Raw genomic sequence first — 922,746 nt, 5'->3', positions numbered from 1 at the left:
CGGCAAGTGCACTATACTACCTCTGTTAATCAATTTATTAAGCCGTCTATTTTATTTATGCACCAGCATTACGATAAAACATTACTACGCCGCTATTTGCGACAGCAACGGCAACAAATAAAGCCGGAGCTCCGTAAAGAGGCTACATCGCAAATTAACCGCCTGCTTTATCCCTTGATAAGACGTGGAAAACGGATTGCAGCGTACTGGGCCATTGGTAGCGAATTATCATTGTGGTCTTTTATTGCCACGGCACAGCACCGCGGAGCTGAAGTCTATTTACCCAGTATTGCACCCAAGCAGCGCCAATTATGGTTTACACGTTGCCCGCACCTACCACGACAGCCTGCTACAGCTCGCTATTTGATTTTGCATGGGCTTAAGCGCAGACGGAAGACAATTCCGCAGTTTGGCGGACCACGCCTACGCGCCCGCAGCTTAAACACAGTTATTGTCCCTTTACTTGGCATTGACCAGCAGGGTAACCGGCTTGGTCAGGGTGGAGGTTATTATGATGCTACGCTTGCAGCTTTACCACCATGGCATTTGAGATTGACCGGCGTGGGTTTTAAATGCCAGTTAATTGGTAAAATAGAATCGGAAAAACACGATATCAGAATACCGTTTTTTATCTGTGAACAGGGAATTCGAAATTTTTAATATGATTTTCTGGTCAGAATGAAGATATTTATTTGTGCTTATTATTCTCACTGGCTATTTATCGATTAAATAAATCCACTTTTAAGTAGTCATCGGCAATCCAGCTATAAAAAAATAATTGGGCAGTTACGCAATATAGGCTACATGTAACTGCCCTTGAAGCTGTCTGAAGACAGTCAGATCTGATTATTATAAATGCGTAAAAATCTCTTGTTCCGGTAAGCGGGATTTTGGGCGGCTGGCATTACTGTCATGGGCTGCACGATAGCCTAGACATACCACCAAAACGCTTTTCAGACCTTGCTGCGGTAGACCAAGTATTTCATCCATTTTCTGGTCATCAAATCCTTCAATAGCTGTAGAATCGATGCCGACAGCCGTGGCCGCAAATAATAGTTGCCCTAGCACGATATAAAGCTGTTTACTTTCCCATTCAAGCTGGCTTTGCGGAGTAGAACTGTTTTTATTTACAAAGAAATGGCGACCTTTGTCCATCATTTCTTTTACTTCTCCTTCACCGAAACGGCCATCTTTTTCTTCTTGTGCCAACACCTGCTGTAAATGCTTTTCGTCCAACGGTTTTTTGGCACAAAATATTAATGTATGGGATGCATCAGCGACACGCGGATGATTCAGTTCTAGGATGGCTGGCATGATTTTTTCCCGCGCAGTATCGTTATCTACTACAAAAAAATGCCAAGGTTGTGAATTAACCGATGAGGGACTGTTTCTAATTACTTCAAATAACTGAGCTAATTGTTCAGGTGGTATTGTGCGGGTTTTGTCATAATGTTTCGTGGTATAACGCTGTTTAGAAATATCAGCAATATTCATGATTGGCTCCTGTTACTTAACTACGATATTTGTATAATAATTCAGATATTTAATTTTATACAGTTTATTATCCTTGATAGTGTGCTGCTATGACAGCCATGCTGTAAATCATTACCATTTCCTAACCACAGTTTAATTTCTGTATGTAGTTGGTGTTATCTGATAATTTAGAAAAAGTATTGTTGAATATTTTTTTGCAGTTACTAAATTTTTTTAAACAAAATGCTACTGTTTTATGACTGTATACGGAAATTGCAGTGCACAGGATATTATTGCTGCTTTTGTCTAATTATTTGCTGGCATTGATAACAATAGGCTTTGCCGCCGAATATGTTTTTATGATTCCAGCAATAATTGGCAGCATCTGGGCTAATATTTTTACGACAAGCTACGCAAAAATAGCTGACAAACTTTTTCACTGGGGTTAGGGTTTCTGTTTGCGGCTGTGGAGACGTAGCAATATTGGCTGAATGGTTATTTATTTTATTTAATCCAAAACATGCCAACCAGTCATGCTTTTGTGGATGATGTAGTTTGACCAACTGATGGGCAAATTCTTCTAGCCGGCTACGGGAAACAGTGCGAATAATGCTGAATATGCCTAAAGGTTTACTCAACTGCTTTACTTTTTCTTGCAACTGCTCATTCTTTATAATGTTATCTAGTCCAGATATTGTTTTTTTCGGGCGCCGGATAGAGCTATCGTTTGATATTAATATTAGACTATATATCAAAGGCTTAAAATACAAGCCGCAAAGACTGGGGCATTGAATCCGCTTTTTTTGTAACAATTGTTTCAGGATACTGATATGGCGTTTGTTTTGTTCCAGTGGTGAAGGCATGCCTTGTCCTTGCCCATTATTATATCGGCGCGAAAATTCACCAAATTCATTGATTATCAATTCACCGGCTATTCGTTTGCTTTCACAAACAAATATCTGCAAATGGCGATTAATCAGTAAATGGTCTATCTGAGCTACTTTATTTTGAAACTGCAGCCTTAAATCGTTGATAATTACCCAATCTGGATGATTTCCAAAATGAAATTGCATTAGATAGGCTGACTCTTCTTCACCTTTGATGCCAGCACACAATAAACGGATGCGTTGCTCAATTTTCCGCTGCGTTTGCGGTGATAAATCAGGCCGCTGCCGGAGCTGTTGCAATATTTCTAAATCCTCTTGTTTACTATCAATTTGCTTAATAATCATTTTGTAGTCAATTTTAATAATTTAGACTGGCATATATTTTAGCTATATCTGCCCTGCTGATTGATGTTTGGTTCTTTTAAGATATTTTTCATTCTACTCAGTTTATTGCTTATATCTGCCAATATTTATTTTAATCACTTTTGTGTAAACGTTTTTGTTGAAGTTTATACATGGTAATGATTTGGGCGGCAAATATTTTGTGCTGCTTTTATTTTGTTGTCTTTACAGGCGGCAGACGTAAAAAAACCGCTGATTTCAGCGGTTTTTTAAATCTGGTGCCCAGAGACGGACTCGAACCGTCACACCTTGCGGCGGGGGATTTTGAGTCCCCTGCGTCTACCAATTTCGCCATCTGGGCTAGCGAAGAATCGGCATTATAACGGATTTTCTATAGTTGTAAAGGTTTTTTTCTTGGTAGGGAATTTTTTTAATTATTTATGAATAAAATATTGATTTTATATTTGGATTTTTTTATATTTTACTTATTAATTTAAAATTAAAAATCTGTATTGTATTTTTTAGCTGAACATTATAAAGTACAATTTTGTAATACAAATCAATTTATGTTTAAAATCCATTTATCTGCGGCGTTAATCGTTTCGGCAATCATGCTATCAGCATGTCAGCCGCAAGTACCGGCTTCTACAGCCAAGCCGGCTGCCAGTGCAGATATGCCGCAGCATCAGCAATATTCTTTTGAAGGAAGCGATGTGCGCGATGCCGGTCTGGGCGGAGATGATTTTTCTTTGCTGGATGGCAAAGGTAAATCAGTACATTTGCGTGATTTTCGCGGTAAAGTGGTTGCACTGGTATTCGGCTACACGCATTGTCCAGATGTATGCCCCACTAATCTGCTGGCTTATGCGGATGCGATAAATCAGTTAGGAGAAAAGAGTAAGCAAGTACAGGTGCTATTTATTACACTTGACCCTCTGCGCGATACACCGCAAGTTATGTCTGAGTATGCACCAGCATTTAATCCGAATTTTATCGGTTTAACGGTAGACAAATCGCGTTTGCAGGCGCTTAATAGTGTTATTACCCAATATAAAATTGCGGTACATAAAGTAGCAGGTAGTAGTGCAAAAGACTATCAGCTGGATCATAGTACTGGGACATATTTGCTGGACAAACAGGGACATACCGTGGTGTATGAACCACACAGCCAGACAGCAACACAATTGGCTCATGACATGAAACAATTGTTAGATTAAAATTATGTAATTAATATTTTTATAATATGCAAATTAATTTTTACGCAATAATAAATTTATAGCTAAAGATTTTTGCAGTGTCTAGATACTGATAAAAAAATGACTGCACAATTAACCATTGCGTTATCTAAAGGTCGTATTTATGAAGAAACGCTGCCTTTGCTGGCAGCAGCGGGGATTAAGGCTATTGAAGACCCGGAGTCATCCCGCAAACTGATTATTAATACGAATCATAACAATATCCGCTTAATTATTGTGCGGGCAACAGATGTGCCTACTTATGTGCAATATGGTGCAGCTGATTTTGGAATTGCGGGAAAAGATGTTTTAATTGAACATGATGGAGATGGCCTATATCAGCCTCTGGATTTGAATATTGCCCGCTGCCGGATGATGGTAGCCGTACGAAAAGGTTTTGATTATGCGGCAGCTTCGCAGCCCGGCTGCCGTTTGCGGGTAGCTACTAAATATCCGAATATAGCGGCAGAACATTTTGCCGGTAAAGGTGTACATACTGATTTGATTAAGCTGTATGGATCGATGGAACTGGCACCGCTGGTGGGCTTGGCTGATGCAATTGTTGATCTGGTTTCTACCGGTAATACATTACAGGCAAATAATCTACAGGCTGTAGAGCATGTGGTGGATATATCCAGCCGGCTGGTGGTGAATAAGGCAGCTTTAAAATTGAAATATTCATGTATACAACCAATTATTGATGTTTTTGCACAGGCAAAAAATCAAAAAATTTAGTTTTATTTATATTGAACAGGAATTATTTAAATGACAACGGAAAATTCGGCCAAACTGGCAGTACTTATAGATGCAGACAACACTTCAGCCAGTACGGTTGAATCTCTACTGGAAGAAATTGCCAAATATGGTATTGCCAGTGTCAAACGAATCTATGGTGACTGGAGCAGTGGCCTATCCAAATGGAAAGATGCATTGCTTCCGCATGCTATTACACCGGTGCAGCAGTTTGCCTACACAAAGGGAAAAAATGCCACCGACATGGCCATGGTTATTGATGCGATGGATTTACTTTACAGCAATACTTTTGATGGTTTTTGTATTGTGTCCAGCGACAGTGATTTTACCCGTTTAGCATCACGCATTCGTGAAAATGGCCTGACTGTTTATGGTTTCGGGCAAAAGAAAACGCCTGAATCTTTTCGTAAAGCCTGTGATAAATTTATTTATACTGAAAATCTGCTTAGCCATACAACAGTAGAACTTGGTGAAGACAAATCCCAGACACCTATATTCCGCAACAAGCGTAAATCTCCGACTGAACTGAAGCAGGACACAGCATTGATGAATCTGTTTCGCAATGCAGTGAAGGAACATGCTGATGATGATGGCTGGACGTCGCTGGGGGTAGTGGGACAATACATCAATAAGGTTAATTCTGATTTTGATGCTCGTAATTACGGCTATACTAAATTGTCCTATCTGATTAATGCTATCGATATTTTTGAAACGCAGATGCATGGAAATCATTTATGGCTGCGTTTGAAAAAACGCAGTAATAATCTGCTGCCGAAAACAGAAAATAAATCTTTTGCTCCAGTTGCTGAACCGGCTGCTTTCCAGCAGAACAATGACGCACCTTTGGTGATTACGATTCCGGCTGTCAGCAAATCATCACCGGCGGAAAAGGTGAGTGTCAAGATTGAGCCGGAAGAAAAAACGAAGAATACTCAACCGGTATTGGTACAAATTGAAACTCAGGCGCCTGAATTCACCAGCTTCGATAAAAGCCGTGATGATCAGACTAAGCGCGGCCGTGGCCGTCCTCGCAAAGCTGTATTTGAAACAGCGGTGACGACATCAGAAAACAGTCGCGGCCGCGGCCGGCCAGCTAAAACTGGTTTCAACAGCCGTACTGCTAAATCCAATCGTTCTTCTGGCGAAACTTCCAGCCAGCATTATTGGAACCGTCTGGTACCGATGGTACAGAAAGCGATTGAACGAACCTGTGATATTGAAGGCTGGGCAACAGTAAGCTCGGTCGCACGAGAGCTGGTAACCAGTGATGGTGGGTTCAACGCTAAAGACTATGGCTTTGATAATGCCAATAATGCTATTTCCGCCATCAGCAATGAATGGATCGACAGCCGCAAGGCCGGCCGTGGTCTGAGAGTACGGGTAGTCAAACCGTATGATGTTGAAGTAGATGGCAATACCATTCCAGCACATGAGCTAGCAGCTAAAACAAAGTCTCCGGTTATCGATGTGGATGATGATAATTTCGGTAATAATATTTAATTAAATCTATCAGGATCGGGCAGCATAGGCTGCCCGTTATACAAAGGTATGAAATATATTTCTTCGCAGGATACTGACTTTAAGGCTCAGTTGACTGCCCTTCAGGCATTTGAAACCGCACAGGATCCTCAAGTGGATGCAGCAGTGGCTGCTATATGTGCAGATGTACAGAAACGTGGTGATGCAGCAGTAGTCGAATATACCAATCGCTTTGACCACACACAGGCACAATCCATGGCTGACCTGACTTTAAGTCAGGCCGATTTGGCTGCGGCATTTGCACGGCTGCCTGCAGATGTTCAGTCTGCTTTGCAAACGGCGGCAAAACGGATTGAGAGCTATCACCAGCACCAGAAACAACAATCATGGCAATATGAAGATGAAAACGGTACTTTACTGGGACAGCAGATTAGTGCGCTGGATCGAGTGGGTATTTATGTTCCCGGCGGCAAGGCAGCTTATCCAAGCTCGGTGATAATGAATGCGATGCCGGCACATGTGGCAGGAGTAAAAGAAATCATTATGGTCGTGCCCATGCCAAACGGGGAACGCAATGATATTGTACTGGGTGCTGCTTATGTAGCCGGAGTCACACAAGTTTTTACCATCGGCGGGGCACAAGCTGTGGCAGCGCTGGCATATGGTACGGAAAGTATTGTGCAAGTCGATAAAATTACCGGCCCAGGCAATGCTTATGTGGCTGCTGCCAAACGGCGGGTGTTTGGTGTGGTAGGTATCGATATGGTTGCAGGCCCGAGCGAGATATTGGTTATTGCCGATGGCACCACGCCGGCTAAATGGGTGGCGATGGATTTGTTTAGTCAATCAGAACATGATGAAATCGCTCAGGCAATTCTGATTACTACGGATGCAAACTATGCATCTGAAGTAGAAGCACAAATGCAGACGCTCATGAAAGAGATGCCACGTAAAGCCATTATTGAAGCATCGCTGGCTAATCGCGGAGCCATTATTCAAGTGCAGAATCTGGAAGAAGCCTGTGAAATTGCCAATTATTTGGCTCCGGAACATCTGGAGCTTTCAGTAGCCAATCCGCAGGAATGGGCACCGAAAATACGCCATGCCGGTGCTATATTTATGGGTCAGTATACCAGTGAAAGTCTTGGCGATTATTGTGCTGGGCCCAATCATGTTTTACCGACCAGCCGTACTGCTCGTTTTGCATCTCCTCTGGGTGTCTACGATTTTCAGAAACGTAGCAGCCTAATTCAGGTATCTGCGCAGGGAGCGAAGCAATTGGGACAGATTGCCAGTATTCTAGCGCATGGTGAGGGACTGACGGCTCATGCTCGTGCAGCAGAATTACGTATGGAATAAAACACCTGACTTATTTAAGCCAATGCTACAAATGGCATTGGCTTTTTTATTAATTTCTGACAAATCATTTATTCTTTAAGCATAAAAATATTATTGTTTATTTTTTTGTTTCTGGATAAAGTCATTTGAATTTTTTAATGCTTGCAGCACTGCCTATAATCATTAAAAAAATAGCATTCTAATTGATAAAAATATTTGCTTACAAATAAGGTATTTTGACCTTATACAATAATTTTTGCTTTATCTGCTGTTTGAGAAAATTTTATTTTTTATAATATAATCAATAATTAAAAGTTATTTTTCGGCAGAAATTCTGTGGAATGCTATTTAAGGAGCCGGTAATGCAAATTAAAACGCTGGATCATCTGGTTTTGACAGTTAAAGATATTCAGGCTTCAACTGCTTTTTATACAAAGATACTGGGCATGCGCGAAAGTAGGTTTGCCGACAATCGTACTGCTCTGCATTTTGGCGAAATGAAAATTAATTTACACCAGCAAGGACATGAGTTTAATCCGAAAGCACTTTATCCTACGCCAGGCTCAGCAGATTTGTGTTTTATCGTGGAACAATCGCTGGATGAAGTGATAGCTATTTTGCAGGAGCATCATATCCCGCTGGAGAAGCAACCCAGTAGCCGACATGGTGCCTGTGGAAAAATGACTTCAATTTATATTCGTGATCCGGATAATAATTTGATTGAACTGGCTAATTATCCACAAAATTCTTAATTCTGAGCTAGTTTTTAATTTATCCGCAATAAGCTGAACAACCGTTGAGCTATGAGATTTGAGCGGAAAGGGTATAGTTGTGGATAAAAATATTTTACGGCCATAAATAAAAAAAGGCGGGCTATGCCCACCTTCTACTTGTATTGTTTTAAATGCGCTCTGCCAGTTCTTGCGCTTTACCAACATATAATGACGGAGTCAGCGCCAGCAATTGTGCTTTGGCGTTGTCCGGAATAGCAAGCTGGCTGATAAATGCCTGTAAACTTTGTGGCGTGATGCCGTGTTTGCCACGGGTAAGCTCTTTGAGCTGCTCGTAGGGATTGGCTACGCCATAGCGACGCATAACCGTCTGAATTGGTTCAGCCAGTAATTCCCATGTTGCCTCTAAATCAGCAGCAAATGCAGCTTCATTGATTTCCAGTTTATGCAATCCACGTAAATGCGAGATTAACCCGAGAATGGTGTAGCCGAAACCAACGCCCATATTTCTCAATACAGTACTGTCAGTTAGATCACGCTGCCAGCGCGATACTGGAAGCTTTTCGGCCAGGAAACCCAGTATGGCATTAGCCATACCCAGATTACCTTCTGAATTTTCAAAATCAATCGGATTGACTTTATGTGGCATGGTGGAGGAACCAACTTCTCCGGCTTTCACTTTCTGCTTAAAGTAGCCGATTGAGATATAACCCCAAATATCGCGGTTAAAATCAATCAGAATGGTATTGATACGACTAATGTTCTGGAAAAATTCGGCCATATAATCATGCGGCTCTATTTGGATGGTATAAGGATTAAATGTCAGTCCCAGATTATATTCAACAAAACGGCGGCAATGGCCTTCCCAATCTATATCTGGATAAGCGACCAGATGCGCATTGTAATTACCGACCGCTCCATTAATTTTGCCCAGAAACTGTTGTTGCTGAACTGATTGAATCTGGCGCTGAAGACGCGCCACCACATTGGCAATTTCCTTACCTAGCGTACTAGGTGTAGCAGGCTGCCCATGTGTTCGGCACATCATCGGTAAGGCAGCATGAGTATGTGCCAGCTGACGCAATTCCTCAATCAGCTCGCAAAGTTTCGGCAGCAATACTTCGTCACGAGCCTGTTTCAGCATTAGTGCATGCGATAAATTATTGATGTCTTCACTGGTACAGGAAAAATGAATGAATTCACTCACGGCCAGCACTTCGGGGACATTAGCAAAACGCTGTTTCAGCCAGTATTCGATGGCTTTTACATCATGGTTGGTTGTAGCCTCGATAGCTTTGACTGCCTGCGCATCTTCAACTGAAAAATCCGCAATTACGCCGTCGATTTCGGCAACAGTAGCGGCAGTAAAGGGTGGAACTTCACTAATTGCGGCTTCGGCAGCCAGTGCTTTGAGCCATTCCAGCTCAACTTTTATGCGAGCATGTATCAGACCGTATTCAGAAAAAATTGGCCGTAATTCAGAGACAGCCGAGGCATATCGCCCATCCAGCGGTGACAAGGCAGTTAATGGATTGATCATGTTTCTTCTACTTCCAGAGTAATGATAAGACTAAATTCAGTTAATGCACTGGCATTTTGAGTGCCATGCTTAATCGGTAAACAATTTCAGGGGTTGTTTACCAGGGTGTGGGTAAGCAAGTATCTCATGCAAATCGTGTAACCGCTGCACAATACTTTGTGTTACCGCATCGGCCTGTTGCATCGCTGTATCATCGCATTCCTCCCGCTTTTGCCCATAAAGCATAGCATCAAGCAGTTTGCGTACATACATCCCATCGTGGCCATAAAAATCGACACCGATATCAGGCATTCCAGCTTCATCAAACAGTGTGGCCACCATGCAGCTTTCTATTGTGGCCAGCCCCAGCGCCCCATCTTCGCCACCAAGGTGCCGAAACAGAGCATCAACTGGGAAACCGCCACAGGCGAGGAAATAGGCACGGTTGAAAACTGTATTGGTGGCAGTAATCATTTCAAACGTACGCCATGCCACAGCAAATTTTTCATGCTCTCGGTATCGTTCAGGGATATTATGTCCCTTGACCGGTAAACGCAATAAACCGGTTTGCGGCCGGAAACTGAACACGGCGCTGGCTGCCTGTAGTGCATGCGGCTGGTAGGCATCATCTGCATCCAGAAATGCTATGTGGTTACGACTAGACATTAAGGCGGCCCAGTTACGCGCCACAGCCGGACCACGGTTTGTGGGCAGAAACTCACTTCGTATAAGTTGTGGATGGCGCTGCTGCCACTGCCGAATCAAACTGGCTGTTCCATCTGCTGACGCATCATCCACCAGCCACAGACAGCCCAGTTCCGGCTGTACCAATACACTGTCTATTGCTCGTGCCAATGTATTTTCGGCGTTATAGCAGGGAATAATGACATCAATAGATTTCATACAGGCTACCTTAACAATTAAGGCCGCCTAACTGATAGCTGGCAGCCTTATGACATATTTTTTAAACACCTTGTTTCAAGCTGGCTTCGATAAAGCCATCAAGGTCGCCATCCATTACGGCCTTGATATTGCCTACTTCATAACCAGTGCGTAAATCCTTGATACGCGATGAATCGAATACATAGGAACGAATCTGATGTCCCCAGCCTACATCATCCTTGCTGGCTTCGAGATTCTGTTTTTCCTCATTGCGGCGACGCATTTCCAGCTCAAACAACTTGGCTTTGAGCATATTCATTGCCTCTTCGCGATTACGGTGCTGGGAACGGTCGTTCTGACACTGTACGACAATACCAGTTGGTTCATGCGTGATGCGAACAGCCGAATCGGTTTTGTTGATGTGTTGGCCGCCGGCACCGGAAGCGCGATAGGTATCGACACGCAAATCTGCGGGATTAATTTCAATTTCAAAGCTGTCATCCACTTCCGGATAAACGAATACGGAAGCAAACGATGTATGTCTTTTGTTATTAGAATCAAACGGTGAGTAACGCACCAGTCGGTGAATACCGGTTTCGGTACGCAGCAATCCGTAGGCGTATTCACCATCTAGCTTGATGGTAGCGCGGTTAACCCCTGCAATTTCGCCCTCGTCTTCTTCAAGGACTTCTACTTTGAAACCTTTGCGTTCGCCATAGCGTACGTACATGCGCAATAACATACCGGCCCAATCTTCGGCCTCGGTGCCACCTGCGCCAGCCACGATATCTATGAAGCAATTATTCACATCGGCTGGCTGATTGAACATGCGCTTAAATTCTAGCTGCGCCAGCTCTTCTTGCAATGCGGTGATATCAGCCTGCACTGCTGCGAAACCGTCGCTGTCGTTTTCCTCAACAGCCATTTGCAACAGTATGCGGTTGTCTTCAATCCCGCTGTGCAGATGATCCAGCGTCAGCACAATGCCTTCCAGTACTTTACGCTCTTTGCCAACTTCTTGTGCTTTTTTCGGGTCGTTCCAGAGTTCAGGGTCTTCCGACAGACCGATTACTTCTTCCAGACGATCTTTTTTGCCAGCGTAGTCAAAGATACCTCCGTAAATCGTGACTACGGGATGCCATATCATCCAGAATATTGTTTAACTGATTAATCTGCTCCGCTTCCATGATGTTCTCTCAGCCAGGTATTTGAAAATAGGCGCGTATTATAACAGATGCCTTCACGGCAATCAGGCCACTTATCAACCGGCCTGTTGAAGGTAAGATATTACGCTGTAGCAACGTTTTTGATGCGTTTTAACCGTTTACGGCACGCGGTGCTAAGGCGGTCAGCCGATAGAGTAAATAACGCAGTATCACGCCGTACGTGGGCAGGAAAAACAGTGCGGCCACAGTGATTTTAAATGCATAATCTGTAAAGGATATCTGTAACCAGTTGGCCGCCATAAAGGCATCTGGTGAATGATAGAATGCTACTGCGAAAAACAGTAATGTATCGACGGCACTACCCAGCACAGCGGAGGCACTTGGAGCCGGCCACCAGCGCTTGCATTGGCGTAGCCGGTTAAACACCAGAATATCCATCAGCTGTCCGACTACGTAAGCGGTAAAACTAGCAAGAGCAATACGCGCTACAAATAAATCAAAATGGCTTAATGCCACCCAGCCCATCCAGTGTCCGTTTTGAAACAATACGGAGATGGCATAGGAAAACAACAATGAAGGCAACATCACCCAGAAAATAATTTTTCGCGCCAGACCTGAGCCGAATATGCGTACGGTTAAGTCAGTAGTTAGAAAAATAAACGGAAAAGTAAATGCGCCCCAAGTATTGTGTAGCCCCCACAGAGTAAAGGGAAACTGCACCAGATAATTACTGGCCACGATAACCAGCATGTGCCAGAAAGTCAGCCAGCGCAACGCCTTAAAACGCTGCGCATCGGAAAATTCATACATAGGTAATCCTGTTTATTTATGCGGCTGCGCAACAGGTAATCATCAGAAAACCCGAGCTAGCCATACAGAAAGTATCTTGCAGCAGTGACAGGTTTATTTCACTTGAAACTGCAGCAGACGCTGAGCGGCCATGTCACTGTAGCGTGTATTGGGTTCGCCGTAATTGGCATACGGATGGATGGCAATGCCGCCCCGCGGCGTAAATTCTCCATATACTTCTATATATTTAGGCTGCATTAATGCAATCAAATCTTTCATGATGATGTTGACACAATCTTCATGAAAATCACCATGATTGCGAAAACTGAAGAGATACAGTTTCAATGATTTACTTTCTACCATGCGCAAGCGGGGTAGGTAATTGATGTAAATGGTGGCAAAGTCTGGCTGACCGGTTTTCGGGCACAGACTGGTGAATTCAGGACAGATGAATTTAACGAAATAATCGTTATCGGGATGTTGATTATCAAAGGCTTCCAGTAGCTCCGGTGCGTAATCGCTGCAATACTGCGTATGCTGATTACCCAGCAGACTAACTGTGCCCAGATTATTTTGTGCACGCATATAGTTGATTTCCTAGTTTTTTAATGTGGGAGGTTTACGAACCACAGGGGAGGCGATTGTACCCGAAACCCATACGTGCTTAAAACAGCACTTGCAAATTTTTAATCAAGGTGCCAGAACAATATAATGGTTTTTATTAAAATATTCTGCCAATAACCGATATATATTAGATTTGAAATATAATTATATGCTAGATAATTTGATATTTAAGCAATATTGTAGCGATACAAAAGTTTGAATCTTGCTTTTTAAACTTATTCATTATAGCCTGATAGGTAAATCATTAAAATTTAAAATAATAGCATTCGACAGGAAAAATTATGAATCAGGCAGTAACCAGACCAATAGATGATGTCCGGATTAAAGAAATTAAAGAATTGTTGCCACCGATTGCCCATTTATATGAATTGCCGATTACCGATAAAGCTGCTGAAGTAGTCCACGATACTCGTGAGGAAATTGCTGCATTGGTGCATGGACATGATAAACGTTTACTGGTCATTATCGGCCCCTGCTCCATCCATGATCCAGTCGCTGCACTGGAATATGGCCGGCGGCTGAATGTATTACGCGAAAAATATGCAAATCAATTGCTGATTGTGATGCGTGTATACTTTGAAAAACCACGTACCACTGTAGGCTGGAAAGGCTTGATTAACGACCCGCGAATAGATGGTTCCTACGATATTAACTATGGTCTGCGTCTGGCTCGCAAACTGCTTCTGGAATTAAACAATATGGGTATGCCTGCTGCAACTGAATTTCTGGACATGATTACTCCACAATATTTTGCCGATCTGATTTCATGGGGTGCCATCGGTGCCCGTACGACGGAAAGTCAGGTACACCGCGAGCTGGCTTCTGGTTTAAGCTGTCCGGTAGGTTTTAAAAACGGTACCGACGGTAATTTGAAAATTGCCATTGATGCCATTGGCGCATCTAGCCATCCACATCATTTCCTTTCGGTAACCAAAGCCGGCCATTCGGCTATTGTGCGTACTAGCGGTAATCCAGATTGCCACATTATTCTGCGCGGTGGTAAAGAACCTAATTACAGCCATGAGCATGTTGAGGCCGCAGTAGACGAGCTAAACAAACATCAGGTTACACCATATTTGATGATTGATTGCAGTCATGCTAACAGCCGCAAAGATTATCGTCGGCAGATGGAAGTGGCTCAGGATATCGCCGCACAGATTCAGGCCGGTGAGCAGCATATAATGGGCGTTATGGTGGAAAGCAATCTGATGGCAGGCAGGCAGGATAATCCAGAAAATTATGGTCAGAGTATTACAGACGCCTGCATTGGCTGGGAAGAAACCGAAACGATGCTGCAACTACTGGCACAGGCAGCTCAGGCTCGTCAGAATCAATAGCCTTTACCACATTGAAAATATACATGAGCGGTTGCTGAATCACTTTAAGGGTGAATCAGTGCCGCTTTTTTATGCCTGTTAATCCGCAATGTCTGAGTATATTAAAAAAATCTGTTTCGTTAGATACTGGACAACAAATTTATGAATAAACGAATGGTAGCACTTATTGCTGAATATTCAGTAATGGTTAGTATTGTAGTGCAAGCGCATGATTAGATTTGGCAAAACATTATGCTGGCTTTTTTATGATAGAAATTGTAGAAAACTTTCTTGAATATAATCCTCAGTAAAGCAAGTTTACTGAGGATTTCTGTTACTGATAGACAAAATATTTAGCGTACGGATTTAAAGCTAAGCAGATGCTGACGCGTAGCCAGCCATGCACCCACAACACCCAGTCCGCAAACCAGCAATAAAATTACCACTATTTCACAGGGGTTGAAAAACCGCCAGGCAATATGCACGCCGTAAGGTTGGAGAATGGCACTGACTATAGGCTGAGTCATATAGCAGAGCCAGTAACACAAGCCGGTACTAATGGCGGCAGCAAGTAGGCTTTGCCAGATGGCCAGATACAGAAAAGGCCTGCGAATAAAAGAAGCTGGTGCACCGAGCAGCTTCGTAATTTCTATTTCTTCACGGTGGCTAAGAATCTGTAAGCGAATGGTGTTATACGCCACCAGCGCAAACGCCAGTCCCAGCGTTATAGCAAGAAACCACAACAATTGATGCACAAAGTGATTAATCTGATACAGGGTTTGCATCCATTCCGCATCCATTTTCACACTTTCCACCATCGGCAGCTGCGCCAGCTGCGTCTGTAATGCCGCCAATTCTTCTGGAGTGTCCACTTGCGGCGTGACGGTAAACGCATCCGGCAGCGGGTTACTATCAAGCATAGAAACCAGATCCTGACTTCCCATACTCTGCTGCAATTCTTCCAGCCCCTGCTGCTTACTCACAAACACTACTTTTTCAAGCTGTTTATTCGCCTGCAAGGCTTTTTCTACAGCCTGATTATCACTGGCTTTCGCTTCCATCTGCATATACAGGGTCATGGTGGGTGCATCGTTAATCTGTCCCAGCACCTGCTGTCCGCTTTGTACACCGAGATACAATGCCAGTGGTAACGTCATGGCGATTGCCAGCATAACAAGAATCAACAGCGTGGCCACCGGCTGGCGCAGTAACTGCCGTAATGCTTTACACGCCGCTTCTGTATGCAGGGAAACAAACTGAATCATGCGTATAACCTGCCTTCCTGCAATCGAATAATGCGATGGCCGTAATCAGCCATCAGAGTTTCATCGTGAGCGGCTACCATTACTGTGGTACCAGCCTCATGAAAGGTCTTGAACAATTCCATAATATCCAGTGCGTACGCCCGATCCAGATTGGCTGAGGGCTCATCAGCTATCAGCAAACCAGGCTGATGCACCACTGCACGAGCAATACACAGGCGCTGCTGCTCTCCGCCAGATAAGGTCACTGGGTCGGCCATTTCTCGCCCCTTCAGGCCAACTTTTTCAATTGCTATACGGGCACGGTGCTCTGCCTGCTTACGTTCATAACCGGTAATTCGCAAAGGTAACATCACATTTTGCAACACATTGCGGTCAAACAGCAGTTTATGGTCCTGAAATACAATACCGATATGCTGACGCAGATAACCAAGTTGATTGTCGTTCAGACGTCCCAAATCCTGATTGTTTAGCCACACTTTTCCCTTGGTAGGCTTCACAATGCCGCTTATCAGTTTCAGAATGGTTGATTTACCAGCTCCGGAATGGCCGGCAATAAAAATCATCTCCCCTTTACTGATAGAAAAGCTAAGGTTTTTCACTGCGGTGAAACCGCCCGGATACGTTTTCGATACCTGCTCAAAACGAATCATCTGTAGGTGTCCGTTTGTGATGTAAATATTCACTAATTATACCGCAGCATACTCGCAAAGAAAGCCTGCACCTGTTCAGTAGCTTCAGTTCGCGGTATGCTAGGCTATTCTAATCAGTATCTGTACGCAGACAAGGAAAATACGATGCAAGCGATTACCATGTATACCACGGGTGTATGCCCGTATTGCCAGATGGCAAAAGCCTTACTGAAACAGAAAGGCGTCACAGCCATCAATGAAATCCGCATTGATACCGATCCTCAGGCGCGCGAGCAGATGATGCAGCGTACCGGTCGCCGTACCGTACCACAGATCTATATCGGAGAAGTACACGTTGGCGGCTTTGATGATTTGAATGCTTTGAACCAAGCAGGTAAACTAGATCCTTTACTGGCAGGCTAAGCGCAGACTATTTCTCTTCTCCGTTATCCGGCTGTGCCGGATAGTTCTGCCACCCTATCCCTTATCCCTTTGTTGAAAGAAAAGCATGAGCAAAAAAGAACAAGCACCAGAAAAAAACGAACAACAGCCGGTATTCAGCATTGAAAAAATCTACCTGAAAGATTTGTCACTGGAAGTGCCCCATGCACCACAAATTTTTCTTGAAGGCGGAGAACCTCAAATCGAAATGCGCGTGACTTCTGCTGCTGAGAAACTAGAGGATGAATTCTATAATGTTACCGTAACAGTGACAGTTACTGCCAAGATGACCGAAGAAAAAGTACTATTTCTGAACGAAGTGGCTCAAAGCGGTATTTTCCGCATTGCCAATATTCCAGAAGATGATGTGGAATTACTGCTGGCGGTAGCAGCACCGAATATTTTGTTCCCGTATGCCCGTGAAACCGTATCCAATACCATCACCCGTTCAGGCTTCCCGCCAGTGATGCTGGCTCCGATTAACTTCGAAGCCATGTATCAGGCCGAACAAGCTAATGCCGGTAACGCCTGATTGTTAATAAAAAAGCTGCTTTATCCTGACATGATGAACACTTATGGATAAAGCAGTTTTTTTGTGTCTAACATTTTTGGCGCGATAGTTTTAGCGCTGATAACGAAATTGGAATGCAAAAGCCGCCAGCAAACCCACCACACACAATGGCAGAATGTAATACATGGCACCAATAGGGCTATAGCTGCTTAACCACTGCACGACAGGCAGAGTCAGGCCACCGACAATCGCATAAGCCACATTGTAGGAAAAAGAAATACCAGTAAAGCGAATAGCGGGTGGAAACATTTTAATCATCGCAGCAGATACAATACCGGCTACCCCGGCAGCCAGTCCCAACAGCATATAGAGAGCAAAAACCATACCTTCACTGCTATTTCCCAGTGCCGGATAGAATAACACTGCCATCACACCAGTCAATACAATCCCACAAATCAGCATGCGTCCACTGCCTACACGGTCGGCTAAAACACCATACAGCACACAGCCGATCATCTGCATCACTATCGCCATACTCTGCATTTCAAAAGCAAGCGCACTGGAAAAACCAAAGCCCGCAGTCAGCAATTGTGGCATGGCCAGCAAAATCACAACGATACATCCGGTCAAAAACCAAGTAAGCAGCATACCAATAATCACGGCAGTCTTATGCTGAGTCACCAGTAATTTTAATGGCATATCCGTAGCCAGCTCCTTACGCTGCTGCATCGCCTTGAAGACCGGTGTTTCTCGCAGATAACTACGCAGATACAAGGTCAGTAGACCAAATAAACCTCCCAGAATAAAAGGAATACGCCATGCACCATCCAGAATAGCTGCGCTGGTAAACTGTCTGGACATCATCAGTGCAATCAACGAGCCCAATAAAATACCCAGCGACAGCCCGCCGGTAAGAAAACCATTGGCCATACCCACATGTTTTTCAGGCACATGCTCAGATACAAACGTCCAAGCCGCCGGAATTTCACCGCCAATGGCCACACCCTGTATCATGCGTAATACCAGCAGCAACACAGGCGCAACATAGCCAATGGTGTCAAATGTAGGCATCAATCCCAGCAGCAGCGTTGGCAAAGCCATCATCATGATAGACAGGGCAAACAAACGTTTACGCCCAAACAAATCGCCAAAATGCGCCATTACAATACCACCCAGCGGTCGGAACAAATAGCCGGCAGCAAAGATACCGTAAGTATTCAGCATCGCCCAAAACGGATTCATACCAGCTGGAAAAAACAGCTCAGACAACACCTTGGCATAAAATACGTAAATTACAAAATCATAAAATTCCAGCGCGCCACCAAAGGATGACAGCATCAACGTACGCACATCTTCCCGTGTCAGCAGCTTTCTGTGTGCAGCAACCTCTGTATTCCCGCTCTTCATCTAACTTTCTCAATCAAACAGATTAAAAATCAAATGCGGTTTATAACAGCCCCAGCCAACTTTTTCAAATTTAGGCCGATTACCGCAGCAACAAACCGTCCAACAACTTGCTTTTAGTTATAAACAAACAAAAAAACAGTATTTCCGTCCCCACAGTTGCATTGCTACATTAAAACTTTGACGGCACAATAAATTTTCAAGTATGAACACATTTTGGCGTTATGGTCTGCTAGCGGCAGTAGCAATGGGTCTGAACGCATGCAACAGCCAGAACAACAGCAACACTACTTTGCTCAATGCTTCATATGATGCCACGCGCGAACTGTATCAGCATTACAATACTGATTTTCAGCATTACTGGTACAGGCAAACTGGGCAAAAAATACATATTCGTCAGTCAAATGGTGGCTCCGGCAAACAGGCAATAGCTGTACAGAACGGCCTAAAAGCCGATGTCGTGACCTTAGCTCTGGCCGGCGACATCAACGCCATCAACCGTGGTAAAAAAACGTTACTGCCATCTGATTGGCAACAGCGCTTGCCCCACCACAGCACCCCTTATACTTCAACCATTGTATTTCTAGTACGCAAAGGCAACCCCAAACACATCCGCGATTGGGGTGACTTGATTCAAAACAATGTACAGATTATCACCCCTAATCCGAAAACCTCCGGTGGCGCACGCTGGAATATTCTAGCAGCTTGGGCATGGGCCAAACACCAGCCTGGTGGAAGCGATGCCAGCGCAGAAGCTTATTTACGTGCCCTGCTTCAGCATGTGCCGATGATGGACACCGGAGCCCGAGCTGCCACCATTACCTTTACCCATCGACAACTAGGAGACGTCTTGCTGGCGTGGGAAAACGAAGCCCAACTCGCCATGAAACAGGCACCGGATGAATTTGAAATCGTCACACCGTCACTATCTATTCTGTGCGAACCTCCCGTAGCCGTAGTTGACGGCAATATCACCAGTGCCGACAAGCGCAGATTGGCTACCGCCTATCTGCAACATCTGTACAGTGACAGCGCCCAGCGCCTAATAGCGCAAAGCTATTTCCGGCCGGTTAACCCGAAAATTATGGCCGAATATCGCCACCAGTTCCCCAACCTGCAACTGGTCAGTATTGATCAAGAATTTGGCGGCTGGCATGCAGCACAACAACGCTTTTTCAGTGACGGCGGCCTGTTTGACCAGCTCTATGCCAAACCAGAGCCCTAAACAAAAGCCCGAATACTTCTAACTAACAAAAATGGTCTGAATCTTTTAGTAGTTCAGACCATAATCAACAACACTACATTGTCCCTATCAGATAGAGTGCTATACTGGCACCTTATCTGGATCCCAAAAATCTACTGCCGCATCCACTACCGGTTTAACAATACCGGCACGAATAGCAAAATCACCAAAATCCTCAGCATCCAGTCGTTCTTGTGCCCAGCGTGCAATCCATTCTTGCAAAATCAGCATAATTTCGTCTACGTCGATATTCTCACGGAACAAACGCGGAATCCGTGTGCCAGCACGATTACCACCGACATACAGATTATAACGGCCGATGGCCTTACCAATCAGCCCGATTTCAGCCAGCAATGCACGACCACAATTATTTGGACAGCCAGTCACACGCAGAATAATATGCTCCTTAGCCAGCCCATTTTTCGCCATTAATTCATCAACCTGATCAATAAAGCCCGACAAAAAACGTTCCGATTCAGCCATGGCCAGCGGACAGGTTGGTAAAGCCACACAAGCCATACTATTCTTGCGCTGCTCTGTCACTTCATCATCAATCAAACGGTATTCACGTGCGATGCGCTCAATTTTTTCTTTATTCTCAGGCAGCACACCGGCTACTATCACATTCTGATTGGCAGTAAGGCGGAAATCACCCTGATGAATTCTGGCCAGCTCACGCATACCCGTTTTCAATGGCCGTCCCGGATAATCTAGCAAGCGGCCGTTCTCAATAAACAAAGTCAGATGCCAGCGCCCATCTTCCCCTTCTACCCAGCCAATCCTGTCTCCGCGCTCCGTGAGCGTATACGAGCGGCTTGGTGCAAAGGCAAACCCTTGCCGCCTTTCAACTTCTTGTTTAAATACATCCACACCCACCCGCTGCAAAGTATAACGAGTGCGCGCATTCTTGCGATCGCTTCGATTACCCCAGTCGCGCTGTGTAGTCACCACCGCTTCTGCACAACGCAATACCTGCTCTACCGGAATAAAACCGAAATCCTTAGCAGTATTTGGAAAAGTACGCTGATTACCATGATCAATAGACAAGCCACCGCCCACCAGCACATTAAATCCCACCAGATGACCGTTTTCACCGATAGCAACAAAATTTAAATCATTGGCATGTAAATCCACATCATTCAATGGCGGAATCACCAGTGCAGTTTTGAATTTACGCGGCAGATAAGTCTTGCCATTAATCGGTTCTACCGCATCCCCGCTCACACCCGCAGACAGCGGCGCATCCAGTTCGCTGCTGAGTACCTTTTCTCCGTCAAGCCAAATATCAGCATACGCATGGGTGCGGGGCAATAAATGCTCAGAAATCCGGCACGCCCATTCATAAGCTTCACGATGCAAACTACTTTCAACCGGATTACTAGTACACAACACATTGCGGTTGATATCACCGGCAGTTGCAATCGAATCCAGCCCCAGCTGATGCAGCCACTGATGCATCGGCTTGATATCCTGTTTTAACACCCCGTGAAACTGAAATGTTTGCCGTGTCGTCAGCCGGATACTGCCATACAAAGTATGCGCCGTAGCAAACTCATCAATACCCAGCCACTGTTGCGGCGTAATAATGCCACCCGGCAACCGGCAACGCATCATTACATTTTTCAATGGTTCCAGTTTAGCTGCCTGCCGCTGAGCACGCACATCACGGTCGTCCTGCTCATACATACCATGAAAACGAATCAACTGAAAATCATCACCATTAAATCCACCGGTAATACCATCATTCAAATCAGCGGCAATTTCACCATACAAATAGTTACTTTCTCCTTTTAGACGCTCATTATCCGACAATGGTGCATCCGGTATTTGGGCACGCTGATCATTATTCATATTCTGTATTCCTTAATATGCATATTGTTATAATTCATTCAAAACATTGTATAATCAATCAGCAAACAGCCAAAAGAATACCGAGTTGTAATCAAAGAGATTTTAGTTATATCAACTATACAGGACACACACATGCAACGTGGCATCTACCAACATTACAAAGGCAACCTGTATCAGGTAACTGGCACCGCACGCCATAGTGAAACCGAAGAAGAATTGGTTATTTATCAGTGTCTATATGGTGATTATTCGTTCTGGGCACGTCCCAAAAGCATGTTCAACGAAAACATCATCCACAATGGCCAGACACAGCCTCGCTTTGCCCTGATCCGGCCACTGTAAAAGAAGCAAAAAAAAAACACTGACTATTTACGAGCAATAATCAGTGCGATAAAAAACGGATTCAGTCAAATATTTATTTACCTATACAAAAGCGGCTAAAAATCACCCCTAGCAAATCATCAGCGCTGAATTCACCGGTAATTTCGTTTAAAGCGTTCTGTGCCAACCGCAAATGCTCCGCAAATAATTCAATCTGATTATTCTGACATAAACTCGCATTGGCCAGCTCTTCCCGAGCCATCTCTAGTGCTTGAATATGACGCGTGCGTGCTAAAAATAGCCCTTCGCTTTCACCCTGCCAACCAACCTGTTGCAACAGCGCTTGCCGCAGCAAATCCAGACCAGCACCGGTTTTAGCAGACAAACCAATTACCTGACTGGCGTCAGTAAAAGCAACTAAATCGCCAGTTTCACGTGAAACACTGGATGCAGCTTCACCAGTTAAGTCAATCTTGTTATGTACTTCAATTTTATGCAAACCGGCTGGCAACTGCGCCAGAATCGCCGCCGTAGTGGTATTAATACCTTCGCGTTGGTCAACCAGCACCAGCGCCACATCAGCCTGCTGTACTGCCTGTTGACTTCGTTCAATACCAATCCGTTCAACTACATCTTCGGTTTCACGCAATCCGGCCGTATCAATAATATGTACCGGCACCCCCTCAAGCGTAATCTGTTCCCTGACGGTATCGCGCGTGGTACCAGCAATATCAGTCACAATGGCCACCTCATCACCTGCCAGAGCGTTAAGTAAACTGGATTTACCCACATTAGGTGCTCCCACCAGCACCACATTCATACCTTCACGCAAAAGCGCACCCTGTTGCGCCTGCCGCAATACCTTATCCAACTGAATACACAAATGATCTAACTTACCACTAGCGTCTGCAGCCTGAAGAAAATTGATATCCTCTTCCGGAAAATCTAAAGTTGCTTCGACCAACATACGCAACGTAATCAGATCATCCACTAATCGGTGTATTTCCTGTGAAAATACACCCTTTAAGCTCCTTACCGCCATACGTGCTGCCGACTGACTAGAAGCATCAATCAAATCAGCCACACTTTCTGCCTGAGCCAAATCTAGTTTATTATTTAAAAATGCTCGTTTAGTAAATTCCCCCGGTTCGGCCAATCGGGCACCCAGTTGCAGGCAGCATTGCAATAACATCTGCAATACCACAGGGCCTCCATGGCCCTGTAGTTCAATCACATCTTCACCCGTAAAACTGGCCGGAGCTGCAAAATACAGCAGCAAACCATTATCAATAACCGTGCCTTCTACATCAACAAAATCGGTATATAACGCTTTACGTGGTTGCAGCGTTTTGCCTCCACTTAATTTTTGAGCCATAGGAAGCAGATTTTTGCCGGATAACCTCACCACCCCTACACCACCGCGTCCCGGTGCAGTTGCAATAGCAGCAATAGTCGGATTATTGTCCATTATCAAAACTCCAGCTAAATAAAACAGTTCAGGCAGCCGAAAAAAGCTGCCTGAACAAAACCTGCATATCACTGCAAATCAATCATCAACCTTTAACAATTCCACATCAAATATCAGTGTAGCATTAGGTGGAATCACCCCACCAGCTCCACGGCTGCCATACCCCATATGAGGAGGAATAGTCAATTTACGTTTGCCGCCTACTTTCATTCCATTAAAACCCTCATCCCAGCCAGCAATTACCATACCGGCACCCAACGTAAACGACAGCGGCTGTTGGCGGGTAATACTAGAATCAAAAACTGTGCCATCTTCTAACATGCCTGTGTAATGCACCGTAATTTCTTTACCCTTCACAGCCTCAGGGCCTGTTCCCTGCTCTAAATCTTCAATTACCAAATCCATACACATTTATCCTTACAAACAAATTAGCGTACACTGTAACACAGACATTAGACCCATGCATGTGATTGTATATAGCATTTTTCATATATTAGGAGACAACATGAGTACCAGCGAAATTGTTTTTCTTGACCGCGCCACCCTGCCAGACTTTCCATTCAAATTCGATTTTCCTCATCACATCACAACCTACAGCCACAGCAATCCAGATGAGGTAGCAGGCCGTATTGCTCAAGCGAATATTGTCATATCCAATAAAGTTCGGATAAATGCAGAAGCCATCAAAAATAGCCCCCAATTGAAATTGATTGCCGTACCCGCCACCGGACTGGACCACATTGATCAACAGGCTGCTCAACAGCATAACGTTGGTATCCGAAATGTGCGCGGCTACGGTAATGACACCGTAGCCGAACATGCAATGATGCTGATTCTGGCACTAATGCGCCAATTACCTGCTTATCAGCGAGATGTAGCCGCCGGCTTATGGCAAAGCAGTCCCTTTTTTTGCCATTTCGGCGCCCCAATCCGCGACCTGAATGGTAAAACACTGGGTATTTTCGGCAAAGGCGGTATCGGGCAGGCGCTGGCAGCACGAGCTCAAGCTTTCGGCATGCATGTCCTCTGGGGTGAACATAAAAATGCAAAAGATTGTCGTAATGGCTACACACCGTTTACCCAGCTTATACAGCAAGCAGATGTTATCTCTTTACATTGTCCGCTGAATGAGCAAACTCGTAACATGATAGATGAAACAGAATTGAAATCAATGAAACCACAGGCTGTACTGATTAATGTCGGGCGTGGTGGTCTAGTGGCAGAGCAGGCATTGGTAGCAGCGTTGAAATACGGGCAGTTGGGCGGAGCTGGCGTGGATGTACTAAGTGAAGAACCGCCGGTACATGGCAATCCCTTATTGAGTGCCCGCCTGCCCAATCTGATTATTACTCCGCATATGGCATGGGGCAGTGAAGAAGCTATACAGCGTATCTGCACCATGCTTGAAAATAATATCAATACATTTATGCGTGAATAAAAACTATTAACGCAATGGTCTGGCCATTACTTCTGTCAGCAATGCAGAATAACTGGCCACCAGATCAGTATTATTTGGTAAAAAGCGAGCAATCTGTTGACGCTGGTCATATACATAATGAGCAGCGTTATAAGCATGATCGCTCATTGCTGCAAATAATTGTTTTGCACCAGCTTCCACATCATTACCAGCATAATAATAACCCAAATCTGAAATCAGCTCAGCATTGTGAATTAACGGATAACCTTGCCAACATACTTCCAAATAGAAATAGTTAAGCGGATTTTCCCATTGATGAGAAATTACTGCATCAGTATTGGTTGCCAGAAAAGTTGGTGTATCATAACGACCCAGAAAAACAGATTTTCGATTTTTCACAATATCCAGCTGATTCATCAAAGCAATGAATTCCATGGATTTTTGAGCCATCGGCAATGTGTTGCATACCTGCAGAATATTAATAGCTTCCGGTTCAGAACGATAAGCCATTTCCGCAATCAAAATCGGATATAAACAGAACTTCACAACATCGATATTCGGTTCCATTACAGACAGGCGCCAGCCCTTACGAGATACCGGCACCTGCCATAAGCCCTGAAATGGCATTGCAGCGGTTTTCTGAATCAGAAATACTGGGCTCCAGACAAATGGCACCACACGCGCATCATGACGTCGGAATACTTCAAAATATGCCTTGCTGCAATTGGCTACCTGCGGAATCATCCAAATATCATCATAACGCTGGTTGATAAATAGATTACCGCCACCCATATTACGAGAGAATAAAACCGACTCCATCATATGGATATATTCAAAGCCACAGCAGTAAGATATTAAGCGTACTCCTCTGTCTTTGATATAGGCCGTCTGCTCAGCACCAATTTGCCCACCCAGCTCAATCAAAACATCTATCTGATCTTTGGCCTCTAAGAAGCTCTTAGTTGGCCATATCTCCAAATCCCATGGCAAACTTGATGTAATTGGTACATCAGTTGTGTTTACCAACACCACAGAATCAACATTAGGACAATTTTTCAGTGCGTCAGCAAGAAAAACTGCGTTCTGCTTGATACCATTATTCCACAATGTTTCTTTTGGGTGACTCAGACCAATGGTAATGCCAATACGCAAACGTGCTGGTGCAGCGTCCTGTCCATGGCTGGAAATTAAATTCGGAGTATTAGATAAGTTCATAATTTCATTAGAAATGTTTGATTGCTGGCAGGTTTTATGTATACATTATACTAAAGTGTAAGCAAAATTAGTAAAATCTAGGCTTTAAACAATGACTCAAGAGCATCAGTATAACAGCGGACATTACTTTCTGCCTCAGGATCTAGTGTAGCCAGAAAAACTTTTGCACGCTCGCGGTAAGTACTCAAATTTTCATCATGCATTTTATAGGCTTCTGCCAATACTTTGCCACCCTCTTCACAATCAAAATCGTGATAACGATAGCCACAGTCACCAATCAAATGCGAATTATGAATTAGCGGGTAGCCACCATATAAGGCCTCATAGTAAATATAATTCTGAGCATTTTCCCATTGATGGCAAACAATTGCATCACAATAGATAGATACCACCTGCCAGATCGGGTAGCGACCTTCAAACGAAGTCAAGCCATGGCGGACAATATCCAGACTTTGAGCAAACAGATTAAAAGCTGTCTGATCCTTCAAATTCATAGTATTGCACGCATAGATATGTTCGATGAAATTGGGGTTCAGCCGATGTGCATTTTCACATACCAGCATAGGAATATAACTGGTTTTCACCATACACATATTTGGCTCAAACATACCAATACGCCAGCGATTGCGGCCTGGCTGGTATTCAAACTGCTCGCCTTTTGGCAATTTTTCACAAGCACGATTAAGAATAACCGGACTCCATAAATGCGGCATGATCTTTACCGGCGTGCGAAATGTACTGGCAAAATATGGCTTACAGGTTTTTTCATACTCTGGCAATGTCCATACTTCATCGTAAGGCGCACCGGTAATCAGCAAGGCAGGCGGCTTATCAAACAGCATACGCTCAATATCAATTACATAATCATTACCTACGCGCATACTGACTACTTTTCCACCTTTGGCTTTGAACTCTATCATCCATTCTTTGGAAAGCTGGGCACTCATCTCTATCATGACATCCAACTCATTCAAACCAGTGGCCATATCAATTACCGGTACTGGTGAATCCTGCAGAAAATTCATAGCATCCTGCATATCCCCATCACCTGATCCAGCTACCAGAACCACGTTACTGACAATTGGAGATTTTTTTAACAACATTGCCAGAAACAGACAATTCTGGAAAATTCCATTTTCCCAAAGCGACTGAGCTCCTTTACGTACATAAATCGAAACACCTACACGAAGTGAAGACACGGACGACATGGGTTAACCTCTTAATAATTCTGGACGATCAGCACACAAATTAGATAATAGTTGTACATGGGCTTTAATATTGGCATCTGATAAAGGATCCGTTGCTTTAAAAAGTGCCTGTGAAGCTTGACGCTGACTACTCAAATTTTCTTCATGATGTAGCCAAGCCTGGATTATTTGTCTACCACCTTCAAGTGCATCAAAATCTGGATAATAATATCCAGCACCGAACTCTTTTAACCATGGAGTATTATGAATCAATGGATAATCTCCATACAGTACGTCCATATAAAGATTATTGTGATCATTACACCATTGATGTGAAATCACAGCATTGGCGTGCTGCGCCATAAAACCGACTATATCGTGACGGCCATAAAAACATGCCTTATGATCTTTAACAAGATTCAGAGAATTGGCCAGATGTAGCATGGTTAAATGATCTTTCATGTGCAAAGTGTTAAGCACATGCATCATTTCAATTGATTGCGGTTCGTGACGATAAGCTTCATCACAAGCTAACATGGGAATAGAAGAAGTTTTAACAACTGAAATATTGGGCTCAAATATAGCTACACTCAGAGGTGTTTTTACCTCATCATGCACATTGCTATGCCAGCCGTAATTAAGACCTTGTTCACTGATTTCCTGTTTGCGTCTGGAAACAAACATTGGATCCCATAAATGAGGCGTAATGTATATCGGGCAACGATACATTGTCCGCAGCATGGGAATATAAGCTTTGTCTTTTGGCAAAAGCCATACTTCATCACAACGATCTACTGGCGGAAAACTAGTTGGTTTTTCAAACACATTATATTCTGATAATCCCACATAAGGCTGGCCAACACAATAAAATACCACCTTTTTACCACGAGCACGCTGCAAGGCTAACCATTGTGGAGATAGCGCACCAGCCAGTTCAATAATGACATCAAAAGCATCTATAGCTTCCTGTTCTGACATCAATCGCAGATCAAACAGATTCAAATCAATTTGTTCAGCCATACGGGGCTGACCACCAACATTAATTAAATCCACTGATTTAACAAAAGGTATAGCCTTCAGGCTTTGAACCAAAAATATAACATTCTGACCCATACCATTTTCCCAGATGTTCTGGTTGGCATGAGTAATAACAGAAATACCGATGCGCATATTATCCCGTATTCTTATTAAAAATACTGTCAATGATGAATAAATAAGACTTCCGGACTTCACACGGAAGTCCAGAAGTCTGTTTAGTCAGGATTAATTACCACTTAAAGCCAAGTACTGAATTGAAAGCAACTTCTTTACCAGTAGTGGAAACACCTGCACCCCACGTAACTTTGCCGTTTTTGCTGGCTGCCTTATAGTTTACACCAACGGCACCATAGCTACGATATGCACCTACCCCAATACCGACAGTCTGCTCACCAGAACTCAGTGAAGGCAAATAAGCCCCAGACAGCGCCATGGCCATGGCTGTACCTGAATAAGCTCTGCGCTCAACATGATGAATATTATCATTCAGCTGATTAACATATTCATTAACTCTGGTAACCTGATTATCCACACCTTTAAGCTGAGCTACATTCACAGCATCAGTGTCAGCAGTACCTGCTGCCACACCGGTTATCTGACGGTATACACCTTTAGATGCATCACCCACAGATACCGCTCCTTCCGTACTTCTTGTGGCACGGATTGCCGCTGCCTGCTGCGACGTTGCGGTTACTGGAATATATCCTTCTTGTCCGGCAGCAACACTCGCAACTGATCCAGCTCCTAGTGCTATACCTCCGGTCTGTTTCACCTGAGCATTGCTACCCAGAGCCACACCATTAGCTGCGGGAGCACTGGCTGAATCACCAATCGCAATCGCTGATGTACCACTGGCCATTGCTGCTCCGCCCACTGCAATTGAATTAGCACCTTGAGCAATTGATCCAGCTTTAGCAGAGTTGATCTTCACATATTTCGTACCATAATTCTCCAGATTTTGCAGTGCATCAGCGACATTATCTGCTGATACATTACCACCTGTAGGTGTAGAAATATCATACTTGGGTGGATTGATACTTCCTGCTGAATTTCGTGAAGTACCAAGAGCCGAAGCTATCGATGCAATCTGGCTAGCAACAATTGTGCTAACTGATGTAGACAGACTATTCAGCGAATCATCAGAAACATTACTGGTTGGCAGGCTATTAACCATTGTAGACAAATTATTATAATCTTGTCTTACAGCCCACAGCTGACCAGCATTAATAGCATCTAAAGACCCTTTGGCCATATTACCGTCAGCCACATTGGTAATATGTTGTGCCGTAGCACTGCCATGACTAGCATCATATGCACTACCATTCCACAGTAAGGCATTTTGAGTCAGGTTGGTAATGTTAGTAATAATATTACCTGTGGATAACTCACTTAAAGCACTGTTTAATGAAGACAAGCTAGTGCTGGTACCTGTAGAAAGGCTGGTCACATCATTTTTCAGTAAGTATAGCTGTCCACCATTAATTGCATCATGTGAGCCCTGATCAACCGAGCCATCAGCTAAATTGATAACCTTGCCATAAGTAGCAGCTCGGGTCAGACTATTTGTCTTTCCAGCATCAAATCCACCTTTATCCTCATCCCATTGCAGGCTCTTATCCTTCAGCTGTTTCACATCTTTCTGAGTCAGATCATAGCTGGTAGACAGACTGCTTAAAGCTGTACTCGTGCTAGAAGTTAGTTTGTTCAGGCTATCGCTTGTTGTACTCATACTGCGTGACAGACTCTCATATCCGGTAGACATAGAGCTACTGATACTATTGATACCTGAAATCACAGTTGATGAAACTACAGTCGACAGACTGCTCAGACCAGTGGAAGTAGAACCAGACAATGCATACAGCTGGCTACCGTTTACCGCATCGGTAGAATCTACTGTCACGCTACCAGCTGCTACATTGGTAATACGCTGAGCTGTACCGCTACCATGACCAGCATCATAAGCACCCAGTGTGCTATTCCACTGCAAGGCATTTTGCTGCAGGGTGGTCAGGTTCTGATTTGTGCTACTCAGACTGGATGCCAGACTGGTCAGACCGGTTGAAGTACTGCTGCTCAGGCTGGTTAAGCCTGTGCTGGCGCTAGCCAGTCCTAATTGAGTGGTGCTGGTCAACGTATCCACGCGATCATTGACCGTAGTCAAAGCTGCTGATGAGGCACTGCTCAAGCTGCTTAGTCCGGTACTAGTACTACTCAGTCCTGCCTGCGTCAGAGTAGACAGGCTGTACATCTGAGTACCGTTGATAGCATCACTTGAAGTAATATTGATGTCTCCAGCTGCAATACCGGTCAGTCTTTGATCCTTACCCTCACGGCTGGCATCGAAATTACCACTTATCCTATTTCTCAGCAAAGCATTCTGCTGTAATGCTGTCACATTACTATTGGTTTCAATTAAACCAGTTGACAGACTGCTTACATTTTTCGTTACCGTACTGAGACTGTCATTAACAATAGTAGATAGGCTACCCAGCTGATTTTTTGTGACCTCATTCAGATTAGTAGACAGGCTGCTTAGTCCGGTTGAAGTGGAGCTAGACAGACTGAACAACTGACCACCATTAACTACATCAGTAGAATCCACTGAAACACGGCCAGCCGCTACATTTGTAATAAGCTGAGGCGCACCATTTCTACCGGCATCATAAGCACTACCATTCCATTGCAGAGCATTTTGCTGCAGGGTAGTCAGGTTCTGATTTGTGCTACTCAGACTGGATGTCAGACTGGTCAGACCGGTTGAAGTACTGCTGCTCAGGCTGGTTAAGCCTGTGCTGGCACTAGCCAGTCCTAATTGAGTGGTGCTGGTCAGCGTATCCACGCGATCATTGACAGTAGTCAAAGCTGCTGATGAAGCATTACTTAAGCTGCTCAGCCCCGTACTGCTACTGCTCAGTCCTGCCTGTGTCAGAGTAGACAGGCTGTACATCTGGGCGCCATTGATGGCATCAGTTGAAGTGAGGCTTATATCGCCACCAATAATTCCGGTCAGTCTTTGAGCACGATTACTGCGTATTGCATCATATGCGTTACTAGTACTATTCCACTGTAATGCATTTTGCTGCAAGGCTGCTACATTAGTATTGGTTTCTCTCAGACCTGTAGACAGGCTGCTTACATTTTCCGTTACCGTACTGAGACTGTTTGTCACTATAGTAGACAGACTACCCAGCTGATTTTTTGTCACCTCATTCAGATTAGTAGACAAGCTGCTTAGTCCGGTTGAGGTGGAGTTAGATAATGTATACAGCTGGCTTCCATTTACTGCATCGGTAGAGTCTGCAGCAAGACGTCCGGCACTAATATTGGTAATGCGCTGTGCAGAACCGTCACGACCAGCATCATAAAAACTACCATTCCATTGTAAAGCAGTTGTCTGCAGGTTATTCATGCTCTGATTGATACTGCTTAGGCTGCCCGTCAAACCAGCTAGAGCTGATGATGTACTACTACTCAGCGTGCTCAGATTGCTATTGGTACTGTTCAAGCCTGCCGCAGTTACCGTAGACAAACTATAGAATTGTCCGCCGTTAATAGCTTCGGTAGAGCCAACACTTACTGCACCTGCACCGATGCCACTCAGTACTTTAGCTTCTCCATTTCGACTAGCATCATACACACCCTTGCCTGCATTCCACAGCAGCGCATTGGCCTGCAGTGAAGATACACTAGCATTAGCTGCCTGTAATCCTTTATCCAAAATCTGTAGATTGGAAGAAGTCGTACTGGTTAGGCTGCTTAGACTGTTGTTGATGCCAGTAATGCTGTTTGTCGTTGTATCGGACAACTGATTCAGCGCATCTTTAGTGCTACTCAGGCCTGTTGTAAGTGTACTCAGACTAGTGCCATAGGCAGTAGACAGTGTATTTAACGCTACATTAGTAGAGCTCAGACTTTGATTCAAAGTATTGACACTGGCTGTTGTACTGGTGGACAAGTTATACATCTGAGCACCGTTTACAGCATCTGTAGAATCTGCAGCTATGGAACCTGCAGCTACACTGGTAATCAGCTGAGCTGTATTGGTACCGTGATCCGCACTATAAGCTCCTTTAGCGCTGTTCCATTGCAGCGCATCTCTTTGCAATGCAGCAACATTGTTGGTAGTAGAACTCAAGCCAGTAGAAAGACTATCTATATTGTTGGTGATACTACTGAGGCTGTTAGTAACGACGGTAGACAGACTGCCTAGCTGATTCTTGCTCATCTCACTCAGGTTACTTGCAAGACTACTTAAACCAGTTGAAGTAGAACTAGAAAGACTAAACAATTGACCACCATTAATCACATCAGTGGAATTTGCAGCCACACTAGCAGCACCGCTAACATTGGTAATACGCTGTGGAGTGCCATTTTTGCCGGCATCATAAACACTACCATTCCACTGCAAGGTATTAGCCTGCAAGGTAGTTACACGAGCTGTGGCTGTACGCAGATTGGTATCCAATCTGCTCAAATTGCTAGTTGTAGTGTCAGAAAAGCTCTGCAAATTACTATCAACAGTGGAAATACTGCTAACCAGTGCATCTGATAAACCGGTGAACGCTGTATTAGCTGTGTTTTCCATACTGGTAGACAAGCTGTACAACTGGGCACCATTCACAGCATCGTTTGAACCTGATGCTATCAAACCAGTAGACACATTTGTAATTTTTTGAGCAGTACCCGTTCCATGATCAGCATTATACGCAGCTGCATAATCATTCCATTGAAGTGCATTTTGTTTCAATGAGCCTGCATCATGATTAACTGTAGACAGAGAAGTTATCAGAGTGCCTGCTGAAGTTGAAATACTTTGCGACAGGCTACTTATACCAGATTCAGCCACCGTGGATAGACTACTCAGGCTGTTTGCGGCATCAGCAGTCAGGCTATTCAGGCCAGTATTCGTGCTGTTGGATAAACTGGTAATACTATTGGACAGAGTATCAGAAAGAGTTGATAAGCTATTTGCAGATGCTCCTGACAGATTAATAGTACTGCTTAGAATACTGTCTGACAAAGAACTGAGTTGGGTAAAGTATTTATCAGAAATACCCGTTAATGAAGATTGTATTGTACTTAAGCTGGAAGACATTAAATTGGAGGAACTGGTCAGATTTGCATCAGACACCGTGGACAGGCTGTACAGCTGTGCACCAATAACAGCATCTGACGAGCTTTCTCCTACCTGACCGGCGGCAACCTGAGTAATTTTAGCTCTGGCACCAGTTGCAGAACCGGCATCATAAGCACTAATACTCGCATCCCATTGTAACGCATTCTGCTGCAATGTGCTTACTCCGGTATTAATACCCGTTATACCTGCTGACAGACTGCTTATACCAATATCAACAAGGCTGCTTAAAGTCGTTGAAAAACTTTCAAAACGCTTATTAATATCACTGTTCAAAGTGTCAAAACTATTTTCGGTACTATACAGCTGTCCTGCAGTGATGGCATCTGTTGAACCATCATAAATATCAGCTTTAGCAACATTGGTTATACGGCTATTTTTATCATTACGACTTGCATCGTAGGCTCCGTCTTTCCACTGCAAGGCATTCGTTTTGAGAGTACCCAAACTTCCGTCGGCCGTACTTAAAGCTGAAGAAATACTTGAAGACAGGCTAGTTATATTGTTTTCAATAGTACTTCTGCTTTGAGTCAGTTTGGCCAAATTAGAACCGGTTACCTGATCCAAAGAAGTTGATAAACTACTGATACCGGCTTGCATACTGCCCGATACATCGGCTAATTTATTGTTTAAAACAGAAATACTGTTGTTTGTACTATATAGCTGTGCACCGATTATCGCATCAGACGATCCCTCTTTCACATTACCTGAAAATACATGTGTCAGTGTATTTTTAGCATTTGCAATGCCATGGCTGGCATCATATGCTCCTGCACCTGAATCATCTAAACGCTTCCATTGTAAAGCGTCTTTCTGCAAATCAGATACACCATTATTAATCACACCTAATTGTGTTCCTGCTGCTGTAGAAAGACTACTAACTTTGGTATTTGTCTGAGCAAGCAACCCAGTTAAAGTAGAGATATTTTTATCAGATATGGTACTCAGAGCACTGGATAAATTTCCAATGCCACTTTTGACCTCATTAGCCAGATCATTGATGGCAGAATTGGTGTTATACAGCTGATTACCTGTAATCGCATCTTTTGAGCCCTTAACTAAAGATCCATCTGCAGCATTGGTGATCCGGTTTTTACCATTTACTACACCATGACTGGCATCATATGCTCCATTTTTCCATTGCAATGCATTCTGCAGAAGGGCAGGGAGTTTGCCGTTAATTCCTTGAAGGCGTTGCTCTGTTGTAGTAGAAAGGCTTTCTAGTCCAGAAAAAGAAGAATTCTCTAATGCTGTAGATAGACTATTTAGACTACTAGAAGTTGCACTTGTAAAATCCGATACTTTGTTATCAAACGAAGAAGATAATGCACTAATCTGACTGTTAGTGCTAAACAACTGAGCACCAATTACCGCATCACTGGACTTAGCCTGTAAATCAGCTTTATCCACATTTATAATCTTTCGTTTTATACCTTGAGTACCACCGGCATCATAAGCGCTGCCATTCCATTGCAATGCATTCTGTTTAATAGTACTTAGACTAGCATTTACAGGAACCAAACTGGTATCAATGGTTGAGGCAAAAGTATTCAAACCACTAGAAAGTGACCTATCCATGGTGGTTGAAACACTAGCCAGACTTCCAGATAAAGAACCAGACAAACTCTGAAGCTGCGACGTTAAATCTGAAGTCAGCCCAGAGATTTTGGTATTTGTCATTGACAACTGGTCACCAATTACCGCATCGGATGATTTATCATTCACATTGCCTTGTGCAGCGTTAATAATTTTATTTTTACCGCCAACTTGGCCATGGCTGGCATCATAAGAACTACCATTCCATTGCAATACAGTCTGTTTTAGTGCATTAATATTGGAATTGGCTGTGCCAATATCGGTATTAATTTTATCTGACAGGCTGCTGATACTACCTGAAATAGTATTATTCAGACTGGTATTAGTAGCAGCCATAGCAACATCTAATTTTGAGGATAACTCAGCTGGTTTTGTCACCACATCAGTATTCAATGTACTGATACTAGTGCTGGTGGTGTATAACTGCCCCATGGTTACAGCATCAGTTGAATTAGATTGCAAATTGCCATCAGCTACATGTGTAATTTTACCTCTACTGCTGCCATGGCTAGCATCATATGCATCAGCATTCCAGAGCAGAACATTCTGCTTTAACGTTGCAATTTTATTATTAGTTCCAGTGACACCGGCCTGAATAGAACTAGATAATTCTTTGATTTTTTGTACTGATAACCCATTCAATCCAGTGCTTAAAGATTGTATTCCTGTGGAAGCAGATGTAGAAAACGAAAAAATCTGGCCGGCATTGATTGCATCTGTAGAACCAGCTGCTACATAACCATTGGCCACATTAGTAATTTTAGTATTACCGTCAATATCATGAGTAGCACTAAATGCCTTATCAGTTTCATTCCACAGCAGAGCATTATTCTTCAAAGTACTGATACTTGAATTCAGTCCATTAACCAGAACCATGCCACTTTGCAGAGTATTTACTGCTGTCTGATTTATATTACCAGCCAAGGTGGATAAACCGCTGGAAATAGTGGTTGAAACTGTATCCAAGGTTGAATTGGTAGTATATAACTGCTTAGCATTAATAGCATCGGTTGAAGCACTATTTAAAGCAGCATCAGCAACACCTGTAATTTTCTGCTCTTTTTCTACTCTTTTAGCATTATATTTACCATCTGTATACTGGAGCATTTGTTGTTGCAAAGAGGAAATACTGCTATTAATTTCTCCCACAGTACTTAAAGCTGATGTGGTCAGCGTACTTACTCGTGCATCTATTGAAGTATTCAAATCATAATACTGGCTGCCGACAACTGCATCAGTTGAAGTTGCACTGGTAATGTCACCTGCACTGACATGTGTAATTTTTGTATCTGCATCACCATGACTGGCACTATATGCTGCGTCATCATCGTTCCATTGCAAAGCATCTTCTTGCAATGCAGCAACTTTACTGCCAGTTGTAGCCAGGCTCGTAGACAACTTATCAAGACTCTGGCCGACTGACAGAGAAGCCGAAACAGACAAACTACCAAATTGCGTATTTACAGTACTAGATAAATTAGTGATTGCAGTATTGGTACTGAATAACTGGCCACCATTAACCATATCTGTTGAATTAGGACTGCTTATATCACCAGGTGCAACACCGGTGATTTTTTGCGCTGTACCATCATGAGTGGCATGAAAATAGCCGTCTTCACCACGCAATATGGTACTTTCCTGCAAACCGCTGATAGCAGTAGATGCAGAATCTGACAATATTTGTAAATAATTACTTAATGTGCTCAGACTAGAATTAGCCGAAGTTGTTAAACTGTTTAAGTTATTTGTTATTGCAGTTGAAAGATTAGTAAGACTATTGGCAGTGTCTGTTGTCAAGCTGCTGCGTTTACCACTTATATTGAGCCAGCCAGTGGAAGCAGATACAGAAAGACTCGCTAGATTGGAGTTTACAGTGTATAACTGGCCACCTGTAATTGCATCATCAGAATCCGCAATAACATCACCTTCTGCAGCATTTGAGATTTTTTGCGGCGTCTTGTTTTTATCTTCAACAAATGCCCCTGTAGTGGCATCATATAAAAGAGCATTCCGTGTAATCTGGCTTAATCCAGTCGAAATTGAAGTAGACAGACCATCTAATGACTTATTCGAACTTGATAACGCTATATTTGTATCGGTTACAAATTTATCAATTTTAAGATTGTTGTCTGTAAGGCTATCCTGAATATCACTATCCAGCTTATTAAGCTTCATATTGGTGGCACGCAGCTGTGCACCCGTTACAGCATCAGTAGAATCTGCGCTGTCAATACTACCTGCTTCTACATTCGTTATTTTCTTTTCATTACCCGCATCAAATGCATCCGAACCATTCCATTTGAGTATGGCTGCACGTAAATCTTTTATACCTTTATCAGTAGTTGTAGTAAAGCTATTAATATTGCTATCAATTGTTGATACCGATGTATTAACGACAGATACTAAATTAGAAGTACCTTCGTTAAGGTTACTGATATTAGTATAAATAGCAGTAGAGATAGAACTCAGCGAAGAATTGGTACTGAATAACTGGCCACCATTAACCATATCAGTGGAGTCGTCAGTAAGACGAGCATCTGTCAGATTTGTTATTTTTTTAGTTTCTCTGCCATCGTCCGAACCGACATTATAAACACCATTTTTAAATACCAAAGCACTGGTTTGTAATGCACCAATAGAGCTAGATGTAGAGGTACTTAAAGAAGAAATATCGGTATTTATTTGTGCTAATTTATCATCAGCATCGCCAGAAGCCTTTGTAATATTTTGATTAAGATTAGTTATAACATCAGATGTTGAAATAGAAGCACTATTAATCTTAGTTTTTACCACAGATACATTGGCATCTATCGCTGTTGAAAGACTGGATGCACTGCCAGAGATAGATGAATACAAACTCTTTAGCTGCGCCACATTGACAGCATCAGTATCCAGCGTACCAGCAGCCAAATCCGTAATTTGACGGGTAATATTCTTAGCAGAGTTACCTACTGCTACCGCCCCGGTAGTGCTTTTCCATGTGGACGTACTAAGGGAAGGATCAGTAGCAGCCACATTGGTATCTGGATTATAGCCAGAAACATTACCAGCTGTATTAGCTATTGAATCCGATCCCAAAGCTACGGAACCATCTGCCATAGCTTTGGCATTTGTACCTACAGCAATGGCGCCAGTACCATTCACAATAGTATTGTTACCGAGTGCCAAGCCATTATCTGTGGTAACAGAAGCATTGTTACCGATTATGGTTGCTCCAATACCGCTGCTATCAGTGCTACCAACTGTATTGCCACTACCAATTACATGAACATCATAAATAGCATTGATAATGGTGTTTTGGTTACCAAATATAGCCGTATTGGCTGCAGTAATATCGTTATTTGGGCTTGTACTTTTATTACTATTACCCAAAGATAAAGTATTGTTTGCATTAATAAAGGTATAGCCATCCGGACCAGATGCTTCCGTTCCATCATCTTTTTTGTATGCAGTAGGTGTGGTAGAGCCACCTATGGCAATGGATTGTTCTCCATAAACCACATTACCATTACCAATGCTAATACCTTGTTTACCAGTAGCAATAGTGTCATTACCGATGGCCACTGAAGAGTCGCCACTTGCCTGAGATTTCACCCCAACAGCAACTGCTCCATCTATAGAAGCCTGTGACATCAAACCAAGTGCCACACTTCCTACGCCATCTGAATTAGCAACGGAACCTAAAGCTACGCTAGAAACTCCAGTAGCTTGCGATGAGATACCAATCGCATTGGAAGCTCGTCCACCAGCCAAAGCAAAATTACCTACAGCCTGTGCCCCGCCGCCAGTATTAAACGCACCAGTCCCGAATGATAATGAATGATTACCAGAAGCATAGGAACCACATCCCATAACAAATGAATTTACACCAAAGGCACTCCCTAAACCATTTTGATATCCCCCTGTAGCATATTGATCCATATAACCTGATATAGGAGGTTTGGGAGGATTGTAAGGCAACCCATTTGAACCATTAGTGGGGTCAGTTGTCCATCCTTGGCCACCCCAATTTTCAACATGGTTAGTTGTACCATATGGATTGAGGGTTCTACCATTAACAGCTCCTCTGGTACCGGTTACTGTATAATTTTGAGCAAACCGCAAATATTCTTCCATTGCTGAAATAGCAGGAAGCCCTGAGGGGCCTTGATTACGCTGAGCACCGTTTATATCTCGTCCTGCAACCCTATCATAACCACAAAAATCACTATTATCTCCCATTATCTGAACTGCATTGATGCTTGATGTGTTAAGGTAACTACCTGTTCTATTATCAGAACCTCGACCCGGATCTCCACCTATTATTGCTGCACGACCAGCAGCATATGCAATAGGCATCCCTAAAGTCATATTCACGATTGAAGCAATTAATCCGATTTTAAATACTTTAGAACCAAACTTACTTAGTACTGTAGATACAACAGGCATCTGACAGGAAACTGTATTCGCTTTGGTTTTGCTTTTAGCTAGCTCAGAAGCAGCCACCCAAGTTTGAGTGGATTCGTTCCATATCGCACGATATATTTTATTCAATTGGTTTACTCCTAATTTTTTAAAATCATGCGTTTATCAAAAATATCTTGATAACTTAAAGAAAGGTTAAAATTAAGTTAAATTATTAAGTAATATAACATAAATGTTTGTATAAATGTAGTTAATCAGAGATAGTTCCGAATAGAACCCATATGAAAAAAACGCGTACTTGTTTTATATTAAATTAATAAAATACAATAAGTTATATGATTTTATTGGTTCTGCAATGGTTTTACATAGCTAATACATTGTTTGTTTATCTGTTATTGAATGTCTTATAAAAGCGACAATCTTTAATAAAATTCTTTTTTAGCATTGTTAATTTTTATTGAGTCTTGCCTTAGAATACATATTCTTAACAATTAATTGGTTTATATATATTTATAAGGGTTTTAAAATTTTTTATTTGGTAAGTTATTAATCAGGTAAAAAAGCAATATTCAAAGCAAGTAATCTTTTATGTTTTAGTTAATAAAATTTTACTTTATCCTGCATCCAACTTTTACGCTGCTGTATTTTACTTTTTGTATGCTTTGATTAGCTTATAAAAAATTTCACCTTATCAGACTTCATCCAAACATAACCAATAGTTTATTAAGAATTCAATAAAGGCGACTTTCAGAACAATCAATATCTGCTGAGGTATTTTATTAAGAACAAGCACGTGACCTAGTTTATTTTTTTATCAACTGATGCAAATACTTTAGTTTTTAGATTAGCAGATACATTTTTAATATTACAAATAAATACTGAATATATTCTTTGGAGCGGATAACGGGACTCGAACCCGTCCGAACTGCTTGGGAAGCAGTTATGCTACCACTACATCATATCCGCAAAAATTTTTTACAGCTTTATTAACTCACATACTTCAGATCAGTGTAATACAATTTATACTCTTTTATCATCAGGAAATCATCAACATTTATATCAGGCTTTATGACTAGTATTTTCTATATATACAAATAAGTCCAGATAAATTCCATTTGTAAATAATTAATCAATTAGGTAAGCATAGTATTTATACTTTTAGTACATATTTATTCGCTGATAGCCAAATACCAAAATTTTATACATTTATGTATCTACTAAAAATTAAAGTTTATTGTAGACCAATTTTATATGTGTAATACATAATAAATTATATACATTCGCTAATTTATAAAAAGCAATAAGCTTAAAATTTAAGCATACTAACTACCTATTATATTTTGTTCATATGAATTTTTTTGTATTCTGAATATAAAATTCAATCGTTTGTAATCCATCCTAACAAGCCTGAAGCAAGGATTAGCTTACTTTTCAACAACTATATTAAATGTCATACTTTATTGCTTTAGATCCAATATCATGTCGATATTGCATTCCATCAAAATGGATAGAGTTTACAGCTGTATAGGCTTGTTTTTGTGCGGTATGAATATCTGATCCCATTCCCACTACACACAATACGCGGCCACCATTAGTAATCGTTTCACCTTGTGCATTCAATTTTGTACCAGCATGAAAAACTTTGCCAAACTGATTAGCTACTTCTATACCTGAAATTACAGCACCTTTAAGTGGCGCTTGTGGATAACCATCAGCAGCCAGCACCACACCCACAGCTGCCTGTTCGCTCCATGATGCAGCAATGTTATTTAGTTTTCCTGCTAAAGCTGCTTGTATTAGTTCTACCAAATCACTCTGCAAACGACACATAATAGGCTGAGTTTCCGGGTCACCAAATCTACAATTGAATTCAATCGTATAGGGCGCACCAGATTGATCAATCATCAGACCAGCATATAAAAAACCACGATACGGATGACCGGCTCTTTGCATAGACCGAACTACCGGCAGAATAATTTCATCCATTACTCGTTGATGCACAGCAGCAGAGACCACAGGAGCCGGAGAATAGGCACCCATCCCGCCAGTGTTGGGCCCGTTATCATGGTCAAGTAAACGTTTGTGATCCTGGCTAGTTGCCATAGGTAAGACATGTTCACCATCTACCATCACAATGAAACTGGCTTCTTCTCCCTGAAGATACTCTTCGATAACAACTCTGGCACCAGCTGTACCCAAAGCATTGTCCAATAGCATATCATCTATTGCCTGATGGGCTTCAGCCAGAGTCATGGCAACTATTACACCTTTACCTGATGCCAGACCATCAGCTTTAATCACAATCGGTGCACCTTTCTGGCTAACATACTGGTGTGCTTGCTTAGCATCAGTGAATGTTTGATATGCTGCGGTGGGAATACCTTCCCTGATCATAAATTCCTTAGCAAAATCCTTGGAACTTTCTAGCTGAGCGCAATAACGGCTTGGACCAAAAACCGCCAGACCAGCAGCAATAAAATCATCCACAATGCCTGCAGCCAAAGGCGCTTCTGGACCAATTACGGTAAACTCAATATGCTGCTGCCGACAAAAATCAATTAGCTGTTGATGATTAGTGAAGTCAATATTTTGCAGTTTTGGTTCGGTAGCTGTACCGGCATTTCCCGGTGCTACATAAACAGTACTGACTTTAGGCGACTGAGCCAGACGCCATGCTAAAGCATGCTCACGTCCTCCACTACCAATAACCAATAATTTCATACTTATTTCTCGCTTAATATCATTACAATTAGTCAGAAAATACTAACTATTATAAGCATCAATATATCATTTAATTCTCCAGTTTAACATCAATTATGCGCATCTTACGCAAAACAGCCAGAGCATTTTCCAGCCGTCTAAGCGGTATACACACCTGTAGCGAGCAATTCTGCTGTAAGTCCTGTTTCAAAACCTGTGCCTGATGCTGCTTACACCAGCGCAGGGCTTCACTTAAATGAGCATATTCACAATGAAGCTGTAATTGCCGGCAGATATCTTGTTGTATTTTTTCTGCAGCCTCAATAGCAGCTGCTGTAACGGTTTTATATGCATGAATTAAACCAGGCACCCCAAGTAAGGTACCACCAAAATAGCGTACAACAGCGACTAAAACATCAGTCACTGCCGCAGAATCAATTTGTCCGAGAATGGGCCTACCAGCACTGCCAGCAGGTTCTCCATCATCATTGGCACGGTATCGGTTGCCATCCACACCTAGACGCCATGCATAACAGCAATGTCGTGCTTTATGGTGCTGCTCTCTTAATATCTGTACATGCTGACGAATTTCTGCTTCATCTTGCACGGGCCAAGCAAACCCCAGAAAGCGACTGCCTTTATCTTTAAATTCTGCCTGAGCCGGTGTGGCCAGCGTTGTATACTGATAAACTTCTTTCATGTCTGTACCAAAGCCTGTTTAATAGCAGCGATAAAGGTATCCACTTGTTTTTCTGTTGTATCAAAACTGGTCATCCACCGTACTTCACCTTTACTTTCATCCCAATCATAAAAATGAAATTGTTGATGTAGCTTGGCACGTGCATGTGCAGGTAACACAGCAAACACAGCATTGGCCTGCGTCTGCTGAGTAACAGTAATTTCCTCAATTTCATCTAGTGCATTCGCTAGACGGGTAGCCATCTGATTACTATTAGCAGCCAGATTCAGCCACAGATCATACTCAAACCATGCCAAAAACTGAGCAGAAATAAACCGCATTTTAGCACCCAGCTGAGCATTAATTTTACGCAGATATGGCATAGATGCATGTGTATCTGGATGCATACTGATAATACACTCTCCCTGTAACAGGCCATTTTTAGTCCCGCCCAGATTAAGCATATTTACACCAGTAGCCGTAATCATGGTTTTAACATCTGTATTTTCTGCAACCAGTGCATTCGCCAGACGCGCACCATCAACATATAATTTCATATTATGCTGATGACAGTAATCAGATAAAGCCCGAATCTCAGCCACACTATAACAAGTCCCCAATTCAGTGGACTGGCTGATGTATACCACTGCTGGTTGCGCTCGATGCTCTACACCAAAACCCCATGCCTGTTTGGATACCAATTGCGGGGTTAATTTACCATCTGCAGTAGGAATTGTTAGCAACTTTACACCGGCCAAATGTTCTGGTGCCACGCCTTCGTCACACTGAATATGTGCACTTTCGGCACATATCACCGCACCCCAGCGAGGCAATAGCGACTGCAATGCAGTTACGTTGGCCCCCGTTCCATTAAAAACGGGGAATGCTTCAGCCGTTTCCCCAAATAACTGTTTTATTTTTTGTTGAAGAGCTAGGGTATAAACATCAGCTCCATATGCTGGCTGATGTCCATCATTAGCCACTAGCAAAGCCTGCATAATTTCTGGGTGTACGCCTGCATAATTATCTGAAGCAAAGGCAAAACTTTGTTTATCATGTAAACAATTCATCCTATATAGCCTATTAATTTCTTTGATATCTCATTAAAATTGCCTGAATAGTTTCTATTCAGGCAATTTTTAGAATCAGACAATCTTATCTATCCTAAAATAGCATTAATTCAAGATAGTTTCCATTAATTCTGCTTTATTCACACAATACAGTAATGTTTCACGTGAAACATTAGCAAATTTTTTTAATGCTTTAATGCAAAATTGATTTTAACTGTGCAATTAATTCTGGAACAGCTGTATTCAAATCAGCAACCAAACCATAATCTGCTACATTAAAAATAGGAGCTTCTGTATCTTTATTAATGGCAACAATAATTTTACTGTCCTTCATACCAGCCAGATGTTGAATAGCACCCGATACGCCGATAGCTATATACAAATCAGGAGCAACTACTTTACCCGTTTGCCCTACCTGATAATCATTTGGCGCATAGCCAGCATCCACAGCAGCACGTGAAGCACCAATAGCTGCATTCAAAATATCTGCTAACGGATTCAAAAGACGAGCAAAATTTTCTTCACTACCTAAGCCTCTCCCGCCACTAACAACTATTTTAGCAGTGGTGAGATCTGGATGTTCAGATTTTGTTAACTTTCGGCCAATAAAACGGCTTAGGTTTGGTACTTCCACCGGTGAGATCTGTTCTTTGAGCGCTTGTCCTCCAGTTGCTTCAGCCAATGGAAAAGCAGTGGTTCGAATGGTGAGGATCTGTTTGAGCTGTTCACTTCGTATGGTCTGATAAGCATTACCGGCGTAAACTGGGTGGACGAAAGTGGAAGAGTCAATGATTTCTGTCACATCAGATATGGGCTCACAATCTAATAATGCAGCCACGCGAGGCAGTAAATTTTTACCAAAACTAGTGGCAGAAGCTATTATATGACTATAAGACTCAGAAAGTTGTACTATTAAAGGAGCTAAAGTTTCTGCCAGTGGATGAGCATAAATACAGGCATCTGCAAATATCACTTTTCGTACACCACAGATTTTCTGTGCCTGAGCCACAACATCTGCTACTTCATATCCCGCAACTAAAATATCCACATCGCCCAATTGCTTTCCTGCTGTTACGGCATGCAACGTAGCTTCATCTATACATGACTGCTGATGTTCAGCAATAATTAATACAGACATTTATATCTCCTTTAAATAACCTTAGCTTCATGATGCAGTTTATCAACTAATTCACTTACATCAGCTACTTTAATACCCGCCTTACGCTCTGGCGGTTCGGTTACTTTCAGCTGAATCAGCCGCGAAGAAATATCCACACCTAGTTCGACTACCGTTTTTTTCTCCAGCGGTTTCTTTTTAGCCTGCATAATGTTAGGTAATTTAATATAGCGAGGTTCATTCAGGCGCAAATCAACGCTAATTACGGCTGGCAATGTAAGTGCCACTTCTTCCTGCCCACCATCAATTTCACGCGTTACCAATACTTCATCAGAATTTAATTCAATTTTACTGGCAAACGTACCCTGAGAAACCTGCATTAAAGCTGATAGCATTTGTGCCGTCTGGTTGGCATCATCATCTATTGCCTGTTTTCCCAGCAAAAACAATTGCGGCTGTTCTTTGTCTGCTACAGCTTTTAACAACTTGGCCACTGCAAGTGGCTGAAGTTTTTCATCGGTTTCAATATGTATGGCACGATCAACGCCCATTGCTAAAGCTGTTCGCAAGGTTTCTTCACATTGCTTTACCCCAATTGATACCGCCACTACTTCAGAGGCTTTTCCTGCTTCTTTTAAACGCACTGCTTCTTCAACAGCAATTTCATCAAAAGGATTCATTGACATTTTAACATTGCCAATATCCACATCTGATTCATCAGCTTTAACGCGTACCTTTACGTTATAGTCAACAACACGCTTTATTGCTACCAATATTTTCATCAGAACTATCCCTAGATTAATCAAAACCAGCAACAATCTTAGGTGTTACCAGCATTCTGATTACAGAATAACCATCTTAAAATGGATAAATCAGTCAAATTAAATAATTATACTGCTATCTTCTTTCCTAATAACTCGACATGGTATCAGAAATATAAACACACTGCCGATAAACCACTATTAACTACCTGTTTGTCTGGCAATGAACAGAATCTAATAGAATTTAATAGAATTTTATTTCTGAGATTTTATTAAATTTTGAGTGTTTATTACTTTAAAAAATTTCCCTTTTAATCACAAATAAAGTGGCATCGTTTAACATTAAATAATAGAAAATTTTTATGTCCAAGTTTGTTACCTACATCCACAAACAAAATCATAATTTGGGAAATAATTTTCTAATATAAATTTAGTATTCAACCTCTACCCTACTCTTTTTATTTATCAACATATAGTATTCAATCATTATCCTTATTTCCCAAAATCAAAGCTTTGATTTTAGAAGGCTGATACTTTTTATTTTATTAATCAGAACTGAATTTAGCTAAGAATCCATCAGTCAGCATAGATAATAAATTATCTATATTACATTGAATTTGTTTAAGTTATATTGGAAAACTTCAGACTTATAGCATAACATTTTATTCAAATAATTTGAATTGGCTATGTACATCGGAAACAGGCTAGCTATTTTCTATTTATTACAAAAATATATAAATAAAACAATTTATTATATCAATATCCACAACTTATATACAGATATATACACTGATTCCCGTACAATATGCTCAAGTGAATAAATATGTATTTAGTATGATTTCTCATTCTTCTGAAGTATCCAAAGGATATTGGTCAATCCAGCCAATTGGATATATTACTTCTCCCTATAAACAGAAATTTGGTGTAGCCAGGCAGCCTGGTCTTGTTCCAGCTGCTTTGGCATATATAGACTTATCCAAAGAATTCACAACTGATTGTGTACGCGGATTAGAAGATTATGAATATATCTGGGTACAGTTTATTTTTCATGCCACCGTAAAAGAAGGTTGGCAGCCATTAATTCGTCCACCTAAATTGGGAGGCAAAGAAAAAAAAGGGATTTTTGCGACTCGTAGCCCACATCGACCAAATCATCTAGGTTTATCATTGGTGAAACTGGAACGAATCGAATGTAATAAACATGTTCGTATACACATCAGTGGTGTGGATTTTTTAGATCAGACACCAGTTATTGATATCAAACCTTATATTCCTTTTGTTGAGGCGAAGCCTCATGCACGTTGTGGTTTTGCTCGTGAACATGAACAGCTGAGAGTGTACTGGTCACCAGAAGCTTTACAACAAGTAAGATTATTTTCTTTAGATACAAAACATTATGATTTAATTAATCAGAGTTTGGCTCATGATCCAAGACCAGCTCATCAATATAAATCTAATAAGATTTTTGTAGTGAATCTTTTTGATTGGGATGTGCTTTTCAGAGTAATCGATAATATTGTAGAAATAACAGGAATACGTGAGCACGTAGAAACTTAATTTATTATTCTAATAAAAATATAAATAATAAAATGATGAAGACAAAGACGAAGCCATACATTCTGTGGATAACTTAAAATATCTATATTTATCATATGTTTAATTGTTGATAAGTTAAAATCTTGATTTGGGAATATTTTGTGGATTATGTGGATAATCTTTGCGAAATTTTTGTTTGCTGTGGAAAACTAATTGGAATGAACCTTGATAGCAATAATTTATCCACTGTTTGGCAGAATTCATTACTGCCATAAGAAAATTTCGTTACCATAAGGTATGCAGATTAGTCAGGAAAAAATATGTTGCAACGGACATTAGCGAAAAGCATTAGTGTAACTGGTGTGGGTTTGCATTCGGGAGAGCGCGTCAGACTCGGATTACATCCGGCTGCTTTTAATACAGGGATACGTTTTCGGCGGATAGATTTGACCGGTGAACAAGGCCGTATTGTGCAACTGACACCAGAACTGATTAACGATACCCGCCTTTCTTCGACTGTTGTGACAGAAGATGGCATTCGTATTGGTACCATTGAGCATATCATGTCCGCATTTGCTGCCTATGGAATTGATAATATTCTGGTAGAGTTGAACGCACCGGAAATTCCCATTATGGATGGGTCTAGTTTACCTTTTATTTATTTATTACAGGATGCAGGCGTAGTTGATCAGCCTGTAGAAAAGCGCTTTTTACGTATTAAAGAGACGGTAACACTTGTAGAAAAGGATAAATGGGTGAAATTTACTCCATATGAAGGATTTCAGGTAACTTTGACCATAGATTTTGATCATCCAGTGTTTAACCGCAGTAATCAGACTTTTAAGATTGATTTTTCGGGGCAATCTTATATCGATGAAATTTCGCGGGCACGAACTTTCGGATTTATGCAGGAAGTAGAACTGATGCGTAGTCACAATCTGGGATTGGGAGGAAATTTAAACAATGCGATAGTGATTGACGATATGGATATTCTTAATCCTGAAGGCTTGCGTTATCCAGATGAATTTGTACGCCATAAGATTCTGGATGCAATTGGTGACTTGTATGTACTGGGCCATCCAATTATCGGAGCTTTTGAGGGCTATAAATCTGGGCATGCTATTAATAATGCACTTTTACGGCAACTACTTAATCAGCCAGAAGCATATGAATGGGTAACTTTTCCACATAATCGGCTACTGCCTTCGGCATTTCATCACTTACCTCAGGTAGCATGAAACTACTGAATTTAAAATCAGCTAAAGAATATGTTGCAATGGGTAAGAAAATTTGAATACAATAACTGATATAATTTGGCCTAATTTCTAATTTTTGCAGGATAAGAGAATGAACTATCAGGCTGTGGTAGCACAATTGTTAAACGTAGAAGGTGCACTAGCAGCTGCAGTGGTTGATTATGATAATGGTATGCTGATGGCTGGCAGTGCCATCAATAAAATAGATTTGGAAATTGCCGCAGCCAGCAGTACAGAAGTTATCCGCTCTAAAATCAAAACCATGCAGATGCTGGAATTGAACGATGAAATTGAGGATATTCTTATTACTGTCGGACATCAATATCATCTTATCCGACCGCTAAAAAAATTAGGTAGCCTGTTTTTATATTCTGTACTGGATAGTAATCGTGCTACTTTGGCTTTGTCACGTCGCGCTTTAATAGATGTTGAAAAAGAAATGGAACATTGATTTTATTTGGTAAATTCATATTAATCCCAATTCGGGTTTTTTTGGAAATTTACATATTTAAATATGATAATTAAATAAATTTATGATGAAACTTTTAAAAATTTCATCAACAGATATTTTTGGTAATAGAGTTCATATTTAGTAAGCTTGAAATGAAATTCACTTTATTTAATATCATAACTATCAAATTATATTATTGAAATTATCATTGTTATTTATATAAAATCAAGATTCTCTGATGTATGTGAAATTACAGATTCATCGCTTAGTTCTTCTCAATCAAAATGACTTTATAATATGAGTAAATCATTTCATCTACAAATAACATTTATGTAATCTAAAAAGATAGCTTATCAAATACATACATGTTTTTAATTGGTTAAATAAAGAAGAATAAATATAAATTACAAAATTAAAAATACAATATCAATATATCATTCTTATTTCATTTGCTTACCCTCATTTAAACATTCATTTCCTGGAATAAATGTTTTTCTAAATTTATGTAATTATTAAGTGTTAACAACAAGGGTACTGTGGTTAGAATAAGACAATAATAACATTTAAACAAAGTATTTCAACAGTCCTTAGTTTGATGAGACTTAGTGATATATATAAAAATATCTTTATTTTCATTATGTTGCATAAAGCGATAAAAATAATTTAATTTATACTGTTAAATACTATTCGGTCTCGTTTACTACATCCAAACAAATATTTATGTTATATTACTTAAAGATTTAACTTGAGTTTTAACTTTATTTTAAGTTATCCAGAATTTTGTTTGACGGCATGATTTCTAATCAGGAGTAAACCAATTGAATAAAATATATCGTGCTATATGGAATGAAACGACCCAGACTTGGGTAGCTGCTTCCGAACTAGCTAAAAGCAAAACCAAGTCTGATACAGTTTCCTTATTACCTGCTGCCAACAAAGGCGGCAGTAAATCTAAACTGAATATCCTTTCCAAACTGGGTGTTATTACTGCGGTTTTAAATTTATCAATATTTGTTCCAAGTGCGTATGCTTCTAATGCAGCAATTGTTGGTGGAACTAATAGAGGTACTGACGGTGCACCCCAAAGCTATCCATACGGCAGTCATGGTTCTATGGTAATTAATGGAGCTAATGACCTTAACGCTACAGGTAGTGCTGCCTATCCTTATACATGTGGTGCAGATGAAGTTGTAGGAAGAGGAGATCCAAACCGCACTATTTCAGGCACAAGTATCAGTGCTCTAGATGAATACCTGCGGTTTGCCCAGAATCAGACTTTTCAAAATAATGGGGTAGGTACCAAGTATACTCCTTATGGTACAACTACCACTTCTGTAGATGCTAGCACAGACGGTATTACAACTACAGGCACCTCCGGTATGCAGGGATTATTAACAGGCGGTGCTAAAAGTAAAATGCCTGTAGCATATGGTGTATATTCTTTTGTTTCTGGTTGTGGTGCCTATGCATCAGGTAATTATTCTGTAGCTTTTGGTACCAATGCTACGGCAACAGCTGGTGGTGCAATGGCTATCGGTACAGCGGCTCTTGCCTCTGGACGCGCGGCAGTTGCCTTCGGTATTGGCGCTCAGGCTACTGGTGTATCTAGTGTGGCTTTAGGCTCTGTGGCTTCGTCTGATGGCGTGGGTAGTGTGGCTGCTGGTTTGATGTCTCAAGCCAGCGCAGATGGTACGGTGGCTTTAGGTGTACAGTCTCAGGCCAAAAAAGATTCTGCTCTTGCCATCGGTAATTCAGCTCAGGCAAATGCGGAGCAGAGTATCAGTATTGGTTCAGCTAATCAGGTGAATGGTAAAGGTTCCGGAGCTATTGGTGGTTCCGGTACTACTACAGGCTTTAACAGTACAGATGGTACCCAGACTACTGCTGCAACCGGTGTAACTATAGTCAACGGTGAAGGAACTTATTCTTTTGGTAATCAGAACGGTACGATTGCCGCTGATAATACTGGTATTTTTGGTAATAAAAATACTATCCAGACTGATCCAGAAGGAATTAGTAAAGCTGATAACATAAGAATTCTGGGTAGCAGTAATACTGTTTCTGCACAAGCCACTGGAGCAATGATTGTTGGTAATACGGCTAATGTAAGTGCAGCCAATGCTTTGGCATTGGGTAATAATACTCAGGTAAGTGGTACCAATGGCGTAGCAATTGGTCAGGGTGCTTCTGCCAAATCTGATGATAGTATTGCTTTAGGTAGTGGTTCTGTCGCTTCTACTTCAAAAGGTGTGGCTGGGTATAATCCATCAACAAGTGTCTCCCGTGATGCTGCAACAGCTTCACCTGTATGGAACAGTACAGCAAATGCTGTAGCAATTGGGGACGTTGCTTCGGGCTTGACTCGACAGATTACTGGACTTGCTGCTGGTACACAAGATACAGATGCAGTGAATGTAGCTCAGCTTAAAAGTCTGGGCACGTCCACATCAACCAGTCTGAGTTCACTTTCTTCGTCTACATCAACCGGATTGTCAACTACAAACAGTAATTTAACTGATTTTCTGGCATCTGCTTCTACATCAATAAGTACAACTACAAGTAATCTAACTGATCTGACAAACAGTATTACCACTCGTTTTAATCAAGCAAATTCTGATATCACTTCCTTGAATACTTCAGCATCTACGGGAATTAAGCACCTTCAGGAAGATGCGTTGCAATGGAATACAAAAGAATTGGCTTATGATGCATCTCATGCAGCCAGTGGAGCAAAAACAGCAAGAATCATTAATGTTAGTGCTGGTGATATTACTGCACCGGGTTCGACAGATGCTGTGAACGGTGGACAATTATACGCTACTAATACAGAGTTAGCTTCATTAAGCACATCTTCATTGGGCAGCATCAGTAGTGCAGTAGCCAATTTTAATTCAACTTCAGTTTCTGTTAGCACAACGCTGTCGTCTTCTGTAAATCAGTTGAATACTCTTGTAACCAGTACGTCCACTAGTCTGAGCCAGCTGAATATTGATGCACTGCAATTGAAAAACGGTATGTATGATGCCAGCCGTAATGGTGAAGCACAAAAAATTACCAATATTGCAGCCGGCGATATTTCTAAAGCTACATCTACAGATGTAGTTAACGGTGGGCAGTTGTTTACAACTAATTCTAGTCTCAGCCGGTTGTCTACTTCAACCAGCCAAAGTATTCAGGACGCAAATACTAAAAGAGACTCATTATCTACATCTGTGGGTACAGTACTGGATACCACTAATAAGACTATTTCTTCATTGTCTGTGGCTACTGGAAACAGTATTGGCCATCTTAGTGATGTGGCTTTGCAGCTTAATGGTGATGTTTATGATGCCAGCTATGGAGGTTCAAATCGTAAGGTAACTAACGTTGCTGCTGGTGACATCAGCAAGGCTACATCATCAGATTTGGTTACTGGCGGACAATTATTTACCACTAATAAAAGTATCAGTACTTTAGCATCAACAACAAGTTCAGACCTACAGTCTGCAAACGCTGATTTGTCTTCTTTATCAACCAGTATTGATACTAATATTACTACCTTATCTACTGCACTATCCAGCCGTGTGGATAATGTAGTGTCTAACATCAACACTAATCTGGGTAATGTTAGCACTAGCTTATCAAGCGTGCAGAGTTCTACTTCTACAGGTATTAAAAATCTGAAATCTGATGCTTTACAATGGGATGATAACTTAAAAGCATTTAGTGCCCTGCGTGGCAGCAGCCCTCAAAAAATTACTCAGGTTGCCGCGGGTGATATTACATCTGTCGCTTCTACTGATGCTGTCAATGGTGCTCAGCTATATACGACTAATTCAAATCTGACAGTTTTATCCGGTAGTGTTTCAACTGGATTGTCTCAGCTTTCAGATCAGATAATTTCTTCAACCACTGCAGATATTAATAAAGTTTCTCTGGTAGCTGGTACTATTAGTAATAGTGTTACTGGGCTGCAGAGTAATGCATTGCTGTGGAAAGAAGGTGCGTATGATGCTAGACATGGTGATGTGGATCAGAAGATCACTCATGTTAAAGCAGGTAGTACTGATCAGGCTTCCACTGATGCGATTAACGGTGGTCAGCTGTATAGTCTTTCCACTGTTACGGCTGGCAAATTAGCGAGTACTACTTCAACAGTTAATTCCAGTCTGGCAGATACCAGCACTAAATTAACTGCTGTAAAAGATCAGGCGCTTTTGTGGAATTCAACTAAAACTGCTTATGATGCCAGCCGCAGTGGTAATGCTCAGAAGATTACAGGGGTAGCAGGCGGCGATCTGACAGCAGATTCCAGTGAAGTGGTTATTGGCGCTCAGTTATACACAACTAATACCACTCTAGATACATTGTCTTTATCAACTACGAATAGTTTAAGTAGCCTGAATACTGCATTACAGAATTCTTCTAAGTCTGTAATCAGCAGCTTATCGTCTGCAGTAGGTGATAGTCAGGCAGATATTGCTAATCTGCAGAAAAATGCCTTGCAATGGAGTGTTGCTGATAAAGCATACAGTGCCAGAAATGGTGGCGAAAATCAGCGTATTACCAATGTAATGGATGGCACACTTGCAGCTAATTCAACAGATGTAGCAACAGGTAGACAGTTGTATACGCTTTCTAGCTCTACGGTAGAAAGTCTAAACAGCTTATCTACTTCATTAGAAGGCTTGTCTGCAAAAGGAATACAAAGTCTGTCTACTATTCTCAGTACTGGTCTGCAATCTGCCAATACAAATATTTCAGCTTTGCAAAAAGATGCTTTGCAATGGAATAATGATATTGGTGCTTATGATGCTAGCCATGGTTTGGCCAATACCACACAGAGAATTACTAATGTAGCAGATGGCATACTTAGCGCTGATTCAAGTGATGTGGTTACAGGTAAGCAGCTATTTGCAACCAATACTAGTGTTAGTAGTTTGACTGACAAACTGAATAATGGACTACAAAGCTTATCTGGTTCTGCTTCTACCGGTCTAGATAATATTTCAGCAAATCTGAATAAATCCCTGTCTACAGGTTTGACTTCTCTCTCTACTGCTGCTGAAAACAGTCTGACTACAACCAATACTAATTTAAATTCATTAAAGCAGAATGCATTGCAGTGGAATAATACTGTAAATGCTTATGATGCCAGTCATGGTGCTACAAATGAAAAACAGAGAATTACCAATGTAGCTGATGGTAGTGCCACAGCAGGCTCCAGCGATGTTGTTACCGGTGGCCAGTTGTATACTACCAATACCGCAGTCAGTGGCTTGTCTACTAGTATGTCTACTGGATTAAATACATTATCTACTGCCACTAGTAATAATTTGATCGATCTGACTAATACTCTGGATAACTCACTGAAATCTGGACTAAGATCATTATCTACAACTTTGGATAATAATCTGGCTTCTACCAGTGCTAATGTGGCAGCATTACAGAAGAATGCTTTACAATGGAATAGTACTGCCAGTGCTTATGATGCTAGCCACGGTGCGATAGGTGGATCAGAAAAAATCACTAATGTGGCCGATGCCTCTTTAGGAGCTAATTCAAGTGACGTAGTCACTGGTGGCCAGTTGTATACTACTAATAGTACTTTGAGCGATATATCTAGCAGTACTTTTAATACTCTTGGTTCGATTTCATCATCAGCCTCAACCGGTATCAGTAGTATATCCACAGCTTTGAACAATTTTGCTGATAGTAAAATCAGTAGTTTGTCTAGTAGTTTTGACGCTAAGCTGACTGCAACCAATACCAGCCTTTCAACTCTGCAGCAAAATGCATTGCTGTGGAATGGTGATTTGAAAGCCTATGATGCTACTCATAATGGACAGGCTCAGCGGATTACTAATGTTTTGGATGGAAATGCCGTAGCTGGTTCCAGCGATGTGGTTACTGGTGGTCAGCTGTTTACCACTAATAGTAATCTTACATCTTTGTCTGGAAGTGTTAGTACTACATTTGGTGAATTATCTAGTTCGCTTCAGGATATCAGCAACAATAGTCTTGCTGGTTTGAAAGACGAATTAAATAAAACCAATATCAAACTGAATGATCTGACTACCTCAACCTCAACTTCTCTTCAGACTACCAATTCCAATATTGGTGTGCTGCAGCAAAATACCTTATTGTGGAATAAGGATCTGAATGGTGGTCAAGGTGCTTATGATGCAAGTCATAATGGTATCTATCAGCGTATTACTAATGTTAAGGATGGCATTTTAAGTGCAGATTCAAGTGATGTAGTTACTGGTGGCCAGTTGTTTACAACCAATACTAATGTTAGCAAACTGTCTGGTAGCATAAGCTCAATCTCAGACAGTGTGGTAAATGGTTTAAGCAGCTTGTCTTCTTCTCTAACTGAGATGAATACTAATAATCTGGCCAGCCTTTCAACTGGTTTGAACGATACCAATAACAGGCTAACTGAATTATCTACTACTGCTTCCAGCAGCTTGAAATTAACTAACGCTAATGTGAATACATTGCAGCAGAACGCATTGCTGTGGAATGATAGTTTAGGTAATGGTGGTGCCTACGATGCCCGTCATGGTACGGCAGGTGCTTTAGGTAAGATTACCAATGTTGCTGCAGGTACACTTGCGCAGGATTCCAGTGATGTAGCGACTGCTGGCCAGTTGTTTACAACCAATACCAAAATATCTAGCCTTTCAAACAGTGTTAGCACAGGATTTGACAATTTTTCATCTTCTTTAAGCACGATTGTCAAAGCCGGTGGTGTATCTAGTCTTTCAACTGTTACCGAGGTGATTAGTGGCAAAGTAAGCCAGCTGCAGCAGAACGCGTTGCAGTATAATTCTGCTCTGACAGGTTATGATGCTAGCCATGCTACTGGCAAGCCAGCTAAAATTACCCGTGTTGCAGAAGGTGCTGAAACAGTAGATTCAAGTGATGTGATTACTGGCGCACAACTGTATCGTGCTTCCTCAGGATATTCTACCAGCTTGGCAAATGTATCTCGCTCACTATCATCTGGTTTGAATTCAGCCCAACAGACATTAGATAGCCTGTCTACGTCTTGGCCGGAAAAACTAAACAATCTGTCTACTAGTACTTCCACTACTTTCAGTAGCTTGTCTACTACGGTATCGAATGCTTTCAACAGCTTGTCCTCTACGACATCAAACAGTGTAGCTATTCTGTCTTCTAGCTTTTCTACTGGGCTGAGCGGCTTATCTACAAGTGTTTCAAACAATATTGCTAATCTTTCTACTGTTACTCAAAATAGTCTGAGTAGTTTGTACAATAGTTCATCCACTACACTAGGACGCCTGAGCAGCACTGTGAGCTCAACTACTAGTACCGTAGCTGGATTACAGCAGGATGCTCTTCAGTGGAAAAATGGTAGCTATAGTGCAGATCATGGTACAGATAAGCCACAGAAAATCACTAATGTAGCTGCCGGCAACGTAGCTCCTGATTCAACTGATGCAGTTAATGGTACTCAGTTGTACAACCTTTCTACCGGCATCAGAACAACGGTAGATAATCGCTATACAAGTCTTTCTACTATATTAGGTAATAGTGTTAGCACTGTTAGCAGTAAACTGGATACTTTCACTGCTAATACAACGAACAGCCTGAATAAACTAGATACCGATCTTAGCTCCACGACAGCCAAAGTTTCTGCTCTACAAGATAATGCCCTACTTTGGAACAATTCGCTGTCAGCTTATGATGCCGGACATGGTGGCACAGCGCAGCGTATTACTAATGTAGCTGCGGGCTTGGTAGCTCTGAATTCTACCGATGCAGTAAACGGTGGCCAGTTGTATACATTGTCTAGCTCCACTTCAGCCGGACTAAGCAGTTTGTCTACTAATCTGAATGAAGTGACTAAAAATCAGCTTGGTAGTTTGTCTACCATTGTGATTAACAGCCTCAGTACGGTAACCGATAATATCGGCAGCCTTTCTACCGGCTTAAGTAAGATTAATGGTAATGTCACTTCATTGCAGGCAGATGCGTTGCAGTGGAATAAAACTAAAGGTGCTTACGTAGCTGATCATGGTACAGGTCAGGCACAGAATATTACTCAGGTAGCTGCAGGTTCCATAGCTGCAAATTCTACTGATGCTGTAAACGGTGCTCAGATGTATAACTTGTCCACCAGTACAACAGCCAGTGTCAATACGTTGAATCAAAGTCTGAGCTCTACTAATGTAGCGTTAAATACACTGTCTACTGCCTATGGCACTAGCCTGAGTACACTTACAACAGGCCTGAGTAGCACTAAAGATGCGCTGAATCAGTTGTCTGATACAACGACAAACAGCATTACTGGCATCAACAACAGTCTAAGCAGCCTAACCAGTACGACTTCTTCCAATCTACAGATTTTGGATAAAGGATTACAGGCAGCTAATGCTAGTGTATCTTCACTGCAGGCCAATGCGCTGCTGTGGAATGCAGGCAAGGGTGTGTACGATGCCAGTCGAAATGGAGAAGCCAAAGTACTGAGTGGCATCGGTGCAGGTGCAGTCAATGCAGCTTCAACTGAAGCTATTAACGGCGGGCAATTCTATAGTCTGTCTACGGTAACTGCGGCAGGCTTGAACAGTACCAATAGCAATCTGAGCACGCTGAGTAGCAGTACAGCAACAGGCTTGGCTGGTTTAACTGCTAGCTTAAGCAGCACCAATCAAAATCTGACGACGCTGAAGGCTAATACCTTGCAATGGAATGGTTCACTTTCAGCTTATGATGCTGGTCGTGACGGTTCTGCACAGCGCATTACCAATATTAGCGCCGGACGTCTTGCTGCAGACTCTACCGATGCAGTAAATGGAAGCCAGCTGTATACATTATCTAACTCCACCTCAACTGGGCTAAGCAGCTTGTCTACTAATCTGAATGAGGTAACCAAAAATCAGCTGGGTAGTCTGTCTACTATAGTGACTAATAGTCTCAGTACGGTAACGGAAAATGTAAGCAGCCTGTCTACAGGTCTGAGAGAAACCAATACTAATGTAGCAGCCTTGCAGCAAAATGCATTACAGTGGAATAGTGTGAGCGGTGCTTTTGATGCAACCCGTAATGGCCATGCTCAGAAATTGACCGGTATTGCTGGTGGAGATATTAGCGCTGTTTCAAGTGATGCCATCAATGGCGCCCAGATGTACAGCTTGTCTACTCTGACACAGGCAGGACTGAGCAGTAGCAGTACGGGGCTGAGCAGCTTAAGTAGTGTTACATCGGCAGGTTTGTCTACTGTCAATGAACGAGTAGATACGCTGACCAGCACCACTCAATTAGGACTGGCTAGTGCCAGCACAGGCTTAACCAGCCTGAGCAGCAGTACTTCAACCGGTCTGACTAGTCTGACATCCAGTCTGAGTAGCACAAATCAGAACCTGACTACCCTGCAGCAAAATGCCTTACAGTGGAATAGTTCGCTAACAGCTTACGATGCTAGTCATGGCGGTGGTACAGCTCAACGTATTACTAATGTAGCGGCCGGCCGGGTAGCCTTGGATTCTACTGATGCAATTAACGGTAGCCAGTTGTTTAGTTTGTCTGGTTCTACTTCAACCGGACTAAGCAGCCTGTCTACTAACCTGAATGAGGTAACCAAAAATCAGTTGGGTAGTCTGTCTACCATCGTTACTGATAGCCTCAGTACAGTAATTAAGAGTGTAAGCAGTCTGTCAACTGGTTTGAGTGATACCAATACCAATGTAGGTAATCTGCAAAAGGATGCACTGCAATGGAACAATGCAGTGAACGCTTATGATGCCACTCGTGGCGGTCGTGCGCAGAATCTGACCGGTATTGCTGACGGAAATATCAGTGCCGGCTCTAGTGATGCCATTAACGGTGCTCAGATGTACAGCCTGTCTACTTTGACGCAGGCAGGATTGAACAGCAGTAGTACGGGACTGAGCAGCTTGAGCAGTGCCACATCAGCAGGTTTGACTAATGTTAATAACAAAGTGGATACGCTGACCAGCACCACTCAATTAGGACTGGCTAGTGCCAGCACAGGCTTAACCAGCCTGAGCAGCAGTACTTCAACCGGTCTGACTAGCCTGACATCCAGTCTGAGTAGCACAAATCAGAACCTGACCACCCTGCAGCAAAATGCCTTGCAGTGGAATAGCACACTGGGTGCTTATGATGCCAGTCATGGTAGTGGTACAGCTCAGCGTATTACCAATGTAGCTGCAGGCCGCGTGGCAGCGGATTCTACCGATGCGGTAAACGGTAGCCAGCTGTATGCATTGTCTGGTTCTACTTCCACAGGTCTGAATAGTCTGTCAACAGTAGTTTCATCAACTGTAATTTCAGGTATCAACAGCATCAGCAACTCTATGTCTACCGGATATGAGAGTTTGTCACGTAGTTTGAGTACTGCCAGTGACAGTCTGGATAGGCTGGCTACAAACACGAGCACCAGCCTGAGCAGCCTGTCTACCAGCTTTGGCAATACTCAAAAAGATGTGAAAGAGCTGAAGGATAAGAGCCTGCAATGGAGTGATGATAAAAACGGGTTTGATGCTGGAAGACCAAATAAACTTACTCGAGATTTTGATGGAAAATATGGCAAGATTATCAATGTGGCTGATGGTTTAGTTGACCAAGATTCACATGATGCTGTAAATGGCGGCCAGCTGTATACCGAAAGATCAAGACTGACAAGTTTATCAACATCTACTTCGACCGGATTATCTACAATCACCAGTATTTTGCAAGATACTCCGACAGGCGAAATGATCACTAATATTACTAACCTGACGAAGAATGCCTTGCAGTGGAATGGTACGTTGGGAGCTTATGATGCCAGTCATGGCAGCGGTACAGCTCAGCGTATTACCAATGTGGCAGCCGGTAATCTTGCACGTGGTTCTTTAGATGCAGTTAATGCTGGTCAGTTGTGGGATGTGAAAACAGACTTGGATAATCTGAGTACATTGGTACATAGTTTGCCAACAGGTACGGTTTCAGACGCACAATTGAATAGTCTGTCTACCGCGATCAGTCAAGTTGTCGGCAGCCAGATTGCTTCCATAGCATCAGGTCTGGGTACATCTTACACACCGGGTTCGAATGCTATCAATCCGCCTAAATACGATACGTCTACGCCTACTGGTGGCAATGTAACAGCAAATAATGTCGCTGATGCACTGCAAAATATTCAGAATTATGGCACCAAGTATGCGAAGATCAACTCTGCTAAAGCTGCATCAATTGCTCAAGGTGCTGATTCAATAGCAGTGGGTGGCGCAGCAATGGCTAGTGGTTCTTCAGCGATAGCGATTGGTGATTCAGCTAGTGCTCCTGCTGCCAATGGTGTGGCTTTGGGCAGCAATGCTCAGGTGAAACAGTCCGGTGGTGTGGCTCTGGGCTCCGGATCAGTAGCAAGCACAGCTGCTGGTAAAGTGGGATATATTCCAGTAACTGCAACATCGCAGCAGGCAGCAGCAATCCGTGCCACAAGAAGTACGGAAGGAGCGGTATCTGTGGGTGATGCATCTAAGGGTGTATACCGTCAGATAACTGGTGTTGCAGCTGGTACTGCTGACACTGATGCTGTGAATGTGGCTCAACTTAAAGGTGTTAATAATCAGATTACGAACATCAATAAGTATGTGAACCAAGTAAATGAGCGTGTTCAGCGTACTGAGCGTCGTGCTTATTCTGGTACTGCTCTGGCCATGGCCTTATCCGGTGCTTATCTGCCTTCTCTGAATGCCGGTGAGCAGGCAGTTGGTGTGGGTGTAGGTACTTATCGTGGCTATACCGCTGTAGGCGCCAACTACAAGGCAATGAGTAATAGCGGTAATATCGGCTGGGGTGCAGGTGTTTCCACTACTGGCAAAGAGGTTGGCTTTAATGCCGGTGTTGGCTTCAAGTGGAGCAACAACTAAACCTTTTAGCTGAATCGTGAATAAAACTTCCGGATTTGTTTAGAATCCGGAAGTTTTTTTATTGAGGCTTTCATTGATAGATTTATCAGGCAATACATTTGTTTGACTGCATTTAATGTGAAGTTGATTTGCTCCAGACTGGGTGGATATTTATCCAAACAATAAGTTTAGATTTGAGGCTGAAATATTTTCCGCTAGGGATTGTTTGCTGTTTTGTTTTAGCTTGCTAAAACAATAAATTTTGGCTGATTTTATGTTTTTCAGATTTTCATCCGCTCGCTATCTAATTGTTTCCATTTGGCATTAAAACCACGGGCTGCCTGTTGGTGAACAGAAAGCCTGATTTAAACATTAACGATTAGTAAGGTAATTTTCGCCGATAAGAGCATGCCTTACCAAATACTGGTTTTGAGTTTGTTTTATGAGCTGGTAATGGTGATGCAATGTTTCACTAGGCCGTACCCTACTCAGCCTTTATATGGTTTCTATATAGGAAACGATAAAAGATGCCATGATGTGAATCATGTTGAAAATCTAGATTTATCTGTTTAAAAATGGCCAGCACCATGGCGCTTTAGCGCGATAAGGAAATAATTGTTATCGCTTATAGCATCATGAGTTGGATTGTCTGGCCACAGATAGGCAATATGGCACGAAACTTATGATTTAAACCGGATACGATGAATATCACTATTCTTATATCTTTCTTGTAAAGGCGGTAGTTGTGCTGTTTACTTTTCCCAAAGGCAGTGGTGAATGCCTGTAATAAATTCAATTTCCTCTTTTGAGGCAAGGTTTTTTGGTGCATGAGCGAACGAGATATTATAAACAACACCATCCTGACAACATTTGCCATATAAATACTTTTTATACCGGAGTGCATGTGCTGAGGCTTAGTTTGGCCCGAATATTCTCGCCTCAATCTCAAAACTAAATTTGTTTAACGCTTGGTGTATCACAAGTGGATTTGGGATTTACCCTACTCTTTGATAAAAATGCGTTAAATCCCTTTCAACATATCAAACACTACGCGAGCGAAGTTCTTTGCCAGTTCAGGATTAGAAAGGTATTGCATCATCATTTCCTTCTGGGCGTCATTGCTCTCCAACACGGCATTATCAATGGCTTTCGGGAAATCACCTAGCATCACCTGTTCTGGTGAGTTGTTCATAATCTGTGCCATTACAGTTTGGTTTTCTGACAGTTTATCGCGCACTGTGAAAGCATAATTAATTAAGTCTTTATCGGTTAGATTATCGGTGATAAAAAGCTCATTCAAACGTTTTAGGATATTTGACAGAAACTCTTCTTTTTTGTGTTTTGGTTTTGCCGTACCAATATCATTACTTGGATTGATTTTGCCATCTTCAGCATTTTTTTGTAGCTGTAAACTTTGCTGATAGAGCTTCGAAATACGATAATGGCTCATTTCAACGTTGCTTAAATCAATTTTATCATCTTCAATGCGCTGTTCACGCAGCAACGGACGCAGATGGCGGGCAAACAGACTCAGCCTTTCTAAGTCTTTATCATCGTAATCGACGATTTGGGACATAAACTCGTAAAAACGGACAAAACTGCCGAGATCTTTCTTGAAAATAAGCAGCTTACTTTTTTCTTGTTCGCATGCTTTGAAGGTGTTTTCCGCATTGGTAATCAGCACAACATCGCCGGTTTGCTTAGTGCGTTCAACAATTTTTTTGGCATTCTCATACGCCTCAACCGCCGAATTGTAGCGTTGCTGCCAGCGTTGCACAGCTGGTTTGCAGATATTGCTTAAGGCCGCAATGGGTAAATGATTGTTGAAAAATACTTTGCAGAATTGCTCTACTTCGCTCCATTGGAAAATGCCACTGGTACGCAGCTTTGCAAACAAATCAAAGACGAGTTGTGGATCGCTAACATCCGTGAGTGTTGCTGTTTGGTAGTACGGCTGGAAAGCACTCAAAATATCTTCGGGCTGGTTGTAGAAATCAAGTACAAATATGTCTGATTCCGCTTTGCCTGGATAGGTGCGGTTTAACCGCGATAGCGTTTGTACGCATTCGACGCCACCCAGCTTTTTATCCACATACATGGCGCATAGCTTAGGCTGGTCAAAACCAGTTTGAAATTTGTTGGCTACCAGCATTACCTGGTAGTCTTCGGTATCAAACGCTTTGCGCATATCCCGGCCTTTTAAGCCTGGATTCATATTGATTTCAGTAAACTTTTGATTTAGCAGTGCAAAGCTATTGTGGTCATCTTCGTGGAATTCCACTTCACCGGAAAACGCCACCATGGCTCTGATTTTGTCGTATTTTTGCTCGGCAATGTATTTATCGAATGCCAGCTTGTAGCGCACTGCCGCTTTACGCGAACTGGTCACCACCATCGCTTTTGCCTGCCCACCCAGTAATTGCATCACATGCTTGCGGAAATGCTCTACTATCACTTTCACTTTCTGTGATACGTTATGCTCGTGAAGCAAGACCCATTGATTTAGTTTGATTTTGGCTTTTTTGCTGTCGACTTCTTGGTCTTCATCATCCAGCTTTTGCAGCAGCTTGTAGGCCACTTTGTAATTAATATAGTTTTGCAGTACATCCAGAATAAAGCCTTCTTCGATGGCCTGACGCATGGAGTAAACGTGGAATGCTTGTGGCTTATTGGTTTTTGAAGCTGGTTCTTGCGGATTTGGTCGACGGCCAAACAACTCCAGCGTTTTGGCTTTAGGTGTGGCGGTAAAAGCGTAAAAGTTAAGGTTGTTGCTGCCTTTACGTGCGGCAATGGTGGCATCTAGAATATCTTCTGTAGATATCTCTACATCGTCATCCATTGCGTCGGTCATCAATACTTCTTTTAGCTGACGCGCTGTAGAGCCACTCTGTGATGAGTGTGCTTCATCGGCAATCACAGCATATTTGCGCTGCTTCAGGCTGACGCTGTTTTCAATCGCTTTTAGGACAAATGGAAAGGTTTGAATGGTGACAATAATGATTGGTTGCGAATTTTCCAGTGCACTTGCCAGCTTTTCCGATTTTGAACCGTCCCCTTCTTTGTTGTTGATGCGGCCGACCACACCATCCTGATGCTCAAACTGATAGATGGTATCCTGTAGCTGATCGTCAAGCACGGTACGATCGGTTACCACAATTACCGAATTAAACAGCTTTACGCCATCTTCATCGTACAGGCGTGAAAGCTGATGGGCTGTCCAGGCGATAGAGTTTGATTTGCCCGACCCCGCACTGTGCTGAATCAGGTATTTATTGCCGGTGCCTTCTACTGTGGCGGCGGTGATGAGTTTGTTTACGACGTCCCATTGATGATAGCGTGGGAAAATCAGGCTTTCGCTTTTGTACTTCACGCCAATGGCGTCTTCTTTTTCAACGATTTGCAAGTGCATAAAGCTGGCCAGAATTTTCAGCAGGTTGTCTGGCAACAGCACCTCATTCCACAGGTAGCTGGTGGCGTAGTCGTTGATATTCTGCGGGCTATCGTTCCCTGCCCCGCCATCATGAGTGCCTTTGTTAAATGGCAGAAAGAAAGTTTCATCACCCGCGAGTTTGGTAGTCATAAACACTTCGTACTGGCTAACTGCAAAATGCACCAGTGCGCCGCGTTTGAAGGTGAGCAGTGGTTCAGACTTATTGGTACCAGAGTTGGGCAAACGCGTTTGTTTATACTGCGTAATGGCGTTTTGTACTGCCTGCTTAAATTCAGATTTCAGTTCCAGTGTTGCGATTGGCAAGCCATTAACAAACAATACCAGGTCAATACGCCATTTCTTGGCTTTGCCCTCCGTTTCTGCCAATGCCGCTTTTGACGCATGCGGGCTGTAAATCAGCTCCGGCACGATACGAAAGATATTTTGCTTGTAGCGCGTTAGTGTATCTGGGTTGAGGTTATGTTCTGGCTTAAACTGACACAAAGAAAAACGCGCACTATGGTTTTTGATACCATGGCGCAGCACGCCGAGCGTGCCGTAGGTGCGCGACTGCCTATCGGTAGCGTTGATATCCGCTTTTTTTAGCTGCGCCACCAGCGCATCGAGAAAATGACGCTCGGTATCGGTGGGATAAATGTTGGCAAACTTCTCCCACTCCTGTGGCTGCGTGGTCTGCACAAAGGTCAGCGTATCCTGCGAGTAAAGCGCACGTTCGCGATCGTAGCCATCCGTTTTGCCGCAAACCCAGCCATTTGCCTTCATTTGTGTAATGATATCTTTTTGAAAAATATGTTCTTTGGTGCAGTCCATGCTCATACAGCAGTCTCCTCTGGTTTCTCTGCTTTCTGTGTGTCTGGCGCAACCCAGTCGCGAACGTCGATTTTTCCGGTGACGGCGGAGGAGATTAGGGCGGTGCGGCGTTCCTGTAGTAACGCAACTTGGTTAACACTCAGTTCTTCAGACTTCTTTAATCTTCCTAGTTGCAGCTTTATAAATTTTAAAATTTCCACCCGTTCTTCAACTGGGGGAATTAGCAATGGAGTTTCTTTGATATTTGTTGATGAAATGGATGCAAGGTTCGTACTTTGCTTCGCTACTCGATAGAAGTGGAATTTTGCATAAGCAGCTCGAGTAAGTATATCTAGCCAATCTGATTCAATGTTTTGAGGGCGAATTGCAAAAACATGATTTTGATAAATACAATTATCAATTGACGCCGTCCAGACCGCACCACGGCCTAATTGGTCATTATCCCCACCCTCATTCATCAATACGTCACCATCGCGAAGCAAATATCGTTCAAGCTGGCTCGGTTCAATATCTATGGTATGTACATCTTCAAGATCGAGATAACCATCTTGGACGTTAGCTACACGAAGCATAGGAACTGAGATACTATTTTTACCTGTTAGATCTTTCCCTTTAGGTATTCCTGACTGCAGGTTTGCCGTATGTTTTAATCTGCGAACAATCCAATGTTCCGGAACTTCCCCCAACCATTCAATACCAGAATCTTTCATCGGCACATCAGGGTTTAGCCCTTTGGTGACAGCATGGCTAATCACTGCCTGACGTTTTTCTTTCAAAAGTTCAATCAGTTGCTGTTGCTTCTCAATGAGGTTATCGATTTTTGCGGTTTCGTGATCGAGGAAACGGTATATTTTTTCCTGTTCAGTCTTGTCCGGAAGCAGCAGCTCAATATTTCTAAACTCATAAGGATCCAGATCCCATTGATTGACTCGTATTCCCTTGGAACATCTCAGGTATTGAGTAACGTAAATCGGGTTGCGAAGTAAATAATGCACATACCTTGGATGTGTCACTTCAAAAAAAACATTGTTGGGTTCGTATACAAAATATGCCGGACTAACGATTCCTTCATACGTTGAAATTGCGATTGATCCTTGCCAAGCTTTCATCTTATTCATAACCATATCATTTGGCTTAACCAATTGATAGGGTGATAAATCCTCCGAAGGCTTATTATTATTATCATCTCTGCTTGATTTTGGTATTACACCATAATCGCGATATACGGAAAGCAATTCTTTCTCAGTATATCCGGTCCGTTTAACTCTAGAAAACAATTTGTGTATGGATATGGTTTTCCAGTGAGATGGTACCATTCCCAGCCACTCAACCCCAGAATCCTTATACTCGGGATACGCCTTATACTTAGCCATCAGGAATGTACCTCCTGCAGCAGCTTCATAATCTCGGCGCTGACCGCATCCAGATCGGCATCAATTTCCTCCAGTGGGCGCGGTGGCTGATAAACATAGAAATGGCGGTTAAACGGAATCTCGTAACCGACAATTCCCACTTCACCATCTTTCGCATCACGTTTATCGGCGTTGATCCACGCGTCATTCACATGCGGCAGCACTTCTGTTTTGAAGTAATTTTCAATCAGGTCGCTAGTGGATAAGGCTGGGTTCAGCGGCACGTTTTCGTTATCGCGCAGCTCGCCATCCTGCTCAAACTCAACAACCTTGTCTTTATATTCAAACGCACCGTACAGCGGCTGAGGGGCTTTTTTCAGCACTTTCTTGACCACTGGTTCGGCATCTGGGTTTTTGGTAGTGAAGGCATCGATAAATTGTTTGTTTTCTTTCGTATCCAGCTTCACGCCAGCGGTTTTGATGGCCTCTTTTAGGCTTAGCTGGAACTGGTTGAAGTCATTGCTCACCAGCGTTTTGCCACCCGATTGCGACCCTAAAGCTTCTTGAATTTTCTGTGCTTTTTTCATCAATGTGCGCTGCACCAGCCACAGTTTGCTGTCGAGCAGGTCTTTAATCTGCTTCTCTTTCAGTTCGGCAAATTCAGCTTTGATGATGGCGCGCGCATCGGCTTCCAGCTCCGAGAAATCGCCGTAGGTGTTGTCCTGCCACTGGGACGCGAACTCTTCATACAGGCGTTCCATCGGCGCGTTAAATGGTTTCGGTGCAAAGCGTAGGGTTGCAATTGCTTCATCCGTCACCTGAGCAGATATCCGCAGCGGGCGCTCAATGGTCAGGCGGCGGTAGCCAAAGTCGGTATTGTTAAAGATTTTACTGGCGAAGGTTTTCGGCGCTTCGGTTTTGGCGGTGGCAGGCTGGCGGCCACGGTTGGATTTTTGCTCCTTAGCTTTTTCCAAACCCAGTTCTTTTAGGGGGGTAGCAGTCACTACTTCAAAATTACCAAAGATTTGCGTAATTAGTTTGATATCATCTTCACGTATTAGGTTACGCTTTGAACCCAATGATTTACGCATTTTGCCGCACAGGTTGCTGCCATCAATTAGCTGTACTTTGCCTTTACGCTCAGGCGCTTTTTTGTTGGAGAGTATCCAGATGTAGGTGGCAATGCCAGTGTTGTAGAACATGTCTGTTGGCAATGCGATGATGCCTTCCAGCAAATCGGCTTCCAAAATGTAGCGACGGATTTCGCTTTCACCACTGCCCGCTCCACCGGTAAACAGTGGAGAGCCGTTAAGAATAATTCCGATACGGCTGCCGTGGCTGACGCTATCATCTACATTTTGGCTGTTGCGCATTTTGCTAATCAGGTGCAGTAGAAACAATAGCGAACCGTCGGAAACCCGCGGCAGGCCAGGGCCAAAGCGGCCGCTAAATCCTTTTTGTATATGCTCATCAATAATCTCGCCCTCTATTTTTTTCCAGTCTACGCCAAATGGCGGGTTAGAAAGCATATAGTCAAATTTATCCAGCAATAGCTGGTCGTTAGAGAGGGTGTTGCCCAGTTTAATTCGGCTGACATCCTGACCTTTAATGAGCATATCGCCTTTACAGATGGCGTAGGATTCTGGGTTTAGCTCTTGGCCAAAAGGACATAGGACAGCTTTAGGATTTAGCTCGTGCACATATTCCATACCGGCAGAGAGAAAACCACCTGTGCCGGCGGTTGGGTCGTAAATGGTGCGGATGATACCGTCCTTGACCAGCACTTCATCATCTTTCATTAATACCAGAGAGGTGGTTAAACGGACGATATCACGTGGGGTGAAGTGCTCACCGGCGGTTTCGTTTGAGCTTTCTGCAAAACGGCGGATCAACTCTTCGAATACTAGCCCCATTTCATAGTTGGATATCGCTTTTGGACTAAGGTCGGTAGTGGCAAATTTTTTCACTACTTTATACAGCAAGTTGGCATCTTCCAGCAGGCCGATAAACTCACTGAATTTAAAGTGATCGAAGATTTCACGCGCATCCGGTGAAAACGCCTGTACGTAGCTTTCTAGGTTGGCTTTGATGTCGTTCTGCCCCAATTTACCTAGATCCATCTTAGACGTATTGTAAAAAGTAAGTCCGCTGGCGTGCTGCAGAAGCATTTTTAAGCTTTCTTCCGGCAGTGTGTTGGTTTGAAATTCATCATATTTTGCCACCACTGCATCTTTCGTTTCTGCCAATACACACTCTAGGCGGCGCAGCAGGGTAAAGGGCAGGATCACGCGCCCGTACTGAGACTGCTTGAAATCTCCACGCAGTAAATCTGCCACCGACCAGATAAACGCAGCCGTTTGGGAAAAATTAGTGTTTGTCATGAATTCCTCGGAAAAGATTGCAGCCAGAGTACAAATGCGCACAGGCAAAAAATTTAATTCAGAATGCTGTAGGCGAGATGATACCTGCTCTGTGTGCCATCGCAAGCGATGCAAAACAAAGAAAGATACAGTAGGGATGGCATATGACAAAGATGTATGTACAAACCCCTTAGGCTGGACAGCAATATATAGTTGAGAAACCATAGCGCTGGTGATGGTTGCTCTGAGCCCAAAGATTAGATATAGCTTGAATTTTACACTCGAACCAGAGTATTAAATGAATAAAAATGGTGATATTGTTTTAATGTCATTAATATGTTGGTGAGATGAGTTGGGCTGATTTTAATGAAGATGCATTTGATAAGCGGCTTCTAAGTTTTATTTTAAAATTGGGTGCTCAAATGAAAATAATTGCTTCTGTTTGTGTTGATGTTTGAGCAATAACAAAACGTGGCGTGATTCAAGGATAAACGGGGCAACATATCATTTTAGTAGTAAGTGTAAGGCGCAGTTTTTACAAATAGGATGTTAATCCTTTCGGTATCTGAATATTTTTATCTTTTTGTCATAATTAAGTGCTAGGTGACGCTGTGTAACCCTGTGTCGCATATTTGAGCGTGTTTTTTCTTTTGAAAAGCTTCGTGTCCAAGTCACGAACTAATATTTGCTGTTACCACTGTATTCGTTCTGCTACCCAAGGTGATGAGTTGTATCGTATTGGTTCGCCTTTTGATTTCGGTTAACACAAGGCAATATTTTAGAACCGATGCATGATTAAACTAAGCTTCTTTTTCTGAAATTTCATTAAGCAGTTTCAAAGGACGATGACATTTGGTGTAGAACCGCTAATCGTTATTTGTGATTTCAACATTACTGACTCTAATTCAGCAGCCGTTGTCCCTGCAAAGCGGTAATTCGCTGTTTGATACGCCGGTTTGATTTTGTTTTATCTGGTGATAAAACGGAAGTTACTGACGGCGGTACAAATAGTGTGTTGTATAGTTGTTTTCAAAAAGAGCTGGTTAAATGCGGTTGAATAATATGTAGTTGGAATCAGCTTTTATTGTTTTGCGCCTATGTGTATTATGTATTTATTAATATTTATCTATTATTACATAAACATGGACATGATAAACCATGTGTAATGCGCAGCGGGAACCGTCTGGGATGCAAGTTGCTTTGGTTGTGGAGGGCGGCGGTATGCGTGCCGCTTTCAGCAGTGGGGTGACAGATGCTTTTTTGCAGGCAGACTTTAATCCGTTTACTTTGCTGGTTGGTGTATCTTCTGGTGCCAGTACGATTGCCAGCTATCTGTCTGGGCAAACCGGTCGTAATCTGGATGTGCTGATGAATCAGTCGTGCCAGAGGCCGTTTATCAGCTGGTCTCGTTTTATCCGTGGTGGTGATTTATTGGATATAGACTGGTTATGGCGAGTGGTACAGCAGGAAAATCCGCTCGACTGCGAACGTATGTTTGCACAGAAGCGTGATTTCAGAATTGTGCTTAGTAATGCTGTTACAGGGGAGGCACATTATGCTGAGGCTGAACCCAAAAATTTTTTAGATGTGCTGCGTGCTTCTAGCTCTATCCCTTTTATTATTCGTAAACCGGTACCCATCGGTAGTGAAATTTATTTTGACGGTGGTGTGGCTGATGCCTTGCCGGTGCGATGGGCGCTGTCGCAGCCGAATATCGGCGGTGTTGTTGTTATCCGTACACGTGCGCATGCTTATGTTAAGAAAGGTGGATTTGGTGATGCTTTGCTGGCACGGCGCTTGCCTGACAATGGGTTTGCTCGGGCTTTGCGTCAGCGGGTAAAGCATTATAATGCTACGCTGGCATGGATGCGCCGGCCTGAACACTCGCGGTATATTTTTGAAATCAATCCGCCGGAAAATAGCAAAATGGCTGGACGCCTGTGTCAGGATGCTAGCCGTTTGCGTTATAGTTATGCGGCTGGGCTGGAGTGTGGACAAAAATTTCTGCAGCAATGGCCGGTGTTTAAAGATTTCTTCAGCCTTAATGTACAGGATTAAGGGGAATGGGTAATTTGGTGAAGTAATGACAACAGATTCGACTGTATCGAAAACACAGCGTCGTCTTAGTCTTTTTGTGGCTATTCTGGCACTGGCTTTTGTTCTGCGTGGTCCGCTGACGGGTGTCGGACCTTTATTGCAGAATATTCAGGCACAGCTGCACATCAGTAGTACGCTGGCTGGTTTACTAACGACGGTGCCGCTGCTGACCTTTGGTTTGTTTTCTATTTTTATTCCTAGACTGGCAGCTCGGTTTGGTTCGGAGCAGATGGTATTTTTTGCTTTGTGGGTGCTGACGCTGGGGCTGGTGTTGCGTTGTGGCAGCGGGCTATTTTTGCTGCTGGCGGGTACAACTTTGCTTAGCTGTGCTATTGCTGTGGGTAATGTGCTGATTCCCAGTATGGTGAAACAGTATTTCCCGTTTAAGATGGGCTTGGTAACTGCATTATATGCCCTGATTATGAATGTGGGTGGTGCTGCCGGTTCGGCATTGAGTGCACCTTTAGCGCATAGTAACTTGTGGGGCTGGCGTGGCGCTTTGGTGGCGTGGGTATTGCCAGCTCTGGTAGCGATGGTGATCTGGTGGCTGCCTTTTAAAACAGCGAATGCCATTCCCAGAGCGGCTGTGCGTTCGCGGCCGGTAACGGTACATTTGTGGCGTAATCCGCTGGCGTGGCAGGTGACGCTGTTTATGGGATTTCAATCATTTCTGTTTTATTCCACGGTAAGCTGGCTGCCGCAGATTGTAGCTAAAGCCGGTGTGTCTGCTACTGAGGCCGGAGGCTGGCTTGGGCTGATGCAGTTGGTAATGGTGCCAACTAATCTGCTGATACCAATTTATGCGGCTAGATTAAAGCAGCAGAAGTGGATTGGCGCATTATGTGGGGTATCGCTGATACTGTCTGTGTTATTGCTGATGTCGCCATGGCGTAGCTGTTATTTTCCAGCCGTGCTGCTGCTGGGTCTCGGTATCAGTGGTGCTTTCTGTCTGAGTATGATGTTTTTCAGTCTGCGCAGTAGCAGTGTAACTGAGGGCGTATTGTTGTCTGGTATGGCACAGACCTGTGGATATTTGTTTGCTGCTGTAGGGCCGGTTTTGATGGGGGCGTTACACGACATCATGCATTCATGGTTTCCTGCGTTGGTGCTGATGTTTTTTGCTGCGCTGGTGATTACGGTATCCGGCTGGAAAGCTGGTCAGGATCGGAAGCTGGCTGATTTTCAATAATAGATAATTATCCACAAGTTTATCCACAGGAATTTGTGTATAAAGTTGGCTATCCGCATACCGGACAGTCTGGGTTTGGTGCCAGTTGTAAGCGTTGCCATTGAAAGCGTTGTGCATCAAAGCAGTGCAGCCAGCAGCCGGTAGGTTGGATACCGGTGATGAGCTTTAATGCTTCGCCAGCCTGCGCGGCGCCCATGACACCGAGTAAGGGAGCAAATACGCCGTTTTTGGCACAACTGGCACCTTCATCATTCATTTCACCTTCAAACAGGCACTGATAACAGGGGCCATGGCCGTCGCGAAAATCATATACTGCCAGCTGACCGGAAAATATCAGTGCTGAGGCCGAAACCAGTGGTTTATGGGCTGTAAAACAAGCCTGATTAATTAGACGGCGGCTGGCAAAGTTGTCGGTGCAATCAAGCACTATGTCTGTATCCTGTACCAGCCTGTGCAGCAGAGTAGCATCTGCTCTGGCAACAACGGGATGCAGTTGTGTGTGTGAATGATGAGCCTGTAAGCGTTGGCATAAGACGCTGGCTTTATCTGCGCCTATATCGGAATCGTTAAACCAATACTGCCGTTGCAGATTGCTGATATCAATGCTGTCGTTGTCCACTACGGTGATGTGCCCTACGCCGCTGGACACCAGATAGGTAAGCGCCGGATGTGCTAAACCACCTGCTCCGATAATCAGTACGCGTGCGCTGAGAATGGCCTGCTGTCCGGCTATATCCAGTTTATCCAGTAAGATATGGCGGCTGTAACGAAGTAGTTGTTCATCGGTAATCATGAGAGCCTCGTTTGATTGAATGATGGTGGCCGAAGATGCAGTAGTAGTGTGGATGATTGTGCCCTGCTATTATAAGGGCTTAGCTATATTTCTCTGAATACCTATGCACCATCGTGCCCGGCCGGCTGGCCGATTTTTACATCATCTGCAAGCGTTTCTGCGCAAGGGCGGCTTGATTGCCTATCCGGCGGAAGGCAGTTACGGGCTTGGCTGTTTGCCTGATTATGCTCCGGCGTTACGCCGGCTGATAGCGCTAAAAAAAAGGGCTCAGCATAAGGGACTGATTGTGATTGGTGCTGATTTTGCACAATTGCGGCCATTGTTGGCACCTGTGTCTGCAGCTGAATCTAAAGCTATTATGCGCGAATGGCCAGCGCCTAAAACTTTGTTGTTACCAGCACGGCAGCGAGTTTTGCCTTTGCTGCGGGGGCGTGGTCGACACAATCTGGCGGTACGTATTCCTGATCTGGATACGGCACGGTTTATGTGCAAAGCAGCCGGTACGGCACTGGTCTCCACTTCATGCAATCGGGCTGGTAAAAAAGCCTGTAAAACGGAGCGCGAGGTTAGACGTCAGTTTGGGCGTCAGGTGTTGATTCTTGGCGGACGAACCGGTGGTCGCCGGCAACCCAGCCAGATTATTGACTGGGCGTCAGGTAAACGGCTGCGTTGATTGCCGGTCTCTTTGTGAATCGTTGATCGCATTTACTAAGGCAGAAATCTAAGGATTTATTATCAGGATTCACGCGGGGTTGTGCGGTGATGATGTTGCTAATGATTGCGGGCAATGACAAATTGAGCCAGTTCGCGCAGATGCTCAGCGCGATGGTCAAAACCAGCCAGTGCTTCCAAGGCCTTTTGTATTAAGTTTTCAGCATATTGGCGCGCTGAAGCCAGACCCAGCAGGCTGACATAGGTGGGTTTATTGGCCTGTGCATCCTTTCCGGCTGTTTTTCCCAGAACGCCGCTATCCTGTTCACAATCGAGTACATCATCTATTACTTGAAAAGCCAAACCCAAATGACCAGCATAGGCATCAAGAGCAGTAAGTTGGTGCTGATCGATATCGTTACAGCAGAGTCCGCCAAGGGCTACGGCTGACCGGATTAGGGCACCGGTTTTGAGCTGATGCATATGCTCAAGTACATTTTGATTCAGGCTTTTACCGACACAGGCCAGATCAATGGCTTGTCCTCCTGCCATACCACTATAGCCGGCGGCCTGAGCCAGTGTCTGTACCATTTGCAGCTGACGCTCGGGTGAGAGTGTGGTGGGCCGGCTGAGTAGGCTGAATGCCATGCTTTGCAGCGCGTCGCCAACCAGTAAAGCGGTGGCTGGTGTGTAGCGAATGTGGCAGGCAGCTTTGCCGTGACGCAAGCTGTCGTTGTCCATTTCGGGCATATCGTCGTGTACCAGTGAATAAATGTGGATACATTCGATTGCGGCAATGGCGTTATCCACAGCCTCTGCTATGTTGTTTCCCAGCTCGGCAGCAGCGAAAACCAGCATCGGACGCAAGCGCTTGCCGCCATCCAGCGCAGCATAGCGCATGGCATCAATCAGGGGTGCCGGTAGCTCGTCAGATAAGGGCAATAGGCGATTTAGGGTTTGTTCGGTATGGTTTTGTACCTGTTGTTGCCAGTGGGCAAAGTTACTCCCCTGCTTCAAGTTTCAGCTCCTTCAATTCGCCGTTGTCCAATACCTGTAGTTTTTGTTCGACTTCGGCCAGTTTTTGCTGGCAGTATTGCACCAATTCCTGACCATACTCGTAAGCGGTTAACGCTTCTTCTAATGGCAGATCATTGTTTTGCATTGATTCGGTAATTTTTTCCAGTTGCTGGATGGCTTCTTCATAGCTCTTGGGTGTGATTTTCTTCATCATGTGGGGTCTTTAGACATTATCGGGAATATTGTAACACTGGCTGTGGTGCTCTTGCTGTGGATATGCTCAGTGGTCGGCTGAATAGCAGTAGGGTTGAAGTTTTGTCGTGTAATGCGACTGCGGGTAGATTATGTTTCTGAGCTGTGAATTGCTGTTAATAAAACTAATAAATTTTTGTTAACTTTTTTCTGATTAATAAGTGGTATGGTGTGGTTGTCTGGCTGTGATTCATGGATGCTTTAAATCATGGATTGAATATACTGAAGAATGTGTTTTGTATGAATTCGAATATTCTGCTCATAAATTTTATTTATATATTCATAAATTCTATCAGCCATAAGCTTTAAAGGTGGTTGAAAATAGGGAAACGAGCTGAATGAAGGAATGGGTGTAAAGTATGGCCCGTAGTATTTATTTTAATAGCATAAATATGTCTGGCACACTAAGACTGGGCAGCTCGGATAGAGTATTTCAGCGTTTTTAAAGATGAATATTGTGTAGATTATTTATATGGAATTATATAATTTTTATTTGTTTTGATGAAATTTGTTTGCTGGAATGTGTTTTTTTGCTGTTTATTTTACTGGTTTTAAAGCATAATATTGTTTAAGGCATAATTATGTTGTGCTAACTTGGGGTGATTGTTTTATTTAAAAATTAAAACATGGAACTATTTAATTTGTATGTTTTAATAATTAAATTTATGTATAACAGAAATGCCTGAGGGGGAGTATTGGCGGGCTATTCATGCTGATATGTCTATAGGTTAATACTATGGTGGTTTCTGTGTAAGCTGGATGTCAGTCTATTTGTTTATAATCGAATAAATGCTGTTTTCTGAATCGTTTTTACAGGTTGCTTGGGTAGTTTCTTAGGTTTAAGTAGGCGTTATGGGTAAACATATTTTTTATGAGGAGTCCGGTCAGTTTAAAGTAGCCGAAGTGGTTCAGGAAAATGAGGCTACTTTTCTGGTGAATACACAGCATGGCAAACGGGCAAAAATTAAATCCAGCCATGTTTTTTTGGTGTTTGAGGGTGATGCTGCGCAGTTTTTACAGCAGGCCAGTGCTGCCGCCGCCGGTATTGATATCGGCCTGTTGTGGGAAGCTGTGGGTGTAGAAGCTGAATTTACGGCAGCCGAGGCTGCTTCTGAATATTTCGGTAGTAATAGTGGTCAGGTTGAACTTGCTGCGGTTTTAATGGCGCTCTATGCGGCACCTATGTACTTTTATAAGAAGAATAAAGGGGTGTTTAAGGCTGCACCGGCAGAAACTTTGCAGCAGGCTTTGGCGGCGATTGAACGGCGCAAACAGCAGGAAGAACAAATTAATGGCTGGATTGAAGAATTGCTTGCCGGCCACCTCCCTGCTGCTATTGCTGCTGATGCAAAGATGATTTTGCACGCGCCTGATAAGCAAAGTTTGAGTTATAAGGCGGTGATAAAAGCCGCTGAGCAGAAAAAAATATCTTTGTTTGCGCTGATGCAGAGTGTAGGTGCTGTGCCTGCGCTGCCGGACTACTTTCTGGATGGTTTTCTACTTGCCGAGTTTCCTGATGGGGTGGCATGCGGAGATTATCCGTTGCCGGATATTGGCAATTTACCTGTTGCTGATGAGGCGGTGCGGGCATTTTCGATTGATGATGCGGATACTAGTGAGGTAGATGATGCGTTTAGTGTACGTGATCTGCCCAATGGTAATAAGCTGGTGGGTATTCACATTGCTGCACCTTCCTTGGCCATTGATGCTGATTCGGCGCTGGAAAAGCTGATATTTGAACGCCTAAGTACGGTTTATTATCCGGGCGGAAAAATCACGATGCTGCCGGATAACTGGGTAGCTGCTTTTAGTTTGGATGAGGGTGATAGCCGGCCGGCTATCAGTCTATATGCTGAAGTGAATCCTCAGTTTGAGATTGTGCATTGTAAATCGTGTATTGAGTCGGTTTATGTAGATCGTAATTTACGTATTGAACATATTGAGCAGGCCTTTCAGCCGCAACAGATGCGCACAGATGATGAGATTTTTCCGCATCAGCAAGAAATGAACTGGCTGTATGATTTTGCCGTGGCCAGAATGCAGGCACGCGGAAAATATGATCCGGCTCGCCCGTCTCAGTATGATTACGGTATTAAGCTGGAAGCGGGTAATCAGGTGCGTATCTGTGTGCGCGAGCGAGGTGCGCCAATTGATATGCTGGTAAGTGAGCTGATGATTTTTGCCAACAGTACTTGGGCTCAGATGCTGGATGCTGCGGATATGGCGGGTTTGTTTCGTGTTCAGCCTACGGGACGGGTAAGAATGAGTACGCATTCTGAGCCGCATATTGGTCTGGGACTGAAACATTATGCATGGTTTACTTCACCGCTGCGTCGCGCCACTGATTATATTAATCAAAAACAGCTGATTAGTTTGCTTGACCCGCATGCTTCTCCCCGCTTTGAGCCGCAGGATGCGATGTTGTTTGCGGTATTGCGGGATTTTGAATCTACTTATGCTACCTATAATGATTTTCAGCGCCATATGGAGGCATACTGGAGTCTGATTTATATTCAGCAGGAGCATTTGCAGGAATTGAATGCACAGTTAATCCGCGATGATTTGGTGCGGATAGAGGGTTTGCCATTGGTGAGCAGAGTGAGCGGGATACCTGTTGATGCTTTGCCTAAAAGCAGGATGAAAGTAGCGATAACTGGTGTAGACCTTGTGCAGGTGAGTGTGGGACTAAATTATATCAATGCTTTGTTGCCCCAGAACGGTGCCTGAGGGAATAAATGAGTTTTGTATCAAGCCGATTCAGCTATTGGATGCGGATACAGATGCCGATTGGTTTAGATTATTCGCAATCGTTGTTATGGTGTTTGTCTGTGCTTGTTGGTGCCGGCGTTAACCGGCCTTTTTGCTTCAGCTGGAATTAACTTTGTTTTAATATCTTGTTTTTATAGATGCAGCCCATATATGGGCTGCATTTCTATTATCCGGTTTTTTTTCAGGCAACCTGTTGTACTGATACAGTCTGCCGGAAAACCTTTGGAATAAAATTATGACTGAAGTAGATTTTTATGAAGTGCTGGGTGTAACCCGTACTGCAGGGGATGAGGAAATCAAAAAGGCTTATCGCAAGCTGGCTATGAAGTACCATCCCGACCGTAATCAGGGCGATAAGGGTGCGGAAGAAAAATTCAAGGAAGTACAGCGCGCTTATGAAGTTTTGTCTGATTCACAAAAACGTGCGGCATATGATCAGTTTGGACATGCCGGCGTAGACGGTAATATGGGTGGCGGCGGAGGATTTTCCGGCGGTTTCGATTTTGGTGATATTTTCAGCCAGATGTTTGGTGGCAGTGCCGGTGGTAGGCAGCAGCAGAATCATCAGGGTGCTGATCTGCAATATCATGTGGAAATCACGCTGGAAGAAGCTGCGCGCGGTATTAAGAAAAAAATTACCATACCTACGCATGAGGAATGTGATGTCTGCCATGGCAGTGGAGCTAAGGCGGGTACTTCTGCTACTACTTGCAGTATGTGTGGCGGCAGTGGTGTGGTGCATGTACGGCAGGCAATTTTTCAGCTACAGCAAACCTGTCCAACTTGTCATGGCAGTGGTAAGCAGATTAAAGACCCGTGTGTTAAATGCCATGGTGAAGGTCTGGTTAAAACACGTAAGACGGTGGAGGTATCTATTCCGGCCGGTATTGATGATGGCCAGCGTATTCGTCTGAGTGGTGAGGGTGAGCCGGGTAAGCATGGTGCTGCGGCTGGTGATTTGTATGTGCTGGTGAATGTTCGTCCCCATCCGGTATTTGAGCGTGATGGTATGGACTTGCATTGTGAGCTGCCGATCAGCTTTACGATTGCGGCGCTTGGCGGAGAGGTGGAAGTGCCAACGCTGGATGGTAAGGTTAAGCTGAATATTCCAAAAGAAACGCAAACAGGCCGCCGTATGCGTGTACGTGGTAAAGGCATTAAATCTGTACGTTCGGCCGCTGTGGGTGATTTGTATTGTCACATTGTGGTGGAAACGCCGGTAAATCTGACAGATAGGCAGCGTGAATTGCTGGAAGAGTTTGAGAAGATTTCTACTGGTATGGACCGCGCACAGACCCCACGGCAGAAGTCGTTTATGGACAAGCTGCGTGACCTGTTTGAATAAGCTGTGATGAAAGAATGGTTTAGAAAAGTTTAGTCCAGACAGATAAATAATCAACATTGGTTATGCAACGTTAAAGCCCGCTGATGGTATGAAATCAGCGGGCTTTTGTTGTATTTGGCCAAGAATCAGGCTGTTTAAGGCTGAGCCGGTAGGCAGTATGCTTTAATTTGAGTGGTGTCGTTTTCTTGTTCGGGAAAAAGGTTAGTCGGTGTTTGGCCGGTTTAAAGTTTGCTAAATACTCGGATTATGGCTGGTATGAAGAGCCAAAGCTGATTAAGCTGAATCTCAACAGGCAATCTGTTTGATATAGCTCCAAGTAAAAAATCGCTTCTGTATGATTTTCTACAGAAGCGATGTGGAAAGGTGGCAGTCTGGGTAAATATATTGTGGACAAATTTAATGTATTTGTCTGAATAAAATTTAGCTTTGGTTCTGAAATCCTTATAAATAAAGGGTTAATTTATTTTTCACTTATATTATTAAGTTGATTATCTGTGGATAATTCTGTGGATAATTGTTGTATCAAACTGAAGTTTCATTCCAGTTCACCGCGTAGCTGCGCGGCCAACTGTGCCAGCTCTGCCTGATCGGCCTGTGTGCTTTCATGCTTGGCAAGTTCATGGATGTGGCCGGGAATTAAATGAATATGATAGTGAAACACAGATTGGCCAGCCTGCTCACCGGACAGCTGCAACTGAACAACGCCATCACGGTGTAACACTTTACGTTGGGCACTGATGATTTTTCTGGCTGCATTGAATACTGCTTGTAGATAATCGTCTGGCATGTCGGTTAACTCTACCGCTTCGCATTTCGGAATCACCAGTACATGGCCGCGCGCCTGCGGCATCACATCCATAAAGGCCAGTGTTTGTGCGTCTTCATATACTTTATGACAAGGAATTTCGCCACGGATGATTCGGGCGAAGATGTTATTTTGGTCGTACTGCTGCATAATGGGTCTCCTCTCTGGTGTGTCGGTTTGTTTGGCGTAACCTGAGTAACGGTTTAAGAAATAATGGTCAGTTTGTCTTTGGCAAATACGGTATCTAGCTCTTTGATTCCCTGTTTGCCGAAGTTTATGGTCAGACGCGCGCCTTCTGCTTTGTGTGTGGCATCGATAATGACGCCGGTACCGAAACGCTCGTGATGCACATTCTGCCCCAGCTGGAAGCCGTCGAAATCTGGGCTGGCTTGTGTTTCAGCCAGTTTGCTGCGGCTATGAAATGGATTGGTGCGCTGTGTGCTCTGCTGTCTGGCTATCAAAGAGTTTTTGTGTGCTGACAGGTATTGCAGTACTGCTTCGGGTATTTCATCCACAAAGCGTGATGGTAAGGCAAAGTGAGTCTGTCCGTGTAGTAGCCGTTGCTCGGCCATGGTTAGATACAAGCGTTTACGTGCTCGGGTGATGGCGACATACATGAGACGCCGCTCTTCTTCCAGTCCGTCGCGCTCAGCCATACTGTATTCGCTCGGAAACAGGCCTTCTTCCAGTCCAGTAAGAAAAACCCCGTCAAATTCGAGACCTTTAGCCGCATGAACTGTCATTAATTGCAAAGCATCCTCGCCCTGCCCAGCCTGATGTTCGCCTGCTTCGAGTGAGGCGGTGCTTAGAAATGACAATACTGCGAATAATGGGTCGTTTGGGTCATAGTCGGATTCAAATTCAAATCCTGATTCTTGTGGCTTGAATGCTACGGCTGCATTGAGAAGTTCTTCTAGATTGTTGATGCGTTCCTGCTGCTCGCCTTTTTGGGTACGGTAATATTCCATCAGCCCGCTGTCGTAGATGGCAGCAGCCATGATTTCCGGCAGGGAAATCTGCGTAGCTTGAAGCTGAAGATTTTCTATCAGACGCACAAAAGCGGCAATTTTGCTGTTTTTGGACGCCAGATTGGTAGCAGCCTGCCATAGTGAGGTATTGGCTTCGTTGGCTGCTGCCTGAATATTTTCAATGCTGCGGGCGCCGATTCCGCGAGTGGGTACATTGATGATGCGCAAAAGTGCGTTATCATCATCGGGATTGACGGCCAGCCGCAGATATGCCAGTGCATTTTTGATTTCCTGCCGTTCATAAAAACGCAAACCGCCATAGATTTTGTAGGGAATACCGGCGCGAAATAAGGCTTGTTCCAGTACACGCGATTGAGCATTGCTGCGATACAGTATTGCCATCTGTATATAGTCTAGTCCTTCACGATGCAAAGCTTTTACTTCATCGACAACAAATTGAGCTTCTTCTATATCATTTATCGCTTGTAAGACGCGAATTTTTTCTCCGGTGCCTGCTTCGGTACGCAGATTTTTTCCCAGACGGCTGGCATTATGCGCAATCACGGCGTTGGCTGCGGTAAGAATGTTACCAACGGAGCGGTAATTTTGTTCCAGCCGAATGGGTTCGCTCACGTTAAATTCATGCAGAAAGCGGGTCATATTGGCTACTTCGGCTCCGCGGAAGCGATAAATACTCTGATCATCGTCGCCGACTGCGAAAAACGCTGCTTGTTTTCCGGCAAGCAGTTTTAACCATGCATACTGAAGTTTGTTGGTGTCCTGAAATTCATCAATGAGTACATGGTTAAAGCGGTTTTGATAATGGCTCCGTAGTACATCATTATTTTGCAGAATTTCGTAACTGCGCAGCATCAGCTCGGCAAAATCCACTACACCTTCATTCTGGCACAGGCTGTCATAGGCAGCGTAGCATTCAATCATTTGCCGCTCATGCGGGTCGCGTGCGCTTAGCTGGGAGGCACGCAAACCGTTTTCTTTCTGAGCATTGATGAATCCTTGCAGGCTACGCGGAGCAATAATTTCATCAGAAATATTGAGTTGTTTGAGCAAGCGCTTAATCACAGATAGCTGGTCACCCATGTCCAGAATCTGAAACGTTTTCGGCAGGCCGGCTTCTTGATAATGCAGGCGCAGAAAACGATGGCACAGACCATGGAAGGTACCCAGCCACATGGCGCGTACTGATACTGGTAACAGGGCGCTTAGGCGCAATTGCATTTCTTTGGCTGCTTTATTGGTGAAGGTCACAGCCAGTATGCTGTGGACACTGGCTTGGCCTGTTTGTAATAACCAAGCAATACGGGTGGTAAGTACCCTTGTTTTGCCACTGCCGGCGCCGGCCAGCACCAAAGCAGGCTGCGCCGGCCAAGTGACGGCGGCTAATTGTTCACTATTGAGGCCGGTCAGTAAACCGGAAGAAGATAGAATTTCCATAGCGCTTATTGTAGCCGATTGAGGCTGAAAAATCGCAAGGAAAAATATGTTAATGGATTATTAACAGTTTCTGTGAACAGGAATAATCAGCTTTAATTGAACGTTTAAACAGGAAAATTCTATAAAGGTAAATACCGGTAGGTGAAAACCGTGCTTTTTGGAAAAAAACTCTGCTTTTTTCTGGCATTCAGTGTATGTACACAAACAAACTGTGAACATGTCTTCACCTGCAGCTAGAACCGTATCCTGCTCAGACTGTTTCTATCCTTCTTCAGATAACTTGTAGCGGTGCCACTCCGGTCGCCGTTATTTATTCACTACCAGTTTAGCGCAGATGGAAATCATGAGTGCTTATCTGGTTTTCGCAGACATGAATATAATTGGTATTGTATCTACTTTGGGATTCGCTTCAGATGCGGCAAGCTGCCAACATTTTTTACAACTGTCGAACCACTCCCAAGGTAAATTGTCTGTGTCGTTGGAAATTAATCGGGGGTGCTCAGTGGGCTAAGACCGGGTAAATCGGCGAAACTGCGCTCACGCACAATTTGGCAGAAACTATCCAGATAGCTTTTGCTGTGGTCTGATTCGCGCATTGCTGCATACAGCTCACTTTGCAATGGAATGTCGCCAATCTGGCGTGCCACCACGTAACCTTTCTCCAGATAGGGCATCACCGTCCAATATGGCAAAGCTGCTATACCACGCCGGCTTGAAACCAGCTGGATGATGGCAATAGTTAATTCGCTGTTGCGGCGTGCGGGCTGTACGCCTGCTGGTTTCAATACTTTGCGGATTAAATCCAGCATATCGTCCGGTACTGGATAGGTAATCAGTGTTTCGTCGGTGAAGTCCTGCGCATGCCAGACACTTTTGGCGGCCAGTGGATGGTCTTTGGCGCAAATTCCCACCATTTCATAGGCAAATAAAGGCTGAAAAAGAATTCCTGGTTGAGGTGCATATTCAGACACAATGGCCAGATCGGCACGATGGGTCAGCAGTAATCCAACCGGATCGGCCTGAAAACCAGACACGATGTCTAACTCCACTTTCGGCCACAGCGGCCGGAACGCATCCATGGCTGGCATCAGCCAGTCGAAACAGGTGTGGCATTCCACAGCCACGCGCAGCTCCCCTGCTTCGCCTTCAATAATCTGCGCCATATCCAGCTCAGCTACGGTGACCAGAGGCGTGATTTCGCGCGCCAGTTGCAGTAGGCGTTCGCCTACGGGTGTAAAGTGAATGGGGCTGGATTTGCGTTCAAAGAGTGGTGTGCCGTAAAACTGTTCTAGCACCCGTATTTGATGTGATAGCGCAGACTGGGTCAGAAATACTCGCTTGGCTGCCATGGAAACACTTCCGGTTTCTTCGAGAGCTAGCAAAGTGCGTAAATGACGCAGCTCAATAATCGACTCCATATTTTCCGCCTTTAATGATCATTTTAACCACGAATACAAGTTAAAAAATTCATAAACAATCGTTTTGTTTATTAATTAAGAGTGATATGGCTATGCTGATTATTTCTCTTCGAATAGCCATTTATCTGTTTTCGTACTATACACTTACATACCTTATCATATTCTCGTACTGCATAGTGTCTGATTGGTATATTAAAATTTTTCATGTAGAACTGCAAAATTTATCGCTTGTCGTCATGTCTTAACTACCGCACACTGACTATTATCGAAATTTATTTTTCACAAATAGGGAGAAACACTTATGAATACATTCCATTTATCCGGTTATCCGCGTGTTGGCGCTAAACGCGAACTCAAATTTGCTGTTGAAGCGTTTTGGAAAGGCAGCAAAAGTGAGGCTGAGCTGCGGCAGACCGCCGCGGATATTCGTCAGAGAAACTGGGCTACTCAGATAGCGGCTGGCGCTGACCTGCTGCCGGTTGGTGATTTTTCTTATTATGACCATGTGCTGGATACTCTGTGTGCGCTTGGCGCTATTCCGGCTCGTTTTGGGTTTGATGCGGCCACGCTTACTCTTAGCCAGTATTTTGAGCTTGCTCGCGGTAATGCCACTCAGGTGGCTATGGAAATGACCAAATGGTTTGATACCAACTACCACTATATTGTGCCGGAATGGCATCAGGACACCAGCTTTAAAGCCAATGCCGCCAATCTGATTGCACAGATCGAAGAAGCCAAAGCCACTGGCCACGATATCAAACCGACGCTGGTAGGTCCGCTGACGTTGCTGTGGCTGGGTAAGGAAAAAGATGCCGGTCATAACCGTTTGGAACTGCTACCACGTCTGTTGCCTGAATATCAGAAATTGCTGCGTGAACTGGCCAATGCCGGTGTGGACTGGATACAGATTGATGAACCGATTCTGGCTGTGGACATTGCGCGTGAATGGCTGGATGCGTTTGCACCTACCTATCAGGAGCTGGCTATTACTGGTACCCGCATTATCATCGGTACTTATTTTGGAAGTGTGGCCGAACACCTGAACTTACTCAAAAATTTGCCTGTAAATGGTGTACACATTGACTGTGTCCGTGCACCCGAGCAGCTGGCCGAGTTTGCCAATGTATGGCCAGAAAACAAAGTTCTGTCCGTTGGCCTGATTGATGGCCGCAACGTATGGCGTGCCAATCTGCGTGAAGTAATCGATTTGCTGGCACCGGTAGCCACTCAGTTGGGCAACAATCTGTGGATTGCACCGAGCTGCTCATTGCTGCATAGCCCGCAGGATTTGAATGTAGAAGAGAAACTTAACCCAGAAATCAAAAACTGGCTGGCCTTTGCCGCCCAGAAATTACAAGAGCTGGGTATTATCAAACAAGCTCTGGCACATGGTAAGGACACGGTACAGGAAGCTCTAGCTGCTTCTGATGCTGCTGCTGCCGGACGTAAGACCAGTAAACTGATTCATAACGATCAGGTTGCTGCGCGTGTAGCTAATTTGCGTGCTCATGCTGACCAACGTCATAGCCCGTTTGCAGAGCGGATTGAGAAGCAGCAGGCGTGGATGAAGCTGCCGTTGTTGCCCACTACAACCATTGGTTCCTTCCCGCAAACTCAAGAAATCCGGCAGGCACGTGCGGCTTTCAAAAAAGGTGAGCTGAGTGCCGCTGATTATGAAGCTGCAATGAAAAAAGATATCGCCTACTGTGTTGAGCAGCAGGAAAAACTGGATATCGATGTATTGGTGCACGGTGAAGCCGAACGCAATGACATGGTGGAATACTTTGGTGAGCAGCTGGATGGCTACTGCTTTACTCAGTATGGCTGGGTACAAAGCTATGGTTCCCGCTGTGTAAAACCGCCGATTATCTTTGGTGATGTCGCCCGCCCGAAAGCCATGACCGTAGCGTGGTCTGCCTATGCTCAGTCGCTAACCAAACGGCCGATGAAAGGTATGCTGACCGGTCCGGTAACCATGATGAAATGGAGTTTCGTGCGCAATGACGTACCATTGAGCTTGGTGTGCAAACAGATTGCTCTGGCCTTAAACGATGAAGTGCTGGATCTGGAAAAAGCCGGCATCCGCGTCATTCAGATTGATGAACCGGCTATTCGCGAAGCTTTGCCGCTGAAACGTGCGCAATGGGATGAATATCTGGATTGGGCGTGTGAATCTTTCCGCCTGACGTCTACCGATGCCGACGACAGTACACAGATTCATACCCATATGTGCTATTCAGAATTCAATGATATTCTGCCAGCAATTGCCAGCATGGATGCTGATGTTATTACCATCGAAACCTCACGTTCTGATATGGAATTGCTCGATGCCTTTGTGAAATTCAGCTATCCAAACGATATAGGCCCCGGCGTATATGATATCCACAGCCCGCGCGTACCTACTGAAGCTGAAGTGGAGCATCTGCTGCGCAAAGCACTGAAAGTTATCGACCAACGACGCTTGTGGGTAAATCCAGACTGTGGTCTGAAAACCCGTGGCTGGCCGGAAACCACGGCAGCTTTAGAAGTGATGGTAAAAGTGACTAAAAAACTGCGTGCTGAACTGAAAGCCTAAAATTGATTCAGTATCATATTATCCAACCGCCTCGTTTATCGGGGCGGTTTTCTTTATGGGTTTTCCATGATTATCATAAAAATTGCAGCAAAACGGCTGCACATAGATAAGTATAAAAAGGTTCGACAGTGGGGTTCGGTAATGTCTATTGGTATGTATTCAGTTTATTCTATACTGGCTGCGTTACACATAAGCAGGAAATGCATTACCTGAATGACAGTTTTGTTTATAGTGCTTTGGCTGACTGTCTATATGATAAATGGAAGTATTTGGTTGTTGCTGATAACAATTAGATATTCATTTTGTAACAACTAAGCTTGCGTATATAAAAAACTAAAATGAATTGCCAGAAATAGTTTTATTCATATTATTCAACCAGTAGATTCACATAGATGGTTTCCTGCTTATACTAAATACAAACCGTGTAAATATCTTTTTATCATTTTTTAATTATGAAATTCTTGATTGCCTGAAAATGATTCAGTTTACAGTTAACGCTAATATTGTGAATTAGCTCATGTTGTTTATGGCATATGAGTAAAAAATTATTGATTATTTTAGTTAATAATCATTAAATTGCCACTATCATGGATTGCATTATTTTTAACAAGATTAACCAGAATTAAAACGCAGACTGCCACAGCGGCAGCCTGCATCCGATTACTCCAGTACAGAACGCTTAGTTAACTTGATATTTGGCCAGAACCGCGCGAATTTGTGGCAAAGCGGCACGCGCTGCTTGCTCACCCAGCTGAATAGCCTGTGTTTTCTGGTCGAAGCCGCCAACTGTACCCAGCTTCTGTACCTGTGGCCGGATAACCACCTGCGCTTTACTTAGCTCGCTGTTCAGTGCCGAAGCGCTCATGATATTCAGGCTCTGGTCTAAATAAGAAAAAAAGCCTTCACTGGTCAGGCGCGCCGGTTTGGCGGAAATATCCACCGCAATGACCACATTGGCACCAAGTTGTCGGGCGGCGGTGACCGGCACTGGTGCTACCAAACCACCGTCCACAAAACGTTTATTGCCAATTACCGTTGGCTGAAAAATATTTGGAATGCTTGCCGAGGCGCGTACAGCCTGTCCGGCATTGCCATTGTTGAACACTGCCATGCGGCCAGTACCGAATTCAGTGGCCACAGCACCAAAGCGGATAGGAAATTGCTGAATCGGTTTATTCCTTACCTTCGCATTGATGTAATCCTGTAGTTTCTGTCCCTTGATAAAGCCGGAAGTAGACAGCACTGGATCCACCAGATCGGTTTTATTTAGAATTTCTGCTTCCAGCTCCAGCCGGTCGGGGCTCATACCAGAGGCGTACATACTGCCTACCAGCGCGCCAGCACTGGTGCCAGTCACCACTCGTATCGGAATATGGTTTTCCTGTAAAACTTTTATCACCCCGATATGCGCAAACCCTTTGGATACCCCGCCACCAAGTGCCAGCCCGATAACCGCACGCGGCTTGGTTGCCGCTGTTGGGGTGACAGGAGTAGTGCTTTTACAAGCAGAAAGACTACCGAAAACCGAAATAATCACAGCACAAGTACGCAGCAATACAGTAAATTTCATATTTATATTTTTATATTAAGGTTGGGAAGAGTGAGTGGAAGACGATGGATAAAACTGTATCGGTGCAACGTTCTCTGGAAGAATCTGTTTTTTCACACCATGTCCGTACACCAGTTCCAGCGTGACATTCTGTATATCTTCATTCTGCCACGCCTGTGCCAGAATACGTACAGCCTCAATTTCGTTGTCAAATTTCAGACTCTGCCACAGACCAGCTGTGCGCATATCTTCGATAAAGCGTTCTGGCTTAGTATATTGCAGCGTAAGCATATTCATATCCATCACCGGATCATAAAAACCGTGCTGATACAGCATGTCGCCAAGGTCGTGCATATCGAGTAGCCTCGGCGCGCTGACCACTATACCCGCAGCGCGCCACAGTGTCAGGACTTCTTTTAATGTATCCGGCCCAAAGTGGCTAAAAAACAGCAGACCGTCAGGGCGCAAAGCACCAGCCCAGTTTTCAATCACCGCTACTGCATCTGGCTGATGAATCAGGCCAAGATTACTCCATACCATATCCGCCGCCTGATTATCCGGCAGCCGGTCGGTTGCGATCTGTTCCGGCAGACTGCTATTGAGCTTCTGCCACCAGCTCTGTTTGGCTTTTCGAATCGCCTGTGCTGCCTGAAGATAGCAGCTGCGACTATCATATTCATGGAAACAAGCTTGTGGATAACGCATTTTAAGTAAGCGGTAGCTTTCATTGCCATCAGCGGCGGCCAGCAAAATGTGCTGCGGTGGCTGTTTCAGAATACTCAGGCGTTCGTCTAGCGTCGCGGCCAGATGTGCATGCAGAAACCAGTCTGGCTGGTGTGGCAGAGTTGTCATGTGTATTGTTCCCAAAACCGACCCAGTACACGGGCAAATTCATCAGGATGGCTTAAAAACGGTGTATGAGCAGCCTGCGGCAGCAGATGCCATTCACTCTGCGGCAGTTGCTGATGCAGATATTCGCCCATGCGTGGCGGCGTTATGGTATCGCGCCCACCGTAAACCAGTAATACCGGACAGTGTAAGCTACTGAGTAGCGGGCGTAAATCTGCTTGTTCTAACGCATGCAAAGCCGCGTTAAGAGCAACCGGTGCTCCGTACTGGCAAATGGCCGGCAGCAGATGCTGCATGCCGGTTTGTATCCCCGTATCCGCATACAGCATCTGCAACTGTAGAAACTGTTGCATGTATTTGGGATAATCTATCCTGAATTTGTCTGCCATCTGATGCAGACTAATCTTGTGCAGGCCTTGCGGGTAGTCACTGCTGGCCAGTAATTTAGCCAGACTGGCTGTTAGACACAGCGTGGCAACCCTGTCTGGATAACGTGCGGCCATACTGATGGCCACCATACCTCCCAGCGACCAACCAAGAACATGAGCGGGTTCAGATAACTGTGCCGCTAGTTGGTCGGCAATAGTATTTATATCAAAAGTGCCATCAAACGGCGCACTGCCATGGCCGGGTAGATCCGGTGTAAGTATATGCATTTGATTTGGCAGCGGCAGGTTGGCCAGAAAAGGGTCGAAAATATGATGATTGGCACCCCAGCCGTGTATCAGTAAAGTTTGAGAAGGTGTGATCATGGGAATAGTTTCATTACTTACTTCATTCTGGCACGCCTGTATCGGCAAGCCGCACTGTTTATTATGCCACGATTATGCTGATGGCTCAGGCTTGTGCCCTCCGTGCTGGCAGGACATAAGCAACCTTCAGCGCCCAGAACGTGATATCTGTTTGCAATGCCATTCCGGCAATCTGACAGTGGGAGCTTGTGAGCAATGCGGGCAGCATTGGCCGTTTGCTCGCCTCTATGCCAGTTACCGCTATGCCACTCCACTCCGACAAATACTCAGCGCGTACAAACATCAGCGCCAGCTTGCCCTGCTCGATACCTTGGCCGCATTAATGCTGGCACGGCCGCCACAGTGGCTGGAAACCGCACAAATAGACGCAGTGCTGGCCATGCCCTTAAGCCGTCAGCGGCTGTTTAAGCGTGGCTTTAATCAAAGCCAGCTGCTTGCTGCCAGCATTGCCCGCCATTACGAGTTACCGCTGCTGCCACCGTACTGCATTGATCGCACCCACCAGCCGCCCCAGTCTACATTGAAAAAATCAGCCCGCCAGCGTAATGTACGCGGTGTATTTCACTTGAAGCAGCCCGTAAAAAAACGTAACCTGTTGTTAATTGACGATGTTGTGACCACCGGCGCAACAATTGCCGAACTAGCGCAAACCCTTAAAAAATCGGGTGCCGCACAGGTTTTTGTTTGGTCGCTGGCTCATCCGGATTGAAAAAATCTTTGACAGACAAAGGCTTGTTTGGCATAGTGTCGCCCTGATAAATTACTGATTCAATTATTAACTGCGTTACCATTTCGGCTTTTTGCCGATTAGTAAGCAACTTTCGGAACCCGCCAATGTGCTGTATTAAACCACAGTCGGTGTCAGTTCCTGCCAATTGAGGTTACTGCCTCTCCTGCCACTTTTTAGTGGCTGCCACTGTTTTTTGCTGTCTTAGTATAAATACAGTTTTACCAGACTGACGTGTTGTCGCGGACAACAAAATCTGCATGTCTGGTGTTTGCGTCTTTTACTCACAGAAACGGAAATATGGTTTGATCAGGATTAAAGTATTATTTGTTAGCGTTGTCATGATACTGGGGTTCAGCATGGCCAGTGCCAAGCAGACCGCTCATCTGTCAGCGCCGGTTTATCATGCTAAAAAATCTCTATCTAATCTTACAGTAGCACCAGCAGAGCATCTGCATAAAACAGCTAACCTTAGCTATCAGGTAGCGGGCAAACGATATTACCCGTTACAAAAAGTGGCCAGTTTCAGTCAGGTAGGCCGAGCCTCTTACTATGGTCAGAATTTTCACGGGCGCCGCACCTCATCTGGAGAGCGGTTTGACAGCCAGATGCTGACAGCAGCCCACCCCACTCTGCCTATTCCCAGCTATGCTCGGGTAACCAATCTCTCAAACGGCAAGACAGTCGTCGTGAGAGTAAACGATCGTGGCCCCTTCCACGCAAACCGTGTCATGGACTTATCTTACGCTGCGGCGCAGAAACTGGGTTTCGTCCGTGCCGGCACAGCACAGGTACGCGTAGAACAGGTACTGCCCGGCGAAAGCCTGCAACCAGCCGGCAGTGGTGGCAACATTTATGTTGATTTACAGAAATTTGCCAATAAAGAGCTGGCACAGCAGTATCTGAAAGCAACCACACAGCATCTGCAGGCTGCTGGCAGCGCACAGCAGGCCAAACTGGTGAAAGTGAAAAACAGCTACGTTGTCCGTATGGGCCCTTTCCAGCAACAACAACGTGCTGATGAAGCCAGAAAATCTATGCTGACCACACTGTAAACTCAGCAACAAACTCAGACAAAAGCCCGTGGTATCATGCACGGGCTTTTGTTTGTCCCGCGTCAGGAAAGGAACATAATGATTAGTCGTTTACGCGGTATCGTGCTAGAAAAAAATCCACCGATAGTGGTACTGGATGTACATGGCGTGGGTTACGAAGCTCAGGTGTCCATGCAAACCTTTTACAACCTACCCGCAGTCGGAGAAGAAACGGCGCTTTACACCCAGCTGGTGATACGGGAAGACGCCCATCTGCTGTTTGGCTTTGGCTCTCGCGAAGAACGCGAAACGTTCCGTGCACTTATCAAAGTAAGCGGCATCGGAGCCAAAAGCGCACTGGGCATCCTCTCCAGTCTCAGCAGTGATGAACTGGCGGCTGCTATCGCCAGCGAAGACATCAAACGCCTGACTGCTGCTCCCGGAATTGGTAAAAAAACAGCCGAGCGTCTCGTACTTGAGCTACGCGGCAAATTAGCTGCCAGTGGCGATAGCCTAGGTTTGTATGCTGCCGAAGCTGCCAGCGCAAACGAAGACATAATTAACACTTTGCTAGCCTTAGGTTATACCGATAAAGAAGCCCGCAGCGCCTGCAAAGACATACCGGCCGGTACCGACATCAGTGAAGGTGTACGACTTGCCTTAAAAAACATGTTATAAACAACACTCTGATAATCGCAGACCCCACCACAGGAAATCGTATGGCAGCCAAATTGATTTTACTCGATCAGGATGGAGTTCTGGCTGATTTTGAGCAGGGTGTAAGACAGCGCTGGCAACTAACCTACCAGCAGCCCCTACCCCTGCCAGAACGCCGACATTTCTACCTGCGTGAAGACATGGCGCCACAGTATCACCAACAGCTGACACAGATTTACAGCAGTAAGGGTTTTTTTGCCTCCCTGCCACCCATGAATCAGGGTATTCAGGCGGCCAGACGCTTACTAGAAGCAGGACACGACGTACGCATCTGCACCTCACCTATCGATGACTATCATTACTGCGTATCCGAAAAATTTGACTGGGTCGCCCGCTACTTAGGTGATGAATGGCTAAACCGCATCATTTTAGCCAAAGACAAAACATGGATTCGCGGCGATATCCTCATTGATGACAAACCCATGATAAGCGGCAGCCTGCAGCCACAATGGCAGCACTGGATTTATGATCAGCCCTACAACCGCAATGCAACCAACATCCATCGTGTAAACTGGCAAAAACCGGAAAGCTGGTCAGAATTATTGCAGTAACGCGGCAATAACAGCATTCATAACTGCATCAATACTCGTAACAGTAATCCGGAACATCACTACCAATTGCAACCAGTGAACAAATGCGAATAAAAACTAACGTCAGCAGCTATTTCAGAAATGCACAGTGCTTTCATTAGCATGGCGGAAAAAATATCCATCCGTTTTCAGAGCGCTTCGGCAATACTGTCTGCCAACATGGTTGAAACTGCCAACAACATAAGTAGAAAAAACCTTTGAGACTGATAAAAATCAAATACCGGCAAACCAAACTGGCCGTATAAATAGGTCTAAATACCATAACACATTATCAAACCAGCGGCTCTAAGCTACAATAGCACCCATATATTCATTACCAAAGACAAGCTTTTACAGAACTTTGGTTCACCTAGCATCAGGAATAACCCATGTTTGGATTTTTTAAAAGAAAAAAAAATACAGAGCCAGAGCAAGAACAAGCCAGCGTTAACCCCGCTCAGCCGGAATCAGTAGAGCAACCCGATACAGCGGCTGAAACTCATACTCAGCCTGAACCGGCTGCTTCCCACCAGAGCGTAGAAGAGCACACAGCGAATGCAGCCATCTCCGAATCTACAGCTACCGAAACAACAGAAGACATCATCGTACCGGCTGCCGTAGATGAACCGGCCGCCATTGCCACCAGCACGGAATCAGAGGTTGTTCAGGCTCCGGCCAGCGAAAACACCATCGTGATTCCTGTAGATACCACAGAAACCCCTAGCGAAACAGACAAACCAGCACGACTAGGCTGGGCAGCACGTCTCAAACAGGGCCTAAGCAAATCGCGCAACCAGATGGCCAAATCGCTGGCGTCTGTATTTGGTGGCGGCAAAATCGATGAAGACCTGTATGAAGAGCTGGAAACAGTATTGCTCACCAGTGATATGGGTATCGAAGCCACCGAAAAACTACTGGCACAGGTACGTCAGCGCGTTACTCTGAAAGGATTGAAAAACGGAAACGAACTGCGCAGCGCCCTGAAAGAAGCCTTATATGAATTACTGCAGCCACTTCAGCAGCCCTTGTCCATACCTGCTGATAAAAAACCTTTTGTTATCATGATGGCTGGCGTAAACGGCGCAGGCAAAACCACCAGTATCGGCAAACTGGCCAAATATTTTCAAAGTCAGGGTAAAAGCGTCCTCTTGGCCGCAGGTGACACATTCCGCGCAGCTGCGCGCGAGCAATTACAGCAATGGGGTGAGCGCAATAACGTAACCGTAATTGCGCAGGAATCCGGTGATTCTGCCGCCGTCTGCTTCGATGCCCTTGAAGCAGCCAAAGCACGTGGTATCGATATCGTACTGGCTGATACCGCTGGCCGCTTGCCAACCCAGCTGCATCTGATGGAAGAAATCAAAAAAGTAAAACGCGTGTTGCAAAAATCATTACCCGAAGCACCACACGAAGTCATGCTGGTACTCGATGCCAACGTCGGCCAGAACGCTATCAATCAAGTAGTCGCTTTCGACGACGCCCTTGGCTTAACCGGCCTGATCGTTTCTAAACTGGATGGCACCGCAAAAGGCGGTATCCTCGCCGCACTGGCCGCCAAACGCCCGATACCGGTACGTTTCATCGGTGTAGGCGAAAGCATCGACGATTTACGCCCGTTTGACGCCAAAGCATTTGTAGATGCATTGATTGAGGATGAGGAATAAGCTTTCAGGCAAGAAAAAAGCTGGCTGTCGAAATTGATAGTCAGCTTTTTATTTGCCAGCACAGACTATCATACGTTTCCCTATATGAAGAAATAAACAGCCTTTTTAAATTAATATAATCAATTTGCCCAATAAAATATATTCAAAGTGGATCAGACAAAAGTAATGAGCATTAAAATCTGTTTCTGCCGGTATTTGGTTATATCCACTGATCTGAACTCAATAAAAGACTAAATAAATGTGCCAGAGCTGGTATTGCCACCGATTAATTATATTCCTTAGGTCAATGCACAGAAACCGGAAAACCTTTTATAAACTAGCTTTTATATATGGTAGATGAAAGCTGGAAAAATTGCTTTAAAAACTGATTTTACTTATTTATTTAGGTTGTATTAAAAAATCATATTGAGAGAAATCAACAAGTTTAAAATCTCAATAGGATAAATTAAATAATTATTAAATAAAAACTGTATGGCGCAGAAAAAAACTTAGTTTATTTTAGATAATAGTCTGCTCTTTTAATCATTTTGCTGAAAGCCGCCACTACTACAGCACCATTGACTTAATAAATCCAATAAATTTTTTCTGATTAAACCGGAATCCAAATTGAGATCAATAGTACAGAATCGGAACTGATGATTTTGAATGGTGACAGATTCATTAATTGATTCATTAATTGCAGGATACAATAACATTCCGGTTGCATTGAGTGATGGCGGATCAACAGGATTTTCCTGACTGCGCAGATAAGTATAGAGCTGGTAAATATGAGGACTTTTAAACACCTTGTCTTTATAAAAAGACTGGGTATGGATAGACGTACATTTGGTATCAATAATTAGGCGATGCCGGCACTGGCGGCGTTCAATGACCAAATCAGACTGCATACTGGGTAAAAAATCCTTTATACCTGTACTGGGTTGTAGCTGCTGCCAATATAATCGTTTGCCGGCGCTTATTATCCAATCCTTACTACTCAAATTAGTACGGCAAAATCCAACTATTGCTTTTTCAAATAAATGCCGCAACCACTGATCTTTTTTATCTGCTTGCTCCAGTAAATAACTACCTGCCTGCTCGGTGGGTGTAGCCATATTAAAAATCAGCCGGCACAGAGTAAGCAGCGTTTTATCTTGTTTGCCAGATTGATCAAAAGATTCAGTTAAATGGTCATACTGAGTCGACTGCCCTATCTTAAGCGCCGTAAACCGACTGATAATGTTCTGGCATTGCCGGATTAATGTTTTATCCTCTAACTGTGCCAGCAATACATGCGCGGCAGCATGAATAAAGCGATTTTTCGGGGTATCAATGGTTAAAGAATCAAACTGGCATCGAATGCGCCCTTTTTCTAATAACTGCTGGCGTGCGGTAGTCAGCAGATCTATTTTTCCCCTGACACGAGTTAGTGATTGTGTATGTTGCTGATAGCCGCAGGATAATGCGCGCATTAGTCTTTTGCTAACAGCCTGACAATATAGTTTTGCAACCAGAATAATCAGTTCTTGAGGATTTTGTTCCAGCTTTACTCTTTGCTGCGCACCAAGTGTTTTATACAGATCAGAAGCATACAATAGCAGCAGCCAGATATTTCTGATGGGTATCGTAGCGACGGTATTATTAGTAGTGGATCGTTCAGGCTTTTGCATTACTATCAGCACACATCAGACAGTAAGGCTTCAATAGCCTCATCAATTTTATTTGGATCATTAAGCCAGTATTCTGTTAGTAAAGGCCGAATTTCAGTGTCGATAATGTTTTCATACCAAGTATCTGCATCTGGAACAGGTTTATTAGTGGTCAGATAACTATGGCCAATGGTAAAAGCCTTTCCCAACATCGGATCATCGCTGATCTTCTGGTTCAGTAGTAACATGCGTTGCTGCCAGTCTTTTAATTTCTCAGGTGCAATGGCCGTTTTTTCTGTCATATAGGATAGCCATTGCTTACCAAAGTTTGGTTGCAGAGTGAAGAATGCAAAGCGTCGCCGCAATGCTAAATCAAACATGGCCAGTGATCGGTCGGAAATATTCATGGTACCGATTACGTATAGATTATCCGGAATAAAAAAAACGGATTCATCATTACGCTTATAGGTTAATTCCATAGCTTCATGGTAATTTCGTTTATTTGCCTCCAGTAGGGTCAGCATTTCACCGAAAATCTGTGCCGGATTGCCTCGATTGATTTCTTCAATTACAAGTACATAATTTGTATTAGGATCGTATCTGGCCCGATTGGCCATTTCGATAAAAGGACCATCAATCAATTCAAGCTTGCCATCACATGAGGGTCGATAACCGCGAATAAAATCTTCGTAAGACATATTTGGATGAAACTGTATTACTTTAATATTATCGAAATCTTGGAAACCAACCATCACATTGGCCAGACGTTTGGCTAACCAAGTTTTACCTGTACCGGGCGGTCCTTGTAAAATCAGGTTTTTCTTTTCTTTTAACCTTTCCAGAATAATTTCTAATTGTTGAGGATCAACAAAGCAGCCTTCGTTGATTAAATCCTTGAGAGAATAAAATGGTCTCACTATGTAATCCTGACTGTTTTCCTGTATATCTGCACTGAAGTGTTCAGTAATGTCTAGATCATAATCAGATAATTTGTATTGCCCTCTTGTTACAAACTGTAAAATATTCTGGTCACGTAATTCTTGTAAGGTTCGGCTTACAGATTGTTCGATAGTATTGTTATCAGGAAACAGTTCTTTCAACCTTTGCTGATAATATTCCAGAATTTGTTGCCGGCTAAAAATCTCACTGTTATTTTGATGACATAATTCCTTAATGAATTCTAAAACAGTTTGTTTCCATCTAAATTTGGTTAGTTCTAGCTTATTTATATCAACGTTACAAAAACGTTTCTGCCAGTTTGGTGCATTGCAAAATCTGTTGATATCCTGAAGTTGATTATGAAAAGTAAAATTAATTAACTCTTCATCTTGCCAGTTGCTCGGGATTACTTTCCAAATGGTCTTTGGCTTGGTGTAAAAATACCATTTTTTTTCAGAAAAATTTTTATCCCAATCAACTTTCAGGCTTTTTCCATCCCCTGGATTTTGCAAAACCGTACCGATCGCTTTGATTTTCAATACTGGAATGGGATAACCTTTGTTATCAAAAGGTAATTTATTTTTCTGTACATAGGCAGTCTTGATAGCGATCCGATCTCCGGTCTGGATAGACTGGATCAAATTTATTTCCTTATTATTTTGACCGTTATATAGCCACGTTCCGCTATTGATAAAGTATTCACTTAGGTCATCATTACCATCTCGGCAGGCACCTAAAAACCAGTAGTTTTTGCTGGTATCAACCATTTTCCCCATCTGCATAGGCAATATAAAAATAATATATTTATCTTAACATGTTAATCTATTTTGTTATTAATGAGTGAAAGAAATTTGATGACCCCAGTCAGACTATAAAATCAGATTTTTAAAATAAAATGTATTAAACGTGTAAACAACAAATTAGCTTACTGATTTAAAATAAAAAAACTAACTAAACTGAATAATTTAATTCATCACTCAATCGCAAACCAATAGAAAACGCGGTACAAGCACCGCGTTTTCTACTTTCAATTTATATTCAGACAGCTTCATCCAAGCCGCAATGGCGTAGCAATGCATCAATACTGGGTTCGCGGCCACGGAAAGCTTTGAACGATTCCATGGCAGGGCGTGAGCCGCCTACGGCAAGAATCTCATGCCAGAAGCGTTTTCCGGTAGCAGACGCATCAGCTTCTTCTTCAAAGGCCGCATAGATATCAGCCGATAGAACTTCTGCCCAGCTATAGCTATAGTAGCCAGCAGAATAGCCTCCGGCAAATATATGGCTGAAAGAATGGGCAAAGCGGTTAAAGTCAGGTTGCGGCATCACCGCAACCTTGCGACGTACATCCCGCAATGTTTGCTGCCAGTCACAGCCAGGCTGGCTGTAAATTTCCATATCAAACAGCGCAAACTCCATCTGGCGCAAAATAAACAGTCCAGTTTGGAAATTTTTAGCAGCCAGCATTTTGTCGTACAGTTCTACAGGCAGGATGGCACCAGTGTCCTGATGGCTGCTCATGCCAGCCAGTACATCGTATTCCCACACAAAATTTTCCATAAACTGGCTTGGCATTTCCACCGCATCCCACTCCACACCGTTGATACCGGATACGCCCAACTCATCCACCTGAGTCAGCAAATGGTGCAAGCCATGGCCAGTTTCGTGAAACAATGTCAGAATTTCTTCGTGGCTCAGACGCGCAGTATTACCAGCTACAGGCGGAGTAAAATTGCACACTAAATAAGCGATCGGTGTTTGAAGCTGGCCGGCATAATGACCATCAGTGAATCGGCGGCGGCCGCGATAATCATTCATCCATGCGCCGCCACGTTTGCCGGCACGTGCATACAGATCCATGTATACTCCGCCGATAATGGCGCCACCCTGCTCTAGCTCATAATAGCGAACATCGGGATGCCATACCGGAACCTGTTTTTCAATAAAATGCACCCCATACAGTTTATCAATCTGTGCAAACAGTCCAGCCAGTACGCGGTCTGCCGGAAAATATTTTTTCACTTCTGTTTGGCTGAAGGCATATTTGGCCTGCCGCAGCTTTTCGCTGGCGTAGGTTACATCCCATGGTTGTAACTCATCCAATCCCAGATACTCATGCGCATATGCTTTTACTTCGGCCAGATCTTTCTCAGCAAATGGTCTGGCGCGGCTAGCCAGATCCTGTAAAAAGGCCAGCACCTGTTGTGGCGTATCAGCCATTTTGGTGGCTAAAGACAGCTCAGCATAATTCTGGAAGCCCAATAAGTGTGCTTCACGAGTGGCTATTTCAAGGATACGGTTAATATTAGCTGTATTGTCCCATTTAGCCTCACCTAGTTCGCTGGCACGGGTAGAATAAGCATGATAAAGCTGCCGTCGCAGCTCGCGATTATGTGCATATTGCATCACAGCCAGATAGTGCGGCATCTGCAGGCCGATTTTATAGCCAGTTTTACCTTCGGCTTCTGCCGCGGCAGCAAACATGGCCAGCGCTTCTTCCGTCAGACCGCTAATTTCACTGTCGCGAGCAAAATCAGCCTTACTGCTGCAACCGCTAGAAATATTCTCTTTACCCGCTAGCTCCTCACCATTGGCAAAATACAAAGCAAAAGCATCTGTAGCATCCAGTACATTCTGGCTGAAACTAGCGGAAAGCTGAGCGCCCTCTGCCTGTAAAGCAGCAAATTCAGCTTGTTCCGCTGCCGGCAGTTCCGCACCGCTCAGTACAAAATCCCGTAAATCGTGATTCAGTTTGGTTTGCTGAGCGGCACTCAAATGAGCATATTCATCACTGGCCTTGATACTCTTAAAGCGTTCGTATAAATCAATATCCTGACTGATGGCGGTAAAAAACTCACTTACTTTCGGCATCAGGCTATTATAGGCATCACGTAGCTCAGGTGTATCAGCCACACTGTTCAAATGGGCAATCACCCCCCAGATACGGCCGGCACGTTCGGTAATATTGGTCAGCGCTTCTACCGTATTATTCCAGTTTACTTCGGGTTGTGCTTTCAGCTTTTTAATGGCTTCATTGGCCTGAAGCATGGCTTCAGTCATAGCCGGTTCGATATCAGCGGCACGAATAGCATCAAATCGCGGTTCGCTGTCCAGATTCAACAAAACATTTTCAGACATAGTATTCTCTTGAGAAAAATACCTGTAAATTTGCGGTTTTTCAGGTAAATCGGGTGGAAAAGGCAGGAGCTGCTGTTTATCTTCTGCTATAAACACTGTTGCATAATGCAACAGGATAAGGTCAAAAACATGAAAAACAATATTCGTTCTTATTTAGATACGCAACCACAAATTGCGCCAGATTGCTTTATCGACGATACAGCAGTGGTTATCGGCGATGTGATTTTGCACGAACAGGTATCCGTGTGGCCGTTTGCGGTGATACGTGCCGACGTAAACAGTATGCAGATAGGTGCTCGGAGCAATATTCAGGATCACTGTATGCTGCATGTAAGCCATAAAAGCGCAGACAAGCCTGAAGGCTCACCGTTACGGATTGGTGAAGATGTCACCATCGGTCATCATGTAAATTTGCATGGCTGCACCATAGGCAACCGCGTGCTAGTAGGAATTAGTTCAATCGTACTAGATGATGCCGTAATCGAAGATGAGGTGATGATTGGCGCTGGCAGTTTAGTGCCACCACGCAAACGTCTGGCCAGTGGCTATCTGTATATGGGTTCTCCCGTACAGCAGATCCGCCCTTTAACTGAAAAAGAACGCGAATTTCTAAAATATTCTGCTGCGCATTATGTCAGATTGATGCAGAATCACCAATCAACCCAGAATATAAAGCATATTGAATAAGGAAGCTAACATGAAAAAAATTCTGTCTTTAAGCCTGTTGTGCTGTACATTTTTACTGGCAGGTTGTGCCGCTGACGGAGGTAATAGCAGCCATACAGAAGTTTACGGCCAACTCAAAGGCGGCGTGGAAACGTCTCATACCAGTCATTAAATTTATAGGTCAAGTAAATTTTGTTGGAATACGAACAATTTAGCAGGATAAGCCAAATAGTGTCGTAAAATGGATATATTATGCAGTTTGAAAGTGCAAAATTTACCTAGAGTAATTGTTATATTAATAAAGTTAAGCTAGATTAATAAAACAGCTTTTCAAACCAACCATAAAGGACACAATGATGAAAAAATTATTGGGATTGAGTGCAGTTTTGGCTGCTCTGTTACTGTCTGCTTGTGCAACCACAGATTCTGGTACCAAAGCCGCTCCTTACAGCGATGTACAGGCTGCAGTAGAATCTAACTAAGCGTTACCGATAAGTAAGTGGTATGCTTGCCTGACCAAAAATCAGGCAGACATACCACTTTTTTATTTCTATATTTGATGGTAGCAAATCCGTCGCAGTGATTGCCATTTTGTCTTGAAGCAAATTCAACTGCCGGAAAAAAATTCTTGCAGTCCTAGCATAATCTTTTCGTGAGAACAGAAAAAACATAGATGCAAATATTTCTGTTCAGCCAATAAAAAAGAAAAATAACTTAATCCAATCAGGATGCCGGCATAATTCAGCGATATTAGTTATCCCATCCATAAAAAGCAGATATCGTATCTTCTCGTTTAACCATACTAAAGTAAACGGCTCAACACATCTCAGACATAAAAATACCAGCCGTTTTGTTTTAGCTGATATGTTTATGTTAACGCACAATGTTCCTGCCGGCAGGAATACCAGCAGGATGAAATCCTATTCAGTCAGCACTTGATAAAAATCAATTACCACCAGCCTGTACATTTACCAATGGCGTAGTTGAACCATCTGCATGTACCTCCAACAGCGTTACACCACATTGTGCCGAAGCAGAAGATGCAATCGCCTCATAATCATGACCAGGTTTGGCTACAAATGTTAATTTATCACTCTGGCAGGATGGCTCGTTATAAATAACGGATCCGTTTTGATGGGTATTATTGACGGTGGTCAGACCCATATATGCATTAGATATGGTTATCGGTATATTGGCCGGAATCGTGAATTCGCGATAAAACAGCTTAGACAGATAATGATTATGCTGTTTCATCGTTTCTATCGTAGATGTAGCAGGGATACCAATACTGCTGTTTCGGGCTATGTGCAAAAGAGAGGTAAAAGCTCCGCTCAGATTACCGCCAGCTGTTTCTTTCACTAAGTGACCCTCATAGCGGTATCTCATATTGGTGGGTTTTTGGTTTTGCCCGTACAGGCGGATACGTGCCTGCGGTGCCATCTCAGAGGAAGCCTCCTGCGCCATAACATAATTATAGTTTAGGCTTAAAATTGCACACATTATCAAGGGTTTAATTAGACTTAGATTCGATTTAATGATACGGTTAACACGCATGTTGTCTCTCACAGGGTAACTTAGGTTAAATAAAGAATATGGTAAAGTAGTGTTATGAAAGTATTTAACAAATATTACTATCATGCTCACATAAATGAGGCAAAATTTCGCCATATTATACGTTTGTTTGTAGAAGATTTACCTGCATCAAAGATTGCTCAGTTAAGTGACGTGAGCCGAATTAGTGTCAATAAACTAATGTATAAACTGCGCAGCCGCATCGTGTTGCTCACAGCTATGGATTCGCCTGTAGATTTTGACATGACTATCACTGATGATTACATTCAACCATTCAGTGATAACCACGACGGCATTGCGGATAAAAATTTCGTGTGTGGACTATTGTGGCGTAATGACAAAGTCCATGTAGAAATTATCCCCGAACGGTATCGCCTAATGCTACAGGAGGTAATTCGAGGTAAGCGAGATATTCGTACCGTGCAGCCTGCACGCAGTTGGTATCCGTATGATATGCTGATTGACGTCGAAGAAAATAAACGAGCCCGCCTGCATCATAGCGACGAAAGCCTGTTGGCGCATGAAGAAAAAATCCATCAGATTGCTGCCTTCTGGTCTTTTGTGACACGGCGGCTAGCGATGTTCAACGGAATAAATGTAGATAAATATTATTTGCACCTGAAAGAGTGTGAATTCCGCTTCAACAACCGCCATGAAAATCTGAGCACTCTGTTGCTAAAAGAATTCACACGTAATCCATTATAAAACTACACTACAGCCTGCTAAAAACAAAAATGGGCACCAAATGGTGCCCGCTATGATTTGCCAGTTTTACTTCGTTCAGGTCTGGCTGCCGCCCACAGTTAGGCCGGCATCAATGCGTAGCGTTGGTTGTCCCACCCCTACCGGCACACTTTGTCCGTCTTTACCGCACACACCTACACCACTGTCCAAACGGCTGTCATTACCAATCATACTCACATGTTTCAAAACTTCAGGTCCACTGCCGATAATGGTGGCACCTTTTACCGGATACTGCAGCTTACCATTTTCAACCCACCAAGCTTCTGAGGCACTGAAAACAAATTTGCCACTGGTAATATCAACTTGCCCGCCGCCAAAATTCACCGCATACAAACCTTTATCCACAGAAGCAAGAATTTCTTCTGGATTAAGCACACCATTTTCCATATAAGTATTGGTCATACGTGGCATCGGTGCCGAAGCATAGTTTTCACGGCGGCCATTACCGGTAACCGGTACACCCATCAGACGAGCATTGGTTTCATCCTGTAAATAGCCACATAAAATACCATCTTCAATCAGCACTGTGCGCTGGGTGGCATTGCCTTCATCATCTATATTCAGCGAACCACGGCGCTCAGCTATATTACCCTGATCCACCACCGTTACGCCTTTGGCCGCTACCCGCTCACCCAGACGGCCAGCAAAGGCGCTGGTGCCCTTGCGGTTAAAATCACCTTCCAGACCATGTCCAACTGCCTCATGCAGCAGCACACCCGGCCAGCCGTTGCCCAATATCACCGTCATCGAGCCGGCCGGAGCCGGCCGTGCTTCCAGATTGGTCAGCGCCTGTGCCACAGCAATATCCACATACTCTTTAACTTTGGCCTCATCGAAATAGCCCAAATCAAAGCGGCCACCTCCACCACTACTGCCTTGTTCACGCCGTTCACCCTGCTTCGCAATCACCGTAACCGACAAACGCACCAGCGGACGGACGTCAGTGTGTATCCGGCCATCCAGCCGTGCCAGATAAATCAGCTCATGTTCACATACCAGACCAGCCATTACCTGCACAATGCGCGGATCCGCAGCTTTAGCCAGCGTTTCTACCCGCTGCAATAAAGCCACTTTCGCAGCCGCATCCAAGCTCAGCATCGGATTAGCCATTCCGTACAGCGGCTTGGCCAGATTTCGCGTTTGTAAACCAACTGAGCGTTGCTGGCCAGCCTGACCAATTGCCCGTACCGCCTGCGCCGCATCGGTTAACGCCTGCACGTTTAGATTATCTGCATAAGCAAACGCCGTTTTTTCTCCGCTGACTGCACGTACCCCTACACCCTGCTCAATCTGAAAACTGCCCGACTTCACCATGCCTTCTTCCAAATGCCAGCTTTCATAAGTACTGCGTTGACAGTAAATATCGGCATAATCAATATGATGTGCGCTCATCAACGACAGCGCATGAGTAAAATCAGCTACAGCCAGCTCGTTATCGGCCAGTAACTGTTGATGTACAAGTTGAGCGGTTGGAGTAGAAATAGGCATGTGTGATAACAAATAGAATTGTGACAAAAAGCACAAACAGAGAAAGGGTTTAAACACAAAATAACTGTGGGCAATTATACCGAAAACAAGAAGCGTCTGGGTAAATGCCGGCTACCACCTTCAAACACAAACAGCATTCTTATATCCATGATACAAAAACAATATGTAAAAACAAAAATTGTTATTGATAATAATTCTCATTATATTATAATAAGCATCACCAGTTAGTTAGCAATAGTTAACCGGTAAAGACCTCAAGCATCTATCAACTTTATCTCAGGAGCGGCTTAGCGATTAGCGTTAAATTTTGCATCAAAACTCAAAAACCGAAAACACCAGACCCACTGCATAATCAGTGGGTCTGGTGTTTTAAATACTACTCAAATCAAATATTTAAGCCACAGCATCAGCACCATAGCCCTGCGGATTTTGCTGTTGCCAGCGCCATGCATCCGCCATCATACAGGCCAGATCACGCTGTGCCTGCCAGCCCAGCTCCTGCGCCGCACGCTCAGGGTTGGCAAAACACACAGCAATATCGCCCGCGCGACGTGGCACAATCTGATAAGGGATTTTTTGTCCACTGGCTGCTTCAAAAGCACGTACAATTTCCAGCACCGAATAGCCCTGTCCCGTACCCAGATTGTAAATATGTACACCGGAGCGATTTGCAGTAGCGCGCATAGCAGATAAATGGCCATCAGCCAGATCCATCACATGAATGTAATCGCGCACCCCTGTGCCATCCGCCGTCTCATAATCGTCACCAAATACCGACAACTGAGCCAGCTTACCTACCGCTACCTGACAGATATAAGGCAATAGATTATTCGGAATTCCGTTCGGGTCTTCACCCATCAGTCCCGATTCATGCGCACCCACCGGATTAAAATAACGCAGCAGCGTCACACTCCAGCGTGCATCGGCTGCCTGAATATCCATCAGCATCCGTTCCACCATATACTTCGACGTACCATAGGGGTTAGTTGTGCCGCCGGTAGCTGCACACTCATCAATAGGTACCGTAGCTGGCGTACCGTAAACCGTAGCCGAAGAGCTGAATACCAGATTAAATACACCAGCTTTAGCCATTTCTTCTGCCAGAATCAAACTGCCGCTGACATTATTATCATAATATTTCAGAGGCTCGCGCACACTTTCGCCCACCGCTTTCAGACCGGCGAAATGCAGAACATTTTCAATTCTGTGCTGAGCAAAGATCTGTTGCAGCAAACCACGATCACGAATATCCCCCTGATAAAACGTGACTTCCTTGCCAGTAATCTCTTTGATACGCTCTAAAACTACACTTGAAGCATTGCACAAATTATCAATAATAACCACATCGTGGCCGGCATTTAACAACTGAACTGTAGTGTGGGAGCCAATAAAACCAGCCCCACCTGTTACCAAAATGGCCATAAATCATCCGTAATAATGGAAACAAAATAATAAAATTAATCAATATTAAAGAGATACAACTTATCCAATAATGCTTATACATAAATCCTCAATTCATGTATAAGTAACTTTTAATTATAGCCTGATTGTGTTAAAGGGATACGTGAAAGATACAAGAAAATTAAATAAGCAAGTTAATTATTAATATATCATTATTAGGCTTTTAAAGTTCAGATCCATACGCAGATAGCTGTTGGTTGCTTTAGTTGATTAGGTAATATGTTTAATGATTATTATGCATAAAGAATAAATGCTAATGGCTATGACACTAATACAGGTTCCACAGGAGATGGGCTTAACTGAGCGGCCGGTGCCTAAATAATGAGTTTCTAATACAATGATATTTGCCGCAGGGGGAAGTAAGCAAAACAAATAAAGTGCTAGACTGTTTTGCAAAATAACATTTTGTTTGAATAGATGAGCAAAGGCCAGCAAGATGGTTATGATTCCACAATAACCGGCGACTTTTTTTAGGAATAAAAAAAGAGTGGTACGCAGATCTTTTAAGGTAATTTTGGCTTTGGCTAACCACATGCCAAGTACAGCCATACCCAAAAAACTCATTAAAAATTTAGCTATGTTATAGATAAACTTGAATTCTAAATCAATCTGTCTGCTATATGGTAAAAGAATTATTCCAATTATTAGCGCAATTACAGGAGGCATTTGAATTAGTTTGCGTATATTAAATCTGATACCTGTAAGTAGCCATGCACCAAGTGAGTTGCCAATAATGGAACTGCCGATATAGGCAGAAATAAAAATAGTGGCGGCCTGATTACCGAAAAGGGAGGCGGCTATGGGTAGACCCAGCCAGCCAATATTTAGGTAAGTGAAGCATAGATTATCAACAGGGTTGATTTTAATTATTTTTCCTAGCAATAGCATCAAAGTCATCACTATGATAGTGGTAACGAGCACGACACTCATACTGCTAAAGTTAGTGGCTATATTATAGATGATGACAATAGGGATAATGAATTTGGTCAGTAGCTTTGAAAGTAGTGGTTTGAAATCAAAGCTTGTTTTCCCTGCGATCAAACCACATAGCAAGTAAATTAGTGGTAGGAAAAAGTTCATATGTTTTCCTTTTGTTCCGCTAATGAAAGCTGTCGAATTATATTTTTCGCTACAATATTCGCACATTGGGTATTAAACCAATAGGCGTTAGTTGAAAACAAACATCCTTTATTTAATGGGCCTAGATTATATAGCCCCTTTACGGCTTGATTGTTAACGATGCATTCCATAGTAGAGACATTTATGTTGATGCCACCACTTTGACAAGGTTCAATAAGATTTTTTTCTTTGAGAGAGCTTAATAAGCTATCTTTCATAAGAGTAAGATTATTTCCGCCACCAGTAGCATCCCAGAATGTTCCTGAGCTGATTGTGCCTTTTTTCGTTGAAATTATATATTTATTTTTTTTAAATGTAGGAGCGGATATCAGTTTATGAAATTTTAATCTGTTATTTATGATAGCTTCATGTATTTCTTCGAATACCTTTTGTGGAACAGGATGGCGCCATGCTGCCCAAATTGATCCTAAAGTGTTTATAAATTTCTGTTTTTGTTTGATATTCATCAAAGCCCAGATTTTATGCATATAGGGTCTTGTGCTAACCAGTATATCCTGACAAGGAAGATTCGCTTCTTGGGCACGTTGCAGTAAAAATTCAAAATAGTCTTGATGTTTCCCCTTTTGTAAAAGATTCATGGCTTGTCTGAATTCTCCTACTACTTTTAATTGACCCATCTCTTTATTCAGTAGATGTATGAATGTGTTCAGTATATCTCCAGATTTTTTACTGTTTATTATGATATTTTGCCAAGTTAAATATACAGGGTGATATTGGTTGCTGCTGCTTATGCAGGTAGGTAAATAACCTTTTCTTGAAAATAAGTTAATATCTTGATTTCCCTTACTATAAGCATATCTAAAAGCATCTATTGCTGTTAGGCTACTGCCAGCAATCAGGATTTTACCGTCAGTATCGTCATATTCTTTAAAATGACGGATAAATCCTTTTTGGGTAGAAAATTGTGGAAAATTATCTGAAGATTTGGCACCTAGGCACATTACGACTGTTTTTGAATGTATAATTTGATGGTTGCTATCTTCAATAACAAATTTATCTTTTGCTTTGGCTATGGAGGTAGCTGAGCTATGAAATTCTGTAATGTGAAGTGTATCAGCGGAATTTATTTGATGATAAAGCTGGGATAGAAACCGAGAAAATTGTAGTCTGGCTGGGTAGTTATCTGTAATAATTTTATTTTTTTTCAACCAGTGATAAAAGCTGTCAGGTTCATAGGATGAAACTGGCAATAAATGAGGAATGGTGTTAACTTTATGAATACTGTCAGCATCGCCAAAAGCGTGGCCTGTGGCAAAGCTATTTAAAGGGTTCATTATAGCAATTTTAGGTTTATCTAGATTAAGAGAATATATTTCATCTTGTATCTGCTTGATTAAACTAACTCCAGTCGCCCCAAATCCAACTATAGCTATGTCATACATAATTTCTCCAAAATAAATTTGTTTTAATTTAATTGCTAAATTTTTTAATAATTTTTGTATATTATTATTTTTAATAAAAAAATTCTATTTTTTCTGGTTCAGTACTCGATATTTGGTATTTTATTTTAAAATTAATACTATACAAGCAATCAAAAATTGATAATTGTGTAATTATATGATTTTATGTATCAATTGATTATACGGATCATTATATAAAAATAGGTTTTAGCTTTATTTTTATGTTTTTTGTATTTAATTTGTTTTTGGTCTGTTGAATTATGCCTGTTTGCAAACAAATTGCACTATTTTACTTCTGAGCTGGAATGCTACCAATTTACTACTTCGATTCTTTTATATAATTTAATGCCTTCTTTTACTTGATACTTCACTAATAACACCCTTCTGACTGAAATGAAATTTGAGGAATATTCTTGTTTTAGTACATCTAAATTATTAATATTTTTTGCAACACCAATTACCAAATCACCTTGAGCCGGAGCAGATTTTGCCAAGCGAAACCTAAGCCACGAGATGCTCCCGTAATCAACTATACTTTTTTAATCAAATGAATTTATCATAAATAATGGCTACATAATGAATTCCCCATTGTTTTAATTTCTTAAGATAATTTTTATTCAAACTTTGAAGTGTCGGTAGCACAAACACGAAGTCGATGACCATCTGGATCATTTCCTACAAATGTGTATCCGAAATCGAGCATTTGTGGTTCAAGTTCAATTTTGACGTTTAATTTCTTCCATGTCGAATAAATTTCATCTACATCATTTTTTGTTACATCATTAAATGACAACTCAAAACCACCGTAATGATTAGGTGCCTTTGGCGTTATTTTATCAGCCTCTTGTAGCCCTAAAATAAAATTATCATTCAATAAAAATACAGCGAAGCCAGGATAAGTTTTGATAGGAGGACGCCCTAGTATTTTTGTGTAAAATTCTGTACTAGTATCGACATCTTTGACATAAACAATAACGCTATTAGGTTTAAACATTTTTTGTTTCCTTCTGGTGATAAAAATTAATTTTCTTAATTTTGATTATCTAGATTATAAAGTTGATGGATAGCATTTTTATATTTTGTTTGATCAGCGTGCTCCGAAGCCTGTGAGCATGGTTTTGAGGGTTTTAAAGAAGATAAGGATGTCGAGGGAAAAGGAAAAGTGCTTAATGTAGTAAAAATCATGCTCGATTTTTATTTGGGTTTGTTCAGTGTCGGCGGCATAGCCCTGTGTGACCTGAGCCCAGCCGGAGATGCCAGGTTTGACGATGTGGCGGTAGTCGTAAAAGGGAATTTCTTGAATAAACCGGTCGACAAATATTTTTTGTTCGGGACGGGGGCCAATGAGGCTCATGTCGCCTTTGAGAATGTTCCAGAACTGGGGCAATTCGTCGATGCGGGTTTTGCGGATGATATGGCCGATGCGGGTAACGCGGCTATCGCCTAGTTGTGCCATCTGGGCACCATTTTTTTCGGAATCGCTGCACATGCTGCGGAATTTGTATATACAGAATTCATGGCCGCCGCGGCCGACACGGTTTTGCCGAAAGAGAACGCTACCGGGGCTTTCAAGTTTGATGGCGATGGCTGTGACAAGCATTACTGGTAAGGTAATGGGACAAGACAGAAGAATAAGAAGGATATCGGCTAAGCGTTTTATCAGTACATAGGTTGGTGAGGGTAGGAGTGAGCCTAGGTCGTTTTCGTACAGATGATGAATTTTAACGCGGCCGGTAAGGAATTCTTCTACTTGACGAATATTGTATACGGGCATGCCGGCGAGGGTCTGGCTGGCGAGAAATTTTTGCCAATGGTGGTCAAGCTCGGGTTCGTGCAAGTCAGCTACGATGCCGTTGATATTTGTGGCTACGGGGAGATCTGGGCTGGTGAGTTTGATCCAATTAACGTTGGGTAGCTGATCTGCGTTAATGGCACGGCCGTAGGGTAAATAGGCATAGGTGGTGATAAATTTGTTGCGGTAGTAGATGTAGGCGATGCACAGGAAGAGGGATAGGCAGCCGGCCATGAATAGGAACCATACGGTGTAAGGCAGGTTGAAGAATTTGGCTGCCATCCACATGCCGAAAAACCAGAAGAAAGTATGTGGCAGGGCGATAACGGCGGATTTGCGGCCGGGAAAGTTGCTGAATACAGACAGAGATTTTGTGTTGAGTAGGTGGGCGATGCCGGCAAGGATGATGCTGGTGATGAAGGCGGCTCGGCCTTGTGAGAAGCCTTTGATGGGCTCCATGATGGCCAGAGGGAGTAGCATGACCAGCAAGGAACCGAAAAAGAGGCGGCTTTTATAGGACAGTAAACTTCGCATGATAGTGGGTTTATTTATTCAGGCGCAAATGTTGGTAGAGGTGGGTGAGCATGCTGGTAGGCAATAGGCGGCTACTGCCGCGCAGGGCAAAACAGCTGAGTGCTGGCAGCAGGGGCTGGCTGCGGAGGCGGCGTTTAAGGCGCAGCAGTTGCCATTCGCTGCTGAGGTAGCTCAGTCCGCGCCGGCGTGCATGCATGTTGTGGCCAGCACGGGCGTAAACGAGGATTTCGGGTAGGTTGGCAGCCTGATAGCCGGCGGCAAGCAAGCGTAGCCACAGGTTGTAGTCTTCCATCCATTGGTGGTGCTGGTAGCCGCCTACGGCAAGTACGGCGCTTTTGCGGTAGGCAACAGCCATGTGGTTAATGGGGTTTCGCCATTGGGCATAGTGTCTGATGGCATTGTTGCTAAGGGGTACCTGCCGCACGGTGCTGGTGTGTTCAGGGGTGGTATTGAATTCTGCTATCTGGCCGCTGAAGAAGGCAATATCGGGGTGCTGTTGTATGTACGCCCACTGGCGGGCAAAGCGCTCGGGTGCACAGATGTCGTCCGTATCCATGCGCATAATCCATTCATGCCGGCAGTGTTCGAGGCCGGCATTGAGGGCATGGCCAAGGCCAACATGCTGAGGCAGCCGGATGATGTGCAGGGGCAGGCGGGTTTGGTATTGGCTAAGTATCTCTTGCAGGTTGCTGCCGATGAGGCCGTCGAGTACGACGATGATTTCTTCTGCCTGTATGCTCTGCGTGCACAGGCTGTCAAAACAGGCACTGAGCCAGTGTGGCTGTTCCTGTGCATACAGTGAGAGCAAAACGGAAAAGGGTTGCGTATTCATTGGCTTGGCAGCAGTGGCAGGTATGCCGGTGGTTTGTCAAGATTTGTTTATTATATCGCAACAATGTTGTCTGGTGACTGCTGCCTGCTGGGTGCTGTGGGGTTGTGCTGAAAAATCAAGGATTGGTATTGATTTTTTTACATTTGTGTCTGTTACAGCAGGGTCTGGCTATTGTTCAGTTCGAATGAGGCTGGGTTGGGGAGGTAGTGCTGGTAGAAGGTGTGCTGCGCGTGGATAAGCTGAGCTACTTCGTTGCTGTTTGGGCTGGTGCAGGTGTCGTTGAGGCAGACGAAGCGGATTTCGGGATGCTGATTCAAGTGGTCGATGGCATGGCTAAGGTCGGCAAGATTGCTGATGTTGCGTACGTACCCATCGTTATATTTGTGCGGGATGAAAGCACCGCTGGCCAGTTGCCAGTAACGGTTGAGGTAGATAGTGAGGTCGTTAGGAGCACGGAAGCGGTTGGCCGTGCTGGCCAGAATTTCGGGGGCGAAGTGCTGGTAGACTTCTTGCAGAGTATGGCGGGTATAGGGCTGGGGTAGATGCCAGTGGGCAAACCAGAAGTAATGACGATAAAAATATTTGAGCAGGATGTTGCTAATTTTTTCACGCAGACTGTAGCTGCTGGCGAAAAGCTGTGGTTTGCTGAGGCTGGCTGGCTGAAATTGACGGTTGATGAGGCGGATGTTGTTGTTGAGGGCATCTACCCAGCTGTTTTGGCCACGCAGACGGCTGAAAAGGGTTCCGCGCTTGAGCCAGCCATGGCAAAGGAAGTCGACGGGCAGGCCATGCTGAAATAGGCGCTCGCGCGGGGTGGGACGAAGGATGACAGTATCGTCATTGAGGTAGACGAAGTGCTCGCTCAGGCCTTTGAGATTGACCAGATTCATCTCGATGGCGGATGAGTTGAATACGGGCAGGTTCTGGGGTCTGATAAAAAGCTGCTGATGGCTGACGATTTCGATTTTCGGGTGGTTGGTTTGTAGCCAGTGTGGGCGCTGGTTGGCGGTAATCAGATAGATTTTGTGATACCACGGGCAGTTTTGCTCGATGGAACGTAAAACGTAGCGCAAGGTGCCGAAGTCTTGATAGCGGTTGTTGCTGACGGCGTCGCTGTGCCCCTGATGCTGTGGCAGCCAGCGGTTTTTTTCGGCCAGCCATGCGGGATCGCCGCCATCTACCCAAGGCAGGACGAAGTCAATTGGGGTATGGTCTGAGCTGGTGTTCATCGAAGTTTCCGTTTGAGCAGGGCGATGAGTTTTTGACTGTTGCTGGCGCCGAGGGTGGTGCGCAGTAGGCTGAGTAGAAGGCGTTTGATTTGGTCGGTGTGTTTGCTGTCGCTGAGCCAGCTGCCATCGTAGTGATGGATACAGACTGTGTTGCTGGTGCGGTTTAGTTCATGGGTATAGGCGTTTTTGGCCATGAAGTAGTCGCTGGGATAGACGCAGACGTAGTCTGGAATTTCCTGCATCTGGTTGTTGAGGATGATGCCGTGCTGCTGGTATAGCTGTTTGAATATTTGGTTGATGGTGATGAGCTGCTGTGGGTTGAATTCGAGCTGCTGGTATTGTTGCCAGATGTCGTGCATTAAGGCGCTGCCGGCCTCACATCCCATTACGCCGGCCTGCGGGTTGCAGGTGAGCTGGCGAGTGTAGGGATTCATGCCTTGTTCGAAGCCGGTGAAGCAGTGGTGATGCAGGAAGGGGTCGAATGAGGCCACCATTTGGACGTCGGTATCCAGATAGATACCACCTTGCTGATACAGTGCCTGAATGCGGCACACGTCGGCGACGAAAGCGTATTTGCCGGCCGCATAGGCGGCGCGTGCGTAGGGATTGGCCTGATAGTCAAAGTTTTTTTCGTTCCACAGCTGGAGCTTGTAGTCGGGCAGATACTGGCGCCAGCTGTGCAGATAGCGCTGGGTGGTGGTGGGTAATGGCTGTGGACCGAACCAGCAGTAGTGTATGAGTTTGGGTATCATTGGACGGGCCGGCGGTAAATGAGCAATAGGAGGAAGCTGAAAGGTAAGGCTGCAATCAGGCCGGTGATGAGGCTCAGTTTAATCCAGTCGAGATAGTTGTGCACGCTGATGTTGCTAATGGGCTGCCAGCCGATGCTGATGGCTACGGCGATGGTGATGAATATGACCAGCCATAATATGAGTGGACGTCTGAAAGACAGGGAGAGGATATGGCGGCAGCTGTAATGGAGCATTTCGGTGCTACGGTACAGAAATGAGATGAGTGCGGCCAGTAGGATGCCGGCGCTGCCCCATATCTGGATAAAACACAGGGAACAGGTGATGTTGATACCGGCTTCAAGCAGGGCTTGTGGTTTGGTGGCTTTGTAGCGGCCGGCGGCCATGATGATGGTCATGGCTGGAATTCGGCTGTTTTCGATGATGCCGACAAATAGAAATAGGATGGCAAGTACGGGCTGGTGGTAATTGGCATCGGTCATATTGTGGGTGTAAAGCTGGATAAACGGTGCCAGCAGTAGGCCAGTGCAGGTGTAGACCCAGCCGAGAAAGCACATGAAGAGGCGATTGTAGCGGCAGAAGTTGTGGCGGGTCTGTGCGGGATTGGTGCTGAGGCTATGGCCGAATATGGCCTGCATGCCTTGTGACAAGGATTGCAATGCCATTTTGATGGCGCCGAAAATGAGGGCATAAACGGCGTAAATACTGGCGTCTTTTAGGGACAGGAAAAGTGAAATGAGCACCAGTGGCGAGCTGAAGATAAGCAGGCCGGTGAGCTGATGGGTGAGGGCGTCCCAGGTTTGTTGCAGGTGGTAGGGATGGTGTTTGTCGTAGTGCTGGTTTAGACCAGAGTAATGAAGGCGGACATAACGGCGGTAGAAGAGGAATTTTGCAGCTTGTATCAGGGTAGATGCTGTCTGTACGCTCAGGATGCTGTAACCGGCGCGGATGAGCCAGTAGCAGACGGCGATGTTGGCGAGAATGCTGACTGCTTGTATGCCGGAGATGATGTAGGTTTTCTGGTCTGCGGTGAGGAGGGCGCGATAGCTGCCGAAAAAGAAGAAATCAAGGATATTGACGGCTCCCATGACCAGTACGATGCAAAAGGTCAGGTTGGCGCTGATTTCATGGCGGGTGAGCCATGCAAACAGGGTGGCCAGTACTACTAGGGCGACGGCAAACAGGCTGCCGGAAATCCGGTAAAAATGATGGGCTGCGGCAAGGATGCGGTTGCGTAGCTGATTGTCATGGGCAGTAAGCGCCTGATACAGGGCGACGATGGCGGCGGCTCCGATGCCAGCTTCCAGCAAGGTGAGGTAGGCGATGAACTGTTTAACGGATGCGAGCATGCCGTTGGTGGCTGAGCCGTAAGTTACGACAATCAGGGGCGGCAGAATAAAGCCGCCCAGTGCGGTGATCAGTTGCAGCAGGAGGTTGGCAGAGATGTTTTTCAGGATTACGGCACGGGTGCTCATGAAGCCTCTAATGGATAGTGCCGGCTTAGTGACAGTTACCGCTGCGCTGCATGCGGCCGTAACGGCCGGTAATGGCGTTGATGTCGTTCATGGCTGAGTTGTCTACGCCGCTGAATACAACGCGCATTTTGGCTATGCTTGTGGGGGTGTTGCCTGAATCGCTGTCGCTACTGCCACCCAAAGTGGTAATGAAGGCATCACTGAATCCTTGCATTTTGGCGCGTGCCATCAATCCTTCCGCATCTTCCCTCCGGTTGAATACACCTAAGCTGACTCTGCCCTGATTGATGCCATAGTCGAAGCCCTGCTCCTGAAGACGGGCACGAGTGGTGCTATCGCCACTGGATGAAAGCGCTACCATGTAACGGGTGGGTGCGGGTGTGGTACGGGTTCGAGCCGGTGCATTTACTTGTTCTATGAAGCGGCTGGTGGTAAACGGCCAGTGATTGAGCAAGCCTTTGATGCGGTGAAAGTCGTCTTCGGGGAGGGTAACGGTGGCGGTACAGGTACTGGCTGGTGCAGCAATAGTTTTGTCGGAGTTGTCGGCCGTGTCGCTTTTCTGTTTGCCGGCAGTGGTGGTTTCGGTCTTGCTGGCAGCTTTCGCAGCAGGTACAGCGCTGCCGGCAGCGGCTGTTGTATCGGTAGCACGGCGCACGCTGATGTCGGGGCTGGCCGGTGCGATGGTATCAGTGGCTGCGCTGGTGGCGCTGGACGCAGCGGGAGAAGCTGAAATACCGTGTACCAGTTTGCCGGCTATCATGCTGCCGAAAACGATGATATTTAATGCTACCAAGATTGCAAACAGCCATTTCATGCGTATTCAACCCAGTTGAGTAAACCGTAAAGCACTAAATTATCCACAATTTCAATGCGGTTGTCTAAGACAAATGTATTGGGTAAGGCCTGTGCTACTTTATTGGCTCCACCGCCGGTGATGATGATGTCAACTGGTTTGCCAGTGCCGATTTTCTGTTGCAGGCGCTCATGCATGAGGACGATGGCGCCGCAGACGGCATCCATGATGCCACTGGCCATAGCATTTGGGGTGGTGGTGGCGAAAGCATAGGCTTTGCCGAGCGGGCGGTTGAGGTTGGCGGTACGTCTGGATAATGCTTCTTTCATCAGATGAAATCCCGGCAGGATGCTGCCGCCGAGGTAATGATTGGTGTCGGTAAGAGCGTCAACTGTGACAGCTGTGCCACAGCTGACCACAACACATGCCTGTCTGGTGTATCGCCGGCTGCCGATGAGATTAAACCAACGGTCGGCACCGTGTTCGGCAGGATTGCGGTAATGATTGCAGATACCGAGGGCTTCAGGCATGGAGGGCAGCCACAGTACCGGTTGTGGCAGAATGGCGGCAATTTGCTGCTGGCGAGCTTCTCCACAGACCGCGCAGCCTATGATGCGTTCTGTGCCGCAGCCCTGTCTGGCCCAGTCTTGTATAAGGGGTTGCAGATCATAATAGGCGGCTTTGCCATAGCTGAGTATGCAGCCATTTTCTACCCATGCCCATTTGAGCTTGCTGTTGCCTGCATCCAGTAGCAGGCAGCGTTTTTGGGTGGCGTTTTGGGTTTCGGTAGCTGCTGCACCTGGGCGCAGGCTGATTTCGCCATTGACGAAACTTTGTTCTCCGTTGGCAGTTTGTAGCAACAGAGCACCGGAAGGAGCGATGCCGCTGACAGTGCCTTCGGCTAAGGTGCAGCCGCCTGTCAGCAGATGTACCAGCCGTCCCTGATCGCGGTGTAATTGATTGTAATCAGCCAGAAATGGGCTGAGCCCATGCTGATTGAAGCGGGGCAGGAATTGAACCAGTTTGGCAAGAATGCCCTGAAAAATTCGGCTGACTTGTGCCTGAGGTAGCAGGGACAGGATGGCTGTGGCGGTGCCAACCTGATCGGGGATGCTGAAATTGAGGCCAATGCCGATAACAGCGGTGGTTTGTTGCTGATGAGTGACGGTTTCAATCAGGATGCCGCCAAGTTTGCTGTTGTCCAGCATCAGGTCATTAGGCCATTTGATTTGAGCGGGGATGCCGAGTTCGCGCAGGGTCTGGGAGATGGCCACTGCTACGATAAGTGCCAGTCCGCCAAGTTCGGCTTGTGGGCGCTGGAATGTCCAGCTCAAACTAAACATCAGGCATTCGCCAATGCGATTTTGCCATGCTTTGCCCTGACGGCCGCGTCCGGCTGTTTGTTCGTAAGCCAGATAGATTTGTGGTGGGCTGTCTATGGGGGCGTGGCGTACCTGTTCCAGTAGAATGGTGTTGGTGGAGGTGGTCTGAGCCAGCAGATGCGGTTCAAAGCCGTACTGGCGCGCGCAGTGATTGAAGGTGTTTTCGGGTATCAATGCCAGTGTTTTGGTAAGCTGCCAGACGCCATTGCGCTGACGCAGAAGACTTTGGATATGGGCAGGCATTTCCTGCCAGGCTGCGTTGAGCTGGGGTATTTTGCAGTTCAGGGTTTTTGCCAGTGTCTGTACTTCATGCGCCAGACCATCGGCAAGCAGGGCCAGTAAAGGCCAAAACGGTGTGTTCATAAAATGGCATGGCCATTGTTTTGCTGATAACAATGGTTTGGTTTAAGGGGCTGGTCTGCTGCATGGCCGGATGCAAGCAGGATTTATTAGTGGCTGTGTGTTCAAAATCAATGTGAATATTATCGCATGGTTTGGTGAAAGTATCTTTTTCTGCGGTTTATTCGACCACGATTTTTGGAAAACGCTGGCTATAGTCTTTGCCCTGATCGGCCAATGCCTGTACCAGCTGCCATGCTGCCTGCTGGTACAGGGCAGCAATTTGCGGATTTTGCTCTGCTAGTGCGTAGGCCTGACCGTTATCCATGGCTTCGCGGACGGATAAAGTAAGTGGTAATTGGCCGAGCAGGGGAACGCCGAGGTTGTGTGCCAGTTCCTTGCCGCCGTTGTGTCCAAATACGGGTTCGGCATGTCCGCAGTGGGAGCAGATATGAACGGACATGTTTTCGAGTACGCCGAAAATGGGAATGTTAACTTTCTGAAACATGTTGACGGCTTTGCGAGCGTCGATTAAGGCCACATCCTGAGGTGTGGTGACGACGACGGCGCCGGTTACGGGTATTTTCTGTGCCAGTGTTAGCTGGATGTCGCCGGTACCGGGCGGCAGGTCAATAATTAGATAGTCTACATCATCCCATTGGCTTTGAAACAGGAGTTGCTGTAAAGCCTGACTGACCATAGGGCCACGCCAGATGACGGCCTGATCGGTATCGACGAGAAAACCGACGGACATTACCTGAATCTCACCCGTAGCCATGATCGGTATCATTTTACCCTGATGCTGACGCGGTTCTTGTCCGGCAACGCCAAACATGGTTGGCTGGCTGGGACCGTAAATGTCGGCATCAAGCACGCCAACGCGTGCGCCCATGCGGCTTAAAGCTACAGCCAGATTGGCACTGGTGGTGGATTTGCCGACGCCGCCTTTGCCGGAAGCGACGGCAATGATGTTTTTAACGCCGGCGATGGTTTGGACGCCGGGCTGAACTTTATGTGTGCCGATGTCCAGCTGTACCTTTACGAATAGGGGCTTGTCGCCGAATTTGGCGGTGATGGCGTGATCGATGCGCTGTTGCAGCTCGTGAATGAGGTGGGCCACTGGATAGGGAAAAACGAGCTCAAGGTGGATGCCGTCGTTGTCGATGATAATGTTGCGGACAGCTTGTTCACTGCCGAGTGTCCGGTTGCTGTCTGGCAGGGTGATGCTGTTAATCAGGGTGGTAAGGGATTGTGTGTCCATGCAATTTAAATCCGCTGCTGAATTTCTGGCGCATATTTTACCCTATATTGGCCTATGAACTGGTTAATGGGGCGGGCGGAAACCGGAATTTAGGCTGATGGCGGCATTTGATCAGGACTAATGATATGGCCAGAATCTGGCTTGCAGGTATGTTGCCGGTTGCGTATCCACATTAAGCGCAGGCAAAGATAGGCAGGATAAAGCAAGAGAATGGAAACGATGAGGTAGCGCAAATTGTGCCATTCTACAACCATTTGCCCGTGTGCCAGTGCCCATCCTGCCCATAGCCATTGCCACCATGCGGGCAGGCTAAACGCGAGCACAATCAGTAAAGCGGCAATGCGGACCGGTGTGAGCGGCCAGAACTGATGCTGCTGCATGGCGCGGTTAAGTTGCAGCAGAACGATGAAGGCGAAGCTAAGAGTCAGTACCATGCCGCCGTTGGCGATGACCTGTAGCCAGCTGAAGGCAATATCCGGTGATAGGGGTAAGCTGTTGCCCGATACAGGTGTTTGTTCTAGTGAGACGCTGGCACCAATATTCAGGATGAAACTGTAAATCAAATCCAGCCAGAGCAGCATTAACGGCCAGGTGCGTTTCAAGCGTTGAAACATTGTTGTCTTACCATGAGAACAGATAATAATGCGACAGTGTAACCATTGCTGTGTGGTGCTGTAAATGGCTGTCTGGCAGTTGTTTCTACTGAGAAAACCAGCAGATGTTGTTACAAGCTGGATAAACAACGAATGCAAAGAGGTAGAAAGTATGGCTGATTGATGCCGCTTATTTGCTGGATGTTATGTATAAAAAATATTTAATGATTGCAAAGTCGGGCAAAAGCAGAAGCGGTGTACGTAGCCGTGGAAGCAGTGCAACCAAAGCAGGTTTTATACGTGAATGCATGACCAGTAAATATTTATTCTGTACGCGGTAAGTGTTGGTTTGCCTACAGCGGCTGCCAGACAGAGCCAGAGGCCGGCGGATGAAGCGGAGCATCTATATTTCAATAGAAGGCTGAATAAAGCAATTATATGGCGTTCTGATATTTTCTATCAATGGAATGGGTGGTGCCTGTTATTTTTTATTCATTTGTGATTAGGGTAGATAGATATTTTATAATGCTGAAAGATATTGATTTTCAGTTGTGTTTCTGAATAAAAGCGGGATTTATTATGCATTTGGGGTAAAAAATAATTATATTCAGATATAAGCAATTTAATTTATCTGAATAATTGTAAGGACGGTAAACGGCAATGAAAGTTTTTTTGGGTTAGAATAAACACTCGAATTTTTATTTTTGATTTTGACCTTTTGAAAAGGTCTTTTTTATTTTCTGCTTTTTGAGAAAAGACATAATGACAAGACGTTTGCCAGTTGTGTTTGAAATGAGCGCTGTTGTGATCAGTGCCGCAGTTTTAAGTTCTCCAGTTTTGGCTTCCGGATATCATTTAGGTTTGCAGTCGGTGACGTCGGTAGCAGCCGGTAATGCGGCAGCGGCTGAAGCTGCCGATGCTACGACGATTGTTAGTAATCCGGCTGGCTTGGTGCATGTGGAGGGTACGCAGATTGATACTAATCTGTTTGTGATTAAACCGGATATTAAATATAAGAATGCGCGAGGAACGTTTTCGGATGGTTCTGCTGTCAGTGGTCCGGCACACGGTAATATTGCCAATACGGCTCAGTTGGTGCCGCAGCTGTATTTTTCTCATCGGCTGAATGAACGATGGGGTGTAGGGCTGGGTGTTTATATACCGTATGCGGCCAGAACCAATGATAGTTCCGCTTCGGTGTTGCGCTATAACGTGAATAAAACCAATGTGAAGGCGCTGGATATCAATCCGGCTGTGGCTTTTAAAATCAATGACCGGCATTCGCTGGGTGTGGGGCTGATCGCACAGTATCTCCATGCAGAAGTCCAGAAATATGCTGATTTCACGCCTGTAGGCAGTGCGCAGTCTGGAATTCCTCCAGCGATGCTGCATCAGCGGGCGCCAGGTGCATTTGATGCTCGTGCTACGGTAAAAGGTAATGACTGGGGCTATGGTTTCAATGCGGGCTGGCTATGGGATGTGAATGATGATGTGCGGGTAGGTGTGAGCTATCGCTCAAAGATTAATCAGCATCTGCATGGTACAGCGCGCTGGCAGCCGGTAGGAAAGTATGCAAGACAGTATGCGCCTCTGTTTGCGCAGTTTGGTTTTAAAGAGCTGGAAGGGGCGCAGGTACAAATTACCACGCCTGAAGTGGTATCGGTGCACGGGATGTGGAAAGTGAATCCACAATGGAATCTATTTGGTAATGTGAGCTGGACGCGCTCTTCACGCCTGCATGAGCTGGATATCAATTTTGAAAATGATAAGGCGATTGATCCGGTACATGGTGCCACTTCGCATACCACGCATATTGCGACCAACTGGCGCGATACCTATGCAGTTGGTGTAGGGGCTTCCTATCAGCAAACCCCACGCCTGCAATGGCGTTTTGGTGTGAATTATGATCAGTCGCCGGTACGCAGTTCGTCTACACGCCTGTCTACTATTCCAGATGGTAATCGCTGGCTGTTTGGCGCCGGTGCTAAATATGATGTAAATAAAAAGGATACGGTGGCGGTGTCGTATGCCTATCTGCATATCCAGCATACGCGAATGAATCAGCAGGATGATGGGGCACACGTGTCGAGTAATGTGCGTGGAGAGGCGGATTACCGTTCGCATGCACATATCGCTGGTGTTTCGTATACGCATCGCTTCTGATATCAGCCTAGGCAGTATACATGCAGGACAGTATAGGTACTGTCCTGCATTTGTTTTGCCCAGTAGTTTTGCATGATTTGTCTTTTCGTTCTCAAGCCATTGAGATTAATAAATTTTAACTAGAATATTGACATAAATTACAAGTAGTTTTCTTTTCTGTTTCATAATCTGTCGTATGATGGTTTTGCTGTTCCATCTGGATAAAGCATTGTTAAACAAGGAGATGTATCATGAAGCATCAAGAAGGTTTACAAGATCCTAAAACCAAGTACTACCATCAGGATTATGCCAAACAACGTCAGCCAGCGCCCGGCCTGCAAAGCAGAATGGACCCTGTACCTGATTGTGGTGAAAAAAGCTATGAAGGTCATGGCCGTTTGTGTGGGCGCAAGATTTTGGTAACGGGTGCCGATTCCGGTATTGGTCGTGCTGCTGCCATTGCGTATGCGCGTGAAGGTGCGGATCTGGCGATTAACTATCTGCCGGAAGAAGAAGAGGATGCTAAACAGGTTGCAGCACTGGTACAGGAAGCCGGCCGTAAGGTTGTGTGTCTGCCGGGTGACTTAAGTGATGAGCATTTCTGCAAACAGTTAGTAGAAAAAACGCATCAGCAGTTAGGCGGTCTGGACGGTCTGACTTTGGTGGCTGGTAAGCAGACGGCTGTTGAGCGATTTTGTGATATCAGTACGGAACAGTTAAAAAAAACATTCGAAATTAATGTTTTCTCGCTTTTTTGGGTGATTCAGGCTGCAATGCCGCATTTGCCTGCCGGTGCTACTATTGTGACCACCAGCTCTGTACAGGCTTATGAACCCAGCCCGAATCTGATAGATTATGCCTCTACAAAGGCCGCTATTGTAGCGTTTACGCAGGGTCTTGCTAAACAGGTAGCTGCGAAAGGAATTCGCGTGAACTCAGTGGCTCCCGGCCCTATCTGGACTGCTCTGGAAATTACCGGCGGTCAGCCGCCTGAAGCCATTCCAAAATTTGGTCAGAGCGAATCTATTCTTGGCCGTGCCGGCCAGCCTGCCGAACTGGCTTCAACTTATGTTTTCCTGATGTCGGATGAATCCAGCTATGTAACCGCTCAGGTTTATGGTGTGACCGGCGGTATTTTGCTGTAAGACATTTTGTTGTTTTTCTAATAAATCCGTACTGAAATTCGGTTTCTGTACCGGTGTAATACCGGCAGTAAAATGAGTTTTAGTACGGATTTTTTATTGTTTTTTCTATGAGCAAAAACCATATTTTTTTTGCTATTGACGCATATAAATATTTATTTGTAATATTTATATTTCTCATTTTTTGTTTTTTCATACAATAGATAAAAAAATGATATTTTGCATCGCGGAGGATAAATTGGGAGTGAAGAAGCATTAGTGATATTTCCTTTTTGCCGCAATTCACTTATGTACTGGATAAGAAAGAAGCATGTCAGCAGTACGCGCTGCAAGCTGTGTTCAGGAATGGGTGCCTAGATTTCCTGCTGAAATAAAAGGCAGGTAGCTGTTTCGGCTGTGATTGTGCTGATTTATAAGCGCTACTGAAAGGCTGTTGCTACAGGCTGGATTAATGATGATGCTAAAGGAATAATTGATCTCGTTGAAAAGGGAATAAAAGGCTGGCTGAGGTGTAGAGCTGGACGGAATGAAAATGGTTATGTTTTACGCTAATTGCTTGTTGATTCTGTATATTGTGGCCGCTAAGGATGCAGACTAAGCGTGAAATTATGTTAATCTATATAAATTTTCTTTTAAATTTGCCGTCTGTGATGGTTTAGTTGAATGATTCTAATAAAGTGTGATAACCATTATTGTTTTAATGCTATGTTTTTATGGAATTTTTCTGTTAATTTTTGATTTTTTCAATTAATTATTATGAAAATTAGTCTTATTTAGATTAAAAATAGTCACGATATTTAATGTTATGATAAGCCCAAACAGTTGTATTGGTTAGGGTAATGTAATTTTAACGCCTGATTTAGTGCAACTGTTCAAGGGGGAAAAGGGTTGCAGGTTAATTTTAGCCTGCAACCCCAGACTGCAGAAAATATTGGTGCAGGATATTTATCCTCTACGTATAAGTAACTATCCGACCGTGGTTTTTTGCTTAAGAAGCAAGACAAATCCGCTGCTCATGGGTAGAAAAATAACAGACATAATTTTTCATTAAATGGTTATCTGCGCTTGATGCTTGTCGCGTCAGGTCGGTAGTGGTTTAGTGATTCATCACAACTGCTTGGTGAGTAAGATGTAGCAGTTTTGAGTAAAAAGGATGCAAACATGGAAGGCAAAAAGGTTGTATTGGATTGTTTAAACCGTTTACTGGCAGGAGAGCTGGCCGCACGTGACCAGTATTTTGCACATTCGCGGATGTATGAAGATATGGGCTATATGAAGCTGTTTCAGCGTATAGACCACGAGATGCAGGAAGAAACCGACCATGCGCACCAGTTTATTCACCGTATTCTGATGCTGAACGGCAAACCGGAAATGGTACCGGATGCGATTAATGTGGGCACGGATGTAGTCAGCATGCTGGAAAATGATCTGGCTACAGAGCTAAGCGTGCGCCAGAATTTAAAAGATGCGATTAAGCTATGTGAGCAGGAGCAGGATTATGTGACGCGTCAGTTTCTGGTGGCTCAGCTGAAAGATACGGAAGAAGACCATGCACACTGGTTAGAACAACAATTGCGCCAAATTGAGGTGATGGGCTTGCCCAATTATCTGCAAAGCCAGCTGTAAGGAGAACGATATGCAGGGAGATCGTTTGGCCATTCAGGCATTGAATAAAAATCTGGGTTTGTTGTTGGTTTCCATCAATCAATATTTTCTGCATGCTCGTATTCTGCGCAACTGGGGTTTCAACGAGCTGGGTGAGACTTTATATAAGCATTCGATTCGCGATATGAAGAGCGCAGACGCGCTGATTGAACGTATCCTGCTTCTGGAAGGTCTGCCGAATCTACAGGAGTACGGCAAAATTCTGGTGGGTGAGAATATTACTGAGATTCTGCAGTGTGACCAACGGGCAGAGCAGGCCAAACACATTGCTCTGGCTGATGCCATAGCTGTGTGTGAAAACCAGCTGGATTTTGTGTCACGTGATTTGCTTGAACAGCAAAAAGCGGTGAATGAGGAATATTTGGACTGGCTGGGTACGCAGCTTGATCTGATTAAAGAAGTTGGATTGAATAATTATGCGCAGTCTGCGGCAGTAACAGATTGAGCGATTCCAGTGAACAAACAGGATAACAGCACTTGCTCACAAGTGCTGTTTTTATGTGTTTGCTGTAGGCGCTGATACTAAGCCGCTACTACGCTTTCGTGTGCACTGCTGGGCTGAAACCATGCCAGCTGCTGGCGCAGACTGACTACTTCCCCAATCACAATCAATGCCGGTGTGGCAGCTTGTTGTGCCAGGGAGGCTAGCTGGTGGAGCTGGCCGGTTGATACGGTTTGCTGTGGTAGCGTGCCTTGCGAGATGATTGCTACCGGTGTGGTGGCGGCTCGTCCATGGGCAATCAGCTGGCGGCTGATTTCCGCTGCCGTGAGGGTACCCATATAAATCACCAGTGTTTGCTGAGCACCTGCTAGTGTGTGCCAGCCATGTGACTGTGCAGCCAGCTGCTGATGGCCGGTTATAAACAGCACACTCTGGGCATAATCCCGATGGGTAAGCGGAATACCGGCATAGGCGGTAGCGCCTAGGCCAGCACTGATGCCAGGAATGACTCTGAAAGGAATTCCCGCTGCCTGTAATACCGCACATTCTTCACCACCACGGCCGAACACAAAAGGATCACCGCCTTTTAGGCGCGCAACACGTTTACCTTGCTGTGCCCACTTTACCAGCAGCTCATTGGTCTGTTGCTGTTGTACCTGATGGTTGCCACAGCGCTTACCAACGCTGATTTTCAGGGCATCGCGGCGTACCAGCTCAAGTACCTCTGCCGATACCAATGCATCATATAAAACCACATCTGCTGCCTGAAGTGCCTGTAAGGCGTGCAAAGTGAGCAGACCGGCATCACCTGGGCCGGCACCAACCAGCACCACTTCACCCTGTAGTAGTGGCTGGTGGGCATTTAGTTGCTGCTGCAACAGCGATTCTGCTGCCTTTTCATCACCACTGGCCACATACTGGGAAAAGCGGCTGTGCTGAAATAATTGCTCCCAGAAGCGGCGGCGTTCGCTCAAATGCTGAAAGGTTTGTTTTACCTGTGTCCGCCAGCGTCCGGCCAGCGCCGCTGCTTTGCCGATTGAAAACGGCAGTAGCGTTTCTATTTGCTGACGAATCAGCCGCGCCAACACTGGTGCGTGGCCGCCGCTGCTTATAGCCACCTGTATTGGACTGCGGTCAATCAATGCCGGCACGATAAACGAACAACATGCCGGCTGGTCGACACAATTGCAGAATGTTGCCGCTGCTTCGGCTGCCAGAAATACCTGCCGATTTAAGGCAGGGTCGTTAGTAGCGGCCACTACCAGAAACACACCACTTAGCAGCGCAGGGCTAAATTCTGTGGCGATGTGTTCGGCTTGCTGTGCGGCAAACCAATCCTGAAAGCGGCTGGTGGTTTGCTGTGCCACCACCTTTAGTTGTGCTCCAGCCTGTAACAGGGCACTGGCCTTGCGTTCGGCCACCTGTCCGCCGCCTACCAGTAACACTTTGCGCTGGTGTAATTGAGTAAATATGGGGTAGTGATTCATGTTGGTTTGTCTTTGTTGTGTGCACACTATCTTATAAGTGCCGCTGTGTGGCTGAAAAAGAAGCATTTTTTCTAACCAAATCGTTGGCGGTTATATCTATATGGGCCATGTTCGCGACGGAAGTTTGGTTATAAAGAAAGAAATTTTTATTCTTTCCTTGCCGCAGGCTACGCTTGCTACTATCTGAATCAGACAGACAGTAAGCTGCTTAAACAGTTGCTGGCATTAATAAATTGTGCTTTCAGGAACGTAAAAGAATATGTTGCGCCCCCGCTTGTGGAGCCCACCGCATGATGCGGCCGCCACCCAACGCTTGCCTGTACTTACTGCCGAACTACAAAACCGTTTAGAGCAGATTGTCAGCCAGCATCAGCACGTTAAATTTGCTTCTAGTCTGGCCGTTGAAGACATGGTGATTACCGATGTGATTGTGCGCGCGCAGCTGCCTGTAGAGGTATTTACTCTTAATACTGGTGCGCTCAATAGTGAAACCTGTCAGTTGTTAGACGCCGCCGGCCAGCACTGGGGTATCCAAATTGTTGAATATCGGCCAGATGAGGCGGCTGTTGATGCGTATGTGGCTGCACATGGCAAGCTGGCTTTCTATGACAGCGTTGCTCTGAGGCGCGAATGCTGCCATATCCGCAAAATCGAACCGCTCAACCGTGCACTCAGTGATGCAGATGCATGGATTACGGGACAGCGGCGCGAGCAGTCCAGCACCCGTACCGAGCTGGCATTGGTTGAGCAAGATCAGACTCATGCGATGGCCAAATACAATCCGCTGGCTGATTGGCTGGAAACTGATGTGTGGGCTTATGCCGAAGCGAAGCAACTGCCGGTAAATGCTTTGTATATGCAGGGCTATCCGAGCATCGGCTGTGAGCCGTGTACGCGTCCGGTAAAAGTGGGTGAGGATATTCGGGCTGGCCGCTGGTGGTGGGAGAGCCGCGATAGTAAAGAATGTGGTTTGCATAAATAAGCAGAATTTAACTCAGGCTTGCAGGTGCGCTGTCATGCGCTGCAGCCACTACGGAATAAACCAATGAGTATTCAAAACAAACATCTGGATTGGCTGGAAGCGGAATCCATCTACATTATCCGCGAAGTGGTCGCTGAAGCACGCCATCCGGCGCTGCTGTTTTCCGGTGGCAAGGATTCGGTAGTGCTGCTGGCACTGGCAGTAAAAGCGTTTCAGATACCTGGCCACAGCCTGCAATTACCGCTAACACTGGTGCACATCGATACTGGCCACAACTACCCCGAAGTGATTGCCTTTCGTGATGCCACTGTACAGCGGCTGGGTGCGAAACTGGTGGTGGGCAGTGTGGAAGAATCCATTCGCCGAGGCAGTGTAACCTTGCGCCGAGCTACCGATTCGCGCAATGCCGCCCAGGCTGTGACCTTGTTGGAAACCATTGAAGCTAACGGCTTTGATGCATTAATGGGCGGTGCACGTCGCGATGAGGAAAAAGCGCGTGCTAAAGAACGCATATTCTCGTTCCGCGATGAATTTGGTCAGTGGGACCCGAAAAACCAGCGTCCGGAATTATGGGATTTATATAATACTCGTCTCCATCCAGGCGAAAACATGCGCGTATTCCCGATTTCGAACTGGACCGAACTGGATATCTGGCAATACATTGCGCGTGAACAGCTGGCTTTACCTGACATCTATTATGCTCACCAGCGTGAGGTGGTGGAACGCGGAAATATGCTGGTGCCGGTAACACCACTGACACCGAAAAAAGGGGGCGAAGTGAGCGTGGTACGCAGTGTACGTTTCCGTACAGTAGGCGATATTTCCTGTACTTGTCCGGTGGCGAGCGAAGCCGCTACCGCCGCTGAAATAATAGCTGAGACGGCGCAAACCACGATTTCCGAGCGTAACGCCACGCGCATGGACGATCAAGTTTCGGAAGCGGCCATGGAAGAGCGTAAGAAAGCAGGTTATTTCTGATGGCTCCCACACTCACCGCTTCAGCGCCCCATGTCTATATTGTGCATGGCTTTCAAAGCAGCCCGCATGATAACTGGTTTGAGTGGCTGGCTCGGAAGGCGCGTTCTGCCGGTGCCGTTGTCACCATACCGGCAATGCCTGCACCCGATTATCCGCAAGCAGCGGTATGGCAGCAGACACTGGATCAGATTATTGGCCAGCCTGAAGCTCAGACCATACTGGTCGGCCACAGCCTCGGCGTTATTACCCTGCTGCGTTTTCTTAGCCGTCACCAGCCTGCAAAGTTGGGCGGATTGATACTGGCCGCTGGTTTTGCCTCGCGCCTGCCTACGCTGCATATACTGGATGAATATATCGATGCCAGCCAGCCTGATTTCAGTGCATTACAGCACATCAGCATGCCGGTGCACAGTATTATTTCCACCAACGATCCCTATGTGCCAGAAGCCGCCAGCCAATCCATTGCAGCATCACTGCACAGCCACATCGATTATGTATCCCATGGTGGCCACCTGATGGCTGAAGACGGCTTCAGCGAATTGACTCCAGCGTGGCAGAGCCTGAAGCAGATGCTGACGCAGGTCGTTACCACCAACCAATGAGACATCGAATGAGTACTGATTCCGTATTGCGATTTATTACAGCCGGCAGCGTGGACGATGGTAAATCCACACTAATTGGACGTCTGCTGTTTGACAGCCAGTCTTTGCTGGCTGATCAGGTAGCCTCACTGTATCGAGGCAAGCACAAGCGCACTGCCGAGGGCGTCCCTGATTTCGCCCAGCTTACTGACGGGTTGGCGGCCGAGCGTGAGCAGGGCATTACCATTGATGTTGCTTACCGCTATTTTGCAACGCCGGCACGCAAATTCATCATTGCCGACACCCCCGGCCATGAACAATATACCCGCAATATGGTGACTGGAGCCTCTACTGCCGATGCCGCCATCATTCTAATAGATGCCACACGGTTGGATTTCAGCGAACAGACGCCGGCCTTACTGCCGCAAACCCGTCGTCACAGCGCCATTCTGAAACTGCTGGGTACACCGCACATCATTGTAGCGGTAAACAAACTTGATTTGCTGGATTACAGCGAAGAAAAATTCAACGCCATCAAACGTGCTTACAACGAGCTGGCCACCGCTCTGGACTTGCGCCACGTCAGCTATGTACCAATATCGGCGCTAAACGGCGACAATATTGTCACTGCCAGTGCACACATGCCATGGTATCAAGGGCAACCGCTGTTGCCTTTATTGGAAAGCCTGCCTGCTGCTAACCGTCACAGTCAGTTGCTGAAGGCACCCGCTCTCTATCCAGTACAGCGCGTCGCCCGGCTGGATGGCAGCAGTGCTGATGATTTTCGCGGCTATCAGGGTCGGCTAGAACAGGGGGGCCTGAAAATAGGCGAGCCCGTACGTATCGAACCAGCCGGCCAGAGTAGCACCATTGCAGCCATATACAGCCCAGATGGCGCCGTAGACCAGGCTCAGGCAGGTGATGTGCTCACTTTAGTGCTGGCTGATGATGTAGATGTATCCCGTGGAGACAGTATTGTCGCTGCCGGCAGTGATTTGCATCCGGTCAGCAACATCAGTGCATCGTTGTGCTGGTTTGACAGTAAACCACTCAACTCAGCCAGACGGTACTGGCTCAAGCACAGCACGCAGACCGTGTATGCCAAAATCAGAAAGGTTGAATATCTGCTGGATGTACAAAGTCTCAATCATCAAGAAGACAGCAGCAGCCTACAACTAAACGACATTGGACGGGTACAGATCAGTGTGCAAAAACCACTTATTGCCACTAACTACGAGGCCAATCCGGCGGCTGGTGCCTTTATCCTAATTGATGAAGCCACCAATCATACAGTTGCCGCCGGCATGATTGTTGCCTTATCTTAGGCGTCACATGCATAAAAGTTCGCGGTGAAAATATACCGTCTCCGCGTAACACAGTATGCAGAAAACATGAATGCTGTTGCATCTTGTTTACGCTTTGCAGGTATAGGTGCAGCAGTTTAGGTAGCAGGCGTTGATAAAAACACACATATACGACAAACGAGTTAATATTATGTAAAAATATGTTATATGGATAAAATCAATCCAGCTTCATAATTGAATTTGAATAAGAGGTTTGTGTAAAAAACAGATAAAAATGATGTAAAAATTAATTTTTTTGATGTTGGGCTGAGAGAAGAAAGAGAATGTTAACTAAGCCTGCTAGCGAATTATCATCTTAATATTATTATATAAAGTGGATGGTATAATTTTTACAGTGAAATAGGGAATAAACTGACATGTTTTATATATTGAAAATAACTATTGCTATAAACAAAACATAACACAAATTAAGTTAACATCATTATGTCTTTTAATCGGGAGATAACAGATGTTAAGCGATCGCATCAAACAGGCGCGGCAGCGTATCGCCCTGTCACAGCAACAGGTAGCCGATAAAATGGGCGTCTCCAAAACCGCAGTATTCAAATGGGAAAACGGCAATTACGAACCCAAAAATCTGGACATACTGGCCAACATACTCGGTGTAAGTCTTACCTGGCTGCGTGAAGGTCGTGGTAATCCTTTTCCAGCGCAACCAGACGATATTCCTGCTGCTATAGATTCCGGCCCGTATAATCAGGATGAGGTAGCTGTCTGCCTGTACCCCTCCATTGAGCTGGCCGGCTGTGTGCGTTCCAAACAGGCACATAAACAGCATTGCAAAAAATTCAGCCTGAGTACCGAGCTTTTAGAGCGTAAAAAAATCAATGCAGAGATGGTGGTATGTTTTCCGGTGAGCGACAACAGCATGGAACCGATTTTTCCGCACGGAACCATTTTTGCTGTCGACTTAAACCGTACCAACATCATCGATGGCAACCTGTATTTGATAAAGCAAAATCACCGCTATCGCGTCCGGAAACTGTATTCCATGCCAAATGAAGAAGTACGACTGCACGCTTACAATACTGCTGAGTATCAGGATGAATGCGCCCCTGTTAAACAGATCATCATCATTGGTAGAGTATTTTATTATGCCGTAGAGCTGTAAATGCACACTCTACTTGCAGACTGTCATATTCAAGAGATGGTGCAGGATGCACTTTTTTCTGCTCTTACATTGGCCAAACGGGTTGCCTGCCGGGTTTCAAAGAGGCTGATTTTGTTTAATATCTACCAGTTTGGAAAAGCCTAAGCAGAATATAGCCGGCAAATGCATCCCAACCGCTTACCCCATCACCTACTATCTTCTATTCTCTCATTTTTGCAGACAAACTATATCAGCAAATCTTAAATTCGTTAAACCGAATCACACATCTCATTTAACATTATTTCAATCCATCGCCTCTTGTATGTGTTTATTAGAATCTGAACAATTGAATTCAGCTGATTTAAACCTACCGTAATCATAAATAAGAAAAGCGGCTCTAAATCAGTAAAAACAATTATTCAAATGTTAGCTGGCAGACGTTTGCTATTATTCAAAATTAAACATAAATATACAAAATGCCATAAAATTAGCGGAAAACATAAAAAAATCATACAAAAAAATATTTAATGACATATTTCACCAAAAAATGTAATTAATGATGAATATAAATAAAAAATGCATATAGCATGTACAAATTTGCTACAATTTATGCATAAATTCGCATAGATTTGCATTTACGTTAGAAAGAGGTTGAATTATGTTACAGCCCACCAATGCCAAAAATCATCAGAAAATTGTTCTGGTTGGTGCCGGTGCCGTAGGTTCCACATTTGCCTATGCAGCCACGCTGCAAGGTATCGGTCAGGAACTGGTGATTGTCGACGTAGCGCGGGATAAGGCGCATGGAGATGCAAAAGATATTGCAGATGCATTACTCTTTACTTACCCCAAAAACATTTACGCCGGCAATTACAGCGACGCCGCCGATGCTGATATTGTTGTGATTACCGCCGGTGCAGCGCAAAAGCCAGGTGAAAGCCGTCTGGATCTGGTTAACCGTAATTTGCATATTATCAAAAGTATTGTTACACATGTCGTCGAATCCGGTTTTAACGGCATCTTTCTAGTGGCTTCCAATCCCGTGGATATCCTTACCTATGCCACATGGAAACTGTCAGGTTTTCCGGCCGAGCGTGTAATCGGTTCTGGTACCTCACTGGATTCAGCCCGCTTGTGCAAATATGTTGGCTATCTTCTCAATGTTGATCCGCGTACCGTAAGCGGTTACATACTGGGAGAACATGGCGACACCGAATTTCCGGCATGGTCACATCTGAGTGTTGGTGGCCTGACAATGGAAGAGTGGATTAAAGGCGATCCACGCTTTACCGAAGCAGACCTTGATATTATTGCTGACCGCGTGGTCAATGCAGCCTACGACATTATCCGTCTCAAAGGGGCTACTTATTATGGAGTAGGTGCTGCACTGGCGCGCATATGTCGGGCGCTTTTGGATGATGAAAACACCATACTACCGGTTTCCGTCTATCTCAATGGACAGTATGGTGTCAAAGACATGTATATCGGCACCCCTGCAGTGCTTGACCGTCACGGTGTGCGTCAGGTTATAGAAATTCCCCTAAACGAAAAAGAGCAAAGTCTGATGAGTGCCTCCGCCAGCCATCTGGATGAAGTGATGCGCAATGCCTTTCCCGAAATCGGTATTGAGCGTTAAAACAGACAGTCTTAAAACAATCCAGATTCCTCTTCTCAAGGCAGCCTGCGGGCTGCCATTTTATATATGCTTACCGATTCTAACTAAATAAGCGCCATTTCTTTCTCAAACTTCCCAGTGCTTGCTAGTATGGCCGGATGGAATTCTACCGCCAAATAATGACATTAATCATCACCTTACTGAGCACAAACCATGACCATCCCTCTATCTCCCGAATTGTTGCAATCTTTAAATCAGCTGTCGCCAACGCAGCTGGCGTGGCTCTCTGGCTATACATGGGCACAAAGCCAGCAGACAGTTACCACCTCCTCTGCCACGGCGACCGCAGCCGCCATCAACAGCACAGCACCAATAGCGCGCAACGTACGGGTATTGTCTGCATCACAAACCGGTAATGCTCGCCGCGTGGCTGAAAACCTGCAACTGAAACTAGAAGCAGCCGGTATCAGTGCGACCCTAACTGCTTGCGGCGATTACAAAAACAAACAACTGGTCAGTGAAGACATTCTTCTACTTGTCACCTCCACACAGGGCGAGGGCGAGCCGCCGGAAGAAGCTTTGCCGTTGTATAAATACCTATCTGGTAAAAAAGCACCTGTGCTGAATCAGCTTCACTTTGCCGTGCTAGGCCTAGGTGACAGCAGCTATCCGCAATTTTGCCAGTGTGGCAAGGATTTTGACCAACTACTGGCACAGCTTGGTGGCGAGCGTCTGGCCGAACGGGTAGATTGTGACGTTGACTACCAGAGCAGTGCAGCCGCGTGGCAGGACACAATTGTTGCCATCATCAGTGAGCTGAACACCACTCAGGCTGGCGAAAATACAGAGGTTCAGCAAAGCGTTGTAGCCGCTCAGACCGCGGTATTCACTCGAGCTGCGCCTTTTACTGCCAGCCTGAGCCTGCGTCAACGTATTACTACCCCCAATGCCAATAAAGATGTCGAACACGTCGAAATAGATCTCAGTGGCTCCGGTATCCACTATCAACCTGGGGATGCGCTGGGCGTGTACTATCAGAACGCAGACACACTGGTAGACGAAATTTTGCAACATACACAGGTCGATAAAGCAGCATCAGTACGGCTGAGCGATGGTCGCGAAATACCCGTTGCACAGGCATTACAGCAGGAGCTCGACATTACCCAAAACACACCAGCGCTGGTTCAGGCCTATGCGCAGCAGATACAGAATACAGAGCTTAATGAAATCATTGCTGATGCCGAGGCACTCAGACAGCTGATTGCCACCACCCCGCCGGTGAGTCTGCTGGCTACTTACCCCCATGTACTCAGCGCACAAGCACTGCACGACCTGTTTCGTCCACTGACCCCGCGCCTGTATTCCATTGCTTCCAGTCAGGACGAAGTTGGCGAAGAAGTCCATTTAACGGTCGGCGTGGTACGCTTCAGCCAACGAGGGCAGCAATACACCGGCGGTGCCTCCGGTTTTCTGGGAGAACACTTGCAAGAGGGCGAACCTGTACGCGTATTTATCGAAGAAAACCACCGCTTCCGCTTACCTGAAGATAGCGCTACGCCTATTATCATGATTGCCGCCGGCACCGGTATCGCACCATTCCGTGCATTTATGCAGCAGCGCGACGCTGACGGTGCCAGTGGCGACAACTGGCTGTTTTTTGGGAATCAGAAATTTACCGATGATTTCCTTTATCAGGCTGAATGGCTGCAATACCGCAAAAACGGATTGCTGACACGTTACGATTTCGCATGGAGCCGGCAGGCTAATGAAAAAATCTATGTGCAGCACAAACTGCGTGAACAAGCCGCCGATATCTGGGCATGGCTGCAACGCGGAGCACATATCTATGTGTGTGGCGATGCCACTAAAATGGCGCGAGATGTAGAGCAAGCGCTCTTAGACATTGTGTCAGCACAAGGGCAGCTTAGCACCGAAGACGCCGATGAATACCTGAGTGAACTTAGACAAGAGCAGCGATATCAGCGCGATGTCTATTGAAACTTGCATCATTCTGGTAATAAAAATTCAACTATCCTAATCAAACCCGTTAATATGTCGTGGTAGCCAACCATATTACTGGGCAGTATTATGCTTTATTCATACCAGATGTATGTCTGGATACTGGGATTATTATTACTATCTTGGATACTGTTCGGTTCACGGCTGTTTGCTTTTATGGATGCAGCCGAAGACCGGCGCGTTGAACGGTTGGATGGCCTACGCTTTATACTGGCATTTAGCGTCGCTATGCACCATTTTGTTTATAGTTACCATTATCTACATGGTCAACCATGGACACCCGCGGTATTTAGCTATAATCAGCTCAATCTGCGTATGGGTCCTTTCGGCGTCAGCTTATTTTTTATGCTGTCAGGCTACCTGTTTGCCCGAAGCAGTCCGGCTTCGTGGCTGACGTTTTACCGCAAACGCTTCCTGCGAATCGCCCCGCTGTTTTATCTTTCCTCCGCCTGTTGCGTACTGCTGGCACTGTATCTGCAACGGCACACATTCGTCAGCCGCGATATGCTGCTAAACCTATATTACTGGTTTGATGCCGGCATCAGCGGCATCAAACCCGCCCTGTTTGGCATGCAGGATGCGCGCCTAATAAACGCTGGTGTAGCATGGAGCTTATACTGGGAATGGGCATTCTATTTCTCCCTGCCATTGTGGTGTCTCCTACGCCAGAAAACTGGTTTGTTACCATTGGCATTGGTTGTCTTATTTATCTCAGCTTATGGAATCGCTGCATTCAATGCACAAAAAGCGTATTTTATTGCCTGCTTTGCCGTCGGCGTACTTGCCAGAGCGGTGTCCGACACCGTACAAGCACCCAAAAAAATGTGTGATTACGGGAGCGTGCTTATTCTGCTGCTGATTTTTAGTATCACAAATGGCCGCTACCAAATCAGCTTTCTCCCCTTGTATGGACTACTCTTTATCCTCATCGCGTTGGGTGGTGATCTTTTCGGATTACTGCGATTGAAAGCCTTCGTGCGGCTGGGTGATGCCAGCTACAGCATTTATCTGCTCCACGGAATAGGTTGGTTTTGTCTGAATAAAACCATACAGCTTAATACAATTAACTTGAGTCAGACCGAATACACTTTATTAGCTACCCTAGTATTGGTGAGTGTATTGATTATTTGCACGCTCACGTATCAGTATATCGAAAAACCGTTTATGGCCTCAGGCCGGCGTAAATCGCCGTGGTTAAAACAATAAAGTTCTTACACCAACAAACAAACTGTCCGAAATAGCTTAACTATTTCGGACAGTTTGTTTTGTAAAGTTGCAGGAATTGTCTACACGTATTAATTATCCCCATGCTGACTATCAGAATTTTGTAAAGTATCATGCACATGCTGCTCAGCACTATGTGCATCATATGGCGTGTCTGTAGCTGCATTATTACGCGGGTCGAGCTCAGCGGTCATCGGTCCCACATTACCCGATACCGGTACATAAACACTGCGCTGGGAAACCGGAACAGAGGGCTGCATAAACGCGTAAATTGCCAGCAAAGCAGCCATAATTGCATAAACGCTATAAAAACCGAAATGGTTAAATAGCTGCATCATTGTACCCAGCAGCAATGGTGCCACTAATGAACCCAGACCATATACAAACAGCAGGCAGCGGTTAACTTCCACCGTATTCATATTGGCTGGCAGTACATCATTGGCTCGTGCAAGCCCCAGAGCATACATGGGAAAGCCACTGCAACCGATAGCCAGCGCGATTACACATTGTGCCCAGATATTGCCCGGTAGAATGAGTAACAGCATCATGCCACTGATTGCTGCTGTCGTGGCGACACAGGCGCAGCCGAAAATGGTGCGCGGACGGCCAAATTTATTTGAGAGCCACGCAATAAATAGCTGAATCGTGAAGCCGCCCACCATTGCCGAGCCCAGAAAAAGAGAAACCTTAGGTAAACTGTAGCCCAGTTTCAGCATAAACACCGAGCCCATGGTAAAGAAGCCATTGATGAATATGCCGGCCATAAAGCAGGCTATCCACGCCAGCGGTACGATCGACAGCACATGCGGTAGACTAATCCGCTCTCGCTTTGGAATCTCCGGCTGCTTCATTCTGGTCAGTCCTACCGGCAGTGTCGCTGCTATCACCAATATCGCTGCCAGCGTAAAGATGTTATTACTGGACATATTCAGACTCAGCAGCAAGACACTGGTAGCAGAAGAAATGTAATACACCACTTCATATAAGGCCAGTATCTTAGCGCGTGTCTGTGGCACAGTACGCGCCGTAAACCAGCTTTCCACCACCATCAGCAAACTGTAATGACAAAAACCCAATACAGCACGCAGCACACCCCACATCCACAGCTGTTCCACCATCAGATGGGCGAGGGCGGCAATGGCAAACAGCGCACCAAAAACACTGAAGCTGCGAATATGACCAACACGCGAAATAATACGGTGGGAGACAATGGCGGATATAGTACCACCAATAAAAAAGCCAGCATTCAGCACCCCAATGGTGATATTACTGACTCCCATCTGGGATAGTTTCACCCCAGCCGAATTCAGAAACAGCCCGTAACCGGAAAACAGAAAAAAAATCGAACCGTACAAAGACAGAAACTGACGTGTATGCATGCTGATACCGAAAATTAAACAATTGCCAAGCCTGACATAAAACAGCTGTCAGTGTAAAGCTTGTTGCAAGCAGAATAAACGTTAAATTAACAGACAATGCAATGACCGCTCATACACCAGCCCCTGCTACAGCATGTATTACGCCTGAAGTTTAACCGCGCTTAATAATCGTTAGCATCGGCTGTAAGCAGTCTTAGCATGCAAACAAAAACCTAATTTTTCAAATACAGACAAATAGATACTGCCTGATGGTTATGTATGTTTTATAAATCAGGGCAATCGTGTCTAATACCTAATTTTTTCCGATTTGTGAACACTAGGTTCGCTCCATCAGCGCGAAAGTAAAACCATAATTTTGCGTTTTGTTGTTCTTATTACATATGTCTGACACTGGACAAAGATACAATAATTAATAAAGCAGCAAAGCAGATAATAAAAGGGTAAACGCAGTAGATTGAGTTAGTGAATCTGAAAGCTATCAGCACCCGACCCACACGATTTGCCAATCCGTACTCAACAGTGACAGCATTGGTAATAAATGATTAGCCGGTACATGGCTGCTAGAGAAAAAGTAGCCAGAGCAAAAAATTTAGAAAGATGCAAGGGCACATCAGACAACCGATAAGCCGGGTTCTGTCGTGGACAGTCATTCATCTGGGCGATACATTACTGTGCCGCTCAAGCAACCTACCCGAATGCTCGGCGAGCAGCGTCAGCGCATTCTGTTTGGTCTTGCTCCGAATGGGGTTTGGCCTGCTACACGTTGTTACCAACGGCACGGTGCGCTCTTACCGCACCATTTCACCCTTACCTGTGCTATGAAACATAGCCATCGGCGGTTATGCTTTCTGTTCCACTTTCCGTCGCCTCACGGCGCCCGGCTGTTAGCCGGCATTCTGCTCTGCGGAGCCCGGACTTTCCTCCATGCACTTAAAAGTACACAGCGACTGTCTGGTATGCTGATGTGCCGGCGCGATTTTAACACAAACCCTCAAAGCTGATTTATATTTCAGATTATGTATAATGATTTCATTCATCATTATTCCTGCTGTCCCCGCAGCGAGTACCGCCGATTTGGCACCATTATGCAGAAAGTTTATGCAGTATGTTACTGAACCGATTCTTCAGCTGGTTTGAAAACCGCATTGATGCATACCCTGAAACCTTGCCGCAGCCGCCAAAAAAAGGTGTACTGCCATTTATCTGGAGCTGTCTGGAAGGCGCGCGGCTGTGGCTACTGGTGATGGTTATAATGACCATAGGTACCGGGATACTAGAAGCACTGGTGTTTCGCTTTCTCGGCACCGTTATCGATTGGCTGGGGGCGTATGCACCGGCCAGATTGTGGCCGGAAAAAGGCCACGAACTGCTGCTAATGGCAGCGGTCATGGTGTTCAGCATATTCTGGTCTTTCCTATCTTCCAATGTACAGTTTCAGACGCTTCAGGGTGCCTTTCCGATGCGCCTGCGCTGGAATTTTCATCGTCTGATGCTTGGCCAAAGCATGGGTTTTTATCAAGACGAATTTGCCGGACGCGTGTCAGCTAAAGTGATGCAAACGGCCTTGGCGGTGCGCGACACTGTGATGTCAGTAGCCAATATGCTGGTGTATGTGCTGGTATATTTCGTCACCAGCGGCATCATACTGGCCGGTATGGACGGTTGGCTGTTGCTACCCTTTATCATGTGGATTGTGCTGTTTGTACTGGTATTGCGCTTTCTGATTCCGCGCCTATCCAAAACGGCACAGCAGCAGGCAGATGCACGCAGCCTGATGACCGGACGCATCACCGATGCCTATACAAACATTGCCACCGTGAAACTGTTTTCTCACAGCGCGCGTGAAGCAGCTTATGCCAAAGCTTCCATGCAGGAGTTTCTGGTTACAGTGAATGCTCAGATGAGGCTGGCAACTTTGCTAGACAGCCTGAGTACCGCTATCAATATTTTATTGGTGGTCAGCTCAGCTGGTCTGGGCATCTGGCTATGGATAAACGGGCAAGTGGGAGTCGGCGCCATTGCCACCGCTACGGCTATGGCCTCACGCATCAATGGGCTGTCACGCTGGGTAATGTGGGAAAGTGCGCGCCTGTTTGAAAACATTGGTACCGTTGAAGACGGCATGAACATCTTATCCCGTCCTCATGCCATAGTCGACAAACCTAAAGCCTTGCCATTAAAAGTAAACCACGGCGCCATTGATTTTGAGCATATCAGCTTTGCCTACAGTGCTGACAAACCCCTATTAAACGATTTTAATCTGCACATCCGCGCCGGCGAAAAAGTCGGTCTGGTCGGACGTAGTGGTGCAGGTAAAACCACACTTACTAACCTGTTACTGCGGTTTTATGACGTGCAGAGTGGGCGCATTTTAATAGACGGGCAGGATATCCGCGATGTCACACAAGACAGTTTGCGTGCTGCACTAGGGCTCGTTACACAGGATACATCGTTGCTGCACCGTTCCGTGCGGGACAATATTGTCTATGGCCGCCCTGATGCTTCTGAATCAGCCATGCAGCAGGCGGCACAGCAGGCCGCTGCAGACGGCTTTATTCCGGGTCTGAGCGATACCCGAGGACGACATGGCTATGATGCACACGTCGGAGAGCGTGGTGTGAAACTGTCCGGTGGCCAACGTCAGCGCATTGCTATTGCGCGGGTGATTTTAAAAGATGCGCCGATTCTGCTGTTAGATGAAGCCACCAGCGCCCTAGATTCAGAAGTAGAAGCCGCGATTCAGGAAAACCTGACCCGTCTGATGCAGGGCAAAACTGTAGTGGCCATTGCACATCGCCTATCAACCATTGCCGCCATGGATCGACTGATTGTCATGGACAAAGGACAGATAGTTGAGCAAGGCACCCATAGCGAGCTACTGGCTCGAAACGGTGTTTATGCCATGTTGTGGCAGCGCCAGAGCGGCGGTTTTTTGCCTGAGAACTGAATATAACCACTGCACCACAACTCTTTTCGTTAACATATAACTGTTCTACAATGGCTGCAATTGATTTTGAATAATTAACGCTATAACAAGGAGAAGTCGTATGGATGTCCATACACAGTCACAACTGATTCAAACATTACAGGGGATAGTTGGTAACGAGCACACCCTTACTGATCCTGCGCACACCTTGCCATACCGGCAGGGTATTCGGTTTGGTGTGGGCAATGCGTTAGCCGTCGTGCTTCCGGGCACACTGGTTGAACAGTGGCGTGTGTTAAAAGCCTGTGTCGAAGCCGATGTAATTGTCATCACCCAATCTGCCAATACCGGGCTCACCGGTGGTTCCACACCGGATGGCAACGATTACGACCGGCCAATTGTGATAGTCAGCACCCGTCGGCTGGATGGTATTCAGGTGATTGAAAATGGTGAACAAGTCGTGTGTCTGCCTGGCAGTACCCTCTACCGGCTGGAAAAAGAACTGAAAAAATACCAGCGCGGCCCGCATTCTGTGATTGGTTCATCCTGTATCGGAGCTTCAGTAATGGGTGGCGTCTGCAATAACTCTGGCGGTTCGCTTATTCAGCGTGGCCCCGCTTATACCCAGATGGCGGTTTTCGCCCAGCTAGATGAAAACAGCCAGCTACATCTGGTTAACCACCTTGGCATAGAGCTGGGAGACGATCCCGAAACCATTCTGACTAATCTGCAAAACCGCCATTACACCGAAAAAGATATCAAACGCGATGCAGGTATGGGGCATGACCACGACTACCGCAACCACGTACGCGAAATAGATGCCGACACACCAGCGCGCTTTAACGCCGATCCTGCGCGCCACTATGAAGCTTCCGGCAGTGCCGGTCGTCTGATGGTTTTTGCCGTACGTCTGGATACATTCCCACTGGAAAAAACCTCTGCCGTATTCTACATCGGCAGCAATGATACTCATGAGCTAGACGACATCCGTCGCCATATTCTCGGTACCTTTAAAAATCTGCCGGTATCCGGCGAATACATGCACCGCGAAGCTTTTGATATCGCAGCGGTATACGGCAAAGACATATTTGTAGCCATCCAGAAATTCGGTACCGATGCGATGCCGCGTCTGTTTGCGTTCAAGAATTTCGTCGACCGCACCATGGCCAAAATTCCGTTTTTTCCCAAGAATTTCTCTGACCATTTTGCCGTATTCATCTGCAAATTCCTGCCCCAGCACTTACCGCAGTCCATCCGCGATTATCGAGACCGTTATGAGCATCACCTAATATTGAAAATGGCAGATGAAGGCATTGCCGAAGCTGAAGCATTTTTAAAAACCTTTTTTGAGCAGAAAAGCGGCAGCTATTTCCGCTGTAACGAAAAAGAAGCCGAAGCTGCCATGCTGCATCGTTTTGCCGCAGCCGGTGCCGCCACTACCTACCGCAATGTGCACAGCGATACCGTAGAAAACATTGTTGCACTGGATGTAGCTTTGCGCCGCAATGATACAGAATGGTTTGAAACCTTACCTGACAGCATCAATCAGCACTTTATCCATAAAATGTATTACGGCCACTTCTTCTGCCATGTATTCCATCAGGATTACATCGCCAAAAAGGGAACTGACTGCAATAAAGTTGAAGACGAAATGCTGGTACTGCTGGATCAGCGTGGTGCACAATATCCGGCGGAACACAATGTCGGACACCTGTATCATGCCAAGCCGGAATTAAAAAAATTCTATCGTCAGCTTGATCCAACCAACAGCTTCAATCCCGGTATCGGTAAAACCTCGAAAAAGAAATACTGGGCGTAAACTTTTCCCCTCTCAGCCACCGGCCGGCAATATCGGACGGTGGTTTTTTTTCAGCCGCGAAACTGGTTGCCATATTCTGCACATATTTATGAATGTTATTCATAAGCCTATAAACATCACAATACTTAATCCGCACATACACACAGAGTAAGCTGCGTCAAACGACATCTTTAGTTTAACAGACATAAAGGAAAGAAACATGCAGCAACGTTATCTCGGTAAAAATAGGCTAGCCGTATCTGCTCTGGGGCTAGGGTGTATGGGATTAAGTCATGGCTACGGACCAGCTACCGACATTCCTCAAGCCATCGAGCTGATTCGGGCTGCCGTGGCACAAGGTGTCACTTTCTTCGATACCGCCGAAGTTTACGGACCGTATCTCAACGAAGAGCTAGTGGGGCAAGCATTAAAACCTTATCGTCAGCAAGTGGTGATTGCCACCAAATTCGGTTTCACATATGGAGACGACAACAAACAGCAAATACTAAACAGTCATCCTGAAACCATCCGCAAGACCGTAGAAGGTTCCTTGAGGCGTCTACAGACAGATGTTATCGATCTGCTGTATCAGCATCGCGTTGATCCAGATGTACCGATTGAAGAAGTGGCCGGAACAGTCAAAGATTTGATTGCAGAAGGCAAAGTGAAACATTTCGGCATGTCTGAGGCCGGTGCCGCCACCATTCGCCGTGCTCATGCCGTACAACCGCTTACCGCCCTGCAAAGCGAGTACTCCATGTGGTGGCGGGAGCCGGAAAAAGAAATCATCCCCCTTCTCGAAGAGCTAGGCATAGGTCTGGTGCCATTCAGTCCACTTGGTAAAGGTTTCCTGACCGGTACCATCAATGCTTCCACCGCATTCAGTGCAGATGATTTCCGCCGGCGCGTACCCCGTTTTGCTCCAGAAGCACTGGCCGCTAATGAAAAACTTGCCGCTCTGGTGCAGAAACTGGCACAGGCTCATCAGGCCACCGCTGCCCAGATTGCACTGGCCTGGCTGCTGGCACAAAAACCATGGATTGTTCCGATACCGGGCACCACCAAACAAGACCGTTTGAAAGAAAATCTGGGTGCTGCTGAAATTCAGTTGTCTGCAACAGACATAGCTGATATCAATCAGGCGCTTAATCAAATTGCCGTAGTTGGTGACCGGTATCTTCCCGAGCAACAAGCTCGAGTAGGACGCTGACCCACCAACCAAATAAGGAGCATTGCCGCTCCTTATTTTGTCAGCCGTAAAGCATCAATCATCAGCGCAAAGGCCCGTGGATGCCTCTGCCGGCTCGGATAATACAAGTAATAGCCAGGAAAAACTGGGCAATAGTCTTTCAGTACCTGAATTAGCTCACCATTGGCCACCATCTGCGATACCATATCATCCGGCACATAAGCCACCCCAAATCCGGATAAGGTTGCATCAATGCGTTCCGGTAGCTGATTAAAAGTAAGCTGTCCGTTTACCTTAACCCGCATCGGCCGGCCATCCTGAATAAATTCCCACTGGTATAACTTATTGGCGCTAGGTAAACGCACATTGATACACTGATGGTGCTGCAAATCAGCCGGTGTAGCGGGCATTCCATGTTTCTCAAAATATTCAGCCGTCGCCACCACAGCAAAGCGTATATCTTTACTCAGCCTCACCGCCACCATATCTTTATCAACACTTTCTCCTAAACGCACTCCAGCATCAAAACCATTCTGCACAATATCCACAAACTGATTATCAATAAACAGTTCTACATTAATCTGTGGATACTGCTTCAAAAATGGCTTCAGCCTCGGCCAAAGCACACTGTGAGCAGCATGTTCACTGACAGACAGTCGAATATAGCCACTAGGCGTACCATTTTGTTCAACCAGACTTTGCAAAGTTTGCTCCAACTCATCTAAGCGCGGTTGCAGACTAGAAATAATCTGTGCCCCCAGAGCTGTAGGCGCCACACTGCGAGTTGTCCGCGTTAAAAGACGAATTTGCAATTTTTGCTCCAGAACTTTAATTGCATGGCTAAGCGCAGACTGCGAAATACCCAGCTTACTTGCCGCGCGGGTAAAACTTCTTTCTTGGGCAACAGTTAATAAATATTGAAATTCATTGAAATGTTCTTTAAGTATTTCCATTTCTCACCCTGCATAGCGCACATTTCATTTTTAAAATATTGATAAATAGAAGCCACAAACAGAGCACAAGCGCATCTACAACATTAGTAACTCATCTAGTGGCTATAAAAATGCGTTCAAAAATAAAAAACCTCTGCCGCCTAAAGAAGCTTTGAACCGGCTAAGTTCTGAAACAGCAAGCGCATACACTCAAAATCCGTGTACAATACCCGCAGCCACAGCCTGCCGCAGCAGGCTGTTAATTTATCATATCAGGACAGCACTGTTGTGACAGGATAAACTATCTATATGCAGACGTATTCATCTGCTCTTCGGTGCACACCAATTAGGACGACTCAATAATGGAAAGCCATAGCAACATCAGCGAGCTGGAGCGCCTGCATCTGGATACCGACCACATCTGTGCGCTTGTAGCGACCCTGTTACCGGTTGCTGAGCATATTCATTCTCCCACCCAGTCCTATTTACAGACTCCGGAACAAAAACAGGCCCTGAACGAGCTAATAGACGCCCTGCATGAGCTTCATCCGGCGGACATGGCTACCTTACTCGAATCTCTGCCATTACAAGAACGTATGCTGGTATGGCGGTTGGCTACCCCGACAGAAGACGGCGAAGTATTGCTCGAAGTATCGGATCCAGTACGCGAAACTCTGATTGAAAACATGGCGCAGCAGGAGCTGTTGGCCGCGGTTGGCAATCTGGACGCCGACGAGCTGGCCGAACTGGCACCCGATTTACCTAAAGAAGTTGTTTACGAAGCCTTAAGCAGTCGCGATGAAGAAGAGCGGGCACAAATTACCTCAGCCATGTCGTTCGAAGACAATCAAGTCGGCGCCCTCATGGATTTTGAGCTGGTCAGCATCCGCGCGGATGTGACCTGTGAAGTGGTACTACGCTATCTTCGGCGCTTTGAACGCCTGCCCGACCATACCGACAAAATCTTCGTAGTCGATAACTATGATGTCCTACAAGGCGTCCTGCCCATACGTAGTCTGCTGGTTGCCGACCCTGATTTACTCGTTTCCAGCGTTATGGCCGATGATGTGGTGACTTTTCGTCCAGAAGACGACGCCGAAGAAGCCGCTGCTGCGTTTGAACGTTACGATTTGGTTACCGCACCTGTGGTAGACAACAACCTTAAACTTATCGGCCGCATCACCGTAGATGAAATGGTAGACGTTATTCGCGAAGAATCCGAAAATGACATGCTGAACATGGCCGGTTTGCGCGAAGAAGAAGACCTGTTTGCCCCCGTTATCGATTCCGTCAGAAACCGCTGGATATGGCTAGCAGTTAACCTATGTACCGCTTTCATCGCCAGCCGTGTGATTGGCATGTTTGAAAATTCAATTGAAAAAATCGTTGCACTGGCTACCCTCATGCCGATAGTAGCCGGCATAGGCGGCAATTCCGGCAACCAGACCATCACCATGATTGTGCGTGCCATGACTTCCGGCCAGATAAGCAACAGTCAGGCGTGGCGACTGCTGCGTAAAGAAGAGGGCGTCGCACTGGTAAACGGCCTGATATGGGGTTCAGTAATGGGGCTCGTGTCCTATTTTCTCTATCACAGCGTTGGTATAGGACTGGTGATGGTAGCAGCAATGACGCTGAATTTGTTACTGGCAGCCACCGTTGGAGTACTAATTCCAGTGTGTATGCAGAAATCCGGCCGCGATCCTGCGCTTGGTAGCAGCGTGCTGATTACCGCAGTTACCGATTCCGGCGGGTTTTTTATCTTCTTGGGGCTGGCCACCTTATTCTTGTTGTAAATCGGCTGTAACAGAATATGACCAAAACCAATATCCCAGTTACCCTAGAAAGTTGGTTAAACAACTCCGGTCTGCCGCGGTTGGAAGCACGCATGCTGCTCCAGCACGTACTGACAATAAGCCATAGCCACATAATAGCCCATGGCACACAGCTCCTTAGCAACAGCGAGTTGGCAAGTTTGAATCAACTGTGTCGGCGAAGGCTAGCAGGCGAACCACTGGCCTATCTACTCGGTTGGCGCGAATTCTATGGCCGGCGTTTTCAGGTTTCAGAAGCAGTGCTGATTCCTCGTCCAGAAACAGAACATCTTGTCGATGCAGTACTGGCGCATTTGCCGGCACAGGGCACCCTTTGGGATTTAGGTACCGGCAGTGGTGCCATCGCCGTAACTATAGCCTGCGAACGACCTGATGCACAAATATGGGCGGCAGACATCAGTGAGGAAGCACTGGCAGTCGCACAAGCCAATGCCAGCGCGCTGCAAGCGCAAGTGCGGTTCGGGCAGGGTTCATGGTATCAGGCACAGCCGCAGCCAGCGCCCCACAGCGTGGATGTCATTGTCTCCAATCCTCCCTATATCGACGCCCAAGACCCGCATTTGCAGCAGGGTGATTTACGTTTTGAACCACAGCAAGCACTTACAGATAATCACAATGGTCTGAGTGCTTTCGAAACCATTATTGCCGGCGCCCCAGATTTTCTGCGGGCGGATGGATGGTTGCTATTCGAGCACGGATATGATCAAGGGGAGGCAGTGCGAAATATATTATTGCAGTATAAATTCAGAAAAATCCAGACGCTTGCCGATTTGGCCGGTCTGGACAGAGTGACATTGGGACAGATAAAGAGCGATGCGCCATAATCAACTATTCACATATAAAACCATTAGGCCATAGAAAAGATTCTATGGCCTAATAGCTAGTATGATTACCAGTATATAAACAATTTGCTTAGAACAGACTAACAATAAACAGCATTAGTGAAGTAACAAAGTTAATAAATGGCTGCAAAATAAACATCAGCAAACCACTGATAATCAAAAATAAAATTATCCACGTTCCATATGGAGCCAGCTTTCGATACTGCATCGAAGCGCGGGGTGAGAGAAAACTATCAATAAACTGAGCACCCGGTTGAGGGGGAATCGGTAGCAGGCTGAAAAAGCAAAATACCGCATTAAACCGAATACCCATTAACCCCATTAGCGCCATCGGTTTTTGGAAATATTCAGGTACCCACTGACTAATAATCATCACAACTGCCCAGCATAGGCACATCAGAAGATTAGCAAGCGGGCTGGCAATGGCTACCAAACGTTCACCTTTACGTCTGTTTCTAAAATTGCGTGGATCAATCGGCACTGGCTTAGCCCAGCCAACCATCAAATAGCCCTGTAAAACAATCATCGTGAATATTGGAATAATAATGGTGCCAATAATATCAATGTATTTAGCCGGATTCAGGCTTAGCCTACCCATTGTTTCTGCTGTACGGTCACCACAAAAACGTGCCATATATCCACATGCTGCTTCAGAGAGCGTAATGGCCAGTAAAATAGGCAGAATTGCCAGAACAAAATAAGCCCAATCAAAGTTTTGCAAGGTAAAATCCTTCAGATGCTAAAATAAACAACCACTGTGGGTAAAACATAGTACCAGCTTGTCCATTACAAACCAAATACAGCAACATTCCCCTTACCGGCTCGTACCAGATCAATTCCATCGGTCATATCAATTACCGTAGTCGGCTCTGTACCACACCAACCGCCATCAATCACCAGATCAACCTCATGTTCCAGCTGGTCACGAATCTCATAAGGGTCAGTTAAGGGTTCATTTTCATGGGGCAGCATCAGTGTGCACGACAGCATCGGCTCCCCCAGATTCTGCAATAGCGCCAAAGCAATCCGGTTGTCCGGTACCCGCAACCCAATAGTTTTACGTTTCGGATGCAGCGTGCGCGCCGGTACCTCTTTAGTGGCTTGCAAAATAAAAGTATAACTACCCGGAGTAGAAGATTTCAGCAGCCGGAACTGACTGTTATCCACTTTGGCGTAAATACTAAGCTGACTCAGATCATGACACATCAACGTCAGATGGTGTTTCTGGTCAATACCACGGATACGCAGAATCCGTTCCATTGCCTCCTTATTACCTAGCTGACAGCCCAACGCATAACAGGAATCAGTTGGATAAACAACCACACCACCATGGCGTACAATATCCGCTGCCTGTGCAATCAAACGTTCCTGCGGATTGTCAGGATGAATAGCAAAAAACTGAGCCATACTCGTCTTCCTTATTTCACATTTATTACAATAAAGAGCTATTCTAAACATAAGCCTGTCAAACTGACAGGTAAAATATGCCAATTGCTGATAAAGAAACATGACTGACCGTAAAGCGGTACAGCCAGCATAAAATTGCGCTGCAAAATTTACAGCATTTAAAGGGGAAACTCATCATGCAGCTTGAAATTATTCTGGGAAATTTACTTGAACAACCGGTCGAGGTCATCGTCAACACATGGAATCGCAATATTATTCCGTGGTGGTTACTGTTGCCGCAGTGGGGTATCCGATGCCATCAAGAAAAAAGCCGGCTATGCCCCTTTTCGCGAACTTGGCCGAACAGGTGCACTTAAATAAGGTTCCGCAGTGGTAACCAGTGCCGGTAAATTGCCTTATCAAGCCATTATCCACGTAGCCGGTATCAACATGTTCTGGCGTGCCAGCGCCTATTCAATTCGTACTTCAGTTATTTCTGCCATGCACATAGTCAATACCCGCAATTATACTTCAGTCGCCTTTCCTCTGATTGGCGCCGGTTCAGGTGGCTTTAGTCCAGAGCAGGCACTGCAATTTATGCAGGAAACATGATTACCAATTGAAACTAACGCACGGGTAATTATTGTAAAATATGTGTCCCCTAAATCACATTAGTAGAAAAATTATCTAATGTTAAATCAAATTACAATCATCCGAGCAACATCAGAACAGCTTGATGATACCATCATGCTTTTTGCCAGCTATCGACAGTTCTATGGCTTGACGGACAAACAGACAGCAAGCAGAAATTTTATTCAAGAAAGACTGGAAAAGCAGGATTCCGCCATCTTTATTGCCTATGATCAACAACAAGCTTGCGGGTTTGTACAGCTATATTTCTCCTTTTCTTCATTATCCGTATCGCCCACAATCATACTCAATGACCTATATGTCCCTGAAAACCACAGACAAAAAGGGATTGCCACACAACTGATGCAATACGTCACACAATTTGCACGTGATAATGGCTACAGTGGTATTTCATTGTGTACCGCCAACGACAACCACAAGGCAAGAGCCCTTTATGAACAGGCTGGCTATCAGATTGATGAACAATTTGTTTATTATTTTTTAAACTTAAACTAAGGCCAACAAGCGTGCCGAAACAGCCACAACGCACCAGCCGACCAGAAAAAAACAACTGAATATTTGACGGCCAGTAGAAGCTGATTTAAAGTACCGCACACATCAAATTATCCATATTGCAACGGAAAGGAATCATTATGTTTGTACTACCTATCCCTTGCAGGTCAACCCAGGGCTAATCACCTCCTGATCCTTGGCTTCGGCCTGCCAATTTCTTTACAGCACGTTATTCCTGTTCATTTCTAATAAACAAGGATGACAACGCCTGCTTATTATTTAAATAAAATAAATTGGAATGGATCAGAATGGGCAATTCTATTCAGCAGCCGTCTGCCGGCATCACCCTCATTGTCACCACCGAACTGTGGTTAGAGGGCGAAGCCGTCCGGCAACTACACACAACAGCAGCACTGCCTGACATCAGCTATGCAGCCGCTATGCCGGATATTCATCCCGGCCGCGGCTATCCCGTTGGCGCTGCTTTTTTTACTACACAACTTATTTATCCAGCACTGATTGGCGGCGATATTGGCTGCGGCATGTCATTATGGCAAACATCACTTAAAACCCATGCCATGAATCAGGCCAAACTAATCAAACAACTGGGCAATCTAGACCAGCCACTGAGTGCATCAGAATGTATCAGCCTCTGGCCAGATATACAGCCGCTACAACAGCATAACTTTGCATCCGGCACCATAGGCGGAGGCAATCATTTTGCCGAATTACAAATGTTGGATACCATTTATGTAGCGGAAATCGCCAAACAAATCGGTTTAAATAAGCAGCACCTGCAACTAATGGTACACAGTGGTTCCCGCGGACTCGGTGGTGCGATTCTGGACAAACACATCCGTCAGTATGGTCATCAGGGCTTAATCGCAGACAGTGAAGCCGGTAAATCCTATCTTACACAGCACAATCAGGCACTGGCCTATGCACGGCAAAATCGGGAACTGATTGCCCGCCGCATACTGACAAATCTGCGTGCACGAGGGCAAAAACTAGCAGACATCAGCCACAACTTTATCGAAGCGGCCTGCATCCATGGCGAAAGCGGCTGGCTGCACCGTAAAGGTGCAGCACCTGCTACCCAAGGGCTAGTCGTGATACCGGGTTCGCGCGGCGATTACAGCTATCTGGTTCAACCATTGGATACCCCAATCGCCCTTTACTCCCTCGCACATGGTGCAGGACGCAAATGGCAGCGTTCAGCCTGCAAAGGCAGACTATCCCGACGTTATACCGCCGAACAGCTAAGCCGTACTGTCCATGGCAGCCGTGTGATTTGTGCTGACCGTGAACTTATCTATGAAGAAGCACCGCAGGCCTATAAATCAATCGACAGCGTCATTACTGCCATGGTGCAGGCTGAATTAATCCGGCCAATAGCTCGTTTCAAGCCAGTTATCACCTATAAAGTAAAAACGGAGAAAAAATAATGCTGCTTTTACAATTATCAGCGGCTTACGGACCGGCTGAATGCTGTCTGGCCGTAGCAAAAGCACTGGCACGCCTGCAACACGAAGCCATAGAGATTCAGGTTGAAATAGACATATTGGAGCAAGAACAGTCAAAGCATGGACTTCACTCAGTACTGCTTGCTCTTAATGGTGAGCTAGAAAGATCCTTAGCTAAACAGTGGGTGGGAACCATTCAATGGATTTGTCCCAGCCCCTACCGCCCAAAACACAAACGTAAAAACTGGTTTATCGGAGCCGCGTGTTACGAGACAATTACTCAGCATCAATCTGATGAAATTATCTTTGACACCATGCGTGCCTCCGGTGCGGGAGGTCAGCATATTAACAAAACAGAATCGGCTGTCCGAGCCACCCACCTAGCCAGCGGTATCAGCGTAAAAATCCAGACTGCACGTAGCCAACATACCAATAAAAAACTGGCTGTTCTACTGCTACAACACAAACTGGCGCAACAGAAACAACAGTTATACGCCAAACACAAAGCAGAGCGTCATCAGCACCATCATCAAATAGCGCGCGGAAATCCCACACGAATATTTATCGGACAGGATTTCAAACCTTTATAATGTTTTAGACCAGTGCATCCATCGTCTATAAAGCTGATTACTTTATTTTCATAGTACACAACTGAGCTTACAGCACATAAGCTCAGTTGAATTAATTAAACCAAAGAAAGAGATAATCAAAAAAGTGTTTTTCTGTGGGGTAGGAGAGTCAGACAACAAAAAATAGTTGTGTAACATTTCTCCATATACCTGAAAAAAGTAATTAAAGCAAAACGAATAGCATGATTCATTTCACATTCTGATTTATTCACTCTATCGAATAAAATGTTTAGCACAATCAAAGATTCTTGCCTCAATTCATTCGATTTAATCCACAATGTTACGGTGATAAATACGCATCAGTACAAAAACCAGTCAGCTTAGCAGTGATAATAATATTGAGCACAGAAATCACCGACTACAGATTCAGATAAACCCTCTCACACAAAAATCTAGTCAATAAAGAAATGTTTAGCGTCAATCTGATAATATTGTGCCAGTGTCAATGCGCCAAAAGATAGCAATTTACAGGAAAAGTACTGGAGAAATATATGCTGACAGGAAGCTGTTTATGTACTGCAATCCAATACCAGATTGCCATGAGTGACCAAATTGAAAAAATGGTCTTCTGCCACTGTCAACGCTGCCGCAAATGGAGTGGTTCCGCATTTAATTCAGCGGTTCAAATAAACAGCGATGCTTTCACAATCCTATCAGGTCGGGATAAGCTAAAAAAATTTTCAGTTAATGGCGTAAACCGTTTTTTCTGTTCTGAATGTGGATCAAACCTCTATACTTCACGAGACAGTATGCCAAATATTTATCGTTTGCGTGCTGGCACACTAAATACAGCAATTTACCCCCAGCAAAAAATACATATTTACACTCAATCCAAAGCAAACTGGGATTCTATCTGTGATGGTGGCTTACAATTTGACGAAAATATAATATAACGAAGAAATAAAAATATATTCAAATCACAGAGACAGCTCAGCACAAAAAAGACATAAAAATACTTGTGTTTAAACCAACACAGAAAAATTCTGTATTCAAAAAAAGAACATTTAAGGAAATTAATGTAAATAAGCCATAAAAAACAGGTGTTAACCATAGTCTGCCGCAAATATAACAGCTACAGTAAACACATCATGGTATCGATAAAACCATGATTGCAAAAACCAAAAATGCAAATCATGTTGGACTAAAGCCACCGCACAGACAAAGGAAGCCACCTTGAATCCCATCTACATCAACATCATCTTCAAAATGCTGGTCGCTTTCTGCATCCTGCTGGTGTACATCAATTTATCCGGCAAAGGTGCACTTGCCCCGATTTCAGCTATTGATCAAGTAGGTAACGTCGTATTGGGTGCAATAATCGGCGGCCCCCTATACAATCCCTCCATCAGCATCACCTTACTCATGAGCGCCTCCATTTTCTGGGCTGGCCTGTTATTACTGGTTCGTTATGCCACATTTAAACGCAGTATCGCCAAGGATTTTGTCGACGGCACATCAATCCGACTGATGAAAAACGGCATCTTACTATCACAGAATTTCCGTCAGGCCAAACTATCCATCCGAGATTTCATTATGCTGCTTCATCAGCGTGGTTATACCAGTCTGGAAATGCTCAGTGATGTCTGGTTTGAATACAATGGCCAAATGACCGTAGTAAAAAAAGGTGACCCAGCAATGGCAGTTGTTGTGATTGAAAACGGCGTTATCAATTATCCCAGTCTTGAATCTTTGGGTCATAATGAAGAATGGCTAGAAAAAGAACTAGACCGTCTAGGACAGAAACTAGATGAAGTTTTCCTAGCCGAAGTACATGAACATAAACTGTGGGTTTATCCAGATATCAAATAAACAAATTAAAATCTTATTTAAAATTCATACACACACATTCCTAGAAGATTAGTTCTTCATCAGAGCTACTTCAGCATTTCACATGTTTTCATCCAGTGTATATAGTCTCTGGCACTATTATCAATTTCTTCCTGAGTTATGCCATAACCAGCTTCAGGTTCATTATTAGCGCCATATACAGCAAATACAGATTGATAATTAGCCTGCACATAATTCATAGTTAATTCGAATGGCTTTAAAATATCTTCCAATGAAACATGAAAGCGACCTTCAGGAGCATAATCACTTTTTCTGATACCGGCAGAAACCGCCAAGCCAACTTTTTTATTCTTCAACTTAAGCCCGTTGCGCCCAAAAGCCCAACCATATGTTAAAACCTCATCTAACCATAATTTTAACAACGGTGGGCAATTAAACCAGTAAAGAGGAAACTGTAAAATCAGATTTCGGTGATTTTCAATCAAAATTTGTTCTGAAACAGCATTTATCACATTACTCAAGTAAGATGCATATAAATCATGTATCGTTACCTGATCAGCATAAACAGATAGTTCATTAATCCAGCATTGATTTACTTTAGAAGAAGCTAAATCAGGATGAGCGACAACCACCAGCGTTTCTTTCATAACAGACAATCCAAAGCTTAATAATTAACGAAATATAATAATTCACCCAAAAACTGATTCAAAGTACGGTAAATAAAGATAGATACTAACCAAAAGGGAAGTGAAAAGATGTCAGAACACCATTGCAGTGAAGAAGAGCTCGAAAATAGTGGTTTTAACTACACTCTTTCTATTATCAGGGGAAAATACAAAATACTCATTCTTTACTGGCTTAATGAAAACCAGCCAGTGATGCGTTTTAACGAACTTAAACGCCGCATCAACAGCATATCTTATAAAACCTTAAGCAACACATTAAAAGAAATGGAGCAAGACAAACTGATATTCCGAAAAGAATATCCACAAATACCGCCTAAAGTAGAATATGGATTATTAGAACGGGGAAAATCTCTGGTTCCCGTTTTAGATTTAATGTGTCAGTGGGGTAACCAGCATAAAAATGATATTTTAATATAATTATTTTTATAAATAATCTGCTTAGCAATTAAATATATGTATAAATTAATAAATTACAAGATTTACAGCCAGAGGTAATAACCATTAAGAATATATATTTTAAGAAATTTAGAATTAAATAAATTGCAGATACTTCTTGATAAACAAATACAAATAACTAGAAATCAAGAAAGTTAATCCAGAATGGAGCAAACATAAACTCAAACTTACTAGTTTAGCGCTTAGATAATGTTCACCAACAGAAAAATCCTGAATAAGAGCAAAGAGCTGTCTAGGTGAGAATGAAAAGTGCTGGCATAACCGAATAAAAGATCTTACGCATAGCTCGTATCGATTAAACACCAAAATAAAATGCCCTGTTAAAAACAGGGCATTTAAAATCTGGTTGCGGGGGCAGGATTCGAACCTACGACCTTCGGGTTATGAGCCCGACGAGCTACCATGCTGCTCCACCCCGCGTCTGGTAAGAAAGTCATTATACGCATTAACAAAACAAAGTCAACAACTAAACCTATTTTTCATACATATTTTATGATGTCGTCTGATTTGATAGATGATTTTTCCAGCAATGTACAAGGTCATAAATAGCGGTAAGAGCCGCTTTTGGGGTCAACTCATCCGGATTAAGCGCATTAAGCAGCACTGATAAATCGGCTGGCATCACAACAGCCGTATTATCCTTACCGGTGTATCTCTGGGTTACTTCATCTGACTCTTGTTCAGTTGTCTGCGTCTGAAACATATCTAATTGCGCCTGGTCACGAGACGCATGCTGTTCCAGTGTCTGCAAGTGCCGGTAAGCCGCATTCAGCGCACGTGCCGGTAGTCCCGCCAATTTGGCTACCGCAATACCATAGCTTTTACTGGCCGGCCCTGGTTCAATATGGTGTAAAAACACAATATCTTGTCCCTGTTCCAGTGCTGACAGATGCATGTTAAAAGCATGCGCATACTGTTCCGGTAGACGGGTCAATTCAAAATAATGCGTGGCAAAAAGTGTATAGCTACGATTTTTTTGCAGTAGATGTTCAGCAATTGCCTGTGCCAGCGCCAAACCATCAAAAGTAGATGTACCACGTCCTACTTCATCCATCAGCACCAAAGAACGCTCAGTTGCATGATGCAAAATATAAGCCGTTTCCGACATTTCTACCATAAAAGTAGAACGATTACCGGCCAGATCATCCGAAGCACCAATACGGGTAAAAATCTGGTCAAATTCACCCAGAGTGCAGCTATCTGCCGGTACTGGGGCTCCAATATGCGCCAGCAGGACAATCAAAGCCACTTGCCGCATATACGTAGATTTACCACCCATATTTGGTCCAGTAAGCAACATCAGACGCCGCTTATCATCCAGCTGGGTATCATTAGCGGTAAACTGACTGACCTGAGCAGCCACTACCGGATGACGTCCCTGACTAATCTGTAAACAAGGATAATTTACGAATTCAGGGAAGCAGTAATGTTCTTCATCCGCATATTTTGCCAACGTAGCCAGCACATCCAGACTGGCTGCAGCACGGGCACAGCGTTGCAATACGGGTAGTTCTGCCTGCAATTGCAGCAACAAAGCATCATATAGCTGTTTTTCCCGTGCCAGTGCATTCTGTTGCGCACTCAATACCTTTTCTTCAAAAGCCTTCAACTCCGGCGTCACATAACGTTCTGCATTTTTTAAAGTCTGGCGACGCTGATAATCCGCAGGTGCCTGTTCTGACTGTAGCTTGCTCAGCTCAATATAAAAACCATGCACACGGTTAAATTCCACTTTCAAACTGGATAATCCCGTACGTTCACGTTCACGGCTTTCCAATTGCTGCAAAAATTCATCGCCATGATTCTGTAAACGGCGCAACTCATCTAGCTCAGCATCAAAACCATCATTGATCACACCACCATCACGTAACCATACAGCTGGTTCGGCCATAATGGCTTTGCTTAGCTGGCGCGCAATCGGTGCAGCAGGCGGAAACTGTTCCAGCAGCGTCTGTACCAGCGAGCTCTGGTCAGACTCCTGCAAACTAAATGCCGACAATATTGCCAGACTATCACGCAAAGCTGATAAATCACGTGGCCGTGCACTGCCAATAGCAATACGAGCTGCAATTCGCTCAATGTCCGCCACCTGATTCAGCATGGTCACTATTTGCTCACGCTGAGAAGAGAGTGCTGCCACGGCCTGTTGACGAGCCACAATCTGTCCGCGTCTGCGCAATGGCTGATGCAACCATTGTGCGAGCAGTCTGCTGCCCATATGTGTCGCGCATGTATCCAATACCGAAAACAAAGTAGGCGCTTTATGTCCATTCAACGTCTGAGTTATTTCCAGATTGCGCCGCGTAGCCGCATCCATACCAATATAAGTGGTTTCCTGCTCCAGCGTCAGACTGTCCAGATGCTTTGGCAGCTGCATCTGGGTCTGCTGAACATAATTTAATAACGCTCCTGCCGCACCAATAGCGGCATCATGGTCACCGATCTGTAGACCAAAAGCGCGTAAATCCTGACTGCCGAAATAACGTTGAATCAGGCGTGCTCCAGTATCAGCAGCAAATTGCCACGCGTGTAAACGAGTCAGTTTTCGGTTTTGTTCATCCAGATTGAGCTTTTCCAGTGTCTGGTCAGATATCAAGATTTCCGCTGCCTGCAGACGTGCCAGCTCATTTGGCAAAGCTTCTGGTGCAATTATTTTGCAGCGGAATTCCCCGCTTTGCAGGGACAGCCAGGCCACACCAAGCTGTTTTTTTAATAAAGAAACCGCCACCATACGATTGGTTTCCTTATCCTCCAGCAAAGCTGAATCAGTCAGCGTCCCTGGCGTTACAATGCGCACAACTTTCCGTTCCACCGGTCCTTTACCCGAGCCCACCTCACCCGTCTGCTCACAAATCGCCACACTTTTACCCAGCTTTACCAGTCTGGCCAAATATTGTTCCACCGCATGATAAGGCACCCCAGCCATCTTCACCGGTTCGCCGTTGATCTGCCCGCGGGTAGTTAGCGTAATATCCAGTAAACGAGCTGCTTGCACTGCATCATCAAGAAACAGCTCATAGAAATCGCCCATCCGGTAAAACAACAGCTTGTCCTGATGGTCGGCCTTAATGGCCAAATATTGCGTCATCATCGGTGTCAGGGAAGGTTTACTCATGGCGTAGGCAAGATATTTGATTTGGCTAAAAAAGCTATTGTAACAGAGTGTTCAGCCTGAATTGATGCTCTAGCACATATTCACAACAGCTACCACCTTTTGCCTACCCTTGTTCAAAAGGGCTAAGGACTGTCATAATAATAAAAATACGGTAAGAATCTGTACCATTCATTACACAAGAACATGTCCAAATGAAACCATCAATAAAATTTAGCTCAATACGTCATTGGCTATTGTGGTTTAGCGTTTTATGTCTTGCTGCCTGTGGCATCACACACAAACCGACAGATAAAATTTTGTCCGGTATCAGTGGTTCAGCTATTGCACCCAGCAAGCCATTGCCACCCAGTTACGTCTTCACACCGGGGAAAGCTGGTGTCAGCTATCGCGTCGTTAATTATCACGATTTGCCCCAATGGTCAGACCAATCATTTGTAGACAGCCTAGAAGCATTCAAAACCAGCTGCGGCAAACTGCAAATGCAGCCTGCATGGCAGCCGGTATGTCAGCAAGCTGCCCGAACAGGCAGACACAATCATCAAGCTAAAGCTTTTTTTGAAAGCTACTTCACGCCATGGCAGGTCAGTCAGAATGGACAACTCGCCGGCACAGTTACTGGTTATTACGAACCCATGCTACAGGGCGATACTAAACAAACAGCTCAGGCACGGTTTCCAATTTACGGCATCCCCAACGACTTTATTGTCGTACCGCTTACAAGCGGCCAGCGTCAGGGGATAGTGCGCATTCGCCTCACCGGACCCAACAGCGGAGTCATCACACCGACCGGTAATTACACTGCCAATCTGGCTGCTTTTCCCCTCAATGAGAAAACACGGGCATTAAAAGGTCGAATCAGCGGCAGCCAGCTGGTACCTTATTACACTCGGGCACAGATTAATGCCGGAGCCCTCAATGGCAAAGCCCCCATTCTGGGTTACGCTAATGATCCAGTAGAATTATTCTTTCTACATGTACAGGGTTCCGGACAATTAAAAACACCAGATGGACAAATGCTGCGTCTCAGCTATGCCGACAAAAATGACTACCCATATGTTTCCATTGGTAAATATATGGCTGGGAAGGGATATTTGCCACTTGCGCAAACTTCAATGCAAGGTATCAAAGCATGGTTACAGCGGCATCCACAGCAACTAGCCGAAGTGCTGGGTCAGAATCCGAGCTACGTTTTTTTCCGGGCCACAGCAGAGCCGGCTAGCGGACCTACCGGTGCATTAGGTGTTCCACTGACGAAGGGCTATTCCGCTGCCGTAGACAGTCATTTTGTCAACCTAGGCGCTCCATTGTTTGTCGCTACCACTCATCCAGCCAATGGTTTCGGCTTAAACCGGCTCTTGATGGCACAGGATACCGGTAGTGCCATCAACGGTGCTGTGAGAGTGGATTATTTCTGGGGTTATGGCGATGAAGCCGGCGCATTAGCTGGTAAAATGAAATACCCTGGTTATGTATGGCAACTGTTACCTAACGGAATGCTGCCCCAGGTCAAATAAAAATCTGGCGAACAAATGCAAGCTAAGGTAAAATAGTTACAGTATTGACAATTGTATGTGAAGCGTTACCGTAAATGAAAAACATGCATTTAACCATGCGCTCATGCTTCTGGCAGATAATCGTAAAAGGGATGTAAATTATGGAATTATATTTACCAATTACCCTTTTAGTCATATTGCTGGTTGCATTGCTTATTCTGAAAAAGCGTCAGAAAGCGGGCGACCATGCTAAAAGTAAAGATACTGCTCGTAAAAAGCAGTCTGCTTCCAAAAGTAAGAAAAAAACTGGAAGTAAAACTGTAGATGCTCAGACGGCACCCGCAGCACAAGAAACAGCAGAAGCACTTGATGGCGACGATTGGGACTGGCAGCCAACTAGGCCTGATAAAGCCACAGTATCTGTTGCCACTGTGGATCACCTGACTGAATATAAAGTTTACAAACAGTTTGGCTATTTCCAGAAAGCAGCAGACTCACTCTCTGCCTATCTGGAACAAAATGCCGACCAGTTAAGCCCGGCAATGGCCAATACATTGGTCAACGAGCTGGCTGGACTGTGTCTGGAAGCCAAAAATACCGACAAACTTGCCGAAGTCATTGATCTGTATCGCAAGTGTTTAAATCGGACTGAGCTAGAAAATCTGATTCGTCAGGGGCTTGCCCTGGATGAAAACCATCTGGGTTTGCGTGTTCTGGCCGAAGACTTGCTGCAGTGGGATGTCAAGGAAACTGAAAAAGAAGTCGGAATCAATCAGGATAAAAAACCTGAAGATATACAGCCAGCGGTTGAATCAGCCAATAATGGGTCAAACACCGACGAACAGCCGCATGAATTGTTAGTCGAAGGCAATGTTGGTAATTTTAAAATTAGAGGGGATGAGCGTGACGTACTGCTAAGCTTCTCTAAACCGGAAAACAGCTACGGACTGTTGAAAGAGCAGTTGCCCTACGATGCTGCTATCCGCTGTCTGAATAAAGCCATCAAAACATCCAAAAAACCGGCGGGTTTGATTATTGATGCTCTGGTGCTGGATTACCGACACAATAATATTAATGTATTCGCTCAGCATTTATGGCGTTTATATTATACGCTTGGTCAATATGGTAATGTCGTAAAAGAGCGTATGCTTGGATGGGGCTATAGCCTTGGACAACATCCGATGTTTGAGCAGTTAGAAACCAGACCTAGTGAAACCGTACTGCGTGATATTGGGGTAACGCAGGGTTATCTACCCATGAATAGCAGTGCACTGAAGGCCAAGCGTTTATCACTGGTTGATAAGGCTTCTTCAGATAATGATGTGGCTGAAACACCGGCCGAACGCGTATTGCGTGATGTGGAATCATTGCTTACATTCGGTCAATTTGATGAAGCCATGGATTTACTGGAAAAATCAGTTCTGCTTTATCCACAGGAGTCCCAGCTCTACATTACTTTATTTGACTTATACGAACGTGCAGAAGAATGGACACGTCTGGAAAAAATGTTACAGGTTATCCGTGCTGAAATTCAGACCCCGCCTGAGGAAGTTGTACTGGCTATGAGTCAATTATTGAAACGTATTAACCACGGTGGTGTGCAAAATCAATGATGAACAATTCAATACCTAAAGTAAAAACTGCCTATGTTTTGCTCGTCAATGTGGATGATCGCCAGACAGCCATGTTGCGCATGGCATTCAAAATGTACAATAGCGTTAACTATCAGCTGATACAGCCTGAAGATAACCTCAAACCTGAGTTGGTTCTGGTAGATGGTGACACAGCCGATGGTGAAGAAGTATGGCAACAGACCAAAAAGAAATATCCTGAAGCTGTAGTCGTATTTTTCGGACGTAATGCGCCGTCATTTACTGCTCCTTATCTGATGAAACCCATCAGATTCGATACCCTGTTTCAACATCTGCGTAATTTACAGCAGGGCAATGGTGTTTGGCTGGCTGATAAAGCTGCTGCACACAAGGAAACGGCCAGCGAGGAAACCGTAACTGCCGAGAGACTAGAGCAGCAAAACGCGTCTGAACATACTCAGCAAGCCGTATCAGTAGTACGTTTTCACACAAAAGGAACATTGCTGGGCATGGTGCAAAAGCTGGCACAGCAATCAGAAGATACTGCAATTCTGTTTGAAAACAAACCTGTGTTGATTGTATTTCCAAGTGTTGAAAAAGTATTACTGGCTGTTGATAATGATGCTTTACAACAATTGTGTATGCAGACTGATGCAGAATGGCAGACTAAAACTGTCCCAGCTTCCGCACCTACCGCACAGTTGCATGACAAAGCAAAACTTACCTTACAGTCCTGTATATGGCAGCTATCAATTTGGACAGCTCGCGGCCGCCTAATCGATCCGATTACACCAGATACAATCATCAAGCTGAAAGCTTGGCCGAATATGACTCGTCTGGCGTTTTTACCTGAAGCTATGCGTCTATCCGCTTTTCTGGTACGTACGCCCGTAGCACTCAACACTTTATACAAGTTGTTGCCCGTATCTCTGGAAGATGTCCTGAACTACATAGCTGCTACTTATTCAATTGGTTCCCTGATTATTGAGCAGCCGCTGACTCATTCTGCTGCGCAACAGGAAAAAGAAATGGTTCTGACCCGGAAAGCACCACAGAAGGTTTCCAAACCAGATGGTGGTGCACCAACGTCAGAGTATAATGAAAGCGATGACGACAAGCCGAAAGGTTTACTGGCACGTTTGATGGGTCGCTTGCGTGGCAATTAATACCTAAGCAGGGAGTAATCATGGTTGAAAATAAAATTATCTTTACCGGCCCGGTTGGGGTGGGAAAAACAACTGCTATCGCTGCATTATCGGATGATCCTCCGGTACAGACAGATGCCAGTGCGTCGGACATGACTCAGGACAGAAAAGGCTATACTACTGTCGCCATGGACTATGGTGTTATTCGATTGGACGATAATACCAAAGTTCATCTATATGGTACCCCAGGTCAGGAACGCTTCGATTTTATGTGGAGTATTCTGAGTAAGGGCAGTATGGGTTTAATTCTGTTACTGGATAATACTCGCCAGAATCCATTGAAAGATTTGAAATTCTTCCTGACTTCTTTTCACGATTTGCTGGAAGATGCACCAGTTGTTGTGGGTGTGACCAAAATGGATTTAAATCCACAGCCAGGTGTGGATGTTTATCAGCAGTATCTGGCACAACACAATCTAAATGTACCTGTGTTTGAAGTTGATGCACGCAATGAAGATGACGTGAAACAACTGGTTACTGCTATGCTGTATTCCATTGATCCGGGATTGGAAGGATAGTCAGTATGGATTCTACATTACAGTTACATCATGATTTATATCCAAAAGTGATGCCGGCTGGTGCATTTTATGCAGTGTCTAGCCCTAGTCACAGTGCAAGCCGTATGTTACTGGCTAACATTCTGCAGGCAGACATAAACGCCAAATTAACTGAAGAGCGTTTAAAGCAATGGGCTGAGACAGATGATGTTCATACTGCATTGAATTTATTATATCGCTTGCAACGTCTGGAATTTTTATATGGTGAAGCCAAACCAAGCTCACAGCTGGTGAAGGTAACATCAGATGGATTCGAAGATATTCTGGGTCAATTGTCAGACAGCCATAAGGCATTGCTGGTTGATCAGGATGGTTTTTATTTTGCTAATGTCGGTTTTAATCATGAGACTGCCGAAGAAGTGGCCAATCTGGCCAGCGAGGCAACACGGCTGACTGAAAAACACAGCCTGCTGATTAAAAATAACCTCAATATATACAACAACGCTATCGGGATATGTGATCCTGCCGGTCAGAGTGAATTAACATTCTTCCCTTTATATATAGGGAATACCAAAAATATTTTGGTCACTGCCGGATTGCCATTACTCAACAGTGAGGCTTTCGTCACTATGGTACGTGGCCTGTATGTATTGGCTGGTGAAGACATTCATGTGGTAAATGAATAACATCAATAGAAAGACATCAAGATGCAAGAACAATTACTGGTTTCGGTATTAAGCGATTTAAACAGCTCCTCGGCTGACATTACCGCATCTGCTGTAATTTCCTCCGATGGTCTGCCGGTAGCAACCTTGTTACCAAATGGTGTTGATCCGGATCGCGTTGGTGCAATGGCGGCAGCTTTGCTTGCTCTGGGTAACCGCACATCACGTGAATTACAGTGTGATGAACTGGAGCAAGTTATGGTAAAGGGTAAACATGGTTATATTCTGCTGATTCAAGCAGGTGATACCAATGTACTGGCTGTGACAGCTAATGAAGGTGCCAAATTAGGTTTGATTTTGTTGGATGCTCGTCGTGCTGCCCGCAGCATTGTGGATATTTTACGATAACAGAAAATTCAGCATACAGCCCTGTTTATAAAGCTCAAACAGGGCGGTAGCCTATTATAGCCATACTTTAAATAAGTTCGTGTCTGAAGTAACCCATTTATAACTTCATATCCTCTTCTGGCATAATCAATTTGCTAGATATCTTTAACCATAAGTAGATTCATGTTTCCTATCTCAAAGCAGAATCTACTTATGGATTTATTATTTCACTTTAGCGTTTATCACTGAATCCGGATGGATATATTGTTTATGAATTCATAATAGTGATTCAAAGTTGTCTCAAATTGCATTTAGACTAAAAAAATGATTTCTTTTCAGCAATATTAAAAACATACTACGTGATATTACTTCTGTAATTGTTTATAGACTAAGCCTGAGTTGACAACAATTTATTTGATATCACTGGCAACTTGTTTTGAAATCTTCTTATCTTAAAAACATGTAAGCCTATCTTGAATTCATTGATAAAGATTCAGTTCACAGTCTAATCAAAATTGCAGAGTAATGCATTTCCCAGCCGAAATTGCTAAAATATTCGTATTAAGATACAAAAATGATTAAATGAAAGTTGCCAAAAAAAGCCTTTTTTTACAGCATTTAAATGCTGTATTCAGTTTACATTTTGATAATCACAGTGATGCACAAAATATTCCTACACTCAGCCAATGGCGTCAGTGGATATGGCAAACCTGCAAAAATAGTTTTAAACGTGCCAATATTGCTATTCTTTTATGCAATGAAACAGAAGCACGCCAGTTTAATCATGATTATCGGCACAAGGATTATGCTACTAATATATTAAGCTTTGCACTAAATGAGGGTGAAAATATATTTATGCCGGATAAAGGAGAGCTGAATGGGGATCTTATATTTTGCCCGCAGGTGATTGAGAAAGAAGCTGCTGAACAACAAAAGCCACTGATAGCGCATTATGCTCATCTGACAGTCCACGGAGTCTTGCATCTGATGGGTTATGATCATATTGAAGATGAAGAAGCAGAAATTATGGAAGCGCTTGAAATCCGTATCCTGCATCAGTTAGGATATGCAAATCCATATGCACAGGATGAATATTGATTATGGACGAAAGTTCGTCGAAACCCGGTTTTTTTGAGCGACTGGTAAATCGTATCTCTGGAGAGGCTCCAGAGACTGAAGCTGAAGTTTTACAAACGTTACGGGAAGCACATGAACGGCAGGTTTTTGATGCTGATACATTGCAATGTTTGGAAAATGTTCTGGATTTTGCTGATCTGGAAGTGCGTGATGCAATGATAACGCGTAGCCAGATGGATGTAATCAAAATTGAAGATCCGCTGGATAAAATAATTGCCTATATTATTGACACCACTCATTCACGTTTCCCCGTAATCGGAGAAGATAAAGATCAGATTTTGGGTATCCTACATGCTAAGGACTTGCTTAAGTACTGGGGCAGAAGCGAACATTTTCAGTTAGAACAGGTAATACGACCGGCTGTCTTTGTGCCAGAGGGAAAATCCCTGAATACATTACTCAAGGAATTTCGTGAACAACGGAATCATATGGCCATTGTCGTCGATGAATATGGTGGCACTTCTGGATTGGTGACGTTTGAAGATGTGATTGAACCAATCATTGGTGATATTGAGGATGAATTTGATGAAGATGATAGTGCCGACAATATCTTCGCAGTTTCAGCTGAACGTTTTCGCGTTAATGCAGTAACTGAAATAGAAGACATCAACGAATTTTTTGGTACCGATTATTCAGATGACGAAGTTGATACCATAGGAGGTTTGGTGATTCAAGAATTGGGTCATATGCCGGTACGTGGCGAAAAAATTACTATTGGAAAATTAAATTTTACTGTTGCCCGTGCCGATGCAAGGCGTCTACAGACTTTAATGGTAACGGTAAAAAATAGTGCTCATTCATAAACCAGATAAGGTTAAAGCTTAAACTATATTAAACTTTATCTGTATTGCATATATTTCAAGATTGGAAGGAATAATAAATCCAGTCTGATTGCGTGGATACGCACCATAACAGATTATAGTAAGCGGATATTTATTCTTTATTGCTTATAGCTACAATACGAGCTTAAAGTCAGTAGTGATTATAAAAATCTGTATCTACTAAACCGGTTAAAACGCTGGAGAAGATAGAAGTGACCAAACAAAAGGATAAGTCGGCACAGCCTATTTATGAATTCAAATATGGTGCTGTTTTAGCCAAACCTTGGCTGTACTGGCCACTTTTATTCTTATCTGCTGCTCTGGTGCCTTTTGCTTATGCCCCCTATTATCATTTCTGGCTCTTACCTGTTTTATTGGCCATATTGCTGATTTTACAATCAGTACGGCCACAATGGCGTGTTCGTTCAGCATATCTTTGGGCATTCACAGCCTATACTGTTTTACTCTACTGGATAGATATTGCATTGCATGATGTAGCTGGTTTACCGCAGATAATGGCCTGGCCATTAACTTTGCTGCTGCCCGCCTATCTGGCTGTTTATCCTGCTCTAGTATTCTGGCTACTCGGAAAATTCAGAATTTCTCGTAGCGTTCGTCATGCAATAATTTTACCGTTGCTATGGGCGTTGGCAGAATTCGTACGGGAAAGGGCACTGACCGGTTTCGGCTGGGGTATATGGGGTTATAGCCAGATAGCTGATTCACCTTTAGCTGGTTTTGCACCTTTAGGCGGAATTTTTCTGGTTACCGTATTTACTGTTGCCACTGGTTCATGGTTAGCAGAGCTGTTACTGGCTAAATCAATTAAGGCTAAAACAGGGTTTAGTATCAGCGTATTGAGTGTGTGGCTGCTCGGTGCGGTTTTATTGCATTGTCAGTTCACTCAGCCTGACGGTACGCATGCATCAGTGGCTTTAGCACAGGGTAATATTCCCCAATCTTTTAAATGGGATGAACGATCTTTACAGCCAACACTTAGGCGTTATCTTGACCTCATAAACAGTACGCACGCCAATATTGTTATTCTGCCCGAAACAGCCATTCCAGTAATGCGGCAGGATATGTCACCAAAGCAGCTAGCTGTATTTACCCAGCTAGCGCGAAACAATGGCTCTGCTTTAGCAGTTGGTATTCCTCAGTATACCGCCGATGGATCAGGTTATCTGAATTCGGTAGTAAATTTTACAGCTCCACTATCTGTCAATGGATTACCTTACTATGCGAAAAATCACCTAGTGCCATTTGGAGAATATATTCCATTGCCTTTTCTACTTGGCTGGTTGTATCGCTGGATGGATATGCCGCTAGCCGGATTTTCTCGCGGTGGTGCTGTTCAAGCACCTTTAAAGCTGGCTAATCAGCGTGTAGCCTTTAATATATGTTATGAAGATGGTTTTGGTGATGAAATCATTAATTCGGCCAGTCAGGCCAGTATGCTGGCCAATGTAAGTAATATGGCTTGGTATGGACACTCCCATGCTATGGAACAGCATATGCAGCAATCTCAGGCTCGGGCATTGGAAACAGGTCGTTATATGGTTCGAGCCACTAATACCGGTATGACAGCCATTATCAATCCCAAAGGTCAGATTGTCGCACATCTGAAACCGGATACAGCAGGTGTGCTGGAAGGTAAAATTTACGGCTACAGGGGCATTACACCCTATATGTGGCTGGGTAGCAGCTGGCCCTTAGCTATTATTAGCTTGATTTTATTATTAATAATCTATGTTTTTAGGCGTTATCGTTGTTGAATAAATTATCCTGATGTGTATAATCATTAAAATATACAATCGAAATTGATAAAATACATTATTTTACCAATGATGAACAATTCATAAATAGTGATTGAAGTACATTCTTATTTTAATTACAATGATAAATTATTAGTTGGGTTATTGATTGATTTTTAGGTAACAAACAATGTGTTGCAGTTACATTAATAGCAATAACCTAACACGAACAGAAAGGATAGGCATGAATACAGCTTTTGCATTACCCGTGCCGACTGGGCATGGTAGTTTGGAGCAATACATTCATACCGTAAATAATATTCCTATGCTTTCTCCCGAGGAAGAACAGGATTTAGCGGTACGCCAGACCGAAGGAGATTTAGAGGCTGCAAAAAAATTGATTCTGTCACACTTGCGTGTAGTGGTTTCTATTGCACGTGGATATGATGGTTATGGCCTGAATCAGGCTGATTTGATTCAGGAAGGCAATATCGGTTTGATGAAAGCTGTAAAACGTTTTCAGCCTAGCAGGGGCGTACGATTATTTTCGTTTGCGGTACATTGGATCAAAGCAGAAATTCATGAATTTATTTTACGTAACTGGCGCTTAGTACGTGTAGCTACCACCAAACCGCAGCGTAAACTGTTTTTTAATTTACGTAGCATGCGTAAATCAATGGCCGCTTTAAGTAATAAAGAAGCCCAGTCCATTGCAGATGATCTTGGAGTAAAATTGTCAGAAGTGCTGGAAATGGAACAGCGCATGACTGGTAAGGATATGTCTTTACTGGCTGAAAATGATGATGAAGACAATTTTGCACCGATAGACTGGTTAACAGATAGCTCTAACGAACCAACACAGGTACTGGCTCAGCAAGCTCATTACGCGTTACAGACTGATGGTCTGCAAACAGCTCTGGCCAAATTAGATGAACGCAGCCGTCATATTGTGGAAAGTCGCTGGCTTGCGGATGATGGCGGATTAACCTTACATGATCTGGCTGGTGAATATGGTGTTTCTGCCGAACGTATTCGTCAGATTGAAGCTAAAGCAATGCAGAAATTACGTGGTTATTTGGCTGAAGCAGAATGATGAAGTTGAATAAAAAAACCGGATTGAAGAATTTATTCAATCCGGTTTTTTTAATGAAACAATGGTTGATTGAGCTATTTTACTAATTATTATCATTCAATCGTAAAACTGAATTTATGGCATGATAATATAAAACCATGTTTCAGGTATAAGTGATGCATATTAGTGTTATCAGATGAAACACTTGAATCTGCATGAATACACTTACATTGTTCTTTAAGTCCGATGGCTTTCAATGCATCTAATATTTGGCTGACCTGATCATCCTGAACCGGTATGTGATGGCTGGCCAAATCATCTATATGTAAATGTCGTCCAGCTGTGAAGTTGGTGACGATACGAAATCCGCAAACAGTTACTGCATTTTGTTTACCTTCTTCAAATATTCCCAGCAATCTATAACCTTCTGCTTGCTGAATGGTTACCAATTCCTGAAACTGAGTGATATCCCGAATATCAGGATGTAACATATGTAATGCAGCAAAGGCAGAGCTTATTTCGGCTGGTTTCAGTTCTCGTAATTGACTGACTGGAATCTGAGAATTTGTTTCGGCAGAGGTTGAAGAATTGATTTGTTTGGTTTGTTTCGCTTCGATATTTTCCTGCGCAACAGCATCTGTCAGGCTGATTTGTCTGTGTTCCTGTTCTTCTAATAAAGCTTTGCAATCCAGAATGCGCAGATCGTTATCGCGCGCAAAATCCATCATAAAATTAAAGGCTGTGGCGCTAATCTGTTCTAACTTGCGATCGACTGCTACGCAGCGGATATTATCAACCAGAATAGGACGAACCCATTGGTGATAAGACAGCCTGTGCCCTTGATCGAAAGAAGACAATACCCCGCATAAACGTTCAGCCCAGTCACTTGGGCGAAAGCGTTTACCATTATTTGTCATGCCTTGAATAACGATTTCGTATGGATTGCAAATTAGCATGCTGGCCTCTTAACAGAAACAAATGTTTCAATGACGTATATGTATTTATTTTGCTATTAGGGTGCAATTATACCTGATTGTATCTGTCTGATGCATGTCACTTGAGTGGGGCTGTTCTAAGAATAGTGATAAATTTCAATGGGTATATGTAGTTTTATAACATTGAGGTTTGGCTTTAGGAAAAAAGACTGATTGAGGTAAAGAAATTTTCCAAAAAAAGGGAGTCGCCAATCATTTGTTGTTTTGAATTAATATTTTTGATGGTTGTGCTTAAATAATTATATTTTTGATTGTAATTGTTTAGTTTCATGCCTTATATGGGGATTGTTTCATCAAAAGATAGAGATCAAATCAACAGAACACGGCATTTGATACCTCAGTAATTTTGATACATCTTTGCAAATTTAAAAGAAAGATGTATGGTGTGATTAGTCACTGTAGATAACTGTAAACTACGCTACTGAGTTAAATATACTGGTTCAAATAAATTATGGTTCTGCCTGATTGATGATAAATAGTGAAATTCGATGATGGGGTGTTATATGAAAAAAATCACTGCAATGATTAAACCATTCAAATTGGATGATGTTCGTGAAGCATTGGCTGAGATAGGTGTACAAGGAATGACGGTAAGTGAAGTAAAAGGCTTTGGCCGTCAAAAAGGACATACTGAAATTTATCGTGGAGCAGAATATGAAGTGGATTTTTTACCCAAAATCAAAATGGAAATTGTTCTGACGGAAGAACTGGTTGAGCGTGCTATTGAAGTGATTGTCACTTGTGCCAGAACAGGTAAGGTGGGTGACGGTAAAGTTTTTGTTTCGCCTGTCGATGAGGTCGTGCGTATCCGTACCGGAGAATCAGGTGCTGCGGCGGTGTAAATACAGACGTATTATTTAATAAGGAAATAAAATGAATCAAATAAATAAATGTTTGTTAGCTGCTGTCTTGCTGATGCCATTGCCGCTCCTAGCAGGCGATTTGTCCGGCTGGTGGCGGCCACTGTCGGAAATAAATGCTGGTAATACTGCATGGGTGATGACATCCGCCGTACTTGTTTTGCTGATGACCGTACCAGGACTTGCATTGTTTTATGGCGGTATGGTGCGCAAAAAAAATGTGTTAGGTACCATGATGCACAGTTTTGTTGTGGCAGCATTGGTCAGTGTTTTGTGGATGATAGTAGGATACTCACTGGCTTTTACTCCAGGAAACGCTTTCATTGGCGGCCTAGACAGATTTATGCTGGTTGGCATGGGATTGGATAAAACCAGAGAAATGACTACCATCGTAAATGGTAGTGGTACTGTTCCCGAGTCGGTATTTATGTTTTTCCAAATGACGTTTGCGATTATTTCTACTGCGATTGTTACCGGTGCTTTTGCTGAACGTCTTAAATTCTCTGCATTATTGGTTTTTTCTGGATTGTGGGTAACTTTAGTTTACGCTCCGGTTTGTCACTGGGTATGGGGTGGTGGCTTTATGGCTGACGCACATACGCCAGTTCTTGATTTTGCGGGAGGTACTGTCGTTCATATTAATGCCGGTATTGCTGGTCTGGTAGCGGCATTGGTAATTGGTAAACGTCTCGGTTATGGCAAAGATGTTATGGCTCCTCATAATATGGTGTTAACATTAACTGGTGCTGCGATGTTATGGGTAGGCTGGTTTGGTTTTAATGCTGGTTCTGCAGGTGCGGCGGATGCTTCAGCGGGCATGGCTATGGCGGTCACTCAGGTAGCGGCGGCTTCAGCTGCATTGACATGGATGCTTTGTGAAAAATTGGCCGGACATAAACCCTCTGCTTTAGGGATGGCTTCCGGAGCCGTATCTGGACTGGTTGGGATTACACCGGCTGCTGGCTTTGTTGGTCCTCAGGCTGCACTGGTAATTGGTATTCTAACGGCGGTAGCAGCATATTTTGCTGCTGTATTTTTAAAACGCAGATTTGGTTATGATGATTCGCTTGATGCTTTCGGTATTCATGGTTTTGGCGGAATAGTGGGTTCGATCTTAACCGGTCTGCTATTCAGTAATGCTATTTTCAGAGGTGAATCCACTGTTGGCAGTCAACTGCTGGCACAAGTTAAAGACGTTGCAATTACCGTTGTTTACAGTGTAATAATGACATATCTGATTCTTAAAATAGCAGCACTGGTATGCCGTGGTTTGCGTATCGATCATGATGCTGAGCGTGAAGGCATGGATGTCAGCATTCATGGTGAACGTATTGAATAATTAATTTGTTTGTGCAAAAAATAAAACAAGCTGGCCGGTATTGTTTACGGCCAGCTTCTTATTTTTTAGACAGATTTATTTTCTTAGCGGTATAAATAGTGACGCAAAAACCGCAGTGCATATTCCACTGCCTGTGATCGGATGACGTCACGATCTCCCTTGAAAAGGTGTTGTTTGGCCCAAATGCGTTGTTTGGTAGCTAATCCGAACCAGACCGTGCCAACAGGTTTTTCAGCACTGCCGCCAGTTGGTCCGGCAATACCGGAAATAGAAAGGGCATAATCAGCTTTGGCGTCAATCAGTGCTCCTAGAGCCATTTCACGTACACATTCTTCACTTACAGCACCATAATGTCGTAAAGTAACTTCATTAACATTGAGCAAGTGTTGCTTTGCTTGATTGCTGTAAGTTACATAGCCCATATTAAACCAGCCGGAACTTCCTGGAAGATGAGTCAACTCAGCTGCCAGTAGGCCACCTGTACAAGATTCTGCACAGGTTACAGTGTGTCCGAGTTCTTCTAGTTTCGTGGTGATATCATGCAGGGTTTGTCTCATGGTGATGTTTTCTAAAGTAGTCTATGAGGCCATTGGTAGATGCATCATGGCTAAGCGTATCTGTGTTGCTCAATTCGGGTTCTATGTGTTTCGCCAGAACTTTGCCGTACTCTACGCCCCATTGGTCGAAAGAGTTTATCCCCCATACCACGCCCTGAACGAAGACTTTATGTTCATACATTGCTAGCAACATCCCCAGATTAAAAGGATTGATTTCATCTAGCAGTAAGGTATTAGATGGTTGATTACCAGGAAATACTTTCTGTGGTGCCATGATATCACGACGTTTATTGTCTAAAGTCATGAGTTCTGCATAGGCTTCAGCCAGTGTTTTGCCATGCATTAAGGCCTCAGTCTGAGCAAACGCATTGGCTACAAGTACCTTGTGTTGCGTACTCACACGGTAGAAACTATTAATCGGAATGATAAAGTCAGAGGATATCAGACGTGGCCCTTGATGAAGGAGCTGAAAAAAAGCATGCTGGCAGTTTACGCCCTCTTCACCCCAGATGATTGGCCCCGTATCAAAATCCAGTCGCTCTCCATAACGGCTTACCTGTTTGCCATTACTTTCCATATCCAGTTGTTGTAAATGTGCTGCGAGACGGCGCAATCCGTGGTCATACGGGATAATTGCATGGCTGGTGGTGGTATAAAATGTGTGATACCACAGGCCAATCAAACCAAGTAAAACGGGAATATTGTGTCTTAATGGCGCATGAAAGAAATGTTCATCCATTGCCCGACCGCCAGCGAGGAAATTTTGAAAGTTATCTTTACCAATGGCAAAGATAACCGACAGACCAATTGTTGACCAGACAGAGTAGCGACCACCCACCCACTCAAACATAGCGTATATGTGCTCAGGTTTTATGCCAAAAGCCTGTGCTTTATCAATTGCACTGGTAATAGCAATGAAATGGCGGCCGATATCAGTTTCACGCAAGCCATGCTGTATAAACCAGCTTCGTGCAGTCTGTGCGTTCAGTAAGGTTTCTGGTGTAGTAAAGGATTTGCTGGCAATAATAAAAATTGTTGTAGCAGGGTTTACTTTTTCTAATACCTGCATCAGATTGGCGCCATCAACATTGGCTACATAATGAATATTCAATCCAGATTGCTGAAACGGTCGTAATGCCAATGTAACCATTTCCGGCCCTAAATGCGAACCACCAATACCGATATTGATAATATCCGTAATACGGTTTCCCTGAGCTCCTGTGTATTCTCCACAACGAACCGCTTCGGCAAAGCTATAGGCACGTTCAAGTTCATGATGAATATCGGGAACGATATTGTGATCATCGACATAGACTTCAGCCTGAGGGGGAAGCCGGAGCGCTGTGTGCAACACTGCGCGGTTTTCACTGACATTGATTTTTTCGCCGCGCCGCATTTTATCTGTCCAGCCTCGTACATCGGCAATATTGGCCAGCTCTATTAATAATGTCAGAGTATCTTCAGTAATGCGGTTTTTGCTGTAATCCAGTAATAGGCCATTTAATTGCTCATGCATTTGTTCAAAACGATCCGGCTGTTGCCGAAATAGATCACGCATGTGCAAAAAACGGGTACTGCGCTGATGTTGATGTAGCTGTGCCCAGATGGCTGTCTGATTAATAGGACAAGATGGATTCATCATAACCGGAAAATTTTTCAGCAAAGAATAAAGGCGGAGTATACAAAATCAGGCAGATACTGTTAAGAAATGTTTGCGATAATAAGCCATTTCTTCAATACTTTCCTTAATATCATCCAGAGCCTGATGAGCGCCTTTTTTGCTTATACCTTTTGCAACAGGCGGGTTCCAACGTTTAGCCAATTCTTTTAATGTAGATACATCCAAATTGCGATAGTGAAAGTAAGCTTCCAGTTTCGGCATATATCGCACCATAAAGCGACGGTCCTGATGAATTGAATTACCGCACATTGGTGAAGCTTTTTCGGGTACCCACTCACTGATAAAGGCTAACAATTTTTCTTCCGCTTCCGCTTCAGTCAAGGTAGAAGCCCTTACTTTATCTATCAAGCCTGTACGTGTGTGGGTAGACGTATTCCATTTGTCCATATGATTAATAATACTATCTGGCTGATGAATAACTAGTACTTCAGACTGAGCTAAAATATTAAGATCACTATCGGTTATGATCATGGCGACTTCAATAATCCGGTCAGTATCCGGATTTAAGCCAGTCATTTCCATATCCAGCCAGACAAGATTTTTATCGTTTTGCATATCTTAATCTTGATTGATAACAAAACATCATTTTAGCTGCTTTCTCTAATGGCTGATAGCTTATTTTTTTACGGTAAATTAAAAGATAATTTGAAAATTTATTCTGGTTTAGAAACTAATAAATACAGGCATGGAAATTTATTAAACAGGCTAAAAGCGTGGTAAATTTCTATTTAAAAAAAGGGATTTTCGAATTGCCGCTTTTATCCACCCATAACGTACAAACTCCGCTACAATCATTATTTTTAAGCTATAGTGTGTTTTTATGGCGTTTTATCTTTCTGCCCAAACAGTCTATCTACTATTTCTTTTATTTTTCGTATCTACAACCTGTGGTCAGTTGTATCTGTCTATACGTCAGAGTAAAGCTGTATTAGCGCATCGAAGCCGCGTGCCTGCTGCATTCTTAGCCAACGTATCATTGGATGAGCATCAGAAAGCAGCAGATTATACTTTAGCCAAACAACGTCTGGCTCGTTACGAAATACTGTTTCAGGCATTGTTGCTATTGGTGTTTACACTTGGCGGCGGGTTAGATTTGTTGGCACGTCTAAGTCAAAAGTGGACACACCACGATATAGTACAAGGAATTTTGTTAATTGGTTTGTTTGCACTGGTGAATATGGTATTGGGCTGGCCATTGGCATGGTATCGCAGCTTTTGCCTTGAAGCTAAATTCGGTTTTAACAAAATGACACTAGCTACATTTATTGCTGATCAATTCAAAGGATGTTTGCTAGCTATTATTGTTGGGTTACCTTTGCTGTACATCATACTATTAATCATGCAGATTCTGATTGCAGCAAACTGGTTTGGGGGTGCATGGTGGCTTGTGGTTTGGCTGGTTTGGGTAAGTTTTTCTTTATTATTGATGTGGGCATTTCCTAAATGGATTGCTCCATTATTCAATAAATTTGAACCATTACAAGATGATGTCATGCGTGCTCGTATCGAAAATCTGCTACAACGTACAGGCTTTCACAGTGATGGAATTTTTGTCATGGATGGATCCAAACGTAGCGGACATGGGAATGCATACTTTACAGGTCTTGGGAAGCACAAGCGCATTGTATTTTTTGATACCCTTCTAAAAGATATGCAAGTAAACGAAGTTGAAGCCGTGCTGGCGCACGAATTAGGACATTTTGCTCACAAGCATGTATTCAAGCAAATGATTGTTACTTTTATACTTGCCTTAATTGTATTTGCGGTTTTAAGTTGGCTATTGCCCCAGGCGGGTTTTTATCTGGGGCTGGGTGTGCATGAGCCCAGTCATGCCATGGCCTTATTATTGTTTATGCTGGTGCTACCACTGTTTACTTTCCCATTTTCACCACTGGCAAGTGTTTTGTCTCGTAAAAATGAATTTGAAGCCGACCGGTTTGCAGCTAAATATGCCCATGCTGAGGATTTAATTCAGGCGCTGACCAAACTCTACCGTAGCAATGCTGCCAGTCTCGTCTCAGATATCTGGTATTCTCGCTTTTATGATTCTCATCCTGGTGCACGAGAACGTATTGCGGCACTTCAGACAGCAATAAAGGCACATTAGGACATTAGGAATGGTGCAGCAGACGGATAAGTTATTAACGGCGCAAATTGTTACCAGTTTCGGTCGGCGTTTTCAGGTGCGTACTGCCGCCGGAAAAATGTACGAGGCTACTACCCGAAAAAAAAGAATAGATTTTGCTTGCGGTGATATTGTGCATATCGGACATATTAACCAACAACAAGCCGTGATTGAAGATTATTTACCCCGTCGCAGCCTGCTATACCGTCAGGATGCAACACGCACTAAGCTTATAGCAGCCAATGTTACTCTGATGCTAATAGTGCTGGCGGCGGTACCTACACCAAGTGAATTGCTGTTGCAGCGGGCATTGCTGGCTGCTGAAGCGGCCGACATAACGCCACTGATTATCTTAAATAAGGCTGACTTACCTCAGAATGCTGAATGGTTGGTAAAACTATCTTATTATCAGAGCCTCGGCTATAAGGTAATCAACATCAGCGCTCTGAATGATATAACTCTATTGCGTGAACATTTACAGGGTGAATGTGCTATCCTGCTAGGACAGTCCGGTATGGGTAAATCTACTTTAACCAATGCCCTTCTGGGTAAAGAGCAGGCTCGGGTGGGTACGATTTCATCTGCGCTGGATTCCGGACGTCATACCACAACTCATGCGCAGTTATATGATCTCAATACTGAGAGTCAGTTAATCGATTCACCCGGGTTGCAGGCATTTGGGCTGCATTATTTACATACAGGCGATTTGCTGCATTACTTTCCTGATATGCGTTCTTATATCGGTCAATGCCGGTTTCATAATTGCACCCACCGTCAGGAGCCGGGCTGCGCTCTCAAGCAAGCATTAGCTGAAGGTAAGCTAAAACCAGAGAGGTTGCGTTTTCTGCAAAATATCACAGATGAATTAAGCAAATGACATCTGCTAACAAACAAAAAATGCAGCTAAACGATTGATATTTCATGACGATAAAACGTCTAAACCCAATCTAGACTTTATCAGTAAGGCGTAATCGTTGTTTTTACCTAAAAATCCGTGCTTTAGTTACATAAAAAATTGATTCAAGCAGAATAAACATGATATTATCACAATCTTGCCGATTTTACGTCGGCAAGATTCTTTATTTGTGCGAGGCCAATCAATCGTAATTGGTCCCTTTATAAAAGGAAATAACTATGACTTTAGGTCTGGTTGGGCGCAAAGTAGGCATGACGCGCGTGTTCGATGAGAACGGCGCATCCGTTCCAGTAACCGTACTGGATATGTCTGCTAACCGCGTCACTCAACTCAAATCCGAAGCTACCGACGGCTACACTGCCGTACAGGTGACTTTTGGTCAGAAAAAAGCCAATCGCGTAAGCAAGGCACAGGCAGGTCACTTTGCCAAAGCTGGTGTTGAAGCCGGACGTGGTTTGGTTGAATTTGCTGTTTCTGCTGAAAAACTGGCTGAATTGTCTGCAGGTGCTGAAATCAATGTCGGCATGTTTGCAGCAGGTCAGTTGATTGATGTCACTGGTACCAGCAAAGGTAAAGGCTTTTCTGGCACCATCAAACGTCACAATTTTGGTTCTCAGCGTGCTTCTCACGGTAACTCCCGTTCTCATCGCGTACCTGGTTCAACTGGTATGGCGCAGGATCCGGGTCGCGTATTCCCGGGTAAACGTATGGCTGGTCAGTACGGTAACGTTAAATCCACCATTCAGAATCTCGAAATCGTGCGCGTAGATACCGAACGTCAGCTGCTGCTGGTGAAAGGTGCGGTGCCCGGTGCGGTTAACAGCAACGTTGTCGTGCGTCCGAGCGTGAAGGTAGGTGCGTAATGGAACTGAAATTAATTGATGCTCAAGGTCAGGTTGCAGGTGCGGTTGCTGCTTCTGACGCATTGTTTGCACGTGAATACAATGAAGATCTGGTTCACCAGCTTGTAACGGCCTTTTTGGCTAATGCTCGCTCTGGTAACCGTTCACAGCTGACTCGTGCTGAAGTAAAACATTCCACTAAAAAACCATGGCGTCAGAAAGGAACTGGCCGTGCCCGTTCTGGTATGACTTCTTCTCCGCTGTGGCGCAGTGGTGGCCGTGCGTTCCCAAATAAACCAGATGAAAACTTTACCCAGAAAGTAAATCGCAAGATGTACCGTGCGGGTATGGCAGCTATTCTGTCTCAGCTGGTACGTGATGAACGCCTGTTTGTAATTGACGAATTATCTGCTGCTACACCTAAAACCAAAGCCTTTGCCGAACAGGTGAAAAATCTGGGTATGGAACAAGTACTGTTCATCACCAAACAGTTGGATGAAAACGTTTATCTGTCCAGCCGTAACCTGCCAAATGTACTGGTTTTGGAAGCACAGCAAACTGATCCGTACAATCTGTTACGCTTTAAGAAAGTAGTGCTTACCAAAGCAGCAGTTGCACAACTTGAGGAGCAATGGGTATGAATCAACAACGTTTAATGCAAGTGCTCTTGGCTCCTGTTGTTTCTGAAAAAAGCAACATGCTGGCTGAAAAACGCAACCAGATGACGTTTAAAGTATTGTCAAATGCCACCAAGCCTGAAATCAAGGCAGCCGTGGAACTATTATTTAATGTGAAAGTGGACTCAGTAGCCACCACCATCATTAAAGGCAAAAATAAACGTTTTGGCCGTACCATCGGTAAGCGCAGTGATGTGAAAAAAGCTTATGTCAGTCTTGCGGCTGGTCAGGAGCTGGACATTGAATCTGCTGCCGCTTCTGCAGATAAGGAATAAGCACTATGGCTATTGTTAAAATGAAGCCGACTTCTGCTGGCCGTCGCGGCATGGTACGCGTGGTAACAGAAGGCTTGCACAAAGGTGCTCCATATGCACCATTATTGGAAAAACAGTCTTCAACTGCTGGCCGTAACCACGGTGGTCGCATTACCACTCGCCACAAAGGTGGTGGTCACAAGCATCACTACCGCGTTGTAGACTTCAAACGTAACGACAAAGACGGTATCGCTGCTAAAGTTGAACGCATTGAGTATGACCCAAACCGTACCGCGCATATTGCCTTGTTGTGCTTCGCCGATGGTGAGCGCCGTTATATCATTGCTCCGCGCAATGTACAGGTTGGTGCTGTGCTGGTTTCCGGTTCCGAAGCTGCAATCAAAGCAGGTAACAACCTGCCTATTCGCAATATTCCGGTTGGTACTACACTGCACTGTATCGAAATGAAACCGGGTAAAGGCGCACAGATTGCTCGTTCCGCTGGCGCATCCGCCGTACTTCTTGCAAAAGAAGGTGTATATGCTCAGTTGCGTCTACGTTCTGGTGAAGTGCGAAAAATTCACGTTGACTGCCGTGCCACTATTGGTGAAGTAGGCAACGAAGAGCAAAGCCTGCAAAAACTGGGTAAAGCTGGTGCCAAACGCTGGCGCGGTGTTCGTCCGACCGTTCGCGGTGTAGTAATGAACCCAGTAGATCACCCGCATGGTGGTGGTGAAGGTCGTACAGGTGAAGCCCGCGAACCGGTTAGCCCATGGGGTACACCGACCAAAGGCTATCGTACTCGTCGTAATAAACGCACGAACAACATGATTGTTCGCCGCCGTTACTCAAATAAAGGTTAACTGATATGGCTCGTTCATTGAAAAAAGGCCCATATGTCGACCTGCATTTACTGAAAAAAGTCGATGCGGCTCGTGCTAATAACGACAAGCGCCCGATTAAAACCTGGTCACGTCGTTCCACTATTCTGCCTGATTTTATCGGTTTGACCATCGCTGTACACAACGGCCGTACCCACGTGCCCGTGTTTATTAGCGACAACATGGTAGGCCATAAATTGGGTGAGTTCTCATTGACCCGTACCTTCAAAGGCCATCTGGCTGATAAGAAGGCTAAAAAATAAGGGATAAAACATGAGAGTTAGTGCACAACACAAAAATGCCCGCATTTCTGCGCAAAAAGCCCGTCTTGTTGCTGACTTGGTGCGTGGCAAAGATATTGCCCAAGCGTTGAATATTTTGACATTCAGCCCTAAAAAGGGTGCTGAGCTGATCAAAAAAGTACTGGAGTCTGCTGTGGCCAATGCCGAGCATAACGAAGGTGCTGATATTGACGAATTGAAAGTGGTTACCATTTATGTCGACAAAGGTCCGAGCCTGAAACGTTTTCAGGCACGTGCCAAAGGTCGTGGTAATCGCATCGAAAAACAAACTTGTCACATCAACGTGATTGTGGGCAACTAAGGAAAAGCGATGGGACAAAAAATTAACCCTACAGGCTTTCGCCTGGCAGTGAATAAAGATTGGTCTTCCAAATGGTTTGCCAAAAGCGGCGACTTTTCCAAAGTGCTGAAAGAAGATATTGACGTACGTAATTTTCTGCGCAAACGACTGGCTAATGCTTCTGTTGGTCGCGTAGTTATTGAGCGTCCGGCTAAATCTGCACGAATTACCATTTATAGTGCCCGTCCAGGAATTGTAATTGGTAAAAAAGGTGAAGACATCGAAGTATTAAAACGTGATTTGCAGAAAATCATGGGTGTGCCGGTACATGTCAACATCGAAGAAATACGTAAACCGGAAATTGATGCGCAAATTATTGCTGATAATATTGCAGCCCAGTTGGAAAAACGTGTAATGTTTCGCCGTGCCATGAAACGCGCTATGCAAAATGCCATGCGTGTTGGTGCCAAAGGTATCAAAATCATGTCTTCCGGCCGATTAAACGGTATTGAAATTGCTCGTACCGAATGGTATCGCGAAGGTCGTGTGCCTCTGCATACCCTGCGTGCTAATGTGGACTACGCAACCAGCGAAGCCAAAACCACATACGGCATCATCGGTATAAAAGTTTGGGTTTACAAAGGTGAACTGACACCAGGTGAAATTCAGGCCAAGCCGGAACAGGAAAAGAAACACAGCAGAAAGGCAGGTGGTCGAAATGCTGCAGCCAACTAGAATGAAATACCGCAAACAGCAGAAAGGCCGCAATACCGGTATTGCTACTCGTGGCAATAAAGTTAGCTTCGGTGATTTTGGTCTGAAAGCTGTGGGTCGTGGTCGTCTGACTGCACGCCAAATTGAAGCAGCACGTCGAGCAATGACTCGTCATATCAAACGTGGCGGTCGCATCTGGATTCGTGTATTCCCGGATAAACCCATTACCGAGAAACCGATTCAGGTTCGTATGGGCGGCGGTAAAGGTAATGTTGAATATTACATCGCCGAAATTCAGCCGGGCAAAATGCTCTACGAAATGGACGGTGTAGATGAAACTTTGGCTCGTCAGGCTTTCGAGCTGGCTGCTGCCAAATTGCCGATTCAGACCGTATTTGTTAAACGCCAGGTAGGTCAATAATGAAAACCAGTGAATTGAAAGACAAATCTGTTGAGCAGTTAAACGAAGAACTGGTTGGCCTGCTGAAAGCGCAATTCGGATTGCGTATGCAGCATGCCACCGGCCAGCTGGGTAAAAACAGTGAGCTGAAAAAAGTGCGTCGTAATATTGCTCGTGTAAAAACCATTTTGCATCAGAAGGATGGTGAATAATGACTGAAGCTAAAAACGTACGTACTTTGCAGGGCAAAGTCGTGAGCGACAAAATGGATAAAACCGTAACCGTACTGGTTGAACGCAAAGTAAAACACCCGTTGTATGGTAAGGTGATTCGTCGTTCGACTAAAATCCATGCCCACGATGAGCAAAACCAATACGGTATTGGTGACGTTGTTGTCATTTCCGAAGGTCGCCCAATGTCAAAAACCAAAAGCTGGGTTGTAACTGAGCTGATTGAAAAAGCACGCAATGTGTAATTAACACAACAAAGTGCTGCAATTAGGGAACGAAGTATTGCGACAATCCAATATTGTCTGTAAACTTCGTTCCTTAACTTTCAGTTTCCTGAAAGTTTCCGGCGCTCGCCGGAACTCTCCCTTCGGGACCCAAGACTGGTTTACTAGAACCGTTAAAGGTTTCAAACAGCCATAAAGAGGTAATAGGCTGTTTGAAAGCGGTAAATTAAGTTGGATTTTAAAAGGTAATAACATGATTCAAATGCAGACCATCTTAGATGTGGCTGACAACTCTGGTGCACGCCGTGTAATGTGCATCAAAGTATTAGGTGGATCTAAGCGTCGCTACGCATCTGTAGGCGACATCATCAAAGTGGCCGTTAAAGACGCAGCTCCTCGTGGTCGCGTAAAAAAGGGCGATGTATATAATGCTGTAGTTGTTCGCACAGCAAAAGGTGTACGTCGTAATGACGGTGCACTGATTAAGTTTGATAACAATGCAGCCGTGCTGTTGAATACTAAATTGGAACCAATTGGTACCCGTATTTTTGGCCCGGTAACCCGTGAGCTACGTACTGAGCGATTCATGAAAATCGTTTCATTGGCTCCTGAAGTACTGTAAGTGAGGTTGCAATGAAAAAGATTAAAACTGGTGATCAGGTGATCATCATTGCCGGTAAAGATAAGGGCAAACAGGGTAAAGTCGTACGTGTTCTCGGTGAGAAGGTGATTGTTGATGGTGTGAACCGCGTAAAACGTCACCAAAAACCAAATCCCATGCGTGGAATTGAAGGTGGTGTAATTACCAAAGATGCGCCATTGGCTATCTCCAATGTAGCGATTTTCAATCCGGAAACCCAAAAAGCTGACCGCGTAGGCATTAAAGTAGAAACTGTAGACGGTAAAGTAGTACGTACACGTGTATACAAATCTACCGGTGCTGTCGTGGGAGCTTAAGGAGTAATCAATGGCTCGTTTAAAAGACTTTTATAACACCACTGTTGTTCCTGAGTTGACCAAACAGTTCGGTTACAAATCTATTATGGAAGTACCGCGTATTGAAAAAATCACTCTGAATATGGGTGTGGGCGAAGCGGTTGCCGATAAGAAAGTAATGGAACATGCAGTTGGTGACTTAGAGAAAATTGCTGGTCAGAAACCGGTAGTAACCGTAGCACGTAAATCAATTGCGGGTTTCAAAATCCGTGATAACTATCCAATCGGTTGTAAAGTAACTTTACGCCGTGACCGTATGTATGAGTTTCTGGATCGATTAATTGCCATTGCCCTACCACGTGTGCGTGACTTCCGTGGCGTAAACGGTAAATCATTTGACGGTCGTGGTAACTACAACATGGGCGTGCGTGAACAAATTATTTTCCCGGAAATTGAATACGACAAAATTGATGCTTTGCGTGGTCTGAATATTACCATCACCACGACTGCCAAAACTGATGCAGAAGCCAAAGCACTGTTGTCTCTGTTCAAATTTCCGTTTAAGGGTTAATTATGGCTAAGAAAGCACTTATTAATCGTGAGCTGAAGCGCGAAGCTTTGGCAAAAAAATATGCTGCCAAACGCGAAGCCATTTTCGCTATCATCAATGATGCCAATGCGACTGATGAAGAGCATTTTCAGGCTCGATTGAAACTGCAGGCTATTCCGCGTAATGCTGCTCCGATTCGTCAACGTCGTCGCTGCGCTTTGACAGGTCGTCCGCGTGGTAATTTCCGTAAATTCGGCTTGGCCCGTACTAAAATCCGTGAAATCGCCATGCGTGGTGAAATTCCGGGCGTAATCAAAGCCAGCTGGTAATAGGAGTATAAAATATGAGTATGCATGATCCTATTTCCGATATGTTGACCCGTATTCGTAATGCTCAGCGTGCTAATAAAGCATCTGTAAGCATGCCGTCTTCCAAACTGAAAGTGGCTATTGCCAAAGTTTTGAAAGAAGAAGGTTACGTAGAAGACTTTGCCGTATCTACCGAAACCAAGGCGACATTGGAAATACAATTAAAATACTACGCTGGTCAGCCTGTGATTGAACGCATTCAACGCGTTTCACGTCCTGGTCTGCGTGTGTATAAAGGTTCCAACGACATTCCTTCAGTAATGAATGGTTTGGGCGTTGTGATTGTGAGCACTTCTAAAGGTGTAATGACTGACCGCAAAGCCCGTGCCAATGGTATCGGCGGTGAGTTGTTATGCGTGGTTGCCTAAGGGGAAAACATGTCTCGAATTGCTAAACATCCGGTAGTCGTTCCGGCTGGCGTTGACGTTAAGTTCTCTCCAGAAGCTATCATTGTTAAAGGTAAAAACGGCGAACTGTCCCTGCATCAGCATGCTGAAGTAAATGTAGCATTAAATGATGGACAATTAGTTATCACTGCCAACGACAGCAGTACAAAAGCGAATGCTTTATCTGGTACCGTGCGTGCGTTACTGCACAACATGGTTGTTGGTGTAAGCAATGGTTTTGAGAAAAAACTGCAATTGATTGGTGTAGGCTATCGCGCTCAAGCTCAAGGAAAGGTATTGAATCTTTCTTTGGGCTACTCTCATCCGATTAATTACGAATTGCCAGAAGGCATTACAGCTACTACACCTTCAGCTACCGAAATTATCATTGCTGGTGCTGACAAACAGGTAGTAGGGCAAGTTGCTGCTGAAATTCGTGGATTCCGTCCGCCTGAACCTTATAAAGGTAAAGGTGTACGATATGCTGATGAGCGTGTCGTTATTAAAGAAACCAAGAAAAAATAATTGAGGCTCACTGATGGATAAAAATGTAGCAAGACTGCGTCGTGCACGTAAAACCCGTGCCAAAATTGCAGCCCTGAACAAAGTGAGATTGTGCGTTTTTCGTACCAATAATCACATTTATGCCCAGGTTATTAGCGCTGAAGGTGATCGAGTATTGGCTCAGGCTTCTACTCTTGAGGCTGATGTGCGTGCCAGCATCAAATACGGCAGCAATGTAGACGCTGCTGTAGTGGTTGGCAAACGCATTGCTGAAAAAGCTAAAGCAGCCGGCATTGAAGCAGTGGCATTTGACCGTTCAGGTTTTCAATACCATGGTCGCGTTAAAGCCTTGGCTGAGGCAGCCCGTGAAAACGGCTTAAGCTTCTAATAAACTGGAGACCAGAAATATGGCAAAACACGAAACTGAAGAACGCGGTGACGGCCTGATCGAAAAGATGGTTGCCGTAAACCGTGTGACCAAAGTGGTTAAAGGTGGCCGCATTATGGCTTTTTCAGCTTTAACCGTAGTAGGTGATGGCGATGGTCGCATCGGTATGGGCAAAGGTAAATCTAAAGAGGTTCCTGTTGCTGTACAGAAAGCCATGGATCATGCGCGTCGTAACATGATTAAAGTGCCATTAAATGGCCGTACAATTCATCATGAAGTAATCGGTCGTCATGGCGCTACTCGCGTATTCATGCAGCCTGCCAAAGAAGGTAATGGTGTGAAAGCAGGTGGTCCGATGCGTTTGGTATTTGATGCAATGGGTATTCATAATATCTCTGCTAAAGTGCATGGTTCAACAAATCCTTACAATATTGTTCGTGCAACATTGGATGGTTTGTCTAGACTGTATACACCAGCTGAAATTGCTGCCAAACGTGGCCTGACCGTAGAAGAAATTTTAGGAGCAGATCATGAGTGAGCAGAAAACCGTACGCATTACACTGGTTAAAAGCTTGATTGGCACTATTGCCGCTCACCGTGCCTGCGCACGTGGCTTAGGTTTGCGTCATCGTGAGCATACTGTTGAAGTGCTTGATACCCCCGAAAATCGTGGCATGATCAACAAAATCAGCTACCTTTTGAAAGTGGAGAAGTAACATGCTTTTGAATACCATTCAGCCTGCTGAAGGTGCTAAACATGCGGCTCGCCGCGTGGGTCGTGGCATCGGCAGTGGTTTAGGCAAAACCTGTGGCCGTGGGCACAAAGGTCAGAAAAGCCGTAAAGGTGGTTATCATAAAGTTGGTTTCGAAGGCGGACAAATGCCTTTGCAGCGTCGCTTGCCGAAACGTGGCTTTAAATCTATGACAGCTCATCTAAATGCTGAAGTGCGTCTGGATGAACTGGCAAAAGTTGCAGTAAACGAAATTGATGTTCTGGTATTGAAACAGGCCGGATTGGTACCTGCAACTGCCTTGAATGTCAAAATTATTGCATCTGGCAACATTGATAAGGCGGTAACTTTAAATGGTATTAAAGCCACCAAAGGTGCGCAACAGGCCATTGAAGCTGCCGGTGGTAAAGTAGCAGAATAAGGCAAGGAAACAAGTGGCTAATCCGCAATCCGCAACAGGACTTTCAAAGTTTGGTGATTTAAAAAATCGTCTGTTATTTTTGCTTGGTGCGTTGGTTGTATTCCGCATCGGATCGCATATTCCAGTGCCCGGTGTGGATGGTGCTGCTTTGACCAAACTGTATGAAAGTGCCGGCGGAGGCATATTGAGCATGCTCAATATGTTTTCCGGCGGTTCTCTGCAACGGTTCAGTATCTTTGCAATTGGTGTTATGCCATATATTTCAGCTTCAATTATTGTACAGCTGGCTTCTGAAATTATCCCTTCCCTGAAAGCACTCAAAAAGGAAGGTGAAGCTGGACGTCGGACTTTGACGAAATATACGCGTTATGGCACTGTATTGTTGGCTACTCTACAAAGTTTCGGTGCTGCAGCATTTGTTTATCAACAAAATGTAGTGGTATCTGGCCAGTTTGAATTTTATTTGACTACCATGGTGTGTCTGGTTACCGGAACCATGTTTCTTATGTGGCTTGGTGAGCAGATTACAGAACGTGGTATTGGTAATGGTATTTCGCTGATTATTACTGCCGGTATCGCAGCCAGTCTGCCTGCCGGTATTGGTCGCTTACTAACACTGACTAGTCAGGGTTCAATCAGTTATTTGATGGCTGTTGCACTGATTGTTGGGGCATTAGCTTTGATTTATGCTGTTGTATACATCGAAAGTGCACAACGTAAAGTACCGGTGCAATATGCTAAGCGGCAAGTAGGTAATCGCATTATGCAGGCTCAGAATTCACATTTGCCATTTAAATTGAATATGGCCGGCGTGATACCGCCAATTTTTGCGTCTAGTATTATTCTGTTTCCCTCTACTCTATTAAGCTGGTTTGGTTCAGCTAATCAAGATGGATGGTTGCAGAAACTGGCCACACTTTTGCAGCATGGTCAGCCTGTTTATATTTTGCTATTTGCAGCTACTATTATCTTCTTTTGTTATTTCTATACGGCGTTGGTATTCAGTCCAAGAGAAATGGCAGAAAATCTGAAGAAAAGTGGTGCTTTCGTGCCGGGTATTCGCCCTGGTGAACAAACCAGTCGTTATCTGGAGAAAGTTGTATTGCGTTTAACCTTCTGGGGCGCAATTTATATAGCTATCGTGTGCCTGATTCCGGAAGTATTAACTTCTGCGATGAATGTACCTTTCTACCTAGGTGGCACCTCACTACTTATTCTGGTGGTGGTGACCATGGATTTTAAAACGCAAATTGCTTCTTATGTGATGAGTAGTCAGTATGAACATCTAATGAAGCGTTCTGCGATGAAATCATTATCATCACGTCGTTAAGTATTATGGCTAAAGAAGATACCATACAAATGCAGGGTGAAATCCTTGAAACCCTGCCCAACGCAACTTTTAAAGTTAAACTTGAAAACGATCATGTCGTTTTAGGTCATATTTCTGGAAAAATGCGTATGCATTACATACGTATTTCTCCTGGAGATAAGGTGACTGTGGAATTGACTCCGTACGATTTGACTCGTGCTCGCATCGTTTTCCGCGCCCGCTAAGAGTAGAAAGGAAATAATATGCGCGTTCAGCCGTCGGTAAAGAAAATTTGCCGCAATTGTAAAATCATCCGTCGCAACCGCGTTGTACGTGTGATTTGTACCGACCCTCGTCACAAACAACGTCAAGGCTAATTGGATAACCCTAAGTCTTTATGTTATAGTGACAGACTTTTTGCCCTAAGGAAAAAATATGGCTCGTATTGCAGGGGTGAATATCCCTAACAATGCCCATATCGTAATTGGCCTTCAGGCTATTTATGGTATTGGTTCGTCTCGCGCTAAACTGGTTTGCGAAGCTGCCGGCGTTGTGCCGAGCACTAAAGTTAAAGATTTGGACGAGGCTCAACTTGATGCTTTACGTGAACAAATTGCCAAATACCATGTAGAAGGTGATTTGCGTCGTGAAGTAACCATGAACATCAAACGATTGATGGATATGGGCTGCTATCGTGGTCTGCGTCATCGTCGTGGTTTGCCTTGCCGTGGTCAGCGTACCCGTACCAATGCGCGTACTCGTAAAGGTCCGCGTAAAGCGATTGCAGGCAAGAAATAATTGATAAGGAACAATAATGGCTAAAGCAAACACAGCTCGTGTGCGCAAGAAAGTACGTAAATCCGTAAGTGAAGGTATTGTGCATGTACATGCATCTTTCAATAATACCATCATTACTATCACTGACCGTCAGGGCAATGCATTATCTTGGGCTACCTCTGGCGGTGCTGGTTTTAAAGGTTCACGTAAAAGCACACCATTTGCCGCTCAGGTTGCGGCTGAAGCAGCTGGCAAAGTTGCCCAAGAGTATGGCGTAAAAAATCTGGAAGTTCGTATAAAGGGGCCGGGTCCTGGTCGCGAATCTTCTGTACGTGCGCTCAACGCTCTTGGTTTCAAGATTACCAGTATTACAGACGTTACTCCATTGCCACACAATGGTTGTCGGCCACCTAAAAAACGTCGTATCTAACAGGAGTATTCGAGTATGGCACGTTATACCGGCCCGAAATGTAAATTAGCCCGTCGTGAGGGTACTGATCTTTTTCTGAAGAGTGCTCGTCGCTCTCTGGATTCTAAATGTAAGCTGGATTCTGCTCCAGGTCAGCACGGTGCGAAAAAACCTCGCCTGTCTGGCTATGGATTGCAATTGCGTGAAAAACAAAAAATTCGTCGTATTTACGGCGTTTTGGAACGTCAGTTCCGCCGTTATTTTGCTGAAGCAGCCCGTCGTAAAGGTTCGACTGGTGAATTGCTGCTTCAGTTGTTGGAATCTCGTTTAGACAACGTGGTATACCGCATGGGTTTTGGTTCTACACGTGCTGAAGCCCGTCAGTTGGTATCTCACAAAGCCATTACCGTGAACGGCCAAGTTGTCAATATCCCTTCTTTTCAAGTAAAAGCTGGTGATGTAGTTGCTGTTCGCGAAAAAGCCAAAAAACAGGTGCGTATTCAAGAAGCTTTCAGTCTGGCCAGTCAGATCGGCTTACCAAGCTGGGTTTCTGTTGAAGAAGGCAAACTGGAAGGTGTTTTCAAAAACATGCCAGATCGCACTGAATTGAGTGGCGATATTAATGAACAGCTGGTGGTAGAGTTTTACTCTAAATAAAGCTGGTTAAGTGAGGACAGTTAAATGCAAAACACATCCGAATTTTTGAAACCGCGTCAAATTGACGTTGACACCTTGTCTGCTACTCGAGCCAAAGTGTCTATGGAGCCGTTTGAACGTGGTTTCGGCCATACGTTGGGTAATGCTTTGCGTCGTATCTTACTGTCATCAATGAATGGTTATGCGTCGACAGAAGTAACGATTGAAGGCGTATTGCATGAATACTCTACGCTTGACAGTGTTCAGGAAGATGTTGTTGATATTCTTCTGAATCTGAAGGGCGTAGTATTTAAAGTGCATGGCCGCACAGAGGTAACTTTAAGTCTGAAAAAATCCGGAGCAGGGGTTGTTACTGCTGCTGATATCGAGTTACCACATGACGTCGAAATTGTTAATCCTGATCATGTTATCTGCCATCTGTCAGAAGGTGGAAGTATTAATATGGAAATCAAGGTTGAGCAAGGACGTGGTTATGAAGCTGTGTCTGGTCGTCGAAATAAAGACGATCACAAACGCATCGGCGCTATTCAACTGGATGCAAGCTTTTCGCCTATCAGTCGTGTCAGCTTTGAAGTGGAACCGGCTCGTGTGGAGCAACGTACTGATTTAGACCGCTTAGTTTTGGATATTGAAACCAATGGTGCAATTGATCCGGAAGAAGCGGTACGCAGTGCAGCCTGTATTTTGATTGATCAGATGTCAATCTTTGCTGATTTACAGGGTACGCCGGTAGCAGTAGTGGAAGAAAAAGAACCACCTATTGATCCTATTCTACTTCGTCCTGTGGATGATCTGGAGTTGACCGTTCGTTCAGCAAACTGTTTGAAAGCTGAAGATATTTACTATATTGGCGATTTGATTCAACGTACAGAGACTGAACTGTTGAAAACTCCGAATCTGGGTAGAAAATCTCTGAATGAAATCAAGGAAGTCCTGGCTTCCAAAGGTTTGACGTTGGGTTCAAAACTGGAAGCCTGGCCGCCGGCCAGTCTGGAAAAGCCACAAGTTTGATGATTAAAGGATAATGACATGCGTCATCGTAATGGTAACCGCAAATTAAACCGCACCAGCAGTCATCGTGCTGCTATGTTGCGTAATATGGCTAATTCATTGTTGACTCACGAAGCGATTGTAACTACTTTGCCGAAAGCTAAAGAGTTACGCCGTGTTGCTGAACCGTTGATTACTTTAGGTAAAAAGCCTTCACTGGCCAATCATCGTTTAGCTTTTAATCGTACACGTGATCGTGAAGTTGTTGTAAAGTTATTTAATGAATTGGGCCCGCGCTTCGCTAATCGAAATGGTGGCTATCTGCGCATTTTGAAATATGGTTTCCGTAAAGGTGATAATGCTCCATTGGCTCTGGTTGAGTTAGTAGAGAAAGCACCTGAAACTGAAGCTGTTGCTGAGTAATCAGACTTCAAATACAAGCCAGCCGTTAGGCTGGCTTGTTTCATTTTGTTTATTTGCTCGTTAATACAATTATGATTGTGTAGAAATTTTACTTGTGAAATTATTTTAAATGCTTGATAGGTATCGACAAGTTTTATTAAAAGAAGATTTGGTCGCTTTGTCATTAAGTAAAAAATGAGGATTCACGCAATAATTAATGGGTATAACTAGCAATAATTATAAGTATAAGATGTATGGTATGAATTGAATTGTTTGCTAGGTGAATTTGTTAACACTGATTATTTAGTAGCGCTATTAAATTCTTAATTCTTAGCTAAATCTTTGTACATGATGATATTCCATCCAATCCATATATATATCTTTAGTTGAAGCTCGATATGATGTAATTAAATGTTTAAACGCAGATTAATAATTTCATTATTTTATTTATCAGTTCTCATTTGACTGCTTTGCTAGAATGGCTGCTGATAAATCGTCTTCTGCGTATAATTGTTTCCCGTAAATTAACCATTGTTATTCAAGGAGAAACTATGAAGTACTTGCGTTTGGCGTTATGTGGTTTGATTTTGTTGACTGCTTCATTTGCATGGGCAGGCCGTATTTTACCTCGCGATGTTCAGATTGTAGTGCTGAAAAATGCTGAGGGGCAACAGGTTGTATTGGGAACTGCGAAAAAGGCCTGGTTACGTACCCTGAGTCTGGGCTTAATCAATAGTAATAAAACATTTCAATTGAGTCGTGCCGTAAGAGTGCATGATGCTAATAACCGTTTTATTACTTATAATAATTTGCCTAGATTCAAGAACTCTCCGATAGCGGTACGCTTTGACAGGATGAATCAGATTCAAGAAATCTGGGTGTTGACGGATGAGGAACAGAATGAGTTGATCCGCCCGAATAATCCTCAGGTTGAATAATATTGTTAGGTGTTATGAAAAAAGTATTTATACGAACCTTTGGTTGTCAAATGAATGAGTATGATAGCGAAAAAATGCTGTCTGTACTTGCGGAAGGGCAATCTTTAGAGCGTACTGACAGAGCTGAAGATGCGGATATTATTCTGTTTAATACTTGCTCAGTACGGGAAAAAGCTCAGGAAAAAGTATTTTCAGATTTGGGACGTATTCGGCCGTTAAAGGCTAAAAATCCGAATTTAATCATCGGAGTGGGCGGCTGTGTGGCCTCTCAGGAAGGTGAGGCAATCATTCAGCGGGCGCCTTATGTAGATGTTGTTTTTGGACCGCAGACTTTGCACCGTTTGCCGCAAATGATTTTGGATAAGGAGACGAGTGGTCTTTCTCAGGTAGATATTTCTTTTCCTGAAATAGAAAAATTTGACCATTTGCCACCGGCACGTGTAGAGGGAGGAGCGGCTTTTGTTTCCATTATGGAAGGCTGTTCCAAATATTGTAGTTTCTGTGTTGTCCCTTACACGCGTGGTGAAGAGTTTTCTCGTCCATTGGAGGATGTGTTAACTGAAATTGCCGGACTGGCTCAACAAGGTGTTAAGGAAATTAACCTGCTAGGGCAGAATGTAAATGCTTATCGGGGCGATATGGGCAATGGTGAAATATGTGATTTTGCTACTTTGCTGCGTATTGTCCATGAGATACCTGGTATTGAGCGCATGCGTTTCACAACGAGCCATCCTCGTGAATTTTCTGACGCTATTATTGAGTGCTATCGGGACTTGCCAAAATTGGTATCGCATCTGCATTTGCCAGTACAGTCTGGTTCTGATCGTGTGCTAGCAGCAATGAAACGTGGCTATACTGCATTGGAATATAAACATATTATTCGTAAATTACGTGCTATACGTCCGGATTTATGTTTGAGCTCAGATTTTATTGTAGGATTTCCGGGTGAAACGGAACGAGAATTTGAGCAGACGTTGAAGCTGGTACAGGATCTGGCTTTTGATTTAAGTTTCGTCTTTATTTATAGTCCGCGGCCAGGTACGCCTGCGGCTAATTTGCCAGATGATACGCCACATACTGAAAAGGTACGTCGGCTGGAGGCTTTAAATGAAGTGATAGAGGCTGAAACGGCTCGTATTAATCAATCAATGCTTGGAAGTGTACAGCGCTGTCTGGTGGAAGGTGTCTCCAAAAAGGATCCAGATCAGTTGCAGGCTCGAACAGCTAATAACAGAGTGGTAAATTTTACCGGCCATCCACGTCTGATAAATCAAATGGTTGAGTTGGAAATTACTGAGGCACATACATTCTCGTTACGCGGAAAAATTGTTTTGGCCGAATGAATAATTCATTAGGAAAGCAGAGGAAAGCAAAGCGCTAATGAGGTTTGGAAATGCAGATCAATATGCATATAAATACAAACAAGAAGGCTGTATTGGTTATTCGATTAGCTGCAATATGGTAGTGTTTTTGTCCGGTTACCTATCTGTTTAATTGTGTTAGCCGGTTTTGTGTGGCCTTTTTTCGGTATTAAAAGGAATTGGCATGAGCCCAGTGGGTATTTCTTTTTTGGATCGTTTTTTTAAAATTAAAGAAAGTGGCAGTAGTGTGCGCACTGAGGTGCTGGCAGGCCTGACTACTTTTTTGGCAATGAGTTATATTCTGGTAGTCAACCCATCCATTCTGAAGGATGCAGGAATGGATTTCGGTGCCGTTTTTGTGGCTACCTGTATTTCCTCGGCATTTGCTTGCATGATGATGGGACTAATAGCAAATTATCCGATTGCTCTGGCACCGGGTATGGGACTGAATGCCTATTTTACCTATGCAGTAGTGAAAGGTATGGGTATTTCATGGCAAGTGGCGTTGGGCGCGGTTTTTGTTTCGGGTATCATTTTTATTATCCTGAGCTTATTTAAGGTGCGCGAGGCAATAGTGAATTCTTTACCGAATTCGCTTAAGTTTTCCATTGGTGGGGGTATTGGGCTGTTTCTTGCTCTGGTAGCCTTAAAAAGTGCCGGTGTTGTGGTTTCTAATCCGGCAACTTTGGTTAGTTTGGGCGATATTCATTCACCTCAGGTATTGATGACAATTGTTGGGTTCTGCTTTATCGTCACATTGGAGCATTTTCGGGTACGCGGCGGGATTATTATTGGTATTTTAACCATTACGGCTGTAGCTTCGTTGATGGGTATCAATCAGTTTCAGGGTGTGTTTGCACCAGTACCTTCATTAGCTCCTACTTTCTTACAGCTGGATTTTCATGATTTATTTACCATGAGTCTGGTAAGTGTTATTTTTGTTTTTTTCTTTGTCGATTTATTTGACAGTACAGGGGTTCTGATTGGCGTAGCTGGTCGCGCAGGGTTGTTAGTAGACGGCAAGTTGCCACGGGTGAAAAAAGCATTGTTAGCTGATTCTACGGCCATTGTGGTGGGAGCTGGACTAGGTACTTCTTCTACTACGGCTTATGTGGAATCAGCAGCGGGCGCGGCTGCTGGCGGGCGCACAGGTTTAACGGCGGTTGTAGTAGGTATTTTGATGCTGGCAAGTTTATGGTTTTCTAAACTGGCTGCGAGTGTTCCTCCCTATGCGACTGCTCCTGCATTGATGTATGTTGGCGTGCTGATGATGCGCAGTATGACTGAGATTGACTGGAAAGATGTTTCTGAAGCAGCGCCAGCATTTTTTACTCTGATTTTTATGCCTTTCGCTTATTCTATTGCGGATGGTATTGCCATGGGCTTTATCAGTTATGCCCTGATTAAATTGTTCTGTGGTAGGGTTAAAGATGTATCTTATATGGTATGGATAATTGCGGTTTTATGGGCATTTAAACTTTTATGGCTTGGAGCATAATGTAGTTTGGTTGATAACAGGCAGCCGTTATGGCTGCCTGAATATTTTTAGCCGCGGTCTTGAATGCTGATTGTACCCGATATGATTCGTAATCACTGATTTATATAAATGATAATGGAGAAATGATGTCTTTAATTGATGAGATTATGGACTTTAATCAGAAGTTTGTGGATGCTGAAGAATACGAGCAGTTTTTTACTGACAAATATCCTGAAAAAAATCTGGCCATTGTGTCTTGTATGGACGCAAGAATTCTGGATTTGCTGCCTCGGGCGCTAGGATTGAAAAATGGGGATGCCAAAGTGATTCGCAATGCCGGTGCTTTGGTTACTCATCCGTGGGGTTCAGTGATGCGCTCGTTGCTGGTGGCAGTCTTTGAAATGAACGTACACGAAATCATGGTAATTGGGCATTATGACTGTGGTATGCAGGAGTTACATGTACCAGATATGTTGGATCGTATGCGGGCACGTGGTATCAGTGATGAACGTTTGGAGATACTGGAGAATGCTGGTGTGGATTTTCATAAGTGGTTGACAGATTTTGATAGTGTGGAAGACGCGATTATGCATTCTGTTAATATGATACGTAAGCATCCGTTGATGCCAAGTGAAATAAAGGTACACGGTCTGGTGATCCATCCCATTACGGGAAAACTGAATATTGTGGTGAATGGAAATAAAGTATGAAGCGAGTTGGTTTGTTTGGTGGTACGTTCGATCCGCCACACAATGGCCATATTCATATTGCGCAGGCTTTTGCAGATGAATTAAAGCTGGATAATGTGATATTTATTCCGGCTGGTGATCCATATCATAAACTGAGACAGTCTAATTCAACCGCAGAACAACGGTTGTACATGGTAGAGCAGGTAATTGCTATGGATAAACGTTTCAGTGTTTCTGATTGTGATGTGCGGCGTAAAGGACCTACCTATACGATTGATACGGTTTCTTTATTTCGACAGGTATTTACACAAACGCAGTTATGGTGGTTGCTGGGTATGGATTCATTATTACAGCTGCCTAACTGGTATCGTTATCAGGCTTTATTGCAAAGTGTGAATCTAGCTATTGCTCAGCGTGGCAGACAAGGTTTAACTGAGTTGCCGAATGATTTGCAGGGTTGGCTTCCAGAAGCTTTGGCTAAGAATTTGACTACACCAGACGGTGCGGATGGCGGTCGGGCTAAATTATTACAGGCATCATTTTTACCGGTAAGTTCCCATGAAATCCGTGCAGAATGGTCAAAAGGAAAGCATGATGATGTACCGGCTGCAGTAGCCAAATATATCGACCAAGAAAACCTTTATCGGGCATAATTTGCCTGTTTTAATGCATTTTCGAGCAGGAAATGCTTTTTTACACATTAGGAAATAAACAGTATGGATGAAAATCTTATCGCTCAATGGGACAATATGGTTGCCATTTGCGTGGATGCACTTGAAGATATTAAAGGTAAAGATATTACTGTGTTGGATACTTCAGCACAAACTTCGCTGTTTTCGCGAATGATTATTGCCAGTGGTGACAGTACGCGTCAGGTAAAAGCGCTGGCTAACAATGTGGCTGTAGAATTAAAAGAAGCTGGTTATGAAATTATCAGTACTGAGGGGCTGGATAGTGGTGAATGGGCTCTGGTTGATGCAGGTGATCTTGTCGTACATGTAATGCAGCCAGCGGTGCGTGATTATTATGATATAGAAGCATTATGGGGTGGTGAGAAGCCTTCTTTTCATGCTGGCGCAGCTAAACCATGGCAGGCTGCTGATTGACGGATTCTGATTTTTTTTGTGATTGAATGAATATTACCGTATTGGCTGTAGGAACGAAGATGCCGCAATGGGTGGATCATGCGGTGCGTGATTACAGCAAAAGATTTGGCCGAGAAATTCAGTTTCAGTTTAAAGAAATCAAACCTGAAAAACGAGGTGCCGGTGTTAATGCCGCGCAGGCTATGGCAGCTGAAGAACAGCGCATTGTTGCAGCCATACCCGCACATAGTTATCTGATTGTATTGGATGAGCGTGGTAAGGCACCCACTTCAATGGAACTGGCCGATAGTTTAAAGAAATGGCAACAGCAGGGCGATAATCTGTGTTTTATTATTGGTGGAGCTGATGGCATGACGACCAATTTGAAACAGCGGGCAAATATGTTGATGCGATTGTCGAGCCTGACTTTACCGCACGGAATGGTACGGGTGTTGCTGACTGAGCAGCTATATCGTGCTCAGTCTATTCTGCATAATCATCCCTACCATCGTGAATAATTTCTTAAGGTAGTTACTGCCTCTGGTAGCAGAGCTTATGTGGCTGGAGGTGCTAATTATTTATAATTAATCTAGATTGAAATAATGTCCTGACATAGAATGAATACCCCCGAACAGGGGGTAGGCTAGTATATAATTGCGCTGCAATCAGATTGGTAGTGCTAATAGCCTATATTGTCTGAATTTATTCATAATAAGTAAAGTCTGATCATGAATCCTACCCCTCTCCTTGATACAATTGATCTACCACAGGATTTGCGTCGTTTGCAAAAAAGCCAGTTACCCCAACTGGCAGATGAATTGCGTGCGTATTTGCTGGAATCAGTAAGCAAGACAGGGGGGCACTTTGCGAGTAATTTGGGTGCAGTTGAGTTAACTGTAGCCCTACACTATGTGTACCAAACGCCACAGGACCATTTGGTATGGGATGTGGGTCATCAGAGTTATCCGCATAAAATTCTGACCGGCCGTAAAGGAAAAATGGCTACGATGCGCCAGTTTGGCGGTCTGGCCGGATTTCCGAAACGCAGTGAATCTGAATACGATGTATTTGGTGTAGGCCATTCTTCTACCTCTATCGGTGCGGCATTGGGTATGGCAGTGGCCGATAAATTGCAGCACAGAAACAATCGAAGTGTGGCGATTATTGGTGATGGTGCTATGACAGCAGGGCAGGCGTTTGAAGCGTTGAATAATGCTGGTGATATGGACGTGGATTTACTTGTTATTTTAAATGACAATGAGATGTCTATTTCTCCTAACGTTGGTGCTCTTCCGAAATATCTGGCCAGAAATCCTTTGCATGATGTTAAAGGACTGGTGAAATCAATCAAGCAAAAATCAGAAAAGGTATTGGGTATGGTACCCGGGGCGCTGGATGTAGCGCAGCGGGTAGAAAACAAAATCAAAGGCCTAATTGAAGAAAGTACCACTTCGGAAACGCTGTCCTTATTTGATAATTTTGGCTTTACTTATTCTGGACCAGTTGATGGACATGATGTTATTCAGCTTGTAGATGTGCTTCAGGATATGCGCAACCGGAAAGGGCCGCAATTATTGCATATCATTACCAAAAAAGGCCAAGGTTACAAACTGGCAGAAAATGATCCTGTAACTTTTCACGCTGTCAGTGCTTTTGATCCGGCTCAGGGCCTGTATTCTTCTGGTGCAAATGCTTCCAAACCGACTTATACCCAGATTTTCAGCCAATGGATAATTGATCAGGCGGCGGCAGATAAAAAACTGCTGGCTATTACCCCTGCTATGCGAGAAGGCAGTGGACTAGTGGAGTTTGCTCGTCGTTATCCGGAACGTTATTTTGATGTCGGAATTGCGGAGCAGCATGCAGTCACGTTTGCGGCAGGTCTGGCCTGTGAGCAAATGAAGCCGGTAGTAGCTATTTATTCCACTTTTCTGCAACGAGCGTATGATCAGCTCATTCACGATGTTGCTTTGCAGAATTTACCAGTTTTGTTTGCTATTGACCGTGGCGGAATTGTAGGTGCTGATGGTCCGACACATGCAGGTGTTTATGATTTAAGCTACCTTCGTTGTGTGCCTAATTTGGTTATTGCCGTACCAAGCGATGAACATGAATGTCGTTTACTGCTATCTAGCTGTTACCAGCTCAATCAGCCAGCTGCTGTACGCTATCCTAGAGGGGCAGGTACAGGTGTACCAGCTGGTACGAATTTGGCAACTGTAGCAATTGGTAAGGGGGTAGTACGTCGTCAGGGGCAAAGGATTGGTTTAATTGCATTTGGAAGTATGGTATCAGCTGCTATGTGTGTAGCGGATGCTATCGACGCTACAGTGGCTGATATGCGGTTTGTTAAACCACTGGATACCGAACTTTTACTTCATCTGGCTGCTGAACATGATTATTTGGTGACCATTGAAGAAAATAGTAGGATTGGTGGAGCTGGCAGTGCAGTGCTTGAAGTGCTGGCACAGCATAATTTAGTCAAACCGGTTCTCACACTGGGCATACCTGATATTGTAACTGAGCATGGTGATTCAGAACAGCTATTAGATCAGATGGGACTGAGTGCTGTCAAAATTCAGCAACACATTCTTGATTGGGTTGTTTAGTTTTTAGCTAAAATTCTGGTTTAGGCTTGGTTTCAATGTTCTAAATCTTCTAAGCATATTTGACATAAATTCTTATGGTTGCAGTTGCATATTAAATAGCAACTAATCTAATAGCCAGAAAAAATCAGGTGCTATGCTTTTTTTCAACATTATATTGATTCAATTGTTAATACATGATGATTTAGTTTAAAAACCTATTTTCGTTGGACGTTTTCTTATATTCATTTTAGTCAGTTTTCAGTAGCTAATTTTAGTTATATGCGAATCAATTCAATAATTAAATCTGTTGTTCGTCTGTTTTAATATTTCTTCATTAGCAGCTTTTTGGTTATTGCTGGTATCTTTAGTTGGTTGAAAATTTAATTTTATATCCTACATAAAAACTTTGTTGTAATGGCTTTTGCTTAGAACAAAATTTCCATTTTACGAGTAGTTGAAAGGATGCAGCATCACCTCTCTTTGGTTAAATATTGGTATTTATATTTGGAGTGATTGCCTAAAAAATGTACAATAATTCACCTCTGAATATTGTTTTCCCATAATTAGTTTACTGAATATGCAAATAGGTTGTTATCAGCTGACAGCCCCTGTTGCGTTGGCTCCCATGGCTGGTATAACTGATAAACCCTTTCGCCAGCTGTGTCGTGAGTTCGGAGCCGGCTGGGCAGTCAGTGAAATGATTACCAGTGATCCAAGCTTGCAATTTACTCGTAAAACTTTGCAGCGTGCAGATTATAAGGGTGAAAGCGGTATCAAGGTAGTTCAGATAGCTGGAAGTGAACCGCAGCAACTGGCAGAAGCTGCACGCTATAATGTTGCCCGTGGTGCAGACGTCATTGATATCAATATGGGTTGTCCAGCCAAAAAGGTATGTAATGTACTGTCAGGCAGTGCTTTATTACAGAATGAATCATTGGTTGAAGCAATTTTACAAGCTGTAGTTAATGCAGTAGATGTGCCTGTAACTTTGAAAACAAGGCTTGGGTGGGATGATGAGCATCGCAATATACTAACCATTGCCCATCTGGCGCAGGAGGCAGGAATTGCCGCTCTGGCGGTACATGGCCGTACACGTACACAAATGTATCGTGGTGAAGCGAGTTATGATCTGATTGCTCAGGTACGTCAGCAAATAAACCTGCCATTGTGGGTTAATGGAGATATAACCAGTCCACAAAAAGCCTTAAAAGTATGGCAGCAGACTGAGGCTGATGGCGTGATGGTGGGGCGCGCAGCTCAGGGGCAACCGTGGCTGTTTCGAGATATTGTGCATCATCATCAGCATGGATGTTTGCCCCCCTCTTTGACGGTAGCGGAGCATGCACAGGTTATAATAGGACATATTGTGGCTATGCATCAATTCTATGGTGATATAACGGGTGTCCGTATTGCCCGTAAGCATATTGGCTGGTACGTCGCTGCCTTACCGCAGGGCGAGCATTTTCGCAAGCAGGTCAATAGCGTGAACGATGCGAAGATTCAGTTACAGCTGATTAATGATTTTTTAGACAGGCAGGTAGCACAACTATCGGTATGGCCTTGCTCCTATCGGCAGCAGTAACTGTTTGCCTTGTCATACGAGGATAATATAAATGAGTGAAGCACCCAAAGTAAGTATCGCTCAATGTATAGAGGTCAATGTAAGGCAATATTTTGCAGATCTGGATGGAGAAACACCTTGTGCTGTTTATGATATGGTGTTGCAGCAGATGGAATTACCATTGTTGCGTTGTGTGATGGATGTTTGTGAACACAATCAGACTCGCGCTGCACAAATTCTGGGTCTCAATCGCAATACTCTGCGAAAAAAATTAATGCAGTATCATTTGCTGGACTAAGGCAGTTTCAACTGAATACTAAGGGAGATGTCATGGTGGGAATCAAACGGGCACTGATCAGCGTGTCTGATAAAACTGGCGTGGTTGATTTTGCGCGTCAGTTAGCACAACTGGGCGTTGAATTACTGTCAACCGGAGGAACTGCCAGTCTATTGGCCAAAGAAAATATAGCTGTGACTGAAGTAGCAGACCATACTGGATTTCCGGAAATGCTGGATGGGCGAGTAAAGACACTACACCCTAAAATCCATGGTGGTATTCTGGCACGGCGTGATAATGCTAAACACATGAATCAGCTTGCAGCACAAGCTATCGGAACCATAGATCTTGTATGTGTAAACCTGTACCCTTTTGCTGCAACTGTTACGAAACAGGATTGTACATTGGAAGACGCTATCGAAAATATCGATATCGGTGGTCCCGCAATGGTTCGCTCTGCCGCCAAAAACTGGCGTGATGTGGCTATTGTAACTGATAGTAATGATTATACTGCCATAATCGATGAAATCAGAAAGCAAAGTGGCCTGTCTGAGCAAACCCGATTTAATCTAGCACGCAAAGCTTTTGCTCATACAGCTCAATATGATGGCATGATTGCCAATTATCTGACACGCATTGACGATAAAAATTTATCTGGAATACCAGATTTACAAACCTTTTCCCAGCAATATAACCAAAGCTGGCTGAAAATTCAGGATTTACGCTATGGCGAAAATCCACATCAGCAGGCTGCCTTTTACCGAGATTTGCAGCCTGCTGAAGGCAGTCTCGCTAAATATCAGCAACTGCAGGGAAAAGAATTATCTTACAACAATATTGCGGACGCCGATGCAGCATGGGAAACAGTCAAGTCTTTTACTCAGCCGGCCTGTGTTATTGTCAAACATGCTAATCCTTGTGGCGTTGCCATAGCCAGTGACACTTTAACCGCTTACCAATTAGCGCTGGCGACCGATACAACCAGTGCATTTGGAGGAATTATTGCCTTCAATCGTGAAGTAGATGCGGCCACTGTAGAAGCCGTAACCGGTCAGTTCCTCGAAGTTTTATTGGCTCCTGCTTTCACAGACGAAGCCAAGGTCATCATAGCGGCCAAAAAGAATGTCCGAGTACTGGAAATTCCTTTGTCTGCCGGAGCAAATCAGTTTGAATTAAAACGTGTGGGTGGTGGTCTGCTGGTGCAGACACCAGACAGACACTATATCGATGCAGGTGATTTAAAGGTCGTAACAGCAAGAGTACCCAGCGAACAGGAAATTAAAGACTTACTATTTGTATGGAATGTAGCTAAATATGTGAAATCTAATGCTATTGTATTTGGTAAAAACGGGCAGACGTATGGTATCGGAGCAGGACAAATGAGCCGTGTCGATTCCACGCGAATTGCTGCGCGAAAAGCACAGGATGCTGGCTTCGAATTAAACGGTGCCTGTGCCGCTTCAGATGCTTTTTTTCCATTTAGAGACGGTGTGGATGTGATTGCTGCACAAGGTATCAAAGCCATTATCCAGCCCGGCGGTTCTGTTCGCGATGAAGAAGTAATAGCTGCTGCCAATGAACATGGAATTGCTATGGTGGTCACAGGTGCGCGCCACTTCCGCCATTAATTTTTTCCATGGCTTTGATACAAAAGCTACTATTTTTGTTTATCTTCTGACCAAAAATTGTAATTAAGCTAATTTATGGAACTGCTTACTTATTTATTAATAGGTGCTATAGCAGGCTTCGCTGCTGGACTGTTTGGCGTTGGTGGTGGTTTGATTGTTGTACCTATTCTGTATATCGTCTTTATGCATGCAGGTTATGGTGAAGCGGTCACGATGCATCTGGCGCTGGGTACTTCTCTAGCAACCATCATGGTTACTTCTATTAGTTCCATGCTGGCGCATAACAAAAATCATGCAGTAATCTGGCCAGTTGTTGGGCGTTTAACACCTGGTCTTGTATTGGGTTCGTTTGGCGGTGCAGCCATCGCAGATGCATTATCAGGAGAAAAACTTCAACTGGTTATTGGTATTTTTACCCTTATGGTTGGTATCAATATGTTTCGCACCGCCTGCAGTCAACAAAATTTACAGCAAACTCAGTTGGTTAATTCTCGCTGGCACTGGTTGGCAGGTGTAATCATCGGTATTGCGTCAGCTTTGTTTGGTATTGGCGGAGGCAGTCTAACTGTACCTTATCTAAATCGAAGCGGACTAGCTATGCAGCAAGCTGTAGGTACTTCTGCCGCATGTGGTCTGCCAATTGCGCTTGCTGGTGCCATAGGCTTTATGTTTTTTGGTGCCCATGAACAAATTCATATTGAACATACCATAGGATATGTTCATATTTATGCGTTTATTGGCATCAGTTTCATGAGTTTTATCACAGCCAGACAGGGTGCTAAAGTGGCGCATTATCTTTCACCTAGAAAGCTGAAAAAATGTTTTGCTTGTCTGCTGCTCTTCATGAGCCTGTATTTTTTAAGCAAAGCTGTATTGTTATAACTGATAAGCGAGGTAATAAATGGCTTTAAACGTGCAGATCTTACCCGTAACACCATTTCAACAGAATGCTGCATTATTATGGGATGATGTCAGCAAAGAAGCCGTATTAACCGATGTAGGTGGTGAAGCTGAACGCTTACTGGAGGCAGTAGAAACACATCAGCTGAACTTAAAAGCTATTTGGTTAACACATGGGCACCTTGACCATGCAAGCGGCGTAGAAGAATTAACTACCTTGCAGCCGGTACCCGTTTTGGGGCCGCATCAAGCTGACAACTACTGGTTGCAGGCGTTGCCAGATGTGACTGCCAGTTATGGTTTTCCCATTAGTCAGCCATTTATACCAACACGCTGGTTAAAGGAAGGAGAAGCATTAAAAGTAGGTGAGCATACATTTATCGTTTTTCACATACCAGGCCACACTCCAGGCCATGTTGTATTTTACAGTCAGGCTAATAAATTGCTGATAGCAGGTGATGTGTTATTTCGAGAATCTATCGGCCGTACAGATTTCCCTGGTGGTAATCATTCTGATCTAATCCGCGGTATTCAGGAAAAGCTATTATCTTTGCCTGATGATACCCGCGTATTACCAGGCCATGGCCCCATGACTACCATAGGTCACGAAAAGCAGCATAATCCATTTTTGCATTAATCTAACCAGCAGCCGTATTTTCTAATGAACTTATAATATAGACAAAGTTTTTTCGCGAATAATATATAGAAGTTCAGGTGAAAAAACACTATCTATATGATATTAAATTGCCGCCGAATGAACTTTTTATCAAAATGAATCTTAGTTATGCTTAAATGCCTGTTACTTTTTTATTCCATGGTGCGACCTTCAACAACAGCAACATTCCCGGAATAGCCAGAAAAAAGCATAACCAGAAAAAGCTCACATAACCTAGCCAGTTAATCAAATATCCAGTAGTAGCATTAATCAATGTTCTAGGCACAGCAGCCAGACTAGTAAACAGTGCTAGTTGAGTAGCAGTATAAGCAGGATTAGTTTCTTTGGCCATGTAGGCCACAAATGCTGCTGTACCCAAACCAACACCAATAGCTTCAAATCCTATAACTAAAGCCAAAGTAAAAAGCTCTTTAGAACCAATATGGATAAAAGGCCCCTGACTGGCCAGCCAGGCAAATCCTAGGATAGAAAAAACCTGAACTAGACCGAATAACCATAGCGCCCGATTTATACCCAGCTTAATCATCCATATACCGCCAAGAATTCCGGCGATAATTGTTGGCCATAAGCCAGCATTTTTGGCTATCAGACCAATATCCATCTTACTAAAGCCCATATCCATATAAAATGGTGTGGCCAGAGCGGTAGCCATACTGTCACCAAGCTTGTACAAAAAGATAAAAAACAGTACCAGTAAAGCACTTTTAACACCTTTTCGTGCAAAAAATTCTTTAAAAGGCTCAACTACAGTTTCTTTAAAAGTTTTGGGTACAGTTATCGGTAAAGTGGGTTCGTGAGCTAAAAATAAAGTCATAAATATACCCGGCAACATAAATAACGCAGTAATAGCAAATACTGTCGGCCAAGGATAGATATCTGCCAGAATAAGAGACACAGAGCCGGGTACAAGAGCCGCAATACGATAAGCATTTACATGGATTGCATTGCCCAGTCCTAGTTCACTATCAGGCAATATTTCTCGCCGGAATGCATCCAATACAATATCCTGACTGGCCGCAAAAAAAGCCACAAACAGAGATAAAATTTTAATGAGATTCATATTTTGCTGGGGACTGAGCAGCATATAACCGAGAATAGACAACAATAAAGCTGACTGTGTGACAAACATCCATCCACGCCGCCTTCCTAACCATGGAAATTGCACGGCATCCATTAGAGGGGACCATAAAAATTTCCATGTAAATGGCAGACCAATAATAGAAAACAATCCTATAGTCTTTAAATCCACACCTTCATTACGCAGCCAGGCAGGAACAAGATTTATCAGAAAGTACAGTGGCAAACCTGAACTGAAACCTGTAAACACACAAATCAGCATATGCTGACTAAAAATTCGCTGCCAGATAGATGGAGGCGATTGATGAGCGTTCTGAGTCATACAGCAATAATCCAACAGCAAATTACATATGTCTAAGAGAATGCATAAATCCGAATTATTTATGCAGAAGTATAAGTTACCTAGCCAGCAAGCTGACAATTAAACGCTATTGTACGCCAGATTTAAACAAGACAAAGGTTGCAATAAAAGCTTAATTTAGCTGTAAGCCAACATTATTCATGTATAGAAAAATCATGAAATTAGGCAACACAAGATCATTCAGAGGGAGAGTCTGAAGTAGCAAGAAGTAGCTCATCTTCATCTTCCTCTCCTTTTTGATAATATTCAGGCAAATTTTTACTGCTTTGTATCCCTAGCTGACGCAGCTTTTGCGCTCTGTTCACTAGGTTACCACGCCCGTTAACCAATTGCCCCATGGCTTTCTGAAATTGTCCTTGAGCCTGATCTAGATTTTTTCCAACACCTTCGAGAGTGTTCACAAAGCCAACAAATTTGTCATACAACTTACCGCCTTCTTTTGCAATAGTCAGCGCATTCTGATTTTGCTGTTCACTACGCCAGATATGAGCAATAGTACGTAATGTTGCCAGTAAAGTGCTGGGCCCAACCAGCATAATCCGCTTTTGGAAACAGTCATCGAACAATTGATTATCCTGTTGTAGCGCGAGTAGATATGCCGGCTCAACAGGAATAAACATAAACACAAAATCGAGTGTATTAAGCCCATCAATTTCATCATAACATTTAGACGAGAGTTCCTTAATATGATGGCGCACAGACTGAATATGTGCAGCTAGCGCTTTCTCCGCACTGGCTGCATCTGTTGCCTGAGTATAACGGACATAAGCTGTCAGTGAAGTTTTAGCATCAATAACAATCTGTTTATTCTCAGGTAAATTTACCAACACATCCGGCTGCAAACGACGCTGACGACCAAACTCATCAATAATCGTATTAGACGCCTGTAGAACGTACTCACGTCCTTTTTGAAGACCAGAATTTTCCAATACCTTTTCCAGAATCATCTCGCCCCAGTTACCCTGATTTTTATTCTGAGTACCGGCTAAAGCATCGGTAAGCGCTTTAGCATCACAATGCAATTGAGCATTGAGCTGCTGCAGATGTTTTAGTTCATTTTCCAGCGTTGTACGTTCTTTTGCCTCTTTTTCATAAGTATGCTGAACCAGTTGACTAAATCCCTGCATACGCTCATGTAAAGGATTCAGCAACTGACTAAGACTAGCCTGATTCTGCTCACTAAAACGTTTACTTTTTTCTTCCAGAATATCATTAGCTAATGACTTGAATTGATTGCTGAGACTATTACGCGCTTCGTTTAACAAAGCCAGCTTCTCCTCAAAGGCTTCGCGTTCAAGCTTAAGTTGCGTGTTAAGACGACTGTTTTCAATTTGTATATGCTTTAATTTTTCCGCAGCATTTATATACTTTTCTTCACGAATATGCCAGTCCTCAGAACGCAGTTGCCAGTCCTGTAACTGCTGTTCTGCTGCAGCCAGATTGATGGCGGCAGACCGCAGTTGTTCACATTCTGATTGAAATGCTTCCTGTGCAGTAGTTAACTGGACATTTACTGCTTCTGCAGCACTCAAGCGTTTGTATACAACTTGTAATTCTTGACGACACTGAATCAGTTCTTCATCATTGATCTGTTTATTTTGCTTAAGATAATTAACTTCTGTCTGTACACGAATCAACTCATTCAAGGCTTCTGATAACTGCTTCTTTACGGACTGATATTCTTGTAATGATTTGTATCGATATGCTAAATAGATAATTATTGCAACAATGATGAATGAAACAATCCAAATAAAAGTAAAAACAGTCTTCATAATAAAATAAACCGTGAAATCGATTTAACGAAGGTAACAGGATGGGATCATGGCAGTAACTATCCAAGAATTAATAAATAGAATTATATTTAAAAAATATAGATTAAATTAATTTATAAATTATTTTTTTAAGATTTTAGCTATAACAATTTTTAAGATGGGCAAAATCATGAGCCTGAGCATCTTTATGTGAATAACTGACTACCATATCAGAACTGATAGGCCATGAAATGGATAGTTCAGGATCATTCCAGCGAAGAGTACGCTCACATTCTTTAAAATAAAAATCAGTTGTTTTATAAAGAAACTGAGTATCATCCTCAAGAGCTAAAAATCCATGTGCAAAACCTGCAGGAATCCAAAACTGTCGATGGTTGACAGCCGATAGTTCTACTCCATACCACTGCCCAAATGTTATAGAATCAGGTCGAATGTCAACAGCTACATCCCAAGCCCTGCCTTGGACTACTCGAACCAATTTTCCTTGTTCGTGTGGTGAAATTTGATAATGTAGACCCCTAATAATACCTTTATGGGACAAAGAATGATTGTCTTGAACAAATTCAGGACTATGTAGATGACGTTTATTTAAAGTTTCTTCAAAAAGTTGTTGATTAAAGCTTTCCATAAACCAGCCTCGTTCGTCCTCGAAAACATGAGGCTCAATTATTAATAAATCTTTGATAGGAGTGTCAATTATATTCATAATCAATTATTTATGATATTCGTTGTATAATTTTAATAAGTATTGTCCATAGCTGGTTTTATTTAAAAATTTCCCACGCTCATATAGTTGTTCAATTGTTATCCATTTGTTATGGAATGAAATTTCTTCTAAACATGCAATTTTTAAACCCTGCCGTTTTTCAATAGTCTGTACAAATTGGCTGGCATCTATCAAAGAATCATGTGTACCTGTATCTAACCATGTAAAACCTCTTCCTAACAATTGAACATTTAATTGTTGTTGACTTAAATAAAGATTATTTATATCTGTAATCTCTAATTCGGATCTTGCTGAAGGACGTATAGTTTTAGCCATTTCAACAACCTGATTATCGTAAAAATATAATCCGGTAACAGCATAATTGGATTTAGGATGGGAAGGCTTTTCTTCGATTGAAAGTACTTTGCCATTTGCCCCAAACTCTACAACACCAAATCTCTCAGGATCGTTAACATAATAACCAAATATAGTAGCGCCTAAAGTCTGATTACAAGCAATTTGTAATTGTTGTCCAAAGCTTTGGCCGTAAAATATATTATCTCCTAAAACTAAAGCTACGTTTTCTTCTCCGATGAATTCTTCTCCTAAAATAAATGCTTGGGCTAAACCATCTGGAGATGGTTGTATTTTATATTCAATTTTAATCCCAATAGAGCTACCATCATGAAATAGTTTCTGAAAATTTGGTAAATCCTCTGGAGTAGAAATAATAAGTATTTCATTAATTCCAGCCATCATCAAAATAGATAACGGATAGTAAATCATAGGTTTATCGTAAATCGGTAATAGCTGTTTTGAAGTTCCTAATGTAATAGGATACAGCCGCGTACCAGATCCTCCAGCAAGAATAATACCTTTCCGTTTCATGATTTTCTTTCTGGCAAGTCTTAAGCTAATGTAAAAGAGGAATATTATAACCTAAATGTAAATTTTTCAGATTGATTTTAACTAAGTATATTAATTTCGCATGTGCATTAAAAAGTGTTTTATAGCGAATTATTTTGTCAAATTAATAAAAAGCAAACCTTATTAAAATTATTTAGGTTGTTAACTAAATTTCAATTTAAAAGTGGTATATAGTCAATAAATACTGTTTTATATATATACTTCAAATATTATTATATTGTTTTTTTATCCAATTTTTATATTCTCCAGTTTGTATGTTTTTTACCCATACTGGATTTTCAATATACCATTTAACAGTTTTGGTTAAACCTGAGGTAAAACTTTCTTTTGGTACCCAGCCTAGTTCATTCTTAATCTTACTAGCATCTATTGCATAACGAATGTCATGTCCAGGCCTATCTTTAACATATGTAATGAGATCTCTATACTTATTAATTCCAATGGGTTTTTTTGGAGCTAATTTTTCAAGTAGATCACATATTTGGTTAACAACATCGATGTTTTTTTGTTCGTTGTGCCCACCAATATTGTAGCTCTCACCGGTTTTACCTTTTGTCAAAACGGTATAAAGTGCTCTTACATGATCATCAACATACAACCAATCTCTTATCTGCTCACCATTACCGTATATTGGTAATAATTTGCCGGATAAAGCATTCAAGATACTAAGCGGTATAAGTTTTTCTGGAAAATGATAAGGACCATAATTATTAGAGCAATTTGTAAGTATAATGGGCAGACCATACGTGCGGTACCATGCTCGAACAAGGTGGTCTGAACTGGCTTTACTGGCAGAATATGGTGAGCTAGGTGCATAAGGTGTCATTTCTGTAAAAAAAAGACTACTATCTTTGAGGTCTCCGAATACTTCGTCAGTAGATATATGATGAAAACGAAAAGATAGCCGTTTTTCTTTACTTAATTTTTGCCAATATATACGAGAAGATTCTAGTAAATGGAATGTTCCTATTATATTGGTCTGAATAAAATTTGAAGCCCCATTAATTGATCTATCGACATGTGTTTCTGCCGCCAGATTCATTACTGCATCAGGTTGAAAATTATCAAAAATTTTGGCTAGGGCATAGGAGTCAATAATATCTGCTTGATAAAAATGATATCTTGGATTTCGTGCTATTGACGATAAAGATTCTAAATTTCCAGCATAGGTTAATTTATCTAAGTTCAAAACCTGATGATTTGTATGTTCGATCAAAAATCTGATTAAGGCGGAACCTATAAAACCAGCTCCGCCTGTAACTAATATATTCATTTCATTCCTACAACATTTATTTCAGAAAATCAAAAATAATTAATTATTTTGAAATGGCTCTTGTAAAAGGGATAACGCTTTATATATACGTATTATAAAATTTTGCACATGAGAATGCACTCTATAAATAATGTGTGTTATAGAGGTCTTAAATTTTGGGTATATTTTCACCATCAATTTGATTAAAGTATAATTAAAAGGAAGTATTAAAGTTTTTGAGGCTACTGGATGGTTAAAAAGCGGATTATTCTTGCTATGCCAAAGCATAATGATATTTTTGCTGAAATAATAAAAAATTTGGAATATTATCAATTTGATGTTACATTTGTAGATAGCAACCCTAAATATATTAAAAATTTTAGATATAAAAATGTTTTAGATAGAATATTTCATTTAGTACGTAAAATCTTTTTTAGGGATTATTCATATAAACATTTGCTTAAAGAAAAATTGTTAGTCGATAATACAAAAATGTATTTATCGTCTAAACAATATGATTATGCTTTAATCATAAGACCTGATACTTATCCTTTAAAATTGTTGCAACTCATTAAAACAAGGGTTACTAAATCAATGATAGGATATCAGTGGGATGGTTTAACCCGGTTTCCAGCAGTTTTGGCAACTATTGATTTATTTGATAGTTTTTATGTATTTGATTCTAACGATATCCAAAACAATGATTTTAAGAAATTCCATTTGAGTGGAATAACAAATTTTTATTTTGATGTTAACAAACCTGCACCTATTGGTCATACCGGAAAAATTGCTTATTTTGTTGGGTCACATATAGATGAACGGATAAGTGCAATTGATAGTTGTGCATTTGAATTAAATAAAAATAATATTCAATTAAAATTCATAATTCCAACAGACGATCCTTGGAAAATTTCTAAATATAAACAAAAAAATCTTATTACTTTTGGAGCTAAAAATAAATTAAGCTTTCATGAAAATATATCTAATATTAATTATTCAGATATTTTAGTTGATATAGTTAATCCCATACATCATGGTTTATCATTCAGGGTTTTTGAAGCAATATATTATCAAAAAAAATTGATTACAACTAATCCATTCGTTCAATATTATGATTTTTTTCATCCCAATAATATAATGATTTGGGAAAAACAAAATTACAATCTTTTATCAGAATTTCTTGCTAAACCGATGGTTGTAATTGATTCTGAAATCATACAAAAATATAGTTTTGGCAATTGGATAAAGAATATTTTAAACCTAGATTCATATCAAAAAATTACCTTACCACAATAAAACTAAATATTATTAAATAGAGTATATTAAAAAAATTAACATACTCTATTTATACTAATGATATAACAAATTTATTCAGATACTCTTAATGGAGATGATTAATATCTATAAAACAAGTATGAGGATACTGTTCTAATAACGAATTTTCATAAACAGCTTTATTTTTAAAATAATTATTTGCAAATAATTTTACTTTTTTCTTTAATATAGAACCTAGTATTCCAATATGAAGACGATCTGTTTCAATGGTCTCAAAATTCGACAAATAGCCAGCTAAACTTAACGAAACATGTTTAGCTAGATGTTTATTAGACCATAGACTTCCATTCCAAGATAAAGAAATATCCATATTGTTTCTTGGTAAATCGAATAGATTTGCTGATTCTCCATCAGTTCTAAAGCAGTATGCGGTGCCTATTCCTTTTTGTTCAAAATTTGAAAAATAGTATTTCGGGAAATAAAAAGCCATATCATCAGATAAATATACATTATCCATATTAGCTTGGCTAGAAATACAGTTATTAAAGGAATAATTTTCTCTACAAAGAATCTTTAAATTTCCAAAAGTTTCATTCAATAAATTAGGATACCCTAAAACTGTATGTGGAAGAACAATACAGGAATTATTCTTGACAGATTTTAAAATCTCTTTATACATTTCATCGTATTTTCCTTCAACTAAATTACCACCACCAGCAAATAATATGGTTTGATTTTTGAGTAGTGATGTATCATTTATTATTTCATAATTAAGATTTAAAGAATCAAATAATAAATAAGTAGAATGAGCTATCAATGCATCACCAGAATTGCCAGGATTACTCCAATAATAAAATTTTTTATCTAAAAACAACGTCAATAAATTAATTATATTAATTTTTTTTATTTTTTCTTCCATTTTCTTATTGTATCCCTAATTTTTGCTGCAATTGTTTTCAGAGGAAATGATTTTCTTCTTAAATACCACACATTGCCTTGAATATCATTTATTTTATGATTTAATTCATTAATTTTATTTGTTAATTCAGTATTTTTTTTATCCATTTCGTTTAAAAGTAAATGTAAAATACCATAATTTGCTGAATTATCAGATAAAGCCTTTCTAACAATTGAGTTTCTATATTCTATCTGATATTTATGATGCAGGTTTGCCCCCGCGCAGACTGAATTACCATATATATTATTAGAAGAAGCCCTTAAATGATAAAAAGCCAATTGTTCATTTATAGAATGTATTTCACCTATTCTAAATAATCTTAGATTGTAATCCCAGTCCCCTAGCACTGGAAGCTGATCATTGAATTTTCCGATTTGCTTTGCCGCATTCATGCGAATTAACAGACAAATTGGTGGTGTAATATTTTGTCTTAACAAGTACCCTATATCTATAGTTTGTTGCCAATGAGACCAATCTTCTGTACGTAACTGTTTAACGGTGTCTACATTTATTTCTTCATATATAACTAAACATTTTGTTACAACAGCGACTGCATTTTGGTTGGAATTTAAATGATTTACTGTTTCTTGTAAAAAATTATAATGCCAAGAATCATCATCATCATGTACGACCATGAATTCTTCAGTGGCAATATCAAAACCGCAATTTGATGCAGCTTCCATTCCTAAAGAAGTAGAATTATGAATTACTGTTATTTTGTCTTTTAAATAAGGTAAATTAATCTCAACCAACTCATTTACTTCTTTAGCATCACCACCATCATTGATTAAATATAAATGCCAGTTAGAATACGATTGTTGAATTACACTTTCAAGAGCCCTAGTTAACAATAAGGGCCTATTTTTGGTCCTCATTATAATAGCAACTGAACCATCCCTTTTCAGATTGTCAACAGTATTGTTTTCAAAATAGTTTATTGGATATAATTGTTGATTTGCTGATTTTAACATAATTAGTTTTCAATAAAATTTTTAATTAACTTAGGATATTCATTAAAATATTGGAGGGCAAATTGATATACTTGCGGTTTAATTTTTTTACGATTTTCTTTCCAATACTGAATTGTACCACATTGCCATCCTCCCGGTCCCCCAAATGAAAATCGGACTTGTTTTATATTCTGAGGTAATTGTTGGTTTATTAAACATTGCATTATTTGATGATCAAAAAGTGCAGAATGTTTAATTCTTCCCAAATATGTTTGTTCGTATCTAAGAGGAGAAATACAAACTTGAAAAATTGCTGCTTTTGCAACTTCGGTATTGATATAATTTTTTTGCAAACCATAAACGGATTTATTTTTTTTCCATTTTTCAATTGTACTTAACACACCTTTCTGAAAGATAGAAATTTTTTGGAGATATTGTTCAATATAAATACTTTTTTTATCATCCTTTAAACAAGGATAAATATCTTTCTCATCTTTCTTATAACCTATGGTAGTTTCATGATCTGCTGAATGTAAGTTTTCTAAAATATTTACACAATTTTGATATAATTTTTTTTCGGATATAGAAGAAAAAATATTAAAAAAAGCAGCTTTCATTGGACCATTTTTATAAAGTCTTCCTGAAGCAGTTTGTCCAAATAACCCATAATAGAATCCATATATTTTACTTTCGATACCCATATGTGAACGAAATTTACTCAATGCCAATTGAATTGAGCCACTCCAACCTAAATCTATTATCGCTATTTTTTTATTTACTTCAAATAACCCTTCTTGTTTGAAATATTCTATTGATTCTGTATATTCTTCTTCAAATTTTTTTAACAAAATAGAAGTTAATTCTTGTTGTATAAATATTTTTAATTTGTCAATTTTTTTAAAATCAAAAGCATTTTTGATTGAACCAAATTTCTGAACAAAATTAGTATTTAAGATATCTTGCGCATCGATTCCTAAACGATTAAAATATGTTATATAAGTATCGGTATGTTGTAATGATTCATTCACTATTGAAGTCAAAGAGTCACTTGAAAGTTTTCCATTTTGTTTAAGTTCTATGTAATATGTAGGAAAGCGTAAGACTTTCCTTGAAAGATAGAGATAGCTGGAAGTTGTATTACATTCTTTATCTAAATCTAGTAATTGCCATACTTTCTGAATTAATTGTGCATCTCTTGCACAAAAATAAATGTGGTTGATTTCATTTTTTTTAATATGTTTTTTTAACCATGAAGTATAACTATATAAAATTAAAGCCCCAAGTGTTTCCCCTAAACCATTCCAGAATGAATCTTCATTAAACTCTTTCAAAGAGTAGATACCATTAGTTAAATGATACACCTTATTCATTAATGAAAAAGGGACTACTTCTTGACAAAGCTGTGCACCTAATCTTCTTTGTCCTAAAAATCGCTTATAATGATAAGTATTTATATGAAATTTTCTAGGTTGTATAACATCTGCAACTTTATTATCGCCTATATGTAATATTTTATAGCCTGTATTGTTTTCTAAAACATATTTCCAAATTCTTCCACTATGTTTTGATGATAATAAGTCAGATGAGACATATAATTCGTCATATAAGTTTAAATGATTCTTTTCAAGAAGAGTTTCAATAAATTGTTTAGATAAATAAATATCAGAAACAAATATAATTTTTTTACCAAGCTTTTTTAATTCTAAAATTAGTTTTTTATTATCTTCTATACTGATATTGCTATCTATCTCGGCTATTAGCTCTAGCTTTTTTGCTTTATTTAGTAAACTTGTATTATATTTATTTGTATCAAAAAGATAGTCATAAATCTCATCTAATGTCACTTCATCTCTATTTTTTTGACGATGCAAAATATCTCGTATTTGTGCTTCTGCTAGGAGTCTATTTCTAGCAAAATCTTTTAAATTACTATTATTCACTTGGAGCTGATTTTCTACGTAAGCGAATAAGTCAATAGGACATTCAAATAATCGAGTTAAAAGCGTATCAAAAATATCAAAAGATATTACTTCAAAGTCATTAGATTTTTCTAAAACATTATTAATATATGTTTGATCAATTTTTTGTAAATTTTGCGCATAGTATTGTTGCGCAGAGGTAAGAATAGATTGAAAGTCGGTTGAATTCATAATGCGTCACACCAAAAACCTAATAATCATGATAACAATATTTCACAATTTTGCTTACTTATTACTTTGCGTCAGAAAAATTGCTAGTTGTAAAATTTATTTAAATCAATTTTTTAGTATAACTTTTTACGAGCAAATTGTATATAAAAAATCATATAAAACAAAAAATTTATAGGTATTTGTTATATTTTAATAGTTTACCTTATTAAGCTTATGAGTAAAGGATTTGTTCTATCCAGTTTTTGAAACTATATTTTTGGAATATTTCTGCTTTTATTGGTTTAAAAGGTTCTTTTAGAAAATCTTTAATATCATTATGTGTTTTATCTTCCCATATATATATATTTTCTGGATGATAGAAATCATAATTTTTAACATATATATTTGTTGTAATTAATTTTTTTTGATAATAAAGAGCTTCAAAATGACGAAAAGAAAGACCATGATGTCCTCCAACTACAAAGTCGACCAGTATATCTGATGAATTCACATTTTTTAAATTTTCAAAATAATTAATTCGGTTTTCTTTGCCAAAAATGATATGCTTAGATTGATAGCAATTAATATCTTTTCTTTTGCTTGTAGGGATAATAAACTTTGTTTTAATTCCATTGGCAGTAAGATTTGTTATGCATTGCTCAATTGCTTGTACGCGACAAGTTTGATGATCTCCAATATAATAAGCCTGCATCACATCATTTTTTATATTTTGGGGCGTAAGCATATCAAAATAAAAATTTGTAGTCTTATGTAGATGGTATTTTTTATATTCTTTATTTATTATATCTGTATGATCGAATATATAGAACTTATCAAATAAATGTATAAGATTTATTACCGGAAATCTTTTAAGTCCATCCCATTGATATCCTATAAATTTAATTTTGGTTTGCTGTTTTAACATTTCTAAAACACTTTTAGGGTATAAATCTGGTCGGATAACAATAGTGTAATCATATTGTTTGTTTCCAATTAGTAATTCTGCTTTATTTAAACATTGTTTCGCTTTCAATTTTTCTTTGTAATTATTGTTACGTAAGGCATGCTTTATAAAAAAATTGGATATTCGGTCTTTGATGCTTGCATATTCAAAATCTAATATGCTATCCACACGAAATACTTCATACCCATGAAATTGCAAATTTTTTGCAATTAAGTCTACGATACCATTACTTGGTGGCATGGCTAATAAAATAGTTTTATTTCTCATGAAACAAATTCAAACTAGAGTTTTTGGCAATTTGAAACTAATTATTTTAAGTGTTGTGTTTTTTTTAATCAATCTTGCGAGATTATTTGGTATTAAATTTTATTTAGAAAGTTTTAATTGATTACTAGACATTGTTTATTTTCTAAGAATAAATATGTTTGTTTATAATTAAATTTATTATTATCTAATATAGATGTTCTCATAATTTTAATATTAACTAATCAATATTTTTATTATCAATAAATATGAATCTTTTTAAACTTTCCATGCAAGATTTTCTTGTTTTGGTAGAATATACTTAGTTATGATTGATGTGATGATTTAGGCTAGATAGGATAATTAGCTTGGATAATTGCTTGTGGTGTTTAATATTTTAAAAGTTTTTGTATTTGAAAGATTTTGATTAATACAATGTATTAACGATCTATATTAAACTTATATAACATTTATGTTTTGATTGTTCTAGGTAACGAATGAAAAAAAGTAAAGAAACCAATGCCTATTCACCGAAGAATCTGTATAAGAGGTTGTTCCCCTATATGCGGGGACTTGTAAAGTATTTCTTTATCTCTGTGCTGGCTATGGTTGTGGTAGGGGTAACAGGGCCTCTGTTTGCTTATTTGTTGAAACCAATCATCGATAATGGATTCGTCGAAAAAAACATGGAAGCCATGAAATGGGTTCCATTTGAAATTGTCGGTTTATTTATTTTTCGTGGTATTGCTAATTATATTAATGAATACACTAGTGCATATATTTCGAATCAGATGGTTCAGGTAATTCAGCGGGATTTGTTTGCCAAAATGATGATGCTTCCAATCGGCTATTATCAGGAAAATAGCCGTGGGCGTATGATGTCACGGATTACGAATGACGCCAAAGGGATTACTGCAGCCGGTTTTGATGTGATTACTGTGTTTGCTAAAGACGGTGTTACCGTTCTTGGTTTATTAATCTGGTTGTTTTATCTTGATTGGCAACTTACGTTAATTACTTTTGTGACCATTCCTTTGATTGCGTGGTGTGTAAGGATTATTAATAAACGCATCCGTCGATTGGTTACACGAAGTCAAAATGATCTTGGTCAGGTGATGCAGATTTTGTCTGAATCCATTGATGGTACTCGTGTGGTACGTATCTATGGCGGTCAAAATTATGAACAGAATCGTTTGGAAAAGACAAATAAAGCATTACGAAGCCTTGCAGTAAGACGCCAGTCTTATACTTCTATAGGCAGTGCTGTGACGCAATTATTAATTGCAACTTCTTTATCGATTATTTTGTATGTTGCTGCTAAAAGAGCCAGTCATGCAGGATTTACTGCCGGTGATTTTATGTCTTTTCTATCAGCTATGCTGATGATGTTTGATCCATTAAAGCGAATTACTAATATGTCTAGTGTGTTGCAGACAGGTTTGATGGCTGCAGATAGTGTTTTCCATTTTCTGGACGAGCCTGAAGAAAAAGATCTTGGGGTAAAACAGCTTGTTTCACCGATAGGTGATATAACTTTTAATAATGTAACATTACGTTACGGTGAAGCAAATAAAAACGCGATTGATCATTTGAGTCTGACGATTAAACAGGGCAGTGTAGTTGCGTTGGTTGGTGAGTCGGGTTGCGGTAAAACCTCTACAGTTAATCTGATTCCAAGGTTTTATGATGTGACTAGTGGGCACTTAAGTATTGGTGGAATTGATGTAAAAGATTTTGAATTAAAAAGTCTCCGCTCCCAGATGGCGCTAGTTAGTCAGGATGTTGTTTTGTTTAATGATACTATAGCCAATAATATTACTTATGGCTGCCCTGAGGCTACAGAGGCTGATATTATTCAGGCTGCAAAGGCCGCTAATGCTTGGTCTTTTATTAGTAATATGCCTGAAGGTTTACAAACTCAAGTAGGTGATCAGGGGATGAAACTTTCTGGTGGTCAGAGACAGAGACTAGCCATTGCGCGTGCACTGTTAAAAGATGCGCCTATTTTAATTCTGGATGAGGCTACTAGTGCACTGGATACAGAATCTGAAAGGTTGGTTCAATCAGCTCTGGAAACTCTGATGAAAAATCGGACTACAATTGTTATTGCTCATCGGCTTTCAACTATTGAAACTGCTGACAATATTGTGGTGATGCATCAGGGTAGAATTGTTGAGCAAGGTAAACATAAGGATTTGTTAGCCAGAAACGGTCGTTATGCAGTGCTACACCGTATGCAGTTTGGTGAAAACAGAAGTTCAGCTGATGTTAACATTTAGTTATTGTAAATAATTGATTTTCATGTTTTATTTTGATAATGCTTATTTTTCAAATGTTGTTGATTGAATTTTTAATGATTAAACTGTACTGATTTTTTGATAATAGTTCGTATATACAAAATACAAGATACGGTTTTTAAAAGATTTACGTATCTGTATTTTGTATCTCAATCCTTTCATTTTCAATTAAGCATGTAAGGTTTTAGCCTAGCTATATTGGGCAGTAGCTTCAATGTTATATAACTGATATTTCTTTGTAAGGTGAATCGTCCAGAATATTTTTTATCCAATTGGCAAAACTGTATTTCGATATGATATCAGGATGAATGCTGATTAATGGTCTGACTAAAAAATCACTTAATTGCTGCAAGTCTTTTTCTTTTGTCCAGATAAAAATGTTATCAGGATGGTAAAAATCATAATTCTTTATATATGAATTATTAGTTATTAATTTTTTTCTATAGTACAAGGCTTCAAATACTCTAAATGATAAGCCATTGTGTATCGGGTTAACGATATCTATAAGTATGTCAGCCTTATTAACGTGCTTTAAATTGTCTTCAAAAGAAATATTTTGAGCAATTAAACATATGTTTTGTTCTGTATATTGGACTGCTTTGCTTGCTTCGGAAGGGCGCAATTTGATATTGAAATCTAAATTCACGCCATTTTCTATCAGTGCTTTTGCACAGGTTTGGAGGGCTTTTGTTCTGTTGTCAACATGTAATCCTACGAAGTAGGCAATGAGCCCTTTATGGGGTACTGGTTGTGGATGGTACATGTCAAAATAAAAATTACTCATCCCTTTCAAATGAAATTGGCTATATTCCGGATTATTTACATCTAAAGGATCAAATACAAAAAAACGATCGAACAAATTTATTGTTGGAACGGTTTTGGGAAAGCGTTTGATACCATTCCACTGATAGCCTATAAATTTCTTTTTTGTATGGCTTTTCAGAAGCTCTAATGTTGCGATGGAAAACAGATCCGGACGTATAACTAGTGTATAGTCATAATTATGATTTCCTAGTGTATTCTGGATTTTGTCATATAGCTCCTGGTGATAGATTTGTTCTTTCAGTACAGCTTTATAGGTGAAGTCGAACAAAAATATTTTTCGGATAGTATTAATGATATGCGTTTTCAGACTGGGATAATGAAAATTAGCTTCAATCTTTTTTTTCAGTGTTTCTGAAGTACTGTCAATAAAGATAACTTTGTAATTATGATATTCTAGATGAGTTTTGATGGCACAGGCGAAGTCGCTATAGCTCGACATAGCTAGAATAATAGTTTGTTGCGGCATTGTTAAATTACTTTTGGAGAGTTGTGGTTTTAAATTGTTGTGAATCTGTTAGGGGTTATTGGTTAAGTTAGATCCGTATTTTAGCAGTATATGTAGGTTTCAGTGGTTTTAAGAGAAACAATATCTGTGAATTGTTTTGTGGTTTTTGGTTATAATTTATGAATAAATTATGATTTCGTTGGTATGGTGTTGAATAAATGCTCAAAACCTTTTTAATAAATCTGGATCGACGTTCAGATAGGTTAATTTTCGTTAAACGGCAATTGGGGAATTTGGGGATTGATTTCGAACGAATCAGTGCTGTTGATGGTAATTGTTTAACGGATGAGCAGAAAGTATTTTTAAATCAGCCGAGATTTGCCTTAGAGTGTAAACGTAAGGCTGTTAACGGAGAGTTTGGCTGTGCTTTATCTCATCGAGCCGTCTGGCAGCGGATGGTAGATGAGAGTATTCCTTTTGCTTTAGTGCTGGAAGATGATGTTCAGTTGAGCTCTGAGCTGGTTTCTTTAATTGCTGAAGAAAAAAATTATCATTCATTTGATTTTTTGAATCTGACTTTGAAGCGCCCATATTATGATATTGATGCTGTGGAAATTAAAAAATCACTTTCCCAAAAACAACTTATTCGTCCAGCATTTTGGCAAGTGATAAAGCGTAAAGCTTGGCGGATGATAGAGGTCAAGGCAATTGTTAAGTGGAAAATTTATCGTTTACATGCTTTGCATAATGGGATGATTGCCTGTGAATGTGATTTTGCTCCCTCTCTAGCTTGTTGTTATATTGTCTCTTTGCAAGGGGCAAAACAAATGCTTTTGGCCAGTGATAATCTTTTTTATCCGATCGATAAAGTTTGGCATTATTGTGGTGGTTTGTTAAAAGAGGGATTTCTGGCTGAACCATTGGCATTTCAGTCACTGGATTCTGATATTCCTCATCGAGTGCGCTTTAAATTGACATTTTGGCAAAAATTTATAAGATTTTTTGTGAAGGGGCGACATTGGCGACGCAGACTGGATGTAATACGCATGTATGGTTGGTCGCGGTTATAATTAATCTCGTTCATGTTTGAGAATATCAATAATGGTTAAACTGGGTAGGGAATATGCTTGGCGTGCGAAGAATCGTCGGGTTGTGGTACCGCTAGCTGAAGTGGTAACGGAAGAAATGAAAGCTTCTGTTGCTGATGGGGTGACAGTGGTGGCTTATCATACGGATGATGAGTTTTATACGCATGAAGCGAAACGGATGTGTGCTTCTGCTGAGCGTTTAAATATCAAAGTTAAAATTACAACGATTTCCAGTAAGGGGGGATGGGAAGCTAATACTTCTTTTAAGTCGAACTATTTGATGCATGAGCGCGATTTGGTGAGTGGTCCGATGTTGTATGTCGATGTGGATGCGGTTTTCCATGTTTCACCGTTAAAATATTTGGCTGGTCTGGATTGTGATATAGCTGTTTATTATGATTTGGGTGATGGTCATTTAGTTTCGGCTACTTTATTTTTTCAGGATACAGCTGCTGCCAGACATTTATTGGCCGAATGGAACCGTCAGTGTATTGCTCAGCCGACAATATGGGATCAAGAGGTATTACAATCTGTAATTGCGGCAGACCAAGCTTCTGCACATCCTCGCTATAAAGTTGCTCATTTGCCAGTGGGCTTTTGCTGGATTTTTGATCGTGAGGATAATTTACTCGCCCCCAAACAACGGGTTTATATAGAGCAGTTGCAGGCCGCGCGCGTGGTTCATGAAAATCTGCGAACCAATGGAAAATTGTTTTCTATTCGAAAAAGTAAGGTACAGCGCCGGATGGATAGGATTCTTGAAATTGAGAATATTTTGTTCCCAAACCGACTTGATGGTTCATTGTAGATGGTTCATTGTAATAAATATCTGTAATGAAAGTAACAGATGATTTCTGCTTTAGTAATTAATCTGGAACATTCTGCCGAGCGACTGAGATTCCAGCGTCAGCAGCTGACTCATTTACAGATTCCCATGCGGCGTCTGGATGCGGTGAGTACGAAAGATATATTATCTGATCAGTATGAGCATCAGGCAAATGGTTGGGAGCGTAAATTACGTCCGGCAGAATTAGCCTGTTTTTTGAGCCATAAAGCAGCCTGGCAATTTGTTTTGGAAACTGGTCAGCCTTGGTTAATTCTTGAAGATGATGCGTTGCTTTCACATAAAACGGCTGAACTTTTGACAACAATATCTTCTCTGACTTGTGAGTTAGATTATGTGAATCTGGAAACTAGGCACCGGAGAAAGTGGCTGGATCGAAAAAGCTTGGCTTTGATTAAGGGTTATGAATTGCGACGTTTATATCAGGATCGAACAGGTGCTGCTGCTTACGTTTTATTTCCATCAGGAGCACGTAAGCTGTTAAACAGAGCGCAGTTTACGGCTCCGGCATTGGCTGACGCTTTTTTATGCCGGTCTTATGACTTAAATGGCTGGCAGGTTTATCCGGCTGCTGCCATTCAACTGGATCAATGTGCTAATTATGGTTTGAACCCTCCTGTTTCTTTTGTTTCAACGATAACACCTGAAAATAATGTTAAACCACAGGCTAACCATTTTTATCATTATTTATGTTTTAAATACCGTCGGCTGGCGGCGCAGTTACGTATGGGCTGTCGTCAGCTGTCTGTATCAAGATGTGCGCAACGACTAATGGTACCTATTATACAAAGTGATTTTGAAGAATAAGTTTGTGGGAGATGAAGGATATTTTCGCTGATATGGGCAAAATAGAGTTAAGTATTCTGATTCCGGTATTCAATGTAGGAGTTTATCTACCTGAATTGCTGGAATCTTTATTGCCAAATTTGCCGGCTAATGTTGAAGTGATTTTTTATGATGATTGTTCGCAGGACGACTCGCTGGCTATTATCCGAAAATATCAGCAAATTTACCCAGATGCATTTATTCGCGTGTTGTGTGGTCAGGAAAATAAAGGTATTACGCAGGTACGCCAATGTCTCTTACATTCAACTCAAGCTGAGTATATTTGGTTTATTGATTCGGATGATAAGGTTGAATCGCTAGCAGTCCAACAGATTATGGGTATTTTGAAACAATACCATCCAGATGTGCTTCTATTTGATTATGATGTATTTTTTGATAATACTGGTAAGTTGAAATCGAAGGAGCATTTATCGATTGCTCCGGCCAATACTTTACTGCATCAGAAAAATGGAAACTTGTTCCATCTTGCTATTATGGATGGAAAACATTATTTCTGGAATAAAGTTTTCCGACGCCAGTTGGCGACAAAAGTTTGCCGTTTTACTATTCCTGCCTACGAAGATATTGCGAATACACCTAGTCTGCTGCATGAATGCCAAACGTATTTTTATTATCCGCAGGTTTTGGTGCATTATCGTATATGGCCAAATTCTATTGTGCAGAAAATGAGTCCAAAGCAGGTTTATGGTATTGAAGCTTATCTCACTCAAGCATTTTATGCTGAAACTATTGTAGGTGATAAGAAATGTTGTGCTTATTTGCTGTATAAGGCTCATTTGTACTATTTTCGTTTATGCCGGAAGCTTGCTAAAACAGCTATGCCAGAAAAAGAAAAAAAGGCAATTTTGCACAAGGCAGCTGAGCTTTTTGTCGTGAAACGTTTGTCAATTCGTACAACAATTTTGTTGTTGCTGCGTACTCATTTGTGGGATAAAGCGGCTAAATTGATGTTGAAATCAGCTTTATTTGCCTTGACGCATAAATGAAGTTTTTTAAATAGCAATTATTCTCCCTGTTTTTACCCAGGTATGGATTAGTTGTTTTTCGTCGTCCCAGTTATGTCCGGTCCAGCCTTCACTAGTAAAGTTGTGAATATATACGGTATTTTTTGGGTACTGCTGGCAAATATAATCAATGGCAAGAAGTCCTGTACTAGGTTGACGGAAACCCAGTGAGTCGGCACAGTGGCGGTAAATGTTGCTTGGTATGGTGTTGATGAAATATTGATCCAATTGCGATTTTTTTATCCATTTGGGAAAACGCCATAGGTATTTTATGCGTTTATGCATAGGGATGTTCTGGTAGCGACTATAGAAAATATCTTTTTTACTATAGCGGAAAAATATTTGAGTTTCGGGTTTTAAAAATTGATGTTCGATTACCAGATGTCTAATCTGGGTGTAACCATTGGCAATGAATATCCAATCTGCTTTAAGTGTGCAGTTTGGATTGGGGTTGTTAAAGCGGACTACGATGTCATCATGCTGAATCAGGTCTGCTATGGAGTTTTGTTCGTCAGCATTACCAATAATGAAGAATTTACTGTGAGTCTGAACTGTTTTCATAGTGGTTTGTTATTATTGCCAATAATTTTTTAGCCAAGGAGCCGGTAAAATTTTACGGTACCATTTACCTCCGCCACCTTTGATGGCATCTGGAGGATTAACTTCGCCATGAAAAACGATGATTTTACCAAAATCAGGTTTTTCCGGTGCTTGCCATATTGCATAAGGCATTTTTTTTAATACATTGTACTTATAGCTCAGGCACCAGTTTTCTGGCCAATAGCTAAGTTGATGATGTTCACGCACATACCATGATAAAAAAGCCTGTTCATGGCGGAATTGTTGCCGGATTTGTTGAAAATGATTGCGAAAATAATCCATTAAATCTGGTATTGCACCAATTTGAAATCTATAAACAGAACTGTTGCCAACTTTGCGCCAAGGTTTTTTCCAGTCACGGATAATCCAGACTTCATCGGGACGGCTGGATGGCTGGGTGAAGAAGCAATCAATGTTATCGATGATAACGATATCTATATCTAGAAATAGGGCTGTGCCTTGTAAACCAAACAGGTTGGCACTAAAAGTGGTAAGTTTATTCCAGCCGCGTTCTGGTAAGCCTGCAGGCAAGTTTAATGGTATCAGTGGATGGCATTGAATTGCAGGATGAATGCCGCTCGCGTCATCTGTCAGGCAAATCATGGTAAATGGCAGGGTCAGATTACGTTTTACCATGTGATATAGTCGGTTGACATATTCCGCGCCATATTTCTGCCCCCATTTCATACATAATATGTAATTTTGTGAAGCTTTGTTCATTGATTGCTGTATCGGGCGATTTTGAGGTTTGCAGTATAGCATTTTAGTATTTTGGGCTGCTTGATCTATTTGAGTTGAGTTAATTAAGAGCTGCTGTTTTTTAACTCTTTTGGTTGTTATATGTTTATTCGTAGGTTCAGGCTATTTTAATGCTAAACTTGTTATCCAGCTGCTAAGTTGTAATGGTTTTCTGTTAAGTTTAGGCTGTTGTGGAGGTGGATGGAAATGGATTTAAAAACTTGATTTGGTGTAATGAATTTTTATGCATGGCTGGATGGTTTTTAATCTGTTTTACATATGTTTTATCCGGCTGTAACTAAGGATTGTAAATGAAGAAACTTTTATGGATATTGTTTAAGAGTAATCTGATTGTACGCATGTTAGTGTGTATGATTATTGGCGCGTTTATCGCGGCTTTTTTACCGCAATACGGGGTTAAACTGGAATTTCTTGGCAGGGTATTCATTCAGGCTTTGCGTGCTGCTGCACCTATTCTGGTTTTCGTACTGGTGATATCTTCGATTGTCAATAATAAGTTTGATAATGTTTCCAGTATTAAGTCGGTGGCTTGGCTGTATGCTATAACGGTGCTGATTTCTGCAATACTGGCTTCAACGGTGAGTTATTTGTATCCACTGCATTTGGTGATGGATGTGCCGCCGGCTTCCGAGAAACCGCCCGAAGGTGTAGCTGAGATTCTGATGAATATTATCCTTAAGTTTGTGGATAATCCGATCGATGCATTGGCTACTGGCAATTTCCTCAGTATCTTAGCGTGGTCGACGGCATTGGGTATTGCTTTACGTCACAGTAGTGAAGCAACTAAATCGGTAATTAAAAACTGGTCTGATGCAACTATCTGGGTAGTACGGCTGGTGGTGGCCATTGCCCCTTACGGAGTTCTAGGTTTGGTGGCTTCGCATTTTACTAGTGATGGTCTGGCTAAATTAAAAAATTATCTTGAGTTGATTGGAGTATTACTTGGTTTGATGGTATTTGTGGCCTTGGTAATCAATCCACTGATTGTGTTTTTGAATTTCCGTAAAAATCCTTATCCACTGGTATTTACATGCCTGCGTTATAGTGGCATTACGGCGTTTTTTACTCGTAGTTCGGCCGCCAATATTCCAGTAAATATTCGTCTGGCTCAGCGTATGCAGTTGCCCGAAGAAATATACTCACTTTCTATTCCTTTGGGTGTAACGATGAGTATGAATGGTGCAGCTATTACAATTACGACGATGACGATGGCTACTGTGCATACTTTGGGTATGGATGTAAGCTTTATTCAAACATTATTGCTGAGTATTTTGGCTACAGTATGTGCACTTGGTGCTTCCGGTGTACCGGGAGGTTCATTACTGCTGATTCCAGTAGCGTGTAGCATGTTCGGAATTGATCCAGCCATTGCAGCTCAGGTTGTGGCCATTGGCTTTGTTATCAGCGAGATTCAGGATTCTGCCGAAACTGTTCTGAATTCTTCCAGTGATATGCTGTTTACTTCAGTGGTATCGTTGAAGCAGCAAGGTCGGGACCCTAGTAAAATTGAACTACTGCCAGAATAATTTGTTATCAGTTTTTTTTAAACCGCTGCATGTTTCCTGCAGTGGTTTTTTTGTATTTGAATTGAATATATTTGTAATTTGGTGAAGAACGGAATAACTTAGTCTCTGTTGTGTATTTTAAAGACGGGAAGTTTTATGGCGATACCTGTTTCAATTTTGAATCTGGTGCCGCGTCGAGACAATGGTACGGCAGCTTCGGCAATACGGGATATGTTGCGTCTGGCACAGGTAGCCGAACAGCTGGGGTTTGTACGCTACTGGATTGCTGAACATCATAATATGCCGATGGTGGTCAGTTCGGCGACACAGATATTGATCGGCCATACGCTGAGCCATACGCATCATATTCGTGTAGGCAGTGGCGGTGTGATGTTGCCTAACCATAGTCCGTTGCTGGTGGCTGAACAATATGGCACTCTAGCTACAATTTATCCGCACCGAGTTGATCTAGGGCTGGGGCGAGCGCCTGGAACAGACAGAGTAACCGCTGCTGCTCTGAGGCGCCAGTTGAACGATGTTTCGCTTAAATTTGCGGATGATGTGGTGCAGTTGCAACGTTATCTAGGTGATGAGCAACAGCAGGGGTTAGTAAAGGCTTATCCGGGTATGGGCACTCATATTCCCTTATATATATTGGGTTCTAGCACTGACAGTGCATATCTTGCAGCCAGTCTGGGTTTGCCTTATGTCTTTGCGGCGCATTTTGCTCCGCGTTTTCTGGATGAAGCAGCTGCTATTTACCGTGAGCGATTCCAGCCGTCTGCTCAACTGGCTGCACCTTTTTTTATGCTCTGTCTAAATCTGGTGGCGGCTGCTACTGATGATGAGGCTCTTTATTTACAAACGACGCAGTTGCAGTCTGTGCTGGGGCTGATTCGGAATAATCGGAAAGCGCTGCATCAGCCAGTACCGTCTATGGATGGTTTGTGGACAGCTGAAGAAGAAGCCTACGTACGAAATTTTACCGCTTGTACTTTATTGGGCGCACCAGAAACAGTTAGGCAGCAGTTAGAAGGATATGTCTTGCGTTTGCAGCCGGATGAAGTGATGGCAGTCAGCTATATTTATGATATGGATAAGTTGCTTGAGTCTTATAATATTTTTAAGACAGTGGCTGATAATGTTGGTTAAGTATGGTTTGGGTAGGCTGAAAGTTAGTATTTCGTAGTGAGTTATGATTCAGATGTGGCAAATTTTAGTCTAGTGTTGTGGCATTATTTGCCCCAAATCAAGTGTTATTTGATTATTTTTATCATTTGCCTTGGTATTTTTTGCTGTAATATTACAATTATTCTCAAAATGTAAGCAAAATCGGGAGTCTATGCATGAGCAACGATGTTATTAAGGTTTTTGTGGGTTGTGACCCGAATAACTGTGATCTGGAGCAGATGATGGTGGTGGATTACAGTATCCACAAACACACATCGCGGCCGGTAGAAATCGTCTGGATGCAATTAAGTCATGATCCGAAAAGTCCGTGGTATTCTGATCCACAAACGGGTGCAGGCTGGCATACAGAAAAGTGGGCAACGCCATTTTCCGGTTTTCGCTGGGGGATCCCAGCCGCCTGTAATTATGAGGGACGCGCCATTTATATGGATGCGGATATGATTGTATTGGCTGATATAGCGGAATTGTGGGCACATCCGATTGAAGGCGAAGCGATTGTTGCGGCTAAAGAAGTACATGATCATGCTAAGGGTAAACGATTTACTCGATTGTGTACTTGTGTCTGGGATTGCGCCAAAGCTAAATCGATTTTGCCTGAGCTGGCTAGTTTGCGCGCTGACCCTGATTCGCATAAGAAAATGATGGCAAAGTTTAAGCAACATCCGGAATGGGTACAGGCTTATAAGGCGGCTTGGAATTGTGTCGATGGAGAAGGGATGCCGATTGAACAGATGAAAATTTTGCATTATTCAGACATGGGTACGCAGTTCAGTCATAAATACTCCATACCGCGTCTAACCGCTGCTGGTCAGAAACATTGGTTTGACAGTGATATTTTGCCTCATCCGCGTAAGGATCTGGTTGAATTGTTTGATCAGTATTATCAGGAGGCGCTGGATGCTGGTTATAAACTGGAAAATTATGCTGTTAAACCATTTGGTGCATTTCCGAAAGAGTCACAAGTTGGTTATGATGGTAATGAAGTGACGCGTCAGAAAAAACAGAAATCTTGGCTTTCGCGCGCATGGCACGGTCTGACCGGTCGCGCTTAAACAAATTATTTGAATAAATCTGGTCGTTTGCTATCCTAGCTAGCGACCGTTTTTTTTATAATTATATTTGTAAATTATGAGTAACTGTGAAAATTAGAATGACTGTTTAGTTGTTCCGATACTTGAAACGCATGTCTGGTATGAATAGACTTGAGCAAACTCTCAGGAAAAGATATATATGGAGTATAGCTACATTTCCAGTGGGTCGACATCTATTAGCCAACGTGTATGAGGGTTGTTTTTTTCCAGATGCAGGAGCCAATTTTGCCATAATGAAATGCTGTGGTGTAGGTCGCGCCGGTTTTTACTTTCTAGAAATACTTGTGCGCGTTCGTACCCAGCCAGTCGGGCCATCAGCATCGGTACTGGACCGAACACATTGACATTGGCAGGTAAGGCATGCTGCTGCTCGATTCCTTGTTGTGCTTGCCGTAAAAGCTGTTGCGCCTCATTCATGGTGCGAGCGTCTGCGCGGATGGCGGCTATATAACTAAATGGCGGCATGCCCAGCTCTTGTCTTTCTGCCAGTTCTGCCGTGGCGAAAGTTACATAATTCTGTGCCGCCAAAGCTTGGTACACTTTGTGTTCCGGTTGACGCGTTTGTACCCATACTTCACCAGAGCAGTCGGCTCTGCCGGCTCTGCCACTTACCTGCATTAATTCGGCAAATAAACGTTCAGGAGCACGGAAATCAGCGCTATAGAGACTGTTGTCTGCATTTAAAACCACCACTAGATTGAGATGGGGAAAGTCATGGCCTTTGGCCAGCATCTGGGTGCCGACCAGTACATCTACTTCTTTACGCATAATAGTGTGATAGATTTCCGACCAGTCTTGTCGGTGGGCTGTGCTATCACGGTCTACCCGCAGAATGCGTGCACTAGGGAGCAAATGCTGCAGGTATTCTTCAATGCGCTGAGTCCCTTGTCCAACGGCGGTCAAGTCCTGATTGCCACATTCCGGGCAGGATGGGGGTATGGGCTGGTGAAAATCACAATGATGGCAGCGTAGCTGACCTGCATGCTGATGTAAAACCAGTTTGGCGGAGCAATTCGGGCAGCCGAAAGTATGACCGCAAGCATCGCAGAATAAAGCTGGGGCAAAACCCCTTCGGTTTAGGTAAACCATGCTTAAACCACCGCGAGCGACATTGGTTTGCAGTTTTTGCTTGATGATATCGCTGATACCATTATCCAGTGGTAAGCGGCGGATATCGAGTAAATGTATTTGTGGCAATTGGGCGTTGGTGTGTGCCCGCTCGCTCAGTTGCAGTAATTGGTAATCTCCGTGCCGCGTTTTATACCAGCTTTCTAATGACGGAGTGGCACTACCCAGTACCACTGGACAAGCTGCCTGCCGCGCCCGCCAGACAGCCAGGTCACGGGCCTGATAGCGTAGTTCGCTTTCTTGTTTAAATGAATAATCGTGCTCTTCGTCGACAACAATCAGGCCTAGATTAGGCATGGGGGTAAATATGGCCAGACGTGTACCGATAACCAGAGCTGCCTGCCCCAGAGCTGCCTGAAGATAGTTGGTGGTACGTTGTCCGGCTGCGGTCTGGCTGTGTAATATAGTAGTAACTGTATGTGGAAAACGCTGGCGTACCCGTTGCATAAGCTGCGGTGTGAGGTTGATTTCGGGCAGCAAAAACAGTACCTGTTTACCTTGCTGCATTATATTGGCCATGATGTCGAAATAGACTTCGGTTTTACCACTGCCAGTAATGCCATACAATAGAAATGGGGCAAATTGTCCACATCTGGTTTGTACTTCTGCACTGGCTAGTTGCTGTTGCTGATTGAGCTGATGCCGGCTGGTCGGTACAGGTCCACAAGCCGGTATGTGACTGGCTTCTATCCAGTTTTGTTGTTGCCACTGTTTAAGATATTGTGATGCCTGAGTATGTATGGTTTTAAGCTGGTGCAGAGTGGCTGGAGCGGCTAATAGTCTCTGCCATAATGCATTTTGTTTATGATAACGAGCCGGAGGTGCTGGCTGGATGCGTCCAAGGGCATTGAGGCTGTAAATGTGTTCTTGTTTCGGTAATGGCACGGCTTGAGGCTGACGCAGACCTTTGGGTAGGGCCGCCATCACGGCTTGTCCAAGAGGATAATGATAATAGCGCGCAGTAAAGCTAAGTAGTGCACGCCAGTCTGCGGGCAATTGCCAGCCATCCGATAAAATGTTCTCAATGGGTCGTATTTTGCTAAGGTCTATTTCCGGCTGTATATCACTTTCCCATACTATGGCTGCTACCAATCGGTTGCGAAAGCGTACGGCTACCCTTGTTCCTGCCGGCAAGGTGGTTGGATGGGCGTATGTTAACAGTGGGTAGAGGGGCACGTTCAGTGCCAGTTGATGGTAAATCAATGTAATCAGGAGTAAATGGGCAATGATTTGTTTATTGTAACTCAAAGTGGCTGGCTTTTACCGTGGGAGTGTTTATGAGATAATTCACTTAGTTAATATGGAGTAACTGAATAATGACAATATTTGCAGCCAGCTTATTGTTGTGTCTGAAGCAGTTGTTGCTTTTGAACAGTTAATGACCATATGTATACCCGTTTCCAAGCGGGTTTTTTTATGCCTGTTGTTAGATGCTGAAAGTTAAATTATGGCTAATCCGCTTTTTCGCCAACATTTTATTTCGATAAATGATTTATCCACAGAGCAACTGGAGTTCTTACTGACGCTTGCGTTGCAGTTAAAGCGGCAGCCGCAGACTGAGTTGTTGAAGGGACGATTAATTGGTTCGTGTTTTTTTGAGCCTTCTACGCGAACACGGTTGTCGTTTGAGACGGCGATTCAACGGCTGGGAGGAAAAGTTATCGGTTTTGCTGATGGTGCCAATACCAGTGCCAAAAAGGGCGAAACTTTGGCTGATACGGCACGAATTATCAGTAATTATGCTGATGCAATCGTTATGCGCCATCCTAAAGACGGTGCAGCACGTGTTGTTAGTGAATTTGCTCATGTTCCCGTGATTAATGCTGGTGATGGTACTAATCAGCATCCGTCTCAAACTTTACTGGATTTAGTGACGATATACGAAACACAGGGAACCTTGCAGAATTTGAAGATTGCCATGGTTGGTGATTTGAAATATGGGCGCACAGTACACTCACTGGCTCAGGCTCTGAGCCGCTGGGGCTGTGAGTTTATTTTTGTATCTCCTCCCACTCTGGCCATGCCAAATTATATCTGTGAGCAGCTGGACGAGGACGGGGTTGTCTATCGCACATCAGATAATCTTGAGGAAGCGCTGGCTTGGGCTGATATTGTGTATATGACACGCATACAGCGGGAGCGGTTTGATGAGCAAGAATTTGCACGAATTAATGGTCATTTTAGTCTTTGTGCGGCTATGTTGAAGCAGGCAAAACCGAATATGCGAATTCTGCATCCTTTACCACGGGTAGATGAAATTCATGCGGATGTCGATGAGAGTATTCATGCTTATTATTTTCAGCAAGCGAATAATGGTATGTATGCGCGTCAGGCGATTTTGGCAGCAATTTTGAATGAAGAAACTGATGCGGACAGTGCACGAGGTTAAAGCAATGATGAATCAGACCAGATTAAGTATTGAGGCGATTAAAGACGGTACGGTAATTGATCACATTCCGGTAGGGCAGGGGCTGAATATTCTGCGCCAGTTCAAGTTGCTGCATTCCGGTAATGCGGTTACAGTGGGTTTTAATCTGAGTAGCCAGTCCAGTGGCAGCAAAGATATCATTAAAATAGCTGGTCATTTTCTGGATGATGCAGCGGCTAACCGTCTGGCTTTGTTTGCACCTCGAGCAACTGTCAATGATATTGAAAATTTTAAAGTAGTGCGTAAACGCATGCTCACACTGCCAGAAGCCATTACTGAGGTTTTTTGCTGTCCGAACAGCAATTGTGCCAGCCATGGTGAACCGGTACAAAGCCGTTTTACAGTGCAGTTGAGCCATGGCGAAACCCGTTTACGCTGTCATTATTGTGAGAAAACCTTTGCGCGTGAATCTGTGATTGAAGCCTGATGACCTATAGTCCGAATGCTTCAGCATGAAAGCTGATATGGCTTTCGATAAATGTACTGACAAAATAATAACTGTGATCGTAATGTTCACGTAGGTGATAACGGATATCAGTTCCTTTGCTTTTAGCTGCTACTATGAAATCCTGAGGATGTAATTGTTCAGGGTAAAATTCATCTACACTACCTTGATCAATCAGAATGGGTAAGGATGGTGGGTATAGCTGAATAAGCTCAGTACTGTCGTAAGCTGCCCATTCAGCCTGATTATTGCCCAGATAAGTGCTAAATGCTTCTTGTCCCCATGCACAGTTCATGGGATGGGCAATTGGAGCAAATGCTGATGCAGCAAGATAGCGTTGTGGATTTTTCAGTGCAATCATTAATGCACCATGGCCGCCCATGCTGTGCCCACACAGGCTGCGCTGATTAGTAACAGGAAAATGCTTTTCGATAAGTACGGGTAGTTCTGTGACTACATAATCGTACATTTGATAATGCTGTGCCCAAGGTTGTTGAGTGGCATTGAGGTAGAAACCGGCACCCTGTCCCAGACTGTAACTATCGGCGTTGGCAACTTCTGCTCCGCGTGGGCTAGTATCGGGCATTACCAGAACGATGCCCCACTCTGCAGCAAAACGCTGTGCACCACTTTTGATGGAAAAATTTTCATCAGTGCAGGTAAGGCCAGCAAGACAATAGATTACGGGCAGCGCGTACCCTTGTAATGCACGTGATGGCAAATATATAGAAAAAGTCATGTTGCAGTGGTTGAAGTGGCTGTAATGTTGGTAGCGCCGTTGTTCGCCATTAAAAAGTTTATGTTTGTTCAGCAGTGTGATTTCAGTCATGGTAGCTTATCCGTTCTGCTCGTTGGATGAATATGATTTACCGCAGTATTATGATTAAAATTGAAACCATAGCAAGGTGTGGATTCAATAGTAAATCACGGTGCGGATAGATTCTCCGCTGTGCATTAGCTCAAACGCCTGATTGATGTCGGCTAGTGGCAAGGTATGGGTAATGAAAGGTGATAGCTCAATTTTGCCTTGCATGGCTTCTTCCACCATACGCGGAAGTTGTGATCGTCCTTTCACGCCGCCAAATGCAGAACCTTTCCAAATACGTCCGGTAACCAGCTGAAAAGGGCGTGTGGCGATTTCCTGTCCGGCACCAGCTACACCGATGATAATACTTTGCCCCCAGCCACGATGAGCACATTCTAGTGCTGCTCGCATTACGTCCACATTGCCGATGCATTCAAAGCTATGGTCCACACCCCATTCGGTGAGACGGATAATAACCTGCTGGATGGGCTCTTCATAATCATCAGGATTGATGCATTCGGTAGCGCCGAAATGTCTGGCTAGCGTGAATTTGGCCGGATTGGTATCAATGGCGATAATCCGTCCAGCACCAGCCAGCCGTGCCCCTTGAACCACAGCCAATCCAATACCGCCCAGCCCGAATACGGCCACACTATCGCCTGCCTGTACTTTAGCCGTGTTGTGTACCGCACCAATGCCGGTGGTGACGCCGCAGCCGAGCAGACACACTTCTTCCGGTCTGGCGGCTGGATTGATTTTGGCCAATGAAACTTCCGCCACAACGGTATATTCACTAAATGTAGAACAGCCCATGTAATGATAAATGGGATGACCCTGATAGGTAAAACGTGTGGTGCCATCTGGCATCAGTCCTTTACCCTGAGTGGCGCGCACAGCAGTGCATAAATTGGTTTTGCCTGAGCAGCAAAACAAGCATTTGCCACACTCAGCTGTATAAAGAGGAATTACATGGTCACCTGGTTTGACCGAAGTTACCCCTGCACCTACTTCTACCACAATACCGGCGCCTTCATGGCCTAAAATCGTCGGAAATACACCCTCTGGATCGGCACCTGACAAAGTAAAAGCATCGGTATGACAGACACCGGTATGGGTAATTCTGACGAGAACTTCTCCCGCTTTGGGCGGTGCAACATCAACTTCTACAATTTTTAATGCTTCACCCGGTGCGAAGGCCACGGCGGCACGAGATTTCATTCTTTATCCTCAGGGTTGATTATATTAAGAGTTTAGCTGAACCAGCCAAATGCTCTCAGTATAACAGCTATCTTATTTGTGATTACTGCTATGGATTGTGAAATATAATCAGAAAAATGATGCAAGTATCCGTTAGAAATGTAGCTTTATTATGTTTGAGGTAATGCGTTGATGATGGTCAGGGTGCCCAACGGTATAATTTATTTGCTTTGTTGAATGATGCGCTGTTTTTATGCATACAAATATTTGAATTGTATTGACCTCGAATAAAAGGCGGGAAGACGGTTTAACAATTTTGCATTATTGTTTGTGTGCCTCTGGGCTGGCAGCAAACCGAGTGTATTTTGCAGCAATAACACAATGCTTGATAAACTGTGTTTGCACTAAGAAAACCGTCAATATGCATTTGGTGATCCAGGCCTATAAGATTTTACTTGTCTGAATTAAATCGCATATGCCGTTAATCTGTCAGATGATGCCAGACTGGTACGCAGATAGGTGGTAATTCGGGGCAGCAGCCTAGTAAGCCACCGCCGAAATCACCATCTCGATGAAAGTCACTGCCACAGCTGGCCAAAAATCCGAATTGTTGTGCCATTAAGGCATAGTTTAGACGGTCGTTGAGTCCGGAACGTCCACTGTGTACTTCTATAGCTACTCCACCACAAGCTTTGAATTCACTGAACAGATTACGTCGTGCCGTGGCCGAAAGTTCATAACGCATGGGGTGAGCTATCACTGCAATGCCTCCTGCATGGCGAATGGCAGCAACAACCTCGGTCAGTTCTGCCCATTGATGACGGACACTGCACGATTTACCATCGGCAAGATATTTGCGGAAAGCATCTGCTTTTTTATTTACATGGCCGCTATTAACCAGAAAATTAGCTATATGGGTGCGTGTTACCATGTCAATATTAGTGGCCTGTGCCAGTGTGCCTTCATAGGCACCCCTGATACCTTTTTTTTCCAGTTTATTGGCAATGGCCTGTAATCGTTGTAGCCGGCCGCTGCGTAGGCGCAGCAGCAAGGTTTGCAACAGCTCATCTTCAGGTGCAATATTCAGGCCGACGATGTGTATAGTTCGCCCGCGCCAGCTTACGGAAATTTCTACGCCATTGATTAATTGGATGCCACATAATTCTGCCTGTTTACGAGCTGCAGCCAGTCCGCCGGTGTGGTCGTGGTCAGTCAGCGCCAGCATCGTGCAACCGTTGGCATGTGCACGTTGAACGACTTCTTCTGGAGTCAGCACCCCATCGGAAATGGTTGAATGGCAATGTAAATCAATACTCATGAATATTATTGGTCGCAAGAAGATGAGGTGAGTTGAGCCAGATGTGCCTCATAGTTGGCTTTTTCACGATAATAAATCTGCCAGACGCAGGCCTCGCCACAATCGCTGTTGCAGCACTCCCAGTCTTCCGGTGGTACTGGTGGTGTTAATGATGATAGCGTATTCATACCTGAGTGTTAATCACGTAGATTTCAGTGTTACCCACGCCGATACAGTCTCCGACGATAATTTTGGCCGTTTTACGTGTCTCTGGCTGCTGATTACGTTGAACCAGGCCTTCAGCAATCATTTGTTTGGCTCGGCCTCCACTTTCTGCCAGTCCGGTCAGTTTGAGTAAATCACATAAAGCTACATATGGATGTCCTGCTAAATCAAAATGCTGTTTCATGTGTGGTGCCTTTCAGTAAAGGTATATTGTAGCGATTATCAGCATCAAGCAGTGTATTGTTTGATGTCAATGCTAAGTTAAAAGCATAAAATAGGGGCTTATTAAGCCGGAAATTCTTTGGAGATTTATTTGTGGATACCCTTTCCTGGTTATGTCAGCTCATTTCATTTGATACCACCAGTCGTCAGAGTAATTTAGCCTTGATTAATTATGTAGCAGATTATTTGGAAAGCCGGAAATTGTCGCCTTGGCTGGCACAAAATGTTGCTGGTGATAAGGCTAATCTGTTTGTAACGATCCCTGCCACAGATGGTCGTATTTCCGGTGGATTGGTATTTTCAGGCCATACTGATGTGGTACCGGTGGATGGACAGAACTGGCAGTCAGACCCGTTTGTGGCCGATGTGCGGGATGGCTGTGTTTATGGCAGAGGCAGCAGCGACATGAAAGGTTTTATTGCCAGTGTGCTTGCTGTGGTGCCTGCCATGCAGACAGCGAGACTGAAAGCACCCTTGCATATTGCTTTGTCTTTTGATGAGGAGGTGGGATGTTTGGGTGCACCGGTGATGCTGGCAGAATTGGAGAGAAGGGGGCTACAGCCTGAGTCGTGTATTGTTGGCGAACCTACATCGATGCAGATGGTGGTGGCACATAAAGGAATTCATACATTCTGCTGCGAGGTACAGGGTAAAAACGCTCACTCTTCACTGACTCCGGATGGAGTAAACGCAATTGAGTATGCCGCTCGTTTAATTGTCTTTATTAATCAGCTGGCTCAGCAATTGCAGCAACGTGCTGATTTGGATCATGCATTTGATGTTCCGTTTGCTACTGTTTCTACTGGCCTAATTCGTGGTGGTACAGCTATTAATATTGTACCTGATTACTGTGCTTTTGAATTTGATTACCGTAATCTTCCACATATGACAGTCGACGAACTAATTGAGCCTATCCGGCAATATATTTCGACCCAACTTTTGCCGGCTATGCGCAAAGTGGCGCCGGAAGCTGCTATCAAACTAAACCATGTCGTAAATGTTCCTCCTTTAAATGATGCAAATAATCATTACCTGCATAAGCTGATTGCTGGTCTTGTGGATGTTGAACAACAGGCTAAAGTAGCTTACGCTACTGAGGGGGGGCAGTTCCAAAATAGTGGTATCAATACCGTAGTGTGTGGTCCTGGCAGTATTACGGTGGCACACAAGGCTAACGAATATATTGAATTAGAGCAGCTTAGTCGCTGTGATGTTTTTCTGCGCAAACTGATTCAGATACTAAGTATGTAAGCGCTATTAAAAAAGATATTTTAGGCCGATTCTGTATCAAGAAGAGCACTTGTTAAAATAATTTGTCAGGAGATGTACGCTTTCCTGATTCACCACAGTGGATAAAGCTACTCTGTTGTTCCGCGTATGTAGCTGCATATGCAATGCTACCAATGATTGTAATAATGGGAAAATCAAATGAAGACAAAAGATTTCGTGTCAGTAGGAATATTGTGTCTATCGCTGACCGTATCCAGTGTAACTGTACAAGCGAATGAAGTGAATATGTATATGGGGGCGATTACCATGAGCTATGCACGATTCAATGCTGCTCAGACCGTTGCAGATGCACGTAAGGCTTTAGCTAATATGCGTACGGCGGCCGTGGCTGCACGGGCACAAAAACCATCCGCTCTGGCCAAGGCGCCAACTAATAATCCGAAACTGAAAGTTTATCAGTCTGAAATAGATAGGTTGATTGCTGAAATTGATAAAACTGGTAAGTTGGTGAATGCCGGCAAACTGGCTGAAGCCAAAACCGAGGGCAGAAAAATTCTGCAGTTGCGAGATGAGGGGCATGCAGCCATGAAGCACTGAAATGACTGTGGATTATGCAGATGATATGTTAAAATTATAACGTTGTACCAAAATGCAAAAAGCCTGGTTCCGCCCCTTAAAAGCTAAAGAACCAGGAAACATAGACAAATAAACATTAATCGGTAGAAGATGCTCAGTATTTTATTGCTATGCTGGCATCATCCGAAATTAGATAGGTAAGCTTTTTTCTGAAGCATTTTTTCAACCCCTTTTTACAATCGGATAAAATTGTAGTAATGAAAAAAATATACTTTATACAATAAATTTAGTGTTATTAAAATTTAACTACTTCATTATTGATTATAATACTCAATTTGCTACGTTGTCAGGTTTCATTAGGTAAATAATCGGTTTTCTGGGGTATTTTAGGCTAATGCTGAAAATTGCCGGTTCATCTTACCCAAAGGTGTTGTTTTTACGCCAATTGATATGGCAAATCCCAATACAACCTGTATTCCGCCGATTATAAATTTCGCTGGCGGAAACAGGCGTAACATATACGCCTCCAGATGGCGGTTTACTGCCAAAAAAATAGTCATTAACACTGCCTTTCCTGATTATTCTACCAACACCGCTTTGCGCTTCCAGACGCATGTGGCGGCAGAAGAATGGCAAGGCTGGAAGACCGTTAATCAGAACCGGCAGGCATAATGCCTCCCTGCCATTGTCTACCATGGAAAAGGTATGTCAATGACTTGGTATACAGATTTAAAAAACCATTTGTTGCAAAAATTCAATGGTTTATCTGTCTGATAAAACAGCCTTCCAGAGCTGGCCGTACTATTGAATACGGCTCGGCCATCATACTGTCGGATATTTATATTTGTCAAGAATGTGTTAAATAAATATTATGATTTACTAATTAATGTAATTATAGATTGAGCAGACTGACTAATGTAAAAAAATAATATGAATAATATAAATATTTATATTATTTGATTATTATGTATTGCTGTTTGCATAATAGTGAATGTTATTATATAAATATAGCTGAAATATGCTAAAAATTTAAAATTAAAATTTTTATCTAAATCTGCATAAAAAAATTCACTTTATGAGCAGTTTTATATTGGCTTTATGATCCATACTGGTTTTTTATTTTGATACTCCTTGTGTAAATGCTGATTGGATATATTAATTATTAATAATTAGATTGAATCTTCTATACGCTTAGATTTAAGCGATAGCTTGCAGAATTTTTTTATTAGCTCAAGTTTTTGCATGTAATTGATTTACAGTTGATTGGCATGCTGTTACGGTAGAATTAATTTTAGCGCTTAGGATAAAGATTGCTGCTGATTTTATATTTTATATCTGGCCAGATTTTACATATTATAAGCAGCTTATCAGGCACAGACCTGATAAGCTAATTGAATATAGTAGCTTGAATTTACGGGTATTAGTTGAGGGAAAGATTAGAATGATGATTTTAAAATTTGAGTTGGTGGCTGTTAGTACTTAATATTTTATTACCATATTTTTAGCCAAAATATTTTATTTTCCAATTCTAATATCCAGATAGTGGCAAATTATAACGAAGAGTTTTTGTTTGCTACAAAGTTACTAATTTTCTGCCAGCGCGTAAATTTCATCTAGATTGCGCCATTTTCCTTCAGCATCCATGCCATAGCCAAAGACGTAACGGTTGGGGACATCCAGTCCGACAAAATCAGCTGTAATCGGCTTGTCTTTATCAATCAGTTTATTGGCAAATACAGCGGTGGCGCAGCTGGCTGCACCCATTTCCAGTATCTGTTTTTTAACGGCTGCTAGTGTATGCCCTTCATCAAGAATATCATCCAGTACCAGTATATGGCGTCCAACTACGGCGTTTTGTGGTGCTCTCAGCCACTGATAGTTACCACCTTGCAGTTTATCGCCATAACGTGAAATATGAATATAGTCAAAATCCAATGGAAAACGCAGCAATGGCAATAATTTCCCAGTAAATACTACTGCGCCACCCATTACCGGTAATACCAGTGGATATTTGTCACTGAGTGCGGCTGTGATGTCCGCAGCCATCTGTTCCAGTTTCGCTTCACAGGTGTTGCGGTCAAACAGCAGCTCTGCTGTATCTAGCATGGCCTGTGTTTCAGCGCGTTTGGCGGTTAAATCAATTATGCTCATCGGTGGTGTCCGTGTCAGTGCGTAAAAACCGTTTGGGTTCTGTTGCTGGTCGGTTGTCGGTTATAGACACAGCATAGAAGCAGACGGTGTAGGCTAGGGTTTATTTGGGTAAATATGTGCTGTATCAATTGAGGGAAATAGCACTATGGTAGAGTTAAATTCGCGATTGTAAGCAAAATGAAGCGTAAATTATCCCAAAAATTTATTCAGCGAAGGCAAATTTTATGCCAATTTCCGCTACATTTGGCAGGGAGGAACTGGTATTGCAGGCTAAGTTGATGGTTTATTAATAGAATTTATTTGTAGTGTTTGTTTAAAAGCATCGTTGAGATGCGCTGAATAATGCGCATCTCAACGATGCTGAATTAAGAATCACGCTGGGCGCAGATAATGAATCTGCTGGTTGCTACTTCCACGCCAAATTAATGCTGGATCTCGCAGTTCCTTTATGAATTTACCATCAACCAAGGTGTTTATTTCTGCTACCACCTCTTGTTGCGCTACTGATAGTTCTGCCAGTGTATAGCCGGTCCAAAGCCAGATGTCTTTATGCTCTGTTTCCTGCCGCACTCGCTTCACCAGATGCAAAATAGCGCTAAGGTTATGTGGATGCAGTGGGTCGCCACCGCTGAGTGACAGTCCCTGCCGGATAATACGTGTGTCGTTAAGATCGCTGATGATGCGGTCTTCCAACTGCTGGTCAAATGGCTTGCCGGAGTCGGTTCGCCATGTGGTTGCGTTATAGCAGCCGCGGCATTTATGTTCGCAGCCAGCAACAAATAAGGTGCAGCGCGTACCAGGACCGTTGACGACATCTACCGGATAGTACTGATGGTAATTCATGTTTACAGAGCACCACACTGCTGGCCGAGATGTTTGACTCGTCTTTTCACTTCTTCCTGTTTGCCGGTGTTAAACGGTCTGGCGTCGGGGCTACCGAGATAGCCGCAGACACGTCGGGTGACGGATACGCGTGCCGGATCATGGTTGCCGCATTTGGGGCAGACAAAGCCTTTGCTGGTACAGGAAAATTCACCACTAAAACCGCATTCATAACATTCGTCGATGGGCGTATTGGTGCCGTAATAAGGTACATGACGGTAGCTGTAATCCCATACGTCCTCTAATGCTTTGAGATTGTGTTGCAGATTAGGGTATTCGCCGTAACAAATGAAGCCACCACTGGCCATTTTTGGGTAGGGTGCTTCGAAATCGATTTTGTCGTACGGATTAACTTTTTTTTCTACATCTAGATGAAAGCTGTTGGTGTAGTAGCCTTTGTCGGTTACACCGTCAATTACGCCGAATTCAGCAGTATCAAGACGACAGAAGCGGTCACACAAGTTTTCGCTCGGAGTGCTGTAAAGGCTGAAGCCATAGCCGGTCTCAGTTTTCCACTGGTCGGCAGTACGGCGCAGTTTCTCGACAATGGCTATGGCTTTCTGACGCAGGTTGTCACTGTCAAACACATGGATATCGCTGCCGTAGAGGGCATAGATGGTTTCATGCAGGCCGATATAGCCCAGAGAAATGGAGGCACGGCCATTTTTGAATATATGTGCTACGGGTTCATCGGCTTGCAGACGCACGCCGCAGGCTCCTTCCATATACAGAATCGGTGCCACTCGTGCTTTGACGTTTTCAAAACGGGCAATGCGGGTCATCAGGGCTTTGCGGCAAAGTTGCAGGCGCTCTTCCAGCAGTTGCCAGAACCGTGCTTCATCGTGTTTGGCTTCGATGGCAATACGTGGCAGGTTCAGGCTGATTACGCCCAGATTATTTCGTCCTTCATGAATTTCCTGACCGTTTTCTTCATAACGACTGAGGAAGCTGCGGCAGCCCATTGGCGTTTTGAAGGAACCAGTCACAGCTACAACCTGCTCGTAGTTCAGGATATCCGGATACATACGTTTGGAGGCGCATTCGAGAGCCAGTTGCTTGATGTCGTAGTTAATGTCTGACGCTTTGTGGTTCACGCCGTCTTTAATACTGAAAACCAGTTTTGGAAAGACAGCCGTTTTGCCATTTTTGCCCAGTCCGGCTAATCGATTGCGCAGAATAGCGGTTTGAATCAGCCGGCTTTCCCAGCTGGTGCCCAGACCAAAGCCGAAAGTGACAAAAGGAGTCTGACCATTAGCAGTATGCAAGGTGTTGACTTCGTATTCCAGTGACTGAAAAGCGTCGTAGCATTCTTTTTCGGTGCGAGTACGGGCGTAGTCTTCAGCATTGGCAATCTGCCATTCCTGAGCTACGGCAAAGTGTTTGTCGTAGCTGGTACGGACAAAAGGTGCCAGCACTTCATCAATCCGGTTTATGGTGCTGCCACCGTAAATGTGGCTAGCCACCTGCGCGATAATCTGTGCGGTAACAGCGGTAGCTGTGGCAATAGATTTAGGAGGTTCGATTTCAGCATTGCCCATTTTAAATCCGTTGGTCAGCATGCCTTTTAGATCTATCAACATGCAGTTGAACATTGGAAAAAACGGTGCGTAGTCTAAATCGTGATAATGAATTTCTCCCCGCTCATGTGCTAATACCACATCGCGCGGTAACAGGTGTTGCTGAGCATAATGTCTGGCCACAATGCCAGCCAGTAGGTCGCGCTGGGTGGGAATCACCTTGCTGTCTTTGTTCGCATTTTCGTTAAGCAGACTGAAATTGGTTTGTTCTACCAAACCCTGAATTTCGCGATTGAGATGTCCGCGAGATTCGCGCGCAACATCGCGCGAATGACGGTATTCAATATAGGCTCGTGCCAGTTCTTTATACTGACCGGCCATTAACTGGTCTTCTACTGCCTGCTGAATATCATGAATATCCACACATTCACGGTTAGCCATGAGGCTGCCCACTTGTGCAGCTACCTGCGCGCAATAGGCAATGTCGGTAATGTCCACGGCACAGGCGGCACGCTCTACGGCATCTTGAATTCGCGCCGCATCAAAGGGAACGCGGCAACCATCTCTCTTAATTACAATAGGTTTCATGTTGATAGTCCTTCTACTGCTGCCGGTAGCATCAGGCAGCAGTTACTGCTTATCTTTCCGGTATAACAATTGGGCCTGTTAAGATGTATAAACCTTAAAAATACTATATTTAGTATTAAATTTTATTTATAGACACTTTTTTTACTATATATGGGATTGGTATGTTGAATAAAGCATCATTTTTTACTGTTATTTGATATAACGCATCAAATAAGGTTGACATTGATATTTAATTTATAAAAATCATATATTTAGAAAAATGAAAGTGCTGTGTAAAAAATAGTCATTTCTTGCATAATGAAAGAAGCATAGGATAAAGTACCTAGATATCGAGCAGAAAAGGTGATTCAAGTTGTTGTTGCAGCCATGGGGCGTTGGCGCACGAATCAGCCGGTCGGAAGCGTGAGTGCTTTAAAAAAAGCAAAAGACTGCCAAGAAAGAATGAAATGATAGGGTAACAATCAGATAATGGTGATAGAACTATTCTGTTCAGTTAAGTTGCAGATAGGCATTAAACGAAGCTAAAAGCGTGCTGGCGGATGCAAGGTGAAATTACTGCGGATAATCAAATTAAAAAAGCAACGATTAATGCGTAAAAGATATTGAGGAAATAAACACCGATCTCGACAAGTTCATAAATATCGAACATTCGTATATGGATAAGATACTAAAGGTAGAATGATGAACGTATGAGAGAAGGTGGATAGTATAAACAGCGATATTTAACCGTGAGTTCGGTGGTACTCATGTATGAACTATTTTTGTGCCCATTCGCGACATATGGAAAGTATGTCAGCACCAAAATTCCTGATTTTACTTTCTCCCAGTCCATAAATCTGGTTTAAATCTGCCATTGTTGCCGGAGGATGCCGTACCAGATCCTGCAAGGTGCGGTCAGCAAAAATGGTGTAAGCAGGGACGTTATTTTCACTGGCACGCTCTTTGCGCCAGCGGCGCAGGTTTTGCCACAGACGCTCTTCACGTTCTGTACGCAGCCATGTGTCATTATTACGGCTACTGCGGATTTTGTCATGCTTAAGTGGACGCAGCCACACCTGATGTTCATTCTTCAATACTGCGCGTGCTTGTTCCGTTAACTGTAATGCCTGATTGGCTATATCCACATTTAGGTAACCAGCGGCAACACATTGTCGTACCACCGTGCGCCATTCCTTGACACTCAGTTGACTACCGATGCCAAAAGTCGATAGCTGCTGATGACCATAGCGCAACACCCACTCCGACTTGCGCCCACGTAACACATCAATCACATGGCCGGTGGCAAAACGCTGTCCCACTCGATACACACAGGACAGCAGCTTTTGCGCCAATACAGTACCGTCAAAACGAGTTGGTGGGTCAGTACAGTTGTCACAATGGCCGCATGGCTGGCTGTCTTCGCCAAAATAGCGCAATAACAGCTGGCGTCGGCAATCGGCCGTTTCACAGAAAGCCAGCATCGCATCCAGTTTTTGCAAATCAATGAGTTTTTGCGCTTCATCACGCTCAGCCAGCTGAATCCGCTCACGCAGTAATACCCAGTCATTCAGGCCATAACACAGCCAGCTGGTAGCAGGCAGGCCATCACGGCCAGCGCGGCCCGATTCCTGATAAAAATGTTCAATACTGGCTGGCATATCCAGATGGGCGACAAAACGCACATCAGGTTTATCGATACCCATTCCAAAAGCCACTGTCGCCACCACAATAATGCCATCTTCCTGTGTAAAACGGCGTTGGTTGTGGCTGCGGGTCTCCCAGTCCAGTCCGGCATGATAGGGCAGAGCGGTCAGACCGTTTTCTGTCAGAAAAGCAGCAATATCTTCCACTCGCTTGCGCGAGAGACAGTAAACAATGCCATTTTCCCCCGGCATCTGGCTGCGGATAAACTGTAATAGCTGTTTTTTGCCATTGTTTTTTTCCACAACCTGATAATCAATGTTGGGACGATTAAAGCTGGAAACAAAAAGGCGTGCATCATTTAAAGCCAGATAATGCTGAATATCAGCACGGGTAGCGCTGTCTGCGGTAGCCGTTAGCGCAATCCGTGGTACAGAGGCAAACTCATCTGCTAGTATTGCCAGCTGCTGATACTCGGGGCGGAAATCATGTCCCCACTGACTCACACAATGTGCCTCATCAATAGCAAACAGACTGATAGGCGTTTGGTGTAGAAACTGTAAAAAGCGTGGCATAACCAGCCGTTCCGGTGCTACATACAATAATTTCAGGTGTTCAGAAGCAATATCATCGGCAATACGCCGTATCTCTTCGCCACTTGTACCACCGTGAACACAAGCAGCTGCTATTCCATTTACATTCAAAGCTGTGACTTGATCCTGCATAAGTGCAATCAGCGGTGACACAACGATGGCCACACCATCGCGCATTAAGGCTGGAATTTGATAACATAAAGACTTACCTGCGCCGGTAGGCATTAATACCAGTGCATGATGGCCACTGGCCACCGTGTCGATGATTTCAGCCTGTTGCCCGCGAAATTCGGGATAGCCGAAAACATCGTGTAGAATTTGCACGGCATGAGTCACAAAACACCTGTTACACTGAATCTGAAACGGGTATTGTACTGCAACTTACCTCTATTTCCGACAGCCAACCAATTGCTGTTATAAGGAATCAGCATGAAAATCATTAGTCTCCGTCACCTAACAGCCAGTATGGCTATATCTACTATTTTGGCTGCCTGTACCACCACCAACGTGCCCAAAGCCAGCGGCAGCTGGATTGAGCTGGGTGTATCAGCCAGTGGTAATATTCAATATGCACTGGATAGCGGCAGCATTAAACGTCAGGGTAATATGGTAACCTTTCGTGACCGTAAAACCGTTATCGACCCGAAACAGCAGTATTACAGCAACACACCAGCCTATAAAACCGCATTGAGCACTACTCAGATAGACTGCAGCCGCAGATTGTTCCGCGTGCTTGATGTCGAATTGCTGGATGCGCATGGTGAGCTGATTCGTCAGGATCATTTTGGCGAAACCGATCTGCGTCCGATGGGTATTACCAGTGGTTCTGCTGCCGAGCAGCAATATCAGCACGTATGTAGCCATTAATTTTGCTAATAGAAAGTAATCAGGCATGAAAGCAAAATACAGCTTATGGATAATTTTAGGTTTGGCCGTATCGGCATGGGCAGAATCTCCAGCAGATGTAGAATTGCTCAGCGCACAGAAAGCCTATCAGGCCGCATTGTCTGGGCAAAGTGCCAGCCAGAGCCGTGCCTTACAGCTGCAAACCCAGTTGCAGTCAGCACAGCTACAGTTGAAGAATGCACAGGATAATGTTACCCGCTTGCAAAGTGATTTTAATCAGGCCGATGTGCAGCGGCAGCAAGCTGATGCAGCATTGCAGGCCGCCGGTGCCAGACTGGATGCGGCTTGGCAGGCTGTGCACAGCCGTTAAATCAATGCACCGTGCAGGCAACTACTGGAAGTAAAATCCGTTTATCAATTTATCGGCCTGACAAACAGCTGCAGCTCGCGTAAAATAATACACTTTTGCTTAAACGTTGTTCCGTGAAAAAACAACGTTATGGAATCAACTGTTGTCAAAATGAACTATCCGATTGAATACGATGTGATTGTGGTTGGTGGCGGCCATGCAGGTACAGAAGCCGCTCTGGCTGCTGCGCGCATGGGTGCAAGCACATTATTACTGACTCACAATATCGAAACGCTGGGACAAATGTCTTGTAATCCGTCTATCGGCGGCATAGGCAAAGGCCATCTGGTGCGTGAGCTGGATGCACTGGGTGGCGCAATGGCATTGGCAGCAGATAAGAGCGGGATTCAGTTCAGACGTCTGAATGCATCAAAAGGGCCGGCAGTACGTGCAACACGGGCGCAGGCTGATCGCATTCTATATAAAGCGGCCATCCGTTCCATGCTGGAAAACCAGCCTAACCTGCAATTATTTCAGCAGCAAGTAGAAGATATTATTGTTGAAAACGGCCGGGCAGTTGGCGTTATGACCTCTATGGGAGTTTCCTTTCGCAGCCGCGCTATTGTGCTGACTGCGGGTACATTTTTGGCCGGAAAAATTCACATCGGATTAGAAAATTATGCTGGTGGCCGTGCCGGAGACCCCGCAGCACAACACTTATCTGGATGTCTCAGAGATTTGAATTTACCGCAGGGACGATTGAAAACCGGTACACCGCCGCGGATAGACGGGCGCAGCATTGATTTCAGTCAATTGCACGAACAGCCAGGAGACAATCCTGCTCCGGTATTTTCTGTACGTGGCAACCTTGCTATGCACCCACAACAGATATCTTGCTGGATTACCCATACTAATAGCGCAACCCACGACATTATTCGCAGCGGTTTTGACCGTAGCCCGATGTTCACCGGCAAAATTGAAGGCGTCGGCCCGCGTTACTGTCCGTCTATTGAAGATAAAATCAATCGCTTTGCAGACAAAGACAGTCACCAAATTTTTCTGGAACCGGAAGGGCTGACTACACACGAATATTACCCTAATGGTATTTCCACCAGCCTGCCGTTTGATATCCAACTGCAACTGGTTCATTCCATGCCCGGTTTGCAGAATGCCCATATCTTACGTCCTGGTTACGCCATTGAATACGACTATTTTGACCCTCGTAACCTAAAATCCAGTCTTGAAACCAAAACTGTTTCCGGCCTATTTTTTGCTGGACAAATCAACGGGACTACTGGTTATGAAGAAGCTGCTGCACAAGGGTTACTTGCCGGTGCTAATGCCGTATTGTATACCCGAGAAACTGAACCCCTATTATTGCAACGTGATCAGGCTTATTTAGGCGTACTCGTTGACGATCTCATTACTAAAGGCGTGACCGAACCTTATCGCATGTTTACTAGCCGTGCTGAATACCGCCTACAACTGCGTGAAGACAACGCCGATATGCGGCTTACCGAGCTGGGGCGCAGCGTAGGATTGGTGAATGATGAACAGTGGCAAATATTTCAGCACAAGCAGGAAGCTGTCGCACGCGAACTCCAACGCCTGAGCCATGTCTGGTATACACCACTTAATCTGCCGATAGCTGAGCAACAACGCGTACTCGGTCAGTCTTTAAGCAAAGAATCCAGCCTGCTGGACATGTTGCGCCGGCCAAATGTTTGCTATGCTGACTTAATGACTCTGCCCAATGCACAACAGGAAATACTGAATAGTGATGCGGCAGAACAAGTGGAAATTCAGGCAAAATATCAGGGTTATATTGAACGACAAAACGAAGAAATCAGCCATCGCCAGAATCTGGAAAAAATGAAACTGCCAGATAGCATCGATTACTCATTGGTAAAAGGTCTTTCCGCCGAAGTACAACAAAAATTAAATCAGTATCGTCCCGAAACTGTAGGACAGGCGTCCCGTATTTCCGGTATCACACCGGCAGCGGTTGCTTTACTGATGGTTCACCTAAAACGGGGTTTTGAGGGAGCAAAAACAGCATGAGCGACATGAAAACTATGCTGCAACAAGGTTTGCAGCAAATGAATATCAACCTGACCGTACCACAGCAATTACAACTGCTTGCTTTTGTAGAACTGTTAAAAAAATGGAACAGCACTTACAACCTCACCGCGTTGCGTAATGATCAGGATGTTATTAGTCATCATATCCTCGATAGCCTGACGCTACTGCCCTATGTGGAAAAAGCCCGGGGTCTGATAGATGTTGGCAGCGGTGGTGGTATGCCAGGCATCCCTGTAGCTATCTCCCGTCCGGATTTGCCTGTTGCTTTGCTGGATGCCAACAGCAAAAAAACCTCATTTCTGCAACAGGCAGTAATCGAACTGGGCTTAACTAACGTACAAGTGATTACCGCTCGCGTAGAAGCCATGGTGGGTGAACAGTTTGATGTAATCACTAGCCGTGCGTTTGCCGAATTAAACGATTTTGTCACCATTACCAAACAACTAATGGCAAAAGGTGGATATTGGGCGGCTATGAAAGGCGTCTATCCGTATGAGGAAATCGAACGTTTGCCTGAAAATGTTGAGCTGGTACGTGTGGACAAACTCAGTGTCCCCCATCTGGATGCAGAACGTCACATGGTGATTGTCCGCAAGAAAGAGCATGCATGAGTGCACATATTATTGCCGTAGCCAATCAGAAGGGTGGTGTGGGGAAAACTACCACCGTTGTTAATCTGGCAGCCTCACTGGTGGAAAAAAAGTCCACAGTATTGATTGTTGACCTCGACCCGCAGGGTAATGCCACAACTGGCAGCGGCATCAATAAAGGCAATGTCACCAACGGCGTATATGCCGTGTTGTTAGGTAATGAAGATATAAACAACGCCATAATTACTGCACAACATGGCGGCTTTGATGTTCTGCCTGCAAATAGAGCACTGGCTGGTGCTGAAGTCGAGCTGGTGCAAGAGCTGGCACGAGAAATGCGTTTGAAAAATGCGCTGGCGCAGGTAGCCGATAAATACGATTACATCATTATTGATTGCCCGCCCACATTAACCCTATTAACCATCAACGGATTAGTAGCTGCACGTCACATCATAGTACCAATGGTATGCGAATATTATGCACTGGAAGGGATTTCCGATCTTATTGCTACCGTGCGTAAAATCCGTCAGGCCATCAACCCTCAGCTCGAAATACTGGGTATTGTTCGCACATTATATGACCCACGCAGCCTACTGGCCAAACAGGTGGATGAACAGTTAATGACTCATTTTCCTGATCAGCTGTTCAGTACCCCTATCCCGCGTAATATCCGATTGGCCGAAGCTCCCAGTCATGGCATGCCTGCATTGCAGTACGACCCGCGAGCCACTGGTACCAAAGCATATCTCGCGCTAGCTGACGAAATTTTGCAGCGCACAGCCACTAAACAGACATAGAATTATTCATTTTCATGGTAATAACATCAGCACAACAATAAGTGTCAACCAATAAATTAAAGAGCGATACATGGTTAAAGCAAAAGGTTTGGGTGCAGGGCTAGACGCCCTACTTGGTTCCGGCAGTGATATCACCGGTGGCGACCGTTTAACCAAAGTCGCAATTAGCGATATTATTCCCGGACGTTATCAACCACGTACTCAAATTGATGACGAATCATTGCAAGAGCTGGCTGAATCCATACGCGCGCAAGGTGTCATTCAGCCAGTGATTGTACGGGAAATGGGACTGCAGCAATATGAGCTGATTGCCGGTGAACGCCGCTGGCGAGCTGCCCGTCTAGCCGAACTGGCGGAAATTCCAGTAGTCGTCAAAAGCATTTCTGACGAAGCAGCACTGGCAATGGGACTCATTGAAAACATTCAGCGCGAAAATCTCAATCCGATTGAAGAAGCACAAGGCCTGAAGCGACTGGTAGATGAATTTGGACTCACTCATGAAACAGTGGCCAAAGCTGTAGGACGCAGCCGCAGTAGCATTTCCAATAGTCTGCGCTTACTCAATCTACCGCAACCAGTACAAGACTTAATGTACAGCCGGCAGTTAGAAATGGGTCATGCCCGTGCCTTATTGACTTTACCTGTTATCCAGCAGATTGATCTGGCTCAGAAAGCAGCTCAGAATGGTTGGTCAGTGCGCGAAGTGGAACGCCGTTGCCAGCAAGTACAGGTCAAACCAGAAACCGCCACTCCCCATCCGGCTGAAAAAAGCAGCGAAGTTCAATCAATAGAAGCTGCGCTGGAGCGACGTTTTAGCGTACCAGTCAAAGTACAAAGCCGCAACCAGCGCAGCGGCCGTATCATCTTACAATTTGATAATCCCGAAACCTTGAGTCATTTATTACAAAAAATGGGACTGGAATAAATCCTGCAATCACAGATTAATTGTGGCAAAATTGTTTAATTCAGTTATCAAATTCGGCAATGTTAAAGAAATATATAGAAAAATTAATAAATTAGCTGAAATTTATTTAACAAAATTTCACAAAATTACTTGACGATATAGTATTAGTTGATTATATTAGCGCAGCTTACCGCAGTGTTTTTTTAAGGTAACAGAATGAGGTGGATCATGTTCTGGCAAACAGTCATGTTGTTTGCCGCAGTTTGTGTGTCCGCATGGTTGTGGAAATATTCTGCTATCTGGTCGGCAGTATTGGGTGGACTGAGTTACCTGATACCTACATTATTGGCGATGCTAACCATCATCGCCGCCAAAAAATTACCGGCGCTATTACCGGCAACACTATTAATGGCCGAAATCAGCAAAATTCTCATGATATGCCTAATGATGTTGCTGGTTTACGTGTGCTATTCCGCAGTTAACTGGTTTGCTTTCCTGACAGGACTTATACTGGTCAGTCAGGCTGGATTGTTCACATTTAGAAAAAGATTGTTACTATGAGCGGCACAGAGATGACTCCGGGCGAATATATCAGCCATCACTTAATCAATTACACTCAGAAATCACCAGATTACCAGACCAATATGGTTGATTTCTCCTTTCTTAATCTGGATACCCTATTTTTTTCCATACTGACTGGCATCATCGCCTCAGCTATTCTGTTTGTAGCAGCTCGTCGTATGAGAGTAGGTGTGCCTACCCGTTTTCAAGCCGCCGTCGAACTACTAATTGAATTTGTGGGTGGTATCTGCAAAGATATGGTTCACAATGAGAAATCTCGAAAAACCATTGCTCCTCTGGGCTTGACTGTATTCATGTGGATTCTCTTCATGAATATTATGGATCTGCTACCTGTAGATTTGTTGCCTTGGGCATGGCAGCATGCTACGGGTGACCATCATGCGTTTCTGCGCGTTGTTCCCACGGCAGACCTGAATACCACCATGGCAATGGCGATTTCTGTATTGTTTCTGTGTATCGTTTACAATATCAAAATCAAAGGATTGGGTGGCTGGATACACGAATTATTCAGTGCACCGTTTGGTAACAAAATTTGGTTGTTCATCCCCAATTTTCTGATGAATATCATCGAATTTTTCTCCAAGACCCTGTCTCATGGTATGCGACTATTTGGTAACATGTATGCCGGTGAAATTTTATTTATGGTGATCGCTCTAATGGGTGGTGCCTGGGGTATGTCCGGTGCTGCAGGCGTAAGCGATGTGGTTTTATTCATTCTCCAGATTATTGCAGGTTTGGCTTGGGCCATATTCCACATTTTGGTCATTGCTTTACAGGCATATCTCTTTATGGTGCTGACCTTCGTATATTTGGGTCAGGCTCACGATTCCCATTAAGGGTAATTTATTTATTGTAGTATTCTTTTCTTTTATTTAAGGAGTGAAGTAAATGGGTGGTTTAATCGCTATCGCTTGTGGTTTGATGATTGGTATTTCTGCCATGGGTGCATCTATCGGTATCGGTATGCTGGGCGCAAAATACATGGAATCTTCTGCCCGTCAGCCAGAATTAATGAACTCATTGCTGGGTAAATTCTTCATTATCATGGGTATGATTGATGCTGCGTTCATTATTTCTCTGGGCGTATCATTCTTGTACTTCGCCAAAATCGGCGGCTGATAAACTTAGATTTGCTGGTTGTTAACTGTATTAATTAATAAACACAAATTCTAAAGGTTTAATCGTGAATATCAACGCAACCCTAATTGCACAAGTACTTGTTTTTGTCATGTTTGTGCTATTTACGATGAAATTCGTATGGCCACCCATCGTCAAAGTACTTGATGCCCGTGCCGACAAAATTGCCGAAGGTTTGGCTGCTGCCGAACGTGGAAAAAACGATTTTGCTCAGGCGGAAAAACGTGTTGCTGATATCTTGGCCGAGGGTCGCAGTCAGGTCTCCGAAATGGTGGCCAATGCGGAAAAGCGTGCCGCGCAGATTGTTGAGGATGCCAAAACTCAGGCATCCGAAGAAGCTGCCCGTATCATGGCTCAGGCAAAAGCTGATGTAGAGCAGGAAGCTAACCGGGCCCGTGAAGCACTGCGGCAGCAGGTAGCAGATTTGGTTGTAAAAGGTGCCGAATCTATCCTGCGCAGTGAAGTTAATCCTTCACGTCACGCTGATTTACTGGCGAACCTGAAACAGGAGCTGTAATCCCATGGCTGAGTTCGCAACCATAGCCAGACCTTATGCCAAGGCATTGTTTAGTCTGGCGCAAGAACAGAATCAGATTGAGTCTTGGTTGGACGAACTGAAAACACTGGCTGAAATCATACTGCAACCGAAAGTGCAGTTACTAATAGATGAGCCGGAATGCGAATACACTGAAAAGGCAAAAGAAATCCTGTCTTTAGTGGATTTTACGCCCGCAGAAGATTTGAAAAACTTCATTTTTGTGCTGGCGCAGAACAAACGCTTAACAGTTTTGCCAGAAATTTATACGTTATTCCAAGACTATGCTTTGTCCCTTAACGACATAAAAGAAGCCACCGTATACACAGCCTACCCTATTGATAAAGCGCAGTTTGCACAAGTAGTAGTGGATCTGGAAGCCCATTTCAACACACGGTTGAAAGCGCATCAGGTGGTTGCCCCAGAATTAATTGGTGGCATAAAAGTAGAAGTTGGTGACCGAGTATTGGATTTGTCGGTGCAGGGTAGATTAAACAGCCTGCATACGGCATTGATGAATTAGGAGAGTTTTCATGCAGCTTAATCCTGCTGAAATTAGCGATTTGATTAAAGCTAAAATCGCAAACCTGAACGTAGATACAGAATTACGTACCCGTGGTACCGTAATGTCTGTAACTGACGGGATTGTGCGCGTACATGGCTTGTCAGACGTGATGCAAGGTGAAATGCTCGAGTTTCCCGGCAATACATTTGGTCTCGCCATGAACCTGGAGCGCGATTCTGTAGGTGCCGTGATTCTGGGCGAATCCGAACACATTAAAGAAGGTGACGAAGTTACCTGTACTGGTCGCATTCTGGAAGTGCCAGTAGGCCGTGAGCTGGTAGGCCGCGTCGTAGATGCACTGGGTCGCCCCATTGATGGTAAGGGACCGATTAATGCTACACATACTGCTCCGGTAGAAAAAATTGCTCCGGGTGTAATTGCACGTCAATCTGTTGATCAGCCAATGCAAACCGGTCTGAAAGCCATTGATTCAATGGTGCCTATTGGCCGCGGACAGCGTGAATTAATTATCGGTGACCGCCAGACAGGTAAAACAGCCGTGGCTCTGGATGCTATTGTTAACCAGAAAGATACCGGCGTAATCTGTATTTATGTAGCCATCGGCCAGAAAGCTTCTTCCATTGCTAGCGTAGTGCGCAAACTGGAAGAACATGGTGCGATGGATCATACCATTATTGTAGCAGCTACTGCCTCTGAAGCAGCTGCGCTGCAATATATCGCTCCGTATGCTGGTTGTAGTATGGGTGAATTCTTCCGTGATAATGGTGAAGATGCCCTGATTGTCTATGATGACTTGTCCAAACAGGCCGTAGCCTATCGTCAAATTTCCCTGCTATTGCGCCGTCCACCTGGCCGCGAAGCTTATCCGGGTGACGTATTCTATCTGCACTCACGTCTGCTAGAACGTGCTTCCCGTATTAACGCACATGAAGTAGAAGAACTGACCAAAGGTGCAGTAAAAGGCAAAACCGGTTCATTAACTGCATTGCCAATTATTGAAACACAGGCTGGTGACGTTTCTGCATTTGTACCGACCAATGTAATTTCCATTACTGACGGACAGATATTCCTAGAAACCGACCTGTTTAACTCCGGTATTCGTCCGGCCATTAATGCTGGTATCTCTGTATCCCGCGTAGGTGGTGCTGCTCAGACTAAAGTTATCAAAAAACTGGGTGGTGGTATTCGTCTGGCATTGGCTCAGTATCGAGAACTTGCGGCGTTTTCTCAGTTTGCTTCTGATTTGGACGAAGCAACACGCAAACAGTTGCGTCATGGTGAAGTTGTGACCGAACTGATGAAACAGAAACAGTTCAGCACGTTGAGTACAGGTGAAATGGCACTAACTCTGTGGGCAATCAATAATGGCTCATATGATGATGTTCCTGTGTCCAAGGCATTGAATTTTGAGTCAGAATTTTTGGGCTATGTGCGTACTCAGTGTCCAAATGTATTACAGGACATCGATGCCACCGGTGCATTAAGCGATGACAATGCCAAAGCATTGGACAACGCCATGAAGACCTTCAAATCGTCTTACGGCTATCAGGCGTAAACGTGTCATTGAAAGGAGTCTGAAATGGCAGTAGGAAAAGAGATTCTCACCCGAATTCGCAGTGTTCAAAATACCCAAAAGATCACTAAAGCGATGCAGATGGTGTCAACCTCTAAAATGCGGAAGACTCAGGAACGGATGCGTCAGGCGCGTCCGTATGCCGATAAAATTCGTCTGGTGATGAGCCATCTGGCACAAACCCATTCTAATCACAACGTCCCGCTGTTGCGTAGTAATAATGACAGTAAGCGAGTAGGATTTATTGTTATTACGACTGATAAAGGACTATGTGGTGGTCTGAATGCCAATATCCTTAAAGCATTCTTCAGTAAAGTGCAAGAATGCAATCAGCAGGGGCTTGAGGCCGAAGTTGTATGTCTCGGCAGTAAAGGACTGGCCGCCTGTAACCGAGTGGGTTTGAATGTCATTGCCAGTGCTGTGGGTCTAGGTGATACACCTAGAGTGGCTACATTGCTGGGTCCGTTAACGGAAATTTTTCAGCGTTATGCAGAAGGTAAACTGGATGCCATTTATCTGGTTTATGCCGGCTTTATCAATACCATGCGTCAGGAACCACGTCTGGAAACACTGCTGCCCATCGGGCAGAATGTTCTGGATCAGGTATCTGAAAGTAAGGAATACAGCTGGGAATATGTATACGAACCCTCGCCACAACAGGTGCTGGAATTTTTAGTCCGCCGTTATTTAGAGTCTGTGGTTTATCAGGCCTTATCTGAAAATATGGCTGCCGAGCAGGCTGCGCGTATGGTAGCGATGAAAGCTGCTACCGATAATGCAAGCAATGCCATTAAAGAATTGCGTCTGGTGTATAACAAATCGCGTCAGGCAGCGATTACCACAGAGTTGTCAGAAATTGTGGCCGGTGCTGCTGCTGTTTAAGCAGTACAGGTCAAATAAACTTAGGATGCGATAATGAGCCAAGGCAAAATCGTACAAATCATTGGTGCGGTAGTGGACGTAGAATTCCCACATGATTCCATACCCAATGTGTATGACGCTCTTAAACTGGTTGATACTGATTTGACTCTTGAAGTTGAACAGTTACTGGGTGATGGTATCGTGCGTACCATCCCTATGGGTACTTCCGATGGTCTGAAACGCGGTATGGCCGTAGTTAATACCGGCGCACCGATTACTGTACCGGTTGGTACAGCTACATTGGGTCGGATTATGGACGTTTTGGGTCATCCGGTGGATGAAGCTGGCGAAATTCAGACCAGTACTACCCGCTCCATTCACCAACAGGCACCGAAATTTGATGAGCTTTCCAGCTCAACTGAATTGCTGGAAACGGGTATCAAGGTGATTGACCTGCTGTGTCCTTTTGCCAAAGGCGGTAAAGTTGGCTTGTTTGGTGGTGCCGGCGTTGGTAAAACCGTTAACATGATGGAACTGATTAACAACATTGCCAAAGCACACAGTGGTTTGTCTGTGTTTGCCGGTGTAGGAGAACGTACTCGTGAAGGTAATGACTTCTATCACGAGATGAAAGACTCCAACGTACTGGATAAAGTGGCCATGGTGTATGGTCAGATGAACGAACCACCTGGTAACCGTCTGCGTGTAGCTTTAACTGGTCTGACCATGGCGGAATACTTCCGTGATGAAAAAGATGAAAACGGTAAAGGCCGTGACGTACTGCTGTTCATCGACAACATTTACCGTTACACACTGGCCGGTACTGAAGTATCAGCTTTGCTAGGGCGTATGCCGTCTGCTGTGGGTTATCAGCCAACACTGGCTGAAGAAATGGGTCGTCTACAGGAGCGAATTGCTTCTACTAAAACTGGTTCCATTACTTCTATCCAAGCCGTGTATGTACCTGCAGATGACCTGACTGACCCATCTCCGGCCACAACATTTGCCCACTTGGATGCAACTGTGGTGTTAAGCCGTGATATTGCTTCTTTAGGTATTTATCCGGCAGTGGATCCGCTGGACTCTACTTCACGCCAGCTAGACCCCGCTGTAATTGGTCAGGAACATTATGACGTTGCACGTGGTGTACAGACTACTTTGCAAAAATACAAAGAGTTGAACGATATCATTGCGATTCTGGGTATGGATGAATTGTCTGATGAAGACAAACTAACCGTAAACCGCGCACGTAAGATCCAGCGCTTTTTATCACAGCCATTCCACGTAGCAGAAGTGTTTACCGGTGCGCCGGGTAAATATGTTTCACTGCGTGATACCATTGCCGGCTTTAAAGCTATTCTGAATGGTGAGTACGATCACCTGCCTGAACAAGCTTTTTACATGGTAGGCAATATTGAAGAAGCTGCTGAAAAAGCGAAAACCCTAAACTAAGGAGCGCTTGATGAGTACCATGCAAGTGGAAGTGGTGAGTAACGAAGAAAACATCTATTCAGGTGAAGCCAGCTTTGTTGTTGTGCCGACTCTGGAAGGTGAGCTAGGTATTTACCCTCGCCATGAACCCATTATGAGCTTGGTGCGTCCTGGTGCTCTTCGTTTGACCGTACCTGACCAGAAAGAAGAAATTCTGGTAGCAGTATCAGGCGGTGTTCTGGAAGTACAGCCGAATAAGCTTACGCTTTTGGCAGATGTGGCCGTTCGCAGTGAAGAAATGGATCAGCAGCGTGCCGAAGAAGCCAAAAAAGCAGCCGAATCCGGTATCCATGAGGCCAAGGATGATGTTTCACTGGCCAAAGCTCATGTGGCTTTAGCTGCGGCGATTGCTCAACTGAAAACTCTGGATTACCTGCGCACTCATCGAAAATAACATTGATTTATATAATCAGATAAATAATCTGATTATAATAAAAAATGTTTTAAGCCCGAGCATTGCTCGGGCTTTTCTATTACTTAAGTTCAACCATGAGAAAATATTTCTCAGTATAATGTTTTAAACTTCAAAGTATATGTCATTTACAAATTAATGATAAGAGCTGATGCATCAAAAGAATCATTGAGACCAGTAAACAAATATTTAATTGTAATAAAAATACTATAAACTTTTTAAAAGCTTATTGATATGGTATTGATCTGTAAAATGCACTATTAAATAATAAGTTAAACTAATTCAGTAATTATTGTTGATTTCTGCAGTAACAAATTAAATTGATATACAAAAAGCAAAAGCATAAAGCTTTTGCTTTCGTATTTACTACAAATATTGTATTCCAGATAATTTGATTAAGCTTGTTTAGTTGGATAGATAGTCAGCTCACTAATATTGGTATCTTCCGGCTGCTCAATGGCAAAGTTAACAGCACGAGCAATGGCTTCAGGGCTGATGCCAACCTGATTGTATAATTGAGTCATACTTTGCAGCACATTTGCATCAGAAATACTTTGTAACAGCTCTGTATTGATCGCTGCAGGATACAAAGTAGTAGTACGGATATTGGTTTGTTCAGTGGCACTTTCCTGCCGGATAACTTCCATCAGATTACGTACGGCAAATTTAGTTGCGCCATAAACACCACAGCCCATGAAGCTTTTCAAGCCAGCAATTGAAGAGGTAGTAATGATATGGCCAGATTTCTGTTTCGCGAAAATAGGCATGACCGCAGCAATTCCATTTAGCACACCCTTCAGATTAATATCAATCATATTATTCCAATCGTTTGTCTGAAGAGCACTGATAGGGGAGTTAGGCATAATACCGGCGTTATTAAATATCACATCTACACCCTGAAAATGTTTTTTAGCCAGCTCAACTAATGCATGCATCTCTTCCGGCTGGCGCACATCTGTAACTTGATAAACGGCCTCACCGCCAGACTGAGTAATCTGTTGTTGTAGTTGTTGAAGCTGTGATTCGCGGCGCGCAGCAAGTACGACTTTTGCTCCGTTTTGAGCTAGTAAGCGTGCAGTTGCTGCGCCAATACCTGATGATGCACCGGTTATGATGACTACTTTATTTTGAACTGCCATGTTTTACTCCTTTGATTAGTTCCGTTTAGTGCTCAAACACCGATTGCTGTTTTGATAAGATTAAATGACAAGTATATAAATATTAGCTGGCAAATTAGCTATAGTGTCTGAGCTTAAGTTTGACCAGGGAAAAATTTCAAAATTATCAAATATCTGAATACATTTGAAGTTTAGCGCAAATTACTTTTCATTGTCTTGATAAATTTGCTTGGCTAGATTAAATGCAGACCAAGCCTTCGGCCAGCCCACATAAAAGGACAAATGAGTAATAATTTCAACAATTTCATCTTTGGTGATGCCATTTTGTCTGCCAATATTCAGATGGGCACTTAATTGCTCGAAATTACCGGCACAGATTAATGCTGAAATAGTAATCATGCTGCGCTGATGTGCTGGCAATTGTTGTTCTCGTGACCAAACTTCACCAAATAAAACATCATCATTAAAATGAGCAAACTGAGGTGCAAATTCGCCTAAAAGTTCATGACCTGCTGTCTGTTTTTTCATTGCTGTACTCCTGTAGATTAAAAATTACAGAGCGTTGTAATCGCTGCTTGCTACGGGTTCCAGCCATTCGCTTTGACCTTTGGTAATGGCCACATGACTGAACCAACTATCTTTCGTTGCTCCATGCCAATGTTTGACTCCCGCATGAATAACCACAACATCGCCAGGATTAAGTAATTGTGCCGGTTTGCCTGCTTCTTGATACCAACCCTGACCGGCAGTAGCAAGTAATATTTGATAGCCATTTAAATGTTTGTGCCAATGGTTGTGGCAGCCTGGCTCGAAAGTAACATTGCTAACGTCTACATCGACATTGTCATCAATAGCGGCCAGATTAGCTAAATAGCTCTGACCAATAAAATATTGAGCATAGTTGATATTTTCTTCACCTAGTGGAAAGATTTGTTTAAATGATGAATTCATGGTGTTTATCTTGAAATGTTTTGATGATTAAGTATAAAACTTCAAGTTCACTTTAATTCAAGTATTTTTTATTGAGCAAATATTTCATGATTAATCACCATTTTTAATCTAAACATATTAGTAGGCAACAGCACATTTCAATGTGTTGATGTACTTCCAATTTCTAAGATGTTTTTATATTGTCTAAGCGTATCTTAATAATTGCGTAGATTTATCCCACAGCTGATAGCTGCATGCCCATACAATGTGACCGTCTTCATCAGTAAGTTCTTCTGGGGCACCGTTGACATCGGTGTGGTAGTACAGCACTTTTTGTTCCGTGCCGGTGGTGATAATTATCCATATCAGTGGTTTAAATTTCTAAAACCCGAAGCTTCTTGAGAATTAATAAGACTTACTTTCTGCGTATTTATAAATGCGTATAAAAATTAATTATTATTTGTTATATGATATAATCATTATTTGAAAAAAATGAAATAGCTAAAGTTATATATATAAATAAAATCTAATAGAATTTAAGTTCTAATCCCATCGTATATCTATATAAGGAGTTATATTATCTATTGTTAAAAATTTGGATTTACAGTAAAGTTGGAATTCGCCATGTTTAATTGTTATTTCAGAATAATCGATTGAAGAATTGATTTTTGGTAAACAAAAAAATCCAATTTTTGTTCCAGATATATTCATTTGAATAATCTCATTAAAAATAATTGTTAAATTCAATGCATTAAACTCTAATTTATCCCATTTTTTTGGATGAGTTTTTGGAATTCCTTTGCATATTAAATTACATTTTAATTCTGAATTTTTTTCCAATGAAATACTATAAAGTTCAAATAATTCAATGTCGAATTCATTATTAAACATAAATTGAATTTTTTCTTTACCTATTGCATTTTTGTACCACATATTGATACCCTTTTAAAAATTTTAATGACCATGAGTTCTTGGAACATACCCCGTATTTAGATTATCTGAAGATCTAATATTAAAGTGTGGCTCTGCTCCATGTCCTTTTGTAGCTTTAATATGTCCTAAGCTATGCTCCTGAATAAAAATTGAATTTTTGTTTTTGTCAATAAATTCGTATTGTCGAGTTTTGATTGGCTGTCCATTTTTACCAATAATAAGATTGCCATAACCATCCTTTAAAAAGGGAGTGGTGATACTTTTAGGTTGTTGATTCATAGGAATATTAGCATCGCGCTTAGCTTGTCGAAATGCATCTCTCCGACTTTTACCATTGTACGACGTTTTTTTAGTTTTTGTATTAGCACAACTCCAGCCCCACGGATCAATCCACATCAACCCATTAGGCGCATACTGATACAGATTAAACCCACCCAGCAACCCAATCGGGTCCGGCTGTGTGAATCTGCCTATATCAGGGTCATAATACCTGAAAGTATTGTAATGTAAGCCCGTTTCTCTGTCTAAATACTGCCCCTGATACCTTAGGTTCTGTTGTATCTGGCTGTGTTCGATTTCCTGTATCGGCTTGCCCCACAGCTGATAGCTGCACGCCCATACAATATGACCATCTTCATCAGTAAGTTCTTCCGGGGCACCGTTGACATCGGTGTGGTAGTACAGCACTTTCTGTTCCGTACCGGTAGTGGTCTCTACTCTGGCTAAGGGTTCATAGCCGCTTTCATCAGTGTAGATATAGACGCTTTTGCTTCTGTCAGTACGGGTTTCCTGAATCATTCTCAGCCCGTCCCACAGGAAACGGGTACGGTTGCATGCTTTGCCCGCCCGGTCTATCTGGTGTTTTTCGATACGTCGGCCTAAGGCATCGTAGACATAGCCGTAGCGTTCGGTACAGTTTAATTTTTCGATACGCACTTCGGTCAGGTGGTGTTCGGCATCGTAGTGGTAATACTGGGTACCGCTGGCGGTCTGTTTGTGGTCGGTACGTCAGTGTTCGTCGTAGGTATAGCGGAGACCGAAACTAAATTTTTGATTCTACGTTTAATAATAAATGATGTTTTAATTTTTATATCATTTAAAATGGTAGAACTCCCTTTATACTAGAGAATTTTTGTACATTTATACCCAATGATTTAAAATAATTTAATGCATCTGATATATTTATAAATTCCTTAATTTCTTCTTCACCATAATCTTCAATAATTTCTATTTTTTTTTCCATGATATGAAAAATATAGGTATTATATAAACCATTTTTCTTTTTCAGTGCATATTGAAAAAAAAATCGCTCACCTTCTACCTCCTTTATTTCATCAAAACCTCTAACCTTACCTTGCTCTATAGCAGCAATTATTTTTTCTATTGAAACGTTATTCATCAATATCTATCCTTACCATTGTTCCATCCTTACGTTTAATATTTATGTGTGGTAAAGATCCATGTCCAGTTCCTTTTGGATCATCATGGCCGTATACTCTACCAGTTTTGGAATCGATTGGATAATCTTTTCTATAACGTACTTTTCCATCTTTTTTCTTAAATTGTTCAATTTTATGCTTTTTTCTAATTCCAGAAGCGTCTTGTGAACCGATACCTCTTACTTTTTGCGCGTTTGGAAATGCTTGTAATAATAAATTATTAGCCTCTTTCTTTGATTTTACAGTTATTACAGTTCCTTGAGGTCCTTCTTGTAAAGATTTTATACTTTTAAAGCACGAAAATTGCTTTACATTTAACCCCCACGGATCAATCCACATCAGTGAGTTAGGCGCATACTGATACAGATTAAACCCACCCAGCAACCCAATCGGGTCCGGCTGCGTGAATCTGCCTATATCCGGGTCATAGTACCTGAAAGTATTGTAATGTAAGCCCGTTTCTCTGTCTAAATACTGCCCCTGATACCTCAGGTTCTGTTGTATCTGGCTGTGTTCGATTTCCTGTATCGGTTTGCCCCACAGCTGATAACTGCATGCCCATACAATGTGACCGTCTTCATCAGTAAGTTCTTCCGGGGCACCGTTGACATCGGTGTGGTAGTACAGCACTTTCTGTTCCGTACCGGTGGTGGTCTCTACTCTGGCTAAGGGTTCATAGCCGCTTTCATCAGTGTAGATATAGACGCTTTTGCTTCTGTCAGTACGGGTTTCCTGAATCATTCTCAGCCCGTCCCACAGGAAACGGGTACGGTTGCAGGCTTTGCCCGCCCGGTCTATCTGGTGTTTTTCGATACGTCGGCCTAAGGCATCGTAGACATAGCCGTAACGTTCGGTACAGTTTAATTTTTCGATACGCACTTCGGTCAGGCGGTGTTCGGCATCGTAGTGGTAATACTGAGTACCGCTGGCGGTCTGTTTGCTGTGGGTACGGCCGTGTGCGTCGTAGGTGTATTGCAGGCCACGAAAGTGGAGTAGCTGGTTAAAGCGTATCAGGTTCTGGTTGTCGGTACTGCTGTCTTCGTTGCGTCTTTTATCCAGCAGGTTGGCAGCGGCATCGTATTGCAGGGTTTCCCAGTAGGCCTGGTTGCGGCAGCTTTCGATACGGCCGGTGCGGTCATAGTGGTAATCGGTCTGTCCTTGCCGGGTATGTTTTTTACTCACCAGCCGGTCGAGGTTGTCGTACTGGTAGCGGCGGTCGGTAAGGATGTCGGGCAGGATGGTGTTGTGGCCACGCCGGGTCTGTTTGTGTTGCAGGCGGCTGTTGCGGTCGTATCTGAATTCGGTGTTCAGTTGTCCCTGGCTACGCAGGACTTCGCGATGTAGGCGGTCGCGTTCGATGTCGGTGATGGTGGTGCCGTCGAGGTTGATTTGGTGCAGATGGCCGGAACCGTAATAGAGGTTGTTGAGGGTACGGCCATCGGGCAAGGTGGTGGCGATGCGGTTGCCCAGTTGGTCGTACTGATGGCTGAGGGTGCCTTGTGCGGTGGTTTCGCTCAGCAGGTTGCCGATGATGTCGTAGCGAAAGGTGATGATGTCTGCTTCGGCCTCGGTCGGTAAGCCGGCTTTTTTGTAGCCGACTTTGATGAGGTTGTCGGCGGGGTCGTACTGGTAGGCGGTGTTGCCATCGGGGGTGTGTTTGCCAATCAGTCGGCCGATGGCATCGCGTGTGAAGCGGTGGGTGATTTCGGCGGGGCTGCCGGCAGCAAAGTGAACGGCACTGACGTTATCCAGCTGATCGTAAGTCAGCTTTTGTTTACGTCCGCCCAGATCGGTCTGTTCGGTTAGGCGGTCGCCGGCGTCGTAGGTGAATTGGTAATGCTCGCCGTTTTCGTTGGTTAATGTAGTCAGCCGGCTATAGGTATCATAGTGAAAGCGGATGCTGCGTCCGGCGCTATCGGTGCGTCGGTGCACCAGTCCGCGCGGGTCCCGATGGTAATGGGTGGTGTGGCCGGCGGGGTCGGTATAGGTCAGTAATTGTCCTGCTGCATTGACGCTGAAGTGTTCTTGGCGGCCATCGGGCAAGGTGGCGCTGATAAGGTCGCCGGCGGCGTTGTACTGGTAGCGGCTGCTGTTGCCGATGGCGTTGGTGATGTCGGTCAGGTTGCCATGGCGGTCGTAGCCAAGCTGGGTCAGGGAGCCGGAGCAGTCGGTATGTTGGATAAGCTGGCCGTTCGGGTTCCAGCGCAGGTATTTGTGCCCACCTCTGGCATCGGTGATTCTGGTTATTTGGCCGTGCTGGTCGTATTGGTAGCGGGTGCGTTGTTTTAAGGGGTCGATGACGGTCAGCAGGTTGCCGCGTTCATCATAGTAGTAGCGCCAGGTGCTGCCGTCGGGGTCGACGCTGATGGTGGGTAAGGCCCAGTGGGGTAACCACTGGGTCTGGGTGGTGCGTCCCAGTGGGTCGGTTTCGGCGGTTTCGCGTCCTTGTTCGTCATAGCTGTAGCGCCATTGTCCACCTTGGGCGTCGGTGACGCTGATGAGTTGTTGGTTGTCGTTCCATTCAAATGCGGTGGTGTGACCAAGGGGGTCGATGTAGCGGGTGATTTGGTAGACTTCGTTCCAGTAATGCTGGCTGATGCGTCCCAGGCTGTCTTTGACGGTGGTGAGGCGTTGCTCAATATCGTAGTGAAAGTGATAGTCTTCTTGTCGCTGGCCATCTGCTTCGGTCCAGTGATGGGTGACGCGCCAGGCGGTTTCGGCGGCATCGGCAAAGTAATCCCACTGGTAGTGGCAGTGCAGGCCGGTGGGCAGGCGGTGGTAGATGAGGCGTCGGCCGGTGTCGTAGGCAAAGGTGCGGGTGTGCCGCTGTTCGGCATCGATGACGTGTTGGAGGTCGCCCTGTGCGGTGTACTGGTATTGTGCCAGTACCCGGCTGTGGCCATTGGCCAGTTGCTGTTTGATGGTGGTGACGCGTTGTGGGTGCTGGGGATGCTGATAGTGCAGGGAGAGGCGGGTGCTGCGGTCGTTGTCGGTGATTTCGATGATGCGGCTGTGGCTGTCGCGGTAAAGAAGGAGGCGGTTGTCGTTGCGATCTTGAAGTGCGGTGAGGTAGAGGCGGTGGGGTTGGTTGGGGTCGGGCTCGAAGAGGCGGTAAAGGCCGTCGTCGTCTTCGATGACCCAGCGGTTGTGCTGGCCACGGCGGATGGTGAGGTTTTCGTTGATGCCGCGCATGCCTTCGCCGGGTTGTAAGGGGTCGATTTCGAGGCGGCGGCCTTGTTCGTTGATATAGACGGCGGCACAGGAGCCATCGGGCTGGGGGGAGATTTCGATTTCGACTTCGAAGCTGACGCTCCATCCGGCGCCGAACATGTTGTGGGTACGGGTGTCGACGCTGCTGTAGAAGCGTTGCCATTGGAGGGGCAGATGGGCGGGGAGGGTGAAGTCGAGCTCTTCGGTGTCGAAGAGGAGTTTGGCACCGGTGGGGAGGTGGACGGGGTGGCCGCGGGTAAATGCTTGTGCTATTTTGGCAGAGGCTAAGCTGGTGCCTGCATTACTGGCGATGGCCAGGACAAGACATTTGATTTTGGAACAGATTTTGCGGGGACGTCTTAAGGCTGAAACCACACCAATAAGCTGGGCAACGGGGTGTTTGCCGCTTCTGATTTCACGCACGACGATGGGCTCACCACCGATGCGTACGTTGCTGGATACTTTGACGCCGCCGGTATGGTCGTCGGTGACTTTGGCTTCGCAGGTGCTGCGGTCGTTGCTGCGTACGGCCGGCTGGCTGTTGATGTAGACCTTACTGGAACCTTCGGCCAGATATTCATCTGTGCCGAACGGATGCGGATGTTTGCGGCAAAGTATTTTGTCGTCATCTCTGGGTTCTGCTCTGGGATCGGGTGAGGCGACTGTTGGCCGAATAAATTCCTGGGCGATTTCTCCGGCTGCGATAAGTATACCTGCTATATCGGCGAAGTTTTCGGGCTGCTGTGGTTCTTCGCTGCTGTCACTTAGTTCAATGCTTTGATCTATGGCACCTGCGGCGCGGGCGGAAGCTTTGCCATTGGTGCGGGTATTGGGCGAGCCGGTTTTGATTTTGCCATCTTCGGAGGGCGGAAAGAGGCTACTGACCCAGTTGGAGAGGTTGGATACGATGGTATCACCACCTGAAATGGCCATGAGTACGCCGACAAGGACACTTAGGAGTAGTCCGCCGGTGGTGATGGTGCCGAAAATGGCAAAACCTACTGCGGCGGTGATGGCTGCATAGCATGCTATTTCTACAGCCGCACCAACGATGTCTGCGAGCATCGAGGTGTGTAATAGGATGTCCCCTTCGCGGGCGGCCCAATACGCATTGCCCATTCGTTAAGCCCCTTGATGAAAATATAGATGTGTATTGCTGTGTTTGTTTTTTGAGTTCGATGCTTTGTTTGTTGTTTACAATAAACTGTAAAATGCACTGTTAAATTAACATTACATTACATTTTATCATGTTTGATATTATGTATAAATAAGAATGGTGTTGGTCATGGATAAGATTACTTCTAATAGCCGGCAATTCAGTATTCGCACTTTTGCTAATTTGTTTGGATTAACTCCGGCGACTGTGCGGTATTATGAGAGTTTGGGGTTGATTTCTCCTCAGCGAGGTACGAATAAACGTCGGTATTTTACGCAGAAGGATGTTGAGTGGATGCGGTTTGTGCTGCATTTGAAGAATACGGGTATGAGTATGGCGCAGTTGCAGCAGTATGTGTTTTTGCGCAGTCAAGGAGATGAAACGATTTCAGAGCGCTTGGAATTGTTATTGCAGACACGTGCGGCGTTTATGCAGCAGCAGGCTGAGCTGGAGCAGCATGTACGGATTTTAAATGATAAGATTGACTGGTATCAGCAACGTAAGCGAGGTGCTCTGGGTGAGCAGGTAAGCTTTGCAGAATATTTAAGCAATATTGGTCATCATCTTTGAATGTTTGTTTGAATGAGGATGAAAGGTAAGAAGCTGATTATTGACTGGATGTATCGGAATCTGATAGATAAAATTATAAAAATTTAAATGGTTATAATAATGACTGATATTGTTTACCGTAATGATGTTAAGCCGTCACTGGCTGAAGCTACTGAGCTCTATAGTCACTGTACGTTGGGCGGGCGGCGGCCGATTGGTGATGAGGAGCGTTTTCAGTTGATGCTGGATAATGCTAATCTGATTATTACAGCATGGGACAAGGACAGGCTGGTGGGGATTGCTCGTTGCCTAACCGATTTTGTTTATGTGACTTATATGGCTGATCTGGCGGTGGACGAACGATATCAGAAGCAGGGAATCGGTAAACAATTGATTCGTGAAGTTCAGCAGCATACGCGGGCTGATGCGCAGGTTGTGTTGATTGCAGCGCCACAGGCAGTTGATTACTATGGTCATATTGGGTTTTCTGCTCATCCTTCGGCATGGACGTTGAATAAGCAGTTGAAATAATGTAAATACGTTTACTGTGCTGTGGTCTGGGGTGACGGCAGTTAGTTTAGTTGGCGGGAATGGTTCTCTGAATTGTTTTATTTTTGATGCTGGCTATCTGTTTTGTTACTGTATGGATATGCAAAGAGAGTGAAGAGTAGTTTTAGATTAATCTGGATGGTTTGAGTTTTTTTTAGTTTTTTGTCAGGTGCTATTTTTTTGTACTGCTAATTGATGAAATTAGGGTAATTCTGAGGTGTGGCTGTTTATTTAGAGTTGGGTTTGCTGCAATTGGTCTGATTTTCATGATGGCAGGATAGGAATGAGCTGGCCAAGTCTGCGCAGCAGCCGCAGCAGGTAGCGACACCAAGTTGTGCTTGTAAGTCAGTCAGGCTGCTTGCACCGGCAGCGACAGTTTCTTTTATCTGGCGATCAGTGATGGCATTGCACAGACAAACATACATAGTTTTTTCCTTTGAGTGTGACTTCTTTTTGTGGATAAAGATGATAGTGGATTTCATTATTATTATCAAGTAATGTGTGGCAATGAATTATTAATTCTGAATTTATTTGGACAGGTAAAATAAAGCCGACTTTAAAAGTCGGCTTTATTTTGGTTCACTGGAATCATCAGTTGTCGTGCGTATCCAGTGTATCTATTTCGGTATTGCTGTTTTCTTCTGCTTCGGCAATCCGCTCGAGGCTAACCAGTTTTTCGCCTTCATCGAGGTTGATGAGTTTGACGCCGGCAGCAGCACGGCCAGTAGCGCGTATCTGATCTACTTTGGTACGGATGAGTACGCCACCGCTGGTAATGAGCATCAGATCGTCGCTGTCGGCTACGAGGGTAGCGGCAACCATGTCGCCATTTCGTTCGCCGGTATCGATGGCAATTACGCCCTGAGTACCTCGGCCAGAGCGGCGGTAGTCGTCTACAATGGTGCGCTTACCATAACCATTGGCAGTGGCGGTGAGTACCAGTTTGTTGCCATCTTCTTCGGCATCGTAGGCCAATAAGCTGATCACCTGATTGTTTTCGGCCAGTTTCATGCCGCGTACACCGCGAGCGCTACGCCCCATTGGGCGGACGTTGTCTTCGCTGAAACGTACGGCTTTACCACCGTTGGAAAACAGCATGATATCGTGTTTGCCGGCAGTTTTAACGGCACCGATAAGGTGGTCGCCTTCGTCGAGTCCGAGGGCAATGATGCCGGCGGTACGCGGACGGGAGAAATCGATAAGCGGGGTTTTTTTAACGATACCCTGTTCGGTACACATGAAAACGTATTCGTTTTCGCTAAATTCACGTACCGGCAGTATGGTGTTGATTTTTTCGCCTTCTTCCAGCTGAATTACGTTGTTAACCGGACGTCCGCGGCTGTTGCGGCCGCCTTCAGGCAGTTTGTACACCTTTATCCAGTGGCATTTGCCTAGGCTGGTAAAGCACAGCAGGTAATCATGGGTATTGGCAACAAACAGGGTTTCGATGAAGTCTTCATCTTTGGTGGCAGTGGCCTGTTTGCCACGGCCGCCGCGTCGTTGTGCCTGATAATCGTCTGCCTGCTGAGTTTTGATGTAGCCGCCGTGGGTGAGGGTAACCACCATGTCGCGCTGCGGTATCAGGTCTTCATCAGCGATGTCGCCACCGAAAGCGTTGATTTCGCTGCGGCGCTCGTCTCCAAACTGTTGCTGAATGGCGGTCAGTTCGTCATGAATGATTTGGTTGATACGTGCTGGCTTGGCCAGAATGTCAAGCAAATCTAGTATGTTATCGAGTACACTTCTGTATTCATCAACAATTTTATCCTGTTCTAGTCCGGTAAGGCGTTGCAGACGCAAATCCAGGATGGCTTGTGCCTGTGCATCAGACAGGAAGTAATCATTGCCAATTAGTCCGGTATTGTCGGGTGCATCCTCTGGTTTCACCAGCTGCACATCGATGTCGCTGCGAGCCAGCATGTCGGCTACGAGGCCGGAACGCCACGGACGTGAGGTTAAGGCTGCTTTGGCTTCAGGTGGTGTGGCAGAAGCTTTAATGAGGGCGATGATTTCGTCAACATTAGATAAAGCAACGGCCTGTCCCTCAAGGATATGTCCACGTTCGCGAGCTTTGCGCAGGGCAAACAGGGTACGACGAGTAACGACTTCGCGACGGTGACGCAGGAATTCGCTCAGTATCTGTTTGAGATTGAGCAGTCGTGGCTGGCCGTCTACGAGCGCTACCATGTTGATGCCGAAACTGTCTTGTAGCTGAGTTAATTTGTACAGCTGGTTAAGAACGACTTCAGCGTTTTCGTTGCGTTTCAGCTCAATTACCACGCGCATGCCGGATTTATCGGATTCGTCGCGCAAATCAGAGATACCTTCAAGCACTTTGTTGTGTACGAGTTCGCCGATTTTTTCAACGAGTCTGGCTTTATTGACCTGATAGGGAATTTCATCAATGATGATGGCTTCACGGTCGTCGTGCTTACCAATGGGCTCGATGTGGGTTTTGCCGCGCATGATGACGCGGCCACGGCCTGTACGGTAGCCCTCACGTACGCCGGAAAGGCCGTAGATGATGCCGCCGGTAGGAAAATCCGGTGCGGGAATCAGGTCGATCAGTTCGTCAACGCTGAGGTTTTCGTTGGCCAGCAAGGCTTTGGCGCCGCCGATTACTTCGTTGATGTTGTGAGGCGGGATGTTGGTGGCCATGCCAACGGCGATGCCCGATGAACCGTTCACCAATAAGGCTGGAATCCGGGTAGGCAGTACAGCCGGCTCGTTTTCGCTGCCGTCGTAGTTTGGAATAAAATCGACGGTTTCCTGATCGATATCAGCCAGTAGTTCGTGCGCAATTTTTGCCATGCGGATTTCGGTGTAACGCATGGCAGCGGCACTGTCGCCATCCACGGAACCAAAATTACCTTGTCCATCCACCAGCATGTAACGCATAGAGAAATCTTGTGCCATGCGGACGATGGTGTCGTAAACAGCGGTATCACCGTGCGGGTGGTATTTACCGATAACATCGCCGACGATACGTGCTGATTTTTTGTAGGCACGGTTCCAGTCGTTGTTGAGTTCGTGCATAGCGTAAAGAACGCGGCGGTGAACCGGTTTGAGGCCATCGCGTACATCGGGAAGGGCTCGTCCTACAATTACGCTCATGGCGTAATCGAGATAGGAACGGCGCATTTCTTCTTCTAGAGATACTGCTATGGTTTCTTTGGCAAAAAGTGCATCTGACATAATGGCTTTATTACTATAGAGAGCATTGTTTATTTTACCATAGCGGCTAATGGTTTCTGACTATTTTTCTTTTTGGAGTTGTTTTGCTGTAAAAAACCTTGTTGTTAAAGGGTTTAAAGATATGCCCACAATATTTGTGGATAAATCTGTGGAAAATGAAAGTCTGGCTTGCATAATTGCCTATAAATCAAGACTTGCATGGGCTTGCCTAAAAAATAAGCCTAAAATAAATTTCTTTTAAAATCATATATTTAAAAAATATGTTTGTAAAAATTAAAGCCATTCGGATTTTTTACAGACTTTAGCATGACTGGTTTAATTCATGTGGATAAAATCGTTTTGTCAAGTCTGTTTTTATCTTGACAGATGGGAAATTGGCGATTTTCTGCGATGAATCCAGACCTTGGGTAAGGATTTTTTAATGTGTAGTAAGAATCAATCTGCAAATACGCTTCCGGATGATTTGGTTACTGAGGCGTGGGTATTTGTCCGAGTAATTGATAATTTTGGTGATGTGGGCGTGGGCTGGCGTTTAAGCTGTCTGCTGGCAGAGTATTTGTGTCTACGGGTGCGTCTGTGGATTGATGATGTGAAAGCTCTGGATACGCTGGTACCGGAGCGGGAAGGGTATTTGCCCCATGTAATGGTAGAAGTCTGGCAGGATGAGCTGCTGATGCAGCGACAGCTGGCTGAGGCTATTGATCCGGTATTGGTAATAGAAACTTTTGGTTGTACGTTACCTGACGCAGTGCGGGCACGAATGAGCCGGTGTCAGCCTTTGTGGCTAAACTGGGAATATCTGACGGCTGAAGACTGGGCGTTGGATTTGCATGCTATGCCGTCCTTACAGGCTGACGGACTGAAAAAGTACTTTTGGTTTATGGGTATGGATGCAGCCAGTGGCGGCCTGCTGCGTGAAAAAGATTATCTGACAAAACGTGCTGTATTTAGGCAGCAGCCACAGTTACAGCAGGCATTCCGACAACAGTATGGTTTGCCTGAGCAGCATAAAGGCCAGTTGTGGCTAGTATTTGCCTATGCTTCAGTGTGCTGGCCACAATGGTTGAACATGTGGCAGCAGGGTGGTACACCGGTGACGTTGTGGCTGGCTGGTGGGCAGGTGGTGGAAAGTTTGCGTGCGGCTTCGATTGTGCCGACAGATGCCTTGCGTGAAGATGGTGCCATATATGAGTTGGATAATGTCACAATGGTGCGTATTCCGTTTGTACCACAGGCGGCGTTTGATCAGCTACTGTGGCTGGCTGATGCGGCAATTGTGCGGGGAGAAGACAGTTTTGTGCGTGCTTTATGGGCCGGTTTACCTTTTTTCTGGCATATTTATCGGCAGAACGAGAATGCGCATGTGCAAAAACTGCATGCTTTCTGGGCAAAGGCTACGACAGGGTGGCCAGTAGAGCTGCAAAGGGCGTTTATGGCTTTGTCGGATGATTTAAATGGAGCTGGCAAGCTGGATGAGTTAAGCCGTGTGGTGGCGTGGCAGAATTTGTGTGGCAATTGGCAAAGTTGGGTAAAAGCGGCAGCGGCGTGGTCTGAAATGCTGCATGCGCAGGACAATGCGCTTGAAAAACTAGCCAGATTCTGCCATCTTCCGCTAAAATGATGTACTTATTATTTGCTGAACATTTTTGGAAGTTAGATTAAAGATGAAAACCGCACAAGAATTGCGCCCGGGTAATGTATTTATGGTGGGCAATGATCCAATGGTGGTGCAGAAGTCCGAATACAATAAATCCGGTCGTAATGCTGCCGTGGTGAAAATGAAACTGAAAAATTTGCTGACTGGTGCTGCTACGGAAACGGTTTATAAAGCCGATGAGAAGTTTGATGTAGTGGTACTGGATCGTAAGCAGTGTACTTATAGCTATTTTGCTGACCCGATGTATGTTTTCATGGATGATGAATTTAATCAGTATGAAGTGGAAGCTGAAAACATCGGTGATGCCATCAAGTTTATTGTGGATGGCATGGAAGAAAAATGTGAAGTGACTTTCTATGACGGCCGTGCTATTTCAGTGGAGCTGCCAACTATTATCGTGCGTGAAGTGGAATACACGGAGCCTGCGGTAAAAGGTGATACTTCTGGTAAAGTGATGAAGAATGCCCGTTTGGTAGGTGGAGCCGAGATTCAGGTAGCTGCTTATATTGAAAATGGCGATAAGGTGGAAATCGATTCGCGTACTTTTGAATTCCGCAAACGCGCCTAACTGATTTTCTGGCTGGCAGGCTGTCTGGAGAAATTCAGGCAGCCTGTTTTATTGTTTACTGCGCGGTAACAGACTGCTTGATGGCTGTGATGGTTTGCTGTCTTTTGTTGTTTGTATTGTTTAAGTTTGTAGGTGAAAGATGTTGTTTGAACTGAATCTGCATGGACGTGGTGAATTGTGGGCTGAATGCCGCAGGTTGTTGCGTCTGGCGTTGCCGATTCTTGTGGCACAGGCAGCGCAGGTGGGTGTGGGGGTAGTGGATACGGTAATGGCTGGACATGCCAGTGCCAATGATTTGGCTGGGGTGGCTCTGGGCTCGAATGTGTTCATTACGCTTTATATTACGTTTCTGGGGGTGATGACGGCTTTGCAGCCGATTCTGGCACAGTTGTATGGCGCAGGTAAAACCACAGAAATCGGTGAGCAGGGTCGACAAGGACTGTGGTTCGGTTTGTTTCTGGGCATATTGGGCATGTTGCTGCTGTGGGCGCTGATTAAGCCGATGCAGCACTGGCTGAATATGGGCACCTATGTGGATGGTGTATTTGGTCAGTTTGTGTTCTTTATTGCCTTGGGTATGCCGGCAGCGATGATTCATCGAGCTTTTTATGCATTTGCATCTTCTTTAAACCGACCAAAACCGATTATGGTGGTGAGCTTGATTGCGCTGCTGTTGAATATTCCACTGAATTATATTTTTGTTTATGGCAAGTATGGAATGCCGGAGTTGGGAGGGGCAGGCTGTGGTCTGGCTTCGGCTATTTGTTTTTGGTTTAATGCTATTGTGCTGGGCATTTATGTGGTTCGTCAGCGGTATTTTGCACCGTTTGCGCTGTTTGCTCGATTTGAACGTCCGCGCTGGCGTGTACAGGCTTCGCTATTGAGATTGGGTATTCCGATTGGGATGTCGTTTTTCCTTGAAGTGAGCCTGTTTACATTTATCAGCTTGCTGATTGCGCGTTTTGGTGTAACTCAGGTGGCGGCTCAGCAGGTGGTAATCAGTATTACGTCGCTGATTTATATGTTGCCGCAAAGTGTTGGTATTGCGCTGGCGGTGTGTGTGGGACAGGCAGTAGGTGCGCGCAAATGGCAACGCGCCCGTTTTGTTTCTGGTGTGGGTCTGAGTATGGGACTGCTGGGTGCGTGCTTTACCGGTGTGCTGTTGTTATTGTTTCGGCACTTCTGGGTGGGTTTGTACACAGCTGATCAGGAGGTAGTATTGCTGGGCGGCACACTGCTGATTTTTGCAGCCGTTTTTCAGTTATCCGATGCTACGCAGACGATTGCTTCGTACGCCCTGCGCGGCTATAAGCTGACCAAGATTCCGATGCTGATTCATGCGTTTAGTTTTTGGGGTTTGGGTCTGGGTTTTGGATGTCTGTTTGGCTTGTATTTCGGTATGGCTTTGTATGGTTTCTGGCTGGCTTTGGTGCTAGCGCTAACCGGTGCTGCGGTGGCTCTGGTATGGTATTTGCACCGGCAGAGTGAGCGATTTGCGCTGATGCAGGCGAAAAAGGAATCATGATGGATGTGACAGAATATGCTGATTTACAGCCGCTGCATACTTTTGCGTTGCCGGTACGCGCACGCTGGTTGGTATCTCTGACTGATGTTGAACAGTTGCCGAGAATCATGGCTTTACCCCAATTTGAACCCGAGCGCGTGCTATGGCTGGGCGGTGGGAGTAATATTCTATTCTGTGCTGATTATCCGGGACTAGTGGTGCGTGTAGCCAATCATGGTATTAAGCTGGTGGCGGATGATGGAGACCGTGTAGTGGTTGAAGCAGCCGCGGGTGAAAACTGGCATGATTTTGTACAATATACGCTGGCTCAGGGTTGGTGCGGACTGGAGAATCTAAGCCTGATCCCCGGTACGGTGGGTGCAGCACCGGTACAGAATATTGGCGCCTACGGTGTTGAGGTGCAGTCGTGTATTGACGCGGTGCAGGTTTACGACTTTAAAACGAATGAGCTGTGCTGGCTTGACTGTGATGAGTGCGGTTTTGCTTATCGCGACAGTATTTTTAAACATGCTGAGGGACGTTATCTGATTGTGGCGGTGCGGTTTGTGCTATCGCATGTGTTTAAAGCGCAGCTGCGTTATGGTGATTTGGCACAGGTGGCGTCGGAACTGGCACAGGGACAAGCTTTGACCGCCAGTATAGTGGCACAGGCTGTGTGCCATATCCGCAAGCAAAAGCTGCCTGACCCGCAGGTGCTTGGGAGTGCCGGCAGTTTCTTTAAAAATCCAGTTGTGCCAGCTACACTGGCTTCTAGCCTTTTGAAGCAATATCCGTCTCTACCGCATTACCCGCAGCCGGACGGACAAGTGAAACTGGCAGCTGGCTGGCTGATAGACCAGTGTGGCCTGAAAGGATTTCAGTTGGGTGGTGCTGCGGTACATGAGCGGCAGGCGCTGGTTCTGGTAAATAAAGATCATGCCTCTGCCGCTGATGTGGTAGCGCTGTCTGAATATGTGCAGAATTGTGTGGCACAGCGTTTTCAGGTGCGGCTGGAGCCTGAGCCCATATGGCAGCCTCAGTAACGGCGACCAGTAGTCTGATAAAAATGCCGTTAGTATGATTTGTGCGGTAAGAGACAGCATAATCTGAAAGAAATGAATATGGTGAAAGAATCACGCCCTAATACTTATAATCGTATTATTGATGCTAGTCTGAAGCTGTTTAATGAGGAGGGTGAACGCAACATCAGTACGAATCATATTGCTTCTTATTTGGGCATTAGCCCGGGCAATTTGTATTATCATTTTCGCAATAAAGATGAAATCATTATGCAGCTTTTTAAGCGCTATAGTGAGGAATTGCTGTGCTATCTGCAGCAGGTGGAGACGCCGCAGGATACGAATGCCATTAAGAATTATATGTTTGGTGTGTATGATGTAATGTGGCGATACCGTTTTTTATTTAGTGATTTGAATGCAATGCTGTCGCGAAGTGCTGAGCTTCTGGGTGAGCACAATAATTTTACCCGTGTAAGGGTGTCACCGCTGCTGCAAAATTTGTTGCAGCAGCTGACAGATACCGGCTTTATTCAGACGGATGAAATTGCTCGTAAGGAAATGGCTGTAAATATCTGGCTAATTACAAAATATTGGTGTGATTATGACAGTGCGCTGTATGAACGTAAGCTAACTGAGGACTCTAAATACCGCGGTACTCATCAGACGTTGACTTTGCTTCGTCCGTATGTAGCGCCGGCCTATCGGGAAGAATTTAACCGGATGATGGCTGATTTGCGCAATCACATATAAGATAAAATCAACCCCATTCGGAAGAATGGGGTTGATTTTTTTATATTATCCGAAACTTAGTTTTAGTGTTTTATTTGCTGTGGCCAGTGAAATTTTTCAGAAGCATGAAACGGTTTCTGTTATTGGGGGTTAGGAAGAGGTGATCGGGCGGCTGTCCCCCATTTTGATGCTTTCAAAACATTCGGGTAATACTCCATGCCGAACTCTGGCTGCGGCCAGTAGTTGGGGTGGTTCATCCAGCGGTTCATCGGCCAGTTCGAAAGCGCCCCAGTGCATGCCTATGGCCTGACGGCAACGCAGAATATTAAATATGGTTACAGCTTGTTCGGGATCAATGTGCTGATTATGCATAAACCAGCGAGGTGCATAGGCTCCGATCTGGATAGCTGCCATGTCTGTGGAGGTAAAGTGCTCGGCAATCTGGCGGAACATGATTTCACTGAAACCGGTGTCCCCACTGAAATAAGTATTGCTGCCTTCAGGTGTTTGCATCATCCAGCCACACCATAAAGTGTGATTGCGGTCTAACAGGCTGCGCTGGCTCCAGTGATGTGCCGGTACGGCATGAAAGCGGATATTATGAATGTTTGTTTGTTCCCACCAGTCTAGTTCTGTTATGTTGTTAATGCCCAATTGCTGTAGTTTTCGTTTTAGTCCTAAGGGGACGACTGCATTGATATTGGGAAAACGTGCGGCCAGTTTACGAATACTGGCTGTGTCTAAGTGGTCGTAATGGTTGTGAGAAATGGCAATGACATCTATATGAGGTAGCTCAGCAATGCTTGCAGCTGGCTGTGTACGGCGTTTTGGTCCGGCAAAAGATACAGGCGATACCCGTTGCGAGAATACAGGGTCGGTAATAATCATGCATTGATTTAGGCGTATGAGCAATGTGGCATGACTAATCCACCATAGGCGATTGCCGGAGAGGGTGAAATCTGGTGACTGCATCCACTCACGGGCAAAATGTGCATAACCTTGCTGTGGTGGCTTGGGCAGATGGTGGATGTGTCTTTCTAAGCTCCAGCGATAGACGTCAAGCTGTTTGATGGTTGTTGGTTCTAAATTACAGAATCCGTAAGGTGTATGATGCGGTTTATTTGGATTGTAGTAGGGGTTTTTTCTTTTAAATAGCATTATTTGCCTTCTTTATGCCAGTCCAACACTGTTTGTACCATAATGCCCTTATTACAGGTAGAACTTAAATCAGTGCTTGCTCTGCTGGTGCTACAAGCACTGAAATAAATCGCTGCTTTAAGTGGTGAAAGTTATTGAGTGGCCAGTATTCTGTTCATTTCATAAAAATCACCACTCATCTGTGACCATAGTTTTTGGCGTGTTTGATTAAATTGTTCTTCGCGAGCAAGCAGTTTACCTTCGGTATATGCGGTATATTTTTTGGGTACGTTTCCATCAAACCAGTAATAAGTCTGCGATGAAGTTGTTTTTGCACGGTAATTGCGATTTAGGGCGTACAGACCTCTGGTGTGTACTTCAGCCATCATTTCTGCTTCATTTACAGTTTTGACACTATATTTTTTGAAATAGAAATCTTTATACACATCTTGATTGACCATATTACCGTGTTCATCTGCCACCTGTTTTGATCCTACACGCAGATTTTCATGGAGGTTTTGGGTTTCAATATTTTCTTTATACTGTTGAAACTGGCCGTGGTTCATGCTTACATCAATCACTAAATTGGCGGCACTGGCATTATCGACAAAATTAACATAATTTTTTTGTAATGCGGAACGTATGTTATCAGCCAGATAGCTGTTGCCGCGGACGAAAATCTGTATTTGTCCTTTTTGCGCATACATACTTGCCAGTTTGGTGGAATTTTTATAGGTATTGCCATATGGGCTGTATACCTCGCTGGCAGCACGGTATAAGGTAGCAGCTTCGCGATATTCACTCAGACGCTTTGCGCGGCGAATTATGGTTTGTGCCTGCTGGTAATGTTTTTCTGCTTCAATGGTGCGCCATTTTTTTTCATAAATGTCTGCTTGTTTGGCGCTGTCTTTATAATTGCCTAAAGGCAGATATACTTCATGTGCTTTGCGGAAGTTTGCGGCTGCCTGTTTATAATTGCGTTCTCGTACACCGTCCTGTGCCTCTGCATAAAATTCCTGTGCTGCGGTTTTATAGTACATTTTCTGATTATCTTCAGCACGTTTGAGAATATCTTGATAATTAAAATATTCATAACCCTGACGGTATAGTTTTGCTTTGCGCAGATAATCATCACTGTAGGCAGGTACAATTTCGTTGGCCTGCTGATAAAACTGTTGAGCCAGTGATTCTTTTATTCCATTTATTGTGTACAGGCTGAGATATTTTTCTATATATGGACTATAGCTTTTATCTCCGAGCTCGGTTTTTAATGCCAGCAGTAGCTGATAATTTTTTATTCGTTTTTCATAATCGGTTGGTGCTGCCTGCTGAATGTTTTTCTGAGCCATTACAGTCAGTTTTGCTACTGTTGCTTGTAAATATAATATGTCTTTATCTTTCCATGGTTTATTTTTCTGTTGCAGCTTTTGGCTTTTTGCATTGAAGTTATTAGCCAGAATTTTTACTCCCCCGATATAATCACCGGATTTAAATTTATCTTCCGGTTTTACAGATACTACACAGCTTGCCAATATCAGACACAGAAAAGCCAATAGTATTTTTCTCATTTATTTCTTTCCTCGGCTACGTAAACAAAAAAAAGATACGATATAGAATCAGCATATTAACATTATCAATACAGAAGCGTAAGGAATTATAAGTCTACCAATTATGCAAATTTGAAATGATATTGATATGCTTTTATTCTATTTATCTGGCTATTGCTGTGTAGTGAATGGAAAGCTCTAAGCACCCTGACTTTTTTCAACGCTTTTTTAGGAGAAAAAATATTTTATTAATAGATCTGACTAGCTTTGGATAATTGAACAGGAATGATGTAAGAAAACCTGAACTGGCTGTTAACAATTCAGGTTTTTTTTTGACCAGTTAGCCAGATTCGATGCCTTGATTTTCAGAAGTTTTGTTGCTGGCTGTTGTTTCAGTTTAGTTTCGTGGCGTATATGCGTAGACGGTGCTGTTTTGCCAAGCGCCTATATAGTAGCGATTCTGGTGATAGGCTAATGCCACAGCTCCTGGTATTGAGGTAACTAAAGTGTTTACGGTTTTTGTTTTGACATTTACTGTACGCACCATGTCAGCTCCGTTGTCAATCACAGCAACGACGTTTGGAGAAACGGTAACAATGCCTACGCCTGGACGGTTGAATTCTTGACCCAATTCTGTCTGGCTGCCATCTGGTGAGATTAGGGTGAGGCGACCGCTATACTGGGAAACAACTAAGCTGTTATCCGGTAATTGGGTGACGCCCACTGGTGTGGTTAAACCCCGGGCAATGATTTCTTTGCGGCCGCTGTTTAAATCCAGTGATACGATTTCTCCAGTGGAACGGTTGGTAACCAACAATTTGCCAGTATTGGAAAAAGCAATACCTGTAGGGGTATGGTAGCCATCTGAAATTTTTTCAGCTTTACCTTTGGCATTGATTTTTAAAATGTAATCTCCATCGTAGGATGATACATAGATATTATCTTGTGCATCAATCACAATACCAGCTGGTGCTTCAATATCGGCATAAATAGTATCACGTTTGCCGTTGGTGTTTATTTTAGTGATTGAGTTACCTGACCAGTTTGTAACGTACATTGCGCCTTTAGTGTCGAAGGCAATTCCTGTGGGGGCATTGAAAGAAGAGCTAATGGTCGTTAATCCTTCAGTGGTGCGTGCGCTGGTTTGCTCGGTTGTTAATCTGGCCATATTATTCCTTCCGTATAAATATAGTGTGCATAATGTAAGAAAAACAAAAGCCATTGCATAGAAAAATTTTTTTTTCAACATGTGTACCCTAGTGTGAGCTGAATGAATAGTGGATGGGCAGTATTTTATTAAAGTGCGTAAAGATTCGGCTGTTATCAGTGTTTTCCATCAGGCAGTTGATCATTGCTTTTCAGTCCGAAGTGCATCATTCTGTTTTTGTCTGACGGTAGAGTCTTTTTTGATTATTTAGTTTTTAATGTCTCCTATGGTTTATGTGAATAAATAATTTAAAGATGCGATTGCTGAATTAAGCGTACTTAAAAATCAGGAAATACAGAAATACGAAATTAGCGATATGAAATAAATATCAGGATTGGAAGCGCATTGTGCCGGAAGAGCATATATAAAAGTTCGACTGGTTAACACAGTATTAGGCATGGCTATGCTGGCAGTATGTACAGTTTGCTTGGTTCTAAAGTGCTGTTGTCGCGATAGTTGTGTTACTGCTGCCATGCCTGATAAATCAAGTGTTATTATGCTTATGATGTATATTCGGCTGACTTATGTTTTTTCATGCAAAAATTGATGTATCTCGGTATGCAGTGCAGCGAAGTAAATTATAATCGTTAGCGATAAAATAAATGCGGCGTTTGCTGCTGGTGTTAGTTCAACGAAAGGGATTTTTATGTCGCAATTTTTGCTGGTGCCTACTGGATCACAGGCTGGTTTGACCGGTGTGGGTCTGGGTGTGGCGCAGATATTTTTACAAGCCGGACAGGTGCCGCTGTACTATAAACCAGTTACCGCAAGTACAGCTGCGGATAATACCGGTTCACTGGTGCAGGCGGTATTGCAGCAAACTTTGCCTGAACCACAGTCGCTGAATGCTTTGGATGAGCGGGTATATCAGGGACAAGCAGATGATGCTGTGGAAGAGTTTGTTGCTGCTTTTCATCAGCTGGCTGAGGCAAAACATGATGTGGTGGTGATTGAAGGTGCGGTTCCGGAAGCGGGTCGCACTTATCTGCCAGCACAAAATGTGAAAATTGCGGCAGCGCTGAACGCACGGGTAATTCTTGTGGCAGCGATTGCAAATCGTACTCCTGCTTTGGTTGCAGCGCAGTTGTTGCTGGCTGCGCATGATTATGCGCATGGCCACACAGAAATCAGTGGCTTTATTCTGACTGCTGATGCCGAGCATGCTCCTGCAGCTGGGTTTGCTGCCGAGGTACAGTCTGAACTGACCGCACATGGCTGCAAAATTGATTGTCTGGGTGTGGTAACTGCTCTTCCGGCTGAAATTGATGTGGCTCAGGCTGAGGATGTAGCCAGTGCAGTGGCTGCGCAATTGAATGCTCAGCTATTGAGTGCAGCACAGGCTAAACCATTGACAGAGCATCTTGCGCCGGCAGCATTTCGCTTTCAGATGATGGCGCGTGCCCGTGCGGCCAATAAACGTATTGTGCTGCCGGAGGGCAGTGAACCGCGCACGGTTGCCGCAGCGGCCATTTGTGAAAATAAAGGAATTGCGCGCTGTGTGTTGCTGGCTAAAAAAGAAGAAGTGGAAGCAGTAGCACGGGAAAAAAATATTCAATTACCGGCTTCACTGGAAATCATTGATCCAGACACAATCCGTGAACGCTATGTTGCACCGATGGTAGAACTGAGAAAAAGCAAAGGTCTGACACCTGAACAGGCCACTGAGCAATTGCAGGATACGGTAGTGTTGGGCACGATGATGCTGGCAACCGGTGATGTGGATGGTCTGGTGTCTGGCGCAGTACATACTACGGCCAATACCATTCGTCCGGCTCTGCAATTAATTAAAACAGCTCCGGGTGCCAGTCTGGTATCCAGCGTATTCTTTATGCTGATGCCGGATCAGGTGCTGGTATATGGTGACTGTGCTGTTAATCCGAATCCTACTGCCGAGCAGCTGGCAGATATTGCCATTCAGTCTGCCGATTCTGCTAAAGCATTTGGTATTGAGCCTAAAGTGGCGATGATTTCTTATTCTACCGGTTCATCCGGCAGTGGTGCTGATGTGGAGACGGTGTCAGCAGCTACTAAGTTGGCACAGCAAAAACGTCCTGATCTGCATATTGATGGGCCATTGCAATATGATGCGGCCAGTGTGCCTAGTGTGGGCAGACAGAAGGCGCCGGACAGCAAGGTTGCTGGGCAGGCTACTGTGTTTGTATTCCCGGACTTAAATACCGGTAATACTACTTATAAGGCTGTACAACGCAGTGCGCATGTGCTGAGTGTGGGGCCAATGTTGCAGGGTCTGAATAAGCCGGTAAACGATTTGTCGCGTGGTGCACTAATTGAAGATATTGTGTACACCATTGCTTTAACGGCTATTCAGGCAGTACAGATGGGCTAGCCCATATTATTCTTCGGCAGATTATTACTGCTGATAGACAGGCAGATGATATGACAATCATCTGCCTGTTTTGTATTTTATGGCAATAAAATTAATTATTTTATTTTTTTGAAGCAATTTAAAATTAAATGTTTATTATAAATGGCATGATTATTGTCTTTTGATACGATAACTTTACGAACTATTGCCAAATCTGTGTTAATAAATTACAGTCTGTAACTGGACATAACGTCTGATAAAATAGCCAAGAATACAAAGGGATAATCTTAAATTAGAGGTATTATGCAGTAATATACTCGCCTGCAGTTTTTTTGCAGGCGGTTTATTTTTTTAAGGCTTTAAACACTACTGCGATATTGGCTGGCTTTTTAAAGCATGAGCTTTATCTTTCTTTTTTATGTTTTGTTGTTTCCAACTCTGGATTGAGTTGGTCGGGTGAGATAACGATAAAACTTATCGCATTCACTAATGCTGGTACCTGAGTGGATCAGCGTATCTTTTTATGTTTTATTTCTGTAAAATAATTCTCAAATTAAAGTAATGTTTTTACAATAATATTTAACTTGATATTTTGTATGATTGAAACAGCTTGGAGCTTAGCCAGTGCCTGCGATGCTCTTTAATTTATTCTGCTAACGATGGACGAAATAAATCAGGTTTGAGTAGGTTTTGGCTATTGGTCTGTGTTGAAGATAAGTTTTGTCAATCTGGACTAGTTGCAGTGATATCAGGATAAGATTATTTTTTTAACGTTAGTTTGATATGCGGTTTGTGCGGTTTGATTTCTTTTGCTGATGGCTGGTTAGAAGCGGTAATTTGTTTGCGTTGTGTTTCCGACAGCAAGCCGGACCAATCACCCTCAAGATACCATTGTGCACCGAAATCCTCGCACGGATGTGGAATGCGGATACTACCATTGCCGCATTGTAAATCATCTGCACGACAGTATTTATCACAGCCCCAGCAGATTCGTTCGGGGTGTTTAGGATGCAGAGGGAAAACCTTGGCCATAGTAAAGTCTATTGTTGGGGAATATCTGCGGTTATACCCGCTGAAGCCGGTTTGTTCAAGCGGAGGAGGACTGGGTGCTGTGTAATGTTTTGTCGGGAAAATATTTTTACCAAAACAAAATATGCTTGATTCAGGAACAGATAAAGATTCGGTTTAATATGACAGGTGCGCAATGAAACAATATGATGTTGCCGTTTTGGGCGGTGGGTTGCTGGGACGTCTGACTGCGTGGTTACTGGCAGAGCAGGGCTCTAAAGTGGTGCTGTTCAATGCCGGTAATCGAAATGGAGAAGGCAGCGCTGCATTTGCGGCAGCAGCGATGCTGGCGCCTACAGCTGAAGCGGTGGAAGCCACGCCGCTGGTGGTTCAGTTGGGATATTCCAGTTTGCCAATCTGGCGTAAGTGGGTGGACATATTTCCAACTCCTGTATTCATGCAGCAGAATGGATCATTAATTGTCTGGCATCCGCAGGATCGAGAGCTGGCTCAGCAGTTTACACGAGATTTGCAACGGGCTCATCAGGATAGCAGCCGCTGTCAGCATTGGCACAGTCAGCAAATCGATGCACAAGAACCGCAGCTGGCTGGCCGTTTTCAGCAAGGACTGTTTTTACCAACAGAAGGCCAGTTGGATAATCGTCAGACACTGCTGGCACTGGCAGATATGCTTGAGCGCCGGCAGGTAACCTGTTATTGGGAACGCGAAAGTGAGCCGGCTGAATGTGCAAAATTGGCTGAATGGACGCTGGATTGTCGCGGTTTTGGCGGTAAAAAAAGCTGGAACAATAAGGCAAATAGCCGTCTGCGCGGTGTTCGGGGAGAAGTGCTGCGTATTCATGCTTCAGATGTGACGCTTCACCGGCCGGTACGGGTGCTGCATCCACGCTATCCTATTTATATTGCGCCGAAACAGAACCATTTGTTTGTAATTGGTGCTACTCAGATTGAAAGTGAAGATGACAGCCCGCTGAGTGTGCGTAGCGGATTGGAGCTCATGTCTGCTTTGCATTGCGTTCATCCGGCTTTTGGTGAAGGACGGATTCTGGAAAGTCTGGCGCAGCTACGGCCAACGCTCAATCATGAAAATCCAGAAATACGCTATGATATAGATAATCGATTGGTGGCTGTTAATGGTTTGTTTAGGCATGGATTTATGATTTCACCTACTGTCAGTCTGGCTACTGTGCGGGTTATTCAGGCGTTGATGCAACAGCAGCCACTTCCAGATGCAGACGCGCGCTATCACATAGATGCTGTGCCGGTAAGCCAGAATGGAGAATCAATAGAATGAAATTATGCGTTAATGATGAGGTAATAGAGTTTGATGGTCGCACGCTAGGGGAACTGGTTGTGCATATTAATCCTGAAACACCTTTTGCAGTGGCCGTAAACACTGCTTTTGTTGCCCGTAAGGAATATGGTGGCTATGTCTTGCAGGAGCAGGATAAAGTGGACATTGTGAGTCCGGTAGTGGGCGGTTAGTACGGTAGCAAAATGGTTGTAAGCAAACCCTGTATGCATACAGGGTTTTTTGTTGCTCGTCTTTGCCCGTGCTGGCTAAAGCTGAAGTGGGTAATTTGTTCACTTTTAAATAAAGCAGTAAATTTCAGGCTAAATATTCCATAAAAGTAATCGTATTTTATTTGTCGGTAATATCAATATGCTGAATAATCTTTAATGCCAGTATAATAATTGATTTTGTCATATATACTGTTTTGGAGAACGCAGAAGGGTAAATTTGCTTGATTTTGCCTTTAATCTACATTTACACTTGCGCCCCTGTTTTACATGAATAATACAAATCAATAGTTGTTGTTAACATATCAAAAGGGCGTTAATTATGTCTAATCTGTTTGCTCGTACCGAACCGGCCAGCCGCAGTTTTGGGGTGGCTTTTTTTGCCGGTATTATGGGGGGGCTGATTTCGGCTTTTGTGAAATCTGGTACCGAAGGTATCATGCCACCGCGCACACCAGACCGTGTGCCGCCTCCGATTCAGATGATTCAGGATATGGGCATTGATATTCACAATATGGTTTACACTTATTCCGACCAAGTAGTGAACTGGGGTGGCAGTCTGATACACATCCTGTTTTCTATTGTCTGGGCTGTCATTTACTGCATGGCAGCAGAAATTTTTCCTAAAGTAAAATTATGGCAGGGTATGGCCTTTGGTATTGGGGTAACTATTTTGTTCCACGGTATTATGCTGCCAGTCATGAATTTGTCGCCTGCTCCGTGGAATCTGCCTTTTGATGAGCTCTTTTCTGAGCTGATTGGTACCTTGCTGTGGATGTGGACTATTGAAATTTTTCGCCGCGATTTGCGTAACCGTCTGACTAAAAAACCAGACCCAGAATTTCAGTAGACTAGAGTAATGATGGCCGGATGCTGAATTTCTTGATATTCCGGCTATCAGCAGAGATAGTTTTTTGTTTTTGCCCATGTTTATCCATATAATGAAGTGTCAGTGTGACGCTTGATACTGGATAAGTGTCATGGGCATTTTTATATTTGTGTCTGACCTCTGCTCTGTTGTGCGGTTTATTTCCAAGCTTGATTATTTTATTCATAATGAATTATGAAAATAAGATAAATACTCAATCTACTGCCTGCTTTTTCATTTTGTACTAACTGATTTTTCCTATTAATTGAAATCAGATGCAAAGATATTGTTCTGGTTATAAAATCTAGTCTTTCTTCTTCTGGACAGTGCTTGGCGGCTGTTTGGACAATATTCGATATTACTGTTTTGCGGAAAGAGAGCTGATGGCTTTACAACTATATAATGAGCAGTTTGAAAGTCGTTTGCTGCTGGGAACCGCTGCTTATCCCAATCCGGAAATACTGCGGGCAGCAGTTAGAAAATCTCAGCCGGCAATGATAACAGTGGCTTTGCGCCGGCAGGGTGCTACTTCGGCAGAGCATGGTCAGGGTCTGTGGGGATTACTACAGGAACTAGATTTGCCTATTTTGCCTAATACAGCCGGCTGCCTGAGTGTGCAAGAGGCAGTAACAACAGCGCAGATGGCACGCGAAGTTTTTGCCACAGACTGGATTAAGCTGGAGCTGATTGGCGATGACCATACTTTACAGCCGGACGTGTTTCAGTTGGTACAGGCGGCAGATATCCTGATTAAAGATGGCTTTAAGGTATTGCCCTACTGTACGGAAGATCTGATAGCTTGCCGCCGTTTACTTGATGCCGGCTGTCAGGCTTTGATGCCCTGGGCAGCACCGATTGGCACCGGACTGGGACCCGTGCATGAATATGCCCTGCATGTGCTGCGTGAACATTTACCTGATACTCCATTACTTGTGGATGCGGGGCTGGGATTGCCTTCACATGCGGCAGCTGTAATGGAATGGGGTTTTGATGGGGTGCTGCTGAATACTGCCGTTTCACGCAGTGGTGCTCCGGTGTTGATGGCAGAAGCTTTTGCTCAGGCGGTAAAGGCCGGCAGACTGGCTTATGAAGCGACGCCGGTTGTACCGCGGCATAATGCACAGGCTTCTACGCCACAACTAGGTCAACCTTTCTGGCATTATCCTGACTATAACGATTAAAAATAAAGTGTGTACGCACGTTATTTTATTATTCTGTCCTGTTTTGGTGTAGTGGCTGCATTAAAACAGGACAGATTTTTTGTCGTTAATGGTTGTGCTTTGAATCGGTATAGGAAATGCGTTTTTTCAATTGCTGCCGATACAGAGGCAGAAACAGGGTTAGCAGGATAAACCAGACTGGAGTGGCTACCAGTCCGGTAAGCGTATCTTTGTCCTGACTAAACAAATACAGCACAAACGCAAAAAATATCAGACACACATAACACATCGGAATGCCAAACGGCATTTTATAAACGGAGCGCGCATGTGCTTCTGGGAAAAGGCGACGATAGCGTAAATAGGCAATTAGGATTACTGCCCAGACAAAGATGAAGCAGATGCTGGAAACAGTGGTAACAATGGTAAATACTTTCATGACATCACCTTCGGCATAAAGCAGAAAGACGCCGATCAGCAATAGTGCACAAGAATATAACAAACCGTTTTGCGGTACGCCGGAGGCTGACAAACGGGCAAATACCTTCGGACCTACCCCGTTGCGAGATAGACCGTACAACATGCGGCCAGTGGAGTACATACCGCTGTTGGCTGAAGAAAGCGCGGAAGTCAGTACAACAAAATTAATAATTGTAGCGGCCGCGCTGATGCCAATGAGCGTAAACATGTTAACAAACGGGCTGCGGTCTGGTGCCACCATACTCCATGGTGTGACGGTCATGATGATAGTCAGAGCCAATACGTAGAAAACAATCACACGTACCGGTATTTTATTGATGGCTGCTGGTAGTGTAGTGGTGGGATCGTCAGTCTCTGCTGAAGCGGTACCAACAAGCTCTATACCAACAAAGGCAAATATTGCAATTTGAAAGGCAGCAAAGAAACCAGACCAACCATGAGGCATCCAGCCTCCGTACGACCACAGATTGCTGATTCTGGCTTGAATACCGTTGGTGCTGACAAAACTGGTTATGAGCAGATAACCGCCACAACCAATTAAAGCAAGAATGGCCAGAATTTTAATCAGCGCAAACCAAAATTCCAGCTCGCCAAAAAGCTTCACTGATAGCAGATTGAGCGTTAGCAGAATGATGATGCAGATTATACCGGGTAGCCACAGGGGTACCTCCGGCCACCAGAATTGGGTGTAGCCGGTAATAGCGACAATATCGGCCATGCCAATCACCACCCAGCAAAACCAGTAAGACCACCCAACATAATATCCAACAGTAGGGTTGAGGATATCCGTTGTGAAATCAACGAAAGATTTGTATTGCAGGTTATGCAAGAGTAATTCACCCATGGCCCGCATGACAAAAAACAGAAATGTACCGATGATGATATAGGTAAACAGTACGGAAGGGCCGGCCAGACTGATGGTGCGCCCGGATCCCATAAACAAGCCGGTGCCGATTGCTCCGCCGATGGCAATCAATTGTAAATGTCTGTTTTTCAGAGTTCGTTTTAATTCGGGCGGCCGGTTCATGTTTTATCCTCTATAAACTTGAAAACAGGAAGTAAACTCATGGTGTGATTTTGACGGATGAATGTAGAGTAACGGGTTATCTTAAGCGGATGTATTTTCATCACTAACAGGCTGTATCACAGCCGTAGCAGTACGTTATTTGTAGGATACAGCACCCAATGATTGGGTAGCATAGACAGCCTGATGTCCATTACTGTATCACAGTTTTTTACAGTTGCTGGCAATATCTCAATGTAGTGGTTGTATATGGAAAGATGTTGTATTAATGTTGTGGTTTCAAGGTATATTGTATGCGTTTCAGGTTAACTTTAAAAATAATAATTAAACTAATTTTAGGGAGAAATACTCCATGCGCGCGATCCTGACTGGATTGGTGGTAGGCTACGGCTTTATGGTGATGTTTATCAGTACGGCTATAAAGGGTGTCTACCAAATTAATTTTACCGGTCTGGTGCATCATTATGATGTTGGTATTGAGGCAATGGCTCTGGCTGGCGGTTTCTTTGGTTTGGCGCAAGGGGTGTTTTCAGCAATGGTCGGGAAGCTGTGTGACCGTTGTGGTGCCAGCTATGTACTGCTGTCCGGCATGCTGTCTGCTGCGTGTGCATTTTTGTTGTTTTCTTCTGATAATAGTTTTTTGACTTTTTTGCTCGGTTTTCTACTGTTCGCCGCATATGCAATGGCGGCTTTGACTTTTGTACCAGTCAGTATTCTGATTGATATGTATGTGATGCCAGAACGGCGTCAGCTAGCCTATGTGCTGGCCACAAATGGTATAGCCGTAGGGCTGATGGTTCTTTCGCCGATTTGGATTTATCTGGAAGGCTATCTTTCATGGCCCATGCTGTGCTCAGTGCTGGCTGCAATATTTGCCTCTCTGGCTGTTATACCAGCATTGCTGAACTGTCTCGGACGGACTCCGGTGAAAATACCAGTAGCATTACGTGCTGTAACAGCTCCTTTAACCCAGCCAAATGCACATGTTGTCAAACAGACCACGCTTGCGTCTCTGCCGCGCTACTGGTATTTCGACCGCAGATTCTTACTGGCTGCTCTGGCTTTTTCAGGTTGTGGTACGTCGATGATTTTTATAGATGTGCATTATGTGCCCGCTATTCAGGAAATATTGCAGCATCGTACCGCTGCTAATCTGCTGACCGGTTTTTCGCTTAGTCTGCTTGGTTTGTCTGAGGCACTGGGAAGTTTGCTGATTGGCTATATAGTGTCGAAAAAAGTATCGCTGCCATTGCTCTTGGGTATGTTGTTTCTACTGCGCTGTGCCACACTGATGGCGTTGGTATTGTGGCCTGAACCAGTGATGGTGCCGTTGTTTGGTATATTTTTCGGCATTACCTATATGGGTACCGTGATTATTATCTCGCGTCTGGCCGGTACTATTTTTGGATACCGCTATAAAGGATTTATTTTTGGTGCCTTCTTCCTAATTCATCAGCTAAGTGGTTTGCTTACAGCATGGCTGGGCAGTTTGCTGCGGGTTTATTGTGGTAGCTATTTTCCGGTTATCTGTTTTGTTGCGGTATGGCTGGCCTTATCAGCAGGAGCGTCTTTACTTCTATCGATTATGAAAAATAATCCAGATGCCGGTACAGGCTCTGGGAATGATAGTCGGTTTCAAGTTAAATACGAATAATAGTTCCTGTCTGGAATGAGACAGTCTTGATTGTGGCCTTGTTAGCCGTAAAATAGACACAACAGATTTAAATAGTAAGAGTGTAGACAATGAGTGAAAATAAAGTGGTTCATTACCTGAAAGATTATCAGGCTCCCGATTTTGCAGTGGCAGAAATTGATTTGACCTTTACGATAGAGGAAGCTTATACCCTTGTGCGCAATCGCATGATGATTGTTCCGCATGAGGTAGGTAGACCATGTGTGCTGGATGGCAGTGCTGAATTATTGCAAATTGTGCTGAATGGAAAATGTCTTTCTCCGCATGAATATGCGATAGCCGATGAAAAACTGACAATACATACGGTACCGGATACTCAGTTTGAGCTTGAAATTACCACTAAATTGTATCCAACGCAGAATAAAACGCTGATGGGGTTGTATGAATCTGGCGATAATCTGTATACCCAGAATGAACCGGAGGGTTTCCGTAAGATTACTTATTATTTTGACCGGCCGGATGTGATGAGTCAGTTTACCACTACCATTATCGGTGATAAGCGGCGCTATCCGGTAATGTTGTCCAACGGTAATCTGATTGACAGTGGTGAATTGGATAACGACCGGCACTGGGTTTGCTGGCGTGACCCGTTTGCTAAACCCAGCTATCTCTTTGCTCTGGTTGCCGGAAAATTGGCGGTGTTGGAAGGTAATTTTACCACTCGCAGTGGGAAAGAAGTGGCATTGAAATTTTATACCCGTCCAGAAGATCGGGAAAAAGCAGGTTTTGCGCTGGAATCTTTGAAACACGCCATGCAATGGGACGAAGACCGCTTTAATCTGGAATATGATTTAAATATATTTATGGTCGTGGCTGTGAGCGATTTCAATATGGGTGCCATGGAAAACAAAGGCCTGAATATATTTAATACTAAATATGTGCTGGCTAGCAGTGATACGGCAACCGATGCTGATTTTGAAGCCATTGAAGGGGTAATCGGTCATGAATACTTTCATAACTGGACCGGTAATCGTGTCACCTGTCGCGACTGGTTTCAGCTCTCTCTGAAAGAAGGGCTGACTGTTTTCCGTGATCAGGAATTCTCTGCTGACCGCGCTAGCAGAGCGGTGCGTCGTATTCACAATGTTAGGGTATTGCGCAGTATGCAGTTTGCTGAGGATGCCGGCCCAATGGCGCATCCGGTACGGCCGGTTTCGTATGAGGAAATGAACAATTTTTATACGCTCACAGTATATGAAAAAGGCGCTGAAGTCGTACGCATGTATCATACTTTGCTGGGCGAAGAAGGTTTTCAGAAAGGTATGCAGCTTTATTTTCAGCGGCATGACGGTCAGGCCGTGACTTGTGATGATTTTCGTGCGGCGATGGCGGATGCCAATGGTGTGAATTTAGACCAGTTTGCATTATGGTACAGTCAAGCTGGCACACCGCAGATTAAAGCGCATGGCGAATATGATGCACACAATCAAACTTTCAGCCTGCATCTGCAGCAATTCATTCCGCCTACTCCGGATATGGCCGATAAACAGCCGATGGTGATTCCGGTAAAAATTGGCTTGCTAGACAAAAATGGTGCATCTGTCGCTTTTAAAATGGCCGGTACCGCAGATAAAACAGAGGAAACGGTTCTGGTATTCAATCAAACAGAACAAACGTTTGTATTTCATGATGTAGCAAAGGAAGTCGTACCTTCATTGCTGCGCGGATTCAGTGCACCGGTACGACTAGACTATCCTTACAGCGATGCCGATTTGATGTTGCTGCTGGCACATGACAGCGATTCTTTTGCGCGCTGGGAAGCGGCACAAACTTTGTATCGTCGTGCATTTGCTTCCAATCTGGATGCACTGGCTTCTGGCCAGCCGCTTCCGCAACATGCCGAACTGGCACAAGCGCTAACTTCAGCTTTGAATGCTGATATTGATCCAGCGTATAAAGCGGTTTTGCTGCAGGTACCGACAGAAGCAGAACTATGGGAAGATGTGTCTTCAATTAACCCTGAGCAATATGTATGTGCGCGTCAGGCTTTGTTGCAGAGTCTGGCCAGCTGTATGCAGGATACGCTGACACACTGGCGTGAATGGGCGGATGAACAGGAGCGTACCAGCCGGCATCAGGCACCGCAGGAGTATCATCCTGATCTGGCTGGTGTTCGTAGTTTGCGTAATACATTACTGCAATGGGGTGTATTGGCCAATGCAGATTTGCTACACAACATAGTAAACGAATTCAGCCAGCGTGCTACCAATATGACTCATGAATACGGAATGCTTGCAGCCATAAATCATTTGTCTGATGATAAACGCAATGACTTGCTGAATCAGTTTGGCCGGCGGCATGCGCAAGACGATCTGGTAATGGATAAGTATTTTATCCTTATCGGTAGTAGTCAGCGTCCAGACACATTGCAGCAGGTTGAAAAGGCTTTGCAGCATCCGGCTTTCAGTTTGGAAAATCCGAATAAAGTGCGCTCATTATTAGGCAGTTTCAGTCGTAATATCCCTCATTTCCATGCTGCTGACGGTAGCGGCTACCGTTTCTTGGCGGATTATATTCTGCGTATTGATGAATTTAATCCGCAAGTGGCTTCGCGGCTTGTGCAGGCATTTAATCTGTATGACCGGCTAGAGCCCCGGCGCAAAACGTTGATGGCTGAACAATTGCAGCGCATTCAGAAACATGAGGGTTTATCTAAAGACAGCCGTGAGATTGTAGATAAAATTTTGCATAGCTGAAATATGTAAATTTATTTTGCTGCTGTATATTTTTTCAGAGCACTACTGCTGAACAGTAGTGCTCTTTATTATTGGTGTATAAACAACTGAACCATAAATTACGCTGGATTTGAGTGTAAGGCATCAGCTTTCCAGTAGCTGTTTGCCCAGATAGTCGTTGTCTCTGGCCATGCCAGGCAGGACAAAGTAAAAGCCTCCACCAAAAGGTTTGATATACCGTTCGAGGGGTTCTCCGTTCAGGCGGTTTTGGGTATCGATAAAGCCTTTTTTCAGGTCGTTCTGATAGGCTACGAAAATCAGTCCCATGTCTAGCTGACCGCTGGGTAAAACGCCAAGTGAATAGCTGAAGCTGCGTCGGCGCAGTTTGGCTACGTGCCGCTCGGGAATACGTGGTTCGGCACGACGCATATGTGAATCAAATAAGATACGGTCGCCATGCGGGTCTCGTTTCATTTGCGGATCATCCATCTCATGCTTCATGCCGATAGGGGCACCGCTGGATTTGTAGCGGCCAAAATCGTTTTCCTGATCTTCTAGCGGTGTTCTATCCCAAAATTCCAGATTGAAGCGAATCAGGCGGATGGCCTGATAACTACCACCCAGACACCATGCTGGTTCGTGATTATTAGCAGTGACCCATACCAGCTCGTCCATCAGTTTGCTATCGGTAATGGCTGCATTGCCGGTGCCGTCTTTAAAGCCAAACAGATTGATGGCGGTGCTGTGATGGTCAATATCCCTTGCCGGTAAAAATCCGTCCATTTTCCAAAGCGGTACCATGTATCGATTACAGTGATGGATGATGTCGCGCAGAGCATAGATGACACTTTCACGGCTGTTGGCGCAGAACTGGATTGATAAATCACCGCCACACCAAGATTTCTCCAGCCGGTCGTTGGGGAATCGTGGCATGGGAATCAGTTTTTTTGGTTTCTGCTGAGCCAGACCGAAGCGTTGATCGAATAGGCTGGCGCCAACGGCAACAGTGATAGTGAGGGAATCGGGTGCGATATTGTGTCCAAGCAGACCGGACTCGGGCGGAGGAAGCTGGTCTGTTTTGTCTGCGCTTAAGCTCTGAGGACGAGTAAGAAAGGCAATGCGCTGAGAAATAAGCTGGAGTAATTGTTGTAGCTGAGTTTTGTCTCGTGCGGTAACGTTAAAAGCGACAAAAATAGCCTCTTTGGTATCTGGTGTAATCACACCGGCCTGATGTCTGCCCCAATAGTCTACGGCTTGATTGTAATCGTGGCTACAGGTTCCAGCAGCGCTAGCTGTGTTGCTGATACCTAATCCTGTCATTCCTAAGCTGCCGGCCAGCAACATTTTCATGCCATGGCGACGGGCAGGACTAGCCGGATTGTCATTTGCTGTGGTAGCTGTTTCAGATTGGTGAGTTAAGGTATTTTTGTTCATAACTGATATCAATGAGGATATTTGTAGTAAACCTTTACGCCCAGCTGCGCACGTAATTGTGCCAGCCTGCTGCTCTGGAGGCTGAGCAGAGAATAGAGGCGGTCGTGGTCTGTTTGGCTCAGCTGACTGAAGCTCTGAAACTGATTATTGGGTAATTGATAGTGCTGTAGGACGGCAAAAATCTGCTGATATCCACTATCAAGTGACATGCGTTGTTGTGTTGAAATAAAGGGAGTCAGATATTGAACGATTTGTGCTGAGCCAGTTACATTGGCCTGAATATCGGCCAGATCGCTGTGACTGTATTGATTTTCTTTACCGGCCAGCTTGGTTTGCAAAATCATTTCTAGAAAATCGGCTGAGGACTGGACAATTTTGGCGATATCCAGTTCATCGGCAGCTACGCGTTTTTGTAGGTCGATGATTTCGTATTGCAGATTGGCAGCTTCAGCCTGTGCCTGTTGCACGTCTTTAAGCACAAATAAATCATATTCCAGACGATGAAAACCGCTAAAAGCAGGGTCGTTAATGCCTTGCAGATAATAATCGGCACGCGAGTTGATGTTTTCATCGGCATTGCCAAATAATCTAACAATAATTCGGATCTGTTCGTAACTTTGGTGTGCACGGACATAATCCAGCTGAGCCTGTGCCAATTGTTTGTTACGGCAGGCTGCGACGATGGCGTCAAGGTATTGCTGGGTAGTTTTCAGCTGTGTAACGACCTGTTGCTGATAAGCCTGAATGGACGCATGATATTTTTGCGGGGTGGGAATGTCGCCTTTGGCTGCAACGGCATTGCTATCGTCGATAATGGGGGCTAATAATCCATGTGCCTGAGAAAGAGACGGCAGTAACAAGGCACACAGACAAAGAGTGTGAAACAGACGCCGTGTCATTTGGTTTTTTTCCTTAAGAACAAAAGAGCCATTATTAGCCAGAATAAACCAAAGGTGATCACGCTGATCCACATAGGCTGCGAACGATAGGCAAACAGTGATGATGCAAAGCTACCGAAAAGGCCGCTATCGTCAATGACATGAGAGGTATCCCAAGCCGGATTGATGAGAAAATCAGGGATGGATACGTCGTGTTCGAGTAACATATTGGTCCCGTCTTCAACAGCTTTCAATAATAGTGAAACGGAGAGAAATAACAGCACAACACCGGTGATGGTAAAGAATTTTTTCCATTGGATGAAGCGGCTGGTGAGGATAAATACATAAAAGGTAAATGCGGATACAATGATGCCGATTAGTACGGCCATGAAGAAGCCGGTGTAATTGTGGCTATTGAGCTGCATAATCTGACCGGATAGAAAAACGACTATTTCACTGCCTTCACGGGCAATAGCGATGGCAATGATGAAGAGTGCTCCCCACCATGAGTTGCGTGCTACCTGCTGTGCCATTTCTTGTTCGAGTGTGGATTTCATACTTTTGGCATGGCGGTTCATCCAGTACACCATTTGTACAATTAGTATGCTGGCTATTGCGGACATGGCCATCATAAACAGGGTCTGATGGTCATCGCTGAGCTCTTTGAAGACGCCATTGATAATTAAAGCGAGTATGACTGATATCAGTACACCAAGCCCTATGCCCCCAAACAGATAGCGCATGCCGTTACTTCTGTCGGGGTTGCGGTTAATCCATGAATAAATAATGCCGACTACGAGCAGTGCTTCGAAACATTCGCGCCAGACAACAAAGATGACTTGTCCCATTATATATCCTGTTGTTATTTTACGATTAGCTGCCCTTTGGGCTTATTCAGATGAAAGTCGTCGAAAAAGATATAGGTGCCGGGTTTTTTAGGCGATATGACTACTACTGAAGAGGCGCCGGGTGCCAGTACTTTTTCTTTAACTAGCTGGGTGCTTTCAAATTCTACCGGTCCTTTGCCAATGTTGGTGACCTTGATGCGGATTATTTTATTGGCCGGTGCATTGAGGGTGAGAGGCATCATGTCGCCATCTTTCATTTTTAATTCCAGTGTGACTTTGTCTTCAGCGCTGGCTAAACAGGAAAGCATGAGGCAGACTGAACTGAGCACAATAAGAAAAATTTTTTTCATGATGTTTGCGCTTGTGGCTATGGTGTGCTGATGAAAAGCAGGAAGGGATTATTCTGCCGGTTAGGACCAGAATAACCCCGTCCGTACGACTTAATTTATCAATAGCTGCCTTTGCGGCCTACACCGGTGTAATCAAAATCCCAGCTAACTTCAAATGGTTTGAACCATGGTGCTACGCCGGTTTCTTTATCAATATGACGTGCCATTTGATTGGCAGTAGGTGGGGAGATGCGGTAGGTAACACGGTATTTACCATGACCATCCAGTTTGATGTTGTCGCCATAATGTGGACCGTCATTGGCCACCATAGACATAAATTTACCTGAATGTTCGAATTTGCCTTTGTTCAGCTTGGTGACGGCATACTCTACATTTAGGTTGGGAATCCAGTCTCCTTCAGCAAAGCCATTGGGGTTGCCTTCTGTGGCATGAATGTCGGCTTCCATGTGGACATCGGATTTGCTGGCCGGCAGATGCATATTGCTGTGATCCATTCCATCAGTATCCATGGTGATGGGGGGTAGGTAGACACCGGAAATTTCCATTCCATTTTTGATAATGGGTTTACCCATCGGATATTCTTGAGCAAAGGCAGCCATGGACACTAGGGCTGCGCTGGCAATCGCAATTTTTTGTAACAGCATGTCTGGTTTTCCTATTTATAGTCATGCTGAATCGGTATGAAACAGCATGACTAGATTAAATTGATAAGTATTATCAATATACTCTTTTTACGAATGTTAGAAAACCATTAAATTGTGTTTTTTTGCGCTGGTTTAGTGTTATTTATTGCTATGCTGAAATGTCTGATTTTTGATGGTTTTTTATTAGACTGGGCTGGTTTCTGTATATTGCTGAATAACTCTCTGTATGATGATTTGATTGATAAATGAATGATTTGTGCTGAATCATTTATCTTTCGGAGCTTTCAGCAGTCTCTGTTTAACCGGCGTTGGTGTGAAATTGTGATTTTGTGGTGAAATGGTATAAATAATTATTGTTGCAGTGTACACAAGCTATTGATATATAAGTTAAGTAATGTTAAATTATCGCTTCGGCCGGATAGGGTGCCGGTGAAGGATTTGCCGGTAGCGTCTATAGATCATATTTGTGGTTTAACTTTCGGAAATATGTTCTGGCTGAAATCTGTGCAGTCTGATGTGGCTGCCTATGGTGTGGTCACCATAGGCAGGATGTGACTAGGATTTTTGTAATACTTGCCAGATTTGTTGCGCGATGGGTTCGATGCCATTCCACAGCAAAGGATTCCAATTGCGCTGTTTGCAAAATGAAAACACCATGGTTTCGGCACTGAGGATACTTTTACAGGGCCTGAATACCAGCAATCCGCTGTCCTGCCAGTCTGAATCGGCTCTGACGATATAGGGCGACAGGATATAGGCGGTATATTCGGCTGCTTCATCTGGTTCATTGAGCCATGGACTGCCGATTGGTGTGGTTTGTTGTAGATAGTAAAGGGCATAGGGATGCTGCAATTGTATGTTGTCGTGCAGTGCAGTGGACAGTGTGTTCTTGTCTGGTGCAAGAAGTTTCATTGTCTGTCTCCCTGTGCATGGTTTATGTCAAATACATTATTTGTATTTGTCATGTAATATATCTGTGTGTCTTGACGATATCTGATTGTGTGGTGTGCTTGCGCAAACAGGTGATGTGGCAGATTGTGATGGGGGAGATTCGCTTTGTAGATGTTCATATTATTGCCTTTCTCTTTGGTCCAGAAGCCGCAAATGTGCTGTCAAACACAGATGGCGGCAGACAAATGGCAGGGTTGACAGACCGACAAAGAGAACCGGCAGGCGCGAAGCCTCCCTGCCACTGTCCACCATGAATGAGGAGGAGGCAATGGATATTTACAGACAAAAAAGCTACTCCGTGGGTGAGTAGCAGGATGTCTGCCTCTTTGATCAGCCTGTCAAAGCTGGTTGCGCTATTGAACGCAACGTCTTTATCTTGCCGTTAAAGCTTGGTACTGTCAAATATTGCCGTGTACCAGATGTTCCGGTTGTTTGCTGCGTGTTTTCAATCGGGGTAAAAGAGGAGTTTTTACCGTTTTTCTTTTGTCTCCTTGGTAACCATAATTATCCCCTTTAAGGTTTTTTGATTTGCCGGCATGTTGGGCTGAATACCGTTCTTTAAACGGTATGTACAAAGAGTAAACTGACTGATTTACTGTTATATGATGAGTATACCCCTTAATTTTTTTTCTGAAGGTACCTGAACAAGCTTTGATAGTTGCGGACTATAAATTCGACGGAAATGCGACATTACTGATGAGTATTGTTGTATTTGAGGAATGTTGCTGTGCAGACAGACTGTATAAAGTTAGTTGTGCAATTTATGACAATATTTTATTTAAAGTGTTGTTTATTGGTTGCAAAGGGGTATTCGTAAATCTAAATAAAAGTTGTAGATTAGGGTTGTGATTTGTACGGGGACACGATATTTAAATATTATTGATTATTTATATGAAAAAGGGGTAATCATCTAGAGTAGCTGGTTGGTTAGTTTAATTATCTGATTAAGTTACCCATGATTGATATTGAAATGATAGTAATGTCTGAATTGGTTGCTGAGAAAAGTCAGTGCTTTTTCAGGCTTTTTTTTGTTTGATCATTCTTTATTATGTCTGTTTGAAATGTAAGCTTGTCGGCTACTTTAAAGTTTATATGGATGGTGCTGAGGTTATCAGCATAATTTATGAGTTTTGGTATAGTAAATATCTATCTTTTTGTCATGATTAAAACCAACTTAGTAACTTAAGTTTTGTGTTGCTATCAATATGATGATGGTATTATTTTTTGGGCTCCAGGTATGATGGGATGGAAATGACTGAAGGCTTTTTTACTTGTAGATAATTGGGTTTTATCAAAATGTTGAGTGAATAACAGTGAAGTGTATGTTATATGTTGATCAGAATTTTTTTATAAAAAATCGGGCATACTAATGTATGCCCGAGGCTTATGCTGATAATTCAGCTGTTACCATTTATAGCCAACACCAGCGTTGAAACCAGTTTCATGGCCGGTGGTGGATACGCCTGCACCCCATGAGAATTTACCGGTGTTATTGGTGGCTTTGTAGTTGATGCCGACAGCGGTATAGCCATGGTATGAACCCATACCTACGCCTACGGTCTGTTCACCTGCATTAAGCTGTGGCAGATAGGCGCCGGACAAGGCCATGGCCAGTGCGGTACCAGAGTAAGCGCGACGTTCAACATGCTGAACACGATCGTTGACGTAGCTCAGATTACGGTTGATGTTTTCCATCTGGGAATTGACACCTTTAAGCTGGGCAACGTTGACTGCATCGGTGTCTGCTGTACCGGCAGCCACGCCAGTAATCTGGCGGTAAACGCCTTTAGATGCATCTCCTACGGACACTGCTGCTTCGGTGCTGGTGGTGGCCATAATGGCTCTAGCCTGCTGTCCGGTAGCCGTTACGGGTATATAACCGCTAATGCCGCCGGCTGTGCTGGCTACTGAGTTGGCTCCCAGTGCGATACCGCCCGCCTGTGTGACACTGGCATGGTTGCCGATGGCCACGCCGCCAGCTGTGCCAGCTGATGCTTGTGACCCAATGGCTATGGCGTCATTACCACTAGCTGAGGCTGCGCCACCGATGGCAACTGAGTTGGTGCCACTGGCTGAAGCGACGCTCAGGGTGGAGTTAACTTTGGCGTATTTGCTGCCTCCGTTGTACAGATTGGTTAAGGCATCACCGACATTATTGGCAGTTATTGTGCTGCCATCTGCGGCTGTGGTGCTGTAGCTTGGCGCATTGAAGCCGCCGTTACCGGCACGTGTAACCGGACTGTAGCTGGCATTGCCTCCCAAGCTGGCAGCCACGGCAGTCAGTGCATCTGCTGTTGAAGTAGACAATTTTTCGGTGTCTGCAATCGCTTTGTTGGCTTTATTGGTGGCTTCCGCGATGGCTGCATTATTGCCGCTGCCGCCCTGATTGGTTAGCTTCTGGTCAAATGCTGTCGACAGGGATTGAATATCGTCCTTAAAGTCATTTCGCATCTTCCACAACTGGCTGCCATTAACGGCGTCTTTGGAGTCCTTATTTTCATCACCAACTGCTACATTGGTAATTTTCTGACCGCTAGACGAGCCACGACCTGCATCGTATACGGTACCATTCCACTGTAATGCGTTTTTCTGCAATGTTTCCAGTGAAGTGGATAATCCTGCCGGTACGTTGCCTGTAGCAATAGCTAGCTGATCCTGAAGGCTGGAGAGGCTAGTTGATGTGCTTGTAGACAGGGAGTATAACTGCCGTCCATTTACTGCCTGATTTGAGTCAGCAGATATGGTGCCATCTGCAACGTTGCTGATGGTTTTTTCATTTCCGGCTCGTGTCAATGAATAGAGGCTATTGATCTCGTCATCGTACATTACGGCGTGTTTTTTTACATATTCCAGTTCAGATTTGGTATTAGAGAGATCTGAACTTACAGATGCAATTTGTTTGGATGCTGTGGCCATATTTTCCTGAGTGGTGGAAATTAAGCCCTGAACGGTCTGCATTTTTTTGTTGACTTCATCCAGATTCAATTTGTTCTGACTGGCAATATTTTCCACAGAGGAAGATACTGAACTCAGGATAGAAGTTGACAGGCTGAATAGCTGTCCGCCGTTGACGGCATCTGTTGAGTTTTGATTAACATCACCTGAAGCCACTTGGAGAATTTTCTGTGCAGTACCGGAGCCATGGCTGGCATCGTAACCTGAACCATTCCACATTAAGGCGTCTTTTTGCAAAGTACTGAGGCTGTTGGATGTGGTGCTCAATCCTGTAGCCAGACTTGAGATGCTATTGCTGATATTGGTGAGGTCAGTGCTGTTTCCAGATGCAATGCTGGACAGGCTTTCACTGAAAGAAGATGAAAGCGAGAATAGCTGGCTACCGTTGACAGCATCAGTAGAATCTTTGCCGACTCCTCCGGCTGCTACATTGGTAATCCTTTGGGCACTGTCTGAACCATGGCTGGCATCGTAAGCATTACCTTTCCATTGCAAGGCATCTTTCTGCAATGAATTGATGTTGTTTGCTGCGGTAGACAGACTATCGGCCAGTGTCGAGGTGGATTTGAATACATTATCAATGCGTAAATTGGTTGTACTCAGACCGGTGGAGAAGGTATTAGATAAGGTATTAGACAGATTATCCATTCCACTGATGGTAGCTGTGGAAAGAGAATATAACTGTCCGGCATTTACAGCATTGGTGGAATTTTCGCTTATATCACCAGCTGCTACGTTAACAATCCTTTGTGCATTGCCAGTGCCGTGGCTGGCATCATAAGCAGCACCATTCCACTGTAAAGCATCTCTTTGTAATATGCTAATGTTATTAGCAGCACTACTAACACTTGAACTTAGTTTGGAGAGGTTGTTGTTAGTGGTGTTTAGATCATTACTGTTTCCAGCTGCCATGCTGGTCAGACTATCATTGAATGATGATGACAGTGAATACAGCTGGCTGCCGTTTATGGCATCAGTAGAATTACCATTGACGTCACCCGTTGCCACTTTGGTAATCTTTTGTGGAGAGTCTGTGCCGTGGCTGGCATCATAAGCGTTGCCATTCCACTGCAGAGCATTTTTCTGCAGGGTACTGATGTTGCTCACGGCAGTAGATAAATTTCCGGCAATGGTTGAAGTGGACTGCGATATCATATCAATGCGGGTTTTAGCATAGCCAAGGCCGGTAGAAAGGCTGTTACTAAAACTATAAGCAAGATTATCTATATCGGTATTGGTAGACGTAGACAAAGAGTAAAGCTGTCCACCGTTTACTGCATCGGTTGAATCTTGGTTGATGTCGCCGGCAGCCACATTAATGATTCTTTGAGCAGTACCAGAGTTATGGCCAGCATCAAAGGCGGTACCATTCCACAGTAACGCATTTTTTTGCAGGGTACTGATGCTGTTTACGGCAGAAGACAGATTGCCAGCAATGGTTGTTGTGGACTGAGATACTGTGTCAATACGGTTACTAGCTGTATTCAGGCTGGTGGTAAGAGTATTCACTGCATTATTGACTTGCCCCAGACCGCTAGAAGTAGAACTGGAAAGAGAATGCAGCTGGGCACCATTAACGGCATCAGAGGATGTATCGGTCACATCACCAGCAGCTACGTTTGTAATCTTCTGTGGATTACCAGAACCATGGCTAGCATCGAAGGCGGAACCATTCCACTGTAAGGCATCTTTTTGTAAGTTGCCGATACTATTGGCGGCAGAAGAAAGGCTCCTGGCAATAGTTGAAGTGGACTGAGATATTGTGTCAATTCGTCCTTGAGTGGCAATTAAAGATGTACTTAGCTGATCGATTGTATTGTTGATATTTCCAATATTACCGCCTGTTATGTTATTGATGCTGTTGCTAACCGTAGTGGAAAGAGAATATAGCTGTCCGCCATTGACTGCATCAGTAGAACCCAGACTTACATCACCGCTAGCGACTTTGGTAATTTTCTGTGCAACCGATGAACCATGGCTGGCATCATAAGCAGCACCGTTCCATTGCAGAGCATCTTTTTGCAAAATAGTAATGCTGTTGTTGGCAGTAGACAGATTACCGACAATTGCTGTGGTGGACTGAGATAAATTATCAATGCGAGAGATTACTGTACTCAGATTACCAGAAACGGTGCTGGAAAGAGAAAACAATTGTCCGCCATTTACGGCATCGGTTGATTCTCTAGTCTCTTTACCTGCTGCTACCATGGTGATTTTTTGTGCATTGCCAGTACCGTGACTGGCATCATAAGCATCATTATTCCATTGCAGCGCATTTTTCTGTATGTCAGTGATATTGTTTATGACACTGGATAGATTAGTCTGAATCTGGCTGGTGGAATTGGAAAGAGCATTAATCTGTAAGTTGGTGTTATTTAGTGCTCCGGTAAGATTATTTACCGAAGTGGACACCGTACTTAGGGAGCTATTGGTGCTATACAACTGACTACCATTCACAGCATCGGTAGAATTCTGATTGATATCACCTAGGGCAAGATTAGTGATTTTCTGCGGACCATCCATACCACGGCTGGCCGTGAAATTGCCATCTTTCCACTGTAATGCATTTTCCTGCAGGGTGCTGATGCTGGTATTAACAGTACTTAGATTGTTTGACAACATAGTAGTTGTACCACTAAGTGTGTCGATACGATTAATCGCACCATTTAGTTTTCCGGTCAAATTGCCGACGGAGCTGATGATTGAGCTTACGCTGAGGTTGGTATTGTAGAGTTGTCCACCGGTTACTGCATCGCTGGAATCTCTATCAATTTTTCCAATAGCCAGATTGGTGATTTTTGTATATTTAGCATCATAATTGTCACCGTTAATTAGTAAAGCATTTTGCTGCAGGCTATTAATTTTGTCCGTTGCAGTGGATAAACTGCCGGAAATTCTGGAAGTAGAATCTGCGATACTATTGATTCGTATAGCATTGTTGTTCAAGCTGTTGGTTAAATCAGCCATCGAGTTTGTGATAGTAGTTATTTTTGTATTGGTTTCATAAAGCTGACTACCATTAATAGCTTGCGTTGAAGTAGGTGATACATCTCCATTATCAACGTTTATCAGTCTCTGTGGTTTACCATCTCGCAGCAGATCGTAAGCACCGTAATCAGTATTCCATTGAATAGAATTGTTTTTGAGTGTACTGAGATTATTATTAGTAGTGCTTAGGCCTTTGTTTAAGGCATCGATATTATCTGCCAGACCATCGATTTTGCTCGTGGTATTCCGGACAGTGCTGATTGTAGTAGACAAAGAGCTGATACCTGTTGAAGCCGAGCTAGACAATTGGAATATCTGGCCAGCATTGACAGCGTCGGTAGAATTGGGGGCCAGAATACCAGTTGCAATATTGGTAATTCGTTGTGGTGAACCGCTATCGTGACTGGCGTCATAGGCTATACCATTCCATTTTAGTGCAGAAGACTGCAATGTATTCAGACTGGCACCAAATGTGGCAATGGAATTATTTGCCTTTTCCAAGGTTGCATTGGTTGTATATAACTGCGAAGCATTGACAGCATCGGTAGAATTTGCGCCCAAAGTACCATTACTCACATTGGTAATCTTCTGTGGTGTACCAGAATCATGGCTTGCATCATAGGCCGCCCCATTCCACTTAAGAGCAGAAGTCTGCAATGTGCTTAGACTGCTTGAAATGTTGATTATGTTATTGTAATTGTTAAAATTGGATGTAGAAACCGAAGACAAAATAGAATTAGTGGTGTAAAGCTGGCCAGCATTAACTGCTTCATAGGAATTAGCTGCTAGCTGTCCGGGAGCTACATTAGTAATCCTTTGTGGGGCTCCTGAATTATGACTTGCATCATATGCAGACATTAAGTCGTTCCACTGTAAGGCATTATTTTGTAATTTGTTTGCCGAAGCAGTAACTATATTTAAGGAGTCGCTAACTGTAGATAGACTTAAGTTAGTGGTATATAACTGGTTTCCGGTAACTGCATCTGAAGAATCTACATTCAGGGCTCCGTTTGCTAAATTGGTGATTTTGTATCTAGCACCTTGGACGCCGTGGCTGGCGTCATATCCAACCGTTCCATCCTGATAGCGCTTCCACTGCAAGGCATCTGTCTGCAAATTATTAACAGTTGTAGATACATTATTTGCAGATGATGATAATGAAGTAAGGATGGAGTTGGTTGTAGACAGCTGACTGCCGGTTACTGCGTCTGTAGAACCGGCTAATAATGAACCGGCTGCAACATTGGTGATTTTTTGCGGTGTACCGGAACCATGGCTGGCATCATACGCACTACCATTCCATTGCAGGGCATCTTTTTGTAAAGCAGAAACATTGGTATTTAATGTGTTGATGTTGTTATTGACGTTACTAAGGTCACCTGCTTTGCTTAAGGTAGTAGAGAAAGAATTCAGTGTGGTAGAAGTTAAGGTAGAAATACTGTAAAGCTGTCCGGCATTAACTGCATCAGTAGAATTGGCTGCCAGGTCGGAAGCAGCAATATTCGTAATTTTTTGAGCGGTGCCCGAACCGTGACTCGCATCATAAGAAGAGCCATTCCATTGCAAAGCATCTTTTTGTAGGTTTGTAATTTTATTGTTTAGTGTACTAATGCTTGTGTTAGCGGAACTTAAATTAGTGCCTAAAGATATGACGCTGTTGCTTAAAATGCCAATGTTGGAATTAACATTGCTTAAATCTCCGGCTCGCTCTAATACTGAGGAAAGGGTACTTATGCCCGTCGAGGTTGATGTAGATAGAGTATAAAATTGTGTTCCATTGATCGCATCTGTAGAATTAAAGGCTACAGAACCAGCAGCAACATTAGTAATTTTCTGAGCTGAAGTAGTGCCATGACTGGCATCATAAGCATTGCCGTTCCACTGTAGGGCATCTTGCTTCAGACCGGAAATATTGTTGGTTATGGAGCTGATATTGGTATTGATATTAGTCAGGTCACCGACTTTACCCAAGGTTGTAGACAGCGAATTCAGCGTTGTGGAAGTAGATGATGAAATACTGTAAAGCTGACCAGCGTTGACTGCTTCAGTAGAATTGGCTACTAGTTCGGCTGCAGCGACATTGGTAATTTTCTGAGCGATGTTTGTACCATGACTGGCATCATAGGCAGAACCATTCCACTGTAAAGCATCTTTTTGTAAACCACTAACATTCGTATTCAGGGTGCTAATGCTGGTATTAGCACTAGTCATTCCGGTGTTTAAAGTAGAAATACTATTGTAAGCTGAGCTTAGGCTGGTAGATGCAGAGGAAGACAAAGTATAGAGTTGTCCGCCGTTAACTGCATCTGTGGAAGATGATGTGACAGACCCGGCAGCAACATTAGTAATTTTCTGAGCAGCGTCCGTACCATGGCTGGCATCATAGGCAGAGCCATTCCACTGTAAAGAATCTTTTTGTAAACCACTAATATTGGTGTTCAGGGTGCTAATGCTGGTATTAGCACTGGTCATTCCGGTGTTTAAAGTAGAAATACTATTGTAAGCTGAGCTTAGGCTGGTAGATGCAGAGGAAGACAAAGTATAGAGTTGTCCGCCGTTGACAGCATCTGTGGAAGATGATGTGACAGACCCGGCAGCAACATTAGTAATTTTCTGAGCAGCGTCCGTACCATGGCTGGCATCATAGGCAGAGCCATTCCACTGTAAAGCATCTTTTTGTAAACCACTAATATTGGTGTTCAGGGTGCTAATGCTGGTATTAGCACTGGTCATTCCGGTGTTTAAAGTAGAAATACTATTGTAAGCTGAGCTTAGGCTGGTAGATGCAGAGGAAGACAAAGTATAGAGTTGTCCGCCGTTGACAGCATCTGTGGAAGATGATGTGACAGACCCGGCAGCAACATTAGTAATTTGCTGAGCAGCATTCGTACCATGGCTGGCATCATAGGCAGAACCATTCCATTGGAGTGCATCTTTCTGCAGACCGGATACATTTGTGCTAAGCGTGCTGACGCTATTATTCAAAGGGGTTAAATCGGATGCTGCATTGATTGCAGTAGACAGACTGGTGAACCCGTCAGAAGTATAGTTTGCAAGATTTTTTAATTGGGCAACGTTAACCGCATCTGTATCGGCTGTACCAGCTGCCAGACCGTTAATCTGGCGGGTAATCTGAGAAGTTGAATTACCGATGGCAACCGCAGCTGCAGTACTTTTCCATGTTGCAGACTGATTAGTGGTATTAGTATTTTTTCCAGAGGGGTCAAAGCCGACAACACCGGCATCAGTATTGGCCAGAGAATCACTACCCAATGCCACAGATTTTTCTAGAGTGGCATTGGCATTGGCACCTACAGCAGTTGCGCTGTCTTTCTGTGCCACACTGCTCAAACCAACTGCTACACTGCCGATACCATCGGAAGTTGCTAGTGACCCCAGTGCGACTGCTGAAGTGCCGGTAGCCTGTGAACCAACGCCCATTGCTATTGAGGTTATTCCAGACGCCAGAGCAGCGACTCCATATGCCTGTGCGCCACCGGCTGTAGCAGTGGCATTATTCCCGAAAGCGGTAGAGTAGTTACCTGTGGCATAAGATCCGCAGCCAGTTGCAAAAGAATAGACGCCGTAAGCTACGGGCATAACATTAGAGTCTCCTCCGGTAGGTGTACCCATAAAACCGCTTGAACCGCTTGTTGTTCCGTTTGTTACGCCGTCACCATTCCAGTTTTGTTGACCGTTACTCGTGCCGTAAGGATTAGTGGTTACAGTACCTCCTAACACGGTTTTGCCGGTAAAGGATGAATTTTGTACAAAACGCAGGTACTCTTCTTGCGCTGAGATGCCAGTTTGACCTATATTTCTACGGCCATTCACTTTGTCTGCACCACACCAGTCATCATCGCCTGCAAGAACAACGCTACCATGGCTTCCATTTGAATATAATTCAGTTGCGGCGCTACTACTTGGATTTAACCCACCTGTAATGGCTACGTTTGCTGCTATAGCTGGTGTAATGAGATGCAATTGCAGCATAAGTGCGGTAAGCGTAAAGCTGACAATTTTTTTCAGTCCACATTTATTCAGTAATCTTTTACACAAGGGAAGATCAGAGACGATATTCGATTTTGTATGGCTATTTGCTAATTCTGATGCTGCTACCCATGTTTGTGTGTGTTCATTCCAGACATTACGATATACCTTGTTCATAGGTGACTCCTGATTTTGATTAATTAACTAACAAACAAACTAAACCTCTTATTTAAATTTCTTTTTCTGCGGTGTTCTGTTGATACCTACAAATAAAACTGTAAATCTGAAAACAAATTGCCTGTATTGCTATCCATTAATCATTAATTAATAATTAATGGCAGCTTTGATGGCAGATTACGCTTGAAAAAAAGATGCTTATAAGTTCTTAATTTTTAATTATTTATATTTTCGGAAGAATGGTTGATTTAACCTAATGTTGTAACTATTTAATATAATGGTATTAATTCAGACCTAATTTTAATATTTAAATTAATTAATTAACAAATGTGGATATTTAAAAAGAGAAATTAGAATAGCTGAAGCACAGGTGGTTATGCTGAATTTGATTAATTTTTGATTTTGCAGACTATCTATATGAATGTTTGTAAAAAAATATCACTTCTAAAAATAAATATTCTAAACATAAGTTATGTTTTTTGCGTGTTTTGGTGTTGTATTCTTAAATATTTTAGATTTTTTATAAATGATTTAATGTATGAGTTGTTTTATGTCAAAAGTATAATTTATTACTGTTTTGTGAATTGGTTTTATTTTAGTTGTTAGCTTGTTTTTGTTAGGAACGGTGTTCTATAAAGTATTCTGTGTAGTAGGTTATCTGCGTCGATCTGCTTTTGGCAAAATATGATGGTATTTAATTGTTTTGTTGTTGAACACTACAGGATAGATATTAGTAGATGTTATGCCAGCAGTTTTGCTTTCTGCTGGCGCTGTATTTTGCAGCTAAACACCTAGTGTGGCTCCGCCATCTACCACAATTTCCTGCATGGTTATCTGAGCTGCTTCGTCGGAAAGCAGGAAAGATACGGTATTGGCTATGTCTGCGGGCTGAGCTAGCTTTCTGAGCGGAATACCGAGGCGATATTGGCTTAAATCGCCATCAATAATGCTGGCCGGTGGCTGGTTATCTGGCCAGAGTTGCTGCTGCATGGCGGTGAGGGTGGAACCAGGGGAGACGATATTAACGCGGACGTAAGGGGCGACTTCGAGTGCCAGATTGCGACAAAAATGGCTGAGCGCGGCTTTGGTGGTGGCATACAGACCGAGCTGGGTACGAGGCATGCGTGCGCTGTTGGAGCTGATGGTGACGATGCTGCCTTGCTGCTGCTGATAGAAATGGCGTGCCATATGCTGGCTGATGGATACGGGGCCAAGCAGGTTGACATTCAAGCTGGTTTGCCATTGTGCCTGTGTGGCGTTGAGCAGTGATGTGAGAATGAGCATGCCGGCACAGTTGACGAGTCCGGTGATGTGGTGTTGGACGATGAGGGTGTTGAGTAGGATCAGGGTTTCTTCACAGGCGCTGATATCTTGACTTATACCAATCCAGCCGGGTTCATAGGGCGGTTCAATCATTTGCTGTATCGGCCAGCTTGCTGGCACGGGCTGTTTGTCGATACCGATTACTTTGTAGTTTTGCTGAAGAAGCCGGAGGGCTACGGCTGCACCGATGCCTTGTGCGGCACCGGTGACGATAATGGTTGGCTGCATGTGGTTCTCCTCGAGTTATTAAAACTGAAATACGTTGAGCATGGTTTGCATTTTGGCTTCGGTTTCAAGCCATTCGGTGGCGGCATCGGAGCCCACTACGATACCGGCTCCGGCATAAAGGCGAATTTTGTTTTGGTTGAGCAGGCCATTACGGATGGTGACGACCCATTCGCCGTTGCCTTCGGCATCCATCCATCCATTGAGCCCGCTGTAGTAATGACGGTTGTAGCCTTCATGGCTGAGGATAAATTGTTTGGCTACTGGGGTGGGTGTACCACAGACTGCCGGTGTGGGATGCAGATGCAGTGCAAGATTCAGGGCATCAGGGGCGCTGGGTTGCAGCTGTCCCTGAAATACGGACGACAGGTGAAACATGGTGGAGGTGGTAAGAATGTCTGGCGTTTCTGAGGCGCTGTATTCATTGCAGTATTTGCTGAGCTGATGGCGAATGTTGTCGATGACAAACTGGTGCTCGTACCGATCTTTGGCTGAGTGATACAACTCATTACGGATGCGGTTGTTTTCTTCTGTATTGCTGCTGCGCGGACGAGAGCCGGCCAGTGGGTTGCTGCGAACTTGTTGCTGCTGGCGTGAAAGCAGGAGTTCGGGGCTGGCGCCAAAGATGTACTGGTTATCTTCAACAGGTATCAAAAAGCTATAGGCATCGGGATTTTGCCGCGTTAGGGTGGTGAACAGTTGTTCAGGGCTGTGCTGTTGGTTGAATTCGAATTCTGTGGCCTGTGATAACACAATTTTCTGCATATTCCCGCTGTTCATGGCTTTTAAGGCTAGCTTGACGCTGTGTTCAAATACCGGACGTTCAACCAGTTTTTTCTGATGCAACATGGTGTTGGGTGCTGCTGTGTGTGCTGGTTGTTGAGCTGAGTTTGGTGTGGTCTGCTCAAATTCGCTGTAGAAATTAAGGGTGGCATTTTGGTTGGTGTCAAAGGGGATGGCACCGATAAGAATGGGGTGGGGATACCCTTGGGCTTTGATGAAATTGAAACAGTCAGTTATCTGCTGGTTAAAAGGGGTATCGGAATTCACGGGCATATGGATTTGGTGAATCAGATGCTGTGCATAGATGTGGTGATTTCTGCTGGCGAAACAGGCCAGTTGATTCTGATAATTTGAAATCAGGGACTGGGAAGCGCTGGATTTTTGTGTCGTCATTTGGGTTACCTGTGGGGTTGATACTGACCGTGCTGTAATTAAAAATTCAGAAAAATCAAGCTATGTAAGTTTTGTTATATTAATGCAAACAATTATCATTATCAATTGATATGTGTTTATTTAGCTGGTTTGATTGTGTTTGAAGAAAAACTGCCACAGGTTGGTGTCAAATGCAGGCGAGGGTGATGATTTCCTGTTGGCTGAAGCGGTAATGGACAATAGCCAGTTGCGGTGCTGCTGGCTGTGCGTGTACCTGAAAAATAAGCTTGTGGCTATCGGCGGTTTGGTAAGTAATGGCACTGAAACTGATGAGGTGCTGATATCGGTGAAACCAAGCTTTGATGATGCTTTCTTTGGCCGAAAAGATTAGTAGTGCCTGCTGTGGGCTAATCTGCGTGGCAATGAGCTGCTGTTCGCGCGGATGCAGAAAAAGATTCAGCCTATTTGGGCGAGTATCTAGGTTGTGTTGATGTTGCTGGTGTTCGATGTCGATACCCATATAGGGCTGTGCAGGCTGTATTTTTTGTACGCTGGCTACGGCTGTGCAGTGCTGGGCATAAATGCTGTGGCTGATACTGCCTTGGAGTGATTCAGGAAAAAGCGGTTCTCCGCAGGTACCAGTGGCAAGGGTGATATGACGATAGCCAAATGGCTGTAATGCATATTGTGCCGCCAGCCGTCCAGCCACGAATTCGAGTTGGCGTTTGGGTCGGCTGTGGCGGATGGGTTCAGGCAATAAAATGCTGTGTGACTGGCATAGCTCATGCAGTACCGTTGTATCCAAAAAGGATATGCGAATCTGATGGATGACACTGTGGCCGATGTTTAAGGTGCGATGGCTGAACTTTATCGTGGCAGAGGTGTTCCTTCCGGACGCATTTGTGTTGCTGAAAGTATTTTCTTCTATGTGCATAGGGCTCAGCTTTGCTGGATGTTAATCGGCGCTGCTTTTTTAAAGCCTATTTCATCCATCGCTATCAGGACATATTCAGTGTCTGTGTAGGCTGCCACGGGGCAGAGCTGCGATGAGACACTAATATTAGGGTAGTGCATTGTTCAAGTATGGTGTTTATCAGTTGCTGTTCAGTATGTTCATCCAGAGCTGAGGTGGCCTCGTCGAGTATCAGTATAGGAGCGTTTTTAATCAGAGCGCGGGCAATGGCCACGCGCTGCTGCTCGCCGCCAGACAGGGCTGAGCCTTGTTGACCAACGCTTTGATTAATGCCGGTTTCGGCACGGTCTATCACGGCGCCCAGCTGGCATTTTCTGGCAATGGCTTCGATTTCGGCATCGCTGGCTTCAAAGCGGCCGATGCGGATGTTTTCTGCCAGTGTGCCGGTAAAGATGATTGGGTTTTGGGCAACATAAGCCATGTTATTTACCAGTGTTTGAAAGGTTAGTTGTGGCAGGGGGATGCCGTCCAACCGGATTTCGCCCTGTGTGGGATCGTCAAATCTCATGCACAGTTGCAGCAAGGTGCTTTTGCCGCTGCCGCTGATACCGGCTACATGTAGGCGCGCGCCGGCTGGTATATCTGTAGTCACAGCTGTGGAACTGGGGGTAGCAACGATGTTGTGCAGGCTGAGGCGGGGCTGGTGTGGTGTGCGGGTTTCGGCTGCTTCAGGCAGTACTGGCGGATGAGTAAGCTGCTGGAAATGGCGTAGCGTGGCGATTAAGTCGTTGATACTTAATCCGGCTGTGGCCAGTTCGCTTAATGGTGCGCCGGCGCGTCCCATCAGCAGTATGGTGGCCAGTATCAGGTGCTCATCACTGATGCCGGACAGGATGCAATACAGTGCCATGCCGGCCATGGGCAGGACGTTGGCAATAGTGGCTATCAGGCTGGCCCATGCGGCGCTGCGGTTGATTTTATTCAGTAGGTTTTCCTGTTGTGTCCATTTTTGCTGAATGGAATCGAGTGCACGGGCTGGGCTGGCGGCGGTGCGCAGCAGGGTGAGGTGCTCAACCAATTCGATGGTGGCGGTGGTGCTTTCTAGCTCGGTCTGATGGCGGCGGGCATCAGTTTTGTTTAGGTCATACTGTGCCCACAACTGAATAGCAAAAGCGATGGCAATCATGGTTAATGCAACCAGCATGGTGCCGGCATCGGCTACGAAAGCCAGCCCGATGCAGATAAATAGGGGCAGACAGGGGGCATGCAAAAATGTTTGTAGCTGGTGCGCCGGTATGCTCATGAAGTTGGGAATTTCCTGTCCGGCGGTTTTGCTGAGCATGGCACGGCGCTGGTCGTTAAACCAGGACAGTTTGGCGCTAGACAGGGCTTGTCCCAGTGCAGCAAATAAATCACCGGCTAGCCGTACGCCGGTTAGAAAACCGTTGCGGGTGACTACGATGGTGATGATGCTGGCCAGCAGAGCGCTGCAAAGTACCCATTTAGGCGATTGCTGGTTAACGATGGCCAGTGCCAGTAAGGTATAGGCGTAAGCTTCTGCGGCGGCAGCCAATATCCAGCCGATGCTGACAATCAGCAGGCGAGGTCTGGTGGCCGCGGGAATCACTTCTAGTAGATGTGGTTGCTGCGTAGTGGTGGTGTTCATGCCGCGCTCCTGCCATGAGGTAATACCAGTTGTGCATCTGCCTGTTCAGCCAGTGCTTGCTGATGGGTGACCACAACGATGGTTTTGTGTGTGCTGTGTGCCAGTTCGCACAATGATTGAAAAACTGCTTGTGCATGTTGCTCATCAAGTGCGCTTGTGGGCTCATCCAATAGAATAACGCTGGCTGAGCTGAGAAAGGCACGAGCTATATTCAGACGTTGTTTTTCTCCTCCAGATAGACTGCTGGCTGGTGTGGCTAAATCTGTACTCAGCTGTGCTTTGGCTAATGCCTGTTGCATGGCTTTTTGGCTGGCTTGCGGTGCGGTCAGTGCTAAGTTGGTGTGCACACTGCTGTTGAGTACGTCGTAGCCTTGCGGAATCAGCAGTATGTGTTGGTGAATGGTTGTTTCATGTAGGGCAGTAATATCGGTCTGACCCAGTTGAACGGAACCGGCACTCAGGGTGACCAGTCCAGCCAATGCATTTAATAAGCTGGTTTTTCCGGCGCCACTGGGGCCAGTGATGGCGGTAAGGGCACCGGCGGCAAAGGTATGGCTAAGATCCTGCCATACTGGCTGGTCTTGCTGGAGTAGGGTGGCATGGTTAATAAGTAGTATGGGCGGGTTTTTAATGGCGTGGATTTTGCCGCGCGGCAACAATGGCTGTTGCAGAAATTCTTTTAGACGTCCGGCAGCAGCACGTCCAGTGCGGATATAGTCGACGCTATGTCCGAGGCGTAATACCGGAGTGACGATAGCCAGACTGAATAGTAGGGTGGCTGCCATTGTGGTGGTATCCGAGGTGTAGCTGACCCAATAGGCAATGGCAAAAGTAGCTACGGCCTGAAGCAGAGCCACAGCGATGGCAGCCGGTGTAGCGACTTTTGCGACCCAGCGTACCATGTCCTGGGTGAAGCGTTCGGTGGATTGTGTATAAGCCGTAAGGGCGCTGGAGTGCTGGCCGTAGATGCGGTATACGGGAATGCCGCGTACATATTCATCGGCTTTGTTGATGATATCCAGCATGACTTGCATGCGGGCGTGTCCATCACGACGGGTCATGTAGGGCAGCAGAAGTAGATAATACAGGGAGGCGATGACACCGGGCAGCAGTACCCAGATGGCAGACAGGCCGTTAAAGTAAAACAGAACCATAATGGATAACAACGGGATAACGGTAAAAACTGCAATTTCAGCCGGCAGATGCGCAAGCATATGGTGCAGGCTGCCAACGTCGTTGGTCATCAATTGTTTGAGTGTCTGCTCGTTCTGTCTGGCCAATGTATTTATGGGTAGGCGGATCAGATGCTGCGCGACAATGCGGCGTAAGACAGCGGCAAAGCGGCTTTCTGCTTGATGGGCTATCCAGGCAGACCAAGCTGTTAGTACGGCACCTGCTGCCCAGCATAGCAGTGCGTATTCGAGCCAGAGCCAGCGGCTATTGCCGATGAATTTCACCACAAACCATAATGCAGCCAGCATGGCAATACCAGCCATCACCGCGATGGCGGTACCACCAATGAGACCGGGTAAGGCAACGCGCCATTGCTGAGCCAGATTAGGGGGCGCATCGTGGCCAGACAGGTATGAATCATTCATGATTTGGTTTCCTATGGCTGTATGCCAGTGTTTTGCTTGTGTGGCTAGTGGTTTTAGACCATGGCTGCGGTTTGCTCTGCTTCAATCAGGCGCCACCAGTTGTTTAGTGTGGGCTGCTGTCCCAGTGCTTCGAAGCCGATATGGATGTTGTGCTGTTTGAGTTCGGCGGCAAACTGCATGATGCGTAATGAATCCAGTCCATACAGAATTAAGTTTTCTTCGGGGTCTATCGGTTCGGACGCTGTTTCGAGCAAGGTCTGGATTCTGTGTGTCAACCATGCACGTGTCAGTCCGTCGGTTTCGGGTAGTAAGGCAGCAGTGGTGGTCACCTGCCCGCAGCAACCAGCTACATATTCCAGTGCATAGAGGTGTTGTTGCAGGGAAAAATCAGCTAAGGCATCAGCTACAAAAAAAGGCTGAATATCCTGCATAAAGGCTTCGGCAGCAGTAATCATGCAGCCGATATGCGCGTATACACCACCGATAATCAGCTGGTCGCGCTGCCATTGCTGCATCAGAGTATGTAATTCGGTACGCTGAAAGGCGCTATAGCGCCATTTGGTCAGTACGGTATCTTTCGGCAGTGGCGTGAGTGCCGCCACGATGTGCTGTTCTTCTGCCGCGGCGGTGGTGATACCCAGCCCCCAGACATCGGTGAGAAGCGCACGCTCCTGCGGGCTCTGTTGGTGCGGCTGGGCGGTATAGACTACGGGTATCTGCTGTTGTGCCGCCCAGCTGCGCAGACGGTGTAAGTTCTGAATCATTGTCTGTATCAGCGGACTGTCAGGCTGATAGAAATTCAGAAAATATTTTTGCATGTCGTGGATTAATAGCACCGCGCGGGAGCTGTCTGGCACCCAGGTAGTTTTATTCTGCGGCAATTGGGTGACTTCCGGCATGGGATAATCGGTAATTTGTCTAATCGTCATACTGTTTCTCTCGTTCTCTCAGGATTAAATCATCAGGCTGGATGATGTTGTAGGCTTTCGCGCAGGCGTTTTTTATCGGTTTTACCCACGGCTGTGAGCGGCAGGCTGTCTATCATGCACACCTGATCGGGCAGTTTGTAGTGGGCAATGCCCAGATTGAGCAGATGGCGTTTCAGGCTGAGTGCGGATAACTGCGGATTGTGTGACACGATAAAGGCACAGCTTTTTTCACCAAAACGCTCATCGCTGACGGCCACCAGTGCCGCGGCGCTGACATCGGGATGGGTAATCAGCAGTTTTTCGATTTCTTCGGCGGCTATTTTTTCGCCACCGCGGTTAATTTGGTCTTTTACGCGTCCGACCACTTTTATATAGCCATTACTGTAACGTTGCACTAAGTCACCTGAGTAGTAAAAACCTTCTGCATCAAAAGCCTGAGCGTTGTGTTCTGGACTCTGATAATAGCCACGAAAAGTATAGGGACCACGTGTTTTGAGCATACCGGTTTCACCGTCCGGCACGTCGTTGCCGTCTGCATCCACTACTCGTACTTCATCATCTGGACTGATGGGACGCCCCTGTGTGCTGACAATCAGCTCCTCGGTGTCATCCAAACGTGTGTAATTTACTAATCCTTCGGCCATACCGAATACTTGTTGCAACTGGCAGCCAAATACATGTAATACCTGCCGTGCCACAGACTCTGGAAAGCTGGCTCCGCCTACCTGAATGAGCTGCAATGAACGGGTTTTCAGCCGTTCTTGTTCTGGCTGCTGCATCCACAGGGATATGGCACTGGGCACAAGGGCGACCATGTTAATCTGATGCTGCTCAATCAGTGCAAAGCAGTTGGCCGGTTCGGGACTGGGCGCCATCACCACGCAGCCGCCGGCATGAAATACGCCTAGAGCGCCGGGTGAGCTGAGGATGTAGTTGTGCGGAGCCGGCATGGCACACAGAAAACGTGTGTGTGCGCTCAGGCGGCAGATTTCGGCACTGGCGCGAACGCTGTAATCGTAATCATTATGGGTGCGCGGAATGAGCTTTGGCGTACCAGTGCTGCCTCCAGAGAGCTGGAAAAAGGCAACTTCATCCGCCGGCGTGGGGGCAAATTGGCTGTAGGAGGCGGGCGGATTGCTGTACCAATCGGCTAAATTCTGGTCACTCTCAAGCGCGTCCTGCATCAGCACCAGTTCGGGAGACAGGTGTTGAGCGGACAAGTGTTGAAGAAACTCGTTGTTGTTGAATACTTCATGTCGGCGGGAGGCAATCAGTAGTTTGGGTTTTATCTGGTGGCAAAAACTGCCCAGTTCATGTTGGCGATGGTTGTACAGAGCATTCAACGGGACGATGCCAGCTTTAAGCAGTGCGAAAAACACAATATAAAATTCGGCGCAGTTCGGCAGCTGCACCAGCGCTGTGTCACCACTGGCTAATCCTTGTTCCATCAGTCTGGCGGCCAGGGTATCTGAATAATGATTGAGTTCCTGATAGTTGATGCGGCGCTCTGCGCAGATAATGGCGGTGGCTAATGGAGACCTTTCTGCCGTTCGGGTCAGTACACGAGTTAACGGTTGATCCAGCCAGTATCCTTGGTCTCGGTAACGGCGGGCAAATTCTTCCGGCCAGTGTGTGAAGCTAATCATTTATCAGCCTTTTGTGCTTAACCGGCTAAAGCAGGCAAAGAGTGTTGATTTATTGTTACTTTATTGCTGCTGCAACGTTCTGTTGATTGTCTGCTCAGCGGTTTCTGTTGATGAGTTTACTTTTGTTTTTAATTAAACAAATGAAACTGGTAATCATTTTCATTTACATGTATCATCGTCAAAAATCGTAAATTTGTCAACAGAGTAAAGAAATAATGCGTGAACTTACTTCAATGCAGGCTGCATGCTGGTTTGGGCGGGCGCATGGTGCCATGCTGGGTGGTGTAGCTGCTCATTTGTATACCGAATTCAATGGCAGCCATATCGATGCAGATAAACTCAGGCATGCTATCGAAAATCTGTACCGGCGACATGAGCTGCTGTGTCTGCAACTTAATGCGGCTGGAGAGGTTAGTTTCCGGGATGAGCCGCCAGAAAATCTTTTAGAAATAGATGATTTTTTACATTTATCTGCGGCACAACAGCAACAAATGCTGAAACACAAACGCCGGCTTTGGACACATCAGCAGCTGAATCTGGCAAAAGCGCAGACAGCGCGCTTTTCGCTCAGTCTGCTGGGTGCCGATGCGTTCCGTCTGCATATCGATACCGATATGATTGCGGTAGACCCGTCCAGTTTTCGTGTTCTGATGGAAGATATGGCGCAGTTGTATGCAGATGGCGGAGCAGTGTTGCCGCCGCCCGCGTCTTTTTACGATTGGCGTTATAAGTTGCAGCAAGACTGGTATGAACAGCAACAGCAGCAGCGTGCCCGTGCATGGTGGCAAGCGCGCATAGCTGCACTGGCACCGGCACCGACTTTGCCGTTGAAAGAAGCTGCTGAGGCAGCGGCGCAGAGTACGCGGCTGAGTGCCACCCTGGACGCAGCGAAGAATCTACAGTTACGGCAACTGGCGCGTCAACATGAGTTGACTTTTTCGGCACTGATGCTTGGGATTTTTGCCTATACACTGGGCAAGAAAACCAAAGATTTAGCTTACCGGCTGAATGTGCCATTTTTCTGGCGCGAACCCATCGTGCCTGATATTGAACGCACCATCGGTGATTTTGCCGATATGGTGTTGCTGAACATTGATATGACTTCTGACACCAGTTTGTCTGCATTCTGCCGGCAGGTGGCAGCAGAATGGCGTCAGTGTCTGGATCACCGGCAGTTTAGCGGCGTGAATGTGATGCGGCGTCTGTCGCGCCATCACACCACGCCGCAAATGTCACCGGTCGTATTTACTGCCGCAGTGGATATGCCTGAAAAAAATCTGTTTTCCAGCCGTGTACATGAGCTGTTTGGCAGCATGGACTGGTGTATTTCTCAAGGGCCACAGGTAGCGCTAGACGCTCAGTTTGTCCAAATACAGGATAAGCTGCTGATAAACTGGGATGTGCGTTTAGATGCCTTGCCGGAAGACTGGGTAAATGAACTATTTATGCGCTGTTTAACTCTGCTAAATACCTTGATTGCGGAGCCAGAGCGCTTTACCCAGCCGTTGCCAGCACTCAATCAGCTGCTGTATCCAGATGAAAAGAATGAGAATGTCATTGCTCTGAATCCTTTGCAAAAAGCCTATTTACTGGGTCGCAGCACCACATTTGCGCTGGGTGGTGTGGCTATGCAGGAATTTCGTGAATACACCGGTAAGCTAAATTTACCGCGCTTTCGGCAGCGTCTGGCTGATATGGTGCAGCATCATGCCAGTCTACGCACCTATATCGATGCCAGCCGTTGTGTCCAGCGAGTCAGCCAGCTGGCAGTGATAAATCTCACTGAAATCAATTTGTGTGAAGACGAGCCAGCAGAGGCTACAGCAAAAATCGATGCCTTGCGCCAGCACTATCAGCAGGCCATATTTGATTTAAATGAGTCACCATGGGATATCACTCTGTTTCAGTTAAAACATGAGCAGTTTGTGCTGTTTGCGCGCTTTGATGCATTGATTCTGGATGGACGAGCCATTGCTGAATTGATGCGGGAATTATTTACCACGACGCCCTTGCCGGCTACTGGCATGTCAGAAAGTGTAGCGCTGCCTGATAAACACATGGTGGCTCAGGACGCAGCCTACTGGCAGCAGCGCCTGCAAGCTATCCACTCAATTGCGCAACTACCATGGAAACAGCCTTTGGCCACACTGGTGACTTCACGCTATGCGCGCCGGAGTGCAGCTGTATCCGAACCCGTCTTTCGCGCCTTATGCCGCATGGGCGCTCAGCAGGGGCTGTTTAAGAATTCCTTACTGACGGCGCTGATACTGGCGGTACTGTCACGAGGCCAACAAACAGCAGAATTGCTGTCTGTGGCGGTACCGGTGTTGCCCTTATATGAGGGTGAATTGTCTAATCAGTCCACATTTATTGTCTCCACTTGGGAAGCAGAAGCCGGATTCATCGAACAGGCCAAAAAATTACAATCCGATACGCTCGAGGGTTTGCAGCATCTGGCGTTTTCTGGTGTGGAGCTGGCGCGTATGCTGTTTGAGCAGCATGGACAGGCACCGGTTTTGCCGGTAGTGATTACTAATGGTCTGTCATGGCCAACGCTACCGGCAGATATTCCGCTTCACTTTGTCAATGGTCTGACCCAAACACCACAAGTAGCCATGGATATCCGTTTTATGCTTGGCGCAAATGGCGCATTGGTGTTTAACGTTGACTATGCTCAGGAAGCCATCAGTGATGCAGTTGTCCGAGACTATCTGGAAGCATTAGTTAGTGTTTGCACTCAGGTGGCAGCTAGTGGGCTGGAAAACATCGAATCCATTTTGCCGCCACCGCATTTTCTGAATGCACAACAATCAGCTGTTATCTCCGCGCAGCATCAGCAACTGATGCATATCTATCGTGAAACTCTGAATATTGCTCCAGAGTGCGTTATACAAATCTCGCAACCATTCACCCAGCTGGGATTGCGTCCGGCTCATGTGAAAGCCATTACCGGCCAGATAAATCAGACATTCGCACTGGCTTTGAATCCACGTCAGCTCATTGGCTGCCGCAACATTGAGGAAGTGGCGCAACTGATTAATACAGCCATGGCCATGGCGTAAAGATAATACCCGCAGTAAACATTTGAATATTGTCTAGTTAACATAGGGATGAAATAAACATGGATATGAAACAAACCGATCTGGCTGGTATTGGCATCGGCCCTTTTAATCTGGGGTTGGCTGCTTTATTGTCACGTCATACTGAAGTCAACGCAGTGTTTTTGGATAAAACCCCCACCTTTCACTGGCATGCGGGACTATTAATACCCGGTACCACCTTGCAAGTGCCGTTTCTGGCCGATTTAGTGACCATGGCCGATCCGTGCCATCCCTTAAGCTATCTCAACTATCTGCATCAGCAGCAACGGCTGTATCTGTTTTGCTATTACGACCGCTTCCTGATTCCGCGACAGGAATATGATGATTACTGCCGCTGGGCGGTCAGCCAGCTACCGTCCTGCCATTTCGATGCTTGTGTTACCGCGGTTAATTACGACCGTCAACAGCAAAAATTTATTATTGAAAGTGAATCTGCCGCAGGCGAAAAACAAACGTATTGTAGTCAGGATATTGCTATCGGCGTGGGTACTCGGCCTTATGAACCAGACTGGTTGAAACAATCCAACCATCCTTTAATTCAACATTCCGCCCACTTTCTTAGCATGCAGGAGCAGTTGCAGCAATGTAAGCAAGTTACTGTGGTAGGAGCAGGGCAGAGTGCCGCAGAATGCGTGCTGGCACTGTATCGCGCCTTGCAGCCGGAGCAAATCAAAGCCGGTGCCTCTATCCGCTGGATTACCCGCTCTGCCGGCTTTCATCCGATGGAATTTTCTAAGCTAGGACAGGAATGCTTCACACCGGTGTATATGCAGTATTTCCAGACGCTGACCGCACAGAAACGGCGGGAAATCAGCGCCAATCAGGGACAACTATACAAGGGCATCAGCTTTACTACCATTGGCGACATTTATAATTTGCTGTATGAACGCACCATCGCTGGTGCGCCTGCTGGCCTAAGCCTATATTCCAATTGTGATGTGCAATCGGTGGAAGTACAGCCGTCCGGCGTGATAAACATGACTTGCCTGCACACCCAGCTGAATCAGCACAAAACCATCCAAACCGATGCTATCGTTGCCGCCACCGGCTACAGCCATCAATGGCCGCAATGGTTTGAAGATTTAAAAGGTACGGTGCTGCAAACAGATGACCAGAATGATTATTTAATCAACGAAGACTTTACCGCTGTTCGCTGCGATGGTGGCAAAGGCCGAATTTTTATTCAGAATGCTGAAATTGCCAAACAGGGTGTTGGGTCGCCTGATTTAGGTATGGGCGCTACCCGTAATGGCGTAATTGTCAATCAACTCCTGGGTAAAAACTACTATCAGGTACCTGAATATTCAGCTTTTCAGCGCTATGGTTTACCAGAATAAAATTCATAGCCAAAAAAATCGCCTGCGGGCGATTTTTTTGATGGCTGGTAGGAAATCAGAAATCGTAGGAACCAGATACATAGAATGTGCGTGGTGCCCCCAGCGACAGATTCGACAGGCGCGGCATGCCCCAATAAGCTTTATTGGTAAGATTCTTCACTTCTGCGCGTACCGTAAACGGATGGCCGGATACTTTAGCGTTATAGCGGGCGCCCACATCATAGACAGTATGCCCGCCCACAGATAAGGTATTTTCCTGATTTAGGTATTGCTTGGATACAGCAGTGGCGTTGGCAGATAGGGTCACGACACCAGCAGCGGCACGGATATCCCATTCTGCACCCAGCTTGCCCTGAACCTTGGCCACACCAGTGGCCATATTGCCTTCATTATCTCGTTTGGCTAGCCGAGTGAGCTCCGGTTTAATGTAGCTGGCACCCCCCATCAGCCGAACATTTTCAATCGGCGTGGCAATAAAGCTCCACTCAATACCACGGTTGCGCTGCTGGCCGCCAGAGGTAAACATATTGGTGACTACATCCGTATAGCTGCTGGGTTTTTTAATGGTGAACAGGCTGATTGTTTGTGACAGCTTGTCGTAATCAAATTTAATCCCCAGCTCAGCCTGCTTGGTTTTATACGGTGCAAATACTTTCGGGTAGTTGGCCGCCGTAATTGGCGCCGAATCACCCTTAGTCAGCCCTTGTATATAATTACCATACAGCGATATATGGTCAGTGGCTTTAAAGAGCAGCGCCGTACCGGGCGTTAAAGCATGTTTTTTGTAATGAGTCATCAGCGTTTTATAGCCGGGAGAGAACATATCGCTTTTTACCTCCTGATAGCGCAGCCCCAGTGTTAGTTGCAGTCTTTCATCCAGAAAAGACATGATATCGGCCGCTCCATAGCTGGTGAGCTCAAGCGTACTGACTGAAATTGGTGGTTTATTGAACGGTACCGTTTTGCCCCATTTTGGGTGATACATATTGGTAATCCAGTCAGCACCGGCTACTCTTCTCACCCCATAATCATGCTCATCATGTTTGTAATAAGTGGTATTCATTACCCACTGATGCGACACTGGGCCGGTATTGAATTGACCTTTCAAACCCACGTCTGCGGATTTTTTATCCACATCGAATGCTAGCTGGCCAATCATCGTATTGATGGTGCCTTTATTGTCCAGCAGCTCAGAAGAAGTGGCACCGTTGTATTCATATTTGGTTTTACTGCGCCCAAACGCTGCATAAGCCGTGATGTTATCGTTAAAATCATATTCAGCCCGCATCATTGCACCGCGGTCTTTATTGCTGACATAAGACCAGTCGGGATTGACCAGCGTTTTCGGGTTTGGCGGTGCAGGAACATCCTTTATCTTGCCCAGATTGATCCCCCTTACTACGCCATCCACACGGTCATTCGCCATATACACATCGGCTGAAACTCTGGCTCGGTGGCCACGCCAGTCCATTCCAATCGAACCAAGCTGCGTTTTCAGATCCTGCTGTCTCACCGGTCCGGAACCATCCTGATACACACCGTTGACACGGATACCAAACTGTTTGTCCTGACCAAACCGACGGCTGGCATCAATCGTGCCGCCCCATTGCGAATCAGACATATAGGTAGGTGATATTCGCAGCAGCGGCTCATCTCCGGCGCGTTTAGATACCAGATTAACCGTACCCGCCACCGAACCGGACGGCGGCATACCATTCAGCAGCGCAGAAGGTCCTTTCAGCACCTCAATCCGTGAAAACATGGCCGGTGGTGTACGGTAATATGGCGCAATACCGAATAACCCGTTCATCGACATATCATTGGTATCAGACTGAAAACCACGAATATAGTAATTTTCACTCCAGCCGCCAATTGCCCCATTGGTAAAAACAGATGGGTCGGTAGCTGCAATCACATCTGTAATATTGCGTGCCTGACTGTCTTCAACAAATTTATCCGTATAGCTCACCGTATTAAACGGCGTTTCCATTGCTGTTTTATTGCCAAGAAAACCAATACGACTGTTTTTAGACACATGGCCGCCGGGGTAAGTGCTACTTTGTCCTGCCTCAACCACCACTTCGGCCAGGTTGGCTTCACCGGAAGGCTGTGCCTTAGTAGTAGAAGCTTTCCTCACCGCTGCTTTAGCCTCATCATCAGCCGGTTGAGCATACAGCACCGGCGCATACATCAGCATGGCACTGGCCATACTCAGTAGCAGTGCTTTGGGTGCAAAAGCAGCAGCTTGTAAGCCACGGCTATCGCGTTTCTGGGGCGCAGACAGGCCATCCTGCCTGCGGTGATGCGTGTGTTTACCCATCAATTTCTCCTGAAAATTCAGTCTACAAAAATGTTTAAATTTATTGGCAGTAGTTGATTCCTGTAGGCTGATAAGGGTTTGGTTGTGAAATCGTTATCAGTATTATTGATAACCTTTCATCACATCCTGCATCAGCAAACGCATCGAAGTAGGGCTGGCACCAGTGGTATACCAGGCATCGGCATCCACAAAAACCACGCGCTTATTCTTCCATGCTTTGGTGGCGCGCAATAACGGATTGGTTACCTGAGCCTCCGTAATCACTGGCTGATGTTCCATTACCGAAGTGCGGTCGATAATATATAGAATGTCTGGGTCAGCCCGTTTGATAAACTCACTGGAAATTGGCTGCCCATGCAGCGTGGTGCTGGTGTCATTGCTGGCCGGCTTTACCCCCAGATCGCTGAAAATAAAGCCGTAACGGGAATCCACCCCGTAATTGCTAAAAGAGCCATTGTTGTACAGCACCACCAGCGCCTTTTCCGGCCGTCCTTTTGTTACCGCGCGTACTTTATTCACCTCTGCATCCAACTGCGCCACCTTAGTGCTTGCCAGCTCTTCACGGTTGAAAATCTTACCCAGCGTCAGCAAATGGTTTTTAATTGTGTCTAGATGTCCGTGTTCACTGTTATTGAAATTAATTTCATAATACAGCGTGGGCGCAATCTCACTCAGCTCCTGATAATGGTCTTTCTGAATCGGGGTCATCAAAATCAGGTCTGGTTTCAATGTATGGATGCGCTCCATATTTGGCTGCACAATACCGCCCAGATCCGCAATATCGTCATGATTGTTTTGGTATTTTTTCAGAAAATGCGGAATAAAATCCTTAGGCATGCCGGCAATCGGCACATTGAGCTGATCCAGAAAGTCTGCTTCATTCATATCCAGCGCCGCCACCCGCTGTGGCACATCATTAATTGTGGTGGTACCCAGCTGGTGTTTGATAACCAGTGGTTGGGCACGCATTTGTACCGGTGTGGCGGTTGTCGGTGCCGCCTGCTTATCACATCCACTCACCGCCAGCAGAGACATCACCGCCGTCAGTCCCAGCACACCGAGTGCACTTTTTCTGAGTTTCCCGTTCATATTTATCCTTTCAACGTATGAAAATACTGACACACATAACCATGCTTACCCTGACTGATTTCAAATTCCAGTTCATATAGCCCGCTCAAACGCTCTTCTGTTATGACTTCATGAGTAGCCCCGCTGAAATACACCTGTCCCTGTTTTAAGGCCACAATATAATCAGAATAATTGGCCGTAAAATTAATATCATGCACCACCATAATCACCGTTTTTTGTTGCTCCTCACACAGCCGCCGCACCGCTGACATAATCTGTACCGCATGATTCATATCCAGATTGTTTAGCGGCTCATCCAGCAGCAGAATCGGTGTTTCCTGTGCAATCGTCATTGCTAAAAAAGCCATTTGGCGCAGACCGCCACTTAATTCATCGATATACACATCGCGCAGCGCGCCCAGCCCCAAAAAATCAATGGCCTCATTTATCACCTGATGGTCGCGTGCAGACAGCACCCCGTGCCCATACGGAAAACGGCCGAAAGACACCAGCTCCTTTACCGTTAGGCGCAGGCCGAAATAGGTCGACTGGCGCAGCGTTGCCACCAGACGGGCATATTCAGCAGTCCGGATGGCAGCGATATCCTGCTTGTCCAGCAGAATCGTGCCCGAAGTAGGGGATAGTAAACGTGCCAGAATCATGAGCAGTGTGGATTTACCCGCCCCATTCGGCCCAATCAATGCCGTTACCTGATGCAGCGGCAGCTGCAGATTAATATCCTTCAGCACCGGCTTATGGCCATAACTTTTACAAATATTCCGAATATCAATCATGCCATTCCCCGATGACGCACAATCAGCAGCAGGAAATACACCCCGCAAATCAGGTTAATTAAAATACTGACCGTGGTCTTATAATTGAACACATGCTCCACCAGAATCTGCGCCACCAGAAACACCGCCACCGCCACCGCACTGGCAAACCATAGAATGCGTTTATGCTGAAAATGGCCGGCAAAGGCATAAGCCATATTGGCAATAAATACACCCATAAATGCCGTCGGCCCTACCAGACTAGTCGATACCGCTACCAGCACCGCAATCAGACCAAATCCCCAGCGCACAAAACGTGCGTAATCTACTCCCAGCGCTACAGCCTGTTCTTCACCCAGTGCCATCACATCCAGCGTGGATAGATACGGGTAGCCCAAGCTGCCCACAACCAGCATCGCTACTGCTGCATAAATTAGAGTCTGAATTTCCGAATGATTAAACGAAGCATAATTAATACCCTGAAACACCGAAAATTCACCTGGGCTAATTTTCAGCTCAATAAACTGCGTCAGCGTCGTAATCACCATCGTCAGCACCAGTCCAAACAACAGCAATAACCACAGATTCTGCCGTGCGCGTGGCAGCAGAAAATGATGAATCAGCCATGAATACAACAGCATCAGACCCATTGAAGCAAAGAAATTGCCATTGAGTCCCAGCAGCCCCAAACCACTCTGTCCGAGAAAAAACAGCAGCAGCACCTGCCAAAACAGATACACCGATTCATAGCCCATCACTGCTGGCGTGAGAACACGGTTGGTCACCAATGTCTGAAATACCACCGATGACACCGCAATGCACATACCCGCCAGCAGAATCGTTCCCAGCCGCAACAGGCGTTTGGGCAGTACATAATCAACATCAAAGCCGGAGTCATACAGCATAAAAAAAACCGCTAGTCCGACAATGCAGGCACATAGTATCCAGAAGCGACGGTTCATCAGCGTAACCCCCGCAAAATCAGCAACAGAAACACAATGCCGCCCACCGCTCCAGCTGTTAGCCCAATCGGTACTTCGAACGGATAAATCAGCAGACGGCCGCAGATATCACACAACAGCAGCAAACAGGCACCACCAAGCGCCACCAGAGGCAGTGTTCTGGCCAAATGTTCACCATATTTCAGCGCTACCAAATTTGGAATCACCAGCCCAATAAACGGAATCGACCCCACCGTAATCACCGTGGCTGCCACCGTTATCGACACCAGCAGCAACCCCAGCGCCACCGTACGCCGGTAGCCCACACCCAGACTAGTGGCCATTTCCGGCCCCATGCCCACCACTGTAAACCGCTGAGCAAACACAAAGCTCAGCACAAGCACCGGAATCAGCACATACAGCAGCTCATAATGCCCCTGTACCACACGGGCAAAATCACCCAGTAGCCAACCTTGCACATTTTGGAGAAGATTATATTTATAAGCATAGAATTCAGCTGCGGCACTGAGCACACAGCCATACATCAGCCCGATAACCGGAATCAGCACAACTTGTTGAAAACGGATTCTGGCAACAATCAAAATATAAATCACACCGGCTACAAAGCAGAACAGCAGTGCTGTCAGCATTTTGCTGAACACACCGGCTGAAGGCAGCAGCACCAGCGATACCAGAATGCCCAGCTTAGCCGCATCCAGCCCGCCAGCTGTTTCCGGCTCCACAAATTTATTGCGGACAATCTGTTGCAAAATCACCCCGCTAACAGACAGCCCCATACCCGTCAGAATAATGGCTATCAGGCGCGGCAGACGGCTGGCGCGTAGCGTCAGCCAGTCACCCTCGGTACCGGCCAGTAAACCCGACCATGACACCGGATCTGAGCCTACCAGCAAAGACACAATGCACAAACTGATAAACACAGCTGTCAGCGCGCGATACATCAGCCTAAAGCCTTATCAGCGTGACAACAGCACCTTGCTATCGACATTGAATTGAAAATAAGAAAAACCGCAAGCCCGCAGGATAAATTCTGCGCCTGCTCTGGCTGAAACTGCCCGCGCATTGATTCTCCTCAAGAAGGTGTATTGAATTCTTATCTCATGAGCACATGATTCAAAACATATGCCAAAAATAGATAACACCGATTATTATTGATGGAAATGAGAATCAATTGTATTATATTGCTAAATTATATGTAAAGTCTTATTAATACAATAAAAACAATCTAGCTTCAAAAGCAGAATAACACCGACACAAGCCCATCAAATAGTTAATAAAAGTTAATTTATTGGCTTTTTATACCAATAAACGGCCATCAATTAACATTTACTCACTTAGCATAGTCAGGACAAGAGAGGTTAAACAGCATGCTCAACACCCAAACAGCACCATCACCCGCTACCGAACATGAAGAATATATCTGGATGCAGCAATTGCAGGAACCGGAGCAGATAAAATATCAGCTCACAGCATGGCAGATGCATCCTGCTCCGGATACTGCCATCCTGCAACAAAGCATTCAAAATCTGCTCAGCAACCATCCCGATTTAAATACCCGTTACGAATTCACCGATGATGGCGATTTATACAAATATCCAGACACAGACTGGACAGCCTGCATACATCATGAGCAGACAGACTCAGACAGCGTTGCCGGCTTATTAACCACTCTGGCGCAGCTTCAATGGCAACCAGAAAGCATGCCCCCGTTTTTGGCCGATATCATCAGCACCAGCACTGGCGGTACACTAGTTTTTCGCCTTCATCCAGTACTCTCACAATTATTCACAACCGAAGAACTATGTGAAGAAATAATGGCTGACTACACCAGGCTGAGTCATTCTACCCGCCCGCCCGAGCTGATTCCCATTAATCTAGACGGCCTCAACACCATGGCTCAGGCACACGCTGACAGTGCCATTTCTGACCTTATTCTGACCGAGTTCAGAAACACACTGGCCGAGCCTGATATGTCAGCGGACGATGACTTCTTCGACTTAGGTGGCCATTCACTGCTGGCTACCCGCGTCATTGGCAACCTACAAAACAATCACGGCATCAAACTCACCTTCAACGACTTCTTCAAATCACCCACCGCCCGTGCACTGGCTACCGTCGCACGGCAAGAGCAGGCACCAGCCAACACCACTGAAGCACAACCAGATGAGCAGGCACCCCTAACACTGGCACAGGATTTTCTATGGCAGGCCTATCGCGCTTTCAACTTTAGTCCCATATATAACTTACCCTTTGCTGTAGAATTTCAGCAGCCAATCAATGAAGAAGCTTTACATCAGGCTTTTCAGGATTTAATCATCCGCCACGTTGGTTTGCGTACACTATTTCGCAGTGATGGAAAGCAAACCATACAATACACCGTGCCTGTAGCCGAACTAAAGCAATACCACTGGTTCTGGCCAAGCAGCGACAGCACCGGTTCCACATTAGCCAGCGAAGCAGCCTACCAGTTTGATCTGACCCGCGAACTGCCACTCAGAATTCGGTTATTAAAAGCCAAAAACGGCCACACCATTCTTTCCTTTCTCGTGCATCACATGGTCATCGACGAATGGTCTCTAAATACCATCATGGCCGATTTAAACACTGCCTACGCCGCGCGCCTGCAAGGTAAAGCGCCTGAATGGCCAAATAGCGTACCGAGTATTCATGAATTTGCACGCCAGCAGCGTTTGCACGGCATCGACCCGCAACACCTCGAATACTGGCGCAGCCGTCTGCAAGGAGCCGTGACCGGCCTGAACCTAAAAACAGCCGTACCCGCAACCAGCAACAGCGTCCCACAGGTAGAATGGCTGCAACTCAGTTTCGACCACACCTTCCATCAACAAATTTCTGCCTTTGCCAGAACCCACCACGCCTCAATTTTCAGCGTGTTTTACACCGCCATCGCCAGCGTGCTGCAAAAAGAGGGCAATTTACAGGAAATCGTTATCGGCACCTCCGCTTCCGGCCGTACCGACCCAAATTACTTTGACACCGTCGGCTACTTCACCACCATGGTGGCTCACCGTATTCATTTTAGTCCGCAGCAGACATTCGATTCCCTGCTGGCTGCCACCAGCCAGCAAATCAACGAATCCATGGAATATGCCGATATCCCGATAAACTACATCCAGCAGGCCATCGGCATCCCCGATAATCAGGGCTTAATGTTTGACGTATACATCCACATCCACTCCGGCAACGCCCTCAACGGCCAGCTCAACACTCCACAGGGTACGATTTCCTACCGGCAAATACTGCCCGAACGCAACGAATCCATGTTTGGCCTGCATTTCGAAATCATGGAAAACCTCATCAACAACCAGCCCAGCCTGAACATGATCATCACCTATCAGGCACACCGCTTCCCGAGTGCATTAGTCCAACGCATTGCCGCTGAAATACAACAGCTATTGCTGCAATTGGCCGCTCAGGCTGTCATCAAAGCTGGTCGCTAAACCAAAGTCCCAAAAACAATAAAGTGCTTAAATCTACTTTAAGCACTTTATTGATATTATTTTCTAACACTAATGCCGCATCTTCTGCTGCACCTGTCGCACCACATCCTGTATCGTCTTACAACGCAGCAGCAACGGCGCCTCAAGCTTAATATTAAACCGCTCTTTAATTCGGCCAGCCACCTGCATCAATTGTTTCAGTCGCATGCCCATTGCTAGAATCTCAGTGTGTCCAGTGATATTTTCGGTACTGGCAGCCGATTGCGAGTGGAAATTGCGGAAAATCGCCACAATATCCGCAGCCAGTGTCTGCTCCTGCACGGAAATGGTCTCAGCCTGCGGTGCAGAGGGATACAATTGTTCCTGTGCCATTTGCTGAACCAGCTTGCGGTCAATTTTCACATTGCGTGTTAGCGGAATTTCCGCAACCGCCAGCCAGCGTGTCGGAATATGTGATTTAGGCAGGCTCAACAATAAACGTTCTTTCAACGCCAAAATATCCACATCCTCCATCCCTGCCGGCAGCTTATACACGGCCACCAGTTCCTGCATCGCTGTTACCGGATGCGTACAGCCCACCACCACACTATCGGCTAGGCCGTCGGATTTAGCCAGCACCGCTTCCACCTCCGCCGCCGAAATCCGTACCCCCTTAATCTTCAAATAACCTTGCGTACGTCCCGCAAAGATAATATTGCCATCCTCACGGACATATCCCAGATCACTCATACGTAATGCAACTTTTCCGCCTGCGCAGTCCAGCGGCACAAAATCATTGGTCAGCATCTGCCCATTAAGCAGATAACCATTGGATAGATTCACACCTGACATATACATTTGCCCCACCTCACCAAGCGCACACGGCTGCAATGCTTCGTCCAGAATATAGTAGCGGTTGTGTGGCAAAGCCTGACCATAAGGAATCACATCCACATCTTGTGCTGTTATTTCATGCCAGATACTCCAGATAGTGGTTTCCGTCGGCCCCCCCAGCGAAAACAGACGAGCCTGTGGTACTTGCTGGCGTAAATACTCAATCAGAGCAGGCTTAATATAATCACCTCCCTGTGCCACCAGCCGCAACGATTGTAATTGCTCCGGCCGCGCCACACTGCACAGCATATCCACAATTGCCGGCACACTCACCCACACTGTAATCTTGTGTTCGGCCACCAGCTCAGCCCATGCACACGCATCCTTCACTTGCATTATTGTCGGTACTACCAGCGTTGCTCCCTGAGCCATCGCCGCAAACACATCGAATACCGACATATCATGATGAAATGGCGTTACCGCCATCAACACATCTTTCTGCCGCACTTGCCACCTGTCGATTGTGTGTTCGAGCACATTCGCGGTAGCCTGATTATTCAGAACCACACATTTCGGCACCCCCGTACTTCCGGAAGTATACAAATAATAAGCCGCACTTCTGTCCAGCCGGTAGCGGCATTCCGGCACCGGCATTAACGAAACTGCCGGTAGCTCATCCAGCACAATACATTGCCGGCCAGCAATATGCGCTTGTGCAATCACGACATCAACCTCACTATTGTCGAGCAAATACATACGCCGTGCCGGTGGTGCGTCCATATCCACCGGTAACCAAATAATGCCCAGCAGCGCGCATGCCACCACCGCATACACATGCTCCGCGCTTTTAGGCAGACACACTGCCACCACCGCGCCAGCTTGTAAATCTTTTTGTTGCAATGCCTGCATGAATCTGGCCACCTGTTCACCCATCTGTGGATAACTAATGGCCTGACCAGCATAAAAGAGTGCCGTTTTATCCACCGCACCTGCAAATAAATTACGCCGGATACGTTCCAAAAAATCAAATACCTGCTCCCCTGTGCCTTCTGTATGCAATCCGTCCGGTACATAGTCATCTGATGCAGAAGGGTAGGGTTGCTGTAGCGCGGCTTGGTCAGATTGCATATCAATTTCTCCCATTATCGTGATAACACAGCGGCAGCCATCAAGCATTGCCCGCACAGTTAACTGCCTGCTGACAAACACATTCTATACATGATTAACGCTTTTTAAAAGATAATAATAATTATTTTCATTTATAAATATAAATATGATTTATAGATATTTTTCTAATCGTATCTGATTGTCAGATATATTTTGTCAAACTCAGCAGGTAATAATTGCCAGCCGCAGAAAAGTAGGGACAAATTGGCTGAAAGAGCAGATTTGTATAAAACATAAACAGCCGCAAACATTTAGCAGGAATAAATCACAACAATATTTTTGTTGCTCCTTATTATAAGTACACATATAATAAGTTTACTTATCAAAAAGGGAAAACAATGGACAAAATAGCAATCACTTTCACTCTGCCAACCACAGCTACACCAGAAAAAATCTGGCCTTACTACACTGAAATCGCATTGAGACAGCAGTGGGAAACCGATCTAGAAGAATTTCACCTCACAGGCGAACTCAAAACCGGCGTACAGGGCATGTTTAAAATTCAGCATATGCCTGCAATGCCTGTAACACTTTCAAAAGTCATAACCAATCAGGAATTTACCGAAGAATTTAATATGCCCGATATCGGCTTATTATATTTTTCCCATCAGATCGTGCAGCTATCAAAAGACCAATATGCCCTAAAAGCTGAAATTGCGCTCATTCCTGATGAAAAACTTGATAATGCCGCAACGCGTGATTTTCTAAAACAAATCTCTGATGATATTATGGACAAAGCATACGCATTGAAACATCTCGTCGAGAACTAAAAAATGAGTCAGGACAATAAATTTCATACACAATTTACCAAAGATAGCGATTCAATTGGTTTTGTTTTCATGAAAACTTATTCGTCCTGGCACAACCAAATAAAAAATTGTCTCAAACAGCAGCACATCACCCATCCCCAGTTTATCGTACTAGCCACACTTGCCTATTTGTCACAATATGAGCAAGAAATCACACAAGTCTTACTCGCCGATAAAACCAATATCGACGTCATGACCATCTCACAGATACTGGAAAATTTAGAAAAAAAAGACTATATCATCCGCAGCGTTTCCAGCAGAGACAGTCGTGCCAAATCCATTACCCTCACACCAGCCGGCTTCGACAAGGCCAATCAAACCGTGCCTCTAGTCGAGCACATAGACCAGCAGTTTTTCGCGGCATTAGGGAAAAATAAAAACCGCTTCCATCAGATGCTTTTAGCCCTGTTGAAAGTTTAAAACTAAGTTTTCTTCGGTTTACTTTAACTATAGTAGACTTAAAATGTTAATTATACCAACATCATTTATATGGCAATTGGCTGATATTGCCAATCATTGTTTCCCCAAATTATAGAAAAATTTGCCACAATTATGATCAAAGATTGATTTATATTTGAATAAAAATTGTTTTATTGAATACAAAAAAATAACCGCTCTTGGCGGTTATTAATGGTGGCCAGAGGCAGGATCGAACTGCCGACACACGGATTTTCAGTCCGTTGCTCTACCGACTGAGCTATCTGGCCATCGGGGAAGAGTGCGCATTAAACCAGATATTAGCGTGCTTGGCAAGTATTTTATTGGTTTGGTTGTTTATATGATTGTTTCTGTAACAGAAAAATCTGATTCATGACATTTTGCCTGCTATATTGGCAGCCAAAGCTCCACTCTAAATGCTTTCTAGATCTGGTTTTTGGTTAATAGTGGACGGGTAAACGGAGCTGTATTAAGGTAAGCATTTTTATCACAAAGGCGAAACAGATGCAGGGCGAAGATAAGCCGCAATGGTTAAATGGCTGGTGGCAGCAATGTACGCATACACCGTCGCCGAATTTTAGTCCCCGCCCGCAGCCGGCCGATATATCGCTAATTGTGTTACATAATATTTCCCTGCCACCCTTTGAATACGGACAGGAAGCAGTACAGCGGCTGTTTACCAATCAGATTAAAGCGGATGAACCGGATGATTTTATGCGCTCGCTTACTGCTTTGCGCGTATCCAGTCATTTCTTGATTGAGCGCAGTGGTGCTTTAGTGCAGTTTGTATCCTGTGATGATGCAGCATATCAGGCGGGCGTATCGCGGTTTGAGGGGCGAGAAGGCTGTAATGCGTTTTCGATTGGTATTGAGCTTGAAGGCTGCGATTTTGAGCCGTTTACAGAGTTTCAATATGCACAGCTAATTGAGTTATTGCAAGCATTATGTGTCCGTTATCCGATACGCGCAATTACTGGTCATCAGCATGTGGCGCCGGGACGTAAGTCTGACCCAGGGCATTTTTTTCAGTGGCAGCGGCTCTGTAAGCATCATTTGCCAGTAATAACGGATTATCAATGGCCTTTGTAGCTTAAAGCTGCCTGTGGGTGGTATTTTTGGTTATAATTCCGGTTAACTGTTAATTAAATTGCGGCTTTCGCAAATTGTCTAGTAGGAATGTAATGAGTGATTCTGTATTGATTGTGCTGGTGGTGGGTGCAGCCATTATTCTGGCAGTACTGGCCTATAATATTTATCAGGAAAGCCAATACCGCAAGCAGTTGCGTGATCAGTTTGGTCATGCCAATAAAGATGCTTTACTGGACAGTCAGGTAAATTCAGTACGCGATGGTGCAGAAGCACAGTCGGTGCTGAATACCAAAGCCATGGTGCCAGAGCCTGAGGCGGATAAAGCTGCAGATGCTGTGGCGGCGCAGGCTGAAACCATATTTACCGGTGAAAACGTCGTGCCCGAAGCCTCTGAAGAGCTGGTAGCGGAAGAAGAAATCAGTGAGGCGGTAGAGCCTGTGCCGGCAGCGGATTCTGAAGAGATTGCAGCAGGGAATACATCTGAACGTGCCCCGATGGTGCCTTTATCACGTACTATTGCAGTAAAAGGACGTAAAACTTTGCTGGACGTACACGATATGTCCAAACAGCCACTGCCATGGTTTGATGTTCGTTTTGATTATCTGGCTTATATTGCTTTGTACGAACCGAAAGAATTGCATGCTATGCCGCGCTTGAGCAGCCGTTCCCGTTTTAGGCTGGTGGGCTGCACCATGGACGACCGGTATCAGATAGCTGAGCCGATTCCTAGTGTTTACTATCAGGGATTTGTGGTTGGTTTACAGGCAATCAGTCGTAGCGGTCTGCTGACCCATGAAGAGCTGGCGCATTTTGGTGAACAGGCAAATCGCTTCGCTGAGCAGATGGATGGTCAGTTATTGTTAACTGATATTAACACTTTCCTCGATGTAGCGCGGCCGCTCGATGAGCTGTGCGCCCGTGTTGATCAGACCATTGCCATTCATCTAGTATCGCGTAGCAATGTTAGTGGAATGGAATTGCGCACGGCGGTGGAAAAACAGGGATTTGAGCTTGGGCACGATGGGGCGTTCTTTTATGCCGGTAGTGATGGTGAACCTTTGTTTAATATTGTTACCTTGGATAACACGCCGTTTACATCCACTTTGTTAGCAAATCAAAATTATCGTGGATTCAGTATGTTATTTGATATAGTACATATACCGAACGGCGAAAAATGTTTTGATCAGTTTATGGATATGGCAGTTAAGCTTTCTAGTCAGCTGGGTCTGGATCTGGTTAATGATAAAGTGGAAGAATTATCCACTGAATGGCTGCGAGAAGTGCGCCGTTATGTGATTGACCGGCAGAAAGAAATGAAGCAAGTTGAGCTGGAACCCGGAAGTGAACTGGCAAAAAGACTGTTTTCCTGATATTGCCTGAGATTTTAATTAAAGAAGAGATGGCAAGCCGCAGAATGGGGTTTGCCATTTTTTTTAGCTGCTTTAAGGAAAGACTGCTATGGATTCAGTAAGCGAACAGCAAATAATTGATTTAACTGCACTGCTTAATCGCTATGCCCATGAGTACTATGATTTGGATGCGCCTACTGTCCCAGATGCTGAATATGACCGGCTGTTTCGACAGTTACAAGCATGGGAAGAACAGTATCCGCAATGGCGCCAACCAGACAGCCCAAGCAGACGTGTGGGTGGGCAGGCGCAGCAAAAATTTACTGCAGTGGTGCATCAGATTCCTATGTTGTCGCTGAATAATGCATTTTCACCGCTAGACGATAATAATAAGTTTGACCACAGCGAAATGTACGCTTTTGATAAACGTGTGCGTGATGGTCTGGGTGCTGAGCCTGATTATATTGTGGAACCGAAATTTGATGGTCTGGCCATCAGTCTGCTTTATCGGGATGGCTTACTGATACAGGCTTCAACCCGTGGCGATGGCTATACAGGCGAAGACGTAACCGAAAACGTACGCACCATAATCAATATTCCTTTACGCCTGCAAGGAGAGGATGTACCCAGTGTGCTCGAAGTGCGGGGTGAGGTACTGATGCTGAAAGCAGATTTTGAGCGGCTCAATGCGCACCAGCAGGCAGAAAATCTGAAAACTTTCGCCAATCCGCGTAATGCCGCCGCCGGAAGTTTGCGCCAGCTTGACCCAAAAATTACCGCGCAACGACGCCTGCATTTCTATGCTTATGGTGTGGCACAACTGGATGAACGCTTTGCCGTAGCAAGTCACAGTGAAGAATTAGCTTTAATGGCTCGGTTGGGCTTAACCATTCCGCCGCAAGATACTTTATGTTATCACGCCAATATCGAAAAAATACTTGCCTTTTATGAACATATTTATCAGGTGCGTGCTGATTTACCATTTGGTATCGATGGTGTGGTGATTAAGGTTGATAATCTGGCACAGCAGGACAAACTGGGCTATGTGGCACGCGCGCCGCGCTTTGCTATTGCGCAAAAATTTCCAGCTGAGGAAATGTTGACTACGGTAGAAGCTATCGATGTACAGGTGGGAAGAACCGGTGCGGTAACACCGGTGGCGCGATTAATGCCGGTATTTGTCGGCGGTGTGACCGTGACAAATGCTACATTACATAATGAAGGTGAGGCTCAGCGCAAAGATGTGCGCGAGGGGGATACCGTAATAGTGCGCCGTGCCGGTGATGTAATACCGGAAATTGTATCGGTGGTGCTGGCACAGCGGCCGATGGTGGAACAACAAACCGATTTAATCACACCTGCAGAAGCAGTACCAAAGTATCCGCCATTTCGTATGCCGGAGCATTGTCCAGTTTGTGGTCATGAAATTGTGCGCGAAGAGGGCGAAGCAGTAGCGCGCTGTAGTGGCGGCATGCTGTGTCAGGCACAGCGGGTACAGGCGCTGATTCACTTTGCATCACGCCGTGCCATGGATATCGAAAATCTGGGCGAGCGCCAAATTGAATTGCTGGTAGCTCAGAAACGCGTTCACCATTTTGCTGATGTCTATCATCTGCAACTAGATGATTTACTGGCGATGAAGCAGCAGGCTAAACAGGAAGCGGCCAATAGTGAAGAGTCTGCGGCAGATGAGCTTGCCTTATCTACAACCGGTAAAGCGGCCAAGCAGCAGCCTTCCAAATGGGCTGAAAATATTCTCGCAGGCATTCAGGCTAGCCGTCAGCGCCCGCTTGCTAATCTTATCTATGCTTTAGGTATTTTTCATGTGGGCGAACGTACAGCCAAACAATTGGCACAGGCTTTTGGTGATCTGACTACACTAACACAGGCTACCGAGCCTTTATTGGCCTGTTTGCCAGATATAGGCAGTGTAGTAGCACATTCTGTGGCTTATTTTTTCAGTCAGAAAGATCAAACCAGCCAGTTAAAGGAATTGCTTGCTGCTGGTGTGCAACCTCAGCCGGAAACCCGTCGTTTGCCACTGCAAGATTATTTTATTCCTGAGCGTATACTCGCGCGTTTACCAGGAGCAAATCTGACTGAGTCGAGAGCACAGAAATTATGGCAACTGGCCGGTATGGACTGGGCTAAGCTTTTTACCGATAAAGCTTTACCCGAAAGCTGGCAGCTGTGGTGTGCTGAACCACAAAATCATGAATTATTAAAACAAACCATAACCTTATGTGAGCAGTTGCTTGCCGTTCAGCCGGAACAAATTACATCAGCAGCCAATGAAGCCATAGCCGGTAAAACCTTTGTGCTTACTGGTACTTTACCTAGCTGGTCGCGCGATGTGGCACAGCAGCATATTGAAGAATGTGGCGGAAAAGTAAGTGGCAGTGTGTCAAAGAAAACCGATTTTGTAGTGGCTGGAGCAGATGCGGGCAGTAAGCTGGCCAAAGCGGAAGCACTTGGTGTTACCATATTAGATCAAAGCGCATTGATGACCATGTTGGGAATAAAAGAATAGAACTGATGAAAATACAACCAATTCGTAAATGTGTATTTCCGGTGGCGGGGATGGGTACCCGCTTTTTACCGGCTACTAAAGCCAGCCCTAAAGAAATGCTACCGATTGTAGATAAACCACTGATTCAGTATGCCGTTGAAGAAGCAGTGGCAGCCGGCTGTACCGAGCTGGTTTTTATTACCGGCCGTAATAAACGCTGTATTGAAGACCATTTCGACAAAGCGTATGAGTTAGAAACCGAGCTGGCATATCGTAACCAAAATAAACTACTAGATTTTGTGCAGGATATTTTGCCACCCAATGTTACCTGTCTGTATATCCGTCAGCCCTTAGCACTAGGGCTGGGACACGCTGTATTATGCAGCCGTGCGGCCATCGGTAAAGAGAATTTCGCCGTAGTTCTGGCTGATGACCTGATAGATGCCCAGCCGGGAGCATTAAGCCAGATGATGGAGGTTTATTATCGTACAGGCTGTAATGTACTGGGCGTGGAAAATATTGACCCACAGCAGACTGGTGCATATGGCATCGTGGAAATCGCCCGCGAAGATACGGATGATTATATCCAGAGCATAGTCGAAAAACCGCATCCTGATGATGCACCTTCACATCTAGGTGTAGTAGGGCGCTATATTTTGTCTGCACGGGTATTTGATTTTCTAACTAATTTACCGCGTGGTGCTGAAGGTGAAATTCAGCTTACGGACGCAATTGCCCGCCTGCTGACCGAACAGAAAATGATTGCCTATGCATTCTCAGGCACGCGCTATGACTGTGGTGATAAGCTTGGTTATCTTGAGGCTACCGTAGCTTATGGTTTGAAACATCCTTTAGTTGGAGAAGATTTCCGGAAGCTATTGCAACAAATGGTTTGTTAATTATTTCAAGAGCCGGCCTGTATCAGGTTTTGTTCCTTGGCCGGTTATGATAATCACGTAATTAATTCAGACACCAGTCAGAGTAAATATCTATTTCTAAATTCCGGTAGCTAAAAGGTTTTAACAAGATCAGTTTTTTATTTGTTCCCAACTTATATCATATTTAGCCAGATATTTTTTCAGTCTGTCAGCATCATTGGCACGCTGTTTCTGCGCTCGTGACACAGCAAACAGATAGCGGCCAGCTTCAGATAAAGTTCGGCTTTTGCGGCATATTTCCAGCACTTTTTCTAATTGATAGCGGTCAAATTCATCTAATTTAGCCGGAATCAGCGCATCGTTAGTTGTGCGTTGCTGCCAGTGCTGCTGTAATCGCTGAATTTCATCTTCAACCTGTACCAAAGTAATATTTCCTTGGGTGGCTAACGTCGCCATGCGCGTAATGGAAGCTGTAAGCTCGCGGAAATTGCCTGTCCACAGAGCAGTAGCCGACGTGGCAAAATTCACATAACGGCTTCTTGATTGCTGATTAAACCGTGGCATGGTGCCATATTCCTGTGCAAAGCGCGCCAGCTCAAAATCGATATTTGGCTCTATATCTTCCTTACGTTCCGCCAGACCAGGCAATTGATAGCTCCATAAATTAATGCGCGCGTACAAATCTTCCCTAAACTTGCCTTCTGCAATAGCCTGCTTTAAATCTCTATTGGTACCGGCAATCAACTGAAACTGACTGGATACCAGCTTATCCGAACCGAGCGGATAAAATTGTTTTTCCTCAATCGCTTTCAGCAGAATAGCCTGCTCATCCAGCCCCAGTTCGCCAATTTCATCCAGAAACAGCAAACCATTATCCGCCTGTTTCAGTAAGCCGCTTCTGGCCGTAATGGCGCCGGTAAATGCCCCTTTGTGGTGACCAAACAGAGTGGACATAGCATTATCACCACACAGCGTGGCACAATTAATTTCCACAAACTGCCCGCTTAGTTGATGCTGATTCAGCTTAAGCTGGTAAATTTGCTTAGCCAGAAATGATTTACCTGCACCAGTAGGGCCACACAGCAGAATGGGCGCATGCGAACGGCTGGCTACCTGTTCTATTTCAGTAATTAACTGATTGTAATGTTGATTTCGGGTGGCAATGCCTGATTTAAGTAACTCAGTCGCCTGACTGGCATACTGCTGGAAACGCGTCAGAATCTGGTCGTAGCGGTGCAGATTCAAATCAATAATATTAACTTGCCCTCTACTGCACAGATGCTGGTGTTCTTCAGCTTCAGACAACACATTTTCCGCCTTGGCTGTATTTTTTTCAGGTGGGGAAGATTGCAACAATCTAGCCGGATAAAAGCGTGATTCAGCCAGCAAAAACCAGCAAATCTGCATCACATGCGTACCAGTCGTGATATTTAAAAAATAATTCTCCGCTTCAGCATCAAACTGATAACTTTTGGCTAAATCCAATAAACAGGTATACACCTCTTCGAAATCCCACGGGTCGCTTATCCGTACCTCAACCGGATTTACCTGAGTCAGCGGCGCAATAGTGTGAATATCCTGCACAATTTCAGTCAGTAATCTCTTATCACAGGCTATATACAACAGCTCAAGGCGTGAAACCGGCAATTCTGGATGATTGCAGACATCTACCGTAGGCCGCCAACGCTCCCAGCGTTTTCTCCCCTTGCCGCGCTGGTCTAGAACATTACCCAAAAAGCCAAAAACAACGTTTCTCTTATTCATCTCATCTTTCTTATCATTTATAAATATACATAAAATTATATATAAAAATATAAAAAAAGGATGTATTTTATACGATAAAAATGAGCATAAAAACTTAAAAGATATTTATTTAAATATTAAAAATAATTACTTATAAATTTTATTTCAAAAAAATTTCCACTTGGTACAGAAATTGCAATAAGAATGGTGTCTGTCATACAGACTGTCTGATAGGGCAGTCAGGTGCATAGCGAATGTAGCCAGTACAGGTACAAACCAGCTCAATTACATTATCAACATGTATTCCTGCGTAGAACAGACAACTCCTCACAACGGAGAATATTTGAATAGCTCAGTGGTAGAGCAATTGGACCAGATCCAATTTGTAGCAGGTTCGATTCCTGTTTCAAATCCTTGTCATAAAACTTTGTTGTAAAAAGCAATACCAGCCAGTAAACAGCAATAAGCTAGTAGTTAAAGCTTAGGCACAGGAAAAACCGCTTAACCGGACAAAATCAGCTGAAGATGATTTATCCGGATAAAAAAACCGGATAGCAGGCAAAAAATTAAAAAAGCATAAACAGGCAGTTTCTAGCTTATGCAGCTTAATCTTTCCCCTGTTATTTCGTTACTTAATCCGTTTGAATGTGTTCATCCTGTTTGCTGGCTGCCTCAACAGGAGAATTAAAATGTTGACCATCATAAATGTAAAAAAGGGTGAACTAGCCATAGTCAGAAAACGCGGAGAGATTGATAACATCATCACCGCAGGCCGTCATTTTTTTTGGAATCCCTTTTCCGTACTAACCTTTACACAGGTAGATTTGGCTGATACACAAATCGAGCCGGACACCGCCAACAAACTCATCAATTTTTATCCACAACTGGTAGAAAAATATTGCCATCACGTCAGCCTAGCAGCGGATGAAATAGGCCTGCGCTATGAAGAAGACAAACTGGTAGAAATAATAATGCCCACTACCAAAACAGTATACTGGCAGAGTTATAAACCACAATTACTAAAAAAAGTTACCTTGCAACAAGGTTACCGCTTGCCGGATGAAATAGCCCAAGAGCTGATACAGGCTAAAAATACCGGCAAAATAATAAAAGGCTTAAACAATCTAACCCTGCATAATTTTACCGACGAAGAAATAGGTACCCTGTTTGTGGATAACCAATTTGTGCAGATTATTCCACCCAAATCCATATTTGGCATATATGAATTTAAACATAAACTGATACTGGGCAAATTCAAATTACAGGATAGCCGCATTAACGACGTACTGGCAGCATCGATAGAGCAGAACGCACCAGCACAAATGGCACAATTTTGCGTGCAGATGCAGGTGGGCGCCAATCAGGCCGGCTTACGATTCGAAGATGATTTATTGGTAGAAATCCTGCCACCAGGTACTAAACGCCTATATTGGCAGAATAACTGCAAGCAACACATGCAGACCATAGAACTAAGCGATGGCTATCAATTGTCTGAACATATGGTGCAGCAGCTATTACAGCCCAAATTGCGCCAAAAAGAAGTGCAGGGAGACAGCAGCGTACTGATTGCCCAAGTACCGGACTATCACCTTGGTGTACTGAAAGTAAATGGCAAAGTGGAAAAACTGCTAGATGTGGGTATCACCGCCTACTGGCGTTTCAACCGTGAAATCAGCGTTGACATCGTCGATACACGCTTGCAGACCAAAGAAATATCCGGTCAGGAAATACTCACCCGCGACAAAGTCAATCTGCGTATCAATCTAGTGGCCAACTGGTGCTACACCGATGTATTAACCGCCTATGCCAAAGTTGCACAGCCGACGGATCTGTTGTACCGACAACTGCAATTTGCACTGCGCGAAGCGATTGGCACACGCACACTGGATGAATTACTGGAAAACAAAACTGTAATCGATGAAGTAATCAACGCTCATATGCAAACCAATATGGCTGGCTATGGCATCGAAACCGTTAGTGTCGGCGTCAAAGACATCATACTGCCGGGAGACATGAAAATCATACTTTCGCAGGTAGTGGAAGCAGAAAAAGCGGCACAGGCCAATGTCATTCGCCGGCGTGAAGAAACTTCCGCCACCCGCTCCCTGCTCAATACCGCCCGCGTAATGGAAAACAATCCAGTGGCCTTGCGTTTAAAAGAAATGGAAACACTCGAACGCATCGCCGAACGCATTAACAAAATTTCCGTAGTTGGCGGACTGGATCAGATATTGCATGGATTAATCAATATCCAACCAAAAATATAAAAAACAAAAACACAAAATCATGCCATCAACCATGGCATGATAAAACCATGGAATAAAAATGACTCAATATAATTTGTTGCAAGCGGAAAATGCAAAACCAATCAAAATGTGGACACAAGGCGTATCGGTCGAAGATGAAGCCAAAAACCAGCTAATCAAAACAGCCCAATTACCATTTATCTTTAAACATATTGCCGTCATGCCCGATGTCCATATCGGTAAAGGTTCAACAATCGGAAGTGTTATCCCAACCATGGGTGCAATTATTCCGGCTGCCGTGGGCGTAGATATCGGCTGCGGCATGATTGCCGTGCAAACCTCTTTAGTCGCAACTGATTTGCCCGATAATTTATTGCCTTTGCGTCAAGTTATCGAAAAAGCCGTGCCACATGGCATGACCCCCAAATACCGTGGACGAGATAACGGTAGCTGGCAAAATCCACCACCAATTGTCAATCAATACTGGCAGCAACTGTTACCGGGTTTTGAAAAAATAACCGCAAAATATCCACGCTTCTTAAAAACCAAGAATCACAAACATCTAGGAACACTGGGTACCGGCAACCATTTTATCGAAATCTGTCTCGATGAAACCGATAGCGTGTGGTTAATGTTGCATAGCGGTTCACGAGGCATAGGCAATACTATCGGCAACTTTTTTATCGAATTGGCTAAAAAAGATATGGAAGTGCATATCAGAAATCTACCCGATATAGATCTGGCTTATCTTCAGGAAGGGACAGAGCATTTTCAGGACTATGTTCAAGCAGTACATTGGGCACAGGAATTTGCGAGGCTAAACCGTGAAGCCATGATGCATAACGTTATCGCAGCAATGCGCAAAATCATTACCAAACCATTTACTACACACCTATCCGCTGTTAACTGTCACCACAACTACGTGCAAAAAGAACAGCATTTTGGAGAAAAAATATTTATAACCCGCAAAGGCGCAGTATCAGCACGCAAAGGAGAACTGGGCATCATCCCCGGTTCAATGGGCACCAAAAGCTATATCGTGCGGGGACTAGGTAATGAAGAAAGTTTTTGTTCTTGTTCACATGGCGCAGGAAGAATAATGAGCCGAACCGATGCAAAAAAGCAATTTACCATAGACGACCAAATCAAAGCCACCGCCCATGTTGAATGCTGTAAAGACAAAAGCATAATCGACGAAATACCAATGGCTTACAAAGATATCGATGCCGTCATGACCGCCCAAAATGAACTGGTGGAAATCGTGCATCAATTACGGCAGGTAGTGTGTGTAAAAGGGTAAAACGCATCGAGGAGAAATCATCTATATCAATAAAATATCAAATAACACTAACCTTGATACTGTTAATAGATATCCTGATGCAAGCAAGGTTTTGCTTATATATAAAATCTTATTATAAAAGCTATTTATAATAAGTTATTGGATAATAAGGTAAAATATAACGTTATCTTATTTGTTATGTTTGTGCAGAATCTACACAAATAAAATTATTCGGAGAGTAAATATTGTACAGAGAAGAAAATTTTCCAATTAAGTAGTAACTCAATAAAAAATATTGTGAATAATCATTTTGAAAGAGGTAGTATGTCTACATTTAAAAATCCATTATTAAAGAATGCAGTTGAATCTATCCAAATTGGCCTGAAAGATTATCAAGATATAGATAAAGATCCACGTAGAAAATTATCATCAACAAGAAATGTTTACGCGGGTGTTTTACTTCTCTATAAATATAAATTACAGCAATTAAGTCAAGTTAATTCAAACGAATTATTATTAAAAGAACATTATACTTCAAAAAATAATACCAAAACTGAGTTTAATAAATTGATAGAAATAGGAAAAGGAAAAACTACAGTTAATGTAAAGCAGATAAAAGAATACTTTGAGTCTTTTAAGATATCTATTGATACGGAACTTTTAGATTCATTGAGAGAAGTTCGCAATAATATTGAACATTATTATACAGAACTAAAGGATAATGATGTAAAAGAAGTTATTACAAAGGTTTTTCATCTAATTTACCAATTTTGCCATTATATTGAACATGAACCAGATATGTTATTAGGTCAAGATTACTGGAAAATTATGCTTAACGTTTCAACAATTTATGATGAAGAAAGGCAAAAGTGTTTAGAAAATTTGAAAACAGTTTCATGGGAGTATGAACAAGTTAGAAATAGTATTAATAAATTAAGATGTCCAAATTGTTATTCAGAATTAATTCTAGCAGTTGATGTCCACAAAAAAGAAGACTCAGATATTTGTTGTAAAGCTTGTGGTAAAACTTCTACATATAAGGATATGATAGGTTCATCAATTGCTAATGCTTTAAACTGTTATTATGAAATTGCTACTGGTGTTGAGGAATCTCAAACAGGCCTTTGCCCAATGTGTTTTTATGATTCCTATTCGCTTGTTGAGAAGCGTTGCCTAGCATGTCACTATAGTCTAGGATATGAAGAATGTAAAATTTGTTACGAAAAATTAACTTTAGATGAAATAGTATTTGAAGGCTTATGTAGTGATTGTGCATACAAAATTGAAACAATCAGGAATGAATAAAATTTTGTAGAATTATAATTTGTCCAACAAAATTCTGCTATTTCGGCTAAATTGTTATTCATAATATATTTGATACTTCTACTAAAGCATTTTGCGGTAAATTCAACAATTTATTGAAAGAAAAATATCTTAGCTATCAATAAATTGTGTTTCAAAATTCTTATCTTTTATTAGTTACAATTTTATGTAAAATAAAGCCATTTAAAATAGTTGCTTAATTATATAAAGATTCAGATGTTGTGTAGGCCAAGTAAAATAAACTGGATAAAATTGTACCCAAATAAAACAAGTATATTGTTTGAAAGTGTTATTGTCTTTGTTTTTTGAGTTTTTACGTAGTATTTTAAAGATATTGAAGTATAATTGTGCTCGATGCTACAAAAAATATTACATAAATTTTAAAATCTGACCAAAAAAAGAAAAAACTGATATTATCTTTGCGTGAAAAAGTTCATATTTTACATAGGGGGTATCTTGAGAGAGCAATTACAAAATTTAATTAAAAAAACTTTAGAAAGCAAATGTAAGTTACCTGATGAAAGTCTTGGTTTTAAAAAAATAGATATCAGTAATCATAATGATCATGTTTTTATCTGTCATTCTAATGAGTTATTAATTGATGTAATTTATAACTCTATAATTGACTATTCTTTTAATCAGTTTGATATAGATAAATATTCAGTCGATAACCTTATGAGTAAGGCTTTACAGCAAAAGATAAAATATTCTCAAGAACAAGGTTTAGATAACAAAATTAAATACGGTTTTTATGGTGAAGTTTTGTTGTACTCAATTTTGTACTATTTTTTTCAAGCAAAGCCGCTCATTTCAAGGGGATATTTTTATAGTCCTCTTTCAAAATCAGAAACTTCAGGTTATGACTCTTATCATTTAGCTCAACATAATAATAAAGTTTATTTATGGTTTGGAGAAGTCAAATTTAAAGTATCATTAAATTCGTGTGTAACAAGTGCCTTAAATGGTTTAAATAAAGCACTTTCAGATAATTATTTATCTCGTAATATTTTAGCACTTGAAGAATTTACAGATAGATTTTCTATCAAGGGTTCTAAAATTGAATCTATTTTAAATAGTTGGAGTGAAAATCCAAGTATCAATATCATTGATGAAGTAAAAAAATATGAAATGACCCTTGTTTATCCTATTTTATTAATTTATTCATATAATTCACCTGATTTTGAACAAAAAATCATTAAGGCTATTGAATGTATTAATAATCATAGCAATAATACAAAAATTTCATTGTCAATTGATTATAGATTGTTTTTTATATTAATGCCTCTTGAAGACATAAAAGTTATTAAACAAAGGGTAATTGAATGCATCGAATCGAAAAAACCGCTAATTTAATTAGAAGCCTCAATAATTATAAATCTAATAAGTTAGAAGAATATAAGTTTATTTCAGAAGTATGTAACTATTTTGATTATATTAAAGATGAACCTTTATCAGCATCTGATTTAGAGTTTTTGAAATATATATCCAATGCTGTTGGTATACCACATTATTATGATTTATTAAATAAATTTGAGAGAAATAATAGTTTATCAAATATAAGTCTTAATACAATATCCTCTCTGATTTATGAATCGACATTACATGTCGACGAAAATCTTAAAATACATAGGTACCAAAAAGAAATCTTAAATCAATTTTCACCAGATAAGAAAAACCGGTATTTCTTATCGGCAACAACATCTTTCGGAAAGACTTTTTTAGTTTATGAAATAATACGAAAACTTGAATATAAAAATATTGCATTAATATTTCCAACAATAGCCTTATTATCAGAAAACTTTCAAAAGCTAATTTCGAGCTCTGAGTACAAATATTTTAATAAATTTTCTATCCATACACTTAGCGATGTTCCTATTTTAGGTGAATATAATCTATTTATCTATACACCTGAACGGTATTTGTCTTTTATTGATAAACATAAACATATTTCTTTAGATTTTGTTTTTATTGATGAAATCTATAAAATAGATAATGAATATTTAATAGATTCAGAAAATAAAGAAAATGAAAGAGATACGGCTTATCGCATAACTTTACATGAAATCTTATCAAAGGCTAGAGATATTTTATTAGTAGGTCCTTATATTGAGTTTCCAGAAAAAGAAGATACAACAATTAATCAATCATTTAATATTTTTTTAAACGAAAATAAATTTGAAAAAATTAATTTTAACAAGTATGAAATTGTTTCTAAAAAAATTATTTTATTAGAAAATGGAGTAAATGAGATTTCTGATAATATAAAAATAACTTTTGAAAATTTAGATAAAGACATAAATAAGCTACATAAAGTAATATCTGCGTTATTGCATATATCAGAAAATGTTCTTTTATATACTAAAGGTACTACAACTGCAGAAAACACCATTAAAAAAATTTTGAATTTAGAACCATTAGTGAATTCAAAAAATTTATCTACCCAACTTAAAAAATTTATTCAACATTTAGAAAAAAACTTTAATATTAGGGATAAAGATAATAATACTTGGATATTAATTAATGCTTTAAAAAACAGGATAGGAATACATCATGGGCGTATTCCAAAATATATTCAAAAAGAAATTGTAGAGCTTTTTAATCAAGGTTCTTTGAATGTGTTGATATCAACTACAACCATTACTGAAGGTGTAAACACATCAGCAAAAAATCTTGTTGTTTTAAGTCATTATAAAGGGAAAAAGGTATTAAAATCGTTTGATGCTAAAAATATAGTTGGTAGAGCTGGGCGGTTTTTACACCATTACAGTGGTAGAGTTTTGATTTTAGATTCGAAGTTTAAAGAAATATTTGAGAGCAAAGGCGATGTAATAAAGTACAAAAACTATGATGAGGCGACAAAAAAAGAAGAAATTGATTTATTTATAACAGATGATAAATATTTAAACGCCAAAGACAAAATTCGCAAGTTGGATATTTTAGCAGAAATAAAAAGTGAAAATATACCAAATGAAATTATATCAATGTTTAAAACTGTATCTTTTCACGATAAATTAAATATTTATAGAAAAATTAAAAGGCTAAATTCAGAGGAAATAAATCAAATAAAATTATTAATTAAAAATATTAATTTTACTAAATTATCTATAGATTATGATGGATTAAAAATTATTTTGTATATAATAAAACCTATTATCGCTAATTTTGCGCTTAAAAATATAATAGATAAAGAACATCCAACAAAACAAGGCAACTCTTATCCTATTATTATATATATGTTATCAACATATATTAAGACAGGTTTTCTAGGATGTGTAAGATATCAGTTAGAACAAAAAAGAGAAAATATTGATAACGCAATCAGAAAAACTGCAGATTTAATCTTTAATATATTTAAATTTCAGCTAGTTAAATATCTTGGTGTTTTTAATATAATGTATAAATACCATCAATCCATCCTAAATAATTCATCAATAGATACAGAGGTTGGAATAGATAGACTTTTAATAAAACTTGAATATAACGCAGTGACTGAAAAAGGACGATTAGCCAGTGATTATGGTGCACCGCAAAAAATTATTGATTATTATGAAGCTGAAGAAAATGATAATATAAAAAATAGTTTTGATGATTTTGAAACTGAAAAATTTGAACAACTATCTAATATATTAGATAAATAATTCGGATTGAACTCATAAATAATTAGTATTTTCTATTTTTCTAAAGTTACTGCCAAACGCTTTTATTTTTACTATATTGAAATTGGTAAGACTCATTAGTAATCAATTTGAGCTGAAGAATAAAATACATTTTTATTTTTTTAAAAGAGGATGGCAACAGCCATCCTTTTTTGATTAGAGAAAACTTGCTTAAATATCCACCTGCGCATTCAACGCATTGTTTTCAATGAATGCCCGCCGTGGTTCAACTTCATCACCCATCAGGGTAACAAATACATCATCCGCCGCCATCGCATCTTCAATTTTAACTTTCAGCAGGCGGCGTACGGTTGGATCCATGGTGGTTTCCCATAGTTGCTCTGGATTCATCTCGCCCAGCCCTTTATAACGCTGAATAGTCAGCCCTTTTTGTGCTGTGGTCATCAGTAAATCCAATGCTTGCGCAAAGCCGGTTACTGCGGTTTTTGTTTCGCCTTTCACTACTTCAATCGGGGCATCCACAATACCGCTTAAGGTTGCAGCGGTCTGGCGGATAATCTGATAAGCGCGGCTTTCGGCAAATTTCTGTTCTAGGTAGCTCACCATCTGATTGCCATGCAATTGACGGGTGATTTTAATCATTTGCACTTCGTCTTCGGCACCAATGCGTTCCAGTGTGAGGTTTTCATCATTGATGAGATTAGTTAAGGCTTGTGTGGCCTTTTCTGCACTGGCTACATTGCTTAAATCCAGATTTTCATTCCAGTAGAGTAGGGCATTTAATACGGCGCTGTCGATAATGCGGCTTTCACGCATAATCATGCTTTGCGCTAAAATGAACTGTTTGGCAATCTCCGCCAGTGCATTTCCTTCAAGGATGGTTTCGCCAATATTCAGGCGTGCTTTGTCCAGAGCAAGACTTAGCAGGAACTGGTCTTTTTCAAACTCATCTTTCAGGTAGCGTTCCTGTTTGCCATGCTTGGCTTTGTAAAGCGGAGGCTGGGCAATGTATACATAGCCGCGTTCTACCAGTTCAGGCATTTGCCGGTAAAAGAAAGTCAGTAGTAAGGTACGGATATGGGCACCGTCTACGTCGGCATCGGTCATGATGATGATGCGATGGTAGCGCAGTTTTTCCGGATTGAATTCCTCTTTGCCAATGCCGGCACCCAGTGCAGTAATCAGGGTGGCCACTTCCTGACTAGCCAACATTTTTTCAAAGCGGGCTTTTTCGACATTCAGAATTTTACCTTTAAGCGGTAAGATGGCCTGAAATTTGCGGTCACGACCCTGCTTGGCAGAACCGCCGGCCGAATCCCCTTCGACCAGATACAACTCAGACAATGCGGGGTCTTTTTCCTGACAGTCGGCCAGTTTACCCGGCAGACCTAATCCATCCATAACGCCTTTGCGGCGGGTAATTTCACGTGCTTTGCGTGCGGCTTCACGGGCACGGGCAGCATCTGCGATTTTACCGGTGATGATTTTGGCTTCCGTAGGGTTTTCTTCCAGAAATTCAGACAAACCTTTGCTTAAAACTTCATTGACCACCGGTCCAATTTCGCTGGAAACGAGTTTGTCTTTGGTTTGTGATGAGAATTTCGGGTCAGGCAGTTTCACGGACAAAACGCAGGTAAGACCTTCGCGCATATCGTCGCCGTTGGTGTCTACCTTGGCCTTTTTGGCTACTTCATTGGCTTCGATATAATTGTTGATGGTACGGGTCATGACCTGACGTAAAGCAGTCAGATGGGAGCCGCCATCACGCTGAGGAATATTATTAGTAAAACACTGCACGTTTTCCTGATAGCTATCGTTCCACTGCATGGCGCATTCTACGCTCATGCCGTCTTTTTCGCCGCTGGCGTAGAAAACTTTGTTATGTAGCGCAGTTTTATTGCGGTTCATGTATTGCACAAAACCAGCCACGCCACCACTAAAAGCAAAATTTTCATGTTTGCCGTCACGCTTGTCAAAAAGTTCAATGCTGACGCCATTATTCAGGAAAGACAATTCACGGATACGTTTGGCCAGAATGTCAAAGTGATATTCAATATTGCCGAATGTTTCGGTGCTGGCGAGAAACTGTACGCGCGTACCTTGTTTATCGGTGTCGCCTACTACGGATAGTGGTGCGATGGCGTCGCCGTGATTAAACTCTACAAAATGTTCTTTGTGATTACGGTAGATAGTCAGGCGCAGCCAATCGGATAAAGCATTCACTACAGATACACCTACGCCATGCAGACCACCAGAAATTTTATAACTATTGTTATCAAATTTACCGCCAGCATGCAGGATGGTCATAATAACTTCAGCCGCAGAGCGGTGTTCTTCGGGATGCATGTCGGTGGGAATGCCACGGCCATTGTCTTCAATGGTAATGGAGTTGTCAGCGTTTATTGCTACGGTGATATGATCACAATAGCCGGCCAGCGCTTCATCAATCGCATTGTCCAGAACTTCGAATACCATGTGGTGTAAACCAGTACCATCCTGGGTATCACCAATATACATGCCGGGACGCTTGCGAACGGCATCCAAGCCTTTTAATACTTTGATACTGTCGGCGCTGTAATCTTCAGGGTGTTGATCTGTCATAAGAATTCTTTATAAATCTGGGGCAGCGGTTATGCTTTTAATATGATGCCTGTAGGCAGAAAAGAATATTAAGGATGCTCAATTTTGCCATATTTACAGGGCTGAATCGAATAATTCATTAGATAATTATTATAGCAGAAATTAAGTTTTTTTTCAGCCGGTTGATATGTTTAAGGTGATGTTTTATCGGATTTTTTATTGAATGATAATCATGTTGAATGTAAAGAAAAAACTGCCCTGAATCAGATATGGATGAGGGAATCATTTATTCTGATTCAGGGCAGTTGCTAAGTCTTTGTATAAGAGATATTTATATTCTCATCGGCATGACTATGTATTTAAAATCGGGATTGTTGGGGATGGTAAATAACGTTGAACGATTGGCATCGCCGAATGCCAGTTGCAAGTCATCGGCATGTAAATTGCGTAATACATCCATCAGATAATTGATGTTGAATCCGACTTCCAGTGTGTCACCCTGATAAGCAATTTCCAATTCTTCACGTGCTTCTTCTTGTTCATTATTGTTACAGGTGACGCTGAGTAGCCCCGGCTGGATTTGCAAACGCGCACCGCGGAATTTTTCATTGGCCAGAATAGCAGCACGTTCTAAAGCGCCAAGTAATTCGCTACGATTGGCAAGGAAGATTTTGTCATTATCTAGTGGAATCACGCGGTTGTAGTCTGGGAATTTGCCGTCTACTACTTTGGAAACGATAATGGTATCGTTGCAACGGAAGCGAACCTGATTATTCAATAGTTCTATAGTAATCGGTTGCTCAGGGAATGTAAGCAACTTGAATAGTTCCAGTACCGTTTTGCGGGGCAGAATCACTTCTGCTTTAGGTAAATCTGTATCGAGACTACAGGCGGCATAGGCCAAGCGGTGCCCGTCTGTGGCTACTAAACGCAGCTGATTGCCTTCGGTCTGCATCAGTAAGCCGTTTAGATAATATCGAATGTCCTGAATAGCCATGCTGTATTGGACCTGTGACAGCATTTCACGGAAAGTTTCCTGAGGAAGGGAGAAGCTGGCATTTACGTCTTCTCCTACACTCATCAGTGGAAAGTCTTCCGCCGGCAAGGTTTGTAGATTAAAGCGGCTTTTCCCGGCTTTTAGGACCAGACGGTTATTGTTCCAGTCTAGTGAAACCATGGCGCCAGCTGGTAGGGCGCGCAGAATATCCTGTAGTTTTTTGGCATTGGTGGTAATGCGGAAATCTTCAGCTTCGCTTTTTGGGCCTATGGTATCAATCTGAATTTCCAGATCGGTGGCTAAAATTTTGATTTGCCCCTGATGGTTCTCCAGTAATACGTTAGACAGGATCGGCAAGGTATGGCGACGCTCGACAATGCCGGTTACGGCTTGCAGAGGTTTAAGTAAACTATCACGTTCTGCTTGTAGAATCAGCATGTTGTTTTCCTTGGTTTAATCTCGCAAAATCATCATTAAGGTTTCGTACGCTTTGGTTGTCTCGGCATCTGATTTACGGAGTTTGGAGATGCTTTTTACCGCATGCATGACTGTGGTGTGGTCACGGCCACCAAATCCGCTGCCAATAGCGGGTAAACTAAGTGGGGTGAGTTCTTTAGCCAAGGTCATGGCCATCTGACGCGGACGTGCCAGATTACGTGTACGTTTTTTGCCTACCATATCACTGATGGTGATGCCATAGAATTTGGCTACGGTGTTTTGGATGTGTTCCAGTGTCATTGGTTTGTGATTGACGGCCAGAATATCCTGTAGTGCTTCTGTGGCTAAACCGACATCAATCGGCCGGCTGGCAAAACGGCTTTGAGCCACAACGCGCTTGAAAGCGCCTTCTAGTTCGCGCACATTACTGCGGATATGTTTGGCAATAAAGAACGCAGCTTCGTCTTCAAGTTTTACCTGAGCCAGCTCGGCTTTTTTCTGCAGAATGGCAACACGCATTTCCAGTTCAGGTGGTTCCAGCTCTAGACTTAGTCCCCATGAAAAGCGTGATTTTAAGCGATCGTCCATGCCATCAATATGAGTAGGCAAGGTATCACATGTAAGAATAACCTGTTTTTTTTCGTCAATTAAATGGTTGTAGACGTAAAAAAACTCTTCCATGGTGCGGTCTTTGCCAGCAATAAACTGAACATCATCCATAATCAGCAAGTCCACCTGTTGGTATTGCTGACGCATGGCATCGAAAGATTTAGCATGGAAAGCGTTCATGATGCCACGGATGAATTCATCGGCATGTATATAACGGATTTTGACTTTGGCATCTGCAGCAAAGAGCTGGTTACCAATGGCCTGTACTAAGTGAGTCTTACCCAAACCGGTGCTGCCGTAAACAAAAAACGGGTTGTACATGCTATTGCCTGGGTTTTCAGCTATAGAGAGGGCGGCCGCATGAGCCAGCCGGTTACCTTTGCCTTGTACCAGTGCAGCGAAGGTGTGTTCAGGATTGAGATTAGTGTCGGTATAGCGTGATTTTTTACTGTTTGTCAGTACATTATCAGACTCAGTTTTAGGTATAGATGTTTCTTTTTTATCTACTTTGCTTGGTTTGCTAGGGTTGACTTCACTGCTTTCAGCCGTATTGCTATCACTTTTAGACTGATTATTTTTTAACCTTTTGGCAATAATGTCCTGAGCTGATTCTGTGCGTTTAGTTGTTGAACGCGGTTTGGCTTCTTCAGGTGCAGGGGTTGTGTTTAAGGGTTCATGTTTATTAAGGTTTTCAGTCTCCACCTGAACCGGAGTGCCGCTTTCAGCTTTCACAGAATTAATGGTATTGGTAATTGCCTGAGCCTGTGTAGCTGCTTGTAAAGATTGCCCCTGACCAATTTTGAGGATTAAAGGAGTTTGTCCGTGTGGGAGTATGGCCTGACGGGCGTTTTCCACAGCTGGCCAGAAACGCTCACGTATATGGTTGAATGCAAAGGTATTGCGCGCGAATATTACCCAATTGCCATTTTCTTCACCTACGGTTAGGGGAGCAATCCACATTTGGTATTGCTGGGGCGGTAGGTTTTGTTTAAGTTGTAACAGGCACTGCGGCCAAAATTCTGTTAGGGTCATGCGTGAAGCTTATTTTGTCTGCCAATGGGACATGGCTTAAGTAATGGAAACAGGTATCGCCTATTATGCTAATTATACGCAATAAAGAACTTTATGACCACGATTTGCACTCTGTGTTAACCCGTTTGCAGTCTGGGTTTTCTGTAGATTATATTGATTGACAAAGTGCTGTTCTTGTTGTGTAATGCTACGTTTTATTTAAAGTTAATTCGGGAATAAATTATGAAACGTACTTATCAACCATCCGTTACCCGTCGCAAACGCACTCATGGCTTTCTGGTTCGCAGCAAAACACGCGGTGGACGTGCTGTACTGGCTGCCCGTCGTGCCAAGGGTCGTAAACGTTTGGCTGTGTAAGCACAAGAATGGATTATCATTTTGGCAAAAAATATCGCCTTTTAAAAACGGATGATTTTTCATCCGTTTTTGCGTTACGTTGCCAGAAAAGCCGTGCTTGGATTCAGGTGTTTCATGCACGCAATACACTTGGTTTTCCGCGTCTGGGTTTGGTAGTGGCCAAAAAAGTGGCCAAACGAGCCAATCGGCGCAATTATATGAAACGTGTATTAAGAGAATGGTTTCGCCTGCACCGGCATGAATTGCCGCCGGCAGATATAATCATTCGTGTACGCCAGCCCTTCCGGCATGCGGATTATGCTGGTGTAATCAAGACTTTACAACAGTTGCTTGTGGCAGCTGACGGGTGTAAAGCAAAGTCGCAATGAAATATTTATTGCTGGGTCTGATTCGGTTTTACCAGTATGCCATCAGCCCGCTTTTACCGCCCCGTTGCCGCTATAGCCCGACCTGTTCGCAATATGCAGTACTCGCTCTGCAAAAATACGGGGTATTCAAGGGTGGCTGGCTGGCAATCAAGCGCATTTGCCGCTGTCATCCTTGGGGTGGTTGCGGTCATGACCCACTTCCTTAGCGAATACACACGGAATACACTATGGATTTTAAACGATTACTGATATTTTTTGTGCTGACCATGGCCATTTTGCTGGGTTGGGAAAAATTATACCCACAACCCGAAAATCATCCAGCGGCACAACAAACATCATCTACGAGCAATGCAGTTTCCACTGGCGTGGGAGCTGAGGGTGCATTAAGTAAAACTGAGCCAGTTACGGTCACTACGGATACTGTTAAGGCGGTTATTGATGAAAAAACTGGCGATTTGCGCCAGCTTACACTGACTAAATACAAAGCTACCAGTGATGCCAGTAAGCCATTTGTGCTGCTGGATAATGGTGCGGATGGCCATCAGTACATTGCCCAGTCGGTATTATTAAACCGTCAGGGTGATTATCAGTTTAAAAATCTGATTTTTACTGCGCCGCAAAAACAATACACACTTAATGGCGACAAGCTGGATGTGCGTTTGACAGCAGCAGAACAGAACGGTGTGCAGGTAAGTAAGATTTATACCTTTACTAAAGGTAGTTATTTGATTGGCCTTCGCTATGAAATTGCCAATCACAATGCACAGCCGCTGCAAATGGATGTGGCCTATCGGGTTTTGCGTGATGACAAGGAGCCGGAAGGTACTGGCTATTTTGATCACACCTATACTGGTCCGGTGCTGTATACGCCCAATGGTAAATTTGAAAAAGTGGCTTTTAAAGATCTGGACAGCGATTATGCTTCCGGTCGTGACCGAGCAGACTATCAGCGTAAAACCAATACCGGCTGGATTGGTATGACCCAGCACTACTTTATGACTACGTGGATTCTGCAGCCGAAAGAGGGCAGCAGTGTTTGTGGCAGCAATGATGATTGCAAAATTGATATTCGCAAACGTAGTGATGGCTTATATTCGGCAGGCGTGCGTGTACCAGTAAAAGATATTCCCGCTAATTCCAGTGCTAGCTTCGGCATTTCTTTATATTCTGGTCCGCAGATTTATTCAGTGATTACTAAGGTAGCTGATCATCTGCAGATGATTAAAGATTATGGCAAGGTATCGCTGTTTTCTTCACCGTTATTTTGGCTGTTAAACTGGTGGCATGGACTGGTACAGAACTGGGGCTGGGCAATTATTCTGCTGACGCTTACAGTAAAAGCTATTCTTTTCCCGCTTACTCATGCTTCATATAAGTCCATGGCTAAGATGCGTGCTGTAGCACCTCGCTTGCAGGCATTGAAAGACCAGTATGGCGATGACCGCATGCGTATGCAGCAAGAAATGATGTCGTTGTACAAAAAGGAAAAAATCAATCCTGTTGGCGGCTGCCTGCCTATGCTGTTGCAGATACCGGTTTTCATCGGTTTGTACTGGGCACTGTTTGCTTCGGTAGAATTGCGTGGTGCTCCATGGATTGGCTGGATTACCGATTTGGGACGTCAGGATCCTTATTACATTTTGCCGGTATTGATGGCACTGACCATGTATTTGCAAACCTTTATGAATCCGCCTCCTACGGATCCGATGCAGGCTAAAATGATGAAAATCATGCCGGTAGCGTTTTCTGTGATGTTCTTCTTTTTCCCTGCCGGTCTGGTACTGTACTGGCTGACGAACAATATTTTGACGCTAGCACAACAATGGTTTATTAATAAACGTATTGAACGGCAGGCGAAACTGCATCGCTCATTGGATGTATAAGTATAGCTTGTTAGTAAAAAGCACTTCAGTTTGAAGTGCTTTTTATTTGCTAAGTGCTTCAGATACTTATCGCTGGTGTAAGAGTTAATTAATAATGTGTTTGTCTATATAAATAGTTTGAAGCTGCTCTTATATTTTCTACTGTAAGCATTGGTGCACATTTATGATATTCGTTCAGGTATTTTCAGAAATTAGTTTATGTAGAAAATATGCTTACTTTTTTTATAAGCTGATGTGTATTAAATGTAAAGCAGGTACCTGATTTCTAGATGATAAAAAATAAACAAAAATACTTATGGTAGGGAATTAAATTTAATTTTTAATGGAATGCATCACTGACCGTTATCGGTTTTTTGGCTTGAGAATCGCGATAAATGTTTTTTGTATTCAGATTTTTATTTATTAATAATCAATTTGCATATTTATGTTTTATTCTTTTAGGAGAAAAATGAGATTGGTATGAATAGTAACTTGTTCGGGTAATTACAGTAAATTAAGATTGTCGGAATTTAGTAAGTCTATCCGACTTTAGTATTGCAATGATGGTCGTTATATCTGCTCAAATTTGCTTTTGGCTGGATTAACTCCTCCAAATTGAGCTATGAATTTTTTATTTTTAATATCTCTTTTTTACGTTAGTATTATTATTAATACTATCATATTTTATTTTAAAACAAGCACTTCTGTCTGAAGTGCTTGGTGATTATTGCGCATATTTTATTACGGATTAAATGATGGATAGCTTGGCTTAATTGTGATTAAGTTATCAAACTTAATCATCATTGCTTTGAGCATTAAAACTGATGCGGTGAATTAGCGATTATGCTTCCGAAAATGGCTAGTACAATTATATATAGAATTACTGTTATTGCCATGACTATCAGGTATGCTTTGCAAAAATTAGAGCGGTTAGGATTGCCGTTGCCACTAAAAGCCCAGACTAAAACCATGATCAGATTGACAATGGGTATGCAAAATACAATAAACATAATGAGCCAGTCCCCAATAGACATAACTGGCGCAAGATTGCCTGAAGAAGAGTTGAAAGTGTTATTATTTGTTGGATTTTGCATAATTATTCATTTCAATAGTTAATAAATGTTATTAAATACTAACACATTTAATATTGTAAATGAATATCATTTTGAAAAACTTGTAAATTTAAGGCGTGACAGACTGAATGAAACGATATATTGTCTATCACGCCTTTTAGTCGTTACTGTACGTAGGTAGTGGTTTGTTGTGTAGTGGTGGTAGCTGTTTGTTGAACAGGGTTAACACGAATTTCTACACGGCGATTTTTGGCACGTCCTTCCACTGTGGCATTGCTGGCGATTGGATTGGCAGAACCGTAGCCTACTGCGCTAATACGATTGCTGGCGACGCCACGGGCGCTCAGGAATGTGGAAACAGACTCAGCGCGACGTTGTGATAATGGCCTATTGATATTGTCATTACCGGTGCTGTCGGTATAACCAGCGATGGTGATATTGGTATCCACATATTTAGCCAGAATCTCAGCTACAGAAGATAGGGAAGATGTGGCGGCGCTGCTTAATTCAGAGCTATTAGTTGCAAATGTGATGTTTTCTGGCATGGTGAGTTTAATCTGGTCACCTTCGCGCTGTACTTCAACATTTGTATTAGCCAGTTTTTGACGCAATAGTTTTTCTTGGTAATCCATATAAGCGCCGATGCCAGCACCGATAGCACCACAGCCCAGAGCAGCATTACGTGCACCTCGGCTATTGTGGGTAATTGCACCAACGATTCCGCACACGGCAGCTCCACTTAGGCCGTAAACAGCGGTTTTGCTGGCATGGGTTTGGCCGGTACTAGGATCGGTAACACAGCCAGTCAGGGCTAAGGTAGTGGCGGCAGCGAGTGCAGCCAATGGTTTCATGATGGTCATACTTACTCCTTCTCTTAAAATTTGATTATGGTTTTCACATGTATGTTTTATGCTATCTATAGCAGAAAAGCAAGTGAGGGAGGGAGGAGGTGCGCAAACTGAAAATATTCTGTCCGGTTTGCATATCTGTAATTTATTTTGTAGCAATGCTGGTTTAAGCGACAAGTTTACTGCGCTATATTACAATTTAGTCTTATTTAAACGTGTTTGAGGCTCGTTCGCCCTTGAAAACGGCCAGTTTAGCCTCATTCAATTAAATTACCTGTATTCAGGGCTACTATCAGTCACTTTGGAACCAGACATGCTCAGCTTGTATAACACCTTAACTAGAAACAAACAGAAATTTACACCGATTAATCCACCACAGGTGCGTATGTATGTGTGTGGCATGACCGTTTATGATTATTGCCATCTGGGGCATGCACGGGTGATGATTGTGTTTGATATGGTGGCGCGCTGGATACGTGAGCTGGGCTATGAGCTTGATTATGTGCGTAATATTACTGATATAGACGATAAGATTATTAATCGGGCAAATGAGCGCGGCATCAGTATTTCTGAACTGACTGATTATTATATTCTGGCTATGCATGAGGATGCGGCTGCTTTAGGTGTGCTGCCACCAAACCATGAGCCGAGAGCCACACAGTATATTGGACAGATGATTGCCATGATTGAAGAGATCATGGCAAATGGTAAAGCTTATTTGGCTGAGAATGGTGATGTATTTTATGCGGTACGTGAGTTTCCTGACTATGGCCAGCTGAGCGGTAAGAGTTTGGATGATTTGCGCGCTGGTGAACGAGTGGATGTGGATGGCTACAAGCGTGATCCCTTGGATTTTGTGTTGTGGAAAGCGGCCAAACCCCATGAACCGGCGTGGGACAGCCCGTGGGGACGTGGTCGGCCGGGCTGGCATATTGAGTGTTCGGCTATGAGCAAAGCTTTGTTGGGTGAGAATTTTGATATCCACGGTGGTGGAGCTGATTTACAGTTTCCTCACCATGAAAATGAGATTGCTCAGAGCTGCGGTGCAGAAAAACAAGGTTGTTGCACGGAAAAAAATCACTTTGCTAGCCATGTAAAATATTGGCTACATAATGGGTTTATTCGTGTGGATAATGAAAAAATGTCTAAATCCCTTGGAAACTTCTTCACTATCCGCGAAGTGTTGCAAAAATACGATGCAGAGGTGGTGCGTTTTTTCATTTTGCGTGCCCATTATCGCAGTCCTTTAAATTATTCTGACGCACATCTTGATGATGCCAGAGGCAGTTTGACGCGTTTGTATACAGCATTGAAAAACACAACAGCCGCAGATGTTGAAGTTAATGCGGATTTAAATGATTATACGCGCCGGTTCTATGCTGCAATGAATGATGATTTTGCTACAGTGGAAGCTGTTGCCGTTCTATTCGAACTGGCCAATGAAATTAATAAAACTCATAATGCGCAATTGGCAGGGTGCTTAAAAGGGCTGGGTGGTCTGCTGGGTTTGTTACAGCGTGATCCGGAGGCGTTTTTGCAGAATGAAGTGGGTGAAGGCGTACAAGGTCTTGATAATGCCACCATTGAAGCGATGATTGCTGCACGGCAGCAGGCGCGTGCAGAACGCAACTGGGCAGAATCAGACCGTATTCGCGATGAGCTAACGGCTGCCGGTATTGTGTTGGAAGATGGTGCTAATGGTACAAGCTGGCGCCGTGCCTGATTTTTTCTTTATCTAAAACAGATATTAAAGAGACTATGGATCTATTCTGAATCAGGGGCTTGACAGCAGTATTATACTTTTAATGTATGGTATGTTTTGAATCTGGTAATAAGTGCATCTTTTTCACAGGTCATCTGTGTAATATGGCTGTTCTGTGTGCTGATTTACTTGAAAATTTTACTCATGCGAGTATAATCGCCCGATTCCAGACATCCGTTTCAAGAGGTACAGGCACATCCCCTGTGCCCGCTTAACTAAGGACGATACTATGAATAACAGCATTCAACCTAACTACCACGACGTAACTGTGACTTGCTCCTGCGGTAATACTTTTGTAACTAAATCTGCAATGGAAAAAGATACTTTCAATATTGAAGTATGCTCTGCTTGTCATCCGTTCTATACCGGTAAACAGAAAATCGTTGACTCTACTGGTCGCGTGGACAAATTCAATCAGAAATACGGCAATATGTTCAAACGTTAATCTTGTTTGCAAGATATTGCACCCAAAAAGACTGCCATTATGGCAGTCTTTTTTAATAGTAAATTAATTTGCCTTTTATCCGATGGGATATTATCAAAATTTTTTTTCAAATTTCTTTACTCACTTTACTCATACGATCAAAAAATCAAATCTATCTATTTTATATCCGTTTTATTTACGCAAAAATCCTCAGAAATATGAAATTTCTGAGGATTTTTTTAATTAAGGCAACCTAACTACTGGCTATTGTATTGCAGTTAAGAGGCTAAATGTTCATAGTTACTGCGTTTGAGCAAAGGAATCAAATGTTCATAAATACTCTCTGCATCGGGAGAGCACGTTACCTCTTTATCGACAAGGTGTGAAAATCCGCCATCTTTACGGTCATACTCTGTTGGCGTAATCGTGATCACATTATTCGCCAATTTAATTATCACACAGACAGTCTCTTTTTCCAGCCTTCTAAAATTTTTATAGCCAGCAAAGCTCAGAAAGGCCTTGGAATATGAATCGTGATCTTTTGCCCATTCTTTAAGGTCAATAAACTTAGTGGTATTGGTTATCGTTAATACAAGTTCACCTAGCAATACTGGTATCAGCTCTTCTGAAATACGCGCCCTGACGTGAGAATGAACAAACCCAGGACTGTAATTCTCATAAAAAAATCCTTGTATAATAAAAGAATTATCGGGTAATATATACAAATTACATCTTTTTGTTTTCGGTTCCTTGTCCTTAGATGCTAATGCTTTAAAAATTTTTAACATTTACTATCCTTTGACCTGAAAACGAAATGCTGTATTTGCCCAAGTATAGCTACTGACACCATGTGCTGTATATCAATTTATTTTGAACAATTAAAAATCGAATCCATCTATTTTATATCCCTTTTATTTACGCAAAAATCCTCAGAAATATGAAATTTCTGAGGATTTTTTAATTAAGGCAACCTAACTACTGGCTATTGTATTGCTGTTAAGAGGCTAAATGCTCATAGTTACTGCGTTTGAGCAACGGAATCAAATGCTCATAAATACTCTCTGCGTCAGGAGAGCACGTTACCTCTTTATTGACAAGGAATCCAAATCCACCTCTACCGTAAAGGCCATATTCTGTTGGCGTAATCGTGATCACATTATTCTCCAATTCAATAAAGACATAAGCAGCCTCTTTTTCCAACCTTCTATAGTTCTTATAGCCAGCAAAGCTCAAAAAGGCCTTGGTATATGAATCGTGATCTTTTACCCATTCTTTAAGGTCAATAAACTTAGTGGTATTGGTTATCGTTAATACAAGTTCACCTAACAATACAGGTATCAGCTCTTCTGAAATACGCACTATATCACGAGAGTTCACAAAACCAGGACTGTGATTCTCATAAGAATAGCCTTGTATAATTACAGAGTTATCAGGTAATACGTATAAACTACATCCCTTTCTTTTCGGTTCCTTATGCTTAGATGCTAATGCTTTAAAAATTTTTAACATTTATCAATCCTGTGACCTGAAGGCGAAATGCTGTATTTGCCCAAATATAGCTACTGACACCATGTGCTGTATACCAAATTATTTAGAACGATTAAAAATCGAATCCATTAATTTATATCTTTTTTTAATCAAGGTAACTTGAATACTAGCTATTGTATTGCTGTTAAGAGGCTAAATGCTCATAGTTACTGCGTTTGAGCAACGGAATTAAATGCTCATAAATACTCTCTGCATCGGGAGAGCACGTTACCTCTTTATCGACAAGGTGTGAAAATCCGCCATCTTTACGGTCATACTCTGTTGGCGTAATCGTGATCACATTATTCGCCAATTTAATTATCACACAGGCAGTCTCTTTTTCCAGCCTTCTAAAATTTTTATAGCCAGCAAAGCTTAAAAAGGCCTTGTTATATGAATCTTCATCTTTTACCCATTCTTGAACGTCAATAAACTTAGAAGTATTGGTTATCTTTAATACAAGTTTACCTAACAATACCGGTATCAGCTCTTTTGAAATACACGCTCTGACGTGAGAATGGACAAGACCAGGACCGTAATTATCATGAAAGAATCCTTGTATAATCACAGAATCGTCAGGTAGTATATATAAATGACATCCCTTTGCTTTCGGTTCGTGCAGCATTTTTCTACTCCTTAATTTATGGTATGGATTGTACTATTACAGAAATTCCTGACCAACGAAAAGCAGCCTATCGCTGAATTTGCTCATGTAGTTAAGCCTGTTCTACATTTGCCGCACCATTTTCAGTTACACTAAGTAATATTTTTTGCAGTGCACTAAGCGCATAATATGAATACTATTTCCGTAGTGTTATTTCACTATCATCTAAATTTCTTTTTATTATTTCCTCGCTCCCATTTATAAACCATATGATATGGAAAATCTTTATCTCAAAGCACTTTAATCTTTTCTATTTTAAAACCTATTGCTCCGCTATAAGCATCATTTTTCCTTTAAAATCATAGTTAATCCTGAATAATTGACGATCTCCAGACATTTCCACACCTGTACCAAAAATAGCTCCTGTTTCATTTTTTCCTGGTCCACCAAAACCAAATGATAGTTTTACAGGATGTCCATTGACTTTATCTAAACGAAACTGAGATTGTGCCTGAGGTAACATTGTTGATTTATATAATATATATGATTTCAAATATTTAACGTTCAATTTTTGATATATATCCAGCTCCCAACCTTGGTTCTCCTATAAGTTAATGCTTATGTTTCATACCTTATAAATTGAGTACCTGCATCAGAAAAATCAAATCCCTTGTATGCTACTGCACTGACAATTGTATTTTCCAATAGAGCATATTTCCTCCAACAACACCAATCATTCGAACAGTAAAGAGTACATCTAAAACAGCATTAATTTTATGGTATACGTTAAGTATTCTTTAGGCTGTATTAAATAAATTCAAATTTAATTGGATATTAAGCCATGTCATAACATCGCCCAACCCCATATATCCGCTTGGATCGAATTTATTTACCGGATCTACACTAGTATGAATATACTTATGCAGAGTACTAGGTGTTTTATTTTTACCCTCAAAATCATTTTTACTAATGAATCTTTTTATCATAAAAGAATGTTTTTATTTTTGCATTTAACTAGCGTTGATTTAGTGTCTGGTTAATCAGCAGCCATAACCAGCTGACCAGTACAAAAGGCATGGTCAGTACCGGAAGTGAATAGGGTTTCAGAAGAGTAGTAAGGGCAGACTGAGTAAATACGGTGAGAATTATAGCCAGTAAAATATAGAAATTGGTTTTACTGTCTGGTGAATTGCTGAAGGTAATCAATGTAATAGCAGTTAATACCGCATTGAATGAATAAAGCCCCAGTGTAATAAGCTCAAGTTGACCTCCGTACAGTAGGGCGATGCCGATGGCAAGGATTGAACCGATTATGGCATATAGGGTGATTCGGAGGGAATTAACAGCCAGAGCGATTAAAAATGTTATTCCTACCAGTATACTGTTGAATAAAAATACTTCAGCAATGCCAAGAATGCTGTTTGGCAGCAGGTGCAACAGTGTGAAGCTGGTGATTTGTGCGGTAGTGGTATCTGCCTGTACTCGTGACAGCGCTGAAAAAGAAGGAATTGCCAACAGGAATATCCATGTAATCAGGATGAAGGGCATGGTCAGACAGGGTAAATACCATTGCTGTAATATTGTGCTTAAGGCTTTGGTAATGAAGACCGAAAGTATGGATGCCAGTACGATAGTGAACCATAAATAGGGTGAATTTTCACAAAACGTAGCCAATGCAATGCCTGTCAGACAGGCATTGAAGCCATAGATACCTTGCTGCCATGCTTTTTCATTAAGCTTATACACATAGGCCATGATGTTGGCGCTGATTACGGCCACTAAACTGGCTATTCCTATAATTGGTTTGCCCGTAAAGCATCCCCCCATCAGTACCCCTAGCAGAAAAATCAGTCCAGATAATGCATTGTTTTGGAGCATGACCTGACCGTAGCTGCGGAGAATCACATCGGTAAAGCGGACACAGTAGTTGTGGTTGCATAATTGATGCCATTGCGCTGCTACAGACATTGTTTTCATCCGTTTTCTCCTTTATTAATATTTCGGCTCAGTAGGTTAGACTGCTTTTATACTGTTTCTGCGTAGGTAAATGTTCTGGTAATGTGGGATGGAAATAAATATACGATATTTAATGCTGGTTGGGCGGAAAATTTTATTTTTTATGAGCTTGAAATATTTGATGATGAAAAGGTTCCTGCCAAATTGAGAGTATGCTTTTTCAGTGCTGTTGTTTAACTTTAGTTCTTTATTGTTTAGTTTGTTTTTTAATTTTTCATGTTTATAAGGTTTTTATGTGGGGTAGTGCTTTCTTTTAGACTAAGGGAGATACTCAAAAAAAATGGCTAAAATATCCGAAATACGGGCATTTTAGCCGTTCAATAACAAAAAATATTAAGATTTTCTTTTAGACCAAAATATGCAAAAATTGCACATTCTTTAGCACTTTTAAAACAGTATTTATAGCTTTTTAAATCAAATACTGTACTGTTTTAAATTTGACGACAAAACCACTCAATTCGTCCAATAATTTCAATTTTATTTTCTAAGTCACTCTTTAAATCGATTATAAAAGGATCATAAGCCTGATTTTGTGATTTTACTGATAATTTGTTATCTGGAAGTAATTGAGTGCGCTTTACTATTAATTCATCACCAATTTTTAAAACATATAGACCTGTAGCAGGTTTATTTTTAGCATGATTAACTAACAATTTGTCACCATCAAGCAAAATATCTGCCATTGAATCCCCCCTAACCGTCATTACTGATAAGTCTAGTGGATTTGCGTGCAAATAGTCTGTTACCCATTCTCGGCGAAAAGCAAGAGTTAAAACGGGGTCATCATCATTGGTCATATAACCGTAGTTTTCACCAATTTTCATATCATATTCAGGAATAAAAACAAAATCTTTTATATTTACCAGTTTTCCTGCTTCGTTAACTGCTAGGTGTCTATCTGTTGTATCTTTGGTATCAAGTTGTTCTTTATCCTTGAATTTTTGACCCTCTCCGGTAGCAAGCCAGGCAATATTGACATTAGCAGCATCTGCTAACCTAATTAAATTTGTTCTGGATGGGTCGGATTCACCTCGCAGCCATCTAAATACTGATGATGCTGTTACACCTGCTTTTTTTGCAACAGTATTAGGGTTGCCAAGAAGTTCTACTATTTCATAAATGCGTTGCGCAAATATCATATTATCATCGTAAAAGTTTTTCATTTTATCTTTTTCGCAAAATAAAAGTTTAAATCTACCGTAAAACATAATAAAAACATTTTTAAAGTCAATAATATAAATACAAACATTCCCTTTTTTATTAAAAATTAACTTTTTCGCTTGCATATATTTATTTGGGCAGGTAAGTTGTGCTGAAACGTTTAAGAATCTGAAATTCAAAGCAAGTAAACATTGATTGGTTGGTAAAATCAAATACAGCTTAGGAAAGTTGATGTTTGTACTAAGTTTTCATTTTGAATAATTTTTGTAATATAAAAGAAGAAATAATTAAAATATTATTTTTAAATTTAATTAAATAGGGTAAATATGTGACTATTCTAAATCTGTATCTGGCCGTCAGGCTAGCAGTGAAACAGTACAATCTGAAAACAATTTTGCTCTGAGTAACGTGCAAGTTAATTAAATAAGCTAAACCAAGCAATATCTGCTTTCTAAAGTTGCTCTTATACTGAATTAATTGATATTAATAAAGAAAGGGCTCTTTCAATTATAAGTATGTGATCAGTGAAATGAAAGACAATCTGAATTTAACCAAAAGTAAAAAATGACGGCTGATATCCGAAGATTGTAGTGTTAGAACTGTCATCCCAGTTTTATTTTTCCATATTAATGTAGCGATGATTTTGTATTCTGAAACTTTCAGCATTATGCTTGGTATTGAGGAAGGTTGATAATAATTGAAATGTGCTGAAATGAGCTTAAATCGTTCTCCGTGGTAGGAGTGGGCTTTATTGTCGCTGTTTTGGGATAATTTTTAAAACGCGGTTTTATTTCATAATGCATGTATCAGTCAGCCCCAGATTTTCTGCTTTGATCGTTATTGCAATGAATTATCCGTTTAATTGGAACCGGAAGAGTGTTTGTATATGCACAACTGTTGCCAGTAGTAGTTGTATCTATGTTATTGTTTAATACTGGCTCGTTTCTTATTTTGTTTAGAAGAGTGGCTTCTAGCAACGGGAATTGAATGATAAAAATATTAAAAAGAAAGAATTTATGCAGCCTCATTTGAATTCAGTGGGCACACCTTTATTTTATGGCGTATTTATCGTCATCATAATTGTAATGATAGCGATAGATATGCTCACGCTGAAAAAAGAAGGCGTACATCGCGTTAGCACTAAAGAAGCGCTGCTGTGGACATGCGTCTGGATTACTGTTTCACTTGGTTTTGCTGTCTGGCTCTATTTTGAGCTGCTGCATAATCCGATGCTGGGCAGTGAGGTGGCTGCTGATTCGGTGATGGATTTTCTTACTGGCTATGTGCTGGAAAAATCTTTATCGGTGGACAATATTTTTGTCTTCGTGCTGATATTTAGTTATTTTAAGGTGCCGGCAGAGTATCAACACCGAGTGTTATTGTACGGAGTATTGGGGGCAATTGTCCTACGTGCTGTGATGGTGGCTTTGGGTGCAGTTCTGGTCAGCCGCTTTGAGTGGGTGCTGTATCTGTTTGGTATATTCCTGCTTTATAGCGGGATTAAGCTGATGCTGCCGGAAAAAGATAAGAATAAAAGTTTGGCTGATAACCCACTGATAGGTTGGCTGCACCGCCATATGCGCGTCAGTGAGCAATTTAACCGTGAGAAATTTTTTACCATCGAAAACGGTCAGCGCATGGCCACGCCATTATTGCTTACATTGGTAGTGATTGAATTGAGTGATGTGGTTTTTGCTGTAGACAGTATACCAGCTGTCTTTGCTGTGACCACTGATCCGTTTATTGTGTTTACTTCGAATATTTTCGCGGTGCTTGGTTTGCGTGCGATGTATTTTTTATTGGCCAATGTGGTTGAAAAATTTGTTTATCTCAAATATGGGTTGGCAGTGGTCCTGACTTTTATCGGTGCCAAAATGCTGGTGGCAAAATGGTGGCACATTCCTTCTTTTGCTTCACTGGCTGTGGTATTTACTGCTTTACTGCTGGCGATTCTGGCTTCATGGTGGAAAACCAGAAAGCAGCCGCATAATCTGTAGACGACAAAGGAATTTTTCACAACAGCCCGCTTCAGCTTATTTTGAATGTTAATACACACAATAATAGCTGGCGGGCTGATACTCTGTAAGTAAGCTAAAAACAGAATGAAATGCTCAGGCCAATTTGTCTACAATTTCACTTACTCGAGCTACGTAGATTTTTACAGTTTCGATATCGCCGGCTGGAATCTCATCGACACTGGCATCGGCTGGTGTCTGAACCATTGCTCCGATGGAACCTCCGAGTACATTTACATCATTGCGCGCTGCTTCTTTGGAGTTGGCCGGCAGTAGTCCGAGACTCACCCAGATGCCGCCATGCTGTGCTGCCAGTGTCTGCATCCAGATTAGGGTTACTTGTTTGTCGCCACTAAAACTGGCACTGTTGGTGAAGCCGCCAAACACTTTATTTTGCCATGCACGCTCTGCCCACAGGCCGGAAGTGGCGTCGGCTACTTTCTTAAACTGCCAAGGTACATTGCCCATATAGGTAGGTGCAGCAAAGATGATACCTTTGGCCTGATGCAATTGCTGCCACTGATCATCATCCAGCTCGCCATTGGCATCGATTTCTACCAGTACAGCATCGGTATCGGCTGCAGCTGCCTGAGCAATTTTAAGTGTATGGCCATAACCGGAAAATACCAAAATAGCTAGTTTACTCATGTGTCTGTTCCTTATGATTGATTGCCAAAACAGCTTAAGCGGGTGGCGCTACTATCGCAAGTGTGATTCAGGAAATAAAAATGAGGATTATTGCCTGACAGTAAACTATCAATGCTTGGGTATAAAATTCTTTACAATCCGGTAATTGATCCAGAAACGACCCTTTGCAGACTCAGATGAAAGACTATATTGCACAGTTTAGTTGCATACTTGATAACGCAGTAAATAATTGTTAAACTGAATTAAATACATAATCATGTCTGAAACGTTTCAGGTATGAAAAGAATACCTCGCCTGATTTCATCTGAAATATTGGTGTACAGAAGCGCGGTAGCATTCACATCAGGCACACAACCATTTCCAGATAGTTAAACACAAAAGATTGTCTCAAAACCTGCCCGAACTGCAGCCATTCATTTGTATGCTTAAGGGCAGCAAACGTGGTGTAACTTTTATAAATGAAAGGTAAATATATGGCGTACGCAAGTACCAATCCCTACACCGAGCAACAGGTAAAAGCATTTTCTGATACCACCGATGTTGAACTGGAAACTGCTTTGAATCATGCAGATGCTGCTTTTAAACAGTGGAAAAACACTACGTTTGCCCAGCGTGCGCGTGTTTTACAGAATGCTGCTGATATTCTTCGAGCCAATATTGATGAATATGCCCAGTTACTGACATTGGAAATGGGTAAACTGTTTAGCGAAGCTAAAGCTGAAACCGAGCTTTCTGCGCAGATTTTTGAGTATTATGCTGTTCATGCTGAGCGTCAGCTTCAGCCGGAAGTGTTGCCAGTTACTTCTAATAAGGGCAACCGTGCTCGCATTGAGTTTGCTCCACAAGGTATTATTTTGGCAGTTGAGCCGTGGAATTTCCCATATTATCAGATTGCCCGTATTGCAGCCCCGCAGCTTGCTGCCGGTAATGTGGTTGTGCTGAAACATGCGTCCAATGTGCCGCAATGTGCCGCCAAAATGGCTGCCATGCTGCTACAGGCTGGTTTACTGGATGGTGCGTTTCAGAACCTGTACCCAACGCATGCACAACTGGCAAAAATCATTGCCGACCCGCGCGTGCGTGGTGTAGCCTTAACAGGTTCAGAAGGTGCTGGTGCTATTGTGGCTGCACAGGCTGGAGCAGCATTAAAAAAATGTACTCTTGAGCTTGGTGGCGCCGATGCATTTATCGTTCTGAATGATGCCGATATCGAAAAAGCAGCCAAATGGGCTGTATTTGGCCGTCACTGGAATGCAGGGCAGGTGTGTGTGAGTGCCAAACGCATTATTGTAGAAGAAGGTGTTTACGATCGTTTCCTGAATCTGTACCGCGAAGGAGTGCGTCAGCTGCGCATGGGTGACCCGATGGATGCCGCTACCACACTGGCACCGCTATCTTCTCGTTCTGCGGTGACTGGTTTGCAACAACAATTGGATGAAGCGGTAAAACTGGGCGCTCATGCTGAAGAAATTACATTGGATATGCCGGCTCAAGGCTGTTTTTTCCGACCGGTTATCCTGACCAATATTCAGCCGGATAATCCGGCACGTCACTGGGAATTTTTTGGTCCGGTTTCTTCTATCTACCGCGCCAAAGATGCAGCTCATGCCATTGAAATCGCCAACGATACCCCATATGGCTTAGGTGGTTCTATCTTTACGTCTGATGAAGAACGCGGTGCCAGACTGGCTCAGCAGATTGATACGGGTATGGTCTTTATTAATCATCCCACCATGGTTAAAGCTGATTTGCCGTTTGGTGGCGTGAAACGCTCCGGCTTTGGACGCGAATTGCTTGATTTAGGCTTAAAAGAATTCGTGAATGCTAAACTGGTAAGTATTGCAGACATCGACGCTGAATTCTAAATTTGTTTGAAAACTAAAGGGGCTGCTGGACAAAAAGCAGCCCCTTTTTTTATTTTAAGATAATTTTTTCACAAATATTTTGTCTGAATAACATTGGGCCAACAGTCATCCAAACAGAAGTGTTTAAAAGATGAGACAGATAAATTACTGAAATGTAATATAAATGTAGCATTGTGGTAAAAGTCGGCCAACTTATCCTGCTTCAATCATTTTTCAGCTAAAGTAGGTAATCAACTTCATGTGTACCATTATGCTGATAATAATTAGCTTTTTAAAGCGTGCCAGCAAATAGACAGGAGGCAGTATGCTAACCATAATCGCCGCACCCACCACTCAGGACTTTGCTAATCCGCGCCTGAGCGACACTTATAGCCAGCCGCAATTTCTGACACAGAGTGAGCAGCTGGTACAGATTTGCCGCAAACTTAGCCTCAAACAATTAGAAGAAATTATGCACATTAGCCCGCATCTGGCTGAAGTGAATCAGCAACGCTTTCGCGATTGGAAGCCGCCTTTTACCCTCGATAATGCTTTACAGGCTATCTTTGCCTATGGCGGTGATATTTACAATAGCATGCGCGTCAGTGAATTATCATTGCACGAACTAGACTACATGCAGAAAAGAGTATCCATTCTTTCTGGCCTTTATGGTTTACTGCGGCCACTGGATTTAATCCAACCGTATCGTCTGAGTATGAATGTGCGACTGGAAAATCCAAAGGGAATCAATTTGTATCATTTCTGGCATGACATTCTTACCAACCATCTGAATCAGATTGAAACCGATACCATCATCGACTTAGCCTTTGACAATTATTTCAAAGTAATTAATAGCGATAAACTGAAAGCCAAAGTAATTAAACCTGTATTTCTTGATGAAAAAGCCGGTAAATACATGAATGTCAACGCCTATGATAAAGAAGCGATGGGTTTGATGACTCGCTTCATTGTGCGAAACAAACTTGAGTCGTCTAAAATGCTGCATGAATTCAGCGACCATGGTTATCAGTATTGCGCAAAAGAATCGAATGAACATGAGCTGGTGTTTAAACGTTCTGAAAAAACGGCGCAGCAGTATCAAAATAGGAATTAATTTCAGCATCCGGATACTAACGGCTGAAAAAGCGCGTAAGTTACACATAAAAATGTGGTGCTTGCAGTAGATTTCGGTACAATCCCCGCTTTAAACCATATAGAGATCTGACCATGTCTGAAACAACGCCGATTTGCCCGCAATGCGCTAGTGAACAAAATTACTTTGATGGCAATTTTACTGTTTGCCTCGAATGCGGGCATGAATGGGATGCTAATAGTACACCAGCCACACAGGAGCTAGATGTCAAAGACAGTAACGGCAATCCGTTAGCCAACGGTGATGATGTGATTCTGATTAAAGACCTCAAGCTCAAAGGCAGTAGCACCGTATTGAAAAAAGGTGCCAAAGCCAAAGGAATCCGTCTGGTTGAAGGTGACCACGAGATAGACTGTAAAGTAGACGGAATGAAAATCATGCTCAAAGCATGCTTTGTTAAAAAAGCCTGATACTCTGAACGATTGAAATACCGCCAATCTAAGTGCCTAAACAAAGCATTGTAGACTGGCGGTTTTTATATGTGGATCATTTAATTATCCACAAACCGTTATTACAGCTTAGTTATCCACAGTATCAAGCCCCGGATCAACTACAGCATACACACGGTTATCAAGCTTATCCGCACTGATTCTTTGTAAAATTATCCGCGCTAACTCTGCTCTATGAATATAACCCTGTACCTGCTGCTGATAAAAACACTTGCCAGTGCCAGTAGCTTCACCTTGCGCCAGACCACCCGGACGCAAAATCTCATAATTTAGCGTACTGGTTTGCAGCCACACCTCAGCCAGAGATTTTTCTCGCACTGCATGTCCGAAAGCTTTTTTCGCACGCTCTGACATTGTTGCCCAAGTATCACCACAGCCCAATGATGTCACCAGCAGCATCTGACCGATACCACATAGCTCTGCCGTATCCATAATCAACCGCTGTGCCAGATAGTGCGCGCCTGCCGAACCACCCAGGGTAGATACAATCACAGTATCCTGACCAGCTAGCTTGCACACTTCGCGCACACTGGATTCATTCGTGGCATCTCCAACTATTGTTTCCACTCCTTGCTGTTGTAACTGGCGGGCAAAATCCTCATCCCGTACCAGTGCCACACAGCGCCAGTGACCGGTCTGTTGTAAAGCCTGCTGCAATACCTGATAAGCTGTGCCCATTTTTTGGCTTACCCCGAACAACAGTAATGTTTTCATCATTGCTCCTGTGTGGTGGCAAAAAGCTGTGCCAGACTGCGGAACTTATTTAATTGCTCCGCTTTCAGCTGCCGCTGCTCATCTCGCCCCACAAAAATTTTAAACATTGCGTCACCATGCTGATTGAGAAAAATAATCGACGCCGTAGCCATTTGCATAAAACTGCGTTCTACAAAAGCAATCTGCGCACAGTTTTCTGCGCGAATATGGCCGCCGAATCCTTGCTGATGTTGCAGATTGAAATAACCGGCACCATATTTACCTGCTGGTAGTAAACCCGAAAATTCCGCAATAATATCTGCCGTATGCACCAGAAAAGTAATTTCTCCCCATGATTGCACATCCTGCCACACTGCATCAAAGTGGCTGCCAGCAATTATCACCACATCCGGTATTGCTTTAATCACCTCAGCCAGTGTCACCTGATACTGTTGAGCAATCTGTTCCAGTGTACCTTCTGGATTGCTGCGCATATGAAGTTGCAGATTATTGTTTTCTGGATGTTTTGTCATCGTTTTCCCTTAATCAAGTCAATTGCACTAAACGTATTTTTGTCACGAAGTTGTGGCAAAACGCTGTATTGGTTTGCCGGTTGGGTGGCGTTGCATCATTTTTTCCTGCCACTCAAGATGTTCAGGATTATTTAAAGCCAGCAGTAACTGCTGCAATGCTTGCAACAGATTACTTGACCAAAAACGGCCAGACGGCGTTAAACGCGCGTAGCCCCTTTCATTGACCAGCAGACCAGCCTGCTGCCACTGCATAAGCAGCGGTTCCAACAATTCCGCCTGAGACGTTAGCGCGGGTAAATTCACCCGTCCCACTTCAATCCCCGCCTGAAGCTGATGTAACCAGCTACCCAACAATGATTTATCCGTTAGCATCATCAAAGGCTTTTTACCTGACTGCATCTGTGCATAGTATTCAGCCAGATCACGATGCAGCATAAACGAATGCCCATTTAAACGCCCACCTGCGCCGGAACCAAAAGCAAAAAAATCTGCTCCCTGCTTAATTAACAGGTTATATAAATTTCGTTCACGCGTGGTTTTTGCCCAATGGCTGTTACTTAATTGCATCCATCCCTGCTGGCGTAAAAACGCCTCACCTTGTAAATAAAATTCACATTTAGCTGCCACGGCCGGTAATTCAAGCTGTCCTTTATCTACTCTTCTAGCCAAAGGCGTAGTTGGCAGCAGATTCAATGCATACAAATCTAACCCGTCCAGCGGCAAAGCGGCTGCCAGCTCCAGATCAGTCTGCCAGCTTTGCACAGTTTGCCCCGGCAAACCGAACATCAAATCACACACCAGTGCTACACTGTCTAGCCGCCCAATACGCTCAAATGTCTCAACAATCTGCTCACGGCTGGATAAACGTCCCAGCTTCTGCCGGATAGCTGTATCAAAAGTTTGTACACCGATAGAAAACCGATTCGCACCAGCGGCAATATAACTTTCTGTACGTGCCTCATCAAAATCGGAAATTCGCCCCTCAATCGTAATTTCACAATCTGGTGCCAGTGGCAAAGATTGTCTGAGTAAGCTGATAACCTGCGCCAGTTGACCTGCGGGTAGAGCAGATGGTGTACCGCCCCCAAAATAAACAGCGTGAATCGGTGCAGACTGCATTACTGGATTATTCATTTCCAGAGCAATCTCAGCTAGTAAAGTCGTTATATACTTATCCGTATCAAATTTGCGCAGCAGATTCTGGTAAAAACCACAAAACTGACAATGCGTTTCACAAAAAGGAATATGAATATAAATCAGCCTTTTATTGCCAGATATTGGCGATTGCTGCAATAAAGTCCATTGCTTTTCTATCTTTTCAGCAGCTAAAGGCAAACTGGCACGTAATGGCATCACCGCCCATCTATCCTGAAACGGCAGCTCAGTAGAGGCGGCGTAAAAACGGCTTAAATCCAAAGAGTTCATAACACAGACATCAAATCAAAGTGTCAGGATTAAATAATAATTATTCTCATTTGGCAATGGTTTTAAGCCAGCAAAATGCTACAACTTCCGCTTTATTGACACACATCAACAGACATAAAATTGCCAGCATTTTGCCGGCTGAAAAAAATAAGTGCCTTCAAGAGATTGATCGAACCTGTAGCTGGAAGAAAAAAAGCATATGCTCCAGCAAGAACAGTTTTGTAAAAATGTTCAACCGGATTCAATCACCAACTAACCGATACTGCGTCTAAACATTGAACTTGCCTGAAAATCACCCCGATAGAGATCTGTTTTAATCAATCTTCATTAAAACATTCTTTATTTGCAAAAGTCAGCACCACATTTTTCTGACTGCACAACATGTAGTTAGAAGGTTAATACCACCATTTTAAATAACTGTAACGACAGAATAGCTTATAAAATTTATTGACATTGTTTTGGCTGAGTATTCTCTTTTACACCAGTTGGGCAATAACCTACCTCCTGCCCCAATTTAACCACAACTACATCTTTTAATTGCAGAATACTTCCTTGCTGTGGCCACGCTGGTGCAGCATAAATTGTAGGCAGATCAGCTTTAATATCTTCATACGAAGCCGGAGTAATATTGGCAATTTCTGATTTATTCATAAATGCCGCTATTCTTACTGTATTACCATGGTCCCAGTTTAGAAACGACGCACCAAACATATCTGCATATTTTGGTAGGTTTACTCGCTTAATCTCTGGTGCTCCAAAAAAATAAACTCTTACTGGTGCTTCACCCGAACTTTTTAAAACTTTATCCATATCGTATGCAATAGACGAAGCTATTCGGTAATCTTTTTTATAGGCCTTATAGTCAGCATAAAAAAGATTGCTGACTGTGGCTATTCCATACAGAAAAGAAAAAAATACTATCGCCCATAAATATCTGTTTTTGCGTACAACAACAAAGGCAATCAGACCTGAAGAAGCAAAAAAGATACCAAAGCTTGTCATCGTACGTGCCGGTAAATCCTTACCAACCACTATATTCATACAAAACAGCGTGATAATACTTAGAAATACATACAAGCCATATCTGGCTTTGCTCTTCAACGGATAAAATAGCGGCAGCAATAATAACAATACTGCCATAGCAAATGTATTTAACCCTGAAGGTGCTTTCAGCGTGAAATAATGCTCTATGCAGCGGCTTACTTTCTTTAAAGCCAGCTGTGGCGACTCACTAAACCAAACCACAATATCTAATAAATAAGATTCAGATTGAAGATGGTAAATGTACAGAATCAGCTTTCCCAAAACTACATACAGAATTAACCCGATTACAGAGGAAATCAATAGCTTAAAAAAAAGTTTAATGTGTTTAATGTCTGACGCTCCCCGAACCGTATCCAGCATGAGATAAGCCAGTAGCAGGGAATAAGAAAAAAAGATAATTGACTGATATATCGCCACTGCATAGCCCAGCAGCAATGCTGGCAAACACAAGGAGCAAAAAAAAGAATCATTTTTGACAATCAGATACACAGCCACAGCCGATATTAAAATAGCTGTAGCCACCGTATCACATTGATTCAGAAATTGGAGCTGATAAGCAAACTGAGCCGAAGAAGCATATAAAACCGCAAAAAAAAGTGCTTGATTAAACTTCAGTGCAAAAGTCTTAACAATTACTACACACGAAACAGCCAATAAAATAAAAGTCAGAATTTCAGTATAAAAGGGAATAAAGGGTTCAGGATAAATAGTTGCTTTTAGTAACGCATGTCCCCAGCGTCCAATCGCTATCGTATGAGCAATATTATTATCAAACTCCTCATCTATGGACAGACTGAAATGTGTTAGCTCAAAGCCATATACAAAAAGATAAGTCACAAAAGCAGCCACAAAAACCGTGAGAGTCTGGTAATTGTCATTGCGGTTGGTATCTAATTTATGCATTAAGTGCAATCCCAAAAATAAAACTGATCCCTAATATATAAAAAAACATCTTTTACAGTAATTAATCAATTGTACAGATTTGTAAATAAAAAGAAATCATATTTGAAAATCAGATTTTATTTAGTATATAAAGTATATTGGCATAATTGGCTTAAAATCTGCTGTCTGAAGGATATATCAAAAATAAATTCCCTACTATGTATTAAAAGTAGGGAATTTATTTTAATGTTAAGCTGAAATTTAAAAAAACTCTTCAGATTAAATCTGCTTTATTCCACCGTCACTGATTTTGCTAAATTGCGCGGTTTATCCACATCCGTGCCGCGTGCCAGTGCGGTGTGATACGCCAGTAGCTGTACCGGTATGGTGTGAACAATTGGCGACAGTACACCCATATGTCGTGGTGTGCGAATAACATGTACACCTTCGCCGGCGGTGAATTCGCTGTCTAAATCGGTAAATACAAACAGTTCGCCGCCGCGTGCTGCAACTTCCTGCATATTGGCTTTGACTTTCTCAAGTAAGCTGTCGTTGGGCGCGATAACCACTACCGGCATATTCTGGTCTACCAGTGCCAATGGCCCGTGTTTGAGTTCGCCGGCAGGATAAGCCTCTGCATGAATATAGGTGATTTCTTTCAGTTTCAGTGCACCTTCAAGGGCGATGGGGTAGTGGATGCCGCGGCCAAGAAACAGGGCGTTGTTTTTGGCAGCAAACTGGTTTGCCCAGCCGGCGATTTGCGGTTCCAGATTAAGTACATGCTGGACGCTGCCCGGTAGCAAACGCAGTTCGCTGGTGTATTGCTCTTCTTCCTCAGGGGTAACCAGTCCGCGCATTTTGCCTAGGGTAACCGCCAAACCAAACAAGGCCACTAGCTGGGTGGTGAAGGCTTTAGTGGAAGCAACGCCGATTTCGGCACCGGCACGGGTATACAGTACCAGCTCGCTTTCGCGCGGCAGCGCAGATTCCATTACGTTGCAGATGGACAGGCTATGCTGCATGCCCAGTGATTGGGCATATTTGAGCGCCTCCATGGTGTCGAGGGTTTCGCCGGACTGGGAAATAGTAATCACCAGTTGTTCGGGGTCAGCAATCACTTTGCGGTAGCGGTATTCGCTGGCAATTTCCACATCGGTGGGTATCTGGGCGATGGCTTCGAGCCAGTAGCGTGCGGTTAGGGCGGCGTAGTAGGAGGTGCCGCAGGCAAGAATTTTGATGCTGCGAATGCGCTCAAAGATGGCGGCAGCATTAATGCCGAAGTTGGCCGGTTCGAAGCCGCCAACTAAAAATACTTCGGCGGTGTCGGTGATGGCTTTGGGCTGTTCGTGGATTTCTTTCTGCATAAAGTGGCTGTACAGGCCAAGTTCGAGCGAAGCGAGTGATAGTTCGGACATTTTGATTTCGCGCTCTACCGGTTGCTGGTGTTTATCGAGCAGCAGGTCGATGCCGTCTGTGGATAACTGTACGATATCGCCATCTTCCAAGAATACCACGCGGCGTGTATAGGCAATTACAGCGGATACATCCGAGGCGATAAAGCTTTCGTTTTCGCCCAGTGCCACTAACAGCGGGCAGCCCATGCGTGCGGCTACCAGTTTTTCGGGATTATCGCGAGCGATAACGCCAATGGCGTAAGCTCCTTGAAAACGCTGGCAGGCGTGCTGTACCGCTTGAAATAGGTTGCCAATGCTGCTGTGGGTGTATTCGTAATGAATGCTGTGGGCAATCACTTCTGTATCGGTTTGTGAGGTGAACTGATAGCCCAGTGCTTCAAGGCGGTTGCGTTCGCTTTCAAAGTTTTCGATGATGCCGTTATGGACGATGGCTATCAGATTATTGGAAATATGGGGATGGGCATTGGGTTCGGTAACACCGCCGTGTGTTGCCCATCGGGTATGGCCGATGCCAAGGCTGCCTTTTAGACCTGCAGCTTGTGCGGCTTCTTCCATCAGTTTAACGCGGCCGACGCGACGTACGCGCTCTATGCCATTGGGTGTCCAGACGGCAATACCAGAGGAGTCATAACCGCGATATTCCAGCCGTTCCAGACCGCTGGTTAAAAATTCTACTACGTTATTCTGAGCGCGAATGGCGCCAACTATGCCACACATGTTTTATCCTTTTGCTACAGGCTGGTTGCTGGTGTGGCTGCGCGTGTGAAGGGTAAGACTGGCCGCGGCTGTTGTGCATGAGAGATGAATGCAGCGGTTGTTGTCTATTTGGTGCGCAGTGCCATGCCTGTTTATGCTGTTTTCAATTGTTTAAGAAGACGATTGTAATGGAAATAGGCGTTTTGCACAGTAATGTTTGCTGATGCAGGCAGCTGAGTGTTTGTTTATTTGGTAGGGATGTGGTTGGGTTGTGTTGATGATTTAGAAAAATTTATTTTTATTTATCAATAATATTGATTTTTATACGCTGATCGACGGCGGTTGTATTTACATGCGGTATGTTGCTGGTATTGATTTATGCTGTCACTTTGCTAATCAATTTTGACTGAATCTGGCTTGTTTAGATGCTGTGTTGTGCGGAGGTGATGGGGATGGTTTTGCGGGGGCTGCTGATGACCTGATAAATTTTTTTGGCACCATCGGGACAGGCGAAGCAGTTGCTGCATTGGTTTGGACTACATCCGGGCTGAGTAAGACTAATTTGGCGTATGGTTCCTTTACGCAGCCAAAAGCTGAGCATTTGTTCCATAGCGCTTTCCTGTACTTGGAAATGGCGTGCTAAATCTTGCAGGCTGGCCTGTCCGATGCTGATAAGGTAATCGCGAATGGCAGTGATGAGCATATTTTGTCTATCCTGTGCTGTTATGGTTCCTGTTGGTTAGGTATTTGAATACAAACAGATAGTGACGATAGGGCAGATATCACTATCTGTTTGGGTAAATCTGTTTTAGCGGCTGGTAAAAATGTGCATCTGGTCAGTGGCAGCAGCTGCCTTTGCTATGTGGACAGGTTTTCATGGCTATCTGACAGGTCTGGCGCCGGCTACCGATGATTTTCATGGCACAGATTACGAGGATCAGTAAAATAGCTACACTACCAATCCAGTAGGAGGCACTGGCCGAACGGCTGAGCTGGTGATACTGGTAGTAGACGGTGGCACAGCTCCAGCCAGTGAGGAATGTCCAGCCAGCAACAAATAGCATCCAGCGCCAGCCGGCTTCGCGGTAGATGGTACCAAGCGCAGCGGCACAGGGGGTGTAGAGCAAAATGAATATCAAATATGCCATGGCAGCGGCGCTGCCACCAAAGGAACTTTCAAGTTTAGTTATGGTACGGCTGCTGATGTCCATGTCCTGCTGGACGCTGGCTGTATTTTCGTCAAGGGCTCTGAAGCCAAGCGGGTCAAGAAATGAGCCGGCCATTTCGCTAAGGTTGGCAGGAATGGTTTTTAAAGCTTTGATGATGCCTGCTTGCAGGTTGAATTCTTCCTCGCCACCGTCTTCTTCTGCTTTCATTGAGTAAAGGGAATTAAGCGTGGCGATAACGGCCTCTTTGGCAAAGATGCCGGTGAAGATGCCAACGGTGGCTGGCCAGTTTTGTTCGCTGATACCCATTGGGGTAAATACGGGGGTGATTTTTTGGCTGGCTACAGATAGTACAGACTGGCTGCTATCGGGGTGGCCAAATGAACCGTCGCTACCAAGGGAGTTGAGCAGGCTAAGAATGGTAACCATCAGCACGATGGCCTGTCCGGCACGGAAAATAAACCCTTTTAAGCGTGACCATGTGAGGTAGAGCATGCCGCGTAGTGTTGGTAGACGATAGGCAGGCATTTCCATGATAAATGGTGTGGTATCACCCGGTAGCAAAGTGTGTTTGAGTATCAGACCGGTAAAGATGGCGACACCGATACCGAGTAAATACAAGATAAATACGACACTGGAAGCATTATTAGGAAAGAAGATAACGGCAAATAAGGTATAGACGGGTAATCTGGCGCCACAAGACATAAACGGAATCATGCTGATGGACATCAGACGGTCACGTGCGCAGTCTAGGGTGCGTGTGCCCATAATGGCTGGCACACCGCAGCCGAAACCAACGAGCATGGGCACGAACGCTTTTCCCGGTAAACCGATGGCACGCATGCCTCTGTCTACAACCATAGCTGCTCGTGCCAGATAGCCGGAATCCTCGAGAAACGACAGGCACAGAAACATGGCGGCAATGACAGGGATAAAGGTGGCTACAGTTTGGATGCCGCTACCGATGCCGTTAGCCAGTATAGCTATCAGCCATTCTGGTGAACCAATATGGGTAAGTAAGGTAGAAAAGCCATCAACAAATATTGTGCCAAAAAGAACATCGAAAAAGTCGATGAATACGGAGCCGAATTTTACTGCCAGCATAAACATAAGGTACATGACAAACAGAAAAAACGGTATGCCGGTATATCGACCTAGGGTAAAACGGTCGATTTTGTCGGATAGAGACTGGTTTGCTTCACGTGGTTTTTCGATAACCGTACGACTTAGCTGGTCAATGGCATCGTAACGAGAGCTAGCCAGTGCGATGTCGATTTCATAGTTACACCAACTAGATAGTTCGTCACGACATTGCTGAACAATGTGCTCTTCGTCACTGCTAAGAGAAATAGAACTTTGTTTCAGCAGCAGTTCAATTAATGACCATTGATCGATTTGGTTTACTACACTGTCTGCCGGCAGTTGCGACAGATAGTGGCGGATGATATCACTTTGTTTTTTTCCGAGGGTGTCCAGTTGCGGGTCAGCAGCTACAGGCTGGCTGAAAGCTTTGCTGATTGCTTGCTGCAATTGTATTAAACCCATCTTTTTCGCTGCAGATATGGCTATAACAGGGCAGCCAAGCTGCTGGGTAAGGGTACTGATATTGATGTTTTCGCCCATGTTCTGCAGGGCATCCATCATGTTGAGTACGACCAGCATTGGCTTTTTCAGATCAAGCAGCTGAAAGGTAAGGTACAGGCTGCGTTGCAGGTTGGTAGCATCGATTATATTGATAATTAGGGTGTCAGGTTCGTTGAGCACAAACTCGCGCGCGATCATTTCGTCCTGTGAGGCTGCCATGTCGAGGTTTTCGATGGCATAAGTACCGGGCAGGTCGACGATTTCTACTGACTGCCCATTTATCTGGGTACTGCCAATTTTGCGCTCTACAGTAACACCTGGCCAGTTGCCTACTTGCTGGCGAGAGCCGGTAAGGGCGTTAAATAATGTGCTTTTGCCGCTGTTGGGGTTGCCGATTAATGCTATTTTCATTACTCAGCCTCAACTACGCCAATAGCCTGTGCTTCGCTGCGGCGCAGGCACAGGTAAAAACCACGGGTTTTGATTTCCAGAGGGTCGCCCATGGGGGCGGTACGGATAACAGTAACGTGGCTGCCGGGAGTGATGCCCATGGCTAACAAGCGGCGGCGAAATGGCATAGATTCGGGCAACAGTCGGGTAATAACTGCCGGTTGCCCGAACGGTAGTTGATCGAGAGTTAGTGTTGACACTGCGCTAAACCTTAGGTGGTAGATTTGGTTTATTGTTTTTATTGGGAATCATTTTTATTGTGCATGATATTACTTTTGCTTGTTAATTTGCATGCAAGGTTTGCTAAGGGAGTCGCTGTTGTTAAACAGTAATGTCAAGAAAGCGCTGGTGTATGTGATGTTTTTGCAGATTATAATTCCGATGTGTTGAATTTACTGCTGCTTGTGTAAGGATATATACAGATTTTTAGTCAGTTTTGGGAAAGGTGCAAAAAGGAAGATAGGTGGTAGCGCTAGTTTCTCAGCACATCTGGCTAAGCGAAATGTGCTGAGGCTGACAATGATGGCAGGATTATTCCTGTGGTTTTTTTTCAGGGCGCTTCCATTCGTTCAAGGTAGTTTGCCGGCTGCGGGCCAGAGTGAGCTTATCTGGCGGGCAGTTTCTGCTCAAAGTACTGCCGGCACCGGTGGTGGCACGGTCGCCAATGGTGATTGGCGCTACCAGCATGTTGCCAGAACCGATGCGTACTTGGTTGCCGATGACAGTACGGTATTTATTGACGCCGTCGTAGTTGCAAGTGATGGTGCCGGCACCGATATTGGTTTGTTCGCCAATGGTGGCATCGCCCAGATAGGTAAGGTGGTTAGCTTTGCTGCCATAGCCAATGGTGCTGTTTTTGACTTCAACAAAGTTGCCGATGTGTACGGCATCACCAATCTGTGCCTGTGGTCGCAGACGAGCAAACGGACCAATTTGCGCGTTGCTGCCGATAATGCAGTTATCTAGGTGCGAGTTGGGTTGGATTACAGTACCTGCGCCAATGGTGGCGTTTTTTATGACGCAGTTGGCACCAATGCTGACGTTGTCGCCCAGTTCTATGTTGCCTTCAAGTACGACGTTTACATCGATGATGACGTCCTGTCCGTGTTTTAACTGGCCACGTAAGTCGAAGCGTGCCGGATCACGCAGGGTTACGCCGGCCTGAAGCAGGGCGTTGGCCTGTTGCTGTTGCAAAATCCTTTCTAGCTGCGCCAGTTGAAGCTTATTGTTGACACCCGCCGCTAGCCATGAGGCACGTACCTGTAGAGGGTGTACAGGGATTTTATCGTGTTGTGCTCGTGCGATTACGTCGGTTAGGTAGTATTCCTGCTGAGCGTTGTGGTTTTGCAAGGCATTGAGCCATTGAGCCAGTTTGCGGTTGGGCAAAACAAAGATGCCGGTGTTGGTTTCGCAAATGGCTTTTTCGGCAGCGCTGGCATCTTTTTCTTCAACAATGGCGACTACGTTGCCTTGCTGGCGGATGATGCGGCCATAGCCGGTGGGGTTGTCGAGAACGTCGGTAAGTAGAGCGACATCTTCACCAGCGATACTGAGTAAATCCGCTAATGTCTGCTGGTCTATTAAGGGCACGTCGCCATAGAGTATCAGGGTACGTCCGCTGTCAGCCAGATTGGGTAACGCCATTTTAACTGCATGGCCAGTGCCAAGCTGTTGGTCCTGTTCGACCCAGTGTACGTTCGCCTGAATGCGTTGCCTTACTAGCTCTTTACCATGGCCGATAACCACGCTTATGCTATCAGGGTTCAGACTCTGTGCTGTGTGGATCACCCGTTCCAACATGCTGATGCCGCCTATTTCATGCAGAACTTTAGGCAGACGTGAATACATGCGGGTGCCTTTACCAGCAGCGAGGATAACGATATTAAGGGATGAAGTAGCCATATATCTATATGTGTATGGATGTGAAAAGGGGCTGCAGGTAATCAAGTCTGATTCCGGCAGCCCTGTGTGTTTAAACGCAGTTTATTCAGCACTGCTTTCTGGCTGATCCCACTTGGTGTGAGCCGGCAGTTTTTCATTAACGTCGCCCACCCCGGGTTTCATAGCATGTGGTTCGGGGCGCATTTTGTTGTACAGCATGTTGTGGGAATAAGTGCCATCCTGATACACCACGCGTGTACCCGGTTCGTATTTCTGGCGCAATCTGGTCTGGCCGGTGGCATCCTGATAAGTTTCCCATGTACAGCCGCTGAGTGCCAGTATTGTGCATATCAAGCAGATTCCCGCACGCATGGTGTCATCCTTTGTGGTTGGTGATTTGTAGTCTGTTATTGTAGAGAATTTGTGTGCTGACGTATAGCTTTCACAATAAGGTAAGCGCAATGTCGCGCAGGCCTGCCATATCAGTAACTGCAGCATCAATATTTGCTCTTGGATAACTCTGTGGACCATACCATACAGTACGCATGCCCAGCATATGTGCAGTGTGCAGATTGGCTGGGCTGTCATCAACCATAATGCATTGCTGAGGATGAATATGTAGCTGCCGACATAGGCTGTGATATGCATGGGGATGGGGTTTACAGTGCATTTCTACATTATCCGTTCCAATTACTGCATGAAAATATTGCTGGATTCCCATTGCTTTGATTAGTGCCTGTACATAGTGGCTGGGACCATTGGAAAAAACTATCTTGTGCCCATGTAGATAGGTCAGTGTCTGTGATAGCTCAGGCATGGGTTTAAGCAAAGGCAGAAGCTTTTCAAGTGGGTGGCAGGCAAGCAGAAATTCGTGCAGATTAATTTCAGGATGATGCAGGCCGATTCCAATAAGTGTAGCACCGTAATCGTCCCAATATTGCTGGCGTAGTTGTGAAGCGGCAATTTGATCAATGTGCAGTTGAGAAGCCAGAAAGTGTGTCATATTCTGATTAATGACGTTGAAGATGCCGGCATCTGCATAATGCAAGGTGTTGTCTAGGTCGAAAATCCAGTAATGAGTTGTCATGGTTTGTAAGATGGCGTCAGGTTTTTACTATATACGCGTAAAACAGGTATGATTGCAGGCACGATATAGATAATTTTAACAACTGGAGGCTGGAATGAAAGCGGGTAAGTGGTTAATCGGTACATTGTGCATGCTGGTTGCGGTATGGGCACAGGCACAGACTGAGGTGCGTCTCGCGGTACATGATTCTTTTGCTTTACCGAAAAATGTTCTAGCCGGATTTGAGCAGCAAAATCAGGTTAAGTTAACCTTAATCAAGGTGGGCAGCGGTAATGAGATGCTGAATAAGCTCATTCTTACCCGCGGCAAACCGATTGCCGATGCCGTATATGGTCTAGACAACAGCAATATCAGCAAGGCGCAACAATATCAGCTCTTTGCCACCACTCAGCCGGCCAGCCGTGCAGTGAATGTTGATTTACCTCAGGCACTGGCCATCGATTACGGCTACATTACCATTAATTATGATAAGGCTTGGTTTCAGAAACATAAAAAACCCTTGCCGCGGTCTTTAGAAGATCTTGCCAGTCCGGCTTACAAAGATTTGCTGGTGATGCCGAGCCCTGCTACATCAACGGTGGGATTGGGGTTTTTGCTGGCGAATATCGGCGGTCTAGGGGAGCAGGCTACATGGCAGTGGTGGGCAAAAATGCGTCAAAATGGTGTCAAAGTGACTAAGGGCTGGAGTGAAGCCTATTACACTGATTTCACGCTGAATGGTGGCAGCCGACCGCTTGTCGTAAGCTATGCTTCCAGTCCCGTAGCTGAAGTATATTACGGTAAAGGGAAATATACTACGCCACCAACCGGAGATCTGCGCTTTAAAGGAGCGGTATTCCGCCAAATAGAAGGTGCGGCGGTATTGAATCATGCTAGCCAGCCGGCATTGGCGGCAAAATTGGTGCAGTATCTGCAAAGTAATCAGGTGCAAAGTGCCATACCGACATCTATGTGGGTTTATCCGGCCGTGAAGGGGGTGTCATTGCCACCGGTATACGCACACATCAGTATTCCCACTAAAGTTGTGCAGCCAACGATGGCAGATATGGCAGCCAAACAGCAAAGCTGGGTGAAACAATGGGTAAAGGTAGTGCAACGCTAAGAGGTCAGGCCTGCAGTTAGGTCTGTGTGACATCAGACAGAACTTAATTAAACGGGGCATGCTAATGCCCTGTTTGATTTTGGTAAGCGTTAAGGTAAAGGTAATAAAACAGTGCATATGAAGCTGAACAGCCTGAAAGTCGGCGCCGGCAGAGTGGGAGAAAAGCTGCCTTACTTGCTGTTATTACTGCCGCTGGGGTTTTTGCTGGCTGTAGTAGTGTTGCCTCTGGGGGCGATGCTGCAACAAACTAATGCAACCAGTTTCCACATGGTGTGGCAGGACGAATATATGCGCCGTCTGCTTGGGTGGACAACTTTGCAGGCTGCCGGTAGTAGTTTGCTGACTTTGCTGTTGGGCGTGCCGGTGGCATGGGCGATTACGCGGTGGCAGTTTGCTGGCCGCAATCTGGTACTGCGGTTGGTCATGCTTCCGTTTGTAATGCCAACACTTGTGGCCGGTGTAGGAATTTTGGCGCTATTTGGTTCACAGGGTTTGCTTTGGCGTGGCTGGGAGGGTACGCCTTGGTTGTTATTGTACGGCAATGTGTTTTTTAATTTACCAGTAATGGTGCGTGCAGTCTATCAAGGCTTATGTCAAGTGCCGGCATCGCGTCTTTATGCAGCGCAAACGCTTGGTAGCAGTGTGTGGCAGCGCTTTATTCAAGTGGAGTTGCCGCAGTTGCTGCCATGGCTAGCTGGCGGTATGTGCATGGTGTTTTTATATTGTTTTTCGGGTTTTGGTCTAGCCTTATTGCTAGGCGGTGAGCATTACATTACGCTGGAAGTACAGATTTATCAGCTGATTGCCTATGAGCTGGATATGGCGCAGGCCGGTGTGCTGGTACTGTGGGTGCTGGCGAGTACGTTAGTATCGGGTATGGTATATGCGCTTGTAAGCCGGTTGAGCACACAGGCCAATATGGTACGAATGCTGCCACCACGGATACCAATCAGATGGCAGAAATGGGCGCTGTTACTGGCTTTGTTGCTACTGCTAGGTTGCTGTGTACTGCCGCTTATGGCTGTTGCTTGGCGTGCCGTACTTGCTGGCAGCTCTTGGTTAGTGCTGTTGGATGGTAGTACATGGCAGGCACTGTTTAATACGGTACGATTTACTGTAATGGCCATGCTACTGGCACTGCTGCTGGGTATGACACATGCAGCGCTGGCTCATCGCTGGACATGGGTACGTAGTCTGACTTTTTTACCGTTCATGGTCTCACCTGTATGTGTGTCGTTCGGGCTGTTGTTATGCTATCCGGAATGGACGGCTTCGCTGACCATGTTGATATGTACATATGCATTGCTTGCCTATCCGTTTATTACCAAAGATGTACTGTCCGCATGGGACAGCTTACCACTCAGTTATATACAGGCTGCGCGTACGTTGGGTGCCAGTAGCTGGCAGGTGATGCTGTATGTGATTTTGCCTTTGTTACGGCCGGCCTTGCAGCGGGGGCTGGCACTGGCGGCAGCAACCTGTGTGGGTGAATTCGCAGCCACACTTTTTCTATCACGGCCAGAATGGCAGACCCTAACTACCCTGATTTACCATTATCTAAGTACGGCCGGCCGGGATAATTATGACAAAGCAATGGTGCTGACCTTGCTGCTGATGTTGCTGGCTATGCTTTTTTTTGGGTTGCTGGAATGGAGTAAGAGCAAAAAGGAACAACACTTATGCTGAGTTGGCAGCAGGTTAACAAACAATTTGGCCGCAAAATAGTGGCTGCTGATTTAAGCCTGCACGTAGCTGATGGTGAGCTGGTAGCGGTACTGGGTGAGAGCGGCAGTGGTAAATCAACGTTGCTGAATATGGCAGCCGGTCTGGTGCAGCCGGATAACGGACAAATCCTGATTGATGAAGCGGATATTACGTTTTTGCCGGCAGAGCAGCGCCGTATCGGGCTCATGTTTCAGGACTACGCTTTATTACCGCATCTGAATGTATGGCAAAACGTGGCTTTTGGTTTGCGCATGCATGGGGTTAGCAAGGCACAGGCAAAGCAGCAGGCGCAAGAGTTTCTGGCTGAAGTGGGTTTGGCTGACATGGCAATGCAGTCAGTTGAGTTGTTGTCTGGAGGGGAGCAGCAACGAGTAGCACTCATAAGGGCACTGATTTTGCAACCGCGGGCTTTGCTGCTGGATGAGCCTTTCTCTGCATTGGATACAACCTTGCGAGGTAGTTTGCAGCAATTAACCTTACGCCTATTGCGCCAGCAGCAATGTCCGGCTGTATTGGTCACTCACAGCCCGCAGGAAGCATTTGCGCTGGCCGACCGTATCTGCCTGTTGCGGCAAGGACGCTGGGTGCAGGAAGGCAATGCAGCAACACTGCTAGCGCGACCAACAGATGCATGGGCAGCACGTCTGTTGGGCTGTGATAATGTGACAGACCATTTCTATATTCCGCAGCAGGCTTTGTGTTATGACCTTGAAAACGGTGTGCAGGTACAGGTAACTGACGTTTGTCTGACCGCCAGAGCTTACGATGTACAATTGCTGCATCCGCAATATGGATTATTACGCTGGTGGTTACCGCTGCATCGGACGGTGAATCGGGGAGACCAACTACCTTTAACTGTGCTACAAGATCAAATCGTTTTTTTTCACTGACTCTTTCTTTCAGACCATATGCACACGCTGACACAACTCTGCATGTGATGCCTACAAACCAAGCGCAAGGTGGTATAATTGCGCCGAATTTTTATCCATTATTGCCAAGTACACACGGAGAACCTCATGGCTTTAGTTTCTATGCGCCAACTGCTCGACCATGCTGCTGAAAACAGCTATGGCTTGCCGGCGTTTAATGTCAATAATCTTGAACAAATGCGTGCGATTATGGAAGCGGCCGATGAAGTTAACGCTCCGGTGATTGTGCAGGCCAGCGCCGGTGCGCGTAAATATGCCGGTGCACCATTTTTGCGCCATCTGATTTTGGCAGCTGTAGAAGAATTTCCGCATATTCCGGTAGTGATGCATCAGGATCATGGCGCTTCTCCGGAAGTGTGCCAGCGTTCTATTCAGCTGGGATTTTCATCTGTAATGATGGATGGTTCTTTGTTGAGCGATGCTAAAACACCTTCTACTTATGAATACAATGTAGATGTGACGCGTAAAACTGTATATATGGCGCATGCGTGCGGGGTTTCGGTTGAGGGAGAAATCGGTTGTCTGGGTAATCTGGAAACCGGCGATGCCGGTGAAGAAGATGGGGTCGGCGCCGCAGGCAAGCTCAGCCATGAACAGATGCTGACCAGTGTGGATGAAGCGGCACGTTTTGTCCAGGATACCGGTGTGGATGCACTGGCAATTGCCATCGGTACCAGCCACGGCGCTTATAAATTCACCCGCAAACCGACAGGCGATGTTTTGCGTATCGACCGCATCCGTGAAATCCACGAACGCCTGCCCAATACCCATCTGGTGATGCATGGTTCCAGCTCAGTGCCACAGGAATGGTTGCAGGTGATTAATGAGTATGGCGGCAAGATTCCGGAAACGTATGGTGTGCCGGTAGAAGAGATTGTCGAAGGGATTAAATACGGTGTGCGCAAGGTCAATATTGACACCGATTTGCGTTTGGCCAGCACCGGTGCCATCCGCCGTTTTCTGGCTACTCATCCGGCAGAATTTGACCCGCGCAAATACTTCACCGAAACCATTAAAGCAATGAAACAGGTGTGTATTGATCGTTATGTGGCTTTTGGTGCTGCTGGCCACGCTGGACAGATTAAACCGGTGTCGCTGGAAAAAATGGCTAACCGTTATGCTGCTGGTGAGCTAGTACAGATTGTAAAATAAATTTATCTGCTAGTGAAAACGGACTGTTCCGATAAGGGGCAGTCCGTTATTGTTTATCAGACGCGCTCTTTAATGCAGCAAAAGTGTGAAATATCTGCTTAGACGCAGCCTGCCTCACATACCGGTACAGCGGTTTGCGTAAACTGGCGCTGAAAATACAGCAAACCCTGATTGTCCTGTTCATTAACATTGATGTACTCAATGGCCACATAAAATACACTGTGACTGCCCATATCATGGCTGTCAATAATACGGCCATGCAGATGAGCCAGTGCCCCCACCAATTGTGGCTGGGTTGTATGCTGGTGATTCTGCCAATCGTGTTGCAAAAACCGCTCATGAGCCGGAATTGAGGTCATACCTGCAAAATGTTCCGCCACATCTTGCTGAGAGGCTGCCAGAACATTTACGCATAATTGTCCGTTGGCGCGCAAAATCGGTTGAATACGAGCATTGCGATTGATGCAGAGTAATAGTGTAGGGGGAGAGTCGGTTACCGAAGCGACTGCGGTGAGGGTAATACCATAGCGTCCGGCTTCCCCTTCTGTGGTGATGACATGCACTGCTGCGGCAACTTTCGACATGGCTTCGCGATACAGTAAAGCCATGGCTGAAGGTGATTGGTTCATGTTGTCAGGGTTCTTTTTCTTCTTTATCAACAGCGATATTAGTAAATTCTTTCAGCAGAGTACCCAGTTGCTGTAGTTTTTCCTGAGTAAAACGCTGCTCCAACACTTTATAACGGGCATCTACCGCTACACAGAAATCTTCATACAGTTTCTCGCCTACTGGCGTTAGCTTCAGAAACACCCTGCGCTGGTCGTTGGACGGTTTCAGGCGTACAACATAATTGAGCCTTTCCAGTCGTGTCAGGATACCGGTGAGGCTGGGGCGCAGAATGCATGCCTGTCTAGCCAGCTCCTGAAAGTCCATAATACCATTTTCTGCCAGTAAGCGGATAATACGCCATTGCTGATCTGTAATTCCGATATCGTTCAGCATGGGGCGGAAATGGGAAAGTAATGCTTCACGAGTCTGAATCAAAATGATGTTGAGGGATGAGTATTTAGATGTGTTTGCCATCTGTTTGCTCCAATCTTTCAGTATATCTAGTTCATATGGCGTATGAATAATGAACCAAGGTATAAGACATTGTTCAGGAATTTTACAGAAGATTATTATAAAATTGAATAATTATGTGTAAATCAAATACAAAATAAAGACATTGTAGTTGTTTAATGGATTGTTTAATAATTAAATATTCTGATTTTGAAATTATGCACTATTCACAACAGCTATGAAGAAGCCACCAGATTTACAGTATAAGCACATTGTGGCGGATACCCATTTATGCTAATTATGCTGCCGGACTGGTGGCTATCGTAAGAATATAAATAATTTAATTAACGATATTTTTGCAATTGTAAGTGGATTTTGGCCATTCTGTCCTGCAATTGCGCCAGCTCACTGCGGTCTTTTTCAACCAGATGTGCCGGTGCCTTATCGGTATAGCCTGGTTTGGCCAGTTTGGCGGCTATCTTGTCGATGTTTTTCTGAAGTTTTTCAGCTTCTTTTTGCAGGCGTGCTGTTTCAGCTGCTTTATCGACTTCCACTTTCAGCATGAGGCGTGCGCCCTGACACACTGCTACGGGTGCATCGTCACTTTCTGGCAGATGTGCCACCTGTGTGGCTTCACTCAGACGTGCCATCAGTGGCAAATAGGGTAGTAACGTGCTTAAATCAGCAGCACTTTCAAGTAACAGTGGCACTTTCACACTCATCGCCAGCCCCATTTCGCCGCGTAGATTGCGAACGGAATTAACCAGTTCCTGCAAATAATGCATCTGGTCTACAGCTTCGCTGTTAATCAAGCTACTGTCAGGTTGTGGCCAATCTGCCAGCATAATGCTGTCGGTGTTTTTAGCATTAGCCAATGGTGCGATGGTTTGCCATAGCTCTTCTGTAATAAACGGCATAATCGGATGCAATAAGCGCAATACTGTTTCCAGTACCCGTACCAGGGTGCGTCGTGTAGCACGCTGCTGTGCTTCGTCACCGCGCTGAAGTTGAGTTTTAGCTAACTCCACGTACCAGTCACAGTATTCATTCCAGATAAATTCATATAAAGTTTGTGCCGCCATGTCGAAGCGATATGTATCTAATTCTTCGCTAACGGCAGAAATGGTTTGTTGCAAACGAGTCAGCAACCATTTATCCACAAAACTGTAGCTTAACGGCAGATTTTCGTCCTGTCCGCAATCGTGGTTTTCAATATTCATTAGCACAAAGCGGCTGGCATTCCACAATTTATTGCAGAAATTGCGATAGCCTTCAGCGCGTTTGAAATCAAAGTTGATACTGCGGCCAAGACTAGCATAGCTTGCCATAGTAAAGCGCAATGCGTCGGCACCAAATACCGGTATGCCGTCTGGAAACAGCTTTTGAGTCGCTTTAATGACCTGAGGTGCTTTTTCCGGCCGGCGTAAACCAGTGGTGCGTTTCACGAGCAGGTTTTCCAAATCGATACCATCAATCAAATCCACCGGATCAATGACATTACCTTCGGATTTGGACATTTTCTTGCCTTCATTGTCGCGCACGATACCGTGAATATACACATCGTGAAACGGCACTTTACCGGTAAAGTGAGTAGTCATCATAATCATGCGTGCTACCCAGAAGAAAATGATTTCATAGCCGGTTACCAGCACCTGAGAGGGCAGGAACGCCTTTAATTCAGGTGTGTCTTCCGGCCAGCCCAGCGTAGAGAAAGGCACCAGTGCCGAAGAAAACCATGTATCCAGCACATCTTCATCACGTGTTAATACCGCATCCGTACCGGCCTGTGCCTGTGCTTCGGCAGCATTGCGTGCCACATACACGCGGCCATTCTGGTCATACCATGCCGGTATCTGATGTCCCCACCATAGTTGGCGTGAGATACACCAATCCTGAATGTTATTCATCCATTGGTTATAGGTGTTGACCCAGTTTTCTGGAATAAAGCGTATTTGTCCGCTTTCCACTGCATGAATACATTTTTCGGTTAAGGATTTGCCTTTAAATTCCGATTCTGGTTCTGGATGCGCTACATCGTTGTTGGCGCTACGCGTCATGGCCACGAACCATTGGTTGGTCAGCATCGGTTCAATCACACTGCCGGTACGGTCACCCTTAGGCGTCATCAGTTTGTGTTCTTCAACCTTAAGAAGTAGACCTTCTGCTTCCAAGTCGGCCACCATTTGTTTGCGCGCAGCAAAGCGGTCTAGGCCAGCATATTGCGACGGCAGGTTGATGCCAGCCTGTGCTTGCCCTTGAAAATCAAATACTTCTGCTTGTGACAGAATTTTCGCATCCAGACTGAGGACATTAATCAGTGCCGTATGATGGCGCTTACCTACTTCATAGTCATTGAAGTCGTGTGCTGGTGTGATTTTCACACAGCCGGTACCAAATTCTTTATCCACATATTCATCGGCAATCACTGGAATAGTACGGCCGGATAAAGGCAATATTAGTTGTTTCCCGATAAAGCCAGCATAGCGTTCATCGTCAGGATGGACGGCTACTGCTACATCACCGAGCAAAGTTTCTGGGCGGGTAGTGGCCACAATCAAGCCATTATCTGGATCATCAGCCAGCGGATAACGGATGTGCCACATGTGACCGTTTTCTTCGATATTTTCCACTTCCAAATCAGATACCGCAGTACCCAATACTGGATCCCAGTTCACCAGCCTTTTACCACGGTAAATCAGCCCCTGTTCAAACAGCCGTACAAATACATCGGTCACGACTTTTGCACGCTCATCATCCATGGTGAAATACTCACGGCTCCAGTCTACAGAACATCCTACACGGCGCATTTGTTCGGCCATGGTACCGCCGGAAAATTTTTTCCAGTCCCATATTTTGGCGATAAATGCTTCTCTACCCAACTCATGACGGGAAATATTTTCCACAGCCAGCTGTCGTTCCACCACTATTTGCGTTGCAATACCAGCATGGTCTGAGCCAGGAATCCAGCACACATTTTCACCTTTCATGCGGTGATAACGGGTGAGTCCGTCCATAATGGTCTGGTTGAATGCATGCCCCATATGCAGCGTACCAGTTACGTTCGGCGGAGGGAGCTGAATAGAGAACGACGGTTTGCTTAAATCCATTGACGGGGCAAAATAGCCGCGTTCTTCCCATTGCTGATACAAGCGGGTTTCAATTTCACTGGGAGAATATTGGGTGTTTAACATGGTTAATGAGTAGCAAAAAATCAAAAAATAAGAGTCTGATTATAACCCATGCGTAGAAGCATGGTTTAAGACGATGCACTTTTATCAGATTGTGAACAGAAACAATTAGCTTCTAAATTTTAATAGAATAATATTTAGCCATATGCTTCGTTACTTCTATAAGCTTTTCTAACTAGGACAGTATGCCTTACAAGCCTATGCGCTGAATACAGGCTGGCCAGCACAATTAGAGCAGCAAGCAAAAAAGGTATTTTAGTGTCAAAATATTTATCTGATGCTGACATCAAATAAAATATTAACACAGCCTCAATAAGTTGTTTTTTAGGGCATATGTGCCAGCATTAAGCCGACGTAGCTGGGAAGGAAATTAAGTTTGTGGTTAAAAATAAATTTTGTTGAACATTGTACCGGAAAAGGTGACATATTTTGGCTGAGAAGAGGTAGGAGCATATATCTGTGCATGTAGTTTATAGTATGTCGTGATTGTGGGCTCGTTGCTTTCTGGTACTGTTGATAACATGTTATTTCTATTTTTTTTGTCATTCTAGAGATAGTGGCAGAACTAAGTTGAAACCATGTTTATAGTTGTTTTAGTTTAAGAATGGTACAAGCAGTAATTAAATTAATTTCATTAATGTCTAAAGTATTACAGCTTAAGGTGTGAACATAAGGAGTAATATTTTCCTAATGTATTAATTGGCTAGTGAAGTAGCCATAGTGCAAATGGCTTAGAACAGATGATTAAAAATCTAGAAATAGCTAAAAACAAAAATTTATGTCTGAGTCTAAGTATAAATAATTCCCCCTGAATAATAGTGATTTACAGGCTTATTCAGGGGAAAGTTTTTAAAGGGTGATTAAATAATGTGTCCGTTTATCTGAGGATAATCAACGGTAATAATCATGTCTGTTACTGCCATCGAAAGCAGCCTGATTTCAGGCAACATTTCCTAAAAGCTGCGGCCAGAACCGCACGGGCAACGGTCATTGCGCCCGAGCTTTTCATGCAGAACTTTATCGCCATGCACAATCCGCACCAGACCACGCTTTACACTGGTTTCAGACGGGTAGCCTTTGCGGCGTTTGCTGGTTGGCTCAAAAAAAGCCTTTATCATTAAATTTACGCATCATTGTACTCCTTATGTTATATTGAAGTAATCAAGACAAATTTAATTGTCATGATTATTTTAGACTAAATGCATAATAATGTACAGTGTCAGATAAAAAAACTGCCTGAATTAAAATTCAGGCAGTGCGTTAGGAGGAGAAATTATTGCGGCATAATACCTTTCATGCCTTTAGCTAGGCGCATTAGCTTGCCCATGCCGCCTTTGGTAAATGATTTCATCATTTTCTGCGATTGTTCAAACTGGCGAAGCATTTTATTCACTTCCTGCACACTGACACCGGAGCCATTGGCAATACGGCGTTTGCGGCTGGCCTTAATCAACTGAGGGTTGGCACGCTCTTTGGCCGTCATCGAATTAATAATTGCCTCCACTCGACCCATGGCTTTTTCAGCGGTGCCTTCTGGAACCTGCTTGGCCATTTGTCCCATGTCACCTGGCAGTTTGGACATAATCGATTCAATACCGCCCATTTTGCGCATCTGCTGAATCTGTGCTTTAAAGTCATTCAGGTCAAAACCTTTGCCTTTGTGCAGCTTTTTTGCCATCTGCTGCGCGGTTTTTTCATCAATGCCTTTCTGCACGTCTTCAATCAAAGACAGTACATCACCCATCCCCAGAATGCGCGAGGCTAGGCGGTCAGGATAGAATGGTTCAAGACCATTGATTTTTTCGCCTACACCGATAAATTTAATCGGCTTACCGGTTACATGGCGTACCGACAGCGCCGCACCGCCACGGGCATCACCGTCCATTTTGGTTAACACTACACCAGTCAGGGGTAGAGTATCATTAAATGCCTGAGCCGTATTTACCGCGTCCTGACCCTGCATGGCATCAACCACAAACAAAGTTTCCACCGGATGAATTGCGGCATGAATCTGTTGGATTTCATCCATCATTTTCTGGTCGATAGCCAGCCGGCCGGCGGTATCCACCATCAGCACATCATAAAAATGCTTTTTAGCGTGATCCAATGCATTTAAGGCTATGTTTACTGGTTGTTCACCTTCGTGTGACGGAAAAAAGTCCACTTCAACCTGCTGAGCCAGTAATTTTAATTGCTCAATCGCAGCTGGCCGGTACACGTCTGCAGAAACCACCAGCACTTTTTTCTTCTGGTCATTTTTCAGCAAGCGTGCCAGCTTACCGACAGTGGTGGTTTTACCGGCCCCCTGTAAACCGGCCATCAGAATCACTGCCGGAGGCACTGCTGCCAGATTCAGACTGCTGTTCTGTGTGCCCATCAGCTCGGTGAGTGCATCATTTACCACCCCGATAAATGCTTGTCCGGGTGTCAGGCTGCCAATGACTTCTTGGCCCACCGCACGTTCTTTTACTGAAGCCATAAATGTTTTTACAACTGGCAGGGCAACATCGGCTTCTAATAATGCCATGCGTACTTCACGCAAAGCATCTTTGATATTGTCTTCACTCAAACGCGCTTGTCCGCGCAGGGTTTTCGCAATTTTACTAAAGCGATCTGATAGATTATCTAACATCGGAACCATCTCCGGCTAATTGTAAGCAGCCTGTATCTGTCGGGTGAAAATTGCCTGTTTCTGGTCAATTCACACAGTAAATGGGTAGGATAAGAAGCAATTTGGTTATAAAATGGCAACCTGTTGTGATGCCTGCCCAGTTTCTGAGCAGGCATCACAATAAATAAATGCCTATTTTACACTACGCGCGCCAAATTTTGGCGCGCTATTGCTGCGGAAAAATCATGAGCTTATTGCTGCTGGTGCTTATTTTTGCCTATGCCGCACTTTCGGTGCTGGCCTGGCGGTGTTGGCAACGTCATACTGCTGTGCCCTATCCGTTGCGAGGTGAGCAGCTCTTGTTGCTGTCAGTATTGCTGCTGCATACTTTTACAGTATGGCAGCCAATGTTGCAGCAACGGGTACTGTTGGTGGGATTTGGTCACGCACTCAATCTGATTACCTGGTTAATGGTGCTGCTGTATTGGGTGGGTAGTTTTCGCTATCGTTTACAGGGATTGCAGCTGGCGCTGTTTCCTTGTTCGGCAGCGGTGCTGCTGTTGGCCTGGCTGCTGCCTGGTCAGCCTACTGCTTATCCCATGCATAATAGCGCATTCATGATACATGTTTTGTCGGCATTGTTGGCGTATGCCCTATTTGGCATCACCACATTGCTGGCGGTGCTGATGCTGGTGCGTAACCATTATCTGCATCGACGCAAAACAGTACCTCAGCAATCTTTTCTGCCGCCATTGCTGTCCATTGAGAAATTAATGTTTCAGGGTCTGCAAGCAGGATTTGTGCTGCTGACTATTGCGGCAGTTAGTGGCACGGTGTTTTCCGAGGCCGTGTTTGGCGAGCCGGCACGCTTAACCCATAAAACGGTGTTTGGCGTGCTGTCGTGGCTAATCTATTTGGTTATCCTGCTACGACACCATACACAGGCTTGGCGCGGAAAAAAAGTGGCATGGTGGGTCATTGTGTCATTTGTCAGCCTAATGCTGGCTTATTTTGGCAGCAAGTTTGTGCTGGAAATTTTGTTTTAGTCTTTTTGTTTTAACTAGTAACACCCTGATTTGTAACCATAGGATATTTGAATGAGTGACTTACAATCGTCAGTTGACAGCCATAAGAAGAGCGCAGCTGAACAACGTTTAGCCACACCTGAAGGACGACGGGAATTTATTAAGGCAACACTTTCCTGCTGGCTTGGTACCACCATGGAATATGTGGATTTTGCTTTATACGGCCTCGCCGCAGGCCTAGTATTTGGAGATGTGTTTTTTCCAGAATTAACCCAGACAATTGCTTTGCTTTCAAGTTTTGCCACTTATTCAGTAGGCTTTATTGCACGCCCAATTGGTGCCGTTTTCTTCGGGCGCATGGGTGACCGCAAAGGAAGAAAATTTGTACTGGTCACCACCATCGCTCTGATGGGCATTTCCACCACTCTGATTGGTTTTATTCCCAGCTATGCCACTATCGGCCTATGGGCACCTCTGATGCTGGTGATATTGCGTTTTGTGCAAGGCTTTGGTGCCGGTGCCGAGCTTTCTGGTGCTACAGTTATGCTCGGAGAATATGCTCCGCCCAGACACCGCGGCCTGATTGCTTCTATTATTGGCATTGGTTCCAACAGTGGCACATTGGTGGCGTCTGCGGTATGGTTATTGGTGTTAATGCTTGATCCAGAAGATGTGAATAGCTGGGGCTGGCGTATTCCGTTTATTCTCAGTGCCCTGATTGCGGTTGCTGCCACACTTATCCGCCGCCATGTACGCGAAACACCCGTATTTGAGCAGGAACAGAACGAATCAAAACAATCTGATTCACAAACTACTAATGCCAAACCAGCACCAGCTGCCAAAACTTCATTCCTGGCACGTAATAAAGCATTTTTTGTGATGCTAGGCTTGCGAATCGGCGAAAATGGCCCATCTTACCTCGCGCAAGGATTCGTAATCGGCTATGTAGTTAAAATACTGCATGTCAATAAAACTGTGGCTACCACTGCGGTATTTGTTGCCTCATTGTTAGGATTCTTTGTGATTCCTTTTGCTGGTTGGTTGTCTGACCGCTATGGACGCCGTATCGTTTATCGCTGGTTCTGCTTTCTGCTGATGCTGTATGCCGTGCCAGCTTATATGTTTTTGGAAACGCGGGACCCTTTTATCGTAGCTAGCATTATTGTTGTGGGTATGTGTCTGGCTTCATTGGGTATTTTTGGTGTGCAGGCAGCCTATGGCGTAGAATTGTTTGGCGTGCGCAACCGCTATTCCAAAATGGCATTAGCCAAAGAACTGGGTGGTATTCTATCTGGCGGTACCGCAGCCTTAGTTGCTTCAGCCTTGTTTGATCATTATAAAACTTGGTGGCCGATTGCCATATACTTTGTTTTAATGGCTGGTATTGGCTTTATCACTACATTCTTCGCTCCTGAAACTCGTGGTCGCGATCTGAATGCAGTGGAAGACGCCATTTAGAGCTTATTCAATCTGATTGAAACATCTATAACGGAGTCAGAGCTACTGACTCCGTTGCAATTGAGGCATAGGTAATCCTTATGAAGCGCATCGTGATTGACTGTGATCCGGGTAATGGCATTGCAGGCGCAAATGTAGATGATGGTTTGGCATTGGCACTGGCACTGGCTGCAGACTCAATCAAACTCGAACTCATTACCATCGTAGCCGGTAATACTCCGCGCGACACCGGCTATCAGGTCGCTCGCCAACTGATGCGGGAACTAAATCAGAGTATTCCTGTCGTTAAAGGTGCCGCACAGGCACTGATAGAGCCTGCTGCTCCCTGGCGCGAACAGCTGGATAATAATGTACGTAAACAAGGATTGCTGTCACTGTGGGATAGTTTACCTCCAGTACTGCCACTCAATGATAACAGTGCACCACATGCAGCACAGGCGATTGGCGAGCTTGTGTGCAGCAATCCTGGTGAAATTACTGTGGTGGCAATCGGTCCGTTAACCAATATCGCTCACACAATTCAGCTTTATCCCGATTTCGCCCGTTCTGTGGCCGAAATTGTTATCATGGGTGGTGTTTTTAAAGTAGAAGGCTATTTGAAAGATACCAATTTTGCCGTTGACCCTGAAGCCGCCAAAATTGTGATTGAAAGTGGAGCCAATATCACCCTGGCACCATTGGATGCCACCACACAGACTATGCTCACACATCAGGATCTGGATAGACTAGAAAAATTTGCTAATCCGCTTACTGACTTTATCGTCCGCACCTCACGTCCGTGGATGGACTATTCCATTCAAACACGCCATCTGGCTGGTTGCTGGATTCACGACGTATTATGCGTTGCCAAACTGATAGACAGTAATGTTGCTACCTCGTCACCTTATATTGTAGATGTATCCACCACCCGCGACTGTACCCGTGCCAGCAGCCGGCGCTGGAAAGAGGGCACACTGCGACTCACTGTAGGCATGCCTGAAGTGAAACATAGTCCAATCAATGTAATGGAACACGTCGATAACCAGCGTCTACTGGAGATAATTTTCAACGCATTGGGTCAGTTCCGCTGCTGAAAAGCAAAGACAAGCCATACCAGTAGCTTAAAATTTCCATAAAGTCATTAATCACAATAAATCGGTTCTGATTTACCTGTCGTTGCCAGAATGCTAAATTGCAGTGCAGATATTGCAATTGTTTAAGCGTATCGTTAGGATAAACGCGTAATACAAGAGAAATCAGCAGGTATTTATTGTGAACGTAATCATTACACATTATTCTTTTCCTGTTTTGTTGCGACACAAAACAGGAGAGTAGTATGTTAACCAAAATCAGCCAAAAGCTGCCCGAGTTATCAGCGGCTGAAAAACGCGTAGCCGAATGCGTATTGGCACAAACCAAATGGTTTGTGCATGCAGCCGTGGCTAATATTGCTAAAGAAGCACGTGTCAGCCAGCCTACCGTCATCCGTTTTTGCCGCAGCATGGGTTACAGCGGTCTACCCGAATTTAAGCTTAATCTCTCTGCTAGCATTGGCCACGAAGGCATGCCTTATGTGCATGAAGAACTCAACAGCACTGATTCCATGCAGGATGTGCTGAACAAAGTCATCGCCAATACGGCCGCTACTGTACTCGGTAGCCGCAAATCTCTGAACGCTTCCGAACTGGATACCGCTGTCAGAATGATGGCTACAGCACGGCGCATCGAATTTTATGGTGCTGGCAATTCCGGTATCGTGGCTATGGATGCACAGCACAAATTGTTTCGCTTTGGTCTTTCCACCGTGGCGTATACCGACAGTCATGTACAACTGATGGCAGCAGCTGTATTGTCACCGCAGGATGTGCTGGTGGTGATTTCCCATTCCGGTTCTTCACGTGATTTATTAGACGCCATTAAAATTGCCAAAGGCAATGGTGCCCGAATTATCGGCCTTACCCGTGCCGGTTCACCGGTAGCGCAGGTCTGCGACTGCGTTATAAGCGTGGTTACTCCTGAAGACAGTGAAAAATACACTCCCATGATTTCACGCCTGTTGCAGCTAATGGTTATCGACATGCTTACCATCGGGCTGGCATTACATCTGGGTGAGAACGTTAGTGAAATGCTGGCTAAAACCAAAGCCGGTGTTAAGCTGAAATTTCTGCAACACTGATGACAATAGTGGCATAAGTACCCGTCTGATTTATCTGAAGCATTACAACAATTAACCGAATTGAAGCAGCTTCAGGTATGATTCAACCTCAAAATCTTTGGTAATCCTGCTATTCAAACCGAAACTAAACTGGCTGCACGATACAGCCACTTGGATTATAGCCGGATTAAAAACTTAAATTGGTCGCCATGGAATAAGCGCAAGTGAGTAATAAAACCCGACAAATCAAACGTCAAGCTGAACAACAATCTGCCAAAAAAAACACTACTGCAACAGCCGCTGAGCAAAAACGAGGTTCTGCTGTACTGGTAGGCGTAGTAGGTGCCTGTCTGCTGGCTGGTGGTCTTTATATTGGGGGCTGGTTTAATCTGGTAACACCAGCACAAATTCAGCAGTGCGAAACTGAAGTGAGACAAACTTATCCACAGTTAGCTGACCAGCAGGCTTTGCTGCCCAAATGTAATAACCGCCATATGATTGAAGGTATGAGTAGTCCGGCTAGCCAGAAACTGAGTGCCAAACAAGTATTAGACAGTCTGGACGTAGGCAAAACTGTTGATCTGGTTTCTATGTTTATCGGAGGTGCGCTGATTGGAGCCGCCATCGCCGCCTTTGCTGCCAGCTACCGCATTTTTCAGCGCAAGCGTGGCAAAAGCGTTGACTGACACAGCTTAATTTATTTCAATCCAGCATGTAAATTCTTACTGAGCTAAATAAATACTGTATCATTAACCATTATTTACCAATTATTCTAAAATGCAGACATGAGTAAAAAACTTATCCGAACATGGTTTACCGCTGTAGTTTTCCTGTTGTTCAGCCTGAATGCCTATGCACAGAAACCTTTTCATCTGCAAAACGGCGACCTAATATTTATAGAAGAATGCGATGGCGGTATGAACAGCGCAATCAAAGCGGCTACCAGTGGGCTTGATGGCTATAACTTTACCCATGTTGGCATCGTCTGGCAGAAAAAAAACGGTCAGACTAGCATCATTGAGGCCACTCCGCCTAAAGTCAGAATTACACCAGTGCAAACCTATTTGCATCCGAAAAATCAACAATGTGTACCGCGTGCTGTGGTTGGCCGCCTTAAAGCCCAATATCAGCCTTTGATACCAGCTGCCATTACATCGGCCAGACAAAAAGTGGGTAAACCATACGATAATGCCTTTAATATTCACAACGACCAATATTACTGCTCCGAATTAATCTACCAGATTTTCAAAGAAGCCAATCATGGTAAAGAAGTATTTCCATTGCGCGCCATGACCTTCAAATCTAAGGAAACCGGCGAATTTCCAGTTTACTGGGTAGAGCATTTCAAAAAGATGGGCATTCCGATTCCTGAAGGAGAACAAGGAAACAACCCCGGAGATATGTCGCGTTCAGATTTAATTGATATTGTGCATTTTTATCAGTAATTAACGTATAAAACAGGACTTCTTTATTCTGTCTATCTGGTAGACTGGATAAAAAGTCCTGATATAAAATCAGCTATTTATATTGTAATCATTAACTCACTGTATTCTATTTAGTCCGTTTAAATAAAACACAGCTCTTGCTTTTAAAAAATCCAGTAGAGAAAAAATGTAATCTCTCTAATCAATCTAAGAGAGATTTGTTTTCCAATTGCTGAAAATAATTATTAATTTATATGATATTGTCTCGGATTTTCCGATATCAGATAATCGATAAAGTGGAAATTAATTCTGCAACAGTCTCTTAGGCTAAATAACGGCTAAAACTTGCCAAATAGAAGCTATGGGTATTAGTTTTGAATGAAGGCAAATCGAGAGCTAAATCATAGTTTAATATCAGTATCATTACTGACTTGGTGCTAAATATTTTGTTTTGACCCAAATAATAAAAATAGTTAATTAGTCATTCAAAAAATAAACTAAAAATTATTCGCCGCATGAGCAAGAAGCTTGGGCTAACCTAATACCTGTTTCACCGGCATGGCAGCGCTGTTGAGACTCAATCAATTCAAGCTATTTTTTATTATTTCACTGTTGTATCTACTTAGATTATTATTGAATAAGCTTACATTTATCAATTATAATGTTGCTTTCATTATTATCTGTAAAGATATGCCATTTACTGTTCTGAAATCGGTTTTTGGCGTGAAGAAAAATTTATTCTGGCTCTAATTTATTGTGTTAAATCGGAATTTTTGATAAGTGTCTTCAGCTAGCGTACCCTCTCCAGCACAGGAAATCAAAAGGGGGCTTATTACCGCTCTGCCTCTTATGCTCAGCTTTATTCCATTCGCAATGGTATTGGGCGCACAGGCTATCCAGAAGGGCATGAGCACAGGCGAAATATCTCTGCTTACTGCTCTGAACTTTGCTGGTGGTTCTGAATTCGTTGCCGTTAATTTATGGACATCTCCGCCACATCTGCTCCTCATTGCTCTGATGACTTTACTCGTCAATAGCCGTCATATTCTTATGAGTGCAGCACTTACACCGTACCTAAGCGCATTGAGTAAACGTAAAGTACTAGCCTCCCTCTTTTTTATGTGTGATGAAAGCTGGGCACTGACAGTTACCGATATTAAAAAATCTCCTGCGCAGACATTCAGTTATTACTTTTTTCTCGCTAGTGGTATTGGCCTGTATCTGTCCTGGGTGGGTTTCACTACCTTAGGTGCTCTGATAGGACCGCTTATTGGCGATGTCTCCCATTATGGTTTTGATATGGCCTTTGTTGCCGTCTTTCTGGTTTTAATCAAGGGCATGTGGAAAGGGATTAAAGCTGCTATCCCATGGGTAGTAAGTTTGTTAGTAGCGATCGTTACTTACAATTTGCTGCCAGGTGCTTGGTATGTATTGCTGGGTACACTGGCAGGTCTGGCACTGGCATTTATTATGGCGGCGTATGATTGATTTATCGGCTTTATGTACCATTTTGGCCATGGCGGCAGTAACGTACATTACAAGAATAAGTGGCTATCTATTACTACGTAGACGAAAACTGAGTCCCCGTCTCACTCGCGTACTGGAATCCATTCCTGGCTGTGTACTGATCGCGGTGATTGCACCGGCTTTTGCTACAACTCAGCCAGCCAATCTATTAGCAGTAATCATCACCCTACTGCTGGCGTGGCGATTTTCTCTATTGCCCACCGTTATTTTAAGTGTCGGTATTACTGCTGTATTGCGCCATTTACTGCTTTATTAAATCAGACTGTTTCATCCGATAATCGCCCTATATTGGATGAAATTATATTTCTATAAAAAAAATAATGTAAAAACAGTTTGTTTATTCATATCATTCAGTTGCACCAATCAGCATAAATAAATCAATTCCTGATAAGAAATGCTGAGTAACCAGCACTTTAAAACACTGTTTTCCAGGCATATTAATATTGTTTTTAAATGCTATTTATTGTTTTATAAGTAATAAAATTATTTTTTACCATCATTTAAATTTAAATTGTATTCGCCGAGAGGGGTGGGAATACTGTTTTTTTTCCGTTAACATGGTAATAGATGTTGTTTCGCAATTCATAATTTAATTACAGAATGATAAAGGAACTAAAATGAGCAATGCATTGATTGAAGCCATTGAGAAACGTCGTACCCAGTATGCACTTGGCAAGAATATTACTCAGGAGCAGGAAGAAATCACAGCACTGATAGAACAAGCTGTAAAGCTGTCACCATCTGCTTTTAATTCACAAAGTTCACGCGTTGTGGTTCTATTTAATCAGCAAAGTGAAAAGTTTTGGCATATCGTTATGAATGAGTTGCGTGCCATCGTACCTGCCGACAAATTTGCGCCTACCGAAGCCAAAATCAATGGCTTTGCCGCAGGTATTGGTACCATATTGTTTTACGAAGATCTGCAAACCATTGCCGGCCTGCAACAGCAATATCCGAGTTATGCTGAGCAGTTCCCCATTTGGTCAGACCAGGGTAGCGGTATAGCTCAGTTTGCGGTATGGACAGCATTGGCCAATGCCGGAATCGGAGCCAGCCTGCAACATTATAACCCGTTGCCAGATGCAGCTGCCGCCAAAGAATGGCAAATACCCGATAGTTGGAAACTACGCGCAATGATGCCCTTCGGTTCCAATGAAGCACCTTTCCCTGAGAAAACCTTTATAGACGATACCGAACGCTTCAAAGTTTTTTATTAAATGAAATGCTAAATATTTGCAGTGAATGAGAAGAAAAATTATCCGGCCGGATTGGTTATCAATCCGGCTTTCTTTTAATGAGTGACAGAGATGCAATATCTTATTTAATTATTCAGAAAAGTAGCTTAACTTTCTCAAAAAATGCGATAAGCAGCAAAATATGTGTAAGTTATCTTAGAATATTGATTCTAAACAAAAATATTATTGTCTACTAATTAAAAACCTTTAACTTATATTGGTATTTATATTATTTAAATAGAAATACCAAATAAATACATAAAATAGCAATTTATCATTAATAAGTATTGATAATCGCAATAAAATGCTAATATAGAGTTTATTAATTTTCAATTTATACTGATTTAGGAATATATTCAATATCAGTAATTCGATTTTAGATTTATATTAAAATCAAATAGATATATCATGATAATGATATTTTTTGTACTTAAATTGCTTAAAATATAAACACTATTTTTCTTGATATGATGTTCCATTTCATTATCTGATAATAATCAACTCAGTTGTAATTATCGTAATCTAACTTTAAAATTAACTAACTTTAACATTCAATAAGCATTAAATGAAATGCGTTTAAAAAAAATTGTCATGCTGGTATGGCTGCTGAGCAATGGAATGGCAACTGCTTACGCCTCGCCGGTATCAGAAGTAGCTTCCCAGCTGGACCGTCAACAGCAACAGCAAATCATTCGCGAACAGCAGCGTCAGCAGCAGTTTCAGCAGCAAATGCAGCCCGAAGTAAATATTCGTTTACAGCCACAAGAAGAAAACCCAACACAGACAGACAAACTGAATACCAACGAAACCCCGTGTTTTGCCATCAACAGTATCACCCTAACAGGAGAAGAAGCCAGCCGCTTCCAGTTTGCCCTAAAAAAAGCGCAGCGCCAGAGCCAGAGCCAGTTTACCGCAGGCATGTGCCTAGGCAGCAAAGCCATCAACCAGATCATGACCTTGGCACAGAATGCCGTCATCGAACGTGGCTACACCACCACCCGTATTTTAGCCACACCACAGGATCTTACCAGCGGCACCTTACAGCTCAGCGTCATTCCGGGGCGAATCCATACCATCCGTTACAATTTAGACAATGCAGCAACCACCCACGTAGAGCGTATTCGCCGCATCCAGAACGAATTTCCAGCCAGAGCCGGAGACATCCTGAATCTGCGGCAGCTAGAGCAGGGACTAGAAAACCTGCGTCGCGTTCCCACCGCCGAAGCTGATATCCAGATAGTACCGGCTGAAGCACCGAACGAAAGCGACATCGTCATCAGCTGGTCACAACGAACCATTCCCTTTCGTATAAGTTTTAACGCAGACGATTCCGGCAGCCATTCCACAGGGCGTTATCAGGGAGGCGTCACATTATCAGCAGATAATCCATTAGGACTAAGTGATTTATTTTATATCAACTACAACCATGATTTAGGCAGCAAAGACAGTCAAATGGACAGCGATGGCAACCGTACCGGCAGCGGTACCCGTGGCTATGCACTGCATTACTCAATACCTTATGGCAACTGGCTGATAGCGTATAACCGCAACCATTACCGTTATCATCAGGCCGTAGCCGGATACAACGAAAACTACGACTACAACGGCAAAAGCGACAACAGCGACATCGGACTAACGCGGCTGCTGTATCGCGACAGCCACCGCAAAACCGACATCACCGCCAAATTATGGCGTCGGCAATCCCATAATTACGTAAACGATGCCGAAATCGAAGTACAGCAACGGCATACTGCCGGCTGGGCAGTCAACCTAAATCATCAAGAATACATAGGTAATGGCACCGTCAACATCGGATTAGGTTACCGCCGTGGTACCGGTGCCGATCACAGCCTGCGGGCACCCGAAGAAGAATTTGGCGAAGGCACATCGCGCATGAAAATCATCACAGCCGACATCGGCTACACGCAGCCATTCACCCTGGGCAGACAACGCCTCAGCTTCGACAGCTCCCTTCACAGCCAGTGGAACAAAACCCCCTTAATTACCCAAGACCAGCTTTCCATCGGTGGCCGTTATACCGTGCGCGGATTTGACGGCGAAGTCACCCTCATGGGAGAACGAGGCTGGTACTGGAACAACAACCTCAGCTGGCAATATCTAGGTACCCATCAGGTATATCTGGGGCTGGATATCGGCCACGTTGCCGGTCCCGCCACCGAAATGCAGCTGGGTAAAACACTAGCTGGTGCCGTTATCGGCTTCAAAGGCCAGATGAAAGCCGGCGGCCAGTGGTATTACGACATCTTTGCCGGCAAACCAATATATAAACCCCAGTACTTCCGTACCGCCAATACCACCGTTGGCTTCAGCCTCAACTATTCCATATAACACAATCAAACCACACATATCAGAACGCCGTTAGCCCAGGCTGTACGGCCGAATAACAGGAAAAATCATGAATAAAAACAGATACAAAGTCATATTCAACAAAAAAAGAGGAATTCTGGTTGCCGTAGCCGAAAACACCATCCGTGAAGGCAAAAGCACCGCAGACCGTAATCAAAGCGGCGGCACCATCTTCAGCAGCCTACTGGCTAGACTACCCGTATTAACCAGCTCCATCCTACTCGGATTAGGTCTATGCGTACTCATTAATCACTCTGCCATAGCCGCAGACATCCATGCCGACCCGTCTGCTCCCAAAAACCAGCAACCCACCATCCTCCAAACCGCCAACGGCATCCCGCAAATCAACATCCAGACCCCGAGCAAAGGCGGCGTATCCATCAACCAGTACCGGCAATTAGACGTCAACAAACAAGGAGCCATCCTCAACAACAGCCGTAAAAGCACCCAGACCAAACAGGCTGGGTGGATACAAGGCAACCCATGGCTGGCCAAAGGCGAAGCCGGCATCATCGTCAACCAAATCAACAGCAGCAATCCCAGCCGGCTCAACGGCTACATCGAAGTAGCCGGCCGACGAGCCGAAGTCATCATGGCCAACCCGTCCGGTATCAGCGTCAATGGCGGCGGCTTTATCAATGCTGCCGGCGTCACCCTAACCACCGGCAGACCCGTACTCAATAACGGCAGCCTGGACGGCTTTCAGGTACGGGGAGGCAACATCAGCATCAACGGACAGGGTCTGGACACAAGCGGCAGTGATTACACCAACATCCTGACCAAAGCAGCGCAAATCAATGCCGGCATCTGGGCAAATAAACTCAACATCAGTACCGGCAGTAATGACATCAATGCCCAAGGGCAGATCACCGCCAACGTAAACAACAATATATCGGACAAACAAAGCATAGCCATAGACAGCAGCAGCCTAGGTGGCATGTATGCCGGCAAAATCGTACTAATCAGCAACGACAAAGGCGTCGGCATCAACAATGCCGGCCAAATCTTTGCCGGAGCCGGAGGCGTCAGCATCAGTACCGATGGCAGACTGAGCAACAGCGGCAGCATCGTTGCCGCAGATAAAAACAGTAGCGCCGCAGAAGAGGCCACAGCAGCCATACATGCAGACAGCATCCGCAACAGCGGCACCCTGTCGAGCCAAGGCAAAATGCAATTACAAAGCCAGCAGCTAGACAACAGCGGTTTAATCACCAGTGCCGACGAATTAAACATCCGCAACCGGCAGCAACTGAGCAATCAGGGCGAAATCAACGGCGGCCGGCTCGACATCAGCAGCGGCAGCATCTACAACCAGCAGGGCAAAATCATCCAGAGCGGCCAGCAAAGCCTGAAACTGGATCTGAATAAACTGAATAACAGCAGCAACAGCCTGATCGGTTATGCACCATCAGAACCCCCAACCAGCAACAGCAGCGAATCAGCCACAACAGAACAGCCAGCCAGGCCGCAGAAACCGGCAGAAAACCAGGATACCCCCGTACCGACCATTGCCACAGGCGCAGGCCAGACCGAAGCAGCGGCGGGCACCCCCAAACAATTTGCCAGCGGCCAAATCATCAGCGAACAAGAAATTCTCAACGACAACGGCCAAATAATTGCCAATGGTGGCATCGACCTGAACGCACATAACGGCCTGACCAACCGTGGCACCCTCAACCTAAACAAATTACAAGTAAGCGGCGAACTGCTCGACAACCAGCAAGGAAAACTCAACACCGGCGAAGCCCGCATCAGCACAGGCCGGCTGGATAACCGCAGTGGTGAAATCAGCAGCAGAGGACCGTTCCAGTACACAGGCAAAGAACTGGACAACCGCAAAGGCCGGATCCAGTCGACGGAACAAATAGCCATAGAGGCAGAGAACACCGACAACAGTGATAGCGGCGTCATAGCGGCACAGAAACAACTGCAGCTACACAGTAGTGGGCAAATTGACAATAGCAAAGGCGGGCAGCTATGGAGTGGAGGAACTGCTGAAATACAAACGGCCAACCTAAATAACAATAGTGGCGCCATCGATAGTGACAGTCTGCAACTGAAAGCGGATAGCATAAATAATCAGCTGGGGGCTATTCGCAGCGTCAACGCCCAGCAGCTTACCGTAACCAATCAGCTTAATAACCATACCGGCCAGATAGGCAGCAATGGTCAGCTCACCATTCAAGCCGGTAATATCGATAACACAGCGGGTAAAATCAGTGCTGCACAGCAAGCAGAAATTCACAGCAGCGGATTCAATAACCAACAAGGCACAGTAGACGCAGAAAACATAAAAATTAATGCTGACACACTAAATAACAACCACGGAGCCATACGTGCCAATGGAGAAACGCGCACCAGCATCAACCAAAGCCTGAACAACCAGCAGGGACAGATTAGCTCGCAAAAAGACGTTTATATCAGCGGTAACGCCTTGCAAATAGATAACAGCCAGAACGGACAAATCATTGCCGGCCAGAATCTTACCCTGCAAGCACAAAATCTGAATAACCCGGGCACCATTGCCGCCGGCCACGATGCAGAAATCGCATTAACAGATAACTTCAGCGTCGATGCAGACATCACCGCCGGTCACAACCTGACTATCAGCAGCCAAGGGACGATCAGCAACAGCCATACCCTTAGTGGCGGCGACAGCGTGCGTCTGCAGGCAGCCGATATCGACAATCAGGCCAGCGGCACCATTCAGAGCAACAATCAAACCGAATTACAGGCACAAAGCAAAATCACCAACCGTGGCCTGATAAACAGCAACGGCACCACACTAGTACAGTCCGGAAACAGCATCAACAACATCGGCACCGGCCGCATCTATGGCAACCATGTCGCCATTGGCAGCCATGATTTATACAATCAGGAAGAAACCAGCGGCACCGAAACCAAAGCAGCAGTGATAGCCGCACGCCAGCGGCTGGACATTGGTGCAACTGATATCGTTAACAAAGAACACGCCCTGCTTTCCAGCGAGGGTGACATCGCCATCGGTGGCAGCCTAAACCAACAGCATCAGGCTGTGGGCATGGCAGATAATCTGCTCAACAGCAGCGCGCGCATCGAAGCGCAGGGAAATGGCAACATCGCCGTACGGCAACTACAGAATCTGAATAATCATTTTGCTGTAGAAGAATATCTCGACAACAGTAAAAAAATCTTCCAGATACAAGAAAAAGGCAATCCAGCAATCTGGGTAGATGGTGTGGATGGAAAATTCAAAAAAGGAAAAAAAGAACTCAGTTTCAAATTCAATGACGGCACCAATAAAAAATGGAAAAAATACTCAGCTAAAGACGTAAAATGGTGGGACTATAAAAGTGATACCTACAAACAGCGTGTCACCGAAAGCCAGCCAGCAGAAATCATCATCGGCGGCGACCTAACCATCAGTGGCGAACACTGGGTCAATAACAACAGCCGTATCATCATCGGTGGCAATCTGACCGGTGGTGACAGCCTCAATCTGGAAAACCAAGAAACCAAAGGCCAGCAGCGGGTTGAAAATCATGGTCAACAGGGCGGATACAAATATAAAAATCCCAAACTGGGCTCCGGTAAAATTAAAAAAACAGGCGAAAAGCCATATAACGAAACCATCATAACCAGCCATGAATTTGACACACCAGTAAGCGTTGTACAGCAACATGCCGGCATCAGTGCCAATCAAGGCAAAGCCGAACAGGCAAAAACAGGCAATCAGCTGCAACCACAGGATAAAGCGCAGACACAGACAGAAAACCACAACCAAAGCATCCAAAGTCTCAGCCGCTTCAATACCAACTTGCCCAACAGCAGCCTGTACCACATCAATCCCACCAACAGCGGCTATTTGGTTGAAACCGATCCAGCGTTCACCAACATGAAAAAATGGCTCGGCAGCGACTACATGCTCAGCGCATTAGGGCAGAACCCAGACAGAATGCAAAAACGGCTGGGTGATGGCTATTACGAACAAAAACTGATAAACGAACAGATAGCACAGCTTACCGGCTACCGCCGGCTGGAAGGCTACAGTAATGACGAAGAGCAGTACAAAGCACTCATGAATGCCGGCATCAGCTTTGCACAGCAGTTTCACATCACCCCCGGTGTCGCATTAAGTGCCGAGCAAATGGCACAGCTTACCAGCGACATGGTGTGGCTGGTCAACCAGACCGTCACCCTAGCCGATGGCAGCCAGCAGACCGTACTCGTACCCAAAATCTACCTGAAAGTACGTGATAACGACGTGACCACAGCCGGCGCACTAATCAGTGCGCACAACATCAACCTGCAAAACAGTGGCAACATCAACAATCAGGGCAGCATTGCCGGCCAGAACATCCTCAGTCTGGGGGCACAGAATATTGACAATAGTGGCATGCTTAGCGGCAGCAAAGTAGCCCTTACCGCCAATGACAGCATCAATTTCAACGGCGGATCCGCAGTAGGTAAGGACCTACTCAGCCTCAAGGCCGATAAAATCAACCTCAACACCACCACAGCCAGCTATGGCGATGAACGCAACGGTGGTACCGTTATCGACCGCACCGCTGGGCTGTATGTCACCGGAGACAAAGACGCTGTTCTCAGCGTAGCCGGTACCCACGGCATCACTACCCGTGGCGCCAGCATCGTCAACAATGCAGATAATGGCACTACACAGCTCAGCAGCAGTGCCGGTAGCATCGACCTCAATACCGTTACTACCCGCCGCGACATGACAGACGGCAGCAGCAGCGACAAAAACCACTGGATAAACCACTATCAAAACGAAAACGGCACCAGCATCAGTGCTGCCGGTGATATACAAATACAGGCTGCAGACCAGTTCAACATCCGGCAGGGCGACATCAACAGCGAAAACGGCAACGTCAGCCTGCACGGCAAAAACGGTGTCAATATCATAGAAGGGCGTCAACAGACCGAGCTAGACCACTCCGTCTACATCAAATCCAGCGGCCTAATGTCCAAAAAAACCAGTCTTGACCAATCGCGGGCCAACTATGATGAAGCTGTAGGCAGCAATATCACCGGCGCCAAAGTCAGCATCAGTAGTGATCAAGATATTAACATCCGTGGCAGCAACATCATCTCCGATAATGGCACAGTGCTGAAAGCCGGCCAGGATGTTAACATCACAGCGGCGTCCAACCAGTATCAAGATCAGGAATACCACAAAGAAACCAAATCCGGCCTAATGGGTAGTGGCGGCATCGGCTTTAGCATCGGGAAACAGAAAGAAACCGATGACACCACCAGCCGCCGCACCATCCACAGCGGCAGCAGCGTTGGCAGCCTCAACGGAGACACCACCATTGTAGCCGGCAACCACTATACCCAAACCGGCAGCAGCGTTTCCTCCCCGCAAGGTAACGTAAACATCATAGCCAAACAGATAGACATCAACGCAGCCGAAGACCAGTACAGCCGAGACAACATCCATACCTTCGAAAAAAGCGGCCTTACCGTAGCCGTCAACGTACCCATAGTCAATGCCATCCAAACAGCCAGCACCGCCGTAAATCGCATAGGCGAAAGCAAAAACGCGCGCGTCAACGCCATGGCAGCCTTCAATGCCGGCGTAGACTTGTATAAAGCCGGCAATGCCGCCGCCGACCTGGCCAACAATCCACAAAACGCCACCAATGTCAGCGTCAGCATCACCGTAGGCCAGCAAAAAAGCCGCAGTGAAACCCACAGCCGCGACAGCGTCGCCGCCGCCAGCCAGATTAATGCCGGTGGTGAAGTCAACCTACTGGCAACCGGAGCCGGACAGGATTCCAACATCAACATCATTGGCTCAGATGTCAATGGCAAACAAGGTACACACTTACAGGCAGACAACGAAATCAACCTGCTGGCGGCCGAACAAAACCACAGCGAGCGCAGCAGCAACAAATCCAGTGGCTGGAATGCCGGTGCCACCATCGGCATTGGTTCAGGTGGTCCAAAGTTAGGTATTACTGCCGGAGTGAATGCCGGCAAAGGACATGGCAATGGCGACGAAACCAGCTACCGCAACAGCCATATCGGAAGCAGCAGCGGCAACACCAGCCTCACCAGCGGCGGAGCCACCAACATCAAAGGCGCACAGGTAGCAGGTAAAGGCGTACAGATTGATGCAGCCGAACTAAATATCGAAAGCTTGCAGGACACCGCCAAATACAACAGCAAACAGCAGAATATCAGCGGGCAGGTCACCGTAGGCTATGGCGCCTCTGCCTCTGCCAGCTTCAGTAAAAGCAAAATCAAAGCCGATTATGCTGCTGTAACAGAACAAAGCGGCATCATTGCCGGTGACAACGGCTACCAGCTCAACATCAAAGGTAATACCGACCTCAAAGGTGCCATCATCACCTCTACAGCAGCAGCCGAAGCGGCAGGCAAAAACCAAGTAATTACCGGCAGCCTGACCAGTAGTGATATTCATAATCATAGTGATTACAGTGGTAGCAGTATTGGTATCGGTGCCAGTGGCAGCGTTAGTGGATCAACACTGGGACAAAAACAGCCTACTAGTAATGACAAGATTAACCTGGCTAATCAGGGGGAAACGGGTGCCAGCAAGTCCCTTGGCTTCGGACACGATAGTGGCCATAGCAGCAGTACCACCCACAGCGGCATCAATACTGGCAACATCATCATTACAGATGCTGCTGCCCAGCAGCAGAAAACCGGAAAAAGTGTAGCCGAAACCATAGCTGGAATTCATACCGATACCAGCAGCGACAACTATGCGGATAAAGCCGGCTACCTGAGCAACAACTTTGACAAAGACAAAGTTCAGAAAGAGCTGGATACACAGCGTGAAGTCACACAGGAATTCAGCGCCAATATACAGGCTACCTCAGCAATGATAAACAGCAAAAAGGATAGCCTGAAAGAAAAACTGAAAGACGAAAACCTGACCTTATCAGAGCGGGAACAATACGAAAAAGAACTGTCGCAATGGAACACAGGCGGCTTACTGCTGAATGCCATCGGAGCAGGATTGGCCGCACCAACCAATAGCGTAGGGGGCATATTGGCAGCCACAGCCAGTCCGGTGGTTTCCTATCAGATAGGCCAATACTTTAAAGGCAAAGAAGCTGAAGGCAGCACAGCTCATCTGGTGGCACATGCAGTATTAGGTGCAGCGGTAGCGGCAGCAGGAGGGAATGATGCATTGGCAGGAGCATTGGCGGCAGGAGGATCAGAGGCGATAGGTCCAGTGGTATCGAAATGGCTGTATGACAAAGAACCAAAGGATTTAACGGCAGAAGAGAAAGCAACTGTATCAGCAATATCAGGACTGGCAGGAGCGGCTACGGGAGCGGTAGCGGGTGGAAGTATGGCAGATGCAGCGCAGGGTAATCAGGCTGCGCATGCGGCTGTGGATAATAATCGGCTGATAGTCACCGGTGACAAAGCCGCTAAAAAACGTTATCTGGATTTATTAAATAAAGCACAAAAACAGTATAAGTATAAAATAGACGAAAAGAATAGAATCGTAATTGATGGTTATCATTATGATGATACTCAAAATCCACCTGTATTAGTATCGGATAACCCTAAAGGAGGTACTCTAAACCCCACAGATGTGGCGAATAAAACAATAATAGATGCAATCAATAAGAATGAGGATATATATTTAAGATTGATTTCTGATCCAAAATATATAGTTAAAAATCACACGACAGTTGATGATTATTCTACTGGTGATGTAAATGTCACAAAGGAATTTTTTGATAATTCAGATACTGAAGCATTGTATTTATTTATACTACATTTAACAAAAGAAAGATTTGAAACAGAAAATTATGAGCAAATTAAATCTGAGATATTTAATGATGATGGTACTATAAAAAATGAATATAAAAAAGAAAATATCTTCATGCCATCTCATAATCTAGCGAGAAATGCAGAGTATCAATATCTGAAAGAGAAATACCCAGATAACGTAATTCATCCTGACAAAGAAACAAAACCTTTTGTAACCAAATGGAAAGGAATGGATGTCATTCAGTTCACACATGATTTTGGAGATAAAGTTGTAAAAACATACTATACTTATGAACAGGATAGTACAAAAAAATATGAATATCCCCTAAAGCCGATTGCCACAGTTATCGAGGATAAAAACACAAAACGAAACTGAATTTAAAAATAAAGCCTAATTGGAGAGCAAAAATGAAAAGAATTTATGTTTTTACAATGATGTTGATATTTGTTTATGCAGAAAATGTCTTGGCACATGACTTAGTTACAGAAGCTATACTTTATAAAGACAACGCTACAGCTAATATATGTTCGAAAATAAATGGTGACTTCCATTACATTACTGATTTAAACGTATCTAATAAAAATAAAGATTTAGATGGAATCTATTATGGCATAATGAGAGATAATCATCGAAGTTATACGATCAAAATAAATTTTAAAAATAATTATTTTGATTATATAGATATTATTAATAACAATGTTATTACCATTTTTAAACCGGGATATTACTCACCAGATGAACTTTTAAGATTGCTTAAGGCTTCATGTACAGATTTGTACTCAGATAAGAAAGATTGTCATAAAGATAATATATTTTCAGTAAAACAGGTGAATATTAAAGATATAAGTAATTTGTGTACGACAAATCCGGTACCACCATCTATTCTAAAAACCAAATATATTGGACGACTCTTTGGAAACTATATGCTGGCAAATGGATTTAATACTGATTTTATTAATAGAGTAATTATTTATGAAGAAAAAAGACAAAGAGGATTACCATTTTGTAGAATAAAAGGGTTCGGATTTGATGATTGCGTACCTGACGATTAATTAAGAGGCATTATCTGCGCTACGGCCAGCATAGTACTTTCGTATCAAATTGGACAGTACATCAAAATTTAGGCTCATAAAAACCAGATTACAGGAGTTAAAGATGAGTTAACCGCCGGTCATGAAACAGCACATAATGCCATGTTAGGAATAGCAGTAGCCGCAGCCGGAGGAAATGATGGCCTTGCTGGAGACTTGGCGACAGCTGGGGCAGAGGCAATTACTCCAATACTGTCACAATGTCTATATGGCAAAAAAACAGTGGATTTAACCGCTGATGAAAAAGCCACAATTTCAGCCATAGCAGGCCTGATCGCTGCAGCGACAGGAGCGACAGTATGGTAAATGCAGCACAGGGTAATCAGGCTGCGCATACGGCTGTGGACAATAACCTAAACAATAATGATTGGCCTTATTTTGGAACAACTCCTGAAAAAACTATAAAGCTGAATGAAGAAAAATTTATCAAATTAATTTGTAAAAACTTAAATTCAAGCGAATGTCAAAGAAAAAGAGAAGAAGTTCAAAAGTATGGAGCTAAGTTTATTATAAGCAATGTAATAGATTTTATACCAATAATAGGAGATATAAAGGGATTGTATGAAGCAGAGACGGTTGGGGATTATGTATTTGCCACAATTGGAGTAGTGCCACTTGTTGGTGATTTGGCTAAAAAAATGCATACTGCACAAAAAGCCTATGAAAAAGCGATAGAGGCAGGAAATGTAGCAGAAATGGTTAAGCAAAAAGAAAATGTGGCTAATCTAATAAAGGAAGATAAAATTAGAAAAGGAGTGGGTGGGAATGCCGGAAAGGGGGCAGTCAATAATATATCTAATCTAAATCCTAATAAAATTAGATTCTTACAGAATACGGTTTCTTATAATAAAGTAGAACGAGGAACTGATATGAAATATACTTATGACGATCTTGTTACAAACTTGAAAACTAATGGTTGGAAAAGAGATCCAGTTGATGTAATTAAAATGCCTGACGGCAAATTTACAAGTATGGATAACACAAGAATAGCAGCAGCTAGAGAAGCTGGTATAGATATTAAAGCTAATGATAGAAATTTTAATGATAAGCTTTCACCATCTGAAGTAAATAGATTTTCTGATCCCAAAAAAGGGTTTATACCTATAACTTGGAGAAAAGCAATAACTGGAAGGCTTAATAAACAGTCAGGTGGATTTAGTAAAAATAATCCATTTGGTTCAAATGCTCCCCCTCGCATTAGTGGTAAACCTAAAGAATAATAAATATGGCTCATTACTTGTATTCGAAAGAAGAATTACCTGAAGGGTTTAAATATCCTTTGTCTTTTTTAAAAATTTGTTCTAAACAAGACGTTCTTGATTTAGAGCCATGGTGGTTTTTATATGAATTTGAAAATTTTGCTAAACAATGGTTATTTGAATTAAAAAAACAATATCCAACTAGAAAATTGATACCATTTGCCAAGGCGTCTAATACTGATGATATTGTTTGTTTTGATGGCTCGGATAAATCAGGAAATCCTAAAGTATACTTTGTTCATGCTTTTGCTTCTTCTGGATGGGAAAACAGAGGTAGTGTTTGTAATTTTGATGAATGGTTAAAACAAGCCAAAGAAGAATCAGCCCAATATAAAGCTGAAATGGCTGAATTAGATAAGATTTAATCAAATATTAAAAAAGTATTAGGAACAGTATTAGTTAACCAAACACCGTTATCAGCCAAATAAAATTTAAAACCTTGTTGATACATCTGCAAGGTTTTTACTTTTAATACTATCGGTTTCCCATGTCTTTCTCCGACTTTATTAGCTGTCTTCTCATCACCAGATAAATGAACATAATGACGACTACCAGCAACTAATCCTTGTTTTTTAATGGAATCAATAAATCGGGTTGCAGTGCCATGATATAAAAACTCTGGAGGTATTTGTTCTACATGGTTAATTTTTACTTGTTGAGTTGAATGTCCTTGTGCTGCACGTATTTTTAGACCATCATCCGAAATCGTAAAACGTTTTTTATCACTTGTTTTAACAATTTGCTCAATCAACTCTCTAGTTAGAGGTTCTCCATGTTGATTAGCTTGCATGATTAGACTATCGATATTGACCCAACCATCAGAATCTATTGTGATTCCAATAGCTTCTGGTTGATGTCTCAAAATATAGCTTAAAAATTTACTTATTTTATCTAGTTGTTTGCTCATATTTATTTCCTGAATAATTCCCACATTGTAGCGGGAAATCTACCATCTGCAGGAAAACGTAAAAGGAAGCATAAAAGACCTATCGTCAGCGATAAGGACAGTAGCAGGGGGACTAAGCGGAGGATCACTGAGCAATGCGCAGATAGCGGGAGAGCTTGGGCAAAATGCAGTAGAGAATAATACCTTAATTAACAGTAAAGGAGAAAGCAAGCTTAATGCACAGGAAAGAAAAATAAATGAAACGCTGAAAAAAACAGTAGTACAAAATATGACTCAAAGACAAGATGGTACTATATCAGAAATTACACAATCGTTTCATAAGGAAAATCATTCAAATATTCATATTAATCCAAACACTATTTCTTTCGGGAATAAATCGTAATCAGTTTAACAAATGGCGCTCTAATTATTGGAAAAATAGAGCAAATGATTTTAAATAATAGGAGTATCAATGAGTGATCTAAATAACGTTATTGAACATTTAAAAAAATTATCAAATGGAGAGGTAATTAATGTCGCTCTTCCTGATGATGATTTGCTTGATAATTATGAGAAAGAAATTAACTTTATATAAAAGAAAGAGAAAGTATAGATAACTATGAAAAAGAAAAGTTAAATATAATTAATGGTAATAAGCCCATATTTCAATTAGTACATCATAAAGGATTGCAAGCAGAGTTAGATTATCTAAATGAAAAATTTCCTGGAGGAACATATGCGCAAGGACTTGAGTATTCATATATCGGGAAATTTAACGGTAAATATGTAGGAATACGTGATATTCCCTATGGAAGTAAAGAATTGCTATATTATTTTTCTCTGGTCCCAACTACTAAAAACAAGGATTGCCGTTAAGACCAATAAATATACAATATAGAAAATAGTATAAATTGCAACTATGATTTTTTATAGGAGACAAAAAATATGTATAAAAAAATTTTAAGCAGCTTATTATCAATTTATATATTAAGCTGTAATCCTGTTATAAATGCAAAAGGGGTAAACTCTAAACTAATTACAGTTTCAAACAAAATTCCAGCATTTATAGAATACTCATCAAATAATGTATGTCCTAGTTCCAAAAAAAATACTTATATTACACCTTTAAATCTTAACAAGAACTCTAATCTTAATGACGGAACTTTTTATGGAATAATGAAGGATGGTAACAAAAATTATTCTATAAAATTAGTTTTAAATAAAAATTATTTTGAATCATTAGAGGTATATGACAACACGTTATCTCTTGGATTAAGAGGTAATACTAAGATTTTAAATTTTTCTTGTTCAATGCTATCTATAACTTCTGATTTAACAAACGATAAAAATTTATGTAATTTGAACCATATCTTTTCTTATAATAATAATTATTATGATGATTTAAAATATTTATGTTCTAATAATAATCGTAATCCCAATATTAGACCTTCTTATTATTTAGGTAATAAATTTAGTAATTATCTTTTAATAAACGGATTTAATATTGATTTTATAAATCAATTAATTAAATATAAAAATTTAAAAAATCATGGGTTATTAGATTTTTAAATACTTTTAATTTACTTCTAAAATTATTTATTTGTACCAACATGATGATACAAATAATCTACTGGTATTAATTAATTAGTAAATAATTATATCTCTGGAAATATTGGTACTAGTAAAATTTTTTCATGATTCTGATCTATAATCCAGAGTATAATGTTGGTATATTGACAGAATTTAATTATTTGCAAAATATATTTTGATTATGTAGAAGATTCCAAAGGTAATAAGATACCCACAAGACCTATTGGAATAACATTTTAAACCTATATGTTTTTGTTGAGAGGATACTTTATGAAAATTGTAGGGTTTAGATTAATGAAAAAATTTTTTTTTGATATTTTATTTATTTGCGTCTATTGCGTTAGCAAATGAACATGATGAAATAATAGATTTCATAAAAAATCCAAAAAATGTTTGTGAAGTTTCAAAAAGTAAAAGTGTAATAACAATGTTAAATTTCGATAAAAATGATGAATATTTGGATGGATATTACTATGGAACTATAAAAAAAATAAAAATAATTTTTTATAATACTAAATTTTAAAGATAACTATCTAAAAAGGATAGAAATACAAGATAAAACATTGCATTTGGGAATTAAATATAATCCCCAAAAAATAGTTTTAAATATTAATTGCCAAGATATATATAATTCAAAAAAATTATGCTATAAAGATTTTGTATTATTCAATAATCCCAATAAAGAAAGTAGTTTGAATCAATTATGTTATTCAAAATTGAAATACAAAAATATACCTAAAACATCTTATTTGCCAGATGATGTTGTTGAATATTTGTTTGCTAACGGTTTTAATATTCCATTTTTAAAAGATTTATTTAAATACCAAAGCCAAATAACTAATGGAATTGTAGATACTTTTTAATCTTAAAATAAAAAATAATATAAAAAATATTCCATTAAGTAATGGTGGCTAAAGTCCATTTAGTTATTTTGTATCAAATATAATTTTACGAATTATTAGATAAAGCCGTACATGGAGACTTACAGGCAAAAGAATCTGCAGAAGAACTGTAGGCAGCTATGTTGATATAGAAAAAACTAAGCTAAAAAAGGTATAGCCTGAAAGAAAAACTGAAAGACGAAAACCTGACCTTATCAGAACGGGAACAATACGAAAAAGAACTGTCGCAATGGAACACAGGCGGCTTACTGCTGAATGCTATCGGAGCAGGATTGGCCGCACCAACCAATAGCGTAGGGGCATATTGGCAGCCACAGCCAGTCCGGTGGTTTCGTATCAGATAGGCCAATACTTTAAAGGCAAAGATGCTGAAGGCAGCACAGCCCATCTGGTGGCACATGCAGTATTAGGTGCAGCGGTAGCGGCAGCAGGAGGGAATGATGCATTGGCAGGAGCATTGGCGGCAGGAGGATCAGAGGCTATAGGTTCAGTGGTATCGAAATGGCTGTATGACAAAGAACCAAAGGATTTGACGGCAGAAGAGAAGGCAACTGTATCAGCAATATCAGGACTGGCAGGAGCGGCTACGGGAGCGGTAGCGGGTGGAAGTATGGCAGATGCAGTGCAAGGTAATCAGGCTGCGCATGCGGCTGTGGATAATAACCTAAACAATAATGATTGGCCTTATTTTGGGACAACTCCTGAAAAAACTAGAAAGCTAAATGAAGAAAAATTTATCAAATTAATTTGTAAAAACTTAAATCCAAGCGAATGTCAAAGAAAAAGATAAGAAGTTCAAAAGGATGCAGCTAAGTTTATTATAAGCAATGTAATAGATTTTATACCAATAATAGGAGATATAAAGGGATTGTATGAAGCAGAGACGGTTGGAGATTATGTATTTGCCGCAATTGGAGTAGTGCCACTTGTTGGTGATGCAGCTAAAAAAATGCATACTGCACAAAAAGCCTATGAAAAAGCGAAAGAAGCAGGAAATGTAGCAGAAATGGTTAAGCAAACTGAAAATGTGGCTAATCTAATAAAGGAAGATAAAATTAGAAAAGGAGTGGGTGGGAATGCTGGAAAGGGAACGACGGCGACTACTGGTAAGCAAGAGGCCATTATTCCAAATAATAATTGGGGGGCTTTAGATAATGCTTCTAAAACTGCATTTGATGCAGCAAAAAATAATGTAACTACATGGACACCAAAAGATAAGCATATGGTTGGCACTATAGCTAATAGAAGTGCTCAATTTAATACAAATAATGTGTCTGATATTCAAAACTTAGTTAAAGAGGCATTAAACTCTCCTAATGCTAAATTTATACCTAATAATGTCGATGGTTCTTTCAGAGTTGTAGTTGATATGAATAAACCAATTGGTACAAAAGGTCAAACAAGTATCCGAATAATAATAGGAAATGATAGAAAAATATGGAACGCATTCCCAGTAAATTCTCAATAAATATTGATTATACCGATTTATTTATCGGTGAAGTTTCATCAAATCCTCAGCTTTTTTCTAAAATTGAAGGTAATTTATTTATTTTAATAGATAATATCCCAGTTTTTGATGAGAATGGGATATTACTACTTGAATTGGCAAAGAAATTGAATGATTGGATTTGTGATCAACAGGGTGATTTTGAATATTACTCTATGGATTATGAAGAAGGGCCAATCTTATTCTTTAAGAAGGAAATTACAGGCTATTGGCAGTTTGGTAGTATATGGATGGAAAAAGTCTATTCAGATATTGAACTATACAAAATAGTTGTAGCAAGCAAAGAGTTTATAAATAAATTGCTTTATGAGCTTCAATTAAAAAAAGTTGACTTTAGCAATTTATTCTAAAAATCATAAACGTTATGAAAAGTTTAACATTAAAAAGATCTTAGTATGATACAGATATCTTTAATTGCTTTCTAAATCTCTGCATGGCACGACAACTATGCGGATAAAGCCGGTTACCTGAGCAACAACTTTGACAAAGACAAAGTTCAGAAAGAGCTGGATACACAGCGTGAAGTCACACAGGAATTCAGCGCCAATATACAGGCTACCTCAGCAATGATAAACAGCAAAAAGGATAGCCTGAAAGAAAAACTGAAAGACGAAAACCTGACCTTATCAGAGCGGGAACAATACGAAAAAGAACTGTCGCAATGGAACATAGGCGACTTACTGCTGAACGCCATCGGAGCAGGATTGGCCGCACCAACCAATAGCGTAGGGGGCATATTGGCAGCCACAGCCAGTCCGGTGGTTTCGTATCAGATAGGCCAATACTTTAAAGGCAAAGATGCTGAAGGCAGCACAGCCCATCCGGTGGCACATGCAGTATTAGGTGCAGCGGTAGCGGCAGCAGGAGCGAGCAGTGTGGAATTGGCAGCTCAATACCTAATAAATCATCTGTCAAAAGAGCAGTATCCAGAAGCAATACATCCCACGAAAGGAAAAATAGCCCTAAACAGACTGCCGGAAAACGTAAAAGTAACAAAAAAGCGGCAGCCCTGGTAGTTAATGCGGCCAAGAAAGAAGTGGCATAGCTTGGAAAGAATGTTTGAAATTTGTTTCAGATAATTGAAGAGAATACCAATAGAATAAATCCACTATTGGATATTAAATATTAAACATTACCCTAATTGTATAAATTTTTAAAATTATTCAAAGCGTTTTTTGAAAAAAGATAAAAATAAATATTATTGGAGTATTTTTTAAAATAAAAATCCACTAATGAATTAAGGATGAAAGCGTTTATGCAGAATCATTAATAAATTTTTATTGGTACGAATATCTTTTTCTTACATCATTTTAGATTAAACAAGCATATTTATTTCTGAAAAAAACGTGGTTGAGCGTCTAGCCTGACCACGTTGTACATTAGTGAAAATATTTGCAATAGAATAAAATTCTAAGCACTCATTCTTTCGTTCTCATCACTTCCATTTGTGCTCAAAAGAAAGGCTACCGCGGTATCCTTCGCGTTTTGTGCTACCAAAATCATGCTCGTAGCGGACATCGCTATAAATAAAGCTATTATTCTTTAGCGCAATTTTAAGACCTATACCTAATTCTCCCCATGTTTTGGCAAATTTTTCGCGTAGATTATCTCTACCAATGTCTACACGACTTGGATTTAGAAAATCATGCCATACATTGCCTAGAGCATAAAAAGTGGCTGGTTTGGCAATGGCAGTGTAGCCATCATAAGCCACACGCACGCCCACACGGCCGCGTAGCGCATCCTGACCGTTTTGATCGACATGTCGGTAACGGTCATTAAAACTATTTAGATTGATATATTGGTATATCAGTTGTGCTTGTGGTTCAATCTTCCAATTACCTTGTGTATTTACTGATTTTGTCAGCCCAAATGGTTGGCCCGCTTCTACAGAAATTGCGAAACCCCAGCCATTTTGGTTATCGGGATTAATGCCATCACGTGCTTCGTATTTATTATGCAGATAAGACAACTGGCCTACTAGATCGATATAGCTGTTATTACTATTGTAATAAGTGTTGGTGATACCCAGACTAATGGCATCTGATTTACCTTTACCGGTATATTTATCACCTGTGATGACACCATTTACCGCACGGTATTGATCAGAAAAATCGGTACTAGCTCTACTGTAAGCGATGTAAGTGCCAATATGATTGTGGCTACCATTTTCATGCAACTGGCTGAAAAAATCATGTCCAATCTGAAAACCTGCGATATCAGAATCAGCATTTAAACGGTTTTTACCATCTTGTTTCAGATGTTTGCCCAATACTCGCCCCCATGTCTGTCCACTGATGAAATTTTCAGTCTTGCTGTCACAATTTGCACAATCTGTTAAATCTGAAGTCAGGTGTTCTCCGCGACGTTCATGCAGGGTACTTATACTGGCAAATCCTTGTTCCTGATTGATATGCGGTATAACGACATAACCGGCAACGGCATGGGAATATATCGGTGTTGGCTTTTTGGGTGTGGTGGTCTCACCTCCTCCGCTATTACCACCACCTCCATTTTCGCCGCCTGTTTCTTCTTTAGCCTGCATTGTCCAGTAATATACATCACCATCTGTACTTGAACGTTTGGCTAATTGTACTTCCGTTGCTCCTGTTGTATGCGCAGTGCCCGTAAAGGCATTTTGGCTACTATAGGTATTTAGGTTGCTGCTGGTACCAACATATACCACTGGTACGGTATTGATAACTTTATTAACTTGCTGCACGTTACCGTCAATTACATTTTCATTGCCGTCTGCATTCAAGGGTATAACACGGGTTACACCAGTGGCCGTACCAGTGATTTTTAATACATCAGATTGAGAATTATTTCCTTCAGCATCACCCGGTTGATTCCACAGCGTATTCATTTTAACCATTGCATTATTGATTGCGGAGTAATTACCCACAATGGTTACCATATCATTGTATTTAGCATGGGAAGCATTATCAAGATTGATGATACTTTCATCATTATTCACGTTGCCTTGCAGTATGAATTCATTACCACCTGCATCATCAAAAGCAGCATTTAAAATAGAGCCGTGAGTTAGATTCAGGGTATCAAATTTTGCGGTATTGTTGGTGCCACTTTTCTTTAAGTTCCAAGTAAAACCATTATCTAAATTGATGTTAAGAATAGGTTTGTAACTTTCATCCAGCACTTGTTTTTCTTCAGTTTTGACCGTTCCTTTGGTGACTAGCCCAGTCATACTGCCTTTACCTGTGGCATTAAAGGTTACTGAAGAAGCTTCATATGCTTCGTGCCCTTGCTCATTTCCGCTATTGTCATAAGTGTTTGAAAAGTACTGATAGTTAGGCCCTGTGTAGTTGCCACTGATATTAACTATATATCCTTCATTATGAGCAGTCAGGTTGGTTTTATCGCCTGAAAAAGATAAGTTTGTATCAACCTGCCCCTGATCGACAAAGATTAAATCTTTCCGGCCCACTGAGCCCTCAATTACCGGATCGGCACTGGTACCGGTGGTGGTGAAAACGGCATCTTTAAAGCTGGCTCTAACACCATGAGCAGCTGCTTGTTCGTATTTACCATCTTTGGTTGCATCGTCGTGAGTACCAATTTCTAATGCATAACCGTTGGTTTTAATAGTGGAGGCGCTATTCTCATAATTGGCTTTAAATAGAGAATTACGCACCATTTTTATGCCATTACCACTTCTCGCGTTTGTTGTATCAATTGTTAAATTTCCATGGGATTCAAGTATTCCCGGGCCTTCCCCTGTATTACGCGTTTTACCTAATTTTATGCCGTTACTGTCCCAGTTTAATGTTGACGTGTCACTGCCCTGATTAATGATGATTTTGTTGTTTTTGCCATTTAAAACCACTATTGGGGTCAGTTGCCCTTCAACTCCGGTATCTTCAGCAGCTTTATGATTAGTTTGATTTCCGGAAACATAAATACCGATAGATCGATTACCGGTTAAGGTCATGTCTAAATCATCGTTGACAATAACGCGCCCAGTAGAGCCGTCTCCTGAATTATCGAAAGCGCCCTGAATTGCTCGAATACCATTATTTAATATTGGCTGGGTTTTACCCCCTGTGGCTGTCTGATTCATGGTTAATTTATCCACTGTTATGGTGGTGTATTTACCATTGAATGTTTTTCTTTCGCCAGCATTTGCAGCCGAACCAGCTAAAATACCATAGGAGGAGACAGAACCACTTGAGTTACCGCCGCGGGAGTAATTATTATTAATATTTAACTCTACATTTTTAGCTGTTATGTCAACATTGTGATATGAGGCAATGCCGGATAAATTGCCATTGCTGTTGACGGTAAAATCTAAGTTACCGGCATTAATGGCGGCATTAGAATACCCATAAGAGTATTGATTTCCCAAAGCCGTATAATCACCATTTATGTTAGCTATTAAGGTAGTGTCCCCAACATTAAGTGGTTCACGTAGATGGTTACGAGTCAAAATATAAAAACCGGCGTTACCACTTTGATTAACCGTTGCGGCCTTTACGTTATTACATCCATCATTCGGTCCACCGCCGCCAACTAAGATTGATCCGTCTGCATTGGGTATGCAATCCTGAGCAAATGCGGTTGTCGATACGGCTAAAACAGTTAAAGTAGCTGTAACTTTGCACGCTCTACGTACCAGTTCTGAACAGGCTACCGTTGTACCCGTTATTTTATTAAACTTTGTTTGGTAGATTTTGTTCATACTGATTTCCTCTTAGTCAAGGGTGAAACTAAGATGATCTTATCGCTTATAATTATTGGATTTATAAAACTATTTTTTTATTTACTTAATAAAATCAGAATATTACAAATTTAAAATTAACATTGAATATTTTTTACAACAGTTTGTTGTTTTGATTTATGGTAGCCAAAATAACACAAATGATTATGCAGAACTTTTTTACAGATTGATTTAGTTAGTAAAGCATCATGCAAACCAAATGGACAGAAAAATGATAATATCCATAAATTTTTGTCTTGATCTGGTTGCATGCAATTGACAAAAGTTAGATAGTCTTTTGATTGATTCAAATACTGAATTTCTTCCTCGTGGTTCAAATATGCCCAGTTGATATAGCCGATAGGGCGCTGTTGAGTGATGATTAAGGCGAAGTTTTTCGAACGGATAATGGGAATTAAATTTTCTAAGGCAGAGTTAATAGCAGCGTTTTTGTAATCAGGATGTTTGCTCCATAACCATATCATTGCCCCGATTACCTCCGCTTCATTCCATGTGGCATCGGGAAAAATACTGGGAGCGATTACTCTGCACGCTTGGGATAATACATCAGAAGTGGCTACTGAGGCTTTTTTTGATTTAGTGAATTTTGATTGGTAATTTTTTTTCATATTGATTTCATCTTAGAATATAACGACACCAATATGATCATATCGCCTGAAATGGAAGGTTTAATAAAACTAATTTCAATTTGCTTATAAAAATTAAAAGTTTACAAATTTAAAATTTTTATTGAATATTTTTGCAACAGTTTATTGTGTTGATTTTATATAATCAAATAAATCACTAAGGTTTATTTAATATTTTAGAAACAGTTTTGGGTAGCACAGCCTATCGCTTTTCAGATTAAAAAAAACAATATGTTAATACTGAGTTAAAAGCTAGTTTAATATAACAATGTAATTAATTTTTAACTAAGCAAAAATAATTCATTTGAAATAAAAACTTTCAGGTTTAATTTTAGCTACAGCAGGCTGACTAACTGTGATTGGAGTTATTTTAGACTGTTGTGGACGTACATTTTTACGCACATGCTTAATCTTGTGAATAACCAATAATTCTTTGAGTCTGTGTTCTGCTACTGAATAGATAAACAAGATGTTAACCTTATTTAGGTCTACTCCGCTTCATTCGTTTTTATCATTAAATATTTAAAAAATGCCATCCAATGATTTTTCTGGAGTACGCTCGTGATTATAGCCACTCTTTTATATCGACGCCGTATTCTGCATTTTCCTGACTACGTTGTTTTAGTTAACATTTCTTTCTAACGGCTTGAGGTTTGATTTTATTTTTGCTTATCAGCAGCAGCTAAGTATACATGCCGCCATGAATTATTCTTGCCTATAGGATTAGCTTAGTTATGGTCTCTATCTTAGCCAGTGGTTTGTAGACAATTTAGCTTATGTCGGTACGGGTTTCCTGAATCATTCTTTTTAGTCCGTCCCACAGATAGCGTTTCGTTTATCAGATGTCTTTCCTGACTATTGCTAATAGGCAGGTTTACTAAATTGGATTATGTGTATAAATCTATTCCTTTTACTTTATTTTTTATAAAAAACTGTCGTAACGACTCTGAAATCACAATTATCCCTTCAGATTCTTCACACCTTGCCATACAAAATTGCTCTTTTATATTTTCTTTAAAGACAATTTCAAAAAATTTTTTGGGTCCATCAGGCAAACTCTCTAATAATGGTACATATTCAGATTTATTCATATCAATACAAGATATTAAACGCAGAATATTTAATACCTTATAACCAGAATAGCTGCGACCATTAACAGTTATAGTTGCCTCTATTAGCTGGACATCATGTAAAAAATCTTGATTGTTTGAAAGTAAATTGGCAAGTCTAGGCGAGATAAAATCAGGACCATCACTGAAATAAAAATCATAAGAGAGCAAACGTTTTTCACTTACTTTTTTTTCTAATTTAAAAACTAATGGTTTATTTGATTGAATCTCCTTGCATTCTATAAATTCGTAACTGGCAACTACAGTTGAGTCATATTGGAACCAATAACTATCAGGATAATTACCTATCATAAGTTCATAAATCATATTAACATCCTTTGGAAGGCCTAATTGAATTTTTATTTAAAATAGTTTTTCCAGTACGTAAATCCATTCTTTTTGTTTTTATTAGTTCATTTAAAGCTTCTCTGTATTGCGTTTGTGTGCAAGCGACAATAATAGTGATAGCACTAGCAATATCCTTTTGCTCTCTTTTTGGAAAATATTAATTTTTAGTAAACTTGATTATAGATATAAATCGATTCCTTTGATATTTTTTTCAATAAAAAATTGCCTTAACTTATCTGACATTACAATATGTCCATGAGACTCCTTGCATCTAGCTATATAAAAATCTTCAATAACATCTTGTTTGAAAACAATTTTGTTAAACCATTTTGGACCATCAGGTAAGTAATCTATTATAGGTTCGCTATCAGATTTATTTAAATCTATACAAGATATCATTCGAAGAATATTCAATACTTTGTAGCCGGTATATATGCAATCGTTGACAATTATATTGGCATCAATAAGTTGAACATCTTTTAAAAATTCTTTATTATCAGATAGTAAATTCGCTAGTCTCGGTGAAATGAAATCTGGACCATCGCTATAATAAAAATCAAAAGAAAGTAATTTTTTTACGCTTATTTTTTTTCTATTTTAAAAAGTAAAGACTCTTTTATTTTAAGCTCTTTACATTTTTTTAAACTAAGACTAGGAACCATACTTGTTTTATATTGAAACCAAAAATTTTCTGGATAATCATCTGAAATTTCAAATATATACATAATTTTAGCACCATTTTTTGTTCAGAATGGTTTTACCTTTACGTAAATTAGCTCTTTCCGTTGTTATTAGTTTGTTCAAAGCTTTTTTATATTCTTTTTTGGTCCAATTATTTTCTTTTCCAGTTTCTAATATTGCATCCATTTTGAACCTCATCTCTGTGTTATATTTACTATGATAACCATTGTGGACAGATCTAGTAGAATGCGCATCAGCTGAAGTAGGCAGATAAATTATATTTTTAATTGAATGAATATTCATGCCAGCCGCTTTAAGTAAATCATGATCTTTCAGTTGCTAATGTGACCTTCTTCATCAGTGAGTTCTTCTGGGCACCATTGACATCGGTATGGTAGTACAGCACCTTTTGTTCCGTATCGGTGGTGGTCTCTACTCTGGCTAAAGGTTCATAGCCGCTTTCATCAGTGTAGATATAGACGCTTTTGCTTCTGTCAGTACGGGTTTCCTGAATCATGCTTAGCCCGTCCCACAGATGGCATTTCGTTTATCAGATGTCTTGCCTGACTATTGCTAATAGCCAGGTTTACTAAATTAAATTATATGGATCAATCTATTCCTTTTACTTTATTTTTTATAAAAAACTGTCGTAACGACTCTGAAATCACAATTCGCCCTATAGATTCTTTACACCTTGCCATACAAAATTGCTCATTCATATTTTCTTTAAAGACGATTTTATAAAATTTTTTGGGTCCATCAGGATAATCATCTAATATTGGTTCATATTCAGATTTATTCATATCAATACATGATATTAAACGAAGAATATTTAAAACCTTATAACCAGAATAGCTGCGACCATTAACAATTATAGTTGCCTCTATTAGCTGGACATCATGTAAAAAATCTTGATTGTTTGAAAGTAAATTGGCAAGTCTAGGCGAGATAAATTCAGGACCATCACTGAAATAAATATCATAAGATAGTAAACGCTTTTCACTTACCTTTTTTTCTAATTTAAAAATTAATGGTTTATTTGATTGAATCTCCTTGCATTGTAACAATTCGTAAAGATCAACTTTAGTTGAGTCATATTGGAACCAATAACTATTAGGATAATTATCTATCATAAGTTCATAAATCATATCAACATCCTTTGGAAGGCCTAATTGAATTTTTATTTAAAATAGTTTTTCCACTACGTAAATTAATTCTTTCTTTTTTTATTAGTTTATTTAAAGCTTGTTTGTATTGCTTTTGTGTCCAATTTTCCTTTTGACCCCTTTCATAAATGTCACTCATTTGCGCTTCTATATCCCGTGTGTATGCAAAGTGTGAGCCGTTGTGAATGGTTCTAGTAGCATGCGCATCAGCTGAAGTAGGCAGATACATTATATTTTTAACCGAATGAATATTCATACCAGCCGCTTTAATTAAATTATGATTTTTCAGTTGCTGTGGAATAATATGATGCTTTTGGAACCCATCAATCTTCGGCATCGTATTATATGTCCATAAACCCCAAGGATCGATCCACATCAACCCATTAGGCGCATACTGATACAAATTAAACCCACCCAGCAACCCAATCGGGTCCGGCTGCGTGAATCTGCCTATATCCGGGTCATAGTACCTGAAAGTATTGTAATGTAAGCCCGTTTCTCTGTCTAAATACTGCCCCTGATACCTCAGGTTCTGTTGTATCTGGCTGTGTTCGATTTCCTGTATCGGTTTGCCCCACAGCTGATAACTGCATGCCCATACAATGTGACCGTCTTCATCAGTAAGTTCTTCCGGGGCACCGTTGACATCGGTGTGGTAGTACAGCACTTTCTGTTCCGTACCGGTGGTGGTCTCTACTCTGGCTAAGGGTTCATAGCCGCTTTCATCAGTGTAGATATAGACGCTTTTGCTTCTGTCAGTACGGGTTTCCTGAATCATTCTCAGCCCGTCCCACAGGAAACGGGTACGGTTGCAGGCTTTGCCCGCCCGGTCTATCTGGTGTTTTTCGATACGTCGGCCTAAGGCATCGTAGACATAGCCGTAACGTTCGGTACAGTTTAATTTTTCGATACGCACTTCGGTCAGGCGGTGTTCGGCATCGTAGTGGTAATACTGAGTACCGCTGGCGGTCTGTTTGCTGTGGGTACGGCCGTGTGCGTCGTAGGTGTATTGCAGGCCACGAAAGTGGAGTAGCTGGTTAAAGCGTATCAGGTTCTGGTTGTCGGTACTGCTGTCTTCGTTGCGTCTTTTATCCAGCAGGTTGGCAGCGGCATCGTATTGCAGGGTTTCCCAGTAGGCCTGGTTGCGGCAGCTTTCGATACGGCCGGTGCGGTCATAGTGGTAATCGGTCTGTCCTTGCCGGGTATGTTTTTTACTCACCAGCCGGTCGAGGTTGTCGTACTGGTAGCGGCGGTCGGTAAGGATGTCGGGCAGGATGGTGTTGTGGCCACGCCGGGTCTGTTTGTGTTGCAGGCGGCTGTTGCGGTCGTATCTGAATTCGGTGTTCAGTTGTCCCTGGCTACGCAGGACTTCGCGATGTAGGCGGTCGCGTTCGATGTCGGTGATGGTGGTGCCGTCGAGGTTGATTTGGTGCAGATGGCCGGAACCGTAATAGAGGTTGTTGAGGGTACGGCCATCGGGCAAGGTGGTGGCGATGCGGTTGCCCAGTTGGTCGTACTGATGGCTGAGGGTGCCTTGTGCGGTGGTTTCGCTCAGCAGGTTGCCGATGATGTCGTAGCGAAAGGTGATGATGTCTGCTTCGGCCTCGGTCGGTAAGCCGGCTTTTTTGTAGCCGACTTTGATGAGGTTGTCGGCGGGGTCGTACTGGTAGGCGGTGTTGCCATCGGGGGTGTGTTTGCCAATCAGTCGGCCGATGGCATCGCGTGTGAAGCGGTGGGTGATTTCGGCGGGGCTGCCGGCAGCAAAGTGAACGGCACTGACGTTATCCAGCTGATCGTAAGTCAGCTTTTGTTTACGTCCGCCCAGATCGGTCTGTTCGGTTAGGCGGTCGCCGGCGTCGTAGGTGAATTGGTAATGCTCGCCGTTTTCGTTGGTTAATGTAGTCAGCCGGCTATAGGTATCATAGTGAAAGCGGATGCTGCGTCCGGCGCTATCGGTGCGTCGGTGCACCAGTCCGCGCGGGTCCCGATGGTAATGGGTGGTGTGGCCGGCGGGGTCGGTATAGGTCAGTAATTGTCCTGCTGCATTGACGCTGAAGTGTTCTTGGCGGCCATCGGGCAAGGTGGCGCTGATAAGGTCGCCGGCGGCGTTGTACTGGTAGCGGCTGCTGTTGCCGATGGCGTTGGTGATGTCGGTCAGGTTGCCATGGCGGTCGTAGCCAAGCTGGGTCAGGGAGCCGGAGCAGTCGGTATGTTGGATAAGCTGGCCGTTCGGGTTCCAGCGCAGGTATTTGTGCCCACCTCTGGCATCGGTGATTCTGGTTATTTGGCCGTGCTGGTCGTATTGGTAGCGGGTGCGTTGTTTTAAGGGGTCGATGACGGTCAGCAGGTTGCCGCGTTCATCATAGTAGTAGCGCCAGGTGCTGCCGTCGGGGTCGACGCTGATGGTGGGTAAGGCCCAGTGGGGTAACCACTGGGTCTGGGTGGTGCGTCCCAGTGGGTCGGTTTCGGCGGTTTCGCGTCCTTGTTCGTCATAGCTGTAGCGCCATTGTCCACCTTGGGCGTCGGTGACGCTGATGAGTTGTTGGTTGTCGTTCCATTCAAATGCGGTGGTGTGACCAAGGGGGTCGATGTAGCGGGTGATTTGGTAGACTTCGTTCCAGTAATGCTGGCTGATGCGTCCCAGGCTGTCTTTGACGGTGGTGAGGCGTTGCTCAATATCGTAGTGAAAGTGATAGTCTTCTTGTCGCTGGCCATCTGCTTCGGTCCAGTGATGGGTGACGCGCCAGGCGGTTTCGGCGGCATCGGCAAAGTAATCCCACTGGTAGTGGCAGTGCAGGCCGGTGGGCAGGCGGTGGTAGATGAGGCGTCGGCCGGTGTCGTAGGCAAAGGTGCGGGTGTGCCGCTGTTCGGCATCGATGACGTGTTGGAGGTCGCCCTGTGCGGTGTACTGGTATTGTGCCAGTACCCGGCTGTGGCCATTGGCCAGTTGCTGTTTGATGGTGGTGACGCGTTGTGGGTGCTGGGGATGCTGATAGTGCAGGGAGAGGCGGGTGCTGCGGTCGTTGTCGGTGATTTCGATGATGCGGCTGTGGCTGTCGCGGTAAAGAAGGAGGCGGTTGTCGTTGCGATCTTGAAGTGCGGTGAGGTAGAGGCGGTGGGGTTGGTTGGGGTCGGGCTCGAAGAGGCGGTAAAGGCCGTCGTCGTCTTCGATGACCCAGCGGTTGTGCTGGCCACGGCGGATGGTGAGGTTTTCGTTGATGCCGCGCATGCCTTCGCCGGGTTGTAAGGGGTCGATTTCGAGGCGGCGGCCTTGTTCGTTGATATAGACGGCGGCACAGGAGCCATCGGGCTGGGGGGAGATTTCGATTTCGACTTCGAAGCTGACGCTCCATCCGGCGCCGAACATGTTATGGGAGCGGGTGTCGACGCTGCTGTAGAAGCGTTGCCATTGGAGAGGCAGATGGGCGGGAAGGGTGAAGTCGAGGTCTTCGGTGCCGAAGAGGAGTTTGGCGCCGGTGGGAAGGTGGACGGGGTGGCCGATCCTTGTGGCTGCCGTAATTTTAGAAGATAGATAGCCGACGGCAACCGAAGTAGTGGCAAAGCAAAAAAATTTGTTACAAATTTTTTTAGGGTTGAGGAGTATTGTAAAAATGCTAGCCGCTAGGGCAACGGGATGTTTGCCGCTTCTGATTTCACGGACGACGATGGGTTCGCCACCGATGCGTACGTTGTTGGATACTTTGACGCCGCCGGCATGGTCGTCGGTGACTTTGGCTTCGCAGGTGCTGCGGTCGTTGCTGCGTACGGCCGGTTGGCTGTTGATGTAGACTTTGCTGGATCCTTCGGCTAGATATTCATCTGTGCCGGGCAGATGCGGATGTTTGCAGCAAAGTATTTTGTCGTCATCTCTGGGTTTTGCTCTGGGATCAGGTGAGGCTACGGTAGGCCTGTATAGTTGCATGGGAAGGTTTTCAGCAAACTCTACAAAGTCATTTAGTGCATTTGAAGCAATATCGATAAAGCTTTCGGGCTGCTGTGGTTCTTCGCTGCTGTCACTTAGTTCAATGCTTTGATCTATGGCACCTGCGGCGCGGGCGGAAGCTTTGCCATTGGTGCGGGTATTGGGCGATCCGGTTTTGATTTTGCCATCTTCAGCCAAGGGAAATAAATTACTGACCTCTTCAGATAAATCTGATATGACGTCATTAAGTCCAGAAGCTGCGACAGCGATACCAACAAGTGTAGACACTATAAAACCACCGGGAATAAGACCTATTGCTCCATAGCACGCAAGTTCTACTGCTGCGCCGGCTATGTCAGCCCATATTGAAGTATGTAAAAGGATGTCTCCTTCTCGGGCGGCCCAGTAGGTGTCTGCCATGTGTAAACCCCTTTAAAATCTTTTAATTCGTTGTTTGATAGTGCTAATTTTCTAGATTTTTAGCGATATTATCTAAGTATGAGGTTGTGGTTATCTTCTTTGTTTGGGTTGAATCATGTAATTTAATGTTAGGTTGATTTAAGTTATATGATTTTTATGTGAATTATGTCATTAATTTGATTGTTATGCACTTAATAATTTGAATTGAGTAGATTTTGATTGGTATGGATATTGGTAATAGGTTGTGAGAAAGCTGGGGAGATATTCTTGAGGGTAACGGTTTTGAGAGTTGGGTTTTGGCTGGCTAAACAGGGGTAAGTTGATAGATGTATGTAAATGTTAGCATTGTTTAATTTAGACTTTTTTGTGTTTTTTTGTTTTAAATTGGTATTAAAGTTCAATTTTTTTCTGTTTTTGCTTGTTTCGTGTCAATAAATCCGTTTGGCTTAGATGTTTTAATCCGGTGTTTTGTGGGCTGCTGGGAAGGCGCAAGGCGGACTGGGTATTTGCGACTGATTATGGGTAGCTGATTGGATTACTGTTGATTGGGATGGTGAGAACGGATGGGTGTTAAGGTTCCAGAGCTGGTGTGTCCGGCTGGTAATCTGCCGGCGTTGAAGATGGCGATAGATCATGGCGCGGATACGGTCTATATGGGGCTGAAGGATGCAACCAATGCGCGAAATTTTGCTGGTCTGAATTTTGACTCTAAGTCTGCGGTAGAGGGAATTACATATGCGCACCGGCGTGGGCGTAAGGTGTTGATGGCGATAAATACCTATGCACAGGCAGGAGAAGTAAGAAAATGGCAGCAGGCGGTGGATACGGCTGCCGAAATTGGCGTGGATGCGGTGATTCTGGCGGACTTTGGATTGCTGAATTATGCACACAAGACGCATCCACAACTGGCGCTGCATATGTCTGTGCAGGGTTCGGCAACTAATTATGAAGCAATTAATCTGGCCCAAGAGCTGTTTGGTATCCGGAGGGTAGTGTTGCCGAGAGTGCTGACACTGCCGCAGGTGGAGCAGGTGATTAAGCATACTTCAGTAGAAATTGAGGTATTTGGCTTTGGCAGTTTATGTGTGATGGTGGAGGGGCGCTGCTTACTGTCTAGTTATGTGACGGGTGAATCTCCAAATACGTTTGGGGTGTGCTCACCGGCAAAATATGTGCGCTGGGAGCAGCAGGCAGCAAGAATGAACGCACGCTTAAATAATATTCTAATTGATCAGTATGCAGCAGACGAGCCAGCTGGTTATCCGACTTTGTGCAAAGGGCGTTTTCAGGTAAATGATGAAACTTATTATGCATTGGAAGAGCCGACAAGCCTGAATGTGCTGGAGATTTTACCGCAGTTGTTGGCCATGGGTGTGGCGGCGATTAAGGTGGAGGGACGGCAGCGCAGTCCGGCATATACGGCGCAGGTAACGAAGGTATTGCGGCAGGCGCTTGATTTGGCGGTACAGTGTCCTGAATCGTTTACGGTGCAGCCGCAGTGGCAGCAGGCGTTGGCTAAGGTTTCTGAAGGACAGCAGGTGACGCTTGGAGCGTATAACCGGCCGTGGAAGTGATGAAGGGGTGTGAGTGATGCAACGGGATAAGCTGGCTTTGTCTCTAGGGCCGATTTTGTTTTTTTGGCACAAGCAGCAGATTGTGGAATTTTATCAGCAGCTGATTGGTGAACCGCTAGCCACGGTTTATATGGGTGAAACGGTATGCTCGCGCCGGCAGGAGTTGAAAGTAGCAGACTGGATTGATTTGGCGCGCGATGTGGCGGCTGGTGGCTGTGAAGTGGTGCTGTCTTCACAGGTGCTTTTGGAAAGTGAGTCTGATTTAAAACGTTTGCGTAAGTTGGTGGAGCAGGAAGATTTCTGTGTAGAGGCTAATGACCTTGCTGCTGTACGGTTGTTGCATGCTAAAGGAATTCCTTTTGTCGCCGGACAGGCATTGAATATTTATAACGAGCAAACGCTGGCGTTGATGCAGTCGCTTGGCGCTAAACGCTGGGTGGCTTCAATTGAGTTGTCAGCCGGTCGGCTGGAGCAGATGATTGCGGCGGTACCGGATGTAAACTGTGAGGTATTTGGCTGGGGGAGAATGCCGCTGGCCTATTCTTCTCGCTGTTTTACGGCGCGCCATTACAATCTGAAAAAGGATAGTTGTGAATTTAAATGCTTGGAGCATGCAGACGGTTTACCATTGCTCACGCGTGAGCAGCAGGCTTTTTTGACGATTAATGGTATACAGACGATGTCTGCTGGTTGTCATTCTTTACTGGCACAATATCAGCAATTGCAGGCAATCGGGGTAAACCGTTTTAGGCTTTCTCCACAAGCACAACATATGGTGGATACGATACGGCTACATCAGCAGGTGATGGCTGGTGTACTAGAAACAGAAACGGCTTTGTCTGAGCTCAAAGGGTATGCCGGTGGTACGCTGGTAGATGGCTACTGGCAGGGTAAGGCAGGAATGAATCAATGCAAAGAGGTGATGTATGCAAATACCTGACAGAGTAATGCCGGGATTGCTGAAAAATGTGGTGGAAAGGCTGCCGGCTAAACCGCCGGCATGGTTGCTGGTACAGACGTTGAATCAGCTGCTAAAAAGAGAAATTTTGCTTGCTGATATGTCATTGCTAGCCGGACGTTTATTTCGGGTTGAGGTGGCTGACTTGGGATTAAATCTATTTTTCAGTGCTTCGGAGCAGCGGTTTATGGTCTCGGATGTTAGTACTGACGTGGATTTGTGTCTGAGCGCAAATACTGCTGATTTTATGAAGATGTTGTTACGGCAGGAAGACCCGGATACGCTGTTTTTTAATCGCCGGTTAAAAATTGAGGGTGACACGGAGCTTGGGCTGATTGTTAAGAATTTGCTTGATAGTATAGATTGGTCGACTATTCCGATGATGAAATCATTGGTAAAGCAATGAGTTTGTTTTATTGATGTAATGAAGATAATTCTGTGGCCGGTATCATGTCGATACCGGCTTTGTGGTTTTAAAGCAGATGGTTAGTTCGCCGGACGACGGCAGGCTATCATGTAGTTGACGTCTAGGTTTTCGGTAAGATGGTAGTGTTTGGTTAGCGGATTATATGTGAAACCGCTACTGCCCAGCCATTCGAGACCAGCCTGCCGGCACAGACGCGCCAGCTCGGCCGGTGTGATGAATTTGTGGTGATCATGGGTGCCGCGGGGCATCAGTTGTAAAATGTATTCGGCGGCAATGATGGCTTGCAAATAGGATTTTGTGTTGCGATTGATGGTGGAGAAACAAACAACTCCGCCGGGTTCCGTCAGTTCGGCACAAGCTCTGACTACGCTGCCAGGATCAGGAACGTGTTCCAGCATTTCCATACAGGTAACGGCACCAAAGCTGGCCGGCATTTCTGCGGCTAAATCTTCTACACTGACTTTACGGTAGCTTACATTGCTGATTTGCTCCTGCATGGCGTGCAACTGGGCTATTTTGAGCGATTTTCCGGCTAAATCGATGCCAGTCACGCCGCTGGCGCCTGCTTTGGCCATGGCTTCGCTTAGAATACCGCCTCCACAGCCTACATCCAGAATTTTTTTGCCGGCCAGTCGAGCATAGCGGTCGATAAATTCGAGACGTAAGGGATTAATGTCGTGCAATGGTTTGAATTCACTGTTTTTATCCCACCATTTGTGCGCGAGCTGGCTGAATTTGTCGATTTCGCTAGCATCAACGTTAGCTGGGGCAGCCGGAAGATGAGTATGTTCCTGAGTTGGGGTATTCATGATTATTTTTCCTTGGTTGCGGTGGTTTTGGCCCACAAGGCAATGATATTGTTTTTTTCACGCGGGCGTGCTCCCGACCAGATTTCGTGCCATGGTTGCGGAGGTTCGGCTTTGGGGTCGCGGGTCACTAAACGGTATTCACACTCAGGATTGTCTGCCTGCAAGGGTATCCAGCTATATTGCTGCCAGGCAATGCGGGTACTGAAATTGTCGTGATTGATACTGATGCAGGCATGCCGATCGCTGAATGCCTGTAACTGCTGTTTGCTCAGGCTGTTTTCCATTTGCTGAACCACTGGCCGTGCCGATTTGGCCGCATCCAGCCAAGGCAAAAACAGGGTCAATAGCAGTGACCATACTAATAAAACTCCGGCTGCCCAGTTGGTTACTGCTTGTCGGCCACGGATATGCTGGCGGGTAATGGCCCATAGCCAAAGTGGTGTCAACACGCAAGCGACAATCAAGGGAAAGTAATTGACATCGTAGCGGTAATAGGGACTGAAATAAACGGCACGGGCAGCCAGTTTGGCCGGCCAGCCATAATTCATGGCGATGAAGCCAAGCCAGAGGAAAAGTGCCAGAAAACCAAAAGCCATGATGCCAAACCAGTTGAGGAAGGCGATGGCTCCGCGACGCAGTGCATCCAGCTGGGCGGCTCCGAGTAAGGCCATAGGTGGCAGCACGATTACCAATAAATCCTGATATTGCAGCGGCAGCAAGGCAAAAACTGGTAGGCATAGACTTAGCCATACGATAGCAAGCACGCCCCAGCGCTGTTTTTTTAACTTGCCGCGCGTAGCAGTCCAGATGGCCAGAGGCCATGCAGGAAAGGCAAACCAAAGCAAATTTTTTAAATAGTATCCAAGCGAGAAGTGTACTTCTTGATGTTGAAAACCACCAAAAGGGGCGAGAGCATGATACTGCCACCACAGATTAAAAATATTGGCAGCGGTCTGATGCAGAGCAAGTGGCCAAACTATCATTAGAGGTAGGGCACAGAGCAGGGATATCAGTAAAACTAGATAATAGCGACGGCGACGCCACTGAGGGTAAAAAAGCAAGCTGAACGCTACCAGCATCAGCAGTAATGGCCACAATAGGCTGCCGGTCAGAGACAGTACAGCCCAGCCACCGCCCAGCATCATGCAGGCCATCATGATGCGACGATCTGACAGGGAAAAACCATACCAGCACATGGCAGAACCAAGAAATAGGATAATGCTGTCGTTGATAAAATGAGCTGGTATTAGAATGCCGGTACAGCCGAGTAATATGAGAATGGTGATGCGTCCGTAGCCACGGCCAAGAAACTGGCGTCCGGAACCGCCGATGCAGGCAAACGAACACACAATCAAAATGACATTGGTTAGACGCGTGGCTTCAAAGGCGTCCATTTGGTTGGGGCTAAATAAATGTTGGCATAGGGCAGACAACCAAATGTAGAGTGGGGAGGCTTCCCAGTTTATTTCGCCAAAAATAGTAGGAACTGCCCAGTGTGCCTTGTGCCACTGGCTGGCGGTGGTGAACAGATAAGGTTCACCTGGTGTCCATAAATCATGATGCAATACCCCCGGCCACAGCCACACGAATACCAGTAACAACCAAAGCCATGAACGCTTTTTATTCATGCTTTGTGAGCTGGGTTTGCTGGGTGTATAGGTGAGCATAGGTGATTAACAGCTGTTTAGGGTGTGATATAGGCTTTATGTTAGCGGAAAATGCAGTAGGCAGCCAGATGAGGCTGCCTGTGGCTACGATGATTAGGGCGAAAATTAATCCTAATCAAGGTGTTTGCTTAGATTCACCTGTGTCAGTGGTACTTTGCGGGTACGGTAGCGAAGTTTGTGATACAGGTAAAAGGCAGCAAATACTGGGAGACCCATATAGGTAATAGCAAAACGCTGCCATTTGAAATCACCATGTAGTAATAATTGGCTGTCTTGTCCGATAATCACCAGAATACACAGTAATAGCGCCAGAATGGGGCCAAATGGAAACCATTTAGCGCGATAAACCAGTGAATTGATGTCGTTACCCTGCTGTACAAAGGCGCGGCGGAAACGGTAGTGACTGATGGCTATGCCTAGCCAGGCAATAAAACCGGTCAGACCAGAAGCGGCTACGATGTACTCGTAGGCACCTTCGTCCACACTTTCCAGCAAAAAAATTGCCAATACGACAACGGCTGTAGCCAGTAAAGCCAATACGGGCACGCCGCGCTGGTTGACTGCTGAAAAGCGCCGGTGTGCCATGCCGTCTTTACCCATAGCGTACAGCATACGGGTAGAAGCATACAGGCCAGAATTACCGGCAGACAGGATGGAAGTGAGAATAACGGTATTCATCACGGCAGCGGCAAAAGCCAGCCCAGCGCGCTCAAACACCAGTGTAAACGGTGATTTGGCAACCTGATCCACGTCAGCACCGAGTAAGGCATCACTGTTATAAGGAATCAGCAGGCCAATTACTAACATGGCTAGAATATAGAAAATCAAAATACGCCAAAACACTTGTTTGATGGCTTTGGGAATGCTTTCCTGCGGGTTTTCTGATTCGCCGGCGGTAATGCCGATGAGCTCGGTGCCCTGAAATGAAAATCCGGCAATCAAGAATACACCGAGTACGGTAAAGAAACCACCCGACCAGCCATGTCCGAGTATCGGTGCATCGCCAATGGTGAAGTTGCTCAGGCCGACATATTGACCGCCAAGAATGCCGAAGATGGTCAGCACGCCAACGCCGAGAAACACGATTACTGTGACTACTTTAATCAGAGCAAACCAGTATTCAGATTCACCATAGGCGCGTACAGACAGTATATTGAGCAGAAACACCAGAGCAAAGAACAGCAAACTCCAGCTCCATGCCGGCATAAAGCGCAATGGTTCCCAGTAGGTAATCACCAATGAGGCAATGGAGATGTCTGCAGCAACGGTAATCACCCAGTTAAACCAGTAATTCCAGCCCAGTGCAAAACCCAGCGACGGATCAACAAAGCGGGCTGCATAAGTGGAGAATGAACCGGAAGTAGGCAGGTAAGTGGCCATTTCGCCTAGTGAGGTCATGAGAAAATACACCATAATTCCGATGGCCATGTACGCCAGTAAGGCGCCACCAGGGCCGGCATCGTGAATCGCACTGCCACTGGCCATAAACAAGCCTGTACCAATACTGCCGCCAATGGCAATCATTGACAGATGGCGGGTTTTCAGATGGCGTTTAACTTGGTTGGGAGAGGAATTGGCGTCTGTCATTCTGATAATGTGTAACTATATGCGCCGGTATGTTGTAATTGAGCAGAACTGCACTACCTTGCGGCCAACTTCAGGCGCGCACCGGAGGTACGGTGTGACATACCGGAATGGATTGTCTATTTTAGGGTTTAATAGCGTATGCCGGATATTTTTATCCTTTTTGCATACTGGGTTTTGTTGCAAAAGTCTTTATTATAACAAATTGTATGCGTTGCTGGCATGAGAATTCAGAGGTAACGCTCTCCATGATAATATTTACCATTATTCAGCATAATTATATTTTCGGGCCAGCGCAGTGCAGCCAGATGCATCTGGCTGTCTGTCACAGCAATGGCTTTTTTGCGTTCCCGCCAGCGTGCACCAATGGAAAAATCCACGCAAAATACCTGACGTTGCTGCCCCAGCCAGTGTGTTGGAGGCTCCTGAAACAGTTCTTTGCGGTGTTCGGCTATGCCGGTGCCATACCAGCTGCGCCAGTAATGGCCGATTATTACCGCCACAGGGTCGGTATACTGCTGCCACCACGGTTTACGTACTGTGAAGCGCCAGCGGCCGTTGATATAAAAAGGCTGTTGTGTGATGGCCTGAATGCCGCTGGTGAGCGCACGTATTGGATTGTGACAGCTGCGTAGTAGATCATAATGGGCTGTACCTGCTTGAAACGTCATCGGATAGTGCTCATTTTCCAAGTCTTTATTTAATTGCCGCTGCTCCTGCTGGTATGGTTCGTACCATTGCGTATTTCGGAAATCATCTAAAAAGCGGTCTTCCCAGTAATGATATTGTTTTACCAGTGAAGTTTCACTGCATTCTAGTAATTTATCAATACTTTCCGGCAACCACGCAGCGTGAACGATGCGCAAATCGTCCCGTTGCAGAATTAATGGCCATTGTGCGATGGTTTCCTGTAATTGCCTGCGTTGGGCAGCGGGATAATGCTGCCATGGCGCGAACCGTGCTTCATCCTGTGGCCGATTATCAAAATACCAGCCAGCTCCGTCTTTAGGATCGTTAATTAATAAATTGAGTTCATGATTACCGATGATGGTAAATGCGTTTTCAGAGGCGGCGGCCTGTATCACCCAGTCAAGAACAGCAGGGCTGTTTGGCCCACGGTCGCACAAATCGCCAACAAAAACGAGTTTACGCCCGTGTTGATGGCGACCGTAATCATCGTAGCCAAGAAAGTGTAATAACTGCTGTAAAGCTTCCCACTCGCCATGAACATCACCAATCACGTCCAGCGCGGTGTTAGGTAAGGGGCGGATAAAGGTACTTAAGTCAGAATACTTCATTTTAATGGCCTGTGTTAACAGACCTGACTGCTGTCTGTGCGAATATTTATTATTTTAAAAACAATATTTAATCAACTAAATCCAATTAACATAGCACAAAATATTCAAGTATGCCAATTCCCCGCTATATATGTCCTTTTATGTATGATTAATGTCAGTAAAAGTGTATGGAAATGATTTGGCTATAAATATTCAATAATTAAGGAGCTGACTAAAAATTAGATATTTACCGTTAGATTATTTACTGAGCAGATATCCAGAAACGAAAACTTATCCGCCAGCATCGGCTGTTTGTTTTGCACTTAAAAAACGAATAAATTCAATGTATTATTTCCAATAATAGCTACTTAGGTGTTCTTGAAAACTCAATTAAACGTTTATATTTGTTTCTAATGCCATGAGTACCTTTTAAACTGACCATTGGCTGGGAGGCCTTTCGCTTACTCATTGCTATTACCAGTCTGCTATTTTCCGTTTGTGTCCCTGTTTGATGTTTAGAAACATTCTGGGCAATTCAGACAAAATATTTATTGTTAATAAAGTATTAAGGCATATCGTACCCTGACATCTGGTAATAACGTATTTTGCAATATGCATATATTTATTTGTGTTTTCTGGAAATGAGCCGATGAAGATATGGGCATGTTTAATAGCAATTCTACGATAGTGTGTCGGCCGCTATTCGCATGTGGACAAGGTAACGGTTATTTGCGTTGGCATTTAATGTCTCTATATAACCCATTATCCGTGATGTGTTCGGATTGTCGTTATTATTGCTGAAATTAAAATATTAATTTCAATTGTTTATTTTGAGTAGTATTGGTTGTTAGTGTGATTGATTGCTTTTGCTGGTAAATGATTTTGCCAAGCTGCTTGATTTCAGCTAAAATCTGGCCTCTTTAGTATATTTGCACCTATAGCTCAGTTGGAAGAGTGTCGGTTTCCGAAGCCGGAGGTCACAGGTTCGATCCCTGTTGGGTGCACCAAGTTAGCATTTAAGGGTTTCAGGATGGCTGAAACCCTTAAATTTTGATATCTGTACATTTGTTTAAAACAAAATTTCAAACAAAATATAAGTTTTAATCACGCAGTGTTTAGACAGTGCTACATGAAAAACTGTACTGTATTGTAATTAATGCGTTGGTAAGGGTTGTAAGGATTCAGGTTTGATTGTGGCTGTGTATCAGTAGGGAGCGGCCTACATAGCGTCTAGTTTAAATTATTCGTAATATTATGATTAAAGCTGATGCAGGACGTGTCTATTTGTACTGTTGCTAGATTTTTTCTAATCAGTTCTGAAATTTTTACTATCTGTAAGCAAAATTTGATCTTGATATTTTTTGCTAAATTGAGTGCACAACTGGTACCACCTATTACGATTATTACAGCGGTGGTTATTTTACATAAATCTTTCAAGGCAATTTCTACTATCGATACGATACTTACGCTGGCTGGCGTGTTGTTAATAGATAGCAAGCTAAAATTAAGGCAACAATAATTATTATTCCATATAGATAACTATTGTTCAATTAAACCGAGCCTTTTTTTTGAAAGCCAATGATTTCGAGGCTACGAATCTGGAATTAGTAGGTGGGTATGTTGCTGTCTACTTCTCTTGACCATGCATCGATGCCGCCCTTGAGATTATAAAGATTTTCAAAGCCGGTATTCTGTAAATACAATCCTACTTGCATGCTGCGCATGCCATGATGGCAGTAAATTACGATTGGTTTATCGTCCGGTAATTCGTTTTGGCGCAAGGGAATCATATTCATTGGAATATGGAAATACCCAGGAATAGCTGCATACTGGACTTCGCTGTCTTCACGTACGTCAAGGAGGACAAAATCTTTTTTTTGCTGCTGCCATTGCTGCAATTGTGCTGCATTTATTGTCTGAATGGTCATATTAATAAATTGATTCTGTGTGATGTGTATGGATATTAATCTAATTTGATTATGTGGCTGTATGCCTGCAGGCATTTGCTTTGTTAGCCGGATCAAATGATACCTGTGTTTATCTGAATATGCCAATGCAGCACAACTGGCAGTAGCTCAGACTATTGGCTAGCTTGGTTATAGTGGCAGTATCGAAAAAGCTGGATTTTTGCGTGAATTCTGTCTCGTTGTATGCTGATTGAGCGCTTACTTAGGCTGCCATTTGCCATCATTGCCTTTATGATAAACCTTTTCGACAGCAGCCCATGCTACTCGGAAGGCAATGGTTTCTGCATCGCTATTATCGCGGCGTTTTTTCGGATCCTGATATTCTGCTATGGCGTGATTAAATGCTTCTTTGAATATTTCTTGCGCATGTTCCGGTAAAGCGTGCCGTACTGATGCAGGTAGATCACTGCGGTGCTGATAAGGCATGATATTGCTCCCGATTTTGGTTCTATAGCCTAGTAAATCGCAATAAGTGATTTAATGCAATCAGTTTTTCTAATTATGTTTTTGTTTTAACTAGGTTTTGATTTTTTATTACTTAAAGAGCGAAGATGACGGGCAGATGGATGGATCGGATGCGGCCGATGCCAATATGCAAGAGAAGTTAAACATATTGTTTGGTGTATGTATGCATACTGATTGGACTGTTGATTTGCTGGCTGAAAGCTAAGTGCTAGATATGGCGTAGAAGTTAGTATACTGCGATATTTGAATTTGAGAATGCACAGGCAGCACCGTTGCCGTAATGGCTACAAGTGCTGCTTTTTAAGAAAACGATAGAATCAGAATCTGAATTGATTAGGTGCCGGTGTTTCCAGACTGTGTAATGCAGGTGCTACGGTTTCGAACAGTACGGTTTCTTTAAGCTGATTGTTCTGGCGCTCAAACAGTATGGCACGCATTACTGGCGCTTCACCAATAATGGCTACCATGCGGCCATCTTCAGCCAGTTGCTCAAGTAGGGTGGCTGGCAGGGTAGGCAGAGAGCCGCCTACGTAAATGGCACTAAATGGAGCGCCAGGTAGCTTGTCTGCTAATCCGTCGCAGGTTTTGTAGCTGATATTGGTGTAGTCAAGGTCGCTGAGAACGAACTGAGCACGCTGCTGTTGTTCGGCATCTATATCTACAGAGATGACTTTTCCGGCCATTTTTGCCAGTATGGCCGTGGCGTAGCCAGAACCGGTACCAATTTCTACTACGGTATCGGTGAGGTTGAGTTGTAATGCCTGAATCATACGTGCGACTACTTTTGGTTCAAGCATTTTGCCACCATTGGCCAGTCCGAGAGCCTGATCTGTATAGGCTACTTCCTGTTGCTGTGGCAGAACAAAGCGTTCACGCGGAATATCGGATAATACATCTAGTAAGTCGAAATTTAATACGTCCCATGGACGGATTTGCTGCTCAACCATGTTATAGCGGGCGGTATTGAAATCCATGTCTGCTCCGAAAGGCTGATTACCCGAGCTGCGGGTGAGTAATAAGTAGGTTTGTATTATAAAAACATTGTTATGTGGTGTTGGATAGGGTACACCACATGAATTTGACCCAGAAAGATTATAAAACTATTTACGTTGTGACAATAGGGCAAAGGCAGTTGCGGTGTAGACGAATATCTACGAGCAGGCTCATTGTGATTGAGTAAGGTTATGTCGACATGTTGAAAAAGCACAGGTTTTATTTGTCTGTCAGATAAATAATGCGTGATACTGCAACGTTTAGCTTTGAAGTCGGAAGAGATCTATTGTTTATCTTCCGCAGTGTGGCTATGCACAGGGAGAAATCGGTAGGTTTTTACTGATTAATAGAACGCAAGTAGTGGTTTTCCGTTACAATGCCGCCGTTTGCAAGCTCTTTTAGTTTGCATTATGTATGAAGAATACTTTATATACTGTTTTGTTCAGTGTTGGCCAATCTATAGTCAGTAAGGAAAAAATATGTGGCAGCAGAAATGGATAATCGGCAATTGGAAGATGAATGGCAGTCAGTCGGCAAACCGGCAACTGCTACAAGCAATGCTGAAACCAGTAGATGTAGCTGCGGCTCATGTTTACTGTGGTGTGGCGGTGCCGAATGTCTATCTTGCCGGAGTGAATGAATTCACGCGTGATACATCGCTGGCGGTAGGGGCAGAAGATGTGAGCCGCTTTGCTGCAAACGGTGCTTTTACTGGAGAAGTTAGTGCGCAAATGCTGGCAGATGTGGGTGCGCAGTTTGTGCTGATCGGACACTCTGAGCGGCGGCAGTATTTTCACGAAGATAATCAAGAATTGCTGATTAAGCTGCAAAACAGCATGGCAGCAGGCCTGCTGCCGGTACTGTGTGTGGGGGAAACACTGGCTGAACGTGAACAAGGACAGGAGCAGATAGTAGTAAGTGCGCAGCTGGATGTGCTGGCCAGTCTGGGGATGAAAGAAGTGGTGGTGGCTTATGAGCCAGTGTGGGCAATTGGTACCGGCAAAGTGCCGTCTGTAACGCAGATTACTGCGATGCATCAGCTGATTTATCAGCAAATCTTGTCTTTGTGTGGTGAAGATGTTAAAATCCGCGTCCTTTATGGCGGTAGTGTCAACGCTGGCAACGCGGCTGAAATTCTGGCTGTGCCACATGTTGATGGTGCGCTGGTTGGCGGAGCCTCGTTGCAGGCTGACAGTTTTGCCGCTATTATTCAGGCTGCATATGCGCCTGCTTGATAAAAGTTGATATCATGGAAGCATTCAAAACCCTTATTTTAATCGTGAATATTTTCGCGGCGCTGAGTGTTATTGTGCTGGTGCTAATGCAGCAGGGCAAAGGTGCGGATGCGGGCGCAGCATTTGGTTCCGGTAGTGCTCAGGGTGTATTTGGTGCTGCGGGCAATGCAAATTTTCTCAGCCGCAGCACAGCGATTGCGGCCACTATATTTTTTATTACTTGCTTGGCTTTAGGCTATATTTCCACGCACCGCCACAGCGGCTTGGATTTTAGTAATGTGAAGCAACAGCAAGTAGTGGTACCGGCTAAGTCAGCAGCTGCCAGTGCACCGGCGGTACCGGTGAAGCCGGCACAGAAGCCGCTGATACCGGAATAGGAATTTTTTTACAGTTACATGCCGACATGGTGAAATTGGTAGACACGCCATCTTGAGGGGGTGGTGACCTCAGGTCGTACGAGTTCGATTCTCGTTGTCGGCACCATATTAGAAACATACAATACACAACAAGCATATTTAGGTATGCAAGTTAGCAAAATAATATTGCTGATATGTATTGTTGATTTCAATTGGATGATAGGGCAGCCTATAGGGGCTGCCCTTTTTATTTATGGCGAATATATCCGAACGTGATTGGGTAGGATGAGTTGATCAATTATGTTTATACAGAGGTATCAGACTGTAAAGATTGTCTGTCTGTCCACCTGTTTGGAATGAACCTTAGTTTATGGAAAAATCCTGATGACCAATACTGATCCTTTTGCCTATTTAGAAGACTTAAACGATGAGCGCACTCTGGCATTGATTCAGCAGGCGGATGCAGCGACTCAGGCTGAGTTTGCAACAGATGCTGAGTATGAAGCAGTACGTGATGATATGGTGACAATACTGCGTGATGAGCAGCAAATACCGTTTTGTCAGGAACATCGTGCACGCATGTATCATTTTTATCAATCGGCTGAATTTCCGAAAGGTGTGTATCGGGTATGTTCTGCTGCCAGTTATCGTGCTGGTTTGCCTGAATGGAAAATTTTGTTTTCTGTGGCCGATTTTGATGAACTGCTTGGAGATGATGTGTATTTGCAGGGTGTGGCACATTATGTGCAGGCACCCGAGCATGTGCTTATCAGTCTGAGTGCCGGCGGTGCTGATGCAGCCTATACCATTGAGTTTAATTTAAACGAAGGCAAAGTGGTTGAGGGAGGTTTTCATTTTCCTCTGAGTAAAAGCATCATTAGCTGGCGTGATACAGAAAGTGTATGGATATGTCCGGCATGGGATGAGCGGCAGCTGACTCAGGCTGGCTATCCACGGCAGGTATGGCTGATGCAACGCGGGCAAACCTTTGCGCAGGCGCAGCCAGTGCTAGAAATGCCAGCTGATGGCATGATGGTGAATGCATGGCGTTATTTAGATAGTCAGGGCGCACCGATTGATTTAATTGAGGCGGCAAGCGGCTTTTATCACAAGCAATATTATCAAGTTATGGCGGATTTAAGTGCCAAACCGCTGGGACTGCCTGATGATTGTGAACTGATGGGCTATCTATACGGGCAGTTGCTGGTGCAGTTGCGCAGTGGCTGGCAGCGTGCGAACCGAAGTTATCCGGCCGGTAGTCTGGTTGCAGTGAAATTACATAAAGGTGAGCTGGGTGCTACTGAAGTGATTTTTCAGCCTAAGGCCACTCAGGCAATTGAAAGCATTGAAACCACACGGCGGTTTGTATTGGTGTCGATACTAGATAATGTAAGCTGTCGTTTGCTGGCGTGGCAATTTAGTAGCAATGGCTGGCAGGAAGTTTCATTGCCCAATCTGCCGGATGGTGCGCTTGAAATTACAGACCAGCCTTGGGGCGGCGATGTGGTCTATCTGGCAATCAGTAGTTTTTTGGATCCTTTGACACTGTATACGCTTGATGTAAATTTGGGAGAGTTGTGTGTGATGCGGCGACAGCCGCAGCAGTTTGATGCGGCAGGGATGCAGGTGAAGCAGTTCAGTGCTGCTGCATCTGATGGGACGTTTATTCCTTATTTTCATGTTGGTAAACATATGAATAAGGAAATGCCCACTATTGTTTATGTTTATGGTGGCTTTGGTATGCCTCAGCTACCCTATTATCTAGGTAGTATTGGTCGGTACTGGTTGGCAAAAGGTTATGCATTTGTACTGGCAAATATTCGTGGTGGTGGTGAATTTGGACCTCAATGGCATGAGGCAGCCCGCGGTATTCATAAGCATGTCAGTGTAGATGATTTATTGGCAGTACTAGATGATTTGTATTCTCATGGGCGAGCCAGTGCGATGCATACAGCAATTCAGGGCGGTAGTAATGGCGGGCTTGTGGTGGCCGCTGCATTTTGCCGCCAACCGCAGTGTATGGGGGCGATGGTGTGCGAGGTGCCGCTTACGGATATGTTGCGCTATCCTTATCTTTCAGCCGGTTCTTCATGGGTAGATGAGTATGGTGATCCTGTTGATTCAGTTGAAAAAAATGCATTGCTTCAACTTTCGCCCTATCATAATTTGGGCAAATTGCAACACTACCCACCTGCTTTAATTACGACTAATCTTCATGATGACCGTGTACATCCGGCCCATGCACTGAAGTTTTATGCACGTTTGCGTTCACTCAGACAGCCAGTGTGGCTGGCTGTACCCGACACAGGTGGGCATGCAGGGGGTGTGACTCAGGAAAATACTGCAGCAGAATTGGCGCTGATTATGAATTTTTTATATAAAACGATTGCTGGCGATGATTCAATCTAAATCTAATAACTTGTGGCAAAAAAACAGGCTGTGCTAATATGGCTGCCGCTTGTCGTGTAATCTGCGCAGGGTGATAAGTAAAAATGCGCTGAAAATCGCTGAAAACCATAGAAAATACGGCAAAAAACAATTTGAATGGTAAACTCTATTTTTATTAGGTACAATAATATCAACAACTAAAAAGTTGATTAATTCAATTAACCCTGTCCGTATCGCAGCGGGCAAAGAAAAGAAAGATCAGTCAATGGATAACAATATCGAACAACGCGTGAAAAAAATTGTTGCAGAACAATTAGGCGTGAGCGAAGCTGAAGTAAAAAACGAATCTTCATTTCAGGAAGATTTGGGTGCTGACTCACTGGACACCGTTGAATTGGTAATGGCTCTGGAAGAAGCATTCGGTTGCGAAATTCCTGATGAAGAAGCTGAAAAAATCACTACTGTGCAACAAGCTATCGACTTTGTTGGCGCACACCTGAATTAATTCCGTGTAGTGTTGGTCAAATTCAAATTCCTCTGTCGAACTAAGGTGCCAAGTATCGCCTGATTCGGTAGAGGTTTTTTTCTTACGAGCAAATTATGAGTAAAAAACGAGTAGTCATTACCGGCCTGGGTCAAGTATCTCCTGTGGGTAATGATATCACCACAGCATGGCAGAATTTACTTGCAGGTAAAAGCGGCATTGGCACGATTACCCATTTTGATGCTTCGTCTTTAGTTTGCCAGATTGCTGGTGAAGTTAAGAATTTTGATGTAACGCAGTACATCAGTGCGAAAGAGGCACGCCGGATGGATTCTTTCATCCATTATGGTGTGGCTGCTGCTCTTCAGGCAATAACCGATGCAGGGCTGGATGATATTCCGGGTTTGGATAAAACCAGAGTAGGGGTAAATATTGGTGCGGGTATCGGTGGCTTGCCGGCAATTGAGGCCACTGCACGTACTGTAGTGGAGCAGGGTGCCCGTAAAATCAATCCATTTTTCATTCCCAGCTCACTGATTAATCTGATATCTGGCCATGTTACGATTTTAAAAGGTTATCAGGGACCAAGCTACGGTATGGTTTCTGCCTGCACTACTGGTGCGCACAGTATCGGTGATTCTGCCCGTCTGATTAAGTATGGCGATGCGGATATTATGATTGCTGGCGGTGCCGAAGGTGCCATCTGTGAGTTGGGTGTGGGTGGTTTTGCTGCCATGAAAGCACTATCTACTCGCAATGATGATCCGGCCACAGCCTCCAGACCATGGGACAAGGATCGTGATGGTTTTGTGATGGGTGAAGGTGCTGGTGTAATGGTGCTGGAAGAGTATGAACATGCCCGTAAGCGTGGTGCCACGATTTATGCTGAGCTGGTTGGATTTGGTATGAGCTCCGATGCATATCATATTACTGCTCCGAATACTGAGGGTCCGGCTCTGGGGGTGACGCGTGCTCTGAAAGATGGTGGCCTGAATCCAGAAGATATTGATTATGTAAATGCGCATGGTACCTCCACTCCGCTGGGTGATGTGAATGAAACCAACGCATTAAAATTGGCTTTAGGCGAACAGGCCAGAAAGCTAGTGGTGAATTCTACTAAATCGATGACCGGCCATCTGTTGGGCGGTGCTGGTGGTGTGGAAGCCGTTTACACTGTAATGGCTATTCACACGCAGAAATCTCCGCCTACGATTAATATTTTTGAGCAGGATATTGAGGCAGGCTGTGATTTGGATTATTGTGCTAATGAAGCACGGGATTTGCCGATTCGTGCAGCTATTTCCAATTCATTCGGTTTTGGCGGTACCAATGGGTCGCTGGCGTTTAAGCGTTTTGAAGATTAAGCGCTTTTGAAGTCCGCAATGTACACACAGGTTGTCTGATTAACAGGCAGCCTGTGTTTTTATATTAGCCGACCGACGGTAATCTGGGTAGCTGCAGAATAATGTCGGCTACGGTAAAGAATTTGCGCGACAATCAGATAAATTTGCTGATATTCAATGTGGATTACCAGTTTTTGCTATAGATGTTGCAGCTTGAGCTTGGTTTTTTGGATACAATGTGCTGCCTGTTGCAGCCTTAATCCAGATATTTCAGTGATTATTGATGTGCAGCAGTGCTCTAAACCGGCCAGGGTTTGGCGGAAGTTTGTTATAGGGAATATTTGTCATGAATATTGGTGTACTGGGTGCGGGAGCGTGGGGTACTGCGCTGGCCATTCATTTTGCCCTGCATTCGCATAAAGTATGGCTATGGACCCATAATATACAGCATGTGCAGCAATTACAGCAGCAGCGGCAGAATCAGCGTTATCTACCGGGTTTTGATTTACCGGAAAATTTAGCTGCTGTGGCAGAGCTGGCCTCAGCCGAGTTAATTATTATTGCTACGCCGGTGGCAGCTTTACGGCAAAGTGCGCAGAAGCTGGTGGATGCTGGCTTGAGTGATGTGCCCATTATTGCAGCTTGCAAAGGATTCGAGCAGCAAACCGGTTTACTGCCGCAGCAGGTGCTGGCGGAGGTGATGCCTAAGAATCCATGTATCGGTGTTTTATCCGGCCCGAGTTTTGCTCAGGAGCTGGCACAGCAGCTGCCCTGTGCGGTAACACTGGCATCAGAAAATTTTGTTTGGATTCAGGCGCTGGCGGCGAGTTTGAATAATACCGTTTTGCGTTTGTATGCCAATGCAGATGTGATTGGGGCGGCCGTTGGCGGTGCGGTAAAGAATGTCATGGCGATTGCAACAGGTATTGCTGACGGATTGAACTATGGTATTAATGCGCGTGTTGCGTTAATGACGCGCGGTATGGCGGAGATATCCCGTCTGAATCAGGCGCTGGGTGGTCAGGCTGCGACGTTGATGGGACTATCGGGTATGGGAGATTTGATTCTGACCTGTACCGGCTCGCTGTCGCGCAATCGCAGAGTAGGGTTGCTGCTGGCAGAAGGCAAATCACTGCCGGAAGCGCTTACTGAACTTGGACATGTGGCGGAAGGTGTATATACTGTCGAGGAAGTTTGCCGACAGGCTGCTTCGCTCGGGGTGGATATGCCAGTAGCCTGTATTCTCAAGCAATTGTTTGATGGTTGCATAGAAGTTCAGGAAATGGCTGAAATACTAATGGAACGTTCACCTAAGGTGGAATAATAATCAAATTCAATAATGAATAACAATTTAAAGTGGCAGCATGGAAATTCAGGCATTCATGCTGTGTATTCTGAGGATGGAAGCGGGTAGGGAATGGAAAATCAATTAGAACAACTGGAAGATTGCATTAAGCGGCTGGTAATACATTTTAATTCTCTTCTGGCTGAAAAGCAGCAGCTGACACAGCAACTGTCATCGGTAAAAGAAGAAATGCAGCAGCAGAATGAAAAATTTCAGACTGAACGTGAACGGATACGAAACCAGCACGAGCAGGAAAAATTACACTTGCAGGAAAGCATGCAGACAACGATTGATGGATTAATTGCTGAAAAAAACCGTTATACTTCGGTAATTAAGGCATCCAGTGATGAATTACAGCAATTGCTGAAACGCTTGCCTAAGGCGCAGGAGGAATCCTAATGGATGAAATTCAACAGGTTCGTGTGGAAATTCTTGGTCGTCCTTTTAATATCGGTACGCCCAAAAGTGAGCATGAAACATTGATGCAGGCGGTAAAAATGCTCAATGAAAAGATTGCTGCGATTCAAAGTTCCGGACGAATTGTTGAAACAGATAAAATCGTGATTATGGCTGCGCTGAATTTAGCTCATGATTTACTCAAGCTTACGGTACATGGTAATTTGGAAATCGGTGATTTTGAGCGTAAAATGCAGGATATGATTCAGCTGTGTGAAAGTACCCTCACTCTTGTGGTAAAATAACTTTTTCTTCCCCTGCTGTGTTCGCAAGGACATATATTCCTTTGAACCAATAATTCGCTTTTTTGGCGGTTGGGTAATGGTGGGCGTGAGCATTCTGTGTGAATGAACCCGAAGCCATTCGAGACTGCCAGCCTTGTCCTCAAGGTTCAAGCGGATAGCGTCCAAAACGGCACATGTGGGGGAAACCCATTTGAACAGGCTGTCTGATATTTCAGGCAGCCTGTTTTCAGTTGTTGCCAAATGTGTATTGCTAAATCACATTGTTCAGGATTAATCTTTCGCGTTTGATCGGGTGGAATACCAGTCATAGCTGCATATGAAAAGTTGTTATTTGCGATAAAAATCTGCTTTTTTATAATAAAATTCATTATTTACTGCTATTTTCATTTTTTTTGAAAATATATTGGTCTGACTGGGTTAAGTATGAGTACGTCAATCCGCGCTAAGATGTTTCGCTGTTTCAGAAGTACGTTTTTCAATCTTTTTTGAGATTGCGCTATTATCATTGTCTTCATACCGGCGATAGGATGTGGCAAATCAGGTAGAATTATGGTGGCTGTGTTATGTCCTGAAACCGGCTGTTTTAGCTGAAGCTTTATCACCTTGTTTCACATCTGTTGTCGCTTTCTATGTGAACGGTGAGTGTTTAATTCAATTCTCTTGAGCCAGACAGTTAATGTACTGGCGTGAAAAGTGCTATGTCTGACAATTCTCCTTATATTCCGCTGCGGCTACATACCGAATTTTCTATTGAAGATGGCATTGTGCGGATTAAAGAAGCGGTGAAACGTGCCAGTGAGCTCGGTTTGCCGGCACTCGGTATCAGTGATCTGATGAATGTGTTCGGCATGGTGAAGTTTTACAAAGCCTGCCGCAATGCGGGTATTAAGCCGATTATGGCAGTGGATGTGCGGGTGGAAAATCCAGAGCAGCCGGATAAACCTTTTCGTCTGATGCTGGTGGTAAAGAATCATGGTGGTTATCTGCGTTTGAATCAGTTATTGACTGACGCTTATGTAGGGGAAGACCGCAATCCGAATCAGCCTGTTATCCGCCAGCAATGGCTGGCTGATGGGGATAATAGTGGTCTGATCTGTCTGTCTGGGGCGCAGTATGGTGAAATCGGTCAGGCTCTGCTGTCGCAGAAGCCGGAGCTGGCTGCACAGGTGTGTGCTAAATATCAGCAATGGTTTGGAGAACGTTTTTATCTGGAAGTACAGCGTTTGCCTGAACGGCCGGAATGGGAAGCAGTGGTGGCTGGTAGCGTTGCGCTGGCTGCTACACATCAGATACCGGTGGTGGCGACGCATCCGGTGCAGTTTATGGATGCAGCAGACTTTCAGGCACATGAAGCCCGTGTATGTATTGCCAGCGGCTATGTTTTAGCTGATAAACGGCGTCCGCATGATTTTGTTCCAAGTCAGTATTTTGTGACGCCTGAGGAAATGGCTGAGCGGTTTGCCGATATTCCGGAAGCGCTGACTAATACCGTAGCAATTGCACAAAGTTGTAATTTGACGCTGACACTGGGCGAGCACTATCTGCCTTTGTTTCCGACACCACAAGGAATGACACTGGATGATTTGCTGGTGCAGCTTAGTAATAAAGGGTTGCGTGAGCGTATGGCGTTTCTGTATCCGGATGAGGCTGAGCGGGCTCAGAAAATGCCGGAATATCAGCAACGGCTGGATTATGAGCTGGGTATTATTATTCAGATGCAGTTTCCAGGCTATTTTCTGATTGTGCAGGACTTCATTAATTGGGCTAAACAGAATGGTTGTCCGGTAGGACCGGGGCGTGGTTCAGGTGCGGGCTCACTGGTGGCGTATTCGCTGAAGATTACTGATTTGGATCCGCTGCGCTATAACTTGCTCTTTGAACGCTTTCTGAATCCGGAGCGGGTATCGATGCCTGACTTCGATATCGACTTTTGTCAGGAAAACCGTGGGCGTGTGATTCAGTATGTCCGGCACAAATATGGTGTGCCTGCGGTTAGCCAGATTGTAACTTTTGGTACGATGTCGTCCAAATCGGTGGTACGCGATGTGGGAAGGGTATTGGATTTGCCGTTTGGTTTGTGTGACCGTTTATCCAAGCTAATACCTGTGGAGGCCAATAAGCCGTTAAGTTTAACTAAGGCGATGGAAGCAGAACCTCAGATACAGCAGCTATTACGCGAAGAAGAGGCTGAGGAACTGATGACGCTGGCGTTAAAACTGGAAGATTTGACCCGTGGGTTGGGTATGCATGCCGGTGGGGTGTTGATGGCACCGGGTAAAATTGCCGACTTCTGCCCGATTTATCAGGCCAGTGGTGAAGATGCATCGCCGGTTTCCATGTTTGATAAGGATGATGTAGAGCAGATAGGGCTGGTGAAATTCGACTTTCTTGGATTGCGGAATTTAACCATTATTGAAATGACGCAGAAATTTATTCTGGAGACGACCGGCCAGAAAGTTGATGTTAATCATATTCCATTAGATGATGCGGCTACTTACGCCAGCATTTTTGCCAAGGGTAATACCACCGCTGTTTTCCAGTTTGAGTCGGTGGGCATGAAAAAAATGCTGATAACCGCGCGTCCGACTAAATTTGAGGAAATTATTGCTTTTGTGGCCTTGTATCGGCCGGGCCCGATGGATCTGATTCCGGACTTTATCCGGCGTATGCACGGTGAAGAAAAAGTGGAATATTTGCATCCAAATCTGGAACCGGTGCTTAATTCTACCTACGGTGTAATGGTGTATCAGGAGCAGGTGATGCAGGCGGCACAGGTCTGCGGTGGGTATACACTAGGTGGCGCCGATTTATTGCGGCGAGCTATGGGTAAGAAAAAGGTTGAGGAAATGGTGAAGCATCGCGCCATTTTTGAAGCCGGAGCCGCGGAAAAGGGCATTGATAAGCATACTGCCAACGAAATTTTCAATTATATGGAAAAATTCGCTGGTTATGGTTTCAATAAATCACATGCGGCCGCTTATGCGCTGGTGTCGTATCAGACGGCATGGCTGAAATGCCATTATCTGGCGGAATATCTGGCTGGTACGATGTCCAGTGAGTTGACCAATACTGACCAGCTAAAAATCTTTGTCGATGATGGCATTGAAAATGGTATTACCTTTTTGCCGCCCAGTATTAATCAGTCTTTTTATCGGTTTACTCCGAACAATCAAAAACAGATACGCTATGCATTGGGTGCGATTAAGGGCACTGGTGAGGGTGCAGTAGAAGCGATTGTGCGAGCACGTGAAACAGGCGGGCCATTTACAGACCTGTTTGATTTTTGTCAGCGGGTTGACCGCCAGCATCTCAACCGTCGCACTATTGAAGCGCTGGTGCGTGCCGGTGCCTTTGATGAACTGAATCCGAATCGGGCTCAGTTGCTGGCCAATATAGGATTGGCTATGGAAAATGCTGAACAGGTGGCAGCCAATGCCAATCAGGGTGGGCTGTTTGATCTGGTGGAGGATGCGATAGAACCCTTGCAGATGGAAGAAGTGGCGCCATGGTCTCTGGCTGTGAAGCTGGCAGAAGAAAAACAGGCCATGGGCTTTTATTTTTCTGGGCACCCTTTCGAGCCTTATGCTGATAAGGTGCGTGCACTGGTGGGTACTAAGCTCTCTGCGTTAAAACCATCCAATAATAAACAGAAGGTAGCCGGATTTGTTACCGGTGTACGCTATATTATGGGAAAACGTGGTAAGTTTGCTGTGGTGCAGCTGGAAGACGGCACTGATAAGCAGGAGGTGGTGGTAGCAGGGCAGGCCTTGGAAGAATACGGCGCCAGTCTCAAAGCGGATCAGGTGCTGATAATGGAATGTAAGGTAGCGGTAGATGAATACAATGGCGGTGATGGTTTGCGTATCACCGCAGATGATGCATTTACTTTGGCTCAGGCCAGTGCGCGTTATGCGCGCAGTCTGCAATTATATATTGCTGCTGATGCGCCAATTCAAAAGCTAGCTGATTTGCTAAAGACTTATTGCGGAGAACAGGCGCATGTACCGCTAAAATTCTGCTGCCGCCACCAACATGCTTATGGCGAGCTGCGCGCAGATAAAAGCTGGCTGATTAGGCCAGAAGCTGTTTTGTTTGATAGCTTGTATTCTTTACTAGGGGATGAAGCGGTACATGTAAGCTTTTAAATAGGATTTTATTGCTTTTTCATGTAATTTACGTAAGTTAGAAATATTTAATTCATAAGATAATGATCAAATCTTATGTTTAAGTTTTAAATGTGATTGATTTCTCTAATTTTATTCACAATGCTAATGAAATTTATTGAAGATATTTTTAACTATCTACTGTATTTAAATTTATTGAGTATTGCGATTGAATTTATCTGCTTCTATTCTGGCCGCTCTACCCCCGTTGCCACAGTTTCACGCTGATTGGTCAGTGTATATGCTGCTTTGTGATAATGGTGCGTATTACTGTGGAATCTCAAACCGGCCTTTGCTGCGCTGGCTGGCGCATTGTTCGGGGAAAGGGGCAAAGTATACGCGTATGCATACTCCAGTGCAGATGCGGCTGGTGTGCGTGGGTATAAATAAAGCCGCGGCAGCCAGATGTGAATTTCGGCTTAAGCGGCTAAAGGTGGCAGAAAAAAGTGCATTGTGGCAGTTGTTGCCCGATTTTCAGACACGAATTTAATTTCTGTGCAATTAATTCGTTGCTGATATCTTATAGCAATGCGTCAAATCCCGGATCGGATGAGGCCGGAATTTTGTTAACTGGAATATTTTTTTCCGGAGCTGGATGTACTTTTTCTGGTACTGTAAGGGTGGGATTTAACGGGGTTATGTCTTGTTTGGATGTATCATCCATATCCTCATCCACTTCTACGTTGCTGCTTTCTGGAGCAATTTCCTGTTTAGGTTGTGAGTTTATAGTGTTGATGTGTTTTAGTTCAACCAGCTCACCCTTACCACTAGTCCACTGTAACGAGCTGAGCGCACCGCTGACTTTAGTTTTGCCGGCAGTACATGTGAGACAGATTAATGTGTTGGCCGGTTTAATCAAGGCAGCAGCTAGACGCTTTTGGTCTACCTGTTGCTGATGCTGATTTGCCCAAGAACTAATACTCTGATTAAGTAGTTTTTTGTTTAGATTGCGTTTGTTATAGGGGTCTCGGTAAACCGCAATCCAAATATCGTTCTGTTCGTCGATGTTTACTGAAACTTGCTGATAGATTACCGCTGCATCTGCACCGCTTTGAACAGTTGCAGCAAAATCCAATGCGTTGGGGCTTTGCAGCCGAACACAGCCATGACTTCGTACGCCGGGTACACTGCTGGGTACATTTGTACCATGAATGCCTAGACCGAGTCTGGGTTCACCAAGACGGACAAATACCGGACCAAGCGGATTTTTGGGGCCGGGCGGCACTGATTTCTGTACCGCTTTTCCACTGGCCGCCATTTCTTTTTGAATACTACGTGGTACGCTCCAAGTGGGATTGGCCACTTTAGCACCAATTTTGTATTCACCTAGCGGTGTTTGTGTGCTCGCTTTACCGACAGTTATGGGATAGGTTTTGATTAACTTGCCATCTTGAAACAAAAACAGCCGTAGCTGCGGAATATTCAGTATGACCTGCTGCCCCTTACTAGGTACGGCATAATCTGGCATGGGGATGGCAGCATATGCACTAGCAGATATGATGGAAGTGGTGAGTGCATAAAGTATAGGTTTCAACATTATTCTGAAAATCCGGTATGGCAATATGAATATAATCATAACGTAATTTGTCTGTGATGTGAGAAAATATACACAATTAAGATTATTTGCGGTCTTTTTCTGGCTTGAGGGTTCAGTTTGGAACAACAGTTGACAGCACATATTATTGACTGGAATCAGGAAGGGCGCGGTGTTGCCCGTGTAAACGGTAAGGCTGTATTTATTGAAGATGCTTTACCGGGTGAGGTGGTGCAGTGGCAGTCGGTACGGGAAAAAAAGTCCTACACTGAGGGCAAAATTGGCAAACTGCTACGCGCTGCTAATGCACGTATACAGCCACCTTGTGTGTACTATGGACGGTGCGGTGGCTGTAACAGCCAGCATATTGAGTTTACAACTCAGGTAGCTCTGAAACAACGTGCGTGGATGAATCAGATGCGGCGTTTAGGAAAGGTGCAACCAGACGAGCTGATGGCACCAATATATGGACTGCCATGGCGTTATCGTGAACGGGTACGTTTGCGCGCTGTGTATCAGGCTGGGCGTCTGAAACTGGGCTTTCAGGCCAGACACAGCCATAATATTGTAGATATTGATGAATGTATGGTGTTGTCGGAAGTGTTGTCAGAAGCATTAAAGCCGATTAAAACATTATTGCAAAGCTGGCCGGAGGGTAGTGTGTCCGGTGTGATGCTGCATCAGGGCAATGAGGTAAATGCTCTTACATTGCAGGCTTCTGCCATAAACCATAATCAGCGCAAACAAATTGATTCTTTGTTGCTGCAATTGCAGCAACAAACCGGAAAGCTATGGCAATGGTGGTTACAAACAGGCCGAACCACGGCGTTGCAGACTGCTAAGCACATGTACAAACTAAGCTATCATCTCCCTGAATTTCAGACAGTGATTCCTTACCAGCCAGAAGATTTCACGCAGGTTAATCAGCTGACTAATGCTTTAATGGTTCAGCGTGCCATACAATCGCTACAACCGCAAGCCGGGGAAAGAATTATAGATTGGTTCTGCGGATTGGGTAATTTCAGTCTACCGATTGCTCGGATGCAGGCTGAAGTAGTGGGTGTGGAAGGGATGGCTGCCATGTGCAGACGTGCCAGTGCCAATGCCCAATATAATGGCCTGAAACATTTAGCCCATTTTCAGCAGGCTGATCTCTTTGCAATGAATGGGCAACGTTTACGTAAGTTTGGATATGCGCATAAATGGCTGCTCGACCCGCCGCGGGCAGGTGCTCAAGCTTTGATATTGGCTTTAAATGAGCTTGAAGAACGGTTTCTGCCTAAGCGGATTGTGTATGTGTCCTGTGATCCGGCTACGCTGGCACGTGATGCTGGTTTACTGGTTAAACGTGGTTACCAGTACCGTGCCGGCGGCATTATGAATTTATTTGCACAAACAGCACATCTTGAATCTATGGCAGTTTTTGACAGATGAATGTAGCTTAAGCTTTGGATAGAAATTAGTGAAAGGAATTGTGATTAAGAACAGACCTGAATATGTTTAATTGTTTCTTTAAAAGAAAAAATATATTTACTCTGCGGGATTTGTCCGTAGGCTTATTCAGGCTACCATTAATCTGTTAGCCAAATGGACAAAGGAAATAAATAATGAGCCGATTTACCTGTATTTTGATGGCCACATTGTTGGGTATAAGTGTACCAGCAATGGCTGCAACTTATAAACTTGATCCCTTGCATACCAACGCGCGATTCACTTTAGATCATTTTGCCACTTCCAGCAATGTAGGGGGATTTTATAATCTAGAGGGTGAGTTGCAATTTGATGCGAAAGCTAAAACCGGTGCAGTAGATATTACTCTTCCACTGGCTAAGCTGGATACGGGCCGCAGTGAATTTACTCAACATCTGCAAAGTAAAGCTTTTTTTAATGCGGCACAATATCCGTCACTGCGATTTGTTTCGCAGAACTGGATTTTCGATAAAAATGGAAAAGTTAGGGCTTTGCGCGGCCAATTAACAATGGTAGGGCAAACACACCCTGTAGTTTTGCGTGCTACTAAATTCAATTGTTATAAAAGCCCGATGACACAATCTCAAGTTTGTGGCGGTGATTTTGAAGCTGTTATTGATCGTACTCAATGGGGAATTAATGAGTATGTGCAGGTTATGCCGGCAAGTCGTTATGTTAAGCTGAATATTCAAGTAGAAGCGGCGAAACAATAATCTTCTATTATCCTAGCTACGGATTACCTTGTTTGACTTTGGGTAATCCGTTTCTCTATATATTGGTTTAGGTTAAAGCAGTATTTTTATTTTTGCCAGAATTAAGATTGTTATTTGATTATTTGTCTTATTGTTTTTATACTGAGTTTGTTTTAAGTGTAAGCATAGCAAGCCGGCATAATGTAATTACAAGATATTTTGAGAAACAGTGTATTAAATCTATGCTTATTTGATTTTAGTAACAAACCAGTACCAAATGCAATCAGTTTTGTGGTTAAGAGGAGTGTGAAAGTTTTATGTGGTGTATCAAAAAATTAGATGAACTTTCGTCACAAGATTTTTATCGCATTGCTCGATTGCGTATTGACACTTTTATGGTAGAGCAGCAGCGGATATATCAAGAGTTGGATGACTGGGATGTGTTGGCCAAACATGTTTACTATAAACGAGACGGGCAAATTCTGGCTTATGCCAGAATGTATTTAGCTGGTGTGCATTTTACATTCAGTCGCTTTGTCACCCGCTCGGATTTTCGTGGTACCGGCTTAGGAGACCAGCTGATTAAACTGATCCTGCATTATGCACAGAGTCACTATTCGGATTATCCGATTAAAATTGAGTCGAGCCGTCAGGTTCTTAAATTTTATCAACAACATGGTTTTAAAATTCAAGGTGCGCCATATATTACGGATGGTATTCCTTTTGTAGATATGCTATATCAGCCAGAATGATTTTCTAGTAAGTTTTCTCGCGTTTTAGGTGAGCTGAATATAAAAAACCGGTACTTTAGTACCGGTTTTTTATATTCAGGCTATTAATTGTTTAGATTAATGCCATTGTTTTTCAAAATTTGATTGATTTGTTGGGATACTTTTTCCTGTTTGGCCTGATTGCGAAGCTGCTCTTTAATCTGGTCAAATGCGGGAGCATCAGGTGCCTGACGCGTACCAGCTAGTTTCAACAGGATGTAATGTCCGTCAATCGTGATCACATTAGGTGAAATCTGACCACTTTTCAGTTGTGAGGCCAGTTGGGCAAATTCAGGAGGCAGTTGCTGTGGGTTCATCCAATTGCTTTGTGGTGCTTCTGGGTTTACCTGTTTAAGCAAAGTTTCGTAAGCCAGTCCTTTTTTCAGTTTGCTTAAACCTTCTTCAGCTGCTTGTTCGCTTGGAAAAACAATGGGCAGTAAGTTGATTTCCTGACTCACCTGTTGATATTGCCGGCGCAAATCACTGTCGCTTACTTCAATGCTGGCAGCCAGATGGTCTACATACTGGGCTGCATAGAATTGAGCCTGCATGTTCTGCCAAGCGGCCTGTGTGTCTGGTTGTTTATCCAAACCGGCCTTAAGGGCTTCTGCTTTCAATATATCGGCCGTTTGCAGGCGCAACGTGATTTCTTTCTGAATCTCTGCTTTATTCGGCGCTGGAGCACCCGGCTGTGCCTGCATCTGACGCTCATACTGTTTTAGCATGACATTAATGCGCTGTGAATCAATTTTGGGTGCATCGGCAAAAGCGAGCCCAGCGGCCATGATACTGAAGCCGGCCAGCCAGGTAATGCTTTTTTTCATATCGTAAATTCCTTGTTATCTGATCCGTTTATTAAAGTCGGAAAAAATAATTATTTGATATTTGCATTCTTGTACAGCTGGTCAATAGCCTGAGCCAGAGTGGCACTTTGCAGACGGCGTGACAGGATTGGTTCCATTTCTTTCTGGGTTGGCAGTTTTAGGTTGCGTTTGTCGTTTACGTAGAATACAGCGTAAATGTTGCCGTTACCCTGTACCGGAGCAGGAGTGTACTGACCTTTTTTCAAATCTTTAATGGCGTTATAAACGGGTGTGGCACTCTCTTGAAGGTCTTTCATGGCAACATAGCCTTTTGGAATACCTCCGTTTTCACGGCCGGCCGGATCAATTGTGAACTCTTTGGCTACGGTCGCAAAGCTTTTTTTCTCTTTTAGTTTAGCTATGGCTTTATTGGCCGTGTCTGCATCACGTGTGATAATTTCACCTAACTGAACTTCCTGAGTGCCGCTGTAATATTTCACCATGTCGTTATAGGCATTGCGCACATCTTCAGGTTTTACAGGGTTATTTTTGGCAACGTTGGCCAGATAAGCCTGAGTCAGCAGATTATCTTTAAAGAAAGCCCATTCTTCTTTGAAACCAGGCTTTTTATCATCGCCAAGACGTTTAGCTTCTGCTTCTGCCTGATTCAATGCATTCAAATATTCTGGATCTTTATCAAGATTCTGCTTTTTGGCGGCCTGAATCAGTAAGGTACGAGTCACCAGACGGCCAGTGATGCTCTTGCGTAATTCGGGTGTATCCTGAATCTGGTTCTGGCTTTCCTGAACCAATACGGCTACCTGATTATCGACCTCTTTACTGTCGATTTTGGTTCCGTTTACGGTCGCAACCGTCTGGGCAGTAGCAATACCGGTTAGTCCCAGTAAAATGGCAGCAGCAATTAATTGTTTTTTCATGGTTAACTCTCTCATTTAAGTGGATAGAAATAGATTATTGCTTGGTTAAATATTCGCTGTTTGTACATGCCATGATGCTGAGGGCATGGATGGTATTAGCCTTGAATAAATCTTTCAGTAGCTGATGAACTTTCCGCTGACGAGCCAGACGCGATAAACCGTTGAATGCATCGCTGACCACTAGCAAACGATAATGTCCCCCGCCATGATGACCTTTATGCCCTGCATGCAGATGGCTGTCGTCAATCAGTTTGAGTTGTACCGGATTCAGTGATTGCAGGCGCATACGGATGGCTGTTTGGATGTCAGTCATCAGGCAAAACTTTTTTAAAAGGCCGAATCAGTATTTCTTCATAGACGCCTGCATCCACATAAGGATCTTGTTCCGCCCATGCCTGTGCTTCATCTAAAGATTCAAAATCGGCAATGACCAGACTACCAGAAAAACGGCTTTCATCATCTGGCAGAGGATTAGGACCGGCCAAAACCAAACGGTTTTGTGCTTGTAGCTCTTGCAATCGAGCCAGATGTCTGGGTCTGGCCTTGATACGTGCTTCATGACTATTGTCGGCATCAGTGGCCATCAGCATAAACAGCATTACAACTCATCCTTTTTAATGTATCGGCTAATATATACCGTCTGTCCGATGGTAAACAGAACTAAAATGGTGGTACTGCCAAAAAGTTTGAAATTAACCCATTGTGCTTCGGTAAAGCAATAAGCAACCCACAAATTGAGTGTACCCAGTGCCAGTAGAAATATTACCCAAGCATAAGTAAGTTTACGCCATGCCGGAGCTGGCAAGCTAATTTCTTTGCCAATTGTGCTTTTTAGCACGTTTTTTCCGCATAGATGTGAAATCAGCAGGCCTATAGCCATTACCCAAAAAAGGATTGTTGGCTTCCACATTATGAAGTGCGGGTTTTTTAATATTATGGTTGCGCCACCCAGTATTACAACCAAAAGCAGGCTTACCCACTGCATGGTTTGCAGACGCCGGTATTTAATTAAACACCATGCGGCCTGAATCAAGCCGGCTGCGATAGCCACCTCGGTGGCCAGAATAATATTTTTGGTTAAGGCATAGGTAGCAAAGAAGAGAATAACTACCAGAAATTCGAATACTGCTTTCATTATTCAGGACTGTATATCTTTTTTCAGGTTTGTTGTTGTAGGGTGTGAAATAATCTCCATGATACCCTGAGTTTTTACACTTGGCACCTGTTAAAGCAAGGTATTAAACAAAATTTAACCATTGTTGTATATTGGTTTAGTGTTTTTTGGATGATGTTTCGTCTGAAAATATCCACAGTTATGCATGTTATAAGAGCAAAATAGGTCAAGGTGATTTGGCATTAAATGGTCGCAAAAGCTATTATAGCGTGAGATAATATAAAAACAGGTTTAGTGAACGTTAAACACCAGTTGCATTTTAAGTACTTGCAGAAATTTTCAAATGAATAGGCACGAGCCTGATGGCAATGGTGCATTACCGGTGAGGGTACGGGATTGAAGAACGCATATAATTTAAAAATCATCGCACTGTCTTTATGTTTTTCGGCCAGTGCACCTGCATGGGCAGGACTTGGCAGCCTGCAGGTTAACTCTGCTTTGGGAGAGCCATTTTCAGGTAGCGTGGTTGTAACTGGTGATGAAGCCAGAGCCGCTTTAAAGGGTCGGCCGACAATTTCAGGCGCACCGCTACAGGTGCGGGTGACACCGCAAGGGCAGAATGCAGTGATTCATTTGCGATCCAGTAAGCCAATTAGTGATCCGATGATGTCTTTTAGCCTCGTCTCAGGTAGTCAGGGTAGGCAATATACAGCATTACTTGATCCGCCGGAAAATGGGCATGGTTCCTCTGCTTCTGCTCGAAATGGCAGTAAACATCATAAGCAGGCACACTCTGTTAGAAACAAATCCGCTGCACGGGCTACTGCAGCTTTGCAAAACAGGCTTGCTTCAGACAATGCGGTAGTGAAATATAATGTAGACAATAATGAAACACTGATGGATGTTGCACGTAAGGTACGGCCGCAGAATATGACAGTAGAGCAGACAATGCATGCTCTGCTTGTGGCCAATCCACAGGCATTTCGTAATGGTAATCCGGATTTGATGTATCGGAATATCAGTCTGAATATTCCTTCTACTACCCAGCTGTATAAATTATCTAAAGTAAAAATTAAAACGGTTCAACAGCCGGTGACTGCACAGAGTAAATCACCTGTATCTGTTGCGCCAGATGCTAAGGCTGCTGAAAATACTGCAGCCGCAACTCCAACCAAATCTGATGTATCTGCAAACAAAATTCAGAAGGCTGCTGCTTCAGAACCTATAGTTCCAACTAAGCCAGAAGTAGCTAAAACGCAAGATGCAGGTAAAACTGAAGCTGTTGCTGCCTCCGCATCTGCACCAGCCGCTTCTGCTGCTTCTGTGGTGAAAGCGAAACCAGTGCAGCCTAAGGTCAATCCAACTCCAGCACCTGTACAGCCTGTAGAACCTGCACCAGAAGAATCGTTGTTGCCATCCTGGTGGCCTTATGCTTTGGTTGGTCTCGCTGGTGTGCTGCTGATTGCCGCATTTATATGGCAGAGACGTAAAAAACGCGATGCTGAGGAAGCTGAGGAATATTATTCATCTGATGATGAAGACGATGATGATGTGGTATTCAATGATGAACCACCGAAACTTCAACAGTCAGAACCGGCATCGCCAGCTGCAACTAATCAGGCATCTACTGCAGTGGCAGCCTCATCAGCGTCAGCCGATGCAGATGATTGGTCGTGGCTGAATGATGAGTCTTCTGACAGCTCCGAGAAAGCTGACGCGCCGGCTGACAATGTTTCCGAATCTGCCGTTACTACTCAGCTTCCCGAATCAAAACCTGAGGCTGCTGCAAACAAGCCTGAAGAAGATGATATTGACTGGCTGAATTTTAATTTCACCGATGATACGCCAGCTGCTCCTGCAGATACAACAGCCCCATCAGTAGCAGAGATGGATAATGGCGACGATTTATCTTGGCTGGATCAAATTGATGAAACTGAACAGCCGGAAGTGCTGACTTCTAAAGAATCTCCTGTAACTGAGCCGGAAAAAGAAGAAGCAGACAGCGCGGATTTTGAATGGGTGGTGGCTGATGATGCTAGTAAAGATGAGCATGAATCGGCTGCGCATTCTGATGTGGTGATGGCTGAGCAAACAGCCACAGATACTGATGATTTGCCATCATTAGATATGAATTTCAGCCCAGAGGAGGAGCCTGCTGTTGTTGAGCCGGAATCTAAACCGGCGGCAGCTGAAGTGGATACACTTAATGCTCTGGCTGATTTGCAATGGGACGAGGACTTTAAGTTTGATGAAGAGTCCAAAAACGAATCTGCTGCTGTGGCAGAGGATACATCCTCTACAATTGATCAGGCTTTGTCATCTCAGGATCAACATGCGTTTGTTGCTGAAGATGAAGCGATTTCAAATGATATTGATTGGGATGCATTAAGTATTAGTGATGAGCATGAGGATTCACAAGCTGCTCCATCTACTTCAGCACAACCGACTGATGCTGATGTGGTGGATGTTTCGTCCATGGACTTTACACTGGATGATAATCAGGCAGAATCCACAGCTATTGAAAGTAGCGCTGCCCCTTCTCCAGCTCCAATTTCTTCTTTTGCAACTGGCAACGGTGCACAGGATTGGCTAGAGCAGTCGGCCGAAGAGGAAGAAGAAACTGATAAGCCATTGACACCTGAACAGCAGGCAATTCCGTTACAGGCCAAGCTGGAGCTGGCTAAGATGTATCTGGAGATGGATGATGCGGTGACTGCACGCCAGACTTTACGAGAATTGGTCGATGAAGCTAATGGCGCAGTTTTGGCGGAAGCTCAGAATCTGTTACAACAGCTAGGAGGCTAATCTGTACAGAACATGCTAAATGACAGTTCGTATTTGGTAAAGACTGAATCCTGTATCAGGATTCAGTCTTTTTATTTCGAGTTTGTATCTAGATTTGATTTATATGACGATATTTTGGAAGCAATAAAAAATGCTGTATTTAGATAGATTATATGCGGCTGGTGTTGAAAAATGTATTTGCAAAATCTTTGGTATGTTATCCAACTGCTATTGGCTGTAAACAGCTTTTTGCTAAGTCTGGTAGCAAAAACGAAAACTATCATCAATCAGTATCTGTCTAATGATTTGGATGAGTGTGCCGGCCGCCAAATTGTTTATCTTACCTGTTTATTTGGTAAGCAACTCATTATAAATATGAACGCAAATGATGGCTATGCGATAATAATGCCACATAACAGTGTGTATTAATGTGGATTTGGAAAAGGAATGGTAGGTAATGTGGTAAAGCGTCCAGAAAATATGCAGGATGATATTGGCTACAAGCAGCGCTGGGCATTAACAATTGCTTATGATGGTACAGCTTTCCATGGCTGGCAGAAACAGCCAGACGGATTATATACCATTCAGTCGGTGTTGGAGAAAGCAATAAGCTCTGTAGCGGCGGAAGAAGTAGAGGTGGTGGTGGCAGGGCGCACTGATGCTGGTGTGCATGCTACCGGTCAGATTGTACACTTCGACACGCATGCCAGACGAAGTGCGGAGGCATGGCTGCGTGGAAGCAATACGACAATGGATAAGAATATCCGGATTCTTAAAGCTCAGATGGTTGCTGCTGAATTTCATGCACGGTTTGATGCTTGCGGACGGCGTTACCGTTATATGCTTGAATCCAGTCGTGTCCGTATGCCGCAGCTGCGTGGACGAGTCGGCTGGACTCATTATCCTCTCAATATGGAATTGATGCGTGAAGCAGCTGCATTGCTGGTTGGTGAACACGATTTTTCCAGCTTTCGCTCCAGTGACTGTCAGGCTAAATCACCAGTAAAAACTTTGTATGCACTGAGACTCAGTGGTAGTCCTGAATTGATGGCGATAGATTTCCATGGCAGTGCATTTGTCCACAATATGGTGCGTAATATTGTAGGTGCGCTGGTGTATGTGGGAGCGGGTAAGCTAAGTGTGTCTGGATTTGCACAATTGCTGGCGGCAAAAAGCCGGCAACTGGCTCCGCCAACATTTATGCCGGACGGGCTATACCTTACCGGTGTTGATTATCCCGCTCAATGGGATGTGGATACGCAGCCATTGCCGCTATGGCTTTGGCCGAATCTAGATTAATTTAGGTGGGGCACTAACTGGCAGTTAAAAAAGGTGAAATATGAACATTCGTACGAAAATTTGTGGCATGACGAGGGTTGAAGATGCACAGTTTGCTGCACAATTAGGGGTAGATGCCATTGGGTTGATATTTTTTGCTGGCAGTAAGCGCTGTGTCACAATTGCGCAGGCTCAGACGATTGTGCGTGCAATAGCACCTTTTGTTACGGTGGTTGGGCTGTTTGTGAATGCACGGGCTGCTGAGATAGAGGATGTACTGGCGAAGGTGCCGCTGGATGTGCTTCAGTTTCATGGTGATGAAAATGCGGAATTCTGTCGCCAATTCCAGCGTCCATATATTAAGGCTGTACGGGTACAAAACAGGGCTGATATTGAAACGGCTGCTGCTGTGCATACGGATGCACGTGCTTTATTGTTTGATGCTGCGGTCAGTGGACAATATGGCGGTACTGGGCAGAGTTTTGATTGGCAAATTTTGCCGTCCATGCTGGCACGGCCATGGGTGCTTTCCGGTGGTTTGAAACCGGAAAATATTGTCTCTGCAATCAGACAAAGTAATGCTCTGGCTATTGATGTGTGCAGTGGTGTGGAGCAGTCACCCGGTGTCAAGGATAAGCAAAAGATGCAGGATCTGATGTCTGCAATTAGTACTTTTTCTACTTGGGGTGTTGATTCTAGGTGCTAATAATACCTTTGTTTGTACGGTATGATAATATTTTTTTATAAAACAATTAGTTATTTAAATAAATTTTGCGAACGTGGAATTTTTATTTTGGGCTTCAAAGATTTCCAAATCTGTGCTGATTTTGACTTTTACGCGGAAAAGTATTAAGGAGTTTTGGTTAAATTAGCTTATATAGATGATGCTTTAAAGCTAAATTTTTCTATTGTACTAAAGTAAAACGATATTTACCTGTCTGTCTGAGTATTGTGTTTTATTTCAGATTTTGATGGAAAATTTCAATGTAATAAGCTCGTTGTTATGTGTGAATGGTAGTGTATAAGATTTTCAAAGTGGTTCTGATGTCTAGATACGAAAAGTAATTTACTAAAAATATGATTTTATCGTGTCGCTACAATCAATTTATCTAACGATGGTTTTTTCATTACTCATCATAATTGAATAAACGAACTTTCTTAGATGACGTTTGTTTCTGATACTGCGAAACAGGTTATTCAGAACACAAGTCTGCATTGGCGTCATTTTGGTAATTATTTATGTTTGTTTTTTATGATACCCGAAATTGCGACATAGACAGATGAAAGCAAAGTTGTGAGTGCAATTATTCTGTAGGTTAGACGGTTTACAGGATAATGTATTTAAAAAATGTTAATATGGCCGAATAGTTTTATTCTCTAGGTATTTAGTTGCTCAATGGAAAAAAATATGGAAAATTATCATTATCCGGATGAACAGGGATTTTATGGTGAGCATGGCGGGCTGTTTGTATCAGAGACACTGATTACGGCTCTAACTGAGTTAAAACAGGCTTATTATGCAGCGAAGGCTGATCCGGCGTTCTGGGCACAATACCATGAAGATTTGAAATATTATGTGGGACGTCCCAGTCCTGTGTACTATGCCCGCCGCCTAACTGCTCATCTGGGTGGGGCACAGATTTATTTGAAGCGGGAAGACCTGAATCATACCGGTGCGCACAAAATCAACAATACGATTGGTCAGGCTTTACTGGCACAGCGCATGGGTAAAAAGCGAGTGATTGCCGAAACCGGCGCTGGCCAGCATGGCGTGGCATCAGCGACAGTGGCAGCACGATTCGGCATGGAATGCACAGTGTTTATGGGCACAGAGGATATTCAGCGTCAGGCACCGAATGTGTACCGGATGAAACTTTTGGGTGCAAAGGTGGTGGGTGTGGATTCAGGCTCATGCACGCTGAAAGATGCCATGAATGAGGCTTTACGTGAGTGGGTGGCACGGGTAGATGATACTTATTATATTATTGGTACTTCTGCCGGTCCGATGCCCTACCCAGAAATGGTACGCGATTTTCAGTGCGTGATTGGCAATGAGGCCAAGCAGCAGATGCAAGAAGCAATCGGGCGACAGCCGGATGTAGCTGTAGCTTGTGTTGGTGGTGGTTCGAATGCGATCGGGCTATTTTATCCTTATATTAATGTCCCTGAAACGCGTCTGGTGGGAGTAGAGGCCGGTGGTCTGGGTCTGACTGGACATCAGCATGCTGCGCCTATCAGCTCACATAGTCCGGTAGGAGTTTTACACGGCTTCCGCAGTTATTTGATGCAGGATGAAAACGGGCAGGTGGTTTCCACGCATTCAGTTTCTGCCGGTCTGGATTATCCAGGAATCGGTCCTGAACACAGCTTGCTGCATGATATTGGTCGTGTTCAGTATGAAGCTATGGGTGATGAGGCAGCAATGGAAGCGTTCCATCTGCTCTGTCATCAAGAGGGAATCATACCAGCGCTGGAATCTAGCCACGCTCTGGCATGGGCTGTGGCCAATGCACCGAAAATGAGTCCGGATGAAGTGATTCTGGTGAATCTTTCCGGCCGCGGTGATAAGGATATCAATACGGTTGCCCGTTTGGATGGTATCAGCCTGTGATTATGCAGGCCACTGTGCTGTAATTGTTTGAATATTGTTTGTGGTGTATGAATAATCGTATCAGGCTGTCTTCTGTACAGATTTTTTTGATGGCGTTGGCCATCGGTCTGGCGGTAGCTAGTAATTATTTTGTTTTTCCGCTGATTGAGGTCATGGCTCGCTATTTTGGACTGGATGTGGACAGTAGCGGAATGCTGATTACACTCACACAGTTGGCCTATGCGCTGGGTCTGATGTTTCTGGTGCCTTTGGGTGATTTGCTGGATAACAAAAAATTAATCGTTTCTCTGTACGGTGTAGTCAGTATTAGTGCACTACTCATTGCACTGGCGCCGAATATATATTTATTTGTAGCCGGACTGTTGCTGGTGGGTGCTTTTTGTACGGTTGCGCAGATACTGATGCCGCTAGCAGCCAGCCTAACTGATCCTGAGCAGCGCGGGCGTGTAATTGGTACGTTGATGAGCGGTTTGTTGCTGGGGATTCTGCTGTCGCGCACTTTTTCCGGTTTGGTGGCTCATTGGTGGGGCTGGCGCATGGTGTATGTATTGGGCGCGGTCATGCTGATGCTGATGACGCTGACTTTGCAATGGAAGTTACCGCATGTACAACGTGAGCGCAGCCGATCTTTTGGCTATTGGCAGACATTAGTATCGGTGTGGTCTTTGTTGTGGCGTACGCCGTTATTGCGTCAGCGTGGTGTGCTGGGGGCGCTGGATTTTTGTCTATTTTCTGTGTTGTGGACGCCGCTGACGCTGTTGCTCAGTAACGCTCCGTATCATTTCAGTTTAAGTACGATTGGTTTGTTCGGACTGTTTGGTGCGCTGGGTATATTCGGTTCCAATGTCGGAGGCTGGGCGGCTGATAAAGGCCGCAGTTATGCAATGACCGTGGTGTGTGCGCTGCTGTTTCTCTTCAGCTGGGCACTGCTGTATGCCGGTGGCCAGTATCTGTGGGCGCTGATTGGCGGGGTAATACTGCTGGATTTTGCTATTCAGGCTTTGCATATCTGCAATCAGTCATTAATTTATCGTTCAGATCCGGCGCTGAAAGGCCGTATTGCATCGGGCTATATGAGTATGTATTTTATCGGCGGTGTACTTGGTTCGCTGGCTTCCGCTATGGCTTATGCACATGTCGGCTGGAATGGAGTGGCAATGCTTGGGGGCGGAATTGCTCTTTTAATTCTGCTGTGTGCGCTTTTGTTTAAATGTGAGCAAATGTCTTAAGGCTGTTTGCGCTCTTCTGATTTGAAATCGTTATTGTGAATAGGATTGAGTATGTCTAGTCATGCTGTGATGACAGTAATTGGTAAGGACCGTATTGGTATTGTTGCTGAAGTTGCCACTTTGCTGGCAGAGCATCAGGTAAGCATTATGAATATTAGCCAGCAGCTTATGGATGATTATTTCACTATGATTATTCTGCTGGATACGGAGCGATGCACAATGCCGCGTTTGCAGTTCAGTGAATTTCTGGACAGTGAAGGTGAAAAGCGGGGTTTGCATATCCGTGTGCAGGACGAAGCTCTGTTTAATGCTATGCATCGGATTTAGGAGTTTTCTATGTCGTTTTCTATTCAGAATAATGAAATTCTGGAAACAGTGCGTATGGTCTCTGACCAGCATTTTGATGTGCGTACCATTACCATTGGTATTGATCTGCATGATTGTATTGATACAGATATTAACCGCCTCAATGAAAAGATTTTTAACAAGATTACGCGGGTGGGAAAAAATTTGGTGCAGACGGCAACAGAACTTTCTGCCAAATATGGTGTGCCTATTGTAAATCAACGCATTGCGGTCACACCGATTGCACAGATTGGTGCTGCCACTGGTGCGGATTCCTATGTATCAATTGCGCAGACGCTGGATAAGGCTGCCAAAGCCATTGGTATTTCATTTATTGGTGGTTTTTCCGCTCTGGTACATAAGGGTATGAGTCCGGCCGATGAGGTATTGATTCGTTCTATTCCTAAGGCAATGGCCTGTACTGATGTGGTGTGTAGCTCGGTAAATATCGGCTCTACACGTGCCGGTATTAATATGGATGCCGTTAGGTTAATGGGCAAAACCATCCGTCAGACTGCTGAAATCACACCAGAGGGCTTTGGCTGTGCCAAACTCGTTGTGTTTTGTAATGCTGTGGAGGATAACCCATTTATGGCCGGTGCTTTTCATGGTGCCGGCGAGGCGGATTGCGTGATTAATGTGGGCGTGTCCGGACCGGGTGTGGTTTGTGCGGCATTACAGAATACGCAGGGTCTTTCTCTGACCGAAGTGGCCGAGCTGGTGAAGAAAACTGCGTTTAAAATTACTCGCGTAGGTGAGTTAATTGGGCACGAAGCCAGCAAAATGCTCGGTATTCCATTTGGTATTCTGGATTTATCACTGGCGCCTACTCCGGCAGTGGGTGATAGTGTGGCACGCATTTTGGAAGCAATGGGGTTGAGTGTATGCGGTACCCACGGTACCACAGCCGCACTGGCCTTACTTAATGATGCCGTGAAAAAAGGCGGTATGATGGCGTCTAGTGCTGTGGGCGGTCTGAGTGGTGCATTTATACCGGTATCGGAAGATGAAGGTATGATAGCCGCAGTAGAAGCAGGTGTATTGACACTGGATAAGCTGGAAGCGATGACCGCAGTGTGTTCGGTAGGTCTGGATATGATTGCGGTACCGGGCGATACACCGGCGAGTACGCTTGCCGGTATTATTGCTGATGAAGCGGCAATCGGACTAATTAATAGTAAAACCACGGCAGTGCGGGTGATTCCTGTTAGCGGTAAAGATGTTGGTGATTACGTAGAGTTTGGAGGCCTGCTGGGACGGGCGCCGGTGATGCCGGTAAAATCCGGTTCCTGCGAGGTGTTTATCAATCGCGGCGGTCGCGTGCCGGCACCAGTGCAGTCGATGAAAAATTAAAGGATGTGCTGTGGTGCATGCTATGATTAAGTTGAGATTAACTGTACAGCGGGTATTGCAGTCTAGCAGGAATCCCGCTGGTGCTAGAGGCAGCTAGAATAGATGTCCGTCTGGTGTCGCAGCAGCATTGACACACTCCGAAAAGGGTAGATAAGAAAAATGAGTAGAATTCAACAGACGTTTGAGCAGTTGCATGGTCGTACTGCTCTGGTATCGTATATTACCTGTGGCGATCCTAATCCGGTTGCTACCGTAAAGCTAATGCAGACGCTGGTTGCCAATGGTACGGATATTATTGAGCTAGGCGTACCTTTCTCCGACCCGATGGCAGATGGGCCGGTTATTCAAGCCGCATCAGAACGGGCTTTGCGTCAGCATGTGTCACTGACAGATGTGCTGTCCGTGGTGGCACAGTTCAGACAGGATAATCAGACTACACCGGTGGTATTAATGGGCTACCTGAATCCAGTTTTTCATATGGGCTATGCATCGTTTGCCCGTGCGGCTGCTCAGGCTGGTGTAGATGGTGTGTTGACTGTAGATTGTCCGGCAGAGGCAATTGATGATTTGCATGAACAGCTGAAATTACACGGGCTGGATTGTATTTTTCTGATTGCCCCGACTACAACTGATGAACGGATTAAACTGATTGGCAGTAAGGCCAGTGGTTTTGTTTATTATGTGTCACTAAAAGGTGTGACTGGTTCATCACAGTTGGATACAACTGAAGTTTCGCGTAAAATTGATCATTTACGCCAGTTTATTAAGGTGCCTGTTGGTGTGGGTTTCGGTATCCGCGATGCTGACAGTGCCCGCCGTATCGGTGCAGTAGCTGATGCAGTGATTGTGGGCAGCCGCTTTGTACAGACGATTGCTGAGCATGCAGGCCATGAAGCTGAGGCGCTCGCACCGGTAGTGGCCGAGCTGAGACAGGCGCTGGAATAATCTGCGTGCAATCCTAATTCTGCCGCCCGTGAGAAGTATGCGGACGGTAATAACCAGGAATGAAAGTATGAGTTGGTTAGATAAAATCCTGCCACCCAAGATTAAAAAAGATCCTGTGGCCAAATCCGGCGGTATTCCTGAAGGTTTATGGCAAAAATGTCCGTCTTGTGCGGCGACTTTGTATGCCACGGATTTGAAGAAAAACATGGAAGTGTGCCCAAAGTGCGGCTACCATAATCCGGTTTCAGCGCGTGAGCGTATTCACTTGATGCTGGATGAAGGTAAACAGTATGAAATTGGTGCTGATATTAAACCGATTGATATTCTTAAGTTCCGAGACAGCAAAAAATATACAGACCGTCTGAGTACTGCTCGCAAACTGACGCAAGAGGATGATGCGCTGGTGGTGAAGCGTGGCACTATGAATGGCGTACCGGTGGTAATAGCTGCTTTTGAATTCAATTTCATCGGCGGGTCAATGGGCTCTGTTGTGGGTGAACGTTTTGTGCGTGGTGTGCGTGAAGCGGTAAAACATAACTGTACTTTTATCTGTGTGGCTGCTTCTGGCGGGGCACGGATGCAAGAAGGCTTGAATTCGCTAATGCAGATGGCCAAAACCTGTGCTTCTCTGCATCTGCTGACGGATAAATCGCTGCCGTTTATTTCGGTATTGACCAATCCTACTATGGGTGGTGTTTCTGCGAGCTTTGCCTTTATCGGTGATGTGGTACTGGCGGAACCGAATGCACTGATTGGCTTTGCCGGTCCGCGTGTGATTGAACAGACAGTGCGTGAGACTTTACCGGAGGGATTCCAGCGGGCAGAGTTTCTGCTGGATAAGGGTGCCATTGACCAGATTGTCGACCGGCGAGAGATGAAAGAACGTATTGTGCGCCTGATTCAACTGTTACGTTCACAGCCTAGTGCTAATGCAGCCTGAGCGACGGAACTTAATATAAGAATATTAATTTAATACCCGGTCAGAAAGTAATTTTCGGCTGGGTATTTGTTTCAGACAAAGGTTATTTATGTTTCACATGAACTGATTTCCCGAATATGCCAATAATAATATCTGATCTGTCACTGGGAAAAGGTACCACAGTTAAGCAGTTCAGATTGCATTTTTTCCAGTTTTTCATAGATATAATTGTATTTTGACGCAAATTCGACTTGTCATTTTATACATCTATACAAAATGAAGATTGATTATCCATTAGAAATTAATTGTCATTAACACTTTATCTTTGATTGATATTAAAAAATTAGGTTTTTTTCTAACTTTTCTTTAATCAAATGAAAAAAAGAATTGGCTGCATCTTAAGAATCTATACCTTGATGATGTCTATTGATATATAATCAATAAGCTCATGAATATAATAATAAAATGGCAAAGGAGTATTTGTATTAAGGCAATGACATAGTCTACAGCAACTACGCCGTAATAAATTTCGCATTTCAAGATTAGTTTTAACAAGAATTTTTTATAAACATACTTCAAATCCAAGAAACTATTTGGAATCAACCCCATATCTTATGAGGTATTAACAAAATTCTTTTTTCTTATTTCTTTATTCAATTTGCTCAATATTTTATTGATGTAAAAAATTTTATTTTTTCTTATAAAATCCCGGTAAATATTTTCTTAATGGGATTTATTCTAAATTATTGATCTTCATTTACTAACACAATATTTTTATGGTCTTCTTTCAGATTTTTGAGTCTGTTTACTCATGTTTGAATCTGCTCAGCATGACGAACTGAAAACCATCTGGAATCCCAAAGCCTGTGTGTGAAATTACTGTTGCCGCCCAGTGAATTTCCTTTGAAATCTCACGACAATCTTGGATCAATGGCGGTGTCCATATATCAGACAGCTTTTTACTGTTTTCTAACTGTCTCTATTCTGTAATTGTGCCAGTAATATTGGTACATGGCTGTGGGTAATATCTTTAACAGCGGTTAGCAGCCATAATTGCTGGTGCTGCTTATGCAGTTGTTGTAGCTTCTGCAAGTCTTGTTGCTGTTGTGGCTGCTTCAGTTCCTGCTGGTAGCGTAAGCAAAATTCACCATAGCGGGTATCGGGCTGCTGATGTAGCCACTGTCGCAGCTGGCTGGAAGGTGCAACGGTTTTTAGCCATAAAACATTGTTCATTCTGGTTTTGCTGATACCACGCGGCCACAGGCGGTCAATCAATACAGCTGGCTGTTGTTGCTGATAGGTGTAAACCCGCTCAATGTTATACATGGTTGCTGAAAGAGAAGCTAAATTTAATTAATAATAGATATAATAGCTTGTTTTGACAAGATGATGTGCTAGCTTTGATTAGAGTAAGATCTGAGTGTGCTCACTGCTCTTTTCAGACTGTTTTGCTGAATAAATGGATACTACTTTTTCAAAACAGAATAAAAAAGCAGCCGTTTACGGCTGCTTTTGCGTGTGACCAGTTTTTATTTCTGATTTTTGATTAATTCCTGCTCCAGTTCATTTTTACGCATTAGGCCGGAAATGGTTTTGCCGTTCGGAAATACCATGGTGGGGGTACCATCAAAACCAAATTTATTGCCTAATTTCATGGTGTCTTCTACGGGGTTACTGCAATTGGCTACGCTGGCTGGTTCCTTGCCATGACGCATCCATTCTGTCCAGGCGGTGGTGCGTTCTTTCTGACACCATATTTGTACTGCTTTTTTCTGTGCGCCTGGATGTAGATCGGGTACCGGCATGAGGAATGTATAAACTGTGAGGTTATCAATCTGGGCGATTTCTTCTTCCAGTTTTTTACAGAAAGGGCAATCTGGGTCGGAGAATACTGCCATTACCCGTGTGCCGTTGCCACGTACTTCTTTGATTGCTTTATCCAGTGGTAACTGGTCAAAATCTATTTTTGATAAATCACTCATACGTTGCTCCGTCAGATTCTGATGGTGTTTGAGATCAATCAGATTACCCAGCATGATGTAATCGGCATTTTCATCAGTATAGATAATCTGATTACCGGTGATTACCACTTCATATATACCTTTAAATGGAGTGGTATAGATACTCTGAACGTTTAACTCTGAGCTTTTAAATGCTTTTTGCATGTTTTTGGACAGATTATCGCTAATTTTTTTATTGGTTGCGTCATCTACTGCCGCACCAACTGCAGCAGCTTTATTGGCTGATGCTGAGTCACTGATACCGGATTTGGCACTGGCGGTTTTGTCTATATTATGAACGGGAGTACCGTCGCAAGAAGCGAGGACAGGTATGGCCAGTAAAGGAACAAGCCATTGCCATAAGCGGATTTTGTTTATCATAAATGTCTGAGAATGAGTTAATAAGGGGTTATTGATAATCTGTGGCCATTATGCCCAGCCTGAGAAGTATGTGTCAGTATGAGCGTGAAAAATGCTGCTATTTTGTTGCTAAAACAGGCTTAAATCATACGGCAAGTAAATCTGTTTGGCTGCTAGAAAAATGATTCTGAGTTTAGGGTTTTCTGCATTTTTCACTGGTTCTGACTGATTGTGAGTATAAAACAATCCTGACCGTGTTGTAATACTGTTTTGAGGCTAAAACGTATGGCGCGGCTTCTTGCTTCATGCCACAATACTCTTTCGTTAATCAATGTGAACCATTGCCATGAATCCGATTTTGGCTTTCGATATTGAAACCGTGCCTGATGTGGCCGGTATCCGGGTACTTCATCATTTGCCGGCGGAAGTAAGTGATGCCGATGTGGTGGAGTTTGCTTTGCAGCAGCGAAGGGCAAAAACTGGCGGTAATGATTTTATGCAGCTGCATTTGCAGCAGGTAGTAGCCATTTCATGCTGTATGCGCTGGGGGGCAGAAAAAATTCATGTTGGTAGTATTGGCACGCCAGAAGATAGTGAAGAAACGCTGATTGCACGTTTTTTTGAGTTGATTGAAACACATACGCCGCAATTGGTGAGTTGGAATGGTGGTGGATTTGATTTACCGGTGTTGCATTATCGTGCGCTAATTTATGGTATCAGTGCCGCCCGTTACTGGGATATGGGGGAAGGGGATTTTGGTGACAGCCGAGATTTCAAATGGAACAACTATATCAGCCGCTATCATGCACGTCATTGTGATTTGATGGATTTGCTTTCTCTCTATCAAGCGCGAGCCTGTGTTCCGTTGGATGATATGGCTAAGCTGTGTGGTTTTCCAGGTAAGCTGGGGATGGATGGTAGTAAGGTCTGGGCTGCATATCAGCAGGGAGAATTAACCCAGATTCGGCAGTACTGTGAGACAGATGCCGCTAATACTTATTTAATGTATCTGCGTTTTAATCTGTTGCGTGGTTTTCTGAATGCCGATGAATACGAACAGGAAATCCGTGGTCTGAAGGTTTACCTGAAAGGATTGCAGGCGCCGCACTGGCAGGAATTTCTGGATGCATGGGGACGGCCACTCTGATGATGAAAGCTGATAAGCCGGACACGGTAATGATGTTGTGGATAGAATGATTGCTGAGATAAGTATGCATAAGCTGGTGCTGATTGGGGTAGGGCTGATAGGTGGTTCGCTGGCACTGGATTTAAAACGGGCGGCACGGGTGGAAGAGGTGGTTGGCATTGATATTGATGCTGACAATCTGACGCGGGCTTTAGAGCGACGTGTAATTGATTGTGCCTACGAATGCATTAATGCAGAAAGTATGGCTGATGCCGATATGGTGCTCATCGCTACGCCAGTTAATACTTTGCCGATTATCTGTCGCCAGCTTGCGCCATTTTTGCCAGATAGATGTATTGTCACTGATGTGGGCAGTACTAAGCAGCTGGCTTTGCAGGCTTTTGCTGCTGAGTTGCCACAGCATTATGAGCGCTGTGTGGCGGCACATCCGATTGCTGGTTCCGACCGTCATGGGGCGCTGGCGGCACAGTTTGGCTTGTTTGCTGCAAAAAAATGTATTATCTGTGCTCATGAGCAGCAGGATAAAACGGCTTTGCAGGCTGTGGAAGCAATGTGGCAAGCGGTGCAGGCGCAAATTTATCATCTGGATGCAGCCAGACATGATGCGATTTTTGCTGCTGTAAGCCATTTGCCGCATATGCTGGCTTATGCCTATGTGCATCAGCTGGCGGAAGCAGCTAATGCGGATGAGCTGTTACAATTTGCTGGTAGCGGTTTTCGGGATTTCACTCGAATTGCTGCCAGTCATCCGCAGATATGGACGGATATTTGTTTGGCGAACCGACAGGTGCTGGCTGGTCTGCTTGAGAAACAACAGCAGGAGCTGGCATATTTGAAGCAATGCCTGCAAGATGGTGATGCGCAGAAGCTCACGGCTTTTTTTGCAAAGGCTCAGAAAATCCGTGAAAGCTGGCAAAATGAGCAAATTCAGGCTACAGCAGGTGTGCCGGCAGGCAGATAATACCTTGGTATGGCTAAGTGATAGTAAGATAAAGTCTTTTTTGATATTTTTTCAGCACAAGTTAGATGCAGTTAATGAATTTTGCGGTATTTTTAATTAAAATAACCTTATTTTGTCGAATTAATACAAAATATGACTTGCTATGCAGGCGTAGTTGAGGCATAATTCGCTTCGTTAAATCAGCTCCTAGTTGGTTTAACAGTTTCTCCTCTATTTCTCCTTTGTAGACTTGGCGCACACTTAACCGTGTGCGCATTTTTTTATCTGTTTTTTATTATGCTAACGGAATTTTTATAAGTCATATTCGACTCGCCTCTTAGCTGTATTTTGTTTGTTACTAAAGAGGTGCATTCTGGATATTTGGTTTTAAATAGCGAAGTGTTGTCGGAAAGCCAGAAAAATATACGCCTAAGCTTTTGTTGGTATATGAATGCTGTTAGGATAGTTGTTTTATATTTAGACTCAGGGGAAGATTATGTCTGGTGAAAGTAATTTGCATGTTTTGCTCCAATCGGCAGCGCCGCAGCATAATGCGGGCAAATATGTGTTCTGTACCGTAAAGCAGCCGGTGGCTGAATTGCTGTCTGCTGCTGTGGCTACTGTGCAGGAAAGTGAGGGAACTACGCTGATTCTGCCTCAGGCTGTGGCTGATGAGCATCAGCTAAGCTATGACTATGTTGCCGGCTGGATTACCTTGAAGGTGCATTCATCTCTGTCTGCTGTAGGACTTACCGCCGCTTTTTCTCGCGCTCTGGCACAGCAGAATATCAGCTGTAATGTTGTGGCCGGCTATTATCATGATCATATTTTTGTTGCAGAAACTGATGTAGCACCGGCTTTGGATATTCTCAATCATTTGGACAAAGCATAATAATAATATATGACCGGCTTAAATCATGATTTTGCGTTGGCAAAAATCATGATTTGACTATATTTCGATTTTGTTAATTTGTTAACATAGGTCGGGTTTATCAATATTTTTAGTTGCTTGAAAATAGTTATATAGATTGCTTAATTTCATTCTCAATTTCAAGGCTTTGTCTCGGCCTTAGTACAATTTCATTCTGATTTACATACTATTTGATAAAAATTAGGTCTGCTATGTGCTGAAGCTTCTAAATCTATATGTTCGATATTTGAAAGCATGTTTTACCAGCAAAAATAAAGTAGTGTGCAGTGTGATGGAGATGTTCTGAATATTTAAAAAAAGTATTGCTGCGAATGGTTGTTACTGGCTTGAGGATGAAAAAACAGGGCGGAAAATTTAATTTCCGCCCTGTTTTCTGAAGATATTAATTAAAGATTATTCGGAAAATCGGCTGGCAGTTCGCTGGCAGGACAGTTAATGATGCTTTCATCATTTTCACCACAATCACGGATGAAGGTAATGGTGGCAAATTCATCAATTACTTCCGTAGGATAGGCCGGACCAGCTTCTCGGTAAGCTTCCATTTGTGGAATATGCTCATTCTGGAAGCAAACGGTTTTTTCCGGATTGTTGATTATCCAACGTGGGAAAAAGATGGTGCCGTGGAAGATTTTGTCGGCCAGGTTGACGCTCAGGCTGACGTCGGTACCGGTTGGTTCGGTCCATGAGATTTTGTATACATTTTCAGCCAGCCGTACTAGATAGACTTTTTGACTTTTTACCCAACGATTGCCCACTATGCCACTGTGAATGCGGTAATCGATTGTGGTGGCATTTTTCACGTATATTTCGTAGTTCCAACCATTATCATAGGTGTAAACCAAATGTTTTCCTAGAATATTGCTCAGATCGTTTTTATCAAATACAGACATTTTTTTCCTTTCAATTAAAAGATATTTTGATTAAATGGATAAGTGAAGTTTAAACAGGTATGGACCAGATGAATAACGTTATTTTTGAGATAAAATGTTCTAAAATTTCGATTGATTCGCGATGAAAACAACACTGGAACAATGGCAGCTTTTACAGGCTGTGGTGAGCTATGGCAGTTTTGCCCGTGCTGCGGAAGCCTTTAACCGTAGCCAGTCTTCCCTGAGCTACCAGTTGACGTTAATGCAGGAACGGCTGGGTGTAACGTTGCTGACTATTGTTGGCCGCAAGGCAGAGCTGACAGCGTCTGGTCAGCAGCTACTGGCACAGGCCTTGCCTCTGTTGCAGGGGTTTGAGAAGCTGGAAAACCGTTCCCGTGCGCTGCAACGCGGTGAGCGGGCACGGCTAGATTTGGTGGTGGACAGTATTTTTCCTAAAACGCGTCTGTTTACAGTTTTACGCCGTTTTCAACAGGTTTATCCCTCTACCCAAATTCATCTGACTGAAGTGCTACGAAGTGAAAGCTGTGCTGTGCTTCAACAGCAACAGGCGGATGTCTACATCATCACGCCGAGCGCAGAAATGATACGTCAGGGAAAGTTATTGCTGGAGGTGAACTTTGTAGCTGTGGCGCAGCGTGAGCATCCGCTGCTGACTTTGCCGGCACCACTGGGTCAGGATGTGCTGGTTCGCTATCCGTTGATTGAGATTGTTAGCCGCGAACAGCAGCAGCTACCCTACCGGCAAGTAAGTGCAGCAGAAAACTGGACGTTCACCACAATTGAAACGGCTATTGAGGCTGTAACTCAGGGTGTAGGCTATGGCTGGCTGCCGGAAGAGCGGATTCAGGCGCAGTTGGCCAGTGGGGAATTACAGGTTTTACCATTAAAATATGGTGTGCGGCGTGCTACGCCGGTATATTTGTTTTTGAATCAGGATGAGGCTCAGCTGGACAATGAAACAGCGTTATTGGTCAGGCTGATTCAGGATAAAGTATGAAAGAAGGCTGATTATTCAGTCTTAGAATAGCTAGTGCTATGATTTTATTCTAGGTGTAGTAGTTGTTCTTCTTTTACTTCTTCCATTACCACATAACTGCGGCTTTCGGCTGCCGCAGGTAGCTGGAGCAATATATTGCCCAGCATATTGCGGTAGGCGTGCATATTGGGCAATCTCACTTTAATTAGGTAATCGTATTCGCCAGATATGAGATGGCATTCCAGTACTTGCGGAATGGTCAAAACTTCTCGTCGGAAATCCTCGAAGATGTTGCCGGATTTAGAACGCAGTTTGATTTCGACAAATACCAGCAGGCTTTGATTCAGGGCACGTGGATTCAGACGAGCGTGATAGCCGGTAATGATGTTTTCACGCTCCAGCCGCCGTACTCGTTCGGTAACCGGTGTGGTAGACAATCCTACTTTATCGGCCAGTTCGGTCATGGTGGTGCGGGCATTTTTTTGGAGTAAGGACAAAATCTTCATGTCCACTTTATCAATCTGGTGCATGATTAATTTGTAGTTTGAATGTGATAAATTATTAAAATACACCTTTTTTTGGTAAAAATAAAGTGAAATTCACTATCATTCTTTGTTTAAACTAGGAGAAGTTACTAAACAGTTTATTTTCAGGATTCTGCCATTAAACAGCCGCGATATTCCGGTTTGATTTTCAGGGAGCTAATGTAATGAAAGTTCTGATTATGGGGGCAGGTATTGTTGGGGTAAGCACTGCCTGGTATTTAGCCAAGGCCGGTCATGAAGTAACAGTGCTGGAGCGAGCTGATCAAGCAGCAATGGAAACCAGTTTTGCTAATGCCGGCCAGTTATCCTATGGCTATACCACGCCGTGGGCTGCACCAAGTATACCAGCCAAAATAAGTAAGTGGTTGTTTAAAGAACATTCCCCGCTGCTAATCAGGCCTGATGGCAGTCTGTTTCAGCTACGCTGGCTGTGGCAGATGTATCGCAATTGCAATGCGCAAAGCTATGCGACCAATAAAGAACGTATGGTTCGTATTTCAGAATATAGCCGAGAAATGTTGCGGCAGCTTGAAGCTGAGGAGAATATTCAGTACGAAGGATGCCGGCAGGGTACGTTGCAGATTTTCCGTACCGAAAAAGAAGTGATTGACTCGCGCTCGGATATTGCTGTTTTACAGGATTTTGGTGTGCCGTTGCAGATACTAAACAGCGTGACGGAATGTACGCAGTATGAACCGGCATTGGCTCATATGGCCGGCAGGTTAGCTGGTGCTCTATATTTGCCTCAAGATGGTACTGGAGACTGCCATTTATTCACCACCCGTCTGGCTGAGAAATGTGAGGCGCTGGGGGTAAAATTTCTGTATCGGCATGCGATTACTGATATCCGGCAGGATAAGTGTTCGATTAAAGGGGTAGAGGCAAATGGTCAGTGGTTTAATGCGGACCATTATGTTTGTGCTTTGGGAAGTTTCAGCCGCAGTATGATGCGTAAACTGGGAATAAATTTGCCTGTCTATCCGGTAAAAGGTTATTCACTGACAATTCCCATCATTGATAAGGATAAAGCTCCCGTTTCTACGGTGATTGATGAAACCTATAAGGTGGCTGTGACACGTTTTGATGAACGCATCCGTGCTGGTGGAATGGCTGAATTATCGGGTTATCGTATTCATTTAAATCCGGCTCGCAAGGTGGTGTTAGATTTAGTGGTGAATGATCTGTTTCCTGGCAGTTGCCATACATCGGAAGCTTTTTTCTGGAGCGGCCTGCGGCCGATGACGCCGGATAGTACGCCGATTATCGGTGCCAGCAGGTTTGTGAATCTGTCGCTGAATACTGGCCACGGTACGCTGGGTTGGACGATGGGGCTGGGTTCGGGAAAAGTTTTGGCAGATATCATTAGCGGAGTGAAGCCGGAAATTGAAACTGGTGATTTGTCGTTAGCTCGATATGTGTAGATATGTCAGATAGTTCGGTCTGGTGTTAAAGTCTGTGGCATACACAGGATGTAAAAAGTTTTATCATTACGGTTAATATATTATTAATCTGACAGGCGCCAATTTTCCGGCCGGAAAATGTAGGTTATCCTGTTGAAAAGGTTTGTATATGGCTGACGATAAAATTTTGTTGCTGGAAGTTGCGCCTGTTGGCAGGATTATCGAATTCAATCCTCAGACGGGAGCACACCAGATTCTGGCTGATGATCTGCATGATTTTCCAGATGGAATTGCTGTTGATATCCACCATCAAAGATTGTTTTATTCTAGTATGGGTCGAATAAAAGAACCGGATTCTCTGGAGTTTTTTCAGGCCGATGGAATGATTGCTGAAGTTTCGCTCGACGGACAGCAGCGGCATGAGCTGGTTGGACATGGTTTGTTTGTTACCGGCAAGCAACTGGTGTTTGATGAAGATGAGGGTCAGCTTTACTGGTGTGACCGTGAGGGAATGCGTGTCTGCCGCTATGATTTGCAAAGCGGAAAAACGGATGTACTGGTACAAACTGGGTTATATCCGCGAGATGCGCATGACTATGCGCGCCATTGTGTGGGCATTGCATTGGATAAGCAGCATAATTATTTTTACTGGACACAGAAAGGGCGGCCGAAAGGCGGAGAAGGTCGTATCCTGCGAGCCCATCTGCAGACGGAAGCTGAATTTGATGCTGCGACCCGCAGCGATATTGTGACGGTACTGGATAATCTGCCCGAACCTATTGATCTGGAAATAGACCATGTCAACCAGATGCTGTACTGGACGGACAGAGGTCTCGATGCTGCTGGAGGAAACAGCCTGAATTGTGCAGCTATCTGCGCAGACGGTCTGAGAGACCATCAGGTATTGGCTACCGGTTTACAGGAAGGAATCGGACTGGCTGCGGATTTTGTCCATTCGCTAATCTATATTACGGATTTGGGTGGTAATCTGTGGCGTTATGATATACAGCAGCGCGGGCCTTTGTGTAAACTGGCACAGTTTGGTCCGCTTACCGGCATTGCTTTACTGAAACAATAATATGACAGACATCAATACAGGGGATCAATAATGCGTCCGTTAGTTGCGCATATTCGTTTAAATCATTTGCGTGATAATTTTCTGGCTCTGAAACAGATGCATGGCGGCGGCAGAATGCTGGCTGTGGTGAAGGCCAATGCCTATGGCCATGGGGCGGTACGTTGTGCACAGGCGCTGGCTGATGTGGCCGATGGTTTTGCAGTAGCTTGCATCAACGAGGCGGTAGAGTTGCGTAAAGCGGGTATAGAAATACCTATTGTTATGCTGGAAGGTGTTTTTGCGCAGGAAGAATATGCACTGGTTGATCAATATCGATTGTGGCCGGTAGTGGGTAATTTATGGCAGCTGGAATCATTGTTGGCGTACAACTGGCAAAAACCGGTAACGGTATGGCTGAAAATGGATTCGGGCATGCATCGTACTGGTTTTTTTCCGCATGATTATGCACCGGCCTATCAGGCACTGGCTCAAAGTGATAAGGTAGCTGAAGTGGTTAAAATGACTCATTTTGCCTGTGCTGATGAACCCATGAAAACCATGACTGCAGAACAAATTCACACGTTCGAGATGGTATGTGCCGATTTGCCTGGAGATGTCAGTTTGGCCAATTCTGCCGCGATAATGGCGTATCCGCAAACCCAGTGCGGCTGGGGACGTGCTGGTTTGGCGCTGTACGGAATTTCGCCGATGGGTGGAACTGACAGCCGCTTTAAGCCGGTGATGCGGCTGGTAAGTAAAGTATTTGGTGAGCGTGTTTTGCAGATGGGAGAGCCAATCGGCTATGGTGCCAGCTTTGTGACTTCACGTTCAACCCGCGTCGGGTTGGTGGCTTGCGGCTATGCTGACGGTTATCCGCGTCGTGCGGCAACGGGTACACCTGTGGCCATAGATGGAGCACGTAGCTGTGTTTTGGGGCGAGTTTCTATGGATATGATGACAGTACAGCTGGATGACCACCGCCAGTCTCTTGGCAGCGAAGTTGAATTATGGGGCGATGTGGTGAATGTCAATGAGGTGGCTGCTGCTGCCGGCACTATTTCCTATGAGCTGCTGTGTAATGTTAAACGGGCGGAAATGGTATATGAATAAGATGCCATGGTTTGTCAATTTTTGGGTAAATGTTTGGCAAGACAGAAAATTTGGTTTATAAAGATGTAATATGTTTTCAGGCAGCTGTGCAAGCTGCCTGAAGTTATTTTTTATTGAGTTTATGATAATGGAAATAGAAACACTGAAACTGGCCAAGGCATTGATTGCACAGCCGTCTGTCACACCAGATGATCATGGCTGCCAGCCTCTGCTGATGAGCAGGCTCAGCGCACTTGGTTTTAACATTGAAACCATGCGTTTTGGAGAGACCGATAATTTTTATGCGCGATGGGGCAATCAGGGGCCGCTGATATGCTTTGCCGGGCACACCGATGTGGTACCGGCCGGTGATGAAAGCCGCTGGAACTCGCCTCCATTTACGCCGACAGAGCGTGAAGGCAAATTATTTGGCCGCGGAGCTGCTGATATGAAAAGCAGTGTCGCGGCTTTTGTTACTGCCTGCGAACGCTTACTGCTGCAACAGCCGGATTTGCCACTGCGTTTGGCTATGCTGATTACTTCAGATGAAGAGGGTGATGGACACGATGGCACCAAACGTGTGGTCGAAACCCTGAAACAGCGTGGTGAACTGATTGATTATTGCATTGTTGGTGAGCCTACTGCAGTAGATACACTGGGTGACATGATAAAAAACGGCCGGCGCGGCTCGTTATCCGGCACATTGCGGGTATACGGCCGGCAGGGACATGTGGCTTATCCGCATCTGGCCGCCAACCCTGTCCATTTAGCAGCGGCAGCACTGGCTGAACTCACTGCCATGCACTGGGATGATGGTAATACCTATTTTCCTCCTACCGGTTTTCAGATTTCCAATATACATGCCGGTACTGGTGCCACCAATGTTATTCCAGGCGAGCTTACTGTGCAGTTTAACTTCCGTTTTTCCACTGAATCCAGTGCCGAAAATCTACGTCAGCGTGTACACACTATCTTAGATAAGCATAATTTACACTATGATATAGACTGGACATTGTCCGGACAGCCTTTTCTAACGACTGCTGGTCGTTTAACCGACGTAGCTCAGAAAGCCATCAAGTCTGTTTGCGGTGTGGATGCCGAGCTTTCTACCACGGGCGGTACTTCTGATGGCCGTTTCATTAAAAACATAGCTCGGGAACTCATTGAGCTAGGGCCGGTTAATGCGACCATTCATCAGATTGATGAGTGCGTGGATATTACTGCGCTGGCACAATTATCGGCAATATATGAAAACATGCTTCAGCAGCTGGCTTGGCCTGATGCCTGCCTACATAAATAAGGAGAAAATAATGAGTACGGTGAACCAGAATCATTTTTTAAAACTGCTGGACTATACGCCAGCTGAAATTCAGAATCTGCTCGACCTAGCGGCGAGACTGAAAACCGAAAAGAAAATCGGTGTGGAACAACCCCGTCTAAGCGGTAAAAACATTGCTCTGATTTTTGAGAAAACTTCTACCCGTACCCGTTGTGCCTTTGAAGTGGCAGCACACGATCAGGGAGCACATGTAACTTATCTGGACAGTAGCGGCAGTCAGATTGGTCATAAGGAAAGCATTCGTGATACCGCACGTGTTCTCGGCCGCATGTATGATGCGATTGAATACCGAGGTTATGGTCAGGAGATTGTCGAGCAGCTGGCAGAATTTGCCGGTGTGCCGGTGATTAACGGATTAACCAATGAATTTCATCCGACACAGATGTTGGCTGATTTGCTGACTATGAAGGAAAACTGTAAAAAACCTCTAAACCAGATTGCTTATACCTATGTGGGTGATGCGCGTTACAACATGGGTAATTCTTTGCTGGTAGCCGGTGCCAAAATGGGAATGGATGTACGCATCGGCGCACCACGTGCTTTCTGGCCAAACGATGATTTAGTCAGTCAGTGTCGTAGCATAGCTGAGCAGACTGGAGCGCGGATAACTTTAACCGAAGATGCAGCCGCCGCAGTCGATCAAACCGATTTTATCCACACTGATGTCTGGGTATCGATGGGTGAGGCCAAAGAAGTGTGGCGGGAACGGATAGAGCAGCTAAAGTCTTATCGCGTAGATTCACAGTTACTGGCTGCTAGTCACAATCCCAATGTTAGATTCATGCACTGTTTGCCCGCTATTCACAATCGTGATACCGGCATAGGTCAGTGGCTCTTTGAAGAGTTTGCTCTGGATGGTGCTGAAGTGAGTGAGGATGTATTTGAAAGTAATGCATCTATCGTATTTGAGCAGGCAGAAAATCGTATGCACACCATCAAAGCTGTACTGGTGGCATTACTGAGTACCTGAAAGGTTTAGCCTGCTGTCAACGGAGAGAATGGTTATGAAAGCAACCTCCAATCAGTTATTAATCAATCCGCATCATTTGGCTTTTTTATTGTCAGTGATGGTGGCCATTATGCCATTTTCTACAGATATTTATTTGTCTTCTGTGCCGGAAATGGCTTCTTCTCTGCATGCACCTATCGATCAGATTGAACGCAGTTTGGCCAGCTTTATGTTTGGCGTGGCACTGGGACAACTATTTGGGGGAGCAATATCCGATATTAAAGGACGTAAGGTTATTGCCATGATTGGCCTGAGCGTTTATCTGCTTTCAGCCATTGCCATTGTATTCATTGATTCAGCAGATGAGCTGCTGTTTTGGCGCTGGATTCAGGCCATTGGTGGCGGCATGGCCACGGTTACTGTTGGCGCAACCGTGCGTGATTTTTTCCATGGTAATGAAGCTGCAAAAATGTTTGCCACCATTGGTATCATTACCCTTGCTGCTCCATTAGCTGCACCGATGCTGGGTACGGCGCTGGCGGCATTAGGTGGGTGGCGTGTTATTTTTATCTTTCTGTTGCTTTATGCTCTAATTGTGCTGCTATGCGTGTGGCGCTTTATGCCGCAGGTCAAAATGGATATTCAGCCGTTAGATAGTCAGGTATTTCATAAGATAAAACAGAATTTTTCAATGGTTTTCCATGAGCGCGAGGCATTGGGATTCATGTTTTTTCAGACTGCTGCGTTTGCGGCAATGTTTGTTTTTCTCACCGAATCGTCTTTCTTATACATGAATATCTATGGCCTGAGTCCGCATGAGTATTCATGGGCATTCGGTGCCAATGTGATTACCATGATGCTGTTTAATCGGATCACAGCTTACCGTCTGCGTACGACGCCGGCACGCAATATTCTGCTTAGTGGTGTGCTGCTACAACTAGGCTGTAATTTACTGCTGACCATCGTGGTGTGGAGCATGAACCGGCCACCATTTTTTCTGCTATTGGGTCTAATTATGTTTTCCATCGGTTCACAGGGTTTAATTGGTTCCAATACTCAGGCTTGTTTTATGAGCTATTTCCGTAAAATCGGTGGCAGTGCCAATGCCGTACTCGGAACCATGCAATTTTTGATCGCCGCTACTGTTGGCTGGCTGACTACCTTGCTGCATAATGGTTCGACTCATGTGATGCCCACCATGATGTTGATTTCTACTAGTTGCGGTGCCATTTTACTATGGGCTCTGTCGCGCACTGCGTGGCAGAAAAAGCACCGTTGATTATGGGCAGCCGCAGCAGGCTGCCTTTTTCATGTTTTTCTGAACAACAATTAAAACACTACTAATTATGTCTGATAACGATAAACTCAAACCACATCGCGATGCCATAGACCAGATAGACAGCGAAATTTTGCGCTTACTGAACAAGCGTGCCAGCCACGCACAGGCTATCGGTACTTTAAAAGGAGAAGGAATCGTCTATCGTCCTGAACGCGAAGCAATTGTTTTGCGCCGTATACAGGAACAGAATCCTGGGCCACTATCCAGTCAGGCGGTTGCCCGTTTACAACGAGCCATTATGAGTGAATGTTTGGCGCTGGAACGACCTTTGACCATTGCTTATCTTGGTCCGCAGGGTACCTTTACCCAGCAAGCAGCGATCAAACACTTTGGTCAGGCCGCGCAGACACAGCCATGCACTTCAATAGACGAAGGATTTCGTCTGGTAGAGGCGCAACAAGCCGATTATGTTGTCACGCCAATTGAAAATTCGACCGAAGGTTCCGTCGGGCGCAGCCTAGATTTGTTGGTAACCACACCATTAAAAGCTTGTGGTGAAGTTAATCTACGCATTCATCATCAATTATTGCGTATCATCGATTCCACAGAAAACATTACTAAAGTTTATGCGCATGCGCAGGCACTAGCACAGTGCCGAAGCTGGTTGGATAAAAATCTGCCCGAGCAAACAGCTCGCATTGCGGTTGCCAGTAATGCCGAAGCAGCACGGCTGGCTGCTGCTGACAGTAGCGCTGCCGCCATTGCTTCTCTAATGGCAGCAGACCATTACCAGTTGCGGATACTGGCTCAGAATATCGAAGACGAACCCAACAATACAACCCGTTTTCTCGTACTTGGGCGCAATGTCACCACTAGTAGTGGGCGCGATAAAACCTCATTGATTGTAGCTGCACCCAACAAAGCAGGTGCCGTACATGATTTGCTCCAGCCTTTTGCAGACCATCATGTATCCATGACCAAACTTGAAAGCCGCCCCAGTCGTGGTGGATTATGGGAATATGTTTTCTTTATTGATATTGAGGGCCATCAGCAAGATGCTGATGTAGCCGCCGCATTGACTGCCTTACAGCAACGTTCAGCATTCCTAAAAATAATCGGTTCTTATCCGCAGGCAGTAATATGAATGTAAAGCTAATAATTGATACTAACTGATAATATTCGCCTCTGACTTGGAGACAAAACAAGCATGAAAAATATCGTTGTCTATTGTGGTTCCAATCTGGGACAGAATAAAGCCTATTTCGATGCAGCCCAGCAACTGGGCAAAGAAATGGCACAACAAGGCTATCGTCTAGTTTACGGAGGTGGCAATATCGGTCTGATGGGTACCATCGCTTCATCTGTGCTTGACCATGGCGGAGAAGCCATAGGCGTAATTCCTAGCTTTTTGAAAAATCTTGAAGGCGCACATCCAGGACTAAGCGAACTGTATGAAACTTCTAATATGACAGAGCGCAAAAACAAAATGATAGAACTGGCTGATGCCTTCATTGCCATGCCCGGTGGTCTGGGTACCTATGAAGAATTATTTGAAGTCTTATCACAGGCACAGCTCAAGCTGCATCCGCATCCAGTAGGAATTCTGAATGTAGCCGGTTTTTTTGATCCATTGATTCAAATGTTGCAAAACACAGTTACCGCCGGTTTCATGCCGCCAGAAAACATGGATTTACTGTGTAAAGCCACAACACCTGCAGCGTTATTAGATCAGTTACGCCACTGGCAGCCGCGAGATGCGGTGAAATGGGTGACTCCGCAATGGGCGCAGCAGATAAGAGATACATTATGCTGACTTTGGCAGTACTGAATCACCTTATTCAGCAAAATGTTGAACTGAAAGCCAGCTGGCAGCAATACCAGCAACGGGTAGTAGCACTGGTGCTACCAATGCTGACACTCAAAGGCCGCATCGATGCTCAGGGTTTCTGGCAAGAAGACAGCGCCGAAGCTGAAACTATCATTACCATTGCTTCCACCGCTTTGACTAAAATGCTTATTGGCCAGCAACCGGGAGTTGGTGATATTGCAATTACTGGCGACCGTGCATTGGGCATGGCCATTCTGCCGTTGATACAGGCATTACAGTATGACTGGCGTGATGATTTGGCGCGGCTTTTTGGCGATGCCATCGGCGGGAAAGCAGCGCTTGAGCTGGAAAATCTATATCAGCAGGGACGTGACATCAGTCAGAGTATTGCCGCACAGATTGCTGACTATGCGCAGGAAAGCGATGCAGTGGTTGTGAGCAAAGTTCAGTTGCAGCAGTTTGCCGCACAGGTTGAAATGCTGCGCGACGATACAGCTCGCCTTGCAGCCCGCCTCAGCCTTTTGCAACAACAGAGGAAATAATACCCATTAAGCTGCCAGCGGTCATTACTGTTGCAGCAAAAAGGCTCTGGTATAATTTCAGTAGTTTTTAGTGAATTTCAACGATACAGCAAATCATGACACAACAACGCAAAATACTGGTTACCTCAGCTTTGCCGTACGCCAATGGCAACATACATCTGGGACATATGGTAGAACACATCCAGACCGATATCTGGGTACGTTTTCAAAAAGCACGTGGCCACGAATGTTATTACGTCTGCGCTGATGATACTCACGGCACTCCGGTAATGTTGGCGGCACAAAAGCAAGGCATCTCGCCAGAAGAAATGATTACCAGAGTACGGGAAGACCATCTGGCCGACTTTAGTGGTTTCGGCATTGGCTACGATAACTATTACAGCACCCATTCTCCAGAAAACGAAGCTTTATCACGCAGCATCTATCTGGCCTTAAAAGCCAATGGCAAAATTGAAAGCCGTACGATTGAACAACTATTCGATCCAGAAAAAAATCTTTTTCTGCCAGACCGCTTTGTAAAGGGCGAATGTCCAAAATGCCATGCACAAGATCAATATGGTGATAATTGTGAAGTCTGCGGCACGACTTATAGCCCAACTGAGCTAATTGAGCCGTATTCAGCGATTTCCGGTGCTACACCGGTACTGAAAGAATCAGAACACTTCTTCTTCAAACTTGGCGAGTGTGCTGATTATCTGAAGCAATGGACTGCCGGCAGTACTCAGCTGGCAGATGGCCGCATGCAATCTCACCTGCAGGCAGAAGCCCTGAATAAAATGAAAGAGTGGTTAGATGATGACAATCTGAGTGATTGGGACATCAGTCGGGATGCTCCTTATTTCGGCTTTGAAATTCCGGATGCACCGGGCAAATATTTTTATGTATGGCTGGATGCCCCAATTGGCTATATGGCCTCCTTTAAAAATCTGTGTACCCGTATTGGCGTTGATTTTGAGCAATGGTTCCAACCTAATACCGATACCGAAATGTATCATTTCATTGGCAAAGACATTCTCTATTTCCATGCACTATTCTGGCCGGCTACATTGAAATATGCCAATATGCGCGCACCAACCGGTGTGTTTGCTCATGGTTTTCTTACCGTTGACGGGCAGAAAATGTCTAAATCCCGTGGTACATTCATCACTGCACGTTCTTATCTAGAACAACGCTTGAATCCAGAATGGCTGCGTTATTATTTTGCAGCCAAACTCAACAGCAAAATTGAAGATCTGGATTTAAATCTGAATGATTTTATTGCCCGCGTGAACAGCGATTTAGTCGGCAAATATGTCAATATTGCCGCCCGCGCAGCTGGTTTCATCAGCAAGCGTTTTCAAGGTAAATTAACAGACGTCAGCACCAGCTCATTACTGCCGCAGTTGCAGGCACAGAGTGAAACCATTGCCGCCAGCTATGAAGCACGCGAATATGCACGCGCTCTGCGTGAAATCATGGCACTGGCTGATGTGGTGAATGAATATGTCGATGCCAACAAACCATGGGAACTGGCACGGCAGGAAGGGCAGGAAGCAAGGTTACAGCAGGTATGTAGCGAGCTGATTAATGCTTTTCGTATCCTGACAGTGTATCTGTCACCTGTATTACCGCAACTGGCCACTGAAGCGGCTGCCTTTCTTAATGTGGCTCCGTTAAAATGGTCTGATAGTATTTCTGTATTACCTGCCGGCCACAGCATTAATACCTATCAGCATCTCATGCAGCGTGTTGAACAAAAACAGATAGATGACCTAATTGCCGCCAATTGTCAGAATATCCAGCCGACAGCAGAGGTTCCGGCAGCCTCGTATGAACCAGTGGCTGCCACCGCTTCATTTGACGACTTTATGAAAATTGATATGCGCGTCGCCAAAGTAATGAGCTGTGAAAAAGTGGAAGGTAGCAGCAAATTACTGAGATTTCAGGTAGACCTTGGTTTTGAACAACGCACCATCTTTTCTGGTATCGCGGCCAGCTATCCAGAGCCGGAAAAACTGGTCGGCCGCATGGTTATTGTGGTGGCCAATTTCGCAGCTCGTAAAATGGCCAAATTCGGTATGTCAGAAGGCATGATTACTTCTGCCGCCGGAAATGGCAAATTGTTTTTACTGGATGTGGATAGTGGTGCCAGACCCGGTATGAAAGTCGGTTGATTTAAGCTATAAAAAAAGACCCGTTTAATTTAACGGGTCTTTTTTTTATTGGATGTATTAGTATAAGTGACGAAATACTTATTCCATCACTTATTACCTACTATTGTCTGACATGAGCTGTGATGCTCCGAAAGAGCTATTTGTTCAATACCTCATGTAGGCGTTCTGAATCCAAACTTTTTTCCCAGCGAGCCACCACAATCGTGGCACAGGCGTTTCCTACTAGATTAGTTAGGGCGCGGCATTCAGACATAAAGCGGTCAATACCTAGAATAAGCGCCATGCCTTCTACCGGTACAGATGGTACAACAGATAATGTAGCAGCTAGTGTAATAAAGCCAGCGCCAGTCACACCCGCTGCGCCTTTAGAGCTGAGCATGGCTACAAGCAGCAGCAGAACCTGCTGTTCCAGAGTAAGATCAATATTACATGCCTGTGCAATAAACAGCGCAGCCATTGTCATGTAAATATTAGTACCATCTAGATTAAAGGAATAGCCCGTTGGTACCACCAGCCCCACAATTGATTTCTGACAGCCGGCTTTTTCCATTTTCTGCATCAGTGTAGGTAAAGCCGCTTCGGAAGAGCTAGTACCCAGTACCAGCAGCAGTTCTTCTTTAATGTATTTCACGAGTTTGATAATCGAAAAACCGTTGTAACGTGCTACTGCACCCAACACAATCAGAATAAACAATACCGAAGAAATATAGAAAGTCAGAATCAAATAGAGCAGATTACCAATCGAACTAATACCGTATTTACCGATAGTAAACGCCATGGCACCAAACGCACCTATTGGAGCCGCACGCATCAGAATAGACACCATTTTGAAAACCGGAGCCGATAAATCCTGAAAGATATTAATCAGCGGACGGGCTTTTTCACCAATCAATGCCAGTGAAATACCAAACAGAATGGCAATAAACAGAGTTTGCAAAATATTGCCATTAGTAAGCGGACTCATCGCTGTAGTTGGAATGATGTCCATCAGAAAACCAGTCAGGCTGGATTCATGTGATTTCTGTACATATTCATGTACTTTTGCACTTTGTAAAGAACTCGGGTCAATATTCAGACCATGACCTGGCTGAGCAATATTGGCCACAATCAAACCGATAGCCAGAGCCAGCGTAGAAAAGGTCAGAAAATAAACCATGGCTTTGCCGGCCACTCGTCCCATGGTTTTCATATTGGTCATCTCAGCGATGCCGGTTACCACAGTAAGGAAAATAACCGGTGAGATGATCATTTTAACTAACTTGATAAAAGCATCTCCCAACGGCTTCATGCTTTCGCCAACACTGGGGAAAAAATTGCCAAGTAAAATACCAATAATAATGGCAATTATTACCTGTACATAAAGAACCTGATACCACCGCTGTTTTTTCGGTGGCGGATTCATTTCCTCAATTTCGAGTGGTAACATACTGATCTTTCGATGGTTTGTGTTTAAAAACTACAGAGTATAGAATTTATTATGAGCCATAAGAGACATAATTTGTTGATTATAAAGCCAACATAACTTAACAGAAAAGCATTATTAATTACTAAATGACAGTTATATGCTACTCAAGTAGAATGGATGATAAATAATAATATAAAAACAATATGTTAAAAAAAATTATTACCATACAGCATAATATAATTTACTTTGGTATAGATAGAAGGATTAATTATTTACAATAAAAGTACAATGGCATATATTGCAGTGTATATAAAAAACCGTCCGTACACTGGTACAGACGGTTTTAGAAATCTGGTCGGAGTGAAAGGATTCGAACCTTCGACCCCCTCGTCCCGAACGAGGTGCGCTACCGGGCTGCGCTACACTCCGAAATAAGTTGTGCATTATAGGCAGCCATATGTACCTTGACAAGGGTAGTGAAGAAATAATTTGATAAAAAATGTCTATCAGCTATCAGCCCGCATACAACACAAACAAACAGGGTCTTTTTTTCAGCACTGGCAAGGTTTTCATGCTGCGCCACTTAGCAATATTCTGACTAATAATAGTTTGAGTAGGCAGCGTTAAATCCGCGGCAATACACAGACGAGTTTGAGGATGCAGGCTGGCAATAGCATCAGCAAGCAAAGCATCGTTACGGTAAGGCGTTTCAATAAAAAGCTGAGTTTCATTTTCCTGCCGTGAACGGTTTTCCAAAACGCGCAACCGTTCAATCCGCGCATTTTTTTCAGCCGGCAGATAACCTTTAAATGCAAAACACTGACCATTTGCTCCTGAAGCCATCAGTGCCAGCATAATACTGGAAGGGCCTACTAGCGGTATGACCGTAAAACCAGCCTGATGAGCCAGTGCAACCAGTTGTGCGCCCGGATCGGCCACAGCTGGACAGCCGGCTTCACTCAGTAAGCCCATACTACGCCCGGCCTGTAAAGGCTCTAATAAAACAGCAATATCGCGTTCCAGAGTATGTTCATTTAAAGTACGCAGATTCAGCTCCCGAATCGGCGTATGTACACCAAACGCTTTTAAATGCGCCCGTGCAGTTTTTTCTGCTTCAACCACAAAATCAGTCAAATCAACAATATATTCCCGTTCATGTGCCAGCAGGCAAGGCGTATCTGCTGTACCCAATGGTGTAGGAATCAGATAAAGCACCGGATTACTCATAGAACATTAATACCTTCTGCCAGCAAAAAATCCACCAGACGAAAAATTGGTAAACCAATCAATGCATTTGGGTCAATGGTGTCAATCTGTTTAATCAACAGTGCTCCCAGTCCTTCGCTTTTTGCCGCTCCTGCACAGTACACTGCATCTGCTTCAAGTGTTAAATAATGATTAATTTGTGTATCAGTCAGAGCGCGCATTTGCACGCGAGTTTCATCAATATGCTGATGCTGACGCTTTTCAGCTACATTCAGCAGAGTTAGTGCACTATAAAATATCACTTCCTGACCACTTAAATATTTCAGCATCTGTTGTGCTTTTGCCACGGTCAGAGGTTTGCCTAATTGCTGTTCACGGCACCAAGCTACCTGATCGCAGCCGATAATCAGTGCTTCCGGATAAAGCTCAGCCAGTGACTGTGCTTTACCTCCGGCCAGACGCAATGCAGTCTGTGGTGCGGTTTCTGCCGCAAGTGGTGTTTCTTCAAAATCAGGTTTAACCGCTTCAAAAGGGATATGCAACTGCCTAAGCTGCTGCTGACGAAAACGTGAACTAGAAGCCAGAATCAGCTTTTTCTCATTCGGCATAAGTGCGAACTCATTGACATGATAAAGCTTAAATTATATCATCCGCCGTTTATGTTAGACCCTATTTTGATTGATACGGCGACGTTCACTCGTGAACAGCAACAACTCAGCGGTCAATTGCAGCTTCAAGCACTGGATCGGCGGGTCTGGTCACATGAACTTTTAGCACAACGCGATGGCGTTATCCAGTATAAAGTCAGCGGAGGTATTGACCGTTGGCAGCGTCCTTTTATCGATATCAGTATAGAAGGTGAACTAAAACTGGTGTGTCAGCGCTGTTTACAGGCTGTTTCCTGGACGCTGAATGACCAGTCGCGTGTGGTGCTCTTTGCCAGCGAACAGCTATTGGACGAGGCCATGGCCGCTGATGAAACACTCGAAGGCATGGTATGGAGTGCAGAATATAATCTGACTGCGCTTCTGGAAGACCAGATTTTAATGGCCATTCCGGTAGCTCCGCGACATGAAGACTGTGATCACACTCTGGCAACCAAAACCAATCAAGACGCTGGCAATCCATTTGCCAAACTGGCAGGACTGAAAAGCGGCCACTAACGAATTTACCTAATTTTCCAGGAGCTTTAACATGGCAGTACAACAGAACAAAAAATCACCTTCAAAACGTGGTATGCACCGTTCCCATGACGGACTGACCGCTGTACAGGTGTCTACTGACACCGCTACCGGCGAAGTACATCTGCGTCACCACATTTCCCCGAATGGTATGTACCGTGGACGCAAGGTAATTAAAGCCAAAGGTGAATAACTCACATCTGTGATTATTCAGAGCGTATGAAAGCCAGACATTGCTTGTGCAATCACTGGCTTTTTTGTATCCATAATTAGCAGGATATATTTTCCAGCTAAAATAATACTTTCACTTTACCAGCAGCCATCAGCGGCCTGCTGTATATTGACTCGAGTTTCCCATGAAAAAAATCTGGTATAACTACGAAGACATACATCGTGCCATCAAGCAATTGGCCGAAAAAATTCAGAAATCAGGACAATCATTCGATGCAATGATTGCTATTGGCGGCGGTGGATTCATTCCGGCACGTATCTTACGTAGCTTTCTGAATATTCCTGTTTATACCGTTACATTGTCTTATTACGATATCAATGACCGTCCAACTGACTGTCCGCAGAAAATTCAATGGACAAATGGCTTTGACGAGAAAATGAAAGACAAGAAACTGCTGATTGTTGACGAAGTGGACGACAGTCGAGCCACGCTCGAATACTGTGTTCGTGAATTACAGCATGAAGGATTTCAGCAGCTTGGTGTAGCCGTGCTGCATGAAAAACGCAAACCCAAAAAAGGGGTGTTGCCAGCAGATTTACCTTTTTACAGTGCCATTCAGGTTGATGACTGGTGGATTAACTATCCATGGGATGCCCTTGATATTGATGAGCATTATGAAAATGTAGCTGCGCAGACAACTCCTGAGGCATAGGTTATGACCTTAAAAACCATCGCAGTAGATGCAATGGGTGGTGACTTCGGATTGGATGTGACCATTCCTGGAGCGCTGACATTTTTACAGCAGCAGACTGATGCAGCACTGATTCTGGTCGGAGATGAAACCAAAATCAGAAATGCTTTGATCAAAGCCAATGCTTCACTGGAGCGGATTACAATCTGTCCGGCCAGTGAAGTCGTCGGTATGGATGAAGAGCCAACTTCAGCACTTAAAAATAAAAAAGATTCTTCCATGCGTGTGGCCATAAACCAGATTAAAGAAGGGCAGGCACAGGCTGCTGTGTCAGCCGGTAATACCGGCGCTCTGATGGCAACTGCGCGCTTTGTACTGAAAACCATTGCCGGTATTGACCGGCCGGCAATAGCTAAGTTTTTACCTGGCCGCAATAACCACATGACACTGGTACTGGATCTGGGTGCCAACGTTGATTGTAGCAGTGCTCAGCTTTTACAGTTTGCCATTGTAGGTAGCCAGCAAGTAGCCGCCCTTTCGCCTGAAAACACTCGACCGCGGGTGGGATTGCTCAATGTGGGTACAGAAGATATCAAGGGTAATGCCACGGTAAAGGAAACGCACCAGCTAATACAGCGCAGCGATTTGAATTTTGTTGGCAATGTAGAAGGCAACGCTATTTTTACATCTGAGGTGGATGTGCTGGTTGTCGATGGCTTTACCGGCAATGCCATGCTTAAAAGCATTGAAGGTGCGGTTAAATTTGTTGGTACAGTCGTTAAGGAAGAATTCACTCGGAGCATATACAACAAATTGGCTGCGTTGATTGCTTTACCTACCCTCAAAGGATTTAAACGCCGCCTCGACCCGCGCCGCTTTAACGGTGCTATTTTTCTGGGTCTGCGTGGCGTGGTGATCAAAAGCCATGGTGGTACCGATGCTATTGGTTTCTGTTTTGCCTTGCAGGAAGCTTACAAAGCCATTAAAGCAGATTCAATCACCAAAATTCAGGCTGGTGTGGCGCAGCAGCTGGCTGCACTGGAAGAATAATCACTCTGTGACAAAGGCAGACAAGTTAAATGACTTTGTTTAAAATGTGGCCTTTGTTGTAAATAAAGACTATGCCATGCTAAATGCTCATATTCTGGGTACAGGCAGTTATCTGCCTGCACGCCGGCTGACTAATGATGACCTGAGCAAAATCGTCGATACTTCTGATGAATGGATTGCTACCCGAACAGGAATTAAAGCGCGCCATATTGCCGCAGAAAATGAACAGACCAGTGATTTGGCCGTTGCTGCAGCCAAAGCAGCGTTGGCCGATGCAGCCATAAGTGCAAAAGACATTGATCTGATTATCGTGGCTACTTCTACACCGGATATGACATTTCCGGCTACCGCTTGTATCGTACAAAACAAACTTGGTATTGCCGGCTGTCCGGCATTTGATGTTCAGGCAGTTTGTGCCGGATTCATGTATGCCATGGCTACAGCCAACGCTTATATCAGAAGTGGAATGGCGAAGCGCGCACTGGTAATCGGAGCCGAAACATTTAGCCGGCTGCTGGACTGGAATGACCGGCGCACTTGTGTTCTGTTTGGTGACGGTGCCGGTGCAGTGATTCTTGGTGCTTCCGAACAGGAAGGTGGTATCATTAGTACCAAATTACAGGCAGACGGCAGTTATAGCCAAATTCTGCAAACACCGGGAAAGATTGCTGCCGGTTCTATAGAAGGTTCGCCATATCTCTACATGGATGGACAGGCAGTTTATAAATTCGCAGTTAAAGCACTGGCCAATGTGGCTAGAGAAGTGATCGAAGAATCCAATCTGCAACCAGCTGATATAGACTGGATTATTCCGCATCAGGCTAATCTGCGTATTATCGAATCCACAGCACGCCATCTGGGAGTGCCTATGGATAAAGTAATTGTTACGCTGTCAGAGCAGGGTAATACTTCAGCAGCATCTGTCCCACTGGCTCTTGATGAAGGTATTAGAAGCGGACGAATCCGCCATGGCCAGACATTGCTGCTTGAAGGAATAGGAGGCGGATTCGCCTGGGGAGCCATTACCCTGAAATACTAACCTTGTTTTTCAGAGTCGGATTATGCTACCTCAAACTGCATTAGCAAGTATGTATCCAGTTGTCATGTCTCCCAGCCATGATGGCCGTTACTTCGGCAATTATGTGCAATCGTTACTGGCTTTAGTGGACACACATAGTCGTGCCGGTTTTCCCCTTCAGGTATTCATGCATCAGGGTGAAAGCCTGATTACACGAGCCCGTAATAACTGTGTTGCTGAGTTTATGGCTCATTCCGAATGGACGCATCTGTGCTGGATAGATACGGACATCGGATTTTCAACCGAAGCATTTCAGCGCCTGCTTCTGTCTGATCGTGATATTGTTGCCGGTGTGTATCCGCTCAAGCGAGAATCTTGGCCGCCTGATGGTATTGATGCGCATATGACCCAGCAGCAGTTTAATGCTGCTTATACACGCTATACCATTAATATCACTCGCGAAGATGAGAATCGTGAAGTGCATGTAGAGGTTGATGACGAAGGGTTTATTGAATTACCAGAAGCACCGACAGGTTTTATGGTGATAAAACGTCAGGTTTTTACTCGTCTGATGGAAGCTTATCCTGAGCTGCAATATCAGCCTGATTCGCTTGGTGTAGCCAATCAGGGCTATCACTACCGTTTTTACGATTGTTTGGTTGATCCGCAGACCAAACGTTACTTATCTGAGGATTTCAGTTTTTGCCGTTTATGGAATCAGCTAGGCGGCAAAGTCTACATAGATGCGCAATCTAATCTCACTCATATGGGCAATAAAATCTATAAAGGGCCGTTTACCCAGACTCTAGAAGCCAATCTGGCTTATGCAATAGGTGCACCGGCTGGAGCAAAAATGTATCTGCATCATAATCAGCCTCTGCAAGCCAACCTACCGCCACATTTATAATTAATCAGAAGTCAGTTTAATTCATATCAAGGAAAACAATGAGTATTGCTTTTTTCTTTCCCGGTCAGGGGTCTCAAAGTCTCAATATGATGGCCGGTTTCAATGACATGCCTGTGGTTAAAGAAACATTTGACCAAGCCTCAGCAGTGCTTGAGCAGGATTTATGGGCGCTGATGAATGGCGAAGATACTGCTGCTCTGAATGAAACCATTAATACCCAGCCACTGATGCTGACAGCAGGTATCGCTACATGGCGTGTTTATCAGCAGCTGCATGGCCAAAATCCTGTTATGCTAGCTGGCCATAGTCTGGGTGAGTATACAGCTTTGGTTGCAGCCAGTAGTCTGGCCTTTGAAGATGCTGTAAAACTGGTTCGCCTGCGTGCTGTGCTGATGCAGGAAGCTGTACCGAACGGTGAAGGTGCAATGGCCGCTATACTAGGACTGGATGATAATGGTGTACGGCAAGTATGTCTGCAGGCACAGACCGAACTGTCCGGATCTGTTGTCGAAGCAGTGAACTTTAACTCGCCCGGACAGGTAGTGATTGCCGGTAGCACTGAAGCAATTAACCGCGCTTGTGAGCTGGCTAAAGCAGCTGGCGCTAAACGTGCTTTGCCATTACCGGTTTCTGTACCATCACATTGCAGTCTTATGAAACCTGCTGCGGCTAAACTTGCTACCGCGTTGGCACAAACAGAAATCAAAACACCACAAATTCCAGTATTACATAACGTGGATGTGGCTGTGCATAGTGAGCCGGAAGCAATTAGGCAGGCATTGGTGGAACAGTTGTATTCACCGGTACGCTGGACAGAAACCGTCAGCAAAATGGTCACAGAGGGTATTACCGAATTTGCAGAATGTGGTCCGGGTAAAGTACTGGCCGGTCTGACTAAACGTATAGATAAAAGTGCCAGCTGTACTGCATTTACGACTGTTGAGACCATTGAAAATTTTATTGCTGCACATGCAGCTAGCTGAAAGAAAAAATAATGAATCAGGATTTAACAGGAAAAGTTGCACTGGTAACTGGAGCTACTCGTGGCATTGGAGCGGCAATTGCCCGCTTTTTGGCAGAAAAAGGTGCAAAAGTCATTGGTACTGCCACATCTGCTTCAGGAGTAGCCAGTATTAATCAAGCACTGTCTAAATTTGGTGGAGAAGGGCGTGAATTACGCATCGCTGAAGAAAACAGTATTGAAAATCTGATAGCAGATATCGAAAGTAATATCGGCAATATCGCCATACTGGTAAATAATGCCGGTATAACTCGTGACAACCTTCTGATGCGCATGAAAGAAACCGAATGGGATGAGATCATGCAGATCAATCTCAAATCTGCTTTCCGTGCCAGTAAAGCTGTCACTCGCAGCATGATGAAAGCCCGCTGGGGACGTATTATCAATGTGACTTCGGTAATCGGTTTCACCGGCAATGCCGGTCAGACAAACTATGCGGCGGCCAAAGCTGGTTTGGTCGGATTTAGCAAATCATTGGCACGGGAAGTCGGTTCGCGTGGTATTACCGTAAACTGTGTGGCTCCGGGCTTTATTGAAACCGATATGACACAGGCACTGCCACAGGAACAACGAGATTCCTTTGTCGCACAAACTGCATTACATCATTTCGGTACTGTTGAAGATATTGCTGCAGCGGTATTGTTTCTTGCTAGTGAAGAAGCACGCTACATCACAGGACAGACTATACATGTCAACGGAGGCATGCTGATGCCATAATCGCTGATTATAGTGATTAAAAAGCCATTTTATACATTCTGTATAAAATGGCTTTTGACTTAAAATATTGCTTAAATTGAAAAATCTTCTTCAAAAGGTGAATACAGCGCAGACTCAATCAGCGAGCGAGTAAGCCGCGGTGCATACAGAGTCAGAAACTCGTAGCCAAAGCCTCGAAGATAAACATCATGTCTGAGAATAATTTGTGAAAATGAAGGCTCAAATAGATGTTCGGCACTCAGTATCTGTAGACCTTGGTCCTGTAAGCTGTCAAAAGCCATACTGGCGATCAGTCCAATCCCCAATCCTTGTTTAACATAGGTTTTGATTACGTCGGTATCAGCCGAAGCCAGTGCTACTTTAGGTATATTACAGCCTTCCTGAGTAAAAGCGCGGGCAATTTTAGATTGTTCACTAAACGCAATATCATAGGTAATCAAAGGATATGCAGCAATGTCTTCCAGCCGTAATGGTCGGTTGAGACTCAGCAGCGCATGATTATCTGGAACAATTACACTGCGATTCCATGCTTCACAACTTAGTTTACGAAGTTCAGGGTGCTCAACTTCCATTTCCATACCGATGGCAAAATCCACTTCGCCATCCAATACCATATGGCTAATAGCTTTCGGACTAGCAGTATGAATACTCAGCTGTACCTGAGGATAGCGTTCAACAAACGCCGCTACAACTTTTGGTAATGCATATCGTGCCAAGGTATGAGTGGTGGCAATCGTAAGAAAACCAATATTTTGGTCAGCAAATTCAGTACCGATGCGTTTGATATTTTGTACTTCACGCAATACCCGCTCGGCGGTTTCCAGTACAATTTTGCCCGGAGCTGTTACCGCCACCATGCGTTTACCATGGCGGATAAACAGTGGCACGCCCAGTTCTTCTTCCAGCATGCGAATCTGTTTTGAAATCCCTGGCTGGGAAGTAAACAGTACTTCTGCTGCTTCCGATACATTCAGATTCTGACGATATACTTCTACCGCATAGCGCAACTGTTGCAGCTTCATATTGTTTCTGCCCCTTTAAGTTTGGCATTATCTACTGTCGCTCAAATACAACAAAAAAGCTTCTTTATCTGCATCATAACTCAATTTACCCATTCTGACATGAGACACTTTTATTGTTGTCTTAACAATTTCTCAGCTTAATCCGTTTGCTGCGGCCTATCAGGCAGGCTATGGCTTCCTTGTTGTTTTAATGCAACTTAATTAGCGTAATGGTGTGAATTTAGTTGTAAATAAGTGACACAAAGTTGTTTTTTAGGCATGATGCACAGTTAGGAAGCGGGTCGTCTAGCAGCTTAGCCTTGGTAGTTTGCATATTGACAGTTTATGCTGCGGTTTTTTATAGTATAGACCTGATTTACCAAGCTACCCGCCCGGTTTGAGCGGCCTGTAAATGGTATTTGTGTATTGATCAGGCTTATTTCTGGCTGAATCAACACATAACAAATTTTTTGATGAGGGAATAACATGACCAAACAGCTAAAATTGAGCGCATTGATTGTTGCTATGGCTGCTTCAACTGCCGCTTTTGCCAATGGTGTTGTACCGGGTGCCGACTGGACCGGTGAACCTGCTGGTGCTTACAATGGCTATACTACCAGTTCTGCTCCTGAAAAAGGTACTGGCGAAATTCTTGTCACTCGTGAAAATGGTGCTGATGGCACCCCTGAGTGCGTGAAAAACCGTTTCAACGACGATAAAGATCCTACTCTGGGTAACAACTGTGGTCACCCTGTAGTTCAGGCTGCTCCAGAAGCACCGAAATTTGTTGATGAAACTGTTTCTTTATCAGCTAACTTCTTGTTTGGCTTTGATAAATTTACACTTCGTCCAGAAGCTATTGATACTCTGAATCAATTGGCTACCCGTCTGGCTGATAGCAGCGTACAGGTTGTACGTGTTGAAGGTCACACAGACTTTAAAGGTTCTGAAGCTTACAACAAAACTCTGTCTGATCGTCGTGCTCATGCTGTTGCTGAATATCTGGTTTCTAAGGGTGTACCTGCTGAGAAAATCTCTGCTGTTGGCTTGGGTAAATCCGAAGCTCGTATGACCGAATCTTGTCAGGCTGAAGTAGCTAAACTGGGTAAAAAAGTTTCAGCTGCTAAGAAACGTGCTGCTTTGATCGAATGTATCGCACCTGACCGTCGTGTAGACGTTAAAATCCGCACCATGGTAGCTAAAAAAGTTAAATAATTTTAGCTTCTTTGGTAATTAAAAACCCTGCTATGAGCAGGGTTTTTTGTTTGAGTTTGAATTAAGCAATGAAGTTTTAACGATAAAAAAATGAACCGTGTAACCATCCTTTAAGAAAAATCTTATTGGAACTAATGCTTGAAGTGGACCGAATTATTTATGTAAATATATGTTATTATGGAAAGTAAAATAATCAGTATTTACTAAGAATTGATAGATTTTAATTGTATTGTTTAAAAGTACCTATTTAGATTGGCTTTGATCAAGCATAAATTTTGGGGAAGTAGCATTGATAGGTAATGCTTCAGTAACAATTCTGCGCATCATAATGGCAAATTTAAAACAAAAACTATATGTAATCTGTTCTGGACTCAAACAATCAAAATTGCTGTTTTTATGTATTTGCTGTTGTGTGCTGGCGGCGTGTGCGGCACAGTTTCAGCGAGTTCCTGATGCAACAGGAGATAAAAAACATGTAGCAGTAAAGTTTCAGAGCCAGAATACGGCTCCACAAACTGGCGTAGTTATAGTGCAGCCAATGGATTTGCAAGTGGGTGATATTTTATTTTCCGCCGATTCCAGTTTTAATTCGCGTGTATTACGTCTGTTTGGTAATACATCGATTAGTCATGCCTTTCTATACTTGGGAGAGGGAGAAATTGCCGAAGCTGTTGGCAGTGGTGTGCATATTATGTCACTTGCGGAAAGTGTGGATGAAAGCCCCTTACTGGTGGTTTATCGCCATCCGCAATTAACCGGGTTGCAGGCAGAAAAAATTCGTACTTTTGCTCAGGCTGAAGCGGGTAGTAAATACAATTATCTAGGTATTGCCAAACAGACCCCATATACTATTACTCGTAAAGTATGTGAGCTGCCCGTTATACCTCGTGCCTTTCGCCATTTATGCTTGAATACTATGGCAGTGGTGCAGGTCACCCCTTTTTCTTCTGACCGCTATTTCTGCTCCCAATTTGTGGTAGCAGCGTATCGTTATGCTGGGCTGCCGCTAACCAATACGCCTGCTGAATGGGTAGCGCCTGCAGATTTACTTCATATGCGTAGTGGTGATATACCTTCTGTCGTACCAATTTATCCTTTGCATTATGTTGGCCATTTACGCTGTAAAACATCTTTATGGCAACGCACTTGTACCTTAGCGGATATCTGAAAATTTATGCTGTTATGGGTTAATCCAGAAAACTATGGGCTGTTCTGAATCCACCTACAGATGAAAGATACTGCGGCTGTAAACAATTTATCAGCAATGGTGTATCTTTGTTGATTAGCATACTCAAATTGTATTTTTGAAATAAATACAATATTTTTGCTTAATCAAGGCTGATTATGAAGAGTAGAAAATAAATAAAAGAATGGGTCTGGTATTTACTGCACAAAAATCAAATTTTATTGCATTAATTTGGTTGCTTTATTTTGTGATTAATCAATGCTCAGACACAGAATTCAAACGGAATGGTTTCAGCCAGTGTGGCGGGCGCAAATAAAAAATGTAACACCCTTCTTCCATTGGTCTGGATTGCTTTAGAAGATGAATGTACGATAAGTGGACGCATGATTACTGCATCTCTTTTCACTACTGTACATTCCTGCTCACCTATTTGGTCGCGAATCCGAGGCAAATCTGCTTCTGCTATTTTTCCATCACGGTGTGTACCTGCAACCACTTTCAGTGGCCCATGCTCATGTAAGCAATCGTCAATATGTACTCTCACTGCGACCAATTGTTCCATATATTGTATGGGCGGTTGTACAAACAGCATATTCTGTTTGTGAGACCAGCCGCTAAACCCTTTTGCGGATAAGTGGTGTCTGACAGGAATGCTTAAATCCTGATGTAAAGCCACCAACCAGTTTTTTTCAGCCGTTTTTTTAAAATATGTACATTGTATGGCTACAGTATTGATCGGCAGCAAAGGCGCAAGCTGAGCATTCATTTTTAATGTTTCAGCTAGCTGCTGGCACCACGGCTGGGTGAGTAATTCCCGGTTTCCAGCATTAGTTAATTTAAATTGTATTAGTTGCTATTCGATTTGAGCTAGCTGGTCTTCTGTTATCAGCCCTTCGATGATGGTAAAGCCATGGCGACTGAAATTTTCTGTTTTATTCATTAATCAACTCATCATTATGTATTTATACAAATAATATAATGATTCATACGGTAATGATACATATCTATCATTATTGATAATGGTTCGTTCTGAAGCGTAATTTTCTATTTATCTCTCAAATGTAAGTCTATAAGCTTATGAAGTGCTGCAAGCTTGATTTAAAACATTTACTTACAGAAATTGATCGTCTTAATGTATTAAAACAAAATTTTTAAATCTTCAAATTATGTTGGTTAAGATACTAGGTTCTATTCTGGTGCAAATGATTGCAGGTAAAAATAAAAACCGGATAGTAAACCAACACTATCCGGTTTAAAGCTTAATAAATATTACAACGTGTCTTTTTTATCGGTTAATTGGGGCAGCAATGCATCTTGATTAACTGATAACAGCCCACTTTGTGTATAAATACCGAGTTTATTGCGTGTATCAATAATATCCAGATTGCGCATAGTGAGCTGGCCAATACGGTCGGCAGGAGAAAAAGCGGCACTATCAACTTTTTCCATGCTAAGCCGTTCCGGCTGGTAGGTAAGGTTCGGAGATTCAGTATTGAGTATGGAATAATCATTGCCGCGACGCAGTTCCAATGTCACTTCACCAGTAATGGCTTTGGCTACCCAACGCTGAGCTGTTTCGCGCAGCATGAGTGCTTGTGAATCAAACCAGCGCCCTTGATACAGTAATCTGCCTAAACGCAGACCATTGATACGATATTGTTCGATGGTGTCTTCGTTGTGAATACCCGTCAGTAAGCGTTCATAGGCAATGTGCAGCAAAGCCATTGCCGGTGCCTCGTAGATGCCGCGTGATTTGGCTTCTATGATGCGGTTTTCAATCTGGTCGGTCATACCGAGACCATGGCGCCCACCGATACGATTGGCCTCCATAATCAGTGCTACAGGATCATTGAACTCAATTCCATTCAATGCCACTGGTACACCTTCTGCGAAACGAACACATACTTCTTCAGGTTTAATTGTTATCTGTTCATCCCAGAATGCTACGCCCATAATGGGCTGCACAATTTTCATGCTGCTGTTGAGCATTTCCAGATCTTTGGCTTCATGGGTTGCGCCCAGCATGTTGGAATCAGTGGAGTAGGCTTTTTCTACAGACATTTTGTAGTTGAAGCCCTGAGCTATGAGAAATTCAGACATTTCATGTCGTCCGCCCAGCTCGTCTATAAACTGTTGATCTAGCCACGGTTTATAAATGCGTAAAGCGGGATTGGTTAACAGTCCGTAGCGATAGAAACGTTCTATATCATTGCCTTTGTAGGTTGAACCGTCTCCCCAGATATGCACTTCATCTTCTTTCATGGCCGCTACCAGCATGGTACCGGTCACTGCACGCCCTAATGGTGTGGTGTTGAAATACGGCATACCGCCGGTGTGAACATGAAAGGCACCGCTTTGAATAGCGGCGATTCCTTCATGTGCCAGCTGTGTGCGGCAATCAATCAGGCGAGCCTTTTCTGCACCATATTCTAGTGCCTTTTTAGGAATGGCATCATAATCATCTTCGTCCGGCTGTCCTAGATTGGCTGTATAGGCGTAAGGTAATGCGCCTTTCAGTTTCATCCACAGCAAAGCTGTAGAAGTATCCAGCCCGCCGGAAAAAGCGATACCGACTTTCTCGCCAACGGGCAGGTGTTGCAAAATGGTGCTGTGATTACTCATATTGACTCCCTTGAGTGATGTGCTTACTGAAGCTGTAGAATTATTGCCATATCAGCAAGGCGTGGTTGCGTTTGCCACGGCGTACAATGGTATAACGGCCGAAACGTTTGTCGCTGTCACTGAAAATATAGTCAGCAGTGTTGATTTTTTGTCCGTTTACCATGACCGCTCCTTGACTGATGAAGCCGCGTGCTTCATTGTTGGATTTGGCCAGTGCTGTTGTGGTTAATGCTTGTACGATATTGATGGATTCACTGATTGTATAAGTGGGTAAACCGTCCAGAGATAATTGCTGAAAATCGCTTTCTGTAAGCGCACTTTGGTCTTCGGCAAATAAGCTTGTAGAAATTCGCTCCGCTGCTGCCAGCGCTTCTTCCCCGTGGATCAGTCTTGTCATTTCTTCAGCCAGAATACGCTGAGCTTCCGGTTTGGTACCGCTGGCCTTATCTTGAGCTTCAATGGATTCTATTTCGGCCACACTGAGGAAGGTAAAGTATTTGAGGAATTTGTAGACATCGGCATCCGCAACTTTCAGCCAAAACTGGTAGAACTGATAAGGAGAGGTTTTTTCTGCGCTGAGCCATACTGCGCCACCTTCGGTTTTACCGAATTTGGTACCGTCGGCTTTGGTTACGAGAGGTAGGGTTAATCCGTAAACGGTAGCTTGATGCAGACGACGTGACAGATCGATACCGCCTGTTATATTACCCCACTGGTCTGAACCGCCAATTTGTAATACGGCACCATGACGGCGATGCAATTCAGCAAAATCATAGCCTTGAAGCAGGGCGTAGGCAAATTCCGTAAATGAAATACCGACATCATCACGGCTTAAACGCTGTTTCACTGATTCTTTATTCAGCATAGCATTCACAGAAAAGTGCTTACCGATGTCGCGCAGAAAATCCAGACAGTTCATGCTGCCAAACCAGTCAAAATTATTGGCCATGATTGCCGCATTATTGCCATCGAAACTGAGAAATGGTTCTAACTGGGTACGGATTTTGGCTACCCATTCCTGTACCGTTTCCAGTGTATTAAGTGAACGTTCTTGTGCTTTGAAGCTGGGGTCGCCAATCATGCCTGTAGCGCCGCCTACAAGGGCGATAGGGGTATGTCCGGCAAGTTGAAAACGGCGCAGAACCAAGATAGGTAATAGATGGCCGATATGCAGACTGTCTGCAGTGGGATCGAAACCGCAATATAAGGTGATTTTTTGCTGGTTTAATAAGTTATCAAGCGCTTCTGCATCAGTGGTCTGAGCAATCAGGCCACGTTGCTGTAAATCGTATACAACACTGGTCATGGTAAAAATTTATACTTTCAAATAAAAGTTGTCTGAAACAGGGAAATGTTGGTTATCTGAATTTCGAAATGGCATATATCTTTAATCGAATATGCCCAATTTGGCCAGACAGCCTGTTTTCTGATTAGCTGATTAATAATGATGCTTTATTTTACACGATTTGTTTGCCAGTGCATTTGTACCTACTATAAATTGATTATTCTTCAGTTGAGTATGATTGATAAAAGCATATTTCATTATCGTTGCTAGCAAGACATGATAAAACAGCTAATGTCTATCTGATGGATCGCGTTTTAGCTGGTCGAAAAAACAGCCCTGACGGGCTGTTCGTGAATGGTTATGAATTAGGTCAGACGTTGAACAAGAAATGGATAACATCGCCGTCATTGACAATATATTCTTTACCTTCGGCACGCATTTTACCGGCTTCTTTGGCTTTAGCTTCGCCGCCACAGGCAATAAAATCATCATAGGCAATGACCTGTGCACGAATAAATCCGCGTTCAAAATCTGTATGGATTACACCGGCTGCCTGCGGTGCTGTATCGCCTTTATGGATTGTCCACGCTCTAACTTCCTGAACGCCGGCGGTGAAATAAGTTTGCAGGCCAAGTAATTCATAACCGGCGCGGATCAGGCGGTTTAATCCTGGTTCTTTTAAGCCCATTTCAGCTAAAAATTCTACTTTATCAGCCTCATCCAAATCTGCTATTTCGCTTTCCATGGCTGCACATAAAACTACAACTGGTGCATTTTCTTCAGTGGCCAGTTGTTGCAGGCGCTGTAGATGGGGATTGTTTTCGAAGCCATCTTCGGCCACATTGGCCACATACATGGCTGGCTTAACCGTGAGCAGGCACAGTGGTTTAATCAGAGCTAATTCATCTTGATCCAGACCGGCTGCGCGTACTGGTTTGCCTTCTAGCAAGTGTTGCTGCAAACGTTCAAGGACGGCTACCAGTTTCTGTGCTTCTTTATCACCGGATTTAGCACGTTTGCTTTCGCGAACAATAGTTTTTTCCACACTGGCCAGATCTGCCAGTGCCAGTTCCGTACCAATCACTTCTATGTCAGAAATCGGGTCAACCTTACCGGCAACATGCACAATATTGTCGTCGTCAAAGCAGCGCACTACGTTCACAATGGCGTCGGTTTCGCGAATATTGGCCAGAAACTGATTACCCAGCCCTTCACCTTTGCTGGCTCCAGCTACCAATCCCGCAATATCAACAAATTCTACAATAGCCGGCTGAGTCCGTTTCGGATTCACAATTTTGGACAGTTCGGCCATACGATCGTCCGGTACTTCAACGATGCCGACATTCGGTTCGATGGTACAGAAAGGATAGTTAGCAGCTTCAATGCCAGACTGGGTAAGGGCGTTAAACAGGGTGGATTTGCCTACATTGGGCAGACCCACAATGCCACATTTCAAACTCATGATATTCCTTGAAATAGCAGAATATAAAAATGGCTGAATTGTAACATAAAGCTTTGCTGTACCTATGCGGCACTGACCAGAATGGCAAAGTCTGCTACAACAAACAATGCAAGAATTTTTCAGGTATAAGAAAATTTAAGCCTTTAAGCTAAATAAAATTATTTTTTAAAACAATAATTTGATAGTTTTTGCTTAAATGATGCTTGCGTGCGCAAAAAAATATCGTATAATTGCGTCTCTCTTAAAACGAGATACGGCGAATTAGCTCAGTCGGTTAGAGCAGAGGAATCATAATCCTTGTGTCCGGGGTTCGAATCCCTGATTCGCCACCATATTAATCGCAAACTCTATACAGTGTTTGCGTTTTTTTATGCTTTGCTTTTATTATACTAAATAAATATTTAAGGCTTAAATTATCTAAATAAACCGGCTTTTATCATATACATTCATAAAATGAAAAAAGCTGATTTGATCTGGACTAACTGACATTTCGTCTCAATATATTTAATATTGACTATTCAAGTTTACTAAAGTGATTTAAGGAAGATCCTGTAAATTTTTTATATGAAATTCAAGTATCATCAAGGCAAAAACTAAATTAAACCCATATTTTTTTCGGATAATTATTATCGTCTAAGCAGAACAAGGCCTAGTAAACTGAATATTAAATCCGCTGATCCATTTCCTGTGCTGGACTCTCATGATTATCGGTTTTGCTAATAACCCGTGCAGGTACGCCAACAACGGTAGAGTATTCAGGTACATCATTGACCACTACGCTGCCAGCACCGACTTTGGCACAGGTATGTACGCGAATATTGCCTAATACTGATGCATTGGCTCCTATCATTACCCCATCACTGATTTTCGGATGCCGGTCACCGCTTTCTTTACCGGAACCACCTAGTGTGACGCCATGTAGCAAGGAAATGTTATTCCCGAGCACAGCCGTTTCACCAATTACCACTCCGGTTCCATGGTCAATCATAATGCCATAGCCCATTGATGCTGCGGGATGGATATCCACTCCTAGTACTTCTGAAGCTCGGTTTTGCAGGAAATAGGCAAGGGTGTGGCGGTTTTGCTGCCAGAGCCAATGATTTATCCGATGCGTTTGAATGGCATGAAAACCTTTGTAATACAATAAGGGCAAGGAATAAGTATCGCAGGCTGGATCGCGCTCATAATAGGCTACGATATCCGCCAATGCTGCATGAATAATGGCCGAATCCTGCTCTAAGGCTTCCAAATATATTTCGAACAATGCACGCGCATCCATCACCGCACTGGACATTTTGGTGGACAGATGAAAAGCGAGCATGCGGGCAAAGTTTTTATGTCGCAATACGCTCAAATGCAGAAAGCTGGCCAAAATGGGTTCGTTGCGCACTGCATATTCAGTTTCTCGACGAATGGTTTGCCACAGGGTTTCGGCCTGTGCAGCGTCAGGTAAGTTCATACTTCTCATTTCTCGTTTGCAGATTAATTCTATTGCAGAACAATATCATATTGTTCCTGATTGTATGTGGTCTCTACAGCTAGCGTAATCGGTTGGCCGATGAATTTACTTAAGCATTGCAATGACTGTGCTTCTTCATCTAGAAACAAATCAATTACACTCGGAGCGGCCAGTATACGTATCTCCTGTGCATTCACGCGTCGGGATTCCCGTATAATTTCCCTCTGAATTTCATAGCAAATAGTTTGTGCGGTTTTAAGGCGGCCGCGCCCTTGACAGGTAGGACAAGGTTCACACAGGATTTGGGCCAGATTTTCACGCGTGCGCTTACGTGTAAGTTCTACCAGTCCCAGACTGGTAAAACCATTCAGAGTGACACGGGTGCGGTCGTACGCCAGTGCCTGTGCCAGCTCAGTGAGAATTTCCTGCTGATGTGCTTCATCAGCCATGTCAATGAAGTCTATGATAATGATGCCACCTAGATTGCGCAATCTCAGTTCGCGTGCGATAACATGGCAGGCTTCAAGATTGGTTTTGAAGATAGTTTCTTCAAAATTGCGTGCACCGACAAATCCGCCGGTATTTACGTCAATAGTGGTCATGGCTTCGGTAGGCTCAATAATGATATAACCACCAAAGTTAAGGTTAACGCGTGGCTGCAAAGCCTGTGTGATTCTTGCTTCAATATTGTAAGCTTCAAACAAGGGGCTATCATTCTGGAATAATTGCAGTTTATCCAGTGCACCTTGAGAATAATTGGTAGCAAATTCACACATCAACTCATAATTGACTCTTGAGTCAACAATTATTTTATCAATATTGTCGCTGTACATGTCTCGTAGTACACGCAGTGACAAAGGCAGATCCTGATATAACAATGTTTCGGGCGCACTGGTTTTAGCCAGTTGCTGAATATTTTGCCAGCGTTTGGTTAAATAATTGATATCAGACTGCAATTCTGCATCAGTAGCGTTTTCTGCACTAGTACGGATAATGTAGCCATGACCGGCACCATCCGGTAACAAATTTTCCAAACGTTCTCTTAATTGATTACGTTCTTCTTCATCCTCAATGCGCTGTGAAATACCGATATGCTGATCCTGAGGTAGGTGTACAAGAAAGCGTCCAGCTAATGATATCTGTGTGGACAGGCGTGCTCCTTTGGTGTTGATAGGGTCTTTAATAACCTGTACCACTATATTCTGACCTTCATGCAAAATATGTTCGATGCGTAAAGGTTGTTCAGGTTTCTGGCGCTGTTCCAGTACATCGACAATATGCAGAAAAGCTGCTCGCTCAAGGCCAATGTCAATAAAAGCACTTTGCATGCCAGGTAATACGCGGCGCACAATTCCTTTATAAATATTACCAACCAGGCCATGACCACAGTTGCGCTCAATGTGAATTTCACACAAGCTGCTTTCTTCCATAACGGCTACACGGGTTTCTTTCGGAGTAATATTTACCAATACCGCTTCAGCCGGCCGCTGGATATCCTTCGGCAGCGATATGTCGCTGTTATGCATGATAGATAGGGCTTTCAATTTAATCAAATCACTTTGTACAGTCCTGATAATTGTCTACAGGACTGTGCAAAGTAATCTGGGCGAATACTTGCTTATGACTAATATCATAGCGCAGCACAAGCGTCATGCCAAACGCAGCTGCAGAAAGACAGCTATCAGCAAATTCAATGCACGAAAACGACATAATTCTGTAATGGGGCAGAGCAGGTTTTCGTGATCATGCTTTACCAACATGTAAAACAAGAATACATATTGAAGCGAAATAAATAATATTAATCTGTTGGGTCTCTAATTTAGCTTACTGCACGCACGAATACATTCATTGATGAGCTTGGGGCCACGAAATATCAGGCCGGAATACAGCTGTATTGCAGTGGCACCAAGGCTGATTTTTTCAGCTGCATCGGCGCCAGTGTTAATTCCGCCTACACCGATAAGAGGAATCTTCCCTTCAAGCAGCGCAGATAGGTGGCGTAATACCTGATTACTTTGTGGTTGCACTGGACGACCGGATAATCCTCCAGTTTCTTGTGCATATCGATGCTTACCCAGCATCGTTTTATCTATAGTGGTATTTGTGGCAATAATGCCGTCAATCTGGGTGGCTAATGCTACATCTGCTAATGCAGTAATTTGGTCTTCAGTCAGGTCTGGTGCAATTTTAACAGCAATGGGGACATAACGGCTGTGACGCGTTGCTAACTGCGCCTGCCGGTTTTTTAAATGATTCAGGAGTCTGTCCAATTCGCTGGCACTTTGCAGACTGCGTAAATTGCGTGTATTGGGGGATGAAATATTTACAGTTATATAACTAGCATAAGGATAGGCTTTTTCAAGACAGATTAGATAATCATCAGTGGCTTTGTCTATGGGAGTGGCAGCATTTTTTCCAATGTTAATTCCTAGTATGCCACGATATTGGCTGTTTACAATGTTATCAATCAGGGTATCGATACCATAGTTATTAAAGCCCATGCGATTAATGATAGCCTGATGTTCTGGTAACCGGAATAAACGCGGTTTGGGGTTGCCTGCCTGTGGTAGCGGTGTAACGGTGCCAACTTCGATAAAGCCAAAACCCAACATTGACAGTGCATCAATATACTCACCATTTTTATCCAGACCAGCCGCTAATCCCACCGGATTGGGTAAAGTCAAACCCATTAAGTCTATTAAATTGCTGTCTGTTCTGGTGCTTTGATTGTTATTGGCAGAAGCTTGCCCGTCTGTCAGCAAAAAACCGCAGTGATAACGATGTAGCAGCTGTAAACATTTCAATGACAGATAATGGGTCTTTTCCGGATCCAGTCGGAATAACAAAGATTTTATAAGCGAATACATGATATTGATGCTGGATAAGGTGGAGAAATATTATAACCAACAACTCTATCAATTCGAGTGGAAAACAATTAAATTCAGTATGTGTTGGTGAAATAAATCATTTAATTAGGTATATTTCAAGTTAGCTGGCTGGTGATACAAAGCGCATGTTTGAAAAAGAAATTGCCTGTTGTATTAATCAGGATACGCTTAAAAAATTGCCCGTTTATGTTTATCAATAATTGTGGCGAACATAAACGGGCATAATTTTTTTACAAAAGATTTGCAATTATATCTAATGGCATTTACCAAGGCTGATCAGTCATGCCGCGGATGTTTTGCAGCATAGTGCTGCCAATACTTTTGCTGAAACGTTTTTCCCAGCTGGTTTCAGCAGTGTAATCTACTAAATCAGGTGCACCGATTACATCACGTGCGACAGTATAAACATTGCCAAAATCGTCTATCAGTCCCACTTTTTTGGCTTCTTCTCCAGTATACGCACGGCCACTGAAGATATCTGGGTTTTCAGCAATTTTCAAACGTTTGCCTCTTCCCTGTTGTACAGCCTGAATAAACTGTTCATGGATGCTGCTCAACATCTGTTGCCAGATTTGTGCCTGTTCCGGTGTTTCGGGAACAAAAGGGTCACCCATATCTTTATTACTGCCGGCAATTTTAACTCGGCGTTTAATGCCCAGTTTATCAATCAATCCCGTAAAATCAAAACTGCTGCCAATTACTCCAATACTGCCGACCAAACTAGACGGGTCTGCATAGATTTTATCTGCGGCACTGGCAATGTAGTAACAACCGGAAGCACACATATCTTCAGTTACAACATATAAAGGTATGCTGGCATGTTTGGCTTTAAAATATCGAATTTCTTCATATGCGATGCTGGAAATAACCGGGGAGCCGCCGGGGCTATTAGCACGAATAATAATTCCTTTGACATTTTTGTTCTTATACACTTCTTTCAGGCTTTTACGTAATAAATCGGCCTGATTATTGTCACTGCTGATGGTGCCTTCCAAATTAATAACCGCTGTATGGGCACCGGTTGGTTTGCTGCTGCCAGAAGAAGCAATAATTATCAAGATAAAAATCAGAAGCCATAGAAGACGCCAGAACCAGCGCCAGATTCGATTACGCCGCTGCTCACGATATACTTCAAGCAATAGTTTTTCTAGTAAATTGCGTTCCCAGCTGCTGCCCTCGGGCGTTGAACCAGCTGGTTCTGATCCTTTAATATTGATTTTCATCTGCTTATTCTCAGGTTTTGGTGCTGATGTATGTGTAGTTAAATGATTAGGCTAAGCCGTTTCATTCACTATTATCCAATCATTTAAATCAGTTATAAGTAAAATTATAGCCGAATTTTATTTTTTTAGTATGCTTTTGTCGTGTTTGGATTGCAGGCTAAACTTTATCCTGCTATCGCCGTACATTATAATAGTCTTGCAAACAGCGTGTCAGCACAGTTAAATTTGGAACCGCCGCTTAAAAAAGGCAATATAAATTAAAGCAAGATACTACTGTGGCAGAAAAAATGGATTCAGTATATTAAATTTATATATCTATCTTTGATAAGAGTCTTGCTTTAAATGCCGATGAAGTTTGATATAAGGAAAGCAGTAAATATTTTTTTCGACCTTATGAATTTTTTGATTCGAATATTGCCTGTTGTCTATACTCATAATCATTTTGGAAAATCATGTCCAGATTCTTTTTTAACAATCGTAAACAATTAATTGATGAAGCCATTGAAGGTTTGGTGATTTCTGCACCACATGGCAATCTTGTCAAGCTGGATACTGATCCGGCTATCAGAATAGTGGCTCGCAATGACTGGGATAAAAGCCGTGTAGCTGTAATTTCCGGCGGTGGTTCGGGACATGAACCGGCTCATGCTGGGTTTGTGGGCAAAGGTATGTTAACGGCGGCTGTATGCGGTGATTTGTTTGCTTCCCCGAGTGTTGATGCTGTGTTTAACGCCATTGTAGCTGTCACTGGTGAACAGGGTTGTTTGCTGATTGTGAAAAATTATACTGGGGACAGATTAAATTTTGGACTGGCAGCAGAAAAAGCCAAAAGCCATGGCTTGAAAGTGGAAATGGTCATTGTGGCTGACGATATTTCCCTGCCGGAAAATCGCCAGCCACGCGGTGTGGCAGGCACGGTGCTCGTTCACAAAATTGCAGGCTATGCTGCTGAGGAAGGAAAGTCACTAGCACAGGTTCGCGCATTGGCTCAACAGGCTTGTGATAATCTTTGGAGTCTGGGTCTGGCCATGCAAACCTGTCATCTGCCAGACTATATGGAAGAAACACGGATCAAAGACGGGCAGGTAGAGCTTGGATTAGGTATACATGGTGAACCCGGTGCGTCGGTGGTTAATACTCAAAACAGCAAAATTCTTATCGATAATTTGGTGAAGTCTTTACAGCATTCGGCTGGTAAGGGGCGTTTTGCCGTTTTGATCAATAATCTCGGTGGAGTGTCATCTCTGGAAATGGCTTTGCTAACGCGTGAAGTAGCACATTCCTCGATCAGTGAGCAGACTGATTGGCTGATTGGTCCTGCTCCGATGGTTACATCGCTGGATATGAAAGGTTTCTCCCTTTCTGTACTCAGATTAAATGATTATTTTGTTCAGGCACTGAATGCTCCGGTAGAAACACAAGGATGGCAGAAGCCGGTTGCTTTAAAACCTTTAAAAAAGCTTACCTGCCAGCCCGTATTAAAGCAGTCTGAATACAAGCCATCTGAAAATGCTTTGGCTGCTGCTTGTATTACAGCCATAACAGATAAACTCATTGGACTGGAAAGTCGACTTAATGCATTGGATGCTAAAGTAGGTGATGGTGATACAGGTACCACTTTTGCGCATGGTGCTCATGCTATAGCACAACAGCTGACACAGCAGCAGTTGCCACTTAACGATTTGCCACAGTTATTACTGTGTATCGGTGAGCGACTTGCAGTAGTCATGGGGGGGTCAAGCGGGGTGCTGATGTCGATTTTCTTCACTGCTGCCGGACAGCATTTACAAAAGGGAAGTACGCTGATAGAAGCATTGTTAAACGGGCTGACACAGATGAAACATTATGGCGGTGCCGATTTAGGTGACCGTACTTTGATTGATGCTTTACAGCCGGCTTTGCAAAGCTGGCAACAACATGGTATTAAGGCTTCGGTACAGGCTGCTAGAGAGGGTGCTGATAAAACCGCAGATATGCATAAAGCCGGAGCTGGGCGTTCATCTTATGTTAACAAACAGAATCTAGTCAGTGTACCTGATCCGGGTGCAGTGGCTGTGGCAGAGGTGTTTACTGTATTGACTGAATTGGATAATAAATAGTTGTACTATATATTTAACCGCGAAAAATTTTCAACCAATAAAAATTACTTATTATTCAGATAATATATAACAGTATTTATATTATAAGTTGAATACAAATCGTTATCCTCGTGAATGTCATATAAGTGATTGATTTGCAAGAATGGAAAAAGAGATGAAAGCAGTTATCCCAGTTGCTGGTTTAGGAACTCGAATGTTGCCGGCTACAAAAGCCATCCCTAAAGAAATGCTAACGGTGGCAGACAAACCGTTAATTCAGTATATCGTAAAGGAATGTGCACAAGCGGGTATTAAGCAAATTGTGCTGGTTAACCATGCTTCTAAAACCGCAATTGAAAATCATTTCGATACTGCGTTTGAGTTGGAAACGCAGTTACAGAACAAGGGTAAAACTGCGTTACTGGCAGAAACCCGTGCCGTGCTGCCTCCTGATGTTCAAATTATTCAGGTACGACAAAGTAAAGCAAAAGGACTGGGTCATGCTATGCTGTGTGCGCGTTCTGTGATTGGTAACGAACCATTTGCCGTCTTACTGCCGGATGTACTCATAGATGAAAGTGCCTGCAATCTGGCATCAGATAATCTGGCAGCGATGGTAAAGCATTTCAGAGAAACACAACGTAGCCAGATTATGGTTGAGCGCGTGCCGCTGAGTGAAGTAAACAAGTACGGTATAGTGGATTGTCATCAGCAACAGGCCGAGGAAGGATGTAGTATAGCTATGACAGCCATTATTGAAAAACCTGCGCTGGAAGAGGCTCCATCTGATATGGCTGTCGTTGGCCGCTACGTTCTTTCTGCCAGTATCTGGCCGCTACTGGAAAAAACATTGCCTGGGGCAGGTGGTGAAATTCAGCTGACTGATGCTATAGCTGCATTAATGCAGCAGGAAGCAGTAGATGCATTTGTTATACAGGGCTATTCACATGACTGCGGCGATAAGCTTGGTTATATGAAAACATTTATAGAATACAGCCTGCGACATGACAAATGCGGTGCTCAGCTTAAAAATTGGTTACAACAGCAAACATTTTAAAAACCGAAATCGGTTTAAATGTGGGCGGATAATCCTAATCTGGAGCAGATGGTAAACTGAGCAAAAACTGTTGTAACTCATCTGGTAAAGGGGCGATAAGTTGTAATATATCGCCACTGACCGGATGAGGAAGTGTTAATTCAGATGCATGTAAAAACATTCTTTTCAACCCTGCTTTTTGCAGGCGTTTGTTTATTTGATAATCTCCATAGCGTTCATCACCAGCAATCGGACACTGTTGCGATTGCATATGTACACGTATTTGATGAGTGCGGCCTGTTTTCAACGTAGCTTCCATCAAGGTAAGAGATTTAATTCCTGTAGCGTATAGCTGCTGTCCTGCAAACCTTTGCAGTACACGAAACAGAGTATGTGCACGCTGACCTTCCTGATTATTGCCGGTAACACGTACCATTTTTTCACCCTGAACCCCAGTGTATTTTATAAGAGGGAGTTTTACATGTTGTACTTTTTCTGGCCAAAATCCAACTGAAAGTGCCTGATAGACCTTGTGTGGATGGTTTTGTCTGATTGATTCGTGCAACTTAACCAAAGCACTGCGTTTTTTCGCAATCATAAGCAATCCGCTAGTGTCTTTATCCAGCCGGTGTACCAGTTCCAGATAACGTGCATCAGGACGGGCACGGCGCAGCTGCTCAATAACACCAAAACTAACGCCGCTACCACCATGAACCGCGACGCCGGATGGTTTGTTTATAACCAGCAAAACATCGTCTTCATAAATGATTTCAAATTCATGTGCTGGAATTGCTAAATAATCAGGGCAAGCCATTCTGTCGGCAACACGAATGGGTGGTAAACGGATTTCATCGTTAACGGCAATTCGGTCAGTTCCTTTGCAGCGTTTTTTGTTCAAACGAACCTCACCACTGCGGATGATGCGCTGTATATGACTCTTTGGCACACCTTTTAATTCCCGTATCAAATAATTATCTAGTCGCTGTCCAGCACTTTCGGCACCGACAGATAAAAACTGCACTGAATCTTTGCTTAAAACCGTCATATTGCTTATAATCCGTAAGCTTTTATAAATAAATAAAAGTCATCAGTTGTTTTCGCCGTAAGTATTCACGGCAAGCAAGACTGAACCATAAAAAAGGCGCATTTGGCCCGGAGCTGAAAAACGCATGTAATCGTTTTTTGGCTGCAAACAATGAAATGTTAACGTATTTACTGGAAAAACGCACTGTTGCAGGCGTATTTCCCCATGTTGCTGACCAGCCCTCGGCAGCAAGGGTTAGTGATTAAGTTTGACTCCATCAGGTGGCAAGCCACGGCTTCAGACGTCATCGGGCAGGACAAAACCGGATAACGCAGCCGCTACTGAGCCCAAGCACCTGACTGAATAACAGAAGACTGGCTCCCCCGATTAAGTGCTTGGATTGTTTGTAAAATTATCCAGTACATGCTGTTCAGAAAGCATAATGATACTGAATAGTCAAAACGCTCTTTATACCTTCTTTATGATGAAAGCCTGCTTAATTTGCCGTATATAAAACAATCTGGCAAGGCTACGGGTGTCAAATACTAATTACAACGCCTCGTCAGTGCACATAACGAGGTATTCATGAAACGAATGTTATTCAATGCCACGCAGGCAGAAGAATTGCGCGTGGCTATTGTAGATGGACAAAGTCTACTTGATCTTGACATCGAAACACTGGGTAAGGAACAGCGTAAAGGCAATATCTACAAAGGTATCATTACTCGCATTGAACCTTCACTGGAGGCTTGTTTCGTTGACTATGGCACAGATCGCCATGGTTTTTTACCATTCAAGGAAATATCGCGCAGCTATTTTCAGAATTATGAAGGTGGACGGGCTCGTATACAGGATGTCTTGTCCGAAGGCGTAGAAGTCATTGTACAAGTGGAAAAGGATGAGCGAGGGAACAAAGGTGCAGCGCTAACCACTTTTATTAGCCTGGCCGGACGCTATCTGGTATTGATGCCCAATAATCCTCGAGGTGGTGGTGTGTCACGCCGAATTGAAGGTGAAGATCGGCAGGAACTCAAGCAGGCTATGAGTGAGCTGGATACCCCGCGTGGTATGAGTCTGATTGCACGTACTGCCGGTATTGGTCGCAGTACAGAAGAATTGCAATGGGATTTAAATTATCTGGTACAGCTATGGCGAGCCATTGAGCAGGCCGCACAACAGCACAACAAACCTTATCTGCTGTTTATGGAAAGCTCACTACTTATTCGTGCCATACGCGATTACTTCCAGCCTGATATTGGAGAAATACTGATTGATTCGCAGGAAGTATATGATCAGATCCGTGAGTTCATGTCCTATGTGATGCCGGCATATATTAGTCGCTTACGTCATTATACTGACCATACTCCGCTTTTTTCTCGTTTTCAGATAGAACAGCAGATTGAGTCTGCTTTTTCCCGTGAAGTTGCCCTCCCGTCCGGTGGTGCCATCGTCATTGATCATACTGAAGCGTTAGTCTCCATTGATGTAAACTCTGCCCGAGCCACCCGTGGAGCAGATATAGAAGACACAGCATTCAAAACTAATATGGAGGCAGCCGAAGAAGTTGCCCGTCAGATGCGCGTACGTGATCTTGGCGGATTAGTTGTGATTGACTTCATAGACATGGAAAATAGTAAAAACCAGCGTGATGTTGAAACCACCTTGCGCGAAGCCTTGAAAAAAGATCGTGCACGGGTACAGATGGCTAAGTTGTCGCGTTTTGGTTTAATGGAATTATCGCGACAACGTCTGAAGCCTTCTCTTGGTGAAAGTAGCCATACCATTTGCCCGCGCTGTGCCGGTACTGGTTCCATTCGTAGTATTGAATCAACAGCATTACATATTCTCCGCATCATTCAGGAAGAATCAATGAAAGATAACACTGCCGAAGTACGCGTACAGGTACCGGTAGATGTGGCTACTTTTCTCTTAAATGAAAAGCGTGCTGAGTTATTCGGATTGGAAGAGCGGCTGGATGTATGCGTGTTACTGATTCCGAATATTCATCTCGAAAACCCGCATTACAGTGTTATACGTGTTCGTACTGATAACATAGAAGAAAATACAGTTCCCAGTTACCATCAAGTGCAGGAACCTGAAAACATTGGTGAACTACCATTTTCAATTGGACAGAACAAACCTGTTAGACCTGAAGCAGCAGTGAAAGGGATACATCATACCCAGCCGGCTCCGGTTATTGAGAAGGTAGTTGTAGAAAAAGATACTGCACCGGGTATGTGGAAAAAACTTTCAGGATGGCTGGGTAATCTTTTCAGTGCAAAACCAGCCGTTCCAGTTTCGCCAAGTGCTTCTCATGCTGAAAGAACTATTAAATCCAGACAGCAGAAAAATCAGCCACACGAACGCCGACAGTCGCGCACTAGCCGTCTCTCTAAAAATGCCGAAATAGCTAAAAAAAGCGAGCATTATTCTGAAAATAAAACACAAGCAACTCACATAGCGGCAGTTCGTACTGCAAATGAGCAGCGTAATCGTCGTGAAGAAAAACGTTCTGACAAATATGATTTATCTCAGACGGAAACGTCATCCGAAATCAGTCAGGAAAGCAGTAGTATCAGGCATGAGCAAAATAATTCTCGCCGTCGTCGTCAGCGTACTTCTGGCAAAAATGAAGTTCCAGCCCAGCAAGTAAATAATGTTGAAATAATTGACGAAACTCAGACAACTGATCCCTTGATTATTACCTTGTCGGGCGGAGAGGCAAAAAATGAACGCCATAAATCACGACATGATAAAAACAGCCGGCGACAGAATGGTAAGAAAAAACGCAGCTACATCATTTCAGCACGTAAAATCAGCCGCAATATTGATATCCATGCTATAGCTGCGCAAGTGCTGCAGACTACTGAGCACGTACTTCATCCTGAAAATATTGGAAATCAAGCTGCTGATTGCTCAGTTCAGTCAGCTCATCCGTATATAGATGACAATATCTTGGTACAGCGGGCAGTAGCACAAGCTAAGAATGTGATTACTCATGTTCTGGCTCAGATGGAGTCAGTTCAGTATTCTGCGACCTCTGATAAACCGGTAAAATTAGGCACAGCATCTACCGTACAAACTAAACAGCCAGAAGCCGATCAGTTGATTGTAAGCATCCCTGAAACAGCAGAAATAGAATTGTCTCAAATTGCCGAATTGGGTGGGCTGATACTGGTTGAAACCAGTACAAATATTATTGTCTCCGATAATAGTGAAAGTTCCACTCAATCTAAATTACGACGCAAAGATAGATTACAGAGTCAACCAGACGCAGTGCAAGGTACACCTGTCAAACTGGAACAGATTGAAACTAGAATATAGATTTGTTTATCTTGAACTTGATAATCTTAATTCTGCTCGTTTAATAAGACTTAGCGAAACGGGCAGAATTTCGGCGTGTCTTTATGGGTTGACGATTTTGGTAGTTAAAAGTATGGTGAAAACTACCTAGTGATAAAATCAGTAGCAAAATACATAAGATTTGTCTGATTCATAACATGCCAACTGCCCAATATGATTATTTATTTCAATTAATGTGTTGAAAAACTACAACACTTTAAAAAAGAATAATAAATTATTTTAATGTATTATTATCAAAATAAATATATGATTTTATTGAATTATATAGTGGATTAACTGTTATTTGTCGCGGTACAGGTTGCTAAAAGTGTTGTGTGTTTGCAAATGAATTTGTTTTTTTGCAACTAAAGCATTATATTGACAGCCATGAAATCGCTAACGCGGCGATTAATGCAAAACTTTAAAAGCTCTTCATTAGGTTTTTGAAGTTTGTTTTTTCGACATAGAAAAGGAATACAGCAATGAAAAAAACCCTGATTGCTTTGGCTTTGACCACTTTGCCGGTTGCCGCTATGGCTGAGGTTGTTTTGTATGGCCAAATGAAAGCAGGCTATGAAGTTTCTTCTACTAAATCTAGCGGTGAATCACGTGGCCCATACCAGAATGGTATTGGTGACTATGGTTCACGTATCGGCTTCAAAGGTTCTGAAGACCTTGGCCATGGCTTGAAAGCTATCTGGCAGGTAGAATCCCGTATTCATTTGGGTAATAGTGATGGCGGTTCTGATGGCTGGGCTAACCGTGACTCTTTCATAGGTCTGCAAACTGATTTCGGTACTATCCGTGCTGGTCGTATCAGCAATGCCATTAACGCTAATATGGACGTTGTAGATGCTTGGGAATATAACAATGAAGCATTAGGTCTGGGTAAATTCACCCGTACCGATGCCCGTTATGTTGGTGTCGCCTATGATTCTCCAGAATGGGCTGGTTTCAGCTTCAACGTTTTGTACTCTCCACGTGACAACGTGAATGGTGGCGATCGTAACGCAGAATACGAGCGTGGTATCGGTTCTGGTGACAAATACAGTGCTGGTTTGAACTACCACAACTCTGGTTTCTATGCTAAATACGGTTTTGACTACCTGAAAAACTCTGCTGTTAAATTAGATGGTTTGAAATCAGACCTGAAAGATGGTCAGGTTCACCGTGTTGAAGGTGGCTACGATGCTAACAACTTGTTTGTTGGTGTTGGCTATCAGTACACCAAAAATACCAGTTCTTACTTCCGTGGTTTGAATGATCTGAGTATCGTTAACCCAACTACTAAAGAAAAACTTGATGTTGGTGATCACAAACTGACTGAAGACAATCAGGGTCAGGAAGCCGCTCTGACTGTTGGCTACCACTTTGGTAACATTTTCCCGAAAATCTCTTATGCTCATGGCTGGGATGTAAAAGTTAATGGTACTAAAGAGAAAAACACTAAATACGATCAGGTTGTGTTAGGTGCTGACTATGACTTCTCTAAACGCACTACCGCTAATGTACAGGCTGGTTGGTTGCGTGAAGGTAACGGCGAAGGCTTAGGTAAAGACAAAACTACTGCCTTTGGTGTTGGCTTGAAACACACTTTCTAATTGGTTGTTAATACATACTGATTAGTATTTAAAATTAATCCCCGACAGTAGAACACTTAAAAACTGTTCTTAGTCGGGGATTAATTTATATAAAATTTATTTATTAAATCTATCAGTCAGAATATCTATTGTAGAGCATAGTAGATCGAATAGTTTCTTTATTCATTAGTAGTTGTTATATTCATCAAGTAATATAAGAATAAATATTGATTAGAATTTTGAAAATAGAAAAGCCTATCCACACTTAAAGGCTGTACTGTAACATCAATATAAAATCATTAGTACAATAAGAAAGTGTCTATGTATATTTAATGATTTTTCATGTAAATCATTCATCTGAATGGTCATTATCTTCTGTACTGGGATATTTAATTTTTATATTGTCAATTAAAGAGAATATATTTCTTCCTCAATCAATTTTACTTACTAATATGTAATAAAAATTGCAATCTACAAATTTATGTTGAATAGTTAATCATCAGCAACGATTTATAAATAAGAATTTTCTGATAAGCACTTTGTAGTTTTAATATATGCCTAGGTATCAGCTAAAGATTCAATATTGCTTATCAAAAACCGTAATAAAAGTGTTGTAACTGACTTTTCTAAATAAAAATTTTCAAATATCTAAAAATATACTTCAGATGGTGATTAGTGTGAACATAATGCATGAATCAGTGCATCTAAATATCAATTCAAAGGTTATTACGACTATTTAAAAACATTTCTGATATTTATTTATACGTATTTTACTTAATCAGTTACCAGTAGAATTTTCTCATGCTCGAAATCAAATCTGAAGGTTTGCTTTTTTAATATCCGACCTTTATATTCCGCACACTCGTCATTTTGACGATTGATCTAAAACTTCAAAAGTGCTTCATTTGGTTTTTGAGGTTTGTATTATTGACGTTGAAACTAGGAATACAGTAATGAAAAAAACCCTGATTGCTTTAGCTTTAACTACATTACCGGTTGCTGCTATGGCAGAGGTTATTTTGTACGGCCAAATGAAAGCAGGCTATGAAACTTCTTCCACTAAAACCAGCGGAGAAAGCCGTGGTCCATACCAGAATGGTATTGCTGACTATGGTTCAAGAATTGGCTTTAAAGGCTCTGATGATTTAGGTAACGGTCTGAAAGCTATTTGGCAGGTAGAATCTGCTATTCATTTGGGTAACAATGATGGTAAAGCTGATGGTTGGGCTAACCGTGACTCTTTCATCGGATTGCAAGGGGATTTCGGTACGGTCCGAGCTGGTCGCATCAGTAATGCCATGAAGGCCAATATGGATGCAGTGGATCCTTGGGAATACAACAACCAGGTTTTAGGTTTGGGTAAATTTACCCGTACTGGAGCACGTTATGTAGGTATTGCTTACAATTCTCCAGAGTTTGCTGGCTTCAAATTAAGCGCTTTATATTCTCCACGCGATAACGTTAATGGCGGCGATCGCAATGCTGAATACGATCATGGTATTGGCTCCGGCGATAAATATAGTGTTGGAGTGAATTATCAGAATGCTGGTTATTTTGCAAAATATGGTTTTGATTACCTGAAAAACTCTGCTGTTAAAGTAGATGGTCTAAAAAAAGATATGAAAGATGGACAGGTACACCGTATTGAAGGCGGTTACGATGCTAACAACTTATTTGTTGGTGTGGGCTATCAATACACCAAAAATACCAGCTCTTACTTCCGTGGCCTGAACAATCTGAGTATCGTAGATCCGGCTACAAAAGAAAAAGTTGATGTTGGTGACCATCGCTTGACTATGGACAATCAGGGTCAGGAAGCTGCTCTGACAGTAGGCTACTACTTTGGTAATATTTTCCCGAAAATTTCCTATGTCCATGGCTGGGATGTAAAAATCAACGGTACCAAAGAGAAAAATACCAAATACGATCAGGTTGTACTTGGTGCTGACTATGCATTCTCTAAAAGTACAACCGCTAACGTACAAGCAGGCTGGTTGCGCGAAGGTAACGGCGAAAGTAATGGTAAAGACAAAACTACCGCCTTTGGTGTAGGCTTAAAACACACATTCTAATTTAGGTTTAGAATCTGAATTTAGAAGAAAAAACCCGCTGATGCGGGTTTTTTCTTACTTACTTACTTATATTGAAAAAAAATTTGAATCAATCAATTATTCAAGTTAAACATTTTATATAGGTTGCATACACCTGCTTAGCGAAAAATAAATCAGTCTTGTTTACTGTGCCGATGTTTAATATAAAGATAAACAGCCAGAACTATTGCAGCTATCAACAGAGCAACAACTAAAGCAATTTCAGTATATTGCTCAAACTGAGTAAACAACCACTGTGCAGATTGTCCGAATACATAGCCGAAACTTACTATTATAGTTGCCCAGATCAATGCGCCCAGTAAATTAAGCAGAATAAAGCGGCGGAAAGGTACTTTGCTCATACCAATGGCTATGGGACCAGCGATCCGCAGTCCATACATAAAACGTACCCCAACAATAATCAATGAACTATGTTTACAAAGAAGTCGGTCAGTTTTCCGTACCATTGGATCCAATTTAGGAAAATGTTGTATTAGACGCGTACCATAATAGCGACCAAGAAAAAAACACAACTGGTCTCCCAGCATACCACCACCGGCAGCACATAATATAGAAGGTAAAAATAGCAGATAACCCTTATGCACAAAAAAGCCAGCCAAGGTCAAAATGGTTTCACCTTCAAGAATACTGCCAATAAAGATGGCCATATAGCCATAATGACTAAGTAATTGTTCAACATTCATCTGGTCAATACCAGCTAAAGATAATCAAATTGTAAACATAAGATTGTATGAATCATTCATGCAATCCTTTTTGCTAGAACCAGACAAATTTTACACACCATATTGCTGTCTGTATTCAGTCACCGGCTGATGAAAACTAGCCAAAGCTGAATCATTTTCCAATAGACGAAGCAAATCATCCAGAGTAGCGATAGCCAACACTGGAATCTGATATTGCTGCTGTACTTCCTGAACAGCAGATTGCATACCTTGGCCTTTTTCCATTCGGTCCAGTGCAATGGCTACTCCGGCAGCAGTTGCCCCTTCACGCTGAATAATTGTTACCGACTCACGAACCGAAGTACCAGCTGAAATGACATCATCAATAATCAGTACGCGCCCCTGTAAAGGTGCACCAACTAATACACCACCTTCACCATGATCTTTGGCTTCTTTACGGTTATATGCGTAAGGTACATTACGTCCTCGTTCTGCCAGCATCATCGCCGTTGCCGCAGCCAGAATAATGCCTTTATAGGCTGGTCCGAACAGCATATCAAATTCAATTTTGCTTTCCAGAATAGAACGAGCATAAAACCGTGCCAGATGCAAAATACTATAGCCATCATTAAAGAGACCGGCATTGAAAAAATAGGGCGTTTGTCTGCCCGCTTTAGTAGTAAACTGGCCAAATTTTAAAACCTTCTGTTGCAAGGCAAAATGCAGAAAATCCTGACGAAAATCAGACATAACTATCCTTAATGATAAAATGGAATACAAAAACTTAAGCTTTAAATTTTATCATCAAACGAAAGGACATGCGGATGCGCATCATTTCTGCCAACGTTAATGGAATACGTTCTGCCACCAGTAAAGGTTTTATTGACTATCTTGCTCTGGCTCAGGCAGATATCGTGTGTGTACAGGAACTAAAGGCGCAGGAAGCTGATATGACAGAAGAGATGAAGCATCCACTGGGCATGCATGGGGCGTGGCATACCGCTCTTAAACGAGGTTACAGTGGTGTGGCTATATATAGTAAACAGCAGCCGGATGCTATTCAAATTGGATTAGGTTGGGAGGATTTTGACAAAGAAGGCCGATACGTGCGTGCAGATTTTGGTCAATTGACAGTTATTTCATTATATATGCCTTCTGGCAGTAGTTCAGAAGAGCGACAGAAGGCTAAGTTTTGTTTTATGGATAAATTTCTGCCAATACTGCGAGACTTGCAGACATCACAACGAGATATTCTGATTTGCGGTGACTGGAATATAGCTCATCAAAATATTGATATAAAAAACTGGCGGGGTAATCTGAAGAATTCAGGTTTCTTGCCGGAAGAGCGCCAGTGGCTAAGTCAAGTAATCAATGAACTGGGCTGGGTCGATATCTGGCGCACCTTGTATCCGGAAATACCCGGTTACACATGGTGGAGCAATAGAGGGCAGGCTTATGCAAAAGATGTAGGCTGGCGTATAGACTATCATTTGGCCACCCCAAATCTGGCAGCCTGTGCGCAGCAAGCAAGCATCTACAAAGATGTTAAGTTTTCTGATCATGCTCCTCTGATTGTGGATTACGCCTATCCATAGTATTAGCATAATAGAATACGAAAAGTTGAGTTATTTGTAGAGTAAAATGTATGTGGCTGGAAAAAGAAAATTGGTTTGGTCTCAGTGCATCGTTATCTAATGTCTCAATAATTGGAACATTAACCCACATATAGAAATTGAATACTGCCTTTATTGAACCGGCTTTGCTGACTATTCATATTAATTTCAAAAAATTAGCAAAATTATCACACATTAGGGTATGAAAATTCGACAGTTAATTTTGGCTGATTTTGAGTACGTATGGTTACAGCCGGTTTTATATTTGCCAAAATTTTAGCTTGGCAAAAATCTTTTATTCTGAACCAAATCAATTCAATTCAATATATTAATACAACAGTGCTGTTTAAATATGAAATCTGCTATCAGAAACCGGCTAAATTTCTTTCAAAATATTTTCTTAAATTACACTCAATAGTTATTCAGTTAATCCATCAGCTTTTACACATGAATACTTCCCATGTTTTATGAAATTCAAAAATTAAATGTATATTATTTCCAGTGGTTTGCATTAAAGATAATGTCTATTTAGAACGAAAGGGTTGACGAAGTGCGCAACGCCACCTATAATTCGCTCTTCCTTTCCCTGATAGCTCAGTCGGTAGAGCGACGGACTGTTAATCCGCAGGTCCCAGGTTCGAGCCCTGGTCGGGGAGCCAAAGGGTCGTTAGCTCAGTCGGTAGAGCAGCGGACTTTTAATCCGTTGGTCGAGCGTTCGAATCGCTCACGACCCACCAAATTACTGCCAACATATTTAATGTTGGCTTTTTTGTTTTCAAATTCTGTTTATTATTTATTCTGTCTAATGTATATCAATAATTATGCTGTGATCAGTTGCCAGTAATTCGGCAAATATTCATATTTTTTAAAGAAGAGTACTTATGAATATTGTATAAAGCTATCTGATTTCGTTAGGACAAAAAAAATTTACTTTGATTTCTGGCCATTGTCTTCGGAAGATATTTTCGATTGTATTGATTGATTTAAATAATTATATAGTTAATTTTAATTGGTTTTAAATATGTGGGTTTAATTGACCTAACACGTAAAAATTATTGTTTTATAATAAAAATTACACATTAAATATAATTATTTCATTGTTCAGCTATTCTTAAAATATATTGGAATAAGTAATGTTTGAATGTACTCAATGCATCGGAATAATAAAAATATTGGGTTGATTTTTGATAAAAAGCATTTATTGAAATTTATCGTATTACTACTGAGAGAAATAAATTTTATTTTTTATGTATTAACTTTATCATTCATCATAATTATTTAGATCTATGTTTACAAAATAAGCAAATAGATAGGTTTGTTCTAATAAATTTTTAAGTTTATTTAAAGAATAATATTTAATTTTTAATTATATTAAGTGTATTCTTATTATTCAGGTAGCTAAGAAGCTACCTGAATTTTTATTTCATTTATAAATTTTATAATTTATTTAACATTTAAAAAACACAAGTATTTAAGTTCTTTTATACCTTTGGTGACTGTATTTAAAATAAGTCCAGAAAAAAAAGTAATAATACCTACAATTCCAATTCCTATAGATGTTATTAATGTAGGAAATCTTGGAACTAAACCAGTATTATAGTAATTAATTAAAATTGGAGTGAATAATATAAGCGATATTATTATGAATATCGTTGAAATAAAACCGAATAATAATAATGGCCTTTCATGTTTACATAATTTGATGATCAGCATTAAGATGCGCATACCGTCTTTGTAGGTATTTAATTTACTCGTAGAGCCTTCTGGTCTTCCTTTATAAGGAGCTTCAATATGTCCAATAGCTACATTCAATTGGAGAGCATGTATGGCTATTTCAGTTTCAATTGCAAAGCCTTTTTCATTTGCAGGAAATGACTTTACAAATCGCTTAGAAAAAATTTTATATCCTGATAGCATATCATGAACTCGATTGCCAAATAATATTTTTACTGCTCCCGTGATTACTTTATTACCAAGTTTATGACCTGACCTATAAGCATTATTTTCAGTTTCTATTCTAATAGCATTAACTAAATCATAGTTGTTTTGTATAGCTAATTCCAACATTTTTGGCGCTATTTGGGCATCATATGTATCATCACCGTCAACCATGATATAGTAGTCCGCATCAATATCTACGAACATTTTTCTGATTACAGCTCCTTTTCCTTGAATATATTCTTCTTTAACCAAGGCTCCAGTATTTTTTGCAATTTCTTTTGTACCATCAGATGAATTGTTATCATAAACATAAATAGTTGAGTTGGGGACGGCCTTACGAAAATCATTTATAACTTTTTCAATAGTAATGGCTTCGTTATAACATGGTATTAAGACTGCCACATTCATTTCTTTGTATCCTTTATTTTATAAGTATAAAAATATATTATTGCTGCTATGCCTAAATACTGAGATGGTAATAAATATCTTAAGTCACTGGCAACACCAATAAACAAATACATTCCTATATAAAAAATACCGGAAAAGCAAAGACAATTAATCAATTTATAGTGTTGTGAATTAAAATCAAAATTTTTCTTAAATGTTTTTATAAATAATATGATTAAGACTAATAGCCATGGAAGACCACTAAGCGTATAGGAGAATAAGCTATTTTTATTCAAAAATATTTTTTTATAAATGGATTCAAATTTTTGGGATTTAGGTTCATAAGTTTTTTCGTTATCTTTGCTAGCATCGTAAAAGCCCAAATCTAAACCATATCCATATGAATTATGGTTTGTGAGAAATATTATAAAATGACTGATACGATGCTTAATATAATAATATGGATGTTTCTTAATAGAAGCTATCCATTGTTTTGTCAGTAACTCATTGACAGATTTTATATTATTACCACTATTTAATTTGTTGAGAAGAAAACTACATTTTCCCCATCCTGCATAGTTATCCCATAATTCTGACGAATAACATTTTCCCAGTACCATATCTTTCTCATGATCTGAAAGACCAATAGGAAAGTAATTTATTTTGCTAAAATGAGATATGCCTGAAATATCAAATACTTTTAGGGATATTATTGGATAATTTTTATGTGCTTTAAGTATTGTATGGTTTATTGGACTTTGAACTAAAACTAATAAAATAGATAATAAAACAGAATAACATATGATTTTTTTATTCCAATTGGAAAAAGCTAAATACATTATTATTGGAGCAGTTATGAAAGCTGCATTTGCCCTAAAAAGAGAGGTGAAGATTAACAAAAGTATTAATATAATTCTAAATATTATATTTTTATGCTTTAGATATATTGGTAATAGTCCACTAATCAATAATATTAATGTTGCAAGAAAAAAGTCTTTATAAACCCAGCCAAAATAACTAAAAAATAAAGGTGAAAAATATAAAATTAAATAAAGTAGTACAACGTACCTTTTTTTTAAGTTTGATAATAATAATACCAGTGAAAGACTATTGATAATAATTAATATAGCATATAAAGAATACTTAGTACCTGTTGTAATTAACAGAATGCGCCATATATGGCTTAATATTGGAGGGTGCCAATCTTCATAGTTATTGGTCAACGCTTGATAATATTGATTATATGTGTCGCCATATATTATGCCTGGATAAACTAAATAGATAGATAATGGTATTAAAAATATGGATATAATTAATAGATGTAAATTATATTTGTTCAAATCCTGTTTTCCTTATTATCTTAGTGTTACTAAAATAATTAAATACTAATTGCCAATAAATAATAGATTAAGTTAAAAATTAATATATGTCCATATATATAAAACAATACATTATATAATTATACATATTTATTAGTTTCATCACTTATACTTAATAGTATTGTTATAATTTTCTCTTATTTTAGAAATATATTAGTTTATTCCTTTTAATTTCAGTTATCAAAATTAAATCATCATACAATAGTTGCACCTAAAGTGTTTTGAAAATGTTTTAATGCCCACTCATGACCGATAGAATCGAAGCTGGCAACGGCACTCTGATGTATGACTATTTTATAGTTCAGATTATAGGCATCTACGGCGGTATGTAGCACACAGATATCGGTGCATACACCGGTTAAATGTATTTCGGTAATATTTCTTTCGCGCAAGCGTATATCCAGATCGGTGCCGCTGAAAGCGGAATAATGGCGTTTATTCAGCCAGTATACTTGTGGGTTGGTTTGATTTTGTCTGTATAGTTGTTTGAGTACGCCATACAATTCTTGCCCCTGAGTACCGATGACATTATGTGGTGGGAAAAGTTTGTTTTCAGGGTGATAATTATCATCTGCTTTGTGTGCATCTATGGCAAATACTACGAAATCTCCCTGTTCCATAAAGGTTTTGGTTAAATTCACCATCGCGTTTTCAATTGATTGTCCGGCTTTTCCGGTTGTAAGCGCGCCGTCTGTTGCGATAAAGTCATTGGTGTAATCGATTGAAATCAGTGCTTTCATATATGATGTTTAAATTGTGGTTATTGATGATATCTCATAAGATCAAATAATAACTCTTCTGATTTTTTACAAGCAATAATATTAAATACTCTTCTGCTTAGAAGAAGTCTGTAGAAAATAGACTCATTTTATAAGCTTTTGTGACTGTTTCAATATCTTTTAATGTAGGAATTAAGACGGTCTGTTGGCTTCTGTTATTAAGTGAGGGTATTTAAATTTTATTAATACTGTTTAGCTATGGCTGTTCACTCTCTCGTTAAGTACTCCTTCTATTTGTCACACATCAGGGCAAAATACCGAACTGGAAATTTTGGTGTGTAAATAGTTGTAGAAAATGCTTCTTGGTTCATGTTTTATGCGTTTGTCTTGCCAAGTAAACCGGATATTGTTTTCTGATCCGGAAAAACTGTGATTTTACGTACCTGAATGTTTTTGGTATTAGTATGTTGTACTTATTCTTCTTTTTCTTAATGAATCAAGATTTCTGGACTAGAAAATTGAGATGAATATTTAACGGAATAAAGAAATTTGGAAATTTTTTAGAATGCGGGATGGTGGATTCTGATGCTCAGGGAGTGTGAAACAAAAAATAGAAGGTTCCAGATTAGCCAAATTTAAAAGGCATTTATTGCACAGATTTCCCAGTTATAGAATTTGTTTAAATAAATTATTGCTGTATTGCTAGATAAGCTGATATTTAGTTATTTTTATATAAAAATTTACTATGGTTTAATTCGTGTGTATTTTTAACTGGTGATTACAGCTAAGTCAGTTATCTGAGTGGTGTAGCAGGGGCTAAGTTGGGCACGGGTCATGAGCCAGTGGTTGGATTGCAGTTCGCTACCCAGTTGGATGCTATTGCGGCCGTAGTGGTTGGTGATGTTGTCCCATGCGACCATCAGTTCGGGGCGGTGGTTGTGTTGGCTGGGGCAGAGTAAATCCAGTTGTTGGAAGTGATGTGTTGGTTCGATGCCGCCCAGTTCGATGCCGCATTTTTTGTATTCGTAGCCGGGGCGGTAGATGCGGCGCAGTAAATTCTGGGCGATGCGATTCAGGGTGATGCTGTCGGCGCTGGCATGTGGCAGTTTGATGAATTGGTAGCCATTGTATTGGGGCAGGTCGTGGCGGAAGCGGTTGGTGTAGATAAATACGCCGATGATATGTGCCTGACTATGCTGTTCGCGCAGTTTGGCGGCGCCAGCGGTGATGTGGTGGCTGATGGCTGCTTGCAGACCTTCGAGGCTGGTGACCATTCTGCCGAAGCTGCGGCTGCGTACGATGTTCTGGCGGTTGGCTTCTTCAATGATAAGTTCGCTACAGGGGATACCCTGCATTTCGCGCTGGGTACGTTCGAGTACAACGCCAAACTGTTTGCGCAGGGTGGGAGTGTGGGCGTTGATGAAGTCAAGGGCGGTGTGGATACCCTGTGCGGCTAGTTTGTGGCCGATTCGGCGGCCAATACCCCAGATTTCGGTGACGGGTTCGCTGGCAAGGGCACGTTTCTGGATGTTGTGACTCCAGTCTGTCCAGACGACAACGCCGTTGAAATGGTGGCGGTGGCGTTTGGCTAGGTGGTTACAGAATTTGGCCAGTGTTCGGGTGGGGGCAATGCCGACGCAGGTGGGTATGCCAACCCATTGCTGGATGCGGTTGCGGATGTTGTGTCCAATCTGGTGCAGGTTGCTTAGTCCTTGCAGGTCGGCAAAGCATTCGTCGATGGAGTAGATTTCGATGGCGGGCACAAGGGAAGCGATGGTGCTCATCATGCGCCGTGATAGGTCGGCATACAGTTCGTAGTTGGATGAAAAAACGGTTAGTTTGCCTTGTTGTATGAGATGCTGAATCTGAAAGTAGGGTACGCCCATTTTGATGCCTATGTCTTTGGCTTCGTTGGAACGTGAGATGACGCAGCCGTCGTTGTTACTGAGTACGATGATGGGCTGTTGTCTGAGCTCGGGGCGGTAAACTCTTTCGCAGGAGCAATAGAAGTTATTGCCGTCAATCAGGGCAAACATGGGAGGGGTTCAGGGTTTGCAGGCGGTGTTTGTGTTGCTGGATGATCTGGTAGACGTCGCGATCCAGCTGGCCTTGTGGTTGGCTGAGGATGGTGTGCAGTTCGTCGCTATTGCTGGCGCTACCCAGATAAATCCAGTGATGGAAGATGTGGTATTTCTGTTTTTCTTTGACGTAGGCGTAGTGATTAAATGGCCAAGCGGCCAGTTTGATTTTTTGTAAGGCCAATGCCAGTTTGAGGTTGTGCATGTCGGCGCTGATTTTGTGGACACAGGCGCCGCTGCACTGGTGTAGCTGGTGGCGGAAACAGGGGCGGTTGCTGCTGCCTTTTTCGATACCGAGGGTTTGCAGGCACAGGTCGGTGCTGCTGATGGTGCTGTTGATGGTTTTCTGGGCATCGCTTTTACTGTGAAACAGGCCGTAGTAGCGCTGCTGCTGGTTAAGTAGAACATGGCGCATGGGGACGATACTCAAGGTGTCGTAGCCGTGCGCATTGGTGTCGACCCTGAAGCTAAACAGGTCTTTCTGGCGGCGCAGGCGGCGGTTAAGGATGGGTTGACGCTGTTTGATTTGTGCTGATTCGGTTAGCAAGGCATCCAGTTCGCCGCTACAGGGGATGATGTCTATTTTTCTGGCCTGTTGTGACAGGCTCATTTCTTTGCTGTTGTGCACATCCTGGTTGAAGTGGCTCAGCAGGCGGGTTTTGACTTGTTTGCTTTTGCCGATATACAGGGGCAGGTCGTTGTCGCCGTATATGAGGTATACGCCGTAATCGTCGCGGATGTTTTTCAGGATGTCGCTGTGGAGGTGGGCGGGCAGACTGGGGCGCTGCATGATGGTTTTGCAGGCCTGTTGCAGGGTGTCGGCTGAAAAGTTGTGTTTGAGTTGCTGCCAGAAGTCGTAGATGGCACGGGCATCGGCAAAGGCACGGTGACGGTTGTGCATGTCGATTTTGTGGCGGGCGATGATTTTGTCTAGGCCGTGATGTTTGTGTTCGGGATAGAGCAGGCGTGACAGTTTGACGGTACACAGTTGCTGCGGATTAAAGGTGTGGCCGAGTCGTTTGAAGGCGGCTTTAATGAAGCCGTAATCAAAGCGTACGTTGTGGGCAACGAAGATGCGATCTTTGAAGATGGTGGCAAGCTGGCTGGCAATTTCGTTATTAAAGTATGGTGCCTGTTCTACCATTTGGTTGCTGATGCCGGTGAGCGCTTGAATAAAAGGTGGAATGCTGGTGCCGGGGTTAAGCAGGGTATGGAAGAGCTGCTGTTGGCCGGCTTCAGTATAGACGACAGCGATTTCGGTTATGCGGTCGCTGGTGGTGCGGCCGCCGGTGGTTTCGATGTCGACAAAGGCGAGTTGCTGATCTGAGTACATGGTTTATGGGTTAGCGGACGTGTTTGATGACATAGGTGACGACGCCGACGATGGCGAGGGTGTCGCCTTCGCTAAAGCTGAAGTTGGGATAGGATTGGCTGCTGTTTTCGGAATGCAGTTCGACGTTGCCGTTGTCGAGTCTGTGCAGGCGTTTGATGGTGAATTCGTTACCTAAATCGGCCATGACAATGTCGCGGTGTTTAGGGGTGAGGGAGCGGTCGATGATTAGTAGGTCGTCACGACTGATGCCGGCATCGTGCATGGAGTCTCCGCCGCAGCGTACGGCAATGGTAGCGGCCTGATTTTTGATCAGGTACTGGTTGAAATCCAGATAGTCGCTGATGTATGGTTCTGCCGGGCTGGGGAAGCCGGCAGGAATAGTTTCTGTGGCCAGTGGAATGCTTAGCTGGCTGAGGTCGCTGGCTATTTTCCAGCAGTCGAGTGGTAGATGTTGTGCTGGTTGTAATGGACTGTCAGCCAGCTGATCAATCAGGTGCTCTACTGTTGGTATTAGGCTGACGGGGATGCGTTTAACTATTTTTGGTCCGGCAATTCTGGCTTTGCGTCCAGCGCCGGTTCTGCTACCACCGTGTGTGTTGGATTTTGCTGTTGTATCAACCACTAATATGCTCATCTTGATTAAGTTATTTAATCAAGAATGGTAGGGTTGTGATTTTTCTGCGTCAATTGTATCTAGCTGTAGCTTGCTGATAATGATTTGTTTTTATGTGGGTTATGCTGTTGGATATTACTTCTGTTGATGTAAGCTAACCGGTTTTGTGATTTTTTGATTATTCTGAATCATTGTTATTAATTGCAGGTGAATGGGTGAGATCGTTGCGCAGTCAATATGCGTTTGGATAATTTTAGGTGGGTAAGTATAGCTGGGAGTTGTCTAGTTTGGTTGCTGAGGTATAGAGGCTGGTCGGGAAGAATTGACAGAGGTTGATGGGATAATGCTATCTGAGGCAGTTTCATCAGCAATCCGGTCGAGAGTAGTGGTAGCTTCAAGGTGAGCGTTTTGGACATCGGAGGCGGTGATGGCTGCAGCTTCACTGGCGCTGCGATAATTTTCATGGTGTGAGCAGGCAGCCAGACTGGTAATGGCGAAAATAGGTAGTAAAGGCAGTATTTTCATGATGAATATAGATATTGTGTGGATTAATCTGGATTGGTAAGTGGAGTGCAGCCGCATTGGTTGAGTAGCTGGGTGGTTTCATAAACGGGTAAGCCCATGATACCGGTAAAGCTACCGCTGATGTGCTGAACCAGCATTCCGCCCAGCCCCTGGATGCCATAGGCTCCGGCTTTGTCCAGTGGTTCACCGCTGGCAATGTAAGCAGTAATCTGTTCATCCTGTAAGGGTGCAAAGTGTACAGTGCTGGTTTGCAGGCTGTGCAGGGTTTGGTTGTGCCAGTAGATGGAAACGGCGGTATGTACCTGATGCTGGCAGCCTGAAAGTAGTTTGAGCATGCGTGCCGCATCGTCGGTGTTGACTGGTTTGCCCAGAATGAGGTTATTCAGGCTAACGGTGGTGTCGGCGCTGATCAGCGGAAATTCCGGTGGCTGTTGCTGTGTCTGGTGCCATGTACTGAGTGCTGCACTGTTTTTCATACGTGCCATGCGCTGCACATATTTAGTGGCGTTTTCGTCTGGGTAGGGCGTTTCATCAATCTCTGCGGGCAACCGCAATACATGGTAGCCAAGATTGGTGAGGATTTCATACCGACGGGGGCTGCCGGAAGCAAGGTAGACGGTAGGCGGGTTCATTGATAAGGAATGGTGTGTTGGGTGTGTATGTTATCGGTTGATTGTGGTTATTTTAGCATTGCCTTACGCAAAATGGTTTTTTTCTCCGGATATCGGTGCGGCTGGATTTTGGTCTAGATCCAGTTACGAGCAGCGGGCTGGTTTTGTCTGGTTAGAGGTTTACATCAACGATAAACCGACCTCTGATTTTGCCTTTAATGATGTCTTGAGCGGTTTCAGGGCACTCATTCAGGCTGATAGTGTGGGCAATGTGCTGTAGTTGCTGTGTATTCAGATGTTTGGCCAGAAAATCCCATGCTGCTATGCGTTGAGAGTAAGGTGCCATAACGCTGTCGATACCGGCTAGAGTAATGCCTCTAAGTATGAAAGGGGCTACTGTGGCCGGTAAATCCATGCCCTGAGCCAGACCGCATGCGGTTACGATACCGCCATATTGAGTCTGGGCACAGATGTTAGCCAAGCTGTGTGAACCGAGTACATCTATAGCAGCTGCCCATTGTTGTTTTTGTAATGGTTTTTCTGCACTGGCCAGTGTTTTACTGTCAATGAAGTGGTGTACGCCTAATTGTTGTAGGTAATCGGTGTTACTGATTTTGCTGGTAGCAGCGGTGAGGGTATAGCCTAATTGAGCCAGTAACATAATGGCAACGGAACCGACACCTCCTGTGGCGCCAGTAATAAGAATGTTGCCATGTTCTGGAGTAATGCCATGTTTGATGATGCGTTGAACACAAAGGGCGGCTGTATATCCGGCCGTACCGATCATCATGGCTTGCTGGGTGCTTAAGCCGGCTGGTAAGGGGATAAGCCAGTCTGATTTAAGATAGGCATACTGACTCAGACAGCCCCAATGGGTTTCGCCACAGCCCCAGCCGTTTAAGATGACGCGATCTCCAGCTTTAAAGTGCTCGCTGCTGCTGCGAATAATGGTACCGGCACCGTCTATGCCGGGTACCATCGGCCATTGCCTTACTATGGGGCCGCTATTAGTGATGGCCAGAGCATCTTTATAGTTCAGACTAGAAAACTGAATTTGTATCAGGGTATCGCCTGTTTGTTGTAGCAGATTTTCTTCTCTGATTTGTTGGATGCTACAGGAAAAATCGTTTTCAGTTTTTTCTAAGAATATGGCCTTGGATAACATGACATTATGCCTTTTAGGGGGTAACTAGACGGATGGTCTAATTTTGATTATAGGCTGGTTGTCAGTAATGAGCAATTGGTCAATGCGGTTGGTTTGGTTAAAGCGAAAAAGACGTGTTGAAGTAGCTAATGTGGCTGGCAGCTGGGGTGCGTTAGGCGGATTTGATTAAATTGAAAAACTGTTGGGTAAATGTGTCTAGTGGTTTGGCATTTTTCAGCAGTTTGGCTCGGCTGACTGCTCCTTCCCAACCCAGCCAAAAGAAACACGCCAGTTGGTTGCAGTCTGTTTGCTGGTTTATTTCATGTTGCTGCTGGGCCAACCGTAAGCAGCTGGCGATGAGGTGCTGCCAGTTGTGTAAAATATTGCTGAGTAAAGCGGGGTAATCCGGCGGAAGCAAGCATTCGTCCTGCATTAGCTCACCAACTAGGCAGCCGCGGTTGAAATGGTATTCAGACATGCTGTTTCTGGCATCTGTACAGAATGCCTTGATTCTGGCTAGTGCAGAAGAAATGTTTTCGTTGAGTAAGTGCTGTTGTAGTTTTTTGGTAAAAAAACTATTATAGTAATTGAGTATGGCATAGCCAAATTCTTCTTTGCTTTTGAAATAATAATAAAAAGAGCCTTTGGGGACGCCTACTTTTTTAAGTATGCTTTCAATATTTGCACTGTTGTAGCCGTATGTGGTCATGGCTTCTACGCCGCTGCGGATAAGCGCAATTTTGGTATTACGGCCTTTACGGGATAATGTTGGCGTTGTAGCTGGTTCTGTCATCGTACTATTGTGTTGTTCTGAATTTTTGGTATGGCCTGTTTCAGGCAGATTGAAGAGCTGTTACTTCCCCTGTTTACTGACGGCTTTACGACAAAGCCAGTCCAGCCACGTGATAGGAAAAATTTTTTTTAAATACCAGAAAAGATGTGCCGGTACGGTAACCGGATAGCGAGCTTTAGGTTTGTGGGCATTCAGGGCGCGCGCACAAACGCTGGCACATTGCTCCGCCGTTAATGTAAAGGGAGCGACGCTGCTTGTAGCTTGCAAGCGGTTGAGTTGAGCCTGATAGGCAGCACGATGAACGCTGTTCTCTACATCAATGTACTGTTTGAATTTAACCAGCGCATTGGGTCGAAAACGTGTGGCTATAGGTCCGGGTTCGAGAAGACTGATATAAATACCGCTCGCATGGGTTTCCAAGCGTAGAGTATCGCATAGTCCTTCCAGTGCAAATTTTGAGCTGTTGTAGGCACTACGCCACGGCATAGCTGCATATCCAAGTATGCTGGAATTAACCAGTATACGGCCGTATTGCTGACGCCGAAATATTTTCATGGCAACATTGATGCATTGCCATGTACCGAATACATTGGTATTAAACTGTTCATGCAAAGCTGTGCGGCTGATGTCCTCAGCGGCACCAGTTTGTCCGTAGCCGGCATTGCAGAATAGCGCATCCAGATGTCCGAATTCACTCAGTACTGTATCAAAAGCGGTTTGTATTTGTTCATCGCTGGTAATATCCAGCTGGAGGCAGTGAAAACCTTCTGCACGTAAACGTGCAACATCTTCAGCGCTGCGGCAACTGGTATAAACTCGCCAGTTGTCTTGGCGTAATAATTTGGCGGTGGCGTAGCCAATGCCGCTGGAGCAGCCGGTAATCAGAATGTTTTTTTGCATGTGATGACCTTATCGGAGTTCGTTTTCCGCAGCGGCTTCGTAGGCATCGACAATTTTCTGTACCAATGGATGGCGTACAACATCTTCACTGGTGAATACATGAAAATAGATGCCGTCAATATTGCTGAGCTTTTCACGGGCATCTTTCAGGCCGCTTTTGATATTTTTAGGTAAATCAATTTGGCTGGTATCACCGGTTATAGCAGCCTTGGCACCAAATCCAATACGGGTAAGAAACATTTTCATCTGTTCCGGTGTGGTGTTTTGTGCTTCGTCCAGAATGATGTAAGCTCCGTTTAGTGTACGCCCGCGCATATAAGCGAGAGGAGCAATTTCAATCAAGCCTTTTTCAAGTAGTTTAGTGACGCGGTCAAAGCCCATCAGGTCGTAAAGAGCATCATATAAGGGGCGCAGATAGGGATCGACTTTCTGTGTCAGATCACCGGGCAGAAAACCGAGCTTTTCACCTGCTTCTACGGCAGGCCGTACCAGTACAATTCGTTCTACTTGATGTTTTTCGATGGCATCGACAGCTGCTGCTACTGCCAGATAGGTTTTACCGGTACCTGCAGGACCTAATCCAAATACTACATCGTGTTTTAATAAGGCCTGTATGTAGCCGTTCTGCCGCGGGGTACGGCCGCCAATGTTACCGCGGCGAGTACGCAGGGTCCAAGTTTTGGGTTCTTGATGATTGGTTTCAGGGTGGGTGGTGGTTTTGGCCTCTACAGCAGCCAGCTGGATATCGCTGTCATTTAGGTCGCGTTGGCGTGCAATCGTGGCTAGACTCTCCAATGCGTTGATTCCTTGTGTGATTTGAGTGCCGGTTAAAGTGAAATGGTCAAAGCGGCGGGTAATTTCCAGATTCAGTGCTTTGCCCAGACTGGCAATATGTTGATCCAGAACGCCACACAGGCGTTGCAAGGCAGTGTTATCTATGGGTTCGAGCTGGTAATGGCTGGTTTGACTCATGGTTAGACTTAATGCAATTGAACAATTTTTAATATGTAGTCAAGCTGGTCGAAAGCAAGGGTGACTTGATGATAATAATATTTGCTGTTACAGGGGCTGAATTGTTGATTGGCTATTTAAAAATGGCTGATTGGCCTTGCCTGCGGGCAGGACTTGGTATAGATTGTGGCGGTAAATAGAGGGATGCTGCTGGCAATATACGCCCGCAAGCTTATCAATGATTCTGCGGATGGAAAATTGCATGCGAACTGCGAAGATTACACGGAATACCAGTGAAACGAAAATTCAGATAAGTTTAAATCTTGATGGTACTGGTGTAGGCAGGTTTGATACGGGAGTGCCTTTTCTGGAGCATATGCTTGATCAGATTGCCCGTCATGGTTTAATTGATTTGGATATCCGCTGTCGCGGTGATGTGCACATTGATGACCATCATACTGTTGAAGATATTGGTATTGCTCTGGGGCAGGCACTGAAGCAGGCGTTAGGCGATAAATGTGGAATTGCCCGCTATGGATACAGTTATGTGCCGCTGGATGAATCGCTAAGCCGTGTCGTGGTTGATTTATCGGGACGACCGGGACTGGTGTATAACGTTAAATTTACCCGTGCGTTAATTGGACGCTTTGATGTTGATTTGTTTAGTGAATTTTTTCATGGACTGGTCAATCATGCAATGATCACGCTGCATATTGATAATTTGCGTGGTGTGAATGCGCATCATCAGGCTGAAACAATTTTCAAAGCGTTTGGTCGTGCTCTGCGTATGGCTGTAGCTGCGGATGAGCGTATGGCTGGAGTAATGCCTTCTACTAAGGGTACTTTGACTGCATAAATATTAGTTTGATTTCAATAATCCGTTAATGAGTGTACATTAGCGGATTATTTTTTAATCCTGCTTATGTGATTTATTGCTTTGAAAGAACAGATAAGGTGTTATTGTAAACATCGTTATAAGTATAATAATGTTTTTATTCAATTTGTTGTGCAAATAAAATTTTTTATAATTAACATTTATGAATATTCTTTTATTTGTGTATTTTTTTGTTTTTTTGTGATAGTGTGTATCTGTCGGGTCTGATGGTTGTTTTAGTAATTTTTTTTATTGCCAGTCTGACAGGTTCGGATATGGATAAGCTGATTGGAATATGTAATGACCTTGATTTAGAGCAAGGTAGACAAATGAATGATGATGTAATGGTAATTGATGTAAGGCCTATCCAATATTGGCAGCACAACGATGCTGAGAATATGAAGTATGAAACTCAGGCTAGTTTTCAGCCTGATTTTGAATCTGAATATTATTTAGACAAATTAATGCAGGTCGATTTGCAAACTGATCAGTCTCATGATGCTATAACTAAGATAGTGAGAGTGTGGCAACATGCTGATCTGTTTCCGCATTTGAATGTGGTCGATAATCTGACATTGATGCAAATGAAAGTATTGCATCTGGATCGTTTAGAAGCGCATAGTAAAGCATTAAATTATCTGTCTCAGGTGGGTTTATATCGTCAGGCATTGAAATTTCCGGCAGATTTATCCGCTGGTGAACAGTTTCTAGTAGCGGTGGCGCGCAGTTTATGTGTGCGGCCACAAGTCATTTTGTTGAATAAAGCGATGCAGCAGCATGCTGAAGCAGACAGGGATGTTGATTTGCAGACAGTGATGAAAGCATTGCTGATGGATGGACTGGTTTTAGCCAGTGAGCTGGATGTGAAAGAATTGGCTTGTCGACAAGATAATAATGTAGAAAGTAATGTGGAAGCCGAACCTATGGAGATGCTAAAGGAAGAAAGTGGTTTCTTTCCACTTTGGAATTTTAGCTACGTATAATGAGAATGGTTTGGTTTCAGATTTTCAGTTAACTTGGTTTAAGGTATGATAACGGGCTGTTTATTTGCATACAGCCCGTTATTTTTAACCAAATTCCGGATTACCTTGCTTAAAGTTAATACAGTAAATTCTGATAAAGATGTGAAAATGAAAGTAGCTATTGTCAATTATGGTATGGGTAATCTGCATTCGGTGCTGAAATCAGTTCAGGCGGCTGGTCAGTTACAGCAGATTAAGGCTGAAATTATGCTGACGTCTGAACCGGATGAGGTTTATGCAGCAGACAAAATAATTTTTCCCGGACAGGGTGCCATGCCAGATTGTATGGCAGCTTTGCTGAAAAGCGGTTTGGCAGAAGCATTAATGGATGGATTGCAGCGTAAACCGTTTTTCGGTATCTGTGTTGGTGCGCAGCTACTGTTTGAACACAGCGAAGAAGGTAATACATCCGGCTTGGGCTGGTTTCCTGGTTGTGTTAAGCGGTTTCAATCCATTGTAGCTGTGAATAATCGGCCGCTGAAAATACCGCATATGGGCTGGAACCGTGTTCATCAGACTCAGCAGCACCCTTTATTTGCCGGTATATCGCAGAATGAATGGTTTTATTTTGTACATAGCTATTATTTGGCGCCGCAGGAATCATCTCTGGTATTGGGTATGTCAGATTATGGTGAAGATTTTGCCTGTATCGTGGGCAGAGATAATGTATTTGCCACACAGTTTCATACAGAGAAAAGCCATGTGGCGGGTTTGCAGTTGCTAGGTAATTTTTTAAAGTGGGATGGTACGCAGTAGTGTCCTTAAAGTATCTGTTTTCAACTCGTCTAGATTATGTGAATTTAATATGTTATTGATTCCTGCAATTGATTTAAAGGGCGGACAGTGTGTGCGCTTACAACAAGGCCTGATGGAGCGGGCCACCGTATTTTCTGATGATCCTGCACAGATGGCTTTGAGCTGGTGTGCCCAAGGAGCTCGCCGCTTGCATCTGGTGGATTTGGATGGGGCGTTTGCCGGAAAACCAGAAAACATGACCGCAATCAAAGATATACTGAAACAGGTGGCAGATAATGTGCCGGTGCAGCTTGGAGGTGGAATTCGTGATTTGCATACAATAGAACGCTATTTGCAGCTGGGTTTGAGCTACGTCATTATTGGTACTGCTGCGGTAAACAACCCGCAATTTGTGCGTCAGGCTTGTGCTGCCTTTCCCGGGCAAATTATTGTTGGAATTGATGCAAAAAATGGGATGGTGGCAACAGACGGCTGGGCGAAGATAACAGATTTTCAGGTAACAGAGCTGGCCAAACGTTTTGCTGATGATGGTGTAAATAGTATTATTTATACGGATATCGGCCGTGATGGCATGATGAGCGGGGTCAACATTGATGCCACAGTCAAATTGGCTCAACAGACATCTATACCCATTATTGCTTCTGGTGGGGTAACTGATTTGGCGGATGTGGAAGCCCTGTGTGCTGTCGCAAAGGATGGCATTGCCGGAGCCATTGTTGGGCGTGCTATTTATGAAGGTACGCTCGATTTGGCAACAGCACAGAAAATAGCGGATCAGTACGAACACTAGTTCTCATTTTATGTGCATCAAAATATCTGCATTCAGTTTTATGCTGTAGCTGTAAAGTATCTGTATATTTTGATCAGAGTTGCTAGGTGATAGATAAGCTGAATATTTTATTTAACAATAACCTTACAGTACTTATGGAGACCGAGTAATGATTAATATATTAAGTTCCCTGATTTTGGCATTGTGGTTGGTTCTTAGCATGAATCGGTCAAGGCAGATTTTTTTTGAAACCAGCATTTATATCATTGCGATGATAGGGATTAACTGTATTATGCAACATGCATGGCCGGATGTGAATAGTGCATGGCTTTTAGGCTGGATTGTGCAATGGTTTTTTGTCTTTATCGCAATTTGGCTGTTTGATATTGTTGCACTGGGTACCATCAGTGCGCTTATTTATTCGATTGTAGTCGGCGTTATCTATTACTATTTACAATTAAATATTCCTGCTCTGGTTGAGCACTGGATAAAATAATTACCATATAGTTTAGCTGAGAAAGATGGCATTATGGCTTTAGCCAAACGCATTATTCCGTGTCTGGATGTGGACAATGGGCGTGTTGTGAAAGGGATTAATTTTATCTCCCTGCGCGATGCCGGTAATCCAGTGGAAATTGCCCAGCGCTATAATGATGAGGGGGCGGATGAACTTACTTTTCTTGATATCACTGCTAGCTCAGATAATCGCGATACGATTTTGCATGTTATCGAAGCGGTAGCTAGTAAGGTATTTATTCCGCTGACTGTAGGAGGTGGTGTGCGCAGTGTTGAAGATATCCGCCGCCTTCTGAATGCCGGTGCAGATAAGGTTTCAATTAACACAGCCGCTGTCAGCAATCCAGACCTTGTTAATGAGGCCAGTGCTTTTTTTGGCAATCAGGCAATTGTTGTGGCCCTGGATGCTAAAGCAGTGGATGCTGAAAATTCACGCTGGGAAGTTTTTACCCATGGTGGCAGGCGTCAAACGGGACTTGATGCAGTGGAATGGGCGAAAAATATGGCCATGCGTGGAGCAGGGGAAATTTTGCTAACCAGCATGGATAGAGATGGAACTAAAGCTGGTTTCAATATACCACTTACCCAATCGGTAAGTAATGCTGTCAGTGTGCCAGTAATCGCTTCGGGCGGTGTTGGCAATATTGAGCATCTGATTGAAGGTGTGCAGATGGGGTATGCTGATGCGGTACTTGCAGCAAGCATTTTTCATTTTGGTGAAGTACGGATTCATGACGCTAAATTAGCCATGCAGCAGGCTGGTATTGAAATGCGTATTTAATTTGTCTATATATAGGTTGAATGTCTGTTAGAAAATAAGGACAATAGTTGTGATCAATACGCTTTTGGATGCGGTAAAGTGGAATGATAAAGGATTGGTCTGCGCTGTGGTTCAGGACAGGCGCACTTTGCGCGTGCTGATGGTGGCATGGATGAATGCCGAAGCGTTGAGACAGACTGTTGCTACTGGTTTTGCACATTATTACAGCCGCTCACGACAGAGGCAGTGGATGAAAGGTGAAGAGTCTGGGCATACGCAAAAGGTATATGAGCTGCGTTTGGATTGTGACGGTGACGCGCTAGTTTTGCTGGTTGAACAGCAGGGTGGTATTGCCTGCCACACCGGACATGCTAGCTGTTTTTACCGCATTTATCGGAATAATGACTGGATAAGTACCGATCCTGTTATTAAATCAGAAAATGAAATATATACCCAGTCTGAGTGCGCTCAGAAACATAAATAAAATAAAGAGAACATGATGACAACTAAGCCGGTTGCAGCAGATGTAGCCATGATTTTAACTGAATTAGCTGATGTGCTGGATTCCAGACGCGGGGCTTCGCCACAGACTTCTTATGTAGCTCAGTTATTACAAAGTGGTGAAGATAAAATTTTGAAGAAAGTTATCGAGGAAGCAGGCGAGGTGCTGATGGCTTCCAAGGACGGTGACAAGCATCATTTGATTAAGGAAGTAGCTGATGTCTGGTTTCATACTATGGTATTGCTGACCTATCATCAGATTCGCGTAGAAGAAGTTTTACAGGAGTTACAACAGCGACAGCATGTGTCTGGATTGGCTGAAAAAGCCAGTCGTCAGCCGCAGTAATTGCAACCAAATTTCTTAATATGCGCTGCTGTCTTCATACGGCGGGCGCATGTTTTTTAAGTAGTTGAGGTAAAGGAAAAGCATCATGGGTAGTTTTTCAATTTGGCACTGGGCAGTGGTATTGCTGATTGTAGTACTGATTTTCGGTACCAAAAAGTTACGTAATATTGGTAAAGATCTGGGCGGTGCTGTACATGATTTTAAACAGGGTCTGAATGAAAGTGATCGTGAAGCACAGAAAAAAGATGATGTAATCGAACATAATAAAGACGATAGTAAAGTTTAGAAGGTATTTATGTTTGGTTTGGGTTTTGGAGAGATTCTGCTGATTGCGGTAGTGGCTCTGGTGGTTCTGGGGCCGGAACGTCTACCTAAGGTGGCACGCAGTGCTGGTCTCTGGGTGGGGCGTATTCAGAATTTCATCAATAATGTTAAAACCGAACTAAGCGAGCAGACTGGGGTAGCAGAATTTAGACAAGCACGTGACAGTATTGAGGCCGCTGCGCGGTCATTTGAGCTTGATGTTAATAATAATGTACGTAGTATACGTGGTGAGGTAGATGCATTAAAACGTCAGATCGCTACTGATGAAGCAGCAGAGACCGAAACCAAGATGAACCTTTTCGAGCCACTGCACTACAGTGGTACCAATTTGTCTGATGCTCCGCTGGTGCATCGGGTTTCGCTGCATCGGCAGGCGATACAACGCCGGCGCGATATGCGTCCCCGACATCGTATTACGCCTAAATTGCGTATACGCCGGCACGGATAAATGAGCAGAGTAATAGTAATGCCGGTAGATGAAAATACTGAATTGACACTGATAGATCACCTGTTGGAATTACGTCGCCGTGTGATGTGGATTCTGGCTATTCTATTGTTATGCTTTGCGATTATGGTGCCTTTTGCACAGAAAATATATATTTTTGTTGCAGAACCCTTGATGGTGAATCTGCCAGCTGGACAGCATATGATAGCAACCGAAGTGATTGCGCCATTTTTTGTACCTTTGAAGGTGACAATGATGGCTGCTTTTTTACTAACATTGCCACATACGTTATATCAAGTCTGGGCCTTTATAGCTCCTGGCCTTTATCGTCATGAAAAACGTTTGATACTGCCTCTATTAATTGCCAGTGTCTTTTTGTTTACTCTGGGAATGGCATTTGCCTATTATCTGGTTTTCCCAGTTATTTTCCGTTTTCTGACTGGTATTACACCTGTTGGGGTAAGCATGGCTACCGATATCGACAAATATCTGTCTTTTATATTAGGTATGTTTGTGGCATTTGGAGTAACATTTGAAGTTCCGGTACTGGTAATTCTGTTAAACAGAATAGGGGTAGTATCTGTGCTTCAGTTGAAAAAAGCTCGCCCTTATGTTGTGGTTGGTGCATTTGTCGTGGCGGCAGTGGTTACACCGCCAGATATTCTGTCACAAACGCTACTTGCGATCCCTTTAATTTTTCTTTATGAAATCGGGATTTTGGTTTGTCGTTGTGTTGGCAGTGATAAGAAAAAGTCCTCTTTATCATATCCGGTACAAAGACAATAAATTAATTTTTATACTGAAATAAACAGGCTGCCTGAACATTTTCAGGCAGCCTGTTTATAAATAAATTCAAGACAGTTAACGACGTTGTTCGATGGAGAATTGTATGGATCAGTCGCCAATTGATTCGTGTTCGAATATTTACCGCTCTGCTACATGGGTCTGGTGGTTGGGAATGTTGTCGCTGTGCATTGTGCCGTTTATGTCGAGCTGGCGCGTGGGTACCCTGTCTAGTTTTTATCTGGAAACAGGAACATTATTTTTTGTGCTATGTCTTGCTGGGCTGACGGTACTGACTCGCAAAACCAAATTTTCATTGCCCAACAGTAGTATTGTACTGTTGGTGTTGGCACTATTGCTTGTGATTCAGGCACGAGTAATGAATCTTACATATGCTAGTCAGTCCGACCTGACCGCATTAGTTTTTGTGGTAATGGCTATACTTGCTTGGGCGGCGCGTGGATGGGTTATTCGCATCGGCCAGACTCAGGCTGTTACGATTTTGGCTATGGCGTTGGTACTGGGGGTGCTATTACAGTCTCTAGTATGTTTAATGCAGTTTGTGGGTGTAAATAGCTGGATTCCGGGAATATTGCGTGGACCAGGAAATCATTATATTTATGGTCAGCTAGCTCAGCGCAATCATCTAGGACATTACCTGATGTGGGGCGTGCTGGCTTTGTGTTTTTTGTGGCAACAGCGACGCCTGCCGAAATGGGTGGTGTGGCCATTGCTATTTTGGTTTACCGGTGTAATGGGGCTGATTGGTTCTCGTACGATTATTCTGTATGTGCTGGTTATCGGGTTATCACTGTTTTTCTGGCGTTGGCGTGCGGGTTCTGCTGCTAATCGTTTTTTAATGAAACTGGCTATTGCCATTGGCTTGGTATTGCTGTTTCAACTGGTATTGAGCCCACTGTTTGATTTTTTTCTTCATATTAGTTTTCAGTCTGGTACTGCTCGGCTGGAGCAGGGTGGGTTTGCTCAGTCAGGGCGCCATATGGAGTGGCATAAGGCATGGTTAATTTTTAAAAGTGCCCCATGGTTTGGTTATGGCTGGGGTAGCTATGCCTATCAGGGATTTGCAATTGCAGATGTGTATCCGAATGGTTTCCGCCAATATGAAAACACGGTGCTATTTACACACTGCCACAATCTGGTGTTACAGCTATTGGCAGAAACCGGTGTTACTGGTCTGTTAATTGTGTTGGCTTGTTTTGCTTTGGTGATCTGGCCACATCTACGCAAGGGATTTAATCCGGCTTCAATTGTTTTAGTAAGTATGATATTGGTTTCTTTATGCCACAGTATGTTGGAATATCCGCTTTGGTATAGCTATTTTCTTGCTATATTTGTTCTATTTATGGCATTGACACCGATTACGAGCGCTCAATTAACAAAATCCTGTCGGCCTGTTTCTAAGTTCTCCAATCAGGCTGGAGCGATTCTGGCTTTAATCGCCATGTTGATGATGATCTGGCAAATGCTGCTGTATCAACAATTTTTAAAAGTTCGTGCTAATGGTCAGATAGCGCAGGCTGAGCAAATGAGCAGATTGCATAATTTGCGTAAGCATATGTACTTTATGCGTTATTATGTTGACATGGCTGTTATCGAAAAACTGAATGTTACTGATTCTTTTTTACCATTATGTGGTAAACAAGCGGCATTGTTGGCGGGAAGATATCGACCTTACAGCAACACATTTATACGTGGACTTTACCTTGAGCAGGCACAGCAAAAAACGGCTGCTCATGACTGGTTTACAGAGGTAAGTCATTACTATCCCGGAATGATTCCTAGTTTTATAAGCAGAATCAGAAATCAACCATATTCCGTCGCAGCAATACAACAAATGCAGCAGGATTGTCTGAAATATCAGCAGCAAAGTGCGCTGAAAATGAATTGTATGTAGTGTTCAGACAGATATTTAACATTGTGGTTTTTAATGAAAAAGTGAGCAAAAGCCTTGCTATTGTAAAGATAATTCCAACCTACATGTTAAGATATCAAGTGTAAATATAGTAAATACGTCTGTAGTCAATACAGAATGTGCACTTCCATTTAGGAGGATGATATGAATCGTGTGTTATTAATAGATGACGATAATTTGTTGACAGAGTTACTCACAGAATATTTGACAGCTGAAGGGCTGGAAGTGAGTCGTGTTGCCGATGGCGAAGCAGGTGTGAAAGAAATTTTAACTGGTCAGTACGATGTGGTGGTATTGGATTCCATGATGCCGAAAATGAACGGTTTGGATGTGCTGAAAACGGTACGTGTACAAAGTAAGATTCCAATTATTATGTTGACTGCTAAAGGCGACGATATTGATCGAATTATAGGTCTGGAAATGGGTGCAGACGATTATGTACCAAAACCCTGCCAGCCTCGCGAATTATTGGCTCGAATCAATGCCATTTTACGTCGTACACACCAGAGTCAAGACAATGATCAGAATGGAATTCCTAACAGTATTTCAGCCAGTGGGGTGGTGCTGTATCCGGCCAAACGTCAGGTTACCATTGATGAAGAACCACTAGAGCTGACCAGCACAGAATTCAATCTGCTTGAAGTACTAATGCGCCACGCAGGACAAGTGGTAAGTAAGGAAACTTTGTCTTTGGAAGCGCTGGATCGAAAACTGGCCAAATTTGACCGCAGTATTGATGTACATATTTCTAGTATCCGGCATAAGCTGGGCAATGCTAGTCTGATTCAGACTGTACGTGGTCTGGGTTATCTGTTTGTTAAAAACTGAACCAGAATACAGGCTGTTGTTAAACAGCCTGTTTTAAATTATGAAACTGTTTCCCCGTATATTTGCTACATTCTGCGCAGTGATTGTTTGTGCGATTTTTGTGGCCAGCTCTTCTTTTTGGCTGGTGCAGAATACGCTTGCTGAGACCCGCTTCAAGCAACAGCGAAATTTTGAAGAAAATTTGCTCAGCAGTACCATGAATGCCTTTCAAGCACGTGGTGATGCCGGTATTCGTGAGCAATTGTTGGAATGGGGAAACAGTCCGGGCGGTGAAAATCTTTATGTTATTACCGGTGATAACAAAAATGATATTCTTGGCCGTCCTATAGACCCTGAGGACATTGATAAGGCTCATGAGTTTGCCTTGTCGCATCCTAATTCAAAACTGGTGCAGATATCCTATAATTCTCTTGGCGAGGAATATCTGTTTATGATTCGCGGCTGGAATCATGAGCGTACACCACGTCCGCCTAGCCCGTTTTTTATTCCCGGTTTGCCGATTGCACCGGTTTGGCACGAATTTATAATTCTCAGCTTTATTATTATTGTTGGTCTGCTTACGGCATATATTTTGGCCAATAATATTACCCAGCCAATTCGTGTGTTGTGGCGGGGTATGGATCGGCTGGCTCATGGCAATCTACAGACACGTGTGTCACATCAGCTATCAGAACGACGTGATGAACTTTATTCATTGGCAGTGCAATTTGACAATATGGCGGATAAATTGCAAAAGCTGGTGGAAAAAGAACGCCATTTGCTGCATCACGTTTCGCATGAAATGCGTTCGCCACTGGCTCGCATGCAGGCAATTATTGGCTTGATACAGGTACAGCCACAGAAGCAAGAACAGCATTTACAGCGGCTGGAAAGTGAACTTGGACGTATGGATTTGCTGGTTGGTGAACTACTCACTCTGTCTCGACTGGAAACGTCTGATTTACCTATAACGCTGGAACCGCTAGCCTTGGTGCCAGTTATCAAGCAGATTGTTGAAGACAATCAAGCGGTAGCTATGCAACATCAACAGACTTTATCTTGGCAGTGTGATATTCCGGATACGGCAATGGTGAAGGCAAACGAAAGCTATTTGTACCGCGCCTTTGATAATGTTGTTCGTAATGCAATAAATTACAGCCCAGATGGTAGTGAAATCAAAATTCATCTGCATGAGGGCGGTAAGCAGCAATGGCAGGTGGATATTAGTGATAATGGTCCGGGGGTTGCTGAAAACCAGCTGCCGCATATTTTTACTGCTTTTTATCGGGCGGACAGCAGTGCCAATAAGCCAGGAACGGGGCTTGGTCTGGCTCTAACCAAACATATTATTGATCGCCACCATGGCAAGATATACGCAGATAATCAACAGCCAAAAGGCCTGAGTATGCATTTTTTGCTGCCTAAATTTACACCAAGTAGAAACCGGAATCGACAGAAGAATAAAAGTTGATAATATATTACTGAAAAATTAAGCCGGATAAAGTAACAGTCTTTATCCGGCTTTGTGTCTAATTGCTTAATATTTCTGGTTGAGCTGAAGAATTTTCTAGCTTTAGTGTAAGTTTGTCTTGAAGCACATCAATTACTTGCCTGCCTTGGAGGCAGGTGTTTCGGTTTCAATTGCTGGCAGGGTAGCATTCTGAGCAAACCAGCTTGCAGCAATCTGATTAACTTCCTCCATACCTTGCTTTTTTAGGCTGGAAAAAAGTTGTACCGAAACTTGCTGGCGAACAATGTATGGTTGTAACGCTTTTCTGACACAGGCTAAAGTTTTAATTTGCTCATTTTTGGATAATTTATCAGCCTTGGATAAAAGAATATGCACGGGACGATTGGTTACGGCGAAAAAATCCAGCATCTGTTTGTCTAGCTCTTTCAGAGGATGGCGTGCATCCATAATTAGAATTAGCCCAATAAGCTGAGTCCGTGTCTGTAGATAATCTCCCAGTAAACTGACCCAGTGTCTGCGTACTGCTTCTGGTACCTGAGCATATCCGTAGCCGGGTAAATCTACCATATACCCGCCGTTTGTCAGTTCGAAAAAGTTTATATGTTGCGTACGTCCTGGCGTTTTGGAAACGTAGGCCAGACGCGTGTGGTTAGTGAGAGTATTAATGGCGCTGGATTTGCCTGCATTGCTTCGGCCAACAAAAGCGATTTCTGCAGGTGTGTCTGGCAGGTCTTTTAAATGATTAACAGTAGTATAGAAACGGGCGTGACGAAACAGATTCATGAGTGACAAAATATGAAAATAAGGCTGTAGCATACCATGTTTTTAAGTCTGATTCGGCTTCGAAAACAGATGTTAACGCCGGATTAATGGTGTGGTACTTGATTTTTTGTTGCATACTGCTAAACTGATAAGAAGTTTATTTTTAGGAAATGTTCAGATGAAAGACGGGGTCTCGGGCCGCAAGAGTGTGCGTGTAGACTGGTTTTCTCTGATTTTCAGGCAGCTTTGCTCGTGCAGCAGGCTGCCTGTTTCCGTTTAACGTATAGGAAAAGAAAATGGATTTTAGCTGGTTGGGAGAACCGGCCACGTGGGTGGGACTAATTACCCTAGTAATTCTGGAAATTGTTTTAGGTGTCGACAATCTGGTATTTGTGGCTATTTTGGCGAATAAAGCCAGTCCGAAACAGCGTGACCATGCTCGTATCGCCGGCCTTACTCTAGCCGTACTGATACGGATTGTGATGCTGGCACTGATGTCATTTATCATCACCCTGACGAAGCCGTTTGTGCATATCGGAGGTTTTGGTATATCGGTTAAGGACTTAATTATGTTCGGCGGTGGATTGTTTTTGCTGTACAAGGCCACCACTGAGTTACATGAACGCCTTGAAGGCCATACCGCTATGGCTTCGATTACCAATGTGGCTGTCTATGCCAGTTTCTGGAGTGTGGTTTTACAAATAGTGGTACTGGACGCAGTCTTTTCACTTGATTCTGTGATTACTGCTGTCGCGATGGTACAACATATCACTGTGGCTATGATGGCTGTGATAATCGCGATGGGGATGATGATATGGGCTAGTGGTCCGCTTACCGAGTTTGTAAACCGTCATCCTACTGTGGTGATGTTATGTCTTGGTTTTTTGCTGATGATTGGCTTCAGTCTGATTGCAGAAGGTCTACATTTTGAAATTCCCAAAGGCTATTTGTATGCGGCCATTGCTTTCTCCATACTAATTGAGATTTTCAACCAGATTTCTACGCGAAATACCCGTCGTAACGATATGATCGGCCGTTCGTGGCGCTACCGTACCGCAGACAGTGTGCTGGGTATGATGGGGCTGCGTGAAAAGGAGCTGGCCAAGAATGGTACCCCAACCGAAGATGATGAGCATTTCGAAGAAAATGAGAAATCCATGATTCGGAGTGTGCTGACGCTGGCTGAGCGCCCCATCATGGGTGTGATGACGCCGCGCAGTGATATCGAGCGGCTGGATTTATCGCAAACGCGTGAGCAGCAGCATCAGCAGTTACAAGACACACCTTTTTCAAGACTGGTGGTGGTTGGCAAAGCCGGTATTGATGAACCGCTGGGTTTTGTTAATAAAAAAGATCTTCTGAATCAGCTACTCAAAGGTGAAGCACTGAATATACAGGCCGCACTGCGTCAACCACTGGTTTTACCAGACAGCAGTACTGTGCTGGATGCCATGGAATTGTTCCGCTCACGCAGTGCCGATATTGCACTGGTGGTGGATGAATTTGGTGCCGTACTCGGACTTGTGAGCATGAAGGATTTAATGGAAACCATTGCCGGTGATTTTCCAGAAGAGTATGAGCGTGCTGATGCGCCAAGTATTCAGCAAAATGCTGACAAAAGTGTCACGGTAGATGGCAGCCTTGAATATGCAATATTGGCTCAGCATCTGCATTTGCCAACTTTGCCGGAAGATGCCGAATATCACACAGTAGCCGGACTGATAATGGAAGAAATGCAGGATATTCCGGATGCGGGGGATACCATTGATTATGCCGGTTATCGTTTTGAGGTTTTAAGCAAGGACGGACATCGGCTGGAAAGAGTACGCATCAGCAAAATTGAACTTCCTGAACCAGAATAATCTGAATTTGTCAGAATATAAAAAAAGCCTGCTAGAACAGCAGGCTTTATCCATTTCGTACTTGCTTATTTAATCTGGCTGCCAATTACGCCGCCCAATGCAGCACCACCTAAGGTGGCACCTGTGTCTTTGCCCATCAGGTTACCAGCTATACCACCTACTACTGCACCTTCGGCAGTGTGACGCTGAGCCGGAGTCATATCTGCACAGGCAGAAAGAGATGCTGCTACTGCGGCTATTACAGCTAATGTTTTCATTTTAGATTTCATATATATGCCTCTTTGTAAGAAAATAGATTTATCGTGTGTATTAACTCTTCATTATATTGCTATATTGCTGGCGAATGTATAGAAAGTCAACAATATATTATTACTGTATTAATTATATCAGTGAGAAGACAGTCTGGTGGAAAAACTGCATTATTAACAATAATGCAGTTTTCTGATAGAGAAAGAGGGGCGGCCAGCTAGTCTGTTTCTTTAATAGTGTCAGCCACGATTTCTGGTGTCTCACGGGAAGGCTGCTTTTTCTCCTTATATTTAATCACGGCGCGATCTAGTTTATCCATAAGACAGTCAATAGCTGCATACATATCATTGTCTACACAATCAATATGAATGTCCTTGCCCGAAAGATGTAAATTGATTTCTGCTTTTTTCTGAACTTTTAGTACTGAAAATGTAACGGTGGCACTGATTACCTGATCCGCGTGGCGGCTAATGCGTTCTAGCTTGTTTAGTGTGTAATCCTTTAAAGCAGGGGTTACATCCAGATTCTGTCCAACAAATTTAAGATTCATAGCCTGACTCCTTTTAATAAAAGGGTTTTAGTGAAGACCAAACAAATTTTAAAGAAGGTAAACAGTTAATTAGTAATTCTTAAACTTTACTTTACGTTGGTGCGCCGGCGGAATTTTCAAGGCCTCACGATATTTTGCCACTGTACGCCGCGCCAGTTTAATTCCTTGCTTGGCTAGCTGGCTGACCAGATAGGCGTCAGAATAGGGATGCTTTGCATCTTCTTCGTTTATCATGCTTTGCAGCAAAGATTTAATTGCTGTTTGGCTGTTGCCTGCACCATCATCCGTTGCGGCTACAGATTGGCTGAAAAAATACCGCAGAGGAAAAACACCCTGAGAGCAAGTAAGGTATTTCTGATTAATGGCGCGGGAAATGGTACTTTCTGCAAGCTCAAGTGTCTGTGCCGTTTCCTTAATGGTTAACGGAACCAAAGCTAGCGAACCGAAACTGAAAAAATCCTGCTGTTGCTGCACAATCCATTCTCCCAGACGTTGCAGGGTGTTTTTGCGCATCTGCAGACTATGTAGACAAGTTTGAGCTTCCTGCCACTTGTTTTTACACATGATATCTATTTCCGGATGCGGCTGTTGTAACAAATCTTCCGCAGCTGGCTCAATCCGCAATTGAGGAAACGCATTACGCAAAATACGAATCTGCCAGCAGCCATTGTTATCAGCAAATACTTCCATATCTGGGCGTATTGCCAGAATACCGTGGCCGTCTGGTAAACCATAACAGGGGAAAGGGTTGAGGCAGCCAATCAGTTTGCAGGCTGCTTCGAGTGTGGCGGTAGAAAACTGTGGTAGTTGCCGGCATAGCTGTTTGAATTGATGGGTACTTAGCCATTGTCCGAAATAGTCGCTGATTAGTAACCGTGCACAGTTTTGAATGTTTTTTTTATTTGCATCGTGGGAGTCTGGCAGGTTATCCACCTGCAATAGTAGTGATTCCTGCAAATTACGTGCGCCCACACCGGCTGGTTCAAACTGTTGCAGAATAGAAAGAGCATGAGCAAGCTCGGTTTCATCCAGCCGCCATTCCAGTGGTGAATTTTCTACAAGGTCAGTTAGACTGCAATCCAGATATCCCTGTTCATTTAAATTATCAATCAAAAAATAAACTTGTGCTGCTGTGTCTACATCTAAATCAAACTCGCATACCTGCCGGCGCAGCAGCGTATACATATCGGGTTCATCTGCCAGCGTTTCCCAGATATCGCTTTCATTTTGTATAAAGCCATGTTGAGGTGGCTGTACATATTGAGTCTGAGGGCTAATATCTTCAGCTGAATTTTCAATTTCTTCCAGAAAAGGGTTATCAGCCAACCAGCCTGATACCAGTTCCTGTAATTCCAGTGCAGATAATTGCAACACCTGTAAAGATTGTTGCAGTCTAGGGCTAAGACGATTGGTAAGATTGAGTTTGAGTTGAGCGGCAGGCTTTTGCATACGCACCTAATACTCGAAATGCTCACCTAAATAAACAGCGCGTACCTGCTCATTATTAACCAGCTCCTCCGGTACGCCGGAAGCCAGAACGCTACCCTGATTGATAATATAAGCTCGGTCACAGATACGTAGTGTTTCACGTACATTGTGGTCGGTAATCAGGGTGCCGATACCGCGTTGTTTCAGGAAAGAAATCAGATTCTGAATATCTATCAGTGCAATTGGGTCTACTCCGGCGAATGGTTCATCCAGCAGAATAAAGCGCGGATTCATCGCCAACACCCGTGCAATCTCTGCACGGCGGCGTTCACCACCAGACAGCGAAAGAGCAGTATTATTACGTAAATGTTCTATGTGCAGGTCTGCCAGTAGTAATTCCAGCTGTTCTGCACGTTTTTCCGGCGGATAGCTGATTTCCAGAATTGCATTGATATTCTGTGCTACCGTCATTTTACGGAAAATCGAAGCTTCCTGCGGCAGATAACCCAGACCCAAACGGGCGCGCTCGTAAATCGGCCGATGTGTTATATCCTGACCATCCAGCGTGATGCAGCCACCATCAGCTGCAATCAGTCCCACAATCATATAGAAGCTAGTGGTTTTACCGGCACCATTTGGTCCCAGTAAGCCGATTACCTCACCACTGTTTACTTCCAAAGCAACATCGTTGACTACTTGTCGCTGTTTAAAACTTTTTTTCAGGCCGCTGACACATAGCTGGCTTTGCGGCGCAGTAGGAGTTTCATTCATGGGATTGGCTTATTTCTTTTTCTGTTGCGGTTGGATAATCACGTGTACCCGCCCTTTAGGCGCGCTTTTCACCGTATAAACCTCGGTATTGGTGTTATAAACAATCACAGCACCACGAGCCATATCTCCCCCGCGGTTTACCTGAGCGTTGCCTGTAATAGTAACAATGCCACTCTGGCTTTCGTAATGGACATTATCGCCGTGACCAAATACCATGCCATCTTTTTCCAGCTGCTGACCAAAAGTTGCCGGTTTGCCGTCTGCAATGATGGTTTGGTTGCCGGCATTATCTTTGTGGGCGGTAACACGGGCAGCATTCATATACATCGTGCCCTGACGCATCTTAACATTACCAGTGAATACCGTTGTCTGATTCTGTTTGTCCAGAGAGCCCTGATCAGCCTCAATCTGTATTGGTTGTTGCCGGTCACTGTCCAGAGCCCAGAGGGGCATGCTGCCAGTCAGCAGCATCATGGCTGCTAGAACTTTACCACTAATGTGAATGCGGATCATAAATAATAGCCCTTACACGCGCGGGAAGATTTAAAAAACCACGCTGTTTGTCATATTCAAAACCTTGTGATGTCCCACTTGACATACCATACCGGTACGCAACCGACGCATCAGTTTTAATTACCTGAGTCTGAGTATCTACATGTAAAATACTCGTTTGCAGATGTCCTTCCGGTTCATCACCCACTTGGTGTTTGAGCCAGTTTACTTGACCAAGCAAATCTACTTTACGGCTGTCGGTGTAATATTGGCCGCTCTTGGCTTGAATCCGGTACAACTCAGTACCATTTTTGTACAGACTCATATCGGGATTATCGATATAAATCACCGTCTGCTGAGGAAACTGCCGTGCAGCAGAGGCTTGGATGGATTCACTCAGCTGGCCTTTATCATCAAATCTTTCACCGTGGATAGTATTGATAACGTATTTCGGTTCTTTAGGATTGAGCGGGATTTCCACAGTCTTAACTTCAGTAATGCGGTCGAGCCAGAAACTTACACCGCCAAGCGCCACTGCCAGAATCAGCGGAAATGCCCAGTTACTGCGGCTACGGAGCATACTCATGCCAGATACTCCGCCATTTCCGCTGCCATAAATCCTTGTGCATCCAGCAGTAAATCACATACTTCACGTACTGCCCCAGCACCGCCGGCAGCCTCAGTGACATAGTCAGCATGCTGTAATACCAGTGCATGTGCATTTGGCACAGCCACGGCCAAACCACAGTGTTTCATCACCGGTAAATCCACTACATCATCTCCGATGTAGGCGCATTGCTGTTCTGAAAGTTGCAGCTGTTCCAGCAGTTGCTGATAACAACTGCGTTTATCAGAAATTCCTTTAAAGTAATGCTTAATACCCAGTTGCTGAACACGAATGCCAACCGAGGGGGCATCGCGTCCGGTTATAATGGCAGTCTGAATTCCGTGCCGGTGCAGCATTTTCAGCCCATGCCCGTCTAGAGTATGGAATGCTTTGATTTCTTCTCCGTTATCTCTGATAAAGATACGGCCATCAGTGAGTACACCGTCTACATCCATAATAAACAGCCTGATCTGCTTTGCAGCCTGTAATCGTGCAGTAGCCGACATCATTGCATTCATCAACATACCCTTAATATCACTCCTCAACGCGCCTAAACAATACGCGCCTGCAATAAATCATGCATATTCAGCGCGCCTACAGGATGATTCAGTTCATCAATCACCACCAGACCATTAACTTTGTTTGTCTGCATGGTTTTTAAAGCTTCCGTCGCTAGCCGATCCGCCGTAATAGTTTTTGGTGCGTGGCCCATCACATCGGCCATCACCCAGTCTTGCAATTGCTGATTGCTTTGAAACAGACGGCGTAAATCGCCATCTGTAAACAAACCACTAAGTTGCCCGTTACTATCTATCACAATCAGCATACCCAAGCCTTTTTCGCTCATGGTTACGATTGCCTGTCGCAACAGAGTATTTTCCTGAACGAGCGGCATTTCCGGACCTGCATGCATCACGTCTGCCACTGTCAACAATAGCCGTTTACCCAGACTACCGGCCGGATGACTCAGTGCAAAATCTTCCGGCGTAAACTGGCGCGCCCGTAGCAGAGCTACCGTCAACGCGTCTCCTAATACCATTACTGCTGTTGTGCTAGACGTTGGAGCCAGCCCCAATGGACAAGCCTCCTGTGAGACATGAGCGCACACATGTATATCAGCATGTCTGGCCATACTCGAATCATTTCTGCCGGTGATGCAAATGAGCTGTACATGTTTGCGTTTGATTGCCGGTATCAAAGCAAGGATTTCTTCACTTTCACCAGAGTTGGACAGTGCAATCAACACATCGCCATCTACAATCATACCCAGATCGCCATGTCCCGCCTCGGCCGGATGAACAAAATAAGCAGGCGTACCCGTAGATGCCATCGAAGCAGCAATTTTGCGCCCAATATGGCCACTTTTACCCATACCGGTGACAATCACACGGCCACGACAATCCAGAATCGTGGCCACAGCCGCAGTAAAATGCTCATCCAGACTGGCTGCAACTTCGCGTACAGCCTGTTCTTCAATAGCAAATACTTCTTTGCCCCAGTCCAAATATTTATCCTGAATGTTCATAACACCATCTGCAGCAGAAAAATGCAAACAAAGACACAACAAATTTAACCTGATTATAACCTGATAACGGTCATTTTGTTTGCATCAGGAACTTGTCAAAATAGCCAAGCCTCGTTAGAGTAAACCTCAACGTAAACGTAACTGGTTCAATCAATTGATTAACCTTAACAAAACATATCTAACAGATATTTACCACAAGGAATAAATATGGCCGTATTAGCACAAGTCAACACACTGGGACAGCAGATTTGGCTGGACAATCTTTCCAGGAGTCTGATTCAGTCGGGAGAGCTAGCACAAATGCTGGAAAGCGGTATCAGTGGCGTGACTTCCAATCCGGCCATTTTTCAGAAAGCTTTCGCGGGTGACCGCCTGTATCAGAGCGACATCGACCACCTCAAACAACAAGCGCTCACCCCAAAACAGCGCTACGAGCAGCTGGCAGTGGCTGATGTGCAGGCTGCCTGTGATGTTTGCCTGCCACTGTATAAACGTAGTGATAGCAAAGCTGGATTGGTCAGTCTGGAAGTGGCGCCTGATTTGGCCGATGATGCACAGGCCACCATTACTGAAGCCGTACGCCTCTGGCAGCAGCTTGAACGCCCCAATGTCATGATAAAAGTACCTGCTACAGATAGTGGCATACAAGCCTTACCCACACTTGTGGCACAAGGTATCAATGTCAACCTGACCCTGCTTTTCTCCAAAGATCAGCTACAGAAAGCATGGCAGGCACACGCAGCAGGCCTGCGCCAGCGACTGGCACAGAATCTGCCTGTTAACCGCATTCAAGTAGTGGCCAGCTTTTTCTTATCACGCATTGATAGTGCACTGGATATCACTTTGCCAGCTTCCTTACAGGGAAAAACCGCCATTGCACTGGCTAAAACCGTTTATGCCGAATGGCAGGAATTTATTCAAAGCCGTGAATTTACCGATGTGGCGGCACAGCAGGCTGCACCATTGCGATTGCTCTGGGCCTCTACTGGCACCAAAAATCCGGCTTATTCAGATGTCTGCTATATAGAGAACATTATCGGAGCAGATACCATCAATACAGTACCAGCCAATACCCTGAAAGCATTTATTGACCACGGCCGCGCAGCAGCTACCCTTACTCAGGATGTACAGCAGGCCAAAAGCGTACTGATTGAAATCGAACAACTAGGTATCAACCTCGAATCACTTGCCAGCAGACTGCAACAGGAAGGCTTGCAGCAATTTGTTGATGCCTTTGACGCTTTATTAAAACCACTGGCTTAAGCATTAATTTGAAAACATAACAGGATAGATTTGTCATTGGCCAAACTGTACCTGTTATGTTTATTCCATCTTTAAATTTAACTACATCTAAAAATTTATACTTATTTGATACAAAAGATGAAATCCTCACTCAGATTTATCTGAACAATACCATCCTGTTGTTCATTATTCGCAAAATAAAAAAGCCACAACAGCATAGTAACCACTGTGGCTTTGATAACACTAATCAAACAACTGAATATTATTCGACTAAGACAACATTAATGCAAACCAACTATATTACCCTCAGCATCAATATCAATCTGACGGTAAGCCGGTAAAGTACCCAGACCGGGCATCGTCATCACATTACCCGCATACACCCGAATAAAACCTGCACCGGCTGATACCTGCAAGCGCGCAATATCGATATCAAAATCAGTAGGCACATTTTTTAAATTTGGATCAGCACTGATAGACAACGGCGTTTTCACCATGCACAAAGGCAAATGATCCAGTCCGAGTTGGCGGATTTCCGCCATATTCTGTTGGGCCAGCTCCGACAGATTTGCTTGCCGTGCTCCATATTTCTTCGCCATAGTTTGAATTTTTTCTTCCAGTGGCATACTGTCCGCGTAGGGCAGGGTAACTGTATTATTCTGTGCACATGCCGCCACCACGTGGCGGGCTAAAGCTTGCGTACCCGCTCCACCCTGAGTAAACGCTTCACTGATTTCACAGGCACTGGCACCTTGTTCCAGTGCATACTGGCGCACATATTCTAGCTCTTCTTCATGGTCATAAGGGAAACGATTAATCGCCACAATCACTGGCAGACCATAGCTTTTCGCATTGCGGATATGCCAGCCCAGATTGGCACTGCCTTCTGCCAAAAGCGCCACATTGCATTGGCTAACTTCATCCGGCAAAGGCTGACCCGGCTTAATATTAAAGCGCCCACTATTGGATTTCAGACTGCGTACTGTGGCTACCAGCACCACACAGGATGGGGCCACACTGGTCTGACGATATTTGATATTAAAGAATTTCTCCATACCCATATCCGAACCAAACCCTGCCTCAGTAACCACATAATCAGCAAGTTGCAATCCCACCTTATCTGCCAGTACTGAAGAATTACCATGGGCAATATTGGCAAAGGGGCCAGCATGAATCAGCACTGGTGTCTGCTCTGCCGTCTGCATCAGATTCGGATTAATAGCATCTTTCAGTAGCACCGTCATTGCACCGGCTACCTCTAATTGCTCCGCGGTAATTGGCTTGCCCTGCGTATCATAAGCCAGAATAATGCGACCAATACGCTGGCGCATATCCTGTAAATCTGTCGCCAATGCCAGAATCGCCATCAGCTCTGAAGCGGCTGAAATCTCAAACCCATCTTCGCGTTCTACACCATTGGCACCGCCACCTACACCAACCTTAATTCGCCGCAAAGCACGGTCGTTATGGTCAATCACCCGTTTCCAGACAATACGGTTTTTATCAATATTCAGCCGTGGCAGCTTAGTTTGTGCCGTAAAATCTTCGCCCAGATGTTCTTCATGATATAAACGCGCGTCCAAAGCTGCTGAAGCCAGATCATGTGCAGCTGTAATCGCGTGAATATCACCGGTTAAATGCAGATTCAGCTTTTCCATCGGCAACACCTGTGCCTTACCACCGCCAGCCGCACCTCCTTTTACCCCGAATACCGGTCCCAAACTAGGTTGACGGATACAGGCTATAGCTTTCTGTCCAATAAAATTTAGCCCCTGACTTAGCCCAATGGTGGTCACCGTTTTACCTTCTCCCAAAGGCGTTGGTGTAATTGCCGACACCAGTACCAGCTTGCCTTGCTTGGCTTCCGGCTGAATTACCCTCAAATCTACCTTGGCCACTTCATGGCCGTAAGGAATCAGGTATTGTTCGGGGATGCCGCAGTTGCGGGCGATTTGTATAATAGGGGGTAAGAAGGTCATATTTAATATCCAGAATATCAAGCATTAATTTATGGCAAAAGTCTGATTATTAAACATTTATATTGCTAATTTTAATAATAGACATATCCAGAAAAAACATATTTTCTAAAAGTTAATTGTAGTCATAATTTATAAAGAAAAAAACGTAAATTGTACATAAAACTAGAATATATTTTACTAGTTAATTTTTAAAATAAATAATCAAGATTCATAGAAAAATTGATTTAAATTAAATTTTAAGAAAGAGAAAGTTTTAATATTATTAACACAACAACTGAAAAAATTTTAGAAAGAATAGAATATATAAAAGTTTTGTTTTAATCTCAGTAAACAAATATTACGAATTTAACGGGAGATAATAAGATGATTGATCAAATTTTCTTTGAACAAGGGGCAAAAAATTTACTTGAAGGAGTTACTGATTTTGAATTTAAAATTCAAACAATTAAATTTAAAATAGCTGATTTGATTAATGCAAAAAATTTAAATGTTTTGATGGGTGCTGGTACGAGTTCCGGGGCAATTCCAGCTATGAAAAGAATGTTAGAATTATTAGATGGAAAAATAACTGATAAGAGTTATGTGAAATTATGGAAGAAATTAAAAAAAAATAATGCAAACTTAGAAAACATATTGGGTATTTTATATTCAGGAAGATTTTATCTTGAAGGATTAAATTCACCTCGCCCAGACATTAATTCATTAATTAAGCAAATAGAAAACTTTATATTTAATGAAATTAATGTGAATGTTCATTCAAAAAAAGATACATTAGAATTATACAAGACCTTTTATTACAAACTTGCATTTAGGAATAAAAATCAGTCTAGATTAAATATCTTTACTACTAATAATGATTTGTTTAATGAAACAGCTATATCAGAATTGAATCTTAATTATAATAATGGATTTAGTAGTGGAGTTAATTCAACGTTTAATCCTGCACGCTTTACCTATACCTTTTCAAAAAAAATAGATACGGCTTTAGAAAAATATGAGCCAATAGCAGAAATGGTTTATTTATATAAGCTTCATGGTTCAATAAATTGGGTTGAAGAAGATACAGATTCATTTTTTAAAATAAAAGAAATTAAAATTAATACTCGGAAAGTCCCTGCTAATAATGTGTTAATCTATCCTACACCTTTAAAGCAAAATAAAAGTTTGGGTTCACCTTTTGCAGATTTAATTCGTGAATTTCATGATAAATTATTAATCTCGCAAAATGTACTTATTATTATCGGCTATAGCTTTAGTGATGAACACATAAATAATGTTATTTACTCGGCATTGGCCGCAAATGCTAATTTGTCAATACTAATCTTTGGAGATTATAAAGAAAATAATATTTTATCTAAAATAAATGATCCTAGAATTTATAAAGTATATGGAGAAACGGGACAAAAAAAAATTCATTATTTTGACTATATTGTCAATAAATTATTGCCTGATTTTGAAATAAATCCAGAAAAGACTTTGATGGAGCAATTCATCGAATCTCTACAAAAAGAAAAAATTAAAAGCAAATAAGCAGGAGAAATTTAAATGATAATCGGAAAAATTGTTGCCATTGATTATAATAAATTTAAAGTGCAAATATCTGCTGAAATTACTGGAAATGTTATCAATTCATTAGGAAAAATTTATTATTTTGGTAATATTGGGAGTTATTTGAAAGTTAATAACTCTATTGGTGAAACGCTTATATGTGAAGTTGTTTCCATTTTTGATGAAGATAAATTGGATAAAAATCCATCTTTTAATTCTAATAATATTCGTTCACTTATTCTTAAACCTATTGGAACAAAAATTAATAAATCATTTTCATTAGGAGTAGGAATTTTTCCTACTTTATATAATGATGTAAGTATAGTTACTCATGAAGATTTGGAAGCAATATTAAAAAGTATTGAAGAAGTCGAGTTAGAGAGTAAAGTAGATTATGCGGATGGTAAACATTTTGTCCATAATGACATTTATTTAGGAGAAAGTAAAAATTTAATTCAGTATCAGATGAACGTGAATATAACAAAGTTGTTTAACATTCATATGGCAGTCTTAGGTAACACTGGCAGTGGTAAATCTAATACTATTGCCCACATATTTCAGGAGATTTATAAAAAAACCTCATATTCTGCAAAAGGTTCGTGTGTAATTTTATTTGATGTGAATGGTGAATATAAAAATGCATTTCCAAAAACTAGCTATTCTGAAATAAATATACGTTACCTTAAACCGAATCTTCATCAAGATGATAAAAATCAATATGATAAGTTTTATTTGCCTTATTTTTTATTTAATTTAGATGAATGGTGTTCTTTTTTAATGGCTTCGGATGCTACTCAAAGACCATTTTGGTCCAAAGTATTAGATGAGTGCTATAGATTTTATTCTGCTATTACAGAAAATAAAGAACATAATAATATTATTAAAACTTATCTTTTTCATAACATTTACGATTTTGTTTCTAATGTACTTAAAAGGGGCCTCAATGATACTGAAATGATAAATATTGTCAATAATTTGGCAATTGATTTTCTTGATATTTTGAGAGAAATTAAGTCTATTTTAGGTGAATCCGATTATAATGTTATTAAAAGTGCTATTGAGGAATTGAAAACAAACTGTACAGTAAACTTTGGTAATAATGATAATCAAGTTCAAGAATTTTTAGAAAAAATTCAAAAAAAAATTTATTCTAAAGAAGAAAAAGAAGAAGTAGAAAATACTATGAATAAACAATTCAATAAAAATATTTTTTATTCTCATAAATGTCTAATTTTTGCAACTAAATTGTGTTTAAGTAAAGAAAAATCAATTGGTAACAACCGAATAGGTGAATACACATCTACTTTAATTACACGATTAAATGTTTTTTTAAATGATCCAGAATTCCAGTTTATGCGGGAAGAAAATTGTGAAATTAAAGTTGAAGAAAAGTATATCGAGTGGTTGTTAGGATCAGAAAAAGAGCGAAATAATTTGATTATAATTGATACCAGTGAACTATCCAGAGATTCGCTTGAAATTTTGACATCAATTTTATGCAGAATCTTGTTTGATTTTAGAAAAAAACAAGTTGGTTCTAAACGAAGAGAAAATCCTATTCATTTAATTTTAGATGAAGCACATCGGTATATAAAAAAAGATTCAAGTTATCAATTTAAGGAAAATATTTTTGAAAAAATTGCCAGAGAAGGACGAAAATACGCTCTTTACTTGATGATTTCTTCACAGCGTCCATCCGAATTGTCCCCAGTAGTGCTATCTCAGTGCAGTAATTTTATTATCCATCGCATCCTGAATGAGCGAGATATAAATTATATCAATGCTATTTTGCCATATTTATCAGATGATATAACTAGTAAAATTAAACTTTCAGTACCTGGAGAAGCTGTTGTTTTTGGTAACTGTGTTCCTATGCCGATGCATATAAAAATTCAAAAAGCAAATCCTGAGCCTAATAGCCAGAATTGTATCATTCATGAACAATGGTTTAAAAATTAATTAAATGTTTAAATTTAATTTATATTCTTCATTATTTAGTAGAGATTGTTTGTGAGGATTATATAGAATGGTCCCGCCGACAGGAATCGAACCTGTATCGCACGCTTAGGAGGCATGTGTTCTATCCGTTGAACTACGGCGAGACTTGTACAATAAAGGGCTATAGTCAAAAGCGACTATAGCCCGCTATTTTATGAGATTCGGGCTAAAGATGCCAATGCTAAATCACGCATGGCTTGTGTGGTTTCGTTAGCTGGTAAATCATTCAGGCAGTTGACTGCGGCATCAATTGCTTTTTTCGCCTGAGCAGTGCAATAGGCCAGCGCATCAGAGTTCATCACGTGGTCGTGGATTTTGTCAAAGTAGCTGCGGTCAGCGTGTTCCAGTGCGTGGCGCACATCGGCTACGGCAGCAGGGCTGCCTTGGTTGAGCAGGTAAATCAGGGGTAGGGTAGGTTTACCTTCGGACAGATCATCGCCGACATTTTTGCCGATGGTGTCTACATCACCGGTGTAATCCAGTACGTCATCAATAATCTGGAAGGCAGTGCCCAGATAGGTACCGTAGTTTTTTAGTGCCAATTCCTGTTTAGCGCTGGCGTCGGCCAATATGGCGCCCACTTGTGCTGCCGCCTGAAACAATTTAGCCGTTTTGTACTCAATTACTTGAATATACTGCTCTTCGGTGACGTCAATATTGCCGATATTCATCAGCTGCATCACTTCACCTTCGGCGATGATGTTGGTGGCTTCAGCCATGACTTCCAGTATACGCAGGCTGCCGGAACCTACCATTAGCTGAAAGGCGCGGGTATAGAGAAAGTCGCCTACCAGTACGGCGGCGGCATTGCCAAATAGATTGTTGGCAGTTTCACGGCCGCGGCGCAGATCGCTTTCATCTACTACATCGTCGTGCAGCAGGGTAGAAGTGTGAATAAATTCCACCATGGCAGCAAGGGAAAATAGTGGGTCTTTATCATAGCCCAGTGCCTTGCCGGCCAGAATGGTGATGATTGGACGCAAGCGTTTGCCACCGGCGCTAATTATATACTGGCCAATTTGGGAGATAAGAACGACTTCGGATTCGACAGCACGGTTGATGACAGCATTAACGCGGCTTAGGTCTTCGGGCAGGTGTTTTTGGAAATAGGGCAGGTTTTCAAGCATGTGTATGTGTTTCTGCAACGTATTTTGGTGGTGTGTTTTAATCAAAATGTGCTGTTTGCTACTGAGCACTATTGCTCAATATTATACTTGAAATTAATTTAGGGGATAGAAAAGTTAGATTGGGTAAATTCTGATGATTTCTTGCTTAGGGAGAATTCGGATAAATTGGGCTGGAACTGAGGCCAGCTAATGCTGTCTAGATCAATCAGGGTATGTTTATTCATTATTTTCTGAGTAGAGTTTTCATTTATCTATCTGTTTTCCTAAGAAAGTAATAGGATTTGTGAGTTGTGATTAAAATTAATTTATTTCAACGCTGAATATTTTTTGTTGGCTTTGGTTGTGAGTGAGATTAGATAAATCAATCTTGCTATAGGACTGTATATCTTTATGTATATGTAGTTTGAACGTATTTGTATTAGGTTTTGTTTTATGCTGGTGTGAAATAAAGGAAAGCTTTTTATTGATTTTATGTTTTTGGTATTGGTTGGCTACGTGGAATATATAAATTTTTTTAAATTACGGGCTGGCTGGTTGAATTTTTTATGGTTGTGTTAATCAGACAATTTTTTTGTTTCTTTAAATAAAAAGTTTACAACATATATTAAAAAATGTATTGTAATCAATGAGTTTATTTAAACTCTTTACTTTAGCCAAAGGAGTATCATTGTGAAAAAATCTGTGTTAACTGTTTTGGGTATTTTAAGTTTGAGTGTTGCTTCTTTTTCTTGTTATGCAGGTAATCCACCTGATAAGGGTGGGGTGCATATCAGCTTGTTTAAATCACCATCTATCGCTAATCCAATTGTTAAATTACCGCCTTCAAAGTGGCTGCCATGTGATTTATTGAGAGTTAATTGGTGTGCTTTCAAAAATGGTCCGACAAAAGTTATCGACCCTCTGGAACCTCAGCCGCCTGTGGCCTATTAATTTTGTCGGTGGCATAAATTTTTAGAAATAGAAATCTTAAATACATCTTTCTTTTTGATTGGAAAGATGTATTTTTTGTTTCTTCTGTACTTACAGCAGTTTTTCTGTAGGTATCGATAGGTTTAACGAGGGCCAACTGACGTTTCTTTTGACCATTTTGCTATGAAATTCTGAGCTAACATAGTTTGCTGTGCGGTGATTAATCAAGGCTTTAAGAATAAAAGAATTTAGTTTTACTCAATTGCTTATAATTCATTTTAAAAGCAATCTTTTTGCGGTTGCTTTAGGTGCTTGTTTATTCAGTTGGTGTTTATTTCTTTTAAAATTTTAGTTAATAACGGTTGCTGGTTTTTGTCACTGTTTTATGATTGGTAATACTATGTATTATGGTTTACTGAAACCTGCTGCGGTAGCCATCTTCTGCGCTTATACAACGTTGTTATTGTTTTGACAGTTAATTCCGTCGTTGTTATAATCGCCAATTCCGTTTTGTGCGGAAATTTAGTTTTTGTTTTTTAATTGAATTCCTATTGGAGTTGAGTATGTACGCGGTCGTAAAAACCGGCGGTAAACAGTATAAAGTTGCCGTTGGCGAAAAATTAAAAGTAGAACAGATACCAGCAGAACTCGACAGCCAGATCGAACTGAATGAAGTTTTGATGATTGCTGACGGTGAAGCGGTGAAGGTGGGTACGCCTTTTATTGAAGGCGCTAAAGTAACCGCTAAAGTGGTTGCACATGGCCGTCACGATAAAGTACGCATTTTTAAGATGCGTCGTCGTAAACACTATCAGAAACGTCAGGGCCACCGCCAGAATTTTACCCAGATTGAAATCGTGGCGATTGCCTAATTGAGTGAAGGAATAACAGAATGGCACACAAAAAAGCAGGCGGTAGCTCCCGCAACGGTCGTGATTCAGAAGCCAAACGCTTGGGCGTTAAAGCCTTTGGTAATGAGCTGATTCCGGCTGGTTCTATTATTGTTCGTCAGCGTGGTACTCGTTTTCACGCCGGTGAAAACGTAGGTATGGGCAAAGATCACACTCTATTCGCGAAAGTGGATGGTTATGTGGAATTTGCTGTGAAAGGCGCGTTGAACCGTAAAACCGTAAGTGTGCGTCCGTATACTGGCGCAGACGAGTAAGTTTTTACAGCTATCAAGCCCTGCCTGTCTGGCAGGGCTTTTTTGTTGGGACGCAGCAGGGGATTTACAGCTAGCGCTATTCTGCTGGAGTTTGGTTATAATCGTATGACGACGCTAGCCCTGAGACATGTGGTTTTGGCCTGAGCATAAATATTGCAGACTGAGAACGTTATGAAGTTTATTGATGAAGCAAAAATTGAGGTAGTTGCCGGCCGTGGCGGCAATGGTGCAGCCAGCTTCCGGCGCGAAAAATTTGTGCCTAAGGGTGGACCGGATGGTGGTGATGGCGGCAAAGGTGGCAGTGTCTGGGCTGTGGCAGATGAGAATATCAATACGCTGGTTGAATATCGTTTTGTTAAACGCTATCAGGCTAAAAATGGTGAAAAAGGCCATGGTTCTGACCGTTATGGGCGTGGTGCCGATGATATTGAGCTAAAAATGCCGGTGGGAACGCTGATTCGTGATGCAGATACGGAGCAGGTGGTGGCTGATTTAACTCATCATGGCCAAAGGGTATGCCTAGCTAAAGGTGGTAAGGGTGGCTTAGGAAATATTCATTTCAAATCTTCAGTTAACCGTGCGCCAAAGCAGGCGACGCCGGGTGAAGAGGGTGAGGCACGCAGTTTGCTGCTGGAATTGAAAGTGCTGGCTGATGTGGGCTTGCTGGGTATGCCCAATGCGGGTAAATCCACTTTAATCAGTGCGGTTTCAGCAGCACGTCCGAAGGTGGCGGATTATCCATTTACTACATTACATCCGAATCTGGGCGTGGTGCGTAGTGATGATAATCATAGTTTTGTGATGGCCGATATTCCAGGTTTGATTGAAGGTGCGGCTGAGGGGGCTGGTCTGGGACACCGTTTTTTGAAACATCTGTCGCGTACTGGTTTGTTGCTGCACGTGGTGGATCTGGCTCCATTTGATGATGGAGTGAATCCAGCAGCCGAGGCGCTGGCGATTGTAGAAGAGCTGCGCCGTTTTGATGAAGCATTGCATGATAAGCCGCGCTGGCTGGTGCTAAATAAAATCGATATGCTGGCTGAAGATGAACGGGCAGCACTGGTGGCGCAATTTCTTGCTGATATTGGCTGGGATTATCCGCAGCCGGATGATGAGTATGAATTTGACCTGTCTGTGCCGCGGGTATTTGAAATCAGTGCTTTGGCACATCAGGGAACTCAGGAGTTAGTGCAGACTATTCAGCGGTATCTGGATACGCAGCATAAATTACAAGCAGAGCTACAGGATTCAGATGAGGCTGTTACTGAGATTATGCCATCTAATAGTTTAATCCAGCCGGAATGATTCCGCCATAATTGCAAAAAGCCACCTGTTGCAGGTGGCTTTTTTATGGAATTGTTTTGTATGAAGAAAATGTATGTTTATTTTGTTTGCTTTTTAGCAGTACGGCGGCCTAGCAAGCGATATGCAAATTGAAGAATTAAAACGCTGATAAGAGCCATTACGGCTGCCATGGATATCTGTTCTATGTTGTAGCTGGTGGATTTGATGGGTGTAACGGTATGTGCCGTTGCTTGATAAATTGCAATGGTTATGCTGCGGTTAGTACGCAGGCTAGTACGTATCTGCTGATGTTGGGCTGATTGCTCGATGATTGTGTATTTGAAGGTATCGTTGTCATTTTTCTGTTTGCTGCCTTCTGTGTTTTTGGCCAAAAAAGATGTGCCGGCCAATGGGTGCTGCTGAATATAGGAATAGGGTAAGGCTAGAAATGAACCATCTGGATTAAATGCAGCAATGGTTAAATCAGAATGCCACGGTTTGTGGTTGCTGGCAGTGCGGCTATCTATTGTGGCTAGGATAAAGATATACAGAATACAGAAACCACAGAATAATATTAATTTAAGTATGCGCTGTTTCAACTGGCGCGGACGTTTCTGGGTTGTGGAAGAATGGGTTGCGGAATGAGGCTGGTTATTCATGATGTGCTGTATTACTGTGGTTTATCTGGAGCTGGCCGTAAGCTTGACTGTGATCTGAGTGGTGATTTTACCTAATTTCTGACTGTGCTGAAGCTGAATTTTATTTGTGGTTTGGTGAAACCTATAGTCTGGAGCGGACAGTATTGATTGTAGGTTTTTGTGTTTTTTATGCTCGAATTGAGTTTATTTTTTTATGGTACGGTACTTTTTGGGGTAATGGTAGCTTGCTGCTTTTGTAATTATGAGTATAAAGGGTATTTGAGTTTTAACATGAAAATTATTATCATTAATTTTGGATAATTTTTTTTAGGGCAATATATGAGTGAACAATACGATGTAGCTGAACTTCAGGCAGCAGTCACGCGGCTACAGCAACTGGATTCTCTGGTACTGGCTACGGTAGGGCAGGATGGTGAACCGCATGCAAGTTATGCACCTTTTGCCGAGCATGATGGCTATCTGTATGTTCTGTTGTCCGGTCTGGCTTTGCATACACAGAATTTGCAACAGCAACAGCAGGCAAATGTTCTGCTAATAGAAGATGAAGCTTCTGCGCGCAATATTTTTGCACGTGCACGTATGAATTATGCTGCCGCTGTGACGACTGTTGAAAAAGATACTACTGAGGGTATTGCCGCTTTGGAGGCAATGAAGACCAAGCTGGGCAATACTGTTGATGTGCTCAGTGGACTGCCAGATTTTATGCTGTTCCGGTTGCAGCTGGAAAAGGCGCGGCTGGTAACTGGTTTTGGACGTGCTTTTGTGTTTACGCCAGGTGATGTGGCTGGCGCCGTGCAGTTAACGGAAAAGAATGCGAAAACAGTGTGATACTTTTGTACGTGGCTATTGGCCGGTAAAGAAAGATAAAATCCCGTACAATAGCCGTTTTCTGCGGATATACCGGAGCTGCGTGCATGTGGTGTTGGCCTAAACGAATATGGGTGATTATTCATACGGTATACGTATTTGGTTTGCTGGATTTGGTGCAGCCACATATTCGACCGTTATGGTTGCAAAAACTGGCACGCTTGTTTCCGCGCGGACGCCAGTACCGGCAAGAGTTGCCTGCGGTACGATTGCGTTTGGCACTGGAGAGTCTGGGGCCAATATTTGTAAAGTTTGGTCAGGTTTTATCAACTCGTCCGGATTTGCTACCTGCTGATTACGCGCGTGAGCTGTCATTATTGCAGGATCGAGTGCCGCCTTTTGACAGTGATGTGGCCATTAAGGTGATTGAAGCAGAACTGGGTAAGCCACTGGATGCTATTTATGCTCACTTTAATCCGCAGCCAGTTGCCAGTGCTTCTATTGCGCAGGTGCATGAGGCTAATTTGTTTGCTGCTGATGGCGGGGTAGGCCAGAAAGTGGCAGTTAAAGTATTACGTCCGAACATAGCGCCAGTAATTGATCAGGATTTAGCCCTAATGGCAGTGGGCGCACGCTGGGTAGAGTGGTTGTTTGCTGATGGCAAGCGATTGAAACCTCGGGAGGTGGTGGCAGAATTTCAAAATTATCTGCATGATGAGTTGGATCTGATGCGCGAGGCTGCTAATGCCAGTCTGCTCGGGCGCCAGTTTACTGACAGTTCGATGCTGATTATCCCTGCAGTTTATTATGATTATTGTGCCCGCCGTGTCCTAACTATTGAGTGGATGGATGGTATTCCGGTAGCGTGTTTAGACAGGTTGCGTGAAAAAAATATTGATTTACATCAGCTTGCCCGTTATGGTGTGGAAATTTTCTTTACTCAAGTTTTTGATAACGGCTTTTTTCATGCAGATATGCATCCGGGTAATATTATGGTGGCGGATGATGGTCGTTACATCGCGTTGGACTTTGGTATTGTCGGCACGCTGACTGATTACGATAAACGCTATCTGGCGATTAATTTTCTTGCTTTTTTTAATCGGGATTATCATCGTGTGGCAACAGCGCATGTGGAATCCGGTTGGGTACCGCCTGACACCAGAGTGGAAGAGCTGGAAGCAGCAGTACGTGCGGTATGTGAACCGATTTTTAATAAGCCGCTGGCTGAGATTTCTTTTGGGATGGTGCTGATGCGCCTATTTGAGACCAGCCGCCGCTTTAATGTGGAGATTCAGCCGCAACTAGTGTTACTACAAAAGACTTTACTGAATATTGAGGGCTTGGGACGGCAGCTTGATCCAGAGTTAGATTTATGGGCAACTGCTAAACCTTTTCTGACACGTTGGATGCATAATCAGATTGGTATAAAGGCTTTGTGGAAAACGCTGCGACAGGAAGCCCCGGATTGGGCACAGATGCTGCCGGCGCTACCGCGCAAGCTGAATGCGTTGGTGGATGAAAAGCGCCAGTTGGAATGGCGTGATGCTTATGTTCATCTGCTGCGCACGCAGCGGCAGCAGAACTTCTGGCTTGCAGTGATTGCGTTGGTTCTGCTGGCTGTGTTTGTGTTTAAGTGATTTGTGTGCGCCTCAATTAATTGTTGGTGCAGTTTTTATATTGTTGAGATTGTGAAATCTGCTTATAGTTATAGGACTTGATGGTGTGGATTTCAGCAAAGTATTCTGTTTGTTTTTCGCTGCGACCTGTCCGCAGTAGATTATCTGTAAAGGAGTAGCCTTGTGTCGCGTATGTATCCTTATCCTTTGATTGCAAAGGAAGGCTGGCCGTTTATTATCGGCAGTCTCGTGCTGAGCATATTAACAGTTGTCTGGTGCGGCTGGTGGTCGCTGCCATTATGGGTAATCACAGTATTTGTGGTGCAGTTTTTTCGAGATCCGGTACGTGATATTCCTGCAGATCCTGAGGATGTGCTGAGTCCGGCGGATGGACGTATTGTTGTGGTAGAAAAAACCTCTGATCCGTATCGAGGGGTGAATGCGCTGAAAATCAGTGTGTTTATGAATGTATTTAATGTCCACTCCAATCGCAGTCCGATTGATGGCAAGGTAGAACGGGTTGATTATTTCAAAGGTAGTTTTCTGAATGCGGCAGTGGATAAAGCCAGTGTGCAGAATGAGCGTAATGCGGTACTGGCGGTCACAAAGACAGGCCGGCCGGTAACTTTTGTGCAGGTGGCTGGGCTGGTAGCACGGCGTATTCTGTGTTATGTGCATGCCCATGATTTATTGCACCGAGGCGACCGTTATGGTTTTATCCGTTTTGGTTCGCGTGTGGATGTGTATCTGCCCGAAGATGCTACACCGCTGGTGGCCATCGGGGATAAGGTTCGTGCCAGCAGTACAGTATTGGCTAAGTTGCCGTTAGCGGCACCTGAGGAAGGTTCGGATGTAGCAGAAAGACAGGGTGCTGAACAAAATACGGGAGAACAGTCTGATATGGTGAAAGATGCGACTACCAAGGCTGCTGCGGCAGCACAGCATGTTTTGTCTCAGGAATGATGTTATTAATGGTTAGACAGGCTGTCTGTTCTTTACGGGTTCAGGCAGCCTGTTGTTGTACAAACGCTAGTCTATGAAAGAATTATCTAAAGCCAGTTTATCTGCTCGACTAGAACCTGAACGAGTGCTGCTGGTGGGTGTGTTGCTGGACAAAGATTTTCCGGTTACGGCTGAGCGCCGAACCAGTCTCTTTGAAGCAGCACTAGATGAGGCGCAGGAGTTGGTACGAGCTACCGGAGCAGAACTGGTGGCTGTGGTGCCATGCAGACGCCAGCAGGCAAATGCTGCATTGTTTGTAGGTAAAGGCAAGGCAGAAGAACTGGCTCAGCAGGTATTTGAGACGGAAGCTAATCTGGTTGTCTTTAATCATGCTCTGACACCGACACAGGAGCGTAATCTGGAAAGATTGCTGCAATGTCGGGTGTTAGATCGCGTTGGTCTGATTCTGGCTATTTTTGCTCGACGGGCACAAAGTCAAGAAGGGCGCCTGCAGGTTGAACTGGCGCAGCTGGTGCATTTATCCAGCAGGCTGGTGCGTGGTTACGGACATTTGCAGAGTCAGCGTGGTGGTATAGGGCTGCGCGGGCCGGGGGAAACTCGTCTGGAAACAGACCGACGCCTGATTAGGCAGAAAATCACGCGCTTGCGCCATGAGTTGCAGCGAGTTCGACAGCAGCGGGCTACGCAACGTAAAAGTCGGAATCAAGGAAAATTACCGCTTTTTGCGTTGGTCGGTTATACAAATGTGGGCAAGTCCAGCTTATTTAACCGTCTAACTAAAGCGCAAGTGGTGGCAGAGGATCAGTTGTTTGCGACGCTGGATAATACGGTGCGTCGCTTGTATCTGAATGAGCAGATCAGTGTGCTTTTATCGGATACTGTTGGTTTTGTTCGCGATTTGCCACATGGTCTGGTGGCTGCATTTGCGGCAACGCTTGAGGAAACAGCTCTGGCTGATGTGCTGCTGCATGTGGTGGATGTAACGCATCCTGAGTTCGAACGCCAAATCGACGATGTAAATACTGTATTGACGGAAATTGATGCAGCAAACATACCACAATTGATTATTTATAATAAAATTGACAGACTGGCTGCAGAACAGCGGCCGAAGGGAATAGTACGCGACATTCGCGGGCGCCCTCAGGCTGTATATATTTCGGTACAGGATGGTAGCGGATTAGTTGATTTGCGTATGGCTATGATAGAACTGGCCAGTCTGAAGCATACACCACATCATGAACAGGACGGGTTAATGAAGCCTGTCGAGGATATAACTAAATATGACACAACAAGCTGAAGTAATGAAATCTAACCGTCCAAATCGGCCGTACCGACGCCGCCTGCGTGATAATAGCATTTATCTATTGCCCAATGCGTTTACTTTAGCTGCACTGTTTGCCGCTTTTTACGCGATTACTCAGTCTATGCATGGGCATTATGAAATTGCGGCGATTGCTGTTTTTATTTCCATGCTGCTGGACGGTATGGATGGACGGGTAGCGCGTCTCACCAATAGCCAGAGTGCATTTGGCGAACAACTAGACAGTCTGGCCGATATGGTGAGTTTTGGTGTGGCTCCAGCACTTATTGCTTATAAATGGCAATTATTCCATTTTGGTAAAATTGGCTATTCGGTAGCATTTATCTATTGTGCCTGCGCTGCTTTGCGTTTGGCTTTATTTAATACATTAATAGGTAAAGTCAGCAAGAAGTGGTTTATCGGAATCCCTAGTCCGACGGCTGCTGCACTAGTAATTGGCCTGATTTGGGTAAGTCATACTTTTCAAGGACTGCCTCATTTGGACTGGTTATGTCTGATTATTACTTTGTTTGGCGGTTTATCCATGGTGGTGCAGATTCCTTTTTGGTCGTTTAAAGAAATTAATGCCTATCGTAAGGTACCCTTTTTTGTAATGATTCTGGCGGTGATTGCATTGCTGGTAGTGACGTGGGAACCATCAGTAGTGCTGTTTGCCTTTTTCTTGCTTTATAGTTTGTCTGGTTATGTGATGTTTATCTGGCGCTTACTGACGAAACGCAAGATTCAGCCTGAATCGTGATAAAAAATAATTTACTAAGGGAACAACAATAAGCTGGTTTATTCGAAATAAAGGAGGATAGCTATGGCTGTTAATCTGGCCGTGCCAAATGATAGGCAGGTTCTAGCCATTGATGGTGTACAGGTCTTTGTGGGACAAGCGGGTGTTAAAAAGCCCGATCATGATGATTTAACCCTGATAGTACTGAATGGCGTCAACAGCATCGGCGCTGTTTTCACTCAAAACCGTTTCTGTGCCGCACCGGTACAAATTGCTAAGCAGCATCTGGCTACGGATACAGGTGTGCGTGCGCTGGTGATTAATACGGGTAATGCCAATGCAGGCACTGGCCGGCAGGGTTTGGCCGATGCTGAATTTATCTGTGAAAAAGTGGCTCAACAAATTGGCTGTGCAGCAGCACAAGTGCTGCCGTTTTCAACTGGCGTGATTTTAGAACCATTACCGGTAGACAGGATCGTGGCGGCACTACCTAAAGTGAAAGTTGTACACTGGCCGCAGGCAGCAGCGGCGATTATGACCACCGATACCGTTCCCAAAATGGCCAGCCGTACAGTCTCTATAGATGGACATAAAGTACATTTCACTGGTATTGCCAAAGGTTCGGGCATGATTCATCCGAACATGGCTACAATGCTGGGATTTGTGTTTACCGATGCTGATATCGCTCAGCCATTGTTGCAGCAGATGGTGGCTGAAGTAGCAAATACTTCTTTTAATGCCATAACGGTAGATGGAGATACTTCTACCAATGATAGTTTTGTGGTGGTAGCTACCGGAAAAACTGAACTTGGTCGGATCGACTCTGAAGCCAGCAAGGATTATGCTGCAATTAAAACGGTACTGGCTGATGTAGCACTGGAGCTGGCGCAGGCTATCGTACGTGATGGTGAGGGTGCATCCAAATTTATTACTATTGATGTGCGTAATGCGTTGACGGAGGCTGAAGCCCGTCAGGTGGGTTATGCAGTAGCCCGTTCACCGCTGGTAAAAACAGCCTTTTACGCCAGTGATCCTAATCTTGGTCGTATCTTGTGTGCCATTGGTTATGCCGGTATTACTGACCTTGATGTTAGCGCTATTAAAGTGTATTTAGGTGATGTATTGGTAGCCGAAAAAGGTGGGCGCGCCTCAAGCTACACTGAAGAAGCCGGACAACAAGTTATGGCACAGGACGAAATAACAGTAACAATTGATTTGGCTCGTGGTGAAGCTCAAGCGAAGATTTATACTTGTGATTTATCTAAAGAGTATGTGGCCATTAATGCGGATTACCGCAGTTAAATATAATGTATGTAATATTCTAGCCATCAAGCCGATATAACATCAGCTTGATGGCTGTTTATTTATTTTTGTACGGCAGTAATTTTGATTTCTACTTTCCATTGCGGATTGGCCAGTGCGGCCTGCACACAGGCTCGTGCCGGTGTGTGGCCAGGGACCACCCATTTATCCCACGCTTGATTCATACCTGCATAATCCTGTAAATCATTCAAGTAAATCACGGCTTCACATATATGTTGTTTGTCGCTGCCACAGGCGGCAAGGATACTGTCAATCTGTGCCAGTACGTTGGCAGTCTGGGCGGTGATGTCTGCTTCTTCATTCGTGGGTACTTGTCCGGCCAGAAATATCAGACCATTGGCAATGGTGGCTTCAGCAAGGCGGTCACCGCTCTGGTAAAATTTGATACTCATATACAGGTTCCTGATGAAGGTAAATAAATGATGTTAGCACAGTTATTTTGGTCTGAAAGGATGCGGTGTACGGATGAGTAAAAGTAAATTTCCAGTCACGCCTGCAATTCGTTTTCTGCGCGACCATCAGATACCATATGAACCAATGGAGTATGCTTACGTTGAGCATGGAGGGACAGCACAATCTGCTTTGGCGCTTAATGTGGACGAGCATGCAGTAATTAAAACCATTGTTCTGCAAAATGAGCAGAAACAGGGACTGATTGTACTGATGCATGGTGACCGGCATATTTCTACACGTCAGCTGGCACGAGAGCTCGGCATGAAACATATCGAATCGGCCAGCCCCCAACAGGCCAGTAAATGGACAGGATATCTGGTAGGTGGTACCAGTCCGTTTGGTAATAAGGCGGGTTTACCGATATATGTTGAAGAGAGTATCTATGCTTTGCCACTGATTTATATAAATGGCGGCAAACGCGGATTTCTTGTAAAAATACAGCCACAGTATTTGGCTTGTCTGCAACCACAATCGGTGCACGTGGCTACAGAAACAGAATAAATATTAATTAGTATACGGGCCAAACCGAATAATGGTCTGGCCTGTGCGTTCCACTACAAGTGAACATTTATTTCAGCTGTCCACGCTGATAAGAATCATTAAAAGGCTTGAAGTTGTGGTCGTGAAGTTTCTGAGCAGCATCAGCTAACCAGTTTGTATTGCGGAGCAATACCCTTCCCTCCATAATCAGGTCGGCCTGTTTGGTTTGCAATATATATTCTGCTAAATCCGGACTATCCAGTAAGCCCACTGTTGCCACTGGAATTCCAACAACTTGCTTCATAGCGGTAGTAAACGGTGTTTGATAGCCGCCGTGTAAAGGTAAATCAGGAGCGTAATCCATTACGCCACCGGTAGATACATCAATTACATCAATGCCGTCACGTTCTAACCACTGGCCTATTTGCTGCCAGTCGGCAATTGTGTTTTGCTGACCACTTTGGTCGTAGTCTGATAAAGACAGACGTACCCATAGTGAACCAGAAAAATGCGCACGGATATCGGTAACAATTTCATGCAATAAACGATATCGATTGGCTAAAGAACCACCATAGTCATCGCTTCGATGATTACTCAATGGCGATAGAAATTCACTGATTAGATAGCCATGTGCGGCATGAATTTCAATTACATCTACGCCTGCTTGCTGTGCTCGCCTAGCTGCTGCAATAAAATCAGTACGGATTTGTTTGATTTCGTCCTGAGTAATTGCCTTTGGAATTTTGGAGCTAGAATTAAAGGCAATGGGACTGGGTGCAAGTGGCTGGAGTGCATCTTCGGCTTTGCGTCCGGCATGAGCCAGCTGTACACCAACTTTACTGCCCAGATAATGTAACGAATCCACCAAATGAGTGAATTTTTCAGTCTGCTTATCATCCCACAAACCTAAATCATGTTTGGTGATACGTCCTTCAGGCTGTACTGCAGTGGCTTCAATCATAATCAGGCCTACATTAGCAATGGCTCGTGCTCCATAATGAGCAAAATGAAACGGCGTGACAATGCCATCTTCTTTTTTAACTTCATACATGCACATTGGTGCCATAACAACGCGGTTTTTCAGCGACAATTGGCCAATGGTAATAGGGGATAACAAGATTGACATTATGTTTTCCTTTTTTAAGTTCTTACATGAGCGTGATTTTCTGGAACTGTTTGTCTGTAGCCATATTTAGATAGGGTTAAAATCCAGTTTATAAATGGTTATAAAAATCACAGCTTATTAATTGATGTATCTGTTTTATCAGAGTTATGATTTAAGTAATTGATATAATTTAATAAAAAATTTTCCTAATACAGTATTTTTCCAATTCGTGCTTGCTAAGAATGCTTAAATTATTTATTGCTATAATTTATGGCACAAATCGCCATATCTAAAACCGAGCCAGTCAACATCAATATTTTTTCCAAAAGCAATCACTTTAAATAATTCGCCCATTTCCTGTGTATCAAGAAGGGTATGACAGGCCGCTGCTGCCTTTATATACGCTGTTTCATCCGGCAGGCCTGTTTGTGCTAAAAGTTCGGTAATACCTAGATTCAGCAGAAAAGTTGCCTGAGTGGTATAGCCAATTAAATCGAGCTTATTTTCTACCCCAGCATCGGCTATGTGGGTGAAATTAACATGCGCGGTTAGATCAGTTAGGCCGGGATAATAAAAAGGATCATGGATGGTGTGATGGCGATAATGGCCGATTAAAGTGCCTTGCCGTCGCTGCGGATGGTAATACTGCGCCGCATCGAAACCATAATCTATCCAAATCATGGCGCCACGGTGCAGTTTCTGCGCCAGGGTGATCACAAAAGCATGTTGTTGCGGATGCAGTTCAGACTGATACATTTCGCTAGTGACAGGAAAAGTTTCCATTACCTGTTGCTTTATCTGCTGATTTTTGACGGGCTGAAGAGACCAGCACAAACGGTTATCCTGCCAGCTCACGCCCATTTCTTCTATTTGATTTCCCACACGCTGATATATCGGTACCGGCATGGCATCTAATACCTCATTGCCGAGCAAAATGCCATCAAACTGTGCCGGTAAACAGCTTAAATGAACAACTTTATCGGCCAAATCAGGGATATGGGTCCGAATATATGTGCGCTGACGCTCGGCCAGCTCGGCGGATAGTTCAATGATGTAGTAATGCTTAAGTTGTCCACTATCTAATGCAGTCAGTACAGAAGTAGCTAGATGGCCAGTACCAGCTCCAAATTCGTAAATATTGCCAGCCGTTTGTGGCAATAGTGCATTTAATTGCTGTGCTAGTGTATGACCAAAAAGCGGAGTCAGTATGGGAGCAGTAATAAAATCGCCATCTTGTCCAAATTTCTGTGCACCGCCGGTGTAATAACCATAAGCCGGTGTGTACAGTGCCATCTGCATGTAATCAGCAAAAGACAGCCAACCACCCTGCTGGTTTATTTTCTGCTGAATTAGAGAAGTAAGTGTTGCAGAGCTAGCTGCAGCAACTTTATCCGGGATAGGTAAATTATCCATAGGTTATATGGTGAATATGTAAACATAAGAGCATTATAAACGCTCCCTTCAGCCTGTGCTGTCTTGCATCAATATGCTTAAACGGCACAATGGTTAGGGTTTAGAAGAATAGTTAATTAATGTATTGAATTAGATGATTTTTTCAATAAATAGTGGTTTTTCTGAGTGGCTAAAATTTGACTTGATTGCATTGACCCTGCAAGCAAAATTGACTTATAGTGTGAATAAGTGTGTAAAGGTGTGGCAAAGTGGGGGATAATCCCGAATCACTCAACTGGAGCTAATAATGTTTGGCGGCGCGTATGAATTAAGTATAGACAGCAAAGGGCGACTGGCAATACCAGCTAAGTTTCGCGACTTGCTGGCGCGTCATTTCACTCCAGTACTGGTGGCTACGCTTGAAAAGCGCACACATTTATTACTTTATCCTGAATCATCATGGCGAAGTGTAGAGGCGCAGCTTTTGCAGCTACCGGTGGCGGGTAACAGGGTATTGCAGGCTTATCAGAATTTGCTCTTGCATAATGCAGACACTATGGAACTGGATAGTGCAGGCAGAGTTTTGTTGCCGGCGCATCTGCGTCGGTTGGTGAATTTTGAGCGTGAAGTATATGTTGTAGGTCGTGCTAATCGCATCGAAGTATGGGGTAGGGCACTGTGGGAAGAACAAAATAATGCCGCATTGGATATGGATGAAGACATGCTGGCAGCAGAGCTGGGCAAGACCCAGCTGCAATTATGAATAAATCAATGAGTAATGGCGGCCACATAACAGTGCTGCTGAATGAAGCAGTTGCTGCTTTACATGTGAAACCTAACGGTGTCTATGTTGACGGAACTTTTGGCCGTGGCGGCCATTCGCGCCAGATACTGTCGCAGCTGGGAAATAATGGCAGGCTGGTGGTGTTTGACAAGGATCCACAGGCAATAGCTGTGGCGAGGCAGCTGGCACAGCAGGATAATCGGGTACAGGTAGTACATGAAGGCTTTTCAGCGTTAAACAGCTCACTGAAGCAGTTGGGTATCGACAAGATTAACGGAGCGCTGTTTGATTTGGGGATTTCATCCCCGCAAATTGATGAAGCAGAGAGAGGCTTTAGTTTTCGCTTCGATGCACCGTTGGATATGCGCATGGATACCACACGCGGGCAATCGGCTGCAGAATGGCTGGAGGTGGCTGAGGAGCAGGCGATACACGAGGTAATTAAAAATTATGGTGAAGAACGGTTTAGTCGCCAGATTGCACGGGCAATTGTGGCACAGAGAGAAGAGAAGCCAATTACCACAACCGGCCAGCTGGCGCGTCTCGTCGCACAAGTCGTCCGTACTCGTGAGCGCGCACAGGATCCGGCCACACGTACCTTCCAGGCCATTCGCATCTTTATTAACCGTGAACTGGAAGAAATAAGCGGGGTGCTGCCACAGGCAATGGAACGCCTGAATACTGGTGGCCGGCTGGCAGTGATTTCATTCCATTCACTTGAAGATAGAATTGTAAAACATTTTATGCAACAAAATAGTCGGCCAGCGCCTCTGCCACGCTGGGCTGTGCTTAAGGAAGCGGAGCGTGAACAGCCTCCGCTACGTCTGATTGGTAAAGCGCAGAAGCCTGCTGCTGCTGAAATTGCAGCTAATCCACGCGCCCGTTCGGCAGTATTGCGTGTAGCAGAACGTAGTTGATGGAAAAGATTTATGGTTGATTGGCTATGAATAAAATCAACATTATTTTGCTGGTATTAGTACTGGCTTCAGCTTTTGCTGTTGTAACAGTACAAGATCGTTCGCGCCAGTTTTTTATAGCGTTGGATAAGGCTCAAAAAGGGGAGAGTCTTTTAAATGAAGATTTCAGCCGGCTGAAATTGGCACAGGCGCGGCTATCCAATCATCAGCTGATTCAGGACGCTTCAGCACGCCAGAATCTGCATTCACCATCATTGGCCGAGACACGGATGCTGGCTGCTCCGCGGCCTGTTAAATGATGAAATAAAAGGTTACAGATTAATGGAAACGCTGCTAACCGGCAGCACTATCCAGCAGTGGAACAAACTACTATGTTAATTAAAAACGATTATAAGCCACGCATGCTGACCCGCGAAGTGCAGCAGGTAAAACCTGTGACCACGAACGGAAGAATAGTATTGGTGCTGGGTGCTCTGGCTGTGGCCTTCGCCATGCTAATCGGACGCGGTGTGTATTTACAGACTGAAAAACACGAATTTTTAAAAGAACAAGGTGACCAGAGATTTGTGCGTACTCTGCCATTGGTGGCCACACGCGGCACAATTACTGACCGTAATGGCGCGGCACTGGCTATCAGTGCGCCGGCTGATTCTTTGTATGCAGTGCCTTCAGCCATGGAGCAGATGCCGACCGATGCGCAACTACAGCAATTGTCAGCTTTGATAGATGTGCCATTGGCAACGATTAAAAGCCGTCTCAGCCGTAATAAAGACTTTATCTATCTGAAACGTCAGCTGCCACCAGAAGTTGCCGAAAAAGTTGCTGCGCTTAATATAAAAGGCCTGGCATTTCAACATGAAAGTAAGCGTCATTATCCTATGGGGCCGATTTTTTCCCATATTATTGGTTTCACTAATATTGACGGCAAAGGACAGGAAGGCTTGGAGCTGTCCCGCGAAAGTGTTCTGCACGGTGTAGACGGTGCTAAAGTGGTATTACGCGATAACAAAGGCAACATAGTTGACAGTCTAGATTCACCACGTAACCAGCCGCCCAGAAATGGTACCAATATGGTACTGTCCGTTGATCAGCGTATTCAGTCTATTGCTTATGAGTCTTTAAATAAAGCAATGCAATTCCATCAAGCTTCAGCGGGTTCGGTAGTGGTACTGGATGGTAAAACAGGGGAAATTCTTGCACTGGTAAATTCACCGGGATATGACCCTAATAACCCTGGAGCCACAGAGAGTGATGCCCGCCGTAACCGTGCGGTAACCGATATGATTGAGCCGGGTAGTGCGATGAAACCGTTTACCATTGCTAAAGGGCTGGACAGCGGTAAAATCAGACCTAGCAGCGGTTTCAATACTCTACCGTATAAAATTGGTCCGGCCACAGTGCGGGATACACATAATTACCCTTACCTAGATGTCCGCGGCATTATTCAGAAGTCGTCTAATGTAGGTACAAGTAAAATTTCTGCTATGTTTACGCCGGAAGAAATGTACAACATGTATACTTCTATCGGTTTTGGCCATCGCATGCATTCTGGTTTTCCCGGTGAAACACCAGGGGTCGTGCGTGACTGGCATAGCTGGCGCCCTATTGAGCAGGCAACCATGTCTTTTGGATACGGCATTCAGATGAGTTTGCTCCAGTTGGCACGTGCATACACCATATTTACTAATGATGGTGTACTATTGCCGGTAAGTTTTCTGAAACTGGACAAAGCACCGCAGGGTGAGCGTATCATCCAGCCGAAAACGGCGCAGGAAGTACGGCATATGATGATTGCCGTTACCCAACCAGGTGGTACCGGCCTGCAAGGTGCGATTGATGGCTATGATGTTGCAGCAAAAACTGGTACTGCACGTATGCTTGTTGATGGTCATTACTCAGATTCCAAGCACATGGCTACATTCATTGGTTTTGCACCGGCAGACAATCCGCGAGTAATTGTAGCAGTGAATATCCAGAATCCTACTGCCAATGGCTATTATGGTGGTCCGGTTTCCGGTCCGGTATTCCATGATGTGATGGTCGGCACATTGAATGTGCTTGGTGTTTCACCTACAAGACCAGTTAAGACAAGTGTGCATACTGAAAAACATTAATCTTCAGACAATCTGTGTCATCACAGATTGTCTTCTGTTTATAACTGATAAAAATATTTGAAACGGCAGTATTATGTTTTCCCTGAAAAAGCCTTTGCCTGAGTATCATTTAGCGGCTGAAACACACGCTATAGTTGCAGGTAGAAACTTGCGTGCGGACAGTCGACAGGTTCAGCCAGGCGATGTGTTTGTGGCCTGTCAGGGAGAGTATTCCGATGGTCGCGATTTTATTCAGTCTGCTATCGATAATGGGGCAGAATTTGTTTTCTGGGACGATGATGGCCATTTTCAGTGGCAGGAAAGCTGGAAAGTAAAAAATGAGCCGGTAGCAAATTTACACCAGCGTGCCGGTCTGGTAGCAGCTGCCTGCTATGATAATCCGGGCAGCAAACTAACTATCTGGGGGGTGACCGGTACCAATGGTAAAACCTCGGTATCACAATGGCTGGCGCAGGCATCAGATATTCTGGGTAAGAAATGTGCCATTATGGGTACGGTAGGCAATGGGTATTGGCAGCAGCTACATGATACTGTCAATACCACCATGGACGCGGTAACCAATCAGACTTGGTTACGCCGCTTTGTTCAAGAAAATGCCGCTGCAGTGGCCATGGAAGTATCCAGTCATGGCTTGGATCAAGATCGTGTAGTGGGTGTGCCTTTTACCAGCGCAGTCTTTACTAATCTAACCCGTGATCATCTTGATTATCATCATAGCATGCAGAATTACGGTGCTTGTAAAACTTCACTTTTCTACTGGCAGGGTCTAAAACACGCCATTATTAATATTGATGATGAATTCGGCTTTCAGTTATGGCAGCAACTGCATCGTGATTGTTCGCAGCTAACTGTACTGTCTTATGGTTTTCATGCACAAGCTGATATTCACATCTCTCACTTTCAGGCCTCAGCTAATGGTATGCAAGTACAATTATGCACCCCATGGGGAGAAGGTATTGTGCATACCCATTTACTCGGGCGTTTCAATGCACAGAATCTGGCAGCATGTGTCGGAGTATTGTGTGCCAACGGTTTTACTTTTGCAGATGTACTGGCGGTCTGGCCGCATATTCGGCCAGCTACCGGACGCATGGATTGCTTGATGGGCGATAAACAGCCATTAGTAGTGGTGGATTATGCACATACGCCAGATGCGTTGGAAAAGGCGTTGGCTACCTTACAAGAAATTAAACCGGCAGGTTCACATTTATGGTGTGTATTCGGCTGTGGCGGCGACCGTGACGCAGGTAAAAGACCACTAATGGGCGCGGCTGCAGCAGCAGGAGCAGATTATGTGGTGGTAACCAGTGATAATCCGCGTACTGAGAATCCAGAGGCGATTATCAATGATATTTTACCGGCAGTGGCTGAACCGGCTTTGGTGGAAATCGACCGCTGCAAGGCAATTGATTATGCAGTAAAGCATGCTGCCATAGGCGATATTGTACTGATTGCTGGTAAGGGGCATGAAACCTATCAGGATATCGGTGGCCACAAGCATCATTTTTCTGATTTTGAAGTAGCGCAGGCAGCCTTACAGCAACGTGGCTGCTGAAATGCATATATAGAAATAACATGTCGAATTTAGATCTAAATTTTATTTATCAGACTTTTGGACAGGTATTACCAAGCCATAACCAGCCGGTAAATAGGGTGATTATCGATAGCCGCCTGATTCAGCAGGGTGATGTGTTTGTGGCCATTCAGGGAGAACATTTTGATGGCCATGATTTTATTGATGAAGTGCTGGCAAAAGGAGCAGCGTTGTGCATTGTCAGCTGCTCTGACTGGAAGACTAATGCACGTTGTTTAGTGGTTGCCGATACACAACAGGCTTTAGGCCAGCTGGCTCATGCATGGCGTATGGTTGTTAATCCGCAATTGCAGGTTTTCGGTGTGACTGGTTCGGCTGGCAAAACTACTGTAAAGGAAATGCTGGCTACTATTCTGCGTTGCCACGCGGGTAAAGATGCGATTTTGGCAACTGCTGGTAATTTTAATAACCACATAGGGTTGCCATTAACATTGCTGCAATTAAAACCGCAGCATCGCTACGCCGTAATTGAGATGGGCATGAATCATGCTGGCGAACTGAGTTATTTAACTGGTTTGGCGCGTCCAGATTTTGCTCTGGTTAATAATGCTTTGCGTGCTCACATTGGCTGCGGTTTTGCAGATGTGGCCGATATTGCATGTGCTAAAAGTGAAATCTACCAAGGTTTAAATGCTGATGGAATTGGCTTTGTTCCGACTGATGACGGACAGTCTGAGGTTTATATCAAAGCTTTGCATGGTAAAAGATGTGTCCGCTTTGGTACAAAGCTGGGTGATGTGCATGCTGAAAATATTGTTTTGCAGCCATTAGGCATTGCTTTTGACCTGCACAGCCTGCAAGTTGAGACTCATATAAATATACCCGTGCCCGGATTGCATATGGTACACAATGCTGTAGCTGCCTGCGCGATGGCGCTGGCAGCTGGTTTACCTTTGTCAGCTTTGCATGGACTGAATGCATTTCAAAATGCCAAAGGCCGCTTGCAGCAGAAGCACAGTTTGAATGGTGCGCTGGTTATTGATGACACTTATAATGCCAATCCTGATGCATTCAAGGCTGCGATTGATGTACTGGCGGCTTTTCCGGCACCACGGGTCATTGTTATGGGTGCCATCGGTGAGCTTGGCAATAATGCTCCTGCTTTGCATGCTGAAGTTGGTGCCTACATGCGTGAACGAGGTATTGAGGCTGCGTTTTTTATCGGTGATAACAGCCAATATGCTGCCGAAGCTTATGGCGCTAAAGAAGCGTTTTATCAGGACAGAAACCGGCTTATTGAGGATTTACGCGCCTGGGATCAGCAAACGGCGACTATTCTGGTGAAAGGTTCACGTTTTATGCACATGGAAGATGTGGTTGCGGCTTTAACGCAAGAATAAAATGCGGTAACCATTGATTGCCGGTTTGATTGTTTGATGCTTTCGTTACCGGTTTAGGTTGTCGGAACAATTATTTCCGTCAGCAGTGATTATTTGATTAACCGTCATGGCCTGAGCTGTGGCAAGGAAAAACAACCATGCTTTTGTGGTTAGCTGAACTTTTTCATTATTGGATAAGTGGTTTTCATTTATTTCAATACACTACTTTCCGTGCTGTAATGGCTGCGCTTACGTCTATGGGACTAAGTCTTGCATTTGGGCCATGGATGATCCGCAAATTAACTCAACTCAAGGTCGGACAGGCCGTTCGAGATGATGGACCCAAAACCCATCTAATTAAAAGCGGTACTCCCACAATGGGCGGAACGCTGATTTTATTGGCAATTACGGTTACAACATTATTATGGGCCAATCTGGCTAATCCTTATATTTGGGTGCTGTTGCTAGTAATGCTCAGTACCGGAGCGCTGGGCTTTTATGATGACTGGAAAAAGGTCGTTTACAAAGACCCGCATGGTGTATCGGCCAAATTCAAGATGATATGGCAATCTACCGTAGCGCTAATTGCTGGAGTGGTGCTGTTTTATGCTGCGCATTTAAGTTCAACAACTACGTTTATTGTGCCGTTTTTCAAGGAAATTGCTTATCCTTTAGGTGGTATAGGCTTTGTGGTGCTGACTTACTTTGTGATTGTTGGCACATCCAATGCGGTTAATTTGACGGATGGTTTGGATGGGTTGGCGGCTTTTCCAGTAGTGCTGGTGGCTGCGGGCTTGTCTATTTTTGCCTATGTGAGTGGACATGCAGAATTTGCACATTATTTGCAGTTGCCTCATGTGCCCGGCGCCAATGAAGTCATGATATTTGGTGCAGCCATTTGTGGTTCGTGTCTGGGTTTCCTATGGTTTAATGCTTATCCAGCACAGGTATTTATGGGAGATGTCGGTGCATTGGCTCTGGGTGCCGCCTTGGGTACGATAGCGGTGATAGTGCGTCAGGAAATTGTGCTGGTGATTATGGGCGGCTTATTTGTTGTAGAAGCTTTGTCAGTGATGCTACAGGTAGGTTCATATAAATTACGGCGTAAACGTATTTTTCTGATGGCACCGATTCACCATCATTTTGAGCAGAAAGGCTGGAAAGAGACGCAGGTAGTAGTACGTTTCTGGATTATCACCATGATTTTGGTGCTGGTGGGACTTTCTTCTCTGAAAATACGGTAATGGCCTTAAAATATTAGTTTCAGGCCTTGAATGTGTAACTGAAAAATAAATGTAGGACTAAGCCATGACTGACTGGCGTGATAAAAAAGTTTTGGTTGCAGGGTTGGGACGTACCGGTGTTTCAATGCTGGCATTTTTGACTCAAGCTGGCGCTAAAGTGGCCGCATATGATATGCAGTTGGATGAAGCAACGCGTCAGTCAGTTCTCAATCATTATCAGGTTGACATTCATACGGGTGAATTGGCGGCAGTGTTGAATCAGCATCATTTTGATGTGCTGGCGTTAAGCCCAGGTATAAGTCAACGTGATGCAGCAATTGTTGCTTTTAAACGTGCTGGTGGACAAGTAGTTGGTGATGTAGCTATTTTAGCTGAACTACTGGCTGGTAGCGGTAGCAAAGTAATTGCAATTACCGGATCAAATGGCAAAACCACTACCACCAGTCTGGTAGGATTTTTATGTGAAAAGTGTGGTCTGGATACCGTTGTTGCAGGCAATATAGGCACACCGGTTCTTGAAGCTTATCTAGCACGCGACGGTAAAACCGCCGATGTGTGGGTGCTGGAACTTTCCAGTTTTCAGCTGGAAACCACTCCGTGTCTCAATGCCACTGTGGCTACAGTGCTGAATGTGTCTGAAGATCATTTGAATCGCTATGATGATTTACTTGATTATGCACACAGTAAAGACCGGATTTTTCGTGGTCATGCCATTCAGGTATTGAATGCTGATGACACATTCTGTTGTGCCATGCTGCGCCACGAACATAATATGAAATGGTTTTCTTTACAAAAAAATACCGACTACTGGCTGAATCAAGGTGTTCTCTCTGCTGGTAATGAAGCTTTACTATCCTTTGATGCACTACCTCTGCAAGGCAAACATAACGCTGCCAATGTGCTGGCTGCGTTTGCTTTATGTGAAGCCATAGGTTTATCGCGAGCGCAACTGCTGGGCCATGTTGGTGATTTCAAGGGGTTGCCGCATCGGGTTGAAAAGGTGGCTGAAGTCAATGGTGTCACATTTATTGATGATTCAAAAGGAACCAATGTCGGTGCAACTTGTGCAGCACTGTTTGGGCTGGATAAACCAATCGTGTTGATAGCGGGCGGACAAGGGAAGGGACAGGATTTTTCGCCGTTGCAAACAGCTTTACGTGATAAGGCTCGGGCAGTTCTGCTGATTGGCGTAGATGCACAGCAGCTAGGATCTGTTCTGGATGGAGAAAATTATCCGGTAGAATATTGTGATGATTTACCTCAGGCTACTCAGCGTGCCTTTGCACTGGCTAAAGCGGGTGATATCGTGCTACTGAGTCCGGCATGTGCCAGTTATGATATGTTTAAAGGATATGCGCACCGTAGTGAAGTATTTATTGCCAGTGTGCGACAGTTGCAGGGTAGCCAAGCATGATTACCGAATCACGTTTGCTCGACCGTAAATTATTACGCCGCGGCGATACATTCGACCAGTCACTGCTGTGGATGGTGGTGCTGATGGCCAGTTTTAGCCTGATTATGGTCTATTCGGCTTCTATTGCTTATGCAAGACATGATGGCGGCAGTACTTATTTTTATCTAGTACGTCAGGCAGTTTTTCTGCTGTGCGGCGGGCTGCTTGGTTGTATTGCCGCGCGTATTCCACTACGTACATGGAAAAAACTTACACCACTAGTATTACTGCTCAGTATTCTGTTGTTGATATTGGTACTAGTGATGGGGCGTGAAATTAACGGTGCCCGCCGCTGGATTAATGTAGGTATGGTCAATATTCAGCCTACAGAAGTGTTCAAGCTGGCTATTATTCTGTATCTGTCTAGTTTCTTTACCCGCCGAGCAGAAATATTAAAAGAATTTAAAAAGGTTTGGTTTGCTGGTATTCCGGTCGGTCTTGGTCTTGGGCTGATTATGCTGGAGCCCGATTTTGGATCATTTGTTGTGGTATCCGTTATTGCTGTCGGCCTGCTGTTTCTGGCTGGTTTACCTTTTCGTTGGTTTATGGCGGTTGTTGGTTTCGGTTTGCTGGCCATGATTTTGCTGGTACTGTTTGAACCTTACCGTATGGCGCGCGTGGCCGGTTTTCTTGACCCGTGGGCTGATCCGCTTGGTAAAGGCTATCAGTTGACCCATTCATTAATGGCCATCGGTCGTGGTGGCTGGTTTGGCGTCGGGCTTGGCGCCAGTTTGGAAAAACGTTTTTATTTACCTGAAGCTCATACCGACTTTATTCTCGCGGTAATTGGAGAAGAATTCGGTTTTGCTGGTATTCTGGTACTAATGTTTTGTTATATTTGGTTAGTGATCAGAGCTTTTTCAATTGGCAAGCAGGCACGTGATCTAGAGCTGTTTTATGGTTCATTTGTTGCCAAAGGTATTGGTATTTGGTTGGGTATCCAGAGCTTTTTTAATATTGGTGTCAATATTGGACTTCTACCAACTAAAGGCTTAACTTTGCCTTTGCTTTCCTATGGTGGTTCTGCGGTGATGATTATTCTTATTTGCGTGGGCTTGCTATTACGAGTTGATTATGAAAACCGACGGGTCATGCGTGGTTTTAAAGTTTAATTTATCCTCAAACATAATGAGTAAAGCGGATATTCAATGAATGTAAAAACCTTTATGGTTATGGCAGGCGGTACAGGCGGGCATATATTTCCTGCACTTGCTGTTGCTCAGGAGTTGCAGGCGCAGGGACACCGTATCGTCTGGCTAGGTAGTGAAGGTGCAATGGAAACGCGTCTGGTACCACAATACAACATTCCGTTGGAAACTCTCTCTATAAAAGGCATTCGCGGTAACGGAATAAAACGAAAATTACTGTTGCCGTTTACTTTAGTAAAAACCATTGATGCCGCACGGAGAATTATCCGTCGGTACAATGTTGATGCGGTTATCGGTTTTGGGGGATTTGTCACTTTTCCCGGCGGCATCGCGGCCAGATTATGCGGCTTGCCGTTGATTGTACATGAGCAAAATGCTATTGCCGGTTTATCTAATAAAGTACTGTCTCATTTTGCCAGTCAGGTGATGTATGCATTCCCGCAGGTTTTTACCAACCAAAACGGGCTGGTGGGTAATCCTGTTCGAGCAGATATTGCAGCATTAACCCCTCCAGCTCAACGCTTTGCTGGTAGGCAGGGCGTGCTGAATATTTTGGTGGTGGGCGGTAGTCTGGGAGCCGATATATTAAATAAAGTTGTGCCACAGGCTATGGCTTTATTGCCGGAATCGCAACGTCCGAATCTGCTGCATCAGTCTGGACGCAATAAATTAACACAGTTACAGCATCAATATGATGAATATGGTGTTAAAGCAGAATGTGTGGAATTTATCACCGATATGGTTTCTGCATACCGTGAAGCTGATCTAGTGATATGCCGTGCTGGTGCACTGACTATAGCTGAACTAACCGCTGCTGGCTTAGGCGCGATTTTGGTGCCTTATCCGCATGCCGTTGACGACCATCAGACTGCTAATGCACAGTATATGGTTAAGGATGGCGCGGCCGTGCTAATGCCTCAAACTAGCCTAAATGCTCAGTCCCTGCAAACAGTACTGGCTGATTTATCACGCGAACAATGTTTGCAGATGGCAGAGAAAGCTCGGGCATTGACTCAGCCGGATAGTGCGGCTAAGGTCGCAGCGGCGGCAGTGGCTAGTGTGCTTTGAACAATGATTAAAGAATGGCCGGAAGATGTTGTATAGCCTGAGCCGGCCGGAAAAGTAAATATAGTATGAAAGAAAATATGAAAGACCGGATCCGTCACATACATTTTGTGGGTATCGGTGGTACGGGTATGTGCGGTATTGCTGAAGTTTTACATAATGAAGGCTATCAGATTAGTGGTTCTGATTTAGCTGATAATGCCGCTACTCAACATTTGCGTGCTATCGGCGTGCAGATTAGCTGTGGTCACAGTGCAGATAATATTTGTGGTGCTGATGTGGTTGTGACCTCAACCGCGGTAAAGAAAGACAATCCGGAAGTGGTGGCTGCACTGGAACAAAAAATTCCGGTTATCCCTCGTGCCATGATGTTGGCTGAAATCATGCGTTTTGGACGGGGTATTGCGATTGCCGGTACACATGGAAAAACGACAACTACCAGCCTAACTGCTTCTGTGCTCGCCGCTGCCGGACTGGATCCGACTTTCGTTATCGGCGGACGCTTAACTGCTGCCGGCAGCAATGCCAAGCTGGGTAAAGGGGAATATATTGTTGCTGAAGCTGATGAATCCGACGCATCTTTTCTATATCTGACTCCTCTATTCACAGTTGTGACCAATATTGATACTGATCACATGGATACTTATGACCATGATGTTGAAAAACTGCATCAGGCCTTTGTTGACTTTGTGCATCGAATGCCATTTTACGGCAAAGCCTTCTTATGTATTGACAGTGAACATGTGCGTCAGATATTGCCGCTGATTCAGAAACCCTTTGTTACTTACGGACTGGATGACAGTGCCGATTTATATGCTAGCAATATAGAAGCCTGCGGTGCGCAGATGCGTTTTGATGTTCATACGCGCAAAAAAGGTATTAATCCATTTAGTGTAACGGTCAATATGCCGGGACAGCATAATGTTTTAAATGCACTTGCTGTAATCGGTGTAGCACTGGAAATCGGTGTTTCTGTTTCCGCAATACAGATTGGGCTAGAAAGCTTTGCCGGTGTTGGTCGCCGTTTTCAGCAATACGGTGATATTTCTTTGCCGGATGGCGGTAAAGCATTACTTATTGATGATTATGGACATCATCCGGTGGAAATGTCTGCTACTATTGCTGCGGCGCGTGGTGCCTATCCAGACCGCCGGCTGGTAGTGGCTTTTCAGCCGCATCGCTATACCCGAACCCGTGACCTTTTTGAAGATTTTGTACAGGTATTGACTAAAGCTGATGGCGTAGTGTTAACGGAAGTATACGCAGCAGGTGAGGATCCAATTGTGGCCGCAGACAGTAAAGCTTTAATGCGAGCTATTCGGGTTTTAGGCAAAGTTGAACCGATTTATGTAGCAAACGTGGATGAAATGGCACCCACTTTATTAAATGTGTTGCAAGATGGTGATGTTTTGCTCAATATGGGTGCTGGTAGTATCAATAAAGTACCAGCCATGATTACAGAAATGGCCGCAGCTATTTAGGTATGGCAATCTATATCGTGTGCAAGAATAGTAGTAATTGAAAGAAATACAGGAAAAAATAAAGTAATGAATAATTTTGGCAAAGTCGCCGTACTGATGGGTGGCTTCTCCAGTGAACGTGAGGTGTCACTGGCCAGTGGCGCGGCAATTTTAACAGCGCTCAAAAGCCGAGGTATGGATGCACATGCTTTTGACCCAGCTGAGCGACCCTTGTCTGACTTGGTCAGTGAAAAATTTAAACATGCTTTCAATATTTTGCATGGTTCCTTTGGGGAAGACGGTGTGGTGCAAGGCGCACTAGAAGCCTTGGGTATACCGTATACGGGTTGCGGCGTAGCTGCTAGTGCTATAGGTATGGACAAATTTCGCAGCCGTCTTATCTGGCAGGGTGTTGGTTTACCCTGTGTACCCTTTATTGTATTACATGACGATAGTGATTTTGCTGATGTAGAAGCAAAACTGGGTTTGCCTCTGTTTGTTAAACCGGCAGCAGAAGGCAGTAGTGTAGGTGTGATGAAAATCAGACAGACGGGTGAACTGGCTAAGGCTTATCAGGAGCTGAAACAATATCACGGTGAAATTCTGGCAGAACGTGCTATTGAGGGTGGAGAATATACCTGTGCTATTTTGGGTGAGGAGGTGTTGCCCAGTATACGTATTCTTCCGGCAACTGACTTTTATGATTATGAGGCCAAATACCACCGTGATGATACCGTTTATTTATGTCCCGCAGATCTGACACCCCCAGATGAGCAGCACATGCGGGATCTGACAGCCCGGGCATTTAAAGCTCTGGGGGGGCGCGGCTGGGGAAGAGTAGATTTTCTCCGTGATGCAGACGGAACGATTTATATTCTGGAAGTCAATACTGTGCCAGGCATGACAGGTCACAGTCTGGTGCCTAAAGCGGCACGTGAAATTGGCTTGAGTTTTGAAGATTTGTGTGTTGAAATTTTAAGTCATGCGACTTTGGGATAATGCGCAGGCCTTAAAACGGCTTTATCGCTGGTTATATGTTTGTGTATTGTTCTGTCTGCTGGGTGCAGGCGGAACGTGGCTGGTTCACTCACCTTACTTTCCTGTACGGCAAATAAAAGTGTTACAGCCGTTGAAAAATTTGCAGTCTTCCGAAATTGAAGAAATCAGTAAGCAGTATTTGCGTGGTAATATTTTTACCGTGAATGTTAGTGCTGCACAGGCGGCTTTAGCTAAACTGCCATGGGTCGCCAAAGTTCAGGTAAAGCGAATATGGCCTGATACTGTACAGCTGGAGATTAAAGAGCGGGTACCTGTGGCACGTTGGAATGCTCAGCAACTGGTGGACAACGATGGACAAATATTTACTGCAACCAGTCAGCAACAGTTGCCATTATTTACTGGAACCAACAGTTCCGCTCGCTACATGACTGTACATTTGCTAACATTCGAAAGTTTGTTACAACCAACCGGCTTGCATATTCAGCAATTACAGCTGAGTGACCGTTCTGCCTGGCAGTTGAAACTGACTAATGGTATGACACTGCGACTGGGTCGGGAAAAAGTAGAGCAGCGTCTGTCGCATTTTGTCTGGGCATGGCCTCAGGTATTGCACAATCAGGCCGCTGCTATTGACTATGTGGATTTGCGCTATCCAGATGGTTTTGCAATACGTTATAAAAACAAAGCTGTATCAGCTTCTGCTGACGATAATTTCTCAGAAGATGCTGCAACAATGGATCAGCAGGATGCACAGTTGGATTGATCCGGACAGACCGATTGATAATTTGAATTTAAAGTGATGACCATGGTTAAAGGTAAAAAATACATCAGTGCGTTGGATATCGGCACGTCAAAAGTAATCGCCCTGATTGGTGAAGTACAGGAAGACAACGAAATCCACATTGTTGGTCTGGGACAAGCGCCATCTCGCGGTTTGAAGGCAGGGATGGTGACCAATATCGAAACCACAGCACAGGCTATCAAGCAGGCCATGGAAGAAGCACAGATGATGGCTGATGTACCGGTAGAAAGCGTTACCACCGGCATTGCGGGCAATCATATCCGTAGTTTCAATTCGCAGGGTGTGGTAAAAATCAAGGATGGTGAAGTTAGTCAGGCCGATATCGACCGTGCGATTGAAACCGCTAAAGCAGTGAATATTCCGCCTGACCACGATATTCTGCATACAGTGGTACAGGAATTTATTATTGATAATCAGCCCGGTGTACGCGAACCGATCGGTATGAGTGGCGTGCGTCTGGATACACGCATTCACATTATCACCGGTGCAGTCACTGCCATGCAGAATATTCAGAAATGCGTCAATCGTTGCGGTTTGCAAATCAGCAAAATGATTCTTCAGCCGTTGGCGAGCGGACAAGCGGTGTTGACTGAAGATGAAAAGGATCTTGGCGTCTGTGTAATTGATATCGGTGGAGGTACCACTGATATTGCTGTTTACACCAACGGAGCTATCCGGCATACAGCTGTCATTCCTGTTGCGGGAGACTTGATTACCAAGGATTTGGCTCAGGCATTACGCACACCGCACAGTGCTGCTGAATACATCAAAATCAACCATGGCGTAGCGCTGGCTACAATGGATGGACTGGATGACATGATTGAAGTGCCCAGCGTTGGAGATCGCAATCCACGTCAGATTTCACGCCGGACATTGGCCAGTGTTATTGGTCCGCGTGTGGAAGAAATTCTGGAGCTGACATTAAATGAATTACGTCGTTCTGGCTTTCCGGAAGATGTGCTCACGTCCGGTGTGGTTTTAACTGGTGGTGCGTCATTATTACCCGGCATGGTAGAGCTGGCTGAAGATGTATTCAATCTGCCGGCGCGTATTGGCGTTCCACAGGAAATGGGCGGTGTATCCGAGCGGATTCGCAACCCGCGTTATGCCACCGCAATTGGCCTATTGCAGGCAGCATGTGAAGATGACAGTAAAAATGACCTGCCTGTTGCCACTGCTGCCGAACCGAAAGAGTCATGGCTTTCCAAATTACAAGCTTGGTTTAAAAACAATTTTTAACTTATCTAACACAATAAATGACAGAACTTTTGCGCATTGTGTATAACTGTCGATATAATGATAGTTATACAAGGGTTTAAAATGATTATGCGCATGTTTTGTCAGGAGACATAAATGCAATTGGTATATGATGTTGTGGAGACAGTAGTCGGTGCTGCCGTTATCAAAGTTATTGGTATTGGCGGTGGTGGCTGTAATGCTATTAACAATATGGTTGAAAATGCGGTTGCCGGTATTGAGTTTATCAGTGCTAATACTGACGCACAGTCTTTACAAAACAGTAAAGCCTCAAAACGCATTCAACTGGGTAACAATCTAACCCGGGGTCTCGGAGCTGGCGCTGATCCAGAAATTGGTCGTAATGCAGCCATGGAAGACCGTGAAGCATTGTCAGATGCTATCCGCGGTGCCAACATGTTGTTTATCACTACTGGTATGGGTGGCGGTACTGGTACAGGCGCAGCACCTGTTGTGGCTGAGCTGGCCAAGGAAATGGGTATTCTGACCGTTGCAGTGGTGACCCGCCCGTTTGAATATGAAGGTAAGCGTATTCAGGTGGCGAACAACGGCATAGAAATTCTGAAAAATACTGTTGATTCTCTGATTGTGATTCCGAATGACAAACTGATGTCAGCATTGGGCGAAGATGTCAGCATGCGTGAAGCGTTCCGTGCCGCAGATAATGTATTACGCAATGCGGTTGCTGGTATTGCTGAGGTTATTACCAATCCGGGTATCATCAATCTTGACTTTGCTGATGTGAAAAATGTGATGAGCATCATGGGTATGGCAATGATGGGTTCAGGCAGTGCTCATGGCGTTGATCGTGCCCGTATTGCTACTGAGCAGGCTATTGCCAGCCCGCTGCTTGATGACGTGACACTGGATGGTGCGCAGGGTGTGCTGGTAAACATTACTACTGCTCCAGGTTGTCTGAAAATGTCAGAATACAAAGAAATCATGAGCATGATTGATGAATATGCTCATGACGAAGCTGCGTTGAAATATGGCACTTCTGAAGATGCCAGCATGGAAGAAGGCGAAATACGCGTTACCATTATTGCTACTGGATTGCAAGAACAGAAAGTTTTGCATCATCAGCAGCAAAGCAATCTGCGTGTTTTGCAAACGGTACAGGCTACTGGTACCGAAGATGCCTATCCGGATATTGGTAGCGTTGTACGCTCTGGCCGCAGTGCACGTAGTATGAATCTGGCTGCTGCTGATTTTTCTAATCAGTCCGTTCTGGATGATTTTGAAATTCCGGCTGTGATTCGTCGACAGGCAGATTAATATTTATAAAAATATTAAAGCTGTCCAGAATGAAATTCTGGACGGCTTTTTGTTTTCTTGAATTCAAAGAAACGCTATTTTTGATTCTAGCTAAATAAACCGAAAAAATTTATTGCAAAAATGTTTTTGATCGCAGACATAATTTGTAGGGTGTGATCTAAAACTACGAAACAAAGCAATAATTTATTTGTAAGGAAATTCAAGAGTTTCAAATTATATAGTCAGAAATATGTAGGTTGGGCTGGAAACCTGAAATCCCTTACAATAGATAGCTAAATTAATCTGTTTCAGATAAAAATTAGTAGAGTCAGAATAATATGAGTGACGTAATCCAACAATCAGACCACGGTGAAGATTATCTCCTTTTAGGGCAGTATGCTGAACGTGCTTATCTAGCCTATGCTATGAGTGTGGTGAAAGGTCGGGCATTGCCGGATGTGGCAGACGGTCAAAAACCGGTACAGCGGCGCATTCTGTATGCCATGAAAGATATGGGCTTGGTACATGGCTCCAAGCCAGTGAAATCGGCGCGCGTGGTGGGTGAAATTCTGGGTAAATATCATCCGCATGGTGATGCATCTGCCTATGATGCGATGGTACGCATGGCTCAGGATTTTACTTTACGCTATCCATTGATTGACGGTATCGGTAATTTCGGATCACGCGATGGCGATAGTGCTGCAGCCATGCGTTATACAGAAGCACGTTTAACTCCGATTGCTGAATTGCTGCTGTCCGAAATCGACATGGGTACGGTGGATTTCATTCCCAATTATGATGGTGCCTTTGTTGAACCTACAGTTTTGCCAGCTCGATTGCCGATGATTTTGTTGAATGGCGCTTCTGGTATTGCAGTTGGTCTGGCCACAGAAATTCCTTCACATAATCTACGTGAAGTTAGCGCGGCAGCTATAGCATTATTAAAACAACCTACTTTAGATACTGCAGCTTTAATGCAGCATCTACCTGGCCCTGATTTCGCTGGCGGCGGGCAGATTATTACTTCACCGGAGGATATTCAGGTTATTTATGCTCAGGGTAAAGGCAGTATTCGAGTACGGGCACGGTACGAAATAGAAAAGCTGGCGCGTGGACACTGGCGGGCAATAGTAACCGAGCTACCTCCGGGTACGTCTGCGCAAAAAATTTTGGCAGAGATAGAAGAACAGACTAATCCTAAACCTAAAACCGGTAAAAAAAATCTGACTCAGGAGCAAATGAATACGCGTACACTGATGCTTTCGCTGCTGGAAAGGGTGCGAGATGAATCAGATGGACAGGCTCCGGTGCGGCTGGTATTCGAACCGAAATCCAGTCGCATTCAGCCGGATGAATTCATGAATACATTACTGGCTCAAACCAGTCTTGAGGGAAATGTAGCGATTAATCTGGTAATGATGGGGCAGGATAATAAACCTGCGCAAAAGAACCTTGTTCAGATTCTGCGTGAGTGGCTTGATTTTCGTATTCTGACTGTTACACGACGTTTACAGTATCGGTTAGAGCAGGTAGAGAAACGTATTCATATTTTGCAAGGCAGGCAGACTGTATTCCTGCATATAGATGAAGTTATTCGCGTTATCCGTGAATCAGATGAACCTAAACAAGAATTGATATCGGCATTCGGCTTAAGTGAGATACAGGCGGATGATATTCTGGAAATTCGTTTGCGTCAGTTGGCCAGATTGGAATGGATTAAACTAGAAACAGAGTTGAATAAACTGCAGCAGGAGCGTGAGCAATTAGTTTCGTTACTGGAAAATGAAATTGCCAAGAAAAATTTGGTAATTAAGGAAATTGAGGAAGATACCAAACTTTATGGCGATAACCGCCGCACTCTGATTCAGCCGGCAGAGCGCGCTACACTTACTCAGATGACAGCTGATGAGCCGGTTACGCTGGTATTATCGAAGAAAGGCTGGCTGAAAACGCGGGTTGGGCATAATTTGGATTTGAGCCAGACCACCTTTAAAGAGGGCGATGGACTAATGCAGGCCGTGGAAGGTCGTACGGTATGGCCGGTTATCCTGCTGGACTCGCACGGACGTGCCTACAGCGTTGATGCAGCCAGCATTCCTGGTGGTCGCGGTGATGGCGTGCCGGCCGGTTCGCTAGTTGAGCTTGATCAAGGAGCCACAATCGTCGCAATGCTCACTGCCTTACCTCAGCAGCATTACCTTTTGGCCAACAGTGGTGGCTATGGTTTTGTGATTGCCTTCAAAGATTTGGTTAGCCGTACTAAAAACGGCAAAGTGGTGATGACGGTTAATGATAATGAAACATTATTGCCACCTCTGCCAGTGCCGGCCAAATCCTTGTCTGCCGGTAGCCAAACCGAGCTGATTGCTGTTTCCAGTGCTAACCGTCTGCTTGCTTTTCCTTTACTTGAACTTAAGGTGATGGCTAAAGGGCGCGGTCTGCAAATCATGAGTTTGCCGTCTGATGAGACATTAAATTTCATTGTGCTGTCAGACTCACCAGAATTTACGTTGGAAACTCAAGGTAAACGAGGTGGCCGTCATCAGGAAACACTGCGTGTACAGGATATAAGTAACAGGAGAGGACACAAAGGTAAAGAATTAAACGTTTCGGGCACAATTCTGGCTATATACGGTACTTTGAATAATGGAAATTAAGCCGGTATGAAAACCCGTATTCATGGCTGGCCGCAATATCTGGACAGGCTTTCTGCCTTACTTAATATTGCCCGCATGAGCCTGTTGTTTTCCATCATGACTTTTTACGTTCTGACCCGAAACATGGATGAACCGGGACTAAGCGTACCAATATTCAATAAACCTGAGCTCTACAGCTGGGCGGCACTTTACGGTTTTCTGATTTTGTTTTCGATGCTGGTACCGCGTTGGCAAAATCAGCCGGACGCTCTACCCAATGTTAATGCGGCTGTAGACATCACCATGATTGCATGGCTGATGAGTATGGCTGGTGGTGTGGACAGCGGCTTTGGTATTTTGTTGTTGCCATTTGTGGCTGCCGCTTGCTTGTTTAGCCGTGGTCGTTATCCGCTAATATATGCAGGATATGTCACCTTACTGATTGTGATCATTACTTGGTTGCAAATTAGCCGTAATGGTTTTGAAAATATCAGTATGCGGATTTGTACCATCGCGTTCATGCTGATTGCAGCTGTTTACCTTGTGGCTGGGCTGACCGCTTATGTGGCCACTTCACTAGCCCGCTCGCAAAATCTACAATATCAGCAATCAAAGATGCTCGACAGTTATCGCCACCTGCTGGATCGTGCTTTTAATTATGTGCAGGAAGGGGTAGTGGTATTAGATGAAAGTGGCATGATATGGTTAATTAACCGTAAAGCACAGAAATATTTTCCTACGCTGGTAGTGGATACTCGCACAGTTATTTTTCGTCAGATTATGCATTACTGGCACACAGAGCAGAAAAATATATTTGAAATCAACTGTACTCTCAATGGTTTGCCGATGCGGGTACATGCGCGACTGCTACAGGAGGCCAATACGCCTTTATTGATGTTGTCTATGCGTGCCCGTACTGAAATAGATCAGGAGGCTATGGCTCTTAAACTGGCATCTCTAGGGCAATTAACCGCTAATCTGGCGCATGAAATACGCAATCCGATGTCCGCTGTACGTCAGGCCAATGAACTATTGCAGGAGGAAGAAAACGATCCGGCACGGCTGAAACTGTTTCATATTGTGGACAATAATATCAGTCGAATTGATAAAATGCTTGAAGACATCGGCGTCTTAAATAAACGTGATAAAAAAAACAGGCAGGTTATTGATTTGCGCGTTTTCTGGTCTGCGTTTGTACAGGAATTCATACTGATTAAACCTCAGGCTTTGCATTGTATTCAGCTTGAAGCCGACAGTGAACCTTTGGTAGTCAGTTGTGACTCAATACATTTGCAACAGATAATGTGGAATCTAATGAATAATGCTTGGCGACACAGCCGGCAGAATAAAGAGGCTATTCGGGTTGTCATGCGCAAAGAATTGCAGCAGAAAATTTCAATTATAGTGATAGATAATGGTGCGGGTGTGAGTGCAGAGAATCAGTTACATCTATTTGAGCCATTTTTTACTACTGAGCCCAGTGGTACGGGGCTGGGGCTGTATGTGGCGCGTGAACTGGCTTTAGCCAATCACGGACAGTTAAATTACAGTCCGCAATTAAATGGATTTGAATTGACTTTGCCAAGGATGGTTGATGAATAGTCAGGTAGAATTAAAAAAGCCAGTGCTGGTAATAGATGATGAAGCTGATATTCGTGATTTAATGGAATTAACCCTGATAAAAATGGGTTTATCTGTCCAGACCGCTGCCGGAGTGGCTGAAGCCAAAAAAGCATTACGTAATCATGCTTTCTCTTTGGTACTTACTGATATGCGCATGCCAGACGGATCTGGTCTGGAAATTGTAGATTATATAACCGAACACAATCTGGATATTCCGATTGCTGTGATTACTGCTTACGGTAATGCAGTGCAAGCAGTGCAGGCACTAAAAAATGGTGCTTTTGATTATCTGCAAAAACCCATTACTCTGGCACAACTACGCACATTAGTTAAATCTGTGCTGACAATCAACCATAGCTCTGATACCGACACCATCACTAAAGCAGCTACAACCACTAAACAAACTGAAGTGAAATCCCAGAATGTTTCTGAGCCCGGTAGAGGGAACCAAAGTGCTGCTCAAGAGCGACTGCTTGGTCACTCCCCTTTAATTGCTGAAGTGCGACAATTAATAAGCAAACTGGCTAAATCCAATGTACCCGTCTATATTGCTGGGGAATCCGGTAGTGGAAAAGAGCAAGCAGCACGCAGTATTCATGAACAATCAGCTCGTAAAGATAAAGCATTTGTTGCAGTCAATTGCGGGGCGATTCCTGAAGCATTGATGGAAAGTGAGTTTTTTGGTTATAAAAAAGGGAGTTTTACCGGCGCAGACAGTGACAGAGCAGGATTTTTTCAGCATGCAGACGGTGGAACATTATTTTTGGATGAAGTGGCTGATTTGCCATTATCCATGCAGGTAAAGCTTTTGCGTGCCATTCAGGAACGAGCTGTTCGCCGGATTGGTGAAATGGAAGAAAAGCAGGTTGATGTCCGTCTTATCTGTGCTACTCATAAAGACCTGAATGCTTTGGTAGAATCGGGACAATTTCGGCAGGATTTGTTTTACCGTCTAAATGTGGTTTCTATAACCATGCCCCCCTTACGTGAATTACGTGATGATTTACCAGAACTGATTCAGGTTTTGTTGCAACGTATTCTACGTGATGAAACCATGACCCTGAGCCCGGCAGCTGAGCAAGCTTTATTGCAATATAGCTATCCCGGCAATTTCCGCGAGCTGGAAAATATATTAGAACGAGCAATTGCTTTATCAAAAAATCATATTATCGAAGTTGATGATTTACAGATTCAAAGTCTCTCATTTGATAATCAGCGTAATTTATCAGTAGATAGTGTCCGTAATTCTGCCGGGGAAAATCCCGCAAGGACAGATTTTCAGTTTGGTCACACCCAGATTCAGGACTATCTCGACGATGTAGAACGTCATATTCTGCAGCAGGCGCTGGCACAAACCCGTTATAACCGTACACAAGCGGCAAAACTATTGGGAATCAGCTTTAGATCAATGCGTTATCGGATGGAACGATTGGGTATTGCCTAATGATACAAGCAATGGTTTTAACTGGGCAGATTGTAAACCTGAGTAAGTTGTGCATGCCTCTGCAAAATCTATTAGAGACAGAAAAACTGCACTATCAGCCGCAGCCACCTGAGCATGGTTTGTACTTATATTATGATGATTACGGCCTTGCTCTGGCTAAAGCCGGAAATAAGGGTGTTGTACGTGTGGATTTCGTGCAGGGAACAGCTAGGCACCGGCGCCTGTTTGGTGGTGGTGAGCTGCTGGCTCGTGCCGTACAGGCTAAAACTCAGCCGCTGGTCTGGGATGCTACTGGTGGGCTGGGTCGGGATGCGTTTGTAATAGCTTCTATGGGATTAAAGGTGGTGGTATTTGAACGCAATCCTTATGTCTATGCTTTGTTGGCAGACGGTTTGCAAAGAGCACTAGCAGATCATCATACAGCTCAGATAGCACAGCGGATTGATTTGAAATATGGCAGTATTACTTGTAAAGCGGCAATGCAAAAAACGGATTCCTTGCCAGATGTGATATATCTGGATCCAATGTATCCCCAGAAGCAGAAATCAGCGGCGGTAAAAAAGGAAATGGCTTATTTCCATGAGCTGCTGGGAACCGCTGATGAGAATAACGACATGGATTTATTACTGGCAGCACAACAACTTGCTTGTAAACGAGTGATTGTGAAACGGCCAGCTAATGGTAGATTTTTGGCAGAAAAACAGCCAGCTTTTCAGTATTTAGGCAAAACCACGCGTTTTGATGGGTATATTCCATTATAATTTATTTAGGCAGCATTTTTTAGAAAAGAGTCACTAATATAGCAATTTGTAGCATAGGGGAGAATATTAAATGGCCAGAAAAATATGGGCCTACGCCAAAGATGAACATGAGAAATTTGTTTACAACAAGCAATTGGAAAAGCTTGAAATCTTTTATATCTGGGATGTGCTGAAATTAAAACAGCAACACCCTGAAGCCTATTCAGGACTCAAGTTTTATTCAACCGAATTTGATGAAATCAACCGGCAGGAATTAATACCAACAGAATATGGATTTTTCAGATATCAATCGGATGAAGTTGATAAGAACAAGCAAGAATCAATATATCATTCAACAGCAATGTTGGTTTTGCAGGAAATGTCTGAAATAAACTTCACAATTGATAATGATAATTATCATTTTAGTTTTTCAAAATTCCTAGTTGAACCATGCCTGAAATTTCAACATTTTGATAAAAATGAAGAAAAATATTATCCGGATTTAGTCGGTTATTTTAGTGAAGACTGTGAATTATACGATAAATGGAATGGATGTCTGGCGATTGAAGTAGTTTTTACTAATCCCTGTTATCAGAAAAAAATAAAATCATTTGAGAAAAATCATATTCCCATTATCGAAGTCAGCATCTCAAAAAAACTAAAACTTGATACAGAATTTTGTGGAGAAATAAATTTTACAGTTGATGAAGTTAAAAAATATTACTATGCGCTGAAACAAATATTTGCAAAAAAAGTGTATGGCAAAATCCGTTCGGATCCTGTATCAAAAAAATATCATCAAAATGAAATAAACAATCTTGAAATTTTATATGAACAGACTTTACTTGAACTAGAACAGTTAAAACATCTGAATAATATTCAGCTATTTGATCAATATGTACAGCTGAATCAGGAATATGAAAAATTGCAAGCCAATGTGTCTAATTTGTATCAAATGATGAGTAATATGCAGCAAAGAGAATGGAGTTTGAATACCCGTTTAAATCATTATTTGAATATGGGGTTTTGGCAGAGACTAAAGTTTTTGTTACAAATACCCATTGAATAATTAATAAAAGCTGCTAATCATTTAGCAGCTTGCTTGATTATTGCAAAATATTTTCAGAAAGTATAGCCGGTCTGAATTTCTTCAGCTCCGATCAATTCAGTGATTAATTGTAATAATGGGCGCAATTCATGATAACGTCGGCTAGTCTTACGTAAATATTTTAGGAAGCGATGAATTTCACTACGGTATTTGTCTTTACCATCACGATAATACAATCGGGCAAAAATACCGGCTACTTTCAGATGACGCTGCACGCCCATCAATTCAAAATCACGGTAGAAATGGTCAAAATCATTATGAACCGGTAGTCCGGCAGCCCGAGCCTTCTCCCAGTATCGAATAACGATGTCCAGTACAAATTCTTCATCCCATTCAATAAAAGCATCGCGAAGCAACGAGACTAAATCATAAGTAATTGGACCGTATAATGCATCCTGAAAATCCAGAATACCGGGGCGGCCACGAGTAAGCATAATATTACGTACAATGTAGTCACGGTGTACATAAACCTGTGGTTGAGCCAGAATGACCGGTAAAACGGCAGATACAGCCTGTTGCCACAGATGTTTCTGTTTTTCAGTCAGAGATAAGCCAAGTTCTTTTTGTACATACCATTCTGGAAACAGTTGCATTTCTCGTGTCATGACCGTTTCATCATATATTGGTAGTTGATCTGGTAGACTAGCCTTTTGCAGGGTAATTAACTCATCAACTGCTTCCAGTAATAGTATTTTATGCACTTCTGGACGTTTATCTTGCAATAGTGCTGCCAGATAGGGCGTATGTCCGAAATCCTCCAATGCCATAAATCCTTTTTGCGCGTCTGCATGATAGATTTTGGGTACATTTATGGCCTGAAAAAGGTGCTGGACCTTGATATAAGGCTGAATGCTCATTTTATCAGGTGGCGCATCCATACAGATTACACTGTGGTTATCCTTGAAAACAGCTCGGAAATAACGGCGGAAATCAGCATCAGCAGCAGCAAAGCTAAGAACAAAATCCTGTTGCGGATAACATGTATGTAACCATTTTTTTAGTTCGGATTCTCGTTGCATGGCATTTTTCAGGTTAAAATAAACACTATTTTAACTGGCAAAGCCGTTTAGGTGATACTTTGTCCTACATATTTTCCCCCAAACCATTGGCATTGGCCTTAACAACTGTGTTTTGTGCTTTTCCAGCACTAGCTTTGGCTGCTTCTCCTCTTTCTATGGGTGAGGGTAATGTCTGTACCGCACCTCAGCGTCCGAAACACTTTGTCAAACCTGTGCAAAGCAGTGGTGAATCCAATCCGGGTACAGACGTAACGCGGGTTGTGGCTGATGACGTCAATGGACAATCACAAGTGCAAGTGCATGCCAAAGGCAATGTGATTATTGAACGTAATGATGTCACCCTGAACTCAGACTGGGCTGATTATGATCAGCAAAGCCAGATTATCAAAGCTGGAGACCATTTTACACTGGATAATGGTGAAAGCCGCGTCAGCGGCGAGCATGTAACTTATGACATGGCTAAAAGTACCGGAGTGGGTGATGCCGGCCGCTTTGAAATGGAAAAGGACAACCGTCGTCTACAAGGCGTTGGTGACGAAATACAGATGGGCGGTAAAAATCGCTATCGTTTGCAAAGTGCCAAGTTCAATACCTGTAATCCAGGTGATGACAGCTGGTATATTCGTTCCGGTAGTATTGATTTGGATTACGATAAAAACGTTGGTGTGGCTCGTAATGCAACACTGGTTTTTGGCGGAGTGCCTCTATTCTATACACCATGGATTGATTTTCCACTAAATGGCAGCCGTAAGAGCGGTTTTCTTGCTCCAACCATTAAGGGCGGTTCTGATGGTTTTGAGCTGATGACCCCCTATTATCTGAATCTGGCTCCGAATTATGATGCTACTATCCGACCCCATTTAATCAGTAGCCGCGGCATCCAACTCGGAGGTGATTTTCGCTATCTACAACCGAAATATCAGGGACAGCTTAGTGCTGACTGGGTACCCAGTGACCAGAAGAGTAGCCACAAAAATCGTGCTGAAGTAGATTTCACCCACACACAACAGCTAGCAAAAGGCTTAAGCGGTGGCATTGATTATCATCAGGTTTCTGATGATGATTACCGCCGAGATTTCTGGAGCGGTGATAGTGGTAGTGTAAATCTGAACCGACAGGCTTGGCTAAATTATCATCAAGATATATGGGGTGGTACATTTGACGGTAACCTGATGGTGCAAAAATATCAGACATTGGCTTCTACCAGTGGCTATAAAGATCAACCTTATTCACGCCTGCCACGCCTGTCTGCCACATGGAACCGTTACTTTGGCAACCATTACGCCGTAAATGTATATGCAGAAGCTACCCGATTTGAAGGCAAAGAAACGGGTCATAAAGATTGGCTGAATAAATATCCGAATGGTACGCGGCTGGTATTATTTCCATCTTTGACCGCTGATTACTCTACCACATGGGGATATGTACGGCCTAAGCTGAGTTTCCATGCCACACATTACGATATGAGCAAACAGAATAATCAGGATAAACGCAGCATGGATCGTGCAGTTCCTTTGCTCAGCGTAGATTCAGGTATGACGTTTGAGCGGTTGTGGAAAACTAAAAACATGCATAAAGGGTTTATTCAGACACTGGAACCACGCTTGTTCTATACATATATACCACGACGCAATCAAGAAGATATGCCCTTATTTGATACAGCTGAAAACAGTTTTACTTATGATCAGTTGTTCCGTGAAAACCGGTATTCCGGTCAGGATAGAATCAATGCGGCTAATTTTCTGACTACTGCATTGCAATCACGTGTATATGATAGTACTACTGGCATTGAACGATTTGCGGCCGGTATTGGCCAGCGTTTTTATTTTCAGGATGATAATGTTAAACTGAATGAAAACACTCCGAAAAACAAAGAACGCAAACGCTCAGACATGGTGGCTTTTGGTCGTGCGGCTCTGAGTAATCACATTACTGCTGAATCCAAATGGCATTACAATCAGGATCTGAAAACATCTGAAAGTTATAATTTTGGCATCCGCTACACGCCAAAACCTGGTAAAACCATTAGTGTTCGTTACAAATATGGTCGTGATGAAAATCTCTATGATGATGTTTATGGCAAAATGCGTTCTATTGATGTAGGAGTCCAGTGGCCGGTAAGCCGCAATTATTATCTTGTTGCGCGTCAAAATTATGATTTTGCTCACAGTGTCACCCTTAATCAGACCATTGGTCTGGAATATCAGAGTCCTTGCCACTGCTGGAGTGCGGGCCTAGTCGGTGCACGCTATACAGATGACTATAAAAAACGTAAAACCGCCGTATTATTTCAATTACAGTTGCGAGACCTGACCGGAGTGGGTAATGGTCCTCTTAGCCAGCTTGGTTCACAAATTCCCGGTTACAGCAATACTTACGAGGTAAAACATTAATGAAGCGCATACATAAATGGTTGGCAACAAGCATAATGGCCGTGGCCATTCCTTCTGCACTGGCACTAGATATCAAACCGGTTGATAACATTGTTGCTGTCGTCAATGATGATGTAATAACTAAGCAAGAGCTGGATTTGGTGACTAATCAGATGCGTTCACAACTGCCTAAAGGCAAATCAGTTAGTGCAGCTGATTTAGAGCAGCAGGCACTGGCACAATTGATACGCAAAGATTTATTGGTACAAGCGGCCAAACGTGCCAATATTCGTTTGAGTAATGCCGATGTAAATGAAGCAATTGAACAATTTGCCGCTCAGCGCCATATGACGGCTAAAGAGCTAATTCAACGTATTGCCAAAGAAGGTATCAGTGAAAATCAACTGCGACGCACCATGACTGAAAATCTTTTAGCTCAAAAAATAGAGCAGAGTGAAGTGATGGGTAAAAGTCAGGTAAGTGATGCTGAAATTGATGATGCCATTGCCCGTGCTCAGCAGGATGGTCGTCCTTTACCACCTCCTATCACAGCATATTCTTATCATGTGCAACATATTCTTTTGAAAAATGATAATGATATTACTCGCAAACTGATTGAGCAGATTGCCCAGCAGGCACGTTCTGGTGCATCGTTTGAACAGTTAGCTCGCCAGTATTCTCAAGATGGCAGTGCTCAAAATGGTGGTGATTTGGGATGGATTATAGATGGTGAAACTGTCCCGCCGTTTGAGGCGGCTGTTAAATCTTTACAGCCGGGACAGATATCGATGCCAGTTCGTACTCAATTCGGATGGCATGTAATTCGATTGATTGATGTCAGAAGCAATGACACTCCAGCAGAACGTCAGCGTAATGGCATGCGTGCAGTGCTGGTGCAGGAAAAACGAGAACTATTATTACAGAATTTCCTGAAGCAATTGGAGGATCAGGCATATATCAATGTTCGACCTCAGGACTGAAAATGGTGAGAGGGGTGAATTTTTCTCATCAGCAGCCTGTGATTGCCATTACCAGTGGCGAGCCTTCAGGAATTGGTCCGGATATCTGTTTGGATCTGGCTGGCGCTGATTTGCCGGTACGCATTGTGGTTCTGGGTGATAAACGGCTGTTGGAGCAGCGGGCTGCATTATTGGGTAAACATATTTTTATTCAGTCTTATCAGCGAGATACTCAGCCGATAAAAGGAATGCTGGAAGTTTGTCATATTCCCGTACAAGTACCAGTGCAGGCCGGTTTATTGGATGTTCACAATGCAGATTATGTTTTGCAGTTGCTAAATAGAGCATATGCAGGTATTGAACAGGGTGAATTTGCGGCCATGGTCACTGCACCTGTACACAAAGGTATCATCAATGATAGCGGTATACCTTTCAGTGGACATACCGAATATTTGGCAGCAAAAAGTGATACGCCCTTAGTGGTTATGATGCTGGCTGGAGGCGGTTTGAAAGTAGCTCTGGCTACAACTCATTTACCATTGCGAAAAGTAGCTGATGCGATGACGGCTGAATTATTGACAGAAGTTCTTATTATCCTGCATCGTGACTTACAGCATAAATTTGGTCTGTCACAGCCACGCATTCTTGTTGCCGGACTCAATCCGCATGCCGGAGAAAACGGACATTTGGGACATGAAGAAAATACTATTATCACTCCTGTGATTAAGAAGTTGCAACAGCAAAATATGCAAGTCAGCGGCCCTTTTCCAGCAGATACACTATTTCAGCCATTTATGCTTAAAGAAGCAGATGCGGTTTTGGCTATGTATCATGATCAGGGACTGCCTGTATTAAAATATGCCAGTTTTGGCGAAGGAGTAAATATCACTCTGGGATTACCATTCATACGTACTTCGGTAGATCATGGCACTGCTCTGAACCTTGCCGGGACGGGGAAAGCCAGCAGCGGCAGTTTATTTGCCGCTGTCAGCAGTGCGATTGAAATGTGTCACAGCAGTAAGTTCGAATAATACACCTACCCGTAATTGATAAATACGGGCAGACATCATAAAATCAGATTAACGTACGGCATGGAAAATATTGATATGGCTACGCCGTTTATTGAAATGAAGGATGTGGTTTTTGCCTATGGCGATCGACCCATTCTTAAAAACATAAATTTTAAGCTGGAGCAAGGTAGTTTTACCGCAATCATGGGTAGTTCTGGTAGCGGTAAAACCACCTTGCTACGCTTGATTACCGGTCAGATTACCGCGCAGCAGGGACAGGTACTGATTAATGGACGAGATATTGCTAAATTCAGCCGCGAAGAGTTGTATCATCATCGCCGCAATATGGGTGTTCTGTTTCAGTTTGGTGCGCTGTTTACAGATTTGTCGGTTTTCGATAATGTGGCTTTTCCGATGCGCGAACACACTGATTTACCAGACAGCATGATTCATGATCTGGTAATCATGAAGCTGAATGCGGTAGGTTTGCGTGGCGTAGAAAAATTAATGCCGTCCGAACTTTCCGGCGGTATGTCCCGCCGAGTGGCACTAGCACGCACTATCGCACTTGATCCGGCCTTATTGCTATATGATGAACCATTTACTGGTCTAGATCCAATTTCGCTGGGAGTGATAGCAGGCTTGGTAAGTAAAGTAAACAAAGCTTTGCAAACTACGAGTGTAATGGTGACACACGATATACAGCAATCACTGGATATAGCCAGCCATGTGGTTTTTCTGGCACATGGGGAAATTATTTTTTCCGGTTCACCACACCAAATGCGTGAACTGGATTCACCATGGGTAAATCAGTTTATACATGGTCAGGCTGACGGGCCGGTGGCCTTTCGCTATCCGGCAACCACTACCTTACAACAGGATTTAGACATCGCGTGATGAAAGCTATAGAAGAACTGGGTGCAAAAACCCTCAGTTTTGTCCAGCACCTTGGGCGCGCCACTTTATTTCTGTTTGCTGCTTTGTTGCGCAGCGGAACAGTGTTACGCCGGCCGGGACTGATGATAAGGCAAATGTATTTTTCTGGGGTACTTTCCATTATTATCATTGCCGTATCTGGCCTGTTTGTCGGTATGGTGCTGGGATTACAAGCTTATACACAGCTGGCGAAATTTAAATCGGCTGATATATTGGGTTATATGGTAGCTGCGGCTATGCTGCGCGAACTGGGACCTGTACTGGCAGCCATTCTATTTGCCAGCAGCGCAGGAGGTGCCATGACCAGTGAAATCGGGCTAATGAAAACAACAGAGCAGCTGGAAGCTATGAATGTTATGGCCATTGATCCAGTGGCTAGAGTTGTGGCACCACGGTTTTGGGCAGGTGTGCTCTCCATGCCTTTGTTGGCTTCCATCTTTAATGTGGCCGGTGTCTATGGTGCTTATCTGATCGGCGTAAAATACTTTGGTATGGATGATGGTGTATTTTGGGGGCAGATGCAGAATAATCTGGATTTCTATTATGATGTGGTAAACGGCCTGATTAAATCGCTGGTATTTGGTGTGATCGTCACACTGATTGCAGTTTATCAGGGTTTTTATGCACAACCTACTTCAGAAGGTATTCTGCGCGCCAATACACGAACTGTGGTATCCAGCTCCCTGACCATCCTGGCAGTGGATTTTATGCTGACCGCACTGATGTTTACCAAATAAGATATGGATTAACAGGATAATGATATGAAAAAAAACAGTCTAGAAATGCTGGTTGGTCTATTTGTCTTAATAGGCATCGTAGCAGTATTGTTTTTATCTTTTCGTGTAGCAGGCGGAAATGGTATCGGTTCTTCACAGCCTACTTATACTTTATCTGCATCATTCAGTGATATTGGAGGGCTCAAAGCACAGGCTCCAGTTAAAGCTGCTGGTGTAGTGGTAGGACGGGTAGACAAAATAGTACTTGATCCAAAAACCTATTGGGCAAAAGTAACTTTAAAAATTGATAAACAGTACCAATTTAGCACAGATACTTCTGCACAAATTCTGACTTCTGGATTACTCGGTGATCAGTATGTGGGGCTTGAGCAGGGTGGAGATCCAGATAATCTTGCCGACGGAGATACCATTACCATTACTAGCTCTGCTTTGGTACTGGAACAGCTTATTGGGAAATTTATGACCAACTTTGCTGAAGGCAACGCTAAAGATGATCACAAAAAAACGGCTGACAGCACTGCTGCCAGTGAATAAAAGCAATTGAAGTTGTAAATCTAATAAAATTTAATTTTAAGGCTTATCTATAATGAAACTAAACAAATCTAAATTTTTGGGTGCATTAAGCATTTGTATCATGAGTATCAGCATGGCTATTGCTTCGCCACAACAGGCTGTAAGCCAGCTAAAGGAGAATGCTACTCAAGTACTGAATATACTGGGGGCCGCTAATGGTAAAAATGACGAGCAGGTACGGCGTCAGGCGGAAAATTATGCCATTCCTTATTTTGATTTTGAACGCATGACTGCTCTGGCTGTCGGAGCACCTTGGCGTACTGCTACACCTGCCCAGCAACAGGATCTGACAAAAGAATTTAAAACACTACTGATTCGTACCTATTCCGGTACCATGCTCAAATTCAGAAACGCAAAAGCGAATGTTTACAACAATCCTGTTGTTAATAAAAAAGGGCGTGAAATTATTGTACGTGTGGATGTCACTACTCCTAACAGTAAGCCAGTACGTATGGATTACACAATGTATCAGTCTGGCAATATGTACCGGATTTATAATGTTGCTGTAGAAGGAGCCAGCTTGGTTACTGTATACCGTAACCAATTTAATCAGACCATCAGCCAGAAAGGTATTGACGGTCTGGTAGCTGAGTTACGCGCTAAAAACGGTAGATAATTATGCAAACCACTGTGCAGGGAAAAACCCTGATGATTCATGACAAAGTCACCATGAGTACAGTAGGAGAAAACGATTATAAGCAGTTCAGTGACTGTATCCGCAGTGGTAAAGTTGAAAAAGTGGATGTCAGTGGGGTGACCGAAGCCGATTCAGCCTGTGTAGCTTTACTCGTGGCTGCTAAAAGATTGGCACACAGACAGAAATTTATGTTGCACATCGCAGGTGTACCGGCAGGGCTGATTACCCTAATGGCACTGTACGGTGTAGAGGAATCGTTACAATGAGTAAAAAAAAATTACTGGCTACCACACTGTTGTTGTTTCTGTGTCAGGCGGGCTGGGCTGAAGATCAGCCCTATAAGGATCCGTATGAAGGTTATAACCGAGTGATGTTTAATATCAATGATCACTTGGATCAATACATCATGACACCTGTTGCACGTGGATATCGTAAAGTTACACCTTCTCCGGTACGAACCGGAGTGAACAACTTTTTCAATAATCTGCGAGATGTAGTTAGTTTCGGCAGTAATCTGCTGCGACTGGATATTGAGAAAGCCAGTACAGATTTTGTTCGAGTAGGGATCAATACTACTTTTGGTTTGGGTGGATTACTGGATATTGCTGACGCAGGCCAAATTCCAAATAATAAAAATACTCTTGGTGACACATTTGCTTCTTGGGGCTGGAAAAACAGTAATTATTTTGTTTATCCGATATTTGGACCGTCTACTGTGCGCGATAGTATTGGCAGCACAATTACAGACGCCTTTCCTGTTGAAAATGCCATTTTTAAGGATGATGCAGTACGTTGGAGTCTGGCTGGATTGAATGGTGTTGCCACTCGTGAAAGCTTACTGGATGTAACTGACAGTTTGAATGATGCTGCGTTAGATCGATACACTTATATGCGTGATGTGTATATGAAATTACGCAATAAGCAGGTAGGCGGAACACTGTTTCCAGATGATGACGATGATGATGATGATATCGATACTCTGGTCGCTCCTGACAGTGATACAGCTAATACTCAGCCGCAATCTGCAAAACAGGTCGACAAAGCTCCGGTTGTGAAAGCCGATAAAGCAGCTGTTTCTACTGACAACACTGCTGCTGATAAGGCTGAAATTATTTCAGATGAATCAGCCGATAAAACTCAACCAGATAGTGCAGCGACATCTGTTTCACCTTACTGGGATATGCACTAAATCTGTGTCAATGTCTTTTTAAAACGCCAGTTATTAATTGAAATTCAGCTTATAGCACAACAGGAATACAAATATGTATGAAGTTAACCGCAGTGTATTTTTGCTTGTACCGCTTGATCCTTTTTGGATATGGCTGCAAAATCTGCCGAATATAGATCTGGATGAATTGTCACTTGAAATGTTACAGCAGGACGCAAATGCTTATCTGACTTCTGCCTGTGAAGATATAGATGACTTGTGGGTGGAAATAGAAGAGCGTTATCAGGATATCTTTGCTGCAGAGCTGGCGGACTGGTGTGAGGATGAAAATCTCTGGCCAGCCATAAATCTGGAGATATTCAAAAGCTGGTTTGAAATAAAAATTTCCACAGTAGTCACTGATTTGGCACAGGAAGAACTGGCGCGAGAAGCTTTTGTACCAATTACCTTGAATTAAAATAGAGAAATCATTAATTAAAAAAGCCAATGTTATGCATCGGCTTTTTTGCATTGCCTGACTGTTCTCAGTCCTTATTCTGTTGTATTGAAAAATTCTTTGGCTTATCTGTTAAACTATATTCTCTTACCAATACTTTAATCCTAATAACATGATTTAAAATATCACACCTAATGTATACCCAAAATTTCAAAACGGTTTGTCCACCGTATAGATTCGGAATTTATCCATATGCAGTACAGTAGTAAGTCGATATCGCGTCGACATTTGCTTCTAGCAGGCAGTGCAGCGGTATTTGGAGCAACTCTACCTCGCTTTGCTATGGCTGGTGCACAACGCGAGGAAACTCTTTCTGATGATGTGGCTTCTGTAATGCGGAATGCGGTCAGCAATGCTAATCCCCCACGGCTTATATTTGCTTCTGCAGCAGAGGCAAATCGTTGGTTAAACGCGATGTCAACAAGACTGACGCCATATGTTCCAGATGATTATGCGCGCAAACGTTTACTGACTAATATTCAATACGAATCCATGCGCGCCGGTCTGGATACGCAGGTAATACTCGGTCTGATAGAAGTAGAAAGCCGTTTCCGACAATATGCAATTTCCGGCGTTGGCGCACGCGGTTTAATGCAGGTTATGCCATTCTGGGTCAGACAGATTGGTCGGCCGGAACATAACTTATTCGATATTCGCACTAACTTACGCTATGGTTGTACCATTCTGCGATATTATCGCAATCGTGAGAATGGTAATATGGCTCGCGCGCTTGCGCGGTATAATGGTAGTTTAGGCCGGACTACTTATTCAAATGCGGTTATCAGCGCTTGGCAGCGGCACTGGCAATGGGCGTGAACCCATTCTGCAATAGCACAGATTTACTTTTAACATGGGTTGTCCTGCAAGACAGCCTGCACTTATTATTAGGAAACCACCATGTCTGTTAATAAAGTCATCCTGGTTGGCCGTTTGGGTCGAGACCCTGAAACGCGTTATATGCCTAGTGGCGATGCCGTAACCAACTTTTCCATTGCTACTGATGAACAGTGGCGTGACCGTAATGGCGAGCGCCAGACCCGAACCGAATGGCACAATATCACGCTGTTTGGCAAACTGGGCGAAATTGCCAACCAGTATCTGCGCAAGGGAAGTCAGGTATTTATCGAAGGCCGAATCCAAAGCCGTAAATATAGTGGTAAGGATGGAATCGAACGAACGGCTTATGACATCATCGGAAGTGAAATGAAAATGCTGGGTAGCCGCAATGATACAGGCGCTGCAAGTGGCAGCTATGATCAGATGGGCGGCGGAGCTGATTATGCTCAGGGTGGTAATTTTAGTCAGGGTGGCTATGATGCTGCATCTGCCGCCTCTAGCCCACCACCGGCTGCTCCACGTCGTCAGGCTCCACGTCCAGCACCTGCACCGGCACCAATAGATGATATTGATGATGATATCCCATTTTAATCTTGATTTTTTTGTTGCCTCTTATCTGAATTAGCAATTTGAAATTTCAAATCTATGAAGATTTTGCCTTTTGGATGAATTGTCCAAAAGGCATTTCGTTTAACCACAGCTGAAAATGATATTTATAAATTAAATACGGTTGATAAATTGTATATTTAAGCTATAAATTATTGATATTTGTATTGTAAATACAAATTTTGCACTATTCGATATTAGCTAATAGTAAAGAAATTATCCTAACAATTATAAAACATTATAATAAATGAATATTTTTTTACTCTCAAACCAAATTGACGATAAATTATTCAATAAATATAGCGAGTATTATTGGTAGCGAATTTTTGGGATTTTGTACTGAGTAGTGCAAATCTCTATATAAAAATTTTTATTTTCTTAATCATTTTATTCATGCCTGTTAATGTAAATTTAATCCTATGTATCAATTTGTTTTAACCAGCAGTGTATTGTACTGATTCACTTCAGCCAAGAAATTCAAAGAGCAAGAGAAACAGTAAGTATTTGGGAGTATTAGTCTAAGATAATTAAGTTGAAGTTTGCCTATGTGGGTTTAATTTTTGCTTAAATATGTGTCAGAAATAACTAAATTAAGTTTAAATACTAATGTGAGCTCGATGACTATGATGTGCAGGCTGCCTTGGTTGTAACCATTGCTATTTTTTATACTGGTCTGCTAAAATAACATACATGGAACAGCGCAAGCCGCCAGAATCGGGCGGCTTGCTTTTTGTTATTAATACGAAATACCGCAAGTGTATTTAGCTGTGGTATCTTGGAGAAATATGATGCAAAAAATTCCGTTGACCATATTGGGCGCTGATTTGCTGAAACAGGAACTACAAGAACTGAAGAGCGTGGCTCGTCCGGCGGTAATTGAAGCGATTGCTGAAGCTCGTTCGCATGGGGATTTGTCCGAAAATGCAGAATATGAAGCGGCCAAGGAAAAACAGGGTTTTATTGAAGGTCGTATTGCAGAAATTGAGCACAAGTTGTCTCTAGCACATATTATAGACCCGAAAGAAACCAATGCCGATGGTAAGGTGGTATTCGGTGCTACTGTGAAAATGCAGGATCTGGAAACTGAGGAAGTGGTGAGTTATCAGATTGTTGGAGAAGATGAAGCCGATATCAAACAGGCTAAGATTTTTGTTGGTTCGCCGATAGCACGTGCACTCATTGGTAAGGAAGAAGGCGATGTGGCTGAAGTTCAGGCACCGGGTGGGGTGCGTGAATACGAAATTCTGGAGGTTTTCTATATTTAATCAGCCTGCTGAGCGCTGATTTTTTCTTCCGGTTAAATGCCGCCGCTCAAATAACTAAGCGATTCATAGAATGAATCGCTTTTTGTTTATTCAGTTTTTTCGGTTTTGCGGCGATATAACACCAGCTGTTTGCCTATATGTTGTATCAGTTCAGCGCCTGTTGCAGAGCACAAAGCTTCGGCAATAGCGATGCGTGCTGTGCGGTCGTCACCTGCCACTTGTACTTTAATCAGTTCGTGTGCATCCAGATTGCGGCTGGTTTCTGTGATGATTTCTTCTGTTAATCCGTTCTGGCCAATCAGTACCACTGCATGCAGCTGATGTGCACGCGCTTTCAATGCCATTTTATCTTTGCTGTTTAATTTGTCAGTTGCCATTTAAGTTTCCATATCGCTGTATCGGCTAATTGGTTGAGCAGATACACAGGTTAAGTTCAGATTGAGCTATTCTAATTGAGGCGGACAAATTTTTATAGTTAATATCTATCTCTTTCTATGAAAAAAGGATAATGTAGGTCTGTCCTGATTTGCAATGGGTAATTGGTAAAACATGGGTTTTTTGGAAGATTAAAGAATTTGTTATTTATATAATTTGAGGCTGGTTGATGTAGCCTACATGTTTTTAATTGTGCTTAATTTCGCGGTTTTACACGGGCTAAGCTCTGTATTCTGTTGCGATTTCACGATACAATGATGAAGTTTTTTCAAGAATTTGTATCATGGGTGTTCGTTCTAAATCTTCCAGTGCATGGCTCAATGAGCATGTAAATGATCATTATGTTCATCTGGCACAAAAAGAGGGCTATCGAGCTCGTGCAGCCTATAAGTTGCTGGAAATCAATGAAAAAGATCATCTGATAAAGTCTGGTGCGGTAGTGGCTGACCTTGGCAGTGCGCCAGGTAGCTGGTCGCAGGTTGCCGTGAAGCTGGCTGGGAAGCAGGGCAAGGTTTTTGCGTTGGATATTCTGCCCATGGAACCGGTGGCTGGGGTGGAGTTTATTCAAGGTGATTTCCGGAATAATGAGGTTCTGCAGCAGTTTGAAAGTTTGCTAGCCGGCTGTGCGTTAGATCTTGTAATTTGTGATATGGCACCCAATATGTCAGGCAATAACATTACTGATCAGGCACGCAGTTTGTATCTTGCTGAGCTGGGTCTGGAGTTTGCGCAGGCACATCTGAAACAAAATGGAGATTTCCTAGTGAAGGTGTTTCAGGGCAGTGGTTTGCAAGAGTTTCAGCAGTTAATGAAAAACAGCTTTGCTCAGGTTATGATTCGTAAGCCTAAGGCTTCACGAGACCGCTCTAGTGAGATTTATCTGCTTGGTCGCGGTAAAAAACAGTTGTGACGGCCTGTGCCTGTGTAGGTTTGGGTCAGATTCACTATTCTAAACAACAATTATTTAACCTCCTTAGGAGTTTGTGACAGTGCGGAATACCGTAAAGAATCTTTTGGTCTGGCTGGTGCTGGCGCTTGTGCTTATGGCCGCATTCAATGCCATCACTGAGAAAAAAGAGAGTAAACAGCAGATTGAATACTCTCAATTTATTCAGCAGGTTAACAAGGGTGAGATTGCTAGCGTAAATATTGAAGGTTCGGTGATTAATGGCTTCCTAGTTAAAGGCTTGCGCAATGATAAATCAGCCTTTACGACTAATGCGCCGACTCCGCTGGAAACTAATTTTGTTAGTAATCTGATGGCGAAGAATATCCGTGTCAATGTGATTCCGGAAGAAAAACCGGGATTTCTGACTAATCTATTTTTCAGTCTTTTGCCAGTATTGCTGCTGATCGGGGTATGGTTCTATTTTATGCGCTCTATGCAGGGTGGCGGCGGCGGAAAAGGCGGTGCCTTTTCTTTCGGTAAAAGCCGTGCCCGTTTACTGGATAAAGAAGCCAATAAAATTACCTTTGCCGATGTGGCAGGGTGTGATGAGGCAAAAGAAGAAGTTCAGGAAATTGTGGATTATCTGCGTGCACCGCAACGCTATCAGACGCTGGGTGGCCGTGTGCCCCGTGGTATTCTGATGTGTGGTAGTCCTGGTACTGGTAAAACTTTGCTGGCTAAGGCAATTGCCGGAGAGGCTCAGGTACCTTTTTTCAGTATTTCCGGTTCTGATTTTGTAGAAATGTTTGTTGGTGTGGGTGCTTCACGTGTGCGCGATATGTTCGAGCAGGCAAAGAAAAATGCTCCGTGTATTATTTTCATCGATGAAATTGATGCAGTTGGCCGCCAGCGTGGTGCTGGTCTAGGTGGTGGTAATGATGAACGTGAGCAGACATTAAATCAGCTGCTAGTGGAAATGGATGGTTTTGAAAGCAATACAACAGTTATTGTGATTGCTGCTACTAACCGTCCGGATGTGCTGGATCCGGCACTGATGCGTCCTGGTCGCTTTGACCGTCAGGTTGTGGTTCCTTTGCCTGATATTCGTGGCCGTGAACAGATTCTAAAAGTGCATGCTAATAAAGTACCGCTGGATCAATCAGTGGATCTACCGGTGCTGGCGCGTGGTACGCCTGGATTTTCCGGTGCTGACCTGGCCAATTTGGTGAATGAGGCTGCGCTGTTTGCTGGTCGTCGCAACAAAACTAAAGTAGACATGAGCGACTTTGAGGATGCTAAAGATAAAATTTATATGGGACCGGAACGTCGCTCTATGGTGATGCATGAGGACGAGAAAAAAGCTACTGCTTACCATGAATCCGGCCATGCAGTGGTTGCAGAAACGCTGGACTATACTGACCCTGTGCATAAAGTAACGATTATGCCGCGCGGTCGTGCATTAGGTCTGACTTGGCAGTTGCCGGAACGTGACCGTATCAGTATGTATGAAGACCAGATGTTGAATCAGATTTCCATTCTGTTTGGTGGTCGTATCGCGGAGCAGCTGTTTATTGGTCGCGTGTCTACCGGTGCTTCTAACGACTTTGAACGGGCGACTCAGATTGCGCGAGAAATGGTGACGCGTTATGGGATGTCGAAGAAGATGGGGCCGGTGGTTTATGGTGAAAATGAGAATGAAGTATTCCTTGGCCGTTCCGTAACGCAGTCGAAAAATATTTCTGAAAAAACCATGCAGGAAGTGGATGCTGAAGTGCGGCGTATTCTTGATGAGCAATATGAAGTTGCTTATAAGATTCTGGATGAAAACCGTGACAAGATGCATACCATGGCTAAAGCACTGATTGAGTGGGAAACCATTGATCGTGATCAGGTACTGGAGATTATGGCCGGTAAGCAGCCCAGTCCACCAAAGGACTACAGCGATAATGTTGTAAAAGAAGCTGAAACCGAGCAGCCTGTAGCAGAAGCTTCAGCTAGTGAAAATACGCATGTACCGGCGGACACAGCTGATGCTGGCTCGAAAGCGCCTGAACCAGAGCAGAAGTCAGAGCAATAATATATTTGTTTTTCAACGGCAGCCAAAGCTGCCGTTTTTTACATCTGTAAGTAGTATTGTTTACCATTTTTCATAGTATGAGATTTGGTTATTTTTCCGATATTTAGCCTTGTGAATGATGATGTTATGAGCTGGTAATAAAAGCTAATTGAGCGAAATGCGAAAATTCGTCTAGGTGATAAGTATATGTAATTTAATTTATATTCACAGGCTATTGATAGGCTTCTGGTCTTTGGGTAAGAATGAATTGCCTTTTTTCAGTATGAGAAGGACACTAAGTACAAAAGTTTGATGTGCCGGCAATGATGCTTAGCTGTATTAGTAAGAAAGTAATTAAGGTGTAGTGTTATTAATTAGTGCAGAAAGATAGTAATTAGTTATGAATAATTTGAAGCATGCTTACTGGCAGTGTGGCCGATTTCAAATAGATTTGAAGCAGCCAAAAATCATGGGGATTGTTAATTTAACGCCGGACTCTTTTTCTGATGGTGGTCGTTACAATACTTCACTGACCGTGGCTCTGAATCATGCGGAACAATTACTGAAAGACGGGGCAGATATTTTAGATGTTGGCGGCGAAAGCTCGCGTCCGGGTTCTGATTATGTTTCCCCGGAGGAAGAATGGGCTCGGATTGAACCACTATTGCGTGAATTAAGAAGATGGAATGTGCCGGTAACGGTGGATACACGGCGGGCATGGGTGATGCGCCGATTGCTCGAAGCACAACTGGCTGATGGTATCAATGATATTCAGGCACTTGAAGATGCTGATGCGGTGACGGTGCTGTCTCAGCAGCCAGATGTGGGTGTGTGTTTGATGCATATGCAGGGAAAACCGGAAAATATGCAGCATAATCCGGTATATGAAGATGTAGTGGCCGAAGTGGGAAGTTATCTACACCGACGAGTACAGGTATGTGAACAGGCCGGAATTAGCCGTGAGCGCCTGACAATAGACCCTGGCTTTGGTTTTGGTAAAACGCTGGAGCATAATATTGCTTTGATGCAGCATTTTGCTACATGGCAGGAAATGAGTGGCTGTCCGGCTTTGATAGGGGTATCGCGTAAAACAATGATTGGTCTGCTGACGGCCGAAAGCGAGCCGCAACAGCGAGTAGCAGGCAGTGTAGTGGCTGCGGTAGCCGCAGTGGCACGCGGAGCAGCTATTGTGAGAGTCCATGATGTGCGCGAAACAAGGCAGGGTTTACAGATATGGTCTGCCTTGGGCTTTGGTGTTTAGTTTAGCCACTTTAATCAATATGGTTCCGCTTTTATGTTTTGTTAAAACATTTGGGTAATGAATAAGCGTAGGTTTGGCAGAAAATGGTTTTTTATGCTGGCATTTGGTACGCAAGATTTCCTGAACCAATCTACAGAATAAGTATTCTGCACATTTGTAAGGCGAATATTGATTGGGTAAATAGTATGCTGTAGATAAAATGGCTTGTTTTTGAGGTTTCAAATACCATTTTATTTACTGACTGAACAGGCATGCCTGTTCTACAATAACAATTTTGTTTTATTTGGTCGGAGCAGGTAATGGCAAAGAAATATTTCGGTACGGACGGGGTGCGAGGTGAGGTTGGTAAGTTTCCGATTACGCCTGAATTTGTACTGAAATTGGCTTATGCGGCAGGGCATGTGCTGGTGCAGCATGGAACGGATCATCAACCCACTGTACTGATTGGTAAGGATACCCGTATCTCTGGCTATATGCTCGAGGCTGCGATGGAGGCTGGTTTTACTGCAGCTGGTGTTAATGTACTGCTTACCGGACCTTTGCCTACCCCAGGTGTAGCATATCTGACTCGTGCTTTACGTCTGGATTGTGGTGTGATGATTTCAGCTTCGCACAATCCTTACCATGATAATGGTATTAAATTTTTTGCAGAGGGCGGAATAAAGCTGAGCGATCATCTGGAGCTGGAGATTGAAGCTGAGTTGGAAAAACCGATGCAGACAGTGCCATCCAGCCAGCTTGGCCGTGCGCGGCGTATTAATGGCGCTGTTGATCGTTATATTGAATTTTGTAAGTCCACTTTTCCAAGCCATCTTAATCTGCGCGGCCTTAAGTTGGTGATTGATACTGCCAATGGTGCTGCTTATGATGTGGCGCCGAAAGTTTTCCATGAATTGGGTGCCGATGTGGTGTGCATCGGTGATAAACCGGATGGTTATAATATTAATCAGAAAATCGGCGCTACTTATACAAAATCACTTCAGGCAGCTGTATTGCAAAACGAAGCAGATTATGGTGTTGCGCTGGATGGAGATGGTGACCGTCTGATGATGGTGGATAGAACCGGCAAAGTCTACGATGGTGATGCGCTAATCTATGTTATTGCCAAGGCACGTGCGGCTTCTGGTTGTTTGCATGGCGGAGTGGTGGGTACCGCAATGACGAATCTGGCGATGGAGCAGGCATTTAGTAAGCAAGGAATAGATTTTGTCCGTGCTAAAGTGGGTGACCGATATGTTCTGGAGCAGCTGCATCAGCATCGATGGTGGCTAGGTGGAGAAGCCTCAGGCCATATCGTTTGTCTGGATAAACATAACACTGGTGATGGCATTATTGCAGCTTTACAGGTCTTTGCAGCCATGCAGGAATTGGAGCTGGATTTGGCCAGTATACTGACGGATTGGCAGCCTTTTCCGCAAACGATGATTAATGTGCATATTGAGCCTGGGCAGGACTGGCAGAGTGTGGCTAATCCCGTGGCAGATGAGGTATCAGTAGAATTGGGTGAAGATGGCCGGGTAGTTCTGCGTCCTTCAGGTACAGAACCGGTGGTGCGGGTAATGGTTGAAGCACGCCAGAATGAAGTTGCGCGGCAGGCTGCAGAAAAAATTGCTGCTGCGATTGAAGCAGGTGCGGCTGACAGAATCTGTCCGGCCGGATAGAAGGAAGAACGGACATTTTATGTTTGCTTTGCTGGAAGCTTTTTTTACTGAGTATGGCTATGCTGCGGTCTTTCTGGTGCTGGTAGCCTGTGGCTTCGGTGTGCCGGTACCGGAAGATCTGACGCTGGTTGCCGGAGGGGTAATCGCAGGACTGGGCCATGCACACGTCCACACAATGTTTTTGGTGGGTATGGCTGGTGTGCTGGTGGGCGACGGCTTGATGTTTACAGCCGGACGGGTGTTTGGCCATCGTATTCTGAAATTCCGTTTCGTACAGCGGGTGATGACACCAAAGCGTTATGCTCAGGTACAGGATAAGTTTGATAAATATGGTAGTCGAGTGCTGTTTTTTGCCCGTTTTCTGCCCGGATTGCGCACGCCGATTTATATCACTGCAGGTGTCAGTGGTAAGGTGTCGATTCTGAAATTTTTACTGATGGATGGTCTGGCAGCGATGATTTCAGTACCGGTATGGGTATATTTAGGTGAATATGGTGCGGAGAATATTGATTGGCTAATGCATAAAGTGCATCAGTTTCAGGCTGTGGTATATTTGCTTATTGCTGTAGGTGTGCTGGCTTTGATGTACTACTGGTGGAAAAAACGACAGCGTATTCAATTCTTTAAACGTAAAATTGCTGAAATTCGTGAACGTAGGCGCACGCGTAAACAGCAGCGTCAAGACTTGAAATAAGTTTGATAGTATAAAAAAGACAGTTTGCGAACTGTCTTTTTTATTGGTTGCAGCTGAATGATTTATTTGTTTTGACCGATTTTGCTCTCACGACCGCTAAACAGATTTTTTATGTTGCTTTTGTGACGATAGAGTACAAGTAAATCAATCACCACTACTGCATATACCCAGCTGGTGTGCGGTATCAGCCACCAAGCGATAAAAGGACTAATCAGGGTAGCGATTAGCGCAGCCAGTGAAGAAACTTTGAAACCAAAGGCCATAATGAGCCATACACCGGCACAGATTAAAGCAGTAGGCCAAGATAGAGCAAGTAGTATACCCAATGCTGTGGCCACGCCTTTGCCACCTTTGAATTTGAAAAATACTGGCCACATATGGCCGAGTAGAACTGCAATAGCTGTGATAGCGATGGTATTGTTACTTAATTGCCATGCTGTCTGAAAATGGATGGCCAGCCACACAGCCAGCCAGCCTTTCAGTGCATCTCCAAGCAAGGTCAGGGCAGCGGCACTTTTTCTGCCACTGCGCAAGACATTGGTGGCTCCAGGGTTGCCGGAACCGTAGCTGTGCGGGTCAGGCATGCCCATGCAGCGCGACACAATCACGGCAAAAGACAGGGAACCGAGCAAATAAGCTCCGATAATCGCAAAGTAATTGGCCATAAAATGGTTTCTTTAGTCTACAATCTGAGGGTTTGCATTTTAGCTCAGAGGGTTGTACATGGATACTATCTTTTTACATGGCATGACTGCGCAGACGCTGATTGGGGTTTATCAGTGGGAGCGCCAGCAGCGACAGACGTTGCTGCTGGATCTGGATATCGGTACTGATTTCCGTCAGGCTGCACATAGCGATAATATTGACGATACAATTCATTACGCCAAAGTGGTAGAAAATTTGCGCGAAGCACTGGCTGAAGAGGAGTTTCTATTGCTGGAAGCGCTGGCTGAATATGTAGCGCAATTTATACTGACGCGTTTTGGTGCCTTGTGGGTACGAGTTAAAGTGATAAAACCGGGTATTTTGGCTGGTGTTAAAGAGGTTGGTGTGTTGATTGAGCGCTCGCGTCTGGCGGTCTGAATGGGCAGAACACAGTGGTAGATGTTGTAGAGGAAAAGATATGTCTGCTCTGATATGGACTGTAGCAAAGATGAAGGCATGGGAAGATGAGCAAAACCGAACTGGTCTGAGCTATTCCCGAATGATGGAACATGCTGGCAGTCGCGCTGCTACTGATTTGATGAACCGTTTTTCTTATCCTCAGCATACGCTGGTACTTTGTGGTAGAGGTAATAATGCCGGTGATGGTCTGGTGCTGGCTCGTATATTGTCCGAACGCCACTGGCCGGTGACAATTATGTGGTTGCAAGGGCTGCAATTGTCACCTCTGGCAGAGGTAAATAGGGCTCGATTGCCTGCAGCGGTGGTTTATGCCGAGTCTATGCAGTTAAACAAAGTGTTGCCAGAAATGCAGCTGATAGTGGACGCGGTGTATGGAACTGGATTCAGAGGTGAGCTGCCTGAGGTGGTAAGGCAGTGTTTTGCTACTGTGGCGCAAGCCAGTGTATTCAGGGTGACACTGGATATACCCAGTGGTGTGGCCGGAGATGGGGATAAAGTAGCTGCTGGCAGTTTTCAGGCACAACTGACTTATGCTTTTCAGGCATTAAAACCGGCTCACTGCTTGGCACAGGCAGTGCCTTTATGTGGTGAGATACAGTGCATTGACTTATCTGACTGATGCCACTGGCCTGCTGCTGCACCATGCCTGATAACATTGCGCCATGTGCAGTAACATAGCTGCGGTGGCTCCCCATATATGCCGTTGTTGATGGTGTAAATGATAAACTGGAAACCAAAGTTGTTGGTATTGAAAAGTGCTTTGCTGATACAGACTACTATCCAGAACAATGGACAGGGGCACAGCAAATATGTCACTAACTTCAGCCTGATTGGCTTGCCAATGTAATTGTGCTTTACTCCAGGCCAGTACTGGCACGACTTTGAATCTGCTGGGTAGATAACAAGGTGGTAGTGTGCCCGCCAGATGCCACTGGCTGGAATTCAATCCGATTTCTTCTTTACTTTCGCGCAGTGCGGCGCAGATTGGGGTTTCATTAGCTTCCAGTTGTCCACCAGGAAAAGCAATTTGTCCGCTATGCTGCCGCAACTGCTGACTGCGCTGACTGAGCCAGATTTGTGGCGTGCCTTGGTTCCAGTCGAAGGGCATGAGCACTGCAGCTTGTCGATAGGTAACAGATAACTGACGCAAGGATTGCTGGGGTTGGTTTAGTAGAGTATGCGCAGATGTATGATTACTGGCGTAATGCAAGAATTGGTTGAGGCTGTCTGTTGTGGGAAACATAATATTGGCTAGTATGTGTATTTATATAATATATATATGTTTTGTGCTTAAATAGCCAGAAGCGATGCAGATAAGCAATGGATAAAGCGAAATGATCAAATTAAATTTGATTGTAGCTTTGAATAATTTAGTTGGATCCAGAAGGCTTTAACTATAACATGTTAATATATTAGATAAATATGAGCATGAATTAAACGCATCAGGAAGTTTGCATTATATGTGGCAGTATGATGTACTTTAGGCAGCTCAGAAATTACGCAATGAAAAAAAAGTTAAAACCTGTTTACAAACGTCGTGATTTGCCCTGAGAACTGAATGAATTTTAACAGTTAAAATTATTTATTATTCAGTAAAAGCAAACCCTAGCTGCAGTTGCTTTTATTAATTCTGGCAACATTAGCTTTGCTACGGGTAAACGAGTGCTTGCTGATGGCTTCAACTCGCTATAATGTACGCGAATATTGGGCTTCGGTGCGTTTTTGTCGCAGGTAGTAGTCAAATATCATGGCGATGTTGCGTATCAGCAGACGTCCTTTGGGGGTAACTTGAAGTTGCTCATCGGTGAGGTTGAGCAGGCCTAATTGCGAAAGTTGCTGTAAATCAGTCTGTTCAGTTGCGAAATAGGTTTGAAAAGGCTGCTGCATGGCTTCGCGGTAATCTTGAAAACTGAGCTGGAAGCGACACATTAAATCCTGTATGACTTGCCGGCGCAGAATATCATCAGCGTTGAGCTGGTATCCACGCATTACCGGTAGGCGGTCTTCATCTAGTGCTTGATAGTAGGCTGTGAGTTCTTTTTCATTCTGGCTATAAATGTTGGCAATTTTGCTAATGCTGGACACCCCTATAGCAATTAAATCACAATCAGCATGCGTAGAATACCCTTGAAAATTGCGTTGTAGACGTCCCTCTGACAGAGCGATGGCTAGTTCGTCGGTTGGTCTGGCAAAATGATCCATACCGATAAAAATGTAGCCTTGTTCCAGCAGGTACTGAACGGTGTTTTGCAGAATATCCAGTTTGACTCTGCTGTCTGGTACAGCATTGGTATCTATGCGTCGTTGTGGTTTAAACAGATGTGGCAGGTGGGCATAGTGATACATGGCGATACGATCCGGCATTAGTTCCAGCACGTGTTTGAGTGTACAGTGCATAGATGCTTCTGTCTGATGCGGTAGGCCGTAGATTAAGTCCACGCTGACTGAGTGAAAGCCATTACAGCGCGCGGCTTCGATGACGTCCCGAGTTTCGGCTTCGCTCTGAATGCGGTTAACCGCTTGCTGTACGGCTGGATTGAAATCCTGAATACCGACGCTCATGCGGTTAAAACCAAGTTTGCCCAGATGGGTAACGGTATCAGCGGTAACTTTACGTGGGTCTATTTCGATTGAATATTCGCCGTCTGTTGTGAGCGTGAAGTAGCGGCTGATGCTGGCAAAGATGTGGCTTAGCTGCTCGTTATTGAGGAAAGTGGGTGTACCTCCGCCGAAATGCAGTTGTGCCAGTAAAGGCTTACCCCGCCAATTCTGAGCCAGTAAAGCCAGCTCTTTGTCTAGATACTGAATATAGAGATCAGCACGGCTGGTGTCTTTGGTGATGATTTTATTGCAGCCACAGTAATAGCATATGGTATTGCAGAACGGAACGTGTACGTACAGCGATACAGGCTGTATGCCGATGTTTTGTTGTAAGGTAGACTTCAATTGGTCTGCGGTAAAGCTGGTGTTAAAGCGGTCTGCTGTGGGGTAGGATGTGTAGCGTGGGCCGGATGAGGGTAGGGATGCGATGAGGTTGCGGTCAAATTCGATGTTGAAGCGTCGTGTGTTCATATGTTGGTAGTGATTATTCTGTCTTGCAAGCTCGGTGGAAATAGATAAGAGTGATAATTATTTGTGGTAGAATAAGCACATGCGCGAGTAAAGTAAAGCATTGGCTACATATCAGGTCTATTCTGCATTAGAACAGGGTCTGATGCAAATTTCAATTGATTATGTCAGTATAGTGAATGATTGTTTTAAATAATTTTGATTTGTGTCAATGTGTTGTTATAGATGTTCTTTCTCAGAAAATAACCGGTATTTAATAAATTAATTATGATCAGATTGCATAAACAGGGCGAAATAGTTCAAAAACTGTGTGAGAAATGTTCTTTGCATATTCTTTGTATGCCGGTGATGCTGAAAGAACGTGAACTCACTGATCTTGGAGCAATTATTCGCCAGAGCCGTCGCCTGAAAAAAGGTGAATATCTGTTTCGTGCCGGTGAACCTTTCACAGCAATTTTTGCTGTGCGTACTGGCTTTTTTAAAACGATAGTCAATAGTCAGGATGGTCGGGATCAGGTAACTGGTTTTTTTATGTCTGGTGAACTGCTGGGTCTGGATGGTATTTGTAACAACAATCATGGCTGTGATGCGGTGGCGCTGGAAGATAGTGAGGTGTGTGAGCTGCCGTTTAATAATATGGAGGATGCCGGTAGTTTGTTGCCTTCATTGCAGATACATTTTTATCGGTTGATGAGTCAGGAAATTCTCCGCACACAGGAACTGATGCTAATGCTGGGCAATATGCGTGCAGAAGAACGTTTGGCCGGCTTTTTGGTTAATTTGTCGCATCGCTTGAGTTTCCGTGGATTTGCCGCCAATGATTTTATTTTGCGGATGTCACGTGAAGAAATTGGCAGCTATCTGGGACTAAAGCTGGAAACGGTAAGTCGTACTTTGTCGAAATTCCAGCAAGAAGGCTGGATTAAAGTGGAGCATAAACATATTCAGCTGTTGCAGCCGTGGATGTTGCAGGAGATGGTTATGCATTGTCAGAAGGCAGTTGGATAAATTTTCAAGCTGAGTAAAAAACAAGGCTGTAGCTCTTAAGATGGCTACAGCCTTTTGCTTTGGATGCTTAATCTGTGCAGGAAGAACGTGAAAATCTGGGCTTAGGCAAAAGTAGCCATGGCGGCCAGTTTGATTGTGTCCTTACCATAAATGTTGGCGTTGAAATGGCGCATCCAACGAATCTTACGCAGGCTTTTGGCTACTGTCTGAAACACCTCTTGTGGCTGTTGTTGTAGAATACTGTCCCACAATGCTTTTGCCTGTTCGGCAACGCCAAAATCCTGCATTAAACGAGCTCCGGAATGTAGATAGCATAACCAATCGCGTGCATGGCAGTGTGGCAAAGTCATTACAGACAATGGATCGTCTTCAAAATCTATAAAGCCAATGCTGTTATGGTTGATATAAATCATGTTGCGAGCAAAGGTTTCACTTAGATATTGGTTGCGCCTGTGAACATCTTCTATCGCGTTAAGGCCAAGTTGCCAGCGTTGCAGCAGGATTTCAGGCTCGGATTTTTGCTTTTTCCACTCTTTTTCCAGATTGTGTTCGCCCATGTGGCTAATCATTAAAGCATCAGGCTGCTGAGCCAGAATAGTCGGTACCTGTACCCCAGCTGTGCTAAGTGTTTGCAGGCGGGTTGCTTCGGTTTGCAATGAGGATATACCACCCAGATTGGGTACGGGTAGTAGAATGTCTATTCCACTGATTTTCTGAACAATTTTTAATAAGCGATAGCGCCATATACTGTTGCGTGCCCCTGCCTGCCGAACCCAAACTTTTTCTCCGTTTGCCAGTGTATGGCTTTGCATCAGGCCGGTTTGTATGCGTAGGCATTGTTCTAGAGCGTGTTGATAAAAAGCATGAGTATCGGAAACGGACATGTAATTTACTGCTGAATTTTAAAACTGGGAATTGATTGTACTATAGTTGGGTTGGTTACTCTTTAATTTAAGGTAATAAATCTTTTAGACGGTAATAAGCAACGCCCAACCATTGTGACGGTAGGCGCAGCAGCTTACCACCCGGAAAGTTTCGATGCGGGATGGTTTCAAATAAACGCAGGCGGCTGTCATCTCCGCTGATGGCTTCGGCAATTATCTGCCCACCTAGCCCGGTAGCAGCCATGCCGTGACCGGAAAATCCTTGTAAAAAATAAAGTTGTGGATTGAGACGGCCGAAATGAGGAGCTCGATTCATGCTAATGTCTACCCGTCCGCCCCAAGTATATTCTATTCGTACGTCATTCAGCTGTGGAAACACTTTTAGCATATCGCTGCGCATGCTGCGTATAAGTTGTTGCTGAGCAGGTTCTTGGCCGGAATAATTGACTTTGCCACCGAAAAGTAGTCGGTTGTCAGCACTAAGGCGGAAATAATCCAGTACAAAGCGGGTATCACATACGGCCATGTTGTTGCGGATAAGCTGCGGCGCTTGTTCACCTAGTGGTTCAGTGGCAATCATGTAGGTGCCTACCGGCAGAATTTTGCTTTCCAGTGTTTGAGTAAGAGGGTGGTGCAGGCTACGGGTAAAGGCGTTAACGGCTAGTACCACGTTTTTGGAAACTATAGAGCCATTCGGTGTGGTAATACGATAGCCGTGTTGCCATGGTTCAAGATTGAGCATGGGTGAATGTTCGAATAATAATGCCCCTGCGCTGGCGGCAGCTTTTGCCAGCCCATGGGTGTAATTAAGCGGATGCAGATGCCCAGCCAGCTGGTCAAAAATAGCCCCACAGTAGCGCTCACTGGCCAATTGCTGTTGCAACTGAGTCTGATTCCAAATTTGATAATCATGAAACTGGTAGTTTGTGGCTGCTTCCTTTACCCATGCTGTTAAAGCATGCATATGGTGCGGGCGAATGGCAACATGAGCATAGCCGCGCTGCCAGTCGCAATATATGTTGTATTCCCGTATTTGCTGTTCTACTAGATTGACGGCTTCGCAGCTCCACTTCCATAAGGTCTGTGCATTTTGCTGGCCAATCATACTGGCTATCTTGCTCATTTCAGCTGCATAGCCATAAATTACCTGACCCCCATTGCGACCGGAAGCTCCGTAGCCAATCTGTGCTGCTTCTATAAGGGCAACGCTGCGATGCTGCTGAGCCAGTGGTAAGGCAGTGCCAATACCGCTGAGACCTCCACCGATGATGCATGTTTCTACTTCTAAAAGACCTTGTAAGCTCGGATATTGTGTGTGTTGGTGCTGGCTGGCCTGATAGTAGCTATGTACTGGTTCGGCTGAAAGGAATGTGTCAGACATGAGTATGGTGGGAATCTGAGTGCAGAAATAAAAAAGCAGTTATCGTTTGTCTGGATAACTGCTGTGCTGGGATATTATGATTTACTGGCTTCCAGTAGTTGACTCTGTCGATAGGCCTCGGCCATTTCGCGTTCGCGACGGGTATTTTGCCTCATCATGAAGTAGTTGATGCCGATAACCAGTGTGCCGACCAATGCAATGATAATGGTGGCCAGTACGTTCATTTGTGGATCCAGACCCAGTTTGATTTTGGAGAAAATTATCATGGGCAAGGTGGAGGAGCCGGGGCCGGATAGGAAGGAAGTTATAACCAAATCGTCCAGTGACAGGGTGATGGATAACAGAAAACCTGAAGCGATGGCTGGTGCGATGGATGGCAAGGTAATCAAGAAAAATACTTTTAATGGCCTTGCGCCAAGATCTTTGGCTGCTTCTTCCAGTGACTGATTCAGCTCCGATAAACGCGAGCGGATAATCACTGTTACATAAGCCATGCACAGGGTGGTGTGACCTAGCCAAATAGTAAAAAAGCCGCGTTCGAAATACAAAAAGCTGAAAGCGCTGTTTTGTAACAGCATCTGTACCTGAATAATCAGCAACAGCATAGACAGGCCAGTGATGATGTCAGGCATCACCATTGGTGCGGATACCATACCTGCAAACAGGGTATTGCCTCGGAAACGCTTGATGCGTGAGAGGGCGTAGCCAGCGAGTGTGCCCAGAATAACGGCTGCTGCGGCCGAACACAGGGCTATACGTACTGACAACCATGCGGCATCCAGTATCTGCTCATTTTGTAATAACTTGCCGTACCACTGCGTAGAAAAGCCGCCCCATACGGTGACTAGCCTTGAGTTGTTGAAGGAGTAGATAATCAGAATAACCAGTGGCATGTACAAAAAAGCCAATCCCAAAAACAGCATGCCTCTTAGAAACCAAGACGATGTGTGCTTATGCATGGTTGGCTCCTTCTTCAATTTCACGATTTTCGTAACGGTGGAATAAAGCAATTGGGATAACCAGCAGCATTACCATGATGACGGCTACGGCAGAAGCTAGCGGCCAGTTGTTTTGGTCGAAGAATGCCTGCCATAAAACTTTACCAATCATCAGATTTTCAGGACCGCCTACCAACTCAGGAATCACAAATTCGCCTACGGCGGGTATAAATACCAGCATGGAGCCGGAAATGATGCCGGCTTTGGATAAGGGCAGGGTGATGGATACGAAGGCTTTAATCGGGCCGGCACCTAAGTCTGCGGCTGCTTCGAGCAGGCGATTATCCAGTTTTACCAACTGGGTGTACAAAGGCAGAATCATAAATGGCAGGTAAGCGTATACCATGACGAGATTCAGGGAAAATGAGTTGTAAAACATGTCTATCGGATGGCTGATCAGTCCCCATTTTATTAAATAGGTATTGATGATGCCGTTATGGCCGAGCAGACTCATCCACGCATAAACTCGCAGCAGAAATGAGGTCCAGAATGGCAGCATGATAGTCAGTAACAGACCGTTGCGGATTTTTTCAGGTGCGCGCGCGATGGCGTAAGCAATCGGATAGCCGGCAAGCAGGCAGATTACAGTGGTAGTAAGGGCGGTTTTAATGGATAACCAGTATGTCAGCAGATAGATGTTGTCGCCGCGATTACCGAGCAGCATTTGTCCGAGTGAATGCCAAAAATCGTTGAAGATATCGGCGTAATTCTGATAGCTGACCAATATGTTTACCCGACCCAGTTCGCCGTCGATGTGATACAGCGGGGTATACGGCGGAATGGCAATATCCTGTTCGGCAAAGCTGATTTTGAGTACGATGAAAAAGGGTACCAGAAATAGTACCAGCAGCCAGATGTAAGGAATGCCTATAACAAGACCCTGTGAAGGACGCAGGCCTTTGAGACGGTTAAACCAGTTCATGTTTAAGCTCCTGCAGCTGTTAGTGGGTCAGCGGGCTTGCCTGATTGTCTGGCCAGCTAATGTAAACTTTTTCTTCCCATGTTGGCATGGGGATGCTGTATTGTTCCCAGTAGGAGGATAAAACTTGGCTTTTGATGATTTTGCCGGATGGTAGTTGGATATGGAAAATACCGAAGCTACCGAGATAGGCAATTTCTTTCACAATGCCGGCTGTCCAGTTGTATTCCTGCTGCGGTTGTTCGCGATAAATGTTAATGTCTTCAGGGCGAATGGATAACCAGATGTTTTGATCTTCTGGACCACTAATGCCGTGTCCGAGGTAAACCAGCTGTTGCAGGTCGGGGCAATGAATAATGGTGTGGTCGGCACCGTCTTCAGTCACTTTGCCGGCAAGGATGTTGGTTTCACCCATGAATTCAGCAGTAAAACGGCTGTTGGGGTAGTCGTAAATATCGGAAGGCGTGCCGACTTGCTGCAATTGTCCGTCGGACATGATGGCAATGCGTGAGGCCATAGTCATGGCTTCTTCCTGATCATGGGTAACCATAATGCAGGTGGCGCCCACTTTTTCCAAAGTGTTTACTAGTTCGAGCTGAGTTTGCTGACGCAGTTTTTTATCGAGAGCACCCAGCGGTTCGTCCAGAAGCAGTAGTTTAGGGCGTTTGGCCAGACTGCGTGCTAGTGCAACACGCTGCTGCTGGCCGCCGGAAAGCTGATGCGGTTTGCGTTTGGCGTATTTTGTCATTTGCACTAGACGCAGCATTTCTTCTACCCGTGCACTGATTTCATCTTTAGGTAGCTTGTCTTGTTTCAAACCGAAGGCGATGTTTTGTTCAACGCTCATGTGAGGAAACAGAGCATAGCTCTGGAACATCATGTTGATGGGGCGGTCGTAGGGCTGCAATTTGGTGATGTCTTCACCATCTAGGATAATCTGTCCCTGTGTGGGCGTTTCCATGCCAGCCAGCATGCGTAACAACGTTGATTTCCCACTGCCGGAGCTGCCAAGCAAGGCGAAGATTTCATTTTTTTTGATGGTAAGGTTGACATGGTCTACAGCGTAGTTGTCGCCATAGGTTTTGACAATGTCTTTAATCTGTAAGTAATGTGCGGGATCGGCACCTGGCTTGGTGGTTGCGTTTTCGCTCATGATATGTGTTACTCCAGAAAAATCGTTCCAGCCAATGCTCGGCATAGGGATGTTTACAGTAATGTGTAAAGAACGGTGCAAAAACGATTCTGCTCCTGCTTTAGGGGAGGCATTGTATGCAAGCATTTTGTGTGGGGCAATGAAATTTAAGTGTTAATACAATTAAATTCTCCACTCAGGGTATAACTTAGCATGAAATCAGGTATTTAGTGGTAATTTACTAACCTGAATTAATTTTTGTTAGGATTTGGTATGGCTGTGATGATTGGCTGTGATGTGGCTGGCAGCCGCTGTGCTGCTTAGTGTACCATGTAATAATTGTCTGTTATATTTTCGTTTAGGCTGGGGTAGTCAGTTTGTTGCAGGGCTATAGTCAACGTGCGTCGTTGTTTGCTGTAAAGCTTGTGGGCGGTGTTGATTGATTATGCAAAAATTTTTTCTATTAATCAATTAGTTTGTTTTATTTTTCTGTCTGGTCAGCTAAGTTGTCTGTTGCTTTTGCTGCAGGCTAGTTCAGGGTATGGTAATGAAGAAGAAGGTATTGTTAGGTATTTGTGGTGGGATTGCTGCATACAAATGCTGTGAGCTGGTTCGGCTGCTGAAAAAGGCAGGACATCAGGTGAATGTGGTGATGACAAAGGCAGCCACTGATTTTGTCAGCCCGACTACTTTTCAGGCTCTGAGCGGAGAACCGGTGTTGCTGGATACGCATGATGGTTTATCCGGTAATGGTATGGCACATATTAATCTGAGCCGTCAGGCTGATGTGATGCTGATTGCGCCGGCTTCTGCAAATACTCTGGCTAAAATTGCCCATGGGATGGCGGATAATTTGCTTACCACGTTGGCTTCGGCACGCAGTTGCCCGCTGGCAGTGGCGCCAGCTATGAATGTACAAATGTGGAATAATCCGGCCAATCAACGCAATTTAGCTTTGTTGCGACAGGATAGGATACAGATACTAGGACCGGCTGATGGAGAGCAGGCCTGTGGTGAGGTGGGAAGCGGGCGTATGCTGGAAGCGGCCGAATTGGCTGAATTGCTGGCTGATGTATGGACAGTGCCGCTGCTGGCTGGAAAGCGTGTCTTGATTACAGCCGGAGCAACATTTGAGGCTATTGATCCAGTGCGCGGGATTACCAATATATCAAGCGGACAGATGGGTATGGCTCTAGCGCGGGCTTGCCGCGCTGCTGGTGCGAGTGTTTCTCTGGTGTACGGACAGATTCAGACGCCGCTGGCAGCTGGGATGGCTTTTGCTGAACAGGTAAGCAGTGCTGACGAGATGCTGGCGGCAGTACAGCGATTACTGCCACAGCAGGATGTTTTTATTGCGGTGGCAGCGGTAGCCGATTACAAGGTCAGCAACCGTAGTGAACATAAACTAAAAAAACAGGCTGGACAAAAGGCGCCGGTAATTGAGCTTACGGAGAATCCTGACATTCTCGCTACGGTGGCCGGCCGGCCGGATGCACCTTTCTGTGTTGGATTTGCTGCTGAAAGTGAGCATGTGCTGGAACATGCACGTGCTAAGCGAGTGAAGAAAGGTGTGCCTCTGTTGGTTGCGAATGAGGTTAGTCAGGCCATGGGTAAAGCCACAAATCAGGTGATACTATTGGATGATGAACAGGAAACCGTTTTGCCGCAAATGAGTAAAGACGATACGGCAATTGCTATTATTGAGCGGCTTGCTCAGCTTTTGGTTCAGCGCTAATTGAATTTTGGTAGTAGTTACATAAGCTTATTTTGATTAAATTAAAGACGAATTATGAGTGCTTCTGAGTTATCTGTACAAGTTAAGATATTGAATCCGCTGATGGCGGAGCAGTTACCCCAATATGCTACTATTGGTTCAGCAGGTCTGGATTTACGTGCCTGTATTGATGCTCCGCTTACTTTACAACCGGGAGAAAGTTGTCTTCTGCCTACTGGTCTGGCAATATATCTGGCTGATCCGGGCTACGCAGCCCTAATACTACCGCGCTCTGGTTTGGGACATAAGCATGGTATTGTGCTTGGTAATTTGGTGGGGCTGATAGATTCAGATTATCAGGGTGAACTGAAAGTATCGTTGTGGAATCGCAGTCAGGAGGCTTATGTAATTGAGCCTTTGGCACGAATTGCACAGATGATGATTGTGCCGGTGATGCAGGCCGCGTTCACTGTGGTTGATGAATTTGCTCGCAGCAATCGAGGCGAAGGCGGTTTTGGCAGTACCGGTCATCAATAATTAGGGATTAAGTAAAAGAAAAGCAAGGTATCCAAACGGATAACCTTGCTTTTTTTGCCATGGCACTGGCTAAACTGCTTGCTGCAATATTATTTCAGCTCTATGGCTCTTAGAGTGTTTAACCGCTTTATTGCTGCCGATAGCGTTCAATCAGCAAATTCTGCATATTGGTTGGCTGTTCATTGGTGGCTGGTTTAATACGCTGATACTGACCATCCGGCTGCATTTGCCACGCACACTGATTATCGGCCAAAGCGAGCATCAGTGTTTCCTTAATTATACGTTGTTTCAGCTCTGGTGTTTCGATTGGTGTGCAGATTTCCACGCGGCGAAAGAGATTTCTTCCCATCCAGTCGGCGCTGGATATCCAGACTTTGGTATCACCACCATTTTCAAAATAGAATACCCGTGCATGTTCGAGCAGACGGCCGACAATGGAACGCACGCGAATATTTTCCGACAGGCCTTTTACGCCAGGGCGCAGCACACACATCCCACGCACAATCAATTCGATCTGCACCCCAGCCTGACTGGCTGCATATAATGCTTCGACTATGGTTGGTTCGACCAGTGCATTCATTTTAGCTATGATGCGTGCGGTTTTGCCGGCTTTTGCTTGTTCGATTTCGCCGTTGATGCTGTCAAGCAGCATTTTGTGCAGCGTAAACGGGCTCTGGGCGATTTTATTCAGATGATTCGGTTGCCCCAGTCCGGTGATTTCCATGAATACGGTGTTGACATCGACACTGATATCGCGGTTGCAGGTCATCAGGCCGAGATCTGTATAGATGCGGCTGGTACCTTGATGGTAATTGCCAGTGCTGACATGAGCATAACGTTTCAGGATACCTTCTTCACGGCGTACAATCAGTGCCATTTTGGCATGCACTTTGTAGCCGAAGACGCCATAGACAACGTGGGCGCCGGCTGCTTCTAGCTGGCCAGCCCAGTTTAGGTTGGTTTCTTCATCAAATCGTGCCATCAGTTCAACAACGACAGTAACTTGTTTGCCACTTACTGCTGCTTTCATCAGTGCTTTGACTAAATCGGAGTTACTGCCGGTACGGTAGATGGTCATTTTAATGGCGACAACCTGTGGGTCATCTGCTGCTTCTTGAATCAGACGCACCGTTGGCTCAAAAGACTGATAAGGGTGATACAGCAGAACATCCCGCTGGCTAATGATGCTGAATAGATCGCGGTTTTTACTCAGTAAGGCTGGTGTGCCAGGGTTAAAGGGAGTAAATTTTAAATCGTTACGTTCTACCATATCGGGTACCGCCATCAGACGTACCAGATTCACCGGCCCATTCACTCGATACAGTTCATCTCGTCCGAGATGAAAGTGGCTGAGTAGAAAATCGTATACATGTGCCGGACAGTTGTCGGCTACTTCAAGCCGCACGCCCTCACCGTACTGGCGTCCCTGTAGTTCACCAGCTATCGCAGTACGCAAATTTTCCAGATCTTCTTCGTCCACGCTTAAGTCGCTATCGCGGGTGATGCGAAATTGGTAGCAGCCTTTTACGGTCATGCCGGTAAAGAGGGTATGTACATGAGCATGCAAAATGGAAGACAGGAATACGAAACCATCGTGGCCGTTGCATAATTCTCTAGGCATTTTCAGTACCCGCGGCAGAATGCGCGGTGCCTGTACGATGGCCATTCCCCCTGTGCGTCCGAAAGCATCTTTTCCTTCCAGCTCGACGGCGAAATTCAGTGATTTATTGAGTAAGCGCGGAAATGGATGCGACGGATCCAGTCCAATAGGTGTCAGAATGGGCAACAGCTCATGGCGGAAATAATCGGCTACCCATTGCCGCTGAGCTTCGCTCCATGCACTGCGTGGATAAAAAGATATGCCTTCATTACGTAAAGCTGGAATCAATTCGTCGTTGAATAGGCGATATTGCTCAGCAATGATGGCATGTGCTTCTTTGGTGACATGGGCAATAACGGTGTCCGGCAGTTCGCCGTTGGCCAGAGGGGTATGTGGTGACAAAGCACGGGTACGGCGCAGCCAAGCCATGCGTACTTCGAAAAATTCATCCAGATTGGAGGAAACGATGCACAAAAAGCGTAAACGTTCGAGCAGTGGAACCTGTGTATCCTGTGCCTGTGCCAGAACGCGACGGTTGAATGCGAGCAGGCTGAGTTCACGACAGAGTAGATGCGGCTTAGTTTCGGACATGGAGCATACCTGTTACTGTCATTTAGAGTAAGAGAGTGTCAGTTTGGTGTTAATTAGTTAACATTCGCACTGTTTTGGCTGTAGGTCAAGTTTTGTCTGCTGCCATTGGTGGCCAGCGGTTGTGGATAAACTGTGCGGGCTGATGATAATTCAGAACTTTGGCATAATTTCCGGCAGCGGTGGCGTTGGCTGGTATATTTTTGGTAACGACACTGCCCGCACCAATGGTGGCGTTGTCGCCGATGTGAACATTTTCAATTAGGTTACAGTTAGGACCAATGTAGACATTGTTGCCTATTCTGGCTGCCGGTCCGTTGTTGGCACCGATAACAGTATAGGGGGATAGGTTGACATTCTCACCCAGCCGTGCGCTGCTATTAATGATTAAGGGACCACCATGACCGATATAGAGTCCATAGCCGATGGGCGTACGCGGGCTAATGATGATACCGCTGCGGTGCTTCTGCCAGACATACATCGGGTAAGCCAATTTGCGCCATGTGCTTGTGGCTGAAGCCAGCCGCAGCCAGCAGGTAAATCGAAAGCCACGATTACATAGATAATGACGTAGGAAAGCACGCCAATCTGTTCGGCCACTGTAACGATATAAATCACTTTTAATAAGCTGTATCACCATAAAAACTGTCTTACCTTATTCTTGCAAAGGAAAAGGCTGTGTACCTGCTAAGCAGGGTTACAGCCTTTTCCGATTATTCTTCTGGTGGAATGTAACCGCTGATGTGGTCGGCGCCGTCTCCGAAGAAGTAATTTTCCATTTGCTGGGTGATGTATTGACGCGCACGTGGATCCGCCAGACTAAGCCGGTTTTCGTTAATAATCATGGTTTGATAACGTAACCAGCCGTCCCAGGCTTCCTGCGATACGTTATCGTAAATGCGTTTACCTAGTTCATTGGGGAAAGGCGGAAATTTCAATCCGGGTGCTTCTTTGCCCAGTTTGACGCAATGCACCATATGACTCATGTGTCTTCCTTTATGGCAATCGGGGAAAAAGGTAGATTGTAAAAGATTTTGGGCTGGTTGCGTTTAAAGCTGACGGCTAAATATTTTAGACTGGCGTTTATTGCTGGTGTATTGCTGCTGCCGCTCTAGAGGTAATTGCGTCAGTGTGGCTGAGGTAAAGCCGCGCTCGACGAACCAGTCACCGGTGTGGGTACTTAACGCAAACAGTGTTTGAAGCTGCAATTGCCGTGCCTGTTTAATAACATGTGCCAGTAATAGTTCACCGTATCCGCGTGCGCGAGCAGACGGAGAAACAATCAGGCATGCCAGCTCGCCGGCTTGTGCCTCAGGGTAAACATGCAGTGCCACACAGCCGTATACGTAGCAATCTTGCTCGAGCACGAAAAACTCTTGAATGTGGTTTTCCATATATTCACTGTCGCGCGGCAACAGTATACCGCTTGACTCCAGCGGGGCAATTAGTTGCAGGATATCACCGATGTCTTTGTTTTCAGCCGGCCGCACACGCATAAACGGCGCTTTAGCCATTGCCGTACCGCTACCTTCACGCGTGAAAAGCTCCTGTAGCAAGCTGCCGTCCTGTAGACCGGATACGACATGGACGCGTTGTACGCCATGCTCCAGTACGTGTGCTGCTGTCTGCAACAGTTCGGTCTGGCGTTTATTCATTATGCTCTTGGCCAGCAATTGGCTGATTTCAATGCAATTGAGTTCACTGATGGTTTGCTGCTGTTCATCGAGCAAACCCGGTTGTGTACCCAAAAAAATCAGTTTTTCTGCATGAATGGCTTCTGCCACTGCCTGAGCAACTTCATTGACCTGCAAACGGTAGCATTGGCCACTAAGCGAGTGGCCTATCGGGCTGATTAATACTAGCTGATTATGAGCCAGCCGTTCTTCAATGGCGGCTGCATCAACTTTACGAACACAGCCGCTGTAACTCATATCGACACCGTTAATCACGCCTAATGGTTTGGCGCGCAGAAAATTTCCGCCAGCAAGACGTACATTAGGTGCACTGTGCTCCATAACTTGTGTCGGTATCATCGACAAGGCAGCTTCCAGATTAAAACGGGCAATGCCGCTGGCTTGTTTGACTAATTCCAGAGCGCGTTCATCGGTAATGGGATTTTCGTCGATGCTGTTGGCTGTGTTCTGACCGGCTATAGCCTGTATAAACTGGCTGCAACCGTGAATGATAACCAAGCGCATACCCAAACTGGTCAGTAGCAGAATATCGGCGGCTAGTGCAGGTAGTTTGTTGCTGACCAGTACGTGGCTGCTGATGGCCAGTACCACTGTTTTACCGTTTAGATGATGAATATACGGTGAGGCTTGGCGAAAGTCGTGAACAAAACGGTGATTGTGAAAATTGTCCTGATTACCTGTTGAGGTGCTCATTTTACTGCCATTAAATAAAATAACTGCATCATTAGCACAGTAAGTGCAACAATGGTGGCCAGTGTCCAGTTAAATTCTTTGGATAATTTGTCCTGCTGGTGATGCAAGAATTCGGTTTTGGCGTGGATGGCATCGGTTTTTTCGATAGCATCATTGAGCAATAATGGTACATCCGCCTGATTTGGATTGTCATTAGGCAATAAGGTAAAAACAAGATTATTCAGGTTATTCACATTGCTGTTCATGGAAATGTTAGTAGTGTTTTCTTCGGCAACCGGTATCGGAGTGTTGCTTGTGGCCGGTATTTCTTTTTCCGGTTGTGGTATCGGTGCCGGATTGAGCAGCAGTTCGCTGCTGGCTAGCTGTGGCTGAGGCTTATGCAGCTGCTCTGGTTCCGGTTCGGTTACAGTAGGCAAACGGATTTCTATTTTGTTGGATACCTGATTCAGCAGGGTATTCAGATTCGGCCGTTTGTCGATGACAGCCGTGTTTTTAGGGGTAGGTGCACTGGTAAATATCTGTGCCCGTCTGCTACTGGGCTGATTGAGATTCAGTGCGCTGGATAGCATATCCATGACCTCATCAGCATTCGGTACTTGTTTCTCGGCAGCTGAGTTCTGTTTTTTACCGGCTGACGCTGGCGGGGTGACGTTTTTATTGGTGCGGATTTTTGAGACCACCGTAAATTGATGCTGACACTGCTGACACACAACACGTCCCCCGTCGCGCGGTGGTGTTGCAACGGTATTTTCTGTATGGCATTTGGGACAAATAACAGTAATTGTTTTAGACATGATTATTTCAGCAAACCAATATAATTAAAAGGAGTAATTCTGTTCTGTCAAACGTAAGGAGCCATTATTCTGTGTCAGTATGCCATACCAGTGCCATAATGCAAATGACTAAGCAGTTTTATTATGCTCTTTTGCGGCCAGTAATGCATACCCAGCCTTCCAGTGTTCTGGGCGAATTCAGATCAAACCATTGCTGATAGATTTCACTGAGCTCTTCTGTCTGTTCAGCCAGAATACCCGAAAGCACGATCTGGCCGCCCGTACGGGTGCGTTCGGCCAGCATCTGCGCCAATAACCGCAACGGATTGGCCAGAATATTGGCAACGACAATATCAAACTGCTGTTCGGGCGGAAGGTCGTCCGGCAGATAAAACTCGGCATGGACATGGTTCTGAAGTGCATTGTCTTCGCTGGCACGAAGCGCCTGCGAGTCAATGTCAACGCCACAAGCACGGCCACAGCCCAGTTTCATAGCTGCTATGGTGAGAATGCCGGAGCCGCAGCCATAATCAAGCAGGGTTTCGCCACCACGTATATTTTTATCCAGCCATTGCAGACACAAATGAGTTGTTGGGTGACTACCGGTACCAAAGGCCAAACCGGGGTCGAGTTGCAGATTGATTATGTCTGTATCGGCTGGCTGCTGGTGCCAAGATGGCGTAATCCACAGGCGAGATGAAATCTGAATCGGGTCAAACTGAGACTGTGTCAGTCTTACCCAGTCCTGCTCCGGAATAGTCTCTAGATAATACTGGGGCATTGGAAAGGCACAATCGCGTGCAGCAGCAGAAACAATCGCTTCGATATCGGCATTTTCATCAAACAGTGCCACGATATTGCTTTGTTGCCACACTTGTTCGGCAGGCATATTCGGCTCGCCAAAAATTGGCTGCTCATTCTCGTTGCCGGCATTGGCGTCTTCAATGGCTGTACTTAGGGCACCGTTTTCTATCAGCGCGTCGGAGAGTCTGTCTACCTGCTCCTGAGAAACTGTGATGACAACTTGTTGGTAGTGCATGGCTTTTTATTACCGTAATTGGATGTTTTATAAAACTTCAGGCAGCCACTGCGGCTGCCTGCAAACAAAAGCGCAATGTATGCGTATTGTAAATTATTTTTGTGCTTCTTTGTGTTTTTGTAACCATTGTTCAAGATAGTGAATACTTTCACCACCTTGAATGAAGCCGGGATCGGCAAAAATGTCGCGGTGCAGGTTGGTATTGGTTTTAATACCGGTAATTGCTAGTTCCTGTAATGCAACGCTCATTTTGGCAATAGCTTCGTCGCGGTCACGACCATGGGTACATACCTTCCCGATCATACTGTCGTAGTAGGGTGGGACGGTGTAGCCCTGATAAATGTGGCTATCGATGCGTACACCATTGCCACCAGGTTGGTGACAACTGGTAATTAGGCCGGGACTGGGTACAAAGGTGTAGGGATCTTCGGCATTGATGCGGCATTCGAACGCATGTCCCCGTAAGCAAATATCATCCTGTGTATAGGATAACGGCAGGCCGGAAGCTACGCGGATTTGCTCCTGTACTATATCCACGCCAGTAATCAGCTCAGTAATAGCATGCTCAACTTGTACACGTGTATTCATTTCAATGAAGAAAAATTCGCCATCTTCATACAGAAATTCAAATGTACCTGCACCACGATAGCCGATGCGCTGGCAGGCTGCTACACAGGCATTGCCGATACGCTCTCGTTCTTCAGGGGTAATAAATGGTGCCGGCGCTTCTTCAATAACTTTTTGGTGGCGCCGTTGCATGGAGCAGTCTCGCTCGCCTAGATAAATGGCGTGGCCATGTTCGTCGCATAATACCTGAATTTCAATATGGCGCGGTTTTTGTAAATAGCGCTCCATATACACGGCCGGATTGCCGAAGGCAGCACCGGCTTCGGTACGTGTCATTTCTACCGAAGAAAGAAGGTCTTCGGCTTTTTCTACTACGCGCATGCCACGGCCACCGCCGCCGCCAGAAGCTTTGATTATTACCGGATAGCCGACTTCAGCGCCAATTTTTTCAATTTCGTGCGGGTCTTCCGGTAGGGCGCCGTCGGAGCCGGGTACGCATGGCACGCCAGCAGCCTGCATGGCTTTTTTTGCGGAAACTTTGTCACCCATCTGGCGAATGGTTTCCGGCCGCGGGCCGATAAATACAAACCCGGATTGTTCTACCTGCTCGGCAAAACCGTCGTTTTCCGCCAGAAATCCATAGCCCGGATGGATGGCATCGGCATCGGTTACCTCAGCTGCAGAAATCAGGGCAGGAATGTTCAGATAACTTTGGGCAGAGCTGGCAGGGCCGATACATACGGATTCATCGGCCAATTTTACATGCAGGGCATCACGGTCGGCTTCTGAATGTACAGCCACAGTTGCAATGCCCATTTCATGGCAGGCGCGCAGAATGCGCAGCGCAATTTCGCCGCGATTGGCAATAAGAACTTTTTTTAACATAAGGCAGTACCTTGTAAGAAACGGGAAAGATTACTGAATTGAGGATTACTCAATAATAAACAGTGGTTCACCGAACTCTACAGGCTGCGCATTGGATACGAGAATTTCTTTTACTACGCCGCTGTGGTCAGCTTCGATTTCATTCATTAGTTTCATTGCTTCGATGATACATAGGGTATCGCCAGCATTAACGGTCTGACCTACCTCTACAAACGGGGCAGAAGTCGGACTGGCGGCACGGTAAAAAGTGCCGACCATAGGAGATTTAACGGCCTTGCTTAAGTCGGGGCCGGTTGTTTCAGGCGCAGCAGCGGCTGCATTCTCTGTGGGTGCAGCTGCTGGTGCGGCCATGATGGCAGGCTGCTGCATTGGTGCAGCATACATCTGCTGCTGGTTGGCGGCAGTGGTACGGGTAATGCGTACTTTTTCCTCACCTTCGGTTACTTCGATTTCGGCAATGCCTGACTCTTCTACCAAATCAATGAGCTTTTTAAGTTTACGTAAATCCATAATGATGAACCCTTGTGTGATTGGAGCTGGCCGCAATAGGTATTAGTGTTGGCGGCCGGTCTCTTGAATGTATTCAATTGCCCGATGTAATGCTGCTTCATAGCCGTACACGCCCAGACCGCAGATTACCCCTAAAGCAATATCAGAGAGATAGGAATGGCGCCGGAATGCTTCGCGTGCATGTACATTGGATATATGTACTTCGATAAATGGTTTGCCTGCAGCGGCAAAAGCGTCGCGGATGGCTACACTGGTATGTGTGAACGCGCCCGGATTGATGATTATGAAGCGGGTATCGTCGGATAAAGCCGCCTGAATCCGCTCAATCAAGATGTGTTCGGCATTGCTTTGTAATGTTTCCAATGTCATACCGGCTGCCTGTGCCTGTTGTTGCAGCTTCTGATTAATGTCTGCCAGTGTGGTCTTACCATATATATGCGGTTCGCGCACCCCCAATAGATTGAGATTGGGGCCGTTTAAAACCAGAATTGAGGCACTCATAAAATGTTTGGTTTTTGCAAAATTGCGCCATTTTTGCCGAAAATGAGCGCAAATGTCCAGTATTTTTGTATTTTTTTGATTATTTAAACCATGGTTTTGTCTGCCGTGGTGTGCTTGCGGCCTTATTTTGCTTGCTCCTGCCGGCACCAGATGGTGCGGACTCTGTAGCGGGCTTGTGATGCGGTTGGCTGTTTTTCAGTATGAGCCGGTAGGCATATAATACGACTTTTGCCTTGTTCAAGCACGTATACATGCATATAAATGATTTTGATTTTGATTTACCGCCTCACCTGATTGCACAGCATCCGCCGGCTGTACGTGGCAGTAGCCGTTTATTGGTGGCTTTGCCGGGGCAGTCACCTGTTGACAGTAAGTTTACCTGTTTGGCCGATTATGTGGCTGCCGGTGATGTGCTGGTGTTTAATAATACGCGGGTAATGAAGGCGCGTCTGTTTGGCCATAAGGCCAGCGGCGGCCAGATTGAGGCGCTGATTGAACGAGTGCTGGACGCACATACGGCGCTGGCGCATGTGCGCTCCTCTAAATCGCCAAAGCCCGGTACGGAGCTGATTTTCGAAGGAGGTTTGCATGCACAGATGCAGGCACGGCAAGGTGAACTGTTTGTACTGCATTTTGCCGGTACGCAGACAGTATGGGAATTGCTGGCTGCTCACGGCCATTTGCCATTGCCACCTTATATTACCCGCTCAGCGGATGATGACGATGATGAGCGCTACCAGACGGTGTATGCCAAATATGAGGGGGCAGTGGCTGCGCCCACTGCTGGTCTACATTTCACCGATACTATTTTGCAACAACTGCGAGATAAAGGGGTGCATCTGACGGAAGTCACCTTGCATGTTGGTGCCGGTACCTTTCAGCCGGTACGGGTGGAAAATATTACTGAGCATCACATGCACAGTGAATGGTATGACGTGAGTGAAACTGTGGTAGCTGAAATTGAGGCAGCCCATGCACGGGGCAATAAAGTTTGGGCAGTGGGCACCACAGCGGTGCGGGCATTGGAATCTGCCGCACGCAGTGGCAAGTTGCAGGCTGGTCAGGGTGATACCAATATTTTTATTACACCCGGATACCAGTTTAAGGTGATTGACCGTATGATTACTAATTTTCACCTGCCTAAATCCACGCTGTTAATGTTAGTTAGCGCGTTTAGCGGTTATGATGAAATCCGTGCTGTATACCAGCATGCGATTGCTGAACAATATCGTTTTTTCAGTTATGGCGATGCTATGCTGCTCGGTAATCTAAGCCGAATCGGACAGAATAATTAAAATAGAAAAGGAACAATTATGAGAATGTTACATACTATGCTGCGTGTGGGTGATTTGGATAAATCATTAGCGTTTTATCAGGATGTGCTGGGTATGAAGCTGTTGCGCCGTGAAGATTTTCCTGGTGGCCGTTTTACGCTGGCATTTGTTGGTTATGGTGAGGAATCTGACACCACGGTGTTGGAACTGACCTATAACTGGGATACGCACGCGTATGATTTAGGAAGTGGTTACGGCCATATTGCTATTGAAGTAGAAGATGCCTATGCTGCCTGTGATGCCGTACGTGCCAAAGGCTGTAAGGTGACTCGCGAGGCCGGTCCGATGCAGCACGGCACGACAGTGATTGCGTTTGTAGAGGATCCGGATGGATATAAAATAGAATTTATTCAGAAAAAGAACTAATTTCTCTTCTGGTAAAAGCTGATTTTGAGCTTTTTATACCAATACTTTTTCTCCGGCAAATGGTTAGCGTACATTCTTATAGATTAAACGGGTGTTGAATGCTATCTTTGCCGGTTTACCTTACTTTTTTAATTCATCTGTTCAGGTGTCTACACTGAAATACATTCTTAAACACGGCAGCCTGCCAAGTTTTTATAGGAATAGTGAAGGTGTGGCTGTCTCTGATATTGGCTGGCACCACTAGAAGGAGTGTGAGCCATTGGTCTGAAATATTTGCTAAGTTTTAATAAACAAGTTTCGTGTATTTTGATATTGCTGGTTTTGGCAGGTAGTTTTCTGCTGCTGGTATGAGTTGATGTGTATTCTGCTGATTAGATTACGTTGTTTGTGTCGGTTGCGGAGAGTGTAGTGCCAATATTGTTTGCATCTTTGAATGAAAGAACAGGCTGGCAGATTGTGAGTGTTTTGCCTTGGTCTGATTATTGCCCGCTTCATTGGCTTTAAACTGCGTACATTCGGATACTTGAACAAGCTCTGCCATCTTTGTCGGACTCCTATAGTTAAGATTTCGTGTTTGTAACCATTGCAGACTGGACTTTTGTTTGTATATAAATGATAATAATTATCATTATTTTACATGTAAGGGGATGTGATGATAAAAAGATTCTTAGCAGTGGTGGTATTGTCGGCGTTGGCTATGGGGCTGAGTGCCTGTCAGACTAATGCTTCAGTATCTGTTACTCAGGCTACAGATGAGGCAAAACTGCCGGCTTCGCCACAAAAAATTGCGGTGATGGATTTTGGTGCAATGGATACGCTGGATGCACTGGGTGCTGGTAGGCGAATAATTGCTGCACCAATTAGTAATATGCCTACCTATTTGCACCAGTATCAGAATCGACAGTTACATGATTCTGGCAAAATGAAAGAACCAGACATTGCTGCTATTCGGGCAGCCAAACCAGACTTGATTATTATGAGTGGGCGGCAAAATGCTTTTGCAAAAGAGTTAGAGTCTATTGCACCAACGTTGAATTACTCAATAAAGACTGATAGCAATTATTTTGCTAATGTGCAAAAACAAATTCTTCTGCTAGGTAAGCTGGCAGGTCAGGAAGCTTTGGCGCAGCAGCAATTACAAGCGTTAGCCCTAAAAATGAATGCAGCACGTGAGTTGGCAGAGCACAGCACGCAGAAAGCCATTATAGTGCTGCATAATGATGGCAAGGTAATGCTGATGAATCAGGGTAGTTATCCAGCATTAATTTTTGATGAGCTGAAGATTAAACGTGCACTGAAGGTAGATGAATTGCCGGTACAGCAAAGCAGTAAGGATGGCAAACCAACACGTTTAATGGTAGATAACAGCTTTATTACCCAATATCATCCAGATATTGTGTACGTTGTTGACCGCAGCAAAGCCATTGGAAATACCCCTATGCGTAATGATTTTTTTGACAGCAGCGTGTTGCAACGTGCCGGTACCAGAGTGGTCTATCTGAGTGCAGATTTATGGTATCTATCAGGTAATGGGCTGGAAAGTTTGAATCAACAGATTGACGAAGTTGTCAAACCTTTGAATGATATTAACTAGATTTCAGTATGTGTTACATAAAAATCAGCCTTTATACACACACGGCTGGTTTTTTTATGTATTCATGTCTGCTGGAAGTTTTATGTTAAATATATATGCTAAGTGAATGTTTTGTTAAATTTTTTAAATCAGCGGAAATAACGACAAGGTTACAGTTGTGGCAGTGTATTTTTCGATAATATAGCGACTGTATTGTTGTAGCGAATCAGGCAAAGCTGGTTGATAGCCAGTGGGGGTTTTAAATAGGGGCTGGAGACCACTTTGAAACATTCATGAGCCTGTTACGCTGTGTTAACAAATAGTTTATTTAACGGCACCTTCCTCGGAAAGGAATAATAATGAAGATAGGTATTCCACGCGAATCACTTGCCGGTGAAACCAAAGTAGCGGCCACGCCGAAAACCGTTACACAACTGATTAAACTGGGGTATGAAGTTGTAGTTGAGCATGATGCCGGTAAAGCCGCCAGTCTGTCAGACGGATTGTATAGCGAAGCCGGTGCCACCATTGCTGATACGACTACGGTATGGCAGTGTCCGCTGATATTTAAAGTAAATGCGCCTAATACTGACGAAATTACAGCCATGAATGAAGGCACGATTTTGGTTAGCTTTATTATGCTGGCTCAACAGCCTGAGCTGCTGGAAAAGCTACAGGCGAAAAAAATTACTGTGCTGGCGATGGATATGGTGCCGCGTATTTCACGTGCACAGGCTATGGATGCTTTGTCTTCAATGGCCAATATTAGCGGCTACCGTGCAGTTATTGAAGCTGCAGAAAACTTCGGCCGCTTTTTTACTGGTCAGATTACCGCAGCCGGTAAAGTACCCCCTGCCGAAGTGCTGGTGATTGGTGCTGGAGTGGCTGGTCTAGCGGCGATTGGTACTGCTCGCCAGCTTGGAGCCGTAGTAAATGCATTTGATACCCGCCCCGAAGTGGCCGACCAAATCGAATCCATGGGTGGAAATTTCTTGCGTCTAGATTATCAGGAAGAAGAAAGCAGCAGTGGAGACGGTTACGCTAAAACCATGAGTGCTGCCTACATTGCAGCTGAAATGGAATTATTTGCCGCTCAGGCAAAACAAGTTGATATTATTATTACTACAGCAGCCATTCCGGGTAAGCCAGCACCTAAGCTGATTACCCGTGAAATGGTGGACAGTATGCGTGAAGGCTCGGTAATCGTGGATTTGGCAGCCGCTACAGGTGGCAACTGTGAATATACTGAGCCCGGTAAAATTGTTACCACTGCCAATGGCGTAAAAATAATCGGATATACCGATATGGCCAACCGCTTGGCCGGCCAGTCATCTCAGCTGTATGGTACCAATCTAGTAAATCTGGCGCGTTTGCTCACCCCTAATAAGGACGGTGAGCTGGCACTTAACTTTGAAGATGTCATTATTCGCAACATGACGGTTACCCACGCTGGCAACAGCATGTATCCGCCTCCATCGATACAGGTATCTGCTGCGCCCAAAGCAGCGGCTACAGCCGCTGCACCGGTTTCTGCGGCTGCACCAAGTGTTGCCCCTGATAAGAGCAATAAAAAAATTATCTGGGCGGCTATTGCCGTGATATTGATGTTATGGATTGGTGCTGTTGCACCGGTAACGTTTCTTAACCACTTTATGGTGTTTGTCCTTTCCTGTGTAGTGGGCTACTTTGTGGTGTGGAATGTGAATCATGCCTTGCACACGCCGTTGATGTCGGTAACCAATGCGATCTCTGGCATTATTGTGGTCGGGGCATTGCTGCAAATCGGTCAGGGACACGGTTTTGTATCCCTGCTTGCCTTTATTGCAGTGGCGATAGTCAGCGTAAATATTTTCGGCGGCTTTGCTGTTACCCGTCGTATGCTTAATATGTTTCGTAAGTAAGGGAGAAACAGGATGTCTCAAGGTATTGTAACTGCTGCCTACATCGTTGCCGCCGTATTGTTTATTCTGAGTCTGGCTGGATTATCGCAGCAGGAAAGTGCAAAACGTGGCTGCTATCTGGGTATTGCGGGCATGGCTATTGCCCTTCTGGCTACTGCATTCAGTCAGGATGCGCACGGGCTGGGTTGGGTTATCATTGCCATGGTAATTGGCGCAGCAGTTGGCCTGCAACAGGCCAGAAAAGTAGAAATGACCCAAATGCCGGAGCTGATAGCCTTGCTGCACAGCTTTGTGGGTTTGGCTGCTGTACTGGTTGGTTTTAACAGTTATATCGACCCGCACGATGTTGATACAGATATGTTCACCATTCACTTGATAGAAGTGTTTCTTGGTGTATTTATCGGTGCTGTCACTTTCAGCGGCTCATTAGTGGCGTGGGCCAAGCTTAATGGAAAAATGGCAAGTAAACCTTTGCAACTGCCGCACCGCCATCTGCTCAATCTGGGGGCACTGGTGTTGTCGTTTCTGTTGTTGCTGTGGTTTGTCGGTGCCGGAGGTTCTGGGTTTGCATTGATTGTCATGACACTGATTGCGCTTGCTTTTGGTTATCATCTGGTGGCTTCAATCGGCGGCGCCGATATGCCGGTAGTGATTTCCATGCTCAATTCGTACTCCGGTTGGGCTGCAGCTGCTGCTGGTTTTATGCTTAACAATGATTTACTGATTGTAACCGGTGCTCTGGTAGGTTCTTCCGGTGCCATCCTGTCGTATATTATGTGTCAGGCGATGAACCGTAAGTTTCTGGCAGTAATAGGCGGAGGATTTGGTTCGGCTCCAGTGGCTGCTGGTACCGACCAAACCCCTGCCGGTGAAGTACAGGAAATCAGACCGGAACAAGTAGCTGAAACTCTTAAAAACGCTCATAGTGTTATCATCACACCGGGCTATGGCATGGCGGTGGCTCATGCTCAAAATGCTGTGGCAAGTATTACTGCTAAACTGCGCCAGCAGGGGGTAAATGTTCGTTTTGGCATCCATCCCGTAGCTGGTCGTTTGCCTGGACACATGAATGTGCTGCTGGCTGAAGCCAAAGTACCGTATGATATCGTACTGGAAATGGATGAAATCAATGATGATTTCAGCGATACCGATGTGGTACTGGTTATTGGTGCCAATGATACTGTTAATCCGGCCGCGGTCACCGACCCAAACAGCCCGATTGCCGGTATGCCGGTGTTGCACGTATGGGAAGCGAAAAACGTAATTGTGTTTAAGCGTTCGATGCAGTCAGGCTATGCGGGCGTAGATAATCCACTGTTTTATGAAGAAAATGTTCGCATGTGCTTTGGTGATGCCAAGGCGACACTGGATGAAGTGGATAAAAACATTTAATCAAAAAAAACAGTCCGGATTTTTCCGGACTGTTTTTTCTTATTCAAGCACCGCCTTTTCTAACAGGTTAGAGGGGTGAATCTTTACTTTCCAAAATAGTGGCTTATTCATGAAAAAATACAATCTGCTCACATAAAGCAAGCAGACATAATCATGTATGCTGATCAGCGCTTAGGCATCACTACCGAACAAAAATCGGCATCGGTGTGAATCAATGGGCCGCCCACAGCGTCCACTGCAATCGGAACTGAAGCAAAAATACCCGGAATCAGCGTTTTACCACTTTCATCCTTAACACCGCCCAGTGTTTCCGCAATGGCAGAAGGTTTACCCGGAAGATTCAGTATAAGACTGCTACCACGTAATACCCCTACCTGACGCGATAAAATAGCAGTGGGTGTGAAGTGTAGGCTAATTTGCCGCATCAGCTCTCCAAAACCCGGGATCACACGATCAGCTACGGCCAGCGTAGCTTCCGGCGTAACATCGCGTAAATACGGACCGGTACCGCCGGTAGTGAGTATTAGTGGGCAGATTTCCTTATCGGCTAGCTGAATTAATTTTGCTTCAATCAAAGGCTGCTCATCTGGTATCAGATGCTCTACTAGCTCCAATGGATTCAGTACAGCTCGTTGCAACCATTTTTTTAGTTCCGGCAAACCTTGATCCACATACACACCTCGGGAAGCACGGTCACTTATCGAGACCAATCCAATTTTCAATAAAGGCAACGCATCCATAGTTTGATCCACAGCATCCAAAAGGCAAATATTGTAATATAGACCTTTTAGCATGTCAGTGAAGCAAGATGATTTCAGACGAATTAACTCATTTCAATAATCGTGGTGAAGCACATATGGTTGATGTTGGTAGCAAACCTCATAGCAAACGCATGGCCATTGCCAGCGGTAAAATCACGGTGAATGAAACTGCATATAATAAAATATTGGCTGGCGACAGCAAAAAAGGCGATGTATTGGGTATTGCCCGAATTGCCGCTATACAGGGTGCCAAGCAGACCAGTAGTTTGATTCCGCTATGCCATCCCATAGCGTTGACTAAAGTTAACGTGGATTTCTCCCTTAACAACATCGAGCGCAGCATCACCATCTGTGTGCAAACCGAAAATACTGGTCAAACGGGCGTGGAAATGGAAGCTTTAACCGCTGCCAGCGTTGGTTTGTTAACCATTTACGACATGCTTAAGGCTGTCGACCGCAGTATGGAAATTAGTCAGGTTTGCCTACAACACAAAGAAGGCGGGCAATCTGGACTCTGGCAGCGCCACTCTTAAAGCGTGTTTCTATTTATTCTCGGGATTTTTTAGGCTAAATATGCCAGCGCCAGTGTTGTAGTCTCAAAAATACGACTTAATCTGTTTCATTTTGTCACAGAGAAAACCATGCGTTCACTAGTTGGCTAAAGCAAAAACAACTCTGTATAGAGCTCGTAATCTAAAAAAATAGGTACAGAATTCGCCAGTAAGAAAAGTTAACAATTTTCATTTTCTAAAGCTTTAGTCGTTTTTAACTTTAAATTAATTACCTTTATCATTTCACACTAAGGTGGATTAAGTCCGTATTTTAAGTGCAATTATGAGTTTAATCGCCTGATAGCAGATTCAATTCAGAATTCAAGCGCAAAAATATGTCTATCATAATTCTTTTGATGATTTAAATGAAATTTAATATTTTATATTTTTACATGAAATAATGAAGTTTAAATTTATAATATTAAAATTAATGATGAAAATTGAAATATGCTATATAAATTAATTTAGCATAAAAAATTGATAATATTATTAATGATAAAAAGCGTTTTATTTACAAATTAAAATTAAGAAATAGTTTCAAGTTTTTTATTATAGAATTGAAGTTATATTTAAATAGCCGTAAACTTTGTCAGAAATGATTGGCAGAAAAATATACAAAAGAGCAGTTTTAGATTTATAAATTTTAATTAAAATGGAAAAAATCAATGTTTATTACCAAAATAGTATTAAAAGCAGTTATATTACTGGATTAGAAAATTAGTATTAAATTTAACATAGATTCACATACAGAGACTTGTCAAGAGGCAATTGAATTCAGGAATATTGCCCTGCGATAGTGAAAATACAACTGAGGCAATAAATACCTTACCATTTTAACCTGTGGTTAGGCGCAAATTTACTTATGTCAGAGCATTTCCTTACACATGACAACATGGTATCATCAGCCCATACCCGATAAAGACACTAATATTGTGCTGCACTCGTGCTATTTATAGTATTAAATGCTATATCTGTAAGCTTAAATAGCAACTTTAGCTTATTTTTAATGTTAGCTTGAAATATATTTAATGTGTTGAGATGCACCTCCTAATATATTGGCATGCTAAATTATATAGCAAAAGTTATTTTTAGCAAGGTTTAATTTAAATTGGTATAGATAATTGTTGTATTTGATTAAGCTTTGAATTGTAAACGATTGTTTAGCAATATATTTTAAATTTAACTTTGCACGATTTTTATTTGAAGGTAATTCCAATATGGAAAATTTTAACGTCGGCTTTGCCTCAAGAATGCAAGAAGTAGTGGATATTCTTGGGAGCGTTTCAGAGTTATCCAGACGAGTAGAGGTGGCCTATCCAACTGCCTCAAAATGGGTGAAAGAAGGTGCCGAGCCTAGTACAACCAATCTGATTAAAATAGCGCGCGTTGCGCAAGTAAAGCTTGAATGGCTGGCAACCGGCAAAGGCAGCAAAATCGAACTGGATGGTTATAGCGAACAAGCTGATTTTTGCGCAAAACTGTCCAATCCGCTGGCTATGAATGCCACCATCAGTGAAGCTGGCTGTGAGTATATTCTACCAGTTAATGAAGTACATGCTCGTGATTTTGCTTTTATACCGGTTTGCTCCATTCAGAATGCAGATGATGTTGAAAGCAAAGAGAGCAAAATAGCATGTACTATTGCTTTTAACCGTAACTGGTTGGAAAACACCCTGAATATCGATCCACAGAAACTCAGCACGATGGTTGTTAAAGATGACAGCATGGCTGGTGTGCTTAATGATGGCGATCATGTATTAATTAATCATAGTAAAAAAGCCGGTGGTGATGGCTTGTATGTTTTGCGCATAGGCAAAAATATTTTGGTGAAACGCACCCAGCTCAAGCCAAACAACCAGTTATTAGTTACGTCAGCAAACAGTGCCTATGAGCCATTCAATATTGATTTAACAGATAGTGAACAGGATTTTGAAATTATCGGTAAAGTAGAATGGTTTGGCCGCAAAATCTAAACCATACCGTAATCTAAATCTGATATCTGGCTGCAATCAGGTACCAATAGTAAATATGGTGATACGATAAAAACCGTTGCAAATGTGCTAAGTTTGTTTTGTATTTCTTTTCACCAAGAAATTAGCTAGCTGTCGTTACTGTATACTGTACTGCCAAAGAAACAGAAAGCTACTGATAAAAAATATAGCGTAGTAGAGACGGCAAATAATATCGGTCATCTTTGTTTATGGTTTTTTTCAGACAGGTAAAATGAAAAATAAATCCTGATTCGGCCTGTTCGTGTAAACAAATAATTCGAAGCATAGACAATTAGCCACACAGTCAGCACAAGTGCCTTGAGCACGTTCACATTGCTGATTGTGTGAGGCAAAATACTAAGCACAATTCCATTTTAATACCTACTGAACAACTGAAAATACGCTCAAATGTATTTGCAAAATGAGACAAAATTAACTGCTACTCCGAATTTTTATTACCGCTTCAGCTTACTAAAACAAATGCTTAATTTCAGAATAATTATCTAAATCGAAAGACGTTCTATTTTGCAGTACGCTACTTCATTGCCACTCAGCGCAACTGACTGTCTTTACTGCCACGTCGGTTATACAAACTGAACGTTTTTTGCATTTCCTTATCTCGTTCTGCCTGACATTCCACACAAAAACGCACACCTTTTAAAACCTGACGGCGAGCTAGCGGAATAGCTTCACCGCATTCTTCACAAAATTCTGCACTTTCTGCCGCCTGATCCATTTGCTGCCGAACATGATTGATAGCGTCTGCGATGGTACTTTCAATTTGCTGATTGACTGCATCATCTGAAGCCCAGCCACTTGCCATAATAAACTCCTATAAATTTCACAATATTAATATTGGAGTTATACATCTTTTTTTCAATATAATACTGATTAATATGAATATTTTGAAAGATAATGATAGATACCATTTTCTGGTTGAATAGTTAAAGATTGGCAGTCATTTTCAATTATATGAATGTTTGTTTACAAACAGATTTTTTAGGCAAAAGTAAATATCAACGGCAAATGGTTCTGTTATAAATTAACGTATTTAAATTACATATTCATTTAAATCAGATATATGATGTACTCTAAACCTAAAAATGGAGGGTAATAGCGAAACCAGATGAGAAATGTAAAAAATATGCATTCTATGCGCCAAACTTTCAGCATGATAATGTCTTTTCTGGTAAGAACGTTTTGGATTCAATGCTGATGGTGCTCAGGTCTGCCATGAATGGCAAGTGTAATGGTAACTGTTAATAATTGCTCATCATCATTGTTTGCTTGACTAATAGATAGATAATAATTTTATTTTTTATTTATTTAAGCTAACCGGAAGCGGGGAAAAAATTTGGCAGAGATTGATTAATTGCTGTTAAAACTTAATTTATTCTAGCTAATTCATGATTATATTTACATCGAACCGCATTGCAATATGCGCGATGATTTTATAGACTGATTTTGATTTTCCCTGTTAAATCAATCTATTGTTAAAAAAGGATAATAATTATGGATGCCCGTCAGTTTAAAGAATGCGTAGAAGCATGTAACCGTTGTATTGCTCTGTGTCAGTATTGTTCCACCGCTTGCTTGCAAGAAGATGATGTCAAAATGATGGCGAAATGTATTCATTTAGATATGCAGTGTGCGGCTATGTGTTCTCTGGCGGTAAATTTTATGTGCATGAACAGTCCATTCGTAGTGCAGGTATGTCAGTTATGTGCTGAGGTTTGCCGCGCCTGTGCGCAGGAATGTGCCCGTTTTAAAATGGATCATTGCCAGCGCTGCGCTGAAGCCTGCACAAATTGTGCCGACAAATGTATGGCTATGGCTGCCTGAATATATAAAAAATCCATTTTACCATTGTCGCCGACAATGGTTTTTTTTTGATTATTAATAAAAAATCTGTTTGTGAGGCTAGGGTGAAATAAAGCGTTTTATTTGACTTAATAGAATGGCAGAAGATAAACAAACGGAGTTAGCCTGATTAAAGCTAACCCCGAGATTACATATTCATCAGCTAGATTATTTCAGTCCCAGCACATCTTGCATATCAAAAAGTCCCTGCTCATGCTGGCGCAGCCAGACGGCAGCTCGGACAGCTCCGTTGGCAAAAGTAGCACGGCTGGAAGCTTTGTGGCTAATTTCTACGCGTTCACCATCTGTAGCAAATAAGGCAGTGTGGTCGCCAACAATGTCGCCGGCACGGATGGTGGAAAAACCAATGGTCTGCGGGTCACGTGGACCGGTATGGCCTTCGCGGCCATAGATAGCACAAGTTTTTAGGTCTCGACCCAGTGCATCGGCTATGACCTCGCCCATACGCAGTGCTGTCCCGGACGGTGCATCTACTTTATGACGATGATGCGCTTCAATGATTTCGATATCATAGCCCTCGTTTAAAACTCGAGTGGCTGTATTTAATAAAGCAAAGGTAAGGTTGACGCCAACGCTGAAATTGGGTGCAAAGACAATGCCAATTGTTTGCGCTGCGTCACTGATGCGCTGTTTGCCGGCTTCGTCGAATCCGGTAGTGCCGATAACATCCTTTACGCCAAGCCGTTCGCAGATGGCGAGATTACTAAGCGTGGATTCGGGTTTGCTGAAATCTATCAGTACATCGGTATTGTCCAGCACTTTTTCAGGGTCGTGGCAAATGCTGACACCCAGTTCCAGCCCAATGGCAAATCCGGCATCCAGCCCGATGGCTGGTGAGCCATTGTGTTCCAGTGCTCCACTTAATACGCAATCGTGACGCTGGCTGATACTCTGAATAAGGGCTCGACCCATACGGCCGTTGGCGCCGGCTACGGCAATTCTCAGGCGGGATGTAGACATACATTTACTCCGATGGGGTGAAGAGTGTTGTGGGCACTGGCTGTGGTTGTGCGGTCAGCGCGTCTCCTTCAGCATGAATTAAGTTGCCATTGGCATCAAAATAAAGGGTGAGTTTCTTTTCTTCTTCCACTTGGCTGGCACGGGTAACTACAAACACGTAATCCCAGCGATTGGCATGAAAGGGGTCACGCAGCAACGGTGTACCCAGCAGCATCTGTACCTGTTCGCGGCTCATGCCGGGTTGTAATGAATTCACTACGTTTTGGTCAAGCTCATTACCTTGTACAATTTTCAGTTTGTAGGAAGGAATTTGTGCCAGTTTGGCTGTGGTGCAGGCACTTAGGCCCAGTATGGCCACGGCCAGCAGGCAGTAGATTTTTTTCATGCTGATACCTCGGAGCTGGGACGAAACAGTTAGCAATGGCGGTGGCGACATTGTATGACACCGAGTGGGCAATTGCCTTAAAAGTGCGTATTATAGCGAGTATTATCAGCTAGTGGTGAAATAAGCATCATGAATAACAATGTAGCTCAACTGAAAGATAACGGTTTAAAGGTGACAGGCCCCAGACTGAAGATTCTGGAGCTATTTGAATCGCAGCCCGAACAACACCTAAGTGCGGAAGATGTATATCGTCGTCTGCTGGATGAAGGTGTGGAAATTGGTGTGGCTACTATCTATCGTGTTCTGACACAGTTTGAACAGGCCAATATTCTGCTGCGCCATCATTTTGAAACCGGCAAGGCAGTTTATGAACTAAACCGTGGCGGCCACCATGATCATCTGGTGTGTATTAAATGTGGCAAAGTTACTGAATTTTGTAGTGAAGAAATTGAAAAGCTACAAAAGAAAATTGCCGACGATAATGGCTATCGTATTGTTGACCATGCCTTATATATGTATGGGGTATGCAGTGAGTGTCAGCAATTTGACACTAAATATCTGTAAATAATTCTGGCAGGACTGTCTAGTATGAGTCAGACTGCTTATCGGCCGATTATTCCGCAACTGAGTAGCACCAATCTGGATTTTCCCGATTTAGAAAACGCTCAGCGCGAGCGTGATGGTCTGGTAGCGATTGGCGGCGATTTACAGCCGGCAAGGATACTGGCTGCATACCGGCGGGGTATTTTTCCGTGGTATGGCTCGGATGAGCCTATCATGTGGTGGTCCTTCGCGCAGCGAATGGTACTGTTTCCGGATGAGCTGAAAATTAGCCGCTCACTGGCTAAAAATCTGCGCAATAAGTCTTATGCTGTAACCATGAATTATGCTTTCCGGCAGGTGCTGAGCAACTGTGCACAGACACCGCGTCCCGGACAGAACGGTACATGGCTGGTACCCGAAATGCAATATGCTTATCGTGCGTTGTATGAGATGCAGCATGCATGTTCATTTGAATGCTGGTATCAGGATGCTGACCGACAGCCTTATCTAGCCGGTGGATTGTACGGTGTTTTGATTGGGCGTGTTTTTTATGGCGAATCCATGTTTGCCCATGCAGCAGATGCTTCCAAAATTGCCTTTGTGCATGCAGTGCGCTATTTTCAGCAGCAGGGTGTACCCATGATTGATTGTCAGGTGTATACCAGCTATCTGGCCAGCTTTGGCGGACGCGAAATTCCGTTTGCCGATTTTTCGGCTTGTCTGCGTCAATATAATCCCCAATCTTTGCCACAGCCGCCTGAACCGCGTTTGCTGGCTGGCAATGGTGTTGTTCCGTTGCCCATTACCTGAACTGAATCATTGATGATAGGAATTGTTTTATGTCTTTACAACAAGTGATAGAAACAGCGTTTGATAATCGTGCTGAAATCACACCGGCATCGGTATCAGCCGAAGTGAAAGAAGCAGTAAATGAAACCTTACAGCAATTGGATAGTGGCCGCCTGCGTGTGGCTGAGAAGCAGGGGAATCAGTGGCAGGTAAATGAATGGGCTAAAAAGGCTGTGTTACTGTCTTTCCGTATCAGTGACAATGTGGTTACCGATGATGGAGTGGGACGCTATTTTGATAAAGTGCCAACCAAATTTGCTCAGTGGGGTGTGGCTGACTTTCAGCAAGCAGGTTTTCGTGCGGTACCGGGTTCGGTAGTGCGTGCCGGTAGCCATATCGGTAAAAATGTGGTACTGATGCCTTCATTTGTGAACATCGGTGCGTTTGTTGATGAAGGTACAATGGTAGACACCTGGGCTACGGTAGGCTCTTGTGCTCAGATTGGTAAGCATGTTCATTTAAGTGGTGGTGTTGGTATCGGTGGGGTGCTTGAACCATTGCAAGCGGCACCTACTATTATTGAAGATAATTGCTTTATCGGTGCGCGTAGCGAGATTGTTGAAGGTGTGATTGTCGAAGAAGGCAGTGTCATTTCCATGGGTGTATTCATTGGACAATCTACTAAAATCTACGACCGTGAAAGCGGTGAAATTACCTATGGCCGTGTACCTGCTGGTTCGGTGGTGGTGTCCGGCAGTCTGCCGGCAAAAGATGGTAGCCATAGCCTGTATTGTGCTGTGATTGTGAAAAAAGTAGATGCAAAAACTCGTGCTAAAACCAGTGTGAATGAACTTTTACGCGGAATTTAATTTTTTCTTTTGCAATAACAAATCCTCTTACGCACTGTAAGAGGATTTGTTCTGGATGGTGGCAGCGAGCATACCATCAAAATTCAGTCGTAGAGACTCTGTGTATTTACCGCTGACGAAGAGACTGACTGATTTTACTAGCGATAAGAGTAGCAGTAGTTAATAAGGCACCGACCAGAATTTTGTTTCGCCAGCGTCTGGGTTTATTGGCCAATTTCAATGCCAGACTGCCAGCCGGAATTTTGTCTACTATATTCAGTGAGCGCTGCCACAAGTTTGATTTGCTAGTGGAGTGGCCGTTTTTCAATTGTTCTGCCATTAATTTCAACCGTGCACTCTGTGCCTGAAGATTCAGCAGTTCACGCTGCTGGGCAAGATTCAGTTTGTCGGATTTACTCATTTATTGCTCTCCGTCAATTCTGCTATGGCTGCCACCTTTCAGGTAGCTGATATCTTCTGTAATAGCTGACAGGGTCTGCGTCATAAACTGACTTTGTTTGCGTATAAGTTTTACTATAACGATAGTCAGCAATAAGATTAACAATAAAAACAATATGGCCAGACCAAAAAACACCCAAACCTTAGTTTCCGGCTCCAATACTGCATTCAGACCAAATAACAGGCTGATAAAGCCGAGAAAAAACATTGCCCCAACCAATACTGCCAGTATCAGCAGTACAATGATGCTTTGTAGTTGGGCAATGGCATCCAGACGCAGCATGCGCAGACGAATCCACAGCAGTTCACTGCCATAAGCAAGCCAGATTTTTAGCTGACGCAAATCGCGGCCAATATTGCCAATACTCATGCAATGGTATCCGTTAAAAAGTGAATAATATTCAGGCAAGCGGTGAAATTACCGGATTGCCTGAATGGAGACTATGCTGGTAATGATTAGCCGCGACAGCGTCCGAGCAAAATGCCGGCAATAAAGCCTGCAGCAGCAGCGATACCCATTGCATAATACGGCTGTTCACGTACCAGCTCATCTGTGCGTTCAGCTGTGGCACGGGCTTTGTCGGCAATGGTGCTTTCCAGCTCACTTAGTTTGGATTTGGTATTACCCAGTTTTTTGCGCAACTGGTCTTTCAGTGCTTTGGCCTGATCTGAACCGTTGTCGCCAGCTTTTTCATATAAATCTTCTACTTCATCCAGTACTGAACGTACTTCTCTCATTAGATCTTTTTTCTGTGCATCAAAATCAGCCATGGTCATTCTCCTTCCAGTGGGCATGAAAAAATATCAGAAAGTTTAAAATTTGCAGCCAATTTTTAAAGACCGATTACTGCATACAGAGTGCCTGCTTGGGGGCAATATCGGTTAAAATAAACTTGGCTGCTAACATCTGTTTCACAATGTCTACCTTAGCACAAGGATATGCATTTGCACAGATATTAATATATTAGCAATAAACTGCTGCATGGGAATGAAAGATGACTGAGCTGGGACTGAAAAAAATATATTCGGGTAAAGTACGCGATTTATATGAGATTGACGCGCAGCGTATGCTGATGGTGGCGACAGATCGCTTATCTGCTTTTGATGTAATTTTACCTGAACCTATAACAGGAAAAGGTGAAATTCTTACTCAGATTTCAAATTTTTGGTTTAATAAACTGAAGCATATCATGCCCAATCACTTTACCGGTGAGACGGTTTATGATGTATTGCCACACCAAGAAGCAGAAAAATTGGCCAAAAGGGCAGTGGTGGTAAAAAAACTAACACCATTGAAAATTGAAGCGATTGTCAGAGGCTATCTCTCTGGTAGCGGTTGGCGTGATTACCAGCGAACAGGTGCCGTATGTGGTATTAAACTACCTGCTGGTCTGCTTGAGGCTGAAGCGTTGCCACAAGTGATATTTACTCCGTCCAGCAAGGCGGCTGTTGGAGACCATGATGAGAACATCACTCTGGCAGAATGTATTTCACTACTGGGCGAAGAGCTCACTAAGCAGGTCAGCACTAAAGCGATTGAGCTGTATACTGAAGCTGCAGCCTATGCCAGAAGTAAAGGCATTATCATTGCAGATACCAAATTTGAGTTTGGTATAGATGAAAATGGTACTTTAACGTTGATGGATGAAGTGCTCACACCAGATTCCAGTCGTTTCTGGTCAGTGGAAAATTATCAGGTAGGCACCAATCCGCCCTCTTTTGATAAACAGTTTATTCGTGATTGGCTGGTCGCATCTGGGTGGAACAAGCAGCCTCCTGCTCCGCACATACCGCCAGAAATTATCGCTAAAACATTGGCTAAATATCAGGAAGCACTGCATTTACTTGCCGGACAATAAACAAATTAAAGGGCAGCCAAACGCTGCCCTTTTGCAATAATATCCAATTTGGATGTCTAAGTTAGTTTTTGCCACATTGGCTGAAACCTATCTTTCATTGCAGCTTATATGACTACAAAGTTGGTAGAAAGCAGAAAGTGCTTCTCTTTGTTAACTAAATTTTCTTTTTGAGTGTAAAAAACTGTTCTGAGTTTCTTAATAGGAAATAATATTTTAACAGGATTGATATTAACAGTGTGCCAGTAATACATTAGTATCGGTTTTCTCTTTTCAGAGTCCAGACAGATTGTCCTTCATTCTGTACTTAACTACCAATCATGCTAAGGGGAACTAATGAATATTTCTGCCACAGAAGAATTATTGTTACAACGGCATACTGTACGCAGTTTCAAAGATCAAACGCTGACTGATGAACAATATACCCGTCTGATGGAGGCAGCACGCTTTGCGCCTACATCGGAATTTTTACAGCAATGCTCCATTATCCGGGTTACCGATAGCCATTTGCGTGAACAGATTCGCAATATTTGCCATCTGGATTATGTGGGCGCAAACGGGGACTTACTGGTTTTCGTAGTGGATATGTATCGTAATCATCGCATTCGAGCTCAGCTTGGCCTAGCTGACGATGGCTTAAGTAGTACTGATCTATTTATTCAGGGCATGGAAGATACGCTGATTGCGGCTCAGAACGTGGTTATTGCTGCTGAAAGTATGGGGCTGGGCAGTGTCTATTTGGGTAGCATTCAAAACGATATCCGTCCCATTATTCAGATGTTGAAGCTGCCGAAGCTGACTTTTCCTCTCGTTGGGTTGCAAGTTGGTGTGCCTGAGAAACGGACACAGGTCAAACCGCGGATGCCACTGCCACTGCGTTCTTTTGAAAATCAATATCAGGATGAATTCAATCTTCAGAATTTTGCAGAATATGATGCCATTGTCGAAACCTATTATGGCCAACGCGATAGTAACCAGCGCATTGATTCATTTACTAAGCAGATAGCCGATAAAATATCACGTAAACGCTTTAAACGTGATGATATTCTGGCTGTGATACATGAACAGGGCTTTTGCCAGTACTAAATCCGATAAGACCATTAAAAAACCTGTTGCAAATTAGATGTAGCAGGTTTTTTCTATGGTTTTAATTTGAATTGAGAATAGCTGAAAGCGTTTGAAGAAGTTTATTATCTCTGATATTTAGCAAATGCAGGTGAAATCAACAGAAAATTCATTAGCATTTCTGTTTAAAATAATAGAGTGATAAAACCCTGATAAGCTAATGCACGCGTTTTTTGCTTGAGTCACTACAGTAGCAACTTTAACCTTTAACTCAAGGTGATATGCTAAATATGCTAGCATAGGATTGATAAATTAGGGTTTTAACAAATCTTATTCAATGCTCAAGCAACGACATGAAATAAATACCATATTATAAAACAAAAAATCCGCCATCCCTATATAATACCTGCTAGAACGGACTCACCATAACACTGCGCATTCCAGTCTGGTTAATGAGGCTGTGATTATGGATTTATTCAGCTTTGCTGTCAGCTTGATGCTAGTTTAGCGTCCACAGAATGGAGCGGGTAGCATAATGTTCTATTCTATTTAATCTGTTTATGTTTCAGCAAACCATTACTGATCTTGTATCAACAAGCCTCCTATTTTTTATCTGATGATGGAAAACGCTATGCCACAACATCCTTATCGCCGTTTACGTCCCGCACGCCATGAATTACCGGAAGTGGGTATATCCGAATCAGGTAATATACGCTCTCTGCATTTAGGTACACCCACCATACAAAGTTCAATGAATGTGGATTATCCTGCTGAGCTCGTATTGTCTTATAGCCGTGCCATGATGGCGTGGCTATTGTTTGTAGATGAATTGCCACAGCATATTACTCAGATTGGTCTTGGTGGGGGTTCGTTTGCACGTTGGATAGATGCGTATCTGCCTGAAACCCGACAGACAGCAGTAGACATTAATCCACAAGTGATCAGCATTGCTCGCAGTATGTTTGAGCTGCCGTATGAAGGCGATCATTTTGAGATTATTGAGGATGATGGTGCGGAATACGTCAAAGTATTGCGCGGCAATACTGATATTATCCTAGTAGATGGCTTCGATGGTGAGCAGATTATCGATAGTTTGGTTGCCGAACCATTTTTCGCAGATTGTCGGCAGGCACTAAGTGAAAACGGTATATTTGTCACCAACTGGTGGCAGGGGGACAAGCGTTTTCATACTTTCGTGCGTCGCTTACGTGAAGTGTTCGAAAACCGAGTGCTAATGGTACCGGCAGAAACCCACGGCAATATTGCTGTACTTGCTTTTCAGCAGCCACCTTCCATGCGTGAGTGGAGCAAATTAAAAAAACGTGCTCAACAGCGGGCAGACCGTTTTAATCTTGCGTTACCCGCCATGCTGGCAGCGATTAAAGCACAACAGGAAAACCCCAGCCGGCCACTAACATTTAATGATGAATAACCCACACTGGCACACTTATACAAATAGCCAGCGTGAACAGGCAGATTAAAGGAAAAGATGTGAGTTTTTATGCCAAACATTTGTTTGTCTGCACCAACCGGCGCGACAATCCTTGTCGCCAAAGCTGTGGCGATGATAACGTTGGTGCCGATGCAGTAGATTACCTGAAAGGCCACGCCAAAGCCATGGGACTGATGGGTGTGGGCAAACTGCGCATCAGTAGTGCTGGATGTCTTGGCCGCTGTGATGAAGGGCCAGTCATGGTATTGTATCCACAAGGGCGGTGGTATACCTATGTGGATGAAACTGATTTGCAGGAAATTCTGGATGAAGAACTGGCCAACGACTGTGTTGTTACCCGTTTATTATTAGATAAACCCGAAAGTAGTGAGTAAAGCAGATGCTGAAGCAACAACCCAATATCTGGATTAATGGGCCGGTTGGCAGACTGGAAACCATTTATTTGCCGGCACAAGGTACAGCACGGGGTGTAGCGGTAATTAATCATCCCAATCCGTTGCAGGGCGGATTAAATACCAACAAAGTTGTGCAAACTGCTGCCAAAGCACTAACCACACTGGGTTTTCATTGTTATCTGCCCAATCTGCGCGGCGTAGGCAATAGCGATGGCGAGCACGATTATGGCCGTGGCGAAGTAGCAGACTGTTTAGCCGTAGTGGATTTTGCACGTACACAGCATCCCGAGGTGACTAAACTGGTATTATCAGGTTTCTCTTTTGGCGGCTATGTGGCCTTATTCAGTGCCTTAACTGCTCGCCCAGATGCCTTACTGCTGATGGGTCCTGCAATCGGGATGTATACAGTTGATGTACCAGATGCCTATAATTCGGCCACAACCTTGCTGATTCATGGTGAGAAAGACGAAGTGGTGCCGTTGCAGAATAGTATGAACTGGGCTGAAGCACAGAATTTACCGGTAGTGGTCATACCCGGTTCCGGCCACTTTTTTCACGGTAAGCTGATTGTACTGCGCCAATGGATTGAACGGTTGCTTCCAGCGGTTGTAGCGGAATGATTATCTCTGATTGCTATACAGTATGTAATTATATTATTAGATTGTAATTTATTAAGTGTTGAAGCAAATCGAGCTTTAGTTTTATTTTTAAAAATTAGTTTATGACCACTAATTGTTTTAAATATTAATGGTTATAAAAAATAAGCTAATTAGTTTTAATTCTAATGACATAAAAGGCGTTATTAAAAAACGTCTTTTTTATATCATATCTTCAAATTCGTTTAAATTTACCGAAGCCATCATCTTTGCAGACAAATTTGCCAAGCTAGCATTGTGACATACCGTTATTTTTACCAGAGCAGGGCTATAGCTTCTTGTCACTTTAGTACTACTAAATGTACCTAGTAATAAAGCAACCATCCTTAAAAAAGGGTTACGTAAAAAGGATTAAACCATTATTTCACCAGCATTAGGATTTGAATAGCTAAATATGTTTTGTTAACAGTAATATTTAAGCTAATTTTATAGAAATGGGTTATTTAATAAAAAATTTTTTTTTGTTTACATCTAAAAATTCTTTTATATATTTTAGAATAATGGTGTGAATATTTTTTCTGCTAACGCCATATTCATCTTTGCAAATAATTTTATCCTTTTCAGGCAAAATACTGAAAGCATCTTTTTTACATTCTTGTATGAAACTGAAATGCATGGCATCTTTAAGCAGAATATATTTGGTTACAGGTAAATTTTCAGCCAGATAACCTGATTCCATTTCAACGGGTAGGTCACCAATATTGATTTCAGCGCTGATAATTAATGTAGGGATGGTTAATTTCTTCAGACTTGATTTAGTCAGCCCCCGAGCAAATCCCGTATCTAGTGCAATAATCTTTTTCACTCTTGGGTCATACAGATGGTTGAACGCTGATTGCTTATTTGATCTTATCCCTAACGCTTCACTTAGTTCACATTCGTGTTGAGCCTTAGTTATACGACAGTCCTCAAGAAACTGTGCAACGCTAAAATTAGCACCGCCAGCGACCATCACTGTCCAACCACCTAAAGAGTGTCCCAGTAATGAGATATTATTGTTGTCTACTTTTCCGGCAAAATCAGGATTTTCTTGCAAAAAGGTAATAGTACGTTGTAAATCGATTGGTCTTTGCCATAATTGTGCAGCTTGTTTCGGGGTTTTACTATATTTAGATATGTCTGGATGATCAATTAAAGCAACAATATATCCTAGTTTGGCAAGATTTGAAGCTATCCAGCTTAAGTTGCGCCAATTACCACCATATCCATGGGATATCACTAATAAAGGATATGAATTGTTTATAGGTTTGGCATTTTCTATTGCATAAAAACCTGAAAATACCGAACTATCAGCAAATAAAATTGGCTTTGAATCAGAATTGGTAGGATAGATTACAAAGATGCTTATTTCTCTTCTTTTATCGATATCTGATAAAGTTGAAGTCTTAAATCCTAGATTATTGGCATTGCTCAGAGATGATAGTAACAATAATATGATTAATGCTATTACTCTAAACATAATAGTAAATCTATTTAATAGACTTAAAATAAAAGCCATCAACTACATTTATGCAGTAAATAGCTTTAGCTCAATTAAAAATAATTTAATTTTTTAAGGATATGTCTGATATAAACTTTTAGCTTATCTGTGTCTGATGTTCATCGCTCTGACGACTACGTATCACACCTATCTCGTAAACCGTTTCGCCTTGCTGCTGTAAAAATTGTTGCACCGCAGCAGCATCAGCAGCATTCACTACCAATACCATGCCGATGCCGCAGTTGAATGTACGGTACATTTCCTGGCTGTCCACTTGTCCGGCCTGTTGTAACCATTGAAATAGTTTGGGCAGTGGCCACGACTGGGCATCTATTGCTGCTACGGTGTTTTCAGGCAGAATGCGAGGCACGTTTTCGCTTATACCACCGCCGGTGATGTGTGCCATACCTTTGATGGTAAACTGTTTCAACGCTGCAAGAATAGGTTTGACGTATAAGCGGGTAGGTGCAATGATCGCTTGCCTCAGGGTTTGGCCGTCTGCAAACGGGGCGTCCAGCTCTGGACGAGCACGTTCAATGATTTTGCGTACCAGCGAGTAACCATTGGAATGGATGCCATTGGAGGCCAGCCCCAGCACAATATCACCAGCAGCAATACTGCGTCCATTGATAACCTGTTCTTTTTCCACCACTCCTACCGCAAATCCTGCTAGATCATACTCACCATCGGGATACATACCCGGCATTTCGGCAGTTTCTCCACCAATCAAGGCACAGCCAGATTGTTCACAACCAGAAGCAATACCTTTAATTACTGCGGCTGCTCGTTCTACATCCAGTTTGCCGCAGGCGAAATAATCCAGAAAAAACAGAGGTTCTGCACCCTGTACCAAAATATCGTTCACGCTCATTGCAACCAGATCGATGCCAATAGTGTCGTGCTGATCCCATTCGAAAGCCAGTTTTAGCTTGGTACCGACGCCATCAGTTCCAGAAACCAGTACTGGCTGACGGTATTTCTTGCTGATTTCCACCAAAGCGCCAAAGCCGCCCAAATCACCCAATACTTCAGGACGCATGGTGCGTTTGGCAAAAGGTTTAATTTTTTCGACCAGCGAATCGCCAGCATCAATATCAACACCGGCATCGCGATAACTCAGGGACTGGCTCATTAGTGCGCTTCCTTAGGGCAAAGTACAAAGCTGATTAAGAGAAAACAGACAAAAATCGTGTAATTTTAACATTTTTCAACTTTTGCCGCTGTTTAAATTAGCCGACTGAATAATGGACTGAATCTGCAATAAGTTTTGGTATTTTTTATTTTTACTGAGTGTTATTTTGACGTAGGGCGGATGGCAATAATAGGCTAAATCTGAGTATGTTTTTTGATGGCAGATGTATATGATTTTTATGTATTTGCCACGGTCGGTATGATAAATATGAAGAGGTACTGAATGAGCTAAGAAAAAGGCCGAATCAATAGATTCGGCCTTAGTATTAGTCTGCTTCAGGCAGCTAATGTGTTGTGTATACTGCTTAGGCTTTGCGAGCCGGTAGTTTTTCACGAATGCGGGCAGCTTTACCGGTTAAGCCACGCAGGTAATACAGTTTGGCACGGCGTACATCACCACGGCGTTTAACTTCGATTTTTTCAACGGCTGGAGAGTATAACTGGAATGTACGTTCCACACCTTCACCGCTGGAGATTTTACGTACGATGAAGTTGCTGTTCAGGCCACGGTTGCGACGAGCAATCACAATGCCTTCATAGGCTTGCAGACGGGTACGGCTACCTTCGGTAACGCGTACAGAAACAACCACGGTATCACCTGGCGCGAAGGCCGGGATTTCTTTATTCAAACGAGCGATTTCTTCCTGCTCTAATTGTTGAATCAAGTTCATATTAAGCTTCCTAATTATAATGGGATGTCCCGTTCCTCTTGTCTGATATTTTGCAAGAGTCTGGATTCCTCTGGGGTTAATACACGGCCGGCCAGTAAATCTGGTCGACGTGTCCAAGTGCGCCTAAGCGCCTGTGTTAATCGCCATTTGGCGATTAATGCATGATTGCCACTGCGTAGTACGTCGGGAACGGTCTGTTGACGAAATTCTACCGGACGCGTGTAGTGCGGGCAATCAAGTAAACCAGTGGCAAATGAATCTTCTGCTGCTGAGCGTGCATCACCTAATGTACCTGGCAGCAGCCGGATAACAGCGTCCATTAACATCATGGCTGGTAATTCTCCACCGGATACCACAAAGTCGCCAATGCTGATTTCGGTCACATCGTTGCTGGTGAGAATACGTTCATCAATGCCTTCGTATCGGCCACACAGCACAATCAGTGCCGATTCATCGGCCAGACTGGCTGCTTGTGTGTGACTCAGAGGTTTGCCCTGTGGGCTCATATAAATCAGCCGTCCTTCAGGGCTGGTCTTTCGAGCCATATCAATGGCGGCCTGTAAAGGCGGCGCCATCATAATCATGCCCGGGCCACCGCCGTAAGGGCGGTCATCAATATAGCCCAGTGGATTATCTGCAAACTGCCGCGGATTGATTGTAGCAAACTGCCAGATACCTTGCTGCAATGCACGTCCGGTAACGCCGCTGTCTGTAAGAGCAGTAAACATTTCCGGAAACAGGGTAATGGCCTGAATGTACATCAGTAGTCGCTGCCCCAGTCTACACTAATCTGCTGTTGTGGCAGGTTTACTTCATCGATGTATTGTGCGACAAAAGGAATCAGTTTGCGGCCGAAATCGCCGTCTACTACCAGTACGTCATGTGCACCGGTTTGCATTAATGAACTGACAGTACCAAGGTTTTCCTGTGTACGGTTAAATACGGTTAGGCCTATTAGGTCTGTCCAGTAATACTCATCTTCTTCGGTTTCTGCAAAGCTGGCACGGTCTATTTCAATGGTGAAGCCGCGCAGTAAGGCTGCGCTGTCACGATCGTTGATACCGTCAAACCGTACTTGTAATTCATCACCGCTGATTTTGCTTTCGGCAATGCTTACGGTTTTGGTTTGTCCATCTTTGCTCAGCTGCCATTGCGGATAGTCAAGCAGGCTGTCGGTATATTCGGTATCGGAATGGACTTTTACCCAGCCCTTTACGCCAAATACACCTTTAATATAGCCCATTGCTACCCATTGTGGCTGTGTACTGTTCATTTGCTTTACTGCTGAATTAGGCCGCAGCCTTCTGTTCTTTAACCAGTTTGGCTACAGCTTCGCTCAGCTGCGCGCCTTGACCAATCCAGTGGTTCAAACGGTCTGTACTTAGACGTACACGTTCCTGTTTTTCATTGGCAACAGGGTTGTAAAAACCAACGCGCTCGATGAAGCGACCATCACGACGGTTGTGAGAGTCAGCTACGACGATGTTATAGAAAGGACGGTGTTTAGAACCACCGCGGGCCAAACGGATAACTACCATAGTGTATTCCTTAGTGAAAAAATCGAAGTAATTTTATTCTGCCAAGACAACAGAAAATCGCTAATTTTAGTAGGTAAAACCCAGTCTTGGCAAGCTGTTAATGTATATTTGTTGTAGATATACCGTTGTGGATTTGTGTATTGCAGGAGATTTATTTTTTTGGCATTCTGATTGGTATTATTTGATTAAACTATTGCTGTTTATGGTTAAATTTTTTCTAAATGCGATGTTTGTGGTCTATGGTAAATCTTGAGATATGGTTTTGTATTTTTGATAATAATCTATAAAATCATATATTTATGTGTGATTTTTGTGGCTGTGTTTACAGCTTTTTAATTTTAGGGCTGCATTGCTTCATTTCTTCGCGTATCATAGCTGCCACGTGTTTTTGCGGATATCTTAACAATGAAACAGATTTTTTTGGATTTTGAACAACCTATAGCCGAATTGGTACAGAAAATTGATGAGCTTCGCTTTGTGCAGGATGAATCGGCTGTGGATATTTCCGAAGAAATCGCGCGCCTAAAAAAGAAAAGCGATGATTTAACCAAGAATCTTTTTGCCAAGCTGTCGCCGGTACAGATTTCGCAGGTATCACGCCATGCGCAGCGTCCTTATACTTTAGATTATATTGAGGCGCTGTGTACTGACTTTGAAGAGCTGCACGGTGACCGTGCTTTTGCTGATGATGCTGCAATAGTGGGCGGTCTGGCGCGCTTCAATGGAGAAAGTGTTATGGTAATCGGCCATCAGAAAGGCCGTGATACTAAGGAAAAAATTCGCCGCAATTTCGGCATGCCTAAACCGGAAGGTTATCGTAAGGCATTGCGGTTAATGAAGCTGGCGGAAAAATTCAAGATCCCCTTGCTGACATTTATCGATACCCCTGGTGCTTATCCGGGTATTGGTGCAGAAGAACGTGGCCAGTCTGAAGCAATCGGACGCAATCTATATGAGCTGGCACGACTAAAGGTGCCGGTAATTTGTACGATTATTGGCGAGGGTGGCTCTGGTGGTGCGCTGGCTATAGCTGTAGGCGATTATGTAAATATGCTTCAATTTTCTACCTATTCTGTGATCTCACCGGAGGGCTGTGCTTCAATTCTGTGGAAAACTGCGGAAAAAGCACCGGAAGCAGCACAGGCACTGGGCATTACTGCCAAACGCCTGCTAGAGCTGAAATTGATTGATAAGGTGATTGAAGAGCCTTTGGGTGGAGCGCATCGCAATTATCCGGAAATTATGCAACGGGTGAAAGCGGTACTGACTAGCCAGTTAGAAGAGGCCAAAGGCAAGCAGTTGTCGAGTTTACTTACCCGTCGCTTTGACCGCCTGATGCATTATGGTCAGTTCAACGCTAAATAATTTATGTGTCCGCTTATGTGACAATATTGCACAACAATGGTCAGCCTCTGTGGCTGACCGTTGTATTTTGACTGTTGGCCTTAGTGGCGGTCTGGATTCTGTGGTATTGCTGCATGCGCTGACTCAGTTGCGTAATGTACTGCCGTTGCAGTTGTCTGCAATTCATGTGCATCATGGCTTAAGTAGCCATGCTGATGAGTGGGCTGCTTTTTGTCAGAAGGTCTGCGCAACTTGGTCTGTTCCACTAAAGCTGGTTAAGGTAACGGTCAGTGCCAGCGGAGAGGGTGTGGAAGCTGCGGCTCGTAAGGCGCGTTATCAGGCTTATGCAGAAAGTGGAGCGGAAGTGGTGGTGCTGGCACATCATCGTGATGACCAGATTGAAACTTTTTTTCTAGGCGCACTGCGTGGCGGCGGTCTGCGCTCTCTGGCTGCGATGCCGGACGTGCGGGCATTAACAGAGCACACTATTCTATGGCGGCCACTGTTGCCTTTTTCGCGCGAGCAGCTGAAGAATTATGCTGAAGCGATGCAGCTTGAGCATATAGAAGACGACAGTAACCGCAACTGCATCTATCTGCGCAACTGGCTACGTCTGGATGGTTTGCCATACTGGCGTGCCCATTTGCCATATATGGATAATCAAGTTGAAGCTGCTGTTAGTCGTTTGCAGGATGAGCTGGCGTTGCTGGATGAAGTGGCTGAAGCTGATTGGACAATGTTGCATGCACAGCAACAGGGTTTTGATATTCCGTTGTGGCAAACACTTAGTGCAGCACGGCGCCGGCAGCAATTGCGTCTTTTTGCTCAGAAAAATGGTCTGGGCATGTCTACTTCAGCTTCACTGACAGAATTTGCAAGACAGTTGATGGAAAGCAAAAATGGTGCACAATGGTCTTTACCATACGCTCGTGTAATCTATTATGATTTCAGGTTGTGGATAGATAAAAAGCATGCATCAGCTCAATGGCCTTGGTTTGATTTGCTGCCGGCAAGCAGCAGGCAACTGACGAAGGCTGGTTATTTGGAATGGAGATGTCATAATTTTGGTTTGGTGGAAATCGCTGATGGATGGACAGTTCGTCAGGTCGATGTTCAGGATACAATTGTTTTAAAAGGAGGCAGAAAAAAGGTTAAAAAATTATTACAGGAACGGAAAATTCCTCCTTTTATGCGTGCTGTCTGGCCAGTATTATGTGATGCCGATAATCATTGTATTGCTGTGATTAATGTGGCTGTTGCTGCTAACGTAGGTGTTGCTGATGGCTGGATGCCTTTGATGAAGGATTTGCCTATTAGGCTTTAAGTTGGAAAAATAATAATTCAGCTACGCAGACTCAGCTGTCGATTGATGCAATAACAATAAAATTAGAGGATAACTATATGCATGAAAACCGTACCCCACAGGTGGAAGAACAGGTGTTGGTGCGTAAGGCTCAGCAGGGTGATGCGCAGATTTTCAGTTTGCTGGTGAGCAAATATCAGCGTCGATTAAAGCATTTTCTGCGTCGTTTTACTCATGACGATCAGATTACGTTGGATGTGGTACAGGAAACCTTTCTCAAAGCCTACAAAGCGTTACCTCAGTTTCGGGCTAGTAGTCAGTTTTATACTTGGTTATGCTGTATTGGGATGAATACGGCTAAGTCTATGATTGCTGTATATGGACGCGAACCGCAAATGATTACTGAAATAGTGGATGAGAATGGGGAAGAAGTTGATGTTCTCGAACATTTGTCCGACTATCAGACACCTGAAAAACAATTATTAAACCGCGAGTTGATTGATGTGCTGGGCGAAGCAATTGATCAGTTGCCACCTAATTTGCGTCAACCGATTATTCTTTTCGAAATCAATGATTTGTCATATGAAGAAATTGCTCAGATAATGGGCTGTCCGATTGGTACTGTACGCTCACGAATTGCAAGGGCGCGGGAACTATTATCTGCTGAAGTTGAAAGCAGATTTGAACATGATTGATAAGGACTCAGAACATTTGTGGCAACGTGTGAAGTAATTTGTTTACAGTTCCCATCTCAATAGGCTGGAAAATTCTGCTGGGTATACTTGAGTTAATAATGTATAGAAACAGTACGCAGATTATTTACCAGAAAATCTGGTTGCCGTTTGATAGAGAAAGCTTTTTTAATTCCTGCATGCGCGTACGGGTCAAGTCTGCAATATTAACGTTAAGCTTGTGGCGCCAGAAATATTTTCTGAATATCTTATGATATTCCGGCCGGTAATATTTTGTCTGCGGTAGGGTGCCTGACTCTGGTAAGTGCAGGAATATTCTGTCAATTTTACTAAGTATTTGTAAGAATTAGGAAAATAATTACTTCACTTACTCTTGAATTGTGGCCGCCTAGCCTTACTTTATTTATCGAAATGAATTTTACGTCCCGCTATATATGCGGGTTTGTATTAACCAACTTTGAGGTGCTTTGCGCACCAAAGATGTGGAGAAGATAATATGACTATTCGTCCTTTGAATGACCGTGTTGTGGTAAAACGTTTGGAAGCTGAAGAAAAAACAGCTTCTGGTATTGTATTGCCAGGTTCTGCTGCTGAAAAACCTGATATGGGTGAAGTGATTGCAGTTGGTAATGGCAAACTGCTGAAAAACGGCGACCGTCTGAAAGTGGATGTGAAAGTTGGCGATAAAGTGATTTTCGGTAAATACAGCGGTCAAACTGTTAAAGTTGACGGTGAAGAATTGCTGGTAATGCGCGAAGAAGATATTTTCGGTATTGTTGAATAATTGTTTATCCAGAAATTCTATTTTATTTGTATTTGCGTAATTGATTATTAAAGATTAGGAGTTTCAAATGGCAGCAAAAGATGTGAAATTCTCTGACGAAGCTCGTCAGAAAATGGTTGCTGGTGTCAATGTTCTGGCTGAAGCAGTAAAAGTAACTCTCGGCCCTAAAGGCCGTAATGTATTGCTGGACCGTGCTTTTGGCGGCCCGCATATCACCAAAGATGGTGTGTCTGTTGCAAAAGAAGTGGAACTAAAAGACAAATTCGAAAACATGGGTGCGCAGCTGGTTAAGGAAGTGGCTTCTAAAACCAACGATGTGGCCGGTGACGGTACCACTACTGCTACTGTGCTGGCTCAGGCAATTGTCACTGAAGGTATGAAATATGTGACTGCCGGCATGAATCCGATGGATCTGAAACGCGGCATTGATAAAGCGGTTGAAGCAGTAATTGCTGAGCTGAAAACCATTTCCAAACCTGTACCGGAAAAATCTAAAGAGATTTCTCAGGTAGCTTCTATTTCTGCTAATGCTGATGAATCCATTGGTGAAATCATTGCTAAAGCTATGAATGAAGTAGGCAAAGAAGGTGTGATTACTGTTGAAGACGGTAAATCTCTGGAAAATGAAGTTGAAGTGGTTAAAGGTATGCAGTTTGACCGTGGCTACTTGTCTCCTTACTTCGTAACTGATGTAGAAAAACAGATTGCCGGTCTGGATAGCCCATACATTCTGTTGTTTGATAAAAAAATCTCCAATATCCGTGATTTGTTGCCAGTGCTGGAACAGGTTGCTAAAACCAGCCGTCCGTTGCTGATTATTGCTGAAGATGTTGAAGGTGAAGCTCTGGCTACACTGGTGGTGAACAACATTCGTGGTATTCTGAAAACCGTTGCTGTTAAAGCGCCGGGCTTCGGTGACCGCCGCAAAGCCATGTTGCAGGATATTGCTATCCTGACCGGTGGTACCGTGATTGCTGAAGAAGTGGGTCTGTCTTTGGAAAAAGCCACTCTGGAAGATTTGGGTCAGGCTAAACGTGTAGAAGTGGGTAAAGAAAACACCACTGTGATTGATGGTTTGGGTGACAAGGCTGCTGTTGAAGCCCGTGTTGCTGAAATCCGCAAACAGATTGAAACTGCAACCAGCGACTACGATAAAGAAAAATTACAGGAACGTGTGGCTAAACTGGCCGGCGGTGTGGCTGTAATTAAAGTAGGCGCTGCCACAGAAGTAGAAATGAAAGAGAAAAAAGACCGCGTAGATGATGCTCTGCATGCTACTCGTGCTGCTGTGGAAGAAGGTGTGGTAGCCGGTGGTGGTGTAGCTCTACTACGCGCCCGTGCAGCCATTAAAGACCTGAAAGGTGCCAATGCTGATCAGGAAGCTGGTGTGAAAATCGTGCTGAAAGCAGTTGAAGCGCCGTTGCGTCAGATTGTGGCCAATGCTGGTGATGAACCAAGCGTTGTGGTGAACAATGTATTGAATGGTTCTGGTAACTATGGTTACAACGCTGGTACCGGTGAATACGGCGATATGCTGGAAATGGGTGTGTTGGATCCTGCTAAAGTAACCCGCACTGCCTTGCAGCATGCTGCTTCCATTGCTGGCCTGATGCTGACTACTGATTGCATGATCACCGAATTACCGGAAGACAAACCTGCAGCTCCAGATATGGGTGGCATGGGCGGTATGGGTGGCATGGGCGGCATGATGTAATGCAGCCTTAGGCACTCAGCTTAGTAAATGAAAAAGCCGGATATTAAAATATCCGGCTTTTCTTTTGTATAAGAAGACAAATTTTAATAAATTGTTTGTTCAGAAATTTAGTTATTTAACAATTAGTTTCTATGGGCGATATCTGGCAATTTTAAAAAGATGCTACTAAAAATTTAGCATCGTCGCATTACTTTAGGTAGTTGCGTTGTAGGGTATATATTTACAACTTTGTATTAATCGAGCTGATTGTGTGGTAAATGTGGATATATAGAAAATGAGTACGTTTTATTAATAAACTATTTTTGAAATTATGATGATAAAAATAATATCGAACGCTTGCTTATTTTTTCCTCATAAAAATTACTTTTAGTTGATGATTTCTATACTTTAAATTTAAAGATATATAAACGGATATCGTAAAATTTGCGGTTTGATTTTGTCTCAATATTGTTTGAAATTTATCATTTGGAGATGAATCATCTAAATTTTAGAAATTTTATCATGATGAATAAATATTGTTTAAATTAATTGATAGTTTATTGTTCTTATGAATAATTCTAGTAATTATATATGCGTACAAGAAGTTGTATTGTCATTATTTCACCAGATCCACGCCGCGATTAGCCAATTCATCAGCTTTTTCGTTTCCTGGATGTCCATTATGGCCTTTGACCCAGTGCCAGTGCACCTGATGTTTGTTTACTTCGACATCCAGTAGCTGCCATAACTCAGCGTTTTTTACTGGTTGTTTTGAGGCGGTTTTCCAGCCGCGTGCTTTCCAGTTGTGTATCCATTCCTGCATGCCTTTTTTAACGTACTGGGAATCAGTATAGATATGAACAATGCAGGGACGCTTTAGGGCTGCCAGTCCTTGTATGACAGCGGTTAGTTCCATACGGTTGTTGGTGGTGTTGGCTTCGCCGCCAAAAAGTTCTTTGCTATGGCTACCGGATTGCAGGTATGCACCCCAGCCACCTAAGCCGGGATTACCTTTGCAGGCGCCATCTGTATACAGGGTTACTTCGCTCATGTTTCTAGGCTGTCTGGCAAAAGGCTTACTATATCATGGCTGGGGTGGCAGAACCTTGCCGGGATTGAGAATGTTTTTTGGGTCAAAATAGTGTTTCTGCGCCCACATCCAGTTGATTTCAGCAGGTGTCCGTACCTGTGATAGCCATTGGTTTTTCAGTTGGCCGATGCCGTGCTCGGCAGCAATGCTACCTTGATGTTGTAAAACTTGTTCGTAGACCACTTGGTTAATTTCTTTTTCATAGTGATATACGTCGTTGCTGCGGATGTCGGCAATGAAAACGTTGTAATGCAGGCTGCCGTCGCCCAGATGTCCGAAGAGAATGGTTTTGGTTTGTGGAAAGGCTGTGAAGAGGCTCTGCTGGCAGCTTTCGATAAAATCGGCTACTCTTTCTATTGGTACTACGATATCGTGTTTGATACTGGCGCCCAGACTGCGCTGAGCTGCAGATATGTTTTCGCGCAATGTCCACAGGTGCTGACGTTTGGTTTCTGAATCGGCAATGATGGCATTGAGCCAGTTGCCTTGTTCGAGTACGTTGATTAATGGCTCGGTCAGATCTTGAGTGGGCAAGCTATCGGTAAGCTCAAACAGAATATGCCATTTAGCATTGACTGGTTCTTGCAGCTGGCTGTATCTGGCTGACAGATTCAGGGCAGCCTGACTGATTAATTCAAAGCTGGACAAGCGTTCGGCGAAATGGTTTTTAAGGGCAGAGAGTAGGCTGGTGGCTGCCTGTATGTTATCTAATCCGACCCATGCGGTGAGTATGCTTTGCGGTGGTGCAAAGAGTTTAAGAGTGGCGGCGGTAATGATGGCCAGTGTGCCTTCGCTGCCGATGATTTGCTGGCTCATTTCGTAGCCGCTGGTATTTTTATGTAGTGGATTGAGGTGACTCACCAGTTGACCGTCGGGCAGTACGTATTCTAATCCAAGTACCAGATCGCGCATGGTGCCGTAACGCACAACATTTAGTCCACCAGCATTGCAGGCGATATTACCACCTATCTGGCAGGAGCCTTCGCTGGCGAGGCTGAGGGGAAAATAACGGTTGGCCTGTTTGGCTGCGGCCTGTACATCTGCCAGTATCATGCCGGCTTCTACGGTAATGGTGTTATCGGCCAGACTCAGCTTGCGGACGCGGTTGAGTTTGCTGAGTGAAAGGATGATACCTTTACCGGCAGTGCAGCTATGAGGGGTGGCTGCTCCGCACAATCCGGTATTGCCTCCCTGAGGCGTAATCGGTATTTGTTGCTGCTGGCAGTAACGCAGAATGCTCTGTACAGCGGATACTGAATGCGGTTGTAATACGGCAAATACCTGTCCATGATAACGGCCGCGCTGGTCTGTACAGTAAGGCTCAATAAGGCTGGAATCGGTAATGATTTCTCTGGCACTGAGTAGCTGAGACAGATGCGCTAGATGGCTGGTGGTTGTCATGGCAGTTCACCTTAAGAGAAGAATAAGAAGATTGTACGGCAAATACTGAGGTTGTTTGGTGAAATCTACGCTGTTAGACAATGTTACAATATCGTGAATTGGTAATTTAAGTAAGGAAAAGGTATGTATTTTGTTGATCGCAGTGCGGTGGTGCTGAAACCAGCTCAGGCGTTTCTGGATTGGCTGCACCAGACCAGTGAAGATTTGCCGGAATTGACGTTGGCGCAATTGCAAAGTAATTGTACGACGCTGCTGGTACCGGAATTTGAAACGCCTGAGCAAATAATCGGTTATTTAGGTGAACGATTTAAATTGATTTTTGAGGCTGAGCTTTCTGCTTGGGAAGTAGACCGAAAATTGTGGCCGGCGCTGGATATTGACCAGTTCTGGAATTTTTTCACTGTTGAAGTACATGATATGGTTCTGGATCTGGTAGATGCACAGTTGGAGATATCGCCCGTATATGGTGACGAATAGGGGCGCTGACTGATGCAAGCCTGTGTTGTGCGTGTGCGCCCGTCTTTGAGAGCTCAGTTTTTGGCTCTGATTATGCATGGGCTGGCACTCACTGCTGTTGTGCTGTATAGCACAGGCTGGCAGCGGGCGTTGTTTTTGCTGGTCTGGGTACTATCCGTTTTGTGGGCGGGTTATGGTTTGCTTCATACCAGAATAAAACGAATTGAAATCAATGGTCAGGAGCAGGCCAGTCTGATACTGACATCCAGAAAAGGGGCAGTTCCTGCTGTCTTGTCTACTGACAGTGTGATTAGAGCCAGACTGATGGCTTTGCGATGGCAGACCGCCAAAGGGAGCGTGTATCAATTATTGTTGCCAGATATGACAGATGCGCCGTCATGGCGGCGGTTGCAGGTATGGGCTCGTTGGTGTCAGCCGCATACGGCTCAGGTTGCTGAGCCGCAATCAATTTTGTATAAGGTCATCCATTGGCTGCGGCTCAGGATGAATAATTAGAATAATGACAGAAAAATTTCATGCAACTGAATTAAAACGCTGGCTACAGCATCTGGAACAGGGTGTGACGGGCGGGCAGATTGATATGGGACTGACTCGTGTAGGTACGGTGCGGGAACGCATGGGACTACAGCCGCATTGTCCAGTGGTTATTGTAGGTGGGACAAATGGCAAAGGTTCTGTCTGTGCCTATCTAACGCAGATTTATCGCGAAGCTGGCTATCGTGTGGGTACACTTACCAGCCCACACTTGCTGCGTTTTAATGAGCGAATCGCTATCAATGCGCAGCCGGTTGCGGATGAGCTGATAGTTCAGGCGTTTGAACGTATAGAGGCTGAACGTGGTAATACTGTACTAACTTACTTTGAATTCAATACACTGGCTGCAGTGGAAGTCTTTGACCAGCAGAAGGTAGATATTATGGTGCTGGAAGTGGGACTGGGTGGCCGGCTGGATGCAGTAAATGTATTTGATGCGGATGTGGCGGTGATTACCAGTGTCGATCTGGATCATGAAGCCTATCTTGGCAATACGATAGAAAAAGTGGCGTTTGAAAAAGCCGGTATTATGCGTGGTGGCCGGCCAGTGATTTGTGCTCAGCTGCCGGTACCGGAAAGTTTAGCGGCACATGCTGAGGCAGTGGGTGCAGATTTACTGCTGCTTGGACGGGATTTTGATTATCATAAGTTGGAAATGCAGCAATGGTCATACCGTTTTCATCCCCAAAACAGTCAATTGTTTGTTGGAGAACATGCCCGCCATGCTCTGCCAATACCGGCTTTGCGAGGGAACTTTCAACTGAGTAATGCGGCCTGTGCGTTGACAGTATTGGAATGCTTGTCAGATCGTCTGCCGCTGGATATCGGTGCGATTAAACGTGGTTTGCTGCGAGTACATCATCCGGGCAGGTTTCAGGTATTACCCGGTCGGCCACTGACGATATTGGATGTGGGGCATAATCCTCATGCGGCACGGGCGTTGCGCAACAGCTTGATTACTTTACCGTATGCAGAGAAACGTCTGGCTGTTTTTAGTATGCTCGCTGATAAGGATATTGAAGGGGTACTGGAAATTGTGAAAGACCAGTTTGATAGCTGGTATATTGCGCCGCTGCATTTACCGCGAGGTCTGACAACAGCAGCGCTGGAAGAGAAATTTGCTCGCCAGCATATTTCGGCGATAACAACTTATGCTTCAGTAGCAGAGGCTTATCGTGCAGCTTTATCACAAGCGGGTGAGAATGATAGAATTGTGGTATTTGGTTCGTTTCATACCGTAGCAGAAATAATGGATTTGCCATCGTTGTAAATTTTAAAATCGAAACGAGCACGACAGAGGAGTGGATAACGCATGAATGCGCAGGAAAATTACGAACAGCTGAAACGGCGAAATCGGCGCCGTTTGGTCGGTGCACTGATTATGGTGGTGATTGCTGCTATTCTGCTGCTTGTTATGCTGAGCCGTCGTACTCCTCAGCCAGTACCAGCTCCACAGCTGGATATCAAAGCAGCTTCTGCAGCCAGACCGGCTAGTGCGGCTATGGATACACAATCTGCTTCTGCGGTGGTGCTGGAACCAGCAGCCAGTGCACCTGCTTTGCCGGTAACGGTGCCTGCCTCTGAGGTTGCTAGCATACCAGTTTCATCGGCAGCATCTGTACCGCCAGCTGAAAACCATGTTTCTAAAACGGCTGCAACAGTAGTGCCAGTTGTGCCGCAAGTGAAACCCGTACGTCCGGCGCCTCAGAAAGTAGAGGCAGAGAAAGCTACAGTTAAGCCGGTTGTGCAACCAGCCAAAACCCTTACTGAACATAAATCACAGCCTGTGGAACAAAGACGGTTGCATCATGAAGAAGCTGTTGCTTCGCCTAGAATAAAACCGGCAGCTACTAGACCAGTAGAAGCTGCCGAGAAAAATCCGCCAGTGAGGGTGACAACTGTAACCAAACCTCGCACTCCAACGGAAACTGTTGAGAAACCAGCCAGTAAAGCGTCAGCTGCTGCGGAAAACAGAAAACAACAAGCTGTAGGTAATACCACTGTGTCTTCAACAAAAACAGTTGTTGAAAGCGAAAAGAAAACCTCGACAGTGGCCAAAACACCAGTGAAAAATCCAGCTCCGGTCAAACCGGCTGCTACGCCTAAACAAAATAGTAATGCAGCAAGTGGCAAGAATAGCAATACTACGGGCAGACTGACGCCGCAACAGATATTGGAAAATAAAGCTGCTGCAGCTGTGAGCAGAAAGAGTACGACAGAGCAGAGCCGTAATAATAAAGCGCCTGTCGCCGCCACGAACAACAGCAAGGATGCGGTGGAGCGTACAGTGATTCAGATTGGTGCCTATACCACTGAAGCGCAGGCCAATCTGGTTCAGCAGCGTTTGGCAGTGGCCGGTGTGCCAGTGAGTATTACGACTAGCCAGACCAGTAAGGGTACGCTGTATCGGGTACGCAGCCGTGTTTACAATAGCCGCAGTCAGGCAATGCAGAATCTGGATAAAGTACATGCTGTTGGGCTGGATGGTTTGGTAATCGGTTTATAGGATATTGATACGGGCATGACACTGTTTGATTTTCTGGCTCTGGGCGTGATTTTGCTGACCACACTGGTAGCGATGATGCGCGGTCTGGTGGGCGAGATAGCCGCTTTATTATGCTGGCTGGTAGCCTTTCTCGGTGCCAAGATGTTGGCCGCGCCGGTAGCGGATATGGCTTTTCCTACGATGCAGCCCCGTGCGCTGGCTGTTGCTTTGTCTTTTGTACTGGTGTTTGGGGTGATGTGGATAGTGCAGCGACTATTTCGTGCGCTGATTACTTCCGCTTTGCAATCAATTGGTCTAGGTGGTGTCAACCGGATTTTCGGTGCCTGTTTTGGGGCGGTGAAAGGCGTGATTATTGTTACACTGGTGGTATTGCTGTGTGCTTTTACTGATTTACCCAAAACGCCAGCATGGCGTGATTCGGCTACAGCAGGTATGTTTGAGCAATTGGCTATGCTTGCGGTGCCGTACCTGCCGTCTTTTGTGGCTGAGAAGCTGAATTCGCCATCGGTATAAACGTATGAATTATCTGACTAAATACAACGCGCGTTTTTAATTACAAAACGCGCGTATTTATTTGTCTTAAATGGAGAGAATAATGTGTGGTGTTTTGGGTATTGTTGCGCATGAGCCGGTGAATCAGCTTTTATACGATGGTTTACAGATGTTGCAGCATCGCGGTCAGGATGCGGCTGGGATTGTGACAGCGGAAGGTACGATGTTTCATATGCATAAAGGCCGCGGTATGGTGCGTGATGTATTCCGTACCCGCAACATGCGTGAATTGGTAGGTAATGTTGGCATTGCTCATGTACGCTATCCGACGGCCGGTAATGCCAATTGTAGTGCCGAAGCGCAGCCTTTTTATGTCAATTCACCGTTTGGTATTGTGCTGGCACACAATGGTAATCTGACCAACACAGAAGAGCTGTTTAAGAATGTCTGCTTTACTGATCTGCGCCATGTGAATACGCGCTCGGATTCGGAAGTATTGTTGAATGTGTTGGCGCGGGAGCTGGAAAATCAGGTGGGTAATCGCACTACTTTGGCTCTTTCAGACATATTTGCTGCAGTGGCTGCACTGCACAAACGTGTGCATGGTGCCTATGGGGTGGTAGCTTTGATTGCAGGCTATGGTTTGCTGGCTTTCCGTGATCCGTTCGGCATCCGTCCGTTGTGTTTAGGGCAGAGGGAGCAGGATGGAAAAACTGATTATGTGGTGGCTTCGGAATCAGTGGTGTTTCCTAGTTTGGATTTTGAGCTGCTGCGGGATGTGGCTCCCGGGGAGGCGATTTTCATCAGCAATGAAGGGCAACTGTTTTCGCAGCAGTGTGCGCAGACACCTCATCTGATGCCGTGCCTGTTTGAATATGTGTATTTTGCCCGTCCTGATTCGGTGATTGACGGAGTATCGGTATATCAGGCCCGATTAAATATGGGTGTCACATTAGCGGAAAAAGTAAAACGTACGCTGAACTTGCAAGATATCGATGTGGTGATGCCGGTACCGGACACTAGCCGCCCTAGTGCGATGGAGCTGGCTCAACATCTAAATAAACCTTATCGCGAAGGCTTATTTAAAAACCGTTATATTGGGCGGACATTTATTATGCCCGGACAGTCGGTACGTAAAAAATCGGTACGGCAGAAACTCAATCCAATGAATTATGAATTCAGTGGTAAACGAGTTTTGCTGGTTGATGATTCGATTGTACGTGGTACCACAAGCCGCGAAATTGTAGATATGGTGCGGGAAGCTGGCGCTACTCGTGTGTACTTTGCTTCTGCTGCACCAGCGGTGCTGTATCCCAATGTCTATGGTATCGATATGCCGACGAGAGAAGAGTTAATTTCTTACCGGCGCAATGCTGAGCAGGTGGCGGCTGAGATTGGCGCCGATGGCGTGGTATTTCAGGATCTGGCTGATTTGCAAGCAGTGGTTTTAAAATTGAATCCGCACATTGAGGGTTTTGACAGCTCGTGTTTTGATGGCCGATATATTACTGGAGATGTGGATGAATCTTATCTGCAGCGGCTATCTACGCGTAAAAATACTCTGGCCGCTTCTTTTGTGGTGCCTGGTGTGATTGAACACAGTGTTAGTGTACAGGAAGATGAGGATGACGAAGAATAGCTCAGCATTAGCGTTCTTTTCCTCAGTATGTATTTATATTGCTATTTAAACTTGTTTAAGTATTTGCCGGTAGCACTCAGCAAAATTTAGTGATAGCTGCTATTAAGTGACACGATACGCAAAATAATATTTATGCTATTTGTCTGTGATGTATGTGATAGTGAAAAGCAGCCATATGGCTGCTTTTTCGATAAAATTTTACTAGAGTGGTTGTTTAGCTGGCCGATCAGTAGTTAATGATGACTTTCATGGCTTTCTCATCTGCGGCATGCTTGAATACTTCATAAGCTTTTTCCAGTTCATTGAATTGGAAATGATGTGTAGCCAGTTTTTGCATCGGTAGTTTGCCTGAACAGCAGGTTTTTAGCAGCATGCCGGTGGTATTGGCGTTAACCAGACCAGTGGTGATGGTGAGGTTTTTAATCCATAGTTTTTCCAGCTCAAAATTAACGGACTGTCCGTGAACCCCAACATTGGCTAGATGACCGCCTTCTTTTACGATGCGCTGGCAGATATCCCATGTGGCTCCAAGTCCTACTGCTTCCATGGCACAATCTACACCTCGTCCACCAGTATATTCGAGTACACGTGCAACGGCATCTTCACGGGCAGAATTGATAATCTGTGTAGCACCCAGTTCTTTAGCCATGTGTAAACGGTTATCGTCCATATCAATCATGATAATCTGACTCGGCGAATATAGCTGTGCCGTTAACAGACAGCTCATACCGACTGGACCGGCACCAACAATGGCCACTGTATCGCCGGGTTTGACATCGCCGTACTGTACCCCGATTTCATGGGCAGTGGGGAGAGCGTCTGACAGCAGTACGGCGACATCTTCGTTCAAATCCGGTGGTAATCGATATAGTGAATTATCAGCAAAAGGAGTGCGTACATATTCAGCCTGTGTACCGTCAATCATATAACCCATAATCCAGCCGCCACCGCTCTGACAATGTGCATACAATTGTTTCTGACAGTTTTCACACATTCCACAGCGGCTAACACAGGAAATAATTACTTTATCCCCCTTTTTGAAATGTTTCACTGCGCTACCGGTTTCTTCAACAATGCCAATACCCTCATGTCCCAAAATCCGGCCGTTAAATGCTCCTTCTTTTTGAGTTGCTTTTTGTTCGATTTCAGGATTTTTGCCTTTCCAGATACCCAAATCCGTACCGCAAATAGTGGTTTTGGTTAAGCGGATAACGGCATCGGTGGGGTCGATAATTTTCGGTTTATCTCGTTCTTCAAAGCGGATATCGCCGGCACCGTAGTAGACCATTGCTTTCATGCTGCATCCTCCATAAAACCATTGAAAAAATCATCCTTTAGTATGGATGAATCATGTAATAACAAATTGTATTCCTATGATTTCTATACCACAATTTATTAGCCATCTGAAAGTTTATGTATGGCATATTATTAATCTGCCTCAAATAACGGCTATAGAGGCTTGGGTGATCTATATTTTATGAAAAGGTATACAGTTTCTGCTTTGAATATTTGTAGGGCAGCATACAAGTGAAGTAGTTGCCATATAGACACAAAAAATCCGTGCCCGAGCACGGATGTTTTATGCAAGCATTTAAATAATTTTGGCTGAAAGTGGTTTACCATCCAGACCTTCCATCATGTCGGACAATTCATCGGCATGGTCTTCTTCTTCAGCCAGAATGTGTTCGAGCAGACGTTTGGTGGTGGTGTCATAGTCGCCAACATACATGATGGTTTGGCGGTATAAATCGATTACAATACGTTCTGCAATCAAGTCTGATTCCACCATTTCGCGCAGGGTTTCGCCTTCAACATATTCGGTGGGTGAGCGCTGGATAAAAACATCTGGATTCAAATCTGGCTCTCCACCCAGCTGGGTAATGCGTTCAGCCAGCATGGCAGCGTGTTTTTGTTCTTGTTCAGCGTGTTCCATGAATTCTTCTTTTACTGCATCCATAAACAGGCCGCTGGCCATATAGTAATGGCGTAAATAGCGCAGTACACACACCCATTCAGAAGCCAACGCTATATTTAGTAGTTCAATTACTCTATCTACATCCAGCTCATAGGTGGAGGTTACGGCTCCATCCTGATAATTTTTACGAGCATTGGTTCGTAATTCTTCAGTAGTACTGAATTTTACATCGCGTTTGAGTGGTTTGCGTTTATTCATTTTTATCTCCTTGCTGATATTAATTAATTTGTTTCTGGTACTTAGTGTTCCTTTTGTAAGGTAGCTGATTACATAAGTGGTTGTCTATGCAACTATTTTTAATATACGTAATAGTTAGATGAATCTGATTGCATAACGTATATTTATTTGGATTTATTTTAAATAACTAATAAATAAAGTGAAAATTGTATAAATCATTCTGCATAATAATATTCTCAATCAATATCTAATAAAAAAATAAATTTATTGTATTAACATATTGTTATGCATTTTCTTATGTAGAAAAAAATAGCAAAAGCTTACTGTAATTTAATTACAGCAGAATAGCTTGATCAGTACAGAATATAAATTATTGTACTTTTATGATAGATAAGTTGCTCATTTTTATGAAATAAAATAACAACAGAAATATGCAGAATATTAAATAAATAAAATTATATCTTATTTGGTTAATTAATACTTAATAAGGTAAATCGATATTTTAGGCAATGTATGATGCAAAAATGAAAAAATCTCATAACGGTTAACTGCATTTATTTTATTAAATTTTTAAAAAATAAGAATAAAAAATTGCATGAGCGTTTTGATTATTAATGCATTTAATACAGGAAGTGAGACGGTTATGAAACATTCTAAACTAATGCTTAAATCCCTAGTCATAGCTGTTTCTCTTGCCTTAACGGCTTGCGGTGGTGGCAGTGGTGGAGTGCATTCTAATTCTACAGAAACAGGTGGTGGCTCTGGCGGTGAGGATACTGGTAACGGCCATTCCGGCGGCGATGAAATCACGCCGAAACCACCATCAGATAAACCACCAGTGAATGATCCGCCATCTGAAAAGCCAACATCACCGGTAAAACCACCAGAGAAACCACCGGTAATTCCGCCAACAGATCAGCCGGATGTTCCTGATAATATTCCCATGCCTTCTGTGAATCCGTCCCAGCTAGACAGCAGTGAACAGGCTATTGCCATTCCTTTAAGTAAGAATCAATATACCAGAAGCAACAATGGTGAAGACAATACACAGGCCAATCGTCTGAATCTTAAGGATGCTCGTGATCAGGAGTTAGACGGAAGAGGCGTTAAAGTAGGAATTGTGGATTTGCCAGTCAGTCTGAATCATCCTGCTTTGCCAGACAATATTGTTGATTTAGGCCAATTTGGTACGGTATACAATGGTGAGGCCTATCCTCATGGCGATGCAGTTGCCCTGAATATAGCTGGCAAGGATGTACGTGGAAAAAAACTGGGCATTGCCCCCGCTGCGCAGATATATTCAGCCAGTGCTTCAGACAGTCGCGGAGCAGGCCAAATCAATATACAAGCTACCATCAAGGGATTTTATGCACTGGATAAAGCTGGTGTAAAAATCGTCAATAATAGTTATGGCACCAATTATGTGACCAATAAAGCGTGGTATATCTATGATGCCAAAAATTATCTGAACGCTGATAACCCAAAAATTAAACAAAATAGTTATATCGGCCAATTGCTTACGTTGGTAGAAGATGACATGCTGTTTATCTGGGCAGCGGGTAATGGCGGCTTAAATCAGCCTAGTATTCAATCATTATTGCCATTAGTAGAACCAGAGCTACAAAAGGGCTGGATTGCAGTGGCCGGAGTATCTGCTGATAACAAAATTGAAGATTACTCCAATCGATGCGGCGACGCTAAAAATTGGTGTATGGTGGCTTACTATCAGCCACAAACGGCCAATTTAAATGCCAAACCTGGTGAAGATATCAATGGATTACCGCTTACTACTACTTCTGGTACTTCTTTCTCCGCACCACAGGTTACAGCAGCAGCCGTACTGGTGAAACAGAAATATCCATGGATGAGCAATGATAATCTACGCACCACTTTACTGACTACAGCTACAGATTTAGGTGCTAAAGGTGTGGATTCAGTTTATGGCTGGGGATTGCTGAATATCGGCAAAGCCGTAAACGGGCCGGCACAGTTTGCCTTTGGCGATTTTAATGCCAATGTCAGCAGTGGCCAGTATATTTTCAGCAATGATATCAGTGGAACTGGCGGATTAATCAAGAATGGCAACGGTACATTGATTTTGACGGGCAGTCACAGCTATCAAGGTAATACCATCATTAATTCTGGAATGCTGTCGCTGGATGGCAGCAGTCAGTCTGCGGCGAAAATTTCCAAAGACGGTACCTATCAGGTGCACGGTAGTACTGGAGCGGTGAATAATCAGGGTACGTTTGTCAGCCGCGATGCCACGATTAATGGAGACTACAGCCAGAGTGGAGAGGCAACCTTTCAAACCAGTCTGGGCAGCAAAACAGCTATAAATGGTACAGCCAGTCTGGCTGGTCGGTTATATTTCGACGGCCTGAAATCTGGCTTTGTGCCACAGACTGGTCTTCAAGTAGCCGTTATCAATGCGCAGAAGCGCGTAGGAGAATTCAGCCAAACTGCATTAGCCTCAGGAATATTACTGGACGGGAAAGCCAGTTATGATGGCGACAATGTGAATTTTGATGTAACGCGGATATCAGCACGGCAGGCGGTACAAAATAACGGTCTGTTAACGCGCAGCATAGCTGATCCGGCAATTGAGGCTGCAGCTGCAGCGATTGATACCAGCTTCAGCCAGCTAGACAAACTGTCGTCAGTAACAGGCACAGATGGTCCAACAGCAGAATTGTTTGCTGGTGCCAACCGGATTCAGAATGTCCAGACAGCAGAAACGTTGCGGCGTTCACTGTATTCATTATCAGGTGCGGTATACAGCAATGCCAATGTAGTGAATACCCTGACACTGGGCAAGCTGAATACAGACTTTATGTCATCTATCCGCAATGATAGCGCCGAACCGGCACTGATTATGGAATTTAACCATTCACAGAATCGGTGGAATCCAGGCGAAGTGCGCGGCAAGCAGAATAGCAACAGCGGTCTGATTGGTGTAAGCAGAAATTTTGGTAATGGTTGGTCAGGAGCAGCGGCATACAGTTTCCAGAATACAGACTGGAGTGAAAGAGATGGTAGTGCCGATATCAAGAGCAACGGCTTAACACTGGGCACCTTCTATGCGCCGGCCAACTGGCGGGGTGCGTACCTATCCGGTAGCTTAGGTTATAACCGCTATTCCAATGATGTTACCCGCGGCATATGGCTGGGCATAACCAGAGAGGATAGCGGAGCGAAAACGAAAGGTAATGTGTGGCAGCTGGCATTGAACGGCGGTAAAGCATTCGCTATGAAAGGTCTGACACTGACACCGCAGCTAGGTTTACGCTACGACTATCTGCAACAGAACAGTTTCAGTGAAGCCGGAGCAGAAGGATATGGCTTATATGGCAGAAAGCTAAACAAAGGCATAGTAACTGGCAGTGCCGGCTTAGTAGCTGAATATCTGTTTGATATAAGGGATATAGTGGCGAATATCTTTGGAGCAGTGGGTGTGGAGCATGATTTCAGAGACCGAGAATATGCCACACGAGGAGGATTTAGTGGAATTCATAGTGATGCAAGAGCGGGTAAATGGTCGTCAGCCAGAACACGCTGGAATGCAGCAATTGGTAGCAATGTACAGGTGAGCCGTAATGTGAGTGCTGGTATTCAGTATCAGTACGAGAATGGCAGTCACTGGCACAGTAATTCAGGGCGAGCGAATCTTAGAATACGGTTCTAGATACAAGTCAAACAGTGATTATCAAATGAGAATAGGGTTTCATTCATTATGAAATCCTATTTTATTTATAACATATTTTTAATTAATAAACAAAACTTAAGTTAAAATTAGAAATCTTATAATTTTATGATTAAAAAAATAAATTATTTAATACATTTATATAAATCATATATTAATTTAAAATATTTAAAATTTTGTGAAAACTATACTATAATTAGAAGGATAAGAAATTATTGAATCTTTATAAGGTAAATGTTTTTCCACTAGAAAAACATAATCGATATTTTTTATAAATATTAATAATTTACATTCAGCTTTGAATGAAGATAACTTTAATCATGTCAGAAACAGAAAATAAAAAAAATTTTTTATGTGAAAATTGTTGTTTACGAGGATTTCTGTTATTGTTTTCAGCAGTTGTTGTATTAATACTCTCTATTGGTTTGATATATATTATGGGATCCCTTAAAACTTTTTCCCATATAAGTTGTTCTGAAGCTTGGTTGTATGGGATATATGTTGGTGGAAGCTTGTTATCCATATCAGTAATAATTTTGGGTTTATTACGGTATTTTTTATCTAAAAGGCATCAAGTTTTAGATAAAATTAACTGAATAAAAGGAACGAACCATGGCTTATCCAGTGAATGCTATAGTAAATACTTTATTAGATATGGCAAAAGAAAAACATATATCAGACATGACACCTATGAAGATACAAAAGCTAATCTATTTAGCACAAGTTTGGTATATAAAAATAACAAAAGAAGAGTTAATTGATGAGTCTTTTTATAGATGGACTTATGGACCGGTATTGCCCTCACTATATCATAATTTAAAAGGTTATGGTTCTTACCCTGTGACTAATAAATTGATAAGAATGGATTTACAAGGAAATATTATAGAAGATTATATTTCTGATCAACCCAAAGACAAAAAAATACATGCATTATTAAATGAAATCTTAAATGTTTATGGTAACAAAACTGCAAGTCAGTTATCTAATTTAACTCATCAGAAAGGTACAGCGTGGACTGAAGGGGGTGGTGATAATGAAAGTATTATTACTAAAAAAGAAATGGAAGATGAAACATTATATAAATAAAAAAATATAAATTTTAGTATAGTGGGTTTTGCATGAATGATAATAATAGTTCATTAAATTCTTTTAATAACTTTGATAGTGAAATTACTAAAATAAAAGAAAATTTAGAAGAAGTAACTGAAAAAAAATTGGATAGTGTTAAGAGTGAAATTAAAAAAAACCCCACTAACGATGCCAAAAGTTTGGTTCAAGAAAAACATGATGAAGAAATAGCTAATAGTAAAGCTGATAGAGATCTTAGAGAACGGTACGGTTTTAAGGCATATAAGGTTGTAAAAAAGTCATTATGGGGTTGGGCTATTTTATTGACTCTTTATGCATTGTGTCGGTTTTTCTTTAATAAAGATTTGTTTTCAGATAATGTTCTGATTGCTATTACTTCTGCAACAACTTTAAATATTTTTGCCGCTTTCCTTGGCGTAATAAGGGGTCTATTTCCTGTCAATACTAAATCTTGAGATGACAAATAATTTTATCTGTTTATTGTAATTATAAATAAAAAAAAGAACCCAGCATTTAAATTTATAAGCCTGAATGTAGGAGAAAAGCTTATAAATAAAATCGCTGGGACAGGGAAATAAATAGCTTAGATATTGGATTTTATATTATCAAAATATCTATCTTTCGTCTACAAAAATTTTCTAATCTTAACAAAATAAATTATATATCCGATATTTATATAAATTTATACAGACATGAATTTAGCTTAGGGTAGTGATGATAAGTGGTACGTGAGAGTTGATGTTTTAGGAATAAAGTATAAATTTGTTTTGTTGGCTGATGCATGGAATAAGCTTAATTCCGCTGTGAGCCCGTAAGATAAATGTTTGGTGCAAATGGGATGCTATTGGAAGATTCTTAATCTGTTCTGATTTAAGGTAAGAGTGTTGCTTTTATGCAGTTGGCTAGCCAAGTATATGAGAGTTTTCAGCCTAGGCTGTGAATTGCTTTTTTCTGCCTGAAAATTATATTTATTAAGAATAAACTATTTGGATATGCATTTATATTGATATTTTGTTGTTAATTTTAGTCTCAATAACTAATTTGTTAATTTGTCAAGCAGTGGCAGTGGATATGACAAATTAGGCAATTTATTTTCATTGTGGGTATACTGATTGAAATTATTAATGATTTCTAGGCTGAAAGTGTCAATATATGCCTATTTTGTCCGGAAAAATGACGCTTGAAAAAGTTGCCAGTGAACACAGGCAAAGTATTCTGGCTTTCAGTGCAGGAAAAGATTCGATAGCGGCGTATCTGGCCATCAGGAAGCGTTTCGCAGCTGTTTATCCGTATTATCTTTATCTGGTGCCGGAGCTGGAATTTGTAGAAGAACAGCTGGAATTATATGAACAGCAATTTGGATTTAAGATTACCCGTTTGCCACATCCTGCGCTGTATCAGATGCTGCGGGCACATGTATTTCAGCCGCCGAAGCATACTGCTGTGATAGATGCAGCCGGCTTGGCAGATTTTGGTTATGCCGATATTCGGCTGATGATGTGTGGTATGTTTGATTTACCGCCGGATACACCAGTTGCTAATGGTACCAGAGTTGAGAAAAGGCCTAAGCAGCGGCTGAGTATGCAGCGGCATGGGTCGATAGTAAAAAGCCAATTTCAGTATTATCCGGTTTGGGATTGGAAAAAGCAGGATTTGCTGCACTGCTTCAAGCGCAATCATGTGAGACTAGGCAGTGATTATCAAATTTTCGGCTGTTCTTTTGATAGTTTGGATTTACGTTTTTTGCTGCCAATAAAGAAGTTTTATCCGCGTGATTATCAAAAAATCCTGGAATTTTTTCCATTGTGTGAGCTGGAGATTTTTCGTTGGGAGTGCACTTTTGGTAATAAATAAGAATGCCGAGGAGTCTGAGCAATCAGTGTGGTCTGATGCGGATGATGGCAGGCAAAAAATGAATAAAAAGGCCGCTTTCACCCCGCGTAATGTACAAACTGGCCAGCGTGCAGACAAAGAATCTCTGGCGCAGCTTGAAAATTTGCGGCAGGAATTTGAACGTGTCAGCAAGATGCCACAGCAATTGCGTCAGCGAGTGACGGATAGTGAATATTGGTGTGCAGTTTGTTTTCAGACGCGGGAGCAGTTAATGGCTTTCCTGAAGGTGCTGGACATTCCGGCGAAGGAGAATAAATATGTTGACGGTTTGGTACTGGCACAAAAGCTCGGTATAACGTTGCCGCCAGCAGAGGTACGCTTTCGATTATCTGACCATGTGGATAAGGATTTTCTGGAGCTAACAGAGAAATGAGACTATAGCTACATGATTCTGGTTTTACGGCAGCCCTTGGCCAGAGCAGGGCTGCTGTGTCTGAGTACTATTATAGTGCAGTAAGTTTTTCCCATTCTTTGCTTAGCCGTTTGGCTGAAACTGGATAGGGGGTTTTGAATTCCTGTGCGAAGAGGGAAACACGCAGTTCTTCCAGCATCCAACGAAAATCAGCAATGGCTAGAGGAATTGGCTGATTTTGTTGCTGATACTGGCGAATCTTTTCCTGCCATATATCTGTGAGTGCCTGAATATCTGCCTCACGTGCACTGTCGCGGGCAGGGTTACTACCATATTTATCCATACGTCTAAGCATGGCTTGCAGATAGATGGGCAATCGTGGCCATTGTTTCCATGGTGTGGCGCTGGCAAAACCAGGATAAATCAGGCTGTCCAGATGCTGGCGCAACAGCAAGGATAAAGGATGTCTACCCAGATGGCTACTGACTTCGCCATAGGCTAATGCTGTTTGCAGCGCATACTGATTAAGTGCCTCTTTTACGGCCGGTAGGCGGCTGCGCGCTCGTTTTAACTGTTCTTTAAAGGCTTTTTCATCTCGTGGCAGCTCATCTTCGCCAATCAAAGCGCGATCCAGTACGGCATGGGTCAGGTCTGCACGCAGGGTATCAGCACCAAGGTGTTTGAGCAGCATGGCTATCTGAGTAAAGTCTGGCAAGCCTTTGTTGAGGTCTTTTACCTGTTCTTTTAATTGCAGGCTCATCAGTGCAAGTACGCCGTTGCGATGAGCCTGTTGGGCAGCAGCAGCGGTATCAAACAGACGCAGGGAGATACTCCCGTCTTTTTGCTGCTGTAAGCCGAGATAGCCGGTAAGTTGCTGCTGAGCGCGAGCAAATCTGATGCTTTCCGGTAGTTTGCCTATGTCCCAGCTGGTAATGTTGTCGCGTTCGAATTCGTTGCTGTTATCGCGGAAAGTGACCGCAGCAGCCTGCCCGAGCTGTTGCTGTAATGCATTGAGGTCACGGCCGCTGGCCAGTTCTGTGCCGCTGTCGTCTATTACCTGAATGTTGAAATAGCAATGGGCGGGTAGCTGTTGGCTACGCCAGTGTTCGATATCGATTTGGTTGAGCAGGCGCATATCGCCGGCGTGACGAGCAATGGCATGTGCCAGCTGTGGCAACAGTGGAGCATTGGTATCGGGTTCGCTGTAAAGAAAAGCGGTAATGAAGTCCGGTACCGGTACGCAAATGCGGCGAATTTGTTTGGGCAGGGCTTTAATGAGTAATTGCAATTTTTCACGGATCATGCCTGGTACTAACCATTCCAACCGTGCCGCACTGATGCGGTTGAGAAGGGGCAGCGGTATGGCTACTGTGACGCCGTCGAATGGATGATGTGGTTCGAAGCGGTAGCTTAGGGCACAGCGGCCGTCTTTGGTGTTGAGATATTCAGGGAACTGGCTTTCGGTAATATTACTGGCAGCATGCTGCATGAGGTCGTCACGGCCAAGATACAGCAGTTGTGGGTTTTCGACTTCTGCTTGTCTGCGCCAGTGTTCAAATGTACGGATGTCAGCCAAAGGCAATTGCCGCCCTTGTTGTTCGACAGTAGCAGGCAGGCGCTGGTCGTAAAAACTAAACAACGCTTCAGCGTCTACCAGTACATCCTGTCGCCGTGATTTGTGTTCCAACTCGGTGACTTCTTCTATCAGTTGCCGGTTGTGGCGGAAGAAGTCGGCTTTGAGGTCGCATTCTTGTGCCACCAGCGCGCCGCGGATAAAGATTTCGCGTGCTTCTGCTGGGCTAATGCGTCCATAGGATATCGGTCGGCGCGGCAGGACGGTTAGACCGTAAAGAGTAATGCGTTCGCTGGCGACGACTTCGCCTCGTTTCTGTTCCCAGTGTGGTTCGAAATAATGATGGCGCAGCAGATGCGGGACTTCGGTTTCAATCCATTCCGGTTCAATTTTGGCGACATCGCGTGCATAAAGACGAGTGGTTTCGGTTAATTCGGCAGCAATAACCCATTTGGGCTTGCTTTTAAATAAAGCTGAAGCCGGAAACAGATGGAAATGAATGCCGCGCGCACCGGTATAATCGTGTCCTTCGGGACTTTTTAAGCCGATATTAGCTATTAAGCCGGTGAGCAAGGCTCGGTGAATCTGTTCATAACTGGCCTCTTTTGCTTTTTGCCGAATCTGGCGCTGCTGGCGACGGACAATTTGCTGCTGCCTGAGTTTGGCAGCTAAATCCTGGTCACCGTTTTGGTTGTGGGCAGGCTGAGTAGAATTTTGCTCAGGTATCTGACGGTAGGCTGTGGCTTTATCTGTCAGCCCCATATCAATGGCAATCTGAGCCAGCTGATGGTGCAGCTCGCGCCATTCGCGCATACGTAGATGCGAAAGGAAATATTGGTGACACCATTGTACCATCTGCCGGTTGGACAAACCTTTGTCACGCTCGCGCTGATAGGAATCCCAGATATTTAGATAGGCAAGGAAGTCGGATTGTTTGTCTGTGAAGCGTTCATGCGCTTTAGCGGCGGCATCACGCGCTTCCAGCGGCCGTTCGCGCGGATCCTGAATAGATAGTGCGGCCACTATAATCAGCATTTCGGCAACACATTGCAGACGTTTTGCGGCCAGCAGCATGCGGCTGATGCGCGGATCTATAGGTAGACGCGCCATCTGTTCGCCTAATTTGCTTAAGCGATTGTGTTCATCTACCGCGCCCAGTTCGAGCAATACCTGATAGCCATCATTGATATAACGTTGGTCCGGTGCCTGTAAAAAGGGAAAATCATTTACATTACCCAGTTTAAGGCTAATCATACGGAGAATAACTGCGGCGAGATTGCTGCGGATAATTTCCGGATCGGTAAAGGCGGGGCGCTGGTTGTAGTCCTCTTCGCTGTACAGTCTGATACAGATACCGGCCGCAACGCGGCCGCAGCGGCCGGCACGCTGGCGTGCAGCAGCTTGGCTGATGGGTTCGATATGCAGCTGTTCTACTTTGGCACGGGCAGAGTAGCGTTTTATTCGCGCCAGACCGGTATCAATCACATAGCGGATGCCGGGCACAGTAAGAGAAGTTTCGGCTACGTTGGTAGCTAATACGATGCGGCGCTGACGGCCGCTGGGATGGAAAATTTTGTGTTGCTCGGCCGCAGACAGGCGGGCAAACAAGGGAAGTATTTCATCATTGCGCCGCAGTGATGATTGTTGTAATGCATGCGCAGCTTCGCGGATTTCGCGTTCGCCGGGCAGAAATATCAAGATATCACCCTGACCTTCGCGTGCCAGCTCGTCTGCTGCATCGACGATGGCGTCGTTGATTTCCACTTCGGCATCATCGGCATCAGTGCTGTGCAATGGGCGATAACGGATTTCAACCGGATAGGTGCGGCCGGATACTTCGATCACCGGTGATGGCTGGCCGTGAATGGTAAAGTGCTGGCTGAAGCGCTCGGCATCGATGGTGGCGGATGTGATGATTACTTTTAGGTCGGGACGACGAGGCAATAGCTGTTTCAAGTAGCCCAGCAGAAAATCTATATTGAGACTACGTTCATGTGCTTCGTCGATGATAATTGTATCGTAAGCACTGAGGAAACGGTCGGTCTGGCTTTCAGCGAGCAGAATACCATCTGTCATCAGTTTGATGTAGCTTTCGGGAGCGGTTTTGTCGTTAAAGCGCACTTTATAGCCGACACTGTGGCCAATCTGGCTATGCAGTTCCTCAGCGATTCTTTCGGCAACGGAGCGTGCAGCAAGCCGCCGTGGCTGTGTATGGCCGATGAGACCGGCTACGCCACGGCCAAGCTCGAGGCAGATTTTCGGCAGCTGGGTGGTTTTACCAGAGCCGGTTTCGCCGCAGACGATGACCACCTGATGTTGGCTGATGGCTTGTTTGATTTCTACTCGTCTTTCATGTACCGGCAGGGTGTTATCGTATTCCGGAACAGGCAGATGTGCCTGTCGTTGTAGGTACATCTGGTGTGAACGCTGATAACGCTGGTTAACTTTTTCTTCTCCGCCGAATCGGGCAGGGTGTTTACTTGCACGTTGTAGAAAGTGGCGGTCTTTGCTCAGGATTTGGTTGAGTTCGTATACAGACATGGCACAGATACTGCCGGAATATAATTAGATATGCGTATTATAGCAAATCTGTCTATTAAGCTTGTTTGCAGGGATATTATGGCTGTATTGCGGTTTGAGCCGAAGACAAAGACAAAAAGCAACTGTTTAACAGTTGTAAAATTTGATTTTATAAAAATTAAACAGGCTGAGTTAGACGGCTATATACAGTGTGAACGGCCAGAAGCAAAGATAAAAGCAGGGCTGAGGCTGCACATCTTTTGTAGAAGAGGGCAGTTTTTCAGGTATTTCAGGCAATTTTCAGTGCCGGCTGTGTTGTTGTCGTAGGATTTTTACGCCAATCATGATAGATACGCCAAATAGGAATGTGCACACCAAACCCAAAAAAATCAGCATAATACGTGCCATGGACATGCGTACCGCTGCATCGTCTCCCATAAACAGCCAGATAAACCATGAAGCCAGTATGACAAAAAAGACTACTATGCCAATAATTAAAGAAGTTTGTTTGCGAGACTGAGGTGTTTTGGTGTTTTGCATAATTAGACCTGCTACAGATGATGGATGACCAGAGGTTTGCCTTTGTGGCTTAAAACTTCGGTATCCAGATTAAATATGGTTTGAATATTATCGGCGGTAATTATTTTATCCGGTGGACCCTGCATAACAATCTGTCCTTCTTTCAAGGCGACAATATGGTCAGCATAGGCGGCGGCCATATTAATATCATGCACCACCATAACAGTAGATAATCCCTGTTCGCTGGTGAGCTCACGTAGCAGCCGCATCAGTTCGCGAGCATGATACATATCCAAATTGTTAAGCGGTTCATCTAGAATAACATGTTTGGTTTGCTGGCAGAAGGTCATTGCCACCAATGCCCGCTGACGCTGCCCGCCGGACAATGCACTGAGATAACGTTGTTGCAATTCTTGCAGCTCAAAGCGTTGTAATGCCTGATCGACAATCTGCTGGTCTGTGTTGGTTATACGCCCTTGATTGTGCGGATAGCGGCCAAATAGCAGTAAATCGCGTACGGTAATTCGGCTTTGAATGTTGTTTTCTTGCGACAATATTGCCAGCTTTTGCGCAATAGCATTGGATTTGCTACTGCTTACATCTAGCTCATCAATGTGGATGCTGCCTTGCTGTAAAGGTTGCAAGCGTGCTATCAGGGAAAATAAAGTAGACTTACCGGCACCGTTAGGTCCAATTAATGCAGTGATGCTTTTATCCGGTATATCAAGATTAATATCACGCAGGATGGTAGCGCCGTTGATACAATAGTTAACATTTTTTATGGAAATCATCTTGCTGTCCGGTTAAGTCAGTAAAGCAATACGCTGTTGAGGTGGCAAGTTCAGGATTGGCGTTTTAATGCCAACCATAGAAACACCAGACCACCACAGAATTCTATAACCACACTCAGTACGCCCTGCATGCCTAGAACGTGTTCGAATATCAGCTGCCCACAGACCAGTATCAGTGCAGCCATCAGAAACGCAGCCGGAATCCGCAGCCGGTGTGTCATGCTGGGAGTACAGGCATTGACCAGTGCACAAATCAGTAGCCCAAAAAAGCTCACAGGTCCTACGAGTGCTGTGGAAACGGAAACCAGCAGCGCAATCCACAACAGAATGTTGCGGCTTAGGCGCGGATAATTGATCCCAAGGGCAATAGAGGCGTTGCGTCCTAGCATCATGACATCCAGCTGATAGCGCATGCGCCAGATCCAGATGGTACTGATTAGCATCACTGTGATGCCAATCATCAGCATACTGACATTTACTGAAGTAAACTGGGCAAAATAGCTGGTCTGAGCGACGGTAAATAGGGTAGGGTCTATCAATCGTTGCAGCAGACTGTTGAAACTGCGAAACATCACGCCGAATATTGTGCCGGTAAGTATCAGCCGAGCCAGATCACCATTGCTGTTTCGAGTTAGCGTACGAAACAGTAGTAAGGAGGCAGCCATCATCAATGGTGCTTCAATGGTAAATTTAGTGAAAGCACCAATGCTGGCGTATCCCACTGCACCAAAGATAAAGAGTGTCAGTGTCTGTAGGAGCAGGTAAAGTGAATCGTACCCTAGCAGACCCGGCGTCAGAATGGGGTTATGGGTAAGTGTCTGGAAAAGTAATGTAGAAACGCCGACTGCATAAGCGACAGTCAGCAGCATCAGCAATTTCTTGCCACGCAGTTGTAAAACAAAATCCCAGCTCCCTTTTACACCGTAAGTCATAAACAAAATGCTGGCAATTATCAACAATATCCCGAGCACGCCGAGAAAACGTGCACCAGAACGGGGCGACGGCATGGTATGGTCAGGTTGCATGTACGGTAGGCTTTCTAAACAGCAGATACAGAAAAATCATGGTACCTACGATACCAAAAATCAGTGATACGGGTATTTCATATGGCGGATCAATGATGCGGCCGATAATGTCGCATACCAGCAGTGCATTGGCGCCCATTAGTGCTACTGACGGCAGATTCTGCCGTAAGCGGTCTCCCGCCAGACGGGAAACAATATTCGGTACTACTAGCCCGATAAACGGAATCTGGCCAACTGTAACAACAACGATGGCTGTAATCATGGCCACTGTGATTAGAGAAATCCACATCATCTGTGCATAGTTTATGCCCAGACTGGTGCTGATATTCTGCCCCAATCCGGCGATAGTGAGCCGGTCAGCTAGAAAATAGATAACCAATGCCATCAGACCAGTAAGCCACAGCAGCTCATAGCGTCCAGCCAATACCGCCGAAAAATCACCGGCAAACCACACAGCCAATAATTGCAAAGTATTGGTTTCCACACCGATAAAGTTAACCAGCGCTTCGATAATACTGCCGTAGATGATGCCGATTAACGGTATCATCATCTGCCGATGTGGCGGTAATCTGCGAAACAAAAATAAAAACAAAGTCATGCCCAACAGGGCAACGATGCTCGCACAGCTCATTTTCGCCAGCTGAGTAGCCTGAGGAAACCAAATAGATACCAATAAGATTCCCAGTGCTGCACTCTGGGTGGCACCAACCATATTTGGTTCAAGAAAACGGTTGCGTAAAACGATTTGTAGCACCATGCCGGCTACAGCCAGAGTAGCACCGGTAAGGATAATCGCCAGCGAGCGAGGCAGGCGGCTGTATATCAGCAGAGAGCGGGTATCGCTGTTACTAAATACATCACTCCAGTGAAAAGCGGCTGCACCGATACTGATGCTGATAATCAGTAATAGTGGCAGCAACAGTATATTGATAGCGTTTATCTGGGAAGAACGAAACATAGGGCAAACAAAGATACAGACAACAGGTTTTCGCTATTGCCACTATTAAATGCGGCAAAGCGAAACCTGAAGGCTGTGAACGAATAATACTTAGTTTTAGTGTGTGAAAGCAGCCTTGATATTGGTTAAGTCGGTTTTCATCTGCTGCACACCACCGGCGGCAAGATAAGAGGCACTGCTTAAGTAGACAATATGATTTTCTTTCCACGCTTTGGACTGTCGTACCAGATCATTGTTGAGTACAGCCTGTGCGGTTTTGCCTTCCTCACCTATGGCTGCGGTGCGGTCAATCACAAATATCCAGTCCGGATTGGTTTTCTGTACATATTCAAACGAAACAGACTGGCCGTGCGGGGAGGCCGGAATATTGGTATCGGCAGCCGGTACTCCGACTTGTGTGTGTATCCAGCCAAAGCGTGAAGAAGGACCGAAAGCAGAAAGTTTACCGGCATTCACCATCAGAATCAGGCCAGTACCCTTTCCTTTGGCCACCTGCTGCGTTTCAGCTAGCAGATTCTGAATGTCATCATGCAGTTTCTTGGCTTCAGCTTCTTTTTTAAACAGTTTACCGTAGGTATCAAGCATTTTCATGCCATCACCAATCAGATCCTGTCCGCTGTCTGTCATATCCATGGTTGGCGCTAGAGCCGCTAATTCATCATATTTAGGTGCCGTACGTCCGGCAATGATAATCAGCTGAGGTTTCAGCGCATTGAGTGCTTCCATATCGGGCTCAAACAAGGTACCGGTGTTGTTTACGGTTTCCAATGTTTGCTGCAAGTAAGGTACCAATACTTTTTTCGGCGCACCGGTTACCGGTACTTTCAAAGCCTGCAAATCATCCAGGGTGGCCATGTCAAATACCACAACTTTGGAAGGATTTTCTGGTACGTTCATTTCACCGCGTGCAGTGTTTACAGAGACAGTGGGGCCACTAACAGCAGCTCCTGAAGCAGTTGTATTACTGGCAGAACTGTTCTGAGTGTTTTTTTCGCCGCATGCGGAGAGAAGCGATAATGCCAGTATAGATAAAGCGAGTGGTTTCCAGCAGGATTTAAACATTGTCTGAATTTCCTATCATTATTGTTTGCATTAATTATACTGCCTGAATCAGAGGCAGGTCATATTTCGGTGTAAACGCCTATTTTTCAATAAATCGGTGCCGTGCTTCATGATAACTTTCTTCTGTTTCGCCATGGCGCCAGTATGGGACTGCATAATGGCGTTGTGGTGGTAATTGCCATTGGTTACGCAATAAATCACGCAGCGGTCTGACCATTTCAGCTTCACCAGCAACCCAGGCAAAATCATCTGCACACAGGGGTGGAAAACCGGACACTTTTTCTATTAGTGCCGGAATCTGACTTAAAGTGCCATAAAACATATGCAACTGCATATTGGTAGGCAGGTTGAGAGTGGTTGGTAAATCGCTGGCATCTGGCAACAGTAAAACCACATCTCCACTGGCCTCCTGATCAATATCAGACAGCAACGATGCAATCGCTGGTACAGCCGTAATATCTCCAACAAATAAATAACGTGTAGCTGCTTTCAGCATCGGATTCGGGCCTCCCGGTGATGAAATCCCGATGATGTCTCCCGCACGAGCGTGTTCTGCAAATGCCGAAGCCGGACCATTGTCACCATGTTTCACAAAATCAATACTTACCGTGCATGCCTGAGCATCATAATCTCGGATGGTATAAGTGCGCACAATCGGCTTATTGTCTGGATCACCCCATTTAAAACCATGACCGGAAAATTGCGGTAGTTGTGGCGAAGTCTGACCTGCGGACGCTAGAAAAATCTTTATATGAGCACCATTAAACTGATGCGGATAATCAACCAAATCATCACTGTGCAAAACCAGCCGGCGCAGATTAGGGCTTAGATCGATAATATCTTGTACCCGAACCAGATAAGCTTGATGAGGTGACCGTTTATTCATTATTGTGGCCTGATTGAGGGGTGAAAAAGAGTTAGTTGCAGGCTTTTGCCAAACAGGCTGCCATGGTTTTCTTGCGGATAAACTTCGTATTTAACGCTTAAATCAGTATGATGCTGCAATTCATCGGCCAGTTTTCTGCCCAAATTACCTTGTCTGGCCGTTTGTTCGTTACGCATCCGAATTCGGGCGGCAACATGCGGATTTTTAGGAATTTTTTTGGGTCTGAGCTTACTATTGAGTATCAAAAGGCTGCTGCCAGAAAAATCAACCTTACGCTTCAGCATTTCCGCTGCTTCCTGCTGAAGTAAATCGCCATGCAGCCACACAGACGGGTCTGCTGCAATATAGTGTTGAAACAGATTAGGCTGAGTAAATAGAGTATGCAGTACCAGCAACCCGCCATAAGAATGGCCCCACAGCGTTTGATTATCCAGATTGACTGCCACTCTCATCTGTACAGCCGGCATAACCTCATTCTGTATCATATCCAGAAATATATCGGCACCGCCGTTGATTCTGCTGGCATCGAGTGGGTCGGTATTGTTGTCTTCCGGCGCAATGGTGTAGTCGTAGGCGCGTGCCCGCACATCAAAACGTTTATCAGTTGCATAACCTAGCAATACCAATACTGGAGGCTGAGGCTGCCGTGCCAGTATCTGCATGTTTTCAGGAGTTAGAAAAGTCAGTATGGCATTTCCGTCCAGCGCGTAGAAAACAGGATAACCCCCAGCAGGAGGCTGTTGTGCAGGAATCCCGATGTAAATGCGGTACTGGCGCTGTCCGTCTGTAGATGTTAGCGGCAGGGTTGTAAAATGATAACCGCCATTTTGCTGTTGCAGCACAGCAAAATCAGCACTTTCATTCAGATTAGGCTGGGCTTTAGCTGTATTGTGCAAGATTAAGGCCGTAAAAAACATTAATAAAAAAATGATAATCTGGCGCATATTTAATCTTTCCGTCAGTTGATTGGCTTTAGTAAGCATATGGAGACAACAAGACGGTAGCGAAGTAAGATTAGGTTGCTGCATTGCAAAAAAAGATGAAAGAGTACTTAATTAACACACCAGATCAGGATTTTGGTTAAATCTTTCAGATAATCAATAAATTATGTTTACCTTTGCTGATGGGACTATCCTTGATTATTTATAAATAATAATCATTACTATTTATAAATATAACTTATTTGGACATCGAAGTCACGTGAAAACCAAATATTTTTTATCAGGCTGCCACAGTGACAACCTGATGCTTCGGCATAATCAGAAAGAAACTTTCATATTGCCCCACACTGCACGTCCCCGTTCGTTATAAGTGTAGGCCGTACCGCGTAAAGTGGAAGCATAGATGCGCTTATTGAATATATTTGACATCCCTGCGCGAACATTGATGTTTTTATTCACCGCATATCCGGCTGAAATTCCCCAGATACCATAGCTGCCCATTTCTTCGCCACTCAGACCGACTGTGCCTTGTCCGCCATTGCCAATCCCTGCTTCTACCGGATTGACCGGCACGGTACGTGGTTTCTGTCGGCCGTAATAGGTATAAGTCAGCAACGTATCCCATTTTTCCGTAGGTGTCCAAGCCAGAGAGGAGTTAATTGTATATTTGGGAATAATAGACAACGGATTACCGGTTTCCTTGTTTTTGGAATTAAACATATAAGTAAAATTATTCACCCATTTCCACTGTTGGGAAAACGGCAAAGTAAAGTTGCCTTCCAGTCCCTCTACCAGCGCTTTACGTGTATTGGTCCATTCAAAGTAATCATAGCCACCGGGGCGGGCACTGATTCCGGAACTTCCGGTGAAAATGATTTGCCGTCCGGCTTCAATCTTATTTTTATAATCATTACGGAAATAAGCCAGCGAAGCCAGATAGCCATTTTTGCTAAATTCAAAGCCAATTTCCTTATTCACACTGGTTTCCGGTTTTAGCTTACTATTACCAATCAAGTAGCAACCGCGGCCACTGCCTGAAGAAACAGCACAGCCGTTACCTTTACTGTACAGCATATAGCTGTCTGTACTTTGATACAGGTTAGGTACTTTGTATGCTCGTGCGATACCACCTTTGAGCAGCCAGTTTGGATGCAACTGCCATGACATATTGATTCCAGGGCTAACATTACCGCCAGTTTTATTATTATGGTCATAGCGCAGCATCGGTACCACTTTCAACTGTTCGGTAAGACTGATATTGTCTTCCACGTAGCCGGCCCAGCTACTAAGCGATGGCGTGTGATTAGCCGCAGCTGGGTACACAGCATTCGGCATAGGAATGCGGCGCAGACCGTCAGGATCATTCAGCTTATCGTGCTGATATTCTGCTCCCATAGTTAAAACATGCGGTACCCAAACAGAAAAAGGAATGTGAACTTCACCGGCCAGCCGCTTGGTAGTCAGGACACTGTCAGCATAGGTGATATCTTTCGTTCCTAAATCTTGACACAAACCTTCCGGTCCACCCGCAAGCGCCTCAGAACAATGACTATTAGTAGTTTTATCATATTGCGCCACCAGCTTGCTATCACCCCAATCCCATGCGCCTTCATGGGTGAGAGCAAAACTTTGCCGATATACACGGCGCGTTTCCTTACCATATAAACTTTGCGTATAATCGGTTTGTACATTATTTGGCCCATCGCCATTGTAGCGGTTACCCTGTCTACTATACGTGGCATCGAGCGTTAGAGTTTGTGCCGGAGAAAGACGCCATGCCAGCCGGCCGCCCACATCCTTATTCAGTAGACCCTCTTGACCGGCTACCAAAGATTTGCTGCCTTTGTCTCCCGAACGTTGATTGATATAAGGAGAATCAGCATCAGTACTGTTTAAATTGCCATAAAGGCGAAACCCCAGCACATCCTTAATTATAGGTCCAGTTAAATCAAAACCTATCCGATGGGTATCGCCTTCTTCTTTATCGGCTGGCAGATTCATAAATGCGTTAATAGCACCGTGGTATTCATTACTGACTTTTTTTGTCACAATATTCACCACCCCACCGGCAGCACCCGAACCATAACGAGCCGCAGCCGGACCACGGATTACCTCTATAGATTGTATTTCAGCTGTCGGCACCCAGTCACTGTCGCCGATGGTGTCGCGCTCACCGCGCCAGCTCATGCGTGCACTGTTGCGTGAGGTTACTGGGCGGCCATCAATCATAATCAGGGTGTTTTCCGGCCCCATTCCACGAATATCAATCTGGCGTTTATTACCATGCTGGCCAGATGCAGTATTTCCAGTAAGATTAACCCCCGGCATTGTCCGTACCAGCTCAGAAATGTCATTCACCGGTGGTCTGCGTTCAATATCTAGACTATCAATTTTTGATACACCAAGTGATTGTTTAACTTGCTGTTCGGCTGTGACATAAATATCATCAAGTTTGGCACCATCCTGTGCATGCGCCATACCGCCGGAAAAGAGTAAAGGTAATAAAGCCAGTTTGAAAGAAGGGAAAGGATACTGAGACATACAATACAGAAAGAGTTTATAATTTGTTAAAGGTGTGAATGATAATTAATCTTGTTATTACTTTCAATTAAAACCATCTTTAACTAACTAAAAACTACAAATTCATACCTATACATAATAATACTTGCTTTTAGTTACACAAATCAGTTGAAAGTGACAAAAATTGACACCCTAAACTCAAAATGTAAGCTGATTAGAAGTTAACATCAAATTACTTAGTAAATTTCTAAAAACTTAGTAAATTTCTAAAAGCAAACTATGCACTACTTAATTTCAGTAGGGCTAGTACACATCTTTTTAAAGAATAAAAATAGAAGTCTATAAACAGCTAATACGAAAAAATAAAATGTAATAAAATCATATGGTAAACAAAATGAAGAAAAAAATTATCCATTTTTATCAATACGCTGCGTTATGGACCGCATTATCCATAGCGCTACCCGTATACGCGGAAACTGCAGCTATAGACAATTCTCCTCTTACTAATACAGTTATTACTATACCTGCCTACGAAACTTGTACAGGTACGCCTTGGCCGGATATCACATGGATACACATTCATGATAATGAAGAAACTGCTCGACGCACTGCATTGATTACCTTAAATCAGATTCAGCAAGGATGTTTATTGGATTTGCGCCATGGCGGCAGCCGCGAAATCATCATCCGTAATCAGCAGTTCAGCTTTCACTTTGACCCAAATAGAATTTTTACTGCAAACGGACGAAAAGCAGCATTAAAATGTAGTAAAGGCAACTGCGCACTAATCTTGCAGCAGCTGAGTGAGGCGGCTGAAAATTTCCTGCAACAGTATTTAAGCCAGAAAAAACTGATTATTGCAGTGCACAACACACACACAGCCGGACTGTCCGTAAGAAACTATATGCCGGGTAACTCCATGGCTCAAGACGTGAGTCAGATAGCCATTAGCCCAGACAAAAACCCGCACGATTTTTTTTATGTAACAAGTGCACAAGCCTTTAATTTTTTTGCCAGCCATAATTTCAATGTGGTTTTACAGAATAATCAGACAGTACGCGATGATGGTTCATTATCAGTCTGGGCCGCGCAGAGACAGATTGATTACATCAATGCTGAAGCAGAAATGGGGCACACAACAGATCAGCTGGCCATGCTGGCAGCCGTATGTGCGTATATGAAAAAATTTTATCTGTAAAAATTTCAGTGTGATTAGCTTAAAATAAGACATAACTTATATTTTCTGCTATATAAGTTTATGATTTACAAAGATATAAAATTAAATTAATTATAAGGTAATCAATAACTAAAAATATCAATAGCTAAATAACAGACATGTTTAAATGTAAATAGTTTATGAAAGTTATTATAAAATATAATATCATTTAATAAATATTTTCAATATTATGAATATTTAGAAAAATTCATTCATCTAATCAAATATATTATGAATAAATTACAAGCTGAAGGCTTTACACTAATTGAAATAATGATTGCGATCGCTGTAATTGGGATTTTGGCAGCTATTGCGGTGCCTTTATATGCAGACTATAGCGCTCGTGCTCAATTAGCCGAAGGTGTTAATTTAGCTGGAAATTTGAAAGCTCAGGTTTTAGATAATATGCAGCATCAACGCTGTAGGGCTCAGAATCAATCTGAATATCGTTATACAGGTAGATATGGTATTGCAGAAATTAGTACTGAATTTCCATTGAGTAATGTTCAAAATTCAGCAAGCGCTCAAACAGGATGCCAAATTAAATATAGTGTATATTCACAAAAAGCTTCCTCAGTATTAATTAACCGTTATATGGTAGTGGATGTACTTGCCAACGGCACTCTGAAATTTAATAACGGTACAATTGATAAAAAATATCTGCCCAAGGCTTTTATTTGATAATTAATCCAAAAATTTGTTAGGGTAGCATCAAGTTATTGATGGCTCGTAAGACATTAATACATTTTAGCCAATAAAAAACTTATCGAAAGAGTAAAAATAAACTCTGTTTATATTGTCAATGCAGTTACAATTTTACAATATTTGTTTGGAATTGCTTTAACAATTTCGTAGTATATTGAAAATATTTTTTTTATTGAATTAAAATGTTTCGATATCTAAAAATTTTTATATTTAGTAGTTTGTATTTTGAGACAAATAATGTGAAACATTTTGGATATTGAGTTAATCTACAACTAATTATCTTTACTTAATATAAGATAAAAAATGTTAAATAATAGTTTATGGCATGATATTTGCTACATGCTTTTAATGTGTAATTAGGTTATTCACTGTTTTAACTGGAGACTCAAATGAAAGCATTCCAAAAAGGTTTTACATTAATCGAATTGATGATTGTTATTGCGATTATTGGTATTTTGGCAGCCATCGCTGTACCTGCTTATTCTGACTATATCGCGCGCTCTCAAGCATCTGAAGCGTCTAGTCTGGCTGCCGGTTTGAAAACACAGATAGTAGATAACATGCAAAATAATACCTGTGATTCAAATAATAAAGCTATAGATGAGCAAAAAGGTAAATATGGTACTGCAAAAATTGCAGGATCCGTAACAATGACCTCAGCTACTTCAGCCATGGGTGATACAGGTTGTACAATTCTGTATACTGTAAATAGTACCGGTGTTTCTGCTGCTATTAAAGGTAAAAAATTAGAATTGTCTGTGTTGAAAAATGGTTCATTAAAGAAATCAGCAGCCGGTACAGATATGGATGAAAAATATATACCTAAAGCTTATTTATAATTTTTGTTAAGATACAATGTAAAGCCACCGATGGTGGCTTTTCTATATTTATAGATAATAAATGATTATTCTTTTTGCTAAATATTAAATTTGCCTTCATTTATGGGCAAATTTTTTTATAAAGATTATTAATATGTATTAGTAATTCCTTATAAATATTATATAAATTAATACAATGTGATCTAGATATGAAATTGGCTGTACATTTTCCCGTTTTTTCCAAAATTTTTTTCTTGGTTAAGCGTTATTTTTCGCTACGGTTGTGGTGTTTTCTTATATTTTACTTGATCATAAATAATGTTTTTTTCTGGCTTGCACATTTAATTACTTATTCACAACGTTATGATATTGTACTCGAATACGTATGGATAATACCGTTGTTATGCTTGCGTAAAAAGTGGTCGTTGGTCTTATTTACTATTACATATATTTGTATTTATATTTTTGATATTCTGTACTGGATTAAACAATTCTATCACTATGATAATTTGTCTGAATTCGTTGATTTACTTTACTTCATTCCACAGGCACCAAAATTATATTGGTTATTTTTAGGAATTATTTTAGGCAATCTCATTTTGAGCTTATTTTTAATCCTGAAATATTTGGTTCGTTTGGCTTCTACGCAAATGATTGTACCTTTATCTGTATTGTATTTGCTTTTTGCCATATGTTTTTACGATTATCGCGGTGCTAATTTATCAGATCGTTATCAGACTGTAGGTTGGTGGGGAAGTTATTACGAAACGATTCAAAATCTTAAATTTAATACACAGTTTTTCTGGCGTGGAACGCTTAAACCTGAATTTTATGATTGGCCGCATGGTGGGGTGTTACAAAAGCAGATCAATATACAGCATCCTCCTAAAAAAATACTATTTATTTTAAATGAGTCATGGGGGACTTTTGTACCTGAACATGGCGCTATTAATTCATCGGTAAAAGCACCTTTGCTGAATTTACCCAATGTACAGCTAATTGCTCAGGGTGAAAATCCAGCACTCCACAGTACCATAATGGGGGAGCTTCGAGAGTTATGTGATTTGAAAGCTAAAAGTTCCAATTTTAAACTAGGTCCGTTTGATAAGTTCAAAAAATGTGTTCCGGTAAGATTACAAAAACAAGGGTACACAGTCCAAGCTTTCCATGGTTCTTATGCCAAGATGTATGACAGAAAAGATTGGTATCCACATATGGATTTGCAAGATGCGCATTTTTTTCCTCAATTCAGTAATATTAAGCAATGTCATTCATTTCCTGGAGCTTGTGACTACAATATTGTGCATGATGTATCAGCTGCCAATAAATCTGCACAGGGTAAATCATTTATATACTGGCTAACACTGAACACCCATCATCCTTATTCTGAGCTGGATATGTTGGGAGCGAATACTTATGATTGCCATCAGCCATTATTTAATGGAAGACAAGAAGCATGTCGGAATTTGAATCTTCAACATCAGTTTTTTCAGGTACTTGCTGATGAAATAAAAGCCGGAGGATTTAAGAACACTGACATCGTAGTTGTAGGTGACCATAGCCCTCCTATTATGTTAGATAAATATAAAGACAGTTTTAAGCCTGATTCTGTGCCATATATTCACGTACGAGTAAATTGAAATAGTTTATATTTAACTAAATTTTGTAAGGTAACCTGTGTAATTACTTCTAAATTAGTAATAAAGGGTACCTTACAGTTTTTATCGCCTTTAATTTTTAAATTTCCAAATCCATAATAGTTGCAAAAATTATTTGAAGCGAAAGTATGGGTAAAAAAATCCTTTGCCCAATATTTTTATTGATGCCTTAATGTTATAAAAAATTTATATATTTTAAAAGATTTTGACTATAGAAATGGGTACTGGGAGCCAGTAGGTTTGTACATTGCAATTTACTATAAACGATAATGAAATTACAGATATTTTCTAAATTAAAGTATTGAAATTTATAGTCTTATAAAATTTTGATAGACAATCTTTTTCTAAAATAATATTTACTAATATTATTTTAGATTTTACTTTATTGTTTTATTGGGGGGAAATATTTGTACGTAATGTCAGTAAATATTCGAATTAATGTAAATATCCAAAATATATTTTCAGTCTTAATTTTCATATGATATCATTTATGAAAATTTCATTTATATGTGATCATATTTAAACTTTATATAAGAAATATTGATGAATATTGAAGTACATTTCCCTTTATTTTCCAAATTAATACATATATTTAATAAGTATTTTTCTTTTCGGTTATGGCTTTTTATCGCTTTTTATCTAATTATAAATAATGGTTTTTTCTGGTTATCACACGCATTGATTCACTCCCAGCGGTATGTGGTTGTATTGGAATACGTTTGGATTATTCCATTATTGTGTTTGCGAAAAAATTGGTCAATATTATTATTTACCATCTCCTACGTTTGCATTTATATATTTGACATTTTGTATTGGATCAAGCAATTTTATCGTTATGAAAATTTATCAGAATTCATTGGGTTACTTTATTTTCTTCCCCAAGCTCCAAAATTATATTGGATAATTTTAGGATTAATTTTTGGTTATCTGATATTAAGTTTATTTCTAATTTTCAAATATTTGGTTCGTTTTGCTACAACGCAAATGATTCTACCATTATCTATATTATATTTATTGTTTGTATTTTGCTTTTACGATTATCGTGGTACTAATCTTTCTGATCGCTATAAGACTACTGGTTGGTGGGGCAGTTACTACGAAACTATTCAAAATTATAAATATAATATGCAAATTTTTTGGCTCAGAAAAGTCAACCCTGAGTTTTACGATTGGCCACATGGAGGTGTGTTACAAAAACAGATTAATTTGCAGCATCCCCCCAAAAAAATACTATTCATTTTAAATGAATCATGGGGTACTTTTGTACCTGAACATGGCGCTATTAATTCATCGGTAAAAGCACCTTTGCTGAATTTGCCCAATGTAAAACTAATTGCTCAGGGTGAAAATCCAGCACTCCACAGTACCATAATGGGGGAGCTGCGAGAGTTATGTGATTTGAAAGCCAAAAGTTCCAATTTTAAACTAGGCCCGTTTGATAAGTTCAAAAAATGTGTTCCGGTAAGATTACAAAAACAAGGTTATGATATACAAGCTTTTCATGGATCCTCTTCTAAGATGTATAACCGTAAAGAATGGTATCCGTATATGGGTTTGCAAGATACACATTTTTATCCACATTTTAGTAATATAAAACTTTGTTATTCATTCCCCGGAGCTTGTGATTATAATATTGTGCATGATGTATCAGCTGCCAATAAATCTGCACAGGGTAAATCATTTATATACTGGCTAACACTGAACACCCATCATCCTTATTCTGAGCTGGATATGTTGGGAGCGAATACTTATGATTGCCATCAGCCATTATTTAATGGAAGACAAGAAGCATGCCGGAATTTGAATCTTCAACATCAGTTTTTTCAGGTACTTGCTGATGAAATAAAAAGAGGTGGTTTTAAGCATACTGATATTGTAGTTGTTGGTGACCATAGCCCGCCCATTGTGTTCGATGAATTTAAAGACAGTTTTAAGCCTGATTCAGTGCCATTTATTCACATACGAGTTAATTAACAGGCTTATTGTCATGCCTAACTTACTAAGTAAATTTGGTATTTTTATAATATACAATAGTATTATATGGTTAAATTGAAGAGAAATTTTATGTGTGTCAATATGGTTTTTGATTTTTTAAAAATAAAATCAGTCTGAATGTATCTAAATAACTTGATAAAAAATGCTTTAGAGCACATTTAATTACTTGGTTGTAATTTTGCAGCTTCTTAAACTACAGATCCATCACAATACAGTGAATGATTTGTTGCAAGACCAAAATTGCAAAAATGACCTGTGCCAAGCTTGGTTTAGCGACCCGATAATGTGCAATAAAAGCTTTTGCATTTTTGAAATGTATTGATGCCTTGTTGAGGAAGGGTAAATAAGGCATATGAGGTAGAGGTGTTGTTTTCCGAGCGGCGGATTTGTTGTTACACACCAATAGCGTATTTTTTAGACTTGCAACATCGACATCTCGATTAGTCGAACCAAACATGGTGAGAAAGTTGCAGACGATTGTTTTAGTAATATTGTCAGCCGCTGTATATTTAAGTGTTAGCTATATAAGCAAAACTAACGCAATAATTAAACGCATTATATGGTGGTGCTCGTCTATTACAAAATAGATTGTTTTACAAAAACAGTTTGATAATTGAAAATTATAAATAAATTTCTTAAGCTTAATCTTAAGTCTAAATATTTGTTAGGTTACTAGTTTGAATTCTTCAATTATAAAAATGTTAAATAATGAAATTAATATATAAAAATAGTATAATCCTAAAATTAGGCATATAAATTGCTAATGATTTTATGTTCAACTAGTTTATTAACCATATTGACATGGAGACTAAAATGAAAGCATTTCAAAAAGGTTTTACATTAATAGAATTGATGATTGTCATTGCAATTATCGGTATTCTGGCTGCTATCGCTGTACCTGCGTATTCTGACTATATTGCTCGTTCTCAGGCATCCGAAGCTTCTAGCCTTGCTGCTGGTTTAAAATCACAGGTAGTAGATAACATGCAAAACAGTGTATGTACAACTGGTTCTAATGCTGCTGTAGATCAGCAAAAAGGTAAATATGGCACAGCTGAAATCGGTGGTACCGTTACCATGAGTTCAGCTACTTCAGCCATGGGAGATACAGGTTGTACAATTAAGTATACTGTCAATCAAACCGGCGTATCTGCAGCTATTTCAGGTAAAATATTGGTATTGTCAGTTTTGAAAAATGGCTCTTTGAAAAAGAATGCTACCGGCACTACTATGAATGATAAATACATTCCTAAAGCTTACCTGTAATCCTTATTGAATTTAATTCAAAGCCACTTTGAGTGGCTTTTTTATATGAACAAAAAGCGAATAATGCAAATAATATTAAATTTTTAATGAAACTACCTTATCTTTTAAATTGTTATAAATTTTTTTATCTGTATTTATAACAATTTTATATATTTAATAGAAGTTTTTTCTGGTTGTCAATTCTATTAGTCTATTGATTTAATCATAAGTTATACTCTTGTGTGATATATCATGCTAAGAATAAGGCAGGACAGAGAAAATTAAATATCTAGTAGATGAAATTGAATACTTATTATCCGTATTCTTAACACGATATGCTGGTAAAAATACTTACAATGGCTTTTAGCCATTATTTGACGGCAGACAAAAGTATGACAGAAGTGGATTTCAAAATAGTTTTTCAAATCTTCGCTAATATAATTAAAACAAGTAGATTTATATATGCTTATATCATATTTATTTAATTATATTTGATGAATACAAAGAAAGTTTTGAGCTTGACTCTCTACCGTTTATTCAGATATATGAAATTGAAATACATAAGTTCCCACTAAGCAAACAAAAATATGTTTGGCTCATTTTATTAATATAAAACTAAGACATAGGATTGAAATAAAAGTGTATTTAATCTGAATCAGTCTTGTTAATGATTCCAAATATAAAATTAGTGTTAATGTACTTTATTTGTTCAATAAATAATATGCTATAGGGTTTATTTGATATATTGTTTATAATTTGCAGCTCTTTAAATACAATATTTGTCTTAGTGCTGAGAGTTCTTGGCTGTAAGCGCAAGATTGTCCAAAATGGCCTGTGCCATTCTTTCGCTGGCACCGCGATGTTGTGTAATAAAAGCTTCTGCATTTTCCGACATGTATCGGCGTTGCTGTGGATTGGCAAGTAAGGCTAATGAGGTAGTTGCCCAGTCTTCTGCAGATCTGATTTGTTGCGCTGCTCCGATAGCAACCGCTTTTGGTGCAGCATCAGCGAAATTATACGTAGATGGGCCAAATAAAGTGGGTAGGTTGCAGGCGATGGGTTCGATAATGTTGTGGCAGCCGCTGTCAACGAGACTGCCGCCTACAAAAGCAATATCCGCACATAAATAATAAGCAAACAACTCACCTATACTGTCGCCAATCCAAACCTGAGTTTCTGGGGCAATATTTAGATTATCGCTACGTTTCTGTGTAATAAAATTAAGTTTTTCTGCGTAATCGAAAGCTGGTTGAAAACGTTCTGTATGGCGCGGTACGATGATCAGTAATGTATGGCCGGTATTCTGTTTTGCCCAAGCGTCGAGCAATAATTGTACTTCGTCGCTGCCATGGTAATAGCGGGTACTGGCACAAACCATCACAGGCCGGTTGCCGATACGTTGTTTGAATGTCTGTGCTAAAACATGCATGTCTTCGGTTGGAGAAATATCATACTTGGTGTTACCACATATTTTAAGATGTGCCGCACCAATTTTTTTCAAGCGTTCGGCATCTGCATTTGTCTGAGCAAAACAGCCTGTCAAGGTGCTGAGAGCAGGAACAACCATCGATCGCACTTTCAGATAGCCTTGCAATGATTTTTCTGATAAGCGTGCATTAGCCATAAACAGAGGAATGCGATTTTTAGCACAGATATTAATTAAATTTGGCCATATTTCTGTTTCCATCAACACACCAAATAAAGGTTGATGGTCTTGGATAAACTGCTTTACCCACGATTTTTTATCATAGGGAAGGTAACGGCACTGTGCCTGCGGAAAAAAATGCTGCACAGTAGCACGGCCGGTAGGGGTAGTCTGAGTGATTAAAAGAGGTATATTTGGAAACCGTTTTTGCAACGAGTGAATGAACTGTATTGAGGCACGTGTTTCTCCTACTGATACTACATGAATCCAGATAGCGTTTTTTACCGCATTCGGATAAGGTTTTCCAAAACGTTCGGACCAATTTAGGGCATAGGCCGGTGCCAGTCTGGCACGTCGACGCAAATAACGGCGTAAAAAAGGTGGGGCGAGCAACCATAAAAATTGATATAAAAGATTCAATAGCATATGCACTCAATGTAAAAAGCCTGTTTCAAGGCCTTTATAATATAATAAAAAAACACACGGGTTTAACCCCGTTTATAAGCAGTTGTTTACAGGAATGAAGGTACTGATATCGATATTTGTTCTTTGGCCTAGGCTTCAGCCATATCCAAAGCCTGCCGGATGTTAACTTCCACGATCCGTGAGACCCCTTTTTCCTGCATAGTAACGCCTACTAGTTGCTCGGCCATTTCCATGGTTAGCCGATTATGGGAAATATAAACAAACTGGGTTTGTGCGGACATTTGTTGTACCAGCTGACAGAAACGGCTGGTATTGGCATCGTCCAATGGCGCATCTACTTCATCCAGCAAACAGAATGGTGCCGGATTCAGGCTGAACAAAGCAAATACAAGGCTCATAGCCGTTAAAGCTTTTTCGCCACCAGAAAGCAGATGAATAGTGCTGTTTTTCTTGCCAGGCGGTCGCGCCATAATGGATACGCCCGCGCTGAGTAAGTCATCGCCAACCATATCCAAGTGTGCTTCGCCCCCACCAAACAAGGTTGGGAAGTAGCTTTGTACTTTTTGATTGACTGCATCAAATGTGGTTTTAAAACGGGATTTTGTTTCTTCATCAATGGTACTGATGGCTTCTTCCAGTAATGCTATGGCGGCCTGAACATCAGCAGTTTGCTGCTGATAGTACTGGGCTCGTTCATGGGCTTCTTCCAACTCCTGTAATGCAGCCAGATTTACAGCGCCCAAAGCATTGATTTTCTGTGCAAGAGTAGCGATTTGCTCGCTTAGATCCTTAGATTCTGTTTGGGTATGGGCAAATTGTTCTGCCAATGTATCTATATCGGCTTTATTCTGTTGAAGTGTTTCATAAAAACGTTTGGCATTTAGTAAGGCTTCCTGCTGCTGGAGTAGGGCTTTTTGTGTGTCCGCCTGTAGTTGTGGTAAGCGGCTGTTTAGTGTGTGTTGTTGTTGCTGTGCCTGTTGTAACAGTTGCTGAAGTTGTTGCAACTGTTGCTGAGCATCGGCACAACGTTCATTGGCTACATTAATCCGTGCATTCAATTCTTCAGTTTGTAAAGTCTGTTCATCTTCTACTTCTTCGTCAACTATACCAAGAGCCAGCTCGCTCTGGCGTTCTTGCCAACGTTCGGTCTCACGTGCAATCCGTTGGCGCTCCTGCGACCCACTCTGAATTCGCTGCTGTAAGCGCACAATGGCCATTTCAACCAGCCCTTGTTGCCTTCGTGCCTCTAGTAGTGCCAGCTGGCTTTGTTTGAGGGTTTGTTGTTGGTTCTGCTGGTTGGTCGTATGGCTTTCTAGCTGGGGACGCAATTGGTCTATAGCTAGCGTCAGATTTTCGGCATCTGCTTGTGCCTGTTGCTGCATATGTTGGTGTTGAGTTAATTCATTGCTTATTTGTGCGCATTCCTGCTGAATATGTTGCCGGCGAAGCTGCCCTTGGCTGGTACGTGCAATCAATTCTGTGGCCTGTGCTGAGGCAGCCTGCCAACTTTGTTGTTGCTGTTTCAATTGATGCTGGCACTGTAATAGTTGAGCTTCTGTGTTATCCAGATTTTGCTGTGCCAGCTGCATGGCTTCTTGTGCCTGTTGGCAGGGTTGTTCGATATCCACAAGGGCTTGTTGCAGTTCACGTAATTGCTGCTGCTGTTGCAATAAACTAGAGCCATTATCTTCAGCATATAAGGTAATGCTTATAGCATCTATGCAATGGCCTTCTGGAGTAACAATCAGTTGATGTGCCTCTAACTCCTTTTGCCGTAGTAAGGCTGCTTGCAGAGATTCAGCGCATATCACCTGCCGAAGCCAGAAATGCAATACTTCTTCAAAGGGTGATTCTACTTCAATATGCTGCAACAAGGCATCGCTGGCAATGGGTGATGTTTCGGATGGAGTGTTTAGATTGACCCATACCGAAGTGTGCTCAGTCTGGATATTGTCTAGCTGTAGCTGTTTACAGTAATGAGCCTGAATTTTATGACCCAGCGCTACACTGGTTGCATGCTGCCAGTGTGGTTCAACCTGCATATGCTGCCACAGCAAGGGAATATCAGTATGTTCTGACGCTGTCGTGTTGCTGTGCTCTGCTTTTGGCAACATTGCGGTAAGCGCTTCCACCTGAGCATTCAGTGTAAGTTGCTGTTTGTCCAACTGGCGATACTGTTGTTGAGCCAGTGCCAGTGCTTGCTGGGCATTGTCTCGCTGCTGCTCAAACTGCAGCAGGTTTTCCTCCAGTGTTGCTACTACTTGTTCCAGTTCAGATGCACTGTCCCGCGTTTTTTCCATCTCTTCTTCAGAGGGTAAGGCTAACTGCGCCAGCTCTGTTTCCAGCCGCTGCTGACGTTGTTGTAACTGCGTAATACTGCTGCTTGCATGCTGGTGTTGCTGTTGTTTAATTGCCTGTTCACGCTCCAGCCGCGCCAGCTCATTCTGTTGATTCTGGCGTGTGCGTTCACCCAGATGTGCCAGCTCTTCGAGCTCTGGCATACGTGCTTCATGCTCGGCAGCTTGCATAGCCCATTCTTCGCGCACTATTTGCTGTTCTTCCAATTCACTATTGGCTGATTCGAGCATCTCTTGCTGTTGCCGGTCTTCTTCATGCAATCGTTGCAGTTCTGATTGAGCCTGTGCTTGTTCTCGCGCCATGCGCTGTTGCCAGTCACGCCGGTGACGAATCTGTTCTTCCAGACGCGCCCACTGTTCGCGCAGACCGGCGCGTTGCATTTCTGCTTCGCGTACCTGTTGCTGTTGCTGCTGTTCCTGTTCGCGCAATTGCTGTAGGTTTTCTTCAAGTGTCTCAAGATGCTGTTGAAGCGTTTCCTGAGCATTGTCATGCTGTTGATACATTGTAGTAGCATCATCAGCCTGAACCAGTGCCTGTTGCCATTGGCTGTAATCAAATAAATCCTGTTTACCCGCTATCTGTTCTTTTAGTTCCTGATAGCGTTGTGCTGTATTTGCCTGTCGTTGTAATTTTTCTACCTGCCTGTCTAGCTCACTTTGTAAATCGGCCAGTCGTTGCAGGTGTTCGCGCGTGTCTGCCAGTCTGTTTTCCGTTTCGCGGCGGCGTTCCTTGTACTTGGAAACCCCTGCCGCTTCTTCAATATGCGCTCTAAGTTCTTCCGGCCTTGCTTCAATTATGCGTGAAATCATCCCTTGTTCTATCACCGCATAGCCACGAGCTCCAACCCCTGTACCTAAAAATAAATCTGTAATATCGCGCCGGCGTACTACTTGATTATTAATATAATAAGTAGACTCACCTTGCCTTGTGAGCTGGCGTTTTATTGCCACCTCACCATATTGTCCCCATGCTCCCTGAAGCTGGCCGTCACTATTGTCAAATACCAGTTCCACGCTGGCGCGCGGGGCGGGGCGGCGGGTGTTGGCACCATTAAAAATCACGTCTTGCATGCTTTCACCGCGCAGCTGTCTGGCCGATGCTTCGCCCAGCACCCAGCGTACGGCATCAATCACATTGCTTTTTCCACAACCATTTGGCCCGATTACAGCCACCAGCTTTCCTGGTACGGCAATCGTAGTGGGATCAACAAAAGATTTAAAGCCGGAAAGTTTGATATGGGTTAGACGCATAGCAACAATAAAGCAGGCAAATAGCCACAAAATTGGCTATTTTAGCTGGTTTTAAACAAAAAGACAGTTTTAGTTACTTCAAATACCTGTTTATAATATTTTAATCAGAAATGCGATATTGTATTAGTTTTACGACTTCATACAGCCACGCTTATCCAAACCATCAATAATGGCACAATTAGGTGAATCATTACCTTTACAACGGTTATACCAGCTTTCCAATGTATCTTTCATATTATTCAAATCTGATATTTTTTTATTCAAGCGCTGGATATGTTCACCTACTAAAGATTTCACATTGGCACTGGCACGCAGTGGATTATTGCGTAAGGCCAGCAGCTCAGCAATCTGTGCCAGTGAAAAATCCACTTCACGTGCATGGCGGATAAAATTCAATGTAGCAATATCTGCATCACTGTAATCGCGATAGCCATTACTTTGTCGCTGTGGCCGAATTAAGCCAGCGGCTTCGTAATCACGTATTGTTTTGCTAGACAAGCCGGATAATTTTTCTGCTGTACTGATATTCATAGCAAATTAATAAAATGGGTAAACCGGAATAAAACTTGACTTTATCACAGGGTTAAGGTTTAAGCTTTACTAAAATACTTTTTATAGACCCACTTTATATGGAGACAATCATGCAAATGGTTCAGTTTAAAATTGACGGAATGACTTGTGAAGGCTGTGCCAGAAGTGTTACTTCAGCTCTTCAAGGCAGCCCTGGCGTAGAAACCGTAGCCGTTAACTTTGCTACTGGTCTTGCCGATGTAGGCTTTAATGAAAGCCTTACCAATATTGATACCCTAAAAGCTGCTGTAGAAGCGGCCGGTTTTGATGTTGTTTAATTTTTAAATTCATCGGTTGGGCAAATAAAGGTTAATAGCATGGAAGAAAACTTGCATACAAAAAGTTCTCAAACAACCTCAGCGCGTTTTGCCATTGAGGGTATGGATTGCCAGGCTTGTGCCAACCGCATAGAAAAAGTACTGCGTCGGCAGCAGGGTATACAGACTGCTGATGTTAATTTTGCCAGTGATGAATTACAAACCCGCTTTGATAGCAGGCTGCTGAGTACAGAAGATATTGTTCAAATAGTGGCCAAAACTGGTTTCAAAGCAACTCCAGCCAATGAAAGCAGTCTTAATGCACTGGCCGAGGCTAATTCTGGTAAACATACCGGTATATCGTGGAGGCTGGCCATAATCTGGCTCATTGCTATCCCCTTTATCATCGGCATGTTAGGCATGTTAGGCATGTTAATAGGTCAGCATTGGATGCTGCCGCCGATGTGGCAGTTTATCCTTGCCACCATTATCCAGCTTGGCTTTGCTTGGCCATTTTACACCAGTGCCATCAAATCCTTGCAAGGTGGCGTGGCCAATATGGATGTACTGGTGTCCTTAGGTACCCTAGCCATCTGGTTGTACTCCAGCATTATGCTCTTTAACCATCAAAGCCATGCCCATCAATATATCTATTTTGAAGCCAGTGTAATGGTGATAGCCTTTGTCTCACTGGGAAAATATCTTGAACAACGTACCAAAAAACAAAGTCTCAACAGCATGAGCTTGTTATTGCAGCTTACGCCGAAAATGGTACGCAAGCAGACAGAACACGGCTGGCAAGAAGTCCCTTTAAGCCAGATACAAACGGGTGACATTCTACAAACCAATGCCGGTAATCGCATTGCTGCCGATGGCCTCGTGCACAGTGGTGAAGCGTGGTGCGACGAAAGCTATCTTACCGGCGAATCCAAACCCTTATTAAAACAAACCGGAGACAAAGTCCTTGCTGGTGCCCTTATCAGCAATGGCAGCATCACCTATCAGGCACAGACCCTAGGCAGCCAGACCCTGCTGGGCGACATGATGCAGGCGCTGGCACAAGCTCAAGGAAGCAAAGCACCAATTGCACGGCTGGCAGACAAAGTATCCATGGTATTTGTTCCTACTGTAGTTGCCATAGCTGTATTAACCTTTCTATTAAATTGGTGGTTGGGAAATGGTATTAACGAAGCTGTTACCCGCGGCGTGGCAGTATTGGTTATTGCTTGCCCATGTGCGCTGGGGCTGGCTACACCCGCTGCTATGATGGTGGGCATGGGGCGTTCTGCCCGCTATGGTGTCTGGTTTAAAGATGCCACCGCACTCGAACGTACCAGTCAGGTAGACACCGTTGTACTGGATAAAACCGGTACCTTAACCAGCGGCCAACCGCAAATAGTTGCGCAATGGCAGGCGCCAGAAAGTAACTACAGCCAACAAAAAATACTGCAACTGGCTGCAGCCGTAGAAGAGCTCACTACCCATCCACTGGCACAGGCCATCATAAAAGCAGCACAACAGCAACAATTAACCCCATTAACCGCTACCAACAGCCACAGCGATATCGGGCAGGGCACACAGGCACAGGTAGAAAATTATGGCTCAATCAAAGTGGGCAATCCCACTTATTGCAGCTTTAACATCCCAGAAGAATTAAAACAACAAGAAATCTGGCGAATAGCCAGCATTGTAGTCGTAGCTATCAACGATAAAGTAGAGGGTGCTTTTGCTATAGCCGATGCACTTAAACAAGATACCGTTCAAGCTATTCAGCGCCTAAAACAACAACATATTGACATTTATATTATGAGCGGCGACCAGCACAGCGTCGTAGAATACATTGCTAAGCAGCTGGGTATTAATCATTATCATGCAGAAATGAATCCCCGCGCGAAAGCCGAAGCGGTTCGCCAACTTATGCAACAGGGTAAAGTAGTAGCCATGGTAGGCGATGGTATAAACGATGCGCCCGCATTAGCTGCCGCCGATGTAAGCTTTGCCATGTATGGCGGTGCTGATGTCGCCACTAATACTGCTTCAGCTACGCTAATGCGCCACTCTGTTACACAGGTAGCCGATGCGCTGGCTTTAGCTCATGCTACCGTGCGAGTCGTCAAACAGAATCTGTTTTTTGCCTTTTTCTACAATATACTTGGCATTCCGCTAGCCGCCATCGGCTTGCTTAGCCCCGTGATTGCAGGTGCGGCCATGGCCATGAGTTCCATCTCGGTATTGCTGAATGCTTTACGCTTGAAAAAAAGCGGGCTGGAATAAATATTTTATTTATTGAGTAAAGTTATTTTCTTGCTTAACTCTATCTTTATATTTTACATATGCAATTTTGTTTTCAGCTTAATTTTTTTTATATTTCTAAGTTTATTGCAAAAATCTTTTTTAAAATATAAATAATTAGCACAATTTTCCAGTAGCGCTGCTATTCATAAAATAACATTTTGTCGAAATGTTTTTTAGCAGAAATAATCCCTTATTTCTACCAAATTAATACTGAGATGATTGAACAGTGAATCAGCAAAAGTACTCAATATTCTTCCAATCACACAATAATATAGCTTTTTTTATACCAAATAAGCATATCATTTTAGAATTAATTTCATTTTGATATTTATCACTAAATTTAATTTCATCTAGATAAATTCAAGCCAAATACATCTTGGATTGAATTAGAATAGAATGAAAAATAAATCAGAAAAATACTGATTTTCGAATTTAGAATGTTACATAACCATAGAGGGGTAATCTGATGGCAAACTTACTGACACAAAGTTGTTGCGGTGCTTCTGGGTTAATATTAGATCTTTTTTACGAAACTGCAAGTAATCACATCAAGTCCCAATCTCGTCTGTTAACTCCAGGAGAAATAAATATGGTTACCTCCGTGTTTAAAAACGCCATTGTATTATCACAAGTACGAGTTCGAAAAGGCACTTTGTTGCCCAATCAAGGTAAATATGCAATCACACCATTTGGTGAAATATACTGGCCGCAAAAATATTATTCACAGGATTATTCAATGGAACTCTACTCTAATCAACATTTTTTTATGCATGAAATGGTTCATATTTGGCAATATCAGATGGGCATGCAGGTAGCCATGCGTGGCGCATTCAGTTTAATGGCTAATTACGAATATGGGTTGGAAGAAGGCAAACTCTTGTCAGATTATGGTATGGAACAACAAGCTTCCATTATTGCGGACTATTTTATATTAAAAAATTTTGGTTACGATTTTTGGCGAGAAAAAACTAATCAAATATACACAGGAAGCGTTCCTAAAAATAAACAGCTTGTACAGCAATACTGGCTCAAAATGTATGAAAATACTTTGCAATTATTTCTAAAAAATCCACAAGATAAAAGGGTATTATTTAGATAAAATAATAACTTAAAACTTAACAGTTAAAGTATAGTATTTAATACCCTGTTGCAAAAACTTAATGTTACACTCTTATAAAAATTACTTTTTTAAATTTTATTGTATATTTTGAGTAAAATTTGTTTCTGTGGAAAGGAATTTGAAGGCATAAAATTTGGCATATTTAAAGATTTAACGAGGAAAAAAAATGAGGTGGATAAAATTTAAGTATTTACTTAATCTGATATTTATTTTTGTTTCAATGATAATAACAGGATGTATTATTCATAGTAATATATTTTATACTCCAGATATTTTATTAAAAAAAGATGGTCAGCCCTGCATTAGTATTCCGGCGAATGAAGATTTTTTCTTGCGAAAAAAAGAATTTAATATTTTAAGCTTATATGTATTTCAAACAGGGGTTGGATACCTATGGAAAAAAAATTATTCAGATTCTGAAACACAATATTATGTCAAAAATCAACAATGCTTAGATTTTAATTATCATTTTCATGAAAATATATTTTATACAGTTGAATTCATCTCAATAGAAAAAGGAGATGATGAAATTCATAGGTCTACAAAGAAAGATTGGGTAAGATATATGCGCATCATAAAAAAACCTGATGGAACGCTGCAATTATTATTAGACGGTGAAGCACGTGATTATTCTTGATTTTGGTTGAAGCAATATAGCACATTACCTGTATGATATTCATAGGGACACAAGGAGAATGAACAAAAATCTATTACGCGATTTATTGTTAATTTTTTTAGTAATATTGATAAACGGTTGCATAAGGGGATATACCCCAGATATCGTTTTAAAAAAAGATGGTCAGCCCTGTATAAGTATTCCTGCGAATGAGGATTTTTTTATGCGAATAAAAGAGTTTGATATTTCGTATTTATATGTATTTCAAGCAGGAGTAGGAGAGCTTTGGAGCAAAAATTATTTAAGCTCTAAAAAAAACTATTATATAAAAAATCAGCAATGTTTATATTTTAATTATCGTTTTCAGGCTAATATTCTTTATTCTATTGGTTTCTTTTCAATAGAAAAAGGTAATGATGAATTACAAAATTCGACCAAAAAAAATTGGAAGAGATATATGCGGATCATAAAAAAACCTGATGGAACGTTGCAATTATTATTAGACGGTGAAGCACGTGATTATTCTTGATTGTGGATGAAGCAATATAACATCTTTTCTGCTAAATATTTATAAGGACTCAAGGAGAATGTACAAAAATCTTTTTCACATTTTGCCAATAGTCCTTACATTAGCCTTGCTAACAGGTTGCATCTTGCACAACAATGTATTTTATACACCAGATATTGTACTAAAAAAAGATGGACAGCCCTGCATTAGTATTCCGGCAAATGAAGATTTTTTCATGAGAAAAAAAGAATTTAGTATTTTAAGCTTATACGTATTCCAGAGAAGGGTTGGATACCTCTGGAAAAAGAATTTTCATGATTATAAAAAGCCGTATTATGTCAAAAATCAACAATGCTTATATTTTAATTATCGTTTTAAAACTAATATTCTTTATTCTATTAGCTTCTTTTCAACTGAAAAAGAAAATGATGAATCTCAAAAGTCGACAAATAAAAATTGGACTAGGGATATGAGAATCATAAAAAAAACTGATGGAACGTTGCAATTATTATTAGACGCTGAGGCACATGATTATTTTTGATTATGTTTAAAGCAATATAACATATTTTCTGTACAGTATTTATATGGACTCAAGGATAATGAATAAAAATCTTTTTCGCATTTTACCAATAGTCCTTACCATAGCTTTGATAACAGGTTGTATATTGCACAACAATGAATTTAATACACCAGATATTGTATTAAAAAAAGATGGACAACTATGTATTAGTATCCCTGAAAATGAAAATTTTTTCTACAGCAAAAAAGAATATAGTATTTTGACTACAGAGGTTTCCAGACAGGGATTGGTCAATTGTGGAAAAAAATTATTTCTATCCTTCAGAGCCTTATTATGTAAAAAATCAAGAATGTCTTTATTTTAATTATCATTTCCAAAATAATATTTTTTATACTATTAGTTTCATTTCAACTGAAAAAGGAAATAACGAAAATCAGAAATCAACCCAAAAAACATGGATACGATTTGTACGTATTATAAAAAAACAGGACGGGACATTGCAATTATTATTAGACGCTGAGGCAAGTGGTTATTCTTGATTATGGTTGAAGCCATATAGCACATTACTAGTATGATTTTCATAAGGATACAAGGAGAATGAATAGAAATCTTTTGCGCATTTTGCCAGTATTTCTTCCAGTAGCCTTGCTAACAGGTTGCATACTGCACAGCAATGTATTTTATACCCCAGATATAGTATTAAAAAAAGACGGGCAGCCGTGTATCAGTATTCCGGCGGGTGAAAATTTTTTCAGGCGAAAAAAAGAATTTCATATTTTAAATTCAGATGTTCATCAAGCTGGAGTGGGAGAACTCTGGAGCCAAGATTATTCAGATTCTGCAAAACCATATTATGTCAAAAATCAGCAATGCTTGAATTTTAATTTTCATTTTCAAACTAATATTCCATATTCCATTGGTTTCACCTCTGAAGAAATGAAAAATAATAAATCGCAGAAATCAACACAGAAAGATTGGATAAGATATATGCGTATCATAATAAATAAGGATAATTCACTACAATTATTACTTGATGAAAAAGCTCGGAATGATATTTGATTGTATTCAGGGAAAAGTAAGTTGTTTTTTATCCTAAAAATGTCTTTCCTGAATAAGCGTTGTTTAACTCAAAGCCTTAGACATAAATAAGGACGGGAAAAATAATTAATGGCTCAGCTAAGCAATATTGTGGTTATAGCAAGTAGTGGCTAATGGGGCAGAACATAAACCAAACAGAGTAAAAGGAAAAGGGAATTTTAGTGAAAAAACCAATAGAAAGCGGAATTACATAGCTGTAGATGGCCGTGAAAGCGCGGTTATAGTTACGCAGGATCATCTTGCAATTATGGGTAAAGAAACTGGCTTTTTCAGCCTGTCTGAGGCGAGGACAGGGCAGATTGTGGTGCCGATTGGGAAAATTGGTTGTATAACTAAAAATATCAGCAGAATCCTATACCATAGCGTGAACAGCTTATTGACATATCAATAATTAACCAGCAAAATAACTTTGCTGCGTTCAATAGCGCAGCCAGCTTTGACAGGCTGATTAGTATGACAGACAACACCGCCAATAATTTTATTGAGCGGTTATTGTCTGAATCCCGTGCCAGTGGTGTGCTTTAAACAGTGAACCATGGCAAATAGGTTTTCTGCCTACGGTTCATACTGCCTGTCAGTCAATTTGTCTTATGCTTGTCAGTATGGAAGTAGGCTTTCTCAAAGTTATTATGAAAGGCTACCAACATGAAAGCAATTCAGCAGCTTATCCCATGCAGTGAATATCTGCTTCTGTCTTCCCTTCTTTCATCACAACCAGTTGCTCGGTATGCGGGTAAATTGAAAATCTATTGCGCTGTAAAAGGAACAGTAACAAGCCGCCAATCAGGTGAACACCACTTTCAAACCAGCAATCTTGGCGGAGGTGTACAATGACGCAGCAACAATATATCGACGCCAGCCTGAGCAATAGCCCCGCCTTACTGCTTGAACAGGCTAGTGAGCTGGCCATTATTCAAGACAAAACCCAAACCCCCGCAGAAAAAGCTCTTATGCTCAAACAGCATGAGCTAAGTACCATCATCGAATACTGCCAGAGCACCAGCCGCAACATCGATTTTCTTATCAGCACCCTCGGCCAGCTTCAGCTCGAACGCCAGCAAATCAACAGCCAGAGCCTGCTGGTAGACAATCAAAATATGCTGCAATTCGCAGGTATACTTAGCATCTTGCTTTCGGGCTTAAAAAAGTACTGCTAATATTGAAAACAACATTAATAGTATTGTAGTTAAATATAGATAAATTAATTTAATTACAAATAAAACGTCTATTCTAATAATAGTTATAGACGTTTATAAATAGAAGTAACATTTATAAAGTTAATTAATTGTGCTGAAATAAGTTTTATTTTAACCTAAATGTTAAATTCAAATAGTCATTATTAATTGAAATGAAGTGTATATATCTATATAATATAATATAAAATAGATTTTTAGAGGATTAATGATGGAGTTTCTTACAACTACAATATTGTCAGGACTTATTTATGATTGTTTTAAGGTTGGAGTGCAATCTTTTGTAGATTTATTGAAAAATGAATTAACGAAATATATTTGTAATGATTCAGAGAAAAATCGCCTTATTACAGAAATAAATACTTTAAATTTAAATAAGCATATGCCTAAGAAAACAATACAAGATAAATTAGAAGAAAACAAAAATATTTGTAAAATATTAAGTGAAATAAATACAAATATTAAACAAATATCTGAAATTGGAATCAATATAATTAGTAGAGATTATAGTACCATTACAATTGGAAATATTACTCTTAATAGTGGAGTAAATGATAAAAATGTCCAATAATCCTATTATTCAAACTTCAGAAATTGGACACAATATCTACGCAGGAGCAAATTCAAATATCAGTATTGGAAATATAAATATAGGATTAAATGATTTTTGCAATGATTATGAAAATGTTATACTAGATATTTATAATTTAATCATTTCAAATAAATTAGAACAAGCTAAAATTTCACTGGAAACAATTCAAAAATGTGATTTTTTAGGTTATTTTGAAAAAAATATTTTAAAAATTTTAGAATATAAAATCTGTTTAGTAAAAGGAAAATTAGATGAGATAAATAATGATTTTTTTACAACTTTACTTAAAGATTCAAAACTTAGTGTAACATTAAAAAATTTAGTAAAATCTGTACAGATACATTATAAATTATCTAAATCTGAAAATAATGCCAGAGAAACTTATTTAAAGAGTGAATACTATTCCGGTTATACTCGCGCAGTCTATTTACAGTATTTGGCTTCTGAAAAAGATTTCAATCTATTTGTACAAAAAGAAAATATTGATGATCTTTTGGAGTATGAGCATTATGCTTTAATTCAATGTTCAATACGTCTGAATAAATCTGAATTTGCTAAAATATTTGCAGAAAAATTTAAAGAAAAATACCCCACTGAGAATGCAAATATTATTTTAGCTTTAACTCAAACTATCTGTTTATTACATGAGACCAAATTTGTACATTATTGGATTCTTGACAGAGAAGAATATTTTAAATTACAGAAATTAATTGATAAGTGTATTTCTTTGTCAAATAAAATAGAAGATAAGCGTATCATAAAAATGAGTGTTATTTTATTTGCATTAAAACGAGGTGAAGATAAACAATTAGAAAAGTTAGCTAATATGAATCAATACTCATTTCAGAAGTATTCATCAGAGATGAATATTGATTTAATTAAGAAATCACCTGAAAATATGAACATTAATATAAATTGGTTAAACAACAGAAAAACACTGAATGAAGAAGAATTCAATCAAATATGTAATGCAATTTTTTATTCAGAAATTTCAATTAATGAATTAAATAATTGGAAAGACAGAGGTGGGCAATTATCTCTACCCCCGGAAAAGCAAGATATTTATGAATTTTATTTAATGATATTTAAGTTAATTTCTCTTTTGGAAGTCCCTAACTTAGAAGAAGAGGATAAACTATTTTCACTTTTAGATGAATTATATAATTCGTATCTAAAATTTTGGGGAGGTTTAAACATTAAAACAATTAATTTTTTTGCATTTCTTCTTAATAAATTAGAATATTCAAACTATGCACAAAAATTTTTACAACCTTTGATACCTAAAAAACCGTGGTTATCCCCTGTAGTTTTTAGATTTTTAGCTACATTATTATATTGTGGACAACTTAAAAAATTTGAAACATATTTTAGCCAATTACAAGAAAACAACACTGACTATTATTATTTATATTTAAAAATTTTAAAATCAGTAAAATTAGATACTTACGAAGAAATAGGAAAAAATGTTGAATATGCTTTGGAAAAATTTCCAGATTCAATAAGTTTATGGAACATTTATATAGATAATATATTTAATATGAATTTAGATGTAAAAGAAACAACGGCTATTATCAAAACTATTCCTAAATCACTTTATTCAGATTTTAACAAAAATACACTTAAATTTGTTAATTATGTAGCAAAATTAGATACAGGTTTTGCTAAATCCATCTTTTTGGAATGGTTTATTAATGATCCTTATAAGTTAGCTGTTCCATTATACAATTTCAATATAAATTTAATATTGTTTCCAAATTCAACATCTTTTATTTATCCATCACTTAGATGTAGTGCTGCCTTCAAATATGAAATGGGTAACCAGACTTATATAAAATTAATAGTAGATAACTGTTCTGCAAATGAATACTTGTTGAATGCTGGGTCTGATTTTGCAAATAAGTTAATGAAGGTAGAAATAAATCAGGAATTTGAATTTGATTTTAATACCTATAGGGTTCTTGAAAAGATGGATCCTTATTTAGCAGCTTCTGAGATATCAAATATAATTCGTAACAAAATATCTAATTATCAAGATGGAATTTTTCAAATTAAAGTTGAGGATAGCCCTGAAGGGTTTAATAAATTTATTGAACAATTTTTATCAAATAATACTGTAATGAATGATAAAAAATTGAATACGTATAGTCTTTCTCTAAATATAGAATTAAATCGTAATAAATTAATTAAAAATACTATATGGAATGCTTATTCATTATTGCTTAATAAAGAACACAATAAGCATCTTATTTTTTACAATAAAGGATTTGATAAAATAAATAAAATTGTAATAGATATTTTATCTGTAGTTTATTTTGCTGTTACTGGTTTATGTTATGGACTATTTCGAACAGGGATAAAAGTCTTTATTACTAAAGAGACTCAATCAGAATTGCAACAATGGATTGAAAAGAATTATCGAAAATCAATATATTTGTCTGATGAAGAAAATAATAGATTGAGTGAAAATTTAAATTACTTTCTCAATTCCAGTGAATTATTAAATCCCAAAATTTTTGATATGCCAGATAGTTTAAGTGGACTCCATCATTTTACAGATAGTTCACATTATAGTTCGGTAGAAACTTCAATTTCAAATTTTGTGCCTTTATTTTGTTTAGATTATTTTTTATGTGCTACATATGAAACATTAGATATTCCTTTGGCTAATGTAAATTTATTAATATCGGAATCACTTAAACATATACCGATGACTATGAGATTTCATGCAATTTATTTAGCTAAATATAATTTAAATACATTTTTAATGGTTGACGATATATATTATTTATGCCAAAACAATGATGAGAAGCTTAAGTACGCTGTAATTCTGATTAAAAACTTTCACAATATATTTGATGTTAATAAATTAATTTTTTTAACATATTGCTGTGTATGTTCAATAAAAAATGCACTTATACAATTGACAGTAAATCAATATATTGAGGATATTATATATACATGTTGCAATATTGCAATAAATGAATTGGTTTATAAAAGTAGGGAAGAAAGAATTGCTCAGTTAATATATTCGGTTTTTTTAGAACTTAATCATCAAGAACGTCAATTTGTTGGTGTTTATTTTGATAGATTTATTTTTGGTCATTTTTTAAATATTAAGGGAATTGAACAATGTGTAAAAAAAATAAATGGAAATCAGTCTAAATTATAGTTTAGTAATGCATAAATTTATTAATCTTCCAAGTATATGATTATATATTTAAATTTAAACTCAACGATTTTTGAAATAGAATATGTGCACAACCATTTCTCAGTTCTACGGCACGTGGTGAAAATATTACCGGTTCGTTTTGTGGCTGTAAGGACATACTTTTTTGGATTTCTTTTTTTATTTGGTTTTAATAAAAATTTGTTTGTTTATTAAGTGGGCTGATTGTAAGTGGAATGGCTTCAATCAAGTTTAATTGGAGTGAATTGAAAACTGTACAGCTAATGTTAAGTATATTGTTATTTTAAGTAAGATATTTAAACGATTGCCTTATTTTTAATGTGGATAAATATTTGAGAGCATACTGTATCGAATTTTCTAGATTTCATACAGTTGTTTCTGAATACTAAATTGTTTCAGATTGTCATTCATGAATAGATAACATGTCGATTAAAAATTACATGTACTAGGGATATTACCTTTACTTTAGATATGATGTAGATTCTTCTCAGATATTAATGAAAAATAAATGGTTTGCTCGTAAATGAGCTGTTATATTTTGATACTAAATATTTGAAACTCAATTGAGAATTTTAAATATACATGAGACTTATTTATCAGGCTACGTGTCTTTTATAGACGTAACCTGAAATTTGTAAAGTTAGTTACAACAATACTCGTTCAATCCCCCCGTTGCTGGCTTTTTGCACAAATTCATCCTGCCAGTTTTCGCCTAGTATGTGCTTGGCCATTTCAATCACGACATAATCGGCTTTGATATTGGCATCGTCGGTATATCTGCTAAGCCCTTGCAGGCAGGCGGGGCAACTGGTGAGTATTTTTACTGGTTCACCTTGCGGCAATTTGGCTTTGCCTTTTTCTATTTCTTCCAGTTTGCGGAAACGTACTTGTGTGGCGATATCGGGTCGGTTGACAGCAAACATGCCGGATTCACCGCAGCAGCGGTCGGACAAGGGTACGTTTTGTCCCATCAGTTCGTTAACTACTTTGATTGGCTGGGTGGTTTTGATGGGGGTATGGCAAGGGTCGTGATATAAGTATTGCTGGCCTTTGATGCCATCGAGTTTCAGCCCTTTTTCCAACAAGTATTCGTGGATATCAAGTACGCGGCAGCCGGGGAAAATTTTGTCGAAATGGTAATCGCTGAGCTGGTCGTAGCAGGTGCCGCAGCTTACGACTACGGTTTTGATATCGAGATAGTTGAGGGTGTTGGCCACGCGGTGGAAGAGGACGCGGTTGTCCATGGTGATTTTGTCACCTTTGTCTTTGTTGCCACCGGCGGTCTGCGGATAGCCGCAACACAGGTAACCCGGTGGCAATACGGTTTGTACGCCTACATGCCATAACATGGCTTGTGTGGCTAAGCCTATCTGGCTGAACAGGCGTTCGGAGCCACAGCCGGGGAAGTAGAAAACGGCTTCGGTTTCTTCGCTTACTTGTGGATTGCGAATAATTGGTACGGTGGTGCTGTCTTCGATATTAAGAAGGGCACGCGCGGTTTTAATCGGTACGTGGCGGGGTAGTGGCCGATTTATAAAATGGACAACCTGTTCGCGGATTTCAGGTTTGGCGGTGGTGGCACGCGGGGCGGTTTTCTGGCGTTTGAGCCAGCCTAGGCTAAAGTGCTTGCCCATTTCGTAGCCCCAGTTTTGCAGTCTAAAGCCGGTTTTGATTACGCCTGCACGCAGGGCTTTGATGGTTCTGGGGTCGGTGGCGTTAAGAAAGGCCATGCCCATGTAGACGGTGGGGTTGAATTTCTTTTTGCCAGCTTTGCGCAGGTAGTTGCGCATGGCGACGGTTACGTCACCAAAGTCGATTTTTACGGGGCAGGGTTTGATGCAGCGGTGGCAGACGGTGCAATGGTCGGCTACGCTGTTGAGTTCGTCAAAGTGTTTTAGAGATACACCGCGGCGGGTTTGTTCTTCGTAGAGGAATGCTTCGGTAAGCAGGCCGACGCCAAGGATTTTGTTGCGCGGGGAGTAAAGCAGGTTGGCGCGCGGTACGTGGGTGCTGCACACGGGTTTGCATTTGCCGCAGCGCAGGCAGTCTTTGATGGAATGGGCAATTTGGCCGAGTTCGGACTGCTCCATGATTAGGGATTCTACGCCGAGCAATTCGAATGATGGGGTATAGGCTTTGTCGAGGTTGGCGCCGGGCATCAGTTTGCCACGGTTAAAATGGCCATGTGGGTCTACTTGTTTTTTGTAGTCCCAGTAAGGCTGCATTTCGGCTGTGGTAAGGTAGTCGATTTTGGTGATGCCGATGCCGTGTTCGCCGGAAATTACGCCGTTGAGGCTGCGTGCCAGTGCCATGATGCGGTCTACGGCCTGATGCGCAGTTTGCAGCATGTCGTAGTCGTCGGAGTTTACTGGTATGTTGGTGTGGACGTTGCCGTCTCCGGCATGCATGTGCAGGGCAACGAATACGCGGCCGCGAATGATGTGGCGGTGGATTTCGTCGAGTTTTTCCAGTATGAGGGTGTCGGTTTTGCCGCTGAAGATTTCTGACAGAGGCTGCATGATGTCGCGTTTAACGGAAACACGCAGGTGGAAGTCGCGCATGGCGATAAAGCAGCTTTGGTCTGAGACAGGTTCGTCATTTTCGAGTTTCTGCGGAAATTGTTGCAGGTAGTCTGTCAGTGGGGCATCGAGGTGATTCAGCAGCCATGTCCAGCGACTCTGGATGCTGGTGACGTAATCCAGTGCATGTTGTTTGCGTGAACCGAGCAATTCGGCGCTGGACAGGTCGGTGTCGAGTTTGTCTACGGGCAGTTTGGTTTGCAGGTAGTCGATGATGGCGGCGCACAAGGCCAGTTTGTTCTGGATGGACAGTTCGATGTTGATGCGTTCGATGCCATCGGAGTAGCTGCCGAGCTGTTCTAATGGGATAACAACGTCTTCGTTGATTTTGAAGGCGTTGGTATGGCGGGCAATGGCGGCAGTGCGGGAGCGGTCGAGCCAGAAGGTTTTGCGTGCTTCGGGGGTGACGGCGATAAAGCCTTCGCCACAGCGGGCATTGGCCAGCCGCACGATGTGGGCGGCGGCGGCTTGTACTTCGTTTTCGTCGTCGGAAACGATGTCGGCCAGTAATACCATTTTCGGGCGGCCTTTGCCGGCTGCCTTGGTGGCGTAGCCAACGGCGCGGACGTAGCGCCAGTCGAGATGCTCCAGCCCCGCCAGTTTGACGGTTTTGTGGTTGAGCATGTAGTTGCGCACTTCGACGATGGAGGGGGTGGCGTTGGCTACGGTGCCAAAGAATTCCATGCACACGGTGCGGGTGTATTTTGGCATGCGATGCAGGACGAAGGCGGCTGAGGTGATGATGCCGTCGGTGCCTTCTTTTTGTATGCCGGGTACGCCTGCAAGAAATTTGTCGGTAACATCTTTACCAAGTCCGACTTTGCGGAATCGCTGGCCGGGCACTTCGAGGCGCTCGGTTTTGATGATGGAATAGCCATCGTTATCAAGAGTGTGGATATCGAAGATGGCGGTGGTTTCGTCGTGGATTTTGCCGAAGTTGTGGCGCACACGTTCGATTTTCAGCCACTGGCCTTGGGGGTTAACCATTTTCCACCAAGCGAGGTTGTCGAGGGTGGTGCCCCATAATACGGCTTTTTTTCCACCGGCGTTCATGGCTACGTTGCCGCCGATACAGCAGGCATCGGCTGAGGTGGGGTCGACGGCAAATACCCAGCCGGCAGCTGTGGCTGCTTCTTCTACGCGGCGGGTAACGACGCCAGCACCACAGTTGATAACGGGGTGGGTGCCTTCGAGTCCGGGTAATGCTTGTAAGGCTACTGGGCTGTACTGGTCGAGTTTTTCTGTGTTGATAACGGCGCTCATGGCGTCCATGGGGATGGCACCGCCGGTGTAGCCGGTACCGCCGCCGCGCGGGATGATGGTTAGTTCAAGCTCTATCAGGGCGCGAACCAGCGGGGCAACTTCTTTTTCGTGGTCTGGGTTGATGACAACGAAAGGGTATTCGATGCGCCAGTCGGTGGCATCGGTGACGTGGGTCACGCGTGCCAGACCATCAAACATGATGTTGTCTTTATGAGTGATTTTGCGCAGACGGTTGAATACTTGCTCGCGTTTGCTGCGGGTTTTGCCGAAGCTGCTGTTAAAATCGTTGATGGCCTGTTCGGTACTCTCTATGAGCTGGGCAACCTGCTGGTTGTTATCGCGCCGTTTTTGAATTTCGTTTAGGCGGTGATGCATTTCTTTGACCAGTGCCTGTTGACGGTGCTGATGTTCGAGTAAGTCGTCGATAAGGTAGGGGTTGCGAATCACTGCCCAGATGTCACCCAGTATTTCAAACAGCATGCGTGCAGAACGACCTGTGCGTCTTTGTTCGCGCAATTGTTGCAATAATTCCCACGACTGGCTACCTAGAAGCCGGATAACTATTTCTCGGTCTGAAAAGGAGGTGTAGTTATAGGGAATTTCGCGTATGCGCTGATTGGTCTGTGTGCTCATTAAACGTGTTCCGTTCCGCTCTGCTGGCGTTAAATTAATGAATCTGTAAACGGGTTATTTTAACTGATTTACGCTGTATTTCGTATTTTTGTCTGCTGACAATTTAGGTGAAAACGAAATGTGTGGCAATGGAAAAATCTGACGGTGTAATGGGATTTTGTTTCATGTATAAGTTGTCAGTCTGGTTTGCTATGGTATTGTTTTTATATATTTTCAGCTTATAAACAATATTATTGTTGTTTATTTGTCGTATTTTGATTTTATTATTTTTTGAAATTTCTGATATTTTGTCATTTCATTAAAAAGCCCTTTAATTTGAATTAAAGGGCTTTGGCATTTATTGGTTTTGCACAGGAGGTAGCTGTGTGACCGGTTTTTGATAGGCTGGGTGATAGGGGCCATAAAGAATACCATCTGTCCTGCCGGCAGAAAGCAGGTTTGCTTCAACATTTCCGGCTAGGTCAAAAGCAGTGTCTTTTACTTTGTCTTTAATCTGAGATATTAAAGCAGATGTGACTGCGCTTAGAAAACCCTGATTTCCGTTATCATTGGAGTTAACGGTAATTTTTTTTGCACCTGTCCAAATGATATCACCGGTTTTGGCATCAACTAATTTAGCTGAAACGCTTACTGTAGTAGTGCTGTTGATCACTTGATATTTGGTACCGTAATCATCTATATCCATATATAGGATAGCATCTGGATTATAGACTTGACGAATTTTCTTCAAATCAACAGCCTGTATTTCTGCACCGTCATTTAATCCGTTTTCTTTAAATGTCTCATTGACCAAAACGACTGGAAATACATAGTAGCCAGATTCTGCCAATGGTCTGGTTGATTGAGCTAAGACAGCATTGGGTGCTTTTACTTCTACTGATGAGCTAGTTGGCTGTACTATCAGTATAGAACGGGGGTTAGTGCGCTGAAATTTGCTGTAATCGTAGGGCTGTTTCTGTGCAGTGGTGCCACATGCTGAAAGTATGGTGGCTACAGACAAGGGTAATAATAGTTTGATTAGTCGCATTATGATTTTACTCCGGCTACATTTTTGAGCAGAAAGTTCATGTAGGCGGTTGATTCAGGAAACGCTTGTTTTTCCATTTCAAACTGAGTCTTGGCTCCGGCTAAATTACCTACTTTGGCATAAAGCATGCCCAAATGTGCATGGGTACCGGGGGCAGCTTTAGCCTGATTGCTTTGTGCATCAAGGAAATATTTTTCCATGTTGGCTATTTGTTCCTGAGGAGTCAGGGCATTATTAAGGGTCTGATATTGCTGTTTGTTGAAATCTCCCCAGTAATAAAGTGTGCGAGCTGGCTGATTGTTCTGAGCACACGCAGCCAATAACAAGGCAGCTATGGCCGTTGTTAAGATATGTTTCATTTTTGTTTTACCTAATATTTATATTTAAGGTTGAGGATTCCATTGTCCTTTATCTATACCGCGTACTAGATTATTAACTGCTTCGCGAATAGCCAGATCCAAAACTTTTCCATTTAATGTGGCGTCGTAGCCTGCATGGCCACCGGTACCAAGTATTTCTCGTGAAGAAAGTTTGAATTCACCAGCACCTTGACTTGAGAAGACAATTTCGGAGGATTGAACGTCTACGATGCTCAGTGTAACTTTGGCATAGGCTACTTGTGTTTTACCCTGTCCTAGTATGCCAAATAGTTGCTGATCACCAATATTTCTGCGACCGAATTCAGTTATGGCTCCAGTTACTACGTAGCGCGCACCCTTAATTTTCTGATTCATTCCTTTGAAATTTGCTTCGTTTTTGATTTCATCCATGTTGCCACGGTCAAGAACTGAAAAACGTCCGGTTTGCTGCAAATCTGCCATTAAGATGGTTTTAGCCTGGCTGGTCAATTGGTCTGTACTGTTACTGAAAATGCCCCCGCCCATATTGCCACGGCTATCAAATTTACCCACTGCCAATGGAGCTTTTATACCATTGTATGCCTGCTGATAGGTTTCTACTTTAGGTACATTTAAAACTTGTGAGCTTTCGGTGGCACAGGCTGATAATAAAAATGCGCTTAATAAGGTTAAATAAAATTTATTCATGGTTATTTATGTTAAATTAATTTGGGCAAAGTATATAGAGACTGTTTTTTTATGTCAAAATTATATTAGTTGAAATCTGAAGTAAATTTTATTACTAGATTTCTCTATTAATTTTAGTATCAGAATTTTTCCTGTGGGCTCAGGTAGCGCCATTGGCCGGGGGGAAGGGCACCAAGTTTGATTCTGCCCATGCGGACGCGTTTTAGTCCAATCACTTTCAGGCCCACAAGTTCACACATGCGTCGTATCTGGCGTTTTTTACCTTGTTTCAAGATAAATTTCAATTGATCCTGATTCTGCCAGTTTACTTTGGCCGGCCGCAATTTTTCACCATCCAAACTAATACCGTGGTTCAGTAGTGCCAAGCCTTTATCATCTAAACGCCCGCTGACGCGTACTAAATATTCTTTTTCTATGCCACTGTTTTCACCTATTAGCTGTTTGGCAATTCGCCCATCCTGAGTGAGGACAAGTAATCCAACAGAGTCGATGTCCAGCCGGCCGGCCGGTGCCAAATGGCGTGTATGGGTAGCCTGAAAGTGAATGGGGCTTTTGTCTTCCCGCCAATGATTGGTTTCGGTAATCAGTTCGACGGCTGCTCGATAGCCTTTTTCCGGTTGCGCACTAACATAGCCAACAGGCTTATTTAAGAGGATGGTGACACGTTCGGCTTGTTGGCGGTGTGCCTGCCGGTTGAGGTCGATGCGGTCTGAGTCTAGTACTTTCTGTCCGAGTACAGCTGTAACGCCATTGACTTTTACCCAGCCTTGTTCGATATAGCTGTCAGCTTCACGGCGTGAGCATAAGCCCAATTGTGCCATGCGTTTGGACAGACGTTGTACTTCGTTCTGTTCGGTTGTCATGCTTTGTGCTCTTTATTTCGATTAGAACCGGCTACCATGTCCAGCAGGAATAGGCGGCAATCCAGATTGCCATTGAAAAGCGGAATTTTGCGTTTGGGTGACAGGCGCATTAGTTTGGGCATATCTCGATCGGCACTGAACATACCAATTTGCCAGCCGGCAAAATGTTGTTTCAACCAGCTTCCCATTTGAGGGTATAAAGCGTGTAGTAACTGGATTTCAGACAAGCGCACACCGTAAGGGGGATTGCTGAGCATAATGCCGTTGGTGCCATTGGGGCGGGTATCCAGTGCGTCGGCAGTCTGCCACTGGATATACTGTTCTACTTCGGCATAACGAGCATTATTTTGAGCTAATACAATCAGTTTCCCATCAATATCTGCACCAGAAATCGGTGCTTGGGGCTGGCATTTTGCGGATAATGCGTTACGGCGCAGCTGCTGCCATAAGGTGGCATCGTAATTGAGTAGGTGTTCAAATCCGAAAGCACGCTCTAGGCCGGGGGCGCTGTTGCTGGCTATCAATGCTGCTTCTATGGCGAGGGTGCCGCTGCCGCAGAATGGATCCATAAAAGGCTGACTGCCGTTATAGCCTGCCAATATCAGCAGTCCGGCGGCCAGATTTTCGCGTAATGGTGCTTCGCCAGTGTCACTGCGGTAGCCTCGTTTGAATAAGGCTTCACCACTAGTATCCAGATAAATGGATAGTTCGTTTTTTTCGATAAAAACATGAATGCGAATATCGGGCTGAAATTTTTCCACGCTGGGTCGACTGCCGTTTTGCTCGCGAAAAACGTCGCAAAGGGCGTCTTTTACTTTGAGGGCAGCAAAGTTCAGGCTGTTGATTTGCGCCTGTTTGCCTTCGATATGTATTTTGAAAGTTTTTTTAACGTCAAACCATTTGGTCCAGTCGACTTTTTTAGCTTGTTGGTAAATATCGTTTTCGTTGCGAAAATGGCCGCTACTGAGGCGCATGAGTACACGGCTGGCTACGCGACTATACAGATTGATGCGGTAGACTGTGGCTAAATCACCGTTAACGGCTACACCGCCATCGCGAGGGTGAATCTGTTCGCAGCCCAGCTTTACCAGTTCCTGATTTAATATGGCTTCCAGTCCGCGCGGGCAGCTTACAAATAAAGAATAAGAATTCATGCAATACTTTATAAAGAAAAAATGATTATGCTTGTTATGATCAAGCATGTCTGAATGGTGTGATTGTAATATTGAAGTCATGTATTGACTATGGTTTAAACAGGTTGATGCGCAAATTTGAGTGATTAAGTGTGAAACTGTATAGTGGATAAAGCCAATTGGTTAGCTGTAATACAAATCACGATCGTGCTGATTTTAGGCTGATTGAGCTGTGTGAATTTTTTCAAGTATTGGATAGTGTACATAAAGTAATTAAAATCTGTTACGAAATCCAAATAATATGATATTTAAATATAAAATTATTCGAAAAATAAATTAACATTTCGTTTTCTGATTGATTGAATGAATCAATACATTAATGGTTGATACATTTATAAGCATGCCTTCTATCCATTTTCCTAAGCAATAAACTTTGCATACTTAATTTGAAATATTGTAGTACTTGTTTTGATTCAGTATTTTCTATAACCGGATTAGATACATATTTGATAATAAAATTTTGATAATACTTATAATTTTGGTAACAATCTTCAATTAGTCTTTAGCAGAACTTAAAAGGATTAGTCCGATTAAAGAGTGTTTTATAAAATAAGGTTTTTAGTTGTTATAAATGCTGATGGCTTTTTTCGTGATTAATCAGCCATTGTTTGCGTTCTAATCCACCGCTATATCCGGTTAACTGGCCGTTAGAACCGATTACTCTGTGGCAAGGAATGATGATGGCAATCCGATTCAAGCCATTTGCATTGGCTACTGCTCTGACTGCATTAGGATGGTTTAGTTTTTCGGCTTGCTGTTTGTAAGTATATAGTTCGCCAAAGGGGATGGTTTGTAAACATGCCCAAACGGATTGCTGAAATGGTGTCCCCGGGGTATGCAGGGCGACGGTAAAATTTTTTCTTTTTCCTTGAAAGTATTGCTCAATTTCTGCTCTGGCTTGTTGGATATGATTATTTACGCCAAATATGATTGTTCCATTTAGTAATTTTTGTAATTGCTGAAACTCCGTCTCTAACATTCGCCGGTCTACAAATTCCAGCAGACAAATACCTTGCTGCGTGGCGCATATAAACATTGGGCCTATGGGTGTGGATAAACGGTTAATCAGGATAATATTGTTTTCAGCATGGTTGGAGGGGGCATTTTTGACAAATTTTTTATATGTATAGCCAAAACCACTAAGTGATTCATAACCATGGTCGAATGCTGTATCCGTTATTTTTTTGCCGCTTTTCAATTCTTGATAAGCTAGATTGATTCGGTACATACGTTGATAGGTCTGATAAATAATGCCGTAATTTTTTTTGAACCAACGCCGAACGATTTCCGGACTGATATGATGCTCTCTTAGTACCGAGTCGGATATCTTTACCTTGGGATTTTGGCTAATCATTTTGATTGCTTTGATTATTTGCTCAGGCGCTTCATCTGCATTTTCGGTAGGCCGGCAGATTTTACATGGCCTATAACCCGCATTCAGGGCTTCTTTTACGCTTTGATAAAATACGGTATTTTCAAATTTTGGTTTTCTCGCTCTGCAAGTAGAAATACAAAATATTGAAGTTGTTTTCACCCCTACAAAGAAAATACCAACATATGCTGGATCTTTTGCAAGTAAAGCCTGATAGTATTTCTGAATAATGTTTTTATCTGTTATGGGCATGTTTTAGCTACCTGGATTTTTCTGACTTAGTTTTTGTGGCTTTGCTGAGCAATCGATAATGTGTTGATTATTAAATCTGATGAAATGATGTTAATGAAAAATTTGTATCAGTGACAACCGAAAATTTGATGACTATTTAAATACGAAGAATAATATTGTTGCTAGCTTGGGAGCTGGTAAATGAATTTCGATGAAAATCTTTCATTAAAAATAATAAAATATAAAAAGAAACTGAGATTCGTTAGATTAATTTATTGTCGAATTTTCAGTTAATAGAATAGTTATGAATTTGAATTTCATAACTATTTTTGTGAAGTGTTAATATCAACATTAAGTTTAATTTTTCTAATCTTTATATAAATTATTTCGATTAATTGATTTACAGGCAAATTCGTTCTAATTGTTCAATTTCCGATTGATACCGATTTTCTTGAATTTTATTGAAACCAGAAAGTTTATTAAAAAAATATAATGCATGTTCAGACATGGCTTTTATAAAATATTTTTTATTTATTAAAGCTTCAACTTTCAAATTACTATTAACACTAACCAGTACATCATTTCCTATTGGTTTTAGTTTAATTTCAATTGGTTGGCTCTCGAAATGTGTTTTAAATTCGTTATTGTTTTTTATCTGCTCCAATCCTTGAACTAAATTAGCCCATAGTTTATCAATATAATCGCACATATTATATTTCAATAAAATAACACGATTTATATTAAGATGTATGCTGCCCTCGATATTGTTTACATCTTTAATATCATAATGATATGCTGAAAAATTCATATATTGATCATGACCTATTTTTATAAAAGTATTTATTTCAATCACTATTAATTCCCTTTTTGGATTTGGTAAAAATTGTTTTATATAAAGTTTGTAAATCTTAGCATATACTTTTCAATTCAATATTATAAATTTCTATGATTTATTTTTTGATTATTAAGATTTTTCAAAACATCATTCATAGACGTTTCAGAAATAAAAGAAGCTCTTTTTGGTTTTATACTGATACAAATTAAATCCACCCAAGAGCCCAATCGGGTCCGGCTGCGTGAATCTGCCTATATCCGGGTCATAGTACCTGAAAGTATTGTAATGTAAGCCCGTTTCTCTGTCTAAATACTGCCCCTGATACCTCAGGTTCTGTTGTATCTGGCTGTGTTCGATTTCCTGTATCGGTTTGCCCCACAGCTGATAGCTGCATGCCCATACAATATGACCGTCTTCATCAGTGAGTTCTTCCGGGGCGCCGTTGACATCGGTGTGGTAGTACAGCACTTTCTGTTCCGTACCGGTAGTGGTCTCTACTCTGGCTAAGGGTTCATAGCCGCTCTCATCCGTGTAGATATAGACGCTTTTGCTTCTGTCGGTACGGGTTTCCTGAATCATTCTCAGCCCGTCCCACAGGAAACGGGTACGGTTGCAGGCTTTGTCCGCTCGGTCTATCTGGTGCTTTTCGATACGTCGGCCTAAGGCGCCGTAGACTGAGTTTTCTGTTTCTATTTTATTAAGTTTTATCTAAAAGTATGTTAGTTATTTATAGAATAATGTATATATATTTTATACTCATCATCATTAATAATTATTATTCTTTCAGGTTCTAAAAATAATAAGGATAAATCATAACACTGATTATATTTAAATACACTATCTAAGAAGAAATCAAGATTTTTGATATTTAAATAAACAGCAATTTTTTCTTCAAATAATTGAATACAATTTATACCAGTGTTGGTTTTTAAAATATTATGAATTACTTGAATTACTTTCTTTTTACATATGTCATGTTCCAGTATTATATCAGCATTATTTTGTTCAATTTTGAAAAAAATTTTCATTTGTTTTTTAAACCAAACAAAATCTTTATCCCCAATAAATGATATTTTAAATGATTGAATTCCTTCTAGGTTTTCGGCATATTTTTTTATTTTCAAATAAAGTAATTTTTTTTCAAGAATATTATTCATAATAAATATGATGGTCATTTGTTGATGGGTTGATAATTTTTAAATATCTTTCTTCTTTAAAATCATAGTTTCTTGAGTCTGCACCAGTTTTTGGCTTTCCTGCATGTGTATGTATTCCTTTCGCTCTTGGGTCATTTGTATGATCAACAATAACACGTTTATGTCCTTGAGCATTTCTATATTCATAATATCGACCATGTGAACCAAAATCCTCCGAATATTTATAATTTTTTTGCCCTTTTTTCACGGGGATATTTCCAACTATCCACTGTCTCTCTGGCTGTTGAGAATGAGGAATTTTAGCAAGATCTTTAGCTTTATTTAAAGCTTGTCGTCGATTGAGAAAATTACATTCTAATCCCCACGGATCAATCCACATCAGTGAGTTAGGCGCATACTGATACAGATTAAATCCACCCAGCAACCCAATCGGGTCCGGCTGCGTGAATCTGCCTATATCCGGGTCATAGTACCTGAAAGTATTGTAATGTAAGCCCGTTTCTCTGTCTAAATACTGTCCCTGATACCTCAGGTTCTGTTGTATCTGGCTGTGTTCGATTTCCTGTATCGGTTTGCCCCACAGCTGATAGCTGCATGCCCATACAATGTGACCGTCTTCATCAGTGAGTTCTTCCGGGGCACCGTTGACATCGGTGTGGTAGTACAGCACTTTCTGTTCCGTACCGGTGGTGGTCTCTACTCTGGCTAAGGGTTCATAGCCGCTTTCATCAGTGTAGATATAGACGCTTTTGCTTCTGTCAGTACGGGTTTCCTGAATCATTCTCAGCCCGTCCCACAGGAAACGGGTACGGTTGCAGGCTTTGCCCGCCCGGTCTATCTGGTGTTTTTCGATACGTCGGCCTAAGGCATCGTAGACATAGCCGTAGCGTTCGGTACGGTTTTGTTTTTCGATACGCACTTCGGTCAGGCGGTGTTCGGCATCATAGCTGTAGTACTGGGTACCGCTGGCGGTCTGTTTGCTGTGGGTACGGCCGTGTGCATCATAGGTGTATTGCAGGCCGCGGAAGTGGAGTAGCTGGTTAAAGCGAACCAGGTTTTGGTTGTCGGTACTGTTGTCTTCGTTGCGTCTTTTATCCAGCAGGTTGGCGGCGGCATCGTATTGCAGGGTTTCCCAGTAGGCTTGGTTGCGGCAGCTTTCGATACGGCCGGTGCGGTCATAGTGGTAATCGGTCTGTCCTTGCCGGGTATGTTTTTTACTCACCAGCCGGTCGAGGTTGTCGTACTGGTAGCGGCGGTCGGTAAGGATGTCGGGCAGGATGGTGTTGTGGCCACGCCGGGTCTGTTTGTGTTGCAGGCGGCTGTTGCGGTCGTATCTGAATTCGGTGTTCAGTTGTCCCTGGCTACGCAGGACTTCGCGATGTAGGCGGTCGCGTTCGATGTCGGTGATGGTGGTGCCGTCGAGGTTGATTTGGTGCAGATGGCCGGAACCGTAATAGAGGTTGTTGAGGGTACGGCCATCGGGCAAGGTGGTGGCGATGCGGTTGCCCAGTTGGTCGTACTGATGGCTGAGGGTGCCTTGTGCGGTGGTTTCGCTCAGCAGGTTGCCGATGATGTCGTAGCGAAAGGTGATGATGTCTGCTTCGGCCTCGGTCGGTAAGCCGGCTTTTTTGTAGCCGACTTTGATGAGGTTGTCGGCGGGGTCGTACTGGTAGGCGGTGTTGCCATCGGGGGTGTGTTTGCCAATCAGTCGGCCGATGGCATCGCGTGTGAAGCGGTGGGTGATTTCGGCGGGGCTGCCGGCAGCAAAGTGAACGGCACTGACGTTATCCAGCTGATCGTAAGTCAGCTTTTGTTTACGTCCGCCCAGATCGGTCTGTTCGGTTAGGCGGTCGCCGGCGTCGTAGGTGAATTGGTAATGCTCGCCGTTTTCGTTGGTTAATGTAGTCAGCCGGCTATAGGTATCATAGTGAAAGCGGATGCTGCGTCCGGCGCTATCGGTGCGTCGGTGCACCAGTCCGCGCGGGTCCCGATGGTAATGGGTGGTGTGGCCGGCGGGGTCGGTATAGGTCAGTAATTGTCCTGCTGCATTGACGCTGAAGTGTTCTTGGCGGCCATCGGGCAAGGTGGCGCTGATAAGGTCGCCGGCGGCGTTGTACTGGTAGCGGCTGCTGTTGCCGATGGCGTTGGTGATGTCGGTCAGGTTGCCATGGCGGTCGTAGCCAAGCTGGGTCAGGGAGCCGGAGCAGTCGGTATGTTGGATAAGCTGGCCGTTCGGGTTCCAGCGCAGGTATTTGTGCCCACCTCTGGCATCGGTGATTCTGGTTATTTGGCCGTGCTGGTCGTATTGGTAGCGGGTGCGTTGTTTTAAGGGGTCGATGACGGTCAGCAGGTTGCCGCGTTCATCATAGTAGTAGCGCCAGGTGCTGCCGTCGGGGTCGACGCTGATGGTGGGTAAGGCCCAGTGGGGTAACCACTGGGTCTGGGTGGTGCGTCCCAGTGGGTCGGTTTCGGCGGTTTCGCGTCCTTGTTCGTCATAGCTGTAGCGCCATTGTCCACCTTGGGCGTCGGTGACGCTGATGAGTTGTTGGTTGTCGTTCCATTCAAATGCGGTGGTGTGACCAAGGGGGTCGATGTAGCGGGTGATTTGGTAGACTTCGTTCCAGTAATGCTGGCTGATGCGTCCCAGGCTGTCTTTGACGGTGGTGAGGCGTTGCTCAATATCGTAGTGAAAGTGATAGTCTTCTTGTCGCTGGCCATCTGCTTCGGTCCAGTGATGGGTGACGCGCCAGGCGGTTTCGGCGGCATCGGCAAAGTAATCCCACTGGTAGTGGCAGTGCAGGCCGGTGGGCAGGCGGTGGTAGATGAGGCGTCGGCCGGTGTCGTAGGCAAAGGTGCGGGTGTGCCGCTGTTCGGCATCGATGACGTGTTGGAGGTCGCCCTGTGCGGTGTACTGGTATTGTGCCAGTACCCGGCTGTGGCCATTGGCCAGTTGCTGTTTGATGGTGGTGACGCGTTGTGGGTGCTGGGGATGCTGATAGTGCAGGGAGAGGCGGGTGCTGCGGTCGTTGTCGGTGATTTCGATGATGCGGCTGTGGCTGTCGCGGTAAAGAAGGAGGCGGTTGTCGTTGCGATCTTGAAGTGCGGTGAGGTAGAGGCGGTGGGGTTGGTTGGGGTCGGGCTCGAAGAGGCGGTAAAGGCCGTCGTCGTCTTCGATGACCCAGCGGTTGTGCTGGCCACGGCGGATGGTGAGGTTTTCGTTGATGCCGCGCATGCCTTCGCCGGGTTGTAAGGGGTCGATTTCGAGGCGGCGGCCTTGTTCGTTGATATAGACGGCGGCACAGGAGCCATCGGGCTGGGGGGAGATTTCGATTTCGACTTCGAAGCTGACGCTCCATCCGGCGCCGAACATGTTGTGGGTACGGGTGTCGACGCTGCTGTAGAAGCGTTGCCATTGGAGGGGCAGATGGGCGGGGAGGGTGAAGTCGAGCTCTTCGGTGTCGAAGAGGAGTTTGGCACCGGTGGGGAGGTGGACGGGGTGGCCGCGGGTAAATGCTTGTGCTATTTTGGCAGAGGCTAAGCTGGTGCCTGCATTACTGGCGATGGCCAGGACAAGACATTTGATTTTGGAACAGATTTTGCGGGGACGTCTTAAGGCTGAAACCACACCAATAAGCTGGGCAACGGGGTGTTTGCCGCTTCTGATTTCACGCACGACGATGGGCTCACCACCGATGCGTACGTTGCTGGATACTTTGACGCCGCCGGTATGGTCGTCGGTGACTTTGGCTTCGCAGGTGCTGCGGTCGTTGCTGCGTACGGCCGGCTGGCTGTTGATGTAGACCTTACTGGAACCTTCGGCCAGATATTCATCTGTGCCGAACGGATGCGGATGTTTGCGGCAAAGTATTTTGTCGTCATCTCTGGGTTCTGCTCTGGGATCGGGTGAGGCGACTGTTGGCCGAATAAATTCCTGGGCGATTTCTCCGGCTGCGATAAGTATACCTGCTATATCGGCGAAGTTTTCGGGCTGCTGTGGTTCTTCGCTGCTGTCACTTAGTTCAATGCTTTGATCTATGGCACCTGCGGCGCGGGCGGAAGCTTTGCCATTGGTGCGGGTATTGGGCGAGCCGGTTTTGATTTTGCCATCTTCGGAGGGCGGAAAGAGGCTACTGACCCAGTTGGAGAGGTTGGATACGATGGTATCACCACCTGAAATGGCCATGAGTACGCCGACAAGGACACTTAGGAGTAGTCCGCCGGTGGTGATGGTGCCGAAAATGGCAAAACCTACTGCGGCGGTGATGGCTGCATAGCATGCTATTTCTACAGCCGCACCAACGATGTCTGCGAGCATCGAGGTGTGTAATAGGATGTCCCCTTCGCGGGCGGCCCAATACGCATTGCCCATTCGTTAAGCCCCTTGATGAAAATATAGATGTGTATTGCTGTGTTTGTTTTTTGAGTTCGATGCTTTGTTTGTTGTTTACAATAAACTGTAAAATGCACTGTTAAATTAACATTACATTACATTTTATCATGTTTGATATTATGTATAAATAAGAATGGTGTTGGTATATGGCTGGTTTGCTGTTCTTATGTTGTTTTTTCTTTATTTGTGATGTTGTGGTGGTGAAGGTAATCAATTTACTTTTTCAGGTATGGCTGCTTGTTTTAGGGTTATGGTTACCAGTATTGGTGGTCTAAGGTCTGAGATTGATATTTCATTAATTAATAGATAAATTTTAAGATTTGGTTGTATGCGAAATGAGGAAGTTTTGAAGTCTGAATTTGCTCCGCGGTTGGTGCAATGGCAGCGGCAACATGGCCGGCATGGTTTACCGTGGCAGACGCAGGAGCCGTATCGGGTATGGCTCTCGGAAATTATGTTGCAACAGACTCAGGTGGCGACGGTGCTGGATTATTACCCGCGGTTTGTGACTACTTTTCCAGATGTGCAGGCACTGGCAGCTGCAGAAGAAGACGCGGTGCTGGGTCTATGGCAGGGACTTGGCTATTACAGCCGTGCCCGCAATTTGCACAAAGCTGCGCAACAGGTGGTAAATGAGTTTGGTGGTGTGTTTCCGTCTGAGCGAAAAGAGCTGCAAAGGCTTTGTGGAGTGGGGCGCAGTACTGCAGCAGCAATTGCTGCGTTCTGTTTTAATGCACGGGAAACTATTTTAGATGGCAATGTAAAGCGGGTGTTGTGCCGTTTGTTTGCGTTGGATGGTGATCCGGCCAATAAAGCTTTTGAGGCAAAACTGTGGACAACGGCTGAAGCTCTGCTGCCACGGAATGCTGCAGATATGCCGGCTTATACTCAGGGGTTGATGGATTTAGGTGCTACGGTATGTAAACGATTGAAACCGGTATGTGCTGTTTGCCCGATGAATGATATTTGTCTGGCACATCTGCAAGGCCGCACGGCTGAGTTGCCACGTAGGAAAGCGGCAGTAGCAGTTAAGGATGTGGCGCTTTACTGGCTAGTATTGCGTAATCGTGCTGGAGCGGTGTTTTTAACTAAGCGGCCGGCTAAAGGGATCTGGGGTGGTTTATGGTGTGTACCCTGTAGCGAGAGTCTGGATGATTTGTATGCACTTGCCTGTGATTTCGGTGTACAGGCGGAAGATTTGACTGAAGGCACAGAAATTAAGCATCGTCTGACGCACCGGCAGTTGATGATTTTGCCGTTCGCAGCTGTGGCTGGTGAGCAAGCGCCGGTATCGGCAAGGATAGCAGGTGAGTGGGTGGCACCAGAAAATCTGGCTGTTTATGGTATTCCTAAACCATTGCACAGCTATCTGAATGCGGTGCAAAACAGTCTTTTTTAATCTGATGGTTTTAGGTTTTCTCTGTAATAATGGGTGGTCATACTTATTTTATGTATGTTTGGATTGGGTGAATATACTGTAATGAATTTTGTGTAGTGTGAATAATATTGTTTTTTGTTTTGAATAGCGTAAATTTTGTTGACGCTATCATTGCAAATCCGTATAAACGCTATCTTGCTGAAATATTTCTGTCTTTTAAGTAATTATACGCAAAAGGCATAATACTTAAGAGATGGATGTTTTAGTATTTGCTGAGCTTAATGCGATGCATTGAGTTTCTGATTATTTAACCGGGAATAAAACAATGGAAGAAGATTCGAGTCGACCGTTTATTTTATTGATACCACAACTGCAACTAGGCCGTTGAGGTTTCCGGGTTAGTCTACAGTATCTACCGACCGGGAAACTGCATGGCCGGTGAGGTACTGTTTATGAAAAAATTAAAAAAAATCATTTCTCAACCAGTGGATATTAAGGCTGTGCTGGAGTCGCGCAACAGTCTTGATGGTACGCTGTCTAATTTACAGACCAGTCTGAGTGGTTTGACCGAGCATGACGTTAAGGAACGGCTGGCCAATTTTGGTCGCAATGATGTGGTGCACGATAAAGCTCCGTCTGCGTATCTGCAATTGTTGCTGGCATTTAAAAATCCTTTTATCTTCGTTTTGCTGGCGCTGGCTGGTGTAAGCTTTTTTACTGATTATCTGATTCCTTTGCGTCATGGTGAAGAAACCAGTTTAAGTGGCCTTTTTATTATTGTGGTGATGGTGCTGCTGAGTGGTTTGCTGAGCTTTTGGCAAGAATATCGTTCTAATAAGGCTGCGCAGGCGCTGAAATCCATGATCAGTACTACTGCCACGGTATTGCGCCGTAGCCACCGTGATATCAGTACTGAGCAGCTAGAAGTACCGATTAAGGAAGTGGTGCCAGGGGATATTATCTTGCTTTCTGCTGGTGATATGGTACCAGCCGATGTGCGCTTAATTGAGTCTCGCGATTTGTTTATTAGTCAAGCTGTGCTGACGGGTGAATCTATTCCGGTAGAAAAATCCGATACGGTGAATATGCATGGCACGGTGGCAGCCGACAAGCCTGTCTCTGCTAATCCGCTGGACGCAGAAAATATCTGCTTTATGGGAACCAATATTGTCAGTGGTAACGCTAAAGCTGTGGTGGTTGCCACGGGCAGTGATACTTATTTTGGCTCACTGGCTAAATCGATTGTGGGTACACGCAGCCAGACTGCTTTTGACCGCGGTGTAAACAGTGTCAGCCATTTGCTGATTCGTTTTATGCTGATTCTGGTACCGGTGGTGCTGTTGATTAATGGTTTTACCAAAGGTGACTGGGGTGATGCTGCTTTGTTTGCTCTGGCTGTGGCTGTGGGGCTGACACCGGAAATGTTACCAATGATTGTCAGCGCCAATCTGGCCAAGGGGGCGATGGCAATGGCACGGCGTAAAGTGGTGGTGAAGCGTCTGAGTGCCATTCAGAATTTTGGCTCTATGGACGTATTATGTACTGATAAAACCGGTACGTTGACACAAGATAAAATCATCCTCGAACATTACACTGATATTAACGGTAATAATGATAATGAAGTATTACAGTTGGCATGGCTGAACAGCTCCTATCAGAGTGGTATGAAAAATCTGATGGATAAGGCCATTGTGCGCTTTGCGCAGGAGCCGGAAAACAGTGCAGTGATTAACGATGGTGGTTATCGTAAGATTGATGAGTTGCCGTTTGATTTTGTACGCCGGCGTCTGTCTGTTGTGCTACGTGATGATAAGCAGCGTCATGTGCTGATTTGCAAGGGTGCAGTGGAAGAGATGTTGTCTATTTCCAGCTGTGTGTATGAACAGGGCAAACATCTGACATTGAATGCTGCACGACGTGAACAGTTGCTGGCACTGGCTGAAAGCTACAATAAGGAAGGTTTTCGCGTACTGGCTATTGGTAAAAAGTATATTTCAGAAGGGGAGCAGAAGGCACAGTATGCGGTGGCAGATGAAACTGAGCTAACTTTATACGGCTTTCTGACTTTCCTTGATCCACCAAAAGACAGTGCGGCACAGGCGATTGCTGCTTTAAGTGAAAATGGCGTAGCGGTGAAAGTGCTGACGGGTGACAATGCTATTGTGACGCGCAAAATCTGTCATGAGGTGGGTATTGAAGCTGGCCAGCCACTACTGGGTAATGAAATAGAAGCTTTGAGCGATGAGGCTCTGAAACCGCTGCTGGAACGGCATACTGTGTTTGCTAAGCTAACGCCGTTGCAGAAGTCGCGTATTATTCGTTTGTTGCAGGAAAATGGGCATACGGTTGGTTTTCTGGGCGATGGTATTAATGATGCGCCGGCTTTGCGTGATGCCGATGTGGGTATTTCTGTGGATACGGCTACTGATATTGCTAAGGAATCTGCGGATATTATTCTGCTGGAAAAAAGTTTGATGGTGCTGGAAGAAGGGGTCATTAAAGGGCGCGAGACTTTCGGCAATATTATTAAATACCTGAATATGACGGCGAGCTCCAATTTCGGTAATGTATTTTCAGTATTGTTTGCCAGTGCTTTCTTACCGTTTCTGCCGATGCTGGCGATTCAATTGCTGATACAGAATCTGCTGTATGATTTTTCTCAGCTTTCCCTGCCATGGGACAAAATGGATGAGGAATTTTTACGCAAACCGCGCAAATGGGATGTTTCTAATATCAGCCGTTTTATGCTGTTTATTGGTCCGATTTCCTCTATTTTTGATATCAGTACGTTTGCGTTGATGTGGTTTGTGTTTCATGCCAATGCACCGGAAGTTCAGAATTTGTTTCATTCTGGCTGGTTTGTGGAAGGTCTGCTCTCACAGACGCTGGTGGTGCATATGCTGCGTACGCGCAAAATACCGTTTGTGCAAAGTACCGCTTCTTTACCGGTATTATTGATGACAGTGCTGATTATGGCTGTAGGTATTTATATCCCATTTTCACCAATTAGTGGCTGGATTGGTTTGACGCCATTGCCATGGCAGTATTTCCCATGGCTGGTGTTGACTCTGGGATGTTACTGTGTAGTGACGCAGACGGTGAAGCGCTGGTATATTCGCCGTTTCGGGCAATGGTTCTAACTATCGGTGTGAATAAGAGCGAGTGAATAACTCGCTCTTTTATTTAGTTGCTATTGGAAAAATCGCTGGCTAAGTTTGCCATCCATTTGGGGATGCAGTGTGCATAAAAGTGAATTCAGAAAAAATTAGATTGGTTGGGTCTGGAGAATTTAGTGTAAACACAGGTATGTGGTTTTTGCTTTTAGTATTTATCTAACTTTTTAGGCCATACTATTTCATACAGTATGGCCTGATGGATTAGCGGCAGGTGTTAATAATTAAAAAACACTGTTGCCGTTGACCGATTTTATTTTTTCGATATTTTCTTCGATTACGTCCCAGTGTTCGGCTATCTGGCCGTTTTCTAACCGGTAAATATCACAGGTTTTGCTTTGATGACCTTGTTCATCAGTGGTTTTATAGAATACATATACCATATCGCCATCGGCGCTGATGTTTTTGGTGTCATATTGCAGTTTTTGCTGCAACAAGGTATTTAGAAATTTGACGAAGCCTTCACGGCCATTTGCTACTTCTGGGTTGTGCTGAATGTAGTCTTCTTTGACAAATTTATTTATGTTGGATAAATCACCATTTACGAATACCTGTTGGTGAAACGCTGTGACAATTTCTTTATTGGTTTGCATCATTTACTCCAGAAAAATTCGGCATATACCGATAATTCATTGTAGCGAGTAATTTTTGATATAAATAACTGATTTATAATAATTAACTTTTTGTATTGCTAGATTGATTATTAATTAATTATTATTAAATCGATGCTGGAGCGGGCTAAATTTTGTCTGGATTTATTTTTAGAGTATGAGTATGGCGCGGAAGTCGTTGATGTTGGTGCGGGTAGGGGTAGTAATCAGTAATTGTTTGGTGGCGGCAAAAAAATCATAAGCTCGGTGCTGTTGCAACAATTCATTGGGATTGAGGCCGATTTTTCGCGCATGGTGCAGACTCTCAGGAGTGAACCATGCGCCGGCATTGTCCTCGCTGCCATCAATTCCATCGGTATCAGCGGCCAATGCGTAGATACCGGAGGCGCCATTCAGTGCAATAGCCAGTGCAAGCAGGAATTCGCTGTTGCGTCCGCCGCGTCCTTGATGTTTGAGGGTTACAGTGGTTTCTCCGCCACTGAGAATTAACAGCGGTTTTCTATGTGGCTGCTGGTGATGATACTGGGCAATGCCGGCCATTACCTGAGCTACTTCGCGTGCTTCACCTCCTATGCGGTCGCCCAGATAGAGTACGTCGATACCCTGATTCTGTGCCTGTTTTTGTGCTGCGCTAAATGCCTGATGCGGGGTGATGATGATATGAGCGCTACTGTTGTCCAGCTTTTTGGGGGTTTCTGCTGTGGGTGAATTTAGATAGGTGGCTACGCTTGGCGGCAGTTCGAGCTGATATTGGGTGACGATTTGTTTTATGTCGGCAACTGTGGTGGGATCGGCTACGGCGGCACCAGAGCCGATGGTGCTGATGTCGTCGCCAACCACATCGGAAATAGCCAGTGTGGTGATGTGAGCTGGTGCGGCAGCTTCTGCAAGGCGCCCGCCCTTTATGCGTGACAGATGTTTGCGCAGGGTATTCATGGCTTCGATAGGAACGCCGTGAGTAAGCAGTTGGCGGTTAATGTTTTGTTTGTCTTTCAGTGAGATACCGGCAATCGGTAATGTGGTCAACGCGGAAGCACCACCTGATACTAAATAATAGACCTGATCTTTTGGGTTTAGTCCGCTTACAGCTTGCAGTAATGCTTCGGCAGCCGCCTGCCCTGCGGAATCAGGTAGAGGATGGCTGGCTTCCAGTACTCGAATGTGTTTGGTAGGTACACTATGGCCATAACGGGTTACAACCACTCCGGATAGGGGTGGATAGTTTTCTGGCCAGATTCTTTCCCACTCGGCAGCCATGGCGGCGGCAGCTTTGCCGGCACCGACTACTATTACTTTGCCCGTAGGTTTTTGTGCTGGTAACCATGCTTTCATTTTATTTATTGGGCTGGCTTCTTGCACGGTGTACTGAAAAAGCTGCTGTAGAAAGCTGATGGCCTGGTCGTTTTTAATCATATTATTTCCCCTTTGTATATAAATGTTAGTGGTTTTTTTCATTTGCAAATTTCTGTGCCAGAAAATCGATAAAGCTGCGTACTTTGGCACTGAGAAATTCACGATTCATGTAGGCGGCATACAGAGTGTGGCTTTCAGGGCAGGCGATGTGATCAATGGTTTGGAGGCGCTGATTTTCGATGTCTTCTTTAACCATCCACTCTGGTAAATAGGCTAGTCCCATATGATTGAGTGCCATTTGATGGATGAGCAGGGCACTGTTGCTGGTACAGGCCGGTATCAGGGGTAGATCGAGATGTACGTATTGGGGCAGTAGCCCATAGTGCTGTTTGAGGTCGGCCATGGTATGCGGCGTACCATATTTTTTCAGGTATTGCGGGCTGGCAACCCATAGGAAATCGATTTTGGTGATGGGTTTGACTATTAGATTAGGTTCAGGATTATTGGTTACTCGCAGTGCAAGGTCTATTCCTTCGGCTACTAAATCGGCGCGGCGGCTGTCGAGATTAATAGACAGGCTGACTTCGGGATATTGGCGCCGATATTCTGCTAGCATTTCTCCGAAATGGCGAGAGGCACACCAGTTCGGAGCGGTGATTTTAAGTAGCCCCTGAGGTTTGATAGTGCCAGCCTGTGCGATGTGTTTTGCTTCGGAAAGGGTATCTAGTGCTTCTACACAACGATGATAGTATTCTTGACCGGCTTCAGTGAGGCTGATGCGGCGGCTGGTGCGGTTGAGCAGTTTGGCCTGGATGCTTTTTTCAAGATGATGTAGGTGCTTACTCGCCATGGCTGTGGAAATATCCATGAATTCAGCCGCTTTGGTAAAGCTGCCGAGTTCGACGACATAGCGAAATACCCACATGCTTTGTAAGGTGTCCATTTAGTTTCTTTACAGGAAATAATTATTCTATAAAAATGATATCGTTTCTCAATGGTAAATTCAATACACTGTCGTTATCTTTTCAATAAATGAGTAATGGAGTGGCCATGATTAATACGAAAACAATTGATACTGATTTCAATGGTTATGCTTTGACTGTGTTGCGTCTGGTTACGGCTTTTTTATATATTCAGCATGCTACAGCAAAATTTTGGCAGTGGCCGTTATCCATGACTGACGGTCATGGGTCTGTGGCACTGTTTTCGCTGATGGGAGCGGCCGGTGTTCTGGAATTAACGGGCAGTGTTTTGTTGCTATTGGGTTTGTTTGTGAGGCCAGCTGCTTTTGTTCTGAGTGGACAGATGGCGGTAGCTTATTTGTTTTTTCATACGCGGTCTGCTGGTTTGCATACTTTACTTACTCCTCAGTTAAATAATGGGGAGCAGGCAGTATTATATTGTTTTATTTTTTTGTTTCTCTTTATGGCTGGTGGCGGGCGACTGGCGCTAGATAACCGGTTTAAATCACTTTTAAAGTAGGTGGCTTTTTGACTATCTGGCTATGATTGGTTCATAAATATTCTGTTTGGCTAGTAGGTTTGGCTTAGACAGAATATTTAATTAGACAGAATATTTAACTAGTATATAAATACGTAATTATGAACTATGGTGATTTTTGTAAATATTTGAGATAATTTTATATTTCAATAGGATATTTTATTTAATCTTGCTCTTGCTTATAGAGTGGCTTTTAAAAATTTAATATTTTAGTGATCTGGGATTAAAGTTTTTTCATACTGGTGTTTACTGAGGCTTAGTGTCTATATTTGAATGTTTGTAGAAACTAATTATGTTTTTGTTTGTTTTCCCTGTATACAGATGCAGTGCAGCAACTCAATAAAATTGCGCTAACAAAATACACCCAAAAATTTATTTTAGTTAGATTGTTGTCTTTAATATCTGCAATTTCAGGAGAATATCTATTATAAAGAATTTTGATTTTCTCTCCTTCGTGAACATTTATCCCGGTTGTAATATCTTTGCTAATAACAACGTTATTGTTTTTATCGAGATATTTGGCTGTTAATTCATAATAATCTGTCCCCTTTTTTTGATATTTATAAACGGTTTCTACAGTGGCTGAGGTTTCTATGCCATGTATATGAACTCTGTAATAATAAGTAGCATAATATATGGCTAGTATACTCAACATAGCGCTTATTAAGGTCCCAATCCAAAAATTTTTATCTTGATTATGTAAATCTAGTTTCTTTAACATAATTAATAATGTGCCCTTGAAATCAAATTTAAAGGTTATATTAATAATATACTATAATTTTTGATGGATACAGCAGTTCGATGCTAAATAAGCAGATTAATTTTCTACATAAATTTAACTTTAATTTAAGTTAATAATTAATCAAAACGTCGTGTATATCGGATTTCGCCACCTGCAGAGCCTGTTCCTACACGTATGATGCTTTGCAGAGCTCGGCTGATCTGATAGGTAATGCTAACTGTTTGCGTAGCACTTTCGATTCCGTAAAGGTAACTAATATACAGGTTGTTGGAAAGATGTTTGCCAATGGTAATGGCTTGTTCGGCCGGATTCATTTCGCCAGTTTGGCTATTGCGGGTTTGCTGGCTGGTTAGGCCAATTTCATCCAGCAGGCCAAGTTTATCGTTGAGACCGCCAGCCAGCCATGCGCTGGCAGCTGCGGCAATGGCTGCTTCATCGCCGGCGCTGCCGCTGCTGGGACGGTTGAGTATCAGCCATGACAGTTTGTCTTTTTCGCTCATGGCTTCGTTGGCGATAAGGTTGATACGTGGGCTGTCGAGGCGACCCAGTGCTTCAACTCCTGCTCCCACCTGAGAATATCGGCGTTTGGCACGGATTTTCAGGTTGGGGTTGTCCATCGGACCGACGAAGGAAATGGTACTGCCATGCTGAATGACCAGATCTTGTCCATAGGCTTTGTACTGTCCGCGTACGACATTCACAGTGCCGACAATCTGGATGGTGCTTCCGGGATTGGCGCTGGCGTTGAGCTGACCACCTAGTAAAACATCTAATCCTTCGCCGCTGAATCTGAAGGCATTGTTCATATCTAAATCCAGATTGAGACGGATGGGTGTGGCGCGCTGCTGTTCGGTGGTTTTTTCACGGCCTAGAACAACTACGTCGTCATCTAGTTGTGGCATGCCGGATTTCTGCATGCCGAATAAACCTTTGTCTACTTTGAGTTTGCCATTCAGGACGATGCCATGGGCGATGGTATACAGCAGCTGCGTATTGCCGCTGAGGGTAAGACGGCGGTTTATCTGGTCAAAGATGTTGTAGTGGTCAAAATGGGCGGTGACGTTAATGTCTGGAGTAAGTTTGGTCATGTCAACGACACCATTAAGTTTAATAGTACCGTCGCGGCGGGCGAAGGTGAGGCTGTCTATAAGCCAGCGACGACCCTGAAAATGACTTCTAAGACTGCCATTTTCGAGAATAGTGCCATTAGACTGATCACGATAATAAAGGTTGTTGCCGATGAGTGTGCCGTTTAGTAATGGTTCGTTCAGATGGCCGCTGATGGTTGCGTTGGTGTGCATGCTACCATTGAGTTGCATGCCAATGGGCAGTAGATTGCGTACGCTGCTCAGATCAGGACTGTCTATTTTAATATGGCCGCTGATGGGCGCATTACTAATTTGTCCGTTGGCGGCAGGGGTAATGATGAGTAGGGCATCGGTGGTGCCATAGCGGGTGAGGCCGCTGAGGTGGTTATCGATGTGACCATTCTGGAAACGGGTATCGAGTCGGACATTTTGCAGACCCAGTTTCTGCTGGTGCTGCGGTAGAATGATATCGCCGCCCTGCTGATACAGTTTCAGATAGCCCTGCATGTTGCGGCTATAGCTGAAATTCCAGTCGCCACCAATTATCAGGTTTTGTTCGACGGGCAATTCGACGATGCTATGTAACTCGCGCAAAGCGAGATTGCTGGCTGTGCCGCGGGTAATCAGCCCTTTGTTTTTGTCCCAATTGAGGTTGCTGAGGCTGAGGCTGCCACCCAGTGCTGCCCAACGTGCGTTCTGCATATTGACGCGTTCAGCTCCGGCTTCAAGTTGAATGGGGCTGAGCAGTTTGAGATTGAGGGCACCGTTGATATCTAGTGTGTTGACACGGCCTCGCCACTGATAATTCTTATCCATTCCGCCATGGGCATTAATGCTCAGATGATAGGATTTGCCATCGAGTGACAGACTGCTGTTGCCTAGTAGCTGATGCTGGTTGCCGCGGCCGTTAATTTTGATGTCGGTGTTGTTGATTATAGTTGGTTTGCTGCCGTTGCCACCGGCTATGTATATGTGGTCTGCAGCCATGTTCAGCTGTAATGGCTGGGTAATATCGGGAGAACCAATAATTTTGAAATCCAGCTGGCTGATGTTAAGCAGTTTTGCGATTTGTAGGTTGCGGGCTGCACCGCTAAGGTTGGCGGTAATTTTTTTCGGTTCACCTGCAATAAAGCCTTTGGTGTTGAGTAGGCCTTTGAGGCCGAATCCAAAAAGACCGATATCAGGAGCGTTGATATCGAGATTGAGTTTATCGCCGGTTTTGCCGAAGCTGCCATTGGTAAGTATACGGTTGCGGCCAGCGTTAAGATTGATGTTGGCTTGCTCCAGATGCTGGTTGCGATAGCGGATTATGGCTTTGCCGGAAAGTGCTGCACCGGAGAGTATGCTGTTGTGCCACAGCATGTCTGCTTGAATGGTCGGTTGCTGTGCCAGCTGACCGCTGACGTTGATATGGCCGTTGATGCTGCCGGCAGGAAAGCTGGAGTTGACTTTGGACGGGTTGAAATTATTGCTGTTTATAGCCAGTTGCAGGGCTTGATTTTGATACAGTGCTAGGCTGCCTTTGGCACTAAAGCTACCACCTTTATTCGGGGTGATGTTCAGTTTGTCGAGTATCAAGGTCTGTTGATGTTTTTGTTCATCGGTAATGATTTGAATAGAACCATCGCTGCTGCCTTTTTCGCTGGACAGCAGCCATTGGGTGTTTAAGCCGTTAAAGCTGCCAAATACGCGGATGTGTCCATTGAGCGAACCAGGCAATGGTGTAGTCAAGGCGTCATCTGCGTAGATTCGTAACAACTGGCTATTGATGTCCAGCTGCTTTGCAGCGCTGTCTATGCTGCCGCGGGTGATGATTTGCCCTTGCCGAAGCAGGCGTGTGGTCAGGGCAGGTAACTGAAGCTTGCCATTACTGTCGATGTTGATATCGCCTTCAATACCGCGGATAGGTAAACCGGAGCTTTTAGCATCATTATAGGCACGTGGCTGGTCGTTACCCAGTTTGATGTGGCCGGCCAGTTGGTTCTGGCTGTTTTTAACGGGAGTGAGGTCTAAGTTGAGATTAAGATCAGCAAAAGGAAGGCTGCTGCTAAAGGCGGCAGGATTGATGTGGCGGCTTTGTAGATTGAAGCTGACTATTTTGCGGTTGAGCTGTAAGGCGTAAGGTCTGAGAATGGCATGAGTGCGAAAATGGATATCTCCGCCATCCAGACGGGCAAATAGGTCGGGCTGTTGTAGGCTGCCTTTAATCAAGGCGGCACTTTCTACAGCGGTTTTATCAAGCGTGCCGTTGCCATTTAGTTGACCGTTCAGTGCAAACGGTGTTTGAGTGGCAATGGCAATATTGCCTTGAAGGTTCTGCCATGGAGTATTCAGTTGGTTGAGGACAAGCTGATGCTTGCGGTAATTATATGTATAGCTGGCCTGACTATTGAGCAAAACCGGAGTCTGTTTTTTGCCGAGAGTGAAGCTGCCAAGCTGGATGCTATCAATTTGAATTTGTAAAGGCAGATTGATGCTATTGGGCAGTGTGGGAACTGGTTTCGGGGTGGGGACGCTGTGGTCGGTGTAGTTGATTTTGCCAACATCCAGCAGCCGCACGTGAAATCGTCGTTGCCATAATTCGCGGTTGTTCCAGTTTAGCTGGAGCTTATCAATGGTTAAATCAAAATCGCGATGGCTGACATGGATGTCTGAACCGGCAAAGCCTTGCCAAATTGTGCCGTTCAGTTTTTGGGTGCTGATGTGTACACCAAACCATTTAGGTACGGTATGAACGCTGAAGCGAAGACCGGATTCGGTGCCGGCCAGCCAGCACACTAAGGCGATGATGATGATTATGAGGCCAAGCAGGGTGAATAGGCTGGCTTTTAGCCAGCTTTTCCAACGTGGCCTGCGCGGTGGCTGTGGAGTGGTTGCGGGTTTGGCTGAAGTTTCGCCTGAGTGAAGTATGGTTTCAGCCATTAGAATTTTGTTCCCAAACTGATAGACCAGCGCCATTTTTTATCATGATGGCCGTAGGCGATATCGAAGGCAAAGGGGGCGACGGGGCTAAACCAGCGTACGCCTAAACCAGAGCCATGACGCCATTGCATGTCGCTGAAATTTTTGGACACTGAACCGGCATCGTGAAATAGAGCCAGAGCAAAATCTTTGTACACCGGAATTTGGTATTCCACGCTGGCTACGGCCAGTGTACGGTTAGGTAATACGGAACTATGTGAGCTTTTGATACCAATGCTATCGAGCTCATAGCCTCTAACGCTACCGGCACCACCGGCACGAAACATGAGAATGGAAGGGACATTGACTGCATCACCGGTGTGCACATAACCAATTTGACTGCGTAACACCCAGGTGCCGTATTTTTTGTTTTCCGGTGTGTAGTAATAGCCACCGCTGGCCGTTACCCGCTGCATGGAAGCGGATGCCAATAGTTTTCCCAGTGTTGTACCGATTTTCCCTTCCAGATAATAGCCATTGGCTGGCCTTAGCTGGGTCTGAATATTCTGACGCTTCCAAGAAGCGGTCAGCATAGTGGCATAGCTATGACCAAGCTCAGGACCATCTTCGATTTTGCTGCTTTCAGTAATATATTCAATACCAATACGGGAGTCTATGCCATTGCGGTCTCGTACTTTCCAGATGCCGCTAGACAGGGCACGGCTTTCCAGATGCTGTACGGTAGAATAAGTATAGTTGAGATTACTGGTCCAGTAATGGCCACGGCTGTTGCGCGGCTGGCTCAGGCCAAAACCAAAGGTGGTTTCGTAGCGGTCGGTATCTAGCAAGGTGGAGCCGACAAAGCCTTTATGGAACACATTGTAATGGTCATAGCCACCGCGGAATCCGGGACCATTTTTGGTGTCGTAACGTAAACCAAAGGTCAGTTTCTGACGACGCATTTCGCTTACTTTTACCAGTACAGGTACGTGGTCATTTACCATGTGGTCGAAATCGGCACTGACCACGGCATTGCCATAATGGCTGTCTTGTTCCAACGCTTGTTGATAATCAAGCAGTTTGTCCAGATCATAAGGTGATCCGGGGCCAAAACCGGCCATTCCGGTAACAATAGACACCGGATAGCGTTCGTTGCCGCTTACCTGTATATCGCCGAAATAGATAGGCTGTTTGCTGTCTACAGTAAGTGAAAGGTCGGCCAAATTTTTTTGCGGATCAATAGTGGCGCGGCTGGCACTGATGGTGGCCAATGGATATTTTTTACGCACAATGGCGGAGAGTACCGAAGATTTGCTGGCTGACCAGTTGCTTTGAGTAAAAGGGTCACCAACTGGTAGTACCCAGTTGTCAACGGCGCTTTTGTAGTAATTGGTCAGGTCGTCATCTGCTGTAACGTTGCCGCTCAACGAAATATTGACATTTTCAATTTGAGTACGGGGGCCAGGGTCAATGTGTATCAGATAGCCATCTCTTTGTTTTTCGAGATTAACTTTTGCATTGAAATATCCCTCTGTTTCAAGCATGGTCTGCGTTTGCTGAGGTGCTTCCTCCGCCAAGAATCCAAGCTGCTCATCATCAAGGTCTTCGATCAATTGCTGAGTAATCAGTGGCAGATGGTCTGTAATTAATTTTTGCAGCGCAGAATTATTGACATCAATAGTGACAGGTACCCGCGGAGTTTTCGGCGGTTGATGCTTGTGTTCTTCGCGATACTGGTGCGGATGCAGTAATCGGTGCAGTAAGCCGGTTTTCGGTGGTGGTATGTCGTCTTCTATATCATCGCTGTCTGCTGGCAGACTGGCCGCCCATACCATTGAGGTAAGGGTGGTGAGCAATATACTCTGTAGCAGCCCGTGCAGGCGTTTCTGCGAGATATATATCAAGATTAATCCTGTAGGGTTATGTTTAGTGCGGCGATTTCTAAAGATAAAAGGTATGTCGGGTGATTACTGGCCGGTTATTTTAGCTATTGTAGCGCGAAAATAGTAGTCAAACCTATACTGAAAACGGTGGTGATGTTATGAAAATGTAAAACTAACGCTATTTTTGTATGTTAAATTTGAATCGAGTTAACGAATATCGGGGTTAATGAGATTTGGACGCTGAGCAAAGTATTTTGTAGAATGCGGGTTTATGTTGGTCTGGGCACTGATGTCCACGTACCGGAACCTGAGTGAGGATTGATTGTGACCAAGATTGTTCATGTTGGTAATATTTCAGTAGCCAATGATTTGCCACTGGTGCTGTTTGGTGGCCTGAATGTACTGGAAAATCTGGATTTGACTTTACGTACTTGTGCGCATTATGTTGAGGTAACTCGGAAACTGGGCATTCCGCTGGTGTTCAAGGCATCATTTGATAAAGCCAATCGTTCTTCGATTCATTCCTACCGTGGTGTGGGTTTGGATGAAGGTATGAAAATTTTTACCGCGGTAAAACAAGAATTTGGTGTTCCAGTAATTACGGATGTACATGAACCGTATCAGGCTGCACCGGTAGCAGAAGTGGCAGATGTTTTGCAGTTGCCGGCTTTTCTTGCTCGCCAGACTGATTTGGTGGTGGCACTGGCGCAGACGGGTAAAGTGGTGAATATCAAAAAGCCGCAGTTTTTGAGTCCGCACCAGATGAAGAATATTGTTGATAAATTCTACGAAGCGGGCAATCAGCAGCTGATACTGTGTGAACGAGGCAGCAACTTCGGTTATGACAATCTGGTGGTAGATATGCTTGGCTTTGGGGTGATGAAAAAAGTCTGTGCCGATCTGCCGATTATATTTGATGTTACCCATGCGTTGCAGCAACGGCAGGCAGATGCAGCTGCTTCTGGTGGTCGTCGCAGTCAAGTGCTGGATTTGGCTCTGGCCGGTATGGCCACACGGCTGGCTGGATTATTTCTTGAAGCTCATCCTGATCCAGATAAAGCACGTTGTGATGGTCCGAGTGCCTTGCCGCTAGACATGCTGGAACCATTTTTGGCTCAGGTTAAAGCGGTGGATGAATTAGTAAAAACTATGCCTGTACTTGAGATTAACTGATTGATCATATATCAATAAAAAAGCAGAGATATTTATCTCTGCTTTTTTGCATCTCAGTAAAACTGGCTTAAAAATTTATTGCTCCACAGAACCTGAATTCTGATACAGGGTAAATAAAGGAACACCCTCATTGCGGATTCTTTTTCCACCAGGTAAATCAGTGAATTCGATTATGGCTGCAGCCTCAACAACTTCTGCACCTAGTTTGCGAATGAGTTTGGCACCTGCAGTCATGGTGCCGCCGGTAGCTACCAGATCATCAACCAGCAGTACTCGAGTACCGGGTTTTACAGCATCTGTATGCATTTCGATAGTAGCATGGCCGTATTCCAGCTCATAACTTTCAGCAATCGTTGTGAAAGGTAATTTGCCTTTTTTTCTGATGGGAACAAACCCAACATTAAGCTGGTAAGCTAATGCTGCACCGATAATAAATCCTCGTGCATCCAGACCGGCTACTACATCAATTTTCTGATCCATATAACGATAGACCATTAAATCAACCAGTAGGCGGAAATACTGCGGACTTTGCAATACCGGTGTAATGTCATGAAATAAAATTCCTTCCTGCGGCCAGTTTGGAATTTTGCGAATTTTTGCAGCCAGCGCTTCAACACCTATGACTTCAGGGTGAGTCTGCATTATAAATCCTTTAAAAATAAAGACTATATGCGAAAGCTATAAACGCAGGACGAGCGAGGTTATCTGCATATAGTGTATGCGAAAGGTGCGCATAATATCACTATTCGAGTTTTTCTACAGCCCATACTGAAGCAGAAACTTGTGGCTTTTGGTACAATTGCCAGCATAATTTACACAAATCAACAGGTTGATAACATGGTTAGCACGCCTGATACTCTTCTCGCCACACCCGCCCATGCGCCATGTGTTTGGTTAGATGAATATATTGCCACTTTGCCTCCAGCTATGGCGACAATGCTACGGCATGCTCAGGCTTTGATGGATAGTGGGTATCCGCAGAATGCAGTTACCTTTTGTGGCGAAAACTTGTGCAGCAATCTGATGATAGCCGCCAAAAGCGTAGCGGATATGGATTTAATGGCCGATGCAGTGGCCGCTACTTTACTGAGTTGCCTGCCCAACTACGTGACTGACTGGAAAACCATCGTAAAAGAGCAGTGTGGTGAGAGTGTAATGCAACTGGTGGCTGGTTTGTATCAGGTGCAGAAGCTAACCTATTTTGTCAGTATCAGCCCGCTGGCTACAACGGAAGAGCGCCAGCAGCAGGCAGAAGCCATGCGCCAGATGCTGCTTGCAATGGTTTCTGATATTCGCGTGGTGCTGATTAAGCTGGCAATGCGTGCGCAGACCATGAATTATCTGAGCAAGGTAACCGATGAAGCGTTGAAAAAGGCTGTGGCCAAGGAGACCATGACCGTATTTGCTCCACTGGCCAATCGGCTTGGTGTATGGCAACTGAAATGGCAGCTTGAGGATTTAAGTTTCCGTTATCAGAATCCAGACGAATACAAAAAAATTGCACGTTTGCTAGATGAAAAGCGCACTGAGCGGCTGGATTATATTGAGCACTTTGTAGATACCCTTAAACAACAGCTTAGTCGCCTGAATATGCATTTTGAAGTAGCGGGTCGGCCGAAACATATCTATTCTATTTACCGCAAAATGGTAAAGAAGAAACTAAGTTTTGACGGATTGTATGATATTCGTGCTGTGCGTATTCTAGTCGATACTGTAGCCGACTGTTATGCAACGCTGGGTATCGTACACAGCCTGTGGCAGCCTATTCCGGGCGAGTTTGACGATTATATTGCCCATCCCAAACCCAATGATTATCAGAGCCTGCATACTGTTGTGGTGGGGCCGGAAGACAAAGGCGTGGAAATTCAGATACGTACTTTTGATATGCACCGCTATGCCGAATTCGGCGTGGCTGCACACTGGCGGTATAAAGAGGGTGGTAAAGGCAATGAGGCTTACGAGCACAAAATTGCCTGGCTGCGTCAGCTACTCGATTGGCGTGAAAATTTAGCCGAAAACGGCAACGATCGTGAAGACTTGTCTCGTGCATTTCAGACAGAACTCTTTAACGATACCATTTATGTGCTGTCGCCGCATGGCAAAGTATTTTCTTTACCTGCCGGTGCTACCCCGATTGATTTTGCCTATGCTTTGCATACTGATATCGGTAATCGCTGCCGGGGCGCAAAAGTGGACGGACAGATTGTGCCTTTATCCACACCGCTTGAAAATGGCCAACGCGTGGAAATCATCACTGCACGTGAAGGTAAGCCATCTGTAAACTGGTTGCATGACGGATGGGTGAAGAGCAATAAAGCTATCAGCAAAATCAGGGCGTTTATCCGTCAGCAGAATGGAGAATCGATACGCGAATCCGGTCGTACAGCACTGGAAAAGCAGCTGGTTAAACTACAGGTACAGCCCAACACGCACAAATTGGCGGAAGCGCTTGGATTTAGCAGTGTAGATGATTTATATCTGGCTATGGGGCATGGAGAGGTATCCGGCCGCATGATTCAGAAAGCGGTTGATACCATGATGGAAAAACCGGAAACACCGGTTACAGAAAACCATCTGGTCAAACGCAGTAAAATTAAAAACAATTTCGGTGGTGTGCTGGTGGATGGTGAGGCCGGGCTCTATACCACGCTCGCCAAATGCTGCAAACCAGCCTTTGGAGATGACATTATCGGTTTCGTGACTCGTGAACGTGGTATCTCCATTCATCGCAGTAACTGCTCTTCATTTCAGTATCTGGCGCAAATATCACCTGATAAGGTATTACCTGCTTCTTGGGCCAATGATTCAGCTAATCAGGTCTTTGCTATCGATATTGAAATTCGTGCACGTGATCGCAGTGGGCTACTGCGTGATATTTCAGAAACACTGGCACGGAACCGTCTTAATGTTACCGCTGTACAAACCCTTTCACGGGATCTTGAAGCTCAGTTGCGTTTTACTGTTGAAGTACATCAGGTAAATGATTTACCGCGCGTGTTGAGCAGTTTAAGTGATGTCAAAGGCGTATTATCGGTAACACGCTTGTAAAGTAGGGATTGGAATTTAGAAAAGTTGCAGGATTATTGAAAAAACCACGAACCATACCTAGCGGTTCGTGGAATAAAAATAATTGCTTTTAACGTCTTTTTCTATACGGCAATGATTTATTGTGCAGGTAAATATTTATTTACCAGTGCATATAAAATAGCTGCTGTTTCACAGTCTAGTTTTCCGTCATATTTTTTTGGGCGAAAGTGAAGCTGGAAAGCTCGGATTAACTTACTGAACTGTTCTGCATTGGTATCTGCTCCGGTAATATCATAGCCATAGCGGCTTAACTGTTTTAATACTTCTGAATTGTCTGGAATACCTTGTTTTCTGAACCGAGTTTCGAAATGTAATTTTGTTTTGGTCTCGTACCATGCACCAATACCAGCTTCATACAGTTCTTTCCATGGGAAAGCTGCCCCGGGGTCGCTTTTACGTTGAGGTGCAATATCAGAGTGACCGACAACATTCGTCGGACTGATATCCGGATAACGCTGCAAAATGTTCAAACAAAGCTCTTTAATCGCTTTAAACTGATTGAGCTTATAAGGTGGAAAAGTAAAAATGCCGTTATTATCAGTAGCTAAATTAACTATTTCGATCCCAATTGATGTATCGTTAAGATTATTACGTCCTTGCCAGCTACTAACTCCAGCATGCCATGCACGGTCTGTTTCTGAGACTAGATTAAAAATCCGCATTTCATTAAAACCTGCTGCTTGATAGCTGAGTTCAGTATCATCAGGTATGAGATAATGAATACTGGTAGCTGAGCCACTCAAAGATTTCACAGAATCTGCAAAATTTTCTGCCGTATAGTGTAATACTAGAAAGCGTACGCGCTGGTTAAAACCGCCAACAGAGCGGTAACTATTGTAATCAATAGAATACATTCTATTTTCTCCTTTGTAATTTGTTTTCCCTTCTCTGGATTCAAACAAGTCTGAAGTTATGTTTTCAAGAAAAGGTAATACATTATATAACTAAAATTATATTAAGCAATATCTAATATAAAATATTATAATTTCAAATTATTTAGCATTAAATTTTTTAATATTATGCATTAAAGGTTTATATTCAGTATATTGTCTTAATGCAATATACTATAAGAATTATAAAGTATGTTGATTGTTGATTAACTATAGGTTTGTTTATAACAAATAAAATTTGGCAGGCTGTATGTTTTAGTTTAGTGAGGCAGACATTTATGTGTAATGTGCAGATAAATAGTATTAGCAAGTTTGGCTAGAAACAGTATAAAAGAACTGATACTAGCGCATAAAAAAAAGAACAGGATTGCTGTAAAAACAAATATTATTATTGAATCTGGGCTGATTTCAAAACCTGACCTGATTATTAAATACTTTCCACCATACCAAGATGAGAAAAGCAGGATGACAGACAGAATCAGACACACAGACAATGTTTTTAAAGTGGGCGATGGATTCATCTCTGATTGAAAAAAAATAGCTTTGAAAGTACTGACATTAATAATAATGAGGTAGACAAAAAAACATATTAGTGCGCATATAGCAATAAATGCACAAGAGCCGGCCTGATCACAAGTATTGAAAAAATACCATCCCAATATACCAATAATAAAAACAGTATAACTAGCAACTAAAATCAGTAATTGTTTAGCTAGTTTTCCTTTGTTAAAAAAGGCCAATATATTTTTGGGCATAATTATCTATTAAGAATATAACTAGAAAAAATAATTATATTTACAAATATATTTTAATGTAAAGATATATAAAATGATCAGCTAATGCCTGTTGCCATCTCTGTTTAGCTTCAATCTTGTACACTGGATACATACTCTAAATAAACCGCCAAAATATAGCAACTTTACTTGCTAGTCTTGTTGCCAAAATGGGAATATTGTTTTGGAAAAGCGACTTGAGTTTAGCTCATTTAGGCGATGGTGAATATTCGATAAGATTTTTATGCATTGTCTGTAATATACACGTAGAGTCGAATAGCGCGATTCAACGTGGATTTTGCACTGTTGATGTGTAAATATCCTGGCAAAGTGGTTTTACTTTTGGATACCTTATAAAAAGGCTGACAATCAGGATTTATATACTGAGTTTCTGCCCCTCATCAGTGGCATATGTACCTGACCATTACGGCCAGCAATTCGCATCTGACTATTTTATAAGCTTTTAACATTTCCAGACAGGCAACCAAATAATGGCTCAGTATTTTACGAGATGTGCATAGTAATTATCTGCCATTCTGAATACACAGTATCATTTTTAACAAAAAGTATCTTCCTCAGTTGGGATGTTAACGCGTTTTTTAATTTACATTTTTAGTAGCAGTTTTCTTTACTACATTATTAACCTTTTTAAGATTCAGAATTTACATTCTTTAGTTATATTTATTTGGTCAACTCGAGATAACTTTTAATTTTATGTTCGATAAATTTAATGTTTTCATTGAGCTTATCCTGCTCTTGATGTAAAGAATCCAATTGCTCAAAAAGTAGAACTAGTCTTTGTGGTATGGTTTTATTTCCCTGATAGCGCAACCTGGCATATTCCTGCATTTTTTTTATACTCATATCAGTTTTTTTCAGTCTGAGGATAAACTTCACCCAATCAATATCTTTTTCCGTATACACACGGCGATTATTTTGATTTCTAGTTGAAAATATTAATCCTTGTTTTTCGTAAAAGCGAAGTGTATCAATGGATAGACCACACAATTTTGAAAATTGACCAATTGAATATTGCATATTAGCTATCTATATTTTAATTACTTTATGTAATTGCTATTATATTTTGAAATTTTCAAATTACTAAAAAATGGTGTTGACGTGGAGTGAACTCCAGCATTTATCCTAAATCTGTAATCAAAACTTAAAAGGGAAACAAAATGGCTGAATTAAATCGTTTTGAAACAGGTTTAAAAAATCTGGCAAAAGTGGACGAAGTCGGTGGTCAGGCTGTAATTGATTCATTAGCAGGTCTGTATGAAGATGTAGGTAAATATATCATTGAATTTGCTTTTGGTGACATCTATGAACGTGGGGTTCTGGATTTAAAACAAAGAGAAATGATTACTATCACTAGCTTGCTTACGCAAGGTGATACAGTACCGCAATTACACTTTCACATCAATAGTTCTTTGAATGTGGGCCTGACTCGAGAAGAAATCATTGAAACCTTCATTCAGGCTTTACCATATGTTGGTTTTCCTAGAGTACTGAATGCAGTTAATGTAGCTAAAGAAGTATTTAAGAAAAGAGATGAAGAAGGCAAAGTGGGTATTTAAAATATCTTTTCTTTTGAATCTATACATTTAGTTCACACAAAACACTTCCATCGAACGAAGTGATTTTTTGTTTAAGCTAGTAATCATTTTGATTGCTTAATAGCATTTATTAGATAATATTTTAGGATAAATGCTGGTATTGATTCAGGATTTATATGCATTATTATAATTTTTGAAAATTGGCTAATTTGCTAATATTCTCGACTGTATATCAGCAATAATTAAAGATACATAAGCAATCAATCACATGGTGCAGAAAGACACATAAACTAATTTATTCATATCTAACCAAGCAATATGGATAACGGATGAGATAATAAATTTAAATTGCTGACCAGTAATGGTTTCTGTGTTTTGCAATATTTCTATATTAGGCTGTTAATTAAAAAGTACTTAATTATTTATGTAATATAAATCTATACTAATTATATGTTTGTATTAATGTAGGGCAGCATATATTTTTTCAGCCAGTGCCTGACTGATTCCTTCTGTTTGGCTTAAGTCATGCACGCTTGCAGCTACTACACCACGCAACCCACCAAACCTTGTTAAAAGGGCTTGTCTGCGTTTGCTGCCGATACCAGGAATATTGTTTAGTGAAGAAGTGACTCTGGCTTTGGCTCGTTTCTGGCGATGGCCAGTGATGGCAAAACGATGTGACTCGTCACGTACTGTCTGCAATAAATGAAGTGCTGGATTATGTGGTTCCACACGGATATTGCGCTGTTGATGTGGAATAATAAGTTCTTCGAGACCGGCTTTGCGTTCCGGACCTTTGGCGATACCTACAATCGGAATATGGATACCCAGTTCCTGCCACACATCTAGAGCCATATGTACCTGACCTTTACCGCCATCAATCAATACTAAATCTGGCCAAGTGCCAATGCTGTCATCATTATCAGCCAGCCGTCCATAGCGACGGGTTAATACTTCTCGCATTGCTGCATAATCATCACCGGCTTTTGCTGTAGTAATATTATAGCGGCGGTATTTAGCTGGCTGCATAGCCTCATCCTCATATACTACACAAGATGCAATTGTAGCTTCCCCCTGTGTATGGCTGATATCAAAACATTCAATGCGATTCAGACTTTCTGCATCCATATCCAGTAATTGTGCCAGTGCTTCAATGCGGTGTTGTTGGCTATGTTGTTGCAACCGATATTGTTCAATGGCCATCTGTGCATTACGTTCTGCCATCTGCAACCAAACACGCCTTTCTCCGACAGTATTATGTATAAACTGAATTTGCCGGCTGTTTTCTGCATTCAGTGCATCACATAAACTTTTAGGTAATTGAAAGTTACTGATTATTATATCTGGTTTGTTTTTACCTAAATAATGTTGAGCTACAAAAGCTTCACCATAATGATTGAGCTTTTCAGTGACTCGAAAGCGTGTATCTGGGAAAAAATTTTTATCCCCAACATGACGGCCACCGCGAATACTTACCCAATGGATACAAACAATATCGTTTTCTTCAGATAGGGCAAGTATATCAATATCATTCTGATTAGCTTGCTTGCTGTCAATAAATTGCTGGGATTGCATCAGCCCTAATGCTTGAATTTGATCTCGTACTTGCGCCGCTGTTTCAAAATCCAGTTGCTGAGCAGCCTGCTGCATTTTTTCATGTAGTGTGGCTGTTAATTCTCTGGTCTTGCCTTGTAAAAAGCTAACAGCAGCTTTAACGCTACTCTGATAGTCTTCTACACTGATATGGCCGACACAAGGGCCGGAGCAGCGTTTGATTTGATATAGAAGACAAGCACGGTCACGATGTTCAAATACGCTATCTTCACAGGTGCGCAGCCGGAAAACCTTTTGTAAAGTTTGGATACTGTTTCTGACCGCGTAGCCATTCGGATAGGGACCAAAGTATTGGTTTGGTTTTTTCAGATTACCGCGATAATAAGCCATCTGCGGAAAACGGTGACCGGTAAGCATCAGGTAGGGGTAGCTTTTATCATCGCGGAATAAAATATTGTATTTGGGAGACAAAGCCTTGATAAAATTATTTTCAAGTATCAATGCTTCGGTTTCCGAATGAGTAGCTGTGACCTCTATTCGTGCTACCTGTTTTACCATTAGCTGAATTCGCGGTGACAGGTCGGTTTTTTGAAAATAACTGCTCACGCGGCGTTTCAAATTTACTGCTTTGCCAACATATAATACTTTGTCATGAATATCCAACATGCGATATACCCCCGGCACCAATGGCAGGTTTTTTAGAAACAGGGCTATATCAAATTTATTTTTATCTTCAGAGCTGGATGAAGTGTCAGCAATATCGGTCATGGTGGTGATTCATTCAGGTTAGCAACTGTGCAGCCATAAAAAAAGTCCATAAGCTGCATACACAACTTATGGATGATAAGTGAAATAGTCAAGAGTAAAAAATTAATTACAATTCAGCCGCACATCTTCATCATATCGCTGAATCAGCGCATCGCGGTTATTGGTACGTAGGCTGTCGGCCATTTTGCGATTCATCTGTGCTGTTTTACAGGCAGATTCACGGTTTTTCTTATTTTGTGCTTCAATTCTCTTATTCTGTTCATCGGTCTTTTTATTTTGTTCTTCAATTTTGCGGTTCAGTTGTGCTTGTTGCTCAGTTAGGGTGTCCGAACCAGCCTGAGCGCTGGGTTGCGGTGCAGCCAGCGGGGTGACAACTTGTGTGCGTACATTAAAACGCTGGGTTTTGGCCGGAGTCAGTTGTACTGGTGCGTCTGAATATTCATTTACGCCTTTCTTATCACGCCAGGTGTAAACTTCTACCGCACCTGCCATAATCGTGCTGCCCATTAGTACTACTGCCAGTGACATTTTCAGTATTTTGTGACGCATGTTTACTTTTCCTTCGCGTTTGAAAATATATGTTTTGACTATTATACGATAAAAAAACTTTTTGATTACCAATACACCGGATTGTACAGAATGTGTAAAAGTATATTTTGCCAGTATGTCGCGGATTTGTTAGAATTGCACGCCAGTTCTTCCATCTGAATCTTCCTCTTTCTTCAAATAAAGAAGCCCTAAAATGCGTATAGTCGAAAAAGCTTACACTTTTGACGACGTGCTACTCGTACCTGCTCATTCTGAAGTACTGCCGCGCGACGTTATACTTAAAACCCCTCTTACCCGTCATATTAGCCTGAATCTGCCACTTGTTTCTGCGGCAATGGATACGGTAACAGAAGCTAAACTGGCTATTTCTATGGCACAGGAAGGCGGAATTGGCATTATTCATAAAAACATGAGCCCGGAACGGCAGGCACGCGCTGTTGCTAATGTAAAACGTTATGAAAGTGGCGTGGTTAAAGACCCTGTTACTATCAGTCCAGACACGTTGATAGGGGATTTAATCGGCCCTGGTCGCAAATATAAAGTATCTAGTTTACCGGTATTGGAAAACGGTAAAGTAGTCGGACTGGTCACCAACCGTGATTTGCGCTTTGAACGCAATCTACAACAAAAAGTAGCCAGCATCATGACACCGCGTGAGCGTCTGGTTACAGTCAGTGAAACCACCAGCATCAATGATGCACGTGAATTAATGCACACGCATAAAATCGAACGTGTACTGGTGGTTAATGCTGACTGGGAATTAAAAGGTCTGATTACTGTTAAAGATATTCTGAAAAATACTGCTTTTCCTAATGCTAATAAAGACAGTGAAGGCCGTTTGCGTGTCGGTGCGGCTGTAGGCGTAGGTCATGATACAGAAGAGCGCGTAGCAGCTCTGGTACAGGCTGGTGTTGATGTACTGGTGGTGGATACTGCCCATGGCCACAGCCAAGGTGTGATTGAGCGTGTACGCTGGGTAAAAGAGCATTATCCAGAAGTAGATGTTATCGGTGGTAATATTGCCACCGCTGCCGCTGCACGCGATCTCGTGGCAGCGGGAGCGGATGCGGTAAAAGTAGGTATTGGTCCCGGTTCTATCTGTACCACACGCATTGTAGCCGGTGTGGGAGTGCCGCAATTGACAGCTATTCATAATGTGGCCACTGCGCTGGCCGGAACGGGAGTGCCGCTAATTGCTGATGGTGGTATCCGTTTTTCTGGTGATTTGGCCAAAGCTCTAGCTGCTGGAGCATCGTCTGTGATGCTTGGTGGTATGTTTGCCGGTACTGAAGAAGCCCCTGGTGAGATAGAGCTGTATCAAGGACGCTCTTATAAATCTTACCGCGGTATGGGTTCAATGGGTGCTATGAGTCAGGGTTCTTCTGACCGCTATTTTCAAGATAATGTATCCAGTGCTGACAAATATGTGCCGGAAGGTATAGAAGGGCGAGTTCCTTATAAAGGGCCTATCAGCCAGATTATCCATCAATTGGTAGGTGGATTACGTTCAAGCATGGGTTATCTAGGATGTAAAACTATTCATGATATGCATGAGAAAGCGGAATTTGTGGAAATTACCGCCGCTGGTATGAGCGAATCGCATGTACATGATGTACAGATTACCAAAGAAGCTCCGAATTACCATGTTCGCTGACAAATTGTTGTAAGATTTGATACTCGTGTAAAGGACAGCTTTCGGGCTGTCCGGTAACTTAATAAATATTTTCTCTTTTATTATTGATACCTGCATTGCCAAAGCAGGAAGGATTAGCTAAAATGCATTGCTTTCATGGCAGTGTAAGAAGCAGATTCTGCTGTCATATTCAAGCACGTAGCTCACGTATTTTTGCGTGAAGTGGCGTGTTTTTTTTTGCCTGCAAATGGTAAAGGAAAGCACAATTCATTACCCATAAAAACTGACTGTCGCTATGGCAACAGTCTGATTAAACCAAAGGACTCATCCATGACTACAAACGCAATTTTGGTGTTGGCTGATGGTTCCGTATTTCATGGTGTCAGCATTGGTGCAGCAGGGCAGGCAGTTGGTGAAGTTGTCTTCAACACCAGCATGACTGGCTATCAGGAAATTCTCACTGACCCGTCTTATACTCAGCAGATGGTAACGCTAACTTATCCGCATATTGGTAATACCGGTGTGAACAGTGAAGATACAGAAAGCAAACAAATTTATGCTGCTGGTTTGATTGTTCGTGATTTACCTCTTCTGCACAGTAATTTCCGTGCTGAAGAAAGTTTGGCTGATTATTTAAAACGTCATAACACTGTGGCAATTGCCGATATTGATACACGTCGTCTTACTCGTATGCTGCGTGATAAAGGTACTCAAGCCGGCTGTATTATAACTGGTAATGATACCAGCATTGACCAAGCACTGGAGCTAGCACGAACTTTCGGCAGCATGGCAGGTAAAGATTTAGCGCAACAAGTAAGCTGCACTACTCAGTATGAATTTACACAGGGAGAATGGCAGCTTGGACAGGGTTTTACACAGCCGCCGGCAGCTAAGTTTCATGTAGTTGCTTATGATTTTGGGGTTAAAACTAATATCCTGCGCATGTTGAGTGAACGTGGATGCCGATTAACTGTTGTACCTGCAACCACACCGGCAGCAGAGGTGCTGGCGTTGAATCCGGATGGTGTATTTCTCTCTAATGGCCCCGGCGACCCAGAGCCCTGTGATTATGCTATCAATGCCGTGCAAGAGATATTGGTTCATAAACTGCCGCTATTTGGTATTTGTTTGGGACATCAGCTTCTTGGCCTGGCACTGGGTGCTCAGACGCGTAAAATGCCTTTTGGTCATCATGGTGCCAACCATCCTGTACAGGATATGGATACAGGGCGTGTAGTGATTACTAGCCAGAACCATGGCTTCGAAGTAGATGCTGCTACCTTACCGGACAATGTTCGCATCACCCATAAATCATTGTTTGATGGTTCCCTACAGGGCATCAGCCTGATTAACCAGCCGGCGTTTTCTTTTCAGGGGCATCCTGAAGCAAGCCCCGGACCGCATGATGTTTCCTACTTATTTGACCGTTTTATCGAACACATGCAGACAGCCAGACAGAGCAAATAATTTAATTTTATTCGCTACAAAATTGATAATTAGTATAAATAGACAGGAACACCCGTGTTTGGTATTACTGAGCTGGGAACGTACATAGTTGGTGCTGTTGCCATCATTTTGCTTCCTGGTCCTAATTCAATGTATTGTTTGGCCATGGCTGGAAAATATGGCGTGAGAACAGCATATTGTGCCGTCGCCGGTATATTTTTAGGCGACAGCGTGCTTATGCTGCTTTCAGCTACCGGTGCAGCGTCCATCATTAAAACCATTCCTGTCTTGTTTATGTTGCTGAAGCTGGTTGGTGGTGTGTATTTGTTTTATTTGGGGTGTCAGCTTTTACGTTCGGCACTCAGACAATGGCACTACCGTCGGCAGGCTGCCACGGCTTTCAGAGAATCATTGTATGAATCAACCAGTACGGAACCCTCGCCATCAGCACGCTATGTATTTCAGCATGCACTTTTATTGAGCTTGTTAAATCCGAAAGCCATACTGTTTTTTTTGGCTTTCTTTGTCCAGTTTGTTGACCCGCATTACGCTTATCCTGCAATCAGCTTTCTGCTGCTGGCAATCATTCTGCAGCTATGCAGTATGACTTATCTGAGCATGCTTATTTTCAGCGGATTGTCGTTGGTTAAATGGTTTCGTCATTATCAGCGACTGGCTGCGGGTGCAGTAGCCAGCATCGGACTGTTATTTATGGCGTTTGCACTGAAATTATGGATGGCCAGCATAGACTGAAGCACTCTATCAGTAAAAAATGCTGCCGTACTGCTAAATTAAACAGATAATCATTGATAAAGGTATCAATATGCCCAAGCGCACAGACCTAAAATCTATTCTTATTATTGGTGCCGGCCCCATTGTAATCGGTCAGGCATGTGAGTTTGACTATTCCGGTGCACAAGCATGCAAAGCATTACGCGAAGAAGGCTATAAAGTCATCCTTGTGAACTCCAATCCAGCCACTATCATGACCGATCCGGACATGGCCGATGTTACTTATATAGAGCCCATTATGTGGCAAACGGTCGCAAAAATTATCGAAAAAGAACGTCCGGATGCCATCTTGCCAACCATGGGTGGGCAAACAGCACTCAACTGTGCGCTAGACTTAGCGCACCAAGGAATCCTGAAACAATATCAGGTAGAGTTGATTGGTGCTTCAGAGGATGCGATCGATAAAGCAGAAGACCGTGGCCGTTTCAAAGAGGCTATGAATAAAATCGGTTTGAATACACCGAAATCCTTTATCTGCCACAGTATGGAGCAGGCACTGGACGCGCAAACACAAGTGGGATTTCCAGCACTCATTCGGCCATCTTTCACTATGGGTGGCAGCGGCGGCGGTATCGCTTATAACAAAGATGAATTTATCAGCATCTGTGAACGTGGTTTCGATGCTTCACCAACACATGAACTGTTGGTCGAACAGTCCGTACTGGGGTGGAAAGAGTATGAGATGGAAGTCGTGCGCGACCGTGCCGACAATTGCATCATCATTTGCTCGATTGAAAACTTTGATCCATGCGGAGTCCATACCGGAGACTCTATTACTGTGGCGCCGGCACAGACTCTTACCGACAAAGAATACCAGCTTATGCGTGATGCATCGTTGGCTGTATTACGCGAAATAGGGGTCGATACAGGGGGTTCTAACGTTCAGTTTGCCATTAATCCGAATAATGGCGAGATGATAGTGATTGAAATGAATCCGCGTGTTAGCCGTTCATCAGCGCTCGCTTCTAAAGCCACGGGTTTCCCAATTGCCAAAATTGCTGCCAAATTAGCTGTTGGCTATACCCTGCATGAATTACAGAACGACATCACCGGTGGCCGAACTCCTGCTTCCTTTGAGCCAGCAATTGATTATGTTGTGACCAAAGTGCCGCGTTTTGCTTTTGAAAAATTTCCTACAGCAGATGATCGTCTGACTACTCAGATGAAATCAGTAGGTGAAGTTATGGCCATCGGCCGTACTTTTCAGGAATCTATTCATAAGGCTTTACGCGGTCTAGAAGTAGGTTTGAGCGGTTTTACCAGCCGCAGTAGTGATAGGGCAGTGATTCAGCGTGAATTGGCTAATCCTGGCCCAGAACGTATTCTGTATGTCGCCGACGCCTTCCGAGCCGGTTTTTCTCTTACCGAAATCCAGCAGATATGCGCTATTGATCCATGGTTTCTGGCTCAAATTGCTGATTTAATTACAGAAGAGCAGAAACTATCTAGTCAGAAGCTTGATAACATTGATTACGCCAGCTTGCGTAGGCTGAAGCGCAAAGGTTTTTCAGATAGACGTCTGGCTCAGTTGCTGGGTTCTGATGAAACTAGTGTGCGACAGCATCGGCATCAGCTGAAGCTCCATCCGGTATACAAACGTGTTGATACCTGTGCAGCTGAATTTGCTACCGACACTGCCTATCTGTATTCCACTTATGAAGAAGAGTGTGAGGCTGAGCCGAGTCAGCGAAAAAAAATCATGATTCTGGGTGGTGGACCAAACCGTATTGGGCAGGGTATCGAATTTGATTATTGCTGTGTGCATGCCGCTTTGGCTTTGCGTGAATCTGGTTTTGAAACCATCATGGTTAACTGTAATCCTGAAACTGTGTCTACAGATTATGATACTTCCGATCGTCTGTATTTCGAACCACTCACACTCGAAGATGTGCTCGAAATTTGCCATACTGAGCAACCAGACGGCCTGATTGTACATTATGGTGGTCAAACGCCCCTTAAACTGGCGAATGAACTAGTAGCCAATGGTGTAAACATCATCGGAACTTCGGCAGATGCCATTGATGCAGCAGAAGACAGAGAACGTTTCCAGAAGATTTTGTATACTTTGAAATTGCGTCAGCCGGAAAACCGTACCGCACGTACTGAAGGCGAAGCATTGCAGCTAGCAGAAGAAGTTGGTTATCCGTTGGTGGTACGTCCTTCTTACGTACTTGGTGGCCGTGCCATGCAGGTGGTACATTCAGCTAACGAACTACAAACCTATATGCGCGAAGCTGTGCAGGTATCCAACGACAGTCCGGTATTACTCGATTATTTCCTCAGTCATGCCATCGAAGTAGATGTAGATTGTGTCTGCGATGGGCAGCAGGTGGTAATTGGCGGCATTATGCAGCACGTAGAACAGGCTGGCGTACATAGTGGTGATTCTGCCTGCTCCATTCCGCCATATTCTTTGTCGCCTGCCATTCAGGATGAAATTCGTCGTCAAACAGCTGCTATGGCTAAAGAATTAAAAGTTGTTGGGCTGATGAACGTGCAATTTGCGGTACAGGATGATGTGGTCTACGTTTTAGAAGTCAACCCGCGTGCTTCACGTACCGTCCCCTTTGTATCTAAAGCCACCAGCGTACCACTGGCTAAAATCGGTGCACGGGTTATGGCTGGCATATCACTTGCAGAGCAGGGCTTCACGCAGGAAATTATTCCAGAATTCTATGCAGTGAAAGAAGCCGTTTTCCCATTCATTAAATTCCCCGGTGTCGATACTATTCTGGGGCCAGAAATGCGTTCAACTGGTGAAGTGATGGGCGTAGGTGAAACTTTTGCCGAAGCTTATCTAAAAGCACAGCTTGGTGCTGGTGAACGTATGCCGGCCATCGGCAAAGTTTTCTTAGCTGTACGAGATGAAGACAAGCCCTCTGTCGTGCAGGTAGCCACTAATTTTCAGTCACTCGGCTATGGTCTTTGTGCCACGCGCGGTACTGCAGCTTTTCTGGCGCAACATGGGATTAATGTACAGGTAGTTAACAAAGTTACCGAAGGCAGACCGCATATAGTCGATGCCATCAAAAATGGCGAAATTGCACTGGTAGTAAACACTGTTAGCAGTGATATGCAATCCATCCAAGACAGTCACTCGATCCGCCGCAGTGCACTCAATATGCGCGTGCCTCTGTATACTACTATTGCAGGCGCTCTGGCTATGAGCGAAGGTGTCAGCCAGTTGGCTCATACCCAAGTGTACAGTATTCAGAATCTGCATCAACGTGTTAAATAAATCATAATTTCAGATAATTTTTTATAAAGAATAAGGCCATTAGCTGTATTTATAACAGTTAATGGCTTTTTAAATATAAGTTATACATATCCAATTAATATTGATCTATTTTATGTTCAATTAAGAAATTAGCTTTCATAATATATAAAGCATGTAAATGCTAGAAAAAGCTTTGTATGTATTAATTGAAATAAGCTTTTAAGTACGCTTTTGTCGATGCTGCATGATGTATAAGATAGGCTTGTACATGCAAATTTGAATTTTCAAAATTATCGGTAGACTTATATGCTAATGTTATTTATCTACTGATTATCCAGATTGGCAACAGGAAATGATTACAGTGTTCAGAGTGTTATCTTTTGATTATAAATTCGCTTTGAGATTGTATTTACATACTAGTTTAATCCAAACTTTCCTAATATGATTCTTTTTATAAAAATTCAAAAATTAAAATCAGTCGTTTTTCCCTGAAAACATTGAGGCAAAATAAGAGCAAGATTTTTGTAACTGATTAAAGAGTATAGTTAGCAATTGTTGTGGTATCTGTCATAGTAAGTCAATCCAGTAGTATTTTTTTTCGTACTTTGCTACTGCTATTAATTTAACTTATTAAGTAAATAAAATTTATGCAAACCCCATTACATTTCCTTTTAAACAAGAATTTTTTAAACTGTATTTGTAGATCAATGTATTGGAATTAATTTAATTGTTATTCAAAACATGATTTTAAAATTAATACATGAAATTTGTTTGTACAATTTATAAAATGAATAATATAGCCAGTGCTATTAGGTTTCAATATAATCAATTGTTTAATCTAGAATATATTATTAAGAAAAAGTCGTATTCATATTGATATAGGGTAATTCATGGCCAATAGAAATGAGATTTTAGACTGGTGTGCTACGCAACTTGATATAAACCAGTTTCGTGATTTTTGCCCCAATGGACTGCAGATAGAGGGCAAGAATGAGGTGAATAGGATCGTCTGTGCAGTCACTGCCAGTCAGGCAGCGATTAATTTTGCTGTCGCTCAGCAAGCAGATATGCTACTGGTACATCACGGTATGTTTTGGAAAAACGAAAATGCAGTTATTACCGGCTGGAAAAAACGTCGCATTCAGACGCTGTTATGCCATGAAATTAATCTTGCTGGCTATCATTTGCCACTGGATGCACACCAACGATGGGGTAATAACGTGCAGTTGGGGTTACGTATGGGTTGGCAGCTTGACGGATGTGGTGGGGAACAGAACCTGCTGCAATTCGGCACTCTGACTCATCCACAAACTCCGGTAGAGCTTGCTGAGCAGCTGGCACAAAATCTTGGTCGAAAACCGTTACTGTTAAGTACCAGGCCACAACAGCAGATTCGTAAACTGGGCTGGTGCACTGGTGGGGGTCAAAGTTTTTTTCAGCAGGCCATTGATACAGGAGTAGATGCTTTTATCACAGGTGAAGTATCCGAACCACAATACCATTTGGCACAGGAGTGCGGTGTTGTGTTTATCGCTGCCGGGCATCATGCAACTGAACGCTATGGTATTCAGGCTCTGGCGCAGGCTTTGGCAGCACAGTTTAACATCCACCAACAGTTTTTTGATGAACCCAATCCTGCATAGGTGCTGTAGTTATACAGAAGTAAGTTTTTTTAGAAAAAATTTTAATAAACATAAACTTAAGCTATTTTTCTGGTAAAAATAGAGTCATTTGTCTATAATTAGATAATTTTTTTGACACCACACTGTATTGATATTATACGGTAATTCTGGGAAATTAATCATGATGACATTATATGCGGGTATTACCTGCCCGTTTAGTCAGCGTTGCAGCTTTGTCCTGTATGAAAAGGGCATGGATTTTGAAATAAAAGATGTAGACGTTTACAATAAGCCTGAAGATTTGGCTGTGATGAACCCTTATAATCAGGTACCCGTGCTAGTGGAGCGTGACCTGATTCTGTATGAATCCAATATTATTAATGAATACATTGATGAACGCTTTCCTCATCCGCAGCTGATGCCGGCAGATCCGGTTATGCGTGGCCGCGGCCGTCTGGTTTTGTATCGGCTTGAAAAGGAACTGTTCAGCCATGTACTGGTATTGGAAAATCCAGAATCCAGTAATAAAGAAATGAATAAAGCCCGTGAAGCCATTACACAGGGGCTGACTATGCTGGCACCGGCATTTAGCAAGAATAAATACATTATTGGTGATGATTTTTCCATGATTGATGTGGCACTGGCGCCGTTGTTATGGCGCTTGGATCACTATGACATTAAGTTGCCAAAATCGGCAGCACCTTTACTGAAATATGCAGAACGTATTTTCCAGCGTGAAGCCTTCATTGATGCATTAACACCGGCAGAAAAGGCCATGCGTCGTTAAGCATTCTTGATAAAGGGAGAACACAATGAGCAAACTGAGTACTAAACCTTACATTCTACGCGCTCTGTATGAGTGGGCGCTGGACAGTGGTTATACACCGCACATTGTTGCATGGGTAAATGATAAAACCCAAGTCCCTCTTCAGTATGTTCGAGATAATGAGATTGTGCTCAATATCGGTGCTGTGGCAGCGCATAATCTGAATATTGATAATGAGTGGGTAAGCTTTGCAGCTCGTTTCAATGGTATATCACATGATATCTGGATTCCAGTCGGACATGTTATTAGTCTGTTTGCTCGGGAAACTGGTGAGGGAATGGGTTTCGAATTAGAGCCGCTTACTGATGAAAAAGCTTCGATTTCTACATCCGAAGAGACTTTTGATACGGAAAATAGCTCCGAAAAAAATCCGGCTGCTGAAACTAATCAGTCTGGCGGGAAAAAAGGGCTAAAAATTGTCAAATAAATGAATTTATTTAATAATTTTTGAGGCTATCAGATGCAAAAGGCTGAAATGGATTAATTTCAGCCTTTTTTGATTTTTATATTTAAATGTTTTTTCTAACATGTATTACACTTCAATTACTCAAAAATATCCAAACAATCGCAGATAAATTTATTTTTAATAAATTTTTTTACAATCATAATTAAATCAGTTAATACTAAACATTTTTATTTCAAGTAACTAGTATTTTTGTAGGCTGTTTTTATTACAATTTTTAATCATCAGTATGAGGAAGTAAAATATATATTATTGCCTGTTTTTTAAATCATATTTAAATGAATGATACTTCATTGTAAAAGTAATATAGGTTAGAATAAGTACCATTAAGTAATTAAATTTTACAATTGATTTCCTCTGCTTTACATGTACTGGAGTTTGAACTTATGAACCAAACTACTGAATCTGCTGCAGTTGGTAAGGATTTAAGTGAACAGCTGACGCATAAAGAACAAAAATTTAAACGGGTAAAATTTTATTTTAATGCAATTTTTGCTTTATGCTTTATCGTTTTTGCTTTGGGTTTGGTGTGGATGAATGTTATGGCTATAGCCAGTTCATTTATCACAGCGATGATGTTTGGTATGGCTTATCTGGGGGTGATTATGATTTTTGAAGAAGATATCAAAGAAATCAAAATCAAGCTGGAAAAAAGTGCATCAGTTAATATTTGACTCTTTTTTGATTAGTGGATATTGTTTCTGTACTCTTATTTGAACAAAATAGAGCATAAACTATTTTAGGATAAATAAACATTATTTACTTGGATACATGGAGTGGAAGGTTTTTTCTTCGTTATCTGGCTGTAAATGACGTTTACTGAAGTAGAGATAAATCAGCATGCTGCTGGCGCCGATTAGACACCATAGCATATCTTTCTGAGTATCCCATACATCGCCTTGTGTACCCAGAAAAGCGACAGCTTCCTGATTACTGATTTCTGCAACCATCCATTCGAATAGCTCATAAATGGCACTGATAGCCATACATACACAGCCACTTAGAAAGACTACCCAACTACGTTGGCGTACGATGTGTAAGCCCCAGAGTAATTCGCTGGCGATAATGGCTGGCGAGAAACCCTGAAAAAAATGGCCTAATTTATCGTAATTATTTCGTGACCAGCCAAGCAAGCTGCGCAGGTAATTAAATACTGGTTCCTGTGCATAGGTGTAATGGCTCCCGATCAATAAAATTAATGCATGAATCAGTACGACCCAGTACATCAATTCACTGAAGCGGAAACGGGAATAGGTACATATAAGTATTGCAACACCTATCAAAGCCGGAAATATTTCTAGCCCCCAAGTGGGATAGTCATGTGGCTGATAGCCAGACCATACTAAAACAACTAGGAATAAGGCTAATTGCAGAATATGACTTTTCATAGGTTTCTGCCCCTGCATATGACTGGTTAGGATGTACAGTCAAATCTGTCCCGTAATAATAGAAATCAAAACTTAGATTTCAATATGTAATCAAATATATAGGCTTGATTTAATTATTATAGTCTGGTTTTAATTGTGAATGAAATACTCAGAGAAACAATGATTTCAAAAGTCGTCTTAGTTTCAGTTTTCATTATCTGCTCAGTAGAATGGATTGAATAATGATTTTCTCAATGCTTTTTAATAATTATCAGGTGTTAAAAAATCAAATATTTGATTTTTATAAATAAAAAAAACTATCGCTTACATAAAATCATTTGATTATATTTATTAAAGAATTTTGTGTACTATACGTTCATTAATTAATTCAACCTTTTTTAAGGAGATACTTATGGTTGCTAATGTAAATACCGAAATTAAACCTTTTAATACCACTGCTTTTCATAATGGTAAATTTGTTGATATCAGTGATGCTGATGTGAAAGGTAAATGGTCTGTTTTCTTTTTCTACCCAGCTGACTTTACTTTTGTTTGCCCTACTGAATTAGGTGATCTAGCCGATCATTATGATGAATTGCAGAAAATGGGTGTGGAAGTTTACTCTGTATCTACCGATACACATTTCACACATAAAGCTTGGCATGATACTTCTGATACCATTGCTAAAATAAAATATTTTATGCTGGGCGACCGTAATGGTACGCTGGCTACCAATTTTGGTGTAATGCGCGAAGGTCAAGGTTCTGCTGACCGTGCTACTTTCTTGGTTGACCCTCAAGGTATCATTCAGAGTGTGGAAGTAACTGCTGAAGGTATCGGACGTGAAGCATCTGATTTGGTACGTAAAGTTAAAGCTGCTCAATATGTAGCATCTCATCCGGGTGAAGTATGTCCGGCTAAATGGAAAGAAGGCGATAAAACACTGGCTCCTTCTTTGGAACTGGTTGGTAAAATTTAAGCACTTAAACACACACATCTTATCTGCTGTTAATTAGCAGCCATTCAGTCCGGATACCGGCTGCGGTATCTGGGCTTTTTAGTAAAATAAATATACAGGCTATCAAAAATAGAATATCGATTGTTATTTTTAATGTAATGGAGCAGTAATATGTTAGACGACACCCTGAAAAGCCAATTAAAAGCTTATTTAGAATATGTAACCAGACCGGTTGAAATCATAGCAACTCTGGATGAAAGTGCAGGTGCTCGCGACATGCTGGCACTGTTACAAGATGTAGAAGCACTTAGTGATAAAGTTACCTTACGCACTGATGGTGAGTATGAACGTAAGCCCAGTTTTGAAATTACCAATCCGGGTACACATACCGGACTGATATTCGCCGGTAACCCGATGGGGCATGAGTTTAGTTCATTGGTGCTGGCCTTATTACAGGTAGGCGGACATCCTTCTAAAGAAGCAGAATCTTTGCAGCAGCAGATTAAAAATCTGCAAGGCAACTATCACTTTGAAACTTATTATTCAATTACATGTCATAATTGTCCGGATGTAATTCAGGCGCTGAATCTGATGACTATTCTTAATCCGAATATCACGCATACAGCAATTGACGGAGCTCTGTTTCAGGATGAAATTGAAGCCAAACAGATTATGGGTGTGCCGGCTGTTTTTCTGAATGGCGAATCCTTTGGTCAGGGGCGGATGGAGCTTGCTGAAATAGTAGCTAAACTGGATAGCAATGCCGCCAGTGATGTTGTAGATGAATTGAATGCCAAGGCACCCTTTGATGTGTTGATTGTTGGTGGTGGACCAGCGGGTGCAGCAGCTGGAGTATATGCTGCACGTAAGGGTATCCGTACAGGAATAGTGGCAGAACGTTTTGGTGGGCAGGTACTGGATACGCTTGAAATTGAAAATTATATTTCGGTATTGACAACAGATGGTCCGCGGTTTGCTCGTGATCTGGAAAGCCATGTCCGCAGTTATGATGTCGATATTATGAATCTGCAAAAAGTCAGTGCACTGTTACCGGCTAAAACTGAAGGTGGCCTGATTGAAGTACATACCGAAAGTGGTGCTGTGCTGAAATCTCGTACAGTAATTCTTTCTACAGGTGCTCACTGGCGTTCGATGAATGTACCGGGTGAACAGGAGTACCGAACTAAAGGTGTTACCTATTGTCCGCATTGCGATGGCCCATTATTTAAGGGTAAAGATGTAGCTGTAATAGGCGGTGGTAATTCTGGAGTAGAAGCTGCCATTGATCTGGCTGGTGTGGTGAAGAGCGTCACCTTGCTCGAATTTTCCGATAAAATGCGTGCAGATGAAGTTTTGCAGCATAAACTAAACAGTTTGCCCAATGTAAAAGTTATCTTAAATGCCCAGACAACTGAAGTTACCGGTGCTGAAGGTAAGGTTAATGGTTTGAATTATCAGGATAGAACTACCAATACAGCTCATCATTTAGCTTTAGAGGGTATTTTTGTTCAGATTGGTCTGCTGCCCAATACCAGCTTTTTGCAGGGTACCGTTGAGTTAACTGAACCAATGCATGAAATTGCAATTGACCGCTATGGTAAAACGAGCGTACCCGGTGTCTTTGCTGCCGGTGATTGCACTAATGTACCTTATAAACAAATTATTATTGCTGCCGGTGAGGGGGCAAAAGCAGCCTTAAGTGCTTTTGATTATCTAATTCGCACCAGTGCACCACAATAACTGTTTTTTATTATTTATCCCTCAAAATTTGCTGTTTTGAGGGATATTTCTATTCTAGCCAAATAAAGATTGTTTCGGATTGCCTGCAGCTTTCCGAGAGTATTCAACAAACCTTGTTTGAAAAAAATCGCAGCAGTAATAAATCTATTCTCGTATGTGCAACTGAGTAGCGAAGATATGATAATAATATTTATCAGCTGTGTTCTTTCGTTTCTAATTTAGTATAAATTGTTCCATTTTTTGAACTTATTATTTGATTCATACTGTAAAACTTAGCATCATGCCAGTATCCTCATGTTCGAGTATATGACAATGTGCCATGTAGGGAAAACTAGATGGAGCAGGGTGGTTGAATTTGACCAATACTTTGCTTACAGCACCTTCTACACTGACTATATCTTTCCACCCTGCACGATGAGCTGGCGGAATTTTACCGTTTTCACTTAAGATTCTGAATTGAGTACCGTGTATATGGAAGGGGTGTAGCATCATATCGCCTACACCGGATATTTCCCAGCATTCATACTGTCCTTTATTAGCTTTAAAGGCTGGTTTGTGGATATCAAAAGTCTGTCCGTTAATCCGATTTGCATGCATCAAATCTAAATCAGCCATGTTTGCCTGCATATTATGATGCATCACAGCCATATGTCCGTGGTTTGCAGGCATGTGATGCATGGATGAGTCGCCGGAAAGTTGCTGTAAAGCCTGCATGCCCAGAGTGTCCAGCTGTGAATCCATAGACAATTTAAATTGTCTATTAGATAGAATATCTACAGAGGGGATGGCAGGTAGCTTATTGTTAAGCTGTTCCGGCAAAGTGGCGTTGTTCCGAGTAGATACGGTGGCCACTTGGATAATTGGGTAGGGCTGATCAAAAGGAGCAAGATTCATACCCATTTGCTTTACTGGCAATGTCAGTAGGTCAAATGCCTGTGCGTTGCTTGTATCAATCAGTACTTCAAAACGTTCAGCCGGCAACATGTACAGATTCTGCACTGCTACCGGTTCAGGCAGAAAGCCTCCATCACTGGCAATAACATACATCGGCCGGTTATCACTGCATGCCAGATTCAGGCTTCTGGCGTTACAGCCGTTGAGCAGACGCAGTCGTAGCCAGCCACGTGGCGCATAATGTTGAGGATACAGCTGCCCATTACACAGCAGAGTATCGCCAAACCAGCCCACAGCAGCACTTAGTACATTAAGCTGATAATCAATCTGCCCATTCTCATCAAATTTTTTATCCTGAATTATCAGCGGAATATCATCTATTCCCCAGTTTTTAGGTAATGGCAAGCTGGTGCTGTTGGCATCTTCTAGCAAAAGCATACCAGCCAGCCCCATGGCTACTTGTTTTCCAGAATGCATATGCGGATGCGGATGATACCAGCAGGTTGCAGCCTGTTGTATTGAAGTAAGGTTGATTTGCCGTGTTTGTCCGGCTTCAATGCTTGCTTGTGGCCCACCATCAGCGATACCTGATATTTCCATTCCATGCCAGTGTACTGTAGTGGCTTCGTTAAGACGGTTATGTACTGTAATCTGCACAGGTTTGTTTCGGTACAAGCGAATTACAGGCCCGAGTAAAGCACCATTGTAGCCCCATGTGGTAATCAGATTTTTGCCAAACTGGCTTTTGCCGTGCTGTACAGTAAGTTGAATTTTAGTTTGTTTGGCAGTGTCCAGCAAAGGAGGGATTATCAGCTTCGGCAAGGCTGTATTTCCTTTGGCAAAAGCTGGCCATGGCAGGCCGGTTGCTGCTCCTAATAATGCGGAATATTTGAGAAAATCACGTCTGTTCATGATAATTCCTCTATAAAAATAAATAGCTTAAACCTTTACGTGTAGGTAAGGTCAAGCTATTCGGCCAAAAATTTTGTGAAATTAAAAAACAGGACAAAACCTTTTGCAGTTTTGTCCTGTTGCGAACCTGTTATTACATCATACTGTCAATTTTGCAATTACAGGTTTATAACCAGGTATATTTATAACCCATTGTGCCCTTGAAACCTTTACGTTTGTCGCTACCGAAGTTTTTCTCGTAACGTACATCTCCGTAAAAATCACTTTGTTTGGTAATTGGCAGTTGAATACCCAAACCGAGCTCTCCCCAGGTTTTAGCATATTCTTCTTTTAAGCTATCGCGGCCAATATCAACAGATTTTGGATTAACAAAATCATGCCAGATATTCGCAACGCCATAGAATGATGAAGGTGGTAAATTATCCGTTACATCACCGTTATAGCCAAAGCGCATACCTACACGACCGCGCAATGCAGATGGGTCGTGCTGATCAACATGGCGAATACGGTCATTAAAATCATCCAGAGACAAATACTGATAAACCAACTGAGCCTGTGGTTCGATAAACCAGTTGTTACCATAAACAATGAAGGATTTTCCAGTTTCAGCGGATAATGCTGCACCCCAGCCATTTTGATGCTCGGACTCATTAGAGCGTGCACTATATTTATTACGTAGATAAGTTACTTGGCCTACAAGATCTACATAGCCACCATTAATACCGTAGAATGTACCATAGCCACCAACACTTACTGCATCCGTACGGCCTTTACCATTGTAGTGGTCATCTACAACTCTACCGTTTTCTGCGCGATATTGATCTCGGAAGTCATTTTCATTATGACCATAAGCTACATAGCCACCTACATGTCGGCGTGTACCATTTTTATCGTTTTCATCCAATATAAAATCGTGACCAATTTGAAGAACAGACTGATTTCCGGCTGTATCCAAACGTTTCTTACCATCTTTATCCAGATGTTTTACAACTACTCTGGCCCAAGTTTGCTGTTGGTCTTCACCTAGAGCCGTATTATTGGTACCGTTGATATTGTAAGTCTGATTTTCACTACGACGTTCATGCAATGTACCGATCGTAGTAAAGCCTAGTTCCATATCTGCTGTAGGCATTTGTACATAGCCTGATACCGGTTCTGCATAAATGGGTACTTCAGGTGGATTGGGTTTGTCTGGACCAGTTTTGCCCTTAGCTTTTAAAGTCCATGCATAATCTGTTCCTGCTGAACCATCCGCACGGGTGGTGTTGATTTTTTCAAGCTGTGCTTCACCGGCATTTGTAGTTGGAGCTTTACCTGTAAAGTCACTTCCTGTTGTTTGTCCGTCTACGTGTACAACGACAGCAGAATGGATAGGTATTTCTTTCTGCGTTACATCACCATAGATTCCATTTTTATTGGCTGTATGTACAGTTGTCGGTTTATTCCCGATTACATTTCCAGCAATGTCTACACGGTCACTGTAAGTGGTGCCATCCTTATTCCAGAACGTATTAACGTACATCTGACCACCACCCGTATAGTCACCTTTTACTGTTATGCTATGGTATTTATCTTTATCAGCAGCATCTACTGAAGGAATCTCTGGAAATTTAATCGTTCCTTTGCTGTTTGTCAGATTGGTAAGCACAGAATTGCCGGTATTTGTCCAAATACCCTGGTTATCAAGATCAATTTTTCCGTTTTTGGCAAAACCTGAATTACTGGTGGTACCGGTAAAGTTTCCAGTGTTTACGCCTATAATTGAACCAGAATTGGCATTGATAAGATTACCATCAAAATCAGCGGTGTTACTAAATGATATCAAACCGGAACTAGTTGCATCATTAGTTACATCTGTTCGAAGTATATGATTATTGATGACCGAAACTTCACCAGTTCCAGAGTTGGTAATCTGTGCAGGAGAGCTTACCCCCTGATTGATAAAACTGATCTTACCAGAGCGGTTATTAATAATATTACTGCTGAGATTACCTGAGCTTTCATTGCTGATTTTGATTGCCCCTGAAGCATCGTTACGGATAGTACTTGTTAGTGTCTTTCTATTGATAATCTCAATATTATTTTCATCTGATCCTTTGCGTTCACCCAAATTAGCTATTAAACCACCTAAAACATCATCGTTTGTAATTTGGATATTACCTTTTTTGGTATTCGTAATTTCGCTATCAAGATGACCATTCAGATTATTATGAATTTCTATAGTACCTTCATCATTGTTAGTAATCTTATTTCCATTCATTTGACCATTATTTTCTACTATAAGCGTACCGGTACCATTATTATCAAATGCTCTGCTCATAGTATTGTTATTGGTAATCTTTAAAGTGCCGTTATTCAAATTGTTAATTTTTCCGGTACTGCTGCTGACTCCTGTAGCTTGGTTATCAATATTACCGTTGTTTATCAGAGATATTATTCCGGAACTTTCATTAGAAATATCACCATCTAGCTCACCATCAGCATTATTGGTAACCTCGATACTACCCGTTCCTTGGTTAGTGATATTGCCGGTAATTTTTCTGTTATTAATAATATTAATATTATTAGTATCAGAAAGCCCTTTAGCCCCAGTATTGATAATGGTGCCGCCCAGAACATTATCATTAACAATCTTAATAGCACCGGTGGAAGAGTTACTAATCGCACTATTAATTACACCAGTGTCTTTATTATTGATAGTAATCAAACCGGTATCGGTATTGTTAATCTGATTACTGCTGGAATTACCTTCATTATCTAAAGTAATGCTACCGGAACCACCATTAGTGATATTACCGGTAATTGAACCGGCATCTTTAGTATTCTGAACATGGATACTACCTTTGCCATTATTAATAACCGTACCAGTAAGATTTTTGTTATTGGTAATATCAATATTATTAGCAGCAGTAGTGCTCGCATTACCAGTATTGGTAATGGTGCCGCCCAGAACATTATCATTAACAATCTTAATAGCACCGGTGGAAGAGTTACTAATCGCACTATCAATTACACCAGTGTCTTTATTATTGATAGTAATCGAACCGGTATCGGTATTGTTAATCTGATTACTGCTGGAATTACCTTCATTATCTAAAGTAATGCTACCGGAACCACCATTAATGATATTACCGGTAATTGAACCAGTATCTTTAGTATTCTGAACATGGATACTACCTTTGCCATTATTAATAACCGTACCAGTAAGATTTTTGTTATTGGTAATATCAATATTATTAGCAGCAGTAGTGCTCGCATTACCAGTATTAGTAATGGTGCCGCCCAGAACATTATCATTAACAATCTTAATAGCACCGGTGGAAGAGTTACTAATCGCACTATTAATTACACCAGTGTCTTTATTATTGATAGTAATCAAACCGGTATCGGTATTGTTAATCTGATTACTGCTGGAATTACCTTCATTATCTAAAGTAATGCTACCGGAACCACCATTAGTGATATTACCGGTGATTGAGCCAGTATTTTTAGTATTCTGAACATGGATACTACCTTTGCCATTATTAGTAACCGTACCAGTAAGATTTTTGTTATTGGTAATATCAATATTATTAGCAGCAGAAGTGATCGCATTACCAGTATTAGTAATGGTGCCGCCCAGAACATTATCATTAACAATCTTAATAGCACCGGTGGAAGAGTTACTAATCGCACTATTAATTACACCAGTGTCTTTATTATTGATAGTAATCAAACCGGTATCGGTATTGTTAATCTGATTACTGCTGGAATTACCTTCATTATCTAAAGTAATGCTACCGGAACCACCATTAGTGATATTACCGGTAATTGAGCCAGTATCTTTAGTATTCTGAACATGGATACTACCTTTGCCATTATTAATAACCGTACCAGTAAGATTTTTGTTATTGGTAATATCAATATTATTAGCAGCAGTAGTGCTCGCATTACCAGTATTGGTAATGGTGCCGCCCAGAACATTATCATTAACAATCTTAATAGCACCGGTGGAAGAGTTACTAATCGCACTATTAATTACACCAGTGTCTTTATTATTGATAGTAATCAAACCGGTATCGGTATTGTTAATCTGATTACTGCTGGAATTACCTTCATTATCTAAAGTAATGCTACCGGAACCACCATTAGTGATATTACCGGTAATTGAACCGGCATCTTTAGTATTCTGAACATGGATACTACCTTTGCCATTATTAATAACCGTACCAGTAAGATTTTTGTTATTGGTAATATCAATATTATTAGCAGCAGTAGTGCTCGCATTACCAGTATTGGTAATGGTGCCGCCCAGAACATTATCATTAACAATCTTAATAGCACCGGTGGAAGAGTTACTAATCGCACTATTAATTACACCAGTGTCTTTATTATTGATAGTAATCAAACCGGTATCGGTATTGTTAATCTGATTACTGCTGGAATTACCTTCATTATCTAAAGTAATGCTACCGGAACCACCATTAGTGATATTACCGGTAATTGAACCGGCATCTTTAGTATTCTGAACATGGATACTACCTTTGCCATTATTAATAACCGTACCAGTAAGATTTTTGTTATTGGTAATATCAATATTATTAGCAGCAGTAGTGCTCGCATTACCAGTATTGGTAATGGTGCCGCCCAGAACATTATCATTAACAATCTTAATAGCACCGGTGGAAGAGTTACTAATCGCACTATCAATTACACCAGTGTCTTTATTATTGATAGTAATCGAACCGGTATCGGTATTGTTAATCTGATTACTGCTGGAATTACCTTCATTATCTAAAGTAATGCTACCGGAACCACCATTAATGATATTACCGGTAATTGAACCAGTATCTTTAGTATTCTGAACATGGATACTACCTTTGCCATTATTAATAACCGTACCAGTAAGATTTTTGTTATTGGTAATATCAATATTATTAGCAGCAGTAGTGCTCGCATTACCAGTATTAGTAATGGTGCCGCCCAGAACATTATCATTAACAATCTTAATAGCACCGGTGGAAGAGTTACTAATCGCACTATTAATTACACCAGTGTCTTTATTATTGATAGTAATCAAACCGGTATCGGTATTGTTAATCTGATTACTGCTGGAATTACCTTCATTATCTAAAGTAATGCTACCGGAACCACCATTAGTGATATTACCGGTGATTGAGCCAGTATTTTTAGTATTCTGAACATGGATACTACCTTTGCCATTATTAGTAACCGTACCAGTAAGATTTTTGTTATTGGTAATATCAATATTATTAGCAGCAGAAGTGATCGCATCACCAGTATTCGTAATGGTACCGGCCAGAATATTATCATTAACAATATTGATCGAACCGGTATTTTTGTTAACTACGTCGCTTACAATAGTGCCTTGTTCATTGTTATTAAGGGTTATTTTACCATTTGAATTATTATTTATAGATCCTTGATCTATAGATTTATTATTATTAATAGTAATTTCACCTGCATTATCATTATTAATATTACCAGATAGTGTTCCATTATTTTTTACAATAATTTTACCATTTCCCTCATTCCTTAGGACTGAACCATTTGCTTGAATAGAAGACTTAGTAGCTGTCGAGTTTAGTACTCCATCATTATTAATTGATAAAGTACCTTTTCCTCTGTGTTTTACCGTATCAACGTTACTACTTGTATTTGCAGAAGATGTATTATTATAGGTTACGTTGTCTGTTTCGATTAGCGCTTCATCAGTGGCAATAACAGTATTTTTCCCGTTATTGACTGTAAATTTTCCTTTATTAGTAAAAGTACTGTTTTCAGATAATGTTACTCCAATTAAACTGTTATCTTCTTCTAAAGAGTCACTATCTTTTGCTATGATTGATGTATTACCATTAGATTCGTAAGTTGCGTTTTGAACATGAATAGCCGAAGTATTTGTCTCTGCAGTATTCACGTTTATTGATGTATTTCCACCTATGCTCATTTTACCTGAAAGCACTTCAATTACAGAGTCTGGACCTGATCCAGTTGTTGTAATATTTAAATCATTTTTGATATTCAAAATTGAGTTTGAATTTAGATCATTTGATTCTTGATAAATGGCATTATCTTTAGCCGATTGTTCAATATTAATATTATTTGCATTTATGATACCATCAGAATTCATAATAGCAGTATTTCCTTTGGATCGACGACTGCTAATTGCATTTATATTTATATCTCCATCGACATTCATTGTACTATTTGTATTATTAATATCTTGAAACCCGTTGGCATAAACATTATCATTTACAGTAATATTTCCCTTTACATGTAAATTTGAACCGCCTTGATTTGAAATTATGGTTGTGTTACTTCCCGTATTGTTTGCGACAAGATCATTATTGATAGTTGCTTTAGCACCATTGTCAAGTAATATAGCACTGCTTGTTGGCTGAGGTCTGCTAATAGAAGTGTTTACATTATCTGCTATTAATTCTGAGTTGTTTAGCCAAATTGATTTTTGAGCATTACTAGACGAGGGTCCACTAACTGTAATGCTTGTTCCAGTAATTTTGGAATTTTGCTCAGCAGTTATTTTATTATATGTTTGTCCTGCATCTGCATTACAAGTTTCACCATTTGCTTGAATTTCTGGATTTGATGCACCTGATACGTTAACAGAACAAGCAGCATAAGAACCATAGCTGAATAAAGCTAAAGCAACAGAAGTTGCAATCTTTATACAGTTATTTTTTGTTTTGCCACGTGTCAGTTCCGAGCAGGCTACCCATGTATTGGTAGATTCACTCCATTTGGATTTGTAGATGATATTCATCAGTTTTCCTTGGTTTTGCAGATTCTATAAAATAAATCTTAACTCTTGATTAAAATTTAATTAATTAAGCTTATATATGTAATTGGATAATGAATTAATACTAAATAGTATTAATTCATTATAGAAGATATGTTATATCGTATCCAAATAAAGTTAACTTAATGCTAATTGTTTGTGTCAGTTAGTTTGTTAGCATTTTTTGTGTGAATCATTAAAAATTCTAATATATTCATATATATAATCATTTGACATACCTATGATGTTGAATAAAACATTCAAAATAAAAAAAGTGTGGTTAACTTTACTTTGTTATTTTAATACACCCTAAATGTTATGAACCTATTTATAAGTGTTAATAGAAAGTTTTGTTATTTATAGGGAATATTATTTTATGTTTTTTGAATGTGGTTGTTGCCAGAGCTTCTATTGGCGGGAAATTCAGGCTATAAAAAGAAAAATAAATAATATATAAATAAGTGTATGAATTTTGCAACTAATTTGTTGTAGAGAATGTTTTGCGTTAACTAAATTTGGATATCAAATTATATTAGTCCTTATGTTGAGTTTTAATAATCAAAAAATCTTGGTTTAAAGATGGCTGAATTTAAACAAAAACATTCTTTTTATCGCTTGATTTTGTTTTTAAAAAGCAGTAAATGCTAAAGAGAGGAACGGATGTTTCAGAAAAAAATAAGTTAAATATCTATATTAAATATTTAATTTTAATTATTTTTGAATAACCTCGGTTGTGAAAAGTTGCATTTGTTTAAAAGCAGAATCAAAATAATTTTATTGTAGGTTTAAACCAAAAAATGAAAAATTTTGATGTTGTTGAATTTATATCTTAGATTTTTTGGGTAAAAAAATCTCATGAGATGAAAATTCAAGCTTTGTGCTAATTTTTTATTGAGATTAAATAGTAATAGTAGAATAGATAAACTAAATCTCTGATAAATAGATAGCAGATAATTAAGAAATCAGCACTGTTAAATTAGATACCTAGCTGATACAAAATCATATGAGGTTTTTTGGTGGGTCCAGTGGGTTTCGAACCCACGACCAAGGGATTATGAGTCCCCTGCTCTAACCCCTGAGCTACAGACCCGAGAAAGGCGTATTTTAGCTAATACGTCAGACGATTGCAAGGTTTTACATAAAAAATCATCCGCAGAGTGCGGATGATTTTGGTTTTAAAAGTAAAAAATTTACTGTTTGTTTTCGTCACTGTCGAGAAAGCTCTTTAGCCGGTCAGAGCGGGTAGGGTGACGCAGTTTGCGTAATGCTTTAGCTTCAATTTGACGAATACGTTCGCGGGTAACATCAAACTGTTTGCCCACTTCTTCGAGTGTATGATCTGTATTCATGTCGATACCAAAGCGCATCCGCAAAACTTTGGCTTCGCGCGGTGTTAGGCTTTCGAGTACATCTTTTGTGACTTCCCGCAGACTGGAATACATGGCTGCGTCTGCCGGTGCGACGTTATTCGCATCTTCAATGAAATCGCCCAGATGTGAATCATCATCATCGCCAATTGGTGTTTCCATGGAAATCGGTTCTTTGGCAATTTTCATGATTTTTCGGATTTTATCTTCCGGCATTTCCATCAGTTCAGCCAGTTTGGCTGAGTCGGCCTCTTCTCCGTTTTCCTGCAAATACTGACGGGATATCCGATTCATTTTGTTGATGGTTTCAATCATATGTACCGGTATGCGAATAGTACGAGCCTGATCTGCAATTGAACGGGTAATAGCCTGTCGTATCCACCAGGTGGCATAGGTGGAGAATTTATAGCCTCGACGATATTCAAATTTATCCACGGCTTTCATCAGGCCGATATTGCCTTCCTGAATTAAATCCAGAAATTGCAAACCACGATTGGTGTATTTTTTAGCAATAGAAATTACCAGACGCAAGTTGGCCTGAATCATTTCTTGCTTGGCAGCAGCGGTTTCCTGCTCACTTTTGACCATGTTTTTGTTAATCTGTTTCAGCTCATCCAGTGAAATCTGAGCGGCCTCTTCCAGATTAGCCAGTTCAGTTTGCTTTTCAATAATGGCATACTGGAAACGACGTAGTGCTTCTGTCCAGACGCGGTTTAGAGAAAGTTCTTCATCTACCCAGCCCAAATCGGTAGTGCGATTGGCAAAGCTTTTGATAAAGTAATCACGCTCCATATGCACACGATTCAGAGCTATATCGCGAATATCTCGTTCCAGCTGTCGTACTTGATTGACGCGCATGCGCAGGTTTTCACATAGGCTTTCAATCTGGCGGGTAGCAAAGCGTACCTGTAATAATTGCTCTGCAATTTCCTCTTGCAGTTTGAGGTAGGTAGCGTCTTTGCTGCCTTTCTCCTGAAGTGCGGCAACCATGGCTTCATAGCGGCTCTGAATTCCATCGAAGTGTTCTAGCGTTTTTTGGCGCAGCTCTTCCAGATTAGCAGATGCTGCTAGTGCAGCGTTTTCTTCTTCGTTTTCTTCAGAATCATCGTCTACGTCAACACTGTCTTCATTGTCGTCCTCTACCTCAGTATCCTCATTTTTGCTATCGATACCGATACCCAGTTCATCGAGAAGTTCTTCATGTGGGTCGACAATAGCCTCTACAACTTCATCAACTTTGATTTCTTCTTTGCGTACAGCATCAATCAAAGCCAGTATTTCAGCTACAGAACCTGGGCAGGCAGAGATGGCCTGAATCATGTTGCGCAGGGCATTCTCAATTTTTTTGGCGATGATGATTTCATCTTCACGCGTTAATAGGTCTACCTGACCCATTTCGCGCATGTACATACGTACGGGGTCGGTGGTTCGTCCAAATTCATTATCTGCATTAGACAGAGCTGCTTCAGCTTCGGCTACCGCATCGTCGTCAGTCATGTTGGCGGTGTTATCGCCCATTAGCAGACTTTCGGCATCAGGTGCTTCTTCGGTAACCTGAATCCCAAGACCAGATATCATCGAAACAATGTTATCAATCTGGTCGGCATCCGACATTTCATCCGGCAAAGCATCATTTATTTCAGCATATGTAATGTAACCACGTTCCTTGCCCTGAATAATCAGCTGACGCAGTCGTGCACGTTGTTCCTCAGCGGTTAACGGACGGGTATCGTCTTGTTCCTTACTACTATCAATAGTGGTTTTTTTGGGTGTTGGGTTTGCCATATTTTACTCAATATATTGCAGCAGCTATGGCGCTGCAAGGGGTTAAAATAGACGTCAGGCTAAGCTGACGGCATTTTGGGCGGGCTTAAGAGCAGCAGGAGTAACTGTTTTTCGTCGGCACTGAGACGTCCATGCTGGAGTTTGCGCTTCAACGCATCAATCTGCTGGGTCTTAAGACTATCCAGTAATTTTTGCATGCCCTGTTTGAACGTGGTGCAGTCATCTTCATTTCCTGGCTGCAAGATATCCGGTGAATCCAGATAATCATGGATAATCTGCCGAATGACGGGTTCAAATTCTGTATTACGCATCAGTTCCAACACAGCTCCGCTGTTTAACGGTGTTACGGAGGCTTGTATGCGTTCAGCCAGCGCAGCGAGGCATGCATAATCGCCGTGCAGGTCCAGATATTCTGGTAGTTCTATAAATGCGGCCCATTGCGGATTTATCAATAGTGCACGTATCTGTTTTTGTGCCAGTGACATGACAGGCGGTTGTCGGAAAGTGTTCTGTGGTAGACGGTAACTTTTCTGTCTGACAGGTGCTGATCTAGGTTGTTCTTGTCCCAATAGCTGAGCTAGATTATGTTCATCTATACCCACTTTCTGGCTGAGTTCTTGGCGCAGTAGGAAAGACAATGCTGGTGCCTTGATTTGAGCTAGCAAAGGGCTGGCAGTTTTAATCAATTCTGCTTTACCTTCCTGAGTGTTAAGGTCAATCTGTGCAGTTAGTGTTTGCCAGAAGTATGCAGACAGTGGCAAGCTTTGGTTCAGTAGTGCATCTTCAAATGTGCTTAATCCATAGCTACGTACATAGCTGTCGGGGTCATGTTCAGCTGGTAAAAAAAGGAAGTGTAAAATTTTGTCATCTTTTAATTGTGGCAAAGCGTTTTCCAATGCTCGCCATGCAGCTTTTTTGCCGGCAGTGTCACCGTCAAAGCAGAAATAGATATGATCGCTTTGCCGCATCAGCAAATGTATGTGTTCTGCCGTGGTAGATGTGCCAAGTGCAGCTACAGCATATCCTAGACCATACTGTGCCAAGGCAACGACATCCATATAGCCTTCTACGACCAGTACTCGCTGTGCATCTTTGATTGCAGCGCGTGCTTCGTATAGTCCGTACAGATTCCGCCCTTTATCAAATAGGGGCGTTTCAGGTGAGTTGAGATATTTAGGTTCACTTGCATCAATAACGCGAGCACCAAAACCGATAATTTGTCCACGGGTACTGCGTATGGGGAACATAATGCGATCGCGGAAGCGGTCATAATGGCGGCTGTCTTTTTCGATAACCATGCCACTGTTTACCAATGCGTTGCTGGGATAGGGCTGAAAAACTTTGGCTAGCGCCTGCCAGTCGTCCGGTGCATAGCCAAGGCCATAATGGATGATGATTTCATCACTGAGGCCGCGCTGCTGTAGATATTGCTGTGCACGCAGTGAGGTTTTTAGCTGTTGTTGATAGTAGGTGGCAGCCGCAGCTGTAGTTTGCTCTAGTGTCTGCTGAATCTGTTTATGAGCTTTCTGTACATGTGGATTGGAGTTTCCAGACTGTTGTGGGACAGTCATGCCGATGCGGTCTGCCAGAAATTGTACGGCTTCCTGAAAGCTCAATCCTTGATACTCCATGACAAAGCCAATGGCGGATCCATGTACGCCACAACCAAAGCAATGATAAAACTGTTTGGCAGGACTAACCGAAAACGAGGGGGATTTTTCTTTGTGAAAGGGGCAGCAGGCCATGTAGTTGGTACCACTTTTTTTAAGTGGTACAAATTCTTCAATGACATCAACGATGTCTATTTTATTTAAAAGCTCGTCAATAAATTCGTTTGGAATCATGCCAACCATGCCCGTCAATTGCTGCACATAATTTCTAGACCTGATTATCCTGTCTCTTTTTTTTTGAATGTTGAATTAATTAGGCCAAGAGCTGTTTGATTTTCTTACTAACTTCACACATATCGGCTTTGCCTGCCAGTGTTTTTTTCAATATGCCCATTACTTTTCCCATATCACTCGGTTGTGTGGCACCCACATTGGCAATAGCATCTTTAATGGCAGCTTCAATAGCGGTATCGTCTAGCATTTCGGGCAAGTAATTTTGGAGTAAGTTAATTTCTGCTTGCTCCTTTTCGGCAAGATCGTTTCTTCCACCCTCGTTAAACATGCGTACCGATTCTTTCCGCTGTTTAACCATTTTGCTGATAACTGCAACGAAGCGGCTATCGTCTACCTCGATTCTTTCATCTACTTCAATCTGTTTGATAGCAGCTAATGCCATACGAATGGTAGATAGGGATGCTGCATCGTGATTGCGCATTGCTGATTTCATGTCTTCCTGTAATTTTTGTTTCAGGCTCATAATGGGGCTCGCAGTAAGTGAATTGGTTATTATAGAGATTTGCTGTAAAAATACGTTTTACTTCAGGTTTTACCTGTAAAAAGCAAATACCGCAAGCAATGCCTGCGGTATTCTGGTTAATTGTAATTTCCCGGTTGTTAATGCAAAGCCGGAAATTCCAATTAATAATTTTTAGGTGGCAATTGCTGGCTGCGTAGGCGTTTCTGTAAGCGTTTAACGGCTGCTGCTTTTTTACGTTTACGCTCAGTTGTTGGTTTTTCATAAGCTTCGCGTGCGCGCAGTTCGGTCATCAAGCCTGTTTTTTCAACAGAGCGTTTGAAACGACGCATAGCAACTTCAAAAGGTTCATTTTCTTTTACACGAATAGAAGGCATGTTTTTTTCCTGAATAAATAATTATATTACTGATTGTATATCAGATAGATAAATACTAAATAAAGGCCACTAAAGGCAAAGGCGGTGTTTACGGTTCCGCATTACCGTTTACAACATCACCTCCCAAGGTGTAATTGAGGCTATATCTGTTAGAATTTAAAGTAAAACGGATATAGGGTTATTTTAAATAAATAAGGAGAAGATTATGGCTGATTAAATATGATTCGTCAAGCCAGCTGGAGGGGTACGTTTGTAACATCATTAAAGATGATGAGCGTTATATTCTGTTTACACGACGAATCTGAGGAACAGAATGTAAATCGCGGATAATATGATTGAGCTGATTTAAATCTTTTACCTGTAACACAAAACGAAATTCAATAAATCCTTCCACACCTTCGAGTTTTTTTGAGGTGGTTTCTACAGATGTAATATCACCGCCATTTGAAGAAATAGCCTGAGCAATGGTGGCCAGTAATCCATGACTATCAATAGCATTGAGGCATAAAGTTGTCTGATAGTTATTTGCTTGTAGTAAATCCCAGTTTGCATCCAGCTGAAGTTCAGGGTCTGTTTTCAAAATCGTATTACAAGTATCACGATGAATAATAATGCCCTGATCTTTGATTAGCAAAGCTTTAATGGTGTCACCAGGAATAGGGTGGCAGCATTTGCCTAAATGAATATGAGTTGACTCATTGCCAGTCAAATTAATTGGTGCCAGTTTAATGGTGTCATTAAAATGCTCGCCAGCCAGTTCAGCAATATGCATGGCTACAGATACTGGCTGTAGTAACCCCATACCTACTTCGCAGAGAACATTTTCAAAAGAAGTATTTTTTTGGCGTAAATCGGTCAGATATTTGTCTTTTAAAGAGTCTGACAGTAAAACGTTTTCTGGCAGTAGGCTGGATAAGGCTTTTTGTAATAATTTTTCGCCTAAGCGTATGGCATCGGAACGATCCATTTTTTTTATTTGGCTGCGAATGGCACTACGGGCATGGCTTGAAACGGTAAAGCCGAGCCATGCCGGAGTAGGGTGGCCATTGCTGGAGGTAATTATTTCTACGGTATCACCTGTATGCAGACGGGTACGTAAGGGCATTAAATTGTGATTAATGCGTGCAGAGACTGTTCGATTGCCGATATCGGTATGAACAGCATAGGCAAAATCTACAGGTGTGGCACCTTCTGGAAGGGTAATAATTTTACCTTTAGGGGTGAAGACATAAACCTCATTCGGAAATAAATCTGTTTTTACATGTTCCAGAAATTCAATGGCATTGGCACTATGTGCTTGAATGTCGAGAATACTTTGCAACCATTGATTGGTACGCATTTGTGCCTGATCAAAACTATTCTGCTCTCCATCTTTATGCATCCAGTAGCTAGCAATACCACGTTCGGCTATAGTATCCATTTCGTGTGTTCGTATCTGAACTTCAATAGGTAGCCCGTAAGGTCCAATTAAGATGGTATGCAGGCTCTGGTAACCATTGTTTTTGGGAATAGCAATGTAATCTTTAATTCGTCCAGGTTTAGGTTTGTACAGATTATGCAGAACACCCAGAGCGGTATAGCATGAAGGTATGTTATTTACAATAACCCTGAATGCATAAATATCCATTACATCGGCAAAATGGAGATTTTTACGACGCATTTTTTCATAAATGCTGTATAGGTTTTTTTCTCTACCTCTTACCTGTGCCTCAATATTGGCGCTCACAAGACGTTGACTGAAGGCTCGCAGTACTTTACCTACTATATCGCGCCTGTTTCGTCGTGAAGACTGAATGGCTTTGGCAAGTACTTCATAGCGGTGGGGGTACAGATGTCTAAATGCTAAGTCTTGCAATTCACGGTATACATGATTCAAACCGATACGATTGGCCAGTTGCGCATAGATTTCCATGGTTTCTTGTGCGATACGTCTGCGACTGGCCGGTTTTTTAGCAGACAGTGTGCGCATGTTGTGCAGCCTGTCTGAAAGTTTGACAATTATGACACGAACATCTTGTGTCATTGCCATAATTAATTTACGGAAGCTTTCTGCCTGTGCTTCCTGCTGGTTGTTATATTCAAGTTTTTCCAGTTTGGATAGCCCGTCAACCATGTTGGCAATGGTTTCACCGAATTCGGCAATAATTTCTTCTTTGGTAGTACCAGTGTCCTCTAGTACATCATGTAATACACCGGCACATAAAGCCTGAATGTCTACATGCCATTCTGCTAATTGAGTCGCCACGGCTAGAGGATGGGTGATATAAGGTAAGCCGCTGTTACGGAATTGTCCATGATGGGCATGGGCACCGAATTTGCAAGCTCGGGACAGCATTTGTAAATCTTCTTTGCTGAGGTAAGAGGCAGTGTGTAGGAGTTTATTTTCTGCTTCAGTAATAATGTCCTGATAGCTCGTTTCTATCTGTTGTTGACAGCATTGTAGCTGGTCGTTTGTGCCGGTGCATGATGAAGTATTAATTGCATCAAATATTTTCATTCCCACCGTGCCTATAGCTGCGCTGGGTAAATCACTGTCTGAAGAACATAAATCTTCAAAGGCTATTTTGATCAGCACCGCTGCCAGTGCTTGTACTCGTTGCTGATTTTGTGCCAAAGATGTAGTAATGGCAAAACTGCGTTTAAGTAGAGCAGTTTTGCCATCTTTTTCGGCCAGAGTGTAGATATAGGCACACGCTTGTTCCAGTAATTCCCAGCGTTCCTGTTTATTTAAATACTCTGTTTGTGCAAAGAGAGTGTTACGCCATTGTTTAACAGGTGGTTTGTAGGTGTGGCTGGGAGGGTACATGGCTGTTTGCCTTATTATTTTTGTTGGTTGAGTAACTCTGCACCAATTTGTCCACTGGCTATCTCGCGCAAAGCAATGACTGTGGGTTTGTCATGATCTTCTTCTACCAGTGATGTTGCGCCATTAGCCAGCTGGCGTGCTCGCAGGGCAGCAATCATGGTCAGGTCAAAGTGATTAGGGATGCGTCCGATACAGTCTTCTACAGTAATGCGTGCCATAATATAAATTCCAATAGAAATAATTGTTTAACATTAAACTTGAAATATTTATTTTCCAGATAAAATCCGGGTAATGGTTTGTTGCTGCGCCTTCGCGCATAACCCAACCGAACGGATAATTGCTAATAAATCCTGCTCTGCCTGATTAAGATCTTGATTAACAATAACATAATCAAACAAAAGACTTTGTTCAATTTCTTCACGGGATTTTGCTAAACGATAGGCTATCACGTCTTCGCTATCAGTGCCTCTATTTTTAAGACGTTCAGTGAGTTCTGTCATCGAAGGAGGTAGTATGAAAATACTGGTAGCATTAGGCAGTAAACGGCGAATCTGTTCCGCACCCTGAACATCAATTTCTAAAATAACGTTGTAACCTTGCTGGGTTAATGATTCTACAGCCTGTAAACTGGTGCCATAATAATTGCCATAAACATTGGCATGCTCAATAAAAGCATTGCTGGCAATCATATCCTCAAATTCACTACGGCTGACAAAATGATAATGTACACCATTTTGTTCACCCTCACGCGGCATTCTGGTTGTATGGGAAATAGATATGCGAATATTCGGCTGACGCGCACTCAGGCGCGAAACAAGTGTGGTTTTGCCAGTACCTGAAGCAGCAGAAACAATGAAAATATGTCCAGATTGCAACATAATATAAATTTAAGGATTACGGTGACTAATTATGCCACAGCCGTGATTATTACGCCAATCCGAGCAAGCAGATTATTGCATATACTTGCAGAGTTTGAAAAAGGGAATGTCTTTCTTTTGGTGTTATTTTCAGCTAAAATGCTAAATTCAATTTCCTGCTGATTGTCATGACCAAGTTTATTTTTGTAACTGGCGGTGTGGTCTCTTCACTGGGTAAAGGCATTGCCGCTGCGTCTACTGCTGCTATTTTGGAATCTCGTGGTCTGAAAGTGACCATGCTTAAACTGGATCCTTATATTAATGTGGATCCGGGTACAATGAGCCCTTTTCAGCACGGTGAAGTGTTTGTCACTGATGACGGTGCTGAAACTGATTTAGATCTGGGTCATTATGAGCGCTTTATTGATGCTACCATGCAGAAGCGTAATAACTTCACTTCTGGCCAGGTTTATGAAAGCGTAATTCATAAAGAGCGGCGTGGTGATTATCTTGGCGGTACTGTTCAGGTAATACCGCATATTACAGATGAAATTAAACGTAAAATACATGAAGGTGCTGCCGGCTATGATGTAGCAATTGTCGAAATCGGTGGAACTGTAGGTGATATTGAATCTTTGCCGTTTTTGGAAGCCATTCGGCAAATGCGTAGCCAGCAGGGCAGAGCAAATACTTTATTTGTTCATCTATCTTATGTTCCTTATATTGCTGCTGCTGGTGAAATCAAAACCAAGCCAACCCAGCATTCAGTCAAAGAATTACGTGAAATTGGTATCCAACCGGATGTGCTTATTTGTCGTATGGACCGGCCGATGCCTGAAGAAGAAAAACGTAAAATTGCATTATTCTGCAATGTAGAAGAGCGTGCTGTTATAAGCTGCTATGATGCTGATAGTATTTATGAAGTACCAAGAATGCTGCATGATCAGGGTATTGACAATATTATCTGTGAACAATTGCAATTAAACGTTCAGCAGGCTGATCTGACTGCATGGAATAAAATTGTTTATTTGGTACAACATCCGAAACATAAAGTCAAAATCGCCATGGTTGGTAAATATGTGGATTTGACGGAGTCATACAAATCTTTATCTGAAGCATTAAAACATGCAGGTATTCAAACCGAAACAGAGGTAGACATTCATTATATTGATAGTGAAATACTGGAAACAGAAGGCACTGCATGTTTGCAAAACATGGATGCTATTTTGGTTCCGGGCGGTTTTGGTACTCGTGGTGTTGAAGGTAAAATTGCAGCTGTACGCTATGCACGTGAACACAAAATTCCCTACTTGGGTATTTGTCTGGGTATGCAGATTGCACTGATTGAATACGCACGCGACGTTGCCAATCTGGTTGGTGCTAATTCTACCGAATTTGATTTAAAAACACCGCATCCAGTTGTTGCTTTAATTAGTGAATGGCAAGACCGTGATGGACAGATTGAAAAACGTGATATCAATACTAACCTTGGCGGTACCATGCGTTTGGGTGCTCAGGAAGTTAAATTGGCCGATGGATCACTTGCCAAAACCATATATGGCAATGAGTTTATTCGTGAGCGTCATCGTCATCGTTATGAAGTGAATAATTATTATCTGCCACAGTTACAGCAGGCTGGCTTAGTAATTGGAGGTGTATCTACTGGACATGAACAACTTGTAGAGGCCATTGAATTACCTGACCATCCATGGTTTTTTGCTTGTCAGTTCCATCCAGAATTTACTTCAACACCTAAAAATGGACATCCATTATTTACTGCTTTTATCAAAGCTGCATTAGCTCATAAAAAATAGTTTACTATTTTATTCAAATTAGTATCTCAGGCTGCTGGTGTTATCCGGTAGCCTTTTTTTTAAGATTAAACTATTAATATTTTGCTATCTTTGATTACATTTTGTATGATGGTTTCAGTGCTGATTCTGTAGATAGATTAATTCCCTATTATGAAAAATATTATTTTTCTGGTTATCGTAGCACTGGGTTTCTGGTGGTGGCAGCATAGCTCTGTTGATGACCAGCAAAAAAGTCAGGCACATGAACAAATAATTGATTCATTTAAATCAATTCGCAGTAATTTTTCTAAAGAACCTTTGTCTGTATCTCAAATACGAGAAGCTATATCTTTACATCAGGCTCAGAATGAGAATTTGGACAAAGTTCAGGTTTATGGTGATGGCTATGTTATCAAAACTTTACCAGATGATAATAAAGGCAGCCGTCACCAGAGGTTTATTTTAAGTACAGGTAGTAGTACGGTTTTAGTGGTACATAATATAGATATCGCTCCGCGATTAGAAAATTTACAGCGTGGTGACCAAGTAGCTTTTACTGGTGAATATATCAGTAATAAAAAAGGCGGGATGATACACTGGACTCACCATGATCCTGGACACCACCATCCTGATGGCTGGCTGATGTATAAGAAGAAGCGATACCAATAGTTTGCTGAAATAGCATGTGTAATATTTATTATTTGCAGTTTACATTTATCTAAAGGAAATAATGTGAATACTCTTTCTTTTCGTAGACCATTAGCTGATTTGTTGTCTGAAAATTGGTGGATAGTACTAGTTCGTGGGTTTGCAGCTTTAATCTTTGGTTTATTAACTTGGTTTTATCCATTTATTTCGATACTGGTTATGGTGATGTTTTTCGGCTTTTATGCGTTGGTTGATGGTGTAATGGGTATTGTTCTTTCCATCAATGGACGAAAAACTCATCAGGATTGGTGGCTGATGCTAATTTGGGGCTTTATAAGTGTACTCGCTGGTTTCCTAACTTTTTTTGTGCCAGGAATTACTTGGCTGGTACTGATTACTTTTATTGCGATTTGGGCGTTAGTAAGTGGTGTTCTGCAAATTGTAGCAGCTATTCGTCTGCATAAATCTGTTGGTGGTGCAGGATGGATGATCACAGCGGGTGTATTATCCATGTTAGTTGGTATTATTTTGCTGGTAAATCCTATTCAGGGCGGAATAGCGCTGACTTGGGTAATTGGCATTTATGCTGCTTTGTTTGGTGTAGTTAATATCGCTTTGGCATTCCGTATGCGTAGACTGGGTAGGGAAAATGCTAATTGAGCTTTAATTATTGAGAAATAATAATTAATAGAATAAATGGTAAAAAAACTGGCTGGCTAAATCTTGGCCAACCAGTTTTATTTTTTTAATCAGTAATATTTCTTATTTCAAGACCTCAGCCATGGCATTGGCAACATATTCTATATTGCTACTGTTTAAACCGGCCATGCACATTCTTCCGTTTTCAACCATATATACCCCATATTCACTTTTTAAACGGGCTACCTGCTGAGGATCTAAGCCTGTAAAGCTGAACATGCCACGCTGTTTAATAAAATAGCTGAAATCACGATCAGGAATTTTCGTCTGCAAGACTTCATATAATCGAGAACGCATTTTCCGAATGCGATCGCGCATGATATATACTTCTTGCTGCCAGTGTTCATAAGATTTAGTGTTGCTAAGTACTCGGCTTACGACGTGACCACCGTAGGCAGGTGGACTAGAATATAGACGCCGTACGGTGAATTTGAGCTGACTCTGAACTAATCGAGCTTCTTCGGAAGTTGGACATACAATACTCAGACCCCCTACACGTTCACCATAGAGCGACATGTTTTTGGAAAAAGAGTTACTGATATAAACACATAACCCAATTTCTACTGCTTTGCGGATAGCATAAGTATCGGTTTCTAAATCGTCCCCAAAACCTTGATAGGCTATATCCATAAATGGTATTAGCTGTTTATTTTTAATAATATCTAAAAGCTGATCCCACTGCTCATGACTGGGATCAACGCCAGTGGGATTGTGACAGCACGGATGTAGTAAAATAATACTGCCTACATCGAGTTGTGTCAGAAATTGTTTTAATTCTGTAAATTTAATTCCGATAGTTTTAGGGTCATAATAAGGATATTTATGAACCTCGATTCCAGCACCCTCAAATATGCTGATATGATTTCCCCATGTAGGATTGCTTACATAAGCTTTTGCCTGTGGAAACCATTGGTGAATAAATTCTGCTCCTACACGCAGCGCACCTGAACCGCCCAGACTAGCTATGGTAGCAACACGACCAGATGTAATGGCTTCATGGTTTTTACCTAATAACAATTTCTGGCATGCCTGCCGATAAGCAGGCAGACCATCCATAGGTAAATAGTCGTGTGGCTGATTTTCTTCTACTAATTGTGACTCTACTGTTTTAATACATTCGAGCACAGGTACATGGCCGTTATCATCATAATACACACCTACACCAAGATTTACTTTTGAGCTGCGTGCATCCTGTTTATATTCATCCATCAGACTCAGAATAGGGTCACCTGGATAGTATTTGACATTCTGAAACATTTCAGTTCCTTAGAAAACAGCAATATTATTTGACAGAAAATGATTGCTGTAATGCAATCTAAGGTAATTGTACTCTAAATGTCTTTACTTTTTATTAATTTGGTCTGTTATTTTTTTACAAAAACTAAATCCCATACACCATGACCTAATTTTTTGCCTCGTGCCTCAAATTTGGTTTCGGGACGGTAGTCAGGGACAGCTGCATAAGTTTCAGCAGTGTTGTGCAACTCAGGAAACCCGTTTAAAACTTCAAGCATTTGTTCTGCATATTCTTGCCAGTCAGTTGCAAGATGAACGTAGCCATTTGATTGAAGTTTTGGAAGTAGTCGTGCAATAAAAGATGCTTGAATCAGGCGCCGTTTATGATGTCGTTTTTTGTGCCAAGGATCAGGAAAAAAGATATGAATACCTTGCAGGCAGTTATCTTCAAGCATGTGATCAACCACTTCAACTGCATCATGTCGCATCACTCTAATATTTTGTATATTCTGTTCTTGAATCAGCTTTAATAGATTTCCTACCCCAGGCCCATGAACATCAATAGCTAGAAAGTCGCAATCAGGAAGGTTTTGTGCAATTGCTGCTGTTGCAACGCCCATACCAAAACCAATTTCAAGTATCTTGGGTGCTGTTCGATTGAATATGGCATTTAAATCAATTTTATTGTTGACGAAATCAATGCCAAAATTTGGCCATTGGTTATCTATAGCACGTTGCTGGGCTTGTGTCATATGGCCTTGACGTAAAACAAAACTACGTATGCTACGCGGGTGATCTTTATTAATGTCCGATTTTGAATCAGAATATTGGGTCATGCTGTTCTGTGTTAACTTAAAGTTGATAAATTTTCTAACGTCAATTCTAACATGCTTCAACTTATATATTGGTTCAATGTTGCTGCTAGGTTTTGAGTTGTTACATTGTCAGTAATTGTTGCTTCACCCAATTGTTTCAACACCACAAAACGCATGTTACCATCGATAACCTTTTTATCATGGCTCATATGCATCAGCCAAGCTTCTAAAGACATTTTAGGCGGCGTAACAGGCAGGTTAACTTGTGATAATAATTTGATTAGACGCTGAGTATCATCCTGATGCAAATAACCAAGTTGTTCAGATAAACGGCAAGCAAGTACAGTACCTGCAGCAACAGCCTCACCATGAAGCCAGTTACCATAACCCATTTCAGCTTCAATGGCGTGGCCGAATGTATGGCCTAGATTCAAAAGAGCCCTGACACCACTTTCTTTTTCATCGGCCGCAACAATATCTGCTTTCATCTGACAGCAACGATGAACCGCATGTGCCAATACTTCAGGGTCTTGATTAATCAATGCTTCGATGTTGATTTCTAGCCATTCCAGAAATTCTATATCCCCCAGCACTGCGTATTTTATGACTTCTGCCATACCTGCTGAAAATTCACGTGGTGGCAAAGTATGTAAGCTATTTAAATCAATAAACACAGCCTGAGGTTGATAAAATGCACCAATCATATTTTTACCCAAAGGGTGGTTAATTCCTGTTTTTCCACCTACGGAGGAATCCACCTGGCTAAGTAGTGTTGTAGGAATCTGTATAAATGGAGCACCACGCTGATAAGTTGCAGCAGCAAACCCTGCCATATCCCCAATTACTCCGCCACCTAAAGCCATAATGGTGGTTTTGCGTTCGGCGCGATTTTGCATTAGACCATCGTAAATCAGATTAAGTGTTTGCCAGTTCTTATATTTTTCTCCATCAGGCAAAATAATATTGAAATATTCGCGTCCTGAATGATTTAGTATTTTTTCCCATTGCTGCAGGTATAAAGGCGCTACGGTTTCATTGCTGATAAGTGCAATTTTGTTTGTAAAATAGGGTGCCAAAAGATGATTTGCGGATTCAAGCAGGTTGCTTCCAATAAATATAGGATACTGATGTGATGTGGTAGCAACGTTAAGTGTGTACATGATGATTTAAAGTTGAGGTATTTGTTTAGAATGTTGACGTAGTAAACGAATTAAACGATTTAGTGAGTGGAAGCTGTAGGGGCTATTCACATCTAAAACAGTATGTGCCGTAGCTCGATAGATGGGATCACGCAAGCTATATAATTCCTGCAATTTTGCTAAAGGGTCTGAGACTTGCAAAAGAGGGCGATTTTTATCGTGCCGTATCCTGTTTAATAGAACTTCAGGTTGCGCATGAAGATAAATCACATGTCCATTCTGCTGCAAATTAAGCCGGTTTTCAATTTGCAATATAGCACCACCACCTGTTGCTATAACAACATCTTTTTGTTGTGTCAGCTCACTAATAACAGCTGTTTCTCGACTGCGAAAACCTGCTTCTCCTTCGAGCTCAAAAATAGTAGGAATTGATACTCCGGTACGTTCACAAATTACCTGGTCACTATCATAAAAAATGCGTTTCAGTTTATTGGCAAGTTGTTTTCCAAGAGTAGTTTTACCTGCCCCCATTAGACCTATTAAAATCAGATTGCCTGCGATGTTATCCATGTTTGTAATTGTAACTTAGTATAAGAATTTACGCATTAATTGGCAGAAAAACCATTATCTGGAATTGCTTTGATTGAAACAGAAACGTTGGGTGTGAAAATTTTTTTAGCTATAGTTATAAAGTCACTATAAATATTATTTTAAGTCATTAGTAATTGTATTTCTCAAATAATTTTATTTTTAAGTATGTTTGAAAATTTCTGACTTTATAAATTGAAAAAAAAGTCAGCCTGTTATAAACAGGCTGACGAAGTTAAAAATGCTTACTTAATATTTTAATGGGGCACTGCTTGAATCGACTACACGAGGTGTGATAAATACGAGTAATTCATTACGTTGTTGGGTATTTTTTCTGTGTTTGAAAAGATTGCCAATACCTGGGATGTCGCCAAGTAAAGGTACTTTATCTATACTGTTTTCATTATTTTCATTGTAAATACCACCAATAATTAAAGTACCACCATTCTCAATCATTGTCTGAGTCACTACATTACGCTTTTGCATACAAATGTCGCCAGAACGGAGAACATCAGGTGCAACATTTGAGCATGCTATGGGCCTGTCATTCTGTACGTTCAATGTCATAATAATATTACCGTCAGGTGTAACCTGTGGGGTAACTTTTAAGCCAAGAACGGCATCTTTGAAACTGGTAGAAGTTGCACCGCTGGAAGTTGATTCCTGATAAGGTACTTCATAACCAGATTCAATTTTTGCTTCTTTTCTATCTTGTGTTAATACTCGTGGAGAAGAGATAATTTTGGTTTTGCCTTGAGCTTGTGAGGCTGAAAGCTCTAAAGCGAGAGCCCCAGATGCAAATTTATGCACCCATGATACTACTGATGTTGGATTGGATACGCCAAGGTTGACATTAGGAAAACCTAGTTCAAAATTAGGGTCACGTGTTGTACCTCGATCTTCATCTTTAAGGGATACACTACCACCAATACCATTTCGATAAGTTCCTCTATAGTAGCCAAATTTAGTTCCCAATTCACGGGCAAAACTGTCTGTAGTTTCAACGATTCGTGCTTCGATTAATACTTGTTGAGATGAAACATCAATTTGAGCAACCAGTTTTTCAAATTTCTTAATTACACTACTAATATCGGTAATGATTAAAGTATTTGTTGCGGGATCCAATAATGCGCTGCCGCGTGGACTCAAAATACTTTTATCTGATGAACTGTTACCATCATCGGATAAATGCAAAATCTTTTTAAAATCTTCAACATTACGGTACTTAAGTTGGAAAGTCTGAGAAATCAGGGGACCTAAGTCATCTAATTTTTTTTGTTGTTCTAATGATGCTGTATCCCTGTTCATCAGTTCGTCACGTGGAGCAACATTGATAACATTTCCTTCGCGACGCATATCAAGATTTCGAGTTTCCATAACCAAATTTAAAGCTTGATCCCAAGGAACATCTTTTAATGATATTGTCATTTTGCCCTGAACACTGTCGCTCGCTATTATATTCATTCCTGATTCTTTAGCCAGAATCTGTAGGATTGTGCGAACATCAATGTCTTGAAAATCAAGTGAAACCCGTTTTCCTTTGAAGGATTTATTATTTGATTGTAAGCCTTTAGAGTCTAAATCAAATTTGCGGGTAACCTGAAGAACCAGATTAGTCCCACTTTTAATTTGGGAATAATCCCAGTCCCCCTGCATTTGAATGTTTACTTCGGTATCATTGCCAATCCTGCGCAGGCGAATAGTCCGTACAGGAGTGCTGAAATCGGTTACATCAAGATTACGTTGTTGTTCTGTTAACAAAGGTACATTTTTATAGGTTAAAACCAAATTAGATGCATTGCGTCTAATTGTTGGCTCTCCTTTGTCACTTAAACCACTAATGGAAATTACACCATTACCATTTTTCCCTTTTTGAAAATCTATATTTATCGGTACAGAAGCTGATTGATCAAATGCGTTACTATTTGAACTGGCAGGCTGACGGCTGACAACTTGTTCTGTAATGTTATTTGTTGCTGTATATGGTGTGTTGACTGTTGCCGGAGAAGTAGTAATTTTTTCTGATTTATTTTTTACTTTATTTTTGGACGGAATAGATTCCTGTACATATACCCAGACTTCATTGCCTTTAATTACAGCATTGTACTGGCCAGTTTTGGCTAATGATAGCATTACACGAGATTTGTCTGTAGTTTGACCAGCTTCAATTTGCTGTAAAACTGTATCATCAAATTTGAGTAAATTCTGTGGTAAGGTTATTCCTGTCCCAGCAAAGTCCAGTGCAATTCGTGCAGGATTTTCGGTTGTAAAACCTTTAGGTAACGCGGGGTCTTTATCAAACTGAATTTTAATCAGACGTTGCTGGTTTGGCAACGCACCGACATTGATGGCTGTTATGTTGCCGGCAAAAAGACTCTGACTCAGTAAACCCAGACCCAGAGTGGACAAAATAGATATGGTTTTAATTTTCATATTGGTACCTTCTTAATTTTAAATGGGTTACTTTTTTCAGTTCTGACCGGATGTCTCTGAAGATGCTGCGTCAGCAGCCTGCAAGGGTAAACTAGCCTTTCTGCTAGTCCAATTGCCATATGAGTCTTCAACTAATTCTGATATAACAATTTCATCAGGTGTTATTGCAGTAATTCGTCCATAGCTTTGACCCAGATAATTACCCAGATTAACAGTGTATACATGTCCATTTACTGAAATGAATGCAGATGGTGCTTTTCCCGCTCCTTTAATTAAACCAACATAATGCAATTCATCTAATGAATAATTTTCCAAGATTTGTTTAGGTCGGTTTAGATCAGGTGCATTAGCACCTTGTAAACCTGCTTTGAGACGCGCAGGTTCAAATATATTCATTTGAGGCTGTGGAGGAGGGGTGTAAGAAGGCTGAATATTTATTGTAGTTTGCTTCTGTTTCATGGGTTTGATTTTTGCCTGTTGGCTGGTATTCCGCATCCATTCATGTAAATCTTCATTTGCTGCCGAACAGGCACTCAGTGTAAAAATACACAGGCAGATTAGATATTTATTCATATTTTTTCCGTTGCTTATATATTAAATTACCCTAATTACAGCTATAGGCAGCCTATTTTTGGTCGTTTTTATTTTTATTTTGAGCTTTAATTTCTGCATCTGTTAAAGCTTTATATGTATTGGCAACTGCGTTTAAGGTAAGCGTATTATCTTTCTCATTTCGTTTTAGTACGATTGAGTTTAATGTGACTATTCGCGATAGCTTCCCTACATCACGAAGAAACTGACTTATCTGATTATAATTACCTGTCAATGTGATGTTGTAAGGTAAGGTTTGAATAACTTGTTGATCTGATTTATTTTGTGGCTGATCATCTGAGTTTGAATTAAGAACTTGTGCCGGAGTGATACTATCCATATTTAAACCATTTTTAGTAGCACATTCATGTAGTTCTTGAATAAGATTAGGGATTTCTGCTTGTGTTGGGAGCTGTTTTAATAATAAATGAAATGAACCATTAATATTATTAAGTTCTGCTTTCAATACATCAAGATTAGCTGCCTGTTTACTTTTTTCAGTATAGGTTTGCTTTAGAGATTCTTCTTCTTCCTTCAATCCACTAAGCCGTTCATTTAATCCGCTGTAAACAAAGAAATAGGCAATAAGAAGTACCAATACAATGATACCACCGGCTATGCCTAGCTGTACAGGTTTAGCTTGTTGGGAGAGGAAATTTAGATTTATTGATTTAAGATCTATATTTTTGGCCATTGTCAGTACTCCTTCAATTTGTTGGTTCAGATGCACTAGACTCATTTTCTTGATGAGGTGCTTCTGTATCCTGATTTAGTTCAGTTGATGAAGAGTTTGGGTTAATAGCCTGATTGGTTTCTCTCATATCTTCTTGCTGGCCAATAAGATTATTTAAACGTATACGAATACTGAATTCCTGAGTATTATTAACTCGTTTGATATTTAATAATTCAGGTGTTGTAAATAGTTGTCCTGGTAAAGCATTCATGAAAGCTGCAGTTTTAGCATCACTAAAAGCTTTACCATTAATGACATATGTATTGGCATCTTGAGCTTCTATACTGGTTATATACAATCCTAAAGGTGCTAATGTATTCAACGTATCCAGTATACGAGCTGCTTCAAAACGTTTATTTGATAACTCTTCTACTTTTTCTTGTCTGGCTGTGAAATTTTTGCGCTCATCTTGTAATTGAGCGATCTGTTTAATTTCTCCATCCAGTTTGTCTATTCCATCTTTTAATACTTGATTACGGGCTTCTTGACTGCTAACCCGACTATCTATAGCTAAGTAGCCTAATACTGCCAGACCTACACCGATTAAAGCAGCAACGGCCAGTAGAGTCTGAAATTGTTTCTTTTGTTTGGTTTGTAAGGCTTCTCGATAGGGCAGCAGATTAATTTTTAATAAAGGTAACATCTTATAATCCTCTTACGGCCAAGCCAAAGGCTACGGTTAATAAACTACTGTCCTGTTGCAATTTTGCCTGTTGAATTGCATCACTGGGCTGTGCTAACAGTATAGGGTTAATCTGTTGCGCAGGAATACTGGTTTGCTGGCTGATGCTGTCAGCAAGGCTATTGGCTGCCTGATTATTGCTGTAACCAAAAACAAGGATTTCTTCAATTTCATTTTCTTGACTAGCCGAAGTAAAATAAAATTGTAAAACTCTCTGTATTTCCTGAATAAATTGTTGCTGGAATGGCTGCGCTACAGTCTGATTGTAATCTTCTGGCTTGGTTTGACTATAGAGCATTTCCCACGCTTCTTCATCAGTCAGCTGGTAGTTTCGCCGCAAGGATTGCATCAGATGATCATAGCCAAGATTAATTTCTTGTTTATAAAGTAATTTGCCATGACGCATGATAATTGCTTGTGTTTCACCGTAATCAATATTGAAAACTGCGATACATTTTTCTGTTAATTCAGGCTGTCTGATATTTATCCATGTGATGGCGCTATTCATTATTGCCAGTATATCGACATCCATTTGTGTGGGTGTGATACCTGCATCGGTAAAAGCATCCATCAGAATATTGACGTCATCCCGTTTGCTGTTGACCAGTAGCAAACTTTCTTTTCCATTCTCATTGATACTGACATTCTGATAGTCGTAACTTACATCATCCATTGAGTCATATTGACTCAATTCAGCCATGATTTGTTCTTCTTCGGTATACTCTGTATCTTCATCTCTATCTAGAAACTGGATGGAGGTTTGCTTTTGTGAAATGGCTACGGTAATGTTGCGACAATTGCTTTGGAGCATTTGTTTAGCCTGTTGTAGATGAACAACAAGTTCATCATGATTTTCGATGTTGCCGTTACCAATAATATTTTTTGGCAAAGGCACAACAACGTATTTTTCGAGACGAAATTGATTTAAACTGCGTGCATTCAGGAGCACCATGTTAATGCTTTTATCAGTAAGACTGATACCAAGACACTGTCTCGATGAAGTTGTGGCCACCTTCTTATTCTTTGAATTTATTTTGAAATTATTCAGTTTCATGAAAGGGCTTTCTGTCTGTTTATCAAACGGGTGATGAAGTGCTTAAAACTCAAATTTGTATGTTGCTAACGAAATGAAGAACAAAGTTTACTTTATTTTGAATATGTTTCGCAGCCTTTAAATGAAAATTAGTTGATTATGATTAGAAAATTATTGCTATCTACCGTTGGTTTGTTTGTAGGACTGGCGCTATTTGCTGCTGGTCTGGTGGCGATTGCAATTATGGTAACTTATCCTAAATTGCCTTCTCTAGAAGCTGTAACTCATTATCAGCCGAAAATGCCACTTACCATTTATTCTGCTGATGGCAAGCTTATGGGGCAGTTTGGTGAAGAACGACGTGCTTTTACTCGTATCAATGATTTTCCACAAGTACTGAAAGATGCTGTTGTTGCAGCTGAGGATAAGCGGTTTTATGAACATGGTGGTGTTGACTTTATTGGCATTAGCCGTGCGCTTATTTCTAATCTAACTGGTGGTGTGCAATCTGGAGCCAGTACTATTACTCAGCAGGTGGCTCGCAATTTTTATCTTACTAATGAGCGTACCTATACGCGCAAGTTCAATGAGGCTTTGCTGGCCTATAAAATTGAACAAAAACTGACTAAAGATCAGATACTGGAACTTTACTTTAATCAGATTTATCTGGGGCAGCGTGCGTATGGTTTTGCAGCTGCTTCTTTGGTTTATTTTAATAAGCCTGTACAACAATTAGATTTGGCAGAGGCGACGATTCTGGCCGGTTTGCCTAAGGCTCCTTCTACTTTTAATCCTGTTGTAAATCCACAACGGGCTAAAATGCGTCAGCGATATATTCTGAATAATATGGTTGAACTGGGCAAAATTACTCAGGCTCAGGCTGATGCCGCTTATGCTGAACCATTAAAGTATGTGCATTATCAGCAGGCTATAGATCAGAATGCTCTTTATGTCGCTGAAATGGTACGTCAGCAGATGTATGAAAAATATGGTGACGCGGCGTATACCCAAGGATTCAAGGTTTATACCACAGTAAATTCTCAGGATCAGGCAGTAGCTACTCAGGCGCTGCGTAAGGTATTGAACAATTTTGATAGAGGTTCTGCTTATCGGGGTGCTGAAGGCTTTTTTGATTTAAGCAAAATTCCAGATGATATTCGCGATGAACAGATAGAGCAGTATTTGGCCAATCGCTCAGCGGTGGATGGGATGCTGCCGGCTGTGGTGACGGCTCTGAATTCCAATTCAATAGTAGTTTATATCGCTGGTGTAGGGGAGATGCGCATTGGTGGTAATAGTTATAACTGGATAAAGCGTGCAATTAACAATGCTAAATTGGGTGAAGCATCCGTGCGTGTTGGTTCGGTAGTTCATGTGCATAGAGAAGGTAATAGTTACCGTGTAGTGCAGCAACCGGAACTTCAAGGTGCAATTGTTGCTTTAGATGCTCAGACAGGGGCAATTAAAGCACTTGTGGGAGGTTACGACTTTTACCGCCGTAGTTTTAATCGTGCCACTCAGGCAAAACGGCAACCTGGGTCATCATTTAAACCGTTTATTTATTCTGCTGCTATTGCTAAAGGTTTTACGCCGGCTACGATGGTTAATGATGCGCCGATTGTTTTGCCAGGTATGGGTAATGGTGGACGTGCATGGGCACCAAAAAATTCGGATGGACGCTATGCTGGATTTATAACACTGCGACAAGCATTAACTGCCTCCAAAAATATGGTGTCTATTCGTATTTTGATGGCAATGGGGGTGGATTATGCCAGACAGTATGTGCAGCATTTCGGTTTTAGGCCAGATCAGATTCCCAACAGTTTGTCGATGGCATTGGGTAGTGGGCAGGTAACGCCAATGCAAATGGCTGAAGGCTATGCAATTTTCGCTAATGGGGGATACAAGGTTTCCAATTATGTGATTGACCGAATTTATGACAGTCGTGGTAATTTGCGCGCGCAGATGCAGCCGTTGGTGGCTAAACAGAATGCTCCCATGGCTATAGATCCGCGTAATGCATTTATTTTGTATCACATGATGATGGACGTGGTTAATCATGGGACTGCTTATAGTGCTCATGCATTGGGACGCAGTGATATAGCGGGTAAAACAGGTACGACTAATGATAATAAGGATGCTTGGTTTGTAGGTTTCAATCCGAATATAGTTAGTGCGGTATTTATTGGTTATGACCGTCCACGCAGTATGGGACGTTCTGCTTTTGGTGGTACGATTGCAGTGCCAGTATGGCTTGATTACATGCGCTATGCGTTAAAAGATAAACCGGTTGTAAATACACCAGTACCTGCCGGAATTGTTCAGAAATCCGGTGAATTCTATCTGAAGGAATATCAGACAACTAATCCTGATCTACCACTGGATAATCGAGCTGACGGGCCGATTACGCCAAAGCAGGGAAATAGTAATAATGATGGAGATGATGATGGTGCTGAAATTCCAATTGTTCCGCAGTCAGGTAATAATGGCCAATTAGATTCTCTTTTCTAAACGATATTAGATAAAGATATTTATTAATAAAAACGGGTAATCTGTACAGATACCCGTTTTTATTGAATATATTTTTGAAAAGAAAACTTAAATTTAAAAAATTATTTGTTATCTGGTTGAATTAGATTTTTTATTATGGAAATGAATATTTGAAAATTAGAATTTTTGAAATTACAGTGGTTTTTAGTTGTCATAGTTGTAATAGACTAAGGTTTTATTAATCTATGACATTTTGTTTGGTAAGCAGACTGTACATTGAGTTACAATACTTATACAGATTATCACATTTCTTAAAATGAAAATTTGGCTTACTCTGAGCCATAATAGGAAAGGAAGAATATGAGTGAGCAGATACTAAAGCCTGAACAATCCTCTGAAGTGAACAATCAGGATAAAGACACTAAATTAAATGTTTTTGAAAAAAGTGTGCTGGAGTATCGAGGAAAACATTCCGATGAAGATTCGTCTTCAGCACCTTTGCCGGCTAGTTATCCATACCGCACTCGGATGCGTCGGGCTACTTATGAGCGTGAGAAAGCTAGATTGCAAATTGAGCTGTTGAAAGTGCAAAACTGGGTTAAGGAATCTGGTCAGAAAATTGTCTCTTTATTTGAAGGTCGGGATGCTGCCGGTAAAGGGGGAACAATCAAGCGATTTATGGAACATCTCAATCCGCGCGGTGCCCGAGTTGTAGCGCTGGAAAAACCGACTGAAACTGAAAAAGGGCAGTGGTATTTTCAACGCTATATCGAGCGTTTGCCGACAAGTGGTGAGATGGTTTTTTTCGATCGATCTTGGTATAACCGTGCTGGTGTGGAAAGAGTAATGGGTTTTTGCCAGCCACATGAATATTTGCAGTTTATGCGTCAAACACCAGAATTGGAACGTATGTTGGTTAACAGCGGGATTTATCTGTTTAAGTTTTGGTTTTCTGTTTCTAGAGAAGAGCAGTTGCGTAGGTTTATTTCTCGTCGTGACGACCCGTTGAAACACTGGAAACTTTCGCCTGTTGATATTCAGTCTCTGGATCGCTGGGATGATTATACGGCAGCTAAGAATGATATGTTTTTTCATACGCATACCGGTGATGCACCCTGGACGGTTATTAAATCCGATGATAAAAAACGAGCCCGTCTGAATTGTATTCGCCATTTTTTGACTGAACTTGATTATCCAGGTAAGGATACCAATGCCATTGGTGCTGTTGACCACTTAATAGTGTTGAGGCCACAAACCAATTTTAAGGATTCTACCGATACACATATTGATTAGTTCTATTATGTGTGCAGGGTTCTATTAGCCTGATAATTTTTACCTATCATGTGGATTTCAGGGTATATGCAAGGGTAGTTGTAATTGGGTAAATGTATTCTTTGTGATTTTATATGAGAATAAGAATGATTTTAGTGTTTTTTTTCTGGAAAGTAAATTCACGTGGAATTGACCGAATATATTACTGAAACGGCTAAAGCAGCTAAAGAGGCTTTTTATTCTCTGACTAGAGTTTCTGCTGCACAGAAAAATCAGGCTTTAATGCTGATTGCTAATAATCTAGCTGCACAACAGCACCTGATTCTTGCAGCCAATGAAGCGGATATGAAGGCAGCACGTTTACAGGGATTGGATGCTGCTTTACTTGATCGCCTGCATCTGAGTAATCGTAGTATTGATTCGATGATTGAAGGTGTTCATAAGGTTGCTGCACTGCCTGATCCAGTAGGTGAAATGGATGATTTTAGAACTCTGCAAAGTGGTATCACGGTTGGTAAAATGCGTGTTCCGCTTGGTGTAATTGGCATGATTTATGAATCACGCCCGAATGTGACGCTGGATGCGGCGATTTTATGTCTGAAAGCAGGTAATAGTTGTTTATTACGCGGCGGGAGTGAAGCCATTAATAGCAATAAAGCTATTGCTGCTGTCATCAATTCTGCTTTGATTGAAACTGGAATACCCCAAGCAGCTGTTAATCTGATTACTGAGACTGATCGAGCAGGTGTTGATGTGCTGCTTAATCTGCCGGAATATATTGATGTGATTATTCCACGTGGCGGTAAAGGGCTGGTGCAAAGAGTGAAGGAAAAATCGCGGATACCGGTAATCAAACATCTTGATGGTATTTGTCATGTCTATATTGATGCTTCCGCTTCTGCAGAAATGGCAATTGATATAGCTGTAAACGCGAAGACTTCGCGCTATGGTACTTGCAATACTATGGAAACCTTATTGATTCATACTAGCCAAGCAAAAAAGTTATTGCCTTTACTACAGCAAAAGTATGCTGAGAAAAATGTTGAATTACGTGGTTGTGCGCAAACTGTGCAGATTTTGAAGGATGATGTTTTACCGGCTACTGAGGAAGATTGGTCTACTGAATATTTGGCTCCAATTCTGTCTATTAAGGTAGTTGCCAATATTGAAGACGCGATAGAGCATATAAATCATTTTGGCAGCCATCATACTGATAGTATTGTAACCAATGATTTGCTACATGCTCAGCTTTTTCTGCGTGCTGTAGACTCTGCTAGTGTTATGCTGAATGCGTCTACTCGTTTTGCAGATGGCTACGAGTATGGTCTTGGGGCGGAAATTGGTATATCTACTGATAAAATCCATGTACGAGGTCCAGTAGGGTTGCAGGGGTTAACCAGCCAGAAGTGGATTGTTTTGGGACATGGAGAGGTACGTATTTAGGGATTAGTCTGTTTTAATCATCGCTATATTCTTTTGACTTGAATGTTTCTTTCTCTATACAGAATGTCGCTTTTCAAAGTTGAATTCGTGAATTAAATCATTTCTTTAACTTTATATGATAATTTTTGTTTGTGACTTCTGATTTATAAACTGTTTGTTTCAAGTTTGGTATTTAGATTTTTATATGTCAATATTATATTGTGCTGATTAAATTCTGCAGAAATTAAAAGGGCATAATGTGAAACGCATTTTATTGTTTATTGCTACAAATCTAGCCGTTATTATCGTTATTAATATTGTTCTGAACATCTTATGTGCATTTTTGGGTATTAGGCTTAACAGTAATACGACCAGCAGTTTGTTGTTAGTGGCAGCTGTAGTGGGTTTTACCGGTTCGTTTATCTCTTTGTTGATGTCAAAATCGCTAGCTCTTGCTTCGGTCGATGGTCAGATAATCGGTCAACCTCAAAGTGCTGCGGAGGCATGGCTACTAAACACTGTAGCCCGGCTGGCAAATCAGTGGAATATTACTATGCCGGAAGTGGCGATTTATGATTCTCCAGAACCCAACGCTTTTGCGACTGGTGCTACTAAAAATAGCTCACTTGTCGCGGTGAGTACTGGTTTGTTACATGGTATGTCTCAGGATGAAGTAGAAGCTGTGCTGGCTCATGAAATGGCACATATTGGTAATGGTGATATGGTGACAATGACATTGTTACAGGGTGTGGTAAATACATTTGTGTTTTTCTGGGCACGCCGTATTGCAGATGTTATGTCCAGAGATGAAAATGGAGAAGTGTCTCAGGGAACCTACTTTGCAATAAGTCTGATTTTGCAAATTATATTTGGTTTTTTGGCCAGTCTAGTTGTGATGTGGTTTAGCCGTCAGCGTGAGTATCGGGCAGATGCCGGTGCTGCACGTTTAGTGGGTGCACCAAAAATGATCGCTGCTTTGCAGCGGTTGAAAGGTGAAACCAGTCAGTTGCCGACTGGTATGTCTGCTCTGGGAATTGCCAGTGAATCGGATGACTCTTTGTTTAGCACACATCCAACGTTGGATAATCGAATTAATCGATTGCGCCAAATGTGAAATCTGTATTTTTATAAGTAGACTGCTTTAAATCAACCTCTTATATTTATTTTGTGCAAAATGCTAGTAATTATTTTGAAGCTAAATTGCTGAGTACTATTATAAATAAGGTTCATTAGAAATTAGTAATAGCCGATTTATACTGAAGCCATAGGTTAACTGAAAAAAAAGTTTGTGGATTTATGATTTTTCGGCTTTTTATAAAAAGTATTTATAAGTTTCTGATCGAATATTTCCCTTATTTGTTTCAGTCTTAGATTTATAATTAAGGTAATTCTGAACACTGCAGTGATAAATAAACAATTTCTTCAAAATATTCTTTTAAAAATGCACTAGTTCAAACCTTTGTAATTGAATAATAAATCTGTTTTTAGTTTTAAGAATTTAGCTATACGAGTTATTCTGGTTTTATGAATAACATATAAAAATTATGATTTATTTGGTACTTCAAATTTGATATTTATTTCAAATTTTAATGAGTTATGATTAATTTTTCTGTCTATTTTGATGAGGGTTTTTGTCTTGATAGATGTTATGGAAATTAGTTATCTAAATAGTTTTTTGCATAAAACTTATGATTAATGCTGAACATATAAGTTTAGGAATTTGAAAAATGTTCGCATTTTATCTTTTTGCTTTCTATAAGCTTATTCTCAAACTAATATTTTATTCAGGTTAATCTTTACTGAATCAGTTGTTTGTATGTTTTCTTATTTGTTCATCAGGTTTATGATACATTGAGATAGCAGAACTTGATGACTTCTGATTATGATAAATGTATAGATTAATAGAGAGAAATATGCATAATTATTTAACACCGAATTTTAGTTTTGCACCTATGCTGCCTATTCGTGCTGAAGGTAGCCGTGTTTGGGATGATAATGGGCAGGAATACATAGATTTAGCAGGTGGGATTGCTGTAAATGCTTTGGGTCACTGCCATCCGCTTCTAATTAATGCGTTGATGGAACAGGCACATAAGTTATGGCACATTTCCAATATTTATACCACCCAACCGGCACAGAATTTGGCTGAGCGTCTGGTAAAACACACATTTGCTGAGCAAGTATTTTTTTGTAATTCTGGCGCAGAAGCCAATGAAGCTGCTTTTAAACTGGCCCGAAAATATGCGCGTGACCATTTTCCTGATACAGGAAAACACGAAATAATTGCTTGTATTAATGGATTTCATGGTCGTACGCTTTTTACTGTCTCTGTAGGCGGTCAACCCAAATACAGTAATGATTTTGCGCCCTTGCCTGCTGGTATCCGGCATATTCCGTTTAATGATGTTGCTGCTATTGATGCAGCGGTCAATGATAAAACCTGTGCGGTAGTTATTGAACCGATTCAAGGTGAAAGTGGTGTATTGCCTGTAACTGAAGCTTTTTTGCAGGCGGCTCGTCGTGCCTGTGATCGTCATCAAGCTTTGTTGATTCTCGATGAAGTGCAAACGGGGATGGGACGTACCGGTAAGTTGTTTGCACATCAGTATTATGATATCCGGCCGGATATTGTTTCAGCTGCCAAAGCACTGGGTTGTGGGATTCCTATAGGTGCTATGTTGACAACAGAAGCTGTTGGTCGCAGTTTTACGCCTGGTAGTCATGGCAGTACCTTTGGTGGTAATCCGCTAGCGTGTGCGGTGGGCTGTGCGGCATTTGATATTATAAATACGCCTGAGACCTTGCAGAATGTTTTGCGGCAAGGTGAAAAATTGAAGAAAGGTTTGCAGGAATTATCTGATGCATCTGGTGTGTTTGCTCAGGTAAGAGGACAGGGCTTATTGCTTGGTTGTGTGATGTCTGATAAGTACAAAGGACGGGCTGCGCAATTAATGCAGTTGGCTTTGCAGCATGGCTTGCTGGTTTTGGTGGCAGGTAATAATGTCTTACGTTTTGCACCTAGTCTGCTATTGACTGATGCTGATTTGCAGACTGGCTTGCAAAGACTAAAAGCTGCAATTAAAGCTTTTGTGCACATATGAGTAAGTTTTCATCTGTAGGCCGGCATAAAATTGTTGTGTTGACAGGTTCGGGCATCAGTGCAGAAAGTGGTTTGCAGACTTTTCGTAATCATGGTGGATTATGGGATGGTGAAAAAATTGATGATATTGCTACACCTGAGGCTTTTGAGCGCCATCCTGAACGAGTATTAGAATTTTATAATCGTTTAAGGCGGAAGTTGCTAAGAGCTCAACCTAATACGGCTCATCTAGCATTAAAAAATCTGGAAACAAGATACAATGTTAATATTATCACGCAGAATGTAGATGATTTGCATGAGCGTGCTGGTAGTAGTCATGTACTACACTTACATGGTGAACTCTTAAAAGCAAGAAGTAGTGTTGATGAAAATTATATTGTCGATTGTTTTTCAGATCAGACGCTGGAAGATAAGGATAATCACGGCTTCCAGATGCGGCCGCATATTGTGTGGTTTGGAGAGACTGTGCCGATGATTGACTCTGCCATTCAGCTAATGCGTTGTGCTGATATAGTTATCATTGTTGGCACATCTTTGCAAGTATATCCGGCTGCAGGTCTGTTTCACTATGCGGCACGATCTGCAGAAATTTTTCTGGTTGATCCTCAACCACTTGAAGGGTTGCAGAATATACAAATCATTCGTGCATCTGCTCAAGCTGGTGTAAGTGGTCTGGTTGATGAGTTATTGTTACGAACTGAAGCTTGACTTTGAATACATATTGGGTTGTGTAAGTAAATGCAGCTTAATCTACAGTTAATGCTAAAATTTATACTTTAATTTTTTGGTTTTATGTGTCTTGGTATGAAAAAAAATAATCTGGTCATTGCTAGTCGTGAAAGCGCACTGGCTATGTGGCAAGCACGACACATACAGCAGTGTTTGCAGGTGCTTTATCCTAATGTATCTATAACTATTCAAGGTATGACGACAAAGGGTGACCAGATACTAAGCCAGTCTTTGTCTAAAATAGGCGGTAAAGGACTGTTTATCAAAGAGCTGGAATGGGCATTGCAAGCAGGAACCGCCGATATTGCGGTTCATTCACTTAAGGATGTACCTATGGAGCTGCCGGAAGGTTTTGTTCTGGCTGCTATAACTGAGCGGGCTAATCCTTTTGATGCTTTTGTTTCACAACAGTATGCCCATCTGTCGGAATTGCCAGAAGGAGCCATTGTTGGCACATCTAGTCTGCGCCGCGAAGCTCAGCTTCGGTTGCACTATCCGAATTTACACATAAAACCTTTGCGCGGTAATGTGCAGACGCGCCTCAGTAAATTAGATAAACAAGAATATGCAGCTATTATTCTGGCTGCTGCTGGTTTGGAACGTTTGGGTTTAGATCATCGTATCCGTAGTATTTTGCCGGTTGAAATTTCCATACCTGCGGCTGGTCAAGGTGCACTGGCAATTGAGGTGGCTTCTCACCGGACTGATTTATTAAACTTGTTGCAGCCTCTTCATCATGCAGTTACATCGGCTTGTGTGACGGCAGAACGAACCATGGCAAAGTTTTTGGGTGGTAGCTGTCAAGTACCTCTGGCTGCTTATTGTGTTGAAAGCTCTGGTACGCTTGAATTGTTTGGTTTGGTTGCTTCTGTTGATGGAAAAACGGTGCTGCGTGCCAGTGCGCAGGCTTCTATGAGTGATGCGGAACAACTGGGTTTAAACGTGGCACAAAAATTAGCCAGTTTGGGCGCCAGAGACTTGATTAATGAAGTGCAGTCCGGTCAATGATTACTCAGTCCAGCATTGTATTAATGCGTCCGCGACAGGCTGCAGCTGCTGATATAAAAAGCTGTATTCGTGCTGGATGGCAGCCATTATTAATGGAGTATCAGCAGTTGCTACCTTTTGATGATATCTTGCAGCAGCTGGCTGAACGCAGCTTGAAACAAGATGTCATTGTGTGGGTCAGCCCTAGCGCAGTGCACATTGCTGCCAAATATCTTGTTCAGTCTGATAATGTAGTGCATGTGGCTGTAGGCGCAGCTACAGCAAAAGTGTTAATTGCTTACGGTTTTAAACAGGTTGTTTATCCGCTTGATGGCAATGATAGTGAAGCAGTTTTACGTTTAGCCATATGGCATCAGCAAAATGGAAGGATGATGCTGATTAGGGGTGTTGGCGGTCGCGAATTGCTGGTTGACAAGCTAGGTCAGCAAGGTTGGCAGGTTGATCTGGCTGAAGTATATGAGCGCCAGCCACAGCTGCTTAATTGGTCTGTATTGAGGCAGCCACTTAAAGAAAAGCGTTTGAAGGCTGTTTATATGACGACAAGTGCTGCTGTAAATGCGTGGTTTTCGCAGATGCCGCCAGATTTGTACGCAATTGGCAAAAGCTTGTTATACTTAGTTCACCATCCACGTGTGGAAGCAGCGCTGTCGAGTTATGATGTCGCTACGATGCTGGTATCGGATTTACAGTGTGGATTGGAAATTTTGCATTCAGACAGTACAGTGTGATAGTTGTTCTGCTGAGCTGTTGTCCCAATTATCGTGCAGGGAGTATACCGAATGAGTGAACAACAAGATACGCAGTCTGGTCAGTCTCCGGAACAAGGTAAGCAGCCATTGCTGGTGAATACACAAGGTGAAGTGCGTGTACCTCCTGAATCGACTACATCCGCGGCAGCTGAACCTTCAGATAAACAAAAAGCCGGCACCCATCAAACTAAAGATTTTCAAAAAAACAACACAGGATCAGGAATGTCTGTACCTCAAGAAACCAGCCGGCCAGCTGCAGTGAAACAAGTATCTGGTACAGGTAAGGGAATAGCACTGGGTGCTTTGGTACTGTCGATACTGGCATTGGGTGCCAGTGGATTTTTATTCGTTGAGGGGCAAAATCTGCTGAAAAATCAGCAACTTCAATTTGATCAGAAAATCGAAAATGCAGGTATTGGTGCCAGTAAAACCGCAGCTACAGTGGAAACAAGTTTGGCACGGGTTGATGAATTGAGTAAGCAATTGCAAGATTTGCAAACGCAGCAGAAAACGCAGGGTGAAAATGTTGATCGTCTGACACGTGCTTATCAGGAGCTGGTAAAAAGCCGTACTGATTGGCTGGTTGATGAGATTGAGGCTACACTAAATCTGGCTGCGCAGCAGTTGCTGATATCGGGGAATGTTCCGGTGGCTGTAAATGTGCTGGAAAATCTGGATAGTCGTTTGGCACGTTTTGACCAACCTCAGTTATTGCCAATTAAAAAAGCCATCAGCAGTGATCTCGAAAACTTGAAAGGTCGTCCATATCTTGATGTGGCCAGTGCCTCTCTCCGTCTAAATCGTCTGGAATCTGGCGTTGCAGGCTTACCTCTAGTCGTTGATAATCAGTTGCAACCCAATGTTTCTTCTGGTACGGCAACTATTAATCCAAATGCATCATGGTGGCAGCGTACGTGGCAAGCTACACTGCATTCGCTAAGTAGTATGGTAGAAGTTCGGCATATTAATCATAATGATTCGATGTTAATGTCGCCGGAACAAATTTATTTTGTACGAGAAAATCTACGTCTGCGTTTGTTGGATGCGCGTATTGCGCTGATTCAGCGGCGTAGTGAGGTTTATGCCGCTGATTTGAACACAGCCGAGGCCACGGTTAAACAGTATTTTGATGGTAGCTCTGCGGCGACACAATCTTGGCTTAAAGAGCTGTCTCAACTGAAAATGTTGAATGTTCAGACTAATCAGGACAGTAATCTTTCTGCAAGTTTGGCAGCAGTGCGAGATTATCAGCATCAGGCTGGTATGGATATGTCAACTGCGTTGCCGGATTTTAGTGCTTCTAGTGCCAGCAGTGCTTCTGCTGTGCCCGAAACTCATTCAGCAAAAGCAGCCAGTGCGGAAAGCGCTAAAAATGCAACAGCAGCTTCTGCCGTGCAGGGAGAACATTCATTATGAGATCTTTGTTATGGTTGATTATACTATTTATAGTGGCTGTAGCTGTGGTACTGGGTGCCAAGTATTACAGTGGTGATGTTTATATTGTCGTAGAACAGACGTTGATACGGATTAATCTGCAGCTCTTTATCGGTATGGTGCTTTTGACGGTGGTAATGCTGTATATTTTGCTGCGCATTGTTATGGGTTTTGTGCATCTCCCCGGCCATTGGCAACATTGGCGCATAAATCATCAGCGCCATCAGGTTGAAACGGCCTTGAATCATGCTGGTTTGGCTTATTTTGAAGGACGCTATCAGTTTGCTGCCCGAGAGGCTGAACGAGTGCTGCGCAATAAACAGGGTCAGCATAGCCGATCACTGGCTTTATTGCTGGCTGCTCACAGTGCAGACCAAATGGATGATATGAGTACTCGAGACCGCTATTTAAACGAGGTGGCCAAGCTGCCCGAAAAACAGCAACTCTCACGTTATCTGCTGCTTAGTCAATCAGCTCTGGCTCAGCACAATGAGCAGCAGGCAAAGAGTGCATTGGATGCTGCGGCCAAAATCAATCCGAATTTAACTCAGCTTGTGAAACTACAACTACGCTATGACTGGGATCAGCATGATGCACGAGGAGTATTGCAGCAAGTGGATAAGCTGAGCCGTGCAAGTGCATTAAGTGATAGTGAACAGCAGCAATATAGATATTGGGCTTACCGGCAATTACTGGCTGAAGCCAAAAATCCTGTTGAACTGAAAAATAGTCTTAAATCAATACCAGTGGACGAACAAGAAAGCTTGTTGAGTGCAGATATAGTAGAAAAGTATTTACAGCTAGGGATGTACACACAGGCTGTGAAATGGGTAAAGAAATATTATCCACGTAGTCATGATGCTGCATTGTTACCAGCTTTTAATCACGCTAATCAGTATTTAAGCAGTAAAGAACAGCAAAAAAATATGATAGCAGCGGATAAGTGGTTACAACAGGAGCCACAGAATGCGGATTTGTTATTGCTGATGGGTGAGATGAGCTACCAGCAGCAATTATGGGGTAAGGCGAAAAATTATTTAGAAGCGAGCTTGCAAGCGAAAAGCAATAATGTGACCAGATTATTGTTGGCAAAAGTGCTGGAGCAATCGGGTGAAAATGAGGCCGCAGAAGAGCAGCGTACTCAGATTCTGTCCAGTATCAGTAATGATGATGAGTTGTAATTTTTTATTTTGATTTTAACAGGCAGTCAGTACATTTTTTGCTGACTGCCTGAGGTAGATTATGGCAGTTTTACATAACGATACTTTTTTACGAGCTTTATTGAAACAGCCAGTCGAGTACACGCCAGTATGGCTGATGCGTCAGGCTGGACGTTACTTGCCTGAATACCGCGCTACTCGCGCCAAGGCTGGTAGTTTTCTGGCGTTATGCCATAATACCGAGCTGGCTACAGAAGTCACATTGCAACCACTGGAACGCTTTGCACTGGATGCGGCGATACTTTTTTCAGATATTCTGACTGTACCTGATGCCATGGGTCTGGGCTTGCACTTTGTGGAAGGTGAGGGGCCTAAGTTTATGAATCCGCTTCGGCAGGAGCAAGATGTACAGCGGTTGCATGTACCGGATATGCAGCGGTTGCGCTATGTGTTTGATGCTGTAAACAGTATTCGGCGGGCTTTAAACGGACGTGTGCCATTAATTGGTTTCAGTGGTAGCCCGTTTACATTGGCCTGCTACATGGTTGAAGGTAGCGGTAGCCGAGATTTTCGTTTATTAAAAACTATGATGTACCAGCGGCCGCAGTTATTGCATCATATTCTGGATATCAATGCACAATCGGTTAGTCTTTATTTGAATGAGCAAATCAGAGCGGGCGCTCAGGCTGTGCAGATTTTTGATACTTGGGGCGGTATTCTCAGTGATGCAGCCTTTCAGGAGTTTGATTTACGCTATCTGCAACAGGTGATTTCTGGCTTGCATAGAGAAGCAGATGGCCGGCAAGTACCAGTAATTGTGTTTACTAAGGGCGGTGGGCAGTGGCTTGACCAGCTGGCTGATTTGGAAATCGAAGCTGTGGGGGTGGATTGGACTGTAAATTTACATCAGGCACGTAAGTTAGCTGGTGATCGAGTAGCTTTGCAGGGAAATCTTGACCCGTTGGCATTATTTGGTAATTCTGAAAGTATTGAATGTGAAGTGCGTCGTTTACTGAGCGATTATGGTAAAGGTAGCGGCCATGTGTTTAATTTAGGACATGGAATTAATCAATATACTGATCCAGAAATGGTAAAATTTGTTGTAGAAGCAGTACATAATTTGTCAGTTCCATATCATCAGATTTAGTCATCACTAGATACTGACAACTACGGGGCTCATACAGTTTTCAGCTAAATTACCTTAATGTACAGGCAGGCACAGGAAGTGATGATTCCGGTACCTGCCAGATTTTTGTCTGGCTGTTATTTTATTTGCGTATTCATTCTTTGTTGCTTTATTTTTATAATTAATCTTTTTTTGTGTTTAAGAACAACAGGTCAGCTTTTATGTTACACAATATTCCTTGGGCAGAAATTTTTGTTGTTTTACACGTGATGGTGGTGACTGTTCTGATGGTACGAGTGTTGTATCACCAGCGGAATACAGGTGTTTCTGTTGCTTGGATATTAATGCTGATGGCGTTTCCTCTTGTTGGTGCTGTGGCCTATTTGCTGATTGGTGAACCCAGACTAGGTTCGCGCCGATTGCGGCGTCAGCGGGAACTGGTGAAGTTTTATCATAAATTCAGTGATACCTATCTGCATGATTTCAATCAGCATGCTTGTAGTGGTCTGAATGAGCGTTATCATGGAATCAGCCTGATTGCAGCAGACAAAACTGGTTTTGAGGCTACTGAGTACAATCATCTAACTTTGCTGACACATGATGAGGAAATTATTTCTGCTATCCGCCACGATATTCAGCAGGCCAAAACGAGCTGCCTGCTGGCTTTTTATATTGTTGATCCTCAGGGTGTGATTGTCGATTTGCTGAATGATGCTATGGCGGCTGCTCAACGAGGTGTAGTGACCAGTATGCTGGTGGACAGTATTGGCAGCGCTAGATTCTGGCGTAGTGACTGGCCGCGGCGATTACGCAGTGCTGGTATTACTTTGACAGAAGCGTTACCTATACAGCTGTGGCGTACATTTTTTGTCCGTGCTGATTTGCGTAATCATCGCAAGATTGCAGTAATCGACCAGAAAATTGGCTATACCGGTAGTTTTAATCTGGTGGATCCTCGGTTTTTTAAAAAGAATGCTGGTGTCGGGCAGTGGGTGGATGTGATGATGCGCTGTGAAGGCAGTTTGGTTCAGCCACTAGCTGCTGTGTTTGCCGGTGATATGGCTGTAGAGACCGAATCTAATTTGATGCAGGTACAGCAATGGGTTGACAGCTATGGCAAACAAGCTCTAATGCAAAATTTGCAGGTTGCACAAAAAGAAAAGACCGGAGTGGTAGTACAGGTAATTCCATCAGCACCTGAACAGGGAAGTCCGGTGATTTATGACACGATTGTGAACGCTATTCATGCCGCGACACGCCGGATTATGATTACAACCCCATATTTTGTACCGGATGATGCTTTGCTACTGGCACTGACTACAGCAGCTACTCGAGGGGTGGAAGTAACCCTGATTGTACCTGAGGCTGTAGATTCGAAACTGGTTAAATATGCTTCTCGAGCTTATTATCCGATGTTGCTTCAGGCCGGTGTTAAAATTGCTTTGTTTAAAGGTGGTTTGTTGCATGCTAAAACACTGACTGTTGACAGTGATTATACGCTTTTTGGAACGGTTAATATGGATATGCGCAGTTTTTATCTGAATATGGAAATTAGTCTGGCCATTTATGATGAAGGTATGACGGAAACGATTGTTGCTTTACAAAACGGCTATCTGCGTGATTGTGAGTATATTGAACTTAAAGCATGGCAGGCGCGTTCCAAATGGTGGGGACTAGTTGAAAATTCTGTGCGTCTCGTCGGCCCATTATTGTAGCGGTTTGTGAATGTATACAAAGCTGTCTGGTACAAACCGGCAGCTTTTTTTATTAGCTGATATTGTAGATGCAGTCTGTGCAGAAACAACTTCAGGTGTGAGTGAGAACAGTTAGTAGCTTGAGTAATCAATGTTTACTGATAAACTGCTGTTATTAATATTCTTTAAATATTTTTTTGTTTTGTTTATTATTTTTGTCAATATTTACAGATAATTAGCTGCTTATTTTATGTCTATTTCAGAATGTATAAATATTTCTGTTATATTTATGTATCTTTGATTTAGGAAGTAAATATTTACAAATAATATTTCTTTGAAAAGTTTACTTTTTATGTATATTACTTATTCTAACATTTGATAATTATGTCTTACACACACTTGAAGAAATTGGTTTTGTCACTGGCTATGTTGCCTGCTGTTGTTTATGCAGAAGATAAAGATAATGCTCAATTGCCAGATATAGAAGTAACTGCTTTACGCACGCATGCATCATGGCTGGATACAGCAGCCTCTGTGCATACCGTTAATGCCAGAGCGCTAACTGATACACCTAAAACGAATATTTCCGATGCCCTAAAAGGTATTCCGGGTTTACAAGCTCTGGAACGGGAAAATTATGCTCAGGATATGCAAATTTCGATGCGTGGTTTTGGCGCGCGTTCAACATTTGGGGTGCGTGGTATTCGCATATACGTTGATGGTATTCCAGCGTCTATGCCAGATGGGCAAGGGCAGACTTCTAATATAGATTTGAACTCTTTAGATAAAATAGAAGTGCTTGGTGGCCCTTTTTCATCTCTGTATGGGAATTCCTCAGGAGGAACAATACTGGCAACTACCCGTGAAGGCGAAGGTAAGCCCAGTGTTAGTCTTGGATTCAATACCAGCCGTTTTGCTAAGCAGCAAACTTCATTTCAGTTGCAGAGTGGGAGTGAATCAGCGTACCTGCCAGCCTATGATATCAGTTCCAATTATTTTGATACCAATGGATATCGCGAGCACAGCGATGCACGGAAGGTACTGAATAATGCTAAATTTACATGGAATCTGAATGATGGCAGTACAGTGAATTGGGTGCTGAATCAGGTACGCATCAGAGCGGCTGATCCCGGCGGACTGACACGTGAACAATGGCAGGAGAATCCGCGCCAGATTGCTCAAAATGTCAGAGATTACAACATGCGTAAGGAAATTGACCAAAGCCAGACTGGTTTAACTTGGGATAAACCCATTAATGAGCATAATAGTCTATATGCAATGGTTTATGCCGGCCGTCGTCATGTAGTGCAATATCAGTCGATTCCGGCCAAGGCGCAAACCGCTCCTAAGCACGCAGGAGGCGTGATTGATTTTACCCGACATTATTATGGAGCCGATTTGCGTTGGCTAAACAAAAACACTTTGCCCAATCTCACTCTTATTGGGGGAGTGGCATTTGACCGTGAGAATGAAGACCGGCAAGGATACAATAATTTTAACGGCAGCCATCTGGGGATGAAGGGTAATTTGCGTCGGGATGAGTACAATACTTTATGGAATCTCGACCCATATATGCAGTTTTCGTGGCGTTTTGTGCCGAAATGGCATGTGGATGGAGGCTTGCGTTATAGTAACGTACATTTTAAAACGCAGGATCATTATCTAGCTAATGGCGATGATAGTGGAGCACTGCGTTACCACAAACTATTGCCCAGTATTTCGCTAGGCTGGGATTTCCGGGATGATGCGGCTGCGTATATTGCCTATGGCAAAGGTTTTGAAACGCCTACTTTTACTGAAATGGCTTATCGGCCAGATGGTATGGCCGGTTTTAATTTCAATCTTAAGCCTTCTTCCAGCGATACTATTGAAGCAGGACTGAAATTTGACCAGCAATGGGGAATATTTTCTGCAACAGCATTTCACACTGAGTCACACAACGATATAGTCTCAGCCGTATCAGCCGGAGGCCGTAGTACATTTCGTAATGCTGACCGTACCAAAAGATATGGCGCAGAGTTAGGCTGGCAGAAAACACTGTGGCAAAATTTGGAGGCGCGGGCTAGCTACTCATATGTTGATGCCAAATTTGATAGTGATATACCGGCGCTAGGAAAAGCTGTTGCTGTGCGTAAGGGAAGTAAAATACCCGGAGTGGCACAGAATCAATTGTATTTTGGTTTGCAATGGCAACCGAAGCAAGGATGGCAAGGTGGTATGGATGTTCGTTATATGGATAAAATATACGTTAATGACAGCAATACTGATCATGCCCCTGGTTATGCGCTGGCATCTGCCAATATTGGCTATGAATGGGCTTATCGAGGCTGGACATTAAGCAGCTACGCACGTGTTGATAATCTGTTTAATCGACGTTACGCTGGTTCGGTGATTGTCAATGATAGTAATGGCCGTTATTTCGAACCCTCTCCTAAACGGACTTTCAGTACTGGTCTTAATATTCGCAAAGCTTTATGATAAAAAAGCACTGATTTAATCAGTGCTTTAACGGCGTAATTTATCTAACGCAATGTTCTCAATTAATCCTGCTGAATTCCGGCTATTAACCATTCTTGCTGATTACTAAGCGGTTTGACAAAATGCCAGACTTCGCTGAACGGTTGCTGAGGGCTGCCCAGATTTTCACTGACTAGTCCACTGAAGCGTACGCTGGCAATGTACTGACCATTTTCCTGTGTGCTGTCTACCAGTTCGGCATTGAGGTCGCTGAATTCGGCCGTATCCTGATTCTGGATAATATCGTCGCGGATGGCGGCAAACATTTCAGGTGTAAAGTAGCGTCTAATTTCTTCCAGATTCGAGGCATTATTCATGGACTGCACATGATTAAAACGTTGCCGTGCAAAGCGAAGAAATGCTTCAGTATTGCTGCCATCAGCCATACCCGAAAAATTGTTTGGCATGACAGGGCTATTGTTGCTTAGATTTTGACCAAATATGTTGGTACGGGCACTATTACTGCTATTGTTCTGAGTGCCGAAATGATTGCTGTTTTGCTGAGTATTGTAAGGTATATTGCCCTGATTATTTTTTTTTGCTGCAAAACGGCGATACAAATAGACTCCGCCAATCACAATAATGAGAAGCCATAGCCAGCTAAACCCGCTTTTTTTCTCTGGCTGCGCCATTTGTGTCTGCTGATTAGCCTCAGGGATGGTCTGATTATCAACATTATTAGTCGCATTATTGTAATCACTTGCAGGGGTAGCGTTGGTGGTAGCAGGTTGCTGCTGGTTGTGGTTTGCCATAGCATGGCCGGCTAATGCACCAATTGCTGCTCCGGCAACACCGGCACCAATGACTCGCGCAGTACTGTTTCCACGAGGCTGAGCCTGATTGGCGTAACCATTCTGATTATTACCGTATCGGTAATCATTGCGTCCAGAATTTGAATAAGAGCGTGACATACCTGCATTATTACCTCCTCCTAGACGGCTAGACGAAGAATTTGCATAATTGCTGCGGTTGTACTGATAGGAAGGGCTGCTATACGTGCTGGAATAGTTGGATCGTGACATACCACGGTTTCCTCCGCCTCCAATGCGTTTGGCTTCTGCTAAAGGGCTCAAGGTAAGGCTGAGGATGACAGCTGAAGCAATGTATCGTAGTTTTCGATTGTCCATTATTTGGATACTTTCATATCTTGAATATTAAAGTTAACTTTACTGTACATAGCGTTGAAAAATAAGATTTCAAGCAAAAAAACCAGCAATATTTAAACTATTTTACGGTTTAATGGTAGCTTTTGCGAATTGCAGTCGGCATTTTAGCGAAAAATAACTGGCATGGTGTGATGAACTTCAGCGTTAATGAGGTTTGGATTGAGTTTGTTAAACAGTGCTCATCAGTGAAGAAATTTGCAGCTTGCTGTTATTTATTTGATAAAAATGGGGATATCTTGATTAAAAGGATTGCTGGTAGATAAATTAAATACACTTCAGATAAAAAGAACCCTCTGTGCCAAGGGGAGAAGCAGCAGAGGGCCAAAATAATGTTTCGACAAGAGAATACTAAAAAGCATTTGAAATCTTGAGGTTATACGCTTGTTGCTGCGTATGGATATCATCTTAATGACTTAGACTGTTTTTTGCAGAGAAAGTTCATGTATTTTTGTTATATTTTGTAATTTTTCTTTTTTTGGAATCCAGGCAAGGTGATGTTGTAGCGATAAACGATTAAACGGCTGATGACACCACTGATAAACAACACATTAATGCTCAATGGTGTAACCATATTCCAATGATTCAATATGCATAATAGCAGCCCGAGTAATATTGCTATAGTTCCATAGATGTCACTACGCAAAATGATCGGGACTTCATTGACTAAAATATCACGCAGAATCCCGCCACCCACTGCAGTAACAAAGGCTAAGGTGACTACGCCAAACCAGTTTAATTTCAATGCTAAGCCGACTTCGGCACCAGTCAGGCTGAATGCAGCCAGACCGAGCGCATCTGCTACCACAAACCATACTGCAAGAACTCGGTGACGCTGATACTGAATATGAAATAACCACGATAATAAAAGCGTAATAAAAATAGTCCACAATGAGGTATTGCTTTTAAATATCATCGGAATATGTCCGATAAGGGCATCGCGCATCATGCCGCCGCCCACTGCAGTGAGTAAAGCTACGATTATTACACCGAGAATGTCTAGCCTTTTACGAAATCCGACTAAATAGCCAGACACAGCAAATGCTACAGTACCAATAATGTTAATCAGCTGAAAAATAAGATCAGTATTGAGCATGTTGCAGTTTATCGAATTCAGGTTGAAAAAAACGCCAGCCACCTACCGGTAAATCTTCGGCTTGCCAGGGACCAAATGCGCTACGGTGTAAAGCAACTACCCGATTACCCGCAGCTGCAACCATGCGTTTAACCTGGTGATACTTTCCGGAGGTAATGGTAAGCAGCAGGGTATGGGAGTCGGTCAGTTCAGCCGTTTCTGCTTGTACAGTTTCATTGTCATCATGTAGCAATACCCCTTGCTTTAACTTCATACACAAACTTTCATCAGCAGCATGTTTCAGGCTAACTCGGTAAATTTTAGGTAGCTTGTGTTTAGGCGAGGTACAGCGATGATTAAACTGGCCATCGTTGGTCAAAATCAGAACACCGGTGGTATCTGCATCTAGCCGGCCAACAGCTTGCATATTCAGATGGCGCAGTGGTTCGGGTAATATGCTGAATACACTAGGATAAAACTGAGGTTTGTGTGAAGTTTCGTAGTCGGCAGGTTTGTTTAGCAGAATATAAAAATATGGCAATGGCACAGGTGGGAGATTCACTTCGTCAATTTGCAGACTGCTTACATTCGATGGTTCTATCTCCATGCGTGCATCGGTACAAAGCTGCCCATTAATGAGTACAGCGGCATCTTTAATCAGCACCTGACATTGTTTACGGCTGCCCAGACCCTGCGCTTGCAGGTATTTCAATAAATGCATAACAAATTAACCTTACAGGCCGTTATTTTCTCGATAAATTAAAAAAATAAAAGCGTATCTACAATAAACAATGGAATAAGTATAGTTAAAGACCAACCCATGTAGCCAAAAAAACTGGGCATGGCGATATGCTGCTGCTCAGCGATTGATTTAATCATCAGATTAGGTGCATTGCCAATATAACTGAGTGCTCCCATAAATACTGAGCCCATGGAAATAGCCAGCAGTGTTTCAGGAAATTGCAGCATAAGTAATTGTGCTTCACCACCGGCAAGATTAAAAAATACCAGATAGGTTGGCGCATTATCCAGAAAACCGGATAAAACACCACTCATCCAGAAATACAGCGTATTGACAGGCGCTCCATTGTGGTGAATGAAATTGACTAGTTGCCTAAACTGACCATCTGATCCTAATTGCAGTATTGCCATTACAGGTGCAATGGTAATAAAAATGCCGATAAACAGCTTTCCGACTTCTTGCATTGGTGCCCAGTTGAATTCATTCTGCTGACGCAGTGCGGATGGAGTGTACTTCAGTCCGCATAAGGTAATCAGCAGTAGTAAACCATCACGAATACAGGCTATTAAGCTAATTTCTATGCCAAAAAACTGCCAGATTGGATAATTTTTACATAAACCAGACAATAGTATGATAACTATTACTGCCAGCAAAAACAGTAAGTTGATTTTACCTTCAATCCTCCACTTAGCATTATATGGCTTGGGTAGAGTTGAGGTTTTGGTTTCTCGCAACCATAAAAATTGATCTATAAAGGTAAATACACCCAGTAAAAGCACTGTATTCAGCAGTACCGGTAATATCATATTGCTGATTGTCCACTTGAATCCAACACCTTTTAGAAAGCCCAGAAACAAGGGTGGATCACCAAGCGGTGTTAAACCTCCACCGATATTAGCCACTAAGAAAATGAAAAATACTACTATATGAGCACGATACCGTCTCTGTGCATTGGCACGCAGTATAGGCCGAATGAGTAGCATGGAAGCTCCGGTCGTTCCCATCAGTCCAGCCAGAACGGTACCGCTTGCTAAAAGTAAAACATTTAATTTAACACTGCCAATACCACTATTCCGAATTACTATACCCCCAGAAAGGGTATAGAGCGCCAGTAGCAGAAGCATAAATGGCAGATATTCCTGCAGTAGCGTATGCAGAACAAGTGAAACACATGTCATGATACTGAATTGCCAGCATAGTGGTAGCAGGAAGATACAGCACCATATAGCAATAATTTTGCCACTATGGTGATGCCAAAGATGTGGTATCAGTAAAGGACTGACAGCAATGGAAAGAAGCATGCCAATAAAGGGAAGACACCACCACAGACTCAGTTCGTTAGCTGGTAAGCCAGCAGCCAGCACTGTTGCAGGTATAAAGAAGCCGATAAATGCACTGACATAGCGCAATATGTGACTTTTTTGGCACAAAATGGCTAAAGCGGACAGAGAAGAGAAATGGGATACAGGAAGCATTACAAAGGTGGTTTATTTTAACAAACGCGATTTTAACAACAAAAATAAAAAATGGTTGAAGAAAAGTTTTTCTGTTTTAAAAGAGAATGGAAATAGGGAATTTAAATCAAAGATATTAAAGATGTATTGTCTATAGATTGTAACCGACGTGCTTTAGTTAAACTGTAATCTTCTGATCTATATAATTGTAATCTCTATTCAGTGCTATTTTTTTTATGTAGTGGATATTCTATGCCGAGGCTAGACCATCCTTCCGTACCCATCGTGCGCAATAATGTTTTGTTGCGTTCAAAAATAGACCCTGCATCAGGAAAGGCGGCTACAGCTTGATCTATACTGCTTTCTCTAATCAGATGCAGTATTGGATATGGGCTTCGATTTGTATAATTGGTAATGTCTTCAGGTGGTTCATCAGCAAACTGAAAATTTGGATGGAATGGTGCTATCTGAATGGTGCCTGTGGCATCAATATCTTCTAAAACTTGTTCGGCAAGAGCCACTACGTCGAGGAAAACCTCAAAATCAGCGAATAATTTTGGTTCAATAACTAATGTGGTTTCAATTTCAGTGGCTGGTGTCTGTAGTAAAAGGTGTAATTCGTTTTCTAGCAAATCAAGAAATGCATCAGTATGTCTAGCATGGCTGATACTGAAGCGCAGTCTGTGTAGCTGGTATGGTCTGCGAGCAAAAGGGCAAAGATTCAGGCCGATTACTGCCCGTTCTAGCCATTGCTGGCAAATGGCGGAGATATCATCATCAGAATAGACATTGGCAGACATAAATCTCGATATTGCCTTTATATTAACTGTTTTAACATTTAGAAATAATTGATTAATCAGATTGTGCCTGGCTCATCGTTTTTTTTATATACTAACTGATATTCAGGTGTTCCAGTGGTAAAGAAGTCGTTGCCTTGATTTCTCTCAGAACGAAACTAGATTTGGCATCTTCCACCCCTGGTGTGGCCAGCAATGTTTCCAACACAAAATGTGAGAAAGCATTCATATCGGAAAAAAAAGCTTGAAGAATATAATCTGATTCGCCGGTTAAGGCAAAACAGTTTAGAACGTGCGGCCAATTTTGCACTGCTTGAGTAAATTCATCTCGTTTTTGTTTATTCTTGTTTACACTGACATGAATAAAAGCCTGTAATCCAAGTGCAACGTGGTTTGGGTCTAGTAGCGCAGCATAGCGACGGATGATTCCTGATTCTTCAAGCTGCTTTAGCCGGCGTAGGCAAGGTGAGGGCGATAGTGCCACACGCTCGGACAGCTCTACATTGGTAAGACGACCGTTGTCTTGTAAAACTTGCAGGATTTTTAGGTCGGTTTTATCTAAAAAACTTATTGCCATAATGCAAGGATCCTGAGGATTACTGCCGCATTGATGCAACAGGCAGCGAAACATAGATTAAAGTTAAAGTTTATGAGTGATGCAAAATTGCATTTTATTACATAAAAAAGTTTATTTTGACATTAATTTAATTTTAATACTAGTTATTCTGAATGATTTTTGTTTATCTATCTACTTTAATAATATAAAAAAATGTAGTCAGCTATTTGTGATAACTGAAAATGAATATTTTAGTGTAAAGTTTCAAAGTTAAGCTATATACGTCAAGGTTTGATTAATATTTCGTTCTGTTTTTACAAGTAATACAAGTGCAACTCATAATTATAATAAATGAATTTAAAATTACCATACCTGTGCATTTAAAAACATCTATTTGTCTTACGACACCAATATAAGCAATATTTTTTTAAAGTTGTTGAAGTGATTTAGTCTAAATGTAATGAAAAAAAAATTTATTGAATGAAAATTTATTTACTATCATGCGTGAAATTATTACTGCTGAAAATCCAAAGTTGTTCTCAAACCTATTGAAAAGCAGAAAAGCAATATTTCATATAAAGGGTATAATTACCATTCCACAAAATTTAACTCAGGTTAAAAAACATTATTCATAACCCTTTGCTTCACCTATCTTGATGATTTCACATGATTGATAAGTGAAGTTGAATAGTTTTAATCGATTATGTCTGACTTATCTGCGGCTTTAGCCAAACCTAAACTAAATCTTGCTCTCATATTTACCGTATTACTCATCGGGGCCCTGGCTTTTGTGCAAGTCTATTCTGTGCAGTCCATATTGCCTGTGCTAATGCAGGAGTTTCATGCCAGTGCTGCTACTGTAGGCTCAACCGTAGGCGCTACTATACTGGCAGTCGCATTGATGTCTCCATTTCTGGGTATGATTTCGGATGCTTTCGGACGCAAGATGTTTATTGTTGGTTCAATCATATTTATCGCTATCCCAACACTGGCTCTGTCTTTTGTGCATAGCATCAGCTTGCTTTGGTGGCTGCGATTTGTACAAGGGTTGGCAGTTCCCGGTATCACTGTAGTATTGCTGGCTTATATAGGCGAAGAATTCAGTGGCAATCCGCGCATCAGGCTAATGAGTTTCTTTGTTTCCGGTACAGTGCTTGGTGGCTTTCTTGGCCGGTTTTTGATGGGATATCTCACTGAATTTATCGGCTGGCGACATGCATTTATGATAATGGGTATCATCAGTTTGCTGGGTGGCATACTGGTTTGGCGCAACTTGCCAGCATCCAAAAAGTTTGAAGCTAAGCCACAGGTTTCAACCGCATTGAAGACTCTCTGGCATCATCTGCACAATCGTTACGTTCTTGCGGCGTGTGCACTAGGTTTTTGTGTACTGTTTTCATTGGTTGGATGTTTCACTTATATTAATCTGTATTTGGATCAGCCACCTTATAATCTTTCAAGCTCGCAACTAGCCAATATATTTGCGGTGTATTTAATAGGTATGATTATTACGCCGTTGTCAGCTCGTCTGATTATCAAATTTGGAACTAATCTAACTGTATTAATGGCCATGAGTTTGTCGATTTTCGGCGTATTATTAACATTATTGCATCCATTGTGGATGATTGTTTTGGCACTTGCCGTGATGAGTAGTGGTATTTTTATTACTCAGTCTTCCACCATCACTTATATATCTGCGAATGTCACAGAAGGCCGTTCATTGGCTTCTGGGTTATATTACATGTGTTACTATGCTGGTGGTTTTATGGGTTCACTGCTTTGTGGCCATGCTTTTGAAAGTGGTGGCTGGTTTATGACAGCAGTCACATTGATTAGCGCTCAACTGCTGGCTATGCTGATAGGTGGTGTACTGATGCGAAAAAAGGCTGAACATAATTAGCCTTGAGCACATGTGCAAAGCTAGTAGACGATAATCATTTCCTAGTAATAAAGAAAAAACCAGACCACAACTTCAATTTATCAATAAGATAATTAGCTTTATCTGCCATAGAAAACACATGTGTAATGAGCAGTAAAACTGACGCACTAAAATCTATGCCAAGTACAAATAGGGATAATCCTTATATGGTTGTTTTTACTTTATCGAGTGGTAAATTACGTTAGAATCTGTTTTTCTGATTGTAAAAGGGTGCATCATGCAACCATTGTCACATTATCCGATTGTGATTATCGGTGCTGGTCCGGTGGGTATGCTTGCAGCCCTGATGTTGCAGCAACAGGGAAAATCTGTATTATTGCTAGAGGCTCGTGCCGCCGGCAGCAGATTGACCGATCAGCGTACACTGGCTTTGTCGTATCACAGTATTCAAATATTTCGTCATGCTGGAGTGGAACTCCCGGACGATGTTTTTACTTTCATTCAGAAGGTGCACGTTTCGCGGCAGCATCATTTTGGTCGAGTACTGTTGTCAGCTCAGGATATAAATCAGCCTTATCTCGGTGCCACCATTGATTATGTGAAATTGGTTCAGGCCTGTGAACAAGCACTGACTAAACTTCGGGTTCCAGTACAATGGCAGACTAAGGTAGAAAAAATACATACAACGCCACATTGGGCTTCTATCCAGTGCCAGAGTCAGTTTCAGACACGCATATTTACTGCGCAATGGCTAATTCTCGCTGAGGGCGGTAATTTGGCCGCAGACTTACCTGATATTCAGATACGCAGCCACGATTATCAGCAACAGGCCTTGGTCAGTACTCTTAAATTTGAATTCCCCAATCAATCCGTTGCTTATGAACGTTTCACCCTTAACGGTCCATTGGCATTATTGCCGTATACAAATGATTTTCGTCTGGTATGGACATGTACGCCGCAGGAAGCAAAACAACGCCAGCAGATGGATTTGGATACAATGAATCAGCAGTTACAAACGGTGCTGGGAAACCGTCTTGGCCGGCTTTGTCAGATAGGTAATGTGGCAACTTTTCCCCTACAATTGCGGCAGCTTAGCCGTGTTTACAGCCAGCGGGTAATCTGTATCGGTAATGCAGCTCAGACCATGCATCCGGTGGCTGCTCAGGGACTGAATTTGGGTGTACGTGATGCAGAAACACTAAGTGCAGTATTTGGCTCATTTGATATTGCAAAACTGGATAATGATATTTTGCCACGAAACTATGCACAAGCACGTGCTTATGATGCGAATGCGGTTGTAGGATTCACACATGCTTTGGTTCAACTGTTTGATCATGCCCATAGTGGTCTGGCTTACGGCCAGAGTTTAGGGATGAGCATTCTGGGTGCTATACCAGCTTTCAGACAGTCATTTACCAAACAATTGGTTTATGGTCTGAATTCATCCTTCACAGATTTTGCTGAATAAGAATATTGGCATGATAAGGACGTAAAATGCAGCATAAGCAGCAAACAGATTTTGACATCATTGTTCTTGGTGGTGGGCTAATTGGAGCGACATTGGCACTTATATTGCAGCAGCAGGGCAAAAGTGTATTACTAGTAGAAAAAGCACCACCAACAACCAACCTGACCAGTCTGACTCAATCATGGGATGCGCGTATCTATGCAGTTAGCCCAGCCAACCAACAGCTTTTAAATAAATTAGGTGTATGGCCAGTCGAGAGAGTACAGCCAGTAAGCCGTATGGAAGTATATGGCGACACCAATGGGCATATCAGTTTTGATGCAGCCAGCGTAAAAGTACCTTATCTGAATTACATGCTTGAAAACCGCTATTTGCTAGCCAGAATATGGCATGCTTTGGTAGAGACTGATGTAACCATTGTGCAAAGTAAGCCCCAAATGATAAGCACTGATGTCTGGTCAGCACAGCTTACATTAGAAAATGGCTCTTCTTATCGCAGTCAGTTACTCATAGGTGCTGATGGTGCTCAATCGTGGCTACGGCAGCAGGCAGGTATTACAGTAAACGTTTCACCGTACCAGCAGCAAGGTTTGGTAGCTAATTTCAACACAGAAAAATATCATCACGGCTGCGCTTACCAGTGGTTTAGTCATGGCGATATTCTTGCTTATCTGCCTTTACCAGGGCATCAAATTTCCATTGTTTGGTCTACAGCTTCCGCAGGCAAGCTTTCACACCTGAATGGTGAAGATTTTGCTTGTAAAGTAGCTGAAGCAGGCAATTATCAGTTGGGTGAACTAAGCCCGATCACTCCGGTATTTGCTTTCGACCTTATTAAGCGCCAGCCGCAGACTATCATCAGTCAGCGTATAGCTTTGATTGGTGATGCAGCACATACCGTTCATCCTTTGGCTGGACAAGGTGTTAATCTGGGTTTCGCAGATGTAGAATATCTCAGTCAGTTGCTAGCACATGCCGAGGATTTAGGTAGCTGGTCTTTGCTCAGACAATATCAGCGTTCTCGGTTACTAGCAGTGCGCACAATGCAGCAGGGTTGTGATGGATTGTTCAGACTGTTTGCCAATAATTACCTACCCGGAATAAGCTGGTTGCGCAATCAGGGAATGAATATGGTGAATAATTTAGATTCGCTTAAAAATCAGCTAATTCGTCAAGCTATGGGGCTGTAATAATCTCAAGCCTAAATACTGTAAAATAAATTTTAATTAATGAGTAGAAATTTATATCTTTGTATTGAAATATTTTTATTTATAAAAATGTATGAATTGTTGCAAATTTTAATAAAAAATTGATTTACAGTTTCGTTGTTGCTCGTTTTTCCAATCAATATGAATGTGTAAAATACTCTTCGTTTAAAAATTGATATAAATATAGATTAATAGGCACCCAGATAAAAGTGCTATATTGTCAATCATCAAATTGCATTAATCTGGTACACCAGCCCATTTTGATCAATAACGTTTATCTTATCACATCATAATATCAAGGCTGAATTAAGACTTAATTGCTGCATATTTTGCATGGGTAGCTCTTTAAGTTATTTCTTTCTCTCAGAAGTGACTTTTGTGATATAAAAAGCTCTAAAATTAGCTGCTAGACTCAAAAATGATTGAATTATTAAATATTAATCCAGATGATATAGGGACAAAATACGCATAAACAGAATAAAATTATTTTAATATTATTGATTATGTATTTTTATATTGATGAATTTATTTAATTTTTATCAAGTTATTATACTGTCTGTAACTAGCTTGATGTCGAAAGCTTATCTGTTTATTACTATTTTCAGGTTAGAATGTTTGGAATAAATATTTTAACTTTCACAACGCATGTGTTTTTGACTAATTTGTGATTGTTAAGCTTCGGATATTCTTAGAAATACGTGTTATTTGTATTATTTATTATTTTTTGGTTTTTTAGCCTGAGGAATTAATAGAGCATAATGTAATGATTTGGCTTTTTCTTAAGCTCACACATCGGCTTATTAAAATTTAAAATAAAGTAAGTTAATACGTATATTAAGATTGATATTTGTAATGCCTAAAACTCAAGTTTTAGTTCGAGTACTTTGATTGAGCAATATCAGAAAAAAAACTCAAGCTATATCTGAACTGATTAAAGGCTTACCATTGGATGCAATATTATTTGGATTAATTATCACAGTTAAATTCTAGTTTGTTTTCTCAAGTTTGCATAGAAAACTGCTGATATCACACTCAAATCTGTAACTGAATAAGACTGTACGAAGATAATCAAAAAATTTGCTGTGTACCAATTCTTTGTAGAGATGTTATATTCTGCTATAAATGGGATTAAAAATTTGAACAGTTTTAAACATCTAAGGTCTGAACTCATTTGTACAAATTTGTGTATTTATGAGTATAGGCGAGTATAGAATGGTGCCCGGAGCCGGAATCGAACCGGCACGGCCGTTTTAAGAGCCGACGGATTTTAAGTCCGTTGTGTCTACCTATTTCACCACCCGGGCGGATGGAAATTAATACAAAAGATGTATTAATTTTTATGTTGGAGGCGGGGGCACGGATTTAAACCGGCCTACACAGCTTTGCACACTGTGGCATAGTCACTCTGCCACCCCGCCATAAAACTATTCAAATTATCTGGAGGCGGGAGTCGGAATCGAACCGGCGTACACGGATTTGCAGTCCGCTGCATGACCACTCTGCCATCCCGCCTTAAATCTTAAATATTTACTCAATCGGGTAGAGCAACTACTAAATCAAAATCTGGAGCGGGAAACGAGTCTCGAACTCGCGACCTCAACCTTGGCAAGGTTGCGCTCTACCAACTGAGCTATTCCCGCATTTTCACTTTATACATGTGAGCATGTTTTTTGGAGCGGGAAACGAGTCTCGAACTCGCGACCTCAACCTTGGCAAGGTTGCGCTCTACCAACTGAGCTATTCCCGCATTTCACTTTATACATGTGAGCATGTTTTTTTGGAGCGGGAAACGAGTCTCGAACTCGCGACCTCAACCTTGGCAAGGTTGCGCTCTACCAACTGAGCTATTCCCGCGGTGCTCATTCGTACTGAATGAAGAAGCAACATTATATCGATGAAAAAATCTGTGTCAAGGCTATTAATGAAGCTTGCTTGTTTTTTTTTGCTTTCACTATGATTTTTTAAGATTTAAATTCTTTAGTAGCCATTTTTAAATAATACAGCATGGACCAGATGGTCAGAATGCAGGCCACAAGCATCAGAATATTTCCAATTTTCCATAGCAGATTGGGTTCTGCTAATGGGGGAGATGTCATCAATAGTATAAATATGGCACCCATTTGAGCAGCGGTTTTGAATTTGCCTAGTTTGGCTACTGCCACACTATTGCGTTTACCCAGTTGGGCCATCCATTCACGCAAAGCAGAAATGGTGATTTCCCGCCCGATAATTATCATGGCAAATATAGCGTATGTGCGGCCGGTTGCTACTAGCAATATCAAGGCTACAGCTACCATTAGTTTATCGGCAACTGGGTCAAGGAAAGCACCAAAATTAGATGTTTGCCCCCATCGGCGTGCCAGATATCCATCAAACCAGTCAGTAATGGCCGCGGCTGCAAAAAAGCCTGCCGCTAGCCAGTTGATAATCTGACGGTCGCTGATCCAGTCTGTAGGCAAATAAAATAAGAGGGTGAATACAGGAATGATAAGGATACGCAACCAAGTGAGCAATATCGGAAAATTCCATGGCATAACGGGGTGTTCCTGATGGGTTTAAGTTTGGTTAGTTCACATGATACCTGTTTGATCGTTTTCAGGTAATTTTTTATTATTCGTTGTTGTCCGCATCAGTGCATAGAGAGATGTAGGTTCTTAATTTCAAAATAATATCGGTTAAATATTGCTTTGGTTCTAGATATGAGCAGTAATATTCAAATCTTTAATCAGGCAGCATGGCTATTGCACCCGTGCTGCCTAAACGGTAGATATTATTTGACCATATCCTTATAAGCGCCATAGCCTGCTGCTTCCATTTCATCATATGGAATGAAGCGCAGGCTAGAGCCGTTGATACAGTAGCGCAAACCACCCCGTTCTTGCGGACCGTCATTGAATACATGTCCTAAATGCGAATCAGCCTGATGGCTACGTATCTCTGTGCGTTGCATACCATGGCTGTTATCATGATGTTCACTAACGGCTTCTGATTGAATTGGCTGGCTAAAAGCGGGCCAGCCGCAGCCGGAATTGAATTTGTCACGCGAACTGAATAAGGGTTCTCCACTTACAATATCCACGTAAATACCGGGAACAAACAGCTCATCATAGGGATGGCTAAAAGGTCGTTCGGTTGCAGAATTCTGTGTTACCTGATAGGCTTCTTCGCTTAACTGTTGATGTAAAGCAGCATTATCGGGTTTGTGAAATGAATTAGGGTTGTAAGCTTGAGTAGGAGTAGTTGGCTGAGGCAGTTCGGGCAATGGTTCACGCGCTTTTTGTAAATCAATATGGCAATAGCCCTGTGGATTTTTATCCAGATAGTCCTGATGATATTCTTCAGCCGGGAAAAAATTTTGTAATGGCAGATTTTCCACAACAACTGGTGCTGTGTACCGACCCTGTTCAGCTTTGATGGCCGCCTGAATAATATCGCGATCAGCTGCATCAACATAATAAATACCACTGCGGTACTGGGTACCTACATCGTGGGCCTGCCGGTTTAGGGTAGTGGGGTCAATGATTCGGAAAAAATGTCGCAGAATATCTGTTAAGGACAGAATGTCTGCATCGTATTCAAGTTTGATGGTTTCGGCGTGGCCGGTATTTTGGTTGCATACTTCTTCGTAACTGGGATTAGTAGTACGTCCATTGGCATAACCTGCTTCCGTGTGCAACACGCCTTTTAGTCTTTTAAAATAGCCTTCCATACCCCAAAAGCAACCGCCAGCTAAATAAATAGTTTTTTTATTCATGATGTTATAACCTGTCGCTGTATGATATTTATCTATATGCTATCACCTGCTTATTATGAATGAAAGGTGTTGTTTTGCTTAATTATGTGTGTGTGATATAAAATCTTAATATTTGATGAGTAAATCTACGTAGTGCAGACCTAATTTAAAGAATTGTTATGAGTATTATTACTTATTTGCGTCCGGCACGGGCGGAGGATTGTGAAGACATCTACAATGCGCATCGCTATGCAGTGCAATATACTTGCGCACGCAAGTATGATGAAACCGTGTTGAAAGCTTGGTTATCATTATTAAATATTGAAAGTTATTTACATACCCTAGCTGATACCAATAAAGCTTTATGGGTAGTTGATTATAAAGGCCATATACAGGGTTTTTTTCAAATGGATCTTGTTGAGGCACAATTGGATGCATTGTATATCCATCCGTTTGTACATAATCAGGGGTTAGGAACGGCTTTGTTGCAGCGTGCTGAAAATGTTGCCATTCGTGCAGGTTTAGGGATGCTGAAGCTGTATGCATCGCTTAATTCTGTAAAGTTTTATGAAATCAATGGCTATGTTTCTTTGGGAGAATGTGCTTTGCCGCTTAATAAAGAGGTTACGGTGAATTGCCTGCTGATGCGTAAATATTTAACTGAGTAGCTTTTTTACAGTAATCTTTTTTTGTAATCACAATTATTATATCTATTAATTTTGTAATATCTACAAAATATATTAATGGTACTTTTTCTTTTTGTTTTAGATAAATCAAAAATTTAATCAATCATTCCACATCTTTGTTTATTTGTGAATTTTAATTTCAATGTTTATTATGTTTTCACAGGTTGATGTAGATGATTTTAGCTCAGTGAATATATCGTTCTTGATTGTTGTATACACTTAATATTGGTAGGTATTTATAAATTGCCTATTTTTTAATCAATTAAAAATATTCTCTAAAAAACAATAGTATATTATAGTTATCCCCAGATTTTACCCGCAGTTTTGCGCTGAAATTTGTGTACAGGTGGATAAGTTTGCGTTTCATGTTCGAATTGTACTAACTCTGTATATAAAGAAGCTTGCCAGCCTTGGTAGTGCCTGCCACAATAGTTGTTCAATTCCTTTTTTATCAATTTGCATTTATATGAAATGTCCCTTTTGTCAACATCATAATACACAGGTAATAGATACCCGTCTGAGTGAAGGTAATAATAGTATTCGTCGCCGTCGCCGCTGTCTTGCCTGTGATAGCCGCTTTAGTACACTGGAAGTGGTGGAAATGCGCATGCCTTTGATTATCAAGCGGACAGGTGAAAAAGTGCTGTTTGATCCTGCTAAACTTTATACCAGTATAAGTAGGGCATTACATAAACGGCCAATGGATAGAGAAAGTATTGAGAATGCAGTAGCAGAGATTGAAACCAATCTTTACCATATGGGTATTAAAGAAGTGCCCAGCCATATGATTGGAGATATGGTACTGGGCTTACTGGCAAAACTGGATGAAGTAGCGTATGTCCGTTTTGCATCGGTATATAAAAGTTTTCATGATGTTTCAGAATTCACACAGCTCATCGCTAGTTTAAAAAAGAAAAATTAGAAGTATAAATTCTCATAGTGTTTCTTTCTGTTCGCTGCAATGGCAGCTAAATCTTGTTATACTTTGTAACTATTATGCCTTGTCATGAAAGCTTGAATTTATCATGTTGAAATCTCGTTTATGGTTGCTGGTTGCAATTGCTTTGCTGAGTTTATCTGCTTGTAAACAGAAAGATACCTCTGTAACGATTGATGCCAGCGACACTCAGGCAGCAAGTAGTGCCAGTGAAGCTTCTGAGACTAATGCAACCTCTACTCAAACATTAAGCAGTAACGATGGCAAAGTTAGCATTGTGTTGGATGGTGATTTTACTGATGTTTTGGATAGTGCCTCAGACTGGGTTGATCAGAGTCAGGTAAAGAATCTGACATTATTGCAGCACGATGATGGCAGCAATATTACACTGGCGGTAAATAATCTGGGCGTAATGAAAATTAAACCAGACGAATATTTTAAAAATTTAGCGGACAGCTTGAAAAACAACGCAGCCATAAGCAAAGTTAAGCTGGGAATTGCTACTGAAAACCGCATGAATTACCGCTTCAGCCATCAGCAAAACGGTACTTTATTAAATGAAAGCTGTGTTGCACTAGTGGCAAATGGAAATCTGTACACAGTTTGTGCCAGCAGCGATAGTGCCTCTGATGATGCTCTTGCCACTACTTTGAAAACAATTAATTTACAGAATAGTTAATGATGAGCTTTTCCGAGCTGGATAAAAAATTTATGCAAACCGCCCTTGAGCTGGCCTGGCAAGGGCGGTTTTCTACTTCTCCCAATCCCCGTGTTGGATGTGTCATTGCTCGTGGCGAGCAGATAGTAGGTGAGGGTTTCCATGTGCAAACTGGTTTAGCTCATGCTGAGGTTAATGCTTTGAAACAGGCTGGATCATTGGCTCACGATGCTACTGCATATGTCACACTAGAGCCTTGCAGTCATACAGGTAGGACGGGGCCGTGTGCGCAGGCGTTGATTGAAGCAGGTATTAAGCGCGTTGTTGTGGCCATGCTAGACCCTAATCCACAGGTCAGTGGCAAGGGTATAAAGATGCTGGAACAAGCAGGTGTGAATGTTGAAAGCGGATTGTTTACATTACAGGCGCGTGAACTTAATCCAGGTTTTCTTTCTAGACAAGAAAGAAACAAGCCTTATATCAGACTTAAAATTGCAGCGAGTCTTGATAGTAAAACTGCGTTGAGTAATGGGCAAAGCCAGTGGATTACAAGTGATGCTGCCCGTAATGATGTTCAGACATTGCGGGCTGAGAGCTGTGCAGTCTTAACTGGTATCAATACCGTTATTGCAGATAATCCGCTGCTGAATGTGCGGAGGTTTAAAGCCTTGCGCCAGCCAGTGCGTATTATTTTGGATAGTCAGCTGCGTATTACTCCCGCTTTCCATGTGATTCAGGATACAAATAGCCCAACATTAATTGTGACTACTATCCGAGACAAGGCTAAACAGGCCCTTTTTGCACCGTATTCCCATGTTTCCGTTCTAACCTTGCCTCCAAACCAGCACGGACAAATAGAACTTTCCGAACTTTGGCCGATACTGCTTCAACGTAATATCGGTTTGATTCTCGCGGAAACGGGCGCGACCTTGAATTCTGCTTTACTGGCAAGCCAAGCAGTAGACGAAATTATTTATTATCAGGCGCCGAAGATTCTAGGTTCATCCGCAAGAAACGCAATCGAACTTCCTGAAAATCAAGAGGCATTGAATGAATCTGAATGGCAATCAGTCGATCTTAGACTGCTGGGTAATGATTGTCGCTGGACAATACGCCATGAGCAGAGTGCTTCTTGGTTAAAAGGTAGTTTGTTATAGCAGTTAAAAATCTACCTATATCAAACATTCTTTAATTAATGTATCAAACACAGCTGAAAATAAAATTTCGTTGTGTAACAATATTCTCATTGTTAGTTTATTTTACTAATCCTACATAATGTATGCAGCATTATTGATATTACAATATTAATTATTACATTGCTCATTGATAATAAAGGCTTCGCTATGCGTATTCTATTAACGGGTTCAAAAGGTCAGGTAGGAAGTTGCTTGCGGGAAAGATTTCCTGAAAACTGGGAATTGATAGCCAGTGATTCTCAGACACTGAATATTACAGATGCACATAATGTGCTCAATATGGTTAAGACATTTGAACCGGATATGATCATCAATGCTGCCGGTTATACTAAAGTCGATGCCGCTGAAACAGATAGCGATAAAGCATTTGCAGTTAATGCAACCGGAACTCTGAATCTAGCACAGGCTGCACAGTCGATTGGTGCACGTTTGATTCATTTGTCCACTGAGCAGGTATTTGATGGACATCATCATGTGGTGCTCACTGAAAATATGGCTCCTAATCCAGCAAATATTTACGGACACAGTAAATTGGCAGGTGAATTACTTGCTTTAAATGCCCATGTTGAAACTGCAGTCATCCGAACTTCTTGGGTTTACAGTGAACATGGTCACAATTTTGTTAAAATTATGTTGCAAAAAGGTTTGGAAGCACCGACTATCCGGGTCGTTGATGACCAAATTGGTTGTCCAACCTATGCCGGAGATTTAGCTGAAGCCATCATCCGCCTAGCTGAATTAAAGAGTTCGCCACGTGGAATATTCCATTTTGCTGGTAGTCAGCAAATGAGCTGGGCAGAATTTGCTCAGCGCATTTTTATCGAAGCTGCCAAAATAGATGATCGCTATAGTAAAGTAAAGGTAGAACGCATAGCTACCGCAGATTATAAGTGTGCAGCTAAGCGTCCTGAGTTTGGTATTCTAGATAGCCGTACCTTGCAAAATATCATACAGCAACCAGTAACCGATACGCCTTTATCGCAAGTCGTTAGCAAACTTTTGAAATAAAAAATATAAAATTAGCGGGTTAATAAAAACCCGCTAATTTTAGTTTGACGATTTATTTTTCTTTACGCATATCATGGTGTTCGATTACGAATCCTGCTTCCTTATAAGTACGGAATCTTTGTCTTGCCATTGCGACTTCATCCAGATCATTAGCCACCAGCTCTAATACACGCTCTGGTCTTTGTGGTGCTTCAGACCAATAAACATCTGCCAGATTAATAACTACCCAATCATTTTTAATAGCAGGTAAATCATTGCCATAAGAAAGTAATACCCATTGTCCTTCTACGGGTAAAGGCTGTGAGTGAGGCCAGATTTCATGTGGCAGGAAACTAGTAGCGTTAAATGACCACAAAGCATGATCAAGTTCGTTGACTCTACCTGCATCTTCTAGCCAAATTAATACACTTAGCCCGCTTTTAAACACTTTTTGTGTCAGCCGGCAGGTGAACGAAACTATGTCAGAGAGGTGTGTGTAAAAAGTGGTAGTGGCCATATCATCTCGCATTTAGACTTGTTGAAGCAGATACTCCACTAGCAGTGGCACGGGTCGGCCTGTTGCACCTTTATTAGAGCCGGAATGCCATGCTGTACCAGCGATATCCAAATGTGCCCATGGGTAGGATTTTGTAAAATAAGAAAGAAATGCCGCAGCAGTAATCGTACCAGCGGGACGGCCACCTATATTTTGCAAATCCGCAAAATTGGATTTCAGCTGTTCTTTATATTCATCGAATAACGGTAACTGCCAAGTTTTATCGTTAATATTGTTGGCTGCTTCTAACAACTGTTCTATTAGTGGTTGATTATTGCCTAGTACTCCCTGAGCTACATGCCCCAGAGCAATAATACATGCACCTGTCAAAGTAGCGAGATCGATAACAGCTTTAGGCTGGAAACGTTCCGCGTAGGTCAGCGCATCACATAAAATCAGCCTGCCTTCTGCATCAGTATTTAGCACCTCGATGCTTAATCCATTCATGGCTTTTACTACATCACCCGGCTTGACAGCATTACCCGATGGCATATTTTCACAAGTAGGAATAACTGCAACAAGGTTTAAGGGCAGCTTAAGTTTTGCTGCAGCTGCAAACGCTCCGATAACTGAAGCTGCACCGCACATATCAAATTTCATTTCATCCATAGCTGCGCCCGGTTTAAGCGAAATTCCTCCCGAATCAAAGGTTATACCTTTACCTACCAATACCACTGGTTTCTCATCCGCTTCAGGAGCGCCATGATATTGCAGTTCAATCAGGTAGGCACCTGCTGTACAGCCCTGAGCTACAGCCAGTAACGCATTCATCTTCATTTCCTGAAGTTCTGCAGTAGACATGATACGGGCACTGGCACCTACATTTTCAGCAATCCTAGCCGCTGTAGAGGCCAGATAAGATGGAGTACATACATTACCGGGTGCATTACCAAGGTCTTTACAGATATTCATTCCGTAAACTATGGCTTCAGCTTTTATAAGGTATTCATTTACTTCTTGAGTAGTATAATAATGTACTTGCTCCAATTTGATTGGCTTAGCATCTTTTTTGAAAGTGTCAAAACGATAAACTGCCTCACCTACAGCTATAGTAAATGCCTGTACCCATTTTTGCACAATGGCTTTTGGAACTAAGCTCAGATCCACATCAATCCGAATTTGTTCTTTGGCCCAGCATGCTACAGATGTTGCCAGTTTTTGTATGCTGGCATAATCCTCTTCTTCTATACGTGCAACCGCTACAGCTTGTAGCTGATTCTGCTCAAGTGTATGTGTAGCAAGAAAATCTTTTTCTTGCTGGTCTAATTGAGACAGCAAAGTATCGATAACAGTGTTATTGCGATTATTGTTGGCAGCGGCGATAATCAGTAAAGAACTGTTGTTTTGCGGCTGCAATAGTTCGGTTTTTATGCTAAATTCCATATTTCTTCTCCCAATCTAAGGGCGTTGTATATATTCTGTTCAAATCAGCCTTCAGGCAGATTTGGATTCCCCTATTGTAACGCAGGCTGTCAATAAAATATGGACAGTCGCTGATGTGTTTATTAATTTATGATTTATCAACGCCAATTTATTAAAGAATTATCATGGACGGCCGTAGGCATATTCGTGATTTTACTTGTTGTACTGGTGGCTACTCAGGCAATCAATTTACTTGGAAGAGCAGCCAGCGGGCGAGTAGCCATTGATGCGGTAACAGCGCTGATTGGGTTTTGGACGATAGGTCTGACGCCGGTATTACTAATTCTGACAGCTTACATCAGCATCATTACAGTATTGACACGCTACTGGCGTGACAGTGAGATGGTAATCTGGCTATCTAGTGGCTTATCATTAAGAAATTGGATTTTTCCAATCATGAAATTCAGCATACCATTTGCTGTGCTGGTTGCGCTGGTATCAATGCTGATACAGCCATGGGCAGAATGGCGCAGCCGAGAATTTGCAGAATTACTGAAACAGAAACAGGAAATGTCTTTGCTCGAACCGGGCGTATTCAGGGAAATAGGCAAAAGCCATCCTCGAGTTTATTTCATTGAAACTTTTGATCCTGATACGGGCAAGGCCAGCAATCTTTTTGTACGTGAAAAAGAAAAAAATGGCAAAGACAGTACCATATTTGCCAAAAGAGGGGAGTTTAAACAGGATGGAGAAAAAAGAATTCTGACACTTGAAGACGGATTCCGCTATTACGGACAACCCGGACAAGCAGATTATCAAAGAGCTTCATTTAACAAAATGACACTTGTAATCAGTGTCAATACAATGATTATTGATCCGAAGCAAAATAGACATACCATACCAACAGCGGCACTATTAAGTAGTAATGAAGCTATTTATAAAGCAGAGCTGATGTGGCGGTTGTCACTACCGATTAGCGTAATTATTCTGGCTCTGCTTGCCTTACCTTTGTCTTATTTTAATCCGCGTACAGGACATACCTACAATATCCTGATTGCAATAGCCATCTTCCTGATTTACCAGAACGGGCTCACTTTTCTACGTGACTTAGTTGAGAATGGACGTATTCCGCTTTGGTTGGGTATCATACCAATGCATCTGTTGATGTTTCTGGTGTTTTTATTTCTATTACGCTGGCGGGATATGCCTTCAGCACCATTTAGAACAGCATTTACATCATTGCTGGGAGGCCGCTCCTGATGCGTCTGCTCAATCGTTATGTAATTAGCCAACTATCGATTTGTACAATTTATGCACTTTTAGCGCTGATTAGCTTGTACAGCTTCTTCGATATTATGGGGGAAATTAGCCATGTTGGTGACGGACGATATACGGCCGATAAAATGCTGTTTTATGTTTTATTGCTGATTCCCACTCATGCTTACGAACTGATGCCTCTGGCCGTACTAATAGGTGCTTTGGTTTGTCTGAATCAGATGGCTAGCCATAGTGAATTTACCGTCATCCGAACATCTGGAATCAGTCTGGCCAGCATCATTGGTATGATGCTGCAATTTGGTCTAATGTTTGCAATTATCGCAGCATTATTAGGTGAATATGTGGTTCCTAAAACAGGACCATATGCAGAACAATATCAGTTGCACGCTCGTCAAAACACTATTAGTGCTGGAGATAGCGGTATCTGGCTCAAACAGGGCCAAGATATTGTAAATGTAGCAGAAATGTTGCCAGATGGTAGTTTAAAAGATATCAGCATATACCGACACGATGATCAATTTCATTTAAGTCAAACATTACATGCTGCCAGTGCTAATGTAGATGTGCATACTCAGGCGGGTAAACAGACAAAATGGCATTTGCATCAGGTAGACCAATCAATATTGCAAGCACATCAGATTGTCATAAACCATCTGGAAAATGTTGATTGGCATATGTCCATAAATCATCAGCTGCTCAATATATTGCTGGTAGCACCAGAGCAAATGTCTATAGTTGCATTATCTACGTATATCAAGCACCTGAAAAATAATCACCAGCAAATAATTCGTTATGAACTCGCTTGGTGGCGCAAAATTGCTTATCCATTAGCCTGCATTGTTATGGCGCTGGTGGCATTGGCATTTACACCCCAACAAAACCGGCGCGGTAATATGGGCTTGAAACTATTTTACGGCATCTGTTTGGGTTTGTTTTTTCATTTCTCGGGTCGTTTATTTGGTTTTACCAGTCAATTATATGGAGTGCCAACACCGGTAGCAGCTTTTTTGCCGACACTTTTATTTTTAAGTTTGGCAGTCTATCTTATAAGGCGACAAGAAAAGAGATAGTAAGAATATATTGATGCCCTATAGGTAAAGAAATTTATCAGTAGGGTATCAATTATTTTTTTCCCCTATAGTAGTTCATGATAAATAATTCACATGAAATTCAGCAGAAATGAAATATTATTTTGATATAGAATCTAGCTTAAGTTACAACTATTCCGAATAATCAAAATCATTTTTTACAATATCATTATTATAATTTTTTTATATAAATAAGGATGATAGAGATAAGCTAGCTAGTTTAAACTAAATCAAATACAACTGAGAAAAAACAAATACATCAAAAGAAATACTCTGAATAATTAGAATTTCGGAAATATCTTTTTAAAAATATCTTTCCATTGTACGTGAATATTTGTTATTCAATATATTCTAATTTATTAATATAATTTCAGTTCTTGATTCATCAAGGGGAAATATAGGTCAGCAAATTCACTCAAGAATCTAAATTTTAATTTATCAAAACTTTTAATGATGATTAAATAATAATTTAAACAGCTTTTAAAAAGAGTTATCAAAGTTAATTTTAATAGCTATTTAATTTTTTCTTAAATCAAATAATATATATATATTTAATAAAGCAATTTATGCAGTTTTTTCTGTTCGTTAATTTGTGTCAGGATACCTGCACTTTGCAGTAACTGAATATATGTAGTAATGTAGCTATACTGTGCTTCTGCCAGTTTTTGCTCTGCATCAGCTTTGGCCTGCAAAGCCTGTAATTCATCCAAATTGCTTCGTATGCCAACCTTACGTCCCAATTGCGTAGCTTGAAGTTTTACTGCATTGGCTTTCAATAATTGTTGTTGGGCCTGAATCTGGTATAGATTACCCATAGTTGTTTGATAAGCCTGATCTATGTTCAGCTTAATTTTACGTTCAGTAGCAATTAGTTGAAATTTATTTTGCTGTTCTTTTGCTGCTGCTTCCTTGATTTTACTGTGAATCATTCCTCCTGAAAATAAAGGCATTGAAAGTTGAACGGTTACAATACCTCCTTTACTTCGCGTGCCATGATCCATGCCATAAAACTGCTGAATCTGATGATTATCCTGATACCCACCATTTAGAGTTAGTTTAGGCCAGTTTTCAGCTTTGGCGGCAATATAAGCCTGTTTGGCATTTTGCAGAGCCAGTTTTTGCTGCTGCCATTCCGGATTATTTTTTTGTGCCAGCATCAGCCAGTCTGATTTACTTGTTTTCCCAAGTAAATCACCAAAATCGGTGTGTTTCAACCGCTTTATTTGTTTGGGATCCAATCCTGTAATATTGGCTAGATTATTTTGTGCTACCAACAAATCCGTCATGCTACTGACTTTTTTTGCGCGGGCAGCTTCATAGCCTGCCTGAGCTTCATTGGTGTCTACAATAGTGGCTGCACCCTTATTGAATAAAGCTTTAGCCTGTTTGATTTGCATGGCGTAAGCTTCTTTTTCTTTCTCAATTGAAACCAATTTGTCTTCTATCAATAAAACCTGAAAATAGGCTTTAGCAACTTTAAAAAGTAAATCTTCTTTCACATTTTCCAGCTGCCAATCAGCTATGCTGGCCGTAATTTTTCCCTGCTGATATTGTGCCCATTTGGACTTATCAAATAATGATTGACTTGCCTGAACATTCCATCCGTGAGTCTGAGTCGTACTGGATAAAGAGGAAGGTTGTTTCTGGTATATATAGTTAGTATTTACCTGCGGCAATAAAGCAGCTCGAGTTTGTGGCAGTTGTTCCTTTTGTACATCCCGCTCGCTTTGTGCCGCAGCATAATCTGCAGAGTAATTGATTGCGGCCTGCCAGGCTTCGAATAAATCAAATGCCTGTGCATTAGAGTGTAAAAATACGAAGCCAAGTAAAGCAAATATAAATTTTCTGCAATTAAAGGGGTAATTTTTGTGCATCAGCGTTCTCGCATACTTTCATCAACTTTGGTTTGCAGCGGGCTTAATAAATAAGTAATAACGCGACGCTTACCGGTTTTAATTTCAGCTGTGACATTCATGCCTGCAGTCAAATTAACTTTTTTACCATCAATCACTAAATAATTTTTGTCTAGAACAATTGTTGCAGCAAACACTAAGCCTAGTTTTTCATCTTCAATAGCATCAAAGCTAACATTTTTTACTTTGCCAGTTAGATAACCATAACGAGTGTAGGGGAAAGATTCGATTTTAATAACTGCATTCTGCCCAGCTTTGACAAAACCGATATCTTTATTTGATACCAATGCTTCAATTTCCATCTGATCCTGATCAGGTACTACCACCATAATCTGTTGGGCAGCAGTCACCACACCGCCCACAGTATAGGTGGCTAGCTGCTGTACTGTACCATCAACAGGGGATTTCAAAGTCATTAGCTGTTTGCGTTGTAAAGCCTTTTCTGTTGCTTGAGTGAGTTGCTGTATTTGTTCGTTTGCCTGTCGAAGCTGATCTAGCGTATCTCGTTTGAGTGTACTGGTTTGTAATTGACGATTTTGTTCTGCTTCACGAATACTTTCCTGTATCTGCCGTAACTGACTGCGCTGACTGGCTAAATCATTTTTATTCTGAATAAATTTGCTTTCCTGTTCATAGTAAGCGTGTTTCGAAACAAAATTTTGGGCCAGTAAGTCTTTATAGTCTGATGTACGGCTTTGTTCAATGGCGGTAGTTTGCTCCAGCTTGCTTACCTGAGACTGAGTACCTTGAAGCTGAGCCTGATGTTCACGCAGCACCGTTTGCAATTGTGCATCTTGAGTAAACCAAGTCTGATACTGATTTAAAGCCAGAGATTGTGCTTCTGTAATCTGATCGGGATTAAGGTGCCACTGCGTAGCAAGCTCCTTATCCAGTATAGGAGTCTGATGAGAATCTAATGCGCGGATTACAGCCTCCAGACGCAATTTATTCAAACGAGCCGCCTGTAAAGATTTTTCCGATTGTGCATAATCACTGTCAGAGCCAATGCCACTCAACTCGACAAGTACTTGTCCGTTTTTTACATGGTCGCCATTTTTTACTGCAATTTTATCAACTACCGAAGTTTCCAATGGTTGAATAACTTTGCTGCGTCCACCTGGTGTTGTTTTGCCCGTGGCCACTGCAACAATATCCAGCTTACCGATTAAAGCCCATAGAAGAGCGATTACTGCGAACAGGATAATCAGACGAGCGGTCCACTTTGGTGCTGCGGATAGAGGAGTTTCGGTTAATTCCAGATGTGCTGGTAAAAAGGCACGTTCATCTTTATCGCGTTTAGGTGGATCGAGCTGAAACCGTACGGCCCACACATTTTTCCATACTGTGCTATAGCGTTGCAGGAAATCTTTAAATGCTTGAATGCGAATACTCATATATTAATTTCTTATTCTGATTCGTTTCAGCTGTTTTGCAGCTGATATAAATAGCGATAATAGCCATCTGGTTTAGCCAGTAATTCTTGATGAGTACCTTCTTCTACAATGCTACCCTTATCCATGGCAATAATGCGATCAGCCATACGCACTGTAGATAAGCGATGAGCAATAATCAAAACGGTACGACCTTTACAAATAGCCTGCATATTTTTCATTATTGCACGTTCAGATTCATAATCTAGCGCACTTGTCGCTTCATCAAGTATTAAAATACGCGGATTTCCAACCAGTGCTCTAGCAATGGCAACACGTTGTCGTTGTCCGCCAGACAATCCTGCACCTTGCTCACCAACAATTGTGTCGTATCCTTCAGGCAACTCCATAATAAAATCGTGTGCACCAGCCATTTTTGCTGCATACATTATTTTTTCTAACGGCATGCCAGGATCTGCAAGTGCAATATTAGCGCGGATACTCTGATTTAGCAGAACGTTTTCCTGTAAAACAACGCCTACCTGACGACGTAACCACGCAGGATCTGCCAGTGCTAAATCATTACCATCAACCAGTACCCGTCCACGCTCTGGCGTATATAATCGTTGCACCAGTTTGGTTAATGTAGATTTGCCAGAACCGGAACGACCAACAATGCCTAGTATTTCACCCGGCTTAATCTTTAAATTCAAATCACGTAGAATTTCTGCACCATCTGGACGATAGCGAAATGAGATTTTTTCAAACTCGATTTGTCCTTTAATATTGGGTAAGGCCATTCGTGAAGTGGGATTTTCTGTTGGGGTATTTAAAATGTCCCCAAGTCTGGATACAGAGATACCCACCTGCTGAAAATCCTGCCACAACTGAGCCAGACGGATAACCGGAGCGGCTACTTGTCCTGCAAGCATGTTAAAAGCGATCAACTGTCCTACAGTGAGTTCACCTTTAATTACCAGATGCGCGCCAAGCCATAAAGTAATAAGTGTGACCATTTTTTGGATGAACTGTACGCCTTGCTGGCCTATAGTAGCCAGTCGGGCAACACGAAAGCCCGAGCTGACATAAGCCGCGAGCTGCTGATCCCAGCGTCTGGTCATCTGAGGTTCTACAGCCATGGCTTTGATCGTACCAATGGCAGTTACCGATTCAACAAGAAAAGACTGATTATCAGCATTGCGCGCAAATTTTTCATTCAGTCTAGAACGTAGTATGGGACTGATGGTGGCGGACCAGAAGGCATAACAGGGGAGTGAAATAATCACTACCAATGTAAGCCAACCACTATAAAACCACATGACTATCAGAAATATAAATGAAAAGCACAAATCCAGAACAGAGGTCAGAGCTTGCCCAGTTAAAAAGTTACGGATTTGCTCAAGCTCCCGTACTCTTGCCACCGTATCACCTACTCGGCGATGTTCAAAATAAGCCAGAGGCAGGCTTAAAAGATGACGAAAGAGTCTTGCGCCTAATTCGACATCAATACGTGAGGTAGTATGGGCGAAGACATAAGTACGCAGACCACTGAGGACTACATCAAAAATAATGATTACCAGTAATGCAAAGGTAATAACATCAAGAGTAGAGAAACTGCGGTGTACCAGAACTTTATCCATGACCACCTGAAAAAACATAGGCGTCACCAGAGCGAAAAGCTGAATAAAAACCGATACTACCAATACTTCCAGAAAAATCCGGCGATATTTAATTACAGCAGGAATAAACCATGTGAAATCAAATTTAGCTAATTGCCCAAGTACAGATGCTCTAGAAGTAACCAGAATCAGTTGACCAGAATAACGCTGTGCAAATTCTTCTTGGCTGAGTATAACCGGTTTGCCCTGTGCTATATCCTGTATCAGATACCGGTCGCCATCTACTCTGGCTAAAATAAAATGTTGTCCATCCTCCCGCCAGACTACTGCTGGTAATGCTACTAATGAAAGCCGCTCTATACGATGCTTTACCAGCTTTGCTTTCAGCCCTAAATCTTTTGCAGCAAGAAGCCATTGCTCAACATTTAAATCTTCTTTTTCTGTGTATTTATGCGTTATATCTGCCGGATTGACTGCAATACCATGATAGTGGGCTAGTAAAACGAGTGCTGACAAAGCAATATTATTTTTTTGTGCTGAAGATGTTTCAGATGATTCCGAAGATGGCTGCATAGGTGTGAGTAAATAAGTTAGTATAATTTATTATAATTTAACACAAATTCTTAAAAATTAATACACCTAGAATAGTTTAAAAATTATGTGGTTATTATATTTATTAGTTAGTTATAATTTTTAATATTTAAATGGTATAGAGTTGGATAATTAAATTTAAGTATATATAATGAATTAAAAAAAGAGTTTTATATATTTTTGTCTTACAAAATTAATGTCTATGAAATAATATTTAAATAATTTGCTAATTATAAACTCTAATATTAATTTCAAGTTTCTCTCTAATCATATTAAAATTAAGTTTATCATTATTATATTAAAAGATTTATAACTTTATAGCCATATTCAGAGTCAGGCTTAGATCGGAAAAGATATAATGAATAAGGAAAACGAAAATTTAAATTATTAAATTTTTCATGTGGTTAATAACATATTTTTGGCTTGCTAGGTTTAAAAATAAAACACTATGATTGAAACTAAACAAGAAAATGATAATAGATATATCTTGAAATAATAAATACATACAGATTATGGCAATTTAGATTTCTAGATTTTATAATTTATTATTTAACAGCCATCTATTTACTAAAAAAAACATGGAAATTAGACTAATAAAATATTAGAATATTTCTTTTTAATTGTCTGATATTATTTATTCTTTTCATCAGTTATTTTGACTATCGATTTATTTTAAGTTTTAAACAATATTTAAAAACAAAAATAGAAATCAGAAATCCTTAGTTTTAAATATTTAAGGATTTCTGATAGACATGAATAATTAAATTAAAACCGCGCAACCTTGAGCTGGATCGCTGCTGCGCGCAGCCAGCGCATCTTCAACGGTCATGCCTAAGGCTTTGGCTACACCGGCGCCATAATCAGGATGGCAGGCATGGCAATTGCGGATGTGGCGATATTTAATAAAATCAAGTGCATCCCCCATAGCTCGTGCGGTATTTTCAAACAATACTTGTTTTTGAGCATCACTCATCAGATTAAAAAGAGCTCGCGGCTGACTGAAATAATCATTATCGTCTTCATGAAAATTCCAGAAGTCTGCATCTCCGTGTATTTTTAATGGTGGTTCTCTGAATTCCGGTTGTTCTTGCCACTGATGAAAACTATTTGGTTCGTAATGTGGCAGACTACCGTAGTTATCGTCCACTCGAGTTAAGCCATCACGATGATTGCTGAATACGGGACAACGGGCTTTATTTACTGGTATCTGATGATGATTTACGCCAACGCGATAACGAGCAGCATCTGCGTAGTTATATAAACGAGCCTGTAATACTTTATCGGGTGAAACGCTTATGCCCGGAACCAAATTGCTGGGGGCGAAAGCAGCTTGTTCAACATCAAGATAATAATTATCGGGATTACGGTTTAGTTCGAATTCGCCTACTTCGATAAGCGGATAATCGCCATGTGGCCAAACTTTGGATAAATCAAATGGGTGATAAGGTACTTTTTCTGCATCAGTTTCGGGCATGATTTGAACGTACATAGTCCATTTTGGAAAATCTCCTTTCTCTATAGCATTGTAGAGATCTCTCTGATGACTATCCCGATCCTGTCCCATGATGTTGGCAGCTTCTTCATCGGTAAGATTTTTAATGCCTTGTTGGGTACGGAAGTGAAACTTAACCCAAAATCGTTCTTTGTTGGCATTGATAAAGCTGAAGGTGTGGGAACCGAAACCATGCATATGACGATAACTAGCTGGAATGCCTCTGTCCGACATAGTAATAGTGACTTGATGAAAGGCTTCGGGAAGCAGTGTCCAATAGTCCCAGTTATAAGTAGGGCTACGCAGGTTGGTACGTGGGTCACGTTTGACTGCTTTGTTTAAATCCGGAAATTTGCGGGGATCGCGCAGAAAAAAAACCGGTGTGTTATTACCAACTATGTCCCAATTGCCTTGCTCGGTGTAGAAACGCATGGCAAATCCTCGAATATCCCTTTCTGCATCGCCGCCGCCGCGTTCAGCTGCTACTTCTGAAAAGCGAACAAACATTTCGGTCTTTTTGCCAATCTGACTAAACAATTTGGCACATGTATATTGTGTAATATCGTGTGTGACAGTAAATGTACCAAATGCGCCAGAACCTTTGGCATGCATTCGTCGTTCGGGAATGACTTCGCGCACGAAATTAGCCAGTCTTTCATTTAGCCACAGATCCTGTGCCAATAATGGGCCACGAGGACCGGCGGTGAGACTGTTCTGATTATCAGATACCGGGGCACCCTGATCGGTGGTCAGGTGGGTAACTGGGCATTTTTTTAAATCATGGTTCATGGTAAAGCTCCTTATTAATTTATTATTAAGTAAGAAAGGCCTTTACTGCTCTGGCACCTTGATTATTATAAGCTTGGTATAAAAATTCTAATGTAAATAACTTGTTATTTTACATTTTATTGAAGATGACAAATTTTTTTAAAACTTGTCAATTTAATTATATTTTAATGTTCATTGTTTAGTTAAAAAATAAACCAGCCTGTTTTGGCTGGTTGATGTTTTTTTAAATTTAGTTAATTTTGATTTATTTTAATTGAATTGCTTTTAAAGTTTTAGGGTTAAACAGAAAAAGATGAACCACAGCCACATGTGGTGGTAGCATTGGGATTGCGGATGACAAATTGCGAACCATGCAGGCTTTCGGAGTAATCAATTTCTGCTCCGACAAGATATTGGTAACTCATTGGGTCAATCAAAAAGGTTAATCCGTCTTTTTCAATTTCAAAATCGTCTTCATTTACGATTTCATCAAACGTAAAGCCATACTGAAAACCAGAACAACCTCCTCCAGTTACAAATACCCGCAGTTTAAGATCGGGGTTATTTTCTTCAGCAATCAAATCTTTAACTTTGGTACAGCAGCTTTCGGTAAATACAATGGGTGTTTCAATATCGGTTTCTGACATGGTAATTCCTTTTAAAAGATAAGTGCATACTGGATTGTCTATCCTGCCGGCTATTATGGCAATAGGGGAGCAAATGTTAATCCACAGCTTTCGTCCAGCCCATACATGATATTCATGTTCTGAACTGCTTGTCCCGCTGCGCCTTTAACTAGATTGTCTATGACCGACAGAATTATCCATGTGTTATTTTCAGGAGCTTGTTGTACGCTGATTCTACAAAGATTTGCTCCGCGAACAGACCGAGTTTCCGGCGTACTGCCAACTGGCATGACGTCTACTACCTGACTGTTACAATAGTATTCATCAATCATTTTGGCTGGATTGTAACCATTTTTTACCTGTACATATATGGTGGCATGCATGCCGCGAATCAAGGGGGTGAGGTGGGGAACAAAAACTAGATTGTTTCCCATCTGGGGGTGTAGATGATTAAGGGTTTGTCTAATTTCGGGTAAATGACGATGGCCGCTGATGCCATAAGCCTTAAAATTATCGCTGCATTCAGCATACAGATTGCTGGAGCTCGCTTTGCGCCCTGCACCGGAAACGCCAGATTTGCAGTCTGCTATTACTGGCTGATTATCAATCAGGCATTGCTTTTGCAGCAATGGGATTAAAGGCAGGCTGACGCAGGTCGGATAACAGCCTGGGTTCGCTACTAATTGTGCATTGGCGATGGTTCTGCGGTTTAGTTCGCACAGACCATATACAGCTTTCGCAACCCATTCTGGGCTACTATGAGTAAATGGATACCATTGTTGCCACAGAGAAACATCTTTGATGCGGTAATCCGCTGATAGGTCAATAACTTTTACACCTTGTGCCAGTAAAGGTGGTGCTTCCTGCATAGCTATGCCATTGGGAGTAGCAAAAAAAACGACGTCACAATCCTTTAAACAGGCTTGTTCTGGATGTTGAAACACCAGATCATCGTACTGCCCACGCAGACTGGGAAAGTATTCACTTAATTTTATTCCTGCTTCACTTCGGCTGGTAACGGCAATGATTTCTGCTTCGGGGTGGTGGGCAAGAAGGCGCAGTAATTCTACACCTGTGTATCCTGTAGCACCGACAATACCAATTTTAATACTCATAAATTTTTCCTGTTTTGGTAACGGGTATGTTGGTTAAATGACTACTTGAGCGCCCAGTTCGACTACACGGTTAGCAGGGATATGGTAGTAGTTTGTAGCTGTTGCGCTGTTTTTATATAGCCATTTAAATATGCGGGCGCGTAAGCGTCCCATATTGCCATGTTTGGTTCGAGCAGCTACGACGATGCTGTCATGAGAAAGAAAAAACGATGTATCCATGGTATCAAGTGTGATGCCTTGTTCGTCCATCAATGACAGAATGTGGCTAATGTTGGCGGTTTCCTGAAATCCGTAATTTGCAATTACGCGGGTAAAACGTGGCCCTATTTGCTTCATGGCAATGCGTTCATTATCGGCGATATAAGGTATTTCTTTGGTTTTGATACTGAGTAAGACATTGTAGCTATGTAAGACTTTATTATGTTTAAGGTTATGAAGTAATGCGCGAGGTACGCTGAATGGATCTGATACCATAAATACGGCATTACCTGTAACTATCTGTGGTGGGTAGTCATGTAGATTTTCGACAAAGTTATCAAGTGAAAATTCTTTGCTCTGCTGTGCCTGATGCAATTGCCATTGTCCACGGCGCCAGGTTGAAAAAAGAGTAACGACAATCAAAGCTACCATTACGGGAAACCAGCCTCCATGAATAAGTTTCAATAGATTGCTGCTGAAAAAAACCAGATCAAAGCAAAGGAACAATAAGGTAAGCATTACTGCAATGGGTATAGGCCAGTGCCAGTTTTTAATCATGACAACACAAAACAGGCATGAGGTAATGACCATGGTTCCGGTAACGGCGATGCCGTAGGCTGAGGCTAAATGTTCAGAATCGTGAAAAGCCAACACTACTAAGGTAACGGCGGTTAGTAATAACCAGTTGACTAATGGCAGATATATCTGACCAATTTCTTCATTATTGGTATGGATGATGTTCATGCGTGGTGCGAATCCAAGCTGAATGGCCTGACGAGTGAGAGAATAGGCACCAGCTATAACAGCTTGACTGGCAATAATGGTTGCGAAGGTAGCAAGTATGATTAATGGGATTAATAACCAGTGTGGAGCACTCAAATAGAAAGGATTGTTAATTGCCGTTGGGTTATGCATAATCAATGCTCCCTGTCCCAGGTAATTGACTATCAGGCTTGGCAACACTATTTTAATCCATGCTGTTTGAATGGGCTGGCGACCAAAATGCCCCATGTCGGCATATAAAGCTTCAGCACCAGTTACAGCTAATACAACACAACCCAATCCGATAAAGCCATCCCAGCCATGATCAATGGCAAATTTGATGCCATAGTAGGGATTGAATGCCAATATTACTCTTGGTGCCTGTACTATCTGATAGAGACCTATCAAGCCGATGGCACTAAACCAAACAAGCATAACAGGGCCAAACAATTTGCCGATTTTATGAGTGCCCTTTTTTTGTATCAGAAATAATCCGAATAGAATTGCCAGTGCTATCGGCATTACGTACGGCCGAAAGCTTTCATTGATGACGGTCAGGCCTTCAGCAGCAGAAAGTACAGAAACAGCAGGCGTAATCATGGCATCGCCGTAAAATAATGCTGTGCCGGTAAGCCCCATCATCATGGCAATCCAGACTGGTTTCCCTTTTAGATGCCGCATAGCCTGTTGCATAAGGACTACCACTCCACCTTCACCATTGTTGTCAGCTCGCAAAATAAAAAGTACATATTTCAAGGTGACTATTAGCAGCAATGACCAGAGAATAAGAGAAACAAAACCTAATATATTTGCTTCAATGGGCGCTAAGGAAGATGCGCGAAAGCTTTCTTTTAAGGCATACAGAGGGCTGGTGCCAATATCGCCGTAGACAATACCCAATGCTGCAAGTGTCATTGTCGTATTGGCAGAAAACTGTATACGCATTTATTTACCCTATTGATGTGTTTAACAGGGGGAGCAGTTTAGTCTTAACATGGGGTTTAGCCAATCCCTTAAGACTGGGTTTTTATAGATTTTTTTGTTTATTAGACATTGATGTGTGCTCTTGGTGTGCAATGAGTGCTTATTTTTGGTAAATATGCAGGTTTCAGCCAGTTTAAGTTAAGGTAGTGGCAAGTATTGTTGTAATAAAACCAAGGGTTAAGCTAAAAGTTTTTTATGATCGGACTTTTAAGAAGTTATAAGAATATAAGAACCGATACAATTGATTGATATGTCTAGTTTTATCGCATTATATGGGCAATCAAAATAATGGCAGGTGGTTTCTTTTTTTTCAACAATGAGTTAAAATAAAGAAATTTTTCGAATTATTGAGAAATGGCCCTGAGGCCATTTTTTTGTTTTTACGGAGCACAGATGGATATTCAGGGCATTTTGGAAAAAACTTTGCCAGGTCTGGGCTATGAGTTGGTGAATTATGAGCTGACTTCGCAAGGAGATTTACGGGTCTTTATTGATAAAGCTGAAGGCGGCATTTCTCTGGATGATTGTGTAGCTATTAGCAACCACTTAAGTCGTGTATTGGCGGTGGAAGATGTTGATTATCAGCGTCTGGAAATTTCCAGTCCTGGTTTGGATCGTCCGCTGACTAAGCCTGCTGATTTTGCACGTTTTGCAGGACAACTGGCTAAGATTAAAACCCGTTTGCCGATTGATGGCCAGAAAAATTTTATCGGTCGCATCAATGGTATTGATGATAATGGTTTGATTAGTATTACGCTGGAAGAGGCGAATGAGATACGCAGGGCCAAACGTGCAGCGGTTGCAGCCGGTAAAACGGTATGTATTGAATGGCAGAATGTTGACAAAGCACGTTTAAAGCCAGAGTTTGATTTTTAAATTAAATTTTCATATTGTTGTAAGCGCAGGCTTGCAAGGAGAATTAAATGAGTCGTGAAATTTTACTACTGGCCGAAGCTTTGGCAAGTGAGAAAAACGTTGATACAGAAGTAGTATTTAGTGCACTGGAGTTTGCTCTGGCCAGTGCAGCTAAGAAAAAAACCGAGCGTGAAAATATGGATGTGCGGGTAGTGATTGATCGCAATACTGGCGATTACCGCAGTTTTCGCCGCTGGCTGATTGTGGCAGATGAGGATTATACGTATCCGGATATTCAGAAAACAATTGAAGAAATACAGGAAGAAATTCCGGATACAACGCTCCAAATTGGTGAATATTATGAAGAGCCAATTGAGAATGTTGAATTTGGCCGGATTGGTGCCCAGACCGCTAAGCAGGTTATTCTGCAGCGCATTCGTGATGCAGAACGCGAACAGATTTTAAATGAATTCTTACAACGCAAAGATAATCTGGTTCTTGGTACGATTAAACGTATGGAACGGCATGGTGCTATTGTGGAAATCGGACGATTGGAAGCATTGCTGCCGCGTGATCAGATGATTCCTCGGGAAAATTTTCGAAATGGAGACCGTGTAAGAGCTCTGTTTTTACGTGTCGACCAGATCGGCAATCGCAATCAGGTTATCCTGACGCGTATTTCACGTGAATTTTTGCTGAAACTGTTTGAAATGGAAGTGCCCGAAATTGAGGACGGTCTGCTAGAAATTAAAGAAGTCACTCGTGATCCTGGCTTACGCGCCAAAATAGCGGTGAAATCAAATGATGCCCGCATTGATCCGCAAGGCACCTGTATCGGTGTTCGTGGTTCTCGTGTGAATGCGGTTACTGAGGAGCTGGCTGGTGAACGTATAGATGTGGTGTTGTGGTCACCTGAAACCGCTCAATTTGTGATTAATGCATTAAGTCCGGCTGAGGTTACGCGCATTCTGATTGATGAAGATCACCATTCTGTAGATGTGATTGTGGCTGAAGACCAGTTGGCACTGGCGATTGGTCGTGGTGGTCAAAATGTACGCCTTGCCGCAGAACTGACTGGCTGGCAATTGAATATTATGACTGTGGAAGAGGCGCAGGAACGCCACGAAGCTGAAGATAAGGCTATACGTGAACTCTTTATAAACAATCTTGGTGTTGATGAAAATGTGGCCGAAGTACTAGTTCAAGAAGGATTTACTAGTCTGGAAGAAGTGGCTTACGTGCCTGTTCAGGAAATGCTGGAAATTGAAGGTTTTGATGAAAGTACAGTTGAAGAGTTGCGTAACCGTGCTCGTGATGCGATTCTGACTCTGGCCATTGCCTCTGAAGAGCAGCTGGAACGCATGGATGAAGACCTGAAAAATCTTGAGGGTGTCGATCAGGAGATGCTGCATGATTTGGCTAATGAGGGAATTAAAACCCGTGATGATCTGGCTGAGCTATCAGTTGACGAACTGATTGAAATTACTGGCATTGATGAGGAAACCGCCAAGAAAGTGGTGATGGCTGCACGCGCCCACTGGTTTGACGAAGTATGAGGGTACGCGAATGAGTAATCAAATAACTGTAGAACAATTTGCCTCGGAGCTACATATGTCTACTACTAGACTGTTGACACAGCTGGCCGAAGCAGGAGTACATAAACAGACAGCGTCAGATAAACTGACTGCTGAAGATAAGAAACAATTGCTGGTTTATTTAAAGCAGTCTAATGGTAGTCAGTCTGCCAGTACCATCACACTGAATCGTAAGAAGCAGGCCGAAAAGAGTACGGTAGGTGGGGTACAGGTTGAAACCCGTCGTCGCCGCCGCATTGTAGTGCCACCTGAAGAACAGCAGGTCAGTTTGTCTGAAGAAAAGCAGGCACCTGTTAAACATGAAACAGAACCAGTTAAGGTAGATACTGAAGCTGAGCTACAGGCGAAAAAAGCCGCTGAAGAGCAGGCTGAAGCAAAACGCAGAGAAGAATCTGCTGCTGCCGCAGCTGCAGAGGCGGCGCGTTTGAAAGCAGCAGCCACGGCCAGTAAAACCGAACAAAAACCTAAAGCGGAGGCTGTGCAGACAGAAGTGGTAAAACAGGAAGTGAAACAACAGGAAGTGAAACAACAAGAAGTTAAACAACAGCAGGTTGAAGTGGTAGCTCCTAAGGCAGAAGTTTCTGCTGATAAAAAAGCAGCAGATAAAAATGAGCAGCACAAATCCAAACGCAATCGTAATCGTAATAATGCGAAGAAAGTGGATTTGGCTGCTTTGGTGGCCGAAGCAGCCAAACCGATTATTAGTCCGGAAGAGCAAGCTCAACGCGATGAAGAAGCACGTCGAGCAGAGGCTTTACGAGAACAGCGTGAAATGCTGCTGAAACAGAAGCAAGAGCGTCAGGCGCGCCGAGAAGCGGCCAAGCAACAAGCTATGGAACAAAGTAAAGCCGCCAGCGAGCAGAAATCTGCAGAAGTACGTTCAGCCAAACCGACTGAGAAGAAATCGGTTAGCAGTGCTTCTGTCAAAGCTGCGGATAGCGGGACTGATTCAGGTTCACGGCGCAAAAAAGATGAGCAACGTCATCAGCGTGAAGATGATATGCCTAAAAATAAATCTGCTCGCGGAGGTAAAAACCGTCGCGGAACAGATATGGGTAATGGCGAAGACAGCCGTAGACGTGGTGGTAAAAAAGGTGGTAAGAAACAGCTTAAACTAGAGCCGAATCAGCATGCATTCCAAGCACCTACAGAACCGGTAGTACATGAAGTGCTGGTACCGGAAACCATCACGGCGGCGGAGCTGGCTCATAAAATGGCCGTTAAAGCAGCTGAAGTGATTAAGACCCTGATGAAGATGGGTATGATGGTGACCATTAATCAGTCATTGGATCAGGAGACCGCCCTGATTGTGGTAGAAGAAATGGGTCATATCGGTAAGGCTGCGGCAGCAGATGATCCTGAAGCATTTCTGGATGAGGATACGACTGTTACTGAAGCTGAAGCATTGCCACGTCCACCGGTGGTGACAGTAATGGGTCACGTAGACCATGGTAAAACTTCTTTATTGGATTATATTCGCCGTGCCCGTGTGGTACAGGGTGAGGCCGGTGGTATTACTCAGCACATCGGTGCATATCATGTTGAAACGCCTCGTGGTGTGATTACCTTCTTGGATACTCCGGGGCATGAAGCATTTACGGCTATGCGTGCTCGTGGTGCTCAGGCTACTGATATTGTTATTCTAGTTGTGGCTGCCGATGACGGTGTAATGCCGCAGACGATAGAAGCGATTGCTCATGCTAAAGCAGCCAAAGTACCTTTGGTTGTGGCTGTAAACAAGATTGATAAAGAAGGCGCTAATCCGGAACGTATTCGCCAAGAACTAACGGCACATGAGGTGGTACCGGATTCATGGGGTGGTGATGTACAGTTCATCGATGTTTCTGCCAAGCAGGGTACGAATATTGACGCTTTACTGGAAGCAGTACTACTCGAAGCGGATGTGCTGGAACTGAAAGCACCGGTTGATGCTGCTGCTAAAGGTATTGTTGTTGAATCACGGCTGGATAAAGGTCGTGGTGCTGTGGCAACTTTGCTGGTACAAAGTGGTACTCTGCACAAAGGCGATGTGGTGCTGGCCGGTACAACTTTCGGTCGTGTACGTGCTATGGTGGATGAGAATGGCAAAACTATTGCTGCTGCCGGCCCATCCATTCCAGTTGAAATTCTGGGATTATCTGATGTGCCTAATGCAGGTGAAGATTTCATCGTACTGGCAGATGAGAAAAGAGCTCGCGAAATTGCATTGTTCCGTCAGGGTAAATACCGCGATGTACGCTTAGCCAAGCAACAGGCAGCCAAACTGGAAAACATGTTTAATAACATGGGTGAAAATCAGGCACAAAGTCTGCCGATTATCATTAAAGCCGATGTACAGGGTTCGTATGAGGCTTTGGCTGGAAGCTTGCGTAAACTATCTACTGATGAAGTACGTGTAGATGTATTGCATAGTGGTGTAGGTGGTGTAAGCGAATCTGATGTTAATTTGGCGATTGCATCCGGTGCTGTGATTATTGGCTTTAATGTCCGTGCTGATGCTACTGCACGCAAGCTGGCTGAGCATGAAGGTATTGAAATCCGCTATTACAACATTATCTATGATGCTATTGATGATGTGAAAGCTGCTTTGAGTGGCATGTTGGCACCTGAGCAGAAAGAAAATGTAATCGGTACGGTAGAAATCCGTCAGGTTATTACGGTATCTAAGGTAGGCAATATTGCTGGTTGTATGGTTACGGATGGTTTAATTAAGCGCGACTCGCATGTACGCTTGATTCGTAATAATGTGGTTGTTCATACTGGCGAACTGGCTTCATTGAAACGTTTCAAAGACGACGTTAAAGAAGTACGGCAGGGCTTTGAATGTGGTTTGATGCTGAAAAACTATAATGACATTATGGAAGGTGATCAGCTGGAAGCATTTGAAGTGGTTGAGGTTGCCCGTAAACTTTGAAGATAATGAGCAGTAACAGGCAGCCTAAAAGGATATTTTGGGCTGCCTGTATTCTTTGCCTGTTCACAGAAAGGAATGATTATGCGCAAACCACAACGCGGTTATGCACGTCAGGATCGTGTCAAAGAGCAAATTATGCGTGAGTTGGCCAATTTGGTACGTGTGGGTCTGAAAGACCCGAGAGCCGGTTTTATTACGATTAATGAAGTTGAAGTAACTCGTGATTATAGCCACGCTACTATTTATTATACGGTGCTGGATGATGCTACACGTGCTGTTACTGAAGAAGCTTTAGAACATGCTAGAGGCTATTTGCGCAGTGAACTGGCGCGGCGAATTACTCTTTTCCGAACACCTGAATTGACGTTTATTTATGACGATTCTCTTGAACGGGGTATGAGTATTTCGCATCTGATAGATACGGTAGCAAAAGAAAAACCCATAGAAGATTGAAGAAAAATTATGAATAAAAGGTTGGTCTTTGAAGGCCAACCTTTTTTATATTTGGTGATAAATTAATATTATTGAATTAATTATCGACCGTAGTAAATAGTAATCGAAGCTTGAGCAATAGCATGGCTGTTGATTATAAAACCTGCATGGCTGGTTGTTACATCCGTCGGCAAATCAATTTTATTGGTATCTAAAGCATAAACGGTAAAAATATAACGATGGGGCGGAGTGCCTTCCGGTGGGTAGAATCCTGAATAACCCAGGGTTCCTGTGTCATTACGTAGTTGCTGTGCACCTAAGGGAAGATTTTGCCCATCTGCTGCTCCGGCATTACGTTGTAATTCGGTTACGTCTTTAGGAAGATTGACTGCCATCCAGTGCCACCAGCCTGCACCTCCAGTTGGTGCATCCGGATCATGACATTGAATTGCAAAACTTTTGGTTCCGGCCGGTGCATTCTGCCATGCTAATGCTGGCGACTGATTATCTCGGTCACTTTGATAGGAGGAATCAACGGTATCGCCATTTTTAAATTCGGAACTGGTTAAAATAAAATTTTGGGTCATGATTTCCTCTCAATCAATTAATAGTGTTAATGAATGTTTAATTTTGCGATATGTGCTGCGTCAAGTCAATTTTGCTGTGAATGTTGAGGTTTAAGTTACGGATATATTTATATGTATTGTATTTATGCAGGAAGGCATAATGTTTATTATTCAGAGGATGTGGTTGAGAAATTTTTTGCATGTGTAGGGCGCGGTGATTGATGATAGCGTTGGTTGAAAATACTAATTACTTGCTAAAGTGAGTATTTGTAATGGTATTTCTGCTTGCTAGGGAAATAGAGACAATTAATGATTGTTATCTTGAAAAATGGCTCGCTGTTTTTGCTTTAAATGCTTTAGCTTGAGTTGATATAGAATACTGATATCTTAAGCCTACTGTATTTTTATTTATGTGCAGAATACAAAATACCTGTTTTGATTTGTTAGTGGGCAGAGTAGAAATTAAGCTGATATTTAATTTGTAAAAATAATTTTTTTGATGGTGAATTATAAAATGTCCGACCAAGGCTTTTTACCCTGGGTATGTATTCCCGGCTTTATGCTGGATGAAACATTATGGGATGAGATGAAATCTTGTTTACCTGTTTCTCAATCTGTATGCTGTGCTTCCTTGTCCAAGGGTGAAAATATTGAAACTATGGCGGAGAATATAGCTGCTTTTGCACCGAAACGGTTTGTACTGATCGGTTTTTCTCTAGGTGGATTTGTTGCAAGGGCTTTAGCTGCAAGATATCCGCAACGGGTTGCCGCTCTGGTGTTAATTGCATCGTCATTACGTGAAGATACTCCTGAACAGCATAAGGCTAAGCTGAATACATTAGAGATTCAGCAACATTTACATTTTCGAGGATTAGGAAACAAAGCCATTATGCAGACTTTGCGTCCGGATAATCAGAATAATATGGATTTAATTGCTCGTATTCGTGGTATGAGTGAACGTTTGGGGTTTGAGGTTTTAAAACGACAGTCGCTGCTCAATCGGGCAACGCCAACAGACCAGAAAATTTCTTGTCCAACTCTGGTTATTGCTGCAGCTCAGGATCAGATGCGCTCTTTGAATGAGGCACAAGAGTTGCAGGAATTTATACCACAGGCCAGCCTTAAAGTTATTAACAATAGCGGGCATATGATTCCCTTGGAGCAACCGGAAGTACTTGCTCAGACCATTTCTAATTGGATAAACCTATTGTGATTAATTATGCTAAAAATTTTATTATTTTTGGAATAGGTTTATTTGGTAAAAGTAGAATATATCAATTTAAATGGATGCATTTAATGATTGTTACCAATAACAGTTGTGGGTTGAGCATTCTGCTCTAGCCATCTTTGTGCTGGTTCGATTTCACTAAAGTATTTTGGGTGTTGTAATGTCAATAAGTTGGCAAAACGTGCACCAAGCCGAATCCATATGTCTTCAACAACGATAGCGGTACGGCCGAAGTCATGTGCATGTTGGCGTAAAAATCGTAGATGTTCTAGAGCCATATCGATGGTAAAGTCTTTCATTTGGCTCAAATCCAGCAATAAATCAGGCTGTTGTTTTTGATTAATGGCTGATAATAATGCTTCTTCCAGTTGATTGAAGTCTTTAAGTGTAAAGTCGTTATGTAATACAACTTTGAGACCGTAACTTGTTTTCTGAATAGATATCATTTATCTGCCTTTTTATTTCCTACTTATGTGTAACGTGCGCCTGTGATCTATATCATCATACTGATGGTTAAATATACTGGCTATCTATATTACTGCTTTATGCTTTAATATCGACCTGAAATGGCCTGTAGCTGTCGTAGGTATACAACTGAATTTGGTAATATGAAATTTAGATTTGATACAAATTAAATGACATATCATATCTGTTAATAAAAACAGCTTTCATTAATGAAAGCTGTTTATCTGGGTAATTATTGGTATGTCACCTTGTGGGTATGGTGGCTGATGTATCAGTTATGGTTGTGAGTGTTCCAGAGGGTACAAAGCGGTAAAATACTTCGCCTTCTTGTATATATCCCAGTTTATCGCGAGCCATTTCGTTGATTGCATCTTTTCCATCAGCAAGATCTTTAACTTCAGCAGTGAGGGCACGATTGCGTTGTATCAATGCTTCATTACTGGAATTTTGCGCAACAACACTTTTTTCCAGTTTCCACATGTCTTGCCAGCCGCCATGTCCCATCCACAGGTCGTATTGCAAACTGGCCAGTGCCAATAACAGTACCCAGGTTACCCACTTCATCTTATTTGCCTATCAGTTTAGCCTACATCCGTTTTAGCCCAGCTGATAAAAGGCTTTTTTACCTGGATAATAAGCAGCGCTACCTAGTTCTTCTTCAATTCGCAGCAATTGATTATATTTGGCGATTCGATCGGAGCGTGACAGGGACCCAGTTTTAATTTGCATGCAGTTGGTACCCACGGCTAAATCAGCAATTGTGCTGTCTTCAGTTTCACCTGAACGATGGCTCATTACACTGGTATAGCCTGAACGTTTCGCCAGATCTACAGCTTTTAGTGTTTCTGATAAGGTACCAATCTGGTTAACTTTAACGAGTAATGAATTAGCTAGTCCCTGAGCAATGCCTTCGCTTAAAATGGCGGGATTGGTGACAAATAAATCATCGCCTACCAACTGTACTTTTTTGCCTAATCGCTCTGTTAATAATTTCCAGCCATCCCAATCGTGTTCACTCATACCATCTTCGATTGAGACAATCGGATATTTGTTCACCAGTTCTGTAAGATAATCTGCAAATTGCGCACTGGTCAGGTTCAGTCCTTCTGCTGTTAAATGGTAATGTCCATCTTTATAGAATTCACTAGATGCACAATCCAAAGCCAGAACGATGTCTTTGCCGGGTTCATAGCCTGCGGCTTCTACTGCAGACAGTATCAGCTTGATTGCTTCTTCATGGCTGGACAGATCGGGTGCGAAGCCGCCTTCATCACCAACGCAAGTAGACATTCCTTTGTCGTTGCATAATTTTTTCAGCTGGTGGAAAACTTCTGCACCGCATCGCAGAGCTTGACGGAAAGATTCTGCACCTACCGGCATAATCATGAATTCTTGAATATCCAAACTGTTGTTGGCATGTGCACCTCCATTAATAACATTCATCATGGGCACGGGCATAGACATGGGTCCGGCTCCACCGATGTATCTGTATAAAGGTAAACCAGCATCTTCTGCAGCGGCGCGGGCGACAGCCAGTGATACGGCGAGAGTAGCATTGGCTCCAAGACGACCCTTATTTTCGGTACCATCCAAATCAATCATAATCTGATCAAGGTAGCTTTGTTCGCTGGCATCGATGCCAATTAATGCTTGTGCAATCTCATTATTAACATTTTCTACAGCGTGTAATACCCCTTTACCAAGATAACGCTGTTTGTCTCCGTCACGCAGTTCCAATGCTTCTTTTTCGCCGGTTGAAGCACCAGACGGTACTGCGGCTCTGCCCATTACGCCTGATTCTAGTAAAACATCACATTCAACTGTTGGGTTACCACGTGAATCGAGTATTTCACGCGCAAAGATGTCAATGATTGCACTCATGCAAGTCTCCAGATTTTTTAAATTTTTGTATTGTTGTGCGATAAATTGTACAAACAACAGGCCTGTCAATGATTAGCAGGTTAAGGTAATTAAGCTTGGTATTATACCGAAGCCTTGGTATGAGAACAGAGTAATTTACACTTGGATAAGACAGGCTGAAATTTGGAAAGCATTTTTTTGTATAGTGCAGCAAATTTTGACCCTTTAAGCGTGTAGCTATGTTAATACAATATACTGTTTTTGCTATTTGTAATGGGATAGTTTTAGCTTGATATGGATGCTTTGCTGGAATTGTCTATGTTATGGAGGTATTTGCTTTATGTAATAAAATTATGAAGCTAATGATAGATTTTTTCGAAAAGAAAATATCTTTTACTGTTAGTGTGTTAGAAATTGTTCTAATATTTCTGGCTGTTTTGCCGTGAATATTGTTTGACAGTAAAGCATCGATTGGGTATAGTTCGCACTTCTCTACGGAGAGTTGGCCGAGTGGTCGAAGGCGCTCCCCTGCTAAGGGAGTATACGGGCAAAACCTGTATCAAGGGTTCGAATCCCTTACTCTCCGCCATTTTTGAAAAATCCCTGATTTATTCAGGGATTTTTTATTTATTCTCATTTAGATAAATAAAACTGATTTGTTTTAAATAAAAATATCGAATCTTCTGGGCTGGGCTGCCTTTCTGATTGCGCTCATTAAGGCTGAAATAGTCATTCTTGCTTTCTTTGTTGTAGCTCTGATTGATGATTTGTCAATAAATTTAATGCTTTTATTGTTTATTTATGTTAAATTACATAATGATTATTATTATCATTATGTAAATGTAACGCTTTAGTTTAAGCGTTTTTTTTTGGCGTGATCATTTTCAGGAGTCTATTTTTGTATGCGCAAACTCGTCCATCATTCTTTTTCGCTGGCGCTTCTGCCTACTTTGGTTTCTCCATTATATGCCGCGGAGGCGGATTTGGCTGATGTAGTGGTGACTGCATCTGGTTTTAAGCAACAGGCAAAAAATGCTGCAGCTTCAATTACAGTAATTAATGCTAAGGAGCTGGAAACTAAAGAGTACCATGATGTGACTGATGCTTTGCAAGATGTTCCGGGTGTGGTGATAACCGGTGGCGGCAGTACTAAGGACATTAGTATCAGGGGTATGTCAGGCGCGTATACGATGTTGCTGATAGATGGTAAGCGTGTAAATTCGCGTGGTGTGCGCCCGAATTCTGATGGGCCGGGGATTGAACAGGGGTGGATGCCGCCCATATCTGCAATTCAGAGAATAGAAGTGATTCGGGGACCGGCTTCGGCTTTATATGGCTCTGATGCGATGGGTGGTGTAATTAATATTATTACGAAAAAAACGGCTGCTGACTGGACAGGATCGGTGAAAGCAGATGGTACGATTCAGCAGCACAGCAATAGTGGCAATATATTGCAAAGTAGTGTGTATGTTTCCGGTCCTCTGATTAAAGAGCGTCTGGGTATTCGAGCCAATGCAGGATATTCTCATCGGGATGAGGATAAGTTTATTGGTGGCTATAAAGAACAGCGTATGCGCAATGGTGATTTTGTGCTGTCTTGGACGCCTGATGATAGTAACACGGTTGATTTTGAAGTCAGCCGCAGTCTGCAGAATCGTAATGGTAAGGTCGGTAAAACGATCGATCCGACTCCGCGACGCGGAGCTAAACTAACTGATGACTATACGCTGTATGACCGTAATCAATATAGTGTCACTCATCGTGGATATTATGAAAATATTGATACTCAATCATATGTTCAGCGAGAGGAAAATGATAACCCGTCTCGTGATATGCATGAAAAAAATACTATTTTCAATACGCAAACTCAGTTTCGCTTGCATCGGCATACGCTAAGTATTGGTGGCAGATGGCAGCGAGAGCAGCTTAATGATTCCGGTAATCAGTTGATTATTAATGGACGAAGGTTAACAAAACTAGAGCGTGATTCCTGGGCAGTTTTTGGACAGGATGAGTGGCGTATTGTGCCAACTTTTGCTTTAACTGGTGCGGCACGTCTTGATCATGATGAAAATTATGGTTCGGAGTTAACACCGAAGTTGTATGGGGTATGGACGCCGAATGAAAAATGGACGATTAAAGGAGGATATTCCCGTGGCTACAAGGCGCCGGCGTTACGCGCTGCGTCAGATGGCTGGGGACAGGCAACTGGTGGTGGTTATTCTAATGGGATGATTGTGGGTAATTCTAAATTGAAACCAGAAAAATCAGATAATTTTGAAATCAGTTTTAATTGGGATAATAACCGTAATTTGTCCGGCGGGGTGACTGCTTATCACACTAAATTTAAAAATAAAATAACAGAAGTACGTACTTGTCAGGGCAAGGCTGGTTCAAATGCTTGCTCATGGCGAAATGAGTATTTTGATTTTATCAGTCAGCGTGAAAATGTGGATAAGGCGCTCTTGCGCGGTATTGAGGCAACTTTTGACTGGAAAATTACGCCTAAAGTAGATTGGTCTGCCAATTATACTTTTACTCGGAGTGAGCAAAAAAGTGGGCAGTTTAGTGGTAAACCGCTAAATGAGATGCCGAAACATATGTTCAATACCACGCTGAATTGGAATGCGAATACAAAATTTTCTAGTTGGGCGCGCTGGAATTTCCGCAGTCGTACTTCAGATTATTTGTCACGTACTTCTATGGCGATTGGTAAGCCTTCTTATGGTTTTGTGGATACTGGACTGGTATATAAACCTCGGAAAGATTTGATTCTGAGTGGTGGGATTTATAATATTTTTGATAAAAGAGTTGATCAGCAAGATTATGGCCGTACTTTGGATGGACGCCGCTATAATATCAGTGCACAAGTCAATTTTTAATCTAAGTATTTTAGTTAAACAAGGGGGAGATTTTCCCCTTGTTTAATTTTAAATGATTTAGTTTATCTGCGGGTTCTTTATTTTAATAATAAATGCATAAAATTACAGAGGAATCGGGGTGTAGCATGTTTGGAAATTATAATTCATTGCATTTAAGTAAGATCTGGCTGTACCAGATGAGTGATTAAATACATTATCTTTGTAAATAAGAGTTTAATTTATATTTAATAATTTAAACATATTTTGAGTGGTGATAGCGGCGATATCCTGCCAATGCATGTTACGCAAGTTGGCTATGATTTTAGCTATCTGAAGTAAATGCTCAGGACTGTTGCTGTGTTGAGGGTTAGGGGACATATAGGGTGCATCTGTTTCGATGACCAGATGCTGTAAAGGAAGCAATGTGGCGATTTGGCGTATTTTTTTAGCCTGTGGGCGCAAAAGCAGAGAACCGACACCAATTAGAAAACCCTGTTTAATCCATGCCTGCGCTTCTTCTATGCTTCCAGAAAATGCATGTGCAATACCTCCATTAGTAAAACCACAGCGTTTAATGCTGCGCAAACAGTCAGCTGTAGCATGTACATGATGAATGATTGTTGGTCGCTGAGTTGTTTTGGCCAATTGTAATTGGGCTTCGAAACAGTTAATTTGTTGGTTTTTATCATTTATATTTTCAGCATGGACATAATCAAGTCCAATTTCGCCAATTAAGGCTTGTGAATGCTGAAGCAGCAATTTTTCCAGATTGTCGATTGCAGTATCGCTAAAGCTGTCTAAATACCATGGATGAATGCCGATTGCTGCGTATATGTAAGGTTGAGATTGTGCCAAATTAAGGGAGGGTATCCAGTCGTCAGGATTGGTTGCTGGCACGAGGAAGTGGCTGATGTTTTTTTCGGCAGCCAGCTGCAGCACTTGAGTCAGGTTCTCAATAAGTGGGCTATGGTTAAGGTGGCAGTGGCTATCGAAGAGCATGATATGAAAAACACGAGCATGAAGCTCGTGTGTTAAATATGAGGTATTAGTTTTGTGCTTGTTCGCTATCGATACTTTGGCCAGGTTCTGAAACTTCTTTTTCAGTGATTGAAGTATTGTCGGCAACTGGTTTGGCTGTTTGCATCGAGGGATGTTGCTTAGCAATGGCTTGTTCTTCTGGTGAAACTTCACCTTTGAAGCGGTTATTCAGGTCAAAGCGTTTACCGCCGCGTGCCAAAGATTTGATATAACGTGGCCGGCGACAGTGATTAGCTAGAACACGCGCAATCAATGCTGGATCATATTGTGGCAGTGCTGTGATTAAGTCCTGATCAATACCAATTGCCAATGGTTTGAAATGTTTGAATACGTCGTACTTACGGTAGATATGTTCGGCAATCATATCAGTTTGTTTTTTCTTGCTCATGGTTTGTACAGCTGATTTGAGGGCTGCACCCAAAGCGGTTTCTTGACTCATATAGTTACTTCCTTGTTGTTTACGGCCACTTTAGTAATTGGAATTAATCAGTTGATGATTCAGTTCATTACATGTATGGATGGCTATAAAAATTACATCTAGATATTGGTGGACTATCGGTTATGATGGGCAATATTTGGTGTATTTACCTGTATATCCGCATTCTGGGCTCGATGGCGTAATGCATGATCTATCAATACCAGTGCAAGCATAGCTTCAGCAATCGGCGCGGCACGTAAACCTACACACGGATCATGGCGACCATGGGTGGCGAGTATAACTGGTTGACCATGAATGTCGATAGAGTGTCGCGGTGTGGCGATGCTGCTGGTAGGCTTGATGGCTAGATTAATGTGAATATCTTGGCCACTGCTAATTCCGCCCAGTATACCGCCAGCATTGTTGGATAGAAAGCCTTCTGGTGTCAGTTCGTCTCCATGTTCGCTGCCTTTTTGGCAAATACTTTCAAATCCGGCTCCGATTTCAACACCTTTTACAGCGTTGATGCTCATCATGGCATGGGCTATATCGGCATCCAGTCGATCAAATACAGGTTCGCCTAAACCTACTGGAACATTACGGGCAGTAACATGCAGTTTAGCTCCGATAGAGTCGCAGGCTTTGCGGATGCTGTCCATGTATTGTTCCAGTTCTTCAATCTGGCTCTGATTGGCAGCGAAAAAGGGATTGTTGTTTATAAAACTTTCGTTTTCGAATGGTATTTTTTTTTCGCCAATTTGGGTAATATAGGCAACGATTTCAGTTTGATAATGTTCGCGTAGCCATTTTTTTGCAATGGCACCAGCAGCGACTCGAGCGGCAGTTTCGCGAGCCGAGCTACGCCCACCACCACGAAAATCGCGAATACCGTATTTGTGCCAGTAAGTGTAGTCAGCATGTCCGGGGCGAAAGCTTTGGGCAATTGCGCCATAATCTTTACTACGCTGATCGGTGTTTCTGATTAATAATCCGATTGGTGTACCAGTGGTTTTGCCCTCAAATATACCAGAAAGTATTTCGACAGTATCTTCTTCACGACGCTGAGTGACATGGCGGCTAGTGCCCGGTTTGCGTCTGTCTAGATCTTGCTGAATATCAAATTCACTTAGGTTCATTCCAGGCGGACACCCATCTATCACGCAACCAAGTGCGGCACCATGGCTTTCACCAAAGGTGGTAACAGTAAAAATTTGCCCGAAAGTATTGCCAGCCATAGGTTTTACTCTGATTTTTGAGTAATTAATTTAAGTTGCTGTTGAGTTTAGCACGGTTTATACGGTTTAGGCATAATTTGTCTAAAAGCTATTTTGTTTTTGTGGTATAGGTATTGATGTTGTTATGAATTTACATGATTTGGAAGTGTTTTTGAGTTTGCGGTGTCTATCTCTTTGGTATTTTGTTTATGTTTTATTGATTGTTAAGTTCAATGCCAGTAGAGCCAAACAGGCTATCTTGCTGGATGTTTCTTGTTTGAAGCAGATGGAGTGGGAGTAGGAGGGCTGCTTTTTTCGGTACCTGCTATGGCAGGCGGTTCTGCAGGTATTGGCTTGGTTTTAATAGGAAAATATATTGAAGTGCCTAGTCCGAAATTATGATTACCTCCGCCTATACCTATGGCGACGTTGGAAGGCACTCCTATGCTACAGGCACAAAGTAAGAAGCAGGCTATCTGTGAAACGATAAAAGGTTTCATGGCTTTTTTTCAAAAGAATTAAGTGTTTTATTATAAATCTTTCTTTTTGTCTGGCGATGAAAATGTTTGATGCTTTAAATAGACTGATTTTCTTTCGCAGGAATTTTTTAATTTAATTTTTCAGTTATACCATCGGTTGACATTCTGCGGTTTGCTCTAACTGAAGTTATAGATAATATGAATTAGTGTAGTCAATGTTTTTAAACAATCGATTAAGCATTTCGGCCAGTTAAACAATAGTTTTACTGGCCGAATTTGTGCGGATGATAAGAGAAAATAAATTTAGTCAGCAGGGGCGATGGTTTGTGCTACGTTAGATAGTCCCTGTGCTAATGCATTAACCATGTTGCTGTAGCCATTACCTTGCTGCGGAATATGGATATTGAAATTTTTGTTGTTTTCAGTTACACCTTGCCAGCTGCTGTAACCATTGATGTTTATATAGCCATCATAGCTACCCTGAAAAGATTGGATATATACGGTGAGTGTGGCTTTGGTTTTGTTTTCTGGTGTAAACCAATATCGCACGCTTTTTTTGTTTAGTTCATTAGCCAGAACCAGTTTGATTTCGTTGCTCAAGTCGTCTGCCCATAAATGTGTCTGCGCAAATTGAAGGGTGGTTGGAGTATCTTGATACACTAGATTACCTTGATTGAGTCGTTCTGCCAGAACAACTTTTATCTGTACCGGTATTCGCTGGCTTGTGGTGGGCAACTGATAATTGCTGCCTGGTAGTTGATAATAGGTCACTGGTGTGCCAGCACACGCGGTGAGGGTCAGAGCAGCAGTGCATACAAGTGATAGTATGATTTTCATTATCTGGCTCCTTTAGGTTCAGGATCATGACCGCGACGGTTGAAGATAAGGGCGTTTGGTTGCTGTCTGAGGGTTTTCAAGGTTGGCTGTGCTTCTTTAAGAGTTGTATCTATACTTTTCAGGGTTTGCTGAATATCACCATAAAGTGGGGATGTGCTGGAAACACCTTGCAGAGTGGTGCGCAATTCTTTCAAGGTAGCGGTAAGCTCTGCTGGTAGTTGCTGGGTTTTATTCTGTGCCAGCAGTTTGTCTGCGGTGGCTAGTGTGGTTTTTAGCTGTGCTAGTGTGCTGTCCAGCTGTTTCATGGAATGTTCTATCGGTAGGTTATTGAGTTTTGTCAGTAAGGCAGAAAGTTGATTCTGAATCATATCTAATCCGGTTCGATTGCTGCCGATAACGGTGTATCCCTGATAGCGTGTGAGCGGTTTGAGCAGTGTTTCCCCCGGTTGAGCCTGTGTGAGGCTGATGTATTGATTACCAGTGATTAAGTTGTCTTTTTCTAGCGAGGCAGAAAGACCGTGATTAAGTGCCTGCTGAATTTGCTGCTGCCAGATTTTGTCATCTTGTTTACTGGCATTAATTTCCATGCGCCCGGGTTCGATACGCAGCCGGACGGGTACCCAGCCATGCTGAAAGAGTTTATGGCTGTCATTGAGTGCAAAATAGGGTACGTCGGCAACGGAACCAATATTAATGCCTTGATACTCTACTGGAGCCCCGACACTTAAGCCACGTACGGATTGCTGGAAGAAAACAACGTAATATTGGGCGCGTTTGGTAGGCAGGTTGTCTAGTTCTCGTTCGCTGTTGTATAGAGTAAATTCTGTATTATTGCCTACAGGTGTACCTTTGCCTTCAAACATAGTTTTAAATACGATGGCACCGGATAAAAGAGCAGGTAATGGTGCTGAGTCGATATGGACGCCGCCGCCAGATGCGGTAACCTGCACACCGGTTTGGAGCCAAAATTTGACTTTATCACCAATAAGGCTGTCGTAAGGGCTGTTGATATATATTTGGTAGTGAACGTTGTTGTCTTTGGGATCAAAATAGGCCTTTTCTATCTGGCCGGCACTGATATCACCATATAAAACAGGGCTGCCGGGGGTAAGCAGTTTGTCACTGTGACCCTTCAGGCGCAGACGGATTCCGCTCTGAGAAATGGCGCTAACAGGTGGTAAATCTGCTACGGTAAACGTTTCAGCTTTTTCTTTGCTGTGCCCAGGCGTAAAGGCAATATAGGAACCCGATACCAGCGTGTTCAGTCCGGTGATGCCGCTTTGATCGATGCGTGGTTTGACTATCCAAAACTGTGTATCTTTACGCAGCATATTTTTGACATCGGCATTCATTTTGGCTTTGATTTGTACACCTTTTTCATCCGGACTGATGCTGATTGATGTGACTTTGCCTACCGTAACATTTAATACTTTAATTTCTGTTGAGTTGATTGCAATTCCATCAGCATCATTGATATATAAGGTAATTTCCGGTCCTGTATGGCGAAGATGTTGTATGAGTAGCCATGCGCCAGTGAGTAAGGCTAGGGCAGGAATAATCCATACCAGTACATTGAATGGAGGTTTATGCTTTACAATTGCTGTAGTTTGCGTTGTTTCGTTTTCGTTTTCGTTTTCGGTTTGGCTCATGATGTATGCCTTATTGCGCTGTTTTGATGCTGGGCTTGTTGTTTTGATCATCCCAGATTAAGCGTGGATCGAAACTAAGTGCCGAGACCATGGTCAGGATTACTACGCCGCAGAAATATATGGTAGCTGAACCCGGCGCCACGTGGGCAAGTGGTGTAGAGAATGCGGACATCAGTATGATTACTACAAAGATATCAATCATAGACCAGCGTCCAATTGATTCAGTAATGCGATATAGAATGGTTAAACGGCGAGGGGACATCAGCGGGTGATAGGCTGCTGAATAAAGCAGTATCAGCATAGAAATGATTTTAAGCACAGGAATGGCCATACTGGCACTGAATATAACGACGGCGATAAATACATCTCCGTCACTCCACATGTATTCGATACCATCAAGAATGGTGCTGGCAAGATTGGTACCTGGAGAACGAGTGATCATCATTGGTAATAAATTGGCCGGTATATAGAAAATAATGGCAGCCAATAAAAAGGACATGCTGATACTGAGGCTGAGAGGTTTGCGCCGGCTCAGATAAGAGCCACACACGCCGCAGACATTTTGGGTATCTGGTTGTTCAAACAAGCAGTAATTGCAATTAATGGTGTGGTCGCTGAAGATTTGTCTGGTAGGATCGTTTCCAGTAAGTCGCTGTATCTGATAAAAAATCCAATGTTCAGGTACGCCTTGAGAAGTGCGAATCAGTAGAATAGCTAAAACCATCATAAACCAGAATGCCAACCCAAAATGCATTTGTGCCATGGCACTGATTTTAATGTATGACACCAGTGTGGCTATATAAAACACGTCTATCATAATCCAATGACGCAGGCGTACTAGTGTTCTTGTGGCGTACAGCATACCAGGTAGAACTTGCTGATAACGTAGTCCGGTATATACGTACAGGCACAGCAGTAGAAACAGAACTGGTGAACCAAAAGTGAGAAAAAACATTACTTCTGCCAGTATTGAATAGTCCTGCTGGGCTAAAGTACCCATTATATAGGGAATGGTAAGGTCAACATGAATGCCAAGCATGTCGATAGTCATGTACAGTTGTGTATATACAATTGTCATGATAATTAGTGAGGCGATGGCAAAGGCTATCGGAGTATCAAGAGGGTGGGTTTCTATGCGAACCAGTCGCTGCTGGCAGCGCGGACATTCGGCAGATTCGCCAGGTATTAGAGCAGGAATGGTTAATGACAAGCCACAGCAAGGACAGCCAACATGATGTGCGGGCAAGCTGCCGGCAGGCAGGTTTGTAGTTTGATGTTGCGCTGGTTGTATTAAACGGTAGCTCAAGATATTCGATTTCAGTAAAGAAAACAGCTGTACAAAAAATAACTTAACAGAGAGTTGGCATGCTCTGTTAAGTTAAATATACGTAATTTGAAGCGCTTGTGCAATTGACTTATAGTGCAGCCAGTACAGCATCACCCATTTGGCTGCATGAAACACGCTGGCAGCCTTCTTCATAGATGTCACCAGTACGTAGCCCTTGTGCCAATACTTTGCCTACTGCTTGTTCGATTCTAAATGCGGCTTGCTCATTATTTAGGCTGTAACGCATCAGCATCGCTAGTGAAAGAATGGTGGCAAGCGGATTGGCCAAATTTTTGCCAGCAATATCGGGTGCAGAACCATGTGACGGTTCATACATGCCTTTACCTGTTTCGTTGAGCGATGCTGAAGGGAGCATACCTATGGAACCGGACAGCATAGAAGCTTGATCGGAAAGAATGTCGCCAAATATGTTACCCGTTACAATAACGTCAAATTGCTTAGGCGCTTTTACAAGTTGCATGGCTGCATTGTCGACATACATGTGGCTAAGGCTGACATCAGGGTAATCTTTACTCATATCGGCCATGATTTCACGCCACAACTCGGTGGTTTCCAATACATTGGCCTTATCTACTGAACAAAGTTTTTTATTGCGTTTTTGTGCTGCCTCAAAGGCAATTTTACCGATACGGCGAATTTCACTTTCGCTGTAACGCATGGTGTTAATACCTTCGCGTTCGCCATTTGGCAAGGTATGAATGCCGCGTGGTTCGCCAAAATAGATATCGCCGGTTAGTTCACGCACAATCAAAATATTTAGACCAGATACTACTTCTGGTTTTAGGGTAGAAGCATTGGCCAGCTCAGGATAGAGTATGGCTGGACGTAGATTGCCAAATAAGTTGAGATCTTTTCGGATGGCAAGTAGTCCGCGTTCGGGACGCAGTGGGCGTTCAAGGCTGTCGTACTGTGGACCACCGACTGCACCAAGCAACACTGCGTCTGCAGCGCGGCAGATTTTTTGAGTAAATTCTGGATAAGGATGGCCGTATTCATCATAGGCAGCACCCCCTAATGGAGCATATTGATAATCTGCATCTAGTCCTTCTGCAATCAGTTTGTCTAAAACACGGACGGCCTGAGCAATAATTTCCGGACCGATTCCATCCCCCGGAAGAATAGCAAGGTGTTTACTCATTTTATTCTTTCTGAATGTTGTCTGACTGCCACTGATTGGCACTCAGTAATAATTTATTTTTAGTGTATGAAAACGAAACAGGTTTCTATGGAGTCAGGACTGATACAGCCATGGTTGTTGTTGTTTGTGGCTGCTTTCATAAGCTTTTATAGCATCCGCATGTTGCAAGGTCAGGCCGATTTCATCCAGACCATTGAGGAGACAATGTTTGCGGTGTTCGGTGATATCGAAATAGTAATGATGACCGCTGGGTGTGGTAACGGTTTGTTCGGGCAGATTGATGCTGAGCTGATAGCCTTCATGAGAAGTAACTTCATGAAAAAGTTGATCCACTACTTCTTCGGGCAAAATTATAGGTAATAGACCGTTTTTATAGCAGTTGTTGAAAAAAATATCTGCAAAAGATGGTGCAATGATGGCACGAAAACCGTAATCATCTAGAGCCCATGGTGCGTGTTCGCGGCTTGAACCACAACCAAAATTCTTACGGGTCAGCAGAATGTGTGCACCCTGATAACGTGGCTGATTGAGTACAAAATCCGGATTCAAGGGACGTTTGCTGTTGTCCATACCCGGTTCACCGTGATCAAGATAACGCCACTCATCAAAAGCATTTGGGCCGAAACCACTGCGTTTGATTGATTTTAAAAATTGTTTAGGAATAATGGCATCTGTGTCTACATTAGCGCGGTCAAGCGGTGCTACCAGAGCCGTAAGAGTTGTAAAAGATTTCATGCGGGTGATTCAGTATGTGTGTAGTTAATGATTGAATTTAGTGCAAGCCCTGTCGGGCTTGCATGCAGTTACATTTCTGAGCGTACGTTGTCTGAAGCATTACTTACTGCCTGACCACCGGCAGAAATATCACGACCAACGCCGGAAACTGTATGACAACCAGCCAGAAAACCAACAATGGCAACGCTTAAGAGCATCAGTTTTTTCATGGTTTTATCCTTGTAATATTATCGACTAGCTGCGTTGGACAGATGCTGACCCCCAGCACGGACGTCTTGTCCTACGCCATGAATTGTGTGACAACCAGAGAGTACAGCCATAACCATTGCAGCAATTAACAACATTTTTTTCATGCCTTACTCCTTCAACAAAGATAATAATTAACACATTCAATCAGAACTACATGCTTATCATGCACTTGCTGGCTTAAAACTGCAAGTTATTCACTTTATATGTGTCGCACATCAGTAAAATGGCCAGTGACTGCTGCAGCTGCTGCCATGGCAGGGCTGACCAGATGAGTGCGACCGCCGTTGCCTTGACGGCCCTCAAAGTTACGATTGGAAGTTGAAGCACAACGTTCATGTGGCTGTAATCGATCTGCATTCATAGCCAAGCACATTGAGCAGCCTGGTTCACGCCACTCAAAACCTGCGGCTGTAAAAATTTTATCCAGCCCTTCTGCTTCAGCTTGTTGTTTGACTCTTCCTGAGCCGGGTACTATTAATACCCGATTAACATTATCTGCCTTATGTCGTCCTTTCGCTACTTGGGCAGCAATGCGTAAATCTTCAATTCTTCCGTTGGTGCATGAACCAATAAATACAACATCAACTGGAATTTCATTGACTGGTGTACCGGCAGTTAAGCCCATATATTGCAGTGCCCGCTGCATACCCTCCCGTTTTACTGGATCCGTTTCTGCGTCAGGGTCGGGCACTTGTTGATTTACTGCAATTACCATTTCTGGTGAGGTTCCCCATGTAACCTGTGGTTCGATGTCCTCCGCATTAAAATGATAAGTTTTATCAAAGCTGGCTCCTGCATCTGAGACCAGTGTTTTCCAGTAACTAACAGCCTGCTCCCATAATTCACGTTTAGGTGCGAAATGGCGATCTTTGATGTAATCGATTGTGGTTTGGTCAACTGCTACAAGGCCTGAACGGGCTCCTGCTTCGATGGCCATGTTGCAAAGGGTCATTCGACCTTCCATTGATAAATTGCGGATTGCTTCACCGCCGAATTCAATTGCATAACCAGTGCCTCCGGCAGTACCTATCTGGCCAATAATATATAAAGCAATATCTTTGGCGGTTATACAAGGTTTTAGCCTGCCGGTAATTTCAATCAGCATGGTTTTTGATTTTTTGGCAGTAATACACTGTGTGGCCATGACGTGTTCTACTTCTGATGTACCGATGCCATGAGCCAGCGCACCAAAAGCACCATGGGTGGACGTGTGTGAATCTCCGCAGACTACTGTCATACCTGGTAAAGTGGCGCCTTGTTCGGGGCCTACTACGTGCACAATACCCTGATTGATATTTTTGAATGGATAATATTTTTCTACACCAAAGTCGTGTATGTTTTTATCCAGTGTATTGACCTGAAGCTTGGAAATAGGATCGGTGATGCCTTTGTCCCAGTGGTCTGTAGGGGTGTTGTGATCAGCAGTAGCAACTATACTTTGCTCGCGCCACAATGGCCGATGAGCCAGCTTCAGTCCTTCAAAAGCTTGCGGGCTGGTGACTTCATGTACTAGATGGCGGTCGATATAGAGTAAAACTGTGCCATCAGCCTGTTGTTGGACAATATGGCTATTCCACAGTTTTTCATACAGGGTTTGTGCATTCATTGTACTAGCTTTGTTTTGTTATGTTTTATGTGTGAAGCATCTTAATACTGTTAAGAAGGATTTACAAGCATTTTGTCTAAAAATATAAAATATTCAGATTTGAATGTAATTAAATGAATATTTTTGGACTTATTGTCTATTTTTTATAAGTGTGGATGACCTGAATGTCTGTGTGAAAACGATTATAGTTGCTGTTTTCTGTTAATCTGGCGTTTGTTGTTATAATAATGACCACTATATGCACTAAGTAATGCAGCATATATATGTAGAAAGGACTGAAATATGAGTTTACCTGATGTGGCCGCAGCGCATCGCTTGGAATTGCAGAATTTTGAACGGGCAATTTTAGCCAAACAGACGCAGATTGAATCATGGTTTCGTACCCAATGGCGACATCACCACGCTCCTTTTTACGGTTCGGTGGATATTCGTAACAGCGGATATAAACTTGCCAGTATTGATATGAATCTGTTTCCAGGTGGTTTTAATAACCTGAATCCTGTTTTTTTGCCTTTGGCTTCTGTAGCGGCACAGGATGCAGTGGAACGTGCCTGTGCAGAAGCACAGTCTGTTTTGCTGATACCTGAAAACCATACGCGCAATACTTTTTATCTGCAAAATGTTTACGCACTCTATTCTATATTGCGTCATGTGGGATTAAATGTGCGAATTGGTACAATTAATCCCGAAATCACTCAGATTACCACACTAGAAACGGCGCTTGGTGACCACATTACACTCGAGCCAGTATTGCGGCAGGGTAATCGATTACAGCTAGCAGATGGTTTCACTCCTTGTATGATTTTGCTAAACAATGATTTGTCAGGAGGCGTACCAGATATTCTACAGGGGCTGGAACAGAAACTATTGCCACCATTAAAAGCGGGCTGGACCACGAGGCGAAAAAGTACTCATTTTCATGCATATAATCAGGTGGCAGCAGAGTTTGCCAAACTGGCAGGCATAGATGAGTGGACGATTAATCCATATTATGAAGTATGTAGTGGTTTAGATTTTGCCAGCCACGAAGGTGAAAACCGTCTGGCAGATACTGTGGAACGTCTCTTACAACGTATTCAGAATAAATATGATGAACTGGGCATTCAGGATAAACCGTTTGTGATTGTTAAAGCCGACGCCGGTACTTATGGTATGGGAGTGATGAGTGTTCATTCGGCAGATGAGGTGCGTGGCCTCAATCGCAAAAAACGCAATAAAATGGCTAAAATCAAAGAAGGTCTGGAAGTCAGTGAAGTGATTGTGCAGGAAGGTATTTATACTTATGAAACACTGCATGGTGCTACCGCAGAACCTGTGGTTTATATGATGGACCGGTTTGTAATCGGTGGCTTTTACCGTGTGCATGAGGGACGCGGACCAGACGAAAATCTGAATGCTATGGGTATGCATTTTGTGCCATTACACTGCAATATTGTCTCACCGGAAACTGAGATTACGGAAGAAGATGCTGCTAGCAAACGCGAATTTCAGCCATGGGAACAATTGGGTATCGTGCAGACAGAGAATGTTAGTCAGGCCAGTGATTGTGAAAGTGTCCGTCTTTATGTGTATGGTGTACTGGCCAGATTATCGTTGCTGGCTGCAGCTATAGAGCTGGAAAATATGCCTGAGCTAGCAGTTTGATTTACTTCTATCATTCAGACTTTCTCTCTGCAACGTTATTTAGAGTAAGCAGAAAATTTTGTTTCAAAATAATATTAATTTTATAAAGTACGATTCATAATGAAAAAAACGCGCGTTTTAACTGGTGTTACACCCAGCGGCATACCGCATCTGGGTAATTATGTGGGTGCTATTCGTCCGGCTATTCAGGCGAGCCAGAATCCAGATGTGGAATCTTTCCTTTTTTTATCTGATTATCATGCTTTAATTAAATGTCATGATCCGGAAAAAGTTCACGAATCAACCAAAGCTGTAGCTGCAACATGGCTGGCCTGTGGTCTTGATCCTGAGCGTACAACTTTTTACCGTCAGACTGATATTCCCGAAGTAATGGAACTGAACTGGATTCTGACCTGCAATACAGCTAAGGGACTAATGAACCGTGCCCATGCGTATAAAGCAGCCGTACAGGAAAATGCTGAAAAAGGACAGGAGGACCTAGATCACGGCATTGAAATGGGGCTTTTCTGTTATCCGATGCTCATGAGTGCAGATATTCTGATATTTAATGCCGATAAGGTACCGGTAGGGCGTGATCAGATTCAGCATCTGGAAATGGCGCGTGATATAGCAGGCCGTTTCAATCATCGTTTCAAGCCTTTGTTTACTTTGCCCGAAGCTCAAATAGATGACAATGTGGAAACATTGGTTGGTCTGGATGGCCGAAAAATGAGCAAAAGTTACGGTAATACCATTCCATTATTTGAACCGGAAAAGAAATTGCAGAAAGCGGTAAATAAGATTGTTACCAATCTGAAAGAACCGGGCGAACCGAAACAGCCAGATGAAAGCCCCCTGTTTGATATTTATAAAGCTTTCTCTACACCGACAGAAACGAGCAGCTTTACTCAGATGCTTGCTGAAGGTCTGGCTTGGGGCGAAGCTAAAAAAATGCTAGCAACAAAAATCAATGAAGAGATGGCTGAAAAGCGTGAGCGTTTTACTCAGCTAATGGCAGAGCCCACTTTGATTGAGGATATTTTGCAGGCAGGTGCGGTAAAAGCACGTGCACAGGCAAAACCGCTGCTAGAGGAAGTACGTGAAGCAGTAGGCATTCGTTCATTAAAATAAAGTACTGGTTTAACCGGCTGAAAGTAAATTTTGAGCCGGTTAAATTATCTGTAGGTAAACATAATGAAAATCCTGTTTATAGCCGACCCAATGTCTGGCTTCAAAACTTATAAAGACACCACTTATGCCATGATGAGGGAAATGGCTGCACGAGGCTGGACATTGTTTCACACATTAGCCAGTCAGCTAAGTGTGCAGCAAGGATATGTTGTGGCAGAGGCTAGCGAATTTGGCTTTACCGAAGCCAGAGATGATCATGACCACTGCTGGTTTAGTCCTTTGTCTCAACAGCAATATCGGCTAAACATTTTTGATGCAGTGATCATGCGTACTGACCCGCCGTTTGATATGCAGTATTTATATGCGACTCAACTGCTGACTTTAGCCGCCAAACAAGGTGCCCGTGTTTATAACAGCGGGCAGGCTATGCGCGATTTCAATGAAAAACTAGCTATTTTAGATTTTACAGAGTTTACTGCTCCGACTTTGGTCACTACCCGTGCAGCAGATGTGCGTGCTTTTTTGCATGAGTACCACGATATCATTATTAAGCCGCTGGATGGTATGGGGGGTATGGGGATTTTCCGCTTGCAGAAGAATGACCCTAATATCAGCAGTATTCTGGAAATGCTGATGCGTTTAGACAGCCGTACAATCATGGTACAGCGTTATATTCCTGAAATTGTTCATGGCGATAAACGCATATTAATTATTGGTGGGCGAGTTGTTCCCTATGCATTGGCACGTATTCCACAGCAGGGCGAGACACGAGGCAATCTGGCTGCAGGTGGCCATGGCGTGGCGCAGCCATTGAGTGAACGAGATAGGCAAATTGCTGAAACGTTGGCTCCGGAACTGGTACGCAGAGGTATTCTGCTGGCTGGACTGGATGTGATTGGTGATTATCTGACGGAAATCAATGTTACCAGTCCGACTGGTTTTCAAGAAATTAGCAAGCAAACTGACTGTGATGTGGCTGCTATATTTGCCGATGCCGTTGAAGAAGCTGCACGTTTATATGGTTCCCCGCTTTAATAAATCTTGTGCAGCCATATCCGATTTTAAAAGGACAATAATATTATCATGCCGGAAAATAATAAGCAGTATGCCAATACTATTAAAGGTAGAACCGGTATACGCCGCATATTCAACGCCTATGGTTACTCTCTGGCTGGTTTGAAAGCGGCTTGCAGCGAATCGGCTTTTCGTCAGCTGTTGTGGTTAAATGGAATTTTGATTGTGCTGGTTTTTGTATTGGATTTTGGCATCCTGACGCGTATGGTTTTAATTATGGCTTCGTTTTTAAGCTGGATTGTAGAGCTCTTTAATACGGCTATTGAAGCAGCTGTGGACCATACTTCGTTGGCAAAACATCCGCTGGCCAAACGGGCTAAGGATACAGCATCGGCTGCTCAATTATTAACCATGTTACTACTGGCAATTTTATGGGTGCTGGCGCTGTGGCGAGATTATCTGGTTAACTGGTTTTAAACCATAGTCACATTGCTGCCATTATATACGAGCGCTGCCAGATTAAGAATTTCTAAAAATTCTTCAGACATATTGACAATCCGATATCTGTTTAGCGGTAAGGATAGATTATGCATTTTCTGATGATTTTATTACCGGTTTTCGGAATTTTTGTTACTGGATTCATCGGTCAGAAAATCCTTAAATTCGATATAGCCGGATTATCGAAAATGTCTTTGTATATTCTTTCTCCCTTTCTGGCCTTCAAAACGTTTTACAGCCATCAGCTTACTTCTGCTTATGCATATTATGCTTTCTATGTATTGATTTTGTGTATCGGACTGATTGCCCTGGTGTATCTGTGGTCGAAAATTTGTCATTACCGCAATCAGGATAATTGCGCCCTGATTTTGGCATCATGTTTTATGAATAATGGAAACTACGGTACACCGGTGATTCTGGTATTTTTCGGGAGTGCCGGTTTTGATATCGCTGTGATTCTGATGGTACTGCAACAGTTTGTTATGAGTACATTAGGCACTTATTTTGCAGCAAAAGGCAGCGATGATGTTGAAGGCATCAGCCAGCTCACGGTTTTGAAAAAAGTCTTACGCATGCCGATTGTATATGGTGCTTTGTTGGGTTTGACATTTCAGATACTGCATATTCCACTCAGTAAAGAAATACTGCTGGCTGTGGGAATGATAGGAGATTCTTCCATTCCTGTTATTATGCTTATTTTGGGTATGCAGCTGGCTACATTACATATTAAGCAGATTGAACTGCCCAAAATAAGCTTTGCGTTGATACTCCGATTGATAGTATCGCCTTTGTGGGCTGTACTGCTGGTGTATTCTATGCCGCTAGACCTGATGGCGAAAAAAATATTAATTGTTCTTGCTGCCATGCCGACAGCAGCCAATACCACATTGATGTCTGTACAGTTCAACACCAAACCACAACTAGTTTCTTCTGCTACTTTTTTCAGTACGGTATTAAGCTTGATTACCTTGCCGATAGTGCTGATGCTGGTGCAGCCGCCGGTTATGAATCTGTAATCAATTTGAGTAGCGAGAGATGCAAATAAATGTATATTCGATATACGCTTATCAGAATCAATTACAAACCTGTTGTTGGTTTTCTGGATCTTAATGTTGTCTGATGTTACTTTATGTAACAAGACTTATTACTCGCTCTATAATGTTCTTTTACTTGAAATGAATTATAACAATATGCAATACAATTTATTTCAGGATAAAAGACATGGGTATTAACAGACAATTTAGTTGCAAAAGTATTATATATCTATTGATTACGGTAATTGGTTGGGGAATTATGTATCCCGCATCCAAACATGCCGTATCTTCAGGTATTGATGGCTATTATCTTACTTTCATTCGTTATGTTTTGGGGGCAGTGCTTGTCAGTGTGATTTTAATCATTCTAGAAGGTAAAAAAAGTTATCAAACTGAAGGTAAAACCTTGTTACTCTGGTTTTTTGGAAGTATCGGCTTTGCAGGTCTAAATTTTCTCACGTTTATTGGAATAGGTTATTCTTCAGCAGAACATGCAACGATTATATTAGCTCTGATGCCTTTATTATCGCTTGCGCTAACATGCATTATTCATCGTAGCTTCCCCGATTCTAAAACTAGTTTCTGCATGCTATTAGCTTTTACTGGTATTGTTTTGGTAATTACTAATGGTAATTTTAGTCATTTGAGGGCTTCATCTAGCTTTATCGGCGATTTGCTACTATTGGCGGCCACTATCTGCTGGGTAATATATACCTATTTTGCCAATATTATGATTTCAGTATATGGCTGGAGTGCTTTACGTGTTACTGCGTTAAGCTCTTCTTTAGGAACATTGAGTATAATATTCATTACTATAGCGGCAACATTATTAGGTTACGCCAGTTATCCAAATTTTCAGGCAATGGCAGCCAGTAAATTTGATATTTTTATTTTGGTTATAACTACTTTAGTGATTATCAGTTGGAATGCAGGCATTAAAGCGCTTGGCACAATCAATGGAGTTTTATTTGTTAATTTGGTACCCGTTATATCGTACATTATTGGCCTTTTGCAAGGGCATCATGTTTCGTATATTGAAGTTTTGGGAATGGTAATTACGCTTATAGCATTAATAATGAATAATCTCTATATGCGTAAAAATCAAGCAGATATTTAGTTGTTGAAATGAAAAACCATTTACAGGGTATGAATTTAGCTAGTCTTGAACTGTTTCTAGTAGCAGCTGAAAATGAAAATTTCTCAGCTGCTGCTGAGTATTTGAATATTACACCTGCTGCTGTTAGCCGCTCTATTAAAAGGCTTGAAGAAAGGATTGGTATTGAATTATTCAGTCGAAATACACGTAAAATCAAATTAACACCAGAGGGGAAAATTTATTATAAAAAATGCTCTGAAATTTTAGAATCATTAATCAGTGTTGAGCGAGAGCTTAAACTACAAAAAGAGTCTGTAGCTGGAAGACTAAAAATCAGTGTTCCAGAAAGTTTTTTTAACTATAAAATGGCGCCATATTTAAATAAATTTTGTGAACTATATCCAAATCTGAAGCTAGATTTTCATGTAACTAATCGAAATATTGATTTTGTGGCTGAAACTTATGATTTATCAGTGAGGTTGATTCAGCCTGAGACCAAACTTGAGCCCTTTTTAATTAAAAAAAAATTGCATGATGCTACATCCGGTCTGTTTGCTAGTCCTGAATATTTGTCTAACAACAGCATGATACAATCGCCTTCAGATATTAAAAATCATCAGTGTATCAATTTCAGCATTAGCGAAAATAACAAAAAATTCTTATGGAATTCTGTAGATAATCATTCAAAGAGGGATTTTCATTATTCGAACCAGATAAAAGTGTTTGACAGCATTCTTGCGACTAAGGTTCTTGCGTTGAATGGTTGTGGAATTGTACATTTATTTAGATTTGCGGTGCAGAATGAGTTGCAGAGTAATAAATTGGTAGAAATCTTACCTGAATATTCTAATAATCATACATGGCAATTTTGTTTTCTTTACCCAGAGTCAAATAGGAATTTAGCAAAACTTAGAGTTTTTATCGATTACTTCATTGAAAACATTAAATAATCAAGCAAAAATATTTAGTATATATGCTGATATTTATAAAAAATATTAGGCTGATAGTATTCAGTGTTTCAATAATCAGATGATTTTTATTTTTTTATACTATTTCTTATATCAGAATATATATTATTAGCGGTTTATACTGAATCTGATTCAAAAGATGAAGTATATAAAATCACAGTTTAAGTTATTTTTCAAATCATATAAATGTAAAGATTTTTGATTTTATTGGTGTTCAGAACTTATCGTTATCAAGATAAATCGGTATCATAGTCGCCTATCTGCTGGAATAATAAACTGGGCGGCTTATGACAAAGTTAAAATTTACCAAAATGCATGGCTTAGGTAATGATTTCATGGTTATTGATGGTATCAACCAGAAATTTAACCCGAGTACAGCACCAATTGCCGCATGGGCACAACGGCATACCGGAGTTGGATTTGACCAGCTTCTTCTGATTGAGGCACCACGACAAGCAGAAGCTGATTTTCGCTATCGGATTTTCAATGCAGATGGTTCTGAAGTGGAACAGTGTGGAAATGGCGCACGGTGTTTTGCCCGCTTTGTTTACGATAAAGGGTTAACCAGCAAAAAGCAGATTGTCGTAGAAACAGCTGGCGGTGTGATTGTGCCCCGTTTAACCGATGATGGTTTGGTAACAGTAGACATGGGTGTGCCGTTGTTGGCTCCGGAGCAAATTCCGTTTACCGCTATTGATGAGGATGATGCTCGTAGTATCAGCCATCAGCTTGTAATCGGCAATGAGACTGTTAGTGTTACCTGTATCAATATGGGCAATCCGCATGCGGTGATAGTGGTGAAAGATATTGAGCAAGCACCTGTACACCGGCTGGGAGCAGCTATTGAAAACCACAAACAGTTTCCTCAACGCGTTAATGTCGGTTTTATGCAGATTGTGGCACCACGCAGGATTCGTCTGCGTGTTTTTGAGCGAGGTGTTGGAGAAACTCAGGCCTGTGGTACGGGTGCCTGTGCTGCAGTTGTAGCCGGAATCAGTTTGGGATTACTGGGCGATGATGAACCGGTAGAAGTTAATTTGACTGGGGGGCAGTTATTAATCAGTTGGCAGCAGCAACCTGATGCTCATGTATGGATGACAGGGCCTACCCAGAGTGTTTTTGATGGGGAGATTGATTATTTATGAGTATCAAAGAAGCAGATGTACGTGCGTTTTTACATGCTCAGCCAGAGTGGCTGTACGAACATGCAGCAGAGTTTAACCTGCGACCTATTGAAAGCAAGATAATGTCTTTCCAGCAGGGCCGGATGCAGTTTATGCAGCGTAAAACGGAAAAAATGGCTTCACAATTGGTACAGATGTTGGGAGAAGCGGATGCTAATCATACTTTGATGGCTAAGTTCATGGCTTTCGACCGACGCCTGCTCTTGGTAAATACAGTCGCTCAATGGCAAAGGGCAATTCACGATGGCTTGAAAAACGAATTTGTATTACCTGATTTCGCCTTGAAAATTGTTACCGAAGCACCTAAAAGTGTGCGTATACCTGCTTCTTTAATGGCAGATGATAAGGTTAAAGCTGTAGCAAAAAAACTGAATAAGCCCATATGTGGTAACTTACCTGTGGTTGTTTTACGGGAATTATTGCCCGTACAGCCTCGTCTGGAAAGCTTTTTACAACTGCCATTGCGCTGGCAGGAACAGACGCTAGCAATTTTGATAGTCGGCCATGAGAATGAAGCTCATTTCACATCGGATATGGCTACTGAATGGGTAAACTATATGGCAGAAAATATGGCCGTGGTACTGGCACGTCTGCTAAAACTGGTACGCTGATGACTACATTAATCATTTATGCGGTTGTAATGATTTATGCAGTACTGTTTGTGTGGCAATGTTGTAAATATCAATTATATGGCTGGCTGGCTGCTGCGTTAACCATTTGGGTGATTTTGGCAGCTATGAGTAGTGTGGTATTGCCGGGTATTGCTGGTTTGTTTAAACCGTTAAATTTATTTCTGATGCCAGTTTATGTGCTGTTGGGTTCGGTGTTTATGCTTCATCAGCGCAATAGACTCAAAAGCAACGGTTATTTATCTAATCTGCTTTATAGTAGTTGGTTACAGTTTGGAGCGCTGGCTATCTGTTTGACGCTCATTTTATGTCTAATCAGAAATACAATTTTATTAGTTCCTTTAATGGTTAGTGTTTTACAGATGCTTACTTGGCAACCTTTATACTGGATTGGAACTCAATGGTTATTGATGTTGATGCTATTTTCACGTACAGAAAATAAACAAAAAACGGTATGGCGCATGCAGACATTGTTGCTCTTTTGTTTATTTACTCAACTGATATATCTAATGTTAAGTTTTAGAGGAAAATTGTAGTTGGAGTTTGCTATTGTTTTTGAGCCAGATCTCAACTTTGCACCCTTTTTAAGAATCAGATAATAAAAAAGCCAGACTGGAAAGTCTGGCTTTTTTAATTTGATGTGCTTAGTGAGAAGCAGCTTCAGCAGAAGCGCCAGAAGCAACAGCAGGAGCTGAAACTTCAGAAGCTGGAGCTGGTTCAGAAGCCGGAGCTGGTTCAGAAGCTACAGGAGCTGAAACTTCTGATGCAGCAGAAGCAGCAGGAGCTGATTCATCTTTATTACAAGCAGCCAAGAACAAAGACATCAGGGCAGCAGCAGCTAACAGAGATTTTTTCATGATTATGTACCTTAATCTGTATCAAAAAGTATTACTTTAGTGATGGAAGTCCAGTTTTTGCACACTATATCATTTCTTCAATAAATAGCTACAGTGCGCATAACTTGTGCAAATCGAATTATGCCCCGCCTTGCAAACTAATGCAATCTGCCAAAGGTGTATTTTTGTTAAACAGCTACAGAAGCTTGTTGAGAATGGCGCGTTAGAATCTAGTCTAGTGCAGGATATACTTACTAGATAAGCAATAAGATTAAGGTATGGGTATAGTTATAAGATATTGATAAAATTTAATAAAAGTAAATAATATTCAGCAATAATGTTACAGTTTAATGATTACCCAACAAAATTACTGCAAATTAGAGAAGTTGTTTTTTTACAACAAATTTACATATTTATGGTTTATATACCTTGGATTCTGCTTGGTTTAGCTGATGACACTGTGGATGATTTTCATGCAATCTTGCCACAATTAAGTTAATAGGGAATGTTGTATAGAGCAGCTGACGTACTTTAGGTTTATCCTAATTACAGTCTTCAATCTGATTATCAATTTCTGAGTCTATTAACAATGAAGTAATACCAATTAATCGCAATGAAAATGTGTTAATTTTCATATTCAGAAATCAACAAAGATTGTTGTTTGGTTTTTTAGTATTGGTTGTGTAGCCAATTTTTTAGTTTGAGAAAATCAAAGCGATTCTCAGCATGAACCCTTGCTTTGAAATGATGTGCGCAGAATATAGACTATTACTACGGTTATTCTATTGAAACAAAGCCGTTGAAAAGTTAATGTTGATAAAACCTGTTTGGGATAGATATTGTACATTTATTGAAATACAGTTTATTGTATTTTAAGAAGTAATTTTTCAGCTTATATTCAAATATTTTAAGTAATGGTTTATTTCTTGGTTTGGCTAGTGTGAAATGGAAATCAGAACAGGCTTAGTCCCTTAGTCACTGTCTGAAGCCATTGTTCGATATAATGACAAGTTTTGAGTATTCAGCATGCATTTATCAGGCATGGCTACTGAATTTTGAGTAATTTTGTTTCTAAGCAGGAAAACTTATCATGACAGATACCCTTGAACGCGAGAGCATGCAATATGATGTTGTTATTGTGGGGGCCGGTCCGTCAGGTTTATCTGCTGCCATACGTTTAAAACAATTGGCCGCTAAACAACAGCGCGAGATTAGTGTATGCGTTGTTGATAAAGGTTCTGAAGTTGGAGCGCATATTATTTCCGGTGCTGTAATTGACCCTCATTCATTATCGGAGCTGATTGAAAATTGGCAGGATAAAGACGCTCCGTTATCGTGTGCGGTGAAACAAGACAGTTTGCTGTTTTTAACCGAAAAAAAAGCTTACCGTCTGCCAACGCCAGCCAGTTTTAATAATCAAGGCAATTACATCATTAGTCTGGGCGTGTTTTGTCGTTGGCTGGCGCAGCAGGCGGAAGAATTGGGCGTAGAAATATATCCTGGTTTTGCCGCTACAGAAATACTTTATCATGCTGATGGTTCGGTACGGGGAATTGCCACCGGCGATATGGGCGTTCAACGCGATGGTACTCCTGGTGACCAATATCAGCAGGGTATGGCATTGTTGGCACAACAGACTATTTTTGCTGAAGGTTGCCGCGGTTCGCTTACTAAAGTACTGATGCAGCAATTTGATTTAAGAAGAGACTGCCAGCATCAAACTTATGGAATCGGAATTAAAGAATTATGGGAAATCGCACCGGAAAAATCCAAACCCGGAACTGTGATTCATACTATAGGCTGGCCATTGGATCAGAAAACCTATGGCGGTTCTTTTTTGTATCATTTGAATGATAATAAAGTAGCAGTTGGTTTTGTGATTGGTCTGGATTATCAGAACCCTTATCTGTCTCCGTATGCAGAAATGCAGCGCTACAAAACTCATCCGGCCATTCGAGCTACATTAGAGGGTGGTAAACGTATTGCTTATGGTGCAAGAGCGCTGAGTGAAGGTGGCTTGCAAAGTTTGCCCAAACTAACGTTTCCTGGTGGTGTTCTGGTTGGTGATACTGCTGGTTTTCTGAATGTGCCGCGAATTAAAGGTATTCATGCCGCTATGAAATCCGGTATGCTCGCAGCAGAGGCCGTTGCTGAGGTATTAAGCGAGGAAGCTAGCGAAAGCAGTAATGCAGAGGCAGTAAATTATACAAGTTTATTCAGAAACAGTTGGTTATTTAGTGAGTTGAATAAAGTCCGCAATGTACGTCCTGCATTTAAATGGGGTCTGTTGGGAGGCCTAGTTTATGGTGCACTAGAAGAATATGTGTTCAAGGGTAAGGCACCATGGACTCTAAGGCATCAGCGGGCGGATTATGCGTCTTTACGACCAGCACAAGATTGCCAGAAGATTGATTATCCTAAACCGGATGGCAAACTCACATTTGATCGTATGAGTAGTGTATTTTTGGCTGGTATCAGCCATGCTGAAAACCAACCTGTACATCTTAGGCTACACAATCCAGAATTGGCCATTAGTGTTAATTATCAAAAATTTGCTAGTCCAGAAACGCGTTATTGTCCTGCTGGGGTGTATGAAATTATAGAAGAAGCAGGAGAACCACAATTGCAGATTAATGCGCAGAATTGTGTACACTGTAAAACCTGCGATATTAAAGATCCTGAGCAGAATATTGACTGGGTGTGTCCCGAAGGCGGTAGCGGACCAAATTATGCCGATATGTGACTGCCGGCATGAAAAACATCAGAGTTGAGCATATACAGACCAGCCATCTGCTGCTGGTCTGTTTTATGATTTAATGTTCGCGTTCATGAAAAAACGCGTAAGTGGCATCATGAAATAATTCTACTTGCGGATTTTCTTCATACTGCAATTCAGCAATTTCGTTATCAAAAGCTGTTCGAATAGATTCTGTAGCTAGTTCTGCTAAATCTGCGGGCAAGGCTCTCAATAAACCTTTCAGTGCAGTGGCTAGCACACGGTTTTGCATGAGTAGGGCTTCGTTATTTTCTTCGAGAAATTCAATTCGTTGTTCTAAGGTACTCATTATTTGATTCCTAATTAAATTGGACAAAATATACATTATTTTAGCATTTTAACCTACAAAAGTTGTTATAATTACCTATATATGGCACAGTGAAAATTCATGTGAAGCGAGCCAGAATACATCAGACGATAAGAAGTGAGGGCATGGTGAAAAACCAGTATGAACAACAAAATCAATTTGTTTTTACTTTGAGTGAAGATAATCCGCCTGCACAGCAATCTATGACTAATACAGATAGTGAGTCGGCTGAAGCCAAACCTGATTGGGTACGTAATCTTGAACAACTGCGCCATAATAAAAAGAAGCATGATAATCATGCTGTTCATCATGATGTGAACAAGAGTATTAAACCGACAGTGGTTGTACATCAAACCAGAAGACACGAGCACGCTTTTAATACTTCTGCTGTAGTAACAGGTACAGTACCTCACAACCGGCAGCCTGCTGCAGCTAAACCAAAAAAACCTAATCCTTCCCAGTATAATCAGACTGATGAGGTGGTATTGGATCCGATACAGCGAGAACGTGTTTATCGTGCCTACCTGCAGCAATGGCAGCAGCAGAGTACGTTGGAGGCTCAGCAACAAGAATCTGCTTTGAATGATACAGCATTACTGATTCAGGAAGACTGGCTGGCTGCCCAAAGCTGTTTGCAAAGTGCTCCGATTGATGAAACTTTGCCATCTGGCTGTACTGTTCAACTAAAAGGAAATCAGGCAACGATTGTGCAGGCTGAGACTTCTGAGTCTGATGTTACTGATGTCAATACAGACTTTAGTGAAAATGGCCAGCCAGTAATTCATGTACATATGCATGTAATCGAGCCGCGAGGTACAGCAAATCGTGCTGTTACCTGCATTTCAGAACAGGCTCTATTGCAGCAGCTTAGTGAAAAATTACGCCCTCATCTAGCCGATGTATTATCTGGTATGGTCAGGGTAGCGGTACAGAAACATACTGCTGGGCTGGTAACAACGCTACAGCGTGAGCTATTGGCGGAAGTGCCTTCGGCAGTGGATGACGTGCTGAAATATAACTTGACACAAGTTATGAACAATTTTAAGAAAAGACAACGTTAAAATTTAATGTCAGTATTTTAGCTTTGCTATTTGCTTCTGTAAAAGAGTAGTAGCTGAAGTTGCTAACATATCTATTGATTATTAGAAATAAAGAATTTTTCTAACATAGCATAGTAGAAAAAAATTGTGTTTTGAATAAAATTATGCTTATTGCGATTATTTTTAATTAACAGAAGCATAAAATTTAATGAGATAGTAACGCATAAAATGTACGGCTACTAAATAATTTATATATGTATGATTAAGTATAAATTCTTAAGATTTTAAGATTTCAGGCATGTTTTGTTAAAGATGGTGAATCAAAAGTAGGTGTGTTATACTGCGCGCCATTCTGAAAAAATTTATTAGTC

Annotated in this window: 787 protein-coding genes, 20 tRNA genes, 2 other RNA genes, 1 pseudogene and 1 riboswitch; of the genes and pseudogenes, 452 read left to right on the top strand and 358 right to left on the bottom strand. The window is 43.2% G+C overall.

Annotated features, from left to right (window positions below; genetic code table 11):
• Positions 1–57 precede the first annotated feature (57 nt).
• Entirely contained in the window at positions 58–660 is a 603-nt protein-coding gene (locus ABU615_RS06990) for a 5-formyltetrahydrofolate cyclo-ligase (protein WP_267408703.1), read from the top strand.
• Positions 661–849: 189 nt separating this feature from the next.
• Here the strand turns inward: ABU615_RS06990 and nfsB are convergent, their stop codons facing one another.
• The 3 genes from nfsB to ABU615_RS06975 form a co-directional block, all read right to left on the bottom strand.
• Entirely contained in the window at positions 850–1,494 is a 645-nt protein-coding gene (gene nfsB / locus ABU615_RS06985) for an oxygen-insensitive NAD(P)H nitroreductase (protein ID WP_100151464.1), read from the bottom strand.
• 269 nt (positions 1,495–1,763) lie between these two features.
• The gene (locus ABU615_RS06980) at positions 1,764–2,705 is read right to left on the bottom strand and encodes a nuclease-related domain-containing protein (RefSeq protein ID WP_370388740.1); all 942 of its coding nucleotides are present in this window, start codon (positions 2,703–2,705) and stop codon (positions 1,764–1,766) included.
• 273 nt (positions 2,706–2,978) lie between these two features.
• Positions 2,979–3,063: transfer RNA gene (locus tag ABU615_RS06975), tRNA-Leu, on the bottom strand.
• Positions 3,064–3,268: 205 nt separating this feature from the next.
• Between ABU615_RS06975 and ABU615_RS06970 the strand changes: the two genes are divergently transcribed.
• From ABU615_RS06970 to ABU615_RS06950, 5 genes are all read left to right on the top strand, one after another.
• Positions 3,269–3,919: an SCO family protein gene (locus ABU615_RS06970; RefSeq protein ID WP_370386663.1), complete on the top strand. Its 651-nt coding sequence runs from the start codon at positions 3,269–3,271 to the stop codon at positions 3,917–3,919.
• Between the two features lie 99 nt (positions 3,920–4,018).
• A complete protein-coding gene (gene hisG, locus ABU615_RS06965) occupies positions 4,019–4,672 on the top strand; it encodes an ATP phosphoribosyltransferase (RefSeq protein ID WP_100141009.1) in 654 nt (217 codons plus the stop codon).
• 30 nt (positions 4,673–4,702) lie between these two features.
• A complete protein-coding gene (locus tag ABU615_RS06960; RefSeq protein ID WP_370387669.1) occupies positions 4,703–6,190 on the top strand; it encodes an NYN domain-containing protein in 1,488 nt (495 codons plus the stop codon).
• A gap of 48 nt (positions 6,191–6,238) precedes the next feature.
• Positions 6,239–7,528: a histidinol dehydrogenase gene (gene hisD / locus ABU615_RS06955; RefSeq protein WP_367490145.1), complete on the top strand. Its 1,290-nt coding sequence runs from the start codon at positions 6,239–6,241 to the stop codon at positions 7,526–7,528.
• Between the two features lie 341 nt (positions 7,529–7,869).
• Positions 7,870–8,259 carry a VOC family protein gene (locus ABU615_RS06950; RefSeq protein WP_267391000.1) on the top strand — a complete coding sequence of 130 codons (390 nt, stop codon included), beginning with the start codon at positions 7,870–7,872 and terminating at the stop codon, positions 8,257–8,259.
• 148 nt (positions 8,260–8,407) lie between these two features.
• Here the strand turns inward: ABU615_RS06950 and purB are convergent, their stop codons facing one another.
• From purB to queF, 5 genes are all read right to left on the bottom strand, one after another.
• Complete coding sequence (gene purB / locus ABU615_RS06945) at positions 8,408–9,778, bottom strand: adenylosuccinate lyase (RefSeq protein ID WP_370388739.1); 1,371 nt, start codon at positions 9,776–9,778, stop codon at positions 8,408–8,410.
• A gap of 69 nt (positions 9,779–9,847) precedes the next feature.
• Positions 9,848–10,660 carry a glycosyltransferase family 2 protein gene (locus ABU615_RS06940; protein WP_367490149.1) on the bottom strand — a complete coding sequence of 271 codons (813 nt, stop codon included), beginning with the start codon at positions 10,658–10,660 and terminating at the stop codon, positions 9,848–9,850.
• A gap of 61 nt (positions 10,661–10,721) precedes the next feature.
• Positions 10,722–11,826 (bottom strand): peptide chain release factor 2 gene (gene prfB / locus ABU615_RS06935; RefSeq protein WP_100141014.1). Its coding sequence is split into 2 segments (ribosomal slippage): positions 10,722–11,744 and positions 11,746–11,826, totalling 1,104 coding nucleotides; the frame shifts between segments, so codons are not numbered across the junction.
• Positions 11,827–11,955: 129 nt separating this feature from the next.
• Entirely contained in the window at positions 11,956–12,615 is a 660-nt protein-coding gene (locus tag ABU615_RS06930) for a 7-cyano-7-deazaguanine/7-aminomethyl-7-deazaguanine transporter (protein WP_370388738.1), read from the bottom strand.
• Between the two features lie 93 nt (positions 12,616–12,708).
• Positions 12,709–13,179: a preQ(1) synthase gene (queF, locus tag ABU615_RS06925; protein ID WP_267390993.1), complete on the bottom strand. Its 471-nt coding sequence runs from the start codon at positions 13,177–13,179 to the stop codon at positions 12,709–12,711.
• Between the two features lie 6 nt (positions 13,180–13,185).
• Positions 13,186–13,230: riboswitch (PreQ1 riboswitch) on the bottom strand.
• Between the two features lie 269 nt (positions 13,231–13,499).
• Here queF and aroG point away from each other — a divergent pair.
• The gene (gene aroG, locus ABU615_RS06920) at positions 13,500–14,555 is read left to right on the top strand and encodes a 3-deoxy-7-phosphoheptulonate synthase AroG (protein ID WP_267408696.1); all 1,056 of its coding nucleotides are present in this window, start codon (positions 13,500–13,502) and stop codon (positions 14,553–14,555) included.
• 332 nt (positions 14,556–14,887) lie between these two features.
• Here aroG and ftsX read toward each other — a convergent pair whose 3' ends face one another.
• Positions 14,888–15,799, bottom strand: coding sequence for a permease-like cell division protein FtsX (gene ftsX / locus ABU615_RS06915; protein ID WP_367417694.1), 912 nt, complete (start codon positions 15,797–15,799; stop codon positions 14,888–14,890).
• On the bottom strand, positions 15,796–16,449 hold the full coding sequence (ftsE, locus tag ABU615_RS06910) for a cell division ATP-binding protein FtsE (protein ID WP_100141019.1): 654 nt from the start codon (positions 16,447–16,449) through the stop codon (positions 15,796–15,798). Before ftsE ends, ftsX begins: the two co-directional genes overlap by 4 nt.
• Before the next feature lie 144 nt (positions 16,450–16,593).
• On the opposite strand from ftsE, the gene grxC reads away from it, so the two are divergent.
• Complete coding sequence (grxC, locus tag ABU615_RS06905; protein WP_100141223.1) at positions 16,594–16,851, top strand: glutaredoxin 3; 258 nt, start codon at positions 16,594–16,596, stop codon at positions 16,849–16,851.
• Between the two features lie 85 nt (positions 16,852–16,936).
• Positions 16,937–17,401: a protein-export chaperone SecB gene (secB, locus tag ABU615_RS06900; protein WP_267390990.1), complete on the top strand. Its 465-nt coding sequence runs from the start codon at positions 16,937–16,939 to the stop codon at positions 17,399–17,401.
• A 90-nt stretch (positions 17,402–17,491) separates the two neighbouring features.
• Here secB and ABU615_RS06895 read toward each other — a convergent pair whose 3' ends face one another.
• Positions 17,492–18,787, bottom strand: a complete 1,296-nt coding sequence (locus ABU615_RS06895; protein ID WP_267390989.1) for an MFS transporter — start codon at positions 18,785–18,787, stop codon at positions 17,492–17,494.
• 202 nt (positions 18,788–18,989) lie between these two features.
• On the opposite strand from ABU615_RS06895, the gene ABU615_RS06890 reads away from it, so the two are divergent.
• The gene (locus ABU615_RS06890) at positions 18,990–20,009 is read left to right on the top strand and encodes a sulfate ABC transporter substrate-binding protein (RefSeq protein ID WP_370388737.1); all 1,020 of its coding nucleotides are present in this window, start codon (positions 18,990–18,992) and stop codon (positions 20,007–20,009) included.
• Between the two features lie 99 nt (positions 20,010–20,108).
• On the opposite strand, the gene cysI is transcribed toward ABU615_RS06890, so the two are convergent.
• Positions 20,109–21,878, bottom strand: a complete 1,770-nt coding sequence (gene cysI / locus ABU615_RS06885) for an assimilatory sulfite reductase (NADPH) hemoprotein subunit (protein WP_370388736.1) — start codon at positions 21,876–21,878, stop codon at positions 20,109–20,111.
• A gap of 132 nt (positions 21,879–22,010) precedes the next feature.
• Between cysI and ABU615_RS06880 the strand changes: the two genes are divergently transcribed.
• The gene (locus tag ABU615_RS06880; RefSeq protein ID WP_100141024.1) at positions 22,011–22,220 is read left to right on the top strand and encodes a DUF1653 domain-containing protein; all 210 of its coding nucleotides are present in this window, start codon (positions 22,011–22,013) and stop codon (positions 22,218–22,220) included.
• A gap of 73 nt (positions 22,221–22,293) precedes the next feature.
• Here the strand turns inward: ABU615_RS06880 and mnmE are convergent, their stop codons facing one another.
• Complete coding sequence (mnmE, locus tag ABU615_RS06875; protein WP_370388735.1) at positions 22,294–23,667, bottom strand: tRNA uridine-5-carboxymethylaminomethyl(34) synthesis GTPase MnmE; 1,374 nt, start codon at positions 23,665–23,667, stop codon at positions 22,294–22,296.
• 78 nt (positions 23,668–23,745) lie between these two features.
• The gene (locus ABU615_RS06870; protein ID WP_100151477.1) at positions 23,746–24,072 is read right to left on the bottom strand and encodes an FKBP-type peptidyl-prolyl cis-trans isomerase; all 327 of its coding nucleotides are present in this window, start codon (positions 24,070–24,072) and stop codon (positions 23,746–23,748) included.
• A 100-nt stretch (positions 24,073–24,172) separates the two neighbouring features.
• Here ABU615_RS06870 and ABU615_RS06865 point away from each other — a divergent pair, with 100 nt between their 5' ends.
• Complete coding sequence (locus ABU615_RS06865) at positions 24,173–25,105, top strand: D-2-hydroxyacid dehydrogenase (RefSeq protein ID WP_267390983.1); 933 nt, start codon at positions 24,173–24,175, stop codon at positions 25,103–25,105.
• 6 nt (positions 25,106–25,111) lie between these two features.
• Here ABU615_RS06865 and ABU615_RS06860 read toward each other — a convergent pair whose 3' ends face one another.
• The 10 genes from ABU615_RS06860 to ABU615_RS06815 form a co-directional block, all read right to left on the bottom strand.
• On the bottom strand, positions 25,112–26,299 hold the full coding sequence (locus ABU615_RS06860) for a DUF2827 domain-containing protein (RefSeq protein ID WP_267390982.1): 1,188 nt from the start codon (positions 26,297–26,299) through the stop codon (positions 25,112–25,114).
• A gap of 77 nt (positions 26,300–26,376) precedes the next feature.
• Entirely contained in the window at positions 26,377–27,507 is a 1,131-nt protein-coding gene (locus tag ABU615_RS06855; protein WP_370388734.1) for a DUF2827 domain-containing protein, read from the bottom strand.
• A 3-nt stretch (positions 27,508–27,510) separates the two neighbouring features.
• Positions 27,511–28,656, bottom strand: coding sequence for a DUF2827 domain-containing protein (locus tag ABU615_RS06850; RefSeq protein WP_370388457.1), 1,146 nt, complete (start codon positions 28,654–28,656; stop codon positions 27,511–27,513).
• A 97-nt stretch (positions 28,657–28,753) separates the two neighbouring features.
• Positions 28,754–39,787: an ESPR-type extended signal peptide-containing protein gene (locus ABU615_RS06845; RefSeq protein WP_370388733.1), complete on the bottom strand. Its 11,034-nt coding sequence runs from the start codon at positions 39,785–39,787 to the stop codon at positions 28,754–28,756.
• Positions 39,788–40,550: 763 nt separating this feature from the next.
• Positions 40,551–40,624: transfer RNA gene (locus ABU615_RS06840), tRNA-Gly, on the bottom strand.
• 477 nt (positions 40,625–41,101) lie between these two features.
• Complete coding sequence (gene purD / locus ABU615_RS06835; protein ID WP_267408686.1) at positions 41,102–42,379, bottom strand: phosphoribosylamine--glycine ligase; 1,278 nt, start codon at positions 42,377–42,379, stop codon at positions 41,102–41,104.
• Positions 42,380–42,449: 70 nt separating this feature from the next.
• Entirely contained in the window at positions 42,450–43,058 is a 609-nt protein-coding gene (locus ABU615_RS06830; protein WP_267408685.1) for a YigZ family protein, read from the bottom strand.
• The gene (locus ABU615_RS06825) at positions 43,055–44,107 is read right to left on the bottom strand and encodes a low specificity L-threonine aldolase (protein WP_370388732.1); all 1,053 of its coding nucleotides are present in this window, start codon (positions 44,105–44,107) and stop codon (positions 43,055–43,057) included. Before ABU615_RS06825 ends, ABU615_RS06830 begins: the two co-directional genes overlap by 4 nt.
• A gap of 193 nt (positions 44,108–44,300) precedes the next feature.
• On the bottom strand, positions 44,301–45,245 hold the full coding sequence (locus tag ABU615_RS06820) for an electron transfer flavoprotein subunit alpha/FixB family protein (RefSeq protein WP_267408683.1): 945 nt from the start codon (positions 45,243–45,245) through the stop codon (positions 44,301–44,303).
• Between the two features lie 11 nt (positions 45,246–45,256).
• Positions 45,257–46,006: an electron transfer flavoprotein subunit beta/FixA family protein gene (locus ABU615_RS06815; protein WP_267408682.1), complete on the bottom strand. Its 750-nt coding sequence runs from the start codon at positions 46,004–46,006 to the stop codon at positions 45,257–45,259.
• An 813-nt stretch (positions 46,007–46,819) separates the two neighbouring features.
• Between ABU615_RS06815 and tsaA the strand changes: the two genes are divergently transcribed.
• The 4 genes from tsaA to ABU615_RS06795 all read left to right on the top strand — a co-directional run bounded on the left by tsaA (position 46,820) and on the right by ABU615_RS06795 (position 61,110).
• Positions 46,820–47,542, top strand: coding sequence for a tRNA (N6-threonylcarbamoyladenosine(37)-N6)-methyltransferase TrmO (gene tsaA / locus ABU615_RS06810; protein ID WP_267408681.1), 723 nt, complete (start codon positions 46,820–46,822; stop codon positions 47,540–47,542).
• Between the two features lie 299 nt (positions 47,543–47,841).
• Entirely contained in the window at positions 47,842–48,759 is a 918-nt protein-coding gene (lpxC, locus tag ABU615_RS06805; protein WP_100141036.1) for a UDP-3-O-acyl-N-acetylglucosamine deacetylase, read from the top strand.
• 109 nt (positions 48,760–48,868) lie between these two features.
• Positions 48,869–49,228: a hypothetical protein gene (locus ABU615_RS06800; protein ID WP_100141037.1), complete on the top strand. Its 360-nt coding sequence runs from the start codon at positions 48,869–48,871 to the stop codon at positions 49,226–49,228.
• An 818-nt stretch (positions 49,229–50,046) separates the two neighbouring features.
• Positions 50,047–61,110, top strand: a complete 11,064-nt coding sequence (locus ABU615_RS06795) for an ESPR-type extended signal peptide-containing protein (protein WP_370388731.1) — start codon at positions 50,047–50,049, stop codon at positions 61,108–61,110.
• Positions 61,111–62,110: 1,000 nt separating this feature from the next.
• Here the strand turns inward: ABU615_RS06795 and ABU615_RS06790 are convergent.
• From ABU615_RS06790 to ABU615_RS06780, 3 genes are read right to left on the bottom strand one after another with little or no spacing between them, the layout of a single operon-like run.
• The gene (locus tag ABU615_RS06790; RefSeq protein WP_370388730.1) at positions 62,111–65,356 is read right to left on the bottom strand and encodes a type I restriction endonuclease subunit R; all 3,246 of its coding nucleotides are present in this window, start codon (positions 65,354–65,356) and stop codon (positions 62,111–62,113) included.
• Positions 65,353–66,723, bottom strand: coding sequence for a restriction endonuclease subunit S (locus ABU615_RS06785; RefSeq protein ID WP_267408677.1), 1,371 nt, complete (start codon positions 66,721–66,723; stop codon positions 65,353–65,355). The genes ABU615_RS06790 and ABU615_RS06785 overlap by 4 nt, the downstream gene beginning before the upstream one ends.
• Positions 66,723–69,083, bottom strand: a complete 2,361-nt coding sequence (locus ABU615_RS06780; protein ID WP_267408676.1) for a class I SAM-dependent DNA methyltransferase — start codon at positions 69,081–69,083, stop codon at positions 66,723–66,725. The genes ABU615_RS06785 and ABU615_RS06780 overlap by 1 nt, the downstream gene beginning before the upstream one ends.
• Before the next feature lie 1,137 nt (positions 69,084–70,220).
• Between ABU615_RS06780 and ABU615_RS06775 the strand changes: the two genes are divergently transcribed.
• Positions 70,221–71,120, top strand: a complete 900-nt coding sequence (locus ABU615_RS06775) for a patatin family protein (RefSeq protein WP_267408675.1) — start codon at positions 70,221–70,223, stop codon at positions 71,118–71,120.
• Between the two features lie 25 nt (positions 71,121–71,145).
• Positions 71,146–72,348 carry an MFS transporter gene (locus tag ABU615_RS06770; RefSeq protein ID WP_267408674.1) on the top strand — a complete coding sequence of 401 codons (1,203 nt, stop codon included), beginning with the start codon at positions 71,146–71,148 and terminating at the stop codon, positions 72,346–72,348.
• Between the two features lie 49 nt (positions 72,349–72,397).
• On the opposite strand, the gene ABU615_RS06765 is transcribed toward ABU615_RS06770, so the two are convergent.
• Complete coding sequence (locus ABU615_RS06765; RefSeq protein WP_367490269.1) at positions 72,398–73,141, bottom strand: ThiF family adenylyltransferase; 744 nt, start codon at positions 73,139–73,141, stop codon at positions 72,398–72,400.
• 103 nt (positions 73,142–73,244) lie between these two features.
• Here ABU615_RS06765 and ABU615_RS06760 point away from each other — a divergent pair, with 103 nt between their 5' ends.
• Positions 73,245–73,814 carry an L-threonylcarbamoyladenylate synthase gene (locus tag ABU615_RS06760; protein WP_367490271.1) on the top strand — a complete coding sequence of 190 codons (570 nt, stop codon included), beginning with the start codon at positions 73,245–73,247 and terminating at the stop codon, positions 73,812–73,814.
• Positions 73,815–73,912: 98 nt separating this feature from the next.
• On the opposite strand, the gene ABU615_RS06755 is transcribed toward ABU615_RS06760, so the two are convergent.
• Both ABU615_RS06755 and ABU615_RS06750 read right to left on the bottom strand, forming a co-directional pair.
• Entirely contained in the window at positions 73,913–74,809 is an 897-nt protein-coding gene (locus tag ABU615_RS06755; protein ID WP_367490274.1) for a polyprenyl synthetase family protein, read from the bottom strand.
• Positions 74,793–75,020 carry an exodeoxyribonuclease VII small subunit gene (locus ABU615_RS06750; RefSeq protein ID WP_100141044.1) on the bottom strand — a complete coding sequence of 76 codons (228 nt, stop codon included), beginning with the start codon at positions 75,018–75,020 and terminating at the stop codon, positions 74,793–74,795. The genes ABU615_RS06755 and ABU615_RS06750 overlap by 17 nt, the downstream gene beginning before the upstream one ends.
• A gap of 893 nt (positions 75,021–75,913) precedes the next feature.
• Between ABU615_RS06750 and ABU615_RS06745 the strand changes: the two genes are divergently transcribed.
• Together ABU615_RS06745 and dnaJ are read left to right on the top strand one after the other, a co-directional pair.
• Positions 75,914–77,788 carry a ribonuclease catalytic domain-containing protein gene (locus ABU615_RS06745; protein WP_367490276.1) on the top strand — a complete coding sequence of 625 codons (1,875 nt, stop codon included), beginning with the start codon at positions 75,914–75,916 and terminating at the stop codon, positions 77,786–77,788.
• Between the two features lie 277 nt (positions 77,789–78,065).
• A complete protein-coding gene (dnaJ, locus tag ABU615_RS06740) occupies positions 78,066–79,175 on the top strand; it encodes a molecular chaperone DnaJ (RefSeq protein WP_100141046.1) in 1,110 nt (369 codons plus the stop codon).
• Between the two features lie 535 nt (positions 79,176–79,710).
• Here dnaJ and ABU615_RS06735 read toward each other — a convergent pair.
• The 3 genes from ABU615_RS06735 to ABU615_RS06725 all read right to left on the bottom strand — a co-directional run bounded on the left by ABU615_RS06735 (position 79,711) and on the right by ABU615_RS06725 (position 83,821).
• Positions 79,711–80,130 carry an HIT family protein gene (locus tag ABU615_RS06735; RefSeq protein WP_367490707.1) on the bottom strand — a complete coding sequence of 140 codons (420 nt, stop codon included), beginning with the start codon at positions 80,128–80,130 and terminating at the stop codon, positions 79,711–79,713.
• Positions 80,131–80,183: 53 nt separating this feature from the next.
• Complete coding sequence (locus tag ABU615_RS06730; protein WP_370388729.1) at positions 80,184–82,403, bottom strand: UvrD-helicase domain-containing protein; 2,220 nt, start codon at positions 82,401–82,403, stop codon at positions 80,184–80,186.
• A gap of 485 nt (positions 82,404–82,888) precedes the next feature.
• The gene (locus ABU615_RS06725; RefSeq protein WP_267390953.1) at positions 82,889–83,821 is read right to left on the bottom strand and encodes a LysR family transcriptional regulator; all 933 of its coding nucleotides are present in this window, start codon (positions 83,819–83,821) and stop codon (positions 82,889–82,891) included.
• A 301-nt stretch (positions 83,822–84,122) separates the two neighbouring features.
• Here ABU615_RS06725 and metE point away from each other — a divergent pair, with 301 nt between their 5' ends.
• The gene (gene metE / locus ABU615_RS06720; RefSeq protein ID WP_370388728.1) at positions 84,123–86,396 is read left to right on the top strand and encodes a 5-methyltetrahydropteroyltriglutamate--homocysteine S-methyltransferase; all 2,274 of its coding nucleotides are present in this window, start codon (positions 84,123–84,125) and stop codon (positions 86,394–86,396) included.
• 679 nt (positions 86,397–87,075) lie between these two features.
• Here the strand turns inward: metE and ABU615_RS06715 are convergent.
• The 3 genes from ABU615_RS06715 to bioH are packed head-to-tail and all read right to left on the bottom strand — an operon-like array spanning position 87,076 to position 89,546.
• Positions 87,076–87,966: a patatin-like phospholipase family protein gene (locus ABU615_RS06715; RefSeq protein ID WP_370386690.1), complete on the bottom strand. Its 891-nt coding sequence runs from the start codon at positions 87,964–87,966 to the stop codon at positions 87,076–87,078.
• 15 nt (positions 87,967–87,981) lie between these two features.
• Positions 87,982–88,797, bottom strand: coding sequence for a class I SAM-dependent methyltransferase (locus ABU615_RS06710; RefSeq protein ID WP_367490279.1), 816 nt, complete (start codon positions 88,795–88,797; stop codon positions 87,982–87,984).
• The gene (bioH, locus tag ABU615_RS06705; RefSeq protein ID WP_267390949.1) at positions 88,794–89,546 is read right to left on the bottom strand and encodes a pimeloyl-ACP methyl ester esterase BioH; all 753 of its coding nucleotides are present in this window, start codon (positions 89,544–89,546) and stop codon (positions 88,794–88,796) included. Before bioH ends, ABU615_RS06710 begins: the two co-directional genes overlap by 4 nt.
• Between bioH and ABU615_RS06700 the strand changes: the two genes are divergently transcribed.
• The 5 genes from ABU615_RS06700 (at position 89,545) to ftsY (ending at position 94,257) form a co-directional block, all read left to right on the top strand.
• Positions 89,545–90,255, top strand: coding sequence for a ComF family protein (locus tag ABU615_RS06700; protein WP_367490282.1), 711 nt, complete (start codon positions 89,545–89,547; stop codon positions 90,253–90,255). The two genes, bioH and ABU615_RS06700, sit on opposite strands and share 2 nt — an antisense overlap.
• A 377-nt stretch (positions 90,256–90,632) precedes the next feature.
• A complete protein-coding gene (locus tag ABU615_RS06695) occupies positions 90,633–91,328 on the top strand; it encodes a septal ring lytic transglycosylase RlpA family protein (RefSeq protein WP_323811353.1) in 696 nt (231 codons plus the stop codon).
• A gap of 78 nt (positions 91,329–91,406) precedes the next feature.
• On the top strand, positions 91,407–91,985 hold the full coding sequence (gene ruvA, locus ABU615_RS06690) for a Holliday junction branch migration protein RuvA (RefSeq protein WP_100151497.1): 579 nt from the start codon (positions 91,407–91,409) through the stop codon (positions 91,983–91,985).
• Between the two features lie 41 nt (positions 91,986–92,026).
• The gene (locus tag ABU615_RS06685; protein ID WP_370388727.1) at positions 92,027–92,575 is read left to right on the top strand and encodes a 5'-3'-deoxyribonucleotidase; all 549 of its coding nucleotides are present in this window, start codon (positions 92,027–92,029) and stop codon (positions 92,573–92,575) included.
• Positions 92,576–92,982: 407 nt separating this feature from the next.
• Positions 92,983–94,257, top strand: coding sequence for a signal recognition particle-docking protein FtsY (gene ftsY / locus ABU615_RS06680; protein ID WP_370388726.1), 1,275 nt, complete (start codon positions 92,983–92,985; stop codon positions 94,255–94,257).
• 518 nt (positions 94,258–94,775) lie between these two features.
• Here the strand turns inward: ftsY and ABU615_RS06675 are convergent.
• The 3 genes from ABU615_RS06675 to ABU615_RS06665 all read right to left on the bottom strand — a co-directional run bounded on the left by ABU615_RS06675 (position 94,776) and on the right by ABU615_RS06665 (position 99,962).
• Positions 94,776–95,906, bottom strand: coding sequence for a 5-methylcytosine-specific restriction endonuclease system specificity protein McrC (locus ABU615_RS06675; protein ID WP_370388725.1), 1,131 nt, complete (start codon positions 95,904–95,906; stop codon positions 94,776–94,778).
• 5 nt (positions 95,907–95,911) lie between these two features.
• On the bottom strand, positions 95,912–97,591 hold the full coding sequence (locus tag ABU615_RS06670) for an McrB family protein (protein ID WP_370388724.1): 1,680 nt from the start codon (positions 97,589–97,591) through the stop codon (positions 95,912–95,914).
• Between the two features lie 271 nt (positions 97,592–97,862).
• The gene (locus ABU615_RS06665) at positions 97,863–99,962 is read right to left on the bottom strand and encodes a M3 family metallopeptidase (RefSeq protein ID WP_367490302.1); all 2,100 of its coding nucleotides are present in this window, start codon (positions 99,960–99,962) and stop codon (positions 97,863–97,865) included.
• A 129-nt stretch (positions 99,963–100,091) separates the two neighbouring features.
• Here ABU615_RS06665 and ABU615_RS06660 point away from each other — a divergent pair, with 129 nt between their 5' ends.
• The 3 genes from ABU615_RS06660 (at position 100,092) to ABU615_RS06650 (ending at position 101,110) form a co-directional block, all read left to right on the top strand.
• Positions 100,092–100,649, top strand: a complete 558-nt coding sequence (locus tag ABU615_RS06660) for a gamma carbonic anhydrase family protein (protein WP_100151500.1) — start codon at positions 100,092–100,094, stop codon at positions 100,647–100,649.
• 10 nt (positions 100,650–100,659) lie between these two features.
• Entirely contained in the window at positions 100,660–100,800 is a 141-nt protein-coding gene (locus ABU615_RS06655) for a hypothetical protein (protein WP_180297426.1), read from the top strand.
• A gap of 184 nt (positions 100,801–100,984) precedes the next feature.
• Positions 100,985–101,110 (top strand): hypothetical protein, encoded by a 126-nt coding sequence (locus tag ABU615_RS06650; protein ID WP_257377984.1) that lies wholly within the window; start codon positions 100,985–100,987, stop codon positions 101,108–101,110.
• 463 nt (positions 101,111–101,573) lie between these two features.
• Here ABU615_RS06650 and ABU615_RS06645 read toward each other — a convergent pair whose 3' ends face one another.
• Positions 101,574–102,182: a hypothetical protein gene (locus tag ABU615_RS06645; protein WP_370388723.1), complete on the bottom strand. Its 609-nt coding sequence runs from the start codon at positions 102,180–102,182 to the stop codon at positions 101,574–101,576.
• A 54-nt stretch (positions 102,183–102,236) separates the two neighbouring features.
• On the opposite strand from ABU615_RS06645, the gene ABU615_RS06640 reads away from it, so the two are divergent.
• A complete protein-coding gene (locus tag ABU615_RS06640; protein ID WP_100156625.1) occupies positions 102,237–102,905 on the top strand; it encodes an IS1595 family transposase in 669 nt (222 codons plus the stop codon).
• A gap of 75 nt (positions 102,906–102,980) precedes the next feature.
• On the opposite strand, the gene tldD is transcribed toward ABU615_RS06640, so the two are convergent.
• The 15 genes from tldD to ABU615_RS06565 form a co-directional block, all read right to left on the bottom strand.
• Positions 102,981–104,432 carry a metalloprotease TldD gene (gene tldD, locus ABU615_RS06635; protein WP_267403951.1) on the bottom strand — a complete coding sequence of 484 codons (1,452 nt, stop codon included), beginning with the start codon at positions 104,430–104,432 and terminating at the stop codon, positions 102,981–102,983.
• 393 nt (positions 104,433–104,825) lie between these two features.
• Positions 104,826–105,854 carry a UDP-glucose 4-epimerase GalE gene (gene galE / locus ABU615_RS06630; RefSeq protein WP_100151504.1) on the bottom strand — a complete coding sequence of 343 codons (1,029 nt, stop codon included), beginning with the start codon at positions 105,852–105,854 and terminating at the stop codon, positions 104,826–104,828.
• Between the two features lie 249 nt (positions 105,855–106,103).
• The gene (locus tag ABU615_RS06625; RefSeq protein WP_370388722.1) at positions 106,104–106,973 is read right to left on the bottom strand and encodes a permease; all 870 of its coding nucleotides are present in this window, start codon (positions 106,971–106,973) and stop codon (positions 106,104–106,106) included.
• A complete protein-coding gene (locus tag ABU615_RS06620; protein WP_370388721.1) occupies positions 106,970–108,415 on the bottom strand; it encodes an FAD/NAD(P)-binding protein in 1,446 nt (481 codons plus the stop codon). The genes ABU615_RS06625 and ABU615_RS06620 overlap by 4 nt, the downstream gene beginning before the upstream one ends.
• A gap of 326 nt (positions 108,416–108,741) precedes the next feature.
• Entirely contained in the window at positions 108,742–108,927 is a 186-nt protein-coding gene (locus ABU615_RS06615) for a hypothetical protein (RefSeq protein WP_267403959.1), read from the bottom strand.
• Positions 108,928–109,046: 119 nt separating this feature from the next.
• Positions 109,047–109,427, bottom strand: a complete 381-nt coding sequence (locus ABU615_RS06610; protein WP_267403961.1) for a VOC family protein — start codon at positions 109,425–109,427, stop codon at positions 109,047–109,049.
• A 93-nt stretch (positions 109,428–109,520) separates the two neighbouring features.
• Complete coding sequence (locus ABU615_RS06605) at positions 109,521–110,759, bottom strand: exopolysaccharide biosynthesis polyprenyl glycosylphosphotransferase (protein ID WP_100141067.1); 1,239 nt, start codon at positions 110,757–110,759, stop codon at positions 109,521–109,523.
• A 10-nt stretch (positions 110,760–110,769) separates the two neighbouring features.
• Positions 110,770–111,591: a glycosyltransferase gene (locus tag ABU615_RS06600; RefSeq protein ID WP_370388720.1), complete on the bottom strand. Its 822-nt coding sequence runs from the start codon at positions 111,589–111,591 to the stop codon at positions 110,770–110,772.
• Between the two features lie 152 nt (positions 111,592–111,743).
• Positions 111,744–112,820 (bottom strand): stealth family protein, encoded by a 1,077-nt coding sequence (locus ABU615_RS06595; protein WP_370388719.1) that lies wholly within the window; start codon positions 112,818–112,820, stop codon positions 111,744–111,746.
• Positions 112,817–113,572: a glycosyltransferase family 32 protein gene (locus tag ABU615_RS06590; protein ID WP_100141070.1), complete on the bottom strand. Its 756-nt coding sequence runs from the start codon at positions 113,570–113,572 to the stop codon at positions 112,817–112,819. The genes ABU615_RS06595 and ABU615_RS06590 overlap by 4 nt, the downstream gene beginning before the upstream one ends.
• On the bottom strand, positions 113,569–115,044 hold the full coding sequence (locus ABU615_RS06585) for a lipopolysaccharide biosynthesis protein (protein ID WP_370388718.1): 1,476 nt from the start codon (positions 115,042–115,044) through the stop codon (positions 113,569–113,571). Before ABU615_RS06585 ends, ABU615_RS06590 begins: the two co-directional genes overlap by 4 nt.
• A gap of 25 nt (positions 115,045–115,069) precedes the next feature.
• On the bottom strand, positions 115,070–115,858 hold the full coding sequence (locus ABU615_RS06580) for a hypothetical protein (protein ID WP_367427716.1): 789 nt from the start codon (positions 115,856–115,858) through the stop codon (positions 115,070–115,072).
• Positions 115,855–117,582: a biotin--[acetyl-CoA-carboxylase] ligase gene (locus tag ABU615_RS06575; protein WP_370388717.1), complete on the bottom strand. Its 1,728-nt coding sequence runs from the start codon at positions 117,580–117,582 to the stop codon at positions 115,855–115,857. Before ABU615_RS06575 ends, ABU615_RS06580 begins: the two co-directional genes overlap by 4 nt.
• 157 nt (positions 117,583–117,739) lie before the next feature.
• Entirely contained in the window at positions 117,740–118,819 is a 1,080-nt protein-coding gene (gene apbC / locus ABU615_RS06570; protein WP_267390924.1) for an iron-sulfur cluster carrier protein ApbC, read from the bottom strand.
• An 89-nt stretch (positions 118,820–118,908) separates the two neighbouring features.
• The gene (locus ABU615_RS06565; protein ID WP_267390923.1) at positions 118,909–119,433 is read right to left on the bottom strand and encodes a hypothetical protein; all 525 of its coding nucleotides are present in this window, start codon (positions 119,431–119,433) and stop codon (positions 118,909–118,911) included.
• Between the two features lie 741 nt (positions 119,434–120,174).
• On the opposite strand from ABU615_RS06565, the gene ABU615_RS06560 reads away from it, so the two are divergent.
• The 4 genes from ABU615_RS06560 to bfr (ABU615_RS06545) all read left to right on the top strand — a co-directional run bounded on the left by ABU615_RS06560 (position 120,175) and on the right by bfr (ABU615_RS06545) (position 124,806).
• The gene (locus ABU615_RS06560; RefSeq protein ID WP_370388716.1) at positions 120,175–121,575 is read left to right on the top strand and encodes an OmpP1/FadL family transporter; all 1,401 of its coding nucleotides are present in this window, start codon (positions 120,175–120,177) and stop codon (positions 121,573–121,575) included.
• A 230-nt stretch (positions 121,576–121,805) separates the two neighbouring features.
• Entirely contained in the window at positions 121,806–122,699 is an 894-nt protein-coding gene (locus ABU615_RS06555; protein WP_267390921.1) for an SDR family oxidoreductase, read from the top strand.
• Positions 122,700–123,857: 1,158 nt separating this feature from the next.
• A complete protein-coding gene (gene bfr / locus ABU615_RS06550) occupies positions 123,858–124,322 on the top strand; it encodes a bacterioferritin (RefSeq protein WP_100141077.1) in 465 nt (154 codons plus the stop codon).
• Between the two features lie 10 nt (positions 124,323–124,332).
• Positions 124,333–124,806 (top strand): bacterioferritin, encoded by a 474-nt coding sequence (gene bfr, locus ABU615_RS06545; protein WP_367490342.1) that lies wholly within the window; start codon positions 124,333–124,335, stop codon positions 124,804–124,806.
• A 77-nt stretch (positions 124,807–124,883) separates the two neighbouring features.
• On the opposite strand, the gene cysG is transcribed toward bfr (ABU615_RS06545), so the two are convergent.
• Complete coding sequence (gene cysG / locus ABU615_RS06540) at positions 124,884–126,290, bottom strand: siroheme synthase CysG (RefSeq protein ID WP_267390918.1); 1,407 nt, start codon at positions 126,288–126,290, stop codon at positions 124,884–124,886.
• A gap of 259 nt (positions 126,291–126,549) precedes the next feature.
• Here cysG and ABU615_RS06535 point away from each other — a divergent pair, with 259 nt between their 5' ends.
• The 8 genes from ABU615_RS06535 (at position 126,550) to ABU615_RS06500 (ending at position 136,125) form a co-directional block, all read left to right on the top strand.
• The gene (locus ABU615_RS06535) at positions 126,550–127,272 is read left to right on the top strand and encodes a phosphoadenylyl-sulfate reductase (RefSeq protein ID WP_267390917.1); all 723 of its coding nucleotides are present in this window, start codon (positions 126,550–126,552) and stop codon (positions 127,270–127,272) included.
• Positions 127,273–127,335: 63 nt separating this feature from the next.
• The gene (gene cysD, locus ABU615_RS06530) at positions 127,336–128,250 is read left to right on the top strand and encodes a sulfate adenylyltransferase subunit CysD (protein WP_367490346.1); all 915 of its coding nucleotides are present in this window, start codon (positions 127,336–127,338) and stop codon (positions 128,248–128,250) included.
• Positions 128,250–128,852 carry an alpha/beta hydrolase gene (locus ABU615_RS06525; RefSeq protein ID WP_267390915.1) on the top strand — a complete coding sequence of 201 codons (603 nt, stop codon included), beginning with the start codon at positions 128,250–128,252 and terminating at the stop codon, positions 128,850–128,852. The genes cysD and ABU615_RS06525 overlap by 1 nt, the downstream gene beginning before the upstream one ends.
• Before the next feature lie 8 nt (positions 128,853–128,860).
• The gene (locus ABU615_RS06520) at positions 128,861–130,156 is read left to right on the top strand and encodes a sulfate adenylyltransferase subunit 1 (protein WP_267390914.1); all 1,296 of its coding nucleotides are present in this window, start codon (positions 128,861–128,863) and stop codon (positions 130,154–130,156) included.
• A gap of 487 nt (positions 130,157–130,643) precedes the next feature.
• Positions 130,644–131,306 (top strand): S24 family peptidase, encoded by a 663-nt coding sequence (locus ABU615_RS06515; protein ID WP_267390913.1) that lies wholly within the window; start codon positions 130,644–130,646, stop codon positions 131,304–131,306.
• Between the two features lie 637 nt (positions 131,307–131,943).
• Entirely contained in the window at positions 131,944–132,921 is a 978-nt protein-coding gene (locus ABU615_RS06510) for an L-lactate dehydrogenase (protein ID WP_267390912.1), read from the top strand.
• A 192-nt stretch (positions 132,922–133,113) separates the two neighbouring features.
• Positions 133,114–134,898 carry an assimilatory sulfite reductase (NADPH) flavoprotein subunit gene (locus ABU615_RS06505; RefSeq protein WP_267408639.1) on the top strand — a complete coding sequence of 595 codons (1,785 nt, stop codon included), beginning with the start codon at positions 133,114–133,116 and terminating at the stop codon, positions 134,896–134,898.
• Positions 134,899–134,988: 90 nt separating this feature from the next.
• A complete protein-coding gene (locus ABU615_RS06500; RefSeq protein ID WP_267408638.1) occupies positions 134,989–136,125 on the top strand; it encodes an acyltransferase in 1,137 nt (378 codons plus the stop codon).
• Between the two features lie 89 nt (positions 136,126–136,214).
• On the opposite strand, the gene ABU615_RS06495 is transcribed toward ABU615_RS06500, so the two are convergent.
• Both ABU615_RS06495 and rnpB read right to left on the bottom strand, forming a co-directional pair.
• Entirely contained in the window at positions 136,215–137,522 is a 1,308-nt protein-coding gene (locus ABU615_RS06495; protein ID WP_267408637.1) for an MFS transporter, read from the bottom strand.
• Positions 137,523–138,128: 606 nt separating this feature from the next.
• Positions 138,129–138,485, bottom strand: an RNA gene (gene rnpB / locus ABU615_RS06490) — RNase P RNA component class A.
• A gap of 142 nt (positions 138,486–138,627) precedes the next feature.
• Here rnpB and ABU615_RS06485 point away from each other — a divergent pair.
• The 3 genes from ABU615_RS06485 to ABU615_RS06475 all read left to right on the top strand — a co-directional run bounded on the left by ABU615_RS06485 (position 138,628) and on the right by ABU615_RS06475 (position 143,456).
• Positions 138,628–140,469: an ABC transporter ATP-binding protein gene (locus ABU615_RS06485; RefSeq protein ID WP_367490375.1), complete on the top strand. Its 1,842-nt coding sequence runs from the start codon at positions 138,628–138,630 to the stop codon at positions 140,467–140,469.
• Positions 140,470–140,569: 100 nt separating this feature from the next.
• A complete protein-coding gene (gene dld, locus ABU615_RS06480; protein ID WP_100141091.1) occupies positions 140,570–142,267 on the top strand; it encodes a D-lactate dehydrogenase in 1,698 nt (565 codons plus the stop codon).
• A 199-nt stretch (positions 142,268–142,466) separates the two neighbouring features.
• A complete protein-coding gene (locus ABU615_RS06475; RefSeq protein ID WP_370386712.1) occupies positions 142,467–143,456 on the top strand; it encodes an aldo/keto reductase in 990 nt (329 codons plus the stop codon).
• A 32-nt stretch (positions 143,457–143,488) separates the two neighbouring features.
• Here the strand turns inward: ABU615_RS06475 and ABU615_RS06470 are convergent, their stop codons facing one another.
• Entirely contained in the window at positions 143,489–144,388 is a 900-nt protein-coding gene (locus ABU615_RS06470) for a LysR family transcriptional regulator (RefSeq protein ID WP_370386713.1), read from the bottom strand.
• A 341-nt stretch (positions 144,389–144,729) separates the two neighbouring features.
• Between ABU615_RS06470 and mgtE the strand changes: the two genes are divergently transcribed.
• Positions 144,730–146,163, top strand: a complete 1,434-nt coding sequence (gene mgtE / locus ABU615_RS06465; protein WP_367431905.1) for a magnesium transporter — start codon at positions 144,730–144,732, stop codon at positions 146,161–146,163.
• 17 nt (positions 146,164–146,180) lie between these two features.
• Entirely contained in the window at positions 146,181–147,026 is an 846-nt protein-coding gene (gene prmC, locus ABU615_RS06460; RefSeq protein ID WP_267408632.1) for a peptide chain release factor N(5)-glutamine methyltransferase, read from the top strand.
• An 88-nt stretch (positions 147,027–147,114) separates the two neighbouring features.
• Here the strand turns inward: prmC and ABU615_RS06455 are convergent, their stop codons facing one another.
• Both ABU615_RS06455 and ABU615_RS06450 read right to left on the bottom strand, forming a co-directional pair.
• The gene (locus ABU615_RS06455; RefSeq protein ID WP_267408631.1) at positions 147,115–147,765 is read right to left on the bottom strand and encodes a site-2 protease family protein; all 651 of its coding nucleotides are present in this window, start codon (positions 147,763–147,765) and stop codon (positions 147,115–147,117) included.
• A 65-nt stretch (positions 147,766–147,830) separates the two neighbouring features.
• Positions 147,831–148,451 (bottom strand): L-threonylcarbamoyladenylate synthase, encoded by a 621-nt coding sequence (locus ABU615_RS06450; protein ID WP_267408630.1) that lies wholly within the window; start codon positions 148,449–148,451, stop codon positions 147,831–147,833.
• A gap of 207 nt (positions 148,452–148,658) precedes the next feature.
• Here ABU615_RS06450 and ABU615_RS06445 point away from each other — a divergent pair, with 207 nt between their 5' ends.
• The 7 genes from ABU615_RS06445 to ABU615_RS06415 all read left to right on the top strand — a co-directional run bounded on the left by ABU615_RS06445 (position 148,659) and on the right by ABU615_RS06415 (position 153,474).
• Positions 148,659–148,811: a hypothetical protein gene (locus ABU615_RS06445; protein WP_267408629.1), complete on the top strand. Its 153-nt coding sequence runs from the start codon at positions 148,659–148,661 to the stop codon at positions 148,809–148,811.
• 9 nt (positions 148,812–148,820) lie between these two features.
• Entirely contained in the window at positions 148,821–149,042 is a 222-nt protein-coding gene (locus tag ABU615_RS06440) for a macro domain-containing protein (RefSeq protein WP_267408628.1), read from the top strand.
• 78 nt (positions 149,043–149,120) lie between these two features.
• Positions 149,121–149,576, top strand: coding sequence for a GNAT family N-acetyltransferase (locus tag ABU615_RS06435; RefSeq protein ID WP_370388715.1), 456 nt, complete (start codon positions 149,121–149,123; stop codon positions 149,574–149,576).
• Positions 149,577–149,881: 305 nt separating this feature from the next.
• The gene (locus ABU615_RS06430) at positions 149,882–151,018 is read left to right on the top strand and encodes an RNA ligase RtcB family protein (protein WP_370388714.1); all 1,137 of its coding nucleotides are present in this window, start codon (positions 149,882–149,884) and stop codon (positions 151,016–151,018) included.
• The gene (gene prfH, locus ABU615_RS06425) at positions 151,018–151,626 is read left to right on the top strand and encodes a peptide chain release factor H (protein ID WP_100141100.1); all 609 of its coding nucleotides are present in this window, start codon (positions 151,018–151,020) and stop codon (positions 151,624–151,626) included. The genes ABU615_RS06430 and prfH overlap by 1 nt, the downstream gene beginning before the upstream one ends.
• 530 nt (positions 151,627–152,156) lie before the next feature.
• Positions 152,157–152,558, top strand: coding sequence for a GFA family protein (locus ABU615_RS06420; RefSeq protein WP_267390894.1), 402 nt, complete (start codon positions 152,157–152,159; stop codon positions 152,556–152,558).
• 280 nt (positions 152,559–152,838) lie between these two features.
• Positions 152,839–153,474 carry a DUF421 domain-containing protein gene (locus ABU615_RS06415; protein WP_100141102.1) on the top strand — a complete coding sequence of 212 codons (636 nt, stop codon included), beginning with the start codon at positions 152,839–152,841 and terminating at the stop codon, positions 153,472–153,474.
• Positions 153,475–153,539: 65 nt separating this feature from the next.
• Here ABU615_RS06415 and ABU615_RS06410 read toward each other — a convergent pair whose 3' ends face one another.
• Complete coding sequence (locus tag ABU615_RS06410; RefSeq protein WP_267390893.1) at positions 153,540–154,100, bottom strand: NAD(P)H-dependent oxidoreductase; 561 nt, start codon at positions 154,098–154,100, stop codon at positions 153,540–153,542.
• Between the two features lie 108 nt (positions 154,101–154,208).
• Here ABU615_RS06410 and ABU615_RS06405 point away from each other — a divergent pair, with 108 nt between their 5' ends.
• Positions 154,209–154,556, top strand: a complete 348-nt coding sequence (locus ABU615_RS06405; RefSeq protein WP_267390891.1) for a helix-turn-helix domain-containing protein — start codon at positions 154,209–154,211, stop codon at positions 154,554–154,556.
• A gap of 382 nt (positions 154,557–154,938) precedes the next feature.
• Here the strand turns inward: ABU615_RS06405 and ABU615_RS06400 are convergent.
• A tRNA-Met gene (locus ABU615_RS06400) sits at positions 154,939–155,015 on the bottom strand.
• Positions 155,016–155,085: 70 nt separating this feature from the next.
• On the bottom strand, positions 155,086–157,710 hold the full coding sequence (gene mutS, locus ABU615_RS06395) for a DNA mismatch repair protein MutS (protein WP_267390890.1): 2,625 nt from the start codon (positions 157,708–157,710) through the stop codon (positions 155,086–155,088).
• Between the two features lie 191 nt (positions 157,711–157,901).
• Between mutS and ABU615_RS06390 the strand changes: the two genes are divergently transcribed.
• The 10 genes from ABU615_RS06390 to rpoH all read left to right on the top strand — a co-directional run bounded on the left by ABU615_RS06390 (position 157,902) and on the right by rpoH (position 168,354).
• Positions 157,902–159,224: a murein transglycosylase A gene (locus ABU615_RS06390; RefSeq protein ID WP_370388713.1), complete on the top strand. Its 1,323-nt coding sequence runs from the start codon at positions 157,902–157,904 to the stop codon at positions 159,222–159,224.
• A 140-nt stretch (positions 159,225–159,364) separates the two neighbouring features.
• Positions 159,365–160,816, top strand: a complete 1,452-nt coding sequence (locus ABU615_RS06385) for a hypothetical protein (RefSeq protein ID WP_100141107.1) — start codon at positions 159,365–159,367, stop codon at positions 160,814–160,816.
• On the top strand, positions 160,813–161,961 hold the full coding sequence (locus ABU615_RS06380; protein WP_267408624.1) for a hypothetical protein: 1,149 nt from the start codon (positions 160,813–160,815) through the stop codon (positions 161,959–161,961). Before ABU615_RS06385 ends, ABU615_RS06380 begins: the two co-directional genes overlap by 4 nt.
• A 20-nt stretch (positions 161,962–161,981) precedes the next feature.
• A complete protein-coding gene (locus tag ABU615_RS06375; RefSeq protein ID WP_100141109.1) occupies positions 161,982–162,518 on the top strand; it encodes an ATP/GTP-binding protein in 537 nt (178 codons plus the stop codon).
• A gap of 5 nt (positions 162,519–162,523) precedes the next feature.
• Entirely contained in the window at positions 162,524–163,183 is a 660-nt protein-coding gene (locus ABU615_RS06370) for a peptidase M23 (RefSeq protein ID WP_100141110.1), read from the top strand.
• A 21-nt stretch (positions 163,184–163,204) separates the two neighbouring features.
• Positions 163,205–163,570 carry a roadblock/LC7 domain-containing protein gene (locus tag ABU615_RS06365; RefSeq protein ID WP_100091176.1) on the top strand — a complete coding sequence of 122 codons (366 nt, stop codon included), beginning with the start codon at positions 163,205–163,207 and terminating at the stop codon, positions 163,568–163,570.
• A 561-nt stretch (positions 163,571–164,131) separates the two neighbouring features.
• On the top strand, positions 164,132–164,647 hold the full coding sequence (ybeY, locus tag ABU615_RS06360) for an rRNA maturation RNase YbeY (protein ID WP_100141111.1): 516 nt from the start codon (positions 164,132–164,134) through the stop codon (positions 164,645–164,647).
• Between the two features lie 2 nt (positions 164,648–164,649).
• A complete protein-coding gene (locus tag ABU615_RS06355) occupies positions 164,650–165,489 on the top strand; it encodes an HlyC/CorC family transporter (protein ID WP_370388712.1) in 840 nt (279 codons plus the stop codon).
• A 263-nt stretch (positions 165,490–165,752) separates the two neighbouring features.
• Positions 165,753–167,282, top strand: a complete 1,530-nt coding sequence (lnt, locus tag ABU615_RS06350; protein WP_370389355.1) for an apolipoprotein N-acyltransferase — start codon at positions 165,753–165,755, stop codon at positions 167,280–167,282.
• Between the two features lie 223 nt (positions 167,283–167,505).
• Positions 167,506–168,354 (top strand): RNA polymerase sigma factor RpoH, encoded by an 849-nt coding sequence (gene rpoH, locus ABU615_RS06345; protein WP_100141113.1) that lies wholly within the window; start codon positions 167,506–167,508, stop codon positions 168,352–168,354.
• A gap of 92 nt (positions 168,355–168,446) precedes the next feature.
• On the opposite strand, the gene ABU615_RS06340 is transcribed toward rpoH, so the two are convergent.
• On the bottom strand, positions 168,447–169,289 hold the full coding sequence (locus ABU615_RS06340) for a DUF3579 domain-containing protein (protein WP_370388711.1): 843 nt from the start codon (positions 169,287–169,289) through the stop codon (positions 168,447–168,449).
• A 542-nt stretch (positions 169,290–169,831) separates the two neighbouring features.
• Between ABU615_RS06340 and ABU615_RS06335 the strand changes: the two genes are divergently transcribed.
• Entirely contained in the window at positions 169,832–170,170 is a 339-nt protein-coding gene (locus tag ABU615_RS06335; protein ID WP_100141115.1) for a P-II family nitrogen regulator, read from the top strand.
• Between the two features lie 40 nt (positions 170,171–170,210).
• Entirely contained in the window at positions 170,211–171,527 is a 1,317-nt protein-coding gene (locus ABU615_RS06330; protein ID WP_370389354.1) for an ammonium transporter, read from the top strand.
• Positions 171,528–171,610: 83 nt separating this feature from the next.
• On the opposite strand, the gene ABU615_RS06325 is transcribed toward ABU615_RS06330, so the two are convergent.
• From ABU615_RS06325 to orn, 3 genes are read right to left on the bottom strand one after another with little or no spacing between them, the layout of a single operon-like run.
• Complete coding sequence (locus ABU615_RS06325; protein ID WP_100141116.1) at positions 171,611–172,084, bottom strand: CinA family protein; 474 nt, start codon at positions 172,082–172,084, stop codon at positions 171,611–171,613.
• Entirely contained in the window at positions 172,065–173,723 is a 1,659-nt protein-coding gene (gene pgi / locus ABU615_RS06320; protein WP_370387099.1) for a glucose-6-phosphate isomerase, read from the bottom strand. The genes ABU615_RS06325 and pgi overlap by 20 nt, the downstream gene beginning before the upstream one ends.
• Before the next feature lie 48 nt (positions 173,724–173,771).
• Positions 173,772–174,320: an oligoribonuclease gene (orn, locus tag ABU615_RS06315; protein WP_100141117.1), complete on the bottom strand. Its 549-nt coding sequence runs from the start codon at positions 174,318–174,320 to the stop codon at positions 173,772–173,774.
• 265 nt (positions 174,321–174,585) lie between these two features.
• On the opposite strand from orn, the gene ABU615_RS06310 reads away from it, so the two are divergent.
• The 43 genes from ABU615_RS06310 (at position 174,586) to ABU615_RS06100 (ending at position 203,579) form a co-directional block, all read left to right on the top strand.
• Complete coding sequence (locus tag ABU615_RS06310; protein ID WP_370388710.1) at positions 174,586–175,872, top strand: M48 family metallopeptidase; 1,287 nt, start codon at positions 174,586–174,588, stop codon at positions 175,870–175,872.
• Between the two features lie 10 nt (positions 175,873–175,882).
• Positions 175,883–176,767, top strand: coding sequence for a ribosome small subunit-dependent GTPase A (rsgA, locus tag ABU615_RS06305; RefSeq protein ID WP_370388709.1), 885 nt, complete (start codon positions 175,883–175,885; stop codon positions 176,765–176,767).
• A 257-nt stretch (positions 176,768–177,024) separates the two neighbouring features.
• Positions 177,025–177,669: a 50S ribosomal protein L3 gene (rplC, locus tag ABU615_RS06300; protein ID WP_100141120.1), complete on the top strand. Its 645-nt coding sequence runs from the start codon at positions 177,025–177,027 to the stop codon at positions 177,667–177,669.
• Complete coding sequence (rplD, locus tag ABU615_RS06295; RefSeq protein WP_025331819.1) at positions 177,669–178,289, top strand: 50S ribosomal protein L4; 621 nt, start codon at positions 177,669–177,671, stop codon at positions 178,287–178,289. Before rplC ends, rplD begins: the two co-directional genes overlap by 1 nt.
• Complete coding sequence (rplW, locus tag ABU615_RS06290; RefSeq protein WP_370388708.1) at positions 178,286–178,600, top strand: 50S ribosomal protein L23; 315 nt, start codon at positions 178,286–178,288, stop codon at positions 178,598–178,600. Before rplD ends, rplW begins: the two co-directional genes overlap by 4 nt.
• Positions 178,601–178,605: 5 nt before the next feature.
• Positions 178,606–179,442, top strand: coding sequence for a 50S ribosomal protein L2 (gene rplB / locus ABU615_RS06285; RefSeq protein ID WP_100141122.1), 837 nt, complete (start codon positions 178,606–178,608; stop codon positions 179,440–179,442).
• A gap of 5 nt (positions 179,443–179,447) precedes the next feature.
• Entirely contained in the window at positions 179,448–179,723 is a 276-nt protein-coding gene (rpsS, locus tag ABU615_RS06280) for a 30S ribosomal protein S19 (RefSeq protein WP_025331704.1), read from the top strand.
• Positions 179,724–179,733: 10 nt separating this feature from the next.
• The gene (gene rplV, locus ABU615_RS06275; protein WP_037406961.1) at positions 179,734–180,063 is read left to right on the top strand and encodes a 50S ribosomal protein L22; all 330 of its coding nucleotides are present in this window, start codon (positions 179,734–179,736) and stop codon (positions 180,061–180,063) included.
• A gap of 9 nt (positions 180,064–180,072) precedes the next feature.
• Positions 180,073–180,777 (top strand): 30S ribosomal protein S3, encoded by a 705-nt coding sequence (gene rpsC / locus ABU615_RS06270; RefSeq protein WP_100141123.1) that lies wholly within the window; start codon positions 180,073–180,075, stop codon positions 180,775–180,777.
• Positions 180,761–181,177: a 50S ribosomal protein L16 gene (gene rplP, locus ABU615_RS06265; RefSeq protein ID WP_037394618.1), complete on the top strand. Its 417-nt coding sequence runs from the start codon at positions 180,761–180,763 to the stop codon at positions 181,175–181,177. Before rpsC ends, rplP begins: the two co-directional genes overlap by 17 nt.
• Positions 181,177–181,368: a 50S ribosomal protein L29 gene (rpmC, locus tag ABU615_RS06260; protein WP_025331702.1), complete on the top strand. Its 192-nt coding sequence runs from the start codon at positions 181,177–181,179 to the stop codon at positions 181,366–181,368. The genes rplP and rpmC overlap by 1 nt, the downstream gene beginning before the upstream one ends.
• Positions 181,368–181,631, top strand: a complete 264-nt coding sequence (gene rpsQ, locus ABU615_RS06255; RefSeq protein WP_100141124.1) for a 30S ribosomal protein S17 — start codon at positions 181,368–181,370, stop codon at positions 181,629–181,631. Before rpmC ends, rpsQ begins: the two co-directional genes overlap by 1 nt.
• A 232-nt stretch (positions 181,632–181,863) precedes the next feature.
• Positions 181,864–182,232 carry a 50S ribosomal protein L14 gene (gene rplN, locus ABU615_RS06250; protein WP_025331700.1) on the top strand — a complete coding sequence of 123 codons (369 nt, stop codon included), beginning with the start codon at positions 181,864–181,866 and terminating at the stop codon, positions 182,230–182,232.
• 11 nt (positions 182,233–182,243) lie between these two features.
• A complete protein-coding gene (rplX, locus tag ABU615_RS06245) occupies positions 182,244–182,567 on the top strand; it encodes a 50S ribosomal protein L24 (protein ID WP_100141125.1) in 324 nt (107 codons plus the stop codon).
• Positions 182,568–182,577: 10 nt separating this feature from the next.
• A complete protein-coding gene (gene rplE, locus ABU615_RS06240) occupies positions 182,578–183,117 on the top strand; it encodes a 50S ribosomal protein L5 (protein WP_025331698.1) in 540 nt (179 codons plus the stop codon).
• Between the two features lie 2 nt (positions 183,118–183,119).
• Positions 183,120–183,425 carry a 30S ribosomal protein S14 gene (rpsN, locus tag ABU615_RS06235; protein WP_025331697.1) on the top strand — a complete coding sequence of 102 codons (306 nt, stop codon included), beginning with the start codon at positions 183,120–183,122 and terminating at the stop codon, positions 183,423–183,425.
• Positions 183,426–183,439: 14 nt separating this feature from the next.
• Positions 183,440–183,832, top strand: a complete 393-nt coding sequence (gene rpsH, locus ABU615_RS06230; RefSeq protein WP_100141126.1) for a 30S ribosomal protein S8 — start codon at positions 183,440–183,442, stop codon at positions 183,830–183,832.
• A gap of 9 nt (positions 183,833–183,841) precedes the next feature.
• Entirely contained in the window at positions 183,842–184,375 is a 534-nt protein-coding gene (gene rplF, locus ABU615_RS06225) for a 50S ribosomal protein L6 (protein WP_100151546.1), read from the top strand.
• A 13-nt stretch (positions 184,376–184,388) separates the two neighbouring features.
• A complete protein-coding gene (rplR, locus tag ABU615_RS06220; protein WP_100141128.1) occupies positions 184,389–184,742 on the top strand; it encodes a 50S ribosomal protein L18 in 354 nt (117 codons plus the stop codon).
• A gap of 19 nt (positions 184,743–184,761) precedes the next feature.
• Positions 184,762–185,280 carry a 30S ribosomal protein S5 gene (gene rpsE, locus ABU615_RS06215; RefSeq protein WP_367490432.1) on the top strand — a complete coding sequence of 173 codons (519 nt, stop codon included), beginning with the start codon at positions 184,762–184,764 and terminating at the stop codon, positions 185,278–185,280.
• A complete protein-coding gene (gene rpmD, locus ABU615_RS06210; protein WP_100100557.1) occupies positions 185,273–185,458 on the top strand; it encodes a 50S ribosomal protein L30 in 186 nt (61 codons plus the stop codon). Before rpsE ends, rpmD begins: the two co-directional genes overlap by 8 nt.
• Position 185,459: 1 nt before the next feature.
• Positions 185,460–185,894, top strand: coding sequence for a 50S ribosomal protein L15 (gene rplO, locus ABU615_RS06205; protein ID WP_100141129.1), 435 nt, complete (start codon positions 185,460–185,462; stop codon positions 185,892–185,894).
• Between the two features lie 13 nt (positions 185,895–185,907).
• On the top strand, positions 185,908–187,224 hold the full coding sequence (gene secY / locus ABU615_RS06200) for a preprotein translocase subunit SecY (protein ID WP_100151547.1): 1,317 nt from the start codon (positions 185,908–185,910) through the stop codon (positions 187,222–187,224).
• 5 nt (positions 187,225–187,229) lie between these two features.
• Positions 187,230–187,448, top strand: coding sequence for a translation initiation factor IF-1 (infA, locus tag ABU615_RS06195; protein WP_003684714.1), 219 nt, complete (start codon positions 187,230–187,232; stop codon positions 187,446–187,448).
• 18 nt (positions 187,449–187,466) lie between these two features.
• Positions 187,467–187,580: a 50S ribosomal protein L36 gene (gene rpmJ / locus ABU615_RS06190; RefSeq protein WP_003697674.1), complete on the top strand. Its 114-nt coding sequence runs from the start codon at positions 187,467–187,469 to the stop codon at positions 187,578–187,580.
• Positions 187,581–187,638: 58 nt separating this feature from the next.
• Positions 187,639–188,001 (top strand): 30S ribosomal protein S13, encoded by a 363-nt coding sequence (gene rpsM / locus ABU615_RS06185; RefSeq protein ID WP_037406984.1) that lies wholly within the window; start codon positions 187,639–187,641, stop codon positions 187,999–188,001.
• Positions 188,002–188,017: 16 nt separating this feature from the next.
• The gene (gene rpsK / locus ABU615_RS06180) at positions 188,018–188,410 is read left to right on the top strand and encodes a 30S ribosomal protein S11 (protein ID WP_025331688.1); all 393 of its coding nucleotides are present in this window, start codon (positions 188,018–188,020) and stop codon (positions 188,408–188,410) included.
• Positions 188,411–188,425: 15 nt separating this feature from the next.
• On the top strand, positions 188,426–189,046 hold the full coding sequence (gene rpsD, locus ABU615_RS06175) for a 30S ribosomal protein S4 (RefSeq protein WP_025331687.1): 621 nt from the start codon (positions 188,426–188,428) through the stop codon (positions 189,044–189,046).
• A gap of 24 nt (positions 189,047–189,070) precedes the next feature.
• Complete coding sequence (gene rpoA, locus ABU615_RS06170) at positions 189,071–190,057, top strand: DNA-directed RNA polymerase subunit alpha (RefSeq protein WP_100141131.1); 987 nt, start codon at positions 189,071–189,073, stop codon at positions 190,055–190,057.
• Between the two features lie 18 nt (positions 190,058–190,075).
• Positions 190,076–190,459 carry a 50S ribosomal protein L17 gene (gene rplQ / locus ABU615_RS06165; protein WP_100141132.1) on the top strand — a complete coding sequence of 128 codons (384 nt, stop codon included), beginning with the start codon at positions 190,076–190,078 and terminating at the stop codon, positions 190,457–190,459.
• A gap of 530 nt (positions 190,460–190,989) precedes the next feature.
• Entirely contained in the window at positions 190,990–191,376 is a 387-nt protein-coding gene (locus ABU615_RS06160; protein ID WP_267408618.1) for a hypothetical protein, read from the top strand.
• 14 nt (positions 191,377–191,390) lie between these two features.
• Entirely contained in the window at positions 191,391–192,719 is a 1,329-nt protein-coding gene (gene miaB, locus ABU615_RS06155; protein ID WP_267408617.1) for a tRNA (N6-isopentenyl adenosine(37)-C2)-methylthiotransferase MiaB, read from the top strand.
• A 202-nt stretch (positions 192,720–192,921) separates the two neighbouring features.
• Positions 192,922–194,235: an NCS2 family permease gene (locus ABU615_RS06150; protein WP_100141135.1), complete on the top strand. Its 1,314-nt coding sequence runs from the start codon at positions 192,922–192,924 to the stop codon at positions 194,233–194,235.
• Between the two features lie 125 nt (positions 194,236–194,360).
• The gene (locus ABU615_RS06145; RefSeq protein ID WP_100141136.1) at positions 194,361–194,924 is read left to right on the top strand and encodes a carbonic anhydrase; all 564 of its coding nucleotides are present in this window, start codon (positions 194,361–194,363) and stop codon (positions 194,922–194,924) included.
• The gene (nadD, locus tag ABU615_RS06140; protein WP_367490437.1) at positions 194,921–195,556 is read left to right on the top strand and encodes a nicotinate-nucleotide adenylyltransferase; all 636 of its coding nucleotides are present in this window, start codon (positions 194,921–194,923) and stop codon (positions 195,554–195,556) included. Before ABU615_RS06145 ends, nadD begins: the two co-directional genes overlap by 4 nt.
• 63 nt (positions 195,557–195,619) lie before the next feature.
• The gene (gene rsfS / locus ABU615_RS06135) at positions 195,620–196,009 is read left to right on the top strand and encodes a ribosome silencing factor (protein ID WP_100141138.1); all 390 of its coding nucleotides are present in this window, start codon (positions 195,620–195,622) and stop codon (positions 196,007–196,009) included.
• Between the two features lie 26 nt (positions 196,010–196,035).
• Positions 196,036–196,506, top strand: coding sequence for a 23S rRNA (pseudouridine(1915)-N(3))-methyltransferase RlmH (gene rlmH, locus ABU615_RS06130; RefSeq protein WP_367439721.1), 471 nt, complete (start codon positions 196,036–196,038; stop codon positions 196,504–196,506).
• A 210-nt stretch (positions 196,507–196,716) separates the two neighbouring features.
• Positions 196,717–198,597 carry a 1-deoxy-D-xylulose-5-phosphate synthase gene (gene dxs, locus ABU615_RS06125; RefSeq protein ID WP_370388707.1) on the top strand — a complete coding sequence of 627 codons (1,881 nt, stop codon included), beginning with the start codon at positions 196,717–196,719 and terminating at the stop codon, positions 198,595–198,597.
• Between the two features lie 556 nt (positions 198,598–199,153).
• The gene (gene dusB, locus ABU615_RS06120) at positions 199,154–200,158 is read left to right on the top strand and encodes a tRNA dihydrouridine synthase DusB (protein ID WP_370388706.1); all 1,005 of its coding nucleotides are present in this window, start codon (positions 199,154–199,156) and stop codon (positions 200,156–200,158) included.
• A 31-nt stretch (positions 200,159–200,189) separates the two neighbouring features.
• Positions 200,190–200,435: a helix-turn-helix domain-containing protein gene (locus ABU615_RS06115; RefSeq protein WP_100141142.1), complete on the top strand. Its 246-nt coding sequence runs from the start codon at positions 200,190–200,192 to the stop codon at positions 200,433–200,435.
• A gap of 32 nt (positions 200,436–200,467) precedes the next feature.
• Complete coding sequence (gene purH, locus ABU615_RS06110) at positions 200,468–202,042, top strand: bifunctional phosphoribosylaminoimidazolecarboxamide formyltransferase/IMP cyclohydrolase (RefSeq protein WP_370388705.1); 1,575 nt, start codon at positions 200,468–200,470, stop codon at positions 202,040–202,042.
• A 75-nt stretch (positions 202,043–202,117) separates the two neighbouring features.
• Positions 202,118–202,924 (top strand): sulfite exporter TauE/SafE family protein, encoded by an 807-nt coding sequence (locus ABU615_RS06105; RefSeq protein ID WP_367431967.1) that lies wholly within the window; start codon positions 202,118–202,120, stop codon positions 202,922–202,924.
• A 19-nt stretch (positions 202,925–202,943) separates the two neighbouring features.
• Positions 202,944–203,579 carry an MBL fold metallo-hydrolase gene (locus ABU615_RS06100; protein WP_100141145.1) on the top strand — a complete coding sequence of 212 codons (636 nt, stop codon included), beginning with the start codon at positions 202,944–202,946 and terminating at the stop codon, positions 203,577–203,579.
• A gap of 151 nt (positions 203,580–203,730) precedes the next feature.
• Here ABU615_RS06100 and ABU615_RS06095 read toward each other — a convergent pair whose 3' ends face one another.
• The 5 genes from ABU615_RS06095 to rfbB all read right to left on the bottom strand — a co-directional run bounded on the left by ABU615_RS06095 (position 203,731) and on the right by rfbB (position 209,734).
• Positions 203,731–205,017, bottom strand: coding sequence for an AmpG family muropeptide MFS transporter (locus ABU615_RS06095; protein WP_100156672.1), 1,287 nt, complete (start codon positions 205,015–205,017; stop codon positions 203,731–203,733).
• 215 nt (positions 205,018–205,232) lie between these two features.
• Entirely contained in the window at positions 205,233–206,702 is a 1,470-nt protein-coding gene (rmuC, locus tag ABU615_RS06090; RefSeq protein ID WP_367490440.1) for a DNA recombination protein RmuC, read from the bottom strand.
• 262 nt (positions 206,703–206,964) lie between these two features.
• Entirely contained in the window at positions 206,965–207,534 is a 570-nt protein-coding gene (rfbC, locus tag ABU615_RS06085) for a dTDP-4-dehydrorhamnose 3,5-epimerase (protein ID WP_370388704.1), read from the bottom strand.
• 6 nt (positions 207,535–207,540) lie between these two features.
• Entirely contained in the window at positions 207,541–208,422 is an 882-nt protein-coding gene (gene rfbA / locus ABU615_RS06080) for a glucose-1-phosphate thymidylyltransferase RfbA (RefSeq protein WP_367490446.1), read from the bottom strand.
• A gap of 241 nt (positions 208,423–208,663) precedes the next feature.
• Positions 208,664–209,734 (bottom strand): dTDP-glucose 4,6-dehydratase, encoded by a 1,071-nt coding sequence (rfbB, locus tag ABU615_RS06075; protein WP_370388703.1) that lies wholly within the window; start codon positions 209,732–209,734, stop codon positions 208,664–208,666.
• A gap of 228 nt (positions 209,735–209,962) precedes the next feature.
• Between rfbB and ABU615_RS06070 the strand changes: the two genes are divergently transcribed.
• Positions 209,963–211,009, top strand: a complete 1,047-nt coding sequence (locus ABU615_RS06070; RefSeq protein WP_370388702.1) for a hypothetical protein — start codon at positions 209,963–209,965, stop codon at positions 211,007–211,009.
• Between the two features lie 85 nt (positions 211,010–211,094).
• On the opposite strand, the gene ABU615_RS06065 is transcribed toward ABU615_RS06070, so the two are convergent.
• From ABU615_RS06065 to ABU615_RS06050, 4 genes are all read right to left on the bottom strand, one after another.
• Positions 211,095–211,907, bottom strand: a complete 813-nt coding sequence (locus tag ABU615_RS06065) for a polysaccharide pyruvyl transferase family protein (protein ID WP_267390839.1) — start codon at positions 211,905–211,907, stop codon at positions 211,095–211,097.
• Positions 211,892–212,917: a glycosyltransferase gene (locus ABU615_RS06060; RefSeq protein WP_370388701.1), complete on the bottom strand. Its 1,026-nt coding sequence runs from the start codon at positions 212,915–212,917 to the stop codon at positions 211,892–211,894. Before ABU615_RS06060 ends, ABU615_RS06065 begins: the two co-directional genes overlap by 16 nt.
• 2 nt (positions 212,918–212,919) lie before the next feature.
• Positions 212,920–215,046, bottom strand: a complete 2,127-nt coding sequence (locus ABU615_RS06055) for an HAD-IA family hydrolase (protein WP_370388700.1) — start codon at positions 215,044–215,046, stop codon at positions 212,920–212,922.
• 211 nt (positions 215,047–215,257) lie between these two features.
• Positions 215,258–216,256, bottom strand: coding sequence for a hypothetical protein (locus ABU615_RS06050; protein WP_267408604.1), 999 nt, complete (start codon positions 216,254–216,256; stop codon positions 215,258–215,260).
• 473 nt (positions 216,257–216,729) lie between these two features.
• Here ABU615_RS06050 and msbA point away from each other — a divergent pair, with 473 nt between their 5' ends.
• Positions 216,730–218,511, top strand: a complete 1,782-nt coding sequence (gene msbA / locus ABU615_RS06045; RefSeq protein ID WP_370388699.1) for a lipid A export permease/ATP-binding protein MsbA — start codon at positions 216,730–216,732, stop codon at positions 218,509–218,511.
• A 235-nt stretch (positions 218,512–218,746) separates the two neighbouring features.
• On the opposite strand, the gene ABU615_RS06040 is transcribed toward msbA, so the two are convergent.
• On the bottom strand, positions 218,747–219,820 hold the full coding sequence (locus tag ABU615_RS06040; protein ID WP_370388698.1) for a hypothetical protein: 1,074 nt from the start codon (positions 219,818–219,820) through the stop codon (positions 218,747–218,749).
• A gap of 197 nt (positions 219,821–220,017) precedes the next feature.
• Here ABU615_RS06040 and ABU615_RS06035 point away from each other — a divergent pair, with 197 nt between their 5' ends.
• The 4 genes from ABU615_RS06035 to ABU615_RS06020 are packed head-to-tail and all read left to right on the top strand — an operon-like array spanning position 220,018 to position 223,563.
• Positions 220,018–220,869 (top strand): glycosyltransferase family 25 protein, encoded by an 852-nt coding sequence (locus ABU615_RS06035; RefSeq protein WP_370388697.1) that lies wholly within the window; start codon positions 220,018–220,020, stop codon positions 220,867–220,869.
• 31 nt (positions 220,870–220,900) lie between these two features.
• Positions 220,901–221,695, top strand: coding sequence for a putative nucleotide-diphospho-sugar transferase (locus tag ABU615_RS06030; RefSeq protein WP_218966465.1), 795 nt, complete (start codon positions 220,901–220,903; stop codon positions 221,693–221,695).
• 39 nt (positions 221,696–221,734) lie between these two features.
• Positions 221,735–222,538: a glycosyltransferase family 25 protein gene (locus ABU615_RS06025; RefSeq protein WP_367490477.1), complete on the top strand. Its 804-nt coding sequence runs from the start codon at positions 221,735–221,737 to the stop codon at positions 222,536–222,538.
• Between the two features lie 32 nt (positions 222,539–222,570).
• Positions 222,571–223,563 carry a glycosyltransferase family 2 protein gene (locus tag ABU615_RS06020; protein WP_367490480.1) on the top strand — a complete coding sequence of 331 codons (993 nt, stop codon included), beginning with the start codon at positions 222,571–222,573 and terminating at the stop codon, positions 223,561–223,563.
• 6 nt (positions 223,564–223,569) lie between these two features.
• Here ABU615_RS06020 and ABU615_RS06015 read toward each other — a convergent pair whose 3' ends face one another.
• Positions 223,570–224,142: a hypothetical protein gene (locus ABU615_RS06015; RefSeq protein ID WP_367490482.1), complete on the bottom strand. Its 573-nt coding sequence runs from the start codon at positions 224,140–224,142 to the stop codon at positions 223,570–223,572.
• A 12-nt stretch (positions 224,143–224,154) separates the two neighbouring features.
• Positions 224,155–224,901 carry a hypothetical protein gene (locus ABU615_RS06010; RefSeq protein ID WP_267390828.1) on the bottom strand — a complete coding sequence of 249 codons (747 nt, stop codon included), beginning with the start codon at positions 224,899–224,901 and terminating at the stop codon, positions 224,155–224,157.
• A gap of 329 nt (positions 224,902–225,230) precedes the next feature.
• Between ABU615_RS06010 and sstT the strand changes: the two genes are divergently transcribed.
• The 3 genes from sstT (at position 225,231) to ABU615_RS05995 (ending at position 228,688) form a co-directional block, all read left to right on the top strand.
• The gene (gene sstT, locus ABU615_RS06005; RefSeq protein ID WP_267390827.1) at positions 225,231–226,466 is read left to right on the top strand and encodes a serine/threonine transporter SstT; all 1,236 of its coding nucleotides are present in this window, start codon (positions 225,231–225,233) and stop codon (positions 226,464–226,466) included.
• Between the two features lie 135 nt (positions 226,467–226,601).
• Positions 226,602–227,597: an LLM class flavin-dependent oxidoreductase gene (locus ABU615_RS06000; RefSeq protein ID WP_267408597.1), complete on the top strand. Its 996-nt coding sequence runs from the start codon at positions 226,602–226,604 to the stop codon at positions 227,595–227,597.
• Between the two features lie 194 nt (positions 227,598–227,791).
• Entirely contained in the window at positions 227,792–228,688 is an 897-nt protein-coding gene (locus tag ABU615_RS05995) for a glycosyl transferase (RefSeq protein ID WP_370387610.1), read from the top strand.
• 189 nt (positions 228,689–228,877) lie between these two features.
• On the opposite strand, the gene ABU615_RS05990 is transcribed toward ABU615_RS05995, so the two are convergent.
• A complete protein-coding gene (locus ABU615_RS05990) occupies positions 228,878–231,058 on the bottom strand; it encodes a primosomal protein N' (protein ID WP_370389353.1) in 2,181 nt (726 codons plus the stop codon).
• Between the two features lie 244 nt (positions 231,059–231,302).
• On the opposite strand from ABU615_RS05990, the gene pyrB reads away from it, so the two are divergent.
• Positions 231,303–232,244: an aspartate carbamoyltransferase gene (pyrB, locus tag ABU615_RS05985; RefSeq protein ID WP_267408595.1), complete on the top strand. Its 942-nt coding sequence runs from the start codon at positions 231,303–231,305 to the stop codon at positions 232,242–232,244.
• A 7-nt stretch (positions 232,245–232,251) separates the two neighbouring features.
• A complete protein-coding gene (pyrI, locus tag ABU615_RS05980) occupies positions 232,252–232,710 on the top strand; it encodes an aspartate carbamoyltransferase regulatory subunit (RefSeq protein ID WP_267408716.1) in 459 nt (152 codons plus the stop codon).
• Between the two features lie 4 nt (positions 232,711–232,714).
• Here the strand turns inward: pyrI and fghA are convergent, their stop codons facing one another.
• The 5 genes from fghA to ABU615_RS05955 all read right to left on the bottom strand — a co-directional run bounded on the left by fghA (position 232,715) and on the right by ABU615_RS05955 (position 236,436).
• Positions 232,715–233,557: an S-formylglutathione hydrolase gene (gene fghA, locus ABU615_RS05975; RefSeq protein ID WP_323811396.1), complete on the bottom strand. Its 843-nt coding sequence runs from the start codon at positions 233,555–233,557 to the stop codon at positions 232,715–232,717.
• Positions 233,558–233,641: 84 nt separating this feature from the next.
• The gene (locus ABU615_RS05970) at positions 233,642–234,751 is read right to left on the bottom strand and encodes an S-(hydroxymethyl)glutathione dehydrogenase/class III alcohol dehydrogenase (RefSeq protein ID WP_267408594.1); all 1,110 of its coding nucleotides are present in this window, start codon (positions 234,749–234,751) and stop codon (positions 233,642–233,644) included.
• Positions 234,752–235,211: 460 nt separating this feature from the next.
• Positions 235,212–236,048, bottom strand: coding sequence for a PHP domain-containing protein (locus ABU615_RS05965; RefSeq protein WP_267408593.1), 837 nt, complete (start codon positions 236,046–236,048; stop codon positions 235,212–235,214).
• A 5-nt stretch (positions 236,049–236,053) separates the two neighbouring features.
• A complete protein-coding gene (locus ABU615_RS05960; RefSeq protein ID WP_100141167.1) occupies positions 236,054–236,215 on the bottom strand; it encodes an oxidoreductase-like domain-containing protein in 162 nt (53 codons plus the stop codon).
• Positions 236,212–236,436 (bottom strand): RNA-binding S4 domain-containing protein, encoded by a 225-nt coding sequence (locus ABU615_RS05955; protein WP_267408592.1) that lies wholly within the window; start codon positions 236,434–236,436, stop codon positions 236,212–236,214. Before ABU615_RS05955 ends, ABU615_RS05960 begins: the two co-directional genes overlap by 4 nt.
• 131 nt (positions 236,437–236,567) lie before the next feature.
• Here ABU615_RS05955 and argE point away from each other — a divergent pair, with 131 nt between their 5' ends.
• The 3 genes from argE to ABU615_RS05940 all read left to right on the top strand — a co-directional run bounded on the left by argE (position 236,568) and on the right by ABU615_RS05940 (position 238,952).
• A complete protein-coding gene (gene argE / locus ABU615_RS05950; RefSeq protein WP_267408591.1) occupies positions 236,568–237,725 on the top strand; it encodes an acetylornithine deacetylase in 1,158 nt (385 codons plus the stop codon).
• Positions 237,726–237,902: 177 nt separating this feature from the next.
• Positions 237,903–238,301, top strand: a complete 399-nt coding sequence (locus ABU615_RS05945) for a cytochrome b562 (RefSeq protein ID WP_267408590.1) — start codon at positions 237,903–237,905, stop codon at positions 238,299–238,301.
• Between the two features lie 429 nt (positions 238,302–238,730).
• The gene (locus ABU615_RS05940) at positions 238,731–238,952 is read left to right on the top strand and encodes a hypothetical protein (protein WP_267408589.1); all 222 of its coding nucleotides are present in this window, start codon (positions 238,731–238,733) and stop codon (positions 238,950–238,952) included.
• 912 nt (positions 238,953–239,864) lie between these two features.
• Here the strand turns inward: ABU615_RS05940 and ABU615_RS05935 are convergent.
• From ABU615_RS05935 to recQ, 4 genes are all read right to left on the bottom strand, one after another.
• Complete coding sequence (locus ABU615_RS05935; RefSeq protein ID WP_370386743.1) at positions 239,865–240,431, bottom strand: hypoxanthine-guanine phosphoribosyltransferase; 567 nt, start codon at positions 240,429–240,431, stop codon at positions 239,865–239,867.
• A gap of 372 nt (positions 240,432–240,803) precedes the next feature.
• The gene (gene nrdG / locus ABU615_RS05930; protein ID WP_267408588.1) at positions 240,804–241,274 is read right to left on the bottom strand and encodes an anaerobic ribonucleoside-triphosphate reductase-activating protein; all 471 of its coding nucleotides are present in this window, start codon (positions 241,272–241,274) and stop codon (positions 240,804–240,806) included.
• A 2-nt stretch (positions 241,275–241,276) separates the two neighbouring features.
• Positions 241,277–243,418: an anaerobic ribonucleoside-triphosphate reductase gene (gene nrdD / locus ABU615_RS05925; protein ID WP_267408587.1), complete on the bottom strand. Its 2,142-nt coding sequence runs from the start codon at positions 243,416–243,418 to the stop codon at positions 241,277–241,279.
• Between the two features lie 755 nt (positions 243,419–244,173).
• Positions 244,174–245,967, bottom strand: a complete 1,794-nt coding sequence (recQ, locus tag ABU615_RS05920; RefSeq protein ID WP_323811395.1) for a DNA helicase RecQ — start codon at positions 245,965–245,967, stop codon at positions 244,174–244,176.
• Between the two features lie 93 nt (positions 245,968–246,060).
• On the opposite strand from recQ, the gene ABU615_RS05915 reads away from it, so the two are divergent.
• The 15 genes from ABU615_RS05915 to ABU615_RS05845 all read left to right on the top strand — a co-directional run bounded on the left by ABU615_RS05915 (position 246,061) and on the right by ABU615_RS05845 (position 258,298).
• Positions 246,061–246,498 (top strand): surface-adhesin E family protein, encoded by a 438-nt coding sequence (locus ABU615_RS05915; RefSeq protein WP_267408586.1) that lies wholly within the window; start codon positions 246,061–246,063, stop codon positions 246,496–246,498.
• Between the two features lie 25 nt (positions 246,499–246,523).
• Positions 246,524–246,847: a hypothetical protein gene (locus ABU615_RS05910; RefSeq protein ID WP_100141177.1), complete on the top strand. Its 324-nt coding sequence runs from the start codon at positions 246,524–246,526 to the stop codon at positions 246,845–246,847.
• Positions 246,848–246,976: 129 nt separating this feature from the next.
• Positions 246,977–248,887 (top strand): tRNA uridine-5-carboxymethylaminomethyl(34) synthesis enzyme MnmG, encoded by a 1,911-nt coding sequence (gene mnmG / locus ABU615_RS05905; protein WP_367486551.1) that lies wholly within the window; start codon positions 246,977–246,979, stop codon positions 248,885–248,887.
• Entirely contained in the window at positions 248,884–249,519 is a 636-nt protein-coding gene (gene rsmG, locus ABU615_RS05900) for a 16S rRNA (guanine(527)-N(7))-methyltransferase RsmG (protein WP_100141179.1), read from the top strand. The genes mnmG and rsmG overlap by 4 nt, the downstream gene beginning before the upstream one ends.
• Complete coding sequence (locus ABU615_RS05895; RefSeq protein ID WP_100141180.1) at positions 249,516–250,295, top strand: ParA family protein; 780 nt, start codon at positions 249,516–249,518, stop codon at positions 250,293–250,295. Before rsmG ends, ABU615_RS05895 begins: the two co-directional genes overlap by 4 nt.
• Before the next feature lie 70 nt (positions 250,296–250,365).
• Positions 250,366–251,220 (top strand): ParB/RepB/Spo0J family partition protein, encoded by an 855-nt coding sequence (locus ABU615_RS05890; protein ID WP_370388696.1) that lies wholly within the window; start codon positions 250,366–250,368, stop codon positions 251,218–251,220.
• Between the two features lie 195 nt (positions 251,221–251,415).
• The gene (locus ABU615_RS05885; RefSeq protein WP_370388695.1) at positions 251,416–251,760 is read left to right on the top strand and encodes an ATP synthase subunit I; all 345 of its coding nucleotides are present in this window, start codon (positions 251,416–251,418) and stop codon (positions 251,758–251,760) included.
• On the top strand, positions 251,757–252,617 hold the full coding sequence (gene atpB / locus ABU615_RS05880) for a F0F1 ATP synthase subunit A (RefSeq protein WP_100151585.1): 861 nt from the start codon (positions 251,757–251,759) through the stop codon (positions 252,615–252,617). Before ABU615_RS05885 ends, atpB begins: the two co-directional genes overlap by 4 nt.
• Before the next feature lie 52 nt (positions 252,618–252,669).
• Entirely contained in the window at positions 252,670–252,900 is a 231-nt protein-coding gene (atpE, locus tag ABU615_RS05875) for a F0F1 ATP synthase subunit C (RefSeq protein ID WP_025331627.1), read from the top strand.
• A gap of 64 nt (positions 252,901–252,964) precedes the next feature.
• Entirely contained in the window at positions 252,965–253,435 is a 471-nt protein-coding gene (locus ABU615_RS05870; protein WP_025331626.1) for a F0F1 ATP synthase subunit B, read from the top strand.
• Between the two features lie 4 nt (positions 253,436–253,439).
• A complete protein-coding gene (locus ABU615_RS05865; RefSeq protein ID WP_267408582.1) occupies positions 253,440–253,976 on the top strand; it encodes a F0F1 ATP synthase subunit delta in 537 nt (178 codons plus the stop codon).
• A gap of 10 nt (positions 253,977–253,986) precedes the next feature.
• Entirely contained in the window at positions 253,987–255,534 is a 1,548-nt protein-coding gene (atpA, locus tag ABU615_RS05860; RefSeq protein WP_100151587.1) for a F0F1 ATP synthase subunit alpha, read from the top strand.
• A gap of 24 nt (positions 255,535–255,558) precedes the next feature.
• The gene (atpG, locus tag ABU615_RS05855; RefSeq protein WP_100141186.1) at positions 255,559–256,434 is read left to right on the top strand and encodes a F0F1 ATP synthase subunit gamma; all 876 of its coding nucleotides are present in this window, start codon (positions 255,559–255,561) and stop codon (positions 256,432–256,434) included.
• 33 nt (positions 256,435–256,467) lie between these two features.
• Complete coding sequence (gene atpD / locus ABU615_RS05850) at positions 256,468–257,865, top strand: F0F1 ATP synthase subunit beta (RefSeq protein ID WP_100100496.1); 1,398 nt, start codon at positions 256,468–256,470, stop codon at positions 257,863–257,865.
• A 10-nt stretch (positions 257,866–257,875) separates the two neighbouring features.
• The gene (locus tag ABU615_RS05845; protein ID WP_100156701.1) at positions 257,876–258,298 is read left to right on the top strand and encodes a F0F1 ATP synthase subunit epsilon; all 423 of its coding nucleotides are present in this window, start codon (positions 257,876–257,878) and stop codon (positions 258,296–258,298) included.
• A gap of 413 nt (positions 258,299–258,711) precedes the next feature.
• On the opposite strand, the gene ABU615_RS05840 is transcribed toward ABU615_RS05845, so the two are convergent.
• The 8 genes from ABU615_RS05840 to ABU615_RS05805 form a co-directional block, all read right to left on the bottom strand.
• Positions 258,712–259,455 carry an SDR family oxidoreductase gene (locus ABU615_RS05840; protein WP_370388694.1) on the bottom strand — a complete coding sequence of 248 codons (744 nt, stop codon included), beginning with the start codon at positions 259,453–259,455 and terminating at the stop codon, positions 258,712–258,714.
• A 180-nt stretch (positions 259,456–259,635) separates the two neighbouring features.
• On the bottom strand, positions 259,636–259,962 hold the full coding sequence (locus ABU615_RS05835; RefSeq protein WP_367486563.1) for a carboxymuconolactone decarboxylase family protein: 327 nt from the start codon (positions 259,960–259,962) through the stop codon (positions 259,636–259,638).
• A gap of 24 nt (positions 259,963–259,986) precedes the next feature.
• The gene (locus ABU615_RS05830) at positions 259,987–260,385 is read right to left on the bottom strand and encodes a cupin domain-containing protein (protein WP_100141191.1); all 399 of its coding nucleotides are present in this window, start codon (positions 260,383–260,385) and stop codon (positions 259,987–259,989) included.
• Positions 260,386–260,568: 183 nt separating this feature from the next.
• Complete coding sequence (locus ABU615_RS05825; protein ID WP_367430377.1) at positions 260,569–260,694, bottom strand: RHS domain-containing protein; 126 nt, start codon at positions 260,692–260,694, stop codon at positions 260,569–260,571.
• Between the two features lie 213 nt (positions 260,695–260,907).
• Positions 260,908–261,297 carry an Imm50 family immunity protein gene (locus ABU615_RS05820; RefSeq protein WP_367486565.1) on the bottom strand — a complete coding sequence of 130 codons (390 nt, stop codon included), beginning with the start codon at positions 261,295–261,297 and terminating at the stop codon, positions 260,908–260,910.
• A 21-nt stretch (positions 261,298–261,318) separates the two neighbouring features.
• On the bottom strand, positions 261,319–262,233 hold the full coding sequence (locus ABU615_RS05815) for an RHS repeat-associated core domain-containing protein (RefSeq protein ID WP_370388693.1): 915 nt from the start codon (positions 262,231–262,233) through the stop codon (positions 261,319–261,321).
• A gap of 160 nt (positions 262,234–262,393) precedes the next feature.
• Positions 262,394–262,696, bottom strand: a complete 303-nt coding sequence (locus tag ABU615_RS05810) for a hypothetical protein (RefSeq protein WP_370388692.1) — start codon at positions 262,694–262,696, stop codon at positions 262,394–262,396.
• On the bottom strand, positions 262,689–267,065 hold the full coding sequence (locus ABU615_RS05805; protein WP_370388691.1) for an RHS repeat-associated core domain-containing protein: 4,377 nt from the start codon (positions 267,063–267,065) through the stop codon (positions 262,689–262,691). Before ABU615_RS05805 ends, ABU615_RS05810 begins: the two co-directional genes overlap by 8 nt.
• A gap of 166 nt (positions 267,066–267,231) precedes the next feature.
• Between ABU615_RS05805 and ABU615_RS05800 the strand changes: the two genes are divergently transcribed.
• Positions 267,232–267,672, top strand: a complete 441-nt coding sequence (locus ABU615_RS05800) for a MerR family transcriptional regulator (protein WP_267403927.1) — start codon at positions 267,232–267,234, stop codon at positions 267,670–267,672.
• Positions 267,673–267,771: 99 nt separating this feature from the next.
• Complete coding sequence (locus ABU615_RS05795; RefSeq protein ID WP_370388690.1) at positions 267,772–268,182, top strand: GNAT family N-acetyltransferase; 411 nt, start codon at positions 267,772–267,774, stop codon at positions 268,180–268,182.
• Between the two features lie 245 nt (positions 268,183–268,427).
• Here ABU615_RS05795 and ABU615_RS05790 read toward each other — a convergent pair whose 3' ends face one another.
• Both ABU615_RS05790 and gyrA read right to left on the bottom strand, forming a co-directional pair.
• Entirely contained in the window at positions 268,428–268,625 is a 198-nt protein-coding gene (locus tag ABU615_RS05790; RefSeq protein WP_100140779.1) for a (2Fe-2S)-binding protein, read from the bottom strand.
• A 166-nt stretch (positions 268,626–268,791) separates the two neighbouring features.
• On the bottom strand, positions 268,792–271,395 hold the full coding sequence (gene gyrA, locus ABU615_RS05785; RefSeq protein ID WP_369608628.1) for a DNA gyrase subunit A: 2,604 nt from the start codon (positions 271,393–271,395) through the stop codon (positions 268,792–268,794).
• 421 nt (positions 271,396–271,816) lie between these two features.
• Here gyrA and earP point away from each other — a divergent pair, with 421 nt between their 5' ends.
• The 5 genes from earP (at position 271,817) to ABU615_RS05760 (ending at position 276,893) form a co-directional block, all read left to right on the top strand.
• On the top strand, positions 271,817–273,016 hold the full coding sequence (gene earP, locus ABU615_RS05780) for an elongation factor P maturation arginine rhamnosyltransferase EarP (RefSeq protein ID WP_370388689.1): 1,200 nt from the start codon (positions 271,817–271,819) through the stop codon (positions 273,014–273,016).
• A gap of 43 nt (positions 273,017–273,059) precedes the next feature.
• A complete protein-coding gene (gene efp, locus ABU615_RS05775) occupies positions 273,060–273,620 on the top strand; it encodes an elongation factor P (protein ID WP_025331610.1) in 561 nt (186 codons plus the stop codon).
• A 139-nt stretch (positions 273,621–273,759) separates the two neighbouring features.
• Positions 273,760–275,145 carry an MATE family efflux transporter gene (locus tag ABU615_RS05770; RefSeq protein WP_267403919.1) on the top strand — a complete coding sequence of 462 codons (1,386 nt, stop codon included), beginning with the start codon at positions 273,760–273,762 and terminating at the stop codon, positions 275,143–275,145.
• Positions 275,142–276,167: a UDP-N-acetylmuramate dehydrogenase gene (gene murB / locus ABU615_RS05765; RefSeq protein WP_370388688.1), complete on the top strand. Its 1,026-nt coding sequence runs from the start codon at positions 275,142–275,144 to the stop codon at positions 276,165–276,167. The genes ABU615_RS05770 and murB overlap by 4 nt, the downstream gene beginning before the upstream one ends.
• Positions 276,168–276,239: 72 nt before the next feature.
• A complete protein-coding gene (locus ABU615_RS05760) occupies positions 276,240–276,893 on the top strand; it encodes a TetR/AcrR family transcriptional regulator (RefSeq protein ID WP_100140773.1) in 654 nt (217 codons plus the stop codon).
• A 129-nt stretch (positions 276,894–277,022) separates the two neighbouring features.
• Here the strand turns inward: ABU615_RS05760 and ABU615_RS05755 are convergent, their stop codons facing one another.
• From ABU615_RS05755 to ABU615_RS05745, 3 genes are all read right to left on the bottom strand, one after another.
• A complete protein-coding gene (locus tag ABU615_RS05755; RefSeq protein ID WP_370388687.1) occupies positions 277,023–278,030 on the bottom strand; it encodes an MBL fold metallo-hydrolase in 1,008 nt (335 codons plus the stop codon).
• A 131-nt stretch (positions 278,031–278,161) separates the two neighbouring features.
• Entirely contained in the window at positions 278,162–279,577 is a 1,416-nt protein-coding gene (locus tag ABU615_RS05750; protein WP_370388686.1) for a hypothetical protein, read from the bottom strand.
• Between the two features lie 376 nt (positions 279,578–279,953).
• On the bottom strand, positions 279,954–280,724 hold the full coding sequence (locus ABU615_RS05745; RefSeq protein WP_267391536.1) for a serine/threonine protein kinase: 771 nt from the start codon (positions 280,722–280,724) through the stop codon (positions 279,954–279,956).
• Positions 280,725–281,409: 685 nt separating this feature from the next.
• Here ABU615_RS05745 and pta point away from each other — a divergent pair.
• Positions 281,410–283,110: a phosphate acetyltransferase gene (pta, locus tag ABU615_RS05740; protein ID WP_370388685.1), complete on the top strand. Its 1,701-nt coding sequence runs from the start codon at positions 281,410–281,412 to the stop codon at positions 283,108–283,110.
• A 738-nt stretch (positions 283,111–283,848) separates the two neighbouring features.
• Here pta and ABU615_RS05735 read toward each other — a convergent pair.
• Entirely contained in the window at positions 283,849–284,121 is a 273-nt protein-coding gene (locus ABU615_RS05735) for a DUF3079 domain-containing protein (protein ID WP_100140768.1), read from the bottom strand.
• 172 nt (positions 284,122–284,293) lie between these two features.
• On the opposite strand from ABU615_RS05735, the gene ABU615_RS05730 reads away from it, so the two are divergent.
• From ABU615_RS05730 to ABU615_RS05715, 4 genes are all read left to right on the top strand, one after another.
• Positions 284,294–285,412 (top strand): FAD-dependent oxidoreductase, encoded by a 1,119-nt coding sequence (locus ABU615_RS05730; protein ID WP_370388684.1) that lies wholly within the window; start codon positions 284,294–284,296, stop codon positions 285,410–285,412.
• A complete protein-coding gene (gene thiS, locus ABU615_RS05725) occupies positions 285,409–285,603 on the top strand; it encodes a sulfur carrier protein ThiS (protein ID WP_100140766.1) in 195 nt (64 codons plus the stop codon). Before ABU615_RS05730 ends, thiS begins: the two co-directional genes overlap by 4 nt.
• 358 nt (positions 285,604–285,961) lie before the next feature.
• Positions 285,962–286,489 (top strand): DUF1440 domain-containing protein, encoded by a 528-nt coding sequence (locus ABU615_RS05720; RefSeq protein WP_180295836.1) that lies wholly within the window; start codon positions 285,962–285,964, stop codon positions 286,487–286,489.
• A 401-nt stretch (positions 286,490–286,890) separates the two neighbouring features.
• Positions 286,891–287,688 (top strand): thiazole synthase, encoded by a 798-nt coding sequence (locus tag ABU615_RS05715; protein WP_100156521.1) that lies wholly within the window; start codon positions 286,891–286,893, stop codon positions 287,686–287,688.
• 85 nt (positions 287,689–287,773) lie between these two features.
• On the opposite strand, the gene ABU615_RS05710 is transcribed toward ABU615_RS05715, so the two are convergent.
• Positions 287,774–289,171 (bottom strand): amino acid permease, encoded by a 1,398-nt coding sequence (locus ABU615_RS05710; RefSeq protein WP_267403906.1) that lies wholly within the window; start codon positions 289,169–289,171, stop codon positions 287,774–287,776.
• Positions 289,172–289,520: 349 nt separating this feature from the next.
• On the opposite strand from ABU615_RS05710, the gene ABU615_RS05705 reads away from it, so the two are divergent.
• On the top strand, positions 289,521–290,822 hold the full coding sequence (locus ABU615_RS05705) for an MFS transporter (RefSeq protein ID WP_370388683.1): 1,302 nt from the start codon (positions 289,521–289,523) through the stop codon (positions 290,820–290,822).
• 89 nt (positions 290,823–290,911) lie between these two features.
• Complete coding sequence (pepN, locus tag ABU615_RS05700) at positions 290,912–293,557, top strand: aminopeptidase N (protein WP_370388682.1); 2,646 nt, start codon at positions 290,912–290,914, stop codon at positions 293,555–293,557.
• A 123-nt stretch (positions 293,558–293,680) separates the two neighbouring features.
• Here the strand turns inward: pepN and efeB are convergent, their stop codons facing one another.
• The 6 genes from efeB to ABU615_RS05670 form a co-directional block, all read right to left on the bottom strand.
• Entirely contained in the window at positions 293,681–294,970 is a 1,290-nt protein-coding gene (efeB, locus tag ABU615_RS05695; RefSeq protein ID WP_370388372.1) for an iron uptake transporter deferrochelatase/peroxidase subunit, read from the bottom strand.
• A gap of 8 nt (positions 294,971–294,978) precedes the next feature.
• On the bottom strand, positions 294,979–295,869 hold the full coding sequence (locus tag ABU615_RS05690; protein WP_370388371.1) for an EfeM/EfeO family lipoprotein: 891 nt from the start codon (positions 295,867–295,869) through the stop codon (positions 294,979–294,981).
• Positions 295,866–296,696 (bottom strand): FTR1 family protein, encoded by an 831-nt coding sequence (locus ABU615_RS05685; RefSeq protein WP_367430309.1) that lies wholly within the window; start codon positions 296,694–296,696, stop codon positions 295,866–295,868. Before ABU615_RS05685 ends, ABU615_RS05690 begins: the two co-directional genes overlap by 4 nt.
• A 14-nt stretch (positions 296,697–296,710) precedes the next feature.
• A complete protein-coding gene (locus tag ABU615_RS05680) occupies positions 296,711–297,046 on the bottom strand; it encodes a cupredoxin domain-containing protein (protein WP_100140757.1) in 336 nt (111 codons plus the stop codon).
• A 98-nt stretch (positions 297,047–297,144) separates the two neighbouring features.
• On the bottom strand, positions 297,145–297,690 hold the full coding sequence (locus ABU615_RS05675; RefSeq protein WP_100140756.1) for an iron transporter: 546 nt from the start codon (positions 297,688–297,690) through the stop codon (positions 297,145–297,147).
• 555 nt (positions 297,691–298,245) lie between these two features.
• Positions 298,246–298,602, bottom strand: coding sequence for a hypothetical protein (locus tag ABU615_RS05670; RefSeq protein WP_100140754.1), 357 nt, complete (start codon positions 298,600–298,602; stop codon positions 298,246–298,248).
• 71 nt (positions 298,603–298,673) lie between these two features.
• Here ABU615_RS05670 and ABU615_RS05665 point away from each other — a divergent pair, with 71 nt between their 5' ends.
• Positions 298,674–298,895, top strand: a complete 222-nt coding sequence (locus tag ABU615_RS05665) for a hypothetical protein (RefSeq protein WP_143558393.1) — start codon at positions 298,674–298,676, stop codon at positions 298,893–298,895.
• Positions 298,896–300,045: 1,150 nt separating this feature from the next.
• Here the strand turns inward: ABU615_RS05665 and ABU615_RS05660 are convergent.
• The 8 genes from ABU615_RS05660 to ABU615_RS05625 form a co-directional block, all read right to left on the bottom strand.
• On the bottom strand, positions 300,046–308,751 hold the full coding sequence (locus tag ABU615_RS05660; RefSeq protein WP_370388370.1) for an ESPR-type extended signal peptide-containing protein: 8,706 nt from the start codon (positions 308,749–308,751) through the stop codon (positions 300,046–300,048).
• Positions 308,752–309,534: 783 nt separating this feature from the next.
• Positions 309,535–310,302 (bottom strand): SDR family NAD(P)-dependent oxidoreductase, encoded by a 768-nt coding sequence (locus ABU615_RS05655; protein WP_267391552.1) that lies wholly within the window; start codon positions 310,300–310,302, stop codon positions 309,535–309,537.
• 18 nt (positions 310,303–310,320) lie between these two features.
• A complete protein-coding gene (locus ABU615_RS05650; protein WP_370388369.1) occupies positions 310,321–311,475 on the bottom strand; it encodes an isochorismate synthase MenF in 1,155 nt (384 codons plus the stop codon).
• Between the two features lie 166 nt (positions 311,476–311,641).
• Positions 311,642–312,388, bottom strand: a complete 747-nt coding sequence (locus ABU615_RS05645; RefSeq protein ID WP_367486691.1) for a 4'-phosphopantetheinyl transferase — start codon at positions 312,386–312,388, stop codon at positions 311,642–311,644.
• Between the two features lie 64 nt (positions 312,389–312,452).
• Positions 312,453–314,033 carry an ATP-binding cassette domain-containing protein gene (locus tag ABU615_RS05640; protein ID WP_370388681.1) on the bottom strand — a complete coding sequence of 527 codons (1,581 nt, stop codon included), beginning with the start codon at positions 314,031–314,033 and terminating at the stop codon, positions 312,453–312,455.
• The gene (locus ABU615_RS05635; RefSeq protein WP_367486700.1) at positions 314,030–315,631 is read right to left on the bottom strand and encodes an ATP-binding cassette domain-containing protein; all 1,602 of its coding nucleotides are present in this window, start codon (positions 315,629–315,631) and stop codon (positions 314,030–314,032) included. The genes ABU615_RS05640 and ABU615_RS05635 overlap by 4 nt, the downstream gene beginning before the upstream one ends.
• Positions 315,632–315,684: 53 nt before the next feature.
• The gene (locus ABU615_RS05630; protein ID WP_370388680.1) at positions 315,685–316,560 is read right to left on the bottom strand and encodes an isochorismatase family protein; all 876 of its coding nucleotides are present in this window, start codon (positions 316,558–316,560) and stop codon (positions 315,685–315,687) included.
• Positions 316,561–316,592: 32 nt separating this feature from the next.
• Positions 316,593–318,206 (bottom strand): (2,3-dihydroxybenzoyl)adenylate synthase, encoded by a 1,614-nt coding sequence (locus ABU615_RS05625; RefSeq protein ID WP_370388679.1) that lies wholly within the window; start codon positions 318,204–318,206, stop codon positions 316,593–316,595.
• A gap of 215 nt (positions 318,207–318,421) precedes the next feature.
• Here ABU615_RS05625 and ABU615_RS05620 point away from each other — a divergent pair, with 215 nt between their 5' ends.
• Both ABU615_RS05620 and basC read left to right on the top strand, forming a co-directional pair.
• Positions 318,422–321,268 carry a condensation domain-containing protein gene (locus ABU615_RS05620; protein ID WP_370388678.1) on the top strand — a complete coding sequence of 949 codons (2,847 nt, stop codon included), beginning with the start codon at positions 318,422–318,424 and terminating at the stop codon, positions 321,266–321,268.
• Positions 321,269–321,327: 59 nt separating this feature from the next.
• On the top strand, positions 321,328–322,644 hold the full coding sequence (basC, locus tag ABU615_RS05615) for a putative histamine N-monooxygenase (RefSeq protein ID WP_370388677.1): 1,317 nt from the start codon (positions 321,328–321,330) through the stop codon (positions 322,642–322,644).
• Between the two features lie 55 nt (positions 322,645–322,699).
• Here basC and ABU615_RS05610 read toward each other — a convergent pair whose 3' ends face one another.
• From ABU615_RS05610 to ABU615_RS05590, 5 genes are all read right to left on the bottom strand, one after another.
• Positions 322,700–324,964: a TonB-dependent receptor gene (locus ABU615_RS05610; protein WP_370388676.1), complete on the bottom strand. Its 2,265-nt coding sequence runs from the start codon at positions 324,962–324,964 to the stop codon at positions 322,700–322,702.
• 102 nt (positions 324,965–325,066) lie between these two features.
• Positions 325,067–326,053, bottom strand: a complete 987-nt coding sequence (locus tag ABU615_RS05605) for a siderophore ABC transporter substrate-binding protein (RefSeq protein ID WP_323811361.1) — start codon at positions 326,051–326,053, stop codon at positions 325,067–325,069.
• Positions 326,054–326,055: 2 nt separating this feature from the next.
• Positions 326,056–326,826, bottom strand: a complete 771-nt coding sequence (locus tag ABU615_RS05600; RefSeq protein WP_367432166.1) for an ATP-binding cassette domain-containing protein — start codon at positions 326,824–326,826, stop codon at positions 326,056–326,058.
• Positions 326,823–327,767, bottom strand: coding sequence for an iron chelate uptake ABC transporter family permease subunit (locus tag ABU615_RS05595; protein WP_367486727.1), 945 nt, complete (start codon positions 327,765–327,767; stop codon positions 326,823–326,825). The genes ABU615_RS05600 and ABU615_RS05595 overlap by 4 nt, the downstream gene beginning before the upstream one ends.
• Positions 327,767–328,708, bottom strand: a complete 942-nt coding sequence (locus ABU615_RS05590) for an ABC transporter permease (protein WP_370388675.1) — start codon at positions 328,706–328,708, stop codon at positions 327,767–327,769. Before ABU615_RS05590 ends, ABU615_RS05595 begins: the two co-directional genes overlap by 1 nt.
• A gap of 426 nt (positions 328,709–329,134) precedes the next feature.
• Between ABU615_RS05590 and ABU615_RS05585 the strand changes: the two genes are divergently transcribed.
• Positions 329,135–331,228: a condensation domain-containing protein gene (locus ABU615_RS05585; RefSeq protein ID WP_370388674.1), complete on the top strand. Its 2,094-nt coding sequence runs from the start codon at positions 329,135–329,137 to the stop codon at positions 331,226–331,228.
• A gap of 69 nt (positions 331,229–331,297) precedes the next feature.
• Here ABU615_RS05585 and ABU615_RS05580 read toward each other — a convergent pair whose 3' ends face one another.
• Complete coding sequence (locus ABU615_RS05580) at positions 331,298–333,169, bottom strand: non-ribosomal peptide synthetase (protein ID WP_370388673.1); 1,872 nt, start codon at positions 333,167–333,169, stop codon at positions 331,298–331,300.
• 377 nt (positions 333,170–333,546) lie between these two features.
• Between ABU615_RS05580 and ABU615_RS05575 the strand changes: the two genes are divergently transcribed.
• Together ABU615_RS05575 and ABU615_RS05570 are read left to right on the top strand one after the other, a co-directional pair.
• Positions 333,547–333,978 carry a hypothetical protein gene (locus ABU615_RS05575; RefSeq protein ID WP_367412288.1) on the top strand — a complete coding sequence of 144 codons (432 nt, stop codon included), beginning with the start codon at positions 333,547–333,549 and terminating at the stop codon, positions 333,976–333,978.
• Positions 333,979–334,047: 69 nt separating this feature from the next.
• Positions 334,048–334,437, top strand: coding sequence for a MarR family winged helix-turn-helix transcriptional regulator (locus tag ABU615_RS05570; RefSeq protein ID WP_267391565.1), 390 nt, complete (start codon positions 334,048–334,050; stop codon positions 334,435–334,437).
• 211 nt (positions 334,438–334,648) lie between these two features.
• Here ABU615_RS05570 and ABU615_RS05565 read toward each other — a convergent pair.
• A tRNA-Phe gene (locus ABU615_RS05565) sits at positions 334,649–334,724 on the bottom strand.
• 235 nt (positions 334,725–334,959) lie between these two features.
• Here ABU615_RS05565 and ampD point away from each other — a divergent pair.
• The 4 genes from ampD to galU (ABU615_RS05545) all read left to right on the top strand — a co-directional run bounded on the left by ampD (position 334,960) and on the right by galU (ABU615_RS05545) (position 340,301).
• Positions 334,960–335,544, top strand: a complete 585-nt coding sequence (gene ampD, locus ABU615_RS05560; protein ID WP_370388672.1) for a 1,6-anhydro-N-acetylmuramyl-L-alanine amidase AmpD — start codon at positions 334,960–334,962, stop codon at positions 335,542–335,544.
• Between the two features lie 92 nt (positions 335,545–335,636).
• Entirely contained in the window at positions 335,637–336,914 is a 1,278-nt protein-coding gene (locus ABU615_RS05555; RefSeq protein WP_367486740.1) for a cell division protein ZipA C-terminal FtsZ-binding domain-containing protein, read from the top strand.
• 88 nt (positions 336,915–337,002) lie between these two features.
• Positions 337,003–339,423, top strand: a complete 2,421-nt coding sequence (ligA, locus tag ABU615_RS05550) for an NAD-dependent DNA ligase LigA (RefSeq protein ID WP_370388671.1) — start codon at positions 337,003–337,005, stop codon at positions 339,421–339,423.
• A gap of 11 nt (positions 339,424–339,434) precedes the next feature.
• The gene (gene galU, locus ABU615_RS05545; RefSeq protein WP_370389352.1) at positions 339,435–340,301 is read left to right on the top strand and encodes a UTP--glucose-1-phosphate uridylyltransferase GalU; all 867 of its coding nucleotides are present in this window, start codon (positions 339,435–339,437) and stop codon (positions 340,299–340,301) included.
• A 129-nt stretch (positions 340,302–340,430) separates the two neighbouring features.
• On the opposite strand, the gene rtcR is transcribed toward galU (ABU615_RS05545), so the two are convergent.
• A complete protein-coding gene (gene rtcR, locus ABU615_RS05540; RefSeq protein ID WP_370388670.1) occupies positions 340,431–342,044 on the bottom strand; it encodes an RNA repair transcriptional activator RtcR in 1,614 nt (537 codons plus the stop codon).
• 320 nt (positions 342,045–342,364) lie between these two features.
• Between rtcR and ABU615_RS05535 the strand changes: the two genes are divergently transcribed.
• The 6 genes from ABU615_RS05535 to ABU615_RS05510 all read left to right on the top strand — a co-directional run bounded on the left by ABU615_RS05535 (position 342,365) and on the right by ABU615_RS05510 (position 350,509).
• Positions 342,365–342,436 (top strand) — tRNA-Leu (locus tag ABU615_RS05535).
• 276 nt (positions 342,437–342,712) lie between these two features.
• Positions 342,713–344,290, top strand: coding sequence for a slipin family protein (locus ABU615_RS05530; protein ID WP_370388669.1), 1,578 nt, complete (start codon positions 342,713–342,715; stop codon positions 344,288–344,290).
• Positions 344,291–344,348: 58 nt separating this feature from the next.
• Entirely contained in the window at positions 344,349–345,569 is a 1,221-nt protein-coding gene (locus ABU615_RS05525) for an RtcB family protein (protein ID WP_370388668.1), read from the top strand.
• A 303-nt stretch (positions 345,570–345,872) separates the two neighbouring features.
• A complete protein-coding gene (locus tag ABU615_RS05520) occupies positions 345,873–346,853 on the top strand; it encodes a hypothetical protein (RefSeq protein WP_370388667.1) in 981 nt (326 codons plus the stop codon).
• A gap of 474 nt (positions 346,854–347,327) precedes the next feature.
• Positions 347,328–348,224 (top strand): DUF1837 domain-containing protein, encoded by an 897-nt coding sequence (locus ABU615_RS05515; protein ID WP_180296754.1) that lies wholly within the window; start codon positions 347,328–347,330, stop codon positions 348,222–348,224.
• Positions 348,194–350,509: a helicase-related protein gene (locus ABU615_RS05510; protein ID WP_370388666.1), complete on the top strand. Its 2,316-nt coding sequence runs from the start codon at positions 348,194–348,196 to the stop codon at positions 350,507–350,509. Before ABU615_RS05515 ends, ABU615_RS05510 begins: the two co-directional genes overlap by 31 nt.
• 189 nt (positions 350,510–350,698) lie before the next feature.
• Here ABU615_RS05510 and gyrB read toward each other — a convergent pair whose 3' ends face one another.
• The 3 genes from gyrB to dnaA form a co-directional block, all read right to left on the bottom strand.
• Entirely contained in the window at positions 350,699–353,089 is a 2,391-nt protein-coding gene (gyrB, locus tag ABU615_RS05505; protein WP_370388665.1) for a DNA topoisomerase (ATP-hydrolyzing) subunit B, read from the bottom strand.
• A 310-nt stretch (positions 353,090–353,399) separates the two neighbouring features.
• Positions 353,400–354,503, bottom strand: coding sequence for a DNA polymerase III subunit beta (gene dnaN, locus ABU615_RS05500; RefSeq protein ID WP_100140729.1), 1,104 nt, complete (start codon positions 354,501–354,503; stop codon positions 353,400–353,402).
• A 15-nt stretch (positions 354,504–354,518) separates the two neighbouring features.
• On the bottom strand, positions 354,519–356,144 hold the full coding sequence (gene dnaA, locus ABU615_RS05495; protein ID WP_370388664.1) for a chromosomal replication initiator protein DnaA: 1,626 nt from the start codon (positions 356,142–356,144) through the stop codon (positions 354,519–354,521).
• A gap of 222 nt (positions 356,145–356,366) precedes the next feature.
• On the opposite strand from dnaA, the gene rpmH reads away from it, so the two are divergent.
• From rpmH to yidC, 4 genes are read left to right on the top strand one after another with little or no spacing between them, the layout of a single operon-like run.
• The gene (gene rpmH, locus ABU615_RS05490; protein ID WP_004283944.1) at positions 356,367–356,501 is read left to right on the top strand and encodes a 50S ribosomal protein L34; all 135 of its coding nucleotides are present in this window, start codon (positions 356,367–356,369) and stop codon (positions 356,499–356,501) included.
• An 8-nt stretch (positions 356,502–356,509) separates the two neighbouring features.
• A complete protein-coding gene (rnpA, locus tag ABU615_RS05485) occupies positions 356,510–356,869 on the top strand; it encodes a ribonuclease P protein component (protein ID WP_267403867.1) in 360 nt (119 codons plus the stop codon).
• Positions 356,866–357,075, top strand: coding sequence for a membrane protein insertion efficiency factor YidD (gene yidD / locus ABU615_RS05480; RefSeq protein WP_267391578.1), 210 nt, complete (start codon positions 356,866–356,868; stop codon positions 357,073–357,075). Before rnpA ends, yidD begins: the two co-directional genes overlap by 4 nt.
• A 21-nt stretch (positions 357,076–357,096) precedes the next feature.
• On the top strand, positions 357,097–358,752 hold the full coding sequence (gene yidC, locus ABU615_RS05475) for a membrane protein insertase YidC (RefSeq protein WP_267391579.1): 1,656 nt from the start codon (positions 357,097–357,099) through the stop codon (positions 358,750–358,752).
• 1,216 nt (positions 358,753–359,968) lie between these two features.
• Here the strand turns inward: yidC and ABU615_RS05470 are convergent.
• A complete protein-coding gene (locus tag ABU615_RS05470) occupies positions 359,969–360,664 on the bottom strand; it encodes an OmpA family protein (protein ID WP_100151878.1) in 696 nt (231 codons plus the stop codon).
• A 301-nt stretch (positions 360,665–360,965) separates the two neighbouring features.
• On the opposite strand from ABU615_RS05470, the gene cysS reads away from it, so the two are divergent.
• Positions 360,966–362,375 (top strand): cysteine--tRNA ligase, encoded by a 1,410-nt coding sequence (cysS, locus tag ABU615_RS05465; protein WP_370388663.1) that lies wholly within the window; start codon positions 360,966–360,968, stop codon positions 362,373–362,375.
• A 268-nt stretch (positions 362,376–362,643) separates the two neighbouring features.
• The gene (rpmE, locus tag ABU615_RS05460; RefSeq protein ID WP_100090964.1) at positions 362,644–362,859 is read left to right on the top strand and encodes a 50S ribosomal protein L31; all 216 of its coding nucleotides are present in this window, start codon (positions 362,644–362,646) and stop codon (positions 362,857–362,859) included.
• 257 nt (positions 362,860–363,116) lie between these two features.
• Here the strand turns inward: rpmE and ABU615_RS05455 are convergent, their stop codons facing one another.
• The 6 genes from ABU615_RS05455 to ABU615_RS05430 form a co-directional block, all read right to left on the bottom strand.
• Positions 363,117–363,626, bottom strand: coding sequence for a contact-dependent growth inhibition system immunity protein (locus ABU615_RS05455; RefSeq protein WP_367486773.1), 510 nt, complete (start codon positions 363,624–363,626; stop codon positions 363,117–363,119).
• 208 nt (positions 363,627–363,834) lie between these two features.
• A complete protein-coding gene (locus ABU615_RS05450) occupies positions 363,835–364,347 on the bottom strand; it encodes a hypothetical protein (RefSeq protein ID WP_367578654.1) in 513 nt (170 codons plus the stop codon).
• Positions 364,348–364,510: 163 nt separating this feature from the next.
• Complete coding sequence (locus ABU615_RS05445) at positions 364,511–364,990, bottom strand: contact-dependent growth inhibition system immunity protein (protein WP_370388662.1); 480 nt, start codon at positions 364,988–364,990, stop codon at positions 364,511–364,513.
• A gap of 301 nt (positions 364,991–365,291) precedes the next feature.
• Positions 365,292–365,492 carry a hypothetical protein gene (locus ABU615_RS05440; RefSeq protein ID WP_267391582.1) on the bottom strand — a complete coding sequence of 67 codons (201 nt, stop codon included), beginning with the start codon at positions 365,490–365,492 and terminating at the stop codon, positions 365,292–365,294.
• Positions 365,493–365,983: 491 nt separating this feature from the next.
• Entirely contained in the window at positions 365,984–366,946 is a 963-nt protein-coding gene (locus tag ABU615_RS05435) for an urea transporter (RefSeq protein ID WP_367486784.1), read from the bottom strand.
• 470 nt (positions 366,947–367,416) lie between these two features.
• Entirely contained in the window at positions 367,417–368,271 is an 855-nt protein-coding gene (locus ABU615_RS05430) for an XRE family transcriptional regulator (RefSeq protein ID WP_370388661.1), read from the bottom strand.
• Between the two features lie 891 nt (positions 368,272–369,162).
• On the opposite strand from ABU615_RS05430, the gene ABU615_RS05425 reads away from it, so the two are divergent.
• Positions 369,163–370,143: a TerC family protein gene (locus tag ABU615_RS05425; RefSeq protein ID WP_370388660.1), complete on the top strand. Its 981-nt coding sequence runs from the start codon at positions 369,163–369,165 to the stop codon at positions 370,141–370,143.
• Positions 370,144–370,257: 114 nt separating this feature from the next.
• Here ABU615_RS05425 and ABU615_RS05420 read toward each other — a convergent pair whose 3' ends face one another.
• Positions 370,258–370,809, bottom strand: a complete 552-nt coding sequence (locus ABU615_RS05420) for a flavodoxin family protein (protein WP_100140719.1) — start codon at positions 370,807–370,809, stop codon at positions 370,258–370,260.
• 473 nt (positions 370,810–371,282) lie between these two features.
• Here ABU615_RS05420 and ABU615_RS05415 point away from each other — a divergent pair, with 473 nt between their 5' ends.
• The 3 genes from ABU615_RS05415 to ABU615_RS05405 all read left to right on the top strand — a co-directional run bounded on the left by ABU615_RS05415 (position 371,283) and on the right by ABU615_RS05405 (position 374,216).
• Positions 371,283–372,674 (top strand): NAD-dependent succinate-semialdehyde dehydrogenase, encoded by a 1,392-nt coding sequence (locus ABU615_RS05415; protein WP_369608591.1) that lies wholly within the window; start codon positions 371,283–371,285, stop codon positions 372,672–372,674.
• Between the two features lie 304 nt (positions 372,675–372,978).
• A complete protein-coding gene (locus tag ABU615_RS05410) occupies positions 372,979–373,767 on the top strand; it encodes a YaaA family protein (RefSeq protein WP_367486795.1) in 789 nt (262 codons plus the stop codon).
• A 113-nt stretch (positions 373,768–373,880) separates the two neighbouring features.
• A complete protein-coding gene (locus ABU615_RS05405) occupies positions 373,881–374,216 on the top strand; it encodes a zinc ribbon domain-containing protein YjdM (protein WP_267403851.1) in 336 nt (111 codons plus the stop codon).
• Positions 374,217–374,324: 108 nt separating this feature from the next.
• On the opposite strand, the gene ABU615_RS05400 is transcribed toward ABU615_RS05405, so the two are convergent.
• The 11 genes from ABU615_RS05400 to ABU615_RS05350 all read right to left on the bottom strand — a co-directional run bounded on the left by ABU615_RS05400 (position 374,325) and on the right by ABU615_RS05350 (position 387,111).
• Entirely contained in the window at positions 374,325–374,969 is a 645-nt protein-coding gene (locus ABU615_RS05400; protein WP_370388332.1) for an NAD(P)H-binding protein, read from the bottom strand.
• On the bottom strand, positions 374,969–375,481 hold the full coding sequence (hutX, locus tag ABU615_RS05395; protein WP_367486803.1) for a heme utilization cystosolic carrier protein HutX: 513 nt from the start codon (positions 375,479–375,481) through the stop codon (positions 374,969–374,971). Before hutX ends, ABU615_RS05400 begins: the two co-directional genes overlap by 1 nt.
• 42 nt (positions 375,482–375,523) lie before the next feature.
• The gene (hutW, locus tag ABU615_RS05390; RefSeq protein WP_370388659.1) at positions 375,524–376,906 is read right to left on the bottom strand and encodes a heme anaerobic degradation radical SAM methyltransferase ChuW/HutW; all 1,383 of its coding nucleotides are present in this window, start codon (positions 376,904–376,906) and stop codon (positions 375,524–375,526) included.
• 444 nt (positions 376,907–377,350) lie between these two features.
• Entirely contained in the window at positions 377,351–378,853 is a 1,503-nt protein-coding gene (locus ABU615_RS05385) for a glucosyltransferase domain-containing protein (RefSeq protein WP_370388658.1), read from the bottom strand.
• Between the two features lie 269 nt (positions 378,854–379,122).
• Positions 379,123–380,964: a glutamine--fructose-6-phosphate transaminase (isomerizing) gene (glmS, locus tag ABU615_RS05380; RefSeq protein WP_370388657.1), complete on the bottom strand. Its 1,842-nt coding sequence runs from the start codon at positions 380,962–380,964 to the stop codon at positions 379,123–379,125.
• A 400-nt stretch (positions 380,965–381,364) separates the two neighbouring features.
• Positions 381,365–381,646 carry a FeoC-like transcriptional regulator gene (locus ABU615_RS05375; protein WP_267403837.1) on the bottom strand — a complete coding sequence of 94 codons (282 nt, stop codon included), beginning with the start codon at positions 381,644–381,646 and terminating at the stop codon, positions 381,365–381,367.
• A gap of 133 nt (positions 381,647–381,779) precedes the next feature.
• On the bottom strand, positions 381,780–384,104 hold the full coding sequence (gene feoB / locus ABU615_RS05370; RefSeq protein ID WP_370388656.1) for a Fe(2+) transporter permease subunit FeoB: 2,325 nt from the start codon (positions 384,102–384,104) through the stop codon (positions 381,780–381,782).
• A complete protein-coding gene (locus ABU615_RS05365) occupies positions 384,104–384,343 on the bottom strand; it encodes a FeoA family protein (RefSeq protein ID WP_100140709.1) in 240 nt (79 codons plus the stop codon). Before ABU615_RS05365 ends, feoB begins: the two co-directional genes overlap by 1 nt.
• 331 nt (positions 384,344–384,674) lie before the next feature.
• On the bottom strand, positions 384,675–386,045 hold the full coding sequence (gene glmU / locus ABU615_RS05360) for a bifunctional UDP-N-acetylglucosamine diphosphorylase/glucosamine-1-phosphate N-acetyltransferase GlmU (RefSeq protein WP_267391593.1): 1,371 nt from the start codon (positions 386,043–386,045) through the stop codon (positions 384,675–384,677).
• A gap of 81 nt (positions 386,046–386,126) precedes the next feature.
• Positions 386,127–386,396 (bottom strand): spore cortex protein, encoded by a 270-nt coding sequence (locus ABU615_RS05355; protein ID WP_100140707.1) that lies wholly within the window; start codon positions 386,394–386,396, stop codon positions 386,127–386,129.
• 70 nt (positions 386,397–386,466) lie between these two features.
• Positions 386,467–387,111, bottom strand: a complete 645-nt coding sequence (locus ABU615_RS05350; RefSeq protein ID WP_367486820.1) for a pyrimidine 5'-nucleotidase — start codon at positions 387,109–387,111, stop codon at positions 386,467–386,469.
• Positions 387,112–387,205: 94 nt separating this feature from the next.
• Here ABU615_RS05350 and ABU615_RS05345 point away from each other — a divergent pair, with 94 nt between their 5' ends.
• The 4 genes from ABU615_RS05345 to fba all read left to right on the top strand — a co-directional run bounded on the left by ABU615_RS05345 (position 387,206) and on the right by fba (position 392,019).
• Complete coding sequence (locus tag ABU615_RS05345) at positions 387,206–388,213, top strand: thiamine ABC transporter substrate binding subunit (RefSeq protein ID WP_267408868.1); 1,008 nt, start codon at positions 387,206–387,208, stop codon at positions 388,211–388,213.
• A gap of 117 nt (positions 388,214–388,330) precedes the next feature.
• Positions 388,331–389,899, top strand: a complete 1,569-nt coding sequence (locus ABU615_RS05340; protein WP_370388655.1) for an ABC transporter permease — start codon at positions 388,331–388,333, stop codon at positions 389,897–389,899.
• Entirely contained in the window at positions 389,893–390,828 is a 936-nt protein-coding gene (locus ABU615_RS05335) for an ABC transporter ATP-binding protein (RefSeq protein WP_370388654.1), read from the top strand. Before ABU615_RS05340 ends, ABU615_RS05335 begins: the two co-directional genes overlap by 7 nt.
• A gap of 126 nt (positions 390,829–390,954) precedes the next feature.
• Positions 390,955–392,019, top strand: a complete 1,065-nt coding sequence (gene fba, locus ABU615_RS05330; RefSeq protein WP_100140702.1) for a class II fructose-bisphosphate aldolase — start codon at positions 390,955–390,957, stop codon at positions 392,017–392,019.
• A 98-nt stretch (positions 392,020–392,117) separates the two neighbouring features.
• Here fba and hpaC read toward each other — a convergent pair whose 3' ends face one another.
• The 5 genes from hpaC to ffh all read right to left on the bottom strand — a co-directional run bounded on the left by hpaC (position 392,118) and on the right by ffh (position 398,898).
• Positions 392,118–392,648 carry a 4-hydroxyphenylacetate 3-monooxygenase, reductase component gene (gene hpaC / locus ABU615_RS05325; RefSeq protein ID WP_257388722.1) on the bottom strand — a complete coding sequence of 177 codons (531 nt, stop codon included), beginning with the start codon at positions 392,646–392,648 and terminating at the stop codon, positions 392,118–392,120.
• Between the two features lie 4 nt (positions 392,649–392,652).
• Positions 392,653–393,102 (bottom strand): homoprotocatechuate degradation operon regulator HpaR, encoded by a 450-nt coding sequence (hpaR, locus tag ABU615_RS05320; protein ID WP_100140701.1) that lies wholly within the window; start codon positions 393,100–393,102, stop codon positions 392,653–392,655.
• Between the two features lie 320 nt (positions 393,103–393,422).
• Positions 393,423–396,269 carry a valine--tRNA ligase gene (locus ABU615_RS05315; RefSeq protein WP_370388653.1) on the bottom strand — a complete coding sequence of 949 codons (2,847 nt, stop codon included), beginning with the start codon at positions 396,267–396,269 and terminating at the stop codon, positions 393,423–393,425.
• A 950-nt stretch (positions 396,270–397,219) separates the two neighbouring features.
• Complete coding sequence (locus ABU615_RS05310) at positions 397,220–397,384, bottom strand: SEC-C metal-binding domain-containing protein (protein ID WP_100140699.1); 165 nt, start codon at positions 397,382–397,384, stop codon at positions 397,220–397,222.
• Positions 397,385–397,539: 155 nt separating this feature from the next.
• Entirely contained in the window at positions 397,540–398,898 is a 1,359-nt protein-coding gene (gene ffh, locus ABU615_RS05305) for a signal recognition particle protein (RefSeq protein WP_100151858.1), read from the bottom strand.
• A gap of 224 nt (positions 398,899–399,122) precedes the next feature.
• On the opposite strand from ffh, the gene ABU615_RS05300 reads away from it, so the two are divergent.
• The 3 genes from ABU615_RS05300 (at position 399,123) to ABU615_RS05290 (ending at position 402,433) form a co-directional block, all read left to right on the top strand.
• Entirely contained in the window at positions 399,123–399,923 is an 801-nt protein-coding gene (locus ABU615_RS05300; protein ID WP_100140783.1) for an inner membrane protein YpjD, read from the top strand.
• Between the two features lie 51 nt (positions 399,924–399,974).
• Positions 399,975–401,360 carry an MFS transporter gene (locus ABU615_RS05295; protein WP_100156567.1) on the top strand — a complete coding sequence of 462 codons (1,386 nt, stop codon included), beginning with the start codon at positions 399,975–399,977 and terminating at the stop codon, positions 401,358–401,360.
• An 80-nt stretch (positions 401,361–401,440) separates the two neighbouring features.
• A complete protein-coding gene (locus ABU615_RS05290) occupies positions 401,441–402,433 on the top strand; it encodes a nucleoside hydrolase (protein ID WP_100151856.1) in 993 nt (330 codons plus the stop codon).
• Here ABU615_RS05290 and ABU615_RS05285 read toward each other — a convergent pair.
• The gene (locus tag ABU615_RS05285) at positions 402,405–402,632 is read right to left on the bottom strand and encodes a hypothetical protein (RefSeq protein ID WP_367486841.1); all 228 of its coding nucleotides are present in this window, start codon (positions 402,630–402,632) and stop codon (positions 402,405–402,407) included. The two genes, ABU615_RS05290 and ABU615_RS05285, sit on opposite strands and share 29 nt — an antisense overlap.
• Positions 402,633–402,675: 43 nt before the next feature.
• Here ABU615_RS05285 and ABU615_RS05280 point away from each other — a divergent pair, with 43 nt between their 5' ends.
• The 12 genes from ABU615_RS05280 (at position 402,676) to ABU615_RS05225 (ending at position 420,521) form a co-directional block, all read left to right on the top strand.
• Entirely contained in the window at positions 402,676–403,515 is an 840-nt protein-coding gene (locus ABU615_RS05280) for a MurR/RpiR family transcriptional regulator (protein WP_100140695.1), read from the top strand.
• Positions 403,516–403,718: 203 nt separating this feature from the next.
• On the top strand, positions 403,719–404,180 hold the full coding sequence (locus ABU615_RS05275) for a hypothetical protein (RefSeq protein ID WP_370388652.1): 462 nt from the start codon (positions 403,719–403,721) through the stop codon (positions 404,178–404,180).
• Positions 404,181–404,279: 99 nt separating this feature from the next.
• Entirely contained in the window at positions 404,280–404,939 is a 660-nt protein-coding gene (locus ABU615_RS05270; RefSeq protein ID WP_370388651.1) for a YiiX/YebB-like N1pC/P60 family cysteine hydrolase, read from the top strand.
• A 759-nt stretch (positions 404,940–405,698) separates the two neighbouring features.
• Positions 405,699–406,406 carry an AzlC family ABC transporter permease gene (locus ABU615_RS05265; RefSeq protein ID WP_257381133.1) on the top strand — a complete coding sequence of 236 codons (708 nt, stop codon included), beginning with the start codon at positions 405,699–405,701 and terminating at the stop codon, positions 406,404–406,406.
• On the top strand, positions 406,399–406,701 hold the full coding sequence (locus ABU615_RS05260) for an AzlD family protein (protein WP_100140690.1): 303 nt from the start codon (positions 406,399–406,401) through the stop codon (positions 406,699–406,701). The genes ABU615_RS05265 and ABU615_RS05260 overlap by 8 nt, the downstream gene beginning before the upstream one ends.
• A 361-nt stretch (positions 406,702–407,062) precedes the next feature.
• Positions 407,063–407,662: a nitroreductase family protein gene (locus ABU615_RS05255; protein WP_367486857.1), complete on the top strand. Its 600-nt coding sequence runs from the start codon at positions 407,063–407,065 to the stop codon at positions 407,660–407,662.
• Positions 407,663–408,250: 588 nt separating this feature from the next.
• Positions 408,251–410,029, top strand: a complete 1,779-nt coding sequence (locus ABU615_RS05250; protein WP_367486860.1) for a ShlB/FhaC/HecB family hemolysin secretion/activation protein — start codon at positions 408,251–408,253, stop codon at positions 410,027–410,029.
• 67 nt (positions 410,030–410,096) lie between these two features.
• The gene (locus tag ABU615_RS05245; RefSeq protein ID WP_370389330.1) at positions 410,097–418,181 is read left to right on the top strand and encodes a hemagglutinin repeat-containing protein; all 8,085 of its coding nucleotides are present in this window, start codon (positions 410,097–410,099) and stop codon (positions 418,179–418,181) included.
• Between the two features lie 32 nt (positions 418,182–418,213).
• The gene (locus ABU615_RS05240; protein WP_369608577.1) at positions 418,214–418,858 is read left to right on the top strand and encodes a hypothetical protein; all 645 of its coding nucleotides are present in this window, start codon (positions 418,214–418,216) and stop codon (positions 418,856–418,858) included.
• A 141-nt stretch (positions 418,859–418,999) separates the two neighbouring features.
• On the top strand, positions 419,000–419,203 hold the full coding sequence (locus ABU615_RS05235; protein ID WP_367486888.1) for a VENN motif pre-toxin domain-containing protein: 204 nt from the start codon (positions 419,000–419,002) through the stop codon (positions 419,201–419,203).
• The gene (locus tag ABU615_RS05230; RefSeq protein ID WP_369608576.1) at positions 419,197–420,117 is read left to right on the top strand and encodes a hypothetical protein; all 921 of its coding nucleotides are present in this window, start codon (positions 419,197–419,199) and stop codon (positions 420,115–420,117) included. Before ABU615_RS05235 ends, ABU615_RS05230 begins: the two co-directional genes overlap by 7 nt.
• A gap of 5 nt (positions 420,118–420,122) precedes the next feature.
• A complete protein-coding gene (locus tag ABU615_RS05225; RefSeq protein ID WP_370389329.1) occupies positions 420,123–420,521 on the top strand; it encodes an SMI1/KNR4 family protein in 399 nt (132 codons plus the stop codon).
• Here ABU615_RS05225 and ABU615_RS05220 read toward each other — a convergent pair.
• A complete protein-coding gene (locus ABU615_RS05220; protein WP_367486897.1) occupies positions 420,518–421,063 on the bottom strand; it encodes an RNA 2'-phosphotransferase in 546 nt (181 codons plus the stop codon). The two genes, ABU615_RS05225 and ABU615_RS05220, sit on opposite strands and share 4 nt — an antisense overlap.
• A gap of 37 nt (positions 421,064–421,100) precedes the next feature.
• On the opposite strand from ABU615_RS05220, the gene ABU615_RS05215 reads away from it, so the two are divergent.
• The 8 genes from ABU615_RS05215 to ABU615_RS05180 all read left to right on the top strand — a co-directional run bounded on the left by ABU615_RS05215 (position 421,101) and on the right by ABU615_RS05180 (position 426,057).
• A complete protein-coding gene (locus ABU615_RS05215; RefSeq protein WP_369609017.1) occupies positions 421,101–421,445 on the top strand; it encodes a VENN motif pre-toxin domain-containing protein in 345 nt (114 codons plus the stop codon).
• A gap of 69 nt (positions 421,446–421,514) precedes the next feature.
• Complete coding sequence (locus ABU615_RS05210; RefSeq protein ID WP_367486899.1) at positions 421,515–421,637, top strand: hypothetical protein; 123 nt, start codon at positions 421,515–421,517, stop codon at positions 421,635–421,637.
• Positions 421,638–421,987: 350 nt separating this feature from the next.
• Positions 421,988–422,611: a hypothetical protein gene (locus ABU615_RS05205; protein WP_367430032.1), complete on the top strand. Its 624-nt coding sequence runs from the start codon at positions 421,988–421,990 to the stop codon at positions 422,609–422,611.
• A gap of 584 nt (positions 422,612–423,195) precedes the next feature.
• Positions 423,196–423,495 carry a hypothetical protein gene (locus ABU615_RS05200; protein ID WP_370389328.1) on the top strand — a complete coding sequence of 100 codons (300 nt, stop codon included), beginning with the start codon at positions 423,196–423,198 and terminating at the stop codon, positions 423,493–423,495.
• 343 nt (positions 423,496–423,838) lie between these two features.
• The gene (locus tag ABU615_RS05195) at positions 423,839–424,324 is read left to right on the top strand and encodes a VENN motif pre-toxin domain-containing protein (RefSeq protein WP_370389327.1); all 486 of its coding nucleotides are present in this window, start codon (positions 423,839–423,841) and stop codon (positions 424,322–424,324) included.
• Between the two features lie 78 nt (positions 424,325–424,402).
• On the top strand, positions 424,403–425,002 hold the full coding sequence (locus ABU615_RS05190; protein ID WP_370389326.1) for a hypothetical protein: 600 nt from the start codon (positions 424,403–424,405) through the stop codon (positions 425,000–425,002).
• Complete coding sequence (locus ABU615_RS05185; protein WP_367429136.1) at positions 424,972–425,391, top strand: hypothetical protein; 420 nt, start codon at positions 424,972–424,974, stop codon at positions 425,389–425,391. The genes ABU615_RS05190 and ABU615_RS05185 overlap by 31 nt, the downstream gene beginning before the upstream one ends.
• A 216-nt stretch (positions 425,392–425,607) precedes the next feature.
• Positions 425,608–426,057 (top strand): hypothetical protein, encoded by a 450-nt coding sequence (locus ABU615_RS05180; protein ID WP_370389325.1) that lies wholly within the window; start codon positions 425,608–425,610, stop codon positions 426,055–426,057.
• A 419-nt stretch (positions 426,058–426,476) separates the two neighbouring features.
• Here ABU615_RS05180 and ABU615_RS05175 read toward each other — a convergent pair whose 3' ends face one another.
• The 8 genes from ABU615_RS05175 to ABU615_RS05140 all read right to left on the bottom strand — a co-directional run bounded on the left by ABU615_RS05175 (position 426,477) and on the right by ABU615_RS05140 (position 438,051).
• Positions 426,477–429,740 carry an autotransporter outer membrane beta-barrel domain-containing protein gene (locus tag ABU615_RS05175; RefSeq protein WP_370389324.1) on the bottom strand — a complete coding sequence of 1,088 codons (3,264 nt, stop codon included), beginning with the start codon at positions 429,738–429,740 and terminating at the stop codon, positions 426,477–426,479.
• Positions 429,741–429,856: 116 nt separating this feature from the next.
• The gene (locus tag ABU615_RS05170) at positions 429,857–430,387 is read right to left on the bottom strand and encodes a toxin-activating lysine-acyltransferase (protein ID WP_367486925.1); all 531 of its coding nucleotides are present in this window, start codon (positions 430,385–430,387) and stop codon (positions 429,857–429,859) included.
• Between the two features lie 905 nt (positions 430,388–431,292).
• The gene (locus ABU615_RS05165; RefSeq protein WP_367486927.1) at positions 431,293–431,841 is read right to left on the bottom strand and encodes an imm11 family protein; all 549 of its coding nucleotides are present in this window, start codon (positions 431,839–431,841) and stop codon (positions 431,293–431,295) included.
• A gap of 198 nt (positions 431,842–432,039) precedes the next feature.
• Entirely contained in the window at positions 432,040–432,276 is a 237-nt protein-coding gene (locus ABU615_RS05160; protein ID WP_367486930.1) for an imm11 family protein, read from the bottom strand.
• A gap of 315 nt (positions 432,277–432,591) precedes the next feature.
• Positions 432,592–432,879, bottom strand: a complete 288-nt coding sequence (locus ABU615_RS05155) for an AHH domain-containing protein (RefSeq protein WP_370389351.1) — start codon at positions 432,877–432,879, stop codon at positions 432,592–432,594.
• Entirely contained in the window at positions 432,866–433,060 is a 195-nt protein-coding gene (locus tag ABU615_RS05150) for a hypothetical protein (RefSeq protein ID WP_367486936.1), read from the bottom strand. Before ABU615_RS05150 ends, ABU615_RS05155 begins: the two co-directional genes overlap by 14 nt.
• Before the next feature lie 91 nt (positions 433,061–433,151).
• Positions 433,152–433,691 carry an imm11 family protein gene (locus ABU615_RS05145; protein WP_367486938.1) on the bottom strand — a complete coding sequence of 180 codons (540 nt, stop codon included), beginning with the start codon at positions 433,689–433,691 and terminating at the stop codon, positions 433,152–433,154.
• A gap of 1 nt (position 433,692) precedes the next feature.
• Positions 433,693–438,051 carry an RHS repeat-associated core domain-containing protein gene (locus ABU615_RS05140; protein WP_370389323.1) on the bottom strand — a complete coding sequence of 1,453 codons (4,359 nt, stop codon included), beginning with the start codon at positions 438,049–438,051 and terminating at the stop codon, positions 433,693–433,695.
• 563 nt (positions 438,052–438,614) lie between these two features.
• Here ABU615_RS05140 and ABU615_RS05135 point away from each other — a divergent pair.
• From ABU615_RS05135 to ABU615_RS05125, 3 genes are read left to right on the top strand one after another with little or no spacing between them, the layout of a single operon-like run.
• Positions 438,615–439,625, top strand: coding sequence for a peptidase U32 family protein (locus tag ABU615_RS05135; protein WP_267408566.1), 1,011 nt, complete (start codon positions 438,615–438,617; stop codon positions 439,623–439,625).
• 16 nt (positions 439,626–439,641) lie between these two features.
• Positions 439,642–440,565, top strand: a complete 924-nt coding sequence (locus tag ABU615_RS05130) for a U32 family peptidase (protein ID WP_267392195.1) — start codon at positions 439,642–439,644, stop codon at positions 440,563–440,565.
• On the top strand, positions 440,552–440,989 hold the full coding sequence (locus tag ABU615_RS05125) for an SCP2 domain-containing protein (RefSeq protein ID WP_367486949.1): 438 nt from the start codon (positions 440,552–440,554) through the stop codon (positions 440,987–440,989). Before ABU615_RS05130 ends, ABU615_RS05125 begins: the two co-directional genes overlap by 14 nt.
• Positions 440,990–441,069: 80 nt before the next feature.
• Here ABU615_RS05125 and ubiG read toward each other — a convergent pair whose 3' ends face one another.
• From ubiG to ABU615_RS05105, 4 genes are all read right to left on the bottom strand, one after another.
• A complete protein-coding gene (gene ubiG, locus ABU615_RS05120; protein ID WP_367486952.1) occupies positions 441,070–441,819 on the bottom strand; it encodes a bifunctional 2-polyprenyl-6-hydroxyphenol methylase/3-demethylubiquinol 3-O-methyltransferase UbiG in 750 nt (249 codons plus the stop codon).
• Between the two features lie 2 nt (positions 441,820–441,821).
• Positions 441,822–443,447, bottom strand: coding sequence for an ArnT family glycosyltransferase (locus ABU615_RS05115; RefSeq protein WP_370389322.1), 1,626 nt, complete (start codon positions 443,445–443,447; stop codon positions 441,822–441,824).
• A 150-nt stretch (positions 443,448–443,597) separates the two neighbouring features.
• Positions 443,598–445,010: an amino acid permease gene (locus ABU615_RS05110; protein WP_370389350.1), complete on the bottom strand. Its 1,413-nt coding sequence runs from the start codon at positions 445,008–445,010 to the stop codon at positions 443,598–443,600.
• A gap of 290 nt (positions 445,011–445,300) precedes the next feature.
• Positions 445,301–446,368 (bottom strand): metallophosphoesterase, encoded by a 1,068-nt coding sequence (locus ABU615_RS05105; protein WP_267408561.1) that lies wholly within the window; start codon positions 446,366–446,368, stop codon positions 445,301–445,303.
• A gap of 910 nt (positions 446,369–447,278) precedes the next feature.
• Between ABU615_RS05105 and ABU615_RS05100 the strand changes: the two genes are divergently transcribed.
• Positions 447,279–447,354 (top strand) — tRNA-Arg (locus ABU615_RS05100).
• A 597-nt stretch (positions 447,355–447,951) separates the two neighbouring features.
• Here ABU615_RS05100 and ABU615_RS05095 read toward each other — a convergent pair.
• The 3 genes from ABU615_RS05095 to ABU615_RS05085 all read right to left on the bottom strand — a co-directional run bounded on the left by ABU615_RS05095 (position 447,952) and on the right by ABU615_RS05085 (position 449,753).
• Positions 447,952–448,275 carry a rhodanese-like domain-containing protein gene (locus ABU615_RS05095; RefSeq protein ID WP_367486962.1) on the bottom strand — a complete coding sequence of 108 codons (324 nt, stop codon included), beginning with the start codon at positions 448,273–448,275 and terminating at the stop codon, positions 447,952–447,954.
• 237 nt (positions 448,276–448,512) lie between these two features.
• A complete protein-coding gene (locus ABU615_RS05090) occupies positions 448,513–448,740 on the bottom strand; it encodes a ChaB family protein (protein ID WP_370389321.1) in 228 nt (75 codons plus the stop codon).
• A gap of 356 nt (positions 448,741–449,096) precedes the next feature.
• Positions 449,097–449,753 (bottom strand): protein-L-isoaspartate O-methyltransferase, encoded by a 657-nt coding sequence (locus ABU615_RS05085; protein ID WP_267404102.1) that lies wholly within the window; start codon positions 449,751–449,753, stop codon positions 449,097–449,099.
• A 498-nt stretch (positions 449,754–450,251) separates the two neighbouring features.
• Here ABU615_RS05085 and tpiA point away from each other — a divergent pair, with 498 nt between their 5' ends.
• The 12 genes from tpiA (at position 450,252) to ABU615_RS05025 (ending at position 462,277) form a co-directional block, all read left to right on the top strand.
• Positions 450,252–451,007 (top strand): triose-phosphate isomerase, encoded by a 756-nt coding sequence (tpiA, locus tag ABU615_RS05080; RefSeq protein ID WP_367486967.1) that lies wholly within the window; start codon positions 450,252–450,254, stop codon positions 451,005–451,007.
• A 14-nt stretch (positions 451,008–451,021) separates the two neighbouring features.
• On the top strand, positions 451,022–451,384 hold the full coding sequence (gene secG, locus ABU615_RS05075) for a preprotein translocase subunit SecG (protein ID WP_367486969.1): 363 nt from the start codon (positions 451,022–451,024) through the stop codon (positions 451,382–451,384).
• Between the two features lie 20 nt (positions 451,385–451,404).
• Positions 451,405–451,490 (top strand) — tRNA-Leu (locus ABU615_RS05070).
• 254 nt (positions 451,491–451,744) lie between these two features.
• A complete protein-coding gene (locus ABU615_RS05065; protein ID WP_370389349.1) occupies positions 451,745–453,772 on the top strand; it encodes a prolyl oligopeptidase family serine peptidase in 2,028 nt (675 codons plus the stop codon).
• Between the two features lie 244 nt (positions 453,773–454,016).
• Complete coding sequence (gene acpP, locus ABU615_RS05060; protein ID WP_025331393.1) at positions 454,017–454,256, top strand: acyl carrier protein; 240 nt, start codon at positions 454,017–454,019, stop codon at positions 454,254–454,256.
• A 95-nt stretch (positions 454,257–454,351) separates the two neighbouring features.
• Positions 454,352–455,599: a beta-ketoacyl-ACP synthase II gene (gene fabF, locus ABU615_RS05055; protein WP_370389320.1), complete on the top strand. Its 1,248-nt coding sequence runs from the start codon at positions 454,352–454,354 to the stop codon at positions 455,597–455,599.
• A 325-nt stretch (positions 455,600–455,924) separates the two neighbouring features.
• Complete coding sequence (locus ABU615_RS05050) at positions 455,925–456,902, top strand: NAD(P)H-dependent glycerol-3-phosphate dehydrogenase (RefSeq protein WP_370388307.1); 978 nt, start codon at positions 455,925–455,927, stop codon at positions 456,900–456,902.
• A 93-nt stretch (positions 456,903–456,995) separates the two neighbouring features.
• A complete protein-coding gene (locus ABU615_RS05045) occupies positions 456,996–457,322 on the top strand; it encodes a hypothetical protein (protein ID WP_100140510.1) in 327 nt (108 codons plus the stop codon).
• Positions 457,322–457,624 (top strand): cell division protein ZapA, encoded by a 303-nt coding sequence (locus ABU615_RS05040; RefSeq protein WP_100140509.1) that lies wholly within the window; start codon positions 457,322–457,324, stop codon positions 457,622–457,624. Before ABU615_RS05045 ends, ABU615_RS05040 begins: the two co-directional genes overlap by 1 nt.
• A gap of 6 nt (positions 457,625–457,630) precedes the next feature.
• Positions 457,631–457,810: non-coding RNA, 6S RNA (ssrS, locus tag ABU615_RS05035), on the top strand.
• Between the two features lie 512 nt (positions 457,811–458,322).
• Positions 458,323–461,769 (top strand): DNA polymerase III subunit alpha, encoded by a 3,447-nt coding sequence (dnaE, locus tag ABU615_RS05030; RefSeq protein WP_370389319.1) that lies wholly within the window; start codon positions 458,323–458,325, stop codon positions 461,767–461,769.
• 259 nt (positions 461,770–462,028) lie between these two features.
• The gene (locus tag ABU615_RS05025) at positions 462,029–462,277 is read left to right on the top strand and encodes a GIY-YIG nuclease family protein (RefSeq protein ID WP_367490799.1); all 249 of its coding nucleotides are present in this window, start codon (positions 462,029–462,031) and stop codon (positions 462,275–462,277) included.
• A 30-nt stretch (positions 462,278–462,307) separates the two neighbouring features.
• On the opposite strand, the gene ABU615_RS05020 is transcribed toward ABU615_RS05025, so the two are convergent.
• Positions 462,308–463,324 (bottom strand): L,D-transpeptidase, encoded by a 1,017-nt coding sequence (locus ABU615_RS05020; RefSeq protein ID WP_370389318.1) that lies wholly within the window; start codon positions 463,322–463,324, stop codon positions 462,308–462,310.
• A gap of 129 nt (positions 463,325–463,453) precedes the next feature.
• Between ABU615_RS05020 and rlmD the strand changes: the two genes are divergently transcribed.
• The 3 genes from rlmD to ABU615_RS05005 all read left to right on the top strand — a co-directional run bounded on the left by rlmD (position 463,454) and on the right by ABU615_RS05005 (position 466,235).
• Positions 463,454–464,755, top strand: a complete 1,302-nt coding sequence (gene rlmD / locus ABU615_RS05015; RefSeq protein WP_370389317.1) for a 23S rRNA (uracil(1939)-C(5))-methyltransferase RlmD — start codon at positions 463,454–463,456, stop codon at positions 464,753–464,755.
• A 173-nt stretch (positions 464,756–464,928) separates the two neighbouring features.
• Positions 464,929–465,504, top strand: a complete 576-nt coding sequence (locus ABU615_RS05010; RefSeq protein WP_370389316.1) for a YceI family protein — start codon at positions 464,929–464,931, stop codon at positions 465,502–465,504.
• A 296-nt stretch (positions 465,505–465,800) separates the two neighbouring features.
• Positions 465,801–466,235 carry a GNAT family N-acetyltransferase gene (locus ABU615_RS05005; RefSeq protein WP_367486980.1) on the top strand — a complete coding sequence of 145 codons (435 nt, stop codon included), beginning with the start codon at positions 465,801–465,803 and terminating at the stop codon, positions 466,233–466,235.
• A gap of 83 nt (positions 466,236–466,318) precedes the next feature.
• On the opposite strand, the gene ABU615_RS05000 is transcribed toward ABU615_RS05005, so the two are convergent.
• Genes ABU615_RS05000 through ABU615_RS04980 form a run of 5 tightly spaced genes read right to left on the bottom strand, consistent with a single transcriptional unit; the run spans position 466,319 to position 469,129 of the window.
• Positions 466,319–467,077 carry a peptidylprolyl isomerase gene (locus ABU615_RS05000; protein WP_267404119.1) on the bottom strand — a complete coding sequence of 253 codons (759 nt, stop codon included), beginning with the start codon at positions 467,075–467,077 and terminating at the stop codon, positions 466,319–466,321.
• A gap of 50 nt (positions 467,078–467,127) precedes the next feature.
• A complete protein-coding gene (locus ABU615_RS04995; protein ID WP_367486983.1) occupies positions 467,128–467,994 on the bottom strand; it encodes a SurA N-terminal domain-containing protein in 867 nt (288 codons plus the stop codon).
• A gap of 34 nt (positions 467,995–468,028) precedes the next feature.
• Entirely contained in the window at positions 468,029–468,307 is a 279-nt protein-coding gene (locus tag ABU615_RS04990) for a BolA family transcriptional regulator (RefSeq protein WP_100140501.1), read from the bottom strand.
• The gene (locus tag ABU615_RS04985) at positions 468,300–468,593 is read right to left on the bottom strand and encodes a YciI family protein (RefSeq protein ID WP_370389315.1); all 294 of its coding nucleotides are present in this window, start codon (positions 468,591–468,593) and stop codon (positions 468,300–468,302) included. The genes ABU615_RS04990 and ABU615_RS04985 overlap by 8 nt, the downstream gene beginning before the upstream one ends.
• Positions 468,593–469,129, bottom strand: a complete 537-nt coding sequence (locus ABU615_RS04980) for a septation protein A (RefSeq protein WP_100140499.1) — start codon at positions 469,127–469,129, stop codon at positions 468,593–468,595. Before ABU615_RS04980 ends, ABU615_RS04985 begins: the two co-directional genes overlap by 1 nt.
• A gap of 375 nt (positions 469,130–469,504) precedes the next feature.
• On the opposite strand from ABU615_RS04980, the gene ABU615_RS04975 reads away from it, so the two are divergent.
• The 9 genes from ABU615_RS04975 (at position 469,505) to accD (ending at position 480,593) form a co-directional block, all read left to right on the top strand.
• Entirely contained in the window at positions 469,505–471,913 is a 2,409-nt protein-coding gene (locus tag ABU615_RS04975) for a FimV/HubP family polar landmark protein (RefSeq protein ID WP_370389314.1), read from the top strand.
• Positions 471,914–472,339: 426 nt separating this feature from the next.
• Positions 472,340–473,191 carry a tRNA pseudouridine(38-40) synthase TruA gene (truA, locus tag ABU615_RS04970; protein WP_370388299.1) on the top strand — a complete coding sequence of 284 codons (852 nt, stop codon included), beginning with the start codon at positions 472,340–472,342 and terminating at the stop codon, positions 473,189–473,191.
• A gap of 40 nt (positions 473,192–473,231) precedes the next feature.
• Positions 473,232–473,876 carry a phosphoribosylanthranilate isomerase gene (locus ABU615_RS04965; protein ID WP_370389313.1) on the top strand — a complete coding sequence of 215 codons (645 nt, stop codon included), beginning with the start codon at positions 473,232–473,234 and terminating at the stop codon, positions 473,874–473,876.
• Between the two features lie 702 nt (positions 473,877–474,578).
• Positions 474,579–475,781, top strand: coding sequence for a tryptophan synthase subunit beta (trpB, locus tag ABU615_RS04960; protein WP_100157328.1), 1,203 nt, complete (start codon positions 474,579–474,581; stop codon positions 475,779–475,781).
• A 47-nt stretch (positions 475,782–475,828) separates the two neighbouring features.
• A complete protein-coding gene (locus ABU615_RS04955) occupies positions 475,829–477,010 on the top strand; it encodes an MFS transporter (protein ID WP_370389312.1) in 1,182 nt (393 codons plus the stop codon).
• A gap of 51 nt (positions 477,011–477,061) precedes the next feature.
• Positions 477,062–477,337 (top strand): ACT domain-containing protein, encoded by a 276-nt coding sequence (locus tag ABU615_RS04950; RefSeq protein WP_100140493.1) that lies wholly within the window; start codon positions 477,062–477,064, stop codon positions 477,335–477,337.
• A 9-nt stretch (positions 477,338–477,346) separates the two neighbouring features.
• Positions 477,347–478,708, top strand: coding sequence for a PFL family protein (locus tag ABU615_RS04945; protein WP_370389311.1), 1,362 nt, complete (start codon positions 477,347–477,349; stop codon positions 478,706–478,708).
• Between the two features lie 159 nt (positions 478,709–478,867).
• Positions 478,868–479,653 (top strand): tryptophan synthase subunit alpha, encoded by a 786-nt coding sequence (gene trpA / locus ABU615_RS04940; RefSeq protein ID WP_267404136.1) that lies wholly within the window; start codon positions 478,868–478,870, stop codon positions 479,651–479,653.
• A gap of 67 nt (positions 479,654–479,720) precedes the next feature.
• Positions 479,721–480,593, top strand: a complete 873-nt coding sequence (accD, locus tag ABU615_RS04935; RefSeq protein ID WP_267392133.1) for an acetyl-CoA carboxylase, carboxyltransferase subunit beta — start codon at positions 479,721–479,723, stop codon at positions 480,591–480,593.
• A gap of 948 nt (positions 480,594–481,541) precedes the next feature.
• On the opposite strand, the gene ABU615_RS04930 is transcribed toward accD, so the two are convergent.
• Together ABU615_RS04930 and ABU615_RS04925 are read right to left on the bottom strand one after the other, a co-directional pair.
• A complete protein-coding gene (locus ABU615_RS04930) occupies positions 481,542–481,898 on the bottom strand; it encodes a DUF488 domain-containing protein (protein ID WP_267408547.1) in 357 nt (118 codons plus the stop codon).
• A gap of 203 nt (positions 481,899–482,101) precedes the next feature.
• Entirely contained in the window at positions 482,102–482,953 is an 852-nt protein-coding gene (locus ABU615_RS04925) for a DsbC family protein (RefSeq protein WP_267408546.1), read from the bottom strand.
• Positions 482,954–483,278: 325 nt separating this feature from the next.
• Here ABU615_RS04925 and ABU615_RS04920 point away from each other — a divergent pair, with 325 nt between their 5' ends.
• The 3 genes from ABU615_RS04920 (at position 483,279) to ABU615_RS04910 (ending at position 485,911) form a co-directional block, all read left to right on the top strand.
• Positions 483,279–484,079 carry a 3'-5' exonuclease gene (locus tag ABU615_RS04920; protein ID WP_100157322.1) on the top strand — a complete coding sequence of 267 codons (801 nt, stop codon included), beginning with the start codon at positions 483,279–483,281 and terminating at the stop codon, positions 484,077–484,079.
• Between the two features lie 64 nt (positions 484,080–484,143).
• Positions 484,144–485,040 carry a prephenate dehydrogenase gene (locus ABU615_RS04915; RefSeq protein ID WP_370389310.1) on the top strand — a complete coding sequence of 299 codons (897 nt, stop codon included), beginning with the start codon at positions 484,144–484,146 and terminating at the stop codon, positions 485,038–485,040.
• A gap of 475 nt (positions 485,041–485,515) precedes the next feature.
• Positions 485,516–485,911 carry an ACT domain-containing protein gene (locus ABU615_RS04910; RefSeq protein ID WP_267392138.1) on the top strand — a complete coding sequence of 132 codons (396 nt, stop codon included), beginning with the start codon at positions 485,516–485,518 and terminating at the stop codon, positions 485,909–485,911.
• Positions 485,912–486,336: 425 nt separating this feature from the next.
• Here the strand turns inward: ABU615_RS04910 and ABU615_RS04905 are convergent, their stop codons facing one another.
• Positions 486,337–486,840 (bottom strand): phenolic acid decarboxylase, encoded by a 504-nt coding sequence (locus ABU615_RS04905; RefSeq protein ID WP_370389309.1) that lies wholly within the window; start codon positions 486,838–486,840, stop codon positions 486,337–486,339.
• A gap of 121 nt (positions 486,841–486,961) precedes the next feature.
• On the opposite strand from ABU615_RS04905, the gene ABU615_RS04900 reads away from it, so the two are divergent.
• On the top strand, positions 486,962–487,837 hold the full coding sequence (locus tag ABU615_RS04900; RefSeq protein WP_267404145.1) for a LysR family transcriptional regulator: 876 nt from the start codon (positions 486,962–486,964) through the stop codon (positions 487,835–487,837).
• A 44-nt stretch (positions 487,838–487,881) separates the two neighbouring features.
• Here ABU615_RS04900 and ABU615_RS04895 read toward each other — a convergent pair whose 3' ends face one another.
• Positions 487,882–488,346 carry an Lrp/AsnC ligand binding domain-containing protein gene (locus ABU615_RS04895; protein ID WP_100140483.1) on the bottom strand — a complete coding sequence of 155 codons (465 nt, stop codon included), beginning with the start codon at positions 488,344–488,346 and terminating at the stop codon, positions 487,882–487,884.
• Positions 488,347–488,525: 179 nt separating this feature from the next.
• On the opposite strand from ABU615_RS04895, the gene ABU615_RS04890 reads away from it, so the two are divergent.
• The 10 genes from ABU615_RS04890 (at position 488,526) to metG (ending at position 499,997) form a co-directional block, all read left to right on the top strand.
• Positions 488,526–489,782, top strand: coding sequence for a D-amino acid dehydrogenase (locus ABU615_RS04890; RefSeq protein ID WP_370389308.1), 1,257 nt, complete (start codon positions 488,526–488,528; stop codon positions 489,780–489,782).
• 148 nt (positions 489,783–489,930) lie between these two features.
• Entirely contained in the window at positions 489,931–490,839 is a 909-nt protein-coding gene (locus ABU615_RS04885; RefSeq protein WP_370389307.1) for a hypothetical protein, read from the top strand.
• A 30-nt stretch (positions 490,840–490,869) separates the two neighbouring features.
• Positions 490,870–491,928, top strand: a complete 1,059-nt coding sequence (gene alr, locus ABU615_RS04880; protein WP_370389306.1) for an alanine racemase — start codon at positions 490,870–490,872, stop codon at positions 491,926–491,928.
• A 121-nt stretch (positions 491,929–492,049) separates the two neighbouring features.
• On the top strand, positions 492,050–493,207 hold the full coding sequence (gene dapE, locus ABU615_RS04875) for a succinyl-diaminopimelate desuccinylase (protein ID WP_370389348.1): 1,158 nt from the start codon (positions 492,050–492,052) through the stop codon (positions 493,205–493,207).
• A gap of 10 nt (positions 493,208–493,217) precedes the next feature.
• Positions 493,218–494,216 carry an ornithine carbamoyltransferase gene (gene argF / locus ABU615_RS04870; RefSeq protein WP_370389305.1) on the top strand — a complete coding sequence of 333 codons (999 nt, stop codon included), beginning with the start codon at positions 493,218–493,220 and terminating at the stop codon, positions 494,214–494,216.
• Positions 494,217–494,250: 34 nt separating this feature from the next.
• Positions 494,251–495,474 carry a multidrug effflux MFS transporter gene (locus tag ABU615_RS04865; protein ID WP_267392144.1) on the top strand — a complete coding sequence of 408 codons (1,224 nt, stop codon included), beginning with the start codon at positions 494,251–494,253 and terminating at the stop codon, positions 495,472–495,474.
• A gap of 67 nt (positions 495,475–495,541) precedes the next feature.
• Complete coding sequence (gene pheA, locus ABU615_RS04860) at positions 495,542–496,618, top strand: prephenate dehydratase (RefSeq protein ID WP_367421402.1); 1,077 nt, start codon at positions 495,542–495,544, stop codon at positions 496,616–496,618.
• A gap of 63 nt (positions 496,619–496,681) precedes the next feature.
• A complete protein-coding gene (locus tag ABU615_RS04855; protein WP_267392146.1) occupies positions 496,682–497,287 on the top strand; it encodes a TIGR00730 family Rossman fold protein in 606 nt (201 codons plus the stop codon).
• Positions 497,281–497,844: an SCP2 domain-containing protein gene (locus tag ABU615_RS04850; RefSeq protein WP_370389304.1), complete on the top strand. Its 564-nt coding sequence runs from the start codon at positions 497,281–497,283 to the stop codon at positions 497,842–497,844. The genes ABU615_RS04855 and ABU615_RS04850 overlap by 7 nt, the downstream gene beginning before the upstream one ends.
• Before the next feature lie 95 nt (positions 497,845–497,939).
• The gene (gene metG / locus ABU615_RS04845) at positions 497,940–499,997 is read left to right on the top strand and encodes a methionine--tRNA ligase (protein WP_370389303.1); all 2,058 of its coding nucleotides are present in this window, start codon (positions 497,940–497,942) and stop codon (positions 499,995–499,997) included.
• 136 nt (positions 499,998–500,133) lie between these two features.
• Here metG and ABU615_RS04840 read toward each other — a convergent pair whose 3' ends face one another.
• The 4 genes from ABU615_RS04840 to ABU615_RS04825 all read right to left on the bottom strand — a co-directional run bounded on the left by ABU615_RS04840 (position 500,134) and on the right by ABU615_RS04825 (position 503,216).
• On the bottom strand, positions 500,134–501,423 hold the full coding sequence (locus ABU615_RS04840; RefSeq protein ID WP_100140473.1) for a dicarboxylate/amino acid:cation symporter: 1,290 nt from the start codon (positions 501,421–501,423) through the stop codon (positions 500,134–500,136).
• Positions 501,424–501,754: 331 nt separating this feature from the next.
• Positions 501,755–501,831, bottom strand: a tRNA-Pro gene (locus tag ABU615_RS04835).
• Between the two features lie 84 nt (positions 501,832–501,915).
• The gene (locus ABU615_RS04830; RefSeq protein WP_100140472.1) at positions 501,916–502,629 is read right to left on the bottom strand and encodes an SAM-dependent methyltransferase; all 714 of its coding nucleotides are present in this window, start codon (positions 502,627–502,629) and stop codon (positions 501,916–501,918) included.
• A complete protein-coding gene (locus ABU615_RS04825; protein ID WP_367487029.1) occupies positions 502,626–503,216 on the bottom strand; it encodes a nucleoside triphosphate pyrophosphatase in 591 nt (196 codons plus the stop codon). The genes ABU615_RS04830 and ABU615_RS04825 overlap by 4 nt, the downstream gene beginning before the upstream one ends.
• 18 nt (positions 503,217–503,234) lie before the next feature.
• Between ABU615_RS04825 and ABU615_RS04820 the strand changes: the two genes are divergently transcribed.
• The 8 genes from ABU615_RS04820 (at position 503,235) to fabG (ending at position 509,365) form a co-directional block, all read left to right on the top strand.
• A complete protein-coding gene (locus tag ABU615_RS04820; RefSeq protein ID WP_369608547.1) occupies positions 503,235–503,771 on the top strand; it encodes a DUF177 domain-containing protein in 537 nt (178 codons plus the stop codon).
• 31 nt (positions 503,772–503,802) lie between these two features.
• Positions 503,803–503,982, top strand: a complete 180-nt coding sequence (gene rpmF / locus ABU615_RS04815) for a 50S ribosomal protein L32 (protein ID WP_100140470.1) — start codon at positions 503,803–503,805, stop codon at positions 503,980–503,982.
• A 163-nt stretch (positions 503,983–504,145) separates the two neighbouring features.
• Positions 504,146–504,673 (top strand): phosphoribosyltransferase, encoded by a 528-nt coding sequence (locus tag ABU615_RS04810; protein ID WP_100140469.1) that lies wholly within the window; start codon positions 504,146–504,148, stop codon positions 504,671–504,673.
• Between the two features lie 3 nt (positions 504,674–504,676).
• On the top strand, positions 504,677–505,702 hold the full coding sequence (gene plsX / locus ABU615_RS04805) for a phosphate acyltransferase PlsX (protein ID WP_267392154.1): 1,026 nt from the start codon (positions 504,677–504,679) through the stop codon (positions 505,700–505,702).
• Positions 505,703–505,778: 76 nt separating this feature from the next.
• Entirely contained in the window at positions 505,779–506,741 is a 963-nt protein-coding gene (locus ABU615_RS04800) for a beta-ketoacyl-ACP synthase III (protein WP_367578896.1), read from the top strand.
• 22 nt (positions 506,742–506,763) lie between these two features.
• Positions 506,764–507,627 (top strand): hypothetical protein, encoded by an 864-nt coding sequence (locus ABU615_RS04795; protein WP_267404168.1) that lies wholly within the window; start codon positions 506,764–506,766, stop codon positions 507,625–507,627.
• A 38-nt stretch (positions 507,628–507,665) separates the two neighbouring features.
• Positions 507,666–508,610, top strand: a complete 945-nt coding sequence (gene fabD, locus ABU615_RS04790; protein WP_367487039.1) for an ACP S-malonyltransferase — start codon at positions 507,666–507,668, stop codon at positions 508,608–508,610.
• Between the two features lie 8 nt (positions 508,611–508,618).
• Positions 508,619–509,365, top strand: coding sequence for a 3-oxoacyl-ACP reductase FabG (gene fabG / locus ABU615_RS04785; RefSeq protein WP_370389347.1), 747 nt, complete (start codon positions 508,619–508,621; stop codon positions 509,363–509,365).
• Positions 509,366–509,436: 71 nt separating this feature from the next.
• Here the strand turns inward: fabG and ABU615_RS04780 are convergent, their stop codons facing one another.
• Entirely contained in the window at positions 509,437–510,387 is a 951-nt protein-coding gene (locus tag ABU615_RS04780) for a LysR substrate-binding domain-containing protein (RefSeq protein WP_100140464.1), read from the bottom strand.
• A gap of 465 nt (positions 510,388–510,852) precedes the next feature.
• Between ABU615_RS04780 and ABU615_RS04775 the strand changes: the two genes are divergently transcribed.
• Both ABU615_RS04775 and ABU615_RS04770 read left to right on the top strand, forming a co-directional pair.
• Complete coding sequence (locus tag ABU615_RS04775; RefSeq protein WP_100140463.1) at positions 510,853–511,581, top strand: OmpA family protein; 729 nt, start codon at positions 510,853–510,855, stop codon at positions 511,579–511,581.
• Positions 511,582–511,909: 328 nt separating this feature from the next.
• Complete coding sequence (locus ABU615_RS04770; RefSeq protein WP_370389302.1) at positions 511,910–512,749, top strand: hypothetical protein; 840 nt, start codon at positions 511,910–511,912, stop codon at positions 512,747–512,749.
• A gap of 280 nt (positions 512,750–513,029) precedes the next feature.
• Here the strand turns inward: ABU615_RS04770 and ABU615_RS04765 are convergent, their stop codons facing one another.
• The 4 genes from ABU615_RS04765 to ychF all read right to left on the bottom strand — a co-directional run bounded on the left by ABU615_RS04765 (position 513,030) and on the right by ychF (position 518,136).
• On the bottom strand, positions 513,030–513,533 hold the full coding sequence (locus tag ABU615_RS04765) for a phytanoyl-CoA dioxygenase family protein (protein ID WP_370389301.1): 504 nt from the start codon (positions 513,531–513,533) through the stop codon (positions 513,030–513,032).
• Positions 513,534–514,036: 503 nt separating this feature from the next.
• Positions 514,037–515,389 (bottom strand): argininosuccinate synthase, encoded by a 1,353-nt coding sequence (gene argG, locus ABU615_RS04760; protein ID WP_370389300.1) that lies wholly within the window; start codon positions 515,387–515,389, stop codon positions 514,037–514,039.
• 40 nt (positions 515,390–515,429) lie between these two features.
• Positions 515,430–516,695, bottom strand: a complete 1,266-nt coding sequence (tyrS, locus tag ABU615_RS04755) for a tyrosine--tRNA ligase (protein WP_370389299.1) — start codon at positions 516,693–516,695, stop codon at positions 515,430–515,432.
• Between the two features lie 349 nt (positions 516,696–517,044).
• A complete protein-coding gene (gene ychF, locus ABU615_RS04750; RefSeq protein WP_100157306.1) occupies positions 517,045–518,136 on the bottom strand; it encodes a redox-regulated ATPase YchF in 1,092 nt (363 codons plus the stop codon).
• A gap of 255 nt (positions 518,137–518,391) precedes the next feature.
• Here ychF and ABU615_RS04745 point away from each other — a divergent pair.
• Positions 518,392–518,468: transfer RNA gene (locus ABU615_RS04745), tRNA-Met, on the top strand.
• Positions 518,469–518,800: 332 nt separating this feature from the next.
• Here ABU615_RS04745 and cysE read toward each other — a convergent pair.
• The 4 genes from cysE to sppA all read right to left on the bottom strand — a co-directional run bounded on the left by cysE (position 518,801) and on the right by sppA (position 523,706).
• A complete protein-coding gene (gene cysE, locus ABU615_RS04740) occupies positions 518,801–519,595 on the bottom strand; it encodes a serine O-acetyltransferase (protein ID WP_367487047.1) in 795 nt (264 codons plus the stop codon).
• Positions 519,596–519,624: 29 nt separating this feature from the next.
• The gene (gene rng, locus ABU615_RS04735) at positions 519,625–521,121 is read right to left on the bottom strand and encodes a ribonuclease G (RefSeq protein WP_367490817.1); all 1,497 of its coding nucleotides are present in this window, start codon (positions 521,119–521,121) and stop codon (positions 519,625–519,627) included.
• A 288-nt stretch (positions 521,122–521,409) separates the two neighbouring features.
• The gene (locus tag ABU615_RS04730; protein ID WP_370389298.1) at positions 521,410–522,462 is read right to left on the bottom strand and encodes a quinone-dependent dihydroorotate dehydrogenase; all 1,053 of its coding nucleotides are present in this window, start codon (positions 522,460–522,462) and stop codon (positions 521,410–521,412) included.
• A gap of 284 nt (positions 522,463–522,746) precedes the next feature.
• Positions 522,747–523,706 carry a signal peptide peptidase SppA gene (gene sppA / locus ABU615_RS04725; RefSeq protein WP_367418954.1) on the bottom strand — a complete coding sequence of 320 codons (960 nt, stop codon included), beginning with the start codon at positions 523,704–523,706 and terminating at the stop codon, positions 522,747–522,749.
• Positions 523,707–524,158: 452 nt separating this feature from the next.
• On the opposite strand from sppA, the gene ABU615_RS04720 reads away from it, so the two are divergent.
• Together ABU615_RS04720 and galU (ABU615_RS04715) are read left to right on the top strand one after the other, a co-directional pair.
• Positions 524,159–525,805: a dihydroxyacetone kinase subunit DhaK gene (locus ABU615_RS04720; protein WP_370389297.1), complete on the top strand. Its 1,647-nt coding sequence runs from the start codon at positions 524,159–524,161 to the stop codon at positions 525,803–525,805.
• Positions 525,806–525,959: 154 nt separating this feature from the next.
• Positions 525,960–526,841, top strand: coding sequence for a UTP--glucose-1-phosphate uridylyltransferase GalU (gene galU, locus ABU615_RS04715; RefSeq protein ID WP_367487055.1), 882 nt, complete (start codon positions 525,960–525,962; stop codon positions 526,839–526,841).
• Positions 526,842–526,875: 34 nt separating this feature from the next.
• On the opposite strand, the gene ABU615_RS04710 is transcribed toward galU (ABU615_RS04715), so the two are convergent.
• On the bottom strand, positions 526,876–527,865 hold the full coding sequence (locus ABU615_RS04710; RefSeq protein WP_370389296.1) for an RluA family pseudouridine synthase: 990 nt from the start codon (positions 527,863–527,865) through the stop codon (positions 526,876–526,878).
• A 564-nt stretch (positions 527,866–528,429) separates the two neighbouring features.
• On the opposite strand from ABU615_RS04710, the gene ABU615_RS04705 reads away from it, so the two are divergent.
• The 3 genes from ABU615_RS04705 to ABU615_RS04695 all read left to right on the top strand — a co-directional run bounded on the left by ABU615_RS04705 (position 528,430) and on the right by ABU615_RS04695 (position 534,838).
• Entirely contained in the window at positions 528,430–531,168 is a 2,739-nt protein-coding gene (locus tag ABU615_RS04705; protein ID WP_370389295.1) for a ribonuclease E/G, read from the top strand.
• 500 nt (positions 531,169–531,668) lie between these two features.
• Positions 531,669–532,787: a porin gene (locus ABU615_RS04700; protein ID WP_267408528.1), complete on the top strand. Its 1,119-nt coding sequence runs from the start codon at positions 531,669–531,671 to the stop codon at positions 532,785–532,787.
• 932 nt (positions 532,788–533,719) lie between these two features.
• A complete protein-coding gene (locus ABU615_RS04695) occupies positions 533,720–534,838 on the top strand; it encodes a porin (RefSeq protein WP_267408527.1) in 1,119 nt (372 codons plus the stop codon).
• Between the two features lie 152 nt (positions 534,839–534,990).
• On the opposite strand, the gene ABU615_RS04690 is transcribed toward ABU615_RS04695, so the two are convergent.
• Positions 534,991–535,560 (bottom strand): DedA family protein, encoded by a 570-nt coding sequence (locus ABU615_RS04690; protein ID WP_267392175.1) that lies wholly within the window; start codon positions 535,558–535,560, stop codon positions 534,991–534,993.
• A 90-nt stretch (positions 535,561–535,650) separates the two neighbouring features.
• Complete coding sequence (gene pyrE / locus ABU615_RS04685; protein WP_370389294.1) at positions 535,651–536,289, bottom strand: orotate phosphoribosyltransferase; 639 nt, start codon at positions 536,287–536,289, stop codon at positions 535,651–535,653.
• Positions 536,290–536,363: 74 nt separating this feature from the next.
• On the opposite strand from pyrE, the gene ABU615_RS04680 reads away from it, so the two are divergent.
• The 3 genes from ABU615_RS04680 (at position 536,364) to ABU615_RS04670 (ending at position 537,889) form a co-directional block, all read left to right on the top strand.
• Positions 536,364–537,134: an exodeoxyribonuclease III gene (locus tag ABU615_RS04680; RefSeq protein WP_370389293.1), complete on the top strand. Its 771-nt coding sequence runs from the start codon at positions 536,364–536,366 to the stop codon at positions 537,132–537,134.
• Positions 537,135–537,735: 601 nt separating this feature from the next.
• Positions 537,736–537,811 (top strand) — tRNA-Asn (locus ABU615_RS04675).
• Between the two features lie 2 nt (positions 537,812–537,813).
• Positions 537,814–537,889: transfer RNA gene (locus ABU615_RS04670), tRNA-Lys, on the top strand.
• Between the two features lie 706 nt (positions 537,890–538,595).
• On the opposite strand, the gene ABU615_RS04665 is transcribed toward ABU615_RS04670, so the two are convergent.
• The 12 genes from ABU615_RS04665 to ABU615_RS04610 form a co-directional block, all read right to left on the bottom strand.
• Complete coding sequence (locus ABU615_RS04665) at positions 538,596–539,501, bottom strand: glycosyltransferase family 2 protein (protein ID WP_370389292.1); 906 nt, start codon at positions 539,499–539,501, stop codon at positions 538,596–538,598.
• Positions 539,498–540,820, bottom strand: coding sequence for a hypothetical protein (locus ABU615_RS04660; protein ID WP_100151776.1), 1,323 nt, complete (start codon positions 540,818–540,820; stop codon positions 539,498–539,500). Before ABU615_RS04660 ends, ABU615_RS04665 begins: the two co-directional genes overlap by 4 nt.
• A 233-nt stretch (positions 540,821–541,053) precedes the next feature.
• Positions 541,054–541,599, bottom strand: a complete 546-nt coding sequence (locus ABU615_RS04655; protein WP_267408523.1) for a cysteine hydrolase family protein — start codon at positions 541,597–541,599, stop codon at positions 541,054–541,056.
• Between the two features lie 746 nt (positions 541,600–542,345).
• Positions 542,346–543,614, bottom strand: coding sequence for a Y-family DNA polymerase (locus ABU615_RS04650; RefSeq protein ID WP_267408522.1), 1,269 nt, complete (start codon positions 543,612–543,614; stop codon positions 542,346–542,348).
• Positions 543,598–544,989 carry an exonuclease domain-containing protein gene (locus tag ABU615_RS04645; RefSeq protein ID WP_370389291.1) on the bottom strand — a complete coding sequence of 464 codons (1,392 nt, stop codon included), beginning with the start codon at positions 544,987–544,989 and terminating at the stop codon, positions 543,598–543,600. Before ABU615_RS04645 ends, ABU615_RS04650 begins: the two co-directional genes overlap by 17 nt.
• Before the next feature lie 10 nt (positions 544,990–544,999).
• Complete coding sequence (locus ABU615_RS04640) at positions 545,000–545,623, bottom strand: LexA family protein (protein WP_370389290.1); 624 nt, start codon at positions 545,621–545,623, stop codon at positions 545,000–545,002.
• A gap of 261 nt (positions 545,624–545,884) precedes the next feature.
• The gene (locus ABU615_RS04635) at positions 545,885–546,127 is read right to left on the bottom strand and encodes a hypothetical protein (protein ID WP_100140436.1); all 243 of its coding nucleotides are present in this window, start codon (positions 546,125–546,127) and stop codon (positions 545,885–545,887) included.
• Between the two features lie 23 nt (positions 546,128–546,150).
• Positions 546,151–546,759, bottom strand: coding sequence for a nucleoside triphosphate pyrophosphatase (locus tag ABU615_RS04630; RefSeq protein ID WP_100157293.1), 609 nt, complete (start codon positions 546,757–546,759; stop codon positions 546,151–546,153).
• Positions 546,760–546,910: 151 nt separating this feature from the next.
• A complete protein-coding gene (locus ABU615_RS04625) occupies positions 546,911–547,903 on the bottom strand; it encodes an MDR family oxidoreductase (protein ID WP_370389289.1) in 993 nt (330 codons plus the stop codon).
• 151 nt (positions 547,904–548,054) lie between these two features.
• The gene (locus ABU615_RS04620) at positions 548,055–548,675 is read right to left on the bottom strand and encodes a TetR family transcriptional regulator C-terminal domain-containing protein (protein ID WP_367487082.1); all 621 of its coding nucleotides are present in this window, start codon (positions 548,673–548,675) and stop codon (positions 548,055–548,057) included.
• A gap of 60 nt (positions 548,676–548,735) precedes the next feature.
• Positions 548,736–549,575, bottom strand: coding sequence for an SDR family NAD(P)-dependent oxidoreductase (locus ABU615_RS04615; RefSeq protein ID WP_367487085.1), 840 nt, complete (start codon positions 549,573–549,575; stop codon positions 548,736–548,738).
• Positions 549,576–549,584: 9 nt separating this feature from the next.
• Positions 549,585–550,547 carry a PhoH family protein gene (locus tag ABU615_RS04610; RefSeq protein WP_370389288.1) on the bottom strand — a complete coding sequence of 321 codons (963 nt, stop codon included), beginning with the start codon at positions 550,545–550,547 and terminating at the stop codon, positions 549,585–549,587.
• Between the two features lie 241 nt (positions 550,548–550,788).
• Here ABU615_RS04610 and hisB point away from each other — a divergent pair, with 241 nt between their 5' ends.
• The 14 genes from hisB to ABU615_RS04540 all read left to right on the top strand — a co-directional run bounded on the left by hisB (position 550,789) and on the right by ABU615_RS04540 (position 561,833).
• Positions 550,789–551,382: an imidazoleglycerol-phosphate dehydratase HisB gene (gene hisB / locus ABU615_RS04605; RefSeq protein WP_367487087.1), complete on the top strand. Its 594-nt coding sequence runs from the start codon at positions 550,789–550,791 to the stop codon at positions 551,380–551,382.
• 293 nt (positions 551,383–551,675) lie between these two features.
• Entirely contained in the window at positions 551,676–552,383 is a 708-nt protein-coding gene (locus ABU615_RS04600) for an ATP-binding cassette domain-containing protein (RefSeq protein WP_267408515.1), read from the top strand.
• A 147-nt stretch (positions 552,384–552,530) separates the two neighbouring features.
• Positions 552,531–553,178, top strand: coding sequence for an imidazole glycerol phosphate synthase subunit HisH (gene hisH / locus ABU615_RS04595; protein ID WP_267390675.1), 648 nt, complete (start codon positions 552,531–552,533; stop codon positions 553,176–553,178).
• A 49-nt stretch (positions 553,179–553,227) separates the two neighbouring features.
• Positions 553,228–553,968: a 1-(5-phosphoribosyl)-5-[(5-phosphoribosylamino)methylideneamino]imidazole-4-carboxamide isomerase gene (hisA, locus tag ABU615_RS04590; protein WP_100140428.1), complete on the top strand. Its 741-nt coding sequence runs from the start codon at positions 553,228–553,230 to the stop codon at positions 553,966–553,968.
• A gap of 199 nt (positions 553,969–554,167) precedes the next feature.
• Complete coding sequence (locus ABU615_RS04585) at positions 554,168–554,443, top strand: hypothetical protein (protein WP_267390673.1); 276 nt, start codon at positions 554,168–554,170, stop codon at positions 554,441–554,443.
• 33 nt (positions 554,444–554,476) lie between these two features.
• On the top strand, positions 554,477–555,244 hold the full coding sequence (gene hisF / locus ABU615_RS04580) for an imidazole glycerol phosphate synthase subunit HisF (protein ID WP_367487092.1): 768 nt from the start codon (positions 554,477–554,479) through the stop codon (positions 555,242–555,244).
• 49 nt (positions 555,245–555,293) lie between these two features.
• Positions 555,294–555,707 (top strand): phosphoribosyl-AMP cyclohydrolase, encoded by a 414-nt coding sequence (gene hisI, locus ABU615_RS04575; RefSeq protein WP_267390671.1) that lies wholly within the window; start codon positions 555,294–555,296, stop codon positions 555,705–555,707.
• Between the two features lie 15 nt (positions 555,708–555,722).
• Entirely contained in the window at positions 555,723–556,070 is a 348-nt protein-coding gene (locus tag ABU615_RS04570; protein WP_370389287.1) for a phosphoribosyl-ATP diphosphatase, read from the top strand.
• Between the two features lie 85 nt (positions 556,071–556,155).
• Complete coding sequence (gene tatA / locus ABU615_RS04565; protein ID WP_100140424.1) at positions 556,156–556,356, top strand: Sec-independent protein translocase subunit TatA; 201 nt, start codon at positions 556,156–556,158, stop codon at positions 556,354–556,356.
• A gap of 9 nt (positions 556,357–556,365) precedes the next feature.
• Complete coding sequence (gene tatB / locus ABU615_RS04560) at positions 556,366–556,842, top strand: Sec-independent protein translocase protein TatB (protein WP_370389286.1); 477 nt, start codon at positions 556,366–556,368, stop codon at positions 556,840–556,842.
• Complete coding sequence (gene tatC, locus ABU615_RS04555) at positions 556,843–557,625, top strand: twin-arginine translocase subunit TatC (protein WP_267404224.1); 783 nt, start codon at positions 556,843–556,845, stop codon at positions 557,623–557,625.
• 103 nt (positions 557,626–557,728) lie between these two features.
• The gene (locus ABU615_RS04550; RefSeq protein ID WP_370389285.1) at positions 557,729–559,537 is read left to right on the top strand and encodes a Wzy polymerase domain-containing protein; all 1,809 of its coding nucleotides are present in this window, start codon (positions 557,729–557,731) and stop codon (positions 559,535–559,537) included.
• A gap of 162 nt (positions 559,538–559,699) precedes the next feature.
• Positions 559,700–560,383 (top strand): response regulator transcription factor, encoded by a 684-nt coding sequence (locus tag ABU615_RS04545; RefSeq protein ID WP_100140421.1) that lies wholly within the window; start codon positions 559,700–559,702, stop codon positions 560,381–560,383.
• 40 nt (positions 560,384–560,423) lie between these two features.
• On the top strand, positions 560,424–561,833 hold the full coding sequence (locus tag ABU615_RS04540; protein WP_100140420.1) for a cell wall metabolism sensor histidine kinase WalK: 1,410 nt from the start codon (positions 560,424–560,426) through the stop codon (positions 561,831–561,833).
• Positions 561,834–561,965: 132 nt separating this feature from the next.
• On the opposite strand, the gene yihA is transcribed toward ABU615_RS04540, so the two are convergent.
• Positions 561,966–562,616 (bottom strand): ribosome biogenesis GTP-binding protein YihA/YsxC, encoded by a 651-nt coding sequence (yihA, locus tag ABU615_RS04535; protein ID WP_370389346.1) that lies wholly within the window; start codon positions 562,614–562,616, stop codon positions 561,966–561,968.
• Positions 562,617–562,891: 275 nt separating this feature from the next.
• Between yihA and ABU615_RS04530 the strand changes: the two genes are divergently transcribed.
• Positions 562,892–564,457, top strand: a complete 1,566-nt coding sequence (locus tag ABU615_RS04530; RefSeq protein WP_370389284.1) for a TerC family protein — start codon at positions 562,892–562,894, stop codon at positions 564,455–564,457.
• Positions 564,458–564,522: 65 nt separating this feature from the next.
• Here ABU615_RS04530 and ABU615_RS04525 read toward each other — a convergent pair whose 3' ends face one another.
• The 8 genes from ABU615_RS04525 to ABU615_RS04490 form a co-directional block, all read right to left on the bottom strand.
• On the bottom strand, positions 564,523–564,714 hold the full coding sequence (locus ABU615_RS04525; RefSeq protein ID WP_267404226.1) for a glycine zipper 2TM domain-containing protein: 192 nt from the start codon (positions 564,712–564,714) through the stop codon (positions 564,523–564,525).
• A gap of 209 nt (positions 564,715–564,923) precedes the next feature.
• A complete protein-coding gene (hpf, locus tag ABU615_RS04520) occupies positions 564,924–565,256 on the bottom strand; it encodes a ribosome hibernation-promoting factor, HPF/YfiA family (protein WP_100140417.1) in 333 nt (110 codons plus the stop codon).
• 69 nt (positions 565,257–565,325) lie between these two features.
• Complete coding sequence (gene rpoN, locus ABU615_RS04515) at positions 565,326–566,705, bottom strand: RNA polymerase factor sigma-54 (protein ID WP_370389283.1); 1,380 nt, start codon at positions 566,703–566,705, stop codon at positions 565,326–565,328.
• A 6-nt stretch (positions 566,706–566,711) separates the two neighbouring features.
• Positions 566,712–567,455: an LPS export ABC transporter ATP-binding protein gene (gene lptB, locus ABU615_RS04510; RefSeq protein WP_100140416.1), complete on the bottom strand. Its 744-nt coding sequence runs from the start codon at positions 567,453–567,455 to the stop codon at positions 566,712–566,714.
• A 9-nt stretch (positions 567,456–567,464) separates the two neighbouring features.
• Entirely contained in the window at positions 567,465–567,929 is a 465-nt protein-coding gene (gene lptA / locus ABU615_RS04505; RefSeq protein ID WP_370387856.1) for a lipopolysaccharide transport periplasmic protein LptA, read from the bottom strand.
• Positions 567,930–567,948: 19 nt separating this feature from the next.
• Positions 567,949–568,533, bottom strand: a complete 585-nt coding sequence (gene lptC / locus ABU615_RS04500) for an LPS export ABC transporter periplasmic protein LptC (RefSeq protein WP_367487114.1) — start codon at positions 568,531–568,533, stop codon at positions 567,949–567,951.
• Positions 568,530–569,063 carry a 3-deoxy-manno-octulosonate-8-phosphatase KdsC gene (kdsC, locus tag ABU615_RS04495; RefSeq protein ID WP_100140540.1) on the bottom strand — a complete coding sequence of 178 codons (534 nt, stop codon included), beginning with the start codon at positions 569,061–569,063 and terminating at the stop codon, positions 568,530–568,532. Before kdsC ends, lptC begins: the two co-directional genes overlap by 4 nt.
• 41 nt (positions 569,064–569,104) lie before the next feature.
• Positions 569,105–570,079: a KpsF/GutQ family sugar-phosphate isomerase gene (locus tag ABU615_RS04490; RefSeq protein ID WP_367487117.1), complete on the bottom strand. Its 975-nt coding sequence runs from the start codon at positions 570,077–570,079 to the stop codon at positions 569,105–569,107.
• 207 nt (positions 570,080–570,286) lie between these two features.
• Between ABU615_RS04490 and tal the strand changes: the two genes are divergently transcribed.
• On the top strand, positions 570,287–571,342 hold the full coding sequence (tal, locus tag ABU615_RS04485; protein ID WP_370389282.1) for a transaldolase: 1,056 nt from the start codon (positions 570,287–570,289) through the stop codon (positions 571,340–571,342).
• 260 nt (positions 571,343–571,602) lie between these two features.
• On the opposite strand, the gene ABU615_RS04480 is transcribed toward tal, so the two are convergent.
• Positions 571,603–573,300 (bottom strand): formate--tetrahydrofolate ligase, encoded by a 1,698-nt coding sequence (locus tag ABU615_RS04480; RefSeq protein WP_370389281.1) that lies wholly within the window; start codon positions 573,298–573,300, stop codon positions 571,603–571,605.
• A 363-nt stretch (positions 573,301–573,663) separates the two neighbouring features.
• On the opposite strand from ABU615_RS04480, the gene ABU615_RS04475 reads away from it, so the two are divergent.
• A complete protein-coding gene (locus tag ABU615_RS04475; RefSeq protein WP_370389280.1) occupies positions 573,664–574,830 on the top strand; it encodes an SIR2 family protein in 1,167 nt (388 codons plus the stop codon).
• Between the two features lie 15 nt (positions 574,831–574,845).
• Positions 574,846–576,807 carry an ATP-binding protein gene (locus ABU615_RS04470; RefSeq protein WP_370389279.1) on the top strand — a complete coding sequence of 654 codons (1,962 nt, stop codon included), beginning with the start codon at positions 574,846–574,848 and terminating at the stop codon, positions 576,805–576,807.
• 68 nt (positions 576,808–576,875) lie between these two features.
• Here the strand turns inward: ABU615_RS04470 and ABU615_RS04465 are convergent.
• Together ABU615_RS04465 and ABU615_RS04460 are read right to left on the bottom strand one after the other, a co-directional pair.
• Positions 576,876–576,950: transfer RNA gene (locus ABU615_RS04465), tRNA-Arg, on the bottom strand.
• Positions 576,951–576,998: 48 nt separating this feature from the next.
• Positions 576,999–577,973 (bottom strand): polyprenyl synthetase family protein, encoded by a 975-nt coding sequence (locus ABU615_RS04460; RefSeq protein WP_370389278.1) that lies wholly within the window; start codon positions 577,971–577,973, stop codon positions 576,999–577,001.
• 669 nt (positions 577,974–578,642) lie between these two features.
• Here ABU615_RS04460 and ABU615_RS04455 point away from each other — a divergent pair.
• The 4 genes from ABU615_RS04455 to obgE all read left to right on the top strand — a co-directional run bounded on the left by ABU615_RS04455 (position 578,643) and on the right by obgE (position 581,352).
• Positions 578,643–578,903 (top strand): hypothetical protein, encoded by a 261-nt coding sequence (locus ABU615_RS04455; protein ID WP_100140407.1) that lies wholly within the window; start codon positions 578,643–578,645, stop codon positions 578,901–578,903.
• A 542-nt stretch (positions 578,904–579,445) separates the two neighbouring features.
• Complete coding sequence (rplU, locus tag ABU615_RS04450; RefSeq protein ID WP_025331258.1) at positions 579,446–579,754, top strand: 50S ribosomal protein L21; 309 nt, start codon at positions 579,446–579,448, stop codon at positions 579,752–579,754.
• A gap of 20 nt (positions 579,755–579,774) precedes the next feature.
• Positions 579,775–580,047, top strand: a complete 273-nt coding sequence (rpmA, locus tag ABU615_RS04445; protein WP_025331257.1) for a 50S ribosomal protein L27 — start codon at positions 579,775–579,777, stop codon at positions 580,045–580,047.
• Positions 580,048–580,218: 171 nt separating this feature from the next.
• Positions 580,219–581,352: a GTPase ObgE gene (gene obgE, locus ABU615_RS04440; RefSeq protein ID WP_370389277.1), complete on the top strand. Its 1,134-nt coding sequence runs from the start codon at positions 580,219–580,221 to the stop codon at positions 581,350–581,352.
• Positions 581,353–581,429: 77 nt separating this feature from the next.
• Here obgE and ABU615_RS04435 read toward each other — a convergent pair whose 3' ends face one another.
• A complete protein-coding gene (locus ABU615_RS04435; RefSeq protein WP_367487134.1) occupies positions 581,430–581,990 on the bottom strand; it encodes a hypothetical protein in 561 nt (186 codons plus the stop codon).
• Positions 581,991–582,308: 318 nt separating this feature from the next.
• Here ABU615_RS04435 and ABU615_RS04430 point away from each other — a divergent pair, with 318 nt between their 5' ends.
• The 6 genes from ABU615_RS04430 to argJ all read left to right on the top strand — a co-directional run bounded on the left by ABU615_RS04430 (position 582,309) and on the right by argJ (position 588,717).
• On the top strand, positions 582,309–582,818 hold the full coding sequence (locus ABU615_RS04430; protein ID WP_367645063.1) for a HugZ family protein: 510 nt from the start codon (positions 582,309–582,311) through the stop codon (positions 582,816–582,818).
• 86 nt (positions 582,819–582,904) lie between these two features.
• Positions 582,905–584,434 carry a ubiquinone biosynthesis regulatory protein kinase UbiB gene (gene ubiB, locus ABU615_RS04425; protein WP_370389276.1) on the top strand — a complete coding sequence of 510 codons (1,530 nt, stop codon included), beginning with the start codon at positions 582,905–582,907 and terminating at the stop codon, positions 584,432–584,434.
• 162 nt (positions 584,435–584,596) lie between these two features.
• Positions 584,597–585,376: a phosphatidylserine decarboxylase gene (locus tag ABU615_RS04420; RefSeq protein ID WP_370389275.1), complete on the top strand. Its 780-nt coding sequence runs from the start codon at positions 584,597–584,599 to the stop codon at positions 585,374–585,376.
• 73 nt (positions 585,377–585,449) lie between these two features.
• Entirely contained in the window at positions 585,450–586,673 is a 1,224-nt protein-coding gene (hflX, locus tag ABU615_RS04415; RefSeq protein ID WP_370389274.1) for a GTPase HflX, read from the top strand.
• A 4-nt stretch (positions 586,674–586,677) separates the two neighbouring features.
• The gene (gene pssA / locus ABU615_RS04410; protein WP_100140537.1) at positions 586,678–587,436 is read left to right on the top strand and encodes a CDP-diacylglycerol--serine O-phosphatidyltransferase; all 759 of its coding nucleotides are present in this window, start codon (positions 586,678–586,680) and stop codon (positions 587,434–587,436) included.
• A gap of 63 nt (positions 587,437–587,499) precedes the next feature.
• Complete coding sequence (argJ, locus tag ABU615_RS04405; RefSeq protein WP_267404233.1) at positions 587,500–588,717, top strand: bifunctional glutamate N-acetyltransferase/amino-acid acetyltransferase ArgJ; 1,218 nt, start codon at positions 587,500–587,502, stop codon at positions 588,715–588,717.
• 62 nt (positions 588,718–588,779) lie between these two features.
• Here the strand turns inward: argJ and ABU615_RS04400 are convergent, their stop codons facing one another.
• Entirely contained in the window at positions 588,780–589,130 is a 351-nt protein-coding gene (locus ABU615_RS04400) for a RidA family protein (protein ID WP_267404234.1), read from the bottom strand.
• Between the two features lie 73 nt (positions 589,131–589,203).
• On the opposite strand from ABU615_RS04400, the gene ybaK reads away from it, so the two are divergent.
• The gene (ybaK, locus tag ABU615_RS04395; protein ID WP_370389273.1) at positions 589,204–589,692 is read left to right on the top strand and encodes a Cys-tRNA(Pro) deacylase; all 489 of its coding nucleotides are present in this window, start codon (positions 589,204–589,206) and stop codon (positions 589,690–589,692) included.
• A gap of 67 nt (positions 589,693–589,759) precedes the next feature.
• On the opposite strand, the gene ABU615_RS04390 is transcribed toward ybaK, so the two are convergent.
• Positions 589,760–590,797, bottom strand: coding sequence for an NADPH dehydrogenase (locus tag ABU615_RS04390; protein ID WP_367487143.1), 1,038 nt, complete (start codon positions 590,795–590,797; stop codon positions 589,760–589,762).
• Between the two features lie 240 nt (positions 590,798–591,037).
• Positions 591,038–592,189 (bottom strand): class I SAM-dependent methyltransferase, encoded by a 1,152-nt coding sequence (locus ABU615_RS04385; RefSeq protein WP_267390634.1) that lies wholly within the window; start codon positions 592,187–592,189, stop codon positions 591,038–591,040.
• A 286-nt stretch (positions 592,190–592,475) separates the two neighbouring features.
• Between ABU615_RS04385 and mraZ the strand changes: the two genes are divergently transcribed.
• From mraZ to ABU615_RS04285, 20 genes are all read left to right on the top strand, one after another.
• On the top strand, positions 592,476–592,931 hold the full coding sequence (gene mraZ, locus ABU615_RS04380; protein ID WP_037404983.1) for a division/cell wall cluster transcriptional repressor MraZ: 456 nt from the start codon (positions 592,476–592,478) through the stop codon (positions 592,929–592,931).
• Complete coding sequence (gene rsmH, locus ABU615_RS04375) at positions 592,928–593,869, top strand: 16S rRNA (cytosine(1402)-N(4))-methyltransferase RsmH (RefSeq protein ID WP_267390632.1); 942 nt, start codon at positions 592,928–592,930, stop codon at positions 593,867–593,869. Before mraZ ends, rsmH begins: the two co-directional genes overlap by 4 nt.
• A 26-nt stretch (positions 593,870–593,895) precedes the next feature.
• The gene (ftsL, locus tag ABU615_RS04370; protein WP_100140393.1) at positions 593,896–594,168 is read left to right on the top strand and encodes a cell division protein FtsL; all 273 of its coding nucleotides are present in this window, start codon (positions 593,896–593,898) and stop codon (positions 594,166–594,168) included.
• 72 nt (positions 594,169–594,240) lie between these two features.
• Positions 594,241–595,983 carry a penicillin-binding protein 2 gene (locus ABU615_RS04365; RefSeq protein ID WP_267390631.1) on the top strand — a complete coding sequence of 581 codons (1,743 nt, stop codon included), beginning with the start codon at positions 594,241–594,243 and terminating at the stop codon, positions 595,981–595,983.
• A 73-nt stretch (positions 595,984–596,056) separates the two neighbouring features.
• A complete protein-coding gene (locus ABU615_RS04360) occupies positions 596,057–597,538 on the top strand; it encodes a UDP-N-acetylmuramoyl-L-alanyl-D-glutamate--2,6-diaminopimelate ligase (protein WP_267390630.1) in 1,482 nt (493 codons plus the stop codon).
• A gap of 20 nt (positions 597,539–597,558) precedes the next feature.
• Entirely contained in the window at positions 597,559–598,917 is a 1,359-nt protein-coding gene (murF, locus tag ABU615_RS04355; protein ID WP_267390629.1) for a UDP-N-acetylmuramoyl-tripeptide--D-alanyl-D-alanine ligase, read from the top strand.
• 137 nt (positions 598,918–599,054) lie between these two features.
• Positions 599,055–600,140: a phospho-N-acetylmuramoyl-pentapeptide-transferase gene (gene mraY / locus ABU615_RS04350; protein ID WP_100140389.1), complete on the top strand. Its 1,086-nt coding sequence runs from the start codon at positions 599,055–599,057 to the stop codon at positions 600,138–600,140.
• Between the two features lie 64 nt (positions 600,141–600,204).
• A complete protein-coding gene (gene murD / locus ABU615_RS04345) occupies positions 600,205–601,554 on the top strand; it encodes a UDP-N-acetylmuramoyl-L-alanine--D-glutamate ligase (RefSeq protein WP_267390628.1) in 1,350 nt (449 codons plus the stop codon).
• Entirely contained in the window at positions 601,551–602,705 is a 1,155-nt protein-coding gene (ftsW, locus tag ABU615_RS04340; protein ID WP_267390627.1) for a putative lipid II flippase FtsW, read from the top strand. The genes murD and ftsW overlap by 4 nt, the downstream gene beginning before the upstream one ends.
• A gap of 36 nt (positions 602,706–602,741) precedes the next feature.
• Positions 602,742–603,809: an undecaprenyldiphospho-muramoylpentapeptide beta-N-acetylglucosaminyltransferase gene (murG, locus tag ABU615_RS04335; RefSeq protein WP_370389272.1), complete on the top strand. Its 1,068-nt coding sequence runs from the start codon at positions 602,742–602,744 to the stop codon at positions 603,807–603,809.
• Between the two features lie 77 nt (positions 603,810–603,886).
• Positions 603,887–605,287, top strand: a complete 1,401-nt coding sequence (gene murC / locus ABU615_RS04330; RefSeq protein ID WP_267390625.1) for a UDP-N-acetylmuramate--L-alanine ligase — start codon at positions 603,887–603,889, stop codon at positions 605,285–605,287.
• A gap of 66 nt (positions 605,288–605,353) precedes the next feature.
• Complete coding sequence (locus ABU615_RS04325) at positions 605,354–606,265, top strand: D-alanine--D-alanine ligase (RefSeq protein WP_370389271.1); 912 nt, start codon at positions 605,354–605,356, stop codon at positions 606,263–606,265.
• Entirely contained in the window at positions 606,249–607,028 is a 780-nt protein-coding gene (locus ABU615_RS04320) for a cell division protein FtsQ/DivIB (RefSeq protein WP_100140384.1), read from the top strand. The genes ABU615_RS04325 and ABU615_RS04320 overlap by 17 nt, the downstream gene beginning before the upstream one ends.
• Positions 607,029–607,070: 42 nt before the next feature.
• Positions 607,071–608,306: a cell division protein FtsA gene (ftsA, locus tag ABU615_RS04315; protein WP_100140535.1), complete on the top strand. Its 1,236-nt coding sequence runs from the start codon at positions 607,071–607,073 to the stop codon at positions 608,304–608,306.
• A gap of 114 nt (positions 608,307–608,420) precedes the next feature.
• Positions 608,421–609,599, top strand: a complete 1,179-nt coding sequence (gene ftsZ, locus ABU615_RS04310; RefSeq protein ID WP_267390621.1) for a cell division protein FtsZ — start codon at positions 608,421–608,423, stop codon at positions 609,597–609,599.
• 317 nt (positions 609,600–609,916) lie between these two features.
• Entirely contained in the window at positions 609,917–612,235 is a 2,319-nt protein-coding gene (parC, locus tag ABU615_RS04305; RefSeq protein ID WP_370389270.1) for a DNA topoisomerase IV subunit A, read from the top strand.
• A gap of 6 nt (positions 612,236–612,241) precedes the next feature.
• On the top strand, positions 612,242–613,816 hold the full coding sequence (locus ABU615_RS04300) for an ATP-binding protein (RefSeq protein WP_267390618.1): 1,575 nt from the start codon (positions 612,242–612,244) through the stop codon (positions 613,814–613,816).
• Positions 613,809–615,281: a sigma-54 dependent transcriptional regulator gene (locus ABU615_RS04295; RefSeq protein ID WP_267390617.1), complete on the top strand. Its 1,473-nt coding sequence runs from the start codon at positions 613,809–613,811 to the stop codon at positions 615,279–615,281. Before ABU615_RS04300 ends, ABU615_RS04295 begins: the two co-directional genes overlap by 8 nt.
• Positions 615,281–616,042 (top strand): class I SAM-dependent methyltransferase, encoded by a 762-nt coding sequence (locus ABU615_RS04290; protein ID WP_267390616.1) that lies wholly within the window; start codon positions 615,281–615,283, stop codon positions 616,040–616,042. Before ABU615_RS04295 ends, ABU615_RS04290 begins: the two co-directional genes overlap by 1 nt.
• 70 nt (positions 616,043–616,112) lie before the next feature.
• Positions 616,113–617,090, top strand: a complete 978-nt coding sequence (locus ABU615_RS04285) for a hypothetical protein (RefSeq protein WP_267390615.1) — start codon at positions 616,113–616,115, stop codon at positions 617,088–617,090.
• 53 nt (positions 617,091–617,143) lie between these two features.
• Here the strand turns inward: ABU615_RS04285 and amgK are convergent, their stop codons facing one another.
• Positions 617,144–618,148 carry an N-acetylmuramate/N-acetylglucosamine kinase AmgK gene (gene amgK / locus ABU615_RS04280; RefSeq protein ID WP_267390614.1) on the bottom strand — a complete coding sequence of 335 codons (1,005 nt, stop codon included), beginning with the start codon at positions 618,146–618,148 and terminating at the stop codon, positions 617,144–617,146.
• 59 nt (positions 618,149–618,207) lie between these two features.
• On the opposite strand from amgK, the gene ABU615_RS04275 reads away from it, so the two are divergent.
• The 13 genes from ABU615_RS04275 to greA all read left to right on the top strand — a co-directional run bounded on the left by ABU615_RS04275 (position 618,208) and on the right by greA (position 629,744).
• Positions 618,208–620,541 carry an LPS-assembly protein LptD gene (locus ABU615_RS04275; protein ID WP_267390613.1) on the top strand — a complete coding sequence of 778 codons (2,334 nt, stop codon included), beginning with the start codon at positions 618,208–618,210 and terminating at the stop codon, positions 620,539–620,541.
• A complete protein-coding gene (locus ABU615_RS04270) occupies positions 620,541–621,500 on the top strand; it encodes a peptidylprolyl isomerase (protein WP_267390612.1) in 960 nt (319 codons plus the stop codon). Before ABU615_RS04275 ends, ABU615_RS04270 begins: the two co-directional genes overlap by 1 nt.
• Before the next feature lie 2 nt (positions 621,501–621,502).
• On the top strand, positions 621,503–622,510 hold the full coding sequence (gene pdxA, locus ABU615_RS04265; RefSeq protein ID WP_370389269.1) for a 4-hydroxythreonine-4-phosphate dehydrogenase PdxA: 1,008 nt from the start codon (positions 621,503–621,505) through the stop codon (positions 622,508–622,510).
• 75 nt (positions 622,511–622,585) lie between these two features.
• Positions 622,586–623,386 carry an ABC transporter ATP-binding protein gene (locus ABU615_RS04260; protein WP_367645645.1) on the top strand — a complete coding sequence of 267 codons (801 nt, stop codon included), beginning with the start codon at positions 622,586–622,588 and terminating at the stop codon, positions 623,384–623,386.
• Positions 623,386–624,162, top strand: coding sequence for a lipid asymmetry maintenance ABC transporter permease subunit MlaE (mlaE, locus tag ABU615_RS04255; protein ID WP_100157254.1), 777 nt, complete (start codon positions 623,386–623,388; stop codon positions 624,160–624,162). Before ABU615_RS04260 ends, mlaE begins: the two co-directional genes overlap by 1 nt.
• A 24-nt stretch (positions 624,163–624,186) precedes the next feature.
• Positions 624,187–624,696, top strand: coding sequence for an outer membrane lipid asymmetry maintenance protein MlaD (gene mlaD / locus ABU615_RS04250; protein WP_267408470.1), 510 nt, complete (start codon positions 624,187–624,189; stop codon positions 624,694–624,696).
• 52 nt (positions 624,697–624,748) lie between these two features.
• Positions 624,749–625,351 (top strand): phospholipid-binding protein MlaC, encoded by a 603-nt coding sequence (locus tag ABU615_RS04245; RefSeq protein ID WP_367645048.1) that lies wholly within the window; start codon positions 624,749–624,751, stop codon positions 625,349–625,351.
• Between the two features lie 2 nt (positions 625,352–625,353).
• A complete protein-coding gene (locus ABU615_RS04240) occupies positions 625,354–625,638 on the top strand; it encodes a lipid asymmetry maintenance protein MlaB (protein WP_267390608.1) in 285 nt (94 codons plus the stop codon).
• A complete protein-coding gene (locus ABU615_RS04235; protein ID WP_367487164.1) occupies positions 625,635–626,561 on the top strand; it encodes a VacJ family lipoprotein in 927 nt (308 codons plus the stop codon). Before ABU615_RS04240 ends, ABU615_RS04235 begins: the two co-directional genes overlap by 4 nt.
• Before the next feature lie 73 nt (positions 626,562–626,634).
• A complete protein-coding gene (locus ABU615_RS04230; protein WP_367487167.1) occupies positions 626,635–626,997 on the top strand; it encodes a VacJ in 363 nt (120 codons plus the stop codon).
• 231 nt (positions 626,998–627,228) lie between these two features.
• Positions 627,229–627,852, top strand: a complete 624-nt coding sequence (locus tag ABU615_RS04225) for a lytic transglycosylase domain-containing protein (RefSeq protein WP_267390605.1) — start codon at positions 627,229–627,231, stop codon at positions 627,850–627,852.
• Between the two features lie 81 nt (positions 627,853–627,933).
• On the top strand, positions 627,934–628,464 hold the full coding sequence (locus ABU615_RS04220; RefSeq protein WP_370389268.1) for a single-stranded DNA-binding protein: 531 nt from the start codon (positions 627,934–627,936) through the stop codon (positions 628,462–628,464).
• 803 nt (positions 628,465–629,267) lie between these two features.
• The gene (greA, locus tag ABU615_RS04215; RefSeq protein WP_267390775.1) at positions 629,268–629,744 is read left to right on the top strand and encodes a transcription elongation factor GreA; all 477 of its coding nucleotides are present in this window, start codon (positions 629,268–629,270) and stop codon (positions 629,742–629,744) included.
• An 86-nt stretch (positions 629,745–629,830) separates the two neighbouring features.
• On the opposite strand, the gene yhbY is transcribed toward greA, so the two are convergent.
• Positions 629,831–630,121, bottom strand: coding sequence for a ribosome assembly RNA-binding protein YhbY (yhbY, locus tag ABU615_RS04210; protein ID WP_100151723.1), 291 nt, complete (start codon positions 630,119–630,121; stop codon positions 629,831–629,833).
• A gap of 341 nt (positions 630,122–630,462) precedes the next feature.
• Between yhbY and ABU615_RS04205 the strand changes: the two genes are divergently transcribed.
• From ABU615_RS04205 to ABU615_RS04185, 5 genes are all read left to right on the top strand, one after another.
• Positions 630,463–631,089 carry an RlmE family RNA methyltransferase gene (locus tag ABU615_RS04205; RefSeq protein ID WP_367487172.1) on the top strand — a complete coding sequence of 209 codons (627 nt, stop codon included), beginning with the start codon at positions 630,463–630,465 and terminating at the stop codon, positions 631,087–631,089.
• 79 nt (positions 631,090–631,168) lie between these two features.
• Positions 631,169–633,145 carry an ATP-dependent zinc metalloprotease FtsH gene (ftsH, locus tag ABU615_RS04200; RefSeq protein WP_370389267.1) on the top strand — a complete coding sequence of 659 codons (1,977 nt, stop codon included), beginning with the start codon at positions 631,169–631,171 and terminating at the stop codon, positions 633,143–633,145.
• Between the two features lie 379 nt (positions 633,146–633,524).
• Positions 633,525–634,385, top strand: coding sequence for a dihydropteroate synthase (folP, locus tag ABU615_RS04195; RefSeq protein ID WP_367578474.1), 861 nt, complete (start codon positions 633,525–633,527; stop codon positions 634,383–634,385).
• Positions 634,386–634,684: 299 nt separating this feature from the next.
• Entirely contained in the window at positions 634,685–636,046 is a 1,362-nt protein-coding gene (gene glmM / locus ABU615_RS04190) for a phosphoglucosamine mutase (RefSeq protein ID WP_267390597.1), read from the top strand.
• Between the two features lie 19 nt (positions 636,047–636,065).
• Positions 636,066–636,740 carry a DedA family protein gene (locus tag ABU615_RS04185; RefSeq protein ID WP_267390596.1) on the top strand — a complete coding sequence of 225 codons (675 nt, stop codon included), beginning with the start codon at positions 636,066–636,068 and terminating at the stop codon, positions 636,738–636,740.
• A gap of 62 nt (positions 636,741–636,802) precedes the next feature.
• Here the strand turns inward: ABU615_RS04185 and plsY are convergent, their stop codons facing one another.
• Complete coding sequence (gene plsY / locus ABU615_RS04180) at positions 636,803–637,405, bottom strand: glycerol-3-phosphate 1-O-acyltransferase PlsY (RefSeq protein ID WP_367421571.1); 603 nt, start codon at positions 637,403–637,405, stop codon at positions 636,803–636,805.
• A gap of 58 nt (positions 637,406–637,463) precedes the next feature.
• On the opposite strand from plsY, the gene folB reads away from it, so the two are divergent.
• Together folB and ABU615_RS04170 are read left to right on the top strand one after the other, a co-directional pair.
• Positions 637,464–637,823 (top strand): dihydroneopterin aldolase, encoded by a 360-nt coding sequence (gene folB / locus ABU615_RS04175; RefSeq protein WP_367487178.1) that lies wholly within the window; start codon positions 637,464–637,466, stop codon positions 637,821–637,823.
• Between the two features lie 40 nt (positions 637,824–637,863).
• The gene (locus ABU615_RS04170) at positions 637,864–638,484 is read left to right on the top strand and encodes an NAD(P)H-hydrate epimerase (RefSeq protein WP_367487181.1); all 621 of its coding nucleotides are present in this window, start codon (positions 637,864–637,866) and stop codon (positions 638,482–638,484) included.
• On the opposite strand, the gene ABU615_RS04165 is transcribed toward ABU615_RS04170, so the two are convergent.
• Positions 638,473–639,108: a CoA pyrophosphatase gene (locus ABU615_RS04165; protein WP_267390591.1), complete on the bottom strand. Its 636-nt coding sequence runs from the start codon at positions 639,106–639,108 to the stop codon at positions 638,473–638,475. The two genes, ABU615_RS04170 and ABU615_RS04165, sit on opposite strands and share 12 nt — an antisense overlap.
• A gap of 443 nt (positions 639,109–639,551) precedes the next feature.
• Complete coding sequence (hemN, locus tag ABU615_RS04160) at positions 639,552–640,937, bottom strand: oxygen-independent coproporphyrinogen III oxidase (protein ID WP_370389266.1); 1,386 nt, start codon at positions 640,935–640,937, stop codon at positions 639,552–639,554.
• A 264-nt stretch (positions 640,938–641,201) separates the two neighbouring features.
• Here hemN and fnr point away from each other — a divergent pair, with 264 nt between their 5' ends.
• Positions 641,202–641,942, top strand: a complete 741-nt coding sequence (gene fnr / locus ABU615_RS04155; protein ID WP_100140354.1) for a fumarate/nitrate reduction transcriptional regulator Fnr — start codon at positions 641,202–641,204, stop codon at positions 641,940–641,942.
• A 101-nt stretch (positions 641,943–642,043) separates the two neighbouring features.
• On the opposite strand, the gene ABU615_RS04150 is transcribed toward fnr, so the two are convergent.
• From ABU615_RS04150 to ABU615_RS04130, 5 genes are all read right to left on the bottom strand, one after another.
• Positions 642,044–642,826, bottom strand: a complete 783-nt coding sequence (locus ABU615_RS04150) for a hypothetical protein (protein ID WP_367418848.1) — start codon at positions 642,824–642,826, stop codon at positions 642,044–642,046.
• A gap of 67 nt (positions 642,827–642,893) precedes the next feature.
• Positions 642,894–644,207 carry an NAD(P)/FAD-dependent oxidoreductase gene (locus ABU615_RS04145; RefSeq protein WP_370389265.1) on the bottom strand — a complete coding sequence of 438 codons (1,314 nt, stop codon included), beginning with the start codon at positions 644,205–644,207 and terminating at the stop codon, positions 642,894–642,896.
• A 74-nt stretch (positions 644,208–644,281) separates the two neighbouring features.
• A complete protein-coding gene (locus ABU615_RS04140; protein WP_267404269.1) occupies positions 644,282–645,166 on the bottom strand; it encodes an ABC transporter permease subunit in 885 nt (294 codons plus the stop codon).
• Positions 645,159–646,127 (bottom strand): ABC transporter permease subunit, encoded by a 969-nt coding sequence (locus tag ABU615_RS04135; protein ID WP_100140350.1) that lies wholly within the window; start codon positions 646,125–646,127, stop codon positions 645,159–645,161. The genes ABU615_RS04140 and ABU615_RS04135 overlap by 8 nt, the downstream gene beginning before the upstream one ends.
• Before the next feature lie 19 nt (positions 646,128–646,146).
• The gene (locus tag ABU615_RS04130; protein WP_100140349.1) at positions 646,147–647,277 is read right to left on the bottom strand and encodes an ABC transporter ATP-binding protein; all 1,131 of its coding nucleotides are present in this window, start codon (positions 647,275–647,277) and stop codon (positions 646,147–646,149) included.
• A gap of 526 nt (positions 647,278–647,803) precedes the next feature.
• Between ABU615_RS04130 and coaBC the strand changes: the two genes are divergently transcribed.
• On the top strand, positions 647,804–648,991 hold the full coding sequence (gene coaBC / locus ABU615_RS04125; protein WP_369608482.1) for a bifunctional phosphopantothenoylcysteine decarboxylase/phosphopantothenate--cysteine ligase CoaBC: 1,188 nt from the start codon (positions 647,804–647,806) through the stop codon (positions 648,989–648,991).
• Between the two features lie 54 nt (positions 648,992–649,045).
• Entirely contained in the window at positions 649,046–649,507 is a 462-nt protein-coding gene (gene dut, locus ABU615_RS04120) for a dUTP diphosphatase (protein ID WP_100140347.1), read from the top strand.
• Between the two features lie 127 nt (positions 649,508–649,634).
• On the opposite strand, the gene ppk1 is transcribed toward dut, so the two are convergent.
• The 9 genes from ppk1 to aroQ all read right to left on the bottom strand — a co-directional run bounded on the left by ppk1 (position 649,635) and on the right by aroQ (position 658,357).
• Positions 649,635–651,698: a polyphosphate kinase 1 gene (gene ppk1, locus ABU615_RS04115; RefSeq protein WP_370389264.1), complete on the bottom strand. Its 2,064-nt coding sequence runs from the start codon at positions 651,696–651,698 to the stop codon at positions 649,635–649,637.
• A gap of 85 nt (positions 651,699–651,783) precedes the next feature.
• Positions 651,784–652,335 carry a serine O-acetyltransferase gene (locus ABU615_RS04110; RefSeq protein ID WP_267404281.1) on the bottom strand — a complete coding sequence of 184 codons (552 nt, stop codon included), beginning with the start codon at positions 652,333–652,335 and terminating at the stop codon, positions 651,784–651,786.
• A 73-nt stretch (positions 652,336–652,408) separates the two neighbouring features.
• Positions 652,409–652,681: an oxidative damage protection protein gene (locus tag ABU615_RS04105; RefSeq protein ID WP_367421594.1), complete on the bottom strand. Its 273-nt coding sequence runs from the start codon at positions 652,679–652,681 to the stop codon at positions 652,409–652,411.
• A 63-nt stretch (positions 652,682–652,744) separates the two neighbouring features.
• Positions 652,745–654,082, bottom strand: coding sequence for an amino-acid N-acetyltransferase (argA, locus tag ABU615_RS04100; RefSeq protein WP_367487194.1), 1,338 nt, complete (start codon positions 654,080–654,082; stop codon positions 652,745–652,747).
• Positions 654,079–654,876: a hypothetical protein gene (locus ABU615_RS04095; RefSeq protein WP_370389263.1), complete on the bottom strand. Its 798-nt coding sequence runs from the start codon at positions 654,874–654,876 to the stop codon at positions 654,079–654,081. Before ABU615_RS04095 ends, argA begins: the two co-directional genes overlap by 4 nt.
• A 121-nt stretch (positions 654,877–654,997) precedes the next feature.
• Positions 654,998–655,894: a 50S ribosomal protein L11 methyltransferase gene (gene prmA / locus ABU615_RS04090; protein ID WP_367487199.1), complete on the bottom strand. Its 897-nt coding sequence runs from the start codon at positions 655,892–655,894 to the stop codon at positions 654,998–655,000.
• 93 nt (positions 655,895–655,987) lie between these two features.
• Positions 655,988–657,346, bottom strand: coding sequence for an acetyl-CoA carboxylase biotin carboxylase subunit (gene accC, locus ABU615_RS04085; RefSeq protein ID WP_100140340.1), 1,359 nt, complete (start codon positions 657,344–657,346; stop codon positions 655,988–655,990).
• A 45-nt stretch (positions 657,347–657,391) separates the two neighbouring features.
• A complete protein-coding gene (gene accB / locus ABU615_RS04080; protein WP_267390576.1) occupies positions 657,392–657,856 on the bottom strand; it encodes an acetyl-CoA carboxylase biotin carboxyl carrier protein in 465 nt (154 codons plus the stop codon).
• A gap of 42 nt (positions 657,857–657,898) precedes the next feature.
• Positions 657,899–658,357, bottom strand: coding sequence for a type II 3-dehydroquinate dehydratase (gene aroQ, locus ABU615_RS04075; protein ID WP_367432610.1), 459 nt, complete (start codon positions 658,355–658,357; stop codon positions 657,899–657,901).
• 251 nt (positions 658,358–658,608) lie between these two features.
• Here aroQ and queA point away from each other — a divergent pair, with 251 nt between their 5' ends.
• Both queA and gloA read left to right on the top strand, forming a co-directional pair.
• A complete protein-coding gene (queA, locus tag ABU615_RS04070) occupies positions 658,609–659,652 on the top strand; it encodes a tRNA preQ1(34) S-adenosylmethionine ribosyltransferase-isomerase QueA (protein WP_370389262.1) in 1,044 nt (347 codons plus the stop codon).
• 18 nt (positions 659,653–659,670) lie between these two features.
• Positions 659,671–660,057 (top strand): lactoylglutathione lyase, encoded by a 387-nt coding sequence (gene gloA / locus ABU615_RS04065; RefSeq protein WP_267404292.1) that lies wholly within the window; start codon positions 659,671–659,673, stop codon positions 660,055–660,057.
• A gap of 376 nt (positions 660,058–660,433) precedes the next feature.
• On the opposite strand, the gene ABU615_RS04060 is transcribed toward gloA, so the two are convergent.
• Complete coding sequence (locus ABU615_RS04060) at positions 660,434–660,598, bottom strand: hypothetical protein (protein ID WP_370389261.1); 165 nt, start codon at positions 660,596–660,598, stop codon at positions 660,434–660,436.
• Positions 660,599–660,709: 111 nt separating this feature from the next.
• Here ABU615_RS04060 and ABU615_RS04055 point away from each other — a divergent pair, with 111 nt between their 5' ends.
• Positions 660,710–661,651, top strand: coding sequence for an ABC transporter substrate-binding protein (locus ABU615_RS04055; RefSeq protein ID WP_367441528.1), 942 nt, complete (start codon positions 660,710–660,712; stop codon positions 661,649–661,651).
• 123 nt (positions 661,652–661,774) lie between these two features.
• Here the strand turns inward: ABU615_RS04055 and ABU615_RS04050 are convergent, their stop codons facing one another.
• Positions 661,775–661,921, bottom strand: coding sequence for a hypothetical protein (locus tag ABU615_RS04050; RefSeq protein ID WP_367418842.1), 147 nt, complete (start codon positions 661,919–661,921; stop codon positions 661,775–661,777).
• Positions 661,922–661,989: 68 nt separating this feature from the next.
• On the opposite strand from ABU615_RS04050, the gene ABU615_RS04045 reads away from it, so the two are divergent.
• The gene (locus ABU615_RS04045; protein WP_370389260.1) at positions 661,990–663,531 is read left to right on the top strand and encodes a Re/Si-specific NAD(P)(+) transhydrogenase subunit alpha; all 1,542 of its coding nucleotides are present in this window, start codon (positions 661,990–661,992) and stop codon (positions 663,529–663,531) included.
• Positions 663,532–663,543: 12 nt separating this feature from the next.
• On the top strand, positions 663,544–664,923 hold the full coding sequence (gene pntB, locus ABU615_RS04040; protein ID WP_367487207.1) for a Re/Si-specific NAD(P)(+) transhydrogenase subunit beta: 1,380 nt from the start codon (positions 663,544–663,546) through the stop codon (positions 664,921–664,923).
• 164 nt (positions 664,924–665,087) lie between these two features.
• Here pntB and mog read toward each other — a convergent pair whose 3' ends face one another.
• Complete coding sequence (mog, locus tag ABU615_RS04035) at positions 665,088–665,663, bottom strand: molybdopterin adenylyltransferase (RefSeq protein ID WP_367490838.1); 576 nt, start codon at positions 665,661–665,663, stop codon at positions 665,088–665,090.
• A gap of 68 nt (positions 665,664–665,731) precedes the next feature.
• Here mog and moaC point away from each other — a divergent pair, with 68 nt between their 5' ends.
• The gene (gene moaC, locus ABU615_RS04030) at positions 665,732–666,217 is read left to right on the top strand and encodes a cyclic pyranopterin monophosphate synthase MoaC (protein WP_367487209.1); all 486 of its coding nucleotides are present in this window, start codon (positions 665,732–665,734) and stop codon (positions 666,215–666,217) included.
• A gap of 1,235 nt (positions 666,218–667,452) precedes the next feature.
• Positions 667,453–668,208: a helix-turn-helix transcriptional regulator gene (locus ABU615_RS04025; protein WP_267390561.1), complete on the top strand. Its 756-nt coding sequence runs from the start codon at positions 667,453–667,455 to the stop codon at positions 668,206–668,208.
• A gap of 568 nt (positions 668,209–668,776) precedes the next feature.
• Here the strand turns inward: ABU615_RS04025 and ABU615_RS04020 are convergent.
• Entirely contained in the window at positions 668,777–669,049 is a 273-nt protein-coding gene (locus ABU615_RS04020) for a DksA/TraR family C4-type zinc finger protein (RefSeq protein ID WP_267390560.1), read from the bottom strand.
• Positions 669,050–669,738: 689 nt separating this feature from the next.
• Between ABU615_RS04020 and ABU615_RS04015 the strand changes: the two genes are divergently transcribed.
• Positions 669,739–670,068 (top strand): four-helix bundle copper-binding protein, encoded by a 330-nt coding sequence (locus ABU615_RS04015; protein ID WP_370389259.1) that lies wholly within the window; start codon positions 669,739–669,741, stop codon positions 670,066–670,068.
• Between the two features lie 186 nt (positions 670,069–670,254).
• Here the strand turns inward: ABU615_RS04015 and dapB are convergent, their stop codons facing one another.
• Complete coding sequence (gene dapB, locus ABU615_RS04010) at positions 670,255–671,067, bottom strand: 4-hydroxy-tetrahydrodipicolinate reductase (protein WP_370389258.1); 813 nt, start codon at positions 671,065–671,067, stop codon at positions 670,255–670,257.
• 4 nt (positions 671,068–671,071) lie between these two features.
• Positions 671,072–671,452, bottom strand: a complete 381-nt coding sequence (locus tag ABU615_RS04005; protein ID WP_267404304.1) for an outer membrane protein assembly factor BamE — start codon at positions 671,450–671,452, stop codon at positions 671,072–671,074.
• A 129-nt stretch (positions 671,453–671,581) separates the two neighbouring features.
• Between ABU615_RS04005 and fur the strand changes: the two genes are divergently transcribed.
• From fur to dapD, 3 genes are read left to right on the top strand one after another with little or no spacing between them, the layout of a single operon-like run.
• Positions 671,582–672,016 (top strand): ferric iron uptake transcriptional regulator, encoded by a 435-nt coding sequence (gene fur / locus ABU615_RS04000; RefSeq protein WP_100140327.1) that lies wholly within the window; start codon positions 671,582–671,584, stop codon positions 672,014–672,016.
• A gap of 24 nt (positions 672,017–672,040) precedes the next feature.
• Positions 672,041–672,805, top strand: coding sequence for a leucyl/phenylalanyl-tRNA--protein transferase (gene aat / locus ABU615_RS03995; protein ID WP_370389257.1), 765 nt, complete (start codon positions 672,041–672,043; stop codon positions 672,803–672,805).
• 29 nt (positions 672,806–672,834) lie between these two features.
• A complete protein-coding gene (dapD, locus tag ABU615_RS03990; RefSeq protein ID WP_367487226.1) occupies positions 672,835–673,653 on the top strand; it encodes a 2,3,4,5-tetrahydropyridine-2,6-dicarboxylate N-succinyltransferase in 819 nt (272 codons plus the stop codon).
• A gap of 106 nt (positions 673,654–673,759) precedes the next feature.
• On the opposite strand, the gene ABU615_RS03985 is transcribed toward dapD, so the two are convergent.
• From ABU615_RS03985 to ABU615_RS03975, 3 genes are all read right to left on the bottom strand, one after another.
• Complete coding sequence (locus ABU615_RS03985) at positions 673,760–674,053, bottom strand: hypothetical protein (protein WP_367487228.1); 294 nt, start codon at positions 674,051–674,053, stop codon at positions 673,760–673,762.
• Entirely contained in the window at positions 674,054–674,461 is a 408-nt protein-coding gene (locus tag ABU615_RS03980) for a phage holin family protein (RefSeq protein WP_100151695.1), read from the bottom strand.
• Positions 674,462–674,547: 86 nt separating this feature from the next.
• Positions 674,548–674,862 carry a YqjD family protein gene (locus ABU615_RS03975; RefSeq protein WP_100140529.1) on the bottom strand — a complete coding sequence of 105 codons (315 nt, stop codon included), beginning with the start codon at positions 674,860–674,862 and terminating at the stop codon, positions 674,548–674,550.
• Positions 674,863–675,086: 224 nt separating this feature from the next.
• Between ABU615_RS03975 and ABU615_RS03970 the strand changes: the two genes are divergently transcribed.
• From ABU615_RS03970 to ABU615_RS03950, 5 genes are all read left to right on the top strand, one after another.
• Positions 675,087–675,950: a phosphoribosylaminoimidazolesuccinocarboxamide synthase gene (locus ABU615_RS03970; RefSeq protein ID WP_367487233.1), complete on the top strand. Its 864-nt coding sequence runs from the start codon at positions 675,087–675,089 to the stop codon at positions 675,948–675,950.
• Between the two features lie 333 nt (positions 675,951–676,283).
• Entirely contained in the window at positions 676,284–677,033 is a 750-nt protein-coding gene (locus ABU615_RS03965) for an NADPH-dependent oxidoreductase (RefSeq protein ID WP_267408439.1), read from the top strand.
• A gap of 610 nt (positions 677,034–677,643) precedes the next feature.
• Positions 677,644–678,444, top strand: a complete 801-nt coding sequence (locus ABU615_RS03960; protein WP_267390555.1) for a polyamine aminopropyltransferase — start codon at positions 677,644–677,646, stop codon at positions 678,442–678,444.
• A gap of 59 nt (positions 678,445–678,503) precedes the next feature.
• Complete coding sequence (locus tag ABU615_RS03955) at positions 678,504–678,839, top strand: ferredoxin (protein ID WP_367487239.1); 336 nt, start codon at positions 678,504–678,506, stop codon at positions 678,837–678,839.
• Between the two features lie 5 nt (positions 678,840–678,844).
• On the top strand, positions 678,845–679,480 hold the full coding sequence (locus tag ABU615_RS03950) for an alpha/beta hydrolase (RefSeq protein WP_367429709.1): 636 nt from the start codon (positions 678,845–678,847) through the stop codon (positions 679,478–679,480).
• Between the two features lie 475 nt (positions 679,481–679,955).
• On the opposite strand, the gene ABU615_RS03945 is transcribed toward ABU615_RS03950, so the two are convergent.
• The 6 genes from ABU615_RS03945 to rpsP all read right to left on the bottom strand — a co-directional run bounded on the left by ABU615_RS03945 (position 679,956) and on the right by rpsP (position 684,396).
• On the bottom strand, positions 679,956–681,014 hold the full coding sequence (locus ABU615_RS03945; RefSeq protein ID WP_370389256.1) for an alpha/beta hydrolase family protein: 1,059 nt from the start codon (positions 681,012–681,014) through the stop codon (positions 679,956–679,958).
• Between the two features lie 79 nt (positions 681,015–681,093).
• Entirely contained in the window at positions 681,094–682,128 is a 1,035-nt protein-coding gene (purM, locus tag ABU615_RS03940; RefSeq protein ID WP_367487245.1) for a phosphoribosylformylglycinamidine cyclo-ligase, read from the bottom strand.
• Between the two features lie 364 nt (positions 682,129–682,492).
• Entirely contained in the window at positions 682,493–682,858 is a 366-nt protein-coding gene (rplS, locus tag ABU615_RS03935; protein ID WP_025331156.1) for a 50S ribosomal protein L19, read from the bottom strand.
• 14 nt (positions 682,859–682,872) lie between these two features.
• Positions 682,873–683,619 (bottom strand): tRNA (guanosine(37)-N1)-methyltransferase TrmD, encoded by a 747-nt coding sequence (gene trmD / locus ABU615_RS03930; RefSeq protein WP_367441509.1) that lies wholly within the window; start codon positions 683,617–683,619, stop codon positions 682,873–682,875.
• Entirely contained in the window at positions 683,619–684,131 is a 513-nt protein-coding gene (gene rimM, locus ABU615_RS03925; RefSeq protein ID WP_267408434.1) for a ribosome maturation factor RimM, read from the bottom strand. The genes trmD and rimM overlap by 1 nt, the downstream gene beginning before the upstream one ends.
• 16 nt (positions 684,132–684,147) lie before the next feature.
• Positions 684,148–684,396 carry a 30S ribosomal protein S16 gene (rpsP, locus tag ABU615_RS03920; protein WP_100140313.1) on the bottom strand — a complete coding sequence of 83 codons (249 nt, stop codon included), beginning with the start codon at positions 684,394–684,396 and terminating at the stop codon, positions 684,148–684,150.
• A gap of 405 nt (positions 684,397–684,801) precedes the next feature.
• On the opposite strand from rpsP, the gene ABU615_RS03915 reads away from it, so the two are divergent.
• From ABU615_RS03915 to groL, 5 genes are all read left to right on the top strand, one after another.
• Complete coding sequence (locus ABU615_RS03915; protein WP_100140312.1) at positions 684,802–685,761, top strand: acetyl-CoA carboxylase carboxyltransferase subunit alpha; 960 nt, start codon at positions 684,802–684,804, stop codon at positions 685,759–685,761.
• Complete coding sequence (tilS, locus tag ABU615_RS03910) at positions 685,739–687,064, top strand: tRNA lysidine(34) synthetase TilS (RefSeq protein ID WP_367487250.1); 1,326 nt, start codon at positions 685,739–685,741, stop codon at positions 687,062–687,064. The genes ABU615_RS03915 and tilS overlap by 23 nt, the downstream gene beginning before the upstream one ends.
• Before the next feature lie 77 nt (positions 687,065–687,141).
• Positions 687,142–687,738, top strand: a complete 597-nt coding sequence (locus ABU615_RS03905) for a sigma-70 family RNA polymerase sigma factor (RefSeq protein WP_100140310.1) — start codon at positions 687,142–687,144, stop codon at positions 687,736–687,738.
• A 493-nt stretch (positions 687,739–688,231) separates the two neighbouring features.
• Positions 688,232–688,519 carry a co-chaperone GroES gene (gene groES, locus ABU615_RS03900; RefSeq protein ID WP_100140309.1) on the top strand — a complete coding sequence of 96 codons (288 nt, stop codon included), beginning with the start codon at positions 688,232–688,234 and terminating at the stop codon, positions 688,517–688,519.
• Between the two features lie 67 nt (positions 688,520–688,586).
• A complete protein-coding gene (gene groL, locus ABU615_RS03895; protein WP_100140308.1) occupies positions 688,587–690,233 on the top strand; it encodes a chaperonin GroEL in 1,647 nt (548 codons plus the stop codon).
• A 595-nt stretch (positions 690,234–690,828) separates the two neighbouring features.
• On the opposite strand, the gene rnhA is transcribed toward groL, so the two are convergent.
• Complete coding sequence (gene rnhA / locus ABU615_RS03890) at positions 690,829–691,263, bottom strand: ribonuclease HI (RefSeq protein ID WP_367487254.1); 435 nt, start codon at positions 691,261–691,263, stop codon at positions 690,829–690,831.
• Positions 691,264–691,296: 33 nt separating this feature from the next.
• Positions 691,297–692,703: an FAD-binding oxidoreductase gene (locus ABU615_RS03885; protein ID WP_367487256.1), complete on the bottom strand. Its 1,407-nt coding sequence runs from the start codon at positions 692,701–692,703 to the stop codon at positions 691,297–691,299.
• Positions 692,704–692,826: 123 nt separating this feature from the next.
• Here ABU615_RS03885 and ABU615_RS03880 point away from each other — a divergent pair, with 123 nt between their 5' ends.
• From ABU615_RS03880 to purF, 6 genes are all read left to right on the top strand, one after another.
• A complete protein-coding gene (locus ABU615_RS03880; protein WP_100140304.1) occupies positions 692,827–693,180 on the top strand; it encodes a hypothetical protein in 354 nt (117 codons plus the stop codon).
• Positions 693,181–693,192: 12 nt separating this feature from the next.
• On the top strand, positions 693,193–693,675 hold the full coding sequence (locus ABU615_RS03875) for a protein YgfX (protein WP_267404331.1): 483 nt from the start codon (positions 693,193–693,195) through the stop codon (positions 693,673–693,675).
• A 4-nt stretch (positions 693,676–693,679) separates the two neighbouring features.
• The gene (folC, locus tag ABU615_RS03870) at positions 693,680–694,984 is read left to right on the top strand and encodes a bifunctional tetrahydrofolate synthase/dihydrofolate synthase (protein ID WP_367487262.1); all 1,305 of its coding nucleotides are present in this window, start codon (positions 693,680–693,682) and stop codon (positions 694,982–694,984) included.
• Positions 694,985–695,026: 42 nt separating this feature from the next.
• Positions 695,027–696,220 (top strand): SPOR domain-containing protein, encoded by a 1,194-nt coding sequence (locus ABU615_RS03865; protein WP_370389255.1) that lies wholly within the window; start codon positions 695,027–695,029, stop codon positions 696,218–696,220.
• Positions 696,221–696,235: 15 nt separating this feature from the next.
• A complete protein-coding gene (locus ABU615_RS03860) occupies positions 696,236–696,733 on the top strand; it encodes a CvpA family protein (RefSeq protein ID WP_267390537.1) in 498 nt (165 codons plus the stop codon).
• A gap of 82 nt (positions 696,734–696,815) precedes the next feature.
• Positions 696,816–698,351, top strand: coding sequence for an amidophosphoribosyltransferase (gene purF, locus ABU615_RS03855; protein WP_267408424.1), 1,536 nt, complete (start codon positions 696,816–696,818; stop codon positions 698,349–698,351).
• A 226-nt stretch (positions 698,352–698,577) separates the two neighbouring features.
• On the opposite strand, the gene ABU615_RS03850 is transcribed toward purF, so the two are convergent.
• Together ABU615_RS03850 and ABU615_RS03845 are read right to left on the bottom strand one after the other, a co-directional pair.
• A complete protein-coding gene (locus ABU615_RS03850) occupies positions 698,578–699,648 on the bottom strand; it encodes a zinc-dependent alcohol dehydrogenase family protein (RefSeq protein ID WP_370388217.1) in 1,071 nt (356 codons plus the stop codon).
• Positions 699,649–699,942: 294 nt separating this feature from the next.
• On the bottom strand, positions 699,943–700,524 hold the full coding sequence (locus ABU615_RS03845) for a bacterioferritin (protein ID WP_100140297.1): 582 nt from the start codon (positions 700,522–700,524) through the stop codon (positions 699,943–699,945).
• A 622-nt stretch (positions 700,525–701,146) separates the two neighbouring features.
• Between ABU615_RS03845 and ABU615_RS03840 the strand changes: the two genes are divergently transcribed.
• From ABU615_RS03840 to ABU615_RS03820, 5 genes are all read left to right on the top strand, one after another.
• Positions 701,147–704,188, top strand: coding sequence for a S8 family serine peptidase (locus ABU615_RS03840; protein ID WP_370389254.1), 3,042 nt, complete (start codon positions 701,147–701,149; stop codon positions 704,186–704,188).
• A 630-nt stretch (positions 704,189–704,818) separates the two neighbouring features.
• Positions 704,819–705,292, top strand: a complete 474-nt coding sequence (locus tag ABU615_RS03835; protein ID WP_267390532.1) for a Panacea domain-containing protein — start codon at positions 704,819–704,821, stop codon at positions 705,290–705,292.
• Between the two features lie 32 nt (positions 705,293–705,324).
• Positions 705,325–705,750 (top strand): hypothetical protein, encoded by a 426-nt coding sequence (locus ABU615_RS03830; protein ID WP_267390531.1) that lies wholly within the window; start codon positions 705,325–705,327, stop codon positions 705,748–705,750.
• A 697-nt stretch (positions 705,751–706,447) separates the two neighbouring features.
• A complete protein-coding gene (locus tag ABU615_RS03825) occupies positions 706,448–707,149 on the top strand; it encodes a phosphoadenosine phosphosulfate reductase (RefSeq protein ID WP_267408421.1) in 702 nt (233 codons plus the stop codon).
• The gene (locus ABU615_RS03820; RefSeq protein WP_367421678.1) at positions 707,136–707,561 is read left to right on the top strand and encodes a hypothetical protein; all 426 of its coding nucleotides are present in this window, start codon (positions 707,136–707,138) and stop codon (positions 707,559–707,561) included. Before ABU615_RS03825 ends, ABU615_RS03820 begins: the two co-directional genes overlap by 14 nt.
• Before the next feature lie 70 nt (positions 707,562–707,631).
• Here the strand turns inward: ABU615_RS03820 and hrpA are convergent, their stop codons facing one another.
• The 9 genes from hrpA to ABU615_RS03775 all read right to left on the bottom strand — a co-directional run bounded on the left by hrpA (position 707,632) and on the right by ABU615_RS03775 (position 720,356).
• The gene (hrpA, locus tag ABU615_RS03815) at positions 707,632–711,654 is read right to left on the bottom strand and encodes an ATP-dependent RNA helicase HrpA (protein WP_370389253.1); all 4,023 of its coding nucleotides are present in this window, start codon (positions 711,652–711,654) and stop codon (positions 707,632–707,634) included.
• A gap of 279 nt (positions 711,655–711,933) precedes the next feature.
• Positions 711,934–712,173, bottom strand: coding sequence for a hypothetical protein (locus tag ABU615_RS03810; protein WP_367487296.1), 240 nt, complete (start codon positions 712,171–712,173; stop codon positions 711,934–711,936).
• An 11-nt stretch (positions 712,174–712,184) separates the two neighbouring features.
• Positions 712,185–712,943: an ABC transporter ATP-binding protein gene (locus ABU615_RS03805; RefSeq protein ID WP_367487299.1), complete on the bottom strand. Its 759-nt coding sequence runs from the start codon at positions 712,941–712,943 to the stop codon at positions 712,185–712,187.
• 50 nt (positions 712,944–712,993) lie between these two features.
• Positions 712,994–713,950, bottom strand: a complete 957-nt coding sequence (locus ABU615_RS03800) for an iron chelate uptake ABC transporter family permease subunit (RefSeq protein WP_370389345.1) — start codon at positions 713,948–713,950, stop codon at positions 712,994–712,996.
• A 7-nt stretch (positions 713,951–713,957) separates the two neighbouring features.
• On the bottom strand, positions 713,958–714,926 hold the full coding sequence (locus ABU615_RS03795; RefSeq protein ID WP_370389252.1) for an ABC transporter permease: 969 nt from the start codon (positions 714,924–714,926) through the stop codon (positions 713,958–713,960).
• Positions 714,927–715,022: 96 nt separating this feature from the next.
• Positions 715,023–715,988 (bottom strand): siderophore ABC transporter substrate-binding protein, encoded by a 966-nt coding sequence (locus tag ABU615_RS03790; RefSeq protein ID WP_370389251.1) that lies wholly within the window; start codon positions 715,986–715,988, stop codon positions 715,023–715,025.
• Between the two features lie 79 nt (positions 715,989–716,067).
• On the bottom strand, positions 716,068–716,874 hold the full coding sequence (locus ABU615_RS03785; RefSeq protein ID WP_370389250.1) for a siderophore-interacting protein: 807 nt from the start codon (positions 716,872–716,874) through the stop codon (positions 716,068–716,070).
• Complete coding sequence (locus ABU615_RS03780) at positions 716,874–717,818, bottom strand: alpha/beta hydrolase (protein WP_370389249.1); 945 nt, start codon at positions 717,816–717,818, stop codon at positions 716,874–716,876. Before ABU615_RS03780 ends, ABU615_RS03785 begins: the two co-directional genes overlap by 1 nt.
• A 315-nt stretch (positions 717,819–718,133) precedes the next feature.
• Positions 718,134–720,356 (bottom strand): FepA family TonB-dependent siderophore receptor, encoded by a 2,223-nt coding sequence (locus ABU615_RS03775; RefSeq protein ID WP_370389248.1) that lies wholly within the window; start codon positions 720,354–720,356, stop codon positions 718,134–718,136.
• A gap of 373 nt (positions 720,357–720,729) precedes the next feature.
• Here ABU615_RS03775 and ABU615_RS03770 point away from each other — a divergent pair, with 373 nt between their 5' ends.
• From ABU615_RS03770 to ABU615_RS03745, 6 genes are all read left to right on the top strand, one after another.
• Positions 720,730–721,533 carry a hypothetical protein gene (locus ABU615_RS03770; protein ID WP_370388209.1) on the top strand — a complete coding sequence of 268 codons (804 nt, stop codon included), beginning with the start codon at positions 720,730–720,732 and terminating at the stop codon, positions 721,531–721,533.
• Between the two features lie 249 nt (positions 721,534–721,782).
• Positions 721,783–722,232 carry a pilin gene (locus tag ABU615_RS03765; protein ID WP_323811380.1) on the top strand — a complete coding sequence of 150 codons (450 nt, stop codon included), beginning with the start codon at positions 721,783–721,785 and terminating at the stop codon, positions 722,230–722,232.
• Between the two features lie 413 nt (positions 722,233–722,645).
• Positions 722,646–723,095, top strand: a complete 450-nt coding sequence (locus ABU615_RS03760) for a pilin (RefSeq protein WP_323811348.1) — start codon at positions 722,646–722,648, stop codon at positions 723,093–723,095.
• Positions 723,096–723,283: 188 nt separating this feature from the next.
• Positions 723,284–724,714, top strand: a complete 1,431-nt coding sequence (locus tag ABU615_RS03755) for a sulfatase-like hydrolase/transferase (protein WP_370389247.1) — start codon at positions 723,284–723,286, stop codon at positions 724,712–724,714.
• A gap of 561 nt (positions 724,715–725,275) precedes the next feature.
• Complete coding sequence (locus tag ABU615_RS03750; RefSeq protein ID WP_370389246.1) at positions 725,276–726,706, top strand: sulfatase-like hydrolase/transferase; 1,431 nt, start codon at positions 725,276–725,278, stop codon at positions 726,704–726,706.
• Positions 726,707–727,540: 834 nt separating this feature from the next.
• Entirely contained in the window at positions 727,541–727,993 is a 453-nt protein-coding gene (locus ABU615_RS03745; RefSeq protein WP_323811347.1) for a pilin, read from the top strand.
• 763 nt (positions 727,994–728,756) lie between these two features.
• Here the strand turns inward: ABU615_RS03745 and waaA are convergent.
• From waaA to ABU615_RS03730, 3 genes are all read right to left on the bottom strand, one after another.
• Positions 728,757–730,043: a lipid IV(A) 3-deoxy-D-manno-octulosonic acid transferase gene (gene waaA, locus ABU615_RS03740; protein WP_370389245.1), complete on the bottom strand. Its 1,287-nt coding sequence runs from the start codon at positions 730,041–730,043 to the stop codon at positions 728,757–728,759.
• Positions 730,044–730,171: 128 nt separating this feature from the next.
• Positions 730,172–733,651: a chromosome segregation protein SMC gene (smc, locus tag ABU615_RS03735; protein ID WP_370389244.1), complete on the bottom strand. Its 3,480-nt coding sequence runs from the start codon at positions 733,649–733,651 to the stop codon at positions 730,172–730,174.
• Positions 733,652–733,780: 129 nt separating this feature from the next.
• A complete protein-coding gene (locus ABU615_RS03730) occupies positions 733,781–734,182 on the bottom strand; it encodes a MerR family transcriptional regulator (RefSeq protein ID WP_367487333.1) in 402 nt (133 codons plus the stop codon).
• Between the two features lie 110 nt (positions 734,183–734,292).
• Here ABU615_RS03730 and ABU615_RS03725 point away from each other — a divergent pair, with 110 nt between their 5' ends.
• From ABU615_RS03725 to ABU615_RS03670, 12 genes are all read left to right on the top strand, one after another.
• Positions 734,293–734,499: a heavy-metal-associated domain-containing protein gene (locus tag ABU615_RS03725; protein WP_100151661.1), complete on the top strand. Its 207-nt coding sequence runs from the start codon at positions 734,293–734,295 to the stop codon at positions 734,497–734,499.
• Positions 734,500–734,538: 39 nt separating this feature from the next.
• The gene (locus ABU615_RS03720; protein WP_370389243.1) at positions 734,539–736,752 is read left to right on the top strand and encodes a heavy metal translocating P-type ATPase; all 2,214 of its coding nucleotides are present in this window, start codon (positions 734,539–734,541) and stop codon (positions 736,750–736,752) included.
• Between the two features lie 487 nt (positions 736,753–737,239).
• Complete coding sequence (locus ABU615_RS03715) at positions 737,240–737,872, top strand: hypothetical protein (protein ID WP_370389242.1); 633 nt, start codon at positions 737,240–737,242, stop codon at positions 737,870–737,872.
• A 187-nt stretch (positions 737,873–738,059) separates the two neighbouring features.
• The gene (locus ABU615_RS03710) at positions 738,060–738,530 is read left to right on the top strand and encodes a putative T6SS immunity periplasmic lipoprotein (RefSeq protein WP_370389241.1); all 471 of its coding nucleotides are present in this window, start codon (positions 738,060–738,062) and stop codon (positions 738,528–738,530) included.
• 58 nt (positions 738,531–738,588) lie between these two features.
• Complete coding sequence (locus tag ABU615_RS03705) at positions 738,589–739,038, top strand: hypothetical protein (protein ID WP_370389240.1); 450 nt, start codon at positions 738,589–738,591, stop codon at positions 739,036–739,038.
• 58 nt (positions 739,039–739,096) lie between these two features.
• On the top strand, positions 739,097–739,558 hold the full coding sequence (locus ABU615_RS03700) for a putative T6SS immunity periplasmic lipoprotein (RefSeq protein WP_370389239.1): 462 nt from the start codon (positions 739,097–739,099) through the stop codon (positions 739,556–739,558).
• 58 nt (positions 739,559–739,616) lie between these two features.
• On the top strand, positions 739,617–739,901 hold the full coding sequence (locus tag ABU615_RS03695) for a hypothetical protein (protein ID WP_370389238.1): 285 nt from the start codon (positions 739,617–739,619) through the stop codon (positions 739,899–739,901).
• A 233-nt stretch (positions 739,902–740,134) separates the two neighbouring features.
• A complete protein-coding gene (locus ABU615_RS03690) occupies positions 740,135–740,596 on the top strand; it encodes a putative T6SS immunity periplasmic lipoprotein (RefSeq protein WP_370389237.1) in 462 nt (153 codons plus the stop codon).
• Positions 740,597–741,280: 684 nt separating this feature from the next.
• Positions 741,281–741,469, top strand: a complete 189-nt coding sequence (locus tag ABU615_RS03685; RefSeq protein ID WP_267390509.1) for a hypothetical protein — start codon at positions 741,281–741,283, stop codon at positions 741,467–741,469.
• Positions 741,466–741,792: a hypothetical protein gene (locus ABU615_RS03680; RefSeq protein ID WP_370389236.1), complete on the top strand. Its 327-nt coding sequence runs from the start codon at positions 741,466–741,468 to the stop codon at positions 741,790–741,792. The genes ABU615_RS03685 and ABU615_RS03680 overlap by 4 nt, the downstream gene beginning before the upstream one ends.
• 247 nt (positions 741,793–742,039) lie before the next feature.
• On the top strand, positions 742,040–742,399 hold the full coding sequence (locus tag ABU615_RS03675) for a hypothetical protein (protein ID WP_370389235.1): 360 nt from the start codon (positions 742,040–742,042) through the stop codon (positions 742,397–742,399).
• The gene (locus tag ABU615_RS03670; RefSeq protein ID WP_370389234.1) at positions 742,389–745,589 is read left to right on the top strand and encodes a hypothetical protein; all 3,201 of its coding nucleotides are present in this window, start codon (positions 742,389–742,391) and stop codon (positions 745,587–745,589) included. The genes ABU615_RS03675 and ABU615_RS03670 overlap by 11 nt, the downstream gene beginning before the upstream one ends.
• 662 nt (positions 745,590–746,251) lie before the next feature.
• On the opposite strand, the gene ABU615_RS03665 is transcribed toward ABU615_RS03670, so the two are convergent.
• The 11 genes from ABU615_RS03665 to ABU615_RS03615 form a co-directional block, all read right to left on the bottom strand.
• Complete coding sequence (locus ABU615_RS03665; protein WP_370389233.1) at positions 746,252–750,082, bottom strand: DUF3683 domain-containing protein; 3,831 nt, start codon at positions 750,080–750,082, stop codon at positions 746,252–746,254.
• A 337-nt stretch (positions 750,083–750,419) separates the two neighbouring features.
• Positions 750,420–751,109, bottom strand: coding sequence for a GNA1162 family protein (locus ABU615_RS03660; RefSeq protein WP_267390505.1), 690 nt, complete (start codon positions 751,107–751,109; stop codon positions 750,420–750,422).
• Positions 751,109–751,468, bottom strand: a complete 360-nt coding sequence (locus ABU615_RS03655; RefSeq protein ID WP_100151644.1) for a DUF4810 domain-containing protein — start codon at positions 751,466–751,468, stop codon at positions 751,109–751,111. Before ABU615_RS03655 ends, ABU615_RS03660 begins: the two co-directional genes overlap by 1 nt.
• Positions 751,469–751,492: 24 nt before the next feature.
• Positions 751,493–752,155, bottom strand: coding sequence for a CsgG/HfaB family protein (locus ABU615_RS03650; protein WP_367411998.1), 663 nt, complete (start codon positions 752,153–752,155; stop codon positions 751,493–751,495).
• A 119-nt stretch (positions 752,156–752,274) separates the two neighbouring features.
• Positions 752,275–753,018, bottom strand: a complete 744-nt coding sequence (locus ABU615_RS03645; protein ID WP_370389232.1) for a pseudouridine synthase — start codon at positions 753,016–753,018, stop codon at positions 752,275–752,277.
• Positions 753,015–754,172: a class I SAM-dependent RNA methyltransferase gene (locus ABU615_RS03640; RefSeq protein WP_370389231.1), complete on the bottom strand. Its 1,158-nt coding sequence runs from the start codon at positions 754,170–754,172 to the stop codon at positions 753,015–753,017. Before ABU615_RS03640 ends, ABU615_RS03645 begins: the two co-directional genes overlap by 4 nt.
• Positions 754,173–754,776: 604 nt before the next feature.
• Positions 754,777–755,835 carry a bifunctional transcriptional activator/DNA repair enzyme AdaA gene (locus tag ABU615_RS03635; protein ID WP_370389230.1) on the bottom strand — a complete coding sequence of 353 codons (1,059 nt, stop codon included), beginning with the start codon at positions 755,833–755,835 and terminating at the stop codon, positions 754,777–754,779.
• Between the two features lie 379 nt (positions 755,836–756,214).
• Positions 756,215–756,667, bottom strand: coding sequence for a hypothetical protein (locus tag ABU615_RS03630; protein ID WP_367487378.1), 453 nt, complete (start codon positions 756,665–756,667; stop codon positions 756,215–756,217).
• A gap of 144 nt (positions 756,668–756,811) precedes the next feature.
• Positions 756,812–757,228: an RHS repeat-associated core domain-containing protein gene (locus tag ABU615_RS03625; protein ID WP_370389229.1), complete on the bottom strand. Its 417-nt coding sequence runs from the start codon at positions 757,226–757,228 to the stop codon at positions 756,812–756,814.
• Between the two features lie 140 nt (positions 757,229–757,368).
• Positions 757,369–757,806, bottom strand: coding sequence for a hypothetical protein (locus ABU615_RS03620; protein ID WP_370389228.1), 438 nt, complete (start codon positions 757,804–757,806; stop codon positions 757,369–757,371).
• Entirely contained in the window at positions 757,799–762,175 is a 4,377-nt protein-coding gene (locus ABU615_RS03615) for an RHS repeat-associated core domain-containing protein (RefSeq protein ID WP_370389227.1), read from the bottom strand. Before ABU615_RS03615 ends, ABU615_RS03620 begins: the two co-directional genes overlap by 8 nt.
• A gap of 349 nt (positions 762,176–762,524) precedes the next feature.
• Here ABU615_RS03615 and mutY point away from each other — a divergent pair, with 349 nt between their 5' ends.
• Positions 762,525–763,595: an A/G-specific adenine glycosylase gene (mutY, locus tag ABU615_RS03610; protein ID WP_370389226.1), complete on the top strand. Its 1,071-nt coding sequence runs from the start codon at positions 762,525–762,527 to the stop codon at positions 763,593–763,595.
• Positions 763,596–764,026: 431 nt separating this feature from the next.
• A complete protein-coding gene (mgtA, locus tag ABU615_RS03605) occupies positions 764,027–766,714 on the top strand; it encodes a magnesium-translocating P-type ATPase (RefSeq protein ID WP_370389225.1) in 2,688 nt (895 codons plus the stop codon).
• A 257-nt stretch (positions 766,715–766,971) separates the two neighbouring features.
• Here mgtA and ABU615_RS03600 read toward each other — a convergent pair whose 3' ends face one another.
• The 3 genes from ABU615_RS03600 to ABU615_RS03590 form a co-directional block, all read right to left on the bottom strand.
• Positions 766,972–767,340: a nuclear transport factor 2 family protein gene (locus tag ABU615_RS03600; RefSeq protein ID WP_370389224.1), complete on the bottom strand. Its 369-nt coding sequence runs from the start codon at positions 767,338–767,340 to the stop codon at positions 766,972–766,974.
• Positions 767,341–767,508: 168 nt separating this feature from the next.
• On the bottom strand, positions 767,509–768,771 hold the full coding sequence (locus tag ABU615_RS03595; RefSeq protein WP_267404772.1) for a glycerate kinase: 1,263 nt from the start codon (positions 768,769–768,771) through the stop codon (positions 767,509–767,511).
• A 25-nt stretch (positions 768,772–768,796) separates the two neighbouring features.
• Complete coding sequence (locus ABU615_RS03590; protein WP_267404774.1) at positions 768,797–769,654, bottom strand: LysR family transcriptional regulator; 858 nt, start codon at positions 769,652–769,654, stop codon at positions 768,797–768,799.
• A gap of 107 nt (positions 769,655–769,761) precedes the next feature.
• Here ABU615_RS03590 and ABU615_RS03585 point away from each other — a divergent pair, with 107 nt between their 5' ends.
• The gene (locus ABU615_RS03585; protein ID WP_267391953.1) at positions 769,762–770,193 is read left to right on the top strand and encodes a DoxX family protein; all 432 of its coding nucleotides are present in this window, start codon (positions 769,762–769,764) and stop codon (positions 770,191–770,193) included.
• Between the two features lie 304 nt (positions 770,194–770,497).
• On the opposite strand, the gene ABU615_RS03580 is transcribed toward ABU615_RS03585, so the two are convergent.
• From ABU615_RS03580 to ABU615_RS03570, 3 genes are all read right to left on the bottom strand, one after another.
• A complete protein-coding gene (locus tag ABU615_RS03580; protein WP_267391952.1) occupies positions 770,498–770,932 on the bottom strand; it encodes a hypothetical protein in 435 nt (144 codons plus the stop codon).
• Positions 770,933–771,069: 137 nt separating this feature from the next.
• Positions 771,070–774,963, bottom strand: coding sequence for a translocation/assembly module TamB domain-containing protein (locus ABU615_RS03575; protein WP_370389223.1), 3,894 nt, complete (start codon positions 774,961–774,963; stop codon positions 771,070–771,072).
• Positions 774,963–776,777 (bottom strand): autotransporter assembly complex family protein, encoded by a 1,815-nt coding sequence (locus tag ABU615_RS03570; RefSeq protein ID WP_370389344.1) that lies wholly within the window; start codon positions 776,775–776,777, stop codon positions 774,963–774,965. The genes ABU615_RS03575 and ABU615_RS03570 overlap by 1 nt, the downstream gene beginning before the upstream one ends.
• Before the next feature lie 381 nt (positions 776,778–777,158).
• Here ABU615_RS03570 and kdsA point away from each other — a divergent pair, with 381 nt between their 5' ends.
• Positions 777,159–777,998 (top strand): 3-deoxy-8-phosphooctulonate synthase, encoded by an 840-nt coding sequence (gene kdsA / locus ABU615_RS03565; RefSeq protein WP_267391961.1) that lies wholly within the window; start codon positions 777,159–777,161, stop codon positions 777,996–777,998.
• Positions 777,999–778,073: 75 nt separating this feature from the next.
• Here kdsA and ABU615_RS03560 read toward each other — a convergent pair whose 3' ends face one another.
• A complete protein-coding gene (locus ABU615_RS03560; RefSeq protein WP_100141203.1) occupies positions 778,074–778,640 on the bottom strand; it encodes an adenine phosphoribosyltransferase in 567 nt (188 codons plus the stop codon).
• Positions 778,641–778,835: 195 nt separating this feature from the next.
• On the opposite strand from ABU615_RS03560, the gene ABU615_RS03555 reads away from it, so the two are divergent.
• Positions 778,836–781,046, top strand: a complete 2,211-nt coding sequence (locus ABU615_RS03555; RefSeq protein ID WP_267391949.1) for a bifunctional (p)ppGpp synthetase/guanosine-3',5'-bis(diphosphate) 3'-pyrophosphohydrolase — start codon at positions 778,836–778,838, stop codon at positions 781,044–781,046.
• 116 nt (positions 781,047–781,162) lie between these two features.
• On the opposite strand, the gene ABU615_RS03550 is transcribed toward ABU615_RS03555, so the two are convergent.
• Positions 781,163–781,939 (bottom strand): N-acetylmuramoyl-L-alanine amidase, encoded by a 777-nt coding sequence (locus ABU615_RS03550; protein ID WP_267391948.1) that lies wholly within the window; start codon positions 781,937–781,939, stop codon positions 781,163–781,165.
• Between the two features lie 1,490 nt (positions 781,940–783,429).
• Complete coding sequence (locus tag ABU615_RS03545) at positions 783,430–783,786, bottom strand: MerR family transcriptional regulator (protein ID WP_370389222.1); 357 nt, start codon at positions 783,784–783,786, stop codon at positions 783,430–783,432.
• Between the two features lie 140 nt (positions 783,787–783,926).
• Here ABU615_RS03545 and ABU615_RS03540 point away from each other — a divergent pair, with 140 nt between their 5' ends.
• Positions 783,927–784,325, top strand: coding sequence for a carboxymuconolactone decarboxylase family protein (locus ABU615_RS03540; protein WP_100141208.1), 399 nt, complete (start codon positions 783,927–783,929; stop codon positions 784,323–784,325).
• Positions 784,326–784,763: 438 nt separating this feature from the next.
• Here the strand turns inward: ABU615_RS03540 and uvrC are convergent, their stop codons facing one another.
• On the bottom strand, positions 784,764–786,626 hold the full coding sequence (gene uvrC / locus ABU615_RS03535) for an excinuclease ABC subunit UvrC (protein WP_370389221.1): 1,863 nt from the start codon (positions 786,624–786,626) through the stop codon (positions 784,764–784,766).
• A gap of 102 nt (positions 786,627–786,728) precedes the next feature.
• Positions 786,729–787,175 (bottom strand): DUF4124 domain-containing protein, encoded by a 447-nt coding sequence (locus tag ABU615_RS03530; protein ID WP_267391943.1) that lies wholly within the window; start codon positions 787,173–787,175, stop codon positions 786,729–786,731.
• A 193-nt stretch (positions 787,176–787,368) separates the two neighbouring features.
• Between ABU615_RS03530 and guaB the strand changes: the two genes are divergently transcribed.
• From guaB to ABU615_RS03490, 8 genes are all read left to right on the top strand, one after another.
• On the top strand, positions 787,369–788,829 hold the full coding sequence (gene guaB / locus ABU615_RS03525) for an IMP dehydrogenase (protein ID WP_100141211.1): 1,461 nt from the start codon (positions 787,369–787,371) through the stop codon (positions 788,827–788,829).
• 309 nt (positions 788,830–789,138) lie between these two features.
• Positions 789,139–790,275: a glutamine-hydrolyzing carbamoyl-phosphate synthase small subunit gene (gene carA / locus ABU615_RS03520; protein ID WP_267404791.1), complete on the top strand. Its 1,137-nt coding sequence runs from the start codon at positions 789,139–789,141 to the stop codon at positions 790,273–790,275.
• Positions 790,276–790,329: 54 nt separating this feature from the next.
• Positions 790,330–791,007: a leucine efflux protein LeuE gene (leuE, locus tag ABU615_RS03515; protein WP_267409032.1), complete on the top strand. Its 678-nt coding sequence runs from the start codon at positions 790,330–790,332 to the stop codon at positions 791,005–791,007.
• Between the two features lie 70 nt (positions 791,008–791,077).
• Positions 791,078–794,284: a carbamoyl-phosphate synthase large subunit gene (carB, locus tag ABU615_RS03510; RefSeq protein WP_370389220.1), complete on the top strand. Its 3,207-nt coding sequence runs from the start codon at positions 791,078–791,080 to the stop codon at positions 794,282–794,284.
• 869 nt (positions 794,285–795,153) lie between these two features.
• Positions 795,154–795,906 (top strand): Nif3-like dinuclear metal center hexameric protein, encoded by a 753-nt coding sequence (locus ABU615_RS03505; RefSeq protein WP_370389219.1) that lies wholly within the window; start codon positions 795,154–795,156, stop codon positions 795,904–795,906.
• Between the two features lie 160 nt (positions 795,907–796,066).
• Positions 796,067–796,672, top strand: a complete 606-nt coding sequence (locus tag ABU615_RS03500) for a glutathione S-transferase N-terminal domain-containing protein (RefSeq protein ID WP_100141216.1) — start codon at positions 796,067–796,069, stop codon at positions 796,670–796,672.
• A 25-nt stretch (positions 796,673–796,697) separates the two neighbouring features.
• Complete coding sequence (locus ABU615_RS03495; protein ID WP_100156727.1) at positions 796,698–797,138, top strand: ClpXP protease specificity-enhancing factor; 441 nt, start codon at positions 796,698–796,700, stop codon at positions 797,136–797,138.
• A 422-nt stretch (positions 797,139–797,560) separates the two neighbouring features.
• The gene (locus ABU615_RS03490) at positions 797,561–797,848 is read left to right on the top strand and encodes a hypothetical protein (protein ID WP_100141218.1); all 288 of its coding nucleotides are present in this window, start codon (positions 797,561–797,563) and stop codon (positions 797,846–797,848) included.
• Positions 797,849–797,929: 81 nt separating this feature from the next.
• Here the strand turns inward: ABU615_RS03490 and ABU615_RS03485 are convergent, their stop codons facing one another.
• On the bottom strand, positions 797,930–798,562 hold the full coding sequence (locus ABU615_RS03485) for a DUF2238 domain-containing protein (protein WP_367487447.1): 633 nt from the start codon (positions 798,560–798,562) through the stop codon (positions 797,930–797,932).
• A gap of 391 nt (positions 798,563–798,953) precedes the next feature.
• Between ABU615_RS03485 and ahpC the strand changes: the two genes are divergently transcribed.
• Positions 798,954–799,520 (top strand): alkyl hydroperoxide reductase subunit C, encoded by a 567-nt coding sequence (gene ahpC / locus ABU615_RS03480; protein WP_100141220.1) that lies wholly within the window; start codon positions 798,954–798,956, stop codon positions 799,518–799,520.
• A gap of 150 nt (positions 799,521–799,670) precedes the next feature.
• Complete coding sequence (gene ahpF / locus ABU615_RS03475) at positions 799,671–801,239, top strand: alkyl hydroperoxide reductase subunit F (protein WP_370389218.1); 1,569 nt, start codon at positions 799,671–799,673, stop codon at positions 801,237–801,239.
• 258 nt (positions 801,240–801,497) lie between these two features.
• On the opposite strand, the gene cueO is transcribed toward ahpF, so the two are convergent.
• From cueO to gmk, 10 genes are all read right to left on the bottom strand, one after another.
• Positions 801,498–803,045 carry a multicopper oxidase CueO gene (gene cueO / locus ABU615_RS03470; RefSeq protein WP_370389217.1) on the bottom strand — a complete coding sequence of 516 codons (1,548 nt, stop codon included), beginning with the start codon at positions 803,043–803,045 and terminating at the stop codon, positions 801,498–801,500.
• A 166-nt stretch (positions 803,046–803,211) separates the two neighbouring features.
• Complete coding sequence (locus tag ABU615_RS03465; RefSeq protein ID WP_370389216.1) at positions 803,212–809,829, bottom strand: autotransporter outer membrane beta-barrel domain-containing protein; 6,618 nt, start codon at positions 809,827–809,829, stop codon at positions 803,212–803,214.
• Positions 809,830–810,858: 1,029 nt separating this feature from the next.
• Positions 810,859–810,934 (bottom strand) — tRNA-Ile (locus ABU615_RS03460).
• Positions 810,935–811,034: 100 nt separating this feature from the next.
• Complete coding sequence (rpoD, locus tag ABU615_RS03455; protein ID WP_100157162.1) at positions 811,035–812,996, bottom strand: RNA polymerase sigma factor RpoD; 1,962 nt, start codon at positions 812,994–812,996, stop codon at positions 811,035–811,037.
• A 59-nt stretch (positions 812,997–813,055) separates the two neighbouring features.
• A complete protein-coding gene (dnaG, locus tag ABU615_RS03450; RefSeq protein WP_370389343.1) occupies positions 813,056–814,840 on the bottom strand; it encodes a DNA primase in 1,785 nt (594 codons plus the stop codon).
• 79 nt (positions 814,841–814,919) lie between these two features.
• A complete protein-coding gene (locus ABU615_RS03445) occupies positions 814,920–815,363 on the bottom strand; it encodes a GatB/YqeY domain-containing protein (protein ID WP_367487492.1) in 444 nt (147 codons plus the stop codon).
• Between the two features lie 161 nt (positions 815,364–815,524).
• Positions 815,525–815,737, bottom strand: a complete 213-nt coding sequence (gene rpsU, locus ABU615_RS03440; RefSeq protein ID WP_100141358.1) for a 30S ribosomal protein S21 — start codon at positions 815,735–815,737, stop codon at positions 815,525–815,527.
• 277 nt (positions 815,738–816,014) lie between these two features.
• On the bottom strand, positions 816,015–818,543 hold the full coding sequence (locus ABU615_RS03435; RefSeq protein WP_370389215.1) for a bifunctional (p)ppGpp synthetase/guanosine-3',5'-bis(diphosphate) 3'-pyrophosphohydrolase: 2,529 nt from the start codon (positions 818,541–818,543) through the stop codon (positions 816,015–816,017).
• Positions 818,544–818,557: 14 nt separating this feature from the next.
• Entirely contained in the window at positions 818,558–818,761 is a 204-nt protein-coding gene (gene rpoZ, locus ABU615_RS03430) for a DNA-directed RNA polymerase subunit omega (RefSeq protein ID WP_100141356.1), read from the bottom strand.
• 48 nt (positions 818,762–818,809) lie between these two features.
• Positions 818,810–819,421: a guanylate kinase gene (gene gmk / locus ABU615_RS03425; protein ID WP_267391045.1), complete on the bottom strand. Its 612-nt coding sequence runs from the start codon at positions 819,419–819,421 to the stop codon at positions 818,810–818,812.
• Positions 819,422–819,588: 167 nt separating this feature from the next.
• Here gmk and ABU615_RS03420 point away from each other — a divergent pair, with 167 nt between their 5' ends.
• From ABU615_RS03420 to ABU615_RS03410, 3 genes are all read left to right on the top strand, one after another.
• Positions 819,589–821,214, top strand: a complete 1,626-nt coding sequence (locus tag ABU615_RS03420; RefSeq protein WP_100141354.1) for a CTP synthase — start codon at positions 819,589–819,591, stop codon at positions 821,212–821,214.
• Positions 821,215–821,364: 150 nt separating this feature from the next.
• Complete coding sequence (locus tag ABU615_RS03415; RefSeq protein WP_367418725.1) at positions 821,365–821,862, top strand: DUF3465 domain-containing protein; 498 nt, start codon at positions 821,365–821,367, stop codon at positions 821,860–821,862.
• Positions 821,863–821,925: 63 nt separating this feature from the next.
• The gene (locus tag ABU615_RS03410; protein ID WP_267408728.1) at positions 821,926–822,501 is read left to right on the top strand and encodes an HdeD family acid-resistance protein; all 576 of its coding nucleotides are present in this window, start codon (positions 821,926–821,928) and stop codon (positions 822,499–822,501) included.
• Positions 822,502–822,603: 102 nt separating this feature from the next.
• Here ABU615_RS03410 and ABU615_RS03405 read toward each other — a convergent pair whose 3' ends face one another.
• From ABU615_RS03405 to pilM, 9 genes are all read right to left on the bottom strand, one after another.
• The gene (locus ABU615_RS03405) at positions 822,604–823,797 is read right to left on the bottom strand and encodes an amino acid aminotransferase (protein ID WP_267391049.1); all 1,194 of its coding nucleotides are present in this window, start codon (positions 823,795–823,797) and stop codon (positions 822,604–822,606) included.
• A 107-nt stretch (positions 823,798–823,904) separates the two neighbouring features.
• Positions 823,905–824,612: a tRNA (guanosine(46)-N7)-methyltransferase TrmB gene (gene trmB / locus ABU615_RS03400; RefSeq protein WP_267391050.1), complete on the bottom strand. Its 708-nt coding sequence runs from the start codon at positions 824,610–824,612 to the stop codon at positions 823,905–823,907.
• Positions 824,613–824,668: 56 nt separating this feature from the next.
• On the bottom strand, positions 824,669–825,751 hold the full coding sequence (gene aroB / locus ABU615_RS03395) for a 3-dehydroquinate synthase (protein ID WP_367432877.1): 1,083 nt from the start codon (positions 825,749–825,751) through the stop codon (positions 824,669–824,671).
• Positions 825,752–825,757: 6 nt separating this feature from the next.
• Entirely contained in the window at positions 825,758–826,300 is a 543-nt protein-coding gene (locus ABU615_RS03390) for a shikimate kinase (protein WP_370386956.1), read from the bottom strand.
• Between the two features lie 267 nt (positions 826,301–826,567).
• The gene (gene pilQ / locus ABU615_RS03385; protein ID WP_267391052.1) at positions 826,568–828,751 is read right to left on the bottom strand and encodes a type IV pilus secretin PilQ; all 2,184 of its coding nucleotides are present in this window, start codon (positions 828,749–828,751) and stop codon (positions 826,568–826,570) included.
• A 36-nt stretch (positions 828,752–828,787) separates the two neighbouring features.
• Positions 828,788–829,324 carry a pilus assembly protein PilP gene (locus tag ABU615_RS03380; protein WP_267404826.1) on the bottom strand — a complete coding sequence of 179 codons (537 nt, stop codon included), beginning with the start codon at positions 829,322–829,324 and terminating at the stop codon, positions 828,788–828,790.
• 52 nt (positions 829,325–829,376) lie between these two features.
• Positions 829,377–830,036: a type 4a pilus biogenesis protein PilO gene (locus tag ABU615_RS03375; protein WP_370389214.1), complete on the bottom strand. Its 660-nt coding sequence runs from the start codon at positions 830,034–830,036 to the stop codon at positions 829,377–829,379.
• A 13-nt stretch (positions 830,037–830,049) separates the two neighbouring features.
• Complete coding sequence (locus ABU615_RS03370; protein ID WP_267391055.1) at positions 830,050–830,718, bottom strand: PilN domain-containing protein; 669 nt, start codon at positions 830,716–830,718, stop codon at positions 830,050–830,052.
• Between the two features lies 1 nt (position 830,719).
• Positions 830,720–831,769: a type IV pilus biogenesis protein PilM gene (gene pilM / locus ABU615_RS03365; protein WP_370389213.1), complete on the bottom strand. Its 1,050-nt coding sequence runs from the start codon at positions 831,767–831,769 to the stop codon at positions 830,720–830,722.
• Between the two features lie 180 nt (positions 831,770–831,949).
• Between pilM and ABU615_RS03360 the strand changes: the two genes are divergently transcribed.
• From ABU615_RS03360 to ABU615_RS03300, 13 genes are all read left to right on the top strand, one after another.
• Positions 831,950–834,301 (top strand): penicillin-binding protein 1A, encoded by a 2,352-nt coding sequence (locus tag ABU615_RS03360; RefSeq protein ID WP_267408732.1) that lies wholly within the window; start codon positions 831,950–831,952, stop codon positions 834,299–834,301.
• A gap of 339 nt (positions 834,302–834,640) precedes the next feature.
• Positions 834,641–835,573 (top strand): polyphosphate kinase 2, encoded by a 933-nt coding sequence (gene ppk2 / locus ABU615_RS03355; protein ID WP_100151997.1) that lies wholly within the window; start codon positions 834,641–834,643, stop codon positions 835,571–835,573.
• Positions 835,574–835,735: 162 nt separating this feature from the next.
• Positions 835,736–836,995: a glutamate-5-semialdehyde dehydrogenase gene (locus ABU615_RS03350; RefSeq protein ID WP_367487520.1), complete on the top strand. Its 1,260-nt coding sequence runs from the start codon at positions 835,736–835,738 to the stop codon at positions 836,993–836,995.
• 238 nt (positions 836,996–837,233) lie between these two features.
• Positions 837,234–838,088 (top strand): protease HtpX, encoded by an 855-nt coding sequence (gene htpX, locus ABU615_RS03345; RefSeq protein WP_370389212.1) that lies wholly within the window; start codon positions 837,234–837,236, stop codon positions 838,086–838,088.
• A 799-nt stretch (positions 838,089–838,887) separates the two neighbouring features.
• The gene (locus tag ABU615_RS03340) at positions 838,888–840,075 is read left to right on the top strand and encodes an acetylornithine/succinyldiaminopimelate transaminase (RefSeq protein ID WP_370389211.1); all 1,188 of its coding nucleotides are present in this window, start codon (positions 838,888–838,890) and stop codon (positions 840,073–840,075) included.
• A complete protein-coding gene (locus tag ABU615_RS03335; RefSeq protein ID WP_367429449.1) occupies positions 840,072–840,782 on the top strand; it encodes a Sir2 family NAD-dependent protein deacetylase in 711 nt (236 codons plus the stop codon). The genes ABU615_RS03340 and ABU615_RS03335 overlap by 4 nt, the downstream gene beginning before the upstream one ends.
• Positions 840,783–840,878: 96 nt before the next feature.
• Positions 840,879–841,811, top strand: coding sequence for a hydroxymethylbilane synthase (hemC, locus tag ABU615_RS03330; RefSeq protein WP_367487521.1), 933 nt, complete (start codon positions 840,879–840,881; stop codon positions 841,809–841,811).
• Positions 841,808–842,539, top strand: a complete 732-nt coding sequence (locus ABU615_RS03325; RefSeq protein WP_367487524.1) for a uroporphyrinogen-III synthase — start codon at positions 841,808–841,810, stop codon at positions 842,537–842,539. Before hemC ends, ABU615_RS03325 begins: the two co-directional genes overlap by 4 nt.
• A 51-nt stretch (positions 842,540–842,590) precedes the next feature.
• Positions 842,591–843,976, top strand: a complete 1,386-nt coding sequence (locus ABU615_RS03320) for a uroporphyrinogen-III C-methyltransferase (RefSeq protein ID WP_267391063.1) — start codon at positions 842,591–842,593, stop codon at positions 843,974–843,976.
• Positions 843,973–845,175, top strand: a complete 1,203-nt coding sequence (locus tag ABU615_RS03315) for a heme biosynthesis HemY N-terminal domain-containing protein (RefSeq protein WP_267391064.1) — start codon at positions 843,973–843,975, stop codon at positions 845,173–845,175. The genes ABU615_RS03320 and ABU615_RS03315 overlap by 4 nt, the downstream gene beginning before the upstream one ends.
• Positions 845,176–845,236: 61 nt before the next feature.
• The gene (gene hemE, locus ABU615_RS03310) at positions 845,237–846,301 is read left to right on the top strand and encodes a uroporphyrinogen decarboxylase (protein ID WP_370389210.1); all 1,065 of its coding nucleotides are present in this window, start codon (positions 845,237–845,239) and stop codon (positions 846,299–846,301) included.
• Between the two features lie 200 nt (positions 846,302–846,501).
• Positions 846,502–847,995 carry a cardiolipin synthase gene (cls, locus tag ABU615_RS03305; protein ID WP_370389209.1) on the top strand — a complete coding sequence of 498 codons (1,494 nt, stop codon included), beginning with the start codon at positions 846,502–846,504 and terminating at the stop codon, positions 847,993–847,995.
• 363 nt (positions 847,996–848,358) lie between these two features.
• Positions 848,359–850,452, top strand: coding sequence for a TonB-dependent receptor domain-containing protein (locus ABU615_RS03300; RefSeq protein WP_370389208.1), 2,094 nt, complete (start codon positions 848,359–848,361; stop codon positions 850,450–850,452).
• Between the two features lie 62 nt (positions 850,453–850,514).
• On the opposite strand, the gene ABU615_RS03295 is transcribed toward ABU615_RS03300, so the two are convergent.
• The 4 genes from ABU615_RS03295 to ABU615_RS03280 form a co-directional block, all read right to left on the bottom strand.
• Positions 850,515–851,618 carry a Tim44 domain-containing protein gene (locus ABU615_RS03295; protein ID WP_370389207.1) on the bottom strand — a complete coding sequence of 368 codons (1,104 nt, stop codon included), beginning with the start codon at positions 851,616–851,618 and terminating at the stop codon, positions 850,515–850,517.
• Positions 851,619–852,108: 490 nt separating this feature from the next.
• Positions 852,109–852,750: a trimeric intracellular cation channel family protein gene (locus tag ABU615_RS03290; protein WP_100141331.1), complete on the bottom strand. Its 642-nt coding sequence runs from the start codon at positions 852,748–852,750 to the stop codon at positions 852,109–852,111.
• Entirely contained in the window at positions 852,737–853,450 is a 714-nt protein-coding gene (locus ABU615_RS03285; protein WP_370389206.1) for a pseudouridine synthase, read from the bottom strand. The genes ABU615_RS03290 and ABU615_RS03285 overlap by 14 nt, the downstream gene beginning before the upstream one ends.
• Positions 853,451–853,488: 38 nt before the next feature.
• A complete protein-coding gene (locus ABU615_RS03280; RefSeq protein ID WP_370389205.1) occupies positions 853,489–854,901 on the bottom strand; it encodes a sodium:proton antiporter in 1,413 nt (470 codons plus the stop codon).
• Position 854,902: 1 nt separating this feature from the next.
• On the opposite strand from ABU615_RS03280, the gene ABU615_RS03275 reads away from it, so the two are divergent.
• The gene (locus ABU615_RS03275) at positions 854,903–855,082 is read left to right on the top strand and encodes a hypothetical protein (protein WP_367490985.1); all 180 of its coding nucleotides are present in this window, start codon (positions 854,903–854,905) and stop codon (positions 855,080–855,082) included.
• A gap of 58 nt (positions 855,083–855,140) precedes the next feature.
• Here ABU615_RS03275 and ABU615_RS03270 read toward each other — a convergent pair whose 3' ends face one another.
• Positions 855,141–855,725: a DUF1415 domain-containing protein gene (locus ABU615_RS03270; RefSeq protein ID WP_267408744.1), complete on the bottom strand. Its 585-nt coding sequence runs from the start codon at positions 855,723–855,725 to the stop codon at positions 855,141–855,143.
• Between the two features lie 91 nt (positions 855,726–855,816).
• Positions 855,817–856,299, bottom strand: a complete 483-nt coding sequence (locus ABU615_RS03265; RefSeq protein WP_100141327.1) for an Lrp/AsnC family transcriptional regulator — start codon at positions 856,297–856,299, stop codon at positions 855,817–855,819.
• 682 nt (positions 856,300–856,981) lie between these two features.
• Here ABU615_RS03265 and ABU615_RS03260 point away from each other — a divergent pair.
• From ABU615_RS03260 to ABU615_RS03250, 3 genes are all read left to right on the top strand, one after another.
• A complete protein-coding gene (locus ABU615_RS03260; RefSeq protein WP_370389204.1) occupies positions 856,982–858,178 on the top strand; it encodes an MFS transporter in 1,197 nt (398 codons plus the stop codon).
• A 256-nt stretch (positions 858,179–858,434) separates the two neighbouring features.
• Positions 858,435–859,625, top strand: a complete 1,191-nt coding sequence (locus ABU615_RS03255) for an FAD-dependent monooxygenase (RefSeq protein ID WP_370389203.1) — start codon at positions 858,435–858,437, stop codon at positions 859,623–859,625.
• A gap of 26 nt (positions 859,626–859,651) precedes the next feature.
• Positions 859,652–860,815 carry an FAD-dependent monooxygenase gene (locus ABU615_RS03250; protein WP_370389202.1) on the top strand — a complete coding sequence of 388 codons (1,164 nt, stop codon included), beginning with the start codon at positions 859,652–859,654 and terminating at the stop codon, positions 860,813–860,815.
• Positions 860,816–862,046: 1,231 nt separating this feature from the next.
• Here the strand turns inward: ABU615_RS03250 and ABU615_RS03245 are convergent.
• From ABU615_RS03245 to msrAB, 8 genes and pseudogenes are all read right to left on the bottom strand, one after another.
• Positions 862,047–862,137, bottom strand: a tRNA-Leu gene (locus ABU615_RS03245).
• 39 nt (positions 862,138–862,176) lie between these two features.
• Positions 862,177–862,251: transfer RNA gene (locus tag ABU615_RS03240), tRNA-Cys, on the bottom strand.
• Between the two features lie 20 nt (positions 862,252–862,271).
• Positions 862,272–862,345, bottom strand: a tRNA-Cys gene (locus ABU615_RS03235).
• 52 nt (positions 862,346–862,397) lie between these two features.
• Positions 862,398–862,473, bottom strand: a tRNA-Gly gene (locus tag ABU615_RS03230).
• Between the two features lie 31 nt (positions 862,474–862,504).
• Positions 862,505–862,580: transfer RNA gene (locus ABU615_RS03225), tRNA-Gly, on the bottom strand.
• 31 nt (positions 862,581–862,611) lie between these two features.
• Positions 862,612–862,687 (bottom strand) — tRNA-Gly (locus tag ABU615_RS03220).
• Between the two features lie 107 nt (positions 862,688–862,794).
• Positions 862,795–863,367, bottom strand: a complete 573-nt coding sequence (gene pgsA, locus ABU615_RS03215; protein ID WP_100141323.1) for a CDP-diacylglycerol--glycerol-3-phosphate 3-phosphatidyltransferase — start codon at positions 863,365–863,367, stop codon at positions 862,795–862,797.
• A 236-nt stretch (positions 863,368–863,603) separates the two neighbouring features.
• Positions 863,604–864,590: pseudogene (gene msrAB, locus ABU615_RS03210) on the bottom strand (bifunctional peptide-methionine (S)-S-oxide reductase MsrA/peptide-methionine (R)-S-oxide reductase MsrB); the annotation flags it as partial.
• 155 nt (positions 864,591–864,745) lie between these two features.
• Between msrAB and ABU615_RS03205 the strand changes: the two are divergent.
• The 5 genes from ABU615_RS03205 to rfbD all read left to right on the top strand — a co-directional run bounded on the left by ABU615_RS03205 (position 864,746) and on the right by rfbD (position 869,051).
• Positions 864,746–865,234, top strand: a complete 489-nt coding sequence (locus ABU615_RS03205) for a GNAT family N-acetyltransferase (RefSeq protein ID WP_100141321.1) — start codon at positions 864,746–864,748, stop codon at positions 865,232–865,234.
• Positions 865,235–865,718: 484 nt separating this feature from the next.
• Positions 865,719–866,174, top strand: coding sequence for a transcriptional regulator NrdR (gene nrdR, locus ABU615_RS03200; RefSeq protein ID WP_100141320.1), 456 nt, complete (start codon positions 865,719–865,721; stop codon positions 866,172–866,174).
• A 103-nt stretch (positions 866,175–866,277) separates the two neighbouring features.
• Positions 866,278–866,868, top strand: a complete 591-nt coding sequence (locus ABU615_RS03195; protein ID WP_370389201.1) for a cytochrome C — start codon at positions 866,278–866,280, stop codon at positions 866,866–866,868.
• Positions 866,868–868,004: a bifunctional diaminohydroxyphosphoribosylaminopyrimidine deaminase/5-amino-6-(5-phosphoribosylamino)uracil reductase RibD gene (gene ribD, locus ABU615_RS03190; protein ID WP_370389200.1), complete on the top strand. Its 1,137-nt coding sequence runs from the start codon at positions 866,868–866,870 to the stop codon at positions 868,002–868,004. The genes ABU615_RS03195 and ribD overlap by 1 nt, the downstream gene beginning before the upstream one ends.
• A gap of 186 nt (positions 868,005–868,190) precedes the next feature.
• A complete protein-coding gene (rfbD, locus tag ABU615_RS03185) occupies positions 868,191–869,051 on the top strand; it encodes a dTDP-4-dehydrorhamnose reductase (protein ID WP_267391083.1) in 861 nt (286 codons plus the stop codon).
• 52 nt (positions 869,052–869,103) lie between these two features.
• Here rfbD and ABU615_RS03180 read toward each other — a convergent pair whose 3' ends face one another.
• Positions 869,104–869,547, bottom strand: a complete 444-nt coding sequence (locus tag ABU615_RS03180) for a DNA polymerase III subunit chi (protein ID WP_370389199.1) — start codon at positions 869,545–869,547, stop codon at positions 869,104–869,106.
• Between the two features lie 12 nt (positions 869,548–869,559).
• On the bottom strand, positions 869,560–870,969 hold the full coding sequence (locus ABU615_RS03175) for a leucyl aminopeptidase (protein ID WP_367487599.1): 1,410 nt from the start codon (positions 870,967–870,969) through the stop codon (positions 869,560–869,562).
• Between the two features lie 129 nt (positions 870,970–871,098).
• Here ABU615_RS03175 and lptF point away from each other — a divergent pair, with 129 nt between their 5' ends.
• Positions 871,099–872,208: an LPS export ABC transporter permease LptF gene (lptF, locus tag ABU615_RS03170; RefSeq protein ID WP_267408752.1), complete on the top strand. Its 1,110-nt coding sequence runs from the start codon at positions 871,099–871,101 to the stop codon at positions 872,206–872,208.
• The gene (gene lptG / locus ABU615_RS03165; RefSeq protein ID WP_370389198.1) at positions 872,208–873,296 is read left to right on the top strand and encodes an LPS export ABC transporter permease LptG; all 1,089 of its coding nucleotides are present in this window, start codon (positions 872,208–872,210) and stop codon (positions 873,294–873,296) included. The genes lptF and lptG overlap by 1 nt, the downstream gene beginning before the upstream one ends.
• Before the next feature lie 569 nt (positions 873,297–873,865).
• Here the strand turns inward: lptG and ABU615_RS03160 are convergent.
• The 7 genes from ABU615_RS03160 to ABU615_RS03130 form a co-directional block, all read right to left on the bottom strand.
• The gene (locus tag ABU615_RS03160; protein ID WP_370389197.1) at positions 873,866–875,188 is read right to left on the bottom strand and encodes a TolC family protein; all 1,323 of its coding nucleotides are present in this window, start codon (positions 875,186–875,188) and stop codon (positions 873,866–873,868) included.
• Positions 875,188–876,615, bottom strand: coding sequence for an HlyD family type I secretion periplasmic adaptor subunit (locus tag ABU615_RS03155; protein ID WP_267408855.1), 1,428 nt, complete (start codon positions 876,613–876,615; stop codon positions 875,188–875,190). The genes ABU615_RS03160 and ABU615_RS03155 overlap by 1 nt, the downstream gene beginning before the upstream one ends.
• Before the next feature lie 32 nt (positions 876,616–876,647).
• Positions 876,648–878,789 (bottom strand): type I secretion system permease/ATPase, encoded by a 2,142-nt coding sequence (locus tag ABU615_RS03150; RefSeq protein ID WP_370389196.1) that lies wholly within the window; start codon positions 878,787–878,789, stop codon positions 876,648–876,650.
• Positions 878,790–879,567: 778 nt separating this feature from the next.
• A complete protein-coding gene (locus ABU615_RS03145; RefSeq protein WP_100157124.1) occupies positions 879,568–881,088 on the bottom strand; it encodes a catalase in 1,521 nt (506 codons plus the stop codon).
• A gap of 278 nt (positions 881,089–881,366) precedes the next feature.
• Complete coding sequence (gene erpA / locus ABU615_RS03140) at positions 881,367–881,714, bottom strand: iron-sulfur cluster insertion protein ErpA (protein WP_100141308.1); 348 nt, start codon at positions 881,712–881,714, stop codon at positions 881,367–881,369.
• A 53-nt stretch (positions 881,715–881,767) separates the two neighbouring features.
• Positions 881,768–882,808 (bottom strand): N-acetyl-gamma-glutamyl-phosphate reductase, encoded by a 1,041-nt coding sequence (argC, locus tag ABU615_RS03135; RefSeq protein ID WP_370389195.1) that lies wholly within the window; start codon positions 882,806–882,808, stop codon positions 881,768–881,770.
• Between the two features lie 33 nt (positions 882,809–882,841).
• Positions 882,842–884,713 (bottom strand): potassium transporter Kup, encoded by a 1,872-nt coding sequence (locus ABU615_RS03130; RefSeq protein WP_370389194.1) that lies wholly within the window; start codon positions 884,711–884,713, stop codon positions 882,842–882,844.
• A 432-nt stretch (positions 884,714–885,145) separates the two neighbouring features.
• On the opposite strand from ABU615_RS03130, the gene rimP reads away from it, so the two are divergent.
• The 4 genes from rimP to rbfA all read left to right on the top strand — a co-directional run bounded on the left by rimP (position 885,146) and on the right by rbfA (position 890,569).
• On the top strand, positions 885,146–885,628 hold the full coding sequence (rimP, locus tag ABU615_RS03125; protein WP_367487616.1) for a ribosome maturation factor RimP: 483 nt from the start codon (positions 885,146–885,148) through the stop codon (positions 885,626–885,628).
• Between the two features lie 47 nt (positions 885,629–885,675).
• Positions 885,676–887,163 (top strand): transcription termination factor NusA, encoded by a 1,488-nt coding sequence (gene nusA, locus ABU615_RS03120; protein WP_100141305.1) that lies wholly within the window; start codon positions 885,676–885,678, stop codon positions 887,161–887,163.
• Between the two features lie 10 nt (positions 887,164–887,173).
• On the top strand, positions 887,174–890,116 hold the full coding sequence (infB, locus tag ABU615_RS03115) for a translation initiation factor IF-2 (RefSeq protein ID WP_370389193.1): 2,943 nt from the start codon (positions 887,174–887,176) through the stop codon (positions 890,114–890,116).
• Between the two features lie 81 nt (positions 890,117–890,197).
• The gene (rbfA, locus tag ABU615_RS03110; RefSeq protein ID WP_100141364.1) at positions 890,198–890,569 is read left to right on the top strand and encodes a 30S ribosome-binding factor RbfA; all 372 of its coding nucleotides are present in this window, start codon (positions 890,198–890,200) and stop codon (positions 890,567–890,569) included.
• An 80-nt stretch (positions 890,570–890,649) separates the two neighbouring features.
• Here rbfA and ABU615_RS03105 read toward each other — a convergent pair whose 3' ends face one another.
• Complete coding sequence (locus ABU615_RS03105; protein WP_370389192.1) at positions 890,650–891,135, bottom strand: YbhB/YbcL family Raf kinase inhibitor-like protein; 486 nt, start codon at positions 891,133–891,135, stop codon at positions 890,650–890,652.
• 493 nt (positions 891,136–891,628) lie between these two features.
• Here ABU615_RS03105 and ABU615_RS03100 point away from each other — a divergent pair, with 493 nt between their 5' ends.
• Positions 891,629–892,327 carry an alpha/beta fold hydrolase gene (locus ABU615_RS03100; RefSeq protein ID WP_370389191.1) on the top strand — a complete coding sequence of 233 codons (699 nt, stop codon included), beginning with the start codon at positions 891,629–891,631 and terminating at the stop codon, positions 892,325–892,327.
• Positions 892,328–892,407: 80 nt separating this feature from the next.
• Here the strand turns inward: ABU615_RS03100 and ABU615_RS03095 are convergent, their stop codons facing one another.
• The 3 genes from ABU615_RS03095 to eno form a co-directional block, all read right to left on the bottom strand.
• Complete coding sequence (locus ABU615_RS03095) at positions 892,408–892,788, bottom strand: STAS/SEC14 domain-containing protein (RefSeq protein WP_367487627.1); 381 nt, start codon at positions 892,786–892,788, stop codon at positions 892,408–892,410.
• A gap of 262 nt (positions 892,789–893,050) precedes the next feature.
• Positions 893,051–893,371, bottom strand: a complete 321-nt coding sequence (ftsB, locus tag ABU615_RS03090; protein WP_267391102.1) for a cell division protein FtsB — start codon at positions 893,369–893,371, stop codon at positions 893,051–893,053.
• Between the two features lie 33 nt (positions 893,372–893,404).
• Positions 893,405–894,688, bottom strand: a complete 1,284-nt coding sequence (gene eno / locus ABU615_RS03085) for a phosphopyruvate hydratase (protein ID WP_370389190.1) — start codon at positions 894,686–894,688, stop codon at positions 893,405–893,407.
• 475 nt (positions 894,689–895,163) lie between these two features.
• Here eno and ABU615_RS03080 point away from each other — a divergent pair.
• Both ABU615_RS03080 and ABU615_RS03075 read left to right on the top strand, forming a co-directional pair.
• Positions 895,164–895,256 (top strand) — tRNA-Ser (locus ABU615_RS03080).
• Positions 895,257–895,569: 313 nt separating this feature from the next.
• Positions 895,570–897,549 carry a ligand-gated channel protein gene (locus tag ABU615_RS03075; protein ID WP_367487629.1) on the top strand — a complete coding sequence of 660 codons (1,980 nt, stop codon included), beginning with the start codon at positions 895,570–895,572 and terminating at the stop codon, positions 897,547–897,549.
• Positions 897,550–897,762: 213 nt separating this feature from the next.
• Here ABU615_RS03075 and ABU615_RS03070 read toward each other — a convergent pair whose 3' ends face one another.
• The 12 genes from ABU615_RS03070 to leuC form a co-directional block, all read right to left on the bottom strand.
• On the bottom strand, positions 897,763–898,527 hold the full coding sequence (locus ABU615_RS03070) for a TatD family hydrolase (RefSeq protein ID WP_370389189.1): 765 nt from the start codon (positions 898,525–898,527) through the stop codon (positions 897,763–897,765).
• A gap of 46 nt (positions 898,528–898,573) precedes the next feature.
• The gene (locus tag ABU615_RS03065; RefSeq protein WP_370386981.1) at positions 898,574–899,005 is read right to left on the bottom strand and encodes a ProQ/FINO family protein; all 432 of its coding nucleotides are present in this window, start codon (positions 899,003–899,005) and stop codon (positions 898,574–898,576) included.
• Between the two features lie 113 nt (positions 899,006–899,118).
• Positions 899,119–900,219 (bottom strand): chorismate synthase, encoded by a 1,101-nt coding sequence (gene aroC, locus ABU615_RS03060; RefSeq protein ID WP_367487632.1) that lies wholly within the window; start codon positions 900,217–900,219, stop codon positions 899,119–899,121.
• A gap of 233 nt (positions 900,220–900,452) precedes the next feature.
• Positions 900,453–900,698, bottom strand: coding sequence for a hypothetical protein (locus tag ABU615_RS03055; protein ID WP_370389188.1), 246 nt, complete (start codon positions 900,696–900,698; stop codon positions 900,453–900,455).
• Between the two features lie 282 nt (positions 900,699–900,980).
• Positions 900,981–901,514: a membrane integrity-associated transporter subunit PqiC gene (locus ABU615_RS03050; protein WP_367487638.1), complete on the bottom strand. Its 534-nt coding sequence runs from the start codon at positions 901,512–901,514 to the stop codon at positions 900,981–900,983.
• Positions 901,514–903,163, bottom strand: coding sequence for an intermembrane transport protein PqiB (gene pqiB / locus ABU615_RS03045; RefSeq protein WP_370389187.1), 1,650 nt, complete (start codon positions 903,161–903,163; stop codon positions 901,514–901,516). The genes ABU615_RS03050 and pqiB overlap by 1 nt, the downstream gene beginning before the upstream one ends.
• Positions 903,164–903,173: 10 nt before the next feature.
• A complete protein-coding gene (locus tag ABU615_RS03040; protein WP_367487646.1) occupies positions 903,174–904,469 on the bottom strand; it encodes a PqiA/YebS family transporter subunit in 1,296 nt (431 codons plus the stop codon).
• A gap of 109 nt (positions 904,470–904,578) precedes the next feature.
• On the bottom strand, positions 904,579–905,649 hold the full coding sequence (gene leuB / locus ABU615_RS03035) for a 3-isopropylmalate dehydrogenase (RefSeq protein WP_370387404.1): 1,071 nt from the start codon (positions 905,647–905,649) through the stop codon (positions 904,579–904,581).
• Between the two features lie 93 nt (positions 905,650–905,742).
• Entirely contained in the window at positions 905,743–906,384 is a 642-nt protein-coding gene (gene leuD, locus ABU615_RS03030; protein WP_100152041.1) for a 3-isopropylmalate dehydratase small subunit, read from the bottom strand.
• Between the two features lie 68 nt (positions 906,385–906,452).
• Positions 906,453–906,593: an entericidin A/B family lipoprotein gene (locus ABU615_RS03025; RefSeq protein WP_100141290.1), complete on the bottom strand. Its 141-nt coding sequence runs from the start codon at positions 906,591–906,593 to the stop codon at positions 906,453–906,455.
• A gap of 18 nt (positions 906,594–906,611) precedes the next feature.
• On the bottom strand, positions 906,612–906,737 hold the full coding sequence (locus tag ABU615_RS03020; RefSeq protein WP_100141289.1) for an entericidin A/B family lipoprotein: 126 nt from the start codon (positions 906,735–906,737) through the stop codon (positions 906,612–906,614).
• A 95-nt stretch (positions 906,738–906,832) separates the two neighbouring features.
• On the bottom strand, positions 906,833–908,239 hold the full coding sequence (gene leuC, locus ABU615_RS03015) for a 3-isopropylmalate dehydratase large subunit (protein WP_367487650.1): 1,407 nt from the start codon (positions 908,237–908,239) through the stop codon (positions 906,833–906,835).
• Positions 908,240–908,521: 282 nt separating this feature from the next.
• Here leuC and gshA point away from each other — a divergent pair, with 282 nt between their 5' ends.
• The 10 genes from gshA (at position 908,522) to ABU615_RS02965 (ending at position 917,952) form a co-directional block, all read left to right on the top strand.
• A complete protein-coding gene (gene gshA / locus ABU615_RS03010) occupies positions 908,522–909,883 on the top strand; it encodes a glutamate--cysteine ligase (RefSeq protein WP_367644492.1) in 1,362 nt (453 codons plus the stop codon).
• 99 nt (positions 909,884–909,982) lie between these two features.
• Positions 909,983–910,993: a tryptophan--tRNA ligase gene (gene trpS, locus ABU615_RS03005; RefSeq protein WP_370388146.1), complete on the top strand. Its 1,011-nt coding sequence runs from the start codon at positions 909,983–909,985 to the stop codon at positions 910,991–910,993.
• A gap of 60 nt (positions 910,994–911,053) precedes the next feature.
• Entirely contained in the window at positions 911,054–912,028 is a 975-nt protein-coding gene (gshB, locus tag ABU615_RS03000; protein ID WP_370389342.1) for a glutathione synthase, read from the top strand.
• 48 nt (positions 912,029–912,076) lie between these two features.
• Positions 912,077–912,484: a diacylglycerol kinase gene (locus ABU615_RS02995; protein WP_367487653.1), complete on the top strand. Its 408-nt coding sequence runs from the start codon at positions 912,077–912,079 to the stop codon at positions 912,482–912,484.
• A 110-nt stretch (positions 912,485–912,594) separates the two neighbouring features.
• A complete protein-coding gene (locus ABU615_RS02990) occupies positions 912,595–913,521 on the top strand; it encodes an AEC family transporter (protein ID WP_370389186.1) in 927 nt (308 codons plus the stop codon).
• A 205-nt stretch (positions 913,522–913,726) separates the two neighbouring features.
• The gene (locus ABU615_RS02985) at positions 913,727–914,656 is read left to right on the top strand and encodes a DMT family transporter (RefSeq protein WP_370389185.1); all 930 of its coding nucleotides are present in this window, start codon (positions 913,727–913,729) and stop codon (positions 914,654–914,656) included.
• Between the two features lie 8 nt (positions 914,657–914,664).
• Positions 914,665–915,585, top strand: coding sequence for a LysR family transcriptional regulator (locus ABU615_RS02980; RefSeq protein ID WP_370389184.1), 921 nt, complete (start codon positions 914,665–914,667; stop codon positions 915,583–915,585).
• Positions 915,586–915,890: 305 nt separating this feature from the next.
• The gene (gene dapF / locus ABU615_RS02975) at positions 915,891–916,748 is read left to right on the top strand and encodes a diaminopimelate epimerase (RefSeq protein WP_267408775.1); all 858 of its coding nucleotides are present in this window, start codon (positions 915,891–915,893) and stop codon (positions 916,746–916,748) included.
• On the top strand, positions 916,745–917,398 hold the full coding sequence (locus ABU615_RS02970) for a DUF484 family protein (RefSeq protein ID WP_370389183.1): 654 nt from the start codon (positions 916,745–916,747) through the stop codon (positions 917,396–917,398). Before dapF ends, ABU615_RS02970 begins: the two co-directional genes overlap by 4 nt.
• Positions 917,398–917,952 (top strand): hypothetical protein, encoded by a 555-nt coding sequence (locus ABU615_RS02965; RefSeq protein ID WP_267408777.1) that lies wholly within the window; start codon positions 917,398–917,400, stop codon positions 917,950–917,952. Before ABU615_RS02970 ends, ABU615_RS02965 begins: the two co-directional genes overlap by 1 nt.
• 108 nt (positions 917,953–918,060) lie before the next feature.
• On the opposite strand, the gene ABU615_RS02960 is transcribed toward ABU615_RS02965, so the two are convergent.
• Positions 918,061–918,273: a hypothetical protein gene (locus ABU615_RS02960; RefSeq protein WP_100141277.1), complete on the bottom strand. Its 213-nt coding sequence runs from the start codon at positions 918,271–918,273 to the stop codon at positions 918,061–918,063.
• Positions 918,274–919,342: 1,069 nt separating this feature from the next.
• Between ABU615_RS02960 and ABU615_RS02955 the strand changes: the two genes are divergently transcribed.
• Complete coding sequence (locus tag ABU615_RS02955) at positions 919,343–920,995, top strand: electron transfer flavoprotein-ubiquinone oxidoreductase (RefSeq protein ID WP_267408778.1); 1,653 nt, start codon at positions 919,343–919,345, stop codon at positions 920,993–920,995.
• A 70-nt stretch (positions 920,996–921,065) separates the two neighbouring features.
• On the opposite strand, the gene ABU615_RS02950 is transcribed toward ABU615_RS02955, so the two are convergent.
• Positions 921,066–921,317: a hypothetical protein gene (locus ABU615_RS02950; protein WP_100141275.1), complete on the bottom strand. Its 252-nt coding sequence runs from the start codon at positions 921,315–921,317 to the stop codon at positions 921,066–921,068.
• Between the two features lie 143 nt (positions 921,318–921,460).
• Between ABU615_RS02950 and ABU615_RS02945 the strand changes: the two genes are divergently transcribed.
• The gene (locus ABU615_RS02945; protein ID WP_370389182.1) at positions 921,461–922,396 is read left to right on the top strand and encodes a hypothetical protein; all 936 of its coding nucleotides are present in this window, start codon (positions 921,461–921,463) and stop codon (positions 922,394–922,396) included.
• Positions 922,397–922,746 lie beyond the last annotated feature (350 nt).

It is taken from the genome of Snodgrassella alvi, assembly GCF_040741455.2.
Classification (GTDB): domain Bacteria; phylum Pseudomonadota; class Gammaproteobacteria; order Burkholderiales; family Neisseriaceae; genus Snodgrassella; species Snodgrassella alvi_E.
The sequence above is the reverse complement of the archived record's forward strand: the minus strand, read 5'-3'. Positions and strand labels throughout refer to the sequence as shown.

Excerpts from the sequence above, each read along its gene's own strand:
- mnmG (WP_367486551.1), top strand. The coding sequence starts at position 246,977 with ATGGAATCAACTGTTGTCAAAATGAACTATCCGATTGAATACGATGTG.
- galU (WP_367487055.1), top strand. The coding sequence starts at position 525,960 with ATGAAAGCAGTTATCCCAGTTGCTGGTTTAGGAACTCGAATGTTGCCG.
- dut (WP_100140347.1), top strand. The coding sequence starts at position 649,046 with ATGAGTGCTTCTGAGTTATCTGTACAAGTTAAGATATTGAATCCGCTG.
- ABU615_RS05090 (WP_370389321.1), bottom strand. The coding sequence starts at position 448,740 with ATGCCTTATCAGCACCGCAGTGATCTACCTGCATCAGTACGGCACGCT.
- ABU615_RS06655 (WP_180297426.1), top strand. The coding sequence starts at position 100,660 with ATGAAAAAAATTCTGTCTTTAAGCCTGTTGTGCTGTACATTTTTACTG.
- ABU615_RS03760 (WP_323811348.1), top strand. The coding sequence starts at position 722,646 with ATGAAAGCATTCCAAAAAGGTTTTACATTAATCGAATTGATGATTGTT.
- orn (WP_100141117.1), bottom strand. The coding sequence starts at position 174,320 with ATGCAAAACGATAAAAATCTTGTCTGGCTGGATATGGAAATGACTGGC.
- ABU615_RS06780 (WP_267408676.1), bottom strand. The coding sequence starts at position 69,083 with ATGACAAACACTAATTTTTCCCAAACGGCTGCGTTTATCTGGTCGGTG.
- ABU615_RS06695 (WP_323811353.1), top strand. The coding sequence starts at position 90,633 with ATGGCCAGTGCCAAGCAGACCGCTCATCTGTCAGCGCCGGTTTATCAT.
- mraZ (WP_037404983.1), top strand. The coding sequence starts at position 592,476 with ATGTTTGGCGGCGCGTATGAATTAAGTATAGACAGCAAAGGGCGACTG.
- ABU615_RS03810 (WP_367487296.1), bottom strand. The coding sequence starts at position 712,173 with ATGCAAAACACCAAAACACCTCAGTCTCGCAAACAAACTTCTTTAATT.
- ABU615_RS03865 (WP_370389255.1), top strand. The coding sequence starts at position 695,027 with ATGAATGCGCAGGAAAATTACGAACAGCTGAAACGGCGAAATCGGCGC.
- ABU615_RS04225 (WP_267390605.1), top strand. The coding sequence starts at position 627,229 with ATGCAGTACAGTAGTAAGTCGATATCGCGTCGACATTTGCTTCTAGCA.
- rplS (WP_025331156.1), bottom strand. The coding sequence starts at position 682,858 with ATGAACTTGATTCAACAATTAGAGCAGGAAGAAATCGCTCGTTTGAAT.
- ABU615_RS04235 (WP_367487164.1), top strand. The coding sequence starts at position 625,635 with ATGAGTAAAAAAAAATTACTGGCTACCACACTGTTGTTGTTTCTGTGT.
- leuD (WP_100152041.1), bottom strand. The coding sequence starts at position 906,384 with ATGAAATCTTTTACAACTCTTACGGCTCTGGTAGCACCGCTTGACCGC.
- ABU615_RS05810 (WP_370388692.1), bottom strand. The coding sequence starts at position 262,696 with ATGAATAACGTTTCAATAGAAAAAATAATTGCTGCTATAGAGCAAGGT.
- ABU615_RS03795 (WP_370389252.1), bottom strand. The coding sequence starts at position 714,926 with ATGTTTCGTTCTTCCCAGATAAACGCTATCAATATACTGTTGCTGCCA.
- ABU615_RS06475 (WP_370386712.1), top strand. The coding sequence starts at position 142,467 with ATGCAGCAACGTTATCTCGGTAAAAATAGGCTAGCCGTATCTGCTCTG.
- ABU615_RS05340 (WP_370388655.1), top strand. The coding sequence starts at position 388,331 with ATGAAGCTGAACAGCCTGAAAGTCGGCGCCGGCAGAGTGGGAGAAAAG.
- prfH (WP_100141100.1), top strand. The coding sequence starts at position 151,018 with ATGCTGCTTTTACAATTATCAGCGGCTTACGGACCGGCTGAATGCTGT.
- rpmE (WP_100090964.1), top strand. The coding sequence starts at position 362,644 with ATGAATAACAGCATTCAACCTAACTACCACGACGTAACTGTGACTTGC.
- ABU615_RS05845 (WP_100156701.1), top strand. The coding sequence starts at position 257,876 with ATGAGTACCATGCAAGTGGAAGTGGTGAGTAACGAAGAAAACATCTAT.
- ABU615_RS03960 (WP_267390555.1), top strand. The coding sequence starts at position 677,644 with ATGCCACAACATCCTTATCGCCGTTTACGTCCCGCACGCCATGAATTA.
- ABU615_RS06370 (WP_100141110.1), top strand. The coding sequence starts at position 162,524 with ATGGATTCTACATTACAGTTACATCATGATTTATATCCAAAAGTGATG.
- trpA (WP_267404136.1), top strand. The coding sequence starts at position 478,868 with ATGAGTAGAATTCAACAGACGTTTGAGCAGTTGCATGGTCGTACTGCT.
- ABU615_RS04400 (WP_267404234.1), bottom strand. The coding sequence starts at position 589,130 with ATGAGTATCAAATTTTACCAGAGCGGTGACCGCCTTGCTGAAGCCACC.
- purF (WP_267408424.1), top strand. The coding sequence starts at position 696,816 with ATGTGTGGTGTTTTGGGTATTGTTGCGCATGAGCCGGTGAATCAGCTT.
- ABU615_RS03325 (WP_367487524.1), top strand. The coding sequence starts at position 841,808 with ATGATTACTCAGTCCAGCATTGTATTAATGCGTCCGCGACAGGCTGCA.
- ABU615_RS05720 (WP_180295836.1), top strand. The coding sequence starts at position 285,962 with ATGTCTAATCTGTTTGCTCGTACCGAACCGGCCAGCCGCAGTTTTGGG.
- rpsE (WP_367490432.1), top strand. The coding sequence starts at position 184,762 with ATGGCAAAACACGAAACTGAAGAACGCGGTGACGGCCTGATCGAAAAG.
- cueO (WP_370389217.1), bottom strand. The coding sequence starts at position 803,045 with ATGAACAGACGTGATTTTCTCAAATATTCCGCATTATTAGGAGCAGCA.
- ABU615_RS04780 (WP_100140464.1), bottom strand. The coding sequence starts at position 510,387 with ATGAAGCTGCAACAGTTGCGCTATGCGGTAGAAGTATATCGTCAGAAT.
- murF (WP_267390629.1), top strand. The coding sequence starts at position 597,559 with ATGTCGAATTTAGATCTAAATTTTATTTATCAGACTTTTGGACAGGTA.
- rpsH (WP_100141126.1), top strand. The coding sequence starts at position 183,440 with ATGAGTATGCATGATCCTATTTCCGATATGTTGACCCGTATTCGTAAT.
- rpmC (WP_025331702.1), top strand. The coding sequence starts at position 181,177 with ATGAAAACCAGTGAATTGAAAGACAAATCTGTTGAGCAGTTAAACGAA.
- ABU615_RS04890 (WP_370389308.1), top strand. The coding sequence starts at position 488,526 with ATGAAAGTTCTGATTATGGGGGCAGGTATTGTTGGGGTAAGCACTGCC.
- ftsY (WP_370388726.1), top strand. The coding sequence starts at position 92,983 with ATGTTTGGATTTTTTAAAAGAAAAAAAAATACAGAGCCAGAGCAAGAA.
- ABU615_RS03680 (WP_370389236.1), top strand. The coding sequence starts at position 741,466 with ATGACGCAGCAACAATATATCGACGCCAGCCTGAGCAATAGCCCCGCC.
- ABU615_RS03465 (WP_370389216.1), bottom strand. The coding sequence starts at position 809,829 with ATGAATATCATCTACAAATCCAAATGGAGTGAATCTACCAATACATGG.
- ABU615_RS05645 (WP_367486691.1), bottom strand. The coding sequence starts at position 312,388 with ATGCACATAGAAGAAAATACTTTCAGCAACACAAATGCGTCCGGAAGG.
- ABU615_RS05315 (WP_370388653.1), bottom strand. The coding sequence starts at position 396,269 with ATGTTAAACACCCAATATTCTCCCAGTGAAATTGAAACCCGCTTGTAT.
- rimM (WP_267408434.1), bottom strand. The coding sequence starts at position 684,131 with ATGAACAGTACACAGCCACAATGGGTAGCAATGGGCTATATTAAAGGT.
- ABU615_RS03095 (WP_367487627.1), bottom strand. The coding sequence starts at position 892,788 with ATGATATCTATTCAGAAAACAAGTTACGGTCTCAAAGTTGTATTACAT.
- ABU615_RS05405 (WP_267403851.1), top strand. The coding sequence starts at position 373,881 with ATGTCTGAAACAACGCCGATTTGCCCGCAATGCGCTAGTGAACAAAAT.
- ABU615_RS05345 (WP_267408868.1), top strand. The coding sequence starts at position 387,206 with ATGAAAGCGGGTAAGTGGTTAATCGGTACATTGTGCATGCTGGTTGCG.
- ABU615_RS03730 (WP_367487333.1), bottom strand. The coding sequence starts at position 734,182 with ATGAATATCAGTACAGCAGAAAAATTATCCGGCTTGTCTAGCAAAACA.
- ABU615_RS05270 (WP_370388651.1), top strand. The coding sequence starts at position 404,280 with ATGAGTAAAAAACTTATCCGAACATGGTTTACCGCTGTAGTTTTCCTG.
- ABU615_RS03710 (WP_370389241.1), top strand. The coding sequence starts at position 738,060 with ATGAGGTGGATAAAATTTAAGTATTTACTTAATCTGATATTTATTTTT.
- rpmH (WP_004283944.1), top strand. The coding sequence starts at position 356,367 with ATGAAACGTACTTATCAACCATCCGTTACCCGTCGCAAACGCACTCAT.
- ABU615_RS05890 (WP_370388696.1), top strand. The coding sequence starts at position 250,366 with ATGGTTAAAGCAAAAGGTTTGGGTGCAGGGCTAGACGCCCTACTTGGT.
- lptF (WP_267408752.1), top strand. The coding sequence starts at position 871,099 with ATGATTTATCAACGCCAATTTATTAAAGAATTATCATGGACGGCCGTA.
- queA (WP_370389262.1), top strand. The coding sequence starts at position 658,609 with ATGCATATAAATGATTTTGATTTTGATTTACCGCCTCACCTGATTGCA.
- rpmD (WP_100100557.1), top strand. The coding sequence starts at position 185,273 with ATGAGTGAGCAGAAAACCGTACGCATTACACTGGTTAAAAGCTTGATT.
- ABU615_RS05375 (WP_267403837.1), bottom strand. The coding sequence starts at position 381,646 with ATGCTCATCACTGCCATTCGCGATTACCTTATCAGCATCGGACAGGCC.
- ABU615_RS03360 (WP_267408732.1), top strand. The coding sequence starts at position 831,950 with ATGATTAGAAAATTATTGCTATCTACCGTTGGTTTGTTTGTAGGACTG.
- dapB (WP_370389258.1), bottom strand. The coding sequence starts at position 671,067 with ATGTCTACATCCCGCCTGAGAATTGCCGTAGCCGGCGCCAACGGCCGT.
- ABU615_RS05000 (WP_267404119.1), bottom strand. The coding sequence starts at position 467,077 with ATGAAAAAAAGCATTACCTGGCTGGCCGGCTTCAGTATCATGGCCGCT.
- ABU615_RS06825 (WP_370388732.1), bottom strand. The coding sequence starts at position 44,107 with ATGAATTGTTTACATGATAAACAAAGTTTTGCCTTTGCTTCAGATAAT.
- ABU615_RS05510 (WP_370388666.1), top strand. The coding sequence starts at position 348,194 with ATGCATCGAATCGAAAAAACCGCTAATTTAATTAGAAGCCTCAATAAT.
- rlmH (WP_367439721.1), top strand. The coding sequence starts at position 196,036 with ATGAATATTACCGTATTGGCTGTAGGAACGAAGATGCCGCAATGGGTG.
- ABU615_RS05430 (WP_370388661.1), bottom strand. The coding sequence starts at position 368,271 with ATGCAAGCGAAAAAGTTAATTTTTAATAAAAAAGGGAATGTTTGTATT.
- ABU615_RS03625 (WP_370389229.1), bottom strand. The coding sequence starts at position 757,228 with ATGATTCAGGAAACCCGTACCGACAGAAGCAAAAGCGTCTATATCTAC.
- rpsS (WP_025331704.1), top strand. The coding sequence starts at position 179,448 with ATGGCTCGTTCATTGAAAAAAGGCCCATATGTCGACCTGCATTTACTG.
- ABU615_RS03725 (WP_100151661.1), top strand. The coding sequence starts at position 734,293 with ATGCAAATGGTTCAGTTTAAAATTGACGGAATGACTTGTGAAGGCTGT.
- hisB (WP_367487087.1), top strand. The coding sequence starts at position 550,789 with ATGCGAACTGCGAAGATTACACGGAATACCAGTGAAACGAAAATTCAG.
- gyrA (WP_369608628.1), bottom strand. The coding sequence starts at position 271,395 with ATGTCAGATGCACTTTTTGCCAAAGAAACCATAGCAGTATCTCTAGAA.
- rplF (WP_100151546.1), top strand. The coding sequence starts at position 183,842 with ATGTCTCGAATTGCTAAACATCCGGTAGTCGTTCCGGCTGGCGTTGAC.
- ABU615_RS04615 (WP_367487085.1), bottom strand. The coding sequence starts at position 549,575 with ATGCAAAAAAACATTCTGATTACCGGCTGCTCCAGCGGCATTGGCTAC.
- ABU615_RS06470 (WP_370386713.1), bottom strand. The coding sequence starts at position 144,388 with ATGGAAATACTTAAAGAACATTTCAATGAATTTCAATATTTATTAACT.
- metE (WP_370388728.1), top strand. The coding sequence starts at position 84,123 with ATGAATACATTCCATTTATCCGGTTATCCGCGTGTTGGCGCTAAACGC.
- tatB (WP_370389286.1), top strand. The coding sequence starts at position 556,366 with ATGTTTGGTTTGGGTTTTGGAGAGATTCTGCTGATTGCGGTAGTGGCT.
- ABU615_RS04540 (WP_100140420.1), top strand. The coding sequence starts at position 560,424 with ATGAAACTGTTTCCCCGTATATTTGCTACATTCTGCGCAGTGATTGTT.
- ABU615_RS06820 (WP_267408683.1), bottom strand. The coding sequence starts at position 45,245 with ATGTCTGTATTAATTATTGCTGAACATCAGCAGTCATGTATAGATGAA.
- ABU615_RS03675 (WP_370389235.1), top strand. The coding sequence starts at position 742,040 with ATGGAGTTTCTTACAACTACAATATTGTCAGGACTTATTTATGATTGT.
- ABU615_RS04965 (WP_370389313.1), top strand. The coding sequence starts at position 473,232 with ATGAACATTCGTACGAAAATTTGTGGCATGACGAGGGTTGAAGATGCA.
- ABU615_RS03945 (WP_370389256.1), bottom strand. The coding sequence starts at position 681,014 with ATGGCTTTTATTTTAAGTCTATTAAATAGATTTACTATTATGTTTAGA.
- dld (WP_100141091.1), top strand. The coding sequence starts at position 140,570 with ATGGATGTCCATACACAGTCACAACTGATTCAAACATTACAGGGGATA.
- ABU615_RS03715 (WP_370389242.1), top strand. The coding sequence starts at position 737,240 with ATGGCAAACTTACTGACACAAAGTTGTTGCGGTGCTTCTGGGTTAATA.
- dnaE (WP_370389319.1), top strand. The coding sequence starts at position 458,323 with ATGTCTGACAATTCTCCTTATATTCCGCTGCGGCTACATACCGAATTT.
- ampD (WP_370388672.1), top strand. The coding sequence starts at position 334,960 with ATGCAGGGCGAAGATAAGCCGCAATGGTTAAATGGCTGGTGGCAGCAA.
- ABU615_RS03490 (WP_100141218.1), top strand. The coding sequence starts at position 797,561 with ATGAACCAAACTACTGAATCTGCTGCAGTTGGTAAGGATTTAAGTGAA.
- ABU615_RS05145 (WP_367486938.1), bottom strand. The coding sequence starts at position 433,691 with ATGATTTATGAACTTATGATAGATAATTATCCTAATAGTTATTGGTTC.
- ABU615_RS06980 (WP_370388740.1), bottom strand. The coding sequence starts at position 2,705 with ATGATTATTAAGCAAATTGATAGTAAACAAGAGGATTTAGAAATATTG.
- rplW (WP_370388708.1), top strand. The coding sequence starts at position 178,286 with ATGAATCAACAACGTTTAATGCAAGTGCTCTTGGCTCCTGTTGTTTCT.
- ABU615_RS03705 (WP_370389240.1), top strand. The coding sequence starts at position 738,589 with ATGAACAAAAATCTATTACGCGATTTATTGTTAATTTTTTTAGTAATA.
- fba (WP_100140702.1), top strand. The coding sequence starts at position 390,955 with ATGGCTTTAGTTTCTATGCGCCAACTGCTCGACCATGCTGCTGAAAAC.
- purH (WP_370388705.1), top strand. The coding sequence starts at position 200,468 with ATGGTGGGAATCAAACGGGCACTGATCAGCGTGTCTGATAAAACTGGC.
- ABU615_RS06060 (WP_370388701.1), bottom strand. The coding sequence starts at position 212,917 with ATGTTAAAATCAGCAAATCAACAATTATATCCAATAAACTATTTTGAA.
- ABU615_RS05630 (WP_370388680.1), bottom strand. The coding sequence starts at position 316,560 with ATGACGATTAGACAAATTACCGATTATCCCATGCCGGAAGTCACCCAA.
- ABU615_RS03765 (WP_323811380.1), top strand. The coding sequence starts at position 721,783 with ATGAATAAATTACAAGCTGAAGGCTTTACACTAATTGAAATAATGATT.
- ftsE (WP_100141019.1), bottom strand. The coding sequence starts at position 16,449 with ATGATTCGTTTTGAGCAGGTATCGAAAACGTATCCGGGCGGTTTCACC.
- ABU615_RS03750 (WP_370389246.1), top strand. The coding sequence starts at position 725,276 with ATGAATATTGAAGTACATTTCCCTTTATTTTCCAAATTAATACATATA.
- ABU615_RS03965 (WP_267408439.1), top strand. The coding sequence starts at position 676,284 with ATGAATATTTCTGCCACAGAAGAATTATTGTTACAACGGCATACTGTA.
- tldD (WP_267403951.1), bottom strand. The coding sequence starts at position 104,432 with ATGCCTATTTCTACTCCAACCGCTCAACTTGTACATCAACAGTTACTG.
- ABU615_RS06595 (WP_370388719.1), bottom strand. The coding sequence starts at position 112,820 with ATGAACACCAGCTCAGACCATACCCCAATTGACTTCGTCCTGCCTTGG.
- obgE (WP_370389277.1), top strand. The coding sequence starts at position 580,219 with ATGAAGTTTATTGATGAAGCAAAAATTGAGGTAGTTGCCGGCCGTGGC.
- ABU615_RS03620 (WP_370389228.1), bottom strand. The coding sequence starts at position 757,806 with ATGAATAATATTCTTGAAAAAAAATTACTTTATTTGAAAATAAAAAAA.
- rpsP (WP_100140313.1), bottom strand. The coding sequence starts at position 684,396 with ATGGTAGTTATCCGTTTGGCCCGCGGTGGTTCTAAACACCGTCCTTTC.
- ABU615_RS03555 (WP_267391949.1), top strand. The coding sequence starts at position 778,836 with ATGGTTAGCACGCCTGATACTCTTCTCGCCACACCCGCCCATGCGCCA.
- ABU615_RS06600 (WP_370388720.1), bottom strand. The coding sequence starts at position 111,591 with ATGAATACGCAACCCTTTTCCGTTTTGCTCTCACTGTATGCACAGGAA.
- ABU615_RS04285 (WP_267390615.1), top strand. The coding sequence starts at position 616,113 with ATGGCCAGAAAAATATGGGCCTACGCCAAAGATGAACATGAGAAATTT.
- ABU615_RS04435 (WP_367487134.1), bottom strand. The coding sequence starts at position 581,990 with ATGAATAACCAGCCTCATTCCGCAACCCATTCTTCCACAACCCAGAAA.
- ABU615_RS05435 (WP_367486784.1), bottom strand. The coding sequence starts at position 366,946 with ATGAAAACAATGTCTGTAGCAGCGCAATGGCATCAATTATGCAACCAC.
- ABU615_RS05960 (WP_100141167.1), bottom strand. The coding sequence starts at position 236,215 with ATGAATACGCTATCATCATTAACACCACCAGTACCACCGGAAGACTGG.
- argC (WP_370389195.1), bottom strand. The coding sequence starts at position 882,808 with ATGAGTATTAAAATTGGTATTGTCGGTGCTACAGGATACACAGGTGTA.
- ABU615_RS03130 (WP_370389194.1), bottom strand. The coding sequence starts at position 884,713 with ATGCGTATACAGTTTTCTGCCAATACGACAATGACACTTGCAGCATTG.
- ABU615_RS05770 (WP_267403919.1), top strand. The coding sequence starts at position 273,760 with ATGTTGTTTGAACTGAATCTGCATGGACGTGGTGAATTGTGGGCTGAA.
- atpD (WP_100100496.1), top strand. The coding sequence starts at position 256,468 with ATGAGCCAAGGCAAAATCGTACAAATCATTGGTGCGGTAGTGGACGTA.
- ABU615_RS02955 (WP_267408778.1), top strand. The coding sequence starts at position 919,343 with ATGACAGATACCCTTGAACGCGAGAGCATGCAATATGATGTTGTTATT.
- aat (WP_370389257.1), top strand. The coding sequence starts at position 672,041 with ATGAGTCAGACTGCTTATCGGCCGATTATTCCGCAACTGAGTAGCACC.
- pilQ (WP_267391052.1), bottom strand. The coding sequence starts at position 828,751 with ATGAAAATTAAAACCATATCTATTTTGTCCACTCTGGGTCTGGGTTTA.
- coaBC (WP_369608482.1), top strand. The coding sequence starts at position 647,804 with ATGAAGAAGAAGGTATTGTTAGGTATTTGTGGTGGGATTGCTGCATAC.
- ABU615_RS04620 (WP_367487082.1), bottom strand. The coding sequence starts at position 548,675 with ATGACAGAACCAGCTACAACGCCAACATTATCCCGTAAAGGCCGTAAT.
- ABU615_RS04995 (WP_367486983.1), bottom strand. The coding sequence starts at position 467,994 with ATGAAAAAACAATTAATTGCTGCTGCCATTTTACTGGGACTAACCGGT.
- ABU615_RS06605 (WP_100141067.1), bottom strand. The coding sequence starts at position 110,759 with ATGCGAAGTTTACTGTCCTATAAAAGCCGCCTCTTTTTCGGTTCCTTG.
- ABU615_RS03830 (WP_267390531.1), top strand. The coding sequence starts at position 705,325 with ATGAATGATAATAATAGTTCATTAAATTCTTTTAATAACTTTGATAGT.
- ABU615_RS03805 (WP_367487299.1), bottom strand. The coding sequence starts at position 712,943 with ATGATTTCCATAAAAAATGTTAACTATTGTATCAACGGCGCTACCATC.
- ABU615_RS04205 (WP_367487172.1), top strand. The coding sequence starts at position 630,463 with ATGGGTGTTCGTTCTAAATCTTCCAGTGCATGGCTCAATGAGCATGTA.
- yhbY (WP_100151723.1), bottom strand. The coding sequence starts at position 630,121 with ATGGCAACTGACAAATTAAACAGCAAAGATAAAATGGCATTGAAAGCG.
- ABU615_RS06880 (WP_100141024.1), top strand. The coding sequence starts at position 22,011 with ATGCAACGTGGCATCTACCAACATTACAAAGGCAACCTGTATCAGGTA.
- ABU615_RS06520 (WP_267390914.1), top strand. The coding sequence starts at position 128,861 with ATGAGTACTGATTCCGTATTGCGATTTATTACAGCCGGCAGCGTGGAC.
- ABU615_RS05455 (WP_367486773.1), bottom strand. The coding sequence starts at position 363,626 with ATGTTAAAAATTTTTAAAGCATTAGCATCTAAGGACAAGGAACCGAAA.
- lptA (WP_370387856.1), bottom strand. The coding sequence starts at position 567,929 with ATGATGCTGCTGACTGGCAGCATGCCCCTCTGGGCTCTGGACAGTGAC.
- ABU615_RS04810 (WP_100140469.1), top strand. The coding sequence starts at position 504,146 with ATGAAAAAAATCTGGTATAACTACGAAGACATACATCGTGCCATCAAG.
- groL (WP_100140308.1), top strand. The coding sequence starts at position 688,587 with ATGGCAGCAAAAGATGTGAAATTCTCTGACGAAGCTCGTCAGAAAATG.
- prmC (WP_267408632.1), top strand. The coding sequence starts at position 146,181 with ATGACCAAAACCAATATCCCAGTTACCCTAGAAAGTTGGTTAAACAAC.
- ABU615_RS04135 (WP_100140350.1), bottom strand. The coding sequence starts at position 646,127 with ATGAACTGGTTTAACCGTCTCAAAGGCCTGCGTCCTTCACAGGGTCTT.
- ABU615_RS06535 (WP_267390917.1), top strand. The coding sequence starts at position 126,550 with ATGTTGCGCCCCCGCTTGTGGAGCCCACCGCATGATGCGGCCGCCACC.
- ABU615_RS06710 (WP_367490279.1), bottom strand. The coding sequence starts at position 88,797 with ATGACAACTCTGCCACACCAGCCAGACTGGTTTCTGCATGCACATCTG.
- ABU615_RS03665 (WP_370389233.1), bottom strand. The coding sequence starts at position 750,082 with ATGAGCACACAGACCAATCAGCGCATACGCGAAATTCCCTATAACTAC.
- ABU615_RS06725 (WP_267390953.1), bottom strand. The coding sequence starts at position 83,821 with ATGGAGTCGATTATTGAGCTGCGTCATTTACGCACTTTGCTAGCTCTC.
- pepN (WP_370388682.1), top strand. The coding sequence starts at position 290,912 with ATGAGTGAAAATAAAGTGGTTCATTACCTGAAAGATTATCAGGCTCCC.
- ABU615_RS06565 (WP_267390923.1), bottom strand. The coding sequence starts at position 119,433 with ATGTTTCAACGCTTGAAACGCACCTGGCCGTTAATGCTGCTCTGGCTG.
- ribD (WP_370389200.1), top strand. The coding sequence starts at position 866,868 with ATGATGAGCTTTTCCGAGCTGGATAAAAAATTTATGCAAACCGCCCTT.
- ABU615_RS03435 (WP_370389215.1), bottom strand. The coding sequence starts at position 818,543 with ATGTACCCTCCCAGCCACACCTACAAACCACCTGTTAAACAATGGCGT.
- ABU615_RS06505 (WP_267408639.1), top strand. The coding sequence starts at position 133,114 with ATGACCATCCCTCTATCTCCCGAATTGTTGCAATCTTTAAATCAGCTG.
- ABU615_RS05635 (WP_367486700.1), bottom strand. The coding sequence starts at position 315,631 with ATGAATGATTCATACCTGTCTGGCCACGATGCGCCCCCTAATCTGGCT.
- rfbA (WP_367490446.1), bottom strand. The coding sequence starts at position 208,422 with ATGAAACGGAAAGGTATTATTCTTGCTGGAGGATCTGGTACGCGGCTG.
- ABU615_RS03025 (WP_100141290.1), bottom strand. The coding sequence starts at position 906,593 with ATGAAAAAACTGATGCTCTTAAGCGTTGCCATTGTTGGTTTTCTGGCT.
- gloA (WP_267404292.1), top strand. The coding sequence starts at position 659,671 with ATGAGAATGTTACATACTATGCTGCGTGTGGGTGATTTGGATAAATCA.
- ABU615_RS06150 (WP_100141135.1), top strand. The coding sequence starts at position 192,922 with ATGAGCCCAGTGGGTATTTCTTTTTTGGATCGTTTTTTTAAAATTAAA.
- ABU615_RS06785 (WP_267408677.1), bottom strand. The coding sequence starts at position 66,723 with ATGGCTAAGTATAAGGCGTATCCCGAGTATAAGGATTCTGGGGTTGAG.
- ABU615_RS05705 (WP_370388683.1), top strand. The coding sequence starts at position 289,521 with ATGCGCGCGATCCTGACTGGATTGGTGGTAGGCTACGGCTTTATGGTG.
- rpoA (WP_100141131.1), top strand. The coding sequence starts at position 189,071 with ATGCAAAACACATCCGAATTTTTGAAACCGCGTCAAATTGACGTTGAC.
- ABU615_RS04800 (WP_367578896.1), top strand. The coding sequence starts at position 505,779 with ATGCTAAATGCTCATATTCTGGGTACAGGCAGTTATCTGCCTGCACGC.
- ABU615_RS05555 (WP_367486740.1), top strand. The coding sequence starts at position 335,637 with ATGAGTGATTCTGTATTGATTGTGCTGGTGGTGGGTGCAGCCATTATT.
- ABU615_RS05745 (WP_267391536.1), bottom strand. The coding sequence starts at position 280,724 with ATGGCCAGATTAACAACCGAGCAAACCAGCGCACGCACCACTGAAGGA.
- ABU615_RS06055 (WP_370388700.1), bottom strand. The coding sequence starts at position 215,046 with ATGAATTCAACCGACTTTCAATCTATTCTTACCTCTGCGCAACAATAC.
- glmU (WP_267391593.1), bottom strand. The coding sequence starts at position 386,045 with ATGGCTACTTCATCCCTTAATATCGTTATCCTCGCTGCTGGTAAAGGC.
- metG (WP_370389303.1), top strand. The coding sequence starts at position 497,940 with ATGACACAACAACGCAAAATACTGGTTACCTCAGCTTTGCCGTACGCC.
- ABU615_RS05300 (WP_100140783.1), top strand. The coding sequence starts at position 399,123 with ATGAGCTTATTGCTGCTGGTGCTTATTTTTGCCTATGCCGCACTTTCG.
- ABU615_RS06660 (WP_100151500.1), top strand. The coding sequence starts at position 100,092 with ATGAAAAACAATATTCGTTCTTATTTAGATACGCAACCACAAATTGCG.
- ABU615_RS06485 (WP_367490375.1), top strand. The coding sequence starts at position 138,628 with ATGTTACTGAACCGATTCTTCAGCTGGTTTGAAAACCGCATTGATGCA.
- fabD (WP_367487039.1), top strand. The coding sequence starts at position 507,666 with ATGAGTATTGCTTTTTTCTTTCCCGGTCAGGGGTCTCAAAGTCTCAAT.
- ABU615_RS04055 (WP_367441528.1), top strand. The coding sequence starts at position 660,710 with ATGATAAAAAGATTCTTAGCAGTGGTGGTATTGTCGGCGTTGGCTATG.
- ABU615_RS04925 (WP_267408546.1), bottom strand. The coding sequence starts at position 482,953 with ATGATAAACAAAATCCGCTTATGGCAATGGCTTGTTCCTTTACTGGCC.
- rpmF (WP_100140470.1), top strand. The coding sequence starts at position 503,803 with ATGGCAGTACAACAGAACAAAAAATCACCTTCAAAACGTGGTATGCAC.
- leuC (WP_367487650.1), bottom strand. The coding sequence starts at position 908,239 with ATGAATGCACAAACCCTGTATGAAAAACTGTGGAATAGCCATATTGTC.
- ABU615_RS06580 (WP_367427716.1), bottom strand. The coding sequence starts at position 115,858 with ATGAAATGGCTGTTTGCAATCTTGGTAGCATTAAATATCATCGTTTTC.
- ABU615_RS03980 (WP_100151695.1), bottom strand. The coding sequence starts at position 674,461 with ATGAGTATTGGCAATATTGGCCGCGATTTGCGTCAGCTAAAAATCTGG.
- ABU615_RS05125 (WP_367486949.1), top strand. The coding sequence starts at position 440,552 with ATGCAAATACCTGACAGAGTAATGCCGGGATTGCTGAAAAATGTGGTG.
- mgtA (WP_370389225.1), top strand. The coding sequence starts at position 764,027 with ATGAAAAAATTAAAAAAAATCATTTCTCAACCAGTGGATATTAAGGCT.
- ABU615_RS04185 (WP_267390596.1), top strand. The coding sequence starts at position 636,066 with ATGTTTGCTTTGCTGGAAGCTTTTTTTACTGAGTATGGCTATGCTGCG.
- murC (WP_267390625.1), top strand. The coding sequence starts at position 603,887 with ATGAAAGACCGGATCCGTCACATACATTTTGTGGGTATCGGTGGTACG.
- ABU615_RS05235 (WP_367486888.1), top strand. The coding sequence starts at position 419,000 with ATGTTAGGAATAGCAGTAGCCGCAGCCGGAGGAAATGATGGCCTTGCT.
- ABU615_RS04165 (WP_267390591.1), bottom strand. The coding sequence starts at position 639,108 with ATGTTTCCCACAACAGACAGCCTCAACCAATTCTTGCATTACGCCAGT.
- ABU615_RS03105 (WP_370389192.1), bottom strand. The coding sequence starts at position 891,135 with ATGACCCAAAATTTTATTTTAACCAGTTCCGAATTTAAAAATGGCGAT.
- ABU615_RS04170 (WP_367487181.1), top strand. The coding sequence starts at position 637,864 with ATGTCTGCTCTGATATGGACTGTAGCAAAGATGAAGGCATGGGAAGAT.
- ABU615_RS05140 (WP_370389323.1), bottom strand. The coding sequence starts at position 438,051 with ATGGCAGACACCTACTGGGCCGCCCGAGAAGGAGACATCCTTTTACAT.
- ABU615_RS05295 (WP_100156567.1), top strand. The coding sequence starts at position 399,975 with ATGAGTGACTTACAATCGTCAGTTGACAGCCATAAGAAGAGCGCAGCT.
- ABU615_RS05220 (WP_367486897.1), bottom strand. The coding sequence starts at position 421,063 with ATGAGCAAACAACTAGATAAAATAAGTAAATTTTTAAGCTATATTTTG.
- ABU615_RS04105 (WP_367421594.1), bottom strand. The coding sequence starts at position 652,681 with ATGAGTCATATGGTGCATTGCGTCAAACTGGGCAAAGAAGCACCCGGA.
- folP (WP_367578474.1), top strand. The coding sequence starts at position 633,525 with ATGAATAATTTGAAGCATGCTTACTGGCAGTGTGGCCGATTTCAAATA.
- ftsX (WP_367417694.1), bottom strand. The coding sequence starts at position 15,799 with ATGATTCAGTTTGTTTCCCTGCATACAGAAGCGGCGTGTAAAGCATTA.
- ABU615_RS06865 (WP_267390983.1), top strand. The coding sequence starts at position 24,173 with ATGAGTACCAGCGAAATTGTTTTTCTTGACCGCGCCACCCTGCCAGAC.
- ABU615_RS05570 (WP_267391565.1), top strand. The coding sequence starts at position 334,048 with ATGAAAACTTATTCGTCCTGGCACAACCAAATAAAAAATTGTCTCAAA.
- ABU615_RS03770 (WP_370388209.1), top strand. The coding sequence starts at position 720,730 with ATGAAGAAAAAAATTATCCATTTTTATCAATACGCTGCGTTATGGACC.
- rimP (WP_367487616.1), top strand. The coding sequence starts at position 885,146 with ATGGATATTCAGGGCATTTTGGAAAAAACTTTGCCAGGTCTGGGCTAT.
- ABU615_RS06385 (WP_100141107.1), top strand. The coding sequence starts at position 159,365 with ATGGAATTATATTTACCAATTACCCTTTTAGTCATATTGCTGGTTGCA.
- ABU615_RS06775 (WP_267408675.1), top strand. The coding sequence starts at position 70,221 with ATGTGTAATGCGCAGCGGGAACCGTCTGGGATGCAAGTTGCTTTGGTT.
- ABU615_RS06065 (WP_267390839.1), bottom strand. The coding sequence starts at position 211,907 with ATGGAAGAAAAAATAAAAAAAATTAATATAATTAATTTATTGACGTTG.
- rpsU (WP_100141358.1), bottom strand. The coding sequence starts at position 815,737 with ATGCCTTCTATTCGTGTAAAAGAAAATGAACCTTTTGAAGTTGCTATG.
- ABU615_RS02980 (WP_370389184.1), top strand. The coding sequence starts at position 914,665 with ATGAAAAACCATTTACAGGGTATGAATTTAGCTAGTCTTGAACTGTTT.
- ABU615_RS06010 (WP_267390828.1), bottom strand. The coding sequence starts at position 224,901 with ATGAACAAAGCTTCACAAAATTACATATTATGTATGAAATGGGGGCAG.
- ABU615_RS03860 (WP_267390537.1), top strand. The coding sequence starts at position 696,236 with ATGACACTGTTTGATTTTCTGGCTCTGGGCGTGATTTTGCTGACCACA.
- ABU615_RS04980 (WP_100140499.1), bottom strand. The coding sequence starts at position 469,129 with ATGAAAGCAGTATTCGAATTTCTGGTAGTTATTCTCTTCTTTGCTACC.
- carB (WP_370389220.1), top strand. The coding sequence starts at position 791,078 with ATGCCCAAGCGCACAGACCTAAAATCTATTCTTATTATTGGTGCCGGC.
- ABU615_RS03070 (WP_370389189.1), bottom strand. The coding sequence starts at position 898,527 with ATGCTCTTCGATAGCCACTGCCACCTTAACCATAGCCCACTTATTGAG.
- ABU615_RS06560 (WP_370388716.1), top strand. The coding sequence starts at position 120,175 with ATGACAAGACGTTTGCCAGTTGTGTTTGAAATGAGCGCTGTTGTGATC.
- ABU615_RS04945 (WP_370389311.1), top strand. The coding sequence starts at position 477,347 with ATGTCGTTTTCTATTCAGAATAATGAAATTCTGGAAACAGTGCGTATG.
- ABU615_RS03160 (WP_370389197.1), bottom strand. The coding sequence starts at position 875,188 with ATGCACAAAAATTACCCCTTTAATTGCAGAAAATTTATATTTGCTTTA.
- ABU615_RS04840 (WP_100140473.1), bottom strand. The coding sequence starts at position 501,423 with ATGTTACCACTCGAAATTGAGGAAATGAATCCGCCACCGAAAAAACAG.
- ABU615_RS04545 (WP_100140421.1), top strand. The coding sequence starts at position 559,700 with ATGAATCGTGTGTTATTAATAGATGACGATAATTTGTTGACAGAGTTA.
- cysS (WP_370388663.1), top strand. The coding sequence starts at position 360,966 with ATGCTCAGCTTGTATAACACCTTAACTAGAAACAAACAGAAATTTACA.
- ABU615_RS04640 (WP_370389290.1), bottom strand. The coding sequence starts at position 545,623 with ATGAGCATATTAGTGGTTGATACAACAGCAAAATCCAACACACACGGT.
- hisA (WP_100140428.1), top strand. The coding sequence starts at position 553,228 with ATGTTATTGATTCCTGCAATTGATTTAAAGGGCGGACAGTGTGTGCGC.
- ABU615_RS03825 (WP_267408421.1), top strand. The coding sequence starts at position 706,448 with ATGCCTATTTTGTCCGGAAAAATGACGCTTGAAAAAGTTGCCAGTGAA.
- ABU615_RS05805 (WP_370388691.1), bottom strand. The coding sequence starts at position 267,065 with ATGGGCAATGCGTATTGGGCCGCCCGCGAAGGGGACATCCTATTACAC.
- ABU615_RS04630 (WP_100157293.1), bottom strand. The coding sequence starts at position 546,759 with ATGAACCCGCCTACCGTCTACCTTGCTTCCGGCAGCCCCCGTCGGTAT.
- ABU615_RS03265 (WP_100141327.1), bottom strand. The coding sequence starts at position 856,299 with ATGGCAATAAGTTTTTTAGATAAAACCGACCTAAAAATCCTGCAAGTT.
- ybaK (WP_370389273.1), top strand. The coding sequence starts at position 589,204 with ATGAGTAAAAGTAAATTTCCAGTCACGCCTGCAATTCGTTTTCTGCGC.
- rplU (WP_025331258.1), top strand. The coding sequence starts at position 579,446 with ATGTACGCGGTCGTAAAAACCGGCGGTAAACAGTATAAAGTTGCCGTT.
- ABU615_RS05625 (WP_370388679.1), bottom strand. The coding sequence starts at position 318,206 with ATGATTAGCTTCACACACTGGCCGGAAGAATTTGCCCGCCGTTACCGA.
- ABU615_RS03650 (WP_367411998.1), bottom strand. The coding sequence starts at position 752,155 with ATGAATAAATTTTATTTAACCTTATTAAGCGCATTTTTATTATCAGCC.
- ABU615_RS04900 (WP_267404145.1), top strand. The coding sequence starts at position 486,962 with ATGAAAACAACACTGGAACAATGGCAGCTTTTACAGGCTGTGGTGAGC.
- ABU615_RS06950 (WP_267391000.1), top strand. The coding sequence starts at position 7,870 with ATGCAAATTAAAACGCTGGATCATCTGGTTTTGACAGTTAAAGATATT.
- ABU615_RS06500 (WP_267408638.1), top strand. The coding sequence starts at position 134,989 with ATGCTTTATTCATACCAGATGTATGTCTGGATACTGGGATTATTATTA.
- ABU615_RS05820 (WP_367486565.1), bottom strand. The coding sequence starts at position 261,297 with ATGTGGTACAAAAATGCAATAGGTAAAGAAAAAATTCAATTTATGTTT.
- ABU615_RS03970 (WP_367487233.1), top strand. The coding sequence starts at position 675,087 with ATGACTGAGCTGGGACTGAAAAAAATATATTCGGGTAAAGTACGCGAT.
- rplB (WP_100141122.1), top strand. The coding sequence starts at position 178,606 with ATGGCTATTGTTAAAATGAAGCCGACTTCTGCTGGCCGTCGCGGCATG.
- ABU615_RS05260 (WP_100140690.1), top strand. The coding sequence starts at position 406,399 with ATGATTGATTTATCGGCTTTATGTACCATTTTGGCCATGGCGGCAGTA.
- greA (WP_267390775.1), top strand. The coding sequence starts at position 629,268 with ATGCAAAAAATTCCGTTGACCATATTGGGCGCTGATTTGCTGAAACAG.
- ABU615_RS04140 (WP_267404269.1), bottom strand. The coding sequence starts at position 645,166 with ATGCATAAGCACACATCGTCTTGGTTTCTAAGAGGCATGCTGTTTTTG.
- ABU615_RS03985 (WP_367487228.1), bottom strand. The coding sequence starts at position 674,053 with ATGAGTAAATCCGACAAACTGAATCTTGCCCAGCAGCGTGAACTGCTG.
- ABU615_RS04690 (WP_267392175.1), bottom strand. The coding sequence starts at position 535,560 with ATGAATGTTGAACAATTACTTAGTCATTATGGCTATATGGCCATCTTT.
- rpsC (WP_100141123.1), top strand. The coding sequence starts at position 180,073 with ATGGGACAAAAAATTAACCCTACAGGCTTTCGCCTGGCAGTGAATAAA.
- ABU615_RS04110 (WP_267404281.1), bottom strand. The coding sequence starts at position 652,335 with ATGGTGATACAGCTTATTAAAAGTGATTTATATCGTTACAGTGGCCGA.
- ABU615_RS06355 (WP_370388712.1), top strand. The coding sequence starts at position 164,650 with ATGGACGAAAGTTCGTCGAAACCCGGTTTTTTTGAGCGACTGGTAAAT.
- efp (WP_025331610.1), top strand. The coding sequence starts at position 273,060 with ATGAAAACCGCACAAGAATTGCGCCCGGGTAATGTATTTATGGTGGGC.
- ABU615_RS05350 (WP_367486820.1), bottom strand. The coding sequence starts at position 387,111 with ATGACAACTCATTACTGGATTTTCGACCTAGACAACACCTTGCATTAT.
- parC (WP_370389270.1), top strand. The coding sequence starts at position 609,917 with ATGAGTGACGTAATCCAACAATCAGACCACGGTGAAGATTATCTCCTT.
- rpsQ (WP_100141124.1), top strand. The coding sequence starts at position 181,368 with ATGACTGAAGCTAAAAACGTACGTACTTTGCAGGGCAAAGTCGTGAGC.
- trmB (WP_267391050.1), bottom strand. The coding sequence starts at position 824,612 with ATGACCCAATATTCTGATTCAAAATCGGACATTAATAAAGATCACCCG.
- ABU615_RS06665 (WP_367490302.1), bottom strand. The coding sequence starts at position 99,962 with ATGTCTGAAAATGTTTTGTTGAATCTGGACAGCGAACCGCGATTTGAT.
- ABU615_RS05520 (WP_370388667.1), top strand. The coding sequence starts at position 345,873 with ATGTCTACATTTAAAAATCCATTATTAAAGAATGCAGTTGAATCTATC.
- ABU615_RS03840 (WP_370389254.1), top strand. The coding sequence starts at position 701,147 with ATGAAACATTCTAAACTAATGCTTAAATCCCTAGTCATAGCTGTTTCT.
- ABU615_RS05185 (WP_367429136.1), top strand. The coding sequence starts at position 424,972 with ATGGAACGCATTCCCAGTAAATTCTCAATAAATATTGATTATACCGAT.
- ABU615_RS04525 (WP_267404226.1), bottom strand. The coding sequence starts at position 564,714 with ATGAAAACATTAGCTGTAATAGCCGCAGTAGCAGCATCTCTTTCTGCC.
- ABU615_RS02950 (WP_100141275.1), bottom strand. The coding sequence starts at position 921,317 with ATGAGTACCTTAGAACAACGAATTGAATTTCTCGAAGAAAATAACGAA.
- ABU615_RS06890 (WP_370388737.1), top strand. The coding sequence starts at position 18,990 with ATGAACACATTTTGGCGTTATGGTCTGCTAGCGGCAGTAGCAATGGGT.
- nrdR (WP_100141320.1), top strand. The coding sequence starts at position 865,719 with ATGAAATGTCCCTTTTGTCAACATCATAATACACAGGTAATAGATACC.
- rplR (WP_100141128.1), top strand. The coding sequence starts at position 184,389 with ATGGATAAAAATGTAGCAAGACTGCGTCGTGCACGTAAAACCCGTGCC.
- ABU615_RS06640 (WP_100156625.1), top strand. The coding sequence starts at position 102,237 with ATGAAAGTATTTAACAAATATTACTATCATGCTCACATAAATGAGGCA.
- ABU615_RS03600 (WP_370389224.1), bottom strand. The coding sequence starts at position 767,340 with ATGCAAACCAATAAAGAAATTGTCACAGCGTTTCACCAACAGGTATTC.
- ABU615_RS06495 (WP_267408637.1), bottom strand. The coding sequence starts at position 137,522 with ATGCATACACGTCAGTTTCTGTCTTTGTACGGTTCGATTTTTTTTCTG.
- mlaD (WP_267408470.1), top strand. The coding sequence starts at position 624,187 with ATGAAAAAAAACAGTCTAGAAATGCTGGTTGGTCTATTTGTCTTAATA.
- ABU615_RS04570 (WP_370389287.1), top strand. The coding sequence starts at position 555,723 with ATGACAACTAAGCCGGTTGCAGCAGATGTAGCCATGATTTTAACTGAA.
- mutS (WP_267390890.1), bottom strand. The coding sequence starts at position 157,710 with ATGAGTAAACCTTCCCTGACACCGATGATGACGCAATATTTGGCCATT.
- hutX (WP_367486803.1), bottom strand. The coding sequence starts at position 375,481 with ATGACAAAACATCCAGAAAACAATAATCTGCAACTTCATATGCGCAGC.
- ABU615_RS06325 (WP_100141116.1), bottom strand. The coding sequence starts at position 172,084 with ATGAGACAAACCCTGCATGATATCACCACGAAACTAGAAGAACTCGGA.
- accB (WP_267390576.1), bottom strand. The coding sequence starts at position 657,856 with ATGGATTTACGTAAACTTAAAAAGCTCATTGATTTGGTAGAAGAGTCA.
- argF (WP_370389305.1), top strand. The coding sequence starts at position 493,218 with ATGAGTACGGTGAACCAGAATCATTTTTTAAAACTGCTGGACTATACG.
- pgsA (WP_100141323.1), bottom strand. The coding sequence starts at position 863,367 with ATGCCATGGAATTTTCCGATATTGCTCACTTGGTTGCGTATCCTTATC.
- ABU615_RS04655 (WP_267408523.1), bottom strand. The coding sequence starts at position 541,599 with ATGAAAGCACTGATTTCAATCGATTACACCAATGACTTTATCGCAACA.
- ABU615_RS04385 (WP_267390634.1), bottom strand. The coding sequence starts at position 592,189 with ATGGATAATTTACCTATCCCGGATAAAGTTGCTGCAGCTAGCTCTGCA.
- ftsZ (WP_267390621.1), top strand. The coding sequence starts at position 608,421 with ATGCAATTGGTATATGATGTTGTGGAGACAGTAGTCGGTGCTGCCGTT.
- ABU615_RS05735 (WP_100140768.1), bottom strand. The coding sequence starts at position 284,121 with ATGGCCAAGGTTTTCCCTCTGCATCCTAAACACCCCGAACGAATCTGC.
- rplO (WP_100141129.1), top strand. The coding sequence starts at position 185,460 with ATGCTTTTGAATACCATTCAGCCTGCTGAAGGTGCTAAACATGCGGCT.
- ABU615_RS05285 (WP_367486841.1), bottom strand. The coding sequence starts at position 402,632 with ATGTGTAATGATTACGTTCACAATAAATACCTGCTGATTTCTCTTGTA.
- miaB (WP_267408617.1), top strand. The coding sequence starts at position 191,391 with ATGAAAAAAGTATTTATACGAACCTTTGGTTGTCAAATGAATGAGTAT.
- ABU615_RS03850 (WP_370388217.1), bottom strand. The coding sequence starts at position 699,648 with ATGAAAGCAATGGTCTACTACGGTGCCGGCGATATCCGCTTTGAAGAA.
- ABU615_RS03485 (WP_367487447.1), bottom strand. The coding sequence starts at position 798,562 with ATGAAAAGTCATATTCTGCAATTAGCCTTATTCCTAGTTGTTTTAGTA.
- hflX (WP_370389274.1), top strand. The coding sequence starts at position 585,450 with ATGAAAGAATTATCTAAAGCCAGTTTATCTGCTCGACTAGAACCTGAA.
- ABU615_RS06895 (WP_267390989.1), bottom strand. The coding sequence starts at position 18,787 with ATGAAGAGCGGGAATACAGAGGTTGCTGCACACAGAAAGCTGCTGACA.
- ABU615_RS05760 (WP_100140773.1), top strand. The coding sequence starts at position 276,240 with ATGAATATGGTGAAAGAATCACGCCCTAATACTTATAATCGTATTATT.
- ABU615_RS03835 (WP_267390532.1), top strand. The coding sequence starts at position 704,819 with ATGGCTTATCCAGTGAATGCTATAGTAAATACTTTATTAGATATGGCA.
- ABU615_RS05110 (WP_370389350.1), bottom strand. The coding sequence starts at position 445,010 with ATGATTGCCATTGGCGGCAGTATTGGTACAGGCTTGTTTATGGCCAGT.
- ABU615_RS04775 (WP_100140463.1), top strand. The coding sequence starts at position 510,853 with ATGACCAAACAGCTAAAATTGAGCGCATTGATTGTTGCTATGGCTGCT.
- ABU615_RS05255 (WP_367486857.1), top strand. The coding sequence starts at position 407,063 with ATGAGCAATGCATTGATTGAAGCCATTGAGAAACGTCGTACCCAGTAT.
- rpsM (WP_037406984.1), top strand. The coding sequence starts at position 187,639 with ATGGCTCGTATTGCAGGGGTGAATATCCCTAACAATGCCCATATCGTA.
- ABU615_RS06750 (WP_100141044.1), bottom strand. The coding sequence starts at position 75,020 with ATGAAGAAAATCACACCCAAGAGCTATGAAGAAGCCATCCAGCAACTG.
- ABU615_RS03180 (WP_370389199.1), bottom strand. The coding sequence starts at position 869,547 with ATGGCCACTACCACTTTTTACACACACCTCTCTGACATAGTTTCGTTC.
- ABU615_RS06960 (WP_370387669.1), top strand. The coding sequence starts at position 4,703 with ATGACAACGGAAAATTCGGCCAAACTGGCAGTACTTATAGATGCAGAC.
- murG (WP_370389272.1), top strand. The coding sequence starts at position 602,742 with ATGAATGTAAAAACCTTTATGGTTATGGCAGGCGGTACAGGCGGGCAT.
- moaC (WP_367487209.1), top strand. The coding sequence starts at position 665,732 with ATGATTTCAGACGAATTAACTCATTTCAATAATCGTGGTGAAGCACAT.
- ABU615_RS04095 (WP_370389263.1), bottom strand. The coding sequence starts at position 654,876 with ATGTCTAAAACAATTACTGTTATTTGTCCCAAATGCCATACAGAAAAT.
- ABU615_RS05020 (WP_370389318.1), bottom strand. The coding sequence starts at position 463,324 with ATGTTGAAACCTATACTTTATGCACTCACCACTTCCATCATATCTGCT.
- fur (WP_100140327.1), top strand. The coding sequence starts at position 671,582 with ATGAATAACAATGTAGCTCAACTGAAAGATAACGGTTTAAAGGTGACA.
- hisD (WP_367490145.1), top strand. The coding sequence starts at position 6,239 with ATGAAATATATTTCTTCGCAGGATACTGACTTTAAGGCTCAGTTGACT.
- infB (WP_370389193.1), top strand. The coding sequence starts at position 887,174 with ATGAGTAATCAAATAACTGTAGAACAATTTGCCTCGGAGCTACATATG.
- ABU615_RS04985 (WP_370389315.1), bottom strand. The coding sequence starts at position 468,593 with ATGCTGTTTATGCTGATGGCCACTGATGCCGACAATAGTCATGAAGCA.
- ABU615_RS03380 (WP_267404826.1), bottom strand. The coding sequence starts at position 829,324 with ATGAATAAATATCTAATCTGCCTGTGTATTTTTACACTGAGTGCCTGT.
- ABU615_RS05245 (WP_370389330.1), top strand. The coding sequence starts at position 410,097 with ATGAATAAAAACAGATACAAAGTCATATTCAACAAAAAAAGAGGAATT.
- ABU615_RS05175 (WP_370389324.1), bottom strand. The coding sequence starts at position 429,740 with ATGAACAAAATCTACCAAACAAAGTTTAATAAAATAACGGGTACAACG.
- apbC (WP_267390924.1), bottom strand. The coding sequence starts at position 118,819 with ATGGACACACAATCCCTTACCACCCTGATTAACAGCATCACCCTGCCA.
- ABU615_RS04220 (WP_370389268.1), top strand. The coding sequence starts at position 627,934 with ATGTCTGTTAATAAAGTCATCCTGGTTGGCCGTTTGGGTCGAGACCCT.
- ABU615_RS03050 (WP_367487638.1), bottom strand. The coding sequence starts at position 901,514 with ATGAAAATCATACTATCACTTGTATGCACTGCTGCTCTGACCCTCACC.
- ABU615_RS03495 (WP_100156727.1), top strand. The coding sequence starts at position 796,698 with ATGAGCAAACTGAGTACTAAACCTTACATTCTACGCGCTCTGTATGAG.
- ABU615_RS05095 (WP_367486962.1), bottom strand. The coding sequence starts at position 448,275 with ATGACCATTCAGACAATAAATGCAGCACAATTGCAGCAATGGCAGCAG.
- ABU615_RS06670 (WP_370388724.1), bottom strand. The coding sequence starts at position 97,591 with ATGGTTGATACCAGCAAAAACTACTGGTTTTTAGGTGCCTGCCGAGAT.
- ABU615_RS04710 (WP_370389296.1), bottom strand. The coding sequence starts at position 527,865 with ATGACGGTTTTAAGCAAAGATTCAGTGCAGTTTTTATCTGTCGGTGCC.
- ABU615_RS05830 (WP_100141191.1), bottom strand. The coding sequence starts at position 260,385 with ATGAATTCATCATTTAAACAAATCTTTCCACTAGGTGAAGAAAATATC.
- fnr (WP_100140354.1), top strand. The coding sequence starts at position 641,202 with ATGATCAGATTGCATAAACAGGGCGAAATAGTTCAAAAACTGTGTGAG.
- gyrB (WP_370388665.1), bottom strand. The coding sequence starts at position 353,089 with ATGACAGATCAACACCCTGAAGATTACAGCGCCGACAGTATCAAAGTA.
- ABU615_RS05385 (WP_370388658.1), bottom strand. The coding sequence starts at position 378,853 with ATGCATAAATTAGATACCAACCGCAATGACAATTACCAGACTCTCACG.
- rpsN (WP_025331697.1), top strand. The coding sequence starts at position 183,120 with ATGGCTAAGAAAGCACTTATTAATCGTGAGCTGAAGCGCGAAGCTTTG.
- galE (WP_100151504.1), bottom strand. The coding sequence starts at position 105,854 with ATGGCCATTTTGGTAACAGGTGGGGCTGGTTTTATTGGCTCCCACACT.
- ABU615_RS03145 (WP_100157124.1), bottom strand. The coding sequence starts at position 881,088 with ATGAACCATGATTTAAAAAAATGCCCAGTTACCCACCTGACCACCGAT.
- ABU615_RS06930 (WP_370388738.1), bottom strand. The coding sequence starts at position 12,615 with ATGTATGAATTTTCCGATGCGCAGCGTTTTAAGGCGTTGCGCTGGCTG.
- ABU615_RS04645 (WP_370389291.1), bottom strand. The coding sequence starts at position 544,989 with ATGTACTCAGATCAGCAACTCGCCTTTGTCGACATCGAAACCACCGGC.
- ftsA (WP_100140535.1), top strand. The coding sequence starts at position 607,071 with ATGGTTAAAGGTAAAAAATACATCAGTGCGTTGGATATCGGCACGTCA.
- ABU615_RS03755 (WP_370389247.1), top strand. The coding sequence starts at position 723,284 with ATGAAATTGGCTGTACATTTTCCCGTTTTTTCCAAAATTTTTTTCTTG.
- pqiB (WP_370389187.1), bottom strand. The coding sequence starts at position 903,163 with ATGAGCCAAACCGAAAACGAAAACGAAAACGAAACAACGCAAACTACA.
- ABU615_RS05400 (WP_370388332.1), bottom strand. The coding sequence starts at position 374,969 with ATGAAAACATTACTGTTGTTCGGGGTAAGCCAAAAAATGGGCACAGCT.
- ftsL (WP_100140393.1), top strand. The coding sequence starts at position 593,896 with ATGAATAAAATCAACATTATTTTGCTGGTATTAGTACTGGCTTCAGCT.
- ABU615_RS04550 (WP_370389285.1), top strand. The coding sequence starts at position 557,729 with ATGGATCAGTCGCCAATTGATTCGTGTTCGAATATTTACCGCTCTGCT.
- purD (WP_267408686.1), bottom strand. The coding sequence starts at position 42,379 with ATGAAATTATTGGTTATTGGTAGTGGAGGACGTGAGCATGCTTTAGCA.
- glmM (WP_267390597.1), top strand. The coding sequence starts at position 634,685 with ATGGCAAAGAAATATTTCGGTACGGACGGGGTGCGAGGTGAGGTTGGT.
- ABU615_RS05690 (WP_370388371.1), bottom strand. The coding sequence starts at position 295,869 with ATGACACGGCGTCTGTTTCACACTCTTTGTCTGTGTGCCTTGTTACTG.
- ABU615_RS05050 (WP_370388307.1), top strand. The coding sequence starts at position 455,925 with ATGAATATTGGTGTACTGGGTGCGGGAGCGTGGGGTACTGCGCTGGCC.
- ABU615_RS03255 (WP_370389203.1), top strand. The coding sequence starts at position 858,435 with ATGCAACCATTGTCACATTATCCGATTGTGATTATCGGTGCTGGTCCG.
- ABU615_RS05115 (WP_370389322.1), bottom strand. The coding sequence starts at position 443,447 with ATGAATAAAAAGCGTTCATGGCTTTGGTTGTTACTGGTATTCGTGTGG.
- ABU615_RS03340 (WP_370389211.1), top strand. The coding sequence starts at position 838,888 with ATGCATAATTATTTAACACCGAATTTTAGTTTTGCACCTATGCTGCCT.
- alr (WP_370389306.1), top strand. The coding sequence starts at position 490,870 with ATGCGTCCGTTAGTTGCGCATATTCGTTTAAATCATTTGCGTGATAAT.
- rtcR (WP_370388670.1), bottom strand. The coding sequence starts at position 342,044 with ATGAATAAGAGAAACGTTGTTTTTGGCTTTTTGGGTAATGTTCTAGAC.
- pssA (WP_100140537.1), top strand. The coding sequence starts at position 586,678 with ATGAAATCTAACCGTCCAAATCGGCCGTACCGACGCCGCCTGCGTGAT.
- ABU615_RS06050 (WP_267408604.1), bottom strand. The coding sequence starts at position 216,256 with ATGAGAAATAAAACTATTTTATTAGCCATGCCACCAAGTAATGGTATC.
- rpoD (WP_100157162.1), bottom strand. The coding sequence starts at position 812,996 with ATGGCAAACCCAACACCCAAAAAAACCACTATTGATAGTAGTAAGGAA.
- ABU615_RS04360 (WP_267390630.1), top strand. The coding sequence starts at position 596,057 with ATGTTTTCCCTGAAAAAGCCTTTGCCTGAGTATCATTTAGCGGCTGAA.
- ABU615_RS04290 (WP_267390616.1), top strand. The coding sequence starts at position 615,281 with ATGATACAAGCAATGGTTTTAACTGGGCAGATTGTAAACCTGAGTAAG.
- mnmE (WP_370388735.1), bottom strand. The coding sequence starts at position 23,667 with ATGGACAATAATCCGACTATTGCTGCTATTGCAACTGCACCGGGACGC.
- infA (WP_003684714.1), top strand. The coding sequence starts at position 187,230 with ATGGCTAAAGAAGATACCATACAAATGCAGGGTGAAATCCTTGAAACC.
- lpxC (WP_100141036.1), top strand. The coding sequence starts at position 47,842 with ATGTTGCAACGGACATTAGCGAAAAGCATTAGTGTAACTGGTGTGGGT.
- bfr (WP_367490342.1), top strand. The coding sequence starts at position 124,333 with ATGCAGGGAGATCGTTTGGCCATTCAGGCATTGAATAAAAATCTGGGT.
- rpsK (WP_025331688.1), top strand. The coding sequence starts at position 188,018 with ATGGCTAAAGCAAACACAGCTCGTGTGCGCAAGAAAGTACGTAAATCC.
- ABU615_RS04610 (WP_370389288.1), bottom strand. The coding sequence starts at position 550,547 with ATGAGTCAAACCAGCCATTACCAGCTCGAACCCATAGATAACACTGCC.
- ABU615_RS02985 (WP_370389185.1), top strand. The coding sequence starts at position 913,727 with ATGGGTATTAACAGACAATTTAGTTGCAAAAGTATTATATATCTATTG.
- ABU615_RS06990 (WP_267408703.1), top strand. The coding sequence starts at position 58 with ATGCACCAGCATTACGATAAAACATTACTACGCCGCTATTTGCGACAG.
- ABU615_RS03420 (WP_100141354.1), top strand. The coding sequence starts at position 819,589 with ATGACCAAGTTTATTTTTGTAACTGGCGGTGTGGTCTCTTCACTGGGT.
- feoB (WP_370388656.1), bottom strand. The coding sequence starts at position 384,104 with ATGAAAATAGCATTAATCGGCAACCCCAACAGCGGCAAAAGCACATTA.
- ppk2 (WP_100151997.1), top strand. The coding sequence starts at position 834,641 with ATGAGTGAGCAGATACTAAAGCCTGAACAATCCTCTGAAGTGAACAAT.
- ABU615_RS06685 (WP_370388727.1), top strand. The coding sequence starts at position 92,027 with ATGGCAGCCAAATTGATTTTACTCGATCAGGATGGAGTTCTGGCTGAT.
- secB (WP_267390990.1), top strand. The coding sequence starts at position 16,937 with ATGAGCAAAAAAGAACAAGCACCAGAAAAAAACGAACAACAGCCGGTA.
- mlaE (WP_100157254.1), top strand. The coding sequence starts at position 623,386 with ATGAAAGCTATAGAAGAACTGGGTGCAAAAACCCTCAGTTTTGTCCAG.
- ABU615_RS03775 (WP_370389248.1), bottom strand. The coding sequence starts at position 720,356 with ATGTCTCAGTATCCTTTCCCTTCTTTCAAACTGGCTTTATTACCTTTA.
- ABU615_RS05730 (WP_370388684.1), top strand. The coding sequence starts at position 284,294 with ATGAAACAATATGATGTTGCCGTTTTGGGCGGTGGGTTGCTGGGACGT.
- ABU615_RS03300 (WP_370389208.1), top strand. The coding sequence starts at position 848,359 with ATGTCTTACACACACTTGAAGAAATTGGTTTTGTCACTGGCTATGTTG.
- sstT (WP_267390827.1), top strand. The coding sequence starts at position 225,231 with ATGAAGAAACTTTTATGGATATTGTTTAAGAGTAATCTGATTGTACGC.
- ABU615_RS05170 (WP_367486925.1), bottom strand. The coding sequence starts at position 430,387 with ATGAAAAAAAATTACCAATCAAAATTCACTAAATCAAAAAAAGCCTCA.
- ABU615_RS06730 (WP_370388729.1), bottom strand. The coding sequence starts at position 82,403 with ATGGAAATTCTATCTTCTTCCGGTTTACTGACCGGCCTCAATAGTGAA.
- ABU615_RS05865 (WP_267408582.1), top strand. The coding sequence starts at position 253,440 with ATGGCTGAGTTCGCAACCATAGCCAGACCTTATGCCAAGGCATTGTTT.
- ABU615_RS04855 (WP_267392146.1), top strand. The coding sequence starts at position 496,682 with ATGAAAAATATCGTTGTCTATTGTGGTTCCAATCTGGGACAGAATAAA.
- ABU615_RS06510 (WP_267390912.1), top strand. The coding sequence starts at position 131,944 with ATGTTACAGCCCACCAATGCCAAAAATCATCAGAAAATTGTTCTGGTT.
- ABU615_RS04005 (WP_267404304.1), bottom strand. The coding sequence starts at position 671,452 with ATGAAAAAAATCTACTGCCTGCTGGCCGTGGCCATACTGGGCCTAAGT.
- ABU615_RS06115 (WP_100141142.1), top strand. The coding sequence starts at position 200,190 with ATGAGTGAAGCACCCAAAGTAAGTATCGCTCAATGTATAGAGGTCAAT.
- nfsB (WP_100151464.1), bottom strand. The coding sequence starts at position 1,494 with ATGAATATTGCTGATATTTCTAAACAGCGTTATACCACGAAACATTAT.
- ABU615_RS04475 (WP_370389280.1), top strand. The coding sequence starts at position 573,664 with ATGATTGATCAAATTTTCTTTGAACAAGGGGCAAAAAATTTACTTGAA.
- ABU615_RS05205 (WP_367430032.1), top strand. The coding sequence starts at position 421,988 with ATGTATAAAAAAATTTTAAGCAGCTTATTATCAATTTATATATTAAGC.
- ABU615_RS05715 (WP_100156521.1), top strand. The coding sequence starts at position 286,891 with ATGGCTTTACAACTATATAATGAGCAGTTTGAAAGTCGTTTGCTGCTG.
- tyrS (WP_370389299.1), bottom strand. The coding sequence starts at position 516,695 with ATGACCAGTGTTGTATACGATTTACAGCAACGTGGCCTGATTGCTCAG.
- ABU615_RS03020 (WP_100141289.1), bottom strand. The coding sequence starts at position 906,737 with ATGAAAAAAATGTTGTTAATTGCTGCAATGGTTATGGCTGTACTCTCT.
- hrpA (WP_370389253.1), bottom strand. The coding sequence starts at position 711,654 with ATGTCTGTATACGAACTCAACCAAATCCTGAGCAAAGACCGCCACTTT.
- ABU615_RS06025 (WP_367490477.1), top strand. The coding sequence starts at position 221,735 with ATGATTTCTGCTTTAGTAATTAATCTGGAACATTCTGCCGAGCGACTG.
- cysD (WP_367490346.1), top strand. The coding sequence starts at position 127,336 with ATGAGTATTCAAAACAAACATCTGGATTGGCTGGAAGCGGAATCCATC.
- rplP (WP_037394618.1), top strand. The coding sequence starts at position 180,761 with ATGCTGCAGCCAACTAGAATGAAATACCGCAAACAGCAGAAAGGCCGC.
- pheA (WP_367421402.1), top strand. The coding sequence starts at position 495,542 with ATGTCTGATAACGATAAACTCAAACCACATCGCGATGCCATAGACCAG.
- ABU615_RS05025 (WP_367490799.1), top strand. The coding sequence starts at position 462,029 with ATGCTGCTTTGTGATAATGGTGCGTATTACTGTGGAATCTCAAACCGG.
- rpoN (WP_370389283.1), bottom strand. The coding sequence starts at position 566,705 with ATGCAAAAGCCTGCCGCTCAACTCAAACTCAATCTTACCAATCGTCTT.
- ABU615_RS03875 (WP_267404331.1), top strand. The coding sequence starts at position 693,193 with ATGCAAGCCTGTGTTGTGCGTGTGCGCCCGTCTTTGAGAGCTCAGTTT.
- aroB (WP_367432877.1), bottom strand. The coding sequence starts at position 825,751 with ATGTACACACTTAACGTTGCTACCACATCACATCAGTATCCTATATTT.
- ABU615_RS05575 (WP_367412288.1), top strand. The coding sequence starts at position 333,547 with ATGGACAAAATAGCAATCACTTTCACTCTGCCAACCACAGCTACACCA.
- smc (WP_370389244.1), bottom strand. The coding sequence starts at position 733,651 with ATGCGTCTAACCCATATCAAACTTTCCGGCTTTAAATCTTTTGTTGAT.
- ABU615_RS03950 (WP_367429709.1), top strand. The coding sequence starts at position 678,845 with ATGCTGAAGCAACAACCCAATATCTGGATTAATGGGCCGGTTGGCAGA.
- trmD (WP_367441509.1), bottom strand. The coding sequence starts at position 683,619 with ATGTACATTCAGGCCATTACCCTGTTTCCGGAAATGTTTACTGCTCTT.
- ABU615_RS04795 (WP_267404168.1), top strand. The coding sequence starts at position 506,764 with ATGCTACCTCAAACTGCATTAGCAAGTATGTATCCAGTTGTCATGTCT.
- ABU615_RS04680 (WP_370389293.1), top strand. The coding sequence starts at position 536,364 with ATGCGCATCATTTCTGCCAACGTTAATGGAATACGTTCTGCCACCAGT.
- ABU615_RS06830 (WP_267408685.1), bottom strand. The coding sequence starts at position 43,058 with ATGAAAGAAGTTTATCAGTATACAACGCTGGCCACACCGGCTCAGGCA.
- ABU615_RS05210 (WP_367486899.1), top strand. The coding sequence starts at position 421,515 with ATGAGTGATCTAAATAACGTTATTGAACATTTAAAAAAATTATCAAAT.
- rplC (WP_100141120.1), top strand. The coding sequence starts at position 177,025 with ATGACTTTAGGTCTGGTTGGGCGCAAAGTAGGCATGACGCGCGTGTTC.
- ABU615_RS04885 (WP_370389307.1), top strand. The coding sequence starts at position 489,931 with ATGGCTGACGATAAAATTTTGTTGCTGGAAGTTGCGCCTGTTGGCAGG.
- acpP (WP_025331393.1), top strand. The coding sequence starts at position 454,017 with ATGGATAACAATATCGAACAACGCGTGAAAAAAATTGTTGCAGAACAA.
- leuB (WP_370387404.1), bottom strand. The coding sequence starts at position 905,649 with ATGAGTAAACACCTTGCTATTCTTCCGGGGGATGGAATCGGTCCGGAA.
- ABU615_RS04145 (WP_370389265.1), bottom strand. The coding sequence starts at position 644,207 with ATGTCTGACACATTCCTTTCAGCCGAACCAGTACATAGCTACTATCAG.
- ABU615_RS05935 (WP_370386743.1), bottom strand. The coding sequence starts at position 240,431 with ATGAGCATAATTGATTTAACCGCCAAACGCGCTGAAACACAGGCCATG.
- ABU615_RS03550 (WP_267391948.1), bottom strand. The coding sequence starts at position 781,939 with ATGTATTCTATTGATTACAATAGTTACCGCTCTGTTGGCGGTTTTAAC.
- ABU615_RS05650 (WP_370388369.1), bottom strand. The coding sequence starts at position 311,475 with ATGACGACACAAAAATCCAGCGCTTCCCAGTCCCTGATTTCAAATTAT.
- ABU615_RS05685 (WP_367430309.1), bottom strand. The coding sequence starts at position 296,696 with ATGGGACAAGTCATCTTTGTTGTCTGGCGCGAATGTTTCGAAGCACTG.
- ABU615_RS03880 (WP_100140304.1), top strand. The coding sequence starts at position 692,827 with ATGTATTTTGTTGATCGCAGTGCGGTGGTGCTGAAACCAGCTCAGGCG.
- ABU615_RS05595 (WP_367486727.1), bottom strand. The coding sequence starts at position 327,767 with ATGAACCGTCGCTTCTGGATACTATGTGCCTGCATTGTCGGACTAGCG.
- aroC (WP_367487632.1), bottom strand. The coding sequence starts at position 900,219 with ATGGCTGGCAATACTTTCGGGCAAATTTTTACTGTTACCACCTTTGGT.
- ABU615_RS06745 (WP_367490276.1), top strand. The coding sequence starts at position 75,914 with ATGGGTAAACATATTTTTTATGAGGAGTCCGGTCAGTTTAAAGTAGCC.
- hpaC (WP_257388722.1), bottom strand. The coding sequence starts at position 392,648 with ATGAACCAATCACCTTCAGCCATGGCTTTACTGTATCGCGAAGCCATG.
- ABU615_RS04020 (WP_267390560.1), bottom strand. The coding sequence starts at position 669,049 with ATGGCAAGTGGCTGGGCTTCAGATGATGCAGTCAATCAGCAAATTGAA.
- rplQ (WP_100141132.1), top strand. The coding sequence starts at position 190,076 with ATGCGTCATCGTAATGGTAACCGCAAATTAAACCGCACCAGCAGTCAT.
- ABU615_RS06645 (WP_370388723.1), bottom strand. The coding sequence starts at position 102,182 with ATGCGTGTTAACCGTATCATTAAATCGAATCTAAGTCTAATTAAACCC.
- ABU615_RS05250 (WP_367486860.1), top strand. The coding sequence starts at position 408,251 with ATGCGTTTAAAAAAAATTGTCATGCTGGTATGGCTGCTGAGCAATGGA.
- ABU615_RS05470 (WP_100151878.1), bottom strand. The coding sequence starts at position 360,664 with ATGACCATCATGAAACCATTGGCTGCACTCGCTGCCGCCACTACCTTA.
- ABU615_RS04240 (WP_267390608.1), top strand. The coding sequence starts at position 625,354 with ATGCAAACCACTGTGCAGGGAAAAACCCTGATGATTCATGACAAAGTC.
- ABU615_RS05885 (WP_370388695.1), top strand. The coding sequence starts at position 251,416 with ATGAGGTGGATCATGTTCTGGCAAACAGTCATGTTGTTTGCCGCAGTT.
- ABU615_RS03720 (WP_370389243.1), top strand. The coding sequence starts at position 734,539 with ATGGAAGAAAACTTGCATACAAAAAGTTCTCAAACAACCTCAGCGCGT.
- ABU615_RS02960 (WP_100141277.1), bottom strand. The coding sequence starts at position 918,273 with ATGAAAAAATCTCTGTTAGCTGCTGCTGCCCTGATGTCTTTGTTCTTG.
- purM (WP_367487245.1), bottom strand. The coding sequence starts at position 682,128 with ATGAGCCAGTCCCTGAGTTATCGCGATGCCGGTGTTGATATTGATGCT.
- ABU615_RS04895 (WP_100140483.1), bottom strand. The coding sequence starts at position 488,346 with ATGCACCAGATTGATAAAGTGGACATGAAGATTTTGTCCTTACTCCAA.
- ABU615_RS05040 (WP_100140509.1), top strand. The coding sequence starts at position 457,322 with ATGGATGAAATTCAACAGGTTCGTGTGGAAATTCTTGGTCGTCCTTTT.
- ABU615_RS03655 (WP_100151644.1), bottom strand. The coding sequence starts at position 751,468 with ATGAAACATATCTTAACAACGGCCATAGCTGCCTTGTTATTGGCTGCG.
- ABU615_RS06715 (WP_370386690.1), bottom strand. The coding sequence starts at position 87,966 with ATGAAATTTACTGTATTGCTGCGTACTTGTGCTGTGATTATTTCGGTT.
- ABU615_RS06770 (WP_267408674.1), top strand. The coding sequence starts at position 71,146 with ATGACAACAGATTCGACTGTATCGAAAACACAGCGTCGTCTTAGTCTT.
- ABU615_RS06515 (WP_267390913.1), top strand. The coding sequence starts at position 130,644 with ATGTTAAGCGATCGCATCAAACAGGCGCGGCAGCGTATCGCCCTGTCA.
- rfbC (WP_370388704.1), bottom strand. The coding sequence starts at position 207,534 with ATGAATATAATTGACACTCCTATCAAAGATTTATTAATAATTGAGCCT.
- ABU615_RS06675 (WP_370388725.1), bottom strand. The coding sequence starts at position 95,906 with ATGCAAAAGCCTGAACGATCCACTACTAATAATACCGTCGCTACGATA.
- ABU615_RS05655 (WP_267391552.1), bottom strand. The coding sequence starts at position 310,302 with ATGCAGCCAACCATTATCGTCACCGGTGCCGCACAAGGCATCGGTGCA.
- rpoH (WP_100141113.1), top strand. The coding sequence starts at position 167,506 with ATGAATACAGCTTTTGCATTACCCGTGCCGACTGGGCATGGTAGTTTG.
- uvrC (WP_370389221.1), bottom strand. The coding sequence starts at position 786,626 with ATGACCGATATTGCTGACACTTCATCCAGCTCTGAAGATAAAAATAAA.
- ABU615_RS05425 (WP_370388660.1), top strand. The coding sequence starts at position 369,163 with ATGCAGCCTCATTTGAATTCAGTGGGCACACCTTTATTTTATGGCGTA.
- truA (WP_370388299.1), top strand. The coding sequence starts at position 472,340 with ATGGTAGGTAATGTGGTAAAGCGTCCAGAAAATATGCAGGATGATATT.
- ABU615_RS04470 (WP_370389279.1), top strand. The coding sequence starts at position 574,846 with ATGATAATCGGAAAAATTGTTGCCATTGATTATAATAAATTTAAAGTG.
- grxC (WP_100141223.1), top strand. The coding sequence starts at position 16,594 with ATGCAAGCGATTACCATGTATACCACGGGTGTATGCCCGTATTGCCAG.
- rpmA (WP_025331257.1), top strand. The coding sequence starts at position 579,775 with ATGGCACACAAAAAAGCAGGCGGTAGCTCCCGCAACGGTCGTGATTCA.
- ABU615_RS05045 (WP_100140510.1), top strand. The coding sequence starts at position 456,996 with ATGGAAAATCAATTAGAACAACTGGAAGATTGCATTAAGCGGCTGGTA.
- ABU615_RS03250 (WP_370389202.1), top strand. The coding sequence starts at position 859,652 with ATGCAGCATAAGCAGCAAACAGATTTTGACATCATTGTTCTTGGTGGT.
- ABU615_RS06450 (WP_267408630.1), bottom strand. The coding sequence starts at position 148,451 with ATGGCTCAGTTTTTTGCTATTCATCCTGACAATCCGCAGGAACGTTTG.
- ligA (WP_370388671.1), top strand. The coding sequence starts at position 337,003 with ATGGATTCAGTAAGCGAACAGCAAATAATTGATTTAACTGCACTGCTT.
- ABU615_RS03885 (WP_367487256.1), bottom strand. The coding sequence starts at position 692,703 with ATGACAACCACCAGCCATCTAGCGCATCTGTCTCAGCTACTCAGTGCC.
- atpB (WP_100151585.1), top strand. The coding sequence starts at position 251,757 with ATGAGCGGCACAGAGATGACTCCGGGCGAATATATCAGCCATCACTTA.
- dapD (WP_367487226.1), top strand. The coding sequence starts at position 672,835 with ATGTCTTTACAACAAGTGATAGAAACAGCGTTTGATAATCGTGCTGAA.
- ABU615_RS05605 (WP_323811361.1), bottom strand. The coding sequence starts at position 326,053 with ATGAACGGGAAACTCAGAAAAAGTGCACTCGGTGTGCTGGGACTGACG.
- ABU615_RS03615 (WP_370389227.1), bottom strand. The coding sequence starts at position 762,175 with ATGGGCAATGCGTATTGGGCCGCCCGCGAAGGGGACATCCTATTACAC.
- bioH (WP_267390949.1), bottom strand. The coding sequence starts at position 89,546 with ATGATCACACCTTCTCAAACTTTACTGATACACGGCTGGGGTGCCAAT.
- ABU615_RS03780 (WP_370389249.1), bottom strand. The coding sequence starts at position 717,818 with ATGCGCCAGATTATCATTTTTTTATTAATGTTTTTTACGGCCTTAATC.
- ABU615_RS04705 (WP_370389295.1), top strand. The coding sequence starts at position 528,430 with ATGAAACGAATGTTATTCAATGCCACGCAGGCAGAAGAATTGCGCGTG.
- basC (WP_370388677.1), top strand. The coding sequence starts at position 321,328 with ATGGATATGAAACAAACCGATCTGGCTGGTATTGGCATCGGCCCTTTT.
- accC (WP_100140340.1), bottom strand. The coding sequence starts at position 657,346 with ATGTTAAAAAAAGTTCTTATTGCCAATCGCGGCGAAATTGCGCTGCGC.
- ABU615_RS05680 (WP_100140757.1), bottom strand. The coding sequence starts at position 297,046 with ATGAAAAAAATTTTTCTTATTGTGCTCAGTTCAGTCTGCCTCATGCTT.
- ABU615_RS03580 (WP_267391952.1), bottom strand. The coding sequence starts at position 770,932 with ATGTTAAAGAAACTAGATTTACATAATCAAGATAAAAATTTTTGGATT.
- ABU615_RS04635 (WP_100140436.1), bottom strand. The coding sequence starts at position 546,127 with ATGAAAATACTGCCTTTACTACCTATTTTCGCCATTACCAGTCTGGCT.
- ahpC (WP_100141220.1), top strand. The coding sequence starts at position 798,954 with ATGGTTGCTAATGTAAATACCGAAATTAAACCTTTTAATACCACTGCT.
- ABU615_RS06625 (WP_370388722.1), bottom strand. The coding sequence starts at position 106,973 with ATGAACTTTTTCCTACCACTAATTTACTTGCTATGTGGTTTGATCGCA.
- ABU615_RS06855 (WP_370388734.1), bottom strand. The coding sequence starts at position 27,507 with ATGTCGTCCGTGTCTTCACTTCGTGTAGGTGTTTCGATTTATGTACGT.
- ABU615_RS04920 (WP_100157322.1), top strand. The coding sequence starts at position 483,279 with ATGAATCCGATTTTGGCTTTCGATATTGAAACCGTGCCTGATGTGGCC.
- lptB (WP_100140416.1), bottom strand. The coding sequence starts at position 567,455 with ATGAATGAAACTCCTACTGCGCCGCAAAGCCAGCTATGTGTCAGCGGC.
- ABU615_RS03275 (WP_367490985.1), top strand. The coding sequence starts at position 854,903 with ATGGCTAAAGCGGACAGAGAAGAGAAATGGGATACAGGAAGCATTACA.
- ABU615_RS04050 (WP_367418842.1), bottom strand. The coding sequence starts at position 661,921 with ATGTTTCAAAGTGGTCTCCAGCCCCTATTTAAAACCCCCACTGGCTAT.
- ABU615_RS06850 (WP_370388457.1), bottom strand. The coding sequence starts at position 28,656 with ATGCGCATCGGTATTTCTGTTATTACTCATGCCAACCAGAACATCTGG.
- ABU615_RS06340 (WP_370388711.1), bottom strand. The coding sequence starts at position 169,289 with ATGCTAATTTGCAATCCATACGAAATCGTTATTCAAGGCATGACAAAT.
- rng (WP_367490817.1), bottom strand. The coding sequence starts at position 521,121 with ATGCATAACAGCGACATATCGCTGCCGAAGGATATCCAGCGGCCGGCT.
- ABU615_RS03335 (WP_367429449.1), top strand. The coding sequence starts at position 840,072 with ATGAGTAAGTTTTCATCTGTAGGCCGGCATAAAATTGTTGTGTTGACA.
- ABU615_RS03685 (WP_267390509.1), top strand. The coding sequence starts at position 741,281 with ATGAAAGCAATTCAGCAGCTTATCCCATGCAGTGAATATCTGCTTCTG.
- dnaN (WP_100140729.1), bottom strand. The coding sequence starts at position 354,503 with ATGCTGATTCTACAAGCAGAACGTGATAGTTTACTTAAACCTCTGCAA.
- ABU615_RS03100 (WP_370389191.1), top strand. The coding sequence starts at position 891,629 with ATGTCCGACCAAGGCTTTTTACCCTGGGTATGTATTCCCGGCTTTATG.
- ABU615_RS06860 (WP_267390982.1), bottom strand. The coding sequence starts at position 26,299 with ATGAACTTATCTAATACTCCGAATTTAATTTCCAGCCATGGACAGGAC.
- ABU615_RS03320 (WP_267391063.1), top strand. The coding sequence starts at position 842,591 with ATGAGTGAACAACAAGATACGCAGTCTGGTCAGTCTCCGGAACAAGGT.
- ABU615_RS06145 (WP_100141136.1), top strand. The coding sequence starts at position 194,361 with ATGTCTTTAATTGATGAGATTATGGACTTTAATCAGAAGTTTGTGGAT.
- ABU615_RS05105 (WP_267408561.1), bottom strand. The coding sequence starts at position 446,368 with ATGAAGTATTCTGACTTAAGTACCTTTATCCGCCCCTTACCTAACACC.
- tilS (WP_367487250.1), top strand. The coding sequence starts at position 685,739 with ATGGTCAGTTCAACGCTAAATAATTTATGTGTCCGCTTATGTGACAAT.
- ABU615_RS05335 (WP_370388654.1), top strand. The coding sequence starts at position 389,893 with ATGCTGAGTTGGCAGCAGGTTAACAAACAATTTGGCCGCAAAATAGTG.
- dnaG (WP_370389343.1), bottom strand. The coding sequence starts at position 814,840 with ATGATTCCAAACGAATTTATTGACGAGCTTTTAAATAAAATAGACATC.
- ABU615_RS06765 (WP_367490269.1), bottom strand. The coding sequence starts at position 73,141 with ATGATTACCGATGAACAACTACTTCGTTACAGCCGCCATATCTTACTG.
- ABU615_RS05240 (WP_369608577.1), top strand. The coding sequence starts at position 418,214 with ATGAAAAGAATTTATGTTTTTACAATGATGTTGATATTTGTTTATGCA.
- ABU615_RS04130 (WP_100140349.1), bottom strand. The coding sequence starts at position 647,277 with ATGAGCGAAAACGCAACCACCAAGCCAGGTGCCGATCCCGCACATTAC.
- hutW (WP_370388659.1), bottom strand. The coding sequence starts at position 376,906 with ATGAACTCTTTGGATTTAAGCCGTTTTTACGCCGCCTCTACTGAGCTG.
- ABU615_RS04060 (WP_370389261.1), bottom strand. The coding sequence starts at position 660,598 with ATGGCAGAGCTTGTTCAAGTATCCGAATGTACGCAGTTTAAAGCCAAT.
- rfbB (WP_370388703.1), bottom strand. The coding sequence starts at position 209,734 with ATGAATATATTAGTTACAGGCGGAGCTGGTTTTATAGGTTCCGCCTTA.
- aroQ (WP_367432610.1), bottom strand. The coding sequence starts at position 658,357 with ATGAGTGCCTCAATTCTGGTTTTAAACGGCCCCAATCTCAATCTATTG.
- ABU615_RS03745 (WP_323811347.1), top strand. The coding sequence starts at position 727,541 with ATGAAAGCATTTCAAAAAGGTTTTACATTAATAGAATTGATGATTGTC.
- ABU615_RS03560 (WP_100141203.1), bottom strand. The coding sequence starts at position 778,640 with ATGCAGACTCACCCTGAAGTCATAGGTGTTGAAGCGCTGGCTGCAAAA.
- thiS (WP_100140766.1), top strand. The coding sequence starts at position 285,409 with ATGAAATTATGCGTTAATGATGAGGTAATAGAGTTTGATGGTCGCACG.
- yidC (WP_267391579.1), top strand. The coding sequence starts at position 357,097 with ATGGATTTTAAACGATTACTGATATTTTTTGTGCTGACCATGGCCATT.
- ABU615_RS04530 (WP_370389284.1), top strand. The coding sequence starts at position 562,892 with ATGGATTTTAGCTGGTTGGGAGAACCGGCCACGTGGGTGGGACTAATT.
- ABU615_RS03595 (WP_267404772.1), bottom strand. The coding sequence starts at position 768,771 with ATGATTAAAAACGACCAGGCCATCAGCTTTCTACAGCAGCTTTTTCAG.
- ABU615_RS05445 (WP_370388662.1), bottom strand. The coding sequence starts at position 364,990 with ATGCTGCACGAACCGAAAGCAAAGGGATGTCATTTATATATACTACCT.
- yidD (WP_267391578.1), top strand. The coding sequence starts at position 356,866 with ATGAAATATTTATTGCTGGGTCTGATTCGGTTTTACCAGTATGCCATC.
- ABU615_RS04365 (WP_267390631.1), top strand. The coding sequence starts at position 594,241 with ATGTTAATTAAAAACGATTATAAGCCACGCATGCTGACCCGCGAAGTG.
- sppA (WP_367418954.1), bottom strand. The coding sequence starts at position 523,706 with ATGAAAATCAATATTAAAGGATCAGAACCAGCTGGTTCAACGCCCGAG.
- tsaA (WP_267408681.1), top strand. The coding sequence starts at position 46,820 with ATGATTTCTCATTCTTCTGAAGTATCCAAAGGATATTGGTCAATCCAG.
- ABU615_RS04850 (WP_370389304.1), top strand. The coding sequence starts at position 497,281 with ATGCTGACTTTGGCAGTACTGAATCACCTTATTCAGCAAAATGTTGAA.
- rnpA (WP_267403867.1), top strand. The coding sequence starts at position 356,510 with ATGGATTATCATTTTGGCAAAAAATATCGCCTTTTAAAAACGGATGAT.
- msbA (WP_370388699.1), top strand. The coding sequence starts at position 216,730 with ATGAAAAAAAGTAAAGAAACCAATGCCTATTCACCGAAGAATCTGTAT.
- ABU615_RS03285 (WP_370389206.1), bottom strand. The coding sequence starts at position 853,450 with ATGCATTTATTGAAATACCTGCAAGCGCAGGGTCTGGGCAGCCGTAAA.
- ABU615_RS05910 (WP_100141177.1), top strand. The coding sequence starts at position 246,524 with ATGAAAGCAAAATACAGCTTATGGATAATTTTAGGTTTGGCCGTATCG.
- ABU615_RS04820 (WP_369608547.1), top strand. The coding sequence starts at position 503,235 with ATGATAAAGCTTAAATTATATCATCCGCCGTTTATGTTAGACCCTATT.
- argJ (WP_267404233.1), top strand. The coding sequence starts at position 587,500 with ATGGCTGTTAATCTGGCCGTGCCAAATGATAGGCAGGTTCTAGCCATT.
- ABU615_RS03505 (WP_370389219.1), top strand. The coding sequence starts at position 795,154 with ATGGCCAATAGAAATGAGATTTTAGACTGGTGTGCTACGCAACTTGAT.
- ABU615_RS03905 (WP_100140310.1), top strand. The coding sequence starts at position 687,142 with ATGCATGAAAACCGTACCCCACAGGTGGAAGAACAGGTGTTGGTGCGT.
- ABU615_RS05790 (WP_100140779.1), bottom strand. The coding sequence starts at position 268,625 with ATGTATGTTTGTCTGTGCAATGCCATCACTGATCGCCAGATAAAAGAA.
- pta (WP_370388685.1), top strand. The coding sequence starts at position 281,410 with ATGTCGCAATTTTTGCTGGTGCCTACTGGATCACAGGCTGGTTTGACC.
- ABU615_RS06870 (WP_100151477.1), bottom strand. The coding sequence starts at position 24,072 with ATGGATTTGGTAATTGAAGATTTAGAGCAGGGAACAGGCCCTGAGGCT.
- ABU615_RS03075 (WP_367487629.1), top strand. The coding sequence starts at position 895,570 with ATGCGCAAACTCGTCCATCATTCTTTTTCGCTGGCGCTTCTGCCTACT.
- rpsD (WP_025331687.1), top strand. The coding sequence starts at position 188,426 with ATGGCACGTTATACCGGCCCGAAATGTAAATTAGCCCGTCGTGAGGGT.
- ABU615_RS06800 (WP_100141037.1), top strand. The coding sequence starts at position 48,869 with ATGAACTATCAGGCTGTGGTAGCACAATTGTTAAACGTAGAAGGTGCA.
- nrdG (WP_267408588.1), bottom strand. The coding sequence starts at position 241,274 with ATGAATTACCATCAGTACTATCCGGTAGATGTCGTCAACGGTCCTGGT.
- atpG (WP_100141186.1), top strand. The coding sequence starts at position 255,559 with ATGGCAGTAGGAAAAGAGATTCTCACCCGAATTCGCAGTGTTCAAAAT.
- ABU615_RS05710 (WP_267403906.1), bottom strand. The coding sequence starts at position 289,171 with ATGAACCGGCCGCCCGAATTAAAACGAACTCTGAAAAACAGACATTTA.
- waaA (WP_370389245.1), bottom strand. The coding sequence starts at position 730,043 with ATGCTATTGAATCTTTTATATCAATTTTTATGGTTGCTCGCCCCACCT.
- ABU615_RS06555 (WP_267390921.1), top strand. The coding sequence starts at position 121,806 with ATGAAGCATCAAGAAGGTTTACAAGATCCTAAAACCAAGTACTACCAT.
- ABU615_RS03845 (WP_100140297.1), bottom strand. The coding sequence starts at position 700,524 with ATGAATAAACGCAAACCACTCAAACGCGATGTAAAATTCAGTACTACT.
- ABU615_RS06310 (WP_370388710.1), top strand. The coding sequence starts at position 174,586 with ATGGCGTTTTATCTTTCTGCCCAAACAGTCTATCTACTATTTCTTTTA.
- ubiB (WP_370389276.1), top strand. The coding sequence starts at position 582,905 with ATGTGGTGTTGGCCTAAACGAATATGGGTGATTATTCATACGGTATAC.
- ABU615_RS04230 (WP_367487167.1), top strand. The coding sequence starts at position 626,635 with ATGTATGAAGTTAACCGCAGTGTATTTTTGCTTGTACCGCTTGATCCT.
- glmS (WP_370388657.1), bottom strand. The coding sequence starts at position 380,964 with ATGTGTGGCATAGTTGGCGCCATTCGCGCTCAGAATAACGTAGTAGAA.
- murB (WP_370388688.1), top strand. The coding sequence starts at position 275,142 with ATGATGGATGTGACAGAATATGCTGATTTACAGCCGCTGCATACTTTT.
- ABU615_RS04650 (WP_267408522.1), bottom strand. The coding sequence starts at position 543,614 with ATGTTTGCCCTGATTGACGGCAATAACTTCTATTGCTCCTGCGAAAGA.
- carA (WP_267404791.1), top strand. The coding sequence starts at position 789,139 with ATGACTACAAACGCAATTTTGGTGTTGGCTGATGGTTCCGTATTTCAT.
- ABU615_RS05915 (WP_267408586.1), top strand. The coding sequence starts at position 246,061 with ATGAAAATCATTAGTCTCCGTCACCTAACAGCCAGTATGGCTATATCT.
- argG (WP_370389300.1), bottom strand. The coding sequence starts at position 515,389 with ATGAGTAATCACAGCACCATTTTGCAACACCTGCCCGTTGGCGAGAAA.
- ABU615_RS03530 (WP_267391943.1), bottom strand. The coding sequence starts at position 787,175 with ATGCGTCACAAAATACTGAAAATGTCACTGGCAGTAGTACTAATGGGC.
- secG (WP_367486969.1), top strand. The coding sequence starts at position 451,022 with ATGGAAGCATTCAAAACCCTTATTTTAATCGTGAATATTTTCGCGGCG.
- rplN (WP_025331700.1), top strand. The coding sequence starts at position 181,864 with ATGATTCAAATGCAGACCATCTTAGATGTGGCTGACAACTCTGGTGCA.
- rplD (WP_025331819.1), top strand. The coding sequence starts at position 177,669 with ATGGAACTGAAATTAATTGATGCTCAAGGTCAGGTTGCAGGTGCGGTT.
- ABU615_RS05580 (WP_370388673.1), bottom strand. The coding sequence starts at position 333,169 with ATGCAATCTGACCAAGCCGCGCTACAGCAACCCTACCCTTCTGCATCA.
- ABU615_RS04430 (WP_367645063.1), top strand. The coding sequence starts at position 582,309 with ATGAGTGAACAATACGATGTAGCTGAACTTCAGGCAGCAGTCACGCGG.
- hisG (WP_100141009.1), top strand. The coding sequence starts at position 4,019 with ATGACTGCACAATTAACCATTGCGTTATCTAAAGGTCGTATTTATGAA.
- ABU615_RS06095 (WP_100156672.1), bottom strand. The coding sequence starts at position 205,017 with ATGACTCAGAACGCTCATCAATCGCCTCCATCTATCTGGCAGCGAATT.
- ABU615_RS05085 (WP_267404102.1), bottom strand. The coding sequence starts at position 449,753 with ATGGATTTCAATACCGCCCGCTATAACATGGTTGAGCAGCAAATCCGT.
- ABU615_RS05600 (WP_367432166.1), bottom strand. The coding sequence starts at position 326,826 with ATGATTGATATTCGGAATATTTGTAAAAGTTATGGCCATAAGCCGGTG.
- ABU615_RS05940 (WP_267408589.1), top strand. The coding sequence starts at position 238,731 with ATGGCAAATCCCAATACAACCTGTATTCCGCCGATTATAAATTTCGCT.
- ABU615_RS04490 (WP_367487117.1), bottom strand. The coding sequence starts at position 570,079 with ATGAACATTCAGGATAAATATTTGGACTGGGGCAAAGAAGTATTTGCT.
- ABU615_RS04695 (WP_267408527.1), top strand. The coding sequence starts at position 533,720 with ATGAAAAAAACCCTGATTGCTTTAGCTTTAACTACATTACCGGTTGCT.
- ABU615_RS04150 (WP_367418848.1), bottom strand. The coding sequence starts at position 642,826 with ATGTCCGTTTCCGATACTCATGCTTTTTATCAACACGCTCTAGAACAA.
- ABU615_RS04700 (WP_267408528.1), top strand. The coding sequence starts at position 531,669 with ATGAAAAAAACCCTGATTGCTTTGGCTTTGACCACTTTGCCGGTTGCC.
- ABU615_RS06700 (WP_367490282.1), top strand. The coding sequence starts at position 89,545 with ATGGGAATAGTTTCATTACTTACTTCATTCTGGCACGCCTGTATCGGC.
- ABU615_RS03785 (WP_370389250.1), bottom strand. The coding sequence starts at position 716,874 with ATGAATAAACGGTCACCTCATCAAGCTTATCTGGTTCGGGTACAAGAT.
- ABU615_RS06035 (WP_370388697.1), top strand. The coding sequence starts at position 220,018 with ATGCTCAAAACCTTTTTAATAAATCTGGATCGACGTTCAGATAGGTTA.
- ftsB (WP_267391102.1), bottom strand. The coding sequence starts at position 893,371 with ATGAAGTGGGTAACCTGGGTACTGTTATTGGCACTGGCCAGTTTGCAA.
- ABU615_RS05290 (WP_100151856.1), top strand. The coding sequence starts at position 401,441 with ATGAAGCGCATCGTGATTGACTGTGATCCGGGTAATGGCATTGCAGGC.
- ABU615_RS05010 (WP_370389316.1), top strand. The coding sequence starts at position 464,929 with ATGAGCCGATTTACCTGTATTTTGATGGCCACATTGTTGGGTATAAGT.
- ABU615_RS05670 (WP_100140754.1), bottom strand. The coding sequence starts at position 298,602 with ATGAAACTTCTTGCACCAGACAAGAACACACTGTCCACTGCACTGCAC.
- ABU615_RS04865 (WP_267392144.1), top strand. The coding sequence starts at position 494,251 with ATGAAAGCAACCTCCAATCAGTTATTAATCAATCCGCATCATTTGGCT.
- ABU615_RS05355 (WP_100140707.1), bottom strand. The coding sequence starts at position 386,396 with ATGCGTGCGGGAATCTGCTTGATATGCACAATACTGGCACTCAGCGGC.
- pyrB (WP_267408595.1), top strand. The coding sequence starts at position 231,303 with ATGGCTAATCCGCTTTTTCGCCAACATTTTATTTCGATAAATGATTTA.
- ybeY (WP_100141111.1), top strand. The coding sequence starts at position 164,132 with ATGAAAGTTGCCAAAAAAAGCCTTTTTTTACAGCATTTAAATGCTGTA.
- ABU615_RS05525 (WP_370388668.1), top strand. The coding sequence starts at position 344,349 with ATGACTCAATATAATTTGTTGCAAGCGGAAAATGCAAAACCAATCAAA.
- yihA (WP_370389346.1), bottom strand. The coding sequence starts at position 562,616 with ATGAATCTGTTTCGTCACGCCCGTTTCTATACTACTGTTAATCATTTA.
- plsX (WP_267392154.1), top strand. The coding sequence starts at position 504,677 with ATGACCTTAAAAACCATCGCAGTAGATGCAATGGGTGGTGACTTCGGA.
- pdxA (WP_370389269.1), top strand. The coding sequence starts at position 621,503 with ATGGTGAGAGGGGTGAATTTTTCTCATCAGCAGCCTGTGATTGCCATT.
- ABU615_RS05965 (WP_267408593.1), bottom strand. The coding sequence starts at position 236,048 with ATGAGTATTGATTTACATTGCCATTCAACCATTTCCGATGGGGTGCTG.
- ABU615_RS03670 (WP_370389234.1), top strand. The coding sequence starts at position 742,389 with ATGTCCAATAATCCTATTATTCAAACTTCAGAAATTGGACACAATATC.
- ABU615_RS06105 (WP_367431967.1), top strand. The coding sequence starts at position 202,118 with ATGGAACTGCTTACTTATTTATTAATAGGTGCTATAGCAGGCTTCGCT.
- ABU615_RS03545 (WP_370389222.1), bottom strand. The coding sequence starts at position 783,786 with ATGCAATATTCAATTGGTCAATTTTCAAAATTGTGTGGTCTATCCATT.
- ABU615_RS03790 (WP_370389251.1), bottom strand. The coding sequence starts at position 715,988 with ATGTTTAAATCCTGCTGGAAACCACTCGCTTTATCTATACTGGCATTA.
- ABU615_RS03390 (WP_370386956.1), bottom strand. The coding sequence starts at position 826,300 with ATGGATAACATCGCAGGCAATCTGATTTTAATAGGTCTAATGGGGGCA.
- dnaA (WP_370388664.1), bottom strand. The coding sequence starts at position 356,144 with ATGACCCTAACAGAATTTTGGCCGCAGTGCCTGTTACAACTTAAACAA.
- ABU615_RS03575 (WP_370389223.1), bottom strand. The coding sequence starts at position 774,963 with ATGGCTGAAACCATACTTCACTCAGGCGAAACTTCAGCCAAACCCGCA.
- ABU615_RS06620 (WP_370388721.1), bottom strand. The coding sequence starts at position 108,415 with ATGTATGACATAGCTATAGTTGGATTTGGGGCGACTGGAGTTAGTTTA.
- ABU615_RS04905 (WP_370389309.1), bottom strand. The coding sequence starts at position 486,840 with ATGTCTGTATTTGATAAAAACGATCTGAGCAATATTCTAGGAAAACAT.
- aroG (WP_267408696.1), top strand. The coding sequence starts at position 13,500 with ATGAATCAGGCAGTAACCAGACCAATAGATGATGTCCGGATTAAAGAA.
- ABU615_RS05945 (WP_267408590.1), top strand. The coding sequence starts at position 237,903 with ATGAAGACAAAAGATTTCGTGTCAGTAGGAATATTGTGTCTATCGCTG.
- ABU615_RS03260 (WP_370389204.1), top strand. The coding sequence starts at position 856,982 with ATGTCTGACTTATCTGCGGCTTTAGCCAAACCTAAACTAAATCTTGCT.
- ABU615_RS04955 (WP_370389312.1), top strand. The coding sequence starts at position 475,829 with ATGAATAATCGTATCAGGCTGTCTTCTGTACAGATTTTTTTGATGGCG.
- ABU615_RS05750 (WP_370388686.1), bottom strand. The coding sequence starts at position 279,577 with ATGAGAAAAATACTATTGGCTTTTCTGTGTCTGATATTGGCAAGCTGT.
- ABU615_RS06160 (WP_267408618.1), top strand. The coding sequence starts at position 190,990 with ATGAAGTACTTGCGTTTGGCGTTATGTGGTTTGATTTTGTTGACTGCT.
- ABU615_RS05585 (WP_370388674.1), top strand. The coding sequence starts at position 329,135 with ATGCTCAACACCCAAACAGCACCATCACCCGCTACCGAACATGAAGAA.
- ABU615_RS04320 (WP_100140384.1), top strand. The coding sequence starts at position 606,249 with ATGCGACTTTGGGATAATGCGCAGGCCTTAAAACGGCTTTATCGCTGG.
- tpiA (WP_367486967.1), top strand. The coding sequence starts at position 450,252 with ATGTGGCAGCAGAAATGGATAATCGGCAATTGGAAGATGAATGGCAGT.
- ABU615_RS03375 (WP_370389214.1), bottom strand. The coding sequence starts at position 830,036 with ATGGCCAAAAATATAGATCTTAAATCAATAAATCTAAATTTCCTCTCC.
- ABU615_RS05530 (WP_370388669.1), top strand. The coding sequence starts at position 342,713 with ATGTTGACCATCATAAATGTAAAAAAGGGTGAACTAGCCATAGTCAGA.
- ABU615_RS03800 (WP_370389345.1), bottom strand. The coding sequence starts at position 713,950 with ATGCCGTCGCCCCGTTCTGGTGCACGTTTTCTCGGCGTGCTCGGGATA.
- ABU615_RS03640 (WP_370389231.1), bottom strand. The coding sequence starts at position 754,172 with ATGAATTCTTATTCTTTATTTGTAAGCTGCCCGCGCGGACTGGAAGCC.
- ahpF (WP_370389218.1), top strand. The coding sequence starts at position 799,671 with ATGTTAGACGACACCCTGAAAAGCCAATTAAAAGCTTATTTAGAATAT.
- ABU615_RS06590 (WP_100141070.1), bottom strand. The coding sequence starts at position 113,572 with ATGATACCCAAACTCATACACTACTGCTGGTTCGGTCCACAGCCATTA.
- ABU615_RS06040 (WP_370388698.1), bottom strand. The coding sequence starts at position 219,820 with ATGCCGCAACAAACTATTATTCTAGCTATGTCGAGCTATAGCGACTTC.
- hemN (WP_370389266.1), bottom strand. The coding sequence starts at position 640,937 with ATGAACACACGACGCTTCAACATCGAATTTGACCGCAACCTCATCGCA.
- hemE (WP_370389210.1), top strand. The coding sequence starts at position 845,237 with ATGGCAGTTTTACATAACGATACTTTTTTACGAGCTTTATTGAAACAG.
- ABU615_RS03660 (WP_267390505.1), bottom strand. The coding sequence starts at position 751,109 with ATGCGACTAATCAAACTATTATTACCCTTGTCTGTAGCCACCATACTT.
- ABU615_RS05310 (WP_100140699.1), bottom strand. The coding sequence starts at position 397,384 with ATGATAAAGGCTTTTTTTGAGCCAACCAGCAAACGCCGCAAAGGCTAC.
- ABU615_RS05180 (WP_370389325.1), top strand. The coding sequence starts at position 425,608 with ATGATAAACAGCAAAAAGGATAGCCTGAAAGAAAAACTGAAAGACGAA.
- atpA (WP_100151587.1), top strand. The coding sequence starts at position 253,987 with ATGCAGCTTAATCCTGCTGAAATTAGCGATTTGATTAAAGCTAAAATC.
- gshA (WP_367644492.1), top strand. The coding sequence starts at position 908,522 with ATGAGTTTACCTGATGTGGCCGCAGCGCATCGCTTGGAATTGCAGAAT.
- ABU615_RS04480 (WP_370389281.1), bottom strand. The coding sequence starts at position 573,300 with ATGACCTTCTTACCCCCTATTATACAAATCGCCCGCAACTGCGGCATC.
- plsY (WP_367421571.1), bottom strand. The coding sequence starts at position 637,405 with ATGGCCAATTACTTTGCGATTATCGGAGCTTATTTGCTCGGTTCCCTG.
- rsgA (WP_370388709.1), top strand. The coding sequence starts at position 175,883 with ATGGTGCAGCAGACGGATAAGTTATTAACGGCGCAAATTGTTACCAGT.
- ABU615_RS03370 (WP_267391055.1), bottom strand. The coding sequence starts at position 830,718 with ATGTTACCTTTATTAAAAATTAATCTGCTGCCCTATCGAGAAGCCTTA.
- ABU615_RS05840 (WP_370388694.1), bottom strand. The coding sequence starts at position 259,455 with ATGGCAGTTCAAAATAAAGTAGTCATCATAACCGGTGCATCATCAGGT.
- folC (WP_367487262.1), top strand. The coding sequence starts at position 693,680 with ATGACAGAAAAATTTCATGCAACTGAATTAAAACGCTGGCTACAGCAT.
- ABU615_RS06390 (WP_370388713.1), top strand. The coding sequence starts at position 157,902 with ATGAAACCATCAATAAAATTTAGCTCAATACGTCATTGGCTATTGTGG.
- pntB (WP_367487207.1), top strand. The coding sequence starts at position 663,544 with ATGTCTCAAGGTATTGTAACTGCTGCCTACATCGTTGCCGCCGTATTG.
- murD (WP_267390628.1), top strand. The coding sequence starts at position 600,205 with ATGACTGACTGGCGTGATAAAAAAGTTTTGGTTGCAGGGTTGGGACGT.
- ABU615_RS03415 (WP_367418725.1), top strand. The coding sequence starts at position 821,365 with ATGAAAAATATTATTTTTCTGGTTATCGTAGCACTGGGTTTCTGGTGG.
- ABU615_RS05410 (WP_367486795.1), top strand. The coding sequence starts at position 372,979 with ATGCTAACCATAATCGCCGCACCCACCACTCAGGACTTTGCTAATCCG.
- ABU615_RS04720 (WP_370389297.1), top strand. The coding sequence starts at position 524,159 with ATGTCCAGATTCTTTTTTAACAATCGTAAACAATTAATTGATGAAGCC.
- ABU615_RS06380 (WP_267408624.1), top strand. The coding sequence starts at position 160,813 with ATGATGAACAATTCAATACCTAAAGTAAAAACTGCCTATGTTTTGCTC.
- ABU615_RS02945 (WP_370389182.1), top strand. The coding sequence starts at position 921,461 with ATGGTGAAAAACCAGTATGAACAACAAAATCAATTTGTTTTTACTTTG.
- ABU615_RS06030 (WP_218966465.1), top strand. The coding sequence starts at position 220,901 with ATGGTTAAACTGGGTAGGGAATATGCTTGGCGTGCGAAGAATCGTCGG.
- ABU615_RS04025 (WP_267390561.1), top strand. The coding sequence starts at position 667,453 with ATGGAAAATTTTAACGTCGGCTTTGCCTCAAGAATGCAAGAAGTAGTG.
- ABU615_RS05225 (WP_370389329.1), top strand. The coding sequence starts at position 420,123 with ATGGCTCATTACTTGTATTCGAAAGAAGAATTACCTGAAGGGTTTAAA.
- nrdD (WP_267408587.1), bottom strand. The coding sequence starts at position 243,418 with ATGAAACCTATTGTAATTAAGAGAGATGGTTGCCGCGTTCCCTTTGAT.
- ABU615_RS06020 (WP_367490480.1), top strand. The coding sequence starts at position 222,571 with ATGGGCAAAATAGAGTTAAGTATTCTGATTCCGGTATTCAATGTAGGA.
- ABU615_RS03150 (WP_370389196.1), bottom strand. The coding sequence starts at position 878,789 with ATGCAGCCATCTTCGGAATCATCTGAAACATCTTCAGCACAAAAAAAT.
- ABU615_RS04260 (WP_367645645.1), top strand. The coding sequence starts at position 622,586 with ATGGCTACGCCGTTTATTGAAATGAAGGATGTGGTTTTTGCCTATGGC.
- dapF (WP_267408775.1), top strand. The coding sequence starts at position 915,891 with ATGACAAAGTTAAAATTTACCAAAATGCATGGCTTAGGTAATGATTTC.
- ABU615_RS03695 (WP_370389238.1), top strand. The coding sequence starts at position 739,617 with ATGAATAAAAATCTTTTTCGCATTTTACCAATAGTCCTTACCATAGCT.
- ABU615_RS05590 (WP_370388675.1), bottom strand. The coding sequence starts at position 328,708 with ATGTATCGCGCGCTGACAGCTGTGTTTATCAGTTTGTGCATTGTGTCT.
- ABU615_RS06410 (WP_267390893.1), bottom strand. The coding sequence starts at position 154,100 with ATGAAAGAAACGCTGGTGGTTGTCGCTCATCCTGATTTAGCTTCTTCT.
- ruvA (WP_100151497.1), top strand. The coding sequence starts at position 91,407 with ATGATTAGTCGTTTACGCGGTATCGTGCTAGAAAAAAATCCACCGATA.
- ABU615_RS06575 (WP_370388717.1), bottom strand. The coding sequence starts at position 117,582 with ATGAACACACCGTTTTGGCCTTTACTGGCCCTGCTTGCCGATGGTCTG.
- tatC (WP_267404224.1), top strand. The coding sequence starts at position 556,843 with ATGAGCAGAGTAATAGTAATGCCGGTAGATGAAAATACTGAATTGACA.
- ABU615_RS03700 (WP_370389239.1), top strand. The coding sequence starts at position 739,097 with ATGTACAAAAATCTTTTTCACATTTTGCCAATAGTCCTTACATTAGCC.
- ABU615_RS06790 (WP_370388730.1), bottom strand. The coding sequence starts at position 65,356 with ATGAGCATGGACTGCACCAAAGAACATATTTTTCAAAAAGATATCATT.
- ABU615_RS05640 (WP_370388681.1), bottom strand. The coding sequence starts at position 314,033 with ATGAACACCACCACTACGCAGCAACCACATCTACTAGAAGTGATTCCC.
- rpmJ (WP_003697674.1), top strand. The coding sequence starts at position 187,467 with ATGCGCGTTCAGCCGTCGGTAAAGAAAATTTGCCGCAATTGTAAAATC.
- fabF (WP_370389320.1), top strand. The coding sequence starts at position 454,352 with ATGAGTAAAAAACGAGTAGTCATTACCGGCCTGGGTCAAGTATCTCCT.
- ABU615_RS06405 (WP_267390891.1), top strand. The coding sequence starts at position 154,209 with ATGTCAGAACACCATTGCAGTGAAGAAGAGCTCGAAAATAGTGGTTTT.
- tal (WP_370389282.1), top strand. The coding sequence starts at position 570,287 with ATGGCCGTATTAGCACAAGTCAACACACTGGGACAGCAGATTTGGCTG.
- ABU615_RS04300 (WP_267390618.1), top strand. The coding sequence starts at position 612,242 with ATGAAAACCCGTATTCATGGCTGGCCGCAATATCTGGACAGGCTTTCT.
- ABU615_RS05130 (WP_267392195.1), top strand. The coding sequence starts at position 439,642 with ATGCAACGGGATAAGCTGGCTTTGTCTCTAGGGCCGATTTTGTTTTTT.
- argA (WP_367487194.1), bottom strand. The coding sequence starts at position 654,082 with ATGAGCACCTCAACAGGTAATCAGGACAATTTTCACAATCACCGTTTT.
- pyrE (WP_370389294.1), bottom strand. The coding sequence starts at position 536,289 with ATGTCTGATTTTCGTCAGGATTTTCTGCATTTTGCCTTGCAACAGAAG.
- ABU615_RS05955 (WP_267408592.1), bottom strand. The coding sequence starts at position 236,436 with ATGAAACAGCATTTTGATTTAGCAGGACATCCATATGTAGCTTTATGT.
- cysG (WP_267390918.1), bottom strand. The coding sequence starts at position 126,290 with ATGAATCACTACCCCATATTTACTCAATTACACCAGCGCAAAGTGTTA.
- ABU615_RS05165 (WP_367486927.1), bottom strand. The coding sequence starts at position 431,841 with ATGATTTATGAACTTATGATAGGTAATTATCCTGATAGTTATTGGTTC.
- ABU615_RS06610 (WP_267403961.1), bottom strand. The coding sequence starts at position 109,427 with ATGTTTAAACCTAATAGCGTTATTGTTTATGTCAAAGATGTCGATACT.
- pyrI (WP_267408716.1), top strand. The coding sequence starts at position 232,252 with ATGAATCAGACCAGATTAAGTATTGAGGCGATTAAAGACGGTACGGTA.
- ABU615_RS02995 (WP_367487653.1), top strand. The coding sequence starts at position 912,077 with ATGCCGGAAAATAATAAGCAGTATGCCAATACTATTAAAGGTAGAACC.
- ABU615_RS03690 (WP_370389237.1), top strand. The coding sequence starts at position 740,135 with ATGAATAGAAATCTTTTGCGCATTTTGCCAGTATTTCTTCCAGTAGCC.
- earP (WP_370388689.1), top strand. The coding sequence starts at position 271,817 with ATGTGTAGTAAGAATCAATCTGCAAATACGCTTCCGGATGATTTGGTT.
- rfbD (WP_267391083.1), top strand. The coding sequence starts at position 868,191 with ATGCGTATTCTATTAACGGGTTCAAAAGGTCAGGTAGGAAGTTGCTTG.
- ABU615_RS03585 (WP_267391953.1), top strand. The coding sequence starts at position 769,762 with ATGATTAATACGAAAACAATTGATACTGATTTCAATGGTTATGCTTTG.
- rplE (WP_025331698.1), top strand. The coding sequence starts at position 182,578 with ATGGCTCGTTTAAAAGACTTTTATAACACCACTGTTGTTCCTGAGTTG.
- ABU615_RS03645 (WP_370389232.1), bottom strand. The coding sequence starts at position 753,018 with ATGACAACCGAACAGAACGAAGTACAACGTCTGTCCAAACGCATGGCA.
- ABU615_RS03065 (WP_370386981.1), bottom strand. The coding sequence starts at position 899,005 with ATGAGTCAAGAAACCGCTTTGGGTGCAGCCCTCAAATCAGCTGTACAA.
- hisH (WP_267390675.1), top strand. The coding sequence starts at position 552,531 with ATGAAAGTAGCTATTGTCAATTATGGTATGGGTAATCTGCATTCGGTG.
- ABU615_RS03635 (WP_370389230.1), bottom strand. The coding sequence starts at position 755,835 with ATGCCCATAACAGATAAAAACATTATTCAGAAATACTATCAGGCTTTA.
- lptC (WP_367487114.1), bottom strand. The coding sequence starts at position 568,533 with ATGAGTATGCTCCGTAGCCGCAGTAACTGGGCATTTCCGCTGATTCTG.
- ABU615_RS04585 (WP_267390673.1), top strand. The coding sequence starts at position 554,168 with ATGAATCGGTCAAGGCAGATTTTTTTTGAAACCAGCATTTATATCATT.
- ABU615_RS03270 (WP_267408744.1), bottom strand. The coding sequence starts at position 855,725 with ATGTCTGCCAATGTCTATTCTGATGATGATATCTCCGCCATTTGCCAG.
- ABU615_RS03590 (WP_267404774.1), bottom strand. The coding sequence starts at position 769,654 with ATGGACACCTTACAAAGCATGTGGGTATTTCGCTATGTCGTCGAACTC.
- ABU615_RS03570 (WP_370389344.1), bottom strand. The coding sequence starts at position 776,777 with ATGGTATGGGCGGCCAGTCTGCCAGCAGACAGCGATGATATAGAAGAC.
- prmA (WP_367487199.1), bottom strand. The coding sequence starts at position 655,894 with ATGCACTACCAACAAGTTGTCATCACAGTTTCTCAGGAGCAGGTAGAC.
- rbfA (WP_100141364.1), top strand. The coding sequence starts at position 890,198 with ATGCGCAAACCACAACGCGGTTATGCACGTCAGGATCGTGTCAAAGAG.
- ABU615_RS05230 (WP_369608576.1), top strand. The coding sequence starts at position 419,197 with ATGGTAAATGCAGCACAGGGTAATCAGGCTGCGCATACGGCTGTGGAC.
- ABU615_RS04910 (WP_267392138.1), top strand. The coding sequence starts at position 485,516 with ATGTCTGGTGAAAGTAATTTGCATGTTTTGCTCCAATCGGCAGCGCCG.
- ABU615_RS03295 (WP_370389207.1), bottom strand. The coding sequence starts at position 851,618 with ATGGACAATCGAAAACTACGATACATTGCTTCAGCTGTCATCCTCAGC.
- ABU615_RS05610 (WP_370388676.1), bottom strand. The coding sequence starts at position 324,964 with ATGGGTAAACACACGCATCACCGCAGGCAGGATGGCCTGTCTGCGCCC.
- ABU615_RS04015 (WP_370389259.1), top strand. The coding sequence starts at position 669,739 with ATGGATGCCCGTCAGTTTAAAGAATGCGTAGAAGCATGTAACCGTTGT.
- ABU615_RS05970 (WP_267408594.1), bottom strand. The coding sequence starts at position 234,751 with ATGAAATCTCGTGCCGCCGTGGCCTTCGCACCGGGTGAAGCATTAAAA.
- atpE (WP_025331627.1), top strand. The coding sequence starts at position 252,670 with ATGGGTGGTTTAATCGCTATCGCTTGTGGTTTGATGATTGGTATTTCT.
- trpB (WP_100157328.1), top strand. The coding sequence starts at position 474,579 with ATGGAAAATTATCATTATCCGGATGAACAGGGATTTTATGGTGAGCAT.
- ABU615_RS05135 (WP_267408566.1), top strand. The coding sequence starts at position 438,615 with ATGGGTGTTAAGGTTCCAGAGCTGGTGTGTCCGGCTGGTAATCTGCCG.
- ABU615_RS06100 (WP_100141145.1), top strand. The coding sequence starts at position 202,944 with ATGGCTTTAAACGTGCAGATCTTACCCGTAACACCATTTCAACAGAAT.
- ABU615_RS05415 (WP_369608591.1), top strand. The coding sequence starts at position 371,283 with ATGGCGTACGCAAGTACCAATCCCTACACCGAGCAACAGGTAAAAGCA.
- ABU615_RS06430 (WP_370388714.1), top strand. The coding sequence starts at position 149,882 with ATGGGCAATTCTATTCAGCAGCCGTCTGCCGGCATCACCCTCATTGTC.
- eno (WP_370389190.1), bottom strand. The coding sequence starts at position 894,688 with ATGAGTGCAATCATTGACATCTTTGCGCGTGAAATACTCGATTCACGT.
- ABU615_RS06420 (WP_267390894.1), top strand. The coding sequence starts at position 152,157 with ATGCTGACAGGAAGCTGTTTATGTACTGCAATCCAATACCAGATTGCC.
- ABU615_RS06525 (WP_267390915.1), top strand. The coding sequence starts at position 128,250 with ATGGCTCCCACACTCACCGCTTCAGCGCCCCATGTCTATATTGTGCAT.
- ABU615_RS04390 (WP_367487143.1), bottom strand. The coding sequence starts at position 590,797 with ATGTCAATCTTGTTATCCCCTATTACCATTGGCCAATTGTCGCTGAAA.
- ABU615_RS04990 (WP_100140501.1), bottom strand. The coding sequence starts at position 468,307 with ATGACTGACATCCAAACAGCCATCCGTATGCGCCTGCAATCACTGAAT.
- rsfS (WP_100141138.1), top strand. The coding sequence starts at position 195,620 with ATGGATGAAAATCTTATCGCTCAATGGGACAATATGGTTGCCATTTGC.
- ppk1 (WP_370389264.1), bottom strand. The coding sequence starts at position 651,698 with ATGTCCGAAACTAAGCCGCATCTACTCTGTCGTGAACTCAGCCTGCTC.
- ABU615_RS06585 (WP_370388718.1), bottom strand. The coding sequence starts at position 115,044 with ATGAGCACCCGTGCCGTAATCCTGAAAAACATCTCTGCCAACCTCCTG.
- hisF (WP_367487092.1), top strand. The coding sequence starts at position 554,477 with ATGGCTTTAGCCAAACGCATTATTCCGTGTCTGGATGTGGACAATGGG.
- dxs (WP_370388707.1), top strand. The coding sequence starts at position 196,717 with ATGAATCCTACCCCTCTCCTTGATACAATTGATCTACCACAGGATTTG.
- ABU615_RS05440 (WP_267391582.1), bottom strand. The coding sequence starts at position 365,492 with ATGTTACCTCAGGCACAATCTCAGTTTCGTTTAGATAAAGTCAATGGA.
- queF (WP_267390993.1), bottom strand. The coding sequence starts at position 13,179 with ATGCGTGCACAAAATAATCTGGGCACAGTTAGTCTGCTGGGTAATCAG.
- ABU615_RS03315 (WP_267391064.1), top strand. The coding sequence starts at position 843,973 with ATGAGATCTTTGTTATGGTTGATTATACTATTTATAGTGGCTGTAGCT.
- hpaR (WP_100140701.1), bottom strand. The coding sequence starts at position 393,102 with ATGGCAAACACATCTAAATACTCATCCCTCAACATCATTTTGATTCAG.
- ABU615_RS05005 (WP_367486980.1), top strand. The coding sequence starts at position 465,801 with ATGTGGTGTATCAAAAAATTAGATGAACTTTCGTCACAAGATTTTTAT.
- ABU615_RS03975 (WP_100140529.1), bottom strand. The coding sequence starts at position 674,862 with ATGGCTGATTTTGATGCACAGAAAAAAGATCTAATGAGAGAAGTACGT.
- ABU615_RS04765 (WP_370389301.1), bottom strand. The coding sequence starts at position 513,533 with ATGAATGCTCAGCTTGCGCCTTTGCTGCCGATCAATACTGTAGCCATA.
- lptG (WP_370389198.1), top strand. The coding sequence starts at position 872,208 with ATGCGTCTGCTCAATCGTTATGTAATTAGCCAACTATCGATTTGTACA.
- ubiG (WP_367486952.1), bottom strand. The coding sequence starts at position 441,819 with ATGAATACCCCAACTCAGGAACATACTCATCTTCCGGCTGCCCCAGCT.
- ABU615_RS03915 (WP_100140312.1), top strand. The coding sequence starts at position 684,802 with ATGAAACAGATTTTTTTGGATTTTGAACAACCTATAGCCGAATTGGTA.
- ABU615_RS06070 (WP_370388702.1), top strand. The coding sequence starts at position 209,963 with ATGGTTAAAAAGCGGATTATTCTTGCTATGCCAAAGCATAATGATATT.
- ABU615_RS04270 (WP_267390612.1), top strand. The coding sequence starts at position 620,541 with ATGAAGCGCATACATAAATGGTTGGCAACAAGCATAATGGCCGTGGCC.
- ABU615_RS05755 (WP_370388687.1), bottom strand. The coding sequence starts at position 278,030 with ATGCTATTTAAAAGAAAAAACCCCTACTACAATCCAAATAAACCGCAT.
- ABU615_RS02965 (WP_267408777.1), top strand. The coding sequence starts at position 917,398 with ATGACTACATTAATCATTTATGCGGTTGTAATGATTTATGCAGTACTG.
- ABU615_RS04625 (WP_370389289.1), bottom strand. The coding sequence starts at position 547,903 with ATGTTATCCAAGGCCATATTCTTAGAAAAAACTGAAAACGATTTTTCC.
- ABU615_RS04665 (WP_370389292.1), bottom strand. The coding sequence starts at position 539,501 with ATGAATGTGGCAGTCTTAATACCATGTTATAACGAAGCCATTACTATT.
- cysI (WP_370388736.1), bottom strand. The coding sequence starts at position 21,878 with ATGAATAATGATCAGCGTGCCCAAATACCGGATGCACCATTGTCGGAT.
- rsmG (WP_100141179.1), top strand. The coding sequence starts at position 248,884 with ATGAGCGACATGAAAACTATGCTGCAACAAGGTTTGCAGCAAATGAAT.
- ABU615_RS06375 (WP_100141109.1), top strand. The coding sequence starts at position 161,982 with ATGGTTGAAAATAAAATTATCTTTACCGGCCCGGTTGGGGTGGGAAAA.
- folB (WP_367487178.1), top strand. The coding sequence starts at position 637,464 with ATGGATACTATCTTTTTACATGGCATGACTGCGCAGACGCTGATTGGG.
- cls (WP_370389209.1), top strand. The coding sequence starts at position 846,502 with ATGTTACACAATATTCCTTGGGCAGAAATTTTTGTTGTTTTACACGTG.
- ABU615_RS04045 (WP_370389260.1), top strand. The coding sequence starts at position 661,990 with ATGAAGATAGGTATTCCACGCGAATCACTTGCCGGTGAAACCAAAGTA.
- ABU615_RS05795 (WP_370388690.1), top strand. The coding sequence starts at position 267,772 with ATGACTGATATTGTTTACCGTAATGATGTTAAGCCGTCACTGGCTGAA.
- ABU615_RS04295 (WP_267390617.1), top strand. The coding sequence starts at position 613,809 with ATGAATAGTCAGGTAGAATTAAAAAAGCCAGTGCTGGTAATAGATGAT.
- ABU615_RS04325 (WP_370389271.1), top strand. The coding sequence starts at position 605,354 with ATGAATAATTTTGGCAAAGTCGCCGTACTGATGGGTGGCTTCTCCAGT.
- ABU615_RS03405 (WP_267391049.1), bottom strand. The coding sequence starts at position 823,797 with ATGTTTCAGAATGTCAAATACTATCCAGGTGACCCTATTCTGAGTCTG.
- ABU615_RS05675 (WP_100140756.1), bottom strand. The coding sequence starts at position 297,690 with ATGCTGTTACAAAAAATTGCGATTGCCAGCGCAGCCCTAGTGTCCATG.
- rnhA (WP_367487254.1), bottom strand. The coding sequence starts at position 691,263 with ATGAGCGAAGTAACCCTGTATACAGATGGCGCCTGCAAAGGTAATCCC.
- ABU615_RS06970 (WP_370386663.1), top strand. The coding sequence starts at position 3,269 with ATGTTTAAAATCCATTTATCTGCGGCGTTAATCGTTTCGGCAATCATG.
- accD (WP_267392133.1), top strand. The coding sequence starts at position 479,721 with ATGAGTTGGTTAGATAAAATCCTGCCACCCAAGATTAAAAAAGATCCT.
- ABU615_RS04830 (WP_100140472.1), bottom strand. The coding sequence starts at position 502,629 with ATGAGTAATCCGGTGCTTTATCTGATTCCTACACCATTGGGTACAGCA.
- ABU615_RS05150 (WP_367486936.1), bottom strand. The coding sequence starts at position 433,060 with ATGATTCAGGAAACCCGTACTGACAGAAGCAAAAGCGTCTATATCTAC.
- ABU615_RS05280 (WP_100140695.1), top strand. The coding sequence starts at position 402,676 with ATGTTAACCAAAATCAGCCAAAAGCTGCCCGAGTTATCAGCGGCTGAA.
- rsmH (WP_267390632.1), top strand. The coding sequence starts at position 592,928 with ATGAATAAATCAATGAGTAATGGCGGCCACATAACAGTGCTGCTGAAT.
- bfr (WP_100141077.1), top strand. The coding sequence starts at position 123,858 with ATGGAAGGCAAAAAGGTTGTATTGGATTGTTTAAACCGTTTACTGGCA.
- groES (WP_100140309.1), top strand. The coding sequence starts at position 688,232 with ATGACTATTCGTCCTTTGAATGACCGTGTTGTGGTAAAACGTTTGGAA.
- ABU615_RS03205 (WP_100141321.1), top strand. The coding sequence starts at position 864,746 with ATGAGTATTATTACTTATTTGCGTCCGGCACGGGCGGAGGATTGTGAA.
- guaB (WP_100141211.1), top strand. The coding sequence starts at position 787,369 with ATGCGTATAGTCGAAAAAGCTTACACTTTTGACGACGTGCTACTCGTA.
- rplV (WP_037406961.1), top strand. The coding sequence starts at position 179,734 with ATGAGAGTTAGTGCACAACACAAAAATGCCCGCATTTCTGCGCAAAAA.
- ABU615_RS06000 (WP_267408597.1), top strand. The coding sequence starts at position 226,602 with ATGGCGATACCTGTTTCAATTTTGAATCTGGTGCCGCGTCGAGACAAT.
- ABU615_RS03175 (WP_367487599.1), bottom strand. The coding sequence starts at position 870,969 with ATGGAATTTAGCATAAAAACCGAACTATTGCAGCCGCAAAACAACAGT.
- ABU615_RS05995 (WP_370387610.1), top strand. The coding sequence starts at position 227,792 with ATGAGCAACGATGTTATTAAGGTTTTTGTGGGTTGTGACCCGAATAAC.
- ychF (WP_100157306.1), bottom strand. The coding sequence starts at position 518,136 with ATGAGTTTGAAATGTGGCATTGTGGGTCTGCCCAATGTAGGCAAATCC.
- tatA (WP_100140424.1), top strand. The coding sequence starts at position 556,156 with ATGGGTAGTTTTTCAATTTGGCACTGGGCAGTGGTATTGCTGATTGTA.
- efeB (WP_370388372.1), bottom strand. The coding sequence starts at position 294,970 with ATGAACAAAAATACCTTAACTCACCAATCTGAAACAGCTACCACAGCA.
- ABU615_RS06335 (WP_100141115.1), top strand. The coding sequence starts at position 169,832 with ATGAAAAAAATCACTGCAATGATTAAACCATTCAAATTGGATGATGTT.
- pgi (WP_370387099.1), bottom strand. The coding sequence starts at position 173,723 with ATGAATCCATCTTGTCCTATTAATCAGACAGCCATCTGGGCACAGCTA.
- ABU615_RS05835 (WP_367486563.1), bottom strand. The coding sequence starts at position 259,962 with ATGAAAAAACAGACAGCAGGTCATGAACTTTTAGGCGAATTTGCACCT.
- ABU615_RS03540 (WP_100141208.1), top strand. The coding sequence starts at position 783,927 with ATGGCTGAATTAAATCGTTTTGAAACAGGTTTAAAAAATCTGGCAAAA.
- ABU615_RS04245 (WP_367645048.1), top strand. The coding sequence starts at position 624,749 with ATGAAACTAAACAAATCTAAATTTTTGGGTGCATTAAGCATTTGTATC.
- ABU615_RS06015 (WP_367490482.1), bottom strand. The coding sequence starts at position 224,142 with ATGAAAACAGTTCAGACTCACAGTAAATTCTTCATTATTGGTAATGCT.
- ftsW (WP_267390627.1), top strand. The coding sequence starts at position 601,551 with ATGATTACCGAATCACGTTTGCTCGACCGTAAATTATTACGCCGCGGC.
- hemC (WP_367487521.1), top strand. The coding sequence starts at position 840,879 with ATGAAAAAAAATAATCTGGTCATTGCTAGTCGTGAAAGCGCACTGGCT.
- fghA (WP_323811396.1), bottom strand. The coding sequence starts at position 233,557 with ATGACTGAAATCACACTGCTGAACAAACATAAACTTTTTAATGGCGAA.
- ABU615_RS04930 (WP_267408547.1), bottom strand. The coding sequence starts at position 481,898 with ATGTATAACATTGAGCGGGTTTACACCTATCAGCAACAACAGCCAGCT.
- rplX (WP_100141125.1), top strand. The coding sequence starts at position 182,244 with ATGAAAAAGATTAAAACTGGTGATCAGGTGATCATCATTGCCGGTAAA.
- ABU615_RS02970 (WP_370389183.1), top strand. The coding sequence starts at position 916,745 with ATGAGTATCAAAGAAGCAGATGTACGTGCGTTTTTACATGCTCAGCCA.
- ABU615_RS06435 (WP_370388715.1), top strand. The coding sequence starts at position 149,121 with ATGTTAAATCAAATTACAATCATCCGAGCAACATCAGAACAGCTTGAT.
- ABU615_RS05420 (WP_100140719.1), bottom strand. The coding sequence starts at position 370,809 with ATGAGTAAACTAGCTATTTTGGTATTTTCCGGTTATGGCCATACACTT.
- dnaJ (WP_100141046.1), top strand. The coding sequence starts at position 78,066 with ATGACTGAAGTAGATTTTTATGAAGTGCTGGGTGTAACCCGTACTGCA.
- ABU615_RS05895 (WP_100141180.1), top strand. The coding sequence starts at position 249,516 with ATGAGTGCACATATTATTGCCGTAGCCAATCAGAAGGGTGGTGTGGGG.
- ABU615_RS05620 (WP_370388678.1), top strand. The coding sequence starts at position 318,422 with ATGCGTGAACTTACTTCAATGCAGGCTGCATGCTGGTTTGGGCGGGCG.
- kdsC (WP_100140540.1), bottom strand. The coding sequence starts at position 569,063 with ATGATGTCGGCTACTGCACGATTACAGGCTGCAAAGCAGATCAGGCTG.
- ABU615_RS05450 (WP_367578654.1), bottom strand. The coding sequence starts at position 364,347 with ATGTTAAAAATTTTTAAAGCATTAGCATCTAAGCATAAGGAACCGAAA.
- nadD (WP_367490437.1), top strand. The coding sequence starts at position 194,921 with ATGAAGCGAGTTGGTTTGTTTGGTGGTACGTTCGATCCGCCACACAAT.
- ABU615_RS03500 (WP_100141216.1), top strand. The coding sequence starts at position 796,067 with ATGATGACATTATATGCGGGTATTACCTGCCCGTTTAGTCAGCGTTGC.
- dapE (WP_370389348.1), top strand. The coding sequence starts at position 492,050 with ATGATAATGGAAATAGAAACACTGAAACTGGCCAAGGCATTGATTGCA.
- mutY (WP_370389226.1), top strand. The coding sequence starts at position 762,525 with ATGCGAAATGAGGAAGTTTTGAAGTCTGAATTTGCTCCGCGGTTGGTG.
- ABU615_RS04950 (WP_100140493.1), top strand. The coding sequence starts at position 477,062 with ATGTCTAGTCATGCTGTGATGACAGTAATTGGTAAGGACCGTATTGGT.
- dusB (WP_370388706.1), top strand. The coding sequence starts at position 199,154 with ATGCAAATAGGTTGTTATCAGCTGACAGCCCCTGTTGCGTTGGCTCCC.
- ABU615_RS05660 (WP_370388370.1), bottom strand. The coding sequence starts at position 308,751 with ATGAACAAGGTATATCGTAATGTCTGGAATGAACACACACAAACATGG.
- ABU615_RS02990 (WP_370389186.1), top strand. The coding sequence starts at position 912,595 with ATGCATTTTCTGATGATTTTATTACCGGTTTTCGGAATTTTTGTTACT.
- ABU615_RS03055 (WP_370389188.1), bottom strand. The coding sequence starts at position 900,698 with ATGAAACCTTTTATCGTTTCACAGATAGCCTGCTTCTTACTTTGTGCC.
- hpf (WP_100140417.1), bottom strand. The coding sequence starts at position 565,256 with ATGAATCTTAAATTTGTTGGACAGAATCTGGATGTAACCCCTGCTTTA.
- nusA (WP_100141305.1), top strand. The coding sequence starts at position 885,676 with ATGAGTCGTGAAATTTTACTACTGGCCGAAGCTTTGGCAAGTGAGAAA.
- ABU615_RS06735 (WP_367490707.1), bottom strand. The coding sequence starts at position 80,130 with ATGCAGCAGTACGACCAAAATAACATCTTCGCCCGAATCATCCGTGGC.
- ABU615_RS06650 (WP_257377984.1), top strand. The coding sequence starts at position 100,985 with ATGAAAAAATTATTGGGATTGAGTGCAGTTTTGGCTGCTCTGTTACTG.
- ABU615_RS06365 (WP_100091176.1), top strand. The coding sequence starts at position 163,205 with ATGCAAGAACAATTACTGGTTTCGGTATTAAGCGATTTAAACAGCTCC.
- ABU615_RS03290 (WP_100141331.1), bottom strand. The coding sequence starts at position 852,750 with ATGCTCAATACTGATCTTATTTTTCAGCTGATTAACATTATTGGTACT.
- gmk (WP_267391045.1), bottom strand. The coding sequence starts at position 819,421 with ATGTTGCAATCTGGACATATTTTCATTGTTTCTGCTGCTTCAGGTACT.
- ABU615_RS04460 (WP_370389278.1), bottom strand. The coding sequence starts at position 577,973 with ATGCTTGAAAACCTGCCCTATTTCCAAAAACACCTGCCCGAAGACCTA.
- trpS (WP_370388146.1), top strand. The coding sequence starts at position 909,983 with ATGAAAAAAACGCGCGTTTTAACTGGTGTTACACCCAGCGGCATACCG.
- ABU615_RS06940 (WP_367490149.1), bottom strand. The coding sequence starts at position 10,660 with ATGAAATCTATTGATGTCATTATTCCCTGCTATAACGCCGAAAATACA.
- ABU615_RS04770 (WP_370389302.1), top strand. The coding sequence starts at position 511,910 with ATGGCAAATTTAAAACAAAAACTATATGTAATCTGTTCTGGACTCAAA.
- mraY (WP_100140389.1), top strand. The coding sequence starts at position 599,055 with ATGCTTTTGTGGTTAGCTGAACTTTTTCATTATTGGATAAGTGGTTTT.
- ABU615_RS04915 (WP_370389310.1), top strand. The coding sequence starts at position 484,144 with ATGCATAAGCTGGTGCTGATTGGGGTAGGGCTGATAGGTGGTTCGCTG.
- mog (WP_367490838.1), bottom strand. The coding sequence starts at position 665,663 with ATGGATGCGTTGCCTTTATTGAAAATTGGATTGGTCTCGATAAGTGAC.
- purB (WP_370388739.1), bottom strand. The coding sequence starts at position 9,778 with ATGATCAATCCATTAACTGCCTTGTCACCGCTGGATGGGCGATATGCC.
- ABU615_RS06815 (WP_267408682.1), bottom strand. The coding sequence starts at position 46,006 with ATGAAAATATTGGTAGCAATAAAGCGTGTTGTTGACTATAACGTAAAG.
- rpoZ (WP_100141356.1), bottom strand. The coding sequence starts at position 818,761 with ATGGCACGCATTACTGTAGAAGACTGTATCGGACGCATCCCTAATCAC.
- erpA (WP_100141308.1), bottom strand. The coding sequence starts at position 881,714 with ATGTCAGAAACCGATATTGAAACACCCATTGTATTTACCGAAAGCTGC.
- ABU615_RS04825 (WP_367487029.1), bottom strand. The coding sequence starts at position 503,216 with ATGCCGAATGAGAAAAAGCTGATTCTGGCTTCTAGTTCACGTTTTCGT.
- cysE (WP_367487047.1), bottom strand. The coding sequence starts at position 519,595 with ATGAACTTACCTGACGCTGCACAGGCCGAAACCCTGTGGCAAACCATT.
- ABU615_RS03195 (WP_370389201.1), top strand. The coding sequence starts at position 866,278 with ATGTTGAAATCTCGTTTATGGTTGCTGGTTGCAATTGCTTTGCTGAGT.
- ffh (WP_100151858.1), bottom strand. The coding sequence starts at position 398,898 with ATGTTAGATAATCTATCAGATCGCTTTAGTAAAATTGCGAAAACCCTG.
- amgK (WP_267390614.1), bottom strand. The coding sequence starts at position 618,148 with ATGCAACGAGAATCCGAACTAAAAAAATGGTTACATACATGTTATCCG.
- ABU615_RS04600 (WP_267408515.1), top strand. The coding sequence starts at position 551,676 with ATGGATAAGCTGATTGGAATATGTAATGACCTTGATTTAGAGCAAGGT.
- ABU615_RS06760 (WP_367490271.1), top strand. The coding sequence starts at position 73,245 with ATGCACCATCGTGCCCGGCCGGCTGGCCGATTTTTACATCATCTGCAA.
- ABU615_RS04730 (WP_370389298.1), bottom strand. The coding sequence starts at position 522,462 with ATGTATTCGCTTATAAAATCTTTGTTATTCCGACTGGATCCGGAAAAG.
- mgtE (WP_367431905.1), top strand. The coding sequence starts at position 144,730 with ATGGAAAGCCATAGCAACATCAGCGAGCTGGAGCGCCTGCATCTGGAT.
- ABU615_RS03445 (WP_367487492.1), bottom strand. The coding sequence starts at position 815,363 with ATGAGCCTGAAACAAAAATTACAGGAAGACATGAAATCAGCAATGCGC.
- ABU615_RS05800 (WP_267403927.1), top strand. The coding sequence starts at position 267,232 with ATGGATAAGATTACTTCTAATAGCCGGCAATTCAGTATTCGCACTTTT.